The 922,746-nt window shown below is 36.7% G+C and carries 798 protein-coding genes, 7 tRNA genes, 1 other RNA gene and 1 riboswitch (1 of these 807 cut by a window edge); of the genes, 365 read left to right on the top strand and 441 right to left on the bottom strand.

Annotation, left to right across the window (positions count from 1 at the left end):
• Window positions 1-27: 27 nt before the first annotated feature.
• A complete protein-coding gene (locus PFY10_05500; protein ID WBV57895.1) occupies window positions 28-960 on the top strand; it encodes an SPFH domain-containing protein in 933 nt (310 codons plus the stop codon).
• A 47-nt stretch (window positions 961-1,007) separates the two neighbouring features.
• Here PFY10_05500 and PFY10_05495 read toward each other — a convergent pair whose 3' ends face one another.
• A complete protein-coding gene (locus tag PFY10_05495; protein WBV57894.1) occupies window positions 1,008-1,355 on the bottom strand; it encodes a DUF4377 domain-containing protein in 348 nt (115 codons plus the stop codon).
• A gap of 150 nt (window positions 1,356-1,505) precedes the next feature.
• On the opposite strand from PFY10_05495, the gene PFY10_05490 reads away from it, so the two are divergent.
• Window positions 1,506-3,527: a hypothetical protein gene (locus PFY10_05490; protein ID WBV57893.1), complete on the top strand. Its 2,022-nt coding sequence runs from the start codon at window positions 1,506-1,508 to the stop codon at window positions 3,525-3,527.
• Between the two features lie 104 nt (window positions 3,528-3,631).
• Here PFY10_05490 and PFY10_05485 read toward each other — a convergent pair whose 3' ends face one another.
• Window positions 3,632-3,946 carry a DUF962 domain-containing protein gene (locus PFY10_05485; protein WBV57892.1) on the bottom strand — a complete coding sequence of 105 codons (315 nt, stop codon included), beginning with the start codon at window positions 3,944-3,946 and terminating at the stop codon, window positions 3,632-3,634.
• 274 nt (window positions 3,947-4,220) lie between these two features.
• Window positions 4,221-5,903: an amino acid permease gene (locus PFY10_05480; protein WBV57891.1), complete on the bottom strand. Its 1,683-nt coding sequence runs from the start codon at window positions 5,901-5,903 to the stop codon at window positions 4,221-4,223.
• Between the two features lie 176 nt (window positions 5,904-6,079).
• On the opposite strand from PFY10_05480, the gene PFY10_05475 reads away from it, so the two are divergent.
• From PFY10_05475 to PFY10_05460, 4 genes are all read left to right on the top strand, one after another.
• Entirely contained in the window at window positions 6,080-9,043 is a 2,964-nt protein-coding gene (locus PFY10_05475) for a tetratricopeptide repeat protein (GenBank protein ID WBV57890.1), read from the top strand.
• Between the two features lie 73 nt (window positions 9,044-9,116).
• Window positions 9,117-10,883 (top strand): TonB-dependent receptor, encoded by a 1,767-nt coding sequence (locus PFY10_05470; protein ID WBV57889.1) that lies wholly within the window; start codon window positions 9,117-9,119, stop codon window positions 10,881-10,883.
• A gap of 71 nt (window positions 10,884-10,954) precedes the next feature.
• Window positions 10,955-11,026, top strand: a tRNA-Arg gene (locus PFY10_05465).
• Between the two features lie 566 nt (window positions 11,027-11,592).
• Window positions 11,593-12,597, top strand: coding sequence for an SDR family oxidoreductase (locus PFY10_05460; protein WBV57888.1), 1,005 nt, complete (start codon window positions 11,593-11,595; stop codon window positions 12,595-12,597).
• 313 nt (window positions 12,598-12,910) lie between these two features.
• Here the strand turns inward: PFY10_05460 and PFY10_05455 are convergent, their stop codons facing one another.
• Window positions 12,911-13,171, bottom strand: a complete 261-nt coding sequence (locus PFY10_05455; protein WBV57887.1) for a hypothetical protein — start codon at window positions 13,169-13,171, stop codon at window positions 12,911-12,913.
• A gap of 84 nt (window positions 13,172-13,255) precedes the next feature.
• Here PFY10_05455 and PFY10_05450 point away from each other — a divergent pair, with 84 nt between their 5' ends.
• On the top strand, window positions 13,256-13,600 hold the full coding sequence (locus PFY10_05450; protein ID WBV57886.1) for a helix-turn-helix domain-containing protein: 345 nt from the start codon (window positions 13,256-13,258) through the stop codon (window positions 13,598-13,600).
• A 119-nt stretch (window positions 13,601-13,719) separates the two neighbouring features.
• On the opposite strand, the gene PFY10_05445 is transcribed toward PFY10_05450, so the two are convergent.
• The 3 genes from PFY10_05445 to PFY10_05435 form a co-directional block, all read right to left on the bottom strand.
• Window positions 13,720-13,950: a hypothetical protein gene (locus PFY10_05445; protein ID WBV57885.1), complete on the bottom strand. Its 231-nt coding sequence runs from the start codon at window positions 13,948-13,950 to the stop codon at window positions 13,720-13,722.
• Between the two features lie 373 nt (window positions 13,951-14,323).
• Entirely contained in the window at window positions 14,324-15,694 is a 1,371-nt protein-coding gene (locus tag PFY10_05440) for a T9SS type A sorting domain-containing protein (protein WBV57884.1), read from the bottom strand.
• Window positions 15,695-15,937: 243 nt separating this feature from the next.
• Window positions 15,938-16,297, bottom strand: a complete 360-nt coding sequence (locus PFY10_05435; GenBank protein WBV57883.1) for a prevent-host-death protein — start codon at window positions 16,295-16,297, stop codon at window positions 15,938-15,940.
• 371 nt (window positions 16,298-16,668) lie between these two features.
• Here PFY10_05435 and gndA point away from each other — a divergent pair, with 371 nt between their 5' ends.
• The 3 genes from gndA to pgl are packed head-to-tail and all read left to right on the top strand — an operon-like array spanning window position 16,669 to window position 20,315.
• On the top strand, window positions 16,669-18,087 hold the full coding sequence (gndA, locus tag PFY10_05430; protein WBV57882.1) for an NADP-dependent phosphogluconate dehydrogenase: 1,419 nt from the start codon (window positions 16,669-16,671) through the stop codon (window positions 18,085-18,087).
• Between the two features lie 10 nt (window positions 18,088-18,097).
• Window positions 18,098-19,579 (top strand): glucose-6-phosphate dehydrogenase, encoded by a 1,482-nt coding sequence (gene zwf / locus PFY10_05425; protein ID WBV57881.1) that lies wholly within the window; start codon window positions 18,098-18,100, stop codon window positions 19,577-19,579.
• A 25-nt stretch (window positions 19,580-19,604) separates the two neighbouring features.
• Window positions 19,605-20,315, top strand: a complete 711-nt coding sequence (gene pgl, locus PFY10_05420) for a 6-phosphogluconolactonase (protein WBV57880.1) — start codon at window positions 19,605-19,607, stop codon at window positions 20,313-20,315.
• 307 nt (window positions 20,316-20,622) lie between these two features.
• Here pgl and PFY10_05415 read toward each other — a convergent pair whose 3' ends face one another.
• Window positions 20,623-21,654 (bottom strand): AraC family transcriptional regulator, encoded by a 1,032-nt coding sequence (locus tag PFY10_05415; GenBank protein WBV57879.1) that lies wholly within the window; start codon window positions 21,652-21,654, stop codon window positions 20,623-20,625.
• A gap of 207 nt (window positions 21,655-21,861) precedes the next feature.
• On the opposite strand from PFY10_05415, the gene PFY10_05410 reads away from it, so the two are divergent.
• The 6 genes from PFY10_05410 (at window position 21,862) to PFY10_05385 (ending at window position 29,532) form a co-directional block, all read left to right on the top strand.
• On the top strand, window positions 21,862-22,653 hold the full coding sequence (locus tag PFY10_05410) for a hypothetical protein (GenBank protein ID WBV57878.1): 792 nt from the start codon (window positions 21,862-21,864) through the stop codon (window positions 22,651-22,653).
• 304 nt (window positions 22,654-22,957) lie between these two features.
• Window positions 22,958-24,259, top strand: a complete 1,302-nt coding sequence (locus PFY10_05405) for a M20/M25/M40 family metallo-hydrolase (protein ID WBV57877.1) — start codon at window positions 22,958-22,960, stop codon at window positions 24,257-24,259.
• A 181-nt stretch (window positions 24,260-24,440) separates the two neighbouring features.
• A complete protein-coding gene (locus tag PFY10_05400) occupies window positions 24,441-25,526 on the top strand; it encodes a lactonase family protein (GenBank protein WBV58922.1) in 1,086 nt (361 codons plus the stop codon).
• A gap of 11 nt (window positions 25,527-25,537) precedes the next feature.
• Entirely contained in the window at window positions 25,538-26,143 is a 606-nt protein-coding gene (locus tag PFY10_05395; protein WBV57876.1) for a hypothetical protein, read from the top strand.
• Window positions 26,144-27,050: 907 nt separating this feature from the next.
• Window positions 27,051-28,712, top strand: coding sequence for an FAD-binding dehydrogenase (locus PFY10_05390; protein WBV57875.1), 1,662 nt, complete (start codon window positions 27,051-27,053; stop codon window positions 28,710-28,712).
• A gap of 16 nt (window positions 28,713-28,728) precedes the next feature.
• Window positions 28,729-29,532, top strand: coding sequence for an SDR family oxidoreductase (locus PFY10_05385; protein WBV57874.1), 804 nt, complete (start codon window positions 28,729-28,731; stop codon window positions 29,530-29,532).
• Between the two features lie 278 nt (window positions 29,533-29,810).
• Here the strand turns inward: PFY10_05385 and PFY10_05380 are convergent, their stop codons facing one another.
• Window positions 29,811-30,335 carry an SRPBCC family protein gene (locus PFY10_05380; GenBank protein ID WBV57873.1) on the bottom strand — a complete coding sequence of 175 codons (525 nt, stop codon included), beginning with the start codon at window positions 30,333-30,335 and terminating at the stop codon, window positions 29,811-29,813.
• A gap of 728 nt (window positions 30,336-31,063) precedes the next feature.
• Here PFY10_05380 and PFY10_05375 point away from each other — a divergent pair.
• Window positions 31,064-32,608, top strand: a complete 1,545-nt coding sequence (locus PFY10_05375; GenBank protein WBV57872.1) for a tetratricopeptide repeat protein — start codon at window positions 31,064-31,066, stop codon at window positions 32,606-32,608.
• 323 nt (window positions 32,609-32,931) lie between these two features.
• Here PFY10_05375 and PFY10_05370 read toward each other — a convergent pair whose 3' ends face one another.
• From PFY10_05370 to PFY10_05345, 6 genes are all read right to left on the bottom strand, one after another.
• Complete coding sequence (locus PFY10_05370; protein WBV57871.1) at window positions 32,932-33,333, bottom strand: hypothetical protein; 402 nt, start codon at window positions 33,331-33,333, stop codon at window positions 32,932-32,934.
• 53 nt (window positions 33,334-33,386) lie between these two features.
• Complete coding sequence (locus tag PFY10_05365; GenBank protein WBV57870.1) at window positions 33,387-34,121, bottom strand: response regulator transcription factor; 735 nt, start codon at window positions 34,119-34,121, stop codon at window positions 33,387-33,389.
• Between the two features lie 3 nt (window positions 34,122-34,124).
• Window positions 34,125-35,183, bottom strand: a complete 1,059-nt coding sequence (locus PFY10_05360; GenBank protein ID WBV57869.1) for a histidine kinase — start codon at window positions 35,181-35,183, stop codon at window positions 34,125-34,127.
• A 232-nt stretch (window positions 35,184-35,415) separates the two neighbouring features.
• Entirely contained in the window at window positions 35,416-36,621 is a 1,206-nt protein-coding gene (locus PFY10_05355) for an MFS transporter (protein WBV57868.1), read from the bottom strand.
• A 91-nt stretch (window positions 36,622-36,712) separates the two neighbouring features.
• The gene (locus tag PFY10_05350; GenBank protein ID WBV57867.1) at window positions 36,713-37,627 is read right to left on the bottom strand and encodes a helix-turn-helix transcriptional regulator; all 915 of its coding nucleotides are present in this window, start codon (window positions 37,625-37,627) and stop codon (window positions 36,713-36,715) included.
• A gap of 106 nt (window positions 37,628-37,733) precedes the next feature.
• Window positions 37,734-41,075 carry an SNF2-related protein gene (locus PFY10_05345; protein WBV57866.1) on the bottom strand — a complete coding sequence of 1,114 codons (3,342 nt, stop codon included), beginning with the start codon at window positions 41,073-41,075 and terminating at the stop codon, window positions 37,734-37,736.
• A 361-nt stretch (window positions 41,076-41,436) separates the two neighbouring features.
• Here PFY10_05345 and PFY10_05340 point away from each other — a divergent pair, with 361 nt between their 5' ends.
• From PFY10_05340 to PFY10_05330, 3 genes are all read left to right on the top strand, one after another.
• The gene (locus PFY10_05340) at window positions 41,437-41,613 is read left to right on the top strand and encodes a histone H1 (protein ID WBV57865.1); all 177 of its coding nucleotides are present in this window, start codon (window positions 41,437-41,439) and stop codon (window positions 41,611-41,613) included.
• Between the two features lie 200 nt (window positions 41,614-41,813).
• Window positions 41,814-42,962 (top strand): hypothetical protein, encoded by a 1,149-nt coding sequence (locus PFY10_05335; GenBank protein ID WBV57864.1) that lies wholly within the window; start codon window positions 41,814-41,816, stop codon window positions 42,960-42,962.
• 166 nt (window positions 42,963-43,128) lie between these two features.
• A complete protein-coding gene (locus tag PFY10_05330) occupies window positions 43,129-44,700 on the top strand; it encodes a M20/M25/M40 family metallo-hydrolase (GenBank protein ID WBV57863.1) in 1,572 nt (523 codons plus the stop codon).
• Between the two features lie 54 nt (window positions 44,701-44,754).
• On the opposite strand, the gene PFY10_05325 is transcribed toward PFY10_05330, so the two are convergent.
• Together PFY10_05325 and PFY10_05320 are read right to left on the bottom strand one after the other, a co-directional pair.
• Window positions 44,755-45,324, bottom strand: coding sequence for an RDD family protein (locus PFY10_05325; protein WBV57862.1), 570 nt, complete (start codon window positions 45,322-45,324; stop codon window positions 44,755-44,757).
• Window positions 45,325-45,334: 10 nt separating this feature from the next.
• Complete coding sequence (locus PFY10_05320) at window positions 45,335-47,458, bottom strand: Tex family protein (protein ID WBV57861.1); 2,124 nt, start codon at window positions 47,456-47,458, stop codon at window positions 45,335-45,337.
• 223 nt (window positions 47,459-47,681) lie between these two features.
• Between PFY10_05320 and PFY10_05315 the strand changes: the two genes are divergently transcribed.
• The 7 genes from PFY10_05315 to ychF all read left to right on the top strand — a co-directional run bounded on the left by PFY10_05315 (window position 47,682) and on the right by ychF (window position 55,101).
• Window positions 47,682-48,359 (top strand): YceI family protein, encoded by a 678-nt coding sequence (locus tag PFY10_05315; GenBank protein WBV57860.1) that lies wholly within the window; start codon window positions 47,682-47,684, stop codon window positions 48,357-48,359.
• A 136-nt stretch (window positions 48,360-48,495) separates the two neighbouring features.
• Window positions 48,496-49,032 carry a type 1 glutamine amidotransferase gene (locus tag PFY10_05310; protein WBV57859.1) on the top strand — a complete coding sequence of 179 codons (537 nt, stop codon included), beginning with the start codon at window positions 48,496-48,498 and terminating at the stop codon, window positions 49,030-49,032.
• A 165-nt stretch (window positions 49,033-49,197) separates the two neighbouring features.
• Complete coding sequence (locus PFY10_05305) at window positions 49,198-49,383, top strand: DUF1294 domain-containing protein (protein ID WBV58921.1); 186 nt, start codon at window positions 49,198-49,200, stop codon at window positions 49,381-49,383.
• 186 nt (window positions 49,384-49,569) lie between these two features.
• Window positions 49,570-51,375, top strand: a complete 1,806-nt coding sequence (typA, locus tag PFY10_05300; protein ID WBV57858.1) for a translational GTPase TypA — start codon at window positions 49,570-49,572, stop codon at window positions 51,373-51,375.
• A gap of 126 nt (window positions 51,376-51,501) precedes the next feature.
• Window positions 51,502-53,106 (top strand): family 10 glycosylhydrolase, encoded by a 1,605-nt coding sequence (locus PFY10_05295; GenBank protein ID WBV57857.1) that lies wholly within the window; start codon window positions 51,502-51,504, stop codon window positions 53,104-53,106.
• A 240-nt stretch (window positions 53,107-53,346) separates the two neighbouring features.
• Complete coding sequence (locus tag PFY10_05290) at window positions 53,347-53,898, top strand: ferritin (GenBank protein WBV57856.1); 552 nt, start codon at window positions 53,347-53,349, stop codon at window positions 53,896-53,898.
• 111 nt (window positions 53,899-54,009) lie between these two features.
• Window positions 54,010-55,101 (top strand): redox-regulated ATPase YchF, encoded by a 1,092-nt coding sequence (ychF, locus tag PFY10_05285; protein ID WBV57855.1) that lies wholly within the window; start codon window positions 54,010-54,012, stop codon window positions 55,099-55,101.
• Window positions 55,102-55,193: 92 nt separating this feature from the next.
• Here the strand turns inward: ychF and PFY10_05280 are convergent, their stop codons facing one another.
• From PFY10_05280 to PFY10_05270, 3 genes are all read right to left on the bottom strand, one after another.
• Complete coding sequence (locus PFY10_05280; GenBank protein ID WBV57854.1) at window positions 55,194-55,385, bottom strand: hypothetical protein; 192 nt, start codon at window positions 55,383-55,385, stop codon at window positions 55,194-55,196.
• Between the two features lie 164 nt (window positions 55,386-55,549).
• Window positions 55,550-55,711 (bottom strand): bacteriocin, encoded by a 162-nt coding sequence (locus tag PFY10_05275; GenBank protein WBV57853.1) that lies wholly within the window; start codon window positions 55,709-55,711, stop codon window positions 55,550-55,552.
• Between the two features lie 144 nt (window positions 55,712-55,855).
• Entirely contained in the window at window positions 55,856-56,011 is a 156-nt protein-coding gene (locus tag PFY10_05270; protein ID WBV57852.1) for a bacteriocin, read from the bottom strand.
• A gap of 150 nt (window positions 56,012-56,161) precedes the next feature.
• Between PFY10_05270 and PFY10_05265 the strand changes: the two genes are divergently transcribed.
• From PFY10_05265 to cls, 3 genes are all read left to right on the top strand, one after another.
• The gene (locus PFY10_05265) at window positions 56,162-57,100 is read left to right on the top strand and encodes a helix-turn-helix transcriptional regulator (protein WBV57851.1); all 939 of its coding nucleotides are present in this window, start codon (window positions 56,162-56,164) and stop codon (window positions 57,098-57,100) included.
• An 87-nt stretch (window positions 57,101-57,187) separates the two neighbouring features.
• On the top strand, window positions 57,188-57,952 hold the full coding sequence (locus PFY10_05260; GenBank protein ID WBV57850.1) for an SDR family oxidoreductase: 765 nt from the start codon (window positions 57,188-57,190) through the stop codon (window positions 57,950-57,952).
• 104 nt (window positions 57,953-58,056) lie between these two features.
• Window positions 58,057-59,523 carry a cardiolipin synthase gene (gene cls, locus PFY10_05255; GenBank protein WBV57849.1) on the top strand — a complete coding sequence of 489 codons (1,467 nt, stop codon included), beginning with the start codon at window positions 58,057-58,059 and terminating at the stop codon, window positions 59,521-59,523.
• Between the two features lie 21 nt (window positions 59,524-59,544).
• Here cls and PFY10_05250 read toward each other — a convergent pair whose 3' ends face one another.
• From PFY10_05250 to PFY10_05225, 6 genes are all read right to left on the bottom strand, one after another.
• Window positions 59,545-60,693, bottom strand: coding sequence for a methionine aminotransferase (locus PFY10_05250; protein WBV57848.1), 1,149 nt, complete (start codon window positions 60,691-60,693; stop codon window positions 59,545-59,547).
• 135 nt (window positions 60,694-60,828) lie between these two features.
• Entirely contained in the window at window positions 60,829-61,491 is a 663-nt protein-coding gene (locus tag PFY10_05245) for a YiiX/YebB-like N1pC/P60 family cysteine hydrolase (GenBank protein WBV57847.1), read from the bottom strand.
• A 3-nt stretch (window positions 61,492-61,494) separates the two neighbouring features.
• Window positions 61,495-62,205: a hypothetical protein gene (locus PFY10_05240; protein WBV57846.1), complete on the bottom strand. Its 711-nt coding sequence runs from the start codon at window positions 62,203-62,205 to the stop codon at window positions 61,495-61,497.
• Window positions 62,206-62,390: 185 nt separating this feature from the next.
• On the bottom strand, window positions 62,391-63,620 hold the full coding sequence (locus tag PFY10_05235) for a T9SS type A sorting domain-containing protein (protein WBV57845.1): 1,230 nt from the start codon (window positions 63,618-63,620) through the stop codon (window positions 62,391-62,393).
• A 275-nt stretch (window positions 63,621-63,895) separates the two neighbouring features.
• A complete protein-coding gene (locus PFY10_05230; protein ID WBV57844.1) occupies window positions 63,896-64,624 on the bottom strand; it encodes a response regulator transcription factor in 729 nt (242 codons plus the stop codon).
• Window positions 64,593-67,448, bottom strand: a complete 2,856-nt coding sequence (locus PFY10_05225; protein ID WBV57843.1) for a histidine kinase — start codon at window positions 67,446-67,448, stop codon at window positions 64,593-64,595. Before PFY10_05225 ends, PFY10_05230 begins: the two co-directional genes overlap by 32 nt.
• 219 nt (window positions 67,449-67,667) lie before the next feature.
• On the opposite strand from PFY10_05225, the gene PFY10_05220 reads away from it, so the two are divergent.
• The 7 genes from PFY10_05220 to PFY10_05190 all read left to right on the top strand — a co-directional run bounded on the left by PFY10_05220 (window position 67,668) and on the right by PFY10_05190 (window position 76,449).
• On the top strand, window positions 67,668-69,551 hold the full coding sequence (locus tag PFY10_05220) for a DNA topoisomerase IV subunit B (GenBank protein WBV57842.1): 1,884 nt from the start codon (window positions 67,668-67,670) through the stop codon (window positions 69,549-69,551).
• 86 nt (window positions 69,552-69,637) lie between these two features.
• The gene (locus PFY10_05215) at window positions 69,638-70,123 is read left to right on the top strand and encodes a hypothetical protein (protein ID WBV57841.1); all 486 of its coding nucleotides are present in this window, start codon (window positions 69,638-69,640) and stop codon (window positions 70,121-70,123) included.
• Complete coding sequence (locus tag PFY10_05210; protein ID WBV57840.1) at window positions 70,123-72,711, top strand: DNA gyrase/topoisomerase IV subunit A; 2,589 nt, start codon at window positions 70,123-70,125, stop codon at window positions 72,709-72,711. The genes PFY10_05215 and PFY10_05210 overlap by 1 nt, the downstream gene beginning before the upstream one ends.
• Before the next feature lie 14 nt (window positions 72,712-72,725).
• Window positions 72,726-73,379, top strand: a complete 654-nt coding sequence (locus PFY10_05205) for a rhomboid family intramembrane serine protease (GenBank protein WBV57839.1) — start codon at window positions 72,726-72,728, stop codon at window positions 73,377-73,379.
• A 32-nt stretch (window positions 73,380-73,411) separates the two neighbouring features.
• The gene (locus PFY10_05200) at window positions 73,412-74,506 is read left to right on the top strand and encodes a helix-turn-helix domain-containing protein (GenBank protein WBV57838.1); all 1,095 of its coding nucleotides are present in this window, start codon (window positions 73,412-73,414) and stop codon (window positions 74,504-74,506) included.
• Window positions 74,507-74,650: 144 nt separating this feature from the next.
• Window positions 74,651-75,436: an SDR family NAD(P)-dependent oxidoreductase gene (locus PFY10_05195; GenBank protein WBV57837.1), complete on the top strand. Its 786-nt coding sequence runs from the start codon at window positions 74,651-74,653 to the stop codon at window positions 75,434-75,436.
• Window positions 75,433-76,449 carry an NAD-dependent epimerase/dehydratase family protein gene (locus tag PFY10_05190; protein ID WBV57836.1) on the top strand — a complete coding sequence of 339 codons (1,017 nt, stop codon included), beginning with the start codon at window positions 75,433-75,435 and terminating at the stop codon, window positions 76,447-76,449. The genes PFY10_05195 and PFY10_05190 overlap by 4 nt, the downstream gene beginning before the upstream one ends.
• On the opposite strand, the gene PFY10_05185 is transcribed toward PFY10_05190, so the two are convergent.
• The 5 genes from PFY10_05185 to PFY10_05165 all read right to left on the bottom strand — a co-directional run bounded on the left by PFY10_05185 (window position 76,400) and on the right by PFY10_05165 (window position 79,679).
• Window positions 76,400-76,759: a DUF4180 domain-containing protein gene (locus tag PFY10_05185; GenBank protein WBV57835.1), complete on the bottom strand. Its 360-nt coding sequence runs from the start codon at window positions 76,757-76,759 to the stop codon at window positions 76,400-76,402. The genes PFY10_05190 and PFY10_05185 overlap by 50 nt on opposite strands.
• An 87-nt stretch (window positions 76,760-76,846) precedes the next feature.
• Complete coding sequence (locus PFY10_05180; GenBank protein WBV57834.1) at window positions 76,847-77,233, bottom strand: 5-carboxymethyl-2-hydroxymuconate Delta-isomerase; 387 nt, start codon at window positions 77,231-77,233, stop codon at window positions 76,847-76,849.
• Between the two features lie 56 nt (window positions 77,234-77,289).
• Window positions 77,290-78,138, bottom strand: a complete 849-nt coding sequence (gene prmC / locus PFY10_05175; GenBank protein WBV57833.1) for a peptide chain release factor N(5)-glutamine methyltransferase — start codon at window positions 78,136-78,138, stop codon at window positions 77,290-77,292.
• Window positions 78,139-78,897 carry a peroxide stress protein YaaA gene (yaaA, locus tag PFY10_05170; GenBank protein WBV57832.1) on the bottom strand — a complete coding sequence of 253 codons (759 nt, stop codon included), beginning with the start codon at window positions 78,895-78,897 and terminating at the stop codon, window positions 78,139-78,141.
• Between the two features lie 170 nt (window positions 78,898-79,067).
• On the bottom strand, window positions 79,068-79,679 hold the full coding sequence (locus tag PFY10_05165; protein WBV57831.1) for an L-threonylcarbamoyladenylate synthase: 612 nt from the start codon (window positions 79,677-79,679) through the stop codon (window positions 79,068-79,070).
• A gap of 101 nt (window positions 79,680-79,780) precedes the next feature.
• On the opposite strand from PFY10_05165, the gene PFY10_05160 reads away from it, so the two are divergent.
• From PFY10_05160 to PFY10_05145, 4 genes are all read left to right on the top strand, one after another.
• Window positions 79,781-79,853: transfer RNA gene (locus PFY10_05160), tRNA-Met, on the top strand.
• 39 nt (window positions 79,854-79,892) lie between these two features.
• Window positions 79,893-79,965, top strand: a tRNA-Met gene (locus tag PFY10_05155).
• Window positions 79,966-80,003: 38 nt separating this feature from the next.
• Window positions 80,004-80,076, top strand: a tRNA-Met gene (locus tag PFY10_05150).
• A 38-nt stretch (window positions 80,077-80,114) separates the two neighbouring features.
• Window positions 80,115-80,187: transfer RNA gene (locus PFY10_05145), tRNA-Met, on the top strand.
• Window positions 80,188-80,265: 78 nt separating this feature from the next.
• Here PFY10_05145 and PFY10_05140 read toward each other — a convergent pair.
• The 5 genes from PFY10_05140 to PFY10_05120 form a co-directional block, all read right to left on the bottom strand.
• A complete protein-coding gene (locus PFY10_05140; protein WBV57830.1) occupies window positions 80,266-81,114 on the bottom strand; it encodes an SDR family NAD(P)-dependent oxidoreductase in 849 nt (282 codons plus the stop codon).
• Window positions 81,115-81,178: 64 nt separating this feature from the next.
• Window positions 81,179-81,790: a VOC family protein gene (locus PFY10_05135; protein ID WBV57829.1), complete on the bottom strand. Its 612-nt coding sequence runs from the start codon at window positions 81,788-81,790 to the stop codon at window positions 81,179-81,181.
• 18 nt (window positions 81,791-81,808) lie between these two features.
• A complete protein-coding gene (locus tag PFY10_05130) occupies window positions 81,809-82,231 on the bottom strand; it encodes a hypothetical protein (protein WBV57828.1) in 423 nt (140 codons plus the stop codon).
• 236 nt (window positions 82,232-82,467) lie between these two features.
• The gene (locus PFY10_05125; GenBank protein ID WBV57827.1) at window positions 82,468-83,046 is read right to left on the bottom strand and encodes a Crp/Fnr family transcriptional regulator; all 579 of its coding nucleotides are present in this window, start codon (window positions 83,044-83,046) and stop codon (window positions 82,468-82,470) included.
• Window positions 83,047-83,196: 150 nt separating this feature from the next.
• Window positions 83,197-83,778 (bottom strand): hypothetical protein, encoded by a 582-nt coding sequence (locus PFY10_05120; GenBank protein ID WBV57826.1) that lies wholly within the window; start codon window positions 83,776-83,778, stop codon window positions 83,197-83,199.
• Between the two features lie 331 nt (window positions 83,779-84,109).
• Between PFY10_05120 and PFY10_05115 the strand changes: the two genes are divergently transcribed.
• From PFY10_05115 to PFY10_05105, 3 genes are all read left to right on the top strand, one after another.
• On the top strand, window positions 84,110-84,475 hold the full coding sequence (locus PFY10_05115; GenBank protein WBV57825.1) for a BlaI/MecI/CopY family transcriptional regulator: 366 nt from the start codon (window positions 84,110-84,112) through the stop codon (window positions 84,473-84,475).
• Window position 84,476: 1 nt separating this feature from the next.
• Window positions 84,477-86,324: a hypothetical protein gene (locus PFY10_05110; GenBank protein ID WBV57824.1), complete on the top strand. Its 1,848-nt coding sequence runs from the start codon at window positions 84,477-84,479 to the stop codon at window positions 86,322-86,324.
• Window positions 86,325-86,385: 61 nt separating this feature from the next.
• Entirely contained in the window at window positions 86,386-87,273 is an 888-nt protein-coding gene (locus PFY10_05105) for a GLPGLI family protein (GenBank protein WBV57823.1), read from the top strand.
• Between the two features lie 53 nt (window positions 87,274-87,326).
• Here PFY10_05105 and fsa read toward each other — a convergent pair whose 3' ends face one another.
• Complete coding sequence (gene fsa, locus PFY10_05100; GenBank protein WBV57822.1) at window positions 87,327-87,980, bottom strand: fructose-6-phosphate aldolase; 654 nt, start codon at window positions 87,978-87,980, stop codon at window positions 87,327-87,329.
• A 206-nt stretch (window positions 87,981-88,186) separates the two neighbouring features.
• Here fsa and PFY10_05095 point away from each other — a divergent pair, with 206 nt between their 5' ends.
• On the top strand, window positions 88,187-88,675 hold the full coding sequence (locus PFY10_05095) for a YdeI/OmpD-associated family protein (protein ID WBV57821.1): 489 nt from the start codon (window positions 88,187-88,189) through the stop codon (window positions 88,673-88,675).
• A 43-nt stretch (window positions 88,676-88,718) separates the two neighbouring features.
• On the opposite strand, the gene PFY10_05090 is transcribed toward PFY10_05095, so the two are convergent.
• A complete protein-coding gene (locus PFY10_05090) occupies window positions 88,719-89,270 on the bottom strand; it encodes a hypothetical protein (GenBank protein WBV57820.1) in 552 nt (183 codons plus the stop codon).
• 192 nt (window positions 89,271-89,462) lie between these two features.
• Here PFY10_05090 and pepE point away from each other — a divergent pair, with 192 nt between their 5' ends.
• From pepE to PFY10_05075, 3 genes are all read left to right on the top strand, one after another.
• The gene (gene pepE, locus PFY10_05085; GenBank protein ID WBV57819.1) at window positions 89,463-90,158 is read left to right on the top strand and encodes a dipeptidase PepE; all 696 of its coding nucleotides are present in this window, start codon (window positions 89,463-89,465) and stop codon (window positions 90,156-90,158) included.
• 100 nt (window positions 90,159-90,258) lie between these two features.
• A complete protein-coding gene (gene dacB, locus PFY10_05080; GenBank protein WBV57818.1) occupies window positions 90,259-91,632 on the top strand; it encodes a D-alanyl-D-alanine carboxypeptidase/D-alanyl-D-alanine-endopeptidase in 1,374 nt (457 codons plus the stop codon).
• 7 nt (window positions 91,633-91,639) lie between these two features.
• On the top strand, window positions 91,640-92,809 hold the full coding sequence (locus PFY10_05075) for a HAMP domain-containing sensor histidine kinase (GenBank protein ID WBV57817.1): 1,170 nt from the start codon (window positions 91,640-91,642) through the stop codon (window positions 92,807-92,809).
• A gap of 62 nt (window positions 92,810-92,871) precedes the next feature.
• Here PFY10_05075 and PFY10_05070 read toward each other — a convergent pair whose 3' ends face one another.
• The 5 genes from PFY10_05070 to PFY10_05050 all read right to left on the bottom strand — a co-directional run bounded on the left by PFY10_05070 (window position 92,872) and on the right by PFY10_05050 (window position 99,520).
• Window positions 92,872-94,728, bottom strand: coding sequence for a peptidase M61 (locus tag PFY10_05070; GenBank protein ID WBV57816.1), 1,857 nt, complete (start codon window positions 94,726-94,728; stop codon window positions 92,872-92,874).
• A 111-nt stretch (window positions 94,729-94,839) separates the two neighbouring features.
• Entirely contained in the window at window positions 94,840-96,471 is a 1,632-nt protein-coding gene (locus PFY10_05065) for a M1 family metallopeptidase (protein ID WBV57815.1), read from the bottom strand.
• Window positions 96,472-96,747: 276 nt separating this feature from the next.
• Entirely contained in the window at window positions 96,748-97,575 is an 828-nt protein-coding gene (gene tatC, locus PFY10_05060; protein ID WBV57814.1) for a twin-arginine translocase subunit TatC, read from the bottom strand.
• 175 nt (window positions 97,576-97,750) lie between these two features.
• Window positions 97,751-98,446, bottom strand: coding sequence for a type 1 glutamine amidotransferase domain-containing protein (locus PFY10_05055; GenBank protein ID WBV57813.1), 696 nt, complete (start codon window positions 98,444-98,446; stop codon window positions 97,751-97,753).
• Between the two features lie 114 nt (window positions 98,447-98,560).
• Window positions 98,561-99,520, bottom strand: coding sequence for a KpsF/GutQ family sugar-phosphate isomerase (locus PFY10_05050; GenBank protein ID WBV57812.1), 960 nt, complete (start codon window positions 99,518-99,520; stop codon window positions 98,561-98,563).
• 161 nt (window positions 99,521-99,681) lie between these two features.
• On the opposite strand from PFY10_05050, the gene recQ reads away from it, so the two are divergent.
• The 7 genes from recQ to PFY10_05015 all read left to right on the top strand — a co-directional run bounded on the left by recQ (window position 99,682) and on the right by PFY10_05015 (window position 107,861).
• Entirely contained in the window at window positions 99,682-101,886 is a 2,205-nt protein-coding gene (gene recQ / locus PFY10_05045; protein ID WBV57811.1) for a DNA helicase RecQ, read from the top strand.
• Window positions 101,887-101,935: 49 nt separating this feature from the next.
• Entirely contained in the window at window positions 101,936-103,021 is a 1,086-nt protein-coding gene (locus PFY10_05040) for a glycosyltransferase (protein WBV57810.1), read from the top strand.
• 48 nt (window positions 103,022-103,069) lie between these two features.
• Window positions 103,070-103,468 (top strand): cupin domain-containing protein, encoded by a 399-nt coding sequence (locus PFY10_05035; GenBank protein ID WBV57809.1) that lies wholly within the window; start codon window positions 103,070-103,072, stop codon window positions 103,466-103,468.
• 128 nt (window positions 103,469-103,596) lie between these two features.
• Entirely contained in the window at window positions 103,597-105,000 is a 1,404-nt protein-coding gene (gene lpdA, locus PFY10_05030; protein WBV57808.1) for a dihydrolipoyl dehydrogenase, read from the top strand.
• A gap of 108 nt (window positions 105,001-105,108) precedes the next feature.
• Window positions 105,109-105,966, top strand: a complete 858-nt coding sequence (locus PFY10_05025; protein ID WBV57807.1) for a DUF4476 domain-containing protein — start codon at window positions 105,109-105,111, stop codon at window positions 105,964-105,966.
• Window positions 105,967-105,997: 31 nt separating this feature from the next.
• Window positions 105,998-106,837 (top strand): arylamine N-acetyltransferase, encoded by an 840-nt coding sequence (locus PFY10_05020; protein WBV57806.1) that lies wholly within the window; start codon window positions 105,998-106,000, stop codon window positions 106,835-106,837.
• A 199-nt stretch (window positions 106,838-107,036) separates the two neighbouring features.
• The gene (locus PFY10_05015) at window positions 107,037-107,861 is read left to right on the top strand and encodes a S1-like domain-containing RNA-binding protein (GenBank protein WBV57805.1); all 825 of its coding nucleotides are present in this window, start codon (window positions 107,037-107,039) and stop codon (window positions 107,859-107,861) included.
• Between the two features lie 39 nt (window positions 107,862-107,900).
• On the opposite strand, the gene PFY10_05010 is transcribed toward PFY10_05015, so the two are convergent.
• Window positions 107,901-111,815, bottom strand: coding sequence for a T9SS type B sorting domain-containing protein (locus tag PFY10_05010; GenBank protein WBV57804.1), 3,915 nt, complete (start codon window positions 111,813-111,815; stop codon window positions 107,901-107,903).
• A gap of 181 nt (window positions 111,816-111,996) precedes the next feature.
• Between PFY10_05010 and PFY10_05005 the strand changes: the two genes are divergently transcribed.
• The 4 genes from PFY10_05005 (at window position 111,997) to PFY10_04990 (ending at window position 118,319) form a co-directional block, all read left to right on the top strand.
• Window positions 111,997-112,590: a TetR/AcrR family transcriptional regulator gene (locus PFY10_05005; protein WBV57803.1), complete on the top strand. Its 594-nt coding sequence runs from the start codon at window positions 111,997-111,999 to the stop codon at window positions 112,588-112,590.
• Between the two features lie 97 nt (window positions 112,591-112,687).
• Window positions 112,688-114,055 (top strand): TolC family protein, encoded by a 1,368-nt coding sequence (locus PFY10_05000; protein WBV57802.1) that lies wholly within the window; start codon window positions 112,688-112,690, stop codon window positions 114,053-114,055.
• A gap of 9 nt (window positions 114,056-114,064) precedes the next feature.
• A complete protein-coding gene (locus tag PFY10_04995; protein WBV57801.1) occupies window positions 114,065-115,126 on the top strand; it encodes an efflux RND transporter periplasmic adaptor subunit in 1,062 nt (353 codons plus the stop codon).
• A gap of 7 nt (window positions 115,127-115,133) precedes the next feature.
• Window positions 115,134-118,319, top strand: a complete 3,186-nt coding sequence (locus tag PFY10_04990) for an efflux RND transporter permease subunit (GenBank protein WBV57800.1) — start codon at window positions 115,134-115,136, stop codon at window positions 118,317-118,319.
• A gap of 155 nt (window positions 118,320-118,474) precedes the next feature.
• Here the strand turns inward: PFY10_04990 and PFY10_04985 are convergent, their stop codons facing one another.
• From PFY10_04985 to metE, 3 genes are all read right to left on the bottom strand, one after another.
• Window positions 118,475-118,921, bottom strand: coding sequence for a KTSC domain-containing protein (locus PFY10_04985; GenBank protein WBV57799.1), 447 nt, complete (start codon window positions 118,919-118,921; stop codon window positions 118,475-118,477).
• 318 nt (window positions 118,922-119,239) lie between these two features.
• Window positions 119,240-120,253, bottom strand: coding sequence for an HNH endonuclease (locus PFY10_04980; GenBank protein WBV57798.1), 1,014 nt, complete (start codon window positions 120,251-120,253; stop codon window positions 119,240-119,242).
• 146 nt (window positions 120,254-120,399) lie between these two features.
• Window positions 120,400-122,709: a 5-methyltetrahydropteroyltriglutamate--homocysteine S-methyltransferase gene (gene metE / locus PFY10_04975; GenBank protein WBV57797.1), complete on the bottom strand. Its 2,310-nt coding sequence runs from the start codon at window positions 122,707-122,709 to the stop codon at window positions 120,400-120,402.
• Window positions 122,710-122,967: 258 nt separating this feature from the next.
• Window positions 122,968-123,154, bottom strand: a riboswitch (cobalamin riboswitch).
• A gap of 154 nt (window positions 123,155-123,308) precedes the next feature.
• On the opposite strand from metE, the gene PFY10_04970 reads away from it, so the two are divergent.
• The gene (locus tag PFY10_04970; GenBank protein WBV57796.1) at window positions 123,309-123,770 is read left to right on the top strand and encodes an Lrp/AsnC family transcriptional regulator; all 462 of its coding nucleotides are present in this window, start codon (window positions 123,309-123,311) and stop codon (window positions 123,768-123,770) included.
• A gap of 13 nt (window positions 123,771-123,783) precedes the next feature.
• Here the strand turns inward: PFY10_04970 and PFY10_04965 are convergent, their stop codons facing one another.
• From PFY10_04965 to PFY10_04910, 12 genes are all read right to left on the bottom strand, one after another.
• Entirely contained in the window at window positions 123,784-124,317 is a 534-nt protein-coding gene (locus PFY10_04965) for a Crp/Fnr family transcriptional regulator (protein WBV57795.1), read from the bottom strand.
• A gap of 13 nt (window positions 124,318-124,330) precedes the next feature.
• Window positions 124,331-124,711 carry a VOC family protein gene (locus PFY10_04960; GenBank protein WBV57794.1) on the bottom strand — a complete coding sequence of 127 codons (381 nt, stop codon included), beginning with the start codon at window positions 124,709-124,711 and terminating at the stop codon, window positions 124,331-124,333.
• A gap of 52 nt (window positions 124,712-124,763) precedes the next feature.
• Window positions 124,764-125,306: a hypothetical protein gene (locus tag PFY10_04955; GenBank protein ID WBV57793.1), complete on the bottom strand. Its 543-nt coding sequence runs from the start codon at window positions 125,304-125,306 to the stop codon at window positions 124,764-124,766.
• 383 nt (window positions 125,307-125,689) lie between these two features.
• On the bottom strand, window positions 125,690-126,271 hold the full coding sequence (locus PFY10_04950) for a hypothetical protein (protein ID WBV57792.1): 582 nt from the start codon (window positions 126,269-126,271) through the stop codon (window positions 125,690-125,692).
• A gap of 134 nt (window positions 126,272-126,405) precedes the next feature.
• Window positions 126,406-126,987 carry a GDP-mannose pyrophosphatase NudK gene (nudK, locus tag PFY10_04945; GenBank protein ID WBV57791.1) on the bottom strand — a complete coding sequence of 194 codons (582 nt, stop codon included), beginning with the start codon at window positions 126,985-126,987 and terminating at the stop codon, window positions 126,406-126,408.
• Complete coding sequence (locus tag PFY10_04940; protein WBV57790.1) at window positions 126,974-127,333, bottom strand: DUF4406 domain-containing protein; 360 nt, start codon at window positions 127,331-127,333, stop codon at window positions 126,974-126,976. Before PFY10_04940 ends, nudK begins: the two co-directional genes overlap by 14 nt.
• 67 nt (window positions 127,334-127,400) lie before the next feature.
• A complete protein-coding gene (locus tag PFY10_04935; GenBank protein WBV57789.1) occupies window positions 127,401-127,982 on the bottom strand; it encodes a Crp/Fnr family transcriptional regulator in 582 nt (193 codons plus the stop codon).
• Window positions 127,983-128,102: 120 nt separating this feature from the next.
• The gene (locus PFY10_04930; protein ID WBV57788.1) at window positions 128,103-130,358 is read right to left on the bottom strand and encodes an excinuclease ABC subunit UvrA; all 2,256 of its coding nucleotides are present in this window, start codon (window positions 130,356-130,358) and stop codon (window positions 128,103-128,105) included.
• A gap of 86 nt (window positions 130,359-130,444) precedes the next feature.
• On the bottom strand, window positions 130,445-131,350 hold the full coding sequence (locus tag PFY10_04925; GenBank protein WBV57787.1) for a TIGR01777 family oxidoreductase: 906 nt from the start codon (window positions 131,348-131,350) through the stop codon (window positions 130,445-130,447).
• Between the two features lie 25 nt (window positions 131,351-131,375).
• Window positions 131,376-131,720, bottom strand: a complete 345-nt coding sequence (locus PFY10_04920) for a hypothetical protein (GenBank protein WBV57786.1) — start codon at window positions 131,718-131,720, stop codon at window positions 131,376-131,378.
• A gap of 4 nt (window positions 131,721-131,724) precedes the next feature.
• On the bottom strand, window positions 131,725-132,321 hold the full coding sequence (locus tag PFY10_04915) for an HPP family protein (GenBank protein ID WBV57785.1): 597 nt from the start codon (window positions 132,319-132,321) through the stop codon (window positions 131,725-131,727).
• A gap of 10 nt (window positions 132,322-132,331) precedes the next feature.
• A complete protein-coding gene (locus PFY10_04910) occupies window positions 132,332-133,228 on the bottom strand; it encodes an arginase family protein (GenBank protein WBV57784.1) in 897 nt (298 codons plus the stop codon).
• A 172-nt stretch (window positions 133,229-133,400) separates the two neighbouring features.
• On the opposite strand from PFY10_04910, the gene ssb reads away from it, so the two are divergent.
• The 4 genes from ssb (at window position 133,401) to hisS (ending at window position 136,501) form a co-directional block, all read left to right on the top strand.
• Complete coding sequence (gene ssb / locus PFY10_04905) at window positions 133,401-133,736, top strand: single-stranded DNA-binding protein (protein WBV57783.1); 336 nt, start codon at window positions 133,401-133,403, stop codon at window positions 133,734-133,736.
• A gap of 13 nt (window positions 133,737-133,749) precedes the next feature.
• Complete coding sequence (locus PFY10_04900; GenBank protein WBV57782.1) at window positions 133,750-134,205, top strand: HRDC domain-containing protein; 456 nt, start codon at window positions 133,750-133,752, stop codon at window positions 134,203-134,205.
• Between the two features lie 203 nt (window positions 134,206-134,408).
• On the top strand, window positions 134,409-135,041 hold the full coding sequence (locus PFY10_04895; protein WBV57781.1) for an MgtC/SapB family protein: 633 nt from the start codon (window positions 134,409-134,411) through the stop codon (window positions 135,039-135,041).
• A 92-nt stretch (window positions 135,042-135,133) separates the two neighbouring features.
• On the top strand, window positions 135,134-136,501 hold the full coding sequence (hisS, locus tag PFY10_04890) for a histidine--tRNA ligase (protein ID WBV57780.1): 1,368 nt from the start codon (window positions 135,134-135,136) through the stop codon (window positions 136,499-136,501).
• Window positions 136,502-136,554: 53 nt separating this feature from the next.
• Here the strand turns inward: hisS and PFY10_04885 are convergent, their stop codons facing one another.
• Window positions 136,555-137,496, bottom strand: coding sequence for a 2-dehydropantoate 2-reductase (locus tag PFY10_04885; protein WBV57779.1), 942 nt, complete (start codon window positions 137,494-137,496; stop codon window positions 136,555-136,557).
• A gap of 159 nt (window positions 137,497-137,655) precedes the next feature.
• Here PFY10_04885 and PFY10_04880 point away from each other — a divergent pair, with 159 nt between their 5' ends.
• Together PFY10_04880 and PFY10_04875 are read left to right on the top strand one after the other, a co-directional pair.
• Window positions 137,656-138,318: a GNAT family N-acetyltransferase gene (locus tag PFY10_04880; protein WBV57778.1), complete on the top strand. Its 663-nt coding sequence runs from the start codon at window positions 137,656-137,658 to the stop codon at window positions 138,316-138,318.
• 53 nt (window positions 138,319-138,371) lie between these two features.
• Window positions 138,372-139,172 carry a class I SAM-dependent methyltransferase gene (locus PFY10_04875; protein WBV57777.1) on the top strand — a complete coding sequence of 267 codons (801 nt, stop codon included), beginning with the start codon at window positions 138,372-138,374 and terminating at the stop codon, window positions 139,170-139,172.
• 50 nt (window positions 139,173-139,222) lie between these two features.
• Here PFY10_04875 and PFY10_04870 read toward each other — a convergent pair whose 3' ends face one another.
• From PFY10_04870 to PFY10_04860, 3 genes are all read right to left on the bottom strand, one after another.
• The gene (locus tag PFY10_04870; protein ID WBV57776.1) at window positions 139,223-139,459 is read right to left on the bottom strand and encodes a YtxH domain-containing protein; all 237 of its coding nucleotides are present in this window, start codon (window positions 139,457-139,459) and stop codon (window positions 139,223-139,225) included.
• A gap of 97 nt (window positions 139,460-139,556) precedes the next feature.
• A complete protein-coding gene (locus tag PFY10_04865; protein WBV57775.1) occupies window positions 139,557-140,399 on the bottom strand; it encodes an isoaspartyl peptidase/L-asparaginase in 843 nt (280 codons plus the stop codon).
• Window positions 140,400-140,523: 124 nt separating this feature from the next.
• Entirely contained in the window at window positions 140,524-141,411 is an 888-nt protein-coding gene (locus PFY10_04860; protein ID WBV58920.1) for a cyanophycinase, read from the bottom strand.
• A 199-nt stretch (window positions 141,412-141,610) separates the two neighbouring features.
• Here PFY10_04860 and cphA point away from each other — a divergent pair, with 199 nt between their 5' ends.
• On the top strand, window positions 141,611-144,238 hold the full coding sequence (gene cphA / locus PFY10_04855; protein WBV57774.1) for a cyanophycin synthetase: 2,628 nt from the start codon (window positions 141,611-141,613) through the stop codon (window positions 144,236-144,238).
• Between the two features lie 516 nt (window positions 144,239-144,754).
• Here cphA and PFY10_04850 read toward each other — a convergent pair.
• The 8 genes from PFY10_04850 to PFY10_04815 form a co-directional block, all read right to left on the bottom strand.
• A complete protein-coding gene (locus PFY10_04850; protein ID WBV57773.1) occupies window positions 144,755-145,939 on the bottom strand; it encodes a hypothetical protein in 1,185 nt (394 codons plus the stop codon).
• A 74-nt stretch (window positions 145,940-146,013) separates the two neighbouring features.
• A complete protein-coding gene (locus PFY10_04845) occupies window positions 146,014-146,847 on the bottom strand; it encodes a GMP synthase (protein WBV57772.1) in 834 nt (277 codons plus the stop codon).
• Window positions 146,848-146,878: 31 nt separating this feature from the next.
• Entirely contained in the window at window positions 146,879-147,997 is a 1,119-nt protein-coding gene (locus PFY10_04840; protein ID WBV57771.1) for a carboxylate-amine ligase, read from the bottom strand.
• 35 nt (window positions 147,998-148,032) lie between these two features.
• Window positions 148,033-148,986, bottom strand: a complete 954-nt coding sequence (locus tag PFY10_04835) for a hypothetical protein (GenBank protein ID WBV57770.1) — start codon at window positions 148,984-148,986, stop codon at window positions 148,033-148,035.
• Between the two features lie 53 nt (window positions 148,987-149,039).
• Window positions 149,040-149,753 carry an alpha/beta hydrolase-fold protein gene (locus PFY10_04830; GenBank protein WBV57769.1) on the bottom strand — a complete coding sequence of 238 codons (714 nt, stop codon included), beginning with the start codon at window positions 149,751-149,753 and terminating at the stop codon, window positions 149,040-149,042.
• A gap of 34 nt (window positions 149,754-149,787) precedes the next feature.
• On the bottom strand, window positions 149,788-150,999 hold the full coding sequence (locus PFY10_04825) for an ATP-grasp domain-containing protein (GenBank protein WBV57768.1): 1,212 nt from the start codon (window positions 150,997-150,999) through the stop codon (window positions 149,788-149,790).
• 140 nt (window positions 151,000-151,139) lie between these two features.
• Window positions 151,140-152,555 carry a leucyl aminopeptidase family protein gene (locus tag PFY10_04820; protein WBV57767.1) on the bottom strand — a complete coding sequence of 472 codons (1,416 nt, stop codon included), beginning with the start codon at window positions 152,553-152,555 and terminating at the stop codon, window positions 151,140-151,142.
• Between the two features lie 5 nt (window positions 152,556-152,560).
• On the bottom strand, window positions 152,561-153,682 hold the full coding sequence (locus tag PFY10_04815; GenBank protein ID WBV58919.1) for an alpha/beta hydrolase-fold protein: 1,122 nt from the start codon (window positions 153,680-153,682) through the stop codon (window positions 152,561-152,563).
• A gap of 215 nt (window positions 153,683-153,897) precedes the next feature.
• On the opposite strand from PFY10_04815, the gene glgB reads away from it, so the two are divergent.
• From glgB to apaG, 7 genes are all read left to right on the top strand, one after another.
• Window positions 153,898-155,847: a 1,4-alpha-glucan branching protein GlgB gene (glgB, locus tag PFY10_04810; GenBank protein WBV57766.1), complete on the top strand. Its 1,950-nt coding sequence runs from the start codon at window positions 153,898-153,900 to the stop codon at window positions 155,845-155,847.
• 1 nt (window position 155,848) lies between these two features.
• The gene (locus PFY10_04805) at window positions 155,849-157,255 is read left to right on the top strand and encodes a glycogen/starch synthase (GenBank protein ID WBV57765.1); all 1,407 of its coding nucleotides are present in this window, start codon (window positions 155,849-155,851) and stop codon (window positions 157,253-157,255) included.
• A gap of 114 nt (window positions 157,256-157,369) precedes the next feature.
• Window positions 157,370-158,638 carry a glucose-1-phosphate adenylyltransferase gene (locus PFY10_04800; protein ID WBV57764.1) on the top strand — a complete coding sequence of 423 codons (1,269 nt, stop codon included), beginning with the start codon at window positions 157,370-157,372 and terminating at the stop codon, window positions 158,636-158,638.
• Between the two features lie 69 nt (window positions 158,639-158,707).
• Entirely contained in the window at window positions 158,708-159,748 is a 1,041-nt protein-coding gene (locus PFY10_04795; GenBank protein ID WBV57763.1) for a polyketide cyclase, read from the top strand.
• Between the two features lie 122 nt (window positions 159,749-159,870).
• On the top strand, window positions 159,871-162,687 hold the full coding sequence (locus tag PFY10_04790) for a 2-oxoglutarate dehydrogenase E1 component (protein WBV57762.1): 2,817 nt from the start codon (window positions 159,871-159,873) through the stop codon (window positions 162,685-162,687).
• Window positions 162,688-162,726: 39 nt separating this feature from the next.
• Complete coding sequence (gene odhB, locus PFY10_04785) at window positions 162,727-163,977, top strand: 2-oxoglutarate dehydrogenase complex dihydrolipoyllysine-residue succinyltransferase (GenBank protein ID WBV57761.1); 1,251 nt, start codon at window positions 162,727-162,729, stop codon at window positions 163,975-163,977.
• An 83-nt stretch (window positions 163,978-164,060) separates the two neighbouring features.
• Window positions 164,061-164,447 carry a Co2+/Mg2+ efflux protein ApaG gene (gene apaG, locus PFY10_04780; GenBank protein WBV57760.1) on the top strand — a complete coding sequence of 129 codons (387 nt, stop codon included), beginning with the start codon at window positions 164,061-164,063 and terminating at the stop codon, window positions 164,445-164,447.
• A 2-nt stretch (window positions 164,448-164,449) separates the two neighbouring features.
• Here apaG and PFY10_04775 read toward each other — a convergent pair whose 3' ends face one another.
• Genes PFY10_04775 through PFY10_04765 form a run of 3 tightly spaced genes read right to left on the bottom strand, consistent with a single transcriptional unit; the run spans window position 164,450 to window position 166,931 of the window.
• On the bottom strand, window positions 164,450-165,004 hold the full coding sequence (locus PFY10_04775; protein WBV57759.1) for a 3'-5' exonuclease: 555 nt from the start codon (window positions 165,002-165,004) through the stop codon (window positions 164,450-164,452).
• Window positions 165,005-165,053: 49 nt separating this feature from the next.
• Window positions 165,054-166,040, bottom strand: coding sequence for a glycosyltransferase family 2 protein (locus PFY10_04770; GenBank protein ID WBV57758.1), 987 nt, complete (start codon window positions 166,038-166,040; stop codon window positions 165,054-165,056).
• Between the two features lie 6 nt (window positions 166,041-166,046).
• Window positions 166,047-166,931 (bottom strand): lysophospholipid acyltransferase family protein, encoded by an 885-nt coding sequence (locus PFY10_04765; GenBank protein WBV57757.1) that lies wholly within the window; start codon window positions 166,929-166,931, stop codon window positions 166,047-166,049.
• 79 nt (window positions 166,932-167,010) lie between these two features.
• Here PFY10_04765 and PFY10_04760 point away from each other — a divergent pair, with 79 nt between their 5' ends.
• Window positions 167,011-167,583, top strand: coding sequence for a thioredoxin family protein (locus PFY10_04760; GenBank protein ID WBV57756.1), 573 nt, complete (start codon window positions 167,011-167,013; stop codon window positions 167,581-167,583).
• 32 nt (window positions 167,584-167,615) lie between these two features.
• Here PFY10_04760 and PFY10_04755 read toward each other — a convergent pair whose 3' ends face one another.
• The 4 genes from PFY10_04755 to PFY10_04740 form a co-directional block, all read right to left on the bottom strand.
• A complete protein-coding gene (locus PFY10_04755; GenBank protein WBV57755.1) occupies window positions 167,616-168,977 on the bottom strand; it encodes an aldehyde dehydrogenase in 1,362 nt (453 codons plus the stop codon).
• A 43-nt stretch (window positions 168,978-169,020) separates the two neighbouring features.
• A complete protein-coding gene (locus PFY10_04750; protein WBV57754.1) occupies window positions 169,021-170,583 on the bottom strand; it encodes a hypothetical protein in 1,563 nt (520 codons plus the stop codon).
• 109 nt (window positions 170,584-170,692) lie between these two features.
• Window positions 170,693-171,739 (bottom strand): HlyD family secretion protein, encoded by a 1,047-nt coding sequence (locus tag PFY10_04745; protein ID WBV57753.1) that lies wholly within the window; start codon window positions 171,737-171,739, stop codon window positions 170,693-170,695.
• Between the two features lie 4 nt (window positions 171,740-171,743).
• Entirely contained in the window at window positions 171,744-173,081 is a 1,338-nt protein-coding gene (locus tag PFY10_04740; protein ID WBV57752.1) for a TolC family protein, read from the bottom strand.
• A 137-nt stretch (window positions 173,082-173,218) separates the two neighbouring features.
• On the opposite strand from PFY10_04740, the gene PFY10_04735 reads away from it, so the two are divergent.
• A complete protein-coding gene (locus PFY10_04735) occupies window positions 173,219-174,022 on the top strand; it encodes an AraC family transcriptional regulator (protein ID WBV57751.1) in 804 nt (267 codons plus the stop codon).
• Between the two features lie 77 nt (window positions 174,023-174,099).
• Here the strand turns inward: PFY10_04735 and rplI are convergent, their stop codons facing one another.
• The 6 genes from rplI to PFY10_04705 form a co-directional block, all read right to left on the bottom strand.
• Window positions 174,100-174,609, bottom strand: a complete 510-nt coding sequence (gene rplI, locus PFY10_04730) for a 50S ribosomal protein L9 (protein ID WBV57750.1) — start codon at window positions 174,607-174,609, stop codon at window positions 174,100-174,102.
• Between the two features lie 180 nt (window positions 174,610-174,789).
• Window positions 174,790-175,092: a 30S ribosomal protein S18 gene (gene rpsR / locus PFY10_04725; protein ID WBV57749.1), complete on the bottom strand. Its 303-nt coding sequence runs from the start codon at window positions 175,090-175,092 to the stop codon at window positions 174,790-174,792.
• Window positions 175,093-175,122: 30 nt separating this feature from the next.
• On the bottom strand, window positions 175,123-175,464 hold the full coding sequence (rpsF, locus tag PFY10_04720; protein ID WBV57748.1) for a 30S ribosomal protein S6: 342 nt from the start codon (window positions 175,462-175,464) through the stop codon (window positions 175,123-175,125).
• Between the two features lie 143 nt (window positions 175,465-175,607).
• Entirely contained in the window at window positions 175,608-176,966 is a 1,359-nt protein-coding gene (locus PFY10_04715) for a chloride channel protein (GenBank protein WBV57747.1), read from the bottom strand.
• A 236-nt stretch (window positions 176,967-177,202) separates the two neighbouring features.
• The gene (locus PFY10_04710) at window positions 177,203-178,513 is read right to left on the bottom strand and encodes a dihydrolipoamide acetyltransferase family protein (GenBank protein ID WBV57746.1); all 1,311 of its coding nucleotides are present in this window, start codon (window positions 178,511-178,513) and stop codon (window positions 177,203-177,205) included.
• A 63-nt stretch (window positions 178,514-178,576) separates the two neighbouring features.
• Window positions 178,577-179,404: an SAM-dependent chlorinase/fluorinase gene (locus PFY10_04705; GenBank protein ID WBV57745.1), complete on the bottom strand. Its 828-nt coding sequence runs from the start codon at window positions 179,402-179,404 to the stop codon at window positions 178,577-178,579.
• A gap of 362 nt (window positions 179,405-179,766) precedes the next feature.
• Between PFY10_04705 and PFY10_04700 the strand changes: the two genes are divergently transcribed.
• The 4 genes from PFY10_04700 (at window position 179,767) to PFY10_04685 (ending at window position 183,157) form a co-directional block, all read left to right on the top strand.
• Entirely contained in the window at window positions 179,767-180,726 is a 960-nt protein-coding gene (locus tag PFY10_04700; GenBank protein WBV57744.1) for a PhoH family protein, read from the top strand.
• Window positions 180,727-180,920: 194 nt separating this feature from the next.
• Window positions 180,921-181,418, top strand: a complete 498-nt coding sequence (locus PFY10_04695; GenBank protein WBV57743.1) for a hypothetical protein — start codon at window positions 180,921-180,923, stop codon at window positions 181,416-181,418.
• 212 nt (window positions 181,419-181,630) lie between these two features.
• A complete protein-coding gene (locus PFY10_04690; GenBank protein WBV57742.1) occupies window positions 181,631-182,287 on the top strand; it encodes an outer membrane beta-barrel protein in 657 nt (218 codons plus the stop codon).
• A 234-nt stretch (window positions 182,288-182,521) separates the two neighbouring features.
• On the top strand, window positions 182,522-183,157 hold the full coding sequence (locus tag PFY10_04685; protein ID WBV57741.1) for an outer membrane beta-barrel protein: 636 nt from the start codon (window positions 182,522-182,524) through the stop codon (window positions 183,155-183,157).
• 66 nt (window positions 183,158-183,223) lie between these two features.
• Here the strand turns inward: PFY10_04685 and ffh are convergent, their stop codons facing one another.
• Window positions 183,224-184,585: a signal recognition particle protein gene (gene ffh / locus PFY10_04680; GenBank protein ID WBV57740.1), complete on the bottom strand. Its 1,362-nt coding sequence runs from the start codon at window positions 184,583-184,585 to the stop codon at window positions 183,224-183,226.
• 460 nt (window positions 184,586-185,045) lie between these two features.
• Between ffh and atpB the strand changes: the two genes are divergently transcribed.
• The 33 genes from atpB (at window position 185,046) to PFY10_04515 (ending at window position 217,304) form a co-directional block, all read left to right on the top strand.
• The gene (atpB, locus tag PFY10_04675; protein ID WBV57739.1) at window positions 185,046-186,173 is read left to right on the top strand and encodes a F0F1 ATP synthase subunit A; all 1,128 of its coding nucleotides are present in this window, start codon (window positions 185,046-185,048) and stop codon (window positions 186,171-186,173) included.
• Window positions 186,174-186,220: 47 nt separating this feature from the next.
• Entirely contained in the window at window positions 186,221-186,439 is a 219-nt protein-coding gene (locus PFY10_04670; protein ID WBV57738.1) for an ATP synthase F0 subunit C, read from the top strand.
• 106 nt (window positions 186,440-186,545) lie between these two features.
• Window positions 186,546-187,040, top strand: a complete 495-nt coding sequence (locus PFY10_04665; protein WBV57737.1) for a F0F1 ATP synthase subunit B — start codon at window positions 186,546-186,548, stop codon at window positions 187,038-187,040.
• Between the two features lie 2 nt (window positions 187,041-187,042).
• A complete protein-coding gene (gene atpH / locus PFY10_04660; GenBank protein WBV57736.1) occupies window positions 187,043-187,582 on the top strand; it encodes an ATP synthase F1 subunit delta in 540 nt (179 codons plus the stop codon).
• Window positions 187,583-187,600: 18 nt separating this feature from the next.
• Window positions 187,601-189,178, top strand: coding sequence for a F0F1 ATP synthase subunit alpha (gene atpA, locus PFY10_04655; protein ID WBV57735.1), 1,578 nt, complete (start codon window positions 187,601-187,603; stop codon window positions 189,176-189,178).
• Window positions 189,179-189,264: 86 nt separating this feature from the next.
• Entirely contained in the window at window positions 189,265-190,128 is an 864-nt protein-coding gene (atpG, locus tag PFY10_04650) for an ATP synthase F1 subunit gamma (GenBank protein ID WBV57734.1), read from the top strand.
• A gap of 105 nt (window positions 190,129-190,233) precedes the next feature.
• Complete coding sequence (locus PFY10_04645; protein WBV57733.1) at window positions 190,234-191,592, top strand: hemolysin family protein; 1,359 nt, start codon at window positions 190,234-190,236, stop codon at window positions 191,590-191,592.
• 11 nt (window positions 191,593-191,603) lie between these two features.
• The gene (locus PFY10_04640) at window positions 191,604-191,909 is read left to right on the top strand and encodes an ATP-dependent Clp protease adaptor ClpS (protein ID WBV57732.1); all 306 of its coding nucleotides are present in this window, start codon (window positions 191,604-191,606) and stop codon (window positions 191,907-191,909) included.
• A 129-nt stretch (window positions 191,910-192,038) separates the two neighbouring features.
• Window positions 192,039-192,653 carry a uridine kinase gene (gene udk, locus PFY10_04635; protein ID WBV57731.1) on the top strand — a complete coding sequence of 205 codons (615 nt, stop codon included), beginning with the start codon at window positions 192,039-192,041 and terminating at the stop codon, window positions 192,651-192,653.
• Between the two features lies 1 nt (window position 192,654).
• Window positions 192,655-193,008: a septum formation initiator family protein gene (locus tag PFY10_04630; GenBank protein ID WBV57730.1), complete on the top strand. Its 354-nt coding sequence runs from the start codon at window positions 192,655-192,657 to the stop codon at window positions 193,006-193,008.
• A gap of 42 nt (window positions 193,009-193,050) precedes the next feature.
• Window positions 193,051-194,217 carry a methylmalonyl-CoA mutase family protein gene (locus PFY10_04625; GenBank protein ID WBV57729.1) on the top strand — a complete coding sequence of 389 codons (1,167 nt, stop codon included), beginning with the start codon at window positions 193,051-193,053 and terminating at the stop codon, window positions 194,215-194,217.
• Window positions 194,214-194,654, top strand: coding sequence for a damage-inducible protein DinB (locus tag PFY10_04620; protein ID WBV57728.1), 441 nt, complete (start codon window positions 194,214-194,216; stop codon window positions 194,652-194,654). The genes PFY10_04625 and PFY10_04620 overlap by 4 nt, the downstream gene beginning before the upstream one ends.
• Before the next feature lie 242 nt (window positions 194,655-194,896).
• On the top strand, window positions 194,897-195,967 hold the full coding sequence (locus PFY10_04615; protein ID WBV57727.1) for an RsmD family RNA methyltransferase: 1,071 nt from the start codon (window positions 194,897-194,899) through the stop codon (window positions 195,965-195,967).
• A gap of 139 nt (window positions 195,968-196,106) precedes the next feature.
• On the top strand, window positions 196,107-196,382 hold the full coding sequence (locus PFY10_04610) for a hypothetical protein (GenBank protein WBV57726.1): 276 nt from the start codon (window positions 196,107-196,109) through the stop codon (window positions 196,380-196,382).
• Between the two features lie 168 nt (window positions 196,383-196,550).
• Window positions 196,551-197,930 (top strand): dipeptidase, encoded by a 1,380-nt coding sequence (locus tag PFY10_04605; GenBank protein ID WBV57725.1) that lies wholly within the window; start codon window positions 196,551-196,553, stop codon window positions 197,928-197,930.
• A gap of 309 nt (window positions 197,931-198,239) precedes the next feature.
• The gene (locus PFY10_04600; protein WBV57724.1) at window positions 198,240-199,163 is read left to right on the top strand and encodes a T9SS type A sorting domain-containing protein; all 924 of its coding nucleotides are present in this window, start codon (window positions 198,240-198,242) and stop codon (window positions 199,161-199,163) included.
• Window positions 199,164-199,523: 360 nt separating this feature from the next.
• Entirely contained in the window at window positions 199,524-200,540 is a 1,017-nt protein-coding gene (locus PFY10_04595; GenBank protein WBV57723.1) for a T9SS type A sorting domain-containing protein, read from the top strand.
• A gap of 77 nt (window positions 200,541-200,617) precedes the next feature.
• Window positions 200,618-201,325 carry an SDR family oxidoreductase gene (locus tag PFY10_04590; GenBank protein ID WBV57722.1) on the top strand — a complete coding sequence of 236 codons (708 nt, stop codon included), beginning with the start codon at window positions 200,618-200,620 and terminating at the stop codon, window positions 201,323-201,325.
• 148 nt (window positions 201,326-201,473) lie between these two features.
• Window positions 201,474-202,220, top strand: a complete 747-nt coding sequence (locus PFY10_04585) for an electron transfer flavoprotein subunit beta/FixA family protein (protein WBV57721.1) — start codon at window positions 201,474-201,476, stop codon at window positions 202,218-202,220.
• A gap of 43 nt (window positions 202,221-202,263) precedes the next feature.
• Window positions 202,264-203,211: an electron transfer flavoprotein subunit alpha/FixB family protein gene (locus tag PFY10_04580; protein ID WBV57720.1), complete on the top strand. Its 948-nt coding sequence runs from the start codon at window positions 202,264-202,266 to the stop codon at window positions 203,209-203,211.
• 107 nt (window positions 203,212-203,318) lie between these two features.
• Complete coding sequence (locus tag PFY10_04575) at window positions 203,319-203,918, top strand: bifunctional nuclease family protein (protein WBV57719.1); 600 nt, start codon at window positions 203,319-203,321, stop codon at window positions 203,916-203,918.
• Window positions 203,919-203,939: 21 nt separating this feature from the next.
• Entirely contained in the window at window positions 203,940-205,322 is a 1,383-nt protein-coding gene (locus PFY10_04570) for a nucleoside permease (protein WBV57718.1), read from the top strand.
• A gap of 118 nt (window positions 205,323-205,440) precedes the next feature.
• Window positions 205,441-205,983, top strand: a complete 543-nt coding sequence (locus PFY10_04565) for a sigma-70 family RNA polymerase sigma factor (protein WBV57717.1) — start codon at window positions 205,441-205,443, stop codon at window positions 205,981-205,983.
• Window positions 205,961-206,713: a hypothetical protein gene (locus PFY10_04560; protein ID WBV57716.1), complete on the top strand. Its 753-nt coding sequence runs from the start codon at window positions 205,961-205,963 to the stop codon at window positions 206,711-206,713. Before PFY10_04565 ends, PFY10_04560 begins: the two co-directional genes overlap by 23 nt.
• An 82-nt stretch (window positions 206,714-206,795) precedes the next feature.
• Window positions 206,796-207,863 carry a hypothetical protein gene (locus PFY10_04555; GenBank protein ID WBV57715.1) on the top strand — a complete coding sequence of 356 codons (1,068 nt, stop codon included), beginning with the start codon at window positions 206,796-206,798 and terminating at the stop codon, window positions 207,861-207,863.
• A 76-nt stretch (window positions 207,864-207,939) separates the two neighbouring features.
• Window positions 207,940-208,326 (top strand): hypothetical protein, encoded by a 387-nt coding sequence (locus PFY10_04550; protein WBV57714.1) that lies wholly within the window; start codon window positions 207,940-207,942, stop codon window positions 208,324-208,326.
• Window positions 208,323-208,742, top strand: coding sequence for a hypothetical protein (locus PFY10_04545; GenBank protein ID WBV57713.1), 420 nt, complete (start codon window positions 208,323-208,325; stop codon window positions 208,740-208,742). The genes PFY10_04550 and PFY10_04545 overlap by 4 nt, the downstream gene beginning before the upstream one ends.
• Before the next feature lie 63 nt (window positions 208,743-208,805).
• Complete coding sequence (locus PFY10_04540; protein ID WBV57712.1) at window positions 208,806-209,984, top strand: acetyl-CoA C-acyltransferase; 1,179 nt, start codon at window positions 208,806-208,808, stop codon at window positions 209,982-209,984.
• Window positions 209,985-210,183: 199 nt separating this feature from the next.
• Window positions 210,184-211,674 (top strand): MFS transporter, encoded by a 1,491-nt coding sequence (locus PFY10_04535; protein WBV57711.1) that lies wholly within the window; start codon window positions 210,184-210,186, stop codon window positions 211,672-211,674.
• A 182-nt stretch (window positions 211,675-211,856) separates the two neighbouring features.
• Window positions 211,857-214,022: a M12 family metallo-peptidase gene (locus tag PFY10_04530; GenBank protein ID WBV57710.1), complete on the top strand. Its 2,166-nt coding sequence runs from the start codon at window positions 211,857-211,859 to the stop codon at window positions 214,020-214,022.
• A 177-nt stretch (window positions 214,023-214,199) separates the two neighbouring features.
• Entirely contained in the window at window positions 214,200-215,126 is a 927-nt protein-coding gene (locus PFY10_04525; GenBank protein WBV57709.1) for a mevalonate kinase, read from the top strand.
• Between the two features lie 11 nt (window positions 215,127-215,137).
• Window positions 215,138-216,067, top strand: a complete 930-nt coding sequence (locus PFY10_04520; GenBank protein ID WBV57708.1) for a UbiA family prenyltransferase — start codon at window positions 215,138-215,140, stop codon at window positions 216,065-216,067.
• 64 nt (window positions 216,068-216,131) lie between these two features.
• Window positions 216,132-217,304, top strand: a complete 1,173-nt coding sequence (locus PFY10_04515) for a proline dehydrogenase family protein (GenBank protein WBV57707.1) — start codon at window positions 216,132-216,134, stop codon at window positions 217,302-217,304.
• 103 nt (window positions 217,305-217,407) lie between these two features.
• On the opposite strand, the gene PFY10_04510 is transcribed toward PFY10_04515, so the two are convergent.
• The gene (locus PFY10_04510; GenBank protein ID WBV57706.1) at window positions 217,408-217,947 is read right to left on the bottom strand and encodes a helix-turn-helix transcriptional regulator; all 540 of its coding nucleotides are present in this window, start codon (window positions 217,945-217,947) and stop codon (window positions 217,408-217,410) included.
• A gap of 831 nt (window positions 217,948-218,778) precedes the next feature.
• On the opposite strand from PFY10_04510, the gene PFY10_04505 reads away from it, so the two are divergent.
• Window positions 218,779-219,888: a M14 family zinc carboxypeptidase gene (locus tag PFY10_04505; GenBank protein ID WBV57705.1), complete on the top strand. Its 1,110-nt coding sequence runs from the start codon at window positions 218,779-218,781 to the stop codon at window positions 219,886-219,888.
• Window positions 219,889-219,952: 64 nt separating this feature from the next.
• Here PFY10_04505 and PFY10_04500 read toward each other — a convergent pair whose 3' ends face one another.
• The gene (locus PFY10_04500) at window positions 219,953-220,468 is read right to left on the bottom strand and encodes a DUF4920 domain-containing protein (protein WBV57704.1); all 516 of its coding nucleotides are present in this window, start codon (window positions 220,466-220,468) and stop codon (window positions 219,953-219,955) included.
• 144 nt (window positions 220,469-220,612) lie between these two features.
• Between PFY10_04500 and PFY10_04495 the strand changes: the two genes are divergently transcribed.
• The 3 genes from PFY10_04495 to PFY10_04485 all read left to right on the top strand — a co-directional run bounded on the left by PFY10_04495 (window position 220,613) and on the right by PFY10_04485 (window position 224,563).
• The gene (locus PFY10_04495) at window positions 220,613-222,028 is read left to right on the top strand and encodes an amino acid permease (GenBank protein WBV57703.1); all 1,416 of its coding nucleotides are present in this window, start codon (window positions 220,613-220,615) and stop codon (window positions 222,026-222,028) included.
• A 189-nt stretch (window positions 222,029-222,217) separates the two neighbouring features.
• Complete coding sequence (locus PFY10_04490; protein ID WBV57702.1) at window positions 222,218-222,658, top strand: GPW/gp25 family protein; 441 nt, start codon at window positions 222,218-222,220, stop codon at window positions 222,656-222,658.
• A gap of 21 nt (window positions 222,659-222,679) precedes the next feature.
• Window positions 222,680-224,563 (top strand): type VI secretion system baseplate subunit TssF, encoded by a 1,884-nt coding sequence (locus PFY10_04485; protein ID WBV57701.1) that lies wholly within the window; start codon window positions 222,680-222,682, stop codon window positions 224,561-224,563.
• A gap of 51 nt (window positions 224,564-224,614) precedes the next feature.
• Here the strand turns inward: PFY10_04485 and PFY10_04480 are convergent, their stop codons facing one another.
• From PFY10_04480 to PFY10_04470, 3 genes are all read right to left on the bottom strand, one after another.
• Window positions 224,615-224,914 carry a putative quinol monooxygenase gene (locus PFY10_04480; GenBank protein ID WBV57700.1) on the bottom strand — a complete coding sequence of 100 codons (300 nt, stop codon included), beginning with the start codon at window positions 224,912-224,914 and terminating at the stop codon, window positions 224,615-224,617.
• A gap of 19 nt (window positions 224,915-224,933) precedes the next feature.
• Window positions 224,934-225,608, bottom strand: a complete 675-nt coding sequence (locus PFY10_04475; GenBank protein ID WBV57699.1) for a type 1 glutamine amidotransferase domain-containing protein — start codon at window positions 225,606-225,608, stop codon at window positions 224,934-224,936.
• A 122-nt stretch (window positions 225,609-225,730) separates the two neighbouring features.
• Window positions 225,731-226,306 carry a Crp/Fnr family transcriptional regulator gene (locus tag PFY10_04470; protein WBV57698.1) on the bottom strand — a complete coding sequence of 192 codons (576 nt, stop codon included), beginning with the start codon at window positions 226,304-226,306 and terminating at the stop codon, window positions 225,731-225,733.
• A 154-nt stretch (window positions 226,307-226,460) separates the two neighbouring features.
• Here PFY10_04470 and uvrA (PFY10_04465) point away from each other — a divergent pair, with 154 nt between their 5' ends.
• The 3 genes from uvrA (PFY10_04465) (at window position 226,461) to PFY10_04455 (ending at window position 230,293) form a co-directional block, all read left to right on the top strand.
• Window positions 226,461-229,289: an excinuclease ABC subunit UvrA gene (gene uvrA, locus PFY10_04465; GenBank protein ID WBV57697.1), complete on the top strand. Its 2,829-nt coding sequence runs from the start codon at window positions 226,461-226,463 to the stop codon at window positions 229,287-229,289.
• A 348-nt stretch (window positions 229,290-229,637) separates the two neighbouring features.
• Window positions 229,638-230,033, top strand: coding sequence for a hypothetical protein (locus PFY10_04460; protein WBV57696.1), 396 nt, complete (start codon window positions 229,638-229,640; stop codon window positions 230,031-230,033).
• Window positions 230,034-230,158: 125 nt separating this feature from the next.
• Window positions 230,159-230,293, top strand: a complete 135-nt coding sequence (locus tag PFY10_04455) for a bacteriocin (protein ID WBV57695.1) — start codon at window positions 230,159-230,161, stop codon at window positions 230,291-230,293.
• A 34-nt stretch (window positions 230,294-230,327) separates the two neighbouring features.
• Here the strand turns inward: PFY10_04455 and PFY10_04450 are convergent, their stop codons facing one another.
• Window positions 230,328-230,867 carry a hypothetical protein gene (locus tag PFY10_04450; GenBank protein WBV57694.1) on the bottom strand — a complete coding sequence of 180 codons (540 nt, stop codon included), beginning with the start codon at window positions 230,865-230,867 and terminating at the stop codon, window positions 230,328-230,330.
• Window positions 230,868-231,010: 143 nt separating this feature from the next.
• Here PFY10_04450 and PFY10_04445 point away from each other — a divergent pair, with 143 nt between their 5' ends.
• From PFY10_04445 to PFY10_04435, 3 genes are all read left to right on the top strand, one after another.
• Window positions 231,011-231,523, top strand: coding sequence for a DUF421 domain-containing protein (locus PFY10_04445; protein WBV57693.1), 513 nt, complete (start codon window positions 231,011-231,013; stop codon window positions 231,521-231,523).
• A gap of 4 nt (window positions 231,524-231,527) precedes the next feature.
• The gene (locus PFY10_04440; GenBank protein ID WBV57692.1) at window positions 231,528-232,028 is read left to right on the top strand and encodes a GNAT family N-acetyltransferase; all 501 of its coding nucleotides are present in this window, start codon (window positions 231,528-231,530) and stop codon (window positions 232,026-232,028) included.
• A 145-nt stretch (window positions 232,029-232,173) separates the two neighbouring features.
• Window positions 232,174-232,395, top strand: a complete 222-nt coding sequence (locus PFY10_04435) for a hypothetical protein (GenBank protein ID WBV58918.1) — start codon at window positions 232,174-232,176, stop codon at window positions 232,393-232,395.
• A gap of 316 nt (window positions 232,396-232,711) precedes the next feature.
• Here PFY10_04435 and PFY10_04430 read toward each other — a convergent pair whose 3' ends face one another.
• The gene (locus PFY10_04430) at window positions 232,712-233,026 is read right to left on the bottom strand and encodes a DUF4286 family protein (GenBank protein ID WBV57691.1); all 315 of its coding nucleotides are present in this window, start codon (window positions 233,024-233,026) and stop codon (window positions 232,712-232,714) included.
• Window positions 233,027-233,174: 148 nt separating this feature from the next.
• Here PFY10_04430 and gyrA point away from each other — a divergent pair, with 148 nt between their 5' ends.
• The 6 genes from gyrA (at window position 233,175) to PFY10_04400 (ending at window position 240,076) form a co-directional block, all read left to right on the top strand.
• Complete coding sequence (gene gyrA / locus PFY10_04425) at window positions 233,175-235,775, top strand: DNA gyrase subunit A (GenBank protein ID WBV57690.1); 2,601 nt, start codon at window positions 233,175-233,177, stop codon at window positions 235,773-235,775.
• A 24-nt stretch (window positions 235,776-235,799) separates the two neighbouring features.
• On the top strand, window positions 235,800-236,825 hold the full coding sequence (locus tag PFY10_04420) for a hypothetical protein (GenBank protein ID WBV57689.1): 1,026 nt from the start codon (window positions 235,800-235,802) through the stop codon (window positions 236,823-236,825).
• A 170-nt stretch (window positions 236,826-236,995) separates the two neighbouring features.
• Window positions 236,996-237,832 carry a 1,4-dihydroxy-2-naphthoyl-CoA synthase gene (locus PFY10_04415; GenBank protein ID WBV57688.1) on the top strand — a complete coding sequence of 279 codons (837 nt, stop codon included), beginning with the start codon at window positions 236,996-236,998 and terminating at the stop codon, window positions 237,830-237,832.
• A gap of 67 nt (window positions 237,833-237,899) precedes the next feature.
• Window positions 237,900-238,829 carry a 1,4-dihydroxy-2-naphthoate octaprenyltransferase gene (gene menA, locus PFY10_04410; protein ID WBV57687.1) on the top strand — a complete coding sequence of 310 codons (930 nt, stop codon included), beginning with the start codon at window positions 237,900-237,902 and terminating at the stop codon, window positions 238,827-238,829.
• A 14-nt stretch (window positions 238,830-238,843) separates the two neighbouring features.
• Window positions 238,844-239,293, top strand: coding sequence for an SRPBCC family protein (locus tag PFY10_04405; protein WBV57686.1), 450 nt, complete (start codon window positions 238,844-238,846; stop codon window positions 239,291-239,293).
• Window positions 239,294-239,389: 96 nt separating this feature from the next.
• Entirely contained in the window at window positions 239,390-240,076 is a 687-nt protein-coding gene (locus PFY10_04400; GenBank protein WBV57685.1) for a metal-dependent hydrolase, read from the top strand.
• Window positions 240,077-240,091: 15 nt separating this feature from the next.
• On the opposite strand, the gene ffs is transcribed toward PFY10_04400, so the two are convergent.
• Window positions 240,092-240,189: signal recognition particle sRNA small type (ffs, locus tag PFY10_04395), an RNA gene on the bottom strand.
• A gap of 132 nt (window positions 240,190-240,321) precedes the next feature.
• Here ffs and PFY10_04390 point away from each other — a divergent pair.
• The 11 genes from PFY10_04390 to PFY10_04340 all read left to right on the top strand — a co-directional run bounded on the left by PFY10_04390 (window position 240,322) and on the right by PFY10_04340 (window position 250,470).
• Window positions 240,322-240,900, top strand: coding sequence for a DUF4199 domain-containing protein (locus tag PFY10_04390; GenBank protein WBV57684.1), 579 nt, complete (start codon window positions 240,322-240,324; stop codon window positions 240,898-240,900).
• Between the two features lie 17 nt (window positions 240,901-240,917).
• Window positions 240,918-241,868, top strand: coding sequence for a glycosyltransferase family 2 protein (locus PFY10_04385; protein ID WBV57683.1), 951 nt, complete (start codon window positions 240,918-240,920; stop codon window positions 241,866-241,868).
• 24 nt (window positions 241,869-241,892) lie between these two features.
• Window positions 241,893-242,603 carry a DUF3667 domain-containing protein gene (locus tag PFY10_04380; protein WBV57682.1) on the top strand — a complete coding sequence of 237 codons (711 nt, stop codon included), beginning with the start codon at window positions 241,893-241,895 and terminating at the stop codon, window positions 242,601-242,603.
• Window positions 242,604-242,609: 6 nt separating this feature from the next.
• Window positions 242,610-243,308, top strand: coding sequence for a DUF2807 domain-containing protein (locus PFY10_04375; protein WBV57681.1), 699 nt, complete (start codon window positions 242,610-242,612; stop codon window positions 243,306-243,308).
• 190 nt (window positions 243,309-243,498) lie between these two features.
• Window positions 243,499-245,214 carry a phospho-sugar mutase gene (locus PFY10_04370; GenBank protein WBV57680.1) on the top strand — a complete coding sequence of 572 codons (1,716 nt, stop codon included), beginning with the start codon at window positions 243,499-243,501 and terminating at the stop codon, window positions 245,212-245,214.
• 135 nt (window positions 245,215-245,349) lie between these two features.
• On the top strand, window positions 245,350-246,603 hold the full coding sequence (locus PFY10_04365) for an aminotransferase class I/II-fold pyridoxal phosphate-dependent enzyme (protein WBV57679.1): 1,254 nt from the start codon (window positions 245,350-245,352) through the stop codon (window positions 246,601-246,603).
• A gap of 97 nt (window positions 246,604-246,700) precedes the next feature.
• Window positions 246,701-247,666: a phosphatase PAP2 family protein gene (locus tag PFY10_04360; GenBank protein WBV57678.1), complete on the top strand. Its 966-nt coding sequence runs from the start codon at window positions 246,701-246,703 to the stop codon at window positions 247,664-247,666.
• Between the two features lie 57 nt (window positions 247,667-247,723).
• The gene (gene kdsB / locus PFY10_04355; protein WBV57677.1) at window positions 247,724-248,449 is read left to right on the top strand and encodes a 3-deoxy-manno-octulosonate cytidylyltransferase; all 726 of its coding nucleotides are present in this window, start codon (window positions 247,724-247,726) and stop codon (window positions 248,447-248,449) included.
• A 139-nt stretch (window positions 248,450-248,588) separates the two neighbouring features.
• Window positions 248,589-249,251 carry a histidine kinase gene (locus tag PFY10_04350; GenBank protein WBV57676.1) on the top strand — a complete coding sequence of 221 codons (663 nt, stop codon included), beginning with the start codon at window positions 248,589-248,591 and terminating at the stop codon, window positions 249,249-249,251.
• A 48-nt stretch (window positions 249,252-249,299) separates the two neighbouring features.
• On the top strand, window positions 249,300-249,875 hold the full coding sequence (locus PFY10_04345) for a glutathione peroxidase (GenBank protein WBV57675.1): 576 nt from the start codon (window positions 249,300-249,302) through the stop codon (window positions 249,873-249,875).
• Between the two features lie 226 nt (window positions 249,876-250,101).
• Window positions 250,102-250,470, top strand: coding sequence for a VOC family protein (locus tag PFY10_04340; protein ID WBV58984.1), 369 nt, complete (start codon window positions 250,102-250,104; stop codon window positions 250,468-250,470).
• 105 nt (window positions 250,471-250,575) lie between these two features.
• Here PFY10_04340 and PFY10_04335 read toward each other — a convergent pair whose 3' ends face one another.
• Window positions 250,576-251,232, bottom strand: coding sequence for an NAD(P)H-binding protein (locus tag PFY10_04335; GenBank protein WBV57674.1), 657 nt, complete (start codon window positions 251,230-251,232; stop codon window positions 250,576-250,578).
• Between the two features lie 362 nt (window positions 251,233-251,594).
• Here PFY10_04335 and PFY10_04330 point away from each other — a divergent pair, with 362 nt between their 5' ends.
• Window positions 251,595-251,948 carry an MmcQ/YjbR family DNA-binding protein gene (locus tag PFY10_04330; protein ID WBV57673.1) on the top strand — a complete coding sequence of 118 codons (354 nt, stop codon included), beginning with the start codon at window positions 251,595-251,597 and terminating at the stop codon, window positions 251,946-251,948.
• Here PFY10_04330 and PFY10_04325 read toward each other — a convergent pair.
• Window positions 251,945-252,865, bottom strand: coding sequence for a bifunctional riboflavin kinase/FAD synthetase (locus tag PFY10_04325; protein ID WBV57672.1), 921 nt, complete (start codon window positions 252,863-252,865; stop codon window positions 251,945-251,947). The two genes, PFY10_04330 and PFY10_04325, sit on opposite strands and share 4 nt — an antisense overlap.
• Window positions 252,866-253,186: 321 nt before the next feature.
• Here PFY10_04325 and atpD point away from each other — a divergent pair, with 321 nt between their 5' ends.
• From atpD to PFY10_04310, 3 genes are all read left to right on the top strand, one after another.
• The gene (gene atpD, locus PFY10_04320) at window positions 253,187-254,695 is read left to right on the top strand and encodes a F0F1 ATP synthase subunit beta (protein ID WBV57671.1); all 1,509 of its coding nucleotides are present in this window, start codon (window positions 253,187-253,189) and stop codon (window positions 254,693-254,695) included.
• A gap of 89 nt (window positions 254,696-254,784) precedes the next feature.
• The gene (locus PFY10_04315; GenBank protein ID WBV57670.1) at window positions 254,785-255,066 is read left to right on the top strand and encodes a F0F1 ATP synthase subunit epsilon; all 282 of its coding nucleotides are present in this window, start codon (window positions 254,785-254,787) and stop codon (window positions 255,064-255,066) included.
• Window positions 255,067-255,145: 79 nt separating this feature from the next.
• Window positions 255,146-255,964: a hypothetical protein gene (locus tag PFY10_04310; protein ID WBV57669.1), complete on the top strand. Its 819-nt coding sequence runs from the start codon at window positions 255,146-255,148 to the stop codon at window positions 255,962-255,964.
• A gap of 113 nt (window positions 255,965-256,077) precedes the next feature.
• Here PFY10_04310 and PFY10_04305 read toward each other — a convergent pair whose 3' ends face one another.
• The 4 genes from PFY10_04305 to PFY10_04290 form a co-directional block, all read right to left on the bottom strand.
• Window positions 256,078-258,267, bottom strand: a complete 2,190-nt coding sequence (locus PFY10_04305) for a B12-binding domain-containing radical SAM protein (protein ID WBV57668.1) — start codon at window positions 258,265-258,267, stop codon at window positions 256,078-256,080.
• Window positions 258,268-258,341: 74 nt separating this feature from the next.
• Window positions 258,342-258,803, bottom strand: a complete 462-nt coding sequence (locus PFY10_04300) for a glucosaminidase domain-containing protein (protein ID WBV57667.1) — start codon at window positions 258,801-258,803, stop codon at window positions 258,342-258,344.
• 135 nt (window positions 258,804-258,938) lie between these two features.
• On the bottom strand, window positions 258,939-260,210 hold the full coding sequence (locus PFY10_04295) for a pyridoxal phosphate-dependent aminotransferase family protein (GenBank protein WBV58983.1): 1,272 nt from the start codon (window positions 260,208-260,210) through the stop codon (window positions 258,939-258,941).
• A gap of 80 nt (window positions 260,211-260,290) precedes the next feature.
• A complete protein-coding gene (locus PFY10_04290; protein ID WBV57666.1) occupies window positions 260,291-261,328 on the bottom strand; it encodes a cysteine synthase family protein in 1,038 nt (345 codons plus the stop codon).
• 224 nt (window positions 261,329-261,552) lie between these two features.
• Here PFY10_04290 and PFY10_04285 point away from each other — a divergent pair, with 224 nt between their 5' ends.
• The 8 genes from PFY10_04285 (at window position 261,553) to PFY10_04250 (ending at window position 275,210) form a co-directional block, all read left to right on the top strand.
• Entirely contained in the window at window positions 261,553-265,038 is a 3,486-nt protein-coding gene (locus tag PFY10_04285; GenBank protein WBV57665.1) for a DUF2723 domain-containing protein, read from the top strand.
• A gap of 177 nt (window positions 265,039-265,215) precedes the next feature.
• Entirely contained in the window at window positions 265,216-268,701 is a 3,486-nt protein-coding gene (locus PFY10_04280; GenBank protein ID WBV57664.1) for a DUF2723 domain-containing protein, read from the top strand.
• Window positions 268,702-268,801: 100 nt separating this feature from the next.
• Window positions 268,802-270,286: a hypothetical protein gene (locus tag PFY10_04275; GenBank protein WBV57663.1), complete on the top strand. Its 1,485-nt coding sequence runs from the start codon at window positions 268,802-268,804 to the stop codon at window positions 270,284-270,286.
• Between the two features lie 60 nt (window positions 270,287-270,346).
• Window positions 270,347-270,877 carry a DUF1697 domain-containing protein gene (locus tag PFY10_04270; protein WBV57662.1) on the top strand — a complete coding sequence of 177 codons (531 nt, stop codon included), beginning with the start codon at window positions 270,347-270,349 and terminating at the stop codon, window positions 270,875-270,877.
• 114 nt (window positions 270,878-270,991) lie between these two features.
• A complete protein-coding gene (gene kdsA / locus PFY10_04265) occupies window positions 270,992-271,801 on the top strand; it encodes a 3-deoxy-8-phosphooctulonate synthase (GenBank protein WBV57661.1) in 810 nt (269 codons plus the stop codon).
• A gap of 44 nt (window positions 271,802-271,845) precedes the next feature.
• Complete coding sequence (locus PFY10_04260; GenBank protein WBV57660.1) at window positions 271,846-274,077, top strand: TonB-dependent receptor plug domain-containing protein; 2,232 nt, start codon at window positions 271,846-271,848, stop codon at window positions 274,075-274,077.
• Window positions 274,078-274,247: 170 nt separating this feature from the next.
• Entirely contained in the window at window positions 274,248-274,625 is a 378-nt protein-coding gene (locus PFY10_04255; protein WBV57659.1) for a hypothetical protein, read from the top strand.
• A gap of 111 nt (window positions 274,626-274,736) precedes the next feature.
• On the top strand, window positions 274,737-275,210 hold the full coding sequence (locus PFY10_04250) for a DUF3347 domain-containing protein (protein WBV57658.1): 474 nt from the start codon (window positions 274,737-274,739) through the stop codon (window positions 275,208-275,210).
• 126 nt (window positions 275,211-275,336) lie between these two features.
• On the opposite strand, the gene PFY10_04245 is transcribed toward PFY10_04250, so the two are convergent.
• The 5 genes from PFY10_04245 to PFY10_04225 form a co-directional block, all read right to left on the bottom strand.
• The gene (locus PFY10_04245) at window positions 275,337-276,455 is read right to left on the bottom strand and encodes an FAD-dependent monooxygenase (protein ID WBV57657.1); all 1,119 of its coding nucleotides are present in this window, start codon (window positions 276,453-276,455) and stop codon (window positions 275,337-275,339) included.
• A gap of 18 nt (window positions 276,456-276,473) precedes the next feature.
• A complete protein-coding gene (locus PFY10_04240; GenBank protein ID WBV57656.1) occupies window positions 276,474-276,983 on the bottom strand; it encodes a GNAT family N-acetyltransferase in 510 nt (169 codons plus the stop codon).
• A 23-nt stretch (window positions 276,984-277,006) separates the two neighbouring features.
• Window positions 277,007-277,600, bottom strand: coding sequence for a hypothetical protein (locus PFY10_04235; protein WBV57655.1), 594 nt, complete (start codon window positions 277,598-277,600; stop codon window positions 277,007-277,009).
• Between the two features lie 316 nt (window positions 277,601-277,916).
• A complete protein-coding gene (locus PFY10_04230; GenBank protein WBV57654.1) occupies window positions 277,917-278,783 on the bottom strand; it encodes an RNA polymerase sigma factor RpoD/SigA in 867 nt (288 codons plus the stop codon).
• 237 nt (window positions 278,784-279,020) lie between these two features.
• On the bottom strand, window positions 279,021-279,812 hold the full coding sequence (locus PFY10_04225; GenBank protein ID WBV57653.1) for a S1/P1 nuclease: 792 nt from the start codon (window positions 279,810-279,812) through the stop codon (window positions 279,021-279,023).
• A gap of 341 nt (window positions 279,813-280,153) precedes the next feature.
• Here PFY10_04225 and PFY10_04220 point away from each other — a divergent pair, with 341 nt between their 5' ends.
• The 3 genes from PFY10_04220 to PFY10_04210 are packed head-to-tail and all read left to right on the top strand — an operon-like array spanning window position 280,154 to window position 283,195.
• Window positions 280,154-281,071 carry a type VI secretion system baseplate subunit TssG gene (locus PFY10_04220; GenBank protein ID WBV57652.1) on the top strand — a complete coding sequence of 306 codons (918 nt, stop codon included), beginning with the start codon at window positions 280,154-280,156 and terminating at the stop codon, window positions 281,069-281,071.
• A 55-nt stretch (window positions 281,072-281,126) separates the two neighbouring features.
• The gene (locus PFY10_04215; GenBank protein WBV57651.1) at window positions 281,127-282,029 is read left to right on the top strand and encodes a TssN family type VI secretion system protein; all 903 of its coding nucleotides are present in this window, start codon (window positions 281,127-281,129) and stop codon (window positions 282,027-282,029) included.
• Between the two features lie 26 nt (window positions 282,030-282,055).
• Entirely contained in the window at window positions 282,056-283,195 is a 1,140-nt protein-coding gene (locus PFY10_04210; GenBank protein ID WBV57650.1) for a hypothetical protein, read from the top strand.
• A 90-nt stretch (window positions 283,196-283,285) separates the two neighbouring features.
• On the opposite strand, the gene blaIND is transcribed toward PFY10_04210, so the two are convergent.
• Window positions 283,286-284,008: an IND family subclass B1 metallo-beta-lactamase gene (gene blaIND / locus PFY10_04205; protein WBV57649.1), complete on the bottom strand. Its 723-nt coding sequence runs from the start codon at window positions 284,006-284,008 to the stop codon at window positions 283,286-283,288.
• A gap of 417 nt (window positions 284,009-284,425) precedes the next feature.
• Here blaIND and PFY10_04200 point away from each other — a divergent pair, with 417 nt between their 5' ends.
• Window positions 284,426-286,855 (top strand): TonB-dependent receptor, encoded by a 2,430-nt coding sequence (locus PFY10_04200; protein ID WBV57648.1) that lies wholly within the window; start codon window positions 284,426-284,428, stop codon window positions 286,853-286,855.
• 58 nt (window positions 286,856-286,913) lie between these two features.
• On the opposite strand, the gene PFY10_04195 is transcribed toward PFY10_04200, so the two are convergent.
• Window positions 286,914-287,567 carry a metal-dependent transcriptional regulator gene (locus PFY10_04195; GenBank protein WBV57647.1) on the bottom strand — a complete coding sequence of 218 codons (654 nt, stop codon included), beginning with the start codon at window positions 287,565-287,567 and terminating at the stop codon, window positions 286,914-286,916.
• Between the two features lie 85 nt (window positions 287,568-287,652).
• On the opposite strand from PFY10_04195, the gene PFY10_04190 reads away from it, so the two are divergent.
• Window positions 287,653-288,684 (top strand): aminotransferase class V-fold PLP-dependent enzyme, encoded by a 1,032-nt coding sequence (locus PFY10_04190; protein WBV57646.1) that lies wholly within the window; start codon window positions 287,653-287,655, stop codon window positions 288,682-288,684.
• Window positions 288,685-288,732: 48 nt separating this feature from the next.
• Here the strand turns inward: PFY10_04190 and PFY10_04185 are convergent, their stop codons facing one another.
• Window positions 288,733-289,062, bottom strand: a complete 330-nt coding sequence (locus PFY10_04185; GenBank protein WBV57645.1) for a hypothetical protein — start codon at window positions 289,060-289,062, stop codon at window positions 288,733-288,735.
• 60 nt (window positions 289,063-289,122) lie between these two features.
• Complete coding sequence (locus tag PFY10_04180; protein ID WBV57644.1) at window positions 289,123-289,623, bottom strand: hypothetical protein; 501 nt, start codon at window positions 289,621-289,623, stop codon at window positions 289,123-289,125.
• A 239-nt stretch (window positions 289,624-289,862) separates the two neighbouring features.
• Here PFY10_04180 and PFY10_04175 point away from each other — a divergent pair, with 239 nt between their 5' ends.
• Window positions 289,863-290,834 (top strand): hypothetical protein, encoded by a 972-nt coding sequence (locus tag PFY10_04175; protein WBV57643.1) that lies wholly within the window; start codon window positions 289,863-289,865, stop codon window positions 290,832-290,834.
• A 256-nt stretch (window positions 290,835-291,090) separates the two neighbouring features.
• Here PFY10_04175 and PFY10_04170 read toward each other — a convergent pair whose 3' ends face one another.
• From PFY10_04170 to PFY10_04115, 12 genes are all read right to left on the bottom strand, one after another.
• Complete coding sequence (locus PFY10_04170) at window positions 291,091-291,648, bottom strand: DUF4256 domain-containing protein (protein ID WBV57642.1); 558 nt, start codon at window positions 291,646-291,648, stop codon at window positions 291,091-291,093.
• Window positions 291,649-291,798: 150 nt separating this feature from the next.
• Window positions 291,799-292,212: a DoxX family protein gene (locus PFY10_04165; protein WBV57641.1), complete on the bottom strand. Its 414-nt coding sequence runs from the start codon at window positions 292,210-292,212 to the stop codon at window positions 291,799-291,801.
• Between the two features lie 18 nt (window positions 292,213-292,230).
• The gene (locus PFY10_04160; protein ID WBV57640.1) at window positions 292,231-292,809 is read right to left on the bottom strand and encodes a YdeI/OmpD-associated family protein; all 579 of its coding nucleotides are present in this window, start codon (window positions 292,807-292,809) and stop codon (window positions 292,231-292,233) included.
• Window positions 292,810-292,967: 158 nt separating this feature from the next.
• Complete coding sequence (locus PFY10_04155; protein ID WBV57639.1) at window positions 292,968-293,453, bottom strand: SRPBCC domain-containing protein; 486 nt, start codon at window positions 293,451-293,453, stop codon at window positions 292,968-292,970.
• Between the two features lie 72 nt (window positions 293,454-293,525).
• Window positions 293,526-293,855, bottom strand: coding sequence for a metalloregulator ArsR/SmtB family transcription factor (locus PFY10_04150; GenBank protein ID WBV57638.1), 330 nt, complete (start codon window positions 293,853-293,855; stop codon window positions 293,526-293,528).
• A 1,041-nt stretch (window positions 293,856-294,896) separates the two neighbouring features.
• Entirely contained in the window at window positions 294,897-295,565 is a 669-nt protein-coding gene (locus tag PFY10_04145) for a DMT family transporter (GenBank protein ID WBV57637.1), read from the bottom strand.
• Between the two features lie 204 nt (window positions 295,566-295,769).
• Window positions 295,770-296,165: a VOC family protein gene (locus PFY10_04140; protein ID WBV57636.1), complete on the bottom strand. Its 396-nt coding sequence runs from the start codon at window positions 296,163-296,165 to the stop codon at window positions 295,770-295,772.
• Between the two features lie 233 nt (window positions 296,166-296,398).
• Window positions 296,399-296,806, bottom strand: coding sequence for a GNAT family N-acetyltransferase (locus tag PFY10_04135; protein WBV57635.1), 408 nt, complete (start codon window positions 296,804-296,806; stop codon window positions 296,399-296,401).
• 151 nt (window positions 296,807-296,957) lie between these two features.
• Window positions 296,958-297,818: a PhzF family phenazine biosynthesis protein gene (locus tag PFY10_04130; GenBank protein WBV57634.1), complete on the bottom strand. Its 861-nt coding sequence runs from the start codon at window positions 297,816-297,818 to the stop codon at window positions 296,958-296,960.
• Window positions 297,819-297,863: 45 nt separating this feature from the next.
• On the bottom strand, window positions 297,864-298,472 hold the full coding sequence (locus PFY10_04125) for a dual specificity protein phosphatase family protein (protein ID WBV57633.1): 609 nt from the start codon (window positions 298,470-298,472) through the stop codon (window positions 297,864-297,866).
• A 297-nt stretch (window positions 298,473-298,769) separates the two neighbouring features.
• Window positions 298,770-299,567, bottom strand: coding sequence for an SDR family oxidoreductase (locus PFY10_04120; protein ID WBV57632.1), 798 nt, complete (start codon window positions 299,565-299,567; stop codon window positions 298,770-298,772).
• 26 nt (window positions 299,568-299,593) lie between these two features.
• Window positions 299,594-300,394 (bottom strand): AraC family transcriptional regulator, encoded by an 801-nt coding sequence (locus PFY10_04115; GenBank protein WBV57631.1) that lies wholly within the window; start codon window positions 300,392-300,394, stop codon window positions 299,594-299,596.
• 293 nt (window positions 300,395-300,687) lie between these two features.
• On the opposite strand from PFY10_04115, the gene PFY10_04110 reads away from it, so the two are divergent.
• Together PFY10_04110 and PFY10_04105 are read left to right on the top strand one after the other, a co-directional pair.
• On the top strand, window positions 300,688-301,458 hold the full coding sequence (locus tag PFY10_04110) for a T9SS type A sorting domain-containing protein (GenBank protein ID WBV57630.1): 771 nt from the start codon (window positions 300,688-300,690) through the stop codon (window positions 301,456-301,458).
• Between the two features lie 158 nt (window positions 301,459-301,616).
• Window positions 301,617-302,411 carry a CPBP family intramembrane metalloprotease gene (locus PFY10_04105; GenBank protein WBV57629.1) on the top strand — a complete coding sequence of 265 codons (795 nt, stop codon included), beginning with the start codon at window positions 301,617-301,619 and terminating at the stop codon, window positions 302,409-302,411.
• Window positions 302,412-302,533: 122 nt separating this feature from the next.
• On the opposite strand, the gene PFY10_04100 is transcribed toward PFY10_04105, so the two are convergent.
• The gene (locus tag PFY10_04100; GenBank protein WBV57628.1) at window positions 302,534-302,803 is read right to left on the bottom strand and encodes a hypothetical protein; all 270 of its coding nucleotides are present in this window, start codon (window positions 302,801-302,803) and stop codon (window positions 302,534-302,536) included.
• A gap of 468 nt (window positions 302,804-303,271) precedes the next feature.
• On the opposite strand from PFY10_04100, the gene PFY10_04095 reads away from it, so the two are divergent.
• Window positions 303,272-303,967, top strand: coding sequence for a VIT family protein (locus tag PFY10_04095; GenBank protein WBV57627.1), 696 nt, complete (start codon window positions 303,272-303,274; stop codon window positions 303,965-303,967).
• Window positions 303,968-303,994: 27 nt separating this feature from the next.
• Here PFY10_04095 and PFY10_04090 read toward each other — a convergent pair whose 3' ends face one another.
• Complete coding sequence (locus tag PFY10_04090) at window positions 303,995-304,501, bottom strand: hypothetical protein (GenBank protein WBV57626.1); 507 nt, start codon at window positions 304,499-304,501, stop codon at window positions 303,995-303,997.
• A 312-nt stretch (window positions 304,502-304,813) separates the two neighbouring features.
• Here PFY10_04090 and PFY10_04085 point away from each other — a divergent pair, with 312 nt between their 5' ends.
• Together PFY10_04085 and PFY10_04080 are read left to right on the top strand one after the other, a co-directional pair.
• A complete protein-coding gene (locus PFY10_04085) occupies window positions 304,814-305,737 on the top strand; it encodes an NAD-dependent epimerase/dehydratase family protein (protein ID WBV57625.1) in 924 nt (307 codons plus the stop codon).
• 30 nt (window positions 305,738-305,767) lie between these two features.
• Window positions 305,768-306,676 carry a helix-turn-helix transcriptional regulator gene (locus tag PFY10_04080; protein ID WBV57624.1) on the top strand — a complete coding sequence of 303 codons (909 nt, stop codon included), beginning with the start codon at window positions 305,768-305,770 and terminating at the stop codon, window positions 306,674-306,676.
• On the opposite strand, the gene PFY10_04075 is transcribed toward PFY10_04080, so the two are convergent.
• Complete coding sequence (locus PFY10_04075; protein ID WBV57623.1) at window positions 306,677-307,468, bottom strand: hypothetical protein; 792 nt, start codon at window positions 307,466-307,468, stop codon at window positions 306,677-306,679.
• A gap of 718 nt (window positions 307,469-308,186) precedes the next feature.
• Here PFY10_04075 and PFY10_04070 point away from each other — a divergent pair.
• Both PFY10_04070 and PFY10_04065 read left to right on the top strand, forming a co-directional pair.
• The gene (locus tag PFY10_04070; GenBank protein WBV57622.1) at window positions 308,187-308,672 is read left to right on the top strand and encodes a DoxX family protein; all 486 of its coding nucleotides are present in this window, start codon (window positions 308,187-308,189) and stop codon (window positions 308,670-308,672) included.
• 99 nt (window positions 308,673-308,771) lie between these two features.
• The gene (locus tag PFY10_04065; protein ID WBV57621.1) at window positions 308,772-309,560 is read left to right on the top strand and encodes a PhzF family phenazine biosynthesis protein; all 789 of its coding nucleotides are present in this window, start codon (window positions 308,772-308,774) and stop codon (window positions 309,558-309,560) included.
• An 88-nt stretch (window positions 309,561-309,648) separates the two neighbouring features.
• Here the strand turns inward: PFY10_04065 and PFY10_04060 are convergent, their stop codons facing one another.
• The 11 genes from PFY10_04060 to PFY10_04010 all read right to left on the bottom strand — a co-directional run bounded on the left by PFY10_04060 (window position 309,649) and on the right by PFY10_04010 (window position 323,766).
• Complete coding sequence (locus PFY10_04060) at window positions 309,649-311,166, bottom strand: TSUP family transporter (GenBank protein WBV57620.1); 1,518 nt, start codon at window positions 311,164-311,166, stop codon at window positions 309,649-309,651.
• A 4-nt stretch (window positions 311,167-311,170) separates the two neighbouring features.
• Complete coding sequence (locus PFY10_04055) at window positions 311,171-314,047, bottom strand: TonB-dependent receptor (GenBank protein WBV57619.1); 2,877 nt, start codon at window positions 314,045-314,047, stop codon at window positions 311,171-311,173.
• A gap of 246 nt (window positions 314,048-314,293) precedes the next feature.
• Window positions 314,294-315,967 carry an NADPH-dependent assimilatory sulfite reductase hemoprotein subunit gene (locus PFY10_04050; GenBank protein WBV57618.1) on the bottom strand — a complete coding sequence of 558 codons (1,674 nt, stop codon included), beginning with the start codon at window positions 315,965-315,967 and terminating at the stop codon, window positions 314,294-314,296.
• Window positions 315,968-316,006: 39 nt separating this feature from the next.
• Window positions 316,007-317,716 carry a flavodoxin domain-containing protein gene (locus PFY10_04045; GenBank protein WBV57617.1) on the bottom strand — a complete coding sequence of 570 codons (1,710 nt, stop codon included), beginning with the start codon at window positions 317,714-317,716 and terminating at the stop codon, window positions 316,007-316,009.
• The gene (gene cobA, locus PFY10_04040) at window positions 317,706-318,551 is read right to left on the bottom strand and encodes a uroporphyrinogen-III C-methyltransferase (protein ID WBV57616.1); all 846 of its coding nucleotides are present in this window, start codon (window positions 318,549-318,551) and stop codon (window positions 317,706-317,708) included. The genes PFY10_04045 and cobA overlap by 11 nt, the downstream gene beginning before the upstream one ends.
• Window positions 318,552-318,577: 26 nt before the next feature.
• On the bottom strand, window positions 318,578-319,489 hold the full coding sequence (cysK, locus tag PFY10_04035) for a cysteine synthase A (GenBank protein ID WBV57615.1): 912 nt from the start codon (window positions 319,487-319,489) through the stop codon (window positions 318,578-318,580).
• A gap of 27 nt (window positions 319,490-319,516) precedes the next feature.
• On the bottom strand, window positions 319,517-320,347 hold the full coding sequence (locus tag PFY10_04030) for a serine O-acetyltransferase (protein WBV57614.1): 831 nt from the start codon (window positions 320,345-320,347) through the stop codon (window positions 319,517-319,519).
• 3 nt (window positions 320,348-320,350) lie between these two features.
• Entirely contained in the window at window positions 320,351-321,589 is a 1,239-nt protein-coding gene (locus PFY10_04025) for a GTP-binding protein (protein WBV57613.1), read from the bottom strand.
• Window positions 321,590-321,636: 47 nt separating this feature from the next.
• Window positions 321,637-322,545, bottom strand: coding sequence for a sulfate adenylyltransferase subunit CysD (cysD, locus tag PFY10_04020; GenBank protein WBV57612.1), 909 nt, complete (start codon window positions 322,543-322,545; stop codon window positions 321,637-321,639).
• An 11-nt stretch (window positions 322,546-322,556) separates the two neighbouring features.
• Window positions 322,557-323,270 (bottom strand): phosphoadenylyl-sulfate reductase, encoded by a 714-nt coding sequence (locus tag PFY10_04015; GenBank protein ID WBV57611.1) that lies wholly within the window; start codon window positions 323,268-323,270, stop codon window positions 322,557-322,559.
• A 79-nt stretch (window positions 323,271-323,349) separates the two neighbouring features.
• Window positions 323,350-323,766 (bottom strand): Rrf2 family transcriptional regulator, encoded by a 417-nt coding sequence (locus PFY10_04010; GenBank protein ID WBV57610.1) that lies wholly within the window; start codon window positions 323,764-323,766, stop codon window positions 323,350-323,352.
• Between the two features lie 230 nt (window positions 323,767-323,996).
• On the opposite strand from PFY10_04010, the gene PFY10_04005 reads away from it, so the two are divergent.
• Complete coding sequence (locus PFY10_04005; protein WBV57609.1) at window positions 323,997-325,352, top strand: hypothetical protein; 1,356 nt, start codon at window positions 323,997-323,999, stop codon at window positions 325,350-325,352.
• Window positions 325,353-325,366: 14 nt separating this feature from the next.
• Here the strand turns inward: PFY10_04005 and PFY10_04000 are convergent, their stop codons facing one another.
• Entirely contained in the window at window positions 325,367-325,861 is a 495-nt protein-coding gene (locus tag PFY10_04000) for a GNAT family N-acetyltransferase (protein WBV57608.1), read from the bottom strand.
• A gap of 221 nt (window positions 325,862-326,082) precedes the next feature.
• On the opposite strand from PFY10_04000, the gene PFY10_03995 reads away from it, so the two are divergent.
• The 3 genes from PFY10_03995 (at window position 326,083) to PFY10_03985 (ending at window position 330,506) form a co-directional block, all read left to right on the top strand.
• Complete coding sequence (locus PFY10_03995; protein WBV57607.1) at window positions 326,083-327,477, top strand: aminopeptidase P family protein; 1,395 nt, start codon at window positions 326,083-326,085, stop codon at window positions 327,475-327,477.
• 11 nt (window positions 327,478-327,488) lie between these two features.
• Complete coding sequence (locus tag PFY10_03990; protein ID WBV57606.1) at window positions 327,489-329,660, top strand: DPP IV N-terminal domain-containing protein; 2,172 nt, start codon at window positions 327,489-327,491, stop codon at window positions 329,658-329,660.
• A gap of 240 nt (window positions 329,661-329,900) precedes the next feature.
• Window positions 329,901-330,506 carry a DNA-3-methyladenine glycosylase gene (locus PFY10_03985; GenBank protein WBV57605.1) on the top strand — a complete coding sequence of 202 codons (606 nt, stop codon included), beginning with the start codon at window positions 329,901-329,903 and terminating at the stop codon, window positions 330,504-330,506.
• Between the two features lie 19 nt (window positions 330,507-330,525).
• Here PFY10_03985 and mug read toward each other — a convergent pair whose 3' ends face one another.
• The 3 genes from mug to PFY10_03970 all read right to left on the bottom strand — a co-directional run bounded on the left by mug (window position 330,526) and on the right by PFY10_03970 (window position 332,973).
• On the bottom strand, window positions 330,526-331,026 hold the full coding sequence (gene mug / locus PFY10_03980) for a G/U mismatch-specific DNA glycosylase (GenBank protein ID WBV57604.1): 501 nt from the start codon (window positions 331,024-331,026) through the stop codon (window positions 330,526-330,528).
• Between the two features lie 129 nt (window positions 331,027-331,155).
• On the bottom strand, window positions 331,156-331,992 hold the full coding sequence (locus PFY10_03975) for an SDR family NAD(P)-dependent oxidoreductase (GenBank protein ID WBV57603.1): 837 nt from the start codon (window positions 331,990-331,992) through the stop codon (window positions 331,156-331,158).
• 75 nt (window positions 331,993-332,067) lie between these two features.
• Window positions 332,068-332,973 (bottom strand): AraC family transcriptional regulator, encoded by a 906-nt coding sequence (locus tag PFY10_03970; protein ID WBV57602.1) that lies wholly within the window; start codon window positions 332,971-332,973, stop codon window positions 332,068-332,070.
• 394 nt (window positions 332,974-333,367) lie between these two features.
• Between PFY10_03970 and PFY10_03965 the strand changes: the two genes are divergently transcribed.
• Window positions 333,368-333,685 (top strand): multidrug efflux SMR transporter, encoded by a 318-nt coding sequence (locus PFY10_03965; GenBank protein ID WBV57601.1) that lies wholly within the window; start codon window positions 333,368-333,370, stop codon window positions 333,683-333,685.
• A gap of 284 nt (window positions 333,686-333,969) precedes the next feature.
• A complete protein-coding gene (locus PFY10_03960; GenBank protein ID WBV57600.1) occupies window positions 333,970-336,861 on the top strand; it encodes a membrane assembly protein AsmA in 2,892 nt (963 codons plus the stop codon).
• Between the two features lie 72 nt (window positions 336,862-336,933).
• On the opposite strand, the gene PFY10_03955 is transcribed toward PFY10_03960, so the two are convergent.
• From PFY10_03955 to PFY10_03825, 27 genes are all read right to left on the bottom strand, one after another.
• Entirely contained in the window at window positions 336,934-337,359 is a 426-nt protein-coding gene (locus PFY10_03955; GenBank protein ID WBV57599.1) for a hypothetical protein, read from the bottom strand.
• A 109-nt stretch (window positions 337,360-337,468) separates the two neighbouring features.
• Complete coding sequence (xth, locus tag PFY10_03950; GenBank protein ID WBV57598.1) at window positions 337,469-338,254, bottom strand: exodeoxyribonuclease III; 786 nt, start codon at window positions 338,252-338,254, stop codon at window positions 337,469-337,471.
• 33 nt (window positions 338,255-338,287) lie between these two features.
• Complete coding sequence (locus tag PFY10_03945) at window positions 338,288-338,749, bottom strand: PA2169 family four-helix-bundle protein (protein ID WBV57597.1); 462 nt, start codon at window positions 338,747-338,749, stop codon at window positions 338,288-338,290.
• Window positions 338,750-338,895: 146 nt separating this feature from the next.
• Window positions 338,896-341,196 (bottom strand): multicopper oxidase domain-containing protein, encoded by a 2,301-nt coding sequence (locus PFY10_03940; protein ID WBV57596.1) that lies wholly within the window; start codon window positions 341,194-341,196, stop codon window positions 338,896-338,898.
• 23 nt (window positions 341,197-341,219) lie between these two features.
• The gene (locus tag PFY10_03935) at window positions 341,220-341,672 is read right to left on the bottom strand and encodes a heme-binding domain-containing protein (protein ID WBV57595.1); all 453 of its coding nucleotides are present in this window, start codon (window positions 341,670-341,672) and stop codon (window positions 341,220-341,222) included.
• Window position 341,673: 1 nt separating this feature from the next.
• The gene (locus tag PFY10_03930; protein ID WBV57594.1) at window positions 341,674-342,354 is read right to left on the bottom strand and encodes a DUF3347 domain-containing protein; all 681 of its coding nucleotides are present in this window, start codon (window positions 342,352-342,354) and stop codon (window positions 341,674-341,676) included.
• A gap of 24 nt (window positions 342,355-342,378) precedes the next feature.
• Entirely contained in the window at window positions 342,379-342,873 is a 495-nt protein-coding gene (locus PFY10_03925; GenBank protein ID WBV57593.1) for a DUF305 domain-containing protein, read from the bottom strand.
• An 8-nt stretch (window positions 342,874-342,881) separates the two neighbouring features.
• On the bottom strand, window positions 342,882-343,757 hold the full coding sequence (locus tag PFY10_03920; GenBank protein ID WBV57592.1) for a DUF3347 domain-containing protein: 876 nt from the start codon (window positions 343,755-343,757) through the stop codon (window positions 342,882-342,884).
• Between the two features lie 866 nt (window positions 343,758-344,623).
• On the bottom strand, window positions 344,624-346,063 hold the full coding sequence (locus PFY10_03915; GenBank protein WBV57591.1) for a SusD/RagB family nutrient-binding outer membrane lipoprotein: 1,440 nt from the start codon (window positions 346,061-346,063) through the stop codon (window positions 344,624-344,626).
• 11 nt (window positions 346,064-346,074) lie between these two features.
• Window positions 346,075-349,095 (bottom strand): SusC/RagA family TonB-linked outer membrane protein, encoded by a 3,021-nt coding sequence (locus PFY10_03910; GenBank protein WBV57590.1) that lies wholly within the window; start codon window positions 349,093-349,095, stop codon window positions 346,075-346,077.
• Between the two features lie 147 nt (window positions 349,096-349,242).
• Window positions 349,243-349,944 carry a LytTR family DNA-binding domain-containing protein gene (locus PFY10_03905; protein ID WBV57589.1) on the bottom strand — a complete coding sequence of 234 codons (702 nt, stop codon included), beginning with the start codon at window positions 349,942-349,944 and terminating at the stop codon, window positions 349,243-349,245.
• The gene (locus tag PFY10_03900; protein WBV57588.1) at window positions 349,925-350,995 is read right to left on the bottom strand and encodes a histidine kinase; all 1,071 of its coding nucleotides are present in this window, start codon (window positions 350,993-350,995) and stop codon (window positions 349,925-349,927) included. Before PFY10_03900 ends, PFY10_03905 begins: the two co-directional genes overlap by 20 nt.
• 78 nt (window positions 350,996-351,073) lie before the next feature.
• Window positions 351,074-351,469: a DoxX family protein gene (locus PFY10_03895; GenBank protein ID WBV57587.1), complete on the bottom strand. Its 396-nt coding sequence runs from the start codon at window positions 351,467-351,469 to the stop codon at window positions 351,074-351,076.
• Between the two features lie 77 nt (window positions 351,470-351,546).
• Entirely contained in the window at window positions 351,547-352,581 is a 1,035-nt protein-coding gene (gene arsB, locus PFY10_03890) for an ACR3 family arsenite efflux transporter (protein ID WBV57586.1), read from the bottom strand.
• A gap of 10 nt (window positions 352,582-352,591) precedes the next feature.
• Window positions 352,592-353,209, bottom strand: coding sequence for a protein-tyrosine-phosphatase (locus PFY10_03885; GenBank protein ID WBV57585.1), 618 nt, complete (start codon window positions 353,207-353,209; stop codon window positions 352,592-352,594).
• A 33-nt stretch (window positions 353,210-353,242) separates the two neighbouring features.
• On the bottom strand, window positions 353,243-353,716 hold the full coding sequence (locus PFY10_03880; protein WBV57584.1) for a DUF6428 family protein: 474 nt from the start codon (window positions 353,714-353,716) through the stop codon (window positions 353,243-353,245).
• Window positions 353,717-353,773: 57 nt separating this feature from the next.
• Complete coding sequence (locus tag PFY10_03875) at window positions 353,774-354,100, bottom strand: metalloregulator ArsR/SmtB family transcription factor (GenBank protein WBV57583.1); 327 nt, start codon at window positions 354,098-354,100, stop codon at window positions 353,774-353,776.
• 127 nt (window positions 354,101-354,227) lie between these two features.
• Complete coding sequence (locus PFY10_03870) at window positions 354,228-355,352, bottom strand: ABC transporter permease (GenBank protein WBV57582.1); 1,125 nt, start codon at window positions 355,350-355,352, stop codon at window positions 354,228-354,230.
• Window positions 355,349-356,455, bottom strand: a complete 1,107-nt coding sequence (locus tag PFY10_03865; protein WBV57581.1) for an ABC transporter permease — start codon at window positions 356,453-356,455, stop codon at window positions 355,349-355,351. The genes PFY10_03870 and PFY10_03865 overlap by 4 nt, the downstream gene beginning before the upstream one ends.
• 2 nt (window positions 356,456-356,457) lie before the next feature.
• Complete coding sequence (locus tag PFY10_03860; protein ID WBV57580.1) at window positions 356,458-357,201, bottom strand: ABC transporter ATP-binding protein; 744 nt, start codon at window positions 357,199-357,201, stop codon at window positions 356,458-356,460.
• The gene (locus tag PFY10_03855; protein WBV57579.1) at window positions 357,191-358,132 is read right to left on the bottom strand and encodes an ABC transporter ATP-binding protein; all 942 of its coding nucleotides are present in this window, start codon (window positions 358,130-358,132) and stop codon (window positions 357,191-357,193) included. The genes PFY10_03860 and PFY10_03855 overlap by 11 nt, the downstream gene beginning before the upstream one ends.
• A 77-nt stretch (window positions 358,133-358,209) precedes the next feature.
• The gene (locus tag PFY10_03850) at window positions 358,210-359,139 is read right to left on the bottom strand and encodes an HlyD family efflux transporter periplasmic adaptor subunit (GenBank protein WBV57578.1); all 930 of its coding nucleotides are present in this window, start codon (window positions 359,137-359,139) and stop codon (window positions 358,210-358,212) included.
• 15 nt (window positions 359,140-359,154) lie between these two features.
• Window positions 359,155-360,441, bottom strand: a complete 1,287-nt coding sequence (locus PFY10_03845; protein WBV57577.1) for a TolC family protein — start codon at window positions 360,439-360,441, stop codon at window positions 359,155-359,157.
• Between the two features lie 100 nt (window positions 360,442-360,541).
• Window positions 360,542-361,168, bottom strand: coding sequence for a TetR/AcrR family transcriptional regulator (locus PFY10_03840; GenBank protein WBV57576.1), 627 nt, complete (start codon window positions 361,166-361,168; stop codon window positions 360,542-360,544).
• Window positions 361,169-361,314: 146 nt separating this feature from the next.
• On the bottom strand, window positions 361,315-362,529 hold the full coding sequence (locus PFY10_03835; GenBank protein WBV57575.1) for an NAD(P)/FAD-dependent oxidoreductase: 1,215 nt from the start codon (window positions 362,527-362,529) through the stop codon (window positions 361,315-361,317).
• A complete protein-coding gene (locus tag PFY10_03830) occupies window positions 362,501-363,331 on the bottom strand; it encodes a helix-turn-helix domain-containing protein (GenBank protein ID WBV57574.1) in 831 nt (276 codons plus the stop codon). The genes PFY10_03835 and PFY10_03830 overlap by 29 nt, the downstream gene beginning before the upstream one ends.
• Window positions 363,332-363,516: 185 nt before the next feature.
• The gene (locus tag PFY10_03825; protein ID WBV57573.1) at window positions 363,517-364,707 is read right to left on the bottom strand and encodes an MFS transporter; all 1,191 of its coding nucleotides are present in this window, start codon (window positions 364,705-364,707) and stop codon (window positions 363,517-363,519) included.
• A gap of 87 nt (window positions 364,708-364,794) precedes the next feature.
• Between PFY10_03825 and PFY10_03820 the strand changes: the two genes are divergently transcribed.
• The 5 genes from PFY10_03820 to PFY10_03800 all read left to right on the top strand — a co-directional run bounded on the left by PFY10_03820 (window position 364,795) and on the right by PFY10_03800 (window position 368,322).
• Window positions 364,795-365,643, top strand: a complete 849-nt coding sequence (locus PFY10_03820; GenBank protein ID WBV57572.1) for an AraC family transcriptional regulator — start codon at window positions 364,795-364,797, stop codon at window positions 365,641-365,643.
• Window positions 365,644-365,750: 107 nt separating this feature from the next.
• Window positions 365,751-366,038 (top strand): DUF6150 family protein, encoded by a 288-nt coding sequence (locus PFY10_03815; GenBank protein ID WBV57571.1) that lies wholly within the window; start codon window positions 365,751-365,753, stop codon window positions 366,036-366,038.
• Between the two features lie 177 nt (window positions 366,039-366,215).
• Complete coding sequence (locus tag PFY10_03810) at window positions 366,216-366,635, top strand: cupin domain-containing protein (protein ID WBV57570.1); 420 nt, start codon at window positions 366,216-366,218, stop codon at window positions 366,633-366,635.
• 221 nt (window positions 366,636-366,856) lie between these two features.
• Window positions 366,857-367,609, top strand: a complete 753-nt coding sequence (locus PFY10_03805; GenBank protein ID WBV57569.1) for an NAD(P)H-binding protein — start codon at window positions 366,857-366,859, stop codon at window positions 367,607-367,609.
• On the top strand, window positions 367,579-368,322 hold the full coding sequence (locus PFY10_03800; protein ID WBV57568.1) for a succinate dehydrogenase cytochrome b subunit: 744 nt from the start codon (window positions 367,579-367,581) through the stop codon (window positions 368,320-368,322). The genes PFY10_03805 and PFY10_03800 overlap by 31 nt, the downstream gene beginning before the upstream one ends.
• A gap of 227 nt (window positions 368,323-368,549) precedes the next feature.
• On the opposite strand, the gene PFY10_03795 is transcribed toward PFY10_03800, so the two are convergent.
• The 7 genes from PFY10_03795 to PFY10_03765 all read right to left on the bottom strand — a co-directional run bounded on the left by PFY10_03795 (window position 368,550) and on the right by PFY10_03765 (window position 377,251).
• Window positions 368,550-369,299, bottom strand: coding sequence for a DeoR/GlpR family DNA-binding transcription regulator (locus PFY10_03795; GenBank protein WBV57567.1), 750 nt, complete (start codon window positions 369,297-369,299; stop codon window positions 368,550-368,552).
• Window positions 369,293-370,477, bottom strand: coding sequence for an MFS transporter (locus PFY10_03790; protein ID WBV57566.1), 1,185 nt, complete (start codon window positions 370,475-370,477; stop codon window positions 369,293-369,295). Before PFY10_03790 ends, PFY10_03795 begins: the two co-directional genes overlap by 7 nt.
• 146 nt (window positions 370,478-370,623) lie before the next feature.
• Window positions 370,624-371,316, bottom strand: a complete 693-nt coding sequence (locus PFY10_03785) for an MgtC/SapB family protein (protein ID WBV57565.1) — start codon at window positions 371,314-371,316, stop codon at window positions 370,624-370,626.
• A gap of 272 nt (window positions 371,317-371,588) precedes the next feature.
• Window positions 371,589-372,248: a phosphatase PAP2 family protein gene (locus tag PFY10_03780; protein ID WBV57564.1), complete on the bottom strand. Its 660-nt coding sequence runs from the start codon at window positions 372,246-372,248 to the stop codon at window positions 371,589-371,591.
• A gap of 233 nt (window positions 372,249-372,481) precedes the next feature.
• Window positions 372,482-373,945, bottom strand: coding sequence for a RagB/SusD family nutrient uptake outer membrane protein (locus PFY10_03775; GenBank protein ID WBV57563.1), 1,464 nt, complete (start codon window positions 373,943-373,945; stop codon window positions 372,482-372,484).
• 6 nt (window positions 373,946-373,951) lie between these two features.
• A complete protein-coding gene (locus PFY10_03770; protein WBV57562.1) occupies window positions 373,952-376,909 on the bottom strand; it encodes a SusC/RagA family TonB-linked outer membrane protein in 2,958 nt (985 codons plus the stop codon).
• 183 nt (window positions 376,910-377,092) lie between these two features.
• Entirely contained in the window at window positions 377,093-377,251 is a 159-nt protein-coding gene (locus tag PFY10_03765) for a hypothetical protein (protein WBV57561.1), read from the bottom strand.
• Between the two features lie 222 nt (window positions 377,252-377,473).
• Between PFY10_03765 and PFY10_03760 the strand changes: the two genes are divergently transcribed.
• Window positions 377,474-378,292, top strand: coding sequence for a DUF2490 domain-containing protein (locus tag PFY10_03760; GenBank protein WBV57560.1), 819 nt, complete (start codon window positions 377,474-377,476; stop codon window positions 378,290-378,292).
• A gap of 4 nt (window positions 378,293-378,296) precedes the next feature.
• Here PFY10_03760 and dnaE read toward each other — a convergent pair whose 3' ends face one another.
• Both dnaE and dinB read right to left on the bottom strand, forming a co-directional pair.
• Window positions 378,297-381,350 (bottom strand): DNA polymerase III subunit alpha, encoded by a 3,054-nt coding sequence (dnaE, locus tag PFY10_03755; protein ID WBV57559.1) that lies wholly within the window; start codon window positions 381,348-381,350, stop codon window positions 378,297-378,299.
• A gap of 4 nt (window positions 381,351-381,354) precedes the next feature.
• Window positions 381,355-382,518, bottom strand: coding sequence for a DNA polymerase IV (dinB, locus tag PFY10_03750; protein WBV57558.1), 1,164 nt, complete (start codon window positions 382,516-382,518; stop codon window positions 381,355-381,357).
• Between the two features lie 61 nt (window positions 382,519-382,579).
• Here dinB and PFY10_03745 point away from each other — a divergent pair, with 61 nt between their 5' ends.
• The 5 genes from PFY10_03745 (at window position 382,580) to PFY10_03725 (ending at window position 384,967) form a co-directional block, all read left to right on the top strand.
• Window positions 382,580-383,350: a LexA family transcriptional regulator gene (locus PFY10_03745; GenBank protein ID WBV57557.1), complete on the top strand. Its 771-nt coding sequence runs from the start codon at window positions 382,580-382,582 to the stop codon at window positions 383,348-383,350.
• 197 nt (window positions 383,351-383,547) lie between these two features.
• Entirely contained in the window at window positions 383,548-383,775 is a 228-nt protein-coding gene (locus tag PFY10_03740) for a glutathione synthase (GenBank protein ID WBV57556.1), read from the top strand.
• A gap of 12 nt (window positions 383,776-383,787) precedes the next feature.
• The gene (locus PFY10_03735) at window positions 383,788-384,012 is read left to right on the top strand and encodes a hypothetical protein (protein WBV57555.1); all 225 of its coding nucleotides are present in this window, start codon (window positions 383,788-383,790) and stop codon (window positions 384,010-384,012) included.
• Window positions 384,013-384,115: 103 nt separating this feature from the next.
• On the top strand, window positions 384,116-384,286 hold the full coding sequence (locus PFY10_03730) for a lmo0937 family membrane protein (GenBank protein ID WBV57554.1): 171 nt from the start codon (window positions 384,116-384,118) through the stop codon (window positions 384,284-384,286).
• A gap of 69 nt (window positions 384,287-384,355) precedes the next feature.
• The gene (locus PFY10_03725; GenBank protein ID WBV57553.1) at window positions 384,356-384,967 is read left to right on the top strand and encodes an alpha-ketoglutarate-dependent dioxygenase AlkB; all 612 of its coding nucleotides are present in this window, start codon (window positions 384,356-384,358) and stop codon (window positions 384,965-384,967) included.
• Window positions 384,968-384,969: 2 nt separating this feature from the next.
• Here the strand turns inward: PFY10_03725 and PFY10_03720 are convergent, their stop codons facing one another.
• The 5 genes from PFY10_03720 to PFY10_03700 form a co-directional block, all read right to left on the bottom strand.
• The gene (locus PFY10_03720; GenBank protein ID WBV57552.1) at window positions 384,970-385,428 is read right to left on the bottom strand and encodes an NUDIX domain-containing protein; all 459 of its coding nucleotides are present in this window, start codon (window positions 385,426-385,428) and stop codon (window positions 384,970-384,972) included.
• Between the two features lie 27 nt (window positions 385,429-385,455).
• The gene (acnA, locus tag PFY10_03715; GenBank protein ID WBV57551.1) at window positions 385,456-388,227 is read right to left on the bottom strand and encodes an aconitate hydratase AcnA; all 2,772 of its coding nucleotides are present in this window, start codon (window positions 388,225-388,227) and stop codon (window positions 385,456-385,458) included.
• A 227-nt stretch (window positions 388,228-388,454) separates the two neighbouring features.
• A complete protein-coding gene (locus PFY10_03710; protein WBV57550.1) occupies window positions 388,455-388,862 on the bottom strand; it encodes a GNAT family N-acetyltransferase in 408 nt (135 codons plus the stop codon).
• A gap of 74 nt (window positions 388,863-388,936) precedes the next feature.
• Window positions 388,937-389,368, bottom strand: coding sequence for a GNAT family N-acetyltransferase (locus PFY10_03705; protein ID WBV57549.1), 432 nt, complete (start codon window positions 389,366-389,368; stop codon window positions 388,937-388,939).
• A 3-nt stretch (window positions 389,369-389,371) separates the two neighbouring features.
• The gene (locus tag PFY10_03700; GenBank protein WBV57548.1) at window positions 389,372-389,824 is read right to left on the bottom strand and encodes a carboxymuconolactone decarboxylase family protein; all 453 of its coding nucleotides are present in this window, start codon (window positions 389,822-389,824) and stop codon (window positions 389,372-389,374) included.
• Between the two features lie 154 nt (window positions 389,825-389,978).
• Here PFY10_03700 and PFY10_03695 point away from each other — a divergent pair, with 154 nt between their 5' ends.
• The gene (locus PFY10_03695) at window positions 389,979-391,445 is read left to right on the top strand and encodes a PLP-dependent aminotransferase family protein (protein ID WBV57547.1); all 1,467 of its coding nucleotides are present in this window, start codon (window positions 389,979-389,981) and stop codon (window positions 391,443-391,445) included.
• Window positions 391,446-391,501: 56 nt separating this feature from the next.
• Here the strand turns inward: PFY10_03695 and PFY10_03690 are convergent, their stop codons facing one another.
• Entirely contained in the window at window positions 391,502-392,497 is a 996-nt protein-coding gene (locus PFY10_03690; GenBank protein ID WBV57546.1) for an aldo/keto reductase, read from the bottom strand.
• Window positions 392,498-392,612: 115 nt separating this feature from the next.
• Between PFY10_03690 and PFY10_03685 the strand changes: the two genes are divergently transcribed.
• On the top strand, window positions 392,613-393,878 hold the full coding sequence (locus tag PFY10_03685; GenBank protein WBV57545.1) for an NAD(P)/FAD-dependent oxidoreductase: 1,266 nt from the start codon (window positions 392,613-392,615) through the stop codon (window positions 393,876-393,878).
• A gap of 5 nt (window positions 393,879-393,883) precedes the next feature.
• Here the strand turns inward: PFY10_03685 and PFY10_03680 are convergent, their stop codons facing one another.
• Window positions 393,884-394,318 carry a low affinity iron permease family protein gene (locus PFY10_03680; protein WBV57544.1) on the bottom strand — a complete coding sequence of 145 codons (435 nt, stop codon included), beginning with the start codon at window positions 394,316-394,318 and terminating at the stop codon, window positions 393,884-393,886.
• Between the two features lie 265 nt (window positions 394,319-394,583).
• On the opposite strand from PFY10_03680, the gene PFY10_03675 reads away from it, so the two are divergent.
• A complete protein-coding gene (locus PFY10_03675) occupies window positions 394,584-395,201 on the top strand; it encodes a DUF892 family protein (GenBank protein WBV57543.1) in 618 nt (205 codons plus the stop codon).
• A 65-nt stretch (window positions 395,202-395,266) separates the two neighbouring features.
• Here the strand turns inward: PFY10_03675 and PFY10_03670 are convergent, their stop codons facing one another.
• From PFY10_03670 to PFY10_03660, 3 genes are all read right to left on the bottom strand, one after another.
• A complete protein-coding gene (locus tag PFY10_03670) occupies window positions 395,267-396,169 on the bottom strand; it encodes a helix-turn-helix transcriptional regulator (protein ID WBV57542.1) in 903 nt (300 codons plus the stop codon).
• Window positions 396,170-396,185: 16 nt separating this feature from the next.
• Window positions 396,186-397,190, bottom strand: coding sequence for an aldo/keto reductase (locus tag PFY10_03665; protein ID WBV57541.1), 1,005 nt, complete (start codon window positions 397,188-397,190; stop codon window positions 396,186-396,188).
• Window positions 397,191-397,317: 127 nt separating this feature from the next.
• Window positions 397,318-398,262 carry an aldo/keto reductase gene (locus PFY10_03660; GenBank protein WBV57540.1) on the bottom strand — a complete coding sequence of 315 codons (945 nt, stop codon included), beginning with the start codon at window positions 398,260-398,262 and terminating at the stop codon, window positions 397,318-397,320.
• Window positions 398,263-398,877: 615 nt separating this feature from the next.
• Between PFY10_03660 and PFY10_03655 the strand changes: the two genes are divergently transcribed.
• From PFY10_03655 to PFY10_03645, 3 genes are read left to right on the top strand one after another with little or no spacing between them, the layout of a single operon-like run.
• On the top strand, window positions 398,878-399,183 hold the full coding sequence (locus tag PFY10_03655; GenBank protein WBV57539.1) for a hypothetical protein: 306 nt from the start codon (window positions 398,878-398,880) through the stop codon (window positions 399,181-399,183).
• A gap of 12 nt (window positions 399,184-399,195) precedes the next feature.
• The gene (locus tag PFY10_03650; GenBank protein WBV57538.1) at window positions 399,196-399,534 is read left to right on the top strand and encodes a hypothetical protein; all 339 of its coding nucleotides are present in this window, start codon (window positions 399,196-399,198) and stop codon (window positions 399,532-399,534) included.
• A 46-nt stretch (window positions 399,535-399,580) separates the two neighbouring features.
• Window positions 399,581-400,297 carry a GLPGLI family protein gene (locus PFY10_03645; protein ID WBV57537.1) on the top strand — a complete coding sequence of 239 codons (717 nt, stop codon included), beginning with the start codon at window positions 399,581-399,583 and terminating at the stop codon, window positions 400,295-400,297.
• Between the two features lie 102 nt (window positions 400,298-400,399).
• Here PFY10_03645 and PFY10_03640 read toward each other — a convergent pair whose 3' ends face one another.
• Window positions 400,400-402,208: a hypothetical protein gene (locus tag PFY10_03640; protein ID WBV57536.1), complete on the bottom strand. Its 1,809-nt coding sequence runs from the start codon at window positions 402,206-402,208 to the stop codon at window positions 400,400-400,402.
• Between the two features lie 238 nt (window positions 402,209-402,446).
• On the opposite strand from PFY10_03640, the gene PFY10_03635 reads away from it, so the two are divergent.
• Both PFY10_03635 and PFY10_03630 read left to right on the top strand, forming a co-directional pair.
• The gene (locus PFY10_03635; protein ID WBV57535.1) at window positions 402,447-402,911 is read left to right on the top strand and encodes an SRPBCC family protein; all 465 of its coding nucleotides are present in this window, start codon (window positions 402,447-402,449) and stop codon (window positions 402,909-402,911) included.
• A gap of 35 nt (window positions 402,912-402,946) precedes the next feature.
• The gene (locus tag PFY10_03630) at window positions 402,947-403,498 is read left to right on the top strand and encodes a hypothetical protein (protein WBV57534.1); all 552 of its coding nucleotides are present in this window, start codon (window positions 402,947-402,949) and stop codon (window positions 403,496-403,498) included.
• Between the two features lie 96 nt (window positions 403,499-403,594).
• Here the strand turns inward: PFY10_03630 and PFY10_03625 are convergent, their stop codons facing one another.
• The 5 genes from PFY10_03625 to PFY10_03605 all read right to left on the bottom strand — a co-directional run bounded on the left by PFY10_03625 (window position 403,595) and on the right by PFY10_03605 (window position 411,444).
• Entirely contained in the window at window positions 403,595-405,010 is a 1,416-nt protein-coding gene (locus PFY10_03625; protein WBV57533.1) for a TolC family protein, read from the bottom strand.
• A gap of 2 nt (window positions 405,011-405,012) precedes the next feature.
• Window positions 405,013-408,165, bottom strand: a complete 3,153-nt coding sequence (locus PFY10_03620; GenBank protein WBV57532.1) for an efflux RND transporter permease subunit — start codon at window positions 408,163-408,165, stop codon at window positions 405,013-405,015.
• Window positions 408,166-408,205: 40 nt separating this feature from the next.
• A complete protein-coding gene (locus tag PFY10_03615) occupies window positions 408,206-409,327 on the bottom strand; it encodes an efflux RND transporter periplasmic adaptor subunit (GenBank protein ID WBV57531.1) in 1,122 nt (373 codons plus the stop codon).
• Window positions 409,328-409,582: 255 nt separating this feature from the next.
• Window positions 409,583-410,347 carry a LytTR family DNA-binding domain-containing protein gene (locus PFY10_03610; GenBank protein ID WBV57530.1) on the bottom strand — a complete coding sequence of 255 codons (765 nt, stop codon included), beginning with the start codon at window positions 410,345-410,347 and terminating at the stop codon, window positions 409,583-409,585.
• The gene (locus PFY10_03605; protein WBV57529.1) at window positions 410,344-411,444 is read right to left on the bottom strand and encodes a histidine kinase; all 1,101 of its coding nucleotides are present in this window, start codon (window positions 411,442-411,444) and stop codon (window positions 410,344-410,346) included. Before PFY10_03605 ends, PFY10_03610 begins: the two co-directional genes overlap by 4 nt.
• Before the next feature lie 232 nt (window positions 411,445-411,676).
• Here PFY10_03605 and PFY10_03600 point away from each other — a divergent pair, with 232 nt between their 5' ends.
• Both PFY10_03600 and PFY10_03595 read left to right on the top strand, forming a co-directional pair.
• Window positions 411,677-412,525 carry a helix-turn-helix transcriptional regulator gene (locus PFY10_03600; GenBank protein ID WBV57528.1) on the top strand — a complete coding sequence of 283 codons (849 nt, stop codon included), beginning with the start codon at window positions 411,677-411,679 and terminating at the stop codon, window positions 412,523-412,525.
• Window positions 412,526-412,602: 77 nt separating this feature from the next.
• On the top strand, window positions 412,603-413,820 hold the full coding sequence (locus tag PFY10_03595) for an MFS transporter (protein ID WBV57527.1): 1,218 nt from the start codon (window positions 412,603-412,605) through the stop codon (window positions 413,818-413,820).
• 78 nt (window positions 413,821-413,898) lie between these two features.
• On the opposite strand, the gene PFY10_03590 is transcribed toward PFY10_03595, so the two are convergent.
• The gene (locus PFY10_03590; protein WBV57526.1) at window positions 413,899-414,822 is read right to left on the bottom strand and encodes a DUF3078 domain-containing protein; all 924 of its coding nucleotides are present in this window, start codon (window positions 414,820-414,822) and stop codon (window positions 413,899-413,901) included.
• A 293-nt stretch (window positions 414,823-415,115) separates the two neighbouring features.
• Here PFY10_03590 and PFY10_03585 point away from each other — a divergent pair, with 293 nt between their 5' ends.
• Both PFY10_03585 and PFY10_03580 read left to right on the top strand, forming a co-directional pair.
• Entirely contained in the window at window positions 415,116-416,528 is a 1,413-nt protein-coding gene (locus tag PFY10_03585) for a PLP-dependent aminotransferase family protein (GenBank protein WBV57525.1), read from the top strand.
• A gap of 379 nt (window positions 416,529-416,907) precedes the next feature.
• Window positions 416,908-417,252: a mannan-binding lectin gene (locus PFY10_03580; GenBank protein WBV57524.1), complete on the top strand. Its 345-nt coding sequence runs from the start codon at window positions 416,908-416,910 to the stop codon at window positions 417,250-417,252.
• Window positions 417,253-417,536: 284 nt separating this feature from the next.
• Here PFY10_03580 and PFY10_03575 read toward each other — a convergent pair whose 3' ends face one another.
• A complete protein-coding gene (locus PFY10_03575; GenBank protein WBV57523.1) occupies window positions 417,537-418,394 on the bottom strand; it encodes an AraC family transcriptional regulator in 858 nt (285 codons plus the stop codon).
• 152 nt (window positions 418,395-418,546) lie between these two features.
• Between PFY10_03575 and PFY10_03570 the strand changes: the two genes are divergently transcribed.
• Window positions 418,547-419,080, top strand: coding sequence for a carboxymuconolactone decarboxylase family protein (locus PFY10_03570; GenBank protein ID WBV57522.1), 534 nt, complete (start codon window positions 418,547-418,549; stop codon window positions 419,078-419,080).
• 19 nt (window positions 419,081-419,099) lie between these two features.
• Here the strand turns inward: PFY10_03570 and PFY10_03565 are convergent, their stop codons facing one another.
• Window positions 419,100-419,984 (bottom strand): LysR family transcriptional regulator, encoded by an 885-nt coding sequence (locus PFY10_03565; protein WBV57521.1) that lies wholly within the window; start codon window positions 419,982-419,984, stop codon window positions 419,100-419,102.
• Window positions 419,985-420,079: 95 nt separating this feature from the next.
• Here PFY10_03565 and PFY10_03560 point away from each other — a divergent pair, with 95 nt between their 5' ends.
• On the top strand, window positions 420,080-420,946 hold the full coding sequence (locus PFY10_03560) for an alpha/beta hydrolase (protein WBV57520.1): 867 nt from the start codon (window positions 420,080-420,082) through the stop codon (window positions 420,944-420,946).
• Window positions 420,947-421,028: 82 nt separating this feature from the next.
• On the opposite strand, the gene PFY10_03555 is transcribed toward PFY10_03560, so the two are convergent.
• The 5 genes from PFY10_03555 to PFY10_03535 form a co-directional block, all read right to left on the bottom strand.
• On the bottom strand, window positions 421,029-422,207 hold the full coding sequence (locus PFY10_03555; GenBank protein WBV57519.1) for an acetyl-CoA C-acyltransferase: 1,179 nt from the start codon (window positions 422,205-422,207) through the stop codon (window positions 421,029-421,031).
• A 35-nt stretch (window positions 422,208-422,242) separates the two neighbouring features.
• A complete protein-coding gene (locus PFY10_03550; GenBank protein ID WBV57518.1) occupies window positions 422,243-423,784 on the bottom strand; it encodes an MDR family MFS transporter in 1,542 nt (513 codons plus the stop codon).
• A 201-nt stretch (window positions 423,785-423,985) separates the two neighbouring features.
• Window positions 423,986-425,134: an efflux RND transporter periplasmic adaptor subunit gene (locus tag PFY10_03545; GenBank protein ID WBV57517.1), complete on the bottom strand. Its 1,149-nt coding sequence runs from the start codon at window positions 425,132-425,134 to the stop codon at window positions 423,986-423,988.
• Window positions 425,135-425,141: 7 nt separating this feature from the next.
• A complete protein-coding gene (locus PFY10_03540; GenBank protein ID WBV57516.1) occupies window positions 425,142-429,479 on the bottom strand; it encodes a CusA/CzcA family heavy metal efflux RND transporter in 4,338 nt (1,445 codons plus the stop codon).
• A gap of 82 nt (window positions 429,480-429,561) precedes the next feature.
• The gene (locus PFY10_03535) at window positions 429,562-429,894 is read right to left on the bottom strand and encodes a hypothetical protein (protein ID WBV57515.1); all 333 of its coding nucleotides are present in this window, start codon (window positions 429,892-429,894) and stop codon (window positions 429,562-429,564) included.
• 306 nt (window positions 429,895-430,200) lie between these two features.
• Between PFY10_03535 and PFY10_03530 the strand changes: the two genes are divergently transcribed.
• The 6 genes from PFY10_03530 to PFY10_03505 all read left to right on the top strand — a co-directional run bounded on the left by PFY10_03530 (window position 430,201) and on the right by PFY10_03505 (window position 434,027).
• The gene (locus tag PFY10_03530) at window positions 430,201-430,851 is read left to right on the top strand and encodes a Crp/Fnr family transcriptional regulator (GenBank protein ID WBV57514.1); all 651 of its coding nucleotides are present in this window, start codon (window positions 430,201-430,203) and stop codon (window positions 430,849-430,851) included.
• Between the two features lie 108 nt (window positions 430,852-430,959).
• Window positions 430,960-431,502 (top strand): YceI family protein, encoded by a 543-nt coding sequence (locus tag PFY10_03525; GenBank protein WBV57513.1) that lies wholly within the window; start codon window positions 430,960-430,962, stop codon window positions 431,500-431,502.
• 21 nt (window positions 431,503-431,523) lie between these two features.
• Window positions 431,524-431,742: a 4-oxalocrotonate tautomerase family protein gene (locus tag PFY10_03520; protein ID WBV57512.1), complete on the top strand. Its 219-nt coding sequence runs from the start codon at window positions 431,524-431,526 to the stop codon at window positions 431,740-431,742.
• Between the two features lie 4 nt (window positions 431,743-431,746).
• Window positions 431,747-432,478, top strand: a complete 732-nt coding sequence (locus PFY10_03515) for an SDR family NAD(P)-dependent oxidoreductase (GenBank protein ID WBV57511.1) — start codon at window positions 431,747-431,749, stop codon at window positions 432,476-432,478.
• A gap of 71 nt (window positions 432,479-432,549) precedes the next feature.
• Entirely contained in the window at window positions 432,550-432,924 is a 375-nt protein-coding gene (locus tag PFY10_03510; GenBank protein WBV57510.1) for a nuclear transport factor 2 family protein, read from the top strand.
• 26 nt (window positions 432,925-432,950) lie between these two features.
• Window positions 432,951-434,027, top strand: coding sequence for a nitronate monooxygenase (locus tag PFY10_03505; GenBank protein WBV57509.1), 1,077 nt, complete (start codon window positions 432,951-432,953; stop codon window positions 434,025-434,027).
• 266 nt (window positions 434,028-434,293) lie between these two features.
• Here the strand turns inward: PFY10_03505 and PFY10_03500 are convergent, their stop codons facing one another.
• The 17 genes from PFY10_03500 to PFY10_03420 all read right to left on the bottom strand — a co-directional run bounded on the left by PFY10_03500 (window position 434,294) and on the right by PFY10_03420 (window position 456,008).
• Window positions 434,294-435,043: a porin family protein gene (locus PFY10_03500; protein ID WBV57508.1), complete on the bottom strand. Its 750-nt coding sequence runs from the start codon at window positions 435,041-435,043 to the stop codon at window positions 434,294-434,296.
• A 9-nt stretch (window positions 435,044-435,052) separates the two neighbouring features.
• Window positions 435,053-436,348: a TolC family protein gene (locus tag PFY10_03495; GenBank protein ID WBV57507.1), complete on the bottom strand. Its 1,296-nt coding sequence runs from the start codon at window positions 436,346-436,348 to the stop codon at window positions 435,053-435,055.
• A 1-nt stretch (window position 436,349) separates the two neighbouring features.
• Window positions 436,350-439,448 (bottom strand): CusA/CzcA family heavy metal efflux RND transporter, encoded by a 3,099-nt coding sequence (locus tag PFY10_03490; protein WBV57506.1) that lies wholly within the window; start codon window positions 439,446-439,448, stop codon window positions 436,350-436,352.
• Window positions 439,449-439,456: 8 nt separating this feature from the next.
• Complete coding sequence (locus tag PFY10_03485) at window positions 439,457-440,596, bottom strand: efflux RND transporter periplasmic adaptor subunit (protein WBV57505.1); 1,140 nt, start codon at window positions 440,594-440,596, stop codon at window positions 439,457-439,459.
• A 64-nt stretch (window positions 440,597-440,660) separates the two neighbouring features.
• Window positions 440,661-443,366 (bottom strand): magnesium-translocating P-type ATPase, encoded by a 2,706-nt coding sequence (gene mgtA, locus PFY10_03480; GenBank protein WBV57504.1) that lies wholly within the window; start codon window positions 443,364-443,366, stop codon window positions 440,661-440,663.
• A 110-nt stretch (window positions 443,367-443,476) separates the two neighbouring features.
• Complete coding sequence (locus tag PFY10_03475) at window positions 443,477-444,175, bottom strand: MgtC/SapB family protein (protein WBV57503.1); 699 nt, start codon at window positions 444,173-444,175, stop codon at window positions 443,477-443,479.
• 100 nt (window positions 444,176-444,275) lie between these two features.
• Complete coding sequence (locus PFY10_03470) at window positions 444,276-445,643, bottom strand: HAMP domain-containing sensor histidine kinase (protein WBV57502.1); 1,368 nt, start codon at window positions 445,641-445,643, stop codon at window positions 444,276-444,278.
• Window positions 445,643-446,323 carry a response regulator transcription factor gene (locus PFY10_03465; protein WBV57501.1) on the bottom strand — a complete coding sequence of 227 codons (681 nt, stop codon included), beginning with the start codon at window positions 446,321-446,323 and terminating at the stop codon, window positions 445,643-445,645. The genes PFY10_03470 and PFY10_03465 overlap by 1 nt, the downstream gene beginning before the upstream one ends.
• A 43-nt stretch (window positions 446,324-446,366) precedes the next feature.
• Entirely contained in the window at window positions 446,367-448,214 is a 1,848-nt protein-coding gene (locus PFY10_03460; protein WBV57500.1) for a chloride channel protein, read from the bottom strand.
• 334 nt (window positions 448,215-448,548) lie between these two features.
• The gene (locus PFY10_03455) at window positions 448,549-449,256 is read right to left on the bottom strand and encodes a DUF421 domain-containing protein (GenBank protein WBV57499.1); all 708 of its coding nucleotides are present in this window, start codon (window positions 449,254-449,256) and stop codon (window positions 448,549-448,551) included.
• 158 nt (window positions 449,257-449,414) lie between these two features.
• Window positions 449,415-450,230: an alpha/beta hydrolase-fold protein gene (locus tag PFY10_03450; protein WBV57498.1), complete on the bottom strand. Its 816-nt coding sequence runs from the start codon at window positions 450,228-450,230 to the stop codon at window positions 449,415-449,417.
• A 78-nt stretch (window positions 450,231-450,308) separates the two neighbouring features.
• Entirely contained in the window at window positions 450,309-450,845 is a 537-nt protein-coding gene (locus PFY10_03445; protein ID WBV57497.1) for a GNAT family protein, read from the bottom strand.
• A gap of 247 nt (window positions 450,846-451,092) precedes the next feature.
• Window positions 451,093-452,376, bottom strand: a complete 1,284-nt coding sequence (bioA, locus tag PFY10_03440) for an adenosylmethionine--8-amino-7-oxononanoate transaminase (protein WBV57496.1) — start codon at window positions 452,374-452,376, stop codon at window positions 451,093-451,095.
• Window positions 452,377-452,515: 139 nt separating this feature from the next.
• Window positions 452,516-453,514, bottom strand: a complete 999-nt coding sequence (gene bioB / locus PFY10_03435; GenBank protein ID WBV57495.1) for a biotin synthase BioB — start codon at window positions 453,512-453,514, stop codon at window positions 452,516-452,518.
• The gene (gene bioD / locus PFY10_03430; protein WBV57494.1) at window positions 453,507-454,124 is read right to left on the bottom strand and encodes a dethiobiotin synthase; all 618 of its coding nucleotides are present in this window, start codon (window positions 454,122-454,124) and stop codon (window positions 453,507-453,509) included. Before bioD ends, bioB begins: the two co-directional genes overlap by 8 nt.
• 151 nt (window positions 454,125-454,275) lie before the next feature.
• Window positions 454,276-455,433 carry an aminotransferase class I/II-fold pyridoxal phosphate-dependent enzyme gene (locus PFY10_03425; GenBank protein WBV57493.1) on the bottom strand — a complete coding sequence of 386 codons (1,158 nt, stop codon included), beginning with the start codon at window positions 455,431-455,433 and terminating at the stop codon, window positions 454,276-454,278.
• Window positions 455,391-456,008: a hypothetical protein gene (locus tag PFY10_03420; GenBank protein WBV57492.1), complete on the bottom strand. Its 618-nt coding sequence runs from the start codon at window positions 456,006-456,008 to the stop codon at window positions 455,391-455,393. The genes PFY10_03425 and PFY10_03420 overlap by 43 nt, the downstream gene beginning before the upstream one ends.
• 65 nt (window positions 456,009-456,073) lie before the next feature.
• Between PFY10_03420 and PFY10_03415 the strand changes: the two genes are divergently transcribed.
• Window positions 456,074-457,564 carry a PLP-dependent aminotransferase family protein gene (locus PFY10_03415; protein ID WBV57491.1) on the top strand — a complete coding sequence of 497 codons (1,491 nt, stop codon included), beginning with the start codon at window positions 456,074-456,076 and terminating at the stop codon, window positions 457,562-457,564.
• A 43-nt stretch (window positions 457,565-457,607) separates the two neighbouring features.
• On the opposite strand, the gene PFY10_03410 is transcribed toward PFY10_03415, so the two are convergent.
• From PFY10_03410 to PFY10_03370, 9 genes are read right to left on the bottom strand one after another with little or no spacing between them, the layout of a single operon-like run.
• Window positions 457,608-458,816 (bottom strand): PepSY-associated TM helix domain-containing protein, encoded by a 1,209-nt coding sequence (locus PFY10_03410; protein WBV57490.1) that lies wholly within the window; start codon window positions 458,814-458,816, stop codon window positions 457,608-457,610.
• Window positions 458,817-458,818: 2 nt separating this feature from the next.
• Window positions 458,819-461,263: a TonB-dependent receptor gene (locus PFY10_03405; protein ID WBV57489.1), complete on the bottom strand. Its 2,445-nt coding sequence runs from the start codon at window positions 461,261-461,263 to the stop codon at window positions 458,819-458,821.
• The gene (locus PFY10_03400; GenBank protein WBV57488.1) at window positions 461,250-462,638 is read right to left on the bottom strand and encodes an AMP-binding protein; all 1,389 of its coding nucleotides are present in this window, start codon (window positions 462,636-462,638) and stop codon (window positions 461,250-461,252) included. Before PFY10_03400 ends, PFY10_03405 begins: the two co-directional genes overlap by 14 nt.
• A gap of 4 nt (window positions 462,639-462,642) precedes the next feature.
• Entirely contained in the window at window positions 462,643-462,888 is a 246-nt protein-coding gene (locus PFY10_03395) for an acyl carrier protein (GenBank protein ID WBV57487.1), read from the bottom strand.
• A gap of 1 nt (window position 462,889) precedes the next feature.
• A complete protein-coding gene (locus tag PFY10_03390; GenBank protein ID WBV57486.1) occupies window positions 462,890-464,293 on the bottom strand; it encodes an MATE family efflux transporter in 1,404 nt (467 codons plus the stop codon).
• Window positions 464,290-466,098: an IucA/IucC family siderophore biosynthesis protein gene (locus PFY10_03385; protein ID WBV57485.1), complete on the bottom strand. Its 1,809-nt coding sequence runs from the start codon at window positions 466,096-466,098 to the stop codon at window positions 464,290-464,292. Before PFY10_03385 ends, PFY10_03390 begins: the two co-directional genes overlap by 4 nt.
• Before the next feature lie 6 nt (window positions 466,099-466,104).
• Window positions 466,105-467,418: a SidA/IucD/PvdA family monooxygenase gene (locus PFY10_03380; GenBank protein ID WBV57484.1), complete on the bottom strand. Its 1,314-nt coding sequence runs from the start codon at window positions 467,416-467,418 to the stop codon at window positions 466,105-466,107.
• Window positions 467,411-469,837, bottom strand: coding sequence for a GNAT family N-acetyltransferase (locus PFY10_03375; protein ID WBV57483.1), 2,427 nt, complete (start codon window positions 469,835-469,837; stop codon window positions 467,411-467,413). Before PFY10_03375 ends, PFY10_03380 begins: the two co-directional genes overlap by 8 nt.
• Complete coding sequence (locus tag PFY10_03370) at window positions 469,809-471,332, bottom strand: aspartate aminotransferase family protein (protein WBV57482.1); 1,524 nt, start codon at window positions 471,330-471,332, stop codon at window positions 469,809-469,811. The genes PFY10_03375 and PFY10_03370 overlap by 29 nt, the downstream gene beginning before the upstream one ends.
• A gap of 213 nt (window positions 471,333-471,545) precedes the next feature.
• Here PFY10_03370 and PFY10_03365 point away from each other — a divergent pair, with 213 nt between their 5' ends.
• Entirely contained in the window at window positions 471,546-472,643 is a 1,098-nt protein-coding gene (locus tag PFY10_03365; GenBank protein WBV57481.1) for a taurine catabolism dioxygenase TauD, read from the top strand.
• Window positions 472,644-472,738: 95 nt separating this feature from the next.
• Here the strand turns inward: PFY10_03365 and PFY10_03360 are convergent, their stop codons facing one another.
• The 5 genes from PFY10_03360 to PFY10_03340 all read right to left on the bottom strand — a co-directional run bounded on the left by PFY10_03360 (window position 472,739) and on the right by PFY10_03340 (window position 477,557).
• Window positions 472,739-473,758 carry a S41 family peptidase gene (locus tag PFY10_03360; protein WBV57480.1) on the bottom strand — a complete coding sequence of 340 codons (1,020 nt, stop codon included), beginning with the start codon at window positions 473,756-473,758 and terminating at the stop codon, window positions 472,739-472,741.
• 70 nt (window positions 473,759-473,828) lie between these two features.
• Window positions 473,829-474,623, bottom strand: coding sequence for a helix-turn-helix domain-containing protein (locus PFY10_03355; GenBank protein WBV57479.1), 795 nt, complete (start codon window positions 474,621-474,623; stop codon window positions 473,829-473,831).
• A 115-nt stretch (window positions 474,624-474,738) separates the two neighbouring features.
• Window positions 474,739-475,437 (bottom strand): DsbA family oxidoreductase, encoded by a 699-nt coding sequence (locus PFY10_03350; protein WBV57478.1) that lies wholly within the window; start codon window positions 475,435-475,437, stop codon window positions 474,739-474,741.
• A gap of 106 nt (window positions 475,438-475,543) precedes the next feature.
• Complete coding sequence (locus tag PFY10_03345; GenBank protein WBV57477.1) at window positions 475,544-476,731, bottom strand: MFS transporter; 1,188 nt, start codon at window positions 476,729-476,731, stop codon at window positions 475,544-475,546.
• Window positions 476,732-476,885: 154 nt separating this feature from the next.
• On the bottom strand, window positions 476,886-477,557 hold the full coding sequence (locus PFY10_03340) for a chloramphenicol acetyltransferase (protein ID WBV57476.1): 672 nt from the start codon (window positions 477,555-477,557) through the stop codon (window positions 476,886-476,888).
• Between the two features lie 270 nt (window positions 477,558-477,827).
• On the opposite strand from PFY10_03340, the gene PFY10_03335 reads away from it, so the two are divergent.
• From PFY10_03335 to PFY10_03325, 3 genes are read left to right on the top strand one after another with little or no spacing between them, the layout of a single operon-like run.
• Window positions 477,828-478,670 (top strand): NAD(P)-dependent oxidoreductase, encoded by an 843-nt coding sequence (locus PFY10_03335; protein WBV57475.1) that lies wholly within the window; start codon window positions 477,828-477,830, stop codon window positions 478,668-478,670.
• Window positions 478,671-478,690: 20 nt separating this feature from the next.
• Window positions 478,691-479,155, top strand: a complete 465-nt coding sequence (locus tag PFY10_03330; GenBank protein WBV57474.1) for a DNA-binding protein — start codon at window positions 478,691-478,693, stop codon at window positions 479,153-479,155.
• Between the two features lie 28 nt (window positions 479,156-479,183).
• Window positions 479,184-480,215: a LacI family DNA-binding transcriptional regulator gene (locus PFY10_03325; protein ID WBV57473.1), complete on the top strand. Its 1,032-nt coding sequence runs from the start codon at window positions 479,184-479,186 to the stop codon at window positions 480,213-480,215.
• On the opposite strand, the gene PFY10_03320 is transcribed toward PFY10_03325, so the two are convergent.
• Genes PFY10_03320 through PFY10_03305 form a run of 4 tightly spaced genes read right to left on the bottom strand, consistent with a single transcriptional unit; the run spans window position 480,202 to window position 484,999 of the window.
• The gene (locus tag PFY10_03320; protein WBV57472.1) at window positions 480,202-481,584 is read right to left on the bottom strand and encodes an MFS transporter; all 1,383 of its coding nucleotides are present in this window, start codon (window positions 481,582-481,584) and stop codon (window positions 480,202-480,204) included. The two genes, PFY10_03325 and PFY10_03320, sit on opposite strands and share 14 nt — an antisense overlap.
• Window positions 481,585-481,589: 5 nt before the next feature.
• Window positions 481,590-482,963: a glucuronate isomerase gene (uxaC, locus tag PFY10_03315; protein WBV57471.1), complete on the bottom strand. Its 1,374-nt coding sequence runs from the start codon at window positions 482,961-482,963 to the stop codon at window positions 481,590-481,592.
• Window positions 482,964-483,003: 40 nt separating this feature from the next.
• Window positions 483,004-484,164 (bottom strand): mannonate dehydratase, encoded by a 1,161-nt coding sequence (gene uxuA / locus PFY10_03310; protein ID WBV57470.1) that lies wholly within the window; start codon window positions 484,162-484,164, stop codon window positions 483,004-483,006.
• A 13-nt stretch (window positions 484,165-484,177) separates the two neighbouring features.
• Window positions 484,178-484,999: an SDR family oxidoreductase gene (locus tag PFY10_03305; protein ID WBV57469.1), complete on the bottom strand. Its 822-nt coding sequence runs from the start codon at window positions 484,997-484,999 to the stop codon at window positions 484,178-484,180.
• A gap of 158 nt (window positions 485,000-485,157) precedes the next feature.
• Here PFY10_03305 and PFY10_03300 point away from each other — a divergent pair, with 158 nt between their 5' ends.
• The 12 genes from PFY10_03300 to PFY10_03245 all read left to right on the top strand — a co-directional run bounded on the left by PFY10_03300 (window position 485,158) and on the right by PFY10_03245 (window position 503,398).
• Complete coding sequence (locus PFY10_03300; protein ID WBV57468.1) at window positions 485,158-486,150, top strand: sugar kinase; 993 nt, start codon at window positions 485,158-485,160, stop codon at window positions 486,148-486,150.
• Between the two features lie 20 nt (window positions 486,151-486,170).
• Entirely contained in the window at window positions 486,171-486,797 is a 627-nt protein-coding gene (locus PFY10_03295) for a bifunctional 4-hydroxy-2-oxoglutarate aldolase/2-dehydro-3-deoxy-phosphogluconate aldolase (protein ID WBV57467.1), read from the top strand.
• 352 nt (window positions 486,798-487,149) lie between these two features.
• The gene (locus tag PFY10_03290) at window positions 487,150-489,588 is read left to right on the top strand and encodes a M60 family metallopeptidase (protein ID WBV57466.1); all 2,439 of its coding nucleotides are present in this window, start codon (window positions 487,150-487,152) and stop codon (window positions 489,586-489,588) included.
• Between the two features lie 10 nt (window positions 489,589-489,598).
• Complete coding sequence (locus PFY10_03285) at window positions 489,599-492,586, top strand: SusC/RagA family TonB-linked outer membrane protein (GenBank protein ID WBV57465.1); 2,988 nt, start codon at window positions 489,599-489,601, stop codon at window positions 492,584-492,586.
• Between the two features lie 17 nt (window positions 492,587-492,603).
• The gene (locus PFY10_03280; protein WBV57464.1) at window positions 492,604-494,331 is read left to right on the top strand and encodes a RagB/SusD family nutrient uptake outer membrane protein; all 1,728 of its coding nucleotides are present in this window, start codon (window positions 492,604-492,606) and stop codon (window positions 494,329-494,331) included.
• Window positions 494,332-494,341: 10 nt separating this feature from the next.
• Window positions 494,342-495,535 (top strand): glycoside hydrolase family 88 protein, encoded by a 1,194-nt coding sequence (locus PFY10_03275; GenBank protein WBV57463.1) that lies wholly within the window; start codon window positions 494,342-494,344, stop codon window positions 495,533-495,535.
• Window positions 495,536-495,547: 12 nt separating this feature from the next.
• Complete coding sequence (locus tag PFY10_03270; GenBank protein WBV57462.1) at window positions 495,548-497,614, top strand: polysaccharide lyase beta-sandwich domain-containing protein; 2,067 nt, start codon at window positions 495,548-495,550, stop codon at window positions 497,612-497,614.
• Between the two features lie 149 nt (window positions 497,615-497,763).
• Window positions 497,764-499,821 carry a beta-galactosidase gene (locus PFY10_03265; protein WBV57461.1) on the top strand — a complete coding sequence of 686 codons (2,058 nt, stop codon included), beginning with the start codon at window positions 497,764-497,766 and terminating at the stop codon, window positions 499,819-499,821.
• A gap of 44 nt (window positions 499,822-499,865) precedes the next feature.
• Window positions 499,866-501,293: an alpha-L-fucosidase gene (locus PFY10_03260; protein ID WBV57460.1), complete on the top strand. Its 1,428-nt coding sequence runs from the start codon at window positions 499,866-499,868 to the stop codon at window positions 501,291-501,293.
• A 271-nt stretch (window positions 501,294-501,564) separates the two neighbouring features.
• Window positions 501,565-502,194 carry an SDR family NAD(P)-dependent oxidoreductase gene (locus tag PFY10_03255; protein WBV57459.1) on the top strand — a complete coding sequence of 210 codons (630 nt, stop codon included), beginning with the start codon at window positions 501,565-501,567 and terminating at the stop codon, window positions 502,192-502,194.
• Window positions 502,195-502,199: 5 nt separating this feature from the next.
• Complete coding sequence (locus PFY10_03250) at window positions 502,200-502,454, top strand: Atu4866 domain-containing protein (GenBank protein ID WBV57458.1); 255 nt, start codon at window positions 502,200-502,202, stop codon at window positions 502,452-502,454.
• A gap of 29 nt (window positions 502,455-502,483) precedes the next feature.
• Window positions 502,484-503,398 carry a helix-turn-helix transcriptional regulator gene (locus PFY10_03245; GenBank protein ID WBV57457.1) on the top strand — a complete coding sequence of 305 codons (915 nt, stop codon included), beginning with the start codon at window positions 502,484-502,486 and terminating at the stop codon, window positions 503,396-503,398.
• A gap of 23 nt (window positions 503,399-503,421) precedes the next feature.
• Here PFY10_03245 and PFY10_03240 read toward each other — a convergent pair whose 3' ends face one another.
• The 4 genes from PFY10_03240 to PFY10_03225 all read right to left on the bottom strand — a co-directional run bounded on the left by PFY10_03240 (window position 503,422) and on the right by PFY10_03225 (window position 506,035).
• On the bottom strand, window positions 503,422-503,922 hold the full coding sequence (locus tag PFY10_03240; GenBank protein ID WBV57456.1) for a hypothetical protein: 501 nt from the start codon (window positions 503,920-503,922) through the stop codon (window positions 503,422-503,424).
• Window positions 503,923-503,932: 10 nt separating this feature from the next.
• Complete coding sequence (locus PFY10_03235; GenBank protein ID WBV57455.1) at window positions 503,933-504,754, bottom strand: AraC family transcriptional regulator; 822 nt, start codon at window positions 504,752-504,754, stop codon at window positions 503,933-503,935.
• Between the two features lie 18 nt (window positions 504,755-504,772).
• Window positions 504,773-505,174 (bottom strand): heme-binding protein, encoded by a 402-nt coding sequence (locus PFY10_03230; protein ID WBV57454.1) that lies wholly within the window; start codon window positions 505,172-505,174, stop codon window positions 504,773-504,775.
• Between the two features lie 72 nt (window positions 505,175-505,246).
• Complete coding sequence (locus tag PFY10_03225) at window positions 505,247-506,035, bottom strand: SDR family oxidoreductase (GenBank protein ID WBV57453.1); 789 nt, start codon at window positions 506,033-506,035, stop codon at window positions 505,247-505,249.
• A gap of 216 nt (window positions 506,036-506,251) precedes the next feature.
• On the opposite strand from PFY10_03225, the gene PFY10_03220 reads away from it, so the two are divergent.
• The 4 genes from PFY10_03220 to pdeM all read left to right on the top strand — a co-directional run bounded on the left by PFY10_03220 (window position 506,252) and on the right by pdeM (window position 512,057).
• On the top strand, window positions 506,252-507,274 hold the full coding sequence (locus PFY10_03220) for a ligase-associated DNA damage response exonuclease (GenBank protein ID WBV57452.1): 1,023 nt from the start codon (window positions 506,252-506,254) through the stop codon (window positions 507,272-507,274).
• Window positions 507,271-508,851 carry an ATP-dependent DNA ligase gene (locus PFY10_03215; protein ID WBV57451.1) on the top strand — a complete coding sequence of 527 codons (1,581 nt, stop codon included), beginning with the start codon at window positions 507,271-507,273 and terminating at the stop codon, window positions 508,849-508,851. The genes PFY10_03220 and PFY10_03215 overlap by 4 nt, the downstream gene beginning before the upstream one ends.
• Window positions 508,852-508,900: 49 nt before the next feature.
• The gene (locus PFY10_03210) at window positions 508,901-511,303 is read left to right on the top strand and encodes a ligase-associated DNA damage response DEXH box helicase (GenBank protein WBV58982.1); all 2,403 of its coding nucleotides are present in this window, start codon (window positions 508,901-508,903) and stop codon (window positions 511,301-511,303) included.
• 109 nt (window positions 511,304-511,412) lie between these two features.
• A complete protein-coding gene (gene pdeM, locus PFY10_03205) occupies window positions 511,413-512,057 on the top strand; it encodes a ligase-associated DNA damage response endonuclease PdeM (GenBank protein ID WBV57450.1) in 645 nt (214 codons plus the stop codon).
• On the opposite strand, the gene PFY10_03200 is transcribed toward pdeM, so the two are convergent.
• Window positions 512,054-512,584 carry a GNAT family N-acetyltransferase gene (locus PFY10_03200; GenBank protein WBV57449.1) on the bottom strand — a complete coding sequence of 177 codons (531 nt, stop codon included), beginning with the start codon at window positions 512,582-512,584 and terminating at the stop codon, window positions 512,054-512,056. The two genes, pdeM and PFY10_03200, sit on opposite strands and share 4 nt — an antisense overlap.
• Before the next feature lie 166 nt (window positions 512,585-512,750).
• On the opposite strand from PFY10_03200, the gene PFY10_03195 reads away from it, so the two are divergent.
• Complete coding sequence (locus PFY10_03195; GenBank protein ID WBV57448.1) at window positions 512,751-513,482, top strand: MBL fold metallo-hydrolase; 732 nt, start codon at window positions 512,751-512,753, stop codon at window positions 513,480-513,482.
• A 6-nt stretch (window positions 513,483-513,488) separates the two neighbouring features.
• Here the strand turns inward: PFY10_03195 and PFY10_03190 are convergent, their stop codons facing one another.
• Window positions 513,489-513,830 (bottom strand): hypothetical protein, encoded by a 342-nt coding sequence (locus tag PFY10_03190; protein WBV57447.1) that lies wholly within the window; start codon window positions 513,828-513,830, stop codon window positions 513,489-513,491.
• A gap of 562 nt (window positions 513,831-514,392) precedes the next feature.
• On the opposite strand from PFY10_03190, the gene PFY10_03185 reads away from it, so the two are divergent.
• On the top strand, window positions 514,393-514,986 hold the full coding sequence (locus PFY10_03185) for a Crp/Fnr family transcriptional regulator (protein WBV57446.1): 594 nt from the start codon (window positions 514,393-514,395) through the stop codon (window positions 514,984-514,986).
• A gap of 21 nt (window positions 514,987-515,007) precedes the next feature.
• Window positions 515,008-515,463, top strand: a complete 456-nt coding sequence (locus tag PFY10_03180) for a DNA-binding protein (GenBank protein WBV57445.1) — start codon at window positions 515,008-515,010, stop codon at window positions 515,461-515,463.
• A 20-nt stretch (window positions 515,464-515,483) separates the two neighbouring features.
• On the opposite strand, the gene PFY10_03175 is transcribed toward PFY10_03180, so the two are convergent.
• The 3 genes from PFY10_03175 to PFY10_03165 all read right to left on the bottom strand — a co-directional run bounded on the left by PFY10_03175 (window position 515,484) and on the right by PFY10_03165 (window position 518,547).
• Window positions 515,484-516,374, bottom strand: a complete 891-nt coding sequence (locus PFY10_03175; GenBank protein WBV57444.1) for an MBL fold metallo-hydrolase — start codon at window positions 516,372-516,374, stop codon at window positions 515,484-515,486.
• 179 nt (window positions 516,375-516,553) lie between these two features.
• Entirely contained in the window at window positions 516,554-517,132 is a 579-nt protein-coding gene (locus PFY10_03170) for a nucleosidase (GenBank protein ID WBV57443.1), read from the bottom strand.
• 185 nt (window positions 517,133-517,317) lie between these two features.
• Window positions 517,318-518,547 carry an MFS transporter gene (locus tag PFY10_03165; GenBank protein ID WBV57442.1) on the bottom strand — a complete coding sequence of 410 codons (1,230 nt, stop codon included), beginning with the start codon at window positions 518,545-518,547 and terminating at the stop codon, window positions 517,318-517,320.
• A 186-nt stretch (window positions 518,548-518,733) separates the two neighbouring features.
• Between PFY10_03165 and PFY10_03160 the strand changes: the two genes are divergently transcribed.
• The 4 genes from PFY10_03160 to PFY10_03145 all read left to right on the top strand — a co-directional run bounded on the left by PFY10_03160 (window position 518,734) and on the right by PFY10_03145 (window position 520,514).
• On the top strand, window positions 518,734-519,324 hold the full coding sequence (locus PFY10_03160; protein WBV57441.1) for a TetR/AcrR family transcriptional regulator: 591 nt from the start codon (window positions 518,734-518,736) through the stop codon (window positions 519,322-519,324).
• Window positions 519,325-519,394: 70 nt separating this feature from the next.
• Window positions 519,395-519,853 carry a hypothetical protein gene (locus tag PFY10_03155; protein WBV57440.1) on the top strand — a complete coding sequence of 153 codons (459 nt, stop codon included), beginning with the start codon at window positions 519,395-519,397 and terminating at the stop codon, window positions 519,851-519,853.
• Between the two features lie 2 nt (window positions 519,854-519,855).
• Window positions 519,856-520,158: a DUF3817 domain-containing protein gene (locus PFY10_03150; protein ID WBV57439.1), complete on the top strand. Its 303-nt coding sequence runs from the start codon at window positions 519,856-519,858 to the stop codon at window positions 520,156-520,158.
• Window positions 520,155-520,514, top strand: a complete 360-nt coding sequence (locus PFY10_03145) for a rhodanese-like domain-containing protein (GenBank protein ID WBV57438.1) — start codon at window positions 520,155-520,157, stop codon at window positions 520,512-520,514. The genes PFY10_03150 and PFY10_03145 overlap by 4 nt, the downstream gene beginning before the upstream one ends.
• A 52-nt stretch (window positions 520,515-520,566) precedes the next feature.
• Here PFY10_03145 and PFY10_03140 read toward each other — a convergent pair whose 3' ends face one another.
• The 5 genes from PFY10_03140 to PFY10_03120 form a co-directional block, all read right to left on the bottom strand.
• Window positions 520,567-521,211: an NAD(P)-binding domain-containing protein gene (locus tag PFY10_03140; GenBank protein ID WBV57437.1), complete on the bottom strand. Its 645-nt coding sequence runs from the start codon at window positions 521,209-521,211 to the stop codon at window positions 520,567-520,569.
• Window positions 521,212-521,301: 90 nt separating this feature from the next.
• Entirely contained in the window at window positions 521,302-521,910 is a 609-nt protein-coding gene (locus PFY10_03135; protein ID WBV57436.1) for a Crp/Fnr family transcriptional regulator, read from the bottom strand.
• Window positions 521,911-522,048: 138 nt separating this feature from the next.
• Window positions 522,049-523,005: a nitrilase family protein gene (locus PFY10_03130; GenBank protein ID WBV57435.1), complete on the bottom strand. Its 957-nt coding sequence runs from the start codon at window positions 523,003-523,005 to the stop codon at window positions 522,049-522,051.
• Window positions 523,006-523,182: 177 nt separating this feature from the next.
• Entirely contained in the window at window positions 523,183-523,977 is a 795-nt protein-coding gene (locus PFY10_03125; GenBank protein WBV57434.1) for an AraC family transcriptional regulator, read from the bottom strand.
• A 136-nt stretch (window positions 523,978-524,113) separates the two neighbouring features.
• Complete coding sequence (locus PFY10_03120) at window positions 524,114-525,352, bottom strand: Na+/H+ antiporter (protein ID WBV57433.1); 1,239 nt, start codon at window positions 525,350-525,352, stop codon at window positions 524,114-524,116.
• Window positions 525,353-525,633: 281 nt separating this feature from the next.
• Between PFY10_03120 and PFY10_03115 the strand changes: the two genes are divergently transcribed.
• The gene (locus tag PFY10_03115) at window positions 525,634-526,140 is read left to right on the top strand and encodes a pyridoxamine 5'-phosphate oxidase family protein (protein WBV57432.1); all 507 of its coding nucleotides are present in this window, start codon (window positions 525,634-525,636) and stop codon (window positions 526,138-526,140) included.
• An 83-nt stretch (window positions 526,141-526,223) separates the two neighbouring features.
• Here PFY10_03115 and PFY10_03110 read toward each other — a convergent pair whose 3' ends face one another.
• The 3 genes from PFY10_03110 to PFY10_03100 are packed head-to-tail and all read right to left on the bottom strand — an operon-like array spanning window position 526,224 to window position 527,833.
• Complete coding sequence (locus PFY10_03110) at window positions 526,224-526,457, bottom strand: thioredoxin family protein (protein WBV57431.1); 234 nt, start codon at window positions 526,455-526,457, stop codon at window positions 526,224-526,226.
• Window positions 526,458-526,461: 4 nt separating this feature from the next.
• Window positions 526,462-527,346, bottom strand: coding sequence for a dihydrodipicolinate synthase family protein (locus PFY10_03105; protein ID WBV57430.1), 885 nt, complete (start codon window positions 527,344-527,346; stop codon window positions 526,462-526,464).
• A 31-nt stretch (window positions 527,347-527,377) separates the two neighbouring features.
• The gene (locus PFY10_03100; GenBank protein WBV57429.1) at window positions 527,378-527,833 is read right to left on the bottom strand and encodes a cupin domain-containing protein; all 456 of its coding nucleotides are present in this window, start codon (window positions 527,831-527,833) and stop codon (window positions 527,378-527,380) included.
• A gap of 100 nt (window positions 527,834-527,933) precedes the next feature.
• Between PFY10_03100 and PFY10_03095 the strand changes: the two genes are divergently transcribed.
• Window positions 527,934-529,388 carry a PLP-dependent aminotransferase family protein gene (locus PFY10_03095; protein ID WBV57428.1) on the top strand — a complete coding sequence of 485 codons (1,455 nt, stop codon included), beginning with the start codon at window positions 527,934-527,936 and terminating at the stop codon, window positions 529,386-529,388.
• A gap of 154 nt (window positions 529,389-529,542) precedes the next feature.
• Here the strand turns inward: PFY10_03095 and PFY10_03090 are convergent, their stop codons facing one another.
• The 17 genes from PFY10_03090 to PFY10_03010 form a co-directional block, all read right to left on the bottom strand.
• Entirely contained in the window at window positions 529,543-530,199 is a 657-nt protein-coding gene (locus PFY10_03090; GenBank protein WBV57427.1) for a hypothetical protein, read from the bottom strand.
• Between the two features lie 17 nt (window positions 530,200-530,216).
• Complete coding sequence (locus PFY10_03085; protein ID WBV57426.1) at window positions 530,217-531,728, bottom strand: FAD-dependent oxidoreductase; 1,512 nt, start codon at window positions 531,726-531,728, stop codon at window positions 530,217-530,219.
• A 44-nt stretch (window positions 531,729-531,772) separates the two neighbouring features.
• Entirely contained in the window at window positions 531,773-531,916 is a 144-nt protein-coding gene (locus PFY10_03080; GenBank protein ID WBV57425.1) for a hypothetical protein, read from the bottom strand.
• 24 nt (window positions 531,917-531,940) lie between these two features.
• The gene (locus tag PFY10_03075; GenBank protein ID WBV57424.1) at window positions 531,941-533,410 is read right to left on the bottom strand and encodes an alpha-amylase; all 1,470 of its coding nucleotides are present in this window, start codon (window positions 533,408-533,410) and stop codon (window positions 531,941-531,943) included.
• A 5-nt stretch (window positions 533,411-533,415) separates the two neighbouring features.
• Window positions 533,416-534,168, bottom strand: a complete 753-nt coding sequence (locus PFY10_03070; protein WBV57423.1) for an SDR family oxidoreductase — start codon at window positions 534,166-534,168, stop codon at window positions 533,416-533,418.
• A 5-nt stretch (window positions 534,169-534,173) separates the two neighbouring features.
• On the bottom strand, window positions 534,174-534,974 hold the full coding sequence (locus PFY10_03065) for an SDR family oxidoreductase (GenBank protein ID WBV57422.1): 801 nt from the start codon (window positions 534,972-534,974) through the stop codon (window positions 534,174-534,176).
• Window positions 534,975-534,978: 4 nt separating this feature from the next.
• Entirely contained in the window at window positions 534,979-535,479 is a 501-nt protein-coding gene (locus PFY10_03060) for a nicotinamide-nucleotide amidohydrolase family protein (protein ID WBV57421.1), read from the bottom strand.
• A gap of 44 nt (window positions 535,480-535,523) precedes the next feature.
• The gene (locus PFY10_03055) at window positions 535,524-536,693 is read right to left on the bottom strand and encodes a glutathione-dependent formaldehyde dehydrogenase (GenBank protein ID WBV57420.1); all 1,170 of its coding nucleotides are present in this window, start codon (window positions 536,691-536,693) and stop codon (window positions 535,524-535,526) included.
• 48 nt (window positions 536,694-536,741) lie between these two features.
• Window positions 536,742-538,877, bottom strand: coding sequence for a catalase (locus PFY10_03050; GenBank protein ID WBV57419.1), 2,136 nt, complete (start codon window positions 538,875-538,877; stop codon window positions 536,742-536,744).
• 39 nt (window positions 538,878-538,916) lie between these two features.
• On the bottom strand, window positions 538,917-539,297 hold the full coding sequence (locus PFY10_03045) for a hypothetical protein (protein WBV57418.1): 381 nt from the start codon (window positions 539,295-539,297) through the stop codon (window positions 538,917-538,919).
• A gap of 12 nt (window positions 539,298-539,309) precedes the next feature.
• Window positions 539,310-539,612: a hypothetical protein gene (locus PFY10_03040; protein WBV57417.1), complete on the bottom strand. Its 303-nt coding sequence runs from the start codon at window positions 539,610-539,612 to the stop codon at window positions 539,310-539,312.
• 66 nt (window positions 539,613-539,678) lie between these two features.
• Window positions 539,679-540,269: a ferritin-like domain-containing protein gene (locus PFY10_03035; protein WBV57416.1), complete on the bottom strand. Its 591-nt coding sequence runs from the start codon at window positions 540,267-540,269 to the stop codon at window positions 539,679-539,681.
• A 70-nt stretch (window positions 540,270-540,339) separates the two neighbouring features.
• Window positions 540,340-541,158: a hypothetical protein gene (locus PFY10_03030; protein ID WBV57415.1), complete on the bottom strand. Its 819-nt coding sequence runs from the start codon at window positions 541,156-541,158 to the stop codon at window positions 540,340-540,342.
• Between the two features lie 220 nt (window positions 541,159-541,378).
• A complete protein-coding gene (locus tag PFY10_03025; GenBank protein ID WBV57414.1) occupies window positions 541,379-541,993 on the bottom strand; it encodes a Crp/Fnr family transcriptional regulator in 615 nt (204 codons plus the stop codon).
• A 41-nt stretch (window positions 541,994-542,034) separates the two neighbouring features.
• Window positions 542,035-542,631 carry a Crp/Fnr family transcriptional regulator gene (locus PFY10_03020; protein ID WBV57413.1) on the bottom strand — a complete coding sequence of 199 codons (597 nt, stop codon included), beginning with the start codon at window positions 542,629-542,631 and terminating at the stop codon, window positions 542,035-542,037.
• 256 nt (window positions 542,632-542,887) lie between these two features.
• Window positions 542,888-543,127, bottom strand: a complete 240-nt coding sequence (locus PFY10_03015; GenBank protein ID WBV57412.1) for a hypothetical protein — start codon at window positions 543,125-543,127, stop codon at window positions 542,888-542,890.
• A gap of 258 nt (window positions 543,128-543,385) precedes the next feature.
• Window positions 543,386-544,270: a DMT family transporter gene (locus tag PFY10_03010; protein WBV57411.1), complete on the bottom strand. Its 885-nt coding sequence runs from the start codon at window positions 544,268-544,270 to the stop codon at window positions 543,386-543,388.
• A gap of 89 nt (window positions 544,271-544,359) precedes the next feature.
• Here PFY10_03010 and PFY10_03005 point away from each other — a divergent pair, with 89 nt between their 5' ends.
• On the top strand, window positions 544,360-545,784 hold the full coding sequence (locus PFY10_03005) for a PLP-dependent aminotransferase family protein (protein ID WBV57410.1): 1,425 nt from the start codon (window positions 544,360-544,362) through the stop codon (window positions 545,782-545,784).
• Here PFY10_03005 and PFY10_03000 read toward each other — a convergent pair.
• The 5 genes from PFY10_03000 to PFY10_02980 all read right to left on the bottom strand — a co-directional run bounded on the left by PFY10_03000 (window position 545,781) and on the right by PFY10_02980 (window position 549,063).
• Window positions 545,781-546,371, bottom strand: coding sequence for a Crp/Fnr family transcriptional regulator (locus PFY10_03000; protein WBV57409.1), 591 nt, complete (start codon window positions 546,369-546,371; stop codon window positions 545,781-545,783). The genes PFY10_03005 and PFY10_03000 overlap by 4 nt on opposite strands.
• Window positions 546,368-546,748, bottom strand: a complete 381-nt coding sequence (gene ytxJ, locus PFY10_02995) for a bacillithiol system redox-active protein YtxJ (GenBank protein WBV57408.1) — start codon at window positions 546,746-546,748, stop codon at window positions 546,368-546,370. Before ytxJ ends, PFY10_03000 begins: the two co-directional genes overlap by 4 nt.
• Entirely contained in the window at window positions 546,745-547,206 is a 462-nt protein-coding gene (locus PFY10_02990) for a DUF1569 domain-containing protein (protein ID WBV57407.1), read from the bottom strand. Before PFY10_02990 ends, ytxJ begins: the two co-directional genes overlap by 4 nt.
• The gene (locus PFY10_02985) at window positions 547,200-547,736 is read right to left on the bottom strand and encodes a putative metal-dependent hydrolase (GenBank protein ID WBV57406.1); all 537 of its coding nucleotides are present in this window, start codon (window positions 547,734-547,736) and stop codon (window positions 547,200-547,202) included. Before PFY10_02985 ends, PFY10_02990 begins: the two co-directional genes overlap by 7 nt.
• 184 nt (window positions 547,737-547,920) lie before the next feature.
• Window positions 547,921-549,063, bottom strand: coding sequence for a DEAD/DEAH box helicase (locus tag PFY10_02980; protein ID WBV57405.1), 1,143 nt, complete (start codon window positions 549,061-549,063; stop codon window positions 547,921-547,923).
• A gap of 266 nt (window positions 549,064-549,329) precedes the next feature.
• Here PFY10_02980 and pncA point away from each other — a divergent pair, with 266 nt between their 5' ends.
• Window positions 549,330-549,935 (top strand): bifunctional nicotinamidase/pyrazinamidase, encoded by a 606-nt coding sequence (gene pncA / locus PFY10_02975; protein ID WBV57404.1) that lies wholly within the window; start codon window positions 549,330-549,332, stop codon window positions 549,933-549,935.
• A gap of 195 nt (window positions 549,936-550,130) precedes the next feature.
• Here the strand turns inward: pncA and PFY10_02970 are convergent, their stop codons facing one another.
• Window positions 550,131-551,300, bottom strand: coding sequence for a pseudouridine synthase (locus PFY10_02970; protein WBV57403.1), 1,170 nt, complete (start codon window positions 551,298-551,300; stop codon window positions 550,131-550,133).
• A gap of 101 nt (window positions 551,301-551,401) precedes the next feature.
• Here PFY10_02970 and aroB point away from each other — a divergent pair, with 101 nt between their 5' ends.
• Window positions 551,402-552,448, top strand: a complete 1,047-nt coding sequence (gene aroB / locus PFY10_02965) for a 3-dehydroquinate synthase (GenBank protein WBV57402.1) — start codon at window positions 551,402-551,404, stop codon at window positions 552,446-552,448.
• Between the two features lie 75 nt (window positions 552,449-552,523).
• Here aroB and PFY10_02960 read toward each other — a convergent pair whose 3' ends face one another.
• The gene (locus PFY10_02960) at window positions 552,524-553,294 is read right to left on the bottom strand and encodes a hypothetical protein (protein WBV57401.1); all 771 of its coding nucleotides are present in this window, start codon (window positions 553,292-553,294) and stop codon (window positions 552,524-552,526) included.
• Window positions 553,295-553,802: 508 nt separating this feature from the next.
• Between PFY10_02960 and PFY10_02955 the strand changes: the two genes are divergently transcribed.
• The 3 genes from PFY10_02955 (at window position 553,803) to PFY10_02945 (ending at window position 556,356) form a co-directional block, all read left to right on the top strand.
• Entirely contained in the window at window positions 553,803-554,450 is a 648-nt protein-coding gene (locus PFY10_02955) for a porin family protein (GenBank protein WBV57400.1), read from the top strand.
• A 142-nt stretch (window positions 554,451-554,592) separates the two neighbouring features.
• Window positions 554,593-555,153, top strand: a complete 561-nt coding sequence (locus tag PFY10_02950) for a porin family protein (protein ID WBV57399.1) — start codon at window positions 554,593-554,595, stop codon at window positions 555,151-555,153.
• Window positions 555,154-555,651: 498 nt separating this feature from the next.
• Window positions 555,652-556,356 (top strand): porin family protein, encoded by a 705-nt coding sequence (locus PFY10_02945; protein WBV57398.1) that lies wholly within the window; start codon window positions 555,652-555,654, stop codon window positions 556,354-556,356.
• A gap of 101 nt (window positions 556,357-556,457) precedes the next feature.
• On the opposite strand, the gene PFY10_02940 is transcribed toward PFY10_02945, so the two are convergent.
• The 6 genes from PFY10_02940 to PFY10_02915 all read right to left on the bottom strand — a co-directional run bounded on the left by PFY10_02940 (window position 556,458) and on the right by PFY10_02915 (window position 563,308).
• Window positions 556,458-557,405: a glycerophosphodiester phosphodiesterase family protein gene (locus PFY10_02940; GenBank protein ID WBV57397.1), complete on the bottom strand. Its 948-nt coding sequence runs from the start codon at window positions 557,403-557,405 to the stop codon at window positions 556,458-556,460.
• A 165-nt stretch (window positions 557,406-557,570) separates the two neighbouring features.
• Entirely contained in the window at window positions 557,571-559,064 is a 1,494-nt protein-coding gene (gene purF / locus PFY10_02935; protein ID WBV57396.1) for an amidophosphoribosyltransferase, read from the bottom strand.
• Window positions 559,065-559,174: 110 nt separating this feature from the next.
• Complete coding sequence (locus tag PFY10_02930; GenBank protein ID WBV57395.1) at window positions 559,175-559,894, bottom strand: phosphoribosylaminoimidazolesuccinocarboxamide synthase; 720 nt, start codon at window positions 559,892-559,894, stop codon at window positions 559,175-559,177.
• 32 nt (window positions 559,895-559,926) lie between these two features.
• Window positions 559,927-560,622, bottom strand: coding sequence for a DUF3307 domain-containing protein (locus PFY10_02925; GenBank protein WBV57394.1), 696 nt, complete (start codon window positions 560,620-560,622; stop codon window positions 559,927-559,929).
• A gap of 1 nt (window position 560,623) precedes the next feature.
• Entirely contained in the window at window positions 560,624-561,229 is a 606-nt protein-coding gene (locus PFY10_02920; GenBank protein WBV57393.1) for a SatD family protein, read from the bottom strand.
• Between the two features lie 204 nt (window positions 561,230-561,433).
• Window positions 561,434-563,308 carry an endonuclease gene (locus PFY10_02915; GenBank protein ID WBV57392.1) on the bottom strand — a complete coding sequence of 625 codons (1,875 nt, stop codon included), beginning with the start codon at window positions 563,306-563,308 and terminating at the stop codon, window positions 561,434-561,436.
• A 195-nt stretch (window positions 563,309-563,503) separates the two neighbouring features.
• Here PFY10_02915 and PFY10_02910 point away from each other — a divergent pair, with 195 nt between their 5' ends.
• The 10 genes from PFY10_02910 (at window position 563,504) to PFY10_02865 (ending at window position 574,381) form a co-directional block, all read left to right on the top strand.
• On the top strand, window positions 563,504-564,643 hold the full coding sequence (locus PFY10_02910) for an acyl-CoA dehydrogenase family protein (protein WBV57391.1): 1,140 nt from the start codon (window positions 563,504-563,506) through the stop codon (window positions 564,641-564,643).
• 16 nt (window positions 564,644-564,659) lie between these two features.
• Entirely contained in the window at window positions 564,660-565,157 is a 498-nt protein-coding gene (locus tag PFY10_02905; protein WBV57390.1) for a DinB family protein, read from the top strand.
• A gap of 202 nt (window positions 565,158-565,359) precedes the next feature.
• Entirely contained in the window at window positions 565,360-568,290 is a 2,931-nt protein-coding gene (locus PFY10_02900; protein WBV57389.1) for a M12 family metallo-peptidase, read from the top strand.
• Between the two features lie 249 nt (window positions 568,291-568,539).
• Window positions 568,540-570,783 carry a M12 family metallo-peptidase gene (locus PFY10_02895; GenBank protein ID WBV57388.1) on the top strand — a complete coding sequence of 748 codons (2,244 nt, stop codon included), beginning with the start codon at window positions 568,540-568,542 and terminating at the stop codon, window positions 570,781-570,783.
• Between the two features lie 421 nt (window positions 570,784-571,204).
• Window positions 571,205-571,912, top strand: coding sequence for a glycohydrolase toxin TNT-related protein (locus tag PFY10_02890; GenBank protein WBV57387.1), 708 nt, complete (start codon window positions 571,205-571,207; stop codon window positions 571,910-571,912).
• Window positions 571,913-571,925: 13 nt separating this feature from the next.
• Window positions 571,926-572,345 carry a hypothetical protein gene (locus PFY10_02885; GenBank protein WBV57386.1) on the top strand — a complete coding sequence of 140 codons (420 nt, stop codon included), beginning with the start codon at window positions 571,926-571,928 and terminating at the stop codon, window positions 572,343-572,345.
• 193 nt (window positions 572,346-572,538) lie between these two features.
• The gene (locus PFY10_02880; protein WBV57385.1) at window positions 572,539-573,006 is read left to right on the top strand and encodes a nucleoside triphosphate pyrophosphohydrolase family protein; all 468 of its coding nucleotides are present in this window, start codon (window positions 572,539-572,541) and stop codon (window positions 573,004-573,006) included.
• 3 nt (window positions 573,007-573,009) lie between these two features.
• Window positions 573,010-573,576 carry a thioredoxin gene (locus PFY10_02875; protein ID WBV57384.1) on the top strand — a complete coding sequence of 189 codons (567 nt, stop codon included), beginning with the start codon at window positions 573,010-573,012 and terminating at the stop codon, window positions 573,574-573,576.
• A 3-nt stretch (window positions 573,577-573,579) separates the two neighbouring features.
• On the top strand, window positions 573,580-574,185 hold the full coding sequence (locus PFY10_02870) for a DUF4230 domain-containing protein (protein ID WBV57383.1): 606 nt from the start codon (window positions 573,580-573,582) through the stop codon (window positions 574,183-574,185).
• Window positions 574,186-574,195: 10 nt separating this feature from the next.
• Entirely contained in the window at window positions 574,196-574,381 is a 186-nt protein-coding gene (locus tag PFY10_02865; GenBank protein ID WBV57382.1) for a hypothetical protein, read from the top strand.
• A 75-nt stretch (window positions 574,382-574,456) separates the two neighbouring features.
• On the opposite strand, the gene leuB is transcribed toward PFY10_02865, so the two are convergent.
• The 4 genes from leuB to PFY10_02845 all read right to left on the bottom strand — a co-directional run bounded on the left by leuB (window position 574,457) and on the right by PFY10_02845 (window position 578,881).
• Window positions 574,457-575,581, bottom strand: a complete 1,125-nt coding sequence (gene leuB, locus PFY10_02860) for a 3-isopropylmalate dehydrogenase (protein ID WBV57381.1) — start codon at window positions 575,579-575,581, stop codon at window positions 574,457-574,459.
• A complete protein-coding gene (leuD, locus tag PFY10_02855) occupies window positions 575,571-576,170 on the bottom strand; it encodes a 3-isopropylmalate dehydratase small subunit (protein WBV57380.1) in 600 nt (199 codons plus the stop codon). The genes leuB and leuD overlap by 11 nt, the downstream gene beginning before the upstream one ends.
• 120 nt (window positions 576,171-576,290) lie before the next feature.
• On the bottom strand, window positions 576,291-577,679 hold the full coding sequence (leuC, locus tag PFY10_02850; protein WBV57379.1) for a 3-isopropylmalate dehydratase large subunit: 1,389 nt from the start codon (window positions 577,677-577,679) through the stop codon (window positions 576,291-576,293).
• A 38-nt stretch (window positions 577,680-577,717) separates the two neighbouring features.
• Window positions 577,718-578,881 carry a 2-isopropylmalate synthase gene (locus PFY10_02845; protein WBV57378.1) on the bottom strand — a complete coding sequence of 388 codons (1,164 nt, stop codon included), beginning with the start codon at window positions 578,879-578,881 and terminating at the stop codon, window positions 577,718-577,720.
• 146 nt (window positions 578,882-579,027) lie between these two features.
• Between PFY10_02845 and PFY10_02840 the strand changes: the two genes are divergently transcribed.
• Window positions 579,028-580,572, top strand: coding sequence for a hypothetical protein (locus PFY10_02840; protein WBV57377.1), 1,545 nt, complete (start codon window positions 579,028-579,030; stop codon window positions 580,570-580,572).
• 52 nt (window positions 580,573-580,624) lie between these two features.
• On the opposite strand, the gene PFY10_02835 is transcribed toward PFY10_02840, so the two are convergent.
• Window positions 580,625-581,584, bottom strand: coding sequence for a membrane dipeptidase (locus PFY10_02835; GenBank protein ID WBV57376.1), 960 nt, complete (start codon window positions 581,582-581,584; stop codon window positions 580,625-580,627).
• An 8-nt stretch (window positions 581,585-581,592) separates the two neighbouring features.
• On the bottom strand, window positions 581,593-582,786 hold the full coding sequence (locus tag PFY10_02830; protein WBV57375.1) for a DUF4932 domain-containing protein: 1,194 nt from the start codon (window positions 582,784-582,786) through the stop codon (window positions 581,593-581,595).
• 93 nt (window positions 582,787-582,879) lie between these two features.
• Between PFY10_02830 and thrS the strand changes: the two genes are divergently transcribed.
• The 9 genes from thrS to PFY10_02785 all read left to right on the top strand — a co-directional run bounded on the left by thrS (window position 582,880) and on the right by PFY10_02785 (window position 591,899).
• Entirely contained in the window at window positions 582,880-584,799 is a 1,920-nt protein-coding gene (gene thrS, locus PFY10_02825) for a threonine--tRNA ligase (protein ID WBV57374.1), read from the top strand.
• Window positions 584,800-584,870: 71 nt separating this feature from the next.
• Window positions 584,871-585,401, top strand: a complete 531-nt coding sequence (gene infC / locus PFY10_02820; protein ID WBV57373.1) for a translation initiation factor IF-3 — start codon at window positions 584,871-584,873, stop codon at window positions 585,399-585,401.
• 189 nt (window positions 585,402-585,590) lie between these two features.
• On the top strand, window positions 585,591-586,412 hold the full coding sequence (locus tag PFY10_02815) for an alpha/beta hydrolase (GenBank protein WBV57372.1): 822 nt from the start codon (window positions 585,591-585,593) through the stop codon (window positions 586,410-586,412).
• 174 nt (window positions 586,413-586,586) lie between these two features.
• The gene (locus tag PFY10_02810) at window positions 586,587-587,150 is read left to right on the top strand and encodes a hypothetical protein (protein WBV57371.1); all 564 of its coding nucleotides are present in this window, start codon (window positions 586,587-586,589) and stop codon (window positions 587,148-587,150) included.
• A 180-nt stretch (window positions 587,151-587,330) separates the two neighbouring features.
• Complete coding sequence (gene rpmI / locus PFY10_02805) at window positions 587,331-587,528, top strand: 50S ribosomal protein L35 (protein WBV57370.1); 198 nt, start codon at window positions 587,331-587,333, stop codon at window positions 587,526-587,528.
• A 121-nt stretch (window positions 587,529-587,649) separates the two neighbouring features.
• Window positions 587,650-587,994 (top strand): 50S ribosomal protein L20, encoded by a 345-nt coding sequence (gene rplT / locus PFY10_02800; protein ID WBV57369.1) that lies wholly within the window; start codon window positions 587,650-587,652, stop codon window positions 587,992-587,994.
• 110 nt (window positions 587,995-588,104) lie between these two features.
• The gene (locus PFY10_02795; protein ID WBV57368.1) at window positions 588,105-589,280 is read left to right on the top strand and encodes a M28 family peptidase; all 1,176 of its coding nucleotides are present in this window, start codon (window positions 588,105-588,107) and stop codon (window positions 589,278-589,280) included.
• Between the two features lie 127 nt (window positions 589,281-589,407).
• Window positions 589,408-590,592, top strand: coding sequence for a M28 family peptidase (locus PFY10_02790; protein ID WBV57367.1), 1,185 nt, complete (start codon window positions 589,408-589,410; stop codon window positions 590,590-590,592).
• A 128-nt stretch (window positions 590,593-590,720) separates the two neighbouring features.
• Window positions 590,721-591,899: a M28 family peptidase gene (locus PFY10_02785; GenBank protein ID WBV57366.1), complete on the top strand. Its 1,179-nt coding sequence runs from the start codon at window positions 590,721-590,723 to the stop codon at window positions 591,897-591,899.
• 68 nt (window positions 591,900-591,967) lie between these two features.
• Here PFY10_02785 and PFY10_02780 read toward each other — a convergent pair whose 3' ends face one another.
• The 18 genes from PFY10_02780 to PFY10_02695 form a co-directional block, all read right to left on the bottom strand.
• Entirely contained in the window at window positions 591,968-593,965 is a 1,998-nt protein-coding gene (locus PFY10_02780) for a glycoside hydrolase family 97 protein (protein WBV57365.1), read from the bottom strand.
• 247 nt (window positions 593,966-594,212) lie between these two features.
• Window positions 594,213-596,333, bottom strand: coding sequence for a TonB-dependent receptor (locus PFY10_02775; protein ID WBV57364.1), 2,121 nt, complete (start codon window positions 596,331-596,333; stop codon window positions 594,213-594,215).
• 229 nt (window positions 596,334-596,562) lie between these two features.
• Window positions 596,563-597,150, bottom strand: coding sequence for a bifunctional phosphoribosyl-AMP cyclohydrolase/phosphoribosyl-ATP diphosphatase HisIE (gene hisIE / locus PFY10_02770; protein ID WBV57363.1), 588 nt, complete (start codon window positions 597,148-597,150; stop codon window positions 596,563-596,565).
• A complete protein-coding gene (hisF, locus tag PFY10_02765) occupies window positions 597,137-597,901 on the bottom strand; it encodes an imidazole glycerol phosphate synthase subunit HisF (protein ID WBV57362.1) in 765 nt (254 codons plus the stop codon). Before hisF ends, hisIE begins: the two co-directional genes overlap by 14 nt.
• Window positions 597,894-598,616, bottom strand: a complete 723-nt coding sequence (gene hisA / locus PFY10_02760) for a 1-(5-phosphoribosyl)-5-[(5-phosphoribosylamino)methylideneamino]imidazole-4-carboxamide isomerase (protein ID WBV57361.1) — start codon at window positions 598,614-598,616, stop codon at window positions 597,894-597,896. Before hisA ends, hisF begins: the two co-directional genes overlap by 8 nt.
• Window positions 598,617-598,618: 2 nt before the next feature.
• The gene (gene hisH, locus PFY10_02755) at window positions 598,619-599,197 is read right to left on the bottom strand and encodes an imidazole glycerol phosphate synthase subunit HisH (GenBank protein ID WBV57360.1); all 579 of its coding nucleotides are present in this window, start codon (window positions 599,195-599,197) and stop codon (window positions 598,619-598,621) included.
• 1 nt (window position 599,198) lies between these two features.
• Window positions 599,199-600,293, bottom strand: coding sequence for a bifunctional histidinol-phosphatase/imidazoleglycerol-phosphate dehydratase HisB (gene hisB, locus PFY10_02750; protein ID WBV57359.1), 1,095 nt, complete (start codon window positions 600,291-600,293; stop codon window positions 599,199-599,201).
• A 2-nt stretch (window positions 600,294-600,295) separates the two neighbouring features.
• A complete protein-coding gene (gene hisC, locus PFY10_02745) occupies window positions 600,296-601,321 on the bottom strand; it encodes a histidinol-phosphate transaminase (GenBank protein ID WBV57358.1) in 1,026 nt (341 codons plus the stop codon).
• Window positions 601,318-602,604 (bottom strand): histidinol dehydrogenase, encoded by a 1,287-nt coding sequence (hisD, locus tag PFY10_02740; GenBank protein ID WBV57357.1) that lies wholly within the window; start codon window positions 602,602-602,604, stop codon window positions 601,318-601,320. Before hisD ends, hisC begins: the two co-directional genes overlap by 4 nt.
• Before the next feature lie 2 nt (window positions 602,605-602,606).
• On the bottom strand, window positions 602,607-603,464 hold the full coding sequence (gene hisG / locus PFY10_02735) for an ATP phosphoribosyltransferase (GenBank protein ID WBV57356.1): 858 nt from the start codon (window positions 603,462-603,464) through the stop codon (window positions 602,607-602,609).
• A gap of 248 nt (window positions 603,465-603,712) precedes the next feature.
• Window positions 603,713-604,810, bottom strand: a complete 1,098-nt coding sequence (locus tag PFY10_02730; protein ID WBV57355.1) for a glycosyltransferase family 1 protein — start codon at window positions 604,808-604,810, stop codon at window positions 603,713-603,715.
• Window positions 604,807-605,583, bottom strand: a complete 777-nt coding sequence (locus PFY10_02725) for a polysaccharide deacetylase family protein (GenBank protein WBV57354.1) — start codon at window positions 605,581-605,583, stop codon at window positions 604,807-604,809. The genes PFY10_02730 and PFY10_02725 overlap by 4 nt, the downstream gene beginning before the upstream one ends.
• Entirely contained in the window at window positions 605,584-606,513 is a 930-nt protein-coding gene (locus PFY10_02720) for a glycosyltransferase family 2 protein (GenBank protein WBV57353.1), read from the bottom strand. It abuts the gene before it with no gap.
• A gap of 4 nt (window positions 606,514-606,517) precedes the next feature.
• Window positions 606,518-607,687 (bottom strand): glycosyltransferase family 87 protein, encoded by a 1,170-nt coding sequence (locus PFY10_02715; protein WBV57352.1) that lies wholly within the window; start codon window positions 607,685-607,687, stop codon window positions 606,518-606,520.
• Between the two features lie 28 nt (window positions 607,688-607,715).
• The gene (locus PFY10_02710; protein WBV57351.1) at window positions 607,716-608,528 is read right to left on the bottom strand and encodes a 2,3,4,5-tetrahydropyridine-2,6-dicarboxylate N-succinyltransferase; all 813 of its coding nucleotides are present in this window, start codon (window positions 608,526-608,528) and stop codon (window positions 607,716-607,718) included.
• A 173-nt stretch (window positions 608,529-608,701) separates the two neighbouring features.
• Window positions 608,702-609,064, bottom strand: coding sequence for a DUF2255 family protein (locus PFY10_02705; GenBank protein ID WBV57350.1), 363 nt, complete (start codon window positions 609,062-609,064; stop codon window positions 608,702-608,704).
• 108 nt (window positions 609,065-609,172) lie between these two features.
• Complete coding sequence (locus PFY10_02700; protein ID WBV57349.1) at window positions 609,173-609,499, bottom strand: LytTR family DNA-binding domain-containing protein; 327 nt, start codon at window positions 609,497-609,499, stop codon at window positions 609,173-609,175.
• 15 nt (window positions 609,500-609,514) lie between these two features.
• Window positions 609,515-610,084 carry a C40 family peptidase gene (locus tag PFY10_02695; protein WBV57348.1) on the bottom strand — a complete coding sequence of 190 codons (570 nt, stop codon included), beginning with the start codon at window positions 610,082-610,084 and terminating at the stop codon, window positions 609,515-609,517.
• A 153-nt stretch (window positions 610,085-610,237) separates the two neighbouring features.
• On the opposite strand from PFY10_02695, the gene PFY10_02690 reads away from it, so the two are divergent.
• A complete protein-coding gene (locus tag PFY10_02690) occupies window positions 610,238-610,888 on the top strand; it encodes a hypothetical protein (protein WBV57347.1) in 651 nt (216 codons plus the stop codon).
• Between the two features lie 359 nt (window positions 610,889-611,247).
• Here PFY10_02690 and PFY10_02685 read toward each other — a convergent pair.
• Window positions 611,248-611,321 (bottom strand) — tRNA-Ala (locus tag PFY10_02685).
• Window positions 611,322-611,761: 440 nt separating this feature from the next.
• Here PFY10_02685 and PFY10_02680 point away from each other — a divergent pair.
• On the top strand, window positions 611,762-612,358 hold the full coding sequence (locus PFY10_02680; protein WBV57346.1) for a Crp/Fnr family transcriptional regulator: 597 nt from the start codon (window positions 611,762-611,764) through the stop codon (window positions 612,356-612,358).
• Window positions 612,359-612,443: 85 nt separating this feature from the next.
• Here PFY10_02680 and PFY10_02675 read toward each other — a convergent pair whose 3' ends face one another.
• On the bottom strand, window positions 612,444-613,040 hold the full coding sequence (locus PFY10_02675; protein WBV57345.1) for a Crp/Fnr family transcriptional regulator: 597 nt from the start codon (window positions 613,038-613,040) through the stop codon (window positions 612,444-612,446).
• 257 nt (window positions 613,041-613,297) lie between these two features.
• Between PFY10_02675 and PFY10_02670 the strand changes: the two genes are divergently transcribed.
• Both PFY10_02670 and PFY10_02665 read left to right on the top strand, forming a co-directional pair.
• Window positions 613,298-613,531: a hypothetical protein gene (locus PFY10_02670; protein WBV57344.1), complete on the top strand. Its 234-nt coding sequence runs from the start codon at window positions 613,298-613,300 to the stop codon at window positions 613,529-613,531.
• 217 nt (window positions 613,532-613,748) lie between these two features.
• Window positions 613,749-614,126, top strand: a complete 378-nt coding sequence (locus tag PFY10_02665; protein ID WBV57343.1) for a membrane lipoprotein lipid attachment site-containing protein — start codon at window positions 613,749-613,751, stop codon at window positions 614,124-614,126.
• A gap of 430 nt (window positions 614,127-614,556) precedes the next feature.
• Here PFY10_02665 and PFY10_02660 read toward each other — a convergent pair whose 3' ends face one another.
• The 10 genes from PFY10_02660 to PFY10_02615 all read right to left on the bottom strand — a co-directional run bounded on the left by PFY10_02660 (window position 614,557) and on the right by PFY10_02615 (window position 626,036).
• Complete coding sequence (locus tag PFY10_02660; GenBank protein WBV57342.1) at window positions 614,557-615,036, bottom strand: MarR family transcriptional regulator; 480 nt, start codon at window positions 615,034-615,036, stop codon at window positions 614,557-614,559.
• Window positions 615,036-615,530: a GNAT family N-acetyltransferase gene (locus PFY10_02655; GenBank protein ID WBV57341.1), complete on the bottom strand. Its 495-nt coding sequence runs from the start codon at window positions 615,528-615,530 to the stop codon at window positions 615,036-615,038. Before PFY10_02655 ends, PFY10_02660 begins: the two co-directional genes overlap by 1 nt.
• Before the next feature lie 143 nt (window positions 615,531-615,673).
• Complete coding sequence (locus PFY10_02650) at window positions 615,674-617,089, bottom strand: TolC family protein (protein WBV57340.1); 1,416 nt, start codon at window positions 617,087-617,089, stop codon at window positions 615,674-615,676.
• Between the two features lie 92 nt (window positions 617,090-617,181).
• The gene (locus PFY10_02645) at window positions 617,182-620,328 is read right to left on the bottom strand and encodes an efflux RND transporter permease subunit (GenBank protein ID WBV57339.1); all 3,147 of its coding nucleotides are present in this window, start codon (window positions 620,326-620,328) and stop codon (window positions 617,182-617,184) included.
• Complete coding sequence (locus PFY10_02640) at window positions 620,328-621,512, bottom strand: efflux RND transporter periplasmic adaptor subunit (protein WBV57338.1); 1,185 nt, start codon at window positions 621,510-621,512, stop codon at window positions 620,328-620,330. The genes PFY10_02645 and PFY10_02640 overlap by 1 nt, the downstream gene beginning before the upstream one ends.
• Before the next feature lie 6 nt (window positions 621,513-621,518).
• A complete protein-coding gene (locus PFY10_02635; protein ID WBV57337.1) occupies window positions 621,519-621,974 on the bottom strand; it encodes a transcriptional regulator in 456 nt (151 codons plus the stop codon).
• 116 nt (window positions 621,975-622,090) lie between these two features.
• Window positions 622,091-622,603, bottom strand: a complete 513-nt coding sequence (locus PFY10_02630; GenBank protein ID WBV57336.1) for a GNAT family N-acetyltransferase — start codon at window positions 622,601-622,603, stop codon at window positions 622,091-622,093.
• Between the two features lie 155 nt (window positions 622,604-622,758).
• A complete protein-coding gene (locus PFY10_02625) occupies window positions 622,759-622,989 on the bottom strand; it encodes a DUF2007 domain-containing protein (GenBank protein WBV57335.1) in 231 nt (76 codons plus the stop codon).
• Between the two features lie 63 nt (window positions 622,990-623,052).
• Window positions 623,053-624,378 (bottom strand): L-lysine 6-transaminase, encoded by a 1,326-nt coding sequence (gene lat, locus PFY10_02620; protein WBV57334.1) that lies wholly within the window; start codon window positions 624,376-624,378, stop codon window positions 623,053-623,055.
• A gap of 107 nt (window positions 624,379-624,485) precedes the next feature.
• On the bottom strand, window positions 624,486-626,036 hold the full coding sequence (locus tag PFY10_02615) for an aldehyde dehydrogenase family protein (GenBank protein ID WBV57333.1): 1,551 nt from the start codon (window positions 626,034-626,036) through the stop codon (window positions 624,486-624,488).
• 133 nt (window positions 626,037-626,169) lie between these two features.
• Between PFY10_02615 and PFY10_02610 the strand changes: the two genes are divergently transcribed.
• Complete coding sequence (locus PFY10_02610) at window positions 626,170-626,367, top strand: hypothetical protein (GenBank protein ID WBV57332.1); 198 nt, start codon at window positions 626,170-626,172, stop codon at window positions 626,365-626,367.
• A gap of 108 nt (window positions 626,368-626,475) precedes the next feature.
• On the opposite strand, the gene PFY10_02605 is transcribed toward PFY10_02610, so the two are convergent.
• The 8 genes from PFY10_02605 to PFY10_02570 form a co-directional block, all read right to left on the bottom strand.
• Entirely contained in the window at window positions 626,476-627,645 is a 1,170-nt protein-coding gene (locus PFY10_02605) for a hypothetical protein (GenBank protein WBV57331.1), read from the bottom strand.
• Between the two features lie 252 nt (window positions 627,646-627,897).
• Entirely contained in the window at window positions 627,898-628,092 is a 195-nt protein-coding gene (locus PFY10_02600) for an Arc family DNA binding domain-containing protein (GenBank protein ID WBV57330.1), read from the bottom strand.
• Between the two features lie 69 nt (window positions 628,093-628,161).
• Window positions 628,162-629,028: an SPFH domain-containing protein gene (locus tag PFY10_02595; protein ID WBV57329.1), complete on the bottom strand. Its 867-nt coding sequence runs from the start codon at window positions 629,026-629,028 to the stop codon at window positions 628,162-628,164.
• A gap of 182 nt (window positions 629,029-629,210) precedes the next feature.
• Window positions 629,211-632,474, bottom strand: coding sequence for a cytochrome c biogenesis protein CcsA (gene ccsA / locus PFY10_02590; GenBank protein ID WBV57328.1), 3,264 nt, complete (start codon window positions 632,472-632,474; stop codon window positions 629,211-629,213).
• A 196-nt stretch (window positions 632,475-632,670) separates the two neighbouring features.
• A complete protein-coding gene (locus tag PFY10_02585) occupies window positions 632,671-633,252 on the bottom strand; it encodes a Crp/Fnr family transcriptional regulator (GenBank protein WBV57327.1) in 582 nt (193 codons plus the stop codon).
• A gap of 62 nt (window positions 633,253-633,314) precedes the next feature.
• Window positions 633,315-633,962, bottom strand: coding sequence for a cysteine hydrolase family protein (locus PFY10_02580; protein ID WBV57326.1), 648 nt, complete (start codon window positions 633,960-633,962; stop codon window positions 633,315-633,317).
• 263 nt (window positions 633,963-634,225) lie between these two features.
• Entirely contained in the window at window positions 634,226-634,726 is a 501-nt protein-coding gene (locus PFY10_02575; GenBank protein WBV57325.1) for a hypothetical protein, read from the bottom strand.
• A 44-nt stretch (window positions 634,727-634,770) separates the two neighbouring features.
• The gene (locus tag PFY10_02570) at window positions 634,771-636,462 is read right to left on the bottom strand and encodes a hypothetical protein (GenBank protein ID WBV57324.1); all 1,692 of its coding nucleotides are present in this window, start codon (window positions 636,460-636,462) and stop codon (window positions 634,771-634,773) included.
• Window positions 636,463-637,096: 634 nt separating this feature from the next.
• On the opposite strand from PFY10_02570, the gene PFY10_02565 reads away from it, so the two are divergent.
• The 3 genes from PFY10_02565 (at window position 637,097) to PFY10_02555 (ending at window position 641,843) form a co-directional block, all read left to right on the top strand.
• Entirely contained in the window at window positions 637,097-639,610 is a 2,514-nt protein-coding gene (locus PFY10_02565) for a DNA translocase FtsK (protein ID WBV57323.1), read from the top strand.
• Window positions 639,611-639,678: 68 nt separating this feature from the next.
• Entirely contained in the window at window positions 639,679-640,326 is a 648-nt protein-coding gene (locus PFY10_02560) for an outer membrane lipoprotein carrier protein LolA (GenBank protein WBV57322.1), read from the top strand.
• 65 nt (window positions 640,327-640,391) lie between these two features.
• Window positions 640,392-641,843 carry an LptF/LptG family permease gene (locus PFY10_02555; protein WBV57321.1) on the top strand — a complete coding sequence of 484 codons (1,452 nt, stop codon included), beginning with the start codon at window positions 640,392-640,394 and terminating at the stop codon, window positions 641,841-641,843.
• 166 nt (window positions 641,844-642,009) lie between these two features.
• Here PFY10_02555 and frr read toward each other — a convergent pair whose 3' ends face one another.
• Both frr and pyrH read right to left on the bottom strand, forming a co-directional pair.
• On the bottom strand, window positions 642,010-642,564 hold the full coding sequence (gene frr, locus PFY10_02550; GenBank protein WBV57320.1) for a ribosome recycling factor: 555 nt from the start codon (window positions 642,562-642,564) through the stop codon (window positions 642,010-642,012).
• A 112-nt stretch (window positions 642,565-642,676) separates the two neighbouring features.
• Window positions 642,677-643,384: a UMP kinase gene (gene pyrH, locus PFY10_02545; GenBank protein WBV57319.1), complete on the bottom strand. Its 708-nt coding sequence runs from the start codon at window positions 643,382-643,384 to the stop codon at window positions 642,677-642,679.
• Window positions 643,385-643,551: 167 nt separating this feature from the next.
• Between pyrH and porQ the strand changes: the two genes are divergently transcribed.
• From porQ to PFY10_02520, 5 genes are all read left to right on the top strand, one after another.
• On the top strand, window positions 643,552-644,541 hold the full coding sequence (gene porQ / locus PFY10_02540) for a type IX secretion system protein PorQ (GenBank protein ID WBV57318.1): 990 nt from the start codon (window positions 643,552-643,554) through the stop codon (window positions 644,539-644,541).
• Window positions 644,542-644,604: 63 nt separating this feature from the next.
• On the top strand, window positions 644,605-645,279 hold the full coding sequence (gene cmk, locus PFY10_02535) for a (d)CMP kinase (GenBank protein ID WBV57317.1): 675 nt from the start codon (window positions 644,605-644,607) through the stop codon (window positions 645,277-645,279).
• 96 nt (window positions 645,280-645,375) lie between these two features.
• Window positions 645,376-645,723 carry a YtxH domain-containing protein gene (locus PFY10_02530; protein ID WBV57316.1) on the top strand — a complete coding sequence of 116 codons (348 nt, stop codon included), beginning with the start codon at window positions 645,376-645,378 and terminating at the stop codon, window positions 645,721-645,723.
• Between the two features lie 81 nt (window positions 645,724-645,804).
• Window positions 645,805-646,113, top strand: coding sequence for a phage holin family protein (locus PFY10_02525; GenBank protein ID WBV57315.1), 309 nt, complete (start codon window positions 645,805-645,807; stop codon window positions 646,111-646,113).
• A 3-nt stretch (window positions 646,114-646,116) separates the two neighbouring features.
• A complete protein-coding gene (locus PFY10_02520; GenBank protein WBV57314.1) occupies window positions 646,117-646,614 on the top strand; it encodes a phosphoribosyl-ATP pyrophosphatase in 498 nt (165 codons plus the stop codon).
• Window positions 646,615-646,692: 78 nt separating this feature from the next.
• Here PFY10_02520 and PFY10_02515 read toward each other — a convergent pair whose 3' ends face one another.
• Window positions 646,693-647,418, bottom strand: coding sequence for an RNA methyltransferase (locus PFY10_02515; protein ID WBV57313.1), 726 nt, complete (start codon window positions 647,416-647,418; stop codon window positions 646,693-646,695).
• Here PFY10_02515 and PFY10_02510 point away from each other — a divergent pair.
• Entirely contained in the window at window positions 647,404-650,016 is a 2,613-nt protein-coding gene (locus PFY10_02510; GenBank protein ID WBV57312.1) for a BamA/TamA family outer membrane protein, read from the top strand. The two genes, PFY10_02515 and PFY10_02510, sit on opposite strands and share 15 nt — an antisense overlap.
• Here the strand turns inward: PFY10_02510 and PFY10_02505 are convergent.
• Together PFY10_02505 and PFY10_02500 are read right to left on the bottom strand one after the other, a co-directional pair.
• On the bottom strand, window positions 650,013-650,630 hold the full coding sequence (locus PFY10_02505; GenBank protein WBV57311.1) for a YdcF family protein: 618 nt from the start codon (window positions 650,628-650,630) through the stop codon (window positions 650,013-650,015). The genes PFY10_02510 and PFY10_02505 overlap by 4 nt on opposite strands.
• Window positions 650,627-651,751, bottom strand: a complete 1,125-nt coding sequence (locus PFY10_02500; GenBank protein WBV57310.1) for an iron-sulfur cluster-binding domain-containing protein — start codon at window positions 651,749-651,751, stop codon at window positions 650,627-650,629. Before PFY10_02500 ends, PFY10_02505 begins: the two co-directional genes overlap by 4 nt.
• Before the next feature lie 29 nt (window positions 651,752-651,780).
• Between PFY10_02500 and PFY10_02495 the strand changes: the two genes are divergently transcribed.
• The 11 genes from PFY10_02495 to PFY10_02445 all read left to right on the top strand — a co-directional run bounded on the left by PFY10_02495 (window position 651,781) and on the right by PFY10_02445 (window position 662,290).
• Window positions 651,781-652,347 (top strand): thioredoxin domain-containing protein, encoded by a 567-nt coding sequence (locus tag PFY10_02495; GenBank protein WBV57309.1) that lies wholly within the window; start codon window positions 651,781-651,783, stop codon window positions 652,345-652,347.
• Window positions 652,348-652,370: 23 nt separating this feature from the next.
• The gene (locus PFY10_02490) at window positions 652,371-653,342 is read left to right on the top strand and encodes an iron ABC transporter permease (protein WBV57308.1); all 972 of its coding nucleotides are present in this window, start codon (window positions 652,371-652,373) and stop codon (window positions 653,340-653,342) included.
• A 115-nt stretch (window positions 653,343-653,457) separates the two neighbouring features.
• Window positions 653,458-654,381, top strand: coding sequence for an ABC transporter ATP-binding protein (locus PFY10_02485; GenBank protein ID WBV57307.1), 924 nt, complete (start codon window positions 653,458-653,460; stop codon window positions 654,379-654,381).
• 164 nt (window positions 654,382-654,545) lie between these two features.
• Entirely contained in the window at window positions 654,546-654,995 is a 450-nt protein-coding gene (locus PFY10_02480; GenBank protein ID WBV58981.1) for a MarR family transcriptional regulator, read from the top strand.
• Window positions 654,996-655,057: 62 nt separating this feature from the next.
• Window positions 655,058-657,463, top strand: coding sequence for a 3-hydroxyacyl-CoA dehydrogenase NAD-binding domain-containing protein (locus tag PFY10_02475; GenBank protein WBV57306.1), 2,406 nt, complete (start codon window positions 655,058-655,060; stop codon window positions 657,461-657,463).
• 78 nt (window positions 657,464-657,541) lie between these two features.
• The gene (locus PFY10_02470; GenBank protein WBV57305.1) at window positions 657,542-657,856 is read left to right on the top strand and encodes a four helix bundle protein; all 315 of its coding nucleotides are present in this window, start codon (window positions 657,542-657,544) and stop codon (window positions 657,854-657,856) included.
• A 49-nt stretch (window positions 657,857-657,905) separates the two neighbouring features.
• A complete protein-coding gene (locus PFY10_02465; GenBank protein ID WBV57304.1) occupies window positions 657,906-659,084 on the top strand; it encodes an acetyl-CoA C-acyltransferase in 1,179 nt (392 codons plus the stop codon).
• A 34-nt stretch (window positions 659,085-659,118) separates the two neighbouring features.
• Window positions 659,119-659,475 (top strand): four helix bundle protein, encoded by a 357-nt coding sequence (locus PFY10_02460; GenBank protein ID WBV57303.1) that lies wholly within the window; start codon window positions 659,119-659,121, stop codon window positions 659,473-659,475.
• Window positions 659,476-659,526: 51 nt separating this feature from the next.
• Entirely contained in the window at window positions 659,527-661,317 is a 1,791-nt protein-coding gene (locus PFY10_02455) for an acyl-CoA dehydrogenase family protein (protein WBV57302.1), read from the top strand.
• A 112-nt stretch (window positions 661,318-661,429) separates the two neighbouring features.
• Entirely contained in the window at window positions 661,430-661,765 is a 336-nt protein-coding gene (locus PFY10_02450; protein ID WBV57301.1) for a YegP family protein, read from the top strand.
• A 78-nt stretch (window positions 661,766-661,843) separates the two neighbouring features.
• Window positions 661,844-662,290 carry a phosphohydrolase gene (locus tag PFY10_02445; GenBank protein WBV58980.1) on the top strand — a complete coding sequence of 149 codons (447 nt, stop codon included), beginning with the start codon at window positions 661,844-661,846 and terminating at the stop codon, window positions 662,288-662,290.
• On the opposite strand, the gene PFY10_02440 is transcribed toward PFY10_02445, so the two are convergent.
• A complete protein-coding gene (locus PFY10_02440) occupies window positions 662,287-663,003 on the bottom strand; it encodes a DUF2490 domain-containing protein (GenBank protein ID WBV57300.1) in 717 nt (238 codons plus the stop codon). The two genes, PFY10_02445 and PFY10_02440, sit on opposite strands and share 4 nt — an antisense overlap.
• Before the next feature lie 53 nt (window positions 663,004-663,056).
• The gene (locus tag PFY10_02435; protein ID WBV57299.1) at window positions 663,057-664,865 is read right to left on the bottom strand and encodes a TonB-dependent receptor; all 1,809 of its coding nucleotides are present in this window, start codon (window positions 664,863-664,865) and stop codon (window positions 663,057-663,059) included.
• Window positions 664,866-665,465: 600 nt separating this feature from the next.
• Here PFY10_02435 and uvrA (PFY10_02430) point away from each other — a divergent pair.
• Window positions 665,466-668,258 carry an excinuclease ABC subunit UvrA gene (gene uvrA, locus PFY10_02430; protein ID WBV57298.1) on the top strand — a complete coding sequence of 931 codons (2,793 nt, stop codon included), beginning with the start codon at window positions 665,466-665,468 and terminating at the stop codon, window positions 668,256-668,258.
• Window positions 668,259-668,311: 53 nt separating this feature from the next.
• On the opposite strand, the gene PFY10_02425 is transcribed toward uvrA (PFY10_02430), so the two are convergent.
• Window positions 668,312-668,950: an NAD(P)H-binding protein gene (locus PFY10_02425; protein WBV57297.1), complete on the bottom strand. Its 639-nt coding sequence runs from the start codon at window positions 668,948-668,950 to the stop codon at window positions 668,312-668,314.
• A 309-nt stretch (window positions 668,951-669,259) separates the two neighbouring features.
• Between PFY10_02425 and PFY10_02420 the strand changes: the two genes are divergently transcribed.
• Window positions 669,260-670,366 carry an epoxide hydrolase gene (locus PFY10_02420; GenBank protein ID WBV57296.1) on the top strand — a complete coding sequence of 369 codons (1,107 nt, stop codon included), beginning with the start codon at window positions 669,260-669,262 and terminating at the stop codon, window positions 670,364-670,366.
• Window positions 670,367-670,728: 362 nt separating this feature from the next.
• Here the strand turns inward: PFY10_02420 and PFY10_02415 are convergent, their stop codons facing one another.
• From PFY10_02415 to PFY10_02395, 5 genes are read right to left on the bottom strand one after another with little or no spacing between them, the layout of a single operon-like run.
• Window positions 670,729-671,460, bottom strand: a complete 732-nt coding sequence (locus PFY10_02415) for a hypothetical protein (GenBank protein WBV57295.1) — start codon at window positions 671,458-671,460, stop codon at window positions 670,729-670,731.
• Window positions 671,461-671,464: 4 nt separating this feature from the next.
• Window positions 671,465-672,445 carry a hypothetical protein gene (locus tag PFY10_02410; protein ID WBV57294.1) on the bottom strand — a complete coding sequence of 327 codons (981 nt, stop codon included), beginning with the start codon at window positions 672,443-672,445 and terminating at the stop codon, window positions 671,465-671,467.
• 29 nt (window positions 672,446-672,474) lie between these two features.
• Window positions 672,475-672,972, bottom strand: a complete 498-nt coding sequence (locus PFY10_02405) for a hypothetical protein (GenBank protein ID WBV57293.1) — start codon at window positions 672,970-672,972, stop codon at window positions 672,475-672,477.
• A complete protein-coding gene (locus tag PFY10_02400; GenBank protein WBV57292.1) occupies window positions 672,972-673,445 on the bottom strand; it encodes a hypothetical protein in 474 nt (157 codons plus the stop codon). The genes PFY10_02405 and PFY10_02400 overlap by 1 nt, the downstream gene beginning before the upstream one ends.
• Before the next feature lie 19 nt (window positions 673,446-673,464).
• Window positions 673,465-673,788: a DUF4870 domain-containing protein gene (locus PFY10_02395; protein WBV57291.1), complete on the bottom strand. Its 324-nt coding sequence runs from the start codon at window positions 673,786-673,788 to the stop codon at window positions 673,465-673,467.
• Window positions 673,789-674,021: 233 nt separating this feature from the next.
• Between PFY10_02395 and PFY10_02390 the strand changes: the two genes are divergently transcribed.
• Genes PFY10_02390 through PFY10_02380 form a run of 3 tightly spaced genes read left to right on the top strand, consistent with a single transcriptional unit; the run spans window position 674,022 to window position 677,370 of the window.
• A complete protein-coding gene (locus PFY10_02390) occupies window positions 674,022-675,878 on the top strand; it encodes a hypothetical protein (GenBank protein ID WBV57290.1) in 1,857 nt (618 codons plus the stop codon).
• A gap of 51 nt (window positions 675,879-675,929) precedes the next feature.
• Window positions 675,930-677,156: a S41 family peptidase gene (locus tag PFY10_02385; GenBank protein WBV57289.1), complete on the top strand. Its 1,227-nt coding sequence runs from the start codon at window positions 675,930-675,932 to the stop codon at window positions 677,154-677,156.
• On the top strand, window positions 677,113-677,370 hold the full coding sequence (locus PFY10_02380; GenBank protein ID WBV57288.1) for a S41 family peptidase: 258 nt from the start codon (window positions 677,113-677,115) through the stop codon (window positions 677,368-677,370). The genes PFY10_02385 and PFY10_02380 overlap by 44 nt, the downstream gene beginning before the upstream one ends.
• 50 nt (window positions 677,371-677,420) lie before the next feature.
• Here PFY10_02380 and PFY10_02375 read toward each other — a convergent pair whose 3' ends face one another.
• Both PFY10_02375 and PFY10_02370 read right to left on the bottom strand, forming a co-directional pair.
• Window positions 677,421-678,569 (bottom strand): hypothetical protein, encoded by a 1,149-nt coding sequence (locus tag PFY10_02375; GenBank protein WBV57287.1) that lies wholly within the window; start codon window positions 678,567-678,569, stop codon window positions 677,421-677,423.
• 70 nt (window positions 678,570-678,639) lie between these two features.
• The gene (locus tag PFY10_02370; GenBank protein ID WBV57286.1) at window positions 678,640-679,089 is read right to left on the bottom strand and encodes a DUF1569 domain-containing protein; all 450 of its coding nucleotides are present in this window, start codon (window positions 679,087-679,089) and stop codon (window positions 678,640-678,642) included.
• A gap of 120 nt (window positions 679,090-679,209) precedes the next feature.
• Here PFY10_02370 and PFY10_02365 point away from each other — a divergent pair, with 120 nt between their 5' ends.
• Both PFY10_02365 and PFY10_02360 read left to right on the top strand, forming a co-directional pair.
• Window positions 679,210-680,196 (top strand): helix-turn-helix domain-containing protein, encoded by a 987-nt coding sequence (locus PFY10_02365; GenBank protein ID WBV57285.1) that lies wholly within the window; start codon window positions 679,210-679,212, stop codon window positions 680,194-680,196.
• Between the two features lie 34 nt (window positions 680,197-680,230).
• A complete protein-coding gene (locus PFY10_02360; GenBank protein WBV57284.1) occupies window positions 680,231-680,797 on the top strand; it encodes an AAA family ATPase in 567 nt (188 codons plus the stop codon).
• Between the two features lie 37 nt (window positions 680,798-680,834).
• Here the strand turns inward: PFY10_02360 and PFY10_02355 are convergent, their stop codons facing one another.
• A complete protein-coding gene (locus PFY10_02355; GenBank protein ID WBV57283.1) occupies window positions 680,835-681,749 on the bottom strand; it encodes a helix-turn-helix transcriptional regulator in 915 nt (304 codons plus the stop codon).
• Window positions 681,750-681,820: 71 nt separating this feature from the next.
• A complete protein-coding gene (locus PFY10_02350) occupies window positions 681,821-682,618 on the bottom strand; it encodes an SDR family oxidoreductase (protein ID WBV57282.1) in 798 nt (265 codons plus the stop codon).
• A 165-nt stretch (window positions 682,619-682,783) separates the two neighbouring features.
• On the opposite strand from PFY10_02350, the gene PFY10_02345 reads away from it, so the two are divergent.
• From PFY10_02345 to PFY10_02335, 3 genes are all read left to right on the top strand, one after another.
• Window positions 682,784-682,855: transfer RNA gene (locus PFY10_02345), tRNA-Arg, on the top strand.
• Between the two features lie 523 nt (window positions 682,856-683,378).
• Window positions 683,379-684,326 carry a 3',5'-cyclic-nucleotide phosphodiesterase gene (locus tag PFY10_02340; GenBank protein ID WBV57281.1) on the top strand — a complete coding sequence of 316 codons (948 nt, stop codon included), beginning with the start codon at window positions 683,379-683,381 and terminating at the stop codon, window positions 684,324-684,326.
• Window positions 684,327-684,409: 83 nt separating this feature from the next.
• A complete protein-coding gene (locus tag PFY10_02335) occupies window positions 684,410-684,583 on the top strand; it encodes a hypothetical protein (GenBank protein WBV57280.1) in 174 nt (57 codons plus the stop codon).
• A 43-nt stretch (window positions 684,584-684,626) separates the two neighbouring features.
• On the opposite strand, the gene PFY10_02330 is transcribed toward PFY10_02335, so the two are convergent.
• Entirely contained in the window at window positions 684,627-685,376 is a 750-nt protein-coding gene (locus PFY10_02330; protein ID WBV57279.1) for a DeoR/GlpR family DNA-binding transcription regulator, read from the bottom strand.
• 40 nt (window positions 685,377-685,416) lie between these two features.
• Between PFY10_02330 and PFY10_02325 the strand changes: the two genes are divergently transcribed.
• Window positions 685,417-685,980, top strand: a complete 564-nt coding sequence (locus PFY10_02325) for a 5'(3')-deoxyribonucleotidase (protein ID WBV57278.1) — start codon at window positions 685,417-685,419, stop codon at window positions 685,978-685,980.
• A 437-nt stretch (window positions 685,981-686,417) separates the two neighbouring features.
• Here PFY10_02325 and ilvA read toward each other — a convergent pair whose 3' ends face one another.
• From ilvA to PFY10_02290, 7 genes are all read right to left on the bottom strand, one after another.
• Window positions 686,418-687,683, bottom strand: coding sequence for a threonine ammonia-lyase IlvA (gene ilvA / locus PFY10_02320; protein WBV57277.1), 1,266 nt, complete (start codon window positions 687,681-687,683; stop codon window positions 686,418-686,420).
• Complete coding sequence (gene ilvC / locus PFY10_02315) at window positions 687,673-688,734, bottom strand: ketol-acid reductoisomerase (GenBank protein WBV57276.1); 1,062 nt, start codon at window positions 688,732-688,734, stop codon at window positions 687,673-687,675. Before ilvC ends, ilvA begins: the two co-directional genes overlap by 11 nt.
• 68 nt (window positions 688,735-688,802) lie before the next feature.
• A complete protein-coding gene (gene ilvN, locus PFY10_02310) occupies window positions 688,803-689,342 on the bottom strand; it encodes an acetolactate synthase small subunit (GenBank protein WBV57275.1) in 540 nt (179 codons plus the stop codon).
• A gap of 8 nt (window positions 689,343-689,350) precedes the next feature.
• Complete coding sequence (ilvB, locus tag PFY10_02305; protein WBV57274.1) at window positions 689,351-691,090, bottom strand: biosynthetic-type acetolactate synthase large subunit; 1,740 nt, start codon at window positions 691,088-691,090, stop codon at window positions 689,351-689,353.
• Window positions 691,091-691,100: 10 nt separating this feature from the next.
• Window positions 691,101-692,783, bottom strand: a complete 1,683-nt coding sequence (gene ilvD, locus PFY10_02300) for a dihydroxy-acid dehydratase (GenBank protein WBV57273.1) — start codon at window positions 692,781-692,783, stop codon at window positions 691,101-691,103.
• Window positions 692,776-693,675, bottom strand: coding sequence for an aminotransferase class IV (locus tag PFY10_02295; GenBank protein WBV57272.1), 900 nt, complete (start codon window positions 693,673-693,675; stop codon window positions 692,776-692,778). The genes ilvD and PFY10_02295 overlap by 8 nt, the downstream gene beginning before the upstream one ends.
• Window positions 693,676-694,442: 767 nt before the next feature.
• The gene (locus PFY10_02290) at window positions 694,443-695,231 is read right to left on the bottom strand and encodes an AraC family transcriptional regulator (GenBank protein ID WBV57271.1); all 789 of its coding nucleotides are present in this window, start codon (window positions 695,229-695,231) and stop codon (window positions 694,443-694,445) included.
• A 166-nt stretch (window positions 695,232-695,397) separates the two neighbouring features.
• Here PFY10_02290 and PFY10_02285 point away from each other — a divergent pair, with 166 nt between their 5' ends.
• From PFY10_02285 to PFY10_02275, 3 genes are read left to right on the top strand one after another with little or no spacing between them, the layout of a single operon-like run.
• The gene (locus PFY10_02285) at window positions 695,398-696,717 is read left to right on the top strand and encodes a TolC family protein (GenBank protein WBV57270.1); all 1,320 of its coding nucleotides are present in this window, start codon (window positions 695,398-695,400) and stop codon (window positions 696,715-696,717) included.
• Window positions 696,718-696,726: 9 nt separating this feature from the next.
• Window positions 696,727-697,773 (top strand): HlyD family secretion protein, encoded by a 1,047-nt coding sequence (locus PFY10_02280; protein WBV57269.1) that lies wholly within the window; start codon window positions 696,727-696,729, stop codon window positions 697,771-697,773.
• A 5-nt stretch (window positions 697,774-697,778) separates the two neighbouring features.
• A complete protein-coding gene (locus tag PFY10_02275) occupies window positions 697,779-699,368 on the top strand; it encodes an MFS transporter (GenBank protein WBV57268.1) in 1,590 nt (529 codons plus the stop codon).
• Window positions 699,369-699,515: 147 nt separating this feature from the next.
• On the opposite strand, the gene PFY10_02270 is transcribed toward PFY10_02275, so the two are convergent.
• The 4 genes from PFY10_02270 to PFY10_02255 form a co-directional block, all read right to left on the bottom strand.
• Window positions 699,516-700,019, bottom strand: coding sequence for an endonuclease V (locus PFY10_02270; protein ID WBV57267.1), 504 nt, complete (start codon window positions 700,017-700,019; stop codon window positions 699,516-699,518).
• Window positions 700,020-700,025: 6 nt separating this feature from the next.
• A complete protein-coding gene (locus tag PFY10_02265; protein WBV57266.1) occupies window positions 700,026-700,394 on the bottom strand; it encodes a glyoxalase in 369 nt (122 codons plus the stop codon).
• A 79-nt stretch (window positions 700,395-700,473) separates the two neighbouring features.
• The gene (locus PFY10_02260; GenBank protein WBV57265.1) at window positions 700,474-700,785 is read right to left on the bottom strand and encodes a GNAT family N-acetyltransferase; all 312 of its coding nucleotides are present in this window, start codon (window positions 700,783-700,785) and stop codon (window positions 700,474-700,476) included.
• A 140-nt stretch (window positions 700,786-700,925) separates the two neighbouring features.
• Window positions 700,926-701,978, bottom strand: coding sequence for a M28 family metallopeptidase (locus tag PFY10_02255; GenBank protein WBV57264.1), 1,053 nt, complete (start codon window positions 701,976-701,978; stop codon window positions 700,926-700,928).
• 89 nt (window positions 701,979-702,067) lie between these two features.
• On the opposite strand from PFY10_02255, the gene PFY10_02250 reads away from it, so the two are divergent.
• Window positions 702,068-703,207 (top strand): aminotransferase class I/II-fold pyridoxal phosphate-dependent enzyme, encoded by a 1,140-nt coding sequence (locus PFY10_02250; GenBank protein ID WBV57263.1) that lies wholly within the window; start codon window positions 702,068-702,070, stop codon window positions 703,205-703,207.
• Between the two features lie 63 nt (window positions 703,208-703,270).
• On the opposite strand, the gene PFY10_02245 is transcribed toward PFY10_02250, so the two are convergent.
• Complete coding sequence (locus PFY10_02245) at window positions 703,271-706,012, bottom strand: sodium-translocating pyrophosphatase (protein ID WBV57262.1); 2,742 nt, start codon at window positions 706,010-706,012, stop codon at window positions 703,271-703,273.
• 132 nt (window positions 706,013-706,144) lie between these two features.
• Between PFY10_02245 and PFY10_02240 the strand changes: the two genes are divergently transcribed.
• Window positions 706,145-707,872: an amidohydrolase gene (locus tag PFY10_02240; protein ID WBV57261.1), complete on the top strand. Its 1,728-nt coding sequence runs from the start codon at window positions 706,145-706,147 to the stop codon at window positions 707,870-707,872.
• A gap of 137 nt (window positions 707,873-708,009) precedes the next feature.
• On the opposite strand, the gene PFY10_02235 is transcribed toward PFY10_02240, so the two are convergent.
• Together PFY10_02235 and PFY10_02230 are read right to left on the bottom strand one after the other, a co-directional pair.
• Window positions 708,010-708,621, bottom strand: a complete 612-nt coding sequence (locus PFY10_02235) for an inorganic pyrophosphatase (protein ID WBV57260.1) — start codon at window positions 708,619-708,621, stop codon at window positions 708,010-708,012.
• A 22-nt stretch (window positions 708,622-708,643) separates the two neighbouring features.
• Window positions 708,644-709,156 (bottom strand): hypothetical protein, encoded by a 513-nt coding sequence (locus PFY10_02230; protein ID WBV57259.1) that lies wholly within the window; start codon window positions 709,154-709,156, stop codon window positions 708,644-708,646.
• A gap of 185 nt (window positions 709,157-709,341) precedes the next feature.
• On the opposite strand from PFY10_02230, the gene PFY10_02225 reads away from it, so the two are divergent.
• Window positions 709,342-710,088: an FkbM family methyltransferase gene (locus tag PFY10_02225; protein ID WBV57258.1), complete on the top strand. Its 747-nt coding sequence runs from the start codon at window positions 709,342-709,344 to the stop codon at window positions 710,086-710,088.
• Here PFY10_02225 and PFY10_02220 read toward each other — a convergent pair.
• From PFY10_02220 to pdhA, 7 genes are all read right to left on the bottom strand, one after another.
• Complete coding sequence (locus PFY10_02220) at window positions 710,083-710,913, bottom strand: phytanoyl-CoA dioxygenase family protein (GenBank protein WBV57257.1); 831 nt, start codon at window positions 710,911-710,913, stop codon at window positions 710,083-710,085. The genes PFY10_02225 and PFY10_02220 overlap by 6 nt on opposite strands.
• A 184-nt stretch (window positions 710,914-711,097) precedes the next feature.
• Window positions 711,098-712,018 carry a hypothetical protein gene (locus tag PFY10_02215; protein WBV57256.1) on the bottom strand — a complete coding sequence of 307 codons (921 nt, stop codon included), beginning with the start codon at window positions 712,016-712,018 and terminating at the stop codon, window positions 711,098-711,100.
• Window positions 712,015-712,692 carry a DNA repair protein RadC gene (gene radC, locus PFY10_02210; protein WBV57255.1) on the bottom strand — a complete coding sequence of 226 codons (678 nt, stop codon included), beginning with the start codon at window positions 712,690-712,692 and terminating at the stop codon, window positions 712,015-712,017. The genes PFY10_02215 and radC overlap by 4 nt, the downstream gene beginning before the upstream one ends.
• A gap of 37 nt (window positions 712,693-712,729) precedes the next feature.
• On the bottom strand, window positions 712,730-713,299 hold the full coding sequence (locus tag PFY10_02205) for a murein L,D-transpeptidase catalytic domain family protein (GenBank protein ID WBV57254.1): 570 nt from the start codon (window positions 713,297-713,299) through the stop codon (window positions 712,730-712,732).
• A 12-nt stretch (window positions 713,300-713,311) separates the two neighbouring features.
• Window positions 713,312-713,980, bottom strand: a complete 669-nt coding sequence (locus PFY10_02200; protein ID WBV57253.1) for an ABC transporter ATP-binding protein — start codon at window positions 713,978-713,980, stop codon at window positions 713,312-713,314.
• A gap of 141 nt (window positions 713,981-714,121) precedes the next feature.
• Window positions 714,122-715,738: a 2-oxo acid dehydrogenase subunit E2 gene (locus tag PFY10_02195; protein ID WBV57252.1), complete on the bottom strand. Its 1,617-nt coding sequence runs from the start codon at window positions 715,736-715,738 to the stop codon at window positions 714,122-714,124.
• A gap of 96 nt (window positions 715,739-715,834) precedes the next feature.
• Window positions 715,835-716,836: a pyruvate dehydrogenase (acetyl-transferring) E1 component subunit alpha gene (gene pdhA / locus PFY10_02190; GenBank protein WBV57251.1), complete on the bottom strand. Its 1,002-nt coding sequence runs from the start codon at window positions 716,834-716,836 to the stop codon at window positions 715,835-715,837.
• 125 nt (window positions 716,837-716,961) lie between these two features.
• Between pdhA and PFY10_02185 the strand changes: the two genes are divergently transcribed.
• Both PFY10_02185 and PFY10_02180 read left to right on the top strand, forming a co-directional pair.
• Entirely contained in the window at window positions 716,962-717,564 is a 603-nt protein-coding gene (locus PFY10_02185; GenBank protein WBV57250.1) for an ABC transporter permease, read from the top strand.
• A gap of 8 nt (window positions 717,565-717,572) precedes the next feature.
• Entirely contained in the window at window positions 717,573-718,040 is a 468-nt protein-coding gene (locus tag PFY10_02180; protein WBV57249.1) for a BlaI/MecI/CopY family transcriptional regulator, read from the top strand.
• Window positions 718,041-718,167: 127 nt separating this feature from the next.
• Here the strand turns inward: PFY10_02180 and PFY10_02175 are convergent, their stop codons facing one another.
• Window positions 718,168-718,524 carry an RNA-binding protein gene (locus PFY10_02175; GenBank protein WBV57248.1) on the bottom strand — a complete coding sequence of 119 codons (357 nt, stop codon included), beginning with the start codon at window positions 718,522-718,524 and terminating at the stop codon, window positions 718,168-718,170.
• A gap of 578 nt (window positions 718,525-719,102) precedes the next feature.
• Between PFY10_02175 and PFY10_02170 the strand changes: the two genes are divergently transcribed.
• From PFY10_02170 to PFY10_02135, 8 genes are all read left to right on the top strand, one after another.
• Complete coding sequence (locus PFY10_02170) at window positions 719,103-719,498, top strand: acyl-CoA thioesterase (GenBank protein ID WBV57247.1); 396 nt, start codon at window positions 719,103-719,105, stop codon at window positions 719,496-719,498.
• Entirely contained in the window at window positions 719,495-720,055 is a 561-nt protein-coding gene (locus tag PFY10_02165) for an AraC family transcriptional regulator (protein WBV57246.1), read from the top strand. Before PFY10_02170 ends, PFY10_02165 begins: the two co-directional genes overlap by 4 nt.
• Window positions 720,056-720,343: 288 nt before the next feature.
• Window positions 720,344-723,211: a heavy metal translocating P-type ATPase gene (locus tag PFY10_02160; GenBank protein ID WBV57245.1), complete on the top strand. Its 2,868-nt coding sequence runs from the start codon at window positions 720,344-720,346 to the stop codon at window positions 723,209-723,211.
• A 59-nt stretch (window positions 723,212-723,270) separates the two neighbouring features.
• Entirely contained in the window at window positions 723,271-723,999 is a 729-nt protein-coding gene (locus tag PFY10_02155) for a DUF72 domain-containing protein (protein WBV57244.1), read from the top strand.
• 126 nt (window positions 724,000-724,125) lie between these two features.
• Window positions 724,126-724,992 (top strand): polysaccharide deacetylase family protein, encoded by an 867-nt coding sequence (locus PFY10_02150; protein WBV57243.1) that lies wholly within the window; start codon window positions 724,126-724,128, stop codon window positions 724,990-724,992.
• A 112-nt stretch (window positions 724,993-725,104) separates the two neighbouring features.
• Window positions 725,105-725,764, top strand: coding sequence for a YggS family pyridoxal phosphate-dependent enzyme (locus tag PFY10_02145; protein ID WBV57242.1), 660 nt, complete (start codon window positions 725,105-725,107; stop codon window positions 725,762-725,764).
• 56 nt (window positions 725,765-725,820) lie between these two features.
• On the top strand, window positions 725,821-727,005 hold the full coding sequence (locus PFY10_02140; GenBank protein WBV57241.1) for a sigma-54 dependent transcriptional regulator: 1,185 nt from the start codon (window positions 725,821-725,823) through the stop codon (window positions 727,003-727,005).
• Window positions 727,006-727,075: 70 nt separating this feature from the next.
• Window positions 727,076-728,443, top strand: coding sequence for an MATE family efflux transporter (locus PFY10_02135; GenBank protein WBV57240.1), 1,368 nt, complete (start codon window positions 727,076-727,078; stop codon window positions 728,441-728,443).
• A 27-nt stretch (window positions 728,444-728,470) separates the two neighbouring features.
• Here the strand turns inward: PFY10_02135 and PFY10_02130 are convergent, their stop codons facing one another.
• A complete protein-coding gene (locus PFY10_02130) occupies window positions 728,471-729,040 on the bottom strand; it encodes a Crp/Fnr family transcriptional regulator (GenBank protein ID WBV57239.1) in 570 nt (189 codons plus the stop codon).
• 76 nt (window positions 729,041-729,116) lie between these two features.
• Here PFY10_02130 and PFY10_02125 point away from each other — a divergent pair, with 76 nt between their 5' ends.
• Window positions 729,117-729,806 carry an HAD hydrolase-like protein gene (locus tag PFY10_02125; GenBank protein ID WBV57238.1) on the top strand — a complete coding sequence of 230 codons (690 nt, stop codon included), beginning with the start codon at window positions 729,117-729,119 and terminating at the stop codon, window positions 729,804-729,806.
• A gap of 113 nt (window positions 729,807-729,919) precedes the next feature.
• On the opposite strand, the gene PFY10_02120 is transcribed toward PFY10_02125, so the two are convergent.
• The 5 genes from PFY10_02120 to PFY10_02100 form a co-directional block, all read right to left on the bottom strand.
• Window positions 729,920-732,322: a prolyl oligopeptidase family serine peptidase gene (locus PFY10_02120; GenBank protein ID WBV57237.1), complete on the bottom strand. Its 2,403-nt coding sequence runs from the start codon at window positions 732,320-732,322 to the stop codon at window positions 729,920-729,922.
• A 215-nt stretch (window positions 732,323-732,537) separates the two neighbouring features.
• Window positions 732,538-732,966: a DoxX family protein gene (locus PFY10_02115; GenBank protein ID WBV57236.1), complete on the bottom strand. Its 429-nt coding sequence runs from the start codon at window positions 732,964-732,966 to the stop codon at window positions 732,538-732,540.
• Window positions 732,967-733,032: 66 nt separating this feature from the next.
• Window positions 733,033-733,908 carry a GTPase Era gene (gene era, locus PFY10_02110; protein WBV57235.1) on the bottom strand — a complete coding sequence of 292 codons (876 nt, stop codon included), beginning with the start codon at window positions 733,906-733,908 and terminating at the stop codon, window positions 733,033-733,035.
• 74 nt (window positions 733,909-733,982) lie between these two features.
• Complete coding sequence (locus PFY10_02105) at window positions 733,983-734,879, bottom strand: carbohydrate kinase (protein WBV57234.1); 897 nt, start codon at window positions 734,877-734,879, stop codon at window positions 733,983-733,985.
• Between the two features lie 33 nt (window positions 734,880-734,912).
• On the bottom strand, window positions 734,913-735,914 hold the full coding sequence (locus PFY10_02100; protein WBV57233.1) for a LacI family DNA-binding transcriptional regulator: 1,002 nt from the start codon (window positions 735,912-735,914) through the stop codon (window positions 734,913-734,915).
• Between the two features lie 307 nt (window positions 735,915-736,221).
• Here PFY10_02100 and PFY10_02095 point away from each other — a divergent pair, with 307 nt between their 5' ends.
• Entirely contained in the window at window positions 736,222-736,785 is a 564-nt protein-coding gene (locus PFY10_02095; protein ID WBV57232.1) for a Crp/Fnr family transcriptional regulator, read from the top strand.
• 162 nt (window positions 736,786-736,947) lie between these two features.
• Window positions 736,948-737,274 carry a multidrug efflux SMR transporter gene (locus PFY10_02090; GenBank protein ID WBV57231.1) on the top strand — a complete coding sequence of 109 codons (327 nt, stop codon included), beginning with the start codon at window positions 736,948-736,950 and terminating at the stop codon, window positions 737,272-737,274.
• 58 nt (window positions 737,275-737,332) lie between these two features.
• On the opposite strand, the gene PFY10_02085 is transcribed toward PFY10_02090, so the two are convergent.
• The 6 genes from PFY10_02085 to PFY10_02060 all read right to left on the bottom strand — a co-directional run bounded on the left by PFY10_02085 (window position 737,333) and on the right by PFY10_02060 (window position 743,408).
• Window positions 737,333-738,100, bottom strand: coding sequence for a methyltransferase domain-containing protein (locus PFY10_02085; GenBank protein WBV57230.1), 768 nt, complete (start codon window positions 738,098-738,100; stop codon window positions 737,333-737,335).
• Window positions 738,100-738,909, bottom strand: a complete 810-nt coding sequence (gene map / locus PFY10_02080) for a type I methionyl aminopeptidase (protein WBV57229.1) — start codon at window positions 738,907-738,909, stop codon at window positions 738,100-738,102. The genes PFY10_02085 and map overlap by 1 nt, the downstream gene beginning before the upstream one ends.
• A 109-nt stretch (window positions 738,910-739,018) precedes the next feature.
• Window positions 739,019-739,450, bottom strand: coding sequence for a hypothetical protein (locus PFY10_02075; GenBank protein ID WBV57228.1), 432 nt, complete (start codon window positions 739,448-739,450; stop codon window positions 739,019-739,021).
• Between the two features lie 91 nt (window positions 739,451-739,541).
• The gene (locus PFY10_02070; protein ID WBV57227.1) at window positions 739,542-740,519 is read right to left on the bottom strand and encodes an acyl-ACP desaturase; all 978 of its coding nucleotides are present in this window, start codon (window positions 740,517-740,519) and stop codon (window positions 739,542-739,544) included.
• 156 nt (window positions 740,520-740,675) lie between these two features.
• Window positions 740,676-742,226: a 2,3-bisphosphoglycerate-independent phosphoglycerate mutase gene (gpmI, locus tag PFY10_02065; protein WBV57226.1), complete on the bottom strand. Its 1,551-nt coding sequence runs from the start codon at window positions 742,224-742,226 to the stop codon at window positions 740,676-740,678.
• A gap of 246 nt (window positions 742,227-742,472) precedes the next feature.
• The gene (locus tag PFY10_02060) at window positions 742,473-743,408 is read right to left on the bottom strand and encodes a DUF2268 domain-containing putative Zn-dependent protease (protein WBV57225.1); all 936 of its coding nucleotides are present in this window, start codon (window positions 743,406-743,408) and stop codon (window positions 742,473-742,475) included.
• Window positions 743,409-743,603: 195 nt separating this feature from the next.
• On the opposite strand from PFY10_02060, the gene PFY10_02055 reads away from it, so the two are divergent.
• Window positions 743,604-743,927 (top strand): translation initiation factor, encoded by a 324-nt coding sequence (locus tag PFY10_02055; GenBank protein ID WBV57224.1) that lies wholly within the window; start codon window positions 743,604-743,606, stop codon window positions 743,925-743,927.
• A 1-nt stretch (window position 743,928) separates the two neighbouring features.
• Here the strand turns inward: PFY10_02055 and PFY10_02050 are convergent, their stop codons facing one another.
• The 3 genes from PFY10_02050 to PFY10_02040 form a co-directional block, all read right to left on the bottom strand.
• Window positions 743,929-744,828, bottom strand: coding sequence for a leucine-rich repeat domain-containing protein (locus PFY10_02050; GenBank protein WBV57223.1), 900 nt, complete (start codon window positions 744,826-744,828; stop codon window positions 743,929-743,931).
• Window positions 744,829-744,884: 56 nt separating this feature from the next.
• On the bottom strand, window positions 744,885-747,032 hold the full coding sequence (locus PFY10_02045; GenBank protein ID WBV57222.1) for a DUF839 domain-containing protein: 2,148 nt from the start codon (window positions 747,030-747,032) through the stop codon (window positions 744,885-744,887).
• Between the two features lie 299 nt (window positions 747,033-747,331).
• Window positions 747,332-749,185: a cytochrome-c peroxidase gene (locus PFY10_02040; GenBank protein WBV57221.1), complete on the bottom strand. Its 1,854-nt coding sequence runs from the start codon at window positions 749,183-749,185 to the stop codon at window positions 747,332-747,334.
• Between the two features lie 195 nt (window positions 749,186-749,380).
• Between PFY10_02040 and PFY10_02035 the strand changes: the two genes are divergently transcribed.
• Both PFY10_02035 and PFY10_02030 read left to right on the top strand, forming a co-directional pair.
• Complete coding sequence (locus PFY10_02035) at window positions 749,381-749,848, top strand: hypothetical protein (protein ID WBV57220.1); 468 nt, start codon at window positions 749,381-749,383, stop codon at window positions 749,846-749,848.
• Between the two features lie 7 nt (window positions 749,849-749,855).
• Window positions 749,856-750,710: a nucleoside phosphorylase gene (locus PFY10_02030; GenBank protein WBV57219.1), complete on the top strand. Its 855-nt coding sequence runs from the start codon at window positions 749,856-749,858 to the stop codon at window positions 750,708-750,710.
• 43 nt (window positions 750,711-750,753) lie between these two features.
• Here PFY10_02030 and PFY10_02025 read toward each other — a convergent pair whose 3' ends face one another.
• Window positions 750,754-751,596 (bottom strand): hypothetical protein, encoded by an 843-nt coding sequence (locus PFY10_02025; GenBank protein ID WBV57218.1) that lies wholly within the window; start codon window positions 751,594-751,596, stop codon window positions 750,754-750,756.
• A 32-nt stretch (window positions 751,597-751,628) separates the two neighbouring features.
• Window positions 751,629-752,192 carry a DNA-3-methyladenine glycosylase I gene (locus PFY10_02020; GenBank protein WBV57217.1) on the bottom strand — a complete coding sequence of 188 codons (564 nt, stop codon included), beginning with the start codon at window positions 752,190-752,192 and terminating at the stop codon, window positions 751,629-751,631.
• Between the two features lie 140 nt (window positions 752,193-752,332).
• Between PFY10_02020 and PFY10_02015 the strand changes: the two genes are divergently transcribed.
• The 3 genes from PFY10_02015 to PFY10_02005 all read left to right on the top strand — a co-directional run bounded on the left by PFY10_02015 (window position 752,333) and on the right by PFY10_02005 (window position 754,514).
• Window positions 752,333-752,632 carry a hypothetical protein gene (locus tag PFY10_02015; GenBank protein ID WBV57216.1) on the top strand — a complete coding sequence of 100 codons (300 nt, stop codon included), beginning with the start codon at window positions 752,333-752,335 and terminating at the stop codon, window positions 752,630-752,632.
• 120 nt (window positions 752,633-752,752) lie between these two features.
• Window positions 752,753-753,565: an SDR family oxidoreductase gene (locus PFY10_02010; protein WBV57215.1), complete on the top strand. Its 813-nt coding sequence runs from the start codon at window positions 752,753-752,755 to the stop codon at window positions 753,563-753,565.
• 214 nt (window positions 753,566-753,779) lie between these two features.
• Window positions 753,780-754,514: a hypothetical protein gene (locus tag PFY10_02005; protein WBV57214.1), complete on the top strand. Its 735-nt coding sequence runs from the start codon at window positions 753,780-753,782 to the stop codon at window positions 754,512-754,514.
• Between the two features lie 91 nt (window positions 754,515-754,605).
• Here the strand turns inward: PFY10_02005 and PFY10_02000 are convergent, their stop codons facing one another.
• Genes PFY10_02000 through PFY10_01975 form a run of 6 tightly spaced genes read right to left on the bottom strand, consistent with a single transcriptional unit; the run spans window position 754,606 to window position 765,076 of the window.
• Window positions 754,606-756,045, bottom strand: a complete 1,440-nt coding sequence (locus PFY10_02000; GenBank protein ID WBV57213.1) for a glycoside hydrolase family 30 protein — start codon at window positions 756,043-756,045, stop codon at window positions 754,606-754,608.
• A gap of 43 nt (window positions 756,046-756,088) precedes the next feature.
• Window positions 756,089-756,898: a glycoside hydrolase family 16 protein gene (locus tag PFY10_01995; GenBank protein WBV57212.1), complete on the bottom strand. Its 810-nt coding sequence runs from the start codon at window positions 756,896-756,898 to the stop codon at window positions 756,089-756,091.
• Between the two features lie 45 nt (window positions 756,899-756,943).
• Window positions 756,944-759,166, bottom strand: coding sequence for a beta-glucosidase BglX (bglX, locus tag PFY10_01990; protein ID WBV57211.1), 2,223 nt, complete (start codon window positions 759,164-759,166; stop codon window positions 756,944-756,946).
• 3 nt (window positions 759,167-759,169) lie between these two features.
• Window positions 759,170-760,600 carry a glucosylceramidase gene (locus PFY10_01985; protein WBV57210.1) on the bottom strand — a complete coding sequence of 477 codons (1,431 nt, stop codon included), beginning with the start codon at window positions 760,598-760,600 and terminating at the stop codon, window positions 759,170-759,172.
• Between the two features lie 4 nt (window positions 760,601-760,604).
• A complete protein-coding gene (locus PFY10_01980) occupies window positions 760,605-762,158 on the bottom strand; it encodes a RagB/SusD family nutrient uptake outer membrane protein (protein WBV57209.1) in 1,554 nt (517 codons plus the stop codon).
• Window positions 762,159-762,169: 11 nt separating this feature from the next.
• On the bottom strand, window positions 762,170-765,076 hold the full coding sequence (locus tag PFY10_01975; GenBank protein WBV57208.1) for a TonB-dependent receptor: 2,907 nt from the start codon (window positions 765,074-765,076) through the stop codon (window positions 762,170-762,172).
• Between the two features lie 177 nt (window positions 765,077-765,253).
• Here PFY10_01975 and PFY10_01970 point away from each other — a divergent pair, with 177 nt between their 5' ends.
• From PFY10_01970 to PFY10_01955, 4 genes are all read left to right on the top strand, one after another.
• The gene (locus tag PFY10_01970) at window positions 765,254-766,444 is read left to right on the top strand and encodes an MFS transporter (protein ID WBV57207.1); all 1,191 of its coding nucleotides are present in this window, start codon (window positions 765,254-765,256) and stop codon (window positions 766,442-766,444) included.
• 22 nt (window positions 766,445-766,466) lie between these two features.
• The gene (locus PFY10_01965; protein ID WBV57206.1) at window positions 766,467-767,258 is read left to right on the top strand and encodes an NUDIX domain-containing protein; all 792 of its coding nucleotides are present in this window, start codon (window positions 766,467-766,469) and stop codon (window positions 767,256-767,258) included.
• A 159-nt stretch (window positions 767,259-767,417) separates the two neighbouring features.
• On the top strand, window positions 767,418-768,596 hold the full coding sequence (locus PFY10_01960) for an acyl-CoA dehydrogenase family protein (protein WBV57205.1): 1,179 nt from the start codon (window positions 767,418-767,420) through the stop codon (window positions 768,594-768,596).
• 161 nt (window positions 768,597-768,757) lie between these two features.
• A complete protein-coding gene (locus PFY10_01955; protein ID WBV57204.1) occupies window positions 768,758-770,701 on the top strand; it encodes a T9SS type A sorting domain-containing protein in 1,944 nt (647 codons plus the stop codon).
• Window positions 770,702-770,811: 110 nt separating this feature from the next.
• On the opposite strand, the gene PFY10_01950 is transcribed toward PFY10_01955, so the two are convergent.
• The 5 genes from PFY10_01950 to PFY10_01930 form a co-directional block, all read right to left on the bottom strand.
• Window positions 770,812-773,511, bottom strand: a complete 2,700-nt coding sequence (locus PFY10_01950; protein WBV57203.1) for a PD-(D/E)XK nuclease family protein — start codon at window positions 773,509-773,511, stop codon at window positions 770,812-770,814.
• The gene (locus tag PFY10_01945; protein WBV57202.1) at window positions 773,508-774,044 is read right to left on the bottom strand and encodes a DUF922 domain-containing protein; all 537 of its coding nucleotides are present in this window, start codon (window positions 774,042-774,044) and stop codon (window positions 773,508-773,510) included. Before PFY10_01945 ends, PFY10_01950 begins: the two co-directional genes overlap by 4 nt.
• Entirely contained in the window at window positions 774,044-774,448 is a 405-nt protein-coding gene (locus PFY10_01940; protein WBV57201.1) for a hypothetical protein, read from the bottom strand. The genes PFY10_01945 and PFY10_01940 overlap by 1 nt, the downstream gene beginning before the upstream one ends.
• Window positions 774,449-774,510: 62 nt before the next feature.
• A complete protein-coding gene (gene rsmG / locus PFY10_01935; GenBank protein WBV57200.1) occupies window positions 774,511-775,146 on the bottom strand; it encodes a 16S rRNA (guanine(527)-N(7))-methyltransferase RsmG in 636 nt (211 codons plus the stop codon).
• A gap of 87 nt (window positions 775,147-775,233) precedes the next feature.
• A complete protein-coding gene (locus tag PFY10_01930) occupies window positions 775,234-776,571 on the bottom strand; it encodes a M20/M25/M40 family metallo-hydrolase (GenBank protein WBV57199.1) in 1,338 nt (445 codons plus the stop codon).
• 121 nt (window positions 776,572-776,692) lie between these two features.
• Between PFY10_01930 and PFY10_01925 the strand changes: the two genes are divergently transcribed.
• The 5 genes from PFY10_01925 (at window position 776,693) to PFY10_01905 (ending at window position 782,239) form a co-directional block, all read left to right on the top strand.
• Window positions 776,693-777,886: a pyridoxal phosphate-dependent aminotransferase gene (locus PFY10_01925; GenBank protein WBV57198.1), complete on the top strand. Its 1,194-nt coding sequence runs from the start codon at window positions 776,693-776,695 to the stop codon at window positions 777,884-777,886.
• Window positions 777,887-777,898: 12 nt separating this feature from the next.
• Complete coding sequence (locus tag PFY10_01920) at window positions 777,899-780,838, top strand: insulinase family protein (GenBank protein WBV57197.1); 2,940 nt, start codon at window positions 777,899-777,901, stop codon at window positions 780,836-780,838.
• A gap of 149 nt (window positions 780,839-780,987) precedes the next feature.
• Window positions 780,988-781,620, top strand: a complete 633-nt coding sequence (locus PFY10_01915; GenBank protein ID WBV57196.1) for a peroxiredoxin — start codon at window positions 780,988-780,990, stop codon at window positions 781,618-781,620.
• Between the two features lie 62 nt (window positions 781,621-781,682).
• Window positions 781,683-781,988 (top strand): thioredoxin family protein, encoded by a 306-nt coding sequence (locus tag PFY10_01910; GenBank protein ID WBV57195.1) that lies wholly within the window; start codon window positions 781,683-781,685, stop codon window positions 781,986-781,988.
• Window positions 781,989-781,990: 2 nt separating this feature from the next.
• Entirely contained in the window at window positions 781,991-782,239 is a 249-nt protein-coding gene (locus PFY10_01905) for a hypothetical protein (GenBank protein ID WBV57194.1), read from the top strand.
• Between the two features lie 124 nt (window positions 782,240-782,363).
• Here the strand turns inward: PFY10_01905 and PFY10_01900 are convergent, their stop codons facing one another.
• From PFY10_01900 to PFY10_01885, 4 genes are all read right to left on the bottom strand, one after another.
• Window positions 782,364-782,732, bottom strand: coding sequence for a hypothetical protein (locus tag PFY10_01900; protein ID WBV57193.1), 369 nt, complete (start codon window positions 782,730-782,732; stop codon window positions 782,364-782,366).
• Between the two features lie 131 nt (window positions 782,733-782,863).
• Entirely contained in the window at window positions 782,864-783,550 is a 687-nt protein-coding gene (locus tag PFY10_01895) for a Bax inhibitor-1 family protein (GenBank protein WBV57192.1), read from the bottom strand.
• A gap of 29 nt (window positions 783,551-783,579) precedes the next feature.
• On the bottom strand, window positions 783,580-784,035 hold the full coding sequence (locus PFY10_01890) for a peptidylprolyl isomerase (protein ID WBV57191.1): 456 nt from the start codon (window positions 784,033-784,035) through the stop codon (window positions 783,580-783,582).
• A gap of 24 nt (window positions 784,036-784,059) precedes the next feature.
• A complete protein-coding gene (locus tag PFY10_01885) occupies window positions 784,060-785,094 on the bottom strand; it encodes an acyl-CoA reductase (GenBank protein ID WBV57190.1) in 1,035 nt (344 codons plus the stop codon).
• Window positions 785,095-785,153: 59 nt separating this feature from the next.
• Between PFY10_01885 and PFY10_01880 the strand changes: the two genes are divergently transcribed.
• The 7 genes from PFY10_01880 to PFY10_01850 all read left to right on the top strand — a co-directional run bounded on the left by PFY10_01880 (window position 785,154) and on the right by PFY10_01850 (window position 793,213).
• Window positions 785,154-785,504 (top strand): 4Fe-4S dicluster domain-containing protein, encoded by a 351-nt coding sequence (locus PFY10_01880; protein WBV57189.1) that lies wholly within the window; start codon window positions 785,154-785,156, stop codon window positions 785,502-785,504.
• 119 nt (window positions 785,505-785,623) lie between these two features.
• A complete protein-coding gene (gene serC / locus PFY10_01875; protein ID WBV57188.1) occupies window positions 785,624-786,688 on the top strand; it encodes a 3-phosphoserine/phosphohydroxythreonine transaminase in 1,065 nt (354 codons plus the stop codon).
• Between the two features lie 122 nt (window positions 786,689-786,810).
• Entirely contained in the window at window positions 786,811-787,776 is a 966-nt protein-coding gene (locus PFY10_01870) for a D-2-hydroxyacid dehydrogenase (protein ID WBV57187.1), read from the top strand.
• A 2-nt stretch (window positions 787,777-787,778) separates the two neighbouring features.
• Window positions 787,779-789,023: a DUF1015 domain-containing protein gene (locus tag PFY10_01865; GenBank protein ID WBV57186.1), complete on the top strand. Its 1,245-nt coding sequence runs from the start codon at window positions 787,779-787,781 to the stop codon at window positions 789,021-789,023.
• A 56-nt stretch (window positions 789,024-789,079) separates the two neighbouring features.
• Window positions 789,080-790,486 (top strand): M28 family peptidase, encoded by a 1,407-nt coding sequence (locus PFY10_01860; GenBank protein WBV57185.1) that lies wholly within the window; start codon window positions 789,080-789,082, stop codon window positions 790,484-790,486.
• Window position 790,487: 1 nt separating this feature from the next.
• Window positions 790,488-791,846: a M20/M25/M40 family metallo-hydrolase gene (locus PFY10_01855; GenBank protein WBV57184.1), complete on the top strand. Its 1,359-nt coding sequence runs from the start codon at window positions 790,488-790,490 to the stop codon at window positions 791,844-791,846.
• Between the two features lie 2 nt (window positions 791,847-791,848).
• Window positions 791,849-793,213 carry a M20/M25/M40 family metallo-hydrolase gene (locus PFY10_01850; protein WBV57183.1) on the top strand — a complete coding sequence of 455 codons (1,365 nt, stop codon included), beginning with the start codon at window positions 791,849-791,851 and terminating at the stop codon, window positions 793,211-793,213.
• A 128-nt stretch (window positions 793,214-793,341) separates the two neighbouring features.
• On the opposite strand, the gene PFY10_01845 is transcribed toward PFY10_01850, so the two are convergent.
• The 4 genes from PFY10_01845 to PFY10_01830 all read right to left on the bottom strand — a co-directional run bounded on the left by PFY10_01845 (window position 793,342) and on the right by PFY10_01830 (window position 797,477).
• Entirely contained in the window at window positions 793,342-794,505 is a 1,164-nt protein-coding gene (locus PFY10_01845) for a retropepsin-like aspartic protease (GenBank protein ID WBV57182.1), read from the bottom strand.
• A 182-nt stretch (window positions 794,506-794,687) separates the two neighbouring features.
• Window positions 794,688-795,725 (bottom strand): peptidylprolyl isomerase, encoded by a 1,038-nt coding sequence (locus tag PFY10_01840; protein ID WBV58979.1) that lies wholly within the window; start codon window positions 795,723-795,725, stop codon window positions 794,688-794,690.
• A gap of 78 nt (window positions 795,726-795,803) precedes the next feature.
• The gene (locus PFY10_01835; protein WBV57181.1) at window positions 795,804-796,313 is read right to left on the bottom strand and encodes a hypothetical protein; all 510 of its coding nucleotides are present in this window, start codon (window positions 796,311-796,313) and stop codon (window positions 795,804-795,806) included.
• A 90-nt stretch (window positions 796,314-796,403) separates the two neighbouring features.
• Window positions 796,404-797,477 carry a branched-chain amino acid aminotransferase gene (locus PFY10_01830; protein ID WBV57180.1) on the bottom strand — a complete coding sequence of 358 codons (1,074 nt, stop codon included), beginning with the start codon at window positions 797,475-797,477 and terminating at the stop codon, window positions 796,404-796,406.
• 85 nt (window positions 797,478-797,562) lie between these two features.
• On the opposite strand from PFY10_01830, the gene mnmD reads away from it, so the two are divergent.
• On the top strand, window positions 797,563-798,240 hold the full coding sequence (gene mnmD, locus PFY10_01825; GenBank protein ID WBV57179.1) for a tRNA (5-methylaminomethyl-2-thiouridine)(34)-methyltransferase MnmD: 678 nt from the start codon (window positions 797,563-797,565) through the stop codon (window positions 798,238-798,240).
• 173 nt (window positions 798,241-798,413) lie between these two features.
• On the top strand, window positions 798,414-798,830 hold the full coding sequence (locus PFY10_01820; protein WBV57178.1) for an NUDIX domain-containing protein: 417 nt from the start codon (window positions 798,414-798,416) through the stop codon (window positions 798,828-798,830).
• 13 nt (window positions 798,831-798,843) lie between these two features.
• On the opposite strand, the gene PFY10_01815 is transcribed toward PFY10_01820, so the two are convergent.
• Window positions 798,844-799,548, bottom strand: a complete 705-nt coding sequence (locus PFY10_01815) for a DUF4294 domain-containing protein (GenBank protein ID WBV57177.1) — start codon at window positions 799,546-799,548, stop codon at window positions 798,844-798,846.
• Between the two features lie 51 nt (window positions 799,549-799,599).
• On the opposite strand from PFY10_01815, the gene PFY10_01810 reads away from it, so the two are divergent.
• Together PFY10_01810 and rpe are read left to right on the top strand one after the other, a co-directional pair.
• Window positions 799,600-800,676 (top strand): M42 family peptidase, encoded by a 1,077-nt coding sequence (locus tag PFY10_01810; GenBank protein WBV57176.1) that lies wholly within the window; start codon window positions 799,600-799,602, stop codon window positions 800,674-800,676.
• Between the two features lie 107 nt (window positions 800,677-800,783).
• Window positions 800,784-801,434, top strand: a complete 651-nt coding sequence (rpe, locus tag PFY10_01805; GenBank protein ID WBV58978.1) for a ribulose-phosphate 3-epimerase — start codon at window positions 800,784-800,786, stop codon at window positions 801,432-801,434.
• A 211-nt stretch (window positions 801,435-801,645) separates the two neighbouring features.
• On the opposite strand, the gene PFY10_01800 is transcribed toward rpe, so the two are convergent.
• The gene (locus PFY10_01800; GenBank protein ID WBV57175.1) at window positions 801,646-802,161 is read right to left on the bottom strand and encodes a DUF1772 domain-containing protein; all 516 of its coding nucleotides are present in this window, start codon (window positions 802,159-802,161) and stop codon (window positions 801,646-801,648) included.
• A gap of 117 nt (window positions 802,162-802,278) precedes the next feature.
• Between PFY10_01800 and PFY10_01795 the strand changes: the two genes are divergently transcribed.
• Complete coding sequence (locus tag PFY10_01795) at window positions 802,279-804,117, top strand: alpha-L-fucosidase (protein ID WBV57174.1); 1,839 nt, start codon at window positions 802,279-802,281, stop codon at window positions 804,115-804,117.
• A 128-nt stretch (window positions 804,118-804,245) separates the two neighbouring features.
• On the opposite strand, the gene PFY10_01790 is transcribed toward PFY10_01795, so the two are convergent.
• The 12 genes from PFY10_01790 to PFY10_01735 form a co-directional block, all read right to left on the bottom strand.
• Window positions 804,246-804,662 (bottom strand): nucleoside-diphosphate kinase, encoded by a 417-nt coding sequence (locus PFY10_01790; protein WBV57173.1) that lies wholly within the window; start codon window positions 804,660-804,662, stop codon window positions 804,246-804,248.
• A gap of 387 nt (window positions 804,663-805,049) precedes the next feature.
• Window positions 805,050-806,240 (bottom strand): multidrug effflux MFS transporter, encoded by a 1,191-nt coding sequence (locus PFY10_01785; GenBank protein ID WBV57172.1) that lies wholly within the window; start codon window positions 806,238-806,240, stop codon window positions 805,050-805,052.
• 125 nt (window positions 806,241-806,365) lie between these two features.
• Window positions 806,366-807,181, bottom strand: a complete 816-nt coding sequence (locus PFY10_01780; protein ID WBV57171.1) for a helix-turn-helix domain-containing protein — start codon at window positions 807,179-807,181, stop codon at window positions 806,366-806,368.
• 8 nt (window positions 807,182-807,189) lie between these two features.
• Window positions 807,190-808,116: a ribosome small subunit-dependent GTPase A gene (gene rsgA, locus PFY10_01775; protein ID WBV57170.1), complete on the bottom strand. Its 927-nt coding sequence runs from the start codon at window positions 808,114-808,116 to the stop codon at window positions 807,190-807,192.
• Between the two features lie 273 nt (window positions 808,117-808,389).
• Entirely contained in the window at window positions 808,390-809,469 is a 1,080-nt protein-coding gene (locus PFY10_01770) for a chorismate mutase (GenBank protein ID WBV57169.1), read from the bottom strand.
• 413 nt (window positions 809,470-809,882) lie between these two features.
• Window positions 809,883-810,218 carry a hypothetical protein gene (locus PFY10_01765; GenBank protein ID WBV57168.1) on the bottom strand — a complete coding sequence of 112 codons (336 nt, stop codon included), beginning with the start codon at window positions 810,216-810,218 and terminating at the stop codon, window positions 809,883-809,885.
• Between the two features lie 281 nt (window positions 810,219-810,499).
• Window positions 810,500-811,585, bottom strand: coding sequence for a DNA polymerase III subunit gamma/tau (dnaX, locus tag PFY10_01760; GenBank protein ID WBV57167.1), 1,086 nt, complete (start codon window positions 811,583-811,585; stop codon window positions 810,500-810,502).
• Between the two features lie 92 nt (window positions 811,586-811,677).
• The gene (locus PFY10_01755) at window positions 811,678-812,316 is read right to left on the bottom strand and encodes a TetR/AcrR family transcriptional regulator (protein ID WBV57166.1); all 639 of its coding nucleotides are present in this window, start codon (window positions 812,314-812,316) and stop codon (window positions 811,678-811,680) included.
• A gap of 8 nt (window positions 812,317-812,324) precedes the next feature.
• A complete protein-coding gene (locus tag PFY10_01750; GenBank protein WBV57165.1) occupies window positions 812,325-813,581 on the bottom strand; it encodes an aminotransferase class I/II-fold pyridoxal phosphate-dependent enzyme in 1,257 nt (418 codons plus the stop codon).
• Between the two features lie 251 nt (window positions 813,582-813,832).
• Complete coding sequence (locus tag PFY10_01745) at window positions 813,833-814,588, bottom strand: SDR family oxidoreductase (GenBank protein WBV57164.1); 756 nt, start codon at window positions 814,586-814,588, stop codon at window positions 813,833-813,835.
• 59 nt (window positions 814,589-814,647) lie between these two features.
• Complete coding sequence (locus PFY10_01740; GenBank protein ID WBV57163.1) at window positions 814,648-815,043, bottom strand: AraC family transcriptional regulator; 396 nt, start codon at window positions 815,041-815,043, stop codon at window positions 814,648-814,650.
• 93 nt (window positions 815,044-815,136) lie between these two features.
• Entirely contained in the window at window positions 815,137-815,889 is a 753-nt protein-coding gene (locus PFY10_01735; protein WBV57162.1) for a helix-turn-helix transcriptional regulator, read from the bottom strand.
• 106 nt (window positions 815,890-815,995) lie between these two features.
• Between PFY10_01735 and PFY10_01730 the strand changes: the two genes are divergently transcribed.
• Window positions 815,996-816,643: a DUF1349 domain-containing protein gene (locus tag PFY10_01730; protein WBV57161.1), complete on the top strand. Its 648-nt coding sequence runs from the start codon at window positions 815,996-815,998 to the stop codon at window positions 816,641-816,643.
• 150 nt (window positions 816,644-816,793) lie between these two features.
• On the opposite strand, the gene PFY10_01725 is transcribed toward PFY10_01730, so the two are convergent.
• Window positions 816,794-817,003, bottom strand: coding sequence for a hypothetical protein (locus PFY10_01725; protein WBV57160.1), 210 nt, complete (start codon window positions 817,001-817,003; stop codon window positions 816,794-816,796).
• A 566-nt stretch (window positions 817,004-817,569) separates the two neighbouring features.
• Here PFY10_01725 and PFY10_01720 point away from each other — a divergent pair.
• Window positions 817,570-817,905: a hypothetical protein gene (locus PFY10_01720; GenBank protein ID WBV57159.1), complete on the top strand. Its 336-nt coding sequence runs from the start codon at window positions 817,570-817,572 to the stop codon at window positions 817,903-817,905.
• Here PFY10_01720 and PFY10_01715 read toward each other — a convergent pair whose 3' ends face one another.
• Window positions 817,906-819,483, bottom strand: a complete 1,578-nt coding sequence (locus PFY10_01715; GenBank protein ID WBV57158.1) for a Na+/H+ antiporter — start codon at window positions 819,481-819,483, stop codon at window positions 817,906-817,908.
• A 362-nt stretch (window positions 819,484-819,845) separates the two neighbouring features.
• Here PFY10_01715 and PFY10_01710 point away from each other — a divergent pair, with 362 nt between their 5' ends.
• Window positions 819,846-821,045, top strand: a complete 1,200-nt coding sequence (locus tag PFY10_01710; GenBank protein WBV57157.1) for an MFS transporter — start codon at window positions 819,846-819,848, stop codon at window positions 821,043-821,045.
• A gap of 158 nt (window positions 821,046-821,203) precedes the next feature.
• Window positions 821,204-821,608, top strand: a complete 405-nt coding sequence (locus PFY10_01705; protein ID WBV57156.1) for a hypothetical protein — start codon at window positions 821,204-821,206, stop codon at window positions 821,606-821,608.
• Between the two features lie 74 nt (window positions 821,609-821,682).
• On the opposite strand, the gene PFY10_01700 is transcribed toward PFY10_01705, so the two are convergent.
• Window positions 821,683-822,963, bottom strand: coding sequence for an epoxide hydrolase (locus tag PFY10_01700; GenBank protein WBV57155.1), 1,281 nt, complete (start codon window positions 822,961-822,963; stop codon window positions 821,683-821,685).
• A 357-nt stretch (window positions 822,964-823,320) separates the two neighbouring features.
• On the opposite strand from PFY10_01700, the gene PFY10_01695 reads away from it, so the two are divergent.
• On the top strand, window positions 823,321-823,755 hold the full coding sequence (locus tag PFY10_01695) for an organic hydroperoxide resistance protein (protein WBV57154.1): 435 nt from the start codon (window positions 823,321-823,323) through the stop codon (window positions 823,753-823,755).
• Between the two features lie 46 nt (window positions 823,756-823,801).
• On the opposite strand, the gene PFY10_01690 is transcribed toward PFY10_01695, so the two are convergent.
• Together PFY10_01690 and PFY10_01685 are read right to left on the bottom strand one after the other, a co-directional pair.
• Entirely contained in the window at window positions 823,802-825,124 is a 1,323-nt protein-coding gene (locus PFY10_01690; protein ID WBV57153.1) for a serine hydrolase, read from the bottom strand.
• A 120-nt stretch (window positions 825,125-825,244) separates the two neighbouring features.
• Entirely contained in the window at window positions 825,245-827,887 is a 2,643-nt protein-coding gene (locus PFY10_01685) for a malectin domain-containing carbohydrate-binding protein (protein ID WBV57152.1), read from the bottom strand.
• Window positions 827,888-828,236: 349 nt separating this feature from the next.
• Between PFY10_01685 and PFY10_01680 the strand changes: the two genes are divergently transcribed.
• Together PFY10_01680 and PFY10_01675 are read left to right on the top strand one after the other, a co-directional pair.
• Window positions 828,237-831,047, top strand: coding sequence for a TonB-dependent receptor (locus PFY10_01680; protein WBV57151.1), 2,811 nt, complete (start codon window positions 828,237-828,239; stop codon window positions 831,045-831,047).
• A gap of 11 nt (window positions 831,048-831,058) precedes the next feature.
• Window positions 831,059-832,087 carry a phytase gene (locus PFY10_01675; GenBank protein WBV57150.1) on the top strand — a complete coding sequence of 343 codons (1,029 nt, stop codon included), beginning with the start codon at window positions 831,059-831,061 and terminating at the stop codon, window positions 832,085-832,087.
• A gap of 172 nt (window positions 832,088-832,259) precedes the next feature.
• Here the strand turns inward: PFY10_01675 and PFY10_01670 are convergent, their stop codons facing one another.
• The 3 genes from PFY10_01670 to PFY10_01660 all read right to left on the bottom strand — a co-directional run bounded on the left by PFY10_01670 (window position 832,260) and on the right by PFY10_01660 (window position 835,320).
• On the bottom strand, window positions 832,260-833,675 hold the full coding sequence (locus PFY10_01670; GenBank protein WBV57149.1) for an alkaline phosphatase: 1,416 nt from the start codon (window positions 833,673-833,675) through the stop codon (window positions 832,260-832,262).
• A 97-nt stretch (window positions 833,676-833,772) separates the two neighbouring features.
• A complete protein-coding gene (locus PFY10_01665; protein ID WBV57148.1) occupies window positions 833,773-834,975 on the bottom strand; it encodes a GTP-binding protein in 1,203 nt (400 codons plus the stop codon).
• A 6-nt stretch (window positions 834,976-834,981) separates the two neighbouring features.
• Window positions 834,982-835,320, bottom strand: coding sequence for a MerC domain-containing protein (locus PFY10_01660; protein WBV57147.1), 339 nt, complete (start codon window positions 835,318-835,320; stop codon window positions 834,982-834,984).
• Between the two features lie 90 nt (window positions 835,321-835,410).
• Between PFY10_01660 and PFY10_01655 the strand changes: the two genes are divergently transcribed.
• The 4 genes from PFY10_01655 (at window position 835,411) to PFY10_01640 (ending at window position 839,488) form a co-directional block, all read left to right on the top strand.
• Window positions 835,411-835,797 carry a transcriptional repressor gene (locus PFY10_01655; GenBank protein WBV57146.1) on the top strand — a complete coding sequence of 129 codons (387 nt, stop codon included), beginning with the start codon at window positions 835,411-835,413 and terminating at the stop codon, window positions 835,795-835,797.
• A 117-nt stretch (window positions 835,798-835,914) separates the two neighbouring features.
• Entirely contained in the window at window positions 835,915-838,506 is a 2,592-nt protein-coding gene (locus tag PFY10_01650; protein ID WBV57145.1) for a phosphatidylglycerol lysyltransferase domain-containing protein, read from the top strand.
• Window positions 838,496-839,182, top strand: a complete 687-nt coding sequence (locus tag PFY10_01645) for a hypothetical protein (GenBank protein WBV57144.1) — start codon at window positions 838,496-838,498, stop codon at window positions 839,180-839,182. Before PFY10_01650 ends, PFY10_01645 begins: the two co-directional genes overlap by 11 nt.
• Window positions 839,183-839,242: 60 nt before the next feature.
• Window positions 839,243-839,488, top strand: coding sequence for a redox-active disulfide protein 2 (locus tag PFY10_01640; GenBank protein ID WBV57143.1), 246 nt, complete (start codon window positions 839,243-839,245; stop codon window positions 839,486-839,488).
• Between the two features lie 50 nt (window positions 839,489-839,538).
• On the opposite strand, the gene PFY10_01635 is transcribed toward PFY10_01640, so the two are convergent.
• From PFY10_01635 to PFY10_01615, 5 genes are read right to left on the bottom strand one after another with little or no spacing between them, the layout of a single operon-like run.
• Complete coding sequence (locus tag PFY10_01635; GenBank protein WBV57142.1) at window positions 839,539-840,708, bottom strand: pyridoxal phosphate-dependent aminotransferase; 1,170 nt, start codon at window positions 840,706-840,708, stop codon at window positions 839,539-839,541.
• Between the two features lie 4 nt (window positions 840,709-840,712).
• Window positions 840,713-842,278, bottom strand: coding sequence for an ABC transporter permease/substrate-binding protein (locus tag PFY10_01630; GenBank protein ID WBV57141.1), 1,566 nt, complete (start codon window positions 842,276-842,278; stop codon window positions 840,713-840,715).
• Window positions 842,278-843,192, bottom strand: coding sequence for an ABC transporter ATP-binding protein (locus PFY10_01625; protein ID WBV57140.1), 915 nt, complete (start codon window positions 843,190-843,192; stop codon window positions 842,278-842,280). The genes PFY10_01630 and PFY10_01625 overlap by 1 nt, the downstream gene beginning before the upstream one ends.
• Before the next feature lie 9 nt (window positions 843,193-843,201).
• Window positions 843,202-844,374, bottom strand: a complete 1,173-nt coding sequence (egtB, locus tag PFY10_01620; GenBank protein WBV57139.1) for an ergothioneine biosynthesis protein EgtB — start codon at window positions 844,372-844,374, stop codon at window positions 843,202-843,204.
• A 20-nt stretch (window positions 844,375-844,394) separates the two neighbouring features.
• Window positions 844,395-845,378 carry an L-histidine N(alpha)-methyltransferase gene (locus PFY10_01615; protein WBV57138.1) on the bottom strand — a complete coding sequence of 328 codons (984 nt, stop codon included), beginning with the start codon at window positions 845,376-845,378 and terminating at the stop codon, window positions 844,395-844,397.
• 378 nt (window positions 845,379-845,756) lie between these two features.
• Here PFY10_01615 and PFY10_01610 point away from each other — a divergent pair, with 378 nt between their 5' ends.
• The 4 genes from PFY10_01610 to PFY10_01595 all read left to right on the top strand — a co-directional run bounded on the left by PFY10_01610 (window position 845,757) and on the right by PFY10_01595 (window position 850,428).
• Window positions 845,757-846,797, top strand: coding sequence for a helix-turn-helix domain-containing protein (locus tag PFY10_01610; GenBank protein ID WBV57137.1), 1,041 nt, complete (start codon window positions 845,757-845,759; stop codon window positions 846,795-846,797).
• A gap of 219 nt (window positions 846,798-847,016) precedes the next feature.
• Window positions 847,017-847,628 (top strand): DUF2306 domain-containing protein, encoded by a 612-nt coding sequence (locus tag PFY10_01605; protein ID WBV57136.1) that lies wholly within the window; start codon window positions 847,017-847,019, stop codon window positions 847,626-847,628.
• A gap of 155 nt (window positions 847,629-847,783) precedes the next feature.
• The gene (locus PFY10_01600; GenBank protein ID WBV57135.1) at window positions 847,784-849,787 is read left to right on the top strand and encodes a sensor histidine kinase; all 2,004 of its coding nucleotides are present in this window, start codon (window positions 847,784-847,786) and stop codon (window positions 849,785-849,787) included.
• An 11-nt stretch (window positions 849,788-849,798) separates the two neighbouring features.
• Complete coding sequence (locus PFY10_01595; GenBank protein ID WBV57134.1) at window positions 849,799-850,428, top strand: response regulator transcription factor; 630 nt, start codon at window positions 849,799-849,801, stop codon at window positions 850,426-850,428.
• A gap of 81 nt (window positions 850,429-850,509) precedes the next feature.
• Here the strand turns inward: PFY10_01595 and PFY10_01590 are convergent, their stop codons facing one another.
• Window positions 850,510-851,484, bottom strand: a complete 975-nt coding sequence (locus PFY10_01590) for a T9SS type A sorting domain-containing protein (protein WBV57133.1) — start codon at window positions 851,482-851,484, stop codon at window positions 850,510-850,512.
• Window positions 851,485-851,768: 284 nt separating this feature from the next.
• On the opposite strand from PFY10_01590, the gene PFY10_01585 reads away from it, so the two are divergent.
• The 3 genes from PFY10_01585 to PFY10_01575 are packed head-to-tail and all read left to right on the top strand — an operon-like array spanning window position 851,769 to window position 855,300.
• On the top strand, window positions 851,769-852,551 hold the full coding sequence (locus PFY10_01585) for a hypothetical protein (protein WBV57132.1): 783 nt from the start codon (window positions 851,769-851,771) through the stop codon (window positions 852,549-852,551).
• A 50-nt stretch (window positions 852,552-852,601) separates the two neighbouring features.
• Complete coding sequence (locus PFY10_01580; protein WBV57131.1) at window positions 852,602-854,926, top strand: hypothetical protein; 2,325 nt, start codon at window positions 852,602-852,604, stop codon at window positions 854,924-854,926.
• Window positions 854,927-854,955: 29 nt separating this feature from the next.
• Window positions 854,956-855,300: a nuclear transport factor 2 family protein gene (locus tag PFY10_01575; protein WBV57130.1), complete on the top strand. Its 345-nt coding sequence runs from the start codon at window positions 854,956-854,958 to the stop codon at window positions 855,298-855,300.
• A 34-nt stretch (window positions 855,301-855,334) separates the two neighbouring features.
• On the opposite strand, the gene PFY10_01570 is transcribed toward PFY10_01575, so the two are convergent.
• Window positions 855,335-856,918 carry a Na+/H+ antiporter gene (locus PFY10_01570; GenBank protein ID WBV57129.1) on the bottom strand — a complete coding sequence of 528 codons (1,584 nt, stop codon included), beginning with the start codon at window positions 856,916-856,918 and terminating at the stop codon, window positions 855,335-855,337.
• A gap of 231 nt (window positions 856,919-857,149) precedes the next feature.
• On the opposite strand from PFY10_01570, the gene PFY10_01565 reads away from it, so the two are divergent.
• Window positions 857,150-857,986: an alpha/beta fold hydrolase gene (locus PFY10_01565; protein WBV57128.1), complete on the top strand. Its 837-nt coding sequence runs from the start codon at window positions 857,150-857,152 to the stop codon at window positions 857,984-857,986.
• A gap of 64 nt (window positions 857,987-858,050) precedes the next feature.
• Here PFY10_01565 and PFY10_01560 read toward each other — a convergent pair whose 3' ends face one another.
• Together PFY10_01560 and PFY10_01555 are read right to left on the bottom strand one after the other, a co-directional pair.
• Complete coding sequence (locus PFY10_01560) at window positions 858,051-858,821, bottom strand: serine hydrolase (protein WBV57127.1); 771 nt, start codon at window positions 858,819-858,821, stop codon at window positions 858,051-858,053.
• Between the two features lie 255 nt (window positions 858,822-859,076).
• On the bottom strand, window positions 859,077-859,436 hold the full coding sequence (locus PFY10_01555) for a VOC family protein (protein WBV57126.1): 360 nt from the start codon (window positions 859,434-859,436) through the stop codon (window positions 859,077-859,079).
• Window positions 859,437-859,817: 381 nt separating this feature from the next.
• On the opposite strand from PFY10_01555, the gene ppk1 reads away from it, so the two are divergent.
• The gene (gene ppk1, locus PFY10_01550) at window positions 859,818-861,842 is read left to right on the top strand and encodes a polyphosphate kinase 1 (protein WBV57125.1); all 2,025 of its coding nucleotides are present in this window, start codon (window positions 859,818-859,820) and stop codon (window positions 861,840-861,842) included.
• A 5-nt stretch (window positions 861,843-861,847) separates the two neighbouring features.
• On the opposite strand, the gene PFY10_01545 is transcribed toward ppk1, so the two are convergent.
• The 6 genes from PFY10_01545 to PFY10_01520 all read right to left on the bottom strand — a co-directional run bounded on the left by PFY10_01545 (window position 861,848) and on the right by PFY10_01520 (window position 913,101).
• Window positions 861,848-862,591: a 4'-phosphopantetheinyl transferase superfamily protein gene (locus tag PFY10_01545; GenBank protein ID WBV57124.1), complete on the bottom strand. Its 744-nt coding sequence runs from the start codon at window positions 862,589-862,591 to the stop codon at window positions 861,848-861,850.
• 42 nt (window positions 862,592-862,633) lie between these two features.
• Window positions 862,634-863,287 carry an MBL fold metallo-hydrolase gene (locus PFY10_01540; protein WBV57123.1) on the bottom strand — a complete coding sequence of 218 codons (654 nt, stop codon included), beginning with the start codon at window positions 863,285-863,287 and terminating at the stop codon, window positions 862,634-862,636.
• An 82-nt stretch (window positions 863,288-863,369) separates the two neighbouring features.
• Window positions 863,370-864,341 carry an acyltransferase domain-containing protein gene (locus PFY10_01535; GenBank protein WBV57122.1) on the bottom strand — a complete coding sequence of 324 codons (972 nt, stop codon included), beginning with the start codon at window positions 864,339-864,341 and terminating at the stop codon, window positions 863,370-863,372.
• On the bottom strand, window positions 864,342-866,630 hold the full coding sequence (fabD, locus tag PFY10_01530) for an ACP S-malonyltransferase (GenBank protein ID WBV57121.1): 2,289 nt from the start codon (window positions 866,628-866,630) through the stop codon (window positions 864,342-864,344). It lies immediately after the preceding gene.
• 117 nt (window positions 866,631-866,747) lie between these two features.
• Entirely contained in the window at window positions 866,748-887,282 is a 20,535-nt protein-coding gene (locus PFY10_01525; GenBank protein ID WBV57120.1) for an amino acid adenylation domain-containing protein, read from the bottom strand.
• Between the two features lie 10 nt (window positions 887,283-887,292).
• Window positions 887,293-913,101 (bottom strand): SDR family NAD(P)-dependent oxidoreductase, encoded by a 25,809-nt coding sequence (locus PFY10_01520; protein WBV57119.1) that lies wholly within the window; start codon window positions 913,099-913,101, stop codon window positions 887,293-887,295.
• 1,011 nt (window positions 913,102-914,112) lie between these two features.
• On the opposite strand from PFY10_01520, the gene PFY10_01515 reads away from it, so the two are divergent.
• Window positions 914,113-914,742 (top strand): class I SAM-dependent methyltransferase, encoded by a 630-nt coding sequence (locus PFY10_01515; GenBank protein ID WBV57118.1) that lies wholly within the window; start codon window positions 914,113-914,115, stop codon window positions 914,740-914,742.
• A 120-nt stretch (window positions 914,743-914,862) separates the two neighbouring features.
• On the opposite strand, the gene PFY10_01510 is transcribed toward PFY10_01515, so the two are convergent.
• On the bottom strand, window positions 914,863-915,993 hold the full coding sequence (locus tag PFY10_01510) for a 1-acyl-sn-glycerol-3-phosphate acyltransferase (protein WBV57117.1): 1,131 nt from the start codon (window positions 915,991-915,993) through the stop codon (window positions 914,863-914,865).
• 341 nt (window positions 915,994-916,334) lie between these two features.
• On the opposite strand from PFY10_01510, the gene PFY10_01505 reads away from it, so the two are divergent.
• Both PFY10_01505 and PFY10_01500 read left to right on the top strand, forming a co-directional pair.
• Window positions 916,335-917,198, top strand: a complete 864-nt coding sequence (locus PFY10_01505) for an AraC family transcriptional regulator (protein WBV57116.1) — start codon at window positions 916,335-916,337, stop codon at window positions 917,196-917,198.
• A 227-nt stretch (window positions 917,199-917,425) separates the two neighbouring features.
• Entirely contained in the window at window positions 917,426-917,920 is a 495-nt protein-coding gene (locus tag PFY10_01500; GenBank protein WBV57115.1) for a hypothetical protein, read from the top strand.
• 62 nt (window positions 917,921-917,982) lie between these two features.
• Here the strand turns inward: PFY10_01500 and PFY10_01495 are convergent, their stop codons facing one another.
• Both PFY10_01495 and PFY10_01490 read right to left on the bottom strand, forming a co-directional pair.
• Window positions 917,983-919,248: an MFS transporter gene (locus tag PFY10_01495; protein ID WBV57114.1), complete on the bottom strand. Its 1,266-nt coding sequence runs from the start codon at window positions 919,246-919,248 to the stop codon at window positions 917,983-917,985.
• Window positions 919,249-919,358: 110 nt separating this feature from the next.
• Window positions 919,359-919,952, bottom strand: coding sequence for a TetR/AcrR family transcriptional regulator (locus PFY10_01490; protein WBV57113.1), 594 nt, complete (start codon window positions 919,950-919,952; stop codon window positions 919,359-919,361).
• A gap of 189 nt (window positions 919,953-920,141) precedes the next feature.
• Between PFY10_01490 and PFY10_01485 the strand changes: the two genes are divergently transcribed.
• Window positions 920,142-921,263, top strand: a complete 1,122-nt coding sequence (locus tag PFY10_01485; protein WBV57112.1) for an endonuclease/exonuclease/phosphatase family protein — start codon at window positions 920,142-920,144, stop codon at window positions 921,261-921,263.
• Window positions 921,264-921,384: 121 nt separating this feature from the next.
• On the opposite strand, the gene PFY10_01480 is transcribed toward PFY10_01485, so the two are convergent.
• Window positions 921,385-921,939 carry an OmpH family outer membrane protein gene (locus PFY10_01480; protein ID WBV57111.1) on the bottom strand — a complete coding sequence of 185 codons (555 nt, stop codon included), beginning with the start codon at window positions 921,937-921,939 and terminating at the stop codon, window positions 921,385-921,387.
• 270 nt (window positions 921,940-922,209) lie between these two features.
• On the opposite strand from PFY10_01480, the gene PFY10_01475 reads away from it, so the two are divergent.
• On the top strand, window positions 922,210-922,746 hold the 5' portion of the coding sequence (locus PFY10_01475; GenBank protein WBV57110.1) for an ATP-binding protein. The gene runs 2,478 nt beyond the window's last position; only the first 537 of its 3,015 coding nucleotides appear in the window; its start codon is at window positions 922,210-922,212; its stop codon lies off the right edge, out of view.

Raw genomic sequence — 922,746 nt, 5'->3', positions numbered from 1 at the left:
CGACCTATCAATTAAAATTATTATACTATGACATATTTAGGCATTATTGTTTTTATAGGGCTTGTAACCCTCTTTGCTTCTTTTTTTACAGTAAAACAGGAAACTGCAGCTATTGTAGAACGTTTAGGGAAGTTCCATTCTGTGCGCCATGCGGGTTTGCAGCTTAAAATACCATATTTAGACAGGATTTCTAAAAGAATGAATCTTAGAATTCAGCAGCTGGACGTTATGATCGATACCAAGACTTTGGATAATGTTTTCGTGAAAATGAAAATTTCCGTTCAGTTTCAGGTGATCAGGACACAGGTTGCCGACGCATTTTACCGTTTGGAAAGTCCCCACGACCAGATCACCTCATACGTTTTTGATGTGGTACGCGCTGAGGTTCCTAAGTTAAAGCTGGATGATGTTTTCTTAAAGAAAGATGATATTGCAATTGCTGTAAAAGCAGAGCTCCAGGAAGCAATGCAAAGCTACGGATATGATATTATCAAAGCTCTTGTAACGGATATTGATCCGGATGAACAGGTAAAACATGCTATGAACAGGATCAACGCGGCTGAAAGAGAAAAAACAGCTGCCGAATATGAGTCCGAAGCACAAAGAATCAGGATTGTAGCTGTTGCAAAAGCAGAAGCAGAATCAAAAAAATTACAGGGTCAGGGGATTGCTGATCAAAGGAGAGAAATAGCAAAAGGTCTTGAGGAATCTGTAAGAATGCTGAACAATGTGGATATCAATTCCCATGAAGCATCTGCTCTGATTGTAGTGACGCAGCATTATGATACACTCCATTCTGTGGGGGCTAGCAGCAGAAGTAATCTTGTATTGTTACCTAATTCTCCTACAGCAGCGAGTGGAATGCTGAATGATCTTGTTGTTGCTATGACTACAGCTAATACAGTGGGAGAGGCAACCAAGGGAAAATACCCGCAACCTCCAAAAGATCATGAACATTAGAATATAAGTCAACTATACAAAAATGCCTCCCTTTAAGGAGGCATTTTTTATTTTTTAGTTTTGGAAACTTGTTGGATCAGTGTGTACTTTATAGAAGATCCGTCTGCAGGAGGGTTCTCTATTTTTTCAGTCTTTACCTTCAAAACATATTCGTAACCCGGTTCATAGGTAAATCCTTCAATATTGCTATAAAAATTCGTCCAGCTTTCTGAAGCATTTTCTTTTACCTGAAGACATTTCATAGGTGCCACTCCCGTACAATCAGCAGTCTGAGGCCCAACAATGAAAGTCTTTTCATTTCCGTTGGAAACTTTTGCAGAAGTTGTACATTGTGTTAATACAGCCAAAGCTAATACAGGAAGCGCTCCTCTTACAATCGTCATCATATTTTTCATAAATCTAAATTTTAAAACTTACTGGCAATTATTGTGCCGAAAGAATGTATGCAACAGTCGTAGTTCTACTCTTGCTTTTTATGTATTTATTATTTAATTTCCGCTCTGTTAATTATTTTAACCAAAACATTTTAAATAGCAAATAATAATATGGATAATCAAATTCACATTGAAAATTACAAAATTCAAAAACCTGAGTCGTGGGCGGGAAGTGTAGACGATCAACAGCTTATTGAAAAGATAAGAGAATCGGATTTCTCTAATAAACAAATTAATGAAGGGCGGGATTATTGCTATTTTCTGGACAAGATTTATTACACGAGTAATGCGGAAAGCAATGAGTATGTATGCATGGCTTACACCCTTAACGAACCTTCCAATCTGGAGAGGGCTTCAGTAATGGATGTAGTGGTCGAAGAAAATGAAGTTTACCATATTCATAGAATCAGTGTATTACGAGAAGGTGTTTTGATCGATAAAATACCAGATACAAAAATTAAGGTTCTGGATAGTGAAAATCAAAGCAGCGGAGGCATCTTAAGCAGTAATAAGAAGATTAATATTACAATAAAAGATCTGAGGCTTTATGATATTCTGATCCTTGAAGATTCCAGGGTAAAGGCTTTTACCGATCGGGATTTTTTAAGGAAGGAATTTTCTAAATACGTATGGGTAAGCCCTGATAATTATTGGGCTTACGGAAGTTATCAGTTCACTTTTGTTAATGAACGTGAAGAGCCGGTTGCCTATAAAAAAGTATTTTTCAGAGATGAGCAGGGAAATGTTTTAAAACCTGAAACTCATCATCTGAAGAAAGGGGAGCGTTTTGTGATCCGGGAAGAAAATTACATCAATCCTGTAGATGCCAGCCGTGAGATTTTTCCTTTCATTGATTTTGCAACAGAAAGCAACTGGAAAGATCTTTCCAATTATATTGCTCCTATATATGAAGAGATCTATAATAAGTCCTCATTAAAAGATTTTGCTCCAAAACTTGTCGAAAAACTGGATGCAATTAGTAATCAGGATGAGAAACTTCAGTTTGCCATTGAATACGTTCAGAATAATATCTATTATATATTCAATGCTGATGAAATGAATGGTCACAAGCCTCAGGAACCGTCAGTAACTTACGAGAATAAACAAGGGGACTGTAAGGCGAAATGTGTTTTGCTGAAAGTTGTTTTGGATTATATTGGGGTCGATTCATCCGTTGTTTTGGTTAATTATCATACGGATTATTATATCAAATATTATTTGCCTTCGTTGCTTTCATTCAATCATGTGGTTGTGAAAATCAATTATAAAGGAGAGGAATATTTCATAGATGCTACAATCCGTGATGAGTTCGGGATGATTGAAAACAGGGGCTTTATTTATTTTATGCACTATCTGGAAGTGAAGCGAGATCAGGAATTACAGCAGAGAAAACCATTCCGCTATCCATACTATTGTATAGATGAAAAAGTAGAGTTCAATGCAGAAAATAAGACCGGAAAATTAAAACTAACAACGGTATACAAAGGCAACAGGGCTAACGCTATGAGAAGGTATTTTAAAAATACCAATAAAAGAGAAGTGATAGACAGCTGGAATAATTTCCTGTTTTACAGCCTGAATTATTCCAATGACAGAAACGGAATGGATGTAAGGAATATTTTTAAGGACGCTTTAATAGAAATTATAAGTGATGACAAAAAGCTGAACGAATTCAAGATCGAATATCAGGCAACTGTTGAAAACCCTTATTATGTAGATCCGCAAAACAACCGGTTTTTAATGTATTTTGACCGGAATGTAATCAAAGCCAGTGCCAGGGATTTCCTCCATAAAGATTTACCTTTCTGGCACAATTTTGATACGGAAAAATATGAGATCAATCTGTATACGGATCAGAAAATAGATACGGAGGAAAAATATACGGTTCAGGAGAGTACAATCAATAACCCATATTTTGACTATACAAGCCGTAAGAAGATCACCAAAAACGGAGCAACTGTTTTCATCGACTATAAGCCTTTGGTCAATCTTGAAATCCCGCAAGAAGAATTTGAAACATTCAGGGCTGCACATCATACAGTTGCTGATAGCAATTTCGGACTTGGAATTGATATTATCGAACCGGGACTGATTAACCAGCTGAAGTTTAGTTTTAAAAAGAGGTTTAAGTAGAGAGAGGTAATGGTTGAGAACTAAAAGTTTGAGTCAGCCCGGGTTTTGCGAAGCAAAACCCGGGCTGATTATTTATTATACGTGAGATAGTGCATGAAATGCGACTATTTTGTGATAAACTTTTGTTTCCCGATCAGAAGTTCGAAAAATAAGCGGAAATCTGAAATTAATGACCATATGGGATATTTGAAAGTTGCCGGTTTATTTCTTTCAATCAATGCGTGACTGAACCAGGCAAAACCATATCCAAAAATAGGAATGTACCATAAGAACCTTTCCTTTCCTGAACTGATAACGTAAGCAATAACTAAAAATACCAGAAGGGTGCCCAGAAAATGAAAAATACGGGTTCCGGTTTTACTGTGCTCGGTAAGATAAAACTGATAAAATTCTTTGTATGTTTTTATTCTTTCAGACATGGTATAATGGTTTTTAAGTTTCCAAAAATCTAAAGCAATAAGTTCGCCAATTTTGGTGAGAAATCAAATCACTGATTTATGAATGGTGAAACTGCCTGAAGGTGATTTAATTTTAAAATTTCACAATTGAAAATACAGGAATGCTGAATAGACTTCAGGTGTGATCAATCACTGGCATTTAAGAGCAAAATAAAAGGCAAAATTGCGAAATCGCAACTTTGCCTTGTAGTATTTTTTTGCGATTTGGCCATTGAGCCTTTTCGCTTATTTGTAATTAGTCTCTTGAAGATTCCTTTCCCAGCTTACTGTTTTTATATCCGTAGCAAAAATAGATCACTAAACCTATAGCGAACCATAATCCGAACCAGAACCAGTTTTCATGGCTCATTCCAGTAAGAAGGTAAAGACATGAGCTTAACCCTATCAAAGGAATTAAGGAGAAATTTTTAACAAAAGTAAAGAAACAAAGGATCAGATTAATAATAATGAACACAAAGATTGAAGCCCTGAATTCACCTTCTTTAGGATCATTCCAATCCATGAGGTTGTGGAAGAACTGAGGCTGCCACATATAAAAACCTACTAATCCACCAATAAATATTACGGGGAATATAATTTTCCCGTTAATATAAGGAAGGTGGAATCTGCCCTTGATCTTTTCCTTTGCCGGAAGCATTAAAACTCCTGCACAAACAAGAACGAATGCAAAAATGGTCCCTATACTGGTAAAATCAAGAATGAATGTCTTGTCCGTAAAGAGGATAGGAACTCCTACGGCAATACCTGTAACAATCGTTGCAAATGATGGTGTTTTGTATTTAGGATGTACCGTTTTGAATTTTTCAGGCATCAATCCGTCGCGGCTCATCGCATACCAGATTCTTGGTTGTCCCATCTGGAAAACGAGTAATACGGTAGTAATGGCAACGATAGCAACAAAGGAAACGACAAGTTCCATCCACGCTACATTGGCATTGGATTTTTCAAAGATGAACGAAAGAGGATCGCCGATACCATCAAATTTTCTGTAATCTACCATTCCCGTCAGGACTAATGTTAAAGCAATGTAGATCACTGTACAAAGAACCAGGGAAATGATCATTCCTTTCGGTAAAGTTTTTTGAGGATCTTTCGTTTCCTCAGACAGAACACTTAAGGCATCAAAACCAATGTAGGCAAAGAAAACTCCGGAAACAGCACTCATAACTCCTGCAAAGCCATTTGGCATAAAGGATGGAGTTTGTGTTTCAGGGCTTATCGGAGTCCAGTTATCGGTATTGATATAAGAAAATCCTACAAGAATCACTAAAACAATTACTGCCAGCTTTAAAATAACCAATGAATTATTGAAATTTTTACTTTCCTTTACTCCCACATAGCAGAGCCATGTTATAAGACCATTGATCACAAGGGCAGGAACATCAACGATGAACTTTAAGCTTCCTATTAATGGGGCAGATTTCCAGGCGTTGAGCAACTCCTTATTTTCTGAACCGTTGAGAAATGCTTTTTGGGCTTCCGTATAGCTGCAGGTAAGATAATCGGGAATATGCATACCCAGACGTCCCAGGAAACTTGTAAAATAATCGGACCATGAAAAAGCCACGTAGATATTTCCGAAAGAGTACTCCATGATCAATGCCCAACCAATGATCCATGCAATTAATTCTCCGAAACTTGCGTAAGCATATGTGTAAGCAGAACCTGCTGTAGGAATTCTGCTGGCAAATTCAGCGTAACAAAGCGCTGTAAAGCCACAAGCAAAACCACAAATTAAATATAAAAGAATAACTCCGGGGCCCCCTCTGAAAACAGCTTCGCCCAAACTGCTAAAACTCCCTGCTCCAATAATGGCTGCAATACCAAAAAAAACGATGTCCCAAACACCTAAAACTCTTAAAAGACTGGTAGATGTATCTGTTTCTGAATAGTTTTTCCTCCTGAAAAGTTGATTCATTCAATATTTATATTTGAAGTTGAAAAAAAACAAATGTAATGATAATTATAAAAGTATGTTAAAAAATAGCTAAATTTTCTATATTTTTCCATAAACTCCCGGCCGGGATTTGCCTAAGCAATAAGTTTTCAATACTTTCGTTGGTATAATAGACTAATTTTTTTATTCCATAAAGAATGAAATCAAAAAAAATACTTTTAGCGGCTGCTGTGATCTATTTCGGAATCTCCGATGCTCAACAGTCTCAATACTTTACACAGAAAGAAAATTACAGATTCAATCTAGCTGAAAATCTTTACCAAACCAAAATATACAACGCTTCTCAATACGAATATGCCCGACAATATTTTTACAATCAAAATCTGTCGAGATCCAGGAAAGAAGCAGCCCAGTTTTTTGATAATGTGATCGGAGTTATTCTTCAGAAAAATCATGCTGAAGAAGGTTTAACGGCCTTTATCAAAGAATATCCGCATTCAGCATATTTTGCTCAGGCTAATTTGCCTCTGGCGGATTATTATCTGGCTAAAAAAGATTTTGATAAAGCGCTGGAGACTTTGAAAAATGTGAATCAGTATCAGCTTTCAAAAGAAGAAAATACCCAGTATATTCTAAAATTAGGATATGCAAAATTCATGACCGGAGATTCTAAAGGAGCAATAGATGCGCTGGAAGAAGCTTATAAATCGGCTGATGAATCTCAAAAAGGGGATATTGCTTATATGCTGGGACATTTGTATTATTCAAACAGGCAGAATGATAAAGCATTCCAGTATTTTGATTCTGTAAAAGATCAGCCTAAATATTCAAAGCTGGTTCGTCCTTATTACGTTCAGATGTACTACAATGACAAGGACTATGATAAAGCAATTTCTGAAGGAAATCTTTTATTGAATGAGAATATTTCTGATTCCTATAAAGCAGAAGTTCATAAAATCATTGGGGAAAGTTATTTCATGAAGAATGATTATGCTGCTTCATATCCGCACCTGAAGGATTACCTGAGTGTTCAGCAAAGTCCTTCTGAGAACGATTTGTATGAAATGGGATTTGTAGCTGCTCAGCTGAAGAAATATGATGAAGCGGTTTCTTATTACAATCAATTGCTGAACAGCAACTCTGCATTGGCTCAAAATGCTTATTACCAGTTAGGGAATGCTTATCTGGCAGTAGATAAAAAACAGGAAGCATTGTCTGCATTCCGATCGTCTTACCAGATGAATTATGATGCAAAAGTAAAGAAGCTGGCGCATGAGCAATACGCAAAATTAAGCTACGATATCGGAAACCCTTTTGAAAGTCCTTCAGGAGTTATCCAGAGTTACATCAATGAAAACCAGAATGCAGATAATGCTTCAGAGATGAGGTCTTTGCTGGTGAAATCCTATTTGTATTCAGGGAATTACAAGGAAACATTAAATGCAATCGACAGGTTGCAAAGCTCATCTCCGGAAATTGATAAAGTAGATCAGGAGGTTTCTTACCTGTTGGGAACAGAGGAGTTCAACAAAGGAAATTATGATGAGGCAGAAAAATATTTCTTAAGAAGCCTTGCGTTCAATATCAATAAAGAATTCAACAGCAGGGCACTTTACTGGCTGGCTCAGACTTACTACCAGAAAGGAAATTATCCATCAGCAATTGTACGTTATGAAAAATTACTGACCGCTACCTTTCCAGAGAAGCAACAGCTGCCTTATGATCTTGGATATGCTTATTTCAAATCCAAAAAATTTGATCAGGCCCAAACTTACTTTAAACAATACCTTACAAACCCTAAACCGGAATTTAAAAATGATGCGGAACTTCGTTTGGCAGATATTCATTATGCAAATAATGAGCTGAATGATGCAATCGCTATCTATGATAAAAATGAGGATTCTACGGACTATACCTTATACCAGAAGGGGATGGCTTTAGGATTTAAAGGGGATACGCAGGCTAAAATTAATACGCTAAAATCCCTTCTGTCCAAATATCCGCAATCCGACTATTACGATGATTCTCAATATGAGATCGGAACAGCATATGCGGCACAGGACGACTTTACAAACTCTAATGATTATTTTGCAAAAGTAATTAAAACCTCTTCAGATAAAGACCTTGTTGCTAACGCATCTATTTACAGGGCACAAAATTATATTGATCAGAACCAGAACGATAAAGCGATTGCTGAGTTGAAATCGCTGGGAGAACAGTATAAGAATACCGCATACGCCCAGAAAATTGTTCAGGCGGCTAAACCTGTATTTACTAAAAATGGAGATGTTGCAGGGTACGAAAGTTTTGCAAAAAATATTGGGGTTAATGTAGATGCCTCGGAGATCGATGAGATCAACCTTTCTACAGGAAAACAATATTTCTCGAAAAAAGACTATAAGAATGCCATTTCTTATTATGAGAAATACCTTACACAAAACCCTACGGGAGAGGGACTTTTCCAGGCTAAATATGAACTGGGAGAAAGTTATTATCAAACGAATAATACAACAAAAGCGTTATTGGTGCTTCAGGAAGTTGCTAATGTTCAAAATGATTACCAGGATGATGCACAAACCCGTTTAGCCCAGATTTATGTGTCGCAGGGGAATAGTGCAGAAGCTAAAAAATATTTAGAGAATATTAAAAACTCTTCGGATATCAATATTAAAAACTACGCGAATGTGGAATTAATGAAGATGTATGCTGAGGAGAAAAACTTCTCTCAGGCTGAAAAGCTGGCCAATGATGTTATTGCTAATACTAAAAACTCTGCTGCTGTTATTGAAACGGCAAAAGTAATCAAGGCAAGAAGTCTCATGAACTCTTCGAAAGATAAAGATGCCCAGGCAGCTTACGCTTCTCTTGAAAAATCCTCCAATACTGAGGTGGCAGCAGAAGCATTATATGCAAAAGCATTTTACCAGAACAAAGGAAAAGCATTCAAATCTTCCAACGAAACCATCTTCAAGCTGGCTAATAACTATTCTTCTGAGGAGTATTGGGGAGCTAAAGCATTGGTGCTGATGGCGAAAAACTATATTGGTTTAAAAGATAATTACCAGGCAAGTTATACTTGTGATCAGATCATTGCGAACTACAAGGACTTCCCGGAAATTGTTAATGAAGCTAAGGAAGTGAAAAAACAGATCAAAAAATAAAGAAAATGTACGGTCGTATCGACGGGTATTATTTCATTAATACATGCCGTAGATACATAAATACAAAGCAATAATGAACAAGAAAATTCAAATATTATCCATATTATTTTTAGGGGTTTCGCAGATTGCGTTTTCCCAGATCAAGGAAGAAAGGCTGATTCTTAATAAAAAAAGAGAACCGGAAGTTAAAAAGATCGAAAAGAAAAAGACTTCAATAGAAACTATTAAGAACTATCCGCCTGAAGAGAAATCTCAGAATCCTGTACAATACAGGATTACAGATGTTCCTGCTGTTTCAGACTTTAAAACTTCCACAATTCAGGGTCAGGATGTAACGCCGAAATTTGAAGGATCTGCTCAAAATAATTACCTGCAATTTGGGATGGGGAATTTCGGAAAGATATTAGGAGATGCCAACATTTCGAAAACCCTTGATAATAAGCTTGAAGTAGGGGCTGATGTGCATTTTCTGTCAACATTGGGACTGAAAAGAGAATATGCATGGGATTCCAAACAGAGTTCTGCCACTATAGGGGCTTTCTTAAACTCCTATGGAGAAAAAGGAAAATTCAATTTGAATGCCCAATATGGATTGGATAACAACAGGTATTACGGAATCTATGCTCTGGAACCTGCAGCAGATGTGGATCTGACGCAGAGGGTAAACCAATTTAAAGTGAACGGATACTATGATTTCTATTCAAATGAGATCTTAAATGATGTAAGGGTTAAATCCTCTTTTTTAAAGGATCATTTTGACGCTCAGGAAAACCAGGCATCCGTTTTGGTGAATTTATCAAAACATGGTGTAGAATTGTCTAAAAATGACATTCTCATGAATGCTGATTTGGGAGTAGGATTGGAAACCGTTAAAACCGATTTCGAAATCAGGGATAAAAATTCATCCAATTATTTCAACGCTACTTTAGATCCGAAAGTTACTTTCACTAAGGGAGAGTCTTATTTAATGGTGGGTTCTTCATTTGCATTTCTGAATGGTAAAAATTCAAGTGCCATTATGGAGCAGGTTAAAAACAATAAAAGCTACTGGTTTCCAAAAGCTGAATTCCAGGTAGCTGCTTCAAAAGAATTCAAATTCTATGGAGGGGTAGACGGAGGTTTAAAACTAAACACTTACAGTGACCTTCTGCAGCAAAATCCATTTATCCTTTCCGATCAGATGTTGAAGCCTACAGAAACCAAATATCATTTTTATGCAGGTTTAAGAGGGGATATTGATGAAACAATCAAGTATGATTTCTCAGCTGGTTTTGGAAAAATGAGAGATATCCTTTTCTTTAAGGCTAATGATCTTTTCAATAATGATTTTACATTAAACCGTTCTGCATATAATTTTGCGAATACATTCTCTGCTATTTACGATGACGGTAATGTAAGTGATATCAAAGGAAGCATTCAGTATTTTCCTCTGGCAAATCTTGTTTTAGATGCTGAATTGAGATTCACAAAGTATAATTTGAAGAATTACGATAATATTTATAACGTTCCTTTATTTAATGCCAGCATTGGTGCGAAATATTCAATGCTTGATAAAAAGTTATTGCTAGGGTTCAAGGGAATTTTTGCAAGTGACAGAACGACAAACTCTTACTCTATCGAGGGAGTGGCAAATCCTGCTATGATGTATCAGTCTACAGAGAACACTAATGATAAAGTTGGTGGTTATGCAGATTTAAATCTTTCCGCAGAGTATAAATTTCACAAAAATTTCAGTATTTTTGCAACCGGAAATAATCTTCTGAACTCAAACTACCAAACCTACAAAGGATATAAAGTATTGGGAGCCCAGATTTTGGGTGGTGTAAAGATTACTTTCTAGTAGTACTTTAAAGAATAGGAGTAAGAAGGTTTAATTCCTTCTGATCTTGTTACTTCAATCTATTACGGATCGGCTGCATAGTTTAATGGATAGAACTTCGGATTTCGGCTCCGACAGTGAGGGTTCGAATCCTTCTGCGGTCACAAAAAAAAGGCAACTATTTGATAGTTGTCTTTTTTTTTATAAATGTAAAATCTCTTTATCAACTCTTATGTTTAATCAGTTGTGTTTGATATTTTAGTCTATTTAAAATAAACATTCTGGAAGTGCTACAAATACTATAGATAAAGTTTGCATAATACTCAATGATGGCTCTGCTCAACTTGCAGCCAACAAAATCTTATGTTATAATTTTTTTCCATCATATTTTAGTTTTTTGTGGTTATATGGTATTCTGTGGACAGTCTATCATAAGGGATATTTTAATAACAATTAATCATCATTCCTTCGAACAATAATTGAATTATGATCTGTGTCATAAACTTTTGTTGAGCAGTCTATTACCTTTACACTTATACTCACTAAATAATTGTAATAAGATTATAATTATTAAACCGAATCAATTACAATCTTTTATCACTGAATATAATAGAGTATGTGGCAATTGAGCAATCAGTAACATGTTCAATAATTCGCACTTAATATTGGCGTGTCCTGCTGCTCATTTTCAAATCATAAATTCTTTAAACACCAAATAAATCATATTGATATGGAAAGTAAAATAACAAGGAGAGATGCTATCGGAAAAATAGCTGCAACTGTTGCCGTGGCAGCCGTTGCTCCCGGTGCTTTAGCGCAGTCACAAAGTACTACTACAAGAAAAACGAATGCGAAGGAGCTTACGGATCCCCGGAACAAATATCCCAAGCCGCCTTTTAATAAGCAATCGCAACCTTTTCCCGGATTGGCAAACAAAATGACACCGGTACCCGATCATGGAGAGAAGAGCTATGTAGGTTCTGGAAGATTAGAAGGAAGAAAAGCACTGATCACAGGCGGTGATTCAGGCATTGGTCGGGCTGCAGCTATTGCTTATGCAAGAGAAGGAGCGGATGTAGCAATTAATTATCTGCCTGCAGAAGAGGAAGACGCAAAGCAGGTGATTGAGCTCATTAAAAAGGAAGGTCGTAAAGGTATTGCCATCCCCGGGGATATTCGCAGTGAAGCCTTTTGCAAGCAATTGGTTGCCCAGGCTGTACAGCAACTCGGAGGTCTGGATATTCTGATCAATAATGCAGGTCATCAGAAAGCCAATGAATCTATACTCGATCTTAGCTCCGAAGACTTCGACTGGACGATGAAAACCAATATATATGCACCTTTTTGGATCACAAAGGCAGCTCTGCCTCATATGAAACCAGGATCTTCTATCATTGGTCTATCGTCTATTCAGGCTTATGATCCATCCGCTGATCTTTATGATTATGCACAAACCAAGGCAGCAACGACCAATTATGTGAAATCTCTTGCCAAGCAACTGGGCCCGAAAGGGATAAGGGTCAATGGCGTTGCGCCCGGCCCTGTTTGGACACCTTTGCAGGTAAGCGGAGGGCAGACACAGGAAAATCTGGAAAAATTCGGTGGTGATACACCGCTAGGAAGGCCGGGGCAGCCTGCAGAACTCGCTTCTATATTTGTTCAATTAGCAGCTGATGACGCCAGTTTTGCAACTGGACAGATTTACGGAGCAGCCGGAGGTAAAGGACAGCCATAATCTTAACAACAATTAAAACATAGATTTGTTACGGAAAAACCATTTTACCATAATAATATTATGGTGTTTCTTTATTTCCTTTCTAAAAGAAGTGCTTTTCAGGACGGTCAATTATTAAAAGAGTATGAAATGTTGTAATTACCACTTTATATTTATATGGAGCTCAAGGCGGCGATATAGGTTCGGGCATAAGCACCTGGCTGTCCTTAAAATCCCCCTCTCATATGATTGGTTTGCATCTTAATTACATTTCAGGTTCTTATAAACCCTATATAGCTGATGGTGAACAGCTTTCTGAAGAAGTATTAGCGTTTCAGAAAATCGCAGCGGAATGGACTGCAAAAGAAGGAGCATATGCTAATACTATGATTTCTATTCCATCAAAAAGTTCACGACCATCTTGGGGGAAGTTCAGGAAATTTTCAAAGGTTTTTAATCCTATGACAAGGTTTCCGGCTTGTTTTGCATACTCCAGGTAAAATTCCATTGCTTCCGGTGGTAATTGATGATGGGGATTGTCCGATAATAAGACCTTTCCGTTAGCTGAAATATTGGCGATTAGTGTTACTTTCATTGCGAATGATTTTATTTTGCAAACAAAAGTATTGGATATTTGCTCTATATTTACTATTCATTTCCTCTAGGAAAGTCACTATTTATGATCGAAAAAAAAGATATTGATAAGGAAAAAATACTGGCTATAAAAGATGCCCTTGAGCTATTGAGCGGCAAATGGAAGTTTTGTATTTTGCATAATTTATATCATTATAAAGTGATGAGATTCACAGATTTGCTGGAGAAGTCTGTAGGCATAACGCCAAAAGTTCTATCCAAAGAGTTACAGGAGCTTGAAGACAATTTGCTGATTAGCCGGACTGTGAATAATACGAAACCGGTTACCGTTTCTTATACACCCACTCAATATATGGAGGAGATTCTTCCGGTCATTGATGCCTTGCTTAATTTTGGTTTGAAACATAGGCAAAAAATAAAAGAAAAGTGATCAGAACAAACAAATAGATTTAAATAAGCCCTGTATGTATAACTAGGATTATTATAATAGCTATTAAGGAATGATTTCAAATCGGTAAGTATTGGTTTCAATGATTATTGCAGAATTTTCTATGAGGTGTTATTTCCCAACATCTTTTTTGTTACAAATTCTTTGAAGAAATAATCTCTGTATATATTTCCAATGGGGATTTCATTCTCCTTCATGTAAATGGTATTATTGTCTAGAGAATTTATATGCATGGAATTAACGATATAGGATTTACTCACCCTTTCTGCCCGGACAAATAAATAATAATTTGTACTGGGTTCTATATCGGAAAAACTTTGATCTATTTTCATTAATTTGGAGTAGCTTTTTGACTTTTATACTGCTTTTTGAAAACGTTCCAACCTGAGATTTTATCAATATTAAATTAATTGCAGTTTCCAAAAGGTATTATGATTATTTCAGAAAAATACTGAATGCTTCAGGCTCAGAAAGCGGTCCTTTTTCTACGATTCCTACAGCTGTTAACGGAAATATTATTAATCAGACTAACTCTTCTAATGCTCCATTGGGCTACTTTAGATTATCAGAAGTGGATACCAAAGATTATACTATTCAATAGTGGGTTGGGATAAAATTTTTGCTAATAATATTTAAAAGTTGACGTTTGTAATCATAACAAAAGGCCTCTTAAGAGGCCCTTTTTATATCTAAATAACATTGATTTTATTCTTTCATCACTTTTTGCGATAAGGAAGTGCCGTCTGCAAATTGGATATTCAGCATATAGATTCCTTTTGTCAGTGCTGAGACATTGATCTTTTGGGATGAGGTGGTTAGAATGATCCTCCCTGCCATATCAAATAAAGTACATAATTTGATCTTTTTCTCTGTTTTTATATTGAGCTCGCCTTTTACAGGATTTGGATATATGCCGGAATTTTGAATTGAGGTTTCTTTGATACTCAGTTCTCCTGCATCGTAATACCTGGCAAAAACGCCATTAGATGCCGATAAACTGTATCCTACAATTATTTTTTTATTGTCCGGGCTAATAACAAGATCAACATTATAGTTAACCCCTCCTGCTGAGAACCCCGGTGTACCTATAGTTACCCAATTGTTGTTATCGAATTTTTTAACCGTAGTTCTCATATTGTTAATACCGTCTGCATAAGCTATGTAAGGAATGCCATCCGATGCTATGGCAAGGTTGGTAAAAATGGCTGTGCCGGCGGAAAATTGTGCCGGACCTACTGTTTCCCAACTGGTACCGTTAAATTTCATAACAGTTGTTTTTTCACTGTCATTGAAATCTGAATAGCCAATATAAGGAGTACCATTAGGTGCGATTACAAGACTTACATACATGGCACTGAGATCTACCGAGAATCCGGATATTCCTACCGTCTCCCAGCTGGTACCATTAAATTTTTTCACGGTTGCTTTGCCTCCGCTAACAATGTCTCTGTACCCTGCATATAGAGTTCCATTCTGTGCTACAGCAACATTGACATATTGGGCATCTCCAGCTGAAAAACCTAATGTTCCCACTGTTTCCCAAATCGTTCCGTTAAACTTCATTACAGTAGCTTTTTTATTGTTATTATTATCTGAATATCCTACGTATGGTGTTCCATCAGGGGCTATAACTAAACTGATAAAAATGGGACCACTGCTCGTAAATCCTTGTATTCCTACTGTTTCCCAGCTGGTACCATTGAATTTTTTTACCGTCAATTTACTACCATTCGCATAATCCTGATAGGCAATATACGGAGTGCCATCCGGGGCTGTAGTGAGATCTATCTGAGATATAATGCCATCCGAAAATCCTTCTGTTCCTACGGTTTCCCAATTGGTACCATTAAACTTCTTTACAGTGGCTTTACTATTGTTCACATAATCTCTGTATCCAAAATATAGGGTACCATTTGGTGTCATCGTAAGGCTGGTAACGTCAGAAGTTCCGAACGAAGGTTGGTTGGAGTCATCGGGACCCAGGGGCTGCCAGGTATTATTTTGACCGAATAAAAAAATAGAAAGGGAGAATAAATAAAGAAAGATAATCTGTCTAAAGAATAATTGTTGTTTCATTTTAGTTAAAAGTTTGCTTTAAATATACATAAAAAGCGGTATAGAAAATTAAAATGAAATAGCAAGTCTTCATAATTCCATAGCATATAAGGCTGGCTTTTCCCTTGATGAATGCGTAAAGGAATAGTTGTCCGACAATTCAGTATTGCCTGAGCCTAATAAATCTGACAGGTGTAAACATAGGAATACCTCTTACAGATTTAGAATAATATGCAATAAAAATTATTGTAAGAATACAAAAAATTAGTTGAGATCGTAATTTGCAATTACCAGACTAAGGATAAAGTGAACGTAATCCTGTTCAGCATCTTTTCTGTTGATCAGTTTATTTTTATATTCATAAGAATTTAGTTTCTGAGATAACTTCTGATAATCATCAAAAGTATCTCCCTTGATTTTTACCCTCATATTCCCATCTCTTTTCTGGATGATATCATCATCCAAAGTTCTCACCTTGAATAAAACTTCACACAATTTCGGCCGAGCATTCATTGATCCAGCATACCTCTCAACTATATTGATCTTAAAAGAATCAAACATAATTGTATTAAAAACAATGTTAGAGTTAGGCTCCTGCGTATTAAGCGCAAGTTTGTAGTTCATGAATTTAAATTTTGGCAAATATATGATTTAATTACACAAAATAGCATTCATTTTTCAATAGATTATTTTCATAATTATCAGGTCCTAGTCAGGTAAGAGACGAGAAATGCGAAATAATTTTATATTTATTCACGTTATACTGAAATAAATAGGCTGTTATTCAATAGTAGGGATCGTATATCTTTAAAATTTCGAATAAAGGTGAATTTTTTTCCTTTTTAAAAATCGGAAGATTATCCGTAAAAACTTGTTTTAAACTATCTTCTTATAAATGAGGAAGATGAAAAAAGTCAGGGAATTTTTCTATTCTTTTATTTTTTTCCTCATAGGCTTTGCGTAAATTTATTCTTTGTATAATAAATACCAATACAATGGAAGGATATAGTTATGGGATGGTCGGCCTTGGCGTAATGGGGAGAAATCTTCTTTACAATATTGCTGATAACGGTTTTTCAATCGCAGGATTTGACCTTGATGAAGCGAAAGTAAAAGAATTAGAGGCAGAGGCCACTTCAGAAATGAAAATAAAAGGGATAGGTTCCCTGGAAGATTTTGTTTCCGCATTGGAAAGTCCGAGGAAAATTATTCTTATGGTGCCGGCGGGTAAGCCTGTAGATGCAGTTCTTGAAAGCCTGACTCCGCTTTTAAGTAAAGGCGATATCGTTATTGATGCAGGAAATTCTTATTTTGAAGATACCAACAGACGTATTGCCGATTTGGCCTCAAAAAATCTGCATTTTATGGGCATGGGGGTTTCCGGCGGTGAAAAAGGAGCACGATTTGGACCGAGTATAATGCCAGGAGGAGATTTGGAAGCATTTCGTCTTCTTCAGCCTATGTTGGAGGCCATTTCTGCAAAAGTGGATAATGAAGCCTGTACCGCATATATGGGGAAAGGATCAGCAGGAAACTATGTGAAAATGGTTCATAATGGGATTGAATATGCCATTATGCAACTGATCAGTGAGGCCTATGACCTGCTAAAAAGAGGAGCTAAGCTTAACAATGATGAGCTATATCAGGTTTTTAAAGAGTGGAATAGCGGCGAGATGAACTCATTTTTAATAGAGATCACCCGGGATATTTTTCAACAGAAAGATTCTTTAACCGATGGATACCTGTTGGATCAGATTTTAGATAAAGCAGGGGCAAAAGGAACAGGAAAATGGACTTCTGAGCAAGCCATGGAAATCGGAGTTTCCATTCCGACGATTGATATTGCTGTTACTTCAAGAATATTGTCAGCATATAAAGAAGAGAGGGTCCTCGCTTCCAAGCTGTATTCAGACCGCGAAATAACAAATCCGGAAGATACTAAAGCATTTATTAAAGAAGTAGGAGATGCACTTTATCTGGCTACCATGATCAGTTATGCACAGGGACTGGCTTTACTGGTTAAAGCATCTGAGGAATATGGTTTTGAAATTCCGTTAAAAGATGTTGTAAAAATCTGGAGAGGAGGTTGCATTATTCGTTCCGTGCTGTTAGAGAAATTTTATCTGGCGTACACCCAAGACCCTCATTTATCCAATATCTTACTTGATAAGGATATTTCAGTTATTGTTAAAGAAAAAATAAGCTCATTAAGAAAAACAGCGGCTTATGCTGCCTCTAATGGAATTCCAAGCTTAGGGCTGCAGACTGCTTTAGGTTATTTTGATGCCTATACCACAGCATCTCTTCCTGTAAATCTTATCCAGGCTCAGCGTGATTACTTTGGAGCACATACCTATCAGCGAACCGACAGAGAGGGAGTTTTTCATACTTCTTGGCAAAGTCTAAATCAATAAATTCGGAAAAATGAATGAAAATAAAATCTTGCAGCCAACAACCATTATAATTTTTGGTGCTACAGGAGACCTGGCAAAAAGAAAACTTTTTCCGGCTTTTTATAACTTGTATATCGATGGCAGAATGCCAAAAGGCTTTAACATTGTTGCACTAGGAAGAGCAGACAATACTGATGAATATTTCAGGAGCTATATTAAAGAAAATCTGGAGCGTTTTTCCAGAAAAAAAGTGACTTCTGAGGACTGGGCAGGCTTTCAGGCACATATTACCTACTTTCAGCATCAGCTGGATGAAGAAAGTTCATACCTGTCGTTGTATGAGAAGCTGGAGGCTTTTGATAAAGTGTATGGTGTACGGGCCAACAGATTGTTTTACTTATCAATCGGGCCTAATTTCATTGCTACCATTTCAAACCATATTAAAAATACAGCTTTAGCTGGTGATGCTAAAAAAGACCGCATCATTATCGAAAAACCTTTTGGCTATAATAAACAATCGGCAATAGAGCTCAATAGTCTTCTGGCACAGACATTTGAAGAAGAACAGATCTATCGTATCGATCATTATTTAGGAAAAGAAACCGTTCAGAATATATTGGCATTCAGATTTGGGAATTCTATTTTTGAACCTTTATGGGATCATAAATATATAGAATCTGTGCAGATCACTGTTGCCGAAGAAGTGGGGGTAGAGACTCGTGGAGCTTTCTATGAGCAAACCGGAGCATTACGGGATATGGTTCAGAACCATTTATTGCAAATCCTTTGTATGGTTGCTATGGAACCGCCTGCATCCCTTGAATCCGGGGAGATTAGGGACCGGAAAGTAGATGTTCTGAAAGCAATCCGTAGAATTTCTCCGGACCAGGTCGATCATTATGCGGTGAGGGGCCAATATGGAAAGAATATTATAGACGGTGTAGAAATAAAGGGATACCGCCAGGAAGATGGGATTGCTAAGGATTCCAACACAGAGACTTTTGCGGCTGTAAAATTCTACCTTGATAATGAAAGGTGGCAGAATGTTCCTTTTTATGTCCGTACCGGAAAAAAAATGAAAGAAAAGCATTCTTATATTACGATCCAGTTTAAACCTTTGCCACATTCCACATTCTCGGATAGTCCCCATCTTTTATCAGCAAACAGGCTCATCATCAATATTCAGCCGCTGATGGATATCAGACTTCAGTTTATGACCAAAAAACCAGGGCTTTCGCTGGTCTTAAAACCGGTAGAAATGATCTTTGATAACTTTGTCTGTCAGGAAGATACCCCGGAAGCCTACGAAACTTTATTATTGGATGCGCTTATCGGGGACCTTACCTTATTTATGCGTTCCGATCAGGTAGAAGAAGCCTGGGATGTAGTTACTACTATACAGGAAGCGTGGGAAAATAATAAAGATGCCTCTTTCCCTAATTATAAGGCGGGGAGCTGGGGACCGGATGACAGTGTTTCATTGGTTGAAAGACAGGGGCATAGCTGGGTGTAACAAGTATTAATTTAAAAAGAAAAAAATGAATATTACGATATTTGAAGATCTGGATAAGCTGTATAAAAAAGCAGCAGATACCTTTGTAGATCTTTCAAAAAAATCAATAGAGAAAAACGATAAATTTGTTGTCGCGCTAAGCGGAGGCTCTTCTCCTAAGGCTATTTTCAACTTGCTGGCAACTCCCGGATATGCAGAAAAGATTGAGTGGAATAAAGTGTATTTCTTTTGGGTTGATGAACGATGGGTTCCTTTAGATGATGACAAAAGCAATGCTAAAATGACTTTTGAAGCCTTACTCAATAAGGTTCCGGTTAACAAAGATCAGGTTTTTCCAATGTATAAGGAAGGTATAGCACCTGAAGAGTATGCTAAAGACTATGAACAACAGATCCGAAAAGTTCTTGGGCCGGACGGTATTTTCGACTTCATTCTTTTAGGAATGGGAGATGACGGACATACGGCTTCTTTATTTCCGGGAGAAAATGTTTTGGATGAAAAAGAAAAGTGGGTATCCGCTTACTATCTGAAACCTCAGGAAATGTTCAGAATTACTTTAACGGCACCATTGATCAATAAAGCGGATAACATAGTGGTTGTTGCATTTGGGGAGTCTAAAAGGCATGCGCTGAATGAGATACTCAACGGAGAATATAATCCCAAATTATATCCGATGCAGCTTATTGAGAAAAAAGAAGGTTTTCAGTTTTTCACAGATGAAAAAGCAGGAGGTTAAAATCTGAGCTATTTCAACTTATTTTAATCAGAAAATAGAACTTCGCGTCACTGAGCGCTAATTTTTTCAATACTTTATAAAAGTATTCAAAGATTGAAAATTGAATATATTGAGCGTCTAGATCTATAATGGATCTGGACGTTTTATTTTTAAATTGTATGTGGTTTTAGTGCCTTAGATCCTAATATTGAGAAGTTATTTTATCTAATCTTTGTGTGATTTCTCTGGATTTTTCACAAAGAAATATTGATTTTTTTTGAAAAATATTTTAAATAATATTATCTGAAAAATTAATTGTAAAAAGTTTTCATGCATCATTACAAATCAAAATTTCCTTGCTGTTAATATATTCCTGAGGAGTCATTTTAAATTTAGACTTAAAGACTCTGTTGAAAGTTGACCTGTTATAAAAGCCTATAGTAAGATATATTTCCTCCATTGAAAATTCTTCATTTTTGTCTTCAAGGGAAGCAATAAAAGCATTTAATCTAAACTCGTTCAGATAGGTTTTAAAATTATTTTTTGTGTAATTATTGATGGTTGTAGAAACGTATTGGGTATTGGAATTCACATCACGTGCTAATTGCTTGAGACTATATTCCGGATTTTTCCATGGTTTTTCAGTTTGCATTAACAGCTCAATTTTTTTAAATAATTTTTCATAAATAGTGATTGAAAGCTCATCCTCAGAATATTTATTCTTAAACAATCTCATTTTTTTCTGTTTCTCCAGTAAGAAGAAACCTTCTACGCTTATATTATTTTCCATTAAGAAAATGTAGACAGATTTCAATCTAAGAATTTGAATTGCATAGTATAAACAAACAGTAAAGATGATAAATGCCCAGACAATCATATAAGTATTGGAAACTTCATAGTAAAGAATATCATTGATATTTATATTGTCTTTTATAAAATAATAGTTAAATATAATACTTAATGGAAGACCTGTAAGTAAAATGGCCGATATATAAACTGTTTTCTTTACGTTGTAAAATAATAGCAATGCAATAGGAAATATAAAGACATATACAATAATACTTGGAAAATTCTGATAATATACAATGGTCAGAAAAGTATTTAAAAGCATAAGATAAGCCAAGGTAAGTTTTCCAACTTTCTGAAAGTTATAATCCCCAGAAACTAAAGTGAAAATATAACAAGGCCCTACTGTTAAAAGTAATATTAAATCATAAAAAAGGTGTTTGGTCCCCCACAAATAGAGATCAAACAACAATGTGATGAACTGTTTCACCAATAATAAGAATATGATTTTTTTAGCGAAAGAATATTCTAATTTTTCTATTTTATTTTTTACTTCATCTGCGAGTACATGCATAACAATATATAATTATATAAAAGTGATGTTTTGATAATTTCATTGAATAATATCATGTATCATTTCCGTAGATGTAAACTTTAAAAATGGTTGATTTTAAGTGTTTTATAATTTTTACAAAATGAAACATATCTTTTTTTAAACTATTCGATTTTCAAAAATTGTGCCTATAATTTTGTAGGACATAAATTTTAAAAAAAAATTATTATGAAAAATTACCCGATTATTAGTATCGTATTATTATTGTTTTTATTCTTTAATCCTTTATTTTTTACTGCTCAAGTTGGGATTAATACAACAACACCAAATTCGAATTCTGTGCTTGATTTAACTTCAGATAATAGAGGTTTTTTACCTCCAAGATTAGCATTATCATCTATAAATTCTCCATCTCCTTTGTCCGAACATGTGGCAGGTATGGTTGTCTACAACATTGCTAAAGTAAATGATGTGAGTCCTGGTTTATATGTCAATGATGGAGTGCAATGGGATAAAATAAATCAGCCTTCTGACGATGAGTCGGGTTCCATATTGTTAAAACAAAAATACAGAGGAAGGAATCTACAGTCTAATGGCTTTAATAAACCAACATTAAAAGTGCCTTCCATGAATTTGGAGTTCAGATTTGCAACTTATAATGGTACAACACCTGGAGCCAATAGCGATAATTCCTATACATATATTGAAGTAAGATTATTGTCAGCTCCTGTTTCAGATGTTACTTATTATGCTAGTTTATTGTGGTTTGGGTCTAGCACAAATGGAAGTGTGCAGAATGTTACCTTTACTCCATCGAATTGGGATACATGGTCAAATGCTTTATCATACAATGGAAATTGGACAAGACCATGGGGATTTCAGTTTCAGATTTCTACAAAAGATGGAGTAATACCGGGAAGTAATGATTTAAAAGCGGGGTACTTTTATGGGTTTGATAGTTTTAATAATGGGGCAGGAGCCGAAAACGAAACATATGTTGTTGCATTCGAACAATACTAAGATTATCAAGAAGCAGATGAATATTTTCATTTATAACTGATATCTGTTTCTAAAATAATTATACAGCCTGAGATTATTTTCTAGGCTGTATTTTATTATATATAAGAAAGTAACTTTTACATGATCGTCTTTTTTGTAAAGCTTACTTTTATTTTAAGATAATAGTTATTAAGTTTTTGGAAACTAAGATTTTCACTAATGTAGTTACAATTTGTGTGTAAATTGTAATGATAATACTGCAATGATTGTTTATTATATATAATAATCAACGTTAACTCTTCAAAAAACTTAGATCAATTTTACTATGAAAAAACTTCTGTTAAGCTTAATTTACCTTAGTGTATCTGTTGTTTCTGCACAAAAACTGAAAAAGCCAGTAATATCCAACTCTAAAAAAGAGTTTTTTTCCCATCAATCTATTCAGCTCGAAACCGATAAAATTTTTAATAAACTTGTTGAGATCAGAAGAGATTTTCATAGAAATCCGGAATTGGCAGGTCATGAAATTCGGACTCAGAAGATGCTAAAACAGTATTTGATTGCCTTAGGACTTGAGGTAGAAACGGATATATATGGGTATGGAGTAGTAGGAATCTTAAGGGGTGAACGTGAAGGAAAGAAAATAGCCTGGAGATCAGATATGGATGCACTTTCAAATGATTTTCCGGATCCGCAGCCTTTCAAATCAGAAACAAAAGGTATTCAACATAGCTGTGGTCATGATGTTCATATGGCGATCGGACTGGGAATCGCTGAAATTCTTGCTAAAAATAAAAAACATTTAAAAGGAACCGTTTACTTTGTATTCCAACCGGAAGAAGAAACCTTTATGGGAGCTAAAGGAATAATGAATACTAATTTATTTTCCAAAATAGCTCCTGATGAAATATATGGTCTGCACGTAACCGCTCTCCCGGTAGGAGAAATAATAGTGAAGCCGAATGAAGTATTTGCTTATCAGAAAAGAATACGAATTGAATTAAAAAAAGAATTATCAAAAGAGGAGATAAAAAGTTTAACCGGGAAAATTCATACCTCTTTGTCCCGCATGAACGCAGGAAGTAAGCCATGGGAAATTCAGCATATAATAGATCCGGATATAGGATTGATAAACCCTAATACTATTTTTAAAGATTATCGCATCCTGGACGATAAGTTGAGTGTCTATTCTAGAAATGATCACTTCTTTCTCGAAGCTTATCTGTATGAGACCAATGCATCACGTGTTCCGGAAATAATTCCTGAAGTTAAAAGATTGGTGGAGGATGCTTATAAAAGTCAGCTTATTTCAGTTTCATTTATACAAGAAAACCCTACAGTCATCAATGATGAAAAACTGACCGGCACTGCAATAAAAACCATTCGTGATATTTTCGGGATCAATGCAATTTCTCCTGATTATGGACAGGTTCCGTTTTTTAATGATGACTTTGCTTATTTTCAACAAAAAATACCAGGTGTATATTTTCTCCTTGGAGGTTCCAACTTTGAAAAAGAAATGATTGCTATGAATCATTCTCCAAATTTTCAAGTGGATGAAGAAAGCATAAGAACAGGGGTGAAGTATTTTTCATCGCTGATTATTGAACAACTTTATAAAAACTAAGTTCTTTCACGAAACTTTTTTTAAAATAATTCCTTTTTGAAAAGGGAACTTTAAAATTTTAAATAAAAAAAGATGTAGTTTTGAATCAAGCATCGTATAGTTTTATTAAACTCATTAGCATAGCAAAAGTAAATTGAAAAAAATTATAAGTATAGCCATTGCTGTTTCAGGATGGATTAATATGTATTCTCAAAGCACCTATGTTTTTTTTGGATCTTTTAACCGTGACAAAGCAGCTGATGGAATCTATGTATATCAGCTGAATACAGATACCGGGAAATTATCAAAAGTAGTCAAAACAAAGAATATCCTGAATCCATCCTATATCACCCTGTCGCCCAACGGAAAATACATTTTTGCCTGTACGGAAAGTAAAACACCCAATGCCGGCAGTGTAAGCAGTTTTGAATTTGATCCTGCCAAAAAAACACTTAATTTTATCAATAGCCAAAAGAGTGGTGGTGAAAATCCGGTTTATGTAACTGTTCACAAAAATGGTAAATGGTTGTTGAATGGGAATTATACGGAAGGAAGTATTTCTGTATATCCAATTTCAGATAATGGAAAGATCTATCCGATGGTCCAACGGTTCCAGTTTTCAGAAGGAAGTGTCAATCCTGAAAGACAGGACCGTTCTCATATTCATTCAACCGTTTTTTCACCGGACTTTAATTATGTATTTGCTTCTGATCTGGGTGCGGATAAGATCAGGATTTATCAATTTAAAAATGATGCGGTTCAACCAATGGATGATGCTGAACCTGCTTTTATTCCTACTATGGCGGGAACGGGACCCAGGCATTTCACCTTTCACCCTAATGGTAAATTTGCGTATTGTATCGAAGAATTAGGCGGGGCGATTGATGTGTATTCCTATGAAAACGGAAAATTAGAAAACATCCAAAGAATCAGTACCCATAAAAATGAAGTAATAGATAATTTTGAAAGTTCAGATGTTCATATTTCTCCTGATGGAAAGTTCTTGTATGCTTCAAACAGGGGTAATGAAAATAATATTGCTATTTTTTCAATACTTGAAAATGGTACCTTAAAAACTGTAGGATATCAGCCCACTTTTGGTAAACAGGCAAGAGTATTTGAAATAGATGAAGAAGGGAAGTTTTTAATCGTGACCAATGCTGCCAGTGGAAATGTTTTTGTGTTCAGACGCAATCAGCAAACGGGATTGCTGCAGAAAGTAGGAAGGAAGCTAAAAATAAAAGGGGTATCTTGTGTGAAGATAAAAAAATACCACTCTCGTTCCTAATAATTTACTTTATGGACAAAGAAACAGCCAGATATATCATAGCGTATTTCAGCGAATTAATGACTGATCATGAAAAGTTAATCTTAACTTATCGCATGTATTCATTCATGTCTTTTTCCGATATTCAAACGGGAGATTTGGGAGAACTAAAATCAGATGAGTCTTCAGAATATGATCATGAAAAGATTAGATTAAATGTAGCAACCAGGATTATATCTGAATACCCTGAAAAAGTATTTTTTAACAATTGCCCAAAATGCGGAAAACTTGCGCGTACACCAAAAGCAAAGCAATGCAGGTATTGCAAATATAGATGGGATTATGTAGTAACAGCTCAGTTTAAACTTGATTTTGTTTTAGAAATTACCAATAGGCCCTTTTTTCTAATAGGACAAATTATCAATGGTGAAATAAATCAAAGCCACCTGATAGACATGACTAATGTGGGAATAGATAAATTAGTAAAAATTGACAGTATTGAATTTGCGCATTATCATCAAAATGAACAAATATCGGGTAGTATTGGACTGGCAACGAGTGGCCTGACAGAAGAAGAAAAGCAATATTTAAAAGATAAAAGTCCTTTTAGAAAACCAGTTAATATCATTAGTAAATAATGAGTAATCCATATTTCATACCGATTATTCAGTGTAATCATTCTGATAATAGACATATCCTTCAAAAAATGAATTCGTAAATATCTCTCTTGGATATTGAAGAGGAAAAGCTTAACCAATATTTTTAATGAGAAAATGTAAATATTATGCTTTTTATTTCATATTATAGTGAATTAAATTACTTGCATAACTATTTATTAATGGTAGATTAAAGATAATAATTTGTCACTAATTAATGAATTTTTGTAATTTAGCCGAAACTTAACCAGTAAGTAAACTGAACGAATTTGCTAAAATTTAGATTGTCGGGGGTATTTACTAATAACCAATACAAGAGGTTGTCTTAAATGACAGCCTCTTATTATTTATTATAAGTAGTCCGAAATGGGAAACAGTAGGGCGATAGACAATAAAAAAGCCTTCCGGAGAAGGCCTAAAAAAAACACAAATGTGATTAAATCACAAGAAGTTCAAATATAATAAAAAATCCTCAACCTAAGTTGAGGATAAAAACTAATAACCATGAAACTCAAACATGAGTCACGTGCATAGTAAACGGAGCATATGAAATAATATTTTGTAAAAAATAAAGAAAATACAGGAAAACCCGTGTTTAAAGTGGTTGTGTGGTATATATTTTTTTATTCTTCTGTTTTTTTATCGAATATTTTTTGAATAATAAGGGATTTAACTATATCAAATTAAGTATTATAACAAAAGTGGTCCCTTTCTTTTGTTATATTTTTTACTTCTAAATCCCAACTTTTACATAATTAAAGTCTTTTGTAATATAATATTCAAAACATAATAAAAGTGGAATAAAATTAGTAAAGCTGAAAATAATTGACGCTTTATAATGTTAAAATCTATTATCTTAGTTAATAGAATTTTGTTACACTTACCGCCAATGGACAATGAATTTCAACCAGATGCAATTATCGTAGGTTTTGGTTTGGCAGGACTTACTGCTGCTATGGAAATAACGAACGCCGGAAAAAAAGTATTATTGATCGATCAGGAGACAGAACAGAATATCGGAGGACAGGCATTCTGGTCTTTTGGTGGTCTTTTTCTGATTAATTCTCCTCAGCAGCGAAGAGTAGGAATTAAGGACTCTTATGAACTGGCGAAACAGGACTGGATGGGAACAGCAGGTTTTGATCGTAAAGAAGATTATTGGCCGAAACAATGGGCAGAAGCCTATCTGAATTTCGCAGCTAACGAAAAGTATGATTATATTTCTAAAATGGGAATTAAGCTGATGTTCATGGTGGGGTGGGCAGAAAGAGGAGATGGCTCCGCGGATGGGCATGGTAACTCCGTTCCTCGTTTTCATGTAAGCTGGGGCACTGGGACCGGAGTTGTAAAACCTTTTGTAGAAAAGGCTTACGAAGCAAAAGCAAAAGGGCTTCTTGAAATGAGGTTCAGGCATCGCGTTACCAGCCTTATTACAGAAAATGGTAAGGTCACAGGCATTGAAGGAGACATTCTTGAAAATGACAATAAAGAAAGAGGTGAGGCAACCAGCAGAATTGTTGTTTCACAATTCAAATATAGTGCACCCCATATTATTATTGCTTCCGGAGGAATAGGAGCTAATCATGAACTGGTGCGCAAAAACTGGCCGCAACGATTAGGTAAAGCTCCTGAAAAAATGGTATCTGGAGTTCCTGCTTATGTAGACGGGAAAATGATAGGGATTACTGAAAATGTCGGAGCTGATATCATCAACAGGGATCGGATGTGGCACTATACGGAAGGTCTTCAAAACTGGAATCCTATTTGGCCGGATCATGGGATCAGGATATTACCGGGACCTTCATCCCTGTGGTTTGATGCGAATGGAAACAGGCTTCCAGCGCCTTTCTTACCTGGGTTTGACACATTGGGAACCCTGAAATACATACAGGATACTGGGTTTTCTTATTCGTGGTTTATTTTAACACAAAAAATCATTAAAAAAGAGTTTGCCCTTTCTGGCTCCGAGCAAAACCCTGACATTACAAATAAGGATTACGGTCTTTTTTTTAAAAGAATCTTTGGGAAAAAAGCACCAGGTCCTGTGGAAGCTTTTAAAGAACATGGAAAAGATTTTATTGTATCGGATAATCTTCAGGATCTGATTAAAAGGATGAATGAACTTTCCGGAGATCATCTTTTGGATTATGAAAAGGTAAAATCTCAGATCGAAGCCAGGGACAGAGAATTGGATAACTCGTTTTCAAAAGATACACAGGTGAATTACATAAGAAGTACCAGAAAATACCTTGGAGATAAATTGGGAAGAGTAGCCACACCACACAAGATACTGGATCCACGAAACGGACCTTTAATTGCGGTAAGGCTTAATATTCTGACAAGAAAAACGTTAGGAGGGATTAAGACCAATCTGAATGGACAGGTTTTAAGAGAATATGATACAATAATAGAAGGACTTTATGCGGCTGGGGAGGTTGCAGGTTTCGGAGGGGGAGGAATGCATGGCTATCGAGCCCTGGAAGGAACCTTTTTAGGAGGCTGTATTTTTTCAGGAATGAAAGCCGGAAAATATATTGCCGGGCTGAAATAAGATAAAGAACAATATCATGAGCACCTACTTTGATGATAAAACAGTTTGGATCACAGGGGCTTCTTCCGGAATAGGAGAAGCATTGGTAATGGAGCTGGCTGCAAAGACTACAGCAAAAATAATTCTTTCATCCAGAAAAGAAGATCAGCTGGAAGCAGTTGCGCAAAAAGCAAAGCTGTCCAAAAATCGGTACGCGGTATTACCACTGGACCTTTACAATTATAAGAATATGGCTATTGTTGCAGCAGAGGCAGCTGGAAAATTCGGAAGTATTGATCTTCTTATTAACAATGCAGGCTTGTCTCAGCGGTCTCTGGCAATGGAAACTGATATTGAAGTTGATAAACGTCTGATAGACATAGATTATATTGGGACAGTGGCCCTTACCAAAGCAACAATTCCTTACATGATCAGGAATGGAGGAGGACAGATTGCTGTTGTTTCAAGCCTTATGGGTATTTTCGGGGCTCCGATGCGGAGTGGTTATGCGGGAGCAAAACATGCTTTGCATGGCTTTTTTGATGCTCTTCGGGCAGAATTATACAAAGAAAATATTCTGATAACTATTATTTGTCCGGGGTTTATACAAACCAATATTTCAATGAATGCCGTAACCGGAGACGGATCTTCACAGGGAACCATGGATAATGCAACCCAAAATGGTATGCCGGCTCACGTTTTTGCCAGAAAAATGCTTCGTGCGATTGAAAAGAAAAAATACCAGAAAGCGATAGGAGGCAAGGAAGTTCTGGGTGTTTTTCTTAAAAGATTTTTCCCCGCATGGCTGGCCAGGATTACCAGAAAAGCGAAAGTAGTTTAAAAAATCATAAAGGCAATTCAAATTGATCAAGAATGCATGTGAGGTAGGCTATATATCCTGTTTCATAACAGGTGAGATAAATTCTTTGTAGTAATCCAGAGTGGAAGTAGTCAGTTTTATAAAACCTCCCGGGTAAGCGAGAGGTATATAAACTGTTGAGATTATAATAACACAGGTTATTAGACTATAAAGATATAAAGATTTTAAAATTAAATGTCATTATTTTTGTTAATTATTCGTTATCTGTAGAATAATTATGGCTTTTTTTATTAAAAAAACTATTTTTCGGCTTGTATTTTTAGATTTCTTAACCATTCCTGTAAAGAATGTTCCAGATGGCTCTGGAATTTTTTATGCATCATGGTAACAAGCCACCCTTCCATACTTTCATCTACAACAACGGTCGTGTTTACACCATTCGGAACAAATGTCCAGTTGTGAATCGCAAAAGCACCGAATGCCGGACCTGACCACCCGATTTTGCGATAAGGAATTGCAATGTGTAGGGTGGATCTGATTGTAAGACCTCCACTTTTCCAATCGAAACTGTTGCCTTTTTGAAAAGGTACCGTCATTATCGGATCCTGGATGTCTTTATTCCAGGCAGACCAATGATTAACATCACTCATGATCTGATATATCTTTTCCGGAGAAGCATGGATAGCGATATGTTGTTGGGTCTGAACAGGAGCATTTCGGTTGATATCTTCTGAAACTTTATAAGAACTGGTAAGTTCTAATATGCCAATGATCAGGAGCAGCGCTGTTAATAAAGCTAAAACACTAAAGAGAAACTTTTTCATAATGTTGTTTTTGAATATTTTGATACACGAAGCTACCGATTTGTTGTTCGCGTTTATTGTAAGAAAACGAAATAATACAGGTTCTGCTTTTGATTCAAAGAAAAATCATACATTATTATTTAAATAGTCATTAAAAAAATCCGGGACCAATTGGCCCCGGATAAAAAACAGTTTAAAACTATTAACACTAATTAATGATTATCTTGAAGTCTCAAAGAATAATCAATTATAAAAAACTGACTTATTATTACTTTTTCTCATCATTTGTGTTTTTTGCTTATTATTAGAAAAACTATATATCTTCTTGAAATTTTTTGATGATCAGTAATTAAATGTATTTTTTAGCGTTTAACTGCAATTTTTTTTCATTTGTGTTTTTTTTAAGTTAAATTAAGAGATTGTGTTAATTTTTTTTAAAGTGATCTTTATTGAAGTTGATCTTTTGTTGTTTTATTTTACTTTCTGATTTAAATAATTTCCTGTCACAAAACTATAATGAAAAAACTTATAAACAAACCTTAAAGCGCCTATTGTGCAGAGATGTGTTAATTTATGTATATTTGTGTAAGTGCATTTTTTTATATGATTGATTGTGGTCATAAATGTAAATTGGTTAAATGGAAAAACATATAAATACACAAAATATACAGGGATTGAGTTGTATTGAAAAGCAGTCAATAGTCCTGTAAAATAATTACCAATTGTATATATTTAATTAATTTAGAAACATGCTAATAAATAAAGTATTAAAAACATCCACATTCTTTATTGTTTTTTTTATTTTTTGTAGTAATACCGGGGCACAGAATAGCAGTAAAGAAATTGATAGTGTAAGCCGGTTGTTGGAAAAAAATTATATAACAGGAGATAATAATCCAGGACTCACGCTTAAGAATGCTATAGTTCTTTATTATCTATCCCGTGAAAAGAAATTTTACCCTGGGCAAGTTTATTCAATATTTGAAGAAGTTAGGATATATCAACTTAATGGTGATTTTGATGCGGCTTTGGCCAAAATTAATGAAGGTGTAGATCTGGCGATAAAACAAAATGATTACAATATGATATGTCGCATTTTGTTATCTTATCATAAAGTACTCTTACAGCTTGATCACCTAAGTGCTGCAAAACAAATTTTAAATAAATGTCAGGAGTATAATAAACTTGTTACTATAAAGAATGATAAGCTGGTTAATGATATACACATCACAGTGGCAAAGGCTGAGCTATTGACGATTAGTGAAAATTTTAATGAAAGTACCAAGCAAGAGGTTGTCAGACTTAAAAAACTTGCTTATTCACAATGTCTAAAAATAGGTAATGAAAGCAGATTGAAGAAGGTAACCACAATCTGTACACTTGAGTCCCTGGCCGGTTCCCTGGCACGCTTTAAAAAAGTAGATGAAGCCAGAAAGTATATCGCTATCACAGATCAGTTTCTTGCTTCATTTCCGGACGATAGATTTATCATCCAGAATTTAATAAATAAAGGAATCGTTGAAAAAGAATCCGGGAATTATCCTGCAGCTATTAGTTATTTTTCAAGGGCTATTATGGACTCCCAAAAAGATCATAACCGATATGAGCAGTATGAGGTGTATGCCATGATGGCTGAATCATATGAAGGATTGAAAGATTATGAACAATCTACTTATTTTTCAAAAAAGTATAAACGGATTATAGATAGCGTTGATCTGGTAAAGAAAAAATCAGGGGATGTAAATTTTATTAATAAAATAAATGGTAAGGTTTCTGACAATGTAGAAGAGGTGTCATCAAAACCAATAAATATTGCTATTGGTGCAGGTGTTATTCTCTTAGCAGCTCTTTTTGGTTTCCTTTATTATAAAAAGAAACAAGGAAATAAAGAGGATAATTCTATTCAGAATAAAATACCAGATGAAGTGCCGGCAGATATCATTAACCTCGAAAAAGCTGAAACGGAAACTGTAAAGGATAACATCTCGAATGCAAAATCAGAAAATACAAAAGAACTGATACTTTTAGCTAAAGAAGATATCAATGCATTTTACATAGAGTTCCAGAAAATATATCCTAATTTTTATCCTACCCTGAAAAGTAAATACCCTGATCTGAATATTTCGGATATCAACTTCTGTACGCTTCTGAAGATGAATTTTGGAATTAAGGAAATATCTCAATATGCCAATTCTACAATCAGAGCTGCTGAAGCGAGAAGATACAGGATCAATAAAAAGATGGAGCTGAAAAATCAAAATGAGCTATATATGGTACTATCATCTATTAATTAAAGGAACAGGTCTTTGTATCAAAATCCGAAGCCACAGGTGACTTCGGATGAAAACAATCTGAATTGTTTATAGTGAAAACGACTATTTAAACGATAAGGAGAGCTTTATCATATAGACGGCTGGCTCTACTGGCTTCACGTACTTTTCATTGTTTTGTCTGGGGGACGTTTATTAATTTTCGGACATTACTTTTCCTGCAGTTTTGGTGGAAACTGTTAAATAATGTTGAACGATTAAAAATAAATGAAAAGCAGGTAATCTTTAGAATAAAGCCTGCGAAAGAAGCCAGAGGAGCAGCCTGATAAGAATAAAGGACATTTGGCTTATTTATACTTAATGAAAGTAGCCTGTATCTTTTTTACTTTCATGTTAGTGGTTACCGACCCACCGGTATAAGTATTGTTTTTGCTTCCTTTCTTCATGTTTCCAAAATCGCTTTTCGAACTTCCCGTAACCTCTTCTGTAAGCTTCATAATAACGCCGTCTGCACCTCGTGACTTGCCTAATTCAATCGCTTTTTGCTGCATAGCATCCATGGAACTGAAACCTTGATTGATTTCTGTTGTCCCCATTGTTTCATGCTCTCTTTTTACATCAGCAGCATCAAAATAAACATCTACGTTTTGGGTGGCAGCATATGTTTTCCCAAAATAGGAAGGTGCACATGATGTTGCCAGTGAAAGGGCTAAAACTCCAACGGATTGGATTAATAATGATTTTCTCATTTTTTTGATTTATAAATTGATTGTTTGTGTATATTGGTTTATTGTCTGTAATCCTATTCCGGGCCTTCTTCTTTTTTATTGGTAATTACTTTACCCAGCATTTGATTCATAAAAGATTCGCGGTAAGTCTGCCCGATTGGTATCTGGTTTTTAGTAAATTCGAGTTGGACTAAATTTCCATGGATCATCATAATAAAAGGGACTGCAATAATGAATGATTTATGTATTCTGAGAAAATGATCACCTGGTAATTTATTTTCAAGTCCACCGATATTTAATAATGCCAGGATTTCTTCTCCATCTCTGGTATGAAAGCATACATATTTTCCTTTTCCTTCTATGTATACAATATCCTGGGTTTTAATTTTTATTAGTTTTCCTTTATATTCTGTCTTAACCATGATAAAATCGTCTTCTGCATCTTTTGTAGATAAAGAAATGATTTCCTGCGCCCGTTGTACTGCCTTTAAAAACCGTGGAAAGAAAATTGGTTTAAGCAGATAATCTACAACATTATGGTCGAATCCGTCTAAAGCATACTCTCTGAAAGCGGTAGTGAGGATGACTTTATACCTGTCATTTAGTAATGGTAGAAATTCAACTCCTGACATACCCGGCATCTGAATATCTAGAAAAATGAGATCCACTTCCGTAGTATTCAAAATTTGTAAAGCTTCTGCCGGATTCATAGCAGAACCTACAAGTTTCAGAAATGGTGTTTGCTCAATATGCAATGCGAGTAATTCTATTGCGTGGGCTTCATCATCTACTACAATACAGTTAATCATAATTTAAAGATTAATGGTTATTTCATTTAAATAATAGTTTTCATCTTCTTTAACAGCAAAGGAATGCTTATCACCGTACATGAGTTGTAAACGTTGCTTCACATTGCTTAATCCTATTCCTTTTGAGGGTTCTTTGGGGCCTTTCTTCTTTTTATTGCTGACAAGGAAATAGATCTTATTTTTTGTGGCTTCCAGCTCAATGGTTACCTGGTTTTTTTCATCATTCAATTCCCCATGTTTAAAAGCGTTTTCCACCAAAGTAACCAATGCCAGAGTCGGGACAGAAGATATGTAAGCTTCATCGGTTTCAATATGTTGATGATACTTTACTTTTAGCATATGATTGAACCGGATCTGATTCATTTCTATTACTTTTTTCATATGATCAATTTCCAATGCAAGAGGCACTGTTCCAAGTTCATCCCAATCATCCAGAGCATAGCTCATAATCTCTGAAAGAAGATGTACCGCATGAGCTGCCTCCGGGCTTGTTTTAAGGGTTTTTGTATAAATAAAACTTAGCGAATTGAAAATAAAATGAGGATTGATCTGATATTTTATGGCTGCAAGTTCGGCTTTTAATTTTTCCTTCTCCAGCTCTTCTTTACGCTTACGCATTTCATTGGAAGTTATTATCGTGGCAAAAAAGACGGCGATCAAAATTATAACAAGATCAAGTAATGCAGCAGTGAGAAAGAATACGTTGGGTGAAACGTAACTTGGATCTGTGGGTTTAGGGTTTTGAATCTGGAAATTCCAAATGTATTCATAAATGGTCAGTATGGTAAAGAATAAAAACCCTTGTAAAATCGCTTTCTTCCAGTTTCTGGTTTTTATTAGAGGGATCAGTAACTGATAAATAAGAATATAGTATACAATGGTTCCCTTTACAACAGTATGAATAAAATTAATATAAAGCTGACTTCCTGTTCCGAATTGTTTCAGGGTGGTCTCCAATCCCTGTAGTCGGATCAGAAATAGAAATGCCGCCACACTCCACGTCGTATAGATCATCAGAATGATCATTATCTGCTTCCATTGTTTTTTGGCGAACGTTATCATGAATATACTTTATTTTGAGCTTTTTATAATTACATTTTAATTAAATAGAGAAATAAGAAATATAAGTTTCCGTATTCTCTATGAAATTACAATAATTTTATTTTGACAGTGCAATATTAACTCATATACTCTTTAGCATAAAACATTATCCACCAACAATTGTATTCCCGGCATCAACAATTTGATTCGGGGCATTTTATAATCAGCAGGTATGAAAATAAAAAAGCAGAGATCAATTCTCTGCTTTTTCTTTTTGTAAAGTGTGGTTCATGGTAAGAATGATACCCAGAAGGATTATTGCAATAATTAAATACCGCCAGGAAAGATCTTTCTGTAAACTAACAGTTCCGCTTACGGAGATAATGAAACTTGTAACCGAAGTAATAATATACACCAGTCCTCCCATCAGTCCACCGGCAGTCCCTGCATTCTTAGGGAAATAAAGCATACTTGTTGTGAAGAATGAAGTAAATAGAATCCCCGAACAGATATGAATAAAAAATGCAAAAGGAATCATGATATATAAACTTTCAGAAAAATAACTTATAATAATGAGTCCCGTAATGAGAGTTAATTGTAATATGATAGGCTGCAGTATTCTTGCTTTAAAGCCTAATGATACTCTTTTTTTACCGATAAATCCACCGATCATCCAGGAGAACCCCAGGATTAGTGTACAGTATCCGATAACAACAGGGGTGAAATGGAAAGTATTTTCGATAATAAAGGGACCCGTGATATTGAATAGCATAACAATCGAGTAGCTTAATCCTAAAATAATAATGCCCAGCATGAAAATACGGTTCCGGAGCATCATTTTATACAAGCTGATGTTTTCAGAAAAATTGAGTTTCTTTTTTTGTGGAAGACTTTCTCCACTGAAAAACCATTCAAATAGCAGTATTGCACCGGCATAAAAAGCCAGAAAGTAAAAATTAGCATGCCAGTTGAATAATTTTTCCAGATATCCACCAAGAAAAGGAGCGAGAATCGGACCTAAGGACCAAACAATTGTAAAATAACTGAGATAATGTTTTACTTTTTCCGCGTCATAAATATCAACAAAAATAGCCCGTGTAGCGACCACCAGCACTGATACGGCTATCCCTTGAAGGATACGGAGAAGGCAAATCAGTAAAATGCTATTGGTCATGGTGATTAGAATACTTGTAATTACCAATAAAAACAATGCGATTAACTTGGGGCGATACCGGCCGATGCTATCCAAAATTCCTCCCACGAATAATTGGGAAATTCCGTAGCTCAGCAAATAGGAGGTAAGGGTAATTTGTATATCTTTTTCAGAAACATGCATTCCTTTAGCCATTGAGGGGAAGGAGGGCAGATATATATCTGTAACAAACCCCGATAATGGAATGGATATAAAAGCCATAATGGTGATCAATCTGATCCTTTGTTCAGATGCTTCTCTCAACATAATTCATCTCTTTTTTAATGATACAAAAATAAGCCGGGAATTTTTGATATCAATTTTAAAAGACAAATAAAAAATTACAAAATTCAAAGAATTAAATCGCGTGCTTGAATTTGAGCGGCGAGGTATTTGAATATTTTTTGAAGAAATTATTAAAATGAGAGGGTTGATCGAATCCCAAAGTGTAACCGATTTCCGCAATATCCCAGTTGGTGTATTTTAAAAGGTTTTTAGATTCCTCAAACATCCTTTCCTTAATAATATGTGTGGTAGTAAGCTGGGTTACAGATTTTACAGAAGAATTTAAATGATTGACGTGTACATTAAGGCGTTCGGCAAAATCTGATGCGGTTTTCAGGGCAAGCGGATAGGCAGGAGAATCTAAAGGGAACTGTTTGTTGAGCAATTCGTCAAAAAGACGGTACAGGCGTACATTTGCCGGAAGTTCATCAGGATCAACGTCTTCTACGCGGTTTTCAAGGGCAAGATGAAGGACAGATGCCAGATGACTTTTAATGCTTCCGCAGCGAAACGGATAATTTGAATTATTGAGCTTGTACATTTGTTCAAAATACACCGTTGTCAACTGAGTCTGTTCTTCTGTCAAAAATACAATAGGCATGCTCCATTCCTTAAATAATGATGTTTTCTTAAATAGCTTGAATTCCGAACTTCCGTTAAAGAATTCCTGATTGAAAAGGCAGAAGTAGCCTTCCTGAAGATCTCCATCGCATTCCCATGAATAAGGAATATTTGGAGAGGGAAAAAACAAAGCAGGACGGTCTACATACAATTCCTGTTGTCCATATTTAAAAGTTCCTTTACCGATGATGAAGCTTATTTTGTAATAATCACGACGATTGTACGGGCTTTTGAAGCTGCAATATCTTCGCATAGAGATATTAAAGTGTGATTTCCCCAATTCAAAATCGTGAGAATCAAACATTTTTAATTGGTTTTCTCTGATATTTCTGTAATAGTCTTCAATGGTTTCCAGCCGATCGCTCATAACTTTAAAATTATAAAAATCAAAGATACGAAAACCTAACGACAGATATTGCAAGCAATGTGTATTGTGTAAAATTAGAAAGGAGGTTGAAGAAAATGCCGTCAGACTATTCTAAAATTTCCAGCAAATCTGCTTTACTGAAGCCTTGTAATTTCGATTCTTCTGTTTTTATCAGTCCTTGGGCCAGTTTACTTTTCTTTTTCTGCAGGTTCAGTATTTTTTCTTCAATCGTATGGGTACAAACCATACGGACGGCCACTACATGTTTTGTCTGCCCTATTCTGTAACTCCTGTCAATAGCCTGGTTTTCGGCAGCCGGATTCCACCATGGGTCTACTAGATATACATAATCAGCTTCTGTAAGGTTGAGTCCTACACCACCAGCTTTTAAGCTGATGAGGAATACCCTCACATTGTCATCGGTCTGAAATCTATGAACTTTGGTACCTCTGTCCCTGGTTTGTCCTGTAAGATACTCGAAGGGGATATTTTTATTTTCAAGTTCTTTTTTGATGAGGTCCAGCATTCCTACAAATTGTGAAAATACCAAAATTTTGTGTTCTTTTGATTTATTTTCAATCTGTTCCGTTAATAATTGGATCTTTACAGCATGATCACCTGAATAGCCTTCTTTCAGTAATACAGGAGAATTGCATATCTGACGGAGTTTAGTAAGACCTGTCAAAACATGCATGCTGTTTTTTAGTGTTTCATCATCTGTGGAAGCGGATATAAAATCGCGTAATTCACGCTCATAAAGATCATAGATTTTACGTTGCTCTGCATCCATTTCACAGTAGATTACCATTTCTGTTTTTTCGGGAAGTTCTTTGGCAACCTGCTTTTTTGTTCTTCTTAAAATAAAAGGATTTATTTTTTGTTGAAGTTCAATAGTACGTTTGCTGTATTCAAACTTATCGATGGGAATGGCATACGTATCTTTAAAATATTGTTTGCTCCCCAATAATCCGGGTGAGGCGAATGAAAGCTGGCCATACAGATCAAAGGTATTGTTTTCAACAGGCGTTCCTGTAATAACAATCCTGTTTCTGGCTTGTAAGAGACGTGCAGATTTATATTTTTCTGAATTGGGATTTTTAATTGTTTGTGATTCATCAAGGAAAATATAATCAAAATGAAATGTTTTAAGGAAACGGATGTCCGAAAGGAGCATTCCATAACTTGTCAATATGATATCATAATCCTGAAAAAGGCTTGTTGATTTTTCCCTGTCCGGACCGTAATGCATCAATACCTTAAGAGAAGGAGCAAATTTTTCAATCTCTTCCTGCCAGTTGAACAACAGGGAAGTAGGAACGATGATCAGGTGGGTTCCGGAATGATATTTCTCTTTTCGATATAGAATAAATGCGAGGATCTGTATAGTTTTTCCTAATCCCATATCATCGGCAAGACAGCCGCCGAAATTATAATGGTCGAGTAACCCCAGCCAATTGAGGCCTTCTTTCTGATAATCTCGTAGGGTAGTTCTCAATCCTGCAGGAACGGGAATTTCAGGTGCTTTTTTCAGCACAGAGAATTGCTTGGAGTAAGAATGAATTTCAGTCTGTACCTCTTTTGATAAAACCTCTTTTTCAAACCAATCCGAAACCTCCGAAAAGCTAACTTTTGGAATTTTAAGCAACTCTCCGTCCATATCACCAATCTGAAAATACCTGTCGATCTTCTTTATCCATTCATCAGGTAAAATTCCCTGGGTGCCATCATCCAGTTGTATAAACTTTGTTTTATTACGAAGGGCCCGGTGTACCTGTTTCAAAGAAGCTTCTTTACCTCCGAAACGCACACTTAGTTTAGCATTGAACCAGTCGATACCACTTGTCACCTGGATGTTGATTTTCGCAGAGTGAGGGTTCAGTTTGTTATTTTTGAGTTCATTAAATCCAAGGATGGTTATCCCTTCATTTCTCCATGCTTCAAAAGTTCTTAAAAACCAATCGGCATCCAGAAATTTATCTTTGTACAAGTAGAAATATTCATGTCCCTCCAGTTGGTCCTGAAAATCCTCATGCTGTATCATGACAATGGATGTAAGTGCTGTTTCAGCTTCGTAATTGCGTTCAATTTTAAACAGATTTCCATTCTGATCCGTATCATATAATTGCTTCCGGGAGTATACTGCCACCTCTACGGATCCGTATTTCATTACGGGTGTGATGGAGATATAGTTGCCTTCCTGGTGAAGATAAATGATCTTTTCCATTTGGAAATCCTTTTCCTGAAGCTGTACCGGACTGGCAGTACGAATGTAGCTGTAATTGATTTGGACATGAGTCTCTAATGGAGATAAAACAGTATGTAAAAAGTGTTCATACTTTGATGCATGAATCAGCAGAATCTCATTATTGGACTTAAAAAATCTGATCACCCTAAGAAGATCAGGATTGTCAATGAGATTCAATGTATTCTGATGATAGATGAAACAATCATGGCGGATTATTACATTTTTGAAAGAAAGAGAAATATCATTAAATAGTAATTCTCCCGTAATCTCATAAAAAGGCTCTTTTTTAAACACTGTAAGCAGAATTTCGGCTTTCAGCAGATTGAGCTTTACGGGAATCAGGGATTTAGAAGAAATGGCTTCTGAAATAGTATGATCGTGGTAATAAGTATCAAGTCCCTGTGGATTCCGGATAATTAACTTCAGGGCTTCCATTTCCGTTGCGTCCGCTTCTTCATTAAATTTATTCTGAAAAGAAGCGATTGCCGTATAGAATTTGATCTCAGCAGGTTGATCCGCTTTCCAGACGAGTTGCATAGGATGAATAGGGGTCAACGGATTTTTGATCTTACCGCTTTGGGTAGTATCAGCTTCCATTAATGAAAAATTGAGATGATTATAATACCGGTGCTTGCCAATAACCAATATTCTTTTTCTCTCAGTTTCTTGTATAGCAAGTTCCTTTAAAACCGATTGCCTCGTAGGAAGCAGATTTTGTTTAAAGCCTGGTTCATCTATCTGGAGAAGTTCCTTTATCCTGGATTGAATGTTGAGTTTTCCGTTCTGTAATTCCAACTGGAAATAAGTGTCAAGGTCAGGTTCATTTTCCAACCCGAAACTTTTAGCATGTGAAACCAATGTCCTTTGTCTTAGATTGGCATCGTAGAATATTCTGTAATTTTTCTGTTCTAGAATACAATAAATAATCTCTGCCTGATGTTCACAAAGTTTTTCTCCGTATTGATCACAAGAGCATGCCGTTACAATTGAAGAACCTACCTGGCTTACGGAAATATTAGGAAAACCTATTGTCGAAACAGATTTCGTAAAAACCCCCGAATTAATCTCCAGGGCAACAGGTTCAATATCATGGAAGTTTTTTTCTTCCATAAATTTTGCCGTTGAAGTATGCTTTAAAAGTTCATAAACTGAAAGCGTGCTGATATGGGTATTCCGTAATATATATTCTTTTGGCAGTTCCATGGTTGGGACAGGCAGATAATTTATAAAAAACGAAGGTACATAAAAACAGATAAAAAGAATTGTGTACTCTTATTATAAAATTGAAATTCCGCTTCTTTTCCTATTGAAAAATGCTTTGCAATTTTTATACAGTATTAATGCTGTATGGTCCTTGAATTTTTTATGTGATAAACCCTTAATTTAAAAAGGATATTGGAAAAAATTTAGCTTTAAATTAAAAATTTCACCCGCCTTCTAAAATTTGAATTTATATTGGGTATTATAAAGGATTATTTTTTTTCAAATTTTTGTAAACTTTTTTCATCACAGTTAGGCTGGAATCACCATAAAACCTATATTTGCACCCTAAATTTTAAAATAAATGAAAGAACTAATTGAAAAAATCAACGCGGAATTTGAAGCATTCGCAACTGAAGCAAACCAACAAGCTGAAAAAGGAAACAAAGCAGCTGGAACAAGAGCTCGTAAATCAGCTTTAGAACTTAGCAAATTGTTCAAAGATTTCAGAAAAGTTTCTGTTGAGGAATCAAAAAAATAAATTTCCTAAAAGCCAGCTTTTTAAGCTGGCTTTTTTTGTGCCGGGATTTTTCTATGGATGCTTTCAGATATTCAATCTCTTTGTTTTAGCGAATTTTGAAAATAGAAGCTAAATAACACTAAATTTTACCAAGGTATTGTCTTATTTCCCTTTGTGGGTATATTTGTGTAGTTAGTTGTTTTACATTAATCACCCATCATATGAAGCATTCTTATTTATATTTGATTCTTTTTTTTGGTCTTTTTTCCGCGCAAAAAGTAAAAGTCATAGATTCAGAAAACGGGAAAGCCATATTTCATGCGAGGATTGTTCTTAATAATCAGGTTGTTTACACCAATGAAGACGGCTATGCTCCACTTGGGCAGAACGCAGGAAACTTTGAAGTATCAGCTTTCGGATATCAGAAAAGAAAAGTACCCGGTTTTAATTCTTTTATCAAATTGAAACCTTCATTCAAAAATATTGAAGAGGTAAAAATGGTAAGTATAGATATAAAAAAACTTTTTAATGATATAAGAAAGAATTATGAAAAAAGATATTATAATGAGCCTTCCTTGTATAATGTGGTATTCAAAGAAAAAAGATCAGATAATGATGAACTTTGCTTTTTAGTTATTACGGAAGCTAAATTATGGAGCAAAAGTAACCATTACAATTATAATGACGGAATTCGTAAAAATTATGACAAGATTCTCCAGATGCAGCTGAATAATGTAAAATACCTGAAAAATTTAAAGTCAGACAGTATTTTTTCGCCGGGGAGTAATGAATTTTCTCATGAGTATATGGGAAATTACTTTCTTAGCTTCGAACTGAACCGTACACTTAATCATATTAACAGTATTAACTCAAAATATTCAGGGAAAATAATCTCTGAAGAAGGGGATGAGCAGCTGATGACTTTTAAGGTTAAATCCGGTACGGGTATTGAGCTCATAGGAGAGCTTAAGTATAACAAGACTGATAAAGTGATTACTTATTTTGAAGTCAATTATCTACAGACAAATTATCCGCCAATCAGAAGAAAAATGGCAGGAGGAATAGAGTATGATTACCAATTAGGGGATGCTTCACTTACTTTTGATTTTTATAAAAGAGACGGAATGTATCTGCCCGCCTTGGTAAGACTTAAAGGTGAAAAATACTCTGCTTTTTACCAGGGAAAGAAGCATGAAAGAAAATTCAGCAGAGAAATTATTTACAATACTTTTGAAAAGTCAAATAAGGAGGGACTTTCGTACAGAGTAGACTTCAGTAAAAACATCTGGGAAAATGTTCCGGTAAAAGAGGAGAAAGAAGATGCTATCATACTTTCTGCTGAGGAGCAGGCTTTTATTAATGAAAAGTAACAAATTTTGAAAAAAAAATTTAACTGTTGTTTTAAGCTGTTTTTTTAATTGTTATCCATTTAATTTCTTAATTATTTTCCTATAAAGGCTTTTCTTCCTTTATTTAGTTCTCCTTTTCTTTTCAATTTTCGCTGAAATCTATATCTTTATTCCAATCAATAATGCTATGAAGATAAATACGTTTTTTGCAATGCCGGCAGTTGTTCTGGCAACGCAGTTTTCTTGGGCACAGGCTCCCGCAAAATCTCAGGAAAAGCTTAATCCTATTGTGGAAAGTTTTGTGAATGAGGCCAATAATAATTCTCAACTCGAAAATATGGCCTATGAGCTGCTTGATGGTATCGGACCCCGTTTGGTAGGAACTCCGGAAATGCTTGCCGCCAATGAATGGACAGCTAAAACACTTCGCTCATGGGGAGTAGATGCAAACCTCCAGCAATTTGGAACCTGGAAAGGGTGGCAGAGAGGAATTACCCATGTAGATATGGTATATCCCCGTGTGAAATCATTATCTGCCACACAACTTGCATGGAGCCCTGCAACTAAGAAGGCAATTGAAGCTGAGGTTATAGTACTTCCAAAGGTATCTTCCAAGGCCGAATTTGATCAGTGGTTGCCTTCTGTAAAAGGTAAAATGGTATTGATTGCGCAGTATCAGAAAATCGGACGTTCTGATGATCAGATCAAAGAATTCGCTACTCCGGAATTATATGAAAAGCTAAAGGCGGAAAAAGAACAAGCTTCCAAAGATTTCCGTGATTATGTAAAGAATATAGGATATGACAATAATACACTTCCGGAAGCTCTGGAAAAAGCGGGAGCAGCAGGGATTGCCATTTCCAATTGGACAGGAATTATGGGAGCAAACAGAATATTCGGAGCGAAAACATCTAAAATTCCCATGATTGATATTGATGTGGAAGATTATGGCATGTTGTACAGAATGGCAGAAAAGGGGGCTAAACCCAAAATAAAGCTTGAGGCCCAGTCAAAAATACTTCCTGAAGCTAAAAGCTTCAACACGATAGGAATGATCAAAGGAAAGGAAAAACCCAATGAATATGTTATTCTTTCTGCACACCTGGATTCATGGGACGGAGCGCAGGGTGCTACGGATAATGGAACCGGCACACTTACCATGCTTGAGACCATTAGGATTCTTAAAAAATACTACCCTAATAATAAAAGGACGATTGTAATCGGACTTTGGGGAAGCGAGGAGCAGGGATTGAACGGATCGAGAGGATTTGTTGCTGATAATCCGGAAATTATGAAAGGAACTCAGGCTGTTTTCAACCAGGATAATGGAACTGGCCGAGTAGTAAATATCGGAGGACAGGGATTTCTGAAGTCATATGATTATATCGGGAAATGGCTGAATGCAGTTCCTAAAAATGTACGTGATAATATTAAAACCGATTTTCCGGGAATGCCGGGAGGAGGTGGATCTGATCATGCATCTTTTGTAGCAGCAGGTGTACCGGGATTCTCATTAAGTTCATTGAACTGGGGATATTTTGGATATACCTGGCATACAACGAAAGATACTTATGATAAGATCGTTTTTGATGAGCTTAAAAATAATGTGATTTTAACAGCTACCTTAGCTTATATGGCATCTGAAGATCCTGAGTTTACCAGCAGAGAGAGAAGGGTAATGCCGCAAGATGAAAAAGGGGAGGTTGTAAAATGGCCTGAAGCAAAGCAGCCGAGAAGAGATTCAAAGGATTATAAATAAACAATAAATGAAACCGCCACAACACTAGGGCGGTTTTTTATTTAAAAAAAGCTTTTACAATAAAATGTTCTGATCACCCTGATATTTCAGGAGATCCCTGATTTCCGGAATTTTGTTTTCTTTTACAATATAGGTCTTACAGATCGTGTTGTTCATATGCATGCTGAAATTCACCCGCGTTCCGGTTCGTCTTCCCATGGCAATTGTTCTGGTCGTGTATTCAGAGAAGACAGGGGAAAAGTTAGCAAGGCATAAAAGATTTCTTTGGAATGATTTTAAAAATCCGGGATAGTTTCCGTAATCATCCAGGACTTTAATTTTAAATATTTTCTTGCCTAAAGTTGTTCCCCAAGACCATTCCGTTATGGTTCCTGCAATGATAACACAGGGTATGGAAAGCAGAATGCTGATAACAATTACTTTATGAAGGAGAAAGTAGAAAATTAAACCAAAAGGAAGCATATCTATCCACTTGGCAAAAAGTCTTTCGGTCTCGTTTCCTTTATAACCTGGATTATAAGGTAAATGATACTCGTACGCATGATAAATTCTTTGGCCGGACTCGTCAAAATAACGAGTCGGCCGGTGAATAACTTTTCTTTCTTTAATTTCCGAGATTTTCAAATTAAATCCTTTATAAGATCATGCTCAGCTGAATTCTCTTTCTTACCTCGTCTACCTCTGTTACTTTTACCTGAACATGCTGATGCAGCTTCACTACCTCAGTCACATCTGAAACAAAACCGTCCTTGAGCTGAGAAATATGGACTAATCCACTTTCCTTAATCCCCAGGTCAACAAAACATCCAAAGGCTGTAATATTATTAACGATTCCAGGAATGACCATTCCTATTTTCAGGTCTTTTACACTTTTCACATTGGGGTCAAATTCAAAAATTTTAGCTGCCTTTCTGGGATCCAATCCCGGTTTTTCAAGCTCTTTTAAAATGTCCCGGATCCCAAGGATACCAATTTCTTCGCTAATATATTTTTCCGGCTGGATTAATGCAATTTTCTCTTTGTTAGATATAAGTTCACTCAGCTTTATTCCCAGGTCTTTGGCCATTTTTTCAACGATACCGTATGCTTCCGGATGCACCGCTGAATTATCCAATGCATTTTTTCCGTTGCTTATTCTTATAAATGCCGCTGCCTGCTGAAAAGCTTTTTCTCCTAATCTGGGTACTTTTTTCAATTGTTTCCTGTCTTCAAAAGCTCCGTTTTCCGCGCGGTAATTGACAATATTTTCTGCCATTTTCTCACCAATTCCGGAAACATAGCTTAAAAGTGATTTGCTGGCTGTGTTCAGATTGATCCCTACGGAGTTTACACATTTCATAACCGTAGAATCCAGTTCGTTTTTCAATTGAGTCTGGTCTACATCATGCTGATATTGTCCAACACCAATGGACTTAGCATCAATTTTAACGAGTTCAGCTAATGGGTCTGCAAGCCTTCTGCCAATGGAAACAGCACCACGTACTGTCACATCATAGCTGGGGAACTCTTCTCTGGCAATCTTACTTGCAGAATAAACAGATGCTCCGGCTTCTGAAACAACAAAAACCTGCAACGGTTTGTCAAATGCAATTTTTTTAATAAAGAACTCTGTTTCACGGCTTGCTGTTCCGTTTCCTATTGAAATAGCTTCAATATTATAGGCGTTAACCATCGAGCGTATCTTTTTCATTGCCATTCCCGATTCATTCTGAGGTGCATGCGGATAAATGGTTTCGTTGTGCAGAAGGTCTCCTTTTTCATCAAGGCATACCACTTTACACCCGCTTTTGTATCCAGGGTCTATTGCTAATATTCTTTTTTCTCCTAAAGGAGGAGCTAATAATAGCTGGGTTAAATTTTCAGAAAAAATCTCGATCGCTTTTTTATCTGCCTTTTCTTTTGCTTCCTGTAGTGTTTCATTGGAAATGGCGGGTTCCAGTAACCTTTTATAGCTGTCTTTTATCGCCAGAGCAATTTGTTCACTACTTTCATTTTTAGATTTAATGATGGCATTTTCAATAAAATCGATTGCCTCTTCTTTATCAATTCCTATATTTACTTTTACAAAACCTTCAGATTCTGCTCGTAGCATAGCCAAAAGTCGATGGGAGGGTGTTCTGCCAAGGCTTTCTTCCCATTCAAAATACTGAGAAAATTTTTGTGCACCTTCCTCTTCTTTTTTGGCTTTAACAACTTTAGAAGATATAACTGCTTTGCGTTGAAATAAACGACGGAGATTTTTGCGGACATACATATTTTCATTGATCCATTCAGCCATGATATCCCGTGCTCCCTGCAAAGCTTCCTCCGGAGAAGAAACTAAATCGTTCATATACCGGGAAACTACAGAATCCAGATCATGGGATTTCTGGCTCATAATGATTTTAGCCAGAGGTTCAAGTCCCTTTTCCTTCGCAGCATCGGCTTTCGTTTTTTTCCGTTTTTTATACGGAAGATAAAGATCTTCAAGTTCCTGTATGTCGAAACTATCCTGGATTCTTTGCTGAAGTTCAGACGTTAAAGAATTTTGCTCCTCAATGGATTTGAGGATCGATTCCTTTCTTTTAATGATTTCATCAAACTGCTTGCTGAGTTTTGAAATTTGTTCAATCTGCAATTCATCCAGATTTCCGGTCGTATCTTTTCGATATCGTGAGATGAAAGGAATGGTACAGTCTTCTGACAATAATTGTAAGGTATTCGTAATGCTTTTTTCAGGTATATTAAGCGTTTGTTGTATATAGCTGGTTGTATTCATTCTAAATTTTAGACTGCTAAAATAGGCAATTTATATGGTGAGTGAAATATCTTACACCTTACATATTTGTATGGTTTTAGGACTTTATGATGGATATCTGAAAATAGAAACTTAATTTCTTGATGTATGATAAGAGAATAAGTAATAAGGTTTTTCTACTTTTGAATTTCAGAATTAAGGAATCAATCCTGATCAGTTCAAAAACTTTTTAAAAAAATAAAATATGAAAAAAATTAGTGTTATCGCGTTAGTAGGAGTAGGATTGCTTATGGCATCATGTACTAAAGAGAAATCAGCGGAGGCTTCGGCTGCTGGCCAGGAACAGGCTGTTGCTGAAAGCAAAGGAGAAGTGCTTGCCGTAGATACAGTAGCTTCTGTGGTTAACTGGAAAGCTTACCATAAAGGAGGTTTTGCTCCACGTTGGGGAACTCTTAATGTAAAATCAGGTGACCTTAGTGTTGAAGGAAATCAGGTTTCTGCAGGAAATTTTGTTATCGACATGACTTCTATTAAAGTGGATCCTGCTTCAGTAACTGAAAAAGACAAGAAGCCGGAAGATCTGGTAACGCATTTAAAAACTCCTGACTTCTTTAATGTAGAGAAGAATCCGGTTTCAGATTTTAAAATTACCAGTGTAGCGGACCTTAAAGAAGCTCCTAAAGATGCTGTGGCAGGTGCAAATAAAACAATAAGCGGTAATCTTACGCTATTGGGAAAAACAATGAATGTAACTTTCCCAGCGAAAGTAGAAGCAACAGCTAATTCCGCTTCTATAGATGCTAAATTTACTGTAAACAGAGCTGATTGGGGAATTAAATTCGGAACTTCCGAAGCAGACCCTGCTGAATGGATGATTAGTAAAGACATTGAGATCGGCGTTAATGTGAAAGCAAAAAAATAATTTGTTAGATATATTAAATAGGGAGCTGCTATTAAGCAGCTCTTTTTTTATGTTTAACTTTTTTTAGTAATTGATAACACGGGCTCGGCATCATTTTTTCTTCTTCTTAATTAATAACACCAAAAATTTTAATATTATGTCGAAAAAAATTGCAATTCTGGCAACCCATGGTTTTGAAGAAAGTGAGTTACAATCACCAAAAGAATTTTTGGAACAACAAGGTTGGACCGCGCATATTGTAAGCCCCGATTCCGGAACCATAAAAGCATGGGCCGAAAAAGACTGGGGTAAAGAATACACTGTTGACAAAAATCTTAATGAAGCAAATGCTTCAGATTATGATGCACTGGTATTACCTGGAGGGGTGATCAATCCCGATCAGTTAAGAACAAATGACAAAGCACTCCATTTTGTACAAGATTTTTTTCAGCAGAAAAAACCCGTTGCGGCGATTTGCCATGGTCCACAAATCCTGATCAACGCAAAAGTTGTAGACGGAAAAAATATGACCTCTGTGAATTCAATAAGCGAAGATCTAAAAAATGCAGGAGCTTTGTGGGAAGATAAAGAAGTTGTAGTGGATAATGGTCTTGTTACAAGCAGAACACCGAAAGATTTGCCAGCATTTAATGCTAAGATGGTTGAGGAAATAAGAGAAGGAAAGCACGGTTAATTTATAATTTCTGATCAAATATAAGATAGGGCATAGTGGTTAAATTTTAATTACTATGCCTTATTTTTTACAAGGATCGTACATTTGCAGGATATGATCTATTATTTGTTGGCTATTAATCTGGTGTGCTTTTTTATATTCGGAATCGATAAACGAAAGGCTAAAATGCATCAAAGAAGGATTTCTGAAAACATACTTTTGGCATTGGCCCTGTTTGGCGGCAGTGTAGGAGGAATATTCGGAATTTTTATCTTTAGACATAAAATTTCGAAAAAATCTTTTTTATTAAGATTTTGTGTGGTTCTTGTTATTCAGATGGTATTGGTTTATTTTTTTAGAAAATACAGATGAAGGTATGATGTAATGAACGCCTAACAGCTGGATGGTCAGGTATATGTGTACTTTGGAATAAGGAGCCGGGGAGCCCATTGCCATGTGATTTATTTTAACTTTCTCATTATGAATTTGTTAAATAATGTATAATCATACTGATTAATTAATTAAAAAACACTATTTTTGCACCCGTAAAAATCATTCATGCAAAACATTAGAAATATTGCGATTATCGCACACGTTGACCACGGGAAGACGACTTTGGTTGACAAGATTATTCATGCTACAAACATTTTCAGAGAAAATCAGGAAAGTGGAGAATTAATAATGGATAATAACGATCTTGAAAGAGAAAGAGGGATTACCATTTTATCTAAAAATATTTCTGTTACTTATAAAGACGTTAAAATTAACGTAATCGATACTCCTGGTCACGCCGATTTTGGTGGTGAAGTAGAGAGAGTTCTTAAAATGGCAGATGGTGTAATTTTGTTAGTTGATGCTTTCGAAGGGCCTATGCCACAAACAAGATTCGTATTGCAAAAAGCATTGGAATTAGGGTTAAGACCATTAGTAGTTATCAATAAAGTAGACAAACCAAACTGTCGTCCGGATGAAGTACATGATCAGGTATTTGATTTATTCTTCAACCTGGAAGCTACTGAAGAGCAATTGGATTTCCCAACCTTCTATGGATCTTCAAAACAAGGTTGGTTCAATACTTCACTAGAGCAAACGGAAGATATTTTACCATTATTAGATGGTATCTTACAATATGTTCCTGCTCCGAAAGTATCTGAAGGTAATCTTCAAATGCAAATTACTTCTCTTGATTATTCTTCTTTCCTGGGAAGAATTGCAATCGGAAAAGTAACAAGAGGTGAGATTAAAGAATCTCAGTGGATTGGTCTTGCTCAGGCTGATGGTAAAATTGTAAAAGGAAAAGTAAAAGAATTATACGTTTTTGAAGGTTTAGGAAAGAAAAAAGTAACTGAAGTACAAGCTGGAGATATCTGTGCTGTAGTAGGTTTCGACTCTTTCCAGATTGGTGATTCTTTTGTGGATATGGAAAATCCTGAACCATTACCAAGAACTGCAATTGATGAGCCTACGTTGAACATGACGTTCTCTATTAACAATTCACCTTTCTTCGGAAAAGACGGTAAATATGTTACTTCAAATCACCTGAAAGAAAGATTAACGAAAGAATTGGAGAAAAACTTAGCATTAAGAGTTCAACAGACTGATGATGCCAATACATTCCTTGTTTTTGGTAGAGGTATTCTTCACTTATCAGTTTTGATCGAAACAATGAGAAGAGAAGGTTATGAAATGACAATCGGTCAGCCACAAGTTATCTTAAGAGAAATTGACGGTGAAAAATGTGAGCCTTATGAATCATTGGTTGTTGATGTTCCTGAAGAGTATGCTTCAAGAGTTATCGATTTGGCAACTCAAAGAAAAGGGGATCTTCACATTATGGAAACTAAAGGAGAAATGCAACATATGGAATTTGAGATTCCTTCAAGAGGTTTGATAGGATTGCGTTCTCAAATGTTAACTGCTACAGCTGGTGAAGCTATTATGGCACACCGTTTTACAGAATATAAGCCATTTAAAGGTGCTATTCCTGGAAGAAACAATGGTGTATTGATCAGCAAAACTCAAGGTCCGGCTACTGAATATTCTATTGCTAAACTTCAGGATAGAGGTAAGTTCTTTGTTGATCCGGGTGAGGAAATCTATGCAGGTATGATCATTGGTGAACAAAACAAACCAGGAGATTTAGTAGTAAACATCGTAGAAGCAAAACAGTTGAATAACATGAGAGCTTCTGGAAAAGATAAAGATACTGGTGTTGCTCCGAAAATCTTATTCTCATTAGAAGAATGTATGGAATATATCCAGGGTGATGAGGCAATCGAGGTAACTCCAAACTTCATCAGAATGAGAAAGAAAGTACTTTCTGAAGAAGAAAGAAAAAGACTGGAAAGATCTGCGAAAGCATAATGAAATTCAATATAAGTGAAAGCCTCGAAAATCGAGGCTTTTTTTATATATAAAAGTTGAATTAATTCAATTTATTATAATATTTTTAAAAAACTAAAAAAATAATTTAATGTAGTTTTGCACCCTATGAAAGTTAGTAATTTAAAATTGATCATATTGCTGGGGGTACTGGCATCTTGTGGAAGTTCCCGTACCGTTCAGAATAATACGGTAAAACCAACCAGAAATCCAAATATAGCCAATCCCGTTAAAAATATATCAAAGCCTCCTGTGGCTAATACTAAACCAGTTCCTGTACCACCAGCCGATGAGGTTTTTAAAGTTAATCTTCCGGCTATTAACAGGGAATTCCGGGGTGCATGGATTGCCAGTGTTGCGAATATCAACTGGCCTTCAAGAAACGATTTATCTATTGATCAGCAAAAGGCCGAAGCCATCAGTATGCTGGATATGCTGAAAGATAACAACTTTAATGCTGTAATATTTCAGGTACGTCCCTCTGCGGATGCATTATACACCAGTTCTATTGAACCTTGGTCTTATTTTCTGACAGGAGAGACCGGGAGATCCCCTTATCCCAATTATGATCCGTTACAGTTCTGGATTGAAGAGTCCCACAAAAGAGGTCTGGAGCTTCATGTCTGGCTTAATCCTTACCGTGCACATCATACAAACGGAGGAGCTGTGAACAGCCTTTCTATGGCCAATAAGCTTTCTGACATTGTGGTAAGACTAAAAAACGGGATGTATTGGTTTGATCCTGCGAATCCTAAAACACAGGGACACGTTTCTAATGTGGTAAAGGATATCGTGCAGAGATATGATATAGATGCGGTGCATTTTGATGATTATTTTTATCCTTATGCAACTTATAATAAAGGAGGTGATTTCCCTGATAACGCTACTTGGAATGCATATGTAAGCAGTGGAGGAACTTTATCCCGGGCAGATTGGAGAAGAGATAATGTCAATAAATTTGTTGAAAGAATTTACAAAGAAGTTCATGCGGAAAAAAATTATGTAAAATTCGGAATCAGCCCGTTCGGGATCTGGAAACCGGGTTATCCTGCGGGAATTACAGGATCTTCTCAATATGACGAATTGTATGCAGATGCTAAATTATGGTTAAATAAAGGATGGGTAGACTATTTTTCTCCCCAACTGTACTGGCCTATTGATTCTAAAGGGCAGGGTTTTGAAGCCTTGCTGAATTGGTGGGAATCTGAAAATACAATGAAACGCCACCTATGGCCGGGATTAAATACAGTGGAAATCAGGACTTCTGATCGTCCTTCCGAGATTAAAAACCAAATAGAACTTTCCAGACAGATTCTGAAAGGTGATGCCGGTGAAATCCATTGGAGCATCGCAGGGCTTACGAGAAATCCTTCGATGTTAAGCACCCTGAGAAACGGGCCCTATAAAGAAAAGGCTTTGGTGCCTAAAAGTCCATGGATTAAAGCTGCTCCTCTCGCAACCCCAACATTGTTTGTGGCCGATAACGGAAGTTTTGCTCAGGCAAGCTGGAGTAATAAAAATTTGAAAGATGTATTTCAGTGGGCATTATTTAAGCAATATAATGGCGTTTGGGAAATTGAAATTCTGACTTTAGATACACTTTCAAAAGATATTCCTAAATATAAGGATGGAAAAACTTTAAATGCGATTGCCATTAAAGCAATTGACCGGCTGGGAAATGAAAGTGATTACATGGCAAAAAAAATAAAATAATAAAAGGCTTCCAAAACTATAAAGCAAAAGAATAAATGATATGTTATTGGTACCGATACCGATACAATAAAAGCAGCTTTACAAGAGCTGCTTTTATTTTAGAATAACTATAAATTATTAGCTTAAAATATTGTTTGCTAGTATTTTATGTTGTGATTTTAGTGTTTTTTTAAAAGAATAAGAACTTTATCGGAACCATTTTTGCAGGATTATATTCATAATCACTAAAAATAAAATATTATGAATACGAACAGACTTTCACCTGCGGTGGAAAAAGCCTTGAGCGATCAGATGAATAAAGAAATTCATGCAGCACACACTTTCCTTTCTTATGGAATATGGGCTGATGATAAAGGATACCAGGGTATTGCTAACTTTCTATACAGGCATGCGCAGGAAGAGAGAAACCATTCTATCAAATTTATGGAATATGTACTGAACAGAGGCGGAAAACCTAAAGTTGATGCCATTCCTGCACCTCCAAGTGATCCTGAATCTCTGACTGCTTGCTTTGACGGCATTTTTAATCACGAGGTAGACAATACAACATCGATATATAAAATTGTTGATCTTGCCCTTCAGGAAAAGGATTGGGCAACTTGGAATTTTATGCAATGGTTCGTTCAGGAACAGATTGAAGAGGAAACTTTAGCTCAGAACCTGATTGATAAACTAAAAATTGCTGGTGGAGATCGTGCAACGGACGAATCACTGTTTACATTAGATAAGACATTAGAAAAAACACCCGATGATGCTCCCTTAGCTCAGAACGCTACAGGTGCAAATCCTTAAGGTGAAAATAAATGAAAAAAAATCTGCCGGATTCCCGGCAGATTTTTTTATTATGAAACTCGTGTTAAAATCACTATCTTTGCAGACCTTTAAAAATAAAATAGTTTCATTATGAAATGTGGAATCGTAGGATTGCCGAACGTTGGTAAATCAACTCTGTTTAACTGTTTGAGCAATGCAAAAGCTCAATCTGCCAATTATCCTTTCTGTACTATCGAACCTAACCTGGGTACGGTATCAGTACCGGATCAAAGATTATTCGAGTTGGAAAAATTAGTAAATCCTGAAAGAGTTTTACCGGCTGTTGTGGAGATTGTAGATATTGCAGGTTTAGTAAAAGGAGCCAGCAAAGGAGAAGGTTTAGGAAACCAGTTTCTTGCAAATATCCGCGAATGTGAAGCAATTATCCATGTTTTAAGATGTTTTGATAATGGAAACATCATTCACGTAGAAGGTTCCGTAGACCCTTTGAGAGATAAAGAAATTATTGATATTGAACTTCAGCTGAAAGACCTTGAAACAGTAGGAAAAGCAGTTGATAAAGCTAAGAAATTTATCAAATCAGGAAAAAAAGAAGACATTCTTAATTATGAAACGCTGCAAAGCCTTCAGAAGTTTCTTGAAGATGGAAGAAATGCAAGAGAGTTTCCTGTAAATGATCTTACAAAACCAATTATTGACGATATTCAGCTATTAACAAAAAAACCTGTACTTTACGTTTGTAATGTAGATGAGAATTCTATTAAGAATGGAAACGAATGGGTGTCCAAAATTGATGAAATGGCTCAAAAAGAAGGATCTGAAATTGTGGTTTTGGCTGCTCAGATTGAAGCTGATATCAATGAGCTTGAAACTTTCGAAGAAAGAGAAATTTTCCTTGAAGAGCTGGGATTAGAAGAACCCGGAGTTAACAGATTAATCAGAAAAGCATATGATCTTCTCAAGCTTCAGACGTATTTTACTGCGGGTGTAAAAGAAGTAAGAGCATGGACTATCGGACAGGGATGGACTGCTCCTCAGGCAGCCGGAGTTATCCATACTGATTTTGAAAAAGGATTTATCCGTGCAGAAGTAATCAAATATAACGACTACGTACAATATGGTTCGGAATCAAAAGTAAAAGAGGCTGGAAAACTATCTGTGGAAGGAAAAGAATATATTGTTCAGGATGGTGATATTATGCACTTCAGATTCAATGTATAAAGTATAAAAGAAATATTAAAGTTATAGTAATTAAAAAACGCTTCCATGAATTTGGGAGCGTTTTTTTTATAAAAATTGTATGTCAATTGCTTTTACAAGCGACATTCTTTTTGTGCACAGCTTGGAGAAATGGTTGTACAACCGTTAGGATAGTCCGGAAGCGGAGGGTCGCAGGGATAAGTAGGACATGCGATAGGTTGTTTACAGTCTAGCATTCCTCCGATGATTGTTCTTAATTCTCTTTTTGTCAATTTTTTTGCTTTTATAAAGTTTTTATTTTTCATGCGGTTGATTTTTAATTGTTTAGTGAAAAATAACGATCTCTAGAATAAGTACAAAGTAGAAGTGTAAATTGTATAATAGTCTAAATTGTTATTTTACAGTGATTAGCTAAAGTAAAACCACCCTTGTGCAGAATGGTTTTATGTGAAAAAGTTTACAGCTGATATTATGGAATCAATTCCGGACGGCATTCAGGTTCTGCACATCCCATTGAAATGATTCTGCAACCATTGGTTTTCGGATCACGGCACTGCATAAGGCCTCCTGTAATTGTTTTCAACTCTTTTTTATTTAACTTTGTTCCGTTTTGTAGATTTTGTTTTTTCATAATGATATTGTTAGTTTTAGTAATAATTTGCGATCATAATATTTCCTTATTTTGAATGATTGGTCAGGTAAGATATTTAAATACTGTGACCGGATGATACAAAAAACCACTCTTTGGAAGAGTGGCTTCGTAAAAAATATCAATTTAAGGAATGTATCTGCATTGAAATTCTGCACACTGACGCCCGTAAGCGATGCATTGATTGGTATCCGGATCCACACACATTTGTAGTCCACCGGTAATTGTTCTTAACTCTTTTTTGTTTAATTTTTTTCCTTTTTGGAGATTCAGATTTTTCATATTATGATTTTAATAAATTAGTTTAAACTAAGTTATGAAAAATATTTATTGTATGTCACTATATTATGAAAAATATTTACATTAACAATAAATGATTGGAATTCAATATTTGTGTAACTTTATATATTTGAATTTTACAAATACTTAATTATGGAAAAAATAGGGCATGCTTCTCTGGAAGATTTTTATAGGGAAATGACTGCAAAGCTGGGGAAGGATATTGAAAGTATTTTTCCAAAGGGTTTGCATAAAGATATTGGTCATTTTAATGTATTTGATATTGCTCAGACCATTGAAAAGGTAAAGACAACTTCTGAAATGCCATATAACAGAAGAAAATATTATAAGATAAGCCTGATCCGGGGACGAAATAGAGCAGAATATGCAGATAAGGTTATTCCCATAAAAGAGAATGCGCTATTATTTGCAACGCCTAAGGTTCCTTATCACTGGGTTCCTGAAGATCCTAATCAATCGGGTAGCTTCTGTGTATTCACCGAAGATTTCTTCATTAAGGATAAATCTCATAATACGCTTGAAGACTTGCCTATATTTCAACCGGGAGCATTCCCCGTATTTGAAATTGATGCTTTGTTAGCAGATGAAATTGAGGTACTTTTCAGGAAAATAAAAACTGAAATTGAGTCTGATTATATTTTTAAATATGACCTGATCCGCAATTATGTACTTGAATTGATCCATTACGGACAAAAGTTACAGCCGGCTACAAAATTGTCGACCTCCAATGATGCTTCTTTACGAGTTGTTTCTTTGTTTATAGAGCTATTGGAACGACAGTTTCCCATTGAATCCTACGATCAGAGACTCCAGCTTAAAACAGCAAAAGATTACGCAGACCGCTTGTCTGTGCATGTTAATTATTTAAACAAAAAACTTAAAGAAAATACAGGAAAGACTACGACGGAATTTATAGCTGACAGGCTTATCCAGGAGGCTAAAATACTATTGAAGCAAACCACCTGGAATGTTTCTGAAATATCGTATGCGTTGGGCTTTGAGGAAATTGCTCATTTTTCAAATTTCTTTAAGAGAAAAACTTCATACAATCCATTACAGTTTCGTTCCTGATTTGAATTTTGCAAATTTCAGATTGATTGAAGCAAACATCTGTGTCTCCAAATACCAGAACTTTGTCCCATTAAAAACAACGAAAAAATGAATTCAAAAACAAAAATTGCCTTAATAACCGGTGGAAGCCGTGGAATAGGAAAAAATTCAGCCTTGAGAATAGCTGAAAAAGGTCTCGACGTTATCATTACTTATAAAAGCAGTAAAGAAGAAGCTGATGCTGTAGTCAATGAGATCAAGGCATCGGGTAGAAATGCTGCTGCTTTCCAATTGGATACAAGAGATGTGAAAAGTTTTGATGCCTTTATAAAAAATGTAACAGATCATCTACAGGAGCACACCGCAAGTCCGAACATTGATTATTTAATTAATAATGCCGGAACTGCTTTATATTCTCCGATTACTGAAACTACAGAAGAGCAACTGGATGATATTATAGATATCCATTTCAAAGGAGTATTTTTCCTTAGTCAGAAGTTCTTGCCTTTTATGAATGATGGAGGTGGAATTATCAATATTTCATCCGGTTTGGCAAGAGTAGCGCTTCCGGGATCGTCAGTATACGGATCTATGAAAGCAGGGGTTGAAATGCTTACAAAATATATGGCAAAAGAATTAGGTGCGAGAAAGATTAAAGCTAATGTCGTGGCGCCCGGAGCTATAGAAACCGATTTTGGAGGTGGCAGAACACGTGATAATAAAGAGGTTAATGCTTTGGTTTCAAACATCACAGCTTTAGGAAGGGCTGGACTTCCGGAAGATGTAGGTGGAGTAGTCGCTTTTTTGTGTACGGAAGATGCAGGATGGATCAGCGGTCAGAGAATCGAAGTGTCGGGAGGAATGGCGTTGTAAGATAATATCAAGGATATAATAATGAATAAAAGCAGTAGGAATCTACTGCTTTTTGCTATCTTTAATGTAGAATAATAATTGTATGATGAACGATCTTACCGATTATGATTAAAGAATTTTTAAGCCAGTTTCCTTACATTTTACCTGCGATTGAAATACTCTATCTTGCAGGGATCTTTTTTCTTGCGGTGAGAATTATCATGGATACCAGAAATACCAGCAAAACGTTGGCTTATCTGCTACTGATCGTCTTTTTACCCATAATAGGGATCGTGATTTACTTTGTTTTTGGTGTTAATTACAGGAAGAATAAGTTCTATACATTCAAGATTGAAAGAAACGAGGAAATCTATAACAGGATTAAAAAATATATCAAAGAAACACATTATGAAACTCTTGGTATCAGAGAAAAAGAGCTGGAGGATTTTATAACGACCGTTAATTTTCTTTATCATGGCGGACACTCACCCCTGACCCGTAAAAACAAGGTAGAAGTATTGATCAACGGAGAGGAAAAATTTCAAAAAGTTTTTGAGGTTCTTGAAAATGCGCAACACCATATTCATCTTGAATATTATATTTACGAAAATGATGATATAGGTAATAGACTTGCGGATTTACTGGTGAGAAAATCTAGGGAAGGTGTTATTATCCGTTTTCTTTATGACGATATGGGAAGTGGTAAAATCGGAAAGAAACTGCTTGCAAGATTAAGAGAAGCCGGAGTAGAAGTTTCTCCTGTCAACAAAATTACTTTTAGGGTTCTCGCCAACAGGGTCAACTACAGAGATCACAGAAAAATTATTATTGTTGACGGAACAAAAGTTTTTACAGGTGGAATCAATGTTTCTGATAAATATATCAATCCTAACCCTACACAATATTGGCGCGATATGCATTTATATATCCAGGGAAACGGAGCTTTTTATTTCCAGTTTTTATTCCTGAGCAATTGGATATTTGCAACCGAAAAAATTCCTCCTTTGTCTGAAGACTATTTCAATTATAAGGATGATGAAGAAGGAAGCACAATTATTCAGGTAGCCGCCAGTGGACCGGATACCAAGCCTTCCATCATGCTGAGTACAGCTTCTGCTATTCTTTCGGCCAAAGAAAAAGTATATATTGTTACCCCTTATTTTATTCCCGTAGAAACAGTTCTCAATGCCATCAAACAAACTGCTATTGCCGGACTTGACGTACGGCTTATGGTTCCTGAGTCCGGAGATTCTGTTGTGGTAAATGCAGCTGCTTATTCCTATTATGAGGAATTACTGGAAAGTAATGTGAGAATCTTTTTTTATAAAAAAGGGTTTATACATGCTAAAACGATGATCATAGATGATCTTTTTTCATCAGTAGGTACTGCAAATATGGATGTGAGGAGTCAGGAGCTGAATTTTGAGGTGAATACTCTTGTATTTGATAAGGAAATAAACCGGGAGATTGAGCAGGTATTTCTTCATGATATGAATGATTGCTCTGAAATTCATCTTAATGAATGGAGAAAAAGACCTAAGCTAAAGATTTTCTTTGAACATTTAGCCCGCTTGCTTTCTCCACTCATCTGACCAGGTACCTTTACCTATGTGCTATATTTTAGATAGATTTTCAATTGCCCTTTCTAACGTTTCCTCTTTTTTTGCAAAGCATAACCTGATCACGTTTTCGTTCATCTTGTTTTTGTAGAAAGAAGAGAAGGGAACACTGGCTACTTTATGGGTCACTGTCAATTCGCTGGCAAAGTCAAAATCATTTTTATCCGATATCTTATCATACTTTAAAGCCTGAAAATATGTTCCTTCACAATCAAGTAATTCGAATGAAGTAGTCGAAAGCCCTTGCCGTAGAAAATCCCTTTTTTTCTGGAAAAATTCATTCAGGTGGTTGTAATGTTCATCATCTTTCATATATTCGGCTAGCGCCAGCTGAATGGGTGTGTTCACGCTAAACACATTGAACTGATGAACTTTTCTGAATTCGTCGGTCAGGATTTTTGGAGCTGCACAATAGCCCACTTTCCAGCCTGTAACATGAAAAAGCTTTCCAAATGAAGCTATCAGAAGGCTTCTTTCCCTTAGTTCTGGATATTTGCAGATACTTAAATGCTGTTTTCCGTCGAAAACAATATTTTCATATACTTCATCACTTAAAATGAGAATCGGTGTATCTTTTACGATATGAATAAGCTCCTGAATATCGCTTTCCTTTAAGATCCTTCCCGAAGGATTATTAGGATTATTAAGAATGATCATTTTGGTTTTTTCATTAACCATTCCTTTTACAGCATTCCAATCGATCACATAATCCGGGGCCTTCATTTCAAAACGCCGGATAACTCCTCCAAAAAGTTCTACGGTCGGCTCATAACAATCATAAGCCGGTTCAAAAATAATCACTTCATCGTCTCTCTTGATGAACGTGGCTATGGCTGTAAAAATAGCCTGTGTTCCCCCTGCCGTTACTGTAATTTCTGAGTCGGGATGATAAATGGCCTGATGGCTGTTTTCAATTTTCCTGGCAATTTCTTCCTTTAATCCAATCATCCCTCCCATGGGAGCATATTGATTAAACCCTTTTTTAATGAAATTATCCACGTAATTCAGTAATTCTGGATCCGGCATAAAATCCGGAAATCCCTGAGATAAATTGATGGCTTGATTTTCATTTGCCAATTGAGTCATCTGACTGAAAATAGTAGTTCCAACATTGGAAAGCTTGGAAAGAGGAAGCTGTATCATTGACTGTATTTTATATACTTCGAATTTAATTTATTTTTTCCAATACAGAAGTATGGATATAAGAAAAGGTTACCCAATTCGATAACCCTGATGTTTATTATTTGTGATTTTATTTTTTTGAGTATATATCAAAGATTATTTTATCCATTCAAATATTTTGATTACTTGATTACTATTTTCAAAGCCATCTACAGGGAAATAGGTAAGGGTATCTTTTTTTAAAATCTGGCTCATTATTCCGGCGATGTTTTTTTTATGATCAGACATGATTTTTATATTATTTTTCTCCAATATTCTTACGATAAATTCCGAGCAATAATAGGCTTTGTTGTTTTCCTCAAACTTAAAATCAAAATTGATATTTTCTTTTTCAGATTCGCGAAGGGTCTGTTTAATATGCTTAAAACTTGCGGTATCAATATTTTTAAGTTTCCAGATAGACAAATAATTCAGGTCTTCAGGACTGATGAATTCGTCTATACTATCAATATAAAGATTGTTATTGTTTTTATTTTTGTCCACATACACATGATAAATGGTTAGGATATTATTGTTGACAAAACCAATTCCCAAATGAGAAGCATATTTATTATTGATATTAAAGTCTTTTGCGACATTTCCCAGTTTTCCTGTTGTACCTCTTTGTATTAAATAAATGGCCTCACTATTCAGTTCAATATTTTTAATTTTATATTTTAAAGAAGGGTCTTTATGAAAAGAGAAAACTGCTATTATGAGCGCAAGGCCCATAACAGCAATTAAGAAATTTATTTTTTGATAAGGAAATGCAATTCTCATAGTTTACTTAGCTCCTAGTATAGCTCCTGTTATAATACCACCAACCACACCTATTCCTGCTCCTACAAGTGCTCCAACAGGACCTGCTACTGCAAATCCAATGATACCACCGCCTACCATACCGATCATACCGCCTGTAATCCATAACGGTTGTTTACCGGTTGGAATTCCTGTAATCAGGTAATTTCCTTGTTCAGCATTGTATTTGTAGTCATTGATATTCTTAATCATTGATTTTTCATTAGCCGGAAGATTGTTATATGCTGCATTCGCCTCTAAATGAATGATTGAACCGTTATTAATTGTTATCGCTAATGATTTTGCAGCACTTGAAATATTTAATTGTTGAACAGCCTGTGCAAAAGGTACCTGCATTAAACTTACTGTTTTGTTAATAATATTATTAACCTGATCAAGTGGTAATCTTTCATCCGTTGCAATTTGAGCTTTTTCGTAAAATGTATTCAGATCCTGCTGATTTAAAACATAGCCCGGATTTTGAGCAAACTTACTTCGGATAAATTCGAATCCTGCATTTACAGCCTGAGGATCTGTAAAATAAGTACCATTGGTAAAGCTTAGAGCTGTTTTAGGTAATGATTGGGTTGATTTGTAGTTTTCATTTTGCAGGTTTGTGTTGTCTTCGCCACAAGAATTAAACATACATTGTGTAGTTGCCAGTCCGGCAAGGACCAGAAGCGTTTTTGTTTTCATAGGTTAAAGTTTTTGTTTTTTTTGGTAGACTAAAAGTATCATGATAGTAAACATCCCGATACTGTGAATTTGTAAGTGTTGGTGTTTTTTTAATAAGTGTTGTTAATCGGAGGTTAACTGTAACCAACATGAAAATGAATAAAGAGCTGTTCGGATATGAACAGCTCTTTTAAAAACTTTGGATTTTATTTTGAAATAATCAATTTTTGAGAATTTATTTTATTGGCTGATTTAATTTCAACAATATAATTCCCCTGAATAAGGTGCTCAGTATTTAGTTTTATATTCTGGCGGCCGCTTTCAAGGTTTTCTGATTTTTCCAGCACTGTTTTTCCCGATGTATCAAGAACTCTTATGGAAACAGGTCCTCTTGAGGATAGATTTGTTTGAATATCCACATAGTTTTTAGCGGGGTTAGGAACCAGTCTATACTCATTATCCATCGCTGTTAACTCTGCCTTGCCAATAGCTTTGATATCAATCTGAGGTGCTGTATTACCAATATTAGCCTCTCTGGAAGGGACTGTTGATTTGGAATAACAGAAAGTGAAGCATCTTGTACATACCAATAGTTTTCCTTGCTTTTCAGTAACACATATCGTATATGTACCAGGAGTGGCATAAGTATGGGTTAAAGTGGAAAAAACATAAGGAGATGTTGTTCCGTCACCCCAGTTTACAGTGTAACTACTGCCCGGATTATTGGGTGTTGAAACAAGAATTGGATTGGTAAGAGTTAAATTCACAGTTCCTGTGTTATTACCTTGTGTACTGAATGATGTTTCAAGTTTAAAGTCTGCTGTACATCCGTCACATGATTTGATGCAAATATTGTCGAAGTATACTCTCTCGCTTGGGCTTGAAGTAATGTCTGGCGATATCATTACTGCTGTTGAATTGTTCAATACATTATTGAAGTCAGTCCATGTACCTCCCGGCATGCTCCATGTACCTTCTGAATTACTTGGAAAAGCTGAGCTCGTAGCTAAAGCTAATGGAGCACGTACCCGGACCCATCCGCTATTAGGGGTTACTGTAGCATTGGCAACAAACGTAATCGCCTGATTTCCTGAAAGAATGTAAATAGTAGGATGGAGTGGGGCATTAAAACCTCCGTCTTTTTCAAGATAAAAATCGAAATACAGACATTGTCCCAGGAATCTTTGGCCTATGTTTTTATAGTCAACAGGATTGATGAACCAGGACCCACCGGAAAGATCATCTAGTATAAGATATTGTGAACCGTCTAATGTATTGGGGCTGCCAAGGTTGTAATTGACAGCGTTGTTTACAGGATCCAGCTGCCAGTTTCCTAAAGGATTACTGGTACCGTTAAAATCAGAACAAGGAGCTTGTGCATTCATCAGAAGGCATCCAAGGAACAAATAAATCGTTAAAAAATATATTCTTATCATAATGTGCTACTGGTTTTATCAATCAAAAACCAGAAAAAACTTTAGTTATTAGTAATTTGTTTATGAACTTGTTATAAATGTATTACGATATCTGATGCCAGGGTATTGTGATTTAATAAGTGTTCCTGCTTCACTAATAAGTGTTATGTAATTTCTCTTAATTGTGATTTAGCGTCTGGATTCAAACGATATTTTACATACATATAAAATATCCCTCCATCCAAAATATTATGTTGGATGGAGGGATTTTGCTTTTTGAAAAATCGGATTAGGATTTATTCCAATTGTTCAATTTTATTTAAGAAATCATTTTTCTTACGGACGGAAACATCCAGAACAGAGTTGTCAGTCATAATCACCTGTCCTCCTTTTCCTTTGATGTATTCTTTTAAGTGGCTCAGATTGATGAGGTGTTTATGATGAATTCTGAAAAAATTATAATCGGAAAGAAAATCTTCAAATTCATGCAGTGTTTTCGATACAATAACCTTTGTTTTATCACTCATATAAAATGTAGTGTAGCTGGAATCCGCTTCGCAACGAACAATATCTGCGATATTTGTAAGCTTGAATCCCTGCATAGTAGGTAGGCTTATTTTATTCTGGTGAACAGCCGGTGTAGAAGTTCTGTTCTTTTTGTTGATTTCCAGAGCTTTATTTACAGCGATAATAAAATCCATCTTTTTGATAGGTTTCAGAAGGTAATCCGTTGCTCCATTTTTTATGGCCTGGATCGCAAAATGTTCAAAGGCGGTAATAAATATGATCTGCGAGCTGATCTCCTTGAATTTTGAAAGCAAATCGAATGCGGTACCGTCTTTTAGCTGGATATCTAAAAATAAGATATCTGGAGCGTTTTTCAGAAGATTAACATAGGCTTCTTCTACGCTTGAGGCCTGAAACGAAATCTGTATATCCGGAAACTCATTCTTCAGCAGGAGAGAAATATAATCTCTTCCGTCTTGTTCATCATCAATGATGCAGGCTTGTATTTTGGTTTTCATAGGGGGTCATATATAGTTTAATTTGTGTACCTTGTTTTCCGTCCTTTTCGGAAAGATTATTCAGCTCCAACGTTATATCAGTCTCAAAAAGCTGCCTGAATGTTTCAATCCTTTTTTGAGATAATTTCACTCCGAAAGAATTGGCTTTTGCAGATTCCGGTCTTTTTTCTATTCCCACGCCATTATCCTCAATAGTAATACAAAGAAGTGAATCGGTATAATCAAATGTAATCCTGATATTTCCTTTTCGATCCTTTAAACCGGAAACACCATGTTTTATGGCATTTTCTACAAACGGCTGTATCAGTAATGATGGGATCATCCAGTTTTCATCTGTATTTTTTGAACGTGTTATGGTGTAGTCGAACTGATCCTTTAAACGTAATTTTTCCATATTCAGATATAGGGAAAGGTATTCAATTTCCTCTTTGATCTGCATAAATGTCTTTTCAGAATAGTGTAACGTTTTTCGTATCATCTGAGCAAATATGTTTAAATAGTTTTCAGTTTCCGCATAATCTTTTTTGTAGAGCAAAAACTGAATAGAATTGAGACAGTTATAAATGAAATGTGGATTTATTTGTGCCTTGATGGCCTGTAACTCAAGTTCGGCAATCTTCTTTTCATAATAAAGCGTTTCGAGTTTTTTGTTTCTTTTTCTCTGAAAGTAAATAGTAACCACCACAAAAATAAGTGAGCATCCTATTATAATGATGAAGAATTTAAACCACCAGGTTTGCCAGAATTTGGGCTTAATTTCAAATGCTATGGACGAAAATGTATAGGATCGTTTTCCATTATAACCGAGCCCGAAAACTTTAAAAGTATATTTCCCCGGCGGAATTGAATTAAACATGATTTTAGATGAATTGCTTATTTGCCATTCATCGGTCAGACCTTCGACTTTATACTTGAATTTGATCATACCCTGAGAGATATAATCCGGAAAGCTGACGTCAAAAGTTATTGTGTTGTCAGGTGTTTGCCCTTTAATTTCCTGATTGAGATCAAATATCTCTTTATCCCCTACGGTTACAGAATTAATGACTACTTTTTTATTGATAAACTTCTGCTGGGTTAACAAGTTGTGAATAGGTAAGATACCCAGCCCTTTTGAAGTTCCGGCATAAATGGTGTCGTCTTTTATAACGCATCCGGCGACTACGTTAGAGGGAAGCCCATCGGTTTGTGTGAAATTATCGATGGCCAGTTTTTTCCCTTTTATTTCTATCCTGCTCAAACCGGAATTGGTACTCGCCCAGAAAACGTTTTCATTTTCAACTTCGATTTTTTTTATCTGGTCTGTGGACAGACCATCTTTTTCAGTGATTCTTTTGAGGATCTTTTTGTTATTAAAAATAAGGACTCCATTGAGATTGGTTGAGCCTACATATACATGAGGCTTAAGTTTTTTGATATCTTTAAAATAATATCCCTCAATAAATAGTTGTCTTTTATTTGTTTTTACATTCATTTTATACACATCCTTAAAACTTCCAACAAAGACACTGTCTTTGTCGTAGCGTAGGGCTGTATAGGCTCTTTCATTAAACAGGTCAGATTTGGCACCGGTAATGAAATTATAAAGTGTAAGACCCTGGGAAGTACAGAGGAGTATTGAACTGTCATTATAAGGGATTATATTTTTTAAGCTATAATCACCAATGGTTGTAATTTTTTTATTATCGGTATTGTATTGGTACGTTCTTAAACTAAGCCCCAGTATAACACTATTCCCTTTTGAAAACAGGGCCTTTGTTTCAATTTTCCTATTTTTTTCAAGGGATACATCAATGATGGTATTCGATTTTAAAATGCCGAATTTTGCCTCATTGTACCCCATGATAATGTTTTTACCACTTTTTCCGATAGCTGTAATGTAGGAAGAATTATTCTTTACAGGAAGATGGATATAATTGTTGAAAAACTTATCTGTAATAAAGTAAATACCATTGTTTCTGGTGGAAAACCAGATGTTTTTATCCTTGTCTACGAGGATATGATTCATGACAAAATCATTCATGATCTTCATGGGCCGGGATAGGTTCCCATCCTGTAAAGTATTTTTGTAATAAAGAACTCCTCCTTTATCTAAACATACCCACAATCTGTCGTTACGGTCAATAACAAGCTGATGGATCGGTTCTCCAACAGAAAACGACTGCGTTTTAATGAATTCAAATTTGTTTTTTCGTTTGAAGATATCAATAGTATTTCCACGGTAAGCAACTAAGAAGTCCCCCTTTCTGTAGATGGCACTTTTTGGTAATGAAATATTGCATAGTATTTTCTTTCTTGTGAGGATATCATATGCTATAACTTTTTGGGTATCATCTGTAAGGTAAAGCAGGTGGTTGGCCACATCCATACTGAATATATAAGGATTACGACCCACTAAGGGAAAACCTGCATGTAAGGAAAGAGGAATTGTTGTTACTTTTCCACGTCTGTATATATAGATATCTTTTGGATTGTTGGCTGTATATATACAAACTGAATCTCCACTGCTGTAAGTATGGGAAGTGTCACGGAATTTAAGTTTCCTAAGCTCTTTGTTATCATCCGGATTGATGATTTTGCCATTTTTCAGATAGGCAAAATCACTCAGGTAGGTTACGATGAAAATCTCACCATTAGATAGAGGGTTGCACCCAAGGATATCAATGTTTTTAAGCCCGCTTTTTTTATTGTATTGTTTAAATTCCTTACCATCAAACCTGAAAAGTCCATTATCGCTACCAATCCAGATAAGTCCTTTGTCATCCTGACTCATAGAATAGGTGTAGGAGCTATTCAACCCGTCTTTCTCACTATAATTTACCAATCCCGGGATTTGAGAAAATGAAAGAAATGGAAAAAATAGTATTACTAAAAATAGAAGAAAATCACGTAGGTTTTTCACTTGATCTTGAATAATGATGTAAATATAAAATTTGCTTGATAATAATGCAAAACATATTACATAATATTGAAAAAAATGAATTAGAAAAATTCGGATAATTTTAAGCATTTTCGTACTTTTGTGTGTTTGCTGAAATAACTTATGTCACAAGAAATAAATCCAATCTATTCAGAAGATAATATCAGAACCCTCGATTGGCAGGAACATATTCGTTTGCGTCCCGGTATGTACATCGGAAAGCTTGGAGATGGTTCTTCCGCCGATGATGGTATTTACATTTTACTTAAAGAAATTCTGGACAACTCTATCGATGAGTTCAGGATGAAATCGGGTAAGAGAATTGAAATAAAAGTAGATGACGGAAAGGTAACGATTCGTGATTTTGGCCGGGGTATTCCGCTTGGAAAAGTGGTGGATGCCGTTTCCAAAATGAATACCGGAGGTAAATACGACAGTAAGGCCTTTAAAAAGTCCGTAGGATTGAATGGTGTTGGTACAAAAGCGGTAAATGCGCTTTCCGATTATTTCAGAGTAAGATCTTTCCGCGACGGAAGAATGAAGGTTGCGGAATTTTCACGTGGAATCATTTCGGAAAACCATGAGGAAAAAGATACTTCGGACAGGAACGGTACTGAAATTTCGTTTATACCCGATGGAGAAATCTTTCTTCATTTCAAATACAGAAAAGAGTATATCGAAAGAATGCTCCGGAACTATGCATATCTGAATCCGGGACTGAAGATCATTTTTAACGGGGAAACCTATTATTCAGAAAATGGACTTAAAGATCTGCTAGAAGAAGAACTGGAAAGCGAAATTCTATATCCGATCGTACACCTGATGGATAATGATATTGAAGTAGCTATTACGCATTCGGATAAATCACAGACTGAAACCTATTTTTCTTTTGTGAACGGGCAGAACACAACGCAGGGAGGTACCCATCTTAATGCTTTCCGTGAAGCATATGTGAAAACAATCCGTGAGTTTTTCAACAAAAACTTTGATGCTTCGGATATCAGAAAATCAATCATTGCTGCCATTTCAATTAATGTAGAAGAACCTGTTTTTGAATCCCAGACCAAAACAAAATTAGGATCTAATGATATGGGCCCTAATGGTCCCACTGTAAGAACCTTTATCATTGATTTCTTAAAAAGCAAACTGGATAATTTCCTGCACAGAAACCCTGAGATTGCAGAAGCCATTCAACGGAAAATTTTAATTTCCGAAAGAGAACGAAAGGAACTTTCGGGAATTCAGAAACTGGCAAGAGAGCGGGCGAAAAAAGTATCGCTTCATAATAAAAAACTGCGTGATTGCCGTCAACATTATAATGATCAGAAGGCAGAAAGAAAAGGGGATACACAGATCTTTATTACCGAGGGAGATTCCGCATCGGGATCCATCACGAAATCAAGAGACGTAGAAACGCAGGCTGTATTCTCACTGAAAGGGAAACCATTGAACTGCTACGGACTGACCAAGAAAGTGGTGTACGAAAATGAAGAATTCAATTTATTGCAGGCCGCTTTAAATATTGAGGAAAGTCTTGAAGATCTGCGATACAACCAGGTTATTATTGCAACTGATGCGGATGTCGATGGAATGCACATCCGTCTTTTAATGATTACATTCTTCCTGCAGTTTTTCCCGGACCTGATTAAGAACGGACATCTTTATATCCTTCAGACTCCTTTATTCAGGGTGAGAAATAAAAAAGAAACCCGGTATTGTTATACGGAAATGGAAAGGGTAAAGGCTTTGAATGAACTAGGAAAAAACCCTGAAATTACACGATTTAAAGGGCTTGGAGAGATTTCTCCCGATGAGTTTAAACATTTTATAGGTAAAGATATCCGCCTGGAGCCTGTAGTTGTTGGAAAAGATCAGACCATAGAACAGCTTTTAGAGTTTTATATGGGTAAAAATACACCGGACAGGCAGGTTTTCATTCTTGAAAATCTTGTTGTAGAAGACGGGGATATTGATAGCAGAGAACTAATAAGCGAAGTAGAAAGTTAAATAGATCCCTCCAAAAAACTTTCCTGTAATAATTAATCTTTAAAAAACTTAAATGGCATAACCTTTAAACTTAAACACAAATAACAATGAGATTAAGTAACCGTAATAAAGCACCGGGCTACAACTTTATTAATACCCTCTTAATAATGTTTTTAATAGCCGGAATTGTGTCCTTCTTTTTAGAAGAATATAAATTTAATATTTTAGGATCAGAAAGCTATCTGCTGATTATTGTACCGGTAATTATGTTATTAGCTTTCCATCTTACCGGAAGACAAATATTTGAGTATGATAGTGATGGAGAGGCTCTCAATTTCAAAAACAGGAACATCATTCCATTTTTAGATAAACCTTTAAGTGATGAATTTCCAAAATACAAATTAATAAAATACGAGATCGTCAATTTACTCTTTGTAAAAAGATTATATATTACAATTTCAAGTAAGAATAGTGGTTCAACCATGTTGAAATACGAAATTTCTTACCTGACGACAAAAGAAGTAAATGATTTGAAATTCTCTTTAAATAAAGTAGTAAAAGCGAATAACGAGAAAAACGTTAAAAACGAATAATGACAGAAGAAAATTCACATGAAGGCGAAAGCCTGAAGAAAGTTTCCGGACTTTATAAAGACTGGTTTCTGGACTATGCTTCTTACGTGATTTTAGATAGAGCGATTCCATCGGTCTACGATGGATTAAAACCCGTTCAGCGAAGAATTATGCATTCCATGCGTGAGCTGGAGGACGGGCGGTACAATAAGGTAGCGAACATTGTAGGAAATACAATGAAATATCACCCCCACGGGGACGCTTCTATTACTGATGCCATGGTACAGATCGGGCAGAAAGAGCTTCTGATTGACACTCAGGGAAACTGGGGGAATGTCTTTACCGGAGATTCGGCTGCAGCAGCAAGGTATATTGAAGCCAGATTAACCCCTTTTGCACTGGAGGTAGTTTTCAATCCTAAGACAACGGAGTGGGCAAAATCTTACGATGGACGAAATAACGAGCCTATAGATCTTCCCGTAAAGTTCCCTTTACTTTTAACGCAGGGAGTAGAAGGGATTGGTGTAGGATTATCCACGAAGATACTTCCTCACAACTTTAATGAACTGATCAATGCTTCAGTAGCTCACCTTAAAGGAAAAAAGTTTGAACTTTTCCCAGATTTCCTTACAGCAGGGTATCTGGACGTTTCTGAATACAACGACGGGCAAAGAGGTGGTAAAGTACGTGCAAGAGCCAAAATTACACAGACCGATAAACATACTTTGGTTATCTCTGAACTTCCCTTTTCCAAAACAACCAGTGATCTGATAGATTCTATCCTAAAGGCTAATGAAAAAGGTAAGATCAAGATTAAAAAAATTGAAGACAATACGTCCGACACCGTAGAAATTCTGATCCATCTCCATAATGACGTATCACCGGATAAAACAATTGATGCGTTATATGCCTTCACAGATTGCCAGGTAACAATTTCTCCGAATGCGTGTGTAATTGTGGGAGATAAACCAATGTTCCTGAGTGTTTCTGAAATCCTGAGAATGAATACGGATCATACCGTTTCATTGCTGAAAAAAGAACTGGAGATTGAACTTCACGAACTTCAGGAAAGCTGGCATTTCTCCTCATTGGAAAGGATTTTCATCGAAAACAGAATCTATCACGATATTGAAGAAGTAAAGACTTGGGAAGAAGTAATCAAAACTATTGATGCAGGATTAAAACCTCATACCAAGCATCTTTTGAGAGCCGTTACTGAGGAAGATATTCTGAAGCTGACAGAGATCAGAATCAAGAGAATTTCCAGGTTCGACTTAGATAAATTTAAAGAAAATATTGCTGCTCTTGAAGGTAAGATAGAGCAGGTTAAACATAATCTTGCTAATCTTATCGCTTATGCTATCGAGTATTATTTAAATATTCAGAAGAAGTACGGTAAAGAAAAGCAGAGAAGAACCGAATTAAGAATTTTCGATACCATTGATGCTACAAAAGTAGCCGTGGCTAACGAAAAATTCTATGTAAACCGTGAAGAAGGCTTTATAGGAACCTCATTGAGAAAAGATGAATACCTGTTCGACTGTTCCGATATCGATGATATTATAACTTTCAGAAAAGACGGAAGTATGAAGATCGTCAAAGTAGAGGCAAAAACCTTTATCGGAAAAGATCTCCTGCATGTGGCTGTCTGGAAGAAAAACGACAAGAGAACAGTGTATAATATGATCTACCGTGAAGGTAAAGAAGGTCCGTATTATATGAAACGTTTCTCCGTGACGGCGGTGACAAGAAATACAGATTATCCTCTGGCGTCTGATAAAAAAGGCTCCGAAGTGCTTTATTTTTCCGCTAATCCGAATGGAGAAGCTGAAACGGTTACTGTTCTCTTGAAACCAAATCCAAGAATCAGAAAAAATAAGATGGATATCGATTTTTCTGAATTGGCAATTAAAGGCCGTGATTCCAAAGGAAACCTGGTGACCAAATACTCCGTGAAAAAAGTAGACCTTAAGGAAGAAGGTATTTCAACCCTGGCTCCAAGAAGAATCTGGTTTGATGATACGGTACGAAGATTAAATGCTGATGGCAGGGGGACTTTGTTAGGGAATTTTAAAGGAGATGATAAAATCCTGACGATTAATTCCAATGGAGAGGCAAAGCTGGTAAGTTTTGACCTTGGAAATCGTTTTGACGATGATTATCTGATCCTTGAAAAATGGCGGCCGCAGCAACCTGTAACTTGTATTTATTACGATGGGGAAAAAGAGATGTATTTTATTAAAAGATTCCTTCTCGAAAATAATACCAATCCCCAGAATTTCATGCCTTCGGAGCATAGCAAATCATTTATTGAGAACGTGATAGTAGCCAACGGATCCACTGCAGAAATCATTTTTTCAAAAGATAAAGGAAAAGAACGTGATCCTGAAACCATAAATATTGATGATTTTATTATGGTGAAAGGTATAAAAGCAATAGGAAATCAATTTACCAAATTCAAGGTAAAATCAATAAATATTACCGTTCCTGAGATCGAAGAAGAGGAACCGGAAGTATATGAAGAGCCTGAACATACTGAAGGCATTGATGAAGACGGTGGGGTTATCGGTGATCTTTTTGAAGGAGATACTGATAGTGACGAAAATTAAATTTTAAATTAATCATGAATATCTTATTATTAGTTATTATAGCTACCAGTATTATCAGCTTTATTGCTTTTAATAATCATGGTATTTTCGAAAAGTATAAATTTAATGTAGGAGCTATCCAAAACAGGAAAGAGTACATCCGTCTCCTTTCTGCAGGTTTCCTTCATGCAGATTTAATGCATCTTCTGTTTAATATGATGACCCTTTATTTCTTTGGGCCTATCGTAATGGAAGGTTTTGGAAATCTGGGTTTCATAATTGTATACTTTGGTTCTATACTGCTCGGAAATATGTTTTCCCTGTTTATCTATCAGAAGCAGCCATGGTATTCTGCTATTGGAGCGAGTGGAGGGGTTTCAGGGATATTATTTGCCGGAATTGCACTTATTCCTGATCTTAAAATATATATATTCTTTATTCCTATCGGAATTCCGGGCTATATTTTCGGGCTTCTTTATTTCAGCTATTCCGTCTATATGATGCTTAATCCCAGACAACATGATAATATAGGTCATGCAGCACATCTTGGCGGAGCCTTTTTTGGTTTGCTATATGCGGTGATCAATCAACCTGAAAGAGCAATGGATAACGGTTTGTATATTGGCATTATGGCGATTCCGCTCCTGTACTTAAGCTATGAAATTTTTGTCAGGAAAAGAATAGGATAAAAAACCTATCTTTAAATAAAATATCAAAACCAATGAATACAATAGAGTTGAATCGTTTTATCGTCATACTTATCTATGGTTCATTGGTTTTGCTTTCTTTGCTAAAACTGGCCAATCCCCTTAAAGTTAACCGAAAAGCCAACCTATGGTTTGGTTTGTTTCTTTTTTTGTGGTCTACGTATTGGCTGGATGAAATTTGGTCACTGATCAAAGTTTCTCCGATAGAAATTCATTCCATTCTTTTTGTTCAGTTCGTTCAGTTTTTTACACCCATTATGTTTTATCTCAGTGTTTTATTTTTTACAAATCCTTCATTTAAGTTTAAGAGGTCGGACGTAAAATATGCTGTTTTACCTGTTATTTTTCTGATCAATTTGTTGTTACAACGTTACGGAAACTTTGAAAACCAATCTTTTTTTGAGTTTACATTTATAGGATTGATATTATTCCAGGCGGTATTTTATACAGGGCTTTCTTATTTTACCATACGGAAACATCAAAAGAGAATTCAGCAATTCTCTGCTAATACGGAAGGGATCAATCTTAATTGGCTGGAGTATATTATTCTCATTCTTTTGATTATCAATATCGTATATGTTATCTACAATCTTTTCTATGATTCTACATCATTAAATGCTTTCATCAATATAGCTTTTCTTTTAGTGGTTTATTTTGTAGCGTATTACTCGCTGAAGCAAAAAGAAATTTATCCTGTTGAGGAAAAACAACGGGATGAGCTCATATCCATTAATGATGAAAATGAGGAAATCAAACGAAAACTCATTTCTGATGAAGAATTATCCCGGCTTAAAACAAAGCTTGAAAATGTAATGGAAAAAGAAAAACTTTACCTGGATAGTGAGCTGAATTTAATTAAGCTTGCAGAACACTTGTCTGTTTCTACTCATCATTTATCGTATGTGATCAATACCGGCTTTCAAAAAAACTTTTTTCAGTTCATTAATGAATATAGAATTGAGCATGCTAAAAAGTTGCTGAAAAATAATGAGACCAATAAGCTTTCCATTTTAGGGATTGCTTTCGAATCCGGATTCAATTCCAAGACTTCATTTAATACCACCTTCAAAAAATTCACTGATCAGACCCCTTCTGAGTTTAAAAAATAAGTTCAGGTTTATAAATTTTAACCTTTTTTACTTTTATCATATTGATTTTAAATTGTTTATGATTTGTGCTTAAATGTGTTCAGTCATATAAGATGGAACAAAAAAGGCTCTTCATAAAGATACATTTGTACCATAATTTTTATCATGGATACTAAAGAATCATTTGCTGTTGTAACGGGAGCAAGTCAGGGATTAGGCAAGGCGTTTGTCGAGCATCTGGCTAAAAAGAAGATCAATGTTATTCTTATCAGTCTGCCTGGTCAGAATGTGGCTCATTTAAGTGAAAAAATAGCAGAAACCTATTATGTAAAAACACATTATTATGAAATTGATCTTTCTGTAAATGAAAATGTAATGCAGATAACAGAGGAGCTGAACAGGTCTTTTAATATCTACATTTTAATTAATAATGCCGGTCTGGGAGGAACCCGAAAATTTGTGGATGCTACGCCTGATTATATCAATACGATATTACAGGTCAATGTTATGGCTACTTCTTTAATGACCCATCAGCTGTTGCCTAATCTTTTGAAACAACCCAAAGCTTATATTTTAAATGTTTCCAGCATGGCTGCATTTTCACCGATTGGTTTTAAAACGGTTTATCCCGCCTCCAAAACATTTATCCATTCCTTTTCCAGGGGATTACATGAGGAACTAAAAGATACCAATGTTTTTGTGAGTGTTGTGAATCCGGGAGCGATGAAAACCAATAAAGATGTCTGCGAAAGAATTGAAAAACAGGGTTTTTTAGGAAAACTGACTTTGCTTGATCCTAATAAGGTGGCTGCACGATGTGTCAATCAGCTATTCAAAAGAGATTCTGTCATCATGGTTAATCCTATAAGTTGGCTGGTAATGAAGATATTGCCCATCTGGATTAAATTACCTTTGATGACGAATGCAATAAAAAAAGAAATAGAAGCATGAAAAAAGTTTTTGTTACCGGTAGTACCGGGCTTTTAGGAACTCATGTTGTTAAAAAATTATTAAGAGATGGTTATTTTGTTATTGCTTTGGTGCGGCAGAAAAGTCGCTATTATGGTCAGGAAGATGAAAACCTCCGGTTAGTTGAGGGAAGTTTGTTTTCTGATGTTTCCTCGCATCTTAAACTGGTGGATTTCGTCATTCATATTGCTGCTGAAACTGGGCAGGATCTGCTTTCCTATGGGGAATACAGAAAAACAAATTATGATGCCGTGGTTCATTTGTTTTCACAGTCAGTTGAAGCCGGGGTTAAAAAGTTCTTATTTGTAAGTACTGCGAATACGATGGGATATGGGAATCTTGACGAATTAGGTCATGAAAGCTCCGGTCAAAAATATCCCTTCACAAAATCTTATTATGCCCGAAGTAAATCAGAAGCTGAGGGTTTTCTTTTCCGAAACAACAAAACCACTGAAGTTGTTATTCTAAATCCGACGTTTATGATCGGGCCTTATGACTGGAAGCCCAGCTCGGGGAAAATTATTTATTGGGTATGGAAAAAAAATCTGGTTTTTTACCCATCCGGAGGAAAGAATTTTGTTCATGTGGAAGACGTTGCCTTTGGGATTGTTAATGCCATCGAAAGGGGAAAAAACGGAGAGCGATATCTTTTAGGGCATGAGAATTTAAAATATAAAGACTTCTTTAAAAAAGTAAATCTGATTACCCATCAAAACCCTTTATTGCTTCCACTTCCGGATTTCATTCTGATACTTTTGGGAATAACAGGGGATTTACTAAGATCACTGAATGTAAAGACGAATCTAAGCTCACCCAACATGAAAGCTTTGAGAATAGATAATTATTATACCAACTGCAAGTCAATAGAACAATTAAACCTGGAATACCAGTCCGTAGATAAAGCAATTGCCGATGCGATAGATTTTTTTCAGAATAAAGAATATACTACTTTGAAAACTTCTCCAAAGCCTCTTTCAACGTTTCAACAAAATTAATATGCCTGGTTTTATTGCTTTCAAAAATAAAATCTTTCATACTTTTACTTTCATATTGACTAAAATCTCCTATAATGGCTAATCCCATTCTGTAATTGGAGAACTTCTGGAGAATATCGCCGGCAATTTTAGTCTTGAGGTCAAAGAATTCCGGGGTTATATTTTTCTCATAGATAATCACCTTATCAAACCCCTGATAGTAGGCGTTACCTAATAGATCGATACCGTCCTGTGCTGATTTTATCACGTGGTTGTCGGAAATCACTTCCGCTACTTTGATACCATTGACCTGGTGAGCTTTAAGTTCCATGATTATTTAATTTTTGACGTAAAAGTTTGCTTATTGATGTGTAAAGGAAACAAGTATTATGCTAAATATTGTTTCGTTTAAAAAATATCAGTGACCAGGAAAATGTCTGTCCTTATTCATATTTGCAGGGTTGATTAAAGATTTATTGCAATAAGTCGCTGCTTCAAACTCCTGTATATTGATAGACAGAATAGGTATATCCGGAAACATCAGGTTCAGTCGTTCTATTATTTGTCTGGATAAGCTGGCCTTTTGTTCTATAGTTCTTCCTCCCATAATATTTCCGAAAATATGGATAAAGCTTTCCTTTCCATCATCCATCTTATAATATTTAAAAGGCGTTAATCTCACTTTGATGTCTCCTTTTGCAAAAAGTCCGGAGTTTTCTGCAGTCTCGTAAACTGCATTCATTATTTCACCGGGAGATTTCTGATCTAAAATATTTTCTGAGCAATCTATGATAAAATGTGGCATGGTTATTTGAAATTTGAGCTAAAGATACAGAACTTAAAACCGAAAATAACGGAATCCTATCTTTTTCCCGTTATAAACCTGTCATTTCCAGACAAATCTTTTACAAGATGAGCCTCCGAAAAGAAAGAATAAAGCTCCAGGGTTTCTGCCCCTAATTTTTGATTAATTTCTAAAAATAACAATCCGTTTCCGTTCAGGTTCTTTTTCGAGTCTTCAGCGATTTTCCTGTAAAAGATCAAAGCATCAGAAGTAGGAGAGAAGAGTGCCATTTGTGGTTCAAATCCTTTCACAGAATATTCAATTTCAACTTCTTCTTCAATCCCGATGTAAGGAGGATTGGAAATAATGACATCATAATTTTCAGTAAGCTTAAAATTCAGATAGTCACCATACATAAAACGAACATCCAGCCCATGAAAAACAGCATTTCTTCTTGCTGTTTCTAAAGCTGCTTCTGAAAAATCTATAGATGAAACATCGGCATCCGGAAAATGTTTTTTAAGAACCAAAGGAATAACTCCGCTTCCTGTACCAATATCAAGAATCTTAAGATCTTTCTGTTCAGAAAACGACCTTTGGATTGTATCAATGGCTATCTCAAGCAGTTCTTCTGTTTCGGGGCGTGGTATTAAAACATTTTCGTTCACAAAAAATGTCATCCCATAAAATTCCGTTTCACCTAGGATATGTTGGTAAGGTTTACCGGTTTTTAGCTCTGCGGTTATTTTCTGAAGCTCTTTTTCATCATCAGATAGCAACTCCTGATGAGAAAACCGTCTTTGCTGGAACTGATCAAATCCGATTAATTTTTCAACAAAAACAGAAAACAGGAAAGCACTTTCAGATGCTGTATACAGATCACTCAGCTCTTTTTTGAAATGGATTTTAAATTCTGAAATTGTCATTTATCTTGTAAAAACCAATTTGGTATCTGTAGATTTTTCTTCGTCGATCATATAACCTTCATAATTAAAGGCTTTAACATCGTCCAGCGTTTGGGCATTGGTTTCAGCACAGAATCTTACAACAAGACCTCTGGCGTGTTTGGTATACACAACAATCGTTTTTAATTTTCCGTCTTTTAATTCATAAAAATCGAAATCAATTACTTTATGGTTCAGTTTTTTCCGGTCAATTACTTTTCCATATTCATTACTTGCCAGTTGAAGCAGAATCTCATTTTTCTTCATTTCTGAGTTCAGCTGATCTGTAATTTTCTCTCTCCAGAACTCATATAGATTTTTGTATTGATCAAATTCAAAATGACGGCCCATTTCAAGTCGGTACAACATGACTTTATCAGAAGGTTTTAACAAGCCATAAAGACCTGAAAGCATTCTGTAATTTTTCTGCAGATAATCCACGGCACTTTTATCCAGGGTTTTGGCATCCAGCCCTCTGTATACTTCTCCGGTGAACGCAAACATAGCCGGTGCAGATTCTTTAGGCTTTGGATTTGCTTTCCAGTTTTGATTTCTTTCCCAGTTTTCATCTGCCAGCTTAGGAGAGATCTCCATGAGTTCGGAAAGATACTTAGGTGATTTATGTTTTAAAAATGATTGTATAAATTCTGCCTCTTCAATGAATTTCGGGGTAGTGGATCTCAACAGGTCAGTTGAGTTTTCTACGTTCATTAATTTAGCCGGTGATGTAATGATTTTCATAAAATAATATAATAAGAACCTCAGTGAGAGGTATATAATAAACAATATATATTTAATGTTGGATAATAATCGTTATTGGGGAAATCCGGAAATATATCCCATTTTTAGTTTCTTCCTAATCTCTAACCTCTAACCTCTAACCTCTAATTTCTAACTTCTATTTAGAGAACTTATATAATCCCTTTTCCCTGTCTGATTACTTCAGGTTCTCCGGAAGTAAGATCTACAATAGTAGAAGCTACATTGTCTCCGTATCCTGAATCTATAACAATATCCACCAGATGATCATATTTTTCAGCGATGAGTTCCGGATCGGTAGAGTATTCGATCACTTCATCTTCATCCCTGATAGAGGTAGAAGCAATCGGATGTCCCAATTTTTCAACAATCAGCTGAGGAATGGAGTGGTCTGGAACACGGATACCGATTGTTTTATGTCCTTTATAAGCCAGAGGAACACTTTTGTTGGCATCCAGAATAAATGTAAAAGGTCCGGGAAGGTGGCTTTTTAAAAATCGAAATACGGAAGTATCAATGGGTCTTGTAAAATCCGAAAGGTGACTGAGGTCGTTACAAATAATTGAAAACTGGGCTTTTTCCAGCTTCATTTTTTTGATCTGAGCCAGTTTTTCCATGGCTTTGATGTCAAAAATATTACAACCCAATGCATAAATAGTATCAGAAGGATAAATAATTAATCCACCATTATTCAAGGTTTTAACCACCTCATTAATAAGATTTTCCTGAGGATTGTCAGGGTAAATTTTTAATATTTTTGCCATAAAACAAAGATACAAATAAATGTATAGTTTTTATAAAACTCCTTTATTTAAAAGAAAAATTAGGAATTTTAAAAAAAAGTCGTACATTTGCAATCCAATATCGCGGGATGGAGCAGTAGGTAGCTCGTCGGGCTCATAACCCGAAGGTCATCGGTTCGAGTCCGGTTCCCGCTACTAAGCAAGTGTTTTCGGTAAACACTCTAAAAAATACACCGCGGGATGGAGCAGTAGGTAGCTCGTCGGGCTCATAACCCGAAGGTCATCGGTTCGAGTCCGGTTCCCGCTACTAAGCAAGTGCTTTCGGTAAGCACTCTAAAAATACACCGCGGGATGGAGCAGTAGGCAGCTCGTCGGGCTCATAACCCGAAGGTCATCGGTTCGAGTCCGGTTCCCGCTACTAAGCAAGTGTTTTCGGTAAACACTCTAAAAATATACCGCGGGATGGAGCAGTAGGTAGCTCGTCGGGCTCATAACCCGAAGGTCATCGGTTCGAGTCCGGTTCCCGCTACTAAAGCAAAAGAGAATCACAAAGTGATTCTCTTTTTTGTTTGATCTATTTTCTCATTTAAACCGATATTTGTAATCGTCAATCCTTTAAGCTCTTATGAAGTTCAGGAGGACTTCCCAAAGTATCTCGGAATGATTCGGGATAATTGCCGTCAATGTCGGTAACTCCAAGCTCTTTCCCAAGTTCAGCACCTATAAGTGCCTGCCCGGATAACTCCATCATTTTATCATATTCATAGAGGGCTGCAATCACTCTTCCTGTAAATTCCGGAGATTCCCGCTTTATGGTAGGTTTTTCATCATCGGGTAGATTAGCAATATAAGCCTGAGCGCGCTCTGTATCTAAAAAACCCATCCATATAGAATTAGCTGCCACATTATAAGCTTTTAATTCTTTAGCCATATCTGCTGCCATTTTATCCGCTCCTGCTTTCTGAGCACCATAAGCCGGACCATTGTAATAACTTACAGCTGCATATTGACCTGTATTTATTATCAGACCTCTTCCATTTGCTATTAACAGAGGAGCAGCATAATAGCTGCTCACATAATGTGATCTTAAACCTACATTAAGAAGATTAACCGGAGCCAGAGAATTCTCCCAGAAGGGGATCTTTTTAGTAATAGCATCACTCACATCAGCGGCATTATTGACTAAAATATCAAGTCTTCCATATTCTTTTTTTATATTTTGGAAGAGCCCGGCTACTGCGTTATCATCTGTGTGGTCTACAGCTACAGGAATACCAAGTCCTCCTGCTTCACTTACAGCATGAGCTGTTTCTGTAATTGTACCAAGGTTGTTTTGGCTATGCAAACTACGACCTGTGACATATACTACAGCTCCTTTTTTTCCAAGAGCTATCGCTATGCCTTTTCCGGCACCTCTGCTGGCACCTGTTACTACTGCTATTATTGGCTTTGTCATTTTGATTGTTGTGATATTTTCTTATGTTGTCTTTAATTAACTGAAAGTAATTAATTCATGATATTTACTTTTTTATTGATGTCGTTTTAGGTGACCACAACTTGTATTGAGGATTTGTTTTTTCATAGGCCAGGCCGTTTGGGTAAGAAACTAATTCGATTTGTAATCCCCAGGGAGTTTCAAAATAAACGCCTGTCAGTCCTGCATTGGGCCCTGATTTATGTTCTATAGGGGTGCCTATGATACGGACTTTTTTTGCTTTAAGATATGCTACGCTTTCATCCATATTTGTGGTGTAAATAGCAAAATGATACCAACCGATATCGTCGTTCATAGGCCTTTTCATATTCCTTTCAGGAGATGTATATTCAAACAGTTCGATGTTGCTGCCATTTCCGGTTTGCAGCATGGCAATATGCGTGATTTCTGCAGACTGGCGTATATTAAAAGCTTTTTTTGCATCTTCATCAAGAGGTAAGTGTCCTTCTTCATAAACTTTATGAAAGCCCAATACATCTGTAAAAAAAGTAACCGATTCATTGAGATCGGGGACGTTAAAACCTATATGATCCATGCCCAAAACTCCAGGTATCTGTGCAGATATATGCAAGCTTGGCATAGAAAACAAAGCTGTAAATATCATAGCCTTGATGATTACCATTAAATTATTTTTCATTTTGAATTAATTGAAGTCTTAATTTTGTATAAACGCTTTTTCAATTAGGTGAGAATCTTCAAGCATTAGAAACTTTGTGATCAGTCCATCATGAATGGTAAATTTCATACAAAAGTTTTCCTTAAAGGCCTTACCTGTTCCTTTAACCGTTCTTCCTGCTTTCCCGAAAACGGCTGCTTCACTTCCATCAATGAAAATATGATTCATTTCAAAATTATCTTTAGTCGTGTCGTGTGCATCAATAAGCTGTTCTAAAGCCTTTAATACAGCTTTCTTTCCTTTCTTCATTCCTGTCCATGGCATGTGGGGTGATTCTGCAATATAGAAATCTACATTTTCATCCATGTATTGGATAACCTCTAAAGGGGAATTTTTTGCTGTTGCTCCAAAGAAACCGTCAAGCACTTGCTGCGTTTCTTTATTTTCTCTGTATAATTCCATAATACTTTTAATTACTTAATATGTTATTGTATATCAAAGTTATAAGACATTGGTTTGATAAATCCATGCTTGTATGGAAATGGATTTTATGATTCAATTACTATTGAAGTAACGCCTTTATCTTGAATACAAAGATGGTAAGTTATCAGGAAGTAAATATTGACATTTGATTCAAAAAGTCTTGACAAATATCAAGAAGAAAAGAGACTAAATGATGTAAGAATTATAAAAGTAAATTACTTAGTGGAAACGGTTTTCCGAATTCGGCTCAATGTTTCAGCAGTGATCCCTAAATAAGATGCAAGCATATAACGTGGAACTCGGTTTGCTACTTTAGGAAAAGTTTTTAAAAATTGGATATATTTTTGCTCCGCAGTAGCACTTAAGGTGGAGTTTATCCTTTCTTGGCTGGCATTAAGACTTCTTTGTAAAAGCATATTGGCCATATCTTTAAACAGAGGTATTTCCGTACATATTTTTTCAAAGTTGGAATTGCTAATTAATAAGACAACAGAATCTTCAACAGCACTGATATAGTATTTTGAAGGAGTTCCATCCATAAGACTTTGCATGTCAGAAATCCACCAGTTCTCTGTGGCAAAATAAACTGTATGCTCTATACCTTTTTCGTCCATGCTATATTTTCGTAAGAAACCCGAGCAGACAAATGAGTTAAAAGTACAAATATCCCCTTCTGATAAAAGAAATTGGTGTTTTTTTAGTTTTTTAATAATGCTCAGCGACTCAATAAACTTTAGTTCATCCTGGGAGAGGCTTATTTTGTTTTGAAGATATGTACTGAAGATATTAAACATATATTCAAAATTACAAAATAATTAAATGAATAAAATATTTCTTTATTCTGAAATACAGATAGAGTGATTCAGGGATTTTATTTATCTGTTATAAGGATGTAATTAAGTAAAAGTAGTAAATAAAAAAATCCCGCATAAAGCGGGATTATATTATTGTGCTAGCTCAGCATAAGGTTTTAATTTAAGATCATCTGCCATTGTCTGACCCAGAAATTCTTTCTTTTGATTTCCTTTCATTCTGTTGGAGGCATCACCACCATTAAAATAAGCGTCATTTAATTTTGTAGTGATTTCACTAGGATTAAAATCAATTTTAGTATCACCTTCTACTCCAAGATACCCATTCTTTTTTGTGAGGTAAGTAATATAGTTTTTATAGTTGATAAGCGTATTTCTCAGGTATTGCGTGTGGTATTCCATGCACTTTTTAGCTTTCTTTGAAGAATTATTTAAAATGCAGTTGTTCATATTTCCTCTGTATAAGTACCATTCAGATTCTAAAATACCATATTCTTTTCCCAGTGCTGCTTTTCCGTTGGTAAGAATATTATTGTCTCCTTCTTTGGTAGCGATCGCTTGTAAATGTCCGATAACCGTAGGAACTGTATTTTCAATTTTAGTTTTTGCTTCCTTTAAAGCGCTGAAATCTGCAGCAGGCGAACTTTTCTTTTGAGCATTAGTAATGTTAAAAATAAGTAGTAATAGTACAATCAGTAAATTATATCTTTTCATGAGAAATTTTTAAAGCACTAAAATAAATATATTTTCCCAGTTTAAACATATTCATTTTAATTTTATTTAATAAAAATTAACAAGTTTTAAGAATTTATATTGTAATTAAAGAATTTTCTATTGATAATTCAGTGGAATTTGATTACTACTTACTAATTTAACATATTTTAATAAAAAATATTATATTGAATATCAATTAGTTATGTGCTTATTCTGTTTATCACTAAAAAAATAGTTGTTTGAATGTAATTTATTTCTACATTTGTATAACTAATTAAATAGTGATATAGAATTTAGCGATGATATATCATTCAAGATAAATGAACAGGATATGATAATTCAGACTTTAACAAAAGCAGAAGAACAGGTAATGCAGTATTTATGGAAAATTGAAAAAGGATTCCTCAAGGATATTCTTGATTTGTTTCCTGAACCCAAACCTCACACAAATACTGTTTCAACTATTCTAAAAGTATTAAAGGATAAGGAATTTGTTGATTATAATGTTTATGGCAGACAGCATGAATATTTTGCACTGATCACAAAGGAACAGTATTCGGGCAAGACGATGAAAAGTCTTGTGAAAAATTATTTCAAAGGATCTTATAAAAGTGCAGTCTCTTTTTTGGTAGAAAAAAATGAAATGACGGTAGAAGATCTTGAAATACTGCTCAACGAACTCAAAAAGAAAAACTGATATGGAAACTCTACTTCTATACTTTGGGAAAGTAATTGTATGTTGTGGTGTAACATTTTTGTATTATCAGTTGTCTTTAAAGGACAAGACATTTCATCATTATAACAGATTCTATCTGTTATCGGCTATATTACTTTCATTGTTATTACCTCTTATGAGGGTTGATGATTTTACTATAGAAGTGAATAATGAGGTGTATTTGTTGCTCAATAAATTACAGAATTTTAATTCACATAAAAACATAAGCAATGACCACATTTATTTTAGAATTATTTTTTCAGCTTTGGGACTGGTTTCTTTCTATTTTTTAGGAAGGCTTATCTATGGGATCATCAGGATCCAACAGCTTAAAAAGAAATTTCAAAAAGAGAGTTTTGATGGTATAAATTTTTACCATACAAACCTTACTGAAGCACCGTTTTCATACTTTAAAAATCTATTCTGGAAGAATTCAATACAGTTGAATTCTGATATTGGGAAACAGATCTTAAAGCATGAGATGGTACATATTGAACAGAAGCATTCCTTTGATAAAATTTTTATCGAAGTGATTACCTCAGTCTTCTGGTTCAATCCGTTCTTTTATATGATGAAAAAAGAACTCGGTCTTATCCATGAATACCTGGCTGATAAAAAAGCCGTCAAACAATCGGACACAAAAGCATTTGCGCAGATGCTTTTAGCAAGTCACTTTTCCGGAACACAGTTACCTGCAACCAGTCCGTTTTTAAGTTCAAATCTAAAAAAACGTCTAAAAATGTTACAAAAACCCAAAACCAAATTCGGGTATGCGCGAAGGATTTTTGCATTACCGGTTTTATTTACAGTGGCTTTTGCCTATATGGTAAATGCGAAGAATAAAGAAATAAAAGAAACCAACATAGCGATCCGGGAAGCAGTATCCAGAATGGAAGAACAGCCTGAAGCCAAAGTTCAAAATGTAACTTCCATTACAAAAGACACCATTCCTGCCAAAATCGGTAAAATTGATGATTCACAACAAAAGCTGTTAAGAAAAAAAGAAACAGAGAAATTAAAAGATCTTGGAAAGAAAATCCAGGAAAAAAGTATGGCTCTGAAAAGCCTTAAGCCGGAAAGTAAAGAGTTCCAGAAGAATGTAGATGAGCTTAATGATCTGTCAGCTGAAATGGGAAAAATTACAAGTTCCGATGATTTCAGAATGGCTTATACCATTAATGGAAATGAAATTAAAAGAATTAATGACTTTTTCAAATCCGATGAATGGAAGAATAAAGTGAAAGAGCTCAAGAATATGAACGTTGAGATTCCTGAAATACCTGAAATTAATTTCGATTTCCAGGATATGCCAACGCCTCCGGTTCCTCCGACAGCTCCTCGAATGAAAGCATTAAAGTTCAGTGAAATTAAGGATATGAAATGGGATGCAGCAGAACTTGCCAAGGCTTCCGAGAATGCAAAAGGAGCTATGGAAACGGCTGCGAAACGAGCGAAACTCGATAGAAAGCGTGCCAGGCTTAACGAAAAAAGAGCTAAACTTGATGCAGAAAGAATGAAGCTGGATGCAGAAAGAAGAGCATTGGATGGCAACAATAGAAGAGTTTATGTGTATACATCCAGTTTTAGCGATTCGGATAATCCGGTGACAGTGAGGCTGAACTCTAATTTTAAAGATGTGAATACTTTTACAGTTCCAAGAGTAAACGGATCCGCTAATAATTACGGTAACATGAAATTATACATTAACGGAGTAGAGGTCACCAGAAAAGAATTTGATGCTATTAATCCAAAGGATATTAAAAGTATGAATGTGAATAAACGCACAAAAGACGGAGATCCTTCAGGAGAGATAAGAATTCAGACAAAATAATAAAGTTCCAATTGGCTTTGTCAATCCAGAATTGGCAAAGCTTTTTATGTCTCAATAACCTATGAAAAATAATATTTTACTTTTTTTACTTTTGAGTATACTTACTCATGCCCAGGCAAATAGGTTTTATTATGATTATAAGTATATCTCGGATTCCACCAACAGAGCGGATATAAAAAGTGATGTAATGCTCCTGGATATTGATAAAAATGGCTCAAAATATTACAGCCGTGAAAAATTTGTCTCCGACTCTACAACAAAAGCGGATATCACAAAACAAATGAAAGGCGGTTTTGGAGAAAGTATTAATATCAAAAAAAATATGAAACCGGGTGTGATTGCTACAAGCGTTACCAAAACATATCCCGACTATAAGGTTGTACTTTCAGAAAAAATAGGAAACACAATCTATAAAATAGCAGAAGATCAAAAACCTGAATGGAAGATTCTTTCTGAAAAACAAAAAATAGGAGAGTATAACACCCAAAAGGCAACAACAACCTATGGAGGCAGAGAATGGACTGCCTGGTTTAGTACCGATATCCCTTTTCAGGACGGACCTTATAAATTCTATGGATTACCTGGTTTAATTGTGAAGCTTGAAGACAAAACAGGTTCGCATATAATGACTTTGATTGGAAATAAAAAGACAAACATAAGCCAGGAAGAAGACATACAAATGCCGGGAGTAACCATGATCGGTTTGGGGGGCAAAGATATCGAAGTAACAAAAAAACAGTTTAAAAAAGCCTGGAAAGATTATCAGGCAGATCCCACAAAGGACATGAAGCAAACAATGAGCACACTTCCGGCCGGAGCTGTCGTAAGAATGAAAAATAAGGATGGGAAAGACATTGATATGAATGAAATGTACAGGAATATAGAGAAAAGGGCGAGAGAAGAAATGAAAAATAACAATAATAAAATAGAGCCTGATCTTTATAAATAAAATAAAAAATCCCGAAATGAATTCGGGATTTTTTATGCAATATGGTTAAGCTGTTAAGCCAATTTCTGAGAATCTGCAATAAACTGAGCTAATCCACTGTCTGTAAGCGGGTGCTTTAACAGGCTTAAGATCGGAGCCAGTGGCGAAGTGATCACATCAGCACCGATTTTAGCACAATCAATAATGTGCATAGAATGACGGATAGATGCTGCTAAAATCTCAGTTTCGTACATATAGTTGTCAAAAATCAAACGAATCTCCTGGATAAGGTTAAGCCCGTCCGTAGAAATATCATCTAGTCTTCCCAGGAATGGAGAAACATAAGTTGCTCCTGCTTTTGCTGCTAAAAGAGCCTGTCCCGGAGAGAAAATCAATGTACAGTTCGTCTTGATCCCTTTGTCCGAAAAATATTTTAATGCTTTAATACCATCTTTAATCATCGGAATTTTTACCACAATGTTTGGATGGATTGCTGCCAATTCATCTCCTTCTTTGATCATTTCCTCATATGTTGTAGAAAGTACTTCTGCAGAAATATCACCATCTACAATTTCACAGATCGTTTTGTAGTGGTTCTTGATTGCTTCAGCTCCCTGGATACCTTCTTTAGCCATTAATGAAGGGTTAGTGGTTACACCATCTAAAATTCCAAGATCTTTAGCTTCCTTAATTTGCTCTAAATTAGCAGTGTCAATAAAAAATTTCATTTTGTTACATAGATTTATTCCTGCAAAGATAAGGAATACTTTGCGAGTGGAAAACTTAGTTGCTGTTTTGTTGGTTTGAGACTGGAAGGTAGATATTAAAGGTTAGAGGTTAGAGGTTGGAGGTTGGAAAACATAAATAGTCTGTCGGATATCTATTGATTGTCTACTATTTTATCCTATTAAACTATTTTCTAAATTTGTCATATATGGAAAATAATCTGTTTACAGCACGGCTTGAAATTATAGGAATTAATCCTTTTGTTTTCATTCCTGAAGAAATATTAAAAACAATTTTTGAAGTTTCAGGAAGAGATAAGAGCCCTATTCCTGTGAAAGGAACAGTGAATGGTGTGGAATATAAGCAGAATTTAATGAAGTATCTCGGAGAATGGAGATTGTATATAAATCTTGTCATGTTAAAGAATTCTCCCAAAAGAATTGGTGAGATAATAGAAGTTTCAATAGAATATGATAGCTCGGACAGGAGTATTGTTATTCATCCTAAACTTGACCAGGCGATCAGGGAAGATCCTGTTACCCTGCGTAATTTTGAAAGTTTAATTCCTTCAAGAAAGCTGGAATTGGTCCGTTATATCAATAACCTTAAAACCGAGGCAAGCATTGAAAGAAACATTGATAAAATTATAAGACATCTGAAAGGAGAAACCGATTTCTTCGGTAAAATGATCAAATAAAATACAGAAATAAAAAATCCGGAAATTTTCCGGATTTTATTTTTTATGAATTTAAGGTTTTGCTAAGTTTTAAAGCATCTTGATTGGTAGGGTCATACTGTAACGACTTAGCTATATGTTCTTTTGCTTTATTACGGTCGCTTTGCTGTTCTGAAAAGGCCAGATAGAAATAAGCATACGCAAGGTTTTTCTTGTTTTGCTCTACTTCCTCAGGTTTTACAGTTGCTATATACTTTTCATAAGCAATTTTAGCATTGGCATCATCTTTAGCAGCCTGATATGCGTAAGCCTGGCTGTAATATGCCGGAGCCCAATCGGGTAATAAAATAGATATCTTTTTCCAGGTTGCCACTGCATTGGTCCAATCTGAAGCATCCTGGTAAGCTGCAGCTAATTTAGCTAACGATTCTGTATCCTTTGGATTGGCTTCAATTTGTTTTTTAAGACCCTCAATACTGGTGTCTCCAGCTTGAGTTGTTGCAGCTGTATTGGCTGTTGTTTTGGTACTATCTACCTGTGCATTAACCAAACTCATTCCTCCTACAAATAATAAACCTAAAAATAGATTTTTGATATTAATTTTAACGATTTTCATAATCTTATATTTTATAATTCTACATTTTGAAATTCAATAATAATTCCATAAATGGCTAAATTTTAGAGGCTTTAAGTTTTTTTAGAAAATATTAACGGATACAGCTATTTTTTTTAGCTTAATTTTTGATTCGTTGTGGTTTCAGTTATCTTTGTACTTCAACTAGTTTTATAACCACAATAATTTCATTGTATGAATATCATATTAGCTTCGACATCAACCATTTTCGGTGGCGAATACCTGGAATATTTAAGAGAAGAATTAATACAATTATATAAGGGTGTTGATGAAATCATCTTTGTTCCTTATGCAAGGCCTGGAGGGATATCCCATGACGATTATACGGCAAAAGCCCGTTCTTTTTTTGAAACAATAGGTATTAAAGTAAAAGGCCTTCATGAATTTGACGATAAAGCCGCTGCTTTATATAATGCGAAAGGATATTTTACAGGAGGTGGAAATACATTTTTATTGGTTAAAACTTTACATGAGGAAAATCTGATGTCGGTTTTAAAGAATAATATAGAACAAGGTAAGCCTTATTTAGGATGCAGCGCGGGAAGCAATATCGGAGGACAAAATATGAAAACAACGAATGATATGCCTATCGTTTATCCTCCAAGTTTTGATTGTATGGGCTTAGTCCCTTTTAATCTGAACCCTCACTATCTGGATCCAAATCCGGAATTAAAACATAACGGCGAAACCCGGGAAACCAGAATTCTTGAATTTCTAACCCAAAATGACTTAAAGGTAATCGGGTTGCGTGAAGGAAACTGGATCAGGAGAATTGGTGGAAATATAACGGTTGAAGGAAGCGAACTGACAAGGATTTTTGAGAAGGGAAAGGCACCCTATGAAATTGAGGCAGGAAGCTCATTAATCTGATCCCACTATCTTTTTTTATATTTGAATAAAGAATGGACTATTCAGCAATGATATAGTCAACATAAGTTGCGAAATAATCAATCACCATAACAATGATGCAATGAAAAAAACACTTGGTGTTCTTATATTATCTACACAAATAGTTTTTGCTCAGGATATCGCTCAAAAATTAGACGATGCTACAAAGGATCTTATGAATTCTTCAGGAGGAGTAGCATCCAGTTTATCGTTTTATGTAACCGATGAAAACGGGCGTTTGATTTACGATTATCAGGGAAATAAAGGACTTTCGACTGCTTCCACGCAGAAAATATTTACGGCTGGGGCAGCATTGGAAACCTTAGGGAAAAATTATACTTTTAAAACAACAGCCGGTTATTCGGGTACGATTTCAAAAGATGTTCTTAACGGAAACCTGTTGATCAGCTCTAATGGTGATCCTACTCTGGGAAGCTGGAGATACGAAGCATACAAACCTGAAAATTTTAAGAAAAAGCTTATCGAAGCAATCAAAACGCAGGGAATTGCAAAGGTTAATGGAGACCTGGTGATCGATGATTCATATTTTGACCATCAGACGATTCCCGGGGGCTGGCCCTGGGACGATCTGGGGAATTATTACGGCGCCGGAGTTTGGGGGATCAACTGGAGAGAGAACCAGTTTGATATCAACATCAACGGCACTACTTTTAAAAGCTTTTCCTATCCACTGGAAGGAGTTCAATGGTTAAATGACCTGAAAGCCGGTGGGAGTTCGGATCAGAGCCTTATTTTCACGGCACCACACTCGGATGTGGCATTGATTAACGGAACTTTACCTGCCGGTAAAACGGTTACTGTTTCAGGATCAACTCCAAATCCTCCTTTACAATTGGGAGTAGAAGTAAAACAGTGGCTTAAGGAAGCCGGAATTAGCTTTTCAGGGAAGGTTATTACGAATTCCCAACTCGAAATTGAGGGGAAACAGATATTTGAAGTTCCTAAGAAAAATATATTTCTTACGTATCAATCACCGACGTTAGATAAGATTATATACTGGTTTCTAAGAAAGAGTATTAATCTGTATGGAGAAACTCTTATTAAGACGCTGGGGAAAGAGAAAAAGGGAAATTCAAGCTTTAAAAGCGGAGTTGCCTATCTTAAAGAGTTCTGGAAATCCAATGGGATTAATCCGAATATGATCAATTTTGCAGACGGAAGCGGGCTTTCTCCTCAGAACTATGTATCGGCAAAAGCGGAGGTACAGGCTCTTTTGTATGCTAAAAAGCAACCATGGTTTGATGCCTATTATGACGGATTCCCAACGCAGGAAAACGGGATGAAAATGAAAAGCGGAACTATGAGGGATACAAAATCTTTTGCGGGATATCAAACGGCAAAGGATGGAAAAAAATATGTATTCTCCATTATCATCAATAATTATCAGGGAAGCGGAAATACGGAATTACAGAAAATTCTGAATATTTTAAAATAAAAAAGGTATGAAGAATCGTCCGTTTTTATCGAGAATCAATAACTGGTTTGTATTTACGTTACTTACCGTGATTGTTATTGCTTTGATTGTTTCATCTAATATTCTCATTAAAAATTTAAGGGAAAAAGAGGCTGAAAGAATTAAGGTTTTCGCTACTGCGATAAAGATTCTTCAGGACAATAAGCAGAAAAGTTCTGAGACCCAGGAGCTGTTGTTTGCGATATTAACGGAGAATGATCAGATTCCATCAATTTTGACGAATGAAAATAAAGAACCTTTTATATTTGAAGGGAGTTCAAGAAATATTGCCAAAGAAATTCTTGAAAATCCCGGAGAACTAAAAAAGCTAATCTCAAAAATGGAAAATAATTATGCTCCATTTGAGATTGAAGTGGCAAACGGTGATAAGCAGTTTGTATTTTATGATAACTCTTCATTGCTTAACAATTTGCGGTACTATCCTTATTTCTTAGGGCTATTTATCCTATCCTACCTGTTATTTTCATTCTGGTTTCTGAGGACGATTAAAAAAACGGATGAAGGATATGTATGGGCAGGTCTGGCAAAGGAAACCGCACACCAGATCGGAACTCCGCTTTCATCCATGATCGGATGGATGGAGATTATGAAACTGGAAAATCCTGATTCTGAAGGAATCGAAGAGATAGAAAAGGATATTGAGAGGCTGAGAACCATTTCTGAACGATTTTCAAAAATCGGATCTGTGCCGGAGCTTAATGATATGAATTTTAATCAGATGATTCAGGAGAATTATGAATATTTAAAATCCAGGATTTCAAGTAAGATAAGTTTTACCCTGCAGCTACCGACATATACTATTCTGGTTCCGCATAATAAGATCCTGATGAGCTGGGTTATTGAAAATCTGGTGAAAAATGCCGTAGATGCTATGAAAGGGGAAGGATCTTTGCAAATGTCCGTATTTGAAAGAAATAAAAATATCCTGGTAGAAGTGAAAGATACGGGTAGCGGGATGACAAAGCAGCAGGCAAGGAATGCGTTTAAACCGGGCTATTCAACAAAGAAGCGGGGTTGGGGATTAGGATTGTCGCTTGCAAAAAGGGTAGTGCAGGAATACCATAACGGTGACATAAAGATTTCACAGACAGAATTGGGCAAGGGGACTACTTTTAGGATAACAATTAAGAAAGGATAAGAAAGTCTGTAAAAATAAAAAAAGCGGGGATTGTTCCCCGCTTTTTCATTAAGTATTGTTTATTATTTCTTTCCTGTTAACCACTGATCCTGCAGTTTTTGTTCTGCCGGTGTAGGATTGGCTTTGTATTTAAGCGTTTCCATGGTTAGCTTATCAAGGATTGCTTTTCCTTTCAGCTCTATTTTATCAGTCTTATCTCCATTTTTTCTAAGAACTGTTACTGTCACGGGTTGTCCTTCTTTGATGGTTTTGGTATAATTGATAAATGCCTGTATATTTTTCACATCAATAGTTTTTCCGTCTATTGCATAGATCTCATCCGTAATTTTAAAACCAATGCTCTTCGCAAAAGGAGATAAAGGAGAGTTTTCATCAAAAATGAAAGTATTGTTTTTCTCGTTAAATCCTGTTTGGTTTGGGTCTTTAATAAACCAGAAGATTGGTGGAGTTTCCTGTTTTGTTATTTCCACACCTACCTGGTTTAAATAGTCAGCATAAGGTGTTGGCTGATTTCCTGCAATATATTTGTTGTAAAAATCTTTAACTTGCGGGTAGCCGGTAACAGTTACCAGTTCATCGATCAGTTTGTCGTCCTTAAACGGTTTGTTTTCACCAAATCTCTGTGATAATTTTCTGATCATATCACGATACCCCATCTCACCGTTGGATAACTTTCTAAGCTCAATATCCATACACATCGCCAGTAAGGCTCCCTTTTCGTAAACATTTCTGTACTGATCCTTGTAAGGCTCTACAAGAACATTTTTACTCATTACGGTAAACGGCATTGTGTCGTCATAGTTCTTAGAATTGGTGATTTTTTCACCTATTCTCTTCAGGAATTCATCCTTGTTGATCAATCCTTCCTGGATTTGGAATAAATTTGCGAAATACTCTGTTCCTCCCTCATACATCCATAGATGTTGAGACATTTTAGGATCTGCATAATTGAAGTAATGAATTTCTTCAGAGTGAGTTTTCAGTGGGTTTACCGTATGGAAGAATTCGTGTGAAACAACATCGGTAATGGTTTGATCGATAGCTTCTTTAGGCATGGCCTCCGGTAATACAACACTTGTAGACTCATGGTGTTCCAATGCCCCGAAACCTTTAATCTGGGGTCCTTCTCCACCTGAAAGGTAAAGCATGATCGCATACTTTTTATTGGTATTCATATCACCCAGGAATTTCTTTTGGGCAACGACCATTTTTTCAAGGTTGGTTTTAAAGTCAGCTGCTTTATACTTTCCTGTCGGAGAATAAACGCCTAAAACCAGATCCATACCGCCTGCATTAAAAGTAATATAGTCCGGTTTGGTGTACATTAACGGAGAATCTGTCACTTTTGCATAGTTAGCCAACGTAAAAGTGTCTGTAGCTTCTGATTTATCCTGATCTACGAGGGCAGTGGTTCCATAGAAATCAGCGGGCTTCTGAATGACCAACTGGTAAGGAACATCCTGCATATCATCTATATATCCTATAAACCCATGGGTATTGATTAAAAATACTTTTCCAGCTTCAATATCAGTTCCAGACGGAGAAAATACCGCTTTGTGTTTTTCAGTATTCAATTCATCATCAAAACTGTCATTGACCAGATAAGTTACCTTTGATAAAAACTGAGCATTTTTAAGTGCATAGGAATTGTCATCCACTTTCGTGTAGGCCAGCTCTCTTCCTTTGTTATCGAAGAATTTGATACCTTCTATAAATCTTCCGTAATCATCCACGGAATAAGTTCCGGGAACTGTTTTAGGAAAATGGAATTTTACATTGCCGGATTTCATTTTAGGAAATTCCATTGTTACCGCCACCTTATCGTCTTTTACATTCACCAGGTCAATATTGGTTTTAATAGACTGGGCATTGGCCAAAACAGTGGCTAATATACCTAAGCTTAGTGCTATTTTTTTCATTGATTAGAATTTATATTAAGTAGTTGTTCTAAAAATGATTTTGTTACAAATAAGATTCCATTGTGGTATTAAACTTTTCTTAAAATGGCAAAAGCCCTTCTGCATTTCAGCTTATTGTACCTTCTTATAATTCACGTAATAATTTTTATTAAACTCAACAGGAGTACCTTTTTTCAATTTTACCGTTTGCCATTCCTCCGTTGGATTTATAGTTTGCTCTCCGTCAATTCTGATAGGAAGCTTGAAGTTCTTAACAACATTGGTGTATCTGAACTTCAATGCTTCTCCTTTTTGAGAGTATTCCAGTGTCGGAACTTTAATAGTTCTCAAGTACTGGTTGAATACACTGGAAAAGTCAATGCCTGATTTCGAATTGATGTAGTTTTCAATTTGCTGAGTAGTTACCGTCTGGTGGTAGAATTCCTTATTAAGACCTCTTAAGATCTGTCTGAACTTATCATCATTGTTGATAACCTGTCTGATTGTGTGGATCATGCTGGCACCTTTAGGGTACATGTCACCGCTTCCTTCATTTCGAACTCCGTATTTACCGATAATCGGGATGTCATTGCTTATGATATTGCGTATTCCGATAGCATATATATCTGCTGATTTTTTATCCAGGTATTTTTCTGTAAAAAGAACTTCCGAATAATTGGTAAAACTTTCATGGATCCACATGTCAGCCTGATCTTTTGCGGTAATATTATTGGCAAACCATTCATGTCCGCTTTCATGGATAATGATAAAATCCCATTTCAATCCCACTCCCGTACCGGACAGATCCCGTCCCAGATATCCGTTCATATATTGATTACCATAAGCTACGCTACTCTGATGTTCCATCCCCAGATACGGAGAGTCCACGAGTTTATAAGAATCCTCATAAAAAGGATACGGACCAAACCAGTACTCAAAAGCGGATAGCATTGGTTTTACCTGCTGGAATTGCTTTTTTGCTTTTTCTAGATTATAATCCAATACCCAATAATCCAGATCCAATTTCCCTTTTTCCCCGTTAAAAGTATCTTTAAAATTGACGTATTTTCCAATATTAGGAATAATGGAATAGCCGTTGATCGGGTTTTTAACTTCCCAAGTATATATGGTTTTATCTCCGTCCGCTTTTTTATCGATTAAACGTCCGTTTCCAACCCCAACAAGACCTTTGGGAGCAATGATTTTCATAGTAATGCCATTATCCGGCTCGTCACTCCATATATCCTTTGTAGGAAGCCATATAGAAACCCCTATGCCTTCATCAGCGACGCTCATCCAAGGATTTCCTTTTTCATCCTTGGTAAAAACCCAGCCGCCATCCCAGGGTGCTTTTTTTGCAATCACAGGATTTCCGGAATAGGTGATATCAATGGTGTATTTTTCGCCTTTTTTGAAGTTTTTATTTGTGGTGATGAAAATGAAATCCCCATCCTGTTTGGTGTCGGCAATCGGAAAGCTGGCCTCCACTTTATCGGCTTTCATAGGTTTTTGAAGATCGATCTGGAAAGTAGGGTTGGTGACATCTTTGATGATTTCAAAACTGATCTTGTTGGTTCCTTTAATGCTTTTCTGATCAAAATCCGGTTCTACGGAAAGATCATATCTTTTTACATCCCAAAAGTTTCGGAATTTGGTGTTAGAACCTTTTAAAGTGTCCTGCTTTGTAAATGTTTCCGGTTTTTCGAAGAATTGTCCAAAAGCAAGTCCTGATGCAAGTAAAAGTGAATATGAAAGTTTTTTCATCTGATATCAAATTATTAATCTATCAAAAATAGAAAATTAATTGAAGATAAATTGTGAAAGCATAAAATAGTTCTTAAAACTAATATTGGTGACAACGGGCAAAACAATAGCCCTGATTGAAGTGAAAATCCTTTTTGTAAAAAAGATTGTAACGGAAAGCAGGATTAAGCTCCTGAAAAAAAATAAATCGAGTGGTTATATCCATAAAAAAATCCCGCAGATTAATCTGCGGGAATATGGTAAGAAGACGCTTTCGGTCTTCGTTTTTTGCTGACACTACTTCTGAACGACAGGCAGGTTTCCTTCACGTTTCTGAACCTTTTTATAGGTATAAGAACACATGACAATACTGAATTCATACAACAACAATAATGGCAGGGCTGCCATAATCATACTTAAAACATCAGCAGGAGTAATAATAGCTGCTACAACCATGATGAGCACAATAGCATGTCTTCGATATGTTTTCATGAATTTCGGGCTGAGAATTCCGATCGTCGTAAGGAAATAAATAAGGATAGGAAATAGAAAAACCACTCCCATACCTAATACAACCTGTAAGAATAACGTGGTATAATCGCTCAGATCATAAAGAGGAACGATAATATCGGAAATTTTGAAAATCACCCCAAAGTTGACGGCAAAAGGAAGAATCAGAAAGTACCCTGATAAAACCCCTGACATAAACAATATCCACACCGCATTGATAATGAAGATCGAATTTTTTCTTTCTTTCGGATGTAATGCAGGACTGACGAAACGCCATAGCTCCCAGACTATATAGGGAAATGCCAGAACAATCCCCCCAAAAATAGAAACCGCCATCATGACATTGAACTGCTGATAAAGCCTTTGTACACGAACAGGAAATTCTTTTGGAAGATGTATGCTGTCTTCTCCGAGGATCATCCTCGAAAAGTGATTAACAATTTTAAAAGTGGGAAAGTCATTTCTGGTAGGACCGAAAAAAATATGGTCCATAATCCAATTGATATTAAAGCCAATGATAAAAGCGGCAATAATAATAGCAATAATTGAGCGAATCAGATGCCCTCTTAATTCTCCAATGTGCCCAAGAAAGGACATTTCCTTTTTTTCTTCCATTATATAGAATCTATCTAGAATATTAAGGTCTTACAAAGTAAAAACTTTATAATATATAAGCATGCAAAACTATGAAATTATAATGAGTAATTGTAATTATTGATTATGATTTTGCTGTCCTTTTTATATAATCACTGATCCCGGTAAAAAATTACCGGGATCAGTTTTGAGATTTCTACTTTTCTTGTTTTTCCAATATTTCCAGCACTTTTTCACCAACCGCTCCTCCTGATTGAGGATTTTGGCCTGTAACGAGTCTTCCGTCAGCAACGGCGAAAGAAATAAAATCTTTATCGGCTTTTACATAGTTGGCACCTTTGCTTTTTAAAACATCTTCTGTCAGATAAGGCATATGGTCAGCTAACTCAGCTGCTACCTCCTCCGAATTTGAAAAACCGGTAAGTGTTTTCCCCTTAATCAGTAATTCACCATCTGAAAGCCGGATGTTAAATAAACCTACAGCACCATGACAAACAGAAGAAACAATTCCTCCGTTTTCATAGATCTTTCTTGAAATATCCTGTAACTCCTTATTGTCAGGAAAATCCCATACAACACCATGTCCTCCGGAATAGTAAATAACTTCATAATCTTCTGCATGAATATCCTTAGGCTCTAAAGTATTTGCCAACTTTTCCCTGAAGGATTGATCTGCATAATATTTCCAGTCCACCGGTTGTACAAACATTTGGAGCGAAACAGGATCAAGAGGAGTGTAACCACCTCGGGGGCTTACAAAATCGATTTCATATCCTTTTTGGGATAATTTTTCATAAAAATGAACTGCCTCACCTAGCCATAAACCGGTTGCACGATCCATTTCAGGGTATTTTTCCACACTTGTGACTACGATTAATGCTTTTTTCTTCATGTTTTTTTGTATTTGTTCTTACAATATATGGATTTTAAAAAAATTGGCAAGGGTAAAAATAAAGTTCCGGCTTGCGAAGCAAGCCGGAACTTTATTTTTATAAGATGTTATTTTTTAGATAATTCCTTCGTCCAACAATTTGTGAAGGTCTATAATTCCAAAGTATTTACCATTTTCGGTTACAATAAGCTGGCCGATATTGTTTTCTTTTAAAACTTTCATCGCATCTTTTGCGAGAACATTTTTTTCAATGGTTTTAGGATGGGCAGACATGATATCTTTGGCCAGAACCTTAGATAGGTCTTCATCTTTTAACAGCATCCTTCTCAGGTCACCATCCGTAATCACACCGATGATTTCATCTTCTTTTGTAACCACAGTAATTCCATGACTCGATGCGCTGATTGAGATAATTACATCCCGTACAGGTGCATTTTCGCTTACCTGTGGTTTTTGTGATGAAAGGAACTGTTCAACCCTTGCGGTTAAGTTTTTTCCTAAGCTTCCTCCGGGGTGGAATTTTGCGAAATCGTTTTCTTTAAAGTCGTTGAGTTCCATCAGGCAGATTGCCAAGGCATCTCCCAGTGCCATCTGTATGGTAGTAGAACTCGTCGGAGCTAGTTTATTGGGACAGGCCTCAAGGTCCACATGGGTATCTAAAATGATTTCAGAAAATTCTGCCAGTTTGCTTTTTCTGTTTCCTGTCATTCCTATTAATGCTGAAGAATAATCTTTTAAGAATGGAACAAGATTGGCAATTTCAGGTGAATTTCCGGAATTGGAAATGCATAAAACCACATCCTGTTTCTGGATAACTCCAAGATCCCCATGAATGGCTTCCGAAGCGTGAAGGAACTGGGAAGGAGTTCCTGTGGAATTGAGCGTGGCAACAATTTTATTTCCCACATGAGCAGATTTTCCTATTCCAACAACAATTAATTTTCCTTTTGCTGAATGAATAACCTCTACTGCTTTTACAAATTCATTGTCTATTCTGCTTTTTAATTTTTCAAGTTCTGAAATCTCTATTTCTAATGTTGTTTTTGCTATTGAAATGATATTTGCTCTTTCCATTTTTACCTTTACAATTTGTATACAAAATTCTCCCGATATAAATTTATACTTTAAAAAGAATATTTAATATAAATTTTATTTTTTATAAATTCGTTCGCTTTTATTATAAGCAAAAATTTTATAACTTTGGATTAGATGCAAATTTAGCAATAGAAAATTAGATGAGCGCAAAAAAAGCCAATTTATCAGGCGAATTGAAAAAGTATTTCGGGTTTTCTACTTTTAAAGGTCAACAAGAACAAATTATAGAAAATCTGTTACAAGGGAAGGATATATTTGTTTTGATGCCGACAGGGGGAGGTAAGTCATTATGTTACCAACTTCCGGCACTCATTTCTGAAGGGACGGCGATTGTAGTTTCTCCCTTAATCGCATTAATGAAGAATCAGGTAGATGCCGTAAATGGTCTTTCATCTGATGATGGAGTAGCACATGTTTTAAATTCATCATTAAATAAAACGCAAACCAAGCAGGTCTTTGATGATATTAAAAGCGGGAAGACAAAATTACTTTATGTTGCTCCTGAATCATTAATTAAAGAAGATTATCTGGATTTCCTTAAGGAAGTTAAAATTTCATTCTTTGCTATTGACGAGGCTCACTGTATTTCAGAGTGGGGACACGATTTCAGACCGGAATACAGAAATCTGAAATTGATTATCGATAAAATTGCCGACGTTCCCGTTATTGCACTTACAGCCACGGCAACTCCTAAGGTTCAGGATGATATCCAGAAAACATTGGGAATGACGAATGCATTGGTATTTAAGGAAAGCTTCAACCGTGCTAATTTATACTACGAAGTACGCCCGAAAGTCAATGTAGATCTCGAAATCGTAAAATTTATAAATCAGCATAAGGGAAAATCAGGAATTATATATTGTTTAAGCAGGAGGAAAGTAGAGGAATTTGCGCAGCTTTTACAAGTGAATGGAATCAATGCATTACCATATCACGCCGGTCTTGACCAGAAGGTAAGAGTGGCTAATCAGGATAAATTCCTCATGGAGGATGCTGATGTTATTGTTGCAACCATTGCTTTTGGGATGGGAATTGATAAACCGGATGTGCGGTTTGTAATCCATTACGATTTTCCGAAGTCATTAGAGAGTTACTACCAGGAAACGGGACGCGCAGGAAGAGACGGTGGAGAAGGACACTGCTTAGCCTTTTATGATCCGAAAGATATCGAAAAGCTTGAAAAGTTCCTTGCTCAAAAGCCGGTTTCAGAAAGGGAAATCGGATTACAGCTTTTAAATGAAGTGGTAGGTTATGCTGAAACATCTATGAGCCGGAGACAGTATATTTTGTATTACTTCGGTGAAGCTTTTGATCCTGTTAATGGAGAAGGAGCTAAAATGTGTGATAATGCATCAAATCCTCCAAAATTAAAGGATGCTACAAAAGATCTGAAGAAAGTTCTGGAACTGATCAGGGAAACTGGAGAAAAGTTTAAATCCAAAGATCTTATCTCAGTGATCTCGGGCAAAGAAAGTGCTGTAACCAAATCGTATAAGCTTGAGCAAAGTTCATATTTCGGTTTCGGGAAAGATCAGAAAGATAACTATTGGAAAACGATCTTAAGACAGGCTACTGTTCAGAATTTTCTACAAAAAGATATTGAAACGTACGGTGTTTTAAAGATTACGGATAAAGGCCTACAGGTTCTGGACCATAATTTAGATCACGTGTTTATGATAGCAGAAGACCGCGAATTTGACCTTACACAGTCAAAAGCGGAAAGTGATCAGGTGCAGATGCAATCCGGAGGAGGACTGGACCAGAATTTATTTGGTCTTTTAAAGGAACTGAGGAAAAAAGTAGCTAAAAAATACGGAATTCCTCCTTATACGGTATTTATGGATCCTAGTTTGGAAGACATGACGGTTCAGTATCCGATCACAGTGGAAGAAATTGCCAAGATTTATGGAGTAGGGGAAGGAAAAGCCAAAAAGTATGGAAAGGAATTTGCCGACTACATAAAAACCTATGTTGAAGACCATAATATTGAACGTACTCAGGATATGGTACTGAAGCAGGTAGCGAATAAATCGAGCCACAAAGTATTTATTATTCAGAGTACCGATAAGAAGATTGATCTTGAGGATATTGCAAGAGCCAAAAATTTAACAATGAATGAATTGTTGAAAGAAATGGAAAGTATTGTATACCAGGGAACGAAGCTGAATATTGATTACTATATTGAAGATAATTTCGATGAAGATATTGTAGATGGCTTCATGGAATTCATGAATGATTCTGAAAGCGATAGCATGAAAGTGTTGCTGGATGAATTCGGAGATGAGCTTTCTGATGAAGAGGTCAGAATGTTAAGGATAAAATTCATTAGTGACGTAGCTAATTAAATTAAAAATATGAACCTTATCCGATCATGGGTAAGGTTCTTTTACAATGATGAAAAAGATTTCTGTTATTTTTATTCTGCCGGATTTGGAAACCGGAGGTGCAGAAAGAATTATTACCACAATTGCAAATCATCTTTCACGGGATCATTTTGAACCTAAGATTTTGCTTTTACGGAAACAAGGAGGTTATCTTAGCTTTCTTGAAAAAGATGTTGAAATTATTGATATCAATACAGAAAGAATCAGACATTCATTAAAGCCTATTTTATCGGAGATCTATAAAAGGAAACCTGATATTGTATTTTCAGGATTTGGTGAGGTAAATGCTTATTTATCATTGTTTATAAAGCTTTTTCCAAGGACGAAGTTCATTGCCAGAGAAACAAATGTGGTAAGTGAGCATGTGACGCGGAAAGAAATTAAATTCTTTTATAATTTTTATAATAACTATCAACGGATCATCGCACAAAGTGATGACATGATGAGGGATCTGATGAAGAACTTCAATATAAAATCGGATAAGATTGTGAAGATCAATAATCCGGTGGATTTTGATTTTATCAATCAGAAACTTGCCGTTTCCCAAAAGCCGGAATGCTTTGCGTACAATTACAAAAATGTTGTGGCCATTGGAAATTTATCTTCAAGAAAAGGATTCGATAACTTGCTGAAAGTTTTTTCCCGATTAAAAAATGAAAATATTCTGCTCCATATTCTGGGGGATGGAAAAGACAAAGAAATCCTGCATCAGATGAAAGATTTTCTGGGATTAAAACATGTATTTTTCCATGGAAGACAGGAGAATCCCTATCAATACTTAAAATACGCGGACCTTTTCATTCTTTCTTCAAGATATGAGGGATTTCCTAATGTATTATTGGAAGCCGGTGCTTGTGGAACTTATGCTCTTGCCAACAACTGTCCCGGAGGTATTAATGAAATCATCCAACATCAGGTAAACGGTGAGATTTCGGATATCAATAATCATGAAGATTTTTCCCAAAAGATCATGAGTATCTTGCATCAGACCTATGATAAAGAAGCCATTAAAAGTTCTATTAAATCAAGGTTCTCCAAGAATATTATTCTCGATAAATACGAAAAACTTCTGTTGGATGTAGTTCGTAATTCATAATAAAAATTGTTAATAGGTTAATTACTAATTATTAAACCAAAGGTAATCATGGAGAAAATAATTAAATCGTTTGCAATAGCTATTTTGATGGTGAATTCTGTAGCTCTTATGGCTCAGAACACCCAGCTTTCCAGAAAAGAGTTGCTAAAAACAGGTCTTGATCAGAAAGTTAAAACTGCGGAAATTCAGGAGGTCACAATAGCTGCAGGCATAGCGGCACCGGAGCATCTGCATCCTTGTCCGGTATTGGGAATAATAAAATCAGGAGATGCTGTTTTTCAGATAGAAGGACAGCAAAAAATAATACTCCATGAGGGGGATGCTTTTTATGAACCAAAAAACGTTAAAATTCTTCATTTTGATAATGCATCAGCTGAAAAACCACTCATTTTTTCAGCAATTTATTTAAAAGAAGGAAATGAAGAAAATATCAAACTATTGAAATAACTCCTGTGAAAGATAGGATGTCCTGTTATCAATTCTAAAATTGATAAAACTCACTTTGGTGCTTGGTAATTTATCATTAAATTTGTAAGACTTAAGATAGATAATAATAAACAAATTCATAAAATAACATGAGTCAATTCGATGTTACCGTAATAGGTTCTGGTCCTGGTGGTTATGTTGCTGCAATTCGTGCTGCGCAATTAGGCTTCAAAACAGCAATTATTGAAAAATATTCAACTTTAGGCGGAACTTGTCTTAACGTTGGATGTATTCCTTCTAAAGCACTTTTAGATAGTTCCGAGCATTTCGAAAACGCAAAACATAATTTTGCAGGTCACGGAATCATTATCAATGATCCTCAAGTAGATATTGCAAGAATTATCGAGCGTAAAAATGAAGTGGTAAAGCAAAATACAGATGGGATCAACTATCTGATGAGCAAAAACAAAATTACTGTTTTTGAAGGTGTTGGAAGTTTTGAATCAGCTACTCAGATTAAAATCAGCAAGAAAGATGGTTCTTCAGAAACTATCGATTCCAAATATACAATCATTGCAACAGGTTCCAAGCCATCTTCATTGCCTTTTATTACGCTTGACAAGGAAAGAGTAATTACTTCTACTGAAGCTTTGAATCTTAAAGAAATTCCTAAGCATTTGGTAGTTATCGGAGGTGGGGTAATCGGTCTTGAGCTAGGTTCAGTATATTTAAGATTAGGATCTCAGGTTACTGTTGTTGAATTTATGGATAAGATCATTCCTGGAATGGATGGAGCATTAAGTAAAGAATTACTGAAAGTTCTTAAGAAGCAGGGAATGAAATTCATGCTTTCTACAGCTGTTTCTGCTGTTGAGAGAAATGGAGACTCTGTAAAAATTACAGCTAAAGATAAAAAAGGAGAGGAAATTACTGTTGAAGGAGACTATTGTTTGGTTTCTGTGGGTAGAAAGCCTTATACAGATGGTTTAGGTCTTGAGAAGGCTGGAGTAGAGCTTGATGAAAGAGGCAGAGTAAAGGTAAATGATCATTTACAGACCAATGTTGCCAATATCTATGCGATCGGAGATGTGGTTAAAGGGGCTATGTTAGCACATAAAGCTGAAGAAGAAGGCGTATTTGTTGCTGAAACTTTAGCAGGTCAAAAGCCACACATTAACTACAATCTTATTCCTGGTGTAGTATATACATGGCCTGAAGTTGCCGGAGTTGGTAAAACTGAAGAGCAATTAAAAGAAGAAGGTGTTGCTATTAAAGTAGGTTCATTCCCAATGAGAGCATTAGGAAGAAGCCGTGCAAGTGGTGATATTGACGGATTGTTAAAAATCATTGCTGATGAGAAGACAGATGAGGTTTTAGGAATGCATATCATCGGAGCAAGAGCCGCAGATTTAATTGCTGAAGGTGTAATTGCTATGGAATTCCGTGCAAGTGCAGAAGATATTGCAAGAAGTTCTCACGCTCACCCAACGTATGCTGAAGCTGTTAAGGAAGCGGCATTGGATGCTACAGGTAAGAGACCAATTCATATGTAGTATTTACTCAAAGATTAAAAATTTCAAAATTGATATAAAAAGAGAAACCAAAACTTGGTTTCTCTTTTTTTGGCATAAAAATAGAGATGCTGATATAAAAGTAAAATAATGAAAAATATATTTATTGGTTTAGCGATGTTTACCGGAATTTATTCTTTTGCTCAGGAAGCTGGAAAAGCAGGAGAACTGTTAAAAAATGAAGCTTCCGTGACTGAAATGAAATCTTCAGCGGCCAAAGGAAATCAACAAAATAATACTACTAAAAGCAATTCAGGCTTTCGAAACGGTAATCAAAATAATGGTTTTAAAAATCCCAATTATCATTGGAACCAAAATTATGGATATGCAGAAGTTTTTCTGAGGATTCCTGAACTGGGATATTTCACTGTTGAACTTGGTGATCAATCCATTTCAAATAATTCCGGAAAATACCGTTTCTTTGATTTGCAATCCGGGAGAATGCCCATATCAATTTATGATAATGGATTTTTAATTTACAGATCGACTCTGATGTTAAGGAATAACAACAGATTGGTACTCGATTTTTTTACCAATGAAGGTTTATATTTATTGGATTCTTACCCGGTTCAGGACGGATCTTATGGCTTCAACGACTGGAATGATATATGGAATAACCCTTATGGTAATCAATCCGGAAACTGGAATCAACCAGGCAATACTATGGATGCCCGCACATTCAGCCAATTTTTTGAAATGCTTCAGAATAATGAGAAATTTGATGACGGTAAAATAGCATTGATTAATCAGCAGATGCGTACTTCTTTTTTTACTTCACAGCAGATAAGGGATCTTGTAAAGTCGTTGAGTTTTGATAAGAATAAATTGACCCTGGCGAAATCTATGTACCGAAAATGTGCAGATAAGAACAGGTATTTCATGGTGTATGATGCTTTTGATTTCGAAAGCAGTAAGCGGGAATTAATGGAATATATAGCAAACTCATAATAAGCATCTAGACAAATTTTAAATTTAAATTATGGAAAGATCAGAATTGGAATTGTATTTAAAACGGTTGGGAACGTACTGGAACCATGAAGATAACGGCGAGCTGAAAGGCTTGCAGAAATTACATCAGTTACATCCTAAACATATTGTATTTGAAAATATTGATTCTTTCATGGGCATCGTTCCTTCTTTAGACATAGGTGCCATTTTCCATAAACTGGTTACACTTCAAAGAGGTGGATACTGTTATGAACAAAATATACTGTTTAAAAATATCCTGACGAGCTTAGGGTTTACTATCAAAATGCATCTGGCCAGAGTCCTGTGGAATAGTGCCAATGATAAAGCAACGGCAAGATCACACATGATGCTCACTACGGATATTAAGGGTCTAAAATACCTTGTAGACGTGGGTTTCGGTTCAATGACGCTTACCTCACCCATATTACTTCAGGCAAATATAGAGCAGGAAACTCCAAATGGAGTGTTTCGATTGGTTAACAATGACATTTTTTATCAGTTGGAAGTTTTGAAGGAAGAATGGCTTCCGATCTATAAATTTTCACTTGAAGAAGTGGAGCAGCCTGACCTGGAAATGGCAAATTGGTTTGTGGCCACTGGACCTGATTCTGTATTTGTTAAATCTCTTATGATTTCCAGTGTAGATGAAAAATCCAGATATTCCCTTTTTAATCATGCATTCACTATACGCGGAAATGATGGAAGAAAAGAAAGTCTTGAAATTACTAAGCCTGATCAATTAAGGTTTATCCTGGCCACACATTTTAATCTTGACAAGCTTTCGGATCAATTATTAAGCACAATGTATAACAAGCTGAACGAAATCCGGATTCGTTTTCATACAACTTAATAACCGGTCGATGAATAATCAACTTTGTAGCTAAGTTCTCTTTTAAAATAGACCTCTTTATAAATATAAACTGGTAAAGGAATATTGGGTCGGATTAATAAAATTAAATCAGGAAATTCAGGGAAATAGAAGTTGACGGAATTATTTCTGAAGGAGTCATTTTATATTTCCGTACCTTTGCAGACTAATTTTATCATCAATGCAACTCGGAAGAACTCAAACTTTAAAAATTTCAGAAAAAAATAATTCAGGATGGATCCTGATCGATGAATCGGGTGAAAAGGCTTTTTTACCAAAGGTTTTCGCTCAGGAAGATAAGGAAATTGAGGATGAAATTGAAGTTTTTGTGTATCAGGATGATGGTAAATTAAAAGCCACTACTGAAATTCCATTGGCTGAAGTAGGAGAGTATGCAGTAATGACCAGTGTTCAGAGTTTACCTAGTGGTGCTTTTATGGATTGGGGAATTATTAAAGATTTATTCATTCCTTATAAGCAACAAAAATCCAAAATTATTGAAGGCAAGAGATATCTGGTATATCTTTATGTAGATGAGGATCTGGAACTGATCACAGGAACAACAAAGTTTAAAAGAAACCCTCAATATGAAAATCTGCCCTTCCAGAAAGGAGATAAAGTAGATCTGATCATGATGAATGAAAGTGAACTGGGTTGGAATGTTGTCATCAATAAAAAATACATAGGATTGGTCTATGCTTCTGATGTTTTCAAAAAGCTATATCCGTTATCTGAAGAAAAAGGCTACATTAAAGCCATTCGTGAAGACGGTAAGATTGACGTTTCCTTACAGCCTGAAGGTTTTGAAAATATTGATGAGTTTAAGCAAAAAATCCTTACCAAATTAGAGGAGAACTATGGTCTTCTTTACCTATCTGATAAATCTACTCCAGAGGAGATCAAAGATGAAATCCAGATGAGTAAAAAGAACTTCAAGAAAGCAATCGGAGGTCTTTATAAAGATAAGATCATCGATATTATGGAGGATAAGATCAGATTATTATAAATATAAAACGAGCAGAATTTTCTGCTCGTTTTTTTGTTTTTATTCTCTGTTCTTAATCAATATCCAACCATTGTATAATCTCCCATCCGAAACCTTTATAATGTACCAATAGCTTCCTGTAGGCAATGGTAATGAATTGTATTTTCCGTCCCATTCAAAAGGTTTTTTACTGATGATATCTTTGAATACCGGAATACCTCTTCTATCATAGATGCCGACTTCAGTTCCTGTATAATTTTCAAGGCCTCTTATCTTCCATTTATCGTTGATCCCATCACCATTAGGAGTAATTGCATTAGGAATATTGAAGATAGAAAAGTTTTTCTGGCCAATGATACAACCTGATTTTGTTCTTACATAAACAGTATATTCTCCCATGCTTAAATTATTAAAGACATTGGAATCCTGCCATGTCACATTGTCCAGTGAATATTCATAGTTTCCACTAGCTGAAAGTAAAACAGTTGCAGAACTATTAGCAATTGTTACAGAAACGATCTCAGCTAAAACAGAATAGCTAACCTGCGTATTTGCAATGCTTTCACATCCGAAACTGTTGGTTACTTTCACAGAATAGTTTCCGGGAACGGATACTACAATTGTCTGTGTTGTAGCTCCTGTATTCCATAGATAAGAAGCAAATCCGCTTCCTGCATCGAGTGTTAATATTTTTCCCTTGCAAAAATCAATATTTTCTGGAAGACTGATTTTAGGCTTTGGATTTAATGTTAAGCTTAATCGTATCACTATAAAACATCCATCGGGGGTAGATACTTTTACATGAATAACACTTGAGCCAATGCTCATCATATAAACTGAAGGATTTGGAATTGTATTTCCTGCACTATCTGTATAAGTAAAAGTGTAGTTTTGCGGGTTAGAAATAATATTTCCTTCATACGAATGAAGATTAATAGCCATTGTTGTTCCGGTAGAAGTATTGCATAAAGCATCTGTGACATCCTGAGCCGGAACATTATTGATGGACAATGTAACAGCTATGGATTGCTTTTCAGATTCGCACCCGTTCAATGTTTGAGTGACAAAATATGTTTGTCCATGTACCAGCGGTGTACTGAGAGGTAAAATATTCCCTCCCGCATTGTAAAACACAAGTGATGCTCCCGTAACAGCCAGATTAGCTAACGTAGGATTGGCAGAGGCACAAAAATCCTGGGTAGCATTTGCTGCTGGCTTAGGAGTGGAATTAACCGTCACCTGAATTGCTATTTTGTTGCTTTCACAGTTGTTAATGGTTTGTGAAGCATAATAGGTTTGCCCGCTTACAAGCCCTGTATTTAAAGGTAAAAGGTTTCCTGATGCATCATACCATTTTATATTCTGACCAATGATCTGAATATCTGAAACTTTTGGCTGATTAGTAGCGCAAAATGTTTGTTGTAAATTTTGTGTTGCAGGGAGAGCCGGAGAGGTTATAATTACATTTTGGTTTTGTGTTGCCGTATTTCCATGACCATCATTATAAGTCCAGTGGATTATATAAGTTCCCGGAACAGAATAAGAAAGCGGATCTGTGGTGGTTGCTGTAATAATTCCTGCGCAATTATCAGTTGCTGTTGGGAAAGTTGAAATTACAGTATGGCAATCTCCTGTGACATCCGGCATATTGGCAATATTTGGAACCGGTGCAACAGTATCTCCAACGATTACATTTACAGTGAAGCTTCCGTCACAACCGCCTGACCCTGATACCTGACAAATATATGTCCCTGCATTAGCCGCTGTAGCATTTGAAATAACAGGATTTTGTTGGGTAGAACTAAATCCATTAGGTCCGGTCCAGCTGTATGTTGTTCCCCCGGTTGCATGTAATTGGATGGAAGAATTGATACAAACAGGAGAGTTTGAGGTTACTGTAGCGGCTGATGTACAATCCTTAAATTTAGCAATAAAAATATCGTTTCCACCACCAGGTAATTGCTGAAATGTTCCAGGGGTTGCGATACCTGATGTATTTCCACCTGACATTCCTGTTAAATAAATCGCATCATCATTATCTTTTGTTACCTCTCCTTGTTGTGTCGCACCATTTCCTGTATAATAAGTACCCCATTCCTTTACATCATTTTGGTTATATTTAATTAAAAATGTAGAATTATATTGTGCCGGCATTCCCATATAGGCACCGGGAGTCGATATATCCGGCAGGCCATTGAAATGTAAACCTGTGAAGAAAACATTTCCCGAAGTGTCAGGATATGCTAATAATTGAGGATCTCCATGAAAATTAAAGTAGTTTTTTGTAACGGTATTATTCGCTAGGTTAACCCGCCAAATTCCTGGCTGCCCCTGAGGAAAAGCAGTTGTAGTATATTTTCCCGGAAGAATTAAAATATTATTTACAATTCTTGCTTTTAACACAAGTTCAGATCCTGCGTTTCCATAATAGCTTGATCGAAGAATGGTGTTTCCTTGTTTCGATAATTTAATATAGATTCCGTCTGATTCTCCACCTTTTATAGATTGAAAGGCATTAATCATGGGGATATTTGAAGATTGTGTAGCTCCAATTATTTCAAGATCATTATTTGAAGAAAAAATATTGAAAATAGAAGTTGAACCATCACTTTGCCCAAAATAAGTTGCCCAATCTACATTACCTGTTGTTGAATTTAAAGAGGCTAAAATTCCATCTGTATATCCAAGAGGTGTAGATTTTGTTGGTTGCATTGCATTCAGAGTTGGGAAATCAGAACTGAAAGCATCTCCTCCGATATATATCTTATTTTGATTATAAGAAACGGAATAAAGCTTGTCTTGTCTGCTGGAAACAAATTCTTTTTGAAAGACAAGAGCTCCATTATTGTCAAATTTTACTAAAACAATATTTTCATTGTATGGTCCTCTTTGAATAGTTCCCCCGGCATAAATACTAAAATCTTCGTCAAAATCAACATCCATGAAAACATCAGTCATTCCAAAACCATAATATGTTCCCCAAAGTCTTTGTCCGCTTGGTGTCAACTTCATTAAAAAAGAGTCAAGTCCACCGGCAAGATTCTGTTGATAGGTACCTGAAGTAGCAAAATTAGTATAGCTACTGGTAGTACCAAATAAGTAACCTTTATTTTGACTATCAGTTTTTATTCTACCATAATCATCACCTGTTCCACCTGCATGGCTTCCCCAGATTCTTGTTGGAACCGGATCAATGATAATAGTTTTAGTGGAAATGTCAATTGGAGTATTAAAGCTAAAAGTTTGATTACCAATATCATTAAAAGAAACGGGAATACTTACATTTATATTCTTGTTTTTAATCCAACTGTTGGGAATATTTTCCTGCATTTTTCCAAAACGCATATCCAAGATAAGCTTACCATCTTTAATTGAGGTTGGAGCTCCACTAAATTTCATTTTTATGTCTGAAATTTTTCCGCCTGGATTGATAATAAAATTGTATTCAATGGGCTTCATAGTATCTTTTGGTTTAAAAAATACCAAATCAATATTTGAATAAATATTCTTGTATACTATTTTTTGAAACTTGTGAACATTGGTTATTCCTTCAGAATTATTGGGAATGTTGTAATAATTGTCAAAATCATAAGATTTTCCCTCCGCAATAATTGAAACACTTTTATTTGAATTTAGTAATTCAATATCAACTCTATGAAATAAATGTTCGTAAAGGAATTCATCCTCATAATATGTTTTAGCGTTTAAAGATTTATCTTTTTTAAATTTTTGGGAATTAGGATTGGATGTCTTTTTCGTTTCGTATACATCATAAGAAAACCCATTAGATCGAAGTTGAACATTCAGCCCTGCTGAATTGTACAAATATTTTACATCAGTGTTTTCTTTTCCATCCTGATCAACAATCTGGCCTTTGTTTTCGTAAAAAAAATACTGATTATCCTGTATAGCTTTGGTTTGAGAAAATGTGAGTCCATAAGTGAACACTGATAAAAGAAATAAAATTTTCCGCATCTATTATTAATTTCCGGCAAATATATAAAAACGCCTCACTTTATCGGGATTAATAATCATTCATCTGTAAGTGTTTGTTTTAAAACATGATGTAAATCATGAGATTCATTTAATTATTTTGTTTAACAATTTTGTCAAAAAAAAATTTTGATCTACATTTGCACAAATTTGTTTAACAAAAATGTCAAATCAAGCAAAAAAAGACCAAACACAAGAATTGATCAAAGAAACTGCGAAGCACCTATTCTTTGTGAAAGGGAAGTTTGATGCTACTACGCAAGAGATTGCAGATGAAGCCGGAGTGAATAGAACGCTTATTAATTACTATTTCCGTTCCAGAGATAATCTAATGCAGATTGTATTTAATGAAGCGCAAAAAGTAGAACAAGAGAAATCTAAAATTATACAGAATTCCGATCTGCCTTTTAAAGAGAAAATAAGCCAGTTTATAGAAGGCAGCTTATCAACAAGCCTTCAGTATCCTTATCTGGAAACTTATATTGTTTCACAGATCAATAAAGGGAATTGTCACAAGAAGGATATAGAAGAAGATGATTTGAAAAAGATGTATGAAGACATTGAAACGGAAATGGAAGCAGGAAATATAGAGAGAATGAAACCTATCCAATTTATTCTGAATATGGTTTCTTTATTGGTATTTCCCAGCGCAATACGTCCTCTTTTGATGGAGAATCTAATGATCAGTGATAAAGAATTTGATAAGATCATATCAGAGAGAAAAGAGATCATACTGAATATTTTATTTAAAAATTAGTTAAAAGCTTAAAGTATTTTTAAATATGATCCGTCCTTTAGGAATAAAGTATTTGAAGAAGAACATCTATTAAAAAAATAAACGAAGTAATAAAATTATGAAAAGAAAACGTATAACTGCACAAAAGCTAAAAATAGGGATAGCTGCAGCATTTATGATTTTCGGTTACTCATCGGTACATGCTCAGCAACAGGTTTCTTTAAAAGAAGCCATTCAGCAGGCCCTGAAAAATAAGGCAGAAGCTAAGAAAGCTGCTTTACAGGTAAAAAAAGCTGAATATAAGATTGATGAAGCCAGAGCCGGTGCTTTACCGCAGATCAGTGCTAATATCAGCAATACCTTTAATCCTATTTTACAGAAGTCTGTTCTTCCTGGTGAGATTTTAGGAATGCCGGGACAGATGATTCCGGTGACGTTCGGAACAAAATGGCAGTCTGTAAACTCTGTAACGCTTAACCAGAATATTTTTGACCAGAGAGTATTCATCGGTTTAAAAGCGGCTAAATCTACCCGTGAGTTTTATATTCTTAATTCACAGCTGACCAATGAACAAATCATTGAAAATGTAGCGACAGCTTATTATCAGGTTTTTGTTCAGGAAGAAAATCTTAAGACGATTGAAGCCAGTTATGCTAATACGGAAAGGGTAAGAAATGTGATCAAAAGCTTAGTTGATAACGGCCTTGCTAAATCTATCGACCTGGACCGTACCAATGTTCAGCTTAATAATATAGGATCGAACAGGCAACAGCTGATCAACGGAGTGGAAGTGGCTAAAAATTCATTGAAGTTTTATATGGGAGTTCCTATTGAAACACCGATAGAGCTTGAAGAAAAAACAATCGAACCCAATCCGCAGCTTTTAGCAACCAATGTGAGCCTGGAACAAAGATCTGAATTAAAAGTACTAAATAAACAAAGAGAGTTATTACAGTTTAGTAAAAAAGCAACAGAAGCTTATCTTTATCCTACGGTGGGATTAACAGCCAATTACGGATGGCAGGGACTAGGAAATAAATTTCCTTATTTCACAGGATCTTCTCAGGGAACCAACTGGAGTGATTTTGCTTCCATAGGTCTGGCCATTAAAGTTCCGATTTTTATGGGTGGCCAAACCAAGGCTCAGATTCAACAGGCTGAAATCGATATTCAGGATCTGGATCAGGATATTGAGAAAACTAAGCTTAGCCTAAACCTGGATTATAAAAATGCTATTTCCAATATGGAAAATGCGATCATCAATATCGAAAGCATGAAGAATAATGTAGGACTGGCAGAAAGGGTTCAAAGCAACACACAATCCAATTATCAGTATGGTTTAGCAACACTTACAGAAGTTCTGGATTCTGAAAATGCCCTTACTCAGGCAAAACAGAATTATGCGAATGCATTGCTGGATTATAAGCAGGCTGAGATCAAACTGATCAAAGCTAAAGGAGAATTAAATACATTAGAAAACCAATAATAAACTAAAATGAAAAAAACTTTAATATATATCATCGTAGCGGCTGTACTTATTGGTTTAGCAGCTTATAAGATTGCGGGAAACAAAGAAAAACAGACACAGGAAGTAAAAGAAGTTGCCAAGCAGGTTGATAAGATCAACGTTAATGTGGTAACCGTAAAGAGAGAAAATATCGATACGGATTATTCAGCGAATGGAACGTTTCTTCCAAAGCAGGAAATGAATCAGTCTTCTGAAATTGCAGGACGTATTGTAAGTGTTTTAGTAAAAGAAGGTTCAAGAGTTTCTGCAGGTCAGACTTTAGCAACTATTAAAAGAGATGCTATTGAGGTAGATGTATCACAGGCTCAAAATAACTTACAAAACGCAATTATCGACAATCAGCGTTATGAAAATGCTTATAAAACAGGAGGAGTTACCAAGCAACAGCTTGATAATTCAAGATTACAGCTTAAAAATATGCAGGCTGCTGTAAAAGCTCAGGGTGTAAGAGTAAATGATACCAGCATCCGGGCAGGGATCAGCGGTACAATTAATAAAAAAATGGTGGAGCCTGGAACTGTAGTTTCAGTGGGAACTTCCATGTTTGAGATCGTTAATATCAATACCTTAAAACTTTCCGTTCTGGTGGATGAAAGCCAGGTTGGGAAAATCCAGTTAGGTCAGGTAGTTCCAATTAGCGTAAATGTTCTACCTGAAGATTCTTTCAGTGGAAGAATTACATTTATTGCTCCTAAAAGTGATGCTTCTTTAAATTTCCCGGTAGAAATTGAAGTTCCGAACAAAGGAAACCTGAAAGCCGGTATGTATGCAACTGCAGTATTCAAAACAAACAACGGAGCTGAAACTCAGAACATGCTTACTGTTCCTGCGGAAGCATTTGTAAACGGGGTGAGCTCTGGCCAGTTGTTTATCGTTCAAAATGGAACTGCCAAATTGATCAAAGTAACGATCGGGAAAGTGTACGGAGATAAAGTACAGATTCTTACAGGTCTTACTGAAGGTCAACAGGTAATTACCAGCGGACAGATCAACTTGGATAATGGGTCAAAAATCAATATTGTAAAGTAGTAGACTTATGAAGTTAGCAGAAATATCGATCAAAAGACCCTCGTTGGTAATTGTATTATTTACAATTCTGACACTGGGGGGTATCCTGAGTTATACACTCATGGGATACGAATTGATTCCGAAGTTTGAAACCAATATGGTAACAATTTCTACGACCTATCCGGGAGCTTCGCCTGCAGAGGTGGAAACTTCCGTGACCCGGAAAATTGAAGATGCCGTAGGTTCTTTGGAAAATGTAAAAAAAGTAGAGTCTTCTTCATATGAAAGTTTATCCGTGATCATGGTTCAGCTGAACGATGGAGCGGATGTGGATTATGCTTTGAATGATGCTCAGCGTAAAGTAAATGCAGTTCTTAAAGACCTTCCGGATGATGTAGATCCGCCTTCACTGAATAAATTCTCATTGGATGATTTACCTATTATTACGATGAGTGTTTCTTCGAATAAATTGAATAACAAAGAACTTTATGACCTTTTAGATAAAAAAATAGAGCCTATTTTCTCCCGTGTAAACGGAGTAGCGCAGGTTGATCTTGTAGGTGGACAGGAAAGAGAGATTCAGGTGAATCTTGATGAGAAAAAATTGCAGGGTTATGGACTTTCCATCGGAGATGTTCAGCAGGCAATCCTTTCATCCAACCTGGATTTCCCTACAGGAAGTTTGAAATCGAGAACGACAAAATCTACGATCAGATTATCCGGAAAATATAAATCGATCCAGGAAATGAACAACCTTGTTGTTTCCAATAAAGATGGAGCTCAGGTTCGTTTATCCGATATTGCTACTGTTTTCGACTCTCAGAAAGATGTTGAGAAAGTGGCGAGATTTAACCAGTTTCCGACGATTTTAATGCAGGTTAAAAAACAGTCTGATGCGAATGCGGTTGCTGTATCTGAAAGTGTTCAGAAAACCATAGCAAAAGTAGAAGAAGCGTATAAAGTTCAGGGGATAAAAGTGAAGGTAGTAAATGATACTACGGATTTTACTCTTGAATCTGCCAACCACGTTATTTTTGACTTGTTCCTGGCAATCGTCCTTGTAGCTATTGTGATGTTATTATTCCTTCACAGTATCAGAAATGCCTTTATCGTAATGGTCTCTATTCCGGCTTCGTTAATTGCAGCCTTCATTGGAATGAACCTGATGGGGTATACACTGAACCTGATGAGTTTATTAGGACTATCCCTAGTGGTTGGTATCCTTGTGGATGATGCGATTGTGGTGTTGGAAAACATTTACCGTCACATGGAGATGGGTAAAAGTAAGATCAGGGCTGCGTATGATGGAGCGTCTGAAATTGGATTTACGGTTGCTGCAATTACATTGGTAATCGTGGTGGTATTCCTTCCGATTGCAATGAGTTCAGGTCTTGTAGCAAACATCCTTGGGCAATTTTGCGTCACGGTTGTTATTGCAACCTTATTATCATTGTTGGCATCATTTACCATTATCCCTTGGTTATCATCAAGATTTGGTAAGTTGGAGCACTTAACAGGTAAAAACTGGTTTGAAAAATTCATTCTTTGGTTTGAAGGACTGATTGATAAATTCACACACTGGATCACAGGCATTCTTGAGTGGTGTCTGAAGTCAACGTTAAGAAGGATATCAACGGTAGTGATCACCTTTATTATTCTGATCTCTTCGTTCATGTTGGTAGCATTTGGTTTCATTGGTGGTGAATTCTTTCCTCCAATCGACCGTGGTCAGTTCTTAGTTCAAATGGAATTATCAAAAGATGCGACCGTTGAAAAGACCAACCAGTTAACTTTAGATGTAGAGAAGTTTTTAAGAAATGATAAAGATGTTGTGGATCTGATTACCACTGTTGGTCAGCAGTCAACAGGTTTTGGTGGAGCTCAGGCAACGACTTATCAGTCTGAAGTTCAGGTAAACCTTACTGATAAATCTGAGCGTGCTGAAAGTACGAACATCAAAGCAGCTAAAGTAAAAAGAGCATTAGAAGAGAAATTTACAGGAGTTGAGTTTAAAACGGCTCCAATTGGTATCCTGGGTGCTGAAAATGCACCGATCGAAATGGTTGTAACAGCTCCTGATAATGCTACAGCAGTAAAAGAGGCAACAAGAATTCTGGAACTATTGAAAAAAGTTCCCGGGGCAGTAGATGCTGAACTATCAACAGATACCGGTAATCCTGAAGTTCAGGTAAATATTGACAGAGATAAAATGGCTTCTTTAGGCCTGAATCTTCAGAGTGTAGGACAAACAATGCAGACAGCATTCAACGGAAACACAGATGGGAAATACAGAGCCGGAGAATATGAATATGATATCAATATCCGTTTTGGTGATGCAAATAGACAATCTATTGATGATGTTAAGAACCTGATGTTCACAAATCCTAGAGGAGAAAAGGTTCGTTTGAGTCAGTTTGCAGAAGTGAAAATGGGTTCAGGACCAAGCTTACTTGAGCGTAGAGATAAATCTCCTTCCGTAAAAGTAAGAGCAAAGGCGGTAGGTAGACCTGTGGGGGATGTTGCGAATGAATGGGCAGACCAGTTCATGAAGAGCGATAAAAAACCTATCGGAGTGGATTACATCTGGAGTGGTGATATGGAAAACCAGCAGGAAGGTTTCGGTACTTTAGGTATTGCCTTATTGGCAGCTATCGTATTGGTTTACCTGGTAATGGTTTCCTTATATGATAGTTTTGTTTATCCGTTTGTGGTATTGTTCTCGATTCCGCTTGCGATGATCGGAGTTATGGTTATCCTTGCCTTAACAGCAAATTCACTGAACATCTTTACGATGTTAGGGATGATCATGTTGATTGGTCTTGTGGCGAAGAATGCGATCCTGATTGTTGACTTTACCAATGCTAGAAAAGCAGCAGGATCAAATACACACGATGCCTTGATTCAGGCTAACCATGCTCGTCTTCGTCCGATTCTTATGACAACCATCGCGATGATCTTCGGGATGTTGCCAATTGCATTGGCAAGTGGAGCAGGAGCCGAATTTAATAAAGGTCTGGCTTGGGTAGTTATCGGTGGTTTAACATCGTCTCTATTCCTTACCTTGATCATCGTACCAGTAGTATACTCTCTATTTGATTCAATTCTAAGAAGAATGGGTCAGCATGAGAAAACAGATTATGAGGCTGAAATGAAGGCTGATTACGAGCACAGAGAACTAAGTGATGACGGATTTACTCCTAAACATTTAGATTAAAATAACAACCTTAATTAACCGAAAAAGCGTATCATTTTTGATACGCTTTTTTGATTGTTCCCTGTGCTGCCAACAAAATTTTAAACTCTATTCTCCACAATAAAAAAGGCTTCCAGAATAAACTGAAAGCCTTCCCTTTTATTTTATACAAAAAATTAATCTGCCATGGCTTCACCTGACTTTCTGTAGATGAAGTTTCCGTAAATGTGTCTTCTTGCAAAACGGCTTGGTGAATCAGCATTTACCATTTTGATATAGGTGTTTCTTGGTACTCCCAGGTATTCATACATCATTCCGTTTAAATGCTGGATCTTCAGAACCTGTTTTTCAAAATAGAAATCGTGAATATTAGATTTTGTAGTTGTTTCTACATATTCCTCCTTATACTTTTCCTGTGTTTCAGGGTTAATGCTCACCAAAAAATGGTAAGCTTCAATCACAGATTTGCTTTTTTCTTCAGCTTCCAGTTTCCCGGCTTCATCGTTGATGAATTTATCAGGATGAGAATCTTTCATCGTATTTCTGTAAATGGTTTTTAACTCCTGTAATGTTACTGTTTTATCTACCCCAAGAAGCTTTCTATGTTCACCAACTCTTTTCATATTTATATATTTTATTGATTTTAAGGATTCTATGTAATTGTTATATCCATAAGTATGAATTCGTACAATACTATTTTATATTCCGTTATATGATCCTTTTTTCGGGGTGCAAAATTAGGTAATTAATTCCAGAAAATCATAACTTATTCATTATTAATTTATTTGAAGTTTATTTCGGTATTATAAAATACCAGAAAAGTCAATAATTTTTGAAAGTATTTTAGACATATTTATGCAACATTATTTAGGATTTGATTCTTCTATATATAAATTTCTGAGAAGTTTTTTTATTCCTCTGTAGGTATTATTATTTTGCTTTTACTTAATGAAGATATTTTCGAAATGATTTTTAAGAGAATTTTTGTCGGGATAACTTTCATTTCTTTTTGGTAAATATATTTTACTACCTTTTAGATTTGAGTAATAATTATCTTTAAAAACTTTGTGACTTACTTCAATAGTATAGTTTTCAGGGTTTATACTTATTAACCCTAAATCAAATAAAGTATGGATATCTGAACGCAATAAGAGACCATTTTGTATTTTATTAGTGTTAGAGCCTTTATAAGGATATATATGTGCAGCTTCTAACATTTCAATAATTTCGCATCCAGTTACTGCACATTTTTTATTATATGTTTCAATAAGTTTATTTCTGAAATTTTTTTGTCCCCTTCTTAAATGAATATAAACAGCAATTTTTTTTCTGTCATCTTTTATAGTTTTGAAATTAAAGTGCTCAATTTCTTTTTGATTAATAGATGACATTAAATAATCATTAGCCTGTAAATAGCTAGAATCTTCTATTAACGATAAATTATAAAGGCAAATACTTAGTGATCTACTTATATGGTCTTCTAACTCATAATTATTTTCTAGTTTATAATAAAACTCTTTAGGGTTTTCGAAAACATTGTTATATTTGGTATTTTGTCCGCCTCCGTCAACATCAATTTTAGGGGCTATTTTTCCTTTTTTTCTAAGCTTTACATTTAATCCTTTTGGATTTGTTTTAGATTCTAAACATCCTACAACAGCTCCTTTACCTGCTTTATCAAAACATATTGCTACATAAATACCATTTGATACTTTTTGATTAGGGGGTAAAATACAGATATGTGTTACATGTGGGAAGTTAGCTGCTCCTTTGGAAACCTCTATGGAAAGATTGATACCATTAAAAATTTTATATTTACTTTCTAATTCTTTTTTAAGGTTTTTAAGAGAACTTTTAACATTCACTAAAATTGGGTCGTCAGTTTTAATGACTTTTCCCTTTACTATAGGATTTTTTTGGCGAAATTCACATATTTCATTAAAATGTTCAATCATTAATTTTTTAAGTCTAATCTAAACTTTTTAAAAATTTATTCCAAATAATAAGAATTTAATTTTATTTATTACCTTTAAAATAAACAAAAAAGCAGAAGCTTACACTTCTGCCTTGCAACATAAAAAAAATAATAATCAGCTTCTAACTAAACTTTCTCAGTCGAATAAGCTGCAGCCACTTCTTTCGAAGCTGCTACCATTGCGATCAGTGCTTTTTCTGTTTCTTCCCAATGACGGGTTTTCAATCCGCAATCTGGATTTACCCAAAGCTGTTCTGCCGGGATTACGGCTTGTGCTTTTTTCAGCAATGCAACCATTTCCTCTTTTGATGGAACTCTTGGAGAGTGAATGTCATACACTCCTGGGCCGATCTCGTTTGGATATTTAAAGTCTGCGAAAGCATTTAATAACTCCATTTGGCTTCTTGAGCATTCTATCGTGATGACATCGGCATCCATATCGGCGATATTGTGGATAATGTCATTAAACTCGGAATAACACATATGCGTGTGGATTTGTGTAGCATCCTCAACACCACTTGCAGAAATTCTGAAAGCTTCTACAGCCCATTGAAGGTAATTTTGCCATTCTGCCTTACGCAAAGGAAGACCTTCTCTGATAGCTGGTTCATCGATCTGGATAATTCTGATTCCTGCTTTTTCAAGATCGTTTACTTCATCACGGATTGCCAAAGCAATCTGCTTACAGGTGGTAGAACGAGGCTGATCATCACGTACAAATGACCATTGAAGAATGGTTACAGGGCCGGTCAACATTCCTTTTACCCATTTTTGAGTTAATGACTGGGCATATTGAGACCAATAAACCGTCATTGGCTGAGGCCTGTGAACGTCTCCATAAATAACCGGTGGTTTTACACAACGGCTTCCGTAGCTTTGAACCCATCCGTTTTGAGTAAATGCAAATCCTGCGAGCTGTTCCCCAAAATACTCGACCATATCGTTGCGTTCAAATTCTCCATGTACCAATACATCAATTCCGATTTCCTCTTGCCATTGGATGGTTCTCTGTGTTTCTTCTTTAAGCAGCTGATCATATTTTTGGGCAGTCAGGTCTCCTTTCTTGAATTGAGCTCTCCAGCTTCTTACTTCTTTGGTTTGAGGAAAAGACCCAATTGTTGTTGTCGGAAATAAAGGAAGCTCCAATGCGTTCTGCTGTGCTTCTTTTCTCACATTAAAAGGACTGTTTCTCTGTGCGTCACTTTCTGTAGTTACAGCAACACGGTTTTTCACATCCTGATTATGAATTAGTGTTGAAACTTTTCGGTTTTCAATAGCTTTTTTATTTTCAGCTAATTCCTGTAAAGTGTTGTAATCCGGGTTTTCTGAAGCTAATTTTTTTAAGGTAACAATTTCATAAACTTTTTGCTTAGCAAAAGCCATCCATTGTTTGATCTCCGGAAATAGTATATTTTCATTTTTCTCCAGGTCAAGATCGAAAGGAGAATGAAGTAATGAACATGACGGTGCAATGAAAACTCTTTCAGAACCTAATGCTGCAATAGCTTTTTTGATGAAAACCAGAGACTGATTGAAATCGTTTTTCCAGATATTTCTTCCGTCTACGACTCCTAATGAGAGGATTAATGTTTCAGGAATTGCATTGATGACCTCATCCAATTGTTCCGGGGCTCTTACCAGATCAATGTGTAGTGCATCAACAGGTAGAGTAGTGGCCAATGAAAGGTTATCTTTTAACCCATCAAAATAGGTGGTCACAATGAATTTAAGGTTCGGAAACTGTTTGGCAATTTCAGCATAAATGTTCTGGTAAACTTCTTTTGCTTTCTGATCAAGGTCTAGTGCTAAAAACGGCTCATCCAGCTGGATCCATTCTGCTCCGTTTTTTTCAAGCTCTTTTAAGATCTCGACGTAAACCGGAAGCAGATTTTGTGCTAAATCCAATTTATCAAAACCTTCTTCTTTTTCTTTTCCTAATAATAAATAGGTTACCAATCCAAGGATAATAGGCTTTGTATGAATTCCTGCTTCCTTCGCTTCAATAAACTCATTGACGATTTTATTGGAGAATAATTTGAATTGCTGATCTTTTTGGAATTCTGGAACGATATAATGATAATTGGTATCAAACCATTTTGTCATTTCCATGGCTGTAATATCGTGCTCGTCTTTCTGATAGCCTCTGGCCATAGCAAAGTAAAGATCTAGCTCATTTGGTGTAATATCCTGATAACGGGAAGGAATAGCTCCAACGGATAGTGTCATGTCCAATACCTGATCATAAAAAGAAAAGTCATTGGATGGAATCAGATCAATTCCGGCTTCTTGTTGTAGTTCCCAGTTTTGCTTTCTGATCTTTTTTCCTGCCTCTAAAAGTTCCTGTAACGATGTTTTACCTGCCCAATATAGTTCGCAGGCTTTTTTAAGTTCTCTGTTGCTACCGATTCGCGGATAGCCAAGGATGTGTGTTTGCATTTTCTTTAAACTTTTAATTAAATTTTGGTTTTAAAAGTTCTTATAATGCTTCATAACGCAATCGGGAAATAGTTTTTAGCAATAGAGAAGATACAATATAGACGTAATTTTTCCAGTGAGGGATAGGTTGTTTGGTAACCTGAAATTAATTTTCATAAAAAACATTACGTTTAAACTCAAATAAATTCTGAGTTTCAAACCCAATCCAATACGTTCAAAAGTATCATCTGTATGACCAAAAGCTTCAGACCGCGAAAGCATTGTCAATTCGGAACAGGCAGGTCTCCTGACTTGTAACAGTTTTTGTCATCCTTCCCGCTTGTGGCAGTGGATATTCAGGGACAAAAACCTCTGTTGTGTTACTTACAGTTGCGCGACAGCTCGTGATTTCCACACGATTCCCTATTAATCTACCTTAAGTAAAACCTTTTCCGTTTGATGAAGTATGTTAAAGAACAAAATAGGTTGTAAAGGTATTAATTTAAGATGTTTAATTGGTGTAAATGTAAAAATTAAGGATATTATTTTGTTTGAATTGAATTTGTGAGTTATTTATTCTGTAAATTTGAAAATATAAATCGAAAAAAGAATATTATCCTGTGGAAAGACTAGACGATAAAGACCTTCAATTGTTGAGAATCCTTCAAAAAAATGCAAAATTGACCGTTAAAGAATTGGCAAAGGAAATTAATCTTTCTCCATCTCCTGTTTTTGAGCGTGTTAAAAGGTTGGAGCAGGAGGGTTATATCAAACATTATGCGGCTGTCCTGGAAGCTGAGAAACTGAATCGTGGTTTTACAGTTTTCTGTCAGGTTAAATTAAAGATCCACGACAGGTCTGTGGGAAATGAGTTTGTACAGGAAATTACACTGATAGACGAAGTGGCGGAATGCTATAATATTTCGGGCGATTTTGATTTCCTTCTCAAAGTTCAGGTACGCGATATGAAACACTACCAGGATTTTGTATTTAATAAATTAGGTTCCGTCGACTCGATAGGAAGCACACACAGTACTTTTGTAATGGCAGAAGTGAAGAATAACCATGGAGTTACTATATAGAGCAGATCTCTTACTAGATTTTTTTTCCTCTGATCCTGCTTAATGATACAGAAGTGATACCAAGATAAGATGCAATATAATACTGAGGAACCCGGCGGAAAATCTCGGGGGATTGCTTTATAAGCTCATTATATCTTTCCTCTGCAGAATCTTTTATACGGGAAATAAAGAGCTTCTGATATTTAAGTAAGCGTTCCTGTAGATAGCTGTAATAAAGTTCCTTGCTGTCCGGATTATTTTCAATTATTTGTCTGAAATCCTCAATAGAAGTGCTATATACAGTACAGGGTTCTATCGTTTCGATATTATAAATACTTGGAGAATTATAAAACAGACTTTCCCAAGACGAAATAAAGTTTCCTTCAAACAAAAACTGAAATGTAATTTCCTTACCGTCATTATTAAGCCAACCTCTGGCAACTCCTTTTTTGAGATAGTAAAATTTACGCGCCATCTTACCTTCTTCCGTTAGCAAGGTTTTGTTGGGTAATTCTTCCTGTTCGAAATTACTAAGGATTTTAGCCAAGGCGTTTTTATCTGGGGACATGCTCAAGAAGATTTTAAATATAATTACTCACTTCAATCAGGTTCTGATCAGGATCCCGGAAGTAGACGGACCTTATTTTGCCTGTTGCTCCGGTTCTGATAACAATACCCTCGATGATTTCGATGTTTTTTTCTTTAAGTTCTTTTAAAATATCATGTACATCTGTTGTGGCAATAAAGCACAGATCTGCAGAACCGGGAGTAGCATGTAGTGCCTTTGGCTCAAATTCATTGCCTTTCTGATGCAGGTTGATTTTTTGGTTTCCAAAAGCAAGCGCTTTCCGGTTATCTCCGAATGAGACCGCTTCAAATCCAAGGATGTCTGTATAAAAAGAGATGGTTTTTTCGATATCAGCTACCGTTAGAACGATATGATCAATGTTTTGAATTTCCATGGTTTTGTTTTTAATGTAAACACTGCATATTTTTTATGCTGTGTTTGAAATATTAATAAAGATAATCAATATTGATCAGACCCCTTCTCAATGGAACAAGGACTGTATCATTGGTATTCATTTCAAAAATGGGTTTTAATTTTTTTTTCAGCCTGAATGTATTTACTTTATTCAAATCATTATTATCATGTATTGAGGTTTTACCATTCAACCAAAAGGTCTTATAATCTTGATGATTAACAACTTTATATTCTTTTGAATTTCTTCCTTTCTCAACTTTCATATTGATGTAAAGTAAAAGATCATTTATTGGACGATGTAATCCTGCGAAACAACTGAGCCCTAAAACAAAAATAGCAATGGGTAAGTTTGAAAGATCTTTTATTTTTGATTTAATTGTTAAGAAAAACATTAGGGACAAAAGAGCGAAAAATACAATCACTGTATATTTCCAGGAGCTTTCTTCAAAATTTTTGAGATCAGAAGATAAGTAGGTCTCTCTGATCATCGGTTGTAATACAAAATTATGTACAAAGAAAATGATTAGAAAAACACTAAAAAATACTATTTGGGATGTTGATGTTTTTTTTAACATTTATGTTGATTATAATCTATGGTGAATTTCTCATAATAATTTTCAAGAGCAATGTCATCTTGCCTTACTGGATTGTTGAATTTTACGTTTTAACAATATGTAAATCAAAGCAAAGATCAAAAAAATAAATGATTGAATAATAATGACTATTATTTCTGAATCCCTAGCAGCAAATCTAATCATAAAGCTAACAACTGAAATGGGATATGTTATCATCAAACCATAAATAGAATATTGACAGTAAAATATATCTGAAGGGTAGCATCCAAAAAGCGACACTAGTGCAATTATCTGATAAATTGAAAATAATAAGAAAATTACATTAAGCTGTTTGATGCTTGAAATTTTTAAAATCATCTGACACTGCTATAATTAAAGATCTTCTAATCTAGCCTCTGCTGCTGCAGGTAGGTCAAAGTTGAATTTTTAACAAACTCTTCCATAGAAGTTTCTTTACCTGCATTTTTATTCGTCAGTTCAAAAAGATATTGAATTAAATTGCCCAGTTTACTATCCTTGCAGGTCACTCTGAATCTTTTGGCCTTTGGGCTGGATTCGAGGAACGTTAGTTCTGTGGTATTGCTTAATTTTACATTATTGACATCGAAACCGGCACGGGGATTTTTCTGAAGACGCAGAAATCTTTTCTGGGTTTTGTCGGTACTTTCCTCTATGAATTTTTCCATTTGATAATCGGTCAGGAGTTGCGGATAGATAAGTCCTTCCCGTAAAATTAAACTTGTTAGTTTATCCGATTTATCATAGAAAATGGTTTTATCATCAAATTGTATCTGATTATCTTTTACAACGATCTTTCCTTCAAATTTGTTATAAGTCTTCTTTTTATAATCATTTTTGAACTGCTCGGTAAGTGCTTTTTCCTTAATGCTTACACTTTCCTTTTTTTGACCAAAGGCAGCTAATGATAATGATAATAAGATAATTAATGAAAATTTCCGTTTCATATTTTTAAATTTTAAGTGTACTTCTCACATCCTTTTCGGGAAATTCTAAGGCTAAGAAACCAGGAATGAAAAATACTTATTTTTATTTTAAATTCAGTTTTTATGATATTAGTTTTTTAGCAGCAAAGATGATGCTACAAAATATTTTTTACACGAAGATATTGAAGGAGCATGATTGTTTTTGCATCTTTGATCTCCCCGTTATCGATCATTTGCAATGCTTCACCGAAAGATAACTCCAGCACTTCAATATCTTCACCTTCTTCTTCAAGGCCACCACCATCTGCTATTTTCATTTCTTTAGAATATTCCGCAATGAAAAAATGAAGAATTTCAGTTACTGACCCCGGAGACATATAAGATTCAAAAACTTTTTCTACCCGCGAAATCTGGTAGCCTGTTTCTTCTTCGGTTTCTCTTCTGATACAATCTTCAGGATTGTCATCATCCAGTAACCCTGCACAGGCTTCTATAAGCATTCCTGTTGAATTTCCATTAATAAACGTAGGTAATCGGAATTGCTTTGTCAGAATAACCGTATTTGTATTTTTATTGTAAAGCAGGATTGTGGCACCGTTTCCTCTGTCGTAAGCTTCTCTGCTTTGGATTTCTACTGATCCGTCGTTTTTTATCTTTTCATAGGTAACCTTTTTCAGGGTGTACCAGTTATCTGATAAGATTTCAGTCTTTATGATCTTCACTTTATTGTTCTGCATAGGGAATATCTTCTATATGATAATAAATTTTCAGTCCTCTTTCTTGAGCAATTCTTACATCCTCATCAGCTCCTTTGGATGCTCCTTCTATCCGTAATATAGCATCACATTTTTCCAGAATTCTGTGGGCAATCGGATATTGTATTTCCTGCCAGGCTTCATCACCCATCTTTGTTGAACCGGCAAGGTGTATCAGTGGTAATGCCACCCATTCACCGATTATCGGGATATGACCTTTCCTGAAAATGGGCAATGCTGCTGATTCTAGTTTATTCAGATTTTGTTTGATGAGTTTTGGATCATCGTGGGTACCACTTCGGTAAGGTCCGGCAATTAATATTAGCATTATTTTTTATTTTTAAGTAAAATAAAGAAAGAAACCATGTAAAAAAAATAAGATAGTTTAAGAGTATTCATTTTTTATTTTTATTGGTTTTTATGGTACTTAGAAATTCGGGTGTGATCCCAAGATAAGAAGCGATTTGCTTTTGGGTAATACGTTCTGCCGCCACAGGATATTTCCGGATAAAGGCATTATAACGTTCTTCTGAAGACAGGGAGAGATTCTCAATAATCCTGAGCTGTTCCCTGGTATAAGCATTCTGCATCATGATTCTAAAGAATCTTTCAAATTTCGGAACCGTGGAATACAATTTGTCCAGGTCTCCTTTTTTCAATTGAAAAATAATACTATCCTCAAGTGCTTCAATATTCAGCATAGCGGGTTTTTCATTAACGAAACAATACATATCAGTGATCCACCAATCAGGAAGGGCAAACATAATTGTGGATTCTTTACCTGTCGCATCCAGATAAAAAGCACGCAGTAGGCCCGAATGAACAAAGCTGATTTCTTTACAGGGTTCCTGCTGTTTCAGGATACTTTCTTTTTTTCTGACTTTCCTTTCGCGTAACAAAGAATTGAAGTAATTGGCTTCATCATCGCTGAGCGATATATGTCGGGATATATTCCTTAAGATTAAGCTGTTATTCATGGTTATCAGATGACCTTTAATTTCTCTGTAATGTACGGGCTAAATTAATATTTATTTTCCAACAAATCCTGTAAAATGCCTTTAAATTGAGAGATTTTGATCGATATAGATCATATCTTACTATTTTCCATGGAGATGTTTTTTCAGATATTTAGACGTTTGGGACTGGGAAGCAGATAAAAGATGTTCTACAGTCCCTTCGAACATAATTTTACCACCCAACTTTCCGGCTCCGGGACCAATGTCAATAATCCAGTCTGCCTGAGCAATAATATCCAGATTATGTTCAATGACGATAAGGGTGTTATCTTTATTCACAAGCTCCTCAAAAAATAAAAGCAACTTTTCATTGTCGATAGGATGAAGTCCGGTGCTGGGTTCATCCAGAACTATAACCCTGGCAGTATGGTTTAATTCTTTGGTTAATTTTAGACGCTGCCTTTCACCGCCGGAAAAACTGTCGAGCCGTTGGCCTAAGGTAAGGTAATCTAAACCAAGTTTGATCAGCAGGGTAAGCTCATGTCCGAATCCTTGTTTGGGAAAAAAACTTAGCGCTTCTAAAACGGTCATATCCATCACTTCAGCAATATTTTTTTTGTGATAATGATATTGAAGAACTTCGGGCTTGTATCCTGATCCCTGACAAACTTCGCAAGGTTGCTCAATATCATCCATAAATGCGAGGTCCACTTTTTCTATTCCCAGACCTTTACAATTGGGACAGGCGCCCTCTCCGTTCCGGCTGAAAAGTTTATCCGAAACATTGTTTGATTCTGCAAAGAGCTTTCGGACCGTATTGGAAAGATTGAGATAAGTAAGTAGGTTAGAACGGCTGCTGGCCGTAAAAACAGATTGATCAATGACGGTTAATTCCGGATAAAAAAGAGGGAGTATTTTATTGATCAGCGTGCTTTTACCGGAACCTGCAACTCCCGTTACAACCGTCATAACTCCTTTCGGAATTTTTATGTCAATATTTTGAACATTAAACATACTTCCGTTTTTTATTTCAATAAATCCTTTTGCTGATTGGGGATTTTTATTATAATCTGGAATTTTGCTGAAATAGATTCCGGTTTTGCTTTTAGCCGTTTTTAGATTCTTAAAAGTTCCCTGGTACATAATCTCGCCTCCATTTTTTCCGGATGCAGGTCCCATATCTACGACAAGGTCTGCTATTTTAATAAGATCAGGATCATGTTCTACGATCAATACTGTATTTCCTTTATCTCTGATTTTCTTTATAATGTCTACAATATGGTCAATATCTTTGGGATGAAGACCAATACTGGGTTCATCAAAAATATACAACAGATCGACAAGACTGTTTCCTAACTGTTTTACCATTTTTACCCGTTGAGATTCACCTCCGGACAGAGTATCTGTCTGCCGGTCCAGCGTGAGATACTGCAATCCTATATCGATGAGATTCTGAAGTTTTTTTTCCAGCTCCGATAGGATGGAAGAGTAGGTTTTGGAGGGGATGGACTGGATGAATACCAGAAGTTCATCCACTGATAATGCTGTACAATCGGCAATGTTTTTATCAGCAATTTTACAGGACAAAACTTTTGGATTCAATCTTTTTCCTTTGCAGACCGGGCAATCTTTAGTAATGATTACTTTTTTCAGAGTTTCTTTTCTGGTGATATTCTCTTTTGAGTCCTTTTTTAAAAATGAGTTTTCAATCCTTGGAATTACTCCTTTATACTTCACCGTTTTTCCCCATTCTTTTGAAGGATGTTTAGGAGTGTGCTCTTCAGCATTCAGTAATAATTCCCATTCATTTTTTGTATAGTCCTTTAATTTCTTATCATTGTCAAAATATCCGGAATGAATATATCGGGTCAGCCGCCAGCCACCGGGTTGAAAGGTAGGAAACCGTATAGCACCTTCGTTTAGGGATTTATTTTTATCAAAGAGAGTTTCAGTATTTACCGTCTGCACAAATCCAAGACCTTCGCATTCAGGACACATTCCCTGGGGATTATTAAATGAAAATACATTGGAATATCCCACAAAAGGCTCACCGACTCTTGAAAAAAGTAATCGTAAAGAAGCATAAATATCGGTTGCGGTTCCCACTGTAGAACGGGCGTTACCACCTAGTCTCTTTTGATTGATGATAAATGGAACATTCAGATTTTCAATTTTATCTACATTCGGAACACCAAAATGTTGCAGGCGGTTTCTGATGAAGCTATTTTGGGTTTCATTGATCTGCCTCTGAGCTTCAGCCCCGATTGTTTCAAAAACAAGGGAAGATTTTCCTGATCCCGATACTCCGGTGAAAACGGTGATTTTGTTCTTAGGTATTTTTAAAGAGATATTTTTAAGATTATTCTGTCTGGCTTTGGTAACAATGATGTCTTTCATAATGTGGTATTTAGATATGAAATCAGATACTTCAATATTAACAGATACTTTCTCTTCATGTATCCTCTGAGAAAAGACCGTGGATCTTATTTCTTCAGTAAATCTTCCAGCGAATCTCTCAGATCAGGAAACTGAAACCGATAGCCTGCATCCTGAATTTTTTGGGAATCAACCCTTGAGCCTTCCAGTAAAGCAACAGAAAGCTCTCCAAAAATGATCTTCAGTACAAATGCAGGAACATTAGGCATAAACAAAGGTTTGTGTAAAACCTCTGCAATTTTTTCCGTAAACTGTTCGTTGGTTGTATGTTGTGGTGATGCAGCATTATAAGCTCCTTTTAGCTGAGGATTTTTTAGAGCAAATTCATATATACCGATGATATCTTTCAGATGAATCCACGGCATATACTGTTTTCCGGTTCCAATGGGTGAGCCGATTCCCAGCCGCACGGGAGTTGCCATTTTTTTTAGGGCTCCGTCTTTTTCAGATAGTACGATGGATGTTCTTACTTTAACAACTCTTTCTGCAACATTCTGACTAAGAAATTCATCAGCAGCTTGCTCCCAAAGCATAACTACCTTTCCAAGGAAATCATCGGCTTTTTCATCTTCCTCTGAGAAAATTTTCTGTGAAGTATAAGCTCCATAAATTCCCGTGGCGGAAGCTGATATAAAAGATTTTAACTTGATGTTTTTCTTTTTTAAAGTATCAAGAATAAGTTTTGCAGAATCAATCCGGCTGGAAATAATCTCTTTTTTTCTGTCATCCGACCATCTTTTTTCAGAAATATTGGCTCCAGCAAGATGAATGATATGACTGATATTTTCAAATGCCGAATCATCAATTGTCCTATTACTAATATCCCATTCGTATTCATTGTCTTTGGTCTTTTTCCGGGTCAGCAACCGGACCGTATATTCCGGATCTATTTTTTTTGATAGCTCTCGGGCAACCATTCCATTAGCTCCGGTAATTAAAACAACTTCTTTCATAGATATTAATTTTGGTGGTGTATTCTTAGGTTTGATTTTTTACAATCAATACAAAATCATCTTCCAAAAGTTTATAACCGTAATCGTAAATGAATTTATATTCCGAACCGTTTTTATAAACTTTAATGTTAGTGATGTAATCGAAATCAAAACCTAAGCCATCCAGCTTTGAACGTGAAATTTTTGTTTTACCTTCCACGTTTATTTCCGTAAGAATACGGTAGTTTTTGCGGAGTTTATTATTAATGTTCCGCATCAGGTTATTGGAGTCTTTATTCTGCTTATTGTTATAGGCGTTGCGGCAGGCGTCATTGCAGAATTTTTTGTCTGATCTTCCGATGATCTTTTCGCCACATTCTAGACAATTCATAATATTATTTTTTCATTTTGTGTTGATGCTTTTTCTTTAACAACCGCAGAAATCTTGTATGGTTAGGATAACTTCTGTTGGAGGTAATATTATTGAAAAATAAAGCAACAAGAAGCAGGATGATACACCCCGATAGAACAGGAGATAATGCATACCAATATCCCAGTTCCGGAATTTTTCCTGATGAGGTAACGGCGATCAACGCTGTAGCTCCACCGGGTGGATGCAGGGTTTTCGTATACTGCATCAGAACGATTGAAAACGCAACAGCCAACGGAGCCGAGAGCCATAACACATCGGGAACTATTTTATAAATCGTTACGCCCACCAATGCTGAAAGAACATGGCCTCCTACAAGATTCCGGGGTTGTGCCAACGGACTTTGAATGGCTCCATAGATTAAAACGCTGGATGCCCCGAACGAGCCGATCAGAAAAATGTTCTCCTGTTCCAAAAGATAGTGCGACTGGATGAATGCAATGATTCCGATTCCAAAAAATGCACCTAAAAAAGACCAGAAATGTTCTTTGTAATCGACGAGCGTTTCTTTATAAATTACATATTTCGAAACCCTTAGTGTTCTTTTTATTTTCTGCTTCATGAATTCTTCTTTATTTTTTTATTATCCGGGTTAAATTTTCAACAAATGCCTTTGTGTAGACGCCTTGCTTATCGTAGTCAGGGTCTAATATAGTAATTTCTATTCCAAAACATTGGTCATTCTCAATCAATGGAGTCAGAATTTCCCGGAGGTTATTATAGTCGATTCCATCTTCTGTTCTGCTATCAACAGCCGGCATAATCTGATCATTCAATACATCAACATCGAAATGAATGAAAAAACCATCCAAACCTTTCTGTTGAACCATTTTTAAAAAATCTTCAGCCGTTTTGCTGAAACCATTTTTACGTAGACTTTCCAGATCATAATAATGAACGCCTGAATTAATAACCTGGTTTACATAGTCTTCATCGTCTGTTTCTGCATTTCCTACACAGAAGATGTTTTCTTCAATAAAATAGGGCCTCAGGCCACGAATATTGGTAAGTTTTTGATGTCCCATTCCTGAAACGATAGCCAGATCCATTCCGGCTACGCCACCACTTGGTGAAAGTTCAGGTGGAATATAGTCAGTATGCCCGTCAAGATAAAATAAACCAAAATTTCCCAGCTTTTTAAGGGCGATTGCAGTTCCTATTAAAATACTGCAGTCACCGCCAATGATTACATTGAGGGTGTTTTTATCATAGTTTTTCAGGATCAGGTCAGATTGCTTTTGGGCATATTCAATGATTCGATCTGGATTTTTTACCTGGGTTTCTTCATCAAAATCCATTGCATAGTCAGGACCATTAAGTCTCAAAATATTTTTAGGATGGAGCTTAGCATGAAAATTAAGTTTTCGAAGCCAATCCGGAAGTTTTTTTACTCCGGGCTCTGTTTCATGTTCTTTTTTAGTAAGGCCTAGATTAAAAGGAAATTCAAAGATGTTGATTTCTTTTTTCATACCATGAATATTTAATCAAAGGTACGGATTATCCGTTTACAAACGACTACAAATGAATTTAAATAGTTTATAACCGACTTTAATGGGCTGGGATGGCAATCTTTGCAACAGAGATTTGAGAAAGCAGTGAACGTCTCTTATCTGATAATATTAATCTTTAAAATTTATAGTTATGTCACTAAGAAACAAAGTAACATTAATCGGTTACACAGGAAAAGAAGTAGAAATGATCAACTTCGACAGTGGAAATGTAAAAGCAAGCGTGTCTTTAGCAACGAGTGATCACTACACCAATGCAAAAGGTGAAAAAGTAGAAGAAACACAATGGCATAATCTGATTGCCTTTGGAAAAGTTGCGGAGATCCTTCAGAAGTATGTTCCCAAAGGAAAAGAAATTGCTATTGAGGGAAAGCTTACCTACAGATCTTATGATGATAAAGATGGTGTAAAAAGGTATATTACAGAAATAAGGGTTGATGAAATCCTGCTGTTAGGGGGTAATAAATAATACAAAAACACAGATGATGAGAGTAAAAGTTTTTAAAATAAGGCTGCCCGAAGAGTATCTGTATACAGATCAGCAGGCATTGGACGATTTTCTCGGAAATCATGAAATTATTAAATCGGAAACGGCTTTTGTACATGACGAGCTTTACTGGTCAGTTGTCTTATACTTCGAAGAACTGAAAGCAGGAGTATCTGCTGTAAAAGAATCCAAAAGTGTAAAATATTCGGCAGAAAATGAAATGCTGAATAGGGATGAAGAAAAAATTCTCGATGCCCTGAAATTATGGAGATCGGAAAAAGCAAGAGAGCAAAATCTTCCAATTTATTTTATAGCCAGCAATAAAGAGCTGTTGTCCGTAGCAAAATATAAACCGGCCAAAAAAGCAGAATTATTAGACATCAAAGGTTTCGGAAAACATAAAATAGAAAACTATGGTGAAGAGATTATAGAAATTCTGGAAAGTATCTGATTTATTAATTGATCAAACACAAATTGTGAAACAATGAAAAGCTGGGGGACCTGTATTCCTTCAGCTTTTTCCATACCTATTTATGTTATGAAACCTAGCGGTAAATAATGGGCACACGTACTGAAAACTGATAATATTTTTTTATAAGACATTTGTAAATAAAACAAAAAAATAATAATTTGACATAGGCAAAAAAAAGATAAATGATTAGTATAAACGATATACTCCCTATAGTATTTTCGATTGTAATTGGAGGAATCATCGGGATCGAAAGAGAGTACCAGTTAAAATCTGCAGGACTTAGGACAATGATATTAGTGACATTGGGTTCGTGTATGTTTACCATGCTATCTTTGAGTCTTGGTGTCGAGGGAAGTCCGGATCGGATTGCAGCTAATATTATTACAGGAATCGGCTTTGTAGGGGCGGGAGTTATTTTTAAGGAGGAAAACAGGGTATCGGGGCTTACAACAGCTGTGACTATTTGGATTTGTGCGGCACTGGGTATGACGATAGGTGCGGAATATTATAAGGAAGCTCTTATCGGTTCCCTATCTGTAGTTTTACTTTTGGTCCTTTTCAAATATATACAGAACGTTATCGATAGGATTACAACCCGCTATACTTATCAGATTACCCTTTCTTATAATGATGAAGTGGTGGATAAATATGAAGCCCTTTTCAAAGAATATGGACTAAAATCTAGCAGGGGTAAACAGATGAGGATCGGAGAGAAATATACGATCATATGGCGTGTACAGGGAGCTTTGAAAAATCATGAGGCTTGTACAAAAATACTGTTTAATGATGAAGGAATCGATGAGTTCAAATTTTAAATAATTAAAATCTTCCGGAATTTAAAAAGTCCTTTCAATTCCTTATTTTTGCAAGACTTATCAATTATTATTTATCATTTACCTATTATAGAATGAAGCCAAGCTTAGCAAAAGGAACGAGAGATTTTACCGCACAGGAAGTTTCAAGAAGAAAATATATCATTAATATTTTACAGAATAATTTTCAATTATTTGGATTCCAGCCTTTGGAGACACCAAGTTTTGAAAATCTTTCGACATTAACGGGGAAATATGGAGAAGAGGGAGATCGGTTAATTTTTAAGATCCTGAACTCGAGCATCAATGAAGCTAAAGAAGATAAAAAGACACAGATGCTTACCGATTTTCAAAAAGCATTGGATAAGCCTTTCAGTTCAGAAAGTCTTACGGACAAAGCTCTTCGCTATGATCTTACCGTACCTTTTGCGAGATTCGTGGCAATGAATCACGGGCAATTAACATTTCCATACAAACGATATCAGATTCAACCGGTTTGGAGAGCTGACCGCCCTCAAAAAGGAAGGTTCAGGGAATTTTACCAGTGTGATGCCGATGTAGTAGGCAGTGAAAGTCTTTTACAGGAAGTAGAGCTGATTCAGCTGTATCTGAAATCTTTCTCAGACTTGAAAGTTTCGGTAACGATTCATGTCAACAACAGGAAAATCCTTTCCGGATTGGCAGAATATGCAGGAATTACAGATAAGCTTATTGATTTTACTGTAGCACTTGATAAATTGGATAAGATCGGAAAAGACGGTGTAATCAAGGAATTGCTTGAAAGAGGAATTTCCCCGGAATCTATCGATAAACTGGATTTCTTATTCTCTCAATCGGATGATGCTTTGGAAAATCTTCTTCAGCTGAAGGAGAAATTTGTAGGAAATGAAATAGGATTGAAAGGAGTAGAGGAACTGGAGTTTGTTCTTACGCAATCTTTGAGTCTTGGCGTAGATTTGCAGAATCTTGTTTTCGATATTACTTTAGCAAGAGGATTAGATTATTATACAGGAGCTATCTTTGAAGTGAAAGCCGATGAAGCTCAAATGGGTTCTATCGGTGGTGGTGGAAGATATGATAATCTTACGGCTGTATTCGGGGTTAAAAATATTCCGGGTATCGGTATCTCTTTCGGATTAGACAGGATTTATCTGGTTATGGAAGAGCTAGGTCTTTTCCCGGAAGAGGCTTCGTCGAAAGTAGAATATTTGTTTGCTAATTTCGGAGGGGAAGAAACACTTGAAGCTTTAAAGCTAATTATTCAACTCAGAGCAAAGGGGATTTCTGCCGAGCTTTATCCTGAAAGTGCAAAAATTAATAAGCAATTCACTTATGCAGAAAAAAAGGGAATTAAAAACCTGGTATTCCTGGGTGAAGAAGAGATTAAAAACAGAACAGTGACTTTTAAAAACCTTGAAGCCGGAGAGCAAAAAACAGTTTCTTTGGAAGAGTTTTTGGGATAGTCTAGATTAATAAATAAAAAGAGTCTTCTTATATCGATAAGAAGACTCTTTTTTTATTTTATCTTAGCCTTTATTTCATCATATATTTTTTGAGTAAAAGGTACCTTGATTCCGTTTTCATTTCCATATTTGATAATTGCTCCTGCAAATAATTCCAGTTCACTTTCTCTTTTTCCGGAATTAATATCCAATTGAAGGGAAGTAGGAGTTTCATGAGGAAATGCTGATGCTTTTTCAAAAGTATTCTCGATGATATTATCTTCAAGTAAAATCCCCTTTTTATCTGCAATTGCTTTTATTTCCTTCATTATTTCTTCTGCCTCATTTTTTTGTGCAGGATCTGTACAAACGGTACCAATAGAGGAGTTGTATTTAGCTGTTACCAGTCCGAAACTTGCTATAAAAGTAAATTTGGTCCAGATATCAGTTAAGGCATCATCTTTAAAATCAAAATCGATCCTGCTTTCTTTGAGAACATTGATTACCCAATCTATGTTTTGGGAAAAATTTTGTGGATCCCTGCCAATAATCAACTTTCCAGTTTTCCCTTTATGTTCTACAACTCCTTTTTCTTTTATATGAGAAGCTACATAAACACATGAAGGCAATATAACATGAGCAGGAATTATTTTTCTTATTCTGTCATAAATATCAGCACCATTCATCATAGGTAATAAAATGGTATTTTCAGTAATGACTTCTTTCAGTTCTTGACAAACTCTTTCCAGGTCGTATTCTTTTACACAAATCAATACAAGATCAGGTTTTACAATTTCCCCGATATTTTCATAAACTGAATTAGCCCATGTTTTACTATATCGGTGTTCAGTGGAAATTAAGGTCAAGCCCTCCGCTTTCACTTTTTTATAGGTTTCACCTCTTGCAACAAATGATATGATATATTGGTGGAAAGTTTCATTATTCTGGCTTATTTTAAAGCCAAAATAGCCCCCTACACCTCCTAAACCTATGATTACAATATGTTTTTTATTCATGAAATTATTTTTTATCTGTTTAAAACCTGGCCTTTCATAATACACTATGTTAAAGATGGTGATTTATTTTAATATTTTGAGATGTATATAATCTATATTTATTGTGAGATAAGATCAATCAATTATTATATTTATGTCAACATTTTTAATAGCCTTATCATGAAAAATAAAGCTTCAGCCGAAATATTAGAAAAGTGGTTGAAAGGATGGTCGTTATCAAGAGAATTACCTTTACCGGTTCCATATAAATCCGGTTTTACTGTTGATGTCAATGCTCCTATGCAGAAAAAGCGATATCTGTTTTCTGAACCTAATGATGATTTTATTCAGCTGTCGAAGATAATTGATGAACCATGGGTATACCTGAAAGTTTCCTCAACTTTTGAAACTTTTAAGGATAAAATCCCCTCAAAATGGAAAATTCAGGGTGACCAGTATATGATGTCATGTTTTCATCCCATGGTTGCTTTAAAGCGTTGTCTCCCAGATGACTACACGATTCATCATGACGTGTATAATTCTACGCATGTTGTAAGGGTAATGACCAAAAATGGAAATGAGCAGGGAGCGATAGGAAGAGTTGCTATTGTTGATGATATGGCTGTGTATGATCAGATCATTACAGATGAGAAACACAGAAGAAAAGGACTTGCTTCTTTACTAATGAAAGAACTTGAAAAAATAGCACTGTCAAAAGGCGCCTGGAATAATTTTCTGGTGGCCACTACAGAGGGTAAATCATTATATGAAACTTTAGGGTGGGAGATTTACAGTCCTTACACTTCTATTGTGATTCCATCCGATGATTCTCTGGATGACTGATTCGGGGAATTATAATTAATATTGTTTACAATACACATCATATATGTTCAATCATGGAAAAGAATTATTTAGAAATTAACAGAAACTCCTGGAATGCTAAGGTGGAACCCCATCTTAAATCGGATTTTTATTTTGTTGATGAGTTTTTAAATGGAAGAAGTTCACTCAATTCCATAGAACTCGAACTTTTAGGAAATATTGAAGGAAAAAAGATCCTGCATTTGCAATGCCATTTTGGACAGGATTCAATATCATTATCAAGGCTGGGAGCTGTGGTTACCGGAATTGATCTATCCGATAAAGCTATTGCTACTGCAAGAGATTTGACGAAGAAATGTGGAACCGATACTGAATTTATTTGCTCTGATGTTTACGATCTTCCCAATGTTTTAAATGAAAAGTTCGATATTGTATTTACAAGCTATGGAACCATAGGATGGCTTCCAGACTTGGATCATTGGGCGCAGGTTATTGCTCACTTTTTAAAACCGGATGGGAAGTTTATCATGGCAGAATTTCATCCTGTTGTCTGGATGTTTGATGATGACTTTAATAGGGTTGCTTATAATTATTTCAATGAAAAACCGATCATTGAAACATATAACGGAACGTATGCAGATCCATCAGCCGATATTACTCAGGAATATGTGATGTGGAATCATTCATTGGCAGAGGTTATCCAGAATCTAATTAAAAATAACATGACCATAAATGACTTTCAGGAATTTGACTGGTCTCCCTATCCTTGTTTTAAACACATTGTAGAATCTGAGAAAGGTAAATGGAGAATACCGCAATTTGGAAATCATATACCTTTGGTATTTGCATTGGAAGCACAAAAAAAGTCATCGTAAATAAGTATTACGATGACTTTTCTGTATATGAATGTTAAAAAAAACTTGTTTTAACTTAAAGAGTCCTGAGCTTTTGTTTTTGCCTCATCAACTTTGTCCTGAACCTGGGATGCAACATCATTTGCTTTGTTCTTAAGATCATTTCCCCACTTGTTTACATTGTCCTTAACGTTGTTGATTTTGTCCTTTACAGCTTGTTGTTCTTCTGGTGTGGATTTTTTGTACTTCCAATATGCTAAAGCACCTAAACCTAATAAAGCTAATAATCCGTTTGTCTTATTTCCCATGATTTCTATTTTTTTAAATTAATATTAAAAATTTGTTGTTTAGTATCATGTAAATTGCGTGCCAAAAAAATGAAAGCAGTAATAAAAAAATGTTAAATTAATTGAATATTTCAAAATTTTCACCATCAAAACTTGCAAAAACCATCGTAGGATAAGAGTCCTGATGATAGATATTTCCATCTTTATCAATAGCAATCGCACCTGCAAAGCCATCAATAGTTTTTAATTCCTCAAAGGTTTTATGAAATGCATCTTTCAATTTCATTCCATCAGTTACCCGGGTCACAATTTTTGTTGCTGTAGCATTGCTTACAATATCTTCACCTACACCAGTGCAGCTTACGGCACAAAATGAATTGGCGTAATTTCCGGCAACAGTAGCTGAATCAGAAATTCTTCCGGGAATTTCAAACCCTTTTCCACCGGTTGAAGTGGCAACAGCAAGTTTTCCATCTTTGTCTATGGCTACACAGCCTACAGTTCCTTTTCCACCGTTATTGATTTTTGCTTCGTATTCTTTTCTTCTTTGGGGAATTTCTGTAGAGAAATCTTCAAAACCATGTTCTGAGGCATATTTTTTTGCACCACTACCTCCTAAAACACGATCTTCCTCCTTCATTAAATCCTTTGCTACAAATACGGGATTTTTAACATCCTGAATATTAATAACACCACTTAATTTCTGTGTTTCTCCATCCATGATCGCTGCACTCATCCGAATGATACCATCACTTTGGATTTGGGAACCTATTCCTGCATTGAACAGGGCATCATCTTCAAGAAGAGATACTGCATACGCTACGGTATCAAAAGCTGAATTGGATTGCAGATAATCAAATGCTTTTTGTGCAATATTTTTTAATGAATTTTGTTTGGCAACTTTTACTTCATGGCTTTGGTCACTTTCGGAAAAGAAACCACCGTGGATGATTATTTTCATATTTTTATTTAAATGAAAGTTGAAGGTGGTAAACTTACGATTATATTGACTATAAATTATAAGGTTTTTAGTTCATATACACTAAAAACTTTCAATTCTTCACTCTCAATTTTTCGGGATCAAATTATTTGTCCTGTGGGATAGGATTGAATTGTGAATTCTCAATCGTTAATGTTCTTGTGGTAAGGTCATAATGATCGTTCATCGACATGACATGCACGGTAAGGTTATCAATGGATATAGGTTCGCCTAAGTTGATATTGGTAAGATTGGTATCTTTAATAAAACGTCCATCCACGATAATCACAAGACCCGAACCTACAGCAGTCATTACATCATTATGTATAAAAAGACCTGTATCTTCTCCCAATCCGATTCCTAATGTTCTTGGATTATTAACAACTGCCTGGAAAAGTCTTCCGATCCGTCCTCTTTGTACAAAGTGGGTATCAATGATTACATTATCAATAAGTCCTAAACCCTGAGTGGTTTTTATTTCTCCTTTTAATAATGCTTCCGAGCTGCTACCCTGATAGATCATGTTTTCTGAAGCAGCAGCAGCTCCGGCAGAAGTTCCGGAATAGATGAAATCCTGCTCCTGGTATTTTAAAAGAATGGTATCGTGGAATCTTGTCCCACCAAGGATAGATGTAAGCCGCAATTGGTCCCCACCGGTAAACATCACCACGTCCGCTGCATTGGCTCTTGCTACCATAGCATCAGAATTGGCTTCTTCCCGGTTATGGATATCCAGAATGTTGACATTTTTTGCGCCCAGAAATTCGAATGCTTTCTTATATTCCGTTCCTACAATCTGAGGGATCTGTGAAGCTGTAGTAACGATTTCTATTACAGAATTTTCTTTGAGCTTAGACTCATTAATGATCTTTCTTAAAATACCTCTTTCAAAAAAATTAAGGTTTTTTTCTATGTTCTGATCATAATCGGTTTCTGCAAAACTTCCTTTATTTACAGCACCTCCGATAACAATTAATTTTCCAACAGGTTTCATCATGTATGCAAATTTAAAAAATTATTAGTACTCGAGGAAATATCAATTATACATAAATTGATTTTGAGGATTTTAAGATTGTTAATAATATTTAATTTTTTTGGGAAATCTTTAAATGGTCTATGGTTTTGTTTATGGTTTTACATTATCTTTGATTTTAGAAGATGTTATTATTAATCAAGAAAAATGCAAATTGACTATGAAAATTGAGAAGATACAGGCCTTACGTGGTCCAAATATTTGGAGCATCAGAAGGAAGAAGCTGATACAGATGCGGTTGGACCTCGAAGAGATGGAGAATTTTCCTACCAATAAGATTGAAGGGTTCAGAGAGCGTATAGAAAAATTGATACCTTCCTTGATTACCCATCGCTGTTCGGAGGGCGTAAGAGGAGGCTTTTTTCATAGGGTAGAAACGGGAACCTGGATGGGACATGTTATTGAACACATCGCTCTCGAAATCCAAACCCTGGCAGGAATGGACACCGGATTTGGAAGAACCCGTGAAACAAAAACTCCCGGAGTTTACAATGTAGTATTTGATTATATTGAAGAAAATGCAGGAATTTATGCTGCTGAAGAAGCCGTAAAAATTGCTGAAGCCCTGATCGAAGGAAAAGAATACGATATCAGTGAATGCGTTCATAAATTAAAGGAAATCAGGGAACGTGTTCGTTTAGGTCCTTCTACAGGGAGTATCGTAGAAGAAGCCGTTTCCAGAAAAATTCCATGGATCAGATTAGGAACCAATTCTCTGGTACAATTGGGATACGGAGTTAACCAGCAAAGATTCCAGGCAACGATTACCGGTAAAACAAGCTCAATTGCGGTAGATATTGCATGTAACAAGGAGCTTACCAAAAAGATGCTTCATGATGCGGCAATTCCGGTTCCCATAGGTGACCTTGTAACGGATGAAGAAGGCTTGGAAAAGGTTATTAAAAAAATCGGATATCCGATTGTTCTTAAGCCATTGGATGGGAATCATGGAAAAGGGTCGTCTATCAATGTAAATGATTGGGAAAGTGCTAAAATTGGTCTGCAACATGCCCAGAACTATTCTAAAAAAACGATCGTTGAAAAATATATTACAGGATATGATTTCAGGGTTCTGGTCATTAATAATAAAATGGTTGCAGCAGCCAGACGGGTACCTGCCCACGTGGTAGGTGACGGAGAACATGATATAGGAAAACTGATTGAAAAGGAAAACAAAGATCCGAGGAGAGGTTATGGTCACGAAAATGTTTTAACGGAAATACAAATTGATAAGGATACGATGGAGCTTCTTGAAAAGCTTCAGTATACACTGGAGACGGTTCCTCAGAAAGGAGAAGTCGTTTTCTTGAAATCTACTGCCAATCTTTCTACGGGAGGTACCTCAATTGACGTAACGGATATGGTACATCCTGAAAATATTACCATGGCCGAAAGGATTTCTAAAATCATCGGTCTTGATGTTTGTGGTATCGATATCATGGCTGAAAATCTGACTCAGCCACTCAAAGAAAGTGGTGGGGCCATTATTGAAGTAAATGCAGCTCCTGGATTCAGAATGCATCTTGCTCCAAGTGAAGGTCTTCCGAGGAATGTGGCTGCTCCTGTTGTAGATATGCTGTATCCACAGGGTAAACCTTTTACAATTCCTATTATAGCTGTAACGGGGACTAATGGTAAAACAACCACGACGAGACTGATCTCCCATATTGTTAAAAATAACGGATACAGAGTTGGATTTACAACTTCAGATGGAATCTATATTCAGAATACCATGCTTACAAAAGGAGATACCACAGGTCCGCTTTCCGCTGAATTTGTTTTAAAAGATCCGACTGTAGAATTTGCGGTATTAGAAACTGCCAGAGGAGGAATTCTGCGTTCAGGGTTAGGTTTTTCACAGTGTGATATTGGCGTTTTAACCAATATTAAAGAAGATCACTTGGGGATGAATGATATTCATAATCTAAAAGATCTTACCAGAGTAAAGAGAGTAGTATTGGATAGTGTAAAGAAAAGCGGCTGGAGTGTAATGAATGCCGATGATGAATATTCAATGCGAATTGTAAATGATCTGGACAGCAATGTAGCAATTTTCAGCTTGGACGAGAATAATTCGTATATTAAGAAGTTCGCGAAAGAAGGAAAAATTACATGTGTGTATGAAGAAGGCTTTGTAACCATTAAAAAAGGAGACTGGAAGATCCGCATTGGAAGGGCTAAAGATTTTCCTATTACAATGGAAGGTAAGGCAAAATTCATGATCGCAAATGTTCTGGCAGCAAGTTTAGCCTGCTACCTGTACGGTTTTGGTATTGAGGATATTTCAAATTCACTTAGAACATTTATTCCAAGTGCACAGCTTACACCGGGAAGATTGAATATATTTAAGTTTAAAAATTTTAAGGTTTTAATAGACTTTGCCCATAATCCAAATGGCTACGAGGCGATTGAAGATTATCTTAAAAATGTAGAGTCAACCAAAAAAATTGGAATTATTTCAGGGGTAGGAGACCGGAGAGATGAAGACATACGGTTATGCGGCAAGATTGCGGGGAGAATGTTTGATTACATTATCATAAGAAATGAAAAACATCTTCGGGGAAGGAAAGAAGAGGAAATTAACGGTCTGATTATAGACGGAATTAATGAAGCCGGAAGAGATGTAAGTTATGAGATTATTCCAAAAGAAATTGAGGCATTGAAACATGCTATCGGAATGGCTGAAGAAGGAACATTTATTACTGCCCTGAGCGATGTGATTTCAAATGCGATTGATCTTGTCCAGGAGTATCAGGCTAAAGAATTGCTGGAAGACGATAAAATCTGATTAAGAATATAATGAAAAAACCTCCATTTGGAGGTTTTTCTTTTATAAGCTTGTCCATCTCTTCTCAATCTCCCTCATTTTCATCAGATAAAAATAGAGAGGGATTAATTCTAGTCTAATGGTGAAGCTGATGTTTGAATTAACGAAAGGAATAACTACCATCATGACAATGCAAACTATAATACCTATAATAGCATCAATAATTGCTGTTTTTGGACCCCATTTTTCTTCAAACCAAAGTCCATAAGCTACAATGGCCTTAAAAATTAAAAGAATACAAACGATGAGACCAGGAATAGTATAAGGATGATTGGCTTTGATTCCGTAAATTGATAATGATACATTTGTCAGGAAAAATCCTGCAATTAGTATCAGGAATGCTACAGACCCTCCAATTAAGAAAAACTAGGTAGAGATCTTGATCCATACCGGTAATAGGTCGCGCCTTTTAGTGGTATTATCAAACTCTTCAAAAGCGGAATTTTGTTCCATAAACAGATATTATTTTAATTATTTTTACATTTCTCCAAAGAATACATTCGAACTACCGATCCAGATGGCATCTTTTTTATTAAAATCTACATTCACCATGGCAGCTTTGGTCATTCTGCCCAGATTCTCAAGTAAGATAGGACGTTCATCATTTTCCCGCCAAATATACAATAAACGGATCTCTGCTTTTGAAAATTCACCATTGATATCTTCAAAAACAGGTTCGTATTGTACTTTCCGTTGTAATATATAATTTTCCTTATCTGTAATAGAATCTGTTATTTCAAAGGTAGGATTGAGTTCTACACCACTACCTGCAAATGAAAATAAAGGTTTTAAAACATAATTTTCAAGATTCTCATGCTCGGGAAACTCATGGAGGAAGTAGCTTTTAGGAACAAACTGATGTCGTAATAAAGGTAAAAGGTATTTTGAAATTTTAAAAAACCAATTGGGATGGGTGATCCATTTAACATCTGCCTCTTCTCGAAAATCGAATTCAAGAGTAAGACCCGGAATTCTGTCCAATTCATCAAAAATAACACGATTATAAATCCTTTTTATCTGAATTTGTCTGCCATTATCCTCATAGTATAGTTTTCTTCCTTCTTTTTTTACTTTAGTAAGGCAAACTGTTTTTATTCCGAGTAGTTTTTCAGTCAGCGCAAAATCTATTGCTGTCTTTTGTTTGTCGGGAAAAATCTCGAGAAGAATTACATTTTCCGGATTTTCATCTCCGATAATTAACTCTTTCAAATAATGAGTGAACTGGTCAGCAGACATAGGATTCTTAATTGCTGAAAGAAAGGGATAAACTTCACAAAAAGTATTTTCAAAAGTTTTCTGAAAAGCATATAACGAAGGAAAGGCCTGTAGCTCTATCAATTGTGGTTCAATCTCTCCATTTTCATTTTTACAAACGCCAAAGTCAATGGTGAAGAAGTGAGGCTGATCTGTATCATTGGGAACTTTACAATTCTCCGGGATAGCTTTCTGAAGAATTTCTTTAGGTAAAGCCTTTATCTGATCGATAATGCTTTCACTGGCGTCAATGAGTTTGGTTTCAAATTCTTTAGTAAGAAAAAACGGACTTTCTGAAATTCTGAATGCAGGTTCAATACCACTTTTTTGCGTAAGAATATCTTTAACTTGATTGTATTTTTCCTGCGAAAAATCTTTATTAAATTGCTTTCTGTATTTTGGGATCATATTTTTTCTTTGTGATTTTAAAAAATCGAGCAAAATTGCTCGATTTATGGGGTTGCGTTTATTTACTTTTTATTTCAAGCAATTACACCTGTTCTTTTCAGGATATTTTTTTTCGCAAACTGTAAAAATGCCGGAAGGATCTGTGCTCTTGTCAAAACAATTTTGTCTTCATCATCAATGCGGTCAAGTGTTTCAAGATATTTCTCTCTTCCGAAATTTTCTATCATCGCAGCTCTGTTCTTTTCATCTTTTAGATTTTCAAGCATACTCGCCGGATCTGCTTCGGGATGAAACTGTGTTCCAAAGATCTCTTCTGAGAAACGAACTGCCATAACAGCCCGTTCAAGGTCTATGTGAGGTCGGAATTTTTCTATTGCAACGATCTTCATTCCTAATTCCTCAAAACGATCATGGTCCGGCTCTATAAACTGGAATGCCCGCGAATCCACACCATAAAAAGGATTTGAAAGATTTTTAAATAAGAATTCACTTTCTCCTTCCTCTGTCTTGTGGATAGGCATTACTCCAAAAGAGTAAGATTTTCTTGGACATACATTTCCCAGATTCCAGTGAATACTTCCTATCTGAAACGAATGGCATATGAGAAACAAATATTTCTTATCCTCCTTTTCTTTATTATGGTTATATACGGCATCTAAAAAATCAGCGTACTTTATTTCCCAGTCCAAACCTTCTTTATGAGGATTTCCCGGCCCCCCGGATGAAATGAAAATATCAAAATCTCTGATATCCGGAATTTCATCTTTGTATCGTACATCAAATACCTCAATGCTTACATTTCCTTCAGAATTTTGCCTGAAGGTTTCAGAAATTTCTTTAATATTTCTAAATCCTTGGTTAACATGATTGTTGTTCATGTCCAACAGAGCAATTCTAATATCTTTCATACATCATATTTTTGCAAAGTTACCAAAAATATCATGAAATGATTTCGCCGTGGGTAATGCCGTATTCTGTTTCGGAGATCATATAATCTACCACCTTAGTAAGGTCTCCCGTTTCCCTAAAGATCTGAAGCTGCCTGTCTGCACCGGTTCCGTTTTCCAGTATTTTCCATGCGTATTCTACTTCTTTCCTGCATCCTAACTCATCAACTACATCATCTATAAATTCCAGCAGTTCTTTCAGGAGATCCGGATATGGCACCGATTCCTCTTTACCAAAGTCGATAAGATGTGCTTCTATACCACTTTTTGAAGCGCGCCATTTATTTTCGTTTAATAAAAGCCTTCTATAACTTCTGAAACTTAAATTTTGCTTGTGAAGTTTATAAATTTTGGCTACTAAGCTCTGCATAATGGCAGCCAGACAAACCGTTTCATCAATCCTTAACGGCATATCACAGATTCTGAATTCAATAGTAGGGTAGAATGGATGTACCCGAAGATCCCACCATATTTTTTTGGCGTTATCAATCGTTCCTGTTTTCACCAGAAGGTCTACATAGCTGTCAAATTCAGCCAATGAGTTGAAATAGCTTGGTATCCCTGTTCTTGGGAATTTGACAAAGATCTCTTGTCTGTATGATTTAAAACCTGTATTTCTTCCGATCCAAAATGGAGAATTGGTTGATAGAGCGTAAACATGGGGAAGAAAATATCGCATTACGTTTTGAATTCTTACTCCCTCTTCACGATTGGGAATACCAATGTGAACATGAAGACCGAAAATAAGATTTTCCCGGGCTACATCTCCCATATCATCTACAATTTTTACATAACGTTCACCCTGGGTAATGGAATTGTCCGACCAATGGGAGAAAGGATGGGTTCCTCCTCCAGATACCCTGAGCCCCTGTTCATGCGCAATATTGATGAGATGCCTTCTTAAATTCGTGAGCTCAGTTCTTGCATCCTGAATATTCTGGCAGATCCCTGTTTCCATTTCAATCATGGATTCATGCATTTCGTGTTTTAAATTTTCACTTAAAACAGCTTTACCACCTTCAATAATTTTAGAAACATGAGAAATAAGATCCCTGCTTTCAACATCAATTATCTGATACTCTTCTTCAATTCCTATAGTAAACTGGTGCATCCTTTTAGTGTTTTTTTATTTTCTCTTTCACTGATCTATCGTATGGAGTCTTTTACAAAATTTCCCCAGGAAATATTAGGCTTTCCTGGAACATATTCTTTGGCTTTTTCAATCGCAAACAGAGCAGCGTGTTCCACAATCCATGCAAAATTTTCTTCTCCTACAGAATTTCTGTCGGCATCAGGCGCAGGGTTACAAAAATCAATAGCATAAGGAATTCCATCCCGTACTGCAAATTCCACGGTGTTGAAATCATATCCTAAGGCCTCATTCATTGTTATGGTATAATCGTGAATGGTCTTCAATAGTTTTTCCAGTTCTTCACCATCAGTCTGATGATTGGTTGCATATCTTAAATGAGGCTCATTTCGAGGTTCATAAGGCATGATATGAACGTATTTCCTGCCCAGGCAATATACCCTGTAGTAATCATTAAAAATAATCTCTTCCTGAACCATCATCACGAGTTGTTCTGTTTCACCCAGTTTATTCCATAAATCTTCCGGATTTTCAATTCTATACACATTTCTCCAGCCTCCTCCGTCGTGAGGTTTCATATAAGCAGGAAAACCTACATAATCCAATATATATTCCCAGTCATGAGGGAATTTTAAGTTTCTGAATGATGTTTCCGTAGTATTGGTTGGCCTTTCGTGAGAAGGTAATAATACCGTTTTGGGAAGAGGAATTCCCAGTTTTGTCATCAGTGCATTATTGAAAAATTTTTCATCAGCACTCCACCAGAACGGATTATTGATAATATAGGTCCCATTCAGTGCAGCATTTTTGAGGTATGCCCTGTAGAAGGGAACATCATGGGAAATCCTGTCTATAATAACAGCATAACCATAATCAGCCCCTTGTTCAAGTTTATCAATATGGACAGGTTCTGCTATAATCTCGCCATTTCCGAGCTCATTTACTTTATCGATAAATGCCCAGGGAAATGTATCCTCCATACCAAATAGAATTCCCACTTTTTTTTTCATAATTGTTATTTTTATTGTTTTATACTAATAAATGATTGTCAGAACCTGATTTTTCAGGAAAAAAATGCGCTGATGAACGTCGGAAATACCATTCTCCACAACGGCCAGTCGTGATTGATCCATTTTCTTTCATCATACCAGTAATCTATTCCTTTTGATTGAAGGATTGCTGCCATTTCAAGGTTTTTATCCTTACAAATGTCCTGATCAGAAGTACTTAAGACAATATGCATATGTTTATATTTCCAGGCCTCATCATTTTTGACGAACTCTCTGGGGCAATTATAATATACAAGATCATCAGAATATCCGTCCATGAAATTCCGGATCGTAAATGCCCCGGAAAGACAGAATAAATGTGAGATGACATCAGGAAACCGGAATGCAAAATTTGCAGCATGGTATCCTCCGAAACTGGCACCGGCTATAGCAACCCGGTGTGTTTTATGTAATTTCTGAATATAAGGGACAAATTCCTGAATAAGAAACTGAACATACCTTTCATAATTTTTTATTCTTTGCTGCGGCGATATAGCATCATCATAAAAACTCCAGCTGTCAATAGTCTGAAGGTTATACAGCTTTACTTTGCCCTGCTCTACAAACCAGTTGATGCTTCCGTTGAGGTGGAAATCATGATTCTGGGTATATAATCCCTGCGAAGTAGGGAACATGATGATAGGATGGCCGTAATGTCCTGTTACTTCTACCTTAATGCTTATTCCCAATATATTTGAATAATAATCAGTATGTTCTATATGTGGCATGCTTGGAATAATTATAATTTGAATACAGACCGAACTAACTTGTGGGTTTACCTTTCGGAGGTAAAATATTCAGTAATCCGGTATTGATCTTCTCTGCTGCGAAGTCGAGTCTTTCCTGTATAGTGTCGGCGTTTCCGGATTTATATACTATCCCGACATGATAATCTATGGGAAGGTACTTAACGATTTCTTCACATTCGAACGGACCGTAATCAGGCTTTTGATCCTTAATTAAGGCAATGATCAACCCGGAATGGTACTCCACGGGTTTGGCTACTTCATATTTTTTTGATCTCAGGAGTGCGTCTTCAATCTTTGCCCATTCGCGCCAGATATTGATATCGCTGGAAGCTTCAACAAGATCAGGAATATGTGCACCCCCTACACGTGAAGATGTTTCCAGAAAATACCATGTTCCGTCTTCTTTACTCCTTATAAATTCAGTATGGGTGGCTCCATTCAGTAATCCAAAATTTGAGAGGAGTTTTGCATTAATTTCTTCAAGAGCTTTGAATTCATCAGATTGCCTGCTTAAAGTTTTGGTTCTGAAAACACCTCCTTCATGGGAAACCTGCATCGGCGGGGCCAGATATTGAGATGCTGATGTAAACACCACTTCCTTATCAAAAGTAAGGCTGTCTACATGGAAAACATCTCCGGGTTTAAAGCTTTCCAGTAAAAAAAGATGCCGTTCTTCTCCCAGCTCATTTAAGGCTTCCCAAAGCTGTTCCTTAGAAGTGATTTTCTTTATCCCCGATGCAGAAGCTTCGGAACGGGGCTTTAACACCCACGGAGCAGGAACGTTTTCAATAAAAGTATTAACCTCATCATTGTTAAAGACTGCTGTAAATTCCGGCACGTTGATACCCGAATCTTTGGCTTTTTGTCTCATTGCCAGTTTATCCCTGAAATAGCGGTGGGTAGTTTGTCCCATTCCGGGGATACGGAAAGTCTCCCTGATCAGTGCCGCTTTTTCAACGTCATAATCATCGAGAGCAACGACAGCATCAATTTTTCGGGTCTGCATAAGATGGGAGAATCCCTGAATAAGATGTTCAAGGTTCCATACGGACGGCTTTAATTCGGGCATATAAAAAACCTCATCGATCGCATGCCACGGCCAGTTCTTTTCTCTGATATTTTCGGATGTAATCAGGATTATTTTATTACCGAGCATCTTCATTTCGTCCATGAAATCATAGCCCTTGTAATAGCACGAAATACATACTATAGTTTTCTCCTCCATACAGTGTTTTTAAAAATTTAATGAATTATCAAAAATAAAAGCAATTTTTTATTAACTAATTAATATTAAAAATTAGCCATTGCTGAGATTTTGAAAATCCTAAATCAATTATACAGAGAAATTTTGTAATAAACTAATTTTTAATGATAATTTTCGATTAAATCCGTCAGCAATTGCACTCCAAAACCTGTTGCGGCTTTTTCTTTGGCATAACCAACACTCCCGAAAGCGACTCCCGCAATATCCAGGTGAGCCCACTTCGGATGATTTTCTATAAATTGTTCCAGAAATTTGGCCGCTACAATACAATCACCAATCGGCTTCAAGGAAATGTTTTTAAGATCTGCTACATCAGATTGTATGTCTTCTTTCCATACATCCCACAAGGGAAGATTCCACAGCCTTTGATTGGTTCTGTCACCTGTTTGCAATAACAGATTTTTCACTTCTTCATTGTTTGAGAACAAAGCACCACAGGTATCTCCAAACATTCTTACTGAACTTCCTGTAAGGGTTGCCAGATCAATAAGAAGATCTGTTTTGTAGTTTTTAGCCAGATAAGAAAGAGCATCGGCTAATATCATTCTGCCTTCTGCATCAGTATTCAGAACTTCTATAGTTTTTCCGTTGTAAGCTGTGATGACATCACTTGGCAGAAAAGCTTTTTCAGAAATAGCATTATCGGTAATAGGTAAAATTACAACAAGGTTTACAGGAAGCTGCATCTCTGAAGCATAAATTAAAGATCCTATAACAGCAGTTGCTCCGCCCATATCGGATTTCATATAATGCATGTTCTGATGATCTTTTAATGAAATTCCTCCGGTATCAAAAACCACACACTTTCCAATTAATCCAATGGTCTTTGCTTTTTTTACGGTTGTCCGATATTCTAATATGGTGAATGCAGCATCATAAGCGCTTCCCTGATTAACTGAGAGATACGCTCCAAGACCTAATTCCTCACATTTTTTTCTGTTGAATACAGTGTATTTAAGCTGATGTTTTTTTGCCAGATCCTTAAGGTATGAGCCTAAAACGGGTGGGGTCTTAAGGTTTGCAGGTTTATTTAACCATTCCTGGCAGGCTGTCTGACCATTGGACAACGCTAATGCTTTTTGGCTGATATTATCCAGTTTTTTCTGGCTTATATTTTCAAAGTGAATTTCAAATTCAGGGCTCCAGAAAGGATGGCTTTTATCAAATGGGTATTTGTATGTTCCTAATAACAGTCCTTTGATAAATTCTTCAAATTGTTTTTGGCTGATGAAATCGCTCATCAACAGAGTAGGGACAGCTTTTAAATTATTTTTTTGTGTTTGTGAAAATTTTACTGCCACCTGCTGGATCTCAAAACTTTGAACAGACGATTTTCCTAATCCGATAAAATAAGTAATGCTATCTTCACTAGTGCTAATGAAAACTTCATTCTTTTTTCCTGTAAAAAAGGTGGAAATATTTTTGTTAAAGCTTTTATTTTTTTTGATCCATTCTTCTTCTGTAAATAATTGAAAAACCTGAATGTAATTTTTATTTTTTTTATTGATTAGTTTCATAATTTTTACGGTTTGATTGATTGTTGTTGTGGTGCTACTTCTACAGGATTTTCTGTATTGTCATAAAATAGCCATTCGATGGCCCTCGGAAACTCCTGCGACCAATAGAATTCACTGTGTGTACCTTCAGGATTAATACTGGTTTTAAATTCGAAATCAAAAAGATTTTTTTGTTCCCATTTTTTTAAATATTCTTCAAATATGCGGATTCTTTTTACCATTTTAGATCCTTCCTTTCCTCCTCCGTATAAATAGATTTTAGTCTTGAAGGGAATACGGAAGTTCATCATTGGAAAATTATTGTTAGGCTCTACCCAAAGAGAAGGAGAGAAGATCAGTAATTTTGAATATACTTCAGGATATAGAAATCCACTGTAAATACTAATAAGGGCACCTAATGAACTCCCGCCGATACCTGTATTTTCCCTGTCTTTTTTGGTCCGGTAATTTTCATCGACGAAAGGTTTCAGCGTATCTGTGATGAAGCGTATGTATTTCTTGCCTTCGGAACCGTGAGCAACATGATCATTGTCGAATATATATTCCTTTATCCTTTCCTGACTTCCGTGTTCAATCGCGATGATGATTACATCCCCACGTCCGTATTCTGCAAGAATAGAGAGTTTTTTATCTATTTCCCAATTGCCGTATTCACTTCCTTCGTTGAAGAGGTTCTGTGCGTCCTGAAGATAGAGTACAGGATAGCTTTTGTTGGAAATATAATAATCGTAGGGAAGTAATGCCCATACTTTTCGGTATCTGTCGAGTTGTGGAATGTAAAATTCTTCTGAGATGATTTCAATAATGGGAAAAAATTCATCTTTAAAAGGTCCCCAGTTAAGCCTCCATTTCTTTACCATGTCAGAGGCTTCTCCTGTCGATTTGTTTACTTTTCTGTTGGGAGTAATATTTCCATACTGGTCAAGCTCTACATTTTCCCAGCCTCCTTTTGTGAATTTGTATTCTATTGCTGAGGGCAAAAATTCATCGCTAATTTCAATGCTATAGTTGTTAGCATCTATGGAAGTAAGCTTGTATTGATCATCTTTAGGGTTCCAGTTATTAAAATTTCCTGTTATATAAACAGTTCTGTCATCACTTTCATCAGTGTAAAGCTTAAACTTCATCATGCGTTTTATAAAAAGTTAAGGCTAAATTTATAAAAAAACTTTAGATATATAAACGTTGAAAATTTCTGGTAAAAAACAATCAGAAGACTATTAAATTTTATATATTTGATAGGAAGGTGGATGAAAGAACTTTTATAACAATTATTTGAACTATAATTAATTGTTTCTATCTGTATTTTTCGTAGTTTCAAAGCATATAAAATTAAACACTAATGAACTCTGTTAAAACCTATACACTTTTTACGGATCATGATGTTTATCTTTTCAAAGAAGGTAAGCATTACAAGCTTTACGATAAGTTTGGGGCACATTCCGTAGAGAAAGACGGGGTTTCAGGAGTTTATTTTTCTGTCTGGGCACCCAATGCGAAAAAGGTTTCTGTGATTGGGAATTTTAATAACTGGAATCATAAAGAGCATATTTTATATCCCCGGTGGGATGGATCGGGGATCTGGGAAGGCTTTATTGCTGATCTTAAATGGGGAACTTTATATAAATATGCTATAGAAACGGCTTATGGTGATCTTTTGGAAAAAAGTGATCCTTATGCATTAAGTTGGGAGCAAAATTTACAGGCAGCATCTCTGATTTCTACTACGTGGTATGAATGGAAAGACCAGGAATGGATGGACAGCAGATGGAAAAAGAACCGGTTGGAAGCTCCGATTTCTGTATATGAAATGCAATTAGGTTCATGGGTAAGGGAAGAAGACCATCCTGATAAGTTTTTAAATTATCGTGATATAGCCAAAAAGCTGGTGCCTTACATCATAGAAATGGGATTCACACACGTAGAATTTATGCCCGTCATGGAGTTTCCTTATGATCCCAGTTGGGGATATCAGATCACAGGTTTCTATGCCGCAACTTCAAGATTCGGATCCCCTCAGGATTTAATGTTCCTGATTGATGAACTTCATAAGAATGATATAGGCGTAATACTGGACTGGGTTCCTTCTCATTTCCCGGGAGATGCGAATGGACTCCATCGTTTCGATGGGTCTTTTTTATATGAGCATGAAGACCCGAGAAAAGGATTTCATCCGGACTGGAAATCTTACATTTTCAACTACGGAAGAAATGAAGTAAAATCTTTTTTGATCTCCAACGCCATGTTTTGGCTGGAAAGATATCATGCGGATGGATTGCGGGTAGATGCCGTAACTTCCATGCTCCATCTGGATTATTCCAGAAATGAAGGAGAGTGGGAGCCAAATCAGTATGGCGGGAATGTAAATCTTGAAGCAAAAATATTTCTTCAGGAATTTAATACAGCAGTATATAAAGAATTCGGAAATGCAATTATTACGATTGCTGAAGAAAGTTCAGATTTTCCAATGCTTACCAAGCCGGTGCATGATGGTGGTGTGGGGTTTGGAATGAAATGGATGATGGGTTGGATGCATGATACACTGGATTATTTTAAACTTGATCCCATCCTCAGAAAAAACAACCATCACAAAATAACCTTTGCGTCCATGTATATGTATAACGAAAATTATATGATGCCTTTATCTCACGATGAAGTTGTACATGGGAAAGCAAGTCTTATTTATAAAATGCCGGGAGATGAATGGCAAAAGTTTGCCAATCTTCGGGCACTTTATGTATACATGTATACGCATCCGGGAGCAAAACTGCTTTTTATGGGAGATGAATTCGGTCAGACTGCTGAATGGAATTTTAAGCAAAGCCTGGATTGGCATTTGTTACAGTATTCTGTTCATAAAGGATTGCAGACATTAGTCAAAGATCTCAATCATGCGTACAGATCAGAATCTGCTTTATATGAAAACCAGTTTAATCCCAAAGGATTTGAATGGGTGGAAGCCGATGATAAGGATAATTCTGTCTTTGTATATTTAAGAAAGGGGAAACGGAAGGATGATGTTTGCATGATCGTTCTTAATCTTACACCCCGTATCGTTGAGTATACAATAGGAGTGAACGAAGGAACACATTGGGAAGTTATTTTCAATTCTGATGATGAAATATACAGTGGCGGTGGTGTAGAGCCTGTTATTATAAGAGAAGAGAAAGGGAATTGGATGAACAGGCCTCAATCCATAACTTTAAAACTGCCGCCACTCGCCGGATTGATTTTAAAGCAGAAAAAAGATAAAAAGTATAAATTACATAGAATTAAATTACATAAAAAGTAAAATGATTGTTTATCATCTTAGTACGGAATGTTATCCGATAGCAAAAGTAGGCGGTTTAGCAGATGTTGTAGGAGCTTTGCCAAAATATCAGAATAAAATAAAAGGAGTGGACGCAAAGGTTGTAATGCCTTGGTATAATAAATCTTTTATTTACGATCATGAATTTGATATTGTTTTTGATGGTTTTATTCATCAGGGGCCCAATATGCTTCAGGTTCAGGTAATGAAAGAAAAAACTAATATTTTAGGCTTTGAGTTGTACCTGGTAAAAATTCCCGGGCTTTTAGACAGGGATAATCCTTACGGTTACCAGGATGAAAGTTTCCAGTTTTTAGCGTTTCAGCATGGTGTCTTGCATTGGCTGAGTGCCATGGAAATCCGTCCTGATGTTTTGCATTGTCATGATTATCACACGGGCCTGGTTCCTTTTATGATTGAATATTGTCCTGAGTTCAAATTTCTTAAGGGGGTTAAAACGATTGGAACAATTCACAATGGTGAATACCAAGGGATGATGGGCTGGAATATGGCACAATATATGCCTGTGTTTGATAACTACAGGTGGGGACTTTTAGACTGGAACGGATTGATTAATCCTCTGGCGTGTATGATCAAATGTGCACATGCATTCACCACGGTTTCGGAAGGCTATCTGGAAGAGCTTTTTATAAGTTTCCGAGGACTTGAAAGCTTGGTTCGCGAAGAATTCGGAAAAGCATACGGAATCATCAATGGTATTGATACTGAAGTATGGAATCCTGAGACTGATCCTATGCTGGATTATAACTTTAGTATCGAAGATGCCGTAGAACAGAAGAAAAAAAGTAAAGCCAAACTTTGCAAAGAGTATGGTCTGAAGCCGGAACTTCCTTTGTTTGCATTTATTGGAAGGTTTGCAACCGAAAAAGGAGCCGATCTGCTGCCCGATGTTGTATGGAGGAGTATAAGACAGAGCTATGGTGCTTTAAATGTTATCATTCTGGGCTCCGGTAACAGATATATAGAAGATAAGTTAAAAGAATACGAACATTTGTACAGTAATTTTGCTCTTGATCTGGGGTATAAAGAATATCTGTCCCATAAAATATATGCTTCAGCAGACTTTTTGCTGATGCCTTCAAGGGTGGAGCCATGCGGATTGAATCAGATGTATTCCATGAGATACGGGACGGTTCCCATTGTAAGATACACCGGTGGATTGAAAGATACTGTGCAGGATATATCTACAGGAGGGGCGGGATTAAATTTTTCCTATCCCGGAGTTGATGATGTAATTCACGCGATGAACAGAGGGATGCATATATATTATCAAAAAGGTGTGATGGAGGACCTTATCACTGCCAATATGCAATTTGATTTCGCCTGGGAGAAGTCTGCGGAGAAGTATATTGCGTTATACAATAAATAAAACGAAGTATAACCTGTTTTGTTTTCTGTAGTGACATAATGAGGAAAAGAAGTATTGTAGAAATACATAAAGTGAATAAAAAGTAATCTAAACTAAATTAAACGCAAGATATTTATGAATCGCAACGTTATTTCCATTGTTTTGGGAGGAGGTAGAGGAACGAGACTTTTTCCGTTAACTTATTCAAGGTCAAAACCAGCCGTTCCAATTGCCGGAAAATACAGACTGGTAGATATTCCTATTTCCAATTGTTTAAACTCGGGACTGAATAAGATCTTGGTTTTAACCCAGTTTAATTCTGCTTCTTTAAATTCTCATATTAAAAATTCATATCATTTTGATATCTTCAGTAAAGGATTTGTAGATATTTTAGCTGCCGAACAGAATGTTGAAAATGAGAGCTGGTATCAGGGTACTGCAGATGCGGTTCGTCAGTCGATGAAACACCTTGAAAAATATGATTATGATTATATTCTTATCCTTTCAGGGGATCAGCTTTATCAGATGGACTTCAGGGAAATGCTGGATTATCATATTAAAAAAGGAGGGGATGTAACTATTGCGACTATTCCTGTAAATGCCAAGGATGCAACAGGATTTGGTATTTTGAAATCCGATGATGAAGGAAATATTACTTCATTTGTTGAAAAACCGGGAATGGATATTTTAGGAGATTGGAAGTCTGAAGTTTCTGATCATAACAAACATGAAGGGAAAGAATTCCTTGCATCTATGGGGATTTATATTTTCACAAAGAGTATTCTTAAAAAGATGTTTGATGAAGGTGCGGGGGATGATTTCGGGAAAGATATTATTCCTAATTCAATAGGAAAATATGCTACATTAAGTTATCAGTATGAAGGATACTGGACTGATATTGGAACAATTGAGTCTTTTTACGAGGCTAATATTGATCTTTGTCAGGATTTTCCACAGTTTAATTTATTTTCTTCGTCACCGATTTATACGAGAGCCAGAATGCTACCTCCATCCAAAATTAATGGATCTTACGTTAGTAAAGCTGTTTTTGGAGATGGATGTATTATTATGGCGGACAAAATTGAAAATTCAGTGATCGGAAACAGGACCCGTATCGATAAAGGAAGTACGATCGTAAATTCTTATGTAATGGGATCGGATTTCTATCAGAATACTACTGAAATTGTCATGAATGACCGGAATGGTCGTCCTAACATGGGCATAGGGAAATACTGTTACATCGAAAAAGCAATTCTGGATAAAAATTGCTATATCGGAGATAATGTAAGAATTATCGGAGGGAAGCACTTACAGGATGGCGACTTTGGAACCCACTCTGTGCAGGATGGTATTGTTGTGGTGAAAAAAGGAGCTGTATTGCCTCCGGGAACTCATATTGGATAATTTTCATAAACTTAAAACTAGAGTGATCAATATATTGGTCACTTTTTTTATTTGTTTTACTTTTGTACGATGCGTTTTTTTAAAATAATAAGTGTAATTGTTGTTTTACTGGTAGGGGCTTATGCTGCTTCCATGTATTATTTTGTGGATGAAAGTAAAGATTTTAAAATTGAAAAAGAGATAGATTATCCTTTGGATAAAGTCTTTCACCAATTCAATAATTTGCAGAATTTTACCCGTTGGAATAATTTCTTTACAAATTCCCAAACTATTGATATTAATTATTATACTCCCTACGAGGGAATGGGAAGCGCTATAAGTTACGTTGATCCAAAAAATGATAGAGACGGAGAGATGTTTATCCGGTATGAAAACCCTAATCAAACCCTTAAATATCAGCTTTTCGAAGATAAAAATGAGAACCCAACGCTTGTCGATGTTAAATTCAAAGCATTATCTGCAGAAAAAACAAAGATTACATGGTATGTTCATACCCCTAAACTTTCTGTGCTAAGGAGAGTGGAGAATTTCTGGACGGAGGACCGTTTTACAGAAAATATCGATAAAAGTATGGCCAACCTTAAGAACGTTCTCGGAAATAAGGTGGAAAAAGATAACCAGATGGCTGCAATAAAATACGATAGCTTAATGGTAGAAAATGAAGAGGAAAAGTTATTGCTGGGAATTAATGTAAGCACCTCCAACAAGAAAGATGCTTTGTACAAAAACATCGTTATGAACTACAATAAAGTTTACAATTATGTAAGCATGGATCTTGGAAAAAAAGAGGATGAATTCGGGTTTCCCATCCTGATCACTGACGCCGATAATTATAAAGATAAGGAGGTTTCCTATTTCCTGGGGATACCATTGTCAAAAAAGATAGGAGTTACAGATAATAACTTTAGTTTCAGATCTGTAAACCCTACGCAGAATTATGTGATGTATTACAAAGGACCTTATGCCGGAAGAGTAAAAGCAATTCAGCAATTGATTCAAAAAGCAAAGAAAGATGAGATGCGTTTTGGTGATATTCGTCAGGTTTTTATGGAGCGCCCGATGGATGATCAGGACGTGAACATGAAGCTTTCCCTATCTGTCTTTAAGTAAATTATTGGAAATTATATATTTTATGTTTTTTTAGTAATCTGAGGCTGTCCCAAGTCGGTTTTTTTTATTAAATTTGAGGATTAATTATACAAACAAATTTTAATAATAGATAAACTGTAATAATGGACAGATTTTCATTCCTAAACGCAGCTCATTCTCAGTTAATTGAGGATTTATACCAACAGTACTTAAAATTCCCGGATTCTTTAGAGCCATCATGGAAAGCCTTCTTTCAAGGCTTTGATTTTGCTTTGGAGAACTACGGTGATGAAGATAACATCCAATACATTCAAGCTCCAGCTACTACTGCTCCTGCAGTACAGCAAATATCTCAGGCGGTATCAAACGGAGAAGTTCCTGAGCACATCAAGAAAGAATTTAAAGTAGTAAACCTTATTGAGGCTTACAGAACAAGAGGGCATTTGTTTACAAAAACAAATCCGGTAAGAGAAAGAAGACACTATACACCTACTCTGGATATCGAGAACTTCGGGCTGAGCAAGGAGGATTTAAATACGAAATTTAACTGTGCTGTTGAAACAGGGATGAAAGAGCCTGCAACATTGCAGGATATCATTAAGCACCTGGAAAACATTTATTGTGACTCTATCGGTGTTGAATATACTTATATCAACAATGTTGAAGAGAAGGATTTTATCAAAAAATGGTTGCAGGTAAATGAAAACCATCCAAGTCTTTCAGCCAATGAAAAAACTGAGATCTTATTGAAGTTGAATCAGGCTGTAGCTTTTGAAAATTATCTTCACACGAAATTTGTTGGTCAGAAAAGATTCTCACTGGAAGGAGGAGAAACATTGATTCCTGCTTTGGATCAGTTGATTTCAAGATCTTCTCAGCTTGGTGTAGATGAGGTGGTGCTTGGTATGGCTCACAGAGGAAGATTAAATGTACTATCCAATATTTTTGGAAAATCTTACAAACAGATCTTCTCTGAATTTGAAGGAAAAGAATTTGAAGAAGATGTATTCTCGGGTGATGTTAAATATCACTTAGGATCTTCTAAAAAGATCAAAACAGCTTCAGGTGAAGAAGTTTCTATCAATCTTACTCCGAACCCATCTCACCTGGAAACAGTAGCAGCTTTGGTAGAAGGGATCTGCCGTGCTAAAGTAGATGATAAATACAAAGGGGATTATTCTAAAATTTTACCGATCGTTATCCATGGGGATGGAGCTATTGCAGGACAAGGAATTGTTTATGAAGTAGCGCAGATGATGACCTTGGAAGGATACAAAACAGGAGGTACGGTGCATATTGTTGTGAATAACCAGGTTTCATTTACAACCAACTATGCAGATGCAAGATCATCCACTTATTGTACGGATATTGCAAAAGTAACTGAGTCTCCGGTAATGCACGTAAATGCTGATGACGCGGAAGCAGTAGTTCATGCAATCCACTTTGCAGCTGATTTCAGAGCGAAGTTCGGAAAAGATGTATACATCGATTTACTGGGATATAGAAAATATGGTCATAACGAAGGGGATGAACCAAGATTTACTCAACCCAATTTATATAAACTGATTTCCAAGCATCCGAACCCAAGAGAAATTTATAAGGATAAATTAATTCAAGATAGTATTGTTTCTAATGATATCCTGAAGAAAATGGAAACTGATTTCAAAGAACTTTTGGATAAAGATTTCGATGCTTCTAAGGAGATTGAGAAAAATGCAATGGATGTTTTCATGTCTGATGACTGGACAAACTATCCTATTGCAAAAAGAGGAGCAATGCAGTCTCCTGTAGATACAAAATATGATTTAGCTAAGCTTAAGGAACTGGCTATTAAAATGTCTACACTTCCTGCTGATAAGAAATTCATCAATAAGATTACAAGACTTTTCGAAAACCGTGTAAAAGCAATTGAGGGAGATTCTTTAGATTGGGCTTTAGGAGAATGGTTAGCATATGCTACATTACTTGCTGAAGGACACAACATCAGAATTTCAGGGGAAGATGTGGAAAGAGGAACTTTCTCCCACAGACATGCCGTAGTAAAAACAGAAGATACGGAAGAAGAGTATATTCCATTAAGACATATTTCTGAAAGCAGATTTGATGTTTATAACTCTCACCTTTCAGAATACGGAGTTTTAGGTTTTGATTATGGATATGCTATGGCTTCTCCAAACACGCTTACAATCTGGGAAGCTCAGTTTGGGGATTTCGTAAATGGTGCTCAGATTATTGTTGATCAATATCTGGCTGCTGCTGAAGAGAAATGGAAGATTCAGAACGGATTGGTAATGTTATTGCCACATGGTTCCGAAGGACAGGGAGCAGAACACTCTTCTGCAAGATTGGAGAGATTCTTGACACTTTGTGCAAACGAAAATATGGTGGTAGCCAATATCACTTCTCCAGCTAACTATTTCCACTTGTTGAGAAGACAATTGAAATGGACTTACAGAAAACCATTGGTTGTAATGAGCCCTAAATCATTATTAAGACATCCTAAAGTTGTTTCTCCATTAGAAGATTTTGCAAATGGAACTTTCCAGCCTATTTTGGATGATGTTACTGCAGATCCTAAAAAAGTAGAAAAAGTTGTCCTTTGTTCAGGTAAATTCTATTTTGAATTATTGGCGAAGAAAGAGGAACTTAACAATGAAGATATTGCTCTCGTTAGATTTGAACAATTGTACCCATTACAAACAGATGCGATTGAGCAGATTTTAAGCAAATATGAGAATAGAAAAGAATTGATCTGGGCTCAGGAAGAACCTGAAAATATGGGGGCATGGTCTTATATCCTTAGAAACTTCAGAGATACAGGTATTCAGGTAATAGCTCCGGTACCAAGTGGTGCTCCGGCTCCTGGTAGTCACAAGATGTTTGAGAAAAATCAGAATGCAGTAATCAACAGGGTTTTCAACACAAACGATGCGCCTGCAAAAAGACCTGTAACAGCTTAACCAATAAATAATAATTAATAAAAAAATAAAAAATACGATATGTCAGTTTTAGAAATGAAAGTTCCTTCACCGGGCGAATCAATAACAGAAGTTGAAATCGCGACTTGGCTTGTGAAAGATGGTGATTATGTAGAAAAAGATCAACCAATCGCGGAGGTAGACTCAGACAAAGCAACTCTTGAACTTCCAGCTGAGCAAAGTGGTGTAATTACTTTAAAAGCAGAAGAAGGTGAAGTTGTACAAGTAGGTCAGGTAGTTTGCTTAATTGATGTAGATGCTCCTAAACCAGAAGGGGCAGCTGCTCCTGCTGCTGAAGCTCCTAAGAAAGAAGAGGCTCCAAAACCAGCACCTGTTCAGGAAGCTCCAAAACCGGTTGCACAACCTGCGGCTGCTACACAGACATATGCAACGGGAACTCCGTCTCCTGCTGCTAAAAAAATTCTTGATGAGAAAGGAATAGATGCAGGGCAAGTTACCGGATCCGGAAGAGATGGAAGAGTTACTAAAACTGATGCAGAATTAGCTGCTGTTCCTGCTATGGGAAGTGTATCTTCTACTAATGGTTCAAGAGCAACAACGACTACTAAGCTTTCAGTTCTAAGAAGAAAAATCGCTTCAAGACTGGTTTCTGTAAAGAATGAAACGGCAATGTTAACTACTTTCAACGAGGTTGACATGTCTGAGATCTTCAGAATCAGAAAACAATATAAAGAAGAGTTTGCCCAAAAACACGGAGTTGGACTAGGTTTCATGTCTTTCTTTACAAAAGCTGTTACAAGAGCTTTGCAAATGTATCCTGATGTAAATGCATCTATCGATGGAGATTTCAAAATCAACTATGATTTCTGTGATATTTCAATCGCGGTTTCAGGTCCTAAAGGATTAATGGTTCCTGTATTGAGAAATGCTGAAGACATGACTTTCAGAAGTATTGAAGCAAACATCAAAGATTTGGCTACTAAAGTAAGAGATGGTAAAATCAGTGTTGATGAAATGACTGGTGGTACATTCACAATTACAAATGGTGGTACTTTCGGATCTATGATGTCTACTCCGATTATCAATCCTCCACAATCTGCAATCCTGGGAATGCACAACATTATTCAAAGACCTGTAGCAGTAGATGGGCAGGTAGTTATCCGTCCTATGATGTACGTTGCAATGTCTTATGACCACAGAATTATTGATGGAAAAGAATCCGTAGGGTTCCTTGTAGCTGTAAAAGAAGGTATCGATAATCCTGTTGAGATTTTAATGGGCGGTGATGAAAGAAAAGCTCTGGAATTATAAATTTTAAGAAAATTATAATATAAGTTACGATCTCGCCTCAAAAAAGGCGAGATTTTTGTATTTATTTAAACAAATGTTAAGTGATGTTTTCAAAAATAACTTCTAATATCAAAGTTTCAGTCATACCTGAATATGATAGTAAAAACAGTTACCCCTCAGAAAACCGTTATGTTTTTAAGTATAATATAACCATAGAAAACGACGGTGGTTTTCCCATTAAGATTCTGAAAAGAAAATGGTTAATCTTCGATGTAGGTTTCGGATATACTGAGATCATCGGAGATGGGGTAATCGGATTAACTCCGGAGATCTCAACAGGTGAAAATTTCGGTTATTTCTCTAACGTAATGCTTCGGTCAGGAGTAGGGAATATGAGCGGAAAATACCTGGTTAAAAACATGGAAACTCAGGAAAGTTTTGAAATAGACATTCCTAAATTCAACCTGCTTTCAGAAGTATTGAGCAATTAGGATCAGAGTTGTTTGATTTTAGACCGCAGGTAATCATAAATTTCTTCATTTGTACTTAGAAATAACTTTTCAAAGGCTAATAAAGAGATTTTAGCACAAGCTTCGGCATCATCTCCAGCCCTATGGTGATTAAGGCTGATCTGATGATATTCTGACAGATGTTTTAATCCATACCTAGGGAGATAATTCCAGGACTTTTTTGCCAGCTGAATACTGCATAAATAATTCAGTTTTGGTGTGAATATACCATAATGTTTAAGGCACCCTCTTAAGACCCCTGCATCAAAGCCTGCATTATGAGCAATCATAAGCGTTCCATACATCATTTCTTCCACTTCATACCAGATTTCATCAAAAGTAGGAGCATCCTTTACATCTTCTGGTTCTATACCGTGAACCGCAACATTAAATCGGCTAAAATAAGGAAAACTGGGTGGTTTAATAAGCCAGGTTTTGGTTTCAACAATCTTGGAATCCTGAACAATACAGACTCCAAGTTCACAAGCAGAGCTTCTGTCGTTGGTTGCCGTTTCAAAATCTATTGCACAAAAATCCATTTTTATTGATAATATGATAAGTTATGAATTATAATTGAAAAGCCAAAGCTTATGAAGACTTTTTACCTCCAATAAAGTGTTTGAATATAAGCCATTTGCTTTGATAGAAAATATTTTTTTGATTTTTCTGACGGAGTTTCCAGGTTCCGGGAACCTGTGCATAAAAGCTAAAATGTGCTCTTACAACAGCCCAAAGATGAGGAAATCCATTTTTTAATCCAAAATAAATACCCGCTATACTGTCTAAGCAAAGTCTGAAAAAAATAAGCCAGATCAGTTTTGGGAAAGGAAGGTTCTTAAGCATCATGGAAAGGTTATTTCTGATATTCAGATAAGTCTTCTGCGGACTTTGCTTATTTAAAGTTCCTCCTCCTACATGATAAACAGTAGATTTCCCTGTATAGTATATTTTTTTTCCCGTGTTGATCAGCCTCCAGCATAAATCGATTTCTTCCTGATGGGCAAAGAATCTTTCGTCAAATCCATTTTGTTCCTGAAAATCCTTTGAACGGATAAAGAAACAACATCCCGATGCCCAAAATATTTCTACCTCATCATTGTACTGTCCTTTGTCTTCTTCTACATCATCAAAAACCCTTCCTCTGCAATATGGATATCCTAAATTATCTATTAATCCCCCGGCAGCACCTGCAAATTCAAAATATTTTTTGTTCTGATAGGATAAAACCTTGGGTTGTATAGCTACAATTTCAGGATCTCTTTCAAAAAGGTCAAGGACAGGGGCAATCCAGTTTTCTGTTACTTCTACATCAGAATTAAGAAGGCAGTAATAGTCAGCCCTGATATTTTTCAATCCGGTATTATATCCGCCCGCAAAGCCATAATTTTTGTCATTGTAAATAATCTTTACGGTCGGAAACTGTGATTTTAGATAATCGATGGAGTTATCTGTAGAAAGATTGTCAATAACATATATATCCGCATCAGCCGAGAAGCGGACAACGGCAGGAAGAAACTTTTCCAGCCACTCCTTACCATTCCAGTTTAAAATAACAACTGCTAATTTTTTAGACATTCTGTATTATTCTTTTTCTGAATCAAAGTGTTTAATAGAGTCCTGATATTTCCACTTCCTGTGTGACCAAAGGTAGTTGTCGGGACGTTTATGAAGGGTGTTTTCCAGTAATTTATGAAACTTTTTTACTACCTCGTGCTCAACAAACTTTTCACTGTCCGGATAAATTCTATGGTAATTTACCTGATAAAAACCACGTTTTACTTTTTTCATTTCACAGTAAATGAAAGCCAGGTCCATTCTTGTCGCCAACTTATCATATCCTATAAATACTGGGGTTCTCTGGTCCAGGAATTCCAATCCGTAGTTGACATGAGAAACATGAGGTGTTTGATCGGCAACGAACATATAAATGGAGTCGCCATCATTTTTACTCCTGAAAATATTGAGAATAACCTCATTGGCTTCCAACGCCTTATTTCCGAATTTATTCCGGACCTTTTTCATCTGGTTTTCCCAGAATTCACTGTTTACTTTGCGGTATACAGGATGGCAGTTTTTCTGAGGAACGATAGTAGCCAATGCATTAATCCATTCCCAGTTAAAAACATGTCCGGCCAATAAAATAACATTTTTTCCTTCCTTTTGGACTTCATGAAATACATCCTGATTGATATGCTGCATCCTTACCCTGGCCTCTGTTTGTGAAATACTAAAGGATTTTACAGTTTCTACCAGGTAGTCTGAAAAGTTACGATAGAATTTTTTTCTTATCTCTGCGATCTCTTTTTTTGATTTCAGGGGAAAAGATCTGGTTAGATTCTGGGTGATTACATTTTTTCTATAACCTACAATGTAGTAGTTTAAAAAGAAAATGATATCCGAAAAAATATATAATATTTTCAACGGGAGCTTAGAAATCAGGTATAGTATCTTGATCAGGAAATTCATAAAACATGCAAATTTAGTGATAATAAAAATATGGTTCTATTTTTGCTTGCAATAAGTATTATTTTTTTACTTTTATATTATGAAAAAATTATCAATAGCAGCTTTCCTGATCGCAGGTACTTTTGTTTTTTCACAGGAAACAAAGAGGACTGAGGATGTTAAGGATTCAAGAGATAAGGCATTAATTGTAAAGACTGATCATGCAGAACTGGATGCCAAAAGAAAAGCCGCTGAGGAGAAGGCTAAGTTACCGAAGCCATATGATCCGAAAGCGGATGCTCAAAAAGATATTAATAAACTGATTGCTCAGGCAAAAAAAGAAAATAAAAATATTATGATCCAGGCCGGTGGAAATTGGTGTATCTGGTGTTTACGCTTTAATCAGTTTGTACAAACCACACCTGAATTAAAAAATATTGTTGATAAAAATTATTTATACTATCATCTTAATTTCTCTCCGGACAACAAAAATGAAAAAGTTTTTGCTCAATATGGTAATCCGGGAGATAAATTCGGATATCCTGTGTTTATTGTTCTGGATAAAAATGGTAAAATGATTCATGTTCAGCAAAGTGATGTTCTGGAACAGGATAAAGGATATAATCTTGAAAAAGTAAAAGCATTTTTCAACGAATGGATACCTAAATCATAAATAAAAACCGGGAATTTCCCGGTTTTTTTGTTTTATAAAAGTTTCTTAATCCATTTTAGTTTTTTATCAGAATATGGCGGATATTTTATATTGGGTTCGCCCCATGTTACCCTTTCAAGGATCGATTTCTGGTGTGAAAAAGCTTCAAACCCATATTTACCATGATAATGGCCAATTCCTGAATTTCCTACTCCCCCAAACGGCAGATGGTCGTTACTTAAATGCATTACCACATCATTGATACATCCTCCGCCAAAAGTGATCTTTTGCTTAAAAATTTCTTTTTCTTCTGGGTTATTCGTAAAGAGATAAGCAGCAAGAGGTTTCTCTAATTCTGTAATCGTATTGATCATTTGGTTATAGTGGGTGAATGAAATCACGGGTAGAATCGGACCAAAGATTTCTTCTTCCATGACAGGATCTTTCCATTCAATATCCGTTAGGATGGTTGGTTCTATATAAAGTTTTTCTTCACTATAATTACCTCCGAAATATACCTTATCCTTTTGGATCAATTGAATAAGCCTTTGAAAATTTCTTTGGTTAATGATTCTTGTGTATTGTTCTGATCCGGGTTCATATTTAAATTCTTTAATGTATTTCCGGAGCATTTCCAGAAACTGCTCTTTCACGGATTCTTCTACAACAAGGTAATCCGGAGCAACACAAGTTTGTCCTGCGTTTAAAAACTTACCCCAAACGATTCTTTTGGCTGAAACTTCAAGATTTGCTTCTTTAGTAATGATGGCGGGTGATTTTCCTCCCAATTCTAAGGTTACTGGCGTCAGGTTTTCCGCAGCAGCTTTATAAACAATCTTTCCTACTTTGGTGCTCCCTGTAAAAAATATTTTATCAAACCTGAGTTTCAAAAGATCTGTCGTTTCATTGATTCCACCTTTATAGACATAAACATATTCAGAAGGAAAGTTTTCATTGATAATTTTAGCCATTGCTTCCATTGTATTTTCGGCAATTTCACTTGGTTTAAGGATACAGCAGTTTCCTGCTGCTAAGGCGGCAACAAGTGGAGAAAGGGATAGTTGATAAGGGTAATTCCATGCACCAATTACAAGAATACATCCTAAAGGTTCAGGATAAATGAGACTTTTCCCGATCTGATTAGCAAGGTTGGTTGAAACCTTTTGGGGTTTTGAAAGCGTTTTCAGATTTTTTATATAATAATCAATATCCTTTAGAACAAAAGATAACTCTGTAGTAAATGTATCAAATCTTGATTTTCCAAAATCTTTCTCTATTGCTTTATATAAGAGCTCCTCATTCTGTGTGATGATTTCTTTAAGCTTTTCAAGGTACATTTTCCTGAACTTTATACTTTTTGTTTTATGTGTTTTGAAAAATGCTTTCTGAGCTGATGAGATTTCCTGAATGTCCATGCTTTCAAATTTGGGAAAGCAATGCAAATTTTTTGCCTAAAAATTACATTATATTTCTGATCGCAATTTTAGCGGGATGATATAAAAGCAGTAAAAGTGCCGTAATAAATGCCAGCCAGAATAAGCCGGTAAATATTTCCATATTGGAAAGTAAAATAGCCTGTAATGTAATTTTTGCTTTAAACGCTCCGGCTGTCAATGATAAAGATTCATTCACCGGTAGCTTAGAGATATTTGCTCCGAAAATCTGTGTCCACTGCGAATAAAAAACAGGATTGGTATCTGTCATGTTATAGCTTAAGGCATCAGAATGTTTTAAGGTAAGAAAGAGCATTAAATTCTGCATTAAAGCATATCCTATAGCAGTCGTCCAGAATCGGGTAGTGGTTCCCATTGCCGTGCCATTTGCTACATAATCTTCCGGAAGCCCTGCTATTAAAAAGAAAACAAGAGGGGTGAATAAAAGCCCCTGGGCTATTCCCTGTAAAAATAACGGAGGGCAAATGGTAGAAAGTGTTGTATCGGGATAAAAAGTATATGTGAACCAGGCACAATCAATGGCCAGTAATAAAAACCCGGTAAAGAAGACCATTCTGGAGGAAATACCTTTCATTAAACAGATCCCGGATAATAAAACGCCAATAAGTGTTCCCGCCACATTCCAATACTGAACATCTACAATATAATCCCAGGGCCATTTCCATACGGTAGCCATGATACTGTATACATTATTTAAAGCTGAACGGATCAGATAAAAAACAAAAAAAAGGACCATACCCGCAATAACATTTTTAGAATGGAAAACTTCAAAATGGAAAATAGGGCGTTTTGAATTTCTCTGTTTTAAAATAAATAATCCTCCAGATATTAAAAATATGAATAAGCATAAAATAATGATATGGGATTCAAACCACATAAGGCGTTTTCCATAGATAATAGCGTAAGCTCCCGCCTGCAAGCAGGTCCACAATAAAAACCAGCTGGTAATGTCAAGCTGATATAGTGGCTTTTTGGGAAAGAATCTGTTTTTGTTGAATAACGCAATTCCGATAATCAATACAAAAATGTGGAAATAAGCGATCATCAGAATCATATGCTGAAAATCGTAATCCTGAATGCTTGATTTTAATAATGAGGTGGTAACTGTTCCTCCGGTAAGCATTATGGTGTACATGAAAAGATAAGCAATTACTTTAGCATGAACAGTCTTCAATTCCGCTATAATAAGGGGTAAAAAAATAGCGCCTTCCAATAATCCGAATATCCCTTCCAGGAAGCGGATGACAAGAACAATATGATAATCATTGGTGACTGATAATACATACAGTATAATTACTGAAATAGAGGACATCAGCAAAATATAGTATTTTACGCTGAAATAGGCCATAAATCGCTGCAAAACTAAAAGGGTAACCACAAATGTCCCGTACATCAAAATCAATAAGTATTGGATATCATCTGGGTCCACATCCATAAAGGAAGCCGTGAAGGCACTATTGGAATGCAGAATAGACAATAACATCAGGTGGGGAAACAGCGCCAGAATAAGGAGCGGCAGTTTCAGCCATTGTGGTACCCATTTATAATAAACTGAATTATGTTGCATTTTTTTAACTTAGATAGTAGATTTGGAATTACGGATAGTGGGGATTAAGGATGGATATAAGGTCTCAAATTCCTTTATATCACCGCATGCATGGTGAATTTTTCGCTTTCTATAGTTTTTTAGCGCTGACCAGTACATTCATTCCTGAAAGTAATTTTTCATTGTCCTGGCCATTCTCTAAAATAATTTTTACTGGAAAACGCTGTTCTATTTTTACGAAATTTCCGGTTGCATTATCGGGCTTAACCAGAGAAAACTGAGAACCTGATGCAGGGGATACGGAAACTATCTTTCCTTTAAATTCAATATCCGGAAAAGCATCCGCTTCAATAATCACTTCCTGCTTCTGATCAATCTGCCCCAGTTGGGTTTCTTTATAATTGGCAATGATCCATTTTTCCTTACTGACGATCTGAACCAAAGCTTGTCCTTCTTTAATCAGCTGGCCTTCCTGAATCGTTTTTTTTCCGACCCATCCATCATAAGGGGCAGTAACTACTGTATACGAAAGAAATAATTTTGCATTACTGAGATTAGCGGAGCTTTGCTGAATCTGACTTTTTGCGGGAGCTACTTTGGTCTCTTGTTCATTAGCACCAGCTCTAATTGCTTTCTTTTGCTGTTCCAATGCCAGCAGATTGGCTTTAGCCTGATCATATGAAGCCTGTACATTTTCAAACTGTTGTTCGGTGGCAGCATCTTCAGCCAAAAGATTTTTGTATCTTTTATAATCCTGTTCCGTTCTCCATATATCAATTTTTGCTGAAGCTATTTTAGCATCGATGATTTTAGTATCACTTTCTTTAGTATTAACACCACTTTGGATGGTTGCAATATTTTCTGAATTTGCATGCAGGTTGGCTTCGGCCATTTTTACCTGGTTGATGAATTCCCGGTTGTCAATTACAATTAAAGTGTCTCCTTTATGGACAAACTGATTTTCATTAAACCGTATGTCTTTAATAAAGCCTGAAACTTTACTTGAAACCGGTGTAATGTATTGTTCTATTTGCGCATCATTTGTTGTTACATTCTTTCTGGAAAAAAGATAGAAACTTATCATCCCTGTAATTCCGCTTATGATGAGAATCCAGGCTAATAAAGTAATCGATTTGTTGATTCTTTCTTCTTTTTTAGTCAATTGCTTCTTAGTCATAGTTTTATAAGTTTCCGATAGTATATTGGAGTTGATAGTATTTTAATTGTCGGTTGATCTTCACAGAAATAAGATTGGATTGAGTTTCCAGATATGTATTATCAGCATCAATCAATTCGGTGATAAGGCTTAATTTATTTGCGTATTTTGTTTTAACGATCCGATAGTTTTCTTTTGCCTGATTAATAGCTTCCTCTGCTATTTTTACTTTTTGTTCAGTTTCTTCAAATTTTTTATACGCTTCATAAACCGAATGTTTTAAACTTTCTTCCTTCTCTTCAATCTGTAATTTGGCAAGGTCTATATTTTCCTTTGCTTCCTGCATCTTATATTTATTCTTATATAAGCTCTCTATAGGATAGGTTAGGTTTACCCCAATCATTCCTAAACGATAAGCATAAGGCTCAGGGGGAAAGAACATCATATTGGGATATTTTATGAAATATTCACCTCCGGCAGTAATCTTGGGAAGATAATTGGCTTTTACGATTTTTTGATCAAGCTCTTTTAAAGAGAGATTTTTCTTGGTGATTTCAACATATTCATTTTTAATTAAAGCTGTTTCGGTCAGCTCATTGATATACGGAATTTCTGCATTTTCAGAAATAAGATCTTCTGTTTCAGCATGCATTTCCTGAGTGTCCGGAAGAAATAAAATTGTTTTTAACTGGTGTTCCGCGATCTGAATGTCATTATCAAGTTCTGTCCAGCTCATTTTGTGATTAGAAAGTTGCAAAGATGTTCTTAATACTTCATTAAAAGTAACCACTCCGTTTGCTTTTAAGGCTTTTACCTGTTTTATGTTTACAGAATCTTCCTTCATTTTTTCAGCAATAAGTTCTTGTTGTTCCTTTAAATGATGAATCTGAAGAAAAGCGGTAATGATTTGCATTTTCAGTGATCTTTCATCCAGATGGGTTTGTAATTTCGAAATTTCAGTGTTTACAGATGATTTCTTCTCCGTATTTTTAATTCTTCCACCCATATATACCGGAATGGAAGCGGAAAGGGTAAAATCATACATCCCGTTAATAACATTATATCGGGTTGCTTTTCCCAAAATTCCGTTTTCATGCTGAAAAAGATCAGATACCTGAGTGTAGCTGGTATGAAATTCAATGTCCGGCAATCTTTCCATTTTAAGATCTTTCTCTTTTGTTTCGGACATGCTTTGTTTGAGGTGGCTGATCTGAATGTTTTTATTATTCTTCAGACCTAATTCTAATGCCTGTTGAAGGCTGAGATGTTGATAATCGATCACTTGTGAGTGTAGGGACATGCTTATCAATAATAAGCACAACGCAATCCAGTGATATCTGCGTGTGCTAAATATCATTTTCATAAATTAATTAAAGGTTTTTTGCTAAATTGATTTTGATAGTGCAAAGGTACGAGCAGTACGTCTAGACATGATTTGTTAAAGCAGAAAAAGATTTGCTCATTTACGCCAAATAGAAATATTCTCAGTACCTTTATCTCATGAATGATAGTCACTTTAAAGCGGTAGAGGAAGAAGACGCAGAATTTTATGTATATCATGTACTTACCGGTAATGTAAAAACAGATATCCATAATCACAGTTCTGCCCAATTGGTGTATGCAGAAGGCGGTATCGTACATATCTTTACTGAACTTAAGCACTGGTACCTTCCTGCGAGATGTTTTATGTGGATCCCTGCCGGAATTCCCCATTATATATTTACATCTAGCCCAAAAGTGGATTTATACAATTTTTACTTTAAAAAAGATGGAGATGAAAATGGCTTTTTTGATGAAATCAATATTTATTCTGTGAGCCATTTACTTCGGGAAATGATTTTATACACAAAAGAATGGGATGGGAAAATCACAAAAAATGACGGTTCTAAATATTATTTTCTCAAAGCACTTAAGGGAATTTTACCTGAAAAAAGAGATAAAAAATTAGCGTTTCCTGTACAGCATCCTTTCCCGGAAGATGAAACATTGCTAAAGGTAGCCAAATACATCCATGCCAACCTGGAGAAGAACCTTACCATTGAATCTACGGCAAAAGAATTTGGAATGAGTACAAGAACATTGTCCAGAAAATTTAAAGAGATTTTGGGCATGAATTACGTTCGTTTTTTAAGAGCTTTAAGAATAACCCGTTCATTGGAACTTATGCTTGAAGGGAAATACAATATGTACGAGATTGCAATGATGGTAGGGTATAACAGTCTGTCTTCCTTCAGTAATATCTTTAAAAAAGTAATTGGGATACCCCCGACAGAATATCTTCAGAAGTTGAGAGGGAATGAATAGGCAACAGATATCAGGGCATAAAAAAACCACTTCGAATGAAGTGGTTTATATGGTGTGAGAAATAAATTCTCTTTTTATTAAGCTTCTTCTTCAGTTTTAGCTTCTTCTTTTTTAGCCGCTGGAGCTGGAGCTACAACAGGAGCATCAGAAACAACGTCAAACTCGAAGTTGTACTCTACGTTTCTGTGTAATCTTACAACAGCAGTTACTTTACCAGTTCTCTTAATAGTGTTCCCTGGAATTTTGATGTATTTCTTCTCAACTTCAACACCAGCTTTTGCAAGAGCTGCAGAAAGGTCAGCATTGTTGATAGATCCGAATAATTTATCACCAGATCCAACTTTAGCAGGAATAGTAATAGTAGTTTTTTTCAATTGCTCAACTACAGCGTTAGCAGCAGCAATTAATTTAGCTTCTTCTTCTTTTCTAGCTTCTAAAGTCGCTTCTAAAGTTGCTTTGTTTTTAGGAGTAGCTAAAAGTGCGTAACCTTGAGGAATCAAGAAGTTTCTTGCATAACCTGGTTTTACGTTTACTGTATCAAACTCAAGTCCTAAGTTTTCTACGTCTTTTTTTAGGATAATTTCCATTGTTGTTGTCCGTTTTTTAGTTCTAGAGAAAAGAACAAAGAAAAAAGAAAAAAGACTGTTGTCTTAGAAATTATTTCTTTCCTTTAATCTAAAAATCGTTAGAATTAATTATTTATTCAGCAACTTAAAAAAAGAGAAAAAGATCTCCATCTTTTCTCTTTCTTCTTGTTTCTTTATATCTTATTTTAATAAGTCAGCTACGTAAGGCATTAAAGCAAGGTGTCTTGCTCTTTTGATAGCAGCAGAAACTTTTCTTTGGTATTTTAAAGAAGTTCCAGTGTATCTTCTTGGTAAAATTTTACCCTGCTCGTTTACGAATTGTAATAAGAAATCAGCATCTTTATAATCTACATGCTTAATTCCGAATTTTTTGAATCTACAATATTTCTTTTCAGATTTTGTATTGATATCAAGTGGAGTAAGGAATTTTACTTCTGATTCTCCTCCAGCTGAGGCTTGTTTAGCCATTTCATCTATTGCCATGTCTTGTCTTTTTTAATAATGGGTTAATAATTAAGCTTTAGCTACTTTTACTTTAGTTCTTCTTGTTACAGCATAGTCAATAGCATGCTTGTCAAGTTTTGTAGTAAGGTAACGGATTACTCTTTCGTCACGTTTGAAAGCTAATTCTAAATCAGCAACGATAGTACCTTCTCCTTTAAACTCAATTAAAGTGTAGAATCCATTCTTTTTTAATTGGATCGGATAAGCTAATTTTTTTAATCCCCAGTTCTCTTTAGCAACGATTTCGCAGTTTTTCTCTTTTAAAAGAGTTTCAAATTTTTTTACTGCTTCCTCCACCTGTGCGTCAGATAGAACGGGAGTTAAAATGAAAACAGTTTCGTAATTGTTCATAATGTTAAATGAATTTATTAATTATTTCGAGGTGCAAAAGTAGTGAAAGTATTTTAAGTATGCAACAGATACGGCAGATTTGTTTGTGGGGAACTGCTAAAGATAATAGTAGAAAGTCTGAGCTATGAATTTTTTGTTAAATCTTAGACTTCTTCTTTGCTTCTTATTTCACTTAAAAAATTCATCTTTATCACGTCATAGAGTGAATGTCTGCTTACTAAAATAGAAGCAATAGACGATACCATTCCGGCCAGCATTAAATGGAATATTAATGAGTGCCTGTCAGTCATTTCAAGGACGATAATTGCCGATGTAAAAGGGGCTCTTGTAATCCCCGTAAGAAAAGCAACCATTCCCGCAAGAACGACAACATTCGTTTCGTTTTGGGTAAGATGAATCACTCCTGAAATGACGGAGCCAATACTTGCGCCTGCGGAGAGAGCAGGAGCAAAGATGCCGCCGGCTCCTCCTGATGTAAAGGATAAAGCCGGTCCCAGCATTCTTAAGATGGGCACATACCAGTCTTCATGCTTGTTTTTTGTGAAAAGAACTCTTTCCATAATTTCTTTACCGGATCCTAAGATCTCTCTGTTAATAAAATAAGCAATAGAAGCAATGATAAGCGCACAAAAAACAAGAAATAAAATATTTGATTTATCCGTTTTCAGATTTTTCTTTTTCCACTTATTCATGGTAAGCATGATAACAGACAGCTGACTTGCGAGAATACCTGAAATACCCGCTACAAGCATGATCGGGAACATTACCATCAGCGAGACATCATGCGTTTTGGGATAACCAAGATATAAATAAGATCCTGCCAGGGTTTGCGCAGTTAAGCCTGCAATAATAACAGCTGTAAAAAGAGCTGTTTTAAAATAATTAATATGAGTTTTTGATAGTTCTTCTACCGCGAATACAATTCCCCCCAATGGAGTATTGAAAGCTGCTGCAAGACCTGCAGCCGCACCAGTCATAATCATATTTTTTTTTGATATTTTCGGCCACCATTCGGGAAGATATTCGTTTACCTTTCTGAAAACAGAACCTGCGATCTGGATGGTTGGTCCTTCGCGTCCCACAGCACCACCCCCGATTACCAAAATGACAGAAGAAATAATTTTAAAGAATATGATTTTAAGACTCAAAAGGCTTCTGATCTTTTTGTGTTCCTTGGGATTAGCAAGCTCTACGGCAGCCATTACCTGTGGAATTCCGCTTCCTTTGGCATTCGGTGCAAATTCTTTTACCAGCCACCAGGACAAAACAAAACCAATGGGAGCAATAATGAAGATCATCCATGAATGCCAATTGAAAATGATATTTAAAAGACTTTCACCCCACGCAAATATTTTAGCATACATCACTGCAAAAAATCCCGTAATCACCGAACCAATCCAGAAAGGAATTGCCTGAAGTAAATTGTACTTCAGTTGTTCATTGCGGATATTATCAAAAGATTTTTTGAGACTTCTGCGGAGGTATATAAAAACTGAGTACATTTTATAGTCTTGTTTTATCTTGAAGAGCAGATATTGTTTTTATTCCTAAATAATAGTTGTAATTATTTAAGCCATACGATAGCAAGAAGTTAACGTTATTGTATTTCAATTTCATCATTTAAAGTTTGTTTTAAAAATAATATTATTTAATCACAAATGCAATAATAAAAAACCTTCGAAATGAATTTCGAAGGTTTGTATCATATAACAAGCAAAATTTATTGCTGCTTTAATTTTTAAATTTCTGTATTCAGATCCCAGTTTTGAAGGTAATCATGAACATGTTTTAAGAACATTCCTCCTAAAGAACCATCTACAACTCTATGGTCATAAGAGTGCGACATAAACATTAACTGGCGGATAGCGATTACATCACCGTCTTTAGTTTCAAGTACTGCCGGTTTTTTAACAATAGCACCAATGGCAAGGATAGCTACCTGCGGTTGAGGAATAATAGGGGTTCCCATTAAGTTTCCAAAGCTTCCTACATTGGAAATAGTGTAAGTAGCACCTTGAGTATCTTCAGGTCTTAATTTCTTGTTTCTAGCTCTATAAGCTAAATCATTAATCGCCTTTGCAAGTCCTGATAGTGAAAGCTGATCTGCATTTTTGATGACAGGAACGATAAGGTTTCCGTCCGGTAAAGCCGTTGCCATACCAATGTTGATATTTTTCTTTTTGATGATATTATCTCCATTTACAGAGACATTGATCATTGGATAATCCTGAATTGCTTTTACGATCGCTTTTACGAAAATCGGCATAAAGGTAAGTTTTTCACCTTCGCGTTTTTCGAACAGATCTTTATGCTTATTTCTCCATTTTACAACGTTGGTAACGTCTGTTTCAATGAAAGAAGTAACATGAGGTGCAATGTGTTTTGCTTTTACCATATTTTCAGCAATGATTTTTCTCATTCTGTCCATTGGAATGATTTCATCACCAGCTGAAACTGATACAGGTGTTACAACAGGAGTTGTTGCAACCGGCTGTGGAGTAGAGGCAACTTGCTGAACAGGTGCTGTCTTTTGTTGGTTTCCTCTGTTATTAACAAATGCTAAAATATCTTCTTTGGTAATTCTTCCTTCTAAACCGCTTCCTTTAATAGATTTTAATTCAGATTCAGAAATGTTTTCTTGTTGTGCAATAGATTTTACAAGAGGCGATAAATAAAGATCTCCTGAGAATTCAACTGTTGAAGTTCCCGTTTTTAATGGTTCTTCAATCGTTTTTAAAGTTTCGGTATCAGGAGCTGATACCTGGGCTTCAGTGATCGTTTCTTCTGTAGCTGTATTTCCGCCTTCTCCTTCAATTTCTAAAATAGCAATGGCTTCACCAACTTTTGCAACTTCATCCTTTTGCTTTAAGATTTTCACAATTTTTCCCGAAACTGGTGTCGGAACATCTGAATCAACCTTATCTGTTGCAATTTCTACTACGGAATCATCTTCCTTTACCTGATCACCCTCATTGAATAACCAAGTGATAATTGTAGCTTCCATAACACCTTCTCCCATGGAAGGAAGCAATAATTTGTACTCTGCCATTTTTATTTTTTAGATTTTGACAAATATATAAAAAAAATCGGTTTTTTTACGGAATATATAATTTTACGAAAATTCTATATAAATATTCCCGCCTACATTCAGTCCAAATAAACTTCTTGCACCATTTTTCTTGCTTCCTTTATAGATAGTAAGTTCCAATAGTTGGCTGTCATTAAAAATGGCTGCGGATTGCCCATGGAATTCGGTTTCCCTGTTCCAGTCTGAAACAACTTCCGTGTGGCTGGAAAATACTTTTGAAAGACTTAAATTCCTGAATTTGATCGTGAAATTTTCATGTCCTTTTCCTGCGGCTTCAAAAAAATCTTTGTTGATATTTGAGATTATGTTTCCGAAATTATCAATATACATCACTTCCCCGATAATCATCTTTTCAGTCTCATTATAGACAGGTTTCGGGAATAGAAGTTCTTTTACACTTTTTATTTTCCGTCCGATTACTTCCGGAAGGCCACCGTTGGCTAAATGTACGGCAGCAGGAACGAAAATATCTGTTGAAGTGAAATTAATGATATCATCAAACCTGTTGTTCAGAGTAATTTCATAAATAGCCTCAGGTTTGATATCAAAAAAAACAAGGCTAAGTAAACCATTATCTGCAGCAAGAAAATAAGAACCATCTGCTTTATAGAGAATATTTTTTCTTGACTTGTGATAAAAACTGTCTACCGACAGAATATGAATAGTTCCTTTTGGAAAATGTTTATACGCGTTCCGTATGATATATGAAGTCTGGATAAGATTATATGCCTGAATTTCGTGGGTAATATCAATAATATTAACCTCAGGATTTAAAGAAAGAATTTTGCCTTTCATAGCCGAAACCCTGTAATCTAAATTTCCGAAATCAGAAGTGAGTGTAATAATTGACATTTTTGTAGTTGTGGAATAATACTAGTCCTGCAAATTTATTTAAAATAAAGGAAAACTTCGTGCTTATAACTCATAAAAAATAATTAAAAAAGAAGCTTACATGAGTTTAAACCTCCTTTTATTACATTGAATATAATATCTTTTAATACTAAGAAAAAGAATTAAAAAGGTACCACATTATACCTGTTACAAGTGTTTATATAATCTATATTGCGGTACCTTTTAAGAGAATTGATATTTTATATAACTAAGAGTTAGCTAATTGTATTATAAAGGTGTTTAAATGAAAATTGTGGATAACAAAATTAATATAAGTATGAAAAAAAAACTTTAAATTTAGATTCTAATAAAAAAATGCTTACATGTTTGAATTAACATATGATTTGGAAGATATCGATGTGAAAATCTTCTATGGAGTTAATAACCAATATTTCAATTTATTAAAATCAAGCTTTCCGACACTAAAAATTACAGGCAGAGATCACTCTATTTTAGCTAAAGGAAATCAGGAAGCTCTGGATATATTTAAACAAAAACTTGATGATATTGTAAAATTTATTTCAAAAAATAATTCTATTGAACTGAAAGATGTAGAGAGTATTCTCAATATTAAGGATGAGAATGAAAAACATCTGATTTTTGATCAGGATATTATTGTAAAAGGAGTCAATGGTAAAATTATAAAAGCTAAAACGACTAATCTTAAAAAACTGGTTAAAGAAACCGAGAAAAAGGATATGGTTTTTGCTATAGGACCTGCAGGAACAGGGAAAACCTATACCAGTGTTGCTTTAGCAGCCAGGGCTTTAAGAGATAAAGAGGTTAAAAGAATTATACTTACCAGACCCGCTGTAGAAGCAGGGGAGAGCCTTGGATTTTTGCCGGGGGATCTTAAAGAAAAATTAGATCCTTATTTACAGCCTTTATATGATGCTTTAAGAGATATGATTCCTCACGAGAAACTTGAAGGTTTTATGGAGAAGAAAGTTATTGAAGTGGCACCTTTAGCTTTTATGAGAGGAAGAACCCTGGATGATGCTTTCGTAATTCTTGATGAAGCACAGAATACAACCCATGCCCAGATGAAAATGTTCCTTACCAGAATGGGTATGAACGCTAAATTTATTATAACAGGGGATCCTACCCAAATCGATTTGCCAAGAAATCAGCAATCCGGACTAAAAGAAGCAATGAGGATTTTGCATGGTGTAAATGAAATTGGTTTTGTGCATCTAACTGAAGAGGATGTTGTAAGACATCCGGTTGTAAGGAAAATTATCCTGGCTTATAATGACGAAGAGAAAAGGCTTCGAAATGAATAATCAAACATTGGGGGCCGATTTAAATTTGATGGAAATTAATAGGTTTAATTATTCAGCAAGATTAATTACGCTCACCCTAGTTTAAAATAATTTTAAGCACTTACCTGGTAAGTGTTTTTTTTATCCGTGTTTTAACGGGAGGCAGAATGAAAAATAAACGTTAATTTTGCAGCATCAATCAAAACTATTTAAAAATGAAAAAACTATTATTAGTGGGCGCTTTTGCGCTTTTAGGAAGTGCAGTAAATGCGCAAGAAGGTTTTAAACTAGGAGGACATATCGGAATTCCTGTTGCTGATGCCAGTGATGTTTCATCATTTACTTTAGGTGTAGATGCATCTTATATGTGGAATATTACAAAAGGATTGGATCTGGGAGTTGCTTCAGGGTATTCACATTTCTTTGGAAAGGATAACTTTGATGATTTTGGATTTATTCCGGTGGCTGTTTCAGGAAAGTATAAGTTCTCAGGAGCTCCTGTTTTTGTAGGATTGGATCTTGGTTATGCTATTTCTGTAAAAGACGGAATGGATGGAGGTTTCTATGCACAACCGAAATTTGGATATCAGATGTCTAAAGGTGAATTGTATATAGGGTACCAAAGCATTAGTAACAGACGTGATTTTGGAAGATACAGATCAAGCTGGACAATAGGCGCTGTAAACATCGGATATAATTTCTATTTAAGATAAAATTATTAAAAATTCCGAATTTTAAGGACTCCAATTGCAGAATTGGAGTTTTTTTATTCAAAAATTTGTGAAAAAAATAATATAATATATTAAGTGCATTTTTTTCCTGTAAAAAGCGAGTATTTTTGGATGATATTAATCACGTTAACAAATTTTAATATTAGAGGGACCCACTGTAAATTTGCTCTCAGAAAGTATTAAAATTTTTTAAAATGAAAAAATTATTATTAGCGAGTGCTATTGCACTTTTCGGTTTATCTAATGCTCAGATTGCTAAAGGTACTACATATTTATCAGGATCTGTTGGTTATTCTCAAGAAGAAACTAACAATGGTAATCTTAAAACAGAAAACTTCAACGTATTACCTACAGTTGGATATTTTGTTAACACAAACTTAGCAATTGGTTTAGGTGTTGGTTACCAAACTGAAAAAACTACAGCTACTACTACTACAACTATTCTTAACACTACAACTGTAAGTGAGAATATCACTAAGAAGCCAGCTTTCGTTGTTGCTCCTTTCGTAAGAAAATACTGGACTTTGTCTGAAAAATTATATATCTTCGGACAATTAGCAGTACCAATGGAGTTCGGAAAAACTAAGTTAGAAAATAACTCAGTATCTACTTCAGGAAATACTACAGTTTCAAACTCTACTTCTAGCGAAGCTAAATACACTCAAATTGGTGTTACTGTGAAGCCAGGTTTAGATTACTTCTTGAACAAGAACTGGTCTATCGAAGCTACTATTGGTGAGTTCGGTTACAACAACTACAAGCCAAAAGATGGTGATGCTACAAACAACTATAACTTCGGATTGAATTTATCTTCTGTAACTTTCGGAGTTAAATATGTTTTTGCTAAGTAATTAGTACATTATTTTACAATAAAAAAAGGTCTGAGCTTGCTCAGACCTTTTTTTATCGCTTGAAATTCCTGAAAACAATGGTGTAAAAGAGATTATAATATTGTTTAATTAAATATTAAATAAATGATAAATTTATGTTAAATTTGCCGCTTGTAACTTTTTATATCAAATGATAACTAATAATGAGTTCTATTTCCACAAATAGAACCCTGTATAAATTAAATTTTAATAACTATGAAAAAACTATTACTAACTGGTGCTGTTGCACTTTTTGGATTATCAAACGCTCAGATGACTAAAGGAGACTGGGTTATCAGTGGAAACACTGGTTTAGGATTTAACAACATTACTACAACAATTAAAGCTGGCGGACAATCGATAGACGGGCCTAAAGTGAGCACTTTTTCTGTATCTCCTTCAGTGGGGTATTTTGTAATTGATAAGTTAGCCGTTGGAATTGACTTAGGTTTTATGAGTGCTACAACAAAATATCAGGGAATCAAATCTAAAACCAATAATTTTTCTGTAATGCCAACTGCTACTTATTACTTTGTTAATGATAGCAAGTTTGTTCCTTTCCTTGGAGCAGGGATCGGATATTCGTCTGTTAAAAATACAGGTGAAGGAAATTTTGGTGATGGTTCAGTTTCATCTGATACTACTACAGATGGTTTGGCATGGAAGGTAAAAGGAGGAGTAACGTACATGGCGACACAATCTTTAGGGGTTAATTTAGGGGTTTCATATGATCAGTTTTCTAATAAAGAAACAATTATGAATACCGATGTAAAAACTAACGTTAAAACTTTTGGAGTTAATATTGGTTTTTCTTACTTCATTAAATCAAAATCTCAGAAATCTGATAAATAATAATCAGTCAGACTAAAAAATAAAACCGGCTCAATTGAGCCGGTTTTTATATTGATTGATGGATTCCTATTTTCCAAACATTCCGCCCATTCCAGGCATATTAGGCATTTTACTCATCATCTGCATCATTTGTTTACCCTGAGGTCCCTGCATCATCTTCATCATTTTACCCATTTGATCAAACTGTTTCATCAATTGGTTTACATCTTCAATCTTTCTTCCTGCGCCTTTTGCAATTCTTTGTTTTCTTTGCGTATTGATAATAGAAGGTCTTCTTCTTTCTTCCGGAGTCATGGAGTAGATAATTGCTTCAATGTGTTTAAATGCATCATCACTGATTTCAACATCCTTAATAGCTTTTCCCACCCCAGGGATCATTCCCATCAGGTCTTTCATATTACCCATCTTCTTGATCTGATTGATCTGCTTTAGGAAATCGTCAAAACCAAACTCGTTTTTAGCAATTTTTTTATGAAGTTTTTTAGCTTCTTCTTCATCGAATTGTTCCTGAGCCCTTTCTACTAAGGAAACAACGTCTCCCATTCCCAAAATCCTGTCCGCCATCCTTTCCGGGTAGAAAAGATCTAGAGCTTCCATTTTTTCCCCTGTGGAAATGAATTTAATCGGTTTTTCAACTACAGAACGGATCGTTAAAGCAGCACCCCCTCTTGTATCACCGTCTAATTTGGTAAGAACAACACCGTCAAAATTTAATGCATCATTGAATGCTTTTGCAGTATTTACAGCATCCTGACCCGTCATAGAGTCCACAACGAACAATGTTTCATGAGGCTTGATGAAATAATGAACAGATTTGATCTCATTCATCATTTGCTCATCTATAGCCAAACGTCCTGCAGTATCCACAATTACAACATCATGGTTTTTTTCTTTTGCAAACTTGATGGCATTTTCAGCAATGGTAGACGGATTAGTAGCTCCTTCTTCTGTATAAACAGGAACCCCTATCTGGCTGCCCAGTACTTTTAACTGGTCGATTGCAGCGGGACGATAAACATCACACGCTACCAATAAAGGTTTTTTATTCTTTTTAGTATGTAAATAATTGGCAAGTTTTCCGGAAAATGTAGTTTTACCGGAACCCTGAAGACCTGCAATAAGGATTATGGTAGGTTTACCTGAAAGATTAATGCCTTCCTGGGATCCCCCCATTAGATCTACCAACTCATCGTGAACAATTTTAGTCATCAATTGGCCCGGAGTAAGAGAAGTGAGAACGTTTTGTCCCAAAGCCTTATCTTGAACTCTTTTAGTAAGATCCTTTGCTACTTTATAATTAACATCGGCATCTACCAATGCTCTACGAATTTCTTTTACGGTTTCCGCAACATTGATTTCCGTAATTTTTCCACGTCCGGAAATATTATGAAGCGCCTTGTCTAATTTATCCTGTAAACTATTAAACATATGTGTTATAAATTATAGTCTGCAAAAATAAGGATTTTTTAATAATATATATGATATACATTGCGGAGATTTATTTTGCTTAATAAATTATAATTTTATTTTTGCAAAATGAATATTTGGAATAGTTTAATTATTGTACTTTTAATAATAGTCCTTAATAGTATTGTTTATATAATATTTAAAAGATATTTATATGGCAGACCAGACGCGGGGATGAAATTTCTGGTGGTAAACCTTTCAAAAGATCTTGTATGGCTTGTTATTTCTTTGGTTATTATTGATAAAACAAAAGCTAATTTTCTATTTATTGTAATTTGCTTTATTATCGCATCGTTCCTTATATACTTATCTATAATAAAACTCATTAACAAATCTTGACTTTTTTGATGATAAAAATCAATTTTTAATATTGGTAAAGTTTAATAAAATCGATATATTTGCACACGATTAAAAAAGAGATATGAACAGAAAAATTTCTTCATTATTTTTCGCATTTTTATTTGTGTTTATTAGTGGTTTAGCTAATGCACAACATGAATCTGAAGGTGAGAAGGCAGCTGAAAAAGTAGAGCATACAGAAGCGGAAAAGGGCTTTAATGCGACCAAAATGATCATGGAACACATTGGTGATTCTAACGAATGGCATTTATGGACTACCAAAGATGATAATGGGGAAGAACATCACGTTTCAATTCCATTACCTGTAATTATTAAAGATAATGAAGGATGGCATACTTTCCTTTCTAACAAGATCGCTCACGGTCATGAACATGATGGATATACATTAGAAGAGGGACAAGTGGTTTCTACTAAAGGAATTGAAAAAGCAACTTTGTTTGCATTAATAGGTGGGAAACAAAAATCAGATAATGTTTACTTTGATCTTTCCATTACTAAAAATGCAGCGTCAATGTTCTTATCAGTGATTTTTATGCTGGTAGTATTCATTGGAATGGCAAGAAACTATAAGAAATCTCAGCTTCCGACAGGTTTTGGAAAAATAATGGAGCCTGTGATCGTGTTTATCAGAGATGAGGTAGCAATCCCGAATATCGGATCAGTTAAATATAAAAGATATATGCCTTATTTATTAACAGCATTTTTCTTTATCTGGTTCAATAACCTTTTCGGATTGGTTCCTTTCTTCCCTGGAGGATCTAATCTTACTGGTAACATTGCAATCACTGCTGTATTGGCTGTTATTACCTTATTGATTACTTTGTTCAGTGCTAATAAAGATTATTGGAAACATATCTTTATGCCGCCGGTACCGATCTTATTATATCCTATTATGGTTCCGATCGAAATCATTGGTATCTTTACAAAGCCTTTTGCGTTAATGATGCGACTTTTCGCTAACGTTACTGCAGGTCACATTATGATCTTGGCTATTATATCTTTGATCTTTATTTTTAAATCTCCGTTTTTAGGATTTGCATCAGTACCATTAGCATTATTTGTTTCTGTATTGGAATTATTGGTAGCTGCCTTGCAAGCATATATATTTACAGTATTATCAGCACTATTTATCGGTATTGCTGTAGCAGAACATGAGCACGAACATGGTCATGAAGAACACGCTCACTAATAGAGCATTATTTTTAAAATAATTTTAACTAATATAATTTATTTATTATGGATTTATCAACTGGAGCAGGATTAATTTACGTAGGAATCGGTTTAGCAGTACTAGGAGTAGGTCTTGGTATCGGTAAAATCGGTGGACATGCAATGGATGCTATCGCTAGACAACCAGAACAAGCTGGTAAGATTCAAGGAGCAATGCTTATTGCTGCTGGTCTTATTGAAGGTGCTGGTCTTATCGCGATCATCTTTGGTGCTTTCATCAAGTAATTTATCCTCAAAAGAGAATATTCTTAGCAGTGAAGCGGTTGGCTGCTGCTAAGAATTTTAAAAAGATATCCATAAAATTATCACATTAAAAAAAGAATTTACAGATATGGGAATTATTGAACCTGGAATTGGACTTTTGTTTTGGATGACGCTTACTTTTGTTATCCTGTTGTTTCTTTTAGCAAAATTCGCTTGGAAACCAATCGTTAATGCAGTAAATGACAGAGAAACTTCTATTGTTGACGCATTAAATCAAGCTAAATTGGCTAAAAAAGAAATGGAAGATCTTAAAGCTGATAACGAAAGAATCATTCGTGAAGCTAAAATTGAAAGAGATGCTATCCTGAAAGAAGCAAGAGAAATTAAAGATAGAATTGTAGGAGAGGCTAAAGATGTTGCTAAAGCTGAAGGAGATAAAATGATTGAAGCAGCTAAACAAACTATTGAGACTGAGAAAAATGCTGCAATGGCAGATATTAAAACTCAAATTGGTGCTTTATCTGTAAATATCGCTGAGTCTATCTTAAAACAAAAATTAGATAACAACGAAGCTCAGAACGAGTTGGTTCAAAATTATTTAAACAAATCTAACCTTAACTAATAATGCTTACATCTAAAGTAGCTAAAAGATACGCACAGGGTTTGCTTGATTTCACAAATGAAACAGGGCAAACGGCTACTGTATTTTCTGAAATGAAAGATGTGGTAAAACTGATGTCAGTATCTGCGGATCTGAACAAGTTTTTCCTTACACCTTACATTGATGCTAAAAAGAAAATAGAAGTAGCTGATGAGATTTTCAAAGATTTGTCACTTTCTTCGCAGAATTTAATCAAATTGGTTATCAGACAAGGTCGTGAAAGCCAGTTGAAGAATATCGCTCAGGAATTTATCAATAAAGTAGAAGATGTTAATGGTGTACAGAGAATCACTTTAACTACTGCTACTGAGCTTTCAAAAGAAAATATTGATCAGATCTTAGGATCTACAAACCTGGTAAAAAATACTTCAAATTTTGATTTGAAGGTTAATGTAAATCCTAAGATTTTAGGGGGTTATATTTTAAGAGTAGGAGACCAGCAGATCGATGCATCTGTTAAAAGCAAACTTAATCAGGTTAAAAAAGATTTTCAATTAAATTAAGACAAAAACAACCATACAATGGCAGAAATAAATCCGGCAGAAGTATCTGCGATCTTAAAACAACAATTGGCCAACTTCGACACTCAATCTAACGTTGAGGAAGTAGGTACAGTTTTAACCATCGGTGATGGTATTGCTCGTGTATACGGGTTAGAAAACGTACAATACGGAGAGTTGGTTAAATTTTCTAGTGATGTAGAAGGTATTGTACTTAACCTTGAAGAGGACAACGTAGGGGTTGCACTTTTAGGAGAAAGTAAATTAGTAAAAGAAGGTGATACAGTTAGAAGAACAAACAGAATTTCTTCAATTAAAGTAGGGGAAGGTATGCTAGGAAGAGTAGTAGATACTCTTGGTAACCCTATCGATGGTAAAGGTCCTATTACAGGGGATTTATACGAAATGCCATTGGAAAGAAAAGCTCCTGGAGTTATCTTCAGACAGCCTGTAACTGAGCCTCTACAAACAGGTATCGTTGCGATCGACTCTATGATCCCTGTAGGAAGAGGACAAAGAGAGCTTATCATTGGTGACAGACAAACAGGTAAAACGACTGTTGCTATTGATACGATCATCAACCAAAAAGAATTTTTTGATGCAGGGAAACCTGTATATTGTATATATGTTGCAATTGGACAAAAAGCATCTACAGTAGCTCAGATCGTTAAAACTCTTTCTGATAAAGGAGCTTTAGCTTATACTGTAATTGTTGCCGCTAATGCATCAGACCCTGTTCCGATGCAGGTGTATTCTGCTATGGCAGGTGCTTCTATCGGTGAGTATTTCAGAGATACAGGTAGACCAGCTCTTATCGTTTATGATGACTTGTCTAAACAAGCTGTTGCTTACCGTGAGCTTTCTCTTCTATTGAGAAGACCACCGGGACGTGAAGCTTATCCTGGAGACGTTTTCTACCTTCACTCAAGATTATTGGAAAGAGCTGCAAAGGTGATCGCTGATGATAACATCGCAAGCCAGATGAATGACCTACCTGAATCTTTGAAGCCTTTGGTTAAAGGGGGTGGTTCATTAACTGCACTTCCTATTATCGAAACTCAGGCTGGTGACGTTTCTGCATATATTCCTACTAACGTAATTTCAATTACAGACGGACAGATTTTCCTTGAATCTGATCTATTCAACTCTGGGGTTCGTCCTGCAATTAACGTAGGTATCTCCGTATCAAGGGTAGGGGGTAACGCTCAGATTAAATCAATGAAAAAAGTGTCTGGTACATTGAAACTTGACCAGGCTCAATATAAAGAACTAGAAGCGTTCGCTAAATTTGGTTCTGACTTAGATGCATCTACTTTAGCTGTAATCTCTAAAGGGGAAAGAAACGTGGAGCTTCTTAAGCAGCCGGTTAACTCTCCACTTCCGGTAGACAGCCAGGTAGCAATGATCTATGCAGGTACTGAGAACTTGTTAAGAAACGTTCCTATCAGAAAAGTGAAAGAATTCCAGGCGGAATATATCGCTTTCTTAAGATCTAAGCATCCTGAAACGATGGCTGCTATTAAATCTGGAAAAATTGATAACGAAATTACAGACGTTCTTAAGCAAGCTGCTAACGATCTAGCTTCAAAATATAATTAAAAAATTAGTTGATGGTTTTTGGTTGATAGTTGACAGAAATTTCTAAAACTAGCAACCAACAACCGACAACCAACAACTAACCCAATATGGCAAACTTAAAAGAAATACGAGGAAGAATCAGTTCAATTTCATCTACGATGCAAATTACACGTGCTATGAAAATGGTTTCTGCTGCGAAACTTAAAAAAGCACAGGATGCAATCGTGATGTTAAGACCTTATTCCGAGAAACTACAAGAAATCATTCAGAATGTAAACTCTAGTTCAGATCCTGATCAGGTTTCTATATATGCTCAAAAGAGAGAGGTTAAAAGAGTGCTTTTTATCGCTGTAACGTCAAACAGAGGACTTGCCGGTGCATTTAACTCATCTATTGTAAAAGAGCTTAATATTCAGTTTCAGAATAATTCTCAATACGATATTGAAGTTCTTACAATCGGTAAAAAAGCATATGATGCTGTAAGAAGAAGCCGTACTGTATATGCTAATGAAAGTGCCGTTTTTGATAATTTGAACTTTGATGCAGTTTCTAACCTTACAGAAGGGGTTATGAACAGCTTTAAGGAGGGTAAATTTGATGAGATTTATTTAATTTATAATAAGTTCATTAATGCTGCTACTCAGGAAGTAACCAAAGAGCAACTTCTTCCTATCCTGATGCCTGAAACTACTGAACCACAAGTAGAAACAGATTATATCTTTGAACCTAACAAGAATGAAATTTTGGATAACCTTATTCCAAAATCTATAAAAACTCAGGTTTTCAAAGCTGTTTTAGATTCAGTGGCATCTGAGCATGGAGCTAGAATGACTGCGATGCATAAAGCAACAGATAATGCCCAGGCTTTGAAGAATGATTTGGTAATCTTCTATAACAAAGCGAGACAGGCTGCTATTACAAACGAAATCCTTGAGATCGTTTCGGGAGCAGAAGCTTTGAAAAATTCATAAGAAAAATATTTAGTAAAATATTAAAGCATCGAGTATATCGATGCTTTTTTTTGTTATTTTTATTTTCTATATCTTTGTAAAACTAAATTTTATATAATTTTCTAAATGGACTCGGACATAGTCAGGCTTTTGCTAGCCTTGTTTCTTGTATTACTTAATGGCTTTTTCGTAGCCGCTGAATTTTCAATTGTTAAAGTTCGTTATTCGCAAATTCAAATTAAGGCCGCAGAGGGGGACTCAATGGCTAAACAGGCAGAGCACATCATAAAACATCTTGATGAATATCTTTCTGCAACACAATTAGGAATTACATTAGCTTCACTTGCCCTGGGTTGGGTAGGAGAAAGCGCATTACACCATATTGTAGAGAATATCTTTATATCTATCAATTTTCAATTAAGTGCTGCTTCAGTTACTTCTATATCGTTAATCATCAGTTTTGTTCTTATTACGATTATGCATATAGTGTTTGGAGAATTGATTCCCAAATCCATTGCAATCAGAAAATCAGAAGCTACCACGATGGCAACTGCTGTTCCTTTGAGGATCTTCTATACGATTTTCAAACCTTTTATCTGGTTGATGAATTCCATGTCGAACGGGGTTTTAAGATTAATGAAAATCCATCCCGCATCTGAGCAGGAAATCCATTCTACAGAAGAACTTCAGCTTTTGGTAAAACAAAGTGCTGATAGCGGAGAAATAGAAGAGGAAAACTATGAGATTATTAAGAATGCGTTTGATTTTACAGATCACTCTGCAAAGCAAATCATGGTTCCCCGACAGAATATTACATCAATAGATTTTGAGGAAGATATCAACGATATTATCAATAAAATTATGGATAGTGGTTATTCCAGAATTCCCGTGTATATCAACTCTATTGATAACGTGATCGGTATTCTCTATACAAAGGAGATTATCAGAGAATTTGTTAAAAGAAAAGGTGAGCTGAATCATGAAGATCTGAAAACCCTTATGCGTGATGCTTTCTTTGTAGTGGGGAGTAAAAAGATTTCCGATCTCCTTAAGATCTTCCAGCAGAAAAAGCAACACCTGGCAATTGTTATTGATGAATTCGGTGGTACCGAAGGTATTATAACACTTGAAGATATCCTCGAGGAGCTGGTGGGAGAAATTCAGGATGAGGAAGATGACGAAGATAAAATTGTTGATAAGATTGGAGACAATATCTATTGGGTTCAGGCTACACAACCTCTCGAAGAAATTAATGAATTCCTGCCTAAAAAATTGGCTCCTTCTGAAGAAAGCGAATATAATACATTAGCAGGATTTATTCTCCACGCATTAGAAGATATTCCTGTGGAAAATCAGGAGTTTGATATTGAAAACTACCATTTTAAAATTCTGAAAATGAATAACAAGAGCGTTGAGCTGGTAGAATTGGTGTATGAAGGTCCAAATGTTATCAATGATTTGGCAGATAAATTAGGGGAAGTTTAAATAATTCTAAAATGATTTTTTATAACAGTATAAAGGATTACGAAAATCCAAAACGCCAGTACGAGGAAGAAGTTCTCGTGTTGGAAGAAACGGATGATGTGTATAAGCTGATTGTACATAATGATGATGTACATACTTTTGATTATGTGATCGACTGCCTTGTGGAAATTTGTAAGCATACATTTGAGCAGGCTGAGCAATGTACGATCCTGATTCATTATAAGGGCAAATGCACTGTAAAAACAGGCTCTATGGATGTACTGAAGCCTATGCATGAGAAATTGATTTCAAGAGAGCTGACAAGCGAAATAGTATAATAAAAACACCGGTATCATAGCCGGTGTTTTTATTTGTATGTGCTTTCCATATAATTTAAAGATGGATTACTTTACTTGCATTCAAGTAAAATAGTATATTTGTACCAACTATATAGAAACTCAAAAAGAATGCTTGTAATAGGAATTGCAGGAGGAACTGGATCCGGCAAAACTACAGTTGTGGATAAAATACTCCAACAGCTTGATATCGAAGGAATGAACATCTTGTCACAGGATAATTATTATCATGATAACCATAATCTTACATTGGCTGAAAGGGAAGCTTTGAATTATGATCACCCGAAGTCTATAGATTTTGAACTGATGTTAAAACACGTCAAAGCTTTAAAAAATAATGAGCCCATTGAACAGCCCATTTATAGTTTTGTTACGCATTCCAGAACCGGAGACCATGTGACTGTAGAACCTAAAAACGTATTGGTTGTGGAAGGTATTTTAGTTCTTACTAATAAAGAGCTGCTGAAAGAATTTGATTTGAAAGTTTTTGTTCATGCAGATTCTGATGAGAGGTTGATCAGAAGAATTAGAAGAGATACCCAGGAAAGAGGTAGAGATTTAAGTGAAGTTTTACATCGCTATCAAACTACTTTAAAGCCAATGCATCAGGAATTTATTGAACCTTCAAAAAATGAGGCTGATCTTATCATCCCTAATATGAAGCAAAATTCTGTAGCGATTGATTTTTTAACTACTGTGATAAAAAACTCGTTGAGAAAACACTAAAATGGCAAATAAATTAATTAAAGACATCCAACCGAAATCCGAAGTCGTTAAACTGCTTCAGAAATACATTGTAAACAGATATTTTATTACCATCTGTTTGTTTTTAGTGTGGATGATTTTCTTTGATAAAACATCATTTCTGGTAATTAATGAGCTCAATGGTGAGATCAGTAAATACCAGGAACAATTGCAGTATTATAAAACGGAATATGAAAAAAATGATACGTTTTATAAAAAGCTCATGAATAATAAATCTGAAAAAGAAAAATACGCAAGAGAAAATTATTTTATGAAAAAACCTGATGAGGAAATCTTCATTCTTGTTGTGGATAGCACTAAAATATCGAAGAAATAAAATTCATAAAATAAAAGCTCTTAATCTATAACTTTCCACTAAATGTCAAATATTAATACCCTTCCTGATTGGGAAAATTTAGTAAAAAAGCAACTTAAAACAGAAGATATCTATACAATTCTGAAAAAAGAAAATTTAGAAGGAATTGTAGTAAAACCTTTCTATAATTCTGTACCACAGCTTTTGGTCAATCTTCCCAAAGTTGAAGAAAGCACTCATTTGGTTGCCCAGTACCATGAAAGTCTGGAAGATGATGTTTTTGCATTTCTTTTAAATCAGAATGTTGAAAATTTAGAAGGAAAAACCATTTTCGTTAATAATAAAGATCTTGCAGAGCATATCAGCCCAAAGGATGAAGATCAATACTTTTCGCTGATTGATGTATTTAATGAACAAGATGGAATAATTAATGATCAGCTGGCCAGGGAGCTATTAGCTAAAGATTTCAGAAGAAATATTTGTATAGATATTTCACTTCATCAAAATGCAGGAGCTGCAATTTATCAGCAACTTGGAATAGCATTAGCAAAAACGAAAGAACTTATTGAAGTTTTTGGAGCTGAAATCTTAGATAAATTGATTTTTAAAATTGCCGTAGGAGGAAATTATTTTTTTGAAATGGCAAAGATAAGAGCATTTAAACTCATCTTTAACCAGCTTTCAAAAGAATATAACCTTAACGAAATCCCTTATATTTTTGTTGAAACTTCATTAAGAAATAAAGCAGTTTCGGATAGTGAAAATAATCTTATCCGTTCCACATTGGAGCTTGCCGCAGCAATGATTGGTGGTGCTGATGCGGTTTATAGCAATAATTATCTTGTAAGCAGAAGTACGGATAATTCAGAGGAAATTTCTTTCAAGCAACAGATCGTGTTGGCTTACGAAAGTATCATTAATGTTTTTGAAGATGCTGCCAATGGGAGTTATTATGTTGAAGATCTCACACGACAAATTGCAGAAAAATCCTGGGATCTGTTTTTGGAAATAGAAGACGGGGGTGGTTATCTGGAATTAATCAGACAGGGAGTTATTCAGAAAAAAATCTATCAGCACGCTATTGAAGAGCAGAAGTGGGTGGAAGAAGGAAAGATCAAATTAATAGGAGTGAATCTTTATCCAAAATTGGAAGCTAAAAGATCAATTGATGAATTGTATTCTGAAAAAGAGATAAAGCCTGTACGTTGGGCGGAAATGTTTGAATTATGATCGATAAGCTAGTTGATTTATTTGAATATACACATCATTATAATCAGAAAATAATTAAGCTGGTTAAAGATCATACGCCGAAAATAGATGAAAGAACTATTGCATTAATCAATCATACAATTAATGCTCAACAAATCTGGAATGCAAGGATATTGGGAGAAGAAACTTTCGAAGTCTGGCAGGTCAATCCACTTGAAGATCTGGAAGAGATCAATCACCAGAATTTTTTAACAAGTATTCAGATTGTTCAGAATTTTAATCTTGATAACCGAATAGGATATCAGAACTCAAAGGGGACAAAATTTGAAAATAGTGTCTTTGAAATGCTTTTCCATGCAATCAATCATTCTACTTATCACAGAGGGCAGATTAATTCTCTATTAAAACAAAACGGTATTGAGCCGTTATTAACAGACTATATCTTTTATAAAAGGTAATTTTATATTATTTAAAGCTGTAGTGTTCTTCTCTATCGATCTACTTGAAATTAACAGGCTTAAAACTCTAAATTTTAGTTGGTTTCAATACTGATTGCATTGCTAATAAATGGAGATTTAGAATATTAAAAAATTAAACATAAACATCTTGTATATCAGGGAAATCTGTGGTTGAAATATTAAAAAAAGAGGTTCAAAATTTTATAAATGCAAATCTGACTACGGATTTACATTCATTATTATTGAAAAAATCACCATTTGATGAAGTCAGCATGCAGGAAATCGTTCACCAAATAAAGGGAAGACAAGTTGCTTTAAAGAAATTTCCTTTTTTATTACGTGATGAAATTATATTTCCTCCTCAACTCAATATGGAACAATCGTCTTCTGAAAAAACAGCGATTTATAAATCAACTTTGATAAGTGGGAAAAAATTCATTGACCTTACCAGTGGCTTTGGAATTGATGCCTACTATCTGTCACAAAATTTTGATGATATAGTCTTAGTAGAACAAAATACTGAACTTTTAAAAATAGTTGAACATAACTGGTCGGTTTTAAATAAAAAAGCCAAATTTATTAATCTAAAGCTTGAAAATTTTCTTGAGCAGAATAAAGAAGTTTTTGATGTTACGTATTTAGATCCGGCCAGAAGAGATATTAGTAAAAACAAAGTTTTTCTTTTAGAAGATCTCTCACCCAACATTCTTGAAATCCAGGATCATTTACTATCCATTTCAAATAAGGTAGTAGTAAAACTATCGCCACTGATTGATTTAAAATATCTTCTCTCTGTATTAAAGAATATTTCAAGAATTGATATTATCGCATTAAAAAATGAGGTAAAAGAGGTAGTCGTATTTCTAACACATGATGAGCCTGAAAAAGTCATGTGCCATTGTATCAATTTAGAAAGTGGAGAGTCGGACTTTGTATTTCAATTGGGTAATGAAGAATTTGTTCATTCAGAATATTCCGAACCAGAGCGTTTTATATATTTGCCAAATAACTCCATTTTAAAAGCAGGTGCGTTTAATCTTATATCTGAAAAATTTTCCCTAAAAAAACTTCATCCCAACACTCATATCTACACTTCAACAGAGAAAATTGAAGGCTTTCCGGGAAGAGTTATGGAAATGGAAGTTATTGGAAATAAGCAGATTAAAAAGAAGGAGCAATTTAATATCATTTCAAAGAATTATCCTTTGAAACCAGATGAAATCAAAAAGAAATACAACCTGAAGGATGGTGGAGAAAGATATCTTATTTTTACACAATCCAAAAAAGGTAAAATTATTTTAAAATCAGTGTAAAAATGTTGTCAAAAGGAGCAGGATTTCTTAATTTTGGGCAATCTAAAATTTAAGCATGAAATCGCGGCTGTTGGGATAATTTAGAATAGACTAAAATAGAGCGATTCCATATGACCTTTTAAAAAAATAAATCTTACATATGAAAAAATTAATTATATGTTTAGCCATTGCAAGTGTAGCAGTAAGCTGTAAAAAAATACAAGCTGGAGGAAATAAGAATACTTTAAAGCTAGAAGAGGGAGCAGAAAGATATTCAGATGATGTGCAAAAAGGTGGAGAAACTCATGGTCATGATGCTACAGCTGAACATAAAGAAGCTGCTGTTGCTGAAAAACATGGAACAGAAGCTCCAAAAACAGACAGTACTGCTGCAGCAAAACCCGTAGAAGCTGAAAAAGCTAAAGCTGAACACTAATTATTATTAGAAAATATAAAAATGTCTTGCCAGGTTGCAGGACATTTTTTGTTTTTGGTGTGTAGTATTTGGCCGATTCTAAATAAATAATTGGCTAAAGGAAAATTCTTTGTTTTTGCTTGCTGCTGCAGACCATTTTCTTTAATTTTAACAAAACAAATTTTTACAATGCAAGAGACATTAAATTACATCAACGAAAACAAACAGCGTTTCGTGGATGAATTATTTGAGTTATTGAGAATTCCTTCTATTTCTGCAGATCCTGCGTATAAAGATGACGTATTGAAATGTGCAGAAGTATGTGCAACACATCTAAAAAATGCGGGAGCCGATAATGTGGAAGTATGCCAAACAGCTGGTTACCCAATTGTTTTTGGAGAAAAGATCTTAGATAAAAATCTTCCTACTGTTCTGGTATATGGTCATTATGATGTTCAGCCTGCTGATCCTTTAGAATTATGGAAGAAACCTCCTTTTGAACCTTATATAGAAAAGACAGAGCTTCACCCGGATGGGGCTATTTTTGCCAGAGGTTCTGCGGATGATAAAGGACAGTTTTTTATGCATCTAAAGGCATTTGAAGCGATGATGAAAACCAATACTCTTCCTTGTAATGTTAAGTTTATTTTAGAAGGAGAAGAAGAAGTAGGATCCGTAAGTCTTGGTGATTTTGTTAATGAAAATAAAGAAAAACTGTCTTGTGATTGCATTCTGATTTCTGATACTCATATTTACAGCAATGAGCAGCCAACTGTTACAACGGGTTTAAGAGGTTTAAGTTATGTAGAGGTAGAAGTAGAGGGGCCAAACAGAGATTTGCACTCCGGATTGTATGGAGGTGCAGTTCCCAATCCAATCCACGTTCTTTCAAGAATGATTGCAAAGTTAATCGATGAAGATGGACATATTACAATTGACGGGTTTTATGATAATGTAGATATTGTTTCAGATCAGGAAAGAGCTGAAATGAATAAATTGAAAGATAATCCTGAGGAGTTTAAAAGAGCTATCGGATTAGGTAACATAGAAGGAGAAAAAGGATACACGACTCTAGAAAGAACATCAATCCGCCCAACATTGGATTGTAATGGAATTTGGGGTGGTTATACCGGAGAGGGAGCAAAAACAGTTATTCCTTCAAAGGCTTTTGCAAAGATTTCTATGCGTTTGGTGCCTTATCAGACTCCGGAAGAAATCACTGAAAAATTCACCAGATATTTCGAAAAAATTGCTCCGGATACAGTAAGGGTAAAAGTAACTCCGCATCATGGAGGGATGCCTTATGTTTTACCGACTGATACCAAGGAATTTGCAGCTGCTAAGCAAGCAATGGAAACGGCATTTGGAAAAGAGGTATTACCTTACAGAGGAGGAGGAAGTATTCCTATTACCTCAATGTTTGAGAAAGTATTAGGTGCAAAGTCTGTATTGATGGGCTTTGGATTAGATTCTGATGCTATTCACTCGCCTAATGAACACTATGGATTGTTTAATTTCTATAAAGGAATCGAAAGTATTCCGCTCTTTTTTGAAAATTACTCAAAATAACAGAACAGTATGAGAAGCTAAGTGCTTGCACATATTGTAGTAAACAAATAAAAGATAGGATACCCCACCAGGTATCCTATCTTTTTTATTTTGACTCAGGTATTTTTACATTAAAATGTTATTTATGGTTTATTTTATTAATGATTGAATTTTTTTTAAAAAATACATATTTTTCACTATTATGTGGATTAATTTATCTTATTTGTTATTTATATGATTGATTATTTTTGATTGTTTTATTTATTTGATAAAATTTTTTTTAATCAATAAAATGAAATATCTTTACGGTGATAACTAAAAAATTATATCATGAAAAAAATCTACATTCTGGGATTATTACTTGGAGTAATGAATCTAAACGCTCAAACTGTTATTTTCTCTCAACCTACAACTACAACTAATGGTATTGTTGCCGATGTGCTCGCCAATGGGAATTTTGTTGCAGCTGCTGATGACTTTACGCTTGCCAGTCAAAGTACAATAACAAAAATTTCTATTTCTGGTTTTCAGAGTTCTGGAACTCTTGAAACTACTGTTGGAACTGGTTTAATGTTATACATTTATGCGAATGCAGCGGGTAGCCCTGCGGGAATTCCTAACAATTCGGCTGTAGCTCCGATAGCAGCTATTAATATTGCTAAAGGTGCTCCAGGGTATGGCTTGGTAAAATCTGGAACTTCCAATTATACTTATAATATTGATGTGGCAGCTGCGCTATCAACACCTCTTGTATTACAACCTAATACTGTTTACTGGTTAGTATTTGCGGCAAAAACAAACCTAACGGCTTATACGGCAGGTCCTCGATTTAATTGGTTTGCAGGAACAATAAATGGGAATCCAGCTAAGTTAGTTGATCCAAGTGATGCTTTTGGAGCGGGAGCAACTGATTGGACGGATTTATTTGACTTAACAAATACTGCAGCACTTAATGGTTTGGCTTTTTCTATTGAAGGCACAACAACAACACTAGGAGTTACAGAAGTTACAAATTCGCAAGATTTTCAAGTTTTTCCAAATCCGGTTAAAGATGTTTTAAAATTCAGATTTGGTAACAATTTAAAATCTGAAGGAATTGATATTTATGACATGAATGGAAGAGTGATTACTTCAATTTCTAATAATAAAAATGTTAATGAAGTAAACGTATCAAGCTTTACAAAAGGAACTTATATCTTAAAGGTTAAGGCAAGTGATGGAAAAGTATATGTTCAAAAAATCATTAAAGAATAAAACTAATAAACTTTAGTATAAAAAACGCTCCAATCCGGAGCGTTTTTTTATTGCCAAAATATTTTTAAAAATACCTAAAACTAGGTAGAAATAATTACCCTTTTCCAAGTATTTGTAATCTTTTAGTATCAAGATAGTTTTGTAATATAAAATCGGTCAGGCTCAGAATAAGTCATCACGAAAAAATCAACAAAATGAGGTCTGCGGATATACCCGTATCACATCATGATTTTTCCAGGTTGATTTATTTTTTTATTTCATGAGCAACCTTTTCAGATTTTAGTTGTCTTAATAATGAATATGGATTCTAAAGGAATTTGTACTAAAAAAATTAATGTTATAATACTAAAAAATTATGTTATGAAAAAAGTTTTATCTATTAGTGTATTTTTATTTGGTTTATTCCAAACATGGAATGCTCAGTCCTTACAAGGTGATAATTTTAATTCCTATACCATAGGAAATGTCGGAACTACTATTACTCCAAACACTTTAGGGCAAGGTGGATTTCGTACCGATTTTGCAGGAGGGTCTAATTCAGATGCACAGATTGTAAATATCGATGCTTCTCATGATAAATCTTTGCAGCTTACGGGAAGTGCTACTGCAACAGGGACAAGATATATGTGGAAAGACGGTTTACCGGCTGCCTGGGCCGCTAGAACGCCGGGAAATGATATTTTAAAATTGGAATTTAATTTATATACAGGAAGTGCTACAGGAGGTTCAGGCAGGGGAACTGTTTTAGTTTATGATACCACGACCCATAAAACGCTTCTTGGAGCAGGATATGATTATGCTTCACAAAGAGTTGTAGGCATAGCATATTATACCAATACTACGACAAATGTAACGGGTAATATTCTTTTTTATCTGGAGCCTAATACATATACCTATCCAGCAAATACGTGGATTACATTAAAATGTACATTTAATAAAACTACAGGGGTGGTAACATGGTTAAGTCCGGGCGGTATTGTTTCTAGTCCTCCGGCTACCTACATTCCTGCCGCCCCCGGAGTAGATCCTTTTGAAATGGATTTCGTTTCTGTTGTTGGAGCGGGAAATACGGTTGCTCATATCACTTCTTTTGATAATTATACACTTTCAGCTACAAATAATGGAGTATTAGGAACAAAAGAAGCTTCCGTGTTGGACGATAGTGTTTTGGTTTATCCAAATCCTGCAACTGATTTTGTTGCTATACAATCCAAGTCAACTGTAACTAAAATTGAAATTTTTAATGCTGCCGGAAGAAATATGCATGCGCAATTTGATGGAGATAAAATTGATGTAAGGCATCTCGGTTCAGGTGCTTATATCATCAGTATTGAGACCATAGATGGGAAGATATCTAAAAAAATTATTAAAAAATAAATAACTGATTAATCTTAGCAAGAATTAACGCTTCAATTGAAGCGTTTTTTTTATTTTAGGGAATTAAAGTGAAATGTATGATCGAAAATAAAGTAGCCTATATAACAGGAGGAACCAAGGGGATAGGTTTTGGAATTGCCAGGATTTTATTGGAAAACGGAGTATCAGTTGCCTTTTCAGGACGTAAAAGAGAAGATGTAATGAAAGCAGAAAAAGAATTGCAGCCATATTCCGGACAGGTTTTAGGGATTGTTTCAGATGTGAGAAGTCTTGAAAGTGAAGAGGAAGCTATAAAATACACTGTACAGAAGTTTGGAAAAGTAGATTTTGTAATTGCGAATGCAGGATTAGGGATATTTAAGCCCGTAGATGAACTTACTGTGGAAGAATGGAATACTATGATAGGAACAAATTTAACCGGCGCTTTTTATACGTTAAAAGCTTCAGTTGAGGAGTTAAAGAAGACGGAAGGATATTATATTACAATTTCAAGTCTGGCAGGAGCTAATTTTTTTGAAAACGGAACTGGTTATAACGCCTCAAAATTTGGGGTTGTTGGTTTTACACAGGCCGCAATGATAGATCTAAGAAAATATAATATTAAAACAACAGTCATTATGCCGGGATCTGTAGCGACGAATTTCAACGGGAATGTTGTTTCAGAAAAAGATGCATGGAAAATTCAGCCTGAAGATATGGGAAATCTGGTGTTGGATATTTTAAAAATGAATCCAAGGGTTTTACCTAGTAAGATAGAGTTCAGGGCGACTAAACCGGCAAAATAAATACATTTAATGTATTGAATAATAAAATCATAAGTATTATGCATGCATAATATATTTTTTATTTATATTTACAGAAATTAATCAAACAAAATCTCTGCATAACAACACCAGGCTTTTATGCAATAAAGAGAAAAATAAAATAGTACACATGAAAATATTAGTTTGTATTAGTAGTGTTCCGGATACTACTTCCAAAATTAACTTTACAGCAGATAAGTCTGCTTTCGACAAAAACGGAATTCAGTGGGTAATCAATCCATTAGATGAATTTGCGTTGACAAAGGCAGTTAAACTTCAGGAGTCCCAAGGAGCTACAGTGACGGTTATTAATGTAGGAGATGCTGCAACGGAACCGGTTATCAGAAAGGCATTGGCAATTGGTGCAAATGATGCAGTTAGAGTAAATCTTGATCCAAAAGATAGTTATTCAACAGCTAAAGAAATTGCTGCTGTTGCTCAAAATGGAGGTTACGATCTTATCCTTTGTGGAAAAGAGTCTATTGATTATAATGGAGGTTCTGTTCCCGGAATGGTAGCACAGTTGCTAAATCAGCCGTTTGTGAATGCATCTGTTGGTTTGGATGTTAATGGAAGCGAAGCTACTGCAGTAAGAGAGATTGAAGGAGGTAAAGAAACGATTTCTGTAAAACTTCCTGCTGTGATTGCCGGACAGAAAGGTTTGGTGGACGAAAAAGATCTAATTATTCCTAATATGAGAGGGATTATGTCTGCAAGAACAAAACCTTTGCAGGTTGTTGAGCCTACTTCTTCTGAAGTGAAAGTTCAGGGAGTTTCTTATGATAGTGTTCCTCCAAGAGCTGCTGTGAAAATGGTTTCTCCGGACAATCTGGATGAGCTGGTAAGATTACTTCACGAAGAAGCTAAAGTGATCTAAATCTTTTAATTATTAAATTTTTTAATCTTTTAATTCAAAAAAAATGGCAGTATTCGTATACGCAGAAAATATAAACGGAGTTTACAAAAAAGCAGCTTTTGAAGCAGTTTCGTATGCTAAAGCTATTGCTGATCAGGCGGGAGATATCGTTACAGCAATTTCTGTAAACCCTACAGATTCTTCAGATTTATTATATAAATATGGAGCATCTAATGTCATCAATATTAAAGACGAAGGTCTTAAAAACTTTTCAGCAAAAGCATTTGCTCAGGCAGTGAGTGAGGTGGCGAATGGAAACATAATTGTTTTTCCTCATACTACCGATGCTTCTTCCGTAGCTCCTATGTTAGCTGTAATGAAGAATTTTTCTTTAATTACTAATGTATTGGCAGCTCCTGAAAGTATTTCGCCGTTCCAGGTGAAGAGAAGAGCTTTCTCAGGAAAAGGATTTATGCATGCTAAAGCTGAGGGGACAGGAGTAATTATTACTGTTTCTCAAAATGCTTTCGGAATTAAAGAGAATCCGGTGTCAGGTTCTGAAGAGGTGAAAAACTTATCAGTGGCTAATGAAGATACTAAGGTGGTTTCTCATGAACAAAGCTCAGGGAAGTTGGATCTTAAAGAAGCTGAAATTGTAGTTTCAGCGGGAAGAGGTTTAAAAGGTCCTGAAAACTGGGGAATGATTGAAGACCTTGCCAATGTTTTAGGTGCGGCTACAGCTTGTTCCAAGCCTGTTTCCGATATTGGTTGGAGACCTCACACTGAGCACGTAGGGCAAACAGGTAAAGCAATTTCTCCTAACCTTTATATTGCAGTAGGTATTTCTGGCGCTATCCAGCATTTAGCAGGAGTAAACTCTTCTAAAACAATTGTTGTGATCAACAGTGATCCGGAAGCTCCTTTCTTCAAATCAGCAGATTATGGGGTAGTTGGTGATGCATTCCAGATTATACCGGCATTAACTGAAAAAATTAAAGCAATCAAAGGATAAAATTTAGTTTTATACTATATAAAAAATGAAAGTTCGGGTTTTTCCGAGCTTTTATTTTTGTCCAAAAAGTAAAACCTACATTCAAAAATTACTTTATCTTTGTAGCTATGGATTATAAACAGCTAATTATTCGAGGAATATCGTACAGCCAGACCCAATCAGGGGCGTACGCTTTGTTATTGGAACATGAAGAAACACACATAAAGTTACCTGTTGTTATAGGAAATTTCGAGGCACAATCCATTTCTCTTGGTCTGGAGAAAGATATTCATCCACCACGTCCTCTTACCCATGATTTATTTACAAAATTTATAGTTTCGGCAAATTATGAATTGGTGTCCGTGATTATTTATCAAATTGTAGATGGAGTTTTCTTTTCCAACATAAACTTCAAAAATAAAATAACGGAAGAAGAACTGATTTTAGATGCCAGAACTTCTGACGCCGTTGCTATGGCAGTACGCTTTGACGCGCCTATTTTTACCACTCAACAAGTCTTAAATGAAGCAGGAATTCTTTTGGAATTGGAAGATGTTTCCAAGGAGGAACAGTCATTTTCTGAAACAGTTCAGACAGAAGATAATTTAAGATCTCTCTCTATGGAGGAATTACAGAAATTATTGGAAGATGCTGTAAAGGAAGAAGACTTTGACACCGCTTTGGAGATTCAGGAAGAAATCAAAAGGAGGAAAAAGAAAATTGACTAAAGAGATACTTACAATTAAACTATGAATTTAAAATTACGACTTACCATCCTCAGCTTTCTGCAGTTTTTTGTTTGGGGTGCATGGCTGATTACGATGGCTAATTTTTGGTTCGGTACAAAACATTGGGATGGAACTCAGTTTGGAGCTGTTTTCGGAACAATGGGGATAGCTTCTATCTTTATGCCTACCATAACCGGAATTATAGCAGACCGTTGGGTAAATGCAGAGCGGATTTTTTCGGTTTTACAGATTCTTTACGGAATTGTCTTATTTATCTTGCCACATACAGGCGATCCTAATTCATTCTTTTATGTCATGCTGGCTGCTATGTGTTTCTACATGCCTACTATTGCTCTTGCCAACTCTATTTCATATACGATACTGAAAAATAGTAATCTGGATGTTGTAAAAGACTTTCCACCTATACGGGTTTGGGGGACAATAGGATTTATTGTAGCCATGTGGATAACAAATCTTACAGGAAACAAAGCAACCGAAGGACAATTTTATATAGGAGGCGTTATTGCAATTTTATTAGGAATTTATGCATTAACTTTACCTAAATGCCCACCTCAAAAACTGATTGATAAAAATGCTCCGTTATCAGAGCAATTAGGACTGAATGCCTTTAAACTTTTTGCTAATTATAAAACAGCATTATTCTTTTTATTTTCCATGCTTTTAGGGGCTGCCTTACAACTTACCAATGCATATGGTGATGTATTTTTGAGTGAATTTGCTCATTTTCCTAAATATGCAGATTCTTTTGTGGTGCAGAGATCAACAATTATTATGTCGATTTCACAGGTTTCGGAAACACTGTTTATCCTTGCAATTCCTTTCTTTTTAAAGAAATTCGGTATAAAGAAAGTAATGTTGATGTCAATGCTTGCCTGGGTTTTAAGGTTTGGCTTTTTCGCATATGGAATTCCTGAAGGATATGGGCTTGCACTGATTATTCTTTCCTGCATTGTTTATGGAATGGCATTCGATTTCTTCAATATTTCAGGTTCCCTTTTCGTAGAGACCACAACCGATAAAAAGATCCGTTCTTCTGCACAGGGTTTATTTATGATGATGACGAATGGTTTTGGAGCTGTTTTTGGAAGTTATATGGCAGGTTGGGCGATTGATAAATTCTTTACACGTGAATTTACTAATGTAAGTGATTTATCTGCTTATCTGGAAACAACTCCCGATAATCCGACATTTTTGGAAATTCTGAAAAATTCTTTTAATGCAGCTGTTAATTCCGATGGAACTTTGTCCTCTATTGTGATGGTAAAAGACTGGCAGAATATCTGGTTATCTTTTGCTGCGTATGCATTAGTTTTGGCTATTCTTTTTGCTCTTTTATTTAAACACAAACACGATCCTAAAGAAGTAGCCCATATCAACCATTAAAAAAAATATTAAGCTTATTATCAATACAATACAATGCACTTTACAAATAAAGTGCATTTTTTTATTTTTTCAGGCAACCTTTTGTATTTTTCCGCGTCTTTAAGATAGAAACTAAAACATGAAGAATTTAGAAGAAAACTTTACACTTGCTAAAAAACAGGATCGGAGGGCTCAAAAAGCTCTTTATGATGCTTTTTCAAGTAAAATGTTGGCTGTTGCGAATTCTTATACCAATAATATCCATGATGCTGAAGATATTCTATTAAATGCATTCCTAAAGTGCTTTACTCAATTGAATGAATGCAGAGATTACAAGAGTTTTCCATTTTGGCTGAGAAAGATCATAATCAATGACTCAATAAATTTTATAAGGAAAACAAAAAACATTTTATATGCAGATGTAGAAATCGCCGATGATTTTTCTGATGACGATTTTGAAGAAGGATTGGAAGAAATTAATCTTGAAGAAATATTTTCTAAAATGCCACCAGGGTATAGGATTATTTTTAATTTATATGTTTTTGAAGAGAAAAAGCACCAGGAAATAGCTGAGATCCTTAATATCTCCGAAGGGACAAGTAAGAGTCAGTTAAACAAAGCTAAAAGGTGGCTGGTTGAATTTTTTAAAACTAAAGAAAATGAAAAACAAAATGCTGAATAAATTAAAATCCGGATATGAAGAAATGGAGATAAAGCCATCTCATGATCTTTGGAACAAAATAGAAACAGGTTTGGATGAAGCAGATATTTCAGTTGAAAATCTACCTGTTTCATCGCCTTATAAGTGGTGGAAATATGCAGCAATTATTTTGTTCTTATTATCTTCAGGAATTCTTGTTTATTTTAATATAGACAGGACAAAAACTGCACATATAATTGCCCATGACAAGTCAAACGAGAAAACTGAGACTTTAGATAATAACCCAGAGTTAGTATTCCGGAATGAGCATCTGGATCATTCTGCTATATCTTCGGATATTGTTGATCGTAGTATTGCAACAAATGGTAAAGAGAAGGAAAGAGTAGATAGTATCACATCCAATCGTGATCATAATAGGGCTATTACAAAGGATATTAAAGTGTCAAATTATGAAGCAGATCACGATCTTCATCCTATAGCATCTGGCGTTCAAATAAAGCCTGTTGATCTTGTAATTCCCGAGGAAGAAAAGATATCTGAAAATAAATTAGGTACGGTTAATCAAAAAACTGAGAAAAAAACTGCAAAATATATAGAGGCTTCAGACTTGCTTGTAGGAAGAGAATATGATAAAATACAAGGAAACCTGGAAAAAGGACCATACATAAGAATTGAATTGGATAAATTAAAACCGCACCTTTCAAAAGCGGCTGTAACATTAGGAGTCACTGTCCATACCAAAACAGATTAAAACAATCTCGACTTATAATCACAATATATCATCCAACTCAAATGCAGCTGGACAGCTGGAATAATTAATAAAAATAAGAAAAATGAAAAATAAAGCTCTAATTTCTGCCATCATGATGACTGCTTCTGTAATGGCTTTTTCACAGGAAAAATCAGCGAATTATTACGATTCCCGTTCCCGGGAAACTTTGAAAGAAAAAATTAATAATTATACTGCAAAAATCGACAGTATTATTACTTCAGAAAAGACAAAAATGAATGTAGAGCTTGATGCTGTTGATAAAGACTTTAAGGATGGAAAGATTTCTGCTGATGATAAGAAAAAAATGAATGATGAAATTGCAGTGAAGTATGAAAATAGTATTAATGAAAAGGTTGATGCTGAAAAAGAAAGCTTTGAGGATATAACAAAAGAGAAAGTAAGAAAATCTGTTCTGGGTAAAAGTATTGATGAGAAAAAAACAGATATGAAACGTCTTTTAAATCATGCAGGGGTTCTTATTGGTGGAGGCTTTTTAAATCTTACAGATAAGTCTGCTCCGTTTAATTTTTCTAACGATTCTGAAGAACTTCGTTCAGGAAAGTCAGGGTCTCTTTCTTATCAGTTTAGATTTGAAGTACAGGCAGGGAGTAATGCCAGCCCCGTATTGCTGAATTTTGGAGTTGGGTTGAGATCGGATATCTATAATGTGAATAAACCAATGGTTTTTGCACAAGCTGATGGAAAACTCTTTCAAAGACCTTTTACGATGGGTAATCTGAAATCTTCACAATTAAAAGCAGAATACATTGAAATTCCTCTTGAAGTGCAGTTTGTACTAAATCCTAAGTACGTAAATTATGGTGGTGAGAAATTTCTGGATAACAGTCAGCCACAGTTAAGGATAGGTCTTGGTGTATATGGAGGCGTAAAAATCGGAAGTAAAATAAAATACAGATATTCCAATGAAGAGTCAAACAGGAATATTTTTAAACAGAGGATAGAAGATGGGATGAATCCTTTCCTTTTTGGAACAAAATTGAGTATAGGCTATCGTGGGATTAGTTTATATGTGAAAAAAGATCTTACTCCTATTTTTAATGATGATGCCCTGATGAAAAACAAAAACGGGATACAAATAGGTTTAGAAATTTTCAATTTAATGTTTTGATTTTTAATAGGATATCATGATATTGAACACGCTTTTATAAGTGTGTTTTTTTTTGTATTTTGGCATTTTAAGAATTATGAAAAATATTCAGTTAATAGGATCATTATTAGTAATCGCAGGAAGCTTTTTACCGCTGGTTCATGTTCCTGTAATTGGAAACTGGAATTACTGGAAGCTGGATCACTCACTGGCAATAATTTGCTGGATTTTGGGTGTTTGTGCTCTTTTTGGAGTGGTTAACAATCGTTTTAAAATGGGGCAAATTTTAGGCTTTTTACTTATCCTTTTGTTTATATTTACCCTGGCTGCCATTAAAATGCAATCTTTGAATTATTTCAGTTTTCTTCCTTTTGCATCATGGAGAGAGACATTTGCGGGTGTGGTTAAGCTCAAATGGGGATGGATTATAGAGTTTTTAGGAGCTTTTTTATTATTAATTAAAAAAAACACAACAAAAATATGAAACATCTCAACATTTTATTCATTTTGCTTTTTGTCTTAAGTTTTTCACAGGTAAGAGCCCAGCAAAATATTTTTCTGACTTCAGATCAACCTGCAAAATGTCAGAATATAAAAACAGGAAAATTCTTACGTGTGGATATGCCTATTGATGAATGGGTAATGACTGTACAAGACAATATTCAAACAGAATATTATAACAAAGGTAAAGACTATATAAAATCACGATTAGATTTCGTAGATGATTGTAATTATAAAGTTACGCTGATAGCCAAATCTGAAGAAAGCTACCCTATGAAGCTGGGAGAAGTGTTGGTAAACAGGGTTTTAGAAACTGATCGTAATTTTATCAAAATTACTTCAGAATATAATAATAAAACGACAGAATTTATAATTAGTAAAGTCGAAGAAATGAACTAATTACTATCAAATAAAATGAAGCCGTAAGGTTACATATATCAATAAAAAAAATAAATCATACACATGAAAGAAGTATTCATCGTTTCCGCAGTAAGAACACCAATGGGGAGTTTTATGGGAAGTTTATCAACTGTTCCTGCTACAAAGCTGGGAACTGTTGCCGTAAAAGGAGCATTAGACAAAATTGGTCTTGATCCGAAATTGGTTCAGGAAATTTACATGGGGAACGTATTACAGGCAGGAGAAGGGCAGGCACCTGCCCGTCAGGTGGCATTAGGAGCAGGACTTTCTATCGAAACTCCGTCCACAACAGTAAATAAAGTTTGTGCTTCAGGAATGAAAGCCGTAACAATGGCGGCACAAGCTATTAAAGCAGGTGATGTAGATATAATCGTTGCCGGAGGAATGGAAAATATGTCTTCAGTACCTCATTATTATAACGCAAGAATAGCAACCAAGTTAGGCGATGTTAAAATGCAGGATGGAATGGTTTTAGACGGTCTGACAGATGTTTACAATAAAGTTCACATGGGTGTTTGCGCAGAAAAATGCGCAACAGATTATTCTATCTCAAGAGAGGAGCAAGACCAGTTTGCTATCGAATCTTATAAAAGATCAGCTAAAGCATGGAGTGAAGGTAAATTCAATGATGAGGTTGTATCTGTTGAGATTCCTCAAAGAAAAGGGGAACCTGTAATTTTTGCTGAAGATGAAGAGTATAAAGCTGTTAATTTTGACAGATTGCCAACACTTCCAACAGTATTTAAAAAAGAAGCAGGAACTGTAACTGCAGCTAATGCCTCAACTTTAAATGACGGTGCTTCAGCTTTGATTCTTGTGTCTAAAGAAAAAATGGAAGAATTAGGACTTAAGCCTTTAGCGAAGATCGTTTCTTACGCTGATGCAGCTCAGGAGCCTGAAAACTTTACAACAGCACCTGCTAAAGCTTTACCTATTGCGCTTAAAAAAGCGGGGTTAGAACTTACAGATATCGATTTCTTTGAATTTAATGAAGCATTTTCAGTCGTTGGTTTGGCTAATAATAAGATCTTAGGATTAGATGCCGCCAAAGTAAATGTAAATGGAGGGGCTGTCGCTTTAGGACATCCACTGGGAAGCTCTGGTTCAAGGATTATTGTTACTCTGATTAATGTTTTAAAACAAAACAATGCTAAATATGGGGCTGCTGCTATCTGTAATGGTGGTGGAGGTGCTTCAGCTATTGTTATTGAAAATATCTAGTATTCAAATTCTTTTTAAATATTTGAATTGGAGCTTTAAAGGCTCCAATTTTTGTTTTAAAACCTGTAATTATAATTCAAGACCTCTACATATCAATAGTATTTAAAGAATTGATAATATATCAGGATATTCTAATTAATAAAAAAAACTGCTGAATATTCAGCGGTTTTTCTATTTTTGTGCATCTAATATATTTGAAATGTCCGAAACAGAGAATCAACGACCAAAAAATATTAAGAATAATCCAAAGATAATGAAGGCCTGGGCAGTGTACGACTGGGCCAATTCTGTTTACTCTTTGGTTATTACCTCTACCATCTTTCCTATTTATTATTCTATTCTTACTACCGCATATGAAAAAAAGGAGTATGTAACTGAGACAAAACAATGGATTGATGTTCCTGTAAGGCATTTAATAAAGATTTTTGGAAAAGAATATCAACCTGATGCAGTGTATGGATATTCACTTACCATATCGTTCTTTATCGTAGTATTATTATCTCCATTTTTATCTTCTTTGGCAGATACGATCGGAAATAAAAAATCATTTTTGCAATTCTTCTGTTATCTTGGAGCTACTTCATGTATGGGATTGGCTATGTTTACAGGAATGCATAATGTATTTTTAGGATTACTTTTCAGTATTACAGCAAGTGTAGGATTTTGGGGAAGTCTGGTATTCTATAACTCATTTTTACCCGATATCGCAACTCCGGATAAGCAGGATGCTCTTTCAGCAAAAGGTTATGTCTACGGTTATATTGGTTCTGTAGTTTTAGTTGTTATTTGTTTAGTTCTGATTCAGGTTTTCGCTAAAGGTGCTGCCCAACAACTTTTATTTACAAGAATAAGTTTCTTATTAACGGGAGCATGGTGGTTTGGTTTTTCCCAGTATACTTTTAAACATTTGCCACAATTTGGAAATGTAAAAGATAACCTGCCAAAGGATCTGGTTTTATTAAATTATAAGAATATATTCAAAAAGCACGCAGAACAAGGAGGTTTTTTTGAGGTACTTAAAGATAATATGAGCTTTTATAAAGATATTGCCAAAGAAAGCTTTCATGAACTTTTTAAGGTAGGAAATGAGCTTTTTAAAGATAAAAATCTGAAATTTTTCCTTTCGAGTTTCTTTTTTTATAGTGTGGGAATGCAAACCATTTTCCTCATGGCTACGCTATTTGGTAAAAGTGAAATTAATCTCGCACAGGATAAGCTTATAGGGACTCTTCTGGTAATCCAGATCGAGGCAATTATAGGAGCTATAATTTTCTCCAGATTATCAAAGAGAATAGGAAATAAAAATGTAATTTCTATCGCTATTGTGTTATGGATTGTAGCCTGTCTATGGGCCTATTTCTTAAATAAAGAAAATCCAAATGTTGAATATCAATTTTATGGAGTTGCAGCAGTTGTAGGTTTAGTGATGGGCGGGCTTCAGGCCATGTCCAGATCAACATATTCAAAACTGTTACCTGAAGATTCAATGGAAAATACAACCTATTTTAGTTTTTATGATGTATTGGAAAAAATAGCCATTATTATCGGAACATTTATTTTCGCAACATTGATTGAGCATTTTAATAATATGCGTATTGCTGCCCTTTCAATGACTTTATTCTTTGGGGTTGGTCTTATACTGATTAGGTTCCTGAAGGTCAAAATGCTGAAAGATCGTGATACATTGTAGACGACATAAATAAAAAAGACGCTTATAAGCGTCTTTTTTATTTTAACAGGTCTAAAAAATGATAGAAGCATATTGTTAATTAAATAGCCTTTTTGTTATATTGTACTTATCATTTTAATAATTTTCATGACGATTAATCACTAGGTGTAGATTTTTTTTGTTTATTTGTATAAAAATTAATAATGATAAAGAAAATTCTACTTTTTAGCATTTCGTTATGCTCTATCTTAAATTTTGCTCAGAATTTAAGGCCTGTCTCGCAGAAAATATCAGAATATCATAAACAAGGTAAACACTTTGAGAAATATGATCTTTTCAATATTAATAGAACTTCACCTAAAATGGAGGAATATAAAAGGGCAGCCACAGATATTACTGCAATGACTATTCATTCTGTAAATCTAAAAAAGTTGGTCAGAGACAAGCCTGAATCTATTGAAATTTCATTCCCTTTCGAAGGAGATAAAAAGCTTACCGTAGAGCTTTACAAACATCAGATTTTTACAGATAACTTTAAAGTAACCACCAATACAGGGGAAATTGTGCCATATAACCCTGGGGCGTATTACAGAGGTATCATTAAGGGAGATAATTCTTCGATCGTTGCTTTTAGCTTCTTTGAAGATGATGTAGTTGGAGTAGCTTCATCCTCTGAATTAGGAAATGTTATTGTCGGAAAAATAAAGAATTCGGAAGATTTTGTAAGCTATTCTGAGTCAAAACTTACAGGCACGAATCCTTTTGTTTGTGGAGTAGACGAGTTAAAAGAAAATCAGGTTCAAAAGACAGCATTTGATCCTGCTACTGTTAATAAAGCTGTTACTGAAAACTGTGTCCGGATTTATTATGAAGTTTGTTTTGCTCCTTATCAAAATAACGGCTCCAATACAACAACGGTAACGAATTGGCTTACGGCTGTTCATAACAATATCGCAACACTTTATAATAATGATGATATAAAAGTAGCCCTTAATGAAATTTTTATCTGGACTACTGCGGATCCTTATACAGGTACTCCTGGTGCTAATCTTAGCAGCTTCAGAACAAACAGGCCTACTTTTAATGGAGATCTTGCTCATTTAGTAAATGCTCCGGCTACAACGAGTATTGCCTATCTCAATTCACTTTGCACGGGAAATAAATATGCATATTCGGGCATCTCTCAGACCTATTCCAATGTTCCTGTTTATTCATGGACTATCCAAGCAATGACTCATGAAATGGGACATAGTTTAGGTTCTCCCCATACCCATGCTTGTGCATGGAATGGTAATGGAACAGCAATAGACGGATGTGGTGCACAGGCCGGGTATAGTGAAGGCTGCACAGGCCCGATTCCAGCCACCACGGTAAAGGGTACGATCATGAGCTATTGTCACCTTGTTTCAGGAGTGGGAATAAGTTTTAGTAATGGATTTGGCCCGCAACCTGCAGCACTAATCAGGAATACCGTAGACTCCAAACCTTGTCTGGGAACCAACTGTACAACACCTTGTGCGCTTAGCATTACGGCTATGAATATTTCTAATATTACCACAAATACAGCAAATGCTACTATTACGGATGGAACTTCTACTTCATGGAAGTATAAATTGACAACAATGGACGGAACAGTTGTGACATCAGGAAATACAACCACGCAAAATATTAGCTTAGCGAACCTTCAACCGGCCACTTACTACAGACTTTTTGTAGGATCGGGTTGTTCGGGATCAAATGCTTTTCAAAGATCCCAGTTATTTCTAACAGATGCCAATTGGTGTGGAGGTATATTATTTACAGATACAGGAGGGGTGAATGGTGCTTATGGTAATAATGAAACTATTGTAAAAACTTTTTATCCGAGTTCCGGCTCGGCGCTCAGCATGACTTTTACAGAACTTGAATTGGAAGAAGACTATGATTATATGTATATTTATAATGGTCCTTCAACAACTTCACCTTTGTTTGCTAATGGGACTTTAACTGGGAATACATTGCCGGGAGTATTTACTTCTACTCATGCTACAGGTGCTATTACTGTAAGGTTTGTATCGGATCCTGCTGAAACAGGAAGTGGTTGGAAAGCAGGTTTTTCCTGTGCTGTTCTAGGTATTGAAGATGTAAGTACAAAAGACAATACCGTAAATATTTATCCTAACCCAGCAAAGAATATGATTGTCATTTCAGCTAAAGAAAATCTCAGGTCCTATAAAATGTACGACGAAGCAGGAAGGTTAGTGTTGTCATCCGATTCATTAAAGGGAAATAAATCAGAAATTAATATTTCATCAATACAAACAGGAAACTATATAGTTTCTGTAGAAACGGAAAAACAGACAGTAGTAAAGAAATTAATAAAACAATAATACCCAATAAAAAAGCCTGATTTGATCAGGCTTTTTTATTGGGTTGATCAGGTTGGAAGTATGAATAAGGCTTATGGTTATAAATCCATTATTGTTCAAAAAATATTGTAATTCGGCCCGGATTTTGATTATATTCAGCAGAATAATCTTAAATTTGCAAAAAGATTTATTGTCAAGATGACGAACCCTCTATTTTACGCAAAAATAATTCTGTTTGGAGAATATGGGATGATAGAAGATTCCCAAGGGCTTGTGGTACCTTATAGTTTCTATAAAGGAGCTTTAAAATTCTCTGATCTGAATTCTGAATTTGAATTGAAATCAAATCAGCATCTGCAGAAATATTCTGATTTTCTTGCGGATCTTAATCTTTCTGATGACTTCCAACTTAATATAGAAAGTTTTAAAAAAGATATTTCAAATGGACTTTTCTTTGATTCCAATATTCCTCAGGGATATGGGGTAGGAAGTTCAGGGGCTTTAGTAGCTGCTATTTTTGAACGTTATTCTATGAATAAGCTTAACCCGGAGAATATTTCCAAAGAAAATCTTAAAAAACTGAAAGCTGTTTTTGGAGAAATGGAAAGCTATTTTCACGGCAAAAGCTCAGGAATGGATCCTTTAATCTGTTATATGAATCTTCCCATCCTTATCGAAAACAAAGAAAATATCGATAGGGTTGCTATTCCTGAAGGGGAAGAAGGAAAAGGAGCAATCTTCCTTATAGATTCCGGAATGACCGGAGAAACCGGCCCGATGATTCAGATTTTCTTTGAAAAAATGAAGACAGAAGGTTTCCGTAAAACATTAAAAGAAGAATTTATCCGTTATAATAATGCCTGTATCGAGGCTTTTCTAAAAAAGGATATGAATCCTTTTTTTAGAAACTTGAAAAAACTTTCACACTGGGCATATGAACATTTTCGACCAATGATTCCGGAAAGTATTTTCAACATATGGAAGAAAGGTCTGGATTCCAATGCCTATTATCTTAAGCTATGCGGAAGCGGTGGCGGAGGATATATACTTGGATTTACCAAAGACTATGAAAAGGCGGAAAAAATGCTTGATGGTTTTAACAAAGAGGTTATTTACAGATTTTAAATAGATTGGGAATGAATTCTGAAAAAGAAACTTTCCAATCAAAAAACTATATATCTAAATCTTTATTTTATAGATTCTCACAGTTCGTGGGCTTTCTTTTAGGCGCAAGGTTTTTTGTAGCGATCTTGCTTACATTTGCGCTTTACGTATCTACTTTTTTCTTATTTAATCAGGAGGAAAGCCTTCGAAATTTTGTCTTCGATTTTAAGGTCCACGGTATTATTTTCTGTACGGTACTGAGCATTCTAGCGGGAGGAATTATCAACCAATTCTACGATTTTGAAAAGGACCATGTGGTGAAACCTTTTCGTACAAGAATTCAAAGTTTTATTGCCCAGAAATATTTCTTGTACGCGTACCTCGCACTAAGTGTTATTTCCCTGGGAGTTGCTTGGTTTATTTCACATAACGTATTTATTTTTTTTCTGATCTATCAGTTTTTTATGTGGTTTTACAGCCATAAGTTAAGCCGTGTATTGCTGCTGAATAACCTTACTTTTGTAAGTCTTACATTATATCCCTTCTTTGGGATGATGGTATACTATGAAACTTTTTCCAAAAAGGTTCTTTTAATGGCCATTTTCCTTTTTTTGATCCTTTTATGCATTGATATTGTAAAAGACACACTAACCAAAAGCGTTGATAAAGCGTTTGGATATACTACAATTCCTAATTATTTCGAAAATAAAACAACTAAAATCATCATCGTATCTCTGCTTATTGTAACGATGGTGGTGTCTATGAAGCTAATTATGAGAACCGGAGTTTCAGGTTTTATGGCTTATTACTTTGTCGGCGGGATGTTTATTATGATTTTATGTATTTATTTACTCCTCAACTACTCCCGGAAAAGCAAGTTCATAACATTGAATATATTAAGACTTTGGGTCTTCGTAGGAATTATTGCGATGCTTTTGAACGGGATCGAAAGTAAATTTTAAAAAATATTTTTTAAAAAGACTAAGGTTATTATTACCTTTGCAAAATTAAATTTAATAAAAAGGAATGCCCATTTTTAACGATACTAAAGTTGCATTTGCAGACAAAACAGATGCCCAATTAAGAAAAGCATATTGGATGTTTAAAATGATTGAACAACCGGCTTTAACCAGTGTTGGAACTTCTATTCTTAATTTTACCGTTCATCATAATTTTCCTTTTGTAACCGGGATTGTAAAAAATACTTTATTCGAACAATTCTGTGGTGGCGAAACACGGGAAGAAAGCATGAAAGTGGTAAAGCAATTATTTAAAAGAGGGGTTGGAAGTATTTTCGATTACTCAATTGAGGGAAAAGAAGATGAAGAAACTTTTGATGCAGTATGTAAGGAAATCAAGGATATTGTAAGATTTTCCGTAGGAAATCCGGCAATTCCATTTATTGTTTTTAAGCCTACAGCTTTTGGAAGAATTGATCTGTATGAAGCAGTTGGTAAAAACGCAGAGCTAACGACCAGCCAGAAAGAAGAATGGGAAAGAGTGGTAAGAAGGTTTGATGAGGTTTGTAAGCTTTGTCATGAGAACGATAAGAAAGTAATGGTTGATGCAGAAGAAACATGGATGCAGGATGCTGCAGATCATCTTTGTGAAGAGATGATGGAAAAGTACAACAAAGAAAAACCAATTGTTTGGAATACGATTCAGATGTACAGAACCGGAAGGCTGGAATACATGGAAAGCCATTTGCAAAGAGCCCGAGAAAAGAATTATTTTATCGGATATAAAATAGTGCGTGGGGCTTACATGGAAAAGGAAAGAGCCAGAGCAGAACAAAAGGGATATGCAGATCCTATCCAGCCTAATAAAGAAGCAACTGATAGGAACTATAATGCAGGAATTGATTTTGTAATGAATCATTTAGATAAAGTTTCAGCATTTTTTGGAACCCACAATGAGATCTCTTCCGAGTTGGTTATGGATAAAATGAAAACAAAATCTCTGGAAACGGGTAATCCTCATGTATATTTTGGACAACTTTACGGGATGAGTGATAATATTACATTCGCTTTATCAGATAAAGGCTATAATGTGGCTAAATACCTTCCTTATGGCCCAGTAAAAGACGTAGTTCCTTATTTGACCAGAAGAGCTCAGGAAAACACTTCTGTGGCCGGGCAGACCGGTAGAGAACTGGGACTGTTAAAGAAAGAATTAGAAAGAAGAAAAAACAGTAAATAATTAATACCAATTATTTAAAAAATAATAAACCTCACCAATTGTGAGGTTTTTTTATTCGCAATACTAGAGAATCTCAAGATAATAAATGATTGGCAATGCTTTTTTATGGCTCAAAACTTTCGAATTTTCCGTTTTCATAAAACAAAACGATTCTTTTTATCTTACTTTGTTGATTTTCAATTACTTGATTAATAATTTTATCATTTGAATTCTCTAATCGCTGAGAATCGTTTATTTTTTCTTGAGCTTTAACCTTGTACGGTATAGGAGATTCTCGAAGGGGTTGTTTTTGGGGAACAATTTCATCTTCATCAATGCCGAAATCTTCATCATCGTTCATCATGGTAAACAGATCAGGGAGGGAAGTAGGCTTTAACTTTTCTTCATCCGGTTCATCTGGTTCGGGAACTGAAGTTTCGGGTAAGGCTGATTTGAGCATTTCACCTTCGCCATTGACTAGCCAATCCCAAAGGATCTCTGGGAAATGAGATTTTATTTTTATAATAAATTCCAAAGAAGGTTTGTTCCTTCCGGAAGTGATATGAGAAATGGAAGATCGCTGTACATCGATCTCATCTGCGAATTCAGAAGGAGTAAGTCTTGAATACTCGATAACTTTAGAAATTCTTTCATTTAAACTCATAAAAATAAGCTTTTAATTGTTTTACAAATGTAAATAATAAATTTACAAATGCAAAATACAAATGTAAATAATTATTCACATCCATAATATACAAAAGTAAATAGATATATTACTGATAAACAGGATATTACATTACTTATAAAATTCTACTATAATTTTTATTCAACAATTTATCCTCATATCTGATTTTAATGATATATACTTAAAATAAGAAGTCAATAAATTTCCTGTTAATCGGATGCTGTTCAAAAATTAGCATTAATCTTCTGATAAGGCTCTATTCATCACTATTTATTGTCTTTTTGAATGACGCTGGAATAGGACCAATGATAATTGCCTGATTTCAACCATATATGATATGCAGCTATGCTCAAATTTAAACGCTAATTGTCTATTAATGGCTATTTCTTATGAGAAACTGATTAAGATTACTCTGAAAATTCCTCAATGCATTACTTTATAATAAAATGACTTTTTATTTGGCCTATTTAATGACGGAAATCTAAAAAAATAAGAAAATAATCCACAATTTACATTTGTATATAAGGCATGAAATTTATGTTTTCCACATCTTACTGTGTTTAATCACATTACCCTCAATTGAGGATAAATAGGGGATTGATCACTTCAAGTGAATTTAAAATAAGCATTTAGATAATCATAGTAAATATTTGATTTTAAATCACTTAATAATATTATATTAAATTATTAGCAATCCACAATTTTATCCACAGACATTATGGCAATTTACATTGTTTAATGAAGTTACAAATGTTAATTTTATTTTCTCTTTAAAAATGGCTAATTTTGACTCATGTAAATTATTATGAAATGAACTTTGAACAGATCTATCTTCAAAATCCAAATTTTCCTAATCGCTATATTTCCCCTGAAAAATTATTTTTTTACCTACAGACGAATCTCAGCGAATATATTATAGAGATCGGAAGATCGTATTTGGAGAAGCCCATTTATAAATTAAGTATTGGCAGTGGACCTATTAAAATACTGGCATGGTCGCAAATGCATGGAAATGAATCAAACGCTACCCATGCTATGCTTGACTTGCTGGTAAGTCTTGATAAATATCCTGAAATGAAGGAAGATTTATTCAGCAAGATCAAACTTGACTTTATCTTTATGCTAAATCCTGATGGCTCTGAAAGATGGACAAGGCTAAATGCAACGGATATAGACCTTAACAGGGATTTTCATAATGAGGCCAGTAAAGAGATTAAGTTCCTTAAGAATATAGTATCTGCAAACCAATATGATTATGCTCTTAATTTACATGAGCAAAGGACTATTTTTACAACAGATGGAATCCATCCAGCCACACTTTCGTTTTTGGCTCCCTCTGAAAATGAAGAGCGCACCGTTACGGACAACAGAAAAAAATGTATGGCAGTGATTGGAAGGATATACAATCATTTAAAAGATTTAATTCCTAATCAGATTGGAAGATATTCTGATGAGTTTTATCCAACATCAACCGGTGATAATTTTATTAAAGCAGGAATGCCTACGATTCTATTTGAGGGAGGACACTTTGTAGATGATTACACAAGGACAGGAACAAGAAAATATTATACTATAGCATTATTCTATGCTTTAAAAGCAATCAGTGAACTTAATTCTGATATTACAGGCTGGGAATCTTACCTCGATATTCCGGAGAATAAAGAAAGCCACTACGATATTATCTACAGAAATGTAAAGCTGAATACAGATCATCATTGTATTTTAGATATCGCAGTTCAGTACAGAGAAATTAAAGAAGAAGGAAAAGATGATTTGTCTTTTATTCCATTTGTTATGGAGGTGGGAGATGTAAAGAAAAGAAAGGGATGGCTTGAAATAGATTGTACGGGAAAGAAATTTGTGTGCGCTACCAAATATCCTAAGCTGGATGAAAAAGTAGATTTTAGTATTGAAGATTAAAAAATGAAAAATAAAAAGCAGAACATTTGTTCCGCTTTTGTTTTATTAGATGAGATCTGCAGGATTAATTAACAACTTTGATTCCATTAGCTACAAATCTCACTTCCTCTTTTGGTTTTGTGATAGCGTCAATCTCTGATTGTGGTTTTTTAGCATCTTCAGCATAATGCTTTTGTTCATCTACAGAGATTACTTTTCTTTCGGCATTTCCTTCCAAGACAACGTTTTTCCCCTTCAAAGCAGTAGGAACGAAGAATGCATAATCTTTCATTTTTACAAAGAACTGAGAATTATCTTCAGTCTGAATAGTTAGCCAGCATCCTTTTTTCTCACATACATCGGTTACTTTTCCTTTGATGGTTACATTCTCAAGTTTTTTATTTTCTTTTTTCAGTTTTTTACCAAGTTTTTCAACCGTAATCGCCTTAGATTCTACTGATGAGTCAACACCTGCACCATAAGTATCTCCCACGATAGCATTTCCTGCCGGCGGAGCGAACATTTTCTGTGATGTCTCCTGAGCGAATGCTACAGCAGAAGTACTGATTGCAACCGCAAGTAATATGGATTTGAATTTCATTTTTAATATTTTTTTCAAAAATAACAATAAAAATTGAATTAATAAGTTAGATATACTTGATAAAAAATAGGTGTATTTGTAATTTTTGCATAAAATTCAAAATCAGAAACTTATTTGTTTATATTTGGAAATTCTAAATAATCTATGCAGAAAAAATTAAAACTTTGGGATGCCATTATGTTGGTAATGGGTTCTATGATTGGGAGTGGAATCTTTATTGTAAGTGCCGATATGATGAGGAATCTGGGATCCGGATACTGGTTGATCGTAGTATGGGTTATTACAGGAATAATGACAGTGGCAGCAGCAATAAGCTATGGGGAACTGTCTGCATTGTTTCCTAAAGCAGGAGGACAATATACTTATCTTAAGGAGATTTTCGGTAAAAGGATGGGGTTTCTATATGGCTGGGGGCTTTTTACGGTTATTCAGACGGGTACTATTGCTGCCGTTGCAATGGCTTTCGGTAAATTTACTGCTTACCTGATTCCAGCACTTAATGATGCTGAAGCAATTTTCCAGAGTGGTGAGTTTAAAATAACGTGGATCCAGATATTAGCAATTGTCGTTATTCTTCTTCTTACATACATCAACACAAGAGGAGTAGAAAGCGGGAAGATTTTACAGAATATCTTTACAGGCTCTAAAATTATAGCATTAATAGGTCTTATTGCAGCCGGATTTATTTTAGTTGATGTTTCCCATCTTTCTGAAAATTTTGAATTTGGTTATGACTCATTTAACAATCTGAAAAAAGATATTAGCGGAAATTTTCTTAAACATGGATGGGAGCCTATTGGAGGAATGACCTTACTTGGAGGTATTGCCGCAGCTATGGTAGGTTCCGTTTTCAGTTCCGTAGCCTGGGAGAGCGTTACTTTTGTATCCGGCGAAATTGATAATCCTAAAAAAAATGTGGTTAAGGCAATGATCTATGGTACTTCTGCCGTAATGCTTCTGTATATAGCAGTAAATTATGTATACCTGAATGCTTTGGACAGGGATTCCATTGCTTTCGCGGCTAATGACAGAGTAGCGGTAGCTGCTTCGCATAATATATTTGGAAGTGCGGGAACAATTATTATTGCTTTACTGGTCATGATTTCTACTTTTGGGTGTAATAACGGACTGATCCTCGCAGGAGCCAGAGTTTTCCAGACGATGGCGAAAGATGGTATGTTTTTCCAGTCAGCAGAAAAAAACAATAAAAATGCAGTTCCCGGAAATGCACTTTGGATGCAGGGAATCTGGGCTTCTTTATTATGCCTGAGCGGACAGTATGGAAATTTACTGGATATGATTTCTTTTGTGATTGTTTTATTCTATATGATTACTGTTTTTGGTGTAATTTATTTAAGATTTAAACAGCCTAATCTTGAGAGACCTTATAAAACCTGGTTATATCCTGTTACTCCTCTTATTTATTTATTAATAGGAACCGGATTTTGTATTTTACTATTGATCTATAAGCAACAATATACCTGGCCGGGGTTTATAATGGTGATATTAGGGCTTCCTGTCTATTATTTTATCAACAGGAACAAAAAAACAGATCAGTAGTACGATCTATTTGCTAAATAAAAAACATCCTGGCAACGGAGGTAAAAAATAGTTTACGGCTTTCAAGATACTTTGAAAGCCGTAATTTTTAAATGATATTTTTATTTCTTATTATTTCCTGAAAATGTTTAAATTGGTATTTTGTTTTATGCGAATGAAATAATACTGTCAAAACAAAAAAGTTGATATATGGACACACCAAATTACAGAATGCCTTTTGTTCCGTCAACACTAATGTCCGAAGGAGGAAGTATTGATACCTGCGACATGGGAGAGAGTATAGCCCATAACATTATGTTGCTGATAACCACTAAAAAAGGAGAAAACAGATATGATGAAAATTACGGAAATGATGTTTGGAACCTTGAATTCGATAATGGAGTTACAAGCGCTGTTTGGGAGAATATATTCATTAAAAGTCTAAAAAGACAGATACAGGAATATGAACCAAGAATTGTTCAGCCACAGATTGACGCCCACATACAAATTGTAGAACATAGCTACGATACCAAAGAGCACACGGAAATAAAGAAAAAAGTAAGAATTGCCATTAATGCCAAAATGGAGGCAACCGGTGAGCGGTTTAGCTTTTCTACAGAACTGTTTCTGAGCCCTATGTCTATTGATTAATGCTTATTGTAATTGAAATTTATGAATCTAGATCAAAATATATATTCCAAAGAATCTGTAAAGGCAAGAATGCTTCAAAACGCAACGAAAGTATGGGGATTGAAAAGTCCACAATCTTTGGACCCGTTTGTGAAATTACTGATAGATGCCTTCAGTACTGAAATTTTTAAAGCAAATAATGAAATACAGACCGTAAATGCCCGTATTTTAGAGAAACTGGCAAAATTACTGACTCCTTCTATTTATACACATCCAATTCCATCGCATGCTATTGCCTTTACTCAACCTTCAGAATCTTCAGAAGTATTGCTTGAGCATACGGAGTTTTTCTTTAGAAAGCAGATGACCTCTACGGTTAAATCAGAATCGGATAAACAGGTTAACATTCCTTTTACGCCAATCGGTAATGTAAGAATCAATAGAATTCAAACTTCTATTATGTTTGTAGGGAATACATGCTATAGTATCGATGACCGACTGAATAAAATACCTATTTCAAGATTTCAGGGAAAACCGGAAGATTACCGTAAGGTAACCATTGGAGTGGATGTCTCTAAGTACGTAAGTGAGAATTTTCCTAAATATTTAAGTATATTTTGCTCCAATCCTGCCTTTGAACATCTGGACTTTGTTTATAAGCTATTGCCTTATCTTACGGTTACAAGCGATGGCAATCCATTATTTGTGAGGGAAGGCTTATCATATCTTAAAAATGCTCAGGCAGAAGGATATGAACAAATGTTCCGTGAACAATCGATCAGGACAAAAACAATTGAAGATATTAAAAGCATCTACCATCACAAATTCATTGAAATAACAGGCTTATCAAACAGCTTATTTTCTGAATCCGGTAAACTCCCACAGAATCTGAATTTCCTTGAAGGAAGAGAAGAGATAGAAAAATATATTGATGGAAAACAATATCTATGGCTGACTTTTGAATTTCCGCCACAGTTTTCTTCAGAAATTCTGGATAATTTCTCATTTGTTTTCAATGCTTTTCCTATTTATAACAGAGGATGGAAAAAAACGGAATACAGCCTTGATATCATGGGAAATAACATTCCTTTGGTAACAGATGAGGGAGAACATTTCTTATATGTTGATGAGGTACAGGATGGAGAGGGAAGGAGATATACGGAAATTCCTTTTACTCCGACCGATGACCTTAAAAAAGGACTTTATACGGTAAGAAAAGGAGGAATGGAACGCTTTACCAACAGAAATGCAGTCGATATGATTGCCAATGTTCTGGAACTCACAAGAGACGAGATTGCAGCATTTTCACTTTTAAACAGGGACAATGTAAAAGGGATGTTGAGCGAGATGTCTGATAAAATGAAATCAATGGTACAAAAGGTTAATAATGCTAAAAGAAGTATCAAGCAGGAACTGAATTACGTTATTATGGAACCTGTTGAAAAGACTGATCATACATATGCATCCTTTTGGATTACTCATTGTACTCTGGCCAATCATATGCGTCCGGGAACCGAATTATCCAATCAGCTGAAATCGCAGTCTTTAGTACTTCTTACAGAAACAATCGGAGGAGCTGAGGAACAAAAAGGAACAGACAGCATTCAGGCCTATAAATATGCACTTACAACCCGTGATAAGATAATCTCATTGGAAGATGTGAAAAATTATTGCAGAATGGTACTTAAAGATGAACTGAAAGAGGTAAGGGTGAGAAGGGGAACTATGATCAGTAATAAGCCTAAGGAAGGTTTTGTACGAACAGTAGAGATTGAAATTATCCCTCAGAATTATTCTTTTTACGGAAGAGCGTATTGGGAGAATATGTCCAACATGCTTCGGAACCAAATCATTTCTAAAGCAATAGATGGTATAGAATATATTGTCAGTATCAGTAACGAAGATGTTGACTTTTTTGAAAACTAAATTAAAATTCCGGAAAAACATAATTTCCGGAATTTTAATTTTATAAAGGCATCATACAATTTTATCCATAAGGATCACTTCTCTGCTTTCGAGTAAAGGAACAATTTGTTCCAATACCAATTTCTTAAAATATTCAGAATTACGATGTATCTCTACAGCCTCTGAATCTTTGTATCCTTCAAATAAAATCAATGTATTCCTATCCGATTGACTCTGATGGAGTTTATAAAATAAATTTCCATCTTCCCGGGAGCTTTGTTCAGCAACTTCTTTCATCATATTCAATACGGTAGGTAATTCTCCCTCTTTTACCTGCCACCTCGCATATACATAAACTTCTTTCTGGCTCATTTTTTTAGATTTAATTAGATTATTTAGCTTCTAAAGCAGCAACTATTTTTTCACCCACTCCTTTTGAGGAGGCGGGGTTTTGTCCTGTAATCAGATTCCCATCAGCAATGCTGTTGGCTGACCATGGTTGTGCAGCGTGGAAAATAGCGCCTTGTTCCGTTAAAGCAGATTGAAGGTCAAAGGGAACATCTTTTCTCGCATAGTTGTCTTCTTCTTCCGTGGTAAAAGATGTAATATTTTTTCCGGCTACCAAATAGCTTCCATCGCTTAATTGTACATTGAGAAGAGATACAGGACCATGACATACGGCTCCTACAATACCATTTTTTTCATATATCTCAGCTATAAATTTCTTGAGAAGAGGTGCTTCCGGCATATCTACCATTGGTGCTAAACCACCGGGTATGAACACCGCATCATATTCATTACTATTAAAACCGGATAACGAAGCTGCTTTTTGCATATCTGACCATCCGGTACCTGTAAGGAATTTTAAATTATCAGGATCATCAGCTAAATTTAAGGCATCTAAAAATGGTGTCTCTCCTGTCAGACTGGCAAAATCAATCTGATAACCGGCTTTTAAAAATTCTGCATACGGATGTGCTACTTCCGGAAGGAAAGTTCCTGTTCTTCTGTTTTCCGGCCCGATTGAGCTGGCATTGGATACAATGATTAATACTTTTGGTTTCATGACTTGAATTATTTGTTATTTTGCTTCATCGGAATTCTTCCGATTGATATAGCAAATTTATGGTGATAAGGAATGCTAAAAGAAGGATCGGAGTCACAAAAAAAGTATGATTTCGATCACACTCAGTACTTGTTATTATTGGTATACAATCTGCTTAGAGTCTCCCTGCTTACGCCCAGATATTCCGCAACATATTTTTTCGGGATCTGGAGGATAAGATCCGGGTATAATCTTGAGAATTCTTCATATCGCTGTTGAGGTGTACTGGATAATAGTAATGTAATCCTTTGCTGTAAAGCAATATATCCATTGGTAAGTTTTACTCTGAAGAAATGTTCCATTTTATGAAATTCAGCCGCCAGTTTCTCTCTTCCTTCAAGGGTCAGGCATACCACTTCACCCTCTTTCAGGCATTCCACAAACATAGTTGCATTGTTTTGCTTAAAAAAACCGATGTAATCGGTCATCCACCAGTTCTTTTTAGCAAACTGTACAATATGTTCTTTTCCATTTTCATCGATGTAAAAAACTTTATAAATTCCATCTAAAGCCAGGAATTCAAATTTTACTTCATCACTTTCGTGAAGCAGAAATTGATTCTTACGGACTTTCCTGAGTGTAAAAAATGTTTTGATATATTCGAATTCTTCATCAGTAAGGGACGTTATCTCTTCAATATGGTCGCGTAGTCTTTGCATTGATTAGTTAGCGTTAAAGCAATGTAAATTTAAACTTTAAAAAACAAAAACAGGACTTTTAGAGTTAATTAATCTAACACTTTTTAACATAAAAAATTCCATAAAATTCCGTAATTTTGCACATTGTGATTTTCAGGTAAAGTCACGCCAAATTATGAGTAAATCAACAGAATATATAGAAATTTACGGCGCACGCGAGCACAACCTTAAAAATATCAATGTCAAAATTCCACGCAATGAATTAGTGGTTATTACGGGGCTTTCCGGTAGTGGAAAATCTTCATTGGCTTTTGATACCATTTTTGCAGAAGGCCAGCGTCGTTATATAGAAACATTTTCTGCTTATGCACGACAATTTTTGGGAGGATTGGAACGTCCTGATGTCGATAAGATAGAAGGATTATCTCCCGTAATTGCTATCGAGCAGAAAACAACAAATAAAAACCCAAGATCTACAGTAGGAACGGTTACGGAATTGTATGATTTCCTTCGTCTGTTATATGCAAGGGTTTCTGACGCCTATTCCCTTTCTACAGGAAAAAAATTGGTTAGCTATACGGAAGATCAGATTCTTGAAACTATTAAAGAAAACTATAAAGGGGAAAAGATCATGCTTATGGCCCCTGTAGTCCGTTCAAGAAAAGGGCATTATCATGAGCTTTTCGTACAGATGGCGAAAAAAGGGTATGGGCAGGCAAGAATTGATGGTGAACTACAGGATATTGAATATGATCTAAAGCTTGATCGTTATAAGACACACGATATTGATATCGTTATTGACCGTTGGATCATTGGAGAAAATGCATCTGAAAGCAGAATGGAGAAGTCACTCAGAACTGCTATGGAGATGGGAGAGGGAATTATCGGAATTCAAAAACTAGGAAGTACGGAAATTGAGTACTTTTCAAAAAACTTAATGGATGCAGAAACAGGACATTCATTAGCATTGCCGGAACCCAATACATTCTCCTTCAACTCGCCGAAAGGAAGCTGCCCGGACTGTAAAGGTCTTGGTACTATTAAAAAGATTAATACGGATTATTTTGTGGAAAACCCTAAATTATCCATTAATCAGGGAGGTCTGTTGCCTTTAGAAGATATTAAATCGAATAAATGGATTTTAGCACAGATTAAAAATATCCTGGAGATATTTGGTTTAGGTCTTACAACTCCCATGAAGGATATTCCTGAAGAAGCTTTGGAATATATATATTATGGATGTCATAAAGAATTTAACAAAGACCTTAAATATGCAGGGATCACTAAAAAGATAAAGATTAATTTTGATGGATTGATTCCTTTTATGGAAGAAATTATTGATGAAAAGGAATCTTATGAAGGGGTTTTATTGGAAAGACATTTTACTACAGAGGAAACATGTCCTGAATGTAACGGAACCCGCCTGCAGCCATCAAGTCTGAGCTTTAAAATTGATGGTAAAAATATTGCTGAGGTTAATGGATTGAGTTTGGCTGATCTGAAAGATTGGCTCCATGATGTTAAAGATAAATTCTCAGAAAAAAATAAAATTATTGCTTACGAAATCTTAAAAGAAATCGAAACCAGGCTTCAGTTCTTGCTGGATGTAGGATTAGACTATTTAAGCTTAAGCAGAAGCTCAAAAACGCTTTCAGGGGGAGAATCCCAAAGGATACGTCTGGCTACACAGATCGGTTCTCAATTGGTTAATGTTCTTTACATCCTGGATGAACCCAGTATCGGACTTCACCAAAGGGATAATGAGAGGCTGATCAATTCATTGAAGAACCTGAGAGATATCGGAAATTCTGTTTTAGTGGTAGAGCACGATAAAGATATGATCCTTGAAGCGGATGAGGTTCTGGATATTGGTCCTAGAGCCGGGAAGTTTGGAGGTGAAATTCTATGGCAGGGAAAACCTAAAGATCTTTTGAAAGCCGACACTATCACAGCGGATTACATTAATGGAAAAAGAAAAATCGAAATACCAGCCGAAAGAAGATCTGGAAATGGTAAGAGCATCGTTTTAAAAGGAGCTACAGGAAACAACCTTAAAAATGTAAATCTCAATATTCCTTTAGGAAAGCTTGTGGTGGTAACAGGAATTTCGGGAAGTGGTAAGTCTTCTCTGATTAACGGAACATTATATCCTATATTGAACAAGCATTTTTACAGAGCGGTTCAGGAACCTTTGCCATACAAAAAAATAGAAGGGCTTGAGAATATTGATAAAATAGTAGATGTAGATCAAGCTCCGATTGGAAGGACTCCGAGATCCAATCCAGCAACTTATACTGGAATGTTTACTGATATCAGAAACCTTTTTGCAGAGCTTCCGGAAAGTAAGATTCGCGGTTACAAGCCGGGAAGATTTTCTTTCAATGTAAAAGGTGGAAGATGTGAAACATGTCAGGGAGGTGGATTGAAAGTAATTGAAATGAACTTCCTTCCGGATGTGTATGTACACTGTGAAACATGTAATGGGAAAAGATTCAACAGGGAAACCCTTGAAGTCCGTTATAAAGGTAAATCAATTTCTGATGTACTGGATATGACAATTGATGAAGCAGTAGAGTTTTTCCAACCTATTCCTAAGATCTACAGTAAAGTTAAAACCTTACAGGATGTAGGTTTAGGGTATATTACAATGGGACAGCAATCAACTACACTATCAGGAGGAGAAGCCCAGCGTATTAAACTGGCTACTGAGCTTGCCAAAAGGCAAACCGGAAACACACTCTATATTCTTGATGAGCCTACCACGGGTCTTCACTTTGAAGATGTTAAAATTTTGATGGACGCGATCAATCAATTGGTAGAACTAGGAAATTCATTCATTATTATTGAACACAATATGGATGTAATCAAATTGGCCGACCATATTATTGATGTGGGACCTGAAGGAGGAAAGCACGGGGGACAGATTGTTGCCCAGGGAACTCCGGAAGAAATCGTGAAGTCTAAGAAAAGTTTGACCGGTAAATTTCTGAAAAAAGAACTATAGATATCCAATTTATAGTTCATTGGAATAGATATTTTTATTTACTGAATTCATTTTATAAAGAGAGGATAGTGTACTATCCTCTTTTTTATTCCTAAATCTAAAAGATTCTTGATTATCAAAGCCAATTGGATCGTAAAGATTTCGATAAAATAGGGTATAAAAAGGTGGTTTTCTCAACTCCAATATTAAATTTTCACATTATTAATCTATTTAAATATCTGTTATTTAGTGTTTTATGTTTTAATGTTAACTGGATGTTAATTAAATATTAACTGAATATGAATTATTTTTAATAACTTAGAGTAGTAATTATAAATGGAATATTACAATATTTAAAATCAATTAGTTATGAAAAATAAAATTCAAATAGGTGCCCTATTCCTGTGCATTATAGGATTTGTTTCATTGAGTACTTTAAAAGCACAGACTACAAGTGGTAATGTCATTCCTGAAATTCAGCTGAGCAAAAATGATACGTTCAATAAAATACGAAAAGAGCTTATCAATAATTTCGACTTTACTAATTATGAATATAAACAAGGTGTTGTGAATTCAGAAGTGAAATTTGATATTACAGAAAATGGAAAAATTGTGAATGTACACTCAACAGGTGATTGCAAGAATGTAAGTAAAGAGATTGAAAATGTTTTAACGAATCTGAAAATAAATCGTAAAGATTTTAATAACAACATTATTGCTTATACCTATGTAATGCCTGTAACAGTTGAGATTGATAACAGGTAATAAATCTTTTCATAAAAGAAGTTTTGATAGTTTTTAAGTGTAAATAGTGAAAATTTTCTGCAAAAAACTGTAATAAATTAATTTGTTCTTCGTTTTAAATTTACCAAACATTAAAATTAAAAAGTATGAGAAATTTAAAGAAACTTAACAAGGAAGAATTAAAATCAGTGTATGGCGGAGAACCTAAAAAATACTGCGTATACTGTGAAAGATTGAATAAGACAGTATGTAGCGAAGTTCCAATCGCTCAGTGTCCTTAAAATAAAAAAAAAGCTGCTTGACGAAGCAGCTTTTTTATTTGTTATAGCACAGGGCCTTTTTTGTTTCGATAATAAAAGCCTTGAGTTGCTCTTTGAGGGTAGACCTTTGAGTAAAAATGATATTGTCAATTTTCCAGCCCTTATCATTGATCAGTTGAATTGTATTTTCCCAAACCAGAGTAGGATATATTTTATCGTCTGCTTTATATTCACTGATTTCCATTTCCACGATGGCTTCTGCTGTATTTCCGGTTACATTTATGCTTTTTATTTTTTGATTTGTAGCATCAGGTACTCCTGTGAAAATAAAGCTTTCTACTGCTGCAGGTTTATCAGTGGGATAGTTGCTGTTTTTTATTCTTTGGGCATCCGCATCAGCTATCCTGTTTGCTTGATCAAGTATATTTTTTAGATCAGGAGAAAAAAGTTCCTTTGAAGAAGTAGAATTGGACGGTGAAGTGTATTTATAGAGTTGGTCGATTTTAGCTGTTATTTCCTTTTCATTGCTGCTTTTGCTTGTTACACAGCTGTTAAAAAGTAGCAGTAGAGATAGGAAAAAAAGCAGTCGTTTCATAATATTGTGTTTGATGCTAACAGATGCTCAAACTTTATGCCAATCTTTTATAATTTTTCATAATTGAATTTGATAGGACTCTATTAAAAAATACTCATCAGAATCATAAAAATTTATACATTTGATAGATATAAATATAATTGGTGAATCCTATCCTAGATGTTGTAGTCCGTTCGCTTTGTGTATACCTGTTTATGGTCGTAGCGATCCGTCTGTTCGGCAAAAATCAGCTATCTCAGCTTAACGCGGGAGACGTAGTCTTGTTATTATTAATCTCCAATGCAGTGCAAAATGCAATGGTGGGTCAGGATACTTCCTTGCAGGGTGGTCTCATTGCTGCACTTGTTCTTTTTGCCGCCAATTTTATACTAAAAAGATTAATGTTTTCTAACCGTTCTTTTGAAACGTTTATGGAAGAAAATCCTGTAATCCTGGTAAAGGATGGTAAGATCGATGAAAAAGCTTTAAATACAGTAAAAATTACCAAAGATGAGCTGGAGGAAGCGATCAGGGAGCATGGAGTAGAAAGAATAGAAGATGTAAGGTTATCGATTCTGGAAGTGGATGGGAATATCAGTGTTGTTTCGGAAGATAACCAGACAAAGCAGACTCATTATTCGAGGATAAAAAGAAAAAATAAAAGAAAATATCAGTAATAAAATGAACTACGAGATCAGAGAAATGCTTCCCAGTGACGAAGTACGTGTATTAGAAATATTTCAACAGGGAATTGATGGTGGGATTGCCACTTTTGAGACAGAGGCTCCTAACAGAGAAGTTTGGAATACGGAATTTTTCAATGATTGCAGGTGGATATTGGAGAATGAAAATAATGAAGTAGTCGGATGGGCGGCTTTGAAGCCTGTGAGTAAAAGAGAATGTTTTAAAGGTGTTGCTGAGGTGAGTATTTATTTTGATAATCAGTACCAGGGAAAAGGGCTGGGATCTGTGCTGCTTAAAAAGATGATTCTGGATAGTGAATATCATGGATTCTGGACTTTACAGTCTAATATATTTCCGGAAAATGAAGCTTCTATAAAATTTCATCAGAAGAATGGATTCAGAACAGTGGGAGTTCGTAAAAAAGTGGGAAAGCTCAATGGAGAGTGGAAAGATCTTGTCATGCTTGAAAAGAGAAGTGAGACAGTTGGGTTTGATTAGGCAGTGTCCGCTTTAAAAAACGGCAACGCATTCCTAAACTTTAACTTTGTCCTCTAACCTCTAACTTCTTTTTGCTTTTGGCATCAACCTTGTTTATATACATTTCGAAATTCGAAACAATGAAAATATGAACGGTTTGATAAAAATGCTAGGTGTGGTTTCTTTGACTTTAATGCTAAGTAGCTGTACAGTGCAGGAATACCACCATGGAAGGAGAGGATTACCTCCGGGCCAAGCTAAGAAAGTGTATGGCGGAAGTGCAAGATACTATGCACCGGGCCAGGTTAAAAAAAGAGTGTACTATTACGAATATGATGATGATAGAGGACGAGGACACAAGAAACATAAAAAACATCACAGAGATTAAGATCTCTTGAAAAATTAAAACCCTGGAAAAGCAGGGTTTTTAATTTATAAGGTGTTTTAGAATTTATTATGTATAAAGTAAATATCTGGCATCCAGATTGTTGTTGTTATGGTAATCATAAAAAGAAAAAATATGAAAACCCTGACTAAAACTATCGGCATACTGGCGTTGGTTTTCCTGCTTACTTCTTGTCTGCATCATCCACCTCCACCGCCAAGACCACATGGACCTCCGCATCATTCGAGGTAATGAAAGAGATTTATAATTAATTTTTAATACAACAAATAAGCTCTGAAATCTCAGAGCTTTTTTATGATTACATTCTTGTTTTTTTAGGGTTCAAGAAAGTATTGAATATCATGACCTCTTGCCCGAACTGTTTTTCAACTCTTTCTCTAATGTTTAAGAGCTCACTCTCGATAAAATCTGTCCGAAGCTCATCATTATCAAAGATCAGCAAGAGATTATAATTCTTCCCTTCGTCGATATAATCACTTTCGATCTCAGAAAGAATATATTTGTTTACATCCATTAGATTTTCAGTCATTAAAACCAATGTCTCATCCATATAATTTTCCCACTCTTCAAGATTATTTTTTGTGCAATGGAAAGTTATACTTAATAGGCTCATATTTTAAGAATTTTTAAGATTTTGTGGATAAATTCTACCACAAAAATCGGTAAAAATTTCGTAAATTAGCCCGTTATTAAAAAACCAAAATAAATAATTTTCAGACTCACAGCTAAAAGTCTGACTGTCATTATAATAAAATTTGTTTATGCAAAAAGAAGGAGAAAGACTAATTCCTATCAACATTGTTGATGAAATGAAGTCATCTTATATCGATTATTCGATGTCGGTTATCGTTTCAAGGGCGTTACCTGACGTAAGAGATGGCTTAAAACCCGTTCATAGAAGAGTGCTTTATGGTATGTATGGATTAGGGGTTTTTTCTAATAGAAAATACTTAAAATCTGCGAGAATTGTTGGGGATGTTTTAGGTAAATATCACCCTCACGGAGACTCTTCTGTATACGATGCAATGGTAAGAATGGCGCAATCCTGGAGTTTACGTTATCCACAGGTTGATGGTCAGGGGAACTTCGGTTCAATGGATGGAGATCCACCTGCAGCAATGCGTTATACTGAGGCAAGATTGAAAAAAATCTCTGACGACGTTCTTGCTGATCTTGACAAAGAAACAGTTGATTTTCAGAATAACTTTGATGACAGCTTACAGGAACCTACTGTAATGCCTACTAAAATCCCTAATCTTTTAGTTAACGGAACTTCCGGTATTGCCGTAGGTATGGCAACCAACATGGCCCCGCATAACCTGTCTGAGTCTGTTAATGCTATTGTTGCTTACATCGATAATAAAGAAATTACCATAGATGAGCTGATGCAGCACATCGTTGCTCCGGATTTTCCAACAGGAGGAATTATTTATGGATACGATGGAGTAAGAGATGCATTCCATACAGGAAGAGGAAGGGTAGTTCTTAGAGCAAAAGTTAATTTCGAAGAGATAGGAAACAGAAATGCTATTATCGTAACTGAAATTCCATATCAGGTAAACAAAGCTGAAATGATTGCCCGGACAGCTGAGCTGGTTAAAGATGAGAAAATTCCAGGGATTTATGAGATAAGAGATGAGTCCGACAGAAACGGACTTCGTATTGTATATGAGCTGAAAAATGATGCGATTCCGAATGTTGTATTGAATTTATTATATAAATATACTTCACTTCAGACATCTTTCAGTGTCAACAATATTGCTTTGGTACACGGAAGACCGGAACAATTAAACTTAAAGGATATTATCCATCACTTTGTAGAGCACAGACATGATGTTGTTATAAGAAGAACTCAGTTTGAGCTTAAGAAAGCCAAAGAAAGAGCACATATCCTTGAAGGATTCATGAAGGTGATCGGTACGCAGGACTCTCTGGATAAGGCAATTTCTATAATCCGTCACAGTGTAAACCCACAGGCTGCTAAGGAAGGATTGATTCAGGAGTTTGATCTTTCTGAAATCCAGGCCCAGGCAATTCTTGATCTGCGTTTGGCTCGTTTAACGGGAATGGAACTGGATAAGATCCGTGATGAGTATGACGCGATCATGAAAGAAATTCTGAATTTAGAAGATATCCTTGCTAACGAAAGCAGAAGGTTTGAAATCATTAAAGAGGAATTACTTGAAGTAAAAGAAAAATATGGTGATGAAAGAAGAACTGAAATCGATTATTCAGGAGGTGAAATGTCAATTGAAGACATTATTCCTAATGAAGCGGTAGTTCTTACTATTTCTCACGCAGGATATATCAAGAGGACTTCCCTGTCAGAATATAAGATCCAGAGTAGGGGTGGTGTAGGAAACAGAGCGGCAACAACAAGAGATGAAGATTTCCTTGAATATATTGTTTCTGCGACCAATCACCAGTATATGTTGTTCTTTACAGAAAAAGGAAGATGTTATTGGTTAAGGGTATTTGAAATCCCTGAAGGTTCTAAAACGGCAAAAGGAAGAGCTGTACAAAACCTTATCAATATCGAACCGGATGATAAGATCAAAGCATATATCAGAACCAATGATCTGAAAGATGCTGAATACATCAATCAGATGAGTGTGGTTATGATCACTAAGAACGGTACGATCAAGAAGACATCTCTTGAAGCTTATTCAAGACCAAGAGTTAATGGTATTAATGCTATTGAAATCAGAGACAATGACCAATTGTTAGGAGCATGGCTTACGAACGGAACTTCTCAGATTATGATTGCTACTAAAAATGGTAAATGTATCCGCTTCCCGGAAGAAAAAGTAAGAGAGGTAGGTAGAGGATCTATCGGGGTTCGTGGTATTACCATGGAAGATAATGACGAGGTAATTGGTATGATTGTTGTGAACGATGTAGAGAATGAAACCGTTTTAGTGGTTTCTGAAAAGGGTTATGGTAAAAGAACTGCTGTTGAAGATTACAGAATTACCAACAGAGGAGGAAAAGGAGTTATTACGCTAAACATTACCGAAAAAACAGGAAATCTTATTGCCATCCAGAATGTAACGGATGAAGATGGCTTGATGATCATCAATAAATCCGGTGTTGCTATTCGTATGAATATGGATGAAATGAGGGTTATGGGTAGAAATACACAAGGGGTTAGAATGATCAACCTTAAGAAAAATGATGAAATTGCGGCGATTGCAAAAGTGGAGATGGATAAGGATGTAGAAGAAGAGTTGGAGGAAGGAGAAGAAGGAGCAGAATCTACACAAAGCAGCGATGCAGATGCAAATGTAACACCACAATTAGAAAATAATTCGGAAAATGAAGAGTCTGCAGATGAAAACGGAGATTCAGATTCTGAAGAATAAATGTAAATAAAATAAATTCTGATTATGAAAAAGCTAATTTTAAGTATAGCGATTATTTCTTCAGCTTTTGTTTTCGGACAGAAGAAGGATGTAAATGCTCAGCTACAAGATGCTAACAAAGCAGCTATGGATGCATATAATGCGAAAAACTATGCTGTTGCGGCTCCTAAGTTTTTAGAGGTTTATAACCTGTTAAAAACGAATGGCCAAGATGATAAAGTGTATATGTATTATGCAGGACTTAACTATGCTTTGGCTAACAACGTTGATGAAGCCATTAAGATCTATACTGAATTGATCAATTCAGGATATACAGGAGTTCAGACCAACTATACGGCAAAAGATAAAAAAACAGGTCAGGTTGCTACTTATGATAAAGGAACTTGGGAGATGCTGAAAAAATCTTCAGATTATTCAGACTTCAAAACAGAGCAAACTCCAAGTGTAGAGCCTGATTTATATGAGACTTTATCTACATTGCTTTTAAATGCCAAAAAGAATGACGAGGCTGTAGCTATCATTGAAAAAGGATTAGCTAAATTTCCTAATAATGCTAAGCTGAAAGACTTCCAAAGTACAGCTTATTATCAGTCAGGAAATACAGATAAATTTGTGGCTACTTTAAAAGAGCAGTTGGCAAAAAATCCTAATGATGCTACCAATTGGTATAATTTAGGAGTTATGCAATCTAAAAATCCTGCTACCGGTGCAGATGCTGAAGCTTCTTTCAAAAAAGCAATTGAGTTGAAGCCTGATTTTGCCAATGCTTATCAAAACTTAGTGTATACAATAATCGGAGAAGATGATAAAGCGGTAAATGAAATCAACACGCTTAGAAAAACTAAGCCGGATGATGCAACGAAGCTTATTGAAGCCAGAAAAGAAAGATTTAACAAAGCTTTACCTTATGCTGAAAGCTGGTATAAGGCTCTTCCTAATGATGCAAATGCGGTTACTATGCTGAAGGAGATTTACAGCATTACTAAGAATCAGGCTAAGATGGCTGAAATGAAAGCTAAAGAAGCTGAACTTCAGGGAAAAGCTAAATAATATTCTTTAAAAGAATTGATATAGAAAACCGAAACAATTTTGTTTCGGTTTTTGTTTTTTAATCCGAAAATGAGCTTCCTCAGTTTCAATGTTTTTTTACATGATAATCCTTGTTTTTGGAACGTTAAAATTCTCTGCAATTCCGTATCTTTGAGAAAAATTTTTACAAGATGATTGAGTGGAAAACCGCTAAAGAATACGAAGATATTACCTATAAAAAATGCAATGGTGTAGCTCGAATTGCTTTCAACAGACCGGAGGTTCGTAATGCTTTCAGACCTAAGACAACTTCAGAATTATATGATGCTTTTTATGACGCTTATGAAGACTCTTCAATAGGTGTTGTTTTGCTTTCAGGAGAAGGACCAAGTCCTAAAGACGGAGGATGGGCTTTCTGTAGTGGAGGAGACCAAAAAGCAAGAGGACATCAAGGGTATGTAGGTGAAGATGGAAGACATCGTCTGAATATCTTAGAAGTTCAGCGTTTAATCCGTTTTATGCCTAAGGTAGTAATTGCCGTTGTTCCGGGTTGGGCAGTAGGTGGAGGACATTCGCTTCATGTGGTTTGTGATCTCACGCTAGCTAGTAAGGAACATGCTATTTTCAAACAAACGGATGCTGACGTTACAAGCTTCGATGGTGGTTATGGTTCTGCATATCTTGCAAAAATGGTAGGCCAGAAAAAGGCCCGTGAAATTTTCTTTTTAGGAAGAAACTATTCTGCCCAGGAAGCTTTGGAGATGGGAATGGTGAATGCCGTTATTCCACATGAAGAATTAGAAGATACAGCTTATGAATGGGCACAGGAAATTTTAGCCAAATCTCCGACTTCCATCAGAATGCTGAAATTCGCAATGAACTTAACTGACGATGGAATGGTGGGACAACAGGTTTTTGCAGGAGAAGCTACCCGTTTGGCTTATATGACTGAAGAAGCTCAGGAAGGGAGAAATGCATTCCTGGAAAAAAGAAAACCTGACTTCGGGGAAAATCAATGGATATCATAAAAATATAAATGATAGTTGATAAATGATCACGGTATCATTTATCAATTATCGCTTATCAATTATAACTATGAAAGATTGGATAAAAGCCGCAAGGCTAAGAACTTTACCGCTTTCTTTGAGCGGAATTATTATGGGTAGTTTCATTGCAAAATGGAAATTATACGGTGAAGGAGGGACCTGGGATTGGAAGATTTTTGCTTTAGCCCTGCTGGTAACCCTTCTTTATCAGATCTTATCAAACTATGCCAATGATTATGGTGACGGCGTAAAAGGGACAGATGCAAAAAGAATCAGTGAGGCCGAAAGTCGAGCAGTAGCTTCAGGAAAGATTACAGCAAAGCAAATGAAGAATGCAGTGATCTTATTTTCAACCTTGTCCTTTATAGCAACTGTTGTTTTGCTGTACGTTGCTTTTATTCCCGATTATATGAATGAGTTTTACATTTTTATAGGTCTGGGAGTTGCAAGTATTTTAGCGGCAATCGGCTATACTGTAGGTAAGAAACCTTACGGGTATATGGGATTGGGAGACGTTTTTGTATTTATCTTTTTTGGTTTGGTTTCTGTTTGCGGAAGTTATTTTCTGTTCACAAAAACATTCAGCTGGGATATCTTATTGCCGGGAACGGCAGTTGGAATGATGAGTATGGCTGTTTTAAATCTTAATAATATGAGGGATATTGAAACGGATCGATTATCTGGGAAGAACAGCTTTGCTTTAAGATTAGGTTTCAGGAATGCAATGATTTATGAGATGATCCTTTTGCAGCTTCCTCTGATTTTAATCCTTATCTTTTTAGGGATAAACGGTTTCATACAGTCGCAAAATTACTATGTATTCATTGTAATGATCCTGTTAATCCCGTTTGCTAAACTGAGAAGGAAAATAATGTCTGTAAAGGAGCCTAAAGAACTTGATCAGTATTTGAAACAAGTGGGTATCCTTACGTTTACTATGGCTGTACTGACAGCAATTGGACTTAATTTTTTTAACTAAACAAATTAATCAGTATGAGTAATTCTCCTGCATTCGTTGAAGCTCAAATGCTTATCAGAAAACCTGTTCATGAGGTGTTTGAAGCATTTATTAATCCTGAACTAACCACTCAATTTTGGTTTACGAAATCGAGCGGAAGACTTGAAGAAGGTAAAACAATTACCTGGGAATGGGAAATGTATGGAGTGAAAAATAATGTCACTGTTCATAAAATCATTCCCAATCATCTTATCAAAACAGGATGGGGTGATCCCTCATCTAATGTGGATTATGAATTCAAAGAAATGGAAAAAGGGACTTTGGTTGTGATTAAAAGCTATGGATTTACCCAGACAGGTGAAGATCTTTTAAAGACAATTAATGATAATACGGGTGGTTTTACGACAGTTTTAGACGGTTGTAAAGCATATCTGGAACATGGCATTAACCTCAGACTGATTGAAGATAAATTTCCCCAAAAATAAGTAATGTATTCTTTGTTTATTCAATATCAACAATCTTTGAAACATTATTTAGAAATACTTGAAAATTATATTTAACATAATTAAAATAAAATCAAAATGAAAATACAATTCTTAGGACAAAATTGTTTTTTGTTCACATACAAGGATAAGACTATTTTAAGTGATCCTTTTTATAATTATAAAAAAGCAGAGTCCGGATTTGATATTTCTGCCCAGAAAATCGATTATATCCTGCTGACCCACGCTCATGGTGATCATATAGCAGATGTGGCGGAAGTTTTGGAATATCATCCAGAAGCTACCGTTATCGGGGTGCCTGAAGTGTGTGGATACTTCAAGGCTGCAAAAAACAAAGATGATGTGAACTTAGGAGGATCGGCAAAAATCGACGATCTTAAAATTTCCATGGTTCCGGCTCACCATACTAGTTCTTTCCCTGATGGAAGCTATGGAGGTGTTCCTGTGGGATATATTTTCAGATTACCTGAAGGTAAGAATATTTATCTGGCAGGGGATACAGGGGTAATGGCAGATATGGAATTATTTCCAAGGCTTTACGGAAACATTGATTTGTCCATTTTACCAATTGGAAGCCATTATACAATGTGCCCGAGAAAAGCGGCCTTTGCAGCTTCTGAATTGCTAAAAACACCAAAAGTAATAGGATGTCATTTTGATACTTTCCCGGCTATTGAAATAAATCATGAAAGTGCTTTAAAACATTTTAGTGATAAAAATGTAGAGCTTGTTTTACCGAAATTGGGAGAGGAGTTTGAATTTTAAACTAAGGGAAATAAAAAATGGCAAGCTACCTACATCACACCGCTACGACCGATTACCTTTGCTGTGTTCCCACCCTGGAGGATTCTCAGGAGCTGGTTGTGTAGGACTTGCCGGTGCAAAGATAGGAATTAATTATAAATTTGAAAATAATATTACAGAAAAATGAACGAAAAAAAGCTTTACTGGTGCTAAATTGCTGAAATTTAGGGTAATAATTTTTCTAAAATTTTTCTAAAAATAAGAATATGACGAAAAGTCCATCCACTATAGGAATTATACTATTTATCGCTACAATGATTGTTTTTTTTGTAGCATACTACTTCTTCTCAGGAATTCATTATTTTGATACATCCCTCAAAATCAATGCTTTCGTATTGCCTGTTATTTATGCAGGAGGAGCATTCTGGTCTGTTAAATCACGTTGGAATACCCATAAAATGGGTTTCAGAGAAGCTTTCAAGAGATCTTTTGTGCCCATGTTTATTGGTGGAATTCTTTCCATATTTAGCATTTACCTGTTCCTGAATTTTGTTGATAAAGATGCTAAAAAACTGTTAAATTACCAGTATGTTGAAAGACAAAAATCTGAATTAGATTCTGAATATCAGTCTGCAAGAAAGATTTTGAAACATCAGAAAGACATTGATGAATTAGATCAAAAATACAAAGAGAGAAGTCAAAGCTTTTCTCCACAAGCTGTAAAAGGAAAAGATATGCTTACTGCAAGTCATTTTTCAGGATATTTTGCAGCAATTCTTATATTTTACGTAGTTTTGTCCCTGTTTTTCGGAGCGTTTTTCAGAACAAAAACGATTCATCAATAAATCTTTATAAAAATTAAATGAACTTATCTATAATTATTCCGCTACTTAATGAAGAAGACTCTCTTGAAGAGCTGTTTTCAAGGATTGATCTGGTTTGCGCAACGAACAATTTATCCTATGAAATCTGGTTTGTAGATGATGGAAGTACGGATTTGTCCTGGAGCATTATCGAAAATCTGAAGGTACAGCATCCACAGATTCATGGAATTAAATTTTCCAGAAATTATGGGAAATCCCAGGCATTGCATGCAGCGTTTGAACGAGCACACGGAGATGTGATCATTACAATGGATGCTGATTTACAGGATTTTCCTGAAGAGATTCCTGATCTTTATAAAATGGTCGTTGAAGATAATTACGACATTGTTTCAGGGTGGAAAAAGAAACGCTTTGACAATGTAATGACCAAAAATGTTCCGTCTAAACTTTTCAATGCTGCTGCTAGAAAAGTTTCAGGAGTGGAGCTGCACGATTTCAATTGTGGTTTGAAGGCATATAAAAAACAGGTCGTTAAATCTATTGATGTATATGGAGATATGCATCGATACATTCCGGTTCTGGCTGCGAATGCAGGATTCAAAAGGATTACGGAAAAAGAAGTCCGTCATCAGGCCCGGCCTTACGGGACTTCCAAATTTGGTACCGAAAGGTTTATCCGGGGATTTCTGGATTTAGTAACACTTTGGTTTGTAAGCCGTTTCGGAGGAAGACCTATGCATTTTTTTGGAGCGGTGGGAACCACTATGTTTATTTTTGGATTCCTTTCGGCATTTTGGCTGGGTGTTTCGAAATTAATTGATGTCTCCAGAGGAATTTACGGCCATCTGATTACCAATAATCCATGGTTCTTTATTGCTTTAACCATGATGATTATGGGAACATTGCTTTTTATTGCCGGCTTCTTAGGAGAAATGATCATCAGGACTAATAGAGAACATAAAAATTATAATATTGATGAAGTGATTTAATAGGATATGGTTAAAAAGAGTTGTTTGAACTGCGGTTATACAATCTCCGGTGAGTTTTGTGCTCATTGCGGACAGAAGACCGACACAACAAGAATAACTCATATCTCACTTATTAAAAATGACATCTTAGGATCCATCTGGCATGTAGAAACCCGTTTTTTCAAAACAATAAAGAGTATTTTGTTTCGGCCCGGGAAAACAGCAATGGATTATATAGCAGGAAAAAGAATCAGATATTACAACTTTATTTCGTTGTTGCTGATTCTTTTTAGCTTTAATGTCCTGACCTTACATTTTTACGAAAAATTTGCAACGAAAGAAGCAATTCCTGAATCTTCTGAAGTAAGAACTTTTTTTGCGAGATACTCCAAAACAATCCTCTTTGTTATTATCCCAATGCTCGCAGTTAACGCTTTTTTTATTTTTAAAAAGGTAAAATTGAATCTTGGTGAGCATTTTATCCTTGGAACAGTAAGTCTTTTAGGAATTTTAGTTATATTTTTGCTAGATGATATCGTAAGTTTTATGGGTTTATGGAAGCCTTTATCAAAAATTACTGATATTGCTGATAAAATTTTATTCGTTCTTTTTATTCTCTTTCCTGCAATCACTTATTGGAATGCTTTTAAAAAATCATACTCAAAACCAGGTTTAATGGTGAGAGTATCAATTCTTTATGTGGTAATGGGAATAGAAAGTCTTGCAATAATTGCAGTTTTATATAAAATATTTTAAGTAAGTATGAAAAATATATTGTACATATTTGTGCTTGTAGCCGTAATTTCTTGTGGAAAAGTTTCACCCAAAGGAAATATTGAGAGAAAAGATGTGAATGTTTCTGAATTTGTCAACCTGGACCTTAACGGGAAATTTAGGGTATTTTATGCAAGAGGACCTAAAAATTTTGTTGAAATAGAGACTTATCCAAATGTTGCCAATAATTTAGATGTAGATGTGAAAGACAAAACTCTTTCAATAAAAGAAAAAAGAGGAACAAAGGGAGTTGATTTTTATAATGTGACCATTTATTCAAAATATAATCTTGAAAAAGTTTCCATTTCAGATTCTGTAGAAATGAATATTTCGAGTGAAATAAAAACAGATAATTTTAAGCTTAATTTAAAGAATAACGCTACATTTATGGGTTCAGTGAACACAAGAAGAGCGGAAATAGAGATGGTGGACAGGAGTAGGGCCAATTTTTTAGGAGAAACTAAAAATGCAGTAATAAAGATTTCTGATACGGCTAGCCTGATTGCTCCGTATTGGAAAATCACCAACCTGAATATTGATTCTAAAAACGGGAATTATGCTGAAGTTAATGTAAAAGATTCTCTTAAAGGACATATTCAGAATACAGCAAAGTTTTTATATTATAATGATCCTATCCGCGCTTTCAAAATTGATAAAACAACAAAGGTTGAAAATAAGACGCTATAATAGAAGCTGAAAGTTAGGAGAGCATGTAATTGTTTATAAAAAAGAATAGAAAATATATTTCTGAATAAAGTTGTAAAGAAATGTATACAGAAATGCAATAAAAGAATAATAAATATACGCTGCAAAAGTTGATATGGAGACAGCTGAAAGGCCTCCGACATCAGACTTCCAGCTTAAATAAGATACAAATATGACAACATTAGAAAAAGCGAAACTTTGGTTAAGTGAAACGTTTGATCAGGAAACGAGAGATGCTGTGAAATTATTAATTGATAGTAATTCTCCTGATCTGGAAGATTCTTTTTACAGGGAACTGGAATTTGGAACCGGAGGTATGAGAGGAATTATGGGGGTTGGAACGAATCGTTTAAATAAATACACTTTAGGTCAAGCTACACAAGGACTTGCGAACTATATGTTAAAGCAATTTCCCAATGAGGAAATTAAAGTAGCTATCGCTTATGACGTTCGTCATAATTCCAAAGAATTTGGAAAACTGGTAGCTGATGTTTTAACGGCTAATGGAATTAAGGTATTGCTTTTTAAAGATCACAGACCTACGCCGGAATTGTCTTTTACCGTTCGTGATAAAAAATGTAACGGGGGTATTGTACTTACGGCTTCTCACAATCCACCGGAATATAATGGATATAAAGTATACTGGAATGATGGAGCTCAAATTGTTCCGCCTCATGATGAAGCAATTATCAATGAGGTGTATTCTGTGAAATTTGATGAAATTAAATTTGACGGGAACGATGATCTTATTGAATGGATCGGGGCAGAGCAGGATGATGTTTATATTGATGCCTGTATTGAGAATTCCACGTATCAGAATGTTGGAAAAGAGAACCTGAATATTGTCTTTACATCCATTCACGGAACAACTTATACAACGGTTCCGAAGGCTTTGGAAAAAGCAGGATTCAAAAAAGTGGATCTTGTAAAAGAACAGATGATTCCTAGCGGAAACTTTACTACTGTAGCTTCCCCAAACCCTGAAGAGCCTGCTGCATTGGAAATGGCAATGGATCTTGCAAAAATTACCAATGCTGATATTGTGATTGGAACAGATCCGGATGGTGACAGATTGGGAATTGCAGTGAGAAACCTTGATGGAGAAATGCAACTGCTGAATGGTAATCAAACCAATACTATTCTTACGTATTATATTCTAAATGAATGGAGAAAACTGGATAAGATCACTGGAAAAGAGTTTATTGGTTCTACGATTGTTACGTCAGATATTTTCTTTGATATTGCCCAAAAATTTGGGGTTGCCTGTAAGGCAGGTCTTACTGGGTTTAAATGGATCGGAAAAATGATCCGTGAAGCTGAGGGAAAAGAAAAGTTTGTTTGCGGAGGAGAAGAAAGCTTTGGTTTTATGACCGGGGATTTTGTTCGTGATAAAGATTCTTGTGGAAGTATTCTTTTGGCGTGCGAAATTGCAGCATGGTGCAAAGCCAATGGCAGAACGATGTATCAATATATGATTGAGATATATCAGGAGACAGGAATGTACTATGAGGGATTGGTGAATCTTGTCAGAAAAGGTAAGGACGGAGCTGAAGAAATTCAGAACATGATGAAAAATTTCCGAGAAAACCCTCCAAAAGAAATCGCGGGGTCTTTGGTTGAAGATATTAAAGATTTTAAGGAACAAACCCATTTTATTGTTTCTAAAAATGAAAAACAGGTTATGAATGAAATTCCAAAATCCAATGTATTGATTTACTATACTCAGGATGGAACTAAAGTTTGTGTAAGACCTTCCGGAACAGAACCAAAGATCAAGTTTTATATTTCGGTAAAAGATATGATTACTTCCGAAGCTGATTTCAGAGATAAATTAAAATCTTTGGATGAGAAAATTGATCAGGTAAAAGCAGATCTTAAACTAGACTGAAAATGAAAGTTATAAATTGGTTTATACATTTATAAATGAGAGTATTAGGAAAGAGCTCTCTAATTAAAAACAAAATTTATAACTTATACTTAATAACATATAACATTAGTCAAAAACAATAAATATTTAAATAAAGTGAAAGTTTCAAAATTAGCGGCGAACCTGATTGGTTCTGAAATTGTAAAAATTGGTAATGAAGTAAATGATTTAAAGGCAAAAGGAGCGGAGATAGCCAATCTTACTATTGGTGACCTGAATTCTAATATCTATCCGATACCTGCAAAGTTAAAGGAGGAGATTCAGAAAGCTTATCAGAATAATCTGACGAATTATCCGCCTGCAAACGGACTTTTATCTTTAAGAAATGAAGTTTTAAAAGATCTTAAATCAAGATGGAATCTGGAGTATTCAGCCAATGATATTTTAATTACTGCAGGATCTAGACCTTTGATTTATGCAGTGTATAAGACGATTGTGGATGAAGGTGATAAAGTTATTTATCCTATTCCTTCTTGGAATAATAATCATTATGCGTATCTTACTTCTGCTGATGCTATTGAGGTGAAGACGACTCCTGAAAATAACTTTTTACCTACTGCTGCTGATCTTAAACCTCACTTAAGTGGTGCTGTTTTATTAGCGCTTTGTTCGCCATTGAACCCAACAGGAACGATGTTTACAAAAGACCAGCTTTCTGAAATCTGCGAACTCATCATCGAAGAAAATAAAAAAAGAGGCGCTGATGAAAAGCCTTTATATCTGATGTATGACCAAATCTACTCGAATCTTACTTTTGATGCTAAACATTATGATCCCGTTTCTCTATTCCCTGAAATGAAAGACTATACGATTTATATTGATGGGATCTCAAAATGTCTTGCTGCAACAGGAGTGCGTGTAGGATGGGGGTTCGGGCCATCTCATATTATCGATAAAATGAAAGCTTTGCTTACACACGTAGGAGCTTGGGCACCTAAGCCAGAGCAGGAGGCAACAGCTAAATATTACCAGAACTCTGAAGATGTAAATACTTTTGTTGATGAATTTAAAGGAAAACTGGAAGAAAGCCTTAAAGTTCTTCATAAAGGAATCCAGGATTTAAAAGGCAAAGGATTAGCCGTGGAAAGCATTGAGCCTATGGGAGCCCTTTACCTTACGATCAAGTTGGATTATATCGGAAAAACGAAACCGGATGGGAACACTATAGAAAATTCATCTGATCTTGTTTTTTATTTAATCAATGAAGCGGGTGTAGCTTTAGTTCCTTTCTCTGCCTTCGGAGAAGAAAAATCTGAACCTTGGTTCCGTGCTTCTGTAGGAGGATTAGCAGTAAACGAAATTGAAGTAATGATGCCAAAATTAGAGCAGGCATTAAGCAATTTAAAATAAAATAAAAACCCGCAATCAGTTGTTGTAATGAACTTTTGTTTCTGTTGAAAGTCTCATGAACCGGCTAGCTGATTGCGGGTATCAAAAAAAACACAAAGTGAAAAAAATTAAATGGCTGTTATTACCTATATCAGTAATGGTATGGTCGCAGAAAAAAGACAGCACCATCGAAAAATCGTTAAAATCACAGAGCTATATTCTCAAAGACGGTTCTGTGCGAACCTATCATAAGCCTAAGCTTTTCGAATTTATTACCAGGGCTCCGAAAGATTTTATAGATACTAATAAGGACTTTGTTGCAAAGGATCATGCTTATTACTTAGGAGGTGCAATAGCAAGTACTTTGGTGCTTATTCCATTCGATCAGAAATTGATTGATAATTCAAGAGAGCTGGGTGAAAAATGGGGGATGAGTGCCGATAACAATTACAGTAAAATCGGAGGAGTTATAAAAATACCGAAAGATATCGGCTCAGGTTTATATCTCATCGGTAATGGCTCTACAGTTGTATTGTTAGGGATAGGTTTTGCGACGTATGGTTGGATAAAAGATGACTACAGGGCTCAGGCAACCGCCAGTGGTTTAATGGAAAGTTTATTGCTTTCCGGTGTTTTTTCACAAACAATAAAGAGGATTACAGGTAGGGAAAGTCCTTTTATAGCAATAGAAAAAGGTAATCCCGGAGGACACTGGACTCCTTTTCCAAGCTTTGCAGCTTTTGCTAAAAACACATCAAGTTATGATGCGATGCCATCGGGACATTTAACAACATTTATGTCGGCTATCACGGTGATTGCAGATAATTATCCTGACGCAGTATGGATTAAACCAGTAGGATATACATTGGCAGGAGCGATGGCTTTTCAGATGATGCAAAGCCAGGTTCACTGGGCATCGGATTATCCTTTAGCCTTGCTAATGGGATATTTTATAGGGAAAACCATTTCGAAAAACAGATATACAGTTTCAGGAGCAAGTACAGGAAAAGTAAAATATAAATTGAATTTTATTGCTTCTACGAATCTAGGCTATAATATGTTGGGAGTAAACGTTTCTTTTTAAGAAGAAGTCCATATTTTGCTTATATTTAAAAAAAATTAAAATAATAAGAATCGTTCAATGAAGATCATAGCAGTTATTCCCGCCCGTTACGAAGCAAGCCGGTTTCCCGGAAAATTAATGCAGATTTTAGGTGGTAAAACAGTAATTACGACCACCTATCAGAATGTTCTGGAAACGGGTTTATTTGATGAAGTTTTTGTAGCGTGTGATTCTGAGATTATTTATAATGAGATTATTAATAATGGAGGAAAGGCCGTAATGACCGGGCAGCATGAAACAGGAAGTGACCGTATTGCGGAGGCAGTTCAGCATATAGATTGTGATATTGTGATCAATGTGCAGGGTGATGAGCCTTTTTTAAAGACAGAACCTCTAAAACAGCTGATTGAAGTTTTTAAAGAAGACCAGAATCAGGAAATTTCATTAGCTTCCCTGAAGATAAAGCTGACTGAAAAGGAGGAAATTGAAAATCCAAATAATGTGAAAGTTATTACCGATAATAATGGTTTTGCATTATACTTTAGCCGCTCAGTTATTCCTTACCACAGGGAGATCTCGTATGCTGTAGATTATTTCAAGCACATTGGAGTATATGCATTCAGGAAGCATGCATTGCTGCAGTTTTCTAAACTGGAAATGAAACCTTTAGAAATTTCGGAAAAAATAGAATGTATCCGTTACCTGGAATATGGGATGAAAATTAAATTAATAGAGACCAACTTTATTGGAGTTGGAATTGATACACCTGAGGATTTGGAAAAAGCAAGAAAATTGATCAACTAAATTACCAACAGGCAAAAAGGAAGCAGGGCTGAATTGCTACATAGCAAATTTGTAAAATTGTTAAATGAGTACGATTTTACATTTTCACAAATTTGCTTTCTTACAAATTCGCCTTATATTTGAATTATAAATTGAATTAATGAAGAAATTACTTTTAGTATTCGTACTGATTTATTCACAAATTACTTTTGCACAGACCGCTAAGGAAATTATCGATAAAAATATTGAACTATCAGGCGGACTGACAAATTGGAAGCTGTTAAATTCAGTATTACTTCAAGGGAAAGTAATTTTGGGGATCAAAGATGAATATCCGATAAAAATTTATCAGCAACGCCCGAATCTCACTAAAACAGTTCTTACCATTAATAATAAAGAAACTGCGATTGAAGGCTATGACGGAAGCAAAGGATATGCAATGAACTATGCCACAAATAAAGTTCAGGAATATCCGAATTATATTCCCGAAAGTTTTGATAATGATTTCATTGACTGGGAGAATAAAGGTTTTGAAGCTAAATATCTGGGAAAAGAGAAAGTGGGAGATATTTATTGCCATAAAGTAGAATTAACAAAAAATGTCAATAAAAATTTCTATTATTTTGATACCAATACCTATATGCTTCTGAAGGAAATAAAAAAAGATGAAACATTAACGTATTCGGAGTATAGAAAAGTGGGAAATCTATTAATGCCTTTCAGAATTGAATCTTCAAGCCCTAAAAAAGATGGGGATTTTGTAATGCAGATCAATAAAATAGACATCAACAAAGTTTTTCCTGCCAATATCTTTAAATTTTAATAGTCTATATAAATAACGCAGTGAAAACTGCCACTAATCATATTACTCATGAAAAAGATCTTCTTATTGCTACTTTCTTTTGTAGCGTTCTTACAGAGTTGTACCAACCAAAAAAGTGAAATTTCTAAAGCTAAAACCAATGAACTTATGGGAAAAACAATATATGATTTCAAAGTAGAAAGCCTTGATGGCAAAGAGATCAATTTTGCAGACTTTAAAGGGAAAAAGATCCTGATTGTAAATACGGCTTCGGAATGTGGATTTACGCCACAATATGCGGATCTGGAAAAAGTTTATGAAGAATATAAAGATAAATTGGTAGTAGTGGGTTTTCCTGCCAACAACTTTGGAGGTCAGGAACCGGGAACCAATACCGAGATCGGTGCATTTTGCCAGAAAAATTATGGGGTAACTTTTCCATTGGCTGCTAAAGTTTCTGTAAAAGGGGATGATACAGCACCTATTTTTAAATATCTGACAGAAAAAGAACTAAACGGAGTTAAGAATACTACGATCCTTTGGAACTTCACTAAATTCCTGATCGACGAAAACGGTAAATTAGTAGATAGCTTTGTAAGCACTACGAAGCCAACTGATCAGGCGATTACAAAATATTTTAAGTAAACAAAAAAAAGTATATTTTTACAAAGTGGGTGTTTTCACCCACTTTTTTTATATGGTTAAATAAATAAAAACGTAACTCATGAAAAAGATCATTTTTGCGCTTTGCATTCTAATTTTTTTTATATTAGGATTTGCTTTTAAATCTGCTACTGATGGCAGTGAGGACCGTCTTAAAAGAGTAACAGGGATTGGTGGAATTTTTTTTAAATGTAAAGATCCTAAGAAAATGAGAGAATGGTATAGCGATCACCTGGGGCTTCACACCAATGAATATGGAGCGGTATTTGAGTGGTACCAGGGGACTGATAACTCTAAAAAAGGATTTAGCCAGTGGAGTCCTTTCAGTGAAAAAACAAAATATTTTCAACCGTCAGAAAAAGACTTCATGATCAATTATAGGGTAGAACATCTTGATAAACTGGTTGAAGAGTTAAAAAAAGAAAATGTAACCATCGTGGATAAGATCGAAAGTTATGAATATGGAAAGTTTGTACACATCATGGATATAGAAGGAAACAAAATCGAACTCTGGGAGCCTAATGATGTTGAATATGAAAAATTAGGGAAAAGTATGAACAGTAAAACGACGAAGTAAAAGTCTGAGCTTCGGCTCAGACCAAAAAATATAAGTTTATCACCTCAAATTATTATCTTCCTCTAACCTCTAACCTCTAACCTCTAATTTCTAATCTCTAACCTTTCATTCATTCGTTTTCTCCGCAAAACAAAATATATTTCCCAGTTTTATACTGGAATACCCATAGCTTTTGATTTTAGAAGAATTGATCATGGCTTTGGCTAAAATATGAGTTGGCAATGGCTTTTGGCTTTCCAAAAGTCCAATTTTGTTGGCAAATTTTATAATTCGGCTTCCGAGAACTTCTCCCGTTCTGTCGGAGCCTTTTCTTTCCAGCATGCCAGGTTTAAAGATGGTTATTTTATTAAAATGCAGTTGCTTAACAGCTTCTTCAAGCTCGCCTTTCATTTTGGAGTAGAAAATTTTAGATTTAGGATTTGCCCCGTATGCAGAAACAAGAATGTAGTCATCCACATTGTTTTCCTTCGCAGCTTTTGCAAATTCATACTGATAGTCGAAATCTACTTTTCTCTGGGCTTCTTTACTCCCAGCTGTTTTCAAAGTGGTTCCCAGGCAGGAAAAAGCAACATCACCTTTTACTGCTTCTTTCCATTCTTCCGGTGCATCAAAGTTTACGATGTGAACGTTTAATTTATCACTCCTGATATCAAGAGGTTTTCTGACAAATACATCAACTTCATCGAATTCCTTATCGTTAAGTAATTGATTGACTAAATCTTTACCGGTAGCACCTGTAGCGCCAATTACCAAAGCTTTCATAATAAATGTGATTAGTGATGATGTTGTGAACTTTTCTTTCCTACCTAAATTTACTAAATTTGAAATTAATAATAAAGATTAAAAGATTAAAAGATTAAAAGATTAAAAGATTAAAAGATTAAAAGATTAAAAGATTAAAAGATTAAAAGATTAAAAGATTAAAAGATTAAAAGATTAAAAGATTAAAAGATTAAAAGATTAAAAGATTAAAAGATTAAAAGAACTTGATAAACACTAATTTTGCACTATCAACTATCAACTATCAACTATCAACTATCAACTATCAACTATCAACTATCAACTATTAAACTCTCATTTTCATCTTTTAACTAATAACCCATTAAAACAATCAGCTATTAAAAATGGATGCCAACGAAATATTGGATTACTGTCTTGCAAAAAAAGGAGTCACCGAAACTTTTCCTTTTGACAATGAAACGCTTGTGATGAAAGTAGGAACGAAAATGTTTTTATTAATGGGACTGGAAAGACAGCCTTTAGCAATCAACGTAAAGACCGATCCTGAATGGAGTGCCGAACTTCGGGAGCAATATCCGCAGATCACCGGTGCTTATCACATGAATAAGACCCATTGGAATTCAGTTTCTTTGGATGGGTTAAAAAGAGATCTTATTTTTAAAATGATTGATCAATCCTATGATCTTGTTTTCTTTTCATTAACGAAAAAAGCCAGAGAAGAAATTCTCGCTGATTAGAAAGCAAAATTTTCGGTGATTCTTTTATCTTCATCCAATCTTTCGATCAATTTTTCAAGACCTTCGAATTTGATTTCATCATGAAGAAAATCCCTGAATTTTACAGTGATCTCCTGATCGTAGATGTCCTCGTTGAAATTTAGGATATACACTTCAACCGTTAGTGCATCGCCGTTTACAGTAGGATTGGTTCCTATACTGAGCATTCCTTTATATGGCTGTCCTTTAATATATACTTCAACAATATATGCCCCTTTTTTAGGCAATAACTTAATGGATTCGGTACTGATATTAGCGGTAGGATAGCCAATAGTTCTTCCTATCTTCTTGCCATGAACTACTTTTCCTGAAACAGAGTAGGAGTAACCAAGCATTTCATTAGCTTCTACAATATTTCCCGCTAAGAGAGCATTTCTGATTTTGGTAGAACTGATATTATTTTCGTGGATATTGATGGCTTCCATTTGTTCCACTTCAAAATCCAATTCTTTAGACAGTTTTTGGAGAAGTTCAAAATTTCCGCTTTTATTTTTTCCAAAAGAGTGGTCGTATCCTATAATAAGGTATTTTACATTCAGCTTATCTATAAGGATCTGGCGAACAAACTCTTCTCCTGTAAGATTTCTGAATTCTTCATCAAATTCTTTTAAAAACAAATTATTGATCCCATATTTATCAACCAACAATTTTTTTTCTTCCAGGGTATTTAAAAGTTTTAAATCTTCATTGGGATTAAAAACAAATCTTGGATGTGGCCAAAAAGTAAGGATAGCAGTTTCCAACTGGTTTTCTGCCCCTATTTTTTTTAGTTCATCGATAATGCATTTATGTCCCAAATGTACCCCGTCGAACATTCCTAAAGACAGTGCTAAAGGCTTTTGCGCGGAATAGTCATTAAAATTCTTGAAAACTTTCAAAACGGAAAAAATTTGACTGCAAATATAAAACCTTTAAAATTATCTATTATTATATAGTAAGAGTTATTTTCAATGAACAATTTCGATAATTTGCTGTCTGAGAATTGTTGTCAATTTTAATTTTTGTGAATGAATAACAGTATAAATTATCAATTGTTAAATTTTAATCAGCTTGTTTGAGATTTTTAACAGTGAATTTTGTACCTGAATTTTGATTTCCGATTCTGTTCATCTGATCAGAAAAGCATGATAAAAATCTTTTTTTTACCAATTGTGGGTTTATGAAGAATCATTATATTTGCACCAAGAAAAAATTTAGCAATGGCAAACCAAATTAAAGGAAAAATTTCTCAAATTATTGGTCCGGTAATCGACGTAGTTTTTAATAATGTGGAAGCAGTTCCAAGTATTTATGACGCGTTAGAAATTACTAAAGGAAACGGTGAAAAAGTAGTCTTAGAAGTAGAACAACATATTGGTGAAGATACGGTAAGATGTATCGCAATGGATGCTACAGATGGTCTTACAAGAGGTCAGGAAGTAATCGGATATGGAAATCCTATTACAATGCCGATTGGTGAGGCTGTAAACGGAAGACTATTCAACGTTGTTGGTGATGCTATCGACGGGCTTCAGAATATCTCTAAAGAAAATGGATTACCTATCCACAGAGAAGCTCCGAAATTTGATCAGTTGTCAACTTCTGCAGAAGTTTTATTTACAGGTATTAAAGTAATCGACTTAGTTGAGCCTTATGCAAAAGGAGGTAAAATTGGATTGTTCGGTGGTGCCGGTGTTGGTAAAACAGTATTGATCCAGGAGTTGATTAATAATATTGCAAAAGGACACGGAGGTCTTTCAGTTTTTGCCGGAGTAGGTGAAAGAACGAGAGAAGGAAATGACCTTTTGAGAGAGATGTTGGAATCAGGAATTATCAAATATGGTGATGATTTCATGCACTCTATGGAAAATGGTGGTTGGGATCTTTCTAAAGTAGATTTAGAAGCGATGAAAGATTCAAAAGCTGCATTCGTTTTCGGACAGATGAACGAGCCACCAGGTGCAAGAGCGAGAGTAGCCCTTTCTGGTCTTACATTAGCTGAGTACTATAGAGATGGAGGAGAAAGCGGACAAGGTAGAGACGTTCTATTCTTCGTAGATAATATCTTCCGTTTTACACAAGCTGGTTCAGAGGTATCTGCACTTCTTGGACGTATGCCATCTGCGGTAGGTTACCAGCCAACGCTTGCTTCTGAGATGGGAGCGATGCAGGAAAGAATTACATCTACTAAAAACGGATCTATTACTTCAGTACAGGCAGTATATGTACCTGCGGATGACTTAACTGACCCGGCTCCTGCAACTACATTTGCTCACTTGGATGCAACTACAGTACTAGATAGAAAAATTGCTTCTTTAGGTATCTATCCTGCGGTAGATCCATTGGCTTCTACTTCAAGAATCCTTGCACCGGAAGTTATCGGAGAAGAACATTATAACTGTGCTCAGAGAGTAAAAGAAATTCTTCAGAGATACAAAGCTCTTCAGGATATCATTGCTATCCTTGGTATGGAAGAACTTTCTGAAGAAGATAAATCTGTTGTTTACCGTGCAAGAAAAGTTCAGAGATTCTTGTCTCAGCCTTTCCACGTTGCTGAACAGTTTACAGGTATCCCTGGTTCATTGGTAGATATTAAAGACACCATCAAAGGATTCAACATGATTATGGATGGAGAACTTGATCATTTACCAGAAGCCGCTTTCAACTTGAAGGGGACTATCGAAGAAGCTATTGCAGCAGGACAAAAAATGTTAGCTGATAACGCTTAATAAGTTAGACATGAGATATCAGATACTAGACATGAGACTTTAAAGGTTGTCTGAAATCTGAGATCTGAAATCTTTTAATCTAAATTAAAATGAATATAAAAATTTTAACACCAGAATACGTAGTTTTTGAAGGCGAGGTAAACTCTGTTTTACTTCCGGGAAAAAATGGTGAATTTCACATCATGAAAAACCACGCAGGAATCGTTTCTTCATTAATTAATGGTAAAGTAAAGCTGTTTGTGAATTCTGTCGATGAAGCTTATGCCAAGAACCTTACCAGAGAGAATGAAAAAGATTCTGTTTTTTCTTATTCTATCAAAAGCGGTGTTGTAGAATTTAATCATAATAAAGGAATTATCCTTTGTGAGTAATTAAATGAAAAGCTAAATATATTTTCAAGAAAGTGTAACTTTGGTTACACTTTTTTTTATGTAATATAAATCTGATTTTATGAGGAGTATGATCATGTTGTTTATGATGATGGGAATTGTATTAAACGCCCAGAATTTTAAAACCAAAAGGGGTATTATAAGTCTTGATGGAGTACATGTTGCTAAAATTTCAAATAAATCAAGTGAGTACACTTTTATGGACCTGAAGGAGACGCCTATTTATACAATAGAATTTGTTGATAAAAGCGTCGTGGATTCTGTAAGAGACAGTTACATAAAATTGAACAGGGTATACAACAGGGATAAGACCATTGAATTGGATTACAGCTCTCCTTCGGCCTTTTCCGGTGAAGAAAGATCTGCAGTATATACTTGTATAAAAGACCTCAAGATCATTGATAACAAAGGCATTAATGTTAAGAATTTAGATGAGCTTTTTCAAAATACACCCAAAAGAAAGCTTGATACTAAAACCAAGGATGCTTATTCCATACGGAGTAAAATTGACAAAATGAAAATTGAAGTCAACAATGTAGGGGAAATTCTCAGCAATGGTGTCCCGGTCGGATATTTTACAAATTTGCCGGTAAGCTTCGGATCTGATGATAAGATTGCCGAGAAAACATTTGTAGATATTGAAATCTATGATGCTAAGAGCAAATATATTGGCAAATACATTACCACTACCAAGCAGATCAAAACAGCCGGTGGAAAAAGTTTTACATTGTACAGGGAAATGTCCGGAAGGGCTTCAATTTTAAAATTTCCGACCTATAAAGCTATTGCAGAACGGATGGCAATTTTAGATCCGAATTTTATTAAAATTCAGGAAAAGGTTGTTGTAGGGCAGGTCGTAAAAGATGGTGTAGAGAAATAAAAGTTTAGTGTTTAATAATTTAATTGTCTATGGAATGCCGGGTTTGATTCATTTATAAAAATCAATCAAAATTTGGATCAGCTAAAGATCCCGGTAGACTTCTCAATTAGAAACTACAAACTTAAAATGACACCATTATCTTTAAGTTGCTGTATAGGTTTTGAAAACCAGAACAGTTCAAAATCCTCGAAGTTCTCTTCAAACTGAATTTTAAGCTGTTGCAGGGTTGTCTTTTTTGCATTTTCAATGGCGTTTTCCGCAAGCACTTTCATGAGCCATTCTGCTTTTGGCTGCTCCAGATCTATTTTTACGATATTTGTTTTTAAATGGAATGTCAGTTGTGTATATGCCCACGAATTTTGTTTCTTTGTTTTTATATAATTCTCGGCAACAACATTTCTGTCCATAAAAATAACCTTTGAGTTTCCTTTAAAAACAAAATGATCTTCTTCTAAAAGGCAATCGTGGATATAATCGGGGTGAATGGTTGTTTTGGGAATTTTAAAATCAAACCAATCCTGTAATGGGATATCAAAATTGATTCCGTGCATATAATTGAAAAGCGATTTTTTTAATCCGAAACTGAATTTACTATGGTCAATTCCTGTTTTATCTGTAAAATCAATATCGTTATTGGCAAATAAAATTTCCTGTTTAATAGGAGTAACGCCAAATTCTTCAGGATGTAAACCCACCGGAGAATGAGCCGTCATGGCAAACTGATGCCAGAATCCACTTTGCAGAATTCCCATTTCAAAGAGCTGCCGTACCATTTCGAGTGAATCAATTGTTTCCTGTACAGTTTGGGTAGGGTAGCCGTACATAAGGTAGGCATGGATCATTATACCGGCTTCAGTGAAATTTCTTGTAACCTGAGCCACCTGATCAACGGAAATCCCTTTATCAATCAATTTTAAAAGACGGTCACTGGCTACTTCCAGTCCTCCTGAAACAGCAACACAACCCGAAAGCTTCAGTAAAAAACAAAGATCTCGGGTAAAACTCTTTTCAAAACGGATATTGGTCCACCAGGTCACCACGAGATTCCTGCGCAAAATTTCCAGCGCAACTTCTCTCATTAAAGCAGGTGGGGCAGCTTCATCCACAAAATGAAAACCGGTTTCTCCAGTTTCTTTAATAAGCTCCTCCATCCTGTCGACCAGGATTTTTGCAGAAACAGGTTCGTAGATTCTTATGTAATCCAGCGAAATATCACAAAAAGTACATTTTCCCCAATAGCATCCATGAGCCATTGTAAGCTTGTTCCATCTTCCGTCGCTCCACAGACTGTGCATTGGGTTGGCAATTTCAATGACTGAAATATATTGATCGAGTAAAAGATCTTTATATTCCGGTGTTCCGACCTGTGCCTGTTTATAGTCGTGTCGTTTAGAGTTATTCTTATAAGTTACCGTATGGTTCTCAATGAGGAAAGTTCTTTTAAATTCGGCTTCTTCAGTTGGGTTATTTAGATGGTTATAAAGAAGCTCAATTGGGAGTTCGCCATCATCTAAAGTAATAAAATCGAAGAATTCGAAAACCCTGGGATCTTTTATTTCTCTTAATTCCGTGTTTGGAAAGCCACCACCCATCGCTGTTTTAATGTTTGGGAAATTTTTCTTGATGTATTGGGCACATCGAAAAGCGGAGTACAAATTCCCCGGAAAGGGGATAGAGAAACAGACAAGTTTGGGTTGTACGGTCTGTAGCTTTTCCGCTAAAATTTCTAATGTGATATCATCAATAAATGTTTGCCGGTCTGATAATTTGGAATATAGCTCGTCAAAAGAATTGGCACTTTTCCCCAGGCGGTCTGCATACCGGCTGAAACCAAAATCGGAATCTATATTTTCAACAATATAATCAGATAGATCCTCCAAATACAATGTGGCCAAGTGTTTTGCTTTATCCTGAAGCCCCATGTTTCCGAAAGCAAATTCCATATCATCCAGCTGATTGAACCGGGAAGCTTCCGGTAAAAAATTCATGCTACAGATCTGGCGGGCCAAAGTGGCATTTTTACCTTGCAGGAAATGAATGACCTGATCAATGGTTTTTATATATTCATCCCTTAGAGCGAAAATCCTTTGGGTATTTTCTGACAACTTTTCAAGATCAATTTTCCTGGAAAAAATGTTCTGAAGACCCTCTTTTGAAAAAAGTTCCAAAATAACTTCAATCCCCAAATCGATCTGATAGCTGGTAATATTTTTGGTATTTAAAAAACCTTTAATATAAGCTGTGGCAGGATAAGGAGTATTAAGCTGGGTAAAAGGCGGAGTAATCAGAAGAAGATCTTTCAATAGGAATTTTTTTGCAAAATTATCACATCTATATCATACAAAAAAATTAATGGCCTGTAAAAGATGAATTGAACTTATTTTTGTAAGCCGAATTTAGCAATGGTAGAATTTATTTTCTTTATCCATTCATTAGGTTTGGTAGAATAACCTGTGGAAGCAATAGCTTTAACCCAATCATTACTGTTGTTATTATCTTTTAACCGGGTATAGATTTTCTTTTTGGAAAGCATACGGCAAAAAGCTTCATAGCTTTCGCGAACGGTACTAAAGCTTTTAAATTTAGAATTATTCACATCGTTCTTTCCCAAAATACCAAAGTGATTATTAAGGGTTTTGCTAGCCTTGCTGGTTCCGGCTCCGGACTCCACAATAGCTATCGCGAGTATGATTGAGCTTGGAATCCCGTATTGTTTTGAGAGATCTGCTGCAATATCTTTATAGTTATCTATATAAGAATGCTGGGCATTAGCTGTTGTAAAGAAAAGCGTAAGAAACAGGCTGATAATTGCTGTTTTAATATTTCTAGAATTTCTCATATACATCTATTTTAATATCATCTATTACATAAAATAATGACTTTTAAAAAATTAAAAGACAGATATTTACCACTCATTCAGAAGTGGATTATAGATAAAAAGGCCATTGTATTTCAAATGGCCTTTTGTATTGTTTTAAATTTCTTTAAACTGAACGTTGTTCTCCTTCAGATAATTATCAGCTTGCTCCTTATAATGACCACCCACCAGTTTATCGTGAATAGCTTCAAAGGCAGCTAATGTTTCATTGATCTCAGCATCTGTATGAGACGCCGTTGGAATCAATCTTAGTAATATCATTCCTTTAGGAATTACCGGGTAAACAACTACAGATGTGAAAATTCCGTAAATTTCTCTTAAATCTTTAACCAAAAGAGTTGCTTCTACCGGTGTTCCCTGCATCATTACTGGCGTTACGCAAGTATTACTGTCTCCAATGTTGAAACCTCTTTCTTTAAGACCGTTTTGCAGTTTATAGGTGTTTTCCCAAAGTTTAGCTTTAATTTCAGGTCTTGTTCTTAAAAGCTCTAATCTTTTAAGCCCTCCGATAACCATTGGCATCGTCAGGGATTTTGCAAAGATCTGTGATCTTAAATTGAATTTTAAGTATCGGATGATTTCTTTATCTCCGGCAATGAAAGCTCCGAAACCGGCCATTGACTTAGCGAAAGTAGAGAAATATACATCGATTTTATCCTGACATCCTTGTTCTTCACCAGCTCCGGCTCCTGTTTTTCCAAGAGTTCCGAATCCATGAGCGTCATCTACAAGAAGTCTGAAGTTATATTTGGATTTCAGGTCACAGATTTCTTTAAGCTTCCCCTGCTGACCTCTCATTCCGAAAACCCCTTCTGTAATTACCAGAATACCACCACCGGTCTCTTCAGCTACTTTTGTTGCTCTCTGAAGGTTTTTTTCAAGACTTTCGATATCATTGTGTCTATAGGTAAATCTTTTTCCGGAGTGAAGTCTTACCCCGTCTACGATACATGCATGTGAATCTACATCATATACGATTACATCATTTCTGCTAACCAAAGCGTCAATGGTAGAAACCATTCCCTGGTAACCGAAATTTAATAAATAAGCAGATTCTTTCTGAACAAAATCAGCAAGCTCCCTTTCCAGTTGTAAATGCTGTTCTGTTTCCCCGGACATTGCCCTTGCTCCCATTGGATAAAACATCCCGTATTCAGCAGCGGCTTTTGCATCGGCTTCCAAAACTTCAGGATGATTACATAATCCTAAATAATCGTTAGCACTCCAGAAAATGACTTCTCTTCCCTGAAACTGCATTCTAGGTCCGATTGGCCCTTCAAGTCTCGGGAAAATAAAATAGCCTTCTCCATAATCTGCAAATTGTCCAAGAGGTCCTGGATTTTCTTTTATTCTTTCAAAAATATCCAACATTTTATAAGTGATTTTATTTAATTAAAAAAAGCCTTTTGTGATCTACAAAAAAGGCTTGATTTGTATGGTAATTATTTCTATTTGATGAATTCTGTCTTGAAAACTTCATCGTAGTTGTGAACACAATTGTTTACAAAACCTTGTTCCGCCATCCATTTGTCGCTGTATACCTTGGTAATGTATCTTGATCCATGATCAGGATAAATTAATACAACCAGGTCATCTTTTGAAAATTCGTTAGATTGGGCATATTGTATAAGCGCCTGGGTAACAGCTCCGGTCGTATAACCTCCCATGATAGCCTCTTTCAGAGCTATTTCACGGGTTCTGTAGGCAGACATTTCATCATTCACTCTTACAAACTGGTCTACTTTATCAAAAAGTAAGGCGGTAGGAATAAGATTTTTTCCCATTCCTTCAATCTGATAGGGGTGAACATCTTCTTTATGGATTTCTCCGGTTTCATGATAACTTTTCAGAATAGATCCGTCTGCATCTACTCCTATTATTTTGATATTCGGATTCTTTTCCTTTAAAAATTTTGCTGACCCGGATAAAGTTCCCCCGGTTCCTGTACATGCAAAAAGATGTGTGATTTTTCCTTCTGTCTGCTCCCATATTTCCGGACCGGTAGTCTGGTAATGGGCATCAATATTCAACTCATTAAAGTATTGGTTGATATAAACAGAATTAGGTGTTTCAGAAGCCACTCTTTTGGCAACCTCATAATAGGATCGGGGATCATTCGCAGGTACGTTAGCAGGGCAAACATACACTACCGCTCCAAGAGCTTTAAGATAGGCAATCTTTTCAGGTTTTGTTTTGTCACTTACAGCAAGAATGCATTTATACCCTTTGATAATGCAAACCATTGCAAGAGAGAATCCTGTATTCCCTGAGGTGGTCTCTACAATTACAGAATCTTCTTTTAATAAACCTTTTTTCTCAGCGTTTTCTATAATGTGAAGTGCGATTCTATCTTTAGTGGAATGTCCAGGATTATATGATTCTAACTTGGCATAAACAGTTGCAGGAATATCTTTCGTTACAGTATTTAGCTTCACCATAGGAGTGTTTCCTATTAGGCCAAGGATATTATCGTAAACATTACTCATTATTTGCTATTTTTCAATAAAAATCTGAGGGCAAAAATACAAAAAAATAAATAATTTCTAAACTTTTGTTTGATTTCTAAGCTGTCATTACTTAAATCGATATTTTTCCTTCCTCAATGGTTACAGACTTATTAACGCAAATACCACACCAGTATTTTAAAAATTTGTTAAAATCGATATAAAATCATATAAAAGCCCTATTTTCGCGTAATTGATTTTATACTATGAAAAACTGGACTTTTAGGCAATGGAACACCGTTTTAGGATGGGTGATTTTCGTCATTGCATTTTTCACGTACTTATCAACGATAGAACCCAAGCTGAGTTTCTGGGATTGTGGTGAGTACATATCTTCTGCAGTAAAATTAGAGGTAACGCACGCTCCCGGGGCTGCTTTATTCCAGATTGTGGGCGCTGTAGCGGCCATTTTTGCATTAGGAAAAGGCGAAAATTATTCTATCGTAATCAATGCAATGTCTGCTACGTTCAGTGCTTTTACGATCTTGTTTTTATTCTGGACCATTACGCATTTTGTAAGACGATTACTGAATAAAGATTTTGAAGAAGTAACCAAACATCAGGAAATTTCGATTCTTTTTGCCGGGGTAATAGGCGCATTGTGTTTTACATTTTCCGATACTTTCTGGTTTTCGGCGGTTGAAGGGGAAGTGTATTCCATGGCTTCAATGTTTATTGCGCTTTTGGTATGGCTGATCACCAAATGGGAAAATGAGTATAACACTTCGGACAATGAAAGATGGATCATTCTTATTTTCTTTATCGTTGGACTTTCAGTAGGTGTACACATGATGTGTATGTTATCTCTTCCCGCAATCTGCCTGGTATACTACGCCAGAAACTATAAGTTCACGTGGAAAAATTTCATCTGGGCAAATCTGATCACGTTGGGGATTCTGATTATTGTATTTAAAATTATCTTCCCACTCATCATGACGATGTTTGGTAAACTCGAGATATTCTTCGTCAATGGTTTGGGACTTCCTTTCCATTCAGGAACAATTGCGGCTTTTATTCTTATGGTAGCAATATGCTATTTCATGATTAAATATGCAAGAAGGACGAGAAAGAATATTTATCAGACCGTAGCATTATCAATTGTTTATATGGTAATCGGCTTCTCATGTTGGATGGTCATTCCAATCAGAGCTAACGCAAACCCGCCAATGAACCTGAATGATCCCGATACGGCTATCGGTATGCTCGATTATTACAACAGAGAACAATATGGAGACTGGCCGACAATTTACGGACAAAACTATACCGCTTTCCTTGATGCCAACGGAATTGAGAAAAATGAAGACGGAAGCTTTAAAACCAAGAAGACCGGCGACATTTATGAAAAGGATGAAAAAACAGGAACCTATAGAAAAACAGGAGAACGTTTTAACTATGTTTTCAGCAAGTCCCAGGTAAGTTTAATGCCGAGAATGTTCAATGAGGACAAATCGGTGATGGCGAATTACATTTCAATGTATGGGGCTCCTGATTTTACCTTCAATTATGGAAATGAAGATGTGGCAGATAATCCTCAGGCAAAAGAGATCTTCAATGAACTGAGAAAGAAATACGAAGATAAAACGATTACAGCGGCAGATTACCTGAAAGTAAAGCCATACGATCTTATTAATGTTCAGAAGCCTTCTTTGGCTCAGAATATGGATTACTTTATTACTTTCCAGAACGGATATTACTTTGTAAGATATCTGATGTGGAATTTTGTAGGAAGACAGAATGACCTTGAGGGGAATATGGAAAATACAAAAGGAAACTGGATTTCCGGATTTTCTTTTATAGATAATGCCATGTGGGGAAATCAGGATAAGATGCCTGCTAAATTTAAAAATGAAAGTACGGTTGCCTTTTTCTTCTTACCCCTTATTTTGGGATTAATCGGATTCTTCTTCCAGCTTAACAGGGATTTTGGAAGATTCTATGCTATATTATCATTATTCGTTATTACCAGCGTTGGAATTATTTTCTATACAGGTGTAAAACCATTTGAACCTAGGGAGAGGGATTACGCGATGGTAGGCTCATTCTATGCTTTTGCTATATGGATAGGTTTAGGGGCGGGTGCTATTTTATGGTTCTTACAGTCTAAAGTAAAGTCCGGTGCAGCGAATATTGTTGCGGGAGTGGTTTTACTGGGTATACCTTTTATGATGGGATTCCAGAACTATAATGTACATGACAGAAGTAACCGGTATACAGCATATGATTATTCTTATTCCGTATTAAAATCATTGCCAAAAGAGGATATTTTATTTGTATACGGTGATAATGATACATATCCGGTTTGGGCGATTCAGGAAACCGAAAATTTCCGTGATGATGTAAAAGTGGTCAATTTTACTTTGTTATCAACACCATGGAACATTGACCAGGTAAAAAGAAAAACCTATAATGCCAATGCTATACCAAGCCAGTTAACTCACGAAGACTACAGGGATGGTGTGAATGATCAGATCTACCTGATGAAAAAAGAAGACTGGCAGAATATCTTCAATAACCTTCAGGAACAAGGAGCCTCTTCTACGGAATTCCAGGCTTTTAGAAAGTATCTTACCCAGGATTCCATTACTCTAAAAGAAGCAATCAATTTTATCAAAATGAAATCTCCTGAAAAGGATGAAATTCTTAAAATGATCTTCGGAGAGGCGCGTTATGAAAAATATAACTTCTTACCGGTGAGTAAATTTATTTTACCTGTCAACAAGGAGAATGCTTTAAAAGCAGGGATTATCAATCCAAGTGATCTTCCCAATACTGTCAATCAGATTATGATCGATTATAAAGCGAATACTCTTTATAAGAACAACCTGATGATGTTTGATATTCTGGCTAATTTTGATTGGAAAAGACCGATTAACTTCTCCTCAGGCGGAGTATATGACAGTGAAAATATTTTCTATCTGGATGATTATTTGCAGTTGGATGGTTTCAGCTACCGACTGATTCCTATTCACACGCCACCTAGCAGCGATGGAGATATGGGAAGGGTAGACGCCAACTCTCTGTACAATGTGGTGAAAAACTTCAAATGGGGTAATTTTAAAGACTTAAATGCTCATTTTGATGAAACCGCAACTTCCAATATCATCAGTTATAGAAGTGCAGCGAGCAGAGCAGCGGCAGCCCTTTCTTTAAAAGGTGAAAAAGCTAAAGCGATCGAGTTACTGGACCTTGCTGCTAAGGAAATTCCGGTAGAAAAATACAATGATCCACGCTCATTAAGTTCAATTGTGTACGGATATATTGTAGCAGGACAGGAACAAAAAGGATTGAAACTGGCAGAAGTTCTTAAGAAAGGAATATTCGAAGAATATGATTACTATTTAAGCCTTAGCCCTGGTGATCAGAGATACCTGAGAAGACAAATGGGAGCTAAACCTATGGAATATTCTCTTGTGGTTTCTGCTGTAACTACAGCTTACAATGCTATTGGGCAGAAAGATAAAGCATACGACTACCTTGTGAAATCTATTGAGCCTATTGATAAAAAATTCAATGTGTTCATCAAAGATCTTCAGCAAATGGGTAAGGAAAAAGCGATGAATGAATCTGAAAATGTACAAAGAATCACTCCGTTCTATCAGTACTTATTTGATATTATGGAACCTTTTGATTCTACTTATTCCAAAGAAAAAGAGCATCAGATTACAACAGCGATTATGAAAGCGACCCAATAAAATACTTTCAAAACATATTTAAAAACGGAACTTCGGTTCCGTTTTTTTTTGCTTTGGATGTAATAAAATTAAGTGGTTAAATGTCTTACAGAGAATAGCTATATTATTAAAGATATCACTGGAAAATAATCCTTGACCGCTTAATAATTTGTAGGCAAAGATAAACTGATATATTATATGAAAAACTGGACTTTCAGGCAATGGAACACCGTTTTAGGATGGGTGATTTTCGTTATTGCATTTATTACTTATTTTTCAACGATAGAACATTATTTGAGTTTTTGGGACTGTGGTGAGTACATATCTTCTGCAGTAAAATTAGAAGTAACGCACGCTCCCGGGGCTGCTTTATTCCAGATTGTGGGCGCTGTAGCAGCCATTTTTGCATTAGGAAAAGGCGAAAATTATTCTATCGTAATCAATGCAATGTCTGCTACGTTCAGTGCTTTTACAATCTTATTTTTATTCTGGACCATTACGCATTTTGTAAGACGATTACTGAATAAAGATTTTGAAGAAGTAACCAAACATCAGGAAATTTCGATTCTTTTTGCCGGTGTGATAGGCGCATTGTGTTTTACATTTTCCGATACTTTTTGGTTTTCGGCGGTTGAAGGGGAAGTGTATTCCATGGCTTCGATGTTTATTGCGCTTTTGGTATGGCTGATCACCAAATGGGAAAATGAGTATAACACTTCGGACAATGAAAGATGGATCATTCTTATTTTCTTTATTGTTGGACTTTCAGTAGGTGTACACATGATGTGTATGTTATCTCTTCCCGCAATCTGCCTGGTATACTACGCCAGAAACTATAAGTTCACGTGGAAAAATTTCATCTGGGCAAACCTGATCACGTTGGGGATTCTGATTATTGTATTTAAAATTATCTTCCCACTCATCATGACGATGTTTGGTAAACTCGAGATATTCTTCGTCAATGGTTTGGGACTTCCTTTCCATTCAGGAACAATTGCTGCTTTTATTCTTATGGTAGCAATATGCTATTTCATGATTAAATATGCAAGAAGGACGAGAAAGAATATTTATCAGACCGTAGCATTATCAATTGTTTATATGGTAATCGGCTTCTCATGTTGGATGGTCATTCCAATCAGAGCTAACGCAAACCCGCCAATGAACCTGAATGATCCCGATACGGCTATCGGTATGCTCGATTATTACAACAGAGAACAATATGGAGACTGGCCGACAATTTACGGACAAAACTATACCGCTTTCCTTGATGCCAACGGAATTGAGAAAAATGAAGACGGAAGCTTTAAAACCAAGAAAACCGGCGACATTTATGAAAAGGATGAAAAAACAGGAACCTATAGAAAAACAGGAGAACGTTTTAACTATGTTTTCAGTAAGTCCCAGGTAAGTTTAATGCCCAGAATGTTTAACGAAGATAAAGATGTTATGGCGAACTATATTTCAATGTATGGGGCTCCTGACTTCACCTTCAATTATGGAAATGAAGATGTGGCAGATAATCCTCAGGCAAAAGAGATCTTCAATGAACTGAGAAAGAAATACGAAGATAAAACGATTACAGCGGCAGATTATCTGAAAGTAAAGCCATACGATCTTATTAATGTTCAGAAGCCTTCTCTGGCTCAGAATATGGATTACTTTATTACTTTCCAGAACGGATATTACTTTGTAAGATACCTGATGTGGAATTTTGTAGGAAGGCAAAACGACAGAGAAGGACATATGGAAAGTACCAATGGAAATTGGATTTCCGGATTTTCTTTTATAGATAATGCAATGTGGGGAAATCAGGATAAGATGCCTGCTAAATTTAAAAATGAAAGCACGGTTGCTTTTTTCTTCTTACCCCTTATTTTAGGATTAATCGGATTCTTTTTCCAGCTTAACAGGGATTTTGGGAGGTTTTATGCATTGCTGTCATTGTTTATCCTCACAGGTGCCGGAATTGTTTTTTATACGGGAGTAAAACCTTTTGAGGTTAGAGAAAGAGATTATGCGATGGTAGGCTCATTCTATGCTTTTGCTATATGGATAGGTTTAGGAGCGGGTGCTATTTTATGGTACTTACAGTCTAAAGTAAAGTCCGGTGCAACGAATATTGTTGCGGGAGTGATTTTACTGGGTATACCTTTTATGATGGGATTCCAGAACTATAATACGCATGACCGTAGCCGTAAATCAGCAGCACACGATTATGCCTACTCATTTCTGAAGTCTTTGCCCAAAGAGGATATTATATTTCTTTATGGAGATAATGATACCTTTCCGGTTTGGGCGATTCAGGAAACCGAAAATTTCCGTGATGATGTAAAAACAGTCAACTTTACATTGCTTGCTACTCCCTGGTACTGTGATCAGGTAAAGAGACAAACCTATAACGCCAATCCAATCCCTGGGGAACTTACGCGTGAGGATTATAAAGATGGTGTGAACGATCAGGTTTACATTATGAAAAAAGAAGACTGGCAGAATATTTTTGAAAATCTTAAAGAACATGGAGCGCCTGAAACGGAATTTCAGGCTTTTAGAAAATATCTTACCCAGGATTCCATGACTCTAAAAGAAGCAATCAGTTTCATCAAAATGAAATCTCCTGAAAAGGATGAAATTCTTAAAATGATTTTCGGAGAGGCACATTACGAGAAATACAACTTCTTACCGGTGAGTAAATTTATTTTACCTGTCAACAAGGAAAATGCTTTAAAAGCAGGGATTATCAATCCAAGTGATCTTCCAAATACTGTCAATCAGATTATGATCGATTATAAAGCGAATACTCTTTTTAAGGGAAACCTTATGATGTTCGATATTTTAGCCAATTTTGATTGGAAAAGACCGATTAATTTCTCCTCAGGTGGGATTTATGAAAGTGAAAATATTTTCTATCTGGATGATTATTTACAATTTGATGGTTTCAGTTACCGATTGGTTCCTATTCATACACCACCTAGCAGCGATGGAGATATGGGAAGGGTAGACGCCAACTCTCTATACAATGTGGTTAAAAACTTTAAATGGGGTAATTTTAAAGATCTTACCAACCATTATGATGAAACTGCAACATCCAATATTATATATTACAGATCAACAGTCAGCAGAGCTGTAGGAGCTTTATCATCCGCCGGACAGAAAAATAAGGCAATTGAATTGTTAGATCTTGCCGCAAAAGAGATCCCGACGGAGAAATACAATGATCCTCGCTCTTTAAGCTCAATTGTGTACGGATATATTGTAGCTGGACAGGAACAAAAAGGATTAAAACTGGCAGAAGTTCTTAAGAAAGGAATATTTGAAGAATATGATTACTATTTAAGCCTTAGCCCTGGTGATCAGAGATACCTGAGAAGACAAATGGGAGCTAAACCTATGGAATATTCTCTTGTGGTTTCTGCTGTAACTTCTGCATACAAAGCTATTGGGCGGAAAGATAAAGCATATGATTATCTTGTGAAGTCGATAGAGCCTATAGATAAAAAGTTCAATGTATTCATTAAAGGCCTCCAGCAAATGGGTATGGAAAAAGCGATGAATGAATCTGAAAATGTACAAAGAATCACTCCGTTCTATCAGTACTTATTTGATATTATGAAACCTTTTGATTCTACTTATTCCAAGGAAAAAGAACAGCAGATTACAACAGCAATTATGAAAGCGACCCAATAAAAGGCTTTCAAAACATACTTAAAACGGAACTTCGGTTCCGTTTTTTTGTTATTGTATTCATAAATTTTTAAGGTTATATTTGTGGCATTAAAGAAGCACAATGTCTGAAAGAACAACTAAACTTCCAATCTATGCTGTAATTTTTACAGTGGTTTTTAAGCTCCTTTTCTTACTGACGCACCATATTCAGGAGGATGCATTCATCACCTGGCGGGTCGCACAGAATTTAATGGATTATGGAGTAATAGGGTTTAACGGAGATACAAAAATATCGGCATCTACAACGCACCTGTATGTTTTTGTCTCCTACCTGTTCAACCTTATTTTCGGTAAAGAATACTTTATTGAACCTCTTCTTATTTTCAACTCCATATTATTTACAATAGGAAGTTTATTCTTATCTCATCTGCTTTTAAAAAATCCATGGCATAAAGCTGTTTTTATTTTTCTGTTTGGAATTTTACCACCTTCAATAAAAATTTCAATTCTGGGAATGGAATACGGGCTTCTCTTCTTCCTTGAAATGGCTTTGCTGTATTATGGTTTTAAAAAGGAAAAGAAATGGGCATTTATTATACTTCCTATCCTTATTTTATTTACAAGAATTGATACTGTTATTTTTTTAGGTATTGTATTCCTGGTCGATATATTCTGGAATAAGAAAATACGATGGAGCTACATTTTTGGTGGAATACTGGGTATTTCCTTTGCCCTGGCGTTCAACTGGTTTTATTTTGGAGAATGGGTTAACAATACCATTGTTGCTAAAAAACTACTCTATGATAAGAATTTTACATTCGGGCAGGACGTGGAATATTTTATCTCTAACTACGGAAATTTCTGGGGAATGCTCAAATTACCCGGCGATTTTAATCCGTTTACAATTGTTGTGCTGCTTTTTGAGTTGGCCTGTTTTGTTTTTCTGGTCCGCCAAAGAGAAAAGAGGAATTATTTCTTATGGATGATTTTCATTTTTGGATGGGTGAAGCAACTGGTCTTTCTTTCTCAGAAAAGTTTATTCGACTGGTATTACTGGGTTCCTCAGATTTTACTTTTTGTCCCGGTCCTTATTTTTGTGCTAGAACAAAAGGTCAAAAGAGATCTATGGCTGTTTTTATTGATTATTATTTATATCGTTCCTATGATGGTTTTCCAGACCATACATTCTATTGCAACAGGCAACGGAGAATGGAATTACAGAAGATCGATCGGAACTTCCTTAAACTTTTATGAAAAAGATAAAAATCAGTGGATCTTACTAGAACCAGCAGGATATGTACCTTATTTTTCTGGGTTGAAGACAATTGATGAAGTTGGTTTGGTGGATAAACAGATTCAGACCGAAATCAAGAAAGATAAAGCCAATTACTGGATCAACACCGTTAAAAACAGAAAACCCAAATATCTGCTTTCTTATAATGACTTGTTTAAAGGAAAAGATGCGGAATATTATAAAACTCACTACAGATTATTGGAAGAATTCAGGATCAAAGACCATCTAAAAAGTGAGAATACAATTCTGGAAAAGATTTATCGTCTTAAACCTTCCGGGACGGATTATAATTTGTACGTTAGGATAAAGTGATAGGTAGTTGCTCTCAACTTTGACCAACCTGTAATAATCAAACCTTAAAAAACTAAAACTATGAAATACTGTGCTTTTCTTCGAGGTGTGAATGTAAAAGGAACGAACATGAAAATGGCCGATGTTTGTAAAGTCTTTGTAAAAGCCGGAATGAAAAACGTAAGCTCTATTCTGGCTTCCGGAAATATTGTTTTTTCTTCCGATAAGAATGTGGCAGATCTTAAAAAAATTCTGGAAGCAGCAATGTCTGAACATTTTTCTTATGATGCTTTTCTTTTTATCAGGTCTGGTGCTGAAATTGAAAACTTCTGGAACGGAAATCCCTTTGAAAAAAACGAAGATTTTCATAGCTATACTTTTATAGGAAATGAAGGTGTAGAAGGTATTTTAATGAAAGAATTTGAATTGTCTTCCAAAGCTGAAAATGAGAAGGGTGAGATTATCAATGATATTTTTTACTGGCAGGTTCCTAAGGGGAATACATTAGACTCCAGCTTCGGGAAAATTCTGGGAAAGAAAAGTATGAAAGACCAGTTTACCAGTAGAAATATTAATACTTTTGAGAAAATTCTTAAGAAGATGGAGTCTTAATATTATTAATGTTTTGGAAAAAGACCTTGGAATTCCAGTAATATTAAGGCTTTAAATAATTTCGGATTCTGAAACATTATAAGTATTTTTACTGAACTTTTTAATTATAATAAAATGATCCAGTATTTAGATAATATCCATCACAAAGATTCAAAAAACTTTTTTCTTACAGCAGGACCTTGTATCATCGAAGGCGAAGACATGGCATTGAGGATTGCTGAAAAAGTAATAGAAATTACCAACAAATATAATATACCATATATTTTTAAAGGAAGCTTCAAGAAAGCCAACAGAAGTAGAGTAGATTCCTTTACTACGATCGGGGAAGAAAAGTCTCTTGAAATTCTAAAAAAAGTTGGGGAAACTTTTAATATTCCTACAACAACAGATATTCATGAAAATGAGCATGCAGCTTTGGCTGCCCAGTATGTAGATGTTTTACAGATTCCCGCATTTTTAGTCCGTCAGACGGATCTTTTGGTGGCAGCAGCGAAAACCGGAAAATGTGTGACCCTGAAAAAAGGACAGTTCCTGTCTCCGGAATCCATGAAGTTCGCTGTTCAGAAAATAACAGATTCCGATAATCAGAAAGTAGCAATTATTGAAAGAGGGAATTCTTTCGGATATACAGACCTTATCGTTGACTACAGAGGGATTCCTACTATGAGGCAATATGCCCCTGTTATTCTGGATGTTACCCATTCTTTACAACAGCCTAATCAGAATTCAGGAGTTACTGGAGGAAGACCAGACCTGATTGAAACAATTGCAAAAGCTGGAATTGCAGTAGGAGCGGATGGACTTTTCATAGAAACACATCCTACACCGGAAACGGCATTATCTGATGGAGCTAATATGTTAAGGCTGGATTTATTAGAAGATTTGTTACAAAAATTAACAAGAATTAGAGAATCGATTTTGTAATTGTTAAAAAATACTTAATTTTAGAAATTCTTAAAACATTTCTTTTGAAAAAACTAGTTTTACCGCTGAGCCTTATGGTTCCCATGTTAGTGTTCTCTCAGACAAAAAAGAAGGATACTGCAAAATACAGAGATATTGAGGAAGTTGTGTTCCAGAAAAAAGTCGTTGGTAAAACCAGTGATCTCAGTACTGTAAAAATCTCAGCCAAAGATGCTAAGAATGTTGCAAGTATTTCGGGAGGAATAGAAGGAATTCTGAAAACCTTACCTTCCGTAAACTCCAATACAGAGCTTTCTTCACAATATATGGTTCGTGGTGGAAACTATGATGAAAACCTTATCTATATTAATGATATTGAAATCTACAGGCCTTTTTTGATCAGAAACTCTCAACAGGAAGGGTTAAGTATCATCAATCCCGATATGGTTTCAACAGTTAATTTTTCTGCAGGAGGTTTTGAACCCCGATATGGAGATAAGATGTCCTCTGCGCTGAATATTTATTACCGGGAACCTGAGAAATTTGAACTTTCCGGGGAAGCAAGTTTGATCGGAGGCAGACTAACGACCGGTTTGGCTTCAAAAAATAAAAAGCTGACTGCTTTATTTTCCGGCCGGTACAGAAATACCAATCTGGTTCTGAATACCTTGAAAGAAGATACCAATTTTAATCCTACCTATTGGGATTTTCAATCGTATATCAATTATCATTTCAATCCTAAGCTTAGCCTTTCATTTGTAGGATATTATTCCAAGAATGATTATGAAATGATTCCTAAAGAAAGGAGTGTGGATTTCGGAACGCTTCAAAGACCTCTTAATCTTACTGTTTTTTATGCCGGAAAAGAAAATGACCAGTATAAAAACATGATGGGAACACTTTCGATGAATTTCAAACCATCGGAAAAGTGGAGGTTTACATTAGATGCTTTTGCCTATCAAAACAGGGAGCGAGAATATTATTCTATTCAATCCCAATATATATTACAAACATTTGATCCGATCACCGGAGCACCTATAACGACCTATGATACTGGAGGACAGATAGACCATGCAAGGAATGATCTTTTCGTAAGAACCTACGGAGCCCAGTTCAGAGGACGTTTTTCTCCGAATGTGAATACTGATATCGAAGTAGGATTTAAATATGAAAAAGAAAACCTCAAGGATCTTACCAATGAATGGAAATTAATTGACTCTGCCGGCTATAGTATTCCAAGGCCTATAGATGATCCAAGATTCGGAACACCGGGAGATCTTAAATTATTATACAGAATAGCAGGGCAGAATGCTATTGAGCCAACACGATTATCAGCCTATGCACAGTATTCCCAGAAATTTTATTGGGGAACCAATAAGGTTTTCATCAACGCCGGAGCAAGGGTTGCCCATTGGAGCTTTAATAATGAAACCATTTTCTCGCCCCGCGTTCAGTTTGCTGTAAAACCTGACTGGGATACGGATATGTTATTCAGGCTTTCGGGCGGGATATACTATCAGGCACCTTTTTACAAAGAGATTAAGGACCTGGACGGGAATTTCAATAACACCATCAAATCCCAGCGTTCCATACAGCTGATTCTGGCAAATGATTATGAGTTCCAGATGTATGATCGTCCGTTTAAATTGACTACAGAAGCTTATTATAAAAAGATGGATGATCTTATTCCATACTACATGGATAATGTAAGGATCCGTTATTCAGGGAAAAATAATGCTTCCGGATATGCCTATGGACTTGATGCCAGGTTATTCGGAGAATTTGTTCCCGGAATTGATTCATGGCTGTCTGCAAGTTATGCGAGGGTGTATGAAAATATCGATGGGAGAGGGAATATTCCCCGACCTACTGATCAGAGGTTAAGATTTGCGATGTTCTATCAGGATTATATGCCTCAATTTCCTTCAATGAGAGTGAATCTTACTTTAACCTATGCAATGGGATTACCGACAGGATCGCCGATCATATTGGATCAGAATGGTGCACCGGACGTGAATGCCCCGTATAGATATCAGAGTACCTTACCGTCTTATAAAAGAGTGGATATAGGACTATCCAAAGTATTCATTGATTCAAAAGATAAAAAACAGACATATGGTTTCTGGGGCAATTTTGAGGAGCTTACTTTAGGAGTACAGGTATTCAATGCATTTAACATCAGGAATACGGTAGCCAATCAATGGATTACCGATGCGAATACCAATCTGATGTATCCGGTACCGGTGCGTCTGACCGGAAGATTTTTCAATGTAAAACTTGAATTTAAGCTTAAATAAGATTTTCACTGAGATGACCGTCTGATCATTAAAAACGGTTAATCTGAAGTAGATAAAATATAAAAAAGCTTCTGAAGATTTCAGAAGCTTTTTATTTCCCGAATTTTATAACAACGTTACATAATTTTATAACAACAAAATCAAAGATATTTTTACCTTTGCTTCAACATATGAAAAAGATTCTGGCCATAGTGTTTTCTATTTTCTACTTCGGATTTTCTTCCGGAGCTGTTTTTAGGGTGCATTATTGTATGGAAGAGCTGGTTTCTGTAAGCCGGAAAACCGATGACATATGCTCTAAATGTGGTGTTAAGTCCAAAAAGGACTGCTGCAAGACAGAAATTAAGGTTTTAAAAGTTGATGATTCGCAAAAGTCAGATTTTCTGAAAATCAAATTACTGAAAGCGATTCCAAGGCTTCAAAGTGACGAAACTTTTTATGCAGACCGATCTTTTTCAGCTGAAAAATTTTCGCGAACCACTGTCAATCCACCACCTGATAGGAGATCAGTTCCTATTTTTATTGAACATTGTAATTTCAGAATTTAAAATTTAATCTTTCGTCCAATGGTTTTTATTTGATGAACAAGATGATTATCACCATCTGTGATATTCCAGGACCTTATTAATATTAAAATTTTCAATTCTAAATTTAAAACAATGAAAAAGTATATCATTACAGCAGTACTTTCTATATTCTCAGTACTGTCTATATCTGCACAATCGCAATCCAATCCTCAGGTTTCAAAATTATATCAGGATTATATTTCTATTAAAACAGCTTTAACAACAGACGATGCTGATAAAACATCAAAAGCAGCCGCAGAATTCGTTAAGACAGCTGCTGCAATAGATCCTAAAGTTATTTCATCGACTCATTTGTCTGCTCTGAAAAAGAATGCCGGTACTATTTCCGGAACCAAAAGTATAGATACCCAAAGAGAGGCCTTTCTGAATCTTTCAAAAGATATGATGGCGCTGACAAAGCAGTTCAATCTATCCGGAAAACCTGTTTTTGTAATGTATTGTCCTATGGCTGACGGAAGCTGGCTAAGTAATGAAAAGCAGGTTGTAAATCCTTACTACGGAAGTAAAATGCTTTCATGTGGGAGTATAAAGTCAGAAATTAAATAAAAACCTTAACTGTCTTTAATATAATTGATTGTATAGTTTTATTTAAAGCGTAATTTAATTAAAACTATACAATTTTTTTATTCTATTTACTGACTTAACGGAAGAAGATTGCTGACTCTATAATGGTTATAGCTCCAGATATACCAGTTTTTCAATCAGTTTTTTATTGGTACTTTCAGGGATTTGCCTCATTAAAAAGTTCCTGAATCCTGTGCCATATTTCCACAGAGATATTTTTCCAATCATCCGGCTGGTATTGACAACATAGTCTACTTTTTTTCTCCTTATTTTTTGAAAATTTTCGAAGACCTGGTTAAAATCTTTATTCTCTACAAGCAATTTTCCGATGATATAAGCATCTTCTATAGCCTGGCATGCACCCTGGCCCATATTAGGAGTTGTTGCGTGCGCGGCATCACCTATTAGGCATAAATTGTCAGAATACCATTCAGGTATGGGAGAGAGGTCTGTAATATCATTTAAAATGATATCCCCGGGAGAAGTTGCTTGTAGGATTTTTGTTACCAATGGATTGAAATCACTGAAAACAGAGCAGAGATCAATATCCGGTTTAAAGCTTTTATCACTTATTACGGCATACCAATATACTTTTGTAGCTGACATCTTTACAAAACCGAAACGTTTACCTTTTCCCCACATTTCCAGAGCTTCATGATGGTACTCTTCCGGGAGATCGTAGTTAACGAGGCCCCGCCAGCACTTTTGTCCTGTATTACTGATGGTTCCTGTTTTTAAGATCTGATTCCGAACTTTGGATTTTATTCCATCCGCTCCAAAAACAACGTTGCTTTCTACGGCTGTTCTGTTTTCAAAGTGTAACGTATAATTATCATTTTTTTCTATACTTTGTAGATTATGACTTAGCTGAATGTTTTCGAAACCTATGTTTTCAGCAAGGATTTTTTGCAGCTCCGCTCTATGAATGGCTACATTGGAGACATTCAACTTTCTTTCAAGATCTGAACTATGTGTTCTTGAAATAGATCGAAATGAACCGTCAGTAATAGAGATCCCATGAATTTTATTCCCTGCATTTTCAACTTTTTCTTTTAGATTTAGTTGTTCAAATACCTTCATTGCATTCATGGCCATCATAATTCCTGATCCCACTGGCTTAATTTCAGGAGCTGATTCATATAATATAACATCCAGCTGATGTTGTTTAAGGATATTGCCAAGGGTAAGACCTCCGATTCCGGCTCCGATAATTGAAATTGAATTCATATCAGCTTGATTATCTGCTTACAGGGTTAAAATATAATTTTCGGAAACTTTTCTAAAACCATATTTTTCAAAAAAATGATGAGCTCCTTTATTATCAATGCCACTTTCCAAAAGGAGAAAACTGATATTCCACTTCCCGGATTCTTCGATCGCACTTTCAAGGAGGGTACTTCCGATAGATTGCCCGCGGTAAGACTGATCTAAGAGCATGTCTTCTAGCACTGCATAATTTTTAAAACCACTGTAAATCACATTAAAAACCAGCATCCCAATGATTTCTTTTTCAGCGTTTTCTGCAATTAAAATCCTGACCGTTGATGCAGAAGGACTTCCAGCATTAAAATCACTGTTAAACTGCTCTGTTAGAATGGATTCAAGATCAGCACTCCATTCTTCCGAACTTTCTGCTCTTCCTGAAATTATTTCTCCATGTGAAATGTATGACTTTGTTTTATGGGTGATAAAAAAGTCAACAAGTTCTTTAATCCGGCTTTTATCAGTAAGCCATTGAGTGGTATATTGCATCATTTGGATTTTTATTGTATTCTGAATTATTTAAGGTTTTTCAGCTCCTTTAATAGCGTATTTTGCTTATTAATGAATATGTTCAGTTGGTCTGTTTTCAGAGGATGAGCCTGCTGGTATTTTTCAATTTCAGGAAGTGTCTTTCTGATCTTAAAAGCGGTGTAAAGATCATTCATTTTCTTTTCATTGATATCAATCTGATTAATAAGATCCTTTATGTTTTTGACTTTTAAAGAATATTGATCAGAGCTTGCTTTGATAGATTTGGTTAGTTCGTTTTTCAGAATGGAATCGCTTATTGCATCAGTATGGTACTGAGCATCATGGTAGTATGATTCAGATTTGTCAAGGATTTCTTTATACTTAAAAATAACTTGAATGGCTTCCCTGTTGGCATCGCTTATTTTATCATCCAGTACTTTCAGATTGTTGTCATTCTTAATCAATTCAGAGTAAATCTGGTCGATCATATCACCACCCCGACCACTTTTAAAAGATCCCGAAACAGAAGATTCTGCATGATCCACTAAATTATCTGCAATAGGTGCATTCTCCGAATTATTTTCTTTGCAGGAGATTAGTAAGGCAACCAGGGATATGATGTAAAGTATTTTTTTCATGTGTTGTTTTTTTCAGTTGATATTTGCTGACTACAGAATTTTTTCTGAAGATCTGATTATTTAATTTGATTAGTTGAATATATATTTTGTATTGTTACAAACATTGAATTAAAATGGAATTGATATCAATTCCTTTATTTTTAAAATTTATGAAAATTTTAAAGTCCGGATTTAAAATTCCGCAGTTGAAGTAGCCTTTTATCCTGTGGCTTTCGCCGGCTTTTGATTGAGAGTAAAAAAAATCTCGATCATAAATACAAAGATAAAAAAAGCGGAGTCTGAAAATCAAACTCCGCTGCTAATTGTTTAGGCTAAATTATTTACCCAGGTAAGATTTTAAAATCTTACTTCTTGTATTATGTTTTAGTCTCTTGATCGCCTTTTCTTTGATCTGACGAACTCTTTCTCTCGTCAGGTCAAAAGTCTCACCAATTTCTTCTAAAGTCATTGGATGTTTTCCGTTTAATCCGAAGTATAATCTTACAAGATCCGCTTCTCTTGGAGTTAAAGTGTTCAATGCTCTTTCAATTTCAATTTGAAGAGATTCAAGCATTAAATCTTTATCCGGGCTTGGAGATTCTCCGGAACGCAATACATCGTAAAGATTAGAATCTTCACCTTCTACTAAAGGTGCATCCATAGACAGGTGTCTACCGGAGTTTTTCATAGATTCTTTAATATCCTCTTCGCTCATATCAAGAACTTCAGCCAATTCTTCCGGAGAAGGTGGTCTTTCATTTTCCTGTTCAAGGTGAGCGTATGCTTTATTGATTTTGTTAATTGAGCCAATCTTGTTTAGTGGCAATCTTACAATCCTTGACTGTTCTGCCAAAGCCTGTAAAATTGATTGACGAATCCACCAAACTGCGTAAGAGATAAATTTGAAACCTCTGGTCTCATCATATCTTTTTGCAGCTTTCATTAATCCTAAATTACCTTCATTGATCAAATCGGGTAAAGAAAGTCCCTGGTTTTGGTATTGTTTAGATACAGAAACTACGAAACGAAGGTTGGCTTTGATTAATTTCTCCAGTGCGGCTCTGTCACCTGCACGTATTTTTTGTGCCAAATCTACTTCTTCGTCTGCAGTAATCAATTCTACCTTACCAATTTCCTGCAAATACTTGTCTAATGAAGCAGTTTCCCTGTTGGTTACCTGCTTAGTAATTTTTAACTGTCTCATTTATTTTATCCTCAAACTAGAGTTACTATATATTATACGCTTGAAGAGGTCAAAAGGTTACACCAGTTTTAATTTTTTTTAAACGTAAACTGAATTTTGCGCAAACAAAAAGGCGAAACCGAAGTTTCGCCCTATCTTTTTAATCGTTGAAATTTTTAGAATCACACTTTAGGGGTTAGATGTTGAACAAAAATATAACTCAACATACCACCCTGAGTTCCATCACGATCAATCCTATTAAAACAGGTCGTTCAACAATTTGGCCAGTCTTAAACCTCCGTAAAGAAGTTGTCTTTCCAGAGTATCGTTAAACTTATACTGGTAGTCAAATGATAATTTGGATCCATCCGGTGTTTGCGCATATATTTTATTGGCAATTTTATGCGAATCGTACAACCAGTCTTCTAATGTCCCGTACTGAATTTGCTTCACTTCATCTTTTGATTTGATATCCAGTAATCTTGAATATTCCGTGTAGCTGTATTTTTGGGAATCAACCAATTTTCCGTCCCAGACAGAGTGCAGGTTGGTTTTTTCTCCGAAATAAGTAACATTAATCTTGTTGCCTCCCAGATCTTCCGCTCTTCCTACGTGTAAAGGCTGTGCTAAATCTCCCATAATATGGATCAGGAAAATCAATGCAATTTTTCTGTCTTTCTCAGGGGTTTTTTCATCTTTTACCTGTGCAGATAACGTATTTACCTGAGAATAAAGGCTTGGTCCCGCCTGTGCTTTTAAATTTTGCTCAAAGGTTTTAAAATCAGTCTGCGGATCAATATTTACATAATGCCATGCTGAAGCCTGCTTCCATACCCCTGTTGTATCCGATTTAATAAAGTCCGGCCAGTTAGCCCAATAGGCCAGGCGTTCCTTGCCCATAATTTTTCTGATTTCTCTTCTTGCCTTTCCGGAAAGATGATTCTCTGCGATTTCTGCAATAATTCTGTGTCCCGTTAATCCCCACGCAAATGAATAAAGAGAAGAGGAAATGAATGCTAAAATTAAAATTTTAGAATAAATACTTTTCATTGTAAATAACATTTTCAATCTGCAAAGATAACTTAGCTTTTGGTAATAAGGCGTAAAAAAGTGAATTTCTTATTATTATAATAAGGTTAATAAAATTTAATCATATTCATGGATTAAACCATGTTCCAATTAACAGGTAGCTACGTATTCTTTTATTTTATATTTTTTATCCGGAACCCGCTTTGATTATACAAAATTTTTATATTTTTACTGCTGTTATCGATAGTATTGTCGTAGAAATATAAAAATTGAATAATATTTTTTTTTCATTGCGATGAGATATATTATCTTTACAGGCCATAATCACAGGAAACACTATGTATGAGAATAATATTGTAGATATGCATTACAATAAGCTGCAGACAGATTTTAAAGCAGAGTCTGTAGCCGTCAATCTTTTGAAATATCACAGGAGTGTAAGCAATATTTTCATTGACCGTATCGGCATCAATGACAGGGCTTATCTTAAAGATATCAAAAGTATTTCAAGTAATTATCTGGGATTTGATGAAGAAGTATTTACGATAGAAACTTACAGGGAAGGGATATACGACTATCTTCCGGAAGGTTTGTTTCATCCTCCTTCATTAAGCACCTCAAGAAAGAATGTAGAAAGCGTTGTTAAGGAGATCCGCAAACAAAAAAGGATTGAGGAAGACGCGCGCAAATTTTTTCGTCCATTTGAATTAGAAATCTTTTTTACCGAAATCAGTGCTCTGTCTAAGGAGTTTGACTTTGATGTATCAAGCGATACCGATACACTGCTTGAAACGATCAGTGAGCTGTGGCCTATTGTAAGACATCTGGATACAAAGAATGCCTATATCTTTATGCATATTTTACCTTTTTTCCATAACATCCGTGGAGATAAAAGGTGGTTTGAAAGATGCCTGACCGCCTTCCTTCAGGTGCCGGTAGAAGTTACCTTCACTCCTAATGTTATCGAGGATATAGAGGAAAATGACGACTCTATGCTTTTAGGGAATTCCCGACTGGGAGTTACTTATATTCCCAGTGGCAGGCATATGGACGGACAACGTAACTGGGTTGTAAATATAGGACCCATTCCGTATGAAAAAATGAAAATGTATATTCCCGGAAATCCATTCAGAAAAGTTCTCCAGGCGTTATACGATTATTTTCTCCCTGTAACGGTAGATGTAGTGGAAAATTTTATCACCGAAAAACAGGAATATTCATTTAAGCTGGAAGATGATGAAAGAAATGCAAACCGCCTTGGATACTCTACATTTCTGTAAAATAATTTAGCTATATTTACAAGCACCAATACATTATAAATTTGAAAAACAACCAATGGAAATTTCTTCAGTAAAGGGAATCTTTTTAAGATATATTTTAATGCCTTTAATAGCAGTAATCATGATGGTTATACTCGGTGTAATCAGAAGAAATAAACCTGCAATTAAAATTAAGGTCATTATTATTTATGTACTGCTATGCAGTTTATGTTTGGCTTTGCCTGGCTTTTTTGGGTTTGCCGGAAATCTATTTAACCCGTATTGGTATCTTATAGCACAAATCATTTACCTAATTTTTGGAATTATCCATGTCAATCTATTGGATAAATATTTCAAAAAACACATTGACTCATTGCCGATGAGCATTTTATTTGAGTCTATACTTTCATTAACGTGTATTGCTTTCGGAGGATATCTTTTTGTATTGCTGTTCAAATGGATGAGTGTGGGAACCGGTAATGCGGTCATGTCTGCAACGAGTGTTATCATATTTCTTGTTCCGATGGTGTTTCATTATTGCTATGTTCAGTTTATCAGTATTCCGGTGGATATTTATAAAACATGGCGTTATTCTCCAGAGCAGAGGCTTCCGGATTTTGAAGGCGCGGATTTTGATAGACTTATGGTATTGAATGTGGAATTGAGTAAAAACTTAGAAGATTCCAACAGGTTCAGAATTAAGGCTAAGACTTTGCCAACCGGAGTAACATTTGGAGACTGGTTTTATAGGGTAGTGGATGACTACAATCACAAAAATCCTAAATCGATCATTCACCTTACGGATGCAGACAGAGAATCTTATTACTGGATCTTTTATACTAAAAAATCATTTTTCAGCTTTAGAAAATATATTGATTTTAACCAGGATATTAATACAAACGGGATTTCTGAAAATGAGGTCGTAATTTGTAAGAGGGTTATTCAGCATGAAGAAGAAGGAATAACAAGAAAATCATAACCACACAAAATTTAAAAGTATTTAATATGATACAGCCTATTAAACATTTTGCAATCAATTGGGTTGACGGGATGAAAGTTTCCCAGAGACACCTGAATGATCAGGATAATTTTTTAATTGATACCATCAGGGATTCCAATTCATTGGGAATCACTCCTTATAATTACGGGCTTCTTCCTATCTCAAATGAATTTACAGATAAAACCATTTTTGATGTTCACAATACCGCGACGAATGATGTACAGCTGGTTATCAAACGTTGCAGTGCTGTAACACTGGCCGGATACAGAATGGAGCTGTCGGACAGAAGGGTAAGCGTAAAATCATTGGCGAAGTCCATGAATGAAGAACAGGCTGATGGAGAATATTACATTCTGATTTCAGTAAATCCGTTTGATAAAGTACCTTTTGGAGATATCGATCCTGAAGAGATCCCTCCAAGACACCCAAATGCCCAGCCGAATTACCATATTGAACTTCTTCCTGTAACGTCGCTCAACAGCAGCTATTCAGGAGGAAATTATCTGATCGTGGGAAAGGTTGATCTTAAAGGTAATATTGCCCAGGTTAATTCTAATTTTATTCCGCCATGTACTTCTATTCAGAGCCATCCTGTTCTTATTGATTACTATGGCAGTTTTGCTAAATCTATTGGAAATCTACAGCAGTATGCGTTCAAGATCATTCAGAAAGCTTCTCATAAAAATCAGAATACGGCACTGGCACAAAACGTTAAGTTTTTGTGTAATGCCATGATCAATACGTTCGGGGATATGTATTTTCAGTTCAGAAATGTGATTCCCTGGCAACCACCGGTGTTTTTAATTGATTCTTTCGCAAAGCTGGCGCTTCGTCTTTATAATTCTACCCAGGTTCTGGTTCCTGCCGAGCTGGAAGAAATGCTGAATTACAGTTTGGAATGGAGTGAAATTGCCCCTCATACGTTATTGAATCAGCTTTCTATTGTTGCTGAAACCAATTATGATCATCACAATTGTGGTGAGCCTTTGCTTTATATCCAGCAGATGCTTAGAAGTCTTGAAATTATTTTCTCTAAATTAAGTGAACTTGATTATATCGGTCAGAGAAAAGAAAATATCATCGTTAATGAACAGGAAGTTTCTAATAACGCTAATCCGAAAAGAGGTTGGAGCGTATTGGATTAATTGATCCATATTAAAATGTTAAAATATTTAAATCCCGTTTTACGGGATTTTTTTGATGAAACAAGCCCAGGCAAGTTGCCTGGGCTTTTGCTATTTTTTATTCAGGAGATCTATTGTATGTTCTACATGACCTCCACCTTTCCATTCATCATGTCCTGGAATAACCATCGTTGCTCCGGCATACCTGGATTTTAATTTTGCCATTGTCTGAGGCCACGCCTTTACATTAGCTTCTCCGGTATATCCTAAATCTGCTGCCATTCTGCTTTTTACCAGACATCCTCCATCTAATATATGGTATTTGGGGAACCATACCACTACATTATCTGCGGTGTGTCCCTCTCCAAGAAAATCAACGATAAACTCTTCTCCTCCAATGCGATAGGGTTTTCCTGTTTTTATAATTTCAGTAGAGGTTGCTTTTCCGTTCTTCTTTAAGATTTCGTTGGTTTTTTCCGTTGCATAGGTCTTGATGCCCTTGTTATTATAAAAACTGAGATCTCCTGCTCTGTCCTCATGGGAATGGGTGGCAAATACAGCAATAACAGGAAGATTATGGCGCTTTTGTATTGTATCTATCAGGCTTTGGTACTGTGTTTTCTGCCATGGAACATCAAATAAAACGACTCCTTTTTTAGTAATAAGATATACTGCGTTGGTAGAATATTCCTTGCCCCCAAATACTCCAAAAGTTTTGTAGATATACAAATTAGGCTTAATAGGTGGTTCTATTACAAAATCTCTTACCTGGGCATGGATGAACTGGCTTAGAAACACAATGGAAATAATCAGAAACTGACTTCTTTTTTTCATAATTTTTAGAATAATAATTTAATGATACTGCTTTTAAGAAGAATAAAAGTTGAAGCAGAAAGATTTGCAAACCTAATTAAAATAAAAATATTGACCATTTGATGAAGAAGGTTTAACCCTTTTTTAACGATTATCAGTCACCATCATTCTGTATGAGGTAAATACTTGCTCGCAAATTTATCTGCATGATAATGTTGTGAAATCTCCATAGTGGTTTTGAACAACCATTTTCATTTCGTCTGTGAAATTAACTTTATTACTTTAAGGTAGGATTCCAGAGTAATGAAAAGAATATGACAAATAATTAAAGCAACATTGTTGCGTTAATTAAAATTTTTATACTTTTGCCTTTGTTCACGAAGAGGCTTTTTAATGTTTAGCCATAGCCTTTGATGATCATAGTTTAATAAAATGTATATGAATTTCAGATTTATGCTGTCAGCATCCGGTATTTTTACTATTTCTATAGTAGGTGCCCAAAATGCACAATTAAAAGGAAGGGTACTTTATGAAAACGGAGACTTTCCGAATACCGAAGTAATACTCAAAGGAACAAAAGAAAAGACGGTAGCCGACAAAACCGGTAACTACATTATGGAAAATCTGGTTCCGGGTAGTTATCAGCTTGTTATCAAGGCGAAAGGGTATGAGGAAGTGCAGCAGGACATTTTTGTAGAGAAAGCTTCTACGGCTATTCCGGATATTTTATTGTTACGTAATAGCAATACAATTGATGAAGTGGTTATTACAGGGGTTTCAAAAGAAACTTTAATCAAGGAAAATCCTGTTGCAGTGATCAGTATTTCTTCTAAACAGATTGAAAAATCGGTAGCTACCAATATCATAAGTGCCCTTGTGAAATCTGCACCGGGAATGAGTGTGGTGGAAACGGGACCGAATGTTTCCAAACCTTTTATCAGAGGATTGGGATATAACCGGGTTTTGACTTTGTATGACGGGGTACGTCAGGAAGGTCAGCAATGGGGAGATGAGCATGGTATAGAGATCGGTCCCTATATGATTGAAAGGGCTGAAATTATAAAAGGCCCTGCAAGCCTGATGTTTGGTTCTGATGCATTGGCCGGCGTTGTAAGTCTTTTTCCCTATATTCCGAATCTGGATGATGGAGTAGTACATGGTAAAATAACAAGTGAATACCAGGGAAATAATAATCTTATCGGGAACGGAATGCAGGTGGGATACAAAAAGAACTCTTTTATAGCAGCCTTAACCGGCTCTTACCGAATGGCTAAAAACTTTAGAAATTCTATTGATGGAAGGGTCTACAATACCAATTTTGAAGAAAAGAACTTGTCTTTTTTATTAGGATATAAAACAGACACCCGTTTTTCTAAGATCAATTTTACATTATATGATAATCTCCAGGGAATACCGGATGGTAGTCGAGATCCAAAAACCGGAAAATTTACTTATCAGGTAGGAGAGGGAGATGATGATGATATGGAAAAAAGACCTATTGTGCCGGAAAAAGATCTTAACTCTTATGCTCTTTCCCCATTGCACCAGAGAATTCAGCATTACAGGCTATATGCTCAACATACCGAACAGTTGGGAAAAGGTGATCTGGATATCCAGCTGGCCTTACAACAAAATATCCGCCGTGAATACAATCATCCTACATTTCCCTTGCAGGCCGGGATGTATGTACGACTCAACACTTTAAATTATGGGGTACGCTATAATTTTCCAAAATTTTCGTCTTTTGAAATTTCTGCCGGAGTGAATGGTATGATGCAGAATAATACAAATAAATCAGCAACTGATTTTCCTATTCCGGACTATGATCTGCAGGAGGGAGGAGTTTATGCTTATGTAAAATGGAAATACAAAAGACTCAACATCAGTGGTGGTGCGCGGTATGATCTTCGGAATATTCGATGGAGTGACTTTTATATAAGAACAAATCCTATCACCCAATTTGAAGAACACGTCCCATCGTCATCTGCCAGTGCCGAACTTCGATTTCCTTTGTATCATAAAACATTCGGCGGACTATCTGCCAGCATAGGATCAGCGTTTCAGTTAACGAAGCACATCAGTCTTAAAGCAAATATCGGAAGAAGCTACAGAGCTCCTAATATCACAGAAATAGGTTCCAATGGATTGGATCCGGGAGCTCACATTATTTACAGAGGAAACAGGAATTTTGATCCGGAGTTTTCATTACAGGAAGACTTGGGAGTCAGTACACGCTTTAAAGATTTTTCTGCAGACGTGAGTTTGTTTAACAATAATATTCAGAATTATATATATCTTTCATTGCTTATAGACAGTCAGGGAAATCCTCTCATCGATTCCCAGGGAAACAAAACCTACCAATATCAGCAGGCTTCTGCTCAACTTTATGGTATGGAAGCATGGCTTTCTCTTCATCCAGAGAAGTGGAAGGGATTTAATTTTGAAACCAGTTTTTCGGTTATTTATGGATTCAACCGGGAAAAGATGTTTAAAAACCAGGGAATCAACGGCGAATATCTTCCATTGATCTCTCCGCTGAGATTATCAGGCAATATATCCCAGAAAATATCTACAGGTTCCACAATTATTTCTTCGATTACTCCAATGGCAGAAATAGAATATTCAGCTGCGCAGAACAGATACCTTAACCTCAATGGTACTGAAACTGCAACATCTGACTATACCTTATGTAATATAGGAACGTCCATGGCTATCAACTATTCGGAAAATCATTCCGCAGTCCTCCAGTTTCAGGTGAATAATGTTTTTGACCGTGCCTATCAGTCGCATCTTAGCCGTTTGAAGTATTTAGGCAATATTTATAATATGGGAAGGAATGTATCTTTAAAACTTATTATTCCTTTTTAAGGATATAAAAAAGGTGGCCGGATTTTCCAGGCCACCTTATTTGTGTTATACTTAGGATTTACTTTTTTACCAATATTTTCTCCGTCGCTTTTTTACTTAGAATTTCTTTTTTTCCTTCGATTTCAATTGTTACGGATTTATCGAAACTCTCAATTTTAATGATCTTTATCTTTGTATTCAGTAATAACTTTCTCTCCGTGAGATAGCTTAAGAAAGCATCATCCGAGAGTGTAACGGAAGCAAAAACTACGGTTTCACCGACTTCGCAATTGCTCAGCTTCTGCAGATCCTGAGCAATAATATTTCCATCTTTATCGGGAATAGGCTCTCCATGGGGATCGAATTTCGGATGATCCAGAATTTCATCCATTTTATCAAAAAAGATCTGGGAGTGTACATGTTCCAATTGTTCTGCAATTTCATGCACATTTTCCCAGCCAAAGTTCATTTTTTTCACCAGAAACATTTCCGTCAACCTATGTTTACGCACTACCAAAGCTGCTTCCCGTCTTCCTTTTTCGGTAACTCGGAGAGGTTTGTAGGTTTCATAAACAACCCAGCTTTTTTCTGCAAATTTTTTCATCATGTTATTAACGCTGGGCATTTTTACATTTAAAAATTTACTCAGTTCGTTAATCGTTACTTTCCCTTCATTATCAACCAAATGAAACAAAGCCTTCAGATAATTTTCTTCTGTTAATGTTGTTTTCAAAATGTTAGACGATTTTACCTACAAATCTAACAAAATATTGTGGAAATGTTGCGCTTGTTGTCTTCAATTTTTTTAATTTTGATCTATGAAATTTTCATTCAAAAACGATTATTCAGAGGGATGTCATCCCAATATTCTACAAGCACTTTTACGTTCTAATCTCGAGCAGGAAGCCGGTTATGGGGAAGACCGTTTTTCTTTAGAAGCTAAACAACTGATCAGAGAAAAAATAGGAAAAAAAGATTCAGAAATTTATTTCGTTTCAGGCGGAACACAAGCTAACCTGATCGTTATTTCATCTATTTTAAAACCCTATCAGGCTGTAATTTCTGCTTCTACAGGTCATGTTTTAAATAATGAGACCGGAGCTATTGAAGCTACAGGCCATAAGATTCTAGGCATTGAAAAAGCAGACGGGAAATTAACACCGGAAGATATCATAACGGTTTTGGAAAGCCATACCAATGTTCCGCATCAGGTGATGCCTAAATTGGTTTATATTTCCAACTCAACAGAATTAGGAACTATTTACACTACCCGAGAACTGGAGGATCTTTCCGCATTTTGCAAAGAAAGAAGCTTGTATCTTTTTATGGATGGAGCAAGGCTTGGACATGGTTTAACGGCAGAAGTAAGTGACCTGAGTCTTGAAAACGTAGCCCGGCTGACTGATGTTTTTTATTTGGGAGGAACTAAAAACGGAGCTCTGATAGGGGAGGCAATTGTGATCAATAATCCTGTTCTTCAGGAAGATTTTGGGTTCAATATCAAACAGAAAGGGGCTTTGCTGGCAAAAGGAAGGTTACTTGGAATCCAATTTCTGGAACTGATGAAAGATGATCTGTACTTTGATCTGGCCAGACATGCGAACCGGCAGGCGATGAAAATAAAAAATGCCCTACAGGAAAAAGGAACTGCCTTTTTATCCGTGACTTATACCAATCAGATATTTCCCATTTTGAGTAATGAGCTTATCGATATTTTATCCCAAAAATTTGAGTTTTACATCTGGAAAAAGATCGATGACCAGTATTCTGCAATCCGGTTGATTACTTCTTGGAATACTCCTGACGAAGGCATCAATGATTTTATTGAAATTATTAACAGAGAGTCATAACTAAAAAAACAGCCATATGGCTGTTTTTTTAGTTTGTATCACGGCTGATTAACCGTGGGGATCTTGCCTAAGTATTTGCTTTATACCCGCAACCACTTCATCTTCAAGATGTTTTATTTTATCTTTTTTCATTCTGATATAAATAGCGATCGGAAAAGAGAAGATAAAATAAAATAGAGGGATATCACTGTTGGTTTGTGTAGTAACGGTACCTATTCCCGGATTGGTCGTTATTTTTACATTTCCGGTAAGAGTAAAACCACTTGTACGAACCTGTAATGTTCCAAAACTTGTCTGAATTTTATATTGAGGAAATATTCTCCTTAAATCTTCAATAAATTCGGACTGTGAAAAAGGCCTGAATTGAAGTGTCTGCATAGAACATGATTTTGGTTTGTATTCGTGGAAAGTCGCTAATGTGATGCAAGAAGCTATGTCTTATTTTAATGCTTTGGATACAAGCGCACAATCAGCAACATTCATTTTCGGTCCATCTTTGTAAGCAACTTTCTTTTCGTCGGCATACTTACTTTGTCCGCCTTCTTCTTTATGGTCTCCAATTCCTTCAATTAATGTATTGTCTTTCTGAATAAAGAAAATATCGCGTTTACTTTTAGTACCTTCTGATTGGAATTCATAAGTGAGTTTTAATGTATCTCCTGATTTAAAGCCCGTTATATCTCCTTTAGAACTGTCCTTTTCGCTGTTTTTATAAGCTAATTTACCTGAGATGGTTCCCAGATTATCATCAATAGATGCAAAAACACTGTCTTTACCAATTACTCCTAAATAGCAAAATGACTTTGTTCCTAATGTATCAACCACCGGCTCTTCAACTGCAACAGAATCGGTTTCCACTTTTGGAGTTACAGGTTCCGGTTTTTTATTGCAATTCATTAAAAAGAATGATAATGAACCCAACATAATTAATTTTTTCATATCCTTAGAATTATATTAAATCAAATTTCGATTTTGCTAAATTAACCAAACTATTTAAATCAAAGATATATTTAATGGAAATAAAATTTATTTTAAAAAAAACCCCGAAATACTTGTGTATATCAAATTTTTCCTAATTGCCGAGAATCGCTTAAAAAAAACTTTCCCTGATATTTTCCCGTATATCAAAAACTCATTTAGGCATAAAAAGTGCTTATAAAGGATAATAAAAATCGGATATGATAAAAAGTTTTAAAATATTTTGTCTTGCTTTCATTTTCTTTGGAGCAAGTTCTTTCAAATCTCAAAAACCTCAAAATTATATTTATACTTCTTCAGGTGATCTTCATGATCTGGAAAAAAAGATAAGAAGCAAAGAGATCGGAGGAGTTCAAATTGTTTATAATTGGAAATCTTTGGAAAAAGAAAAAGATGTTTATGATTTTTCCCGGATTGAAAATGATCTCAATTTCCTAAGCCAACTGGATAGAAAGTTGTTTATCCAGCTTCAGGACCGCTTTTTTGAACCCGAAGCCCGATACGTTCCGGATTATATATTAAAAGATAAGGAATATAAAGGAGGATTGGTTCCGCAATATGATAACCCTGGTGAAAATAAGCCTGTTGGAAATGGTTGGGTCACCCAACAATGGAATCCCGAAGTTCAAAAAAGATTTCAAAAGCTCATGGGAGCTTTAGCTGAAAAATTTGACGGAAGAATTCAGGGCATTAATTTACCGGAAACATCTATAGACATTGAGATGAAAAAAGATAAAACCGGTTTCAGCTGTGACCGGTATTTTCAGGCAGAGATCGATAATCTAAAGTTTGCAAAAGAGGTATTCAAAAAGTCCAACGTTTTGCAGTATGTCAATTTCTTTCCTTGTGAATGGGAAAATGATCATCAATATATGTCCAGGCTATTTAAGTTTGCCAAAGAAAATAATGTGGGTTTAGGCGGTCCTGATATTGTTCCCAACAAAAATGCCCAGATGAAAAATTCCTATCCCTTCTTTAATCAGTATAAAGGACAACTTTCTTTAGTTGCAATGGCAGTCCAGGAGCCAACACTCACGTATAAAAATCCAAAAACAAAGAAACCTTTCACAAAAGAAGAGTTTGTAGAATATGCCGGGAACTATCTGGGTGTGGATATTATCTTTTGGAGCGTGGAAACACCGTGGATAAGGGAATTGAAAGTTGAAGACTGAGGGGGAGTTGTATTTGTGTTTGAGGGTTTGAGAGTCTGAGAGTTTGAGGGTATTAGGGTTGTAGAATAATGGGTTTGGTATCAGGTTGTTTGATTTGGTAGATAGTTCTAGATACCGTTAAGGTTGAGAGTATTTATTTTATAATAACTATCAACTCTCAACTTTCAACTCTTAACTTAACTTTACATCTTGAAGCTTATTGCAGCTCTCAGACTCTCACACCCTCTAACTCTCAAACTCTCAAACACAAGTACTCTCAAACTCTCAAACTCCCACGAAATCCTCTTGCAGCGTAGTATGAATCTGCACCGTTGTGATACATGAAAACCATATTGTACCGGCGGTCGCAGAAGATGGCACCTCCTAATTCACGAATTTCAGGGGGTGTCTTTACCCAGCTGGATGTTTTCAAATCAAACTTTCCTAATTCCTGAAGTTGGCGGTATTGTTCTTCAGTTAGTAATTCAATTCCCATTTCTGACGCTTTGTCGATGGCGTTACTTTCCGGCTTATTGGCTTTACGGGATTCCCAGGCCTGGTAGTCGTAACATAAGCTTCTTCGTTTTGGACTTTCCGGAGAGCAGTCGACAAAAATGTATTCATCGGATTTTTTATCGTAACCGATGACATCGGGCTCTCCTTCAGTATCTTCCATTTCAGAAAGTGACCATAATTTTTCAGGTTGTTCTTCAAGTCTGGTTTGGATCTTACTCCAGTCAAGGTCTTTGTGGCGGCCGGTATTTTTTTCAAAACGCGTCTTCAGAATTTTTAAAAGCTCCTGACTCTGTTGTGAAGTTAATTTTTTCTTATTCATATTAATTTGATGTTTTTTTGTTATTCTTTAATGGGATGTGATTTCGTATAACACGTATTTATGAAGTTCCTGATTATATGTGTTTTAGGTATATTTTTTAAAATTTTTGTCTAACTGATCATGCAGATATTTTCAATCAGATTAAAAAACTTACAATACATTATTATTACCAAATCCAACTTTTCGGTCAGCAGGTCTGAAGTAATATGAAATCAGAGTAAGTACCAAAAGCAATAGTGAAGCAAAAATTTTACTTGAATTGTGATCTGAAGCAAGATGGGAAATAATAGCTCCTGACATCACGAAGAAAAATCCTGCATAAGCCCATTCTTTTAATAAAGGATACTTAGGAATAAGTACGGCGATGACACCCAGGATTTTCCATACTCCGATAATGGTCATGAGGTAAGCCGGATATCCAAGGCTGGTAAAGTTTTCCACTTCATCTTTATTTTTTAAAAGCTGAACCGCGGCGGTTGATACCATTCCCAATGCCAGCCAAAGGGTAAATATCCAATAGATGATCTTATTTCTTTTTTCGGATTTGTTTGATTGTGTTTCCATAGTATAATTTTTTTGTGATTAGTCGTTAATTCCTTTACCGTCAAGAATTTGAGGAATGCATTTTTCAATTCTTGATTCACGGGTTTTACTTTGTTTAGCAGAGGAAAAATGGAGTAGGTAGGCCCTTTGTCTTCCCGGTGTTAAGGCTTCAAAGGCTTGTTTTAAAACAGGATCTTTATCCAGCTTCTGTTGAAATTCTTCCACCATTTCGAATTCTTTGGTCTTTTTCATTTCAACTTTAATTCCCGATTCTTCAATTTCAACGGCCTCAAACATGTATTCCCGGAGAGTTTTTTCAAGGTCATTAATCTGTTCCAGATCTGTAAAGCGGATTTGTCTTGCGGCCTGTACATTTTCTGTCTGTTGGATCAGGAGTTTATCAGGATCCTTCATTAAAGCACCTTTAAAAAAGAGTAGGGCGCAATAGTCTTTGAACCCGTGGATCAAAAAAATATTTTTCCCTTCATAGGTATAACAGGGACATCCCCATTTTAAATCTTCTACAAGTTCGGTACTTAAAGCAATGGTTCTTAATTTTTTAAATTCTTTTTGCCATTGGCCGGGTTCGTTAAAGAAAAAGTCTGCTTTTGGATTCATGGTGTTTTGTGTTATAGGGTTTGGAGTGGGAGAGTTTTAGGGTTTGAGAGTGGGAGGTTTTAGGGTGGGAGGGTTTGAGTGTGTGAGGGTGAGGTTTGCAGGATCCGAATTTCGGGGTTAAAAAATGAAATGATTATTATTGCTCTAACCTCTAACCTCTAACTTCTAATCTCTAATTTCTCAATTCCCTTAACCACTTCCTGAAGTCGATTATGGGCCATATTGATTCCCTGGGCAAATGGTAATTTCAGGTGCTGGTCCCTGAAGTCTACTGATTTATAGATGGTTTGGATGGTAATTTTGCTGGTGGTGTCAGTTAATTTTTCAAACTCTAAAAACTCGATCTGAGTGGGGAAGGGTGTATTTTCCATTTGAAAGGTCCGGATTATTTTCTGATCGGGAATGATCTCATGGATCGTTCCGTTGGCACTGAAGACTACGTCGCCCTGCGGGTTTGAGGTTTCGAAACGGTAGCCGCCATGTTGCTTATTTTCCATTTTTACCACTTTAGTCCCCATCCATTGTTCTACCAATTCGGGTTCTGTGTAAGCTTTAAAGAGAAGATGGACAGGAAGATCAAATTCCCTGGTGATGAAGATTTCCTGCTTGCCGTCTTCGGCGTGAATTTTTGTTTTTAGTTCCATGTTTTTGGTTTGAGGGTTTTGGTGTTGAGAGTGGGAGAGTAAGAGTTGTTAGGTGTAATTATTCATTGCCCATTACTTACTACTTATGTTTTGATATGCTTTCATCACACTTTCCAGCTTATTGAATTTCTCATCCCACATTTTGCGGAAGGGTTCTATAAAATCGGCTATTTCTTTCATTTTATTGGGATTGAGGTGGTATATCATTTCGCGGCCGCTTTGTTCCTGGGTTAAAAGTTCACATTCCGTAAGGATCTGTAAATGCTTCGAAACAGTAGGGCGGGCAGTATCAAAATTAGAAGCAATGGCTCCTGCGGTCATCGATTGGGCCGCCACCAACATCAAAATAGATCTTCGGGTAGGATCTGCTATTGCCTGGAATACATCTCTTCTTAAATTCATCGTGTAGTTATTTGACTACAAATATATATGAAGTTATTTAGCTACGCAAATATTTTACAAAAAAAATTGAAATTGTTTTATATAAATCTTTTGTAAAGCATTGGATTGCGGCTTTGAGCCCGGAGACAGGGTAGTTGTAAAGGTTAGGAAAAATCATATTATTCTCAAAAAGCAATTGTAACGAATAAAAAACGATCAAATAATCGCTGTTTACAAGAGATTGATTATATTTATATCACAAATCAACGATCATTGAGAACTATTCTTAAACTTATAGTAGCTTAAAATCGGCCTCACAAACCACAGGCTGATTATTTCTTTATTTGGGTAATTCTATACCCGAACAGGTTTTTCATTTAATCATATTATTTATTGGGTTGCTTACAAAGGCAATTGCATGAATTATTTCTACAGTGTCCTGATCATCTTATGGATCAAGACTATAATATTATTAAATGATATCCCAAAATTAATGAAGAATAATAAGCATACTTTAAATGATACAATATATTTGGGAGGTAAAAATAATGAATACTCCCTTTTTAAAAAGAAAATGCAGTCATTGCAGCAGCGATAGATTTTATTGCAGTGAGAAGTTCAGGATGAACGCTCAAAAAAAGAATATTGATATATGGTTAATTTACAACTGTTTAAAATGTGGGAGCTCTTATAATATGACGATTTTTTCCCGTATAAAACCAGAAAACATAGATAAAAATCTTTTTAATAAGTTTTCGGAGAATTGTACAAAGACAGCCTGGGATTACGCGTTTTCCAGGGAAACAGCACGGAAAAATAATGTTGAACTGGATTTTGAGAGTGTCCGGTATGAGCTGGAGTATGAAAAGGTTTCAGCAGAAGATATTCTGAATGGTGACCATGATATCATAGCCTTTGAAATTAAATATCCTTTTGATTTTAATCTTAAATTTTCATCTGTTATAAAAAAATGCTTACAGCTTTCGACAAATAAACTGAACAAATTGATAATGGAAGAAGCAATACATATCCCGCAAGGGCCACTGCAAAAGAAACATAAGATTAAGAGAGACCCACTGTACAAAAAAGAGCCAGGATCATCAGATTACCGATATCTTTCATTCCGGGAATCACACTTTCTACTGGGAAAAAATAAAGATAAACCGGTAGGACAGCTCCCAGGCAAACAGTTCCACTAAGCATCTGGTAGTAATTAATGACTTTGGTGTCATAATGTTGAACCAGGCGCTTGTTGAAAATGGTATACAAAGCGCCAATAGCGGATGAAATAACACCCAAACCAATTCCTAATTGATACGATGTATCAAAATGAAAAATCAGACTGATCCCAAAAACCGTTAATAAACTTAACAACAGCTCGGAAATCTTAAACCGTTCCTTATCGATAAGAGGTTTGAATACGGCAGTAAAAAAACTGGTCAGACAATAACACACTACACCTATGGAGATATTAGCGTATTTGATACTTGCGTAAAAAAATAACCAGTGCAAGGTAATCAGTATTCCAACTTTGGCTATATGGAATTTTCCCCGGGTTGAAATCGTATAAGGGATTCTCAGCGATTTGAGAATCACAAATAAAATGAGAGTGGAGAATAACAGCCGGTACCAGACCAGAAGACCTTCGTTAAGCGAGATGAGTTTTCCGAATATTCCTGTAAATCCAGCCAGTATAACGGCCAGATGTAATAATACATATGATTTTTTCATGAGACAATTTACCTGTCTGTAAAGACAAAGATTTTAATTAATAAGTAATTGAATCTGAAGCATTACAAAACGGCCAATAAAATTTTATCAGCGTTAATACTTCAGTTACACTTTAGAAATATTAAAATCTTGGAGGAGGCAAACAGCTTGAATGGTTCATATTGGATTGTATTGCAGCAAATATAAGAATTAAATCCAGGAATACTACATATGGAATACATTAAAGGTATGGCCGTCAGGATCCGAAAAAACAAATCCATAGTAATTATCTCCGAAACTTTGAGGCGCCGAAACAATGGTGCCACCGGCTTTTTCAACTTCTTTAGCCCAGTCATCTGCCTGATCTTTGCTTTCTGCAGATAGCGTAAAAACAATCTCATGGACTTTCTGGGTGTCGCAGAATTCTAACGGCTTAAGATTGGACTCCAGGATATTTTTCAGGAAAAAATGGATCACAAAATCATTGTCACCAAAGAAAAAGCTTACCAGCTGATCAGAGGTGTGCGGACCATTAGGTTTAAATCCTAAGTCTGTATAAAATTTGTGTGTACGTTCAAGATTGGCTACGGCCAGATTTGACCAGATCATTTTAGGTTTCATAATGATTTTATTTTTTGGTTAGGATAAAGGTATAGGGTTTATAAAGAATCTGCATTGCCATATGACAAGATTTGTAATGGCTGAGAATCGGATATTTGAAAAGGTGACAGAAAGATCAGCGTATGAAGGATAATTACCCCTATTCGGAATGAATTTAAAAAGTCCTATAATTTATATTATGTTAAATTGAATATGCTAGTATAATTTCATGTATCTCTTTATAATAAGCATACTTAATAATTTCTTTGAATTATAAATGCTTCAGAAATATTTTTCATTCCAATTTTTTCATAAAATTTAAATGCATTTGCATTTGAATGCAAAATTAGTTTGCATTCATTGCCTGCACTTTCTTTTGTGAGTTCAATTAATTTTTTTCCAATATTCAGATTTCGATATTGTAAGTCAACGCAAAGATCTGAAAGATAGCAACAATAACTAAAGTCGCACAAAGAACGAGCAATTCCAACAAGTTTTGTGTTATCCCAAGCAGAAACTATCAGATTTGCATTAGTGAACATTTTTTGTAAACGAATTTTATCATTCATATCTTCAAGTGGCAAATAATCAGAATCAAATAATAGGGCTATTATTTTTTCAATTTCTATTTCTTTGTTTAATTTATATATTATGTCTTTCATATAATTCCCTATAACGAAGTGTTGTCAAATGCCTTGTCAAATTTATCTGTAAGTTGGCAGAGCCGATTTGTTTTAATTCTTACTAAAGACTTTATGTAAGCCTGATTTTCAATTTTATTTAAATATATATCAGGAGCACATTTGCTCTTAGTTAGATGAATACTTCTCCTTGTGCTATTTTACAGACATCCCCTTCTACAAAAATATGATCCATTTGTTCATTTTCACCGGTGACTATAACTTTAATCTGGCTTGGTCTTCCCAAAAAATGCCCTTGCTCAATAATGATTTCGCTATTTATTTCTGCAATTTTATTCCCAACTAAGTAGGCACCTACAGGACCAGCTGAGCTTCCTGTGGCAACATCTTCTACCCAACCCTGATTATCCCAGGTTCTCCCCTGCTTCCCGATAACATCCAGAACAAATATGAATTTGGCACCAATTTCATTAAGCTTAACTTCTAAATCAGGAATTATAATTTTTGATTTGCCTAATGCACTGGCTTTTACAGGAACTATTAAGTAAGGTAAACCTGTAGAAACCACCTGAAATGGAAATTCTCCGAATTTGTCCTCCATGCTCAGATTTAAATAGCTTAAAAATTCATTTTCTTGTTCTTTTCTTAATACCGTTTTAAATTCCGGAATTCCCTGATTCATTCTTGCTGAATAATAGTTGGGTTTTTTTGTTGTTTCCACAACAACCGGCTTTTCATTAAGCTCAATAGTCCAGCTGTTTCTCTCCTTTTCCGGGGAATAAAGATCGTGAAGCATTGCAGACAAGCCGATTATGGGGTGTCCTGCAAAATCCAGCTCTTCTTCAACTGTAAATATGTATGCTCTGAAAGTGTTCGGATTGATTTTATAATAAAAGATACTTTCAAATTGCTTCATTTCCTGCGTTAGAATATGCATGCTCTTTTTATCAAATTCCTCATTAATCTCAAAAATGGTCAATCCGTTTCCAGAAAATTTCTTTTTTGAGAAAACATCTACATGGTAGTACTTCATTATATTTAATTTTTATTCAGTTTGTTGGATATATTATTTTATCTCTTATAAAGAATCCAGTTTTTTGCCTGATGTTCTTTTCTTGTAATTCAACAGATAAGTTCCTTTGTCCGAATTTTTAGAGAAATTACTACCGAACTCCCAAAGGAAACGGGCATTTGCTCTCGCCTCTTCGTTGGTGAAATTTTCATATTCAATTCTGTATAGTGAGCTGAATAAACGGGAACGCCCAACACCATGATGACAATGGATCAAAACAGGATAATTTTTAGGGTTATCCATAATAGATAAAAACTTTTTTACCGTGCTGTCCTGGGGAATCTGATCGGTGGGCAAATTGAAATAGTGAATACCTGAAAGCTTATCTACGGCATTTTCTTCCGCATTTACCTGTTTCTTTGTTTCCGGGTTGAGTTCCGTTTGCTGCAGGCCATCCCGTAGGTCAATAACCGTTTTTATATTGTGACTCTTTAATACCTCCGGTAATTTGTCAGGAGGAATAACTCCTGAATTGTACACCTTGTTTTCTGAAATGGTGACTAAATTATACCGCACCTTCTTTTGATAAAGGGCACCAACTAAAAATAAAAAAGCTATTATTAAAAGCGGAATTAGTATTTTTTTCAGCGTATTTTTTTTAAAATTCAGGCTCATGATTGAAGGGTTAAATCTTGTATCGTGGAAAGCTCTAATTTATTTAAAAATATTCATTTTTTCTATAAAAATGTTTTACGTAAAAAACATTTTTGATCTAAGGGCTATCCGGGGTTTATTTGACTTTTTGAAATGCAAATTACTGGTAGTTAGCTTTTAAATATAAAGAAAAGGAGACCAGAAGGTCTCCTTTTTATTTCAATAATTTTCTGTAAATGTCTAAAAGAACCGATGTATTATGCATCAAATGAATTCTACTGATCCGGCAGATCACTCGGGTCTGCCGGATTTTATTATTTACAGGCAACGTATTGTACCGCCGTCTACCCGAAGAACAGAACCACTGATGTAGTCGGCAAAACGACTGCAAAGGTATACTACGGCTCCGGCAATCTCTTCGGGTTCACCAAATCTTCCTGTGTCATTCGGGATAAGCTCCTGGACAGCTTTGTACTTGATCTCCTCCATATCTGTTCCCCAATTAAATTTTGGGGCTGCATTTTTGAGCCAGTCTTCCACCATTGGATTGATAATGGCACCCGGCGACACCACATTTGATGTGATGCCGGTATCTTTTAGTGTTCTGGCAAGCGAAACAGACATATTATGACGGGCGGCCAGGGTTGCATTGTAATGAGGCTGCTCTTTAATCGGTTGTATGCCAAGGCCTCCTCCGATATGGACTACCCTTCCCCAACCCAGATTTTTCATCTGTGGCACAATACGTTGAATCATCCGTACATATGAAACTACATTTGTATTGTAAATATCCAGCCAGTCATCGGCTGTCGCTTCACCCCAGGACTTATGGGAAGTTGCACCTGCATTATTAATCAGGATATCTATCTTTCCAGACTGGAGTGCTTCGGCGGCTACCTGATCTGCTCCTTCATCAGTTGAAAGATCCCCTATCGCAATTTCTGCAGACCCTCCTTTATCGATTATCGCTTTTGCAACGTTCTCGGCACGGCTTTTATCACGGCCATGGATAATTACCATAGCACCTTCACTTGCTAGCATTTTTGCAATAGCTTCGCCGAGGCCGGAGCTTGAACCTGTAATTAATGCTCTTTTTCCTTTTAATTGTATATCCATTATTATTGTATTGGTTTTTATTGATATTATTTTTTATTGGGAGCGTACCCAAACGCTTTTTTATAAGCATATGAAAAATGAGAAAGATCTTCGAATCCCAGATCCAGGTATATATCAGAAGGCCTTTTTCCTTTTTCCTCTATCTGATATTGAGCATCCTCCAGTCTTTTTCTGACGAGCCACCTGCGGGGGCTCGTCAGAAAAAGCTTCTCGAAATCTCTTTTGAATCCGGCCAGACTTCTCCCTGTAAGAAAAGCAAAACGTTCAATACTGATATTATATCTGTAATGACTATTCATAAATGCCTCGAGATTAATTTTACCCGGCTCTCTGAAATCAAAAAGGATATTCTTAAACTGTGGATTGTTTTTGATCAGTAATATGATCAGCTCCCGGGTTTTTAACATTAGAATATGATGATCAATTTCAGGCTCCTGCAGATAGGGAATCAGAGATTCTGTAAATCCTTTGAGAAGATTGTCGGGACTGATCAAAAGCACTTCTCCGGACAAATTCATTTCATCAGCTATCCACCCATATTGATGACTCATTTCCTTTAAAGTGGTTTGGTCAATATGGATAGCAATTGATTTAAAGCCCTCAGTACCGGTATTTTTAACGTATTTAGCCAGCTGATTCCTTCTGAAGAATCTGAAATCTCCCTGTTGAAACGAATATTTTTTATTGCCAAGCCATACCTCATGTTTTCCCCGCAGGATATAGCTGAAGATATGGTCGGTTACAAAGGCCTCTCCTTCTACATCAGCTCCCTTATAATCATTTAATATTAATCTTGGTCCTAAAACAGTTGGGTCTTTCTTTTCCATGCTTGTATCATTATTTGCGTGGACAAAGTTATGGGGGAAATCAGAGTTTAACTTTGCAGGAAAGCTCAAAATACTTTGTTGAAAAGCTCGGACTGAAGAATGATATGATGATGGGTCATATCATTTTTAATATGAGCATTATCGGAGTTTCTTTTAATAGTATGTTATAGACGATTACTAGGGAAAACAAGACAGATACTAGACCAGCTTGCTCAGTTGCTAATTGTTTGTTGGCTGTACCCTATTTTAATCTCAATTTTATTAAAAATATTTACTAACCTAAATTTAATTGCATGAAAAAACTAATTCTATTTTTATCCTTTATGTCTTTCTTTCAAAGTCAGATAATTGCGCAGATAATTGCTCCTGTAAGAGATACCTATAACATTACTTTTACCAGGGATGACAATTTTATAGGTGAAACCGTACCAGGGCACGCCCATACAAACGTTACCCTGGATATAAAAATTGGTTCTAATATAAGAACAAATACTTTTCTTCCAGATGTTGTTTCCTCAAAGGATTATAATTTTCCTGTGATCTACCTTCTTCCCGGGAGCCCGGCCCCTGTCACCTATGTTAATGTAACTTTTAGTACTCCATCCTTACAAAGCGGATATTATGAGCTTGGAACCCATGTTGGAGATGAGACTATAATTCCTCCTGTGACCTACTATACCGGTCAATTCGGATACGGTGTTGCGATTACCTGTATTGCTACCAATAAATATCTCATGAGAATTACCCGTTTTGAATGTAATCTATGCATTCCGGGAGGTGGTATACCGGTTTCAAAAACAGCAAACCCTCAAAATACACCACTAATAGCTCCAAATCCAAGCATGGGACTTAGCGAATTGTATTATACGGCTGCAGATAAGGAAACAGTTTCAATAAACATAGCAGATATTAATGGTAAAACAATAAATGCTTATTCTAAGGATTTAGAAGCCGGTTTACAAAAGCTTCCTATTGATATTCAAAATCATTTGAGCGGTACTTATATTGTTCAATGGAGATCCAGTACCGGTAAAACCGGAAGTTTGAAACTGGTTAAAAAATAAATAAATCAAAAAAAAGCTCTCAATAGGTATTGCTCCTGCATTTTGCAGGAGCTTTTTTATTCAGTTCCAACAGAAAATTCTTAATTGGCTTTTTTATTATTATTTTTACATTTCAGAAACCAAGCAGTTATCAGTTTAATTAAAGTATCATCAACCATATGGAAAGAAAAGAATTCATCAAAACAGGAGTATTATTTTCTGTTTTGATGATGAGCCTCTTCACTCAGCTTATATCTGTTACAGGATTTTTAATTATAACGTTGTTTGCAGCTTTGGTCTATCTGTATACTGTTCTGGAAAAGAACCTGAAATACAGCAGGTTTTTATATCATACTTTGGCACTGGTAATTCTGGCTGTTTCGATTATTATTTTTCAGCATCTGTTGCCGGGGTTTAATAATGTGCTCATTTTCGACAAAATACAGGTTTCAAAAGATGGTGTTCCTTTCACAATGTACTTTAATATAGATAAAACGTTGGCAGGACTTACCCTGTTGTTATTTGTAGTACCCCCTGCGAAGGATTTCAGGTCCGCTCTGAAGAAAAGCTGGTCCCTGATTTTGATGACCATTCTTTTGCTGATGGGACTCACACTATTATTTAGTTTTGTAAGAATTGATATTAAATTTCATCAGTATTTCTTTGTATGGGCTTTGAATAATGTATTGTTTGTTGTCATGGCCGAAGAGGTTTTGTTCAGAGGTTTCTTTCAAAGGCATTTGTCTTTGCTGAATATTAAAAACAGTCAGATAATTGCTGTTGTTATTGCCGGATTAAGCTTTGGAGCGTTGCATTGGGCGGGTGGAATATTGTATGTTCTGTATGCTGCAATAGCCGGGATTATGTATGGTTTAATTTACCAGAGATCAAACAATATACTGGTGAATATATTGAGTCATTTTTTATTGAATATCATTCATATTCTGTTTTTTACCTATCCATTTTTAAAATAAAAGTTTGTCCGTAAATCTCCGGTTCTATACCCGCTGATTAATGTGACCAAGATTTGTATTGCTTATTTCTGAGCATAAAAAAACCGCCCTTTTCGGAGCGGTTATTAGTCTTTAATTTTTTATTAGTTGCAAGTGTTTGCTCCACAGCTAACAACAGTAATGTGTACTACGTTGTTGATTCCGCACTGCACCTGGCAAAGTCCGTTTTCAAGATTTTTGATCACTTGAACAACAGTTCCTCCAACTGCACCACCAACAGCACCGATAGTACCGCCAACGATAGTTCCAACACCTCCTAATACACCACCTACTAATCCTAAGATTGGATCAAGGAATCCATCTCCTGAAATAGTTTTCAATTGCTCTCTGTCTAATTTTTTTAAATTTTTCATGATATAATTTTTTATGATTAATACATCACTAAGATATGAAAAATTATAATATGACAAATTTTTTTTGAAAAAAATAATTAAATATTCTTATAATTTAATATTCGATTAATATATCGGGTGTTTAGTAAGGATATCGTTTTTGTGAAAACACCCTTTCTGAATGCATTTTAACGGATATTAGGGGGCTTTTTTTCCGGAATAAATATTTATTTATAGATCCTGGTTGTAGCGTTGCGTTATTTTAATGTTGTATTATTGTTACAGCTCGCTCCTGTAAAACAATAAATTTCTAAACAAATGTTTGACCCCACGAGGTGCATGTACTGTTGATTAGAGATTATAAATATTTTTTTCGAAATGATAAATTGTTAAAATGGCGTTTAGCATTGTCTTTTTACTTTTACAAAAGTAGAATACGGTATTATTTCCTTATATTTAAGATGAGAATAACCATTTATTCATTCGTGTATGCATCATCAACAGGAAAAACATTATGTAAACAGGGTTGGTTGGCTGCGGGCAGCCGTTTTGGGAGCCAATGACGGTTTATTATCTACAACAAGCATTGTTATAGGAGTTGCCGCTGCAGAATCACAGCGTAACACGATCATTCTGGCTGCATTAGCCGGGATGATCGCCGGTGCCTTGTCCATGGCTGCAGGTGAATACGTATCGGTGAGTTCACAGGAGGATACCGAGAAAGCTGATCTTCTGCGTGAGAAAAGGGAGTTGGAAGAAATGCCTGAAATGGAACTTAAAGAACTTGCCAAAATATACGAAGAAAGAGGGGTGAGTAAGAAAACAGCAATGCAAGTTGCCGTTGAATTAAGTGAGCACAATGCCCTGGAAGCCCATGCCCGGGATGAATTAGGAATTAATGAGATCAGCCAGGCCAGGCCATTGCAGGCTGCCATTGCTTCGTTGGCATCATTTGCTGTGGGCGCCATGCTTCCCTTTCTTGTATCTCTTTTAGCTCCTATTGATCAGATGGTTTATTTTCAATATGGCTTTTCCATTATTTTTCTGATGATTTTGGGAGCTGTTTCTGCAAAAACAGGAGGTTCAAAAATCGGAATTGCTGTGATAAGGATTTGTTTCTGGGGAACTGCTGCCATGGGGATAACGGCACTGATAGGACATCTTTTTGGAGTAACCGTTTCCTGATATTTGCCAACAGTGATCTCTGCCCTATTATTTCTTTTTGATTCCAATCATTTTTAATGCCGTAGGGCTCAAGTAGATTTCATCAAAAACAGTGAGGGATTCAATATCCGTAAACGTTTGAAATTTTGAATCATTTTTATTGAAAGATAATTCTATCGATTCATCATAGGATGCTGTAATGCGTACGACCGAATACCCATTGTAGGCCACTTTAAAGCCTTCAAAAAAGCAGTTTTGTTCGGCTTTCTTATAGACATTGTATTCTTCAAATCCGCTTACAGCAGGAGTATCATCGGAAAGAACTTCATTGTGCTTAAGCGATTTCCAGGAAGAATAGTTTTTAGGTTCCTTCAAGACATTCCCATTTGGATCTACAGGAACAAACAGGGCAAGCGTTAAGGGATGCCTCAGAAAGTTAGCATAATTTTTCATCAGATTTAATGTCTGAAGATCGGCGTATCCTTCGTTTGAATAATACTCAATGACAAAATCGGTCATTGGGATAAGCTTATGGGAAGCATCATTTGGCATCATTAATATTCTCTTTGTCTCGAATGAATTTGATTGTTGGGCAAATATACAAGTTTAGCATAAATACACCTCCTTCACAACGTTCAAGAATGCGGATTAGTACAGGAATTTCCGGTATTTTTTCTTAGAATAAATAAGGTTAGGAATGGAATTGGGATTTGTCATTACTTTAGAATGATCAACACCTGTGATTGAAATATGTGTAGGGCAAGAACAGAGATTAGGTTACAAATTCAGGTGATCGGGATACAATTTCATTCAGATTATGCCCGAATTTTGCATAGGAATATAAGTCAGAAATAAATACCCATAATTATGCAAACAATATTAGGTGCTAATGGCCAGATTGGCGAAGAACTGGCAAGGGAGCTGAAACGGAATTTCACTTCCGATATCAGAATTGTAAGCAGAAATGCAAAAAAAGTAAATGACACGGATACCGTCTTTTCAGCGGACCTCTCTGTTAAAGAAAATGCGGTTGAGGCGGTGAAAGGAAGTGAAATTGCTTATTTCACACTAGGGCTTCCGATGGACTCAGATCTTTGGGAAAAACAGTTTCTCCTTATTACAAAAAATATAATTGAGGCTTGTAAAGTAAACGGAACCAAGCTGGTATTTTTTGATAATACCTACATGTATCCTCAAAATGGTAACGTTCTTACGGAAAAAACACCGTTTGCTCCTGTGGGTAGAAAAGGAAGGGTAAGGAAGAAAATGGCAGAAATGCTTTTAAAAGAAATGGCAGCAGGAACTATGGATATTGTCATCTGCAGAGCTCCGGAATTCTATGGCCCCGGAAAAACACAGAGCATTACCAACGCTTTTATTTTCGATGCTATTAAAGAGGGAAAAAAACTAAAGGTTCCTTTAAGAGATGATAAGTTAAGAAGCTTAATCTGGACACCCGATGCGAGCAGAGCTACCGCTTTGATTGGTAATACACCCGATGCCTATGGTCAAACCTGGCACTTACCTGTTGATGATCATCGGCTGACTTATAAAGAATTCATTGCTTTGGCTTCGGAAATTTATGGACAGGAATTCAGATATTTTACAATTCCTAAATTTGCTTTCAGGATTGGAGCCCTGTTTAATGAGAAAGCAAAAGAACTGCAGGAACTTCTTCCCAGATATGAATATGATAACCTTTTTGATGATTCAAAATTCAGAAGCAGATTCCCGGATTTTGAGGTAACCCCATATCGAAAGGGCATAGAACAGATAAAAAAAGAGCAGTAAAATACACGGTAACTTATAAAACAACAAACGATGAAAACTCCTGAAAAAGTATCTTCTATTACAGCAATGCATCATTATCTGAAGCTTAAAAAACCTACGAATCCATTGATCAGTGTTTTTGATTTTAATGAAGTGTCTGTGTCTCCGGATACCATTCTGAGTGCTATTACAACGGAATTTTACGTTATTGCGATTAAAAGTGATTGTGCGGGAAGATTCAAATACGGTCAGCAATATTATGATTTTGAAGATGGAATCATGTACTTTATTGCTCCCCATCAGGTGGTGCAGTTTGAAGATATTCTGCTTTCTGACGTTAAAGGAAGTGTATTGGTGATTCACCCGGATTTTTTGCAGGGCTATCCTATTGCTTCTTCCATAAAGGATTACGGCTATTTTTCCTATTCTGCCAATGAGGCTTTACACCTTTCCGAAAAAGAAGAGAATTCCGTTACGGAAATTATCGCCAATATACGGAGGGAAACGGAAAATAATATGGATGTCTTCACCCAGGATTTACTGATCTCCAATATTGACCTGCTTTTGAAATACTGTGACCGTTTTTATAACCGTCAGTTTTTAACCAGAAAGAAAGTAAATAATGATCTCTTAACGCAATTGGAAACACTGCTTGATGAGCAGTTTAAAAATAACAGCCTCATCATCAATGGAATTCCGTCCGTACAATTTATAGCGAACGAATTGCACATCAGTCCTAATTATCTCAGCGATATGTTGCGTGTCCATACGGGACAAACAACACAGCAGCATATCCAGAACCGGCTGATTGCAAAAGCTAAAGAATTGCTGTCTACGACTTCAATGTCGGTTTCGGAAATTGCCTATCATCTTGGTTTTGAGCATTCGCAGTCTTTTCACCGTTTGTTTAAGAACAGGACTTCGCTTTCTCCACTTGAATTCCGGCAGACTTTTAACTGATTATTCTTTTGCGGCCTCTTTTTCCAGTTCTTCCTGAAATTCAATAAGGGCTTTGGTGGTTCCGGATTTTAAGCTTCCGTTCTTTTCTCCTTCATCCCAGGTTTTAAAAGCTTTTTCTTTTAATCCTAATGTATAATAATAGCTTCCCAGAACCGTATACCCTTCAGGCTCTCCCATGCTTATTATTTTCTTTGACAGGGCAATTAATTCAGGATGAGGTTGTATTTTTTTTGAGGCGATTTTCTCCGGTTTGGTCAAAAGTCCGGGAGTATACTTCATCATTTTGAGTCCAAAAAGATTCATGCAGGCCTTTGCTAATCCTTTATTACAAAGTTCTTCATTCACTTCATCGGTTTTTCCTGAAAACAGGGCTTCAAAATCCAGATCTGAACCTGAAGGACTTTTTGTCTTATCATAGTATTCTGCTAAAAGCAGGGCTTTGTTTTGAGCCTCCAGAGGACTCTTTCTGTTATTGACTTCGGAGCTGTCTTTTTTCTGAACCCAGACACCTTTTTCAACCCAATTGGAAATCCCGAGCAGTTTTCCTTTTTTAATTTTAAAGATGAAAATGCTTTTATCAGGATAAATAATTAAACTGTCATTTCTTGTAAAATAATCTCCATAATCCATATCACCTATCGAAACTTTCCCGTTTCCATCGAAGTTAAAACTGCTGTAAAGTGTATCGTCACTGCTTGCTTTGTAATATCCCTGAAGGGAATTGTCGGCATTTTGTGCCGAAAGAATATAGCTTGATAAAAAACATAGTATTGACAGGATGCATCGTTTCATGGTGTCTAATATTTTGGTGTGATTTTTCTTTGTGCAAAACTATTAAATAAAAAACAGTTATAATAATTGATAAATATCACATCAGTAGTGAATGGGTGTAAGGAATTTCAGCCGTAAATATTTTATTACCTTTGTCTGGTGTAAGGAAGTGCTTATGGTGAAACAAATCGGTTTATGGCATTATATAAAGGTATTGAGTATATTTTTGATGCTTACCCATTTGTTGATCATTCAGTCAGGTACAAATTCTTTTACGGCTCCGACCACTGTCTTTTTTCACATCAAGGAAACTTCTCATAAAGAATGTGATAAAGTTATTCTCAAAGAAAACAATACAACGCCTGTAAAATGTAATGGCAATTATTGTTCAGGTTTCTCATCATTGTTTACTGCACCATTTTCATCTTTTACATTCGGTAGATTTGAAAAGGATGTAAAAAACCGGTTCTTTTTATATGATGACCCATCCTACTCTTCTTTTTTTTATTCGATTTGGATTCCCCCAAAAATAACAGCTTAATTTCTGATTGTCTTTGGTCTTATCAAATAGTGACAGGACCTTATTATTGCTTACAATAATACGATCCGGGATCTATATGCCGGAATATATGCACATTGCTTTATTCCTTCATAATCTGTGATCTGGATTTCAATAAAATGCAAGGCCGGGATTTCTGTGCCTTCAATAATGTTTAATTAAAATGAATTAAAAAATATAATGAAAACAACCATATCAAACTTTGAAAAAAACAGCAATACCATTTATATTATCTGTAGAATCCTGATAGGGCTGTTCTTTTTTATCGCAGGGTTTAATAAATTATTCCACCCTATTTTCCAGGGATATATGTTCAATACCATCAGCAGTATAGGCTTTCCCTTTCCGGCGTTCACTGCTCATTTTACAGCTTTTTGCGAGTGTGTATTTGGCTTATTTTTAATGTTGGGTTTCTGGACGAGAATAAGTTCTGTTGTTCTGATCATCATAATTCTTGTAGCCTTATTGACACATGATCTGAATTCAATTCCTAAAGAGCTTATCCCGATTAAGCCGGAAACCGGTGTTTATGAAATGGATGCGTTTACCTGGCTGAGTTATTTTCTTTACCTGCCTCAAACCCTTTATTTACTTTTTCTTACCCTGTTCTTATTTCGGGGATGTGTGGGATTTGGGATTGATATTTCGAAAAAAATAAATGCGTAAATATACCTGAAGGTCCATCTGAAGGATATTGCCCCTATTGGAATGCCAAGATGAAAAGAAATTTTTAATTTTGCAGGAAACAAGTTTATATCCGTAATTATGAAATTAGAATTATATCAGATAGATGCATTTACAGATGAGCTTTTCAGAGGAAATCCGGCATGTGTTGTACCATTAAAAGAATGGCTTCCGGATGAAACTCTTCTTAAGATTGCTATGGAAAACGCGGTTGCCGAAACAGCATTTTTTATAGACCTCGGTTCAAGAATACATCTTCGCTGGTTTACCCCTGAAATTGAAATGGATTTATGCGGACATGCAACACTGGCAACGGCCCATTGTCTGATTTCAGTTTTAAACTATAGCAGGAATGAAATTATCTTTGAAACAAAAAGCGGTGATTTAAAAGTTACCTACAGGGATGGGCTATATTATCTTGATTTTCCTTCGAGAATGCCTTCCCCGTCCTCTTTACCGGATTTGATTTCAAAATCATTGAATATACAGCCTAAAGAGGTATTTAAATCCAGGGATTATGTTCTGGTATATGATAATGAAGATGATATCAGAAACATCAAAATCGACAGGCAAATCTTTGATAAGATCAATCTGGACCCGGGTGGCGTGATTGTAACTGCAAAAGGTGACCACAGCGATTTTGTTTCAAGATATTTTACTTCGCAGGCAAGTATTCTTGAAGATCCGGTAACAGGCTCGGCTCATTGCTCATTAATTCCTTTCTGGTCTGACAGATTGGGGAAAAAAGATCTTTTTGCAATGCAGCTTTCCGAAAGATTAGGAAAGTTATATTGTGAGGATCAGGGTGATCGGGTGATCATTGCCGGAAAAGCAAAAACGTATGCTGCCGGACATCTGTGGACGGAATGATTTTTATAGGAAGTAATCATTACATCTATATTGTTAGCAAAAAAGCTCCCGTGAGGGAGCTTTTTCTGTATAGGTAAAATCCTGGTTGCTAGATTATCGATTTAATAATTGTGGTAAGGCTCATTGCAATAACCACTATTCCTACAACCACAAACATTTTCTTTGTAGGAAGCCTGGAAGTAAGCATTGCTGAAAAAGGAGCAGTGAAAACACCACCCAGTAAAAGTCCAAGCACGATATTCCAATGATGGATACCAATGGTAAAAATAAAAGTAACAGCACTGGTAAGGGTTAGAAGAAACTTAGCAACAGTAGAGCTTCCTACAACATAACGCGGAATTCTTCCTTCTTTGATCAGGGTTCCTGTAACCAACGGCCCCCAACCGCCTCCGGCGAATGAATCTATAAAGCCACCAACCAATCCAAGAAGCCTAAGGTTGGTTCTTTTTTTTGTTTTTATATGATCTTTTGTTTTTTCCTTGAAAGCATTCCTAAGAATATTCAGTCCCAAATACAAAGTATAACAAGCGATAATAGGCTTTACGATATGCGCATAATATTCGCCGTAATGGGATAAGGTTAATGCACCGATCACAGAGCCGGCAATGGCCAGCGGAAACAGAACCCAAACCAGTTTTTTATTGACATTTCCCAGTTTATAGTGGCTGAAACTTCCGGCTGCAGTAGTAAATGATTCTGCAGAATGAATGCTTGCGCTTACTACGGGTGGCGGAACATTGAGCAACAAAAGTATAGTGGTGCATATTACTCCGTACCCCATACCCATTGATCCTGCTACAATTTCTGCCAGAAAACCGGTAAGAAGCATCCAGTAAAAAATATGGCCGTCCTTATTAAGGAACACCTGAATGTCATCCGAAAGGTTAAACTGATAAATAATAATTCCTAATACGCCTAAAAGAAGTAAAACTCCGATGACAGCGAGATAAATGTTTGCTCTTCTCTGGGCTATTTTGGTAATGTGGATCAGCTTTTCGATTTCCAGATCGGAATTCGGAAAGCTTTTTTTTCCATCAGCAAGATATTCTGTCGTTACCCGGTTCAGTTCTTTTACTTTATAATTAAAATCTCCCTTTAGCTGGTTACGAATATCCTGCATATTGTCCAGTACCATATCCATTTCATCAGGAATGATTTCGGTAAATGTTTCCCTTAATCTTTTGGCAATGGTTGGCGATTTTCCGTTGGTTGAAATAGCAATTTTCAGACTTCCTTTCCTGACAATGGATCCTAGATAAAAATCGCACAAATCCGGTTTATCCGCAATATTCACCAAGAGATCATGATTCCGTGCCTTTTCCCTGATCTGACCGGCCAGCTCAAGGTCATTTACGGCAATAATCGCAAGATCTGCATTATTAAAATCATTCTCATTATAAGGTCTTTCATGTATCTGGATATTAGGGAACCGGGCTTGTAAAGCTTTTACTTCCGGAATAATTTCCTTGGCTACCAATTTAATTGAAGTCTCAGGGGAATTACCCAGTACCGATTCCAGCTTTTCAAGGGCAACCCTGCCGCCACCGATAATGAGGAGTGACAGCTGCTCCAGCTTTAAAAATATGGGATATAAGGAATTGCTCATTTAATTATAGTTTTAAATCATAGGTAAAAGCCAGATAATATAATCCGCCTATTTCAGGCCCGGCTGCATATTGAAAATAACGCCTGTTAAAAAGGTTGGTAGCTCCAACCTTTACATTGGCATGGATCTCAGGAAGCTTCCATGTTGCCTGTGCATCTATGGTGTAATATGCCGGAATATTCCCCGAGGCCAGAGGACTTTCCCATAAAAACTGATTCTGCCATCTTGCTACGACTGTAAATCCGATATTTTTAATGATCTCCCTGTTTCCTATACTTACATTTACCATCCATTTTGGGGTGTTGAATGAAGTAATGAACAGGTCGGATGCATTGTTCGAAGCCAGATCATTGTAAGAAACGTTAGCATTGATATTGTAGTTTTTAATAATATTATATCTGATTCCCAGAGAGGTCCCGTAACTTTTATAAGTACTGTTGCTGTTGGTATATACCCGATAACGATCCTGCTTGCTTCGGTCGGTCATATCCAGCACTGCATTATTGCTTCCCACCTGACCGTTTTTAGGTACGGCCACTTCTACCTGTCCCAGAAAACCTTCGTAGATATTATAATAAAAATCCCAGTCCAGAATTAGTCTATTATTAAAGAAAACCGATTTATATCCTACCTCAAATGAATTGATCTTTTCAGGTTGCAACTTTTGAAGATTGGCAACGGCTAAAAGATTTTTATTGTCCAGGGCCGCCTGGTTAAGGGTTTTCCCTCCGTCTACATCCGCATTCACAGCAGAAGTGAATCGATCAATTGATGCTAGCGTGTAAGAATTTTCGAGATATCCGAGTCCCTCGTTGACCTTTGAAAGTCCTCCGACCCTTCTTACATTTCCGTTGTTGACGAAAGACAATGCTTCAAATAATGAAGGAAAACGATATCCATTCTGAAATGATGCTCTGAAGTTGTGCTGGTTTACAGGAGAATAGACGATACTTATCCTCGGATTCACTTTAGCTTCAAATTCAGGATTTCTGTCCACCCTTAAGGCGGCATTAAGTTTTAATTTATCGTCAAAGAAAAGCTTGGTAACCTGGGCGAAAATCCCATATTTCTGATAGATAACATCCTTACCAAATGTTCCGTCGGTTAAAGGGATGTTTCTTTCTTTAACCGGCCTGTTAAAATCTACAAAATTGTTTCCATCGGGAGTAATACTGTAAAGACGGTAATCGATACCCGCAAGGAGATTGAATATTTTTACAAATCTGCTGAAATCATAGGTTAGCTCCCCTTGATAAAAACGTGATTTTTGCTCCAGTTTTGCTCCTCCGGTTGCAGGAGCTCCTGCTACTCCTCCATTGGCCGAATCCCAGTTATTAATCCCAATAATTGTATTTTTTAATTGTTCAAAAGCCGGGGTTCCCGGGACTACTCTGTTTTTATCGGCTTCCCTTCTGGCAAGAATAAAAGCTTCATTAAGGCTTACACCGGCATTAATACTGTTCTGCAAAGCCGTCTGAAATGCATTTCTCCAGTTGCTGTTAGAAAGATTCGTAAGATCAAGATTATCCGCTAATGGTTTCAGATTATAGGAATCTCCTGTATTTTCTATAGAGACATACGCTCTGAATGTAAGCTCCTTACCAGTCAGTTCAACTTTGTGATTCTGCACCGTCGCATTTTGGAGGCGGATTTTATTTCCCCTCTGGAATGTTCCGTCCAGCAATCCATACCGGTATACATATGAAGTCTTCCACTGGTCTCCAAAACGGTAATATAATCCCGCATCAAATTTAATGTTCTTTACTTCAGGACTTACAAGGTCTTTTTCAAGATACCCTGTTCTCGATACATTGAATGTGGTAGGTTTGCCGTTATAATCTACTTTTACGGCAACCCGGTTGTTTCTTTCATCTCCGTATTTGTTCCAGAGATCCTCTGCAGGGTTATTAGCTAATGAAAAATTGGGATTGGCTGTAATCAATGGATTGGCGTTCTGATCGGTTTGATTATTGGAGATCCAATCGACTCCGCTGAAATAAGAGGCATTAACTTTTACCGCCAGATTTTTATTTAAAACCTTTGCAAACCGTATTGCACTCTCCCCCAGAGAACTTATTTTATGATTAACGTTGTCTACATGATTCACGCCGCCCCGGAAATAAACGCTGAGCCCTTCGGAGGTAAAAGGATCTTTTGTCTGAAGGCTTGCCAGTCCGTTGATGGCATTCATTCCGTAGAGGGCAGAAGCTGCACCGGGTGTAACCTCCATAGACTGTATATCCAGCTCTGTAGGTCCGATTGCATTACCTAATGGAACACCCAGTGTGGCAGATTGTACATCTACCCCATCTACCAGCTGCATAAACCGGAAATTATTGGGAGAATTAAATCCCCTTGAGTTAGGAATTTTTAAAGTAAGGCTGGACGTTAATAGTTGTAACCCTTTTACATTTTCAAGGGTTTCATAAAAAGATGCAGCAGGACTTTCCCTGATCGCCCGGATATCAATCTTTTCAATAGCTATTGGTGATTTTAAAACTTTTTCCGGAACTCTTGATGCAGAGATGACCACTTCATCAATGATGGCATTCTGCGGATTAAGTTCCACCGCAATTTTATTGGATAGGGATAATATTTCCAACGTTTGGGGGAGAAAACCTTCTTTGCTGATGATCAGCCTGAAAGGTACTTTTACCCTTGTACGTATTTTAAAATTACCCTGTTGATCTGTTAATGAAGTATCCTCAGTGTGTTCAACCTGCACCTTTACGGTACTGATCCCTTTCCGGGTATCGATATTTTTTATCGTTCCGCTTAACTCTACAAGCTGCTGCTGCGCTTCTGCAAGAGTACAAAATAAGAAGATCAATAGAAATACAGCTGATCTCTGCAGAAAATATCCCTGCTTATTGTTTTTCATTTTTTCATTTTTTAGGTTATGTGAATGAGCCTGTTTAAACTTTTAATAAGGGAGGATTCAGATATGTTTTAAAACAAGCAACATTAAAGTCTTTGTGGCTTGCGATTTAAATAATTTAAACAGTTAATGCTATCATTGATTTAAAATCAACAACACATACACATACACATACACATTCGTTTACCTAAAATAGAATGGTTTTGTTTTTTAGTTTGTTTCTGACGATAAAATGGTTGTGTCATATTTTCAATTTAAGTTTTGTAAATAACGATAGGAGAAATCACCGAAAGTTTCTTCCTCTAGTTTATCTTGTATGTAAATTCCAAAAAGCTCATCAAGTGTTTCAATGATTTCTTCCTCGCCGATATTCTCTTTGAATTTCGTGTTAAGACGGGTTCCTAAGCGGTCTCCCCCAATGTGAAGGTTGTATTTACCATAAGCAGTACCCACAAAACCGATCTCTGCATTAGGTGATCTTCCGCAACCATTCGGGCAGCCTGTCATCCTGATCGTGATATCTTCCTCCAAAAGGCCATATTTTTCGAGTACGGGTTCTATTTTGGTTACCAGGGAAGGCAGATAACGCTGTGCTTCTGCTAAAGCCAGCGAACATGTATTTAAGGCTACACATGCTACGGAGTTTTTGCGCAATGCGCTGGCTCCGGTTGTATACCCAGAAATACCATATTCTTTCAGGAGACGTTCAATTTCAGGTTTATCAGCTTCTTTAATATCCGCAAGAATAAGGTTTTGGTTACAAGTAAAGCGGAAATTAACCTTGCCGGTTTCTGCAATTTTTAATAAACCTGATTTTAACGGGTAATTATCCGTGTTGAGAACTCTTCCATGTTCAACAAATGCGGTGTAGAACCAATTTCCTTCATGGTTTTGTGTCCAGCCGTAACGGTCTTTTCTTTGTTCAAACTTAAATTCCCTGGCGGGTTCGAAGGCAAAGCCTGTTCTTTTTTCAACCTCCGCTCTGTATCCTTCGATTCCCATTGTATCGATTGTATATTTTAGCCTGGAAAGTTTTCTGTCACTTCTGTTTCCGAAGTCACGCTGTACGGTGATGATTTCATATACCGCCTTTAATACTTTCTCTTCGGTATCCACAAATCCTAATACTGAAGCCAAACGTGCATAGGTGGCCTCATTTCCATGTGTTGCACCCAAGCCTCCTCCTGCTGCAATATTGTAGCCGGCGATTTTATTGTTTTCAATGATAGCGATGAGTGCAATATCATTGATAAATACATCTACATCATTATTAGGTGGAATAGCAATTCCAATTTTCAGTTTTCTCGGAAGATATCTGTCCTGGTACAGAGGATCTTCTTCAACTTTCCTGTCGACTATTAATTCATCATCGATCCAGATATCATAATAGGACTTGGTTTTAGGAAGACACATTTCACTGATTTTACCGGCTAATTCATAAGCTTCCTGGTGCAATGGAGACTCCGAAGGATTCGCAGTACAGGTTACATTTCTGTTCACGTCCCCGCAGGCTGCAATGGAATCGAGATGCTGTATATTGAAATTCTGGATCGTAGGTTTTAAATGTGATTTTAAAATACCGTGCAGCTGAATGGTTTGTCTTGTTGTAATTTTTATCGTGCCTGTAGAATGATCTTCGGCAATGCCATTCAATCCGACCCATTGTTCCGGGGTTAAAAAACCACCGGGTAGTCTCAGTCTGATCATATATGAATACAACCACTCCAGTTTCTTGCTTACGCGTTCTTCCCTTCTGTCCCTGTCATCCTGCTGGTACATTCCATGGAATTTGATAAGGGTCTGGTCGTCTTCTCTTATAGATCCTGTGAAATCATCCGCAAGACTTTCCTTTAAAGTACCTCTGAGTCCGTTGCTTCCGGTTTTTATTCTTTCTACCGGCGAAAGGTTATCTTTATTGCTCATTATTATTTTCTTTTAATTGGTGATTATTTCCGGCAGATTTTAATAAACATCTTTCGCGTACCTGCCACTAAGTTCCATTTCCTCGAGATAGCTTACTGCTTCGGTTCTGCTACGTCGTCCTTCATCCTGTATGATATCCAGAAGAGTTTCTTCTACATCACGGCTCATCGGGTCTTTGGTTCCGCAAACGTAGACGGATGCTCCCCCTTCCAGCCAGTAAAATACCTCCTGTGCTTTTTGTTTCAGTTTATGCTGGACATAAATTTTTTCAACAGTATCCCTTGAGAATGCGGTATCCAGATGCGTTAATGTTCCTGTTTTCAGGAAATCAATCAGTTCCGATTGGTAGAGGAAATCTGAAATGAAATTTCTGTCCCCGAAAAATAACCAGTTTCTCCCTTCTGCTCCCGTGGCATCCCGTTCCCAAAGAAACGATCTGAAAGGCGCAATCCCGGTGCCGGGTCCTATCATAATGATATCTTTTTCCGGTTCAGGCAGTTTGAAGTGTCCTGCCTCCTGGATATAAAATTCAAGCTCTTCGCCTTCCTTAAATTGACTTAAATAACCACTGCATAAACCATTTTGCTTCTGGTCATCAATGAAAAATTCTGATTTCGCTACCGTAATATGAATTTCAGTATCACCATGCGCTTCCAGTGAAGAAGAAACAGAATACAGACGTGGGGATTGTCCTGTCAGTATCTTAATAACCTGCTCAAACTCATCAGGTCCCTTTACCGGATAGATCCTTAGAAGATCCAAAAGACCTAAACGGACATCCGGAATTGAATGACCAGTGATCTTGGCATATTGTGCAACGACAGACTTTAATAAATAACTTATATTAAGGTGTTTATGCAAAAGCTCCTGCACGCTGGCTGTAAGCTTTGTAGTTTGTATCTGCTTTTGGGAATTGATTCCGGTAAGCCGGATGATCTCGTCCACTGCTTCCTGTGAATTAAAAGGCATAATCCCTAAAGCTGCACCCGGTTGATAATTAAGGGTTTCTTCGGTTTCAATCTCAATATGATAGGTTTCTTTTTCTGAAGTGATGTCGTTGAGGTTGATGATTGCAGATATTTTTCCCTTATATTTTCTTCGGCCGGAAGGTTGTTTTGGAGCTGAAGCATTTTTTAAACTTCCTTCTGATGCTTTTTGTACAGCTTCAAAAACATGTTCTATCCAGGTTCCGGCTTCGCTTTCATAATCAATATCACATTTTTTTAAAGGAACAATACGTTTTGCTCCCAATAGCTCAAAACGGTAATCCACGTCTTCTCCTGTTTTACAGAATAAAGGATAACTGCTGTCTCCCAATGCCAGAACCCCGAACTTAAGATTGCTGAGATTGATTTCATTTTCATGGATATAATCATAGAATTTTTTTGCCAGAACAGGTGGATCTCCTTCTCCTTGCGTACTGATGATCACAAAGAAATAGTCTTCTTTACCAAGGTCTTTAGGCTTATATTGGGAGAGATCAGCTAATTTGACCTGAATTCCTTTTTTCTTGATAATCCCTGCAAGTCCTGTTGCCAGCTTTTTACTGTTTCCCGTTTCCGTACCATATGCCAGGGTTATTTTCCTTGTAGTGATGGGGTCTGGCTGGTATGTATGGATTGGTGGTAGCGTAGCCATCACAGGAGTTCCTGCAAGACCGGCTAAATATCCGCTTGCCCAGATGGTTTCGTCCCTGGAGAATTCCCCGGATATTTGTTTAAGGACATTTAATTTTGTTTCAGACAGCATATTCGAAAAAGTTTTGAGTTTTTTGTATTAGGCTTCCATTTTCAACCGATTTAAAATAAAGACCTTCTTCTGCTGCATTTTCCAGCCACGAGAACTCTTCATGCAGATTCACGATCTTGCCGATAATCACCAGTGACGGTGAGGCAAATGTTTTACTTTTAAAATTATTTTCAAAGTCATCAAAAGAAGAAGTATATACCTTTTGATAAGGTGTTGTGGCCTGCTCAACGACAGCTATTTTTTTCTCATCGGAAATGTTCAGCCTGATGAACTTCTCAACCAGACCAGCAAGATTACCTTTGGACATATAAAAGACAAGAGTGTCGTCGGTCCCGGCCAGTTCCTTCCAGTATTCATCAGTAAGAATTTCAGATTTATAATAGGTTAAGAAACGGACTGATGTGGCGTATCCTCTGGCTGTTAAAGGCATGCCTGCGTAGGCTGCTGCCCCTAAAGCTGCAGTAATACCAGGGATGATTTCATATGGAATATGATTTTCTCTTAAAGTCTGGAGTTCATCCAGGATATTAGAAAATACAGATACATCTCCCCCCTTAAGCCGTACGACGGTTTTGTTCTGGCGAGCATAATCTAGCATTAGAGAATTAATGACCGATTGATGGGTAGAAGCATTTTTACTGCATTCTTTACCTACATATATTATTTCTGCGTTTTTGCTGACATAAGTCTCTAAAATTTCAGGACTTACAAGTCGGTCACACAGAATAACATCTGCTTTAGCAATAATTTTTACTGCTTTTACAGTGATCAGATCAGGGTTGCCGGGTCCTGCACCGATAAGATATACCTTGGGTGCTTTGATACTTGTATTCATTTAAAATCGGTTTTTAGTTAAAGGATTTAGAAGAGTCCTTCAATCGAAAGATACCTTTCTCCGGTATCATAATTTACGGTAAGAATTTTTGCTCCGGGTTGTATTTCAGGGAGATGTTTTGCAATCGCTGCCAATGCAGCACCTGTTGAAATTCCTACAAAAAGTCCTTCCTGTTTTGCTGCTTTCAGTGTATATTCAAATGCCTCTTCCTTACCTACAGTAATGACGCCATCCAGAAGTGTTATATCCAATATGGAAGGAACAAATCCTGCTCCCAGTCCCTGCAAAGGATGAGGTGCGGGACTTCCGCCGCTCAATACGGGAGACAGCTCTGGTTCTACAGCAATTGCCCTGATATTGGGAAAGTTTTCTTTTAAAACTTTAGCAATTCCAGTGATATGTCCTCCTGTACCCACTCCTGTGATTACATAATCCAGTCCGTCGGGAAAGTCCTTTATAATTTCCTGTGCCGTAGTTTCGGTATGTACTTTTACGTTGGCAGGATTATCGAATTGTTTCGGAATCCATGAGTTCTGGATTTCCTCTGCCAGTTCGTTAGCCTTTTCAATAGCACCTTTCATTCCTTTTTCCCTTGGAGTGAGCACGAAATCAGCACCGTAGGTTTCCATAATCTTGCGGCGTTCTATACTCATGCTCTCGGGCATTACGAGAATAAGTTTATATCCTTTAACTGCAGCAACAAGCGCAAGTCCTATTCCTGTATTGCCACTGGTTGGCTCTATAATGGTAGTATCTTTATTTAATAATCCTTTTGCTTCTGCATCTTCGATCATTGCTAATGCAATTCTGTCTTTGATACTTCCACCGGGATTGCTTTTTTCCAGTTTGATCCAGACTTCATGATCTGAATTAAAAAGTTTATTAATCTTTACGACTGGCGTATTTCCAATCGTTTCTAATGCGTTCTGAAATTTCATACCAATACAATTTTTATTTTTCTCTTTTTATATAACGAAGTTCAGCGACTCCGGTAATGTGTTGTTATCTTTTATTCTTATTTCCCCTTTATTATACACCAGGGAATTAGACGGAACGCTTTGAGTGATCCATACGTTTCCACCGATAATGCTTTCCCTGCCTATTGTTGTATTTCCGCCGAGGATAGTCGCTCCGGAATATATAATAACATGGTCTTCAATATTCGGATGTCTTTTTTGGTTGGCTTTTTCCTTCGAAACATTCAAAGCTCCCAAGGTTACCCCCTGATAGATCTTGACATGGTTTCCAATGATGGCTGTTTCCCCGATCACGATTCCTGTTCCGTGATCAATAAAAAAATGTTCCCCGATCACCGCTCCAGGATGGATGTCGATCCCTGTTTTGCTGTGGGCATATTCAGAAATGAAACGCGGTAAAATTCTTATTTCCTGTTTCCATAACTGATGAGAGATTCTGTAGACATACGTAGCAAAATATCCTGGATAAGCAAGAAGTATTTCCTCAGGAGAATCCGCAGCGGGATCAAACTCAAGTATAGAACGGGCATCCTTGATGAGGTGATCATAAATTCCCGGGAGTGCATCAAAAAAGCTATCCGTCTGCACTTCTGCAATTTCCTCATCACCGGTTATGCTGTTGATCAGACAAAACAGTTCGCCATATAATCTGGCAAAATTTTCTTCCAACTGATCTTTTATCTCTTCTTTTTCAGGAAGAAAAAGAACTTCGTACAGGGTCGTAACAAAATTTTTGGCTTTTGCTTTATCAAAAAAAACATGGCCGCTATTTTGTTTATTGTCCCGGATTCTATCGATTAAATTACTAAATGCTGTCATTTTTTATTGAATTATGCATGCTGCCACCGTAGAATTAGATGTTTCATCCACCAAAATTGCAGATCCGGTTCTTTTGTTATTAATAAAACTATCGTAAGGAAGAGGTTGTGCTGTTCTCAGGGTAACCTTAACGATCTCATTCAGCTTTATCTCCCCATCAGCCTGTTCCTGTACAAGCGTATTGACATTGATCTTATAGTCTACTGCTTTTACTATTGTTTTTACAAGTCTGCTATTCTGTTGTAACAGGTATTTATTACCGGGCTGTAATGATTTCTGGTCGAGCCAGCATAAGAGTACTTCCAGATCTTTTTCTATAATGGGAAGCTGTTCTTCGGTCGCAAAAAGATCACCTCTCCCAATATCCAGATCATCAGCAATGTGAATGACGGCAGGTTGTCCTTCAAAGGCTTCTTCAACTTCTTTTCCATTAATTTCAATTGCTGTGATTTCACTTGATGAAGCAGCCGGAAATATCTGGATTTTGTCCCCTTTTTGAAATTTCCCACTTAATATCTGTCCGGCATATCCCCTGTAATCATGTAATTCCTCTGTCTGTGGACGAATTACATACTGCACCTGGAAACGGCTTCCACTATTCAATTCTTCATCAAGGGTTACCTGTTCCAGGTATTCCAGAAGAGCGTTTCCCTTATACCATTCTGTTTTAGAAGATAAGCTTACAATATTATCTCCTTTCAGTGCTGAAATGGGAAAATAGCTTACATCATGTAAGTCCAGATTATCGGCAATCTTGGAATAATCGGATTTAATGCTTTCAAAAACTTCTTCCGAATAATCGACCATATCCATTTTGTTAATGGCTACAACTACTTTTTTCAGCTTGAGTAATGAAGCGATGATAGAATGTCTTCTTGTTTGTTCAATGACTCCTTTACGTGCATCAATAAGGATGACCATCAGATCCGAATTGGAAGCTCCTGTGATCATATTCCTGGTATATTGCACATGGCCGGGAGCGTCGGCTATAATAAATTTTCTTTTAGCTGTTGAAAAGTACCTGTAAGCGACGTCAATGGTAATTCCCTGCTCTCTTTCAGAACGTAAACCATCCGTTAAAAGCGCCAGGTCCACTCCATCTTCATTTTTATTTTTAGAATGTTTTTCAAGGACTTCCAACTGATCCTGTAAAATACTTTTGCTATCGTACAACAGTCTTCCGATAAGGGTACTTTTACCGTCATCAACACTTCCTGCTGTTATAAATCTTAAAATATCCATATCTGTTAGTTATAAATGATTAGTGATAAATGATAGATGATAGACGATTAAAAGTAGCCTCCTTTTTTTCTATCTTCCATAGCGGCTTCTGTTACACGGTCGTCGATCCTTGTTTCTCCACGTTCGGAAATGCGGGTTGCAACAATTTCTTCGATCACTGCATCTATGGTTACAGCATGAGATTCAACTGCTGCGGTACAGGTCATATCGCCTACCGTGCGATACCGTATTTTTTTTGTAGTAATAAAATCGTGGCTTTCTAAGGAAGCATGTTCCGAATTGGCAATCCATTGTCCGTTAAAATCTACCACCTCCCTGTCATGCGAAAAGTAAATTGATGGCAATTCAATTTTTTCTCTTCGGATATAATTCCAGACATCAAGTTCGGTCCAGTTGCTGATCGGAAAAATTCTTACATTTTCTCCCTTATGAATTTTTCCATTGAAGATATTCCATAGTTCGGGGCGCTGGAGTTTGGGATCCCATTGTCCGAATTCATCACGCACAGAAAAAATTCTTTCCTTAGCCCTTGCCTTTTCTTCATCTCTGCGGGCACCTCCTATGCAGGCATCAAATTCAAATTCTTCAATGGTATCCAGTAAAGTATAGGTTTGCAGCCAGTTCCTGCTTGGAAATTTACCTTTAGGTTCTGTGAGGCTTTTAGCTTTTATCGTATCTTCTACTTTTCTTACGACAAGATCCACTTCCAGCTCTTTCACCAGCTGATCCCTGAAATTAAGGACCTCCGGAAAGTTATGTCCGGTATCCACATGAACAAATGTAAAAGGGATCTTCCCATGACGGAATGCTTTTGAAGCAAGATGAGCCAGAACAATACTGTCTTTTCCTCCACTGAACAACAATGCGGGCCGCTCAAACTGTCCCGCGACCTCCCTTAAGATATAAATAGACTCAGATTCTAACTGGTCGAGATAATTTAAATGATATTTTGACATATTTTTTTTCTTTATTTATGGATATGTAAACCGCATTCTTTTTTACTGGCATCTTCCCACCACCAGCGGCCTGCCCTGAAATCTTCACCTTCTTTTACAGCTCTTGTACAGGGCTCACAGCCAATGCTGACGAATCCTTTTTTATGCAGATGATTATAGGGTAAGTGGTTCGTCTGAACATACTCCAGGACCTGGTCTGAAGTCCAGTGAAGCAATGGATGGAATTTGATGATCCTGTTATCTTCGTCCCATTCCAATTGCGGCATATTTTGTCTGTTGGCAGAATGTTCGGATCTCAATCCTGTGATCCATACTTTATAACCCTGCAATGCCTTTTTCAAAGGGTGTACTTTACGGATTGTACAGCATGCCTTCCTCTGCTCTACCGATTGATAAAATGAGTCCGGTCCGTTTTGTGAAACAAACTCTCTTATTTCTTCCGTATCGGGATAATAGGCTTTGATGTTCCTTTTAAAGAAAGCCCTGCTGGCTGTCCAGGTTTCATAGGTTTGTTCAAAAAGCCTCCCGGTATCCAACGTGAAAATATCAATATCAAGATTTTTTATCAGGTGAGTGATTATTTGATCTTCGTAGCTGAAGCTTGTTGAAAAAATAACCTCACCCGGAAACCTTTCTGCAAGTAATTGTAGAAACTCAGTATTAACAGCATGGTCAGAGACTTCTTCAAGCAGTTTTTCGAATTCTTTTTTCAGATTATTTTCCATTTGAGATTGAAATTATTCCTGCAAATATATATAATCCTATTAATCCTACCAAATTAGTAGTATTTAAAATTAAAAAAAACTAACTTTTTTTCATAAACGTAGTCAGAGTGGCCTCCATCATGCTTTTTCTTGTTTTTTCCCTTACGATAATAAATTCATTTCTTAGATAACAGGTTTCTTCATCCACACAATCATCACAGGGTTCATAAAAGTTTAAGGAAACACATGGCGCCAATGCAATAGGACCGTCGAAAATCCTGTAAATATCAGCCAGAGAGACTTCGTCAGGAGATTTCAGTAAATAATATCCTCCTGTTTTTCCCTGTTTGCTGTTCACCAGTTTTACCCTCTTCAGCTCTAAAAGAATTTGTTCTAAAAATTTTCTGGGAATATGCTCATCTTGTGCTATAACAGACGTAGGCAGAAAGCCCTGATTGTAATTTCTTGCTAACCTGACCATTGCTTTTAAAGCATATTTGCAACGTTTGGACATCATAATGACTGCAAGTTATAACATTTTCTTTTATTAATGAAATGTTTTTCAGGTGGGAATATATAGCCATTTTGTAAAATTGTCGATTGGCCACCCGTCAGGACAGTAATTATTTATTCTGAAGAGATCTTGAAAAGCTGCATAGAGAACTTTTTTCATAGTACATATTAAGTTTTAAAAGACCCCTACTCGCTTTAAGATTAACCTGTTATCTTTATGATCAAACTATTGATATGAGACAAAGATTAGGGTTCTTAAGTATTTTAATGGTACTTATTTTTCTGGTTGGCTGCCAGCAATCCCTTCAAAATAGAGTGTCTTCCAAGAAAGGAACGATAACAAAAAAGATCATATATACTGCATCTTTATATCCAAGCTATAATGCTAATTATGTGCCTCCTGTGGGATTGAAACCTTTTGAGCTGAGTCAGGACTATCCTAAAGAATTGGTTTTAGAAAATTATCCCTGGCAAAGTATTGATTTCACCAAAAATCCTCAGCTTTACATGCATACGGTTTTATACTATTGTCTGGAAGGTAATACAGACGTGGATTTCAGAGGTCAGGAAAACCGGATCAGAAAATGGTACCATGCACCCTGGCTTCACGATGATGAAAAATATGCAGGTACTGACTATATAGGAAATGGTCGGGAATATATCCATGGCATGACAAGAGAATTTGCAACCCCAAAATATAAACTGCACGATCTTCAGGATGTTGAGCTGGAAAACTGGGCAGTCGGTATGTATAATTCTCCAGGAGGATATACGTTAGGGCAAGTCTGGCCGGGAGCAAAACAAAGTCCTGATCCCGGGAAATCCCATTTCCCCGAAGGAACGGTAAGTTTTAAGTTGTTGTTTACAGATGCCGATACCAAAAAGCTTCCCTTCCTGAACAATACGCTTGAATGGAAAGCAAATATTTATTTGTGCAATCCCAATGCCGAGTGTACCAACAAAAAAAGGATTGATCGTACTGTTCGGTTACTGCAGATCGATATTGCTGTAAAAGATCATAGAGCATTAAAAACGGGTTGGGTATACGGCACATTTATGTATGACGGATCAGCGAAAGGAAAAACAGTCTGGGAGAGAATGGTTCCGGTAGGATTAAGTTGGGGGAATGATTCGGGTGTGGTGAAGGATCTTAACCGGGATGGTGCATTTATCAACCGGGAATTAACGGAATCATTTATTAATCCTGCATTGATCGGGTCGAAAGAAAATTATTATGCTGCTTTTCTCAAATATCATGGATTGGGTGGAAGGCTTAATGGTCCGATTGATAATCCTGTCTCATCCTGTATCTCTTGTCACGGGAATGCAGCAGTGAATGATAGAGGCGCTACTTTGCCTCTTGGTGATTTTAAAAGTTCTACAACACGGCAGAATTATTCCCCGGAATCATTCAGACAATTTTTTAAAGATATTGCGCCGGGTGCAAATGGGATCAGCTACAAAGGAGAAAATTATGTAACCACCGATTATTCCTTGCAGATTTCAACGGGGATTAGAAATTACTATGCAAATAAGAAATCTCTGAGTGGGAGAAGTGAGATGTTTTTTCCGCAAACCGGGCAGAATTAAACAAACATACTTATTTAATTTTTCTGAAATATAAAATAGGCCAATTCCTCATTTTCCCTTGCCAGGTTTTCCATCCTGTTAAAGCCATTTTTAACAAGAACTTTTTGTGATGCGATATTATCCAGATCAGTTACGGCAACGATATCTTTTGTTTCTCTTAGTGAAAGACAATACCCGACAAGGGCTTTGCATACAAGAGTTGCTACCCCTTTTCCCCAATAATTTTCACCAAGTACGTATCCGATTTCGGTTTGTTCCGGATGATCTGCAAAGATTCTGGCAACCCCCATTCCTATAAAGTCATTATTTTCAGCATTAAAAATTCCCCATCTGCTGAGTGAACCTTCTTTATAATCTGATAAAGCTTTTTCGAACATTTCTATATATTCCTGATGGGTTTTATGGGGCAGAAAGCTGGTAACGTTTTTATTTTCGAAAAGAGAAAGAAAAAGAGGTAATTCCTGAGGGGTAAACTCACGTATGATGATGGTATCGTCTTGATAATGCATAAGAATATTTTAATGATTATAAAATTACATAAATAACTGTAAAATGGATAATGACATTAATCAGAAAATGTTTAATATCATTGCTGCTTGTTAAGCCCTATTATAGGCTTGTTATCCTTTTAAAAGCCAATTTTTACCTGTTGTTTATTTTTTCAGGGACAAGGTCTTTAGAAATATAACAAAATTGTAACTTTAAACCTTATCAAAATTATATGCATTATATGTTTTCAGCACAGACTTATCAGGATAGACGAACTGCATTACAAGGCAGTATAAAGAACGGGATTCTTTTATTTTTAGGGAATATAGAGAACCCTGTTAATTTTGAACATAATCCCTATTATTTCCGCCAGGATAGTACTTTTCTGTATTATTTTGGAATTCAGGAACCTCGTATTGCCGCTATCATTGACATCGATGAAAATAAAACGATTATTTTCGGCGACGAGCTGAGCATCGATGATATCGTATGGATGGGAAGACAGGAAACACTGAAAGAGAAAAGCCAGAAATCAGGAGTATCAGAAACTTTACCCTACAAGGAACTTTCCCAATACATTCTGAAGGCAAAAACAGCTAACCGGAAGGTGCATTATCTTCCACCATATCAATCTTTCAATAAAATTTTGCTAAGTGATCTTTTGGGAATTAAAGTAGCAGAATTACAGCCCTCTGTAGAGATGATCAAAGCGATTGTAAAACAACGTTCGGTAAAGGAACCTCAAGAGATCGTTCAGATAGAACAGGCTGTAAATGTATCCAATGATATGCATCTGCTGGCAATGCGCATGGCAAGACCCGGAGTTAAAGAATATGAAATTGCCAATGCAATTCAGCACCTGGCAGGAGATAAAGAATGCCAGATGTCCTATCCGCCAATTGTCACGATAAACGGAGGCATCCTGCACAATCACTACCGCCTTAATACTTTGAAAGAAGGAGATCTTTTCCTGAATGACTCGGGCGCTGAAACAGCAATGGGATATGCCGGGGATCTCACCAGAACATTTCCTGTGAGTACAACTTTCAGTACCCAGCAAAAGGAAATCTATGAGGTGGTTCTGAATGCTTTTGAAAATGCCCAGCGTCTTTTAAAACCAGGTGTAAAATTCAGGGATATTCATTTACAAGCGTCCCGGCATCTGGTAGACGGACTTGTCGATTTAGGATTAATGAAGGGAAATCCGGAAGAAGCAGTAAAAAATCATGCCCATACCCTATTTTTTCAGTGTGGATTAGGACATATGATGGGGCTTGATGTTCATGATATGGAAGACCTTGGGGAACAATATGTAGGATATACCGAAGATGAACCAAAGGATACAAAAACATTTGGACTAAAATCTTTACGCTTAGGTAAATCTTTAGAAACCGGATTCGTGGTAACGGTTGAACCGGGTATTTATATGATTCCTGAATTGATCGATATATGGCAGGCTGAAAATAAAAATGCAGAATTTATTAATTACGATAAAGTTAATGAATACCGGAATTTTGGAGGCGTACGTATCGAAGATGATTTCGTGATTACGAATGAGGGATACAAACTTCTGGGGAACGGATTGATTAAAACTGTGGAAGAAATTGAGAATTACAGAAAAGAACATATATCTTAATTAATTATTATATGAGAAGCATAAAAAAACTGATTAACATTGCACTGTGTTTCGTGTGCCTGTCGCCTCTTGCGGCGCAAAAAACACAATGGACGCCTGATGGCAATGCTTATTATTCATTTACCAAAAACGGAATTGAAACCGTAAATTTATTAAATCCCGGAAAGAACCAGACATTTTTAAGTTCGAGCGAATTAATTCCACCAGGAAGTTCAGAAGCTCTGGATGTACAAAGTTTCGAGGTGTCTCCGGATGAAAAAAGCCTTTTGCTTTTTGCCAATACCCGGAAGGTATGGCGGGACAATACCCGTGGTGATTACTGGATTTTTGATAAAGCCAGTAAAAAGCTGACACAGCTTGGAAAAGGATTACCCGGTGAATCCCTGATGTTTGCCAAATTCTCACCGGACGGGAAAAAGGTAGCTTATGTATCTAAGCATAACATATACATCGAAGATCTTTCCAACAACAAGTACAGTAAAATTACGAATGACGGAACAGACAGGATCATCAACGGAACTTTTGACTGGGCCTATGAAGAAGAATTCGGGACTCAGGATGGATTCAGATGGTCTCCGGATGGAAGTAAAATTGCTTATTGGAAACTGGATGCACGTGGAACCAAGAACTTCCTGATGATCAATAATACTGATAGCCTATATTCTTTTACGATTCCGGTAGAATACCCTAAAGTTGGAGAAAATCCTTCTGGTTGTAGCATCTGGTTATATGATTTGGCTTCAAAGTCCTCAAAAAAAGCAAATATTGCAGGGGATGAAATGCAGAACTATATTCCGAGAATGGAATGGGTGTTGGATTCCAAATCTATTATTTTACAGCAGTTGAACAGAAAACAAAACCAGAGTAAGGTAATTGTGGCCGATGCCAATTCAGGAAACAGTAAAACCATTTATACCGAAACGGATCCTGCGTGGATCGATATCAAATCCCGTTGGAACGACAATGATCCGAGCGGATGGGACTGGATCAACAATGGTAAAGAATTTTTATGGTTATCTGAGAAAGACGGATGGAGACACATTTATAAAATAGACCTGAACGGAAAAGAAACACTGATTACGAAAGATGATTTTGATGTGATAAAACCGGAATTTTTTGATGTTCCTAACAAACTGATTTACTTTTTAGCTTCACCAAAGAATGCCACTCAGGAATATTTGTACAAAGTGAGCATGAACGGTGGGAAATCCGAAAGGGTTACTCCTGAGTCTTATCCTGGAACTAACAAATACAGCATTTCATCCAATGGAAAACTGGCGATATTTAGTAACAGCAGTGTTAATGCCCGTTCCAATGGCTCCATTATATCACTTCCTGATCATAAAGAACTGGTAGCTGCAAAAAATTCCACCAAAGCAGACCCTTCGAGATCTAAGGCAGAATTTTTCCAGATTACAACACAGGATGGAATTACCCTGGACGGATGGGTGGTAAAACCTAAAAACTTTGATCCGAATAAAAAATATCCGATCGTCTTTACAGTATATGGAGAACCTGGAGCCCAAACCGTAACCGATAGCTTTTATACGGGCTGGAACGGCTTATATATTGGAGATATGGCACAGGATGGCTATTTATATGTTTCACTTGAAAATCGTGGAACTCCGGCTCCAAGAGGTCGTGAATGGAGAAAATCTGTTTACCGTAAAATAGGACAGCTGAACATCCGTGATCAGGCAATGGGAGCTAAAGCTTTATTTGCAAAATGGCCTTATATTGATACTTCCAGAGTTGCCGTATGGGGCTGGAGCGGTGGCGGTTCTTCCACACTGAATCTTTTGGGACAATATCCGGACATTTATCAGACAGGGATAGCGATTGCTCCGGTGGCTAATCAATTGTTCTATGATAATATCTACCAGGAAAGATATATGGGACTTCCACAGGAAAACAGAGAGGATTTTGTAAACGGATCTCCTCTTGCTTATGCTAAAAATCTGAAAGGGAACCTTCTGCTGGTTCACGGAACAGGAGATGATAATGTGCATTATCAGAATACAGAGGTCTATGTGAATGAGCTGATCAAGTACAACAGGCAGTTCCAGCTGATGTCCTACCCTAACAGGACACACTCAATCAGTGAAGGAGAAGGAACTTCGCTTCACCTGGCTACATTGTTTACCCAATATTTAAAAGAACATTGTCCTCCCGGACCTAGATAAAAAGAATCTCACAGTAATGTGGGATTTTTTATTTCTTTTTAAAGCAGATGTAACCTAAGAGCTATTTTCTTTTAAAAACCAGTGTGCAGATTCCACTGCTAACCTTGTTATTATGCACTACTTTTATTTTAGTGAATAGGTAGGATCTTAAAGTTCAAATCTACTAAGAATCTACAGACGATTAGCAGATTGCTGTTTATATCGTTAATTTTGTTGTATTAAATTTTAAAACCCATTGTTTTGAAACTACCACTCTCCTATTATCAGAACCAAGACGTTATATTTCTCGCTCAAAACCTTTTGGGAAAAGTGCTTTTCACACAGATCGGTGATCAGGTGACGGCGGGTATTATTGTTGAAACTGAAGCTTATTTCGGTGCTCTTGACAAGGCTTCCCATGCCTATGGAGGACGGCGTACGGACAGAACAGAAACACTGTATCATGAAGGAGGTGTTTCGTATGTATATCTGTGCTATGGAATTCACCATCTCTTCAATATTGTAAGCTCGGTACGGGATGAGCCGCATGCGGTATTAGTAAGGGCAGTCGAACCATTGGTAGGGAAAGAAATTATGGAACAAAGAAGAAATATGCCTTTTACAAAAGCAGCGATCTCTTCCGGACCGGGTTCAGCAGCCAAAGCTTTGGGAATTGACCGCACATTCAACAAAAAAGATTTGACGGGGGAAGAAATCTGGATCGAAGATCATGGTATTCGTTATTCGCCTGATGATATCGTAGCATCTCCACGTGTAGGAGTTGCTTATGCCCAGGAAGATGCCCTTCTGCCCTGGAGGTTTTTTGTGAAAGGCAATCAATATGTAAGCAAGCCAAATAAAATATAAAAATTTATATAAGTACTTTTTACTTTTGAATTTCCTGATACAATTCTGAATAAGAGTGAACAAGATCTTCAGAGGTAAAGCCACGGTTCAGGCCACTTGGATTTGGTAATATCCAGACTTTAGCTCCGCAGAAATCCTCGGATTGTTTTCCCCATGAGATTTGTTTTTTCCCAGAAAAGGTCTGATAAGCTGCCTTCCCTAGGAAAGCCACATATTTGGGGTGGAAAGTTGTGATTTTAGATTTAAAAATTTCAAGAGACTGGTCGAATTCCTCCTTTGAAAGCTCATCTGCCCGCGATGTGGGTCTTGCTACAGCCGTAGTGAGACCATATCCAAAATCCAGAATCGTGGTATCATGTACTGCTTCAATTTGGTAGGGAGTAAAACCGGATTGATGAAGAACCTTCCAAAAACGATTGCTTCTGCCTGAAAAATGGTGGCCATCATCCGCAGATTTTAAGCCCGGATTGATTCCACAGAAGATAATATTGAGATCCTTTGCTATAATATCGGTCAGCATTGTAAGAACTGGATGTTATTGTTTGATGATCGCAATTTAGAAATTTTTAATGGTCCCGTCCTGTTTTATATAAAACAACCTCCATAAAAAAGCTTGCTGGTTTATGGAGTGTCTTGATAACTTAGTTTCTTATCCGCGAAAATCTGTAGAAAAAGAAATATCTTTCCATCTGCTCATTTCCTGGGAAAGCTGTTCTATTTTACTTTGAGCTCTGTTGAAAGAATCACTGCCCAAAAATAAATTGACAGCTGGTGCAGGGTTATTAACTACTTCTAAAAATACATCTGCTATTTTATCCGGATCTCCCGGCTGGTTTCCGTTCAAAGTATTCATTCTTTCATGGGCCTCCCGAAGGTAATCATAATCCTTTATGCTGTTTTTATTATAAGCTATGGAATCTGTATTGGCAAAGTTTGTCCGGAACCACCCGGGAAGTACATTCGTTACATGGATGCCAAGAGGTTTAAGGTCATTCGAAAGTGCTTCAGAAAGTCCGCTAACTGCAAATTTTGCAGCACTATACATCGACCAGCCTGTTCCGGGAGCAAAGCCGGCTATAGATGAAATATTAATAATATGCCCTGATCTCTGACCTCTTAAATACGGTAAAGCCTGCTGAATAACTTTAACGACAGCAAAAAAGTTGACTTCAAAATTATCATTAATTTCCTCTGACGTAAGTTCTTCCAACGCACCGCCAAGCCCGTATCCGGCATTATTGACCACAACATCGAGTCTCCCAAACTTTTCATAGGTTGTTTTCAGGGATTGAGCAATAGAACTCTCTTTTTTAAGGTCAACTTCCAGTGGCAGAAATTTTTCTCCATACTGAAAAAGTGGTTCTAATGAGCTTACAGACCTGGATGTAGCGGCAACACAATGCCCTTTAATTAATAATTGTTGAGCTACTGCAAAACCCATCCCTTTTGAAGCTCCGGTGATATACCAGATTTTTGTACCTGTCATGATTTCTTTTTTTTACAAAGGTAGATCCCGTTACCCGGCCTTACTTTGTGATATTAAAACCATTTTTTGTCAGATTCAAACCTGTCTGAAGGCAGATGGATTCATACCCGTTTGTTTTTTAAAAAAATTATTAAAGTGAGCCTGGTCTTCAAACCCCAGAACATAGCTTATTTCTGCGATATTCCATTGGGTATGTTTTAGCAGGGATTTAGCCTCTGCAGTGAGCTTAGCAAAAATGTGTTCCGTAGTTGTAAGGCCTGTTACAGTTTTTATAGCTCTGTTGAGTGAGTTGACATGGATTGAAAGCCTTTCGGCAATTGTACGCGGAGATCTTAACTCGAACCGGTCTGTTTTGGATTCTATCGGGAACTCTCTGTCGAGCAATTCGTGAAATAGAGCCGTAATGCGCGAATTTGAATCGGAATGTAAAGAAATATCTTCACTGGGACGGAATTGCATGGCAAGATAGATCACTTCACTGATATAGCTTTTGATCAGTTCATGTTTGTAGATGTATTCTGTATTATTTGCTTTATAGATTTTTTCGAAGATCATACGTATTTCTTCAGACTCTTCGGAATTGAGTTTAAATACCGGATGGTCTGCCCCTGAAAATAAAGGCAGTTCCCTGAGGTTGATCCGCTGGGTATCCTGAAAAAACTCTTCTTTAAAGACACAAAACCATCCGCTGCTTCCGGGTTTCAAAGGATCGTAAGTATAAGGCATTTTAGGATCAAAGAATAATAAGGTATCTCCTTCAACTGGTATGCTTTTGTCACTGTAATGGAATACATTATTCCCTTTAAAAAGCATGATCTTGTAAAAGGTTCTCCGGATATAGCTTGGTGAACTTGTTCCGTTAATCATATTTTCTTCAATACTAAAAATATTGAATAGACCACTGTCCTTTCCTGGACTCTGGGAAAGATGCGTAAGCTTATGTTTGTAAAATTCCTCAAGTGATTCCGTTGATTTTCCCATGGTAATGCTAAAAATGAAAATACTTACCTAAAGATAAGCTATTCTCCCTAAATCTGCTATTGTGTAAAAAAGGAAGATCTACAGTAAATATATATGTGACGTTTCATCCGTTGAAAACTACACTTCACCTGCGGATTATGTCAGATCACTTTATTTAATCTGTTGAAAACTAGTATTTACTATTACTTTTACAAAGTAAAAATGCTGTACACTTCATTACTCAAAGTTTTCAGTTTTTATGATTGGCAAACATGGTTAAGAATCAATAAAAATCTGTACAGTCTATCCTTTCATGCCGGAAAGGTTCATTCTAATTTAATCATGTTTGGTAGGATTGGTGTATTTCCAATCCTACTTTTTGAGAACAGTATAACAGATGAAAAAATAATAAATTATGAACTGGATTGCATTAATTATCGCAGGGATTTTTGAAATCGGATGGCCTTTGGGAATCAAAATGTCGCAACAGGCTGATAGCAATAAATTCGGATGGATCTTTCTATCTGTCATTTGTATGACGATCAGCGGTGCTATGCTGTGGTATGCACAGAAAACCATTCCTATTGGGACAGCCTATGCGGTATGGACAGGAATTGGTGCGGTAGGCACTTTATTGATAGGGATTATATTCTTTCAGGATTCGGCTAATATCTTCAGATTGTTGTCTGCATTGCTGATTGTAGTTGGAATTGTAGGACTTAAATTGTTTTAGAGTTAAAACTCTTTCGAATTTATAGAATTTAAAAGTACCTCCTAGAGGTACTTTTTTGTTAAAATTATTGTAAACTTTCATAGATCATATAAACTATAATTTGATTGCAATCTATTGTTGTAATTATTTGTTTATTAATGTATTGTTGTTTTTATAGTGAAGTATTTGTTTACATGTTTGAAACAGTGCTTTAGTGATGAATGGCTTGATTTTAGATGGTTGTTAATTATTATTTACTCATAAGAGGAAAATAATATCGAAATCAAAATTATAATAGCAATTTTATGGAAAAGTTTATAAAAATAATTTTGAAAGTTTTGAAATGGCTGGGAATTTCTATAGCATCCATTCTTTTTCTGATGTTCATCATCCCTATATTGGTTCCGGGAACTATTTCCCAGCAGGTAAAAATATTTGCCAATAAACATCTTGCGGGTAAACTGGATTATAAAAAGACCCACCTCTCCTTTTTCAGGCATTTCCCATCGCTAACGGTTTCTGTGGATCAGCTTATCCTGAAAGGTTCAAAGCCATTTCAGGAAGATACTCTACTTGCCGCTAGAGAAGTGGCCGTGGGAATCAATCTTAAAAACCTGATCTTTGACCGTGAGGTGAAGATTGATGAAATATATGTAACGGATGCCAACGCGAATGTTTTCGTCAACAGTAAAGGAGAAGCCAACTATAATGTTTATGTTTCCAAGTCCTCACAAACACCTAAGGATAGTACAGAAGAAGGAGCATCTATAAAGCTGGACCTTATCAAATTCAGAAACTGGAATATCAAATACAATGATCATTCTGCCAGAGTGCTGGTAGATGCCAAAGGCTTGAATTACACAGGTAAAGGTGGATTCAGCAAAGATATTTTTGATCTGCAAACCGATCTGGAGATCAATAAAGTAGACTTTGCCCTCAACAGAATCTATTACGCCAAACAAAAAAGTTTGCGTGCAGATCTCATTACGCGGATCAATACGAATGCATTAACTTTTGTATTAAGGAAAAACGAATTAAGGATCAATGATCTGCCCTTAAAATTTACAGGTTCTCTTAGTATTTTGAAAGACGGATATAATCTCGACATCAATGCTGCATCTGAAAAGACAACGATCCGTGATATGATCTCGGTACTGCCGCCGCAATATCTAGACTGGGCAAAAGACACTAAAATTGAAGGAAACAGCGATCTGTTTTTCAGCCTGAAAGGAAGATTCAGTGAACCTAAAAAGCTGAAACCAAGGTTAAATGCCAGACTGCTGGTAAAAGATGGATTTGTATCCAATGGAAAAGCTCCTGTTCCTATGAACAACCTGAATATGGATCTTATGGTAGATCTTCCTTCATTAGATGCGGAACAGATGAATCTGAATCTCAGGAATCTGAGTTTTGATCTGGGTAAAAATAATAATTTCCGTGCGGTTGTAAGAACGAAAGGACTTAATGAAATGATGGTGAATGCCGATGTAAAAGGCGCTGTTGATCTTCAGACTCTTGATCAGGCATTAGGTTTGAAGAATATTGATGTTCGTGGGCTTATGGATACGAATATCAAGGCAAACGGGATCTTCAGCCTGGATAAAAAATTATTCCCAAAGACGGAGGGTTATTTTCATTTAAAAGAGGGTTGGCTGAAGACGAAATATTACCCCAACCCTATTCAGAATATCAACCTGACCGCCAATATTAATAATACAGACGGAACGTTTAAAAGCCTTGGAGTGAAATTGGATCCTTTTAGTTTTGATTTTGAAGGGAATCCTGTCTATGTTAATGCTGATCTGCATGATTTTGAAGATCTGCTTTATAAAGTTAAAGCAAAAGGTGTTTTGAATGTGGGCAGAATCTATAAAGTTTTTGCAAAAGAAGGATTTGATGTAAGCGGACTGATTATGGCGGATCTTTCCCTGAACGGACGTCAGAGCTATGCAACTACCGGCCAATACAGTAAGCTGGATAATAAAGGAACTTTGATTCTTAAAAATATAAAGGCTACTACATCGTATCTTCCCAAATCATTTTATATCAAAGAAGGAAATTTTCAGTTTAAAAATGAGAAAATGTGGTTCAGAAAGTTTTTGGCCACTTATGGAAAATCGGATTTTGCATTAAACGGATATCTGCTCAATACGATCAACTATTTTATTGAAAGAAAGGGGACCCTTCACGGAAAGTTTGGGTTAAACTCCAATTATATTCTTATTGACGAGTTCATGGCACTTAAGGATGGAGATAATGCAGATAAATCGATTGAAGTGGAATATGCAAAAGTTGAAAATCCTAAAAGCAGCGGTGTGGTAATTATTCCGAAAAACCTTGATGTCTCTTTGGAAGCTCATGTTAAAAAAGTCGAATTTAAGGGACTTGATCTCAATCATCTTCAAGGTCTGGCTTCTGTAAATACGGGTCAGGTGTATCTTAAAAATACTTCTTTTGATATCATTGGAAGCCGCATGAATATTGATGCACGTTATCAGGACGAATCTCCATTAACGGCTAATTATGACATTGTGCTTAAGGTACTGGATTTTGATGTACAAAGGGCTTATAAAGAAATTGATATGGTCCGGGAAATGGTTACTGCTGCTAAGAATGTAAAAGGGATTGTGTCTCTTGATTATAAACTTAAAGGAGATTTTGATAAAAATATGAGGCCTATTTATCCGTCCCTTGAAGGGGGTGGTATCGTAAACCTTCGGGATGTAGAGGTAAAAAATCTTAAGATGCTTTCGGTAATTGGTGATAATGTTGGTGCAAACGCTTTTAATAATCCGGATATGAAAGGAGTTAATATCGAAACCGTGATCAAAAATAACCTGATCCACGTTGATAAATTCACCTTTAAAGTATCTGTCCTAAGACCTTCTATCAGTGGAACAACAAGTTTCAACGGTTTACTGGATCTGCGGGTAAGAATAGGTCTTCCTCCGGGAGGATGGATCGGCTTTCCGGTAGTTGTAACGGGGACCCATGACAAACCTAAAATAAAAATCTTCAGTAAAACCGGACAAGGAATCGTTGATGCTTTGTATAACACGAAATCGAATAAAGTAATACGCCAGGAAAGGCGTGCTGAAAAAAAATCCAGAGTGCAGCAGCGTAAAGAGAAGGAAGCACAGGAAAAAAAAGCTGAAAATGCTGAGAAGCAGATTAAAAAAGATCTTAAAGAAAAATAAATAAAATCAGAGCCCGTTATCAGCAAATAACGGGCTCTGGTCATCAACAGCCTGACCGGCAGGCTTTATTTTTTAAATACTGTAAATGATTTTCTTACCTTTCCTGAGTGTATAACTATCCTTTTCTTTATTCAGGTTATACGTTCCTTTTTTACTTTTATACACCGATGTGTTTAAGTATTCAAGGGTTCTGTTGAGAATGATACTTCCCTTGGATTCAGGAAGGAACAATTCCGCCTTTTTCTTGTCTTTACTCAAGATAACTACAGCATTGGAAACGTAGGATTTCTGAGGATTAGCTTCTCTCAGCTGTATCTTTTCTTCAAAAAGCTTTACGCAATCATCTTTTAGAACGGAATAGGTATAACCGGCTGAACCGATGCACCCGTGTTGGTCTTTATCCCCACCTGCTACTTTTGGAGTTGTTTTCTGAGCCCATCCTGTAGTGGTAAACGTCGCAGTGATCATTACTGCCAGTAATAATTTTGTATTTTTCATGTGTTTGTATTTTATAAAACGTTCTATAATATTACGAAAAATCTTTTAACTAAAATTAAAAGATTTATTATTAATATGCCTGGAATAAAAGATAACAGGAAAGATAGGGTTATTGTTTCCCTTCTTTTTCTAATTCTATCCACACCGGGGCATGATCACTGCTCTTTTCCCAGCCACGAACATGCCGGTCAACACCGCCCGATTTTAACCTGGATGATAGATAAGGGCTCAACAGAACATGATCAAGCCTGATTCCGGCATCGCGGTCATATGCTTTGTAGAGGTAATCCCAGAACGTATAGATCTTTTCTTCAGGAAACAAGGTTCTGATAGAATCAAGCCAACCTTTTTTAAGCATTTTCTCAAAAGCTTTTCTTACTTCGATCCGATATAATGCATCATTTTCCCATCGTTCGGGTTTATGTACATCAAATGGCGTCGGAATAATATTAAAATCACCAATAACAATGGCGGGCAGGTCCATTTTTATAAGCTCATCTGTTCTTTTTTTCAAGCGATCGATCCATGCCAGTTTATATTCGAATTTTGGTCCCGGATAAGGATTGCCATTGGGGAGATACAAACAACAAATAACAATCTGATCAATGATTGCTTCGATATAGCGGCTTTGAATATCTTCCGGATCCCCTGGCAAAGCCCTCTGAACCTCTGTGATTTCATATCCTTTTGAAAGTATGGCTACTCCATTCCAGCTTTTCTGGCCATGCCAGATGGCATTATATCCTGCATCATTTATTTCTTTCAGGGGAAAACGTTCCTGTGGCGCCTTCAGTTCCTGGAGGCATACCACGTCCGGTTGTGCTTCTTGTAACCAGCGAAGCAGAACAGGCAGCCGCCCATTTACTCCGTTTACATTATACGTAGCTATTTTCATGGTCCTTATCAGTTCGTGAATAGTATATATTAGTTAATCCTTTTTCTTATAATCCCCCATTTTTTTAAACTGGGCGTAGGACTGTTTTATGTTGTGCAGTTGTTCTTTTACGGTCTCCAGGCTCTTATCATAAAGGTGTCCGCTATCGATAGCTTGTTGATAGGCCTCTATTGCCGCTTTTTCTCCAAAAGCAACATTTTCCAGGGTAGATTCTACCTTATCCCCTACGAGAAAAGAGTTTTTAATGTCAATCCATGTTCTGTGAAGTGATCCTGCAACAGAAGGTGAATCTTCGGGAGTTCCTCCTTTTTCGGTAATCAGGTTGATCAGTTCATTTTTCATGATTTTTGATTGGGTGATCATCTTATCGTAATCATCTTTGATGTCCGGATAAGACTCCCATACCTTTCCTTCTACTTTTTCAAATCCGGCAATCCGGTCGTTGCTGATGTGCAGCAGATCGTTAAGGACTGCTACGGTTTCTTGATTTTCCATATTTACTTTTTTTTTGTGGTGTATTCAATTCGTACAAGAATTATGCCCCAAGGGTTAAAATATTCTGGATTTCAGGCATATATTCATTCAATAAAAATGGCTCGGGAGCTTTGCTCCCGAGCCATTTTGTTTTTAAAGTACCACCTTTAATAATTTAAGGTAATACCTGCTCCAAAGCCCATATCACTATCATAATGGGTTCGGATGTTGATATTTTTGTTGATGATATAGCTGAGCCCTGCCATATATTCCCTATCGGTATTTATCATGAAGTCTCCTCTCAATCTTCTGGAGATCGGAATGTCTTCACGCATGAGCTGCAGACGCACAATACCATCATGATATACTTCTGCCTGAAAATTAACCAGCATCGGTAAAGTGTACATAAAACCTAAACTGAATGCCCTACGGCTATCTTTTTCGTTTTTTTGCCCGAAGATATTGGTTTCGTGTTCGTCGATTCCCATTTTCCGGTAACGGTAGTCAAAACCAATAAACGGCATAAACCACTGCATTTTACCTATATACCTGCCCAGATGGGTTTCTACCTCATAACCGTGCATGCTGTTGTATCCCAGACGCCATTCCGTTCCTAAAGACCATCTTGCATTCTGCAGCATGGCCTGCCCGTCATTACCATTGGTAGCAAAATCATTCTGCGCCATAAAGTGTGGCATATTGCTTTCCATCTGCAAAGCCATATAGGCTTTTTCCTTGTCTGGGAGTAAAGGATTCTTATAATCACCAACGGCAAATACCCTGTTCATTCCGGACATCATATGGTAAAGGATATGACAATGGAAGAACCAGTCCCCTTCTTCATTGGCCAGGAATTCGATGGTATCGGTTTCCATCGGCATAATATCGAGAACATTTTTCAGAGGAGACTTTTCCCCCTTACCATTGATCACCCTGAAATCAAATCCATGCAGGTGCATCGGGTGTCTCATCATGGAATTATTATAAATCGTAATACGCAGGATCTCTCCTTTTTTAACCGGAATTTTATCTGTTTCGGAAAGAACTTTATTGTCCATGCTCCATACGTATCGATTCATATTTCCTGTAAGCGTAAACCTGAGTTCTTTTACCGGGGCATCTTTCGGAAGCGTGGTATCGAAAGGAGATTGTAGCATGGCATAGTTTAGCGTTTTAATGTCACCCAAAGCATTGGCATTATACCGGTTGGGATCATTATCCATATCCATATTCATGGTATGTTTGCTGTGGTCTTCTTTGGGTTCTTCCTTTTGCTTGCCTTTTTTCTTAGCTTCTCCTGTAATTTCGGGATACATCACGACATTCATATCCATTTGGTTTAAGCTCATTTTCATGCCCATATCATTCAGGTCTCCGTTCATTTTCATCATCCCGTTCATCATTTTCATTCCTTCAAAATATTTTAATTTTGGAAGTGGTGAAATAAGCTGTTTTATCCCATTTCCAATGTAATAACTGGCTGACTGGGTTCTGTCTTCAGTAGTAGCTAAAAACTCGTAAGAAACACCATCTTCAGGAATTGTTACAACTACATCATAAGTCTCGGAGACGGCAATGATCAAACGGTCGACTTCTACCGGTTCAACGTCATTTCCATCGTTGGCGACAACCGTTATTTTTCCTCCTGCATAGCGAAGCCAAAAGTAAGATGATGCACCACCGTTTGATATTCGTAACCTTACTTTATCGCCGGCTTTTAATGTTTTACCATCAACGGTTTTTAAATCTGTAGCGTTATTCCCGTTCATTAATATTTTATCGTAATACACATCACTTACATCCATTGCTGTCATACGCTTCCATTCATTGGCGATTTTGGTTTTAAAATAACCTTCCTTGATAGCTTCGACATAAGATTGTGTTGCATTCTTTTTTATTCCTGCCCAATCATTGGCGTTATGAAGCATTCTGTGAATATTGTCCGGATTAAGGTTTGTCCATTCACTTAAAATAACAGGAACGGTTGGCAAATCGTCGATTCCTTTTCTAAATCTTTTATCCTCTTCACGCTTTTTCAGGATGAGGCTCCCATACATACCAATTTGCTCCTGCATTCCTGAATGGGAATGGTACCAATGAGTACCGTTTTGAATCACTGGAAAGCGATAAGTGTAGGTTTCACCTGGTTTTATTGGATTTTGGGTGAGAAAAGGCACACCATCTTCCTTATTGGGTAAAAAGACTCCGTGCCAGTGCAGCGAAGTATTTTCTTTTAACTGGTTGTGGACCACTATTTCAGCAATGTCACCTTCCGTAAAGGTCAATGTAGGCATCGGTATTTGCCCGTTTACTGCAATGGCTCTTTTTTCTTTACCTGCGTAATTAACTATGGTATCTTTTACATATAGCTCGTAACGGACGACTTTTTGCGCGAAAATAGTCTTCGAGCACAGGAGTATAAATACTGTCAGAAGTACCTTTAACGAGATATTTTGGGATATATTCATTGTATATTTCTTTTATATGAAACTTATTCTTGCTTTTCCAGCCAATCTGTTATCAGCTTTATCTGCCGGTCATTCAGTTTTGCATCTTTATGCATAAGCGTGTAGGATGACATTGGCATTTTTTTAGTTTCAATCTGTTTTTTAATTGAGTTTATTAATCTTTCCTGCTTTCGACCCGAATAAGTAGTCCATTCGTTAAAATTCAAATCCTCTTTTGCATCTTTAATGTGCTTGTCTACTAAACTTCGTGCAGGCTGTATGTAATCGTACCACTGATAATTGGTATTGTTACTATGACAATCATAACACGAGGTCTGTAATAGGGTTTTTACTTCAACGGGCATTGTCTTATGGGTCTTTATAAAATCGGTTTTGTAAACCTGCCCTTTATCTGCATTCCGGGCAGGCTGATAAAATTGTACAGCAATAAAAACCAGCAGCATAATAGCTGCAAAAATCTTTAGTACTCTCTTCATGTTAAAACTCCTTTTTTACGGAACCACAAGTGAGCATCTTATTACCGTAATAAGGGTTTTTAATTTCTTTTGCTTCGCTGATCCAGATGGCACCTTTTCCATCGTTGAACATCGGGCAGTAATCCTGATACAATTTTTGGGTCGTTCCAAATGTTGCAATAAGATCAGCCATGTCATTACTTAATGACATCATGTGTTCCCTTTGGTGATCTATTTTTCCTGCATTATCTCCAATATGCTCCGCATTCTCTTTAGCGTCTTCTGCAATTTCCATATATGCTTTATGCTTATCTGCAGGGATAGTTTTCATATCTACCTTCTCTAGGGTAGCTAATAACTGTTTTCCGGCAGTAGCAACAGCTTGATCGTTATCGGCAACAAGTGCATTTTTTAAAATTAAATAATCTTTGATTAAAGGATCTATAGAAAAATTGTTAACAGGGTCTTTGACAGCTGTCTTTTCATTTGATTTATTGTTGATTTGTTCTGCTGTATTGGTATTTTCTAATTGGGCGGCTGATTGTGTTTCTGTTGCAGAAGAAGCACGGTCAGTATGTTGTTCCGCATTTTTATCCGGTGATTTTGTACAGGAGAATAAAGTAATTGCCATCATTGAGACAACACTGATTGATAAGAATATATTTTTCATGGTATAGGTACTATTAAATTTTTTTGATTTCATAATTGTTATAATATGAGTTTTACCTTATTTTTTGTTGAGTTCTTCCAGCTTCCGCTTCATGAGTTCGATTTCATTGGCCTGGGTTTCCAATATGTTTTTTTGGAGTTGTATCAATTCCGGGTCAGTAAGTTTTGTCTTTTCTGACATAAGAATAGCGGCTGCATGATGAGGGATCATTCCCTTTACAAATTCTTTATCATCCACCATAATCTGTTCTCTGATTCCGAACCAGGAAAAAATGCCTAAAGCAAGAGAAAATACAATGATGATCCCATTGATTTTCTTGTTTTTATACATATCCTTCATGATCAATAATTCAATAATTAACATGACGGATACCATAAGCAAGGTCATATAAAAGTTATTGATATTGGGAATGAGATTTTGTATTCCGTCGATCATTGAATACATCATGAAGTACATGGCAACAAACATAGCAACAGCCATCATGATAAATCGTTTATACATTCCTGTATGGTTTTTATGTTGCATTCCGTGATGATCTGATTGATTATCCATAACTGATATTATTTAAGTGTTTCTACTGTGCTGCCACAAGTCATCATCTGAGAACCAAAATAAGGGTTCTTGATCTCATTTTCCAGGCTCAGCCAATCAGCTCCTTTCCCATTATTGTACATAGGACAATGCTGATAATATATAGGATTACCCTGTTTGGATACCTTTGCGAGGTCGTACATATTTTTAGATAATACAGCAAATATTTCTCTTTGTTTGGCAACATCTTTAGCAGAGGAAATCTTTTCTGCATTAAGGGTCAGGTCCTTCATTACTTTCATCCAGACCATATGTTCTTCATTTGAAAGTTGGTTCATTTCCACTGCTTTAATTGCTTTTGACAGTTCAGAAGCTTTAGTTGATGCATTATCGGCATCTGTTTTAACCAGTGCATTTTTTAAAGAGAAGTAGTTATCGAAAACAGCTTTTAGCTGAGATGTATTCTGGGTAGCTATCATGTTGTTTTCTTCCGTTTTTTTCTGGTCATGGTTCATATGGTCAGTCTTCATATTCATATCCATAGCCTTATTTTGAGAAGCGGGTTTTAAATCTCTTTTGTAATGACAACATTCCGGTAATGCTGCATAAGCATTGTCAGGAGCTAAAAATTTTTCACTGTCATACCCTGCCAGAGCTATTCTTTTTAATATTTCGTCCTGACTGGTCTTCTGAGGATCGTAGGTTAAAGTAGCCATTTTGGTATCTTTGTTCCAGCTTACTGTAGCTATTTTTCTTAGGTTTCCCGCTTTTTCTATATTCGCTTTACAGATGTCACAATTCCCATAGATCTTTACGGTTTCTGTTTTTATATTTTGAGATTGGGCATAGATTGCTAATGAAAACAGCAAGCTGAATGCTATCCATATTTTTGATATTGATTTCATTGTATAGAGTATTTTGTGAACAAAAGGAATATTCCTGTTGTTTCAGTTAATAAATTGAATGGAAAAAAATTGAAATGTATCCTTACAAAAAGGCACACTTTAGGCTATAAAATACAGGATCTAGCCTATTTTAGGGATTAACCAAATGGATTGAAAGCCTTTAGAAACAGCACTTTCATAAGTTAAAAAAGAAACAGGAGAAAAGACTTCTACTGTAAGAAAACTAAAATCATGTCTGTCCGGTAAAGTTGGATTTAAATTGGATGCCGGGCATTTGCATAAAGGATTATTGCATTTTCCGGGACATTTTTTAGAACCACAGGAATTACACTGATTTTTTTTAATAGATTTTGAAATATTGAGTTCACAACGCGATTTCTCTTGTAAGGAAATTTTTACAGCACATGCATAGATTTGCTTGGGCATAAATAAAAATCCCAATAGAATAAAAATCAATATGTACTTACGTTGAAACATAATAATATACAAAATTAATGTTTTTTTTTAATCGAACATCAATTTATGCCTCACATCTTTGTTTTTTTACTCTACGGATCATGAATTATTACAGGACAAAAAAAAGGCTTAAGAGTCTGAAAACTCATTAAGCCTTAACGATTCACAGCGTGAATACTAACCTATATATTGTTATGTTCTTTGGAAAAATAAGGTATGATAGTGTTTTTGCCAACCCTGATTCACAGTTCAAAGATGATCAATTGGTGTGTAAAAAAATAAAATGATCTACGAATACAAGAGTCCGGTCTATAAAAGTTTTAATAAAAAACCTGCATGAGTCATGCAGGCTAAAATCACAACTGAAAAAATTTAATATGAAGTTGATTGTGTGAATTTATAAATGCTGTTTAATGGATATCCCAGAAGATTTTAGTCGTTAATTTATCTCCTCCGATAGCGGTGGCGGCTTTGGAATAATTGGTTCCGTTCGTAGTTGCTTCAAGCGATGGATATTGCAGTCTTACAGGGACTTTTCCTTCTGCATTGTTAATGGCGGTAGGAGGAGCCTGAAGAGCGGGATAATCCAGCCTGCGGTAAAAATTCCATGCTACTACAGGATGATTATATAGAGCAATCCATGCCTGTTCTCCGATTGATTTTTTCCAGTTGCCGGGGTTATAAGGGTGGGCTGTCAGGTAAGTTTCAGCCTCCTGGGCAGAAAGTTCCCATTCCAGGAATGAGGCCCGGACAGCATCTTTATAAAGCGTCTCCGGATTTCCTCCGATTCCAAACCGGGCAGCTGCTTCTGCAAGATAAAATGTTACTTCTGTATGCGTCATCAGGTTTCCCGGAGTCACTGGAATATAAGCAAAGATTCCGGGAGACGAAAAGGCGAAAAAGTTTCCGGGAGCTCCAATGGTCTGTCCCAGATAAACTCCGTTTACATCTCTGAAGTACTTGGTTACCCTTTGATCGGAAGTAGCATTGAGATAATCTATAAAAGGTTTTCCTCCAATGAAATCGTTTCTTCCATTATTAGCCAGATTTTCAAATATAGGGCTGAAATTGGGTGTCTCCGCAAGGTATCTGAAAATACAGTTCTGGGACTGATCCGTAATTACTCCTCCGGAAATGGCTGTGTTGATTGCTGTCCTGGCCAGGTTTGCATCAATATCGGAAATAGCGATTCCCAGTTTCAGAAGTAACGAGTTCCCGAATTTTTTCCATTTTGCAATATCTCCACCATACAAAATGTCTCCGGAGCCAAAAGTCCCTTCTCCTTCCTTCAGTCTGTTAATGTCCGCCATAAGACGATTGATCATGCTTTCATAAATTTTTTGGTCATCGTCATAAACCGGAAGCGGGTATTTTTCATTGTTGAGAGCCTGGCTGTACGGAATATCTCCATAAGTGTCTGTCAAAGTCTGAAATGTATAAACTGATAAAATATCAATAATGGCCAGCTGATTCTGCATTTTGGCCTGCCAGCTGGTCACTTCGGAAGCGGAAGGCTGGTACTGCTCTATCAGTTCCTTAGCTTTATTGAGGCTGTTAAGTACATTTACATAATTGTCGGTCCATACGTTATTGGAAACGTTTCTTGCTGTAAAATTATAATTGCTTTCATTCACATAAACGGTTTCCTGCCAATACTGCATAATAAGGCGAAAATTATTTTCGTTTACACTGGGAGTGTTCATATAATCGCTCAGTTCCTTTTCTGCATAAGTAATAAGAGTTTCCGGGATCGTGTTATAAGTGACATGGGGATCATTATTTACATCCTCCGACGTGCAGCCCATTAATACCGAAAATAGTATAGAGCTTATCATTATTTTATTTTTCATTTTCATAGTTTTTAAAAATTAACTTTCAGGTTAAATGCAAAATTTCTGGTTGCAGGCATCACTCCGGACTGATATCCCTGAATATTTCCTGATGACAAACCCGCTTCGGGATCTGAATAAGGAAGATTTTTATGGATGATCCAGAGGTTATTTCCCACAACACCCAATGTGAGACTCTGAATACCTATATTTCCCAGAGATTTCTTATCGAAAGTATAAGAAACGGATACCTGGCGGAGCTTTATAAAGCTGGCATCATAAACAAAGGCAGAAGAAGGTGGGTCGGTTTCAATGATCTGGCTGGATCTGGAACGATCCAGACGTATCGTGTTGGGAATATAATGTCCCGGATTATTAGGATCCTCCATCACTCCGGGTAATATAACTCCTCCTCCATTAGATAATGTGTTTCTTATAGGATTACCTAAATCATTCAATCCTACAGAGTCGGGATAAAGTCCTGTTCCATAGCCGAAATATTGGTCCAGAGAGAAGATCTTTCCTCCTTTTTTCCAATCGATCTGAAAACTTACATTAAAATTTTTATAGGTAAAAGAATTGTTGAGTCCGCCAATAAAGTCAGCCTGGAAACTTCCCAGGTTGTGATTGGTATCATCCGTGTGAAGGTAAGCACCGTTTTTTCCAATGATCTTATTTCCATTAGGATCATACACAAAATCTGCTCCCCAGATGCTTCCATACTCCTCATTAAGTGGCGCGTTGATAGAAATCCCTCCCGGAAGCGTTCCTATTGAAATGTTTTCTGTCCCTTCTCTTAAGGCAGTAACTTTTGTTTTAGGATTGGACCAGTTGATGCTCATATCCCAGTTGAAGTTGTTCAATTTTAAAGGACTTATATTGAATGAGACTTCAAATCCTTTGGTGGTAAGCTCCCCTGTATTCTGAATTTTGCTTCCGGAGCCGTTGGCAAGAGAAATAGGAAGTGGTAAAATCTGATCAAAGGCAATATTTCTGAACCAGGCAACGTCAAAACCTATTCTGTTTTTAAAGAACTGCATATTGGTACCCAATTCCAGGTTTTTAAGCTTTTGCGGAAGCAAGTCGGCATTCCGCAAGACCGTATTGTAAGAATATACAGGGTTGTTTCCAAAGGATGACTGAACAATGAACCTGTTTCTCAACTGATCTGCATTGGTGTCAGAACCTACTTCTGCGTAGGCAGCCCTTACCTTTCCAAAACTCAGCCATTTTTGTTGCAGCAGATTGGAAAATACCATGCTGGCTGAAACGGATGGATAGTAGTAAGCTTCTTTTCCTTTAGGCAATGAACTGGATTGGTCTCTTCTGAAAGTCCCTTCAATGTAATACGTATTTTTATATCCTAAGGAAGCCTGGACAAACGCTCCGTAAACATATTTTGATGTATCCGATATCAGGGGTTTTGCAGGTGTTGCTGCAGAATTGGAAATGGTGTACAGGTCATCGATGTACAATCCTCCGGATGTGGTCTGGGCATTGGAATAGCTGGACTGGACATTGATATTTCCCCCGATCAGTGCCTGGATATTAAAATTTTCTCCAATATTCTTTTTGTAGGTTGCGATAAGGTCGTAATTGGTTTCTGTAAAGCGGAAATCGGTAATAGCATATCCGGAAGGCTGTTCAATAGTATTAAAACTAAAGAATGCAGGGATTGAGCCTTTGGCCCTCCGCTCTTCTGTGATCATCGTATATCCGTCGGTACCTACCCTTCCCAGTATATTGATGCTTTTGGAAAGATCATAGCTCAGGCTGAAGTTTCCTGCAAAACGATCCCTTTTATCGTTTTGATAATTCTTATAGCGTGTAAAATAAGGATTATCCCAATAACCCGGACGTAAATCATCAGGAGAAAGGATGTTCCAGGTATAGTTTTTATTAAATGTTTCATAAAGATATTTTTGGTATTGAATATCGACATTGGTAGGCCACCACTGCCTGAAATTACCCATAATATTATCCCCGTAACCCGTAGAATTCCGACCTTTTGTATTTTGGGTTACATAATTGGCAAAGATTGTAGCGGTAAGATTATCCGTTATTTTATACGACGCATTGCCCCCGAAATTATTTTTGATCAGGGAAGAGTTGGGAAGAATATCTGTCGCATTGATATTGGAATAGCTTAATCTGAAGGTAGCACGGTCATTTCCCCCGCTTAGTGCGATATTATTGGTTTGATTAATCGCTTTCTCAAAAAAAGTTACCGGTCCGTTTTTGGCCATTACCCATGGTGTTCTCTTTCCAAAGTTGCGTGAACCGGGAATAAATGCATCATATTGCCACACCATAAGGTTAGGATCAAATGGTGCTCCATAGGAAGAATCTGAAAAAGAGGAAATCGGATGCCCCTGGTAAGAATTGAAAAAGTTTCCATCGTATCCCTGCCCGTATTCTGTCTGATATTTTGGAAAGGTTGACTTATCCACAGTAGAAACGGAAATGCTTCCACTGTATTCCAGACCGATCCCCTGGGTATTTTTCCTGCCTTTTTTCGTTGTGATGATTATGGCTCCATTCTGTGCCCTGGATCCGTACAATGCGGTGGCTGCAGCCCCTTTTAATACATTGAGTGTTTCAATATCATTGGGATTGATATCGGAAACCGGGCTGCCGTAATCATAGCCTCCAAAGCCATTAACCTGAAGCGGGGAATTGATATTCCTGTTGATGATGGGAACTCCATCTACCACAAATAAAGCCTGGTTATCTCCAAGGATAGATTTATATCCCCTGGAAACAGCATTGACTGATCCTCCGAAATTGGTAGACTGCTTGATCTCAAGACCAGCCACTTTACCGGATAGATTATTAATGAAATTGGTGGTAGGATTTTTATTGATTTCTTCGCCTTTTACTTCCTGGGTAGAATATCCTAAAGATCTTTTTTCTCTCTTTATTCCTAAAGCAGTTACCACCACACCTTCTATATCTTGGGTTTTAATGGTATCTTGCTTTCCCTGTGCAAAAACAAGCCCGTGTCCTATAAAAAAGACGACACCTGCGCTGAGAAGCTTTATCCGGTAATTCATAATTATTGATTTTTTTAACTGTTATGAGTCAAAATTCAATAATTGGTGAATATTTTAATGAAATGTATATATCAACAGCTGGATAACGTCTACTAAAACTGGAGGCCGGAAAAATAAAACCATTACAGAATAAAGGCTTAAAGAATGCTACAATTCAACAAATGGCTTATACGTTCTGCCTATGGGAAGCTTTTTACCGTTTATCTGAATCATATTGGCTGATTTAACTTCTATTTTTAATTTAGAAACAATATAGGATTTATGAATACGGAAGAATATTTTTGAAGGTAGGCTTTTTTCAATTTTACTGATGGGCATTTTAAAGGTGAGCGTTTCTGCTTTTGTATGGATATTAATATATTCGCGCAGACTTTCAATATAGAAAATGTCCTGAAGTGTGATCTTAACCTGTTTTTTTCCGCTATTAATGAAAATGTAATCACGGTCGGCAATTTCCAGTAAAGCTTCTTCGGATTCCATAATGTGTCTGAATTTACTGATGGCAGTAACAAACCTATCGTAAGGAATGGGTTTCATCAGGTAATCCACGACATCGAGTTCATACCCTTCTACTGCATATTGATGATAAGCTGTGGTTACAATGACAAAAGGAGGATTCTTTAATTTTTTCAGAAAATCAAATCCTTTTATAACGGGAAGGTTGAGATCCAGAAACATAAGATCTACATCATGAATGTTTAAAAGGCTGCTTGCGTGTACAGCATCGGCACATTTTCCAACAAGGTTGAGTTCTTCGTTCCGGATTACAAAATTTTCCAGAATTTCAGCTGCAATAGGCTCATCTTCCACGATAATGCAGTTGTATTTTTTAGATGCTGAATGTATCATTGAGGTCAATGGTTAGTTTAACGTTATACCGATCATTTTTATCTTCCACAGAAAGGATATGTTCCGGATACAATAATTCAAGTTGTCTGCGGATATTTTTTAATCCTATTTTAGTAGAATCACCGGCTATCTGTTCTTTGGAGTTTTCTACAGAATAATGGAGGATGCCGTTTTTCAGGCGAATATCTATATGTATAAATGAATTACCCAGACTTTCGGATACACCATGTTTAAATGCATTTTCAATAAACTGAATCAGTATCAACGGTGAAATTTCCTGCGAGGGATTATCGATGTCTTCTTTAAAATTAACAAAAAGCCGCCGGTGACGGATTTTCTGAATTTCAATAAAATCTTTAATGTTCTCAATATCTTTTGCAATGGAAATGTGTCGTTCAGCTGCTTCATAGATATTATAACGCATGATTTTGGAAAGCTGGAGAATGACGTCTGGGGTCTCATCGGCCTTTTTCAGGGCCATTCCGTAGATGTTATTAAGCGTATTGAACAGAAAATGCGGATTGATCTGGGCTTTCAGCATGGTGAGTTCCTGATCCAGTTTTTCCGATTTCAGCATGGATATCTGGTTCTTGAGAAGGTTCTTCTGCCGGGTAATTTCAACTCCGAATACCAATCCGACCATAAAAATAAGATCCATGAATGAATTGAAAGCAACAAGTCCGTTGATAAACCCCGAAGGTTGTTTTCCGTCAAGGGTTTCCGTAACTCCGTATATGTAAGGATAAATGATATAATGCGTGAAAAACCGATGTCCCAACACGGCAAAGATCACAATGAGAATAGAAAAAAGATACTTAAGAAGCTTACTGATGCCTGTTTTTTCGTAAAGATAGAGTAACGCATAGGCAAGAGGGACTTTGACAAAAAAATATCCCAACTCAAGAGTCAGGGTGTTCTGAAGCCTGATCTGCCATTTGAAATCCGGAAACTGATACCGGGACCAATAGAAATCAAGATAAGCCTCAAGGATATAATACAATATCCAAAAAACCAGATGGGTATATAATTTCGATTTGATATTGGTTTTCAAGCTGTCGATTTAAAACTACAAAATACTATTTTTCAAACCAATATAAAAGTAGAAAAGCTATGAAACGAAACTTTTTGTCTATGAACGACCTGCTTCTTTCTTTCTAAAGGAAATTTCCGGAAACATAAGATTCAGAAAACAAAAGATCAAAAGGAAATTAAATTCAATTCCGTTGGTACCCCCTCCTACCACAAACCAGCCGTTTTGTGCATGGACATAATAGATCCCTGATATAAAGATCAGTATGTTGCATATCGCGACCGGTTTTATATATTTGTTCAGCACCAAAAATGGGACGGATAAAAGATGGGTTAATTTAACCATCCACGCGATATACAAGCCCCAGGGACTGAAACCAATGGTATTCAAAAAATGGATGCCGAATTTATTAACATCCCCGCTTACAATGGAGTCAACACTGTGCATCAATAAAATCACGGATAACGCAAACCTAAGGAAAAAAGACTTTTTCATATAACCAAAAATAGGTCATAGGAAAAAGTCTGGTTTTATTTCAGGTATCAACAACCCTGAAGTGCATACAAAAATGGTTATGGCTTGTTACTATAGTTCTTTAACCATAAACTGATCTTAACCAATAGTATCAGAACCGGAACTTCAACCAAAGGTCCGATCACACCAACAAATGCCTGTGGAGAATGGATTCCGAACACGGCGATAGATACGGCGATGGCAAGTTCAAAATTGTTTCCTGTTGCAGTAAATGCGATGGCTGCATTTTTATCGTAAGGAATATTCAACAGCTTATTGATAAAGAAACTCATCATAAACATCACTATAAAATAGACGATAAGCGGAATGGCTACTTTTAGTGTATCTAAAGGGAGTTCCAAAATTTTGTCCCCCTTAAGGCTGAACATAAGGATGATGGTAAACAATAAGGCATATAGCGTTAAAGGAGATATTTTAGGAATAAACTTTCTCTGGTACCATTCCTTTCCCTTCAATTTTGTAAATAAATAACGGCTCAGAAAACCGGCAAAAAACGGGATGCCCAAATATATCAAAACACTTTCTGTTACTTCTGATATGGATACGCTGATATTAAAATTAGCAAGGCCGAGTTTTCCGGGTAAGACATTGATGAATAACCAAATCATAAAACTGTAGCTGAATACCTGGAATATGCTGTTAAGAGCTACCAACAAGGCTGCATACTCACGGTTACCTTTTGCAAGGTCATTCCAGACAAGGACCATTGCAATACATCTTGCCAGTCCTATGAGAATCAGGCCGACCATATAATCCGGTTCATTCCTTAAGAATAAAACAGCTAATATGAACATTAAAACAGGGCCAATCAGCCAGTTCAGCAATAGTGAAACACCGATAACCTTCTTATCTTTGAATGCTACAGGGAGAAGAGAATAATCCACCTTTGCCAATGGCGGATACATCATTACGATTAGACCGACGGCTAAAGGAATATTGGTTGTTCCCACTGATAATGAGGTGATCATATCCGGGATTCCGGGAAATACATTGCCCAGGATAATTCCTGAGATCATGGCAATGAATATCCATAAAGTGAGAAACCTGTCCAGGAATTTTAATTTTGGCTGCATAGTATTGATCTTAATGGAGTTGTTTTACCTGGGAAAAAACATGCCACATTTCTGCCCCTATCTCTAGACTTCTTTCATCATAAACTTTGGACTGTTCAGGAGTATTGTCTGAAATTTTAGGATCTTCAAAAGTGATTGGGATACGCTTTTCTGCACCTGGAATAAAAGGGCAGCCTCCATCTGCCTGAGAACAAGTCATGATTGCTGCAAAACTGTTGGCCGGATTAAACGCACTGTCATATCTTTTAGAAAAAGCAATAATGGGTTGGGACTCTTCATTATACCTGATTGAATAAACAGGATTTCCGTTCTCAGCTATTTTCAGGATCTGGAATCCCTGTTGTTTCAGAGTTTCTATAACCGTAGGAAATACAGCTGTTTCTTCCGTCCCTCCCGAATAGCAAGTTACTTTTGGAATGGCAAAAAAATCGGCTGCTGCTTGTGCCCAGACCTGTGACAAATGGCTCCTTCTGGAGTTGTGTGTACAAATAAAGTTTAGATTTATTGGATTTCCGGCATTGAATTTTGCCTGGATGAATTCTGTAAGAGGTTGTAGCAGGACTTTTCTTTCCTGGGTAATTTCAAAGGCCTTTAATTTTTCTATAGTTTCTAAAACGGATGGATACATAATTTTTGTTTATTTTTAAGATGAGACAGTTGATTAGCAGCATCCTGATTCTGGTGTACAGCAAGCACCTGATTGGGAAGAAAGGTCTGATAATTTGAGTTTTTTCTTTTCAGTTGGAACCCCACAAGCTTCCTGAGCCAGGCAGGCTGTGGTTTTATTTTTAAGGACAAAGGTTTTTCCATTGAAATCCAGATCATACTTTCCGATGGTAATGTTCTGATATTCCACTTCTATTTCATGGTCTTCAATTCCTAATTTTTCCTCGGATAGTGCGATGATATTGAGAAGCTTTCCGGGTTTTAAACGATGTTCATAGTCATTGGCATTCCAAAGCTGGAAATTGACTACTTTTTCATTTCTTATGGTTCCTCCGCAATCAATAAAGGATTTTGTTATCGTTCCTACTTCTGTAACATGAAAATGCTCAGGTACAAATGTTCCGTCTTCCAATTGAAATTCAACATTATGTAATGTTGGTAAGATGTTTTTGATTTCAGATAATTTCATTGTTTTTATTTTATTTGTTTATTGCAATATTACGATTGATAAGGTCAAAAAAATGCATTAGCAGCATTTTTGTGTAGTAACAGTGGAAATAATCCCCGAGAAATATTCGTTCAAAACTTCAAAAGTTTTTTCATCAATGCAGTAGCAAATTGCAGTTCCTTCGATATTTCCTTTGATGAGCCCTGCATTTTTTAATTCTTTTAAATGCTGGGAAACCGTAGCCTGTGCCAGCGGAAGTTCATTTACGATATCCCCGCATATACATGCGTTTACTTTTAGCAGGTATTCTATAATAGCAATCCGTGCAGGATGTCCCAATGCTTTGGCAATAGTGGCTATTTTATTCTGTTTATCCGTAAAATGGTCTGTCTTGGTTGCCCCCATAATGATAACTTTATATTGCAATATTACGATAAATATGTTACACTAAAAATATTTTTTCCATTTTAACAATTAATTATTAGAAATACGAACAAAATAATTTTACAATTGTCGTTGATTTTCAGTGCTTTCAACTCGTTTTCCTGTAGTTGTAAATTGCCAGTGAATTCAGGAGCAATGCGAATCCCAGCAGGTAGAAAAACTCGGTTTTGATCTCAGAGAATCCACTTCCCTTCAGTACAATAAGCCTTACGACTTTAATGAAATGGGTAACAGGAGTAAAATTGGATATCTGTCCCGCCCAGTCTGGCATACTTTCGGTGTTGGTGAAAAATCCGCTCATCAACATAAAGATCATCATGAAGAAAAATGCAATGAACATTGCCTGAAGCTGTGTATCGGCAAAAGTAGAGATCAGGAGGCCCAACCCTAATAATGCAATAAGGTAAACTGCTGCAAAAAGATAAAGAGTCAAAAGGCTTCCTTCAGGAAATATGCCGTAAATAATGTACATTACAATCAATCCGATGGTAAAAACAGTCATTCCTACAATCCAGAAAGGAATCAGTTTCCCCAGGATAAATTGCCATTTTTTTATAGGGGTAACATTAATTTGCTCAATGGTTCCGATTTCTTTTTCCTTGACAATATTAAGAGCCGTAATGAATCCTCCGATCAGTGTCAGAAGCAGGACCAGTATTCCAGGAACCATATAGTATTTGTATTCTGCCCTTGGATTATACCAGTTGGTACTTGCCACTTTAATGGTTGCCGGAGATACAGTGGTGGTTTTAACCGGTGATTTAATATTAATATCCAGATTTTTGTTAAAATCTCCGATAACCGATACCAGATAGCTACCTCCCAGAGAAGACTTTGTCCCGTTGATCGCATCTACCGATATATTTATTTTCTGGCTTTCCTCGCGGACCAAATTGCGTTCAAAGTGAGCAGGGATCTCCAGAACAAGATCGGCATCACCGTGTTCAATCATTTTCAATCCTTTTTGGTAGGAATCCGGGTTTCCTGCAATTTTAAAATATCCGGATGAAGCAATTTTGTTGATCAGTCTGTGGGAATAGCTACTTTGATCGTGATCAACATATGCAATATTAATATTTTTTACCTCAAAGTTAGCCGCCCATGGCATAACGATGAGCTGTATTGTCGGCATCATGAACATCATTGCCAGGATAATCTTATCCCTGAAGATCTGACGGAATTCTTTTCTTAAAATAAAGCTTAATACTTTCATGACAAGCGGATTTTAAATTTCTTTAAGGCAAGCGTTAAGAGTCCACCCGCCATAATGAGTAAAACAAGAGTTTCTTTCCATACATAACTAAAGCCCAGTCCTTTCAGCATAACTGCTTTTACGATATCATAGTAATATCTTGAGGGAAGGATGTGTGATACGACACGGAATATCCAGGGCATATTTTCTATAGGGAACATAAATCCTGTAAGCAATAATGTAGGTAGCATCATTCCCATCATAGAAATCAGCATGGCTGTCTGTTGGGAGTTGGTTACATTCGAGATAAGCAATCCCAGGGAAAGACATGTGATAATGAATAAGATGCTTTCTCCAAATAATAAAAGCAGGCTGCCCCGGATTTCTACATCCAGCAGATACACAGATAGCAGCAGGATGATCACAAAATTGACCAAAGACAATACAAGATAAGGAATGGCTTTGGCCATCAGGACCATAACGGGCCTAAAAGGAGAAACCAATAAGATTTCCATGGTTCCCATTTCTTTTTCACGAACGACAGATACAGAGGTTAAAGCCGTACTCACAATCATAAAAATTAAAGCAATCACTCCCGGAATAAAATTCAGTGATCCGTTTTGTTCTTCATTGTATAACAGCCTTATTTCGGGAATTATTTTATATGTGATTTTGATATGGGGATTAAGTTGTTGCTGATAATCATTAATGATATTTTTGAGATAATTGGTTAATATCGTTGCGGTATTGGGATCTGATGCATCCGCTATAATCTGAATTTGCGCTCCGCCTGTACGATAGAGATCTTTTCCGAAATTGACCGGGAATATAACTGCACATTTGATGCTTCCTTCTTTAAACCTTCTTTCCACATCCGGATAATTCAGGATGGGTCCATGCATTTTAAAATAGGGGCTTGCCTGTATTTTGGAAATGATCTGGACGGAATGGATGTCATGGGCATTATCCTGTATGGCAATACCTATATTTTTTACCTCGCTGCTTAATGCATATCCAAATAAGATGATTTGAACGACAGGCAAACCAAAAAGGATAAGTAAGGTTCTCCGATCTCTGAAAACATGGTAAAATTCTTTCCTGATAAATACGAGTAACTGTTTCATAACTAATCTCCTGATCTTTTGGCACTTCTTGCCAACTGGTAAAAAACTTCGTCCATCGAATGGGTTCCAAACTGGTTCTTCAGGTTGGCGGGGGTATCCATGGCTTCTACTCTTCCGTCCACCATTACAGTAATCCGGTTACAATATTCTGCTTCATCCATATAATGGGTGGTCACGAACACCGTGATCCCATCCGCTGCTGCCTGATAGATCATATCCCAGAACTGCCTTCTTGTAATGGGATCTACTCCACCTGTGGGTTCATCCAGGAATACGATTTTAGGCTTGTGAAAAACAGCTACTGAAAAGGCCAGCTTTTGTTTCCAGCCCAGCGGTAAGGAACCCACCAGTTTTTTAGCCTCTTTTTCCAGTCCTAATCCGGAAATAAGTTCATTGCTTCGTGTTTTTATATCTGAACGCGATACGCCATATACTCCTCCATAAAACTCAATATTCTCCAATACAGTAAGATTATCACATAAAGAGAACTTCTGACTCATATAGCCTATATTTTTCTTGATCTCTTCCTGTTGTTTGTATACATTATAACCGGCTACTATTGCTTTTCCTGAGGTTGGAAAAGAAAGGCCACAAAGGATACGCATGGCGGTGGTCTTCCCTGCCCCGTTGGCTCCCAGGAAACCGAATATTTCGCCCTGATCTACATCGAAGGAAATACCGTCTACGGCCTTAAAATCTCCAAACTGCTTGGTCAGATCTTTACATATAATTGCTTTATTTTCCATGGTTGGTTTCTCTTATTTCTTTTTGTTCACGCATCAGACGAATAAAACTATCCTCAATAGTGGGGGTAATTTTTTTGATCTCAAGTTCATCAGGATGATACGATTGGGCTAGTTCTGTCACCTCCTTTTCAGTTGCCGTATCAGAAACCATAGTAAGATGAAGATATTCTCCGAATGCATAGCAACTTTCAACAGCTTGGTCAGATCTCAGGTTTTCCAACAATTGATACATATTGGCACCTTTAGCTGCAAAAAGGGATTTGGGAAAATTGGAGACGATTGTTTCGGGTTGATCTACAGACATGATCTTTCCTCCCTGTATCAAGGCGATCCGGTCACAAAGTCTGGCTTCATCCATATAAGGTGTAGAAACAACGATACTTATATTCTGCTCCTTTAATCTTCCTAGCATTTCCCAGAATTCTTTTCTTGAAACCACATCCACACCGGTGGTTGGCTCATCCAGAAACAGCACTTCCGGTTTATGGATCAATGCACAGCACAAAGCGAGTTTTTGCTTCATTCCCCCTGAAAGCTTACCTGACCTTCTGTTGTTGAATGGTTTAATCTGCTCATAAATATCTTTAATGAGACTGTAATTTTCCTCTATGGTTGTTCCAAATAAGGTAGCGAAGAAGTCCAGGTTTTCTGCCACGGTGAGATCCTGATATAGTGAGAATTTTCCTGGCATGTAGCCTACTTTATTTCGGATAATCTGGTAATCATTTACCACATCATGTCCTTCCACAGTGGCTGTTCCACTATCAGGAAGTAAAAGTGTGGTAAGAATCCTGAAAATAGAGGTTTTACCTGCACCATCAGGACCGATTAACCCAAAGAGTTCCCCCTTTTTTACTTCAAATGAAACCTCATCAATGGCTTTTATATCGTCGTAGGACTTGGTCAGGTTTTTTACTATTACTGAATTCATTTTTATTTTGAATTATGAATTATGAATTATGAATTGAGGGTTGAGAGTTGAAAGAGGAAAGATATTGTACTTTTTAATTAAAAAACTACCTCACCATACATTCCAATTTTCAAATAACCATCATTCTTTACACGTACCTTTATAGCGTAAACGAGATTGGCTCTTTCGTCCTTAGTCTGAATATTTTTTGGAGAGAATTCGGATTGAGATGAGATCCATTGTATGGTTCCTTTGTATTCCCTGAATCCATTCTTACCCTGATCGATTCTTACTTTTACCTGCTGCCCTATTTTAACCTGAGGAAGCTGGACTCCCGTTATATAAGCCCGTAAATCAAGGGTACTGATATCGGCTATTTTATACAAGGGCTTACCGATCAGCTGCATTTCTCCTTTGAGGGCATAATTAACAAGCACTACTCCATTAACAGGGTTAATGATCTGTCCTTTGTTAATCTGTTCCTGAAACTGGGCCGCTGTTTTCTCCAAAGGAGCTTTTTCACTGAGAATACTTCTGTTTTGGGTATTGACATTGGAGTTATTGACTGATCGTTGCTGACGGGTGACTTCAATCTGTTTTCTTAGTTGATCAATGGCGGCATCGATATCGTCGAGCTGTTTCCTTGTAGCAGCATCTGCTTTCAATAAGTTAGCTGTACGTATTCGTTCACGGAGCTGTTGTGCCAGTTGAGCTTCCTGTACAGCAAGCTGTTTTTTGATCAGCAGATTCTGCTCATCTGCATTATTGGTTTTTTGGTTTAGGGCTCCAATGCTTGCTTCGGCCTGCTCTTTCTGAAGAGTGGCTACTTTTACATCTATTTGTCCTACTTTACTTCCTGCATGAAGTTGCGATCCTTCCTGAACGGAATAAGAAATCAGCTCACCGTTTTGCTGTGCGGATACAATAACCTCATCGGCTTCAAAGTTTCCTGAAGCGTCAAAATTATCTTTTTGTTGACATGCCGTCAAGAGTAAAGTATAGGCTAAGGGGATGATTATTTTTTTCATTGTAACAATGGATTATTAATTTCCGGTTATGAATTTCTGATTGTATCTGGCCTGTAATAATTGAATCTGATGGAGAACCAGGGTTTGTCTTGCAAGATGTTCAGCATTGAGTTTCTGAATGTATTCGTGGATGGTGATTACTCCGTTATCAAGCTGTGCTTCTGCAGATTGTTTTACAGATTGCCGCAGGGCAATGATGTTTTCATCCTGTGTGATCAGTTGAGTGTATTTTTTTACCTGTTCATCCTGCTGCGTAAGATCCAGTTTTGTGTTCAGAAGGAATGTATCTCTGTCTGCATCCGCAGTTTTTTTGTTTAACTCCAGTATTTCTTTTTTGTTGGATGAGGTATACAAAGTGTCAAGAGACCAGCTAAACCTTACTCCTGTAATAAACCACGGACCGAACTTATTCTCAATGATATTAAGTGTAGGCCTTCCATATGCTCCCTGGAAGAATGCACTTACCCTGGGGAGAAAATCGGATTTCAACTGTTTTTTCTGGAGGTCGTAAATGGAGTTTTGTAGATCAAAAGCTTTGAGCTCAGGCCTTCTAATTTCTGTTTGAAAATAATCACTGTCGGGAGTTTCAAGTTTCGTAGAATCTGAAAGTTCTTTCCCAATGAAAATGGAAAGCATCTTAAGATATGCTTCCCGGTTAGCTTTATACTCTGTTGCCATCATATCGATATTGATGATCTCTGCTTTTAGTTCATCCAGATTGCTTCTGTAAGCAACACCATATTTTAATGCGGCTTCTGTCTTCTGGATCTGGGTATGAAGGTTGGATTTGTTGAGGTCGTTTTGTTTTAGCTGTGCATCCATAAGCAGGATGGAGAAAAACAGATTATTGATCCTTTGCTTTAATGTATAAAGGCTTGTTTCAATGTTTTGTTGCTGTAGTTCAGTATTGGCTTTTATCAGTTCCTTCTGGTTGTAAGTGGTTCCTCCATCGTACAATACCTGGTCTATCTCTCCCTGAATTTTGTATTGGTCTTTACTGAGTGAAGGAAGTGCGGCATTGATCGGGAGTGCTCCCAGTGCATCCGAAAAACTGATGGTTTGAGACTGGTATGTGGCCTGGCCGGAAAAAGAAACCTGGGGAAGATATTTCTTATTGGCGTTTTCAGTATTGTAACCGGCTGTCTTTGCAATCATCCCTTTTTTTCTGATCAGCGGGTAATTGTCTTTTGCCAGCTGATAACATTCTTCAAGACTAAGGCTTTGAAGCTGAGATTTAAAAGAAGTTGTAGAGACACAACCCAGAACGAAAACCAGCAGGTATTTTTGAGCATTTTTGTACATAATAACTCATCGTTTATAGGTTAAAAATCATTTTTTTATTTTTCCAATTCTTGTTTAAAATTTCGTTTTAATCATTTGATTAAATTAGGGTCAAAAAAAATTAGCCTGCCGCCATCATGGCTTTTACCCAGATCGGGATAAGCTTTTTACGTTGAATCATTAAGGTATTGAACTCTTTATCGTTCAGTTCACTGCTTCCAATCAACATTGGTTTTGCTATGAAGGGAAATACGGTAAGCCCCAACAGGTTAATTAGAAAATGTAAAGGATTAGGCTCAATAATACTACCCTTTTTCACCGCTTCCTGATGTTGCTTTAAAAAGACAGAAGATTGAATCACTTCTTTTAAAGGGATTTTTTGCAATAGAAGATTAGGATTGTTACGAAGCTCACTGATGATGAATGTCGGAATTTCCGGCTCTTTGATGATCAGGTCGATATACTTCCCTACCACCTCTTCTACTTTCTTTTCGAGAGTTGTTTTCTCTGTATTTAGCACCATTAACAAGCTTTGAAAAAATCCAGCCATAGTTTCGAGCATGATAATCTCAAATAATTTGGCCTTGCTTCTGAAATAATAATTGAGCAATGCCAGGTTGATATCTGCTTCTTCAGCAATATCCCTGGTTCTGGTTGCAGCGAATCCCTTTCTATAAAATACGATTCGTGCGGCTTCCTTGATCTTCTCTTCTGTTGTAGTATCCTTTTTTTTAGATTCTTCTTTCATATTACAATCGTTCTTCTGTTGCAAAGGTAGAAAATATTTTTTAGGTTAAACAAGTAATTTAATCAAATGATTAAATTTATTTTTTATAAAGATATAATCTGAGTTGCGTCAACCCAGACTATATCTCTTTATGCAGAAGGTTATTGTTATTTAAAAAGCTGTAGGAAAGAAAAATCTGGATCGCGCATTTCTGCCTCGTTAACGGCTGATTCCTGTTGGGCTTCAGCTGCATACTTTATCATTTTCAGTTCATAATCTTTTATAGCTGCTTCTACAGTTTCAAAACTACCTTCAGTAAGATTTTCAGATAAGGTAAGGGTATCTACCAGGCCAATGTTTACACCCTGTCCGGCAAAAGGAGGCATCAGATGGGCTGCATCACCGATCAGAGTTATGGGAAGCGGTCTGCTATCTTTCCACTGTTTTAATGGTAATTTTCGGGTTGGTAATCCAACGAAGAAGGAAGTTGCCTGAAATACTTCCTGATAAGGTTTGCCCCAATCCGGTAATCTTTCGGAAAGAAACTGAATTACACTTTCTTTATCCTGAAAGTCCAAAGCATGGCCCTGATCCCATTCTTGAGGTTTTTGTATAATTAAACCATAAGTCAGCGAACCATTGTTATAAGGATTGACAACGAATAAGCTTCCTTGGTTTGAAGTCATGAGCCTGCTTCCATCACACAGCCCGTACATTTGAGGAGAATTGATCTCAGGCTGCGGAATATCACCCTGGATAATAAAGCTACCGGTTTCTTCGATTTCGGCATCGGTGACATAGTTTCTAACTTTTGACATTCCTCCGTTGGCAACAATCACTAGATCAGCTGTTGCATCGGGCTGGTTTTCGAATTGTAGCAACCACTTGCCATTATGTTCTGTGAGGTTGGTCAGCTTTCTGTTCCAGATAACGGTATCTGGAGCTAAGCTTTCCAGCAGGATCTTTCTTAGCTGATTTCTGTTGATTTCAGGGTTATCATACCGGTTTTCCGGAGTTGGCTTTCTGGTATGTAAAGTATTGCCTTGTTGATCGGCAAATATAATTCCCATGGGAATTGCGGTTGTATAGTAGTTTTCAAGCAGTCCGGCCTTTTTAATGGCCTCCTGTCCTGAACCTTTATGAAGATCGAGCGTCCCACCCCATATTCGGGTTTGGGCGTCAAAGTCTCTTTCATAAACGGCTACATTGACTTCTTTTTGCTGAAGTAGTCTGGCCATAGTTAAACCTACAGGTCCGCCACCGATGATCGCTACTTTTTTGTCTTTTAATAAATATTGCATGTCTTTTAATTTGTATGTTAATTTCCATACAAATGTCAGAAATGCAGTAAGCTTAGGATTGTACAAATGCGACAAAATCATTGCTTACCACTCGTTGTCTTTTTTTAGCTTTTTTAGCGAACGCAGCAGGAGTAATACCGGTATACCGTTTAAACTCTCTGCTTAAATGGGATTGGTCCGTATATCCAAGATCAACAGCCAACCCGGCTAGATTAACATCAGGATGCAGCCATAAATGATTTCTGGCCTGCTCAAAACGCATCAGACCCGATACATCCTTAACGGTGTGACCGGATGATTCTTTAAATTTTCTTTCTAAAGTTCTTACTGTTGCATGAGCCGCTTCAGCGACCTGGCTGACGGGTAAAGTACCTTTGGCCTTTGTCATGGCAACTCCTGCTTTGAATAACATGCTGTCGGTAGAAACATGTGAGCGTAGTGTAAGGAAATATTGTTTTAGCTGATCTATAGCTTCTTCTTTTCTACCTTGCTGAATTAATGCATCCAATGTGGAATGAAGCTGTGCTATTGGGTGTTCAAAAGTATGCACCCCTACTTTACCGGAAGGAAGTTCCAGCAAATCGAAAACGGTCCATGGGAAACATCTTACCGCGATGATCTCCAACCGGTTGGTCATATGGAAATGAACAGGCTGATTGAGTAGTCCCATCATAAATGGTGAAGGTAACGGATGAAGAATTCCGTTTTGAACAACGCTGCATTCGCCACTGAAATAAAAAATAATTTCAGCATAGCCATCAGGAGTTACTTCAAAGACGGATTGAACTTCTGTTGAATCCCTCCTGTTGTACCAGAAACATTTTATAGTATCCTGTAACTGTTCCGGGACATCAAATTCCTGATGATACATTTCGGGAGACATAATAAATGGATGTTGGTATTAAAGCTATATTTAAAAAGTAATACTAAATTAAAAATAAAATGGTCACGATTGATCATAACCCAAGAAGAAGAAATAATCTCAATACAATCTTTTTCTGTAGAATATTCAGAATAAAAACTGTATTGAGATGAGGAGAAAAAATTTATTATTTAGTCAAATAGGATTTATTCGCAAACTGCAGGAGAAATTGTTATTTCTTCTTTTTCCTCAGCTTCTGATTCTATTTCTATTTTTTTCGGAAAAGTAATAAAGCTGATGGCGAGTGTAACTCCCAATAATGCAATGCTGATCCAGACAATTTGATGAATTCCATATTTTGCAATAATTAAACCACCCACAAGAGCTCCTAATGATATCCCGATATTGTAGCAGGAAGTCAACAGGCTGTTAACAAATTCAAGGGCGCTGTGCGGGACTGCCTGGGTAGTACGGATATTAGGAACCAGGAAGCCTCCGGTGTGTATCATTCCCCAAAGGGAAAGAATCAGAACCATCGCCACAAAAATTCCCCCGAAGTAATAGGCTAATATCTGAACGGCAATCAGAGACACAAAAAACAATCGTACGGTAACAAGTAAATTTCTGTTCAGTGCAATGCCCATAAGCCAGTTCCCCAGAATTCCCATACCTCCGAATAAAAGAAGCATTACACTTATTTCTGCTCCATTCATCCGTGTAATTTTTTCCAGATAAGCCGCCAGATAGGTATAGCTTGAAAACATAGCTGCCAATGTAAGAATAGTCGAGATCAGATTGACCCAAAGTTGTGGACTTTTTAATACGTATAGTTGATTTTGTGATGTTTTATCTTTACTTGCAGGCATGGACGGAACAAAGAATAATAATCCTAAAAACGCAATCAGGCTCACAAAACTTCCCATATAAAAAGAGGCTTGCCAGTTATTAAAGAAATCCGCTGCATAAGTGGTAAGCGGAACTCCTAAAACGGTAGCCAAACTAAGTCCTGCCATTACCACAGAAACGGCTTTAGCACCACCCTGTTTAAATGCAATTGCCATTGAAATATTCCAGAACAGCGGATGCAAAAAGGCAGGTAGAACCCGTGCTACCATCAACATGGTAAAACTGGTTGAAATAGAAGAAAGAAGATTTGATAATACAAATACACCAAGCACCATACATAATAAAAGCTTACGGTTGATCTTAGTGGTAAATGCAGTGATAAAAGGAGATGAAACAGCCACAGTAAGTGCAAAAGCACTTAACAGCCAACCGGCTGTATCTATAGATACATTAAATTCCCTGCTGATGTTGGGTAGAATTCCAATTACCCCAAATTCTGTAGTAATGATTCCAAAAGCTCCCAGAGCCAAAATATAAATCGATCGTTTCATGATGAGTCTTAAAATTATTCCACAAAATTGGACAGATTTTTTTTAATAAATCAGTATATTTTAATGATAATTGAGTAATTTTGCAGGATGAATAAAGAAAATATAGACCGATTGGTAGATGTAGAGTACTGTAAAACAGAAAAGTGCCCCGTAAGGAATCTGCAGTTTTCTTTTTTTCAGATGGTCTATGTTATCTCCGGATCAGGATTTTTAGAAATCAATGATAATAAAGTTACCTACAACAAAGGTAGCCTGATCATGCTCACTCCTAATGACCAGCATTATTTTGAGATTTCTGAGATCTCAGAATTTTTATTTGTTAAGTTCAGTGAGAATTATGTAAGAGAATACAATTGGAAAAGCATAAACTGTATTGAATGCTTATTGTATCATGCTTCACATCTGTCAGGCTGTGTTTTGAAAAACAAGCCGGATGAATTCCTGGTAAAATCAATCGTAGATTCACTTCTGCACAATATGAAGCATAGTGATCTTTATCAGGAGGATCTCACACTTCATTATGTAAACGCATTAATTGTGATTGCAGCAAGAAATATTTCTAAGATGAGGCCCGTCAATGCAACGGTGAATGCAGACAAAAGAATGTTATCGATCATCGGTCACATTCAGACCCATATCTATGACCCACAACAGCTGAAGGCTTCTGTGATCAGTCAGAAATTTGGATTATCTGAAACTTATTTGGGAAGCTATTTTAAGAATCAATGTGGAGAAACCATTCAGAACTATATCTATAACTACAAAATGCGATTGATTGAACACAGGCTGATGTTCAGCGATATGCGGATCAATGAAATCGTGAGCGAGTTTGGTTTTGCAGATGAAAGCCACCTCAATAAGTTTTTCAAAAAGCGCCACAAGATCAGTTTAACCGAATTCAGAAAATCTAAACAGAAGGTTAAAGAAATGGTTTAATGGAAGGAGATATAAAGCATTGTGACCCATTAAATTATAATTTACTACCTTTAGGCCTACGGAATTGATTCAATACCGAAATATAATAACTCCAAAACACCGAACACATGCCAAGTATTAGTATTAAAAATTTTCAATCTAAAAATGATCTTGTAGTTTATGAAACTGATGTTGAAAGCTCAGCTGATCTACTGGTCTATAAAACAAACTCTAAACTGAAAGCTCTGGAAAATGAAGCGTTCTGGTATATTGAGAAATTGGAGAACAGCTCGGATCGTTCCATTTGCTTTTCCAATTCCAAAGCCGCTGCAGATTTATCAATTCATTATGTGGGTAATGATGCCAGTGCCGGATGGCAGGGCGAGCACCCGTTGAAAGGTAAGCTTAAAAGCTGATCCATTTACTGAATCATAGAAATTATATTTTTATAATAGAAAACCACTGTATTGCAGTGGTTTTTTGTTGGGAATAGAATGAATTTTAAAGTAATATTTCTTAAACCAGTTTAAGCTTATATGGCTTTTTTATTTCCAGTTTTGCTTTAGTAATAATCAAAGAAAAAACTGGATACAATGAAAAAATCAGCAATCATTCCTATTACCTTTTGTTTTGCTTTTGTGATGAATGCAAAAGCACAACATTCCGGGGATTCAGCACCTGAAATCCCACCACGTGTTATCTTCAAACAATTCATAGAAACTTCCGGGCTTAAAGAGCAGGAAGTAAAAATGGCTATCGTTAATTTTTCTCCGGGTGAAGTCTCTGCGCCACACCGGCATCCTATTCCTACTTTTGGTTACGTTTTAGAGGGTGAACTGGAATCTACCTTTGATGGTAAAGTATATCATTATAAAGCCGGCGATGCCTTTTATGAAAAACCAGACGGACTACATTCAGGAACGAGAAATATGAGCAAAGATAAGCCAGCCAGGCTTCTTGCCTTTTTTGTCGGAGATAAAGGGAAACCATTTTTAGTTCCGGAAAAAAAATAAAGTTTCTCAATCTGCATTTCACTTCTGGAGAAAAACATTTTACAAATTTGATAAGCCTCATTTTTAATTTTTAAAATGAGGTTTTTTATTATTTTATTCTGCTGAGATTATGAATCCCATTTTGTAGAAATCTGAATGGTTAGCATTTTCTTAAACCAGTTTAAGCAGATATGGCTTTTTTATTTCCAGTTTTGTTGTATTAATAATCAAAACAAAAAAAAATGAAAATTGTAATCATCGGAGGTAGCGGACTTATAGGAAGTCAGCTAACAAATATTCTTAAAAATGAACATGAAGTTATCTCTGCTTCACCAAGTTCCGGCGTTAATACAATTACCGGAGAAGGTCTTGATGAGGCCCTTAAAGAAGCTCGTGTAGTAATTGATGTATCGAATTCACCATCATTCGCAGATGATGATGTGATGACCTTTTTCAAAACTTCCACCCATAATTTGTTGTCCGCGACAAAGAAAGCCGGACTGCAGCATTATGTTGCGCTCTCAGTAGTAGGAACAGATAAATTGCAAGAGAGTGGATATTTTAGGGCTAAGCAAACTCAGGAAGATATGATCAGAGAGTCTGGAATACCATTTACCATTGTTCATGCCACCCAATTTTTTGAATTTGCGGGAGGGATTGCAACGATAGGAACATCAGACGGAAAAGTATGGCTTTCAGATGCATTTGTTCAGCCTATGGCAAGTGCTGAAGTCGCTGCATTTATGAGTAAAGTCGCAGTTGAAAAACCCGTCAATGAAATGATTGAAATAGGAGGTCCGGATCAAATAAGGCTGGATGACTGGATAAAGCAATATATTGTATCAACCGGAAAAGATATTCAGATTGAAACCGATACAGCTGCACCCTATTCAGGAGCTATACTGGAAGAAAAGACACTGGTTCCGGAACATCCTGCTTATGTAGGAGTGATCAAATATTCTGAATGGATTGCAAAGCCCGAAAACAGGCGTTGATTATCCGAAGATCTTACTATTATCTCAGAAAAGCAGCTATGAACTATCAGAAAAATACCCTGATCACAACTTCCATAGGAAGAAAAGTTGTAATGGCATTAAGCGGTTTATTTCTAATCAGCTTTCTTATTGTACATGCTTCGGTTAATGCGCTTATTTTTTATAATGATCATGGGGAAACATTTGGAATCGGAGCCCATTTTATGGCTACCAATCCTATTATCAGGACGATTGAGGTATTTTTGGTTATTGGATTTATTATTCATATTGTCCAGGGCTATATGCTGTGGTATAAGAATAAAAAGGCCAGGCCGGTTGGATATGCAATAGAAAAAAGGCTGTCCGGAGTTACATGGTATAGTAAAAGCATGACTTTATTAGGGACATTGCTTTTGTTATTCCTGGTCATTCACACCCGAAATTTTTGGATTCCCAATCGAATTCATCAGTTTCAGTCGGGCGAAGAACTTCCCTTGTATCAAATGATGATTGATAAATTCACGAATCCAGTTGAAGTGGTTATATACCTGATTGGATGTTCATCCCTTGCCTGGCATTTGGCACATGGCTTCCAAAGTGCATTCCGTTCTCTTGGTGGTAATCCCAATAAATTCAATTGCCTGATTCTCAATATTGGTTATGCTTTTGCCGTTATAATACCTTTTACACTTGCAATGATGCCCATTTCGATTTATTTTGGATGGATAAAATAGAGAGAAGTGTGCTCCGGAATATTGATAACAAAATCAACCTGCTATTGAGCGGGTTGATTTTGTTATCATGATAAATATGACTTATCTTACTTATAATATTATGTATTTTTTAATTATAGAGAATCGGCTGAAAAGAAAAAGCCGTTTGTCCTAGAAAAAGAATGACGGTAACATAAGCTTTTAGATTGATTTTTAACATTCAATCGTACAGTTTATAATACTGTTCTCTATACAATCTGAAGATTCAATCTCCTGAAAGATTCCAGTTCATCATGATCGGCAGATAGATCTGTAATTAATACATCAAGATCTTCTATATCACAGATTTTAAGGGGTTCTGTCCGTCGGAGTTTATTTTGATTGGCGAGTGCAATTGTTTTTTTTGATGATCTGATCATGGTTCTTTTGGTTTCCGCATCAGTCATAGAAGTTGCTGATGCACCAAAATCTGCATCTATTGCACAGGTTCCCATGATGAAAAGATCTGCAATAAACCGGGACGCTTCATGACAGGTTGCATTTCCTGTAGTAACGGCTAAATCATTATCATAAATTCCTCCCAACAGAATCAGTTCTACCCTTTTGAATTTACTAAGTATAGGAATAAGCGAGGTGTTGTTCGTTATAACCCGGATATTGATAGTTGCCGGCATATAATTCGCAACTGCACAGAGGGTTGTTCCCCCATCTAAAAAGAGGGTCATCCCATCCTTAATGAATTGCTGAGCTTTTAAAGCAATTACATTTTTCTCCTCGGCCAAAAAAGACTGCCTGTCATGAAAAGATAGCGGATCTTTCTCTCTTAAAATAGCACCTCCACGAACCTTGGATAAAAGACCATTGCGGTGAAGCTGCTCTATATCTCTTCGTACCGTGTCTTCAGAAACATTAAGATCTGAGGCCAGGCTCTCAAACATAACTTTCTTTTTTTTCTTTAGCTGGGTCAGGATGACCTCAAAACGTTCTTCTTTTAACATGATGACGAAGTATTTCTGAATTTATATATGATGGCGACCACAACAAATAGCAAAGCTATAATTTCAAATGCAGCAGTCAAAGAAAAATGATGCGCAATAAAGCCTAGTAAAGCAGGACCTGCCAGTGATCCGGCATAACCTATTGTCGTAATTGCAGGAATGGCAACCGTGGAAGAAATTCCTGAAATCCTCCCGCCTTCACTGAAAAATACAGGAACGATATTGGCAGCTCCCAATCCGAGTAATATAAAGCCAAAAAGAGATAGCGGTACCCATGGACTAAACGTTAAAATAATTACTCCCGCTGCAGCAATAATACTTCCGCCTATGACCACTATCCTACTGTTTAATTTGCTGATAAGGGAGTCCCCCGATAATCTCATAATAGCCATGGCTACAGAAAAAGCAGCATATCCTATCCCTGAAAATTCAGACTCTACGCCTTTATCATCTCTTAGAAATACGGCACTCCAATCCAACATAGCTCCTTCGGAGAGAAAAACCATAAAGCACATGATCCCCAGAATCAAAACTCTCGAATCCATCCATTGAAAACGGGAAGTCGTTTTACTTTCAGGATCCACATGGGAAAACTGGATAATGCTTTTTCTTTCCGTTTCACGATCAAATAAATATCTGAATTGAATGATCAAAAGGAAAATAAGCAAAACGGATATACTTACTGCCGCATAAATCGGATTTAATCCCAGCTTCATAAGAAAACCCAGTCCTAAAGAACCGAAAAGCCCGCCAACACTAAAGAGTCCGTGTAGGGATGACATAATAGGTTTTCCATATTGATTCTGCACCTGTACTCCATGAGCATTCATAGCTACATCAATCGTTCCTATGCTGCACCCGAATGCGAAAAGAACGGCTCCCATAATATAAACATCCGATATAATCAATAGAAAAGGAAGAAGTAATGCACTCAACAAAACGCTTACAGCTATAATTTTCCGGCTCCCTATTTTATTGATCAGGAGTCCTGATAAAGGCATCATCAACAAGGCTCCTCCTCCCAGCAAAAGCAACAGTAAGCCTAAATCGGCTTCATCTAATCTAAGCCTGTCTTTAGCAAAGGGAACCATAGGTGCCCAACTCGCAATTCCCAATCCACAAACTAAAAATATAAGCTGGGTAGCTATTTTTGCTTTCCTTACCGTTTCAGAGACCATTAATGTAATTATTTGTTTTGCAAAAATATGCAAATTTGCATTATATTGCAATATTAATCTTGCTTAATGTACAAATCTGCATAAATGAAGCGGATCATTTTGCTGTATAATTCTTAAAGTTGAAAAAGAATTTAAAGAAAAATTTATTAGATATGAGAATTAATCTCAGTTATCCCTTCAATCGTTTTAAACTCATCTAATGCTGAAAGTATTTGAGATGGAGCGGAATTGTAATCAAAGGTAACCTTTAGTTCATCGGATGAGCTGTCCTTACTGCTGTGTATGAATATTTCACTTGTAACCAACTCATATTTAGTGAATATACTTTCAATCTGAGCAAGGCTGATCAGTCCGGAATTATAGAACAAGGTCATGGTTTTACCTTTTGTACTTTTAAAAAGCTTTCTTTCAAATGGTTTTAAAAGAGCCAGAATAACAAGGATGATCACCGTGGCAATGAAGGCTGGAAAATACAAGCCACCCCCAACGGCTAATCCGATACCTGCAACAGCCCACAATCCAGCCGCTGTAGTAAGTCCGATTATAATTTGTGGTCTGAGAAAAAGAATGGTACCGGCTCCCAAAAAGCCTATTCCACTGATGACCTGGGCAGCAATCCTTGAAGGGTCGAGCACAATAGAAGGTTTTCCCATAATATCATTAAAGCCAAAGGCAGAAACAATCATAATTAAAGAAGAACCTACACAAACCAACATATGGGTTCTTAAACCTGCCACCCCTTCTTTCCTTTGTCTGTCCCAACCGACAAGACCGCCGAATACAGCAGCAACAAGCAGGCGGATGGCTATTTCCTGATTAGCTAAGTTATAATTAAGCATAATGTTAAGAATTAAAGTGTAACGAATATTCAGAGTGTTTTGCTATTGGACTGAGTTTCAATAAGCAGAAATAAAACAACTCATGGGGATATGGTCGCAAAAAAGATACCATTTTGAAGTATTGTTACATCGCGAAAAAGCGAAAAGCCGGAATCGAATAAAGCTGGAAGGTAAAATTGCAGATTTATTGAATTGTAAATTTTATTTTTTGAGAAGCCGGTTTTATGCAATTTTGCCTTTTCGTCATTATATCACTTTACTATTCAGCAACTTTATGGTGCAGTTCTTATATTTTTCACATAGACGGATCCCAAAGCAAAGAGACAGAGAATCCCTACAATAAATCCGCCTAAAACATCTGTAAACCAATGTGCCCCCAGATAAATACGGGAAAAAGCTCCTGCAAATATCATCAGCAGACAGGCGGCAACAAGAAATATGCGGACGGTATATTTTATGGTCTTCATATGAAGGAAAATAAGAATCAGCGCTCCGAAAAAAGTGGTATAAAATAAAACGTGTCCGCTTGGAAAACTCTGGTATTGGGTTTTTTCTAAAAGAACGACCAGATCCTGGGAAGGACGCGGTCTGTTGATGATGATTTTAAGGATTAAGCCTACAAGTCCTGATAACAATGTGGATATAATAAATACGGCTTCTTTTCTATACCGTAATAAAACCAGTACAAGGGCAGTAAGGAAAACCATAACCACTGATACCGGGGTTCTTCCCAACCAGCTGATACCTATCATTAATGCGTCAAGATTCCTGGTTTGATTCTCCTGGATTTCTCTGGAAATATGGAGGTCCAGATATTCGGGAGAAATAAAAGTAACAAAAAGGCTCAACAGAATAAACAGCACCACTAAACTCATAAGTATTGCTTTAAATAGAAGTTTTTTATTGGCCTCCAGATAAGTTAGGAATTTCATATTTTAAAAATTAATCAGGATAAAATAAGTACACCAATTTCAAATTAATTTTGAATTGACCAGAGATCAATTAATTTCATTATGGTAATACTGAGCATCTATCATAACAAAATGTGTGCTAATGCGAGGCCATAAGTTGAATTGCCATTAGAAGTAATATACAAAAAAGCCGGAGTGAAAATACTCCGGCTACAAATTGCTAATAATTTGTTGATATGAATGAATGTGTGTTGTTAGTCGTTTTGTTTGATCTGTGGATTGTTATTGATCTCTTTATTAGGAATCTGGAACCTGAATTTATCGGGTGAAAGATTGAATCTGCCAAACGTATGGTTGGTTTCCGGATATATTCTTTCCAGAGGAACATTCAGTCTTTTCATGTCAAACCAGTCATAACCTTCACCCCATAATTCTATCCTTTTTTGCAGGATAATTTCATTGATCAGCTCATTTCCGGTTTTGGTAGATAACGTGTAGGCACTGTTTCTTTTCGAAGTGATTTCATACAATACCTGTCTGGCTTCTGCTTCCCTTCCCTGTCTGGCCAGTGCTTCAGCCTGTATGTAATATAATGATGAAGCCCTGATATAAATATAATCCCCTTCAAAAAAAGTAGGGTCTTTAAATTTCCAGCTCACATATGCAGGATAATTTCTTGTTTCTCCATTAAAAGTATAGGCAGTGCTTTGTGCTCCGTTGAATACTTTTTTGCGATAATCCGTTTCTGGAATAGCTTCATACAACCTTTTGTCGATAAGCTTATAGATACCGGCAGCACCGGCATATCCTTTATTGGTATTATCAAACATAGAGAAGAAAGAAGCATAGTAATTTCCAATACTCATTGTGGATGTCGTATTGTGGAAACCCCATAATACTTCCGGATTATTGATATTGGAAAACCCGGTTGTCGTATACTCATTTTCGGTCATCAGCGCTATTCCCTGCTTGCTTTCTTCAGCATATTTTGCTGCTTTTATGTAATCTCCTGTCTGTAAATAAACTTCTGAGGCTATAGCTTTTGCCGTTCTTTGGTCTATCTGGGCTCTGGATGGGCGGGCATAGCTATCCAGAAGTATAATAGATTCTTCAATATCACTGGCAATCTGTTTATATACATCCGATATGATTGCTCTGGGAAGTCCCTGGCTTGGGTTGCTGCTTGTTAAGACCAAAGGAACTCCCGGCTCCGATTGATGTCCTTTGTAATCGTTGGCGTAAAACCGTACCAGATAAAAATAGGAGTAAGCTCTGAGGGCGAGAAGTTGTCCTTTAATGGCTATATTATTATCGTTACCATTTTTCTGCAGACCATCCAGAAGTTTGTTGATGATAAAGATTCTCGCATAAAATGTAGTCCATACAAATTCGGATGCAGAATTATTGGCATTCGTTGCATCATAATTGTAAAACATTCCCAAATGCTGATTTTTAGCCTGGATAACGTCATTAGACATCAAGTCTGATCCTGCTTTTATCGCCATAATTCCAAAATCCGAATGTAAGGTCGTTCCTCCGGCTCCGTTACTGCGGAGATCAAGGTATATTCCACCCAGTATTTTTTCAGGTGATGACTGATCATTATTCAACTGTTCACCGGAGATATCTCCATCTGGATCTGTATTCAGATCATTGGCACAGCTTGTCATCATAACGCTTATTGACAGGGCTGCTATAAAGTATTGTATTGTTTTCATATTTTCTTAAAATGTTAATTTAAAACCTAGGGAAACACTGGATAATAAAGAGTACCGGTATGGATCGGATACGCCGGTTAATGAAGCTCTCGGATCATAACCTTTTCTTTTAGACCATAGGTAAAGGTTGTTTCCTGTAACGTAAATTTTCAGCCCCGATAAACCTGCCTGCTGCGGAAATCCGTCCGGAAGCTGATAGGATAATGTAACATCCTGAAGACTGATATAATCCGATTTTATAAGATAAAGCGTGGAATTTCCATTCTGATTCGTAGAGGTAAGATCTACCCTTGGAAGTTCTGCACCCGGATTTTCCGGTGTCCATGTTTTGCTTAGATCTGTAGAGTAATTAGAAGCATAGCTATCGGAATGGAATAAGGATCTGTAAATATCATCATAGCCGTATCCACCGAACTGATAAGAGAAATTGACAGCCAGGTTAAATCCTTTATAAGTAAAATCAGTTCCGAAACCACCGTATACTTTTGGAATGGCGGATTTACCTGTATTGTAATCTGTTGCATCCTTATAATTCCGGGTAACAGTTGTTTCCTCTTTCTGGGTATTAGGGTTTAATGCTGTACGGTACCATAAAGCATCTCCGTTAGAAGGGTCTACACCTGCAAATTTTTTAAGATAGTAAGTATACCTGTCGCCTCCTTCCGTAAGGATAAAAAGTCCGGAAACAAGGCCTGTATTCCTTTGTTCGGCCGGTAATCTGGTGATTTTATTTTTGTAATGGGTGGCATTCGCATATACATTCCATTGGAATTGATCGGAGTGCAGGATTTCAGCGCTTAGATTGGCCTGGACTCCCCTGTTGATCATGTCACCGATATTGCCGTACTTTATGTAGGATCCGGCATTGGAAGGCGGTAATGGAAGCGTATAGATCATATCGGATACTTTTCTTTCGAAATAATCTGCATTCAGGCTGATCCTGTTTTGTAGCAGGGATATTTCAAAACCTGCATTCAGGTTTTTGGAAGTTTCCCATTTTAAGTCCTTATTTCCCTGCTTTTTAAGGGAAAGAACGGGCTTGTCATTTCCAAAGTTATTGATGCCATAGATGTCCTGGTATGCATAATAATCCCTTGTTCCGTCATTAAGTAATATGTTATCATTACCCTGTTGACCGTATGAAGCTTTTAACCTTAAGGAGCTGATTACTTCATTATCTTTAAGGAAATCTTCTTTGGCTACATTCCATGCAGCTCCCAGACCATAAAAGGTACCCCATCTGCTATCTGGCGAAAATACAGACGATCCGTCTCTTCGGATATTGGCATTGAAAAAATACTTATTATCATAGTTATAAAGTAATCTGGAAAAGTAGCCTTCTACAGCATATTCATAGCCATTCCCCGATAAATCTGTTATTTTTACAGCATTGTCAAAAGATAACGAGTTGGGTAATAACAGTTGTTGTTTTGATCCGGAAAACCCTTCATTTTTTATTTTATTGAGTTCATGCCCAATAAGGATATTGAAATTATGTTTGTCTAGTTTTTTCTGATAAGTAAGGAGCTGCTGATGGTTTAATGTATGCTTGAATGTGGAGCCCATATTGATGGTTCCCCCGACAGATGATGAAGTTCCTCCGACGGTATTGCCATATCTGAGATCTTTAAGATTTTCCAGATATGCTCCAAAGTTATAGGTGAAATCCAAGCCTTTGACAATTTCGTAATTGAGGCCCAGATTGATGTTGGTGAGATTGCTTGTTGTCCGGAATTTATCTTGCTGAAGATTGGCTACCGGGTTTTCATAGACAGCATAAGACCTTCCTGCTCCGTTTGGACCACTGGAATCCCCGTAATCATAGAGTGGATTTCCATTATTGTCATAAATGATCTGGTAATTATCATTCCTAAGGAAAACAGGATAGAAAGGAGCAATATTTCTTGCAAACTGGAACGGATTGGAAAATCCTCCCGATTCACCAAAATCCTGCTGGCTGTAAGTATAAGACAGGCTGCTGATCAGTTTTAACTTTGAGGTGATAGTATAATCCAGATTGGATCGTATTCCGAATCTTTCAAAACCGGAAGAAATAAGATATCCCTTATCATCTAAATAATTCAGGGAGGTATAGGATTTTATCTGGTCATTATTGGCGCTGATCCCTACATTGGCTTCTCTTCTTAATCCGGGTTTAAAAAGAAGTTTTTTCCAGTTGTCCTGGTAGATAAGTTGGGCACTTTTGTTAAAGGTACCATCCTGCCCTATCATTTGACTGAAAGGGACATTGTAGGCATTGTATCTCAAGCTGGTCAGTGCAATTATTCCAACTTCATGAGGGTTAGTACCGGAAGGAACCGCTCCGGGTTGTGTTAATCTGGCAATTTCACCGATCCTTGCCCGGTTATAATAAGCGGTGTAGTAATCCTGTGGTGAAGTATACACTGAATAATCTTCAACAGATCTGAAATTAACCCCTGTTCTGATATCTGCTTCTATATGAAGGCCTTTGGATTTACCCCTTTTGGTGTTTACAATGATCACACCATTGGCTCCCCTGGAACCATATAATGCGTTGGAAGAAGCATCTTCAAGAAAGGAGATGCTTTCAATATCAGATCCCGGAATGCTGTTAAGGTTTCCGTTATAAGGAATGCCGTCCAATACGATTAATGGATCACTTGAAGCATTGATCGAACCTATTCCTCTCATTCTGATGACAGGCTGTGAACCTGGCTGACCTGAGGATACTACCTGTACCCCTGCTACTTTACCCCCGATTCCCTGTAAAACATTTCCGTTTTGGAGATTAGCAATATCTTTTGTCTTTAAAGACTGTACGGATCCTGTTATTTCTTCTTTTTTCTGTTTTCCAAAGGCTACCACCACGACTTCTTTTATAGACTGCTCTTTGGTGGAAAGGCTGTCCCTGTTTTGTGCAAAGCCAAATTCTGCAATTAAGATCATGGCCAGTGCACCAATTTTACATTGGTTTTTCTTCATTATATATTAATTTAAGTAGGTTAAAAAATGAGATGGATGCTTACTGTTTTTTTCCGGTAAGAAATAATAATCCTCCTCCCTCCTTTTCCGGGACGGCTATAATAGAGTCGTTAAATTGTACGGGAATTACTTCTGTTTAAAAACCTGTAATTATTGGGTTTTAATTTCTACAGTAAAGGTGGCTTATGACTTCATCATCATGTAGCACATCATAAAATCAAAACACATGTATTGTAACATAAGATCGTGTTGTGAAAGACAGTTGCCTGTACTCCATTCGTCTTGAATGGATAATGTTGCTGTCATCGTGCATAAATAAGGATGAGATGAAGTTTTATTCATGAGAATAAAGTTTATTTTTTTAACTGTGTCAAAAGTATTTAATTCTTCACAAATCTTAACCAAGGAGGGACATGAGATAAATCATATTAGTCTATTAATTTAGTAGACTAATTAAAATTATAACATGGATTCCAGAATTCTTCCAGATTTTGTCCCGATTTTCGACACTTTAAAAGTCATTTAAATAATACGTGGAGTTAAAAAGCCTTTAAATTTGTAATAATGAAGAATGTTTTATGGGAACGACCGTTGAGATTAAAAAAAATTGCCGGAGCCTTATTGCTGTTCGGAAGTCTCTTTTTACAAGCCCAGATCAGCCCGCCGGGTTTAGGGGAAGCCAATACAGCATTCTGGGGTGCATTTGGTGTTCGCCGCAGACTGGATTCATTAGGGAAAAAGCAAACTTTAAGTTATGTTGCGATAGGCCGTAAAAGTGAACCGGACCGGAATAATTTGTTTTCCAGGCAGGCGATCCTGGTATTGAATCATGAGGTGTATCATTCGTTTGCCCCGCACCAGCAGTACAGTTATGCATTCAGTTATCGTCGTCAGCCTCAATATGATGAGGTCTCCCCTTATGAAAAAGAAGGTATAGAGCAGGAATTCAGGATCTATGGGAGGTATGCATATACTTTTAATCTCGGAGAAAGATGGAAGCTTAAAAATACCGTGCGACAGGAATTCAGAAAGTTTTTTGATCCTGACTTCCATAATGTGGAAGAAGATTTTCAGTTGAGGACTCGTCTTAAAAGCCAGATCACCTATAGCCTGCCATCAGAGAATAGCCAGAAATTGATGCTTAGCGTAGAAGGATTATTTTCTGTGAGCCATCTTAATGAGCCGGATAAGGAATGGACTCCTTTTGGATACCGGGAAATGCGTATTGCTGCTTATTATATGTTTGATATTCCCAATTCTCCTTTTACGGTAGATATCGGTTATATGGATGACCTGATCAGAGACAGCCACAGCATACATAAAGGTGGTGTCCATTATCTTGCCGCTGACCTGATCTGGAATCTGCCTTATAAAAAGAAATAAATATTTATTTAAGCTTGTTTCTGGGGAGTCCGATTTCGTGGGCTTGGGGATAAGGAAGCCTGTTTGTCATACTGACGTCCTCTCTGATCTGTTTATGAATATCGTATTGCATTTCTTTGTCATATGCATATCTTGGATCAGGAATGAATGGCATTTTGGCCATTTTGGTAACCGTAATGGTCGGAAAATGAAAATCAACTTCCACAGTTCCTAAAAGAAGATAGCATCCCCCACCCTGAAATGTATACTTTTCAAGACTGTCCGGAAAATGGGCAGTATCAAAGTAATCGCCGTTCACATCGATCCAGGTTCCGAAATACATCGTTCCTTTTTTGGTAGGGACATGTTTTCTGGAGATGAGGTAGGCCAGCATTTTTACCTGTTTTTTATGGTACTGTAGCAGGTCTTTCACAAAAACGGAACCTCTGTAACCGGTCTTCAGCAAGTCAAAAGGACTGCATGATATGGTAAACCCCAGAATTTCAATTTCATCGAAAGCATCTTCAAAAGTTTCCCTTTTCAGCCGGGGAAGCTTGTATTCTTTAACAGGTTCTTCGATCAGCATCAATCCTCTGTTTTCCGGTTTGAAATTAACCAGGAGCATCCTTACTTCCACCAGTAATTCGTTTTTCTGTTTTCCGGTAAACCGGAAAGCTCCGATGAAAATAAGTATTTGTGCGGTTTCAATTCCGACAGGGACTCTTCGGATAAAATCCTCCAGGGATTTATAATTCCCGTTTCTGGCTCTTTCCTCAACGATAAAATGGGCAATCCTGGTTTCAAGCCCCTGTAAATGCATTAACCCGAGATAAATTTCTTTTCCGTGCAGGGTGGTTTGAAAATCACTGGTGTTCACGCAAGGGTTGCAGACAATTCCACCCGACATTTTGGTTTCATGAATGTACACCTCGGTGCGGTAAAATCCACCCATGTTATTGATCACGGAAACCATAAACTCCAGCGGATAGTATACTTTCAGATATAAACTCTGATAACTTTCTACCGCATAGGAAGCAGAATGAGCCTTACAGAATGAGTACCCGGCAAAAGACTCGATCTGGCGATAGGCTTCAGCAGTAAGCTGTAACGAATGTCCTTTTTCTTCACAGGATTTGAAAAAATTAGCTTTTACTTCCCGAAGCTTTTCAATAGAGCGACCTTTCCCGCTCATCGCTCTCCGGAGAATATCTCCATCTGCTAATGATAATCCTCCAAAATACTGGGAAATTTTGATCACATCTTCCTGATACACCATGATTCCATAAGTTTCTTTCAGATGTTCTTCAAATACGGAATGAAAATATTCAAACTGGTCGGGATGGTTATGCCGGAAGATGTATTCGCGCATCATTCCGCTTTGGGCAACACCGGGTCTGATAATGGAAGAAGCCGCCACTAAAATTTTATAGTTATCGCATTTCAACCTTCGCAAGAGCCCCCGCATGGCAGGACTTTCAATATAAAAACAACCTATTGTTCTGCCTTGTGCCAGATATTCATTACACACTTCTTCATCTTTGGAAATTGAGGTATCCCGAATATCTATATCAATATTCCTTGTTTTTTTGATCAGCTTAACGGTATCATTAATGGTCCCTAAACCTCTTTGGGAAAGGATATCAAACTTTTCAAAACCGATATCTTCAGCAACATTCATATCGAACTGGACAATGGGAAACCCTTTTGGGGGCATTTCAAGGGCTGTAAAATGGGTAATAGGCTCTTCCGAAATCAGAATTCCGCAAGCATGCATACTCCTTTGATTAGGAAATTTTTCTAATAATTTACCATATTTATGAACATGCTCTATAACCAGGTTTTTATCATGCAGTTCTATCCGTTGGCTGGTTAGCTCGTCCAGTTCTTCTTTTGGCAGACCAAAAACCTTTCCTACTTCACGCAATATCGATTTGTACTTAAATTCAACGTTAGTTCCGCAGAATGCTACATGTTCTTTTCCATAGCGATCAAAAATATATTGCAGAATAGCATCCCTTTCCTGCCAGCTCCAGTCAATATCAAAGTCTGGAGGGGTCTTCCTATTCAGATTGAGGAAGCGTTCAAAATACAGATCCAGTTCCAGCGGGCAGATATCTGTAATTTCTAAACAAAAACTTACAATACTGTTGGCTCCACTTCCCCGTCCTACATGCATAAATCCCATTCTGTTGCTGTATCTTATAATATCCCAGACGATCAGGAAGTAGGAGCTGAAATTGAGTTCATCAATTACTTTAAGCTCCATTTCAACCCTTGCTCTGGCAATTTCATGATCTAAGCCATAGCGTTTTTTTAATCCTAAATAGGCCAGTCTGGTCAGCATTTTAAGATCTCCTTCTTTGGACCGGGTGTAATGTAATTTATTTTTAACTCTCTTATAGTCAAACTCAAAATGACAGGAATTGAGAATATGCTGTGTGTTTTTAATAATTTCTGGATACTGATAAAAAGCATCCCGGAGACTTTGTTCCCGTTTGAAATATTCCGTTTTATGGCAGGTGTCATCTTCAGTCAGTTTACTGAGGAGTGTATTGTTATCTATGGCCCGAAGAATACAGTGCAGGTTATAATCCTTTCTGGTGGCGAATGTTATCGGATGCAGTACCACCATTTTATGGATGAGGTTCTGATATTCAGTACGGATAAGAAGTGTCAATTCTTCCTCCCGGATCCCTATAAACTCATTTTCTCTAAGTGTTTCAGGAATATTTTCTTTAGGATAGATCACAAATACATTGGCAAATTGCGGAGCGGCTTCCGTGAGGTCTTTTCTATTGCAGTTATAATCCGTAATCATTTGGTTGACCTCTCCAATCCCGCTGAATTCTTTTGCTATAGCAACATACAGAAGCCTGCCTTCTTTCCTTATTTCAACTCCGGCGATGGGTTTTATACCACATTGGTCACATAACGTTTTAAATTCGTAGATTCCGGTAATGGTATTGATATCCGTTAAAACCAATTCCCGGACTCCTGATTCCTGAGCTTGTTTTACCAGCTCTTTGATGGATAGTGTGCCATAACGAAGGCTGTGGAAAGAATGACAATTGAGAAACATAGCGTTAGAATAATCTGTTTTTATTTTCTAAATCAAATCCGGAAGCTCTGCCGACAGCCTGGGCTCCAAAACGGTTTTTGATATAATCCATCGACTGATAAAGATTCATCAGCTCTTCAGTATCTTCGAAAAGATCCATCTGATGGTTTCCATGAACCAGCCCTGTGAAGCGTAACCCTACCAGACGAAGGCGCATTCTTCTGGTGTAGGCTTTTTGGAATAATTCCAGGGCAACCCGTGAAAGGGTGTGATCTGCAGAAGTATAAGATACTTTACATTGTTTGGTCTCTGTATCAAAATTGGAATACCGGATCTTAATCGTTACCGTTGAAGTCAGCCATCTTTCTTTCCGGAGCTGATAAGCCAGCTGCTCAGCCATTCCCGATATCAGCCCTTTTAAAGAAACCATATCCATGGTATCATTCGAAAAAGTTCTTTCCGTTGAGATTGATTTCCTTTCCGAATAAGGAATGACTGGATTCTCATCAATTCCATTGGCTTTTTTCCAGAGTTCAATCCCGTTTTTTCCGATCATCTGTTGTAATACCAGAACAGGCATTTCAGATAATGTATGAATGGTGCGGATTCCTATTCTTGAAAGGAGCTGAAAAGTAGCATTTCCTACCATCGGAATCTTCCTTATTGATAAAGGGTTAAGAAATCCCTGCATATTCTGCGGCTTTATTTCGAGCTTTCCATCGGGTTTAGATTCCCCACTTCCGATTTTTGAGACGGTTTTGTTGTTGGATAATGCAAAGCTGATGGGAAGCCCCGTTTCTTTTGTGACGGCAGCAGCAATTTCCGTAGTCCACTGATAGCATCCGAAAAACTGATCCATTCCGGACAGGTCGAGATAAAATTCATCAATACTGGCTTTCTCCATTACCGGAACTTTACTTTGAATGACCTCTGTTACCAGATGGGATAAGTTGGAATACATTTCATGATCTCCACGGATCACTTTAGCATCAGGACAGAGCTTAAGTGCCATTCTTATCGGCATGGCAGAGCGTACTCCAAACTTTCTTGCTTCATAGGAACATGAGGCTACTACTCCACGGTCCCCACCTCCTATGATCAGAGGGATTCCGTTAAGTTCTGAGTTATTAAGACGCTCACAGGATACAAAAAATGTATCCAGGTCCATATGTACAATCGATCGTTCCACGAAACAAAATTAGTTACAATTTGTATCAAAATTATTATATTTGTTGATATAATTTATAGCAATGTCAATTTTAGCAGAAAACATAAGGTATTTGAGAGATCAATTGAAATTATCTCAACAATCCGTAGCAGATAACTTATCAATCACGCGCGGACGGTATGCGAAGTATGAAGATGGCGCTTCGCAACCTCCGATAGAGCTATTGATTAAGATGTCCAGGTATTACAGGGTAAGTATCGATCTGATGGTAACGATAGATCTTAAGAAATATCCATTAAATGATATTATTAATCTTCCCGATAACAGAATTGTGCTTCCTGTCGTAGTTGATCAATCAGGAAATAACAGCATTGAAATTATTCCTCAGAAAGCATCGATGGGATACCTGTCCGGATATACCGATCCAGGGTACATTGAAAGCCTCCAGAATATCTCCCTACCCTTTCTTACAAATGGAAAATACAGGGCTTTTCCTGTAGAAGGAGATTCGATGCCGCCTTTTAAAGATGGTTCTTATATTGTCGGAAAATACATTGAAAAAACAGAAGACCTGAAGCCTGATAAAACATACATCTTCGTAACGTTAAATGATGGAATTACTTATAAAAGATTTAAATCCAGAAAAGAAAATGCACTTCATATAGCGGCTGACAATCCATTTTATGAGCCTTATGATATTATTTTGAGTGATTTACTGGAGGTTTGGGAATATGCCTGTGGAATTTCGATCCGGGAATTTGAAAATGAAGACCACACCCAAAGTGTAAAAGATATGTTTCTGGAATTGCGGAAAGATATCAAAAATCTTAATCAAAAGGTATCAGGATTGTAGTGATGATAAAAGAAATCCATTTTAAGTTGAATTACCTTATAAATGATTGATTATCAAAATATATGAAATCCTGCAGATATGCTATTGATAATGGGATTGATTGCTGTGTTGTATGTTAAAAGTGAAAAAAAATAACATATTTGTAAAAAATGGCATAATTTATTCTTTATATAAACCGAATTCTTATACTTTATATCATGGCACATCGAAATTTACATAAAGAAGATTTTGTACCAACTGATGACGGACGATATCAGGTTGAATACAAAAAAACAGAAATTGGGGAAGGCTCGAATCTTACTGTAGAGAAAAGAAATGAAGATGGAAGTTACGAGGTTATACAGGCTATGATAAGAAGACTGAACGACCGTATTTTTATCAGTTGGAGTGAGCCGTTTGAGGGCAGACTTATCTTTGAAAAGTAATAAAAAAGCAATATGGAGTACAACGAAGCAGTTCAGCATAAAAAAGAATCTTTAAAAAAAGCTGATGAGACGGTATTGAAGGATTATCATATCATTATTACCCCAGCTAATACGGAAGAAAGTCAAAAACACATTGAGGCTTTTCTGAAAGCTCCTGATAAATTTGATGATGAAAGTTGTAAAAAGTTTTGTTCGGATGGTGAATATCAGGTTGTAAGTTTTAGAAAAGAGGAGTAACCAACGAAAGAAACGTATTGAGGTTCTGAATTCAGGATAAAAATTGAATAACAAAAGGCATAAGGTATGCTTTAATAAAATAAATCACTTAAAATATACAGTTATGAGAAGTTTATTATGGTTAGTCGCAGTTATTTGTATTGTTGTTTGGCTTTTAGGAATGCTAAACGTTATACCCGGAATAAGTACCGGATATTTAGTTCATGTTTTATTGGTTATTGCCATTATTGTCGTTCTTTATAATATTATTTCAGGCAGAAAGCCTCTTGATTAAAATTTAAAATATTAAAATATCCTTTACCGGATTATTTACCGGTGAAGGATATTTTTTTAATTTCTTACAATGGACCAGCTTAGCTTATTTGATGCAGAAGAATATTACCAGTTTCCTAAAGAGTTATTGGAATATACGGATCATTTCCTATCACAACAGGAAGCAAAAGAGCTTCAGGAGTTTTTAATGGAAACTACCCCATGGATCCAGACGACTCAGAAAATGTATGACAAAGAAGTTTTGACGCCACGCCTGACCGCTTGGTATGGAGACGAAGGCAAATCTTATCAGCTAAGTGGTACCCGTGTTGTGGTTAATCCATGGTCCCCTGAATTACTGGCATTGAAACAGCGTTTGGAACAGACAACCGGATATACATTCAATTCGGTATTACTGAACCTGTACAGAAATGGCAATGATTCCGTTGCGTGGCACAGGGACAGAGACAGTGAGTTGGGGAACCGGCCTGTAATCGCTTCTCTGAGTCTTGGACAGGTCAGAAATTTTGATTTCCGTAAAGTGGATGATCATCATTTAAAATACAGCCTCCCTCTTTCGCATGGATCGCTGTTGATCATGAAAGGTAATTTGCAGGTTAACTGGGAACATAGAATTGCGAAATCAACCAAGCCTATGCAACCCCGGATCAACCTTACTTTTCGATTGATTAAAGAATTGTAATCTTACTTTTGCAACAGTTCCTCCAGTTCTGAAAGGAACAACACCTGCGCTGGATTAATACGTATTTTTGCTTCTTCTGAATCGAACCATTCCCATTGGTCTACCTCCGGTATTTCCATACGTTTTCCTGATCTTGGCGGCCATTCTATTTGTAAAGAATTGCTGAAAAGCTGTGTCGTTTCAATATCTGTTTCTATTGCCCAGGCATGCACTGTTTTACCTCCTTTCTGCCGGATGGGAGTCAGTCCTATGAATTCTCCTTCTATAGATTGTCCGGTTTCCTCTTTAAATTCTATGCGGGCCCGTTCCAGGGGATCTTCCCCCTGTTCTATTTCTCCTTTGGGAATGGACCAGGCACCTTTATCTTTATTCTTCCAGAAGGGGCCTCCCGGATGAACCAGAAAATAAAACAGATGGTTATTTTCTTTTTTAAATAATAAGATGCCTGCACTTGTTTTCATTCCATCGTATAGTCCGGATTCCGGAGATTAATTATTTTTTAAATAATCCCGTAAAACGTACTGTAATATTCCCTGGTTTTTATAATATTCAATTTCTATTGCCGAATCTAATCTTGCCTTAACGGTGAATACTGTTTCTTTTCCTGAAGGATGTACAGCTTTTACATTAAGCATTTTATGCGGAACCAGATTTTCCTCTAAACCGGTGATGGTATACGTTTCCGTTCCGTCCAATCCTAAAGAGGCTGCATTTTCTCCATCATTGAAAACCAATGGTGCCACACCCATTCCAACCAGATTGCTTCTATGGATACGTTCAAAGCTTTCAGCGATCACCGCTTTTACACCTAACAGGAAAGTTCCTTTTGCAGCCCAGTCACGGGAGGATCCTGATCCATATTCTTTACCCGCTAAAATAATCAGTGGTGTATGGTCTTTTTGGTATTGCATCGCCGTATCAAAAACCGTTTTAACTTCTCCTGTAGGTAAATAACGACTGTATCCACCCTCTCTGTCAGCTATTTTATTTTTTATCCTTACGTTGGCAAAAGTTCCGCGCATCATCACTTCATGATTTCCTCTTCTGGAACCATAAGAATTAAAATCTTCTTTGTTTACATTATTGGCTTTCAGATAACTTCCTGCCGCAGAGTCTTCTTTAAAAGATCCCGCCGGTGAAATGTGATCGGTGGTTACAGAGTCTCCGAGATACAGCAGCACTTTTGCATTTTTTATATCGGTTACAGGATCCGGCTGAGCCTTGATATTTTCAAAAAAAGGAGCTTCTTTGATATAGGTTGAGCTTTTGTTCCATTCGAAATTCTGATCCAGGTTAACTTCAAGATCCTGCCAGTCTTCTGAACCATCAAAGATTACATTATAAACGTCTTCAAAATCTTCCTGTTTCATACACTCATTGATCGTTCTTTGGATCTCTTCGCGTGAAGGCCAGATGTCTTTTAAATAGACAGGTTGTCCATTCGGATCATAGTCCAGAGGGTCTGTAATTAAATTGATATCAACATGTCCAACCAAAGCATAGGCAACAACCAACATTGGTGACATGAGAAAATTCATCTTAACCTGCGGATGCACTCTTGCCTCAAAATTCCTGTTTCCGGAAAGTACCGAAGCTACTACCAGCTCGCCGTTATCAACTGCTGTTGCAATAGCAGGTGGAAGTGGTCCTGAATTTCCGATACATGAGGTACAGCCATAGCCGACTGTATGAAAGCGAAGTGCCTCCAGATCTGTATTAAGTCCGGATCTTTCAAGGTATTTTGTAACGACTTTGGAACCTGGTGCCAGAGATGTCTTAACCCATGATTTTGTTCGAAGTCCTTTTTCTATAGCATTTCGGGCTAAAAGTCCTGCTCCTACCATAACAGCAGGGTTTGATGTGTTGGTGCAACTGGTAATCGCTGCAATAACAATGCTTCCGTCACTTAAGACAAATTCAGAATTATTTTGTTTGATCCTTACAGTTCGTAAAGAGTCCTGAATAACTTCCGAATGAAGTTCTCCTTCAATAGGAACTTTTCCAAACGTAAATTCCGTTCCCGAACCTCCGTCCGCTAACCAGGCATATTCTGTTCTTTTGGAAATTGGTTCGTAATTACGATGATGCTCGTCTTTTAAAACTTCAGAAAATCTCTGGCTAAGATCTTTAACTAAAATTTTATCCTGAGGACGTTTAGGCCCGGATACCGTTGGTTCAAGGGTCGACAGATCAAGTTCTGCGACGGATGAATATTTAATTTCTTCTGTTCCGGTTCTCCATAAAAGATTTTCTTTGCAGTATTCCTCAACAATTTTGATCTGTTCCGGAGAACGGTTGGTAGCATGCATATATTCCAAAGTACGTGAGTCGATAGGGAAATAAGTAACCGTACATCCGAATTCCGGAGACATATTAGAAATGGTAGCGCGGTCGGTAACCGTTAAATGATCCAGCCCTTCACCAAAGACTTCCACAAATTTCCCAACTACTCCCTGGTTTCTAAGGATCTTTGTGATTGAAAGAACCATATCGGTAGCAGTACAATGATCAGGAATTCTTCCTGTCAGTTTTAAACCTACTACCTCAGGACAGGTAAAGAAAATAGGCTGTCCCAGCATAGCTGCTTCCGCTTCTATCCCACCAACACCCCAGGCGATAACCCCGATTCCGTTTACCATTGGCGTATGTGAGTCTGTTCCTACCAATGTATCAGGAAAGAGCCATCCGTCTCTGCTGATCACCCCTTTTGCTAAATATTCCAGGTTAACCTGATGACATATTCCCATTCCGGGAGGAACTACGGTAAAATTATTCAACCCGTGTTGTGCCCATTTCAGGACTTCATACCGTTCCTTATTCCTTTCAAACTCCAGTTCTACATTCCGGTCATAAGAATAATCGGTTCCGAAATAGTCTACCTGAACGGAATGGTCGATAACCAAATCTACCGGAATAGCTGGGTTGATCTTTTGTCCGTTTTTTCCCTGCCTCACAAATTCTGCCCTTAAAGAAGCCATATCTACTACTGCCGGTACTCCCGTGAAATCCTGCATCAGGATCCTAGCGGGTTTAAAAGGGATATCCTTATCATTAGGAGCAGGTGTCCATTGCAGTAAGGTATTGATATGTTCGTCTGTAATACCAAAACCGTCATAATTCCTTAAAACATTTTCTAGAAGAATACGGATACTGAACGGAAGATGATCCACACCTCCCGGCAGGTTTCTTAAAGAGCTATAAGTATAAGATTTTCCATCAATAGTGATTTGTTGTACAGATTTTGCGTTTGGGGTGTTCATTTCAGGTGTTTTTTATTATATATACTAAGTTACCTCAAAAAAAGAAATATGAAAAGAACATTAGGATATATTAACATTAAAGAACCTTTTTTTTCTTTAGTCTACTTCTACTTAACCCAAAAGATAGATGGGGAATTGTTAAAACGAAAATATTGCCTTATCTATAATGATAAAATAATATGTTTGTTTATTTAGTTAATCACAAAAGAGGTGATGAATTCAACTTATTATTTAAGAGCATCAATATCATCCAGAATGTAGCATTGTTCCCACTGTACCATTCCAATCTTAGGATAATAATGTATCGCTTTTGGAGCTGCCAGCAAGATAAGTTTTGCTTCGGGAGTTTCTTTTTTAGTTAAACGGATAAGTTCTTTTCCGATGCCTGTTTTCTGGTATGCTTTATCCACGGCAAGATCTGATAGATAAGTGCAGTAAACGAAATCTGTTAATGATCTGGCAATTCCTACCAGCTTTCCCTGATCACGCGCTGTTACAATGAGGTTTGCATGTTCCAGCATTCCATTGATTCTTCTGGAGTTATTTACAGGTCTTCTTTCGCCAAGGGTTGAAGTGAGGAGAATATCGGTAAACTCTTCAGTGCTTATTTTTTCTTCTATTTGATAACTGATCATTTTTATTTTATTGATTTTTAGATAGTTAGATTGAGTGATAGATTTCCGTTTGTCAGATTGATTTTTTACATCAGTTAAGAAATCTTTTTTGCAAAATGATTACAGGCAAGGACATAGCCTTTATTAAGATATAAACGGTGTGCGTCATGGAGCATATAACCACTATCCAGATGAACAGACTGTATTCCTGTTGTTTCCGCTTCTTTGGTTACGTGATCCAATAACAAACCTGCAAATCCTTTACTACGACATTCAGAAGAAGTGAACAGATCATCTATATAAATAATCTTACCGGTCCTCAGCATTTGTAGCGGGCGGTAGCCAATAAATGCTACAGCTTTTGTATTGGTATCGTTGGGGATATAATGTAGTTTAAAACCTTCCTCATTCATCATTTCTATAATCTGATCAACATAATTATCTTCCTTCAGATTCGTACGGAACTGAAGAATTACTTCTTTGCAAAATTCTATGTCTGCTCTTGTTTTTGCTTCTTTTACTTCCATTATTTATTGATTTTTGTATTGTACGGGGTGCATCTGAAGACCAACACCAATACGGTTCCAGCTATTGATGCTGATAGCGGCTAATATCAAATGAGCTGTTTTTTCTTCTCCGAAAGTTTCTACAGCTTTGTCATATACGCTATCGCTTATTCCATGAGAGCCTATTAATGTAATCTCTTCAGTAAGCTGTAAAATAATTTGTTCTTCAGTAGTAAACCAGTTTTTAGCCTCATGCCAGGCACTCAATACGTAAATCCGCTGTGGATTTTCTCCATATTGAACAGCATCAGTAATATGTTTATTAAGGCAATATGCACAACCGTTTAATTGTGAACCGCGGATCTTGATTAATTCAAAATGAAGAGGGTCTATGCCTTTTTTAATAAGGTCGTCCATTTCTTTCATCAATTGATAAGCCTGTGGCAGGTATTTCTGTAATGCGAGTCTCTTTTTCATAACTAAATTTTAATTAATACAAGTAGTTTAACTTCAATTGTTTTATTTGTTTTAATGATACAAAATTAGACCGCAGGAAAGGTGGTAATCGGGGCCAGATTTATTTAATTTGGTAGTCCAGATTATTTATATTTGTAGTAGTAAATTCCAGATTATGCTTCCTTATAAGAATCTGATTCTCATTAATGCGGATACAACTGAACCTCTGTATCGACAGATTGCAGCCCAGCTTATTTCATTAATTCAGGAAGGAAAGCTCCTTCCCGGAACCCTGTTGCCAAGTACCAGAGGTCTTGCATTTGATCTTCAGCTTCATCGAAAGACAATTACTGCAGCTTATGATGTTCTGGTATCAGAAGATTGGGTGGATAATCTGCCGAGGAAAGGATATAGGATATCTTATGATTTGCCCCGGATTAAACCCAGATCTTATAAAAAAAATAAAATAAGTGCCTTTGCGCATAAAGGAGCAATCAACTTTGAACGTTTCGAAATGATCTTAAATCCTGTTCTCTCTGTTGAAAACAGCAGGATAATTATCGATGATGGTTTACCGGATATTTCACTTTTACCGGTTACAACCATAACCAAACAGTTTAAAAAGGCATTGGATGAAATTACATATAAAGCTGTTTTGAGGCATAGGATATCAGAAAACTCCAATCTTTCTATTGCATTATCTACTTTCCTGAAGCATACCCGAGGATTGGATATGGAGATAGAAAATATTTTTACCACACGTGGTGCGCAAATGGCAATTTATATTGCTGCTTCGCTTATTATAAAGCCAGGTGATAAAGTAATTGTAAGCGACCCTAGCTACTTTATCGCAAATCTTGTTTTTGAAAAATTAGGGGCCGAGCTTATCCGCGTACCCGTAGATAATGAAGGAATGTGCACACGATCGGTTGAGGAGGTTCTGCAGAAAAATGATATTAAAATGATCTACATTATCCCTCATCATCATCATCCTACTACAGTGACGATGAGTGTAGAAAGAAGACAACATATGCTGAAATTGATTAAATCATATGATATTGCAGTTATTGAAGACGATTACGATTATGATTTTCAGTTTAAATATGACCCTTATCTTCCTCTGGCCAGTGGGGATCATAATGGAAGAGTTATTTATATAGGTTCTCTTACAAAAGTTCTTGGGACTCCTTTCCGCCTTGGATATATGGTGGCTACAGCCGATTTTTTAGAAGCTGCCCGTAAGCTTAGAAAACTTATTGATATCAGGGGTGATGCTATTATTGAAGAGGCAGCAGCCGGACTCATTAACAATGGTGATCTAGCCCGTCATATTCAGAGATCCAACCGTTTGTATGCCCAACGATGTGATCTGGTTTCAGAATTGATCAGTAAAGAATTGACTGATGTTGTTACTTTTACAAAACCAACGGGAGGAATGGCATTATGGCTTAGATTTAATTCTGAATTTAAATTGTCGGATATATTGAAGAAAGCACATAAAGATGGTTTGGTTGTTTCCGGGACTGTTTATTGTACCGGAAAAAACGCCCTGTTGAATGCCTGCCGGTTTGGGTTTGCTTCTTTGAATGAGAATCAATTGACAGAAGCGGTTGAATTGTTGAAAAAAGCAGCCGGAGTATAAGCCATCAAATAAAAGCCTCTCACAATGAGAGGCTTCTGTTTAATAATATTAAAATTCTACCTGTAATCTGGGATCTGAGCTTTTTCATAAATCAATCCCTCAGATTTTATCTCATTCCAGAAATCAGGAGGAATTACAGCATTCAGTCCTTCTACATTGTCATGCACCTGATCCGGCTGACTGGCTCCGGGAATAATGGCCGCAAATTCATCAGCCGCCAAAACAAATTGCAGGGCTGCATGTACAATGTCTGTGTTGTATTTTTTTGCTATTTCTGCAATCCGGTCTCTTTTTTCTGTCATCCCTTTGGGAATGACATCTTTATAATTATAGCGGTTTCTCCCCGCAATAAATCCTGAATTATAACCGGCTCCGGAAACCAGTTTTACCCCAGCTTTTTTTACGGCCGGAAGTAATCTGTCTACGGCATCTTCATGTTCTAAAATAGAATATTGGGTAGCAGAAAGGCAGATGTCTGGGTCAGCAGCTTCAATGCAGTCCAAAATAGGCTCTATTTTATTAACACCCATTCCCCAGGCTTTTATAATTCCTTGTTCCCTTAACTCTGAAAGTACTTTAAAAGCTCCTTCCTTTGCCTGTTTCAGAAAGTAAGGATACCGGTCACCGACCTGATCTTCAGAAAGGTCATGGATGTATACAATATCAATATGGTCGAGCCCTGATCTTTCAAGGCTTTCATCGATTGACCTTTTTATAGCATCTGCTGTATAATCATGCCGGAAGTCATAATTTAATGGATTCTTCCACATGGTGGGTGGGACCTCAGATTTAGGGACTTCCTTAAATAATCTGCCTACTTTTGTAGAGAAAACAAAGTCATCTCTATCCTTACCCTGTAAAAACTGTCCAAATCTTCTTTCGCTTTTTGTCAATCCGTACCAGGGTGAGGTATCATAATACCGTATGCCCAGGTCCCAGGCCTTTTGCAGGACTTGGTGTGCTTCTTCATCCGTAATGTCAGCAAAAGCAGTTCCTATAGCTACTCCTCCTAATCCTAATTTGTGCTTTTCTGTTAGAATGTCTGTTTTCATATTGTACTTTTTATGTTGGGTTATAGTAAAGCAAGCAAACATTGTGCATTTATGAACTTTAATTTTTTTTGGTCTTATTATTGGACTCTTACTGTAACCACTCAAAATAGTAAGTATGAAAAAGCACATCATCATTGTAGGCGGAGGATTTGCTGGGATTAATCTCATCAAATCACTTAAAAATGACGAACGGTTTGAGATCACATTGATTGATAAAAATAATTACCATTTCTTTCCTCCTCTCATCTACCAGGTAGCCACTTCTTTTATTCAGGCTTCAAATATCAGTTATCCTTTCAGGAGAATGATTTCAAAGTTCCGAAATGTACGGTTTCACATGGGAAATCTAATTAAAGTGGTTTCAGAAACCAAAACCGTAGAAACTGATACCGGAAATTTAAGCTATGATTATCTCGTTCTTGCTTTAGGAACCGAATCTAATTTTTTCGGAATGGAAAATGTTCAGAGGTGTGCACTTCCTATGAAAAGTATTACTGAAGCTCTTTATCTTCGAAATCATATGCTTCTGACCCTGGAAGAAGCGGCAAGAAATAAGGATATGAAAGCAGCAGGTCGTCTTCAGAATATTGTTATTGCCGGAGGTGGACCCACAGGAGTGGAACTTGCTGGGATGCTGGCAGAAATGGGAAAATATATTGCTGAAAAAGAATATCCTGAAATTAAACTGGGTCTTTCCAACCTGTATCTTATTGATGCCCTTCCTACCCTTCTTTCCCCGATGAGCGAAATGGCCCAGAAAACTTCTTATGAGACACTGAAAAAATTAGGGGTAAAAATTATTCTGAACGTCTCTGTGAAAGATTATATTGACAATAAAGTAATCCTTTCTGATGGAAGATCCATTGAAACCGAGACCCTGATCTGGACATCCGGTGTCATAGGCCGGGAAGTTCCCGGTATTCCCAAAGAAGCTATCGGTCGTGGAAGAAGAATACTGGTAGACGGATATAATGAAGTGGAAGGAATGAGAAATATTTACGCTGTAGGTGACATTTGTCTTCAGCTCACGGAAAAAAAATATCCAAACGGGCATCCTCAACTGGCGCAGGTAGCCATACAGCAAGCGCATAACTTAGCTGATAACTTTAAATATATTGCACAAGGTAAACCTTTGAAACCTTTCGAGTACAATGACAAAGGAAGCATGGCAATTATTTCTAAATACAATGCGGTAGTAGACCTCCCAAAATTTTCTTTTAAAGGTTTTATAGCATGGCTTACGTGGTTATTTATTCATATCATTCCTTTGGTAGGATTTGGAAGTAAGGTCCGTCTTGCTTTTGATTGGCTTCGGTTGTTTATTACCAATAACCCTTCTATCCGTTTAATACTCTATCCAAAGAGGAATACAGATAAATAACAGTTTTATTTATACCGCTGATTACAGGCAGATTTTGATTGCTCATCTATTGATATTGAATGGGTGGAAGAAGCTTCTTTTTTAGGTAGTTTTCCCAGCTTTTCATAGAATTTATGAAGCTGGTCCAGTTCATCTTCTGTAAGATCTTCAATATCTACGATCCGGTTACTGGCGTGTTCATGAGCAGCAATTAGCTCGTTAAGTTTAATCTGTATGGCTTTTGAGTCCTTATTTTGTGCTTTTTGGATAAGGAAAACCATGAGAAAAGTAATTATTGTGGTTCCGGTATTGATAACCATCTGCCAGACTTCCGAAAAATTAAATATAGGTCCTACGGAAGCCCAGGCAATAACGAGGATTGTTGCTGTGATAAATGCAGCGGCACTACCAGTAAAATAAACAGCTTTATCTGCGAATTTGTCAAAAAGATTCTTTTTCATAATAATAGTGGATTGGAAGACATACATTTTAGTGATGCTTAATGTCTTTTCATTTATTTCGAATATAAAGATTCAGCAACTGTTATTTTTATGATCATAGTCATAATTAGAATTAGTAATTGCGTATTTAATTCTATTTATTTTTATTCAATATTTCATTTTTAAGTTAAAGTAATGTTAAGTATTTAAATAATTTGAGGTTTCGTTGTTGCGTTTGGCTTTATTATTGTAACCAGTTAATGCATAAACCACAAAAAATATTAATATGGCAACGAGTACAAAAACACCAGGAAAAAAAACGGCAACGTCTTCAAGAGCCAGATCGGCATCAACCCCGGCTAAAAAAACAGCCGCGGTAAAAACTCCGGCAAGAAAGGTTCCCGCTAAAAAGGATGCGGCAAAGGAACTCAAGGATCTGTTTGAAGATGGGCTTAAGGATATTTACTGGGCTGAAAAAGCATTAACGAAAGCTCTTCCGAAAATGGAAAAAAATGCTGAAGATAAAGGCCTGAAGAAAGCGATATCAAGTCACCTGGCTGAAACCGAAAACCATGTAAAAAGATTGGAAGAATGTTTTGCTGCTTTGGGCAAGAAAGCTCAGGCAAAAAAATGTGATGCCATGCAGGGATTGCTGGATGAAGGGAAAAGTATTATGGAAGAAACACAACCAGGTTCTGTACGTGATGCCGGAATTATTGCGGCATCACAGAAAGTAGAACATTATGAAATTGCTACCTATGGTACGTTAGCAGCTTATGCTAAGGTTCTGAAGCAAACCAAATGTCTGAAAATTTTATTGAAGACATTGGAAGAAGAGAAAAAATGCGATGAACTCCTTACCAGTATCGCAGACACTGCTCTGAATAAGAAAGCAATGAAATAATATGATTAATACAACAAAGAATCCTCAATTTTAATTGAGGATTTTTTTTTATAAAAATTTAGGTATTATTTTATTCCGAAGGAAGTTCTGAACTCCATCGGAGCCATTTTTGTTTTCTTTTTAAATAGAGTGCTGAAAGACTGAGGATGTTCAAAGCCTAATGCATAGGCAATTTCACTCACAGATAAATTAGTGGTCGACAGTTTTTCTTTGGCCTTTGCTATTAATTTTTCATGAATATGTTGTTGGGTATTCTGCCCTGTATGAATTCTTAACAGATCACTGAGATAATTAGGAGATAGGTTCATTGCTTCAGCAATAAGCTGAACGGTTAACAAACCCTTATCTACAGATTGTTCATGATCAAAATAATCATTCAGAAAACGCTCGAATTTTGTTAGGAGCTGATGATTGCTGTTTTTGCGGGTAATAAACTGCCGTTCATAAAAACGATTGGAATAATTAAGCAAAAGATCAATCTGAGATAAAATAATCTCCTGGGTATGACGATCGATATGCTGACATTCTTTATCTATTTTTTTGAGTATTGCAATCAGATCATCTTCCTCATCTTCCGATAAATGTAAAGCTTCATTTACCGCATAGAAGAAAAAACCATAACCCGTAATCGAAGATGCCAAAGGATGTTTCAATAAAAAATCAGGATGAACGATCAATAAGTAACCTGATCCGCATTCCATATTTTGCAAGTCTAAATACTGTACCTGGTTAGGTGCAGTAAAGCTTAATACTCCTTTATCATAGTCATAATGCTGCTGACCATATTTGATCTTGCCTTTTGCTTCTCTTTTCAATGCAACACAGTAAAATCTGTTCACAAAACCTTTCCATATTTCATCTTCCAGAAATATAGAATGGGAAAGATTAATAACACTTACCAACGGATGTTTAGGTTCCGGTAAGGATAATAGGCGATGAAAAGCTGAAACCGACTGAATAGCATTCATAAAACAAATGTAACAATTAATCTAACAGTCCCATACTGAATTCATCATATTGAGCTCCCGTATCAGTGCCTAAAGGAATAATGCTTTCCAGTTTTAAAATTTCCTCTTCTGTAAGCTGAATATGAACAGCATCAATATTCTGTTCCAGATATTTTCTGCGTTTTGTTCCTGGAATCGGGACAAAGCCTTTACTGATAATCCATGCTAATGCCAGTTGGGAAGATGTAATGTTCTTCTCTTTTGCCATAGACTCGATGGCTTCTACCAGTTTAATATTTTTATAAAAATGTTGTTCCTGAAAACGTGGGATTGCGCGTCGGAAGTCATTTTCAGGCAAGTCATCAATGGAACGGATTTGTCCGGATAAAAAACCGCGTCCCAGCGGAGAATAAGGCACAAACCCTATTTTCAGTTCTTGTAATGTTGTAATCACTCCTCTTTCTTCTACTGTACGCTCAAACAATGAATATTCACTTTGTACAGCTGTAATGGGATGAACAATATGGGCTCTTTTGATGGTTTCTGAAGATACTTCCGATAAGCCGATGTATTTCACTTTTCCTTCTTTTACCAGGTCGCTCATTGCTCCTACAGTTTCCTCTATAGGTGTGTTTTTATCCAGCCGATGCATATAATAAAGATCAATATAATCAGTCTTTAAGTTTTTTAATGAACGTTCTACTGATTTCTTTACATAATCCTTCTTTCCGTTGATGGCCCAGGTAACCTTATCCTGGTCATTGATTTCCCAGCCAAATTTGGTAGCGATAATATATTGGTCCCGATTGTTTTCCGTAGCTTTGGCAATAAGCTGCTCATTTTTAAACGGACCGTAAAGATCTGCTGTATCAAGAAAATTACCTCCTAGCTCCAATGATCTGTGAATGGTCGCAATAGCTTCCTTCTCATCTGCTTCACCATACATATTTCCATCTTCAAAACCTGTCATGCCCATACATCCTAAACCTATAACAGGAACTTTCAATCCCTGATTTCCTAATTGTATTGTATTCATTTTCATACTGTTTATTTAATGATTCAAAATTCGTAAGAAATAAAAAACAGCATGTATGCAAAACACTGAACAACGTATGTAAATCAAGGGTATATAGATCATAAAAACAAAAGCCTCGTATGAGGCTTTGTTTTTATTTGCTTGCTTCATTCAGAAGCTGTACATCTTCATTACTCAGATGAAGTTCAGTCGCTTTAAACAAGGTTTGTAATTGAGACTGGCTGGTTGCGCTTACGATAGGTGCGGTAATAAGTGGATTGGCTAATAGCCATGCTAATGCCACAGAAGCCTGGTTGGCCTGATGTTTTTCACTTACCTGATCCAAAGCTTTTAATACTCGCTCCCCTTTTTCATTCAGATATTTGCGGACACCTTCTCCCCTGGCACTTTTAGAAAGATCTGCTTCACTGCGGTATTTTCCGGTTAGAAAACCTGCCGCTAAAGACCAGTATGGGAATACGCTCAAATCATATTTTTCCACCAAAGGAGCGTAATTTTTTTCAAAGTTTTCACGCTCTAATAAATTATAATGAGGTTGTAAAGCGACATACCTAGGTAAATTATTCTTTTCTGAAGCTTCAAAAGAAGCGGTAAGCCGTTCCGGAGTAAGATTGGAAGCTGCAATATAACGCACCTTTCCGGCTTTTATAATTTCGTCATACGCCGCAAGAGTTTCCTCAACAGGGGTTTTATGATCATCAAAGTGGGTATAATAAAGATCTATATGATCGATCTGTAATCTTTTCAGAGATTCGTCAACAGATTTCAGGATATGTTTTTTACTGATATCAAAACCATGTTCTTTGGTCTCTGATCCTACTTTAGTCGCAATAACAAGATCGTTTCTGTTGCCCCGGCTCTTCAACCATTTTCCGATAATTTCTTCAGACTGTCCCCCTCTTCCATTTACCCACCAAGAATAGGTATCAGCAGTATCTATAAAATTGAATCCGGCTTCTGTAAACTGATCCAGGATGTCAAAAGATTGTTGCTCATCCAATGTCCATCCGAAAACGTTTCCTCCGAAATTAATCGGTGCGACCGATAAATCCGTATTTTTTATCATTCTCTTTTCCATACATTAAAAATTAATTTTTTAGTCATAATCATTGATGTGGTGCTCTATGAACCCACAATTGAAAACTGTTAAGATAGTTGATCTCCTTGTTTTTTGAATTTGTTTGAAGACGGAGAATCATCTTCAGTACTATAAATTTAAAGAAAAATTTTCTTAAGAATAGCGGACAGAAGATTATTTAAGATAATATTAATACAATACGGTTGATTATAAGGGTTTATTCTGTCAATTAAGATTATGATTTAAATACAAAGACGCAAAGGAATTTAATGATGATACTTTTTAAGGGGCAAAGATTTTTGGAAGGTATGGTGTAATAAAATTTTAGATTCTTTCAACACTGTATATTTAATTGTCCTTCAAGATTTAACTCAGTATGAGATCATTGAAAGGCTGCAAAAACTTGAAATTTGGCTAAAAAGTTTGAGCTTAATGAAAAGCAATTGAAATAAATCATAGAAAATTATGAAGCATAAATAATGTTTACCTTTTTCGCATTCTATACAAGCAGAAAGTTTTAGTAAATAGGGCTTCCCGTAATGGTGAATAAAAATAATTTTGTACTATTGTAATGATTGCAATCACAAAAAAATATTAAAATTAAAAACGATCAAAATGAAAAAATTAATTCTTATTTTAGGTATTGCTACATCAGGTATATTGTGTGCCGCTTCCCCAACAAAAAGTGATGTAAAATCTGCTGAAACGATTAATGCAGCGCAAAATAGTATTAAAAAAATTAGCTTTAATGGGTTTATAGCTTATGATACTACCTGTTGTGGCACATGCTATCAATACGGAACTTATACAGAGCAAACTGTGGGGGGTATTACATATTGGGAATTTGAGTCAGCTAGTCAAGCTACATCATCGACTGTTATCACACCTCCTTGTACTGGAGCAGGATCATACATGGGTTAATATTAAATTAATATGAAAAACTTACTTATTTTATCTACTTTCTTTTTACTTTTTTCTTGCAGCAGAAAAAATGCTCAAGCATTAGAATTTCAAAAATTACCAATTGTTGATTATAATAATTCTGATGAATTTTTTAAGAATTCCGGTAAAGTTAAAGGTTACTTTGACAAACAAAAAAAGCAAACGGTAATAATTGCTAATGATAAGGTTATAGATTTTGAAACCTTTCATAAATTAATGGATACAGAAAAGGTGCGTACAATAAAAGTAATTGAGGACAGTACAGAAATAAGTAAATTAAATTACCCGTATAATGATGTCAAAAAAATTATTATTGTAACCAAAAAATAAACTATCCAGGTGGCTGTTATATCAGCCACCTTTTATATAATAAAATATGAAAAAAATACTCTCCATTGTTTCTATATTTTTATTTGGGATTGTGCTTTCACAGAATAAGAAATTTAAAGTGTTTAAGTCTCATACTCAAATAATTTACAATGTTGATTTTAAAGCAGATTCAACACTAAGTACTAAAAGTGATGATATGCTTACTTTATATATTGGTGATAATGAATCAATTTTTCAAAATGATAAAAAATATAAAATTGATTCAATAATAGATAGTCAGCCGTTTTTTCAAATGTCATCAAGACCAATGTTCAAGGTGTCTCATGTAATAAAAAAAGATTATCAACAATCTGATTTGATATATAGTGATAAAATTGAAAATATAAACTTTGGCTATAAGGAAAAAAGTCCTGCGATGCAGTGGAAACTTATTGATGAGAAAAAAAATGTTTTAACATACGAATGTTATAAGGCAGAAGCTACATTTAGAGGTCGAAAATTTATTGCATGGTACACAAAAGATATCCCAATAGCTGATGGCCCATATAAATTTGCCGGTTTACCGGGGCTTATTCTTGAAGTATATGATGATCAGGAAAACTTTCATTATAAACTTTTAGCTATTACAAAAAAGTCCCAAAATATTCTGTACGATGAGAATATCAATTTTATTGACCGTAAGAAAATGATTGAGGCTAGAATGAATGTAATCAAGAAGTTTACAAAAGGAAATATAAAAATAAATCCTATAGAAAAAAATTAAAAAGACACCCATTGTGGTGTCTTTTATTAAAAGCCATCCTGAATATTTTCTGGTATTTGGATTTGAATTATCCTTATTATAGAATTACAGGTATGTTAGTTTTTATTTTTCTATCTGTGGAATTATAATTTGTAAGATCATTACTTTACACTCTTCAAGTTGATGTTTCATATTTTCTTTTTCTTTATTAAAAAATCCTGTGGTACAGAACAGGTTTTCGTAGTAAGCAATGCCTTCCAGTAAATTTTTTCTGAAGATATTCCATTTCTTTGTTTGGGAAAGAGTAACCGTGTCAGTTACCGCTTTGATTTCCTTTTTCAGGTGTTCTACATACATTTTCAGCTCATTAATGAACATATTCGGGCGTTTATTGTCCGGAAGGATATTGCCGTTGCCATAGATGTGCTGAACCATTTCAGTGAGAGAAACTTCTTTATCAAAATAAGCCAGATTAGGTCCCGGACAAATAACTACACCTTGATCCTCTCCTTTTATTTGAATCTCCTGTTCCATATAGGCTGCATTCACAAGCCCCACACATAAGCAGGCCTTATTAGTTATTTCTTTTTTCCTGTTGTTAAACTCTTCTTCACTGAGGGTTTCTTTTTCTTTCTCAAGCTCTTTTAATTTGATAGCTTGGTATTTCCGTGATGCCGTGCAGTTTCCTTTGGAGGAATATTCTTTGTTTAGTGCAAGCAGTTTTTTTGGACAGGAACTACCGTACTTTCCGTGAGCCTCTTTTTGATGTTTAAGAAGTTCATTGGAGGTTCCCCGGACAGTGTTAAAAGGAACTCCTAATGGTGAAATGGTACTGAGATAAAAATCATTTTCTTTAGATCGGGCCAGGAGATCACGGGTTACTTTATCTACAGATGTCGCTTCAGGAACCAGTAAAAATGGAGAGCCCCATCCTACACTGTCTGCATGATAATATTCAAGTAAAAAATCATGTTCTTCGGAAGTTCCTACTCCTCCCTGAACGGTAATTTTTACTTCCGGCGGTTGAGTAGCCGTATATCTGTCTTTTTGTTCTAAAGCTGCAATCATAAGAGTATAAGCAGAATTTATGAGTTCATTCTTTTTCTGTTTGAATTCTTCTAAAATGGGACCTAATAATAAGCCCTCCGTTGCAAAAGCGTGACCACCACAGTTGAGCCCGGATTCAACTCTGTATTCTGAGACCCATAATCCCTTTTTTGCTAAAAAATTTCCCTGGATCATGGCGGAACGGAAATCACTTACCTTGAGGATGATCTTTTTTTTCAGATTTCCATTTTTGTCAGGAAAAAAATCATCAAATTCTTCGAGGTAGCTGTATAAACGTGGATTCATTCCTGCAGAAAGTACTACAGATGAAGAGAGTCTGCTATGAGCAAAGCCCCGTAACGACGCGTGGGCGTCATTATGCATTACAGGAAGCTGTTCATTTTTCGCGAAATTATCCTTATCTACTTTTGTCATAATATTCACATCTATATTCCCGGGACTGAGATGAGCGTCAATAAATTTTCTGATACCAGAACCTACATAGTCTTTTTGATCTGCAAAATCCTGCAATCTGCTTTTAATAGAAGAAGTATTCGGTAGTATGCCTATAAATTCTCTGAGTGTTTCTGCATTCTTGATAATCTCCTGCTTAAAGGATTCGAACTTTTTGTTAACGACGTCATCTACCATATTAAGGTAGTCCGTTATTCTTCTAGCTCTGTAATCTTCAGTTTTTGTAGAGATGAATGGATAATTGAGATTAAATTTTCCAGCGTAAAAATTCTTCATTTTTTCTATAATCTCGTCATCTATGATCGAAATAACGGAGGAAATTCCATATTGTGCAACCCGTATCGGACTGTCAATAGTATAGGCTAGTCCCATCACCGGAATATGGAAACTGTGTAAGGGTTTATTTGTCATTTTGTTTTGATAAAAATAGGACGGAAAGATAGCCTGAAATAGTGGGTTATTTTATACCCTTTTCTACTAAAGTATACGGATATGGTATATTACATTTTCCTTTATTAAAAGGGTAAACAGAGAATTTATTCATGTTGACCTTTTATTTATGAAAAAAAATAAAAAGAACACTTGTTTTTTAAAACTAATGACTTAACTTTTCCCTAAGGACTCAAACTTTTAAAATTGACGATACAAAATGGTACATCAACTTCAACGTGAACAGCAGCTTTATTGTGATCTGGAAACAGCATGGAGATTTTTTTCTTCAGCCAATAATCTTTCAAAAATTACTCCAAAAGATATGAACTTTATTGTCCTGACCAAGCTGGAGAATGATGAAATTTATGAAGGGATGATAATTGATTATTATGTTTCTCCATTGCTGGGGATTAAGATGAGCTGGCAAACTGAGATCATTCAGGTTTCTTTTCAAAAAAGTTTTACTGATTTTCAGAAAAAAGGACCTTATAAACTTTGGAATCACTTTCACGAATTCATTCCCAACGAAAAAGGTGTTTTAATGAGGGACACGATTAATTATGAGCTGCCAATGGGTGTTTTAGGAGAAGTAGCCCATGGGCTTTTTGTGAAAAAGAAAATTGAACATATTTTTAATTATCGTTATCAGATTCTGGAAAAAATGTTTAATGAGAAAAAGTAATCTGACTTTTAGTTCATGAATTTGTCATCAATACCATGAGACATAGTTGTTTTATCCTGTTATTAAATGTATTGCTTATTTCTTCCTGTAAAAAGAAGGATGATGAATACCGTATTATAAAATATCAGCTGGAAAAAGTATTGGTTGATGATCAAAAGTACAGGACACCCGTATACAATCCACAAAAGCAAAATCCGATAGATCGAAATAATTTGATGATCGTTACAAAAATTATTGATAGTCTGGGTTGGTTGGGAAAGGATAAGATCGGAAATGATGCTAATCTTGCTTTGTTCGTTACGATACAACACGCGGGGAAATTATCTGTAATGGAAAAATATCTTCCCATAATGAAGGAAGCCGTTAAAAGAGGAAATGCTGAAAGGTCTCAGCTGGCTTACCTTATCGACAGGGTTGAGATTTTAAATAACAGAAAACAGATATATGGAACCCAATATTCTATAGATGACAAGGGCAAGGTTTTTTTTAAAGATATTGCAGATTCAAGCCACGTAAACGCGAGGAGAAAATCCATGAATTTAGGAACTATTGAAGAGTATATAAAGATGATTGATTCTGACCGGTAGATTATTGTTTGTAGCTTGTAAAAGGGATCAATTAAAAAAAATAAAAACTGCCTCATTTTACAAGGCAGTTTCACAAAAGTAATCGTATTTTGAGTATCAATTAACCCCTCCTCCTAAAGACCGGTAAAGGTCTACTTCTGCATTTAGCTTTTCCAGGGTAATGTTTACATACTCAAGATCATTCTGGAGCTTGTTATTCTGTGCAGTGATTACCTCCAGATAAGTTGCCATACCACTTTTATATAATTTAAGCGCATCATTGATTCCTTTGTCCAGAATAGCAGTTCTCTGTTCCAGTAATGCGAGCCTTTCTGATGTTCCTTTAGATTTGGCCATTGCATCGGAAACCTCACTTACTGCTGTCATCATGGATTGCCGGAATGCTATCACCGCTTTTTCCTGTTCAATAATAGCTGTTTCATAAGCTGTTTTCAGCTGCCTTTTCTGTAACAAAGGCATGGCTAAGTTAGCGGCCAGGGTCTTGGTGATGGATCCCGGGAGATCAAACCATGTATTAAACTTATTCGAGTTGATCCCAATTTGTGGAGTAAGGCTTATGCTCGGATACATGGCGGCCTTTGAAAGACCTGTTTTAGCATTCAGGCTGATAACAGCCAGTTCTGCTGCTTTCAGGTCTGGACGTCTGCTTAAAAGCTGGGCAGGAACTCCTTCTGACAATGTATTTTCGGGGATCATATTTTTCATGGAGTTTCCCCTGTCGATTTTTCCAGGATATTCGCCACACAAAATACTTAAAGCATTTTCCTGTATTGAAATATTCTGCCTGGCCAAAGGGATCAGAAGTTCAGCTGTTTTCTTTTGGGCTTCAGATTGCTGAATTGCCAATGAATTGATCTGTCCTGCCGTATATTGCAGCTTCATTATTTTTAGGGTATTATCACTTAGCTCAATATTTTTTTCTGCTATTTTCAGCTGTTCATCAAGGCTGATCAGATTGTAGTAGGCCTGAGCTACCTGTACGATGATGCGTGTTTTAAGAGCATTCATATTTTCTTTTTGAGCAAAATAATCAGCTGCAGCGGATTCTTTCTGCATTTTGGTCTTTCCCCATATATCCACTTCCCACGACAACCTTAGCGTTGCGCTGAAATCATCAATATACTTGGTTCCGGTAAACTGTTCATTAAGGGAACCATTCAGACTGTTTTTTGAAGCCCATGCCCTGTTGGCCCCTGCACTGAAGTCTACAGTTGGCATAAGGTTGTTTTTGGCCTGCTTGTAGGCGAGATCAAGCTGCTCCATATTTTTAAGCGCGGTATGGATCTCATTATTCTTCAGGAGAGCCTTATCGATAAGGTTAATCAGCTGAGGATCCTTAAAAAATGTTTTCCAGGGAAGTATAACCGTATCTCCGGTTACTTTCGTGGACTCTTTATATGTTTGAGGGACATTAAGGTCCGGTCTCTTATATTCTTTTCCTACGGCGCAGGACAACAGGAGTATTGCTACCAATCCCGATAAAAGGAAATTTTTTATATGAAATGTGTTCATTTTTATTGATTTAGTGATGAAACATTAGAAACATTAGGATTCTTTGCCGAAATCTTTTCATCGATATATTGAAAGAACATATATAATACTGGAATCACAAATACTCCCAGAACAACCCCGCTCAGCATTCCCATTGCCGCACTCACGCTGATGGATTTATTTCCTGAAGCCATTCCTCCGGAGGATAACATCAAAGGAATCATTCCCACAATAAATGCCAGTGAAGTCATAATAATAGGGCGTAATCTGGACTTCGCCCCTTCAAGAGCCGACTCGAGAAGAGACATTCCTGATTTTCTCCGCTGGACAGCGAATTCAACGATCAGAATGGCATTTTTGGCTAAAAGTCCTATCAGCATGATCAAGCCAACCTGTACATAAATATTGTTGTCGAATCCTATTGCTTTTATTCCAAGGAACGCTCCAACAATTCCTGTAGGAATGGAAAGCATTACAGCTAATGGAAGTATATAACTTTCGTATTGGGCAGCAAGGAGGAGATAAACAAACAATAGACAGAGACCGAAGATTGCAATAGTCTGATTTCCTGATGACTTTTCCTCTAAGCTCAATCCGGTCCATTCGTAACTATAATCAGATGGAAGTTTATCCAGTGTTTTTTCCAGGGATGTCATTAATGCTCCGTTACTTACTCCCGGTTTTGGGGTCACGTTGATGTTTAATGAATTGTATAGGTTATATCGTCCAACAGATTCAGGGCCATACACTTTCTTTAAAGTGATCAAGGTGTTAGCGGGAACCATTTCACCTTTGTTGTTTTTCACGAAGATATCATTAAAGGCTTCAGCATCCATCCTGAAAACTCCATCCGCTTTAATATTTACCCGGTAGAATTTCCCGAATCTTGAAAAGTTTTGAGACTGGTCTCCTGAAAAATAAGTCTGTATACTTCCTAAAAGATTGGAAATGCTTACACCTAGCTGTTTGGCTTTGTCTTCATCCACTTCCAGCTCCATTTGCGGATAATCTGCCCGGAACATGGTGTAGGCAAAAGCTACGTTGGGATTTTGCATCAGCTGTCCGATCAGCTCATCAGCTTTAGCCTTTAAAATCTGTGGGTCACGCCCCATGCGGTCCTGAAGTACAATTTCTGCATCGTTGGTCATACCATATCCTTCCACCGGAGGCATTCTGAATGTCATGACACTTCCCTCTTTGATGCCTGAAAACTTCTCGTTAACAATGGCCATGATTTCATCAATATCCTGGGTTTCTCCTCTTTCTTTTTTAGGCTTCAATTTTACAAATCCCATAGCATAGGCCGGCCCTGAGCTGTTACTCAATAAATTATAACCTGTGATAGATGTATTTTCCTGAATAGCATCCAGTTTTTTCAGCATGGCATTCATTTTATCAGATACTTCTGTTGTTTTCGTTAATCCTGTCCCTGGCGGCATACTTAAGGTATACATAAACAGTCCGTCGTCTTCCATAGGCACAAAACTTTTGGACGTAGAAGTCATCAGCCATGCGGCTCCCCCGATAATCCCTATGATCAGACCTCCGGCAATCCATTTTCTGTTGATCAGAAAGCGTACGCCTTTTACATATCTGCCCGTTAAATTATTAAAGCTGGCATTGAAAGCGGTAGCGAATCTCTTTCCAAATCCTTTCTTCTTACCATTTTCCTCATGGGAATGGTTATTTTTAAGAAAAACGGCACATAATGCAGGTGTTAATGTTAATGCATTCACTGCCGAAATAATAATTGCAATAGCCAGCGTATAGGCAAACTGTTTATAAAATAATCCTGCTGAACCCGACATGAATCCGATCGGAATAAATACGGCAGACATAACCAGGGTAATTGAAATAACAGCTCCGGTAATTTCATTCATGGCTTTGTGTGTTGCTTCCTTACCGGTAAGGCTGGTTCCTTCCATATTACTGTGTACCGCTTCTACGACAACGATTGCATCATCAACGACAATACCGATGGCCAGAACCAATGCAAAAAGTGTCAGTACATTAATCGTGAACCCTAGTACAAGAAGGAAAAAGAAAGTTCCGACAATCGCTACGGGAACCGCAATAGCAGGAATAATGGTAGACCTGAAGTCCTGTAAGAAAATAAACACAACAATAAACACCAGAATAAATGCTTCTATCAACGTAGATTTTACCTGTCCCGTTGCTTCGTCTAATCTTTCTTTGGTACTGATCACTTTAGAGTATTTAATTCCGGGAGGAAAAGATTTGGAGAGCTGTTCAATGGATTTGTTGATTCCAATTTCAATTTCATTGGCATTGGATCCCGTAGTCTGCATGATAGCAACAGTCACGGCATTTTTACCATTTGAAAGATTATCCCCGCTGTAAGAAATTGATCCGAATTCTACTCTTGCTACGTCTTTAAGGCGGATCAGTTTGGTTCCGTCATTTTTAACAACGATGTTTTCAAATTGTTCAGGTTTGTTTTTCTTTCCTTTGTACCGGATAACATATTCAAGGGAAGCATTGGATTCCTCACCCAGTTTACCGGGAGCAGATTCCAGACTGTGATCAGCTACAGCATTGGAAATATCAGCAGGTTCCAGTCCGTAAGATGACATTTTCTGCGGATTCAGCCAGATTCTCATTGAATAATCTTTAGCTCCGAAAACCTGAGCCTGCCCTACACCCTTTACCCTTTTTACCTGTGGAATAAGATTGATGTTGGCATAATTCTGTAAAAAGGTTTCATCATACTTTTTATTATCGTCAGTATAAATGTTAAACAGCATGATCATACTGTTTTGCTGCTTGGAGGTGGTTAATCCCATTCTCACAACTTCCTGAGGTAAAATAGGGGTTGCCTGCTGCACTCTGTTCTGTACATTTACGGCAGCCTGATCGGGATTAACTCCTTGTTTGAATATAATTGAAATGGAAAAAGTTCCGTCATTACTGGCATTTGACTTAATATATTGCATATCTTCCACTCCATTGATCTGCTCTTCTAAAGGTGTTACTACGGAGCGGATAACGGTTTCACTATTTCCTCCCGGATAAGATCCGGAAACCATAATGGTAGGCGGCGAAATATCCGGAAACCGGCTTACCGCAAGTTTGCTGAGGCCTATGATTCCCAATATGACAATAATAAGGGAAATTACAGTGGCCAATACCGGTCGGTCTATGATCTTTTTTAGCATGTCTTAATTTCTTTGGATGAGTACATTGTGTTTTTAGAATCTATTTTGAAGGGATGATTTTAGGGAGTACTGATGCTCCTTCGTTAAGGACATCAATCCTGTTGATAGCTATTTTATCTCCCGGCTGCACTCCTGATGAAACGAAATAATCCGAGATGGTTCCTCCTGAGATTTCAATTGGAGTCATAACAACTTTGTTCTGAGCATTCAGTTTGTAAACAAAAAATCTGTCCTGAATATCCTTTACAGCTGTTTTAGGTAATTTAATGACATCATCCACATACTGATGAATCTTTACCCGTGCTGTACCTCCTGCACGAAGAAGTTGATCAGGATTTTGAAATATTGCTTTCAGCTGCATACTTCCTGTCATCCGGTCAAAATTTCCACTGGCATTTTCCAACTTTCCTTTATATGGATAGGTAGAACCATCCGGAAGGATCAGTTCAACGTTTCCGTTTTGATCTTCGGAGGCCATTCTGGCTTTGGTATAGCGAAGGAAATCGGCTTCGTTCATTGCAAAATAGACATTCACTGTATGGATATCGGAAAGTGTGGTAAGCGGAGTGGCATCAGAAGGGGTAATCAGATTTCCGGTTCTGTTGACGATCCTGCCAATATATCCCGATACAGGAGCTTTTATATATGCAAATCCGGCATTGATCTTTGAAGAGCCTAATGCAGATTTAGCCTGTGCGACCTGAGCTGTTGCTGCTGCGTAGCTTGCCTGAGCTGTTTTCAGCTGCATATCGGAAACCACATTTCCTTCCACCAATGGTTTCAGTTTTTCTACTTCAAGTCTGGCACTCGCCTGGTTGGCCAATGCTATTTTTAATGCAGCGTCACTATTATTTACCTGTTCATTATAGACTGAAGGATTGATCCTGAAAAGCGTCTGCCCTTTTTGTACATATTGCCCTTCTTTTACGTATACCGTTTCCAGATAGCCTGTGACCTGGGCTTTGATATCCACATTATCCTGTCCTTCGATACTTCCCGGATATCCGGAAGAAATATCAGCATTTCCTGATTTCAGCTGTATAAAATCGGTAGGAAGTGCAGACATTTGCTCACCTGTTTCCTGGCTCTTTCCGGAGTTGCAGGACTGGAGAAAAACAGCTGCTGTCAATAGCAGTACGAAATAACCTTTTTTACAATTCATAATATACGATTTACTATTTGTTGACTACAAAATAATCGCAAAAAAAGGGCATTGATAGGGAGAATTTCAGTGAAACGTAATTATTCGGGGATGAAGCGTTTAATAGCTGAAATGAAAAGAAAAGGGCATAAAACGAGATTTTTCCTATTACTGAAATGATAAAGAGTATTACCCCGAACAAATGTTTGGGATGAAGAATTTTAAATTGTATGATAAAAAAAAGATTTCCACTATCGTAGAAATCATATAGGTGATCTAATAATCCATCCAGGACTTCAGTGCCGAAGCTTTTTCCCTGCTTACAATGACTTCAATATCCGGATGCCTGACCAGGTCGAGTTTTAGCTTTCCGTTAAAGTAATTGGAAATATGCTGTACGGAATCTATGTTGATGATAAACTGCCTGTTGGCTCTGAAAAACATTTTAGGATCCAGCTGTTTTTCCAGTTCCTCTAAGGTCTGGGGAACAATTTCTGTGTTTCCGTTTTTTACAACAGCCCTGCTGACGCCCAGTTCGGTAAAAAAATACAGGATATCTTCCGAGAGCAGGGTTTTATAACCGTCTCTGTGGGCTAAAAGGAAACGCTTCCTGTAATCCTTGGGCTGGATGTAGTTCAGCAGTCCCTCTATAGCAGTTCCTACATATGGAATGGTTTCCATAAAGGTTTCATAATTCTTTAATGCGGTTTCGAGCTCCTCTTCCTCAACAGGTTTTAAAAGATAATCGATGCTGTTGTATTTAAATGCTTTTACTGCATATTCATCATAAGCGGTGGTGAAGATCACAGGACATTTAATTTCTGTCTGATTGAAAATTTCAAAACTTAAGCCGTCTGCCAGCTGGATATCCATCATAATGATATCAGGAGCCGGATTTTCTTCCAACCATTGTACTGCTGATGCTACGGAATCTTCAACAGATACAATTTCAGCGTGGGGCCGCAATTTCAGCAATAACCTTTTTAGGCGGTCCGCATTAGGCTTTTCATCTTCTACGATTAAGATCTTATTGAGCTTCATAATAATGGTATTTTGGCAAGGAAATCTTTTTCTGTTTGAAGGATCAACGGCTTTTTATCTCCAAGCAATTCAAACCGGTTCATGATGTTTTTAATACCCACTTTGGAAGATTCGGCTTTATTGATGAGAGGGATCAAAGTGTTGCAGACAACAAGATTTTTGCTGGTTAATGTATAAATTTTTATTTGTAGAGGATTGGATCTGAGTGTTTGATTGTGCTTGATGGCATTTTCTACCAAAAACTGCAGAGTTAAAGGAGGGATCATCATATTCCTTAATTCCGGATTAATAGAGATCTCGAAATTGACTCCGTCACCGATTCTTTTTTTTATCAGGAAAATGTAAGAGTCTAAAAATTTCAATTCTTCGTCTAAAGAGATCACATCTTTTTTTGAATTAATAACAAGATAGCGGTAAACTTTAGAGAAATTTTCAGCGTACTCATAACCTAATTGCTGGTTTTCCAGAATAAGTTCCGATAAAACGCTTAGGTTATTAAAAATAAAATGAGGGTCTATCTGTAGTTTCAGAGCCTGTAGCTCTGCAGCCATTGCAGCCTGTTTGTGTTTAGAAGCCCTTAGCTTGTGCTGGGTTACTTCTATGGCAGATTTTTTCCAATTTTCCAGTAAATAATCTCCTGTATTTACGGCACTGATGAGCAGGGAAATAATGATATTGGTAGCTACCCATTGTCCCAACAAGGTCATTTCTTTACGATAATCCATTTTGGCTATGTCGGGAGTATTGGAAAAAATATTAATGATAATGGCCACAAAAAGAATGCTTACGGCAATTTGCAGAATGCCTTGTATGCATAAGCGTTTTATTCCCCGGTTACTCCATGGAAGCAACTTATTAAGCTGGCTATCGATCAATATGCTTACCTCCGAAATAATAACTGAAAAAAGAAGCACCCAAAGAAAATCACTGATCAGAAAATCCAACGGATCTTTAACATAGTCTTCCCATACCGGATCAAAAGGATCCATGAGATAGGAAAATAAATAAAATGAAATGATTGCCACAGCCCATATGACCAGGCGTTTTTTGGTGGCAGATAATAATTTTTTTTTCCTTATTTGGGTTTTTCTCATCATAGAGCAAGTAGGTTTTGGAACCATTAATTCTGTAAATATAAATATTGATTTTCTAAATGCGCATCTGTTTTTTGAGTCAAGCAGGAAAAATTTAAGATGAAATGTAAAATAAATGGTTTAAAACGAATGCCTCACATCACCATATATATCATATGAAAGAAAGTGTTGCTTTTATTAAAATATGAGGCAATATGATTACATTTACACGCTCTAACAGCCCAATGTTTCAGTGATGGCAAAATCGAACATTTTACTCCATACAAACGAACTCAACAGCACCGGTATAGAAATTTGTCCTATGGGTGAACTTGAAGAATCTGTACAGGCAGCTCACCGCGATGAACATTTTATGTTTGTTATTCAGCAGGAAGGATATTCTTCATTAGAACTGGATTTCCGTAAGGTTGAACTTCATGGAGCTGCAGTGTTATATGTTGCACCCGGACAGGTTCACCGGTATATAAAAAATGAGCATTGTACAGGCTGGTTAGTATTTATAGAAACGGCACTGATTCCTAAAACTTATCTTGAGATTTTCACTACTTACCTCAATTCTAACCAGGCTGCAGAAGTTGAAAAGAATGACAGTCTGTTTTCGTTTATTCCGGTTTTTGATGCTGTATTGGCTCATAATGAAGTTTCTTTTCAAAATAATCTTATCAATTCATTTACGGATAGCCTGGCAGGTCTTATGGTAAGAGCGTTGGTCAGAAACAAGCATTCTGAAAAAGTCATTGGCGGACAGAAATATAAGACAGTATTGCTTTTTAAACAAATGATTCACTCGCATTACAGGGAATTGAAACAGGTAAAGGAATACGCCGTGAAACTTCATATCACCCCTCTGTATCTGAATGAGGTGGTAAAAGAAATCACAGGTTTTGCAGCCAGTCATTGGATACAACAGGAAATTATCCTGGAGTCTCAGCGTCTTTTGTACTATACTGACATGGATATTAAGGAAATTGCTTTTGACCTTGGATATGATGATTATACTTATTTTTCGCGCTTTTTTAAAAAGAATACCGGTTATACAGCATCTGAATTCCGCAAAAGAAAACCATTATTTGTCCAATTATAGCCATTGAATAGCTATCGCTAATTGTATGTTGCCGATCTACTTTTGTACTCGAAAAATAACTAAAAAAACGATGCAATATGGCAATCAAAAGTACAACTATGGTAACTCCTAAGATTGGAGATACTCATCATCACAACAACATACCTTTAAAAAAAGTTCTCGCTCCGATCGTAATTTCCGTATTTGCGGTATATCTTACAATTGGAATTACACTGGGAGCTTTACCAGCTCTGATTAAAAATGAACTGAAATTCGACTCCTTTATCGTGGGGGGTGTGATGGGGCTTCAGTTTTTAGCTACTTTATTAACAAGGGCTTATGCCGGTAAAATAACCGATACACTTGGGGCTAAAATCAGTAATCACAGAGGGATATTTATGGTTTTTGTAGCCGGGATCCTTTATATTGCAGGAAGTTCCTCTGTACATTTCCCAATTTTAGCATTAGGATTGCTGATTCTGTCAAGAATTATTCATGGTATTTCTGAAAGTATGATGGTAACGGGAGCGCTAACCTGGGGAATTGGACTGGTGGGAGCACACAATTCCGGCAAAGTAATGACCTGGAACGGAATTTCAATGTATGGAGGAATCGCTTTAGGAGCCCCGTTAAGTATATGGATGGGAAGCCAATTCGGTAGTGTTGTTCCTTTTACATTAATTCTGGTCCTTTCTGTAGTGAGTTGGTTATCAACAGTCTGGCTGCCAACCCTTGAAGCGGATCCTACTCATATAAGAACTCCTTTTTATAAAGTGATTGCAAAAGTCTCCGATCAGGGATTGGCACTGGCTTTCTCTTCCATAGGATTTGCATGCATAGCTTCCTTTATTGCTTTGCTTTTCGCTGAGAAAAACTGGGAGCATGCTTCTCTTGCTTTTGTTTGTTTTGGTGGATTTTACATTCTTACCAGAATATTATTTGCCTCCCTTCCCGACAAGTACGGTGGTTATAAAGTAGCCTTAGGGTCTTTTGCTATTGAGATCATAGGACAGCTATTGATAGGTTTTTCTCATTCGGGATGGATGGCAATCGTAGGCTGTGCACTTACGGGAATTGGTTTTTCCCTGGTATTTCCATCTTTGGGAGTACTTGCCATTAAAAAGGTAACTCCGCAGATGAGAGGAACAGCACTGGGAGCTTATTCAGCTTTTTTCGATCTTTCACTAGGCTTGGCTGGTCCGATAGCGGGGATTATTGCAGGCTGGCTGGGATATCAGTCTATTTATTTTTTTGGCGCGATCAGTGGGCTTCTGGCTATGCTGACTTTAATGGGCAGAAAAAGCGGACATCAATAATTTTCATTTTTCTCCATACTAAATAAAAAAGACTAACCATTCTTCGGTTAGTCTTTTTTATTTTTTCGATGAATAGTGCTACTTCTTCATCCAGGATTGATTGTCTTTTTTATCAGAACGTTTTTTCCCGTTATCAATATTATAGGCAAAACCAACTCCCAAAGTCTGTTTCAGCTGTGTTCTTCTGATCTGGTTGTGATCATATAAAAGATCCAGCGTTATGTTGGTTGAAATAAATTTGTTGATCTTCATATTTAAAATTCCGCTATAAGACAGGACCAGTCTTTCAGGATGATCTAAATAATTGGAAAAGACAGACCCTGTATTCGTAAGGTTAATGTTTTCCATGATCTTTATTTTATAAATGGCTGTTCCAAGGAAACCGAACTGAAATAGTGAAGAATCTCCATCATTCTTTAAGCCGTAAGTTCCTGCATACTGAAGGTCTTTATCCAGTACAAAAGTTACCCTTGCATTTGCCGGACGTAATGTCATGGTGAAGTTATCATTTGGTCTATATGTAAAACCAGCCCCTACATTAAGGTATCCCGGAGCCATAAAGTTGGATATCTTTTTCGCATCAGGATTATTTCCGTCCTCATAGCCCGGAGCAAATTGAGTTTGTAAACTTACACCACCGGATGCGTACCAATTTTTAGCGATTTCCCTCCCATAGTTACTTGAAAGATTAATTACATCCTGGGTCTTTCTTGTTCCTACGCCCTGGGTATTGTTTTGTCCGTATCCAAGGATAATAATATTTTCCCAAAGGTCCTTCCCTTTTTCATAGGTAAGGTTATAATTCACACCGGCAAGCCAACCCACGTTGTTTGCTCCACCACCTACCCAGTTCGAGAATGCCGCCTGGTTCAGCATTAATGTGTTTTGACCTTGAATGCTCCATGCTTTTGTCGTATCAACAGCCGGAGCCTCTGTTTTTGCTTCTTGTGCTGCAGCAAAAATTCCCAAAGAAAGAGAAAGGGTTAATAAAATTTTTTTCATAATTTATAAGATTTGGTTGCAAAAATAGAAATATAAATTTTGTTAAAAAATATTAAAAAAATCTAAAATTACTTAAAATTAAGATTTTTTATAATACAATTTTAAAAAGTTATAGAACAATATTTTACAGATCATTCACTTTTGTATGAAATATATCGTATTGAGCGGTATTTCTGATAGAAATCATTTTTTATGAACTAACGCAGTGCTTGTGACTCTTTATCTGCATGATAAATTATTAAACGGGGATTTAATTTCTTAATTTTGAACTACACAGAAATAATACCGATTGAATGAAAAAAGAAATCCTTTATCTGAAAATTGCCGGGATCATTGAGCAGCAGATTCTCAGTGGAACGTTAAGGCTTGGTGATAAATTGCCTTCTATACGGACCTTACAGAAAGTATATAATGTAAGCATCAATACCGTTCGGCAGGCATTTCTGGAATTAGAAAGTAAATCGTTGATAGAACCACGACCTAAATCCGGCTATTATGTAAGTAAAGCTTCACAAAGGAAATTTTCTCTTCCTTCTGTTATTATCCTGGAATCCCTGCAAAAAGAGCAGTACCCGGAACATCTTTTCCTTAAGACATTTGCTTCTTCGGAAAATACGGACATTACCCATTTTTCCCTCGGGCTGCCGGAAAAAAGCCTGCTGCCCATCGCCCAGCTTAATAAGAGCGTGACTACAGTTATGCGAAGCCTGGCAAATGGCGGGGCAACCTATGAATCTGTTCAGGGAAATCTCAATTTTAGAAGAACGGTTGCCAGATGGGCATTTATGCTGGAGGGTAAAGTTACAGAAGATGATGTGATAGCAACGTCCGGAGCGATGAACGGAATGTTTACCTGCCTGATGGCGGTTACCAAACCCGGAGATAAGGTTGCTGTAGAAAGTCCCGCTTACTTTGGTATTCTTAAAATGATAAATGCCATGGGACTTGAAGCTGTAGAAATCCCTTCAGACCCTTCTACAGGTTTAGATCTCGAAGCATTGAAAAAGGTTTTGCCTGTTATAAGTGCATGCTGTTTTGTGGTTAACTTCAATAATCCTTTAGGCACACTCATGCCGGACGATCATAAAAAGGAGCTTGTAAAAATGCTTACGGAATGGGATATTCCATTAGTTGAAAATGATATCTTCAGGAATGTGTATTATGGAGCCGAGAGGCCGAAACCCTGTAAAGCATTTGATCAAGCCGGTATTGTGATGTTGGTGAATTCTATATCCAAAACACTGGCACCGGGTTACAGGCTCGGATGGATTATCCCGGGCAAGTATAAGGATAAAATTATCCAGCAGAAGCTGATACAAACGCTTTCTACCCCTGCTTTGTATCAGGAAGCCATATCCCATTTTTTAGAAAACGGAAGGTATGATCATCATCTTCGTACATTCCGGAAAATAGTACAAAATAATTGTCTGAAGCTTCAGCAGGGCATTGAGGATTATTTTCCTGATAATACTAAAGTTTCCCAGCCGGAAGGTGGATTTATGGTATGGCTGGAACTTGATAAAAAAATTGATACTGTCAAACTGTTTGATATGGCCATCAGGCGGAATATTACTTTCGCTCCGGGAAGAATGTTTACCCAATACAATCAGTATAACAACTGTATGAGGCTGAATTTTGCGATGGAATGGACGGATAAAGTTAACTCCGATCTTAAGACTCTTGGGGAAATTGCCAGTAATTGGTAATCTGTGCCCTAATAAAAAACAGCAACTGTATCTGTACCTGTCGTACGGATTGCTCTAAATTTGTACCAACAAAACCAAATGATTGAAAAAATTGATGAGGCTATAAGTAATAATTATAGCTTCGTCTTTTTTTATGTCCTTTTCTCTTAAAAAAATTAACTTCTTTTGTTTTTTTCTGTTATTTTCCATTGATCAATCTGATATATCTAATTTAGGAGAAATAATTTAAACCTATTAGCCCTTTATTGATGGGGGTTAACCCAATTTTTTTTAAAGCTGTAGGTATAAATACTGACCAAAAAAAATGGTGTTTTCTACTCTATTGTTTGTTTTATTATAGTTGCACCTTTGGTATGTTAAAACATAAAAAACAAACACCATGTCAAAATTCAAAATCAACATCGTTGCAGGTCCGCTTTGGAGCAACGATCAGGCTCAGAAATTAGGAGGTCGTATTGCTGCGGCACATTTAGGAAAATTTACCGGACAATGGTCTACCATTGTTGAGGGGGAAATGAGTGTAATCGAAGTTGAGTACGATACGGTTCCTACAGGAAGCACAGAATATACATTGGATGTTCTGGCAGGTCCTATCTGGAGCAATGAAGATGCAAAAGAAATATGCCCTTCCATTTGTGCCTCTTACGGAGGTACCTGGAACGGACAATGGACAACAGTCGTTGAAGGTAAAATGAGCGTTTGCGGCTGTGTATTCAAATTTTAGTCAATAAAAAGTTTCAAACCTCCGGGATTTTTCCCGGAGGTTTTTTTATGGATCTGAAATACTTCCTGTATGTTTAAATAGAAAAAACTCCTCTTAAAGAATTATACCTATATTTGAAAAATATATTAATAGTATGTATGCATAATATTAATATGTTATTTAAAATTGAATTAAAATATTAATAAAATTATAATGTATTACATAATATATTTTATTATATTTGCACTTCGAAATAATTTTTTTTCATCATTTGTGTTTTTTAAGGCCTCCCTCGGGAGGCTTTTTTATGGAGTGGAAATTCCGGCTGATTGCTTTTTGAACACCAGAGGTGAAAGCCCCGTTACCCTTTTGAAAAAGCTACTGAAATAAGCAACATCTTCATATCCTAATTCATAAGCAATTTCTTTGGCTGAGCTGTTGGTAAAGAGCAGTAATCTTTTAGCTTCCAGTATAATCCTTTGCTGAATGATTTCAGAGGGAGTTCCGTTATTATAGAGATTAAAAAGATTGGAAAGGGTTTTGGGAGACTTATGAAGCTGATCTGCATAAAACTTTACGGAATGTTCCGACTTATAATTCTTTTCAACCAGTAAACTGAATTGGCGGATAATATCCAGTTTTTGTTCAGGAAATTGATCTGCAACAAATTGTTTTTTTGCCGACCGTGTAATCAGGATGATCAGGCGCTTCAACAGCATCCGGAGCATGTCCTCCTGGATATCATCTACATCCTGGAATTCTTCAATAAAAATACGCAGTAGCAATGTGAGTTTATCACGGACCTGATCCTCCACGGAAACAAACATACTTTGAGACAAACCATAAAAAAGAAATCCTACACACCCTACTTCGGAATCATGACTTTCAATGCAGTAGAAATCTTTATTAAACTGCCATACGATGATTTGTGAATTGTCGGGAAAATCAAATGACTGATTGACCATTAAGCAAAGTATGCTGCCTGATTTGAATAGATAGGATATTTTATCTATTGTAATAAAAATGTCCGGACCCTGGTTCCATGCCAATGTCAGAAATTTGTCTTTACGATCTTTTCCGTAGAAAACCCTGTCAAATTTTTCTTCATGGACAAGAAGCCGGCAAGCTGCTTCCGTCTGTTTATTATAGAAATTATAGATCATCTTTTATCTCACTAATTTTTAATAAAAGTCTTATTTGAACAAATGTATCATTTGGAAAGGGAAAAAAGCATACATCTTCGGGAAATTGTTCTATTTTTTTGAGGTCAGGGATCACTGAACTTTGTCGTATTAATTTTAAACAACAATTACAAATGAAAAATTTTCAGATTCCTCAAAAAGAGCAGCTTTCAGAAGCAAATCAAAATATTTTTAACCAATTAGAAAAAGGGGTTGGCTTTGTTCCTAATCTGTATGCAACTTTTGCACATTCGGAAAATGGGCTTGCCACTTATCTTGCCTTGCAAAATGCCAAGTCATCCTTAAAAGCAAAAGAAAAAGAAGTAGTGAACCTTATTGTCAGCCAGTATAACAATTGCCTGTATTGTTTAAGTGCTCACACTGCTATTGCAAAGCTGAACGGATTTGATGATGATCAGATCCTTGAAATCAGAAAAGCAAAAATATCTTTTGATTCAAAACTCAATTCCTTAGGGCAACTGGTTTATGAGGCAGTAAGCAATAAGGGTGAGATTTCTGAGGAGACAAAAAATCAGTTTTTCAATGAAGGATATACCGAAGGACATTTGGTAGATGTGATTATTGCGATCGGTGATAAAACAATAACCAATTACTTGTTTGCAGCTACAAAAATTCCCGTAGACTGGCCATTAGCTCCGGAACTGTAAATAATTACAAAAGGCAATCTCAAAAAGAGATTGCTTTTTTATTACCTGTTGCATACATCCCGATAAAAGATTCCAAAGCTTGGGATTTGGGAATGCTTTTCAGGTAGATGAGAGAAGTGGATATGGTATTGATCTCCTTACTGAGCTTAAAGGTTTTCAATTTCCTGCCACCGTAATACTTTTCAATCAGCTCAAGCGGAAGCAAGGTAATTCCCAGGCCTGCTTCAACGAAATTAATGATCCCTTCAATAGAATTCATGACCATGCTCTTGTATTGTATCACTCCCCTTGCATTGAGCAAAGTTTCAAGCCTTGCCCTGTAAACGCAACCCTGGTCAAAAACAACAATATTCAGATTGTCCTTTTTGAGAATTTGATTGACTGATCTTTCATCCAGAGAAGTCACAATAACCAGCTCATCCTGCTTGATGTGGATCTGCTCGAGTTGTGCGGAATGAATAGGTGCAGAAACAAACGCCGCATCCAGCTTATAATTCAGAACATCATCAATAAGCTTTGAGCGGGTGTCCGATTTAAATTCCAGCTGGACATGAGGATAAGCATTCATAAAACCCGAAAGGATTTCGGGGGCTTTAAATACCAGTGTTGTCTCTATACATCCTATGCACAGGTTCCCTCCTATCTGATCAGAATTTTTAATTTCCTTTTTGGCTTCTTCTATTGTGTGTGAAATCTTACGGGCATATTGAATAAATGCATGTCCGGCCGTGGTTAAAGAAACTTTTCTGGAAGTACGCGTAAAAAGCTGAGCTTCCAGTTCTTCTTCGAGCGTTTTTATCCTTGCGGTAACATTGGATTGTACGGTACACATAACTTCCGCAGCTTTTGTAAAACTGCCGGAAGCAGCTACTGCTTCAAATATTTTTAAATCATTTAAATTCATGTATCATTTTTTATGATTATTCATATCATAATTAATCGTTTTATGTAATCAAATGTATGGCGTAATTTTGAAATAACAAAAAAATAAAAACAATTATGAACCCAACCATTTATTACAACAATACAGACGTTGATGGTCTGAATATTTTTTACCGTGAATCCGGGCCTGAAGATGCTCCTGTTCTTTTGCTTCTTCATGGATTTCCTACGTCTTCACACATGTTCCGCAACCTGATTCCTAAGCTGAATGATCAATATCATATCATTGCACCGGATCTACCGGGTTTCGGGTTTAGTGATGCTCCGGATTCTGACCACTTCAGCTATACGTTTGATAATCTTGCCAGGATAATGCAGGGATTTATTGATAGATTGGAATTAAAAAGATTTGCCCTTTATATTTTTGATTATGGTGCTCCTACCGGTCTTAGGTTAGCTTTAGCCAATCCCGAAAAAATAACGGGAATTATTTCTCAGAATGGGAATGCATATGAAGAAGGTCTTAGTGACAGCTGGAGTTCGATAAGAAAATACTGGGAAGATCCTACTCCGGAAAACCGTAAGCTCTTAAGTGATTTTACTTCTGAAAAGATGACCAAATTCCAGTACCAGGAAGGTGTTAAGGATCTTTCGCTTATCGCCCCTGAATCTTATGCTCTGGATCAGCATTTTCTGGACCGCCCGGGAATGAATGATATTCAGATTGACCTGATGCTGGATTACCGGACTAATGTGGCATTATATCCTGAATTTCAGGCATATTTCAGAAAATACCAGCCCCGGTTCCTGGCTGCATGGGGAAAATATGATCCTTTCTTTTTGCCTCCGGGAGCGGAAGCTTACAAAAAAGATATTCCTGATGCTATTGTAAAATTTTATGAAACCGGACATTTCGCACTGGAAACCCATACAGAAGAAATAAGTAATGACATCAGGGAGTTTTTAAAAGGCCTGCCTTCGTAAGCCTGGAATATTGTATTCATAAAAAAATGTCCGGTCATTCATCTGGCCAGACATTTTTTAATGGAAATTAAAAATACTTTAGTTATATATTCATATTTTCGATAACCATAGCGGAAGCTCCGCCGCCGCCATTACAAATGGCAGCTACACCATATTTTCCCTTTTCCTGTTGAAGGACATTGACAAGCGTCACAAGAATTCTGGCCCCGGAAGCTCCTATAGGATGTCCGATGGCTACTGCGCCGCCATATACATTCACTTTTTCAGGATCAAAACCTAAGATCTTCTGATTGGAAAGTACAACTGAGGCATAAGCTTCATTGATCTCAAAATAATCTACTGCTGAAAGGTCAAGGTTGGCACTTAAAAGAGCTTTTGGAATAGCAAGAGCCGGAGATGTTGTGAACCATTCCGGTGCCTGGGCGGCATCTGCGTAACCGATAATTTTGGCAAGCGGTTTCAGCTGATATTTTTCTACAGCTTCTGCCGAAGCGAGAATCAAAGCTGCGGCACCGTCATTCAGATTACTGGAGTTGGCCGCGGTAAGCAATCCGTCCCGTTCAAAAACAGGCTTCAGCTGAGCCATTTTTTCAGGAATAAGCTTAAAAATATCTTCATCTTTATCGATGGTAATGGTTTCTTTTCCTTTGGTGAATTCTACAGGAACAATTTCATTTTTAAATTTCCCCTGTGCAGTTGCGTTTTGTGATTTCTGATAAGAAGACAATGCATAATCATCCAGTTCCTGCCGGGTATGTCCATATTTTTTAATTCCCAGCTCTGCCGCACTTCCCATATGGAAATTATGATAAACGTCCCATAAACCGTCTTTAGTCATCCCATCAGTAAGGGTAAGGTCTCCTAATTTTTTTCCGTTTCTTATGAAGGCATAATGTGGTGTATTGCTCATACTTTCCATTCCGCCTGTTACGATGAGATGTTCAAGGCCTGTCTGGATTTGCTGTGCTCCCAATGAAGTTGCCTTCATTCCTGAAGCACATACCTTATTGATGGTCGTGGCATCTTTATCATACGGGATATCAGCAAAAATAGCAGCTTGTCTTGCCGGAGCCTGTCCTACTCCTGCACTCAGTACATTTCCCATATAAACACTGTCCAGTAATTCCGGTTCCAGAGAAATGTTTTTATAAGCTTCCCGAATGGCCAGAGCACCCAGCTGTGTGGCTGTAAAAGTGGACAGATTCCCAAGTAATCCTCCGACGGGAGTACGTTTTGCTGATACAATGAATACTTCTTTCATGATATTGATTTTATTATATTTTATATGATTCTGTTTTAATGGTCTGCTGATACGATTACTATTTTTTTATTTTTATTCCTCTTCAGGAAAAATAATAATAAAGGTAAGACAAATATAAATGCCAGACCAATAACCATATAGGCATCGATATAGCTTAAAAAAAATGATTGTTTCACCACAATTTTTTCCACCAGACCTATTGCTTTTTGCTGTGCTTCAGGAAGACCAAATCCCTTGCTCTGAAAAAGTGAAGTATAGGTTTGAAGACGATCCATTACCGAACGGTTATCCGGAGTAAGGTTGGAGATAAGGTCGGTACGGTGAAGGGCAACCCTTCTTGCGATATATGTATTGATAATGGATATTCCAAATGAACCACCCAACTGGCGCATCATGTTGTTAATAGCGGTTCCCTGGGGCATATCTTCAGCTTTTAAAGAAGAAACGGCAAGTGATGCAAGCGGAACGGTAAGTAAAGCCATTCCCAGTGCTCTGAATATAAGATTAATGGAAATTGTAGCAAAAGAAACATCCAGGTTTACCTGTGCCATAGACCAGTTAAAATAAATAAAACAACAAAAACCAAGAAATACTACCAATGCAGGAGGAACTCCTTTTTGCAAAACTTTCCCGGTAATGATCAGCGCAAATACGGCAATAATGGAACCCGGAAGCAGTAAAAGACCAGCCTGAGCCGGGTTGAATCCTAAAAAGCGTTGTGCCAGTACAGGAGTGAGGTAAATGGAAGTAAACATGCCAATCCCGGTTATAAAGGTAAGTATGGCAGAGATACTGAGTGAAGGGTGCTTAAGAACCGATAGCTTTACCACGGGATGTGGTATAGTGAGCTCCCTGTGAACGAAAAGAACGAGTGAAAGGACAGCTGCTACAGTGAGGAAAATAATATAACGGGCAGCAAACCAGTCTTCCGTTTCCCCACGCTCCAAAACCGTTTGTAAAGAGCCGATACCAATAATTAAGAGAATAATTCCTGGCCAGTCGATCTTTTTAACCTTTTGCCGGGTCGGAGATTCGGGTAATAATTTTAAACATAGAATAGCGGCCAGTATTCCTAAAGGAATGTTGATGTAAAAGATCCATCGCCATGAAAAGTTATCCGTAATAAATCCACCGAGTGTAGGCCCGATCGTGGGTCCTATAAAAACCCCGATCCCAAATAAAGCGCTGGCAATATTCTGTTTTTCTTTTGGAAAACACTCGTATACAACCATGGCAGATACAGATAATAATGCTCCACCTCCAATTCCCTGCAGAAACCGGAACATGACGAGTTCCCATAGGTTTGTGGAGTTGCCGCACATAAAAGAACAAAAGGTAAACAGGATAATAGAGCCGATGTAATAATTCCGCCGGCCAAGGTTATTGACCAGAAAGCTGGTCATCGGAATAATAATAACGTTGGCAATTCCATAAGCTGTAACCACCCAGGAAATGTCTTCTAATGTTGCCCCCAGGTTTCCGCTCATATAATTGAGGGCAACATTTACTATGGAAGTGTCTATAAGCTCCATAATGGCTGCGGAGATTACCGTGATAATAAGAATGATTCTTTTCATAGCATTTTACTATTTAATATACCGATCGGTATATTTTGAATTAAAAAATTTTATGATTCAAACAAAAGGAATAAACCGTCTTTAATTCAGTAGTTCCATTTTTAAATGGCAAAGATATAAAATAAATATACCAATCGGTATATTTATTTTCGGAATCATAAAAAGCCGTTCAAACGGTTGAACGGCTTTGTGCTAAAATGATTATTCTGCTTTATTTTTAAGGATCATCAGGAGATTGTAAGCTCCTTTTTGTACCAGTCTTTTATTTTTTAACGATTCAGATTTGAGAATTTCCGTAAATCCATTATCTGAAATTCCTGTGATTACGGGGATCATTTTATACCGGTGATTTCCAAGGTCTTCAAAGATATAGTTCTTATTTTCAAATGATACTATAGATTCGCCGGGTAAGCCGGTCGTATTTCTACCACTAATGCTTACTTCTGCATTGATGTACATTCCGCGCACAAACTCTGTGCTGGATGCGGACAATTTGGCTATAGCTACCGAGGATCCTCCATTTTCGATATTGGGAACAAGGCTTATAATTTTGGCAGGATATTTCTGGTCCGGGTTCTGATTATTATACACCAGGATCTCCTGCCCGGTTTTTATATCATTTACGTCATTTTCAAATACTTTTAATTCCAATAACAGACCAGCAGGGTCAATCAGTTCAAATAAGGTATCGGAAGGATTGATATACTGACCATTATTAACCCATATTTTACTTACAAAACCGCTAAAAGGGGCATGAATGCTTATTCTGCTTTTAATATTTCCGGAATTTAGTCCTTTCGCATTGATGCCTATGATCCTGAGTTTTTCTTCCAGTCCCTTCAATGTAGCGTTCAGTGTGGAATAATCCGCCTGGGCGGTCTGTAATGTTTTGTCACTACTGGCTTTGCTGGTGTTGAGGTCTTTTTGCCTGTTGAAGTTCAATCTTGCTGATTCAAGCTGGGCCTTTGTAACGAGATAATCCTGCTGAAGCTGTATGAACTGAGGATCTTCTACTACAGCCAGTACCTGTCCTTTTCTGAAATGACTCCCGTTAATAACATTGATCGATTTTATATGTCCTCCCATAATACTGGAAAGAGAACTGATATGAGACGGAGCTATGTCTGCTTTTCCGTTCAGCCGTACCGTTTTTTCCATGATCCTGTTTTGAATACCTGTCAAGGTAAGCCCTGTAATTTTGATCTGCTGATCACTTAACTGAACGATATTCTGGTTTTTTGATGCCAGTTTTTTATTTTCATAGACTGTGGTTTCCTCTTTCTTTCCCGAACATGAGGTTAAAAATAAGGCCGCAACAATGATGTATAATGATGATTTTCTGAAATACATGATATTATTATTTTGAAATTAAGAAATTAAGCTCGGCCCCCGTTTGATTGAGTCGATCTAAATTTTCGATATAATCAACCTTTATTTTAACAGCCTGATTGGTTAAAATAACCCAATTGAGGAAATCGATCTCTCCTGCTTCCATTTGTTTTTGGGCTGCTTTAAGAATTGTTTCAGCTTTGGGCAGTTGCTTCTGTTCGTAATTTTGTATGATCGCAAGCTGGTTAGCATAGGTATTGGCCAGCTGTTCATACCTGTTTTTCAGTTCGGTTTCTTTTCTTTGGTATTGATTTTCTGCAATGGCCACTTTTGCTTTTGTTGCTTTTGCCAGTGCTCGCTGTCCTTTTGTAAATAGAGGGATCCCAACACCGACCTGAACGGAATTGAAACGGTTGTTATTGATATTCTTCATGCTCTGATTAGTGTATCCTACAAGAAGATCCGGAAGGAGTTTGCTTTGTTCTAAACGGGCTTCTGCTTCATTCACCTTGATTTGCTGATTCAGATACTGGAGCTGCGGATGATTTCTTAAGACATCCCCCGGAATTTGAAAGTCAACATTCAGGACGGGTTGATCAGTAAGCGGCAGGTATCTTTTTTCCGACTGAAGCAATACCTGAAGCTGGAGCTGTGCAATATTGAGGTCGTTTTCAAGAATATTCAGCTGCACTGCGGCCTGTTCCCTTTGAATTTCGGCCGTTGACTCCTCGAGAATATTGGCTTCTCCTTTTTTCAAACGTAAACTTGCTTTGTCGGCAAAGCCATTGTACAGCTCACTGATGTAATCCAGCACTTTTTTCTTTTCCTTTAGAATAATAATTCTGTAAAAAACTTCTGAAACTTCTTTAGTCAGTTGGGCTTGGGTGAGCTGCTGATTCATAAGACCTGAAGCCCATTCCGCATCCAGCAATTGTTTTCTTCTGGAATAAACAGTCGGAAAACTAATGCGTTGAGATACGGAAAACGAATTATCGGTTTCGATTCCCTGTATCTGGCCGATACCTGCTGTCACTTCCAGTTGAGGAATGTCGAGATAGCTTGATTTCAGTTTTTCCTGATAGGCTGAAATGAGTCTGGAATTCTTATAGTTTCCGTTTTGCCGGAAGGCAGCTTCCAATGCCTGATCCAGTGTAATGTTTTCCTGTGCCTGAATACTTCCGAAAGAAATGAATAACAGGAGTATGGTTAGTTTTTTAAAGTTTCTTTTTTTTGAGAATTTCATTTTATTTTTATTGATTCGTTCAAATAAGACATACAAAATAGGCAGGACAAATAAGGTTAAGAGCGTAGCAAGCATTAAGCCTCCTATAACCACGGTAGCCAGAGGTCTCTGTACTTCTGCCCCTGCACCACTGCTTAACGCCATAGGAAGAAAGCCCAGCGAAGCGACAAAAGCAGTCATCAGTACGGGACGAAGCCGGATTCTTGTGCCCATTAAAACAATTCTGCTGAGATTGGTTATTCCATTATTTTTTAATCGGTTGAATTCTGATATCAAAACAATTCCATTAAGTACCGCAACACCAAATAATGCAATAAATCCTACTCCTGCACTGATGCTGAAAGGCATTCCCCTGAGGGCCAGAAAATAAACTCCACCAATGGCTGATAGCGGAATTGCGGTGTAGATCAGCAAACTGTGTTTTACGGAACCAAATGCGAAGAAAAGAAGCAAAAAGATCATTACCAATGAAATAGGAACAGCGACACCTAATCTTGCTTTAGCTTCATTTAAGTTTTCAAAGGCTCCACCATAAGAGATGGTATAACCTGAAGAGAGTTTCAATTCTTTATCGGTCTTTTGCTGAAGTTCCTCCACGATACTTTGAACATCTCTTCCACGGACATTAAATCCGACAACAATTCTTCTTTTGGTATCTTCCCTCTGGATTTGGTTGGGACTGCTTTTCAATTCTATGCTGGCCAGCTGGTGTAAAGGAATCTGCTCACCAGAAGCAGTCGGAACCAGAAGATTTTGAATACTTGTTATATCTTTTTTATGTTCACTGTCCATTCTTACCACGACATCAAATTTTCTTTCACCTTCATACAAGGCTCCAGCAGTTTGTCCGGCAAAAGCCATATTGATCACCCTATTGATTTCCATTACGGAAATATGGTAACGCGAGAGCTCGGCACGGTTATAACCGATAACTACCTGTGGCGCTCCGACAACAGGCTCCAGATAAAGATCCTGTGCACCTTTTACTGTATTGATAATCCCACCCAGCTTTTTGGCATATACAGCAAGGCTGTCCAGATCTTCTCCATAAATTTTACACACCACATCCTGTCTTGCTCCGGTCATTAATTCATTAAAGCGCATTTGTACCGGGAACTGAAAACCTGTTTTGAGCCCGGGAATAACCTGCAATGCTTTGCTCATCTTTTCGGATAATTCCGGGAATGATCGTGCAGACGACCATTCTTTTTTAGGCTTCAGAACAATGATCATATCACCCGCATCCATTGGCATCGGCTCTGTGGGAATTTCGGCACTTCCTATTTTAGTGACTACCTTTTGCACCTCTGGAAACTGTTTTAAAAGAATGTGCGCCGCCTGGGTGGTTGCTTTTTTCGTTTCATTAATATTACTTCCCTGCAGGATACGCATTTCTACAGCAAAATCACCTTCCTCCAATGATGGAATAAACTCTCCTCCCATCCGGGAAAGGGTGAAAACAGCTCCTGCGAAAAGGAGAAGCACTGTGATAATAATGGTTTTTCTGTACTTCAATGCTTTTATCAGAAGCTTTTGATGCCCGGTTTCTACCCTGGTCATCACCTTGTCTGAAATATTGTCTTTGGTCTTTTTCTTTCTGCTAAGAACCAGGGAACTCATCATTGGAATATAAGTAAGGGAAAGCAGGAAGGCCCCGATCAATGCAAACGCGACAGTCTGAGCCATGGGTTTGAACATTTTACCTTCAATCCCTTGTAATGTGAAAATAGGAAGGTATACGATCAGAATAATAATCTGCCCGAAAACCGCACTATTTACCATCTTGGTAGCGGAATCTGAAACCTGTGTATCCATTTCTTTTTTGCTGAGGATATGATCTTTCCCGAAATGTTTTTTATGGGCAAGCTGATGCAACACAGCTTCTACGATAATAACAGCCCCATCAACGATAAGTCCGAAATCAAGAGCACCGAGGCTCATGAGGTTTCCTCCGACTCCAAAAAGGTTCATCATGATTATGGCAAAAAGCATTGCCAGTGGAATTACAGAAGCGACAAGCAGACCGGCACGGAAGTTTCCTAAAAAGAGAACAAGAATGAAAACAACAATCAGGGCTCCTTCCATCAGATTGGTTTTTACGGTACTGATAGTATTGTTAACCATTTTCGCACGATCCAGGAAAGGCTCAATAACAACACCTTCCGGTAAGGTTTCCTGAATTTTTTCCAGACGCTGTTTAATATTACCAATTACTTCATTGGCATTTTCTCCTTTAAGCATTAGTACAATAGCTCCCGAGACCTCTCCTGTGTCATTATAGGTCATCGCTCCATACCGTGTGGCATATCCTGTTTTTACTTCCGCCACATCCCTGATAAGAACAGGAATCCCCTCTCCTGTTGCTGATACTTCAATATTACCTATATCTTCAGTACTTCCCAGAAGCCCCTCTGTCCTAATGAATAATACAGTCTCCTTCTTTTCAATATAAGCCCCGCCGGTATTTTGATTATTCCGCTCCAGGGCATCAAAAACGTCATTGATGGTAATATCAAATGCTTGTAATTTATTGGGATTGATAGCAATCTCATATTGTTTCAGTTTTCCTCCAAAGCTGCTGACATCCGCAACTCCTTTTGTTCCCAGAAGCTGGCGGCGGATGATCCAGTCCTGGATGGTTCTCAGTTCGGTCTCATCGTAGATGTTCTCGTAGCCTTTTTTTGCCCGCACCACATATTGGAATATTTCACCTAATCCACTGGAGATAGGTCCCAATTCCGGTTTTCCGATTCCTTCCGGTATATTATCCTGGACTATCTGCAGACGTTCCTGAACCTGTTGTCTTGCCCAATATACATCGGTATTATCATTAAATACCACCGTAACAAGGGATAAGCCGAACCGTGAAAAACTTCGGAGCTCTGTTATGCCATTGATGTTACTGGTAGCCTGTTCAATGGGAAAGGTCACCAGACGTTCGATATCAGCTGCTCCATATGAGGGTGCGACAGTGATAATCTGTACCTGATTATTGGTAATATCAGGCTGGGCATCAATTGGAAGCTTTGTTGTTTCATAGATTCCAAGAAGAATCAGCCCCATTGTAAAAAGGGCAATAATGAGTTTATTCTTTACAGAAAACTCAATAATTTTATTTAACATGAAAAAATTAATTAATTGATAGATAACAAGATTAAGCTGCTCTAAAAAGTATTTTAAAGCATAGTTATTGTGCAGAGATTAATTAAGAATGGCGTGGAGGCTGGAAAATGCTGGAAAGATAGAGTCCGGAAAAATCTTTTTCCTGATAAAAAGTGTTTTTTTGCTGAACCGGAAATTCTTTTATTTTTTCAATATGAAATAGGGTTTCCGGAAGTTGTGCATATACCATAAGCACAACAGGAGGATTGATGAAGGGCAGTTTCTGATCGGTATCCCAATCCTGGTCTTTTTTATGATTATCATAATGTTCTACCAGAAATTCTACACAATTGCCGTCATATTCCATCAGATGTTCTATAAAGACCGGAGCCTTCAATACTTCCGCCATATTTGTTGTCGCAAATACGTAAGTCATAGAACAAAATATAGAAATCCACTTCAGCATAGGTGACAAAGATAAGGTTTTTTGGTCTTTTTTACGTGAATTAATTGTTAAAAAATACTTTATTCATGCATGTTTTACTCTTTTTACTAAAGTTTGATTAATACGATAACAATCAAAGTTAGGGTTTTATAACCCCATGTTTTTTGAGATGATAATTTTTGATTTTCAATATTTTACATTTTTTTGCTGCTGTACCTGGATCATCCGTTTTTGGTATTTAGGTATTATTGCAATTGTTTTCTTTACCCTACTAAAATTAGACTGAAGTTCTTCTTAATGGATAAGATAAAGTTAAGGGCTGTTTTGGGGAAATGTTTTACATTGTATATTTGTAATTCAATTAAAAAATTGATGACCCATCCTAAAGAGATATTACAGCAACATCTGTCACAATTTGTTTCTCTTAATGAAGAGCAACTGGATTATGTATTTTCGCATTTTACCCTGATCAGTCTGAAAAAAGGACAGATGCTTTTGTCGGAAGGAAATCATGTAGATCACGAATATTTTGTCCTTGAGGGTTGCCTTAAGGCGTTTTATCTAAATGATGCCATGAAGATGTTTATTTTACAATTTGCAATGCCAAATTGGTGGGTTTCCGATTATAATGCACTGTACAGTCATCAGAAGGCAACCATAAATATTGATTGCATTACCCATGCAACCGTATTGGCCATATCCAATAAAAACAGAGAAAAGATATGCAGCGAAATTCATGAAATGGAGCATTTTTTCAGGTGGAGAACCAATAAAGGCTATGTTGCAGTACAGAAACGCCTTCTTTCACTAATGAATAACGATGCTAAATTCAGATACGAAGAACTTTTATCAATGTATCCTCAATTGTATAATCTTGTCCCTAAACATCTTATAGCTGCTTATCTCGGTGTTTCCAGAGAAACCTTAAGCCGTTTGTATCAATCCTGATCTCTTAATTTACTCATTGCTTTTCAGTAAAATTAAATTGTGACCCAGGTCACGTAACTTTTTAACGTCCCCTTCTGAACTTTGTGTCAACATTTAAACATAGAAAAAATGAATACACAAAATTTTAAAGTAGACCATGAAAAAAGTACAATAGAATGGACCGGAAGAAAAATAACTGGTGCTCATAATGGGACCATCGGAATCAAAGAGGGGTCATTTACTTTTAAAGACAACCAACTATCTTCAGGAACATTTATTATAGATACCCGTTCTATAAAAATTCTTGATATCGAAGATGCTGAGACCAACGCTCAGTTTGCGGGTCATTTAGCTTCCGATGATTTCTTTAATTCGGATCAGTTTCCGGAATCTACCTTTGAAATCAGGCATATAGAGCCTGGTGATGATCATCTGTATTATGTAAACGGAGATCTTACGATTAAGGGAATCACCCATCCTATTGATACTGTATTAAAAATCGAGAACACTCCAAACTCAGCAACTATTCAAAGTAAAATTGTTCTTGACCGTACTAAGTATAATATGAAATTCAGATCAGGTAATTTCTTTACGGATTTAGGGGATACCTTGATATACAACAATTTTGACCTCACCATTAATCTGGTTGCTGAATCAGTTGAAAATAATTAATAACCTTAAAAATTTACAATCATGCCTTATATAAAAATAGAAGTTCTGCGTGACGGAGTTACAAGAGAACAAAAACAACTTTTGATAAAAGGAGTAACAGAACTGGTAACTTCAGTTTTGAATAAAGATCCGCATCTTACCCATGTAGTGATTGATGAAATAGAAGATGATAACTGGGGATATGCCGGAGAGCAGGTATCTGCGTTGAAAGAACAGGGATTTTCCACCGATAAAAAATAGAAAAATGGAAAAACAAACGGTCATCATAACAGGTGCATCCTCAGGAATCGGATTGGAGATCGCCAGGTATTTTCTGGAAAAAGGAAGTAATGTAGTTATTAATTCAAGAACAGAATCTAAATTGCAGGAGGTTTTTAATGAATTGGGAGGTGGAGATCATTTGGCAATGATTGCAGGGGATGTTGCCGACAAAGCTATTGGTGAATTACTTGTAAAAACAGCGATTGAGCGATTTGGTTCAGCAGATGTTCTTGTCAATAATGCAGGAATTTATGAAAACAAACCATTTCTTGAAGTAACAGAAGATCATCTGGACAGGTTTTTAAGAACAAACCTTAAAGGGACCTTTTTTACGACACAGTCGGTTATTCCTCAGATGCAGAAGCAGAGAAATGGAGTTATTATTAATATAGGTTCTCCATTGGTATATCACGCTATGGCAGGATCTCCTTCTACGGCTCCGATATCGAGTAAGGGTGCGATCCATGCTTTAACACATCAGCTTGCCGCCGAGTTTGGAAAAGATAATATCAGAGTAAATACCGTTGCCGCCGGGCTGATCAGAACCCCTATGCACGATGAAAATATCGATCAGGCAGCAGGAATTCATTTACTGAACCGTATCGGTGAACCTGAAGAAGTTGCACAAATGGTTTACAGCATTGCATGCAACAAACTGATCACGGGAGCGATAATCAATGTGGATGGCGGCATGGGAGCCGGACATTACCTATAATGAAAATTGTATTATTAATAGCATGGTTGCTGGGTATTCCACTAAGCAGCCATGCTCAAAAAATCAACACTATGAAAAATAGTACAGAAGAAACCGCTATAAGAACCGCACTTGAGCAATATTACTTCAAAGGCATTTTTGAAGGGAATACAACACTTTTGAAGGAAGTCTTCTTCAAAGACGCCCTTCTATTCGGAGATATAAAAGGAGTAGCGTATTATAAAACAGCGGAACAATACATCGAAGGTGTAGGCAATCGGGTCAGCCCGGAAAAGGTAGGAGCACCGTTTCATCCGGAGATTATTTCCATCGACGTGATCAATTCTATTGCTTCAGTAAAGCTCAATGTGAAGATGTACGATTATAATTACTATAATTTTATTACTTTCCATAAAATAAACGGGAAATGGCTGATCGTAAACAAAACCCTTACGGATGTTGAATAATTGGTAACCCAATCAAATCACTTATTATGTGGAATAAAAACAGAATTACAGATTTACTTGGAATTGAATACCCTATCTGGCAGGGACCTTTCGGAGGAGGCTTATCTACAGTAGAACTCACTTCACGGGTAAGCAATAAGGGTGGATTAGGTGGTTTTGGAGCATATACCCTTAGTCCGCAGGAAATTTATGAGGTCGATCAGAAAATAAGATCTCAAACGTCCCAGCCCTATAATCTTAATCTTTGGGTTTCCGATACAGATTTTGTAAGTGCGGAAGACAATGAAAAAAGCTATAAAGAAACTGTGGAGGCTTTTAGACCTTATTTTGACCGACTGCAAATAGATGTTCCCGCTCTTCCACCCTCTTTTGAATCCAGGTTTCAGAATCAGCTGCAGACGGTTTTGGATATTAAACCAAAGGTTTTCAGCTTTATGTTTGGGTTGCTGGATCCAACTGTTGTCGAGGAATGCCATAAAAGAGGAATTCTTTTGGCGGGAAACGCAACGACATTGGACGAAGCGATAGCTCTGGAGAATATTGGAGTAGATATTATTGTTGCTTCAGGGTTTGAAAGCGGCGGTCACAGACCTTCATTTTTGGATAAGGCTGAATATTCAACTACGGGCACATTCGTTCTTGTACAGTTGATAAAAGATAGGATTAAAATACCGGTAATTGCTGCCGGTGGAATTGCTAATGGGACCGGAATTGCAGCTGCGCTTACATTAGGAGCGGAAGGAGTGCAAATCGGAACTGCGTTTCTGGCTTGTGAGGAATCCGGTGCTTTGCCTGTTCATAGAGAGGCTCTTTTTTCAGAGTCGTCAAAAAACACGAGGCTGTCAAGAGCTTATACCGGACGTTTAGGCAGAGGAATAACCAATGAAATTTTAAAGGATCTTTCAGAAAAACAGATTCCTCACTTACCTTTTCCATTACAAACTACTTTTATGTCATCTTTGCGTAAGGCCGCTCTGGAACAAGGGAAAAATGAAATGGTATTTTTCTGGGGTGGGCAGATCGCACCGGTTCTTAAGCATAAAAGCGCAACGGTATTGATGGATAGTTTAATTACTGAAGCCTCAAAAATACTTCCTGGATGATAGTTTCCTTAGGCAACTTACATCTAAGAATTTGAGCACAAAGACGCTATAGTTTTATAGAATTCTTTATGCAGGTTTTAGCGTGTTAATACATTTTGGAACTAAAATAAGCCGGGTTAAAACCCGGCTTTAACACTAATTTAGAAATAAATAATCTACGATATAAGATGATCGTATTGGATTAAAAGGAACCAAAAAATATATATAGTTTCTTTGTGTTTTTACTGTTCTGTTGTAGAACTTTGAGATTTTGATTCCTTTTTGCATTATTTATAAGAATGATATGATGTCAGGTCATATGCTAAAGAAAGCATAAGTCCCCGATTGTATATTTTAATTTTATCTTTTTTAGCATTGCCGTTTGCTGAACTGTTGGCATTCTGAAAAAGATCTGTAAAACCATGTGTGTATCTTAGCCCTACCGACCATCTGTCTTTTAGTTGGTAGTCCAGACCGATATTCATTCCAAAATCAAATTTCTGAAGATAATAGCTTTTGCTTTCATCATTGGCCGCATCTCCGAAAATGCTTTTATCCCGGAAAACGTTACCATTTTCATCTTTTCGTTTTGTATTGGCTGCTGCTAAAACACTTACATACGGCCCCGCATAGAATTTAAATCCGGATAGGCGGTAATTCATGTTCACAGGAATAATATCAATATAAGAACTGTTGATCACTGAGTTATAAGTTTTGTCAGAACTATCCTTATAGGAGACACCTACCCTTCTTTGGCTGAAAATCAATTCATGGGTCAGTTCTATATTTTTGCTTATCCGGGTGTTAACAAATACGCCTGCATGGAAGCCCGGTTTGAATTTTGTGTCTGGATTTGCAAAAATAAAATCCCTCTCTTTGCCGTAAAAATTATAAGAATTAATACCCGCTTTCACACCCCAGCTTACTTTGTTTGTGTTTGATTCTATGGAATCTGTTTTTAACGTATCAGAATTCTGTTGAGCATATATAAAATGCCCTTCAAATAATATGATCAGTATAAAAAATATTTTTTTCATTGTTTTTAATTATAAATTAATATCCCATATTCCGGCAGCTCTTTCAAGCTCTACCAATGCAACGGCATAGTTGTAAAGTGTTCCGTAATAATCGTGCTGTACATCATTATAGGTACGTTGTGCATTCAGGACTTCCAGTAAGGAAGACTGACCTCTCTTATAGCTGTATATTTTGCCCTCAAGGATAGCTTTAGCTTCTGTAAGCAAACCGGATTTAAACTGATTCACCTGCTTTTGAGCTGCGATATAGGTGTAATATGCCTGGGTAACTTCGGTTTGAATCTGGAGCTCAGTCTGTTTGTAGGTTGTTTCTGCCTGTAAGGTACCGTATTGTGCTGCTTTCAGATCTCCCGATCTGTTGTTTGAAAATTTCAGGGGAACACTGATTCCTGCATTTACAGTAGTCATTGCAGGTGTGGGAGCGATGGTATTTCTCACGTAAGAAGCATTATTAACACCAAATGACAGTCCCAGGTCAATCGCGCGGTCAGCCTTAGCTTGCTTAAGCAGACTTTGAGAAACGGTTTTGCTTTGCAGGGCTGCTTTTAAATCTGCCCTGTTGTTTTGAGCTTCAATAACCAGATCCGATAAGGAAAATTGACGTTCAAACCCTGAAAAATCGCCCTGAGGATACCATAAAGAATCACTTTTAGCTTTTCCCGACAAAAGTGAAAGGTTAGCTAATGAAGCTTTCCACTCTGCTTCTGCAGAAAATACATCGTTCAGCATAGTACCTGCTTCCAGCTTTGATTGCCTGGCATCTACCTGGGTGATCACTCCTAATTTGAAGCGGATACTGTCGGATTCCGCCAGTTTTTTCATCTGCAGATAAGAATTGGATTCTACATCCAGCACGATCCTATTCTGGATAGCAGAGAGATACGCCAGTGTAGCATCTGCCCGGAGATTACGGAAATAATCATCCAGAAGAAGACGGCTAAGCTGTGCCTGATTTCGAGCAACTTCTATACGGGCTTTTCTTTTGCCACCCATTTCCAATGTCCAGCTTACTTCAGAGTTAAAACCATAGCCCATCTTCATTCTTCTTTGTCCGTTATCAAACCATCCGAAGCCTAATTGTGGATCCGGAAAAATCCGGGCGGTTTGTATCGCGGCATCGGCAATATTGATATTGAATTTTTCTGCAGAATATGCCAGATTGTTTTTTCCGACCAGATTGATATAGGTCATATAATCAATTGGTTTTTTAGCGAATGCAGTATCAATCTTCTGGGCCTTTATATTGAAGGCTGAAACGAGGAATATTATGATAAAAAGCTGTGTATATTTTTTTATTGTGATCATTTTAATCTTCTTTTGGTACATTAAAATTCTTTCCCCATTTATTTTCTATCAGATAGTAAAGTGCAGGAAGTGCAAACAGGGTAATGATGGTAGAAAACAGGAGTCCATACACAATTACAGTGGCCAGAGGTCTTTGTACATCAGAGCCAATACCTGTAGCCAATGAGGCAGGAAATAACCCCAATATAGCGACAGTAGCGGTCATCAGAACCGGACGGAAGCGATGGAAAGCTCCTTCTGTTACTGCTTTTTTCAGGTCGTACCCTTTCTTTCGCAGGTCATTGATGTGGGAGATCATGATTACCCCATTTTGTATGGCGACTCCAAATAAAGCAATAAAACCTACTGCTGATGAAATATTCAGGGTCATGCCCCGAAGATTGAGAGCAAGCATTCCTCCGAAAAGAGCCAGCGGAACTATACTGATTAAAAGCCCGGCCTGACGGAATGACTGGAAAGCTCCATACAACAAAATAAACATAATGGAAAGCGCCAGGGGAACAATAACAGAAAGCCTTCCGTAGGCACGGTTCTGGTTTTCAAACTGACCACCCCATTTGATGCTGTATTTTTCGTGATCATATTTTACATTTTTTTCGATGGCATTTTCTGCTTGTGATAAAAATGACGTTAAATCGGTACCACGAAGGTTAAGGCGTACGGTGAGATGACGCTTGTTCATTTCACGTGCGATCATACTTTCCCCTGTATTCAACTGTATATCCGCAACCTGGGATAGTGGGATTTTCGCCCCGGATTCATTGGTAAGCATCAGGCTACCTATTTTTTCCGGCGTATTTCTGCTGGTTTCGTTATACCTCGTAATAATATCGTATACTTTGATTCCCTGATATACTTTTGAAACAGCTTTTCCCCCGATTGCTACTTCTATAAGATCTGAAACATCAGATACATTGAGTCCATATTGGGCGATTTTTTCGCGATCTACCTTTATCTGTAACTGGGGCAATGGAGGCTCCTGATCTATAGCAAGGTCCACGGCTCCTTTTACCTTTTTTAAAGTAGCCATTACTTCTTCTGCTATTCGTCTTGTTTCTTTAAAATCATTTCCATATACCTTAACAACGAGTTCACTATGGGCCCCGGAAATTTTGTCCATTACGCCATCGATCATCGGTTGGGTGAAAGCAATATTGTATCCCGGCATGGTTGCGTATTCTGCTTCAAGTTCTTTGATAAGATCCGCTTTACTTCTTCCCCATTTCCATTCGCTATACGGTTTTAGTCCCACACTCACCTCAAAATGGGAAGGTGTCCAGGCGTCAGTTCCGTCGTCATTTCTTCCAGCCTGTACCATTACATACGTTACTTCTTTGTGCTTAAGAGTATGCGCCCTGAGCGTATCACTCATTTCTCTTGATTTTTCTACTGTAATGCCTGGTGGTAAAGAAACCTGAAGCCATATTGATCCTTCATCCAGCGGAGGTAAAAAGTCTTTTCCTACCAGGGCTGTTAAAACGCCTGTCGTCAGCAGGATAGCAATCAATGGAATAAATATCCGTTTAGGACGGCTCATGATCTTTTGAACTCTGTTATGATATGCCGTCCCTATTTTCTCAAGCCAGCGGTTGTGGTAAATCTTCCGTGGTTTCCGGTAGATGACAAAAGCCAGTCCCGGAATGAGGAATAATGCAACAGCAAGGGCACCCAGCAATGCGTAACCTACTGTAAATGCCATTGGCGTAAATAATTTCTTTTCTACTCTTTCAAAAGCAAACAATGGCAAATAAGCGGTGATGATAATGATGGTGGCAAAGAATATGGGTTTGGCTACTTCTTTTACTTTTTGAGTAATGGTTTTTTCTTCCAGTTCCTCTTCAGGATGATCTTCCCGTTTCTTTAAAATCGTTTCAAGCATTACAATAGCCCCATCTACAATAATCCCGAAATCGATAGCCCCAAGGGATAAAAGGTTAGCCGGAATATTAGTGAAATGCATTAATATAAATGCAATAAGCAAAGACAGGGGGATGGTAATGGCCACAAGCAGGGCGCCGCGCCAGCTTCCAAGGAATACAATCAATACGATGATAACCAAGGTCATTCCTTCAAGTAAAGTTTTAGATACGGTATGTAATGTATTATCAACAAGGTTGGTTCTGTCTAATACAACATGGATCTGAACACCTTTTGGAAGGATGTTTTTATTAAGATCATCAACAGCATCATTTACTCCTTTTAATACGACAGATGGATTTTCTCCTTTGAGCAACAGAACAATACCTTCTATGTTGTCCGAGTAATTAACACCCCGCTGATCTGAGTAGCCTAGCGCTCCTTTACGTTCAAGGTTCCCATATTTTATTTTGCCAATGTCATTCATGTATATGGGAGAGCCATTAACTGATTTTACGACAACCCTACCCATGTCTTCGAGAGATTTAACCAGGCCGATTCCACGGATAACGTAAGACTGGTCTCCCCTGTTCATAACACTTCCACCTGAGTTGGCATTGTTGGCCTCAAGCTTTTCTGCCACCTCTTTAAGGCTAATATTGTATTGTTCCAGCTTTACCGGATCCAGTTCTACCTGAAACTGGGTGGTAATCCCACCAAAATTGGTAACGTCTGCCACTCCAGAAACCTGTTTTATTTTCGGGATGATTACAAAATTCTGAAGATCAGTAAGCTCACGTAGATCATGGGTTTTACTCTCAATGATATAGCGGTAAATCTCTCCTGTTGGAGAGGTGAGCGGATCCAGCCCAGGAGTTACTCCATACGGAAGTTCGAGATCCCCCAGCCTTTCTTTAATTCTGGTCCTTGCCCAGTAATCATCGACCCCGTCATTGAAAACGATGGTTACCATGGATAATCCGAAGGTACTTTTGCTTCGCATGACATGCATTCCTGGGAGTCCATTTATTGCCTGTTCAATAGGTATGGTAATTTGCTGTTCAATTTCCTCGGCAGCTAAACCGGGTACCTGAGTAACAACCTGGGAAGTAACATCTCCGATATCGGGATAAGCTTCTATAGAAAGTTGTTTCCATGAATAATATCCGAAAAGAGCAAGCAGTGCAAACAATGCCAGTATCAGCCATCGTTTAGCAATGATATTGTTTAATATGTTTTTCATTGGGTTCCTTATTTAGCATCCAGAAGATAGAAAGCTCCTTCACTGATGATCGTTTCGCCAGGTTTCAGCCCGTTGAGGACCTGTATTTTATCATTTTCCGTAATTCCTGTTTCTACATACCTTTTTACATATTGGTTACGAGAGGTCTGTACCAGCACATAATTTTTATCATTGAACTGAAGGACAGCCTTAGCAGGAACAAAAATTTTTTTCTCCGCGGTGTTAATGAACTTTACATTCACAAACATCCCGGGTTTTAAAAGCCGGTCATCATTTTCACACTCCACCAGGACTTCCACACTTCGGGTTTCCTCATTGACAATTTCATTGATATGATAAATTTTTCCCATAATTTTTTTATCCGGTAATGCGCTGATATTGACTTCCACCGAGGTTAAATTTTGCAGAAAACGAATGTCCTTTTCTTTTACCTGTCCTGCTATCCATACTTTGGAAAGCTCTGCAATTACGGCAATAGGCGGAGCGTCTTCTTTCAGGTATTGTCCCATAACAATATTATTCGTTACCACTTCTCCTTGTATTGGAGATACAACGACAAGAGGAGTATTCGGAGACATATTTTTACCATTTTTAAAAATCTGCAAAGCTCCCGATGCGTTGTCGAGTGCTGTTTTCTTAATCTGGAATTCTGTGGCAGCTTCTTCCGTTTCACGCCGGATACCCACGCCGTGGTGTAATAAATCCTGTTGACGCTTAAGGTTCAGTTCGGCCTGACGGTATTCCTGCTGGGCGTCACGGTATTCTTTTTGTGCAGCGAGATAGTCTCTGGAACTTATTGAAAATAAAGGCGATCCGGAATTTACCTTCTGCCCTAGTTTAACGTATGATTTCAATATCCTTCCGGCAAATGGTGAGGCAACTTCTGCATAGGTATTGGGAATCGCTTTAACCGTTCCTACGGTAAGTAAATTGGGATTGTATTCTTCTTCCTGTACTTTATGCAAAACTAGTTTGGAAAGTATCGGAGTATTTTTCTGCAAAATGATCGTATCTCCTTTTGTGATATACGGTGCTGTGTTTTCAGACTGTTCTTTCTTATTATTACAGGAATAAAGAAAGATTGATGCAGTTGTCAGCCATATCATTGCGGACATATTGCTTTTCAATCGTGCTGATTTAATAGTCATTACGTTTATAGTTTTAATTGTTTTGAAATTGGATCGATAAATACTTGAAAAGGAATTCTTTTTCTTACAACCAGGTATTGAATTTTCTGATAAACCAGTTTTTCACCCATTGAGTGAGCACGCAATAACAAGTGAGTATACCTAACAGCCATGGGAAATAGCTTAATGGTAAAGGCTGCATCTTTAAAGCTGCTGCAAATGGTGAGAAAGGTATAGCAATCCCTATAATCATGATTAAAGTTGTTAAGGCAACTACCGGAGCGGTGGCCCAGCTTTGTATGAAAGGAATTTTCCTTGTACGGATCATATGAATGATAAGGGTCTGCGAAAGTAAACCTTCAATGAACCATCCGCTTTGAAACAGGGTCTGATGTTCTGGTGTATTGGCTTTGAACACAAAATACATCACGGCAAATGTGGCGAAATCGAAAATAGAGCTTATAGGTCCTATAAAGAACATAAATTTAGCCACTCCGCCTGCATCCCATTTTTTTGGTGTTTCAAGGAATTCTTCATCCATTCTGTCCCAGGGAATAGAAATCTGGGAGATATCGTACAATAAATTCTGGATCAGCAAATGAACAGGCAGCATAGGAAGAAAAGGCAGAAATGCACTGGCTCCCAGCATACTGAACATATTCCCAAAATTACTGCTCGCAGTCATTTTAATATATTTGATAATATTCCCAAAGGTTCTTCGCCCGTAGATCACCCCTTTTCTGAGAACCATAAGGTCTTTTTCAAGAAGGATAATATCTGCGCTTTCTTTTGCCACATCCACTGCCGTATCTACACTGATCCCTACATCCGACTCTTTAAGGGCCGCTGCATCATTAATTCCATCTCCCATAAAGCCCACCGTATGTCCCTGATCGCGTAAAATTCTTACAACTCTTACTTTTTGTAAAGGATTTAGTTTGGCAAATACAGAAACAGAATCCATTCGTTCTGCCAGAACTTCGTCTGATATTTCATCCAGATCCCTTCCGTTGATAATATGGTGAACAGGAATTCCTACATCTTTGCAAATTTTCCGGGTTACAATTTCATTATCACCGGTAAGTACTTTTACCCCAACACCCAATTTATGTAAGGCTTCTATCGCCGGCTGAGCTGATGGCTTGGCAGGATCAAGAAAACCGATGAATCCGGTAAGGGTAAGGTCTTTTTCACTTTCCAATGTATAAGTAAGCGGATGAGAGGCATCAAATTCCCTGATGGCAACAAGGATCACCCGGAGTCCTTTCTCATTCATTTTTTTTGAAGTTTTCAGCACGATCTTACGCATGGCGTCGTCCATGGGAACGGCTTTGTCATTTTCAATATGAATATTCCTGTTATCTCCCGGATCGAAAGTTTTACTGCATAGTTCCAGCATTTCTTCTACGGCTCCTTTGCAGATAAGGAGATGGTTTCCGTTGTGCATTTTAAGGATAACAGACATTCTGCGACGCTGAAAATCAAATGGTATTTCATCTACCTTCAGGTATTGTTCTTCCACTTTTAAATAATCGTGAAGCTCAACATGCTCAAGAACAGCTTTGTCTAAAAGATTCTTTAGTCCTGTCTGATGATAGCTGTTCAGATATGCCCATTTCAATACTTCGTCATCCTCTATTCCATGGACATTAAGGTGTTTTTCAAGGACAATTTTATCCAAAGTAAGAGTTCCGGTTTTATCTGTACACAGGATATCCATAGCACCGATATTCTGGATGGAATTCAGGCGCTTTACAATCACTTTACGTTTGCTCATGTTTACGGCTCCTTTCGCCAGGTTAGCTGTAACGATCATCGGAAGCATTTCCGGAGTTAATCCTACGGCAACGGCAATAGCAAACAACAGGGCTTCCAGCCAGTTTCCCTTTATAAGTCCGTTTACCAAAAAAATCACGGGAACCATAACCAGCATAAAACGGATCAATAGAAAGCTGACTTTATTGATTCCTTTATCAAAACTGGTTTCAGGACGTTCTCCAGTGATGGATTTACTGATGCTACCAAAATAGGTGTAGCCTCCGGTCACCACAATAACTGCCGTCGCTGAGCCGCTTACCACATTAGTTCCCATAAAGCACAGGTTATTAAGTTCTATGACCTGTTTAGTTTCTGCATCGCGGATCGGAAGATGGTTCTTTTCCACAGGTAATGCTTCGCCTGTAAGCATACTTTCGCTGACGAACAAATCTTTACTCTGTACAATCCTGCAATCCGCAGGAATCATATCTCCGGCAGACAGATAAATAATATCGCCCGGAACAAGCTCGCTGATGGGTATTTCTTGTTTAGATTGAAATTTCCTGAGTACAGTAGCCGTTGTTTTTACCATGCTTTTCAACTTTTCAGCAGCAGCATTGCTCCTGTATTCCTGTACGAAACGCAATAGCGTACTGACCAGGATCATAACCGAAACCACGATTACCGTCTTAAAGTCACGTTCTTCTGCGGGGGGGAGCCATACATCAATGATAAAGGATACTGCAGCAATAGCCAGCAGAATATAGATAAAAGGGTTGGCAAAAGCTTTTAACAGCTGGATGTACCATTTGGGAGCTTTCTGATGTTGAATTTCATTGTGTCCGAACCTGGCTTTACGTTCATCAGCCGTTATCTTTGTTATACCTTCTTCACTGGTTTCCAGCATAACATATACAAATTTATCATCCTGGCTGGATGCATTTTGCAGCTTGGTAATGGTTCCGATATTCATTCCGTCTGAATTGATTACAGAATGAAATGGGTTTTTAATTTTTTCTTTTAGTTTTATCATGACTCATGGTATTAATGAGTTAAAAAGGAACAGAATATCCTGCATCACAGGATGGATGCATGTTTAGTAGATCATTACCCGAAAAGGTAATTTTGGGTTAAAGAGAGAGATTATAATTCCGACTGGGTACCTATAATCTCCCAACTGACCTTATGTACTTTTTCCTCTATGGTAAGACGGCTTGCCGTACGTTCTATAAGGCTGTCCTGAGGCGTTGCGGTAACGATTACAGCGGTGATGATAACATTATCATCTACATCATCGCTTGACAGGGATTTCAGTAACAATTTTTCATCATTTCCCAGCATCTGCATGAGCAGTACACGGATATGGTTTTCCACTTCGGCCGTACATTTTATTGTAAAGAGATAGTCTGTCTGTACATTTCCGGATTTTACGAAAGTGAATCTGTTTAGGTGAATACCTATAGGACGAAGGATAATGTGGGTGAACATAACGGTAACAGTAACTACCGCGGCTTCCATCTGAAGACCCATTCCGCTAAGAGCACCTACAGCGGCAGAACACCATATGGTTGCAGCGGTATTCAATCCCTGTACATTGAGTCCGTCTTTCATGATTACTCCGGCACCGAGAAAGCCTATACCGCTTACAATATATGAAGCAATCCTTCCGGTAGCATCGCCACCGATTTTAATGGAAAGAAGAATGAAGGCCGTAGCACCCAGGGAAACCAGAGCATTGGTACGTAAACCCGCACTTTTCTGACGCCAATGTCTTTCGATACCGATGGCGGAACCTAATAACATTCCGCTTAAAAGTCTGATTGTAAATTCCAATAATCCCATGATTCCTCTTCTTTTATTTTGCTGGCACAAAGGTCTTTACAATCTGCCACAAACACGGTTAGAGAACCACTAGAAAAAAATTAGAATTTTATTAGAAATTTTATAAATGCGGGAGCTCTACCGTGAAGGTTGTCCCTTTGTTTTTTTGCGAAGATACGGTGATGCTGCCTTTATGCAGATCAACTATTTTTTTGGTAAGAGGAAGCCCTATTCCGTTTCCATCCGCAAATTCTTTATTTTCACCTCGATGGAAAGGAGCAAAAATAAAGTTCATATCTGTTTCTGAAATACCAATTCCAAGGTCTGAAAATGTAAGGATAATTTTTTCATTACTGAATATAATGGAGACTGTGCTTTTATGGTCATCGGAGAATTTACATCCGTTTTCAAGAAGGTTTACAAATGCCACTTTTAAAAGATACTCATTTCCATTTACCGTAATCTGGTTTTCATCATCAATATCAGCTTTGAAATTGAGGTCAATCTTATAATCATAGTTATAATTCTGAACCTGCTGTCGGGCATCCAGCAATATCTCATCGATCCTTACAGGTTTAAAGGAAATTTCCGTAGGATCATAACTTGCTTTGGCAAAATCCAGAAGGCTGTTTGATAAACGGACCAGCTTTTTGGAGTCGTCTAATACATTGCTGATCACAGTTTTATATTCGTCATTGGTCCTCTCCTTATTAATGGAAAGTTCCAGTTCGGTAATGATTGCGGCCAGAGGGGTTCTCAGTTCATGGGAAATATTGGAAACAAAATTTTTCTGGGCATCAAAAGAGCTTTCCAGACGATTGAGCATGTCATTAAAGGTATTGGCCAGTTCCGATAACTCATCCTTATTTCCTGTAGTTTCCAGTCTAAGATCGAGATTTGTTGCTGAAATATTCCGAGCTTTTTCCGTCATTTCATTTACGGGCTGAAACGCTTTTCTTGAGAAGATTCTTCCTGCCAGAAAAATGATGATGATTGAAAATATAAAAACAATGACAATCGTTTTCAATAAATTACTGACTTTGCTGTATCCATATTGGTCATACGCTGCCGCCGTAACCAGATATTTTTGTCCCTGGTACGTATAAGTAACCCCAATCACCTGCCAGTTATCCTGATAAAACTGAATGTTTCCTTTGGAATTGATATCATCAAGCATTTTTGAGGTTTCCTTTACGAAATCAATATCCACTGCATCATGATATAAAAGCTGATGATCTGTATTATAAATAGCTACTTCAACCTCATTCAGGGTTTTACGGTTATTGTGATAGATTTCCTGGAGGGTATGTTTGTCTACTTTAGCATTCAGGAACAGATTGGCTTTGGTGTAGGCTTCTTTTTTTAAAAGCGCATAAAATTCGGTTTCCCTGCTTTGGCTTGCGGAAAAATAGATTACAAAAGCAAATACCAGCAAAATAGTTGCTGTAATAATGGTGAATAATATGGTAAGCCTGGTTTTGATTTGCATCACTCCAATTTAAGAATAAATCCCATACCGGATTTGGTATGGATGAGTTTCTGATCAAAATCTTTATCTATTTTCTTACGAAGGTAATTGATATATACATCGATAAAATTAGTTCCCGTATCAAAATGGGTATCCCATACTTTTTCGGCAATTTCTACTCTTGACAGCACTCTTTCCGGGTTGTGCATCATGTATTCGAGCAGTTTGAATTCTTTCGGAGTGAGGTTGATATCTTTTGTATTCCTTTTAACTATCTTGGTATGAAGGTTCATTTCCAGGTCAGCGTAACGCAGGATAAATCCCGAATTCTGAGCAGCTTTGTTGTTGCGTTTCAGTAAAGCTCTTATTCTTACCAGTAATTCCCTCATTTCAAACGGTTTTACAAGATAGTCGTCTGCACCGGCATCAAAACCCTCTACCTTATCGTCCGTTGTTCCCAATGCGGTAAGCATAATGATCGCAAGGTCAGGCTTGATCAGGCGTACTTCCCGGCAAAGGTCGATTCCATCCATTTTAGGAAGAACGATATCCGTTATCACAAGATCGTAATCATTCTGTAAGGCCAATTTCTTTCCGGACAACCCGTCATAAGCCAGAGTTACCGTAAATCCCTGTTCTTCCAGACCTCTTTGGGTAAGCTGGGCAACTCTCTGATCGTCTTCTATGATTAGGATATTCATGGATACAAAGATATCAAATATTGTTTCTTAAAATAAAAGGATTCTAATCGGAATATTCCTTCAGCAATTCTCTGTAGCTCATTAAAACGGTAGATTTTGAAATGAAGCCGATAAAACGGTTTTGAGCATCCACAACAGGTAAATTCCAAACCCCTGTTTCATCGAAAACCTGAATGATCTTCAAAGGCTCATCTTCGGGGTGAATAACTGCCGGCGGAGCTTTCATAAGCTGCTGGATGGTGAATGACGCATCTTTATCCCTGTTAAAAAGCAAAGGCCGGATATCGTCCAATGTTAGAATTCCTTTCAGCATTTTTTCATCATCCGTTATTGCAAATATGTTCTTTTTTCCATTTTTGATCAGTTCATACAAATCATTAATGGGAGCATCCTGGCTAATAGTCTGGGAGTCCCTGTCTATCAATTCTTTTGTACGAAGTGAAGACATCAGGTTTTTATCATGCTCATGGGTAAATATTTTGCCCTCATCAGCCATGTTTTTTAGCTCCGGAGATATCGGGGAAAACCATTTTGCCATTAAATAAGACATTACAGAAACGATCATTAACGGAATGAACAGATCATATCCGAAACTGGATTCGGCAATAAGAAATATAGCCGTAAGAGGTGCATATAGTACGCCACTCATCGCGCCTGCCATTCCTACAAGAACCAGATTGGTAACAGGAACATCCTCAAACCCTATTTGCTGGCAGATCATGGCAAAAAGAAAACCGACAGTACCTCCCGCAAAAAGTGAAGGTGCAAAGTTCCCCCCGTTCCCGCCACTGAAAATGGTAATAGAAGTCGCAAAAGCTTTTAACAGGCATATCAGGACCAGAAAAATAATGACCGTCCAGTTTCCGATTTCAAAGTATCTGAAAAGACTGTTTTCAATTATAAAATGGGTATTTCCATTGGTGAAATCCTTTACTGTTTCATAACCTTCACCAAATAACGGAGGAAACAGGACGCAAAGTAAGGACAACGCAGCTCCTCCGATCATTGCCTTGCGTATGCGGGAAACTTTCAGTTCCTTAATAAAATGTTCTACTTTCTGGGAGATGATCACAAAATATCTGGCATATAAACCTGTAACAATACCTAATATCAGATAATACGGAACATTGTGGTAATTAAAAGATTCTCTGGCGTGAAACCTGAAAAGGATATCCTCCTGAAGCAATATCCTGGATAAAAGACTTCCGCAGACCGCAGCAACTACAAGCGGAATAAAATCGGAAAAGACAACTCCCGTCAACAGGATCTCAAATGCGAACATTACTCCTGCTATCGGGGCATTGAATGCGGACGCAATACCTGCTGTTGCTCCTGCAGCTAAAAGCAAAGTTCTTTCTTTATATCCTAAACGATAAGTCTGCGCATAATTTGATCCTATGGCAGCACCGGTAACGGCGATAGGGCTTTCCAGCCCTGCAGATCCTCCCAATCCTACGGTAATGGCACTCTGCACAATCTGCGAGTACATTTTTACTGAAGAAACGATACTGGAGTTTTGAGCTATCTCATAAAGAATGGCGCCGATTCCTTTCCTGTCCTGCCCTTTAAATAAAGTAAGAACAATACTGGTAGTCAGTACAATTCCTAAAAAAGGAAAAACAATATAAAAAAGGATCTGATATTCGAAATGGACTTTATTGACAATGAAATAATGGATGGTATGAACCAATGTTTTAAGGATCACACCTGCCAGTCCGGCAGTGCATCCAACCAGGATACCCGAAAGAATAAGAAACTGGCTGCGGCTGAGTCTGTTGCTTAGCCAATGAAGGACAAGTTCATAGCTGCGTACTTTCTCGAGACCATATTTCTGAAAATCTCTTTTAAACTTAAGAAAACTGAGGTATTTTCTTTTATTGTGAATCTTCACGTGTAATTATCGGGTATTTGAGTGTTTTTTACAAGTATTCTTCCATTGCTTTACACAGATATTACCATGTAAAGAGGAAATTAATGTTATAAAAAGGGTTAATGATTAATGAGACTTTTCACAGTTTTTATTTAAAACTGATACTTGGGATAACAAATATAAGGAAAAAAGAACACTTAGATTTTAGGAAACTTTAATTATCATGAGATGATCAGGATTGTTTTTTTAAGTTTGCCAGGAGTACCGCGATTTATAAAGATTGCTAAATAAAAAAAAGTTTTTACTAGAACTCAATTTTTACAGTTTAGGAATTTTTTTAAACTTCAATTGATGTTTATGTCACTCTTTTCCTATTGCTTGCCAATACCCATTCATCTTTTTTACAAACCGGACAATCTCCTGCATTTCCCTGATTTTTTATTTCCGTTTGTCCACAGAAAGTACATGAATAATATCCTTCTTCATCGATGTACTTTACGGTTTTTTTTAAAGAGTCCGGCATAATAGGAAGGCCATATTTTACCTGGGTATCTTCAAAATAAAATACGCTGATTTCTCCTGAAATTTCTTCAATAGCTGTTTCGATCTGTCCCAGCTGTGATATGCCTTTTAATCTTAACTCTGCAAAAAATTCATCGCTTCCCAGATTTTCTTTTTTGAAGTTCTCAATAGCAAACTTCCCATTTTTAATAAGGCAGATAGAAGTTCCTTCAATGATTTTTTCAACGTTTTTGTATTTTCCGATCAGATAGGTAATGATGCTGTACATAATGATGATCACTAGGAAAACAATGATGGAAGAAATAATTCCGACATCTTTATTGAACATGGGGTCTCCGGCGGCAGAACCTAAACCGATAATAACAACAAGTTCAAAAATAGAGAGTTGTTTTACACCCCTTTTGCCTAAAACACGGAGGCCAATAATGATTGTCAGAAACATAATAGCTGTACGAAGAATGATTTCAAGAATAAATGACCATTCCTCATGTCCCATCAGTAATTCTTTCCAGTTGAGTTCTAAGAGCAATATGGATATCATAGAAATTAATTTAGAATGAACATCCAAAAAATAAGCCATTTCAATAGGAAATGAAATGGCTGTAAAAGATTAGTTTGCTTTATATAAGGCTTATTCCATACTTTATAGTAAGTGCGATTTCTTAGATTTTTGAAATCACTATCTCAAATTATTTTTGATTATTTGTTATCAAAATATTTATTGAACAAAGCCAGTTGATCTGATAATGATCTGCTCCAGTATTCCGTAGTGTGGCCGCCCAGTGATTCTATGTATAGATGCTGGATTTTATTGGCTACAAGTTTTTCATGAAATTTCCTGTTCATCATGATCATTTGCTGATCTTCAGTACCACAATCGAAAATATAGGTTTGGTTGGCACCGATCATTTTCTCTATTTTACTGTCCGTAAGAAACTTTGGATCAAGCTTTTCCAAAGGGCCTAAAACCTCATTAACTTTGTATTGTTCGTAACCTTTTCCAATAGATTTTAGGTCTAAAGCTCCACATGAACTTCCCACAATCCCAAAAGTGTCCTGATAAGTTACGCCGATGTTTACCGCACCATAGCCACCCATACTCCATCCTAAGATACCACGGTACTTTTTCTCTTTTTTTACAGGATAATTCTTATCGATATAGTCTACCAGCTCTTTTCCGATAAAAGTCTGATATTGTGAGTCTTTTTTCAAAGGACTGTCTACATACCAACTGCTGTAATTGCCATCAGGTAGGATATAAATCGTGTTGTAGGTTTTGGCTTTGTCAAGCAGATTAGGCAGGTCTTCCTTTACAAGCCTGTCCGGATTCCCACTGAACCCGTGAAGAATATAAACTGTTTTATACGTTTCTTTAGGCTTAATATCGGGTGTAATGATAATGGTTTTAATATTTTTGTTCATCCGTGGGCTGAAAATTTCTTTGTGGATGAGTTTTTGTGCGGGTGTAAGCCCGAAAGTGATCAGTACCAGAAGCAGGTTTACCAAATTTTTCATGCGCTAAAGATATTTAATTAAATACGTAGTGATATTGTGAAATAGCATGGCAAAATTGTGCCAGATATATTCAAAAAGCTATTTATTAAGCCATTCTTTTTGTAATAAAGCAAAAACGAGATCATCAACCCAAACACCATTTATATATAAGCTTTCAACAAAATGAGCTTCTTTTCTGAAACCTATACGATTCATGAGATCAATTGAACTTTTGTTTGCGGGGTCAACAGAGGTTGTAATTCTATGCTTGTTAAGGTCTTTGAACATCAAATCAATGAGGCTTTTCAATGTTTCTGAAGCATACCCTTTATGGTGGTGTTTTTTGTTCAGGGTAATTCCAAATTCAACCTGCTTGTTGTCACTGTCTATAAAATGGATGCCAACATCCCCGATCACGTCATTTGTCTTCCTGTCCGTAATCAAAAGCTGATACCAGGTTTCCGGTTGATTGAATTCTTTAGGATTTCTAAGGATAAAAGCTTCCACTTCATCTATTGTTTTGGGGATCCAGCTTTGGAATTCATTGGTTTCAGCATCTGACCGGTATTCGAAAAGAGCTTCTTTATCACTTACATGGAGGTTTCTGAGGACTAATCTCTCTGTTTCAAGAATCATTGTAATAGTTATTATGAGGAGCTAATTTAAGAGTTTAAGGGGTAAGAATCAATATTCAAGGGAAAAATTGATCATTAAACTTTAAATTTAGACAGCGTGGAATTAAAGATTTACTTTTCTTCAGTATCTCCTCCAATCAGCGAAAAAAGATGCAAAAATATACTCCCGCATACCATGCTTAATGTAACAGATCATAATTTTGTGTTTTTTTAAATCTGTGTATCGTTGCCGGCAGCGAGAGTATGGGCTATTTCATTTTCAGAAATAGGTTAAGAACGTCTATGATATTTTCATAAATGAAATCAAGCTCTCCTGAGGTAATGCAATAAGGAGGAACCAGATACATCACATTTCCCAGCGGGCGCATGATAATTCCTCTGGACAGAAATTCATTGTAGATCTTTTTTCCGGTTTCATTAAAATACGAAGTTCCCTGATCCGTTTTGAGCTCCCAAGCCAGAATGGTTCCCATTTGGCGGACATTTTCCACTTTCTTATGCTGCTGAAGGATTTTTGTAAAATCAGCATGTTGTTGGGAGATTCTTTCAATGGCAAGTTGTGTATCTTGCTGTAATAAAAGCTCCATACTGGCAAGTGCCGCAGCACAGGCTAAAGGATTTGCTGTAAAGGAATGACCATGGAATAAAGTTTTATATTTATCATCGGATAAGAAAGCATTGAAAATCACTTCTGAGCAGGTTGTAATACCCATTGGCATTGTTCCGCCTGTTAATCCTTTTGAAAAACACATGATATCAGGTTGTTCGGACAGGTGATTCGATGCAAAAAGTTTTCCCGTTCTTCCGAATCCTGTAAAAACTTCATCCTGGACCAGAATGATTTCTTTTTCCCTGCAGAACTTCATAAGCTTACTAAGATCTTCAGCATGGTGTACCAGCATTCCGGCAGCTCCCTGTATCAATGGTTCGTAAATAAAACAGGCCACATCATCGGCAAAATCTTCAATCCGGATTTTTAATTCTTCCAGATTTTCAGAATTCGGAGTATCTATGAAGATCACTTCAAACAGCATTTCGCCAAAAGGCTGGGTCCAGATGCTTCTTCCGCTCACTGACATTGCACCAAAGGTATCTCCATGATAAGCATCTTTGAAAGCAAGTATCTTTGTTTTTGATTTTCCCTGATTGTAAGCATGCTGAATGCTCATTTTTAAAGCAACTTCTACCGCAGTTGATCCGTTATCTGAATAAAAAACCTTCTCCTGATTATCCGGTAATAGCTTCAGGAGGTTTTCAGAAAGCTGTATCGCCGGTTCGTGGGTAAATCCGGCAAAAATAACTTGCTCTAATGTATTCAGCTGACTGTAAACACGTTCGGCAATATGCTCATTAGCATGTCCGTGCAAAGTAACCCACCATGATGAAACAGCATCGATATATTTTTTACCTTCATTGTCGTAGAGATATACTCCTTTTCCTTTGACGATAGGAATTGCATCGTCAGCTGTTTTCATCTGAGTATACGGGTGCCAGTTCACGGCCCGGTCTCTTTTTTGTAATTCGTTCGGCATAGATTGATTTATATTGTGTGTTGTTTTAGTGTGTATGATGAAGGGGAGAAAAAGAGGAGAAAAGAGAAAAGAATAAAGAATAAAGATCTGGACTTATCTGTAATTTAGCCTCTAACCTCTAACCTCTAACCTCTAACTTCTAACTTTCACTATTCACAAAGGCTTCTTCTCTTTTTTTCATCGGTTTCAATCCGAGGGTATTGAGCATTTGCATATCTTCCGAAACTCCTGGGTTTGGCGTTACTAAAAGAGTTTCCCTTTCTCCGGTAAAAATGGAATTAGCTCCTGCCATAAAGCACCATGCCTGTTCGGTTTCGGTCATCTCGATGCGTCCCGCGCTCAAACGAACCATTGATGATGGCATTACAATTCTTGCGGTAGCGATCATTCTCACCATTTCCCAGGTATCTACTTTGGGATTGTTTTCAAGAGGGGTTCCGGCTACTCTGGCTAAGGCATTGATCGGAACGGATTCCGGGTGTTTAGGCATTGTAGCTAATGTCAGCAGCATGGAAATACGATCCCCATTGGTTTCCCCAAGACCGATAATCCCTCCGGAGCATACAGTAATTCCTGCTTTTCTAACGTTATTAATGGTATTGATCCTGTTATCGAATGTACGCGTTGAAATAATTTCTTCATAATACTGTTCAGAGGTATCCAGATTGTGGTTATAAGCATATAGCCCTGCTTCCTGTAAACGTATTGCCTGCTCTTCTGTCAGCATTCCCAATGTGCAGCAAACTTCTAATCCGAGCTCGTTTACTCCTTTCACCATATCGATTACGCGATCAAAATCCTTGTTGTTGCGTACTTCACGCCACGCAGCAGCCATACAGAACCTTGAAGATCCAGAATCTTTGGCTTTTTGAGCATGTTCAATTACTTTTTCTGTAGGAAGTAAGGCCTGTACTTTGATATTCGTATGATAGCGTGCAGCTTGTCCGCAATAGGAACAGTCTTCCACGCAACCTCCTGTTTTTATTGATAATAACGTTGAGATCTGTACTTCTTCAGGGTTATGCCATTCCCGGTGAACGGTCGCAGCTTTGTATACAAGTTCTAATAGAGGCAGGTTAAATATTTCCTCTATCTGCTCTTTCGTCCAGTCATTTCTAAGTTTTGTTGTTTTATCCATTGTATACGTGTTTTAAATTGTTTGATATTGTTTCTATGTTTTCTTTTGTAATTGAATCTATCTCAGGTATTCTGATGATATGGGTTTCTTTTTCTATATAGTTGATGATCACCCGTTCTGTATCGGTGGGAAAAGATCCGTTAAGGATCAGGTATTTTAATGAAAACCCTCTTTCTCTTAAAGCCATTATGGATAACAAAGTGTGATTGATACATCCTAAATAATTTCTGACTACCAGGGCAACAGGTAACTGCAGTTTTTCTATCAGGTCAATCATAAATTCATGATCCGAAAGTGGTACCATTAATCCTCCGGCTCCCTCTACGACCAGGGTGTTTGATGTATCCGGTAACTGAAAATCGTCAACACTGATTTGTTTTCCTTCTGCTGCTGCAGATTGATGAGGAGAAGCCGCGAGGTGTAAACGGTAGGTTTCGGGATAACAACAGACCTCATGTCCCACCCAATTATTAATTTTCATACTGTCCGTATAATGCAGATCTCCGGATTGAACGGGTTTCCAGTAATCTGCTTTAAAATGGTTGGTTAAAATTGCTGAACAAACTGTTTTTCCTATTTCGGTTCCTATTCCGGTGACAAATAATTTCATAGGTTTAATATTGTTTAAAGGCGAAATCGCTGAACAGCTTACTTGCTGAATCTTAAAATTGTGGATTTATAATGTGTTAAAAAGTAGAAGGTTTTTACCTCTTGATAATCAACTTACAAATCCTCAATTCTGTGATTTCGTTATTTTATATTCACATAATTTCTCTGATTGTTGTGGCAAGCTCAATAATATCTTCTTCGGTATTAAAATTGTGCAGACAGACCCTCAATCTTTCTGTTCCTTCTTTCACGGTTGGACTGTAGACTGCATAGGTGAGCATTCCCTTTTCCGATAATGTTTTTTGCAGCAATTGTAATTGGTGGTTATCAGGAATAACAATAGCCTGTACCGGGCTGCTTTCTGATGAAGGGCTTTGAAGTCCTTGTTTTCTAAAAAGGGTGATATTGTGCTGTAGTTCTAATGCTAATTCAGGATGGATTTTCAGGAAATCATATCCGGCTTTTACAGAGTTCCATTGGACATCCTGTGCTGATGTGGTATAAATAAAAGGAGACGCAAAATTAATGAGGTAGTCTTTGATCAGCCGACTGCTTAAAATAGCTGCTCCATGTGCTCCTAAAGCTTTACCATAGGTTATCACAGTAGCCAAAACCCTGTCCTGTAATTGATTTTCATTAACTAATCCATATCCTAAAACACCAAAACAATGAGCTTCATCCACGATGAGATGGGCATTGTATTGTTCTGCCAGCTCAACGATTTTTTGGATAGGAGCAAAATCACCTTCCATCGAATACAGGCTTTCAATGCCAATATAACAGTTTCCCTGAATTTTGCTTAATTTTTCTTCTAAGCTGATAAGGTCATTATGTTTAAACTTGATCTTTTTTGCATGGGTGATGCAGCAGGCATCGTGTACCGATCTGTGGATGTGTTCGTCTACAATAATACTATCCTGTCTTCCTGGCAGGGCTGAGAACAAAGCCAGATTGGCATTGTATCCGGAAGAAAAAAGCAATGCTGAATCGTATTGATGTTGGTGGGCAATAAATTCCTCCGTGTGAACGGCTACTGTACTATTACCACTGATTAGTCTTGATCCTGTGCTGCCTGCTAATAATGCAGGATTATTCTGAACCTGCCCGAGCAAATAATGCTGAAATGCTTTATTTTGTGCCAGACCCAGATAATCATTAGAATAAAAATCTGTTCCTTCAAGCTTAGGCCGGAGAGACCTGAAGATTCCCTGCTCTCTTCTTTTATCCAATGCCTGCTGGAAATGAGCTAATTGACCGCCTCCCATTTTTAATTCAGCTCTATTACTTCTTTTGTAATGGAACTGATCCATTGTTCATGTAACTGATGTTCAATTTTAAGAATCTCTTCTGCATGAAGCTGCCAGTCTGGTGAAAACTCATTCAGTTGATTGATCATTTCCTCTAAGTGTCCTTCTTCTTCAAGAATGATTGACTTTACCATAATTTTAGAAGATTCTTTAGTCAGGATATCCTGATATACGGGATATAGCTCATCGGCACGTACTTCAATGGCATAGGTTACAAAAAGGTAAGCCGCATATTTTAGCTCTTCTTTGGTTAAGGAAAATGCTTTTTGTAAATATTTACACGCTTTAATATCCAAAGAGTGCAGATATTGACGGGTTGCCAATGAAGCCAGAAGCTCTTCTTTTTCATAGGTTTTACAAAAGTCGGGATTAAGCTTTCCGATCTGCTTTTTCAGATAGTAGGCATGGCGGTGTTCTTCTGCTGCATGTTTTAGCTGGATCTGGCTCACCTGGGTAGGATGCTCACAGCTGGAAATTTTTCTGGCTCCTGCATTCTCCATAAAAGATAATGTATTCAGCCATTTGGCATGAACCTCATTATTTTTTACAATACGTTCTAATAGATTGTAAAATTCCATGTATTTTTATTTTGATTCAAATGTAGTATATTGCCGGATGGTTGAATGGTGCCAGTTTTAATATTATGGATAGTCCGGTTGAAATTCCTTATCAGAGTTTTGTCAAAATTAACAGAAGTTCAGACGCTTCAATATATATGCAGATTGCCAATCAGCTGATCAATGCGATTCAGCGTGGTTACCTACCTTTTGGGACCAAACTTCCGGGAACCAGGGCTTTAAGTCAAACCCTTGAAGTGCACCGTAATACGATTGTTGCCGTATATGATGAGCTGTTTGCTCAGGGCTGGGTGGACAGCATCCCGAATAAGGGGACATTTGTTATCGGGAAAAATAAGGATGAGCCTACAAAGGTTAAAAATTTTGAAACCAATGACCTTGAACATTATCCGAAAACAACAGGCTTTTCTTTTAAAACGTCCAATATCCTCGATAACCCATTTGAGCATTCTGCATGTGAATATCTGTTGAATGATGGGGTACCGGATATCAGGATAACACAGATTGACCAGCATTCCAAGATTTACAGTGCTATTCTCAAGCGTAAAGCACATCATAAAATGCTTGGCCATTATAATCATGACGGAAGTGAATTCTTTAAAAAGAACCTTTCTCATTACCTGAATCTATCAAGAGGGCTTCCTATTTCCAAAAAAAATCTGCTTATTACAAGAAGTACGGAAATGAGCATCTATATTGTCTCGGAAGTACTTTTATCAGAAGGCGACACTGTATTGGTAGGCGCACTGAGCTATTTTTCGGTTAATATGATACTGGAGAAAGCCAGGGTTCATATTGTTCCTGTTCCTATCGATGAAGAAGGAATTATGGTGGAATATGTAAGGGAGGCCTGTAAAAAGCAAAAGATACGGATGTTATATCTCACTCCTCACCACCACTATCCTACCACGGTAACGTTAAGTGCTCAAAGAAGACTAGAGCTGTTGAATCTGGCGAACGAATTTGGATTTGTGATCCTGGAGGATGATTACGATTATGACTTCCATTATGATAAGAGTCCTATCCTTCCTTTAGCAAGTGCAGATACAAACGGAATGGTTGTTTACACCGGTTCTTTCGGAAAATCACTTGCCCCGGGATTCCGGACAGGATTTATTGTGGCTCCGGAAAACCTGATGACTGAATTGCGTAAATATTTGGGAATTATAGACCGTCAGGGTGATATTCTTATGGAGCAGGTATTGGGTGAAATGATTGCTGAAGGAGAAATTCATCGTTATCTTAAGAAATCGGTCAAGATTTATCAGGAAAGAAGGGACCAGTTCGCTCTTTTACTGGAAGAATATCTTGGGGAATATATACGGTTCCAAAAACCATCAGGTGGCTTAGCGATCTGGATTGAGTGGAATGTTCCCCTGAACCTTATGCAGCTCAGCAGGAATTGCGCTCAAAATAACCTATTCATTCCTAAAACATTATTGTATCAAAACAAAAATCTTACGGCAATGAGGCTGGGATTTGGAAACTTAACTTTCGAAGAAATGGAACAAAGTATCAGAATTTTATCTGAAAATGTAAAGAGACTGATTTCATAATTTTTTAAGCCCATAAAAATGAGTACTATTTTTATTACTCTTTTTAGTGGCTATTTTGAAAAAAGGAATGTCTTCGCTTATGAATTTTTGCATGACTCCTTTTTGTTGGTTTCTTTTTTTTCCTGTTTAGATAAATCATAAATCCTGTAATGGGAAGTGATGCCGCAATTAAACCAGCAATGAGATATAAAATTCTGCCTGCCGTACCCAGAATACTTCCTGTATGCAGATCGTAATTTCTTCCTCTTAGAGCGGTTCCGTTCCCGATATTTTTGTCATTATACAATTGATGTTTTAAAGTTTCCCCGGTATATTGATCAAAATTGAATTGCTCATTCTGGTATTGTTTATCACCATATGTTATCTCTGCATAGTACGTTCCCTCTTCTTTTTTGGGAAAACTGATCAATGCGGATTTTTTACCTGCCAGACTTTTTTCCACTTTATTCCCTACGATATCCAGGATCATTTTTTGATTGGAGAACCCGGTGGCGGGTACTGTACTCTTAGCTTTTTGTTCAGTGTGGGCCTTTCCGTTTAAAGTTTTCTTTACCCATTGATCAATATTTTCAAAATTCCATATCACTGCGGAATAGCAGATCAGAAGCAGAGGGATCACAGCATAAAAACCCAGAACATTGTGACTGTCATAATTAATTCTTTTCCAGTTAGCTGATGTTTTAATAAAAAACATGCCTTTCAATGCATTTTTATTCATTTTACGGGGATACCAGATCACTAAGCCGGAAAAAAGCATGATCGCTAAAATCAGTGTGGAATATCCCGTAATGGTCTTTCCTATTTTTTCTCCAAGCAATAATCTTCTGTGGAGATCCATCACAATTTCAAAAAAGTCGGTTTTGGCGTTCTCAACTGCAAGAACTTTTCCGGTATAAGGATCTATATAAACCCTGTAATAATAAATATAAGTTCCCCAATATGTCCATGCTTCGTCATTCATTTTCAGGGAACGGAATGCATAACTGCGGTAAGGATCGGAAGATATTTCTACCCTGCTAAGTTTTAAGCTGTCAGGTAATGCCTGTTTAGCTTTCAATTTTAGTTCCGAAAATGGGAGCTTTTCATTTTTAACTGATCTGACAAAATATTTTTCAGGATAGAACGTATGTTTTAATTCTTTTTCAAATGCCAGGATGCAACCGGTAACTGCCATTATTACAACTATAAGCCCGGACATTAGTCCGAGCCATAGATGTAATTGATATGTGATTTTTCTCAATTTAGAATTCATTATTAAAACTTAAGGCTAACCTCAGCTACAAAATTACGAGGCATTTGGGCTACTACAACACCTTGCCCTGCAAAATATTGGGCATTCCCTAAATTATTCATTTTAAATCCTAGTCTGTATCTTTCTTTTTCAAGAGAGACAGAAGCATTGATCAATGTATAGGCAGGAAATATAAATTGTCCTGTAGTTGCATTATCCACTGTTATTTGTTTACCTACACGATTAAGTCCGAAACCTATACCTAATCCCTGTAGTCCGTTGATTGGGAGTATGTAACTGATCCATGAATTGAATACATTTGCAGGACCGGAAGATGAAGGACGGCGGCCTTCCACATTGGCCGCGGATCTTACAAATTTACTGTCATTGTATGAATATCCTGCCATAATATTTAAACCATGGATAGGGTTTAAAATGGTTTCAATTTCAATTCCTTTACTTCTTTGTTCTCCATCCTGAATGGTTACATTATACCCTTTTCCATCTCGAATCACAACGTCTGCCCTTAGCATATTGTCGACAAGGATATTGTAATATCCGATCGTAAAATTCACCTTGTTTCTCCACAAATTTCCTTTAATTCCAGCTTCCCATTGATTAGATCTTTGAGGTTTAAAATCTCCGCTATAATCTGGAAGCGGCTGAGAGCTCGGAGCTACATAGCTAAAACCATTCATATAGTTGGCGTATGCAGACAGGCGATCTTTAAATACCTGGTAAACAATACCCAGTTTCGGTGACCAGGCATTCTGATTGAATGCACCTGTATTCGTATTGGTATTGAGGTCAAGTTGACCTTTACTTTCATAATGATCAAAACGTAAACTAAGCAATGTAATTAAACGGTCGGTAATATAAACGGCATCAGAAATATAAGCCCCATACATATTGCTTGAAATTGTATTTCTTTCCAATGGCGATTTTCCTGTTTTAGTAATAGCATTTTGTGTGAAAATCTGTATTTTCTGAAGAGCCAGATCTTTTGATATTGCACCGTATTTACCCGTAAGATCCCTTCCGTTGATCGTATCATACTTAACGATTGGAGAATTATTATTGTTCAGTGACTGATTTAAATAATCCAATCCGATCAGGAGTTTATTTTTAATTTTCCCAATTTTAAATTGTCCGTTAAAATTCTGCTGGATACTTGTGGAAGCTCCTTCGGAATTCTGCCATTGTACGTTACGTTCCAGCATATCGTCTCTTTTAGGTGATCGGATAAATTGATACTGGTATAATCCCTCTGTTTTTCTGTAGTTTCTCGAAATCAAAGTCTGCGAACTCCAGTTGTCGGAAATTTTATAATTAACCTCAGCTTTTACATTGATAGACGGAGCTTTTAAACTCATATCATTGTTGGAATATGATCTTTTCCAGTCAAATCCGAGCTCCTGGGGAGTATGTGCTTCAAACGGGCGTGTTCTGGCAAGGAAAATAATCGGCGTATTCGTTCCTTCGTAGGTATAAATCTGCGCTCCAAGATTGAACTTTAATCTGTCATTAACCTGGTAACTCAGTGTAGGAGCCACAAACATAGACTTTCTGAACTCAGAATCTCTGAATCCGTTCTGATACTGATATGCTGCATTTAATCGGAATAAAGTTTTTCTGGAATCGGTGATCGGACCATAAACATCAGCTGTAACACGATTCAGGTTATAGCTTCCCAATAAATAGGAAACTTCTCCCCCGAAATAATCTTTTGGTTTTTTGGTTACAACATTGATCAGTCCGCCAAATGATGTTACCGCTCCACCATATAATGTTCCGGAAGGTCCTTTGATTACATCAATACGTTCAATATCTGAAGGATCAATTTCAGAGTTGGTGGTTGCCGGGACACCGTCTACCATCGAAACTCTTGTTGGAAAACCTCTTAAATTATAGTAGAAACTTCCGTCTCCTGCTCTTCCGGCGCTTCCCTGCATTTTCACAACACCAGGAACGTTTTTCAAGGCATCTGAAACATCATAAACAAGCTGTTCTTTAAGGATCTGCTGATTGATGCTGGTGTACATCTGTGGATTTTCCAGGTTTTTCAACGGCATTTTAGCAATTGAAGTACTGTCCTTATCGAGAAATTTATTTCTGCTTACAGCATATACGGTAATTCCTTCAATAACATTGTTCTCCACCGCGGTATAAATAACCGGGATTTCATAGACATCTTTCTCAATACGAATGGTTTCACGTGTGAGTTCGATATCATTTAAAACCACCTGAAGAGTATACTCCCCAGGCGGCACGTTGTCAAAATAATATTCTCCTGAATTATTGGTTTTTGCCTGATAAGGCGTATTTACTAGTCTTAAAAGCGCGTTTTTTACCGGTGCTTTATCAGACAGCATGATCTTGCCGTTGACACGTTCGCTCTGTTGTGCAGAGACAATTACGGGAAAGCTGACAAGAAGTAAAAGTAATATAAGGGTTCTAAATGTTTTCATGCTGAAGGTTTTGTAACAGGGGATAATTTATTTTGCCGTTTTGGGATAATGGAAATGTCTCTATATGTTCCGTGCGTACATATTGAGGATTGATGCGTAATTTATTCTTTATGGTTTCAGTGATAATTTGGGGATCAATTTCATTGTTGTCATATAATACAATGATCTTTTTGTCATTGGAATTAAGGCATACAAATGTGTTTCCCTCCAGTTCATTTTTAAGAATAAATTCAACCTCATCCAGGTTGAGACGAATTCCGAATAGCTTCATGATGCGTTTTATTCTTCCTGTAATATAATACAGTCCATTTTGTCCTCTCCTGGCGGTGTCTCCTGTACGAAGCACTTTGGGTTGCTCATAAGACGCAAGATCATGGAGTGTATTGGCATATCCTCCACATATACTTTCATGGAAGAAAAGAAGTTCATCTGTTTCCGGATCGATCTCAAAGCTTGCGCCGTGTACCGGGCTACCAATAGACGTTTCTTCTTCAAGAAGTCCATCGGTACTGAGGTAAGCCATTCTTCCTCCGGCTTCTGTCTGTCCATATTGGGCAAAGAATTGTTTTTCAAATTCATGACAGTAATTGAAGATCGTTTTTCGAAGTTCTCCGTTGATCACCCCTCCTGTATGGGTCATGTATCGTAGGCTTTTACTGTCTTTTCTGAAGAAGCCTATTCGGTTCAGATTTTCATAAAGGTATGGAACGCCACCCAGTGTACTGTATCCGTACTCTTCCATTTCATCCCAGAATGCCTTTTGCATAATATCTTTATCCGTGCATACTATTTTCCCTGCCCGCATACAGTTGGTAGTGAAAATCGAAAAACCATACACGAAATTAATCGGGACATTTAACGGAACTACATCCGATTCCAGGATAGGCATATATTGCAGAATACTCACCGCATTTTTATAAAGACTCTCATCCGAAAGCTTAACCAGCTTAGGAACTCCTGTTGTTCCCGAGGTGCTTAAAAGAATCTTAATATCCGGATGAATGGAAACTTCCGGTTTATAATCTTCTTTAACAAAGATTTTAATGGTTTCTGAGAATTCTCTGGATGAATATCCCTGAAGCTCTTCCCGTGACGGATCAAAGATGTATTTCGGACGGTATTCTACTTCCAGGCGTTCTTTGAAGTCCGGGTGAAGCTTTTGTCCCAGAATTGCAATGGCATGAGCCGTACCATAGAAGTTCAGTAAAACTTCAATACTGGACAGCTGATTGTCATTGTATAAAAAAATCAATCCTTTTTCTACAGGATTCAGGCCTAATGACCGGTACAATGTTCCTACCGGAACACTTTTGCCACTGGAAGCCTCTATAAAAGAGAGGCTTCTGTTGGCAATTACATTTTCTAAAATTTTCATATACTTAGTTTTCTACGAGTACATCGTATTTTTTCATTTTGTCGCGGATCTTTCCTACAGTTCCCATTTCAAGAATATCATTAAAATCAAACTTTATTTGGTAGAACTGTTCCAATGCTTCTACTATAAGAAGATGGGACATAGAATCCCATTCCGGGATTTCCTGGTAGGTAAGGTTTTCATCAATCATTTCTTTTTTTACTGCAATTGCTGATGCAATAATTTCATAAAATTCGTCTGTTGTGTGCATTTTAAATTTTTATAGTTTTCCATTTACCATTTCTGAAGATCATAAGGAAAAGCACAGCCAGTACAATTTCCGAAGAAACGATAGCTGTAAATATTCCTTTCAGTTCCCATTGAAGCCTTACTCCAAGGAGATAAGCCAAAGGAAGCTGAATAACATAAAACATGATCATATACAGCAGGGTTACCTGCATGATATTTCCGGCAGCATTAAGTGCGCGGCTGATCACCATTGTAAAGCCTAATAACAAATAAGCCATTGAAACCACGTGGATATACTGGACTGCATACTGAGCGACCTGGGCTTCCGAAGTAAAAAAGGTAACAACATATTCCGCTGCCAGTTGCCAGAATAAAGCAACAGCCACGAGATATGTCATGTTGATTCCTCCTGCCCTCCATACGGTTTTTTCCGCACGATCCGGATTTCCTGCTCCCAGATTCTGGCCCGTAAGAACTCCCGCAGCATTTCCTATTCCCCAGGCAGGCATGGTTGCCACAGAAGCTATCCTTTGGGCAATAATGTAACCTGCAAGTGCGGTGGTTCCAAAGGTTGCAATAATCTTCACCATAATCAGCCAGCTGGAGGCAGGAATAATATACTGAACCAGTCCGCCAAAGGTAATTTTGAGGATTTTCTTTGTTAAGGAAAGGTCGAAGTGAAACTTCGTACCGATCTTGATGCTAGTTTTTCCTGTAAGGAGGATAAAAAACTGGTATATTACCGCGAGCAGACGGGATAAAACAGTAGCATAAGCTAATCCCATTAATCCGTAAGCAGGAATAAAACCAAGTCCGAAAACAAAGATGACCGCGAATACCATACTCGATATATGGCAAAGCCAAAGGGATTTCATAGCAAGGGAAGCATCCCCGGCCCCTCTGAAAAGCCCGTTAATGGAAAGCCTCAGAATAACCAATCCGATACTTAAAAATACCAGTTGGGAAAAAAGGACTCCATGATCAATACTATCGGGTTTAATCCCGAGAAAGCCGATGATATCGGATGCGAAAATAAATGACAGTCCCCCAACCAATAGGGCAAATCCAAACGCAAGCAGTATGATATACTGTGCCGTTTGTCCCATTCCTTCCTTGTCTTTTTCACCTGCTCTCCTTGCCGTTAATGTAGCAGCCGCTATCCCAAGACCGATGGCAATCGCGTTGGCAAAATTGATGTAGTTATCTGTAATACCAACAAGTCCGAGGACCTTATCTCCAAGCTTCGCAATAATTAAAAGATTGATACTCACGAAAACAGATTCCATAACAAGCTCCATCACCATAGGTATGGCTAAACTGAAGATTGACCGGTTGATGCTTCCGCTGGTAAGCTCGGTTTTTCTCCCGGCTAATGCTCCGTACGCAAATACAGAACCGTCTTTTACAAGATGCAGGAACTTTTTCATAGTGCCACAACAGAATTTTTATTGGCTATCTGGTACAATGGGTTGGGTAAAGCACCATCTTTCTTTGGAATAGCAAATGCTTTGTTTTCACTGTAACCGTTATTTTTCAAGCGTACACTGTTGATATAGAATCTTTTGAATGACGGAACATACAGATCATATTTTGCATAGCGTTCCTTTAAATCAGGGTTTTGATTTTTGTAATGCTCTATGCATTCATGAACAAGTGTCCAGAACTCTTCTTCTTTAAGATCCGAATAAGTATGAAGAACGTTTGATAAATATCTGAAAAAGGCATCAAAAACTCCAAGAAGAATGGACAATGGAACATTTTCTTTGTTTGAGGACTGAATCAGTCCGTCTGCCAGATGATCCGGTAATTTTTCTCTGGCTTCTGTGGTTAAAACAATGTCATCTACAAAATCTTTAATAACAATTCTTTGTGGAAGCCCGTTTCTCAATACCACCATAATGTTTTCTCCGTGAGGTGTTACGCAAAGAGAATGGGTGTAATAGATATGAAGAAGAGGAGTAAGATAAGCATCCAGATAATCTGTGATCCATTGTTTTACACTAATTCCTGCTTTTTCAGCAAAAGCTTGTACCAGGGGAACTCCGTTTTGATCCACATAGAGCAATGAAGCCATGGTAAACATTTCTTCGTCTTCCTTTAAATAAGATCCGGCACTTTCACGCCATAATGCTCCCAGGAACTCATTATATTGATATGGAACGCCTGTAATAGCACCGTATTGCGGATGGTAGTAAGCGATTGAAGCTTCTTCACCGAGAAATATGGTTCCTTTATTTTCCAGATAAGAATCCCCTTTGATCAGTCCTTTTACCCAATCTGTAATGGAGGGTGCTATTTTCATCTGTTTAGGGGAAAGTCCTCTGATGTTTCCGGTACTCAGAATGGAGACAGCCGTTTTTAAGTATCTCTTCTCAGGATGATCTGCATTGAATAAAGTACGGATGCTCTGTTGCGGGCTGTAAACGTCATTACCCTCTCCCATCGGAATTAATATTCCGGAGACAAGGTCTCCGGCAAAATGGATCTTTAACTTATGTTCCCATTGCCAGGGATGCACCGGGATGAAATGATAATCCTCAACTGATTTTCCTTTGTTGATCAGTTTTTGTTGAAAATTCTGATATAATTCATCCCCGATTTCAGAGCGGTAAAATTCTTCCTGATCGATATGCCCTAAAGAATGAAAAGATGATCTGCTCTTATGAGCGGCAAACCAAAGGACTTTTAAGCTCTTATCCGCTTCCGGGGCAAAGGTTTCAAGGTCAATAGGTGAAAAGCCTAATCTGCTTTTATTGACAATAACCCATGGGTGGCCTGTCATCTGGTGCTCTACTGTCTGGTAATTACTGGATGCCAGATCCTTTGAAGTCATAATCCCTCTGGACAAGATCAGGGAATCACAATATAAAGTATGCAGTAATTCTTCTGTGTATTTTGCTAATGTATTGGAATCAAGATCAAAAACCGCCTGCATTTCAAGGAAAAATTGAGGGATATTAAGGATGTCGGTTTTTTCGCCATTCTCTGTTTTTGTAATACTGGCTTTATCAATATGCCAGAAATCCATCATTCTTTCCTGTCCCCTGAAGCTATATTCTATGTTTTCAAATCCTGTCTCAAGTCTGAAGATGGTATATCCTTCTTCATCTTGAGACACAGCGACAGGCTTTAATCGCTCCTCATGCATTAATTCGGCGATTGTTTTGGCCATAAGGTCCCTGTTAGCCTGTAGCCAGTGTTTCTGGTTAATTATCGTATTATCGTTACTCATTATTCATTATATTTTGGCGGTTGGCATTGCGTGTTTTTCAACGTCAAAATCCTGGAAGGCTATTTTCTTTTCTATTTTATAATGCTCCCTTCCCAGAATATCATTGATGATATAAGAATTACGGTAAGCCGCCATTCCAAGGTCGGTAGAAATATAGCTATGGGTATGGACTTCTGCATGAAGCACATAAATTTCACCTCCGTTATGATCTATTGAGTAATTCCTGTTCACGGCAAATAACCCGTTGGAATCCCTTTTAATTCTTGATTCAATATTTTTTAAGAATGAAGGTTCATGATAACGGTATCCTGTTCCAATTACGAGATAATCAGCTTCCTGTTCATAAGGGATATCCTGTTCCAATTGTGTAAATTCAAGGGTAAGACGTTCTGTATTGCTGTTATCTACCCGATCCAGCTGGCTGTTGGGAATGATCGTAAGCTTTGGATCGGCATTATCAATATTAAGATCATAGATAAAATCGTAGATCTGGTTGATCAGGTCATAATTGATCCCTTTAAACTGTGCCTGTTGCTTGCTTAAGATAGCTTTGCGGGCAGCTTCGTTTCTGCTGTAAAAATAATCTACGTAATCAGGGGAAGTAAGCTCTAAGGTAAGCTTTGAATATTCCATCGGGAAAAACCGGTCAGGTCGGGAATACCATCCTAATTCCGTATTTTCATTGCGGCTTTGAAGAAGATCGTAAAAGACTTCCGCAGCACTTTGCCCTGAACCAATTACGGCTATTTTACGGCCTTTAGCTAAAAGCTCCTCTTTTCTGTACAAATAAGAACTTGTATGAAGGATCCTGGAATCTTCTTTGGGAATAAATGAAGGAATATGGGGCTGTGTCCCGGTACCAAGGATGAGTCTTTCCGCTTTAAAAACTACCGCCTCCTTGGTTTTGGTGTGAAGCGTGGTAATCAGATAAAGTCCGTCTTCATAAATAATATCGACAACCTGTGTGGAAAAACGGCATTGTGGCAATTGGCTGACTACCCATTGACAATAGCGGTTGTATTCTTTTCGGGGAATGAAGAAATCTTCCCTGATAAAGAATTTATATAACCTGTTGGTTTCTTTAAGATAATTAAGAAGGCTTAAGGGATTGGTAGGATCCGCCATCGAAACACAGTCACATAAAAACGGTGTCTGAAGGGTTACGTGGTCTATCATTAATCCCGGATGCCAGTCGAAGCCATCCCTTTGATCAAGAAAAAGTGTTTTTAGTTCAGATATAGGATTGGATAAAGCAGCTAGCCCTAAATTAAAAGGCCCGATACCTATTCCTATTACATTATATATGGTTTCATTAGTCATGTTCAGCGATTTTTGCGGTGATTTGTACATCTTTGTTTTGTGGGAATTTTTCCCAATACCATTCCCTGTAGCAGAAGTTCAGATTGGCTTTTTTGTGTGGCATTTCAATGATTTTTTCTATTTTGAAGCCTACATGTGCCTTATTCATCATGGATGCAAAAGAATCTACAGAGCCTTCTCCTACCATTTTTCCAACTTCCGGTTGGGCAAAAACGTAATCTACCATAGATTGTGTGGAAGGAGAAACATATTTCTTTTTAGGATCTGTCGGAGCTATAAACTGATGCGTCCCATAGTCTGTAGGCATTACATCATAATAATCTCCCACAATATCCCGGCATGGCCAGTAAACTTCAATATTGCAGGAAGGTTCATCATTACTCGAAATAATATAGCTGTGGGCTTCGTCACCCGGTAACATCAGTCGGTAATAGGTTTCCAGCTCGTCAATCGGCCAGTTCATCTGCCATATTTTTACAGCATGCTCACGATTGAACCATTCATGAAGCATTTCAAGATCCTCATCAAGGTTAATAGGACGCATACTGATTGTAACATCTTCTTTCTGAAAATAACGCCTGAAGAACACATCGTTTCCTTTTGGATTGATCAGCTGATCCGAGAAGAAATATTTGTAAAGAAGGTTGGGAACTCTGGCATAAGAAATAGCCCCGGCACTGGTAATTCCATCAATCTCATTGGCTACTGCCTTAAAGTTTGTTTTGGTTCCCCAATACCTGTTTTGAAGGGCATAGTTGGTAAACGCTGAAGGCATCTCATGGTGAATGGCATCAAACTCCCTGTATAATATATCAATCAGCATTCGTTCACTTACCCACCCTGTTTTTCCTAATGAGGCGATAAGTGCTGAAAAATTGCTCACCAGTACATGATAAGAAATGATATCTAAAAGACGCTCATCTTTGATAAAGAGATCCTCAATCTCCGGATATTCTTTAGCCAGCCCGGTATACTGGTCTCTCGAACTTTCTCTGAGGAGATAACCCTGTGCATCTCTTACAAAAAGTGTTTGAGGAAGCAATTGATCATCCAGCTGAATCAACAGGTTCTGCTGATGAGCTTCAGGAGCCATTCCATATTGGCTGTATAAGTGGTTTAATGGAGCGATTAATAGTTTAATATACTTTTCGAACCAGATGGTTATGGATTCTTCAAGACCCATTCCCAGGACATCTGAAACATCCGAGAAAAATTTCTGTATAAAAGTCTTTCCGTCAGCAGGTTCATCCTGGCATAACCTGGCGAGTAAAAGTATTTTATCTTCAGGTAAAAACGGATTCTCGCGAACTAATAAATTAAGACTATCAATGTTTTTATCATTGTGGTAGACTCCCAATGTTACAGGTTCTAAAAGAAGTTTGAACTGATTAAAATCCTTTTCAAATGCTGAAGCTGCGTGCTTACGCCATAATGCTGAAGCATAGCCTCTTTTTAAATCTTTTTCAGTGTTGATCCTGATCGAACCGGTTAAAAGAACATTCAGGGAAAACTTTGGCATCCATGGAATATGAGGGCTGTACATGCTTCTTATAGAAGATGTTGAATAAAATCCTTCTCCCAGGGCTCCGATGTAAATTAATGTCCTGTTTTCTATCATTTCCGAGCCTTCTTTTATCGATAAAAGATAACTGGCTTCCCAGGGATGACATGGAACGATATAGAAGTCGGACAGGCTTTCCCCTTCTTTAAGATAATTTTTTCCAAAGTCCGAAGGCAGAGAAACGATGCTTTTCAGAAATTCATTGTAGGAGATCTCTAAAACAGAGTTTTCTACAACATTGTTTTTATGCACTAAAAAATACTCAAGCTGTATCTCTTTATTGAATTCAGGACCATATAAAAGCTGTTCTTCTTTTGAAAATCCCATCCTTGCTTTGGTAAAAGGATGAAGATTATGCCCTGCCGGAAGCCTCTGCTCAGATTCCAGAAACGAGTAAGAAACAGGATCATTCTCCTGAGCACCAGCATTCATGATCAGTTCCAGGTTTCTGAAGCTGCTTTGGATTCTTTTGGTAAACAATTCCAACCCTTGTTCACTGAATTGCTCAGAAAGCTCTTTATAAACCAAAGCTGTCAGCTGGTCGATATCCACCTCAAAAATGCTTTCATTTTTATGATCAACGGCCCATAAAGGCATTGCATAATTGTGAAATGAACTTTCGGAACGATAAGCAACAGGGGCGAATAAAAACAGATTGCTCTTTTTTAATTCAAATCTTATGTATAGCGGGTAATTGCTGTTTTGAAGTGCCCGGGCAGTAAGGGTATCATATTTTGGAACTCCTTCATAAAATCTTCCGTTCCCCAGTTCCCGCAACATACCATTCAATAAGATTCTGCTTGTAATGGTAAGCGCTTTTTCTGCAACATTAGTTTGTTGTTCCAAAATTTTCTCCATGCTTTTTTATTGTGTTTAATATTTGATGAATATCTTCAGTAGTAGTAATAGGATTCAGGAAAGTAAATTTCAGATAGAAATTACCATCAACCTTGGTACTTGCTACTAGGATCTCTCCACTGTAGAACAATTTCATTTTTATATGTAAGTTCAGTGCATTCAGATCTTCAATATCGTCTCTCAGATAACGGAATACCAATACACTAAGGTCAGTATGCGATAGCAATTCAAATTCCTGGTCTTCAGTGATCATTGCTGCTGCATCTTTAGTAAGATCAATCACCCTGTCGGTATATTCAGCCAATTGTTCCTGCCCCATCATTCTTAAGGTAAACCAAAGTTTTAAGGCGTCAAATCGACGGGTACTTTGTATAATAGACTTATTGATCTGTGCAGGAATCTCTTCCTCATCCGTTTCTGCAGGATTAAGATAATCGGCATGATGTTTAAGAATTCGAAGTTCTCTCCTGTTTTTAACAATGAAAGCACTACTGCTGATCGGTTGGAAGAATGATTTATGATAATCTATTGTTACAGAATCTGCTTTTTCAATGCCGTTTAAAAGATGACGGTATTTCGCGCTTAAAAGTAAGGCACAACCATATGCTGCATCTACGTGCATCCAGATATTATGTTGAGCCGCGATATTCGCAATATCCTCCAATGGGTCTACATTGCCAAAATCTGTTGTTCCGGCGGTTGCTATGATCCCGATAGGAATATTTCCTAATTCGATCTCACGCTTCATGTATTTCTGAAGTAATGTAATATCCATCCGGAATTCATGGTCAGTGGGAACTTTTATTATGGATTTTTCCCCTAACCCCATAATAGATGCATTCTTTGAATTGCTGAAATGCGCTTTATCGGAAATGAAAATTCTAAAACGGCCGGCTTCAGGCGGTAAGCCGTCTTGTTTGATGTTGTGATGTAAGTTTTTTTGAGAGAAGACATCCCGCATCATCACCAATCCCATCAGATTACTTTGTGAACCTCCTGCGGTGAATACACCATCACTTTCAGAAGAATACCCTAATCTTTCTGCTGTCCAGTCAATCAGTTTTCTTTCCATAAAAGTGCCGCCGGCACTCTGATCATAAGTATCCTGTGAAGAGTTGATAGCGCTCACAAGAATTTCTCCGGCTAATGCTGGAATTACAATAGGGCAATTGAGATGGGCTACATATTGAGGAAGGTGAAAGGCTGTGGCATGCTTTACGTAGATGTCATCCACCTCATTCAGGAGCTCTTCATAAGAAGAGAGTTTTTGGTTCAGGTCAATGTGCTGAACCTTTTGTTTCATTGTTTTAGCTTCTATTCCGCTAAATGGTTTGTCGTTTCTATGAAGAAATGTTCCGACCAGGTCTAAAGTGTCATTGATAGCGGAACGATAGTGATCATAATTATCCTGATGAAAAATGTTTTCAAATTTCCCCGAAAAGTGATTCAAAGTGTCGTTTATCACTCCTTCGTGAGGCAAAATTTCGTTGTTCATATATTTATTTATAACGTTGATTAAAAAAAATGGTGTTGACTTATTTTTATTTGGACATAGGTTATCTATCTCGTAATCAATACGTTAAGTTTTATTTTTTTGCATTTTTTATTTGGTACTTAATTAAAAATTCATAAATTTGACAACGCAATTGTTATTTAGAATAATTAAAAACAAATATAATAATTTAATCCTAACACAAAATTTTTTTTAATGAATTCTCTAAAAATTCTTGAAGAAAGCAGTTTGACTATGGAAAGAGTACTTCCTGTAGCCATTCAGATTACAGATAGCGAGCGCAGGATGATCAAAGACGCGGTAGATCATCTCGAAAGAAAATATGGAAATTTTGAAAACAGAGAGTTTGTCATGCAGGTTCATCAACTGGCCTCTTATTTTTTACCGGAAAGATTATTAAAGGTTCTGGCGTCATTTGCCAGCGATTTTTCCAGAGAGCAGTATGGTGCATTGATTTTCCAGGGCCTTTTTGACATTGACCAGGAAAAAATAGGAACGACTCCACCCAACTGGCAATCGGCGGATTACTCAAAATTCAATCAATACGGATTTGCCTGTGCTTTGTTGCATGGTGCCCTTCCATCGAAACCGGTACAGTATTATTCACAGCGTAAGGGAGGCGGGCTGATCCATGCGATCATTCCGGATGAAAAAATGCGGGATACTCAGACGGGATCAGGATCAGCTACAGATCTGTATGTCCATACGGAAGATGCTTTTCTTAAACATCAGGCAGACTTTTTAAGCTTTATGTATATCCGTAATGAAGAGCAGGTACCTTCTACCCTTTACTCTATCCGTTCCCATGAATCTATTCATGAAGATTACAAACCTTTATTTGATCCGATCTTTAAGATTCCTAAGGATGCGAATCTAAAAACCGAGGCAGAGGAAATCGATACTTTAGATGCTATTTTATACGGAAATAAGGAACTGCCGTTTATGAGATTTGATGCCGCAGAGCAATTGTTTAATCCGGATATTAAGCAAACAGATATTGCCCATCATGCGCTCAGTAAATTCTGGCAGGAAGCAAAACATCTGATTTATTCAGATTTTACTCCTCAGGCAGGAGATGTTATCGTCGTTAATAACCATTTATGTGCCCACGGAAGATCTGCTTTCCGCGCGGGAATAAAAAATATTAATGGTGTTGAACATACCTGTGAAAGAAGGATCATGCTTCGTATGATGAGTAAAGTAAGTCTTATAGATATGAGAGGACATACCCTTAAAGAAGATCCATTCTTTGTAATAGAAGAACATTTGGGTAAAAACTTCAAAGACTTCTAATCATTTAAAGATTTAAATTTTACTATAAAATCCTTTCTGAGCATTTGTGCAGAAAGGATTTTTTATGATGTATTACAATTTGGAAAATATAAAGCTTAGAAAATTGCCATCTTGCTTTTCTCATTTTCTAATTTCTCTATAAGACTTTCCAGTTCATCCCTATTTAATTCTGTTTGTATTTTACGGTTCATGATCTCTTTTAAAGCCAGAATATATGCTGTTTTTAAAGCATTTTCCGATGTGGTTTTTATATCCGGGGAAATACCTGTGTGTTCCCAGTTTCCATGGGTTATTGTGGCTGTAATTTTTCCAACCGGAATAACGGTGAGGTATTGATCTGCAATAATAAATTCGTCTACAGGATTTGCCGCCCCTCCGGTATTTTCTCCAATGATTTTGGCGAGTTTATAGTTTTTAAGAAAGTAGGCTAATCCTTCCGCAGCAGAAAAAGAAGACCTGCTCGTAAGGATATAGACATTTTTATCAAGGTATTTTTTTCCTAAAACTTTTGTTCGGGTAGTATTTTGAACCGTTTTTTCTTTGTCTCTGAAATAGGTAGAATACAGATTGGTTTTTTCTTTGAAAAAATAACTGCAAAATAAGATAAGCATTCCGTTATCACCTCCTCTGTTTTCACGAAGATCGATAATCAAAGAGTTGGTATTCGCAACAAAATCCATTACTGATGCAAGTGTTTTCGCACTTGAACGGGATTCTGCAAACCCTTTGAAATTAATATAACCAATGTTCCCTTCCAATCTTTTTACATTTTCGAATCCGAAATTTTCAAGGCTATTAAGGAAATTATTTTCAGCAGCGGTTTCCTTTGCATTTTTCTTATTTTCAGATGTTAGACCGTCCTTGCATTTAATGAAAAAATGCTGATCACCGGACACAGTCCTCAATTTTTCAGTAAGCTTCTGAGCCAGTTCTTTTCCGGTAAGTGTATCCCAGTCTTCCGGTTGAAATTCCGTTTCAAGCTTTTTATAAAGATCTTTATCCGTATAGTGATCTTTGACCTTTTCCAGAATATCTTTCACAACAGGGTTGTTTGTTTTCTGGCAGCAGAATGCTAAAGAATATAATAATGATATGAGGACAAGTGTTTTCTTCATGAGATATAATTTAAGTTCATGACAAAAGTACGGGGCAGGAAAAATTGAGAATTGTAAAAAAGGAAACAGATTAAATAAATAACCAGATATTATTTTGTTCTGTATTAACTTTTTTGAAGAATGTTTTTGGAGTTATTTGAGTAAGTTCCTTAAAATCTTTGATAAAATGAGACTGGTCGTAAAAAAGATTTTCATAGGATAATTCCGTAAGATTTTTTACCTGTTTTTTTTGCAGCAGGGAATTTCGAAACCGGTTTATTTTACGGTATTCGGAGGCTGGTTTTGCTACAAACCGTTTGGTAATTTTATTAACGTATTGTCTTGTAATGCCATTATTTTCCGCAATGTCCAGGATACTGATATCATTCTCAAGGTCTTTGATGATGTTTTCGGCTCCAGTCAAATGCTTATCAATGAATTTAGAGAGCAGGTATTCTTCCAGGGCTTTTATTTGTATTTCCTTCCCGTGTTCATTCAGTATCTTATCCATAGCCTCACGAAAGTCCGAAGATAAAATTTTATCTTTTAGAATTAAGCAGTTGTCAGCATTAAAAAAATGATAGATCCCTAAAGGTTTAAAGTAGATGGTAATTTCATTAATGGGTTTCTCATAAAAGATTTCCGTAGATCCTGTGCATCGGGAGACCAAATCAATCACTATATTTTTTATGGGAGAATGATAAATTTCCATACTGCCTTCATCCGATCTGATCTCGGCATCCTGACAGGCTGAAACAATGAAAAAATTGTTTGGAAATGTCAGATATCTGATAGACGAAGCAGATTCATCTTTATCCATAAAATAATATCCCTGGATATATTTTTTAAGAACTGGATTTCTTGGTTGGTAAAAATGGATATCCATAATCTGACAATAAATAAGGGTATAAAATTACAAATACAAAAGAAAAACCTGAAGAAAATCTCTTCAGGTTTTTTCTATATAACGCAATTTAATTGTCTTCTGAATATTATATCAGTTAAATACTGCACCCATCGGGACCACAGGCATTTTCTCCATTAGAAAGATCTGTGAATGGAGAAACCGTTTCTTTATACGTTTGCTGGAGTGCATTTTCAAAAACTTCAACAGGTTGAGCGCCCGAAACAGCATACTTCCCATTTAAAACAAAAAATGGAACGCCGGTAATTCCATTATTTCTGGCTTGTTGGATGTCTTCATTGACTTCTGATGTCAATTCCTCTGAAGTTACTGCATGCTTTGCCTCCTCTTTATCAATACCCAGTGATTCTGCAATTTCTGCCAACGTATCAACATCCCCCACGTTTTTGCCATCAATAAAATGGGCGATGAACAGAGCTTCCTCCATTTCATTGGACTTGTTGTATTTTTTAGATAAATGCAACAATTTATGTGCAGGAAACGTATTGGTTATAAGTGCAGTTTCAAAATTGAAATCAATACCAGCCCCTTTTCCCATTTGAGTAACCTGGCTGATCATTTGCGTAGCCTGGGTCTCAGGAAAGCCTTTTTTCTCTCTGAAGTAGGTAAGTGTATTCTTTGTTTCACCTGTATTTAAGGTAGGATCCAGCTGGAAGCTTTTCCACTCTACTTCTACCTGATCTTTGAATGGCAATTTTTGAAGAGCCTGTTCAAAATTATTTTTTCCTATATAACAAAACGGACACATAACGTCCGACCATATTTCTATTTTCATTGTAATTCTTGTTGTAATGTTCTGCAAAGTTACCATTTAATTTTAATGTAACAAAATTTATTACATTTAACTTGGATCTACTTTGTTTCACGAATAGAAACGCGGATTACAATGTTTTACTTACTTTCCTGCTAAAGATCAAATGAGCGATTAAAGCTAAGAGACCAAAGCTTGCTCCAACGAAGCACACCCCTTCCCACTGTGCGTAATGCCATGCAACCGATGCCAGCCATGTTCCTAATGATCCACCGATAAAGTAGCAGACCATATAAACCGTATTCAGGCGGTTGACCGCATTGGTTCTGATCAGAAAATAACTGGTTTGATTCATAATATGACTGGATTGTACTCCGAGATCAACAAGGATGACTCCTACAATCAAACCCCAATACGTGTATCCTGCAAAATAGGTAAAAGCCCAACTGCCTAAAACGATTAGTAGTGAGTAGAATATGATCCTGTTGATATTCATGAACTTTTGGAATGCCCCGACTTTGGCTGCGGCTAAAGCACCTACTGCCCCCGCCAGACCAAAACTCCCTACCACAGATGAACCGGCATTAAATGGAGGTTTCTCCATATGAAAAACCAAAGTGGTAAATAAAGCACACATAGAGCCAAAAGCCATTGCGCCCCGGAAAGAGGCCAGTTGTAAAACAGGCTGTGTTCTTGCGAGATGAAATACAGAACGCATCAGATCTTTGTAAGTCCCCTTAAAATTTGGTGAGAGCTCGGGAAGCATTTTATACACTGCAAACCAAACGAGTATCATCAAGCCTGCCGCAATACCAAAAACGGCCCTCCAGCCCAGAATTTCTCCCAGGATTCCCCCTACAAACCTGGATAAGAGAATACCCAAAAGTAATCCGGACATTACCAATCCTATATTGGAAGACTTCTTTTCATCAGATGAAAGTTCTGCTGCGATAGGAACAAAAAGCTGCGGAATAACAGAGGTCATTCCGATCAGTAAGCTCGCCGCATACAGCATCCATAGTTGAGTAGCAAAGGTCATCCATAAAAGTGATCCGAAAACCAAAAGAAGATCAATCAAAATCAGTTTTTTACGGAAAAATTTATCACCCAACGGAACAATAAGAAGCAATCCCAGTGCATATCCTATCTGGGTCAGTACGGATATTTTGCTGGCAGCACTTTCTGAAATATGTACATCATTTGAAATGAGTGCCAATAGTGGCTGATTATAATAGTTGTTGGCAACTACCAACCCTGAAATAATAGCCATCAGCCATATCACAGTTCTGGAAATGCCCTGAGAAGAACTCGCCTGCATACTAACGTTTTAAATTCAAAATTAATTATAGAATAATGAGATAAGTATCTTTCCTGATTTCCGGAATCAAATCGAGGATTTAAATTCCGGTCAGAAAGAAAAAGAAACCTTTTAATTACCTGCAAAGATAATTCAATTACATTAAAATTATTCGTTACAAATCCAATTGTTTTTGAAATTCTTCAAAGTATTTTGCCAGATGAAGACCGTCTGCCAGACCATGATGAGCTTCTATGGAAACCGGTAAATATTTCCTTCCGTTACGGATGCTGTATTTTCCAAATGTAATTTTCGGAATAGATTCCGTCTTATCAAAATTCGTAGGATGCAGCAATGCACTGAAAGAATTCCAGGGAATAGTAGAATGTCTTATTAAAGCTTTGGTGACGGTATCAGTACTTAATCTTAATCCTGTGGAGTTTTGTACAGCCTGAATTTCTTTTTGTAATTCTTTATTGAAAACGTCAAAGCTTTCTGAAAAAGGGATGTAAGAAAAACCAAAAGTTCCGTCTGCCCTGGCAATTGTACTTCCCGCATTGATGACATCGAAAATGACCACCTGGTCATCAACAATTCTCATTTTGAGTTCTTCAACAGAATTCACGGCAACCATCGATTTATGAAGGTAATAGGCAAAAAAAGAATGACTGTTAGTTTTTACAGTATCATAAGCTTTTGTACAATCCACTTCTGCTGTAAAACCAAAATAAGGACTTGCCATTTTTGAAAAAAAATTAAAATGTTCTTTTCTGTTCCACTTTTCAACATCAATGATCTTCATTTTTATACTGCTTATTTTTCTGCAAATTTCTGTAAGTTTTCTCATTATAAAAAATGTGAGGGTAATAAAATTGATTTTGGAATGCGTAATTTTGATACGTTGATTGTTGTTTGGATAGAAAAACACATTGTAAGGCTTAAGAAATAAGAAGTAAATTATGAATCCCGGATTTTAAATCAATGGTTACAGGATATGAAATCTGAGGCAGTTATGAATAACCATACATAATTATCATTATTTATCTAATCTTTAAGCTGCATTTTCCAACTTTCAATTCAGTATTAATACTTTTTACATTTTACAAAAAATAAAAATATGGAAGACGCAAAAATTGGATTCATCGGATTAGGAAATATGGGGCATCCCATGGCTAAAAATTTAGAAAAAGCAGGATTTCCTTTGTCTGTCTATAACAGAACCACCGAAAAAGCAAATGATTTTAAGGAGAAGTCAACCGTATATAACAAAGTTACTGAGCTGGTAAAAAACAATGATGTTATTTTTACAATGCTGACCAATGATACAGCAGTGCGCCAGGTATATGAAGAAATTCTTTCAGAGGATATTTATGGAAAACTTTTCGTAGATATGAGTACCATTTCTCCACAAGCGACCAATGATATTTCCTCTGCAGTTAAGATAAAGGAAGCCGGTTTTATCGATGCACCTGTAGCAGGAAGTACCAAACCTGCAGCTGATGGAACATTGATCATCATGGCAGGAGGTGATGAAAAGGATCTTGATCGTGCTGAACCTTATTTACAAAAGCTGGGAAAGATCAGACATTTAGGAGAGAACGGAAAAGGAATCGCGGCTAAGCTTTCGGTGAATTATTTTCTGTCTACGCTCTATCAGGGCCTTGCGGAAACGGTCTTATTTTCAGATAAATTGGGAATCGACAGGAAGGACATGCTTGATATCATTAATGAAAGTGCAAGTGGAAGTGGTGCCACAAAAGTAAAAACACCACTACTGATCAATGATGATTATGCACCGGCATTTGCCCTGGACCTGATGTTAAAAGATATCCTTTTAGCCCATAATGCAGGAGCTGATTATCCTTTATCAAAAACGCTTATTGAAACCTATCAATCTGCCCATGATGAAGGATTTGGAAAAGATGATGTTATCGGGATCATTAATTATCTTAAGAAATAATAAGTGTAAACTGAAATATGATGAGTACGAATACTGCTATTTTAAAAGGAAATAACTGGACTGCTAAAAAAGTAAATTCCACTTATATTGTGAGTGTGAAAAACCATTCAGGTATTGTGGAAGCGTTGACCGATTTTGTAATAAATCAAGACATCAAATCGGGAGAAATAACAGGAATTGGTGCTGTAAGTGAAGCGACGCTTCGTTATTTTGTACCCTCAACAAAGAAATATGTGGATAAAACGTTCAATGAACAAATGGAAGTCTCTAATATTTCCGGGAATGTTTCTGAGCTCAACGGCCAGCCACTACCCCATTTGCATATCACGTTAGGCAGACAGGATTATACAGCTCTGGCAGGACATCTTTTGGATGCAAAAATTTGCGGTGCCGGAGAATTTATTTTTTATCCGCTGGATACCAGAATACTCAAGGTCAAAGATGTAGAAGTTGGGATTAACTTTTATGACTTTGAAAAGGAATAAGCTGAATCGATAAAAAGCAATTGATAGAATGACAAAAATTACCATAAAACATATTGCACAAAGTTTGGGACTTTCTGTTTCTTCAGTTTCTAAAGCTTTAAATGATAGTTATGAAATCAGTGAGGAAACAAAAATAAGAGTTCGGAACTACGCAAAAGAAAATCATTATAAACCCAATCGCTTAGCCAAAAGCTTAAAGGGAGGTCATTCCAATACGATTGGAGTAGTCGTCTGTTCTATCAACAATATTTTTGTTTCTCAAATTTTGGATGGAATACAAAAAGCTTCTTATGAGACAGAATATGATATTATCATCATGCAGAGTCATGAAAATGTAGAAAATGAAAAATCATGTATTGAGGCATTATTGAATAAAGGGGTGGATGGCATTTTACTAGCCCCTGTCAGTGAAACATCCAATACAGAATATTTGCGTCAAATCAATTCGGAAGTTTGTCCTGTTGTTTTGTTTGATCGTTTCAATCCTTCTTTAGAAACGATGAAAATAGGAGTTAATGAATATAAAGGAGCCTTGCAAGCTACTCAGCATCTCATCAGGATTAATCGAAAGAAAATAGTATTTATTACAGGATGTCAATTTGGAGAAAATAATCCACGAATTCAAGGATTTAAAAAAGCACTAAAAACCTTAGATATTCCTTTTTATCCCAAATTTATGCTTACCTGTAATCTTGAAAATAGTGAAATGATGGATCAACAAATTTCGCAGGCACTCACCGAATTATTAAAATCCAAGGTAAAGCCTAATGCTATATTTGGGGCTACGGGTGTGATTACAATCCGTGTCCTTGGGATTTTAGCTCAGATGAAGGTGAAAGTACCGGAGGAAATTGCCGTGATTGGATTTTCAAATTTTGATATGCCTTTTGCTCTTAATCCTTCTCTTTCAAGTATACGTCAACCTACACAAGAGATAGGTTTTACGGCTCTTACTAAACTTGTTGATTTGTTAAATATGGAACAACATAAAAGACATAGGGCTTATGAAACTATTTTATTGGATACTACAATTCATTTTAATAAATCTACAGATTTGTGATTTCTTCTATTCTGATGATTTTTGCTTTTGGGACAAGCAGTTTCATAATGATCCATGCCACAAGATAGGCAACAGCACAAGCTGAAAATACTAATGTATATCCTAGGTTGGGATCTTCGATACGGTGATAATAGTCAAAGACTTTTCCTACAAAAAAAGAAACGAGTGCTCCACCCATCCCGCCTGCCATGCCTCCAATTCCTGTAATACTTGCTGTTGCTGCTTTGGGAAATATATCCGAAGCAGTAGTGTATACATTGGCTGACCAGGCTTGGTGTGCAGAAGCTGCTAATCCGATTAAAATAACAGGAACCCAATACGATATTCCGGATAAAGGCTGAACTAAAAAAAGAACGATCAATGGAACTAAAGTAATATAAAACATTGCTTTCATCCTGCCATCATAAGGAGCAAATCCTTTATTGATAAAATACATGGACAGCCATCCTCCGCAAATGCTTCCGATCATGGTCATGGTATACAATACACTTAAAGGAAGTATAATATCCGAGCCTGAAAGATGGAATTTTTTGTTCAGGTAGGATGGCAGCCAAAACAAGAAAAACCACCATACCCCATCTGTTAGGAATTTGGCTAATGAGTATGACCAGGTTTGTTTAAACGTCAACAGCTTTAGCCAGGATACTTTATATTCCTTTTCTTCTTCAGTTTTTATATCAGGAGTCGAATCTGATAATATATAGTTTAACTCCTCAGGTGACAATCTTTTTTGTTTTACCGGGGTATTATAAAAAATCAACCATAAGATCAACCAGAAAAACCCTAAAGAGCCAATGATAATAAAAGCACTTTGCCAGCCATAATAATATGCCAGCCACGGAACTGTGAGCGGCGCGAGTATAGCTCCGACATTTGAACCTGAATTAAAGATTCCGGTAGCCAAAGCACGTTCTTTTTTTGGGAAGTATTCCGCGGTTGCCTTAATGGCTGAAGGGAAATTTGCGGATTCTCCCACACCAAGAATCAGACGTGCAATAATGAATCCCGTCACCGAAATAGAAAGTCCGCTGAAACCTAATACCCCTAATATTTGGACTGAAACCTCACCCATTGGGATTGCAAAAGCGTGAATAATAGCTCCGACAGACCAAATGACCAAAGCAATCGCATATCCTTTTTTCGTTCCCATTTTATCTACAAATCTTCCTGCCAGCAACATGAAAAAAGCGTAAGAAAGTTGGAAAATAGCTGTGATGATCCCATAATCTGAATTGGACCATTGAAATTGTTCTTCCAAAATAGGATGAAGCAAACTCAGAACCTGACGATCGAGATAATTAATGGTTGTTCCAAAAAATAGTAATGAACAAATAACCCATCTATAGTTTTTCACCCTATTGCTTTCCATAGCTTTTATAAATTGAAATAGTTTTTAATATTTTGATAACAAATATCTTTGATGACCGATCCGATAAAAGGAATATCATGAGGAAGATATCCCTTTTTGATATCATTGGCTAATAAATTACACAGTAGCCTGCGAAAATAATCGTGTCGGGAATACGAAACAAACGATCTCGAGTCTGTAGTCATTCCTATAAAAGTGCTTAATAAACCAATATTAGAAAGTTCATTCAGATGTTGTGTCATTCCATCGAGATGATCGAGAAACCACCACGCAGACCCTAATTGTATTTTTCCCTTAATTCCATCCCCTTGAAAATTTCCTATCATAGCTGCAAACAAAGCATTATCAGAGGGATTAAGATTATAGATGATCGTTTTAGCTAATTGTGCCTCTCCTTCCATGTGGCTTAGGAAAAAAGAAAGTTGTGTAGCCTGGGCATAATCCCCAATGGAATCATATCCTTGATTAGAACCTGCAATCTTAGCTTTGTTAATATTTCCATCACGAAGAGCACCGAGATGGAATTGTTGTACCCAGCCTTTGTCATAATATAACTTGCATAATTCTGTTAAAGCATAAAATGTGAAACTCGTATGAACTTTTTCTGCCTGGGAATCATCGCCATTCATTACCTGTTGAAAAATCTGATCGGCTTCTTCTATAGTGAAATGCGGAACCGGCATTGAGGGAAAGCTATGATCGGATGAGACACAGCCTGCCAGATGAAAATAATCAATCCTTTTTTTTAATGCTGCAATCAGGGATTCAAAATTACTGATCTTCGTGTAGCTGACTTGTTCTAATTGTTGGATATAGTTTCTATAACCATCCCCCTGATTGATATTGAAAACTTGATCTGGTCGAAAAGAAGGAAGTACTTTTATGCCAGATTCTTCTTGCCTTAATTGTTGATGGTCCATGAGCGAGTCAATAGGGTCATCTGTGGTTCCCTGCATTTCCACATTAAAGTTTTGCAAAATTTTCCTCGGTTTAAAATCTTCACTTTGCAACTGCTCTAAAGTCTGGTTATAAATTCGATCTGCCGTATAAGGATTTAATAATTCTTTGATTCCAAAAGGATTTTTAAGTTCCATATGAGTCCAGTGGAACAAAGGACTTCTTATAGTATAAGGTACTACCTCTGCCCACTTCCTAAATTTTTCCCTTGGATCTACCTCTCCGGTAATAAATAATTCCTCTACACCAAAAGCCCTCATTGCCCGCCATTTGTAATGATCATCCTGAAGCCATAGTTTAGTCATATTTTCAAATGGTTGATTACAGGCTAAAATATGCGGTGATAAATGAGAATGATAATCAATAATAGGCTGCGGAGCCGCGTAATCAAAATAGAGCTTCTCTGCTACTGATGATTCCAAAATAAAATTATTTTGTAAGAAATATTCCATATAATATTGATTATTGTCCTAAAATTCCCATTTCCAGTCCCCTTAGTTCTGCCAGTCCCCGCAATCTGCCGATCGCAGAATAGCCCGGATTGGTTATCTTATTCATATCATCCATCATTTGATGGCCGTGATCCGGCCTGAATGGAATTGGAATGCTTCTTTTTTGATTTTCAGTAGTAATCGCTTTCATAATATGATACATATCTACATCACCATTCAGATGATCTGCTTCGTAAAAATTTCCGATTTTATCCTTTTTGACATTGCGGAGATGGATAAAGTTTACCCGGTCTTTTACCAAATCAAAGATCTCAGGAATATTATTATGGATACCGGCTCCTAAAGACCCGGTACAGAAACAAACACCATTGAACTCATCATTTATGGTGTTTAACAGATACTCAAAGTCTTCTTTATGACTTAAAATTCTTGGCAATCCCAGAATAGGATAAGGAGGATCATCAGGATGAATGGTCATTTTTATTTTCTCTTTCCGGCAAACAGAAGCGATAGATTCTAAGAAATGTTTTAAATTGGCCCGCAATCCTTCAGTTCCGATATTTTTATAGACGTCTATACTCTTTCTGAGGCTTTCCAGAGTAATGTTCTTTTCTCCTGGTATTCCCATTAAAATATTTTCAGACAATACTTTACGCTCTTCCGCTGTTATGCTTTTCTTTTTTTTATCAACCGCTTTTAAGATCGGGTCCGAATAGTCATTGATGGCGCCTTCACGTTGTAACAGGTGTATATCGAAGTAAGCAAGATCAATCCAATCGAAATACAATGCTTTTGAACCATCTTCCATTTCTAAATCCAATTGGGTTCTTGTCCAGTCTAAAACCGGCATAAAATTGTAGCAAATCGTTTTGATATGGCAGGCACTTAGATTGGCTAATGTTTGACAGTAATTTTTTATATATTTTTCTGAATCTCCCGACCGGGTTTTTATGGATTCATGAACCGGAACGCTTTCAACAACCGACCAGGTTAAGCCGGCGGATTCTATCATTTCTTTTCGCAGGATAATTTCTTCTTTTGTCCATATTTCCCCATGAGGAATGTGGTGCAGTGCTGTTACAATTCCTGTAGCACCTGCTTGCTTTGCATGTTGTAAGGATACAGGGTCCTTAGGACCATACCATCTCCATGTTTGTTCCAATTTATTCATTCTTAATTTTATTTTAAACACCGCTCCATGCACTAAATCCACCATCTACAAATATCGTCTCTCCATTCACAAATACCGATGCATTACTGAGCAGATAAACCAATGTTCCTTGTAATTCTGTGGGGAGCCCAAGCCTTGAGAATGGAGTATGATTGATAAATTTTTGCGCCCTCGAAGTATAGTTTCCATTTTCATCAGTCAGGAGATTCTTATTTTGGATCGTAAGAAATACACCAGGAGCAATGGCATTCATGCGAACCTGGTCTCCGTAACGAAGTGCCAGTTCTGTTGCCATCCATTTGGTGTATCCTTCAATACCATGTTTGGCAACAGTATAGCCTAATACACGGGTTAAAGAGCGGTCTGCTGCCAAAGAGGAAATGTTTACAATAGCTCCTTTGCCTTTTTCTGCAATCACCTGACCCAGAATATGGGTTGGGATCATAGTCCCATAAAGGTTGAGTTCAATAGCTTTTCTGATATTATGCAGATCTAAAGAAAACAGATCCTGTTCAGGTTCTAATGTTGAACCGGCAATATTTCCTCCCGCGGCATTCACCAATCCATCTATTGTCCCAAACCTGGTAAGAATTTCTTCTCTTGCTCTTACCATATCTTCTTCATGTAAAACATCCCCTATGACAACCAATGCTTCCGAACCTAGACTTTCGGCCAAGATTTTCCGCTCATTTGCTCTGGCTTCAGACTTTCCCATGATGACTACCTTGGCACCGGCTTCCGCTACCGCAGTTACAAAAGCCTCTCCCAAGACTCCTGTTGCTCCGGTTATAACAATTACTTTATCTTGTAATGAAAATTGATTTAATATTCCCATCGGCTTGCATATTATAGAGGGTGTAATGTAAATACAAATTTTTATTTCAGATCTATTTTTTTAAATTACCTACTAAAACGTATTCGTAACTTTTTGCTGTCATATTTTTAAATAGCGTTATAGATCTTTATTTTTACTTTATCAATATTTGAATTTTTATGCACAAAGTACTTTCGTTGGGTGAACTGCTTTTAAGATTTGAGACGTATGCAGATCCGGAAATATCGGAAGCCTCCTCTGGTTTGTTTAAAATGTATCCCGGGGGATCAGAAGCCAATGTTTCTGTAGTATTATCCACATTGGAAATCCCGGTTTCTTATTTTACAGCAGTTCCTGATCATATATTAGCAAAAAATGCTTTGGAAGTACTCGAACATAAAGGGGTTGATATTTCTAAAGTTTTAATTCAGGGAGATCGGATAGGTTTATATTTTTTAGAGGGATACAACGGTCTCACCACCGGCGAAGTAGTTTATGATCGAAAGTTTTCTTCATTTTACAATATAGATGAAGAATACCTTGACTGGGATCAATTATTCGAAGGATGTACATGGTTTCACTGGAGTGCCATTACTCCTTCTCTATCGGAAAGATGGATTCACATCATGAAAAAAGTTTTAAAGGAAGCCAAAAAGAGGAATCTGTTTATTTCAGTAGATCTAAATTATCGCAACAGATTATGGGACTTTGGAATAGATCCTAAAGAGGCAATGCTCGAATTGGTCACATTTTGTGATGTCATTATGGGAAATATCTGGTCCTCCCACCTCATGTTGGGAACTTCAATACAAGAAGATTTTGATAGAAATACCTCTAAACAAGATTATTACATTTTTTCTGAGAAAGTAAGCCTGGAAATCTTCACTCAATTTCCACAATGTCAACATATTGCTAATACATTCAGGTTTATGGATCATCCGAAACATAACCTCTTCTATGGAACTTATCACACCCGGGACGGAAACTGGATTTCTGAGTCTTATGAAACAATGGAGGTGGTAGATAGAATTGGTAGTGGAGACGCTTTTATGGGGGGATTGATTTATGGAATTTGTCAGAATAATAACCCCAAGGAGATTATAGACTTTGCAACACGCATGGGATTTGAAAAATTATTTATTCCCGGTGATTTTTATAGCAAGATAGTATAAGTAACAATCCTTTCATAATTATGAATACCATTATCAACACGATCGAATCCTACCCTATTATTCCTGTATACTATCATAATGATCCTGCACGATGCATTGAAGCGTTTAATAGGTCATATCAGGCAGGAATCCGGGTTTTTGAATTTGTCAACCGGGGAGAGAAAGCAGAAGAAAACTTTAAAAAAATAGTGGATTACCGCGACAAGTATGCTAAAGAAATAGTTTTGGGGGCTGGTACCATTACATCACGAAAGCAAGCGGAAACCTTTATCGGCTTAAATGCTGATTTCCTTGTTAGTCCTGTAGTACTTCCCGAGATCGCGGAAGCAGCAGCTATTCATCATAAAATATGGATTCCGGGAGCTATGACACCCACAGAGATTGCTATATGCTCGAATCTTGGAGCAAAAATGATCAAAATATTTCCGGCCAGTGTTATTGGGACTTCTTTTTTAAAAGGAATCAAACCTTTATTTCCCCATTTAAAATTTATGGTTACAGGAGGAATACCGTTAGAGATTGAGGAGATAAAAAAATGGTTCGAGGCGGGTGCTTCAGCAATAGGGTTAGGAGAAGCTTTATTGAAACTATTAGAATCCCCTGACGAATTCCACAAATTGATCAATACTCTAATTTATAGTAAATAAACGCAATTTTTGGTAAGGCTTAAACGATTATCCTAAACCCTATCAATTTAAAAAATCAATTTTCTTACATCAAAAAAAGGATTCCATATCTGTTATTTTTAGTAGGTTAATACTTGTATCATAGTAATTTACAGTGGTATTCTTTCCATATTATGATAACTATAACGTTTTCGTGAAAATATTTTTAAATAATATTTCGTAAGTAATTAATAATCATACGATTGTGTTTAGGTGAGCGTTTTTAAAGACGTGAAACAAATGTTAGAAAATAAGGGTAAAGAATAACAATACTCATAATAATTGTATTATTGATAATTAATGTTTCGTTTACGAATCAAAAAACCAATGTATTATGAAAAAAAATGTATTTTTTACAATTTTGCTATTTTTGTTATTGGCCAAAGGAAATGTTGTATTTGCTGAAAAAAACAAATTAAATAGCATAGAGAGCTTTACAATAGAAAGTTCAGATGTATATAATAACAGTATTGAACTAACGCAAGTTACAAGTACAGAGGTGGAAATAAAAAGGTTGAGACAGGTACAGAAAAAATTTGACCATATAGTTACAGGCTTTTATCTTCCGGCAGGCAAAACATTGAAGCTCAATGTCGAGATTCTAACTCCGTCTTCAGACAACCGTATGCCTGCTCTGGTTATTGGAACGAGAATAAAAGACGGTTCCAATGTAAAAGAAATCCCTTTACAGCTTGGTCTCAATACCATTTCTTCAAGTCAACACTCTGGTGGAATCATCTACCTACGCTATATTACTAATGGAAACAATCCTACAGGAAAGGCCAGAGTTACTTTTGCTCAAACAGGAAGTCAACATGTAAAGCATCCCTACTATGTTTTAGGGACCAGTACGATCGATGAGTTTAAACAACAATTGACAAACTATGGCTATACAGATGTGGTATTTGCCAATAGAAATGCGATCATTGTTGTTAATAAAGCAAATGTGGAAAAATACTCTCTTACCAATTATAACAACAAGCCTCATAATATAGACGAATGGCTTAAATCTATAGAAAGAATATTTGATGCCCAGAGGGATATAAGCGGCGTAAGCAGTGACGATCCTAATCCGCTTCACAAGCCGATGAATACTCGTCATAGAAACCTTATGGTTGAAGCAAACAGCGGATACATGTTTGCCACAGATTATGGATCCGGATATAATGGGAGTAACGACGGGGCTATGCAAAGATTGCTTACCCAATACCAAATAGAAAATAACCCTTGGGGAATTTCTCATGAGTTAGGTCATCAAAACCAGCAAAGTGCTTATAAACCTGGCGAATATACAGAGACTACGGTCAATTTTTATTCTATGGCTGTAATGAGAAGTTTTTTTGGAGCCAACTGGCAAAAATGGGATCAGTCTGTTTGGGATAAAGTACATAATAACTGGTTTCCGCAACCCGATGCTAATCGTAATTACTGGGGAAATGAAATCGGAAATGTTTACCAAAATGTTAATGAAAGTCGTTTGATATTTTTGGCTCAATTACAATATATTTTTGGGGATGAGCTTACCAAGCTATTGCACAGAATAACAAGAGAAGAAGAAAAAGACGGAAGTAGTAATGATGAAAGAAAGTTCTATTTTTTGTATAAAATCATGGAAATTTCGGGATACGATCTTCGGGATTTATATTACAAATGGGGACTGTTTATTCCAGCCTATTATCAGGAGAAGATAGACAAGCTTGTTTCCGATAAGCAACTTCCTAAACCTCCTTACAATGATAATCTATACCTCACAACTCCTTTCTCTTCTCCGGATCCCGGTATGGCCTATCCATTACCTTTAATAGGAATTAAAAGCTCTTCTCCAGCATCAGCTGATGTACAACCTGGCAACCAACTTGCCTCTAAATTAAAATACTGTAATTACGATAGTAAAAATGGTGAGGTTACCGACGTTAGAGATGGTAAAAAATATGCCTATAAGCGTTATGGGAATACCGATTGGTTTATGGATAATCTCAATTGGAATGGCTATGACGGAAATAATGCAGCAACCAATAATACGGTGGGGGTAGCAGTTCCAGGAGATTCTGAAGGAAAAGTATATGGAAGATACTACCCTACCAATGCTTTCAATGCATCAAAAAGCTGGTGTCCTAACGGATGGGATGTTGCCAATACCCAGGACTGGAAAAATCTGTTCACCAGTATTAAGCAAGAATACAATACAACTGATGACCAACTTGCTCCCATGATGAAATGTGGAGAAGACCGGGATCGTGTAAGTGATGGACTTTGGGCAAAAGGACCAATGACAATTCAGAATGCCAATGCCAATACAGTAGGCTTCAATGCTCTTCCTGCCGGTGTTTATAATAATGATCAACAATCTTACGATGGCGGAGATCAGATGGGAATGAAAGCCAGTTTCATAGACGAATCGTCAACATGGTATCATAACTTCAGTACTGCTGAATCCAATATATGGGAAAATGGGAACAAGAATTCCAGACATTATGCATCTATTCGTTGTGTAAGACCTACTCAATCTGGTACCGCGAAACTCATATCTGCCAATGAAGAAGCAGAGGTTTATCCGAATCCCGCAAAAGATGTGATCAATATAAAGCTTCCGGCTAAACAAAACGGGACCGTGAAAATATACAATACATGGGGTAATATTGTGAAATCTATGAAAACCAATCTGAATAGTAGAACTATAAGCTTTGATGTGAGCACTTTACTTCAGGGCACCTATTTTATTCATATAGAATCCGAAACCGGCACTACAATCTCAAAGTTTATTAAAAACTAAATAACTGGTCATGAAATCTGCATCGAATTCTTTATGGTATAAAAACGGAGTGTTTTTCTTCCTCTTTCTAGGTATCGGAAGCCCTTTAATGGGGCAGAAGCTAACAGAAAAGAAAAAAGACACTCTAAAATCCAAGGACATAGACGAGGTAATTGTAGTGGGCTATGGAAAGCAAAAAAAACTTACATTAACAGGAGCCGTGTCTACGGTGGGCCCGGAAATTTTAGAAGACAGACCCGTGACAAATATAGGCCGGGCACTTCAGGGAGCATCTCCTGGTTTAACCATCACACGGTCATCAGGAAGACCAGGGAATGAAAATATAAACATAGAAATCAGAGGGGCAACAACTGCAAATGGAACAGTTGAACCACTCTATATTATTGACAATGTGGTGGCCTCTCAAAATACCTTTCTAGCTTTAAACCCTAATGATATTGCGAGCATTAGTACATTAAGGGATGGTGGAGCTGCTGCTATTTACGGATCAAGAGCTGCAGGTGGAGTTATTATTGTAACCACAAAAACGGGTAAAAAAGGAAAAATGCAGGTTTCCTATCAATCCTCAATGGCAGTCCAGTACCCTATCAATCTACCTAAAAGAGTATCATTACTACAAGAGGCAGAATATGCAAATTTGGCAAGAGCCAATGCCGGACTGCAACCTGAATATTCTTCCATAGACATGGATTATATAAGAAGAGGAATTGAATATGTTACAGATCCAAATAATCCTAATAGATACATCACTTATAATCAGAAGAACATCCCGGATATGATTCTGAGGAAATCCTATAATATGTATCAGAATAATATTGATTTTAGTGGAGGCTCGGAGAAAATCACCTTTATGGCTTCGGTGGGCAACCTTTTACAGGATGGTATGATAAGAATCGGAGAAGATAATTATAGCCGATGGAATTACAGGTTAAACCTCAGTGCACAGCTCAACAAATATATTACACTGGACTTAAGGTCTTCCTACACTAGTCAATATCAGAAAAAAGCTGTTGATGGTGGTTATGGACTGGAGACCGGCGGAAATGGAATATTCCGTCAACTTTATACAGCCAGGCAACGGTTTCCGGTGTACACGGAAGATGGCAGGTATTATATCAGCGGCACTTCATCTATTTTCGCTTATGCATTATTAAAGGACGGAGGATTCGACAGGTTAACGCAGAATACATTATCTAATGTGGGAACAATTACCTTTAAAAATATGGTAAAAGGATTAGAGCTAAAAGCTATTTATGGGCGCGAAAACTTTGACTCTAATGAAAATATTTTCAGAAGAACGGTAGTTTTCTATGATAAAGGACCTGCAATTGTGGGAAGACAGAATAATCCCAATTCCTATGAAGTACAAAAACGTAGTGATATAAGACAAAATGTTCAATTCCTAGCAGATTATGACCTTAAGCTCAATAAACATCATTTCCATTTTATGGGCGGTTTTCAGTACGAAGATTACAGATATGATTTGTTAACTGCCAGAACCAGCAATTTATATGTCAATGATAATCCAGCCCTAGGTTTCACCGGAGATCCAAAAAACAAAACCAATAATCAAAACATCAATACATTTGCTCTTCAGGCATTTTTTGGAAGGTTTAACTATAACTTTAACGAGAAATATATCTTTGAAGCAACATTAAGAAGAGATGAAAGCTCCAGACTGGCACCGGGAGCAAATAGAGCGAAAGCGTTTCCTTCCTTCTCTTTAGGCTGGAATATGCAAAAAGAAGACTGGTTCAAGAATACATTGGGATTTATTAATGAATTTAAGCCAAGACTTACATGGGCTAAAGTAGGCAGCCAGACAGGAATTTCTTATTACGACTTTTTGAGATCCTTGTCTTCAGGAAGTGATATTATTCTGGGAGTAGACAGGACAACCTATTTGTATCAATCAAGAATTCCATCGCCTACCTTGGCCTGGGAAACGATAGAAACCAGAAATATAGGGGTAGATTTTGGTTTATTCAATAATAAGCTTACCGGTAGTTTTGATTATTATAATAAATTCAACAAAAATATGCTGGTAGGAATTAATTTACCTGGAACAATAGGTATTTCTACCCCGCGTGTCAATGGCGGAGAATTAAAAACCTGGGGTTGGGAAGCGTCCTTACAATATAAAGGGAAAATTGGACAGGACTTTAAATTCAGTGTAATGGCGAATGTGTCTGACAGTGATAACAAAGTAATTCGTTATGATGGTGGAAAAGACATCATTCAGTTAGGATTAAATCGGGTTGATGTGGATCAGAATATATATAATCTTATTGAAGGATACTCTCTGAATACAATTTGGGGATATAAGACAAACGGCTATATACAAACTGCAGAACAGCTTAAAAATGCACCCAGTTATTCGAATCTGAATAATATGCCGGGAGTGGTACCGGGGCTGGGAGATATTCTCTATGTAGATCAAAACGGAGATGGAAAGATTAGTCCTGGTGGTGGAAGATTGGGAGACAGAGGAGATCTTGTTTACTTGGGGAACACCAATCCAAGGTATTTGTTTGGACTTAATATATTCATGAACTGGAAAAATATTGACTTTAGCCTTTTCGTACAAGGCGTGGGTAAACGTAATATTATGCCCAGCTCAGAGCTTATCTTCCCTCAGCAGCAACCATGGTATCAGCCATTGTCTATCCATATGGATTATTGGACACCAGATAATCCTAATGCGGCATTTCCAAGACCTTTCCTGAATGCAGGACAGAATAATATCCCATCAGACAAATGGGTGGTTAATGCTGCATATGCAAGACTGAAAAATGTTCAGATTGGGTATTCTTTATCACAAAATGATCTCAAAGGAATGCCTGTTAACAGGTTAAGAGTTTATATCACGGGAGAAGACTTATTGACATTTTCCAAATTAGGAGTGTTCAAAGGTGTTATAGATCCGGAGCAACCTTATAATGGTATTAATTACCCTTTTTCGGCTTCAGTAGCACTTGGGGTAAATGTTGATTTTTAACGATAAAAAAAATTAATATGAAATTCAAATATAAAATAATAATAGGGTGTTTTACAGCTTTTATGCTGATGAGCTCATGTAATATTGACAGGCTTCCGGAGACCAGTCTTGTGGATCAGAATTTCTGGAATAATGAAAATGATGTTAAACTGGCAGCTAATTATTTCTATAAAAAATTACCGGAACTTAATGCCAGTCAGAGTATAGAGGACGTATGGGGAGATAATCTGGCAAGGAATACAAGTGCTGATAAAATTAGTGATGGCTCGCGGGTTACCCCGGCAACATCTGAGGATTATGATTATAGTCTGATTTTTGCGACTAATAATCTTCTGGAAAAAGCTCCGGGAGTAATTGCAAAAGGAGGTAAAGAGGCGGATATTAATAATTATGTTGGTGAGGCTTATTTTTTTAGAGCATTTGCCTATTACAAAATGTTTATAAGATTTGGAGGAGTGCCCTTAATTCTGAAGACTATGAATATTGATGATCCTGATATATATCTGCCGAGAGCTGCAAGAGATGAAGTATTGGACCAAATATACAGTGATTTGGATAATGCTATTTCAAAACTGAAAACAATAGATCAATTAGGCACTGTGGATTATGGAAGAGTATCTAAAACCGCAGCACAGGCATTGAAGGCCAGAATAGCACTGTTTGAAGGAACGAGATGCAAATTTCATGGTTACGGAGACGCTAAAAAACATTTGACTATTGCAAAGGAAATGTCAGCTGCTGTAATGAATTCAGGGTTACATAGCTTATTGAATACACCTAAAAGCGGCCCGAATGGTGAAATTCAGAATGATGCCTATTATAATCTATTCCAGGAAGCTGGAGATGGCAGGGCAAATAAAGAAAATATATTGGTCAGAATCTATGGGAATGACCCAACAAATAATATTACATCCACTACTATTCAAAGAACTTTTGAAGGTGGAAATGCAGGGCCTACACAATCTCTCGCTGCATCATATCTAATGGCAGACGGTTTACCAATAGATAAATCCCCTTTATATACAGCTCCGAACTCAACAACAAAACATGCGGAATACTTTAATAAAAAAGATCCAAGAATGTCTTTCTCGTTTATGAAAAGAGGAGATGAATTTACCTCCAGTGAATATACAACACCTAATGCGACGCTTTCCAGAACAGGATATACGGTTAGAAAATATGCTAACGCTATAGCATGGAAGGATCAAAGGTCTTTTATCGACCGGGCAATTATTCGCTATGCTGAAGTATTGCTTACTTATGCGGAGGCAGTGTATGAGTCAGACGGAGCTATTTCAGACGGGGATCTTGATAAAACCATAAATCTGCTGAGGGCAAGATTACCACAGATTAATATAGGGACAACAGCGGCACCTAATTATGTATCTATGCCAAAGCTGACTAATATATTTGTTGCAAGTAACGGATTAAGTATGAGAGAAGAAATCAGAAGAGAACGCAGAGTTGAGCTTGCATTCGAGGGATTAAGATATTGGGATTTGCTCAGATGGAAAACAGCTGAAACGGAGCTGCCTAAATCGGTTACCGGAAGTTATTTGTTCACAGAAATGCTTAACCCCGGTACGGGAGGCTGGGCTCCTAACACTGCAGTAGATGCGAATAATTATATTCTGATTCAAGCCGCAAGCAATAGAACATTCGATCCGCAAAAAGATTACTTGTGGCCATTGCCCACTTCAGAGATTGCCAAAAACCCTAAAATCAAACAAAATCCCGGCTGGTAAAATATGTTCTATGAAATCAGGTACCCAATACAAAATACTATTATGTTTTTTTTATCTGCTCTATGCTCTTATTCCTGCCCAAAAAATAAAAATGGGCGCTCTCATAGAAGATAATTTTAAACAGGCTGCAAAACAGTATAAGATCCTTATGAAAGTTATTCCTGAGGACAAACTTCCTCAAACTTATGACTCTATCAATAAAAAAGTCGTTAGTTATGAGCGGACCTGGTGGTGTACAGGCTTTTATCCTGGCTCTTTATGGTATATTTATGAGCAGACCAAAGATCCTGTTATCAGAAAAGAGGCGGAAAGAGCACTCAACATTATAGCGCCTAATCAAACCTACACCGGAAATCATGACCTGGGTTTTATGATGTTTTGTAGTTTTGGAAATGCATACAGGTTGACGGGAAATCCAAAATATAAGGAGATCATCTTTCAATCAGCTGCTTCTTTATCCAGCAGGTATAAACCGGCAGCACAAGTTATCCAGTCATGGAATAGCAGCAAAAAATTTGACGGGCCGGTGATCATTGACAATATGATGAATCTTGAACTTTTGAATTGGGTCAGTCAAAACGGTGGAGATTCAAAATATCAGGAAATAGCGGTTACCCATGCCAATACTACATTAAAGAATCACTTTCGTCCGGATTATAGTTCTTACCATGTAGTAGATTATAATATGAATACAGGTGAAGTCATTAAAAAGAAAACTTTTCAGGGATATTCTGATGAATCAGCGTGGGCAAGAGGGCAAGGTTGGGGATTGTATGGCTATACCATGATGTATCGTTTTACGAAGGATCCAAAATATTTGAAGCAAGCTCAAAATATTGCCAATTTTATATTGACGAATCCGAATTTACCGGAAGACAAGATTCCTTACTGGGATTTTAATGATCCTAAAATCCCGGACGTACCACGGGATGCTTCAGCAGGAGCATTGATCGCTTCTGCCCTGCTGGAGCTTGGTCAATACACACCAGAGCCCGAAAAAGCAAAATATCTCGATGTTGCAAAGCAAATAATTATATCTTTATCAGGCCCGAAATATAGGTCTGCTATAGGAGAAAATGGAGGCTTTATCCTCAAGCACAGTACTGGAGCACTTCCATTACACTCAGAAATTGATGTTCCGCTCATCTATGCAGATTATTACTTTTTGGAGGCCTTAAAACGTTATCAAGACTGGTATCTTTAATCATCAGTAATTATGAGAGAAAGAATGGGTATTATCCTTTTTTTGCTTGGAATTCTACTGTACCGGGGCAATGATTTTGAAGTCATAAGACTGCGTATAGTGGAGGAACAGTGGGAAAACATAAATAATAGAAGTCAATTTCTTAACGATACGAAAAGCTTTAGTCAATTGCTCCAGAATGGATTTTGGAAAGATATAGACTATACCAGTAAGGCACGTAGTCCATGGCCTCCCGCACAACACCTTCAGCGAGTAAAAATGTTAACCATAGCTTATACTGCTCCCTGGAGTAGCCTTAAAGGGGATTTTTCTATTTTCGAAAAGATTTCAACGGCTTTATCATATTGGAATCAGCAGGAATGCCGTAGCGCCAATTGGTGGCATAATGAAATTGGCACTCCAAGAACATTGGGTCTGATTCTGGTTATGATGCAGCAGGCAGGAGCACAAAAACTAGCTCCCGTTCTTCAGGATAGCCTTATTGAAAAAATGAATGTCAGACGATTCAATGGAACTACCGGAGTCAATAAGATAGATTTTGATATGCATCTTTTTTTCATAGGAATACTTAAGCAAGATCCTGAAATCACTATGAAAGCGATCGAGGGAATGTATAGTGTCAATGTGACTACGGATAAGGAAGGAATACAACCTGATTTCTCTTATGCACAGCACGATATTATGCTTCATATTTTTGGATATGGCTCTGAATATTTCAAAGGGCAGGCTTCTATTGGCTATATCACCCGTGAAACGGCTTTTAAGATGAAAGAAAGACATCTCCGCATTTTATCCAATTTTGTTCGGAAGGGAATATTGGCTCAGATTCGCGGACGTTATATCAATCATAATACCTTTGGTCGACAAATAAGCCGGAAAAATTTTACTGATGCCATAGATTTAATTCCTTATCTGGAAAAAATGAAAAGGATTGATCCCGAATATAAGAGTACTTATGATGACGCTTTGGCAAGAATTTTAGAGAAAAAAGACCCCGGTTATCATATCAAACAAGTATTTTCAAACTATTGGCGTACTGACTTTGCCTCTGTACAAAATAAAAGATTTTTATTTTCTGTCAAAGGTTCTTCTATCCATACTGCCCAGGCAGAAACTGATTACTGTGGTACCTATGGCCATATGGGAAATGGTGAAAATAACAAAGGAGGATATCGTTCTATAGGCTCTACTACACTCTTGATTGATGGAAATGAGTATTATAACATCTATCCGATATGGGATTGGGCTAAAATTCCAGGCACTACTGCTCCACAAAAGGAGATTATCCCAGCTACCGATTATATCACGTATGGTACTTCTACTTTTTCAGGAGGAGTAACCAATGGGAAAATAGGAAATTTTGTTTTTGATATGCAAAACCAATTTAAAACAAATGCCCGAAAATCCTGGTTTATGTTCGAAGATAAAATCGTAGCATTAGGAACGGGGATTTCTTCTGACGCCAAAGAGCGTGTGGTTACCAGCGTCGAACAAAACTGGGCAAAAGGAGATGTTTATCAACTGGGACCAAACTCTATACACAAAATAGAAGCACAAGATGAGAAAATACAACTGGAAGGTTCCGGTTTGTATCATAACAATACCGCTTATATTTTTCCTAAAAAGGAAACGATTTTCTTTTCTCATGCAATACAATCCGGCTCATGGAATAGCATTGCTTGTGGGAGTAAAGATCCTGATGATATGGAGGCTCAAAGCAAAAAAGTTTTTAAATTGTGGATAGACCATGGTGTACATCCTAACCAAGCAGACTATGAATACATCATCTACCCTCAGATCAGATATAGAAAGGCTCGAAGGATAGCAGGGCAACAAGATATTTTTATTTTAAAAAATGACAATGAGATACAAGCAGTATTTGAAAAATCTACTCAAAGCCTGCAAGCGGTTTTTTATCAACCCGGAAAGCTCCAGTTAAATGATCGTACTATTACCGTAGATAAAGCCTGTAATCTGATCATCGAACATCTCAATAATAAGCATCGCAGGAAAATTTATTCCTCGAGTCCCGATAAAAAAGAAAAAACAAAAGATACAGTCATAGTAGATGTCTTATAAATGGACTGAACATAAAATAAATGGAATTGCATATCAGAAAATATATACGCACGATTAAAAAATTGAAAATGATGTATAGTGTAGAAAGACATTTTAGAAAATTTGCAAAAAAAAATACAACAGAGTTACCAATAGTAAAAGTACACTTTATGATCAGAAAAATCATGTTAGGCATTCTTATAGGTTTAATGATTTTAAAAACGGCCCCCCTTTTTTCACAAGGCCGCCAGGTTATTTCATGGAATACCGATTGGAAATTTCATAAAACTGACATTCAGAAAGTTAAAAAGGTTTCGGATACGGTTTGGTCTCAGGTCACGATTCCTCATACCTGGAATAGAGAAGATATGCAGTTGGGCAAAGATTTTTACCAGGGTAATGCTGTTTACGAAAAACAGTTCAAAGCAGATCCGGCGTGGAAAGGTAAACGGGTATTCATCCGTTTTGAGGGAGTGGGCAATGTGGCAAAAGTTCTGATTAATAATAAAATGGTTGGAGAGCATAAAGGAGCCTATAGTGCATTTTCTTTTGATATTTCATCATGGCTTCGATGGGATGAAATCAATACTTTACAGGTAGTGGCTAATAATGAAGCTAGACCGGATGTGATCCCTGTTAATCACCAGCTGTTCGGAATATATGGTGGCATCTACCGTCCGGTTTCGTTAATTATTACTGATCCTCTGAATATAAGTGTCGATAATTATGCAGGACCGGGGATTTATATTTATCAAAAAAATGTTTCTGAAAACCAGGCGGATGTATCTGTTTGTACGGAGCTGAACAATAAGACCGGGCAGCCACAACAAGCTGCTTTATTAGCTAATATTCATAACCGGGAGGGACAAGTTATTCAATCAGCTGAACTTCCTGTAACAGTAACTGCACAGGGTTTACAACGTTATTGTCAGAATATACAGATGCAAAAGCCCCATTTATGGAATGGTTTGGAAGATCCCTATCTCTATAAAGTAACCGTACAGGTTAAAAAGCAAGGGAATATAATAGATGAAGTTTCTCAGCCTCTTGGTATCCGTCACATTGAGATCAGTAAAGAAAATGGCTTCTCCTTGAATAATAAAAAAATAAAGATTCACGGAGTGACAAGACATCAGGATCGTTGGGGTTTCGGGAGCGCATTGAGTAATAAACAGCATGCCGAAGATCTCGAAGACATCCGTGATATAGGAGCCAATTCAATTCGATTGGCACATTACCAACAATCTGAATATGTATATGCAAAAAGTGATAGTATTGGTTTTTTGATCTGGGCAGAAATTCCATTTGTCAATACAACGACTGGACAGGAAAAAGACAATGCTTTGCAGCAGATGAAAGAGCTTATCCGGCAAAACTTCAATCATCCTTCTATCTATGTTTGGGGAATGCATAACGAAGTTTATGAAAAAAATGCCGGAGGCTATGTAAGCCAGGTAACCGCAGCATTGCACGATCTGTCAAAAACAGAAGATCCGGGACGGTATACGGTAAGTGTAAATGGATATGGAACCATGGAACGACCGGAAAATGGAGAAGGAGATTTACAAGGAATGAATCGTTACTATGGATGGTATGAAGGTGCAACCACTGATCTGGAAAAATGGATGAAGAAACTTGAGCAAGACTACCCTTCTAATAAAATAATTTTATCTGAGTATGGTGCTGATGGTAATATCTTCCAGCAAGCTGAAACACTACCGTTGGAATTTAATCCTGTAAATGGAACGTTCTTTCCTGAACAACGGGAAACACGAATGCATGAAATACAATGGGGAGCAATATCCAGATCCTCTTACCTGGTCGGCAGCTATTTGTGGAATATGTTTGATTTTGCAGTACCTCTTTGGAGCCGCGGAGGTATTCCTGCCAGAAATATGAAAGGATTGGTCACCTTTGACCGGAAAACAAAAAAAGATGTTTTTTATTGGTATAAAGCCAACTGGAGTACACAGCCTGTATTGTATATTTCGGATAGAAGACTGGTCGAACGTACAGAAGCCACTACAACTATTACTGTATATTCTAATATTGGAGTTCCCGCTTTAAAGATTAATGGACGAAAAATATCAGATCCTGAAACGGGTACGACACCTGTCCATTTTCTATTCAAAAATGTTTCTTTAAAAAAAGGTAGAAACAAAATCAATGTTCAGGTAAAAAAAGGAGGCAAAACATATACCGACGAGGTATATTGGAATTTGAAATAGCAATGGACTCTTATTCATTCGTATAATCTTAAAAAACTAATGAGATGCAATTACCTAAACAATATCTATTGATCTTTTTTTTAATAGGATCTCTTTCATTAATAGGACAAAATCATGAAAAGAAGTTGCTTAAGTACGGAGCACAATATGAAGGCAAACGGACAGATGCAGCTATGCAAAAATGGCGGAGCAATCGTTTTGGGCAATTTATTCATTGGGGTCTGTATGCTATTCCCGGAGGAGAATGGAAAGGTAAAACATATACCTATGCTGCAGAGTTCCTGAAATCAAGTGCCCATATTCCTAATTCAACCTGGGATTCACTACAATATCAATTTAATCCCGTAAAATTTGACCCGAAAACCTGGGCAAAGATGGCAAAGAAAATGGGTGTTAAATATATGACTATTACCACAAAACATCATGAAGGCTTTTGTTTATGGCCAACCCAATATACCAAGTTTAATATTGGAAACACTCCGTATAAAAAAGATATTATCAAAGCATTAGTGGATGCCTACAATTCAGAAGGGATTGACGTTAATTTCTATTATTCCGTCTTAGACTGGCACCATCCTGACTGGAGATACGATATTAAAACCAAAGAAGATAGTATCGCATTTTCGAGGTATCTTACTTTTGCACAAAACCAGCTCAAAGAACTTGCAGAGAATTATCCGAGTGTAAAAGGATTTTGGTTTGATGGAACCTGGGATCAATCCATAAAGAAAAATGGATGGTGGACATTACAGGTAGAACAAATGCTCAAATCCATTCGTCCGGGGGTTGTAGTGAACAGTCGATTAAGGGCTGATGACTATGGAGCACGTCATTTTGATTCCAATGGAAAGATGATGGGAGATTATGAATCAGGATACGAACGAAGACTACCCTCTCCTACAGATACTCAGGTTATTCACCGCGATTGGGAGGCTTGTATGACCATTCCCGAAAATCAATGGGGATATCATAAAAAATGGGATATAAGCTATACTAAAACGCCCCTTGAGCTTATTGAAATGTTGGTGCAAACCACTTCATTAGGAGGAAATTTTCTTTTGAATTTCGGACCAAAACCAGACGGAACGATACGAATAGAAGAACAACAAATAGCTGAACATATTGGAAACTGGATGAAAATAAACAGTGCTGCCATATACAATGCCGGACATGCAAAAGGCTGGCCACGACAGGACTGGGGATATTTTACACAAAATGAAACAACCGGAAAACTGTATGCTGTTGTTTTTAATATTCCCATTTCAGGAATTCTAAAAATTCAAACTCCGGAAGGCATAACAATTAGTAAAGCTTCATTCTTAGAAAAACCTGATGTTCCCATCACTGTTAAAGAAATAGCCAAAAAACAGGTTAATCTTTATTTGCCACAACAATCGTTCTCAGAACCTTTTGTTATTATTCTGGATACAATTAATGAGAATAAAAATAAATACATCGATGCAAAAACATAGTTTTTCAATTGTTTAAATATTGATCTTTTCTGTTAAATCCAATTAGAAATAATAAGATATTTCTCACATTATTGGAAAGGACAATCCTTGAAAAACCATATTCAGTCGTTATCAGATACATATTATCTTCGATTTCAGAACGAAGCGAAGAATCTAAATCAATAAAAATTACCATTCACGATTTGATTACATTTTTAGTTGATCGGGTTATCTTAAATTTTGTTTTCCTTATGATCTTTGTATCATCAATTAAGATCAAAAAAATAAAAAAATGGAAACAAAAAAAGTATGGTTTGTTACAGGCGCTTCAAAAGGTTTGGGGCTTAGTCTGGTAAGAAAATTATTAAGTGAAGGATACCGCGTTGTAGCGACAAGCCGGAATGCCGAATCTTTGGTTAAAGAAATAGGTGATGCCTCTGATGCATTTTTACCATTGGAAGTTAATTTACAAGATGATTCCAGCGTAAAAGAGGCTGTGGAAAAAAGCATTGCACATTTCGGACAATTGGATGTTATTATCAATAATGCAGGATATGGCCAGATAGGTACTCTGGAAGAATTATCGGACGAAGAAGCCAGAGAAAATTTTGATGTGAACGTATTTGGCTCCTTAAATGTGATCAGAAATGTTATGCCTTATTTACGGAATCAGGGTTCCGGAAATATATTTAACATTGCTTCTCAATTACACCTTGATACAATTAATGGAAACCAGGCCAACGATCCGGAGAAGGCTGCTGAAGTGCTTATTGCCATAAGTAAGGAGGCTCAGCCACCAGTGCATTTATTGCTGGGAAATGATGCCTATGATATACTTAAAAATAAAATAAATATGATTAACCAAGATGCGGAACAGTGGAAAAATTACACATTGTCTACCGCATACACAGAACTTTCATAATAAAAATGAATAAGACCATCGAAGAAACAAAAGAATACATCGGAATGTGGGTAACAGAGGATGGATATGTCCGTCATGAATTGCTGCCGGACAACCGGTATGATGAAGCACGTGGCTCAAGAGAAAGTGCTTATCAGGGAAATTATATCGTTTCAGATAATCATATTGATTATAAAGATGACACCGGATTTACAGCTGACGGAGAGTTTAAAGAAGGGATATTATATCATGGAGGTATGATTTTGTACAAAGAAAATTGATTCACTAATTTAGCATCATAGTATAAGATATGGAAAAGACATTTCGCTTTAATTCGATTTCCGAGTTTCATCATTTTTGTAATCTTGAAGGGCCTGAACATCCGCTGATCAGTCTGATTGATTATAGCAGGGTTTCTTACCCTGTGAAGGATGATGAAATGAAATGGATTCAGAATTTTTATTCTATTGGTTTAAAGCGGAATGTTAATGCTAAATTTAACTACGGACAGCAGGAGTATGATTTTGATTCCGGGGTTTTATCATTTGTTTCTCCTTTACAGTTTTTAAAGGTGGAGATCAATCAGAATGCTAAAGTGGAACCTACAGGCTGGATACTTCTGATCCATCCCGATTTTCTGTGGAATACGTCACTTGCCAAAAAGATCAAATCTTATGATTTTTTCCAATATGCAGTGAATGAAGCTTTATTTCTTTCAGACAAAGAGGAAAAAGCTATTGTAGAAATTCTGCTGAATATAGAAAAAGAATACCGGTCTAATATCGATAAATTTACCCAGGACCTGATCATTGCACAGATAGAACTGCTTCTCATATATTCCGAGCGTTTTTATGAAAGACAGTTCCTGACCAGGAAAAAATCCAATCATGAAGTCATAGAACGTTTTGAACAAACAATTTCTAAATTCTTTGATCATGAACGGATCATTAGCAAAGGTTTGCCTACAGTGAAAGCTATTGCTGAAGAAATGAATATTTCTCCTAATTATCTGGGAAGTCTGTTGCGTATTCACACTCAGCAAAGCACGCAGAACCATATTCAGAGCAGGCTCATCGACTATGCAAAGGAACGGCTAAGTACAACCAGTCTGTCCGTTAGCGAAATTGCCTATGAATTGGGTTTTGAGCATCCGCAATCTTTCAGTAAACTTTTTAAACAGAAGACGGCCCAGTCACCATTGGAATTCAGAAAGTTTTTTTCATAAAAGATTGTTTCTATGTTTACCTTTTACTTGTTAAGTTCTTGTAAAAAAGAAAGATAAACATTCAGCCTGGCATTAAATAAGGTATCTGTAATCAATAAAGTTAAAAACAGAATAATACACCCTGCTGAAAAACCTTTTATATACATACCGCTTGCCAGAAGGTAGATTACAATGGAAACCAGAAGCAATGAACCCCAGATTGTTTTAAAAACGACATAACTCTGACTGTTGGCATTTCCTCTGGATTGTTCTTTACTAATAATTTCCTTTTGATTTTCTAAATACTGCTGTTCTAATTTCTGAACCTCTTTGTCTTTTGTGATTAATAAATAGCTGCCATACCCTAAAAGCATGAGGACTAGTAAAATTAATGGAATAATGAGACCTTTATAAAAGATTTTATTGATTTTAAAACAATAGCATATGAGCGGTAGACAAAAAATAAAGGCCCAGGCCAACATGATTTTAGCCTGAAGCAGATCCCCTTTTGCCCAATAATGAAGTTGCTGAATATAATTCATCATAATTAATACATCAGGATACTGATTGTGGTGAAATTTCAGAAGTAGTAAGACCATATTTTTCTTTAAATGAATAATAGAAATGGGACAGGTTTTCAAATCCAAGATCCAGATAGATGTCAGCCGGTTTTTTATTTTTATGTTTGATAAGATAATACGCTTCCTGCAACCTTTTTTCCTTAAGCCATTTTTTAGGAGGCATATTGAATGTCTTCTGAAAATCACGCTTGAAGCCTGAAAGACTACGCCCTGTAAGCTTTGCAAAGGCATCTATAGAAAGATTAAAGATGAAATTCTTATTCATAAATTCCTTCAGGTCCGTTTTATGGGGATCGGAAAAATCAAAAAGCAGATTTTTAAAATCAGGATTACTCTGTAAAATAAGCTCAATAGCTTCTTTCACTTTTAAGGAAGCAAGATTGGAGCTAATTGTTTTTGTTTTATCGATGTAAGGAGTTAGCGAAATAAAATAGTTCGAAAAGAATGCATCCGATTCAAAGAATATTTTCTTGTTATTATGGAATACTTCGTCCGTTACTACTTTATTTTCAGCGGCATATTGCCGTAAAGTTTCTTTATCCAGTGTTATAGAAATAAATTGGTATTTTGCACTTTTGGCAGGATACTTTATGGTCCTGATCAGCTGGTTTTTTCTCACCAGAACCACTGTATTTTCCTTTATAACGGTTTTCCCCTGATCATGGAAAGCGTGGGTTTCACCAGACAGCTGAAAACCAAGGAAATGATCAGGAATAAATTCCTCATGTCCCCTGTGTTTTTCAAATGCACAGGAATACACCAGTTGATTAAATAATATTTCAGATTGTTCAGCCATTATACAAATATGCAAAATTTAAAAAATAGAAGAGGCTCCTTCAAGTGCTATTTCTCTATCCTGCTCCACAGTACCTCCCGAAGACGCGATAGCACCTATTATATTCCCTTTTTCATTCCTGATGACTACGCCGCCTGCAATTGTAAGGAGACCGCCGTTTGAATTCAGCATGCCATATCCGTGAATGTCTGTGCCAGCAATGATGGTTCCCATTACCTCCGTGTCTACTCCGAACATAACGGCCGTTCTTGCTTTTTTTATAGCAAAATCTATCACTCCGTATACACTATCTAAGCGGGCAAAAGAAACCAGATGTCCTCCGGTATCTACAACGGCGATGCTTACGGGAATACCAAGTGTTTCTGCTTTTTTAATTGATTCGTTTAACGCTTTTGTTGCTTCGTGATAAGTAATATTCATGTCGTTTAAATTTAAATGGGAGAATGAATGCATGAACAATAATATTCATGCATTCTATAAGTAAATGTGTTTTTAGCTCTTTGCGCTCCAGGCTTCTGTTTGTAATTGTTTTACAAAATCCTCGGTTTCCTTTGGATGTAAATTTCTGAAGTTGCTATGGTCATCCAACGTAACATTTACAATAACATCTGCCATAGATTGAGGATCCAGTTGATGGGCTAACGATTCTTCAGCTCCTGCAAAAGCAGATTCCGGAGTGAAGTTTTCTTTAGGATCATACCAATGTCTTATGGAATCCACTCCCCTGTCGTTAAAACCGGTTCCGAATACTCCCGGATTGCATGTCGCAATTTTGATGTTAAAAGGAGCCAGTTCTGTCTTTAAGCCCTCAGCTATAGCTTCCAGAGCATGTTTTGATGCACAGTATGCTGCCACGTACGGAACCGTCCACAAACCTCCCATAGAAGAGGTAAATACTATTTTTCCGCTTTTCTTTTGAACGAATTTTTTAATGAATCCCTGAGCGAGTTCCAAAGCCCCGAATACATTCACCTCAAACATTGAACGGATAAGATCCAAAGGCTGTTCAGCAATAGGTCCGCCTTCCATAATACCGGCGTTGCTTATTAAAATATCAATATCATATTTTTTTAAGATATAAGCGATATCTCTTGAATTGGTAACATCCAGTTTATCAACAGTCATTTCTACCCCTTGCTCTTTGGCTTCACGGATCATGTCGCTCATCTGGGGGTATACCTGTGTTGTAGCAATTACATGGTGTCCTTTTCTTGCTAAATCGAAAGCTGCTATTTTTCCAAATCCGCTTGCTGCTCCAGTAATTAAAATTGTCTTATTCATTTTGTACTTTTTATGGGTTAGTCATAAGGCAAATTTCAGATTTATACAGTCTTTGTTTATTGGTGAAAAGTCCAATGTTTTATTGCTGGGAAGTTCACACTGAAAAATGATTATTTTTCATGATTTAATGATAATTGGTCAGCTTTTTGAATGATAAATTAAACCAAATCGCTATAAAAGCATTATATCTTTTATCGATAACAAAATATACCTCATTTGAAACTAATTACATTCACAAAAAAAGGAATATACTGCCCCCAGGGTCAGTTTTACATAGATCCGTGGCGCCCTGTAGATCTTGCGGTTATAACGCATGGCCATGCTGATCATGCCCGTTGGGGAATGAAGAAGTATTTTTGCCATGATTTTACAAAACCTATTTTATACCAGAGAATTGGTCCCGATATCGAATGTCAGAGTGTAGGATATGGAGAAGTTACCACGATCAATGGAGTAAAAGTTTCCCTTCATCCTGCCGGACATATAATCGGTTCTGCCCAGGTCCGGTTAGAATATAAAGGATATGTAAGTGTGATTTCCGGAGATTATAAGGTTCAGGATGATGGATTAAGTACACCCTTTGAATTGGTAAGGTGTAATGAATTTGTTACTGAGAGTACCTTCGGACTTCCTATCTATAATTGGCTGGATATTGAAGATCTTAATAAAAAGCTTCAGAACTGGGTGTTGAGAAATAAGGAAAATTCCAAGACTTCAGTTTTTGTAGGATATTCTCTTGGAAAAGCTCAGCGTATCATGAAAGCTGTAGAGGGCCTGGGTAAGATACATGTCCACTACTCTATCGGAAAGCTTAACGAAGCGTTTGAAAGTGCTGGAATCGTCCTGCCTGAGTATGAAATCCCGGATTTCAGAGAAAGCATAAAACACCTGCAGGGTGAAATTGTCATTGTTCCGCCTGCTTTACTGGATACCAATATTATCCGCAAAATACCGGATGCCGCTACGGCAATTTGCTCCGGCTGGATGCAGGTTCGCGGGGCCAGAAGATGGCGGAGTGCTGATGCAGGGTTTGCAATGAGTGACCATGCGGATTGGGGTGGATTGTTACAAGCTGTAAAAGCTACCGAAGCTGAAATAGTACATGTAACCCATGGCCAGACTGAAGTTTTTTCAAAATACTTAAATGAAATAGGAATTAAGGCGGATGTGGTAGCCACCCAATTTGGCGACGATGAAGAAGAGGCTGAAAAAGAAATCATTGAAAACCCCGAATCATGAGACATTTTGCAGAACTGATCAACGCTTTGGAAAGCACCAATAAAACCAATGCCAAAATTGATGCGATCATTGATTATCTTGAGCGTGCTCCTGATGAAGATAAAGTATGGTTTATTGCCTTATTTACAGGCAAAAGACCCAAAAGGAATGTCAATACAAATTATATGAAAGAATGGGCTTTGGAGATTACAAAGCTGCCTTTCTGGCTTTTTCAGGAAAGCTACTCTTCTGTCGGGGATCTTGGAGAAACACTTTCTCTGATTCTTCCGCAACCTACCGAAAAAATAGAACGAAGTCTTTCACAGTGGATGAATGATATTGTGAACTTAAAAGAAAAGACAGAAGCTGAGAAAAAAGAGTTTGTCTTACAATCGTGGAATGGGCTGGATTATACGGAACGATTAATATTCAATAAATTACTGGGCGGAAGCTTCAGGATCGGCGTATCGGATAAAACACTGATTAATGCGCTTACAAAGTATTCCGGACAGGAAGCCAGTGCACTAATGCACAGTATGATGGGGAAATGGAATCTCGGTGAAGTTTCTTTCCAGGAACTGATCTCCGCCGAAAAAGTAAATACAGATAATTCACGTCCTTATCCATTTTGTCTTGCCTATCCTTTGGAGAAAGAGCTTTCGGAATTGGGAGATCCGGATGAATGGCTCGTCGAATACAAGTGGGATGGAATCCGCGGGCAGATCATCAGGAGAAATGATGAAGTATTCATCTGGTCCCGGGGTGAAGAGTTGGTAACAGAACAGTTTCCTGAAATTGCAGAGTCTGTAAAGGCCATGCAGGGGAATTTTGTCATAGATGGAGAAATACTTGCGGTAAGGGATGATAAAGTTTTAAACTTTAATGAATTACAGAAAAGGTTAAACCGTAAAAATGTCACCAAAAAAATGCTTACTGATGTTCCTATCGAAGTATTTGCCTATGATCTTATTGAGCTTGAAGGAAATGATCTGCGCGAAAAACCTATCTCAGCCAGAAGAGCAATACTCGAAGAATTATTCCTGAATGAAAATCCCGAAAAATTAAAGCTGTCAGCAATCGTTGATTTTGAAAAATGGGAGGAACTGGATCAGATCAGGGAAAGCTCCAGGGATATTAATAGTGAGGGTTTAATGCTTAAACAAAAAAACTCTCCGTATCATTCAGGACGGAAAAAAGGAGATTGGTGGAAATGGAAGATCAATCCCATGACCATTGACGCAGTGCTGATCTATGCTCAAAAAGGAAGTGGCCGACGAAGTGCTTACTATACCGACTACAGTTTTGCAGTTAAAAATGGAGATTCACTGGTAACAATTGCTAAGGCTTATTCAGGATTAACGGATAAGGAGATCATGGAAGTAAGCAGGTTTGTTAATAAGAATGCGATTGAAAAATTCGGTCCTGTCCGGACTGTAAAGGCGGAACTTGTTTTTGAAATTGCTTTTGAAGGAATAGGTTTCAGCAGCAGGCATAAAAGCGGGGTGGCTCTACGTTTTCCGAGAATCGTAAGATGGCGGAAAGACAAAACAGTCGATGAAATTGATGATCTTGAAGAAATAAAAAAACTGATACAATAGTTTGAGTGCTTTTGAACATACCAACGGATTTAAGGTTATCCAGCAATGGATGGCTGAAAAAGGTAATACCCCATTTAAATTCCAAACGGATACCTGGTGGAAATTTGGAAATGGATACAGCGGAATGGTTATTGCGCCTACGGGATTTGGTAAGACCTATTCCGTGTTTTTGGCGTTAATTACAGATTTTCTTAATCATCCTGAGAAATTTAAAAAAGGACTTAAAATGATCTGGATCACTCCTCTCCGATCCCTTTCCAAAGATATTGCTAAAGCCATGGAAGAAGCTATCAATGAAATCGGGTTGGATTGGACAGTAGGTGTCAGAAATGGTGACACTGATCCTAAAACCAGACAGCAGCAGGTAAAAAATATGCCTGAAATCCTTGTCGTAACACCGGAAAGTTTACATCTGCTTCTGGGACAGAAAAATCATGTTAGATTCTTCCAGAATCTTCACTGTATTGCTGTAGATGAATGGCATGAGCTGCTGGGATCCAAAAGAGGTGTGATGGTGGAACTGGGAATTTCGCAGGTCAGAAAATATGCTCCAACACTAAAGATCTGGGGAATTACCGCAACAATAGGCAATCTTGAAGAAGCAATGGATGTTCTGATACCGTATGATGTAAAAAAAGTGAAGATCACGGCTAAACAACATAAAAAGATCGATATCATTCCTGTGTTTCCGGATGAAGTTGAAATTTTACCGTGGGCTGGACATCTCGGGGCTAAACTGGCAGATAAAATTGTTCCCATCATTCTGGAATCCAAATCTACCATTGTTTTTACGAATACCCGGAGCCAGAGTGAAATGTGGTATCAGCTGCTTTTAAATGCATATCCTGATTTTGCCGGGCAAATTGCCATTCACCATAGTTCCATAGATGCTCATTTAAGGATCTGGATTGAAGAAAACTTAAGTAACGGCAAATTAAAGGCTGTTGTTTCTACTTCATCTTTAGATTTAGGTATCGACTTTAAACCTGTTGATACAGTGATCCAGATAGGATCAGCAAAAGGAGTCGCAAGATTTCTGCAACGGGCAGGAAGAAGCGGACACTCCCCTTTTGAAACTTCAAAAATATATTGTGTTCCTACCCATTCCCTGGAGCTGATCGAGGTGGCAGCATTGAAGGAAGCCGTCAAACAGAAAGTTATAGAGCCCAGGGAACCTCAGGTTTTGTGTTTTGACGTATTGGTTCAGTTCCTGATGACTTTAGCTGTAGGTGATGGTTTCTACCCTGACGAAACCTATCAGAGAATTAAAAACATTTATACTTTCCAGGAAATAAGGGATGAAGAATGGCAGGCTATAATAGATTTTCTTACCATTGGCGGCAGTGCTCTGAAAAGTTATGAGGAGTTTCATAAGGTAGTTATTATGGAAGATGGTTTGTTTAAAGTTACTTCCCGCAAAATAGCTATGCTGCACAGAATGAACATGGGAGCGATTGTAAGTGATGCCATGCTGAAAGTGAAATTTATTTCCGGAGGCTATATCGGAATGGTTGAGGAATATTTTATTTCAAAGCTTAAAAAAGAAGAGAAGTTCATTTTGGCTGGAAGAGTTCTTGAGGTAGCAATGGTGAAGGATATGACCGTTTATGTACGGTTGGCAAAGGGAAAAGCTCTGGCTCCGAGCTATCTTGGAGGAAGGTTGCCTTTAAGTTCAAATCTGGGGCATTTCTTAAGGGAAAAACTTTCCGGTGCATTGAATCCTTCATCTTCGGAAAAAGAGCTGAAATTTTTACATCCATTATTGGTTAATCAGGAAAAAAGGTCCCATATACCGAGAGAAGATGAGTTTCTGGTAGAACTTATTAAAAACAGAGAAGGTTATCATTTGTTTATGTACCCTTTTGAGGGACGTTTAGTCCACGAAGTGATGGCTGCCCTGATCGCTTTCAGGATTTCAAAACTGGCTCCCATTTCATTTTCAATGGCCATGAACGATTACGGATTTGAATTGTTCAGTGATAAGGAGATTCCGATACATGAAGATAATCTGCAAAAGATCCTGACCCGGGATAATCTTATGGTTGATGTAATATCGAGTATTAATTCGGCTGAAATGGCCCGGCGAAAATTCAGGGATATTGCCGTGATCTCCGGAATGGTGATTCAGAATTTTCCGGGACAACAAAGATCGAACAAAGCTTTGCAAAGCTCAGCAGGCCTTATTTTTAAAGTACTCGAAGACTATGATCCCAATCACTTCCTTGTTCGTCAGGCCTATACGGAAGTCTTCAACATGCAGCTTCAGGAGCAAAGGCTCGTGGAAGCTTTTAAGAGAATAGAAAAATCAAAGATTGTTTTAAAATATTCCAATACTTTTACCCCTTTAAGCTTTCCTATTAAAGTTGACAGTCTTCGTCAGACGCTTTCAAGTGAAGGGTTAGATACGAGGATACAAAAGCTGATACAACAGGCGACTAAGGGAAGAAAATAGAAAAAGAGAGTAAATAGAGCAAAGAAAAAAGAGAAAAGAGAAAAGACCGGAATAATCTTTAACTTTGCCTCTAACCTCTAACCTCTAACCTCTAACCTCTAACAAATAAATGAACATCGCCACAAAAAACGTAACCATTCAATCTGAAATCTTCACCTTAACCAATCAGCGCGCTGTATTTTGGAAAAAAGAGAAAGCACTGATTTTATCAGATCTTCACATCGGGAAAACAGCCCATTTCAGAAAAAATGGAATTGCTTTGGCGAACCATATAATGAAAAGTGATCTGGAGCGTCTTTCTGTGCTGATTGCTTATTTTCAGCCTGAAAAATTTATCATGGTAGGCGATCTGCTTCATGCCGGAAATAATTCTGATGTGGATGAATTCTGTGCATGGAAAAATCAATACCCGGATCTGAAATTCTATCTTGTGGAAGGAAATCATGACCGGATTTCCAAAGTGCTGGATGAAAAATTATGTCTTGATTTTAAAGCCAATGTGCTTGAATTAGGAGATATCCTGTTTATTCATGATTTCGACAATTCGAATCCGAAGTTCCAGATTACAGGGCATATCCATCCGGGATTTGTCATCAGTTCTCCGGTTAAAAACATCCGTCTTCCATGTTTTGTAAAAACATCCGGGCAGTTGCTTCTTCCGGCTTACAGTGAATTTACCGGATTAGATACAAAGAATCTTCCTAAAGGAGGAAAATTCTTTGTTTTTACCGATGCCGAGATCTATGAAATTTAAAATTGTTTATTCAATGTTTTCTTCATCATAAGATCTGTCTGTTCTTCATTGCCTAAACGGAAAATATGTTTGTCAAATTCCTCAAAACCGTTCTTTTTATAAAAACTAACAGCCCTATGGTTTTCTTCCCATACGCCAAGCCAGATATAAGCCTTATTTAGCTCTTGGGCAGTGTTTAATGCTTTTTCATAAAGAAGCTGACCCACTTTTTTACCGTGATGGCTACTCTTTACATAGATTCTTTCAATTTCAAGTGACGAATGGTCCTGTAGCTCAGTCTGTGCAGTTCCAGAATTCAGTTTCAGATATCCGATCGGGTTATCTTCTTCCCATGCAATAAAAAAATAAGATTCGAGATTATTCAATTCATCAGTCAGTTTTTCTTTATTAAAACTTTTTTCAAGATAAAGATCCATTTCTTCTTTGGAATTGCTTGCTGCAAAGGTTTCCGAAAAAGTTTCTTTTCCGAGGATCTGCAGGATATCCAGGTCTTCCGGAAATGCTTTATTGAGTATTATCGAGCTCATATTTACTGTTGCTTATTACTAATCGTAAAATTACAAATAGATTATAAAAAGGGATGGATACAGAGTTGATAAAAATTGACATTTTTGATAATAACATTGGTTTTACCGATAGTTTGTATTGAAAATAAAGTTTTCAATATTTACAAATATTCAGGAAATTTGCAACATGAAAATCATTCCACTAAAAGAAGGTAATTTTGTAGCCAGCCCAACCAAAGACTTCAGTCTTTTAACCACGGGGAAAATTGATCTTACCCAAGGAATAAAAATGGCTGTACAACCTTTTCTGATCATTACTAAAAACGATTATATTCTGCTTGATACCGGATTGGGCTGGAAAAATCAAACAGGAAAAATGGTTATTTTAGACATTCTGGAGAAAGAAAATATCAGCCGTCATCAGATTACCAAAGTCCTGCTCTCCCATTTACATAAAGATCATATCGAAGGAGCGATCAGACACCTTGAAACCGGCTTTGAGGCTACTTTCCCCAATGCTGACCTATATATCCAGAAGCGTGAATTGGAATATGCACGTGAAAATACCGGAAATCCATCGTTTGATTTCGATACCTTAGATAAGCTTGTTCAATTACCCAATATCGTCTGGATGGATGATGATAAAGGCAGCATTACCAATGAAATTTCTTACCAAGTGGTTGGAGGACATACTCCTTTTATGCAGGTTTTCTGGATCAATGAGGATGGGCAAACGGCCTTTTATGGTGCTGACGATTTGCCACAGGAAGCCTATCTGCACTATCATCTCGCTTATAAAAGCGATTTTGATGGCAGAAAAGCTATGGAATTACGACAAGACTGGCAAAAGCAAGCCGAAGAAAAACATTGGAATATATTACTGTATCACGATCTTGATAAAACTTCTATACAGTTCTAAATCCTCCTATAAATCATTAAACCACTTGTAAATGTCTGTTTCAGAGGGAATGAACAGCTTTTTTCTGATTCTGTTTTTCCTGTTCTGGATGGCTTTTGGCGTTACAAAAGTATAGGTTGCAATCTCTTTTGTTGATAAATTCAGTTTTAGATAAACACAAAAAATCAATTCCGAATTTTTTAAATCGGGTTGTATAAGGGATATTTTTTCAAAGAAATTGGGATAAACTAATCTGAATTTATTCAATAGACGTGGAGAATTTTCTTTGGCTAATGCTATAATTTCGTCTTGAGCAAAAAATTTTTCGTTTAAATCTTCTAAATTAAATCCAGGTTTTTCGTTTTTCATAATATTTTTCTCATCTCTACTAGTTTCTGCAACGTTATCATTTTATTACACTGCTACAGAGTTTAATACGCTTTCTCACTATTATTTTTAATACATTTAGAATCTTCTGATTGTTATTGAAAACAATAGGAACACCATTAATTTTTTAGACTGAACTATTTTTTACAATTCCTTCATACCTTTAAAAATAAAGTTTGCTTTAACAAAGACAAAGAAAGAAAAAATGATTAAATTTTTGTTAAATTAAAATACCACATAGATACCACGCGAGTCTCTCTATAGTGCCAGTCAGATTTATTTTTAGTGTTTTTTCCAGATTCCGCATTTTTTAAGTGAGAATTCAAATGTACACTGCTTCACTCATTACTTTTTATGATCATGATCAATGTTTTTCTATTTTGTTATAGCAGCATGTTTCCACATACCGACAAATAAAATACGTGGTACTGATGTGGTACGTGATTTTTAGGAAATTACCGAAAATTAGTCTCTCTTTACTAAACAAAGGTAGCGGCTACCTTACCAGCATATTTAATTTTTAACCTTATAAGCTGATATTACCATGATAAATGAAAATCTATTGCTTTCCTATGGAGCAGAAGTTAAAAATTATAAATCAGGCGACACGATATTCCGGGAAGGAGAACTTGCACTACATTACTACCAAATTATTAAAGGAAAAATAAAACTCAATAATTATACGGAAGACGGAAAAGAATTCATTCAGAATATTTTTTCGGATGGGAATAGCTTTGGAGAATCCATTTTGTTTGTCGATAAGCCCTATCCCATGAACGCGGAATCCCTCACCCCCTCCACAGTCCTCAAACTCTCTAAATCGGATTTTTTAATTTTAATGAAAGAAAATCCTGAAGTTTCCAACAATATTTACCAGTGTATGGCAGAACGGATGTATTACAAATATGTTATGTTGTATAATCTTTCCGTTCAAAATCCCGCTTCCAAATTAAAACTCTTAATGGATTATCTTAAAAGCTATGACGAAAATAAGACACCGTATTCTTTTCAAATCCCTTTAACCAGGCAACAATTGGCTTCTTTAACAGGGCTTCGTGTAGAAACTGTAATTCGTGTTATAAAAAATATGGAAAAAGAAAATGAATTAAAAATTGTGAACCGAAAAATTTTCTATTAATTTTAAGCAAAACTAACTATCATGAATTCACAAATTGTTACCGGCAATCTATGGACCGCTCACAGAATTGAAGATTACTACATTGTAAAGCTTCAGGACAAAGCAGATGTTCTGGATGCTTTAAATGATTTTGTCTCGTATGAAAGGATCAAATCAGGAAATTTTTCGGGTGTAGGAATCGTCAAAGAGATGACCCTTCGCTTTTTAGAGCCTATTGTAAAGAAGTATTTATATACCCATTTAAATAATCCCATAGAAATTCAGAATATTTCAGGAGCTGTTTCAGATCACGAAGGAAAAATATCCGTTTCCTTGAATGCTACCCTCGAATGGAGAAATGAAACCACATTATCGGGTCAGCTGATTGATGCTAAAGTGCATGGTTGTACGGAATTCCTGTTTTATTCTGCAGATGACCGGATAATCACCGATGAGTTTCTGGACCTCTGCCATACCAGCTTCTGGAGTTTTAATTAATTGTATTATCCAAAAATACTTCAGATCCTTATTGAATAGGGATCTGATTGTGCTTTCGGAATCCATTGCCAGCCTTTTTCGGTTTTCCCGATATATCCTATCCCTGGCCACGGAAGATGGCAGGTGGTCACTAAAGTATTATTGGAAGAACAACTTTCTAAAATCCGTTTTCTGGTAGCAACTCCTTCTTCAAAATTAACATCCCATTGGGTGCCCCACTCCGGATGAGCAATGAGCAAAGAAGAATGAACCACATCTACGAGGTGTGTGATAGATTGGTCACCGGAAAATATATGCAATATAATATGCCCGGGTGTATGGCCGGGTGCCAGTTCTGTTTTGATGCATGAGAATAATACATCGCCGGGCTCAAAAATAGTAAGCTCATTTTTAATCGCTCCAAGGATATCGGTCTGTATTTTTCCTGTTGGATAAACAGTCATTTTGCTTTTGGAGAAATCTTTTGCTTCGCTGTTCCAAAAGTTATATTCCGGAGCCGGTATGTGATATTTTGCATTAGGATATCTTCTTCCGCCATCTTCAAAAAGGATTCCCCCGATATGGTCCCTGTGTGCGTGCGTGATCAGGATGTCCGTAACGTCTTCCGGTGAGAACCCTGCTTCCGATAAGCTATTTTGAAGCCAGCCAGCATTTACGGGATCATGATACCCTTCGCCGGTATCCACAAGGATATGACGGTCTCCTCTCTTGATAAAAAGGGTGGTAATAGGCATCTCATATTCAGATCCGGGTAAGTGTAAAGATTTTAAAGCATTCTGTACATTCTCTTCTTCAATTTCAGGAGCTAAAATAGGTTGTGGATTACCTATTCCAAAATATCCGTCCGATACAATATAAACATCCATTTCCCCCATTGGAATATGGATCGATGCGCTATTTTTTGATTTCATTCGCTTTCTGAATTAATATATTCCTATATCAGTTTTCAAAAACTGTTTTAAATAAGAAACACCAGATCATAAGAACTGGTGGTAAATTGATTTACTGTATTGCAAAATTAAATAATTTTACAAATAAAAAAAATACTTTAAATTAAAATTAATCCTTTCTGACAGGCAATTTCTGTTATTTAAAACAACAACTTCCTGAATGCCTCGGCAGCAAGATGTACCTGTACCGACCAGTCGTCAGCAGCATCACTGCCAGCATCATCCGAAATATATTTCAAACTTAGAAAAGGAATTTCCTCCTTCATCGCAATCAATGCCAGAGGATAAGCTTCCATATCCACTACATTATAATCTGTTTCTATATGATCCATTTCAAAGCTGTCACCACTTCCGCATATCCCCTGTTGTACTCCATCCATTTTCAATCCGTATTCGAGGACAGGTGGAATTCCCGATAACGGAGTCTCATATTTTTTAAACCCAAGACCTCTTACGTCCATATCGCGCTGGATAAATTTTGTGCAACAAACAATTTCTCCTTTACCGAATGTTTTGCTCCCTGCTGAACCCAGATTAACAATTAGCTTCGGCTTTCTGGAATGGATTTCCCTGGTGAGTGCTGAGGCAGCATTCACCTTTCCTATTCCGGTGATCAGTTTATGGGTATCATTAAAAAGATCTGCGGCTTCAGATTCCAGTGCGAAAACAAAAAGGGTGCCTTCTAACGGATATGTATGCTCAGAATTAATTGCTATCATGAGTAATAATTTTTAGAAATAACGGATGCAAATGTATTTATTAAAAAGCATATAAAAAATCTGTGCAGATGGTTTTTTGCTTAAACTGTTCAAAACATAGTTAGATTTGGTGTTGCATGTAAAGACTCATCCCAAAAGGGTTGAGTCTTTTTATACGGATAAACAGTTAATCGTTTTTCCACCAATTATTTCAACAGTTTTTTTCCAAGGCGAATGCTGTATAATGTAATCATTACTGTAATCACAAGGAATAAAGCTCCGATCCATGGTGTACTTCCTATTCCTAAAGATGATGTTACAATAAGACCACCTGAATAGGATCCTATCGCAATTCCGATATTAAAGGCGGCAATATTAATGCCTGACGCCACATCCTGTGTTCCCGGAAGTTCCTTTTCTGCAATCTGAACGACTAAAAGCTGTAATCCGGGAACACTGGCAAAAGATAATGCTCCGAGGAAGAATAAGGTTATAATACTTAAAACCGGACTGTGAACCGTAAAGTAAAAAAGAAATAAAACCAGACCTTGTGCTATAAACATCCATAATAATGCTTTCAGGGGATTTTTGTTAGCTAACCTTCCTCCGATAAGATTTCCCAGAGCAATAGCAATTCCATAAATCAGTAAGATCAACGTTACAACAGATTCTTTCAGCCCTGTAATTTCCTGCAAAATTGGTGATAGATAAGTGAAAACGACAAAGGTTCCGCCATATCCCATAGCTGTCATTAAAAAGGCAAAAATTAAACGTTTATTGGTAAGTACTTTTAACTGTTGTTGTAAAGAAGCTGTTTTTCCATTTTGTAAATGGGCAGGCACAAGAATCATACTGGCCAATAACCCGATAATTCCTAAAATAGCGACTCCGATAAAAGTTGCCCGCCAGCCAAAATGCTGTCCGATAAACGTTCCGAGTGGAACACCGGTAACAATGGCTAAAGTGAGGCCTGCAAACATAATCGATATTGCCGTAGCTCTTTTTTCCTCAGGAACTAAAGATGCTGCGATCGTAGATCCGATAGAAAAGTAGACTCCGTGAGCAAATCCTGTTAAAATTCTGGCTAAAATTAATGTAATAAATCCAGGGGCTATTGAAGCTAATCCATTTCCGATAACGAATAGGATCATAATGGAGATCAAAAGCGTTTTGCGGGGTACCTTACCTGTTAAAGCTGTCAAAACGGGAGCTCCTATGGCTACTCCTATAGCATACAAGCTTACCAATAAGCCTGCTGAAGGAATGGAAATACCTAAATCTCCTGCTACTGTTGGTAAAAGACCTACGATAACGAATTCTGTAGTTCCGATTCCAAATGCACTGATCGTTAATGCCCATAGTGCAGCAGGAAGGCCTTTTTTTATCTTTTGGGTGACTGTTTTGTCGGAAACAGCTATTTCATTCTGATGATTCATTGTATTATGTTTTTGGTTGTTCTTTTAACAGGACAAAGTTCCGATGAAATTCTGTATTATGAAAATTAGTTAAATAGTAGTTATTTATTATAATTATAATAGTTTAGAGGTTGAATTTAACCGGATCCGAATTTGTAATGATGAAAAAATATTGTTTATTTGTAGAAAAATACCGGTTAGTATCTAATGAAAAAATCTGAAGCCACCCGACTAAACATTCTCCAGAAAGCATTTGAACTGATTTATTCCAATGGATATCAGACAACAAGCGTAGACGAGATCATAGCAACCACCCAGGTTACAAAGGGAGCTTTTTATTATCATTTCAAAACAAAAGATGAAATGGGGTTGGCCATCATCAATGAATTGATGAAAACTACCTTTCAGGACACTTTTATTGCTCCCTTTAAAAATACGGATGATCCATTGGATGCTGTATATCAATTAATGTATTCCCTTCTGATGGATAATGAATTTTTAAAAGTACAATACGGTTGCCCTGCTTCGAATTTCACACAAGAAATGGCTCCATGGAATATAGAATTCACAAAAGCACTGAACAGTTTGTCGGGCCAATGGGAGGAAGCAATGATCCAGGCAATTGATAAAGGCAAAGAAAATGGAATGGTTAGTGAAAAAGCAGATGCTAAAGGAATTGCAGTCTTTGTAATGTCGGGCTATTGGGGAATCCGTAATTTAGGAAAATTAGAAAACAATAAATCAGTTTATCTTGTTTATTTAAAGCAACTTAAGGTTTATTTACAAGGCTTTCAATAATTTTTTTACTTAAAAACATACTAATTAGTATGTTTTTATTATATCTTTGTCTGCGTATTAAAAACTACACATGTACCAGACGCTTACTTTTCTGCATTCCATCTTCCGGTGGTTGGTTTTAATAAGCCTTATATATTCAATATTCAGAGCTTATAAAGGATACCGTTCAAACAGCAAATTCTCTAAAACTGATGATTCCGTGAGACACTGGACAGCAACGATTGCCCATATCCAGCTTTTTCTGGGAATTATACTATACTCCAAAAGCCCTATTGTCTCCTACTTCTGGAAAAATTTCAAGGTAGCTAAAGATACCGGTGACCTGTTATTTTTTGGACTGATCCACATTTCCCTAATGCTGATTTCTATTGTTATGATTACGATTGGCTCTGCCCTGGCAAAACGTAAAGAAACCGACAAGGATAAGTTTAGGACTATACTCTTATGGTTTGGCGTCGGATTGCTTATCATTCTTATCGCGATCCCGTGGCCTTTCTCCCCTCTTGCAAACAGACCTTATTTCAGATAATTATGACAGATTTACTTAAAACCAAAATCGGACGCCTGCGGATCCTTGCTATTCTTGAAGGGATCTCGTTATTAACCCTCGTGTGCATTGCTGTTCCTATGAAGTATGGAATGGAAAATCCTTCTCTAGTAAAAATCATGGGACCGGTTCACGGTTCTCTGTTTCTGCTTTTTCTTTTTAATACCCTGAGTGTAGGGGTTGAACAGCACTGGAAATTTAAAGAGACAACATGGAAAGTCTTAATAGCTTGCTTTATTCCTTTCGGAACCTTTTATATTGATAAAAAAATACTAAGCAAGCTATGAAAAACCTTCTTATTTTCTGGGGAATTTTGCTTGGGATTTATGTCATCTACCGGGTCTACAGATACCAGACTCTGGACAATGGTTTGCCCCAACTTATTAAAAACGGAGCCGTTATCCTGGATGTACGGACGGAGAAAGAATATGAAACCGGCCATATTAATGGTTCCGTCAATATTTCTTTAGGAACAATAAGGGAAAGGTATATCGAATTAGATCCCAATAAAACGTATATCACCGTATGCTCGCATGGGCTCAGAAGTGTAAAAGCTGAAAGTATTTTAAAAGAAAGGGGATTTCTAAAAGTTTATAATGGTGGAGCGTGGAGTGACTTGGAGAAGACCTTGAAACCGGATTAAAAAAAATCGAAAAGGTCCAAAAAGATCTTTTCGATTTAATATTTTAAAATTTTTATACTTTCTGCTTTGCCTCAGATAAGGTAACCAGTTTTCCCAAAGCACCGAATTCATGAAGGTCGCCAAATACTTCTATCCTGATCGATTGATCGATCCCTCCTACTCTTAATGCGTCATAGCCGGTATCATGAATTAGCTTTTCTACCTGAGGATCGATACTGGTATCGTCTGTAGCATAGAATAAGACTGCTTTTTCAGGAGATTGATATGCTGCGTTGGACAACGTTTCGGCACCTAAGGTTCCCAGTGCTTTAACTAATTTTGCACCATGAGGAAGATAAGATGCATTGATTTCTCCTGCTGATTCATTTTCTCCGATAACCTTCTTGAATCCTCCACTTTCTGCGGGAGCAATCGGATTGGACGGATCAACGATGATTTTACCCTCCAGATCTGCGGAATAGTCTTTCATAAATCCACTGATGGTCCCAAAAGGAATAGCAAGGACTAGAATATCTGCATTTTTTACAGCACCTGGAATATCACTTGGTTCAGCATTCCATTTTTCAGAAAGTTCCTTTGCTTTTTCTAAATTACGATCTGCAGCAATAAATGAGGTATTGGACTTTGAAAGATTTCCTGCTACTGCCTGACCGATATTTCCCAAGCCGATTACGGCTACTTTTGATGATGTTGTCATGATGATTTCTTTTTAAATTGATAAGACAAATATCCATCGAAAAATGTTCTGTTTCCAATGAACTGCATCAAGAAATACGATTGATCTGGTTTAAGATTTTGATTTTACCAGTCTGTTTCTGAGTCTGCTGAGAAATTCAGGTGTAATCCCTAAAAAAGATGCAATCTGTGTTTGTGACAGTCGATTAGATAAATGGGAATACGTGTGCATAAAGAAAAGATATCGTTCTTCTGCCGTAGAACTTATGCTTTGCAACAATCTGTTTTGTAATGTAATAAAACTGTTTTCCAGCAAAACCCTGAAGATTCTGTCAAATTTAGGAGCATTTGTATACAAAGTAACTAAATCCTCCCGGGTGATCTGCAAAAGCATGGTATCCTCCAAGGCATCAATATTAAGTTCTGAAGGCTGTTTCTTATGAAAACTTCCAATATCATTGATCCACCAGTTTTCTGCAGCAAATTGGATAATATGAGTATGGCCTTTTTCATCTACCTTATACATCCTGAGACATCCCCGGACCACAAAATTAAAGTGAGTACAATGATCTCCTGCCTGAAGAACATATTGCTTTTTCCTGTATAATCTGGGCTTGAAAAGTTCAGTTACAAGTAGGCGTTCCTCAGCATTTAAAGGAATGCGTTGGTTAAAATAATCAATTAATGGCTCTACTGAATCTTGTCCGGGATTTTCTTTCATAAAATGGATTTGTATGACAAATTTACTATTCCTTTGCTAATTTTATCCATTGATCAGCAATATTTAAGGAAATCATAATTCTTATTCAGTGAGTCCCGCATATTCCGGCAATAATACAACTGTGCAAATCCGTAGATTTTAGTCATTTTCAGGATGTAACCAGATTACTTTCTGATCAGGCTGATGCTCGCGTCCAATGATATCCCGGTACAGATCGGGCCGTCTCGCTTTAATATACCGGTGTCCTCCTGACTGGAAGAGTTTTTCAGAAGTAATCAAAGCGGTTGTAAAGCTATCTTCAAATGAGCGGCATTCTGCCAGAACATCTCCAAAAGGATCAATGATCATGGAGCAGCCATTTTTCAGCTGGTCATCATCCATTCCTATGGGATTGGAGAAAATAACGTAGATACCATTGTCATAAGCTCGTGCGGGCAGCCATTTCATAAGCCAGTCGCGTCCTTTCATTCCATCAAACTCAAGGCGTAATGAAGTGGGGTCGGCTTCCCGGTTTTTCCAAAGTTGAGCATCTACAAAACCGGCTCCCGGTCTTGAGGAGGGTGTACACATGGTAACATGAGGCATAAAAATAATATCTGCTCCTAAAAGTCTGGTAGCCCTTACGTTTTCAATAATATTATTATCATAGCAGATCAAAATTCCGCATTTCCATCCATGAATATTAAAAATACAGTATTCCTGTCCCGGACTAAGATGGGGATTGATGAAAGGATGCAGTTTCCTGTATTTCGCTATCAATCCGTTCTTATCGACACAAACGTAGGCCTTGAACAGGTTATCATGCTCATCTTTTTCAAAAAGACCGGCTAATATGGTAATGTTAAATTTCCCTGCGATTTCCTTTAGTTTCTGTATACTTTTGCCTTTCGGAATGAATTCGGCAATATCGAGCATTTGTTCCCTGTTTAGTTTTCGGGCAAATGTATATCCTGTGATTGAACATTCGTGAAAGGCAATAACGTGTGAACCTTTATGAGCAGCTTCCTCGCTTAGCTTTTCTATGACTGAAAGATTGTATTCTTTATCTCCACTTTTGTTTTCGAATTGCGCGCTTGAAATTTTTAGATTGGTCATATTTTTTTTCAGCAAAGCTATAAGCTTGAAGTATTCCGGAATTGTAAAAATCCGCCATTTCTCTGTGGCGTTTTTATCTTAAAATAAAATTAATAGTTAAAAAAAACACGTTCATTATATCCAGCGAGTAGAAAATGAATTGTTACTGTTTTTTATTTATTGTGCTTTAAATTGGGTTCAATGAAGCTCTATAAAATTAACGGCTAATTTATTCTTCGTTGTAAGATATTGTCCGGGAGTCAGGCCAATGATGTTTTTAAAATCTTTGATCAGATGTGACTGATCAGTATACCCTGCTTCATAAGAAAGACTTGTCATGGTGGTGTTTTCAGTGGTATTCTTCATAAGACTCAAAAAGTGATGAAGCCGTATGATGGTATTGTACCTCTTAGGAGATATCCCAATATGGTTTTCAAATGTCCTTTTGATATGCCTTTCGGAATATCCCGTAAAGCGTTCGAGCTTTTTTAATGATACCGTTCCTTTATTTTGTAAAAGATATTGCTGGGCTTTTATCAGCCAAAGCTCAGACATATTTTTTTTGGAAATCAATTTTAAGAAGAAGAGATCCAAAGCATTGATTATCGATTGCGGATCATCTTTTTTATAAAGACTTTCCTGGAATGGTAGGAGCTGATTTTTTAAAATATCAGTTGCAGAAATGATTTCATTTTTAGTTTCTTTAGCAGGCACACCAAAAAGAAGATTGAAAAAATAGGGCTGGAAAACGACTGCCAATAAAGAAAACTCCCCTTTTGTATAAAGATCTTTGTAGACAGTTGGCTGACCATAAAAAAAAGATGAGGGCAGGCTTTGCTTTGAACTATCGGACATATTCATATCGGGTGATAGGATAAGCCCTGTATTCCCGTCAGCAAATAAACGCAGGTCTTTATGATCTTTTTCAGTGTTTTTTAAAAAGATGTAATGTTTGATAAAACCGGATAATTGACTGGAAGGAGAAACCTGCATGATCCAAAATTAGGTAAAAATAACTAATAAAATATGCCATCCCGGAAACGGGGTATCCAATTTACATAGTCTGCTGCAAGAGTTTGAATGATGAAAACAAGCAATTAAAGCCTTTATTTGAATATGCTTATACCATTTATAATTTAAACTTTTTAACGATCCATGGTAACGTTAAACCTTGTCCTAATAAGGAGATCAAAACCACAACGACAGATAAAAAGATAATTTCATTACGCATCGGAAACGGTTCTCCTCCATTAATCGTTGTTGGAAGACCTAATGCAATGGCTAAAGAAACAATTCCGCGCATTCCCGACCAGCTAAGAATAAAGCTCGTTTTGGAGTCGAACAAAGCTTCTTCGCTGATTTTTCTTTTACCCTGAAATGCCTTTTGAAGGTTAAATTGCTGCAGATATACCCTGGCCATTCTGATCAGTAAGGTTACAATCACAATAATAGCAGCATAACCCGCATAGGTCCATACCTGGATTTGAGGCATTTTCTTCAAAATAACAGGGAATTCCAGTCCAATCAATAAAAAGATCAATCCATTGAGTAGAAAAATAATGATATCCCAAAAATTACGGGATTGTTCCTTTACATGATCAGGAAATTTAATCCTGCTCAGTTTAGACATTCCCAAACCTAACATAACAACAGCAATTACCCCGGAAACTTTGAAATGTTCAGCAATAAGATAAGTTACAAACGGCATTAAAAGGATCAGGCTGTTTACAACCATGGCATCTTTACGGAAGAAGGCAATAGCGAATCTTAATGCTATAAAAATAATCCAGCCAATAAGAAATCCTCCTCCCAGTACACATAAAAATTCAATGGACGCTTTCCAGGTTACAAAAGCTACTCCTGTTACGGCAGCTACGGCAAAACGATATGCTACCAACGCAGAGGCATCATTGATCAAACTTTCTCCTTCAAGTATAGTCATTGTTTTATGGGAGAGACCTAATCCTTTTGTTACGCCTAAAGCTGCCACAGCATCGGTTGCAGATAGAATAGCGCCTAAGACAAAAGCCAATGGCCACGTCATTCCGGGAATTAGATAATAAGCCAGCACAGCAATACCTGCAGTAGTCATAAAAACAAGTCCTATAGCCAGGGTACCTATTGTATTGAGATTGGTTTTAAACTGCTGAAATGAGATATTAAATGCTGCATCATACAATAAAGGAGGTAAGAAAAGCAACATAATGATCTCCGGATTGATCTCAACCTCTGGCATAGCAGGAACAAACCCGATCATCACCCCGGCAATTAAAAGCAGCATGGGGACGGGAACCTTAAATTTACCCGCTAAACCGGACACCCCGATCATCAGGGCCATAATTACTAAAATGACTGCATAGTTCTCCATCAGGTTTGTTGTATTTCAGATCGTTTTAACTGTTTATTGAATGTATAAAAGTAACAAAATATTATTTCTGCTTATCAAGAGTCCTTTTGTTTTCTTTGTATTATCCAAGACCAGAGGAAAATTTATTTTAGAAGAAGGGGGAAAAATATACCACAAATACTAGTTTTTAATAGACTAAATATTTCGTATTGGCATTTATGGTTAGATTTTTGAAGTGTAATACCTGAAATGAATTATCATTTTATTCAATTTTCATAACCAATCACTTAAAATATAATATTATGTCAACAAAAGATCTTGTCCATTTGGAGGCAATCAAAAAGATTCAGGAACTTTCGACGAAAGCAAGAATTTGTATGTTTTGTACAGAATTGGAAACTGTTCCTGTTAATTCCCGTCCTATGACTTTACAGGAAACGGATGACAGCGGGAATTTATGGTTTATAAGCAGTGAAACCAGCAATAAAAATTTTGAGATCAAAGAAGATCGAAGAGTCCAACTATTCTTTATGAATAATGATGATTCCCAGTATCTTTCCGTATACGGTGAAGCATCTGTATACAAGGATAAAGCTACAATTGAGGAAAAATGGTCCGCAATGGCAAAGGCCTGGTTCGATGGTAAAGATGATCCTAATGTGACCATTATCCGAGTGGAACCGAAAGAAACCTATTATTGGGACACTAAGGCTGGAAAACTGGTAAGTTTGTTAAGCTTTGTTGCTTCTGCCGTTACAGGAATCAAGACCAATAATGCTGATGGTGTGGAAGGCAACGCCAGCATTTGATCATAAAAAAGCAGACCGAGAAATCGGTCTGCTTTTTTAGTATTTTCCTTCTCTATTAATACAGGTTTTGACCTGTTTTCATTTTATCTTTTCACATCTTCCAGCGATGCTCCGAAATTAATATGAAGTACATTCCCGTTAGGAGTAATTAAAGCAGGTACAGACTTTACACCAGCTTTTTCTGCAGCATCAATTCTGTCCCTTTCCTCTCCAAGATGTACAACTTCTATATTGTCTTGACCGATCAGGTTAATGATATCATGCTCTGCACTGACACATACAGGACATCCCGCATGATAAAAAACGGATTTTTTCATTTGATTAATTTTTAAGGTTATTAATAATATTTTTTAACTCTTTTATTTCATTTTCCTGCAGGGGTTTTAGAGGACTTCTTAAGCAGCCTCCATCTTCACCCAGGATATTTAAACCAGCTTTAATCGCTCTCGGAAGTCCTTTGGAAACAATAAACCTGAGTAATTCAACCTGTTTATAAAAAATATCCTGAGCCTCCTGTAATTCGTTATTTTCAATGGCCTTGTACAAATCTATATTCAGTTCAGGAATTAAATTAGGAGCTGCAGTACACCATCCTCTTGCACCAGCCGCAAATGCAGCAAGCGCCAACGGGTTTGATCCGTTATAAAAAGCGACATCCTCTCCAAGCTCTTTTCGCAGGTAATGCATTCTTTGGATATCACCTGTGCTTTCTTTAATCATAGTAACATTGGGAATTTCCAACAACCTTTTCAGTAAGGCCGGGGACATATCTACTCCACCGGTTGCCGGATTATTATACGCCATAATGGGTATTGATATTTTACCGGCTACTTTATCATAATGAGCAACGATTTCGTCATCTGTTAATTTCCAGTAACTCATTGGAATGATCATTACAGCATCAGCTCCCGCCTTTTCAGCAAATTGTGCATGATACGTTGTTTTTTCAGTGGTTAAATTAGAAACACCCACCAGTGTCGGGATCCTTCCCTTTACCTGCTTTAGTGTTGCTTCCGTTACAGCCTCTTTTTCTTCATCTGATAAATACGGCAATACACCGGTACTTCCCAAAGGTGCAATACCGTTACTTCCAGAAACAACAAGTCTTTCGACTAACTTTTTGAAAAGAGGAAGATCTACTTTTTCATTTGTATCAAATGGGGTTATAGGATAGGCAATGATCCCTTTAAATGGAACATTTTTCATGTATTTCTTCTTTTTAAATGGTAATTTGATTTTACAAATCTCTTCCTTCTTCCTCTCTCAATGCTACTCCCAGGTTTTGTAATTGCGGAGCATTTTCACAGGCAATGTATTTTGCAGGTTCGGTATCACTGAGGTTTTGATGCTTGTGCCATCCCCACGATGGAATATATACAGCATCTCCGGCCTGCCATTCCACTTTTTCGCCTTCTATTTCCGTCCACCCTTTTCCCTCTATAACATACAGAACGGTTTCATAAGTATGACGGTGCCTGTTGGTTTGCTGCCCGGGTAATAATCCTCCAATAGTCATGCTTACATTTTTACTGGGCAGATCCACAAAGAAAACAGGATGTTTTCTTTCTGTTGAAAACTGATTATGCTCACCAGCTCTTTCTACATTTTTATGAATGAGATGACTGGGTTTTTGGAATTCTGGTCTTGCAAAAGTTTTATGAAAATCTTTTGAACTGAATTTTTCATTGTCCATGATGTAAAATATTTAATGTTTTTTGCATTATTGCATGACAAAATTATTTTATATTTGGACCAGTTAACTGATTCAGTTTTTATAAAAACAGGTAGTCCAGATGTTGCGTCCTTGGAAATTAGAATTTAAAATCGATAAAAAAAGCTCAAAAGCAGTATATCTTCAGATTGCTGATACCATCATAGCAGATATCCGTTCCGGAAGATTAAGAGCCGGAGATGTACTTCCGGGCAGTCGTATTCTGGCCTCAATGCTTGAAGTGAACAGAAATACAGTCGTTGAGGCTTACCAGGTTTTAATTAATGAGGACTGGGCAATCTCTAAAGAGCGTAAAGGTATTTTTGTTTCTGACAGATTACCTTCTTCATTTGAAATTTATCCCGTTGATACCAAAGCCCGTATAAATGATCATATCCCTTATGCAGATCCTTTTATCATTGATTTTGATGACGGGCATCCAGACAGTAAAATAGCTCCTATTACTGAATTGGCCAGAGCTTACCGTCAGATATTCGACAGGAAAGCCAGATGGCAGATGATGGGATATACAGATGTCCACGGCGACATTGAATTCCGGAGAGCAATTTCCCGGATGCTTAATCACCAAAGAGGAATGGATACCACTGAATATGAGATTTCCATAACCCGGGGAAGCCAGATGGCCATGTTTCTTACTGCAAAAAGTCTCCTAAATCCCGGAGATTATGTAGTGGTCGAAAATCCAGGATATAAACCTGCCTGGAAAGCAATTGAGCATACAGGAGCCCAACTTTTGCCCGTATCCGTAGATCAAGAAGGTATAATAGTGGAAGATCTTATTCAAATTCTGAAAAAGAACAAAAAGATAAAATCGATATATTTAACGCCTCACAGACAGTATCCTACAACCGTTACTTTAAGTCTCGCTAGAAGGATAAAATTAGTAGAGCTTTCCAATGAATATGGCATTACGATAATTGAAGATGATTACGATAATGAATTTCATTTTGGTTACCGGCCCATCCTTCCCCTTTCAAGTTTTGCAGAGCTAGACAATTATGTATATATCGGGACTATGAGTAAAGTTGTTGCTCCGGCTTTAAGAATTGGTTATTTAGCAACCAAGGACACTTTATTGCTTGAAAAGATCGGAGAATTGAGGAAGATCATTGATGTACAAGGCGATGTGATTATGGAACAGGCTGTTTTGGAGCTGATCAAGGAAGGAGCGGTACGAAAGCATATTAAAAGAGCTACAATTCATTACAGGAATAAGAGAGATTTTGTATACCGGCTTTTAAAACAACATATGGCGGGTTGTGCGGATTTTAATTTACCAGATGGAGGACTTGCTTTCTGGATTGCACCTAAAGCAGAATTGAACTGGGATATAGTAACTGGTTTGTTATTAGATCATAAAATTAAAATAATTCATCCCAAGCATTATGGTTTTGATCAACATATTAATGGATTCAGACTCAGTTACGGTTCTCTTTCAGAGGAACAGCTGGAGCAAAGTATTAAGGTTATCGGGGAAATATTGTCCGGTCAACATCAACGAAGCTCTCCCGTTTAGGAAAGCTTTGATGATTATTGATTGTTAAAATGCTTACTTAAAAACTTTTCATTCAACTTACTTTAGTTCTTCTAAAATTTGAGCCCATTTCCGTTGGAAGGAATGATGTTCAAAGGATGAAACATTTCTACTTTCCTTGCTGCATTAACATTAATCAGGGATTTTCGTCATGAGCCATGTCAACGGGTTTAGATTCTGGTGACCCTTTCTCCCTAAGCCAGATGGATAGAATAACAAGAGAAAAAACAGCTAGAAATTCGCTTTGCCAATTCTGAAATGATTCAAACCAGAAACGGGATTCCGTTATATAATCAAATGCTGTAATTACAGGTTTTTCCTTGGAGATCTGCTCCGTATTGTACTCTTTGAGACTACCGTAAAAATGCAGTGCAAAGCTTAAGAGAAATAAAATGGCAAAGGCTATGGATAGAGAATGCTTATACATTTTTAGCCAAATGCCTCCTTTCTTCACAGGCCAGGGTGCTTTTGGATGTGGGACAGGCTCCTTGTCTACATCTTCTTTTTCTTCCAGGGATTTGGATTCACTGGAGCCCTTTTGTCTAAGGGAAATCGTCAGTAAAACATAGATCATCATCTGGAGGAATTCACTTTCCCAGTTTTCAAAAGTCGCCTGAATGAAATGACCGCTGTATACATATTCGCTCAGGCTGAGAGTAGCATTTCCTTCCTCCAGTAATTCTTTATTCTGAGTATTCCAGCCAGTTAAAAACTGCCCCAAAAGACAAATGAGCATTAAAGAAATTAAAACAATACTCAGACTATTCCGGTAAAAGAAATTATTTTTTGACATGACCGTAAGTTTTAAAATTAAGATTCTATTCTTTGCAAATCCTTCACGGCAGGACCCGTAAGAAGCTTACCATTAACATTAAAACGGGATCCGTGACACGGGCAGTCCCAAGTGATCTCTGCACTATTCCATCTTACTTCACATTTTGCATGCGGACAGGTACTCTTTACCATATGTAAACTCCCTCCTTTCTCTTTGTACAGCGCATAAGACTCTCCTTCGTATCGGATCACCTTGGCTTCACCGTCTTTAATCTCCGAAAGTGAAGTTATTTTTTCAGTGAGTAATTTGTCTTTAATAAAATCAAACACTACAGTTGCCTGCTCCTGTACAAAAGTTGAAAATCCAGCGATCGGTTTGATCCTTCCGGGAGAAAAAAGCTGCTCATATTTATTAGATCCTTTTACAATTAAATCACTTAAGATCTGTGAGGTAATCGTTCCGAAGATCATCCCATTTCCCCGAAATCCCGTTGCTGTATAAATACGACCTTTACTTCCCGGCAATACTCCGATATAGGGTAAGCCATCTACCGGCTCGTAATACTGACTGGACCAACTGTATTGAGCTGTCCCCACGTCAAAATACTGACGCACATAATTTTCAAGCCTCGAAAAACATACTCCTGTATCATCAGAATGTCCTGTTTTATGGTCTTCCCCTCCTGCAATTAGAAGGTTTTTCCCATCGATTTCCTGAATCCTGTAATAATGATACGGATCTACCAGATCATAACCAAGATCTTTCGGGTATGAATCACCTTTTAAGGTAAATGCAATGGCATAACTTCTATAAGGTGCATTCATAAAATGAAGCTGGTTAATCCCTGGAGGAATGTGAGTGGCATAAATTACATGTGTGGCATTGATTATGCCTTTCGATGTATGCAATCTCACCATATCGTCAAACTCCTCATGGCTTTCACAAAGGCACTTTTCGATAAACGCACCACCGGCGGCGATAAAAGCTTCGGTAAGTTTTTTTATATATTTAACCGGATGAAATTGCGCCTGATCAGGAATAATTGCCGCTGCTTTAAACGGGATGGGAAATGGAATATCGTTAATAGAATCAATACGATGTCCTACTTTTGAAGAGCCTTCTATAATATCAGCGAGTTTCTTCTCCTGCTTTTCATCCAGAGCAAAAAGATAGCCGGTTTTCATCTCGAAATCGCAATCAATATCAAACTCATGGATATTGTTTTTAATAATATGAAGTGCTTCTATTCCTACATTTTTTAAGAGTATGGCATTATCTAATCCAAAATCTTTAATAGCTTCAGCATAGGTGGTATCAAAGAAATTATTCAGGTGAGCAGTGGTGCCTCCCGTTGTTCCAAAGCCAATATTGGAGGCTTCCAGGATAATGCACTTTTTGCCGGCCTTTTGCAGGCGCATTGCTGTTGAAATACCAGTAATACCGCCACCTACTATGGCTACATCATACAATGGGTCTGTATGGATTTTAGATGGGAATTTTCTGATTTCTTCCTGCCATATACTTTTTCGTACGCCGTCTCTAAACATAATAGATGTTTTAAGTTGTTATTCCAAATTACTATTAATGCACCCTACTTTTTAAGAGTGATGGTGTCATTTTCGACATCCGGACTTTTATATTTTGCCTTTGGCTCATCTTCTTCGAGATTGCATCTGCATGAAACCGCAGAAAAGAGACAAAAAATACCTAAAAGGATCGTTGCTGTTGTTTTCATAATACAAGTATTTGGTGGTTTATATTATTTTTGAATCCAGATGCTTACAGAGCGGGCATTTACTTTAAAAACGGCCCTTCCGTTCTCATCTGATTTTGTTTTATCTTTTCTCTGTTGAAGAAAATCGGAATATTCGGAATTAGCATTTTCTTTCCCCAGATCAATTTCTTTGGCCCCCTCACCGTTGTTAGAAATGATGATGATACATCCTTTGTGTTTTTCATCGCCTTTTCTCATCCATGCAATGCAGTTCGGATCATCAAAATAGTTGATCTGCTCACCATGGGCAAATTCCTGCCGGGCTTTTAAAAGCAGTGGCAAAAGATGAACTTTAGGCATAGAAACTTTAATTTCTTTGCCCTCTGACAAGTCAGTATATTCAGCACCGTATAGGTCCGGATAGAAAATACATGGATAAGCATTTTCGTTCATAAGGATCAATGTATAGGCAATCGGTTTAAACCAATCTTTAACGACAGATTCCAACGCCTGAAGTTTTTGGGTATCATGATTTTCCACAAATGAAACTGAGCATCTGGGATTCTGACTTAAAAGAGTGCCATCCAGAATATTTCTCAGATCATATTTCTCCTCTTCATTGGAGGCATTATAAAAATGGTAATGCAACGGAACATCAAAATAGCATAAAAGGTCTTCCATGAATTCAGAAAAGTCGTTGATTTTTACTACCTCATCTTTCCACAATTCCCCCATAATAAAAATATCAGGCTTAAGCTCCGTTTTTATGTAGATAATCCATTCTTTTAAAAAATCATAGGAAATATGTTTTAACGCATCAAGACGAAGTCCGTCTACTTTAGTCGTATCCACATACCATTTAATCCATCTTTTCATTTCTGTAACAACCTCCGGATTCCGGTATTCAACATCAGCACCCATCAGATAATCGTAATTTCCAAACTGATGACTGACAGAGTCATTCCATTCTTGCCCCGACGTATTGTGGATTTTAAAAACTCCCTGCTTTTCATTGTTGTCCTTAACAATAGTATCTATACCACTAAAACAGTGAAAATCCCATATGAAATCCGAGTATTTTCCATTTCTCCCGGGAAAAGTAAATTTCGTGAAAGCCGATGCTGAAAAAGAATCTCCTACCATTTCATTTCTGTTTTCTCCGTTTACTTCATGTACGATGATATCTTCTTTTTCATCCCCTCCTATCCTGTGGTTAAGAACGATATCCGCATACACCGACATTCCAATATCATGCGCTTTTTGAATTGCGGTAAGGTATTCTTCTTTTGTTCCATATCGTGTGGCTACTGTCCCCTTCTGATCAAATTCCCCTAAATCATATAGATCATATACATCGTAGCCTCTTCCCTCTTTACCCAGCCCGCCTTTTGTAGCAGGAGGAAACCATACGGCAGTTATCCCCAGTTCTTTTAGATCATCTGCTTTTTCTAAAAACTCTTTCCAAAGGTTTCCTTCATAATACCAATGGAAAAATTGCATAATAACTCCATTCATATCATTTATCCATTCACAATAAGTCCTCCGTTAGGATGTAAAACCTGCCCCGTAATCTGCGCAGATTCTGTACTGGCAAGGAATAAAAAACTGTAGGCAACCTCTTCGGGAGTTGCATTTCTCTCAAACGGAGGTTTGCTGGGATCCTCCTCTTCTTCACCAAAAGTTTCCTTGGTAAGAGGTGTTGCTACAGGTCCCGGTGCAACAGCATTGATCCTGATTCCTTTGGATTTCGACTGTAATGCCAGGGAACGGGTAAAAGATACAATTGCCCCTTTTGTAGCAGAATAGTCTACCAGTTCTTCGTGTCCCTGATAAGCCACCGCAGAGGTTGTATTAATAACACTTCCCCCTTCTTTCAGATAAGGGAAAACTACTTTTGTAAGCAGGATCATTCCGATAATGTTGGAATCAAATGTTTTTCTGATATTTTCTTCCTCCAATTGTTCGATATCCTCTGCAGGAAACTGAACTCCTGCGTTATTCACGAGGATGTCTATGCCTCCGAATTCTTCAGCAACCTTCGCTGCCGTCTTTTCACAAAATTCATAGTCATTGATATCTCCCCTAAAAAGGATTGATTTTCTGCCGATCATCATAATGTCATTCTGTGTTTTTTCTGCATCCTCATCATCAGCATGGTAAATGATGGCTATATTAGCTCCCTGCCTTGCAAACAACAAGGCAACCGCTTTTCCAATGCCACTGTCAGCTCCTGTGATAAGAACCGACTTGTTGTTTAATCTTAATTCTCCCATGATCTTTAGTGTTTTTCTGAAACCGGCTCCTGCATGGCACCCATTCTCTGAGCAGCCATGCTGTCCGTCGATACATTAAGCATCGCAACATTTAACTTATTTCTTGTCCCTGAAATGATCTTATCATCTCCTTTCATCAGAGCATTGAATCCATCCATGGCAACATCTGCCGGAGAGGAAAAATTTTCTTTATCTTCCATGATCTTGCTCCTGGTCATATCTGCTTTGTTAAAGAAATCCGTATCTGTCGGTCCCGGTAAAAGGGCTGTTACAGTAATTCCGGTATCCTTCAGTTCTTCACGGATAGCTTCAGACCATGATAATATAAATGCCTTAGTACCGTGGTAAACGGAATGCCAGGGCCCGGGAGATTTGCTTGCAATGGACGCCAGGTTTAGTATTTTTCCACTTCCTTTGGATATGCGATCCTTTAAAAATAGTTTAGTCAGGATCACCACCGATGTGATATTGAGGTTGATGATATCTATTTCCCTGTGTATATCAGTATCCTGAAATTTACCATAAACTCCCTGGCCTGCATCATTAACCAAAATTTCCGGACTAATGGCGTTGGCTTTGAGTTCAGAGTACAAAGAATAAGCTTCATCCTGCAGGAAAAGATTTTTGGAGATAGGGATCACATTCACTCCGTAGCTTTTAAATTCTTCTGCTTTAATTTTGAGCTGATCATGATTTCTGGAAACAATAACCAGGTCATATCCGTTTTTGGCAAAAATTTTGGCAAGCTCATAGCCTATTCCACTTGTAGCCCCTGTAATGAGTGCATATTGATTTTTACGTTCCATAAGTTTATTTTAATATTAAAACCTGGTTAAGCTCACTTTTAAAGCATCCTAGAATAAATTCGGTATAATATAACTGTGCATCCAATGCCTGAGTCTTAGGATGAAGTTCAAGCTTTTTACTCAGAACAATTTCTCCTTTGTATGAAAATGCGAAATATGAAAATATTTTATAGGATGAACTTCTCACCGGTGTACAATAACCTGTAGTTGCAATGGACCAGTCTGTATCAAATAATCTTGCGACACTCAGAGCCATGGTTTTGGCAATATTCTCAGATACGCAATCACATTCTTCAGCTTCTTTCTGATCCACATCCAGAAATATAACTTTCTGTGGTAAAGTGTAGGCGGTGATACCACCGTTATAGAATAGAGAAGCGTTTGGCATTTGTGAAAATGCAAGCTGTAATAAGCCTGATGTTACACTTTCTGCTACAGCAATTGTTTCTCCTGTTTTAAGTAAGGACTGGCTTATATATTGAAGCAAATTTTCTTGAAATTTCATAATCGTAAATTTTTAAGTGATTAATTGGTGTACCATGTCGTGTTTCATACTTTCCATGGGTCCAGGACGACTTTCACACAGCCATCTTCTTTTTTGTCGAAGATTTCATAGCCTTTGGCCACTTCATCCAGCCCGAGACGATGGGTGATAATATCATCGAGTTTTACTTCCCCATGTTCTACATGTTTCATCAGTTTGTCTATAATGGGATGTACAGGAGCCTGTCCTGCTTTTAAAGTGATTCCTTTATCAAAGATCTGTCCGAGTTTAAAATTATCGTAATTCACAGGATAGACCCCCAGAATAGATACGGTTCCTCCACGTCTTACCGCACTCATACAGGCCTCCAATACCTTGATTGATCCCTTTTCAAAATTCAGGACGGCTTTTGCCCTGTCCAGCAAATCTCTTTCAGGTTCGAAACCAACAGCATCAATGCAAAGATCGGCTCCCCGCCCGTCCGTCATGTCCCTGATCTGTTCAATGGTATTTTTGACATCTTCCCATAAAATGGTTTCACAGCCCGTCAGCCTTTTGATCTGATCCAGCCTGTACTGTAAAGTATCAATTACAATGACCTTTTTGGCATTATGAAGAATGGCGCTTTTTACCGACATGGAACCAACGGGTCCGGCCCCAAAGACCGCTACTGTTTCTCCACCTTTTAATTCGCCCCACATAACGCCGGTATAGCCTGTCGGGAAAATATCGGTAAGAAATAAAACCTGTTCATCGGTAAGGTTATCGGCTACTTTTCTGGGTCCGAAATGAGCATAGGGAACCCTTACATATTGTGCCTGCCCACCATCATAACCGCCATAAAGATCCGTATACCCGAATAAGCCTCCTCCTTTTTCGGTAAGGATTCCGCCTTCTGGTCCATAATGTTCCGGATTACTGTTTTCACAAGCACCCGGCAGATCGTGCTGACAAAAAAAGCAGCCTCCACAGGCAACGGGGAATGGAACAACCACCCGGTCTCCAATGTTCAGATGGGTGATGCCTTTACCCAGTTCCTCTACAATTCCCATAAATTCATGTCCCATGACCATAGGACGAACTTGTGGTAATCCCCCTGAATACATATGAAGATCACTTCCGCAAATGGCTGTAGAGGTTACTTTTAAAATGATATCATTTGAATCCTGAATAACGGGATCGTCTACTGTGTCGCAGGTAATTTTACCTGGTGCGTGAAAAACTGCAGCTTTCATAATGTAATATTTTGGTGTGATGGTGTTGTTGGTGCGTAGTATGAATTTCTAAGAATTCCTTTCCGTTTCCAGATGCCACACCCTATGACGGGCAATAGCGTCGATAAACCGATCTTCTGAATTCTGATCCGATGCTTTTATAATCGCAGGGTCTTCGTGCTTTTTATGAGCTACATTAGAATTAGCATAAAGGTTATCCGTTCCAGCTCCAAAATAAAGAGCTTTACAGTGTTGATACGCTTCGTTTATAAAGTTGAGGACTGCATGTTTGTTTTCAGGGCTCAAAAGCTCTTTTTCAGACAGTTCTCCCGGACAAAGCAATAACGCATCAAAACATACACTCTTTGTACTGGTGAGAGAATGCTTGGGAATAAAAGAAGTACCATCATCAGCTGTCACGGGTGCTACGCTCGGACCTATGATCTGTACCTGAGCACCATTCTTTTCAAGAAGGTTTTTCAGCCGGGTTGTTGATTTAGCATCTGTTCCGTTCCCCATTATAAATCCAATGATCCTGCTTTTAATAGTATCTTTAACCGTATTTTCCATGCTTAAGGCCTCTGATTTCGAAATTTCAGGTTCCCTTTCCTCGCTTTGCAATTCTTTCGGATCCGCATCTGCCGGTATACTTTGATTGGGTTGCTCAGGTTTTTTAACTTTTACCCCTAATTTATTTGCTACAATGGAAGCCAGCTTTTCATCAATGAATGCTAGTTGACCTACTAACCTTTCCCTGATTGCAGGAATGGTTACTTTAGAAAGTTCAAAAATAAGAGCGTTTTGCAAATGGCGCTGTTCCGGATCAGATTGACTGTTATAGAACAGTTTTGCCTGAGAATAATGATCAACGAAACTCTTACTTCTGGATCTTATTTTAGCTCCTGAGACTGGCTCCTGATGAGAAACAAATCCTCCTTCCTTCATCATAGCCTGGAAAGGACATCCACCTCCTATAGAATTGGGTTCGTAACTTACTTTTCCTTTAACGATCTGTTGTCTCATATGGCCGTCACGCTGATTATTGTGTACGGTATTTACAGATCTGTTAATAGGAATTTCATGGAAATTGGGTGAACCTAACCTGGATAACTGGGTATCTGTATATGAAAACAACCTACCCTGAAGCAGAGGATCATTACTGAAGTCTATTCCGGGAACAAGATGTCCGGGATGGAAAGCGACCTGTTCTGTTTCAGCGAAAAAATTATCAGGATTTCTATTTAAAGTTAAAGTTCCTACAATCTCTACGGGAACAATTTCCTCAGGAATAATTTTGGAAGGATCTAAAAGATCAAAATCAAAACGATGCTCATCTTCTTCAGGCACTAACTGTACCCCCAGATCCCATTCAGGAAAACTTCCCGATTCGATGGCCTCCCAAAGATCTCTCCTGTGAAAATCCGGATCTGCACCTGAAATTTTCAAGGCTTCATCCCATGCAACAGAATGTACTCCCAGCCTTGGCTTAAAGTGAAATTTCACGAAATGGGATTTCCCTTCCTCATTAATCAGTTTAAAAGAATGGACACCGAATCCCTCCATCATCCTGAAACTTCTTGGGATGGCTCTGTCGCTCATCAGCCACATGATCATGTGCATGCTTTCCGGCATTAAAGAAATAAAATCCCAGAAAGTATCGTGTGCTGAAGCAGCTTGCGGAATTTCGTTGTCGGGTTCCGGTTTTACGGCATGGATAAGATCAGGAAACTTTATAGCATCCTGAATAAAAAATACAGGCATATTATTCCCCACCAGATCATAATTTCCTTCATCTGTGTAGAATTTTACAGCAAATCCTCTTACATCCCTTGCCAGGTCTGTGCTTCCCCGGCTACCTGCAACCGTTGAAAACCTGACAAAAACTGGAGTTTCTTTACCTATCTCACTGAGGAATCTAGCTTTCGTGTATTGGGAAAGACTTTTTGTTAATTTAAAAACGCCATGAGCTCCTGAACCTCTCGCATGAACTATTCTTTCGGGTATACGCTCATGATCGAAATGGGTGATTTTCTCCCTGAGAATAAAATCTTCCAGTAAGGTGGGTCCCCTTTCTCCTGCCTTTAGCGAATTCTGGTTATCATTAATTTTAAGCCCCTGGTTCGTCGTTAACATTTCGTTGTCGTTAGAGGTACTTAATGATTCCAGTTGTTCAATCTTTTGATTATTTTGTGCATCTTTTTTCATAATAGTGTAATTGTTGATTGGTGTTACTCCGAAGAGCTGTTATTCTATGTGATTTATTTCTCTGTCCAGACTATTGATAAGTTTCTGAAGATATTCTTCTTCTTTTAAGACCTTATAATAAGCTGTTTTAGCATATAATGTAAAATTCATATTCCCTGTTGTTTCATGAATATTGGGATGGATTATTGAACTTTCATTTTGATATCGTGTGATGGAAGCAATACATTCTGATGTATAATTATCCAGTGTTGTTTTCAATTGTCCGCAGCTGGCATTATGTTTTATTTTTTCCAAAGATTTCATAACAAATGCACTTACTCCATAGGTATTAATGATACCGGGAAATAAAGATTCATTCTCAAGGATATTATTTTTATCATAGAGGCCCGAATGTTTTAATGTTTCATTTTCAAATATCATAACCGTGGATGTTTAAATTTCTGGGACTTTCAGATACTTGTCAAAATAATGCAGATCTTCTTTGTTCTTTATGGAAAGATAGAACATGATCTGTTTCGGCTCCTTTAATCCGATGCTGTTAAAGTCTTCAAAATGGCCAATCATGGCTCTGATGCTTTCGGTATCAATATCCTTTACCGTAATAAAAACAAGGAAAAGATTCTGTCCGATTTCTTTGGCATATACATTAGCGCTGTCTTCCAGCCATTTCCCTTTATTGGTAACCTCTTTAAACTGATCACATTGTATTGATTTGATTATCGCCTGGTAATTCATTTTGCTATAAGGTATTAAATAAGCCAGATCAATAGAAGCATCAATCTGGCTTATATAGGTAAATGTTTAATCTTCCTGCTCAGCATCAAAATTGATGTAGGTCTCAGCGATCTCAGTTAAGGTATAATCTGTATCCTCTTCTTCTTCGAGGGTCTTTTCCAGAAGATCCGCTGCCTTATCATGTCCCATTGTTATAGCGAGCTGAGCAAGGCCACCATAGGTTGCTATTTCATAATGTTCTACTTTCTGCGCTGCAATAATTAAAGCGGCATCCCGGGTCATCGATCCGTCTTTGGTGGATTTTATAATCTCTTCTCCTTCTTTAATGATCCCTTTTATAGCTTCGCATTCTTTCTTTTCAGGCTTCTCATCGATTAATTTAAAAACCTTTTCAAGGCGGCTTACATGTTTTTTAGTCTGTAACTGATGATCTTCAAAAGCATCTTTCAGTTCCTCTGTCGTAGCGGCTTCCTGCATTTTTTCGAGAGCATCAATAATTGCATTTTCAGCAAAATAAATATCTTTTAATGCACTTACGAAAAATTGATGGAGGGAAGAATCTTTCATCTCCTTTTCATTAACAGAAGCGTTTCCTACTGTTATTTTCTTTTCAGGAGTTGTTGTAGCTGTATTGGTTTCTGATGTTTTCGTTGCCATAATGTGTGGTGTTTAATAGTAAAGATTGCCCCTTCAATCAGGGAAGGGACAATCTGATTAATAATATAAATTATGAATTACGTCTGCCTCCGAATCCTGATCTTCCGGAACCTGATCCCGAACCCGAAGATCTTCCACCTCCATGAGATGCCTGACCTCCCATACGGGCGATTCTTGTACGTTCAGCTTTGCTCATGGCAGCAAAACCTCTTCTTGAACTTCCGTTTCCGGAATTTGTCCCACGGCCAGAGGAATTACCACTATTTGATCTAGAACCTGAACCTCTGGAACTACTATTGCTTGATGATCTGCTATTGGAACCGGAATTTCCAGATCTGGAACCCGAAGAAGACCTTCCACCTCCATGCGAAGCTTCACCACCCATACGGGCAATTCTTGTACGCTCAGCTTTACTCATAGATGCAAAACCTCTTCTTGAAGTTCCATTTCCTGATGAACTCCCTCTTCCTCCGGAACGTGATCCGGAATTAGAGTTGCTACGGGAACCAGAGCTACCTCCTCTTCCTCTTCCTGATGTAAATCGGCCCTGACTATCTCTTTGCTGATTTCCATTTCCTGACCTACCACGACCTCTGTTGCCACTGCCATTGTCATCGTCGTCGTCGTCATCATAATCCTCATAATCGTCATCTTCATAATCTTCATCTTCATCGTCGTAATCTTCATCATCATACTCCTCATCATCGTCATCATATTCATTATCATAATAATCCTCATAATCTGAGAAATCATCATCATAATCCTCTTCTTCGGATGCATCGTTATAACCATGGTCATAACCTAATTGATACACTTCTTCAAGTGTTGATCTTGACTCATTGGATGAATTACCTCTTGAACTTCGATTGTTTGAATTTCTGGTGTTCATAACTTTAAATTTTTTGTAATTAATATTGCGTGATGTTATTAATTATTGGACGTGACTAGTATTGAACAACAATTAATGATTTGATGTTTTTAAATAAATTGTACAGCAAAAAAAGGAGTAATTATTTTACTCTGGAAAAGGAATTACATTCCTTAGTTGTAAATTAGTATATCAAAGATAGGAGATTAAAATGCCTATTCTTATGACTTGAATCATGTTACTAATATAAAATTCGTCTATTTTCGATTTTAATAGAATTTTCTTTTTCCATTTTCTTTAACGTTCTGATAACAGTCTCTACACGCAACCCGGTAAGGTTGGCAATCTGCTGTCTTGTCAGCTCTATAGGAAATTCAAACTGGCAGTCATTCTCCGAATAGCTCTTCAGGTACTCCATGAGCCCTTTCAATCTAAATACAGGATTCTGATATGCCATATACTGGGTCATCAGTATTTTATAATATAGCCTTTGAGAAAGGCAGGTGTTCATCATTAAAGAAAGATCTGGATTTTTTTCCAGTAATTTCAGGAAGCTTTCTTTTGATATTCTTATAATTTGTGTAGATGTTAACGCCGTTGCGTTTGTTGGATATAATTTATCCAGAAAGAGTAATGGATCTCCAAAACTCTGGTTTTTTCCTAATATATTCTGGATAAACTCTTTTCCCTCTTCATTATAATTATTAAGCTTTACTTTTCCGTCAGCAATCTGAAAATAATAAAGCGCATGGTCACCTTCTCTGAAAATCAATTCCCCTCTTTTATATGTTCTATCTTCTGCACCAAAAGAATATAAAAGTTCCTGGTCAATGTTCATGCAGCTTATTGTTTTCATTCTGTTTCCATTTGTACCCAGAAAAATACTAAAACTAAACCTTAGTACAAAATTTTTCTGTTTTCAATCTGCACGGTGCATTCTTTTTCCATTTTTTTAAAAGATCGTATGACTGTTTCTACACACAAGCCTGTAAGGTTGGCCATCTGCTGTCGGGTTAAAGGAATAGAAAACGAATAAGGGCTTTTGTCATTATGAAAACTCTTCAGATAGTCCATCAAACCTTTTAGGCGTGTTATAGGATTAAGGGAAGATATATTCTGCATCATTACATATTTATAATAAAGCCTTTGGGATAAAAAGTTGCTGATTTCAAGATAGAGCTCAGGAGATTCCTCCAGCAATTGAAAAAAAAGATTTTTAGAAAGTCTCAGGATATTACATTCCGTCAATGCCTCGGCATTCATAGGATAAGGTTTATCTATGAAGAGAATAGACTCGCCACAGCATTGTCCTTCTGATAAGATGTTCTGGATAAATTCCTTACCATCTTCATTATAATTATTCAATTTTACTTCACCCTCTACAATCTGATAATAATAGTGTGCAAAATCTCCTTCACTAAAAATAAAATCCGAAGGACTATATTGTTTTGTCTCAGCTCCCATAGAATATAAGACGTTTTCGTTGATTACCATAATATTTAGTTTTTGGTATTATTATATAAACAAAGTTCACAAAAACACCCTAGTAAAATATTTTAATGGACCAATGCTTTTACAAGTGCAATAATTGCACCTATTGATTATTTTTTATGTTAATTATGATTTAATTAACTGATTGAAATACAAATTATTATATAGAAATATTTTCGTAAATCTATCAACAAAAGGCATTCGTGAGATATCACGAATACCCATTTACTTGAAAGAATTTTTACGTTAATTTGAACAATTATCTCTTTTTATTTGTGGTAGAATCCTGTGCAGGCATAGTGGCTGTGCCGGATTGGGCAGTACTGTCTCTGGAAGGCAATGATGTAGTCATCGTGTCAGAGGCTGGAGGAACAGCTCCCATCGTATCCCCCGGAACTGTAGTTACCGTGTCAACGCCGTTATTCATCTGATTTTCCTTTTCTTTTTTGCAGCTCAGGATAAGTAAACCCATGATGCTTAATGATAAGATCAATTTCATAATATTTTTATTTTGTGGTGTGTGATGTATATAATATAATTTTAAATAAAAATCAATCATATTTATATATGAACGATTATTTAATAATTATATTTCAAATCTACAGATAAAACATTCATGAATTTATGACTTCAATCATAAGGTTTTTTGTGTGAAAGTTTAATTTATAATACCATAAAGCCTTACCAGAGTGATTTATATACAACAAAAAAGACTGCCTTACAGCAATCTTTTCTTGTTATAATATTTTTAAACCTTTTATTTTGCAAATTTTTTGGTCCCAACAACACATAAAATCACACCAATTGTCACTCCCAGCATTCCTATACTTACAGGTTCATGAAGCAGATAGGCGGCCAATGCAAGTCCAAAAAATGGTTGTAAAAGCTGTAATTGCCCTACACTCGAAATTCCTCCCTGCGCAAGTCCTTTATACCAAAAAATAAACCCGATAAACATACTGAATAATGAAATATAAGCTAGGCCAAACCATCCCTGTCCGCTCACGGTTTCAATATGGTTGGGAAAATAGATGAAAAATAAAGGGATCATAAGGGGTAAGGCCAGTATCAGCGCCCAGGATATCACCTGCCACCCTCCCAGTGTTTTTGACAACTTAGCACCTTCCGCATAACCAAGCCCACATAAAACAACAGCGGCAAGCATCAGAATATCGCCAACAGGAGAAGCCGATATCCCCTGCGAAACAGCATATCCTATGACCAAAAGGCTGCCGGCAATAGAAAAAAACCAAAATACAGGATGCGGTCGTTCACCACCTCTCAGTACCCCGAATATAGCCGTTGCAAGAGGAAGCATTCCTAAAAACACGATAGAATGTGCAGATGTAATATATTGAAGGGCCAGAGAAGACAACAAAGGGAAACCAATAACACATCCCAATGAGACCAGAGCTAATGGGAATATCTGTTCCTTTACCGGACGTTTTTCTTTATATATCAGAATGACAGATAAAGCCAATACACCGGCAATGGTTGCCCGCGCGATCGTTACGAAAATTGGGTTCATATCCATTACAGCTAATTTTGTGGCCGGCAGCGAACCGCTGAATAGCAATACTCCGATAAATCCGTTGATCCATCCGCTAAGAGCCTGATCTTTTGAAATTTTATTCGTTATCATTTTATATTTTATTATAAATCAAAATTAGAGAGGAAAAATAAATAAACACAGTCTCAGTTTTGTATATTTGTATGAGCACAGTTTAAGATATGAGTAAAAATTTTTTGTACACAGAGATCACCAATGGTTTTATTTCACAGATTACAAGCGGAGTTTTGAAGCCTGGTGATAAGCTTCCGTCGGTAAGAAAATTATGCCTTGAGCATCAGATTAGCATGAACACGGCAAAGCGTGTATTCCTGGAACTGGAATCCATGTCACTCATTGAACCCAAACCACAGTCCGGATATTTTGTAAGTCAGTTACTTTCGGTAAAGCTTCCGCTTCCTGAAGTCAGCAGGCCATCACTGATTGCCAATAATAACGAACCCGATGAACTCATCAGTAAAGTGTATGAAAATATGGGAAAGAAAAATCTTACCCTTTTTTCCATAGCAATTCCATCCGGAGAATTATTACCGCATGCAAAACTTAAAAAGGAAATCATCCATGCCACACGGGAGCTTGAATATGGAGGCGCAGAGTATGAGGAACTCCAAGGGAATTTAAAATTAAGAAGAATGATCGCCCAAAGATCTTTATCCTGGGGCGGAAACTTTAGCGAAAATGACCTTGTGACGACCAACGGTGGAATGAATGCTTTGTCATTTTGTCTGATGGCTTTAGGAAAACCGGGAGATACAATAGCTATAGAAAGCCCATGTTATCCGGGCATCTTACAACTGGCTACCGGCTTTGGACTTAAAGTATTGGAATTGCCTACCCATCCTGCCCATGGAATTGAAATCGAATCCCTGAAAAAAGCTATTCCTAAAATTGACATCTGCTTATTGATCCCTAATTTCAATACTCCTTTAGGAAGCTGTATGTCTGATGAAAATAAAAAAGAAGTCGTAAAACTTCTTGCCGAAAATAACATTCCGCTTATTGAAGATGATGTGTACGGGGATATTTATTTCGGAACACACCGTCCGAAATGCTGTAAGTCCTTTGATACAGAAGGAAATGTTTTGTATTGCAGCTCTATCTCAAAAACGCTTGCCCCGGGTTATCGTGTAGGATGGATTGCTCCCGGAAAGTACAAAGACAAAATCCTCAAACTCAAACTTCTTCATTCCACCTCTTCTATTTCTATTGTAAATGAAGCCGTTGCTAATTTCTTAAAAACCGGGAAATACGAAAAACACCTTCAGGAACTACGGAAAACCTTGCAGGCTAATTATCAGAATTATGTCCAGACCATTGCGCAGCATTTTCCGGAAGGAACCAAAACAAGCAGGCCACAGGGAGGGCTTTCCCTCTGGGTGGAATTCGATAAAAAAATACAGACCCGGAAATTATACGACCTTGCCATTAAGCGAAGTATAAGCATTGCACCGGGAAGAATGTTCAGTCTCCAGGATCAGTTTGAAAATTGTATGAGAATGTGTATCGGGCTTCCCTGGTCAGAAGAAACCCAACAAAAGCTAATAGAGGTAGGAAAAATGGCTAAAATGATTGAGAGGGAATCTTAATCAACAACAAAGTTTTTCCTCGCTAATTCCTTTCTTACACGGCTCAGGCTTTCAGGGGTAATTCCTAAATAAGATGCGATCATCCATTGTGGTACCCGTAATAATAAATCCGGGTACATTTTAATGAATTTAAGATATCTTTCTTCCGCTGTCTCGCCTAATAATGAGCTGATCCTGTCCTGAAGACTTCTGACGTGCTTTTGTAAAAGAATATCCCGTCTTTCTGCACTGTCCGGAAACTGGGAGACCAGTTTGTTAAAAAAGTCCGGATGAAGAAATAAAACTTCGGAATCCTCCACAGCCTCTATATAATACACCGATTGTTCGTTAAAGTAAATACTGGTACGGTCAGAAATCAGCCAGCTTTCAGGGGCAAATTGTATGATGTGTTCTTTTCCGTTCTTATCGATCGAATACATCTTTAAAAGCCCTTTTTCTACAAAAAATACATAGCGGCAAATTTCGCCGTATTGCAGAAGGAACTGGTTCTTTTGAACTTTTTTTACTTCATAGTGCAAGCTACAGCCATTAACCTGTTCTGTGGGAACATTTAAAACCTGAGCTAGGTAGTTATTAATATTCTTCATTGTGCGATTTGGGTTATTGATATATTCTGATGCGAAGCATTATTTACGGCTTTTCCGTTTTCTACTACAATCAGTTGAGGACTTTGATGGGTTACATCAAGATCTTCTGCTATCTTATTGGAAATAGGTCTGTATGCCAGCAAATCAAGAAAATATAAATCTGCATTGGTACCGGCATCATTAATTTCCGATTCAAAATTCCTGAGCACCGTCTTACTGATAAAACAACTGGTAGAATGTTTGAATATGGCAACCTTGTTATGGTATGATCTTTCTATAGCTTCTGCGAGATCTTCCTCGGATTCTATTTTTTTCCAGAAAGATTTCTGTTCCGGTTTCTCTTCTTTTCCGCCAAATATTTTATCAAAAAAACTCATACATTAAATTGTTTTAGGTGATGGTCGAGATGTTTATACTCCAGAAAACCCCAGTCTTTCTCTCCCATTTTTCCAAAAAGGACATGCTTTTCCGGCAGGTTATCTTGGGTATAACATTCCCAATACTCATTCATTGTTTCTAAGAGTCCTCTTTTGGCCTCAGTAAAATCACATTCAAAATTAACGATAAGTTTTCTAAAAGTAGGCATATTTCGGGGAATTCCGTTATTAAAGAACTGCATTTCTATTTTAGTGAGCACTCCTATTGTCTCAAAAAAGGGATTGATAGTGGAAAGCCAGGTTTTTCCCAATGCAATGCCAAGAATAAGGTCACAATGTTTTAACATTTGAGCAACATTCATCTTACCCCATTTTCTTGGAGAATTTTCAGTAAGCATGGAAACCCTGTTGAGGATCTCATCAAAATAGATTCGGTTATGCAGACTCTTTTTTACCAACCTCTCTCCTTCTTCAGATTTTCAATATGAGTAAAATGATGATTGCAATGCCAGCTATAAAATGCCAGATAGCTTCTAAGGTCATAATCCTGATGGTTTTCAGGATGATGAAATGTTCTTTCGAATTGCTTATTCGTGAGTGTTTTAAGGAGGATATACCATCTTTCGTGAGTTCCTTTGATCATTCTCATTGCAGGTTTCACAGGAGAACTTCTGCTATCCTGAAGCTCAGCCCATTTTGCCTCTTCATAAGGTTTTATGGTTGGATTATTTTCCGTTAAAGCCAATTTAAAACGAATGAAACTATTAATATGGCTGTCTGCAATATGATTGACAAGCTGTCTTACTGTCCATCCTCCTTCCCGATATGGGGTATCCAATTGATCATCCGAAAAGTTTTCAATCAGATTTTTCAGTTTGGCAGGAAAGTGTTTGATCACTTTTATATATTCATCCAATTGGATATCATCGATGCTTTCCGGCTTTTCAAATGGTCCGATCGGATATTTTTTTAATTCTAAATTGCTCATTTTTAATTATCGTGGTTAATATGTTCTTCATCCTTTCAATAAATAACACAAAGGTTTTTGCCCTTCCGGAATTTTTTCTAAAATTACTACAAGAAAAGCTATCAGCCAACAAAAAAATAGGGATTAACGGGATAAAATAAAACGCCTCAATTCTTAAAAAAAAATTGAAGCGTTTTTATTGTTTCTAATAACCGTGAAGATCGATTCCTTCCGTCCTTTGCAATGTCACTTTTTTACCCATTTTCTTTTGAATAACCCTGAAATGTTGCAACTCATCATCCGTGAGGATTGAAATGGCGGTACCTTTTTCATTGGCTCGTCCCGTCCTTCCGATACGGTGAATATAATCCAAGGGTGAACGTGGTAGCTCATAATTGATCACACAAGGCAAAGACTCAATATGAATGCCTCGTCCCAGTAAGTCCGTAGCAACCAAAATCTGAGCACCGTTTACCTTGAACTCTTCCAGATTATTTCGTCGGGCACCCTGTGACTTCTGACTGTGAATGGCTACTGCCTTAATTTTATTCTTTTTAAGCTTTTCAACCAGATTATCTGCTGACTTTGTTGAAGATACAAATACCAAAGCTTTTTCAACCTTTTTCTCTTTGATTAAATAACGCAGGAAAGGCCCTTTATGTTCAGGAGAAACATGATAAGCCAGTTGCTCAATATTATCAATTTCAACTGCTTCCTTTTTTATTTCAATAATAACGGGATTATGGGATAAACGTTCTTTTATTTCAGAAACTTTATCATCTACAGTTGCTGAAAACATAGTCGTTTGTTTCATCGCCGGCATTAAAGCAAAAAGCTTATTCATTTCGTCACCAAATCCAAGCTGGAACATTTTATCTGCCTCATCAATCACCAGGTGCTTTATTTCTGAAATGCTCAAAGCTTTATGTTCTATCAGGTCCAATAAACGTCCTGGGGTCGCAATAAGGACTTCTACTCCGAACATTCCTTTCATCTGAGGGTTGATAGAAACTCCACCATATACTGCCATCGTACGGATATCACGTTTCAGGTTTCCGGTAAAGGCTCTGAAAACTTCATCAATCTGGATTGCAAGCTCACGCGTAGGAACCAATATCAAAACCTGAATATTACGGTCTTTCTTAACTTCTGCATTCTGTAATTTTTCTAAAATAGGCATCACAAAACAAGCGGTCTTTCCGGAACCGGTTTGTGCAATTCCCATCAAATCCTTTCCCTGTAAAATAACAGGAATAGCTTGCTCCTGAATTGGAAATGGCTTTAAATAGCCTAGCTTTTTGACAGATTGAATAATATTGTGCGATAATCCCAAAGACTCAAATGACATAAATACATATTTGCTGCAAAGATAAACTATTGATATTTGGTTTACACCCGAACCGGATTATTAATTTTACAGGTGAATGAGTCTGTTGGGATGGAAATTAATTATTTAAAAATTTAATCTATAATCAAGGACCATTTTCTGTGATGAACTCATCCATTGACAATGGTGAATTCTTTCATAAAGTGTCGTTTTGTCCGATAATTCGTGTTTGGACAATTTTTTGAGTATTAGTTTTTGTAAATTTATCAAAAATTCGAGATTTAAATATGAAAAAAGCACTAATAATAGTAGATGTTCAGAATGATTTTTGTGAAGGTGGAGCTTTAGCGGTTCCGGGAGCTAATGAAATTATTCCTTATATCAATCTTTTAATGGAGGAAAACGAATATGACCAAATTGTTTTAACCCAGGATTGGCATCCCGCAGACCATAAAAGTTTTGCCAGCAACAATGGAAAAAAAGTAGGAGAAAGTATTATTTTAGGTGGTGTTCCGCAATTTATGTGGCCGGATCATTGCATCCAGGGAACTTTCGGAGCAGATTTTCATAAAGATCTTAACAGGGATAAAGTAACCCACATTATTCAAAAAGGAAAGAATACCGAAATTGATGCTTATAGCGGTTTTCAGGACAATAATCATTTTATGAAGACCGGATTGGATGATTTCTTAAAATACCATGACATTCAGTTATTGGAAATCGTCGGTCTGGCAATGGATTATTGTGTAAAGTTCACCTGTACAGATGCTGTAGCAAACGGATATGTTACCTGCCTTCATTTTAACGGAACACGCGCGGTTAATGTAAAACCGGATAACGGTAGAGACGCCATTTACGAAATGATCCAGAAGGGAGTTACTGTTTTAGGATAGTCTTTTATTATCATAAAAATAAAAAGCACAGTTAATAACTGTGCTTTTTGTATTTCGATTACACCGGAATGAAATCAATATAAATGACACAAATAGTTTTTACTAAATGGTATTAAATAAAAAAGCGTGGTAATTCTTTTACCACGCCTATATTTTTCAGTTTAAAAACCTTCTAGATCAATTAAAAACTAATTTCTAAAGCATTTTTAAATTGTTAACTTCTAATTCCGTAAGAATTCTCCAATGACCTCTTTTGATATTTTTCTTTGTTAAACCGGCAAACATCACCCTGTCTAAAGCTTCCACTTCATACCCTAATCTCTGGAATATCCTTCTTATAACACGATTCCATCCGATATGGATCTCAATTCCTACCTCATTTTTAGGCTTTCCTTCAATAAACGAAATCTGATCTACCGTAGCAACGCCTTCATCCAGACGGATACCTTCAGCAATCAGTTTCATATCTTCATGTGTCAGTTTTTTGTCCAGTGTTACATGATAGATCTTTTTAGCATCAAAAGACGGGTGTGTCAGTTTTTTGGTCATATGTCCGTCATTTGTTAAAAGAATAACGCCTGTCGTGGAACGGTCCAGTCTTCCAACCGGGAACACACGATAAGGAGACGCATTTGCAACAAGATCCATTACCGTTTTTCTGGCTTTATCATCTTTTGTAGTGGAAATATATCCTTTCGGTTTATTCAGAAGGACATAAACAGGTTTTTCAGGAGTAATATTTTGTCCGTCAAAAACTACTTTATCACTTTTCTGAACCTGATAGCCCATTTCAGTAACCACTTTTCCGTTTACTTCTACAAGACCCTGTGTGATCAGTTCATCTGCTTCCCTTCTGCTGCATATTCCTGAATTGGCTATATATTTGTTAAGACGGATCGTATCTTTATGGACATCTTTTTCGATCTTGCTCAATCTTCTTTTCTGTACAAAAGATCTTGCCTTATCTTCATCTCTGTCATTGCCCGATGAAGGTCTTCTACCATATTTTAAGCTACCTCTCTCATATTTATCTCTTGCATCAAAGCTTTTCCCTCCTCTTTTAGGACCTGGTTTTCCATAGGTCTTTTTTTCTCGTCCTTCACTTTGATTGGTAATATAAGGTGTTCTCTCAGGTTTTGATTTACCTTCTTCAGCACGTCCTTCAAAACTTTCCTCACTCCTCTTAAACTTCGAACTGCTGCTTTTGTGGTCAAAATTTCTCTCTCCTGCTTTAGGAAAAGATTTCTTGAAAGAACCTGATCTTGAAGAATTTCCAGATTTAGAAGCACGAGAATCATCAGAATTTTTTCTGGTTGAAATTCTTGGTCTTTGTGGTTTCCCTGATTTATTATTATCTCTGCTCATTCTAAATATTTTTGCAAAGATAGTAATTTAGTTACGAGTTAAAAATTAAGAATCATAACTTTGCAATATTGTTCTACAATTAAATATATATTATTCCAGAAATGATAACACTATTAAACGATCAGTTTTCCCAGCTTAATGATTTTTTGCATGGAAAATCTTTCAGCAAAATTTTCATATTGGTTGATGAAAATACACATGAATATTGCCTTCAGGTACTTTTGGGCAATATGGAAACGGATCTTGCTTTTGAAATCCTGGAGATAGAAGCGGGTGAAGAAATGAAGAATATTCAGACTGCCAATCAGCTTTGGGAGATTTTAACGGAAATGCAGGCAGATAGAAAAGCTCTGGTTATAAACCTCGGTGGTGGTGTTATTACCGATATGGGCGGATTTGTTGCCTCAACCTATAAAAGAGGGATCCAGTTCATTAATGTTCCTACTACTCTATTATCGATGTGTGATGCCTCTATTGGAGGAAAAACAGGTATTGACCTGATGCACTACAAAAATATGGTAGGTACCTTTACCTTTCCTGAACAGATTTTTGTATATCCTAAGTTCTTAGAAACACTTCCCTTCAAAGAATTACGAAGTGGTTTTGCTGAAATGCTGAAGCACGGGTTAATTGCAGACCGTTTACATTGGGAGAATCTGATCAAAATACAAAAGCTGGATGTAGAATCAGTACTACCACACATTCAGACCTCGATGGCGATCAAACAGGATGTTGTAGATCAGGATTTTCATGAAAAAAATGTCAGAAAAACTTTAAATTTCGGACATACAATCGGTCATGCTATCGAAAGTTCTTGTCTTGAACAGGGAAATCCGGTTTTACATGGAGAAGCAGTAGCTGCCGGAATGATCTGTGAAGCACATCTTTCTCACCTTGAAAAGTTAATTTCAAAAGAAGATTCGGAAATGATCATTGACCATATCAAAAGGTATTATCCATACCTGGATATCAGTGATTTTAGCAATGAAAATCTGATGTCTCTATTATTAAACGACAAAAAGAATACGGAAAAGAAGATTAATTTTTCTTTGCTTTCCGGAGTAGGATCGTGTGTTTTTGACCATGAATGCAGCCAGGAAAATATTGAAAAATCACTGCATTTTTACAGAAAACTGAATGATGCTTAACATGCTTGTTTACTTTTTAGATAAAATTAAGAATCCTGATTGTTTGATCAGGATTTTTTAATGATGAGATCACCTCTACAGTGTATCATGAGTAGTGAATTGAATATGCTTTATCAGCCGATGTCTAATCATTTGAAATACCTTTTCCAGGTCCTCCACATCATCATATAGAAAGGGTAGGTAAAAACCGATCCCTTCAATATAAATTTTTATTTTGTCTCCGTTCCAGGTGTTATTAACCTTTTCAACAGAAATCTGATCTGTAAAATAAGCTTTACGCATTTTTTTCTTAAAAAATAAAGATAGCGCACTTATGTTTCGGGCTGCCGTTCCAAAGTCGTAAACAGGGAGAAATTCGATGCTGTCATCATTGATAATTAGCTGTACGATTTTCCTTCGTCTGATAAAAAGCTTAATTCCTGTCAAAAAACAATAAATAGATCCTATAAATAAAATAACATATAAGAGCATCAGAACAATTACTATTACCGAAGGTTCCATATAAATTTCTTCAATAATTTCAGGGAATAGCTGAGTGAAAAGATAAATGAAAATTGCGGACAAAAATATCATTGACATACTTAGCAAACTTGTCCGGAAAGTTGAAATATAGAAGATCTTTTGTCCAGGTTCATCGACGTATTGCCTGGATGATAAAGATTGATCTGCTTTGGGTAGAAATAGATTATAGATTAATTTTAAACTTAATGCAATGATTAAAATACCCAGGCAGATCATTACCCATACGTTTAATGCATAAAAAGTTTTACCAGCCACCATAGTCAGCAGCAGAATAACCAATCCCAGAATAGGAAGTATAAATTTCAACTGCTTGTTTTGTTTCATTCCCAGATTAGTTTATTTTTCATTTAAGGTTCAATATAAACCCTGATCCTTAAGTTTTATTATCAAAATTACAATTTATATACTGTATTGTATTACAGACGATTAAAAATATATAAAAGAATGATTTAAATTACTATTCATTACAGGCCTTATGGCTTTTCATAAAGGAATTTTCATCCGGCCTTGATTTTAAAATAAATTCCACTTATTTCAAAAAAGGAGTAATATATATCAATTACGTTCAAGTCATTTGAGTATTATTTTCCTCGAAATAAGCCTAATTTAGAATTTAAGCTGTTTTTAAGGAATGTTAAACAAATGTTTGTTTATCCATCGTAATGATATGATTTTAAGCATTTTATAGCAGTTTTCAATAGTATTTGCGGACCTGACTTTTGTCATGTTTTATGTTTTGGCATCTAATTTGAAAGATACTCTGCGTCAAACGAAAGTTGACAAGTAGTAAAATTTAAAATTAAGAATAGTAAAATATTAAAAAAATTAAGTTATGAAAAAGTTAATTTTAGGATTAGCAGTAACTGCAAGTTCATTAGCATTCGCTCAGACAACTTCTACTTCATCTTCTAACCCGGTTACATTTGGTGTTAAAGGTGGTATGAACGTTTCATCTCTTTCAAAAGGAGCTGACCTTAGTGATTCAAAATCTAAAATCGGATTCAATGCAGGGGTTTTTGCAAACATCCCGGTAGCGAGCTCATTCAGCATTCAACCGGAGGTATTGTATAATGACTTGGGTTCAAAAGTAACCAGAGAATATACAGTATTAGGTAATAACTTTAAGGATGAATCTTCAAGAAATTTAGGTTATATAGCTGTACCGGTAATGTTCCAGTATAATGCAACTCCTGAATTCTTCTTGGAAGCAGGTCCTGAATTCGGATTTTTAGTAAGTGCTAAAGATAAATTCAAAAGTTCTACGAATGATAATACAAGCACAAGAACGAGAAGTCTTGACAAAGATGCTTTCAACACATTCAACTTTGGAATCGGTATTGGTGCAGGATATTATTTCACACCAAACCTAGGAATTACAGCTAGATATACTGCCGGATTAACAGATATCTACAAAAACAACAATGGTGATGCGATGAGAAACAACGTATTCCAGGTTGGTTTAGCTTACAAATTTAAATAAGCATAAAACACATTCAGATAACAAATTTTGATTTCAATAAAATGGTTAGATTTAATGGTTAAATCTAACCATTTTTGTTATTTTAACATAATTTGGCAAGAATTTTGCAGCAAAACAGTACAAATTAAAATTAAATATAATCATGAGAAAATTATTATTAGGTTTGGCAATCGTTGCTGGTTCATTAACGTTTGCTCAAACATTTGGAGTAAAAGCAGGTCTTAATATTTCTACAATTTCAGGTGGTGATTCAAAATCAAAAGCGGGATTCTATGGTGGGGTTTTAATGAATGTCCCTGTAGCTCCTAGCTTTAGTGTACAACCCGAAATCTTATACAATGGATTAGGCGCAAAAGCTGATGGAAATAATGATGTTAAAGTAAATTTAGATTATATCTCTGTTCCTGTGATGTTCCAGTATAATGCAACTCCGCAGTTTTATCTTGAAGCAGGACCTCAGTTTAGTTTCCTGATCAATTCAAAATTTAAATACAATTCCTATTCTAGAGATGGAAAGGATTTTGTGAAAGGTTTTGATTTTGGTGTAGGTCTTGGTGCAGGATATTTCTTTACGAAGAATATCGGTGTGAATGCAAGATATGTTGCGGGTGTTATAGATATTGCTAAAGAAGTTAATAACGTACAGGCAGATGGAAAAAATAACGTATTCCAGATCGGTCTTACTTATAAATTTAATAAGTAATAATATACTTAATAACAAGATAAGCGGTTAGATTTAATAAATTTAACCGTTTTTTTATATCCGGATCTCCTGTAATGTTCTGTTTTCACATTGAATAATCATTGCAATGCATCCATTGATCAACAAATGATGATCATAAAAAAGTATAAAAGTCTGATCAAAATGGTCACCTGCCATTTTTGTAAACTTCAATTCATCTGGAAAGTTGGGTGAAAATGGTCATAATTAACGATGAATAAAGGGTGTTGAATAAAAAAAATGAAAAAAGTTTGCATTTTTTTTCAAGCAATTTTAACTTAAAAATTAAACAAATTAGATTGTTTTAACTAAAAAAATCCCACGTATGTGGATTATCACTTATTCTTTTAAAGAAGCGGCTCGCAGCTTATCTTTCTGCAAATCATAAAATTATAATTATGGCAAGCCTTTTGCAAAATACACCCCATCTGAATGAATAATTCGGATAACAAGAAATAGTACAATTTAAAAAATAAAATTATGAATAAGTTATTTCTAGGACTAGCAATAGTTGCTGGTTCATTAGTATTTGCTCAGGAAACACAAACAACAGCTACTATTACTACTGTTAACAAAGAAAAAGAACCAATCAGATTTGGTATTAAAGGTGGAGCTAACTCCGCTCAATTCAGTCAGCAACAATTAAGTGCAAACAATCAGAAAATAGGATTTAATGCCGGTGTTTTTGTAAATATTCCTCTTTCAAAGCAATTCAGTATACAGCCTGAAGCATTGTATAACCAATTAGGAGCAAGAAGTGTTCTTTCTTCTACTGAAGTTACTACGGGAGCTACTACTGTAAAAACTCAACGTGATTACAAAACAACATTGAATTATGTTTCAGTACCGGTAATGGTTCAGTTTAAGCCAGCCGATAACTTTTATGTAGAAGCAGGTCCTGAATTCAGTTATTTCATCGATGGAAAAAACAAAGGTGAAAATACTGTTACAAGCACTACAAACGGTATCGCTACCACTCAGAAAAATTCAGTTTCTGAAACGATCAACAAAGATGACATCAACAAATTCAACTTTGGTCTAGGTCTAGGTTTAGGATACTACTTCACACGTAATCTGGGAATCAACGCAAGATATGTAAATAGCTTGACTAAGATTGATAAAAGCAGACCTGCTGCTGAAAACAACAACAGAGTATTCCAACTAGGTTTGAATTATAAGTTTTAATAACAACAACCAATTTTTTAACCATAGAATGTAGTTTTCTGCATTATAAAATGGCTGGAAGAATAACTTCCAGTCATTTCTATTGTATGGGTAAGGCAAATCTATTCGAAAATTCGAGGGTCATCGCTGATCACCCCATCTATTCCCATTTCTTTTAATTCCTGTAGTCTTTCTTTCGAGTTTACTGTCCATGGTATGACTTTCATTCCAAGTTTGTGACATTCCTGCACCAATCCGGGTGTGACAAGAGATTGATCCGGACTGTAAATTGTAGGAGTAAAACTTAAGAATTTCATATCACCCGATACTCCATTAAGATGATCGGGATACATTCTGAATTTTTCGACAGGGATATTTTTAAAATAATTCCGCTGCTGAGCGAGCTTTTTACCATCCACCTTCTCTACCAGTAAGGCAGTCATTATTTTAGGATATTGTGCATGGATAAGCTCTAAGGTTCTTGGATCGAAGGATTGAATAATAACCCGGTCCTGGATATTTTTTCCTACAATGATCTTCATCATCAGATCGACAAATTCCTTAGGTTCGGGATGGAAAATACCATCCGAAAAAGGTCGCGTTTTAGTCTCTATATTATAAAATGGCAAAGGCCTTTTAAGTTCCCGGGCATAATTCTCACAGACATCTATAACATCTGAAAAGAGCGGTTTTTGTACCCTCATTTTCTTTTGGTCAGGATAATTGGCTAGTGTTTTCATCCCTACATCAAAAGTTTCGATCTTTGCATAAGGCATTTCATAAATTTTGTAATAAAATCCGGAATCCCGGGGAATAAATGTTCCGTCAGGCTTTGTTACCAGTTCAGGTGAAAGAAATGCATCGTGAGAAAGAATCACCTGCTTGTCTTTTGTGATGGCAAGATCCATTTCAAGTGTCGTAACCCCCATCTTTAAAGCATTTTTCATTGCAGGGATGGTGTTTTCCGGATATAAGGATTTCCCGCCCCGATGCGCCTGGTTATCAAAAGACTGAGCTGAATATAGCTGAATAAACAGAAATAAAATACCTGTGATAAATGCACTTTTCATAATCCTGATCTTAATTACGCAAAATTAAAGGATACCGGCATATCCTGTACGATAGTAGTATTAAGCTTTTGCTACATTTATATCAATTATTTTTTTCGACAATAAAAACGAAAAAGACCTGATAACATAATATCAGGTCTTTTTATGTATTGATTGTTGAGACAATTAATTAAATAGCTCTACTTCCTCCCCTTTTGCTACAGGATATTGTTCTGTAAAACATCCAAAGCAGTGATTGGAAGATCCTAAAATTTCTTTAAGGTTTTCTGTACTGAGGAACTCTAAAGAATCTACTCCAAGGTAGTTTCTTAGCTCTTCAGTCGTCATATTGGCTGAAATCAAATCATCTTTTGATGGAGTATCAATCCCAAGATAACAAGGTGCAATGATCGGAGGAGAAACACTTCTGAAATGGATTTCCTTTACTCCGGCATCCTTTAAAATCTTAACCAGTCTTTTAGAAGTAGTTCCCCTTACAATAGAGTCATCAATAATAACTACTCTTTTGCCTTTAATTTCAGATATAATAGGATTCAGCTTCAGGTTAACGATTCTTTCTCTCATTTCCTGAGTCGGAACAATAAAACTTCTTCCGATATATCGGTTTTTAATTAAAACCGGGCGGAAAGGGATTCCTGATGCTTTTGAAAAGCCAATTGCTGCAGGTACTCCTGAATCCGGAACTCCGATAACGATATCTGCATCCACAGGAGCTTGTTCCCAGATTTTTTCACCCGACTTTTCTCTGATCTCATACACGTTAATGTTTTCTAATGTAGAGTCAGGCCTTGCAAAGTAAATATATTCGAAAGAACAGATTCTTTGTTTTCCTTTTTCATTCACCATATAAGATTGTAATCCGGTCTCATTTTCGTTGGTGTAGATGATCTCTCCAGGTAAAATATCACGAACATACTGTGCTCCCACTGCGTCCAATGCTACGGATTCAGAAGCCACCACATATGATTTTTCATCAATAGCTCCTAAAACCAACGGTCTGATCCCGTTGAAATCCCTGAATGCAAAAAACTTATTTCTCGTCATTCCTACCACGGAATAAGCTCCTTCGATCTTTTCCATTGTTGCTTTGATCGCTCCTCTTAATCCCAGATCAAGGTTTTTCTGGATTAATCTTAAGATAACCTCAGAATCTGAAGTTGCTCTGAAAACAACACCTTCTGCCTCCAGTTCGGCTTTCAGTTCTTTTGCGTTCGTTAAATTACCGTTATGTGCAATCGAAAGTATAATCTGGTCATATTCATTTTTCGCAAAAAATGGCTGGAAATTGTACTTCTTTTTGTCTCCTGCTGTAGTATAACGTGTATGCCCTATTGCAGAATTCCCCATAAAAGCTTCAGGATCCTGAATATCTTTATAAACGTCTAAAACCAACCCTTCGTCTTTCAGGTTATTGATCTTCCCGTTTTTAAGAACGGAAATACCACAAGCCTCTTGTCCTCTGTGCTGTAAAGCAAAAAGTCCGAACTGAGAAAGGGAGAACGTATCCAGATCATTGTCAGAATACAATCCGAAAATACCGCACTCCTCATTCGGAGCATCAAGTCTTTCCTCTTCCTTTGTTCTGAAAAGGTTTCTACCGTAGGTCTGGTTTTTAAACTGTTTTAAATATTCACTTTTATGAATGTCTAAACTTTTCATTTCTATTTTTTCTAATCTAGATTTTATTTTGATAGATTCTACAATTAGATGTGAAATTCAATATTATGTTAAATACAATCTCAAGTCTGATTATAAATCTTCCGTATTACTTATTTATTAAGTAAAGCTTTCAGTCTGTTATAGATTTCGACATACGCTTCAGTTACTTCACCTAAGTCTCTTCTGAATCTGTCTTTATCTAATTTTTTCATGGTGTCTTTATCCCATAATCTGCATGTATCAGGAGAGATTTCATCTGCCAGGATAATTTCACCATCTGATGTTTTCCCTAATTCGATCTTGAAGTCAACCAGGATGATATTCATCTTATCAAACAGATCGATAAGGATTTCGTTGATATCAGAAGTCAGCTCGTACATTTCGTCAAGCTCTTCATACGTAGCTGCACCTAAGAAAACAGCGTGGTGATCATTGATCAAAGGATCTCCCAATTCGTCTTTTTTATAGCAGATATCAAAAATAGTTACCGGAGATTTTATACCTTCCTCTACTCCTAATCTCTGAGCCATACTTCCGGCAGAATAGTTTCTTACAACCATTTCCAAAGGAATAATGGATACTTTTTTTACCAATTGTTCTCTTTCGTTCAATTGCTTAATGAAATGAGTTTTAATCCCTTTTTCATTTAAATACTCAAAAATTAAAGTGGTGATCGCGTTGTTCATTTCGCCTTTAAGATCAACCTGTCCTCTTTTCTGAGCATTGAAAGCCGTAGCATCATCTTTGAAACGCACTACTACTTGATCAGGATTATCGGTAGCAAACACTTGTTTAGCCTTACCTTCGTACAACATTTCTTTCTTTTCCATTTTCTAAATTGTCTTTATAGTTAGATTTATAATTATTTTATTAAAATTCCCGTTAAAACAGCCATTCCAAAACTTAAAAGCGTTCCTACCAATACATATTCAGTCAACTTTCGTTGTTTTGCCTGTGCAAGGTCACTGAATCTGAATACAGATTTGGCAGCAACCATGAAACCTACCCCTTCCCAGTGGTTTACCAGAATAAAAATAAATACCAGTAAACGTTCCAGGATTCCTATATATTTACCTGCACTCGTTAAAGATTCGGTTTGTATATTATTCTGAGCTTCAGCAACCGGAGTCCATGAAGACAGTAATATTTTAATGATAATAGATGAAGGCGTCGTTAAAAATAAAACAGCCATTACTATTTTCAGAAATTCCTGATTTTCAAATATCGTTACATCAAATTCTTCAAAATAAAATGAAACACCTAGAATGACCAGAATATGAAGAACCTGATCAATAAAAAACCATCTTTTCTTTGTTTTAATGTTTTGAAAGATAAGCTTAGCTGCATCAATGATAAAATGAGAAATACCGACCAAAGCTGCCACCCACCAAAGTTGAAGGTTCCAGAGGAAAATAAAAGTTAAAGCGGTATGTATGAGAACATGCAGGTAGAGATACCTACTTTTAAGTTTACTATTTTCTTTATCAGCAACCCATGAATTTGGCTGAAGAATAAAATCTCCGAGTAGATGTGCCAATATGAGTTTAGTGAAAATCATGTTACAGTTCTGAAATTTTCTTTCTAAAATATTGATTTGTCTCTACGATAAGGTCATAGTTCGCCCGTTTTAGCCTCTGGCTTACCGAAGATTGCGATATGGCAAACTTCCTGGCTAGATCTTCCTGGGTGATATCTTTATTCATAATCATTTCATGAATAATTTCTGCGGTAGCCATTGTCCAGTTATCAAAATCTTTTGAAGCCCACTTTAAAAGAATATTGAGGTCCCTGTCTACCGTTTCGTTCGATGTTTTAATAGCAACAGTATCACCATCACTCTTTAATCCATTCAGTAATCTTCCGGAATTAACGTAGGCCGTTCCATTGGATTCGGTAATCTTTTCGGATGAAAAGTTTTCCTCACCAATACCGATGGCTATCCTTACATCTAAATTTTCCTGACTTTTTATAATAGATTTTATGGCTAGAAAACGCCAGAAAACTTCATCGATAGTACACTTAAACTGAAATTCATCTCCTCTGTAAATTTCCCATGTGAGGGGTGAGCTCCCCCAATTCTCCAGGAGATTCTTTAGTTTGGTAATCCAAACTTCTGTGTCTGCATGTTGCGAATTTATAATATCACCGGTGATGACCGCTATCATTTTGCAAATATAAGCATAATTACTTATAAATAAAAGATATAAGCAGAAACACTTATAGATATTAATTATTAGTGAATCTGCTTATATCAATATCCTGTAAAACAGTAGATTCAACGGGATACGAGCGCGTTAAAAATTAATTTCCAAAACTATAATTTCATTACTTTTTAAAGTGAAAAAATCTATTTTCTGAATTTTATAAAGTTATTTCTTGATAAATTTAAATACTTTGTTATCCAGTTTTAAAAGATAATGACCGGATTGTAAATTCTGTACGGAAATATTATTTTTATTGAGGAAAGGTATTTTTTCAGTAATCAATACCCTTCCGGACCAGTCGATGATCTGTGCCGTTTCTATGCCTTCTGTTTTTCCGCTTACAAATATATTTTCACTGACAGGATTAGGATATATTTTAAGTTCTTCCTGTCCGGCATACTGAATATCCTGTAAAAATAAAGTTCCCGTATCTTCACAATGATCAGCAGGATGTACGTCCCATTCATTTATATTAAAAGAAGTTGTGGGCTGAGTAACATTAGCTTTTCTGTAAAGAGAAACGTCAGTCAATTGAGATGAATTGGATTGGGACTTGATACCAATAGCATCAACAGTTGTAGATTTATAACTCAGCTCAATATACTGACTTCCTGAAAATGTCATTTGCGGGGCTGCAGTAACAAACTTAGCGCTTTCATTGCTAAAGCATGAAAAACTGGCGTTAGGATTTAAAATCATAAAAGTTTCATTATTCTGTACGGTCCCCTCCAGCTCATATGGAGCGGGAAAATAATAATTGGTACCACTAGGAAACTGAATAGCAAGCCTGTAATTGCTTAAATTCACCGCATGCCCCGTTCTGTTGGTAATCTCAATAGCTTTATTATTGGATGTTCCTTCTAAATATTTAGAAACAAAAAGGTCTTTGGAATATACATCGGAAGCAAGAGTGGTTACTGAAACAATATTACTGTCTGGTGAAAAAAGATATCCGTTATCATAGGCTTTAACCGTATAATTGTAGTTGGTAGAAGGAGAAAGATGATCGATGCTTATCGAGGTATTTCTTGTTGATGCCACCAGCGACCCATTCTGATAAATCTTATATCCGATAACATCGGAACTTGTACTTGGCATCCAGCTCAATGTTGTAAAGTAGGCGCTTGTCTGACTCACAGTTAGATTCGTTGGTGATTGAGGAGAAATCGTGTCAGGAACCTGTCCCCAGATATCATTTACCCATTGCGGATGATCAATAAATGGATTTCTGTTCTTTTGTATCATGTAAACAGAATTATTTCTGTCAATTTCTCTTTGGGAAACAGGATCCTGGGCATGCCATTGGAGAAGCATAGCTATATACGCATCATCAAATGCTTTTTCTTCCGTACCGTCCAGAGGATTGGTATCCGAGGCCGGATTTGCATTATTGTTGAATTTAAAAGTCCCTAATTTTCCTTCATACCTCACTGCAAAATACAATAAGCTCCTGGCAACATCTCCTTTGAACTCATCTATCGGTTCGTAAACACGTCCTGTATAAACATAATTGGGAATGGCACTTCTTCCGATTTTGGAAGAATTGGTAAAGGTGTAAAATACATTAGAAGGTGTTGTAGTAGAAATTCCATAAGGATAATTACTTCTCAACTGATTGATCCTTGCATCTGTTGGTACTACATAAAACAAATCCGAATACATGGGATAGTTACTGTAAAATGTACTTTGAGGCATCATATGCTCTCTGTTCCATCCGAGTCCTTCGGCCGACGAACTTCCTATAAGATTAGCGGTCGTATATTCGTAAGCATCCGGTCCTGTCGGAATTTCAGAGTACATATCCAATAGTATCGTCGTGTTGCTTGCATCATGATCATAATAAATATCAAGATCCGTCTGATTATAATAATTGGTGAGATCACCATAATGCCAGCTTATGTTCTTGGTCGAAATAATGTCATGCAATCTGGACTTCAATGCAAATCCGGTAAGTCCCGGTGTTCCGTCATAATATCCGGCCGGAATTTGTGCTGAAACAAAAGAGGAAAATAAAATAATAGATCGTAAAAGTTTTTTCATATTCTAAAATTTGGTATTGTAAAGTAGATAAATAATCAATATCTCTTTACACGATTTTTATTAAAAAATTATTAAATTATATTATGTAAAAAACTGATAGTTAATTTATTGTAGACGGAATATTACGCAGTGGATAATTTATTTTCGTATTTCTACAATTTAAGTATCTTTGAGAACTAACTATTTACTTATATAATGAATACCGAGATTGTTGACAACATCAAAATGATAGCAGAAACAGCAAAAGAATTTGCTGAAAAAAACATCAGACCCCATATTATGGAATGGGACGAGAGCCAGACTTTTCCAAAAGATCTATTTCATCAATTAGGAGAAATGGGTTTTATGGGAATTGTTGTTCCTGAGCAATATGGAGGTTCCGGGTTAGGCTATCACGAATATGTTACCATTCTTGACGAAATTTCTCAGGTAGATCCTTCTATCGGACTTTCTTTAGCCGCACACAACTCATTGTGTACGAACCATATTTACGAATTTGGAAATGAAGAGCAAAGACATAGATGGTTGCCTCAGCTTGCAACAGGAAAAGTACTTGGAGCATGGGGATTAACAGAACACAATACGGGTTCTGATTCAGGAGGAATGTCTACAACAGCTGTGAAGGATGGTGATGAATGGGTAATCAATGGAGCTAAAAACTTCATTACTCATGCTATTTCCGGAGATATTGCAGTCGTAATGACAAGAACGGGAGAAAAAGGAGCAAAGAATAATTCAACTGCTTTTGTTTTGGAAAAGGGAATGCCGGGTTTCACTTCAGGAAAGAAAGAGAACAAACTGGGAATGCGTGCTTCTGAAACGGCTGAATTAATTTTTGATAATGTACGTGTACCAGATTCTAATCGTTTAGGAGAAGTTGGAGAAGGCTTCAAGCAAGCTATGAAAATCCTGGATGGTGGAAGAATATCTATTGCAGCATTAAGTCTTGGGACAGCAAGAGGTGCATATAAAGCAGCATTAAAGTATGCTAAGGAAAGACATCAGTTCGGAAAATCTATCGCAAGCTTTCAGGCTATTAATTTCATGCTTGCTGATATGGCAACTGAAATTGACGCTGCTGAACTTCTTATTCACAGGGCTTGTACATTAAAGAATGCAAAACAAAAAATGACCAAAGAAGGAGCAATGGCGAAGTTATTTGCTTCTGAAGCTTGTGTGAGAATTGCAAATAATGCAGTTCAGATCTTTGGAGGTTATGGATATACTAAAGATTTTCCTGCAGAAAAATATTACAGAGATTCTAAACTTTGTACCATTGGTGAAGGAACTTCAGAAATCCAGAGATTGGTAATCGGAAGAGATATTACACAATAATTTATTTTCTACTATCATGATTAAACAGGCTCTTTTAGGTGAGTTTCTCTATGAAGCAGAGAATACCCGGAAAATTTTAAATGCAATTCCCGACAGTGTTCTGGACTGGAAACCTTCCGATAAAAGCTGGACCACGGGCCAACTGGCTTCACATATTGCAGAGATTTACAACTGGTATGAATATACTTTCAATCAGGATACTTTCGATATGGGAATCTACCAATATGATAAAGGGGATATTTCCACAATTCAAAATATTGTAGCAAAGTTTGAAAATAATGTCAGTAGAGCCCAACAAGTAATAGATGGCTCTGATGAAAGTACATATTTTAATGAGTGGAAAATGGAAATGAATGGAAAAATTCTTTTCGCTCCTACTACAAGAGTTCAGGTAATCAGAGGCTTTTTATTTAATCATTTATATCATCACAGAGGAGAACTGGTTGTTTATCTGAGATCAACGGGAAATAAAGTTCCCGGATTGTATGGCCCTACGGCTGATGATAGATTATAATGTAGAGTTAACTTATCAATAAATGAATAGCATGCGTATTTTACGTATGCTATTTTCTTTTTTTGATACAATATGAATTTTGTTATTCTTAACATAATGCTTAATATATTTAAAATATAATCAAAAATTTTCTTAAAAAATTTTGTTTTCTGTTGTAATTTTTTTTATTAGCTTTGACATTCCACAATCAAACAAATATTTTATGAAAAAACAATTAACTCTGATTGGAGTGCTTTTTATGACGGGCATTTCTTTCGCTCAGACCGATCGTCTCTGGTCTCAAAGTTCACAGAAAACATCTGCAAATGTTTTCGAGAATAAAACGAACATCAATAATCCAAAAGTCTATACACTGGACATAGACGGTTTGAAAAACGCGCTTTCAAGAGCTCCCAAAAGACTGGCTGCCGGCGAAAAATCACAAGTCATTATTTCTTTTCCTAATTCCGACGGGAAAATAGAAAACTTTAAAGTAAAGGAAAATTCAAATTTTGATCCACAACTGGCAGCCCGGTATCCGGACATCAAATCTTACGTTGGTGAGGGTCTTGGAGATTCTAATTCCACAGTTTATTTCAGTATTTCGCCCTTAGGGTTATCCTCGATGGAAATTTATGGTGATAAATCGGCTGTGTTCATCGAGCCTTACACCAAAGATCTTTCAACGTATGTGGTTTATAAAAAATCAGACAAAAAAGACAATCTTAACAAATTTGAATGTACTGTTATTGATGTTGCCCAAAAAGGGATTGATAATACCAGTCTCGCTGCAAGACCTAACGCTGATGATGCCAAACTGAGAACTTTCAGATTAGCACTTTCATGCACGGGAGAATACACTACTTATTTTGGGGGAACAAAAGCCAATGCTTTAGCTGCAATGAACAATACAATGACCCGCGTAAATGGTGTTTTTGAAAAAGATTTCGCAGCAAGAATGGTTTTAATTTCTAACAATGATGCTGTAATTTACACTAATGCTTCTACGGATCCTTACTCTCCTTCAAGCAGTATGAATAACTGGAATTCGCAACTTCAAAATACCCTAACTTCTGTGATTGGCGAGGCTAATTACGACATCGGACACCTTTTCGGGGCTACCGGAGGTGGTGGAAATGCCGGATGTATCGGATGTGTTTGTACAAACGGCTCGAAAGGAAGTGGCTACACCTCCCCTGCTGATGCAATTCCTTCAGGAGATAATTTTGATATTGATTATGTAGCGCATGAGATGGGGCATCAGTTCGGAGGAAACCATACATTCTCTATGAGCAATGAAGGAACCGGAGCTAATATGGAACCTGGTTCAGGATCTACCATCATGGGATATGCAGGAATTACCTCTCAGGATGTACAACCTCATTCTGATGCATTTTTCCATGCAATAAGTATCCAGCAGATCACTAATAATATTAAAGCAAAAACATGTCCTGTAAGTACAGCAACAGGAAATGCAATTCCAACCGCTAATGCAGGATCTGATTACACTATTCCTAAAGGCACACCATTCATGTTAACAGGAACCGGTACGGATGCAGACGGAGATTCATTAACTTATGTATGGGAACAAATGGACAATGCTTCTTCGTCACAGACAGGAGCAAGCTCTGCAGCCAGCGCAACAAAAGCATCCGGACCTACTTTCAGATCATGGACTCCAACAACTTCTCCAACAAGATATTTTCCAAGGATGGCTTCTATCCTTGCCGGTGCTACCACAACCGCAGGTTCAGAAATTACTGTAGAAGCTTTATCTAATGTAGCAAGAACACTGAACTTCAGATTTACAGTTCGTGATAACAGAGCCGGAGGTTCAGGAAACAATTCTGATGATGCAGTGATTACGGTAAATTCTACAGCAGGACCATTTGTAGTTTCTTCCCAAAATTCAGCAACGACATATACAGGAGGAACTTCCCAAACTGTAACATGGGATGTAGCAGGAACTACAGGAAATAATGTAAATGCTGCTAATGTAGATATTCTTTGGTCAACTGACAGTGGAAATACTTGGACTACATTATTAGCCGGAACACCTAATGATGGAAGCCAGGCTGTTACCATACCTAATGCCTCTACGACAACAGGGAGAATTATGGTAAAAGGTTCCAATCATGTATTCTTTGATGTAAATAACGCTAACATCACGGTAAATGCAGGTTCAGGAGGAACTGATACTGTAGCGCCTACAGCACCTACTCTTGCTGCTTCCGGTACTACTGCAACCACAACCAATTTATCATGGAGCGGAGCTACGGATAATGTAGGAGTTACCGGATATGATGTATATCAGGGTGCTTCATTAATAGGATCTACCGCTTCTACTTCTTATACAGTAACAAGCTTAAGTCCATCTACCACTTACAGCTTTACCGTTAAAGCAAAAGACGCCGCAGGAAACACTTCAGTAGCCAGTAATTCCGTAAGTGTAACAACTCTTGCAGGAAGCACGGTAACTTATTGTTCAGCAAGTGCAAACAATACTGCTGACGAAAGAATAGGAAACGTGAAGTTTGGAACAATCAACAACACTTCTACGGGAACTGCAGGATACGAGAATTTCACATCTGTTTCCACTAATGTTACAAGAGGAACTGCCTATACAATTTCTATTACTCCGGTATGGACTTCAACCGTATACAGTGAAGCGTACGCAGTATATATTGACTACAATCAAAACGGAGTCTTTACAGATAGCGGCGAATTGGTATGGACCAAATCAGGATCTACTACAACACCGGTAACGGGAAGTATAACGATTCCTGCCTCTGCTGCACTTGGCTCTACAAGAATGAGAGTAATGATGCAGTACAGCTCTATCCCATCATCATCTTGCGGAACTTATACGTATGGACAAGTTGAGGATTACACAGTAAATATCGGATCAACATCTAAAGGAGACATATTAGGTGGCAATAATATGCTTACAGATATCAAACTTTATCCTAATCCGGTAAAAAATATCCTTAATGTTTCCAATACAACATCTGAAGAATATAAAATCTTCGATATGACAGGAAAATTAATCAATTCAGGAAAACTCGAAAGAGGATCTGTTAATGTAAATAATCTCGTAAAAGGAGCTTATATGATACAAATTGGTGAAATTTCAAGGAGATTCATTAAAGATTAATAATATTAAATCAGGATTAAATGAAAAAGCTACCTCACCAGAGGTAGTTTTTTTATTTGTTGATTTAGAAAAAAATTAATCATTTATTTTGTTTTAATTTATTTTATTCATTTTTTATTAAAAAATTAACTATTATTCAATTAGTAAATGAAAATAATAATTAATACTTAGTAAAAATATGAATTAAGTACGTTTTTCGTAATATTATTTTCGTTAGCTTTGGTATTCCACAATTAAACAATATTTTATATGAAAAAACAGTTATCCATGATTGGGGTGCTTTTAATTTCGGGCATCTCTTTCGCGCAGACCGATCGTCTCTGGTCTCAAACTTCACCAAAGACAGCATCGCAGGTTTTTGAGAACAAAACCGGCATTACTGATCCAAAAGTGTACTCGCTAAATCTTGATGCACTCAAAAGCGTCCTTTCAAAAGCTCCAAAAAGATTGTCTGCGGGAGAACCATCAGAAATTATTATTTCTTTTCCTAATTCAGAAGGAAAAATGGAAAATTTTAAAGTAAGGGAAAACTCAAACCTTGATCCTCTTTTAGCTGCGAAATATCCGGATATTAAATCGTATGTTGGACAGGGAGCAGAAGATAAAAGTTCGACTGTGTATTTCAGTATTTCTCCTTTGGGGCTTTCTTCTATGGAAATTTACGGTGACCGCTCTGCTGTTTTTATTGAGCCTTACACGAAGGATCTTTCTACGTATGTAATTTATAGGAAGTCTGATAAAAAGGATGCACTTAATAAATTTGAATGTAAAGTGATTGATGTTGCACAGAAAGGGATTGAGAAAACAACTCTTGCTGCAAGACCGAATGCTGATGATTCAAAGTTAAGAACCTTTAGATTAGCCCTTTCCTGCACCGGTGAGTATACGTCTTATTTTGGAGGAACTAAAGCAAATGCCCTGGCTGCTATGAATAACACAATGACCCGTGTAAACGGAGTGTTTGAAAAAGATTTTGCTGCCAGAATGATCCTTATCTCAAATAATGATGATGTCATTTACACCAATTCATCCACCGATCCTTATTCCCCTTCATCACAGCTTGATAATTGGAATTATGAACTTATGCAAACCTTACATTCAACAATTGGTGATGCCAATTTTGATATAGGACATTTATTCGGAAAAGATGGTGGTGGTGGTAATGCAGGTTGTATAGGCTGTATTTGCAGCAATGACGATACAACTTATGTAGATGGAGGAGTTACATATCCTGAAAACTATAAAGGAAGCGGATACACCTCCCCGGCAGACGGAGTTCCTTCAGGAGATAGTTTTGATATAGATTATGTAGCTCATGAGATGGGACATCAGTTTGGAGGTAATCATACATGGTCTTATCAAACCCAAAACGGATTGCAACCTGTAGAACCGGGATCCGGATCTACCATAATGGGCTATGCAGGGATTACAAGTTATGATGTGCAAGCTCACTCGGACGCTTTATTCCATGCTTTAAGCATTCAGCAGATTACGGACAATATTAAAGCGGCAACCTGCTCTGTAAATACTGCTACAGGAAATTCCATCCCAACAGCTAATGCAGGCCTTGATTACACTATTCCTAAAGGCACACCCTTTATGTTGACAGGAACCGGTACGGATGCTGACGGAGATACATTAACTTATATCTGGGAGCAAATGGATAAGGGAACTTCTTCACAAACAGGATCCAGTTCTGCAGCCAGTGCTACAAAAACCGCTGGTCCTACATTCAGATCATGGACACCAACTGCCTCTCCTACCAGGTATTTCCCAAGAATGGCTTCTATCCTTGCAGGTGCTACAACCACCTCAGGATCCGAAATCACAGTAGAAGCATTATCTAATGTGGCAAGAAAACTGAATTTCAGATTTACAGTTCGTGATAACAGAGCCGGTGGATCAGGAAATAATTCCGATGATGCTATAATTACAGTAAACTCTACAGCTGGTCCATTTAAGGTGAGTTCCCAAAATTCTGCCGTAACTTATACCGGAGGGAGCTCTCAAACCATAACATGGGACGTTGCAGGAACTACAGGAAATAATGTAAATGCGGCTAATGTAGATATATTATGGTCAACCAATAGTGGAACTACCTGGACTACTTTGCTGGCGGGAACTCCAAATGACGGTACCCAGGCAGTAACAATTCCTAATGTGGCAACAACAACAGGAAGAATTATGGTAAAAGGGAGCAATCACATTTTCTTTGATGTGAACAATGCCAATATAAAGGTAACTGCATCTTCAGCAAAACAAAAAGACATCACTAAAGACCTGATTACCGAGGTGAAGCTCTTCCCTAACCCGGTAAAAAATACCTTAAATGTTTCAAACGCTACATCAGAAGAATATAAAATTTTTGATATGGGCGGGAAACTAATTAATTCAGGAAAACTTGAAAGAGGAGCCATTAATGTAAGTGACCTTACTAAGGGAGTTTATTTACTTCAGACTGGAGAAACAACCAAAAGGTTTATTAAAGAATAATTATCTTGATAACAATAATCTTAAGGCTGCTCTTTTTAGAGCGGCCTTTTTTCATTCAATTCACTTTATAGAAAAGTAATAAATTCTAAAATTAAACAATAAAGAAGTAAATAATTCATTAATTATTAATTTTTAAAATAATTTATTCTTTTGTTATAGTTTTTTAATTTAAATTTATCGAATCATTGTACCGCCTGCCACCGGGTATTCAGGTCGAAGATGCTATTAGTAAGCATTGCCTGATTCATATCACTTTGCATTCCATTACTTTGGATAAAGTCTTAATAAGTGTCTTATTTTACAACCAAAGTGAACCAATAAATTTATTCCGAAGATGACCGCCAATATTCACTATATGAATATTAATGAAAAAGATATGCCTGCTGACACTAACTTAATTATAAATAAAAAACTAATTATTATGAAACATTTATTGAAGTACTTACTTTTTTTATCCGTTATTTTTTTCTCGACTGCTTGTAATTCGGACAGGGATGATGAAATTGATAACACAAACGGAGTTACCCACGTATTTTATAAGACCGCTGATGAATTTGCATTAACTTATGACACCGCGGGACTGGTTAACCAGGATATCCGGAATCAGGCTTTCGAATTATACAAACAGGGAAAATGGAGTGAACTGGAAGCTCTTTTTAAAGCCAATAATCTAAATGGAGGCTGGCCCCCTGCCAATGGGGGATACAATATAGTTGATAATGTTCCCTTTCAGGCCGGGCAAAAGTTTGACCGGTACAGCGGAGCAATTAATTATAGTGGAAACGGAATTCCTACGTTAGGAGGCAGCTTTACAAGTCCTATTATAAACGGGTATGTGTATACTTTCTCTCAAAGGGCATTAAATCAACCTGAAAACACCTATGATTTTTATTATGAGATCGATGTTCTGAATAATTCATTACCTTTCACTTCCCAAACAGCTGATGTAATTCCCTGGTTTAATCAGGTAGGTGGCGGAAAACAAACGATGTGGAAAATCCCTATAGATCCGGCAACCGGCTATCAGAAAACCTGGAATAAGCTGGCGGAGGAAGGATATGTGAAAATAACCATAAAAAAAAGTCCAAGCGGTCATTACAACAATTTAGTAGGTACAGTGATTCAATAAAAGACAGATCCTGATGTATTCAATATCAAAAAAAATAAGAATTGGCAGAAAAGTTCTCGTAGCAAAAACAGTTTTTACCAATTGTGAAATTATCCCATCTGCAGTCACAACATTTGCCTGTTGTGACTGCGGTTATGAAAATAAACTCGAAATTATCCCTTATCAATCAGGGTTCCCGATCCTTCAGATTTATCAGAGTGACAAAGTCCTTTCGAAAAATGAATTAACAGATAATGGTATTGTTGCTCCCACCCTCCCTAGCATGTTGCATTTTGGAGAATTAACGGTTTCTAATTTACCTACCTTATACTTTGGTACGGACTGTCAATCCTGCCACTCCTCTTATATCTGTGTTTTCAGTTATGGTGAAAAACAACCGGGAGCAACGGTCTTACATATTTCCGGGGTCTGGAAATTTGAAAAAATGGAGTAATCTGTTTTTAATCATCATTTTGATAATTCGCATGGTTATTAATGAACATGATTATATGCAAAATCCGACAGAGGATCATGAAGCTTAGATTACGGAGAAGTAGTCTATATTCTACCGTTTTTAGGTACATTTTGCGTTGTACATTTTACCATTAGCAAATCGTTTTCTATCTTTGCTTTAAATAAAAAAATTCATGGATAAAATTGATAGTCTGAACCAAGTAGCAGAATTCCATACTACTTTTAAAGCCCCTATTTTAGAAACACCACAAATTCCTTCTCCTGAAAGATGTAATCTTAGAGTTGAACTGTTACAGGAAGAATTAAACGAATTAAAACAAGCAATCGCAGACAATGACATCGTTGAAATTGCAGATGCTTTATGTGATTTACAATATGTTTTGAGTGGTGCTGTTTTAGAATTTGGTCTTGGCAACAAATTTGTAGAGCTTTTCAACGAAGTTCAGCGTTCCAATATGTCAAAAGCATGTGACAACGAGGAGCAGGCAAATGAAACTGTTGAATTCTATAAAGAAAAAGAAGTAGAATCTTTTTATGAAAAATCAGGAGAAAAATTCAACGTTTACAGAAAAACCGATCACAAAGTTCTGAAAAACAAATACTATTCTCCTGCTGATTTGAAAACGATCATCGAGAAATAAAATATGAAAAAATTTATTACAAATACTGTTGCAATTTCAGGATTGTTCCTGGCTACCCAGCAGCTAAGTGCTCAGAAAGTGGTTGTAAACCGTGAGGTAGAAACCCAGAATGATGGCAAAATGCTTTTGGGGAACCAGTTAAAAGAACAATTTTTAAAGGCACCTTATGCAGATTGGTATGTGAAAGAGCATGATGAATATGCTTTAGATCAGAAGGCCATTGCAGACTTGAAGAAAGCTAAAATAAGTTCTTATCACATTATCGTTTTCATGGGAACCTGGTGTGAGGATAGCCACAGGGACTTTCCGAGACTGATGAGAATCCTGGAAGAAGTAAATTTTCCGGATAACAGGCTGACCATTATTGCAGTCAATCGCAAAAAGGAATCTCCATCAGGAGAAGAAGGTATTTATAATATCCAGAAAGTTCCGACTATTATTGTTGAAAAATATGATAAAGAAATCGGAAGAATTATTGAAATGCCCAAAACCGGTTATGTAGAAAGGGATCTGGTAGAAATTCTGAAAAAAGATGACAAATCGGTACTTAAAGAAATATTTAAAAAGTAAATATTGAAAAATAATAAGCTTATATTATCTTTTGTAGCAGGAATTCTTGTGATGCTTTTCCTGTTTTTCGGTCTTAAGTCCTGTTTTAATTTTGGAGGCAAAACGGAAAAATCGGATTATTATATTCTGACGAACCAGATTTCCAAAATGAATAAAATGGTGGTTTTGGAACAGAATATTTCCAGCATGCAGAAAACCAAAATGGGTTATGAAGTATTCGGAAACGAAGTATCCAGTAACAGTATAATCACCTATACCAAGACCAATGCCCAGGTTTCCTACGATCTTAATAAAATGAAGATAGAGGTGGATTCGATCAATAAAAAACTGGTTATTACTCAGCTGCCTAATGCCGATATCCGAATTACTCCAAGTGTGGAAATACAGTCGCTTGACGATTCTTTCTTTAACAGGATTTCTGAAAAAGACATTAAAAATGTAACCAACAAAGCAAAAGAAACAGCTATTAAAGCTATTGATGAAAATAAGCTACGAAATGAAGGACGTAAGCAATTGATGGAAAATCTTAATAATATTTTTGTTTTGGCAAAGGCTTTGAATTATACCATTGAAGACAAAACAGGTCAACTCGGTATTTTAGAACTTTAAAATCTAAGCTATGAATTCAAAAGATAATGCTAAAAAAAAGGAATCTGCCAATGCTGCAGAATCGAAAAAACAAAACCAGGATTTCCCGGATATTCCTGCATCATCTAAGAAAACCAATCCACCGGATATCGATAAAGAGGATATTGAAAAATCTTCGAAGAATAAGTCCGGAAAAACAGATAATACCCGTCGGTAAAATAATGAAAGGTCTGCTTCAGAAGAAGCAGACCTTTTCAATATAAAAAAAATAAAATCAAACTCTTAGTTATCACTATACAATAGTGGATTTTCCGATCTTGATATTCTCAAAATTGTAATATGATTTTTCGGAAAACCTTATATAATCTGCAATGAAGTCCCCTACTTCGCTTGTAGAATAAGATTGCTTTGCATTAAGATCTACGGTTACATATTTGTTTTCAATGGCATGTTCTACCGATTCTCTCAATTTATCTGCTGCCTGATTCAATTTCAGGTGATCCAACATCATTGCTGTACTCAATATTGAGGCTACAGGATTAGCAATCCCTTTGCCTTTTGCCTGCGGATAAGACCCGTGAATAGGCTCAAAGAGTGCATTTTCATTTCCTATAGATGCGGAAGGCAGAAGTCCTATGGAACCGCCAATTACACTCGCTTCATCAGAAATGATGTCTCCAAACATATTCTCCGTTACGATAACATCAAATTGTTTAGGATTAAGGATCAGCTGCATCGCAGCATTATCTACAAACATAAAATCCAACTGAACTTCAGGATATTCCTGGGCGATTTCCTTACAGATCTTTCTCCACAATCTTGAAGTGTCCAGGACATTAGCCTTATCAATAAGTGTTAATTTCTTTTTACGTTTTTGGGCTTCCTGAAATGCCATATGGACAATAGGTATAATATCTTCCCTGCTGTATTTACAAACATCATAGGCATAAGCTCCTTCTTCATCGGTAAATTTTTCACCAAAATAGATCCCGCTTACCAATTCCCTGAAAATCTGAATATCCGCTCCTTCAATGATTTCTCTTTTCAAAGGACTTTTCTCAATCAATGAAGAATAGGTTTTTAACGGCCTGATATTGGCAAAAAGCCCTAATTCCTTACGAAGTTTCAGCAATCCCTGTTCAGGTCTTACTTTTGCGTCGGGATTATTATCAAAAGCAGGGTCGCCTATCGCTCCAAAAAGCACGGCATCTGATTCTTTACAAATGGCCAGTGTTTGTTCAGGCAACGGATCTCCTGTCTGAAAAATTGCTTCCGCTCCCATCAATCCATAGGTAAACTGGAAATTGTACTGGAACACTTCACCAATTACTTTAAGGATTTTTACACTCTCACTGACCACCTCAGGACCAATTCCGTCTCCGGGAAGTACAGCTATTTTGAAATAATTATTGTTCATATACTTTTTGTGTTTTTAATTCAAACTCTTTTATGGCTTCTTTTTTACTGATCAGAAAATCAATGTCGTCATATCCGTTAAGCAAACAGATTTTCTTATAAGAATCCAATTCAAAATATTCTGTTTTACCATTAAAACTTATAGTTTGCTGTTCAACGTCTATGGTAATTTCCTTTTCAGGATTTTCTGTAATGTCCGTTAAGATTTCCTGTAAGAATACATCAGAAACCTTTACAGGCAACAAACCGTTATTCAAAGCATTTCCTTTGAAAATATCCGCAAAATAACTGGATACGATCACTTTAAACCCATAATCGGTTAAAGACCAGGCAGCATGCTCACGGCTACTCCCACAACCAAAGTTATTACCGGCTACTAAAATCTCACCGCGGTACTGGGGTTTATTTAAAATGAAATCAGCATTTGGCTGATTGGTATGAACATCATATCTCCAATCTCTGAACAGATTATCTCCAAACCCTTTTTTGTCTATACTCTTCAGAAACCTTGCCGGAATGATCTGATCAGTATCTATATTCTCTACAGGCAAAGGAATTGCACTTGATTTTATTATAGTTAGCTTTTGCATTGCTTTAGTTTACTAGATTACAATATGTTTTGGTTAAAAGCTGCTTTATTTAAAATGTATGAGAAATCAGTTCAAACAAAAGCAGCTATTTTTAACATCCTCTATTTGTATGTCTTATTATTAATTTAAATTTTCAAAAATATTGATTCTGCCTTCTATGGCGACTTTAGCAGCAGTCAACGGACTTGCCAGAATAGTTCTGGCTCCCTGTCCCTGTCTGCCTTCAAAATTTCTGTTGGAGGTCGAAACGCAATATTCACCTTCAGGAATCTTATCATCATTCATGGCCAGACAGGCTGAACATCCGGGCTGCCTGATCTGAAAACCGGCATCATTGAATATTTTATCAAGGCCTTCTTCATAGATCTGCTTTACGACAAGCTGGGATCCAGGAACAATAAGCGCTTTAACATTTTGAGATTTATTCTTCCCCTTAATATATTGCGCTGCAGAACGAAAATCTTCAATTCTTGCATTCGTACAGCTTCCAATAAATACATAATTTACCTTAATATCAGAAGGAGACTGACCGGCTTTTAATCCCATGTATTGCAACGCCTTTTCCTCGGATTCATTTTGTGGAACAGGAATAATCTCATCCAAAGAGATACCCATTCCCGGGTTTGTTCCATAGGTAATCATAGGTTTTATTTCTGATGCATCGAAACTAAATTCAGCATCAAATATGGCATCTTCGTCCGTTTTCAGGCTCTTCCAATAGGCAAGCTTTTCTTCCCACTCATCTCCCTTTGGTGCAAAAGGTTTTCCTTTTACGTAGGCAAAAGTCGTTTCATCAGGAGCAATCATTCCTCCTCTGGCTCCCATTTCAATACTCATATTGCATACCGTCATTCTTCCTTCCATCGACATTTCCTCAAAAACCGATCCCGCATATTCACAGAAATACCCGGTTCCCCCATTAGTCCCTACTTTAGAAATAATATACAGGATAACATCCTTAGGCTGAACATCTTTTTTAAGCTTTCCATTAACCGTAATCCTCATTGATTTCGGTTTATTGAGCAATAAACACTGGCTCGCAAAAACCTGTGCTACCTGGCTGGTTCCGATACCAAAAGCTATTGTTCCGAAAGCTCCGTGTGTAGAAGTATGACTATCTCCGCATACAATGCTCATTCCCGGCTGTGTGATCCCCAGTTCCGGTGCAATAATGTGGACAATTCCCTGATAGGGATGCCCAAGGCCATACAGTTCGATATTATTTTTAGTACAGTTTTCAGTAAGTTGTTGTACCTGGTTTCTTGAAGACTCATCGCGGATAGGTTGCTCCTGATTTAAAGTCGGCACATTGTGATCCGCTGTAGCTACAATCTGATCAGGCCTGAATATTTCAAGATTTCTGGATTCCAGTTCAGCAAAAGCTTGAGGGCTTGTCACTTCATGAATAAGATGTTTATCGATATAAATAATTTGCGGTCCGTCAGGAATTGTTTCCACCACATGAGCATCCCAGACCTTATCAAAAAGTGTTTTCTTATTATTGTTCATTTTTTTGTTTGATTTTATTGAGAAATGATGTGAAATGCCTAACTGATTTTTCTCGTTAATGCATTCATCATCAGGCTAAGATCATCATTATCCACTTCTTTTTTAGCATCTGCAATTTTTAAAAACTCCCCATACAAAAAGTCCAGCTCATTTTTGGTAACATCAAAGCCGATATGCTTAAAACGGTATGCAAGAGCAGAACGTCCGCTTCTTGCTGTAAGAATAATCGAAGATTCGGTTACTCCTACATCTTCAGGATTCATGATCTCATAAGTTTCCCTGTTCTTGATCACACCATCCTGGTGGATGCCCGAACTGTGGGCAAACGCATTGGCTCCTATGATCGCTTTATTAGGCTGAACAGGCATTCCCATAAGGTCTGATACCAAAGAACTCATTGTATTCAACATTCTGGAATTAACATCTGTATGAAGTCTAAGGTCTTTATGTTGCTTCAGAATCATGACGACTTCTTCCAAAGCCGTATTTCCTGCTCTCTCTCCCAATCCGTTGATCGTACATTCAATTTGTCTTGCCCCGTTCATTACTCCTGCAATGGAATTAGCAGTTGCCAATCCCAAATCATTATGGCAATGGCATGAAAGGATTGCTTTATCAATGCCTTTTACATTTTCTTTTAGGTATTTAATTTTCTGTCCGTATTCCTCCGGCAGGCAATATCCTGTGGTATCAGGGATGTTTAAAACGGTTGCCCCGGCTTTTATTACAGCTTCACAAACCCTGGCAAGGTATTCATTATCAGTTCTTCCTGCATCCTCTGCATAAAATTCAACATCTTCCACAAAGCTTTTAGCATATTTTACAGCATCCACTGCCCGTTCAATAATGTCTTCTCTGGTAGAGTTGAATTTATATTTAATGTGTGAGTCTGAAGTTCCTATTCCTGTATGGATTCTGGGGCGTTTTGCATATTGCAATGCCTCGGCAGCCACTTCGATATCTTTTTTATTAGCCCTGGTCAGTCCGCAAACTTTTGCATTTCGTACCAATTTGGAAATTTCAGAAACGGAATGAAAATCTCCCGGACTTGATACCGGAAAACCGGCTTCTATTACGTCAATCCCTAGCTTATCAAGCCTTTCGGCGATAATTAATTTTTGTTCTGTGTTTAACTTACATCCCGGAACCTGTTCCCCATCACGCAAAGTGGTATCAAAAATTTCAATTTTTTCGGAATTCATAATGAAGTTTTTACTTAATTTTGATCCAAAACTAAGGCTTGCATATTTTTTACATTTTCAATTTTAATGAAAATTACAATATTCAAATAATGAAAAACTAAACGTAAGTATAATAAAATCAATAATTTAAATTATTAAATTTTACAATGGCAGAATTGCAGAAAGACTTCTTATTTGTACTCATTAAATCATTAACCACTTCTGAGAAACGGCAATTTAAGCTTTATGTTAATCGTTTAGGAATTAATGTAGATGCTAAATTTCTACTACTTTTCTCTGAGCTTGACAAAATGACTGAGTATAACGAGTCTGTCATCATAGAGAAGAAAATTTCTACCAAGCAGCAGCTTTCTAACCTGAAAGCACATCTCTATAAGCAAATCTTAGTAAGCCTTCGTATGAACCCGAGCCATCAAAATTACAGGATTCAGCTTCGGGAGCAACTTGATTTTGCTAATATTCTGTATCAGAAAGGACTATACAAGCAGGCTTTAAAAATATTGGATAAAACAAAGCAATCTGCCCTGGAACTGGATGAAAAAAGCATCGCTTCAGAGATTATTGACCTTGAGAAGGTAATTGAATCCCAATTTATTACACGAAGTATAGACGGAAGGGCCGAAGAACTGATAAGAGAGTCTAAAGAAATAAGCAAACAAAACCAATACACAACTGAACTTTCCAATCTTTCATTGAAGTTATACAGTGAAATGCTCACCCATGGGTATGTGAAAAACGATGCGGACAGGCAAGAGGTACTGGAAATCTTCAACTCTCAGATTAAAAATATAAAACCTTCCAGTTTAAATTTTACTGAAAAACTTTGGTATTATAAAGCGCATGTCTGGAAAAATCAGCTATTGCAGGATTACAAATACACGCTGAAATATGCTTATCAGTGGGTGGAGCTCTTTCATCAGAAACCCGAAATGATTTTTAGTCATCCGGTGTGGTATATCAAAGGCAATACTTATTTACTGAAGATCCTTTTCCTTTATGGTAATATCGATATTTTAGAAAAACAATTTGAAAATTTCACTAAAACGGTTTCTTCACCTGGATTTGCCCAAAATGAGAATTTACAGGCTCTTACATTCCTTACCTACTCCAATACTTTAATGAATATCCATTTCGTAAAAGGAGAATTTTTCAGTGGAACGAAGCTTATTCCAGAAATAGAAATGAAGATGGAAAAGCTCCGGGATAAAATTGATGAGCACCATTTTATGATTCTGTATCTTAAGATGGCAGCTATGTTTTTTGGAAGCAAGAAGTATAATGAATCGATGCGATACTCCATGAAGATCATCGAGTCAAAAGGCAACGTACAGGAAGATCTTTTATTTCATACAAGGATTCTGATCCTTATGTCCAAGCATGAATCCGGAAATGACGAAGATTACGATGAGTTTATAAAAGCTACTTTAAAGTTCGCTTTAAAGATGAAAAAGCCGGAAGAATTTCATTTTGAAAGCATCGATTTTTTTAAAAATCTCAATAACCTTGTTTTGGATGAAAGACAAAAAGCATTTGAAGCATTTGACCGGAAACTGGATCAATATGAAAACAATGAATATTACAGACGTTCACTCTTTTATATCGATATCCATGGCTGGATACAGTCAAAAGTTCAGCATGTGGATGTAATTGAAATTATAAAGAAAAAAGTGAAGTATAAAAGACTGAAATAATAAATAACACCAGATGGTAACCGACTTTTAAAGCCACCATCTGGTGTTTATTTTAAAGCTTTTTTATAAAATCCAGAGCATTTTTATGGCTTATTTTTTCCATTAGCTCAACGGAATACTTTTTGGAAATCTTTTTATTGATTGCTTCATAGGCTGTAGCATTCTCGAACTCCTGAAAGAATATGGGAAGCTTTGACGGATCCGGATAGTTTTTGCAGTAGTAAAAATCTGCACCAAAAGCAATTGAATTTTCTCCACCAAGATCAAGTCCATATTGAAGATGTTCATATAGCTTGTAAGGATCAGTTTCATCAACACAATTCCTGATAAAGTTAAGTCCTATAAGACCTTTTCTCCTAATCACTTCTTTTGCCAGCTCATCAGGAAGATTCCTCTTTTTATCATAGATAGTACGGTAATTGGAATGGCTTGCCAGGATAGGAATATGATAGTTTCTCTGATCGATATAATTAAGAATATCATAGGCCAGTTGATCGCTTGTATGGGAAAGATCAATGGCAATTTTTCGGTCCGAAATATAATCCAGAACTACTTTTCCGTCTTCTTTTAATCCTGTCCCTGAATTATTTCCGCCCCCAAATCGGTTTTCAGTATGATGCGTAAGTCCTATATAAAGGACTTTCTGCGTGTTATTAATAATGGCTTCCAGGTTTTTAAAACCTGTTTCGAGGTCAGAATCCTCTTCACAAAATGAGGATGCATTTTCTATGGAAGCAAGTACTCCTGCCCGATCCTTATTTTCGTCTGCTTCATAATTTGAAGGATCAAACAGGAAGAAATCATCAGTATTCAATAAATCAGCGAATACCTCACTTTGCCTGATTCCTTCGGCCGTGCTGTTCTTAGCTGTAGCCGTGTAAATGGCCATTATCTGTAATTTTACATTTCCTTCTTTTAAATAGGGCAATGAACACCCCAACTCCCTGTCATCTGGTTTTGAATTTTTTCTTAGCAGATAATACAATAAATCACAGTGTAAATCAAAATTCATTTCATTCATTATATTTTATCTTTATTTATGTCGAGTTCTTTATTAATCCACTTAATATCACTATTTTCAAATACTTTTAAGAGTTCCGGAACAAAATCTCCGAATTTCTTATATTTTTTTCTGTTAGCATTGTATTCCTTTATCTTTCTTTCTAACTGAGGGAGAAAAATAAAATGATTTTTCAGATGATAGGCCTCTAGTTTTTTAGCACGTTCAAGATCATTCTGTATAATAGCTGTTTCAATTTCCCCCAACCTTACCAGATGTTCTACCACGCAAGTCTGATAATCGGCAACGCCACCTGTTTTTGTCATGATTTCTTTTAAGTTTGATTTTTCAAACAAATCCTTAAACATATTGAGCTTATCCTTATTCTGATAGACTTCCTTATTTACAAATGCATGACCAAACTCATGAATGGTTAAAAACCTCGCCTGAAACTGGTTGTTATATCCAAATTCCCCTTCTTTTACCACTCTCATAAAAGGGCTTGCAACTTCATAAATACTTTTCTTTCCTCCCGAATGTTGTATATCAGTACCAATGCCACGACCTTCATTATCTTCTATTGGCCACATCATCATTGGTGAAATGAAAACAGTATAGCTGCCAAATCTTTCTCCATAGTAATGTTCCATTGCTGAAACAAAATTCGCGGGAATCTGTTGGTAATATTCTTTAATTCCACCTTCATAGAATGTTTTATTCTCTGAAAAGAAATCTCCAATTTTTTCCTGTATATAAAATTGCTGCAATTCTGAGATGTAGTTTTTAATAAGGAATGTTATTTCATCATTTTGTACTTTGGTCAGCGTATTTTTTTCAAATAAATAGTCATCATTCCAGCCTTTTAATGGAAATTCTTTATGTGATAAAAGCGGTTTCATGATTGCGTCATTTCCAATGCCATATTTACTGAGTAGCGTATCATTAATCTTTGCAGTAAGATGAGCGATTTTAGAATTTTTCAGATGCCCATATTTTTCCAATGCTCTTTTTACAATAGGCTGGTAGGTTGAGCACTCTTTAATCTTGAATAATTCAAAATCTTTATTGATCTTCCTATGCTCAGCTGAAAGGATCTCAGCTAAAAAATAAGTATCTATATTTTTGCTGTAAGAAACCTGAAATTTTGGGGCTTTTTTTTGTGAAAAAGAGAATGTGAAAAATAAAACAGTAAATACCGTTAATAGGTTTTTCATTATTTTGAATTATTTATTTATTCAAATATACGTTAATATACCATTTTAAATAAAAAATGCGTATTTTTGCATCTTAAAATTTCATAGTAAACAATGATAAAAATTACACTTCCAGACAATAGTGTCAAAGAATTCGAGGGAGAAGTAACTCCTTTAGATGTGGCAAAATCTATAAGCGAAGGATTGGCTAGAAATACCATTTCCGCAGTCGTAAACGGCAAACAAGTAGAGATTACCACACCTATAACGACGGATTCTACGGTACAGCTATTGACATGGAATGATGATCTTGGAAAGAAAGCTTTCTGGCATTCTTCTGCCCACCTTCTGGCGCAGGCCATCCTTGAATTTTATCCTGATGCTAAGCTTACTATCGGCCCAGCCATAGAAAATGGATTTTATTATGACGTAGATTTTGGAGACGAAAGTTTATCTGAAAAGGACTTTGAAAAGATTGAAAAGAAAGTTTTAGAGAATGCTAAGAAAGGTTCTACATTCTCCCTCTATCCTGTTTCCAAAGAAGAGGCATTAAAAACTTATGCAGATAATCCTTATAAAGTAGAACTGATCTCCAATCTTAATGACGGAGAAATTACTTTTGTAACTCATGATAATTTCACGGATTTATGCCGTGGAGGTCATATTCCCAATACAGGAATTGTAAAGGCCGTAAAAATATTAAATGCAGCAGGAGCATACTGGAGAGGTGATGAAAAGAACCCCCAATTGACAAGGGTTTACGGTATTTCTTTCCCAAAACAGAAAGAGCTTACAGAATATCTGGAAAGATTGGAAGAAGCAAAAAGAAGGGATCACAGAAAACTTGGAAAAGAATTAGGGATTTTCGCATTCTCTGAAAAAGTGGGTGCCGGACTTCCGCTATGGCTTCCAAAAGGTACTGCATTAAGAAGAAAATTAGAAAACTTCCTTAGTGAGGCTCAGAAAAAAGGAGGCTATGAATTCGTGATGTCCCCGCATATTGGTTCAAAAGAGCTGTATGTGACTTCAGGACACTGGGATAAATATGGGGCAGACAGTTTCCAGCCTATTAAAACACCGAATGAAGGTGAAGAATTTTTGCTGAAGCCTATGAACTGTCCTCACCACTGTGAAATCTACAAAACTTCACAATGGAGCTACAGGGATCTTCCAAAAAGATATGCAGAGTTCGGTACTGTTTACAGATATGAGCAAAGTGGAGAGCTTCACGGCTTGACAAGAGTACGTGGATTTACTCAGGATGATGCCCACTTATTCTGTACTCCGGATCAGCTGTCGGAAGAATTTGAGAAAGTAATAGATTTAACACTTTATGTTTTTAAATCTTTAGGATTTGAGGATTTTGTTACACAGGTTTCTTTAAGAGATCCTGAAAACAAGGAAAAATATATCGGTTCTGATGAGAATTGGGAGAAAGCTGAAAATGCCATCATCAATGCAGCAGAGAAAAAAGGATTGAAAACCGTTATCGAATATGGTGAAGCTGCCTTCTATGGCCCTAAACTGGACTTCATGGTTAAGGATGCGTTAGGAAGAAAATGGCAGTTAGGAACCATCCAGGTGGACTATAACCTGCCGGAAAGGTTTGATCTTCACTACATCGGAAATGATAACGAAAAGCACAGACCGGTAATGATCCACAGAGCGCCGTTTGGTTCTATGGAAAGATTTATCGCTATTTTATTAGAAAATACAGCAGGAGATTTTCCTTTATGGTTGAGCCCTGATCAGTATATAATTCTACCGATTAGTGAAAAATATGTAGATTATGCAAAAAAAGTTTCACAATTTTTGGAAAATCACGATATTAGCGGTCTGATTGATGACAGAAATGAGAAGACCGGAAAGAAAATCCGTGATGCAGAATTAAAGAAAATCCCTTTCATGATTGTGATCGGTGAAAATGAAGAAAAAGACGGAACCGTTTCAGTAAGAAGACGTGGAGAAGGAGATCTTGGCGTAATGAAGATGGAAGATTTCGTCAATTATTTTAAAAAAGAAGCAGCCATATAAGAAAGCTGTCAATAGAAAGTTAACCAATAAAATTTAAGACAATAGCACAAAGATTTAACAACAGAGGCCCAATGCGTCGTCCGGTACAGGAGGATTTGCATCAAATTAATGGTAAAATCAGAGCCAGAGAAGTTCGTTTGGTAGGTGACAATGTGGAACCTGGAGTTTACCCATTAGATAAGGCTTTGCAGATAGCCAAGGATCAGGAATTAGACCTGGTTGTGATTTCAGACAAAGCAGAACCTTTTATTGCAAGAGTATTAGACTATAAGAAGTTTTTATACGAGCAAAAGAAAAAACAAAAGGAACTTAAGGCAAAACAAATAAAAGTGGTTGTAAAAGAGATCCGTTTCGGGCCTCAGACAGATGACCATGATTATGAATTCAAGAAAAAGCACGCTGAGAAATTCCTGGAAGAAGGTTCGAAACTTAAAACCTATGTATTTTTCAAAGGACGTTCAATTATCTTTAAAGATCAGGGAGAAATTTTACTTTTAAAACTTGCACAGGAACTTGAGCATGTAGGTAAAGTAGACCAGCTTCCTAAATTGGAAGGTAAAAGGATGATTATGATGATGAGTCCTAAAAAAGCAGCTAAATAATCTAATTAAATTCAGAATTTAATTTCCAATATAAACCTCAAAGAAATTTGAGGTTTTTTTTATTCAATTCCGAATAAAATATCCTATGTTAAGAGTTGTGTTTATTAATAAATTTAATTTTGAATTAGAAATAAGATTAAAATATCATAGATATTAAAAAATTAAATTACTAATCATAAATTAAAAACAATGAGTACAATTCAACTAAAAGACGGAACTGAAATTTATTACAAAGACTGGGGAAAAGGACAACCTGTATTTTTTCATCACGGATGGCCATTATCAAGTGACGACTGGGATGCTCAAATGCTTTTCTTTTTGGAAAAAGGATACAGAGTCATTGCTCACGACAGAAGGGGGCATGGAAGATCCACCCAGACTGCGGAGGGACATGATATGGACACGTATGCATCAGATGTTGATGAGATTGTAACGGCACTAGACCTGAAAGATGTGATCCACGTAGGACATTCCACAGGAGGCGGTGAAGTGATCAGATATGTAGCACAGCATGGAAAAGGAAGAGTTGCCAAAGCTGTTTTAATAAGCGCTGTTACCCCGATTATGGTTCAAAATGAAAATAACCCGAACGGTGTCCCGATTTCTGTTTTTGATGATATCCGTAACAATACGGCACACCACAGGCAGCAATTCTATATCGATATTACCTTCCCTTTTTACGGCTATAACAGAGAAGGAGCTAACATTTCCGAAGGTATCCAGAGAAACTGGTGGAGACAGGGAATGATGGGATCAATTAAAGCACATTATGACTGTATCAAAGCTTTCTCGGAAACTGATTTTACAGAAGATCTTAAAAGTACAGATGTTCCGGTATTGGTGCTTCATGGGGAAGATGATCAGATCGTACCTTATGAAACTACAGGTGTGGTAGCCGCAAAATTAGTTAAAAATGGAAAGTTGATCACTTATCCGGGATTCCCTCACGGTATGCCAACGACTGAAGCTGAAACTATTAACAGAGATCTTCTTGCTTTTTTCCAATCATAAAACCTTAATTGAAATAAAAACTAAAAGGACTGATTCACCAATCGGTCTTTTTTTTGTTATAAATTTATCTTCCTGAAAATGCCATTAGTAAAGAGAAAATTAAAATATATTAAATCTTATCATTGTGAGTTAATTTAATTTTTTATTATTTTTGCGGCTCAAAAAAAATAATATATGAAGATAAAATTATTGACTTTTGTAAGTCTTTCAATGCTTTTAGCATCTTGTGGTCAGGATGATACTCTTGACAATGTAATTGTAGAAAATGGAAAGGTACAAACAACTGCTAATGCAAATAAATCTATTCCTGGTGGTGGTCTTACCACATTAACATTTATTTCGGAAACAACCAATCATCCTCAGGTATTAAATGCCGGCGAATCAATTAGTTTAGAAAATCAGGGTGTTACTTACCGTCTGGTAATGCAAGGAGATAGTAATCTTGTCCTATATGCTGAAACACCTAGCAGCTACAGAGTACTATGGGCATCTAATACGGTAAGAAGCGGAGGTACCCCAAAACTTATTGCACAAAATGATGGGAATCTTGTTATTTACAATAACGATACTCCTCTTTGGAATTCAGACAGCGCAGTTGCAGGGAACGTTTCCAACCCACATATTAAGCTTCAGCTTTATTCAAGAACCGGATATTTAATCGGTAGTGGTTTTAGAGTTAAAGTTATTCTGGGTGGAAATAATCAGGAAAGAAGAGAAATAACTCATAAGGATATCTAGTGAGTAATTTAATGATTTGTAACCACTTTTTATAGAAGTGGTTTTTTGAAAATACTATAAAATCACAATTTTGAAAATTCGAATTGATATTTTTTGTATCTTTGCACACTATTATTCCTAAGTGTCTTTGGGAAGAAAGTAAATCAGATATTGATAACAAAATAATAAAAAAGCAAGACAATGCCAAAATTAAAAACGAAATCGGGTGCTAAGAAACGTTTTGCTCTTACCGGAACTGGTAAGATCAAAAGAAAAAATGCTTACAAAAGCCACATCTTAACTAAAAAAGAAACTAAGCAGAAGAGAAATCTTACTACTACTTCTTACGTAGCTAAAGTGGATGAGAAAAGCGTTCAACGTCAATTAGCAATTAAGTAGTTTTTATAAATCTATATTCGGTTTATAGGAATTAAAACAATTCAGAATTTTTAACCCTGAAACGGAGCAGATAAGTGTAATGAAACAGTTTACCGCCCTTTTCAAAAAAACAATTTAAATTATGCCAAGATCAGTAAATGCAGTAGCTTCAAGAGCTCGCAGAAAAAAAATCATGAAACAAGCTAAAGGTTTTTTCGGTAGAAGAAAGAACGTTTGGACTGTAGCTAAAAACGCGGTAGAAAAAGCAATGCAATATGCTTACCGTGGAAGAAAAGAGAAAAAGAGAAATTTCAGATCACTTTGGATAACGCGTATCAACGCTGGAACAAGAGAGCACGGAATGTCTTACTCTCAATTTATGGGAGCTCTTAAAAAGAACAACATTGAGCTTAACAGAAAAGTTTTAGCAGATTTAGCAATGAATCACCCTGAAGCTTTCAAAGCAGTTGTAGATCAAGTAAAATAATGTAAAATTTTTTGTTATCAATATTAAATCCTGAGTTTTTTGCTCAGGATTTTTTTATTATATACATTTGTTTCACTAAAAATATAATAATTCTGTAATTCTTTTATCAAGTGAAAAAAATAACTACTCTACTTCTTTTTTCCGTTGCTATTTATAGCGCAAAGGCACAAAGCTTTATTCAGGCTTACCAGAGCAGAGCAACTCAGGTTTCACAAACCAATATTACAGCTAATTTACACGAGTTTGAAAACCTGGGTGTAAAAACAACAGGTTCTGTAAATAATACCAATACTTTAAACTGGATCAAAAATAAATATACGTCTTACGGATATAGTGCAAGTCAGATGGTTGAGGATCCTTTTACCTTTGGAAGTACCAGTTCTAAGAATTTAATTATTACCAAAACAGGAACTGTTTATCCTGATACCTATGTAATTATCTGCGGACATTATGATACCATAACCGGTTCCGGAGTTAGCGACAATGGAAGCGGAACATCTATTATATTGGAAGCTGCAAGAATCTTAAAAGATATTCCAACAGAATATTCTATTAAATTCATTCATTTTTCAGGAGAAGAACAGGGACTGGAAGGAAGCTATCATTATGCAGACAATGTGGTTTTTCAGAATAATATCCGTCAGATGAATATAAGACTGGTATTTAATATAGATCAGGTAGGTGGTAAACTTGGCAATAACAATAATACGATAAAGTGTGAGAAAGGCGTTAACGGAAGCTCTGCCAATAATGCAACTTCAAGTGCGTTTACACAACAGCTGGCCACTTGTACAAGTCTTTACTCCCCTCTTCAGACTGTAATTACTAACGCATATTCCTCAGATTATATTCCTTTTGAACAAAACGGAGATATCATTACAGGTTTTTATGAGAATATCAAAAGCAATAATGAACATACGGTAAATGATACCTTTACCAATATAGATCCTGTGTATGTCTACAACGTAGGTATGGCAGCGGTTGGTGCTCTTCAACATTTTGCTGTAGCAACAACTCTGAATTTGGGAACAAGCGAAACAGAAGGACAGAAATCATTAGAATCTGTAAAGATCTACCCTAACCCGGCAAAAGATGTATTGACAATTGACCTGCCAAATACGATTAATGATTTTAATTTTGAATTAACAGATCTGCTAGGCCACACTTTAATTAAACAGAATAATAAGAAAGCGATCCAGGTTTCTTCTCTGACAAACGGTGCCTATTTAGCTATAATAAAAACTGCTGATCATACCGCTGTACGGAAAGTAGTAATCAGCAAATAGCTCACCGCTAAAAAAATAATTTAAAAATGCTTTTATTACACGTTATAAAAGCATTTTTTATTTATACTACAAAATTAATATTCTTTCATTGTGATTTTATTATTACTTTTGCAAAAATCACCAACTAATGAAAAATATAATTACTTTTCTAATTTTTTGCCTGCTATGTCAGCAACTATCATCTCAAACATTTATTCAGGCCTATCAGAACAGGGCCAATCAGGTTACTCAAACCAATATTACAACGAATTTACAGCAATTTGAAAACCTTGGTGTCAAAACTACAGGTTCCACGAACAATGCGAATACTCTGACGTGGATAAAAAATAAGTACCTCTCTTATGGCTATACAGCCAGTCAAATCGTTGAAGATCCTTTTACATTTGGAAGTACGAGTTCAAAGAATCTGATCATTACGAAAACAGGGACAACATATCCCAATACGTATGTAATTATTTGCGCCCATTATGATACGGTAACAGGATCCGGCGTAAGTGATAACGGAAGCGGAACTTCAATTTTATTAGAGGCCGCAAGAATTTTAAAAGATGTCCCTACCCAGTATTCAATAAAATTCATTCATTTTTCAGGAGAGGAACAGGGACTTTACGGGAGCTACCACTATGCAGACAATGTAGTTTTTCAAAACGGAGTTCGCAAACTTAATATAAGACTGGTCTTCAATATTGATCAGGTGGGAGGTAAATTAGGAAATAACAACAATAAGATAAAATGTGAAAAGGGAGTTAACGGAAGTTCTGCCAATAATGCAACATCGAGCTCTTTCACCCAGCAGTTGGCAACCTGTACAAGTCTGTACTCTCCTCTTCAGACAGTGATGGCTACCGCATATGCTTCAGACTATATTCCTTTTGAAGAAAACGGAGATATTATCACAGGTTTTTATGAGAATATCAGAAGCAATAATGAGCATACGGTAAATGATACCTTTGCCAATATAGATCCTGTATATGTATTCAATGTAGGTAAAGCTGCTGTTGGTGCGCTCCAACATTTTGCCGTTGCATCTACAACCGCATCAATGGTTCTAAACACAGAAGAAACAAAAGCTCAGGCATCAATAGAATCAGTAAAGATCTATCCTAACCCGGCAAAAGATATTATAACTATTGACTTACCTGATACCATTAAAGAATTCAACTTTGAGCTGACAGATCTTTTAGGACATATTCTGATCAAAAAAGAAAATCAAAGAAAAATCGATATTTCCGGTTTGCAGGAAGGAGCTTATCTAGTCATTATAAAAGCCAAAGGTCAGAGTACAACAAGAAAAATTGTTATAGAAAAATAAATCATCAAATATCTCTCAATTACAAAAATGCTTTTATTATCAACAATAAGAGCATTTTTTATTTATTACATAATATTTTTATTCTTTCATTGTGATTTTATGATTACTTTTACAAAAATCACCTAACAATGAAAAATATAATTACTCTTCTTTTTTGCGCTTTATTAGGCCAGCAATTACAATCTCAAAGCTTCATTCAAGTTTATCAGGACAGGGCAAACCAGGTTACACAAACCAATATTACAACCAATCTGCAGCAGTTCCAAAATCTTGGTGTAAAAACAACAGGTTCTACCAATAATGCCAATGCGCTTACGTGGATCAAAAACAAATATTTATCGTATGGCTACACAGCAAGCCAGATTGTTGAGGATCCTTTTACCTTTGGAAGTACAAGCTCTAAAAACCTGATCATCACCAAAACAGGAACAGTATATCCTAATAAATATGTTATTATTTGTGGGCACTTTGATAGCATCGTAGGTCCGGGAACCAATGATAACGGTAGTGGTACTTCAATTATACTGGAAGCTGCCAGGATCCTTAGAAATGTTCCGACAGAATATTCTATCAAGTTTATTCATTTTTCCGGGGAAGAACAGGGATTAAGAGGAAGTTCTCATTATGTAAACAATGTAGCTTATCAAAATGGTGTTCGAAAGCTGGATATAAAACTGGTATTCAATCTTGACCAGGTAGGTGGAAAAATGGGGAATGTAAATAACAGAATATACTGTGATGAGGATCAGGGAGGAGTAAGCAGCAATAATGCGGCATCAAGTGCGGTTACACAACAGCTGGTGACCTGTACTACTCTATATTCTCCACTGCTTACAGGGATTGATCCGGCAGAAGATACGGACTATATCCCTTTTGAACAGAAAGGAGAAGTAATTACAGGATACTTTGAGTATAAAAGAAGCAGTTATCCGCATACTGTGAATGATACCTTTGCGAATACAGACCCTGTATATATTTTCAATGTAGGAAAAGCAACGGTGGGGGCACTTCAGCATTTTGCAGTAGCATCCACTACGGCATCTTTAGTTTTGAATACCAAAGAAACCGCTGCAGATAAGCTTGAATCCGTTAAAATTTATCCCAATCCGGCAAAAGATATTCTGAGTCTAGAATTACCATCTTCCGTTAGCAACTTCAGTTTTGAAATCACCGATCTGTTAGGTCGGTCTTTACTTAAGCAAGAAAACCAGACAAGAATTAATGTTTCTAATTTGCCAAAAGGGGTTTATTTAGGAAATCTTAAAGCCGATGAGCATACAGTAGTTAGAAAAATTATGATTGAATAATCACTTATACTATATATCTTAATACAAAAGCTTTCTATTTTTAGAAAGCTTTTGGTTTTTATAATTCTTTATTTTTTTGTGATCTTTATTACGTAACCTCCGCCTGACGCCATTGATACGGTCAATTTTCTATTAGCTGGAATATCAATGACTTCCTTTTTGTAATCTTTAGCAACACGATTCGCGTTGATTCCATCTTTAAATACTTCACCTTTGAAATTGCCTTTTCCTAGGAATGATAAATCTAATTCTACAGTACGTGCATCCCAGTTGGTTAAAGCACCCATATACCAATCATCTCCTTTTTTACGGGCTATTGCTACATATTTTGCGACCTCACCATCTAAAGCTATGGTTTGATCCCAAATGGTAGGAATCTTAGCAATAAATTCTGTACATTCCGTTTCTGCCATATAATTTGACGGGCTATCACAAAGCATATTTAACGGAGACTCAAAGACTATATATTCTGCCAGCTGACGGCATCGTGTTCCCTGGCTCATAGCTTCACTATCAACACTTTTGAAATTATCTTTGGTTGCATTACGCATTGCTCCCTGAGTATAATCCATTGGGCCTGCTATCTGTCGGATAAATGGAATGGTTACATCATAGGTTACCTGGTCAAGATGATCTGCCCATTTCATTTGCTCCAATCCGTTTACCCCTTCAAAATTAATAACATTAGGATAGGTTCGTTGTAGCCCTGTAGGTTTATATGTCCCATGATAATCTATCAACAACTTATATTTTGCAGCCATTGCTGCCCCTCTCCGGTGAAAGTCAACAATGATCTGATCATCCCGATCCATAAAGTCTACTTTAAAACCTTTGATTCCCATTTCACTATAATGTTTGCAAACAGCTTCCATATCACGATCAAAAGCATAATACCCTGCCCAAAGAATAAGCCCTACTTTTTTGGAATTTGCATAAGCAATCAATTCCGGCAGATTGATTTCAGGGACTACCTGAAAGAGGTCTGCTTTCTTATTGACTGCCCAGCCTTCATCAAGAATCACATATTCTATTCCATATTGAGCAGCAAAATCGATATAATATCGATAGGTTTCATTATTAACCCCGGTCTTAAAGTTTACATTGTACAAATTCCAATCATTCCACCAATCCCAGGCTACTTTTCCTGGTTTCACCCATGAATAATCTCCCTGAGAAGGAGTTGCCAATTTATAGACGATATCACTATCTGTCAAATCTGAGTCTTTCTCGGAAATAATAATGATTCGCCAAGGAAAGTCTGTCCCTTTATCGAATTGGGCAACAAAGTTTTCACGAGATTTTATGAGCATCTGCAAATTATTATGTCCCCCTTGCTGAACTTCTTTCGGGTAAGGTGCAAATACGCCTTTTAAACTATTGGATTTATCTCCCGGATATAAGAACATTCCCGGGTAATTGATAAGGTCAGATTCGGCAATACAAAGCTTTTTACCCTTTACCCCTTCTACAAGTAAAGGATTGATAGCGAGTCTTTTCTTATTCCATTCGGATAAAGGATAATGAAAATAAGGTTGTTCAAACGAGTTGAAAAATTGTTTTTCCAAAGGAGCTGTTTCCGGTTTATTGGTATAGTTGATAAAAGCTTTTTGATCTGCAGGGAAATTAAATTCAGCTTGTTCAGCCATTATTTTAAATGGCTTTTTAGCTAAAGACACAAATCTGTAAGCAATCCCTTCATCATAAGCTCTAAAAATAATATGATAATCTTTAAACTCTAATATCAGTTCATTATAATAGTCTTTAATTTGCCGGCGTTTATATATCCGCACATTGAAAGTCTGATTAACTTTTTTTTCCGACGATCTTAAAAGTTTTCCATTTTTCCCATAGAAAGATCCATCATCAAGTGTCATGGAGATAGCAGATTTGTCGAGCATTACATCTCCATTGTGTAGCACGGAATACTCTACTGTTTTACCTACGTTGATGAAGGTTTTCAGTTTATTATTAGGAGAAGTGAGTATTAATTGTTTTTGAGCTGAAACCCCTGTAGGCAAAAGTATCATACAGAATAAGATAAAAATAATAAAATCATTTTTTTTCATAAATATTACTGGGTATTTGTACAAATCCTGTTTATGACATATTCTTTAAGGTTGTTTTGAAAATAAAATGTAAATTATGAAAAATGTTTTGAAAATATCATCTGCTTTATAAGTTTTTTATGCCTAATACTGCTATGGCGCTCAGAATGCAAAAGATTACATAAGACAAAGAGGATTATATTCTTTAAAACACAAAACCCTATCTAAAAGCAGATAGGATTTCATTATTCATATAGCTAAAATTAGTCTAGTAATTAAAATTCAGAGACAAGGTATAATACCTTCCGTTTCCTCTTACATACTCTGCATCTCGTGCAGTGTACATTGAAGTTGGAGTATAATAGGTTTTATTCAAGACATTTTCTATTCCTAATCCTACCGTAATTACATTATTAAATTGGTAACTCCCTTGAAAATTAAAAAGGTTAAATTCCTTTACAGGACCTTCTCCTTCCTGATATTTTCCGGATACCGGTTCAAATTGTTCTCTTTTAAAGGAGTACATATGATAAACTCCCAATTGAAGCTTCTGGGATTTATTATTCCATTTGATATAAGAATTAAGTCTGGCTGGAGCGATCCTCAATCCGCTCAAATATTTATCATAGCTATTATCATTTTTCACGTCTACTTTTCCTTCCTGGTAAGTATAATTAGCTCCTATACTTAATCCTCTGGTCGGATATACGTTCATTGCCAGCTCTACTCCACTAATGTATTGTGGCGCTCTCAAAGGAGTCCAAAATCCGTTTACAGAGACCAAGTCTGCCCCCAATTTTGAATAATTATAAAAATAACTCGCTGAGAAATCAACAGCCCGGCCAATTTTACTGTTAAATCCAATCTCGTAATTATCAATAACAACAGGATCCGTATTGATTTCATTTAAAACATTAGTTTTAGCATCTCTCAGCACTCGTCCTAAATCATAAATATTAAATCCTCTTGAGTAAGAGGTAAAAGGCTGGAAAAAGTCAATTGCAACATAACTTACTCCTACATTATATGATATATTGGAATAATTTAACCGGCCTCCCTGCACATTAAATTCAGAGGCATTTCCAGAAGGCAATGTAGTATAATCCGGAACTTTTACAGACATCTTATCCCATCGCAATCCTGCTTTAACAGTTAAGTCTTTGGTGATAAACAATTTACCTTGTACAAAAGGAGCAGCGGCCAGCATATTCATTTCAGGAACCCATATTCGTCCATCTACCAAAGGCTGGCTTGTTTTCTCATTGAGTAAATCAAGACCATAGGTTAAAGAACCCATCAGCTCATTTCCTTTTTTAAATTCAGTATTAAAATCTGCCCTGAATCCATATTTCTTTTCCAAAATAGCCGATTGTCCCCCTGTTTTCCATCTTGGTGGGTTACGATAATCATAGATTGTATAAAAGTCCTGAAAATAAATCGTTGTATTGAGGGAAGTCTGATGGAAAATATTTTTATTGATATATTTTAAATATCCGTTATGATTATATCTTGTTCCCTCTTTCACCCCTTCTCTGTTTCCTAATTTTCCCGTAGAAGGTCTTTCTCCATACTTTCCGATATCAAGAATATATTTAGAATCCTGTAAACTGGAATAATAATTATACATTAACTCCACTCTATTATCATCATCTATATTATATCCTACTTTTCCGAATATGTTTCCTACACTGGTTTCTCCTAATCCATATCTTGGATTTTGAACCAAATCATCACCGTCTATTTTCACTCCATTCTGAGTAATTGTACCGTTAATCAGGTAATCCCACTTTCCTAAGTTTCCAAAAAAACTCTGCGAAACCCTGTAGCCAGCGCCACCGTCCGATTTGAACATATTACTATTGAATAAATCATGACTGGTAAAGCCCAAAACTGTTTTTCCTGAAAATGGTTTGCTCTTAGTATTTTTCTGAGTGATATAATTGATAATACCGCCCTCTGCACCATTTCCATAAATGGATGTTGCTCCTTTAACAACTTCAATACGTTCAAGTACTGACGGATCAATACTTCTGATCTCCCTGTCATTATTTCGTAACGGACTTGATTGAGGAATACCATCGATCATGATCAGTACATTTCTACCCCTTAGGGTTTGGCCTCTATTTCCTACGAGATTATTACCAAAAGCAAGTCCCGGAACTTTATATGCTAATATATTACTGAGGTCAGGAGATATCAGAGACTGCTCTTCAATTTCTTTTTTATGGATAATATGTACTGTAGAAGCCGTCTTTTTTACAATTTCGGGAGACCTTGATGCTGTGATAATAACTTCTTCAAGTCTCCTTTGATGAAGTGAATCTTTTTTTTGTGCATGTATTAAGGAAGCTGCGATCAAGCTTCCCAAACAAAAAATATTTTTTTTCATCTACGTGTTCTTATTTAGAATAATTAAAAGGCAAAAGTAATGCTTTTAATATTTTACTAAATAAGACAGATTCAACCCAATCAGATAAAATGAAAAACGATTGACCAATAAAAACTTATTTTAATGTAAAAAATCCAAAAATTCAATTAAGTAATTTTATTTTTTACACATTAAAAGATAAATGTCATGTACTAGCTAACACAGATCTAATATAATGTGCCAAATGTTTTCATTTTCCATTCCTCTCCAGCAAAACGCGTTCAATGTCTTTCAGGGAAAAGTTTTTGGCTTTCAACAGAATTAAAAAGTGATACATCAGGTCCGCAGCTTCATCCTTAAACAATTTTTCATTATCGTCCTTTGCTTCGATTACCAGCTCTACAGCCTCCTCACCTACTTTCTGGGCAACTTTATTGATACCTCTCTGATATAATGAGTAGGTATAAGATTCCTCTGTTTTATCATCAATTCTTTGTCCTATTTTTTCCTCCAGCTCATATAAAAATCCCTTGGAATCTTTTTCACCGAAACAACTAAAGCTTCCGGTATGACAAACCACATTTTTAGGAGTAGCTTTTATCAAAACAGTATCCTGATCGCAATCAATATCGATACTTTTTACCATTAAAAAATTCCCTGACTCCTCTCCTTTTGTCCATAATCTGTTTTTTGACCGGCTGAAAAAGGTAACAATTCCTTCCGCCCTGGTTTTGTTCCATGCTTCTTCATTCATATAGCCGAGCATTAAAACCTGTAAAGTCCGTGCATCTTGTATAATAACCGGAACCAGCCCGTTTGTTTTATTAAAATTGATCATTTCTTACCTGTATTTTTTTATATAATAATTCTTTTTTTACATCCTGAATATGAATTTCTCCAAAATGGAAAATACTCGCAGCCAAACCACCGGTAGCTTTCGTTTCCTGAAATACTTCTGTAAAATCTCCTATTGTTCCTGCCCCTCCTGAAGCAATTACGGGGATATTGACAATTTCAGACACCGCTTTGGTTATCCTGATATCAAATCCCTTTTTGGTTCCGTCACCATCCATTGATGTCAGAAGAATTTCACCGGCACCTAAAACTTCAGCTTTTTTAGCCCAATCCAAAGTTTTCAGCTCTGTTGCTTCTCTTCCTCCTTTAATGTGTACCCAATCTTCATTATTCACCAATTTTGTGTCAATGGCAACCACAATACACTGACTTCCGAATTCATTGGCCAGATCTGTAATAAGCTGTGGTTTCTTGACAGCAGAAGAATTGATACTGATCTTATCTGCTCCCGCTTCAAGAAGTTTTCTTACATCTTCAATAGAATTGATTCCTCCGCCAACTGTAAAAGGAATGCTTAATTCTTTTGCGATATCCCGGACAAGTTCTACAAAGGTTTTTCTTTCTTCAATAGTAGCTGTGATATCGAGAAAGACCAGTTCGTCCGCACCGTCAATTTCATATTTTTTAGCCAGGCTGATTGGATCTCCTGCATTTCGGAGTCCTTCAAAATTAATTCCTTTCACGGTTGTCCCATCTTTAATATCAAGACATGGAATAATTCTTTTTTTAAGCATTTTCAATAAAGTTCTGAAGTTCTTTTAATTCAATTTTCCCCTCGTAAATAGCTTTTCCGATGATCGTTCCGGAACAGCCTATTTCTTTCATCCTATATACATCCTCGATACCTGAAATTCCTCCACTGGCAATCAGATTAACAGGAACATTCCCTAAAATATCCTGATACAGATCGATTGACGGTCCCTCCAGCATTCCGTCTTTAGAAATATCCGTGCAGATTACCTGCCTAATTCCTTTTTCTTTATATTGAAGGATAAAAGAGAGTACATCAATTTGACTTTCTTCAAGCCATCCAGAAGTTTTTATTTTTCTGTTTTCACAATCAGCTCCAAGAATAATTTTTCCAGGACCGTATTTGCTGACCAAAGCGTAACAGAGTTTCGGATCCTGAACTGCAATGCTCCCGATAGTCACCTGACTTGCACCAGCATTAAGAGCCATCTCAATATCTTCCGGTGTTTTTAATCCTCCTCCAAAATCAATTTGCAAGGAAGTCTCGCGAGCAATTGATTCCAATATTTTCTGATTTACAATATGCCTGGATTTAGCTCCGTCCAGATCTACCAGGTGGAGATACTGAATACCGGAATCTTCAAACTCTTTTGCCACCTCAAGGGGGTTTTCGTTATATATTTTCTTTGTGTTGTAATCTCCTTTAGAAAGACGTACACATTTTCCGTCAATAATATCAATAGCAGGAATGATCTTCATAATTACAGATTTAAAAAGTTTTGAAGTAATCTTGCCCCCACTTTCCCGGACTTTTCAGGGTGAAACTGGGTAGCAAAGAAATTGTCTTTTTGTAATGACGCACTGAATGGAAGTATATAATCACAAACAGAAGTCGTATACTCAGAAAGCTCACAATAGTAGCTGTGCACGAAATACAGGTCATTTGTTTTTTCAATACCTGAAAAAACAGGACTCTTCAAATCGTTTACCGTATTCCATCCCATATGAGGAACTATATCATTCGCCGGAAATTTTTTGACATTGATATCAAAAATTCCCATTCCTGTAGTATTTCCTTCTTCATTATCTTTACACATCAGCTGCATTCCCAAACATATTCCCAATACCGGCTGTTTTAACCCGGGGATAAACGTATCAAGTCCTTTTTCCTTTAAAAGTTCCATTGTTGAAGATGCTTCTCCTACGCCAGGGAAAATCACTTTATCAGCCTGTTGAATAATAGTAAAATCATCACTGACCACTGATTCCACGTTTAACCTACCCAAGGCATTCTGAACGGATTGTACATTTCCGCCATTATATTTAATAATTGCAATCATCTTATAAGCTTCCTTTAGTTGAAGGTAAATTAAAATTCTGATCGGTCTGATTTACAGCCATCTTTAAAGCTTTGGCAAAAGCCTTAAAAACAGACTCGATCTTGTGATGCTCATTGCTTCCTTCCGCTTTAATATTCAGGTTGGATTGAGATGCATCGGAAAATGATTTAAAAAAGTGGAAAAACAATTCAGTAGGAACATCTCCTATTTTTTCTCTTCTAAAATCAGCATCCCAAACCAGCCATGGTCTCCCTCCAAAATCCAGAGCCACCTGGGCCAGACAGTCGTCCATCGGAAGTAGAAAGCCATATCTTTCAATCCCTTTCTTATTTCCTAATGCTTTAAGAACAGCCTGCCCCAGAACGATGGCCGTATCTTCTATCGTATGGTGTTCATCTACCTGCAGATCTCCCTTCACCTGAATACTTAGATCTAAATTTCCATGCTTTGAAATTTGCTCAAGCATATGATCAAAAAAGTGCAGTCCTGTTGAAATACTGGAGTTGCCTTTCCCATCGAGGTTAACTTCAATTTCTATTTCTGTTTCATTAGTCTTCCTTGCAACTTTTGCTTTTCTTGGCATATCTTTTAAAAACTGATAAATTTCCGACCAGTCTTTGGTTGTCAAAGCAGCATTATCATCAGCCGTTTCACTGATAAAAATTGCTTTTGATCCTAAATTTTTGGCCAACTGAATATCTGTCAATCGATCTCCGATAACGTATGAGTTTTCAAGATCATAATTTCCATAGATGTATTGACCAAGCATCCCGATTCCTGGCTTTCGGGTAGGAAGATTTTCACGTTCAAAACTTTTATCAATTAATATATCATTGAAAATTATTCCTTCATTTTTAAAAGCATTCAACATTTTTTCCTGAGGCTTAATAAAGTTTTCGTAAGGGAAGCTTTCAGTTCCCAATCCATCCTGATTGGTTACTATTACCAATTCATAATCCAGTTCCCTGGCTATTTTGGAAAGGTTTTGAAAAACACCCGGATAAAACTCCAGTTTCTCCAAAGAATCAACCTGAAAATCTGTAGGTGGCTCAATAATGAGTGTCCCGTCACGGTCTATAAACAGTACTTTTTTCATAATTACACTCTATTTAAAACAGCAATTAATTTCATATTTTCTTCTCTTGTTCCGATATTGATGCGTATGCAATCGGGAATGGCCGGAGCCCTTTTATTGGTAAGTACCTCATTGGCCAGTAACTTTTGATGAACCTGGTCTGCATTGGTAAATTCAACCAGGAAAAAATTGGCATCAGTAGGGAAAATTTTGGTCACGCATTGAAGCTTTTTGAGCTCATTGTCTAACCAGGCTCTTTCAATTAATATATTTTCAACATTCTGCTGAAACAAATCTATCTGATCGATGCTTTTTAAAATCAAATCCTGGCTTAAAGAATTAACGTTATAAGGAGCCTTCACTGTGTTGATGAGATTAATGATTTCTTTAGAAGCATAGGCGATCCCAACTCTTGCTCCCGCTTTTCCCCAAGCCTTTGAAAAAGTCTGAAGAACGATAAGGTTTGGATATTTCATCAGCAATTCCAGGCTGGATTTTTTATCTGAAAATTCAATATAGGCTTCATCGACTACTACAATTCCATCAAAATTCTGTAAGTAGAATTCAATATCATCGACACTGTTCCCCGTAGGATTATTAGGCGAACAAAGGAAAAATATCTTAGGCCGGTTTTCCATGGATATCTTGAGAAAGTTTTCCTTGATAATCTCGAAGTTTTCGTCAAGATCCATTTTGATCACCCTGTTTTCGTTGATCGTAGCATAAAATGCATACATCGCAAAAGATGGATTCATCATCATGATAGACTCTTTTTTGGGCTCACAGAAAATCCTTATGATCAGGTCTATAAGCTCATCACTTCCGTTTCCGATTGCGATCTGCTCTGGAGATAGTTCCTTAAGATCTGCAATTTTATTTTTAAGCTTCTTCTGGGTAGAATCCGGATACCGGTTAAACTCTCCAAAAGGACTTTCATTGGCATCCATTAGAACCGGTGATTCAAATTCATTATGATCCCTGAAACTGATATAAGGTTGTAGCTCTAAAATATTCTTCCGTACAAACTGACTGATCGTTAATTGTTTCATCTATTTTTATTTTTTAATCGTATTGAAACGGCATTCCTGTGGGCAAATAATCCTTCTGCCTCTGCCATTATTTCTATTGTTTTTCCCAAATTCTGCAAGCCTTTTGCTGAAAGCTCCTGAAAAGTGATTTTCTTTACAAAACTGTCCAATGAAACACCGCTGTAATTGCGTGCAAATCCGTTGGTAGGAAGTGTGTGATTGGTTCCACTGGCATAATCTCCGGCGCTTTCACAGGAATAGTTTCCTAAAAACACGGACCCGGCATTTTGAATTGAAGAAATAGATCCCTCAAAATTTTCTATTGCCAGAATAAGGTGTTCCGGACCATATAAATTGCTGAATTCTATTGCTTCTTCTACCGTATTCAGTAAAATAAAATAACTGTTGTTTAAAGACTCTTCCGCAAATTGATTTCTGGGAAGTTTTTTGATCTGATTATCTATTTCTTTGATCGTTTCACTAAATATTCCAAAATCTGTAGAAATAAAAACAACCTGACTGTCACTTCCGTGTTCTGCCTGGGAAAGAAGATCAGCCGCACAGAAAGCAGGTATTGCCTGTTGATCTGCAATAACCAGAACTTCACTTGGTCCTGCAGGCATATCAATGGCTACCCCATAGTTTTGTGCATATTCTTTTGCTGCCACCACAAACTGATTTCCGGGCCCGAATATTTTATATACGTTTGGTATACTTTCTGTTCCAATAGCCATTGCTGCAATAGCCTGTGCTCCTCCTGCTTTAAATATTCTGGTCACCCCACAAATCATTGCGCTATAAAGAATGGCAGGATTAATATTTCCATTTTTATCCGGAGGAGTGCACAGAATAATTTCTTTACATCCGGCTAAACGGGCAGGAATAGCCAACATCAGAACCGTTGAAAATAAAGGCGCAGTTCCTCCGGGAATATAGATCCCTACTTTATCAACCGCACGATTTTCCCGCCAGCAAATCACTCCTTTTGTAGTCTCTATCTTTTTCGTTTCCGGTTGTTGCAGAGCATGAAATTTTGTAATATTTTCGCTCGCCTCCTGAATTGCCTTTTTTAATGCTGGGCTGACCAAAGATTCCGCCTGTTCAATCTCGACTTGGGAAACTTCTATTTCTTCAATATCAGCAGAATCATATTTCTTCGTAAATTCAAGCAATGCTTTATCACCATCCTCTTCTATCTTCGTGAATACTTCTGAAATAATTTCTGAGATTTCTTCTTTTTTCCGGGCCGGACGCTTAACCAGCTCCTTCCATGTTTCTTTTTTAGGATATCTGTGTATAAACATAATTAAATTACCATTTTATCGATTGGAATTATAAGAATATCTTGTGCTCCGTTGTCCTTGAGTTCATCAATGACGTCCCAGAACCTTTCTTCGTCAATAACGGAGTGAATACTGCTCCACCCTTTTTCAGCCAGGGGAAGTACGGTAGGACTTTTAAGAACCGGAAGTACTCTGGAAATATCTTTGATCTTATCATCAGGTACATTCATAAGGATGTATTTGGAATTTTTTGCTTTGAGCACAGCCTTGACCCTGAATAAAAACCGATTCAGAATGTTTTCTTTTTCCTCATTCAACTGAAGGTTTTTAGCAAGTACTGCTTCAGATTTCAATAAGGTGATAGTCTCCCTTAATCCGTTTTTAAATAAAGTGCTTCCCGAACTTACAATATCACAGATCCCGTCTGCCAATCCTATATTGGGAGCAATTTCAACAGAGCCTGAAATAACGTGAATATCTGCTGATACAGCATTTTCTGCCAGAAATTTTTTAAGGGTGTTAGGATATGATGTAGCAATTTTCTTTCCCTGAAAATAATTCAGTTCATCGGTTTCTACATCTTTGGGAACTGCTAGAGAAACCCTGCATTTTGAAAATCCGAGCTTCTGAACAATTTCAATTTGCTTTTCTTTTTCTACCAGCAGGTTTTCGCCTACAATAGCGATATCCACCACACCATCTTCAAGGTATTGAGGGATATCAGAGTTTCTGAGATACATGATTTCAAATGGAAAATTGTCTACAGAAACCTTTAGCTGGTCTTTTCCGTTGTTAACGAAAATTCCACAATCTTTTAAAAGCTGTAAAGAATCTTCATAAAGTCTGCCGCTCTTCTGGATGGCAATTTTTAATTTACTCATTGTTGCACATATTGGGTCTGAGTAAATGAAAAGTATTTTTGAAAAGTTTCCGGGAAGAATTTAAAACAAAAAAACCGTCTGTTACTCAGACGGTTTTTAATTATTTTTTGATTTTAACACAGGCTACTATCAATCAATTCCGTCTTAGCAGAGATGATGATGATAATGATGTAGTGTTAAAAAATTCGGTTTCATGTTTGAAAATTGTGGTACAAATGTAGGACTTATTTTTAAATAACAAAATTTTTTTACAAAATTTCATGATATAAATTCATCAGTTCCTGTGCAATAGGTTCGTCATTAAACTTCTGAACAAACTCAAAACCCAGATCAGCACGACGTTTTCTTTCCGCCTGATTATCCCATAAAAATTGTATTTTGGATTGAATATCCAAATGATTTTCCGGATTAATATAAACGGAGTTCTTTCCTCCCGCTTCCGGCAGACTGCTTATATTACTTGTTATGGCAACGGTTTTTGAAAAAAGCGCTTCGATAACAGGGATTCCAAATCCTTCAAATAAACTGGGATAAATAAAAATATCAGCAAACTTATAGATAACGGCCAGTTCATCCATAGAAACTCCTTCTAAAAAGTGAACCTGATTTTCTAATTTATTCTTCCTGATGAAGGTTTCCAGTTTCTTATAATATCCGGTTTTCCGCCCTATAACAACCAAAGGAATTCCGGTTCCATTGATAGCCTTTAAAACATTCAAAAGATTTTTACGCTCCTCAATAGTCCCTACATTTAAAATAAATCTTTCCGGAAGTTTAAATTTTTCTTTTGTAGCTTTAATCAAATCTTCGGGCTGCTGTTCTTTAAAAGCCTTGTGACAACCCTGATAAATAACTTTAATTTTATTTTCAGGTACCTTCAGATATTGGATAATATCGTTTTTGGTCTGTTCTGAAATAGCAATAATTTTGTCTGCACTTTGCGCCGCCTTTTTAAATTTCCATAAATGAATCTTGCGGTCAAAAAATGAGTAATACTGAGGATATCTTACGAAAATAAGATCATGAATCGTTACAACCTTCTTTATTGGTTTTTTGTCCCATTTTAAAGGCAATTCCCCGGATAGACCATGAAAAATATCGGCTCCGCTTTTCTGGGCATCCTTTCCCATTTTGAACTGACGGGACATACTTCCTTTGGAGGTTTCAACAAACTGAACATTAGGGTTTTGAAGTATATCTGCCCCCCTGTCTGATTTATTTTTATTGAGTAACAGGTACTGATTATCAGGAAAATATTCTGAAAGAATTCTTACAAGATCCCTGGAATAATTACCCAGCCCGGAAGTATTATGGAAAAAACGTTTAGCGTCAAAAGCAATCTTCATGATTCTATCTTTTTTTGAAATTCCTGAAATGTTCCAAAGCTATACTTCTTATTTTTCAGCCATCCTATGAATTCATCAAACCTTTCGACCATATCAATTCCGGAATTTTTCACCGTAAAGCCGGGAAGTTTAAAGGCTACATCCTTAATTTCAGCAAACTCCCATGGGTGAAAGTATATATTAAGGTACTTATCTTTCTTCAGGCTATCTGAAGCTATTTTTTTATAGATGGAAAGGGGGAAATTATGGAAACTCAGCCAGAATAAAGGAATTCTGAAATTTGGAGAAACAGAAGCCGGAATCTGGGTAACATTTCCCTCTTTGAAGTAAGTCCTGGATACTTTCAGGTTATTATATCTTCCCGGTAAAAAGGTTGGATTAATCGAAGAATTATAAGAATAACCCGCTTTTTCCACTGCCATTTCATTAACAGGCATCATCCTTGGCATCCGCAGGCCGGTAACTTTTGCTGAAAATAACTCTTCAAGTTTCTCCCGGGATTCTTTTAAATGCTTTTCCTCAAATTCAGAATGAAACCATGTATGGGAAGCCAGTTCATGTCCTTCGCTTAACAATCTTTCGATTAAATGTTTACTGTTTTCTGCAAAGACAACAGTTGAAAAAAAAGTCGCTTTTACCTGATGTTTTTTCAAAAGGTCAAGTATTCTTTCCAATCCTTTCTGAGAAATAGAGATCTGCCTATCAAAAGGAATTTCTCCTTTATACTCTAATGGCATATCAAATTCCTCGATGTCAAAACTTAATAAAACCATTTATAATTTTTTATTTTTAATAATGTAATTAGGCCTTTCTTTAACCTGTTTAAAAATTTTGCCCAGATACATCCCGATAATTCCAAGGATGATAAGCTGTAAGCCACCAAAAAATACGATCGTCATAATCAAAGATGCCCAACCTGAAATTTCTGTATGAGACACAAAAGAATGAATCACATAGATTCCATAGCCGATCACTGATATTGCAGAAAACAGGAATCCCAAATAAGCCGCAATATAAAGAGGTTTTACGCTGAAAGCCGTTATTCCCGTGAAAGCAAAAGTTATCATCTTCTTGAGATTATAACTACTTTTACCAGCCAACCTCTCATTAGCCGTAAAATTAAGAGCCGTTTGTTTAAAGCCCATCCAGCTTGTCAATCCTCTTAAGAATAAATCATCTTCATTGAATTGCCTCATTACTTCCACAGCACTGGCATCCAAAAGTCTGAAATCAGATCCTCCCCCTTTAGTAAGGTTTACATCAGAAAGATTAGATAACAGCTTATAGAAAAAATCGGAGGTTTTCCTTTTAAAGAAAGAAATTTCTTTCGGATAGGTCCTTACCGTTAATACAACATCATAGCCTTCTTCCCATTTTCTGATCATATCAGGAATCAGCTCCGGAGGGTGTTGAAGATCTCCGTCCATAGAAATCACAGCATTTCCGTAAGCCTGATCCATCCCTGCTTTTACTGCCGGCTGATGCCCGAAATTCCTTGAGAATTCAATAAATTTCACTTCATCATACAGCTCGGACAGTTCTTCAAGTTTTTGCTGTGTATTATCCCTGCTTCCGTCATTTACAAATATAATTTCGAAATCATAAGCCTTTAACCCGGAAAAAACCTCTTTGATCTTCTGATGGATCATAGCTACGTTTCCTTCTTCGTTATAGGCAGGTATTACAATAGAAATTTTTTTCATCGGATCAGTTCAGGCTATAATTTTTTTCAAAATCTTTGGTTAAAAGTTCATATACAACTCTTAGCCAAACAACAATGCAAGGTACCGCTTTTAATGAATATTTGATGATATAATCATTTTTGACTGATTTAGGAAAAAGATCTGAAGTTGAAAAACAAGTAAAAATGATCACAAAAATCAACAATCCAATGATAAATGGTGTTCTTTCTTTCTGAAGAAAAAACCAGATCATCACTCCTACAACAGCAATGATATACGTAGGTGATTCTGAACTTGAGCTGAATAGCACCAAAAACAATAATGTAGAAGCCAGAATCATTAGCTGAAAAGCATAATTTTTATATTGTTTTATTCGCACATATGGCAAAGCAAATAATGGTAAGCCAAAAGCTAAAAATATAAGATTGGAAATGGAAGCATCCCCAAGAACTCTTCTTACAAAACCCATTAATGAAATATCCTGCATATTTCCCAATACCTGGTTTTCATTATTCTTCTCTATAATAGAATGAAACCAATCTGCGTAGCTCTGTATGACAAACTGGGGAGTGGAATAGATCATAGGAATTACAAAAAACAATGCGGCAATTACAATCCCCGAAATAATAAACTTCATCTTATTTTTGATGAAGAAAAACTGGCTCAATCCTACAATACCATAAATTTTCACAAAAACACCAATGAGAATCGCGGTAGCCGAACGTACTTCTTTTCTTTCATAGATGTATACTGCAGATAATATCAAAAGCCCTGTAAGAGCTACATTAAACTGCAGGCTTAATGCAGCGGTAATATACTCCTGGAGGCACAGCAATCCGAATATCGCCTTTTTGGAATCCGAAAACGGAAGCTTATAAATGGCAAATACAAATACAAAAGTATTAATCAGATTCCAGAGTGAAATTCCCAGCCAATCCGGCATAACGGCAAACGGAGCAATCAGTAAGCTAAAAAAAACTCCATAATGATTCAAATCAAAATAGAGGTCAGGATAATGGATAAATAAATTTTTCTGATGAATGGTATTAAAAAATACATTTTTAAAAATCAGATAGTTGTTGATGGCATAATCTCCTCTCAGATACTTGGAAATTGCAGTAACTACCGATATAATAAGATAAACCCCAAATATATATTTAGGGTTTAGTATAAATTTTAAAACTTTATCTTTCAAAATTGTGCAGTATTAGATGGATAAGCGCTTATACAGCTACATTATTTTCCCTTAATGCATCATTAAGAGAAGTCTTCTTGTCTGTAGATTCTTTTCTTGTACCAATAATCAAAGCACAAGGAACCTGATATTCCCCTGCCGGATATTGTTTGGTGTAGCTTCCAGGAATTACCACTGAACGGGCAGGCACTCTACCTTTGATCTCAATCGGTTGATCTCCTGTAACGTCGATGATCTTTGTTGAAGCAGTTAATACTACATTCGCTCCCAATACCGCTTCTTTTTCTACATGTACTCCTTCTACCACGATACATCTTGAACCAATGAAACAATCGTCTTCAATAATTACCGGTGCAGCCTGTAATGGTTCTAAAACACCACCGATGCCAACACCACCGCTAAGGTGAACATTTTTACCGATCTGTGCACAGCTTCCAACGGTTGCCCAAGTATCTACCATTGTTCCTGAATCTACATAAGCCCCGATATTTACATAAGAAGGCATCATAATTACTCCTGAAGCAACAAAAGCTCCTTCTCTTGCAATAGCATGAGGTACAACACGTACTCCTTTTTCAGCATAATTTCTCTTCAAAGGAATTTTGTCATGGAATTCAAATGGTCCCACTTCAATGGTCTCCATTTTCTGAATCGGGAAATACATTACTACAGCTTTCTTCACCCATTCATTTACCTGCCACCCGTTTTCCGTAGGTTCAGCAACACGAAGTTCTCCGGAATCCAATAAAGAAATAACTTCTCTTATCGCCTTCTGGCTATCTTCATTTTGTAATAAGTCCCTATTATCCCAGATGTTCTCAATAGTTTGTTGTAACGACATGTTTCTAATTTAAATTAATTTTTTCAAGTATAAATAACGACCCGTTGATGCGTTATTTCCGGCGATAAAAGTACAAAAGTTTGTTGTAGTATACAAGTTCAGAGAAATGACAAATAGTGAGAAATTAACAATATCAATCATTTTATACAATTCCGGATCGGACTCATATTTTTCTATTCACAAATAATAAATTCCATCGTTCTATCAATATGTTTTTGCCTGGTTATCGGTTTTGCATATTGTTTGGTGCTGTATTTCATTAAATAAGCCTGATTAATAGAAAAAGTAAGGTCGATAAGATCAGCTGGAATACAAGCATGGATGGTAAATATATGATCTCCACATTTTATTTGTCCACAAGAGTCTTTTAAAAAAGTATTATACCAACTTCTTTCAGCAAAGCCCCAGGAACGGGCAAAAATTCGATCATTTACAACTACCATCCAGATATCTAAAAAAGTTTCCCGCTGTAAACCGGCTTTTATTCCAGTAATTTCACTTTCATTTACATACTTTATAGCCATTTGTTTATTCATTTTTTTCTGATTTTTCACAAAACTAGCCTGAATGCAAATACGAGAAAAATTAATTATTTAGTTGGCTATAAATCGTATTCTGTTGTACGATATATCTATGTGGATGGATTATAGCATCATTCTATGTAAGGTATTTGTAAAACATTCCCGATAGCTTTTCGCTACAGTAATTTTTAAATCTTTATATATTATTTGATTATTTTCGAAAGATTCAATATTCGTTAGATTCACAATATATGAATTATGAATACGCATAAATTCATCGGGTAAATTTTCAATCAAATCTTTCAGCGTTTTATAGTAAATATATCGTTTCTGGTCACGGGTATAAATTTCGACATAATTACCGAGTCCTTTTATGACGATAATATCATCAAAGAAAAGTTTAATCAGTTTTTTATCTGTTTTGATGAAGGCAAATCTCTTATTTCCCATGTATACTATTACTCATTATAAAACCCTTCGGGCATGCAGATACGCTTTATTCCAATACTTTTCATTTAAAGAAGAAATCATCACCCCTTTTGAGGTTGAAGCATGGATAAATCGGATTTCGCCATCGTTTCCTATATCATGAACAATGCCAACATGTGATACCCTACTTCCACCTGCAGTTGCAAAAAACAGCAAATCCCCGGGTTTCACTTCACTGATATCAATTTTTTTTCCTGTATCTGCCTGATCAGAGGATCTTCGAGGTAATTTCTGGTCGTTTTCTTCAAATACTTTTACCGTAAAACCGGAACAATCGAATCCTGAAGAAGTACTGCCTCCAAATTTATACGGAGTTCCAATGTACTTTTCAGCATCTTTCAGAATACTATTGATTGAGCCAGACACTTTCCCATTGAAATTTGAATCCAGACGTCTGAGGTTTTCAGATCTTGCCACTGTTTTTGTGTTGCTCTTTTTTGAAGAAACACTTTTGCTGCTTCCGCATGAAATCACAGTAGAGGTTACAATCAGCAAAGCAGCAATCTGCTTTATTCTCATTTTTCCAATAAATAATCCTGTTGTCATATCTGCTTGATTTTTACCGATGTACGTAATTATCTACAAATATACATTTTATATTTTAATTCTATATATTCTATACTACAACTATATTATAAATATATGTTAAAATTTTATATTTATTTAATTATCACTATATTTGGTTTTAATTTTGAGAAAATGGCCACATATGAAAGCATAATTAAAATAACAGGATCAGTTGGTGACCTTGTTTTTTACACTTTGAACGGAAAAAATGTCGTTCGGAAGAAAAGTGGGTTTAATAAAAATGCTTTCAAAAAAAGCGCTTCCTACGAAAAAGTAAGACAAAACAGTTCCGAATTCGGACATTGCTCCAAAGTGGGGAAAATAATACGCCAGGCCCTGGACCATTACGTTAAAGCTGCTGGAGACCCACTACTCTATCAAAGTTTCGCGAAAACAATGACGAGAATTAAGGATCTTGATCAGATTTCAGTAAGAGGAAACCGTAATGTAAAACATGGATTGCCTTTGGAAGAGGGAAAAAAACTGCTCAAGGAGTTTCAGTTTGGACAGATCCCGGTTATTTCAGACCATATTTCTGTCTCATTTGACCTTTGGGAGAACAATCTTCACATTCATAAAAAAAATGAAGCTGATGAAGTTACCATTGTTACTTTAAAGGTAGATACTGACTTGTATCTGATTGAAAAGTTTGAACAAACCGAGGCTTTGAAACCTGACATGGAAATGATCAGGTTTGAAAAGCATTTTTCTGACGATGATCTTCTCCTTTATTTTATGGTTTTGAAAAGAAAAGGTGAGATTTTAAATATGGGGTTTGTGTAATGTAAACCATTCCGTCATATATTTTTTTAGCTCCCCTTTATATTGAAATATTAAGTATGCATCATGCCAGGATATGACAAAAGCAGCAACCTAAAAAGCAATTGAAATATATTCAGCAACAGTAAAAAAGGAAACAAAAAATCCTTCATTTGAGGGAAGTATTTCTTAATCGTCACAGTGGGTAGTACAACTACAATAATTAATTTATTTGCTAAAACGGTAAAATACTTTAATGGTATACGTAAAAAACTTAAGCAATGAGCTATTTATGAGTTTATAAAAAATAATTGTGCTTTTGTGTATCAGGCTTATTATTGAAATAAAAAATCCCTTTATATAAAGGGATTACTCATTGTTTGTGGAGAATACGGGGATCGAACCCGTCACCTTTAGACTGCCAGTCTAACGCTCTAGCCAGATGAGCTAATTCCCCATTTTTGTGAACTTCATTTTCTGAAGCGGTACAAAAGTAAGTATTTATAGCGCATATACAAATATTTTCTAAAATTTTATTTATAAACTTCTGTAATGAACTGAATAATAAATACAAAATTTAATAAGATCGGGAATAAATAGCTGTACCAGGATTACAATTCATTTTTTCCAAGGTCTATTTTTAACTTTTTTCTATCATCCGCAGTCTTTATGACTGCAATCATAAATGTATTATAAGAGTACACTTAAATTTATACTTATAATTTTTCATCGTTTTTACAGTCGTTGAGCTTCCCGATATGGGAAGCTTTTTTTATTGAAAAAACATAGAAAATGACGTCTACATACCACACGGAGGTAAAAACTGGTTTGGAATTTGCTGAGAATTTTTCATCAATCTTTATAAAAATTATTCTTATAACCTAAAAGCTTACAATTATGATAATACGTGAAGATTTATTGCTGGCACATGGTGCGGTTTACAAGGAATTTCAACCAGATGAAATAATATTTGAAGAAGGCAGTCAACCTAAATATTATTATCAGATATGTACTGGTACAGTGGAGTTATTTAATTACCACTCAAACGGAAAAGAATTTATTCAGAACATTTTAAATGACGGACAAAGTATTGGTGAATCCCTGTTATTTACAGACAGACCTTATCCAATGAACGCAATTACAAAGACAAATTGCATTCTGTTATGTCTTGGCAAAAATGATTTTAATAATCTTGTAAGCCAGGATGCTAACGTAATGCAGAATTTATTACAATGTTTGTCTGAAAGGTTGTATTACAAATATTTAATGCTTTTTAATTTATCAGGCATTGAGCCTGCTACAAAGATTAAAACAGTTCTGGATTATATTAAAGATTATAATTTAAGAGAGGTATCTGATACTGTCCAGGTTCCGTTTACCCGTCAACAGATTGCAAACCTTACCGGTCTGACGGTAGAAACGGTGATAAGAACCATAAAAAAAATGGAAACGGAAAATATCCTGAAAATAGAAAGAGGAAAAATCCATTATTAACGGGTAAAATACCTAATGATAGGAAAAAATAATCTGTGGAGTCTTTCAAAAAAGAAAGACTCTTTTTTTATGGCTTGAAAAAGATTTAATAGAAAATCTTCCCATTTACGATTGAAAGCAGATTACGGCTCTCCATCCTTTTAACTGTCCTTATGACCGATTCAATAGTTAACCCCGTCAACGATGCCAATTGCTGTCTGGTATAAGGTATAATAAAGGGGCGGGTATCATTTAATGTATAAAACTCTTTAATATAATCTAATAAAATAGTTAATCGCTCCTGAGAAGTGACACATCCCAGTGTTGAGAGCATAAGATTTTTATAGTGGATCCTTTCTGCTGTATAGGCATATAAATTAACTAAAAGAGAAGGAATATTTTCTATAAGTTGTATAAACTGATTCTTTTCTACGCGAATGATCTTACAATCTGAAATTGCTATTGCACTAAAAGGATATTTTTTATCAGTAAATAAATAAGATTCTGCAATGCAATGCCCATTGAAAGGCAGGCCATAAAAATATTCTTTACCGTCAAAATGAACTGAATTCATCTTTGCTGTACCTTTTATAATCTGTAAATAATATTTTGCGCAAGTAGCCTCTTCTACTATACATTCATTAGCCCGATATTCTATTACTTCTCCCCCATTTTGAAGTAACAGATTTTCGCATATTATCATTTCTTAATGTTTGGTCATTCAAAATTATAGGTATATTATCAATAATTAGTGAAATGTGGTATCAAAAAGTACAACTGAAGGCATTCCGGATAGTTTATATTCTTTAAAAATAAGGCATTACGAATAGCAGTTACCATCCGATTATCAACAAGAAGAAATTCTCCTGATAAAAAGTAAAAAAATACATACCACATTCCTAATTTTCTCTTTACTGTGGCACATTGCTTGATAATGGATAAACATATTTGAAAATAGCAATGGAACCTAGTTTAAATCAAGAAACATTAAGCAATGATGAAGTGACTGTAATACTTGCTCTTTTGGATAAAGATTTACAAGAAATGATGCTTTATTGTGTTGAACATCAATGGAAATTTGAAATGATTAATTCACATAACCTACAGCTTCGTATTCCCAAGGATTCTATTCATCTGCTTTTTTATTTAGGGCATAAAGTTTTATCAGGAGATAAGCCATCAATTTACAATTGATAGTTTAGATTTTTTATCTTTTTATTGATCTCGGTTATTAGCTCCTGCAAAACAAATATTCAATTATTTGTTTTACAAAAAAAACACAAAAAGTGCACAAATTAAATAAAAAATTATATATTTGCGCTCAACAGAAACGAGGATTACTAACGATTTTAACTAAAAAGGAGAAAATGAAGATTCCCATATTCTCCACTCTTGTAAAACTATCAAAACTATGAAGAAACTTTTTTTTCTTTTATTAGCAACTTTTGCACTAATAGGATGTAGCTCAGATGATGATACGATCTATGATTACATCGGAACCTGGTCAGGAACTTATGATGGAAGCGATAAAGGGGTTTGGAATATTGTAGTCGCAAGTGATGGAACCGTAAATGGAACAATGCATTCTGATGTTAATAATGAAAATTACAAGATTGCCGGTCATTTAAATGATTCAGGGGAATTAAACGCTTCAGTTGGTCTTCCGTCTGATGGTTCTTTCAACGGAAACCTGGGTACTGATAAAAAAGGAAACGGAAGCTGGACAAATGCTGTTCCTACTCCTACAAGATCCGGATCATGGACTGGGGAAAAAGATAAAAGTCAATAAGGTTTATTACTACATATAAAAAGGTGGCCAGTGGTCACCTTTTTTTGTTTCTTATTTAAAACGTAAAAATCTCCGGTATGCTACCGGAGATTTATCTTAATAATATATAAAAAAATGATGTGGTGTGTTGCTTTTATATAATCAATTTTAAGGAAAACCTTAATATTTATCGTATGTAAAGCATGATTTGCGTGTGCGCTTTTGTTATCTGCAAATACTGTACCCTATGAAGTGATTTTTTTAATAAAATTTCAAGTTTAATGTCAACTTATAGAATATCAATAGATTAAATTTACATCATCTATCATATAAAAAAAAGCCCGCAAAGCCCATTAACATTAAAAAAACAGAATTCAAAAAAAATCCTGCGTAGTGCAGGATTCATTTTATTCATATGTATAAGCTGTAAAATTGAGTACTATCAGAAATTTTACTTAGTATTTTTCAATTGCAAAGCACGTTGTAAAAAGGACTGATTTGCCAGTTTTTCTTCTGTTTCATCAATGGCTTTTAATAAGTGATTGTTGTTGTCGGCAATTTCTCCCAAAACAGTTGAAATAAGTTCCCATACGGGCTTCATTTTTTCGATGAGTTCAAGGCCTTTAGGTGCTAATCCGATCAAACGTTTTCTTTCATCCTGCTTATCCTTTTTTGAAATAATCATCTTCTCCTTTTCAAGTTCCTTAAGTAAGCTTATTGTAGAGGGATGGGTATACCCTATTTCATTGGCCAGCTCCACAACACTCAGGGGCTGTTTGTGATAAAGTGTAAAGATAACAGGAAACCACTTAGGCTCAAAATCAATATCAAATGCCTTATAAACCAAAGCTCCATCTTTACGGAGCTGTTCACTTAGCCTTTGCAATCTTGTGGATATCGCAAGAATTCCGGATTCGTTAATAACATTCATTAGATCTCATTTAAATTAAGAATATAAAAGACGTTATCAGCACTCATCAGAGGAAATGAAGGAGGGAGATCTTCTTTGGCAATTTTCTGAAACCGGTTACGTTCATAAAAACGCATGGCCGCATTCAGCACAGAAACTGTCCCCAGCATAATTTCTTCAATTTTATTTTCCCTGCAATACGAAATCAGGATATCTAATAATTTTTGTGCGATCTGATGCTCTTTTCCCCTGAATTCTTTTTTAACAAACATCTTTCTGATGGCTGCAGCCTTTTCGTCAAATTTAACTAAAGCAATGGTACCTACCAACTCTTTATCCAGAAAAGCGCCCCAAAAGTTTCCGCCCCCTTCTTTATAAAAGCTTTCAATCTTCAAAAGATCCGGCTGGTCTTCGATCGTGATAGGAATATTAAATTCTTTTTGCTGAATATTCAGAATCAAATCTATGACTTGTTCGGAATAAGTATTACCGATAGGTTGGATTTCTAATGTCATAATTTTTATTTAATGTACAAAACTACGTAGTTAGCTACATAAAAACAAATATATTTAATCAATCAACAATAATTTATGTTATCAATAAAAAGACGCATACAATATCTGCATGCGTCTGATCTATTTAAAAAGTGTCGGAGGAATTACTTCCAACCCCCACCTAGTGCCTGGTATAAGTCAACTGCAGCTTTCATTTTGTTGTATTCTGCATTTGAAATATTCAATTCTGCATTCAATGAATTTACACTCGCATTCAACACTTCAAGGTAATTGGCCATACCATAGTTAACCAATTCCTGGGAAAAATCTACTGATTTTTTATACGCGTCCAGTTCCTTTCTTTTAAGTTCAATAAAAGAATCCTGTACTCCAAATACCCGTATTGCATCAGATACTTCTTTTCCTGCAGTAAGAACTGTTTTTCTAAAATTCAGATAAGCCGTTTCCTGATTGGCCAGGCTCACGTCATAATTCGTTTTGATCTGTCTTCTGTTGAGAATAGGTTGCGCCAAGCCTGTTACTACATTGGCAAATAACGAATTCACACTGAATAAATGATCAATATCTACAGACTGTACTCCACCGGTTCCGGTAAGTTTTAGTGTAGGGTAAAACTGTGCTTTCGCAGAGTTGGTTAATTCAAAAGCGTTCATCAGATTGTATTCCGCACGCATTACATCCGGACGGTTGGCCAGTAATTGAGCCGGATATCCAAGTTTGATATCCTTCGGAAGGTTTTGGCCCTCTAGTGTTGATCTTTCAATGGCATGAGAAGGTTCTCCCATCAACAGACTCATTGTATTCTCCAAAGACTGGATTTGAGTATCAATATCAATAAGTAGAGATTTCGCATTAAAAACCAACGCTTCACTTTGTTGAACCGCCACTTCAGTTACCGTTCCTGACTCTTTCAGAGCTTTTGTTGTTTCAAGGTTTTTTTCCCGGACATCAATGGTTTCCTGAATAATTCTTTTCTGCGAATCGAAAGTCAAAAGCTGATAATAAGCAGAAGCTACTGAGGCTACCAAACTGCTTTTTACAGCCTTGTGTGCGGCAACTGTTCCTAAATAAGTGGCAAGCTGAGCTTTTTCCTGAGCTTTTAATTTACCCCAGATATCCGCTTCCCAACCTATAGTCGCTGTAATATCAAATTGATTTACATAACGTCTTTCTCCAATGATCTGACCAAACTGGGTATTGATGGATTGGGTTTGAAACGTGTAATTGGGTCCGATTGAAACCGTTGGCTGATATGCTGCTTTACTTTGTTTAAGATAAGCTTCGGCAGAGGCAATACTCTGTAATGCAATTCTGATATCTAAATTGTTTTCTAAAGCTTTTGAAATATGCCCCTGTAATATGGGATCCGTAAAAATTTCTTTCCATGAGATATCAGCAATACTTGCACTGTCCTTAGGAAGCATATCGGTACGGAAAAGCTTTTCGTCAACGACATTTTTCGGTCTTTCATACTCTTTTCTCGCCATACATGATGAAATGGCTCCCAGTATGAAAACTGAAAAAGTTACTCCTTTTATGATGTTTATTAAACTTTTCATTGTTAAAAATTGGAAGTTAGAAACCAGAGGTTAGAAGTAAGATCGGAAATTCAACAATTCTTTTACTACTTCTACCTCTCTGGTTTTTATTTTTATTCAGCTAAATTGATGTCTTCTCTTTTAATCGGTTTGATTTTTTCCTGCAATGTTTCAAAGATCACATACAATACAGGAATTACGATGAGCCCTAATACTGTTCCTATCAATAATCCAATGGCAGCACCTGTTGCAATAGATCTGTTTCCTACCGCCCCGATTCCACTTGCCAGCACCAATGGTAATAGACCAAATATAAAGGCAAATGAGGTCATCAGAATCGGTCTTAATCTTGCCTTCGCAGCATTGATTGCAGACATGACAATGGTTTCACCATGATGTCTTCTCTGAACGGCAAATTCAACAATCAAAATGGCATTTTTAGCCAATAATCCGACCAACATGATCAAGGCAATCTGGAAATAGATATTGTTTTCCAAGCCCATGATTTTTTGTCCAAAATAAGCTCCCATTACCCCTAATGGAAGTGAGATCACAACAATCAGCGGAAGAATATAACTTTCATATTGCGCAGAAAGGATAAAGTAGACAAAAATTAAACTTAGCCCAAAGATTAATACGGTTTGAGATCCGGAGTTTAATTCTTCTCTTGTCAATCCGGTAAACTCAACATCGTAATTCTGATTCAGTGTTTCTTTCGCTACCTGCTGTACCGCAGTAATAGCATCCCCGGAACTGTAGCCCTGGGAATTCCCCCCTGTAATTTTTACTGATGTAAAAAGGTTATAACGACTTACAGACTGTGGACCATATGTTTTGTCTAATGTCACAAATTGCGAAATAGGAGACATTATACCCGAACCTGTTTTTACATAGAGATCGTTAAGATTATCGATGTTCTTTCTGTTTTCAGGTAGAGCCTGAACCATTACTCGGAATTGTTTTCCGTATTTCGTAAAGTCAGCTGTATAAATCCCTCCAATATATCCCTGCATTGTACTTAGGATACTATTTACAGAAACTCCCAATTGTTTTGCCAAAGGAACATTAATTTCCATTTGATATTGCGGGTACTTTGTATTGAACGAGGTCTGTGCAAATTCTATCTCGGGTCTTTCCATAAGCTTACCGATGAATTCATTAGTTTTATCATCAAGCGCGGTATATTCACCACCGGATTTATCCAGCAATACCATCTCAAATCCTGCACTGTTACCAAAACCGGGTACACTTGGTGGCTGAAAGAATACGACTTTGGCATCCGGCACTTTCCCTGAAATTCCAAATAGTTTTTTCGTAATATCTTCAGAGGTTAAATTATCTTTTTTCCTTTCATCAAAAGGTTTTAATTTAATAAAGGCAAGACCATTATTACTTCCGTTTCCGGATAAGAAACCTCTACCGGTAGAAATGGTAACGTTTTGAACTCCCGGAATTTTCATTGCGTTAGCCTGTAGTGTTTTCAATGCATTATAGGTTCTTTCCATAGATGATCCCGGAGGAAGCTGCACATCGGTAAAGATAATTCCACGGTCTTCAGTAGGAACGAATCCTTTTTTCATCGTTGAACTTGCCCAGAATAAAATTCCTCCTGTAATGGCAAAGATGATCAGGGTAACCCATTTATGTCTTAATAAGAAAACAAATCCTCTTCCGTAACGTTCAGTGGTTGTTCTAAATGCTATATTGAATTTATAGAAGAACTTCTGAAGGATATTCATATTCTTGTATTCCTGGTGATGCTCAGAATGAGGTTTAAGGAATAGTGAACATAAAACCGGACTTAACGTTAATGCATTGATTGCCGAAATGATGATCGCTACGATAAGTGTAATACCAAACTGCTGATAGAATACCCCTGTCGGACCGGTAATAAAAGTTACCGGAATAAATACGGATGCCATTACCAATGTAATTGAAATAATTGCTCCAGTAATCTCATCCATCGCTTCTACGGTAGCCTTTTTAGCATCGGAAATACCATGCTCCATCTTAGCATGAACGGCCTCGACGACGACAATGGCATCATCCACTACAATACCAATAGCAAGTACTAACGCGAATAAGGTTAAAAGGTTGAGTGAATATCCAAACAAATTCAGGAAGAAGAATGCTCCCACAATAGATACCGGAACTGCAATAGCCGGGATCAAAGTAGATCTGAAATCCTGTAAGAAAATATACACTACAATGAATACCAGAATAAATGCTTCAATTAAGGTATGAACAACCTTATCAATAGAGGCATCAAGGAACTCATTGGTATCAAAGTTGAAAGTATATTTAATCCCTTTAGGAAAACTTCCCTCTGATGCTTTTAAGTATGCTTTAATATTCTTAATAATGTCCTGAGCATTGGAACCTGGTGTCTGAAAGAATCCCATACTGATGGAAGGATTATTTCCATTCTCCCCAATTCCGGTATAAGATTGCCCAGCCAATTCAACTTTGGCAACATCTTTAAGCATCAGATTCTGGCCATCGGCAAGAGACTTGATAATGATGTTATCATATTGAGATTTCTCGTTGAATTTCCCTACATATTTAATGATGTATTCAAAAGAACTACCACTGTTTTGTCCGATGGATCCAGCTGCTGCTTCTCTACTCTGCTCATTAATAGCCGCTGTAACATCATCCGGTGTTACTCCATAGGCTGCCATTTTCGCAGGATCCAGCCATATTCTCATCGAGTAGTTTTTCCCACCGAAAACCTGAGCATCTCCAACTCCATTAATCCTTTTGATATTAGGAATAATGTTAATATTCAGGAAATTTTGAAGATAAACGTCATCGAGGTCCTTATTTTCGGAATAGAAAGACATATACATCAAGGCACTGGTTTGCTGCTTCTGAGTAACAACCCCTGAACGGGTTACTTCACTTGGAAGTAATGGTGTTGCTCTTGTAACACGGTTCTGTACGTTTACCGCTGCAATATCCGGATCAATCCCCTGCTTAAAGAAAACCTGAATATTGGCAGATCCATCGTTTCCTGCAGAAGAAGTGATATAATCCATTCCTTCTACCCCGTTAATCTGTTCCTCCAAAGGAACTACCACACTTTTCATCACCGTCTCCGCGTTAGCTCCCGTATAGTTTGCTGTAACACTCACTGTAGGAGGCGCAATGTCCGGGTACTGGGTAACAGGCAATGAAATAAGGCCTAAAACACCGAGTATAACAATTAATATTGAAATAACAGTGGATAAAACCGGTCTGTTAATAAAGTTTTTTATCATTAGAATTTCGGTTTTATAGATTGAACGAGGCTATCCATTTTTATAGGTTTCGGCTTTACAGGAGTTCCGGATTTCAAACCACCGATACCTGCTGCCACTATAGTTTCTCCTTTATTTATTCCTGATTTTATTAACGCCATGTTGTCAATTCTGTCAATTACATTTACTACTACATTTTTAGCAGTATCCTTTTCAACTTTATACACATAAACAATTCCCTGTTGTTCGTATGTGGCACTTTCCGGAACAACCAAAACGCTATCATACGCTTTAGGTAATCTTATTGTTCCACTGTTCCCGTTGCTAAGTAACTTTTGGGCATTTGAAAATGCTACTCTGAACTGAATGGTTCCTGTAGTGGGATCAATTTGTCCTGTAATAGCTTCGATCTTCCCTTTTTCAGGATAAATACTTCCATTAGCCAGCTGTAAATCAACCATAGGAAGATTTTTGATTTTCTCAGGCATTGTAGCTCCTACAGATTTCTCCAAAAAGTTGAAATATTCTTTTTCGTTCATCGAAAAATAGGCGAATACCTCGGAAGTATCTGAAATTGTCGTTAAAGGAGTCTGATCAGTAGGTCCTACCAAGCTACCCACTTTTAAAGGAAGTTTTCCAACAACCCCCGAAATAGGTGCGCGAATAATAGAATATTCGATATTAGCTTCTACCCCTTTGTAATTGGCTGTCGCCTGACGTTTTGAAGCAACCGCCTGCTGAAGCTGTGCCTGAGCCTGAGCCAGGTTAGCCTGTGCTGTTTGAAGCTGTACGTTACTGATGATATTCTTAGCAACCAGAGGTTTAAGTTTATTCACTTCCACCTGAGCTGCATTTACCGAAGCCTGTGCAGCAGCCACCGTTGATTCGGCAGCACCGATACCTGCCTTTGCAGCAGCTGCATTTTCAGTAAGTATATTGGTTTCAAGACGGAATAAAGGTTGTCCTTTGGTTACATATTGCCCTTCATCTACTAATAGTTGGGTAATATATCCCTGAATCTTAGCCCTTACATCATTATTTACTCTACCTTGTATGCTCGCAGGGAATGTCTGGTATCCTACGATATTCTTTTGTTCCACCGAAATTACAGGGTAAGGTTTTGCACCATCCTGTTTTGGAGCTTCTTTTTTGCAGGCTGTCAGTGAGATAGCTGCAACAGAAAGTATGAATAGTTTATTTGTCATTTTAAATTATAGTTTATTAATAGATTCCTGAATATTTGAAATATTTTTATTCAATAGCGCCTTATAAATACTAAGTTTTTCATTGTAATGTTCATCGTGTACCTTTCTAAAGTTATTTAAATCGTCTAGTAGTTTTAGTTCATCCTGTAATTTCTGGAGAATTTTTTCAAACCTTATCTTCATATGCTCATCATTGATAAAGAAATACCGCTTCCTCTCATCGATCTTATTATGGTCGATAATAAGCTGAGAGTTGAGTAATAATGAAATACTGGTGGAAACGGAACTTTTACTGGCTGAGAGCACTTCTACAAATTCGTCAAAAGTAATTCCTACTTTTTCAAAATCGAAGATGAGATAAGCATATATTTTTGAAGCTAATGGAGGAATATTCAGGTTGGTACCATAGAATTTTACGGCATCCTGAAAAATTTTTTCATCAACTTCTATACTTTTATGCATAATATACAAATTTGAGCAAAAGTATAAATTAGTTCAGAACTAAACGAACAAACGCAATAGAGTTTATAAATATATAGCGTTTTAAAAATTCAATGGAAAAGGATTTAACCTTTCGCTCAAATTATAATCTTCTCGAATGCTTTTCGGACTCCTCCGGCAAGAACTACTTCACCGCAATAGGAATAACCTTGCTTTTCAAGAATCTTCAGCATGGCAATATTATCATAATTAGTGTCTACTTTTACACTCAATACCCCCTGGCTTTTTGTGTAATTTTCTATATAATCAAATAGTTTTTTTACAAGTCCCTGTCCGGCAAACTCTTCGGAAACAGCTACACGGTGAACAACAACAAACTCACCGTCACTAAGCCATGCCCCATCAATGGTACTATAAGCAGGCTCGTCATTAAATATCAGGGCAACATAAACGGCAATAACATCATCTACTGTAAGAACAAAACCAAAACCTTTCGAAATATCACTTTCTATAGTATCTTCATTCGGATAACCATTTTGCCACTGAGTACTCCCGTCCAATCTTCTCCTTTCGATTGATTGCTGGATAATGTCCCAGATGATATTTTTTTCTTTAATTTCGGCCTTTCTGAACTTAATTTGCTGCGTCATAGATTCTTAATTGTTGTCAGGATTTAAAAGAAAGAAAATTAAGATTATTTTCAACCTTATATATTTCTTTAGCATTAAATTTAAATAAAAAAACCGAAAATTAATTGAATTAATTTTCGGTTCGAAGTAGTAAAATTTAAAATTATGAAATTGTTTTATTGGTTTGCACTTTGTTGTATATAAGTGTCAATAATTTCAAATGCTTTTTTCTCATCTTCCAGATCCACCATGAGCTTTAGCGATGTTGCCGTTGGCGTTGTTGTAAAAGTGAGATAATTATTTTCAACTGTGTTTGTGATTTGAGCGTCATCTAATTTAGACTTGATCAATTGAATTTCTGAAGGATTATCACTTTCAAAAACTGATACTCTCGTACTTCTTTCCATATTTTATCCTTTTTTGAATATCTAAATATAGTAAGATTTTTCCTAAATCACAAATCCACCGTTTTAAATTTTGTTAATATTATTTTCAATTTTATCGAGAGCCAATTGAATTTCTTCTCTCGAAACATTCAAATGTGGTCTGAAACGAACGGATTGATCACCGCATGGTAAAATTATTAATCCATCTTTGAAAAGTTCATTTACTAAAAGATTTCTTTGTCCTCCGGAAGGTAAATCTACTGCACACATCAATCCTCTTCCTCTTGCATTGGAAATCTTTTCAGGATATTTCTGAGCCAGATTTTGCAACCCTTCCAATAGATATTCTCCAACCTCCTTAGCATTCTCAACAAGGTTTTCTTTTTCAATCACTTCCATAACCAATTGAAAACGGAGCATGTCTATAAAGTTTCCTCCGAATGTAGAATTGATTCTTGAACTCTCTCTGAAAACATTGTTCGGAACTTCATCAAATTTTTCTTTATTTGCTAAAACACCACAAACCTGTGCTTTTTTACCAAAAGAAATAATGTCCGGCTTAGCCGTAAAATGTTGGAAAGCCCACATTTTTCCGGTAATTCCAATACCTGTCTGAACTTCATCAAAAATCAGCAGGATCTCATTCTGATCACACAGCTTTCTTAGTTCAACGAAAAATTCATCCCTGAAGTGATTATCTCCTCCTTCTGCCTGGATCGGCTCAATGATAATGCATGCCACTTTATCCGGATTGGAAAGAATTGCCTCTTCGATGTGCAATAATGCCATTCTTTCATTTTTAATGGTCTCTTCAAGATTTTCCTCTGTAATAGGAAAGCTTAATTTTGGATTAAGGATCCTTGGCCATTCAAACATTGGGAAATATTGATATTTTCTTGGATCGGAAGTATTGGTTAAGCTTAAAGTATAACCGCTTCTTCCATGAAATGCCTGTCTGAAGTGAATACAAATTCCAGCTTCTGTCTGAAGTCCTTTAGCAAAATTTTTGCGGGTTTTCCAGTCGAAACATGCCTTCATTGCATTTTCAACACCTAATGTTCCCCCTTCAATAAAAAACGCATATTGCAATTCTTCCGGAATAACCACTCTTTCAAAAACTTCTAAAAAATGAGCATACTCTTCGGAATAAACATCTGCCAGGGTAGGCTTATTGACCGCCATTTTACCTAGCCAATCTGATTTACTTACAAGATAAGGGTGATTGTATCCTATAGATCCTGAACCGAACATAGAAAACATATCCAAAAATTCTCTGTCAGTAAGTTTGTCATATAACCATGATCCATGAGATCTTTCGATATCCATAACGAAATCAAAACCATCTGCAAGTACATGTTTCCCTACTGTTTCTTTAACTTTATTTGCTTTTATATCAATTGTTTGTTCCATAATATTTTGATGTGATTTAAAAATTGAATGATTAAAAGGTTTAAGCATTCATGGGTATTAATTTTTAAATTCTTAAATCTTAAAATGATTTAAATGTTGTTTTTTTATTAAATATCAAATTTAATCCCTTGTGCCAAAGGAAGGTTTGTAGTATAATTGATGGTATTTGTTTGTCTTCTCATATAGTATTTCCAAACGTCAGAACCGGATTCTCTACCTCCTCCTGTTTCTTTTTCACCACCGAAAGCTCCGCCGATTTCAGCACCTGAAGTTCCGATATTTACATTGGCAATTCCACAATCTGAACCCGCATGGGAAAGGAATAATTCTGCCTCTCTTAAGTTTTGGGTCATAATTGCAGAAGACAATCCCTGAGGAACATCATTTTGAATAGCGATGGCTTCGTCAAGAGTTTTGTATTTGATCAAATAAAGAATTGGTGCAAAAGTTTCATGCTGCACAATCTCGTATGAGTTTTTTACTTCCGCGATACATGGTTTTACATAGCATCCTGACTCATATTCTTTACCGCTTAGAACACCGCCTTCAACGATGAATTTACCGCCTTCTTTTTTACATTTTTTTATTGATTCTTCGTATTGGGTAACAGCACCGGTATCGATCAATGGTCCCACATGATTGGATTCATCTAACGGGTTTCCTATTTTCAGCTGTCCGTATGCTTTTACCAATCTGTTTTTCACTTCATCGTAAACGCTTTCATGAATGATCAGTCTTCTTGTAGATGTGCATCTTTGTCCTGCAGTTCCTACAGCTCCAAATACAGCCCCAATGATAGACATATCAAGATCAGCATCTTTAGAGATAATGATGGCGTTATTTCCACCTAGCTCAAGGATTGATTTTCCAAATCTCTCTGCTACTTTAGAAGAAACCATTCTTCCTACTCTCGTAGAACCTGTAAACGAAATTAAAGAAACGCGCTTATCTTCAACTAATTTTTGCCCGATCTCATGATCTGAAACCAATACACTTGAAATCCCTTCAAAAAGATTATTTTCTTTAAGAACTTCTGCTAAAATATTTTGACATGCAATTGCACAGAAAGGTGTTTTTTCGGAAGGCTTCCAGATCGTAACATTCCCACAAATCCATGATAATGCTGTATTCCAAGCCCAAACAGCTACCGGAAAGTTAAAAGCTGTAATGATTCCCACAATCCCTAGCGGGTGATATTGTTCGTACATTCTGTGACCTGGTCTTTCAGAATGCATCGTATATCCATGAAGCTGTCTTGATAGACCAACCGCAAAATCACAGATATCAATCATCTCCTGAACTTCACCAAGACCTTCCTGCAGGGACTTTCCCATTTCATACGAAACAAGTTTTCCCAAATCATCTTTATATTCTCTTAGTTTTAGACCTAATTGTCTTACGATTTCCCCTCTTTTAGGCGCCGGGATTAACCTGAATTCCTGAAAAGCCTTTTGAGCAGACTGAATTACCTTTTCATAATCACCTTCATTCGATGTTTTTACTTTAGCAATTAATTTTCCATCAACAGGAGAATAACTTTCAATTACTTTCCCCGATGCAAAGTATTTCCCCCCTACAGAAGTTCCTTTGTTGTCATCTTTAATACCTAGATTTTTTAGGGATTTCTCGATACCGAAATCCTTGACTTTTTTAGACATAAAATATTCCTTTTCGTTTTCTCTAAAGATAAAAATATTATGCGAACCGCAAAAAATTAATTTTCCTAACGTTTTTATTTGGACTAATTATAAACATACCTATCTTTGTCATATCAATAGTTTAATTTCGGAAATGGAAAATAATAAACCACTAGACAAGCAGCCTGTAAAAGAGAATACTTCAAAATGGAAACAATGGGTTAAGCGTTTTGGGATCGGAGGGATTATATTCTTTACCGTAAAAGGGATCATTACGTCAACCCTGATCTATTTTCTCGGAAAAAATTTCTGGACTATCATCAGCAATTATTTTACCGCTCTATTCGATTAATAGTGTGTATTATTAAAATAAAAAAAGCAGAGAAAATTTCTCTGCTTTCTTTTTTTTGGAAGTTTAACTAAAAGCTAATGATAAGTTGGCAACTGGTACAGTTACTATCTATTCTATTGAGCTATCAAACCTATTGGTTACATTATATGTTTTATCTTTTACTATAATATCATAACCTCCTTTATCCAGAATAAGATATCCTGAGTCTTTATCACTCTGTAATTCTATCATATCCGCGGGAACACCATTATTGTCAAACTCTCCTTTTCTATAGGCAAAAATTAAAGAAGGATAACTTTTAATCTTTGATTTTGGTACTTCATAAAGTTTCCGGTTTTCATTAAGCATCCAACGAGGTCTATCTTTGATATATGTTGTAACGGGATGAACCACTTTTATATCCGTAAAAGGTTCAATTTGACTTCCTTTGAATGCCTTGTTATTTTCGTCCAGCAAAACGACAGGATCCTTCCCCTTTATAATTTTTAATAGAGGACTATTACGTTCGGTAACACTTTTTTCAGAAAACTCTGTTTGGTCAATTGTAAATGGGTTGATTTTTGTTAAGTCGGAAAGTCTTCCTGCCATGGTTTTTTCCCAATATGGATCTTTTCCTTCATATGCGTGCCCATAACCACAGTAAATAATATATTTTCCATTTTTATTTTCCTGCATAAATTTATAGATGTTATCCGCTTGTTTTATCTCTCTGTCTTTTCCGTTTTCTCCTTGTACTGCTTCATATTTAAAGAGAGTAAAACCCAGATCTAAAGCTGTTTTAATAAAACTACCAAATTGTGGTTCAGAGGTGTAAAAACCACTTTTTGTTGTAGGAAACTTTCTAACATTTATTGAATCATCTCCAATAGCTTCCAAGCCCAAATAACGATAACCGTTTTCATAAAGTCCTTTTAAGAGGGATGTTGCAAATGTTCTATGACTTGCGTAATGATGTGCTTCATTGAGAATTACTATTTGCTCTTTTTTTGTTTGGTCTAAAATATAGTTTTTAGCAATTTCAACTTTAAGCTTTACTAATTTCAAACTGTCATCTTTAGATATTTTTTTTCTTTTACGTCCAAGTTTATCCCAGGTTTGTAAACCCTTAATGTAATAGTTCGAAACGGAATATTTCATTGCTCCCACCTGATATCTGTAATCGTCTCCATTTTTATCATTCTGGATGTCATTTTCAATATCATTTGAAAATTTATATTGCTCTTGGGCGAAGGATTTTGTTGAAAATAGTATTACGAATAAGAAAAATGTCTTTTTCACCATATTGCTTTATGTATTATACTGAAAAATATTATTTGGAGTAGTTCATTACTTTATCACTCTAAAATAGTACTTTTATCTATAATTTAAGATTTATATTTTCATTATTAATATACTTATCCCTAATCCTGATTTTATTTTCCTTAGAAAGATTGTTTTACAGTGCAGGAAATCAAAAGCTATCAAAATTCCAGCTTTCAATTCCTTCACAATTATTAAACTTAGCAATTTTGCCTTTTAGCTATTCCATCGCTATTCCTTTTTCTTCCTTCCCGACTCAATAAGACTCTGATGAAGCAAATACTCAATTTGTCCGTTTACACTCCTAAACTCATCATTCGCCCACTTCTCAAGAAGTTTATACGTTGATTCTTCTATCCTTATCACAAAGGATTTTTTGCCTTTTTGAGTGCTTTCAGAAGAATTTTGAGATTTTTGAGATTTCATTTTTTACTTTTAAATTTCATGATAAGATCGCCTATGGTTTCAGGTCGATTCTTTAACCAAAAAGAAGTTTTAATTGTATAAAGTTCCTGCATTAAGAACCGGAGTTGCTGCCTTCTCACCACAAAGAACCACCATCAGATTACTCACCATTGCAGCTTTTCTCTCATCATCCAACTCTACGATGTTCTCTGCCGAAAGTTTTTTCAATGCCAGATCAACCATTCCTACCGCGCCTTCCACAATTTTTGTTCTTGCTGCAACGATAGCTGTAGCCTGCTGTCTCTGAAGCATGGCACCTGCGATTTCGGATGCATAAGCCAAGTGTGATATTCTGGCCTCCTGGATTATAATTCCGGCTTTAGAAAGACGATCAGTAAGCTCCTGCTCAAGAATAGAATTGATTTTGTCACCACCCTCTCTTAAAGTAATTGGTGCATGATCATCTTCTAAATTATCATAAGGAAAGCTCATAGCCAGGTGACGTACCGCTGCCTCACTCTGCATTTTTACAAAATCAGAATAACGTTCTACGTCAAAAGCTGCTTTATAGGTATCCCCTACTTTCCATACGATGACAACAGCAATTTCAATTGGGTTCCCCATTTTATCATTCACTTTTAATGTTTGTCCCTGTAAATTCTCGGAACGAAGCGACATTTTCTGGGATGAGTATAATGGATTGATAAAGAACAGTCCGTTATCTTTCACTGTTCCTACATATTTTCCAAAGAAATTCAATACTCTTGAGTGATTAGGCTGAATGATCATCAGGCCTTTTAAGAAAAAACATGAAGTCAGAAAACAAAGCATGGCTAAAACAACATAAGTAATACTCTGATCTACTCCGCTGATGAAGAAGTAAACTGCAGCTATAAATAAACCCAAACAAATAACAAGGGTTAAGTAGCCGGACATAGGTTTTAAGATTTTTTCCATATAGGTATTAATTTTAAAATGATATTATTTTGATATCATAAAGTTATAAATAAGTTTTGAATTAAAAATGATAATCTTAAAATTTTTTACTTAGTAATAATACCTAATTCCGTTTGCCTTAAAGACAAAGAAAAATCCCGGAAACTATCGTTCCGGGATTTAGTATGTGTATGTATTTACGCTTATTTTTTGTTCAGCATTTTAAACTTAAAGTAAGAAGCTGCAGACAATAATATCATTACTGAAAGTCCGATATATACCCAAGCCGGTACTGGTACCGGATCTCCTGCTGCATACGAGTGAAGTCCCGTTAAATAATAATTAACTCCAAAATAGGTCATAACCATTGAGCAGAAAGCAAACATTGTTGCTACATGGAACGCCCACTTGCTTCTTAATCCGGGTACCAATCTCATATGTAACACAAAAGCGTATACCATGATAGATATAAATGCCCATGTCTCTTTAGGATCCCAGCTCCAGTATCTACCCCATGACTCATTCGCCCAGATTCCTCCTAAAAAGTTCCCTACCGTTAAAGCAAACAAACCTATAGTAAGAGACATCTCAGAAACAATAACCAGCTCTTTTAAAGTAGTATCATGATGAATTTTGTATGTTTCTTTACTCGAAATAATATAGAATACCAGTGAAATGACAGCAATAATCATCGACAGGGCAAAAAATCCATAACTCGATGTAATGATTGCTACGTGCACAATCAGCCAGTATGATTTTAATACAGGTACTAATGGTGTGATCTGTGGATCAAGAGCAGATCCTCCGTGAGCAAATCCCATCATAATAACCGCTACCATAAATCCGGCTGCAGGAATCAAAGCATTGGAATTTCTATACAATAACAATCCGGCTGAAATACCTACCCATGAAATGAAAATGATTGCTTCATAACCATTACTCCATGGTGCATGCCCGGAAATATACCATCTTGCCACTAATCCAAGGAAATGGAATATATATCCTACCAGACCTAACACAATAATCACCTTGATGATCTTGTTCAATATCTTATTAGGCTTGAATAATTCAACAAAACCTAAAATCAGTAATAGCCCTCCTATCAGTGTATAGAAAATCAGGAGTTTAAAGTTGATATTCACTTTATTCATGAATACCTCCAGATCAACTTTAGATTTAGCCGGAACTACACTTTTACCCCATTTTTGCTGGTATTCTGAAAGTCTTGCCAATTGAGTATCTGCTTTTCTCCAGTCTCCTGTTTTCTGAGCAGCTAATGCTTCAGCAAAATAAGGTCCCATTACCTGTTGAGATTCCATATCCGGTTCGAATTTCTGGTCCAGCCATGAATGCCATGTGTGGTTCGGATCATTTTTCACAGGCACAATTCTCATAAATTGCCCGCTGAAAAATTCATTGAAGATCTGAACCCTTTCATTTACAGAAATAACTTCTTTGTCATAATTGGTTTGCTCAGCCGGTTTTTTACGGAAAGCAATGTTATAGTCATGCTCAAGGATATAGGTAAGGTTACCGTTAGCATCCGCAGGAAACAAATTCATCAGGGAAGTATAACCATCTTCATCAGCCTTGGTTTTGTTCTTCAACTCATCTCCTCCTTTAGAACCTACTTTAATGATAGGAACCATTGTCCAGCTAGGAGTGTCGGTGTTAATGGATAAAAACCACTGATTTGCAGTAAGATATTTTCCATCCGTTCCTTTGAATTCGTCTTTTTTATAAAGCTTTCTTAAAACATCAAGAGCTTCAGTATTTATCGGAACAATTCTTCCTTCAAAATTCTGTACCAAAAGATATCCGAATTTATCTGCATGTTCTTTACTTATTTTGTTTCTGGCGATGATCTCATCAGCAGAAATTAATCTCATTTTAGAAAACGGAGCAGCCAGAGAATTTTGTTTTTGCGGAGCAGTTTCGGGCTGTCCCATTTGAGGAGCCTGAGTATGATCATCACCTTGTACGTGGATGTGCTCTCTGCTTCCGTCAGTAGTTCCATGGGTTTCAATTTTCTGAGCATTTAATCCTAAACTTAGCAATAATACAATCACCATGGTAGCTCTTTTCTTATTCACATCAGTCAGTATTTTATTTAATTTCCAGAAATGTGATCCTTTCCAGAAGAAAATTAAAAACATGCCTAAAAACAAAAACGTATATCCGATATAAGAAATCAAAGTTCCCCAGAAATCATGATTTACTGATAATACAGTTCCCATTCTGTCCGGATCAAAACTTGCCTGGAAGAAACGGTATCCTCCGTGGTTCAGAACGTGGTTCATATAGATTTTATAAGGTGTCTGCTTACCTCCGTCAATGATCTTCACATGACTTTCATATGCACTAGGCGAAGAACTTCCCGGATATGTTTCCATCACAAAGTCGTCCAGCTTTAATGCAAAAGGAGTATTGTATACTTTAGGACCAAAACCTACCATGATATTCAACCCGTCCATTGTGATCTGTTTGAATGCATTCGGGTTACCTTTTTCTACAGATAGCTCAACCAACTGTTTTGTCTTAGGACCCTGGATTTCTATTTTCAGCATATCAGGAACTGCCTGATCTTTCTTTCTGTCTCCTTCAATCGCGATCAGTTTTCCTTTTCTTAAACCTTCAGGAACAACCAATTTCAGATCATTGATGCTATATAAACTTCTCAATGCCAAAGGTTGGAATTCATCCTTCTTTGTATTTCCGGTCGCCTGAGTTGCCATCGTCATATACGTTGCATCAACGGGAGTTTTAACAAATAATTTCCCTCCTTCATTTTTAAATTCCACAGCTCCTTCAATCGCTCTGTTAAAAGTAACAAGCGTTCCATTAATGGATTTTGTTTCACCTGGCTTGATGTAGATATTCTGTCTTCCGGTCTGTCCCGTTGAAACCAAGTGCAGGTATTCAGTACCACTCGGGTCGGCCACAAGACTATCTTTTTTTCTTTGAATATATTCTTTGGCAAAAATCTTTACTTCTTTTCCGTGAAAGTCATAGGTTGCGCTGAAATCTTTGTGCAAAGGAGACATCAGATAGGGAATGTCTTGATAGTTAAGCACATCTCCCTTCTCTTCAATCTGAATCTTAAAGAAGTTTTTATCCGTAACTATTTCATTAGAAGTTTCTCCTTCCCTGATATGCATTGTTCCTTCAAAACTCACATACCTTGTAATAGCTCCCCCGATAAAAATGAAGACAAATGCAAGGTGAAAAACCAAAACCGGCCACTTCTCTCTTTTCCAAAGTCTATATCTGCCGATATTTCCGATAAAATTTAAGATCAGCAATACCATGATCAGCTCAAACCATTTTGCTTCATAAATTAATGCTTTCGCTGTAGGGGTTCCATAATCGTTTTCGAGAAACGTTGCATATGCCATGGCAAATGCAAAGACCAACAGCAAAACCGCCATTGTTCTGGTTGAAATAAGAATATCTTGGATCTTCTTCATGATTTATTTTACTTGACATGCAAAAATAAGCATGATTAAGTAAAAGGTCGATAAAAAAAGATGTTTTTTATCATTTTAAAGCCTATATTACTTATTTTGAATTATTCTTAATAAGCCACAAAACATTAAAGAAAATTCAAAACTAAAAACTACGATTATAAGAATGAAAAAAAGCTATACAGGTCATTGAGTCTGTCTATTTTTGGAGGTTTATTTTTTTCCTTATTTTACTTAAAAATTCATGGGTGATACCAAGATATGATGCGACCTGTTGCTGTGTAATTTTCTGTTCGAGACCAGGATATTTTTCAAGAAATTCAACATATCGCTGATCTGCCGTCTTACCGGTCAAAGAAAGAATCCTTCTCTGTAGTGCCACGGAAGACCTTTGATTCATGATTCTGAAAAGCTTCTCTACCCAGGGAATGGTTTTGTAAAGATGTTCTTTATTTTCTTTTAAAACCATAAGAACTTCACTATTTTCCAACGCTTGAATATTTAAGATACTGGGAACACGATTGATCATACTATCTATATCCGTAATCCACCATCCTTCCACTGCAAAATACAATGTTTGCTCCACCCCTTTTTCGTTGAGATAGTACACTTTAAAACAGCCGCTTGTAACAAACCCTTCAAAAAGACAGTAATTTCCCTCTTTCAGTGCAAAATCATTTTTCTGAAATTGAACTTTATTAAAAGATTCGGAAAATCTTTTAAATTCATCCTCAGAAAAATCGACATATTGTTTGATGTAATGATAAAGTAGGTCAGACATCGTATAAAATTAAAACATAAAGATACCGATATTATGACCGGTATCCTTATTTTAAACTAATCTTATTTACTTTCCAGCAAATCCTCTGTACTTATGATTCTGCTGTATAAATTTCCTAGTGCAGAAATACCCGCCAAAAAAGATTTCTGAATATCTGCTGCTTTTATAATTTCTCCATCCAGCTCCCTGTTCTTTGTTGCCGTTGCATCCCTCACAATCGTATTATTAAAACCCAGATCAAAAGCTGCTCTTGTAGTAGATTCCACACATACATCGGTCATCATTCCGGTGATAATTAAATTTTTAATATTATGCTCTTTTAAATAGGCAAGAAGTTCTGTTTCTCTGAAGCTATTTGGAAAATGTTTGATGATTACTTTCTCATTCCCTTTTGGTAAAACCAGGTTATGAATTTCAGCACCCTTTGTATCCGGAAGGAAAAAATCAGCTCCTTCATTGGTTGCTATATGTTTAATATGAATGACTGGCAGATTATTTTTCCTAAAATATTCCAACACCTTACTGGTATTTTTACCTGCAGTTTCTGCCCCTTCTAAAACCATTTTTCCTCCGGGAAAATAATCGTTTTGTACATCGATGATTAATAATGCGGTGTTTTCCATTGTCATGTTATTTTGTTGTGCTTTTGCAGACGAAAGTGTAACGAATACTATACATATCGTCAGCATCTTTTTGAATATGTTTTTCATTTATTATAAATTGATGGTACAAAATTACAGGAGGTATCATCAATAGCATTTGAACTAGTTCAAAAAAGAAAGTACAAGCCACAGACATTTCAAATTAATGCCGAATATCAAACTGTGTAGATCTACTATTTTTCTAAAACCAATTTGGAAAGTCTTATTAAATATTTTCCAGGATTGGAAAAAACATAAAAAATGCCCACATGGATATAATGGGCACTTTTATAAATAAAGTAGAGTCTACTCTTCCTATGAATTGAATCTGATCATTTCCAGTAATTCCATTTCAAACCATCAAACAGAGCTATTGTCTTACTGACGGTATCATAACATATCATCCCCGGATACGGGGTTCTCACATTAAGATGAGGATTAGCCACCTTGGGTAAAATCAATGCTTTATTGGCAGATTCCAAAACAAGAACTCCGGGAGCACTTGTAGTAGAAGAGCCTATAATCACCCTGTTATTTCCCGCTGTTTCGGCACTCGTATTAAATATAACATTTGTAGTGGACCCGGGATCACTCATATTCACCCAGCCGGAGCCGGTATTCATTTTTAAGACCTTATCATTCTTATCCATTAAAAGAGTTCCAGCAACAGCGTTACCTGGGAGAGTTTCTACAATAGGAAGTAAGATTCCATTGGTTGTACCTGAAGCGAAATCAAGAATACCATCTCCGTCTACTGTTTGCTTACCGATCGCTATTTGGGCGTGGATAAAACCAATTCCAAGCAATCCTAATATAGCTAATATATTTTTCATGTTTTCTATTTTATAATTTTAAAATTTAAGCCATCTGTTTAGGGCTAGTCATTACAAGACCGGATAATACAGTTCCATGAAGTACCGTTATACAGTTTAAAGCAATTATCTGTAGTATCGAAAATCAGCATCCCTTCTACCGGAACAGCAATATTTGCGGAAGTTGTTCTGGTAATAACAAAACCTTTATCTTTTGATTCTAATGCTATAAAACCATTAGGAATATTGGTTGGCCAGTTGGGCAGGATTTCACGAAGCCCTGTAATACCAAATTTTGTCATACTATTTGGTGTCCCTGTAATCGGATCTTTAGTACAATACGTTTGAATATTGGTTCCGAAGGTAAAATATTTATTAGCAGGAAACGAATAATTAAATACAGCTTTCCCTCCTGTAAAACTTGTTGCCGGAATAAATTGTACATTCTGTGAAAGTCCACTATTATCAGCTACTATCATGTATAATTTATCTGTAGCCACAATACTGGTATAATTAGTAAGGTCAGCTTGCAGCCAGGAAGAACCCGTGTCATTCGTTTTTTGTGCTAACCACGTCCTCTGAATAATCTTTCCCGGAGCTATACCATAATTGAGTAAGGTTAAGGATTGATTATTATTATCTCCCATTATAAGAAAGGTTTTGTCTTGCGAAAAACTTGTTCTACCTGCAGCATTGTTTGCCGAAACAAAATCATTCGTGGTTGATACGATTAGCATGCTATTATTGTTTTGATTAACGCTATTTGTAACCACTTGGTTTAATGCTGTATCGTCATCTTTTGCCATCCCAAAAATGTTGTTATTGAAACTGGTATTCAGTCCAGAATTCCAGGTAACAGTAGTCTTGTCGGAGGCAATGTAATTGAGTGGTTGCTGCAAAGTAATTCCATATTTAACAGCTAAATAAGAATTTACACTTTGCCTTTCTACAGCTGTCTGTGTACCAGAATATAAAATAAATTCTCCAATCCTATCTCCTTCCAATGAACTGCTACCAGATCCCCCGTCATTATCCATCAAAAGAACCATTCCCGGATAGTTGCTTGTAGAAGATACATTATTGGAAGGATTGCCAAAAGCAAGCGCATTATTATCAAAAAAATAATTCATGTTTCCTCCGGACAACTCATTATAAAATGATTGTATACTTGGAAACTGTGTATTAACAGTATTTATAGTATTTGTTCCAAAAAACACATCCCCGGATTCTTTTTCATTATAAAATTCTGGACGATTGGTGCGGGTCCCGAAAAATGGAGATTGCCACACTCCTGCTATTGGAGATACATTGGAATTTCTTGTTACACCATTCATTACAAATACCGATCTATAGGTGGCAGAAGCGGTTCTTGTAAGAAATGTATAGGAGGTCAGTGCATTGGTGGTGTTATCTGGAAATCCTCCCGGAAATTTATATCCCGATCTATATTGATTGGTACTCGTAATTTCAATTGCAGGATTAAAATTAAAATTAGGAATAGAGGTTGCTGTCCTGTAGACTGGTCTTGCACTTACACCTGGGTCCGCATAATAACCCGGCATCCCCTGGTTGGCAATACCATTAATTCCGCCTGATCTTTGATTATTCCATATAGCAACCTGCGTATTGTCTACTGTTGTATTCGTTCCGGCATCTGCTTTTACCCATATTTGAAGGTTAGCAGAAACGCCTCCGGGAGATTGAGACCACAATAATGAATTGAATATCATTGCTGTAAATAATAATTGCTTTCTCATTGATGTTTCTTTTAATTGTTTGTAAGTATATTCATTGATATGACCCGACTATCTCAAAAAAAATAATCGGCAATGGTGAAACTAGAAATCAGCCAAAATACTCATGGTAAGTAATGTGGTCAATAATCCAGAATTAATAACAAGATCATAAAGAAGATAGTAGTATTGAAATAATACTTTTATGTTGGGAAGTATTTTTTGTTTTCATTTATATGTGTGTTTTTAAATTAGACAAAAATTGTGGAATATTTAAACAATAAGTAATGTCTGTAAATAATATCAACAAAATAATTAATGCTTCTTAATATTACCTTAGTGTAAATTTATAAATTATTTTCATAAAAATATACTTTTTAAATACAATTTAACCACAGAATAACCGAATGATTGTTAATATATTTGATAATGATTCTTTTTTTTCAATTAATAATTTCATAATGATAAAATTTTGTCAATAGAAAATTATTCATTTTTATATGAGTTTTTAATTTCATTTGATATTATTTAGAATCAATTTCAATAATCAGGATTTTCTGATGCCTGAAAAGGATCATAGAGTTATTGTAAAATGCTTTTGAATAAAAAAAGATTATTTTAATATTGAAAAAACACTAAATTTGCCCACACTGATATTATGGACAAAAAGACACAAACAAAGCAGCAAGACATGTCTGAAAAAGGCAAAATTCTATCGAAACCCCGTATATTTTTCGGGCTTACTTTTATACTTTTTTCTGTCGTACTTATATTTTCATTCATTTCATATTTAATGAACTGGAAGGCAGATCAAAGCCAGGCAGGAACCATGCTTGATAAAAGCATACAATCCTCTAATATTTTTGGTAAAGTTGGAGATTGGCTCGGGAATATTTTCATTTTTGAAAGTATTGGCGTAGCTTCTTTTATTATAGCATTCCTTTTCCTTGTTTTCGGAACTTTAATTTTAAAAAAGAAAATTTTCAAACCTTGGAAAACAATAGGTCATTCGTTGTTTTTTATCTGCTGGGTTCCTATTTTCATGGGAGCTGTTACAAAAGGACAAGGTGTTTTGGGAGGCGTTTATGGCTACCAGATTATGGATTCGCTTAATGCAATCATAGGAACTGTTGGTCTTTGGTTGGTACTGGCCTCAAGTATAGCTTTATATTTTATCCTTGAGTTTAACTTACGTCCGAGTTCCATCAAAGCAAAACTTAATAATATTAATGAAAATACGATCGGAAAGGTAAAATCCATGATGCCTAGTTCTGACGAAAACTTTGAGGCTGATGAAGAGCTGGAAGAAGAAGCACTCGACAATCATCCTAATATTTCGGTTACGGATATGAGTGAGCCTGTGAAACAACAGGAACCGGTAAAGGTACCTAAAGGTTTTCCTGAGGTCCCGGTATCTACAAACCTGGAAACCATTACTACTCCTAATCATACTTCATTTGAAGATGATGACAATGCTAAGCCGATCAACCTTAATCTTAATACCAAACCAGGTCTTCCGGTTTCAACTCCGGAACAGGCCTTTGATCTTACACCATCTACTCCATCGCAGGAAAATATTAAGTTCAATGTTGAAATTGCTCCTGTAATTGATGTTTTAGATGACACAGAAAAGCAATCTCAGGAACTGGTAGAAAAACATGGTCTGTATGATCACAAATTAGATCTGGCCAAGTTTCAAATGCCTCCGGTGGAATTACTAAAAGATTATGGTAATGAGGAGATTTCCATCAATAAAGAAGAATTAGAAGAGAATAAAAATAAGATTGTTGGTCTTTTAAAGAACTTTAATGTAGGTATTGCTGAAATTAAGGCAACCATCGGACCCACAGTAACCTTATATGAAATTGTTCCTGAAGCAGGAATCAGGGTATCCGCCATTAAAAAACTACAGGATGATATTGCGCTGAATCTTTCAGCGCTGGGGATCAGAATCATTGCACCTATGCCTGGAAAAGGAACCATTGGAATTGAAGTTCCAAGAAAGAATCCTACCATGGTTTCTATGCGCTCTGTAATCGCTTCGCACAAATTTCAGAATACAGACATGGATCTACCTGTCGTTTTTGGAAAAACCATTTCCAACGAGATCTTCATGGCAGATTTATCAAAAATGCCACACTTACTGATGGCAGGTGCAACCGGCCAGGGTAAATCAGTAGGTATTAATGCAATTCTTACTTCTCTCTTATACAAAAAACATCCAAGCGAACTGAAATTCGTAATGGTTGATCCTAAAAAAGTGGAACTTTCTTTATATTCAAAAATTGAAAGACATTATTTAGCAAAACTTCCGGATACGGATGATGCCATCATAACGGATACCAATAAGGTAATCAATACACTGAATTCTCTTTGTATTGAAATGGATAACAGATATGACTTACTTAAAAATGCATTTTGTAAGAATTTAAAAGAGTACAATAAAAAATTCGCTGAAAGAAAATTAAATCCTGAAAACGGACACCGTTACTTACCATACATCGTTCTGGTGGTTGACGAATTTGCCGATTTAATTATGACAGCAGGTAAAGAAGTAGAATTACCGATAGCAAGACTGGCACAGCTGGCAAGAGCAGTAGGAATTCACCTCATTGTTGCTACCCAAAGACCTTCCGTAAATGTAATTACAGGGATGATCAAAGCAAACTTCCCTGCAAGAGCAGCATTCAGGGTAATTTCAAGTGTAGATTCAAGAACAATTCTTGATTCTACCGGTGCTGATCAGCTGATTGGTAAGGGGGATATGCTTTACTTTAATGGAAATGAAATTCTTCGACTGCAATGTGCCTTTGTAGATACGCCTGAAGTAGAAAGAATTGCAGAATTTATTGGCGAGCAAAAAGGATATGCTTCTGCGTTTCTTCTTCCTGAATACGTTTCTGAAGATGCAACAAGTTCAGTAGGTTCTTTCGATCCTAACGAAAAAGATGCACTGTTTGAAGAAGCAGCCAGAATTATTGTTTCTACTCAGCAGGGATCTACTTCCATGCTTCAGAGACAACTTAAATTAGGATATAACAGAGCGGGAAGAATTATGGACCAGCTGGAGGCTAGTGGTATTGTAGGAGGCTTTAATGGCGCAAAGGCAAGGGAAGTTATTATTAGCGACCTTCATTCTTTGGAACAGTTTTTGGAAGATTTGCGTAAATAAAGGAAAACATGCCATAATGTTTAACTTTTGAAGTGGAAAAAATGTCTAAAGAATATTAAAGTAAAAAAATGAAAAATATAGTTTCGAAAATTATATTAGGAGGATTTGTGGTAGGAGCTGTTGGATTATCCAATGCACAGAAAATAGATGCAAAAGCTAAAAAGATATTGGATGATATCACGTCCAATTATAATTCTAAAAAGAATACCTATTTTAAATTTTCTTTTGGAAGCGGTGTAAATGGCAAGGTTGCTAAAACAGAGCCTGGCATCTATTACTCATCGGGAGATAAATATAAATTGAAAATCATGGATACAGAACAGATTTTCGATGGTAGCAAGATCTACAATATTAATGCTGACGACATGGAAGTAACGATTGCCAAACCTAACGGAAGCAGTACTATGTTCTCCCCTATCAATTACCTTTCTACCTACAGAAATGATTACAATGTAGTTTATGGAGGAAAGAAAGTGGTCAATGGTGTAAGTGCTGATCTGATCAAGCTTACTCCGGTTAAGCCTAATGGATTAAGTTATGTTTATCTGTTTGTAGACTCAGCTAAGAAACAAATGGTGAAACTTGAACAGCATGGAAGCAACAAAGATGTTGCAGTAATTGCCATAAAAGAATACAAGGAGAACCAGGAATTAGATCCTAACATGTTTGTTTTCGATAAGAATAAATTTAAAAATTACGTTATTACAGAATTGTAATTAAAAAAGTAATAATTTATAAAGTCACAAAGTAAACTTTGTGGCTTTTTCATTAATTTTGGCGAATGTTAAAAATACTAGACCGATATATCATAAAAACCTTTTTCGGACCATTTTTCTTTATATTCAGTGTATTGTTTTTCATATTTATTGTAAACATTATCTGGGTTCAGTTAGGGCAGTTTATGGGAAAGGGATTAAGCTACTGGCAAATTATTAAGCTCCTTTTTTATTTAGGGGTAAGTGTTATCAGTATGGTTTTGCCTCTTACGATCCTTTTAGCAAGTATCATGTCTTTTGGTGAGTTTGGGGAGCGTTACGAGCTTGCAGCTATGAAAGCCGCCGGAATCTCATTAACCAGGGTTATGGTTCCTCTTTTTGGGGTCACCACCATATTATCTATAATGCTGTTCTTTTTCTCTAATAATATTATCCCGGATTTTCAAAGAAAAGCGAAAAATATGCTTTTCAATATTGCTCAGACAAAACCCGCTCTTAACTTTACTCCAGGGCAGTTTATTGATCAGATACCCGGTTATATGGTGAAGTTTGATAAAATCCACGAAGACAATAGTATTGAAGGTGTGTTTGTTCACAGAAAAGCTAGCACATTCGAAAACCAGCAGTCTATTGTCGCTGAAAGAGGGAAATTTATTCCTGCAGCTAACAACCATTACTTAAAACTTGAGCTTTATAAGGGCTATGTGTTTGAAGATAATTTTGCAGGAAAAGGTGAAAATGTGAGATTAAAGCAACCGGATCAGGCGATTAAATTTGATACCCTTGTTTCGCATTTTGACATTAGCGAGCTCATCAATAAAGCAATCGAAGAAGAGCAGATCACGGATGATTACCGTTTTCAGACATTCAATCAGCTTAATAAAACTATTGATCTTAATAAAAAAGACAACGAAAGATTCTTTTCCACCGTCACGGACGATGTTTTGAACCAGACCAACTCCACCGTCAGCTATATGGATAAAAACAATAAATCCAAAGCTCCGGTTAAACAACAACTAAAACTGGATACGGTAAAAGGAAACAGGAAGATGGAGATTATCTACAATGCCTATACGAGATTGGATAATCTGAAAACCACACTAGACGGTAAAGCCAATGATTTCAAACCCAATGTTAAGTATTTCAGTAAAGTTGTTATTTATCAGCAAAGAATACTCTCCTATTCATTTACCTGTATCATATTCTTCCTTATCGGCGCCAGTTTAGGTTCCATCATCAGAAAAGGAGGAATGGGAGTTCCCGTAATTATTGCCATTGTTATATTTATTATTTTCTATGTGATTAATGTGGGAATGGAAAACCTTGCCTGGGCAGGAACATTAAATCCATATCTGGCAGCATGGCTCCCTAATATTATACTGTTCCCGTTTGGAGTGATTATGACCTATAAAGCATTAACGGATTCGCAACTCTTTGACGCTGAAAAATACAAGGCATTTCTTAAACCTATTACCAAAAGGTTTTCTAAAAATAAAGAACATAAAAGATATCAATAACAAAACGCTCCGGATTCCGGAGCGTTTTTTAAAAGGGAAAGGCTCCCGTTTCCAAATCATTCTAACAATTTTATTTTTAGATATTAGAAACACCTTCAGCCTTATTGACAATAAAAAAACAGGCCTCATAATGAGGCCTGTTTTAGTATATGTTCTAAAGCGAAAGTTACACTTTCATAATTTCAGCTTCTTTTGTTTTAAGGTGGTCATCACAGGCTTTCACATACTTATCAGTAAGTGCCTGGATATCCTCTTCAACGCCTTTAATAACGTCTTCAGAAACACCTTCAAGTTTTTTAAGTTCTTTCAAACCGTCCTGTCTTGCATTTCTTACGACAATCTTTGTCTGTTCGGTTTCTCCTTTAGCTTGTTTTGCCAGATCTCTTCTTCTCTCTTCTGTTAAAGGTGGAACATTCAAAATAATATTCTCCCCGTTGTTAGAAGGTGCAAAACCTAAGTTTGAATTAATAATAGCTTTTTCAATAGCATTGATTGCTGTTCTGTCCCAAGGTTGAATAGAAATCGTCATTGCATCAGGAACCGAAACATTAGCAACCTGGTTGATCGGAGTTGGAGCTCCGTAATATTCAACCATCACATCCTGAACCATTGAAGTAGAAGCACGTCCGGCTCTAATTCTTTGAAATACATGTTCAAGGTGCTTAATAGCCGCTTCCATGTCCTGTTTTACAGACTCTACTATTAGATCTAATTCTTCCATTATATATTTAAAATTTGATAAATTACACATTTATAAACGATGATCTTTACCTCAGTGGTATGTGATCAACAATAAATAATTTTTAAATCTCTTTATCTATTTACTTTACTGACTATAAATCCACTAAAGTACCAACGTTTTCTCCGTCTACAATCTTTACTAAATTCCCCTCTTTATTCATGTCGAATACGATGATAGGAAGTTTATTTTCGTGACTTAAAGTAAATGCAGTCATATCCATTACTTTAAGATTCTTTTCGAAAACTTCATCGAAAGATAAAGAATTATATTTTACAGCGTCCGCATTTTTTTCAGGATCACTGTCATAAATTCCATCTACCCTTGTTCCTTTTAAAATAACATCAGCACCAATTTCAATGGCTCTTAATGTAGCTGCAGTATCAGTTGTAAAATAAGGGTTTCCGGTTCCTGCTCCGAAAATAACCACTCTTCCTTTTTCCAAATGTCTTACTGCACGTCTTTTAATGAATGGTTCAGCTACCTTGTCCATTTCTATAGCAGATTGAAGTCTGGTTTTAATACCGGCGTCTTCCAAAGCACCTTGCAAAGCCATTCCATTAATCACTGTTGCAAGCATACCCATATAATCGCCCTGAACTCTGTCCATTCCCTTTGCAGCACCTGCTACTCCACGGAATATATTTCCTCCTCCAATTACAATGGCAACTTCACAACCTTTATCTACTACTTTTCTTATTTCAACAGCATATTCCTGAAGTCTGTCATTGTCAATACCATATTGTCTGTTCCCCATTAAGGCTTCACCACTAAGTTTTAGAAGGATTCTTTTATATTTCATCTTTAATTTTTAATAAATTTTAAATAGGGTTTATATCCCTGAAATTTGATTTTGCAAATATAATCATTAAAAATATTGAAAAAAGAAAAATATTTAGCTGTAAATAATGTTAGAAATATTTTGACAACTACAAAAAAGGATTATTTTTGCAATAATTATAAATTGAATTGAAGAAAATTATCATTCTTTCATTATTTCTGTCAGGAATTGTTTCTTATGCACAAACGGGAACAAATGTTTATCCTTTCTTAAACATTCCCGTATCTGCCAGACAGGCTGCATTAGGTGGCGATGCAATTACTATAAGAGATTATGATGTTTCCTTTGCTATAGCAAATCCGGCCTTACTTAATAAAGATTCAGACAAACAACTTTCTGTGAACGGAGCAGCATATCTTGCGGATTCCAAATACGGAACGATTGCTTTTGCTAAAGATTTTGATAATGGCCACATGGCTACAATCAACGCCAGATATATGAGTTATGGTGATATTCCAAGGACTGATGAAAGTGGTTTTGAAAACGGACAATTCAACGCATCCGATGTTGCCATCGGAGCTGGTTACGCCTATCAGTTTGAAGAAGACTGGACCATTGGAGGAGGAATTAATTTTATTACTTCAAAAATAGATACCTATACTTCTTCTGCTATTTCAGGAACTGCCGGAATTACTTACCATAATAAAAAAAACAAAGAAGTTCTCTCTCTTGTCGCAAGAAATTTCGGATATCAGTTCAAATCTTTTAATGGCACCCGTGAGAACCTTCCGTTTCGTATTGATCTGGGATATACGAGAATCTTAAAGGCTATTCCACTTGCCATTACAATTACTGCCCATGATTTACAGCAATTCAATATTTCATCTCCGTTTAACGTAGATGGTCAGGAAGTGAATGTGGGAAGAAAAATTGCAGATCACTTTTCTATTGGAGCAGAATTATTTCCGGAGAAAAACTTTAATATCAGATTAGGATATAATGTGAAAAGAGGAAATGAACTGGCTGTAGCTGACCAAAGAAATTTCTCTGGACTATCAGGAGGATTTGGAATTAAAATTTCAAGATTCCGTGTAGATTATGCTCATGTAAGATACCATAACTCTTCCAATGTGAATCAAATAGGAATATCTATGGACCTTAGCGGGCATCGCTATTAAACTTTTTCAATATTTAATTTTCCATTTCCTTGATTTTTTAAAAAAAATCTTGAACTTTGCAGTATGAAAAAACCTGTAATAGCTATCGATGGATACTCCTCTACCGGAAAAAGTTCAATATCAAAGGTCATTGCCGATAAATTAGGACTTATTCACCTGGATACCGGAGCGCTTTATAGAGGAGTTACCTGGTTTGCCCTGCAAAATTGTAAGGACGAAAAAGGTTCTATTGACCTTAATCTACTTTTCTCATCATTAGATCAGATCCAGCTTGAATTTAAAAATGATGAAGGTGAACTGGTTCTTTATCTGAACCATAATGATATCTCAAAGGAGATCCGAACTAATGAAGTTTCTGACAATGTAAGCCTTGTAGCTAAACAAAAGGAAGTAAGGGATTTCTTATTACAATCCCAGCGTTCCCTTGCCGAAAAAGGAGGTATTATAATGGACGGCCGTGATATCGGGACCGTAGTTCTTCCCAATGCTGATTTTAAGTTCTTCCTTACGGCAAGCATCGATGAAAGAACCAAAAGAAGATACAACGAGCTTTTGAGTTTAAATATCGAAGCAAACGAGCAGCAGGTAAAAGAAAATCTTATCGAAAGAGATAAAATTGACAGTGAAAGAGAAATCGCCCCGTTAAGACAAGCTGAAGATGCCATTGTTATTGACAATACCGAACTTTCTAAAGAAGAAACCATCGAAGCCATACTGTCTTATATCCAAAAGATTTAACAATTTTTAATAGGACCATAGGCTCATTTGGTATATTAATTGTAATATTTAACAAAGTAAAAACTAATATTATTTAACTATTAAAAAAAACGAAAAATGTCTAGAAAAGGAAACAATACAGCAGGTATATTAGCGGGACTTCTAGCTGGAGCAGCAGCAGGTGTAGTACTTGGAATGCTTTATGCGCCGGAAGAAGGAAAAGAAACGAGAAAAAAGATTAAAACAAAAGCTAACGATCTTAAAGATCAGGCTAAAACAAAATACGGAGAAGTTTCTGAAAGAGTAAAAGATCAGTATGACAATATATCTTCTACTTTTAAAGAAACAGCAAACAGTGTTGCTCATACCGTAAAAGATGGATACGATAAATATAAAGATCAGATTGTTTCTAAAACTACAGATGTAGTAAAAGATGTAGAAGCAGAATTAAACGATCTTAAATAGTAATAATTTCAATTAATTTTAAATTATGAAAGGGACTTTTTGCATTAAAGTTCCTTTTTTTGTAACTTTAAAGAAAAACAGATGATAGAAACTCTTAAAGAATATGCATCTAAGAGAATAGATCTACTTAAAATAGAAGCTACCGAAAAGTCATCACTCTCCGCAGGTATGATTACCTATCTGGTCGTATTGCTTGTTGCTTTTGCTTTTTTTATTATTCTTTTCAACTTTGGAATTGCATTTCTTATCGGTAAAGCGTTGGACAACTACTCCTACGGATTCCTTATTGTAGCTGCATTTTACTTATTGATAATGATTCTTGTTGTTCTGTTTAAAAAGAGAATTGTAAATACCGTAGCGGACCAGGTTATTAAATTTTTAAATCATTAAACTATGAGCAGAAACTATGAAAGTCTGAAAGAATTAAGAATAAAGAAGAAGTTACTGAAGGCAGAACTTGATGATTTGGAAAACCTTCTTACATTCAAGAATACAAAAGAAAGTTTAAGCGCATTTACCAATGGTTTAACGGATCAATATCTTCAGGAAAAAGTAGATGAAGATGGTGATGAAAAAATAGTCCTGAGAAAGGATGTGATTGCTAAACAGCTTACTTCTGAGGTGAAAGATATGTTTATCAGCAAAAATACAGCAATGGGTATTGCAAGCTCAGCGCTCAAGGGTAATGCACTGGATGGTATCATCAGGTTAGGTGCTACTGCTCTTGTTGGAAACTATGCAAAGAAAAATATGCGTAGTTCTAATTGGAAAAAGAAACTGCTTGGTGTGGCTATGATTTATCTTGCGCCAATTGCATTAAAATTTGTCAGAAAAAAGCTTGAAAGTTATCAGAAAAATAAAAGTGTATCCAGCATGGAGCAATTAATATAAAAATAACAAACCAGAGGTTAGAAGTTAGCTAAAGGTTATCTTTAAAATTTAATCCAGCTAACCTCTGACTTTTGGAATCTATTTAGAAAACAATTGTCCCAATATAATTCCTGCTGCCATGGATACATTAAGACTTTCCGTTGACTGAGATGTACCAAACCTAGGAATACTAATACTTTTATGAAGCAACTTTTCCGTTTCCGGTCGCATTCCATTTCCTTCATTTCCTAAAATCAGGTTTAGTTTCTTAGGCTTCTCGAATTGGTATATATTTTCTCCCTCCATATCTGTTCCTATATTAACATTCTCCGTATTCGAAAGATAATCGGTAAGATTACAGTACACCATGTTCACTCTTGTAAAAGATCCCATACTTGCCTGAATCACTTTGGGATTATAAAAATCCACTGTATCTTCACTGCAAATAATTTGTTCTATCCCAAACCAATCGGCTAAACGGATTATAGTTCCCAGATTTCCGGGATCCTGAATCCCATCCAATACAATCTGTATATCCGGGTCTGCCATCTTTTTCTCAGAATTCATATAGCAAACGGCAACGGAATCTTTAGGTGTTTTAAGAAAACTGATCTTTTTCAGCTCATTTTCAGATATATGGATAATAGGAACGTCAGAAAATTTAATTTTCTCTGGATCTGTAGATAATATTTCTTTAATTTTAAAGTTAGAATTGGGAAGTTCACAAATGATTTTATTACCCTCAACCAAAAACAAATTGTATTTTTGTCGGAACTTCTTTTTATCTAAAGACTGTAAAATTTTTATTGTATGAGCTGTAAGCATTATAAGAATTCTCCTCAAAAATATTATAAAATTATATCATTTGCAACATTTGTTACTCTTCTTTATGCTTGTAGCACCACAAAGAAAGTTCCCGATGGCGAATATTTGCTTACGAAGAACACATTCACTTTTACTGATAAAAAAGAACCATTTGATGGAGAGCTAAAGGGTTATGTTCAGCAAAAACCCAATAAGAAGCAATTCCTTTTTATGCCTTTAGGCTTATTATTATACAACGCCGCCAATCCTAAATATGACACTATTCTTAATGAATACATGACCTACCCTAGCGAAATGCGAACGCAAAAGCTCAGGGATTCGCTCTTCATTAAATACAATATGAAAAGTAGTGTGGGAAAAAGCCTTTTATTAGACAGGTTATACCACAACTGGGGTTCACCTCCTGTTATCCTGGATCAAACAAAAGTGGAAAAAGGAGCCGAATCCATTGAAAAACGACTTACTTACAAAGGGTACTGGGATGCAGAAGTAAAGTTTAAAACCAAAATAGATTCTGCAGCAAAAAAAGCGGCTGTTACGTATTTCATTACACATAATGATCCTACTTATATTAAAGAATATTATTACAATATTCCGGATCCGGTTCTCCATAATCTTTACCAGCAGAAAATTAACGGAACCCTCATCAGATCCGGACAGGTACTTGATCAAACGGTTCTTGAAAAAGAAGTTACCAGACTTAATGAAATCATGAGGGATTATGGGTATTACAGATTCAATAGTGCCAATGATGAAATTTATTTTGTCGCCGATTCACTAAAAAGCAGAAAACAGGTTCCTCTGACCCTTGAAATTCATAAAGATTCCATTGATACTCCTTATAAAAGGGCAACTATTGGTAATATAGACGTAGCCATCGTTAATGAAGCATCAGAATACCGTAAAAATACAACCAAAGACAGCTTAAGAGGAATACGGTTCCATAAGGTTGATAATAAATACACAACCCGTTCTGTATGGAGAAATATCATAGTTGGAAACAAACAGATTTATGATCAGAAAAAGCTTGACCTTACCAAAAGGAATCTCCTCTCTATGAATAACTTTAGCATTCTGAAAGCAAAAGATTCTCTAAGACACGGAGGTGAAGGCTCTCCTAATGATAGTATTATTGATGTATTATATATACTTAAACCGCTTCCGAAATATGAATTAAAAGTAGGAACGGATATCAATTATTCGCAGTTATTAAATCTTGGGATTTCTCCCTCCATAGACCTTACTACCAGAAATGTTTTTAGAGGGGCAGAAAACCTTTCGACAAGTCTGGCGGGTACTTTTGGTTCTATCAGAAGCACCAAAGATATCAGTCAGCGGATATTAGCCTATGAATTATCAGCACAGGCTTCCCTGAATTTCCCAAGACTTTTACTGCCTTTTGATTATTATAAATTGATTCCTAAAAGATACAGCCCTACATCATCAATTGTTCTGGGGGCTACTGTACAAAATAATATCGGTTTAGGAAGAGTTAACTTCAATACCGGCCTTAATTATCTCGCTACGGTTAATGATAAAGTATCCCATAGGCTGACCCTTTTTAATACACAGTTAAGTTTAACAAAAAATAAATCGGCTTATTATGATTACTTTACAAACGATCGTGATCTAAAAGATGAAATATTTGAGAATTACTTTCAAAACAGCCCGCAAGGTGCAGCAACGAAAGCCAAGCTTTTATCCGGACAGCTTTCAGTAGATGAAGTATCTCAACAGATTGTCACTGATAATGCCTATCGTAATTCTTTAGATCAGGCTGGTGCGGATCTTTTTACTGCATTTACAGGAATTCTTGTCAATAAAGACAGGCAAACCCAGGATGTTCTGATTTCGTCCATGATCTATAATTATGTGTATAACGAAATCGGTAAGAAGGATTATCCTAACGCTTTCTACTTTAATGGAAAGGTAGAACTGGCTGGTAATATATTAAGCATTTTTAATCAAAAAAGAAATGATGGCGGAGGTGTAATCACAAGTCCTCAAAGAACAATTTTTGGAGTGCCTTATGCACAGTTTGTAAAATTTGATATTGACGTAAGAAAGTACTTTAAGTTTAACGGAAATCAGACTTTAGTACTTCGTCAGTTCGTAGGAGTAGGAATACCTTACGGAAACTCTTCATCGATGCCGGTTATCAGGTCTTATTTCAACGGGGGATCCAATGATATCCGGGCGTGGGTTGCTTTTGGAGGCTTAGGTCCTGCTGACTCTCAGATTGATGAAAGAGTTCGTACTTATATGACAGATAATTTAAAGCTTACTACAAATATTGAATATCGTCTGCCTTTCAACGATATGTATGAAGGGGCGCTATTTACCGATATTGGGAATACCTGGAGTCTCAGGGATTATAATGATGGATACGGCGATGAGTTTAAATTCAATAAATTCTTAGGCCAGGTGGGTATCGGTAGTGGATTCGGATTAAGGGTAAATATTGCATACATCACTTTAAGGCTTGATTTTGCATATAAAATCTATGATCCTAATAAACCTACCGGTGACAGATGGAGATTCAAAGATTTCCAGCCTTTTAAACCTACATTGAATGTAGCGTTTGGATATCCTTTCTAATCAGGAGAAATTCCCAACAGGAAATAGACTACAGCGATCATTCTTGCGAAAATCTCCCTGAACTGATTTCTGTAGTAGCTTTCGGGTTTATTTACATCCTGCGCATCAAATCCCAGTGCATTCATATTATTGTTTCTTGCGAAAAATAGGGCCCGAAGGTTATGAAATCCCTGAGATACTATAATAACATTACTTTTTTTGTACACATCCTTACAACGTAAAATACTCTTATATGTGTTGAAGCCTTTCGGATCTTCAATAATGATTTCTTCAGGAACTCCTTCCTGATAAACAAGATAATTTTTCATCGCAGCCGGTTCATTATAACCTTTGCTTTTTTCACCGCTTACAATTATTTTACGGATTTTTCCATGATGATACAATAAAGCAGTAGCATCCATTCTTTTCGTAAAATAAGGATTGGATAGTCCGGATCTCATCTTAGGTGAAGTACCTAAAACCAGAGCGACCTCACGAGGTGGTATCTTTGATATTTTGGTATAGGTCCTCCCATTAGTAAGGGCAAACACCCAGGCATTAGCCAAACATATCACTAGAATTCCAATTTCTATTGATGTGAGAATAAGATTGAATATGTTTTTTACAGCTCTCAAATGAGATCAAAGTTAAGCTTTATTTTCTTTGTTTTTGCTATAGACATGCATGCTAATATTTTCCCTTGCAACTCTTCTTTTTCCGTTAAATATTCATTCTCTAGTAATTCAACTTCTCCTTCTTCCAAATAACATTCACAACTTCCGCAAATTCCGGATTTACAGGAATAAGGAACAGGAAATTTCTGAACCAGCAATTGCTGCAGAATTTTATCCTTGTTATCCGGAAGATGGGTATTGTAGTCTTTTCCCAGTATTTTAAAATCGATTTCCACATTTTCAATCAACGGAAACTCTTTTTCTATAGGATAAATATCATCATTAAACTCTTCAAAAAGTTCAAAATGAATATTTTTTTTCGGGATTCCATGATGGTAGCATGCATTGGCCAGTGTTTTTATCATGTCCCCTTTTCCACAGATTAGAACTTCATCTACTGCATCCCAGATGGTGGATTCTTCGTCTGTATCATCAAGGTGCAAAATCTGATTGATAATCAGGTTTAACTTTTTCGCATCTAGCCTTCCATAAAAAAGCTGATCCGGTGTTTTTTCCTGCGAAAAGAAATAAAATATCTGTAATCTGTCCCCATAAGTTCTGGCCAGATTATCCAAAAGATCCCGGTAGATTAATTCGTCAGAATTTTTATTTCCAAAAAACAAAAACAGTCGCGTTCTGGGCTCATTATGAAGAATATTTTTGAAATGGCTTAACACCGGGGTTATCCCGATTCCAGCAGCAAAACCGACTATCGTTCTGAATTCACTGGGTTTAGATATTAAAGTAAATCGACCTCCCGGTTCACTTACCAATAGTTCATTTCCAACCTTATAATTTTTAAACAGTTCTGCTGTTGCTCCTATAGGAGAATTCACTTTTATGCCCAGGCTTATTTTTTTCTCGTAAGGAGCCGATGTCATTGAATAATCATTGATGATATCTTTTCCATGGGACTGAAATTTAATACTGACAAACTGACCCGCTTCAAATTTAAAATTCTTCTGTAAATTCCCGGGAATCTCAAATTCCAGGGAGAAAGTATTTTTGGTCAGTTCTTCCTTTTTCGCTATTTTTAACCAATGAAACGTTGTGAGTTTCCCTTTATAGATTTGTTGTTCCATACTTCAAAATCAAAAATACTAAAATAATTATGAAGAAGATCATTTTATCAACCCTAGTTATATTTGCGCTGACCAGTTGTAAAAAAGAAAGTTCAAAAACTGATGACAAAGGGATATCCCAGGATTCAGTAGCTGTTGCAGAAAATACTACTTCTGCTGATCACACAGCTTATATTTCAAAAGAAATTTCTCCCGAAAATATTGGAGACTATCTGGCAAAAAATAATGACACACTGTATGTTACTAATTTCTTTGCCACTTGGTGTGGGCCATGTATTCAGGAAATTCCACATTTCAGAAAAAAAATGGAAGAACTGAAAGGAAAACCTGTAAAGTTTACTTTTGTTAATCTGGATAAAAAGTCTGATTGGAGTACTGCAGTTAAAGATTTTGCAGAAAAAAATGATCTTGCAAAAAACATAATCTTACTGGATGGCCAAAAGCTTGATGAGAATTTCTTTCCGAAAAATTTTAAAAAATGGGACGGTGGTTCTATCCCTTTTACTTACATGAGAAAAGGAGCGAAAACTGATGAATATCTTGGAATGATGAATGAAGAACTTTTAAATTCTAAGATCGATTCATTCTTAAAATAAATTGTACGGAATCACTTCTGAAAATGTCAAAAAAATTCAAAATCCTGTGTTTTTTATTTATAATCGCCATTATTCTGGCTGCGGTTATTAATCTGAATACGGGATTTTTAAGTTTAAACCTAAAGGATTTTTTTTATAGCTCAGCCAACGGCCAGATTGCAGATATTCGTATCAACAGGGTTTTGGTAATGCTTTTAGCAGGAATTTCCATTCCTACTTCAGGGTTTCTGATGCAGGAATATTTCCAGAATCCATTAGCAGGTCCGGATATATTAGGTATTACTTCCGTAGCTAGTTTATCTGTTTCATTTTATATTTTCTTTTCACATGATATTCTGCTTCCGGATTATCTCCAGAACAGTTTTCTGAGCTTATCAGCGATTATCGGCAGTTTCTTCCTGATGATCGTACTTTTATCCATTTCTAAGAAATTCCAGGACAAATCTTATCTTATTATCTTCGGGTTTTTAGTTTCCGCACTGGCCGGAGCAATTGTTTCTTTACTTCAGTTGTATGCAGAAAATCAAAGTCTGAAAAATTATATCCTATGGTCTTTCGGTGCAAATAATATGGTCACCAGAAACCAGATCCTTGTATTATCTGTTTTGGTCATTGTCGGCTTATATATGTCTTTTAAAACCATTAAACCATTAATTGGAAATTCCTTGGGCAGTTCCTATGCACAGAGCCTTGGAGTAAACTTGCATCATTTAAAGCTATTCATCATCATAGCCGCTTCGCTCCTATCAGCATCTATAACAGCATTTTTGGGGCCTATTTTGTTTATAGGAATCATTGTTCCTCATTTTTGCAGACTTATTTATAATCCTGCTAAACTCTGGCAGCAGTGGATCTTGAATATGATGCTGGGAATGCTGATGATGTTACTGTTTTCAATTATTGCAGAGAAAAGTCAAATTCCGTTGAATGTGATAAGTTCTATTTTTGGAATCCCCGTTATCCTTGTGATGCTTTTGAAGCAGAATAAAGTTTAATTCGTTAATTGTAAAAGACACAAAAATTAAGATAAATACTGTATATTTTTAAGACGCAAGAAAACTGGATATAGATAAATTTCATTGCTTCTTTACAAATAACAAAAACAAAAAAATGCATCTACAAATCAAACAAGCCCATATTGGTTATAATACCACCCTGATTTCAAATACTAATACCCATTTGAATTTAGGAGACGTATGCTTGTTGATTGGAAACAATGGTGTAGGAAAAACCACTCTGATTAAATCAATTTTACATCAGATACCATTATTACAAGGAGAAATTTTAATAAATGGTAAGAATATAAAGAAACTGTCTGTTAAAGAAATTGCAGAGAATATTGCCATTGTTTTTTCTAAGGCGGTTATTCCACAAAACTATACGGTGGAAGATCTTATTTCGTTAGGAAAATATATTTATTATCCATATTATTTTGAATTAAAAAAAGAGGACAGAGATGAAGTTTCACATATCATCAATGAACTGAATTTGAATCAGTATAAGGATATACTCCTGAAAAATCTCTCTGATGGAAATCTTCAGAAAGCATTTATTGGACGTGCTTTGACACAAAACTCCCCTATTATTATTCTAGATGAGCCTACCACTCATCTTGATGAAAAAAATAAGATTATCATCCTTAAAACATTACGCAGGCTGGCAAAGGAACAAAACAAACTTATCCTTTTTTCTTCCCACGACTGGCGGCTGGCAAAAGAATTTGCTGATAAGATATGGTACGTAAAAGACAATCATTTGTATACAGGGATTGTTGAAGATCTCCTACTTCAACATGATGAACTAACCAACGTTTCTTTATTTCAGGTTAACGAAAGTTTTGTAGCACCGGAAATTTCTGCCCCTCCGATTTACAAGGAGATGCTGTATTCACTGCTTCAAAAAAACTTTCAAAAAGACCTCTCATCTTTTAAATTTGAGTTTCAAAACAAGTTTTGGGTAATTTATTACCATAACACAAAACATCAATGTGAATCATTCGAAGAAATCATTGATTCCATCAAAAACATTCATTAATACGCGCTTTTTATTACTTATTTCACATACTATGCATGCATAGTATTATGCTAATCATACAATTTAATCGATTTACTATCAGATTGTTAACAAATTTTAACGTTAATAAATACTATGCATGCATAATATTTACTAAATTTGATAAAAACCTATTACCAAAAATGATGGATAACAACAAAGAAAAAATAGAAAATGTAGATCTGGTTCTAAAACAAACCTGGCTTGCTGTATCCAAAATGTTCACAGAACTTGCCCAGGAGCACGATTCTACAGCCGTTCAGGCGCTCACACTTCTTAAAATAGATCCTAAAGAAGGGACAAGAAGCACAAATTTGGGACCCAAGATGGCCATTGAGCCTACTTCTCTTACAAGAATTATAAAACTTCTGGAAGATAACGGCTATATCTATAAGGAGAAAACCACTACCGACAAAAGAGAGGTTATCATAAAACTTACAGATAAAGGGCTAAACTCAAGAAATCTTTCAAAAGAAGTGGTCTTAAGTTTCAACAAAAGGGTCATGGATAAAATTGCTCCGGAAAAAATGGAAATTTTTAAGGAAGTAATGAATGAAATCATGAAAATTGCCAACGATCTGAATAACAGAAAATAAATTAACATACAACCAAAAGGTTACGTCTGACCCAATAAAAATAAATAATAAATAGTTTACAGATGAAAAGAAGAATCAAACACGTTACGGTTCTTGGTTCAGGAATCATGGGAAGCGGTATCGCAGCTCACTTCGCCAATATTGGTGTGGAAGTTTTGCTTTTAGATATTGTTCCCTTTGAATTGACTGAAGCAGAACAAAAAAAAGGTTTGACCAAAGATGATAAAGCAGTAAGAAACAGAATTGCTGCAGAGAACTTTGAAAAACTTAAAAAAGCGAGTCCTGCACTACTCTATTCTCCAAAATTTGCAGATAGAATCAAAGTAGGAAATTTTGATGATGATTTACAGAAAATAAAAAATACAGACTGGATTATTGAAGTGGTCGTTGAAAGACTGGACATCAAAAAATCTGTCTATGAAAAGATTGAACAATTCAGAAAACCAGGAACTTTAATTTCTTCTAATACATCGGGAATTCCTATCCACTTATTAACGGAAGGAAGAAGCGATGACTTCAAGAAGTATTTCGCAGGAACCCACTTCTTCAACCCGGTACGTTATCTTCCTCTTTTGGAGATTATCCCAACCAATGATACGGATCCCGAGATCGTTGATTTCTATATGAACTACGGAGCCAAGTTCTTGGGTAAAACTACGGTTTTGGCAAAAGATACACCAGCATTCATTGCCAATAGAATCGGGGTATTTTCCATGATGGACCTTTTACATAATGTACAGAAATTAGGTCTTACCGTTTCCGATGTAGATAAATTAACAGGACCGGTGATCGGCCGTCCAAAATCTGCAACCTTCAGAACAGCGGATGTGGTAGGTTTGGATACTCTGGTTATGGTAGCTAACGGTGTACGCCAAAGTGGTTCAGAAGCCAATGACTTTAATGATGTGTTTGCGCTTCCCAATTATATCCAGAAAATGATGGATAATAAATGGTTAGGCTCTAAAACACAGCAAGGATTTTACAAGAAAGTGAAGAATGCAGATGGAAAATCTGAAATTCATGGATTAAATCTGGATACCTTAGAATATGAACTTCAGGGAAAATCATCTTTCCCTACCCTTGAGCTTACTAAAACCATTGATAAACCTATCGACAGATTCAAAGTTTTAATCGGCGGAAAAGATAAAGCAGGAGAATTATACAGAAAATCTTTGGGTGCGTTATTCGCTTACGTATCTCATAAAGTCCCGGAAATTTCTGATGACATCTATAAAATTGATGATGCCATGAGAGCTGGTTTCGGATGGGAAAACGGTCCGTTTGAGATCTGGGATGCCGTAGGTATTCAAAAAGGTATTGAACTTGCGAAAGATGCAGGCTATGAGGTTTCTGATTGGGCTAAAGAATTGGCGGAAAAAGGACAAACATTCTATAAAGTTAATGATGAAGGTCAAAGTATCTATTATGACAAAAACTCAGGAAATTACAACAATATCCCGGGTCAGGATGCCTTCATTATTTTAGATAATATCAGAAAGAATAAAACACTTTGGAGCAATTCAGGCTCAGCTATTGAAGATCTGGGAGACGGAATTATCAATTTTGAGATCCGCTCCAAGATGAACTCTCTTGGCGGAGAAGTTCTTGACGGACTTAACCGTGCGATCGACTTAGCTGAAAAAGAATACGATGGCCTTGTAATCGGTAACCAGGGGACCAACTTCTCGGTAGGTGCCAATTTAGCTATGATCCTTATGATGGCTATCGAACAGGACTGGGATGATCTGAATATGGCTATAGCTTATTTCCAGAAATCAATGATGAGAGTTCGTTATTCTTCAATTCCTGTCGTAGTGGCTCCTCATGGAATGACTCTTGGTGGCGGCTGCGAAATGACCATGCACGCTGACCGTGTAGTTGCTGCTGCGGAAACTTATATCGGCCTGGTAGAAACCGGAGTTGGTGTAATTCCTGGTGGTGGTGGTACTAAAGAATTAACTTTAAGAACCTCAAGAGAATTCCACACCGATGATGTGAAAAACAACAGACTACGCGAAGCTTTCATGAACATTGCCATGGGTAAAGTAGCAACTTCAGCCTACGAAGCCTATGATATGGGAATCCTTGAAAAAGGAAAAGATATTGTTTCCGTAAGTAAAAACAGACAAATTGCAGAGGCTAAAAAGATTGCAAAATTATTAGCAGAGCAAGGATACACACAACCTATTGAACAAAGCGTAAAAGTTTTAGGAAAAGATGCATTGGGAATGTTCTATGTAGGAACAGACCAGATGTTAACCGGAAACTTTATTTCTGAACACGACAAGAAGATCGCAGATAAACTGGCCAATGTAATGGTAGGTGGAAATCTTTCCGAACCAACTGTTGTAACCGAACAATACCTATTGAATCTTGAAAGAGAAACTTTCCTTCAACTTTGCGGAGAAAGAAAAACCCTGGAAAGAATACAGTACATGTTGCAGAACGGAAAACCACTTAGGAATTAGAATTTTCTGTAAAATGTAAAAAGTATTAATGTATTAACGATGCACAATTTCAGAGACCTAGAAGTTTGGACAAAATCAATGAAACTTTGTAAAATTTTTTACCTGGCCACGCTTGATTTTCCAAAAGATGAAATATTCGGACTTACCTCTCAATCAAGAAGAAGTCTTTATTCAATTTCTTCAAATATTGCTGAAGGTGCGGGTCGTGATACAGATGCTCAGTTTTCACATTTCCTGAATATTGCCTTAGGATCATCCTTTGAATTCGAAACACAAATATTAATCGCTAATGATTTGGGGTTTTTCAAAAATGATGATTTTGATATTATTTATTCAGAAACTAAACATATTCAAAATATGCTGGCCAAATTGAAGCAAAAATTTAATACTTAAACATTTTAGATCATTAATACATTTTACATTAATACTTAAATACAAAAAAATGAAACAAGCATATATAGTAAAAGGATACAGGACAGCGGTGGGTAAAGCGCCTAAAGGTTCCCTTCGCTTTACACGTCCGGATGTAATGGCGGCTACAGTAATTGAAAAATTAATGGCTGAGCTTCCGCAATTGGATAAAAACAGGATTGATGACCTTATCGTAGGAAATGCAATGCCTGAAGCTGAGCAGGGCTTAAACGTAGCCCGTCTCATCTCTTTGATGGGATTGAATACGGATAAAGTTCCAGGTGTAACTGTAAACAGATATTGTGCATCAGGAAGTGAGGCAATTGCTATTGCTTCAGCTAAAATTCAGGCCGGAATGGCGGATTGTATTATTGCCGGTGGTACTGAATCAATGTCTTATATTCCTATGGGAGGATACAAGCCGGTTCCGGAAACTGATATTGCCAAAACAAACCCTGACTATTATTGGGGAATGGGTTATACTGCGGAAGAAGTAGCAAAACAATATAAGATCACAAGAGAAGAACAGGATCAGTTCGCTTTTGAATCTCATATGAAAGCTTTAAAGGCTAATGCTGAAGGTAAGTTTACCAATCAGATTGTTCCCCTTCCTGTAGAATATAATTTCCTGGATGAAAATCAGAAGATGCAAACCAAAAAGTTTGATTTTTCTGTTGATGAAGGACCAAGAAAAGATACTTCTTTAGAAGGTTTGGCTAAACTAAGACCTGTATTCGCCAACGGAGGAAGCGTAACAGCCGGAAACTCTTCTCAGATGAGTGATGGAGCTGCTTTCGTAATGGTTATGAGTGAGGAAATGGTAAAAGAGTTAGGTTTACAGCCGGAAGCAAGGCTTGTTGCCTATGCTGCTGCAGGACTTGAGCCTAGAATCATGGGAATGGGACCTATCTATGCTATTCCAAAAGCACTAAAACAAGCAGGCCTTGAATTAAAAGACATCGAATTAATTGAATTAAATGAAGCTTTCGCTTCCCAGTCAGTTGCCATCAAAAAAGAATTAGGTCTAAACCCTGATATCCTTAATGTAAACGGAGGAGCAATCGCTCTGGGGCACCCTCTTGGATGTACCGGAACAAAGCTTACTGTACAGCTTCTGGATGAAATGAGAAAACGCGGAAATAAATACGGTATGGTTTCAATGTGCGTAGGAACAGGACAGGGAGCAGCAAGTATTTTTGAATTATTATAGATAAAAGAAAAAAGAATAAAGAGAAAAGACTTTGATGAAACATAACTTTAAGAATTTAAATATCTGGAAATTGGCAATTGAATTAGCTAATGATGTTTATATACTTACTGATATTTTTCCAAAAAGTGAAGAATTTGGACTAAAATCTCAAATTAGGAGATGTTCAGTTTCTGTTCCTTCAAATATAGCTGAAGGTTCAAGTAGAAGTTCCAATAAAGATTTCAATCGCTTTTTAGAAATAAGTCTTGGCTCTCTTTATGAATTACAAACACAGATTATCATTTCTTCCAATAGAAGTTATTTTGATTTGTCCCAACTTGAAAATATAGAAAATAAAATCACAGAATTACAGAGAATGATTTCTGGCTTTCAAAAGAACTTAAAGTTGTAAGTCTTTACTCTTTTCTCTTTATTCTTTAATCAAAAATTAAAATTATTAATAATGAGTGATACACTTAATAAAACACGAAAAGGCGGTGAGTTTTTAATTAAAGAAATTCCTGCTAATGAGATCTTCTCTATTGAAGAACTTAATGAGGAACAAAAAATGCTTCGTGATTCTGCGAAAGAATTTATTGACAGAGAAGTAGTTCCGCAAAAGGAACGTTTCGAAAAGAAAGATTATGCATTTACAGAAGAGACAATGCGTAAGCTTGGTGAAATGGGTATGCTTGGAATTGCTGTTCCTGAAGAATATGGAGGACTGGGAATGGGCTTTGTAACAACCATGCTTGCCTGCGATTATATTTCGGGAGTTACCGGTTCATTAGCTACGGCATACGGAGCGCACACCGGAATCGGAACATTACCAATTGTTCTTTACGGTACAGAAGAGCAAAAGAAAAAATATCTTCCGGATCTGGCTACAGGAACTAAGTTTGGAGCCTATTGTTTAACAGAGCCGGATGCAGGTTCTGATGCCAACTCAGGAAAAACAAGAGCTAAATTATCTGAGGATGGTAAACATTATATCATCAACGGACAAAAGATGTGGATTTCCAATGCTGGATTTGCCGATACTTTCACTCTGTTTGCAAAGATCGATGATGATAAAAATATTACAGGCTTTGTAATCAACCGTTCTGAACTTGAAAATCCTGAAAGCTTAACTTTCGGAGAAGAGGAACATAAATTAGGGATCCGTGCATCCTCTACCCGTCAGGTTTTCTTTAACGATATGAAAATTCCTGTTGAAAACCTTTTGGGAGAAAGAAACAACGGATTTAAAATTGCTTTGAACGCATTGAACGTTGGTCGTATCAAATTAGCTGCAGCTTGTCTTGATGCTCAGAGAAGAATTACCAACCACTCTATCCAGTATGCTAACGAAAGAAAACAGTTTGGCGTTTCTATTTCAACTTTCGGAGCGATCAGAAAGAAGCTTGCTGAGATGGCAACAGGAATTTTTGTAAGTGAGGCAGGTTCGTATAGAGCGGCTAAAGATATTCAGGATAAGATTGATGAACTGGTAGCGGGAGGATTAGATCATCAGGCTGCAGAATTAAAGGGTGTTGAAGAATTTGCTGTAGAGTGTTCAATTCTTAAAGTTTTCGTATCTGACCTGGCGCAACATACAGCTGACGAAGGAATTCAGGTATACGGAGGTATGGGATTCTCGGAGGAAACTCCTATGGAGGCAGCTTGGAGAGATTCAAGGATTTCAAGAATCTATGAAGGTACCAATGAGATCAACAGACTACTTGCAGTAGGAATGCTGATCAAGAGAGCGATGAAGGGTGAATTAGACCTGTTATCTCCTGCTATGGCAATCAGTAAAGAATTAATGGGTATCCCTTCATTTGAGGTGCCGGATTATTCTGCCTTTATGAGTGAGGAGAAAGCGATTATTGCAAACCTTAAAAAAGTATTCTTAATGGTTTCAGGAGCTGCCCTTCAAAAATATATGATGGATATTGAAAAGCAGCAACACTTATTGCTAAATGCTTCAGAAATCCTTAATCAGATCTACATGGCAGAATCTGCAATCTTAAGAGCTGAAAAACACTTTACTCCTGATTCTGTAGAAGCAGCTATGGCTCAGCTTAACCTTTACAAAGCAGTTGAGAAAATCATCGTTGCTGCTAAAGAAGGAATTGTTTCTTTTGCTGAGGGAGATGAGCAAAGAATGATGCTTTCCGGATTAAGAAGATTTACAAAATATACTAATCATCCTAATATAGTTGCTCTTACTGAAAAAGTTGCAGCACACTATATTGAAAAAGGACATTATTAGTCTTTTCTAAAATAAATTTGATGTTAAAGCACTTCACTTTGAAGTGCTTTTTTGTTTTATAAATTTTTGTTACTTTTAAATAACCGAAACATCATCATAAAACAAATAAATTATGGGAAAATTTATTATTTCTACAAGAACAAACGGGGATTATCAATTCAACCTGAAAGCAGGAAACGGCCAGGTAATCTTAACAAGCCAGGGATACAGCTCCAAATCAGGATGTGAAAACGGCATAGAATCCGTGAGAATCAATTCTAGAGACGACTCTAAATTTGAAAGAAAAACTTCTTCTAATGAAAAGTCTTATTTTAATCTAAAAGCAGGGAATGGCCAGATTATTGGAACCAGCCAGATGTATGAATCTGAAAATGGTATGGAGAACGGCATAGAATCAGTAAAAAACAACGCTCCCATTGCATCTGTTGAAGACGAAACACAGGGATAAAATATTTTAAAATAATTAAAAGAAATGTCTTATTTATTTAAGGCATTTTCTATTTTTGCACAGAATCTTTTCAAAAAAATGACTAAAGAAGAACTTTTACACAGAGCCATAAAGATTGCTGATAAAGCGCATAAAGGGCAGACCGATAAATACCATGCACCCTATATTGCCCATGTAATGCGTGTTATGGAGTACGGAAAAACAATGGATGAAAAAATCGTAGGGGTATTGCATGATGTCGTAGAAGATCACCCTTCTGAGTTTAGTCTTGATTTTTTACGAAATGAGGGCTTTCCGGAATATATCCTGTTTGCCATTAGTTGCCTTACCAAATTCGATCCTGAAGAGGATTATGACGATTTCATAAAACGAACTGAAAGATCTCCCCTTGCTGTAGCTGTCAAATTAAACGATCTGCGGGATAATATGGATTTACGAAGAGTAAACAGGGAACTTACTCCTAAAGACATTAAAAGATTTAATAAATACCTTAAGGCATATCATTATCTGATCGAAAAATATTAATCCGCTCCCGGGAATTCATAAGTTTTCGTATGGTGATCGGTGCCATCGATATTAATGTTCAGGGCTAAGTAAATAAAATGAAGGTTTTTGTTCCCGGTTGCATCGAATTCTCTTTGCCAGAGGTAACCACATAAAACACCGAAATATTCGTCAATCTGATAACCGAATCCACCGTAAACCCTGTTTCGGGCAAATGTAGGTTTTATAGGACTTACAAAAAATACTTCGTCATAAGCATTGGCAAATACAGTTCCTTTTTCGATTGTTTTCGCATTAAGAGGTACGCTTACATTCAAACGGTAACGATAACGCATCCTTTGAGATGTTTTATCTGTTTTAGGTTCGTAAAACCAGCTCTTTTCCGCGCGAAGACGATTCTCAAATTTTACAATCCCTTTCTTAACGTCGATAACGTCCTGGAGCCATACCCTGAATTCCTCCCTGCTTAAGCTCTGGGATTTATAGTTCACATATCTTCCAAGGCCTATGAACGGCTTGTGGTTTTTTGTGAGATTATATCCCAGTCCTCCTTTTATTTCGTAATAATCGGGATAAGTATAATCTTCATTTCCTCGAAGCTGACCTTCTGCATACAAGAAAAATTTTGGATGAAATTTATAGGTGAGGGTTACAGCATTAAAGCTTGAAATATGCTCTTGTGCCTTTATAAATGCCATGCTACATAGCAAACTTAAACCTAAGAAAAGTTTCATCTGAAAAAATTTTTGCAAAAATAAAATTAATTAACCACTCGTTAATATTAACTTTACTTAATATTAATATTGTAGGTAAATCCTATATGAAACCATCTGTTAGGCATCTGAACACCAAAGGTTTCGGTATATTTCGTATTCGTAACATTATTAATCAGAACATAGACTGAGAAATCCTTTTTAACGAAACTAATTTTTTCGTCCAATAAATTATAGCTGCCAAGATTCACTCTGTCATTATAACGGTATACTAATTCATTAGTGAAATGTTGCAGGAAACTTGTCTCAAGTTTGGCAACCAACTGATGTTTCAGATTATCGAGAACATATCTTGAAACAAAATCATTAGACTGTTTAAATTCGGTATCCAGGTACGTATACCCCAAAGAATATTTTATCCAAGGGAATAATCTGTGATTAAATTCTATCTCAACTCCTTTCGTATCAATTTCTCCTACATTTTGAGCATACCATACAGGGTCCTCCAAGGATTTCTTTACCCAATCGATAGAATTCTTTGAACTGCGCATAAAACCACTGATTTTTGCCAGTAATATTTTATTCTGATATTGATATCCCACTTCTGATGAAACAGCATTCTCAGGCAAAAGACCAGGGTTTCCCTGCTCTGTTTTACTTATATAATACAGATCTGTAAATGTTGGCACCCTGTGTACTCTTGCCACATTCGCATAGACCTTGTTGTTTGAATCAAAATTATAACCTACATCCAGCCCTGGATAGAAGAAATTTCCTTCCTTGGAGTAATTAGCCCAGGAAATTCCGGGACTGATATTTAGTTTTTTGTCCAGCAATGAAAAGTGATGTTCAAAGAGTACCTGGGTGACAAAACGGTTTCTGTCTCCAAGGTTATTACTCACCAGAAACTCTTTTCTCAGTTCGACACCAACCCCTGTCGTTCCCAATCCCCATGTATAACTTGAATTAACTTCTCCTCCAACATTATTTCCGATATGCATGTTCCTGTACAGAGCGGGATTTTGCCTGTTATATAAATACATATCCTGTCCCCTTCTCCAATATACATTAGAATTAAGTTTCAGTTTCCCAAAAGTTTGCTGGTGGGCTAAACTGATAATGGAAGCCTGCATCTCCTCATACTGCTCTGTAGCCTTCGGTGATGAATAAAATCCATTGGCTCCGAATTTCTTTTCTGAAAAACCTGCCTGAAGTCTTATATCTCCATTTCTAATCCCTAATTTGCTCTGGTAAAACACATTCCGTATTTCATAATCCGTATTATGCATATATCCTTGGGAAGTGGATGAATTAGCTTGCAGGGAGTTGGAAAACTTTTCATTTCCCAATTGGGCATTCAACCCGAAACCATAGGTCTCATAATCTCCGCCTTCCGCACTTATTTTTACCTTTTTACCTAAAATTGTTTTGGTGATGATATTGATGACACCCGCATAGGCATTTTGGCCAAATCTACGTGCTGCGGGACCTTTAATAATTTCTATGCGCTCAACATCTTCCAGATCCACCGGAATATTTAAAGAATTGTGCCCCGTTTGTGAATCATTCATCCGAATCCCGTTTAATAGTATAAGGACTTGTTCAAATGAGCTTCCACGAAATCCTACATCACTCTGTACACCATTGGCCCCTCTTCTTCTGATATCCATTCCAGGAACCATCTGAAGAATTTCATCAATACTTTTGGCCGCAGCATTTGCGATCTCTTCTCTTGAAATTATGGTAATATTCTGATTGGCACTCTTATAGGGAGTAGCTATAAATTTTCCCTGAACTTCTATCGTTTCAATATCTGATGCTTTTTCCTGTGCTTGTCCCATTACAATAGCTCCCAGAAAAAAAACGGCTCCCAGCTTTTTCATTCCTTAATTTAAGATTTTTTTAAGATTTCCAAAATTAGACGACTTGAACAACACTTACAAATGATTATTATCATAAACTTTAATTGATATAAATAAAAAAAGATGCAGTGGACTGCATCTTGTGTGGGGAAGTAATTACCTTTTTCTCATTAAATGTGTAACAAGGTCTCTGAATAACTTTACCATTATTATATACATTTATACGCTGCAATGTTAAATAAATTTAAAATACGAAGCAATACTGCAACTTAAAAAACATAAAAATTCATAAAATTTCTTTAACATGCTAAATAATATATTGCATCTTTCCTTCTTTGTTTAATAATTAATGCTGATGAACAGATTCATTGCTATCATTTTATAACTTATTGTTTAATACACCACAGTAATAATATTTTATTATTGAAATAATCAATTGGTCTGTTTAAAGTATTTACATAAGTGTTTTTTATCAAAAAAGTACCAAAGCAATGACCGGGTCAATGTTTTTATTTTGTAAATATTAACAGTCTGTTTAATAGATTTTTTGAATAGTAAAAGCGATAATTAGACGAAGAAAATCCGTTAAAAATTCGTATTTTTGTTGGTCTTAATTTTACTATGGCATCAATTACAGAAATAGATATAAAAAAGCAGGTATTTGTTAAAAATGCACATCTTAACAACCTGAAGCACATCGATGTATTAATCCCGAAAAATAAATTGATCGTTATCACAGGAGTGTCCGGAAGCGGAAAATCATCACTCGCTTTTGACACAATTTATGCGGAGGGACAAAGGAGATATGTTGAAAGCTTAAGTTCGTATGCACGACAGTTTTTAGGGAAACTGGAAAAACCAAAAGTGGATGATATTAAAGGACTCGCTCCTTCAATTGCTATCCAGCAAAAAGTTATTTCTTCCAACCCCCGTTCAACAGTCGGAACTTCCACAGAAATTTATGATTACCTTAAACTTTTATTTGCCAGAATCGGGAAAACATTTTCCCCGGTTTCAGGACAGGAGGTAAAAAAAGATTCGGTAACAGATGTCGTGGATTTTATTAAATCTTCAAAGAAGGATTCTTCTTTTCTTTTAACGGCTCCACTGGAATATGATATTGACAATTTTGCAGAGAACTTAAATGTCCTCAAGCTAGCCGGTTTTACAAGATTGGAGATTAATGATAACGTTGCGGGAATTGAAGATCTCGAAAGCTTTGGATTTACTCCTGAAAAAGGAATGGTCATTAATCTGGTGATCGACCGTTTTGCTTATGAAGAAGATGAGAGTTTTCTTCAAAGATTGGCAGACTCTATTCAGATGGCTTTCTACGAAGGTAGAGGGTATTGCTCGCTTAAAAATATTGAAACAGGAAAAGTCAGAGAGTTTTCCAATAAATTTGAGATGGACGGGATAGAATTCCTGGAGCCCAATGTCCATTTTTTTAGTTTTAATAATCCTTATGGTGCTTGTCCTACCTGTGAAGGTTATGGAAAAGTAATAGGAATCGATGAAGACCTTGTAATTCCTAACAAGACCCTTTCCGTTTATGAAGATGCTGTTGTGGCATGGAGAGGAGAAACGATGAGTGAATGGAAAAAAGCATTCATCAAAAAAGCGGGGGACTTTCCTATCCATAAGCCTTATCATCAGCTTACGAAGGAGCAAAAAAATTATTTATGGAAAGGAGATGGTAACAACAGTTTTCCATCGATCAATAATTTCTTCAAAATGCTTGAAGAAAATTTATACAAGATCCAATACCGTGTCATGCTTTCCCGTTATCGGGGTAAAACACTTTGTCCAACCTGTGAAGGTTTAAGGCTTCGTGAAGAAACAAGCTGGGTAAAAGTTGACGGGCATAATATCCAGTCTACGATTGAATTACCGCTTGACGAGCTCTTCCCTTTAATCAATTCTTTACAGCTTTCGGAACATGATCAGGAAGTAGCTAAAAGGCTTCTCTATGAGATCACTACCCGTCTGGAATTCCTATTAAAGGTGGGATTAGGATATCTTACCCTTAACAGAACATCCAATACGCTGTCTGGAGGAGAAAGCCAGAGGATCAACCTTGCTACCAGTTTGGGAAGTTCATTAGTAGGTTCCATCTATATTCTGGATGAACCTTCAATCGGGTTACACTCCAGGGATACTGAAAATTTAATCGGAGTTTTAAAAAATCTGCGGGATTTGGGAAATACCGTTATCGTTGTTGAACACGATGAAGATGTAATGAGAGCTGCAGACTATATTATTGATATTGGTCCTGAAGCCGGTTACCTGGGCGGTGAACTTGTTTTTGCCGGGGATTACAAAGAATTAAAAAATGCTGATACCCTTACCTCTCAATATTTAACAGGCAGACTGGAAATTAAAGTTCCCGAGAAAAGAAGGAAAGCTAAAGAATGGATCCATATTAAAGGAGCCAGACAAAATAATCTCAAAAATATTGATGTAGATGTTCCTTTGGAAAACCTGGTTGTTATTTCAGGAGTTTCCGGAAGTGGCAAATCTACACTAATGAAAGAAATTCTCACAAACGATATCCAGATACAGTTGGGAATGGGAGGAAAAAAGGGAGATTACGATACAGTGGAATTTCCTAAAAAACTGATCAAGAATATTGAACTCATCGATCAGAATCCTATCGGGAAATCTTCACGTTCAAACCCTGTTACTTATCTTAAAGCTTACGATGATATCAGAGATCTTTTTGCCAAACAAAAGATGTCTAAGATGATGGGCTATAAACCGAAACATTTCTCATTCAACGTAGATGGTGGAAGATGTGATGAGTGTAAAGGAGAAGGGGTCATCAATGTCTCTATGCAGTTTATGGCTGATATCGAGCTGGAATGTGAAACCTGTAAAGGAACCCGTTTCAAAAATGAAATTCTGGAAGTAAAGTTTGATGAGAAGAATATTTCTGATATCCTCCATATGACGGTGGATGAAGCTCTTGAGTTTTTTAAAGAAAATCATGAAGACAAAATTGTTACGAAATTAAGACCTTTGCAGGAGGTTGGTTTAGGCTATTTACAGCTTGGGCAAAGCTCTTCTACCCTTTCGGGAGGTGAAGCACAGCGTGTAAAACTTGCTTCTTTCCTGGTAAAAGGAGTAACAACGGATAAGACGTTATTTATCTTTGATGAACCCTCAACCGGACTCCATTTCCATGATATCCAAAAATTACTGAAATCTCTTCAGGCACTGATTGATCTCGGGCATTCTGTAATTGTTATAGAACATCAACCGGACATCATCAAATCTGCAGATTATATTATTGATATTGGTCCTGAAGCCGGAAAATATGGTGGTGAAGTAGTTTTTGCCGGGACACCTGAAGAACTGGCAGACAATAAAAAGTCGCATACGGCCAAATATATCAAAGAAAAATTAGAAAATTAATATGAACAGAGAGTCAAATTGACTCTCTGTTTTTTTAATCTTATTAAATGATTTTAAAGCACATTATACAAAAATGGGCTTTCCCTGATGTATATGGTATCTTCAATTTGTGAAATCAGAAATTCCGCCAGGTCTGCTGCGCTGATATTTTCACCCTTACAATCTTCCAGATTGGTTTCCACATTAAAATGTTCATCGGTCTGAATAATTAAAGGAAGTCTTACCAATGTCCAGTCCAGATCTGTTGTCGTAAGTAATTCATATTCTGTCTGCTTGTCTGTTGTTGTTTTCGGATAGTTTTGATACATCCAGTCTGTTGCCTGTTTCACCTTTATATTTTTTTTATCAAAAGGGGTGTTAACATTCAATCCGGTAGTTACAATATATCTTTTAAGACCGTGAAAGGTCATCGCCTTTAGAATATTTCCCGTGGCATCACTGAATATAGGATCTTCACCAACCGGCTGCCCTAAAGTACTGATAACACAGCTGCAATCTTTAAGTAAAGCATGAACGGACTGATAATTTCTGGCATCCCCTTTCATAATTTCTATCAGAGAATTTTTTGATTTAAAATTCTCGGGATTTCTGAGCAAAAGTTTAATGGAATAGCCTTTTTCCAAAAGCTGACGAACAAGATATTTTCCGGATTTTCCGGTACCGCCGATCACGGCTATTGTATTTGTTTTCATAAGAATCTCTTTAATGTTATAAACTGTACACGCCGGTAATATAATATTACCATTGGTTTTGTTTTTATGTAAATATAAAATGACAAGGAGTCCAGGAGCCTGAACCCTTATAAAGCCCGGTTATAGAATCTTACCGGTAAATACTGATGATATTTATAAAGAGATTTTAATAGGATAAATTTACTTATTTAATTTAAAATAGCAGTATAAAAATTTATAAATATCTAATTAATACGACTTTACAAAACAATTAAAGAATTATATTTGTTAAGAACCATAATGCAACTCATACAACCAAATTCAAATCATATGAAACCATTTACCGTAAACATTTCAGAGACTGTTCTTACAGATCTGAAAAACCGAATTCAAAACACCCGATGGCCCGGAGAAGCTGAAGGTTCTGACTGGCACTTCGGAACAAGCGAAAAGTACCTGAAGGAAATTACAGACTACTGGATCAATGGATACGACTGGAAAAAACATCAAGACCAGTTGAATCAATATCCCCAATATACAACTGACATTGACGGGATTCAGATTCATTTCCAGTATATAAAAGGAAAAGGAAGCAATTCCATCCCCTTATTGCTAACCCACGGCTGGCCGGATACCTTTTATCGTTTTCACAAAATAATTCCTCTGCTTACGGAGGGTGAACAAACTTTTGATCTTATTATTCCTTCCATTCCAGGGTTTGGCTTTTCTGATAAGATTGCCATTAGTAGTGAAGCCGTAGCAGATGTATGGATCAAATTAATGACGGAAACATTAGGGTATAATAAATTTTGTGCTGCGGGTGGAGACGTGGGAATGGGAGTTACCAAAGCTTTAGCTTCCAAATATCCGGATATTATGGAGGGAGTTCATTTTACGGATATCGGTTATCCTATGGGACAGGAAGATCCGAATACAATGACAGAGGAAGAAAAGCAATTTGCCCAGTTTGTACAACGCTGGTGGTATTCCGAAGGTGCTTACGCTATGGTTCACTCTACAAAACCACAATCATTGGCTTATGCACTCAATGACTCTCCTGTCGGGTTAGCGGCATGGATCATTAGTTTTGGAAACGCCGGTGCTCCTCCTGAATTAATCGAAACAGCTTTTGGAGGACGCGATGAGTTGCTTACGAATATTATGATCTATTGGGTCACCCAGACCATCGGTACATCCATGAGAATGTATAAAGCCGATGCTATAGCACAATGGGGAGGATCTCAGCCATTGGAAAAAACCGATGTTCCTGCGGGAATTGTAGTGCTTCCCCGTGAGGCCCAGTTTCCCAGAGAATGGGCAGAACGGTTTGTCAATGTTGTCTCTTTTAAAAAACTGAATAATGGCGGCCATTTTGCAGCATTGGAAATACCCGAGGTATTTTCAGATGAATTGAGATCATTCTTTTATTCTTTGTAACTATACTACGAATTAGTTCTCAAAACACCATGATAAGGACAAAAACAGGAAATTGATAAAGCCAATCAATACACTGAAAGACCGAATCACAGACTTATCCACAAAAAAATGTGGATAACTTGTGAATTTTAACATTTAATTCATGTTTTGTATTAAAATTATTCCTACATTTACTATGTAATACAACTGAAATGAAATCGTTTTTTGCTTTTTTCAGATTTGAAATTGCAATTAAATTTATAAAAATTTAAGCACAGCATTGTCGGCTGTGCTTTTTATTGTTGTCTAATTAAAAAAATGAGATGTATTTATCTACTGGATCCGCTCCTAAAGAGCGGATTCTTTTATATTATACCTCCTTACTACTCTCTCTCAAATTTTTTTAATGTTCCGTTTTCGTTTAACTCAATTGAATAGCGTTCCCTGCTTCCGTTAATGCTTGAAGGATACCATCTTATCATATTGTTCCAGACCGAGATGGAAATATTTGTAACAGGCTTTGCTCCTTCAACGCGAGCTGTTTTTTCATTATAGATTTCTGCCGCTTTGGCAATATTTACGAAAGGAAGCTTTCTTAAGGGGACCAACCTGGTTTTAATATTATCTTTAACGGATAATTGTTCCGGGCTGGGCTCAGACCATTTACCATTTTCATAGCGGTAATTGTCTATGTATTCCGGGTTCTGAGGATGCTGAAGCATCAGCCTGATATTGCCATCGTTATAAAAATAAACGGAAGAGTAGATAAAGATCTCTTTACCCATGTACTGAGGCAGCTTTTTCAGTGCTTCCTCAGCTTTGATTAATTTTTCTTCGTTGCTTAGAAAGTCTGTGCTTTTACCTTCCTGATGAGTCTGAACATGGGTTTTACTATGTTTTTCCAAAATAGTATTGACCATATGCTGCGCTTCTTCTATCTGCCGTTCTACTGCAGGATCAAATGGGCTTTCAGGAAAAGTTTCTTCCTTTTTTACATAGGTAGAAGTACTATCTTTTGGTACAGGCTTAAGGGTATCCTTAACACTCTTTGAAATCTGTTCGCAACCTGTAAAAAGAGTACTGCCTGCAATTATTATAATGATTGATTTTTTCATGGTGTTAACTAATTTGATCCAAATCAGAGGCAAATGCAACAAGGTCAGGATTTTCTTTGAGGTAAAAAATATCTATGTTTGCCTGTTTTACTATATTCAGGTCAAGAAGATTTACAATTTTTTTGAGCTCTGCCCTTCTTGTATGATTTTGGAAATCTATATATTCTACTCTAAACAGAACCATAGGCTGTTCATTAATATAGGTTCCTGTCTGGTTGGCGCTCAGTAATCTGGCTGTAGTTTTTATCCCTTTCAATTTAATAAGCGCGGCTTCACCCTTTTTTTTTCCTTCAAATACTCTTATAATCAAAGGAAATCCTACTCTATACAGCAAAAGAATGGCAGGGCAAAGAATAAGAGGATGCCAGAAAACCATAAACCTCCAACCCATTCCCATACTTTCCGTATGATAAGAGTAGATATAATACCAGGAAATAATTGCAACAAGTGCAAGCCATCCTAAGCAAATAAGAGAAATAGTCAGGATACTGATCTTCGCTTCAGTTCCTGCAAAAATAAAATAAGGTTCTCTTTTTACTTCTTTGTCAATAAGAATATCAATCTTTTTCCCGGCTTCAAATCGATGCTGCTGAGGTTTTGAATCGTTTACCGTTGTTTTCTGGACAATTTCAGTATCTACTAAATTTTTAAATAATAGTTTTAGTTCATAAGAGTTATATTTACTCTCCTCCTTTATTTTTACAGCTTCAATTATTTCGGCTTTGCGAGGGACTCCATTTTTGTTTAAATATTCAATATTCTTTTTTGCTGTAAAATTAGACAGGATCCATTTGCGAAAATACCCGGTAAGAATAATGATCCATAATATAAGAGAAACGGCTAAAATACCTAAAGCAAGCCATGGGTTTACAAGGCTGAGATCAGTAGGGTCATCCCCCTTGATGTTGTAATACAAAATCATTGGAAATGGGATTGCAAAAAACAACATATACAGTATCCAGAATATAACAATCTTTTTTTTCATATTGATATGTATTTGGAGTGACTTTAGATTTAAGGATTATTTACAAACTCAAGAATAGGATTCAGTATCTGTTCTACGTATTCATCCTCTCTCCTATTACTTCTTTTACTTCCGGAAAAGGTATCACTAATAGGATAATTTCTTAGAAACTGTTTCTTCTTTTTACCTATGGCATAAGCCCTGTCACCATATTCTGCAGTATTGATAATTGTCATTTCATCAAAAGCCATTAATCTTTTTCTTACCGACAATGGGTAAATCTTGTAAATACTGTTTGTTTTTTTATCAAACAGGAATTTTATACCGGCCCAAAAGATAAAATCATATACCGCATACAATAACATGATCCCACCAAGGCCATACAACGTATATCGGATGTTATCATTCAGCTGGGTGAAAAAGGGAACAAAACAGAATATAACAATAGCCAGAAAAACGAATATCTTTATCTTTGGTAAATATCCGAAATAAGGTTTTATACTTAATTCAGTGGAGGTTATTTCCAGTTGATATTTATTCGATTCCATTATTTTTCTGCAATATTCATGATTTCGCTTACTTCATTAATGGCATTTTGTGGAGTTCTTGAACTAAAAAGCCCTACAACGACCGGAACTCTCTTCTCTCTGCCATTCTGATCAAATATTAAGAAAGCTGTACTGTCCATGGTGATAAAAAGATATTTTCCCACGAGTACATAAAATTGTTCAAAATCTTCAAAACGGTAAACAGCTTCTCCACTCAATATATTATTTTTATGAATGATGGTTCTGGCCTGTGTATTGATGATCAATTTTTTTGTTGTCCTCAACAAATTAACCAATGCAAAGAACACGAAAAGAACAGCTGACCAAAGCCTTATCTTATTTTCCGGAGGGATTATGTAATACAAAACAACAGCTATTACTACACATAATATTGTTCTTAGAACTGCAGTTGAGACTTTGGTTTTAAGATGAAACTGATTGCCTTCACGGATGAAATATTTATAATCGTCCATATTAATTTTCCTGCTTGTGTTAACCAATGAAATTAAATTTATCTTCAAACATTTTTCCGAATACGGGAACCGGCTTTTCTGCTCCGTTTGCGGCATTAATGATTCCCAATATCCAGAATATGGTAATAAGAAGTCCTGCGATACCTAAAAAAGATAATGCAGGTGTCACAGAAACCAGTATTCTCATTAAAATATTGAAAAGGATACTTATAATCATAAGTCCTAAAGACTGTCTTAAATGATATTTAAGTAGAGCGTCTGCATTGTCTTTTCCTGATAGATAGGCTATAATCCAGCCTATAGGAGTAATATAGGAAACGATAGATAAAGTTTTGTTGTTCATAAAAATCTGTGATTAATTATACAGCAATATTGCTAAGACAAAGATTCGTTTGAATGGCGCGTATTTCCAAACTTTATGATGCTACAAAACATCTACTTCTCTTATAAGGGTGTCTACAATATGACTACAGGAATCAAACAGCACTGGTTTCCAGCATCTTGCTATTCTATATATTCGTCCATATTTACAAACTTTTATGCGGGAATCTAACAAATTATCTTAATTTTAAGTATATGAAATCTGTATTCTACAAAATATTTTTATGGACCTGTTTAGGAATAAGCTGTCATGTTTTTCCTCAGGGTGTGTATACCGACAGTCTTCAATCGGCAATTAATAAACCGGCCACTGAGGAAAAAGAAAAGCCCTTTTTATTAAATCAACTTGCAGAAGCTTACAGAATAAACAGAAACTATTCTGCTGCCGAAAATAAGGCAAGGCAGAGTGCCCGTATCGCCTTAAGGAATAAGAATTACCTTGAAGCAACAAAAGCTTATACACTTCTCACAGTTATAAAAGCCAATGATCAGCAAATAGCCTCTTTAAAAAAGATAAGTGATTCGGCTTTAATGATTGCCCAGCAATCTAAAAATCCTCAGGCAATGGCTTCCGCATATTATGCAAAAGTGTTCTTGTATAAAACTTTGGATGATCACGAAAAAAGGATAAAATATTGTCAGCTCGGGTTAAAAGAGCTGGAAAAATCACCGGACCCTTATATTGCAGCCTGTTTTTATTATCAGCTTTATGCCTCATATTCAACATGGAATAATGTACCCCAAGTCAATAACTATGCGCACAAAACAGTTGAAAATGCAGAAAAAACAAAAAATTACAATCTTCTCAGTAATGCGTATGCAGCCTTATCCGTTGCCCACGAATATAATTACAATTCTTCCAAAGAAAAAAAAGGACTGGACAGTGTTCTCTTTTATTTAAGAAAGTCTGAAGATCTTTATCTGAAATATCCAACAAGAGTATCCAGATATACCTATGCCATCACTTGTAACAATATTGCCAATGTATATTTAAAATATTTTCCAGCCAATGATAAAGATGCAGAAAAAAAAGCCATTTATTATGCCGAGACAGCGGGGAATATATTAAAAGATAATCCTAATGCTTCAGAAGTTAAAGCCAGTAGCTTTGGGATATTAAGTGAATATGCCAAAAGAGATGGTAATACTCTTTTAGAAGAAAAGTATCTATTAGAAGCTTATCATCTGATGAAAGCCGATAAAGCCCCATACTATTATACTTTAATCAATATTACCCAGGCTTTGTCTAACTTTTATAAAAATCAGGGCAATTTTGAAAAAGCTTTGGATTTTCAGGCGGAAGTAACCGAATACAGCGACAAGAATTTTAATCAGCAGCAAGCCCTTAATGCACAGAAGCTTGAGATACAATTTGAAACAGAAAAAAAGAATAATGAAGTGAAAATACTCAAAGAAAGGGAGGAAAGCCGTAAACTTCAAAACTATTTATATGTTTGCATTGCTATCGCTTCATTACTTGGACTCCTTTTTATGTTTCGTTCCTACCATTTCAAACTGCGTCTTTCCTTAGAACGGGAGAAACAACTTGAATTCGAAAAACACGAATCTGAAATGCAGGTAAAACTGGAGAAGGAAGAACAAGCAAGATTAAGGGCAGAACAACAACTGCTGGAAGCCCAGCAGCAACAACTTCAAAAAGAAGCAATGGCCAACGTCCTTCAGCTGGAACATAAAAACCGCATGTTGCATAGCATCAAAGATAAACTTGCCGATGACAGCTCTCTGAATATGCAGAAGATTATGAAAGAAGAGCTCGTTCTTGATAATGATTTTGAAGATGCAAAACTCCAGATCCAGAAAGTTCACCCCGATTTCTTTAACCTCATCAACGAAAAAGCCCATAAAAAGCTTACCCTTCTTGATATGAAGCTTTGTGCTTACCTGTATCTTAAAATGGATACCCGCCAGATTTCCCAATTGATGCATATCGAACCTAAAAGTGTAAGAATGAGCCGCTACAGGATCAAACAAAAATTAGGACTAGATAAAGAGGAAGATCTTAATCTTTTCCTTCAGAAATTAGGTAATTAGAGGGTTGGATATTTTTTAAATATTCCTATTTTTAGAAATCAAATTTAAACCATGAAAAAAATTTCCATTGGTATTTTTCTTTTGGCCGGTAGCATCTTTGCGTCAGCCCAATTACAAAATCCCGGCTTTGAAAAAACAGAAAACAACTATCCTTCGGATTGGAGCCATAAAGTCCTCGACCCATATGAGATGAAATATGATGGTGAGGTTAAACACTCCGGTAACGGCTCATTACAAATCTTCGGTAAACAGGATCATGTTAATGAATTACAAACTTTCTCTCAAAAAGTAAAGATTCCTGGAAAAGGATTAAGAAAAGTTGAAATCGGTGCTTTTATAAAATCAGCAAATATCCAGGGTAATATTTCTCTGTGGGCACAGGTTTGGGATGGAAAGAATACTATGGTTGATTTCGGAAATTCTTTTTCCCAAAACCGTAAAATAGTCCAAAATGAAGATTGGAAAAAGTACACCCTGGAATTTATACTTAATGATCAGGCAGACTACTTTGTATTGGGTGGCTTTTTAAAAGGAAGTGGTAAAGTTTGGTTTGATGATTTTTCTGTCACGGAAATCCCATTGTCCGATAAGGAAGCTTCGAAGACCGCTTTGAAGTATATCAATCAATTTAAAAACATCGTAAAGAAAAATTCGATTTTTAAAGATAAAATAGACTGGAGTTCACTTGATAATAACCTTCAGAAACTTTCCGGAGGTATGGTAACAGAGGAAGATACAGCTCCTGCTATTCAACATATTATAAAAGTGTTGCGGGCTGCAGGAGATAATCATTCTTTCGTGGACAATAAACAATATGCTGAAGAAAAAAAGAATACCAAAAGTTCTCCTATTGAACCTGAATATAAATTATTGGACCAAAAGATCGGTTATATTATGGTCCCTGCATTTTCATCTCTTAACAAAGAAGTAGGTAATGCTTTTGCTGAAAAAATACAGGGTATGATTAAAAAGCTTGATTCAGATAACACCCTGAAAGGCTGGATTGTGGATCTCAGATCCAATACCGGAGGCAATATGTATCCCATGATAACGGGATTAGGCCCCTTAACAGGAGAGGGAGCTTTGGGTTATTTTACAAAAGATGGAAAAAGCAAAAGTGCCTGGAAATACAAAGATGGCAGTATGTATAGTGTTTCTGTTTCAAAACCCTATACGCTACATGATCAGAACCCTAAAATAGCAGTCTTAATAGGACCTATGACAGCCAGTAGTGGTGAGGCAACTACTATTTCCTTTATCGGAAAAAAAGAATGTTAAAACCTTTGGTCAGCCTTCTGCAGGACTTACCAGTGCAAATCAGGGATACGAACTGAGTGATGGAAGAACACTTTACCTTGCGGTTTCCTACGAAATGGACCGGACTGGAAAAGAATACAAGGAAGGCATACAACCGGACATTATGATTACTCCTTCAGAGGATAAAAATGTTGATGCCGTTCTACAAAAAGCTACCGAGTGGATCATGGAATAAATATTAAAGCTCCGGTAAATCCGAAGCTTTATTTCTTTCTGGCACAATTTCTATTCTTTTTTGAGCACATACATGCTTGAAAACAATTTATTATCATCAAATATTAAATTGATTTTATAAGCAGGATTTTTAATCTCTAAATAATTGGAGTACTTTAATCCCGGATCTCCTACAACATCATTTTTACCTATGATCTTTAATACATCCTCTCCTTTCATTCCTTTTTTCAACTGATTCCCAAAGGAAACCTCCACCGCTTCAAAATCATTGATCGCATAACCTTTCAAAATGTTATTTTCCTGATTATTTTCACCGTTTTTTCCAGCCGTGAAATAAAAATGAAAATTATTATAGGTATTTTGCTGCATCAATTCTTTGAGGTCTCCTTTTGAATCTACGGTGGTTATTCTTTCAAAATTTTTATTGAGTGAAGATTTAACAAAATCCGCTTCGGTTGAAGTACCAAGTGTAAGACCATTTATATTCCAGTTTTTATCAATTTTGATAACAGGTTTATCTTTGATATCTTTAGAATCGGTTCTGTTCTTGGTGAGTTCCTTCGTATAAGATTCATTGTCACATCCGCCAAAATCTATAAGTCCGTTCATAGCATCCCAATAACATGTTTTTGAAAGGTTTATATTATTCAGAATAATTAGCCTGTCATAGTCCGGTGCATAGAAAATATATCGATTGTCTTTTTTTACATTCCAGTATAGCCCATTATCCGTATTAGGATTTTTAATTCCCTTTCCGTACCGGCTTTCGAGCTTTTTTAGGATTTCTTTCTTCAGGGCAGGAGTTTTCATTTCTATCCTGAATCCATATATCATGGGATCTGCTTTTTGTTTTTTCAAAATTGCAGCAAGTTCTTTTTTATCTTTAAAACCCTGCATATCAAAATGACCTCCACCAAATTTTGTAATACTGTCTGTTTTCAATCGCTCGGAATTAATCTGGAAAAATACTTTTTGTCCTTTTAAATCTATTCCGTCAAACGTAAACTTCTCTGAATTATCTATTTCAATAAATAAACAAAAGGGATATTCAACAGTATTTACTTCAACCATATTTTTATTTTTAAAGTCGATCAGATCTTCAATGGACTCATTCAATCTCAATGTTGAAAGATCTGTTTTTCCCTGTCCTTTACAGGCAATAATTAAAAGTGAGCATACTACTAAATATAGGTATTTCATGATATTAGGTAACAATTAGTGAAAGACCAATATAGCAAGAAATAATGATTAGTATCCTATATCATGAATATTATACATTAAACTGCCGTAAATGATGATCCATGTGTTTATAAACAAACATGCCCAAATCCTCTGTTTTCATTTTCCCAAAGAAATTATGGATAAAATCAGGATTTGAATAGTTTTCATAAGCAGCAATCTGCTCCAACCATATTTTTTTATATAAGTCCGTATCTCCTGTTTTTTCTTTAATGGCAAATTCACCTGCCGGTACATTTTTATCCATGACAGCTCCTTCCCGCAATAATCTTTTTAAAGCCATTCTCCCAAATAGTTTTCCCAAAAATTCCTGTTTATACTCTTGTTTATTTCTTCCTAAAATCCAATCATTCCAAACGGTACAGTGTCTGATCATCTGATAAAGATTCATTTTTCCCCACTGTGCAGTCTTATTATCTGTTAGTGCACTGATCCTTTCGATCAGCTCCTGCCTGTCTTTATGTTCAAATATTGTTTTCATAACTGATTTTTATGTAAAATTAAAGAGCCTCTTTTTAAAAGGGGCAACGTATAAATGACAACATGCAGTGCATTTTGTGCCATTTAATTATGTACTTTTGAGTATACAAGCACTGATATTATGAAACATATTTCAATTATAGTGTATGAAGATGCCATGCCTACAGCCGTCTCCACGGTAACAGCACTTTTAAGCAGTGCCAATGAGATGGCATTAATGAATGGCAGGCCACTTCCCTTTCATATAGAACTTATCGGGATTCATCATAAAGAAGTTTCATCCGGGCTGCCTATGCAGTTTTGCTGTAGCAGAACACTGGCAGAAAAATTCGATACGGATGTTGTGATTGTGGCTCCCATGAAATCCGGACAGGAAGATGTGAATGCCATATTAACAAAAAATGCTGTACTGACGGGATGGATTCTGAAAAAGTATGAACAAAAATGTGAGATCATCAGTCTTTGTACCGGAGCATATTTCCTTGCTGAAAGCGGGCTTCTTGATCATATGCCTGCTACTTCACATTGGAACGCTATAGAAGATCTTCAGTATCGATACCCTTTGATCGATTTCAAACCGGACCATGTGGTTACCCATTCTAAGGCGATCATTACAGGTGGTGGCGGATTTTCATCATTGAATGCAATTTTGTATTTCATTGAAAAAAACTGCGGTAAAGAAGTGGCGGTTTCTTTAAGCAAATTCTATGCTCTTGACTATGGACGAAGTTCCCAGGGCATTTTTACAATCTTTTCCGGACAGCGCAGGCATAATGATGATGAAATCCATAAAGCACAAAGTTATATTGAAAAGGAATTTACAACAGAAATTTCAGTAGAACAGATCGCCAGCCAGGTGAATATGAGTCGCAGAAATTTTATCCGCCGTTTTAAAAATGCGACTTCCCTAAATCCTATAGAGTACATCCAGCGTGTAAAGGTAGAAGCTGCAAAGAAAGCTCTTGAATCTGGAGAACACAATATTGCTGACGTTACTTACAGTATCGGCTATAACGATCTTAAAACCTTCAGAACGGTCTTTAAAAGAATCACAGGACTCACTCCGGCAGATTACAGGAACAAATATAAAAGCCAGGAAATAGATTAAATCATTTTCCTTTTAAAACTCCATAAAAATGGGAATGAAATACCGTAGGAACAACTTTTACGTCATCACCGGTGGTCCCGGTGTTGGAAAAACAACTCTACTGAACGAGCTTGAAAATGCAGGATATCGGACAGTAGAAGAAGATGCAAGACAAATCATTAAAGAACAGATAAAAAATAAAGGAAATGGACTTCCATGGGGAAACAGAGAACTCTATACGGATCTTATGATCAGTGCATCTTTACAAAGTTATGAGGCTGTTTCTGCTGTTCGGGATGAGATTGTTTTTTTTGATCGTGGGATTATAGATGCTTTTTGCTATGCACGTATGATTCAATTACCTGTTACCTCTGAAATGAAAAATATTACCACAAACTATCTCTATAATCCCCAGATATTTATTCTTCCACCCTGGCCGGAAATCTACAGAACAGACGGCGAAAGAAAGCAAACCTGGGAAGAAGCAGCAGAAACTTATAATGTGATGAGGTCTACCTATATTGATTATGGTTATACGCCTATAGTTGTACCGCCTGATACTCCGCAGGCACGGGCAAACTTTATTCTCAGGAATATCATACAAAGTGATTTCCAACAATAAAAAGCAACCATTCTTACATTACAGCCCTTTGCAATAATCAGTTAAACGATTGCTTAAACATTAGGGGTGTAATATTCATTTTCTTTTTGAATAATTTATTAAATGATTGTGAATGCTCGAATCCCAGCTGATAAGCTATTTCTGCTACAGATAAGCTTGTGGTTGTAAGATATTCTTTCGCTTTTTCAATTAATTTTTCATGGATATGTTGCTGGGCATTTTGACCTGTAAGGTTACGAAGCATATCACTCAGGTAATGGGGTGACAGGTTCAGTCGGGAAGCCAGAAACTCAACGGTAGGAAGTCCATTTTGTAAGGTCTCCTGATCTTCAAAATAATTCTCCAGGATCTTTTCCATCCGGGAAAGAAGATCATTGCTTACGGTTTTGCGGGTAATAAACTGACGCTTATAAAATCTGTTGCTGTAATTGAGTAATACTTCAATATAAGATATAATGACATCCTGGCTGATATCATCAATCGCAGTATGGAGTTCTCCATTGATATTATCCAGCAATCCTACGATAAGCTTCTTCTCTTTGTCGGATAAGTGAAGTGCTTCATTTGTATCGTAAGAAAAGAAGCCATATTTCTTTATATTCTTAGCCAAGGGATAATTCCTAATAAAATCAGGATGTATGAATAAGGTATATCCATGGTATTCCGCTTCTTCGTCAGTGGACAGGATCTGGTTGGGAGCCGTAAACATCATTCCACCCTCGTTAAAGTCATAATATCCTTGCCCATATCCCATTTTCCCGTTTTCAGAAAATTTATATGATATCTTGTAAAAATTCAAGACAAAATTCCGGTTTAGTATTTCTTTATTTACACTCATTGTGGTATTATCCACAAGACTGATCAGAGGATGTAGCGGTTTGGGAACCTGTAATATATCGTGCAGCTCGGAAATAGAGGAAATTTTCAGAGGAGCATTATCTTTCTTTTCCATAATATAAATGTAAGCATTATTTAAAGTTAAAAAGACAGTGCAGTCGTTATATCTGCACTGTTCTTGAATATTTATATAAATTGCTTTCCGAATTGTTCACGGAATGCTTCTGCTCCCATCTCCAGACGTTGTGCATACAGCTCATTAGCATCTTTACCTGCAACATAGCGAAGTTGCTTTTTACCGTCGGTAGCAGCTTCATATACTACTTCAGCAATTAATTCAGGCTCTGAAGCCCCCTCCATCATGGCTTCCGTATTGGAAAACATAGTATTGATCATTGGTTCATATTCCGGTTGGGTACCCATATCCAGTGACCTACTGATAAAATCTGTTTTAATCCCGCCTGGAGAAACGGTTTTTATATCCACCCCGAAGGTATTCAGTTCAAATGCCAGGCTTTCGCTCCATCCTTCCAATGCCCACTTCGTGGCATGATAGGTAGATCCTAATGGAAAAGCAATCAAGCCTCCAATAGAAGTTGTAGTAATGAACATTCCGCTTCTCTTTTCCCTGAAATAAGGAATAAAAGCCTGTGTAACACGGATCACTCCCAAAAGATTGGTATTTAATTGTTTTACAATCTGATCATCTGTTAAAGCTTCCAAAGGTCCTATTAAACCATATCCCGCATTATTGAATACAAGGTCTATCGAACTCATCTCCAATGCCTTTTTTACTGTAGATTTGATCTGTTCCGGATTGGTAACATCCAAAGGAAGTAACGTTACGTTTTCTAAAGTATGCAGTTCGGTATCAGATTCCGGATTTCTCATCGTTGCTATTACGTTCCATCCTTTGCTTTGAAATAATTTAGCACTCGCTTTTCCAAGTCCTGTAGAGGCACCTGTTATAAAAATTGTTTTCATTTTTTGTTGTATTAAAATTACAATACAAATGTCCGCACTCGAAGAATGACTGAAGTTGCCAAAACGGATATTGATGTAGCCAAAATGGAAATCAGCCTTTTTGAAAGAAAAAATGGCTGAACATGGCTTATTTTTAAATGGATATTAATATATTTGACCCACTAAGGCCTCATAGTTCAATGGATAGAACAAAAGTTTCCTAAACTTTAGATCCAGGTTCGATCCCTGGTGAGGCTACACATCACCTTTTGTTCAAAGCTCTAAAAATAGTATCCCCCGAAACATTCAAAATCGGAATTAAACAAGCGGCAACTTTATTTGAAGTGAAAGTTCTTTTTTTCATAGTTGAAAAAAAGAACTTGACGCTACTTTGGTAAAGTAAGTTTCATAATTATTTTTGATAAACGACTAGTATAATTCACCACTTTATGATCATGATCATAAAAACAAATGTATAGCAATCACTATTTTTGAATACGAAACATCACCTTAATAATAATTTTCATCATTTAGTCTAAAGCTTCCCTCCAGCGGGAAGCTTTTATTTAATAAATTATTACATGCTTATATGTAATGCATTTGCAGCAGGGGCTTTTCATTTATGAGAAGCCCTTTTCCCTTATTTCAGAATTGTAATAAACATAATTATAATTACCTGGAGTCTTACAAAACATAGATTTCTTAATTTGTTTTGTGATCGCTATGTTTTAAATTAAATTTGTATTTCCATTATTCCTCATAACAATAACACGTATTTTACATGATAAAACAATTTTTCAGCCTGGCTATTATTTTGTCGACAGCCATTTGTTCCGCACAGAACAGCTTCAAAGTAATCCCATTGGGGATTTATGGTGGAGGTTATGAAAGTAATTTATCCAGCTACATGGCTGCTCCGGTGCATTCTGACAATTATATTACTCTTGATGCCGGAACAATACGTTCCGGAATTGAAAAAGCAATAGAGAAGGGAAATTTTAAACAAAATTCTGCATTGCAGGTGATCCAACAAAATATCAAAGGCTATCTTATCTCCCATGCACATCTTGATCATGTAAGCGGATTGATCATCAACAGCCCGGATGATACAAAAAAGTCCGTGTATATACTACCTTCTGTTGGAAACATCATTACAGATAAATATTTCTCGTGGCAAAGCTGGGCTAATTTTACCGATACCGGAGAAACACCCAGGTTAGGTAAATATAAAATGATCAGTCTGGAAGAAAACAGGGAAATACCTCTAACAGACACAGAAATGTATGTGACAGCTTTTCCGCTTAGCCACGTCAACCCTTATCAAAGTACAGCTTTTCTTTTACGGTATAATGACGATTACCTTCTTTACCTGGGAGATACGGGAAGCGATCGTATAGAAAAAAGCAATAAGCTCGAAAAACTATGGAAACAGGTTGCTCCATATGTAAATAAGCAAAAGCTAAAAGGAATTCTAATAGAAGTTTCTTTTCCAAATGAACAACCGGATAAATCATTATTTGGACATCTTACTCCAGCTTTATTGGAAAATGAATTGAATATTCTGAACGGTTTTTGTCAACCCGAAAAACTAAAAAACGTCCCCGTAATCATTACCCACCTGAAACCTGTGGATGATAACATAGAGAAAATCAAGAAGCAACTGAAGGAAAAAAATACTTTGGGAATCCGGTATATTTTTCCTGTACAAGGAGAAAAAATCACTTTGTAAAAAGATAAACAGGTTTTTTAAATAACAGATAATTTCCTACTACATAATTCATTACATTTGTTTTACAACTAAAACTATGTACTATGAAAAATTTAAAATCATTGGAAAGAAGTGAACTAAGACGTATTAATGGTGGATACCTGCAATGTCCTGCCAACCTGGAATGTGGTGATGACTGGTGCTGCATTAACGGAGCATGCCGTCCAAGATCACAAGCAGGGCCTAATGGGTTATGCATGGCCATTATTATCGATTAGAATTGATCAAAAGGCAAAGAAAGTTATTCTTTGCCTTTTGATTTTACCGTACTTCTATACCCGCTTCTATATAAGGTTTTAAATAATCAGAATCGGGATCAGCTTCTGTGATGATCACATTCAGGGAATTCGTGGCGCATATGTAAAAGGATTCCGATTTTCCCAGTTTATCTGAGGTCGATAAGGCAATCGTACATTTTGAAGTTTCTATCATTACTCTTTTAACCAGACTATCTTCGTAATCATCTCCCGTCACACCCATCTCCAGATCAATACTGCAAACACCTAGTAGACAGATATCTGCCCTGATATTTCTTATACTTTGTATGGTTTCGTATCCTGTTGTAGAGAATGAAATTTTATTCAGCATTCCCCCCATAAACAAAACTTCAATTTCTGTATGGTCTTCCAAAAGAGAAGCCACAGGAAAGCTATTGGTGACAACAGTTAAAGCGATATCCTTTGGCAAATTCGCTACTACAGCCAATGCTGAGGTTCCTGAATCCACAAGCAGAACCATTCCGGGAGTGATATATTCCAAAACCTTCTCTGCAATCATCTTTTTGTGGGCCACATCAATATTCTGTCGGTCCTTAAAATGCAACGGCATTGATGACCGTTGAAGAGCACCACCACGGACAGCTTTAAGCAACCCTTTATCGGATAATTCTTTAATATCCCGGCGTATGGTATCTTCAGATACTTTAAGAGTTTTGCTCAATTGATCAAGCAAAACCTTTTTGTCCTTGGCCAGATATTCCAGAATGCGATCCTGTCTTTCAGCTTTTATCATAACACAAATATAGAATATATTTGTTGCAAATAATTGCAAAATGAAAAATAAAAAAGAAACGATCGCTATAGATATGGACGGTGTAATAGCAGATGTAGAGGCACAATTAATCGACTGGTATCACAGGGATCATGGCATTTTAATCAGCCGGGAAGATATGATTGGTAAACCGGAACCGGACGCTTTTCCCAACAAAGAAGTAATATTCGAATATCTGCAAACTCCGGGATTTTTCCGCACCTTGCCAGTGATGCCTGGTGCCATAGAGGTAGTACAGGAACTGATGAAAGATTATGATGTATATATTGTGACAGCAGCAATGGAGTTTCCGCTTTCATTATATGAAAAATACCAATGGCTGCAGGAGCACTTCCCTTTTATTTCATGGAAAAATATCATTATGTGCGGAGATAAGAGTGTAATCGATACGGACTACCTTATTGATGACCATATTAAAAATCTGGATTTCTGTAAAGGAAGACCAATTATGTTTAACGCAGGACACAACAGTAATATAGATCACCATCAAAGAGTAAATACATGGGGTGAAGTACGGACATTATTCAATGATATCAGGAATTTAAGTAAATCTGAAGCTGTTTAAGCCATCAGGAATAATCGTAACGATTTGATTTATCTAAACTGAAATAATTTATTCTAACAACTAACCCTTCCTATTATTGGAAGGGTTTCTTTTTACAGGAACATTTATCTTATAATAAAAGAAAACCGGTGAGATATGGCCTCACCGGTTAAAAAAACAAAAATTGATATGGATATGATTAGTTGTGTTATTTTTATTATACTTTCCAAAAAACAAACCGTAATAATTGAGAGTAATTATCTCTCTATTTCTTATTGTTATTTTGCTACAACAAATTTATATTTATTTAGACTGAATAAAAATAATAAACACCATGACATTTATCAGTTTAGCCTTATTTTAAGTATCCATAAGACTATAACGGGTATTTATTACCGGTCAAAGCTTATGTTTACCAAATAATCAAGCCACTTACAAAAGTGGCTTGATTCATTAATCTAAATTAAAATATTCATCATATTGGGGGAATCATTGAGATATGATTCATAATACCCTGCCTGCTTCATTCTCTTTAATAATCCTTCAAAGTCTGAAAAAGAAGGAACTTCAATACCAACGATCGCTGAAGCAGTTTCCCGGGAATTCCTTTTGGTATATTCAAAAAAAGTAATATCATCCGATGTTCCCAAAACACTCAGAACAAATTCTTTAAGAGCACCCGGTCGCTGAGGAAATTTTACAATAAAATAATGTTTCAATCCTTTATAAAGCATTGCCCTTTCTTTAATCTCCTCCGTCCTTGTAATATCATTGTTACTTCCGCTTACAATACATACAACATTTTTTCCTGCTATCTCTTCTTTACAGAGCTCCAGTGCAGCTATCGTCAATGCACCTGCAGGCTCAAGCACCATTGCATCCTTGTTGTAAAGTTCCAATAAAGTTTCACATACTTTTCCTTCATGAACAGCAATACACTCATGGATATGGTCCCTGCAGATTTCAAAAGTAAGGTCACCTACCTTTTGAACAGCAGCTCCATCTACAAATTTATCAATGTGCAACAATTCGATATTGGTTCCTGCTTCTACAGATGCCTTCATCGATGCAGCTCCCTTTGGTTCTGCAATAATGATTTTCGTTTGAGGTGATAAAATCGAAAACACAGTGATAATGCCAGCAGCTAACCCACCTCCTCCAAGTGGTACAAGTACAAAATCTATAGGATCTTTTGCTTGTTCCAGAATTTCCATGGCCAAGGTAGCCTGGCCTTCAATGATTTCCACATCATCAAATGGATGAATAAATTCAGCTCCCGAATTTTCACTGTATGCTATGGCCGCATTCTTTGAGTCATCAAAAGTATCGCCTATAAGCTTTATTTCAACATACTGTTCCCCAAACATGGCTACCTGCTCCAGTTTTTGCTTAGGAGTCGTGACGGGCATGAAAATCGTTCCGTTGATCTTCAGTTTCCTGCATGCAAAAGCAACGCCTTGGGCATGATTTCCTGCACTGGCACAAACAACACCATTTCCGGTTTTATCATCTCTGTGGAGGCTGTAGATTTTATTATAGGCACCCCTGATCTTATAGGAACGGACCGGTTGCATATCTTCCCTTTTCAAAAAAATATTCGCTCCAATCTGTCTGGAAAGTCTAACGCTTTCCTGCAGTGGTGTTGTATTGACAATATTTTCCAGGGTTTTCCGGGCCTTTTTAACAGCATCTAAGGAAGGGAAAGTAATGGTTTTACTTTTCATATTCATATTCTCTATCCGGACGTAACGATCTTACGACTTTCCCGGCTTGCCATAATTCGCTGTTTCTCAATTCTTCAAGCTCTTTGTTAAGGCCTTCCCTGTAATTTTCTTTACTGTTACTTGAAATTGATTTTTGTGATTCAGTTCCTTCTTTCACACTTTGATATAGTTCTTCAAATACAGGTTTAGTAGCATCATAAAACTTTTTCCACCAATCTAAAGCTCCTCTTTGGGCTGTTGTTGAACAGTTGGCATACATCCAATCCATTCCGTTCTCTGCCACCAAAGGCATTAAAGACTGTGTTAATTCCTCAACGGTTTCATTAAAGGCTTCGGAAGGTGAATGTCCCTGAGCTCTCAATACTTCAAACTGAGCTGCAAAAAGTCCCTGTATTGCACCCATCAATGAGCCCCTTTCTCCTACCAGATCACTATATACTTCTTTCTTAAAGTTGGTTTCGAACAAATATCCGCTGCCTACCGCAATCCCTAATGCAATTACTTTATCCTTCGCATTTCCCGTTGCATCCTGATGGATGGCATAACTGCTGTTCAATCCCTTACCTTCCACAAAAAGTCTTCTTAAAGATGTTCCGGATCCTTTAGGCGCCACCAAAACCACATCTACCTCTTTAGACGGTACGATATTAGTCTGGTGATTATAGGTAATTCCGAAACCATGTGAGAAATATAATGTTTTTCCAGGGGTAAGGTGTTTTTCTAATGTTGGCCAGAATTCAATCTGTGCAGCATCACTTAAAAGATAGCACAGAATAGTTCCTCTTTGTGCTGCTTCTTCTAATTCAAATAATGTTTCACCCGGAATAAATCCATCTTGTACTGCCTTATCCCAACTTTTAGAATTCTTACGTTGTCCGACAATTACATTGATTCCGTTATCCTGAAGGTTTAAAGCCTGACCAGGTCCCTGGATACCATATCCTAAAACCGCTACAGTCTCATTTTTTAATACATCCTGCGCTTTTTCAATTGGAAATTCTTCTCTTGTTACTACATTTTCTTCTACTCCTGCAAATTTAATTAATGCCATAATTTTGTTTTTAATTGTTATTTTTCCGGCCAATTCTGGCCACATTATATATATTGAACTTGTGTTTTTTATTGATAAGCCATTTTTTCAAGGGCCGTCAGCTTTTTATGGAAAGCTTCATTGGATTTAATAACTGCTACTCTTCCGCTTCTGATAAACTCTATAAGACCATGGGGCTCCAGAAGGTCAAGGAAACGGCCTATTTCTTCATGATGTCCCACAATCGTAAAAACAGTATAATCATTTCTTACACTTACGATGGTTGCACCATATTGTCTTAAAATCCTTTCAACATAGAATTTTTCAGAAACGACATTGGTTTCTATTTTAAAAAGTGCCAGTTCCTGCCATACGATTTCTTCATTGGTATTGTAATATACTTTTATCACTTCTACCAGCTTCTGAATCTGGCGGGATATTTTCCTTACAGTTTCATATGTAGTTTCCACTACAATGGTAAACCTGGAAATACCTGTAATTTCTGTAGGTGAAACATTCAGGCTGTCTATATTAATCCCCCTTCTAGAAAAAACCGTTGCTATTCTGGCGAGTAATCCTACCTGGTTTTCTGTGAAAACGCTTATGGTGTATTCCTGTTTATTCATCATATTTATTTTTATTTTAAGCGGATTTCACTTACGCTGCATCCTTGTGGAACCATCGGGAAAACATTATTTTCTTTCCCTACTTTTATTTCCAGAAGATAAGATTCCTCTGTTTCAAGCATTTCTTTTAATGAAGATTCCAGGAAAGCTCTCTCTTTTACATGCTTTGCTTTAATACCATAGGCTTCAGCAACAGCAGAAAAGTCCGGACTGGTAATATCCACGAAAGAATATCGCTTGTCATGAAAGAGTTCCTGCCATTGACGAACCATCCCGAGAAAAGAATTATTCAGAACAATCATCTTTACCCCTATTCCGAATTGTGAAATAGTTCCCAGCTCCTGGATGTTCATCTGAAAACCACCGTCTCCCGCAATACAGATCACGTGCTTGTCAGGATTTGCCATTTTTGCACCTATTGCTGCAGGAAGACCAAATCCCATTGTTCCAAGACCACCGGAAGTGACGTTTCTTTTTGATTTTTTAAATTCAGCATATCTGCAGGAAATCATCTGGTGCTGTCCCACATCCGTACAGATGATGTACTCTCCATGGGTGAGTTGGTTCAGGTATTTTAACACCTCTCCCATGGTAAGTTCTTCTGTTTCCGGATTCAATTCCTTGTGTACAACCTCAAGATTTTCTTCACGATGCAGTTCTTTAAACTGATCCAGCCACTCTTTATGTGAGTTTTCTGAAAGAGCCTCATTCAGCAGAGGAAGTGTTTCTTTACAATTACCAAGAACAGGGACATCCGCTTTTACATTTTTATCTATTTCCGCAAGGTCAATATCGAGATGAACTACTTTAGCTTGTCTGGCATATTGATCCAATTTTCCGGTTACACGATCGTCAAATCGCATTCCTACAGCGATAATCACATCACAATCATTGGTTAATTTGTTAGGAGCATAATGTCCATGCATTCCTAGCATTCCTACATAAAGCGGATGTTCTGTAGAAAGTGCTCCTAAACCCAAAGCAGTAGAAGCCGCAGGAATGCCGGTTTTTTCAACCAAATCCTGTAACTCTTTTTCTGCCTTTCCTATAATCACTCCTTGCCCGAAAAGTAGGAATGGTCTTTTAGCAGCATTGATCAATAGAGCAGCCTGCTCAATGTATTCATGCCTGATTCGAGGTTTAGGATGATAAGACCGGATGGAATTACAGGCCTCATATCCTGTAAAATCGATTTCCTGAAGTTGTGCATTTTTAGTAATATCCACCAATACAGGACCTGGTCGCCCTGATCTTGCTATATAGAAAGCTTTTGCCAAAGCTGTCGGAATATCTTTAGCATCTGTTACCTGACAGTTCCATTTGGTAACAGGAGCGGTAACATTGATCACATCTACTTCCTGAAAAGCATCAGATCCCAAAAGGGATGCATATACTTGTCCGGTTATACAAACAACCGGTGTGCTGTCAATCATAGCATCTGCAAGTCCTGTTACCAGATTGGTTGCTCCCGGGCCACTGGTTGCAATAGCTACACCGGTATGGTTCGAAGACCTGGAAAACCCCTGTGCTGCGTGGATTGCTCCCTGTTCATGTCTAACGAGAATATGCTTTAAATCGTCTTTGTAATCATATAATGCGTCATAAATCGGAATGACAGCTCCACCAGGATATCCGAAGATCGTATTGACGTTTTCAGCTTTCAGGATTTCCAAAATAACTTCTGCCCCTTTCAATTTTTTTATGGTCTGTGTAGACCTTTCTGTTTCTAATGCATTAAATGTTGATTCCATTATATTCAATTTAAAAATCTGTTATACATCCCTGAGAGGCATCTGATACCAGCTTTGCATACTTGTATAACACCCCTGTTTTTACTTTATAATCCGGTTGTTTGAATCCGGCTTTTCTTTCTTTTAATTCTTCATCTGATATAATCAGGTTGATGGTATTCTTTACAGCATCTAGTTCGATCACATCATTGTCTTTAACCAAACCAATTAATCCTCCTTCAAAGGCTTCAGGTGTAATGTGCCCTACCACAAAACCATGAGTTCCTCCGGAAAAGCGCCCGTCCGTAATTAATGCTACATTCTTACCTAGTCCGGAACCCATCAATGCAGAAGTTGGTTTCAACATTTCAGGCATTCCAGGAGCGCCTTTAGGTCCTTCATTCTTAATCACAACTACATCACCTTCCTGGATTATTTTGTCTTCAATACCTTTGATAAATTCTTTTTCACCATCAAAAACCCTTGCTTTTCCTTTAAAGAAACTCCCCTCCTTGCCTGTAATTTTGGCTACACAGCCTCTTTCCGCCAGGTTGCCGTACATAATACGGATGTGGCCTGTTTCTTTTATCGGATTGCTGATATCCCTGATAATATCCTGTTTCCTATCTATAATTGAAGTAATGTTTCTAAGATTTTCTTCCATTGTCTTTCCGGTTACCGTAAGGCAGTCTCCATGGAGAAGTCCGAGATCCAATAGATATTTCATCACAGCCGGTACTCCTCCTACCTCATGAAGATCTTTCATCAGGTACCTGCCGCTAGGTTTCAGGTCAGCCAGCAAGGGCGTAGTATCACTAATCTTCTGAAAATCATCCAGCGTTAAATGATGACCAATACTCTTTGCTATTGCAATGAAATGAAGGACTGCATTCGTGCTTCCCCCTAAAACCATAATGATTCTCAAGGCATTTTCAAAAGCCTTTGGCGTCATGATATCGGAAGGCTTGATGTCTTTTTCCAGCAATATCCTCATATAATGTCCGGCAAACTCACATTCTTCCTTTTTCTCTTTGCTTAGAGCCGGATAAGAAGATGAGTACGGTAAGCTCATACCCAATGCTTCAATCGCCGAAGCCATTGTATTGGCTGTATACATACCACCACAAGCCCCCGCACTTGGACAGGAGTTTTTGATGATTCCATCATAATCTTCATCAGAAAGCTTTCCTGCAATCTTATTTCCCAATGCTTCAAAAGCAGATACGATATTGAGATCATTGCCCTTATAGTGTCCTGCTTCTATGCTTCCCCCATATACCATGATCGATGGCCTGTTTAATCTCGCCATTGCCATTAGGGAACCAGGCATATTTTTATCACATCCCGGAACTGTAATAAGACCGTCATAGTACTGTCCTGCACACACCGTTTCAATGCTGTCTGCAATCACATCCCTGCTGACAAGAGAATATCGCATTCCATCTGTCCCATTGGTCATTCCGTCACTGATCCCTATGGTATGAAACATCAGGCCAACAAGATTCTGTCCGTTTACTCCCTTTTTAACCAGTTCTGCCAGCCCGTTAAGGTGCATATTGCAGGTATTTCCGTCATATCCCATACTCGCTACTCCAACCTGGGCTTTATCGAAATCCTCTTTTTTAAAGCCGATTCCGTAAAACATCGCCTGGGTTGCCGGTTGAGTAGGATCCTGAGTGAGAACCCTGGAATATTTATTTAATGTTTCACACATACAACGCTTGTTTTAAATAGGAATAATCTTCTTCAAAAACCAGATGTCTGTAAGCTTTTTGAATCAAAGCAGACACACTGTTTTCCCACTTCAGTTTAAATGGAATATTATTCAATGATTCTAATGCAACCACTTCCGCTGCAGTACCACAAAAAAATCCGGCATCTGCTCCTTCCATTTCTTCAGGTTTAAAGAATTTTTCTTCGTAGCTAATCCCTAGCTGATCGCATATCTCGAACATTGTCGCTCTGGTTATCCCCGGAAGAATACTCCCTTTTGCCGGTGTGTATAATTTTGCATCCTTTTCATAAAAAATATTAGCTCCTGAACTTTCCGCTACATTTCCATTGCCATCTAAAAGCATTGCTTCGTCAAATCCTTTATCTTTGGCTTCCTGCGATGCAAGAATAGAGTTTACATAATGACCACTCGCTTTTGCTTCTATTCTAAATGCCTTCGGATTGGGGCGCTCAAAAGAAGAGGTCATTATCCTTGCATGGTCGGATAAGTATCCGTTATCCCAACTCCACGCTTCAATAATCAAAGAACTTTTGTTTCCTTTTGAAAGGCTCATGTTAGGAGAGCAAATTACTAATGGTCTGATGTATGCATTACTTAAATTATTCATTTCCAAAAGCTTATAGGTCAAGTCAATCATCTCTTCCGTAGAATAATCAAAAGGAATCATCATTAATTCTGCTGATTTTTTCAGGCGGTCATAATGTTCTTTTGCCTTAAAAATTTTGGTCCCGTTCTTTGTTTTGTATGATTTAATTCCTTCAAAGACAGCATATCCGTAGTGAAGTGATTGTCCGTAAAGACCCGTAGAAGCAGTAGTAGCCTCCTGGAACTTTCCGTCATAATAAAGCATCGTTTTCTCGTTGTAATACATATTTATTTTTTAAATTATTTTAAGTTCAGACATAAAAAAAGCTATTCTCATCAGTCGGGTCAACATGGTAATAAACCTTACTTAACCTGTTCCGATTCCAAAAGCAGTACATGAAGTTCTTTTCTAATTTTGATTCAAAACTAAGGCTTGTATATTTTCTATCTTTCATATTTCAATTAAAATTACAATATTCAAATCACGATAAAATAAATACAAAACACTAATAATCAATAATTTAAATTATCTAATTCTACAATAGCAGAATTATAAAAAGACTTCACTTCTGCATTATAAAATCATTAATCCTACAGTATTTTGATTTGTTAGATAAAAAGCACAGGATGTATCATTGCTATCCGATTGAAAAGAATGATTGCAAACTCCGAATGATTTCAGAACCTTTTTCAGATTATGGAGTTTAAATTTTTTGTTGTAATACATATTTTAATTTTTTTAGATTTTTTAAAATTCGGGCATAAAAAAAGCCATCCCGGATGAGGATGGCTTTCTAATAATTTTATAGAGTTTCAACAATACCATCGCTCATCACCGGAATCCGATAATGACAATAACGATAGTAATAATATTGTTGAATGTACTGTTCACTTTTATTTTTTGATGTGACAAATGTATAAACTTTTTTTAATTAAAAAAATATTTTATCATTTTTTTAATTAAATCTCAATAAAAAGAAAAATGATTAATGGCATCAATAATCCCTGATAGAAAAGCTTCAGATGCAATTACAGACGGGAATAATTATTTCATTAAAGCATCGATTTAAATTCTGTTGGTCTCATATTAGTCAGTTGCTGAAATGTATTGCTAAATGCTGAAATATTGGAATAGCCAATTTCATAAGCAATCTCACTCATACTCAGAGTGGTATCTTTTAGTAATTCCATTGCACGAATGATCCTTACCATCTTTACATACTGGATAAACGAAATCCCCAATTTATTGGTAAATATACGGGTCAGACTTCTTACACTAAATCCAAATTTACCCCCTACTTCTTCTAGTGTGAGTGGGTTTTCTAAATTGTTTCGAACAAATTTTATAATTGCAGTAAGACGTTCATCACTGGTGGTAGGCAACTGGATAGAAAATTTTTTCAAATTCTCCTTAGGAAGTAAATGTTTCATAGTGAGAAGAAATTCATATTCCCATGAATCTGGAAAGAAATCTCCATTCCAATCCTTTCCGAAATTCAAAAGCTCAGAAAGTAGATTACTAACAGGATATATCCCCAGATCATCGTAAAATGGATGATTAAATTTTTCTTCCTCCGGAAAGTAAATATTAATGATATCAAGATCCTTAGAATTGAACATCAAATTATGCGAATACATTTTAGGCATCCAGATATAGTGACTGCGTGGAATGTAAAGATCTTTTTCTTTTGTTCTCAATTTTGCCATTCCACCAATAACCAAAAGCAACTGTCCTTTCTGATGCCTATGCATGGGTAGTCTTTGTTCCCATTGCTGACGGATCATCAATATGGATGCAGGATGAGCATCTACTTTTTCTCTTACTTCTTTTATCGTTTTCATAGGCAGGAGTCGATTTTAAAATTTTACAACAGAACACTGATAATGACTTATCAAATAGAGATAAACTTAAAAATATTGGCCAGAATAAACAAAAATAAGGCTAATATTATAAAAAGACTCATTTTAATCCACAATAATTTTGCCAGTATAAAAATGTAATCTTACAATGAAAAGATATATCATACTTCTGTACCTGGCTGTTTCGGCTGGTATAAAAGCACAAATAAAGGATAATCCCTCCGTATTGACATTGAATGAGATCTGGAATATATCAGAGTCACAAAACAAACAATTGAAACTTGCAGAACTGGCAAAAGAAGAAAGCGATATCAGTATTTTAGAAGCAAAAGATAAGCAATTACCAGAATTGTCTGTCGTTGGAGATTTTCGTCTTAACTCCAAGTTTCTTCTGTATGAAAATGGTCTGTTTTCGTCACCTCAAAGTGTTCCAATTAAGGGATATGGTTATGGATTGGGCTACAATCTGGATTTCAATCTTTATAGTGGAGGAAAAGACAAAAGAAACATTGAAATTAAAAAAGAAGAGAAAATACGCAAACAATATGAGTTTGAATTACAGAAAGATAATGTAAAATATATGATCGCTGCATCCTATTACGATCTGTACAAATTCCAGGAATTTGAATCATTTATTTCCTCCGAAATTTCTAGCGAAAAGAAGCAGCTATCCACCATTGAAAATCTTAACAAGAATGGTATTGTATTGAAGAGTGATGTATTAAGAATCTCAGTCAAACTATCTCAATTGCAACTCAGTGATTCGGATGTAAAAAAGAAAATTGATCTTACCAAGCAACGACTCAACATTCTGATGGGAAGAAGTAGTACTGAGCCACTGGATATTTCTTCTGAAGATATTCTGGAAAACAAGAATTTACAAGGATCTAATTATGAAGACTATCTTGCAGCTGCACTCGATAATTCACCTGATCTTAAGATCGTTAACACAAATCAGACATTAAGTGAGCTTAATATTAGGCAGGTAAAATCAAGCCTATTACCAAGGATTTCTTTATACTCCAGATACAACTATACGTATCCTCAAATTTCATTTTATCCATACTCCAATGATCTCTGTGGATTTGGTCAAATAGGTTTAAAGGTAACCTACTCTGTAGACAATCTTTATAAGAGTAAACACACTATTGCTCATGCATATAACCTGAAAAAACAGGAGATTGAAAAGAGCCGGATAAAACAAGACGACCTATCGATTAAAGTAAGAGATGCTTTCCTTGAAAGAGAACAGGCAAGAGAAAGTGTAGAGACAGCAGAACTTACCATCCGTCAAAGTACTGAAAGTGTGAGAGTAATCAGAAACAGCTACCTCAATCAGCAATCTCTTCTGACCGATCTTTTAGATGCTGAGAACATTCTGTTACAAGCCAAATTCAATCTTACATCTGCTGAAGCAAATTTAAGACTAAGCCATATAAAACTATTGATTATCACAGGAACACTTTAAAATAAAATTATGAACAAGAATAAAACAGACCGTATTATAGTAGTAGCAACACAATGGTTAGGAATACTATTATTAATCGTAATCATCACTTGGGCTGTACTTCATTTCTGGAAAGGATATTGGTATGAGCAGACCAATGATGCACAGATAGAAGCTTATCTATCACCTATAAATGCTAAAGTTGGGGGATATATCAGCAAAATTTATTATCAGGATAATCAGGAAGTCCATAAAGGAGATACTCTCGTACGTATTGAAAGGGATGAATATGATCTTAAAAAAGAAACAGCTTTAGCAGAATTAGCGACATCGGAGGCCAAACTCCCTATACTAAGCGCCAGTGAACAAACCCAGATCAAAAATATTGATGTCATAAAAGCCCATATTTCAGGAATCAAAGCTAAACTGGATCAGCAGCAAAAGGAATACGATCGCTATAAAAACCTTCTGGCAGATGAATCGACTACTCAACAAAAATTTGATAATGTACATACTTCCCTATTAACCAATCAATCGGATTACGAAGAAACGCTCGCATCTCTTCGGGTAGCAGAGTCAAAACTCAATGATATACAAGCACAACGTTTCGCAATAAATGCTGAAATAAAAGTAAGACAGGCATCTATAGAAAGACAGGATCTCGATATACGTTATACGGTAATCACGGCCCCATTTGATGGTAAAATAGGAAAAAAAAACATTCAGGAAGGACAACTGATTCAACCTGGGCAGACTCTGGCATTTCTTGTCAATAAATCGCAGGAGAAATGGGTGGTAGCCAATTTCAAAGAAACACAGATCAAGACATTCAAAATAGGCCAAAAGGTCAATATAGAAGTGGATGCTTTTCCAGGAGAAACATTTTCAGGTGTCATAGAATCCTTATCTCCTACTACAGGTTCCCGCTATTCTCTTCTACCACCAGATAATGCTACAGGCAATTTTGTAAAAGTAATACAACGTATTCCTGTAAGAATCAAGCTTACAGAAACCAAGGAGAAACTGTCCGGGCTATCTGCAGGAATGAATGCTAATGTGTATATCAACAAAAATTAAAGCTAATGGAAGCCCACAATATGCCCATATTTAAAAGTTGGATCCCTGAATGGCTTGCCAGAAGCATTATTTTTACCATATTAATGATCTCCTTATTCAGCTTTGCTCTGTACGGAAGGCCTATCAGTATGGCAGGATATTATGGAGTCCAGCCAACAGATGTTCAATATGCTATGGTACTTACCTATTCTTCTGCAGTCACTTTTTTAGCTTTAGATTTTCGTATTACTAAATATTTTGCACCCAGGAAATATCTGATAATAGGGTTAGCATTAAATTCGGTGAGTTCACTCATCTGTTTTTATTCTAAAAACTGGGGATTATTTCTGGTATGCGGAGTCGTTCAGGGAATTGCCTGTGCACTCATTTGCAGTATCATCCTCAATATGGTTTTTTCCCGTTTATCTTCCACGAGAGCAAGAGTTATCGGTTACAGTATTTTCTATGCAGCCATACAGATCGCAGTTCCCGTATATGCTATTTATAGCAGTATTTTACTTGATGTCTTAGACTTTAACTGGCTGTTTTTCGGATTGATTTTAATGCTCATTACTCTGCTTTTTGTGATTTTAATAGGCATGAATTCAAAAGCCAGGTTTTCAAAAAAGATTCCTCTCTACAGAGTAGATTGGATCGGGTATCTCTACTATCTTACATTTTCCTCTGTTATCGGATACATTTTGATATATGGACAGCAGCTCAATTGGTTAGATAGTCCAGTTATTGTTCTGTTGGGCATGTTCTTTATCATCCTGTTGTTTCTTTTTATAGTCCGGGAAAACAGGTTAAAACATCCATTGATTAATTTACAGATCTTTAAAGCCAAAAATTTTGTCATCGGTTTATTATTGCTTTTTGTTTTTTATATTTTTAAAGGAACAACCGGCCTTACCTATGGCTATATAGAAGTTGTCCTTGCCACTGATCCGCTCCATATTATTCCTGTTTGGATAGCCGTTATCTTAGGTACAGCAGTCAGCATGGCCATCACTGCTCGTTTTATCTTAATGGGGATTTCCTTGATAAGAATTATTATCACAGGATTTGTCATCATGGCCTGCTATTATTTCTACATGTTACAATTTGTATCTTCTACGGGCGAAACAAAAGACTTTATTCTTCCAATGTTCATCTATGGAGTTTCTACAGGGGTCTTGTTTGTTCCTATTGTATCATTTATGGTTTCTTCAGCACCTCCAAAGGTTGCCTTCAATGCTGCTTTTCTTGGTATTTTTGCCAGATTCTTAGGATTTAGCAGCAGTATGGCTGTAAACAATTATACACAATTATATACCAGATCTGAAGCCAATGATAAGCTCAGAGAATCATTGACAGAAACGAATCCCCAATTATCAATTACCCTGCAGAATATTCAACAAGCTTATTTGAATGCAGGCAACGATATGTATACTTCCAAAGGAGCCTCAAATGCTTACTTCAATTATTTTATAAAACAACAGATATTAATACGCTCAACAAAAGATTATTATGACATTATGCTGATCGGATTGCTTGTTGTAATTGTTATTTTGATATGCTTACCTGGAATTCAAAATATTGTTCTCAGATTGCGAAAAGGAAATGTACCTTATTAAACTGGTTCGTAAATTCCGTTTATTATGGACTACATTAACGAAATAAGAAGCAGAATTATATATTCTGCTTCTTATCCGTTTTTATCCTTTTATAAAATTTAAAATTCTGACAAAGTCCTCACCTAGTTGTAGATAAGAAGGTTGTAATTAAGCAATTCTTGTCAATTGATCTAGTTTTTTCAACAATGTCGGTATTCTGTACAATCCGTGCATTTTCTCTATTTTATTTTTTAAGAAATCTACATCAACTCCTTTCGAAGTAAGAAATAACGGTGTTTTACTTTCCCCCCTATAGATTGTTCTCCGCTGAGAGTCAGGAGCGGAGAATTCATTTTTTGCAATTCCCACAACAGGATATTTTTCTTCTAATTTTTCATATAAATATCCTCCGAGTCCAATCTTACCTTCATTATTGAGAGTCACATAACCATCTACTAACAGAATATCTCCATTTTTGAGATCAATCTTTGATAATAAACTTAGAATACATGGAAGTTCCCGTTTGTAAAAAGCTCCACTTTCGTAGTCAGAAGTTATAGGAGTTTTTTCACTGTAAGCTGCTGTTTCCAGATCATCTTCCCAGTCTTTGAATGCCAGACAGACTGTGTAGGCGTAATTCTCATAATAGTAGGTATCAAAAGCGTAAATCATCTTCAATTAATGTTTGAAAAATTCTCCAAAATGCCATAAAATACCAGAAGGATCATGCACGAAACATTCTTTTCCCCAATTCAGGGTTCTTACGGGCGTTAGTTTTATAGTATTATATTTCTCTGTCAAGTTCAAATCCAAAAGTTCCTGCCAATATTCATCCACATTTTCTACTTCAACAAAGATCATGGTATTATCAATCCATTCTTTCACATATGCATCCTGAAGATAGAATGCAATATCTTGTTTTTTAAATAATGATAATTTTTCTTCTAAAACAATTTCCTCAAATCCCAGATCCGTATAAAAAGATCTGCTTTCCATAAAGTTTTGAGCACCAATAAATGGTCGAATTGATTTCATTTTTTGTTTCATGGTTTTATTTGTTTCCAGGTTTTATAAGTCATTTCAAATTTAATTTCGTTCTTTCCATGAGTTCCTGTTTCATTCCAGCCTATCTTCCGGTAAAACTTTTCAGCTCTTGTATCAAAAGCTGTTCCCAGCCAAACACTTTTTTTAGTTTGCTGAAAATACCAATCCAGCATGATTGTGGTGAAGCTTTTGCCCTATTCCGACCTTCAAAATCTGGGTGAACAAATAGTGCCCAAATGTTATTTTCTTTCAAATCAACAATTGAAAAACCGACAACCTGATCATTGATTTCACACACCCAAACTTTCCCTCTTTCAAATAAAAATTCTTCGCAATCTTTATCAGTAACAAGATCAGGATTTGACAATCTATTTTCTTTTACAGCATTTCTCACTATCTGTATCTGAAAATATCTTCTGATTTCGCCTCTCGAATTACCATCACGTAATACTTTAATAAAAATAAATAAACAACTATATAATAGATAATTACATCATTTATATAAAGTAATTAATTATAGTATTTTATTATCTATTATTTTCTATCAACCGTAATTTTCTCCGGTCTATTGGTAATTTCCCACGCTGTTGTAAATACCAGCTGAGCTCTTTTTTGCAATAAACTGAAATCAATCTTTTCAACATCATCGGTTGGTTTATGATAGTCTTCATGGATTCCGTCAAAGAAAAAAGCGACAGGAATATTATTCTTTGCAAAGTTATAGTGATCCGATCTGTAATACAATCTATCAGGATCATTAGGATCATCATATTTATAATTAAGTGCTAAATTATTGGTCTTTTTATTGGCAGCTTCATTAATTACTTTCAGCTGTGAACTCAACATTTCCGAGCCTATTACATACACATAGTTTTTTCCTCTGTTTTCAGGATCATCCCTTCCGATCATATCGATATTCAGATCTACTACCGTATTGGCTAATGGGAAGACCGGGTTGTCCGTATAATATTCTGATCCGAATAATCCATGCTCTTCTCCCGTTACATGCAGGAATAAAATAGATCTTTTGGGTCCGTTACCGGCTTTCTTAGCACTTTGAAAAGCTTTGGCTATCTCCATCACAGCTACAGTTCCGCTTCCATCATCATCAGCCCCATTGTATACGATACCGTTCTTCGTACCTACATGATCATAATGCGCAGAAACCACAACTATTTCGTCAGGCTTCTCAGAACCTTCAATAAATGCAAGGATATTCTCAGAATCAGGAAGATTTCTCCCTCCTCTCTGTTGCATGAAAGATGCGGGTACTTTCTGATAATATGAACCTAAAGCTTTTGGATAAGAAATTCCGAGATCTTTGTAAAATTTAACCATATACTCTCCTGCTTTTTTCTGTCCCGGGCTTCCGGTATCCCTGCCCTCCATTTCATCGGAAGCAATCACATATAAATTTTGCTTCAGGTCATCTAGCTTAATTTCTTTATATGCAGATTGAAAAGCTTTCTCAGACTTAGATATTGCCTTTGAAGCCGATTGCCCGTTTTGATTTTCCGATGTCACTTTAGCAGTTTCGCAAGCAGATAATATCGCGACAGCCAATAGTGGAATAAGTATTTTTCTCATTACAAAAATAATTTTACTAAAAGTAACAAAATTTATTTAATCTATAACCGATTCTAAATTTCCTTATATTTGATATAAACACGCAAAAGGTGGAAAATATTTACGGATTTACACATTATTCTTTTTTTACTGATATGTCTGAGCTGGCCGCAAAGCATAACAGTTATGATTTATCACTAGGGTTACCTGATTTTGATATTGATCACCGCCTCAAATATTACCTTAAAGAATCAGTTGATCTGATTCACCATCAGTACGAACCGCTTGCGGGTAGCCCGTCTCTTATAGAATCCATCATCAGATTTAATGAAAAACGTAAAAATCCGATCCATCTGAAAAAGGAAGAGATCACCATAGTCCCTTGTACAACCTTTGCCTTATATACGGCTTTAAAAAGCATTATAAACCCCGGAGACGAAGTGATTATTATCCAGCCATCCTATTACACTTATGCTCCTTCTATTGTTCTCAATGGTGGTGTTCCTGTATATCATGATCTTGGAAATGATTTTGATATAGATTGGGATAAACTTCAATGCTGTTTATCGGAAAAGACCAAAGCGATCATTGTGAATTCTCCACAAAACCCCACCGGCAAAATATGGTCAGAACAGGATTGGAATCATCTTTATGATCTGATCAGTCATCAGGAAATCTATCTTATATCGGAAGAAATCTACGACACCTATTGCTATGATGAACAGGAACATTACAGTTCCTTTTTACACAAAGAGCTTAGAAAAAGAACGTTCTGCATTTTCTCCTTTGGTAAAATGTTCCATACAACAGGCTGGAAAGTAAGCTATTTGCTTACACCGAAACCTCTATCCTCTCAATTCAGATGTCATCAACAGTATATTTCATATAGTGCCAATGGTCCTGCTCAATATGCTATTGCAAAATACCTTGAGGTTTTTGATCCCCTGGAAAACAAACTCCTGATGCAAAAGAAGAGAGATCTGTTCAATGAATTAATTAAAAATACGCCTTTAGTTGTTGAACAGCGGTCAGAAGGAAGTGTTTTTCAATTGGTTAACTTTAGAAACATCTCTAAAACCATGACTGATGTTGAATTTTCAAAGTGGCTGACCACAGAAAAACAGGTCGCATGCCTTCCTTTGTCAGCCTTTTATAATTCAAGGCAAAATTCTGATTATGTAAGATTTAGCTTTATTAAAAGCGATGATATGATCATCCGGGCGATGGAACATTTAAAAAAGAACCTCTAGTTAGATTGCTCCACATAAAAAAGCACCGCAAATTGCGGTGCTTTTTGTAGATATTTTTTCGAATTATAAAGAAAGGACCCTTACGTCAATCCTTCTGTTCTTTGCTTTACATTCATCGGTATCATTTTCTTCACAAACAGGGAATTGGGAACCATATCCTTCTGCTTCTACTCTATCTGAAGGTATACCCATTTCTAAAAGTTTCAGTTTAGCTGTTTGAGCCCTTAAGTTGGATAGTTTTTTATTACTGTCAGGATTTCCTGTATCATCTGTATAACCACCTAATTTTATCCTAAGACCCGGAAAAGCATTCAACAGTTCCGCTAAATTAGCCAGCTGAGCATCAGAACCCGCCTTAAGATCACTGGAACCACTTTCAAAATAAAGATTTTCAATTGTGTACCAATGATTAGGATCCAGAACAGATTGATTTTTGTTTTTTATGCTGTTATACATTTCAAACAGACGGCTGTTTTCTCCAAGTGAAATGGTTTTTCCATTGTTCATCTTGATTTCCTTGATATTTCCGGTTTCATATACAAAATCTCCGTTTTCATTCAAATGTCCTTTGATTTCGGCTGGAGTTACAGTAATTCCAGAAACTCCCGGATCCATATTTTCGACACCTGAATGTGCACCGGCTTTGCTCAATAAATTTTCAATTGTCGCTTTTCTTTCAGCTTCAATCTTATCTTTATGTAAAGTGGCCAATGTAGGCGCAATCACTAAAGAAACAATAGACATTAATTTAATTAAAATATTCATCGATGGTCCGGAAGTATCTTTGAACGGATCTCCCACAGTATCACCGGTTACAGAAGCTTTATGAGGCTCTGAACCTTTATAATAAGTCTTACCGTTGATATCTACACCCTTTTCAAAAGATTTTTTGGCATTATCCCACGCACCTCCGGCATTATTCTGGAACATCCCCATCAGAACACCACATACCGTAGCTCCGGCTAAGAATCCACCCAATACTTCAGGACCAAAAATAAAACCTACTAATAAAGGAGATATAATCGCTATTGCTCCCGGAAGCATCATTTTTCTTATCGACGCATCCGTTGATATGGCAACACATTTTTCATATTCGGGTTCAGCAGTCCCTTCAAGAATTCCCGGGATCTCTCTAAACTGTCTCCTTACTTCTTCCACCATGGCCATTGCCGCCTGACCTACCGCTGTGATTGCCAGTGACGAGAAAATAAAAGGGATCATTCCCCCTACAAATAAGCCGGCTAAAACATCAGCCCTGTATATATCGATTCCGTCAATTCCTGCAATTCCTACGAATGCCGCAAATAAAGCCAGGGCTGTTAATGCTGCAGAAGCGATAGCAAATCCTTTTCCTGTAGCTGCGGTGGTATTTCCTACGGCATCAAGAATATCTGTTTTCTCACGAACTTCTTTCGGGAGTTCACTCATCTCAGCAATTCCTCCGGCATTATCAGCAATGGGTCCAAAGGCATCAATCGCTAACTGCATAGCTGTTGTCGCCATCATTCCGGCCGCTGCAATAGCCACCCCATAAAGACCGGCGCATAGATAAGATCCGTAAATACCTCCTGCCAAAACAATAATAGGAAGTAAAGTAGACTCCATTCCTACAGCAAGACCTCCGATAATATTCGTTGCGTGACCGGTCGAAGATTGTCTCACAATACTGGAAACCGGCCTTTTACCAATCGCTGTATAGAATTCAGTGATGATACTCATTAAAGTTCCTACCACCAATCCTACCATAATAGCCCCGAAAACACCCATTTTGGTAAATTCATGACCTCTTAATACCATTGTTTCAGGTAAAATATAAGTAACCAGGAAATAAGAAGCTACCGCAGTAATTACGATACTTCCCCAGTTCCCCAGATTCAATGCATTCTGCACACTGGAAGTTGAAGCTCCTTCATTGTCATTAATTCTGACAAATAAGGTCCCTATGATGGAAAAAATGATCCCGGTTCCTGCAATAAGCATCGGAAGCAGAATGGGAGCAAATCCCCCGAAAGAATCCACCGAAATTGTCTCTCTTCCCAGTACCATTGTTGCCAGAACAGTGGCTACGTAAGAACCAAATAAATCGGCTCCCATTCCTGCCACATCCCCTACATTATCTCCCACATTATCTGCAATGGTAGCCGGATTCCGGGGATCATCCTCAGGAATTCCTGCCTCCACTTTCCCTACAAGATCCGCCCCTACGTCGGCCGCTTTAGTATAAATACCGCCGCCCACTCTGGCAAACAATGCAATAGACTCTGCGCCTAAAGAAAATCCGGTAAGGATCTCAATCGTTTTTTCCATCTCATGAGAATCAACCGGAGCATCAGCAGCAAAGATCTGCTTAATGATCAGGAAAAGAGCTCCTAAGCCCAGGACGGCTAATCCTGCAACCCCCATTCCCATTACTGAACCTCCTGTAAATGAAACTTTTAAAGCTTTAGACAATGAAGTCTTCGCGGCTTCTGCAGTTCTCACATTGGCTTTGGTTGCTATTTTCATCCCAATAAAACCAGCAGAAGCAGAAAAAATAGCTCCTACCACAAAGGCAATCCCGATACTCCAGTGGGAATTAGAATTACTCATTCCCATTACGGCTAATAAGATCGCCACAACTACTACGAAATAAGTTAAAATCTTGTACTCGGCCTTTAGAAAAGCCATCGCACCGTCAGCGATATGCCCGCTGATAATTTTCATTTTTTCATTTCCGGCATTCTGTTTTTGCACCCAATTACTTTGTATAAAAGTGTATAGTAAAGCAATAACACCAAAAACCGGAATTAAATAGAACAAATCCATAGTTTATTATTTTTATATTAATAAATAGTAATTAGTTTTATAAATATAACAAAAATTCTTATGGTTTATTAAGACTAGGCCGATAATATATTTATTCGTAAATTTAAGAACACCACAAAAACACGATATTGTATGAAAGCATCAATTTATTTACTATTTTCAGTAGTTCTTATTGTTATCAGCTGTGCAGGAAGACCTCAGAAAGAAAAAGCAGAAATTCTTTATTTTGGAGGAACAATTTTAACAATGGAAGATACACTTCCCCAGGCGGAGGCAGTAGTTTTAAAAAATGGTAAAATACTTTTCGCCGGAACAAAGGCAGAAGCCTACCACTATACAGATGAAAAAACGAAGATCATCAATCTTGAAGGGAAAGTTTTACTTCCCGGTTTTATTGATGTTCATAGCCATCTCACTTCAAGAGCGGGGATGCTGCAGGCAATCGATCTGTTTCCTGAACCTTATGGTACGGTTAATTCCATTAAAAACCTTCAGAATACCATCAGAAAATACCTTAAAGACTATGCTATTCCTGCTAATCAACCAGTCATAGGCAATGGGTATGATGATGCCATCATGACCGAACACCGACATCCGACCAGGGACGAACTGGATGCTATAAGCAAAACAAATCCTATTATTGTTATTCATACCTCAGGTCATGCAAGTGTAGCCAATACCGCCATGCTAAAGCTTTTAGGGATATCAGATTCTTCAAAAGATCCGGAAGGAGGCCATTACGGGCGAAATAAAAAAACAGGAATGCTTAATGGAAAATTAGAAGAAAACGCAAGCTTTTCAGCGCTTCTTTCCCTTACAGAAAAAATGAGTAAACAAACAGGAAATGCTCAGGAGCAAGCCATGCAGAATCTTAAGAAAGCTCAGGATGAATGGCTCAGCTATGGCCAGACCACCATCTGTGACGGAAGGACAATGGGCGAAAGTGTGGCCCTTCTGGAAAAAGCGGCATCCGAACACGTTTTTAAAGCAGATGTTGTGTATTTTCCCGATTATGAGTATTTCAAAAAGGAGCTGAGTACCTTTAAGCCGAAATATATGAAATACAACAATCATTTAAAACTTGGCGGTTTTAAATTTTCAGATGACGGCTCGCCACAGGGAAAAACGGCCTGGCTTACCCAGCCTTATCTCGTTCCTCCCGAAGGCCAGTCAGCAGATTATAAAGGCTTTCCGATATTTTCTGACCAGGTCTTATACGAGGATCTGAAAACTTTATTTCAAAACAATATCACCGCACAGCTTCATGTAAATGGTGATGCTGCTATTGATCAGGTATTACGGGTGATCGGAAAACTGAAAGAGGAAAATATTTACAGGCCAGAACTTCGTGCCACCCTGATCCATGTTCAGAACAGCCGTCCGGATCATATTCAGAAAATTAAAGATATAGGGCTTATTCCTTCTTATTTTTCTACTCATGTATATTTATGGGGAGACTGGCATTATTCAAGCGTTTTCGGGCCGGAAAGGGCCTCATTCATCAGTCCTGCAAATTCAGCGTTAAAGGCAGGAATTATCTTCACCATGCATCACGATGCTCCCGTTACGCCACCCGATTTGATTACAGCAATGTATTCTGCAGTGAACAGGAAAACCCGTTCCGGAAGGATCCTGGGTCCCAATGAAAGAATAACCCCTCTTCAGGCATTAAAAGCCATCACGATTAATGCAGCTTATCAGCTTCAGGAAGAAGAAAGGAAAGGCTCCATCAAAGCTGGAAAGCTTGCTGATTTTGTCATATTAGATCAAAATCCATTAACCATTGATCCTGAACAAATCCGGAATATTAAAGTATTGGAAACGATTAAAGAAGGAGTTTCTGTTTATCAAAGAAAATAGGAAGTTCTTATAATACGATCAAGGGTTATATTTAATGACCGGAGGTCCTTTTCCCTCTTCATTTAATTAAAAATATAAAGAAGGCAGATGAAAATTCATCTGCCTTCTTTATATTGCGTTCCGGATGCTGTTTTATTTTAGCCACCGAATTTTTCTGCGTAGTCTTTTTGTGATGCTTTTATTACTTTTCTTGCATGCTCTACTCCGTAAACTTCCTGGATTCTACATTTTGCAGGCTCATCCGGTAAGTTTTTGTATGTTAAGAAGTAATGCATCAATCTTCTTACTTCGGCTTCCGGTAATTCAGCGATATCCCTGAAATGTCCGAAAGCATGATCACCTACCATTACAGCAACAATTTTATCATCTGCCTCACCTCCATCAATCATTTTGAAACCACCGATTGGAATAGCTTCCATCAACATTCCTCCTGAGTGGATGTTGTGTGAACTTAATACACAAATATCCAATGGGTCATGATCTCCCATTGTTACATCATCAGCACCGCTTTCAACAGCAAGCTTCATAACTTCATTATGGCAATATGTTCTTGGCACAAAACCATACAAAGCAGGGATAATATTTGAAAATTTCTGAGGACGGTCTACTTTTAAATATCCAGTTTCCTTATCAACTTCATACTTAATCGTATCTGAAGGAACAATCTCCACAAATACATTTACAACATTTGGCGCATCTTCTCCTGCAGAAATTCCATGCCACGGATGTGCTTTAAAATTTGGAATCATTATTTATATTTTAATTTTTTTGTTATGATAATATTAAAACTTCTCTTCTTAAATCTTCTATGGTAACAGCAATATAATCTTCAGCATTCATGTAATTCATAATAAAAACCGTTTTAAATTCATTAAGATCGGCATTATTATTAAGACCTTCATACGTCTTATGAAGCAAATCTATAATTGCATTTTTACAATCGACAACATTCTTCCATGAATTTTTCGTTAAATAAAGCTGCTGAGAAGAATTGTACTCGAACTCTTCATTGATCGTTTTTTCCGTAAGAAAAATAAATTCATGAACTGCCAGATCCTTATCAAACCGTTGAACAATATTCGAAGGTTTGATCCTTTCCAGAAACAACGTCATCCTTTCATATGAATGGCTCTTGTTCTCAGAATTTGATTTCACGGACAGAAGCTTTATTTCCTGGTTTTTAAGGGTAATATAGGTATGTACAAATTGTCTTAGCAAAACCAGAAAAGGAATTGCAATAATTAGAGCAAAAGCATACGGCAGATATTCTGAAAAACTTGTCATAATTCGATGTGCAAAATTACTAATAATTTACTATTCACTATACAAGTTTAAAGCTTTTATTTTTTATTTTCCTATCAAAAAAATAGTGAAATAAACATAAATAACATTAATTTGTACTGTCAACCATCTTATAATTTATAATGTCTTTAAAAAACTACATTTCAAAGGTTATTTTCAATAAAAATATGAGCGGTAATCTGAAGACCTTTTTTACAATTATTGTTAATTCAAAAAGGTACAGTTCCCAATTCAGAAAGAACGATCTCAATTTTAATAACAATGAGACCTTTGTATATAATTTTAAGAAGAATAAAAAAGAATTCAGCCTGTATTTGAGGACCTTTAAAGGTGATATTGATATTTTCTACGAAATATTCTGGAAAGAAACCTATACCGATCATCTTAAATTGTTAAACAAAAGCCCTGAGATTATAGTTGATCTCGGTGCTCACATCGGAATGACCTCCATTTACCTGTCTCTGAAATATCCTAACGCCAAAATTTATGCAGTGGAAGCTTCCCGCGATAATTTTGAACTGCTAAAAGTCAATACGCAGTCATTTAAGAATATTATTTGTTTACATGCAGCAGCCCATTTTGAAGATGGTGCTTTACACTTCGGTGGAGATGAACTTTCTTACAATCAAAAAATATCTGAAACTGGTATTCTTACGGACGCTTTATCTATTGTAAGCATCATGAAAAATAATGGTATCCAAAATATTGATCTTCTTAAAATCGATATTGAAGGAGCGGAAGCTGAACTACTCAGCAAGAATAATTCATGGCTTCAAAATGTAGAGAATATAGTAATTGAAACTCACCCGCCTTATGATTCCATTACGTTAAACAAAGATCTGAGTCCATATCAATTTACCATAAAAAGCCAGAGTAAAGATGTGTTTTTTGCATGCAAACCAGTCGGTTTATAATTCAAAAAGTGCGGGGCGTTGGGTCACTTCATGATAGCAAACACTGTTTTCATCAAAATAATGATAAACAAGGCTTTTGCGGGTTCTGCTTTTATCCAGGTGTGGTTCCCCTCCATGGAGAATGTTCGCATGCCATATTAAAAGATCTCCCTTTTTAGCTCGAAAAACCTCTTTCTTTAATCCCAGCTCCTGAACTTTATTTTCTAAAAACTCTTCATAAGCCTTATAACTTTTTTTACCGATTTTAAAGACACTTCCTTCATTATCATAATCAGAATTCAGGAAATAAGGTAATTGATGGCTTCCCGGAATATAGTGCAATGCTCCGTTATTTTCGTCTACATCTTCCAAAGCGATCCATACGCCCAATAATCCTCCCAGAGGATAGGTAGTCATGTGGATACTGTCCGAATGTGTTTTTTGCTGGCTCCCGTTAATAAAATTGATACTCTGGAAAAGTTTGGCCTGCCCGTCCAGTAACACCGATAAAAAATCGAGAAAATCCTTATCATTACCAATATTTCTGATAATTTCCGAATGACGGATAGCAAACATCAGCTTACCGCCGTAACGGAATTTCAAAGTCCCGTCATTCATTAATTTTTCGATTTCAGCATTGATCTGGTCCACCGTTGAAGAATTAAGGTAATTTTTTAAGATCAGATATCCATTATCATTATACCTGGATGCACTTTCCTTATTTTCTTCCGATAGACTTTTATAAAAATCCGTATTCATCATCTTTTCCTGATGCACTTCTCTTTTGCTTGCAGGAAGATGCGAAAAATCTTTACTTGAAATACTTGAAAAGTAGTTCTTTTTCACACCATACTTTTTATAAAGCGGAATATTATGTTTTAATTTATTCTTATTGAAAAAATTATAAATAACGTAAGGTAATTTGTAATTTCGGATCTGCTTGAACATCGCTAAATAGGTTGTTAAAATAACCTCATAAAGGTACAAATAATATTTAGAACGAATCTAAATGAGAAACAAGTCTTGTCATCTATTTTAATGTTGAGAATCTTCCTTTAATAATTAATCTCACTAAATTCTCAGCCAAAGATTTCACAGAACTCTGCAGAACCCCGTAAGGTCTTAATTCCGGACGGAATCCTCTGAAAAACTCTTCAATATTAGGCAGCTCTCCTCCTTCAAAATCAAATATTTTACTTTCTATATGATCCCTGATTGCATGATCGATGAGAACGGATGCGCCAGAAATTTTCACATGTTCTTTATCGTTAAATGTTCCAAGTAAGGCAACAGTACCTAAATCTTCATAAAGCGCAATTATATTAATGATCTGATCTTTAAAATAAAAAGCTGAAAATTGAATTTTACCCAGCTTATAAAATACTTCAAAAATCCTTAAAAAGCCGTTAAGATCACCTTCTTTATCAAGTCCAAGCATATTGGCCGAAATAAAACTTCGGGCCTCTTCAAAGCTTACATTTTTAATCAGGGAATTCTCCAGTACATTTTCGTCAAGCCTTAACTTCCTTTTCCTTTTAGGTGAATATTTGGCATACACCCTTTCGTATGCATCAGGTAGAATAAGGAAATTTTTTCTCAATGGTATTGTAGATTGAAACTGATTACGATCATTGAACTGGTAAATTCTTATCAGATAGTTTTCCTGTAAAAATTCCAAAAACGCCTGATTGATTGAAACATCATCTTTCTTTGAAAAAACGCCTAGCTGCTGACAAAGCATAGGATTGTGAACGATTTTTATTCCGTATTTTTTTACGTACGGAACCGGCATTACTGCTTCATAATCATTGTAGACAAGCAATTCCCATTTATCCAGGGACGTGATATCTAAAAAAGTTTTAGAAGCTGAATATTTCCTTTGTTCAGAGCCTTCCAGGCATTGGGTATATTTTTTAAAATCAATTTCAGGGTATCGTACTCTCTTAATCATAATAATCCTTCGTCTGAGAAACTAAAATATGCATTCTGGGTTATTATTAAATGATCCAAAAGCTGGATACTTAAAAACCTTCCCGCTTCCTTTATCTTTTGGGTTATGGTGAGATCTTCACGACTGGGTTTTAAACTTCCGGAAGGATGATTATGTGCTATAATTACACCTGTAGAAAAATTATCCAGCGCTGTTTTGAAAAGAACCCGTACATCAACGATAGATTGACTGATCCCCCCCTGTGTCAACTGTGAAATCTGGGTAACTTTGTTACTTTGGTTAAGGAACAGTGCCCAGAATTCTTCAGTCCTTAAATCCGATAAATGATTTTTAAAAATGACATAAGCATCATTACTATTCGAAATAACCGGCTTGTCTGAGATTTCCTGCCGGGCACGTCTGCGTCCTATTTCAAGAGAGGTAGCAATTGAAAGTGCTTTTACTTCACCTATCCCTTTAAACTTCATAAGCTCTTTAACGGATAGCAAACTGAGTTCATTCCAGTTATTATTAACAGATGATAAAATCTTCCTGGCTAATTCCAGGGCAGATTCATCTTTATTTCCACTTCCCATTACAATGGCCAATAATTCAGAATCGGAAAGTGAATCTTTACCTTTTCGTAAAAATTTTTCCCGTGGCCTGTCATCCTCAGCAAGAAATTTAATGGACATAATTGAAGTTTAAATTAAAAGTACAAAGTACGAATTTTTAATAAAAAGCATACAATATTACCGGTAGTTTAGATGAATCAATAAAGCGGGCGGTTTGTTGAAAAGAACCAGACGATAACATCGGACAGCCAAGGCTCAGACAAGCAGGAGTTTGTGATTCTTTATCCGGTATGCATCCGTATGAATGAATAACAATAGCTCTGCCCATTGCATTATTATTGCTTGAGTCAAGACCGTTTAACCGGTAAGATTTCCCGAACTTCCCTATATAACTTTCTTTGATTTCAAATTTCCCCAAGGAAGACTGATAAGAGCCTTCAGTATTACTAAAGCTAAGGACGTCCGTGTTTTTATTAACGGAACCACTTCCATGAGAAACAATAGCCTGCTGAAGTATTGTATTATTTTTCAGGTCGTAAACAAAATAACGATATTTACCGGAGTGGATTTTATAATTAATGAATATAGCGAGGTTTTGATTATAACTTTTCCCGGCTAAGAATCTTTTAATTTCGATGATCTTTGCTTCCGGCAAATTAGAGTTGATCTGTGACTTAAAGCCCACAAAAATAAATAATACCAGAAAAAAGAACATTCTTTTTTGCATGATTGAAGCAAACTATTCTATAATCATTCCATCTTTCATCACCAGCTTACGGTCTGTAATCTCCGCGAGATTGGGATTATGGGTTACAATAACAAAGGTCTGATTGTATTTATCCCTAAGATCAAAAAATAAACGATGCAGATCATCCGCATTTTTTGAATCAAGATTCCCCGTTGGTTCATCAGCAAAAATAGTTTTGGGAGAATTGATAAGTGCCCTTGCTACCGCTACCCTTTGTGCTTCTCCACCAGATAACTGGTTCGGCTTATGATGCAATCTCTGTTCAATTCTTAGATCTTCAAACAGTGCATAAGCTTTTTCCAGCGCTTCTTTTTCATTTGCTCCTGCAATTTTGGTAGGTAACAAAACATTTTCCAGTGCTGTGAATTCAGGAAGCAACTGATGGAACTGAAATACAAAACCAATATTCTGGTTTCTGAATTTAGAAAGTTGCTTATCTGTCATATTGATAAATGACTCGCCAGCCAATGTAATTTCGGTGTCGTAAAGTTTTGAATTAGTAGGCGAATCCAATGTTCCCAAAATCTGTAATAGAGTAGATTTTCCGGCTCCGGACTCTCCCACAATAGAAATTACTTCCCCGGTTTTGATATGAATATCAACCCCTTTTAACACTTCTAAATTTCCATAAGATTTATGGATATTTCTTGCTATAATCATGTTTCAAAAATAGTGAATATAAATAAAATTCTAATGATCTTACATTAATTTTTTAATGATTGAAATTCTATTGAGTTACAAGATCTATAAACAAAAAAACCTCTCGTAACGAGAGGTTTTTATCTATATCATCCGGATTTGTTACAGTAACAAAGTCAAAGGACTTTCCAGATATGTTTTTAAAGTCTGTAAGAATTGAGCTCCTGTAGCACCATCTACTACTCTGTGGTCACATGCTAAAGATAGCTTCATAATGTTTCCAACTACAATTTCTCCGTTTTTAACAATCGGTTTTTCAATGATTGCTCCAACAGAAAGGATTGCAGAGTTGGGTTGGTTGATGATACTTGTAAATGTTTCAATTCCGAACATTCCAAGGTTAGAGATAGAGAATGTAGAACCCTCCATTTCATTTGCTTTTAAGCCTTTAGATTTAGCTCTTGAAGCCATATCTTTCACAGCCGCAGAAATCTGATTGTAGTTCATCTGGTCTGTATTTTTAAGAACAGGAACTACCAAGCCATCAGGAATCGCAACGGCTACTCCGATATTGATGTTTCCTCTGTGAATGATCTTATCACCTGCCCAGCTTGAATTTACCTGCGGATGTTTTCTTAACGCAACAGCTGTTGCTTTAATGATCATATCATTGAAAGAGATCTTCGTGTCTGGTAAGGAATTGATTTCTTTTCTTGCCTCAATTGCTTTATCCATATTGATCTCTACCATCAGGTAATAGTGAGGTGCAGAGAACTTACTTTCTGCAAGACGTTTTGCAATTATGCTTCTTACCTGAGAGTTTGGAGTTTCCGTATCTTCTCCCTGAACAAAATTTAAAGCAACCTGAGCTGCAGGACTTGCCGTCGGAGCAGATGCTGCGGGCTTAGCCTGAGAAGGCTGATAATTTTCTATATCTTTTTTTACAATTCTTCCGTTTTCTCCGGAACCTTGTACACCATGGATATCCACCCCTTTTTCCTGAGCTATTTTTTTAGCCAAAGGAGAAATAGCAATTCTATCCGTAGATGATGAACTCACCGCCTGAGCAGCTGGTTTATCTTCTGCCTTCACTTCGGATTTTTGTTCAGCTGGTTTTTCTGAAACAGCACCTGATGATTTTGCAGCACCTACTCCTGAAACATCTGTTCCCGCAGGTCCTATAATTGCCAATACCGAATCTACCGGAGCTGCTCCGTTTTCTTCAACACCTTGCTTTAATAATACCCCGTTGAATTCAGATTCAAAATCCTGAACAGCCTTGTCAGTTTCGATCTCCGCAAGAAGATCTCCTTCTTTTACGGTATCTCCTACGTTTTTATGCCATTTCGCTACCTTTCCTTCTGTCATTGTATCAGAAAGTCTTGGCATTGTAATCACTTCCACTCCTGCAGGAACTTCAGAAGAAGCTTGTTCTACACTCGTTTCTTTATTTTCGGTTTTAACCTCTTCTTCGGATTTTTTCTCTTCAGATCCTCCCGCTGCCGGAGCGCTTCCTCCTTTTAGTGAGGATATATCTTCACCTTCATTACCAATGATTGCAAGAACAGAATCTACAGCTGCAGCACCGCCTTCTTCTACACCTACGTACAAAAGGGTTCCTTCTATCTCAGATTCGAAATCCTGAACAGCTTTATCTGTTTCAATTTCAGCTAAAATATCTCCTTCTTTTACTTTATCTCCAACTTTTTTATGCCATTTCGCCACTTTCCCCTCCGTCATTGTGTCGGAAAGACGAGGCATTGTAATTACTTCTGCCATAATTTTTTAATATGATAATGAATTAATTTGATAATTTGATAATGAAAGGGATATGATAATAACTCCCGGTCATCATCATATGATCTCCTATTATGTTTAGTTTTCCAGTTTATCTACGAATGGGAAATCTTCCTGTGCATATACATACTCATAGATTTTTTCCGCGGTTGGATATGGAGAATTTTCCATAAATTCCACACATTCGTCAACAAAATCTCTGGATTTATTTTCAATAGTTTCCAATTCTGCTTCTGTAGCCCAGTTATTCGCAAGGATTCTTTCTTTTACCAATTCGATTGGATCATCTTTTTTATGGATAGATACTTCTTCCTTGGATCTGTACGGCTCAGCATCCGACATCGAGTGACCTCTGTAACGGTATGTTCTTGCTTCAATGAATGTAGGACCATCACCTCTTCTTGCTCTTTCTATAGCTTCATAAGCTGCCTCAGCCACTTTTTCAGGATCCATTGCATCTACTGCAAGACAAGGCATTTCATATCCTAATCCTAATTTGTAGATATCTTCATGGTTGGCAGTTCTTTTTACAGAAGTTCCCATCGCATACTGGTTGTTCTCTACCACAAATACTACCGGAAGCTTCCAGTTCATTGCCATGTTAAATGTCTCATGTAATGATCCCTGTCTTGCTGCTCCATCTCCAAAGAAACAGATATTTACAGCTTTTCTGTCAAAATACTTATCAGCGAAAGCAATACCAGCTCCCAAAGGAATTTGTCCTCCTACAATACCGTGACCTCCGTAAAAACGGTGCTCCTTACTAAAAATATGCATAGATCCACCCATACCTCCGGATGTACCTGTAGCCTTTCCGCAAAGTTCCGCCATAATTCTTTTAGGGTCTACTCCCATTGCCATTGGATGAATATGACATCTGTAAGCAGTAATCATACTATCTTTGGTTAAATCCATTGCATGGGTAAATCCGGCTGGAATAGCTTCCTGACCGTTATACAAATGTAAAAAACCTCTGATTTTTTGTTTTAGATAAAGAGAACGGCATTTGTCTTCAAACCTTCTCCACATTGTCATATCTTCATACCACTTAAGGTATACCTCTTTAGAAAATTCTTTCATGTGCTAGCTCTTGCTTATTTATTATGAAATAGTTGAGCAAAATTATAAAAAAAACTTTGTTTTTATTGTATACATACCAATTGTTTTTTTACTTATAATGTTATATTTGAGTTTTTAATTTAAACATGGAAGAAAAACAAACATCCGCATTGCATAAAATCTCCAGAATTATCTCAGAATTTTTCAGTCCGCTGGTATCTTTATTTTTATTCTTTGTTTATAAAAGTGTTCGTGAATATTCCCTTAAAGACTCAGTTACTTACTTTCTTCCTATTTTACTTATCATTATAATTCCTATTATAATCTGGTTGATCTGGAATGTAAAAACCGGAAGATATACCAATATGGATGTTTCAAACAGGGTTCAGAGGAAGACATTTTATATTTTTGCTGCAATTGCTGTGATTGCCTATTTACTTTTTCACTATATCAAATATGGCTCACTGGATTTTCTAATGCTTTTTATCCTTATTCTCCTTTTTTCCTTACAGATAAGTAATTTTTTTATTAAAAGCTCTATGCATACGGCCTTCAATGTTTTTGTCGCCGGCTTATTTTATGCCATTAGTTGGAAAATGGGACTTTTATGGCTGGGAATAGCTGTTCTTGTGGGAATTACAAGAGTAATATTAAAGAGGCATACTATAAAAGAAGTATTTATGGGTGCAGCAATAGCATTTTTAATTTCTTTTCTTTATCTTTATTGCAGTATACACTTTCAACATTAGAATATCTTATGAAAATAAATCATCTTACAACTGCAGAAGAAAACTTAATGAAGCTATTTTGGAAGCTCGATTCATTCTACCTGAAAGATGTTATGGAGCAGCATCCGGAACCAAAACCACACCAGAATACTGTATCCACTTACCTGAAGATCCTTGTTGAAAAGGGATATCTTTCTACACAGAAAGAAGGCAGGATTTTTAAATATTCAGTCACCATACCCTATGAACATTATAAAAAGTTTTTATTAAAAGAACTTTCGCATAACTTCTTTCATGATTCGGGAAAAGAGATCTTACAATTCCTATTGAATGAAAAATTAATATCACAGGATGATTTAAAAGAGTATTTCGATCTTAAAATTGAAATAAAACCGGTAAAAACCAAAATACCGAAGCTGGAGATTGCCAATGAGATCCTTAATCCCAAAAAGGATAAGAAAAACAGGGATAAAAAGAAAAAGAAGAAAAAAGATTAGCCCCCGAAGAAGGCATATTTATAAATAAGTAAAACAGTATCGTATAAATTTATTTATATTGATTAATTAACAAGGAACACGAAATAAAAAGACATAAAAAAAGCGGCTTAAAAGCCGCTTATATTTTTTACCAACGATTTCCGCCGCCGTTTCCACCACGGTTGTTACCACCGCCGTATCCACCGCCTCTGTTGTTTCCATAACCACCACTTCTGTTGTTATCGAAACTTCTTCTTGGCTTCTCCTCTCTTGGTTTAGCTTCTGAAACGTTAAGTGTTTTTCCGTTAAATTCTTTTGCGTTTAATGCTTCAATAGCTTGCTTTCCTTCTTCTTCTCCCATTTCTATGAAACCAAAACCTCTGGAACGTCCAGTTTCCTTGTCTGTAATGATTTTAGCAGAAGATACTTCTCCAAATTCTGCGAATAAATCTTGTAATTCGTACTCTTTAGTTGAGTAATTGATGTTTGAAACAAAAATGTTCATTGTTAAATAAAATTATAATAATTAATAAAAATTTGGTATATAAAAGAAAAGCAACATATATTAAATGAACAAATATTGATTCCAAATATAAACGTTCGCAAGATACAATTTAAAATTTCAAATCAAAGCGTTTTTACAAGTATTTTATCACCCATATTTGATCTATTTAGAAAAATTATCGTAAAACAATATTTTATATACGTATATCAATAATATTATAAGCAATATTTGGGAAAATTAAATATTTTTTAACACTAGATCTTATAGTAAAATGACACTTATATAGCAACAAATACTATTAAATTGCTAAAATGCAAGTTAAAACCACATCTATTTAAGCTTATCATTGAATATTTTTTAATAAACACAACTACATTATTTTTAAAACACTATATATCAAATGATTAAATAAAACGGAAATAATAAAAAATGAAAAAAGATGATATGATGAGTTTGATATTGCGAAATGATGAAATTTTCTGATCGAGAAAATAAATATTTCTCTTTTGATAACTAAATCCTATTCGTTTGATTAAGCCAGTTTTTAGCGCTAAATTTGTGGGGCAAATTATTAAGGTATGAACTATCACACTAGAAAATGGGTAAAACCCGAAGATCTGAATCCTAATCATTCACTTTTTGGAGGCAGGTTATTACAATGGATCGATGAAGAAGCTGCTCTCTATGCTATCATTCAGTTAGAAAACACAAAAGTGGTTACGAAGTTCATTTCGGAAATCAACTTCGTTAGTTCTGCCAAACAGGGAGATATTGTTGAAATCGGGATTGAAGTAACAGCATTCGGTTCAAGTTCTATTACATTGCGATGCGAGGTACGAAATAAAATGACGCATCAAACCATTATCACGGTAGATAAAATTGTAATGGTCAATTTAGGTGAAGACGGAAATCCTCTTCCTCATGGTAAAACACAGGTTGAATTCGTAAAGGACCGATTAAATAACCAGCTATGAAAATTTTCATCAAAAATATGGTCTGCGGCAGGTGCATTTCTGCCGTTTCTTCTATTTTTAATGATTTTGGGATCGGAATACAATCCATACAACTTGGGGAAGTGGAAACGGAATCAGATATTTCAGATCATGATATGCGTTCCATTGAAACAGAATTGGAAAAAACAGGTTTTGAAAGAATAAAGGATTCCTCCCATCAACTTGTTGAGAAAATCAAAAATCTCATTATTACCAAAATCAGCGAACTTGATATTGATGAAGACTTTTTATTATCAGAATTTCTGGCTTCAAAAATACATAAGGATTACAGTTCCCTTTCAAAAACCTTTTCCCAAAATGAGAATATTACTTTGGAGCAGTTTTTTATCCTTCAAAAAATAGAGAAGGTAAAGGAGCTTCTTTTGTATAACGAATTTACGTTAACGGAAATTGCAGGAAAGCTTGGTTATAAAAGTGTACAGCATTTATCCTCACAATTCAGAAACAGCACAGGATTCACCCCTACTGAGTTTAAAAAACTGAAAGTCCATAACAGAAAACCGCTTGACAGTTTTTGAGTGAAGTATCACAGCGTATGGGATTAATTAGAGCTTACGTGTTTGACGGTTTAAGCATATAATTGGAGATGATAAAATAGCCTTTAAGCAGATAAATGCTTCAGTACTACAAGATAATAAAATCCCAAATAACTCAATATTACTCCATTATTCAATACCCTAATACCCTAACACCCTCCGACTCTCAAACATCCAAATACCCAATTTCCCAAATTCTATAACTATTATCCTTAAATTTATAACATACATTATTTTCCTTTACGGAATTTTGTATTATAATTTAAGATCATGGAACAACAATATAAAATACTCGGAATGAGCTGTTCCGGTTGTCAGAAAAAAATCTCTGAAAAGCTAAATTCAATCGAGGGTATTACAGCAGATATCAGTCTGGAAAATAATCTTGCAACTATTATCTCAGATACTGCAATTAACCTTAATACGCTAAACAAGGCTTTAGCCGAGATTGGCCATTATCAGCTGGAGGATCAGACGCAGCCGGAAAAAGCTTTCATTAAACCTCAGGATCGTGTTTCTCGATCTTCAGTTTACTATTGTCCTATGGAATGCGAGGGAGATAAAGTATACTTCAAACAAGGAGAACGATGCCCGGTTTGTCATATGTACCTTGTTCCTATTGAAGAAAAGCAGGCTAAGGACCCTAATTACAAACCGGCCTATTCTTCCACCCATTTGCCGGAAAACTTCAAAGACCATATTGGAAAATATTATTGTCCGATGTTTTGTGAAGGAGATAAAATATATGATGAAAAAGGCGACTGTCCGGTTTGTCATATGCACCTGGAAGAAATTACACAAGAGCTTGTTAATAATTCATCATCAGAACATTCTCATTCTCATTCTCATTCTCATTCTCATTCTCATTCACACACCCACCATCATGAAGCTCCCAAAGTTACGGATGATATGGCTGGAAGATACTATTGCCCGATGTATTGCGAAGGAGACAAAACTTATGACAGCAATGTAGGGTGTCCTGTCTGTGGAATGGATCTTGTGAAATATCCTGAGAAAAAGACCGCAAAATATACCTGCCCTATGCATCCTGAAATTATACGGGATGAGCCTGGAAGCTGTCCCATATGCGGAATGGATCTCATAAGAATGCCTGATACTGGAGGGGAAGAAGATGATGAAACCTATAATATATTAAAAAGAAAATTCATTATTTCACTGCTATTTACCGTTCCCGTATTTGTTCTTTCCATGGGAGGTATGCTGGTTAATTTCCCGTTCTCTCATCAGATTCAGGGCTTTATTGAGCTGGCTTTAACACTTCCTGTGCTTTTCTATTCTGGGTGGTTTTTAATGAAAAGAGGCTGGGTTTCATTTAAAACATGGAATCTGAACATGTTCAGTCTGATTGCCCTGGGAGTTTCTGCAGCATTTATTTTCAGTATTGTCTCTCTTCTTTTTCCGGATATCATCCCACATGAAATCCGTGGTCACAATCATGAGATCCCTCTTTATTTTGAGGCAGTCTGTGTCATTCTTACGCTGGTTATCCTGGGACAACTCATGGAAGCCGCTGCTCATAAAAAAACTGGAAATGCAATCAGGGAGCTGATGAATCTTTCACCGGATGAAGCCAACCTGATCGTAAATGGAGAAGAAAAAAGGGTTCTTCTTTCTCAAGTAAAGATCGGTGATTTTTTAAAGGTAAAGCCCGGAGAAAAGATACCGGTAGACGGAAAAATAACGGAAGGCAACTCTATTGTTGATGAAAGTATGATCACCGGAGAACCGATTCCTGTAGAAAAAAATATGGATGATAAGGTCTCATCAGGAACAATCAACGGGAATCAGGTTTTTATTATGAAAGCTGAAAAAGTTGGTGATGAAACCCTATTGTCCCAGATCATCAAAATGGTGAATGAAGCAAGTCGTAGTAAAGCACCTATTCAAAAATTAACCGATAAAGTTTCCAAAATCTTTGTACCGACGGTTATCCTTATTGCCGCTTTAACATTTGTCGGATGGCAATTCTTCGGGCCCGAAGGGAAAAGAAGTTTGTTTGCTTTCGTCAATGCTGTAGCTGTACTTATTGTAGCCTGTCCTTGTGCATTAGGTCTTGCTACTCCAATGTCTTTGATGGTTGGAATCGGAAAAGGGGCTAAAAACGGCATCCTGATTAAAAATGCCGAAGCTTTGGAACAAATGAACAAAGTAAATGTTCTTATTACGGACAAAACAGGAACTCTTACCGAAGGGAAACCATCTGTAGAACACATTGAAACAGTGGATAACGGAAATCAGGATCAGATTTTAAAATTAGCCTATTCATTGAATCAGAATTCAGAACACCCACTGTCTAACGCAGTCATTAAAAAAGCTAAGGATCAAAAAATCTCTTCCGCGAAGGTGGAAAAGTTTGAAAACATATCCGGAAAAGGGGTAAAAGGAATCATCGATGGAAAAACGGTGTATGTTGGAAACGAAAATCTCCTGACCTCTCATCAGATTGCCATTCCTGATAGTTTAAAACAGAAGGCAATTGAAGTTCAGTCCAAAGCGCATACGATTTCATATATTGCCGAGGATCATAATGTTTTAGGGTTCATAAGTTTTAGGGATAAAATCAAAGAAAGTTCTAAAAAGGCCGTTGAGCTCTTAATGAAAGAAGGTCTGGATATCGTGATGATGACCGGCGATAATGAACATACAGCTAAAGCTGTAGCGGATGAGCTGGGTATCATACACTACAAAGCCAATTGCTTACCTGAAGATAAATTAAATGAAGTTAAAAAACTTCAGAAAGAAGGAAAAATTGTCGCAATGACAGGTGATGGAATCAACGACTCTCCTGCTTTGGCACAATCCGACATCGGAATTGCTATGGGAACAGGGACGGATGTCGCTATTGAGAGTGCAGAGATTACTTTATTAAAAGGAGATATCATAGGTGTAGCCAAAGCTAAGCTTCTGAGTGAAAAACTATTGAAGAATATTAAGGAAAACCTCTTTTTTGCTTTTATCTATAATGTATTAGGAGTTCCTATTGCGGCAGGATTATTGTATCCTTTTTTTGGAATTCTGTTATCTCCGATGATTGCAGCCGCAGCTATGAGTTTCAGCTCTTTATCGGTGATTCTTAATTCATTAAGATTAAACGCTGTCGATCTCGACATTAAATAATCAAATTTTCCTCCGGATTCCAGGTTTATAGATCAAATCCGGAGGAACTTTATAAAACCATGAAAAAAGAAATGTATCATATCGGTTGCTCAGGATTCTATAATAACGATTGGAAAGGCTCTCTGTATCCACAAGATGCATCTGCTAAAAATTTCCTTACGCTCTATTCTCAAGAATTCAATGCTGTAGAAATTAATTCTACCTTTTATAGAAAACCGACTCTGAAAACTCTTGTAAAATGGTTTGATGAAACTCCTGAAGAATTCAGGTTTTTTATTAAAATCCCCAAAACAATTTCCCACGAAAAAAGAATGAAAGATTGTAAGGACGAGATCGAAATCTTTTGCCGTCACATCCATGAGGGATTAAAAAATAAACTATCCGGATTTTTATATCAGTTTCCGCCTTCTTTCAAAAATACTCCCGAAAACCTTGATTTGGTACTAACACATCCAGACTTTGATTTTGTAAATGTAATGGAATTCAGACATATTTCATGGTGGACTGATGAAGTCTTAAAAGCTTTAAAGCAAAAAAACATTATTTTTTCTGGTGTCAGTTTTCCCGGAAATCTTCCGGAAGACTTAATGAGTAATCATCCTGAAATCATTTATTATAGACTTCACGGAAAGCCTGTGCTCTACAAATCTGAGTACACTCACGAATTTCTCAATCATTTGGCCGAAAAAATACAAAAATCACAAAAGAAAGCGTTTATATTTTTCAATAACACCTGGGGAACTGCCGCAATCAAAAATGGCCTGTATCTGAAAAAAATATTATCTTGAAAACCCTTTACAATTAATAGATTAAAATATTATTAAAACTTATTTTTTTATAAAAATTGGCATGTATATTGTTAACATCTATTTGTAAATTTTAACGATAATTAACATTTAATCTCCAATTTTTTTATGAAAAACCTTTTTGCGGAAAAGTCGCGAAACCTGACTTTTCTTGGGATGTTTGCATTGGTGAGTGCAACTTCAGTTTTATTCAACAGCTGTAATGAGAAAAAAGACGCGAAAGATTCTGAAAAGATGATTTCCAAAGACCATCCCGTCGCAAAAATAGTCCCCGAATTGGAGGATGACGAAACCCCGACAGACAAAAGAGTTATTTATCTTACTTTTGATGATGGTCCTAATCGCGGGACCGAAAACCTTCTGAAAGTTTTACGCAAAAGAAATGTATGTGCTACTGCATTTATAGTGGGAAAACACTGCTATGACAGCAACAGACAAAAGAACGATATGGAACTGCTGAAAGCAGACCCATTAATTGAACTGGCCAATCACAGCTTTTCGCATGCCCACAACAAATATTCCAGTTTTTATAAAAATCCGGAAGCAGTTGTCCATGATTTTGACAGAGCAAAGGACAGTCTTACACTGCACAATAAAATCGCCAGAACTCCGGGCAGAAATATCTGGAGGCTCAACAACATCAATGTTACGGATATTAAAAGTTCTTCGCTGGCAGCCGATCATTTAAAAAAGGCAGGATATAAAGTAATCGGCTGGGATCTGGAATGGAAGCCTACAAACAGAATGGTCCTTAAAGGAAGCCACGAAGCCATGTTGAAAAAAGTAGACAGTATCTTTTTTAATGACCTTGAAAAAACATCAAGACATTTGGTATTCCTTACCCATGATCAGTATCTTTCGGATACCGATTCAATTAATGAGCTCGACCTGTTTATTGAAAAACTACAGAAGACCAATCGCTTTGTATTCAGAAAGATTTCCGCTTATCCTAAAATCAATGAAGTTTTAAATTAAAACATGAAACAAGGCTCATTCTGAAATTTCATGGCAAAAAAATAACTCAGACCTATTTAAAATTTTATAAAATCATTAGCTTTTTGCTATAAGAATTCAGAAATTTGCAATTATGGATATTAAAGAAAATTACAACAATATAAAGGGACAGCTTTCCGAAGGAGTTCAATTGGTAGCCGTTTCAAAAACCCATCCTGTTTCAGCTATTCAGGAGGTTTATGACCTGGGACAGAAAGTTTTCGGTGAAAATAAAGTCCAGGAGCTTATGGAGAAATATCCTCTGCTTCCGAAAGATATTCAATGGCACCTTATCGGGCATCTGCAAACGAATAAGGTAAAATATATTGCTGAATTTATCGACACGATCCAGAGTGTGGATTCTGAAAAAGTATTGCTGGAGATCAATAAAGAAGCAGGAAAACATAACCGAAAAATTAAGGTTCTTCTGCAGGTAAAAATCGCTGCTGAAGACAGTAAATTCGGTCTTGAAATATCAGAAGCCAGAGAGCTCTTCCAAAGATACATCAATGGTGAATTTGCTAATATTCACATTACCGGACTTATGGGGATGGCTACATTCACTGACGATCAGCAACAGGTAAAAAAGGAATTTTTAACCTTAAAAAAAGTTTTTGATGAATTAAATCAATTAAAAAAACTGGATACCTTATCAATGGGAATGAGTGATGATTTCCCTATTGCCATTGAATGCGGGGCAAATTCCGTACGGGTTGGCTCTGCAATTTTCGGGCGAAGAGATTATTCTAAATAAAGTATTTAGGTATAGTTTTTGCTAATAATTCAATCAAAAAATCTAAATTTGCAACTATGCAAAAAATCCTTATAGTAGAAGACGAAAAAGCAATCTCAGGAGTACTGCACAGTATTCTGTCTGATGAACTTACCAATTATGAATTTGTAGTAGCCGAAGATGGTTTAGAGGGTTACAAACACCTGGAAAAAGAAGATTTCGCATTAGTGATTTCCGATATAAAAATGCCAAAACTTTCAGGAACAGAGCTTCTGAAGCAGACTTTGGTGTTAAAACCCGAAACTACTTTTATTATGATCTCAGGGCATGCGGATATTGATTCTGCTGTTTCTTGCTTAAAGGATGGAGCATATGATTTCATTTCTAAGCCTATCGATATCAACAGACTAATCACCAGTGTTAAAAATGCCTTAGCGAAAGAAACCCTGAAAAAGGAAAATAAGACGCTACAGAGTGAAAATAAAACACTTAAAAGAAAAGTCAACAAAAAATACCAAATGATCGGTGAATCTCCTGCATTACAGAAGATTCAGGATATGATCGAAAAAGTAGCTGTTTCTGATGCAAGAGTTCTTATTACCGGGCCTAACGGTGCAGGTAAAGAGCTTGTAGCGCATGCTATTCACAATCAAAGTGAACGGGCAAAGGGACCTATGATCGAAGTAAACTGTGCGGCGATACCATCAGAACTGATCGAATCCGAACTTTTCGGACACGTAAAGGGTTCTTTTACCGGAGCTATCAAAGATAAGCAGGGAAAATTCGAACAGGCAACAGGAGGTACTATCTTCTTGGATGAAATCGGAGATATGAGCCTTATTGCACAGGCAAAGGTTTTAAGAGCACTTCAGGAAAGCAAAGTTTCTCCTGTAGGAAGCGATAAAGAAATAAAAGTTGATGTAAGGGTTCTTGCTGCCACGAATAAAAATATGCAGAAAGAAATTGAAGAGGGGAAATTCAGAGAAGACCTTTACCACAGGTTATCTGTAATTGAAATCTATGTACCACCATTGGATGAAAGAAAAGAAGATATCAAATTATTGGTAGAACATTTCTCAGGAATGATTTCGGATGAACATGGTACAGCCGTGAAAAAATTTGATGATGAAGCGATTGAAGCGCTTAAAGCCCTTTCATGGACTGGAAATATAAGAGAATTAAGAAATGTTGTGGAAAGATTAATTATTCTAGGTGGAAGCACAGTTTCCAAGGAGGATGTTGCAAATTTTGTAAGAAAATAATTTAATTATAAACTAAATAAATTATAAAAAATTTGCAGTAGTAACACTGCAAATTTTTTTTGTTAAAACTATGAGCTTTTTAAATAAAAACTATACCAAAGAATGCCTTACTTTGGCGCTACCCGTAATGCTAACGCAGGTAGGACAAGTATCTGTTAACTTATTCGACAATATTATTGTCGGAAAACTATTAGGTGCAGATGCTTTAGCTTCCGTTTCTCTAGGAAATGCCGTATTTTTTTCGACATTTGTACTGGCACTGGGATTCTCTTTTGCTATCCCTCCCCTTGTTTCGGAGGCACATTCAAGACACGACCATGAAAGAATTAATTCCGTATTCAGCCATGGATTTGTGATCAATATGACTGTAGGAATTATTTTAATGGCAGTCCTGTTACTCGGATTACCTCTACTCTATCATTCGGGACAGCCTGTGAAGATCGTTCCTGATACAGTTCATTTTTTGGGAATTATGGCGATCAGTATGATCCCCTTTATGGCGTTTCAGACCTTGAGAGAGGTTTCTGAAGGACTATCCTACACGATTGGTGTGACCAAAGCAACCATTATTGCAAACGTTATTAATATTGTTTTAAATTACGTTTTTATCAAGGGCCTATTCGGATTACCTCCGATGGGAGTAAAAGGATCTGCTTTGGCTAGTTTGATCGCGCGGATTTTTATGGTGGTTTTTCTTTACTTCGTTTTGTTAAAAGAAGAAAGAACAAGACGCTATATCAAAGATTTTTCATTAAAGATCCAGGTGTTCTCCAGAAGTATGTTCGATAAAATGGTAAAATTAGGACTACCAACAGCTTTGCAAATGTTCTTTGAAGTAACTGCCTTCGCGGGAGCCGCTTTCATCTGTGGATTGATTTCAGCTCACGATATTGCCTCTCACCAGATTGCATTAAGCATGGCCTCGTTTACCTTTAATTTATGTGTAGGATTCAGTGTAGCCTCTACCGTAATGATCGGAAGGAAGATGGGTGAACAAAATTATGTAGAGCTGAGAAAAGTTGGGCTTAATAATTTAAAAATTGCCTTTATCTTTATGTGCATCTGTGGAATTGTATTTATTCTGGGTAGAAATATTCTCCCAACATTCTTCACCAAAAAAGAAGAAGTTGAAGTGATAACACTGGCATCAAAACTAATGATTATCGCAGCATTATTCCAGTTATCCGATGGAATTCAGGTTACAGCATTGGGGATGCTTAGAGGAATACAGGATGTGAAGATCCCTTCTATTTACACTTTTATAGCATACTGGGTGATTACCGTTCCATTGGGCTACTTATTGTGTGTTACGCTAAATATGGGGGCATTCGGAATGTGGATTGCCTTAGGATTGGGATTAACCATTTCTGCAATCTTCCTGGTCAAACGTTTTTTAAATATGTCTGCAAAGAAAATCAGGCAGAATGTATCCATATAAAAAAAGCGGTCTTGTCAGACCGCTTTTTTAGTTATTATTCAGACTTTTCAACGCCCTGTTTAGGCTTCTTATGGTCACTCCTAAATAAGCAGCCATATCTTCTTTTGAAATTTCAATCTCCTGTTTGGACTGTAGCTTCAGAAGCTTTGCCAGATTATGTTCAGTGGTGTAAAGCTGCTGGTAAGACGCCCTTGTCGATGTATTTACAATACGTTCAGCAAATACATCCAGCAAAAGGTTATTCAAGGTAAGGTCATTTTTAATCACCCATCTCAAATAAGGGATGGAAATAGCGTATACAGAAACATTGGTCATAGCTTCGATGGAGCAAAGGCAATTAATATTTTTAATAAACTCTATCTCACCTATAATTTCACCTTTTCCCAGAAACTCCATAATATATTCCTTTTCATTTTCCTCTACAAAATAGCATTTTGTAATTCCTTCACGAATAAGCATTACTTTCGAAGCCGCTTCGTTCTGGGTAAATATTTTCTGCCCCTTTGAAAATGATTTTATAACAATATCTTCTTTACGCTCCTGATTTGCGTATAGCTGCTCTAAATACTTTAAAAATGCTTCGTTCGTTCGTAACATATAGGTCCGGGACAAATGTCCTTTTCTGATGTATTTTTTATTCTGATTTTTGCCTTCAGAAATGTACAAAAGTAAAATGAAAAATCATATAACAACAATAGCATTTGATGCAGATGATACGCTCTGGATAAACGAGCCGTATTTTCAGGAAACGGAAAAGGAATTTTGTGCTTTACTGGAAGACTACCTTCCACATCACTCCGTTTCCCAGGAATTATTTAAAACTGAAATGCAGAATCTTCACCTTTATGGTTATGGAGTCAAAGGCTTTATGCTCTCTATGGTGGAAACCATCTGCAGAGTCTCAAACGGAACAGCTTCACTCCAACTGGTCAATAAAGCAATTGAATTGGGGCATAATTTACTTCAGCAGCCTATAGAACTTCTTGAAGGTGTAACCGAGACTTTAGAACAACTAAAAGGAAAATACAGGTTGGTTATGGCTACAAAAGGAGACTTGCTTGATCAGGAACGTAAGCTTAAAAAATCCGGGCTCGAAAAATATTTTCATCATATAGAAATTATGAGTGATAAGAAAAATAGTGATTATCAAAAGCTATTGAAGCATCTGGATTGCAAACCTGAACATTTTCTTATGTTGGGAAATTCCATAAAATCAGATATTTTACCTGTCCTTGAGATAGGAGGTTATGCAGCTCATATCCCTTTCCATATCACCTGGGCTCACGAGCAACATGAACATCAGCTGAAACATGAAAGATTTGTTGAACTTGATGATATCAGTGGGGTTTTGAAATATTTGTAATGATCAGTTGATATTTTATCCTGTAAATGCTTATTGTAATAATAACCATATTAATTCAATGATATTAGGTTTACTATAACAAAAAACTCGTCCCTTTGGACGAGTTTTTTATTTTATTTCTTGAGACATTTCTCCAGGAACTGATCTTGTTCCCATAGCAAATGAAGAATATTTTCTTTTGCGACATATCCGTGGGCTTCTTTAGGTAAAAGAACCATCTTTACGGGAGCACCCAGATTTTTCAATGCCTGGAAATATCTTTCCGTCTGTAAAGTGAATGTTCCCGGATTATTATCCGCATCACCATGGATCAGCAATAATGGTGTTTTCATTTTATCAGCATTCATAAATGGTGACATTGTGTTATAAATTTCAGGTACATCCCAATAGTTTCTTTGCTCACTCTGGAAGCCAAACGGCGTTAATGTCCTGTTATAAGCTCCGCTTCTGGCAATTCCACACGCAAACAATTTAGAATGGGTTAAAAGGTTAGCGGTCATAAAAGCCCCGTAGGAATGCCCTCCTACGGCTACTTTTTTCTTATCGATATAGCCTAACTGATCTACTGCATTGATTGCTGCTTCTGCATTCGCTACCAATTGCGGAATAAAAGTATCATTAGGTTCTGTTTTTCCTTCCCCTATGATCGGGAATGCAGCATCGTCAAGAACAGCATATCCTTTTGTGGTCCAGTATACAAAGGAACCGTAATAAGGGAAGGTAAAGTCGTTAGGATTCTGAGTATTCTGCCCTGCCGTATTTTTATCTTTATATTCTGTAGGATAAGCCCAGATCAGCAAGGGAAGTTTTTCTTTTTTTGCTTTTCTGTCATAGTTTGCCGGAAGATAAAGAGTTCCCGTTAGCGTTACACCATCATTTCTTTTGTAAGTAATCACTTCCTTATACACATCTTTGATGCTTTCGAAAGGATTGGCAAAAGTAGTTACAGCTTCTGCTTTATTAGATTTGATGTTTTTCCTGAAATAATTAGGATACTGGCTCGCAGACTGCTGGATGGTCAGTACCTCACCTTTTGCAGGATTAAGGATATCTATAATATCTTCCTTAGCATTTTTTAAGTTTGAAGTGTAAAGTCTTTTCTTTTTTAATGTTTTCACATCCATTTCATCGATAAAAGGATGCTGTCCGTCCTTTGTAAATCCTGCTCCGATAAGATAAGCTTTTCCCCCTTTCATATCAATTACAGTTCTTCCGAATTCATTTTTTGTGGTATTGAAATTTCCGGGATCGCTGTAAACATCCTGATAGTTTCTGTCATCAATTACTTTTGACTCCCCGTTGTTCAGGTCTACTAAAAATGACTTGGTATTTCTTGTATCATACCAATCTTCAGAAACGATAGCATAATGATCATTGGTCCAGCTCGTTCCTTCATATCTCTGCTTCGTTTTAAAGAACGATTTTGCCGCATTGTTAAACGGTGCTTCCCAGGTGAAGATTTCATCTCTGTATTCAGCAGTTCTAGCCTGATCACCTCCATCCAGCGCTTCTGCGTAAACAAGTGTTGCCGGGGCATCGCTTCTCCAGCCCATATCTCTTTTACCTGTCCTTACTGAGGCAAAACCTTTAGGCATAATCTCATTTAAAGGGACTTCATTTACGACTTTCACCATGCTTCCTTTAGCATCATATACAGTTGTTGTCATGGGAAACCTGTTCAAAGGAACGATATATGAGAAAGGCTTTTTGATTGTTGTAACCATCAGGTAATTCCCATCCGGTGAAAAGCTCAGACCTGCATACATGTCCTGATCTTTCACTTTTTTTACGTTGCCGGAAAGATCTACGTTATAAATATCTGAAGCGGTAAGAATTTCAAAGTTTTTTTCATCCTGAGGATTTTTAAGAAGATCCTGATACGTCCTGTTTTGGGATACTTTTCCATCCGCAGTAGATACAATAGGTCCTGTTGGCAGATCCCTGCTTGAATCTATCAATGCAGGTCTGTTTTGCGGAAGCACTTTTATCAGTAAATTCTGAGAATCTTTATACCACGTATAAGGACTACCCAGGTTGGCGTTGAGATTATCATTGGTAACTTTCTTAGCCGTTGCCGTTTCAAGGTCCACGATCCAAAGCTCTACTCCTTTTGCTGTTGTATTGGTAAAGGCAAACTTTTTTTCATCGGGAGAAAAAGAAGTATTGGTTATTTTAGGATTGGAAGGCAATCCTTTTACCTGAACCTCACTTTTATCATTGATTTTTCTAACCTTAAGGTTATTGGAGTAAGTTGCTGAACTAGAAATATTCGTCACAGGATTTATTCTGAGACCACCTAATTTCATTTCCTGCTGACTAAGATCTTCTAGGGTTTTATAGGTAGGACGGTAAGTGAAAACTACCCAATCCTTTTTACTGTTCATTAAAACACTTGGAGGTCTTTCGTAGTCTGCAAGTTTAAGAATTTCAGCAGACGGCTTTTGATAAGTAACATTTTCCTGCGCTTCATAAAAATTAAGGAACGCAAGAAGGCAAACGGTTAGTTTTATCTTCATTATATACATTTTTTACGAATTTAGTAAATTTTGTTATTATAAAGGGTAAACAACAATCATTTAGCCTGTCCTGCAACTTGTAAAATCCGATAATTACCTAATGATTTTTACAACATAATCGAGATTATAAGGTGAAGATACATCGTGAATTTTATCTTTTATAAAACAAAAAGAGGGCATACAATTATGCCCTCTTTATTTATATCGGTATGCATCTACCAATCGGATGCCCTTTTTCGTTTTTCTATCATGTAATCCACCGAGATCTTTCCGGCTCCATAAGCGATTAAAAGAAGATAAACAGAGAGGTAAATAAAAGCCAGCTCTCTTTTCTCAAATGGATCGGATCCATGAACTACAAATCCCGCAATAATCATTGTAAAGATAAGGAAACCCAGAGCTACTCTGGTAAATAATCCTAAAATAAGGAGTATTGAGCATACAAACTCTGCTATAATGGTAAGAATTAAAGAGATCTGCGGACCAAGTCCTAAGAAATCATAAAAATCTATCTTGCCGCCTTCCAATAGCATCTGGAGTTTGGGATATCCGTGTGAAAGCATGGCAAATCCAATAAAAACTCTCACAATTAACAGTATAATATCTCTAAATATGGGATTAGAATTTGAGTTACTATAATTCATGTATGAAAAATTTAGTTTAAAGATAGTAAAATCTTTCTATACAACGATGATTATTGATGTTTTAGTTTATCTGTACCCAAAATTCTTTAGATCCCTGTCGTTTTTTCTCCAGTCTTTTTTCACTTTTACGAACAGGTTCAGATGAATTTTTTTATCGAAAAATTTCTCTAGATCCACTCTCGCTTCCGTACCCACTTTTTTTATTGCTTCCCCTTTGTGGCCAATGATAATCCCTTTTTGGGTATCTCTTTCCACATAGATAATAGAGTCTATAAAAATGATTCCTTCCTTTTCTTTAAATTGTTCGGTAACCACTTCTACGGAATAAGGAATCTCCTTTTCATAATTCAAAAGGATTTTTTCACGGATTGCCTCATTAACAAAAAAACGTTCCGGCTTATCTGTATACTGGTCCTTATCATAATAAGGCGGGTTTTCCGGAAGCATCGATTTTAGCTTTGGAAGGATAACGTCCGTGTTAAAGGCATTTAATGCAGAAATCGGTAAAATTTCGGCCTTAGGAATTCTGTTATGCCATTCTTCTACCAGCTTTTCAAGACCTTCCTGGTTGGTCTGGTCTACCTTATTTAATAAAAGTAAAACCGGAACCGGAATTTTATTCAGTTTTTCAATGAGAAATTCCGAAGGTTCCGCTTTATCTGTAACATCTACAATAAATAAAAATACATCGGCATCCTGTAAAGAGTCCTTTACAAAATCCATCATCTTCTCCTGAAGACCATATTTAGGATCCAATACCCCGGGAGTATCGGAAAATACGATCTGTAAATCCTCTTCATTATAAATTCCAAAAATACGGTGACGTGTTGTCTGTGCCTTCTGCGTTACAATCGCAAGCTTCTCTCCCATCAACTGGTTAAGGAGCGTTGATTTTCCTGCATTAGGTTTTCCAACTATATTTACAAATCCTGATTTGTGCATAAAAATTATATTACGGACTGCAAAGTTAGTAAAAGAAAACTGGTCTTTAGGATAAATTTTAAAGATTTAAGTCTTTAATGCTGGTCCCTGAACTTTTGAAATTCTTCATATTCATACTCCGGACATGCCCCTTCTTTTGACGTAATGAATGCTCCTAATGCAACAGCTTCTTTCATAATGATTTCCGGAGCTTCCTGCTGTATTCTTTTGGATATAAATCCCGCCAGAAAAGAATCTCCGCTTCCTACGGTGTCTGCAATGGTGATCGGAACAGCCGGGCAGGTATAGCTTTCTGTCCCTTTAAAATACCTGGCACCTTTGCTTCCTTTGGTAAGAACTATTTCCTTAATCTTAAAATGATCCTGAATTAAAGCAGCACTCTGATCTTCATCAATATATTCTTCATTAAGAAAATCGATGATCTGTCTCATTTCTGCTTTGTTCATCTTTACAATATCAGCTTGATGAAGTAAATCTTTAATGAGCTGTACCTCTATGAACGGAGGTCTGAAATTGACATCAAATATTTTAAGTTCTGCATGTTCCAAAAGCTTAAAAAGAGTCTCTCTTGTTTTTTTATTCCGTGCGGATAAACTTCCGAAAATAAATGCCTGGGCATGAGATACCAATTCAGTAAGCTCCGGAAGGTTTTCTATATAATCCCAGGCTACTTCATTAATAATTTCATAGCTGGCTTCATTATCCTCATCAATAGTAGCTACAACGGTACTCGTTGGTTTATCAACATCGACCTGAATATAGTCCGTTGTCATTCCCCAGTTTTTGATCTGACTGACCAGCTGGTTACCGAGATCATCGTTCCCTATTCTGCTGAGTACCTTCGCATCAATTCCCGTTTTAGAAACATGATAAGCTACATTAAAAGGTGCTCCTCCAGCTCTGGATCCTTGTGGAAATATATCCCAAAGAACTTCTCCGAAACATACTACATACTGATTATTTTTTTTCATTAGGTTAAACGTTTAATATATAGGTTAAATTTTTTATTTGACTGATTTTTTTATAATTAATTCTGCTTCACAAACTATTGTTTCTCCCTTTTCAGAGAAATTTTTTGTTTGTTCATCGAGGAGTTTTACAGCTTGTCTGGCCATTTCTTCCAACGGCTGTCTTATATAGGTAATTTCTGTAGGAAATAAATTGTAGGCATCGGTTTCATCAAAAGCAATGACAGAAACATCTTCAGGAACCCTGATCTTATTTTTGACAAGATAATGCAATCCTGCATTTCCTATTTTATTGTTTAAAAAATATAATCCTGTTTTTCCTGCACCTATTTTAAGATGTTCATCTAATCCTGCATGAACTTTTGAGGTAACATTTCCCATTTCTACCAGCACTTTCTTTGATGCAATACCGTGTTCCTTGATTTTTCTCTCAAACCCTCGCTGTCTGTCAAGCAAATGCGGAAGATGGGTATTGTATCCCACATAGATCAATTCATCAAATTTATGCTCCATCAGATAGTTGAAAACCTGCCCGGAAATTTCAAAATTATTCAGCGTTACTGCAGGAAGCTCAACATTTTCGAGATAATAATCAATAGACACAATAGGATATTCGTCCTTTAGCAGCTTTTTAACGATATCATCAGAGCCTGCTACAGGGCTTACAAGCATTCCGTCCACCTGTTGCTGAGAAAAAAGCTCCGTAAGCTTTTTAAACTTATCAGGGTTTTCATCAGAACTCCCGATAAGTATGGTATACCCCAGTTTCATAGCTTCATTTTCTATACAACGCGCAATATTGGAATAAAAATCATTTGAAATATCCGGAACAATGAGACCTATTAGCTTGCTTTTGCTCATTTTTAAGCTTCTGGCAATCTTATTGGGTGTATAATTTATTTCTTCTGCAATATCCAGAATTTTATTCCTGGTTACTTCACTGATTCTGCTTCCCTCCTTTTTGTTGATCACATAAGAAACAGTTGCAACGGAAACTCCGGCAATTCTTGCAATGTCTTTAATGGAAGCTCTCTTCATTTTGTTTATTTGGCGGCGTACAAAAATATTTTATATTTACTAAAAATGAAATAAAAACAGAATTTATTTTATATCAAATTACAGATGCTTATAATTTCTTGAAAAATCACAAATTCACCTTATATATAACTATAGATCAGAAATATACAACTCTTATTTTCATTATCTCTCAGCTGTTTAATCCTAATTGACCAGAATATTATTTTGCGATTTACTCATTTTAAAGATCGCAAATGTAAAAATTAACCATAACATCTTCATTAAATCAGTAAAAACAAATAATTTTGACTGATTAGAATTTGCCTTCATGACTATAGACGAAATCATCGACAATTTACTGATTCTCCCTGAATCTTCACGGGAAAAGCTTAAAGCTCATATTACCGAAGCAGCTTACCCCAAAGGATTTTGCCTTATGGAAGCAGATAAGATCATTCCTTATGTTTATTTTATTAAAAAGGGAATTGTTCGGGCCTATGCCTCCACCCAGGATAATGATATTACTTTCTGGTTTGGCAGTGAAGGAGAAACGATTGTCTCCATGAAAAGTTATGTAGAAGATAAACCGGGTTATGAAAGTATCGAGCTGCTGGAAGAATGTGAGTTGTACCGGTTAGAAACAGAATATCTCCGAAAACTTTTCAATGAAGACATCTACATTGCCAATTGGGGCCGTAAGTTTGCAGAAAGAGAGCTTGTAAAAACAGAAGAGTTGATAATATCCAGACAGTTCAAAACTTCTACCGAACGCTACAAAGACCTGATGCGTGACAAACCCAATCTTTTGAGAAGGGTTCAGTTGGGACACATTGCTTCTTATCTCGGAATTACCCAGGTAAGTCTGAGCAGAATCCGCGCTGAAATTAAGTAACACTGTATAAATTCAGCATTTTTAAAGTACGACATATCATAAAAATTTTGACCTACTAAAACTATCTTAGATCACAAAAAGCTTTGGAGCATCATTTTTTAACATTTGTAAAATTATTTTTCCCTTTAAATACGGAACTTTGCATCAGAAAAAAATAAAAAAATGAACTGGATTATTTTAATTATTGCAGGGTTGTTTGAAGTAGCTTTTGCTTCCTGTCTTGGAAAGGCAAAAGAAACATCAGGATCAGAAATGTATTACTGGTTTGCCGGTTTTTTGGTTACCATGACCATTAGTATGCTTCTTTTGATCAAAGCAACGCAAACTTTACCTATCGGAACTGCATATGCTGTATGGACGGGGATTGGTGCAGTAGGTACTGCTTTAATGGGAATGCTCTTTTTTAAGGATCCGGTAACGTTCTGGAGGATATTCTTCTTGTCAACGCTGATTGGTTCCATCATCGGATTGAAAGCAGCATCTCACTAATTAAAGCTGTATCTTTAACCAAATAAAAATGTCTACATTATGGTGTAGACATTTTTATTTATTTTTTGAAAACAACAGGTAAGATCTCATTATATCTTAATCCGTATTTTTTAATTTCTTCTTCGGTAAACTTTTGTGAATAGAAATTGATATCAACCTCAAATCCGGCCTTTTTCAACCTGTCAAAATAATCCATTCCATACCAACGTACATGATCATACTGCCCGAAATGTTTCTGCCGCTCTTTAGGATCCTTTATGGTAAAGTCCTCATAGGTTTTTTCCAGTGAATTCTTCATGGGTACCTGGAAAATACCCCATCCTCCAGGTCTCATTACCCTGTATAATTCACTGATTGCTTTTGCATCATCTTCAATATGCTCTAATACATGGTTGCAGAAAACAATATCGAAGCTGTCATCAGCGAAAGGAAGGTTCAGGATATCTGCTTTCACATCTACAATAGGAGAATATAAATCAGCAGAAATATAATCCAGGTTACGCATCCTTTTGAACTTTCTCAAAAATTCCTGCTCAGGAGCGATGTGCAAAACTTTATAGTTCTTAATAAAAAAATCGGTTTCATTCTGAAGGTATAACCACATCTGACGATGTCTTTCCAAACTTAATGTTCCTGGAGATAAAGCATTTTCCCTTTGTTTTCCATATCCATACGGAAGAAACTTACGGTATGACTTCCCATCAATAGGATCGAAAAATTCATCTCCCTTAAAAAACTGGTAGATAAGCGGCCTTGCCCAGATGCTCATCGTAATAAGCGCAGGACGCGGAATAGTATTCAGTAAAAGCTTGGTTACTTTTTTCATTAGAAATCCATTTGAAAAGGCTTCTCCTCATCACTTTGAATACCTAATGCTTCATATACGTATTTGAAAGTAGATAGCAATACAGGTTTCCCGTTGATCACAGCCACATCGTGTTCAAAATGTGCTGATGGCTGATTGTCCAGGGTAGTTACCGTCCATCCGTCATTATGGAATTTTACTTTTTCAGTTCCCAGATTAACCATAGGCTCAATAGCAATGGCAAGACCATCCTTGATCACTTTTCCACTTCCCTGTCTGCCGTAATTCGGAACCTGAGGATCTTCATGCATCTTTCTTCCTAATCCGTGCCCTACAAGCTCTCTTACCACTCCATAGCCTTCTTTTTCACAATGAGCTTGAATTGCATGAGAAATATCTCCAATCCTTTTTCCACGGATGCATTGTTCAATTCCTTTATAAAGGGATTCTTTGGTAACCTGTAACAGTTTCTTAACCTCAGGCTTCACTTCCCCTATCTCGAAGGTATACGCGTGATCTCCCACAAAGCCATTTAAAACAGCCCCACAATCTACAGAAAGAACATCTCCTTCTTTAATAATGTCATTATTGGGAAAGCCATGAACCACCTGTTCATTCGGAGAGATGCACAGTGAATTGGGAAATCCCCCGTATCCTAAGAATGCCGGTTCCCCTCCATGATCTTTAATGAAATCATGGGCTAATTTATCTAAATACAAAGTCGTAATTCCCGGTTTGATTTCTTTCGCTAACATTCCTAATGTTTTGGAAACCAATTGAGCACTTTGTTTCATAAGACGAAGCTCGTCTATTGTTTTTAATTGAATCATTTTTATACGATGTTAGATAGTAGATTTTAGAAGTTAGATTAATGATTTAATCTTAATAAAAGACATGCAAAAATCTAATTTCTAATGTCTCCTTCTCATATCTATTAATTTACCAGAAAAGGCCTTTTTTCTTTTCTTTCTTAAGTTTGGAGTATGCTAAAACTTCTTTACCTTCCACACGGAATTCTATCCTTTCGTGGATAATATTATAGATTTCTCCCCATCCCGGAAAACCTCCTAAATTTCTGTCATCAATAAACCAGTCTGCATCAATTTTTCGGGATTGTGTTTCAGGGTCGAAAACTTCTCCTTCAAAACTACCGTTTACAGAATAAAATTCTATTCCGTTTTTCTTGCAGAATTCTACTGCCTCATCTAATGTTTTTCCGTGTCTGTATGTCCAAAGAATTAACCTGTAACCCTCGGATTGAAGTTTTCTTAAAGTTTCAAATGCAAAGATCTTCGCTTTTCCGATCCCCGGATAAGCATCGTCAACGATGGTTCCGTCGAAGTCTACAGCAATTTTTTTATTATTTAACATTTTCTGCGTTTTTAGCTGTGCAAAGATAAGAAATAAAAAGAGTGCCAAAAACACTTGGCACTCTTACTTTTATTTTTTAAGTATTCCATACCTAACTTTTCACCCAACTGAACTGGAATTGTAAGTCAGGAGTAGAAACTCTGTCTGTAATTTTCTGTAATCTCGCCGGAAGCTTCATAAGGTATTCCTGTGCTTTTTCAGCCTTTTCAGTAAGACCTTTGATGTGTTCTATTTTCCACTCATCAAGCAGATCTTTCATGATATTGATATAATCCTGACCGGTATACACCATACATCTTTGTGCGGCATCTGAGAAATGTCCCCACAACTCACCTGCTTTCTGTCCTGACTGTCTCATTAAGTGAGCCGGCATAACAATTTTCTTACGCATCATATCTTCAAATGCCAGGATCATTTCCGACGGATCCAGCTCAAGGATCTTTGCAACGAAATGTTTATATGCTTTAGCGTGTCTTGCTTCGTCTGCTGCAATCACTCCACACATTTTTGCCAATTTTCCGTTTCCTGATTGTTTAGCTAAAGTTCCTACCCTTCTATGCGAAATATTAGTTGCTGTTTCCTGGAAGCTTGTATATACAAAGTTTCTGTAAGGATCCATACTTGTTCCAAGATCGAAACCGTCACTGATAAGGTACTGAGTCGTAATCTCTACTTCTCTCATGTTAACCCTGCCGCATAAATAAAGATATTTATTCAGCAAATCACCATGCCTGTTTTCTTCACCTGTCCATGATCTTACCCAATTGGCCCAGCCTACTTTTTCTTCCTGATCAATACCTTCTACACCCATTAACCAAGATTCATAGGATGGTAGAGCCTCTTCTGTAATACAGTCACCGATAAGGGTTACAAAAAGGTCATAAGGCATTTCACGAGCGAAGGTCTGAATTTCTTCTAAATCATACTTGAAATTTTCACTTGACGGATCCGGAAGGTAATCTGAGGGTTGCCATATTTTTTCAATTGGCGTCAAAAACTTTTCCAGAAAAGAACTTACTTCCTTTTCTAGAATACTCATCACTTCCTTCCTTACCAGCGTTTGATACATTTCAGTTATTTAGATTTATTATAATTAATATACAAAGATAGGATTTATTTATTATTTAGAGCATAATAACGTATGTCTCTCATAATATGTATGACATATATCATAAAAAATGCCATTATTAATGTAACGGCATTTTTTTATTTTTTATTGGTAATCTTAGTTTACTAAAACATCTCCTGTCATACTTTCCGGAATGTCTATTCCCATTATTTTTAAAATAGTCGGAGCTACATCGCCCAGTTTTCCGGATTTCCCCGGTTTTAAATTCCAGGTACGGTCCTTATCCATTATAATAAGCGGTACCAGATTCGTTGAATGCTGTGTATTTGGTGTCCCATCAGGATTGATCATGACATCTGAGTTCCCGTGATCTGCAAGGATAAAGACGGCATAACCATGTTCATAAGCTGTAGTAGCCACTTTCTCAATGCACTTATCTACCGTTTCAGCAGCTTTTACAGCAGCTTCAAATACTCCGGTATGTCCTACCATATCCGTATTCGCAAAGTTGAGGCAAACAAAATCAGCAGTTTCATTTTCCAGTTCCGGAACAATAGCATTGGTAATATCATAGGCAGACATTTCAGGCTTAAGATCATAAGTAGGAACATCTTTAGGGCTTGGACAAAGCAATCTTTTTTCCCCTACAAATTCTTTCTCTCTACCACCGGAAAAGAAAAAGGTAACGTGAGGATATTTTTCTGTTTCTGCAATCCGGATCTGCGTTTTACCATTTTTTTCGATGATTTCCCCCATCGTTTCCTGTAAAACTTCTTCATCAAAAACTACCTTTACATTATTAAAGGTCTTGTCATAGTTGGTAAGGGTAACATAATACAGATTCAGCTTACGCATAAAGAATTCCGGAAAATCTTTCTGAGACAGAACTTCTGTGATCTCTCTTCCCCGGTCGGTACGGAAGTTAAAGCAAATAACCACATCATTATCCACAATTTTAGCTACAGGAACCACATTACCTGTTTCCGTAGTATTCATAAGGATAATCGGCTTTAAAAACTCATCGGTAACATTATTATCATATGACTGCTGGATTGCTGCCAATGCATCAGTTGTCTGAAGTCCTACTCCTTCTGTTAGCGCATCATAAGCTAATTTTACTCTTTCCCATCTCTTATCCCTGTCCATGGCGTAATATCTTCCGACAATAGTTGCCAGTTTGCCGGTCGTAGCAAGCATATGTTCATCAAGTTCTTTGATGAATCCCAATCCTGAATGCGGATCGCAGTCTCTACCGTCCGTAAAAGCGTGGACAAAAACATTTTCATTCAATCCGAAATTTTTAGCCGCAGTTAAAAGACCTTTTAAGTGATTGATATGGGAATGTACACCTCCATTGGAAACCAATCCGATAAAATGTACTTTTTTATTTTCCCTTTTAGCATATTCGAAAGCTTCCTGAATAACTTTTTCCTCCCCGAGGGTCCCATTTTCTACTGCCATATTCAGTTTTACTAGATTCTGGTAAACCACTCTTCCTGCTCCAAGATTCATGTGTCCTACTTCTGAATTCCCCATCTGCCCTGCAGGAAGACCTACTGCAGTACCGCTCGCTTCAAGTGTGGTGTGTGGAAATTTATGAAAACAACTATCTATAAATGGTGTATTGGCTTTATCAAGTGCTGAAACTTCAGGATTTTTTCCCAGTCCCCATCCGTCAAGTATGGCCAGTATTGCTTTTTTCGACATTTTTTGTAACTTTTAATATACAAATTTACCTATTTTCCAATGAAACTGATCCTTTTAAAGACTTAAATTTTTATTAAAGCTTTTATTTATTTTCTCTTTAAACAATGGATTTTTTTACAGTAACGGATTTTGAAATTCAATAAGATTCTCATTAATAATAATGGTGGCTGCTTAATCTCTATTCCTAGGAACAGCATCATATATGATATGAACTTTCAGCAATTCAAATATTCAAACGTTTACAGTTTACGCTTTAAAAAAGTCTTCAAACTTTTTGTGGTCTTTCTTTGTGTATTCTTTGATGTATTGATCTAAAAAACCGCTTTCTTTCAAAAATAACAAGGGATCTTTGATATTCAATATATCATGGATTGCTTTATGCTTATCTGTTTGTTTATTAAAATAGGCTTCTGAAATTTTATATCCCATCCAATATCCTAAATCATTAGGACGGTCATCTTTTTTACTGGTTTCATAAAGCCAGTCCGTAGCACTGTTTCCCTTTAATAAAGCGACAAACTCCTTTTTTAAAGGATCAGCATGTGCTTCACCATATTGAAATGCTTTTACATTAATATTTTCACCAGATATCAATTCGCTGACAAAATCCGCTCCTCCCTCAAGCAAGGTATATTTTAGCAGCATGTCATTTCCCATAATATTTTGTTGAAAATGAATCAATTCATGAGCAATAAGCCCCGTAACGCCATCCAGATTTTTAAGCATTTCAGTGCCAATTATAATACCATCATTAGAAGTCGTTCCTCCGGAATTAAATCTTCCATAGACAAAATATACGGGTGGAAATTTAGCTTCGGGATACCAATATTTTAACGCGCTGTAAATTGCCCTTGTCCTTTTTTCTTTTTGATTGATCCCACTCAGTACATTCCGGCTTTTTAAATAATCTTCCCTCTTCTTTTTTACTTTTGAATATAAAGAATCGGCATTGATGATCCTGAATTCCATAAAACCTTTTACTCCGGGAGATCCGTCTTTTACATAATCTGCAAAAGGATTTTTCTTTGATGTTTCTATCTGATCAAAAGCTTTCCAGAATTTATCAGTATCTCTTGTTTCAAAGACAGCATCCAGAGGATTTGTGGAAAAATTTGTCTGAGCATTTACCCCTGCAAAAATTAAAGTGAATGCTATAAGAATGGTCCTTGTTTTTATTTTCATGATCTCATTTTAGTTGAGTGTATTTTATGAATTCCAAAAATATAAAAATCGCCTTTGTATTTAATGTGGAATACAAAAGTTTTTTGCTTTAAATCAATAGGCATTCACGACATATACTATTGGAATGAATACTTTTTGCTTATGATTATGAAAAATCTGCGGCGAGGTATTAATTATTATTTTTAATTTTGCTTTATGGATTTACGAGATCAACTAAAGAACCTTTTTCCTGACCATGAAGAGCAGGATTTTGAAATGCCTGAAGAAAAATTCAAGCAGAAAGAACCCCTGATATGCAAGTTTGAAAAAAAAGGAAGAAATGGAAAACCCGTTACAGTGATTGAAGGCTGGGAAGGAAGTGAAGAAGATTTGAAAAAAATCTCCAAAAAGATCAAAACCACTTTAGGGATCGGAGGATCGGAAAAAGATGGGATGATCATTATTCAGGGGGATAACCGAGATAAGATTATGGAGATTCTTAAAGATATGGGCTATAAAACGAAAAGGGTTGGCGGATAGCTTAGAAATAGATCTGAGTATCAGGTAGCAATTTCTTATATTTTTCAATGGTAGCCTTATCCATAGGATTCCCCGTTAATATCAATGTTTTAAGATTTTTCAGCTGAGAAATATCCTTAGGCAGGTCTTTTAAGTTATTGTTTGCAAAGTTCATACTTACCACATTTTTCAATCCTTTTATTTTTGCCGGAATTTCCTGAATATTATTCTGGCTCACGTTAAGGAACTCCAGATTTTTTGATTGAAAAAGGGATTCAGGTAGTTTGGAAATAGCATTTTGCTGTAATTCCAGATACTTCAGATTCTTGGGAAATTCAAGATTGCCAAGATCATTGATCTGGTTCGCTGCCAGATTCAGGTATTTTAAATTTTTAATTTGATTCAGACGTTCGGAAATAAAGCTGATCTGATTATCCTGGAGATTAATTTCCTCCAATGCCGGAATTTCCGTTAAGGCTTCCGGGAAAACATTCAGATTATTAGCATCGAGATGAATTACTTTCAATTGCTGTAACCTGGCAATATTGGGATTAACAGAGGTCAGGCTGTTCAGATTCATTGAAAGGGTTTTCAATTGAGTAAGCTCTCCTACTTCATCCGGAATAAACTTGATGCTGTTTTCATTGACATTCAGTATCTCCAGATTCTTCAAAGCAAATAGTTGAGGATCCATCTTTTCCAGATTATTTCCCATGATATTAAGAAAGAACAGGGAAGTAAATTTTCTTATATCAGAAGGAAGATTAAATAAACCTTTACCTCTGAAACTCATACTGTATACCGGCTTTTCACTTTTTAAAGCATCTTCGATAGTCGTGTAGGTAGGATATTTTACCGGATCAATCTGTGCATAGCTGTAGTTCAGTGCGAACAGAATAATCAATAAGGAAAGTTTTTTCATAGATAGATAAAAGCTGCCGATAACAGAATTACCGGCAGCAACTGAATATTAATACATTACTTCTTTATTACTTTTACTGTTTTCTGGAATCCTTCTGCCTCGATATTTACGATCAAAACACGGGAAGCTTCAAGTTGGGATGTAAAGTCTAAATCCAACGCAGTATGAGAGCCTGTAAATTTCTTTGTGAATACAATTTTACCATCCATGCTGTAGGCTGTTACAGAAATATCTTTCAAGCCTTTAGAAGAATTGATCTTCACAATTCCTGACGTCGGGTTTGGAGCTACACTAACTGTACTTTCCGTTTTAGCGTCAATTGTTCCCAAAGTACCGTTTTGTCCTAAATTATTTTTAAGAGCGACAACAATGGTGGCCGATTTTCCTCTGTAGTCAATTGTATTTCCAGTGGCATCCACATCTGTAGAGATTGTCGCATCCGGATGCTGAATCGAAAAGAATCCGAATTTATGATCTGGAGTAAAGGTAAGTCCTGTAGGCTCAGAACCTGCCGGCATAGAAGCAAAAAGTCTCACTTTAGGATTCGCCTGAGTGTGATCCGGAGCTACTACCCAAATATAATTTTTTCCTCCATCCTGTAACACCCAAAGGTTTCCAAGTTCATCAAAAGTAAGATTGTCATTCCCATCTCCCCATGCTTCTGATTTGATCCCTTGTGCCGTATTGAAAGAATATACAGTAGAAAGCCCTCCGACAAATGTTTCTACTTGAGAAGCGGTAGTTCCGTTATCCTGTAAGCGATATACTTTATTTAAACCTTTTGCAGTAAAATAAATCTTCCCATCCAATGGGCTGATATCCACATCTTCTATTCCGTTGAATTTTGTACCTCCTAATGAAAAAGCCAGGTTATTTGTATTATTCTGGTCTGCTTTTGTCTTATTAGGTACCTGGATCCATGTTGCTGTATTTACTACCGGATCTCCTGTACTGCTTAATCCCTGATCCAGTTTCAGTACATAAAGATTACCTGATGAAAGGTTGTTGGGTGTATCCATTACATATTTATAAACCAGATGGGTTCCTCCATCCTCACCATAATAAGCTGTCGTTCCTGCATTATTGATCACTACATTTTCGTGATTCATTATACCCATCTGCCATAATTTCCCTTTAGAACCGTCCGGATTCTGTGAAATTACCTGAGCCGTTGCAGGATCAATTTCTACCAACCAACCATAATCTTTATATCCGTCAGCATTGGTATCACTTGAGGTTACAGATTCTTCAGCTGTAACCACAGTTCCCCAAGGAGTAATACCTCCTGAACAGTTTCTGATCGTCTGTACAAGGCTTGGTGTAGAGAAATCCACAGCTCTGGATTTTGTCAGCTGCCAAAGCTTCGTTGAAGCATTATAATTGATTTCAGCCATCGTAACTCCACCTGGATTTGTTTCATGGTTTACTGAAAGATAACCATCGGTTGAGCTGGCGTTTTTAGCAACATAAGCGGTAAAATCATTCTGTCCACCTACTAATCCACCTCCTTGTGTATAGGCATCTCCTTCTTTTAAAATAAGCTGATATTTATGCTCGGCAGGGATGATCAGTTTATTGGTTTGTGAAGTAGGAACAATAGAAGTGAAACAACTGATGTGAGCCGCATTACAACCAACAGGATTCGTTGTTCCGCTTACCGTTTTTAAATAAGCATCAATTCTCAGGTCTGAGCTTTGTCCGCTTCTGTTGTGCAGTTCAATGGATATCCTGTTGTTTCCGTTAACAAATTTTGATTTTGGAATCGAGAAAACATTATACACATTCTCTGCAGCACCGTCAATTGTGGTCACAGAAGGTGTATTAAAAGCGATAGTTCCGGTAGGCATATTGTCCCTTACCACTTCCTGTCCGTTAAGGTATACAACAATACCGTCATCTCTCATCACTCCTAACTCCATAGTATCGGAAAGATCAGCAAGATTAACACTAAAGTCTTTTGCAAAATAAGCTGCAGTAAGACCTGAATTAATAGTGGTAGTTACAGGATCACCATATCCTAACGGACCGTTTCCTGTAGACCAGGAAGAAACATCAAAATTGGTATCTTTCCACTGGGTAACCTGCGCCTGGTTGTTGTCGATATACCTCCATGAGGCATTTTTATTGAAAACAAAGGTCTGTGCCTGAAGGGCAGAACCTGATACGAGTGCAAGAGCTGCAACTGTTAGTAGTTTTTTCTTCATAATAATTTCGATTTATTAGATGTTGCAAAACTATTTTTTTATCACCAGCCCTCTATTAATAGAGTTTTAAATAAAGCATCAGCAATGTTACAAAATTAAAAACCCAATGTTAAGTGAATTAAGTTTGTGTTAAATATGATGCAGGATTTGAAATTCGTGGTTATGTGATAATTACCATATAAGTGGAATATTGAACTTAATACGATTACTTTTTAAGTATAGCACGTTCATTTCGAATTTCGAAATTTACTTATTAAATCAAAATAAACTTTAGCCCGCTCATTATAAACACTTCCCTGTTATCTTTTGCTTATATCCGTCAGAGCGTTTAGAAATGCAATGATCTGCTTCATTTCAGTTTCGGTAAGATTAAGTTTATCCGCTGGTAAAGTCTGGTTATTTATTTTTAACCCCAGACCTTCGCCTCCTCCTTCATTATAAAAATCCAGCACTTCTTCCAGAGTATTAAATGCTCCATTATGAAAATAAGGCTTTGTAAGCGCAATATTTCTTACTGTCATGGTTTTAAAAGAATTTTCATAGATCCAGGAATTTTCTTTTTTCACCGGGCTTTTCACTCTTCCCAAATCAGAATCCAGTTCTAAAGGCAGTTTACTGATCGGCGCTTTTGTAACCCCTAACACTTCCGATTCATTCTCATTATAGAAGGGAGGAACCAATCCTGAGAAATGAGGGGCAAAATGACAGGTTGCACAATTGGCTTTTCCCATGAATAAATTGAATCCTTTTTTAGCATCATCTGAGATTTCTTTCTCATTTCTCATAAAGCGATCAAAATCACTTTCAAAAGAATAAAGGGAAGCTACATATGAACTCAATGCTTTGGAGAAATTTTCTTTACTGATCTTCCCATCTTTAAATGCTGCACGGAATGCTCTTTTATATTCCGGTTTTTCCTTTAATTTTTTAATAATACTTTCATAGCTCGTATTGAATTCCTGTTCATTGTAGATAACATGCTCTGCCTGTTGCTCGATATAAAAAGCACGCATATCGTAAAAAAATCTTTTAGCAAATACTGCGTTGTACAAAGAAGGAGAATTCCGCAACACGGTTTTTCCTTCAACATTGCTTGGCGACTTTGCTTTAAGGTCTGTAAAAGCATTTTCCGGCAAATGGCATGTAGCGCAGCTCATTTTTCCATTTCCGCTTACGCTTTGGTCATAGAATATTTCTTTGCCCAGTTTCTTAAGCTCAGGATTATCTTCAGATGCCTTTAAAAGGGTATAAAAATAGGGATCCAGAAAATCGCTGCTGAAAAAGTTTTTGTTCTGAGCGTTCCATCCCGAAAACGCCTTGAGGTCATCTGTTCTTCCGTCCCAGTTTCCAAATTCTTCATAAAGAGGCTGGATGTATTTTTTATAAAATTCAATGCGGTCAAATGTTTCAAAATTTTTATTAACTGCAAGGTATCCGGTTGCATCAGAAAGAATGGTATTTGCTTTCTGAATATTATAATTCCTGAAATAAGGATCATCATTAATGTATTTTTTTATTCCCAAAAGCGCATACGCTGCTTCTTCAGAAATATTTAAAGAACCGGGTGTATCAAAGCCTGTAACTCCCAAGCTATAAATCCTTATTAACTCTATACGGAGTGGTAATGTTTTATTGACACCTTTGCTCAATCCGTTTTTTACCGAGCTTAAATAAAAGTTAGAATAACTATTGTACAAAAAATCAGTAATGGATTTTATTTTCTCTTTCTGTTCAGCTGCCTCTTCCGAGTAAATCAGTTCATCCAAAACCTGTAATCCTTCCGGGGGCAAAGTATAGGCGGACGTTCCTGCTGCCTCAATATGAAATAAAGGAGCAGCATTAAGATGGGTTTTTGTGAATTCAGGGTAATGATAGGCAATATAGAATTCTATTTCCTTAAAAGAGTTTCGGGTAGTACTCAATGATTTCTGCAGATCTTCAAGAGATATTTTATCATCCCCAAACAGGTAAACATCTCTTTTCAACTGTTCAAGCTTATTTTTAAAGTCAGTTAACCCGTTATTGATAAAAGTATTTTCATTTTTCGTCCCTTTATCTGTAGGATTAAATGACATAATTGCAAAACCGAAAGTTAAAATAATAAGCAGTAAAGAGTATTTCATGAAATTTTTAGCGGCAAATGTAATCATCATACATTATCTCAGTTTTAAATCTGGATTAAATAATGTTTATATTTTAATTCATGAATTTTTATTAATTTTAAACCCCGAAACCAAATTCATTATACTGAAAAGCCGGATATACTGCCTGTTCTTTTTAAAATATGATGTGGATTAATGGGATGAGGATTTTATATATTTACAACTAATCAAAAACGAAATATCATTATGAAAACAAAATTACTACTGGCTTTTGTAGCAAGTCTTTTCTCATTTGGGATTTTTGCCCAGAAATTAGGTCAGGAAATGGCTGTATATGCAGAAAAAAAGGGTAATGATTATTATCTGATCCGTCTGGTACAGGATCAGGCAGTACCTAAAGTTTACGTTTACTCCAACGGCGAGACCAAACCTTATAAAGCTTATACCGAATTAAAAGATGTTGTAATGGATTTTCCGGGAATGATGTCTTCGAATAATTCAACTAAAGAAGAGTTGGTTTCTGTTTTGAAAAAAGATAATCATTTTTATGAAATTACCTCTCAGAGAAAAGATCCAAAAAACTTTGAAAAAACAACAGTAACCGTTTACGAAGTTTTCAATGGCCAGAAAAGGATCGTAGAAGAGTACGGCTCTATTTATGAGCTTGTAAGTTCTCCTTATAAAGATGCCATTTTCATTGACATAAAAAAATAAACATAATATGCTAAATAAACTTGCAGCTTCCGAGCTGGTACTAAATGATGACGGAAGTGTTTACCACTTAAACCTTTTACCTGAAGATATTGCGGATAAAATTATCCTAGTTGGTGATCCTGACAGGGTTCCGAAAGTATCTCAGTATTTTGATAAAGTAGAAATTAAAAAGAATAAACGGGAATTCTATACCCACACAGGAGTTTTACGTGGTGAAAGAATTTCAGTGATGTCCACCGGAATCGGTACGGAGAATATCGATATTGTAATGAATGAGCTGGATGCCCTGGTTAATATCGATCTTAAAAATAAGGAAATTAAAACCGAGCATAAGGCGCTTGAACTTTTCCGTATGGGAACATGCGGTAGCGTGAATCCAGATGTACAGGTGGACAATATGCTGGTAACCCAAAATGTTGTAGGTTTGGATGGTCTTATGCACTTTTATAAGGATTACCATTTTGAAAATGCTTTTTCAAAGAACTTTATCGAAAAGTTCCCTTATGAGAAAATTAAGCCAATGCTTTATTTTGCTGACTGGGCTGAAGATATTGCTGAATACTATAAAGATGCCAGATATCATGGAAATACCGCCACATTCCCTGGATTCTATGCTCCACAGGGCAGACAACTTCGTCTGAAATCCCTGGATGATAAATTCCTGGAGACATTGAACGAACTTGGCATTACTAATTTCGAAATGGAAACTTCGGCAATTTATGCATTCTCAAAACTATTGGGACACAAAGCAATTACCGTAAATAATGTAATTGCCAACAGAAGACGTGGAGAATTTTCCTCTGATCACCATGCATCGGAAAAGAACCTTATTGAATGGGTATTGGAGAGAATAATCAAATAATAAGAAAAAAACAAAAGGATTTCAAAATTGAAATCCTTTTGTTTTATGGACAATTCTTTTCATATTCATTGATGATCTTCACAAACATTTTAATATCGTATTCGGATCTTTTTCGTGTAACATAATTGAATCTATCTTTTTTATCAAGACTTTTAGATTCATCAATCGCTTTTTGGTAATTGTCTTTAATGTCCTGCTTCATTTTTTTCCTAAAATCCCTGTCTTGTAATTTTATATAAAGATTATCCAGATACTTTACAAATTCAGGGCAATCCCCACCGGCATATTTAAAAGCATTAATTAATTTTTCATCGAGGCTTCCCAGGTTAAACAATGAAACTTCATCCACATCAACAGGCATTACGGCAAAATCTGATTTGTCATTTTTAATATACATAATCGTGCCTGCGTACATGCATCCCATACCATTGCCACAAACTGTATATTCATACCCGTAAATATCTATTTTTCCATCGTAAAGAATGGGAAGGATGGCTGTATAATTTTTATCTTTTACATCATTATCCTTACTCACTTTTTTAATGCTCAGCTTTTCATAACCTATAACTTCATCATCATACTTATCTACTACCTTTATTTTTTGAATATCATGATACCCTATTTTCTTGATCTCCGACGCTTCAGAAGTTTTGTATTCAAATAATTGTTCATTCTCAAAAACAGATTTATTTTTATTTTGTGCTACAATCCCCATAAAGGATTCAGCTTTGGGGAAATAAATATCTCTTAACAAAATATTTTCGGTAGAACCATCAGTTTTAGTGATTTCAACCGGAATAAAAGGCCTCTTTTCAAGTGACTTCTTGGATTGCCCGAACATTAAATTTGCGCAGATCAGACCTGCCATAAGTAAAATTCTATTCATCGTTTTTAGTTTTATATAATTTTGTTGTTGTATCAGGATTGCAGCCTCAGAAAACAGTTCTCGATGTGATCATTTACCATACCGGTCGCCTGCATATGGGCATATACTACCGTTGATCCCATAAATTTAAAACCTCTTTTCTTGAGGTCTTTGGATAAAATATCGGAAATTTCAGTAGTGGCTGGAACATCTTTCAAGCTTTTGGGCTTATTGTCAATAGGTTCACCACCTACAAAACCCCAGATATATTTGGAAAAAGTTCCAAATTCATTCCGGACTTCCATAAACTTCTGTGCATTGTTGACCGTTGCTAAAATTTTCAGCCTGTTTCTTATAATGCCGGAATTCTGCATAAGCTCCTCAATTTTTTTATCCTCATATTTTGCAATCTTTTTATAGTCAAAGCCATCAAAAGCCTTCGTAAAATGCTTTCTTTTGCTTAAAATGGTATACCAGCTTAATCCTGCCTGGAAACTTTCAAGGATCAGAAATTCAAAAATCTTTTGATCATCATAAACAGGATTCCCCCATTCTTCATCATGATATTTCCTGTACAGATCATCTTTTTCACACCATCCACAACGTATTTTTTCCATATCTCAAGATTGTATTTATCCCTTTAAAGATAAAACGGATTTAGAAAACTATAACAAAAGATTATGAAAATTTTAACAACAGAGCCCGATTTTAGGAATGGTTATTGTTTTACTATAAACAACACTAAATAATAAATGTTATGAACAATTCGGATTACAACAAAGCAGAGGACGCAGTAAATAAAACAGAAAACTCTTTAAAAAATGCAGCGACCGATGCGAAATGGAAAATTAATGATTTAGCAGACAAAGCTAGGGATTATATCAATGAAAAAAGAAACAATGACGAAGAAGCTAGTCAGGAAGATTGGCTTGACAGGGTAAAAGCTAATATTTCTGACACTTGGGAAGACATCAAGGATAAGGCGGATGAAGCCTGGGAAAAAACCAAGGATGCGGCTGAAGATGTAAAAGCGGAATGGAATAAAAAAACTAATTAAAATTTCAGTCATATAAATATTTTCAAAAAAACGGAACCTTTTTATAAGGCTCCGTTTTTTTATTATGTTCTAAACACAAATTATCGCTACATTTGTAATATTAATAAACATTAAAAAATTATGTCATACGGTTTACTTAAAGGCAAAAAGGGAATTATTTTTGGGGCCCTTAATGAACAATCGATCGCATGGAAAGTTGCTGAAAGATGCCATGAAGAAGGAGCTGAATTTATTTTATCTAATGCTCCTATTGCTTTGAGAATGGGAGAACTTAACGGTTTAGCTGAAAAAACAGGCTCAGAGGTTATCGGAGCAGATGCTACTTCTGTTGAAGATCTTGAAAAACTTTTTGATGCTGCGATCGCAAAATTCGGAAAAATAGATTTCATCCTTCACTCCATAGGAATGTCCGTAAATGTAAGAAAAGGAAAACATTATACAGAAATGAACTACGACTGGTTGGAAAAAGGATGGGATATCTCCGCTGTTTCTTTCCATAAAGTAATGCGTGTGGCATGGGAAAAAGACTGTATGAATGAATGGGGAAGCATCCTGGCACTTACTTATATTGCTGCTCAGAGAACATTCCCTGATTATAATGATATGTCTGATAACAAAGCTTATCTTGAAAGTATCGCGAGAACATTCGGAAACTATTGGGGGGAAAGAAAAGTTCGTGTAAATACGGTTTCCCAGTCTCCTACTCCTACCACTGCCGGAAGTGGAGTAAAAGGTTTCGGAGGTTTCCTTGGATATGCAGAAGACATGTCTCCACTTGGAAACGCTACGGCACTTGAATGTGCAGATTACTGTGTTACACTTTTCTCTGATCTTACCAAAAAAGTAACAATGCAGAATCTTTTCCATGACGGTGGTTTCAGTAGTTCGGGTGTTACTCAGAAAGTAATTAGTAAGTATGACGTTGAGAAATAATCAACTTTCTTAATAAAAATTAAGCAGGCTGTCTTTTCAAGACAGCCTGTTTTTTATTTGCTAGCTTACTATTAATATAGCTTTAACTGAATCGGCTTATTTTATAAAAAATGAAACATAGAACGTTTTGATTATATGTCAAACATAATATATTTAATTCGTATTTTTTCTCTTATAATTGAATTAATTTAACTTTGCCAAAAAGCAACAAATTATGAAGAAGTTAAAAATACTTATTTTTATAAGCATTATGCCATTTGCGTACTCGCAAACTGGACAGGTAGGAATTAATACAACAGCACCAACTGCTACTCTTGATGTGAATGGAAATACAAGAATCAGGAAAGTAGACAGTATTGCATCCGCTCCGAAATATATCTTAACATCAGATGATAATGGGATTGTTCAAAAAGTGAATGTTGAGAAATTATCGGACAGCAATCCTGAAGTGATCAGAAGAAAAATCTATGCGGTACTTTCCAAAAACTCATCGCAGTTTCTTACTACAAAAGGGACTGACTACAACTTAACATATGATGGTGTGGTAAGCGGTATTAATACAGATCACCTGTCCTTTAATAGCCAAAAAGACAGAATCAATTTACCCCCCAATAAAACATTTAAAATAACCGGATACATTGGAATTAAAGGAAGTACCACTGGTAATAGCAATACTACTCCCGGTTATATCACATCTCTGTTTTCAGCCGGTGGTGACGCTGAAGCAATCGTAACAACCCAGGGATATACGGAATCGTCTACAGAAACCTTTGATGACGGGGGTGTTACTCCTCCTATTATCATCGTAACAACAGGCTCCGCTGGCAACGCGTATGTTGAACTCAAGGTACGTTATGGAGGAAGTAATGCCGGAAACTCAGGATATTATGTTTCAGGAGCATCTACAAGAACATCTGTAGGAACCTATGTTTTACTGGAAGAATTATAAATATCATTTTTATTTTTTTAATAAAAAAACAAGGTAGGCTGTCTAAAAAAAGACAGCCTACTTTAATAAAAAAATATTAATATGAAGTGTATTATAGAATTACTGTTTGTATGGAATGCGCCGGCGCAGGAAGTTTGGCAGCCATTCCTTCGATCCAGAGGCTCGCATTGATATCATTATCTGTATTATTCATAATAACGGTAACCAACTGGCCGTTCTCATTCATGAATGAGGTAGAAATCAACCCTGATGTATTGGTAGAGCTTCCAATTCTTTGCGCATTGGGTTTAATATACTTTGAAACATGCCCTACATAATAATATTCGTAGGTATAATGTACTTCTCCTGACTGGGTATCTGCAATAATCGGAGCAAAACATAAATTTCCTACATGATTCGGCCCTCCTGTTTCGTCAAGCAAAACATTCCAGTCCGTCCATAATGATGTACCTCTGTTAAAGTCATTGATCATATTTTTCCCGTACAATTCACCAAGACTTACATCATTGATCCTTGACATATTGAAAACTTCCTTACATCCTTCTGTAAAAGCCAGGAACTTATCGGGAAATGCCCTGTGTGTTTCCCCAACATTATCAAACAACTGGGTCTTATTGTGCCAGGTCTCATACCAATGGTAGGCAATTCCTGAAGCATATTTTGAAGTCTCAGGATCACTTAAAGTTGTTGTGGCTCTTTGAAAGATCAGATCTCTGTTATGATCCCAGATCATTACTTTTTTATCTTTAAATCCGTTTTTCCATAGAGTGGGTCCCAGGTTATTCTTCAGGAAAGCGGCCTCTTCTTCAGCAGTGTACAAACAAGATTCCCAGGTTTGCTTAGCCATGGCTTCATTTTGTATAGTTAATCCCCAGATTTTGATTCCTCTTTTTTCATATTCCCTGATGAACTTTATATAATAATCCGCCCAGGTCTGATAATACTGGTTCTCAAGCCGGCCTCCATTCAGCATATTTTTATTCGATTTCATCCATGCCGGTGGGCTCCATGGTGAAAAATACAATTTGAACTGATTCCCTATCGCCTTTTGAGCTTCCTGGATCATCGGTATTTTATATTTTTCATCATGAGCAACGGAGAATGATTTTAATGAGGTATCATCATCTTCTACATACGTGTACGAATCACTTGAAAAATCACATGAATTCATATTGGTACGCACTACAGTATAGCCTAATCCATTCTTACCATAATAGGCTTCTATGATTTCTTTCTGTTTATCCTTCGGTAGTTTATAAAACGTCTCTGCAGCTGCATCTGTTATTGCACCTCCGATTCCGATCAGTTTCTGATATTTAAAATCCGGATCTACAAAAACACAGGCTTCATTTTCTTTAGGCTGGTCAAATTTTGCAAACTGCACCATTCCCTTATCTACCATCTTTTCATCAGTTTTGGAATTCGTCAGTATAACCCTGGCCGATTTTCCGGCATTCTTCTTCCAGTAATTCTGTGCATTGACATGACTGGCTATCCCTGCAATAAGACAGCTTACAATTAGTTTTTTCATTATTATTACTTCCTGTTTTTACGGAGCTGTGCAACTCCCTTCATTATTTATTCTGATAAACCCGCACATAATCTATATAGTACTTCTGAGGAAAAATAGAGTCATCAATTCCTTCTTTTCCACCCCAGAATCCACCTATAGCCAAATTCAAAATGATATAATACGGCCGGTTAAAGGGCCAAGCTTCGTTTGTTTTTTCCTCGTTCTCGTACGTGAAAAATTTTTTATCGTCAATATAAACCTCTATTTTTTCCGGCGTCCAGTCTGCTTTATACACATGGTAGCGTTCACTGGCATCATTAACAATCAAAGTATCTGTTTTCTGAGTTCCCTTGATATGATTGTATTTTTTCGTGTGCACTGATGCATGGATGTATCCGGGATTGAATCCCACATGTTCCATAATATCAAGTTCTCCATCATCCGGCCACTTCTTCATATTCTCACTCATCATCCATATGGCAGGCCACGTTCCTCTTCCTTTGGGTAATTTAGCCCTTACTTCAATTGTTCCATATTGAAAAGAGAACTTCCCTTTGGTTAAAAGTCGTGCAGATGTGTATTTATTTTTATCCAATGCTTCTTTTCTTGCTTCGATCACCAGATTCCCATTTTCCATTCTTGCATTTTCAGGACGGTCTTTTGTATAATACTGAGCTTCCTCATTTCCAAAACCACCTCCGCCTACATCATAATTCCATTTTGATGAATCAGGTAATCCCTTTCCATTAAATTCATCACTCCAGATCAGCTTCCTGCCGGAATCTGTTTTATATGAAGCACAATCTAACACTGAAAACAGCAGCATCCCTCCAACCCATACATGTAAACTATTTCGAAAAAAAAATTTCATATGCGTTAATATAAAGCGGGCTACTACCCGCATTAGTAATCCTGGCTATTTAATCCAATTAATTTTCTTTGTCTGAACTTCCTGAGAGTTTGTTCCTACCATAATTTCAAATTCACCCCCTTCCCAATCAAAATTCAACTTGTCGTCATAGAATTTTAAATTTTCAGGTGACAGTGTAAAACTCACAGTTTTCGTTTCTCCTTTTTTCAGGAATATTTTTTGAAATCCTTTTAACTCCTTTACCGGTCTTACCACTTTTCCGAATAAGTCTCTAATATAAAGCTGCACGACTTCTTCACCGTCATAATTTCCGTTATTGGAAACATTAACTTTAATTTGTAAAGATTGATTTCCTCTAAGATTTTCAGAACTTAATGTCATATCGGAATATTTGAATTTTGTGTAACTCAATCCATATCCAAAAGGAAATTTAGGGTCATTATCCAGATCGATATATGCTGAAACATAACTCCTTTCTTTATTGGTTTTTGCCGGTCTTCCGGTATTATAATGGTTATAATACACAGGAATCTGACCTTCGGTTCTAGGAAAAGTCATCGGAAGCTTTCCACCCGGATTTACAGAACCAAAAAGAACATCCGCAATTGAGTTTCCTGCTTCAGTACCAAGCCACCATGTGTATAAAATTGTTGGAATATGGTCCGCTGCCCAATCAAAAACCAAAGGCCTTCCTGCATTAATCATTAAAACAACTGGTTTTCCTGTTTTTGCAATTTCCTTCAATAATTCTTCCTGAACTCCAGAAAAGTGAATATTGCTTCTGCTCTTCGCCTCTCCACTCATAGCGTACCCTTCACCCAAGGTCATAATAACCACATCCGCTTTTTTTGCCGTCTCTATTGCTTCAGCAAACATAGAACGATCCTGGTCGTCAACATTACATCCTTTGGCATACAATAATGTGGAACCTTTATCCAGTTGATTTTTAATTCCATCAAACTGGCTCACAATTCTTTGATTGTCATCTTTGAATGCTACAGACCAGAAACCATGATTCGCAACAGTTTCTTTCCCGAAAGGACCTATCAAAGCTACAGTTTTTGTAGATTTTGAGAGTGGCAGAACGCTATTCTGATTTTTTAAAAGGACGATACTTTTTGAACCGAACTCTCTTCCAAACTTTCTGTTCTCAAGATTATCAGTCTGTTCTTTTTGTCTTTTCTCATCACTAAAACGGTAAGGATCATCAAACAACCCCATTTCGAATTTTTTAATTAAAATTCTTCTGGCCGCATCATCAATAAATTTCGGGTCTACTTTTCCGTCTTTTACAAGTTTGGGAAGTTCAGCCATATAAACACGGCTTTCCATATCCATATCACTTCCTGCGATAATAGCCTTTTCAGCAGCTTCCGCTTTATCCTTTGTATATCCGTGGTTAACCATTTCACCAATGCTGCCCCAATCTGAAACCACAAAGCCTTTATAGTTCCACGCCCCTTTTAACAGGTCTCTGAGGATGTATTGGTTTGCCGTCGCAGGAATTCCATTAATGTCATTAAATGAATTCATAAACGTAGCAACTCCTGCCTCTGCTGCTGCTTTAAAAGGGGGTAAATAAGTTTCATTCAATTGTCTGAGACTCATGTCCACAGAATTATAATCTCTACCACCCACTGCAGCACCATAGGCTGCAAAATGTTTGGCACAGGCCATTATAGCATCAAGGTTTCCTAAACCTTTCCCCTGAAATCCTTTGATTCTTGCCAGGCCAATTAAAGTACCGAGATATGTATCCTCACCCGAGCCTTCCATGACCCTTCCCCATCTCGGATCTCTGGCAATATCGACCATCGGTGCAAAAGTCCAGTGGATGCCATATGCTGAAGCTTCCGTTGCTGCAATTCTTTCAGACTTTTCAATTAATCCTAAATCCCAGCTCGCAGCTTGTCCGATATTCACAGGGAATGTTGTTCTATAGCCATGGATCACATCCTGGCCAAATAATAATGGAATTTTCAACCTTGATTCCAACGCTAATTTCTGAAAAGCTCTTGTTTCTTCTACACCAGCTACATTGAGCATGGAACCTACCTTACCTTTTTTTATTTCTTCAAGAACAGTTGCCGAATTGGAATTCTGGGGTCCTGTTGCATAAGCAAAACCACTATATTGAACCAATTGTCCTACTTTTTCTTCTAATGTCATTTTGGATAAAAGCTCAGAAACTTTCTGGTCGATTGTTTTTTGTCCGTATGTATTCAGGCCGAAAGTGGCAAATGCCAGTAAGAAATAAACTCTTTTCATAATTTAGAAAATATAGGTTGCAACAGCGTTTCCGGGTAAACTTACCTGAGCTGTTTTTTGATTAAATTTAAGAGAGAAGGTCTCTTCTGTTTTATTATTATTTTGTACGATCAAAACTGTTCTTCCTTCAGGTGTTCTGAATGCTACAGTCGACAGATTATCGGTTTGAGATGAAGCTATCCTTTGCGAGTTTGCCGGAATGAACTTAGAAGCGTGCGCAATAATGTAATACGAAACGTTTCTCGTGAAATTTTCTTTATCGGAAACTGTAATGGCTCCTTTACATTCCGTACAGCCACCTTCAGTGTGCGGCTTATACTGCGGATCATTAGCAAGGTTCCATTCCAGAGCTATTTTACTCCAGTTTCTCATAGAACCGATGATCACATTCTTGGTATGCCAATTCAGATCTTCATTAAAGTTGCTCCTGGAACCTGTCCATTGCTCTGTAAAGTAAAGGTTTTTATCAGGATAAGCATTATGGACAGTACTTAACGCAGAAATATCGCCTTCATAAAGATGGAACGCAGAACCATCGACATATTGATAAGCTTCGGGATCACTCAGTATATTGGTTGCGTATTCAGGTTTATTACAATTGTGGTCGTACACAACAATCTTAGTTGTAATGCCTTTAGATTTAAAAGCAGGTCCCAAATGATTTTTAATAAAATCTTTCTGCTGATCAGAGGTCATATATAAACTTGGATTGTTTCCCGGGTGTAAGGGTTCATTCTGAGGTGTAATGGCATCAATTGTAATCCCTTCTTTTTTCATTCCCTGAATGTATTTTACAAAGTAATCAGCATATACCTTATAATACTCTGGCTTTAAACTTCCCCCTTTTGACTTTCCGTTATCTTTCATCCAGACAGGTGCAGACCAGGGTGCCGAAATAAACTTAATTTTAGGATTAATTGCTAAAATCTCCTTTAGCATAGCAATCAGATCTTTGTCCTTTGCAAGGCTGAAATGTTGTAATGATAGATCTTTTTGTCCTTCCGGTAAATCGTCATAGGAGAAAACTTCACCGTCAAGATCTGAAGCTCCGACACTCAATCTTATATAAGAGACTGAAATGGACTGATCCTTTTTACCAAAAAGCTCATATAATAATGCTTTTCTTTTAGTTTCTGAAAGCCTGTTGATTACTTCCACACTTCCTCCTGTCAGCGTATATCCGAAACCGTCAATATATTGAAACTTTTGCTGGTCATCAATTTCAATATTCTGACTGCTACCCGGATTGTTTGTAAAACCAATTGAAGGTTGCTGTTGTAATTTTATACTCTCATCTCCTTTCGTAAGCCATATCTGAACTTCGTTTCTTGTACTTACCGAATGTGACTTACATGCTGATAAAGATAAAAGTACCACACCACAAAGTGGTGTGATACTTCTAAAAAAGAAACTATATAAACTGTGAAACTTCATGTTTTTAGTAGCCAGGGTTTTGTTTTAATGCTGTATTTACTAGTTCATTAAAAGGAATTGGCAAAATTTCATTTTTACCTGCAGTAAAGCCTCTTGCTCCCAATTTTGCCGGAGCATCCCCCCATCTTACCAGGTCGAACCATCTATGTCCCTCACCTGCTAGCTCTCTCCTTCTTTCGTCTTTAATGGCCTGCATAGAAACCGGAACTGAAGCTAATCCTACTCTAGCTCTTACTGCATCCAGTAATGCCTGAGCTCTTGCTCCAGAACCTCCTAAGGCTTCGGCTTCCATGAGATAAGTATCTGCTAGTCTGATGGCAATAAAGTTTTGACGGTAATTCAACTCAGTTGGCCCGGGTTGATTAGATTTATCAGCAGTTCTTGGTACATATTTATTCAAGAAATACCCTGTATCTTTAAATCCAGGTGAATAAGAAATCTTATTATCTGCTTTTAACTGTTTAGCATTGAATATAGTAGCATCTAAACGAGGATCTCCTTGCATAAAATTAAATAAATCTTCTGTAGCAGGATTGAACCCCCAGCCTGAAGAAAGATCAGGAGCATTGTTTGGTGGACTACCTGCCGGAGGAACAATACGTCCATAAGATATGATCCCTACCATTTGATTGATCGTATTTCCTTCATCTTTCCCAGTCCCCCAAAATGGCCAATCCGCATTACTTTTATTGGTATGCATTACCTCTAAGATGGATTCTGTAGTAAATTTATTATCTACTTTCCATAAATCAGCAAAATTAGCAACTAATTTATATCCATACTGGCTTGTAGTACCTGGATCTCCATTTACCATTGCAAATTGGGCAGCTGCTTCAGTATTCTTTTTATCATATAAATAAATTTTCCCTAAAATAGCACGTGCAGATCCTTGAGTAATTCTTCCTACTTCACTTTTATTACTAGACGGAATAGATAAAGGAAGATCATTAATAGCTGAAACAATATCCGATTCTATCTGAGCATAAACATCCGCTGGATTTGCTTGAGGAATATTATAGAAATCGTCGTTTGCTAATATTGGCTTTAAGATGAGAGGAATGTTTTTGAACATTCTCAACAATTCAAAGTAATACAAAGATCTTAATACTTTAGCTTCAGCTATAAATCTTTTTCTGGTCTGGTCATTCATATTTGCATTAGGAATTCTATCTAATAAAAGATTTGCTTTTGCAATTCCCTGATAATAATCTTTCCAGTAGCTGAGTGGCATAATGATAGGATTGATCGTATAATTAGAAAAACCCTGAATACCGGCACCATCCGTAGAGCTTCCACCTCCTGAGAAGAAGTCATCAGATGCGCCATTAAAGAAAGTAACCTCATTTTCAAATCCACCAGAATACTTTCTTAGCATGTCATAAACAGCAACTAAACCTGAAAAAGATTGTTCTTCATTTTTAAAATAGTTATCGGAGTCAAATGTCCCAGTATTTTGCACATCTTCGAGATTGCTATTGTTACAAGATATTGCTCCATAACTTATACCTGTCAATAATAAGACAGATAAACTCTTATATATAAATCTTTTATTTTTCATTTTTCTTTAAATTAAAATTGAACATTAGCACCGAAAAGGAAAGTTCTTGCCTGTGGATAGTATGCTCTATCGATTCCAAAGGTATCACCACCTGCAATCTCAGGATCATAACCTGTATACTTAGTAAATGTTACCAAATTTTCTGCAGTAATATAAAATCTTACTTTACTTGCTCCGATTGTTTCTGAAAGATTTTTAGGAAGTGTATATCCTACCTGTACCAGTTTCAAACGTAAGTAATCACCCTTTTGCAAATAATAATCAGACATTCTTGTATAGTTTTGATTAGGATCATCTTTAGTCACCCTTGCAATGGTGTTGGAAGTTCCTTGTCCTGTCCAACGATCAAGAATGGTTGTTTGATAATTAGCCTCCTGAATATCCAATCTTCTCAAGCCCTGGAATATTTTATTTCCTGCCTGCCCCTGAGCAAATACCATCAGGTCAAAGTTCTTATAATTCATATTCAAAGTAAGTCCAAATGTGTATTTAGGTACAGAGTTTCCAAGGTTTACGTAATCGTTCTCATCAATTTTCCCATCACCGTTTGCATCCAGACGTTTAAAATCTCCTGGTTTAGCATTCGCTTGGATCAATCCTCCGTTTGCGTTTCTGTAAGCATCAATTTCAGCCTGGTTCTGGAATACACCTAAGTTCTGATATCCATAGAATGAACCATATGATGAACCAACCTGTAATCTGGAAACTGCTCCCATAGACTGGAATGAAGCAAAATTCACATATGGCTTATCGCCCTCTAGTCGTGTAATCTCATTTTTCAGATAAGCAAAATTACCATTCGCTGAAAACCCAAAATCCCCCCAATTCTTTTTATATCCTAAACTAACCTCTACCCCATCATTATTCATATCTCCAATATTTCTAAATGGATTATTTATTAAGCCAAGGTAACCAGGAAGATCAATTCTTCTCAAAATATCAGTACTCTTTTTTCTGTATACATCAACTGATAAATCGAAATTCTTAAAGATTTTTAAATCCGCTGCAATGTTAAACTGTGATGTTCTTTCCCATTTCAAATTTGGATTTTCTAATGTACTTGGTGCATATCCAATGTGAATGATATCATCTCCAAAAGTATAATTACTTCCCGGAACCAAGAAATTGGCAAACTGGAAATCATCAATAGCATCATTTCCTAAAACTCCATAACCTCCTCTTAATTTAAAACTATTTACGACATTGTTCTGAGGCCAGAATTCTTCATTTGATACATTCCATCCCAAAGACATTGCTGGGAAATTCCCCCAATGATTATTGCTTCCAAATTTTGAAGAGCCATCTCTTCTGATCGTACCAGTGAAAAGATATCTATTGGCATAGTCATAAACTACTCTGGCAAAATAAGATGTCTTGTGAGTTTCTTTTCCATCCCATGCATTAGTAGCTCTATCTGATTGTGGAATTTCAAAATTGAAAGAAGCTTCCTGCCAATCATTCGTAGGTAAGTTTTTATAAGTGGTATTTTGACCTGAAGAAATATTATATTCATAATAGCCCTGCCCTAACAATACATTTAAACTATGTTCGCCAAATTTGTTTTGATAAGTAAATGTGTTTTCCGTACTCCATTCAAACTTCTTTTGAGTTTCTCTGAACAAATTATTAAAATCATTTTTACTGGCTGGACTCAAATATGATACCGGAGTAAACGCTTGATTCCCCCAATAAGAAAGTTTTCCGTTAACACTTGATTTAAAACTAAGATGTTTATAAATTTTTAAATCAGCAAATATATTAGCTACCAAATCATCTGTCCACTTGTATCTTCCTAATTGAGTTTGTCTAAATGCTAATGGATTAGTCATCTCTTTATTTACAAAATGAGAAATTCCATAAGGGTTTCCATTTGGATCTCTTACAATATTAGGACTATTGTAATCACTTGGAAAAGGCTGATTGGCAATACCATTTGTAACTACTACAGGAGTGGTTGGATCAAGATTGATCGCTGAACTTAATGGTCCACCAAATTCATTATTCTCATTAATTCCTTGTGATTTTGTGTGTGTATAAGCAAAGGTCTGTCCTATCGTTAAGAAATCAAAGACTTTATGTGTTGAGTTGATTCTTCCGTTAATTCTTTTATAATTAGAAATATCTCTCAATACAATACCTTGTTGATCGTAATATCCGAATGAAGTATAAAATGTGGATTTATCACTTCCTCCACTGATACTGAATTCATGAGAAGATCGTTGGGCTGAATTAAAGATCTGCTTTTGCCAATCTGTTCCATTTCCTAACGCCGATGGGTTTGAAAAAGTAGCAGGTTTTCCATCGTTCATATTGGCTTCATTCATAATCATCCCATATTGTGATGCATTCAAAAGATCCAATTTTTTGGATGCACTTCCAACCCCAAAGAAACCATTATAGGAAAGATTTAATCTTCCTTTTGCACCTTTCTTTGTCGTAATCAAGACAACCCCTTTTGCTGCAGAAACCCCATAAATAGCTGCAGAAGCACCATCTTTCAGAATTTCCATTCCCTCAATATCAGATTGATTCAACCAACCAATGTTGTCAACAACAATACCATCCACTACCCATAGTGGATCGTTACTTCCAGCTCCAAAGCTGGTAATACCACGAACTCTGATTGTTGCAGTAGATCCCGGTTGTCCAGAATTTGAAATTACAGAGACACCAGCCGCTCTACCTTGTAGAATTTGTTCTGGCCTTCCTGCTGGAACGTCATCAATATCTGAAGCTTTAATACTTGAAATTGCTCCAGTCACATTACTCTTTTTTTGAGTACCATAACCAATCATAACTACTTCCTCTATTTTTTGTTCTTTCGGAAGAGTATCATTGGTTGTTTTTTGGGCACTGAAATTAGCTGTAAAATATAGTACAGCAACTACTCCCAAACCTCTTGATATTCTAATATTCATATACAGTTAGTTTTTTAATTCTCATTTTGAGACAATAAAAATATATTTTTTTTTAAATAGTTAACATTATATTAATAAATATTTTAATATTTCTTTTATTTTTGGGGGTTCAAAGCCCTTTTTTTTGATTAAAATTTCATAAAAACTCATAAAAATTTAATAAAATTAATCCCCAAAATGACGAGCAAGCTTCACAATATTTCACTTCCGTTAAAACTAACCTTCCTCATTTTCTCCATGGTCTTAAACTGCATGGGTATTGTCATCTTGCAACTTTCCGAAGCCAAAATTACTTATGAAAAATTAGGACTTTTGGAATCTTTCAAAGATTTACCAATTGCCTTTTTTTCTCTTTTTGCCGTCAATTTTATAAGCAGGATCGGAACAAAAAAAGCTTTGATCTTTGCTCTGATTATTGTAGGAATCTGTTCATCAATTCTCCCCTTCGTAAAAGTATTCTGGTTTTATAAGCTTTGGTTTGCTATTATAGGAACATGCTTTGCCATAGGGAAGATTTGTGTTTTCGGAATTATCAGAAATAATATTTCCGATGAAAAATCCCTTACCAAAACCATGAGTAATGTAGAAGCATCATTCATGATCGGGATCTTTGTGGTCAATACGGGGTTTGGGTGGCTGATCTCCAGTCAATATTCGGAATACTGGAAGTTTGGGTTTATCGGAATTTCCTTACTCTCCTTTGTTACCATTATTTTGTTTTCAAGATTGGAGATCGCTGAACCGGAAAAGAATTTTGAAAATAAAACCTTTCTTTCCGACCTGTCAGGATTTATAACTCCTTCTATTGTTGTATTTCTGGTTGTTGTCTTTTCCATTGTATTTGTTGAACAAAGCTTTAATTCCTGGTTACCTTCATTTTATAAAAACCATTTGAAGGTCAATTCGTTCTTTGCTCTTCAGGCGTCTTCCTTTTTAGCTCTTTTCTCTTATGTAGGAAGAACAATCACCGCGAATGTTATCCATCGTTTTCATCTTTCAAAATATTATATCTTCTGCTTACTGTTTATTATTTTCGTGTTAGCAGGTATTTTAGGAATACAATACCTTGATTCTGAAGATTCAAAGGTCATTTTATTTTTATTTCCTGTTATAGGATTGTTTCTTTCTCCTCTCTATCCGGTTCTTAATTCCAAAATGATTGTTCAGGTGGATAAAGAAAAAACGAATCTTTTTACTTCATTAATCGTTATTTTTTCGTCTTTGGGAAGTTCAGTAAGTTCTATCGTTATATCACTACTCTTTGAAAATCAATTACTAACGTACTATCCACTATACATTTTATTTATTGTAACTGTCCTTTTTTCAATAAGTTTGATTTATTTTAAACTTATTAAAAAAACATATTGAAAATAATTTTATTTTTACTCCCATGGAAATCAAGGATTCAAAAAATAAAGAAACGCTTAAGGAGCTTATTGATACTAAAGACTTTGTAGCCCACATTTCAGTGGACTGTACCATATTTGGTTTTCACAATAATATCCTGAAAGTTCTGCTCTTAAAATATCATGATTTAGATCTCTGGTCACTTCCCGGCGGATTTGTGTTTAATGATGAAGATCTGAGAGAGGCTGCTCAACGTGTACTTTACGAAAGAACCCACCTGAAGGACATTTTCCTGAAACAGTTCCATACCTTTGGAAGGATAGACCGTACGGAAAACAATGTCCACCAGATCCTGCTTAAAAATAAAGGCATAGAAGTACCAAGAAATCACTGGATATTTCAAAGGTTTATCACTGTCGGATATTGCAGTCTTATTGACTTTTCCCTTGCCAATACTTTTCCGGACGCTTTTAATGAAACCTGTGAATGGTTTGAAGTGAATAACCTGCCTAAAATGGCATTTGATCATGATAAAATTATTGAAACAGGATTGGAATACCTTCGAATGAATATCAATACCGAGGTGGCTGCCAGCAATTTATTACCGTTGAAATTTACCATGAAGGACTTGCAGTCATTGTACGAAACCATTTTAGGTCAGAAATTCAGAAGGAATAATTTTCAGCGTAAAATATTAAGCTTAAATATTCTTGAAAGACTGGAAAAACTATATGATGGCTCTGCCAACAAAGCGCCCTATCTCTATAAATTCAAGAATAAAATCCATAATTCCGCCAACCACTATCCTATTTCCAACGAAGAGGAAGAGGAATAATTCAACGTTCTTATTTAAAGCTTAGATTATCGTCATCCTAAAAAGTTGGCGTAATTCTATATGTCCTGCAGGTACATTAAAAAAATAGACTGAAATAAAGCAAGCAAAAAAAATTTTTCTGAAATCGCGAAAAATGCTATTTTTAGGAAAATTTAAAAAATGTCATATTATCCTCTTACAAGTATTCCTGACTATTACGGAATTGATGCCTTACTTACCGAAGAACACAAGCTAATCCGCCAATCTATAAGGGATTGGGTAGAAAGCTTTGTAATGCCTCAGATAGATCATGCTGCTCAAAATCATACCGATTTACCTGGTTTAATGAAAGAATTAGGGAAAATAGGTGCGCTTGGTCCATACATTCCGGTAGAATACGGTGGTTCCGGATTAGATCAGATCTCTTATGGTCTTATCATGCAGGAATTGGAAAGAGGAGATTCAGCAGTTCGTTCTGCCGCTTCTGTACAAAGTTCTTTGGTGATGTTTCCTATTAATGAATTTGGTTCTGAGGAACAGAAAAAAAAATACCTTCCTCAGCTGGCATCCGGAGACATGATCGGATCTTTTGGATTAACGGAGCCTAACCATGGATCAGATCCCGGCTCTATGGAAACCTATTTTAAAGATATGGGAGATCATTATCTTCTGAATGGTGCGAAAATGTGGATCACAAACTCTCCTTTATGCGATATTGCGGTAGTTTGGGCTAAAAATGAAGAAGGAAAAATTCAGGGATTAATCGTTGAAAGAGGAATGGAAGGATTTACGACTCCTGAAACACATAATAAGTGGAGTTTGAGAGCTTCTAAAACCGGAGAATTGGTATTCAATAATGTAAAGGTTCCAAAAGAAAACCTTCTTCCTGGAGTAACGGGATTAAAGGGACCTCTTTCTTGCCTTAACTCGGCAAGATACGGGATTTCCTGGGGAGTAATCGGGGCAGCAATTGACTGCTACTGTACTGCTGTTCAGTATTCTAAAGAGAGAAAACAATTTGGCAATCCAATCGGATCTTATCAGCTACAACAGAAAAAATTAGCTGAATTTTTGACAGAAATTACAAAAGCACAATTGCTTTGTTTACAGTTAGGAAATCTTAAAAACGATCACAAAGCAAGTCCTGCACAGATTTCAATGGCTAAAAGAAATAACGTAAAAATGGCTATAGATATTGCCAGAGAATCCCGTCAGATTTTAGGAGGAATGGGAATCATGGGGGAATTCCCAATGATGAGACACGCTGCAAACCTTGAATCGGTAATTACTTATGAGGGAACCCACGATGTTCACCTGTTAATTACCGGAATGGATATTACTGGTATTAATGCTTTCTAAGTATAAAATAATAGAGATGTATAAAGCGTCCGGTCAGCTGACCGGACGCTTTTATTTTGTAATAATTGCAATACTACTATTCAATGAATAATTATTGATATCTCAACAAGGTGAATTTAATTTTAAAAAATTCTATATTAACCTAACCAAAAATTGTCATTATGAAAAAAATTACTCTTTTATTGCTTGGACTTGCTGCTCCATTTTACTTTTCCCAGCAGGCAGGAGACGTTGCCAGTTTTGAACAAAAGCTGGATTTAACACCCCAGGGAGTTATCAATTTTATCGCCAATAACCTTGGAGAACAAAATGCTCCTGATTTTGTAAGCTATCTTAATGGATTTAACGTGGGTTTGAAAGCGTACAAAATTACTTACTACACTAAAAATGAAAACAATACACTGGTAAAAGCAACCGGTCTGGTTATGTACCCTAACGTTAACTACAAACTTTCTACCGTTGTTTCCGACCATGGAACAACAGACAGCAGAAATAATGTTCCTTCTAATTTAAGGGGTGTATTATACGCAGGATTTGTTGTTGAATTATCCTATGTACTGAATGGATATATCCTTATGGCTCCGGACTATGTGGGAATGGGAAGTGGTGATGGCGTTCATCCTTATGTCCATTACCCTACTGAAGCCAGCGCAACTATCGATTTTGTAACAGCTGCCAATAAAGTATTAGCACAGTTAGGGATAAAACGATATGATGAATATTTTCTGACAGGATATTCCCAGGGAGCACACGCTGCAATGTCTACTTTAAAAAAGCTGAACGATTCGAATCCCACTCAATTGAAATTCAAATATGCCTACATGGGTGACGGGCCGTATGATTTTTCAGGAGTTACACTGCAAAAAGGGGTTTTAGAAAAAGATGTCTATCCATTTACTTCTTTCCTGGCCAACGTAGTAAATACCTGTAACAACATAGGATACAAAACATATGACACCAGTATTTCAGAGGTTATCTCCGCGGAATATATGGATAAGTATAATTATCATGTCCTGCAGGATAATGGAGGGTTATTATGGGGACCTCTCATCTGGAGAAAACTTTTCACAAATAATTTTGTGAATGACGTTACTAATAACAACAATAACAAACTCAGACTTTGTTTAAAATCAAATGATGTTTATGACTGGTATAACAAAACGCCTATGACTTTAGGGCACTCAAGTGTAGATCTTGCGATCCCACCTGAAAATACATCAAAAACGATTGATGTACAGAGAGGCTATTACTCATGGTGGGATCTGGATAAATATAAGCTTCAGTCTTTTTATTGGGGCCCTCTGGGACATGTTGGAGGAATAGTTCCATTTGTTCTGGCATCTAATGCAAAATTTAATACCCTCAGGAGCGGTGGGCTTTTTAATGAATGGGCTAAAATCACTTCAAAGCCCGCTGATTCACAACCAAAGCTAAATCCTCTTTATTCGTCACAGATACAACCTAATTCAGGACCCATGGAAGTGATTGAAATAAAAGATTTTAACAAAGATAATTCTCAAGGAAAATCATTAACTCATCAGAATTTAGGCACTTTACAAGATGGTGTATATCTACTAAAAGTATCTCAAAACGATGAAAATAAATGGATCTCATATATCAAAAATGCCCCAACTCCTATTAGCGAAAAGGATATTGTAAATTCCGAAAACAATAATGTAATCAGTTTAAAGATCAATCCTGATGAGTTGATGGCTATTAATATATTTGATGAGAATAAAAGCCTTGTTAAAACAATTCCTCAAAAAGAATATACAAGAGAAGGTGGAATTAACACAAATACCTTAGAATCAAAAAATTACACATTTGAAGTCTTAACAGAATTCTATGGTCTCCAGTTCAATAAGAGCATCACCGGAAATAATGTAGAAAACAGTACTGATATATTCTCTCAAAATAATCAGATTAAAGTCCGCGCCAAAAATGGCCTGAAAAACATTCATATTTATTCAATTTCAGGAACATTAATACAAAATGTGGATCTTACTTCCTCTAGCTTTGAATCCAAATCTTTGGAGCCGGGAGTTTATGTAACGCAGGTAACCCTATCTGATGGAAAAACTATTCACAAGAAAATAAAATTATAACATTACTTTCTTCATTTCAAATTATATTGATTCCAAAGCTGCCTTATATTACATATATAAGGCAGCTTTTTTTATAGGAAGAACTCCGTGAACATCAGCATTCATTCAGCTTAATTAGTAAATGATTTGATGTTTTCTTTAAAGCTAACCTCAGGGTTAAGAATTTCAAGAATAAGACTACGTACCGATTTCATAGCTTCATCAATACCACCTTTTTCAAATTGCAGGGAAACAACCCCTTTTTTTGCCTCTGCGAAACTCCAGATCCCGGTTTCAACAGGAAAACCCCAGAATTCAGGAAGACTTTGAATTACATACTGATAAATACACAACTGAAGAGCCTGTTTTCTGTCGCTGTTATGAAAATAGGCATCTACATTATCAGCATCAATTTTTACGATCAGATTTTTAATTTTTGCGGTCTTGTAATCGATAATCCTTACAGTTCCGTTGAGGCGGTCTATGCGGTCTATAAATCCAAAGAAAGAAACTTTATCTTTTGTGATGTCGTCCAGATAAAAATCCACATTCTCAAACCTTCTTTCGATGGCAATAATTTCCAGTTTGTTTCCTGACTTTACAAGATCCAGATCGTAAGTAAGAATGCTTTCAATTACTTTTTTTGCAATTGCTTTATGGATAAAATTCATTCCCTTTTCATAGAATTCCGGCTGGTGTTTAAGCTTTTCAATTGCTATATCGATATATTGATCTATTGCTTTAATTGATTCTTTTAAATCATTTTCTTTTAATATCTTACCTTTAAGTATTTCATATACTTCTTGAAGTGAATAATGAACCAGATTTCCGTAATTTTTAACAGATAACTCTTCTTCGATTTCATCAGTTTCCGATGTATTTAAAATCTTTGATAAATAAAAATCGATAGGATTATAAAGGTAACTCGTCAAATGGGAAGCAGATACTTTTTCTTTCCATTTTTCAAGTCTTTCCAGAACAATATCCGTTTTATTAATTTCAATAGGCTGAGAGGAAATGGGTTCAGAGGAATTTTCTATAATCAGGTGCTCGATATTGTGTGAGCTTTCCATTTCAATCTGGGTAATAAAACGGCTTTTTTCACCACTGTTAACGCCTGAACTTAAAGCATTGAATAAAAGATGTACATTCTGAGCATCCTGAATCAGCCTGTAAAAATGGTAGGCATAAATACTATCGTTTTCCAAAAAGGTGTGAAGATCAAAGAACTTCCTTATATCAAAAGGAATATAAGTATTCTGCGAATTTCCTAAGGGCAGCTTTCCTTCATTTACAGATAGCAGAATCACGTTCTCAAAATTTAAAAGCCTGGTTTCCAGCAATCCCATGATCTGTAATCCTCTTAAAGGCTCTCCCTGAAAGTCGATACTCTCGGAATTAATATGCTGATTAATAAGTATTTCAAGCGTTTCCATCTTAATCTCAAAATCATAAGGGGTCACCTGATTTTTAATAATCCTGAATGCATTTTCAAAATGGGAAACATTTTCATATTGGATATCATCTATTTCCAACCATTTAATCTTCTTACAAAAATCAATAAGCATGTCAAGGTAGCGTCCTGTTGAATCTGCTTTTTGAAGTAAATGAAAATAAGAGAGTCCGCTTAAGAGTTCCCGTAATAGTTTCTGGGATATATAAACGATATTTCTCTCTTCTATCCTTGCTTTAAAATGGTTGATAATCTGTTCATCTTCAGGTGATTTCGGGAGCTCTTCGAGGATAGGAAACAAATCCCTGTAATAATATGAGTATTTATTTTTTTCCAATTGTTTCTGGAGATAAAAAAGCTGTTTGACAGCATTGGAAAAAGAGAGATTCTTCAGAGGAAACCCCATGGTAATATTCAGATGGTCAATACCATGCATAACATCCAGACTTGCCGGAAGCAGATTTTCATCCAGCAGCACCAATGCAGTATTCGAATAGGTTTTGTTCTCAATTTCACTGAATATTTCAGGCAGTATTTTTGTTTGAGTTACATTACCGGATACTTCATAAACTTTGATGTTTTTAGGTTGGTTAAAATCATCTTCGATCCACTGAAAAGCCCTGCTGTCATTAAACTCCTTCCACAACTTATGATTTCTCAGAAACTTTCCGGCTTCTTGTCTTTCATCATCGAAATAGTAATGATCCGCCTGGAAAAAGCACTGTCCTTTATCCCATTGGAGCAAACTTCTCACCAGCTTTTCTTCCACCGGAGTGAAAGCATTAAACCCACAGAATACAAACTGCTGGTCGGTCGCCTTGGCGAAATCGTTTATTTTAGCTTTAGCTGTTTCATGGATCATTCCTGAAGTAGCCCAATTCCTTTCCTGTAATTTCTTTTTTAAGACAGGAAGAAAAATATTCATATTCCTCCAGAAATTAAGGAACTTTTTCCTTGGAACATCATCATCTTCTCCTAAATTCTGAGCCCATTCCTTGATCCTCTCTTCATCAAACATATACTGGAGTACTACTTCATCACTATCTGAAAATTTCAAAATATCATCCCAGTCTTTTTGTAAAGTAGGAAACCACTTCAGAAAGTCAGAGAAATTATCGTTGGGAATCAGGTTAAGACTTTTATAGACATCAAACGCAAAAAGCCACAGGGCAATCCCCTGAATGGGTTGCTTATCCGCAATACGGTCAATAAGTTCCTCTATCGTATAAAAGTTGGGCAGAAATCCTGAATAATTATTTTCCTCAAGGATCTGACGGATAAAAACAATGGGTCTTTTTCCGGGAATAACAATATTAAATACGGATAAATCTGTATTTTGGGCTAAGAGTTCGTGAATGATTTTATTGAGAAATTTCAAGACTTTTTATAGCTATTTAATTGGTCTAACTGTTCCGTTATACTGGTATTATATTCAGCTTGCTTTTCCTTATTCATTCCATTTTGTGTTTCTTTGTCATAGGCAATCTGGAAATCTCTGTATTCATGCAACACCCTGTCATAAATAGCTTTGAATTTTTTCTGGTAATCACCTGCGGTTTTAATGTTTTCCATTACTTCTTTCCGAAGCTTTCTGGCATATAGTTCAGCAATATCAAAATGCTTTTGCTCGTGGAGTAACACATAATCATTGATCCTTTTTACATCTTTCCACGACTTATCTTTATTGAAAATGGTTAGAACTTCAATTTTCACAGGAGATGCAGGGTTGGAGGAAGTGACAACGGAATATTCCCAACCACAATGGGTATAGGCAACTACATCTTTATTGCTTTTTCTGCTCACCGGACTTTTAAAATCATCCCAGGTAAGCTTCTGATCTTCTTTCCAGATAATTTTCTGACCGAATATCTGAACGGATACCAAAAGACAAATAAAGATGATCCACTTCATTATTTCACTACGATGGTTTTGGTGATCCAGCTGTTCGTTCCCTGCCAGAATTTAAAGGTATAAGTTCCGGTCTGCTGAGGATTGAAATTGATCTGATTCATACCCTGATGGGTAGATTGTGAACATTGAGCATCAGTTCGGAATTTATAAGCAGTAACCGTTCTGGTTAAATTATCACTGTGAATGTAATCATAGCCATAGAAGCCTTCACATTGTGACACATAAGAAGAATAAGTTTTTATATGCTGAATATCAAAAACGTTCATCGTGTCTTTAGAAATTTTTACACTATCAATTTTTACCTTATCAATAGATTGTATGGATTCATAATCATCATCATGACAGGAAGCAACAACTATCCCTAAAATTATTGCAGAAAACCCAATATTTAAAAGTCTTTTCATAACACAATATTTTTCGATTATTAATAAATATTTAGCAAAAATTATTCCTTTGTTAACGAAAATTAAGAATTAAAATTCCCTTTCGATAAGTAAACTACTTTTTTGGTATCAAAAAACTCTTCTTTAAAATAAGTATTAAGATTATAAATTTCACACTTCAAACCGGCAAGTTCTTCAGCGAGATCTCCTCCTTTCAGATATAGCACCCCATTATGCTTTGCATTAAATTGTTCTTTTTCAAATTTACCTTTCAACCATCTTAGGAATTCAGGCATTTGAGTAACCGCCCGGCTTACTACAAAGTGAAATTTTTCTTTTAATTTCTCAGCTCTACCATGGATTGCAGTAACATTAGTAAGTCCTACTCCTTCTGCAACAGCATTTACAACACTGATCTTCTTACCGATGGAATCTATGAGTGTAAATTGAGAATCCGGAAATAAAATAGCTAAAGGAATTCCGGGAAAACCACCTCCCGTTCCAATATCAAGAACCCGGGTTCCGGGAGAAAACTCCATTACTTTAGCAATCCCTAATGAATGCAGGATATGCTTTTCATATAAAGATTCCATATCTTTTCTGGAAATCACATTGATCTTTTCATTCCACTCATTATAGAGACTTTCCAATTGAGTAAATTGTTGTATCTGATTTTCTGTGAGATCCGGAAAATATTTTAATAGTAACGATATAGACATAAGAATTATTATAATTTGCAAAAATAAGTTTATTTCACGTTGTATTCAAATTAAGTCGCCTAAATCAGGGTTTTTAAGCCAATAAGATTATTTTGCAATAGCGGGTATCACCGGTACACTTACGTTTCCGCTTGTATTCACGGTTTGTACTGCAAAAATATAGTTGTCTTTTGAGAGCGGGATTTTCAGTGAAAGCTCCTTGGTAAATATTTTCTTCTGCCACAAAGGATTATCTGTTTCTCTCACTAACACATAGTAGCCTGCAGCCAGTCCTGATTTTGGTTTTTTCCAATGCAGGACAGTAGAGTTGGTAAGTTCTTTAACTTCTATTTCAACCTGCTCGGGCTTTGATGCAGATTTAGCAAGACTGGCTAATACAGCAATATTGGCAGCTACATTCTTTCGCAAATAATTAAAGTCCATAAACTCAGGAAGATCACCATATTGCTTATTATTTTCTTTTCTTATATCCTGATGCTGATGATCATAATTTTCATAATATTCCGTCAATCTTACAGAAGGAAATCCATAGTTCACAAAGCTCGAATGATCTCCTCCACGTAAAAACCTGTCATTTCTGTAGATCAGCTTTACTTCAAGTTTTTTCACATATTTTTCAGCAACCTCCTTAATGTATCTCGCTAACTGACGGGATTCGCCATCATTTTCCAAGCCCAGATTTCTTAATCCCAAAGCTTTTTTATCCAGGTCAGCATAAGGCAATCCTTCACTGAACACCCGCAGTGTGTGATCATTGATTTCACCAGTCTCTCCCGCTTTGGCATTTCCTATCATATCATTATTCAAAACAGCTTCTAATTGCACATTCTCCTTTTTCATTTTCTCTGCCAGTAATTTAGAACCAAGCAGCGACTGTTCTTCTCCGGAAAAAGCAACGAAAATAACAGATGCCGGAAACTGGGATCTGCTGAGAACCCTTGCCGCTTCTATCACAGCACTTACTCCACTTCCATCGTCATTTGCCCCTGGAGCAAACGATGTCCTGTTCATCACATCCGTAACACGAGAATCTAGATGTCCTGAAATCAGGAAAACCCTTTTGTCATCAGGGTCTGTCCCCCTTAAAAAAGCACACGCATTCCCAAGGTTAGTCACCTGATCTACCCTTTTTCCATCCGGCTGAATATCTTGCTGCTGCAAATAAACTTCCATTCTTCCCCCTGAATTTTTTGCAAATTCTTTAAACTTACTTAAAACCCAGGTCCTTGCCGCTCCTATCCCATTTTCCGGATCATTTATCTTGCTTAACGTATGTCTTGTATTAAAACTTACAAGACTGTTGATATAACTTTTCAGGGAATCTGAGTTTACCTCGGAAACATATTTTTTTATTTCACCGTCTTTTTCAGGTATTTGTGAAAAACCTATAAACGGAATCAACAGCAGAAGAACAGAATATTTCATAAGATTAAATGTAAGATGATTTAAATATACAAAACGTACAGCTTGAGAAGCTTTTTTTATTTTAATATTATATTTAAATTAAGTTTTATTATATATTTTTGTTACAATACAAAAATATTACATGGACAAACTTTCAGATAGAGTAAAAAGACTTGGATACTCGCAGACTTTTGTAATGTCTAATAAGGCTAGAGAAATGAAAGCTAACGGAATAGACGTTATCAGCTTAACACTTGGCGAACCGGATTTTGATGTTCCCGACAATATAAAACAAGCGGCTTTTGATGCCATTAATCAAAATTACAGTCATTACTCTCCTGTTCCGGGCTTTCTGGAGCTTCGTGAAGCTATTGCATATAAATTAAAAAGAGATAATCATTTAGAATATAAACCTACACAAATATGTGTTTCCAATGGTGCCAAACAAGCTATTTTAAATGTTCTGGCTGCCATCATCAATGACGGAGATGAAGTGATCCTTCCAACACCGTATTGGGTAAGTTATGACGAAATGGTAAAAATGATGGGCGGAAATTCCGTTATGGTTCCTACCTCTTATGTAACTGATTTCAAAATCACTGCCGAACAGCTGGAAGAAGCGATTACAGATAAAACCAAAGCTGTTTTATTCAGTTCACCTTGTAATCCTTCCGGTGGATATTACACTTACGACGAATTAAAATCCCTGGCTAAAGTCATTGCTAAACACCCTCATGTTACTGTGATTTCTGATGAAATCTACGAGTTTATCAACTATGAAACTAAAACAGCATCTATAGCCCAGTTTCCTGAAGTATATGAGCAAACAGCCGTAATCAACGGAATGTCCAAAGCTTTTGCGATGACAGGCTGGAGAATAGGATATTCCGCATGTCCTGAATGGTTGGCTAAAGCTTGTGAAAAAGTTCAGGGACAAATGACCAGCGGAGCCAATACAATGGCCCAGAGAGCTTCTATTACCGCTCTGAAAACAGACCCTTCAGAATACAGATACATGATTGATGCCTTCAAAAAAAGAAGAGATCTTGTCTATGATCTGATCACTGAAATCCCGGGATTCAAGGTTCTTTTGCCTAAAGCAGCCTTCTATTTCTTTCCGGATATTTCTTACTATATAGGCAAAACTTTGAACGGAACCGAAATTAAAGATGCTGATGATTTTGCTATGTTTATTTTAGAAAATGCCCATGTAGGATGCGTTGGTGGTGTTTCCTTTGGAAGCCCTGAATGCATCAGATTCTCTTATGCTGCATCAGAAGATGATCTAAGAGAGGCCATGAGAAGAATCAAGGAATTATTAGAAAAATTTAACTAACAATACCAACCGATGAATTTATTAAAGAGAATCACTATTGCAACAAGCATTGCAGCAGCTAGTTTTACGGGCTATGTTCATGCACAGGATTTCCAGTGGAAAGAAGCTACGGCCAACGGTTATACTTACCGATATGTAACCAATGACCCAACCGCCGCAAGATATTATAAACTGAAAAACGGCTTAACTGTTATTTTAAGTCCAACCAAAAAGGACCCAAGAATCCAGACGTATATTGCTACCAAAGCAGGAAGCAAAACCGACCCTGCTGATCATACAGGTTTAGCCCATTACCTTGAACACATGCTTTTTAAAGGTACCGACAAGTTCGGATCCAAAGACTGGGCAAAAGAAAAACCTCTGCTGGATCAGATCGATGCATTGTATGAAAAATACAATCAGACAAAAGATGAAGCCAAGAGAAAAGAGATCTACAAAGAAATAGACAAAGTATCCGGAGAGGCAGCGAAATATGCCATTGCCAATGAATATGATAAAATGATGTCAGGAATGGGAGCAGATGGCACCAATGCTTTTACATCATTTGAACAAACGGTGTATACGGAAGACATCCCTTCAAATGTTACCGATAAATTCTTAGCTGTTCAGGCAGAAAGATTCAGACAACCCATTTTAAGGCTTTTCCATACGGAGCTGGAAGCAGTTTATGAAGAAAAGAACCGCGGCCTGGATAATGATTCAAGAAAAGTTTATGAAGCGATGTTCGCGGCCATATTTCCAAATAACAATTACGGGAAACAAACTACGATCGGAACCGTTGAACACTTAAAGAACCCTTCCCTAAAAGCAATCAGAGAATATTTTAACAATTATTATGTTCCTAACAACATGGGAATCATAATGTCTGGAGATTTTAATCCTGATGAAATGATCGCTAAAATCGATAAGGAATTCTCCTATATGAAACCTAAGGAGATTCCTGCTTACACTGTTGGGCAGGAGCAGCCTATTACTGCACCGATCACTAAAGAAGTATTTGGCCCTAACCCAGAAAACATTACGATAGGCTTCAGATTTCCGGGAGCGACAACAAGAGATGCCAGACTTCTGAATCTGATAGGAAGCATGCTAACTAACGGGCAAGCGGGACTTATTGACCTTGATCTTGTGAAAAAACAAAAATTATTAGCTGCCTATGCTTTCCCTTATGTTTTAAAAGACTACTCTGTTCTCTTCCTGCAAGGAAACCCTACAGAAGGTCAATCTTTAGATCAGGTTAAAACATTGTTACTGCAGGAAATTGATAAATTAAGAAAGGGAGAATTCTCTGATGATCTTATACAATCTATCGTAAATAACGAAAGGAAGAATATCATTCAGAATAATGAAAAATACTCTTCAAGAGCAAGTACTTTAATGGATGAGTTCACTTCTGATATTGACCACAAAGCAGCTTTGGAATATGTAGAAGAGATATCGAAACTTACTAAAAAAGATATCATGGACTTTGCTTCCAAATATCTTCAGGACAACAATTACGTTGCCATCTATAAGAGAAAAGGAGAAGATAAAAACATTGTAAAAGTAGATAAGCCTACAATTACTCCTGTTTCTGTAAACAGGGACGACCAGTCTCCTTTCCTGAAAAAGATCAACGAAATGCCTGAGTCGGCCATCGCACCGGTTTGGCTGAATTTCGATAAAGACATCGCAAAAAATAAATTAGGCGGCATCGATGTTCTTTCTGTAAAAAATACAGATAATGAATTATTCAGGCTGTATTATCACTTCGATTCAGGAAAATGGAACAACAAAATGCTTCCTTTGGCAGCAGAATACCTTCAATACCTCGGAACCAAAAATAAATCGTCCGAAACCATCAGCAAGGAATTCTATAAACTTGCATCAAGTTTCAGCGTAGGTGCCGGAAATGAGGAAACCTATGTAACCATAGAAGGTCTCAACGAAAATTTTGATAAAACATTAGCTTTATTCGAAGACCTGATCAAAAACTGTGAAGCTGACCAGGCTGCTTTAGATTCTTATAAAGCAAGATTGAAAAAAGCGAGAGCCAATGCAAAACAGAATAAAGGCAGCATCATGGCTGGATTGAGAAGCTACGCACAATATGGCCCTCAAAATCCATTTAATAATGTATTGACAGATGCAGAACTTGATGCCTTAAAAGCAGAAGACCTGATCAAAATACTTCACGATTTGTTCAACTACAAACACAAAGTATTGTATTACGGTCCGAAATCCGGAAGTGAAGCCGTTGCATCCCTCACTCCCATCCACAAGCTTCCGGCTACCTTAAAAGATATGCCGAAGTCTAAAACTTTCACCCAGGTACCAACAGATAAGACCAAAGTATTATTTGCTCATTATGACATGGTTCAGGCTGAAGTTTTCTGGGTAAGAAACGGAGAGCAATACAATGCAACGATTACTCCTACGGTAAGCTTATTCAATAATTATTTCGGAGGTGGAATGGGATCAATTGTATTCCAGACCATAAGAGAATCCAAAGCCCTGGCTTATTCTACTTATTCTTACTTCTCTCTTCCAAGCAAAAAAGAAGATAAAGATATGATTACTGCTTATGTAGGAACTCAGGCAGATAAATTCAATGAGTCCACTACAGCGATGAATGAGCTTCTCACTACTTTACCGCAGTCTCAACAACTATTTGAAACAGCTAAAAGTGGTTTAAAGAAATCTATCGCTTCGGAAAGAATCACCCAGGACGGAATCATCTTTACTTATTTAAGAGCTCAAAAGCTGGGCAATTCTACTGATATCAGAAAGAATGTTTATGATCAGGCTCCTAAACTGTCGTTTGCAGACATTAACAGTTTCCACGATAAGGAAATGAAAGGTAAAAATTTCACCTACTGTATTGTAGCATCTCAGGACAAAGTAAATGAAGCCGACATGAAAAAATTAGGAGAGGTAAAAAAACTCAACTTAAACGAAATTTTCGGTTACTAAATATAATGAAAAAGCTCTGAATTCAGAGCTTTTTTCTTTCTATCGGTTTGAAAACAATTATAGATTTTATTAATCGATTTACATTTGTTCGATAGACAAATCATTCCTATATTTGCAACAGAAAATTTAAATATAAAAACAGAAAAATTATGTCTTTAGTAGGAAAAAAATTCCCGAATCTAACAATCGATGCGATGTCTGAAATGGGTGATGATTTAAGAATCAACATTTTTGAACAAACGACTAAAAATCAGGAGAAAGTTATCTTATTCTGGTATCCAAAAGATTTCACTTTTGTTTGCCCTACAGAGCTTCATGCTTTTCAGGATGCTTTAGGTGAATTCGAAAAAAGAAACACTAAAGTAATCGGAGCTTCATGTGATACTAACGAAGTACACTTTGCATGGTTGAACACTGCAAAAGACAATGGAGGTATCGAAGGTGTAACTTACCCTCTTTTAGCTGATACTCACAGACAATTAGCAAACATCTTAGGAATTGTAGATCAGGATTTCGAATACGATGAAGAAGGAAATGAAAGCTTTACAGGTTCTAATGTAACTTACAGAGCAACATATCTTATCGACGAAACAGGAAAAATCTTCCATGAGTCTGTAAACGATATGCCACTTGGAAGAAACGTGAAAGAATATTTAAGACTAATAGATGCTTATACTCACGTTCAAAAGCATGGAGAAGTTTGTCCTGCAAACTGGGAAGAAGGTAAAGAGGCTATGAAAGCTGACAGAAATTCAACCGCTGAATATTTAGCTAAAAACTAAAAATAATAATGGGGTTTGAATTTTCAGACCCCATTTTTTTTTAAATTAAAATCACAACAATTATGTACACAGAGTTAACAGAAGATACATTACAGAATATAGTAAACGATAATGAAAAAGTAGTCGTTCAATACGGTGCTACATGGTGCGGAAACTGCAGAATTATGAAACCAAAGTTCAAAAAACTGGCTTCTGAAAATGAAGCAATTCCATTTCTTTATGTAGACGCTGAGAAATTACCTGAAAGCAGAAAACTGGCTAAAGTAGATAATCTTCCTACGTTTGCAATCTTTAAAAACGGAGCGCTTGTTAACCAGGTTCAATCCAATCAGGCAGAAAGTTTAATTAACCTTTTCAACGAATTATAATTATGAAGTTACCCGTAATCAGACAATTTTATCAGAATCAGACCCCTGAAAACCTGGAAAAGACCCTTGAAGTATTGGAAAGCTTCAGTGAATTCAGAGGAACAAGTGAAGAAGATTTAAATGTAGCAGGAGAGCTTATTACCAATATCTGTGGAGCGTTAGAAGTTCATGCTAATGTTCAGAACGGAATGAGCGAAAAAGATGCTTTAAACTCTTTTGCACAAAAGGTATTAGGATCTATAGATAAATAGTTTTAATTTATTTTAAAATTAAAAAATTAAAGTATTTAAAGATTAGATTAACCTGATGTCTAAATACTAAAAATCCCGATGATAATACATCAGGATTTTTTTTAGTTTACAGCCTTTGACAATATCAATCACGCTGTTTAATGATAAAAACCGTCCCTGCCGGATCTGTGATCCAATGCATATTATCAGGGATTTTTTCAAATTCATCACATGTTTCTACATGATGATCCTTGAGATGAGATATCGCTGCCGGTACATCAGGCACATTAAGCTCAAGCCATGTTTCGGAATGGGTATAATTATCCACACAATCAAGCCACACTGTATTCCCGCCAAACTTCACTTCGTGAGTTCTTGATACTGTAGGGTTGTCGATAGGCTTCTCTTCAATCTCCATTTTGAGAATATCTTTATAAAAAGAGATCGTTTGTTCGTATTTGTTTTTAGGAATTTTTATGGCAATATTAACTCCTCCTTCAAATTTTGCTTCCATAATTAAGTTTTGGCATTAAGTTGTTGCACCCAAAATACAAAAAAATTGACATCCTGTATTTTTTAAGACTGATATACTAAAAGATCCCGATGCATAACATCGGGATCTTTCAAATATATTGTGTTGATTATTTAGCTTCTTCTGCTCATCAGAATGCTTAAAACATACCAGAATAAAAGCATGATTGAAGCGAAAAGTTGAAGAGCCGCACCTACATATTGATCTGTAGCATAAGAATCCTTAAGTTTACTTGTCTGGTATAGAATGGTTGCAGAAGCAAGAATCACCATACCTACAGAAAACCAAAGCCCAAGATTGAACCCGAAAATCATTCCGGCTACAATAAGGCCAATTGCTATAAATCCACCGATCACAATGATGTTTCTCAGGAATGAAAAGTCCCTTTTGGAGGTAAATGCTACGGCCGATACACCAGCAAACATAGCGATGGTTAACATAGCCGCCTGAAAAATAACATTAGGCCCAGAGTATACCATTGCAATATAAATCAAAGGCAGGAAAATAACAGCTTCCAATAAAACATAAAATCCAAGCCCTAAATATTGTGTTGATTTGCTTTGCGACAACGACCATTTGGCTGCCAAAACGGAAGCAAGCCAGAAAACACCGATAATCAATAACCACGCATACTTCTGAGCAAACATCATAAAAATCAGCTCCTGTGGAACTGTTTTTAATAAGATCGTTTCAACTCCAATAAAAGCAAGGATAGAAAGCGCAACATGCAAATAGGTTTTTTTGTAAAAAGCAGCCTTCTCTACATCGGTAGACTGTGCTACTAAAACGTCTTTAATCATAATTTATATTTTCTTTAAATATAATGAATTTATTTATTTTTCTCGACAGGTTTTACTCCAATAATCCTGCCATCTTCCTCAAATAAAACAGTAATGAGATCTTTTGGCAAAGGGGATTTATCATCAGAATATTTATACTGAATAAAAGGATAGCTTACTCCATCCATCAACGTCTGATGACCTGATTTAAAGACTTCAGCTTTTTTCTCCAGCTGAATCCCGTCTTTAAGCTTCTGCAATACCTTATCAGTCACGAGGGTCTTTACCTTTTCAGAAAGTAAACCATCGATTGTTGCGCGATCAGCAGAAGTTTTCAGAGCCTGTATAAATGCAAAATACTTTTCATTATATAATGCAATTTTATCCTTATCAAGCTCTACTGTTGATTCCTTTCTGTTGTCATTTTGAATTTTTAAGCCTACCACTTTTTGTGAAAATAAAAATGACGCGGTAAGGAGGCTTATGGTAAAAAGCAATTTTTTCATACTATGAGATTTGGTGGCTTAAAGTTAGACTATTTCCAGGAACTTCATGGTATCCACATTATCTGCATATGTATTCAATCCCGGATTCTGGGCTTCTCCAAAACGAATAGAGTCTAATCCTAATTCATCTTTAGCCACAATACATTGGATATTTTCTTCATTTTCCGCAATAAAATTTCTCACTTCATCCATTGAAGAATACCTGCTGAAATTGATAACAGAAAGAGGACTGAACAATTTATCGTCTTCTTTTAACATCACAAAATTATTATCCCAGAACTTATCCTGGTTCAATAGATAAATTGCGCGGTTATAATCATAATTATTAGCATACTTATGATGATTGATGATATCTTTATGATCGATAAAACTTTCAAAAAGCCTGTCGATCAGGAAATCTTCAGGAATTAAAATCCTCGTGACATTTCTGCAACCTAATCCGAAATATTGGAAAATATCATTAGCGAGAAGCTTAAGCTCTTCTTCTGTTTCATCTCCTTTCAGAACAGCAACCGATGTCCTGTTTTTACGAATGATATTCAGATGATTTTTAAAGTAGTATTCCAGGTACCTCGCGGTATTATTGCTTCCTGTAGCAATTACAGCATCAAAATTGTCTAATCTTTCAACAAATTCGTACTCCACGTTATTATCAGAAAATTCCTTCCATTTTTTTAATAAAAAAGGAATTATATATTGATCTTTTGACGATAATTTGATCACCGGAATATGATTGCTTAATACAACAGAGATCACATCGTGCCAACCTACAAGAGGAATATTTCCTGCCAGGATAAGCCCTACCCGCTTTGAAGTTTCAGATGCAGAATAGTCTTTAAGCCAATCTTTTATATTCGTTTCGGTAAGCAATTCAGCCCATTGCCGGAAAGCAAATTTCTGATTATCAATAGTAAACCACGGGTTCTCTATTTCCGACTTTCTCAACAATAATTCAAATTCAGAATCACTTTCGTTGAACTCCTCCGTACTTTTTGCTAAATACGCTCTTATATAATCACTTAGTTTGATAAGTCCTAAAACTTGATTTTCGATATTCATAATTACTGCAAAATTGGGGAATATTTTGTAATTTTGTGCAAATTTAAAAAAAATTAGCGATGGCTATTAAAATAACTGATGAATGCATTAATTGCGGAGCCTGTGAACCGGAATGCCCGAATAATGCAATATATGAAGGAGCCGTAGACTGGAAAGCTTCCGAAGGTACTGAGTTAAGTGGTACTGTAACATTGCCATCAGGATTAACGGTAGATGCGGATGCACCTCAGGAACCTGTAAGTGATGATGTTTATTTTATTGTTACTGATAAATGTACAGAGTGTAAAGGATTCCACGAAGAACCACAATGTGCTGCAGTTTGTCCTGTAGATTGCTGTGTTCCGGATGAAGATCATGTAGAATCCGAAGAAGCACTACTAAATAAAAAAGCGTTCTTACACGGTGAATAAAAAATGCCGTCTCATCAATTATGAGACGGCTTTTTAATTATAATTTCTATAAATCTATTTAAGAATATAAAGTGAAACCACAGGTTCTAAAAACACCTGTACAACCAAAAAATAAAAATATGAGCAAAAAGCACAATTTCAGCGCAGGACCATGTATCTTACCAGAAGAGGTATTTCAAAAATCAGCAGAAGCTATTCTTGATTTCAACGGTATCGGGTTATCTATCCTTGAAATTTCTCACAGAAGTAAGGATTTTGTTGCGGTGATGGACGAAGCACGTGCCATTGTAAAAAGGCTGATGAACCTGGGTGATGATTATGAAGTATTATATTTAGGTGGTGGTGCTAGTTTACAGTTTGCAATGGTTCCATACAACCTTATGAAAGTAGGTGGTAAAGCTGCTTACCTGGATACAGGAACTTGGGCTGCCGGAGCTATAAAGGAAGCTAAAAAAGTAGGAACTGTAGATGTTGTAGGTTCTTCAAAAGAGGAAAATTACTCTTTCATTCCAAAAGACTATACTGTTTCTTCAGATTATGATTACTTCCATTGCACATCCAACAATACTATTTATGGAACTCAGATGAAATCGTTTCCCGAAGTGGATACATTGATGGTTTGCGATATGAGCTCAGATATTTTTTCAAGACAACTGGATTTTACTAAATTCGATTTAATCTATGCCGGAGCTCAGAAAAATATGGGACCTGCAGGTGTAACACTGGTTGTTGTAAAAAAAGAAATCCTGGGAAAAACAGGAAGAGAAAACATGCCTTCTTATTTTGATTATGAACAGCACATCAGTAAAGAATCAATGTATAATACACCACCGGTTTTCCCGGTATATGCATCTTTATTAACACTTCAGTATCTTGAAAGAAACGGAGGAATTGCAGCAGCAGAAAAAAGAAATGAGGCTAAAGCTAAACTTCTTTACGATGAAATAGATAACAATCCTTTGTTTGAAACGTTCTGTGTAAAAGAGGATCGTTCACTAATGAATGTTTCTTTTAGATTAGTCGATGAGTCTAAAAAAGAAGCTTTTGATAATGCATGGAAAGCAGCAGGAATCAATGGGTTAAACGGACACCGAAGCCTTGGAGGTTACAGAGCAAGTCTATACAATGCATTGCCTATTGAAAGTGTTCAGGTTCTTGTTGATGTCATGAAATCCATTAAGTAATTGAGGCATTAAAAAATTGAAGAATTGAAAGATTATAATGCTAATTATAATTTTATTAATTTGCGAACCAATTTTAAATATTTAAATTTTTCAAATCTTTAGATTTTTAAATAAAAGAAAGTATGAAAGTTTTAGCTAACGATGGAATTTCCAAAGCAGGAGAACTCGCTTTAAAAGAAGCTGGAATTGAAATTCTGAACAACCGTGTTGCGCAGGATCATGTCATCAATTTTATTAACGAAAATAATGTTGATGTTCTGCTGGTAAGAAGTGCCACCAAAGTGAAACAGGATCTTATTGATGCCTGCCCGGGTTTGAAGATTATTGGAAGAGGCGGGATCGGAATGGATAATATTGACGTAGAATATGCCAAAATCAAAGGAATACAAATCATCAATACCCCTACGGCTTCTTCTAAGTCCGTAGCCGAGCTGGTATTTGCTCATTTCTTTTCCTTAGCAAGGTTTCTTCACGAATCCAACAGATTAATGCCTTTGGAAGGAGAAACTCATTTTGATGCAATGAAAAAGTCATTCAGCAATGCCTATGAGCTTTCGGGAAAGACATTAGGCGTGATTGGTTTTGGAAGTATTGGTCAGGAAGTAGTGAAAATGGGAATTGCATTAGGAATGAAGGTTAAGGTATTGACGAGAAAACCTAAAACAAAGACCCTTTCGTTATCTTTTTTTGACGGACAAACCCTGGATTTTGAAATTACATCTACCAACGATTCTGATTCTTTCTATAAGGACACTGATTTTATAAGTATCAATACTCCTAAAACCAATGAATATATTATAGACACCGATCAGTTCGAGAAAATGAAAGATGGTGTTTATATCGTAAATACTGCAAGAGGTGGGGTAATCAATGAAGTTTCCCTTCTTGATTTCATTGAATCCGGAAAAGTGGCGGGAGCTGCACTGGATGTTTTTGAAAATGAACCTACTCCTGAACTGATCTTACTGATGAATCCATCTTTGTCTCTTTCTCCTCATGTAGGAGGCAATACAGTGGATGCCCAGGAAAAGATCGGGGTAGAACTTGCAGAACAAATTATTAAGCTACAAAAAGAAACTATAAATTAAATATGCCTGTTTTTAAACCATTTCGCGGAATTAGACCTCATAAAGATCTTGAGCAAACTTTTCCTACCCATCCATTAGACAATTTCACCCAAGAGGAAATTGCAGAAAAAGCTCAGGTTGAAAATACTTACATCAATATGATAAAGCCCTATGTTGTAAGTAAATCAAAAGATATTGACCGGAACCTAAGGAAGATCCGTTCTACGTTTGAAGAACTTCTGGAAGAGAAAAAACTCGTTCAGGACAGTTCTGCATACTATCTTTATGAACAGATCTACCCCAACAAACAGGTTTTCAGAGGATTACTTGGTCTAACAAGTCTTGAAGATTTTTGGAACGGAAAAATCAAAAGACATGAAAGTACCATCCCTCAGAAGAAGGAAAAGCTGGCACATTATCTTGAAAAAGTAAACTTACAGGCAGAACCGGTACTTCTTACCTACCCTGCCAATTCCAAAGTGGAGCTTCTTATGAACCATGAGGAGAAAAACGTGCCGATCTTCAACCACGTTGACTCTAAAGGGATCAGACACAAAATCTGGAGAATAGACAACCGTCTTAAATTACAGCAATTCAAGGAGGTCATCGAGCAGATCGATTCTTTTTATATTGCCGACGGTCACCACAGAATTGGTTCCACAGCATTGAATGCAAAGCATCAGAAAGATAAAAATAAAAGACACAATGGTACGGAAGCCTATAATTTCGTATTCAGCTTTATCGTGTCCAATCAGTCCATTAAAATCCATGATTACAACAGAATTGTAAGTGATATTAATGACTTATCTGCTGACGATTTCTTAAAACAGCTTGAACATTATTTCCTGATTCACGAAAAAGAAGAAACCCCATACTACCCTTCTCAGAAATTCCATATTTCGATGTATCTCGACGGTAAATTTTATTCGCTGCACGTGAAGCATGACCTTCGTTCCCAGGAAATGTCATTGGATAACCTTGACCACCATTTATTGGACAAATACATCTTTAAAAACATATTGAAGATAGAAGATCCTGATAGTTCAGATAAAATTTCCTATGTAAAGGGAACTTCCAATCTTGAAGGTATCACTATTCTAAAAGAGAAAATAGACAACGGTGAAGGACGAGTAGGTTTTGGAATTTATCCGGTAAGTTTTAACGATATGATTAAAATTTCAGATCTTAAATTGAGTATGCCTCCAAAATGTACATTTATTGAACCGAAATTGGTTACAGCACTCTTAATGTACGACATGAAACCTTAAATTATTTCCTTTTTTTTCCTACTTTTATACACGGAAAAGAAAAGGTAAATCAAAAAATGAAAAAAATATTCATTATCATACTTCCACTCTTTTTGAGTGGATTTTTATTTTCTCAAAAAAAAACTCAAAAAAAGCCTCAGAAAAAATTAACCACAGCCAAATTCAACTACGCAGATGAATTTAAACAGATCTCTGATGAAATCTTAATCAATGGTACTGCCTACGAGAATTTAGGAGAATTAACTAAAGGTATAGGTCCTCGTTTCAGTGCTACACAGGGTTATACAAAAGCTACGGAATGGGCAGAAAAAAAACTGAAAGAAGCTGGTGCCGAAAATATATGGAAGCAGGAAGTTAAAGTACCAGTCTGGATCAGGGGAAAGGAATCTTTACAGATAAAAACCAACAATGGAGAGTGGAAGAATATCAGAATGCTTTCTTTCGGAAACTCTGAAGGAACAGGCGGTAAAGACCTTACAGCAGATATTTTGCTTGTGAATGATATTCCGGAACTCAATGCTCTTACTTCAGCTCAGGTAAAGGATAAAATCATTTTTGTAAACTCCCCCATTGACCAGAAGATCATCAATACTGTAGATTCCTATCTTATTTCTGCAAAATCTAAATTGCTCTCCGCTTCTGTAATTGGCAAGAAAGGGGCGAAAGGCCTGATCATCCGATCTCTCACTACAGCATCTGATGATGTTCCCCACGCCAAAATGATCTATTATGAACCCGATGACAGAGTAAAAATACCAGCAGTAACCATAGGCGCAAAATCAGCCAATGAACTGGAAAAATTGTTAAAAAAACAGACTGTCAAGGCAAAGCTTAATATGTCTGCAGAATCAAAAGGAGAAACGATCAATCATAATATCATCGGAGAAATTCCGGGAAAGAAAGATTCTAAGGTAATCCTTTTAGGAGCACAGCTGGATTCATGGGATTTTGCAGAAGGAGCTCATGATGACGGCACAGGAGTCGTACAGTGCCTCGAAGTATTAAGAGCAATTAAAGCTTTAGGAATTGATAACAACCACACCATAAGAGTTGTCCTGTACGCCAATAGTGAAAACGGTGGCCAGGGAAGAGAAGGCTACGCTGCTTATGTTAAAAAGAAAGATGAAAAACACATTTTTGCTTTAGGTACGGATTCGGGAGGCTACTCTCCAAGAGGATTTTCATTGGATATGGCTCCACAGCGAAGAAGACTGATATTTGATTGGAAAAACTATTTTCTCCCTTATGGAGTGTATGATTTCGATCAAACCTACGCTATACAAGACATTTCACCATTAAAAAAACTGGATATCCCACTTGCGGAATTAGTAGTAGATACTCAGCGTTATTTTGACTACCACCACTCTTCCGAAGATACTTTTGATAAAGTAAACAAAAGAGAGCTTCTTCTGGGAGCTGTCGCTATGACACAAATGATTTTTATGATTGATAAAAATTGGTAATATGAAAAAATTAATAGGAACCACTTTAGCTCTCTTAAGCATAGCAACATGTGCTCAGGCCCAGGGAGATTCAATACAATTCAGTAAAATTTCGACGGAAATTCTAAATAATGGAAAAGGATATGAAGAACTCAGAGATCTAACACAAAATATAGGAAATCGTTTAAGTGGTTCGGAAGCCTACGAAAAGTCGGTACAATGGGCAGCGAAAGAACTTCGCAATGCCGGGGCAGATAAAGTATGGCTGCAGGAAGTTATGATTCCAGTCTGGAAAAGGGGAAAAGAGTCTTTATATATAAAAGCGGGTTCAAAAAAGCCCCAAAGTCTCAAAATGCTTTCTTTGGGAAACTCTGAAGGAACAGGAGGAAAAGATGTTTCCGGAGAAATCGTTATGGTGAAATCATTGGAGGAATACGAGCAGCTTCCGGCTGAAGAAGTAAAAGGTAAAATCGTTTTCTTTAACCATCCTTTTGATCAGAATTATGTACAGACTTTCATAGCTTACAGGGATGCCGGTGCTTACAGACGCTCTGCGGCCGCACTTACCGCAAAGAAAGGAGGTAAATTTGCAATCGTCCGTTCTTTGTCTTCTGCATTGGACGATGTTCCGCATACCGGAGGCATGAAATATGAGGATAATATTGAAAAGATTCCCGCAGTTTGTATAGGAAATACAACAGCAGATCAACTGGAAGAACTTTTAAAAACCCAGAAAGTGATTGCAACACTCAATTCTAACTGTGGCATGAAGGGAGAAAAACTCTCTCACTCTGTTATCGGAGAGATTACCGGTAAAAAAGACCAAAACGTAATTGTTGTAGGCGGCCATCTGGATTCCTGGGATGTGGGCCAGGGTGCTCATGATGACGGAGCCGGAATCGTACAGAGTATAGAAGTCTTAAGAACATTTAAAAAATTAGGAATTCAAAATAATCATACCATAAGAGCAGTTTGTTTTGCGAATGAAGAAAATGGAACCAAAGGAGGCAAACAATATGGAAAAACTGCAAAAGAGACCAATGAGAAACACCTTTTTGCAATAGAGTCTGATGCAGGAGGATTTAGCCCAAGAGGAATATCCTTAGAAATGGATGATATTAAAAGAAAACAGATCCAGGGTTGGGTTAATTTATTTTTACCCTATGGCGTTTATAATTTTGATGGAAAATATTCAGGATCCGACATCGCCCCTCTCCATGAGATGGGAGTACCTACAGCTGAGCTGGTTCCCGATCCTCAAAGGTATTTTGACATCCACCATACGGAAGAAGATATTTTTGAGAAGGTAAATCGCAGGGAACTGCTTCTGGGATCCGTAGTAATGACACAACTTATTTATATGATTGATAAAAACTGGTAGACATGAAAAAAATAGTAAGCACCTCTTTATTCCTTTTAAGTATGACCTTGTTTGGTCAGGTAAAAGTAAAAGAAGATTCAATACAATTCAGTACAATATCCAAAGAGATCCTTAACAACGGAAAAGGATATACAGAGCTAAGAGACCTGACCAAAAACATTGGCCATCGTTTAAGTGGCTCGGTGGCTTATGAAAAAGCAGTTCAGTGGGCAGCGCAGAAGCTGCGTGATGCCGGAGCTGATAAGGTATGGCTTCAGGAAGTTACCATTCCTGTCTGGGAACGAGGAAAAGAATCTTTAAAGATCACAGCAAACAGTGGCCGATGGAAAACCCTTAAAATGCTTTCTTTAGGAAATTCTGAAGGTACGGGCGGAAAAGATGTTTCCGGAGAAGTCATTATGGTAAAATCCATGGAAGAATACGATCGTCTTCCTGCTGAGAAAGTAAAAGACAAGATCGTGTTTTTTAATTATCCTTTCAGTCAATCGTTTATAGAAACTTTCAGAGGTTATGGGGATGCTGCTAAGTATAGAGTAACTGCCGCAGCTTTAACGGCTAAGAAAGGGGGCAGATTTGCCATTATCCGTTCTCTTTCATCAGCTTTTGACGATATTCCTCACACGGGTGCTATGCGATACGAAGATAATGTAGACAAAGTACCGGCTGTTGCAATCGGAAATACAACAGCGGATGAACTGGAACAACTTTTAAAAACCCAAAAGGTATTGGCTACTTTGAATTCCAACTGTGGAATGAAAGGAGAAAAGCTCTCCCACTCTGTTATCGGGGAAATAACAGGTAAAAAAGATAAAAGCGTAATTGTTGTCGGTGGACATCTGGATTCCTGGGATGTGGGCGAAGGCGCTCATGATGACGGAGCCGGAATTGTACAGAGTATAGAAGTTTTGAGAACATTTAAAAAATTGGGTATTCAAAACAACCATACGATCCGGGTAGTATGTTTCGCCAACGAAGAAAACGGATTAAAAGGTGGCTTACAATATGGAAAAACCGCTAAAGACACCAATGAAAAGCACCTTTTTGCTATAGAATCCGATGCCGGAGGTTTCAGTCCAAGAGGAGTTGCTCTGGAGATGGATGATGCAAAAAGAAATCAGATCAAAGGCTGGGCTCCATTATTCCTCCCTTACGGAGTTTATAATTTTGAAGGAAAATACTCCGGAGCTGATATTTCTCCCCTTCATGCTATGGGAGTACCTACAGCAGAATTGGTTCCGGATTCTCAGCGGTATTTTGATATTCATCATACCCATGAAGATACTTTCGAAAAAGTAAACCGGAGAGAATTGTTGCTGGGAGCGGTAACAATGACCCAACTTATTTATATGATCGATAAGAACTGGTAATATATAAAAAAACCGCCGTACGGCGGTTTTTTTATTTTATGTACTATTGGAAGTTTTCATTATTTACCGTAACGAAAAACCAGGTTATTTGATTAGTTATCGAAATATTTAAGGTAGACTGTTTGTACCTATTTTAGAAATTCTTTTTTATCAACTCTCAGATCCATAATATTACCGGCTCTTTTTACTCTGATTCCAATAGTTTTATAATCCCTCTCCACCCGATTCATCATATAATGGCAAGCAGATTCTTTATTCAAATGATCCAGATCTACATCATTTATGCTTAAGATTGAATCACCAATTTCCAAAGAGGAACTTTCTCCTTTAAATATAAACGCAACAACCGGTTTTGCATCAATAAAACGGTATCCAAAACCAAAAGATTCAAGTGTTGGCGGATCATTTTTAATCTTCTTCATGTAAATCTTTTTATTCTGCCAGTCCATTATAAATGCAAAGTCTTTGAAAAAATCATTTCCTATTAATCTTGAATTTCCGGTCATGACCATTTCATTATCAAAGATTCTGTTTCCTAAACCTAATGCAGGCATTTTAAAAATAAATCCTGAGACCGGCTTTCCTGCTCCAAAGGCCCCCACAGAACTAATTCCGTAAGTTTCAACATATTGTTTTATCTTTTTTTGATCATAATCACTTTCTAAAATTTTAAGCCTTCCTGTAAATCCGGTATCAAAAGTAAGCCTGATGTTTTTATCTAAAATTTTAGTTTCCACGACCGGTGTTTTCTGATTTTGTGAATCAAAGGGGACTACAGTTTCATAATCATCGAACTTAAAGTTCGAAAGATCTTTTGTCGCTTCAAGCAAATTCTCAGAATAATTCACTTTCCAGAAAAGTTTTGCCATCTGATTAGCACCAATAATACCATCAATTTTAAAACAGCCAAGCTCAGAACCATTCAGGTCCATTACAATAGCACCTATATTTTTAAAAACCACATTATCAACAGTCATTTCCGGTAATTTTGTGAAAATCTGTTCCTGCTTATTTTTCTGGGAATCCTTTACTTTACTGGTATGCTCTTTCTGCAGATTGAGCTCAGTATAAATGGTATTGGAAATAACGGTAGGGGCACCGGAATCAAACAAAAAATTATACAATTTCCCATTAATGTTCACCTTTACAAGTGGTAAATCATTAATAAAATTCAGATTAATTTTCTCAACACGCTGTGTCAATTGTACTTCTCCACTTTCAAAGAATCGCTTTCCCTGAGCTGAAATCATTATTAAAATAAAAAGGAAAAATAGGGAGAATACTTGCTTCATTAAATTATTTTGAGCTAAAATAGTAATTTTACCGTTGATCACGAAATAAAAACACGATCCTGCTCATATAGTTCTACATGGATTTATCTTGCTAAAAAGTTGGTTTCCCATCCTTAAATGTATTTTTATCCCAATAAAAAAAGCCGACTAAAAAGCCGGCTTTTCCTATAATGGTATTTGAATTATTTCACTTTTACAAGCTCAACATCGAAAACTAACCATGCATTTGGTGGAATAACACCTCCTGCTCCTCTTTCTCCATAACCCATTGCAGGCGGGATCAATAAGGTAGCTGTTTCACCTTCTTTCAGTAACAGGATTCCTTCATCCCATCCTTTGATTACTCTACCCATTCCGATTGGAATTTCGATCGGCTCATTTCTTTTAAAAGAAGAATCGAATTCACTACCGTCTACCAATTTACCTGCATAGTGTACAGATACATTGTCTCCTGATTTCGGAGCTTTTCCATCCGTAGTCTTCGTAATTTTATAATATAATCCGGATTCAGTTTTCTGCATTCCCGCTTTAAGGTTCTCTATCATCTTCTCCTGATTAGCCTTAAATTCTTCTTCTTTCTTCTTTCTCTCAGCTTCTTCTTTTGCTAAATAAGCCTTGTTATTTTCCTGAATCTTAGCTTTTCCTTCATTGAAAGTTTTAGCCGGATCATAATTCTTATATTCATCCCCTTTGCTGAAAACATTCACCTTCTCTAAAACAACATCTGTTTTAGGTTTATCCTGAGGTCCTTTTTCAACATTAGCGATGGCATCAATTACCTCTTCTCCTTTTACTACTTTTCCGAAGATTGTGTGTTTTCCATCCAACCAAGGAGTAGCTACTTCTGTAATGAAAAACTGAGATCCGTTTGAATTAGGTCCTGAGTTAGCCATTGATAAAATACCTTTTCCTGTATGGCGAAGGTCGTTTCTCTCATCTTCGAATTTATATCCTGGATCTCCCATTCCGGTTCCCTGAGGATCTCCCCCCTGGATCATGAAATCCTTGATCACTCTATGGAAAATAGTTCCATCATAAAAAGGAACTCCTTTAGCTTTAGATTTGTTATCAATTTTCCCTTCTGCAAGACCAACAAAGTTAGCTACAGTAACAGGCGATTTTTTGTCTTCAAACTTTACAATAAGGTTTCCTTTTGAAGTTTGAAGATTAGCATAAAGTCCGTCTTTAAGACCTTCGTAAGTTTCTTTGTCTACGTTCATTTTTTTATAAATTGGTGTACAACTCATCAGCGATATACTTGCCGCTGCCAGAATTATATTCTTGTTAAACAATTTCATTTATTGAGCTTTTAATTTTATGATTAATGGGATGTCGTTATCTATTTTTTTTTCGTCTCCATAAGTACCATACGCCAGAGAAGATGGAACCAAAATCGTAACTTCCTCACCATCATGTATAAAACGCAAAGCATTTTCTACCGCTTTTAATTCATCAAAGTGCCCGAATTTGGCATCTCTTCTTTCAACAGGCTGATCATAGATCTTGGTCTGATCAAAATCATAAAGATCATAAGAATAAGAGATCAGGGAATTATCCGGTCTCCTCTCTCTTGTATCAAAACCTTCAGCATTGACCCAATAGTTGAGTTGGGTAGGATAAAATTTCACCGGCTGATTTTTGATCCACTCCTGAATATGCATTCTTTCCGAAGCGTTAAGATTTTTCATCCTTGCTTTTGAAATATCCAGATCTTTCTGGCTCAAAACCCCACCCAATGGCGGATGAGCCTGTGAATTCCTGTTACAGCTCAGCAATCCCAATACTGATATGAAGAGTAATTTTTTCATAAACTTTTGCGAAAATAAGCATTTCACAGGATATAATAAACAAAAAAAGCCAAGAATATCTTGGCTTTTATATAATTTTCAAAGTAGAAATTAAACGGTTTCCAACACATTTTTTTCTACCAACACTCTCCATCCGAACGAATCATCCGAAAGATTCGTCTGTATGCTTACCAAATCATTTTTAAGGATTGCTGCAAAGCTTTCTTCATCAGATAATTTTGGTAAATCCAGTTTTTCACCCTGGTATCCTAATGCCTGGAAAATAGTTGTAACAACAGCAGTTCCAACCCCCCAAACTTCTTTCAATGTACCATTCTTCTGCGCTTCAATTACAGCTTTTACAGGTATTGGCTCCACTTTCACTTCAATTCCTCTTTTTTTAGCCAACTGAATGAAACTGTCTCTTGTAACTCCGTCCAGGATCTTTTCTGAAGTAGGTGGAGTAAATACAGTATCGTTAATTCTTACGAAAACGTTCATTGTTCCGCTTTCCTCAAAATATTCGTGAGTAGCATCATCCGTCCAGATGATCTGATCATATCCTTCTTCTATTGCCAGCTGAGTAGGATAAAATGATGCAGCATAATTTCCTGCAGCTTTTGCAGATCCTACACCTCCGTTAGCAGCTCTTGAATAATGATCGGAAATTTTTACTGAAACAGGTTCAGTGTAATAACTTTTTGCAGGTGTTGCAACAATTGCAAACATATATTTTTCTGCTACTCTTGCTTTTAAAGCTTCTTCAGTAGCAAAAATCAAAGGTCTGATGTACAAAGACATTCCTTCTCCCTGAGGGATCCAGTTTCTATCGATATCTACCAATGCTTTCAGACCATCTAAAAACATTTCTTCCGTTACCTCAGGCATTGCAAGACGCTTAGCCGATTTATTGATACGTTCAAAATTCTTTTCAGGCCTGAATAGGAAAACCTGTCCCTCCTGATCTTTATAAGCTTTCATTCCTTCGAAACAAGCTTGTCCGTAATTTACCCCCATCATTGCAGGTGTAAAGGCTAAAGGCCCATAAGGCACCAATTTTACGTCCCCCCACTTTCCATTCTCATACTCACATATTACCATATGGTCTATGAAAGTATTCCCAAAAGAAAAATTATTTGGGTCGAATGATGAAAGTCTGGAATTCTCAGTTTTTTGAATTATCATTTCTAAAATTTTTTATGATGTTCTACAAATTTAACATAATTTTCTAAATATAAAAATTTTAGACTAAATTTGACAAAAAAATAGGGTGAAACGAGAGATAAAGACCACAAACGACGGAAGTAAAACATTGTTTATCAATGAATTAAATGAAAACTACCATTCTCATCACGGAGCATTACAAGAAGCCGAACATGTGTTTATCAAAAATGGACTAATTTTGATAAATGATTACGAAATTAATATTTTAGAACTCGGTTTCGGGACAGGTTTGAATGTTTTGGTTACAATTAATGAATATTTAAAAACTGATAAAAATCATGTCATCAACTATTTTTCTCTGGAAAAATATCCCATAAATGAATCGGAAATTAAAGATTTGGCCTATTTTGAACTTTTTGATAACATTGAATTCAAAGAAATTTATCATAAAATTCATGCTGCAGAATGGGAAAAATCAGTGGAAATAGTTAAAAATTTTAATTTAAAAAAAATAAAATGTGATTTTTTTGAATTAAAAAACATTGATTTACCTAAAATAAACCTTGTATACTACGATTGTTTTGGTGCGCGCGTACAACCTGATCTATGGGAAAAACCATTATTTGAGATGGTTTCAGACAAAATGAATGTGAACGGATTATTAACAACCTACTCTTCCAAAGGAAGTGTCCGAAGAATCCTTCAGGAACTTAATTTTACTGTAGAGAAGAAACAAGGTCCGCCGGGGAAAAGGGAAATGCTGAATGCCATAAAGAGAGGGTGATCAGTAGAAAGTCGGAAGTCTGAGGTTTTGTAATTATAAGAATTGCGGATCAGAGGTTAAGGATTTACAACATCTGAGATCTTATGATCCTCCTTTCATTTTTCAGCTTTCAACTTTCAATTCACTTCTTTTTTTTCACAAATTTCCTTAATTTAGCTATACAAAATATATATATGATAGATAAGATCAACGTCAGAGTATATGCCTGTGCGATAAAGGAAAAAAAAGTACTTACCTTATTTGAAGAATATGCCGGAGACCAGCTTGTAAAATTTCCTGGAGGAGGTTTGGAGTACGGAGAAGGATTACTGGAATGTCTCCACCGGGAGTTTGATGAAGAGCTCAATGTAAAAATAGATATCGTGGAACACTTCTATACACAAGAAGATTTTTTAGTATCCCGTTTCAGAGAAAATGAACAACTCCTTACCATATATTATATAGTTAATATTATCAACGAAGAAGATTTCCTTATTCTGGATCCTTGTATAGAAAAAACGGAATGGATCGATATCAACAGACCGGACAATCCATTTCCTTTACCCATAGATCAAATCGTATTTGATAAACTGAAAGAAAAATACCTGTAATTACTTACAGGTATTATTTTTTTATTTTAAAATCACCGGCTCCCGGATATGGCTGAAGATAGCCTGAATTCCAGTTGGATTGTAATAGTGATTCTATGAATTCATCTGTTCTGTTTCTATGAGGATCATATTGATCTTTAAGATCGATACTGGCCATTTTACCTTTAACATTCCACCAGAAAGCGCTCCATCCTCCCCTTAGTTCTTTAATAATCTCATAAACATTCTTTCCTGTCGCCCTGTTCATAAGCTTGGCAAAAACCTGACCTTCGGTTGTTGTAAGATCGCGTAACTGCTTTTCGTACTGATCAGCCAGGATATTCTGACGGTCCCTTACATATTTTCTTTTTGCCTTACTGTCGAGATTGGTCATTTCTTTCTGAATATCCCTGTACTGTTGTAAAGCTGCTACAAATAAAGGATATACCCTGTATAGTTTTTTATTTAGAAAATAATAATAATTCCTGTCCAGCTGGTTATTGAATTTAGGTTTGTTGAGAAGGACAAGTTCATCCATCACAACAACTGTCTCTCCATTTATTTCATAGAATTTGGCTTTCTGTCTTTCATCATAGTAATATTTATTTCCAAATTCATCTACTTTTAACTCCTCCGGAGGGTATTGGCTCAGGGGTTTAGCAATAATAGAATCCGTTTGTCCAAAAACACCAATCCCAAAAAAGAAAAGAAAAAGACAAAAAATCTTGCTAAAATTCATTATTTTTACGCGTATTAGAGCTAATATTGAACGCAAAAATCATTCCTTTTTATGAAATTTGAAAAGAAATCTTTAAAATTTTTAGAAAAATACCTAAATACATCATCTCCGACGGGTTACGAGCACAAAGGACAGGAAGTCTGGATGGATTATATCAGACCTTATGTAGACAAAATTGAAGTTGATCACTATGGAACCTGCTATGGAATTATCAATCCTGAAGCTGAATTCAAGGTAGTCATTGAAGCGCATGCTGATGAGATCTCGTGGTATGTGAATTATATTACGGACGACGGATTAATTTATGTAATAAGAAACGGAGGTTCCGACCAAACGATAGCTCCTTCAAAAGTAGTTCATATCCATGGAGAAAACGGGATTGTAAAGGGTGTGTTCGGATGGCCTGCAATTCACACCCGCAGCAATAATCAAAATGAGCCTACTCCTAAAATTGAAAATATCTTCATCGATTGTGGAGCAACTTCTAAAAAAGAAGTTGAAGAAATGGGTATCTATGTAGGATGTATGATTACTTATCCTGACGAATTCTTCGAAATGAATAATCGCTATTTCGTGTGCAGGGCTTTAGATAACAGAATCGGTGGATTTATGATTGCAGAAGTAGCCAGATTATTAAAAGAAAATAAAAAAACAATTCCTTTCGGTCTGTACATTACAAATTCTGTTCAGGAAGAAGTAGGCTTGTACGGTGCAGATATGATTGCCGATACTATAAAGCCCAACATCGCCATCGTGACAGATGTAACACATGATACAACCACTCCTATGATCGAGAAGAAAAAAGAAGGTGATCAGAAGTGTGGTAACGGGCCGGTGATTTTCTTTGCTCCAAGTGTGCATCATACCATCAGGGAACTGATTATAGATACTGCAAAAACAAAGAAAATCCCATTCCAAAGAGCTGCAGCCAGCAGATCTACAGGAACGGATACTGATGCATTTGCCCATTCTAATGGTGGTGTTCCCAGTGCATTGATTTCATTACCTTTGCGCTATATGCACACAACAGTAGAAATGGTTTCAAAAGAAGATGTAGGAAACGTGATATCCCTGATCTATGAAACTATTTTAAAGATCCAGCCGGAAATGAAATTGAAATACCATTAATAAAGACATCAGATAAAAGATGTCAGATGTCAGACTTAAAAAAAAACAGGTCTGATATCTGGTGTCTGGCATCTGATATCTTTAATAAATCTAATATAAAAGTAAAAATGAAAACTAAGCTAATTGCTCCTTCCCTTTTATCAGCAGACTTCGGGAATCTGCAAAGAGATATTGAAATGTTGAACAATTCTCAGGCAGACTGGTTCCATATTGACGTGATGGATGGGAGATTTGTACCGAACATTTCATTTGGTTTTCCTGTAATGAAAACGGTTCAGAAGCATGCCAAAAAATTTGTTGATGTTCATTTAATGATCGTTGAACCGGAAAAATATGTTGAGGAATTTATTGACCACGGAGCAGATTTAATTTCTGTACATTATGAAGCTTGCACACACCTGCACAGAACGATCCACCTTATTCAGAGCAGAGGCGCTAAGGCAGGAGTTGTACTGAATCCTTCCACTCCGGTTTTAATGCTGGAAGATATCATAGCAGATGTAGATCTGGTATTGTTGATGAGTGTAAATCCAGGATTCGGGGGACAAAAATTTATTGAGAACACCTATAAGAAGATTGCTGAGACCAAAGACCTGATCTTAACCAATAATTCCACTGCTCTTATTGAAGTGGATGGTGGTGTTAACCTGGATAATGCATCGAAATTATTCGAAGCAGGCGCAGATGTTCTGGTGGCAGGAAATGCTGTTTTCTCTTCTGAAAATCCTGAGAGAACAATTGAGCTGTTAAAAATTTAAGTAACGTCTCATTATTGAACCTATATAAAAAGGCAGCCTTTCAGGCTGCCTTAATTCGTTGAAAATCTGAGCTTACGATGGTTATTAGTTTCAGTCATTCAGACTTTAGCTTAGATTTTCGTTGTTCTATGCTTGTGTAAAGATGCTAATAAAACACAATACCGTGCATCCGTAAAAATACGGAATCTGCATTAAGTACAAATACTGAACACTATTCCGTTTTAGCCCATATACAGGCACAAATAACCAGAACAATACTGATGGTAGAACATATTGACCTGATGTTATTGAGAAGGTTCCATCTGTTTTCAAAAGCTTCACGCACTTTTTTTAATGCTTCGGCAGTAGCATCTCCGATATTAAACTGATCCAATTGATCATTCATAGGTATATTACCTACCACAGTAACCCCGAAAACGCCAACCAGATAAATTATTGTAGCCAATAAAAGCAAGAGAAAAGCCGGATGCTGCCCTCTAAATATATAAGTACAAATAGGAAGCATCGCTGCCGTTCCCATAAAACTCAGGAAGAAGACCGGATTGAGAATTTCACGGTTTATAGACTGCATTGCTTTCAGGTACTCCATGTCGGATAGTTTCCCTAATCCCAGTACAACCGAGCAGGAATAAGCATAGAATAATCCTGCAATAAGGGCTGTAAGTGTTCCAGTAATGATCAGAATAAGTGTTGTCATTTTCATGTCTTTTGTTTTGGTGATTATCATTTTGTTTATTTTATAAAATTAGCTTTATTCTGAATACAATCACTCACAAAATGAATATGCGCTCCAACTAGGAAATTAAAGAAGACTTTTGTTATTTTAGTACACAAAAATATAAGCATGAGAAATAAGTGGATCATTGCCTTTTTGTTGGGAACTTTGGTTGCAGGAAATAGCAATGCACAAAATAAGCCCAACCCGAAAAAAATGGAATGGTTTCAGGATGCCAAACTGGGGATCTTTATTCACTGGGGAATCTATTCGGTAGATGGAATTTCGGAATCCTGGTCTTTTTTTAATAACTACATTAACCATGAAAATTATATGAAGCAGCTGAATGGATTTTCTGCTGCGAAATATAATCCAGCCTACTGGACAAAACTTATTAAAAATTCGGGGGCACAATATTCCGTAATCACCACAAAGCACCATGATGGGGTTTCTCTCTGGGACTCTCAGGCCGAAAAAGCGACTACTATTGTAAAAAATTCAATAGCCCAAAAAGATGTTCTCTCACCCTTTATTGACGAACTTAAAAAATCAGGGTTAAAAACTGGTCTTTACTATTCTCTGCCGGACTGGAGCCATCCTTATTATGATATCAACACCAGAACAAAGAAGAGATATGAAATTAAGAATGATCCAGGACGATGGCAAAACTTCATCCAATATTATCAGTCACAACTCAATGATCTGTCAGACCGTTACCACCCCGATCTTTTATGGTTTGATGGCGATTGGGAACATACTTCTGAGGAATGGCAGGCATCAAAAACTTTAGACAATTTAAAAAAATATAATCCAGATATTATTATCAATTCAAGGTTAACCAATCATGGAGATTACGAAACTCCTGAGCAAGGAATCCCGGTCATCAGCCCTCAAAGTGAATACTGGGAATTATGTTATACCATGAATGATTCATGGGGATACCAACCTTTTGATCAACATTATAAAACTCCTAATATGATTATCAGAACATTGGCAGATGTAATCAGTATGGGTGGTAATTTACTTCTGGATATCGGTCCTAAAGCAGATGGAACCATTCCGGAAGAGCAAGTAAAAATCCTCCAAAACCTGGGACGCTGGACCTCTAAATATCCTGAGGCTATATATGGAACACGCCGGGGCTTGCCTTTTGAAAACTACAAAGGAAAATCTGCAATATCTAAAGATCATAAAAAACTGTATCTGTATCTTGAGGAAGCTAAAAATTTCACAAAAATATATGGGTTAAAATCCTTCCCGGTTTCTGCAGAAGTTCTTAGTGATCCCAATGCAAAGGTAAATATGGTAACGGATCCTGCAGGAAACCTGACTTTACATATTTCTAATGTACAATTTGATCAGGATGTGACTGTTATTGAGCTTACTTTTAATAAGGAAATTCAGTTTAAAGCCCCCCATAAAGGAGATATTCCATCTTTAAAACAACTCACTGATCATTCCGATACTTCTGCCGCTGTCTATGAAATTGCTGAACAGCTTCATAATGGCAATAATCTCCTGGGCCATTCCGGACTTACCGCAGATGGGATGGATATGAGCATTCCAAAGACTTCAAAAACGAATACGAAAACTTTATCATGGATCAGCGATCATGCCGAAGCTCTTTTTGAAACCGGAAAAGGATTACCGGATGGGCATTATGCGGGTATGAGTGCCCTTTCAAAAGATAAACAAACTCTTTATCTTTTTGTAGAAGGAATTCCCACGGGGCCGGTTGCTTTAAAAGGAATTAAAAATAGCATTTCAAGAATTCGTATTGTTGGGGAAGGTTCCATGATCGACCATACTGTTTACAATAAATTGTACTGGAGTGACCGGCCTGGAATTATCTATATTGACATTCCAAAAGAAAGGCTGGATAAAGAAATGACAGTCATTGCTATACTTCTGGATAAACCATTGGAATTATACCGTGAAAAAGTAGGTGCTATAGAAAGTAATTTATAGGATCTGAGATTTCATCATATTAACCACCTTCTAAAAAACGGCTATTATAAAAGTTTCTAATAGCAGGGTTTGAAAATAAAAAATCCGGAGAATTATCTCCGGATTTATATTTTGAATAAATTCTGGTCTTAAAAGATCTCTCTTCCGGAAAAATGGAATTGTGCTTCGATAAGAGCATTTTCGTCAGAATCTGAACCGTGAACGGCATTCTCTCCTATGCTTCTTGCAAACATTTTTCTGATAGTTCCTTCTGCAGCTTCAGCAGGGTTTGTTGCACCGATAAGAGTTCTGAAATCTTCCACTGCATTGTCTTTTTCTAAAACAGCTGCAACAATTGGTCCTGAGCTCATGAATTCTACTAATTCCCCATAGAAAGGTCTTTCAGCATGTACTTCATAGAATTTTTTAGCATCAGCTACAGTAAGTTGAGTTAACTTCAAAGCTTTGATTTTAAAACCTCCTTCTGCAATTTTACCTAATATAGCACCGATATGTCCGTCTGCAACTGCGTCAGGCTTAATCATAGTGAATGTAATGTTAGACATAAACGTATATTTTTTTTAATGCCGCAAAATTACAAAAAAAAACCTTATCTCCATTTTAATTTTTTTTTAACATAAAAATAACTTTTATTAAGAAATAGTAAATTCATCTTTGGCACAGTAATTGTTTATTCTATTGCGATTCTCATGTTTAATTTGAGTTTTCATGGTTATTAGTTTTTACCCAGCTTCGGCTGGGTTTTTTATTGTTAAAATCTATGATATCTCCCTTATTTTCTCAAAAAAAAATCCCCAAAATCATCACCAAGAACCCCAAAAAGTAAAAAAACGATATTTTTTCGAAAAAAATGCCACTCCAACATATATGTCAAAGTGGCATTTTTTTTATTTTAAAAATCTTATTATCAACAAGATCGAAATGAGATATTTCTAAGCGTAAACCTTTTTTGCCAAAAAAGTTCTATAAGCAAAAAAGACAGCAATCCCTGCCAGTGCGATCCGCGCTATAATCATGGGCATAATGGATTGAGATTCTAAAAAACCAACTATAGCTGACATGAGGAAGGTAACCATTAACTGAATAAATCCCATCAGAGCTGCAGCTGTACCACGACCCTCTTTAAAAGGAGATAATGCATGGGCAGTAGTAATAGGAAAAAGAAGTCCTATTGCTATAAGAGAAGAAAACAGAACCGCAACTTCCAATCCCACGAACAATTGGCCCAGAGATATAAATAAATGTAAACAGCTCATTGACAACAACAGGATAGCAGCAGAAAATAAAATTCGGGTATCCTTAACTCTCTGGGTTAATTTCGGAGTAATATAGGCTGCAAATATTAATGCCATGGAATTAAAGGCAAATATAAAGCTGAATACTTCACTGGAAAATCCATGAATTTCCATAAAAAGGAATGGAGCATTGGAAATATAAATAATCAGTGATGCAAAAGCAATACTCCCGATAATAGTATTGTTGATAAAATCTCTATTGGAAATAATAACTTTCAGCTGTTTTTTTAATTGGATTTCAGTTTCCGAAGTTTCAGGTGATGCTATCCGGGAATTGGTTTCCGGAATATACTTAACAACAAGAAATAATGTGATAGCTCCTAAAATGCTTAAAAAGCTAAACGCACTGTTCCATCCCCAAAACCTCAGAAAAATACTTCCCATTAATGGTGCTACAATGGGAGCAATCCCGCTTATCTGAGATTGCTTCGAAAAGATAGTTACCGCTTTTTCTTTGTCGTAGAGGTCTATTACAATGGCCCTACCAATGACAATCCCGGCACTTCCTCCAAAAGCCTGAAGAAAACGCATGATCCACAACACATATATATTTTCGGTAAAGATAATAGCAACGGCTCCAATCATAAATAGGATTAATCCGCAATACAGCATAGGCTTCCTCCCCTTTTTATCAGATAACGGTCCCCATAGTAGCTGCCCGATAGCAAAACCGGCAAAAAAAATGGAAATAGAAATCTGGATATGCCCTATATCGGTTCCGAAAATTTTTGCCATAACAGGAAAAGCAGGAAGATAAAGATCTATACTTAAAGATTCGAGCGTGTTTAAAAGAGCCAGAATAAATACAATAATACTCAGTTTTTTCATAATTTTTTTTAAATCATTACATGCCAACATTGACTTTTACAGCATGCAAAATTCTTATAAAATTAAAGGTCATCCAATGAAACTATTGAAGGCTTACCAGGACAAACTGAGGATTATCCCTGGAATCAGTCATTCATATTTTTGAATTGTTCGGGGCTGTACCCTGAATGCTTCTTAAAAAAACGGGAAAAATAAGAAGAATCATTAAAGCCTAATCTGAAGGCTACTTCTTTTACTGTCAGTGCTCCAAAACTTAACTCTCTTTTTGCCTCAAGTAAAAGGCGTTGAGCGATCATTTTTTTTACTGTTGTCCCTCGTGAAATCCGCACAATGTCATTAAGATGATGAGCGCTTATGCTAAGTTTTTCTGCGTAGAATCGGGTTTCTTTCTGTGTAATATAGTAGGTATCGATCAGCGTAATGAGCTTTTGTATACGTTGCTTGTCATGGAGTAAAGGCTCTTGTGAAGTAAGATCCTCTGTGATAATAATACAAAAAGCTTTTAAATAAGCTTTGATTAAATTCATCCGGCAATTTCCATGGTATTCGTCCTCAAGCAGCTTAATGATCCCCTGGCAATTTTTCCGGCTTTCATTATCAGGAAAAAAAGGAGCTGCCCCATTGGTAAGGATGAGTTCCACGTCACAAATTTCCTGGAAGATTTCCCGGCTTATGGCAAAGACGTATCCTTTTTCACCCCGGAGCTTCATATTGAACACCTGTCCCGGAGCTATAATACATATCTGATTATTTTTGAGGTGATAATTTTCAAAATCAAGTTCAAGATGACTATCATCTTTTACCTCTTTGAACCACAGGATCTCAAAAAAATTATGCCTGTGGACGTCATTAAAATTTTCAGGATGTCCATTTTCCAAAGTGGTCAGCTGAAATTCCTGATAGGTAAGGTTATGAACAGGAATATGCTTTTCCTCACTCATGAATAAGACTATTTTTGAGAAGCCTCTTCTGCTTCATCCATTAATTTTATATAGGTAGAATATCGGGAATGCTGAATTTCTCCTGTTTCCAGGGCAGCCACTACTGCGCATTTAGGTTCATTGATATGCATACAGTTATGGAATTTACAGTCTTCCCTTTTTTTGAAAATTTCAGGAAAGTAATGTTGTACTTCTTCTTTTTCTATATCAATCATCGCAAATTCCCTTACTCCGGGTGTATCAATAACATTTCCTCCAAAATTCCAAAAATGCATTTGGGCAAACGTAGTCGTATGTTTTCCTTTCAGATGGCTATCTGAAATTTCTGAAGTCTTTAGATTTAATCCGGGCTGCATTGCGTTAACCAATGTGGATTTCCCACAACCAGAATGGCCGAAAAATACAGAAGTTTTATCTTTTAAAATTTCCTGAAGCTGATCCAGATTAAGTTTAGAGTAAGATGATATCTCAAGTGTATCATATCCGATTTCCTGATACATAAACTCTATATCTTTTACGATCTCTATTTCTTCTTCATTCAGGACATCAATTTTATTAAATAAAATAAGAGGTACAATATTATATGCTTCACAACACGCTAAAAAACGATCTAAAAATCCCAGAGAAGTTTCCGGATACCGAAGTGTAAAAATGAAACATGCAAGATCAATATTAGAAGCTATAATATGAGCTTCTTTGGAAAGGTTTACCGATTTCCTTATCAGATAATTCTTTCGTGGTTCTATTTTAGTAATCCAGGCAATATCATCCTGTTCCAGCTGAAACTCTACATAATCTCCTACAGCCAAAGGATTCGTAAGCCGGGTTTTGATAAGTTTAAACTTGCCGCGAATTCTGGCTTCGAAAATTCTACCGGTTTCCATTTCCAGAACCTGGTACCAGCTTCCTGTAGATTTAATAATTTTTCCTTTCATACGTATAGAATGCAAATATAAGGAATTCGGTGATAGGTAGGAGGATGTATAGTACAGAGTTTAAAATGGAACATTCAAAATACAGAGCTGGGAAAAATGAAAAGCTAAAGTAGACTATAAGGCTTTTGAAAATAAGAAAATATATTTTCCGATTTCATCATAAGATCAATATTAAAAAATTCAGGACTTAAGATTCAGTTTCGTAACGAAGTTTCTGTTTCGTGCACGTCTGATTCTTAAGCCCTGAATCCGTTATTTATTATTTTATAATTGTTATTTCTCAATCATAATATTGTTCTGTACTTCAATCGACTCTTCATGTATCGCTTTGAAAACCTTTTCAATAAAATCCTGTGACATTCCTGTTTCTTTTGCTTTTTGAGTAGCATATTCGGTAATCACTTTCCAACGCTCCGGCTGGAAAATAGCGATATCATTCTCTTTTTTAAGCTTGCCAATTTTCTCAGAGATTTTCATCCTTTGGGAAAGAAGCTCAATTAACTGAAAATCGAGATCAGAAATCAACGTTCTGTGTCTTCCCATTTCACCGTCAAATCCTGCTAATCCTGCATTTCTCATTTTTAGATTACCAATAAGTTCAGCTAAAACTTCCGGTGTAATCTGCTGTGAAGCATCGCTCCATGCTTCATCTGGATTACAGTGACTTTCAATGATAGCTCCCTGGTAACCTACGTTCATTGCCTCCTGGGTAATATCTGCCAATCCAGTTCTGTTTCCGCAAATATGGGAAGGATCAATCAGCATCGGAATATTCGGGAACTGGCTTTTGAAATCCAGAGCAATCTGCCAGTTCGGATTGTTTCTGTATTTTGTTTTCTGGTATGTAGAGAAACCTCTGTGTATAGCTCCCAGATTGTGAATCCCTTGCCCTACAAGTCTTTCCAAGGCTCCGATCCATAATGCCAGATCCGGATTTACAGGATTTTTAACCAATACAGGTTTATCCGTTCCTCTTAAAGCCATTGCAATTTCCTGAACGGTGAATGGATTCACAGTAGAACGGGCTCCGATCCAAAGAATATCCACATCTGCTTCCAAAGCGGCAAAAACGTGATGTGCGTTGGCTACCTCGGTAGCTGTTTTGAAGCCGTATTCTTCTTTTACTTTTTTCAACCAATTTAATCCAATAACTCCGACTCCCTCAAATCCATTGGGTTTTGTACGTGGTTTCCAGATACCTGCCCTGAAAACAGGCACCTGCGCATTGGTTTCTTTTATCCTTCTCGCAGTTTCCAACATCTGAGCTTCACTTTCAGCACTGCATGGCCCGGCAATCATTAATGGCTGTGAAAACTCATTAATCCAATCGTTTTTTAAATCTTTTAAATTCATTCTGTTAATTTATTTTATCTTATTTTTAATTTATTATAATGCACAAACGGTTCTTCCCTTATAAAGTTTCTTTATAATTCTTTTCAAAAAATGCCGTTTAAAAATTTTTTATTGGGATGAGGAATTAATGAGAGAAGATCCGTTAATTCCTATTTTTTGGAAAGAAATTTAATTAGTAGTACCAGTAAAATCGGTAATAACTTCTAAAATTTCTATAATAAGTAGCCGAAAAGCTAAAATAACCGCTAAAATAATCAGCGGGTATAAAACCAAAAAGGTTTAAAGTAGACAGAGATGGGACTAATAATTTTTCCACTTTATTCTGTAATTGTCTATTCTTTAGCTTTACAATTAAATCATTTGTTTTTGTCAAAAATCCATTTTGAACAAAAAGATTTGACAAAGATATAAAATTATGTCAAATCAAACTTCATTAAATCATCAAGATCTTTTAATAAAGGATTTTTCTCAACGAACTTTTCGAATATTTTTTTCTTCGTAACCACCTCTATCTTAAGGTTTTGAACGTCTTTTTTATAATCAATTTCAATTGAATAATTAAGTACTTTTCTTTTAAAATGATTGAAAAATTCTCCACTTATTTTATCAAATTCAGCTTTTGCTGAGTCCGAAGGATATAAAACCTGTACTGTTGTCTCATCAATTTTAACCAGTTTAAAAGATTTTATAGCATTGAAAACTACTGCTTGTTTGAATTGGATTTGTTTTAAAAATAAATTCCATTCCATTAACAAATCCGTTTCGGTAAAATGATGCTGCGGAAGATTATCAGCTTTAGTAACAACAGCTTCTTCCTTTTCTTCTTTTTCCTCTTTATTTAAAAAAGAATTAATGCTGAATCCTGAAGAAATACCTTTTGATAAAGGTTTGGATGTTTTTCTTATCGTGGGTTCAGCCTGATGACCTATGGGAGTCGAAGGTTTTTCAATGCTGTCCTGTTTTACTGGCTCTGATTTTTCCTGTTTGGGAAGTTTTATTTCCTGTTTCTCACTAAGAAACGGAGCTAGTATTATAAACTTTTTTTTTTAGCAACGTCTGCCTGGGCAGTCAATGAACATAATTGCATTAATGCAATTTCTACAGTAAGTCTCGGGTTTTTGGAATTTTTATAGTTGATGTCTGCATGGTTGCAGATTTCAATGGCATCAATCAATTGCTGAACATTCCATTTCTGGCTTTGCTCTACAAATTTAGTTTTTGTTTTCTCTCCTATCTCAATTAAATCTATCGTTGAAGCATTTTGAGCCATCATGAGGTCCCTACAATGGTTTCCAAGTCCTGCGATAAAAATATGCGGATCAAAACCTTTTTTTACAATTTCATTGAATGCGGAAAGGGTTTCAGGAATCTTATTGTCTTTAGCCAGGTCCAGAATATTGAGATACTGATCGTAATCAAGAATATTAAGTACTTCAGCAGCTTTAGCCAATGTAATATTTTTCTGGGAGAATGTAGAAAGCCTGTCGAAAATCGAAAGGGCATCCCTTAATGCACCGTCTGCTTTCTGCGCAATAAGATATAAAGCATCATCTTCATATTGGATATTTTCTTTCTCGGCTATATTTCTTAAATGCCCCTGAATATCCTCAATAACGATCCTTTTGAAATCATATATCTGGCAACGGGATAAAATCGTAGGAATGATCTTATGTTTTTCCGTTGTTGCAAGAATAAAAATTGCGTGAGCGGGCGGCTCTTCCAGTGTTTTAAGAAAAGCATTGAAGGCTGCAGAAGACAGCATATGCACCTCATCAATAATGTATACCTTATACTGGCCAACCTGCGGTGCAAAACGAACCTGGTCGATCAGTTCCCGAATATCATCCACTGAGTTGTTTGAGGCAGCATCGAGCTCATAAATATTATAAGCAAAACCGTCTTCTGAAACGGAACCATCCTTTTCGTTGATCTTTCTGGCCAGAATTCTGGCACAGGTTGTCTTACCAACACCACGAGGCCCACAAAATAGTAGAGCCTGTGCTAACTGGTTCTCTTCAATTGCATGTTCTAAAGTATCTGTAATATGGGATTGTCCAACAACAGTGTCAAACTCTTGCGGGCGGTATTTTCTTGCAGATACGATAAAATTTTCCATTGGTCAAAAATAAGAAATATAGTTCTAATTTGAAAGTCAAAAGTCTTCAAATTATCCACAAAAAATATATCTCACATCAAACAGGAAAATTTTTACTGAGCAGCTTTTTTCTTGTAGGCGTTATCTATTAACTCCACAATCACCTTTTCAATCTCGGCTCTTCCTTCAGTCGTTCTCATATCAAGACCACAAAATTCGGTTCCGTTATAGGCCGGGAAAAGATTAAGATAGTAAACACCAGCTACAATTAAAGCCAATAAAGCTCTAAAACTTGTTGCATCTTCTCCGAAATATGGGTCTGTAACATTTTCAAATAAATTAGCCCCAACATCTTCTCTTTGCTTTAAGATATTTTTAAGGATAGGCTTACTTTCAGAAAGTTCCCACAGAATGATTTTCTGTAATTCTTTATTTTTCTTCAGACTCTCGAATTGCATAAGAATTCCTTGAGTAAGGGCTTCTTTACCTTTTCCAACCTGTACTTCCTCCTCAATATTCGGGCTGAATTTACTCCAATAATCCTGAGATTTAATATATTCGTCAATAAGCTTATCTGTACTGCCAAAGTATTCATAGATAAGTTTTTTATCAAAACCGGCAACCGCTGCAATTTTACTTACTTTCAGTCCGGCATAGCCTTTTACTCTCAGAATTTTACCCACTGCAGCAAGCAGTTTCTGTTTTGTTTTTTCTTTGTCCCTTATAGGACCTTGCACCACTTTTCTAGGCATAATTATTATTATTTTTTCGCAATATGCATTTTTTTATTAATATCATCAAAGACATTAAGCGTTTTATCTAAATGTTCTTTTTCATGTCGCGCTGTTACCGTCATCCGGATACGGGCATCTTTTCTCGCTACGGCCGGATACATAATAGGATTCGTGTAAACTCCGTTTTCGATTAATATTCTACCGATATCCCACATTTTATTTTGATCTCCAATCTTTACCGGGATAATAGCAGAACAGGTAATTCCTGTATCCAATCCCAGATCATTAAGACCTGTTTTTAGATAATTGATATTTTCCCACAGTTTATCTTTCCAAATGGGTTCTTCGTCAACAAGATCAATCGCTTTTACTATTCCGGCGGAAGAAGGTGGCGCTGTAACAGAGAATATATGTTGTCTCGACTGAAACTTTAGGAATGATGCTATTTTTTTATTTGCAATAACATATCCTCCCAGGTTACCGAAAGTCTTACTCGAAGTTCCTGTTATAAAATCCACTTTATCCAATAAACCGTCATCCTCTAAAGCTCCTCTTCCTGTTTTTCCCAAAACTCCAACACCATGGGCATCATCTATCATAAGATAGGCATTGTATTTTTTCACAAGATCATATATTTCCTTGGCCCGTGAAGTATCACCCTCCTGAGAGTAGACTCCGTCAATGATAACGAGCTTTGTACGGTACATACTCTCAGACATCTTCAAAATATGTTCCAAAGCTTCCAAATTATTGTGAGGAAATGTTTTTTTATTGGTAAAAGCACATCCTTCATGTACGCTCGCATGCACTCCCATGTCCAGTATAGCAATATCTTCCTTCTGCATTAAAATCTGCAAAGTCGCACTATTAGCTGCATATCCGGTAGTAAACAAGACTACTTCGTCTTCATTCCTCCCAAAAAAGGCAGAGATTTTTTTTTCCAAAATATTATGATAATCAAAGTACCCCCCAATAAGCGGTGAGGCTCCTGTACCCGTACCATATTTTTCAATTCCTTCAATAGCTGCCTGTTTTACTTTCGGGTGTTGTGTAAACCCTAAATAATCACTTGATACAAAACTTACATACTCCTTATTGCGATCTGCAATGCTGATATTTAACACTGCATCAGCTGCTGAAGTATTTTTCAGTCTATAATTCATGTGTCCCCTGGTTTTCATGTGATCCAGGAATTCGTAAAAATATTCTGCCCTCTGAGCGATATCATAATCAGGAATATTCTCAAAATCCTTAAATGTCGCTGTTGTAAAATCGATACTCATCCTTTATATTATTAGTTGTTTAGCAGGCAAATATATAAATAATTCACTCTTCTTGATTTTAATTTTCATCGAAAATTTATTATAAATACCATATTTCGATCTTACTAATTAAAAATCAAATAATTTTACAACAAAATCCATTTATAATAATTAATTATAACATTCACAGGCCAAATACAGAGTCATACTGAAGAAAAAGAAAAAGGTGATTGCATAAAACAATCACCTTTTTTATCGGTTGAATAAGAGATCTACCTTGTTGTGTATCCTCCGTTTGCAAATATGGTCTGACCCGTAATCCACCATCCGTCACTTACCAAAAACTCTACAAGAGGTGCAATATCTTTTATATCTGTTAGCCCACCTAATGCAGAAGCAGATTTATGATAATTAACAGCATCATCACTTTCCTGTCCATAAAAGAACGGAGTATCCATTGGTCCCGGTGCAACAGCAGTTACAGAAATACCACGATCACCAAATTCTTTGGAAGCCATTCTGGTAAAGTGTTCTACCGGGGCTTTTGCTCCTGCATATGTGGAATACAATCCGGTATAAGCAGCCAGCAATGATGTAACGATCGTACATATTTTCCCGTGATCATTTAATTTCTTTCCAGCTTCCTGAATAAAGAAATATGCCACTTTGGAGTTGATGTTAAACATAGAATCATATTCTGCTTCTGTCGTTTCCACAAAAGGCTTCTTAAGAACCATACCTACAGTATTGATCGCAATGTCAATTCCACCGAAAGTTTTTATCGTTTCGTCGAATAATCTTGTGATGTTTTCAACTTTTGTAAGATCCCCCTGAAACAGAAAAGCTTCCGCTCCCAACGCTTTAACTTCATTTAAAGTCTTTTCACTTTCTGCTTTTGAACTTTCACTGTTATAGTGAATAGCAAGCTTTGCTCCTTTTGAGGCAAAATCTCTGCTTAATAATCCACCAAGATTTTTTCCTCCTCCGGCGATTAAAACCACTTTTCCTTTTAAATCATTTTTTGACATAATTATGTTTCTTTTTAATTAGTTATGCCTTACAAATGTGAGCATTAGGAATAGTTTTTTTATGGTGAACTTTTTGGAACTTTTGTCTTTGTTCTTTTTCTGTATTCTCCAGGTGTAATTCCTGTAAACTTTTTAAAAAATTTTGAAAAGTTGGAGGGATCATAAGTAAATATCCTGGCTATTTCAGCAATTGAAAAATCGCTTTTTGCAAGCATTACCTGTATCTGCTCTACGATTTTAGTATCATAAAAATAACAAGGATGGTTCCCGGTTTCTTTCTTTACCGTATCTGTAAGGTGGGTGTGAGAAACAGCCAGGCTGTCCGCAATCTCATTCACTTCCATAAATTCAGATACATTGCCGGAAATAACATCCTGAATATGCCTATCTAAGAATACCATATAACTATTGGTGATTTCTTCTCCCCTCTTCAAATTTCTTACGTCTTTTTTCATATAAGTATCGTTATGTGTTTTACTAAAAATACCAATTTAAAAAGATATTACGCAAGTTTATGGTGAACTTTTCGGAAGATTAGCCTTCATTAATCAATGAAAGCTGTCATTGAATGCCTGTATTGAATTTTTTACTTTCAGCTTTTCAAGGATATTTTGCCTGTGACGGCTTACTGTATTTACACTAATAAAAAGTAAGTCTGCAATTTCCTTACTGGTAAAACCCTCTCCTACATATTTTAAAATTTCCATTTCTCTCTGCGATAAAATATTTCTGTAGTTGAGTTTATCCTCCGCAACAATCTTCCCCTTTATTGAATTAATGATCAGAAAGTCAGGAGGTAAAAGTATAGACTGATCAATAGCGATACTATAAAGACAGAGGGCAAATCTCAGTTTGTTATTGTAAGGAGAATAGAAATAAAACATACGGTGCTGCACAAAGACATATTCCCCATTCTTGTCTTTCATCCTTATTCTGGATAAAACGTTATAATGGGTTCTTTCTTCCGGTTTAAAAGAATCCACCAGCTTGAAAAATCTCAGTTCATGAATGTATTTTTTAACCTTATCATCAGGATGTATTCTCTTCAAGATTTCCTCTTCCCAGATGGAATTTATGATTAGTGGCTCTATCTCCCTTTCCAATCCAAGTTCCAGGGCAGTATCGGATTTATAAACGTAGCTTCTGTTTTCCTGCATATCACTTAATACAGAAATGGTATTTTCCATTTGGGTATACACACGAGCTATGTTTTTATACACATCAATATCTAATAAACATTCATTGCTTTTATTTATCCCTTTAATCAGCAATGTTTCATTCAATGTTTCTACAATCTTCATAAAATGGTTATTTATCAGTATTGATGATACTATTGTTAAGTTTTACTTTTGCTAAATTAATAATTTACATTCAGTTATATATTGATATGAAAAGATATTTTGCGTCATGAGGAGAATCATTTTAAGTTTTTGCACCCTATTGTTCATCAATACAACTTTCGCCCAGACATTAGAAAAAATGATGTGGTTTAATGAACCTGAAAAATGGGATATTAAGGGCAATACATTGTCTATGTTTGTAACTCCGCAAAGTGATTATTGGAGAATCTCTCATTACGGCTTTACAGTAGATGATGCGCCTTTTTATTATACCACTTATGGTGGTGAATTTGAAGCTAAAGTAAAAATAAACGGAAACTACAAGGCCAGATTTGATCAGATGGGTTTGATGCTGAGGGTGGATAAAGAAAACTACATCAAAGCAGGGATCGAATTTGTAGACGGAAAGTATAATCTAAGTACGGTCGTTACTCATACGACGAGCGACTGGAGTGTCATTACCCTGGATAAAATCCCTTCAGCAATATGGATAAAGGCAGTAAGGAGACTGGATGCAGTAGAAGTATTTTATTCTTTCGACGATAAAAATTACATCATGATGCGTAACGCCCATCTACAGGACAATACTCCGGTAATGGTCGGGTTAATGGCTGCATGTCCTGACGGAGCAGGATTTAATGCTGTTTTCGAAAATTTTAAAGTTAAGCATTTACCCGATGAACGACGTTTACAATGGCTTGACAATCATCAATAACGATTGAGTTACATTTCAATATACAGTCAATTTTTTAATACCTCCCATTTTTGGGAGGTTTTTCATTGACATATTGATATTTCAGTTTCATTTTTTCAATAAATTTCAGAAAATATATGGTAGCAATTAGGAACTAAACTAAATATATGTTTAACATTTTTTAAAGCTTTTATAAAAAGCGATCTCGGAAGCCTTCTTGTTCTTGAACCTGATTGACAAAATAATTTTTCTTCCAATCCAGGTTTTCCCTACCTCATAGGTCCAGATTTCATTATGCGGAAAATTAAAACCATCACCTATTTCTTCTACTATTTCACGACGTGTTTTTCCAAGCAAATGCTTAAATTTTTCTTTCATCATTGTTTTGTGTTTGCTGATTAGCATCAAAAAAGAGACCAAAAATATAAGCTTACTTCCTTCTTAAAAATCCATATAAATAATTAGTACGCAATTGATTAAACATATATTACACTAACACAATCTACATGAATATATTTAATCAAAAACTTTGCTTCATTAAATAAAAGATAAGGCTGAAAATCTCTTCAAGAGGTTTCCAGCCTTAAACACTTGTACTTAAAAGTATGTTAAATATTGTTATGCTCTATAATTAATAAAGATTATCCTTCTAAAATGAACCTTATCGGGATTATAAAAGCAGTGTAACAAAAATAAGACTCCCTTACTTTTTATTAAAATAAATTGCATAGAATAAAAAGTCACAATATGTAGAAATAATTCTACATTAGCTATAGATTTTATTGGAAACCGGTAAGCAACCACAAACAATCATATAAAAAATTCTGAAAAAACTTTTTCCATCATTATTTATGTATTTTGGTCAGATTTTTGAAGTGAAAAATTTAAATACAAATGATAAAATTAGTTTAAAAAATTCTAAACAAATTAAAAACTATTGCCAGATTATGATTTTTGAAGATGAATCCCACTACCAATTGCAGGATAAGCATAATTTATCATTTGTGAAAAATATCATTAATTTCCATGGAGATAAATCTCTTATATTAAATTCTCTGCAGAAAATAAGGAATTGTACTTTATGCGAAATGAAGAAAAGAATCATTGATAAATATATTAGCGATTACTCCGTTCACCTCAGTCAAGATATTGAAACAGAAGAGTTTCACACCATCAAGGAAGTGTATAAGCTTTCGCCTTCTTACGCGAGGCAGTCCTATCAAAAGGTATTAAAGGAAAACGAATATTTGCAGAGACTTCTTTCCTCATTGAACATAGATTGATTAATGGGTATATCTTATTCTTTCTTCTTCAAGATCAATTCTCATCAGATGCTTTCTGATAATGTCTTCATCATAGCGGTCACCATGATTCTGATCTACCAGCCAGGTCCGTTGTTGGTTTAGGATATCCATGTATGCAGATTTAACTTCCGGAGAAATCCTGATCTGAGCATCATCACCTATTTTTCCCTGCCACTTGTCATGTATGTTTTGTAAGAAAGGACTTGTCTTCAACATTTCTCCATAATTATTCGTGATATGTTCAAGCGTATATTGAGCCATTTCTCTTTTAATCTGTTCATCGGCTTCTTCATCCGGAAGATGATCATTAAAGGAGGGCATATTTACTTTTCTGATTATAAAAGGTAAGGTCAGACCCTGAAGCAGTAATGTGGTCAATATAACAATGAAAGTAATAAATAAAATCAGGTTACGCTGAGGAAAATCAGGACCACCAGGGTATAACTTAATGGGTATTGAAAGTGCTGCTGCTAAAGAAACTACCCCACGCATTCCCGTCCACCCCATGATTAATGGAGCTTTGAATCCGGGGCTTCTCTTATCCGCTACCGTAATATAATTTCTGGCAATAAGAGTAATGATCACGGCTCCGTAAGCAGACAAAATCCGGACAACAATCAACACACCCGTTATTAAAAGGCCATATCCTATTGCTGCAGATAGACTTACTCCTTCCAGTCCTGAAGTAATTTCAGGAAGGTCTAATCCGATCAGCACAAACACCAAACCGTTTAATACAAAGGCAAAACTTTCCCAAACATTGATTCCCCGTAAACGTGATGAAGCACTTAATACACGATGCCTGTGATTAGAGAGTAGCAGGCCGCCGCTCACGACCGCAAGTACACCGGAACTATGCACTTCTTCAGCACAGATGTACATAATGTAAGGGGCTACAATTGTAAGAATGGTATCCATATTGGCATCTGTAGGCAGGTATTTATGGCACTCCATGAAAATCCATCCTATGACCAGGCCGATTCCGAGTCCTCCTACAACCATCCAGGAAAAGCTTAACGCCGCTTCATGCCATACAAATTGTCCGGTAGCTACAGCTACCATTGCAAAACGTAATATAATAAGAGAAGAAGCATCGTTTAAAAGGCTCTCTCCTTCCAGGATTGATGACATCCTTTTGGGAACTTTCACAAATTTAAGAATGGCACCTGCACTTACAGCATCCGGCGGAGAAACAATTCCTCCCAGCAAAAACCCTAATGCCAAAGAAAATCCGGGTATGAAATAATTCGCTACAAAAGCGACGGAAATTGCAGTAAGAAAAACAACAACGAAGGCAAAACTTCCGATAATGCGCCGCCATTTCCATAATTCCTTCCAGGAAATAGACCAGGCTGCTTCATAAAGCAAGGGTGGAAGAAAAATGATAAAGATAAGTTCCGGATCCACCTTTATGGCGGGAATACCGGGAATAAAACTAATCAGTAATCCTGCAATTACCAAAAGAACAGGATAAGCCACCTTTATTTTATTGGCCAGCATTATAAGTAATACGATAGCAACAATAAGTGACAGATAAAAGGGGAAATTTTCAATCATTTTATCATGTTTAGAAATACAATGATAATGATTTGCTGACTTTTAATCCAAAAAAAATTGAATTTATAAAACGTTTACAAGAGGTCATTCCTTAAAAAATCTAACATTTGTTTCTATTTCATCGCTTTTAAAACCGTAAAACAGAAATCACTGTTGATGATAAGAATTCCTTGGTCCGTTGATATTATTTAGAAGATATTCAAATTTAAAAAAGAGCTTTTTTAATCAGAGTGTGAAGAATATATTTTTCATGATCGCTTATAACGATTTATATTATCAAAAATAAACGTTTTTCAAATTGAAAATTTATCTGGAAATTTGTATAATCCTTTATGGTTATGAAGTAAAGGAATATGTATCCCATGAACTTATCTGAAAAAGCAGAAAGAAAAAGCAAACGTTTTCATTACATTAAATTATGTATTTTTCTTTCCGGATTATCTGTATTTGCCCAACTTTATCTTTTCCAACCATTGCTTCCTTTGGTAGCAGATCATTTCCATACGACCGTAGGAGACAGCTCTTTGCTCGTTTCTTCTTCTACAATAGGAATGGCAGCAGGCCTTTTTTTCTTTGCTTTTAATGCAGACAGCTATTCAAGAAAGGGATTAATGGCATTTTCCCTTCTGTCTTCAGCTGTTCTCACTATTATTTCGGCATGGATTCCAAGTCTTACCGTATTGATATTCATTGGCATTCTAAAAGGTTTTGTGATTTCCGGTGTGTCCGCGGTAGCTCTGGCCTATCTCACCGAGGAGGTCCATACATCTGTGGTTGCCCTGGCTATCAGTATGTATCTTAGCGGGAATACAATAGGAGGAATGAGCGGAAGAATATTGGCGACACTTCTTTCAGGAGAATTGGGTTGGCAGAAAGCGGTCCTGATCATAGGCATCGAGAGCCTTATCCTGGGCTTACTATTCTGGAGGCTTTTTCCCGGATCAAAATTTTTCAATCCGCAAAAAGTAGATTATCACCTTAAAATAAAACAGATGAAGAGATTCCTTACAGACTCTTATATGCTAAGGTTGTATTTTGTTGCGGCGCTGTTGATGGGAGCTTTTGTAAGTGTATATAATTATCTTACATTCCGTTTGGAAGCCGCTCCATTCTCGCTCAATCATTTTTATATTGCATTTATATTTTTGATGTATACATTCGGAGTGTTCGGAACGATGATAACCAGCCGTTTATCAAAGAGAACGGAACAGAAGAATATTCTGAAAGGATCAATATTATTTATGATTGCCGGCGTTATTCTTCTTCTTTCGGAAAATATCTACATTGTTATTTTCGGACTCGGATTATTTACACTTTCTTTTTTTGCGGCCCATACTATGGCGAGCCAAATGACAGCGCTCCGTGCAAAAGAAGGAAAATCTTCTGCAACTTCTATGTATTGGCTATTTTATTATTTTGGTTCCAGTATTCTAGGGAGTGGCACCGGTTATTTACTACACGGCACTTCGTGGAGTTATTTTATCATATTCCTTATTGTAGCTATACTTACAGCCTTTCTGCTTGCATCCTTAAAATTTAACAATATCCACAAAGTATCGTAAGTAAAAATCATTTATTTCAAGTAATATTTTATAATTCATAAATATTAACCTAATACATTAACATATATTTAAATAAAATATATTCTGTCAGGCATAGTATTTGCAACTCTATTTATTAACACACATCATTTTTAATAACCTCCTTAACACTAAATATTATGAACGTTGCAGACTTAAAGATTAGAAATTTAGTTGAGTACAAAAATCAAATTTTCACAATCACAGAGATCTTCCAAAATAATGCAAAAGATTATTTTGTAAAAATTGAAAATGATATCCAAAGTATCTCTGCCCCGGCTGATGCCATCAATCCAATCCAGATCACTGAAGAATGGTTGGAAGAATTCGGTTTTTCAAGAACATACAGTTCTGAACAACGCATCCGGTATGAGCGACCGGAAGAGTTTATTAAATATGACATCGATCTGAGCCCCAAAAAAATCGTAGAAGGTTTAAAGATCTACGGCAACTCAATCCGGTGCAGATACATTCATGAGTTTCAGAATATTTTTTCATGCCTTTTCGGAAAAGAGGCCTTTACACGAATGCAATATCACCAATAATGTAAACATAACAACTATATATAAATCCACAGCTTTCTGAAGCTGTGGATTTTTTTGTTTCTGTTTTATCCCATTTATTTTCTTAAAGGCTTAAATGCCGACCGGAGTTCCTGTGCAAAAATCTGGGGCTCTTCCCAGGATGCAAAGTGTCCTCCTTTTGTAACTTCATTAAAATACATCAGGTTAGGATATGCCTTTTCTGCCCATGTTTTGGGAGCCTGATAAATTTCTCCGGGAAATACAGTAATGGCTACAGGAACTTTGATGTCTCTTGTTTTCTGCTCTACGACATTAAAATTGTTATTATTATTTTCCCAGTATAGTTGTGCAGATGAAACAGCGGTATCCGTGAACCAATATAAACTGATATCATCAAGCATCTCATCTTTCGTCAGGGATTTTTCAGCATTTCCACCACTGTATGTCCATTCATTGAATTTATCCAGGAAAAAAGAGGCTAATCCTGCCGGTGAATCTGTTAGTCCATAACCAAGTGTCTGAGGACGTGTTACCATCATTGCAGCATAACCACCGCCGCGGGTATATAATTTATTCAATGAGGCAAAAGCTGCTTTTTCTTTTTCTGACAGACTTTCAGGGGCCGGGCCTCCCGCTTTTAGAATATCAGCTATTTCTGCAGGCACAGTTGCAGGCATATTGACATGGATTCCCAGAAGCCCTTCCGGAGCCTGACGGCCCATCGCATCGGCAATAACCGCACCCCAATCTCCTCCCTGGGCTACATAATGATGATAACCCAGACGTTTCATCAGAACATCCCAGCTTTTGCCTATCCTTTCAACACCCCAACCTGTTGTTTTAGGTTTTTCTGAAAACCCGTAACCAGGCATAGAAGGAATTATTACATCAAAAGCGTCTTCAGCTTTTCCACCATATTTTACAGGATCTGTAAGAGGTTCAATGGCTTTTAACTCTTCAAATACAGACCCTGGCCAACCATGCGTAATAATCAAAGGCATTGCATTTTTATATTTCGACCGTACATGAATGAAATGAATATCCAACCCATCTATTTTAGTTATATACTGTGGATAGGCATTTAGTTTATTTTCCGCCTTATGCCAGTCATAACTATTTCCCCAGTATTTTACAAGATCCTGAATCTGGTTCAGTCTTACTCCTTGTGACTGGTCTGTTACCGTCTCTTTACCTGGCCATCTGGTCGCATTGATCCGCTGGCGAAGTTCTTTGATGGTAGCTTCGGGAATACGTACATGGTAAGGGCGGATGGTTTCAGTTTCTTTTGTTGTATTCTGTGCAAAAGATGTTGCTGATAATAACATAAATACACCTGCTGTAATAGTCGTTTTTAAATTGTTTGCTTTTGTTTCCATTGTTTTGATTTTAAGAAGTTGATTTTTTAATTATTTTTTCGGCAAATGTATTGTGCTGCTCGTCGCAGATCAATCATCATCAGGTCCAATAAGACTAAACGAACGATAAACCGGTCATTTCAAAACTTAAAATCTACACCCGCTTTTTGAGTACTTATTCTGATCATTATTTTCAGCTCTAATCATAGTATATCCTTCAAAATTGTTCTTCCTAAAACCCCTGAAAAATATCCCTGATCCTATTTGCCCGCCTCACCCTCCAAAATGTCTGTTTCACCCTTATGAAGCTGGTAACCGAAGAAGATTCAGACTTTCTTTGCAAAGTATTTCAACAATCATTAACTAAAATTTACACTCATGAACAATGATCAAAAAACAGCAGAAATAGAAAAAGTACTCTATACTGCAAAAACAAAAACTATGGGAGGACGACAAGGCAACGCTAAAAGTGATGATGGAAATCTGGATCTGTTATTATCTCCTCCGGGATCAAAAATGGCGGGGACAAATCCGGAACAGTTATTTGCTGCAGGATGGTCCGCCTGCTATATCGGAGCTTTAGGTCTTGCTGCCAAAAAATTGGGAGTACTAATCCCTTCTGAGACTTATGTGGATGCCGAAGTAGATCTGGGAATGAATGGGGAAGACTTCCTTTTACAGGCCCGGCTTTCTATTGCTCTTCCTGGTTTGGAAAGAGAGATTGCACAGCAATTAACAGAACTCGCTCATCAGACCTGCCCCTATTCTAAGGCAATACACGGTAATATCAAGGTAAGTACTACTCTTATTTAAAAAGAAAATCCACAACATTGAAGTTGTGGATTTTTTTAGAATTTAATCAATTTCCCTTTTTAGTTTTAAGATGTAATCCATCCGATATCATCTCGAGTTCATAAACTCCTGTATCTTTGTTTAAGGTAAATATCAGTCCGTCATTTGAGGCAGGATCAAAAAAGAATGTAAATTCAGAATCAGGGACACCTTCTGAGGTCTCGCCATCTTTGTTAGTAATGTACAATTTTCCCTCCTTAGTAGTAATGACTAAATATTGAGATTGATCGATTTCGAGAATGTATTTTCCTTCATACCGCTTCATTACATTTTCAGATAGGCTAATCCTTTGTCTTTTTATTGCTCGAGGAACATGGTATGCTTTTCCCTCAAATATCTTCACAATATCTTGCGTCACCTGTTGAAAAGGAACTCCGGTGTAGTTGCTTAGAAAAATGAAATCAAATCCGGTTTTCCGGTTTTTATAAAAATAAGCCCGGTATCCAGGTCTGCCGCCAGCTTGTGCCAATACATCATTTTCGTCAAACAATTCTTTAATAAGATCTTTTTGAAGATGTTTACCATTAAAACCTTCTTGGGAGAAATGGAAAAGATCATCAATCGTTGAAGCGTAATTGCCGGTTTCAAACCGATCGAGTTCCTTTGCAGAAGCTTTAATTATTTTCCCATCTTCTATATCAAATCCATTCACAAAATTTTTAACCGGACTCTTACCATTATATTCATTGGTATTGTGAAGACCAATAGGGTCAAATATTTCTTTTTTTATGAATTTTAGATAACCCTCAGAAGCTACTTTGTTAATAATGTTATGCAATAATAAAAATCCAATATTGGAGTATAATGTCTGGGATCCGGGTTCAAATAAAAGTTTTTCCTTTTTAGCCAATTCAATGATCTGGTCACCGGATAATTTATCAAACTTTTCATAATCTGTAATTTCCCTTGGTAAGCCAGACTGATGCTGCATAAGATGGCGGATGGTGATTTTTTCTCCTTCCGGAAAACCAGACAAAAACTTTGACAAATGATCGTTAAGCGATATTTTGTTCTGTTCTACCAATTTCAGGATTCCATATTTTACAAAAACCTTTGAAACAGAAGCAATAATAAATGTACTGTTTCTATTGATCAGCATATCCTTAGGTCCGTTTTGTAAATTGTATGTTTTATTGAGAAGCACCACTCCATTTCTTGCAATTATAACATTTCCATTAAACTGCCTTAGAGCTGTAAGAGATGAAAAATATTCATCTGCTTCCTTTTTTATTGTAGTATTTTCCACACCTACATTTAGCTGCGAACCTTCCTGGCTAAAACCCAGTGAAAAGAACAGTAAAAAAAGCATCAGCGAAAATTGATATTTCATAATTATTGGTTTTTTGGTGGTAAGGCTTTACGAATAATCCGATTTAAAGTTAGAAAAATATAGTAATAAGTTTATTTTTTTTACCTGTACCCAGCCTTATCCAAATCCTCTATTTTGATACTAAAATATCTTCCTAAGCTGTATTCCATTTAAAATGGCTTCGCCTTCATGAGGAATAAAACCAACTGTTATTCCCTGTCCTCTATTTACCAAAATAGTAGTTTTTGTACTGTATGCTGTAATAGGAGCAAGATGATTATCGTCTGAAAGATTTTCAAGAAAAATAAAACCATTCAGGGAAACATCAAATTTCCGGGTATATACCAACTTATTTTCTGACCGGGTATTGCTTTCAAGGTTATACACCAGCTTTTCCTGTTCCGTAGGGGTAAGGAGCTCCGCAAAGTGCAGTGTAATTTCGTAAAGTCCGTCAGGGACATCAGCTTTAAAGCTTTTCAGACCAACACGCTGTGTTTCATACATTGCATCATAAGCAGTTCCCAGTATATTTCTTCTTGAACCGTACTTTTCACTTTTTTCATCTTCCCGATACACTTTTCCGCCTACATATCCCCAGCTTCCCGGTTTATACTCCTGCTCAGGCACCCAGCTTTCTTTCGTTACTTCATCTTCAAACATTCTCTGATCTCCCAAACTTACATTTAAAGTTGTAAATGTATTTTCCGTATTTTTCAACTGATTGGCAATTACATGAAAATCAATGGCTATAAGATCTTCGTCACCTCTGTCCGTAACAGCTTTGAGGGTGTTAAGTCCATTTTTAAAACTGCATGCAAAGACAGCTTTCCCGTCTTTCACATTTTGTATGTCAATCAATTGTCCGTTATTCCAAAGCTTCACTTCTTTCTGATTGCTATACACTGTTACCGGTTGAGTGGCTTCTGTATTACTTCCGGGGTCCGCCTGCTGTGCCCGGTACAACCAGTCCGAGCCTCCAATTTTCACAAAAGGCTGTTGAGCCAATGCTGCTTTGTATATGAAATAGCTGTCTTTTGGTTTTCGGTCCGTCGTAAGTAATCCTTTGTTGTTAATATGAGGAACGGCTTCCTGACGGCTTTCGTTTCCAAACTCGGCAAGATTCCATACAATAGCACCTGCAATGAAGGGGTATTTTTTAATGATCTTAAGATAGGATTCATGATAAAGATTAGCATATTCCTGGGTTTTATCAAAAATCACAGGGCTGAAACTGTGAAGCCGGTAATCTGAATCTGCTCCGAACTCGGAAATAATCAAAGGTTTTAAAGGAAATTCTTTATGATGCTTTAAAACAAAAGTTTCAAAGTCTCCGAATTTCCCTCCATACCATCCCTGATATAAATTCCATCCCGCGATTTTAGGTATATCGATAAGTCCAACTTTTTTGTACAAATCGAAATCTCCGTGAAATGCAATCATAGTATATCTTTCCCTATCTTCATCCTGGCAGAGATTTTCCATTTTCAGAGCAAGCTCATGAAGATTTTTCCAATACTTTTCTCTTTCCGGTGTTTTGTCCTTATACAAGGGCTGAATAAGAACTTCATTCATATAGCTCCATATAATTACACTGGGATGATTATAATTCTGCCGTATCATTTCACGTTGCATATCGAGCATATTATGAGTGTAGCCTTCACTTTCGGTGATCTGATTGTTACCCGGCGTTTCCACAGCAGTTAATATTCCAAGGCGATCACATGCTTCCATAACAGCAGGATCCTGGGGATAATGAGAAACCCTTAAAAAATTTCCACCCATATCCTTCAGCCATTGCACATCATTGATATGCAAGGCGTCGGAAAGAGCAGATCCCATGCCTTTAAAATCCTGATGCCTGCTTGCTCCCATAATTTTATAGGGTTTACCGTTCAGGTAAAATCCTTTTTCAGCATCGAAATGATACCATCTAAAGCCTAAAGGATTGACCACCTCGTCATATACGATCTCATTTTTTGCATCTCTCAATACATTCACAACTTTATACAGGTAAGGATTTTCAGGACTCCATAAATTTGGTTTTTTAATGTTTTTTACCTGAACCGTAAAGCTTCCACCCTTATCAGGATCCGTTTCAGAAACGGCGACCTCTTTGCCTTCTTTATCATAAATCGTTATTGTAATTTTAACCTTTTTGCTAACAGAAACTTTCCCCCTGATCTGAACACTGGCAGATTCTTCACTTACGGAAGGAGTAGAAATAAATACACCGCTACTTGCATAATTATCCATATCGAAATGGTTTTTGTCTACTGCAATGAGATAGACATCCCGGTAAATACCACCATATACGCTGAAATCTCCTCCAAGCGGGGGAATATCAGGATCATGGCTGTTATCCACTTTTACCCTGATTGTATTTTTTCCTTCGTTTAAAAGGCTGGTAATATTGAAACTAAATGCAAGATAAGATCCTCGATGTACCCCCGCCCTTTTACCATTTACAAATACTTCTGCAACCTGGCTGGCCCCTTCAAAATAGAGGTATATGTTTTTATCCTTCCAACCCTCAGGAATGTACAATTGTTTCTGGTACCATCCTATTCCCCGATAGTACCCGGGTTCATCATCCATAACATCTTCAGCATTCCATGTATGGGGAATATTTACCTGCTCCCAATATCCTTTTTTATTATCATCTTTTTCAGCTCCTCTGTGAAATTGCCTGGAAGTATTAATACTTTGCTTGATCCTTTGTGAAAAAGACACAAACGGAATTAATGACAGGAATACTATAATCAGATTTCTTATCGAATAGGTCATACTTCGGGATTTTGAAAATAATTATTTGTTACAATGTAATTATTGTCTCAAATACAGACAAATACAAATTTAATAGAAATTATCGTGCTTTAGTTTTTTTTCTTTCTTTTGGTTAATTCACATTTGAATATAAAAACCATTCTTATATTCCATTGTAAGACATTCCAGATGCTCTTACTTCAAGTCCTATTCATTTAATTAAAAAACAACTTTATTTGTTTATAATTACATTAAAATTTAAACATAAAACTCACATATTATTAATAATTTATTAAAGCAACGTTCATCTTAATTTCAACCCGTTCCAAGGTTTAGGACCTATTTTTACACTGAGAATTAATATACTAAAGTGAAGAAAATTTTAACGTCTGTTCTATTGTGTGCATCCATCTATTTTTATGCACAATCCGGGACCGTTTCCGGAAATATCAATGATGATTCGAAAATTACATTACCGGGAGCAAAGATCTCCCTTGTACCTGGAAATATTTATACTACATCGGATGAGCATGGAAATTTTGTTTTCCTGAATGTTCCTGCGGGAAATTATACAATGAAGGTAGATTATATGGGATATGGCAGTAATGAGTACAACATTGTGGTGGAAGCAGATAAAAACACCAGACAAAACATCATTTTTGCCAGAAAAGAAACCCAGATTAAAGAGGTTGTGGTAACCGGGGCCACTTTACGGAACCAGGCCAGAGCCCTGAATAAACAAAAGAATAATGCCAATATTACCAATGTGATCTCTTCTGACCAGATTGGGCGTTTTCCGGATGCCAATATTGGGGATGCTTTGAAAAGAGTTCCTGGAATTACGATACAGAATGACCAGGGGGAAGCAAGAAATCTTATCATCCGAGGGCTCGCTCCCAATCTGAATTCGGTGACTTTAAACGGTGACCGTATCCCATCTGCAGAAGGTGATAACAGAAATGTTCAAATGGATCTGATTCCGTCCGATATGATTGCAACAATTGAAGTCAACAAAACATTGACGCCGGATATGGATGCGGATGCAATAGGTGGATCTGTAAATCTTATTACAAGAGCTTCACCTAACGGGCAAAGAATTTCCGCAACATTAGCAGGCGGATACAATCCGATTCGTGAAAAGGGAAATTATACCGCAGGCTTCGTATATGGAAACCGCTTTCTGAATAAGAAACTGGGTGCCGTTTTCAGTTTTTCCTATAATAATAACAATTTCGGATCGGATAATATAGAACCCACCTGGAGCCTTGCCGAAGATATTGCAAAGACAGCCTATGTCAGTAAAATGGGAGTTCGTTATTATAATGAACATCGTATACGACATAGTTTTGACCTGAATATGGATTATGAATTCAATTCGAAAAACAAAATTTATGCTTCTGCAATGTATAATTTCAGAAATGATAAGGAAAACAGATATGCTTTGGGCTACAAAATAAAGCCTGTATATAATACGGATGAAACTGAAATCACAGGATGGAGCGGAAGTATTACGAGACAAGATAAAGGTGGAGATGCTGCTAACGATAATACGCGTCTTGAAAAACAGAAAGTTCAGAACTATGCATTAAGAGGAGAACATCTCCTGGGTTCCAAAATTGATCTGGACTGGTCTATGAATTATGCTACCGCCAGTGAAAAAAAGCCTCATGAACGACATATAGAGTTTGAACGTAAAAACGTAAATTTCCTGAGTGACCTCAGTGATCCGGAAAGACCAATGATCAATCCTGCAACAGCAGATAATCTCGGGAGTTATAAATTAAGTGATCTTTCTGATTCCAACAGTTTCACTCAGGAAAAGGAATTCGGAGCAAAAGTAAATCTACGTTTCCCACTTTCTGTGATTGAGGATCAGAAAGGAAGATTACGTGTGGGAGCGCGTTTACGTATAAAACAAAAAGAAAGAGAAAATGATTATTATGCTTTTGAACCGCTTAACAGTTTGGGAAGTCTTTTAACGGTTCCAACTACCTATTTTGATGGCCATAACTTTCAGCCGGGTAATTATGTTCCGGGGACTTTTGTAAGTACGTCGTACATGGGAGGACTGGATCTGTTCAATCCCAATCTATTTAAAGGAGAACTTAAGCCGGAAGAATTCCTTTCCAGTAACTACCGTGCAAAAGAGCATATATATGCCGGATATATCCGATGGGATCAGGATTTCAGTAACAAATTCTCTATGATTGCCGGTGCACGTCTTGAAACGACCACAATTGATTATACAGGAAACTATGTATTGGATGAAGAAAATCTTGTAGGAAAGATCAATAATAAAAACACATACACTAATATTTTACCTAATATCTCCTTCAAATATGTTCCGGAACAGAATCTTGTTCTCCGGGCTGCTTTTACTACGGCTTTGGCACGTCCTAATTATTATGCACTCGTACCTTTCTTAAACGTTATTTCGGCAGATGAGCTGATATCTGCAGGAAATCCAAATCTTAAAGCAACGTATGCGTATAATTTCGATTTCATGGCAGAAAAGTACTTTAAATCAGTGGGGATTCTTTCAGGAGGTGTCTTTTATAAAAATCTGAAAGACTTTATTTATACCTATTCCAGAAAAAACTATACAGCGGCGGATTTTTCACAAGATTTTACAGGTCAGACCAATCCTATTCCTGACGGAGAGAGTAACTGGAGATTTACGCAACAAAGAAATGGTGATAATGTAGACATCTATGGTTTTGAGGTCGCTTTACAGAGACAGCTGGATTTTATTCCGGGGGCATTCTGGAAGGGTCTTGGAGTGTATGTTAATTACACCTATACTAAATCCAAAGCCAAAGGAATTACCAACGAAGAAGGTGTGGAAAGAACAGATGTAGGATTACCGGGAGCAGCTCCCCACATGTTCAACGGATCTCTGTCGTGGGAAAATAAACGTTTTTCAGCAAGGGTTTCTATGAATTATGCATCTTCTTATATTGATGAACTGGGTGGAAATTCGTTCGATGACCGCTATTATGACAAGCAGTTGTTCCTTGACGCAAATGCCTCATTCAAAATTACCAGCCAGCTGAGAGTATTTGCTGAAGCCAATAATTTAACGAATCAGCCGTTAAGGTACTATCAGGGAATTCAAAGCAGAACAGCTCAGGTAGAATATTACAGGCCCCGGTTTACGATGGGTGTAAAGTTTGATTTTTAATGTTATACAGAATGATAAAGATAAATACACGTGTTGCTCTCATCATGTTACCTTTGCTCATTAATTGTGCAGGACAAAATGAATTGGGAAAAAAAATAGAACCAACTGTTATTACAGAACAGGTCGGTTATGATACCGATGACCCGGCTATCTGGATCAATCCGGAAGATGCTTCAAAAAGCATTATCATAGGTACCGATAAGGATACCAATGGCGGGCTGTATGCTTTCGACCTGAATGGAAAGATCATTAACAAAGTTACGGGCTTAAAACGTCCGAATAATGTAGATCTCGAATATGGATTTTATTTACACGGAAATACAATAGATTTTGCTGCCGTTACAGAAAGGGAAACGAATACAGTTAGACTTTATTCTCTTCCTGAATTAAAGGAAGTTGGTGCATTCCCTGTTTTTGATGGTGAAAAAGAACGATCTCCCATGGGAATTTCTCTTTATAAAAACCCTGAAACAGGCGATTTTTTTGCTGTTGTCGGAAGAAAATCCGGACCGGCAGATGGCTATTTGTGGCAATATAAATTAACCGAAAAAGAAGGGAAAATTACGGGCGAGGTTGTACGGAAGTTTGGAAAATACAGTGGCTTGAAAGAAATAGAAAGCATTGCGGTGGATGATGAAGCAGGATATATTTATTATTCTGATGAACAATTCGGGGTGCATCAGTATTATGCAGATCCATCTAAAGGAAATGAGGAACTTCTGGTTTTCGGAAAGGGTGATTTCACATCTGATGTGGAAGGAATTTCCATCTACCCTACTTCTTCAAAGAATGGATATATCCTTGTTTCCAACCAGCAAAAAGATACTTTCAATGTCTACCTGAGGGAAAATCCGTCAAAAGGAAAGATTGCAGAAATTCCGGTTTCAACCAGTGAAAGCGATGGTTCGGAGGTTACAAACGTAAACCTTGGTCCAAAGTTTCCAAAAGGGATGTTTGTAGCAATGAGCAACGGAAAGGTTTTTCATCTGTATGACTGGAGAACGATTGAAGATAGAATTAAAAGCCAGATGAAGAACTGATTTTCAGTATGGATAACTGATGTAAAATATATTCATCATTGAAATACCACGGTTGAAATCTATTTTTAATATAGAAAAACAAGAAGCCTTTACTATTACGTAAAGGCTTCTTTCCACCAAAAGATATAAATATGAAAAAAAAATATTTATTCTGAAATCGGGATACCGAAGATCAAAGCTTACCGGTATGTGCTGAAAGCTCTGTGGCTTCAAGCATGATATAATGTAAATCTGTGTTTTTTACGAAAGGTTTTAGCAGTTCACTTCCCGGCCCGAACATGGCAAGTTCCACATAATCACCCGAGTGATCCATGCTGATCCAGCCAACAGAATTATGCTTTTTCTGAATTTCCGAATACAGTTTAAAGGGAAGCTTTTTATAATTATATAACCCACCTTCTTTATCAAGACTGGTGTAGAAACTTAAAAGACTTTTAGCTTCATCATCAGCCAGGCTTATGGCATTGGTGTCATAGATCCAGTCTTTCGTTTGCTGCAGGTTAAAATCGGGATGGATTGTATTCAGGATATATTCATTGGTGAATTTATAATGGGCAATAGTATTGAAGTTTCGGGTAGCATCAGCGCCATAAATTGTTCCCGGATTGGCATTGCCGTGATCTGTGGTGATAATAACCAATGTGTTCTTATCTTTTTCAGCAAAATCAACAGCTACTTTTACAGCTTCTTCGAAAGCAATCTGATCATGGATAAGTGCCGCAACATCATTTGCATGTGCAGACCAGTCCACCTTACCTCCTTCAATCTGAAGCACAAAACCTTCTTTATGATCTTTCATCTGGTCTATTGCCGTCTTTGCCATCTCAGCAAGTGTTGGTGTAGACTGTAAAGCTGCTATATTAGCCCTATCAATTGAATAAGGTAGCGCTCCTGTATTGAATACTCCTAATACCGGTTTGCTTTTATCGATATTCTGCAGATCCGAACGGTTTTTTAGAATCTGATATCCTTTTTGTTTATACAAACCGTATACATCTTTTTTGTCTTCTCTTTTCGCGGAGTTAAAAAATTCATCTCCTCCCCCCATCATCACGTCAAATCCTATTTCTGCATACATTTCCGCAATTTCAGGCTCGGCATTCCTGCTGGCTGAATTGATACAAAACCCGGCAGGTGTGGCATGGGTAATGGTTACAGTAGTGACACAGCCTGTTTTTTTTCCCGCTTTTTTAAATTTCTGCCAGATGGGAACATATCTTTCACCATTAGCGCCTATATTCAGTACGCCATTCTTTACCCTGAACCCACCACCGAAAGATGAGCTTGCAGCAGCAGAATCGGTAACAATTGAACTCGCAGAGGCAGTATCCATCAATGCTCTGGATACTTTATTTTCTTTATATAAATTGATCCAGTTTCCACTTTTCCCAAGGATATTCTGGGAGTATAGGTTCGCTAAAGCCAGTGTTCCGGAACTCATGCCATCACTTACCATAAAAATGATATTCTTAGCTTTTTTGTAAGATTTGGGCTTTACAGAAGGTTCGGTGGCCAGAACATTAACCGGATTAATTGCAAACAATCCGGAAAGCAATGCCGAACTTTTTAGAAACTTTCGTCTGTTCATTTTCATTAACATTTCACGATGCAATATATATAATTAAAATTTAATAATGAAACAATGTTGCATTAATTAATTGTAAATTTAATTTTAACAGAATTGATCATATATTCTGCGGAAAAGGATCCTGAAAAATTACAGATTCATCAAACATTTTCTTTTCATCTCCGTTTAAGAGACAATACTCCAGATCTGCCATCATCTTTTCCTGATCTAAATTCTGCCCGATAAAGACCAATTCATTAATGCGGTCCCCCCAGTTTTTATCCCACCGGCTTTCTATAAATTCCTGATTTTGCAGAAATGAAGAGTACTGCACTCTATTGCTCATAGGCATACTGGACCACCATACTCCTGCTTTTTCAAGACGGAAAGAACCGCCTGCCTGCGAAAAGTTCAATGCGTCATCAGGACGTGAAGCAAGCCAGAATAAACCTTTTGCCCGTAAAGCACCTTCCGGATATTGTTCGTTCAGATAGGTCCAAAACCTCATCGGATGGAATGGCTTTTTGTTTCTGAAAACAAATGATCCTATTCCATATTCTTCAGTTTCCGGAGTATGATGTTCTGCTTCCAGCTCCTTCTGCCATCCGGCAGATTGTTGGGCTTCTTCAAAGTCAAATAAATGAGTATTCAGTATTTCCCCGGAAGCTACTTTTCCAAATTCAGAGGTAATAATTCTGGCACCAGGATTCAACTTTCCGATGGTTGCTTTTAAAAAGCCCACCGTTTCTGCGTTGACCAAATCCGTCTTATTCAGTATGATCACATTGGCAAACTCTATCTGATCCGTCAGCAGGTTTACGATCGTACGGAAATCACCTTCCATATCCGTAAGCTCGCGGTCCATTAATAACTCGTTCGAGCCAAAATCTTTAAAAAAATTAAAGCAATCCACTACGGTAACCATTGTATCTACATAGCTGAATGCGGAAAGATCAATCCCGTTTTCCTCATCTGCATAGGTAAAAGTTTGTGCTACTGGAACAGGCTCGCTGATACCGGTGCTTTCAATTAAGAGATAATCAAATCTTTTCTCTTTTGCCAGCCGTTCTACTTCAATCATCAGATCTTCGCGAAGAGTACAGCAGATACAGCCATTACTCATTTCCACCAGCTTCTCTTCTGTACGGGATAATGTACCCTGATTTTCTACAAGGCGTGCATCAATATTGATTTCACTCATATCGTTAACGATCACCGCTACTTTTAAACCATCTTTATTGTGTAAAACATGATTCAGTAATGTCGTTTTTCCGGCACCAAGGAATCCGCTGAGCACGGTTACGGGAAGTTTATTCTCCATAATAGGTTAATGTTGATGATTATTAAAATTGAAAATATGGCCTGCGATTAAACCTGCAGCTCCAATATATATTAAAGGAATATGGATTTCAAAAATCAGGTCTACCAATACAGACACGGAGATTAAAAGAATGGAGATCCAAAACCACCATTTCAGCCATGTTTTTGAGATTTTCTTCGTGACTCTATAAACTACGATGGCTCCGATGAGCAGAAACGCCAGATCGATATAGGGATTGTGGGATATTCCAAGGGGAACGATCATCAGTAAGGGAAAGACAATACAATGAATCAGGCATAAAACCGCTGCGGAAATACCTACTGCATCTAAAATTTTTGATTTCATAAATGATATTTAAGTTTAAAATACTTATCGTAACTTTGTTGCAAATGTAGATATTAATTTTAATTAATGCAACAAAGTTGCAATAAAATCATGAAACAAGTCAGAAACACCCAGGCCAAAACAGAAATATTAAACATCATTAATAGCTCTGACAGCGCATTATCTCACACCGCTATCCAGGAAAAAATCGGGGATCTGTGCAACCGTGTTACCACTTACCGCGTGCTCGACCGTCTTGAAGAGGAAGGAAAAATCCATAAGATCGTTAATGTGGATGGTGTTGTGAATTACGCAAAATGCCATCATTGCACAGAAAATGATCACTCTCATAATCATATTCACTTTAATTGTGAAAAATGCTTGTCTGTAACATGCATAGAAAATGTGGTTCCTGAAATAACACTCCCTAAACACTTTGTTGCCAAAAGCTACAATTTTGTGGTAAGTGGAATCTGTCCGAAATGCTATCAGAACTAACAACAGATTACTTTAAATAAAGTAAAATATCTGTGAATTGCTACACGTTTTTTATTTATTTTTGATTTCAGGACATTTCAGCGTAAAAAATGCATGAAAGGGTTCTATATCACGAATATGAAAAACATAAAATTTTCAAAAATCTTCAGGCTGGTTCGTTGGAAAGAAGTTCTGGCAGTTATTATTTTATTACTGGCCTTCGTATTTTTCCGCAGTGAAAGACACGAACTCGCAACCATAGGCCCTCAATTGCAAAACTCAAAATTAAGCTGGGTTCTGACAGGTATACTTTTAACACTGATTTATGTCCTGCTCCAAGGTTTAATGTATGTAACGAGCTTTCGTGCAACCCAACTGAATGTAGGGATATCTGATGCCACCGTTTTATTTTTAAAACGAAACTTTCTTAGTGTATTTCTTCCTGCCGGAGGTGTAAGCTCGCTGGCATACCTTCCCAGGAATATCAGAACAAAAGGATATAAATCCTCCAAGATCCATCAGGCAAGTGCAATTTATGGATTTGTAGGATTACTAACGGTAATGATCGTAGGAATCCCGTTAATTGCTTACGCAGTCCTGATCAATAAAAGCTTCAATGACAGCTGGGTGGGGATTATTGTCTTGGCGACTATTCTTTTAGGCAGTTATTCAGCATTCGTTTCGTTCCGTAAGAAAAATTCCCTCTACCGGTTTCTGGATCGGAAATTTCCTAAATTCATTGCTTCCATAGATGAGATATTCAATAATGAAATCGACAGAAAGTATTTCTGGATCACTATTTTAGTTTCAGTACTTATTGAATTCTGTGGTGTTTTCCATCTCCTGATTGCCATGTATGCTTTCGGAGTTCCGGCATCATTTTCTGCTGCAGCGATATCGTATGTTGTTTCGATTTTACTGATGATCGTCTCCCCTTTCCTCCGTGGCTTGGGAGCCGTGGAGTTTTCGCTTACCTATATTCTTACGAACTTCGGATACAGCCACACTGACGGTTTAGGCATTACTCTGCTCTACCGTTTTTTTGAATTCTGGATTCCATTGGTTCTTGGGATTTTTGCTTACCTATGGAGCGGACGGAAACTATTGGCCCGTATTTTACCTGTAGTTATGATTTTTTTATTGGGCATCATCAATATCCTTTCGGTAATTACTCCCGCCCTCACGGATCGTTTACACATCCTGAAAGGGTATCTGCCCTGGGAGCTGATCCATATTTCCAAAATGATCACACTCATTTCCGGAGTCTTGCTGCTGGTAACCTCCGCTAATCTTTTCCGGGGATATAAAAGAGCCTGGTATTTTGCAGTAGCACTCACCATAGTATCCATTATTTTTAATTTGTCTAAAGCACTTGATTATGAGGAGGCCTTATTTTCTGCATTTACTTTGGGACTTCTTTGGTACAGCAGAAAGGAGTATATCTTTACCACTAAAATCGTTTCTTTACAAAGAGGTTTCAGCTGGTTTTTAGGAATATTCACCATTATCCTTATTTTCAACTATTTCAGCTTTTACTTTATCAGTAAATCCCATTTCGGCATTGATTTTACAAAGAAAGAAGCCCTTTATTATACATTGTACACATTCCTGCTGTTCAAAGATTCGGGACTTACCCCTCTTACCGGATTTGCACGGGATTTCCAGAACCTTAACTATATTCTTGGGGTAATTTCCTGGTTGGTGCTCATTCTTTCGTTTTACAAAACTCATTCCTGGGTCGTGAAAGATGAGAAAGAAAATGCTATTAACGCTAAACAGCTGATAGAAGAATTCGGAACATCTTCATTAGATTATTTTAAGTTGGCCAAAGAAAAGGAGTTTTATTTTTCTGAAGAAATTAATGGGGTTGTGTCTTTTCGTACGGCGAATGGATTTGCAGTTGTTCTCGAAGAACCCGTATGCGCTGAACATCACAAAACAGATCTGATCAGGGAATTCGATCTGTTCTGTAAGAAAAACAATTTAAAAACCTGCTATTACAGAGTGAGTGAAAGTGGTATTATTTATTTTAATCCCTTAAAAAAACAAAAATTGTTTATCGGTCAGGATGCCATCCTGGATGCAGAAGGTTTTACGCTTACAGGAAAAGATAAAAAGACGATCAGGAACGGCATCAATGCGGTTGAAAAGTCCGGTTATACCACGGAAATACGATATGCACCTCAGGATGATAAAACCATAGACCAGATCCAAAGTGTTTCTGATGAATGGCTCAGGGAATTTGATAAAAAGGAAATTGTTTTTGCAGAGGGAATGTTTGATCGCGATACGGTAAGAAACCAGGATCTTATTACCATTTCTGATAATAACGGACGATGCGTTGCATTTCTGAATATAATTCCTCATTGTGCTCCTGACGAGTGCAGCTATGATATGATCAGAAAAACTGAAGATGCTCCCAACGGCAGTACTGATGTACTGATCGTAAAACTTGTAGAATATGCCAAAAGCAAAAACCTGAAATACATAAACATGGGAATGACCCCAATGGCAGGGATACAACAGACCCATAATACGGCTGAGGATATCATGAAGTTTGCATATCAGAGGGTCGGTAGCTTTAAACATTATCAAACACTGCGAAACTTTAAAGAGAAATATGCCAGTCTCTGGGAAGATCAGTATCTTGTTTATAACAGTGATTTTGAACTGCTCCAGATACCAACGGCATTAAATAAAGTGATGAAACCACAGAAAAATGAAGAATAGACTACGAAAATTCGGCAATCTCCTATCATTATCCCTACTGACCATTTTTTCAGGCTGTCAAAAAGATAATGACTTCAAAATAACGGAATGGAATTCAAACACCGACAAACCTGTTATCTTTTACATCAGTGGCGACGCCGGCTTTAATACTTTTACAAAAGGCCTGGGTACAGATCTCCACAAATTAGGGTATGATGTGTTTGCTTTGGACACGAAGGCTTACTTCTGGAATAAAAAAACACCGGAACAAACTTCCGGAGATATAGAGAATTACATCAACCAGCAATTGCAGGGACGGAAAAATCAAAAAGTAGTTCTTCTTGGGTTTTCATTTGGTGCTGATGTAACTCCATTTGTATATAACCGTTTTACTCCTGATCTGAAAAGCAAGATCCAAAAAGTATTTATTATGGGGCCTTCCAAAAGCAATGACTTTCAGATTCACCTGGATGAATATTTTGGAGTTGAGCCCAAAGGAAGTTTACAGGTCATCCCGGAGATCAACAAAATGGGAACAGCTCCCGTACTGCTTATTGTAAGTGATTTTGAATTTGCCCATTTTCCGTATTATGAAATAAAGCTGGGTAGTAATTATAAGATGAAACATATTCCGGGAAACCATCATTACGGAAATAATACGAAGATGCTGGCCAACTTTATCAATCTTAATTTATAAAATACAGCGACCGCACCGGTTGGAAAAATTAATAACCTTGAAGTCATCAACAAAAATAACATGAAAAATAAACCAATAACAGAATACACCAATGAGGAACTCATTAATCAGGAAAAAAATTCAAAAGCAATAACCATTTTGCTTATGATTGCTATTTCACTTTTATTCTTTAGTAATCTTTTTCTAACATTCAAACACAAATTCAGTGCTTTGGCCGTGATTCCTATCGCTCTGGTTCCTATTTTAATTGTAAATATTAATAAATGGAAGCAACTTAAAAAAGAAAAGGCCGATAGAAATCTATAAAATAAAAGCCTTCCAGAATTATTGAAAGGCTTTTAAAATAGGAATATAAGTTAATCCCGTTTCTTATTGATATATTTTTCAAACCGTTTTAAACCTTCTTCCAAAACTTCTCTGGGACAGGCAATGTTCATTCGCAAAAAACCTTCCCCGGAACTGCCATACATTGTTCCCGGATTCAGCCACAATTTTTCTTCCTTAAACAGGAGTTTTGAAAGCTCTTCAGATCCTTTACCCAAAATCCGGCAATCCAGCCATACAAGGTAGGTCGCCTGTAATGGGCCAATGGTTATATTGGGTAAATGATCTTTGCAGAAATCTTTTAAAAACAGATAATTATTATACAAATATTCTTTTAATTCCTCCATCCAGTCCCTTCCATGTGTATAGGCAGCAATTAAAGCTTCAGCCGCAAATGGATTGATACCATAAGTCTCCTGTACGGATAATATTTTTGAAATTTGTTTTTTAAACTCCTGATCTTTAGTAATAACATATGACACAGGCAGGCTGGACAAATTAAATGTTTTACAGGGAGAACCGCAGGTTACAGAAAGTAGATCATAATCTTCCGCTACAGAAAGAAATGGCACATGCTTGTTTTCTTTATACACGATATCGGCGTGAATTTCATCAGAGATAACCATCACATTATGTCTCGAACATATTGAAGCTATTTTTTCCAGTTCCTGTCTTGTCCATACTCTTCCTACAGGGTTGTGGGGACTACAAAGCAGCAGCATTTTATTCTGAGGGTCTGAAGCCTTCATTTCGAGGTCTTCAAAATCAATCTGATAGTTTCCGTTTTCGTACATCAGATGATTTTCAACCGCATGGCATCCGCAATTTTCAATCAATATAAAAAAATGGTTGTATACCGGTGATTGTACTATAATATGATCTCCCGGCTGAAGGTATGTTCTTACAATAGCAGAAATTACCGGAATCATTCCCGGAACAGGAAGCAGCCATTCTTTTTTTAAACTGACCTCATGACTTGTTTCCCACCAACTGATAATTGCATCATACAGTGCCTGGGGAGTAAAGCTATATCCAAACATTCCCTGTTCAGCTTTCCGTGAAAGAGCATTTATGATTTCAGGAGGTGTTTTAAAGTCCATATCAGCCACCCACATAGGGAGCACATTATCATCTGCCACAGAATCCCATTTGATGGAATTGGTGCCTCGTCTGGAGATTATTTCGTCGAAATTATAAGTCATTGAATTAAGGAGTATCTAGATAGTTTTTGAGATCTGAAATATTTTTTATGTTTAATTGCCGGGCCTGTTCCCGTCTCATCATCAGGGCGTAGGAATTATTAAACCCTAAAGGCTGAAGCCATTCTATACCATATTGTTTTTTAAATTCAGTGTTTACGTAGTTATAGGTTTTTTCAGGACTTGGGCTCACCTCTTTTAAAATTGTTTCCGAAGGTTTTAAAAGGACCAAAAGGCCTGTTCCCGTATATTCAGGGTAGAAATCAATGGCATCATTCACCAGTGCATCGAAACAAATTTTCGTTCCTCCCAAGCCTGTTTTGGTTTCTACTTTATAATCCGTATTGCCTTCAATAAGCATTTTATACATTTCTGTAAGAATATATTGCTCTCCAAAAATTTTGGAGCCGATCCGCACGGTCCCTCCATTTCCTTTTCGGGAATTTTTGAAAAGATCATGCTGCTTCAGGAAGTCCTTTGCAATTTTTTCCGGGGTTTGGTGGAGGTAATCAGACCGATAATTGAGATCCGTCATGACAGAGTCATTGAATTTTCCTGCCAGCAAATTGAGCGTTTCTTGCAGCTGCGGAAACTTTTGTAATGTTTTTGTCTTTATAATGGGTGCGGCAAAATACGGTGGAAATATTTTTTTATCGTCCTCCAGTACATACAGATCATAGGCTTTAATCCTTCCGTCTGTAGAATATCCGCTTATGAGATCCAGTTCCTTATCGTAAGCTGCTTTATACATAATGGCATCACTTACAATAAGTGGCTTGGCATTAAGTCCGTATACTGATCTCAATCCAATATCTCCATCCTGCCTTCCCATAAATTCAGGCGTAAAACCTGCTTTAAGCTTGGTTCCGGAATAGGAATTAAACACATATACACCTCCAATAATAACCAAAACTATGGGAATAATGAACAGCATCTTACGAAGCCTCCTATAGCCGGATTTCTGTAAAACAGCAATCAGTTGATCCAGGATAATAGCCAGTAACGCAGCCGGGATGGCGCCTGCTAGAATCATATTGGTATTATTAAGGGAGATTCCTCCAAATATAAATTCTCCCAATCCTCCTGCCGCAACAAATGAGGCTAAAGTCGCCACACCTACATTGATTACTGCAGCTGTCCTTATTCCTGCAATGATTACAGGCATTGCCAATGGAAGCTCTACTTTGAACAAGAGCTGTTTTTTGTTCATTCCCATTGCCTGGGCAGCTTCTACAACCGAAGCATCTACTCCCGTAATTCCCGTATAGGTATTCCGTATAATTGGTAGAAGGGCATATATCAGTAATGCTACAATGGCTGGAGTAGCCCCGATGCCAAAGGCAGGAATCATAAATCCAAGTAAAGCTATACTCGGAATGGTTTGCAGTATACCGGCAGTTCCCAGGACAGGGTTGGCAAATAATTTCTTTCTGGCGATGAATATTCCTAACGGAACACCCACAATTATTGCCAGGAGTAATGATACAAAAGTAAGCCCAAGATGCTGTATAATCTGGAGAAGAAGTTTATCCTGCTGTTCGGCAATAAACTGCCAGAGGTTCTGCTGTGTCATTATGCCTGTGCTTTTCTGTAAAGGTTAAATGCCTCGCTCAGTTTTTCATACTGATCCGAATAGCTTTTATCTGCACTGAGTTTCTGTAAAATATTCCACACATTTTCCTTTCTATCAAATTCTTCTCTGAAACTTTCGTTCTGTTCAAGAAAAGGACTTATATTATCCAGCGTGGCAACTTTATATTCAAGCAAAAGCCTGTTTTCTGCAAAGAAATTTTTCACAAAATCCCCGGCAGGATGATAGAGCATTTCCTTGGGAGTTCCGATCTGGACAATCTTTCCTTCATTCATAAGGCAGATCCTTTGCCCCAGCTCGAAAGCTTCCTGTACATCATGTGTAACAAGAATAATGGTTTTATTTTTAAGTTCCTCTAATGATTTAAATTCAGAATGAATATCCGCTTTAGTAATATTATCTAATGCTCCAAAAGGCTCATCCATTAATAATATCGGGGTATCTGCTATTAAAGCTCTTGCGATCCCGACCCGTTGCTGCTGTCCGCCGCTTAATTCCTGGGGAAAACGGGAAAGCAGTTCTTCCGGCAGGTGAAGCTTTTCCATAAGTTCTTCCGTTCTGCTTCTGATCTTCTTTTTCTCCCATTTGAGCAGCTCGGGAACCACAGCAATATTCCGGCGGATGTTATAATGAGGAAAAAGCCCGGCATGCTGCATAACAAAGCCAATGTGCATGCGGAGCTCTTCCGGTTTTTTTTCAAGAATATTTTGTCCGTCAATCCAGATATCACCGGAATCAGCTTCTATCAGACGATTGATCATTTTCAGGGTTGTGGTTTTTCCACAACCGCTTGTTCCGAGAAGCACCAGAATTTCTTTATCCTGTGCTTCGAAAGAGATATGATCAACGGCAATCCGGTCATCAAATTTTTTGGTGAGTGATTCTACTTTAATCATAGGCAGGACTTATCTCGCTAATCTTATTCCTGTAAACTGCCACTGAAGACTTGCATGAAAGAAATTCCTGTATGTATTTCTGCTGTGCCCTTTCGGTGTAGCTTCGGAAGCCCCTCTTAAAACCATTTGATTGACCATAAACTTTCCGTTATACTCGCCTACGGCACCCGCTTCTTTTTTAAATCCGGGATATGGTAAATAAGCACTTCCCGTCCATTCCCACCTTTCTCCCCACTGAAAATGTACGGAAGCAACCTCCCACTCCGCTTCGGTTGGAAGACGCATTCCTTTCCATGCTGCAAAAGCTGAAGCTTCATAGAAATTGATGTGACAAACCGCTTCGTCAGGATCTACTTCCTGTAAACCGTCTAAGGTATAATACATCCATTTTTCATCGATCCAATGCCAATATAGCGGTGATTTCACCTCATTTTGTTTCACCCAGTCCCAACCCTCTGCATGCCAATGTCTGAAATCCCTATATCCGTTGTCATTTATAAATTCCAGATATTCGCCATTGGTAACCAGACGGTCACTTATTTCAAAATTGTTGAGGTATACTTTATGTCTTCCCAGTTCGTTATCAAAGCAAAAGCCATTACCATTAAAACCAATTTCATACACCCCTTCACTTAATCTGATCATTTCACCGGTCAGAACTATTTCCTTGTTTTCTTCCTTATCTTTCCGGTACGCCGGGAAAAGAGGATTGTGACCTAAAATATATTTGATGTCCGTAAGCAACAACTCCTGGTGTTGTTGTTCATGATTGAGTCCCAGCTCCAAAAGCGGCTCAATGGAAGGGTTCATAAATTCACTCTGAAGAAAAGCAGTCATCTGGCGGTCCACATATTCCCTGTAGCGATACACATCTGCCACTGAAGGGCGGCTCAAATTACCCCGGTCTGTACGGATGACTCTTGCTCCTATGGTTTCGTAATAGCTGTTGAATACAAAATTATATTGAGGATCAAAAACAGTGTACCCCGGAAAATTCGGAACGAGAATAAAGGTTTCAAAAAACCATGTGGTATGTCCTAAATGCCATTTTGGCGGGCTTACATCCACGATAGGCTGTACGACAAAATCTTCAGTCTCAAGAGGAGCACAAATAGCCAACGAATGGCTGCGAATATTCCTGTAAGTCGTTACGGCATCAATAATCTTAGGATTTGCTATCATCTTTTTAGATTTTTTATTATTTATTTAAACTTCCAGACGGAGTCAATAAACCATTTCTTCGAGTCTTTAATTTCTCCGTCAATCTCAAAGCCCGTTTTCTTTGCCAATTCTTTTATATCGGCCTCAGAAAATTTCTGTGAAACCTCCATATCTATCAGTTCATTTTCCTTAAATATAATCTCCGTATGATCTATATTTACCACCTGATCGGCCAGACTCACGAGATAACTCCTGCATGCTCCGCTTACAGGATCATACGTCTGATAATGCTGAAATTGCTCAATATTAAAATCAGCATTAAGTTCCTTATTGATACGCGTAAGAAGATTAAGGTTAAAAGCTGCTGTTATACCGGTGGCGTCGTTATAGGCATTTAAGATGGTGTGAGGATTTTTTTTAAGATCAAACCCTATCAGAATCCTGTCTCCGGGATTCATGTGATCTTTCAATCCTATACAAAATGCATTAGCCTCTTCGAGTTCCATATTACCGATGTTCCCTCCCAAAAACAAAATGACTTTTCTTTTTGAGGAAAGCGAGGCTGCCTTATTCAGCATTTGAAAATATTCTCCCTCGAGCCGGGTAACTTTTAAATCAGGTATCTCCTTTTTTAATTTCTGATCCAGGACAGATAAAATATTACCTGAAATATCAATGGGCATATAAGTAAAATCCAACCCCTTATCTATCATATATTTAAGAAGATAGGTCGATTTCATAGCATCACCTGCCCCCAATTCGATCAGATCGAAAGGAGTATTGTCAAAACCTATCAGATTAGCGATATCGGCTGTTTTATTTTGAAATATATCAAGCTCACATTGGGTAAGATAGTATTCAGGCATTGCCATTATCTTTTGGAAAAGCCGGTCTCCTACTTCATCATAAAAATATTTTGAAGATAATCTTTTGGGATTGCTATCCAGTCCTTTTTTTACATCGAGGAAAAAATTTCCGGTCTTATTGTGATTGTTTTTTATTTGTGAATTGGTGTTTGAGTTCATTTTACGTTTTCATTATAGTTCGGTAAGCACTACAAATTACCGTTCTCCTCATTACTCTTCATAAAAGTAGTTGCTTGGCGCATTCAATATAATTAAATGTACACTTAAATTTTGATTTAGCTATTCTATTTTCCATCTTTTTAATAAAATTATGAAAATTTAAAAGTCAAAATTCATATTAAAAAGTTCTTATTAATAGCAGGTTATTCACTCCCAACCCTGAAAAATGTCCGTTAAATAAAATATACCTCAGAAATATGATTTTAATATTTTATTTTTGGTCATTACTCGGTTTGGTATTGTAACATGTTCTATTTATCAGGAATCTTTATTGCTTATTTTTCTTCTTTTCTCATTTTAGGTAAGAAAAGGAAAATGATGGCAGATTACCTTTTGGCATTATGGTTCTTTATCATTGGGATTCATTTGACATTATTTTATTTAAATTTTTCCGAAAACAATATTACTACTCCCTATTTATTGGGATTAGAGATTCCTCTTCCTTTGATACATGGACCTATGCTTTATGTATATGTCCTTACGCTTACTCAGCAAAACAATCGCAGATATCTGAGGATTCTGCATTTCATTCCTCCTTTGGTCGTGTATCTTATTTTGTGGGATTTCTATTTACTTTCGACAAAAGATAAGATTTTAATTTATCATAATGGCGGAATGAGGTATCAAAACATAAGAGAAAATATCAATATACTTATTTACATTTCCGGAATTACATATATCATACTTAGTATCAGATCATTAAAAAAATACAAAAACAGTATTGCAAAACAGTATTCTAACATTGAAAGGATCAACTTGAACTGGGTATATTATCTTATTTTTGGAATCGCTGTAATCTGGATCTTAGTTATCCTTAAAGATGACAGAATCACATTTACCTCAGTTGTAATTTTTATATTACTGGCGGCCTATTTCGGAATTACCAAAGCAGGAATTTTAAATTTAGCAGAGCCAAAAATAAAAGATACTGAAAAAGATGATACCACACCGCCAATTGAAAATCAGCAGATTAAATATCAGAAATCGATTTTAAACGAAGCCTCAATCCACGAAATCTACACCAGGCTGACTTCCAAAATGCAATCTGAACAACTTTTCAAAGATCCCGAATTAAACCTGGCTACACTGGCCGGCATTATCGAAGTACATCCCAATACTCTTTCTCAGGTTATCAATACCATTGAAGACAAAAACTTCTACGATTACATCAATATACAAAGGATTGAAGAATTTAAAAGAATCGCTATCCTTCCGGAAAATCAAAAATTCACTATTCTTTCACTGGCATTTGAATGTGGGTTTAATTCCAAAACTGCTTTTAATCGCAATTTTAAAAAATATATGAATTGTTCCCCGAGAGACTTTTTAAAGGAGCAGAATCTTGAGATTGGAGGTTAGAAGTTAGAGGTTAGAGGTTAGAGGTTAGAGGTTAGAGGTTAGAAAGAAAATAATTATTCGACTTCCACAAAACAATCCGCTCAATCAGTTATTTTATGTGTATGAAATTAGTTCCACCTTACATTCTGGGGCATTTATTTTTTTAACAATCCGCACTTTTGCTAAAAAAACAACATTTAACACCCTATTGTTAAGCCATTTAACTCAAGCTCTTTTACTATGAAAATATTTTTGTTCGTTATCCTGGTTATTTTTGCATTATTAATCGGACTATATCCTTTAATTTATCTTTTTGTTGATCACAAACATACTTTTTTACAAACCAAGCTTCCTGAAGTTGTTCATGATACTGTCTGGAGAGCTCTTTTCTTTAGCCATATGATCTTCGGGGGTATCTCCCTTTTTATTGGATGGAGACAGTTTGGGGCAACATTTCGGAATAAGCATAAAGTTTTACACAGAATAATAGGTAAAACATATATATTCTCAGTAATTATCAGCTCATTATCGGGTATATATATTGGTTTCTTTGCTAATGGAGGAATTATTTCTTCATTAGGTTTTATAAGCCTGGGAATGATTTGGTTTTCTACAACCGTTGCCGCATTTTTAAAGATAAAAAGAGGAGATGTTTTACAGCATCAGAAACTGATGACTTATAGCTATGCCTGTACTTTTGCAGCAGTAACACTAAGACTGTGGATGCCTTTATTAAAAATAGCTATAGGAACACCGGATATATCCTACCTTATTGTTGCCTGGCTATGCTGGGTTCCAAATCTCTTAGTAGCATATTATATTAACAAAACTCATTCATTGCAGAATCAATAATGTTTTGAAAAGATGTCTCATGAAGGCTTGAGTTGTTTAACCAGATAAAAATCCACGAACTGCACTTAAGTATCTACCATTTAAATGGTGATAAATGTATATTTGTATAAGTAAGAATTTTATTTTTGCTGCACCAAAGATCACAATTTATACGTATGAAAAGAAAATTACTCCTGTTGCTGGTATCTTTCACTTTCGGTTTTTCTTATTCTCAAAGGTTTTACACCCTTGATGATGACGGCCCGTATATCGACAGTCTTACTCATGTTATACAGACAACCAAGTCAGACAGCATACGAGGAATAAACAGTTTTAAGCTGGCCGATCTGTTCAGAAGAAGTAAAAAGAACGAGCTATCTGACAGATATCTCCTTACTGCCAATAAGATAGCACCCAAATATCCTTTCTTAAAAGCTGCGGCTATTTATTATAATGCGGCAGGATTAGTAAGCAAGGGAGATTTTGACAATTATGGTAAGCAGCTCAACCTTGCTCTTACTGAGCTCAGGAAATATAAAACCAAGGACTCATATTCATTACAGGCTTTTATCCTGAAAAACATATCTCTTATCAAAGTTTTACAGAATAATGAGCTGGAAGGGATGAAAATTCTCATCAATGAAGCCATCCCTACGGGTAAAAAAGGAAACGATCTGGAAACTCTGAGTATTCTTTACAAATCCGTTGCAACCATTTTCATGAACTATGATGAAAGGATTAAGGCAGACAGCTACCTGAAAACCGCTAAGGAATATATTGAACAGGCCTCCAGATCTACATATACTTATCAGGAAACAAAGGCCGATATCTATATTATAGATGCTGAAAACAAAAGCCGCCTTCATATGTTGGCGGAAGCTAAAAAATCTCTTGATATCGCATACAATATCATCAGAAAATATCCGGATTCTAATCTCAACGGCAGCTATTATACGGCTGAGGGCTTTTATTTTTACAGACTCGGACAGTTTAACAATGCCTTAAAAAGTTATGATAAAGGGATTGTAAACAGTACCCTCCATCAGGATATGCTTTTGACCAATCGACTGAAGTTTTCCAAATATGAACCCCTGAAAGCTCTGAACCGGCTTGAAGATGCTAAAAACCTGCTGCTGGATCTTATAGGAAGCACGACCCATTTTGCCCTTGACCAGAGAAACTATACCAAGGAACTGGCGCAGACCTTTGAAAGTCTGGGGGATACCAAAAATGCTTATAAATACCTGTCCAGATACAATACGATCAATGACAGCCTCAACCTGAGTGAGTATCAGGGAAAAATAGCAGCTCTTGAAGCCAAGTTTAACCGGGCGGAAAATGAGAAAAAGATCAGCCAGCTTGAAGCTCAACGCGAACGTGATCGTTTGGTTGCACAGAACAATAAACTTTACTATGGTTTGCTGGTTGCGGTTTCGGTTATTCTGTTATTACTTGTTATCTTCCTTTGGATCAATTCAAAAAATCAGAAGAAAATAGCCACCCAACAGTCCTTTAATTATGTACAAAACCTGGAAAGCTTAAAAAATCAGAAGGAAATAGAAGTCATGCAGGCGGTGATCAGAGGAGAAGAAGATGAACGTAAGAGAATAGCCCGGGACCTCCATGACGGCGTGGGAAGTATGCTATCTTCCCTTAGAACCAGATTTTTAAAGATAAGCAGTTCTTCGGGACCTGCATCGAAGGATGAAATTGAAAATATGAACGGAATTCTGAACAATTCAATTACTGAATTACGGCAGATTTCTTTTAACCTTATTCCGGAAACGCTTCTCAAATTAGGTCTGGAACATGCATTAAATGACCTCTGCCATATGTTGGAAACCGATGACATCCGTATTTATTTCCAGGCCAATCAGATCCGGTCTGATATTCCGGAAAATATTCAGATTATGATTTACAGAATTATTCAGGAATTACTAAACAATGCTTTGAAACATTCATCCTGTACAGAAATCCTGGTGGACTGCAGCCAGAATCAATCCCGTTTTTTCATTACGGTAGAAGATAATGGTAAAGGTTTCGATACCAGTCAAATCAAGAACTTTACAGGACAGGGATTGAAAAATCTCAAAAGCAGAGTGGAACTTTTTAATGGAAAAATAGACATCCAATCTTCTGCAAATCATCCTACTACTTTTAATATTGAATTATCCATTTAACTGCACCCATCATGACAAAACCCTACAAAACAATTATTGTTGATGACCATCCTATTATCGCTGAGGGACTGCAAATGCTTTTTTCGAAATCAGATGATGTGGAAATTGTCCGGAGCTTTAATACCGGTGAAGCCCTCCTCAATTATGAGCATCTTGGTAAAGCAGATGTTGTTCTGCTGGATGTATTTCTTCCGGACATCAATGGCATCGATCTGTGCCTGAAAATTAAAAAAAACCATCCTAAAATCATCGTATTGGCAATGAGCAGCCAGTCCGAAAGAAGCATTATTTTACAAATGATCAAAAACGGAGCACATGGATATTTGCTAAAAAATGCGTCACTCGAAGAATTCAAATCCTGCATTAATAAGGCTGTATCCGGAGAAATGGCTTTTAGCTCAGAAATTGAAACAATTGTTGAAAAGACCAGTATTTATGATCTTAAATCGGTTCCCAGGTTAACCCAAAGGGAGAAAGAAATTCTAAAGCTGGTATCGGAAGGTAAATCGACACAGGAGATCTCGGATATCCTTTTCTTAAGCTATCTTACAGTACAAACTCACCGGAGAAATTTATTGAACAAATGTGAGGTCCGTAATGTGGTTGAACTTTTAAAATTTGCAAAAGAAAACGGACTTTGACAAAAGGAAATGATCTCCACATAAAATAAAAAGTACTATCCAAAGCGGATAGTACCTTTCCATCATAAAAAATGAAAAAAATTACTGTTTACTGATTTTTTTCGAAATAATTTTCCCACTTTTTAATTCTCCCTGAACCACATATATTCCATTAGGCAGCTCTGAAACATCGATCATTCCGGAATTCTGTGTTTTCTGAACAACTTTACCATCTAGGCTGATAATACTGATATTCTTAATGTCATCTTTAGATTTTATTGTGATGAATTTTGATGTCGGGTTAGGATAAATCACAATCTCATCTTTTTTGTTATCCATATCTATCGTAGATAATGTAGACGACGGTGAAAAATATGCCAATGAAGGCTGGGTCGTGGTTTGTCCGTTAGTTGTAAATGTATTAAATGCAATTACCAGAACTGGTCCGTTGGATTCAGTGACCCATTGATACGATTCATTATGATAGTCCTGAGATACTCCGCCGCTGGTTTGGGTTGCCGTTCTTACTCTCTTAATCCTCAAAGCATTCTGAAAAGTTCCGTTAGGTGTTATCACAGTGCCATATCCGTCTACTTTAAAGTTTTCCTGTCCGTTCTCTACCGTACCAGGAATATTGATCTGATAAGTATCTGTAAATTCCTGAAGGTAATTAACAGGAAATTTGTAATTGATCAAGGGATCAGTATAGGTCATCATTACATCTCCCGGTGTACTGTAATTACCAATAGTTGTGGCTTCCGTATCACTATTGAGAAGATAATCGTAAGTACTTCCTCCTACCAATTCGCTTATTCTGTTGGCCGTTGGAAATTTAGAACAATTGGCATGCCCCGGACACGGATATAGTTTAGTACTGATTACGGGTGTGCCTACATAAGATGAGAAATCCCAGGTTTGTCCGGCTCCGGAAGGTCCCGGATTCAAAGATGCCGAAACATTGGCATGATAAACATCAGTGGTAATGTTAATTTTATCAAGTGCCGCTCTCGTCACTGTGGGTTGTGCCGCAATGCTCAACCCTGTTAATAATAAAAAAGTACAGATTAATTTTTTCATTTTGTTATTGTTTGGTGTTAAAATATATACTGTTAAATCCATGAAATGAATTCAGATGCATCGAAAATATGGTTACAAGCTCTTACCCTTCCTTTCATCAATTATAAAAGCAAATTTACCTGCATAAAGAGGCCCCTCCAATACCTGCCGGAGCGTATTTTTTTCTACCTGACAGCAGGTATATACTAAATAAATTGATTAATTTCACCTACTTAAAAAAAATAATAGTACACAAGTTCGAATTCGCATCATTATAATTAGGAAGGAGATAAAAAAAAGTTAATATGAAAAAAGCAGGAATAATCGGTTGTGGCTGGCTGGGATCAAGGATTGCAACAAAATTGTCCGAAACCTTTGAGATCTATACAACAATAACAAGTCCGGACAAGGCTAAGCACTTGGAAAAACAGGGATTTCATCCTTACCTTGTCAATTTTCCCGATTATCTGCTGACCGAAAAAATGGATCAATGGCAGATTATCAATGAGCTGGATGTCCTGATCATTACTATTCCTATTTCGGGAAAAAGCTGCTGTGCAAGTTCTTTATACAACAGGATCCAGAATCTTTTTTCATTTATAGAAGATTATGACGGACAGATTTTTCTTATGAGTACAACAGGGGTATATCCTGATCACAATAAAGAATTTACCGAGGAAGATGTATCTCCTGATCAGATTTCCGGAGAAAGAATGATCAGAACCAGATATCCCCAAACTAATATTTTAAGGTTGGCTGGTCTCATGGGAGATGATCGTTTTCTAAGCAAATATAATGTCTCAAATCTCAATTTTTTTGTCAATCATATTCACTACAACGACATTTGTTCGGTTATTGAGAAAATGATTGAAAAGCAATGTTCTTCCAGAATCTATAATGTGGTTGCCCCACTTCATCCCACCAAATCAGAAGTCATCAGTATTCAGAAAAACATATTGAACACAGATACCACAAAACCGGAAGGAAAGAAAATCTCTTCAGCCAGACTGATCGCTGAACTGAATTTCGAATTTGAATATGCTGATCCCAGGTACTTCCACCCTCCTTTTTCAGCAGTTGATGTGTAGCTTCTATAGTAGACTTCCATTTTATAAAAACAAACACCAAGCAATATATTATGAACGAAAAAACTTCACTATGGAAAAAAATAACAGGTTGGTTTCAACGTTTAGAAAACTCGATTGCTCCAAGCCGTCAGACATTAAAAGCAAGCGGGTATGGCATTCTTTTGAGTTCCTGTATTTTTTTCATTCTGGTATCCGCGGATAAATTCCTTCCTGCCATAGGATGGGGAAATTTCATTTTATTTCTGCTGATTTCACTTCTGGTAAGTTACCTTATTGGCGGATTAATAAGCTGGTTGGCCGGCTTAATAGGCAGAACACCTTCTAATTTCAGACATGCAATCGGTTTTACCCTGTTTTTTTTCTTCTATCTTATTTTAATTACATCTACATTTCGCTGGGTATTGATTGTATTTCTTGTTCTTTTTCCTTCTCTTACCTTTGGAGCTTTGTTCTATTGGAGATCCAAATCTAAAACAAGCTGGTCATTGCGTCAGAAAATACTTACCGCAACTTCACTTTTTATTGGAATTCTTGGAATCGTGATTGGCGGTTATATTTATTTGGATTCGGGGAATACTCCTTCAGCAGTTAAAAATTATAAAATGTCCGGGAAACTTCCCCTCCCGATCAATGCTCCTGACCCTTCCCTGCCGGGAAAATACAAAGTAGCTTTCCTTACTTACGGATCGGGAAAAGACAAACACCGTACGATCTATGGCCGGGATGTAAATATTAAAACAGCTTCTGTAGACGGCTCCCTACTTCTTAACTCATGGGATGGAATGTCCGGTAAACTCCGTACACGCTATTTTGGATTTGATAAAACGCAACTTCCCCTGAATGCAATGGTTTGGTATCCTGAAAATCTCAATGGAAAGGCTCCTTTGGTATTGATCGTTCATGGCAATCATCTGGCCCAGGACTGGTCTGAAAAAGGATATGATTATCTGGGTAAGCTTCTGGCAAGCAAAGGATATATCGTAGCATCCGTTGATGAAAATTTCCTGAATACAAGTTTTACGGATATCGACCAAAAAGGATTCAAAGACGAAAACGGAGCAAGAGGCTGGCTGATGCTTAAACATCTGCAGCTTTGGAGAAAGTGGAGTCAGGATCCTCGTAATCCGTTTTTTAACAGGATCAATATGGATCAGATTGCGCTCATAGGACATTCCAGAGGCGGGGAAGCCATGTCGCACGCTGCGCTGTTCAATAAGCTGCCTTATTTTCCTGATAATGCCAATGAAAGATTCGATTTTAATTTTAATATAAAAGCTTACATAGCTATTGCACCGGTGGACGGACAGTATCAGCCGGCATCTATTTTAGCACCCCTGGAAGACATCAATTATTTTATCATCCAGGGAGTTCATGATATGGACATGCAGTCTTACGGCGGACTTGCCACATATAAACGGATTCAGTATTCACCGGATTATAAGGGATTCAAAGCTGGATTGTATGTTCATCAGGCAAACCACGGACAGTTCAATACTTCATGGGGAAGCTATGATTCCAGCAGTCCGTATATCAATCAGTTCAATATGAAAAACCTGATGCCTGAAAAGGAACAACAACAGATCGCAAAAGTATACATATCCGCTTTTTTAGATGTTAACCTGAAAGGAGAAAACGTCTACAAACCTCTTTTTACAGATTACCGATATGGACGAAAATGGCTTCCGAACCATGTTTATTTCAATCAGTTTGAAGATAGTGAAACGACATTTGTTGCCCGTTATGAAGAAGATCTCAACTTATCTACCGCCACTTTAAAAGGTGTACAGATCACGGGTGAAAACCTTAGCTTATGGCGGGAAGCCCAGCAGAAGCTGATCTGGAACAGTCAAATTTCAAGAGCTGCTTATATCGGCTGGAATCACAGTGAAACCGGTAATAAACCAGGAAAATATACTTTTACTTTCCCTGACAGCCTCCGCCAGGATTTAAAGGGCAAAGCATTGGCATTTAATCTTGCAGAGAGCGATGAATCTTCGGTAGCAGCCCGGAAAGGAAAAAAAGAAACTAAAAAGGAGGAGTCCGTAAAAAAAGATCTGCAAAAAAAGGCCATCGATTTCAGTATTGAGCTGACGGATCAAAACGGAAAAAAAGCACATTTCCTTTTGAGTGACTGTGCACCTTTACAACCTCAACTGAAAAAGAACTTAACCAAATTCAGTTTTTTCAATGATAATCCTGATGCAGAATCTATTCCAGACTATTTTTATTTTGACCTTGATACCGTCAGAAAAAAGTATCCGGAACTGGATCTGGATAAGCTGAAATCAATCTCATTGATCTTTGATAAAACTCCGGAAGGCGCAGTTATTCTGGACGACATCAGCTTTGTTAAACTTCCTACTTCTGCCCATTAATCTATTGACCCTAAAAAACTAAATATTCTATGGACATTAAAAATTTTGCCAACCTTTGGATCAATTCCTGGAATTCTCATAATTTGGAAGACATCCTGAGCCATTATGCAGATGATATCGAGATCACTACTCCGATGATCAAAACATTCACATCAGGTGAAGATACCCTTAAAGGAAAAGAAGCTGTTAGAGAATATTGGGGACGTGCTCTTGAGAAGGTACCCGATTTGCATTTTGAGCTGTATGATGTCACTTACGGTATCAATTCCGTTGCATTGTATTACCAATCCATTATGAACAAAAAAGCAATTGAGGTGATGTTCTTTAATGATGAGGGCAAGGTGAAAAGGATGCATGCATTTTATACTGATTAATAAAAATAAACGGGCTAAAGCCCGTTTTATTGATTTATAAAAGTCTGATTCTCTCTTCTTCCAGATCGATCTGATATATTTGCCAATTGATGTATTCTTCATGCAATTCAGGATCTTTGTTAAGTCCCGATAAGAACTTACGCTGATTTTCCAGCAATTCGAGGTAATTCTGTTTGGTCCGTTCGGTCATTCTCAAATGTTCCGGCTGGCTTATTTTATATTCCCATTGGTCAATCATCTTTTGTAAATGAGGATCTTCATACTCCCCCATTTTTTGTTTTTCTTTTAACAAACGTATTGTTTCTACCACAAGATGGTTTTTTACTTTCATTTTTGCTTCATCCTCCGGTAATTCACTGCCGTAATCAAACAATTTTGAGCGTTCAATGATAAGAGGAAGAGTAAGCCCCTGGATAAGAAGTGTAAAAAGTATCACTGTAAAGGTGACGAACAATATAAGATTTCTATGTGGAAAAGCTTCTCCGGTCGGTAAGGTCAACGGAATAGATAAAGCAGCGGCTAATGACACCACACCCCGCATTCCTGTCCAACCTAATAACAGCGGTAAGCCAAGTATTCTCCGGCGGCTTAAACCTCTTCCGGGAGCAACACTGGGCCTGAACATAACAGTTGCAATCAGTGCGGCATAAGAAGAGATCATCCGGGTAGCAATTAAAATTACCGTAACAAGGGCTCCATAAAAAATTGCTGTTCTTAAAGGAATTCCATCTGCCCTAAGTCCCTTCACAATTTCCGGAAGAGCTAATCCGATGATCATAAATACGATACCATTTAAAATAAAGATCAGCGCTTCCCAAAAACTGAGCCCTTTGATCCTGCTGGCGCTACTGAGAAAAGTGAGCCTCCGGGTGGATAAAAACAATCCACCGGCGACTACGGCCAGCACACCTGAACTATGTGCCTGTTCAGCCACCCAATACAGCAGATAGGATTCCACCAGTGTAAACACAATATCTGAAGGTGCATCCGTAGGCAGTCTTTTATGAGCCTGAATAAAAAGCCATCCTCCTAAAAGTCCGATTCCTATTCCTCCTATAACCATCCAGAAGAAATCCGTAATCGCCGTCTGGAAAATAAATTGTCCCGTTCCTATAGCTACTAAAGCAAAGCGGACAATAATAAGCGATGAGGCATCGTTCAATAAGCTTTCACCTTCCAGAACTGCGGAGGTGGATTTTGGAATTCTCACAAACTTCATAATTGCTCCTGTACTTACCGCGTCGGGAGGCGATACAATTCCTCCTAACAGAAAACCTAATGCAAGGGTAAAACCCGGAATAAAATAATTAGATATCAATGCAACTGTGAGCGCGGAAAAAAATACAACCAGAAACGCAAAACTTCCAATGATCCGCCACCACTTTTTCATTTCTTTAAATGAAATACTCCATGCAGCTTCAAAGAGAATAGGCGGCAGGAAAATAAAGAATATAAGGTCCGGATCAATCTGTATGCCTGGCAGCCCGGGAATAAAACTGATCAGCAGTCCGGCAACAACAAGAAGTATGGGATATGCAATTCTCAGTTTTTCAGCCAACATTTCGATCAATACAATTGCTATAATCAAGGCTAACATGAAGGGTAATAGTTCGTGCATATTCGTTACTCGTTGTTTGAAATAATTATTTGAAATGATACGGATTTTAAAAATAGTATTTTCGGAGATTACTTTCAATAAAAATTATGTATAACACTTAAAATCAAGGCAATTCTTCTCTTATTAAAAAAATTATGGCTTACATTTATTAAAAATTTTTATTCACTATTTTATCAAAAGCCTCTTAATAATGAGAAATCATTATTTATTCAAACTACATAACCAAATATGATGAAAACAGTAGAAATCAAAACCAATGAAGGGTATCCTGTTTCTGCCCATATTTACGAAGTTCCTGACAGTAAAAATATTTTGATCATATCATCAGCTACCGGAGTAAAACAATCTTATTATAAAAAGTTTGCGCAGTTCCTTTCTGATCATGGAGTTTCAGTCATTACTTTTGACTACCTTGGTATAGGAGAATCTCTTAAAAAGCCTATTCAAAAACTGAATAATGGTGCTTCAGACTGGGGAAAAACCGATTTGCATGCTGTAACAGAATACACTAAAAAGAATTATCCGGACCAGAATATCATTTTATTGGGGCACAGTATCGGAGGTCAGCTTATCGGGTTATCATCATCTTCTACAGAGGCGGGTAAAATTATTCTTGTCGCAGCCCAGAGCGGATACTGGAAATTCTGGAAAGGGTTTCAAAAATATAAGTTATGGACTTATTGGAAAGCGATGTTTCCTCTACTGATCAGCTTTTTTAATTATCTTCCCTCCAAAAGAATCAGCGGTATGGAAAATTTACCTAAGAATGTTGCCAAACAATGGGGAAAATGGTGTTTGTCGCCTAATTATCTTTTTGATCATATTCCGAAGCAGGATTTATTTTTCAAAAACATTACAACCCCTTTAATTTCTGTTAGCATTGAAGATGATCATTTTGCTCCCAGAAAAGCCGTTGACTGGCTCAGTAAAAAATATGAAAGCGCAGATCTGACCAGAATTCATCTGGTTCCAAAAGATTTTAATACTGATACTATCGGGCATTTTGGCATTTTCCGTGAACAATTCAAAGACAATATATGGCCGTTATTTTTACGGGAAATAATTTAAGAAAAGTACAGTGTTTAAGTCCGTCCATAAACATACAAATAAGACACATAAAGTACATGAACATTTATTTGTTCAACTTACTATACACTAAGTCCGTTATTTTTGCTATTACATCATCATTGGTCTTATTGTCTTCATGGGAGTCGGATATAAATACGGCAATACTGAAAGATTTACCATCTTGAAGATTTACAATTCCAATATCATTACATGCCCGGAGCACACCATTGTCCCTGCCTGATGTTCCTGATTTATGAAATGATTTTGTTTTATTTTGTATCAATCCCTGTATTCTGGTACTTGTTACCGAATGTTCCATTCCGTTTTTTAGCAGATCAAAACTTTCGTGAGATAATATTTTCTTCTTTTCAACCTGATAAAGGATTTTTGTAGCAAAACCAGGGGTAATCCTATTTGATTCAAAGTCTTTTAAAGGACTGGTATAATCATACATAATACTGAAATCTCCCAGATTTCCCATGTGAATTTCATGGATAAAAGTATTGAGGCCGCCAAAGCTTCCGGGAACATAATTCGCAAGCTTATCGAATATATTATTATCACTACGTTTAAGCATAAAAGAGACGGACTGTTTAAGAGACATTGTTGTTCCTTGGGGAATACTATCTCTCAGAGGGCTATAGGTATCTGGTCTTAAATCTTCTTTAGAAAATACAACCTGTTGATTCAGATTCATCTTTCCCTGATCTACAAGATGTAAAATATAAAGACCTAAAAAGTATTTTGATACACTGTATAGCCTGTATTTCTTATCATTATTAATCTTAACTAATTCATTTCCTTCATCATTTCTGACAGAAACTCCTATGTCCATTTTTTTGCCATCTATCAATTTATTGATGTCATTTGTTAAATTTGTTTCCACAGAAGTACTCCTGCACGACGTCATAAAAATGACCAGCAAAAAAAACATAAACCCTTTTTTCATCTGAATGTGTTTGTTTTTATTATTGTTTTTCTATTTTAAATTTTTAGTTTTTCCTGATTCCATTCAACCTATCATCTAAAACATTCGTATAAGATTCACAAAATCAAAATCTTAAAATCCTCTACCTAATCAAACCAAAAACTATTCATAATAATGCCCCACCTCTATCATCAGGTTTTCATAGCTGAAATAAAAACCAAAGCTATCCCTTATTTTGCGGGGTTCCTGTTCTCCTACAATACCTCCCGTTTTTAAACGTTGGTATATATCATTAACCTGTTCTATGGTGTCCAGCATAAATCCTATGTGAAAGGCTTCGGGGTAAGCAGGAGTTCCTTCTCGGTTTTTCATCAATACCAGTATAAAATTACCTTCTCCCTTTAATACACTAACGATATAATCTCCTTTTACATCTACACATTTAAAACCGAAATAGGTTTGAAAGAATTTTGTTGTCTTTTCAACATTGGCAACAACTAAATTGATATGATTAAGCTTCATCTTCTTTTTGTTAAAAAGTGAATTTAGCTATTATTTTTTAATTTAAAATATAGATTCAATAGATTATTTAATAATCAAGCGCTAACGATTACGCTTTTTCTCTATTGCTTATCCCTGTATTTGTACATGTTCAGCCTCATTTCATGTCTATTTTGATCAGGAATCAATATTTAAGATCACCTATATTTTGCTTTATCACAATAACCAGGTCTTATCTAATTTCCAGTATTAATATTTTGCAAACTAACCATGAATTATGGTTTTGATATTAAAAATTGTATTAATTTCACATTCAATATCGCTTAATGAAATTTTGAAAGAGGATTTTCTAAACGAATTTGAATTCCATCCTTATCTATATTTGACTTCAACAATTATAAAATGCCTAAAAAATATATATTTCCATCCGAATTGTCCTGGTTATCTTTTAATGACTGTGTTTTACAGGAAGCGGCTGATAAAACCAATCCTCTGTATGAAAGAATAAAATTCCTTGCCATTCATTCTTCCAACCTTGATGAATTTTATAGGGTAAAGATCAGCGATCTTCATTCTATTCCTGAAAAAAGCAATTTGTTTGAGAAGGTGAATAAGGAAATTAACCGCCAGCAGAATACATTCGGTTCGATATGGAAAAAGCAGATTATCCCGGAACTTCAGAAAAATAAGATCATCTATTACGAAAACCAGCCGTTGCTCCCCCTGCATACTGAGGAGATCGACAGTTACTTTAAAACAACCATCCTTTCTTATATCCAAATTGTTTATTTGTCAGAAGACGAAAATCAGGAGTATTTTTTAAATAACAGGCAGCTTTACTTATTGATCCGGCTAAAAAATACAAATGGCGAAATCACCTATTGTTACATCAATATACCAGCTGATAAGCTGAACCGGTATAAATTACTGAGCCCTGTAAAAGGAAAAAATTACATCATATCCATAGACACCATCATTAAAAAATGTCTGCATTATATATTCCCTGACCAGAAAACCTCTACAGCATTTGCTATTAAACTTAACCGGGATGAAAATTACCTGATTGAGGACGAAGCTAGCGGAAATCTGGTTTCCAAGATCAAAAAGAAACTGCAGGAAAGAAAATCGGGTTCATCTACAAGATTCCTGTATGATTTTAATATGCCCGAAGAAATGAGAAAGCTATGTAAAAATGCATTCCATCTGAAGGACTACGAAATGATTGAAGGTGGCACTCATCATAATTTTTTTGATCTGTTTAAGTTTCCTAATCCCAATTTTCCGGATCTTCAAAATGAGAATTTCCCACCGCTGAAATATTTTCCGTTTGAAACCAAGAAATCAATATTTGAAGTCATTGGTGAAGAAAACCAGCTGCTCCATTTCCCATATCAATCTTATCATTATGTCCTACAGTTTTTTAACGAGGCTGCTATTCATAAAGATGTAACGGAAATAAAAGTAACCCTGTACCGCATATCTTCACAGTCTCTCATTGCTAATGCTCTGATCAGCGCTGCAAAAAATGGAAAAAAAGTAACTGTTTTTGTTGAGGTAAAAGCCAGATTCGATGAGAATAATAACCTTTTCTGGGCCAACGAGATGCAAAGGGCCGGAATCAGGATCATTTACAGTATGCCTAATCTTAAAGTACATGCCAAGGTGGCTCTATTAACCTTAAAAAATGCAGGAAAGACAAAGAATTATGCTTACCTAGCAACAGGAAATTTCAATGAAAATACAGCAGAAACATACACCGATTTTGGCTTTTTCACCTCTCAAAAAGAATATACGGATGATCTGAAGCAGGTATTCAGGTTTTTTAAAACCAAAGAAAAAAATTACCCTATTTCTAATTTATGGGTCGCAGGATTTAATCTTAAAGAAAATATTCTACAGCATATTGATATTGAAATACAAAATGTTGAGAATGGCAAGAAAGGAGCAGTATTCATGAAGATCAACGGTCTTAATGACAAGGAAATCATCAGTAAACTAATTGAAGCCAATAATGCAAAAGTTGAAATTACCCTTATTGTGAGGGGGATCTGTACTCTGCTGCCGGGAATTAAAGGTTATACGGAAAACATCAAGATTTACAGGATTGTAGACCGTTATCTTGAACACTCCCGTATCTATCGATTTCACAATGATGGAGCAGAAAAAATTTACCTTTCTTCGGCAGATATGCTTAGCAGGAATCTCAACCGCAGAATAGAAGTTGCCTTTCCTATAAAGGATAAAAAAATCATGCAGGAGATTAACGCTATTATCAATATGGAGCTGAATGACCATACCAAAAAGAGGATCATTAACAGTAAAGGCCAGAGTATTTCCGAAGACCAGACCGGGCAACCGGATAGCTCATCTCAACAGGCTACTTATCTTTGGTACAAAAAGAAAGAGAAAAAGTCAAAGAAAAAATAACTGTTCTACAAACACAATCGTGAAATCACTGCTGTATCCAAACTACTTTTTTTAGGTAATACAATGGACCATGCATGTCCTTTTGACACCCAGGATATGGATTGATATTGAGGAAAATTGATAAAGCTGCAAACGATAACATTTCCTTTATGCTCAATATCCTCAATTTCATATAAATGAAAAGGAGTCATAAGACCGGTTTTCAGGACTTTGGACAGGGCTTCTTTAATCGTCCATAAAACAGTAAGACTTTTGTTTTCATCACCATCAATATCCAAAAGCTTATCTTTCTCATGAGGAGTAATAACTCCTTTAATGGTATCTGATTGCTCTGCACTAACAGCTTCTACGTCTACCCCCATCGGATGTCCTTCCGGAAATACAACAGCTATCCCCATTTCTGTAGTATGAGAAATACTTAATTGGATATTTCCCGCTCCGGATAAATGAAGAACGGGCTGCTGGAATATTCCGGAAACTATTTTTGTATCTGGTAAAACAACTTCATTCATAAATGCACTTAATGCAGTTTTGGCAGCGTATCTACCCAGCAAATAACTGTGCTGAACTTTAGGTAACTTTAATGTACCAAAAAAGTCCAGTTCTTCCTGATGCAAAAAAGAATGTCGTATTTCTTTCAAGTGAGCCAGCGAGTGCTGTGTTACTGCAATAGCAGCAGGATACAAACCATCTGCTCTCTGTAAAGCTAATTTTTCAACTGCACTATTATTTTGTATGGATACATTCATAGCAATAAGTTCATCGTCAATAAACGCATAAAATTAGCATTATTATTTGAAAGAAAAAGGGTCTGGCTGATTCTTCCGCATCCTGAAATCTGTAAAAGCATCTCTTCTGTTCAAAAGGAAATAGATGTTGTTCTGCAGTAGAAAACTTAGCTCTTTTCCCGGCTGTTCACCAAACGAATGTCCCGGCCAGATTAAGGCCTGCTGGGGTAAATATTGTTTTATAAACTGTACGGAATCATAAAGGGAATTGATTCCACTATTGTCACAGATGCCCACTCCTTCAATAAAAATAGTATCTCCTGTAAAACAATGCCTATCAATAAGATAGCAAACACTTCCTTTCGTATGTCCCGGAGTCAGTAATGCCGTTACACTAAACTGACCTACCATGACATCCTGCAAATGCTGGATAGCGATGAGATTAGGACATGTAAATTCATATTGTCTGATTTCAATGGCTGACATATATACCGGAACCCCATAATATACTGCAAAGGTGGAGGCCAGATCTGTATGATCGTAATGAGAGTGAGTCAATAAAACCCCTCTCAATGTAATATGGTTGTCTTTCAAAAAACTGCTGATCAACTCATAGTCCCATGCCGGATCGATCAATATTCCGGAATGGTTATCGTGAATGAGGTAACATTGATTTTTAATACCTTGACCAGATACGAGGAAAACTTCTACTTTCATCTGTTTATATTTATTTTTTTAAGATCAGATGGAATGCCCATCATCACTTCCCAGGGTGTCAAAGAATTTTTGACATGGGTGTTCATACTACTGTATCTTTTATTTTTTGCTGTAATTTTTCCAGCTGCTCAATTTCTCTTCTGTAAGGACTCATAATGGTTAGTACCTCAGAAGAAGTTCCGGGTTGCAGATTGTATTTAACAAATGCAGCACTGGTTCCCGAAGGTCCCATGTCTATATACAGACAGGGACCTTTGGCTTCCAGAAGATCAATTATTTTTGTAAAATTAGAGTACTGACTTATCGCCTGCCAGAAATAATCAGCTGTCAGCTCATTGATTTCTATCGCTTCAAAACCCGATATAAATCCTTTGGATGGAGCTTTAAAAGCACTAGCTGAACTGCTGTACTGATCGAAATCTGCTTTTGCAGCTTTCATTAATGGAGAATGAAAAGGAACATTGACAGGAAGCCGAAAAGTACTCATTCCTTCTTCAGACAATTTGCTTTCAAATACTTCTAAGTGAGACGTTTTACCTGATAAAGTAAAATGTCCTTTAAAATTATCTGATGCAAGAAATAGCTGATGTTGTTTATAGAGACTTCTCAATTTTATTTCTTCGGCAAAAACTACCAGCATACCGCCTTCAATATCAGCACGGCAGATGGATTTAGCCTGTTCTATTGCAGCTTCAACAGCACTGGCAGCATCCCATACTCCATTAGCAACACCTGCCGCAAATTCACCCAAACTGTTACCCGATATAAAATCCGGTTTAATTCCCATTTCCAATAGAACTTCATACAAAGCAATCTCAACAGCAACAATTGCGGGATGGGTGATCAACAACTCATCGAACGATTCTTCTGTGTTGGTATACAGTTCATCAATCAATGAGTAGTTGAGCTGCTTTTGTACCATTTGATCCAACCTTTCAAGACAGCTTTTAAATTTCGGGTGCTGTTCGTACAATTCCCGTCCCATCCCGCGATAATGGCTTCCCTGTCCGGAAAATAAGAATACAATATGTTTTTTAAACTCGTTTTCTGTCATCTAATTATTTACCATTAATGCTGTGTTTTCTAATAATTTTGCTGCTCCTACCATAATATTGACTCCAATCTCATCAACATGGCGTTTTTTCCAGCTTTCCATCGGAGTACCTTTCACCCACTGATTAAATGCTCCAAGTGCAGAACCTGTATGGATCTGGAAATTGGCTTTATTCTCAATATTTCCTTCAAAAGCCAGTCTATTGGTATACCCAAAATACCAACGGAAGACCAGTGCCATTTTATTTTTAGGATTCTGCTCCGCTTTGGTAATCTCAGCCTCAGATCCCACATTTCTACAATATTCGCGTACTTCGTTCCATATTTCACTAATGCTTTTTTCGAAATACGTTTTCTCTAACTGCGTTAAGGTCTTTTCTGGGATCTCATCTAAACTGTTGTACTGATTGTATAAAGCGTATAGCTTATTTGCTCTTGCAGCAAACAACACTCCTCTTCTAAGCACTTGCACTTTAGCACCAATTTCAAACATATCTCCTGCCGGCGCATAGTCGGTATCCTGTACATTGATGTCCTGTAAAAGGTCTTTTACGGCATCGCTGGTTCCTGCTTCTACCGTACATTGATTCACAGAGCCTGTTACTATAAAGTCGGCTCCCATGATGTACGCACATGTTGCTGCCTGAGGGGTACCTATTCCTCCTGCCAATCCAACTCGTATTCCTTTATCATAAGCATATTCCGCCATAATATCTGCTCTTAAACGTTGGATAGACGGTAACAAAACCATAGCAATTCCACGATCGGTATGCCCACCTGAATCTGCCTCCACACAAATATCATAACTCATCGGTACCTTTTTGGAAAGTGCTGCCTGTTCGGGAGTGATCAACTCTTCTTCCAGAAGATGTCTCACAATCTTTTCAGGGGCGGGACGCATAAACACTTCTGCAACCTCTGGTCTGGAAACTTTGGCAATAATGTTATGCTTACATATTACTTCACCGTTTGGTCCTTTCTGTAAACCTTTTAATCTGTAATACACCAAAGCAGGCATCATCTGCATATAGGCCGAAGCTTCAATATTCGTTACTCCATAAAGAAGTAAAAGCTCGATAGCTTTCATTTCAGAAGCCGGATCATTTAAATTATGAAGGAAGTTAACGCCATACGGTTCTCCATGGGTCAGTTCTTCCTGAATTTTAATAATATTCTTTTCTATTTCTGCCAATGGCATTCCTCCTGTTCCCAAAAATCCCATGAATCCGTTTTTTCCCAAGCGTACTACTAATTGAGGTGAAGCAATTCCTCGGTACATAGATCCTGCTACGTATGCGTATTTAAGACCATAATCTTTACGGAATTCATGGCTTCCCAAGCGGGTGGAAAGGCATTCTTTTTTTGAAGCTTCCCCATTTACCTTACCATTCACTGATCCGTTAACATGAGGTTTTGCTGTTTCGATTACAATTTCCTCTTCATGGATCAATGGCGTACAGTTTTCTGTAATTTCATTGACCATTTTAGTTAAAATAACACTTCCTGTTTCTTCATATTCGGTAACTCCCTTCCCCATTAAAGTCCGGATGGTATCTGTCCACTGTACAGAGCTTTCAATCTGCTGAGCCAAAAGCTCAATGATCTGTCCATCAGGATAAGGTTTTGCTGTAACATTTGCAATCACAGGAGTCTTTAAGGCTGAAAAACTAAAGTTTTGAAGATAATCTTTAAATTCTGTAGCCGCAGGTTTCATATATCTTGAATGGAAAGGAGCACTTACAAAAAGAGGAAATATTTTAATCTTGCGTTCTTCAAATTCCTGCACGATCCTGTCAATGGAATCCTGAGGTCCCGCTATTACAATCTGAGTCGGAGTATTGATATTGGCGATATCTATATCGCTGTATCCTCCTTCTGCTAAAAGTTTTTGTACGGCATCCACTTTAAGTCCCAATACCGCTGCCATTCCACCTCCGGATGCCGCAGCCATCAAAGCTCCTCTTTTCTGAACCAGCTTTAATCCGGTTTCAAAGCTGAATGCTTCTGCTGCTAACAGGGCATTATATTCCCCCAGACTGTGTCCAATGAAAAAATCGGGTTTACTTCCTGATGAGTTGGCATAATGTGTAAATGCATTTACCGTATATAATGCAGGTTGTGTGAATTGTGTTTTCCCCAACTGACGTTCAGGATCTTTGATGCATAATTCTTCAAGGTCGTACCCTAATATTTCTGATGCTAAAATTGTTTCTTTTCTGAACTGATTGAACAGATCTTTTCCCATTCCTTTGTATTGGGATCCCTGCCCCGGAAACATTACTGCTTTCATATGCTAATATTTATTGTTTTTATGGTCATATGGAACACCCATAATCATTTTCTTGTGTGTTAAAATAATTTTTGACATGGGTGTTTCATATGTCTTATTGTGTGTTTATTGTGATTATTAAAGTGTCTGTTTTATATTTTCTTCGGTATTTATTTTAGTTAACCATTCTGTACAATATGGTGTATTCACAATGGTAAAGTGATTGGCCTCTGTAGGGATGATCTGCACATCGCTGAAATATTGATCCCAGCCTGCAGCAGCTCCCTGATCTCCCCAATCTTCGCCTGAAAGTTTCGTATTATCTGCCTCTACGAAAATTAAAGTTTGATCCAGCTTTTCTTCCATCTTGTAAACCGCTGAAATAGAGGCCCGGAATACCTCCCACATTCTGGCTACTGTTTTAGCTGGAAGTGTATGGACTGTATCACAGATAAATGGCATATAATCCTCTTGCGGCAGTTGTTTCACAAGCTCTTCTACGGCATCGTCACTCAACCATGGCTGACTGAATTGGATCAGTGATCTGAAATAAGTTCCCAATTTTTGAGCTTCCTCTAAGGAATTGAAAGAAGAAAGCGGATCTGTGAAGCAATCCAGGAAAATAACCTTGTCGATTTCGATGGCCAATTCCTTCGCCTGTCTGATCATCTCATAGATTACAATACCACCATAACTGTGTGCCAATAAATTGATACCTCCAATGACTCCCGTCTGTTTAATCTGTTCCAGGTTATAAGATGCCATTGTTTCAATACTTGTATTAGGAGCTTCATCCGCTGTGATCCCCTTCATCTGCAGTCCATAAACAGCTCCTTCCCCAGGTAAATTACCTGCCAGGGTAAAGTAACCTTCTGTTGACCCAAGCGCACCTGGAATAACAAAAGTTACTTCTTCCATATTTCCTTCTCTTAATGTTAAAACAGATTCTTCACCGGACTCTTCATTACCATTGATCAGTATTTTAATTCCTGCAATCGTTGGATTCTTCATGATGTGGATCAGCTGAATGTCTTTATCAAATGCAGTATTGATCTTATGGGCCAACTGAATCATCGTTAATGAGTTTCCACCCACATCGAAAAAATCATCATGAATACCTACCCTATTTAATTTTAATAGCCTGATCCATATCTCCGCCAGCTTATGTTCTGTTTCATCCGATGGTGCTGTAAACTCACTTTGATTAATATCATTTGGATCAACGCTTGGCAAAGCTTTCCGATCAACCTTACCGTTAGAAGACAACGGAATTTTATCGATTTCAATGAATATGGAAGGAACCATATATTCAGGCAGATGAGCTCTTAAATGCTTTTGCATTTCTTCTTTGTCAAAAACATCATTCGCTACGACATACGCGACCAGTCTTTTATTTCTATTATCATCTTCTACTGTTAGAACCAAGCCTTGTTTTACGAGCGGCGATAACTGCAAAATAGTTTCCACCTCTCCTAACTCAACTCTGAATCCATTGATCTTAACCTGTCCGTCCTGTCTTCCAAGGAATACAATAAATCCGTCAGGATGCTGACAGCCAATGTCTCCGGTACGATATAATTGTTTCTGCATTCCGGGATGTTCAATAAAACTGGCAGCTGTTTTTTCTGGATCCTGGTGATAGCCTTTAGCTACTCCAATTCCGCCGATATAAATATCTCCGGGAACATTTACAGGACAAGGAGAAAGGTTGGTATCTAAAATATACATTTCCTGATTACCTAAAGGATACCCGTAAGGAATACTCTTCCATGACGGATCGATCTCACCGATCGGATAATGAATAGACCATATAGAACCTTCTGTTGCTCCACCAAGGCTGATCACAGCACTGTCCGGATTGATCTTTTTTATTCTGCCCGGTACATCCAAAGGAATCCAGTCTCCACTCATCCAGTACATTCTTAAGCTGGAAAGATGCATTTCAGCAGTATCTTCCTGTCTTTCTATCAACAAATTCACGATCTGAGGTACTGAATTCCAAACAGTCACCTGTTCTTCTTTCACATAACGAAGCCAGATATCGGGATTCAATCCTTCTGTTTCCAAAGGTAGGATCAATGTTGCTCCACAGGCAAATGTTCCGAAAATATCGTAAACAGAAAGGTCAAAGTTGAGATCGGATATTCCAAATACCTTATCGTCTGAAGTAATGCCAAATCTTGCATTCATATCATACAAGGTATTGACAGCCCCACGATGATCGATCATTACCCCTTTCGGTTTTCCGGTAGACCCTGAAGTAAAAATGATATAAGCCAGTTCTGTATCCGGAACTTTTACAGTTTCATGATCCGATGATTCTTCGGCAAAAGTGCTTTCTTCCAGAAGGATTATTTTCACTTCCTCAGAGCAGCTTACCTTATCCATATAATCCGGTTGTACCAAAACGATAGTGGATTCCGTCTGTTTAATCAATTCATTCATCCTGTTTTCAGGCAGGCTGCCTTTAACAGGAATATAATGTCCACCAGCTTTCAGAATTCCCAATACGCCCCAAACCTGCTCTACACTTTTATGAGAAACCATCGCTACAGGAGCATTAGCAGGAAGGCCTGATTTTACAAGTGCCCCCGCTAAACGATTCGCCATTTCATTTAATTCAGCATACGTAATTCGTCTTCCATCGTGTACTACTGCAATTTGATCGGGAGTTTTAAGAACCTGTTCTTCGAAAAGATCAGATAATGTTTTATGTTTCGGATATTCAACCGCTGTGTCATTTCTTTCGTAAAGGAAGTAATTGATTTCTTCTTTAGATAGAACTTCATACGTTTTTATCTGTCTTGCTGTATTTTCCAGAACACCATTCATTAGCTCCATGAAATATCCCATATGTTGTTGTATCAGCCCCGGACTGAATACATCCTGATCATATTTCAGGCTTACAATGATTTCTTTTCTCAGATCCTGTATTTCCAAAGAATACACGTGAGCCGTTTCCTGATATACTTCATCATAAATTTCAATACCTGAACCACCTCCCGTTAATATTTCATCAAAGATGTTCTGATAAATGAATGATACTTTGAATGGTGTTTCTCTATTACCGGAACGGTCTAAATTCAGATCTGATAATAATTTAGGCAAAGGATAAGCTGCATGAGACATTCCATTGATCATTCCTTTTTGAATATTTTTCACCAACTCTGCAAAAGTCTGGTTTCCAGACACTCTGTTACGCAATATCATCATATTGACATAATAACCAATACTGTTTTCATACTCCTTTTTAGGACGTCCTGCAGTCGGCATCAAGATCAATAGGTCTTCCTCTGTGGTCAACTTATGAAGTAGCATTGTATAGATCCCTGAGAATAAGACAGAAAGATTGACTTTCAGCTTTTTACCTAATTCTTTGAGCTGATCTACTTTCTCCTCACCAAGCTTTATTCTTTCAATACCAATCGTAGTTGTTTTGGTACTGCTCTGCTTGTACAAATCATAAGGCAAATTAATTATGGGTAGTGTTCCAGATAAGTTCTTTTTCCAATACGCCAGACTTTTCTCTCCTTTCTTACTTAGAATGAAATTCTTTTCCCATTCTACATAACTGAAATAGGCAAAATCAGGTTCTTTAGCCACTATTTTTTCTCCGTTTAAAAGTTTTTGGCATTTTTCAAAAAGAGAAGCTATAAACACAGAGCTTGACATTCCATCAAAAATGATATGATGAAATACCAATAGAATATAATTATTATGGGCTGCAAGGTCTCTTCTGACATATAATCTTACCGGTAATTCTGTCTCCAGATTGAATGGTTTTCTTACCAGATTCCATGAAACTTCATTGATGTTCTGACCTTCAGCAAGCTCTTGATCATCCACTTCAACTTCTGATACATTTTGAATTTGATTATAAATCTCTCCGGTTTCATCAGTAAGAAAACGGGACTTAAGAACCGGATATTCATCAAGCGTTAGCTGAAATGCTTTTTTCATGACATTATAATCGATGGTTCCCGGAATAATAAACGATACAGGAACATTATAATTTGTATTTTCAGGTTCCAGTTGCTGTATAAACCAAAGTCCTTTCTGACCTTCTGAAAGCGGATATCTTGGTGATTCTTCCTCCTGAATTTCTTCTACATCATTGATGGTACTATCCGATAATGCTTCAGGCTGATGAACGGCTGTTATTTTCTCCTGATATTCTTCGAGAAGGAAATCAGCCAGATCATTGATCGTTGGATAATTATAGAAAACAGCAGGAGTCAGGTCCGTATTATAGAAATCATTGAGTTCATTAGAATACTTGATCAGTAAAATGGAGTCAAATCCGTAATCACTCAGTTTTTCATCCCTTTCAATATCGCTTTCGGATAATTTCAACAGCTGAGCCGTGATCTCCAATAATTTTGATGCGACTTTATCCTGTAATTCAGCACTTTTAGGCATAGCATGCGCTTGTACCTGTTTCTGTTTTACTACTAATCTGTTCAGTAATTGAGATCGTATTTTATCAACTTTTCCATAGGTAACAATTCCCTGGGTGTAACGGCTTCCTAATAACTGATCAAAAATGTTAATTCCAACCGAATTAGGTAAAGGAGACAATCCATACTGTTTGTCTAAATATTCCTGACTGCTCTGATCCATTACCATTCCACCTTCTTTCCAGAATGGCCAATTGATGCTGATCGTTTTCCCTTGTCGTTTCCCTTTATTACGTTCAGATTCCCTGTACACGGCATAATTATCCAGATAGACATTAGCGGCTGCATAATCTGCCTGGCCTGCATTTCCTGTGATGGCGGCTAATCCGGAAAACAGCACCATAAAATCAAGAGCTTCATCTTTGGTGGCTTCGTCAATGTTCTTAACGCCATTTACTTTAGCAGCAAAAACTTTTTCTACTTCATCAGGAATTTTATTGACAATCAAACTGTCCTGAGTTACCCCTGCACTGTGGATGATTCCATCTATTCGGTGGTATTTTTCTTTAATCTGATCCAGTAAACTCACAACCTCTTCTTTATTGTTCACATCACAACTGAAGTAATCTCCATGAGCAAGACCCGCAATGAAAGCTTCTTTTTCTTCATCTAGCTGACCTCTACCTGTTAAGATCACTTTCGTTTTTGGTATTTTGTTGATGTGGGTAGCGAATAATCTGCCTATTCCTCCTGCTCCCCCTATGATCAGATACACTCCGTTTTCTTTAATTTTTAATCCGTCATTATCCGAAATATTAATTTCGTTAAGTTTTTTCACTTTTCTTAGCCCGGACTCATAACGGATCTCTGCATCGGCAGTACCTAGTTCTGTCTGTAAAATTGAGGTCAGTTCCGGTGCATCTTTTACAGAAAGTCGATCCACACTGATGATCTTCCCTGTGATTCCCGGATTTTCAAGACTTGCTGTTTTGAGCAGTCCCGATATAAAGCCGTAATCCAGGTAATCTGCAATACAGCAAACGATTAATAAATGGGACGTATTTTTCTCTAATGCTCTTTTTTTAATTACAGACATCACATCAATCAGGTAATCTTCGGCAACTGCCCCATCGATCGTTGTGGTTTCAATTCCCAATTCTGTTTTAAGATTTTCCGCGAGCTGTGCCGGGCTGTCTACCAACAAGACCATTGGAATCGCTTCGTTTTCATGTCCGGCAAAGCTTTCTGCAGCGCATTCTTCCCAATTCATCGTAAATATGCAGGCATCTGTTGCAGCATCCGACCATTCTGTTTTCTCAGTTCCATCTACCGGAAGGGTAACAAAATCATGGAAACTCATCAATACTTTTCCATGATCATCCAGAATATCTACATCATAGGTAATTACAGCTCCATTTCCCTGATTGGCTTTGCTTTTTCTGGCATAACTCCAGATATTAAGAGGTAGTTCTTCATAGAATACAACTTCTTTAACACTAAATGGAAGCTGAGTAACCGGTTTTTTATCTATAAAGCCCATTCCCATACAGCTTTGCAATGCACTATCCAAAAGACCCGGAGAAACACTGAATCCTTGTAATTTTGGTAATGTAATCTTCGACAATGCTTCTGAGGATGAGTAATGCATATGCTCAATTCCCATGAAACTATTTCCGTATTGAAGTCCCATCTGTCTGAATATATCATAACATGTTGCTCGGTCCACACTCTCTGACATTCTGTTTTGAATAGATGTAAGATCAAATGAACTCTTCACTGGCAAAGATTGCGTTGAAATACGACCCTGGCTATGAAGCTGCTCTTGTCCATTCAATGAATAGATTTCATAACTAAGTTCTTCATTAATGCTTTTCAAACGAATATGCACCTCTTCTGCCTTTCCATTGACGCGTACAGGACTCATCCATGCGATATTTTTAAGAACGGTTATCTTTTCTGATAAAAGCTGGGTTCCTGAAATTCTTGCCATTTCAAGGTAAGCTACACCCGGTAATATGATCTCATCCTGTATTTTATGATCACTTAAAAATTCTTCGTTTCCTGTAAAAGTACTGGAGAACTGGAAAGATTTAACTGTTGAGGTATTACGATGGATCAGAGGATGCAGATAACTTGTTTGCTGACGGTTGACAGTAGATTTAACCTCCGGAATCCAGTAACTCTGACGGGCAAAAGCATATGTAGGAAGACTGATTTTATTCGGACGTTGTTCCTGGTACAATAAATCCCAGTTGATGGTTATTCCTTTTGTCCATAACATTGCTAACGATTTGATCTCACCATGGGCAATAGCATAGTCGATATATGCCTTACCAGCTCCGCCTTCCAGTAAAAAGTCTGCTTTATCCTTTTTGATGTTTCCGGTCATCAGGTTTTCAGTATTCCCTTTCAGGAATCCATCCAACTGAAGCATCAGATCGGCCTGGTCTGCAGCAAGTAGAGCAAGACGATCTTCCATCGGTTCTCTTCCTACTTGCATGGTATAAGCTATATCCTGAATATTAGTTCGTGGATTTCTTTCTAACCAAGACAGCAATTTACTAACCTGATTTTTAAGTCTTTCTGCATTTTTTGCAGAAATAATGATCAATGCCGGTTCGGTAGAAATTGATGACACTTTATTTTCCGGATACTCTTCAATAACCATATGTACGTTCGTTCCACTAAAACCAAAACTGCTGATGGCTGCTCTTCTTGGTGTATGATTTTCTGTTTTCCAGTCACATAATTCACTTCCTACCTGGAAAGGGCTGTTGACAAGATCAATTAAAGGATTGCATTCCTCGAAATTCAAGGTGGGTACCAATTGTTTATGTTTTAAAGAAAGCATGATCTTCAGAACACCTGCTACCCCTGCCGCAACTAATGTATGACCGATATTGGTTTTAACGCTTCCGATTCTGCAATACTGTGTTTTTTCTGTATACTTTCTGAAAGCATTTGTCAAGGCATCCAGCTCAATAGGATCTCCCAGACTGGTTCCTGTACCATGTGCTTCTACATAGCTTATGGTCTCAGGATTGATATTGAACTTTTTATAGACTTCCTTTTCAAGTTCCTGCTGTGCCAGAACACTTGGTGCTGTAATTCCATTGGAAGCTCCATCCTGATTGGTTAAGCTGGCTATGATCACTCCATAAATTCTGTCTCCATCTCGTTCTGCATCCGCAAGACGTTTCATGATCACAACTCCTACCCCTTCACCCGGAACAAATCCATCCGCTTTTTTATCAAAAGTATGGCATTGTCCTGTGGAAGACATCATTCCGGCTCTGCTGGCCAGAGAATAAAAACCAGGCGTTGTCATGATATTGATTCCTCCCGCAATAATCAGGTCGGTTTCTCCTTTTTGTAAGCTGCTGCACCCCATATCCATCGCCAAAAGAGAACTTGAGCACGCTGTATCCACAGAAATTGCAGGTCCCTTCAGATCTAAGAAATAAGATATTCTTGCTGCTAATACAGCACTGGAATTCCCCCACATTACTGAAGCTTCCTCACATTCCCGGATATTGTAATCACTTGGAGCGACTCCTGCATATACTCCACATTTGCTGCCTTTTAAACTTTTTGGATTGATCGCTGCATCTTCAACGGCTTTCCAGCAATGCTCCAGGAACAAACGCTGTTGCGGATCCATCATTTCGGCCTCATTTCCTGAAATCTTAAAGAAAACAGGGTCGAATTTATCAATATCCCTTAAGAAACTACCTTTCCATTTCGTGCCTTCATTCTGTGTATATCCCTGCCATCTGTCTGCCGGTACATCACCGATCAGACTTTTCCCGTTTTTCAAAACTTCCCAAAATGCATCCAGATCGTTGGCAGCCCCAAACTGTCCGCTCATCCCAATGATGGCGATATCATTTTCATGGCGATATACTGGTTCCTGAGCTTTAACAGAGGCAGTAAATCTTGTTTTCAAAGGTGTTTCCACTTCACGAACTGAAGCTTGAACTGAAGTTTCAACAGCCACTTCAACCTGTAATGCTTCGCTAAAGTTCTGCATCAAGTGCTCAGCAAGCTGCTGGATGGTTCCATAGCTGAAAATATCTGTGGACTTCAGATCCACCTTCAGTTTTTCATTGATATTTTTGATGAGTTCCATACTCAGAATGGAATCAAAACCATAATCCATAAACTGGCATTCTATATCAAAATCGCCTGGTGGAAGTTTGATTAAATCGGCAGCTATTTTGGTCAGCTGCTGGATCAGGCTATTATTATCTATTGTTTTTTTCATAACAGGCATTTTCTGTTTTGGTGCTGCTGTAGTCTGTTGTATAACAGGAGGCACCATTTTGATTTCATGTTTTTTTTCTGGTTGTTTTATTTCGGAAATGATCTTTCCATCGCTGGTAGCACAAATGATCTGTTGTGAAAGGACTTCTCCCTGAGGATAGCTTACCGCTTGAAGATACCCCGTTTCTTTCAACACATTTTGCCAGCTTTCTGATGATAGCCCAGGACTTCCGTTTAATCGTATTCCGCGATCTTCATACAGCCACCATCCGTCTAATAATCCGAAAGTTAATGTGGTAAATATTTCTGTGCGTGCTATTTCATTCATGATCAGTAGGCCATCCTGTTTTAATAAAGCTTTGATATTATTCAGGGTTACGGCCATGTTTTTAGTGGCATGCACTACGTTAGCACCAATCACGATATCATAACTGCCTAGTTCTATCTGCTGATCGGAAGGATCCGATTCTATATTCAAAATAGCTGTTTCCAGATACGGTGCCATTGTTTTAAACTGTTGCTCTGCATAATGAAGGAAACTGTGTGAAAGGTCCGTGTATAAGTAGAAAAGATGGTCTTTATAAGGTTCCAATGCTCTGAAAACAAATTGGCTTGTTCCTCCTGTTCCTGCTCCTACTTCTAATATTCTGATCTTTTCACCCGGTTTCAAATAAGGAATACTGGCAGCAACAGTATTTTTGATGATCCCGGTCAACAAATCGTTGAAGTAATCAGATTGCGCATTTCCTTTATAAATACCACTTACGTAGTCCATGCTTCCTCCGGGAAACATCACTGAAGTAGCCTGTATCTTTTCTGTTATGATTTCTATAAAGGACTCCAGACAAATCTTAAGCAGTGTTCCATGAGGACGGTATTCCTGTCCCTTCATCACAAGCTCACTCATCTGCTGTTCGAAATCAAAATCATTAAGAGCGTCTTTTGTTTCTTCAGCCACAAAAATCTGAGCGTCTTTTACGGTTACATATCCTTTCGTCTCCAATAAATGAAGCAAAACAAAAAATAACTGTTCGTATTTATCACTAATGGAAAGTTGAGATCTTAAACTACTGATTGTTTGACCTGTAGTCTGCTTTTCCTCCAGTCCAAGTTGAAGTAATACTTTCAAGATTCCTTTACAGCAAAGCATTTCAAATATCTGATCCTGCTCATCTGCTTTTGGATACATAAGGGCATCCGCTTCTTCCATTTGTAATACGGAACTGGATTTAACTTGTGAAATCTCCTTCTCATGATGCATGGTTGGCATAGCAGCAGCTGTTGCAGCAGAAAGTTTCAGGGCAACGATCTGTTGTTCATTGCTGTTTATTACGGTTTCAAGCAAGTGCATTCCTTCTTCAGTCTCTATGCTTTCTATACCTGCCTTCTTCATTTTGTCTTTATAACCATCGGCTGCTACAATACCGATCTCGCCCCAATATCCCCAATTGATGATCCTAACAGGGATATTCAACAGGTGGTTTACATTAAGGGCATAACTATCTTTAAACGAACATCCTGAAGCATAATTAGCTTGTCCAGGAGCATGTACCAAAGATTGTGCTGAGGAATAGAAACAGATAAAATCAAGGGGTTCGTTTTTGAATGTCTGTACCAAATTCTGACTGGACAGAGATTTAGGCATAAACGCTTTTTTAAAATCATCTTCAGTCATATTCTTCAAAAGCATATCATGCAATACAATCGCTGAGTGAAACAGACCGTGAACCTCGCTGTGATTTTCTTTAATTAATTTATAAGCTTTTTCAACCTGTTTTGGATCAGTAGCATCACATGAGTAGTATTCAGGTTTTTGTCCCAGTTTGGCAATTTCTTCCTGAGCCATCATAATTGCTTCATCAGCGACTCTTCTTCCCAACCAGATGATCTTCGCCTGATAGTTCTTTACCAGGTATTCTGTAGTTGCTTTACCTAATCCACCGGCACCTCCTAACAACACATAAGTTCCTCCGTTCCTAAACGTTGAAGAATTTACTTCAGGTAATACAATAGGATACAAATGTTGTCTGTAATAATGCCCGTTTCTCAAAGCAGTAACTGCATTTTCTTTATTATCAAGACTGATTGTAAATAGATCTGCCCAATTGATTTTCGCAGGATTTTTCAATGCAGATAGATCCAGATCAATCCGGTTAACTGACCATTGAGGCTGTTCTTTTATCAAAGCTCCTGTCATTCCTATCATCCCACTGCCTGCTGAAGTTACCTTACTATCCGGGAGAACTTTCTGTGTATTAGAAGTAAATACCGTAATTTTCAAGTCTTTGATCCCCGCATCTAATAATTGTTTTATGCTAGTAAATACGGCTAATTCTCTTGCAGAATGATCATCCATTAATGAGTCATCCCCTATTTCAGTTAATCCCTGTAAAAGGTAAACACCTGCTACATCATCAGGAACTGCATCTAAAGTTTCTGTAGCGGTCACCTCCGCACCTTGATTCATTAGCCATTTTCCAAGTTCTTCACCAAATACCGGATCTGAACCTCCGGTAACAAGGATCTGTTTTCCTTCAATTAAAACTGAAGCTTCCGACTGGGTAATTATCCTGTCCCACATAGGTTTGTGAGCAATGGATGAAGCTTTACCTGAAGTGCTTTGAGAGGTAACCTGAGGTGACAATACCAAATCCCTGAAATGCAGTAAAACAGTTCCCTCTTCATCCATAATATCCATTTGACAACAGAAAGCTCCACTTTGCTTTTTCTCAAATGTTGCATGGCACCAGATCACTGAAGGTAATGTTCCAAAAATGGTTATTTCAGCAGCATCTGAAGGCTGATAAAGAGATTGTTCTCCCTGACTTAACAGCCAACCCGTACTGGTTTGTACGATATTATCCAATACTCCCGGAGAAAGAATAAATTCATCAGTAACCGGTAATACGATTTTTGCCAGTGCATCAAGTTTATCGAAATACAATATTTCCACTCCCTGAAAGTCAGCTGCATAAGTCTTACCTGCTTTTGCAAACAAGTTGTAAAGCGCCTCTTTTTCAATAGAATACTGATAGTATTGTATTAAATCTTCAATATTCTTTTGATCATGGGGCTGCTGAAATTCCGTATTCAGTAAGCCCTGACCATTAAGCTGTGTCTTATTTTCTTTATGTTTTGTGTAGATTTCATACCCGATTTCATTTCCTGCGTTAAAGAGGTTGATCTGAACATTGGCAGGAACTCCGTTTACTCTTATCGGATCAACCCATGACACATTCTTCAATTGGGTAATACGCTGACGTAAACTTCTTTCTCCCGCTTCTCTTGCGAGTTCTAATAAGGCAGAAGATGGCAGTTCTTTATAATTGGTGATCTCACACTGTGTTAAGAAATCTTCTTTTCCCGTATAGGTGCTGATAAATTTCTGCTCATTCAGGTCAGAATCATTGCTGTGCAATAATGGGTGCAGATTATTCTGACCATATTGTACAATTCCGTTGTTAACGATAGGAATCCAGTATCGATCTTTTATAAATGGATAAGCCGGCAAACTGATTCTTGAAGGAAATCCTTTAGGATAAAGAGAACCCCAGTCTGTATCCACTCCATTCACCCAAGCCATTGCTATAGAAAGCAAATCTTTTGTGTGCTGGATGTAGTTTTCATCTTTTTTACGAATATTTCCTCTGATTGGATTCATTGTTTTTTGATCCAGATAATCGCTTAACTGAACCATCAGATCTTCTTTATCAGTCGCAATGAATGCCAGCCTTTCCTCCATTTCCTCTCTACCTACCTGTAAGGTATAGGCAACATCATATAAATCTGCCTGACTGTTTTTTTCTAAGAAATTTTTCAGATTCTCCACCTGGATGGCAATTCTGCTGGCATGTTTTGCAGACAATGCAATGATTACAGGCATTTTATAGTCCAATTTCCTGGCTGGTAAAGCTGCATATTCTTCAATGATGATATGAGCATTGCTTCCTCCTGCGCCAAATCCACTGATCCCGGCTATACGAGGTTTCCCTTCATTTGTTGGCCAAGCTTCAAGTTGTTGCTGTACTTTAAAAGGACTGTTTTCAAAATCAATGTCCGGATTTAGAACAGCGGAATGTAATGAAGGTACCAACTGCTGATGCTTAAGCTGTAAGATCACTTTGGTTAACCCTGAAATTCCTGCTGCCGATTCACAATGTCCGATATTGGATTTGACAGAACCGATGCTGCAAAACTGTTTTTCTGTAGTTTCAAATGCTCTGTTCAGTCCTGCTATTTCGATCGGATCTCCAAGACTAGTTCCTGTCCCATGGGCTTCTACATAGCTTAAATCACTTGCCTTAACTCCACTTTTCTCGATCGCAGCTTTAATTACTGCAGCCTGAGCTTTTGGATTTGGAACGGTATATCCATTCGTTTTACCGCCGTGATTTAATGCGGTTCCTTTAATTAAACCATAAATATGGTCACCATCTTTAATCGCTTCGCTTACACGCTTTAATAATACCGCTCCAACACCTTCTCCAGGTACATATCCATCTCCACCCATACCAAAGCTTTCACAACGGCCTGCACCAGACACAAAACGTCCCTGGCTCAGCATCAGATATTTATTTGGATGTACGCTAATGTTTACTCCTCCGGCAACAGCCACATCGGTATTTCCAACAATCAGATCATTACATGCTAAATGAATAGCCGTTAAGGAAGAAGAGCACATCGTATCAACGGCCATACTCGGACCATTGAAATTAAAGAAGTATGAAATTCTGTTGGCAATACTGCTTGCTATACCGGCCGGCGTTACAAAATTCCCTTTCATTCTTTCCTCAGCACCAAATAACTGGTATTCTTCATACATTACTCCGGCATAGACTCCGATTTTCTTAGCAATTCCGGTTTCGGCATCTTCTGAACGTATACTGTCACGGGTGTATCCCGCATCTTCTATCGTTTCCCATACGGTCTGCAGGAAAAGACGTTCCTGAGGATCCATCAATTCTGCTTCTCTTGGTGAGATACTGAAAAATAAGGGATCAAACTTATCAATGTCATTCATAAACCCACCCCATTTGCTGTAGCTTTTTCCAGGGCGACCTTTTTCTTCATGATACATTTCATCTGCATTCCAACGGTCCGCCGGAACCTGTGTGATACAGTCTTTTCCGATTTTAAGATTCTCCCAGAATTCTTCCAGGTTATTGGCATCCGGATAACGTCCGCTGATACCGATAATGGCAATATCTTCGTTGATGTTTTTATTCCCAGATTGTTGTTGTACCATTGAAAAACGCTGGCGTCTGTTTTGAACATCAACAGGTCTCTCAGTTTTTATAACTTCTTTTGTCAAAGGTGCCGAAGCTTTAACTACAGCCAATCCTGTTAATTCTAAAAGTAATGAACGATGAGCTTCCATAAAGTAGCCACAAAGCTCTTTCAGGGTCAGGTATTCAAAGAATAAGGTACGGGGTAACTTACCAAATACGTCCTGCAGGCAATTAGAAAGCCTGATCACCAATACGGAATCAATTCCGTACTGCTCAAAAGGAACTTCAGCCTTTAATTTTTCTTCAGGCATTCTCAACTCTTTTGCCAGAAGGCCACGCAGATAGATTATGGACGCATTGTAAAGACTATCATTATTGACAGAAGTTTCTGTTGGTGAATAGGATATTTCTTCTGGTTTCTCCACCAAAACCTTCTCCTCTTTAGTATCTCCAAACAGTACCATTCCCTGGGTAATTCCACTATTCATTAAGCTTTCAAATGCCTTAATACCCACGTCAGTTGGCATCGGTGCCAAACCAAAGTGTTGCATCATATAGATTTCAGCTTCAGCACTGATTTGCATTCCGCCTTCTTTCCAGAGTGGCCAGTTAATGCTTAAAGTCTTTCCATAACGTCTGCCATTCATACGTTCGCTTTCCCTGTAATGGGCATAATTATCCATCCAGGTGTTCGCTGAAGCATAATCAGACTGTCCGGCGTTTCCATTGACCCCCGCTACGGAAGAGCAAGTGATCATAAACTCTAAAGGAAGGTCTTTCGTTGCCATATCCAGATTTCTGGTTCCTTTTATTTTAGCCGCAAAGACTTCTTTTACTTCCTTTTTTGTTTTCTGAAGGATCATACTGTCACGGATCACTCCCGCACTATGAATAACACCGTCAAGTTTCGTATGTTTTTCAATGATATTTTGAATAAGATCATTGACTGCTGACTCATCACTGATGTCACAAGGATAATACAATGCATTATCTAATTGATCAACAGCTTTTTGTTGAGAAGGATTCAACTGTGGACTTCTGCCCGTTAAAATTATTGTTGCTCCTTCTGTTTTATTAAGATATTGCGCAAAGATCAACCCTAATCCACCAGCCCCGCCAGTAATCAGATATACTCCGTCTGACTTGATGTGAACGGGAGCTGTGGAAGAATCAATCAACCTATTTTCCATTGATCTCACCTCGCGTTTTCCTGCTGAATAACGCACTTCATGGTCTGGATTCTGTTTTTCATTCATCAAAATACCACCCAATTCTTCAAGATTTTGAAATGCCTGATCTTCTATGCTGATCAGTTTTCCCGTAATTCTAGGATTTTCCTGGGTTAACGTTTTTAGTAAACCAGTAATAAAACCATACTGATAATACTGATCCTGACTACAAGCAACGACAATATGAGTTGCCTTTTTATGAGGCATTACTGTTTTTGCCAGAGAAAGCATATCCATAAAGAAATCTTCCTCTTTTACTGTATTAATGGCCGTAACCGTTAATGAGAAATGATTGTAAAGATCATCGGCCATGGTCCCGGATCCTCCTGCCAATATGATGATCGGCATTGTATCTCTAAGAGATTGTACAGGTTCTGGCTGATACTTCCAATGATCAGCTAATAAGCTAAGTCCTTTCGGAGCCATTTCGGTATCATTAACACTATCATTGGCTACAAAACCATTCACAGGTAACAATACCAATTCTTTGAAACGAAGAACAACCTGTCCTTGATTATTCAAAAGATCAATGTCATAGCTGCTAATTCTCTTCCCTGCTTTATTTTTCTTAATGTGACACCACAATTCATCTGTTAAATCCTGATACAACTCTATTTCAGCTACGCTAAATGGCAATAAAATCTCTTTGGTGCTTTTTGCCAGCTGCATTCCTATGCATGATTGTAATGCACTGTCCAGAACTCCCGGAGTTAAAACCAAAGCTCGATCCTTTGGTAAGGAAACTCTTGATAAAACTTCGTCTTCATCATAATACATCTCCCGGATGCCACGGAAACTTTTACCATAACCTAATCCAGATTTCTGGAATAAAGTATAACAGTCACTTCCACTTATTGTATGGGCTAATCCTGCTTTGATTGTTTTTATATTTTTCTGTTCAGGAATGAACAATTCATCAGTAGATACAATTCCTCTGCAATGTACCTCTTCGGCATCGTCCTGGGTATAGACTTCAAATTCTATTTCATTCTCTGAAGTAAACACACTGGTAAAAACAGTTTGCTCCTTATCGTTGATCTGAATTGGATGTAACCAGCTAACCTCTTTTAATTTTGTAATTTTTGCCTGTAAAGATTGCTCGCCTGCTTCTCTTGCCAACTCCAGATAAGCAACTCCCGGTAATGTCTTAACATCATGTACCAGATGATCCGTTAAAAACAATTCTTTCCCTGTAAAAATGCTGGTAAACTGCTGTTCTCTAAGGTTAGAAGTATTAGTATGCAATAAAGGGTGAAGTTTTGAACCTGCTTTTAATACTAATTCTCCGTCTCCTTTTGGAAACCAGTAACGTTCATTCGCGAAAGGATAAGATGGTAAACTAATAACAGATGGTTTGGCATCATTGTAAATCAGATTCCAGTCAATATTCACACCTTTTACCCATAACTGAGCTAAAGAATGACTCTCTTTTTCTCTGATGATGCTTTCCAGATAAGCCATCCCAGACTTTCCTTCCAGAGAAATTCCCAGTTGATCATTGTGGATATTCCCGATGTATAAATTCTGTGTATTCTTTTCCAGATAACAAGACAGCTGAGAAAGCAAGTCTTCTCTATCTTCTGCAATAAAAGCCAGTCTTTCTTCCATTGCTTCTCTTCCCGTTTGAAGAGTGTAGGCAAGATCATCAAGATTGATTTCGGAATGATTTTCAATATGCTTTTTGAGGTTCTCAACAATTACTTTTAATCTCTCTTCGTCTTTGGCTGATAATACAATTACCAATGGCATTTGCTGTCTGTAAGCAACATTTTCACTTACATATTCCTCTATGATCAGATGTGCGTTGCTTCCTCCTGCACCAAATCCACTGATTCCGGCAAGCCTTGGTTTATTATTTACAACAGGCCATTCTTCAAGTTCTTGTTGAACTTTAAATGGTGTATTTTCAAATTTTATGTTAGGATTTAATATCGTAGAGTGCAGAGAAGGTACCAGTTGGCGGTGCTGCATTTGTAACAGAACCTTGGTTAATCCCGATATTCCTGCTGCTGATTCGCAATGCCCAATATTGGATTTTACGGAGCCAATGCTGCAGAATTGTTTGTTTTTAGATTCAAAAGCTTTATTTAATCCTGCTATTTCAATAGGATCTCCAAGACTTGTTCCGGTACCGTGCGCCTCGATATAGCTGAAATCTTCAGCCTTTACACCCGCCTTTTTCATGGCAGCTTTGATAACTGAAGCCTGTGCTTTTGGGTTCGGTACAGTATATCCGTTGGTTTTACCTCCGTGATTAAGAGCCGTCCCTTTAATTAAACCATAAATACGATCTCCATCTGCTAATGCCTGACTGTAAGATTTTAGCAATACAGCACCCACTCCTTCACCTGGAACATAACCTTCTCCTCCTTCTCCAAAGCTTTCACATCTGCCCTTACTGGAAACAAACATTCCCTGGCTCAGCATCAGATATTTATTCGGATGTACACTGATGTTCACCCCTCCGGCCAGAGCCATGGTACAATTGCCATTCTGGATGCTTTCACAAGCAAGATGTATTGCTGTTAAAGAAGATGAACACATGGTATCTACTGCCATACTGGGCCCATTCAGATTGAAAAAGTAAGATACCCGGTTCGCAATGCTGCTGATGCTTCCGCCAGGATTTACGAAATTACCTTTCGCATTTTCTTCAGCTCCAAATAAAGGATATTCTTCATACATCACCCCTACATACACACCTACCTGCGGCTGGGTAGCATCTTTATCTCTTCTTCCTTCCAGTTTCTTTTTAGGATATCCTGCATCTTCAAATGTTTCCCAGGCTGTTTGAAGAAAAAGACGTGCCTGTGGATCCATTAATTCTGCTTCACGAACAGAGATATTAAAAAACAATGGGTCAAAATGATCTATTTCATCAATAAATCCGCCCCATTTGCTATAGCTTTTTCCTGCCTTTCCTTTTTCTTCGTCATAAAAATCTGTAAGATCCCAGCGGTTTGCAGGGATTTCTGTAATACTGTCTTTTCCTGATTTAAGGTTATCCCAAAATTCTGAAAGATTTTTAGCCTGAGGATATTTCCCTGAAAGTCCGATAATGGCAATAGGCTCATTAACAACCGATGAATTTCTGCTTGTAGATTTTTCCACAACCTGAGAAGCAGATCTTATATCGCTTTTAACGCCCTCATTGATAGATTTGGAAATAACAGTAGTTTCTTCTGGCAATACTGTTTTTACACCAGTAAGCTCGATCAGTTTTTCAGGGTAAACATCAACAAAAAACTCGGTGACTTCAGCTAATGTTTGGCATTCAAAAAATAAGGTCCGTGGGATATTGTTGAAGATGCTTTCCAGACGATTGGTCAGTTTTGTGATCATGATAGAATCGATTCCGTACTGTTCAAAAGATGTATCCGGTTCCAGCTTATGATTCTTCATTCTGAGTTCTTTCGTCATTACATCTCCTAAATAGATCATGGACGCGGCATACAATGCTTTATCATTTCCACCGGTTTTCTTTTGGCTGGTCTTAGAAGTTGAAGACCCATTCATCCATGCGTTTAACTTATCTTCTTCTCCATATACCACAACGACTTGCGATGAAATGTTGTTCAACAAAGTTTCAAAAGCGGAAATCCCATCAGAAGTAGGCATTGACCACAATCCAAAATGGCTGGCCATATATTTTTCCTGGTCTGCATCGATCTGCATTCCGCCTTCTTTCCATAAAGGCCAGTTAATACTTAAGGTTTTGCCTGTTCTTTTTCCTTGGTTACGTTCTTTCTCTCTGTGGTTGGCAAAATAATCCAACCATGCATTAGCAGCGGCGTAATCTGCCTGTCCTGTATTTCCAAATACACCTGCTAATGATGAACAAAACATCATAAAATCAAGTTGCTCATCTTTTGTTGCCTGATCTATATGCTGAGCTCCTGTAATTTTAGCAGAGAAGACATCATGAATTTCTGATGTAGTTTTTTTGGTAATTAAGCTATCCCGGGTAGTTCCTGCACTGTGAATCACTCCATCCAGATGACCATAGGTGTTTTTTATCTTTTTAATTAAATCTGTAACAGACTTTAAATCCGTAACATCACAACGCTCGTACTGTGCATTTCTAAATCCTTTAATTTTTTCCTGTTGCGTAGGGTTTAATTCGCTTCTGCCTGTCAGGATTAATTGTGTTCCCGGTATTGTATTCAAATAATCTGCGAAGATCAATCCCAGTCCGCCAGCTCCACCTGTGATCAGGTACACTCCATTTTCTTTGATCTCTGTTTTTAATCCCGGATTTTTATCAGAAATTCCTGTTAAGCTTCTAACTTCTCTTTGCCCGGATTGATAACGTACTTCCGGTTCATGGTTTCTTTGTTCTTCCTGTAAAATCTCTGTCAATTCATCCAGTTCATTGATCGAAATACCTTCTACACCGATTGTTTTTCCCTGTAAAATTTGATTTTCCTGCACCGCTGTTTTCAACATCGCTGAAATGAAACCATATTCAAGCTCGTCTGCAATAGGATAAACAAAATGAATCTTCAGTTGAGCAGACTTTTTATTTTGTATTTCTGCTAAAACCTGAATAAAAACAGACTCTGGTGTTCCTTCGCCAATTGTTTTCACTTCACATTCCAATCTTTCGTTTAATTTCTCAGCCAATACAGCAGATCCACCAGCTAATACTACCAATGGAGCATCACCTGTTTCAGTTTTTGATAATTCTTCAATGACCTCATCTAAAGCTTCCGCTTTCCAGTTATAATTGTATAAGTGGAGCTCTGGAATCACATTAACGTTATCATTTGTTTTAGCATTTTTTTCCATAGGTACTACAACAAATTCAGAAAAACGAATTACCAGTTCCCCGAAATTGTTCAGTAATTCAATATCATAGCTATTGGCCAGTTTACCGGATCTGTTTTTGGTGACATAGCACCAGATCTCTTCCGGAAGCGCCTGGTAAATATTCATTTCTCTGACACTGAAGGGCAGCATCAATTGTTGATTCTGATCTGCAAGGCTAATTCCCATACAGGTTTGCAATGCGCTATCCATCATTCCTGGAGTCCATACAAAGCCTTCTGCTGCTGATAAAGCAATTCTTGACAAAGCTGCTTTTCCATGGTAAAAAATTTCCTGGATTCCCTGAAAGGTTTTCCCATATTCAAGCCCAATGGAATTCATTATTTTATAATAATCTGCACCTTCTTTATGACTTCCGGAATCTTTAAAAAGATCACGAAGATGGTTGATATCTCTAATTTCCGGAGACTGCTGGTCCGCTGTCCCTAAAATTCCTTTGGTATGCAATTGAGCGTCTGTTTCACCGCTGAATATTTCATAGGTTAACCCACCTCCCTGCTCCACGACGTTCATATAAAGCTGAACGGGTGAGTCACTGATCTTAACGGGTTGCAGCCAACTCATGTCCCTGAGTTGAGTGATGTCTTTTCCGGCAACATATTCTCCTGCTGCACGAGCCATCTCAAGGTAAGTGACTCCAGGCAGTACCTTTGTTCCAAGCACTTTATGGTCCGTTAAAAAAAATTCTTTTCCGTTATATATACTGTTGAATTGGTGTTGTTTAGTCATAATAGGTCAATTAATTTTTATAAGCATGTAAAAGAGGATGTAGTTTTTGTTCATCCCGAACTTGTATAATGGGCTGTACCTGAATCGTATTTTTTACAGGATCTTCCTCCTTTTTGGCAAACCAGTAGCTTTCCCTTGCAAAAGGATAAGATGGCAAACCGATGATGGATGGTTTATCATCCTGATATAACAGATTCCAATCGATAACCGCTCCTTTGATCCATAATTTGATCAGAGACTCGCTTTCCCTTTCCTGGAGAGCACTTTCCAGATAAGCTTTTCCTGCCTTTCCTTCCAGCATGAACCCTGAATCATCTTTACGGACATTTCCGGTAAGCAATTCTTCAAGATGGTGGTTGAGATAATTATTCAGTTGTAAGAGCAGATCAGCTTTGCTTTCGGCTAAAAATGCCAAACGCTCTTCCAATGCGTCTCGTCCTGTCTGTAAGGTATAAGCAAGATCATGAAGATTGATTTCTGCATTTTTTTCAACGAAATCCTTCAGATCTGAAACCTTCTCCCGGAGTCTGTTTCCATTTTTAGCTGACAATACAATAATTGCTGGTCCGAAAACGTTTCGATTCTCAGGCTGCGGGCTAACATATTCCTGAATAATGATATGGGCATTACTTCCTCCTGCACCGAAACTACTGATTCCAGCGATCCGTGCCTTATTATCTTGTGTTGACCATTCTTCCAGAGACTGTTGTACTCTGAATGGACTGTTTTCAAAATCGATGTTCGGGTTGAGTACTTCAGAATGCAGAGAAGGAACCAATTGACGATGTTTCATTTGAAGCAACACCTTTGTTAATCCTGATATTCCTGCTGCTGATTCACAATGCCCAATGTTCGATTTTACGGAACCTACGCTGCAAAATTGTTTAGCATCAGATTCGAATGCATTCTTTAATCCGGTCAATTCTATAGGATCTCCTAAACTTGTTCCTGTTCCGTGTGCTTCTATATAGCTGAAATCTTCCGGCTGAATTCCTGCTTTTTTCATGGCCGCTTTAATAACCGCAGTCTGAGCTTTTGGATTCGGGACGGTGTAACCATTGGTTTTGCCGCCATGGTTGACAGCTGTTCCTTTAATCACTCCGTAAATACGATCACCGTCAGCAACAGCACGGCTTAAAGGTTTTAGTAACACAGCTCCAACTCCTTCACCCGGTACATAGCCTTCTCCACCTTCTCCGAAACTCTCGCATCGGCCTTTGCTGGAGGCGAATCCACCTTCACTTAAAATTAAAAATTTGTTTTGGTGCAAACTTAGATTGACTCCTCCTGCAACAGCCATTTCTATTTCTCCTGACTGTAAATCTTTACAAGCCATATGGATTGCCGTTAAAGAAGAAGAACACATCGTATCTACCGCCATACTAGGTCCGTGGAAATTGAAAAAGTAAGATACCCGGTTGGCAATACCGCTTGGGTTGCCCAGTAAAGCTGTCGGATTTCCTTTTGCTGTTTCTTCTGCTCCGAATAACTGATATTCTTCGTACATTACTCCTACATATACTCCAACCTGTCCTGACATACCGCTTGTTTCATTTACTTTCCCCTGAAGTTTGGCTTTTGTATATCCCGCATCTTCCATGGTTTCCCATACTGTTTGTAAGAAAAGTCTTTCCTGAGGGTCCATGATTTCTGCTTCTCTAGGAGAAATATTAAAGAATAAAGGGTCAAAAAGATCAATATCTTTCATAAATCCACCCCATTTGCTATAGGTTTTCCCTTCTTTACCTTTTACAGGATCATAAAAATCGCTGATCTTCCATCGGTCTTCAGGGATTTCTCTGATGCTGTCTTTTCCTGATTTAAGATTCTCCCAAAACTCATCCAGATTCTTAGCATCAGGATATTTTCCACTCAATCCGATAATGGCAATATCTTCAGATAGTATTAATGATTCAGGAAGTTCCTTTTCAGGAGTTTCTGTTCGTTGATCTACTGCCTTATCAGATGCTGTAGATTGTATATTTTTTACCTGATCTGTAAATGCTACTTTCTTATGATCAACGGTTGTTGCTGATCCTGTTAGTTTCATAAGTTCATTGCGATGGGTTTTCAGGAAATGAGAAACCAATTCACCTAAGGTCTGACATTCAAAAAATACGGTTCTTGAAACCTTACCGAGTTTTTCTTCCAATAGGTTCGTCAATCTTACGACTATCGTAGAATCGATACCAAATTCTTCAAAAGGAATATCCTGCTGTAATTTAGCCACAGGGATCTTTAAGGTTCCGGCTATCAATGTCCCAATATATTCTATAGATGCTTCATATAAATGGTCATCAGCCTGGGAAACCGGAGTTTCTTTTGCCACTTCTTTTTGAGGTAGTGAACTTCCTTTTTCTATTCCCAGTTTTTCAGGATCTCCATAGATGACAATTCCCTGATTGAAATTGCTGTTCAATAAAGTGTCAAAAGCACGAAGTCCATCAGCAGTCAGCATTGGCCATAAACCAAAATGATGCGCCATATATTTCTCGTGTTCTGTGCTGATCTGCATTCCGCCCTCTTTCCATAATGGCCAGTTGATGCTTACTGTCTTTCCTGTTCTTTTTCCACGAAGCCGTTCCATTTCGCGATGTGAAGCAAAATGATCCAGCCACAAATTAGCTGATGCGTAATCCGACTGTCCTGTATTTCCGAATATTCCCGCTAATGATGAAAAATAAACCGTGAAATCAAGATTTTCATTTTTGGTTGCCAGATCAATGTTTTTAGCTCCTTTTACTTTAGCAGAGAAAACATCCCTAACCTCAGCTGCTGTCTTGTGAATCATCAGGCTATCTCTGGTTACCCCAGCACTATGAATAATACCATCAATACGGCCATATTCATTTTTGATTTTTTTCATTAAAGCCGTTACGCTTCCAAGATCAGTAATATCGCATTGTTCGTAAGCGGTGCTGGACAATTTTCTTAATCTACCTTTTTGTGAAGCATTAAGCTCACTTCTGCCGACCAATATTACTTTTGTGCCTGCAGTCTGATTGAAGTAATCTGCAAATAATAATCCCAATCCGCCTGCACCTCCAGTGATCAGATAAACACCATTTTCTTTAGCGGCTGTTTTTACCTCTTGATTGTCGTTTATGTTTAAAACTTTCAGTTTTTTTACTTCTCTTCTTCCAAGGTGATATCGAACTTCAGCATCGGTATTTTCCTGTTCAATTTGTAAAATCCTCACTAATTCATTCAATCCGTTAATCGACAGATTGTCTACTTCAATTAGTTTTCCTGCGGACACTAAGCTTTCCTGTACTGCTGTTTTCAATAATCCTGAAAGAAAACTATAATCCATTTCTTCTCCGGCAGGATATACCAATTGAATCATTTGCCCTACAGGTTTTCTTTGCTGTATTTCTTCAAGAATCTGAATAAAAGTTTCTTCCGGAGCATTTTCATGAATCATCTTTACTTCACATTCCAGGCTCTCTTCCAGCTTTTCTGCTAATACTGCAGAACCACCCGCCATAAATACCAAAGGAGCAACTGATGTGTTTGTTCTTTTTGAATTAAATTCCTCTACATCTGCTTTCTGCCATTCATTAGCATACAGGTACAATCCAATACCACTCTCTGAAGTTTCCGTATTCTGACGTTTATTCTCATGAGCCACCGAAGATGTACTGTTGTTGTTTTCTAATGTTAAAACCACTAACTCAGTGAAACTGATCAGAACCTCACCCTGCTGATTCAGCATTTCAATCTCATAACTGCTGGATTGTTTACCTGAACTGTTTTTTCTCACATAACACCAGATTTCTTGTGATAAAGGCTTATAGATATTGATCTCCCTTACACTGAATGGCAACATCAATTGCTGGCTTTGATCAGAAAGACTGATCGCCATGCAGGTTTGTAATGCGCCATCCATCATTCCAGGGGATAAAGTAAATCCAGCTTCTGGAGTTAGCTCAATTCTTGATAATGCAGACTCCTCATTATACCAAACCTCCTGAACTCCCTGGAAGGTTGTTCCATAGTCCAATCCAATAGATCTGAACAATTCATAATAGGCTGCTTTATCCATTTTTGAAATAAAGCTATTTCGTAACTTATTGATGTTTTTGATCTGAGGAGCTGAGCTGGAAACCGAACCCATGATTCCCTGTCCATGCAGTTGTTTCTCGTTAGGACCTGAATAGATTTTATAAGTCCATTCATTATTTAAAGTTTCAATATTAATGTGAAGTTGTACTGATTCAGTATTAACCTTTACAGGTTGTAACCAGTTCACTTCTCTTAATTGAGCTATTGAAACCTCAGCACCCATCTCACCTGCTACACGGGCCATTTCAAGATAAGCGACTCCAGGCAGAACCTGTTCTCCAAAGATCTTATGATCTCTTAAAAAAGATTCACTTCCATTCAGCAGACTGCTAAACAAACAATTCTTTAGACTGGAATTATTCTGATGCAATAAAGGATGTGCAATAGCAGAACTTGTAACTATTTTCTGTTCAGATTTCAGCCAATATCTTTCTCTTGCAAAAGGATAATGAGGTAGACTAACTTTATTACACTTCGTTTCCTGATATAATACATTCCATTTTACAGGAAATCCTTTTACCCAATATTCTCCTACAGCTGTCCAGAATTTATTGGCTAAAGCATTTTGAATCGCAGATGCTTCGGAAGATCGGTTGACTTCTTTTTTATGCTGTCTGATATTTCCAGTAAAATAATGCCCTCCTTTTCCGATTGTAAAATCAGTAAGACGGTTAACTAAATCTTCAATTGTGTTCGCTGGAACAGCCAATCTTTCTTCCATCGCTGATCTTCCAATTTGAAGGGTGTAAGCAATATCATATAAGCTGATGAACGGTTCATTTTTAATATGTTTAACAAGCTGTTCAGCCTGTACAATCAACTGTTCTCTGCTTTTAGCTGACAAGATGATCAATACATCTCCGCTATGCTTAATCTCTTTCTTTTCCTGAGGGATGTATTCTTCAATAACCATGTGCGCATTGGTTCCACTAAAACCAAAGCTGCTGATGGCCGCTCTTCTTTTCGTATTAGCCGGTGTATTCCAATCGGTTAGTGTATCCTGTATTTTAAATGGACTCCCTTTAAAATTGATTAACGCATTAGGCTTCTCATAATTAATGCTAGGCGGCAATTGTTTATGTTTCATTGCCAGAAGTACTTTTAAAACACTAGCCACTCCGGCAGCTTCTAAAGCATGACCTATATTTGTTTTCACGCTTCCCAGACTGCAGAAATTCTGTTGATTGGTGTACGCTCTGAATGATGCATTTAAAGCTTCAAATTCTATAGGATCTCCTAATCCCGTACCTGTTCCGTGAGCTTCCACGTAGGTGATGGTTTCAGGATTGATATTAAACCTGTCATATACTTCTTTCTCCAGTTCTTCCTGAGATACTACACTTGGAGCGGTAATACCATTGGTTGTTCCGTCCTGGTTGGTCAGACTTCCTTTGATCACTCCATAAATACGGTCGTTATCCCGTTCTGCATCTGCCAGCCTTTTCAAAACAACAACACCAACACCTTCTCCCATCACAAAGCCATTAGCTCTACTATCAAAGGTGTAGCATCGTCCATCTGCAGACAGCATACCCGCTCTTACCGCCATATCATGTGAATGGGCAGAATTGATAATATTGATACCACCCGCCAAAACAAGATCTGTATCGCCTCTTTGAAGACTGTTAAATCCAAGATCCATTGCAACCAAAGAGCTTGAACAAGCTGTATTGACGGCTATTGCAGGTCCTTTTAAATTAAGGAAATAAGAAATTCTTGAGGCCAATATCGCACTTGAATTTCCCCAAAGCGCCGAAGGTAATGTTCCTTCAGTTCCAGCAATATAATCACTGTGTCCTGCTCCTGCATATACACCGCATTTCAGAGATGAAAGAGAGTCTGAGTCAATTCCTGCATCTTCAATCGCTTTCCAGCTATGTTCAAGGAATAACCGCTGCATAGGATCCATCATTTCTGCTTCAGACCCTGAAAGTTTAAAGAATAAAGGATCAAAATAGTCCGGATTTTCCAAACAGCTTGCCCATCTTTTCTGTCCTTCCACATTGTTATCATCTCTCGTCCATTTCTCATCCTTTATCTCTTTGACAAGACACTGCCCTTCTGCCAATACTTTCCAGTATTCATTCAGATCATTGGCCGTTCCGAATTGTCCACTGATTCCTATAATCGCAATTTCAGCGGTGGAATCAGAATGCTTTGAAACTTTATTTTCAGCTGCCTGACTTTTCTTTTCGGTTAATATGGTTTTATCTGCAATAGCATAGTGATGAACCTCAACAAGACCCTGCAATTCTTCAGAAAAATTCTTTAACACATAATCCGTCATTAAATTAATGTTAGGATAACTGTATAAATCAGTTGCCTTGATGGTGATATTCAGTTCGGAATTGATATTGTTTACCAATTCAACACCCATAATGGAATTAAAACCATAGTCTTTAAACTGAGTGGTCGTATCAAAATCTTCTTCAGGCAACACAATCGTTGCTGCTGCGATCTGAATTAATTTTACCATCAGCCAGCTGTTATCCTGAGCTGTTTTAGTCTTTACATCAACAGGTTCAGTTCTTTCTTCTATTGTTATGTTTTCTGAAGAATATTCAAATAGTTCCTGATCTGGCTCTTTTGCAGAAACGGCTACTGTCTTTTTTCCTTCCGGAATCCAATAACGATTACGTGCAAACGGATACACTGGTAAACTTATTTTAGCTGGTTTCTGACCCAGATAACAAGCAGACCAATCTTTTAATACTCCGCTTAACCAGTTTTCTGCCGTTGAAATTAAAGCTCTATTATTTTCTTCCGGTTTGCAAACAGGAGCATTCAGATCTCTTTTTTCAGAAAGAAGGTTGATAAGATCTTTGGTATTAGCTGCTATAAATACCGCTTTTTCCTTCATCTTTTCACGCCCATTTTGCAAAGTATAAGCGACATCATGTATATCAAGCTGAGGATTCAGCTCCAGATAGTTCTTAAGATTGATAATCTGTTGTTGAAGTTGCTCCCTTGTCTTTGCCGATAATGGAATAATAGCACTGCCATCTATTTTATGAGTCAATTTTGATGACTGATATTCTTCAATAATGATGTGTGCATTGGCTCCTCCAAATCCGAAACTGCTGATCCCGGCAATTCGTGGCTTATTTCCTTCGCTGGTCCATTCTGTAGTTTCTTTCTGTAAACGGAATGGGGTATTTTCCATTTGTAAATAGGCATTTGGATTTTGCAAATGCGGATTACCAGGTAAAACTTTATGCTTCATAGCCATCAATACTTTTGCTAATCCGGCCATTCCGGCTGCAGACTCAAGATGTCCGGCATTTGTTTTTACACTACCAATGCTGCAATAGGCTTTTTGTGTTTGCTGTAGTCCTTTATCCTCATATAATGTATTGAATGTAAGCTTAAGCCCTTCAATTTCTATAGGATCACCCAGCGCTGTTCCTGTCCCATGTGCTTCTATGTAGCTGATATCACGTGGATCTATATCTGAATTTCGGTATGCTTTTACCAATAGATCTCTTTGTGCATTGGGATTCGGAGAGGTTAACGTATTAGCTCTTCCACCATGGTTTTCAGCCGTTCCACGGATCACTCCGTAGATATGATCACCATCAGCTACAGCCTTGCTTAAAGACTTGAGGATCACAATTCCCACTCCTTCTCCACGGACATAACCATTGGCACGCTGATCAAAAGTTTTACATCTTCCATCTTCGCTCAACATCCCTGCACTGCTGAAGGAAAGCGTCAGTTCCGGAGACAGTATGGCGTTGACTCCACCTGCAATGGCCATATCGCAATGTCCGTTTCTGATGTGTTCTACGCCTCGATGAATGGCAATTAATGCACTTGAACACGCAGTATCCACCGGCTCACTTGGTCCATGAATATCCAATAGATAAGAAATTCTGTTCACCAATATCGAATGAGCGGCACCTGTGGAAAACTGTGCCAGACTTGTAAGATCGGTTCCGTTATTCAATAACATGGAATAATCTACCGCAGATACTCCGATAAAGGTTCCGGTATTGGTTCCTCTTAATGCGGAAGTGGCTATTCCTGCATCTTCCAAAGCGTGGTATACAGCTTCAAGGGTAATTCTTTGCTGAGGATCCATTAAAGCAGCTTCTTTAGGCGAAATATTGAAAAATAAAGGATCAAATTTGTCGATATCGCTGATAAATCCACCCCATTTTGCTTTGGTTTTGCGGCTTTCTTTTTGAGGATCTCCGTAATATTCCTGCCAGCTCCATCGGTCTTCAGGGATTTCTGTGATCAGGTCTTCATTATTTTTAATTCTCTCCCAGAAAGTATTGATGTCAGGTGATCCCGGAAAACGTCCGCTGATCCCTATAATAGCAATTCCCTCTTCAGCTGGCTTTTGAGCTGCCTTTACCGGTGAGCTGTTGTATTGTGAAGAATGTTTTCTGTTTTTACGCCCGGAAAATTGATCAAATCGAGTTGAATCCTGAGCTGGAGTTACAGCCCTTGAATCATTTTCACTTTCTATTGCAAGGTTTGGATATTCTTTGATCAGGAATTCTGAAAATACTCCAATAGCCGGATAGTTATAAAATACCGTAGGCATTAATTTAAGATCATAGAAATTATTCAATGCACTGGTAAACTGGGTCATTAAAAGGGAATCAAAACCATATTCACCAAATTCTGTTTCCTGGTCAACGGTAGAAACCTCCATTTTAAGCAGTTTTGCTACAATTTCACTCACTTCTCTAACGATCTTATCTTTCGCCGTTTTTGAACCACCTACATTTTCATTTGTACTTTTAGGTACTGAAACATTTTTTTGAGTGGTCCCTGCAATTGCATTACCTGTCGTTCTGGAAATTCCTTCTTCTTTACCGAAATACACCGCATATTGTCCTGACTGGGCTTTCAGAATAAGATCGAACATCTCAAGACCAGTTTCTGTTGCCATTGGAATCATACCAAACTGACTTTCAAGGTATTTTTCTCCTGCTGCACTTACCTGCATTCCACCGGATTTCCATAATGGCCAGTTCAGACTGATTGTTTTTCCTGATCTCTGTCCTTTGGCAGCGGCTTCATTTCGGTATTCCACATAATGATCCAGATAGGTGTTGGCCGACGCATAATCTGATTGTCCTGCATTGCCCGTTACTGCTGCAACGGATGAAAAGAACATCATAAAATCAAGAGGTTCATCTTTTGTTACTTCATCTAATACCCTCGCTCCTGTAATTTTAGGATGAAGCACCTGTTGCAAGTGTTCCTGGGTTTTATTCAGAATAAAACTATCTTTCAACGTTCCGGCACTATGGATAATTCCATTCAATCCCTGATAGGTTTGTTTGATGGTTGTAAGCAATCGCTCTGTGTCCTGATAATCTGTAATATCACATGAATAATATACTGTTCCCGGAATTTCAGACAGTAGTTTTTCTATTTCCTGATCTGCAGTTCTTCTGCCTGTCAGGATAATTTTCACATTTTTAGTTTTGCTTATATGCTTCGCGAAAATCTGTCCGAGACCACCGGCACCACCTGTAATGAGGTATACTCCATTTTCACGGATCGCCATTTGATCTACCGCTAGAATATCTTTTACTACCGGTCTGAACTGTTTTGTTTTGAAAATACCCTGATCATAACGGATTTCAGCATTTTTACTTACTTCATTTTTCAGTAATTCTGCCAGAAAATCAGGATCGAAGCTGTCTACACCGATGGTCTGTCCGGTAACTCCAGGATTTTCCTGAACTGCCGTTTTTAACAACCCGGTAATAAATCCTGCCTGTGGATACTGATGATTTGGGTAAACCACTGTGATATGCATTGAAGCATTTTTCGTCAAGTAGCTTTTAAGCTGTTCAAGTATTGTAGTAAAATATTCGATTGGCTGATCGATTGCAATGGTCTGTACCGGAATTCCCAATCTTTCTTTTAATGTTTCTGCCAATGAATCTTTACCTTCTGCAAGCCAAATGAACTGTTTCTCAGTTTCAAGTACTTTGGAGGAGTCTTTTGCAACCATTTCTTCCCAAACCGGCTGATAGATAAATGTATCAGTATCTTTTTTAACTAACTTTGTGGGTTTAAAACCATCTAACGGAAGGGCCACGAAGTTTCTGAAACTTACTAGAACGACACCATGATCATTAATCAGATCAATATCGTATGCTGCCAGCTTATCTTCTGATTTAGTTTGCTCATTTTTTCGTGCATATGCCCACAATGATTGTCCTTCTAATGTCTGGTAGCAGCTCATCTCTCCCATAAAATAAGGAAGTGCCAATGAATACGTTTCGTCAGCTAGTTGCTGGAAACCATAAATGGTATGGAGCATACTGTCAAGGATTCCAGGAGTGTACATAAAGCCTTCTAGGTTGGTCAGATTAATTTTAGCTAAACAACCATGGTCATCTGCATACATCTTTTGAACTCCCTGGTAGGCAGTACCGAGATCAAGTCCAGCGGCCAAAAATTCATTGTACATTCCTTTCCCATCCAATACCTTATTGGCTTTAGCCTTCAAAGTATTGATGTCCATATTTTCCGGCTGGATAAGCTTATCGGTCGATATCTGACCATTACCATGTACCACTTCTTCATCGTTATAAACCTCATAGCAAAGCTGATCACCATCCCTATAAATCGCGGTTGAAATCTTTGCATAGTCATCCACGATGGAAATCGGATTGACCCAACTGATATTTCTAAGTTGTGTTACCTTTTGGCCTGTACTCAATGTTCCGGCAATTCTTGCCAGTTCGAGATAAGCAACTCCCGGCAATATCTTTTCGTTTCTTACTTTATGATCGCTCAGGAAAACTTCCTCACCTGTAAAAATACTGGTATACTTTTGTTCATTTAAATCCGATTCATTCATATGCAGTAATGGATGAATTCTGGTATTTGCCATTGTTTTTAGCAGGAATGAACTGACAGGGATCCAGTATCTGTTTTTGGTAAACGGATAAACCGGTAAATTGATTTTCGAAGGACGTCCGTTGATATATAGCAGGTTCCAATCTACAGATGCTCCTTTAACCCATAAGCCTGCCAATGAATTGAGGTCTTTATTGTCAATGGCAATACTGATATAGGCATTTCCGGAACCCGTTTTATCCTGTTTTATATTTCCTGTAAATCCATGTTCTGAATTTCCTGAAAGATAATCTGTCAGTCTGCTCATCAATTCGATTTTATTGGTTACGACCAAGGCCAGTCTTTCTTCCATCTCATCCCTGCCCTTTTGCAGGGTATAGGCAATATCAGAAAGATTCGCTTCAGGATTTTTTTGAACAAAATCTAAAAGGTTACTCACCTGCTGTTTCAGATTGTCTTTAGTTTTTGCAGAAAGTATAATAATGGACTGGCCGTCTTCCTGATAAGGAGTTGTCTGATCAGGTCGGTATTCTTCAATGATAATATGTGAATTGGCGCCTCCGAATCCGAAACTGCTGATTCCCGCAATTTTAGGACGGTTATCGGATGTGATCCAGGGACCTGTCTCTGTTCGCAACTGGAAGATACTTCCGTTTAATTTCAGGTATTCATTAGGATTTTTTAAGTGTGGATTTCCTGGCAATGTATTGTGTTTCATACACAGTAGTACTTTAATAGTACTTGCAATACCTGCTGCAGATTCCAGGTGTCCGATATTGGTTTTTACACTTCCGATACTGCAATGCGGTTCTGCAGGCTGTTGAAGTCCTTTATCTTTATATAAATCTTTAAATGCAAGCTTCAGTCCTTCTGCTTCTATCGGATCTCCAAGAGGTGTTCCGGTTCCGTGAGCTTCAATATAACTCACATCACGCGGATCGATTCCGGCACTGCGATAGGCATGAAGCAAAAGATCTCTTTGTGCAATCGGATTAGGTGAAGTTAAGGTGTTCGCTCTTCCCCCATGGTTTTCTGCGGTACTTCTGATCACCGCATGAATAGGATCACCATCTGCAATGGCCTGTTTCAATGATTTAAGGACAATAATTCCTACTCCTTCTCCTCTTACGTATCCATTGGCACTCTGGTCAAACGTTTTACATCTTCCGTCTTTGCTCAACATTCCTGATTGGCTGAAAGAAAGGGTCAACTCTGGAGAAAGTAGTGCATTCACTCCTCCTGCAATGGCCATATTACACATACCGTTTCTGATATTTTCAACCGCCCTGTGGATGGCAATTAATGAACTTGAACAGGCCGTATCTACCGGTTCACTTGGTCCATTGATATCCAGTAAATAGGAAATCCTGTTCACCATCATGGAATGTACGGAGCCTGTAGTGGTATGCATTTGTCCCGCTAAATCGGTTTCATGGCGAAGGCGTATCAAATAGTCAGAGGCAGAAACTCCTATAAATATTCCGGTATTGGTCCCCTTAATGCTTTCTGTTGCAATTCCACCGTCTTCCAGCGCCTGGTATACGGACTCCATGAGAATACGTTGTTGAGGATCCATTAGCTCAGCCTCCATGGGAGAAATACTGAAAAATGCAGGATCAAACTTATCGATATCGGTAAGGAAACCTCCCCACTTGGATCGGGTTTTATTCTTTTCCGTTAAAGGATCTCCGTCATATTTTTTCCAATCCCATCGGTCTGCGGGAACTTCTGTGATCAGGTCTTTATTTTCGCTGATATTTTTCCAGAAAGTATCCAGATCCGGTGATCCCGGAAAGCGTCCACTCATCCCAATAATAGCAATAGGTTCATTGACGGATTGTGGCTTTGGTTTGTAAGGAGTGAACTGTTTTACTGGTTGCTTTACAGGCGTTGCCACCGTTGTTGAAAAAGCGGTCTTTTTTATCGTGAGCTTTTCAACCGGTTTAACTATTGGAGCAGCAGGAGCTTCCCCGTGTAATGCAGTGAGCGCCTCCGTATATTCTTCTGTCATAAATGCCGCCAGCTTATTAATGGTTGCATAATTATAAAAGACCGTTGGCATCAGATCCAGATCATAATAACCGTTGAGCTCATTGTTGAAACGGGTTAATAAAATGGAATCAAACCCATAATCTCCGAATTTTTTATCATTTTCAATTTCGGCAGGCACCATTCTTACTAATTCAGCAACAATACTGATGATCTTATCGGTTGCTTTTTTCTTTAGCAAACTTGCTTCAACTGGTGCTGTTATTTGTTCGTCAACCGATTTTTCAACAGTTTCGTCAGGAGTATCTTCCTGTACCTTAGTTTCAAGACCATCCAAGGGAAGTGCCACAAAATCTTTGAAGCTTAACAATACATCTCCTTCATTATTCAGGAGATCCAGATCGTATGCAACGACCTGATCGCCGTCTTTGTAATTTTCACTTTTTCTGGCATAGCCCCACAATACTGAAGCATCTGTTATAGGCTCATAAAAATATACTTCTTTTACAAAATAGGGTAACTCCAATGAATAGGCTTCTCCTGCGGAAATAACCAATCCGTAAATAGTATGCAAGAGACTGTCCATAATACCCGGTGTATACATGCAACCTTCCAGTTCTTCAAGACGGATCTCTGATAAAGCGATATTCTCCCCTACGTTAATTTGGGCAACTCCTCTGAAGCTCTTTCCAAGGTTCAATCCGTTTTCTTTGAAATTGTGATAAACTTCTGCTCCAGGAATAACATTTGAGCAGGCCGTTTTCATCATTTCCAGATCATATCTTCCGAGAGGTTCTCCCTCACCGGTAATGATCAAACCGTTTCCATAAAGAAGCTGGCTATTTTTCTGATTATAAATTTTGTAATTAAGACCTGTTGGTTCTGGATCCAATGTAACGGCAATAGAGACCATTCCATTTTCAAGTTTTAGCGGGTTCAGCCAACTCACATTTTTTAATTTTACCACTTGCTTTTGGGAGCTCAAAGCCCCTGCTGCTCTCGCTATTTCCAGATAGGCTACTCCCGGAAGTATTTTCTCATCATTTACGATGTGATCATAAAGGAAAGATTCAGTTCCATCATATACTGCCGCGTATTGTTTTTGCTTACCATTAGATTCATCGGTATGTAACAAAGGATGCAGATGATTTTCTGTGATTGGTGCATGCACTATTCTTTTAGGAGAATCAGGGATCCAGTACCGTTGTCTTGCAAATGGATAAACAGGGAGACTTATGCGTTTTGGTAACATATCTGTGTACAATAGTTTCCAATCAACATCAATTCCTTTTACCCACAGCTGAGCAAGGCTTTTGATCTCATTATTTTTAAAAGCTGTTTCCACATAGGCTTTTCCTGCAGTTCCCTCGAGAAGGAAGCCGATTTGCTCCTGATTGGTATTTCCTTGATAGAATCCAAAGCTATTGCCATTGGTGTAGTTCTCCAACTGAGTCAATAGATCTTCCTGGCTTTCTGCAATCCATGCAAGACGCTCTTCCATCGCTTCACGCCCTGATTGCAACGTGTAAGCCAGTTCGTGTAAATCAGTATCCGGATGAGCTTGCAAGAATGTTTTCAACTGCAATGCTTTAGCTTTTAACCGGTCTGCATTTTTTGCAGATAATAAAATAACAGCAGGCTGTCCTTCCACAATTCCTTTTCTGGTAGGAATATATTCTTCTATAATTAAATGAGCGTTGGCTCCTCCAAAACCAAAACTGCTGATTCCCGCAATTCTTGGTTTGTTGTCAGCAACATTCCAGTCGGTTGTATTTTGCTGCAACCTGAACGGACTTCCATCCAGATTTAAATATGGGTTGGTCTGAATCAAATGAGGATTTCCAGGCAGTGTTTTATGTTTCATCGCCAGGATGACCTTCATTACCCCTGCAATTCCTGCAGCAGCTTCCAGGTGGCCAATATTTGTTTTGACACTTCCAATACTGCAATAGGCAGCTTCTGCCGGAGTTTGATTTCTCTGTTTATATAAAGTATTAAAAGCCAATTTCAATCCTTCTATTTCAATGGGATCTCCCAGAGAAGTTCCTGTTCCATGAGCCTCTATATAGCTTACATCTGCCGGATGAACTCCTGCTCTGCTATACGCTTTAACCAAAAGTTCTTTTTGAGCATTCGGGTTTGGAGAAGTTAGTGTATTGGCTTTTCCACCATGGTTTTCCGCGCTTCCACGGATAATTCCGTAAATATGATCTCCGTCTGCTTCTGCCTGTTCCAATGATTTTAAGATCACCACTCCTACTCCTTCACCACGTACATAACCATTAGCACTTTCGTCAAATGTTTTACAACGTCCATCTACGCTTAGCATTCCAGATTCACTGAATGAAAGAGTTAATTCCGGAGAAAGAAGTGCATTTACCCCTCCGGCAATTGCCATTTTGCTATCTCCGTTTCTGATGTGTGCTACGGCACGGTGAATGGCAATCAGTGAACTAGAACAAGCGGTATCCACAGGCTCGCTTGCCCCACGAATATCTAATAAATAAGATATTCTGTTGACCAGGATAGAATGTACTGATCCGGTTGCATAATGTCCTTGTCCGGTTAAATCAGACTGATTATTCACTAACATAGAATAGTCGGATGTGGAAACTCCAATAAAAATACTGGTGTCGCTTCCTTTGATCTTATCCGGTGCAATTGCTGCATCTTCAAGAGCATGATATACGGCCTCCAGAGTGATTCTTTGTTGTGGATCCATCAGTTCTGCTTCACGGGGAGAGATGTTAAAGAATAAAGGATCAAATTTATCAATGTCGGAGATCAGTCCGCCCCATTTAGCTTTGGTCTTATTTTTTTCTTTTAACGGATCTCCGTAATACGCTTTCCAATCCCATCGGTCTGGGGTAATTTCAGTGATCAGATCTTTATTCTGACTGATATTTTTCCAGAAAGCCTCTAAATCATCTGCCCCAGGGAAACGTCCACTGATCCCAATAATAGCAACTGCTTTTTGTGTTGTATCAGTATTGTTACTGATGACATTCACAGCTGTTTTTGGTAATGCGGTACGCCCCTCATTATTGAAAGCAACTCGTTTGTGTGTGATCATAGTAGGTTGAACTTCTTCTGATTTTACAACTACAGATGAGCTGTGTTTTTGAGCTACTGACACATAATGTTCTTCCATTAAAAAATCTTTCAGATCATTGATCGTCGGATAATTATAAAAAACAGTGGGTAATAATTTAAGCTCATAAAATGCATTTAACTGGCGGGCAAATCTGGTTAGTGAAACGGACTCAAAACCGTAATCACCAAATGCTTTGTCTCTTTTAATAGCCGCAGGGTTTAATTTTAACAACGCTGCTACTGTTTCGATAATTTTACCTGAAACTTTTTCTGAAATTTCAGATTGACCAATAGCTACTTGGGCTATTGGAGCATCTTCTACCTTAATTTTAGAAACCTGTACATCTTCATGAATGTTTTCATAGGTAACCAGAATTTCTCCTTTCCCATTTTTTAGTAAAGTATCAAAAGCCTTTATACCATCTGCGGATGGAAGTGAAAGTGATCCCAGGTGTGTTTCCAAATGCTTTATGTCTTCTTCATTCACCTGCATTCCGCCATCTTTCCATAAAGTCCAGCAGATGCTTAAAGTTTTACCGTTTGCTTTTTTACTATTCCTTTCTGTATTTCGGTAAGTCGCATACGTATTCAAATAAGCATTAGCAGCAGCATAATCCGCCTGTCCGGCATTTCCTTTAATGCTTGTTATGGAAGAGAAGAATACCATAAAATCTAATGGCTGATCTTTGGTCGCTTCATCAATGTTTTTTGTCCCCTCTACTTTAGCTGCAAAAACATCATCCACCTGTAAAGATGTTTTATTGATGATATAACTATCCCTAAGGACACCTGCACTGTGAATCACGCCATTTAAAGGACCATATTCCTGATTAATAAGATGTACCAGTTTCTGGGTTTCTTCAAAGTTGCTCAGATCACAATGATGATAAACAGCTCCAGGTATTTTAGACAATAAAGTCTTAATGGTTTCAGACCATACACTTCTGCCTGTTAGTACCAGTGTAATATTATTTTTACTGCAAATATGCTCTGCGATCTTCAAACCTAAGCCTCCTGCACCACCCGTTAAAAGGTAAACTCCTCCTTTTTTAAAGGTTATGCCTTCTGTATTTTGGGAGTCAAAAGTTACAGACACTGATCTTTTCACGGTTCTTACACCATTAGTATAGGCTACTTCAACATCTTTATTATGCTGCTCCGCTTCAATCATTGAAGTAAGTTCTCCCAAATTCTTAACGGATAAATGGTCCACGGCAAGTACTTTACCTGTAATTCCAGGATACTCAAGATGTGCTGTTTTAAGCAATCCGGATACAAAACCATACTCAGGGTAATCACTGTTCTGACAAACGATCGTAATTTGAGTACGCCCTTTCTCCTTTATTTTTTCTTTTATTTTAGATAATACGGAATTGAAGAAAGCCAGTGGCTTTTCCTGGTTGATGGATATAACTTCCAGTCCCAGTTCTTCCTGAAGCTTATCGCACAAATCTATGGCACCACCAGCAATAAGAATTATCTGATTGGTGGTTTCAAGTTGTTCTGAGCTTAAGGCTTCTTCTTTCCATTCCTGTTGATAATACACTACTTTTCCTTTTTCATTCGAAGAAGTCTTTATTCCTGAATGATCGGAATCCTTGCTTCCCAAAGGCAGGAAGATAAAGTCTTTAAAGGATAATAATGCTTCTCCGTTTTCATTTAATAAATAAAAATCGGCAGTTACAACCTTGTCGTTATCTCCTTCTTTTTTTCTCACCGCATAACCCCAAAGCTCCAGGGCTTCTTCAAGTCCTTTATAGAAATTAATTTCTCCGGCATAAAAAGGCAATATCAATGAATAAGAATCCATTAAACCATAAATGGCATGAAGAAGGCTATCCATAATACAAGGCGGATATACGCAACCTTCGTTATTCACCAATTTTATTTTTGACAAAGCATATTCTTCTGCCACATATAAGGTCTCTACCTGCTGAAAACTACTCTTTAGGTTTAATCCTTCTAAATCAAAGGCGTTATACAATTCTGATCCTGTGATTTCATTGACACAGTCTTTTTTAAGCTTCTGAATATTCATTTTTGCAGGAGCTGCCGTTAAAACATTGGAAAGTCTTCCACTATTATGAGTAATCAGGGTGTCTTCATGGCCACTGTATATTTCATAAACCACATCTTCCTGATCGCGGTGTAATCCTATGTGAAGTGTTTCTGATTGATGAACCCAGAAAGGATTGATCCAGCTTACTTCTTTAAGTTGGGTAACTTGCTTATGGGTACTGAATTTACCCGCAGCCCTTGCCAGCTCCAGATAAGCAACTCCTGGTAAGATTTTATTATGGTGTACCTGATGATCCGCTAAGAATGATTCTTCACCACTAAAAGTGCTGCTGAACTGTTGTTGATCCAGGTCAGATGTATTCTGGTGTACCAATGGATGTAGTGTTCTATCAACAATTTTTCCTGTTGGATTCAATTTTCCTTCAGCAGTAGGAAGCCAGTAGCGTTCCCTTGCAAAAGGATAGGTAGGCAGGCTGATCTTACGAGGTTGTTTTTCAGCGTAAAGCAAATTCCAGTCGAATACAGATCCCTGTATCCATAGATCAGCAATTCCAGCCCAATCTCCGGCATTGATCCTATTCTGAACTTCGGTAGATTTTTCTTCACCTTTTCCTATTTTACAGGTTCCTGTTGTATATGTTTTTTGAGAATCTGTATCTTTTAAAAAGTCATCCAGTAAACCTATTAATGATGGAATATCCTTCACAACAAAAGCTACCCGGTTTTCCATGGCTTCTCTTCCTGTTTGTAAAGTATAAGCGATATCCGCCAATGATAAGGTGTTATCTTTTTCTAAAGTATACTTTAAGTTAAATACCTGTTCCTGTAGACGTTCTTCATTTTTAGCTGATAAGACAATGATCGCAGGATCCTGTTCTAATTCATTTTTAGAAGTCTGCTCTGGTGCTCTGAATTCTTCGATAATAAGATGAGCATTACTTCCACCCGCACCAAAAGAACTTAACATCGCTCTTAATGGCAATTCTTCTGATTGTCCGTTCTGATTAATGATCACCGGTCTTTTCCATAGCGCTAAATTTTGAGGAACATAGAAGGGTGTATCTTCAAAACTGATATTCGGATTCAGTGTTGCAGAATGAATAGATGGTACTAAATGCTGGTGTTTAAACTGTAACAGAATTTTTGTCAGTCCTGCAATACCCGCTGCGGCTTCCAGATGCCCGATGTTTGATTTTACAGAACCGATGGCACAAAATTGTTTATCATCTGTATATTCATCAAAAGCTTTACAAAGTCCCGTCATTTCAATAGGATCTCCTAAAGATGTTCCTGTTCCATGAGCTTCTACATACGATATGGTGCGTGGATCAATTCCTGTCTTTTGCAAAGCAGACTGAATCAATTCCCCTTGTAAATTAGGACTTGGTACGGTATATCCATTGGTTCTTCCATTATGATTAACGGTAGTTCCTTTGATCACCCCATAAATCTGGTCACCATCCGCAATTGCTTTTTCCAGAGGTTTAAGCAAAACTGCACCGATCCCTTCACCTGGTACATAACCATCTCCAATACCAAAGCTTCTGCAACGTCCGTCACTGGCTAAGAAATTATTCTGACTCAGGAATAAATATTTGCTCAATGACAATGATAAGTTCACACCTCCGGCAATACAGCTTTCCGATTCTCCGCTTCTGATGCTTTCACAGGCATAATGTAAAGCCGTTAATGATGCAGAACAAGCAGTGTCTATGGCCATACTTGGCCCTGTCCAGTTAAAGAAGTAAGAAACTCTGTTAGGAATACTGTATAAAAGGCCACTTGGAGCGACAGGATTTCCTTTGGCTGTTTCTTCTATTCCAAGGTTAACGTATGGCTGCCATAATGCACCTACGAAAACACCTACTTTCTTAGATTGTTCTGTGAGTTTCTCACGGGTAATTCCGGCATCTTCCAACGTAGACCAGACTACCTCTAAAAATAACCTTTCCTGAGGATCGATTTTCTCTGCTTCTCTTGGTGAGATATTAAAAAATAATGGATCAAATTGATCAACATCATTGATAAAACCACCCCAACGGGCATATAACAATCCATTTTCTCTATCTTCATCAAAATGTCCCTTATAATCAAAACGATCCTGCGGAATCTCTTCAATGCAGTCGTCTCCTTTTTTCATCAAATCCCAGAAATCAGAAAGCGTATTCGATTTTGGATATTTTCCACTCACTCCAACAATAGCAATGTCTTTGTTTGTGCTTTTTTCTGTTGAATGCTCAACAGAAGCAATCTCTTCTACCCTTTCCGGTGTTGAATCAATTTCTTCCGGTTCACCTAATAGATCTTTTAATACACCCGCATGTTTTTTCTGAAAATACCCTGCCAGCTCATTGATATTGCGGTATTCAAAAAATAGGGTTTTGGATAAGTTTCCGAAGGTTTTTGCTAACAATCTATTCAGATCGATGATCATTCTGGAGTTAATTCCCAGTTCTTCAAAAGATGTTTCAGCATCCATTTCCTCTTCTTCCAGACCAACTCCTTCGTGTAACAATGTTTTCAAAAGACTTTCAATACGTTCTATCGCAAGTTCACCACTCTCAACAGCTTTCACTCTTGGGGCTACTGATTGAGTTGAAGTTACAGTAATGGATGCATTGGTTGTTTCTTTGATTGAAAACCCATTAAGTTTGGCAATAATATTTCCTTCAATATCCATCACCTGAGCATCAAATTTTCTGATGCCGCTTCTGGTTTTGTTAGCTTCGTGAGCTATGGTATGTACGTAACACTCCGCAGGAATCTGACCTGTAAATACAATCTCATCTATGGCCACCGGAATGTATTTGGAGTTTTCCAAACCATTAGGCTTATTATTAATAATAGCGGTCTGGAATACTCCTGTAAGCATACTCGGATGTAAAATATAATCTGACAATGTTTCTGCCACGTGTAAAGGCAAGATTAGGTGTCCTAGAGCTTCTTCTTTGTTGGTCCACAGTTCCTTCATCGGCATAAAAGAAGGTCCTACGTGTAATCCTTCAGCGATGATTTGTTCATAAACCGTTTCCCTGCTTATACTTATATTTAATTTTTCTTGAGCTGCCTGAATATCAAAAGTTCCCAGTTCGCCCGGTTCAATGGATGTTTCCATGTTGACATCACCCATTGCATGTACTGTTTTTCGACCATTGGTATCTTCACTAAATATTTCGTAAGCATACAATGAACCCTTTGGTACCATCTGAATAAAAGCATTGATTGCAGGCCCTGCTGATGATAATACTTCCGGCCAGTAATTATTGGATAAACTGCAGATCCTTTTTCCAAGCAATGTGGCAGCCTGTCTGCCCATTTCAATGTAGCAGGCTCCCGGAACATTGTATTTTCCATCCACCACATGATCCTGCATAAAGAATTCTTCATTGCTATATCGTTTTCTAAACAGTAAGTTCTTTACGTCTGATCGTTCAGCATCTACCAATGAAGTAGTTGCTATATAGCTCTTTGTAGTGTCGTTTGGCAGAGATTCTCTGATCTTTTCAGGATCAAAAGATGGAACCTCGTTGGCAATATTAGCAGCAAGATTTTTGATGGTATTGTATTCAATCAATAAAACCGGATTGATTGTTGCTCCCACTAATTCTGTCAATTTTGCAGAAAGCTTTACCAATCCTGAAGAATCAAGACCTAATTTATTGAAGCTGTCTGTATCTGTTATGACTGAAGTTTTAGGTAAAATATCAGCAATCATATTTCTAAGTAACGAAGAGAAATCTCCTTTTTCAGAGTCTCTTTTTTCACTATGGGCTTGATCAAATACATGCTCAACACTTAGGTGAGATTCTATTTTAGCTGCAATTCCTTCAATCAATACCGCCTGACCAGATATTGAGGTATTGTTTATGCTTAATAATTTTACAAAACCTTTTAAGGCATCTTCATTAAGCATCGGTTTCATTCCGAATACCTGCCATAAATGTTCTCGTTCTTCATCGGAGACCGTAATTCCTCCACTTTCCCACAAAGGCCAGTTAATAGCCAGACTGATTCCATGATTTCCTTTTTCTATTTCTCTTCTGTTTCTGATTTCCATCATATGATCAAGGAAATTATTGGCAGAAGCATAGTCGCATTGTCCCTGATTAGGCATCAATGAAGCTATTGAAGAAAATACGATAAAGAAATCAAGCGTTTCATTCTGAAGGCATTCATCCAGATTGATCGTTCCATATACTTTTGGAGTGATCACCCTCTCAAATGAATCCGCTTTTTTATTGATGATAAAAGAGTCTTCAATCAGACCAGCTGCATGAATGACTCCATTAATGGTTTTACATTTCTTTTTGATTTTGGAAATAGCCACAGAAAGTGCTCTTTTATCAGCCACATTAGCTCTGTAGTATGCTGCATTTCCTCCAAGTTGTTTTAATTGCTGAAGCTTTTCTTCAATGGCTTCATTCTTTAAGCTTCGGCCTATTAATATAATATTGGCCTTATAGTGTTCCGCCAAATAAGCCGCGAATACCATTCCTAAACCACCGGTGCCACCAGTAATGATATAACATCCGTTTTCTTTTAACAACAGTTCTGATGATGCATTGTCCAGTTGTTTTACCGGAACAACGGTTCTTTCCTGTCTTAGTCTGTTACGGTAAATTACTTCCAGGAGAGGAGCCATCACATAATGCGTCATTTCCTGCACAATGATATCCTGATAAGAAGATATATCTGCCTCACTGATGCCTAATGTTAGAATTGAAATCCTTGGGTTCTCATAAGCCAAGGTTCTGGCAAACCCACCTGCCATTTGCTGTATAGCAGCAGATTTTGTATCATTATAATTGTAGGCAAACAGCAACTTAATACGTCCAGAATATTCAGCAGTAATTAAAGCTTGCGACAGATACAACAATGCATAAATATCCTGCATATTCTCGGCGACCTGTTCACCACGGCTCATTCCCCATCTGTAGATCCAGTTATCCGTTACCATTCCGTCTTCTTCAAGATCTTTAAGCAGATTTTTAAAAGATGCCGTATCTGCAACATCAAACTGATAGGTGTATTGATCTTTTTTCTCATAAGAATCCCCCGGTAATACCAAAACTGGTTTTGTATAACCCAATTCTGCCTTTATCTTTTCGTATAATAAAGCGTCCGTATCAAAAATAATAACAGAAGCAGGTCTTTCTGCGTGGATTCCTAATGGTCTTTCTAGCCAATCGGTCGTATAATGTAAGCTCTCAATAACAGGTACAGCCGTTTCCTCAATGGTCACAGGTCCTGATTTATAAGCTCTTTTCACAAATTCATTAAATTCAAGGATCACATTTCCATGTTCATCACACAAAAACAGATCAAATGAAAACCTTTTTCCATTCTGGTATGTATCTGATTTTTTGACATAAGCATAATGAGCATCTGCCAGATTACCATAACAACGGATCGCTTTTAAATAAAATGGTAATAACTGATGTTGGGCTTCTACATTACCCCAGATACATAATCCAACTACGGTTTGAAAAACCCCATCTAATAGAGACGGTTCCCAGACTTTTGAGGAAACCGGATTTTCTTTTTTAGTAGGTTTTAATAGGCATATTGCTTCATCAGAGGCAAAAAAGCCTTCTGTTATGGTTTGAAAAGTTTCCTTGTAAGCCAAACCTTCTTTTGCAAATTCCTGATAGATTTCTTCTGCTATTTTTACAGTGGAGCAACGTTGTTTTATTTTTTGCAAGTCAATAGATCCTGCGGAAGTTGTATTGCTTTTCAGTGAGACATTTCCATTGGAGTGAACCCCGTCAGTAGTTGTGATTTCAAATGAAAATCCTGTATTTATTGGTGTAAGTTTGATCTGTAAAGGAACATTCTCTTCATATACTTTTACCGAATGCATCCAGCATACATCATTCAATTCATTAACCGGACGTCCACAAGCCTGTTCTGCTACCGATCTTGCAATTTCCAGATAAACAACTCCCGGCATCATACATTCGCCTTGCACTACATGATCACGAATAAAATAATTTGTTGATTGTAAAAGAGCTTCATATTCCCATTGTTGCTGATCTTTGTTTAAAAACTGCATCAATGGTGATCCCACTTCCCGAACAATTGCTGAATTTGAAGTGGCCACTGAAACAGAAGCTCCATCCATCCAGCATCTTCTTCTTTCAAAAGGATATCCCGGTAAAGAAATTCTTACACCATCAGCCAGTTGATTTTCAGCATCCTTCTCGGTTTTGTTAATTTTTCCTGTGGAAATATATTCTTCTAACTGCTTAATAAGATCTTCTACGTCAGAAACTACGAAAACAGCTTTAGCAGCCATCGTATCTCTTCCGTTTTGAAGGGTAAAGGCAATATCTTGTATGCGTAATTCTGTCCTATTTTTTCTTATAAAATCTGTAATTCTTTCAGCATATGCTTTTAACTGTTTTTCTGTTCTTGCAGATAATGGGATGGTATAACTCTTTACGTTTTCCTCCGTATTTCTGATTTGTTCTCCATCATACGCCTGTAAAATAACATGTGCATTTACTCCCCCCATTCCAAAAGAACTTACCCCGGCTGTCAATGCTCCACTTTGAATTCCGCTTTCAGAAGGCTTCCATTCTGTATTTTCAGTAGAAATAACAAAAGGACTTCCTTTTAAATCGATATATGGATTCAGCTTTTTATGATGCAATATCCCCGGAATTTTTCCATTCTGCATACATAGCAAAACTTTGATAAGCCCAGCTATACCCGCAGCACTTTCCAGGTGACCAATATTGGTTTTTAGTGCCCCTAAAGTGCAATTGATATTTTCATCCGCTCCATACTGACTGTAGACTTTTTTCAAAGCACTGATCTCAATAGGATCACCCAATGGCGTTGCCGTACCGTGTGCTTCAATATAGCTTACATTTCCTGCTTCCAAAGCAGCATCTTCCAAAGCAGCATTTACTACTTCAGCCTGTGCACGTACGCTTGGGGAAGTCAATGAATTGGAACGGCCATTATGATTCACTGCTGTTCCTTTAATCACACCGATAATACGATCGTTATCTGCTATTGCCGCAGACAATGGTTTTATGAAAATACATCCTACTCCTTCTCCACGTACGTATCCGTCAGAACTTTCATCAAAGGTTTTGCATTTACCTTCTGAGGAGAGCATCCCTGATTTCCCGTGAGACAAATACATGGTTGGTGTAATCAATGCATTCACACCACCTACCAGAGCAGATTCGCAATTTCCTGAACGAATATCCCTGATAGCATTATGCAATGCCACCAAAGAACTGGAACAAGCGGTATCTACCACTTCACTTTTCCCTCTGATATCAAGGAAAAAAGAAACCCTGTTAGCCAAAATAGAATGTACCGTACCAGTAGAAACGAACGAGCTAATCTCCTGATGAGTAGATTGCAGCATTTCTGCGTAATCATTTTTGGAAACCCCAACATACACTCCTACTTTTTTGCCAGACAGGCTCTCCGTGCTGTATCCTGCATCTTCCACTGCATGCCACGCTGCCTCTAAAAAGACTCTGTGCTGGGGGTCAATATATTTAGCTTCTTTAGGGGATATATTAAAGAATAAAGGATCAAATTTATCCATATCATTGATAAATCCTCCCCATTTGCTATTAGTTTTTGGTATGTCCGACGCGGGATCACCATAGTATTCCCGCCAATCCCAACGCGATTCCGGAATCTCCGTTACACTGAAGGTTCCATTGATAAGGTTATTCCAAAAATCATGATAATTATCCGCTCCGGGAAACCTGCATGACATTCCAATAACGGCAATATCTGTCCTGTTCAACTGGTTATCCAGCTGAAGATTATTTTTTGAAGTATCTTCCATGTTGATATGTTTTTTTAAAATAGAAACAAGCTATCCCACCCACCTGATCTTATAATCATTGGGTTGTTCTAAAATAGCCTCACATAAAGTGTATTCTATAGAATATTTAGCGGTAGATGATTAATGCCGTATTAAATTCAATATTTTGGAAGAGTGAATGTGATCCGTAGATGAAAATTTGTTCAGGTTAGGATTAAAAGTCTCAAAGACCCTGAACAGGTGTTTAATTTTTTTTTGTGTTGACACATTTTTCATAGAAATTTAATTTTGTTCATTTAGTTTTAACATATAAAGCCTTTATTCATAGGCTTTTCATACTTTTTGATTCTTTATGTCTCATTTTGGTGATATGCTAATGTAAGTTTTTTATTAATACAAACAGCATTAAAATAATATTAAATTATAAGGTTGTTTAATTAAATTAAATATAACAAATTGAGATATTGCAGTTAGTTTATTCATTATAAAGCTTTTAGACCAATATTATTCTCTGCATAACAATAATCACATCAGGGTGAATTTTTTATTAACTGTAAAGCTTTATCGCATAACAATATAGTCCAATATAATCTAGTCAATAATTTCAAATTAAAAAGTCTAATAATGGAAATCTATAAATCATTTTATTTTTAAGCTTTATTAATATCATTTTTTCATTTTACGGTGAAACACCCATAATAGAGTAACCTAAATCTTCACCCTTCAACCCTAAATTTCGTTTATCGCATAATTTTATGTTGTTCACATTTTCTTAATTAACTAAAAATAAGGTTTAGATGAAGAATCCTTTCAATTGCACTTAAAGCAAAAACCAGCAAAAAGCTTGTGAGTCTTCAATTTTACTCATTTATGTTATCAGGTGAAATTGACAAATCGAGTATTAATAACATGACTTTTGCTTATTCTAGTCAATTGATCATGAATCCATTTTAAGTATATATTCAAAACTGCCCTACTTTTTCTTAGAGATTGATAATATTTATTTAAATTGGTATACCAAAATCTATAATCATGAAAATATTAAAACCCGTTGAGGCATTTGATAAAGCCGCAAAAATATACCAGGATAAGTTCATGGATGTAAGCTTGTTTGGGAACACTTTTAATTTCTTCTGCGATCAAATAGAGGCTGATCGTGCCGATATTCTTGATATTGCCTGTGGTCCGGGAAATATTACTAAATATTTATTGGACAGAAAACCAGAATACAACATATTAGGAATCGATTTATCCTCGAAAATGCTTGATCTTGCCCAAGCCAATAATCCTACAGCAGATTTTCAACTGATGGATTGCCGGGATATTCATAAGCTCCAAAAAAAATTTGACGGAATTGTTTGTGGCTTCTGCCTTCCTTATTTAACACGTGATGAAGCGATCACCTTAATCAAAGATGTCTCCGCATTGTTAAAGCCCGGAGGTGTATTTTATTTGAGTACGATGGAAGATGATTATAGCAAATCAGGATTGATCACATCCAGTTTAGGAGATCAGGTTTACCTTTATTACCATCAAGAAGATTATTTAGCAAAAGCTTTCCAGGAAAATAATTTTGATATGTTGCAGGTAAAACGTTTTAATTCTTCCGATAATGATGGTGTGATGATTACTGACATGGTATTGATCGGAAAACTGAAGTGACCTGTGTGTTATATCATACATGATAAAACTCAGAAGAGTTTGAGTTTACAGGTTTATCTCATTCCCTTTTCGCATTAAAAAAGAATTCTATTTTACAGATTTCAAATATGCTAAAGCCTGCTATTTATTGTATTTATTTTTATTGATAACCGGATTTGCATACATTGCTAAAAAACTTTGTTTAAGCTCTGCATCGGAAATATCGATACGCATTTCCATTCTTCTCTCGAACAGCATCTTTTCATTTTCCGTATAACATCCGGAATATTGATTGGTCTTATGTAAAAGGTCGTAGGCAATGAAATTTGTTGGCCAGAGTTTATAATTCCGGATAATAGAATCATCGATTACCTGAGCAATGGCCTGTAGCTGTTTGTTCTTGTTATCAAATTCTGACCCGATTTCATCAAGTTCAGTCCCAAGTACCTTTCCTGCATGCAGGTGAATGCGTTTTTTCTGGCCCAGCACTCCGCTTAGCATTGTTGTAAAATCCTCATCCTTATCTTTAATATAAACTTCATTTCTTGATTTCGCCATAAGTTGCGGCATCTTCAGAACATCTGTAGGATCATATTCATATGAAATAGATAGCGGAACTATTTTCAGACTTTTAAAGAAGTCGGTTAATGACTGCTCCCCTGCTGCCATGGCAAGCATTTTCAGAACTCCTTGTTGTGTAGCGTCATTGCCGTCTTTGGTTCGGCCTTCTCTTTGTGCAATCCATACGGATCGGTTTTCTTTAGTAAGCAGCTCATAAATATATTCGGACATGATCTTTGAACTGTTTAGTTGTTCACGGATCGGCAGTCCACGCTGAACTAAAAAATTACGATTCAGTTTTGCAAGGATATGAAGGAATGATTTCTGTACCAGATTATCCCCAATTGCCGAAGATGTCATTACAAGTCCCTCATCCAGCAATACCAAATTGAGCAGAGAGGTATCCAGAACAATATCACGATGACTGGAAACAAACAGATAGGCTGTATCCTTATCCAGGTCTTCGAATCCGGAAGTACTTAATCCTTCAGAGCTTTGCTTCAGGATCTGGCGAACGGTATACGCTATAAAGTGGTGTTGAAAATCGCTAATGGAATGAATATCTTTAAATTGTCCAAGCCAAAATTCTTCGTCCTGATCAGGAAAAGTAAAACGCATCAACGCCTTCATCATAGGATGTTTTGCAACACTCTTCAGAGCATCATTAACTTCATCATCATAAAAAGGCCTGATATCATCAAATTTTGACATATTATTATTTAAAAATTAAACGCACTGCAAAAGAACAAAAAAATATTGACTACGCCCGATGATTCATGTCATAATTGTTATTCGGTAAATTGATTATTGAAAGTTTATGTTTAAAAAGAAAATACAGATTGAAAAACTGACCGGTACAACAAAGCAATATTGACCAATAGTCTTGATTAATTATGTCGGGATAATTTAAAAACAGCTGATAAAATTGTTTTATTACATTCTCACTTAAAATCAGATTTTCTGATCTATATTTGATAGATATTTTAATGGCATGCAAAAAATTCTCTTGATGATAGTGCTACCCATCACGGGACCAGATAAAAAATAAAGTTATGGTAAATGATTATAAAAAATATGACCTGTTTGGTAAAACATTAATGCAAAAAATTGCATTGACCTCACCTTTTAATTATGATTTTCCAGTTACCGAGCAAGCGTGTTTTCTATATGTTTTAAAAGGGGAACTACAATATAAGAAGGATAATGATGAAATTAATATACCTACCCATTATTCTTTACTTCTCAATTGTATCACCTCCGGTAAACAAATCTATCATGCTGCCTCCGAGGCTAACTGTGAAGTTGTAATTGTTACTTTTTATCCGGACATACTAAAGAAAATCTACGATCGGGAATTGCCTTTATTACTTCATCCTCCCGGAAACATCATTTCAAATCAATCCAATGAAAAAATCAACAATGAATTTTTAATTCAAAAATATATTGAAGGACTGTTATTTTATTTTGAGAATCCGTCTTTGGTAAATGAAGATATCCTGATCCTGAAGCTCAAGGAAATTATACTTTTGTTAGCTCAAACCCAAAATGCGGAAGCAATACAAGTGATATTATCACAGCTTTTTTCTCCTACAACTTACACTTTCAAGCAAATCATTGAAGCCAATCTGTTTTCACAATTAACGATCGAACAGCTTGCAGGACGGGCTAACCTGAGTGTGTCTTCCTTTAAAAGAGAATTTTCAAAACTCTATAATGATACCCCTGCCAACTATATCAGAAACAAAAGGCTTGAAAAAGCTGCCGAACTTCTTGCGGTTTCAGATCAGCGCATCACTGATATTGCATTTGAATGCGGATTCAATGATCTGGCTAATTTTACAAAAAGCTTTGGTGAAAAATATCATCAGAGTCCAACGAACTACCGTCAAAAAATAAAAGACGATAACACGATATAATATTCCACTTCCTTATTTCTGTTAAAAATCCTCCCTTATAGCATTCTTAAAACCGGTTTAAGGATGCTTTTTTATGAACCAAAATACCAAACAATTGAACGAAATCGCAAAGCTATTTCTTTTTTTCTGACGCAACTTTGCAATGTTCCTCTTGGGAAAATATTGAAAAAAAACAATTGAACTGTATTTTTTCAAATAAAGGATTTATAAATTAAAAACATCATAAAATGGGACTATCAGGTTTAGGAATATTCCATACGATTATTGGAATTGCTGCCATTGCAGGAGCATTACTATCATTTATTAAATACGGCAAGATCGATCTTAGCAGACTACCGGGAAAAATATATTTTTACGGAACCCTTATCACCTCACTTACAGCATTGGGAATTTCGAAGCATGGAGGTTTTAATGCAGGACATATTTTTTCCATCTTTATCATCGTTTTGGTGTCTGCCGCATATTTTCTTTTTTCAAAAAAGCAAAACAGTAACAGAGCACGGTATTTTGAAAATTTCTCACTCTCTTTCAGCTTTTTTCTGTCACTCGTGCCCACGGTTAATGAAACTTTTACCCGTGTTCCATTAGGACATCCATTGGCAAAAGATATCAGCGACCCTATTATAGGAAAAACGTTGGGAGCGCTCTTTATTCTGTTTCTCGCGGGTTCGGTATACCAGTACATCAAACAAAAAAGAGCTAACCAACAAGTGTCATTCTAAATTTCATTCTTTGCTTAAAAAAAATGTTCGGAAAATCCGAACATTTTTATTTTGCATTCTATTTACTCCGATAAAGGAACAGTATCTTCTATGGGAGCTTTATCAACGGTTTTCTTTTTTGCTAAGTTGTCCACTCTCCACATTAAGAAGATACCTAATATAGAAATGGCAACGATCACATATCCCACTATATTATAGTGCTCTAAGGGAGCCCCTTTACTTTCTTGGGTAACGATCACGCCTGCAACCGCTGCTGCTATTCCACCTGCTATTTGCTGCAGAGAAGAGTTAATGCTCATGAAAGCGCCACGGTCCTGTAAATCCGGAATGGCACTCGTTAAAGCTGAAGAAGGAATCATACGGCTCATAATACCAATCATCATCAGGATATTAAATATCATCACCAGCCATAACGGAGTTACGGACAGGTTAGTATAAAGCACGCACATCCCCATCATCCATACTGAAGCTATTGCAAATATTTTAAACTTGTCTACTTTATCACTTAATTTTCCGATCAAAGGCATGATCACCAATGAGCTAATCCCAGAAACCATAAATAACATAGGAAGCTGTTCATTGGTAAGCCCAAGGTTATTAACTGCAAACGCACTTCCGAAAGGCATCATCATAAAACCTCCGATGGAAAGCAAGGCTGTAGCGGCAAACCCTACCCTGTAATTACTTTTTGCAATTGTATGCCACAAATGCTGAAAAGCAGATTTATCACGTTGTACCGAAAGATGTTTGTTTACAGGCTGCAATTTCAGGAAAATTAAAACAGCAATAACGACACTCAAAGCCGCTACCATCCAGAAAGGTGCTTCCCAGCCCCATTTATTAGCCAGATAAAGCCCGATAGGCACCCCAAGAACCTGGCTTCCTCCGAAGCCCATCTGAATAAATCCCATTACCCTACCTCTTTGTTGCAGCACAAACAAATCAGTTATAATAGCCATAGAAATAGAGCCTATCACTCCTCCAAAAAGGCCTGTAATAATTCTCGCGGCGACCAGGGCCGCATAAGATTGTGCCATACCGCAAAAAATAGTTCCGATAATAAATCCGATGTAAAAAAATAGTAAAAGTTTTTTCCTGTCAAATCTGTCGGCAAAACCTGCTGTCAGCAATCCTGAAACTCCCGCACTGAAAGCGTAGGCAGAAACGGCAAAGCCAAAAGCTGAAGGTTTTAGGCTAAGTGATTTCATGAGCATATCGCCCAGTGGAGACATTACCATAAAATCCAATATTACCGTAAACTGGGTAATTGCTAAAATAAATATGACAAACTTCTGATAGCCCGTAAAGGGCAAAGGTTGTTGTTCCATAATTTCTTTAAAAGTAAATTGAGATTCCGGGAGTCGTCAGTTATGACCAAGCTCCTAGCATCCCTTGTTTGATTAGTTTTTGTGTAAATAATAATGTAATAGAAATTTTATCACTTCTTTTTTAAGGCTTTTACGACAAGATCAAATGTCTGCCATAAAATTTCGTCCGTCATTTTAAAGGATTTTCCGCCAAGACTTTTTCCTTCATTATGGAACCTTGCTAAAGAGTACATGGGTGAAAAAGCAACCGACCAGTATACTTCAAAAGGCATTGGGCTGAGTTCACCTCTCTTTATTGCATTGTCCCAGAATTTCCCTAAAGTCTCCTTAAATCCCCGTAAAAAATGATGAAGAAATTCTTCCTGGTAGCTTGAGTTCCTCAATTGCTCAAAAAACAAATGTTTGTCGGGATGAGTGGTCATGTAGCCATACCGATTTCTCCACTGTACCCGTAAGCCTTCTTCAAAATGAGCTTCAGGATCAAAATTCTTTAGAATGGCATCAGACATTGTTTGCCCCTCTTCTTTAGCAATCGTTAAAATTAAATCATCCCGGTCTTTAAAATACAGATAAGGAGTAGCAACAGAAATCTTGCAGGCCTTCGCAAGTTTATTCATGCTGAATCCCTCCAGTCCGTTTCTGATGATCATTTTAATCGCTTCTGTCTTAATGAGCTCTCTTTTATCACCTTCTTTTAAACGCATGAGTAAAGTTCTAAAATTTCAGGTTATAAAATTAATGAATATTTATTAATTAATAAATATTATTTTCCTTAAAAGTTAACCTATACCTCAAATTGTATATAAATCTATGTTGATTAAATTATCCTTATCAACCAAAAAATATTTATTTTAGTAAAAAAAGAACACCAAAACTAAACTTGAAAATACAATATGAAAAAAATAAAAATTTTACTGCTATGCTCACTGAGCATGATGGCTTGCTCTCAGGAGGAATCCAGGCAAGATCTGCTAAAGAATTCAAATAAAAAGACGGAAAACAAATGGTCGTCCACTGCTACTGTAAAAGAACTGAAACTTTTCCAGATCAATGTATGGCAGGAAGGAACCTCTGTAACAGGAGGCTATGATGCTATTGTCAATGAAATTGTCCGGTCGGATGCTGATTTTGTATTTCTCAGCGAAGTCAGAAACTATAATAATGTCGACTTCACGAATAAACTGGTTCAGTCACTTCATTCCAAAGGGTATAACTACTATTCCTTCCGTTCAGATGATTCGGGGATATTATCCAGGTATCCGATTATTGAAAATGCTTCTGTCTACCCGGTGAGTAATGATCACGGCTCAGTTTACAAACTGGTCACTCAAATTAACGGACAGCGCATCGCTGCTTACACCGGTCATCTGGATTATACTCATTATGCCTGTTATCTTCCTCGTGGCTACAGTGGGACGACATGGTCGAAACTACCCAATGGTCCAGAAACCAATCTCACAAAAATATCGGAAATGAATCTTGCATCTTATAGAGATGAAGCTATCTCAGCGTTTATCTCCGATGCAAATACAGAAAAAACAAAAGGTTCCATAGTATTTCTGGGAGGAGATTTTAATGAGCCTTCTATGTTTGATTGGGTAAGTAGTACAGCCAACTTATATGATCATCATACCGTAGTTTACGAATGGGATACCACCAAACTCCTGAATAATGCAGGTTTTAAAGACTCATACCGCATGATGCATCCTTCTCCCGTTACCCATCCCGGATTCACCTACCCCTCCGATAATCCGGCAAAGCCCGTCAACCAGTTAACATGGGCTCCTGACGCAGATGAAAGAGAGCGGATTGACTATATTTTCTTTATGCAGGCTCCCAATCTTACTTTAAAAAGCTCCCATATTATAGGCTATAACAAGTCTATTGTAAAAAATATCCGTACTCCGGAGAATACCCAGGATTCATTTGTTCCTCCGATAGGTATCTGGCCTTCGGATCATAAAGGAGTGTTATCCAACTTTGAGCTGGTTACGCAAAACGGAACAGGTAACTGATAACTTAAATGTGAGTATTCCAAAAGATATGAGCTATGAAAGCATACTGTATTATGGTAACCAATAGCTATAAAAAAAGCCTGTGACTGATCCAGGCTTTTTAATTTTTATATCTCTAAAGTTATCTTTTTCTTTTAGGTGTTTCTTTCACTTCCACTACAGGGGTTCTATGTAATAAGATATCTAAAACTCTCTCAGTATAGTCGAACTTTTTCTCAAGGTACAGAACATTATTATATCTCTTATCGATCACAGCACCTAATGCTTCTTTCTCAGAAATGGTTTCCATTGCATTGTGAATCTGTTCTTCAAAAGGTAAAACCATATTGGCCTTCAGCTTGTTGATTTCACCGGTACTTCCGAATCTTAAACTGGTAGTCGTTTTAATGTTTTTCTCTAAATCGAATACTTCTTTTTCTCTTCGTTTTAATTCTTCTCCTACCAATAATACCCTATCGTTTTCCAATGCCGATTTTTTCTTTTCATATTCCGACTGTATACTCTGAAGCTCACTTTTCCATGTAGCTATCTGTGCATTAAGCCTTGCTTCAGCCTCTTTATAATCTGGCAGCTTACTCAATATCACATTGGTATCTATAACACCGATCTTCTGAGCCTTACTTAAACTGAAAAGCAAAAATAATATAAGGGTTAGTGCAATTTTTTTATTTCTCATTGGGAACTGTTATTACATTCTATATTGATATTCTAGCGGAAAATTATATAAAAACATTTAAAATTATATTTATCAACGCAGATTTAGCGCCTCTATTGTCCTTACAGGTAAGTATCAACATTTTTTATATCAATAGCTAAAATTCAGCTGTAAAAATAAAATAATTAAATAAATTTTATCCAAAATTGTTAATTAAAGTTTTTTTCACCTACTATTGGTTTATTATTATCTATTCCGTTATATCTTTGTTTTATTCGTAAAAAATAAGATTTGAATAAAAATATACTATTAATTTTCATATTTATTTTTGTTAAGGTCTACAGCCAGAAATACAACATCGAGTTGTATAATACCGATAACGGACTCCCGCAAAACAGTGTAAAAGACATTATAAAAGATAAATATGGATTTATATGGCTCACCACTGAAAATGGAATTGTACGGTATGATGGCGCTCAGTTTCTGGTCTATAAAAATTTCCCGTTGAGCAGTCAACGTTTTACATACTTCTATGGATACCCAGAAAAAGACAGTATTTTCACAGCCGGTGATTACGGGAAAACCATCCTTCTGCGTAATAAAATTCCACGGGTAACAAATTCTTTGAAACAATTCCCTACAGTAGTATCAAAAGATAATACCGGCTACCTTTTGTATTGTTCCAATTATAGCTATACCCGATATCCCGGCATCAACTTTTACATGAACGATAAGGATGGAAGGTATTACATCAAAGAAAACAGCCTTACCTTCACTAGTTTTCGCTCTAAACCTGAAGAAACGCTAAAAATTAAAGCCATTTACAAA

This window comes from Chryseobacterium daecheongense (genome assembly GCA_027920525.1).
In the GTDB taxonomy this organism is placed as follows: Bacteria; Bacteroidota; Bacteroidia; order Flavobacteriales; family Weeksellaceae; genus Chryseobacterium; species Chryseobacterium proteolyticum.
Note: the sequence above shows the minus strand (reverse complement) of the source record. Positions and strands in the feature narration are given on the sequence as shown.

Coding starts and splice junctions, on each gene's coding strand:
- PFY10_05500 (WBV57895.1), top strand. CDS start 28: ATGACATATTTAGGCATTATTGTTTTTATAGGGCTTGTAACCCTCTTT.
- PFY10_05495 (WBV57894.1), bottom strand. CDS start 1,355: ATGAAAAATATGATGACGATTGTAAGAGGAGCGCTTCCTGTATTAGCT.
- PFY10_05490 (WBV57893.1), top strand. CDS start 1,506: ATGGATAATCAAATTCACATTGAAAATTACAAAATTCAAAAACCTGAG.
- PFY10_05485 (WBV57892.1), bottom strand. CDS start 3,946: ATGTCTGAAAGAATAAAAACATACAAAGAATTTTATCAGTTTTATCTT.
- PFY10_05480 (WBV57891.1), bottom strand. CDS start 5,903: ATGAATCAACTTTTCAGGAGGAAAAACTATTCAGAAACAGATACATCT.
- PFY10_05475 (WBV57890.1), top strand. CDS start 6,080: ATGAAATCAAAAAAAATACTTTTAGCGGCTGCTGTGATCTATTTCGGA.
- PFY10_05470 (WBV57889.1), top strand. CDS start 9,117: ATGAACAAGAAAATTCAAATATTATCCATATTATTTTTAGGGGTTTCG.
- PFY10_05460 (WBV57888.1), top strand. CDS start 11,593: ATGGAAAGTAAAATAACAAGGAGAGATGCTATCGGAAAAATAGCTGCA.
- PFY10_05455 (WBV57887.1), bottom strand. CDS start 13,171: ATGAAAGTAACACTAATCGCCAATATTTCAGCTAACGGAAAGGTCTTA.
- PFY10_05450 (WBV57886.1), top strand. CDS start 13,256: ATGATCGAAAAAAAAGATATTGATAAGGAAAAAATACTGGCTATAAAA.
- PFY10_05445 (WBV57885.1), bottom strand. CDS start 13,950: ATGAAAATAGATCAAAGTTTTTCCGATATAGAACCCAGTACAAATTAT.
- PFY10_05440 (WBV57884.1), bottom strand. CDS start 15,694: ATGAAACAACAATTATTCTTTAGACAGATTATCTTTCTTTATTTATTC.
- PFY10_05435 (WBV57883.1), bottom strand. CDS start 16,297: ATGAACTACAAACTTGCGCTTAATACGCAGGAGCCTAACTCTAACATT.
- gndA (WBV57882.1), top strand. CDS start 16,669: ATGGAAGGATATAGTTATGGGATGGTCGGCCTTGGCGTAATGGGGAGA.
- zwf (WBV57881.1), top strand. CDS start 18,098: ATGAATGAAAATAAAATCTTGCAGCCAACAACCATTATAATTTTTGGT.
- pgl (WBV57880.1), top strand. CDS start 19,605: ATGAATATTACGATATTTGAAGATCTGGATAAGCTGTATAAAAAAGCA.
- PFY10_05415 (WBV57879.1), bottom strand. CDS start 21,654: ATGCATGTACTCGCAGATGAAGTAAAAAATAAAATAGAAAAATTAGAA.
- PFY10_05410 (WBV57878.1), top strand. CDS start 21,862: ATGAAAAATTACCCGATTATTAGTATCGTATTATTATTGTTTTTATTC.
- PFY10_05405 (WBV57877.1), top strand. CDS start 22,958: ATGAAAAAACTTCTGTTAAGCTTAATTTACCTTAGTGTATCTGTTGTT.
- PFY10_05400 (WBV58922.1), top strand. CDS start 24,441: ATGTATTCTCAAAGCACCTATGTTTTTTTTGGATCTTTTAACCGTGAC.
- PFY10_05395 (WBV57876.1), top strand. CDS start 25,538: ATGGACAAAGAAACAGCCAGATATATCATAGCGTATTTCAGCGAATTA.
- PFY10_05390 (WBV57875.1), top strand. CDS start 27,051: ATGGACAATGAATTTCAACCAGATGCAATTATCGTAGGTTTTGGTTTG.
- PFY10_05385 (WBV57874.1), top strand. CDS start 28,729: ATGAGCACCTACTTTGATGATAAAACAGTTTGGATCACAGGGGCTTCT.
- PFY10_05380 (WBV57873.1), bottom strand. CDS start 30,335: ATGAAAAAGTTTCTCTTTAGTGTTTTAGCTTTATTAACAGCGCTGCTC.
- PFY10_05375 (WBV57872.1), top strand. CDS start 31,064: ATGCTAATAAATAAAGTATTAAAAACATCCACATTCTTTATTGTTTTT.
- PFY10_05370 (WBV57871.1), bottom strand. CDS start 33,333: ATGAGAAAATCATTATTAATCCAATCCGTTGGAGTTTTAGCCCTTTCA.
- PFY10_05365 (WBV57870.1), bottom strand. CDS start 34,121: ATGATTAACTGTATTGTAGTAGATGATGAAGCCCACGCAATAGAATTA.
- PFY10_05360 (WBV57869.1), bottom strand. CDS start 35,183: ATGATAACGTTCGCCAAAAAACAATGGAAGCAGATAATGATCATTCTG.
- PFY10_05355 (WBV57868.1), bottom strand. CDS start 36,621: ATGTTGAGAGAAGCATCTGAACAAAGGATCAGATTGATCACCATTATG.
- PFY10_05350 (WBV57867.1), bottom strand. CDS start 37,627: ATGAGCGATCGGCTGGAAACCATTGAAGACTATTACAGAAATATCAGA.
- PFY10_05345 (WBV57866.1), bottom strand. CDS start 41,075: ATGGAACTGCCAAAAGAATATATATTACGGAATACCCATATCAGCACG.
- PFY10_05340 (WBV57865.1), top strand. CDS start 41,437: ATGAAAGAACTAATTGAAAAAATCAACGCGGAATTTGAAGCATTCGCA.
- PFY10_05335 (WBV57864.1), top strand. CDS start 41,814: ATGAAGCATTCTTATTTATATTTGATTCTTTTTTTTGGTCTTTTTTCC.
- PFY10_05330 (WBV57863.1), top strand. CDS start 43,129: ATGAAGATAAATACGTTTTTTGCAATGCCGGCAGTTGTTCTGGCAACG.
- PFY10_05320 (WBV57861.1), bottom strand. CDS start 47,458: ATGAATACAACCAGCTATATACAACAAACGCTTAATATACCTGAAAAA.
- PFY10_05315 (WBV57860.1), top strand. CDS start 47,682: ATGAAAAAAATTAGTGTTATCGCGTTAGTAGGAGTAGGATTGCTTATG.
- PFY10_05310 (WBV57859.1), top strand. CDS start 48,496: ATGTCGAAAAAAATTGCAATTCTGGCAACCCATGGTTTTGAAGAAAGT.
- PFY10_05305 (WBV58921.1), top strand. CDS start 49,198: ATGCATCAAAGAAGGATTTCTGAAAACATACTTTTGGCATTGGCCCTG.
- typA (WBV57858.1), top strand. CDS start 49,570: ATGCAAAACATTAGAAATATTGCGATTATCGCACACGTTGACCACGGG.
- PFY10_05295 (WBV57857.1), top strand. CDS start 51,502: ATGAAAGTTAGTAATTTAAAATTGATCATATTGCTGGGGGTACTGGCA.
- PFY10_05290 (WBV57856.1), top strand. CDS start 53,347: ATGAATACGAACAGACTTTCACCTGCGGTGGAAAAAGCCTTGAGCGAT.
- ychF (WBV57855.1), top strand. CDS start 54,010: ATGAAATGTGGAATCGTAGGATTGCCGAACGTTGGTAAATCAACTCTG.
- PFY10_05280 (WBV57854.1), bottom strand. CDS start 55,385: ATGAAAAATAAAAACTTTATAAAAGCAAAAAAATTGACAAAAAGAGAA.
- PFY10_05275 (WBV57853.1), bottom strand. CDS start 55,711: ATGAAAAAACAAAATCTACAAAACGGAACAAAGTTAAATAAAAAAGAG.
- PFY10_05270 (WBV57852.1), bottom strand. CDS start 56,011: ATGAAAAATCTGAATCTCCAAAAAGGAAAAAAATTAAACAAAAAAGAG.
- PFY10_05265 (WBV57851.1), top strand. CDS start 56,162: ATGGAAAAAATAGGGCATGCTTCTCTGGAAGATTTTTATAGGGAAATG.
- PFY10_05260 (WBV57850.1), top strand. CDS start 57,188: ATGAATTCAAAAACAAAAATTGCCTTAATAACCGGTGGAAGCCGTGGA.
- cls (WBV57849.1), top strand. CDS start 58,057: ATGATTAAAGAATTTTTAAGCCAGTTTCCTTACATTTTACCTGCGATT.
- PFY10_05250 (WBV57848.1), bottom strand. CDS start 60,693: ATGATACAGCTTCCTCTTTCCAAGCTTTCCAATGTTGGAACTACTATT.
- PFY10_05245 (WBV57847.1), bottom strand. CDS start 61,491: ATGAGAATTGCATTTCCTTATCAAAAAATAAATTTCTTAATTGCTGTT.
- PFY10_05240 (WBV57846.1), bottom strand. CDS start 62,205: ATGAAAACAAAAACGCTTCTGGTCCTTGCCGGACTGGCAACTACACAA.
- PFY10_05235 (WBV57845.1), bottom strand. CDS start 63,620: ATGATAAGAATATATTTTTTAACGATTTATTTGTTCCTTGGATGCCTT.
- PFY10_05230 (WBV57844.1), bottom strand. CDS start 64,624: ATGAAAACCAAAATACAAGCCTGCATCATTGATGATGAACAAGACGGA.
- PFY10_05220 (WBV57842.1), top strand. CDS start 67,668: ATGTCACAAGAAATAAATCCAATCTATTCAGAAGATAATATCAGAACC.
- PFY10_05215 (WBV57841.1), top strand. CDS start 69,638: ATGAGATTAAGTAACCGTAATAAAGCACCGGGCTACAACTTTATTAAT.
- PFY10_05210 (WBV57840.1), top strand. CDS start 70,123: ATGACAGAAGAAAATTCACATGAAGGCGAAAGCCTGAAGAAAGTTTCC.
- PFY10_05205 (WBV57839.1), top strand. CDS start 72,726: ATGAATATCTTATTATTAGTTATTATAGCTACCAGTATTATCAGCTTT.
- PFY10_05200 (WBV57838.1), top strand. CDS start 73,412: ATGAATACAATAGAGTTGAATCGTTTTATCGTCATACTTATCTATGGT.
- PFY10_05195 (WBV57837.1), top strand. CDS start 74,651: ATGGATACTAAAGAATCATTTGCTGTTGTAACGGGAGCAAGTCAGGGA.
- PFY10_05190 (WBV57836.1), top strand. CDS start 75,433: ATGAAAAAAGTTTTTGTTACCGGTAGTACCGGGCTTTTAGGAACTCAT.
- PFY10_05185 (WBV57835.1), bottom strand. CDS start 76,759: ATGGAACTTAAAGCTCACCAGGTCAATGGTATCAAAGTAGCGGAAGTG.
- PFY10_05180 (WBV57834.1), bottom strand. CDS start 77,233: ATGCCACATTTTATCATAGATTGCTCAGAAAATATTTTAGATCAGAAA.
- prmC (WBV57833.1), bottom strand. CDS start 78,138: ATGACAATTTCAGAATTTAAAATCCATTTCAAAAAAGAGCTGAGTGAT.
- yaaA (WBV57832.1), bottom strand. CDS start 78,897: ATGAAAATCATTACATCACCGGCTAAATTAATGAACGTAGAAAACTCA.
- PFY10_05165 (WBV57831.1), bottom strand. CDS start 79,679: ATGGCAAAAATATTAAAAATTTACCCTGACAATCCTCAGGAAAATCTT.
- PFY10_05140 (WBV57830.1), bottom strand. CDS start 81,114: ATGACAAAGCCAATAATAGCAGTAGTAACAGGTGCCAGCAGAGGTGCC.
- PFY10_05135 (WBV57829.1), bottom strand. CDS start 81,790: ATGAAAAATAATTTAATGGTAATCATCAAGGCTATGATATTTACAGCT.
- PFY10_05130 (WBV57828.1), bottom strand. CDS start 82,231: ATGGAATTATACAGAGAAAATAAAGAAACGCAGCAAGTGCTTGACGGT.
- PFY10_05125 (WBV57827.1), bottom strand. CDS start 83,046: ATGTTTAATATCTTCAGTACATATCTTCAAAACAAAATAAGCCTCTCC.
- PFY10_05120 (WBV57826.1), bottom strand. CDS start 83,778: ATGAAAAGATATAATTTACTGATTGTACTATTACTACTTATTTTTAAC.
- PFY10_05115 (WBV57825.1), top strand. CDS start 84,110: ATGATAATTCAGACTTTAACAAAAGCAGAAGAACAGGTAATGCAGTAT.
- PFY10_05110 (WBV57824.1), top strand. CDS start 84,477: ATGGAAACTCTACTTCTATACTTTGGGAAAGTAATTGTATGTTGTGGT.
- PFY10_05105 (WBV57823.1), top strand. CDS start 86,386: ATGAAAAATAATATTTTACTTTTTTTACTTTTGAGTATACTTACTCAT.
- fsa (WBV57822.1), bottom strand. CDS start 87,980: ATGAAATTTTTTATTGACACTGCTAATTTAGAGCAAATTAAGGAAGCT.
- PFY10_05095 (WBV57821.1), top strand. CDS start 88,187: ATGGAAAATAATCTGTTTACAGCACGGCTTGAAATTATAGGAATTAAT.
- PFY10_05090 (WBV57820.1), bottom strand. CDS start 89,270: ATGAAAATCGTTAAAATTAATATCAAAAATCTATTTTTAGGTTTATTA.
- pepE (WBV57819.1), top strand. CDS start 89,463: ATGAATATCATATTAGCTTCGACATCAACCATTTTCGGTGGCGAATAC.
- dacB (WBV57818.1), top strand. CDS start 90,259: ATGAAAAAAACACTTGGTGTTCTTATATTATCTACACAAATAGTTTTT.
- PFY10_05075 (WBV57817.1), top strand. CDS start 91,640: ATGAAGAATCGTCCGTTTTTATCGAGAATCAATAACTGGTTTGTATTT.
- PFY10_05070 (WBV57816.1), bottom strand. CDS start 94,728: ATGAAAAAAATAGCACTAAGCTTAGGTATATTAGCCACTGTTTTGGCC.
- PFY10_05065 (WBV57815.1), bottom strand. CDS start 96,471: ATGAAAAAACTTTCATATTCACTTTTACTTGCATCAGGACTTGCTTTT.
- tatC (WBV57814.1), bottom strand. CDS start 97,575: ATGGAAGAAAAAAAGGAAATGTCCTTTCTTGGGCACATTGGAGAATTA.
- PFY10_05055 (WBV57813.1), bottom strand. CDS start 98,446: ATGAAGAAAAAAGCATTAATCGTAGTCACAAGTGTGGAAAAATACCCT.
- PFY10_05050 (WBV57812.1), bottom strand. CDS start 99,520: ATGGAAAGAGCAAATATCATTTCAATAGCAAAAACAACATTAGAAATA.
- recQ (WBV57811.1), top strand. CDS start 99,682: ATGAGCGCAAAAAAAGCCAATTTATCAGGCGAATTGAAAAAGTATTTC.
- PFY10_05040 (WBV57810.1), top strand. CDS start 101,936: ATGAAAAAGATTTCTGTTATTTTTATTCTGCCGGATTTGGAAACCGGA.
- PFY10_05035 (WBV57809.1), top strand. CDS start 103,070: ATGGAGAAAATAATTAAATCGTTTGCAATAGCTATTTTGATGGTGAAT.
- lpdA (WBV57808.1), top strand. CDS start 103,597: ATGAGTCAATTCGATGTTACCGTAATAGGTTCTGGTCCTGGTGGTTAT.
- PFY10_05025 (WBV57807.1), top strand. CDS start 105,109: ATGAAAAATATATTTATTGGTTTAGCGATGTTTACCGGAATTTATTCT.
- PFY10_05020 (WBV57806.1), top strand. CDS start 105,998: ATGGAAAGATCAGAATTGGAATTGTATTTAAAACGGTTGGGAACGTAC.
- PFY10_05015 (WBV57805.1), top strand. CDS start 107,037: ATGCAACTCGGAAGAACTCAAACTTTAAAAATTTCAGAAAAAAATAAT.
- PFY10_05010 (WBV57804.1), bottom strand. CDS start 111,815: ATGCGGAAAATTTTATTTCTTTTATCAGTGTTCACTTATGGACTCACA.
- PFY10_05005 (WBV57803.1), top strand. CDS start 111,997: ATGTCAAATCAAGCAAAAAAAGACCAAACACAAGAATTGATCAAAGAA.
- PFY10_05000 (WBV57802.1), top strand. CDS start 112,688: ATGAAAAGAAAACGTATAACTGCACAAAAGCTAAAAATAGGGATAGCT.
- PFY10_04995 (WBV57801.1), top strand. CDS start 114,065: ATGAAAAAAACTTTAATATATATCATCGTAGCGGCTGTACTTATTGGT.
- PFY10_04990 (WBV57800.1), top strand. CDS start 115,134: ATGAAGTTAGCAGAAATATCGATCAAAAGACCCTCGTTGGTAATTGTA.
- PFY10_04985 (WBV57799.1), bottom strand. CDS start 118,921: ATGAAAAGAGTTGGTGAACATAGAAAGCTTCTTGGGGTAGATAAAACA.
- PFY10_04980 (WBV57798.1), bottom strand. CDS start 120,253: ATGATTGAACATTTTAATGAAATATGTGAATTTCGCCAAAAAAATCCT.
- metE (WBV57797.1), bottom strand. CDS start 122,709: ATGCAAACACACATCCTTGGCTATCCGCGAATCGGTAGCAACAGAGAA.
- PFY10_04965 (WBV57795.1), bottom strand. CDS start 124,317: ATGTCCCCAGATAAAAACGCCTTGGCTAAAATCCTTAGTAATTTCGAA.
- PFY10_04960 (WBV57794.1), bottom strand. CDS start 124,711: ATGGAAATTCAAAACATTGATCATATCGTTCTAACGGTAGCTGATATC.
- PFY10_04955 (WBV57793.1), bottom strand. CDS start 125,306: ATGTTAAAAAAAACATCAACATCCCAAATAGTATTTTTTAGTGTTTTT.
- PFY10_04950 (WBV57792.1), bottom strand. CDS start 126,271: ATGAAACGGAAATTTTCATTAATTATCTTATTATCATTATCATTAGCT.
- nudK (WBV57791.1), bottom strand. CDS start 126,987: ATGCAGAACAATAAAGTGAAGATCATAAAGACTGAAATCTTATCAGAT.
- PFY10_04940 (WBV57790.1), bottom strand. CDS start 127,333: ATGCTAATATTAATTGCCGGACCTTACCGAAGTGGTACCCACGATGAT.
- PFY10_04935 (WBV57789.1), bottom strand. CDS start 127,982: ATGAATAACAGCTTAATCTTAAGGAATATATCCCGACATATATCGCTC.
- PFY10_04930 (WBV57788.1), bottom strand. CDS start 130,358: ATGAAAGACATCATTGTTACCAAAGCCAGACAGAATAATCTTAAAAAT.
- PFY10_04925 (WBV57787.1), bottom strand. CDS start 131,350: ATGAAAGAAGTTGTTTTAATTACCGGAGCTAATGGAATGGTTGCCCGA.
- PFY10_04920 (WBV57786.1), bottom strand. CDS start 131,720: ATGAATTGTCTAGAATGTGGCGAAAAGATCATCGGAAGATCAGACAAA.
- PFY10_04915 (WBV57785.1), bottom strand. CDS start 132,321: ATGAAGCAGAAAATAAAAAGAACACTAAGGGTTTCGAAATATGTAATT.
- PFY10_04910 (WBV57784.1), bottom strand. CDS start 133,228: ATGAAAAAAGAAATCAACATCTTTGAATTTCCTTTTAATCTAGGCCTT.
- ssb (WBV57783.1), top strand. CDS start 133,401: ATGTCACTAAGAAACAAAGTAACATTAATCGGTTACACAGGAAAAGAA.
- PFY10_04900 (WBV57782.1), top strand. CDS start 133,750: ATGATGAGAGTAAAAGTTTTTAAAATAAGGCTGCCCGAAGAGTATCTG.
- PFY10_04895 (WBV57781.1), top strand. CDS start 134,409: ATGATTAGTATAAACGATATACTCCCTATAGTATTTTCGATTGTAATT.
- hisS (WBV57780.1), top strand. CDS start 135,134: ATGAAGCCAAGCTTAGCAAAAGGAACGAGAGATTTTACCGCACAGGAA.
- PFY10_04885 (WBV57779.1), bottom strand. CDS start 137,496: ATGAATAAAAAACATATTGTAATCATAGGTTTAGGAGGTGTAGGGGGC.
- PFY10_04880 (WBV57778.1), top strand. CDS start 137,656: ATGAAAAATAAAGCTTCAGCCGAAATATTAGAAAAGTGGTTGAAAGGA.
- PFY10_04875 (WBV57777.1), top strand. CDS start 138,372: ATGGAAAAGAATTATTTAGAAATTAACAGAAACTCCTGGAATGCTAAG.
- PFY10_04870 (WBV57776.1), bottom strand. CDS start 139,459: ATGGGAAATAAGACAAACGGATTATTAGCTTTATTAGGTTTAGGTGCT.
- PFY10_04865 (WBV57775.1), bottom strand. CDS start 140,399: ATGAAAATAATCATCCACGGTGGTTTCTTTTCCGAAAGTGACCAAAGC.
- PFY10_04860 (WBV58920.1), bottom strand. CDS start 141,411: ATGAAACCTGTTGGAAAATTAATTGTTATCGGAGGTGCTGTAAATAAA.
- cphA (WBV57774.1), top strand. CDS start 141,611: ATGAAAATTGAGAAGATACAGGCCTTACGTGGTCCAAATATTTGGAGC.
- PFY10_04850 (WBV57773.1), bottom strand. CDS start 145,939: ATGATCCCAAAATACAGAAAGCAATTTAATAAAGATTTTTCGCAGGAA.
- PFY10_04845 (WBV57772.1), bottom strand. CDS start 146,847: ATGAAAGATATTAGAATTGCTCTGTTGGACATGAACAACAATCATGTT.
- PFY10_04840 (WBV57771.1), bottom strand. CDS start 147,997: ATGCACCAGTTTACTATAGGAATTGAAGAAGAGTATCAGATAATTGAT.
- PFY10_04835 (WBV57770.1), bottom strand. CDS start 148,986: ATGAAAAAAAAAGTGGGAATTCTATTTGGTATGGAGGATACATTTCCC.
- PFY10_04830 (WBV57769.1), bottom strand. CDS start 149,753: ATGCCACATATAGAACATACTGATTATTATTCAAATATATTGGGAATA.
- PFY10_04825 (WBV57768.1), bottom strand. CDS start 150,999: ATGGAGGAGAAAACTATAGTATGTATTTCGTGCTATTACAAGGGCTAT.
- PFY10_04820 (WBV57767.1), bottom strand. CDS start 152,555: ATGAAACTAATCAATAAAAAAAATAAAAATTACATTCAGGTTTTTCAA.
- PFY10_04815 (WBV58919.1), bottom strand. CDS start 153,682: ATGAAGTTTAAGCTTTACACTGATGAAAGTGATGACAGAACTGTTTAT.
- glgB (WBV57766.1), top strand. CDS start 153,898: ATGAACTCTGTTAAAACCTATACACTTTTTACGGATCATGATGTTTAT.
- PFY10_04805 (WBV57765.1), top strand. CDS start 155,849: ATGATTGTTTATCATCTTAGTACGGAATGTTATCCGATAGCAAAAGTA.
- PFY10_04800 (WBV57764.1), top strand. CDS start 157,370: ATGAATCGCAACGTTATTTCCATTGTTTTGGGAGGAGGTAGAGGAACG.
- PFY10_04795 (WBV57763.1), top strand. CDS start 158,708: ATGCGTTTTTTTAAAATAATAAGTGTAATTGTTGTTTTACTGGTAGGG.
- PFY10_04790 (WBV57762.1), top strand. CDS start 159,871: ATGGACAGATTTTCATTCCTAAACGCAGCTCATTCTCAGTTAATTGAG.
- odhB (WBV57761.1), top strand. CDS start 162,727: ATGTCAGTTTTAGAAATGAAAGTTCCTTCACCGGGCGAATCAATAACA.
- apaG (WBV57760.1), top strand. CDS start 164,061: ATGTTTTCAAAAATAACTTCTAATATCAAAGTTTCAGTCATACCTGAA.
- PFY10_04775 (WBV57759.1), bottom strand. CDS start 165,004: ATGGATTTTTGTGCAATAGATTTTGAAACGGCAACCAACGACAGAAGC.
- PFY10_04770 (WBV57758.1), bottom strand. CDS start 166,040: ATGTCTAAAAAATTAGCAGTTGTTATTTTAAACTGGAATGGTAAGGAG.
- PFY10_04765 (WBV57757.1), bottom strand. CDS start 166,931: ATGAATTTCCTGATCAAGATACTATACCTGATTTCTAAGCTCCCGTTG.
- PFY10_04760 (WBV57756.1), top strand. CDS start 167,011: ATGAAAAAATTATCAATAGCAGCTTTCCTGATCGCAGGTACTTTTGTT.
- PFY10_04755 (WBV57755.1), bottom strand. CDS start 168,977: ATGGACATTCAGGAAATCTCATCAGCTCAGAAAGCATTTTTCAAAACA.
- PFY10_04750 (WBV57754.1), bottom strand. CDS start 170,583: ATGCAACATAATTCAGTTTATTATAAATGGGTACCACAATGGCTGAAA.
- PFY10_04745 (WBV57753.1), bottom strand. CDS start 171,739: ATGACTAAGAAGCAATTGACTAAAAAAGAAGAAAGAATCAACAAATCG.
- PFY10_04740 (WBV57752.1), bottom strand. CDS start 173,081: ATGAAAATGATATTTAGCACACGCAGATATCACTGGATTGCGTTGTGC.
- PFY10_04735 (WBV57751.1), top strand. CDS start 173,219: ATGAATGATAGTCACTTTAAAGCGGTAGAGGAAGAAGACGCAGAATTT.
- rplI (WBV57750.1), bottom strand. CDS start 174,609: ATGGAAATTATCCTAAAAAAAGACGTAGAAAACTTAGGACTTGAGTTT.
- rpsR (WBV57749.1), bottom strand. CDS start 175,092: ATGGCAATAGATGAAATGGCTAAACAAGCCTCAGCTGGAGGAGAATCA.
- rpsF (WBV57748.1), bottom strand. CDS start 175,464: ATGAACAATTACGAAACTGTTTTCATTTTAACTCCCGTTCTATCTGAC.
- PFY10_04715 (WBV57747.1), bottom strand. CDS start 176,966: ATGTACTCAGTTTTTATATACCTCCGCAGAAGTCTCAAAAAATCTTTT.
- PFY10_04710 (WBV57746.1), bottom strand. CDS start 178,513: ATGGCAGAGTACAAATTATTGCTTCCTTCCATGGGAGAAGGTGTTATG.
- PFY10_04705 (WBV57745.1), bottom strand. CDS start 179,404: ATGTCAATTATTACACTCACTTCTGATTTCGGAAATTTAGATTACAGG.
- PFY10_04700 (WBV57744.1), top strand. CDS start 179,767: ATGTTTGAATTAACATATGATTTGGAAGATATCGATGTGAAAATCTTC.
- PFY10_04695 (WBV57743.1), top strand. CDS start 180,921: ATGAAAAAACTATTATTAGTGGGCGCTTTTGCGCTTTTAGGAAGTGCA.
- PFY10_04690 (WBV57742.1), top strand. CDS start 181,631: ATGAAAAAATTATTATTAGCGAGTGCTATTGCACTTTTCGGTTTATCT.
- PFY10_04685 (WBV57741.1), top strand. CDS start 182,522: ATGAAAAAACTATTACTAACTGGTGCTGTTGCACTTTTTGGATTATCA.
- ffh (WBV57740.1), bottom strand. CDS start 184,585: ATGTTTAATAGTTTACAGGATAAATTAGACAAGGCGCTTCATAATATT.
- atpB (WBV57739.1), top strand. CDS start 185,046: ATGAACAGAAAAATTTCTTCATTATTTTTCGCATTTTTATTTGTGTTT.
- PFY10_04670 (WBV57738.1), top strand. CDS start 186,221: ATGGATTTATCAACTGGAGCAGGATTAATTTACGTAGGAATCGGTTTA.
- PFY10_04665 (WBV57737.1), top strand. CDS start 186,546: ATGGGAATTATTGAACCTGGAATTGGACTTTTGTTTTGGATGACGCTT.
- atpH (WBV57736.1), top strand. CDS start 187,043: ATGCTTACATCTAAAGTAGCTAAAAGATACGCACAGGGTTTGCTTGAT.
- atpA (WBV57735.1), top strand. CDS start 187,601: ATGGCAGAAATAAATCCGGCAGAAGTATCTGCGATCTTAAAACAACAA.
- atpG (WBV57734.1), top strand. CDS start 189,265: ATGGCAAACTTAAAAGAAATACGAGGAAGAATCAGTTCAATTTCATCT.
- PFY10_04645 (WBV57733.1), top strand. CDS start 190,234: ATGGACTCGGACATAGTCAGGCTTTTGCTAGCCTTGTTTCTTGTATTA.
- PFY10_04640 (WBV57732.1), top strand. CDS start 191,604: ATGATTTTTTATAACAGTATAAAGGATTACGAAAATCCAAAACGCCAG.
- udk (WBV57731.1), top strand. CDS start 192,039: ATGCTTGTAATAGGAATTGCAGGAGGAACTGGATCCGGCAAAACTACA.
- PFY10_04630 (WBV57730.1), top strand. CDS start 192,655: ATGGCAAATAAATTAATTAAAGACATCCAACCGAAATCCGAAGTCGTT.
- PFY10_04625 (WBV57729.1), top strand. CDS start 193,051: ATGTCAAATATTAATACCCTTCCTGATTGGGAAAATTTAGTAAAAAAG.
- PFY10_04620 (WBV57728.1), top strand. CDS start 194,214: ATGATCGATAAGCTAGTTGATTTATTTGAATATACACATCATTATAAT.
- PFY10_04610 (WBV57726.1), top strand. CDS start 196,107: ATGAAAAAATTAATTATATGTTTAGCCATTGCAAGTGTAGCAGTAAGC.
- PFY10_04605 (WBV57725.1), top strand. CDS start 196,551: ATGCAAGAGACATTAAATTACATCAACGAAAACAAACAGCGTTTCGTG.
- PFY10_04600 (WBV57724.1), top strand. CDS start 198,240: ATGAAAAAAATCTACATTCTGGGATTATTACTTGGAGTAATGAATCTA.
- PFY10_04595 (WBV57723.1), top strand. CDS start 199,524: ATGAAAAAAGTTTTATCTATTAGTGTATTTTTATTTGGTTTATTCCAA.
- PFY10_04590 (WBV57722.1), top strand. CDS start 200,618: ATGATCGAAAATAAAGTAGCCTATATAACAGGAGGAACCAAGGGGATA.
- PFY10_04585 (WBV57721.1), top strand. CDS start 201,474: ATGAAAATATTAGTTTGTATTAGTAGTGTTCCGGATACTACTTCCAAA.
- PFY10_04580 (WBV57720.1), top strand. CDS start 202,264: ATGGCAGTATTCGTATACGCAGAAAATATAAACGGAGTTTACAAAAAA.
- PFY10_04575 (WBV57719.1), top strand. CDS start 203,319: ATGGATTATAAACAGCTAATTATTCGAGGAATATCGTACAGCCAGACC.
- PFY10_04570 (WBV57718.1), top strand. CDS start 203,940: ATGAATTTAAAATTACGACTTACCATCCTCAGCTTTCTGCAGTTTTTT.
- PFY10_04565 (WBV57717.1), top strand. CDS start 205,441: ATGAAGAATTTAGAAGAAAACTTTACACTTGCTAAAAAACAGGATCGG.
- PFY10_04560 (WBV57716.1), top strand. CDS start 205,961: ATGAAAAACAAAATGCTGAATAAATTAAAATCCGGATATGAAGAAATG.
- PFY10_04555 (WBV57715.1), top strand. CDS start 206,796: ATGAAAAATAAAGCTCTAATTTCTGCCATCATGATGACTGCTTCTGTA.
- PFY10_04550 (WBV57714.1), top strand. CDS start 207,940: ATGAAAAATATTCAGTTAATAGGATCATTATTAGTAATCGCAGGAAGC.
- PFY10_04545 (WBV57713.1), top strand. CDS start 208,323: ATGAAACATCTCAACATTTTATTCATTTTGCTTTTTGTCTTAAGTTTT.
- PFY10_04540 (WBV57712.1), top strand. CDS start 208,806: ATGAAAGAAGTATTCATCGTTTCCGCAGTAAGAACACCAATGGGGAGT.
- PFY10_04535 (WBV57711.1), top strand. CDS start 210,184: ATGTCCGAAACAGAGAATCAACGACCAAAAAATATTAAGAATAATCCA.
- PFY10_04530 (WBV57710.1), top strand. CDS start 211,857: ATGATAAAGAAAATTCTACTTTTTAGCATTTCGTTATGCTCTATCTTA.
- PFY10_04525 (WBV57709.1), top strand. CDS start 214,200: ATGACGAACCCTCTATTTTACGCAAAAATAATTCTGTTTGGAGAATAT.
- PFY10_04520 (WBV57708.1), top strand. CDS start 215,138: ATGAATTCTGAAAAAGAAACTTTCCAATCAAAAAACTATATATCTAAA.
- PFY10_04515 (WBV57707.1), top strand. CDS start 216,132: ATGCCCATTTTTAACGATACTAAAGTTGCATTTGCAGACAAAACAGAT.
- PFY10_04510 (WBV57706.1), bottom strand. CDS start 217,947: ATGAGTTTAAATGAAAGAATTTCTAAAGTTATCGAGTATTCAAGACTT.
- PFY10_04505 (WBV57705.1), top strand. CDS start 218,779: ATGAACTTTGAACAGATCTATCTTCAAAATCCAAATTTTCCTAATCGC.
- PFY10_04500 (WBV57704.1), bottom strand. CDS start 220,468: ATGAAATTCAAATCCATATTACTTGCGGTTGCAATCAGTACTTCTGCT.
- PFY10_04495 (WBV57703.1), top strand. CDS start 220,613: ATGCAGAAAAAATTAAAACTTTGGGATGCCATTATGTTGGTAATGGGT.
- PFY10_04490 (WBV57702.1), top strand. CDS start 222,218: ATGGACACACCAAATTACAGAATGCCTTTTGTTCCGTCAACACTAATG.
- PFY10_04485 (WBV57701.1), top strand. CDS start 222,680: ATGAATCTAGATCAAAATATATATTCCAAAGAATCTGTAAAGGCAAGA.
- PFY10_04480 (WBV57700.1), bottom strand. CDS start 224,914: ATGAGCCAGAAAGAAGTTTATGTATATGCGAGGTGGCAGGTAAAAGAG.
- PFY10_04475 (WBV57699.1), bottom strand. CDS start 225,608: ATGAAACCAAAAGTATTAATCATTGTATCCAATGCCAGCTCAATCGGG.
- PFY10_04470 (WBV57698.1), bottom strand. CDS start 226,306: ATGCAAAGACTACGCGACCATATTGAAGAGATAACGTCCCTTACTGAT.
- uvrA (WBV57697.1), top strand. CDS start 226,461: ATGAGTAAATCAACAGAATATATAGAAATTTACGGCGCACGCGAGCAC.
- PFY10_04460 (WBV57696.1), top strand. CDS start 229,638: ATGAAAAATAAAATTCAAATAGGTGCCCTATTCCTGTGCATTATAGGA.
- PFY10_04455 (WBV57695.1), top strand. CDS start 230,159: ATGAGAAATTTAAAGAAACTTAACAAGGAAGAATTAAAATCAGTGTAT.
- PFY10_04450 (WBV57694.1), bottom strand. CDS start 230,867: ATGAAACGACTGCTTTTTTTCCTATCTCTACTGCTACTTTTTAACAGC.
- PFY10_04440 (WBV57692.1), top strand. CDS start 231,528: ATGAACTACGAGATCAGAGAAATGCTTCCCAGTGACGAAGTACGTGTA.
- PFY10_04435 (WBV58918.1), top strand. CDS start 232,174: ATGCTAGGTGTGGTTTCTTTGACTTTAATGCTAAGTAGCTGTACAGTG.
- PFY10_04430 (WBV57691.1), bottom strand. CDS start 233,026: ATGAGCCTATTAAGTATAACTTTCCATTGCACAAAAAATAATCTTGAA.
- gyrA (WBV57690.1), top strand. CDS start 233,175: ATGCAAAAAGAAGGAGAAAGACTAATTCCTATCAACATTGTTGATGAA.
- PFY10_04420 (WBV57689.1), top strand. CDS start 235,800: ATGAAAAAGCTAATTTTAAGTATAGCGATTATTTCTTCAGCTTTTGTT.
- PFY10_04415 (WBV57688.1), top strand. CDS start 236,996: ATGATTGAGTGGAAAACCGCTAAAGAATACGAAGATATTACCTATAAA.
- menA (WBV57687.1), top strand. CDS start 237,900: ATGAAAGATTGGATAAAAGCCGCAAGGCTAAGAACTTTACCGCTTTCT.
- PFY10_04405 (WBV57686.1), top strand. CDS start 238,844: ATGAGTAATTCTCCTGCATTCGTTGAAGCTCAAATGCTTATCAGAAAA.
- PFY10_04400 (WBV57685.1), top strand. CDS start 239,390: ATGAAAATACAATTCTTAGGACAAAATTGTTTTTTGTTCACATACAAG.
- PFY10_04390 (WBV57684.1), top strand. CDS start 240,322: ATGACGAAAAGTCCATCCACTATAGGAATTATACTATTTATCGCTACA.
- PFY10_04385 (WBV57683.1), top strand. CDS start 240,918: ATGAACTTATCTATAATTATTCCGCTACTTAATGAAGAAGACTCTCTT.
- PFY10_04375 (WBV57681.1), top strand. CDS start 242,610: ATGAAAAATATATTGTACATATTTGTGCTTGTAGCCGTAATTTCTTGT.
- PFY10_04370 (WBV57680.1), top strand. CDS start 243,499: ATGACAACATTAGAAAAAGCGAAACTTTGGTTAAGTGAAACGTTTGAT.
- kdsB (WBV57677.1), top strand. CDS start 247,724: ATGAAGATCATAGCAGTTATTCCCGCCCGTTACGAAGCAAGCCGGTTT.
- PFY10_04350 (WBV57676.1), top strand. CDS start 248,589: ATGAAGAAATTACTTTTAGTATTCGTACTGATTTATTCACAAATTACT.
- PFY10_04345 (WBV57675.1), top strand. CDS start 249,300: ATGAAAAAGATCTTCTTATTGCTACTTTCTTTTGTAGCGTTCTTACAG.
- PFY10_04340 (WBV58984.1), top strand. CDS start 250,102: ATGAGAGAATGGTATAGCGATCACCTGGGGCTTCACACCAATGAATAT.
- PFY10_04335 (WBV57674.1), bottom strand. CDS start 251,232: ATGAAAGCTTTGGTAATTGGCGCTACAGGTGCTACCGGTAAAGATTTA.
- PFY10_04330 (WBV57673.1), top strand. CDS start 251,595: ATGGATGCCAACGAAATATTGGATTACTGTCTTGCAAAAAAAGGAGTC.
- atpD (WBV57671.1), top strand. CDS start 253,187: ATGGCAAACCAAATTAAAGGAAAAATTTCTCAAATTATTGGTCCGGTA.
- PFY10_04315 (WBV57670.1), top strand. CDS start 254,785: ATGAATATAAAAATTTTAACACCAGAATACGTAGTTTTTGAAGGCGAG.
- PFY10_04310 (WBV57669.1), top strand. CDS start 255,146: ATGAGGAGTATGATCATGTTGTTTATGATGATGGGAATTGTATTAAAC.
- PFY10_04300 (WBV57667.1), bottom strand. CDS start 258,803: ATGAGAAATTCTAGAAATATTAAAACAGCAATTATCAGCCTGTTTCTT.
- PFY10_04290 (WBV57666.1), bottom strand. CDS start 261,328: ATGAGTAATGTTTACGATAATATCCTTGGCCTAATAGGAAACACTCCT.
- PFY10_04285 (WBV57665.1), top strand. CDS start 261,553: ATGAAAAACTGGACTTTTAGGCAATGGAACACCGTTTTAGGATGGGTG.
- PFY10_04280 (WBV57664.1), top strand. CDS start 265,216: ATGAAAAACTGGACTTTCAGGCAATGGAACACCGTTTTAGGATGGGTG.
- PFY10_04275 (WBV57663.1), top strand. CDS start 268,802: ATGTCTGAAAGAACAACTAAACTTCCAATCTATGCTGTAATTTTTACA.
- PFY10_04270 (WBV57662.1), top strand. CDS start 270,347: ATGAAATACTGTGCTTTTCTTCGAGGTGTGAATGTAAAAGGAACGAAC.
- kdsA (WBV57661.1), top strand. CDS start 270,992: ATGATCCAGTATTTAGATAATATCCATCACAAAGATTCAAAAAACTTT.
- PFY10_04255 (WBV57659.1), top strand. CDS start 274,248: ATGAAAAAGATTCTGGCCATAGTGTTTTCTATTTTCTACTTCGGATTT.
- PFY10_04250 (WBV57658.1), top strand. CDS start 274,737: ATGAAAAAGTATATCATTACAGCAGTACTTTCTATATTCTCAGTACTG.
- PFY10_04245 (WBV57657.1), bottom strand. CDS start 276,455: ATGAATTCAATTTCAATTATCGGAGCCGGAATCGGAGGTCTTACCCTT.
- PFY10_04240 (WBV57656.1), bottom strand. CDS start 276,983: ATGATGCAATATACCACTCAATGGCTTACTGATAAAAGCCGGATTAAA.
- PFY10_04235 (WBV57655.1), bottom strand. CDS start 277,600: ATGAAAAAAATACTTTACATCATATCCCTGGTTGCCTTACTAATCTCC.
- PFY10_04230 (WBV57654.1), bottom strand. CDS start 278,783: ATGAGACAGTTAAAAATTACTAAGCAGGTAACCAACAGGGAAACTGCT.
- PFY10_04225 (WBV57653.1), bottom strand. CDS start 279,812: ATGAAAAGTATTTATTCTAAAATTTTAATTTTAGCATTCATTTCCTCT.
- PFY10_04220 (WBV57652.1), top strand. CDS start 280,154: ATGCATTACAATAAGCTGCAGACAGATTTTAAAGCAGAGTCTGTAGCC.
- PFY10_04215 (WBV57651.1), top strand. CDS start 281,127: ATGGAAATTTCTTCAGTAAAGGGAATCTTTTTAAGATATATTTTAATG.
- PFY10_04210 (WBV57650.1), top strand. CDS start 282,056: ATGATACAGCCTATTAAACATTTTGCAATCAATTGGGTTGACGGGATG.
- blaIND (WBV57649.1), bottom strand. CDS start 284,008: ATGAAAAAAAGAAGTCAGTTTCTGATTATTTCCATTGTGTTTCTAAGC.
- PFY10_04200 (WBV57648.1), top strand. CDS start 284,426: ATGAATTTCAGATTTATGCTGTCAGCATCCGGTATTTTTACTATTTCT.
- PFY10_04190 (WBV57646.1), top strand. CDS start 287,653: ATGAAATTTTCATTCAAAAACGATTATTCAGAGGGATGTCATCCCAAT.
- PFY10_04185 (WBV57645.1), bottom strand. CDS start 289,062: ATGCAGACACTTCAATTCAGGCCTTTTTCACAGTCCGAATTTATTGAA.
- PFY10_04180 (WBV57644.1), bottom strand. CDS start 289,623: ATGAAAAAATTAATTATGTTGGGTTCATTATCATTCTTTTTAATGAAT.
- PFY10_04175 (WBV57643.1), top strand. CDS start 289,863: ATGATAAAAAGTTTTAAAATATTTTGTCTTGCTTTCATTTTCTTTGGA.
- PFY10_04170 (WBV57642.1), bottom strand. CDS start 291,648: ATGAATAAGAAAAAATTAACTTCACAACAGAGTCAGGAGCTTTTAAAA.
- PFY10_04165 (WBV57641.1), bottom strand. CDS start 292,212: ATGGAAACACAATCAAACAAATCCGAAAAAAGAAATAAGATCATCTAT.
- PFY10_04160 (WBV57640.1), bottom strand. CDS start 292,809: ATGAATCCAAAAGCAGACTTTTTCTTTAACGAACCCGGCCAATGGCAA.
- PFY10_04155 (WBV57639.1), bottom strand. CDS start 293,453: ATGGAACTAAAAACAAAAATTCACGCCGAAGACGGCAAGCAGGAAATC.
- PFY10_04150 (WBV57638.1), bottom strand. CDS start 293,855: ATGAATTTAAGAAGAGATGTATTCCAGGCAATAGCAGATCCTACCCGA.
- PFY10_04145 (WBV57637.1), bottom strand. CDS start 295,565: ATGAAAAAATCATATGTATTATTACATCTGGCCGTTATACTGGCTGGA.
- PFY10_04140 (WBV57636.1), bottom strand. CDS start 296,165: ATGAAACCTAAAATGATCTGGTCAAATCTGGCCGTAGCCAATCTTGAA.
- PFY10_04135 (WBV57635.1), bottom strand. CDS start 296,806: ATGAAAGACATAATATATAAATTAAACAAAGAAATAGAAATTGAAAAA.
- PFY10_04130 (WBV57634.1), bottom strand. CDS start 297,818: ATGAAGTACTACCATGTAGATGTTTTCTCAAAAAAGAAATTTTCTGGA.
- PFY10_04125 (WBV57633.1), bottom strand. CDS start 298,472: ATGAGCCTGAATTTTAAAAAAAATACGCTGAAAAAAATACTAATTCCG.
- PFY10_04120 (WBV57632.1), bottom strand. CDS start 299,567: ATGGATATACAATTAAAAGGAAAAAGAGCATTAATTACAGGTTCAAGC.
- PFY10_04115 (WBV57631.1), bottom strand. CDS start 300,394: ATGGAAAAGAAAGACCCAACTGTTTTAGGACCAAGATTAATATTAAAT.
- PFY10_04110 (WBV57630.1), top strand. CDS start 300,688: ATGAAAAAACTAATTCTATTTTTATCCTTTATGTCTTTCTTTCAAAGT.
- PFY10_04105 (WBV57629.1), top strand. CDS start 301,617: ATGGAAAGAAAAGAATTCATCAAAACAGGAGTATTATTTTCTGTTTTG.
- PFY10_04100 (WBV57628.1), bottom strand. CDS start 302,803: ATGAAAAATTTAAAAAAATTAGACAGAGAGCAATTGAAAACTATTTCA.
- PFY10_04095 (WBV57627.1), top strand. CDS start 303,272: ATGCATCATCAACAGGAAAAACATTATGTAAACAGGGTTGGTTGGCTG.
- PFY10_04090 (WBV57626.1), bottom strand. CDS start 304,501: ATGATGCCAAATGATGCTTCCCATAAGCTTATCCCAATGACCGATTTT.
- PFY10_04085 (WBV57625.1), top strand. CDS start 304,814: ATGCAAACAATATTAGGTGCTAATGGCCAGATTGGCGAAGAACTGGCA.
- PFY10_04080 (WBV57624.1), top strand. CDS start 305,768: ATGAAAACTCCTGAAAAAGTATCTTCTATTACAGCAATGCATCATTAT.
- PFY10_04075 (WBV57623.1), bottom strand. CDS start 307,468: ATGAAACGATGCATCCTGTCAATACTATGTTTTTTATCAAGCTATATT.
- PFY10_04070 (WBV57622.1), top strand. CDS start 308,187: ATGAAAACAACCATATCAAACTTTGAAAAAAACAGCAATACCATTTAT.
- PFY10_04065 (WBV57621.1), top strand. CDS start 308,772: ATGAAATTAGAATTATATCAGATAGATGCATTTACAGATGAGCTTTTC.
- PFY10_04060 (WBV57620.1), bottom strand. CDS start 311,166: ATGAGCAATTCCTTATATCCCATATTTTTAAAGCTGGAGCAGCTGTCA.
- PFY10_04055 (WBV57619.1), bottom strand. CDS start 314,047: ATGAAAAACAATAAGCAGGGATATTTTCTGCAGAGATCAGCTGTATTT.
- PFY10_04050 (WBV57618.1), bottom strand. CDS start 315,967: ATGAGCAATAAAGATAACCTTTCGCCGGTAGAAAGAATAAAAACCGGA.
- PFY10_04045 (WBV57617.1), bottom strand. CDS start 317,716: ATGCTGTCTGAAACAAAATTAAATGTCCTTAAACAAATATCCGGGGAA.
- cobA (WBV57616.1), bottom strand. CDS start 318,551: ATGAATACAAGTATCAAAGCACCCAAGGTATATCTTATCGGTGCAGGA.
- cysK (WBV57615.1), bottom strand. CDS start 319,489: ATGAAATTTCAGAACGCATTAGAAACGATTGGAAATACGCCAGTCGTA.
- PFY10_04030 (WBV57614.1), bottom strand. CDS start 320,347: ATGACAGCATTTAGTAATTTAATCGATAGAATCCGGGACAATAAACAA.
- PFY10_04025 (WBV57613.1), bottom strand. CDS start 321,589: ATGGATATTTTAAGATTTATAACAGCAGGAAGTGTTGATGACGGTAAA.
- cysD (WBV57612.1), bottom strand. CDS start 322,545: ATGTCAAAATATCATTTAAATTATCTCGACCAGTTAGAATCTGAGTCT.
- PFY10_04015 (WBV57611.1), bottom strand. CDS start 323,270: ATGGAAAATAATCTGAAAAAAGAATTCGAAAAACTGCTTGAAGAAGTC.
- PFY10_04010 (WBV57610.1), bottom strand. CDS start 323,766: ATGATGTCCAAACGTTGCAAATATGCTTTAAAAGCAATGGTCAGGTTA.
- PFY10_04005 (WBV57609.1), top strand. CDS start 323,997: ATGAGACAAAGATTAGGGTTCTTAAGTATTTTAATGGTACTTATTTTT.
- PFY10_04000 (WBV57608.1), bottom strand. CDS start 325,861: ATGCATTATCAAGACGATACCATCATCATACGTGAGTTTACCCCTCAG.
- PFY10_03995 (WBV57607.1), top strand. CDS start 326,083: ATGTTTTCAGCACAGACTTATCAGGATAGACGAACTGCATTACAAGGC.
- PFY10_03990 (WBV57606.1), top strand. CDS start 327,489: ATGAGAAGCATAAAAAAACTGATTAACATTGCACTGTGTTTCGTGTGC.
- mug (WBV57604.1), bottom strand. CDS start 331,026: ATGCTGACCGATATTATAGCAAAGGATCTCAATATTATCTTCTGTGGA.
- PFY10_03975 (WBV57603.1), bottom strand. CDS start 331,992: ATGACAGGTACAAAAATCTGGTATATCACCGGAGCTTCAAAAGGGATG.
- PFY10_03970 (WBV57602.1), bottom strand. CDS start 332,973: ATGGGAAAATCAACGGAATCACTTGAGGAATTTTACAAACATAAGCTT.
- PFY10_03965 (WBV57601.1), top strand. CDS start 333,368: ATGAACTGGATTGCATTAATTATCGCAGGGATTTTTGAAATCGGATGG.
- PFY10_03960 (WBV57600.1), top strand. CDS start 333,970: ATGGAAAAGTTTATAAAAATAATTTTGAAAGTTTTGAAATGGCTGGGA.
- PFY10_03955 (WBV57599.1), bottom strand. CDS start 337,359: ATGAAAAATACAAAATTATTACTGGCAGTAATGATCACTGCGACGTTT.
- xth (WBV57598.1), bottom strand. CDS start 338,254: ATGAAAATAGCTACGTATAATGTAAACGGAGTAAATGGGCGGCTGCCT.
- PFY10_03945 (WBV57597.1), bottom strand. CDS start 338,749: ATGGAAAATCAAGAAACCGTAGCAGTCCTTAACGATCTGCTGCACATC.
- PFY10_03940 (WBV57596.1), bottom strand. CDS start 341,196: ATGAATATATCCCAAAATATCTCGTTAAAGGTACTTCTGACAGTATTT.
- PFY10_03935 (WBV57595.1), bottom strand. CDS start 341,672: ATGAAGAGAGTACTAAAGATTTTTGCAGCTATTATGCTGCTGGTTTTT.
- PFY10_03930 (WBV57594.1), bottom strand. CDS start 342,354: ATGAAATCAAAAAAATTTAATAGTACCTATACCATGAAAAATATATTC.
- PFY10_03925 (WBV57593.1), bottom strand. CDS start 342,873: ATGGATAATCAATCAGATCATCACGGAATGCAACATAAAAACCATACA.
- PFY10_03920 (WBV57592.1), bottom strand. CDS start 343,757: ATGAAATCAATATCAAAAATATGGATAGCATTCAGCTTGCTGTTTTCA.
- PFY10_03915 (WBV57591.1), bottom strand. CDS start 346,063: ATGAAAAATAAAATAATGATAAGCTCTATACTATTTTCGGTATTAATG.
- PFY10_03910 (WBV57590.1), bottom strand. CDS start 349,095: ATGAATTACCGGATAAAGCTTCTCAGCGCAGGTGTCGTCTTTTTTATA.
- PFY10_03905 (WBV57589.1), bottom strand. CDS start 349,944: ATGATACATTCAGCATCTAAAAAATACAACTGCATTATCGTGGAAGAT.
- PFY10_03895 (WBV57587.1), bottom strand. CDS start 351,469: ATGAAAAAGTCTTTTTTCCTTAGGTTTGCGTTATCCGTGATTTTATTG.
- arsB (WBV57586.1), bottom strand. CDS start 352,581: ATGCAGCCAAAATTAAAATTCCTGGACAGGTTTCTCACTTTATGGATA.
- PFY10_03885 (WBV57585.1), bottom strand. CDS start 353,209: ATGTATCCATCCGTTTTAGAAACTATAGAAAAATTAAAGGCCTTTGAA.
- PFY10_03880 (WBV57584.1), bottom strand. CDS start 353,716: ATGAAATTATCTGAAATCAAAAACATCTTACCAACATTACATAATGTT.
- PFY10_03875 (WBV57583.1), bottom strand. CDS start 354,100: ATGGGGGCAACCAAGACAGACCATTTTACGGATAAACAGAATAAAATA.
- PFY10_03870 (WBV57582.1), bottom strand. CDS start 355,352: ATGAAAGTATTAAGCTTTATTTTAAGAAAAGAATTCCGTCAGATCTTC.
- PFY10_03865 (WBV57581.1), bottom strand. CDS start 356,455: ATGAAACAGTTACTCGTATTTATCAGGAAAGAATTTTACCATGTTTTC.
- PFY10_03860 (WBV57580.1), bottom strand. CDS start 357,201: ATGGAAAATAAAGCAATTATATGTAAAGATCTGACCAAGCAGTTTGGA.
- PFY10_03855 (WBV57579.1), bottom strand. CDS start 358,132: ATGAATTCAGTAATAGTAAAAAACCTGACCAAGTCCTACGACGATATA.
- PFY10_03850 (WBV57578.1), bottom strand. CDS start 359,139: ATGAAAAAAATAATCATCCCCTTAGCCTATACTTTACTCTTGACGGCA.
- PFY10_03845 (WBV57577.1), bottom strand. CDS start 360,441: ATGTACAAAAATGCTCAAAAATACCTGCTGGTTTTCGTTCTGGGTTGT.
- PFY10_03840 (WBV57576.1), bottom strand. CDS start 361,168: ATGAAAGAAGAATCTAAAAAAAAGGATACTACAACAGAAGAGAAGATC.
- PFY10_03835 (WBV57575.1), bottom strand. CDS start 362,529: ATGATTTTGTCGCATTTGTACAATCCTAAGCTTACTGCATTTCTGACA.
- PFY10_03830 (WBV57574.1), bottom strand. CDS start 363,331: ATGTCTCCCGAAATGTATCATCAGGAATTTGATGTCCCGGAACAGTTA.
- PFY10_03825 (WBV57573.1), bottom strand. CDS start 364,707: ATGAAACGATCGATTTATATTTTGGCTCTGGGAGCTTTTGGAATCATT.
- PFY10_03820 (WBV57572.1), top strand. CDS start 364,795: ATGAATAAAGAAAATATAGACCGATTGGTAGATGTAGAGTACTGTAAA.
- PFY10_03815 (WBV57571.1), top strand. CDS start 365,751: ATGCCAAGTATTAGTATTAAAAATTTTCAATCTAAAAATGATCTTGTA.
- PFY10_03810 (WBV57570.1), top strand. CDS start 366,216: ATGAAAAAATCAGCAATCATTCCTATTACCTTTTGTTTTGCTTTTGTG.
- PFY10_03805 (WBV57569.1), top strand. CDS start 366,857: ATGAAAATTGTAATCATCGGAGGTAGCGGACTTATAGGAAGTCAGCTA.
- PFY10_03800 (WBV57568.1), top strand. CDS start 367,579: ATGGATTGCAAAGCCCGAAAACAGGCGTTGATTATCCGAAGATCTTAC.
- PFY10_03795 (WBV57567.1), bottom strand. CDS start 369,299: ATGTTAAAAGAAGAACGTTTTGAGGTCATCCTGACCCAGCTAAAGAAA.
- PFY10_03790 (WBV57566.1), bottom strand. CDS start 370,477: ATGGTCTCTGAAACGGTAAGGAAAGCAAAAATAGCTACCCAGCTTATA.
- PFY10_03785 (WBV57565.1), bottom strand. CDS start 371,316: ATGCTTAATTATAACTTAGCTAATCAGGAAATAGCCATCCGCCTGCTT.
- PFY10_03780 (WBV57564.1), bottom strand. CDS start 372,248: ATGAAATTCCTAACTTATCTGGAGGCCAATAAAAAACTTCTATTTAAA.
- PFY10_03775 (WBV57563.1), bottom strand. CDS start 373,945: ATGAAAACAATACAATACTTTATAGCAGCCCTGTCAATAAGCGTTATG.
- PFY10_03770 (WBV57562.1), bottom strand. CDS start 376,909: ATGAAGAAAAACCAATGTAAAATTGGTGCACTGGCCATGATCTTAATT.
- PFY10_03765 (WBV57561.1), bottom strand. CDS start 377,251: ATGAATAAAACTTCATCTCATCCTTATTTATGCACGATGACAGCAACA.
- PFY10_03760 (WBV57560.1), top strand. CDS start 377,474: ATGAAGAATGTTTTATGGGAACGACCGTTGAGATTAAAAAAAATTGCC.
- dnaE (WBV57559.1), bottom strand. CDS start 381,350: ATGTTTCTCAATTGTCATTCTTTCCACAGCCTTCGTTATGGCACACTA.
- PFY10_03745 (WBV57557.1), top strand. CDS start 382,580: ATGTCAATTTTAGCAGAAAACATAAGGTATTTGAGAGATCAATTGAAA.
- PFY10_03740 (WBV57556.1), top strand. CDS start 383,548: ATGGCACATCGAAATTTACATAAAGAAGATTTTGTACCAACTGATGAC.
- PFY10_03735 (WBV57555.1), top strand. CDS start 383,788: ATGGAGTACAACGAAGCAGTTCAGCATAAAAAAGAATCTTTAAAAAAA.
- PFY10_03730 (WBV57554.1), top strand. CDS start 384,116: ATGAGAAGTTTATTATGGTTAGTCGCAGTTATTTGTATTGTTGTTTGG.
- PFY10_03725 (WBV57553.1), top strand. CDS start 384,356: ATGGACCAGCTTAGCTTATTTGATGCAGAAGAATATTACCAGTTTCCT.
- PFY10_03720 (WBV57552.1), bottom strand. CDS start 385,428: ATGAAAACAAGTGCAGGCATCTTATTATTTAAAAAAGAAAATAACCAT.
- acnA (WBV57551.1), bottom strand. CDS start 388,227: ATGAACACCCCAAACGCAAAATCTGTACAACAAATCACTATTGATGGA.
- PFY10_03710 (WBV57550.1), bottom strand. CDS start 388,862: ATGATCAGTTATCAAATAGAAGAAAAAATAAGCACTGAAGAGTTTACC.
- PFY10_03705 (WBV57549.1), bottom strand. CDS start 389,368: ATGGAAGTAAAAGAAGCAAAAACAAGAGCAGACATAGAATTTTGCAAA.
- PFY10_03700 (WBV57548.1), bottom strand. CDS start 389,824: ATGAAAAAGAGACTCGCATTACAGAAATACCTGCCACAGGCTTATCAA.
- PFY10_03695 (WBV57547.1), top strand. CDS start 389,979: ATGCTTCCTTATAAGAATCTGATTCTCATTAATGCGGATACAACTGAA.
- PFY10_03690 (WBV57546.1), bottom strand. CDS start 392,497: ATGAAAACAGACATTCTAACAGAAAAGCACAAATTAGGATTAGGAGGA.
- PFY10_03685 (WBV57545.1), top strand. CDS start 392,613: ATGAAAAAGCACATCATCATTGTAGGCGGAGGATTTGCTGGGATTAAT.
- PFY10_03680 (WBV57544.1), bottom strand. CDS start 394,318: ATGAAAAAGAATCTTTTTGACAAATTCGCAGATAAAGCTGTTTATTTT.
- PFY10_03675 (WBV57543.1), top strand. CDS start 394,584: ATGGCAACGAGTACAAAAACACCAGGAAAAAAAACGGCAACGTCTTCA.
- PFY10_03670 (WBV57542.1), bottom strand. CDS start 396,169: ATGAATGCTATTCAGTCGGTTTCAGCTTTTCATCGCCTATTATCCTTA.
- PFY10_03665 (WBV57541.1), bottom strand. CDS start 397,190: ATGAAAATGAATACAATACAATTAGGAAATCAGGGATTGAAAGTTCCT.
- PFY10_03660 (WBV57540.1), bottom strand. CDS start 398,262: ATGGAAAAGAGAATGATAAAAAATACGGATTTATCGGTCGCACCGATT.
- PFY10_03655 (WBV57539.1), top strand. CDS start 398,878: ATGAAAAAATTAATTCTTATTTTAGGTATTGCTACATCAGGTATATTG.
- PFY10_03650 (WBV57538.1), top strand. CDS start 399,196: ATGAAAAACTTACTTATTTTATCTACTTTCTTTTTACTTTTTTCTTGC.
- PFY10_03645 (WBV57537.1), top strand. CDS start 399,581: ATGAAAAAAATACTCTCCATTGTTTCTATATTTTTATTTGGGATTGTG.
- PFY10_03640 (WBV57536.1), bottom strand. CDS start 402,208: ATGACAAATAAACCCTTACACAGTTTCCATATTCCGGTGATGGGACTA.
- PFY10_03635 (WBV57535.1), top strand. CDS start 402,447: ATGGTACATCAACTTCAACGTGAACAGCAGCTTTATTGTGATCTGGAA.
- PFY10_03630 (WBV57534.1), top strand. CDS start 402,947: ATGAGACATAGTTGTTTTATCCTGTTATTAAATGTATTGCTTATTTCT.
- PFY10_03625 (WBV57533.1), bottom strand. CDS start 405,010: ATGAACACATTTCATATAAAAAATTTCCTTTTATCGGGATTGGTAGCA.
- PFY10_03620 (WBV57532.1), bottom strand. CDS start 408,165: ATGCTAAAAAAGATCATAGACCGACCGGTATTGGCCACTGTAATTTCC.
- PFY10_03615 (WBV57531.1), bottom strand. CDS start 409,327: ATGAATTGTAAAAAAGGTTATTTCGTACTGCTATTGACAGCAGCTGTT.
- PFY10_03610 (WBV57530.1), bottom strand. CDS start 410,347: ATGAAGCTCAATAAGATCTTAATCGTAGAAGATGAAAAGCCTAATGCG.
- PFY10_03605 (WBV57529.1), bottom strand. CDS start 411,444: ATGATGAGAAAAACCCAAATAAGGAAAAAAAAATTATTATCTGCCACC.
- PFY10_03600 (WBV57528.1), top strand. CDS start 411,677: ATGGCAAAATCGAACATTTTACTCCATACAAACGAACTCAACAGCACC.
- PFY10_03595 (WBV57527.1), top strand. CDS start 412,603: ATGGCAATCAAAAGTACAACTATGGTAACTCCTAAGATTGGAGATACT.
- PFY10_03590 (WBV57526.1), bottom strand. CDS start 414,822: ATGAAAAAAATTTTATTAACCCTTTCTCTTTCTTTGGGAATTTTTGCT.
- PFY10_03585 (WBV57525.1), top strand. CDS start 415,116: ATGAAAAAAGAAATCCTTTATCTGAAAATTGCCGGGATCATTGAGCAG.
- PFY10_03580 (WBV57524.1), top strand. CDS start 416,908: ATGTCAAAATTCAAAATCAACATCGTTGCAGGTCCGCTTTGGAGCAAC.
- PFY10_03575 (WBV57523.1), bottom strand. CDS start 418,394: ATGATCTATAATTTCTATAATAAACAGACGGAAGCAGCTTGCCGGCTT.
- PFY10_03570 (WBV57522.1), top strand. CDS start 418,547: ATGAAAAATTTTCAGATTCCTCAAAAAGAGCAGCTTTCAGAAGCAAAT.
- PFY10_03565 (WBV57521.1), bottom strand. CDS start 419,984: ATGAATTTAAATGATTTAAAAATATTTGAAGCAGTAGCTGCTTCCGGC.
- PFY10_03560 (WBV57520.1), top strand. CDS start 420,080: ATGAACCCAACCATTTATTACAACAATACAGACGTTGATGGTCTGAAT.
- PFY10_03555 (WBV57519.1), bottom strand. CDS start 422,207: ATGAAAGAAGTATTCATTGTATCAGCAAAACGTACTCCCGTCGGAGGA.
- PFY10_03550 (WBV57518.1), bottom strand. CDS start 423,784: ATGAAAAGAATCATTCTTATTATCACGGTAATCTCCGCAGCCATTATG.
- PFY10_03545 (WBV57517.1), bottom strand. CDS start 425,134: ATGTATTTCAGAAAATCATCATTATACATCATTGTTGCGGCCTTATTT.
- PFY10_03540 (WBV57516.1), bottom strand. CDS start 429,479: ATGTTAAATAAAATTATTGAGTTTTCTGTAAAGAATAAACTCATTATT.
- PFY10_03535 (WBV57515.1), bottom strand. CDS start 429,894: ATGACTTACGTATTTGCGACAACAAATATGGCGGAAGTATTGAAGGCT.
- PFY10_03530 (WBV57514.1), top strand. CDS start 430,201: ATGGATAAGATAAAGTTAAGGGCTGTTTTGGGGAAATGTTTTACATTG.
- PFY10_03525 (WBV57513.1), top strand. CDS start 430,960: ATGAATACACAAAATTTTAAAGTAGACCATGAAAAAAGTACAATAGAA.
- PFY10_03520 (WBV57512.1), top strand. CDS start 431,524: ATGCCTTATATAAAAATAGAAGTTCTGCGTGACGGAGTTACAAGAGAA.
- PFY10_03515 (WBV57511.1), top strand. CDS start 431,747: ATGGAAAAACAAACGGTCATCATAACAGGTGCATCCTCAGGAATCGGA.
- PFY10_03510 (WBV57510.1), top strand. CDS start 432,550: ATGAAAAATAGTACAGAAGAAACCGCTATAAGAACCGCACTTGAGCAA.
- PFY10_03505 (WBV57509.1), top strand. CDS start 432,951: ATGTGGAATAAAAACAGAATTACAGATTTACTTGGAATTGAATACCCT.
- PFY10_03500 (WBV57508.1), bottom strand. CDS start 435,043: ATGAAAAAAATATTTTTTATACTGATCATATTATTTGAAGGGCATTTT.
- PFY10_03495 (WBV57507.1), bottom strand. CDS start 436,348: ATGATCACAATAAAAAAATATACACAGCTTTTTATCATAATATTCCTC.
- PFY10_03490 (WBV57506.1), bottom strand. CDS start 439,448: ATGAAAAACATATTAAACAATATCATTGCTAAACGATGGCTGATACTG.
- PFY10_03485 (WBV57505.1), bottom strand. CDS start 440,596: ATGACTATTAAATCAGCACGATTGAAAAGCAATATGTCCGCAATGATA.
- mgtA (WBV57504.1), bottom strand. CDS start 443,366: ATGATAAAACTAAAAGAAAAAATTAAAAACCCATTTCATTCTGTAATC.
- PFY10_03475 (WBV57503.1), bottom strand. CDS start 444,175: ATGGGATTATTGGAATTTACAATCAGACTTTTAAGCGGAATGTTATTA.
- PFY10_03470 (WBV57502.1), bottom strand. CDS start 445,643: ATGCAAATCAAAACCAGGCTTACCATATTATTCACCATTATTACAGCA.
- PFY10_03465 (WBV57501.1), bottom strand. CDS start 446,323: ATGAATATCCTAATCATAGAAGACGATCAGAGAGTTGCCCAGCTTACC.
- PFY10_03455 (WBV57499.1), bottom strand. CDS start 449,256: ATGATATCCATATTGCTCTTAGAACTCAACTGGAAAGAATTACTGATG.
- PFY10_03450 (WBV57498.1), bottom strand. CDS start 450,230: ATGAAAAATTTGGTAAACCTGCTTCTGGTACTGATCACTTTCGGGCTT.
- PFY10_03445 (WBV57497.1), bottom strand. CDS start 450,845: ATGATTCTTGAAACAGAGAGATTAGTCCTCAGAAACCTCCATGTAAGT.
- bioA (WBV57496.1), bottom strand. CDS start 452,376: ATGCCGAACGAATTACAAAAAAGAGACCGGGCCGTGAACTGGCACCCG.
- bioB (WBV57495.1), bottom strand. CDS start 453,514: ATGGATAAAACAACAAAACTTAGAAATGACTGGACGAAAGAGCAGATA.
- bioD (WBV57494.1), bottom strand. CDS start 454,124: ATGAAATTATTTGTCACCGGAATAGGAACCGAAATAGGAAAAACAGTT.
- PFY10_03425 (WBV57493.1), bottom strand. CDS start 455,433: ATGGATCAGTTCCATTACAAAAGAAGTAATAGAGCTGAATTAAAAATG.
- PFY10_03420 (WBV57492.1), bottom strand. CDS start 456,008: ATGGAATTTTACAATCTATTAGAACGTATTGTAAAAAATAATGAGGTT.
- PFY10_03415 (WBV57491.1), top strand. CDS start 456,074: ATGGATAGTCCGGTTGAAATTCCTTATCAGAGTTTTGTCAAAATTAAC.
- PFY10_03410 (WBV57490.1), bottom strand. CDS start 458,816: ATGAATTCTAAATTGAGAAAAATCACATATCAATTACATCTATGGCTC.
- PFY10_03405 (WBV57489.1), bottom strand. CDS start 461,263: ATGAAAACATTTAGAACCCTTATATTACTTTTACTTCTTGTCAGCTTT.
- PFY10_03400 (WBV57488.1), bottom strand. CDS start 462,638: ATGAAAATTTTAGAAAATGTAATTGCCAACAGAAGCCTCTCTTTTATA.
- PFY10_03395 (WBV57487.1), bottom strand. CDS start 462,888: ATGCACACAACAGACGAATTTTATGAAATTATTGCATCAGCAATTGCA.
- PFY10_03390 (WBV57486.1), bottom strand. CDS start 464,293: ATGAAAAAGTTCCTGCATCTTGTAAAAGACGGTTCTGTATTTGCGTAC.
- PFY10_03385 (WBV57485.1), bottom strand. CDS start 466,098: ATGAGTAACGATAATACGATAATTAACCAGAAACACTGGCTACAGGCT.
- PFY10_03380 (WBV57484.1), bottom strand. CDS start 467,418: ATGACTAATGAAACCATATATAATGTAATAGGAATAGGTATCGGGCCT.
- PFY10_03375 (WBV57483.1), bottom strand. CDS start 469,837: ATGGAGAAAATTTTGGAACAACAAACTAATGTTGCAGAAAAAGCGCTT.
- PFY10_03370 (WBV57482.1), bottom strand. CDS start 471,332: ATGAACAACGAAATTTTGCCTCACGAAGGAGTGATAAACGACACTTTG.
- PFY10_03365 (WBV57481.1), top strand. CDS start 471,546: ATGAATTCTCTAAAAATTCTTGAAGAAAGCAGTTTGACTATGGAAAGA.
- PFY10_03360 (WBV57480.1), bottom strand. CDS start 473,758: ATGAAGAAAACACTTGTCCTCATATCATTATTATATTCTTTAGCATTC.
- PFY10_03355 (WBV57479.1), bottom strand. CDS start 474,623: ATGGATATCCATTTTTACCAACCAAGAAATCCAGTTCTTAAAAAATAT.
- PFY10_03350 (WBV57478.1), bottom strand. CDS start 475,437: ATGAAAATAGAAATATGGTCGGACGTTATGTGTCCGTTTTGTTATATA.
- PFY10_03345 (WBV57477.1), bottom strand. CDS start 476,731: ATGCAGGCGAGTTCTTCTCAGGGCATTTCCAGAACTGTGATATGGCTG.
- PFY10_03340 (WBV57476.1), bottom strand. CDS start 477,557: ATGAGAAAACTTACAGAAATTTGCAGAAAAATAAGCAGTATAAAAATG.
- PFY10_03335 (WBV57475.1), top strand. CDS start 477,828: ATGGAAGACGCAAAAATTGGATTCATCGGATTAGGAAATATGGGGCAT.
- PFY10_03330 (WBV57474.1), top strand. CDS start 478,691: ATGAGTACGAATACTGCTATTTTAAAAGGAAATAACTGGACTGCTAAA.
- PFY10_03325 (WBV57473.1), top strand. CDS start 479,184: ATGACAAAAATTACCATAAAACATATTGCACAAAGTTTGGGACTTTCT.
- PFY10_03320 (WBV57472.1), bottom strand. CDS start 481,584: ATGGAAAGCAATAGGGTGAAAAACTATAGATGGGTTATTTGTTCATTA.
- uxuA (WBV57470.1), bottom strand. CDS start 484,164: ATGAATAAATTGGAACAAACATGGAGATGGTATGGTCCTAAGGACCCT.
- PFY10_03305 (WBV57469.1), bottom strand. CDS start 484,999: ATGGGAATATTAAATCAATTTTCATTACAAGATAAAGTAATTGTTATA.
- PFY10_03300 (WBV57468.1), top strand. CDS start 485,158: ATGCACAAAGTACTTTCGTTGGGTGAACTGCTTTTAAGATTTGAGACG.
- PFY10_03295 (WBV57467.1), top strand. CDS start 486,171: ATGAATACCATTATCAACACGATCGAATCCTACCCTATTATTCCTGTA.
- PFY10_03290 (WBV57466.1), top strand. CDS start 487,150: ATGAAAAAAAATGTATTTTTTACAATTTTGCTATTTTTGTTATTGGCC.
- PFY10_03285 (WBV57465.1), top strand. CDS start 489,599: ATGAAATCTGCATCGAATTCTTTATGGTATAAAAACGGAGTGTTTTTC.
- PFY10_03280 (WBV57464.1), top strand. CDS start 492,604: ATGAAATTCAAATATAAAATAATAATAGGGTGTTTTACAGCTTTTATG.
- PFY10_03275 (WBV57463.1), top strand. CDS start 494,342: ATGAAATCAGGTACCCAATACAAAATACTATTATGTTTTTTTTATCTG.
- PFY10_03270 (WBV57462.1), top strand. CDS start 495,548: ATGAGAGAAAGAATGGGTATTATCCTTTTTTTGCTTGGAATTCTACTG.
- PFY10_03265 (WBV57461.1), top strand. CDS start 497,764: ATGATCAGAAAAATCATGTTAGGCATTCTTATAGGTTTAATGATTTTA.
- PFY10_03260 (WBV57460.1), top strand. CDS start 499,866: ATGCAATTACCTAAACAATATCTATTGATCTTTTTTTTAATAGGATCT.
- PFY10_03255 (WBV57459.1), top strand. CDS start 501,565: ATGGAAACAAAAAAAGTATGGTTTGTTACAGGCGCTTCAAAAGGTTTG.
- PFY10_03250 (WBV57458.1), top strand. CDS start 502,200: ATGAATAAGACCATCGAAGAAACAAAAGAATACATCGGAATGTGGGTA.
- PFY10_03245 (WBV57457.1), top strand. CDS start 502,484: ATGGAAAAGACATTTCGCTTTAATTCGATTTCCGAGTTTCATCATTTT.
- PFY10_03240 (WBV57456.1), bottom strand. CDS start 503,922: ATGATGAATTATATTCAGCAACTTCATTATTGGGCAAAAGGGGATCTG.
- PFY10_03235 (WBV57455.1), bottom strand. CDS start 504,754: ATGGCTGAACAATCTGAAATATTATTTAATCAACTGGTGTATTCCTGT.
- PFY10_03230 (WBV57454.1), bottom strand. CDS start 505,174: ATGAATATTACTTATCACGAAGCAACAAAAGCGTTAAACGAATCAATT.
- PFY10_03225 (WBV57453.1), bottom strand. CDS start 506,035: ATGAATAAGACAATTTTAATTACTGGAGCAGCAAGCGGATTTGGAAAA.
- PFY10_03215 (WBV57451.1), top strand. CDS start 507,271: ATGAGACATTTTGCAGAACTGATCAACGCTTTGGAAAGCACCAATAAA.
- PFY10_03210 (WBV58982.1), top strand. CDS start 508,901: ATGGCTGAAAAAGGTAATACCCCATTTAAATTCCAAACGGATACCTGG.
- pdeM (WBV57450.1), top strand. CDS start 511,413: ATGAACATCGCCACAAAAAACGTAACCATTCAATCTGAAATCTTCACC.
- PFY10_03200 (WBV57449.1), bottom strand. CDS start 512,584: ATGAGCTCGATAATACTCAATAAAGCATTTCCGGAAGACCTGGATATC.
- PFY10_03195 (WBV57448.1), top strand. CDS start 512,751: ATGAAAATCATTCCACTAAAAGAAGGTAATTTTGTAGCCAGCCCAACC.
- PFY10_03190 (WBV57447.1), bottom strand. CDS start 513,830: ATGAAAAACGAAAAACCTGGATTTAATTTAGAAGATTTAAACGAAAAA.
- PFY10_03185 (WBV57446.1), top strand. CDS start 514,393: ATGATAAATGAAAATCTATTGCTTTCCTATGGAGCAGAAGTTAAAAAT.
- PFY10_03180 (WBV57445.1), top strand. CDS start 515,008: ATGAATTCACAAATTGTTACCGGCAATCTATGGACCGCTCACAGAATT.
- PFY10_03175 (WBV57444.1), bottom strand. CDS start 516,374: ATGAAATCAAAAAATAGCGCATCGATCCATATTCCAATGGGGGAAATG.
- PFY10_03170 (WBV57443.1), bottom strand. CDS start 517,132: ATGATAGCAATTAATTCTGAGCATACATATCCGTTAGAAGGCACCCTT.
- PFY10_03165 (WBV57442.1), bottom strand. CDS start 518,547: ATGAATCATCAGAATGAAATAGCTGTTTCCGACAAAACAGTCACCCAA.
- PFY10_03160 (WBV57441.1), top strand. CDS start 518,734: ATGAAAAAATCTGAAGCCACCCGACTAAACATTCTCCAGAAAGCATTT.
- PFY10_03155 (WBV57440.1), top strand. CDS start 519,395: ATGTACCAGACGCTTACTTTTCTGCATTCCATCTTCCGGTGGTTGGTT.
- PFY10_03150 (WBV57439.1), top strand. CDS start 519,856: ATGACAGATTTACTTAAAACCAAAATCGGACGCCTGCGGATCCTTGCT.
- PFY10_03145 (WBV57438.1), top strand. CDS start 520,155: ATGAAAAACCTTCTTATTTTCTGGGGAATTTTGCTTGGGATTTATGTC.
- PFY10_03140 (WBV57437.1), bottom strand. CDS start 521,211: ATGACAACATCATCAAAAGTAGCCGTAATCGGCTTGGGAAATATCGGT.
- PFY10_03135 (WBV57436.1), bottom strand. CDS start 521,910: ATGAAAGAAAATCCCGGACAAGATTCAGTAGAGCCATTAATTGATTAT.
- PFY10_03130 (WBV57435.1), bottom strand. CDS start 523,005: ATGACCAATCTAAAAATTTCAAGCGCGCAATTCGAAAACAAAAGTGGA.
- PFY10_03125 (WBV57434.1), bottom strand. CDS start 523,977: ATGCAGGTTTCTCCTTCCAGTCAATTATCCGGTTTTATCAAACATTAC.
- PFY10_03120 (WBV57433.1), bottom strand. CDS start 525,352: ATGGAGAACTATGCAGTCATTTTAGTAATTATGGCCCTGATGATCGGG.
- PFY10_03115 (WBV57432.1), top strand. CDS start 525,634: ATGTCAACAAAAGATCTTGTCCATTTGGAGGCAATCAAAAAGATTCAG.
- PFY10_03110 (WBV57431.1), bottom strand. CDS start 526,457: ATGAAAAAATCCGTTTTTTATCATGCGGGATGTCCTGTATGTGTCAGT.
- PFY10_03105 (WBV57430.1), bottom strand. CDS start 527,346: ATGAAAAATGTTCCATTTAAAGGGATCATTGCCTATCCTATAACCCCA.
- PFY10_03100 (WBV57429.1), bottom strand. CDS start 527,833: ATGGACAATGAAAAATTCAGTTCAAAAGATTTTCATAAAACTTTTGCA.
- PFY10_03095 (WBV57428.1), top strand. CDS start 527,934: ATGTTGCGTCCTTGGAAATTAGAATTTAAAATCGATAAAAAAAGCTCA.
- PFY10_03090 (WBV57427.1), bottom strand. CDS start 530,199: ATGTCAAAAAATAATTTCTTTTACCGGAATAGTCTGAGTATTGTTTTA.
- PFY10_03085 (WBV57426.1), bottom strand. CDS start 531,728: ATGTTTAGAGACGGCGTACGAAAAAGTATATGGCAGGAAGAAATCAGA.
- PFY10_03080 (WBV57425.1), bottom strand. CDS start 531,916: ATGAAAACAACAGCAACGATCCTTTTAGGTATTTTTTGTCTCTTTTCT.
- PFY10_03075 (WBV57424.1), bottom strand. CDS start 533,410: ATGAATGGAGTTATTATGCAATTTTTCCATTGGTATTATGAAGGAAAC.
- PFY10_03070 (WBV57423.1), bottom strand. CDS start 534,168: ATGGGAGAATTAAGATTAAACAACAAGTCGGTTCTTATCACAGGAGCT.
- PFY10_03065 (WBV57422.1), bottom strand. CDS start 534,974: ATGGAACGTAAAAATCAATATGCACTCATTACAGGGGCTACAAGTGGA.
- PFY10_03060 (WBV57421.1), bottom strand. CDS start 535,479: ATGAAATTTCAAGAAAATTTGCTTCAATATATAAGCCAGTCCTTACTT.
- PFY10_03055 (WBV57420.1), bottom strand. CDS start 536,693: ATGAAAGCTGCAGTTTTTCACGCACCAGGTAAAATTACCTGCGACACA.
- PFY10_03050 (WBV57419.1), bottom strand. CDS start 538,877: ATGAAAAAAGATGCACAAAATAATCAAAAGATTGAACAACTGGAATCA.
- PFY10_03045 (WBV57418.1), bottom strand. CDS start 539,297: ATGATATTTGAAAATGAAACATTAAAACATTCGGGCCTCTATGATAAA.
- PFY10_03040 (WBV57417.1), bottom strand. CDS start 539,612: ATGAATTACCAGGCGATAATCAAATCAATACAATGTGATCAGTTTAAA.
- PFY10_03035 (WBV57416.1), bottom strand. CDS start 540,269: ATGGCAACGAAAACATCAGAAACCAATACAGCTACAACAACTCCTGAA.
- PFY10_03030 (WBV57415.1), bottom strand. CDS start 541,158: ATGAACACCAGAAATTCAAACAATCGAAGTTCAAGAGGTAATTCATCC.
- PFY10_03025 (WBV57414.1), bottom strand. CDS start 541,993: ATGAAAACAATAAGCTGCATGAACATTGACCAGGAACTTTTATATTCT.
- PFY10_03020 (WBV57413.1), bottom strand. CDS start 542,631: ATGGTAATCAACGAAAACGTCTTATATTCTATGGGAGCTGAGACAAAA.
- PFY10_03015 (WBV57412.1), bottom strand. CDS start 543,127: ATGAAATTGATCTTATCATTAAGCATCATGGGTTTACTTATCCTGAGC.
- PFY10_03010 (WBV57411.1), bottom strand. CDS start 544,270: ATGATAACGAATAAAATTTCAAAAGATCAGGCTCTTAGCGGATGGATC.
- PFY10_03005 (WBV57410.1), top strand. CDS start 544,360: ATGAGTAAAAATTTTTTGTACACAGAGATCACCAATGGTTTTATTTCA.
- PFY10_03000 (WBV57409.1), bottom strand. CDS start 546,371: ATGAAGAATATTAATAACTACCTAGCTCAGGTTTTAAATGTTCCCACA.
- ytxJ (WBV57408.1), bottom strand. CDS start 546,748: ATGAGTTTTTTTGATAAAATATTTGGCGGAAAAGAAGAGAAACCGGAA.
- PFY10_02985 (WBV57406.1), bottom strand. CDS start 547,736: ATGAGCAATTTAGAATTAAAAAAATATCCGATCGGACCATTTGAAAAG.
- PFY10_02980 (WBV57405.1), bottom strand. CDS start 549,063: ATGTCATTTGAGTCTTTGGGATTATCGCACAATATTATTCAATCTGTC.
- pncA (WBV57404.1), top strand. CDS start 549,330: ATGAAAAAAGCACTAATAATAGTAGATGTTCAGAATGATTTTTGTGAA.
- PFY10_02970 (WBV57403.1), bottom strand. CDS start 551,300: ATGAGCAGAGATAATAATAAATCAGGGAAACCACAAAGACCAAGAATT.
- aroB (WBV57402.1), top strand. CDS start 551,402: ATGATAACACTATTAAACGATCAGTTTTCCCAGCTTAATGATTTTTTG.
- PFY10_02960 (WBV57401.1), bottom strand. CDS start 553,294: ATGAAACAAAACAAGCAGTTGAAATTTATACTTCCTATTCTGGGATTG.
- PFY10_02955 (WBV57400.1), top strand. CDS start 553,803: ATGAAAAAGTTAATTTTAGGATTAGCAGTAACTGCAAGTTCATTAGCA.
- PFY10_02950 (WBV57399.1), top strand. CDS start 554,593: ATGAGAAAATTATTATTAGGTTTGGCAATCGTTGCTGGTTCATTAACG.
- PFY10_02945 (WBV57398.1), top strand. CDS start 555,652: ATGAATAAGTTATTTCTAGGACTAGCAATAGTTGCTGGTTCATTAGTA.
- PFY10_02940 (WBV57397.1), bottom strand. CDS start 557,405: ATGAAAAGTGCATTTATCACAGGTATTTTATTTCTGTTTATTCAGCTA.
- purF (WBV57396.1), bottom strand. CDS start 559,064: ATGAAAAGTTTAGACATTCATAAAAGTGAATATTTAAAACAGTTTAAA.
- PFY10_02930 (WBV57395.1), bottom strand. CDS start 559,894: ATGGAAAAGAAAGAAATGTTGTACGAAGGTAAGGCTAAACAAGTGTTT.
- PFY10_02925 (WBV57394.1), bottom strand. CDS start 560,622: ATGATTTTCACTAAACTCATATTGGCACATCTACTCGGAGATTTTATT.
- PFY10_02920 (WBV57393.1), bottom strand. CDS start 561,229: ATGATAGCGGTCATCACCGGTGATATTATAAATTCGCAACATGCAGAC.
- PFY10_02915 (WBV57392.1), bottom strand. CDS start 563,308: ATGAAAAAACTTTTACGATCTATTATTTTATTTTCCTCTTTTGTTTCA.
- PFY10_02910 (WBV57391.1), top strand. CDS start 563,504: ATGAATACCGAGATTGTTGACAACATCAAAATGATAGCAGAAACAGCA.
- PFY10_02905 (WBV57390.1), top strand. CDS start 564,660: ATGATTAAACAGGCTCTTTTAGGTGAGTTTCTCTATGAAGCAGAGAAT.
- PFY10_02900 (WBV57389.1), top strand. CDS start 565,360: ATGAAAAAACAATTAACTCTGATTGGAGTGCTTTTTATGACGGGCATT.
- PFY10_02895 (WBV57388.1), top strand. CDS start 568,540: ATGAAAAAACAGTTATCCATGATTGGGGTGCTTTTAATTTCGGGCATC.
- PFY10_02890 (WBV57387.1), top strand. CDS start 571,205: ATGAAACATTTATTGAAGTACTTACTTTTTTTATCCGTTATTTTTTTC.
- PFY10_02885 (WBV57386.1), top strand. CDS start 571,926: ATGTATTCAATATCAAAAAAAATAAGAATTGGCAGAAAAGTTCTCGTA.
- PFY10_02880 (WBV57385.1), top strand. CDS start 572,539: ATGGATAAAATTGATAGTCTGAACCAAGTAGCAGAATTCCATACTACT.
- PFY10_02875 (WBV57384.1), top strand. CDS start 573,010: ATGAAAAAATTTATTACAAATACTGTTGCAATTTCAGGATTGTTCCTG.
- PFY10_02865 (WBV57382.1), top strand. CDS start 574,196: ATGAATTCAAAAGATAATGCTAAAAAAAAGGAATCTGCCAATGCTGCA.
- leuB (WBV57381.1), bottom strand. CDS start 575,581: ATGAACAATAATTATTTCAAAATAGCTGTACTTCCCGGAGACGGAATT.
- leuD (WBV57380.1), bottom strand. CDS start 576,170: ATGCAAAAGCTAACTATAATAAAATCAAGTGCAATTCCTTTGCCTGTA.
- leuC (WBV57379.1), bottom strand. CDS start 577,679: ATGAACAATAATAAGAAAACACTTTTTGATAAGGTCTGGGATGCTCAT.
- PFY10_02845 (WBV57378.1), bottom strand. CDS start 578,881: ATGAATTCCGAAAAAATTGAAATTTTTGATACCACTTTGCGTGATGGG.
- PFY10_02840 (WBV57377.1), top strand. CDS start 579,028: ATGGCAGAATTGCAGAAAGACTTCTTATTTGTACTCATTAAATCATTA.
- PFY10_02835 (WBV57376.1), bottom strand. CDS start 581,584: ATGAATTTTGATTTACACTGTGATTTATTGTATTATCTGCTAAGAAAA.
- PFY10_02830 (WBV57375.1), bottom strand. CDS start 582,786: ATGAAAAACCTATTAACGGTATTTACTGTTTTATTTTTCACATTCTCT.
- thrS (WBV57374.1), top strand. CDS start 582,880: ATGATAAAAATTACACTTCCAGACAATAGTGTCAAAGAATTCGAGGGA.
- infC (WBV57373.1), top strand. CDS start 584,871: ATGCGTCGTCCGGTACAGGAGGATTTGCATCAAATTAATGGTAAAATC.
- PFY10_02815 (WBV57372.1), top strand. CDS start 585,591: ATGAGTACAATTCAACTAAAAGACGGAACTGAAATTTATTACAAAGAC.
- PFY10_02810 (WBV57371.1), top strand. CDS start 586,587: ATGAAGATAAAATTATTGACTTTTGTAAGTCTTTCAATGCTTTTAGCA.
- rpmI (WBV57370.1), top strand. CDS start 587,331: ATGCCAAAATTAAAAACGAAATCGGGTGCTAAGAAACGTTTTGCTCTT.
- rplT (WBV57369.1), top strand. CDS start 587,650: ATGCCAAGATCAGTAAATGCAGTAGCTTCAAGAGCTCGCAGAAAAAAA.
- PFY10_02790 (WBV57367.1), top strand. CDS start 589,408: ATGAAAAATATAATTACTTTTCTAATTTTTTGCCTGCTATGTCAGCAA.
- PFY10_02785 (WBV57366.1), top strand. CDS start 590,721: ATGAAAAATATAATTACTCTTCTTTTTTGCGCTTTATTAGGCCAGCAA.
- PFY10_02780 (WBV57365.1), bottom strand. CDS start 593,965: ATGAAAAAAAATGATTTTATTATTTTTATCTTATTCTGTATGATACTT.
- PFY10_02775 (WBV57364.1), bottom strand. CDS start 596,333: ATGAAAAAAAATATTTTTTGTTTGGGAAGCTTGATCGCAGCTTCCTTA.
- hisIE (WBV57363.1), bottom strand. CDS start 597,150: ATGATCAATTTTAATAAAACAAACGGGCTGGTTCCGGTTATTATACAA.
- hisF (WBV57362.1), bottom strand. CDS start 597,901: ATGCTTAAAAAAAGAATTATTCCATGTCTTGATATTAAAGATGGGACA.
- hisA (WBV57361.1), bottom strand. CDS start 598,616: ATGAAGATCATTCCTGCTATTGATATTATTGACGGAAAATGTGTACGT.
- hisH (WBV57360.1), bottom strand. CDS start 599,197: ATGATTGCAATTATTAAATATAATGGCGGAAATGTACAATCCGTTCAG.
- hisB (WBV57359.1), bottom strand. CDS start 600,293: ATGAAAAAAGTACTGTTTATAGACCGTGACGGGACACTCATTATTGAG.
- hisC (WBV57358.1), bottom strand. CDS start 601,321: ATGAAACAATTAACGATCAGTCAGTTTGTACGGAAGAATATTTTAGAG.
- hisD (WBV57357.1), bottom strand. CDS start 602,604: ATGTTTATACACAGATATCCTAAAAAAGAAACATGGAAGGAGCTGGTT.
- hisG (WBV57356.1), bottom strand. CDS start 603,464: ATGAGTAAATTAAAAATTGCCATCCAGAAGAGCGGCAGACTTTATGAA.
- PFY10_02730 (WBV57355.1), bottom strand. CDS start 604,810: ATGAAGATTGCTTTTGACGCTAAACGTTTTTTCCATAATACTTCCGGG.
- PFY10_02725 (WBV57354.1), bottom strand. CDS start 605,583: ATGGTTTTATTAAGTTTTGACATCGAGGAATTTGATATGCCATTAGAG.
- PFY10_02720 (WBV57353.1), bottom strand. CDS start 606,513: ATGAAAAAAATTTCTATTGTAATACCTGCCTATAACGAAGAAGGAAAC.
- PFY10_02710 (WBV57351.1), bottom strand. CDS start 608,528: ATGTCGTTACAACAAACTATTGAGAACATCTGGGATAATAGGGACTTA.
- PFY10_02705 (WBV57350.1), bottom strand. CDS start 609,064: ATGAATAAACAAATGGCTATAAAGTATGTAAATGAAAGTGAAATTACT.
- PFY10_02700 (WBV57349.1), bottom strand. CDS start 609,499: ATGGGAAATAAGAGATTTGCCTTCATCAAAACAGATAAAAAACTGATT.
- PFY10_02695 (WBV57348.1), bottom strand. CDS start 610,084: ATGACAACAGGATTATTTATTGGAAAAATGAGAATAAAGCAGATTGCT.
- PFY10_02690 (WBV57347.1), top strand. CDS start 610,238: ATGGCCACATATGAAAGCATAATTAAAATAACAGGATCAGTTGGTGAC.
- PFY10_02680 (WBV57346.1), top strand. CDS start 611,762: ATGATAATACGTGAAGATTTATTGCTGGCACATGGTGCGGTTTACAAG.
- PFY10_02675 (WBV57345.1), bottom strand. CDS start 613,040: ATGATAATATGCGAAAATCTGTTACTTCAAAATGGGGGAGAAGTAATA.
- PFY10_02670 (WBV57344.1), top strand. CDS start 613,298: ATGGAACCTAGTTTAAATCAAGAAACATTAAGCAATGATGAAGTGACT.
- PFY10_02665 (WBV57343.1), top strand. CDS start 613,749: ATGAAGAAACTTTTTTTTCTTTTATTAGCAACTTTTGCACTAATAGGA.
- PFY10_02660 (WBV57342.1), bottom strand. CDS start 615,036: ATGAATGTTATTAACGAATCCGGAATTCTTGCGATATCCACAAGATTG.
- PFY10_02655 (WBV57341.1), bottom strand. CDS start 615,530: ATGACATTAGAAATCCAACCTATCGGTAATACTTATTCCGAACAAGTC.
- PFY10_02650 (WBV57340.1), bottom strand. CDS start 617,089: ATGAAAAGTTTAATAAACATCATAAAAGGAGTAACTTTTTCAGTTTTC.
- PFY10_02645 (WBV57339.1), bottom strand. CDS start 620,328: ATGATAAAAAACTTTATTAACAGACCGGTTTTATCCACTGTTATTTCA.
- PFY10_02640 (WBV57338.1), bottom strand. CDS start 621,512: ATGACAAATAAACTATTCATACTTTCTGTTGCAGCTATCTCACTGACA.
- PFY10_02635 (WBV57337.1), bottom strand. CDS start 621,974: ATGCATAAAAGTATAGAAGTTGATGAAAAAATTTTTCAGGATGCCGTA.
- PFY10_02630 (WBV57336.1), bottom strand. CDS start 622,603: ATGACGCAGCAAATTAAGTTCAGAAAGGCCGAAATTAAAGAAAAAAAT.
- PFY10_02625 (WBV57335.1), bottom strand. CDS start 622,989: ATGGAAAGAAGTACGAGAGTATCAGTTTTTGAAAGTGATAATCCTTCA.
- lat (WBV57334.1), bottom strand. CDS start 624,378: ATGGAACAAACAATTGATATAAAAGCAAATAAAGTTAAAGAAACAGTA.
- PFY10_02615 (WBV57333.1), bottom strand. CDS start 626,036: ATGTCTAAAAAAGTCAAGGATTTCGGTATCGAGAAATCCCTAAAAAAT.
- PFY10_02610 (WBV57332.1), top strand. CDS start 626,170: ATGGAAAATAATAAACCACTAGACAAGCAGCCTGTAAAAGAGAATACT.
- PFY10_02600 (WBV57330.1), bottom strand. CDS start 628,092: ATGAAATCTCAAAAATCTCAAAATTCTTCTGAAAGCACTCAAAAAGGC.
- PFY10_02595 (WBV57329.1), bottom strand. CDS start 629,028: ATGGAAAAAATCTTAAAACCTATGTCCGGCTACTTAACCCTTGTTATT.
- ccsA (WBV57328.1), bottom strand. CDS start 632,474: ATGAAGAAGATCCAAGATATTCTTATTTCAACCAGAACAATGGCGGTT.
- PFY10_02585 (WBV57327.1), bottom strand. CDS start 633,252: ATGTCTGACCTACTTTATCATTACATCAAACAATATGTCGATTTTTCT.
- PFY10_02580 (WBV57326.1), bottom strand. CDS start 633,962: ATGAAAAACATATTCAAAAAGATGCTGACGATATGTATAGTATTCGTT.
- PFY10_02575 (WBV57325.1), bottom strand. CDS start 634,726: ATGAAAAATATATTAGCTATATTAGGATTGCTTGGAATTGGTTTTATC.
- PFY10_02570 (WBV57324.1), bottom strand. CDS start 636,462: ATGAGAAAGCAATTATTATTTACAGCAATGATATTCAATTCATTATTG.
- PFY10_02565 (WBV57323.1), top strand. CDS start 637,097: ATGGACAAAAAGACACAAACAAAGCAGCAAGACATGTCTGAAAAAGGC.
- PFY10_02560 (WBV57322.1), top strand. CDS start 639,679: ATGAAAAATATAGTTTCGAAAATTATATTAGGAGGATTTGTGGTAGGA.
- PFY10_02555 (WBV57321.1), top strand. CDS start 640,392: ATGTTAAAAATACTAGACCGATATATCATAAAAACCTTTTTCGGACCA.
- frr (WBV57320.1), bottom strand. CDS start 642,564: ATGGAAGAATTAGATCTAATAGTAGAGTCTGTAAAACAGGACATGGAA.
- pyrH (WBV57319.1), bottom strand. CDS start 643,384: ATGAAATATAAAAGAATCCTTCTAAAACTTAGTGGTGAAGCCTTAATG.
- cmk (WBV57317.1), top strand. CDS start 644,605: ATGAAAAAACCTGTAATAGCTATCGATGGATACTCCTCTACCGGAAAA.
- PFY10_02530 (WBV57316.1), top strand. CDS start 645,376: ATGTCTAGAAAAGGAAACAATACAGCAGGTATATTAGCGGGACTTCTA.
- PFY10_02525 (WBV57315.1), top strand. CDS start 645,805: ATGATAGAAACTCTTAAAGAATATGCATCTAAGAGAATAGATCTACTT.
- PFY10_02520 (WBV57314.1), top strand. CDS start 646,117: ATGAGCAGAAACTATGAAAGTCTGAAAGAATTAAGAATAAAGAAGAAG.
- PFY10_02510 (WBV57312.1), top strand. CDS start 647,404: ATGAGCTGTAAGCATTATAAGAATTCTCCTCAAAAATATTATAAAATT.
- PFY10_02515 (WBV57313.1), bottom strand. CDS start 647,418: ATGCTTACAGCTCATACAATAAAAATTTTACAGTCTTTAGATAAAAAG.
- PFY10_02500 (WBV57310.1), bottom strand. CDS start 651,751: ATGGAACAACAAATCTATAAAGGGAAACTCACAACGTTTCATTGGTTA.
- PFY10_02495 (WBV57309.1), top strand. CDS start 651,781: ATGAAGAAGATCATTTTATCAACCCTAGTTATATTTGCGCTGACCAGT.
- PFY10_02490 (WBV57308.1), top strand. CDS start 652,371: ATGTCAAAAAAATTCAAAATCCTGTGTTTTTTATTTATAATCGCCATT.
- PFY10_02485 (WBV57307.1), top strand. CDS start 653,458: ATGCATCTACAAATCAAACAAGCCCATATTGGTTATAATACCACCCTG.
- PFY10_02480 (WBV58981.1), top strand. CDS start 654,546: ATGGATAACAACAAAGAAAAAATAGAAAATGTAGATCTGGTTCTAAAA.
- PFY10_02475 (WBV57306.1), top strand. CDS start 655,058: ATGAAAAGAAGAATCAAACACGTTACGGTTCTTGGTTCAGGAATCATG.
- PFY10_02470 (WBV57305.1), top strand. CDS start 657,542: ATGAAACTTTGTAAAATTTTTTACCTGGCCACGCTTGATTTTCCAAAA.
- PFY10_02465 (WBV57304.1), top strand. CDS start 657,906: ATGAAACAAGCATATATAGTAAAAGGATACAGGACAGCGGTGGGTAAA.
- PFY10_02460 (WBV57303.1), top strand. CDS start 659,119: ATGAAACATAACTTTAAGAATTTAAATATCTGGAAATTGGCAATTGAA.
- PFY10_02455 (WBV57302.1), top strand. CDS start 659,527: ATGAGTGATACACTTAATAAAACACGAAAAGGCGGTGAGTTTTTAATT.
- PFY10_02450 (WBV57301.1), top strand. CDS start 661,430: ATGGGAAAATTTATTATTTCTACAAGAACAAACGGGGATTATCAATTC.
- PFY10_02445 (WBV58980.1), top strand. CDS start 661,844: ATGACTAAAGAAGAACTTTTACACAGAGCCATAAAGATTGCTGATAAA.
- PFY10_02440 (WBV57300.1), bottom strand. CDS start 663,003: ATGAAACTTTTCTTAGGTTTAAGTTTGCTATGTAGCATGGCATTTATA.
- PFY10_02435 (WBV57299.1), bottom strand. CDS start 664,865: ATGAAAAAGCTGGGAGCCGTTTTTTTTCTGGGAGCTATTGTAATGGGA.
- uvrA (WBV57298.1), top strand. CDS start 665,466: ATGGCATCAATTACAGAAATAGATATAAAAAAGCAGGTATTTGTTAAA.
- PFY10_02425 (WBV57297.1), bottom strand. CDS start 668,950: ATGAAAACAAATACAATAGCCGTGATCGGCGGTACCGGAAAATCCGGA.
- PFY10_02420 (WBV57296.1), top strand. CDS start 669,260: ATGAAACCATTTACCGTAAACATTTCAGAGACTGTTCTTACAGATCTG.
- PFY10_02415 (WBV57295.1), bottom strand. CDS start 671,460: ATGAAAAAATCAATCATTATAATAATTGCAGGCAGTACTCTTTTTACA.
- PFY10_02410 (WBV57294.1), bottom strand. CDS start 672,445: ATGAAAAAAAAGATTGTTATATTCTGGATACTGTATATGTTGTTTTTT.
- PFY10_02405 (WBV57293.1), bottom strand. CDS start 672,972: ATGGAATCGAATAAATATCAACTGGAAATAACCTCCACTGAATTAAGT.
- PFY10_02400 (WBV57292.1), bottom strand. CDS start 673,445: ATGGACGATTATAAATATTTCATCCGTGAAGGCAATCAGTTTCATCTT.
- PFY10_02395 (WBV57291.1), bottom strand. CDS start 673,788: ATGAACAACAAAACTTTATCTATCGTTTCCTATATTACTCCTATAGGC.
- PFY10_02390 (WBV57290.1), top strand. CDS start 674,022: ATGAAATCTGTATTCTACAAAATATTTTTATGGACCTGTTTAGGAATA.
- PFY10_02385 (WBV57289.1), top strand. CDS start 675,930: ATGAAAAAAATTTCCATTGGTATTTTTCTTTTGGCCGGTAGCATCTTT.
- PFY10_02375 (WBV57287.1), bottom strand. CDS start 678,569: ATGAAATACCTATATTTAGTAGTATGCTCACTTTTAATTATTGCCTGT.
- PFY10_02370 (WBV57286.1), bottom strand. CDS start 679,089: ATGAAAACAATATTTGAACATAAAGACAGGCAGGAGCTGATCGAAAGG.
- PFY10_02365 (WBV57285.1), top strand. CDS start 679,210: ATGAAACATATTTCAATTATAGTGTATGAAGATGCCATGCCTACAGCC.
- PFY10_02360 (WBV57284.1), top strand. CDS start 680,231: ATGAAATACCGTAGGAACAACTTTTACGTCATCACCGGTGGTCCCGGT.
- PFY10_02355 (WBV57283.1), bottom strand. CDS start 681,749: ATGGAAAAGAAAGATAATGCTCCTCTGAAAATTTCCTCTATTTCCGAG.
- PFY10_02350 (WBV57282.1), bottom strand. CDS start 682,618: ATGAAAACAATTTTTATAACAGGTGCCTCTACAGGACTTGGAAAAGCG.
- PFY10_02340 (WBV57281.1), top strand. CDS start 683,379: ATGATAAAACAATTTTTCAGCCTGGCTATTATTTTGTCGACAGCCATT.
- PFY10_02335 (WBV57280.1), top strand. CDS start 684,410: ATGAAAAATTTAAAATCATTGGAAAGAAGTGAACTAAGACGTATTAAT.
- PFY10_02330 (WBV57279.1), bottom strand. CDS start 685,376: ATGATAAAAGCTGAAAGACAGGATCGCATTCTGGAATATCTGGCCAAG.
- PFY10_02325 (WBV57278.1), top strand. CDS start 685,417: ATGAAAAATAAAAAAGAAACGATCGCTATAGATATGGACGGTGTAATA.
- ilvA (WBV57277.1), bottom strand. CDS start 687,683: ATGAAAAGTAAAACCATTACTTTCCCTTCCTTAGATGCTGTTAAAAAG.
- ilvC (WBV57276.1), bottom strand. CDS start 688,734: ATGGCATTAATTAAATTTGCAGGAGTAGAAGAAAATGTAGTAACAAGA.
- ilvN (WBV57275.1), bottom strand. CDS start 689,342: ATGATGAATAAACAGGAATACACCATAAGCGTTTTCACAGAAAACCAG.
- ilvB (WBV57274.1), bottom strand. CDS start 691,090: ATGGAATCAACATTTAATGCATTAGAAACAGAAAGGTCTACACAGACC.
- ilvD (WBV57273.1), bottom strand. CDS start 692,783: ATGTGTGAAACATTAAATAAATATTCCAGGGTTCTCACTCAGGATCCT.
- PFY10_02295 (WBV57272.1), bottom strand. CDS start 693,675: ATGTATTACAACGAGAAAACGATGCTTTATTATGACGGAAAGTTCCAG.
- PFY10_02290 (WBV57271.1), bottom strand. CDS start 695,231: ATGAAAACGATAAAAGAAGTAAGAGAAAAAGTAGATGCTCATCCTGCA.
- PFY10_02285 (WBV57270.1), top strand. CDS start 695,398: ATGAAAAGATATATCATACTTCTGTACCTGGCTGTTTCGGCTGGTATA.
- PFY10_02280 (WBV57269.1), top strand. CDS start 696,727: ATGAACAAGAATAAAACAGACCGTATTATAGTAGTAGCAACACAATGG.
- PFY10_02275 (WBV57268.1), top strand. CDS start 697,779: ATGGAAGCCCACAATATGCCCATATTTAAAAGTTGGATCCCTGAATGG.
- PFY10_02270 (WBV57267.1), bottom strand. CDS start 700,019: ATGATTTACGCTTTTGATACCTACTATTATGAGAATTACGCCTACACA.
- PFY10_02265 (WBV57266.1), bottom strand. CDS start 700,394: ATGAAACAAAAAATGAAATCAATTCGACCATTTATTGGTGCTCAAAAC.
- PFY10_02255 (WBV57264.1), bottom strand. CDS start 701,978: ATGAGAAAAATACTTATTCCACTATTGGCTGTCGCGATATTATCTGCT.
- PFY10_02245 (WBV57262.1), bottom strand. CDS start 706,012: ATGGATTTGTTCTATTTAATTCCGGTTTTTGGTGTTATTGCTTTACTA.
- PFY10_02240 (WBV57261.1), top strand. CDS start 706,145: ATGAAAGCATCAATTTATTTACTATTTTCAGTAGTTCTTATTGTTATC.
- PFY10_02235 (WBV57260.1), bottom strand. CDS start 708,621: ATGATTCCAAATTTTAAAGCACATCCGTGGCATGGAATTTCTGCAGGA.
- PFY10_02230 (WBV57259.1), bottom strand. CDS start 709,156: ATGACAAGTTTTTCAGAATATCTGCCGTATGCTTTTGCTCTAATTATT.
- PFY10_02225 (WBV57258.1), top strand. CDS start 709,342: ATGAGCGGTAATCTGAAGACCTTTTTTACAATTATTGTTAATTCAAAA.
- PFY10_02215 (WBV57256.1), bottom strand. CDS start 712,018: ATGATTAAGAGAGTACGATACCCTGAAATTGATTTTAAAAAATATACC.
- radC (WBV57255.1), bottom strand. CDS start 712,692: ATGTCCATTAAATTTCTTGCTGAGGATGACAGGCCACGGGAAAAATTT.
- PFY10_02205 (WBV57254.1), bottom strand. CDS start 713,299: ATGCAAAAAAGAATGTTCTTTTTTCTGGTATTATTTATTTTTGTGGGC.
- PFY10_02200 (WBV57253.1), bottom strand. CDS start 713,980: ATGATTATAGCAAGAAATATCCATAAATCTTATGGAAATTTAGAAGTG.
- PFY10_02195 (WBV57252.1), bottom strand. CDS start 715,738: ATGGCAGAAGTAATTACAATGCCTCGTCTTTCCGACACAATGACGGAG.
- pdhA (WBV57251.1), bottom strand. CDS start 716,836: ATGAAAGAATTTTCTAAAGAGGTATACCTTAAGTGGTATGAAGATATG.
- PFY10_02185 (WBV57250.1), top strand. CDS start 716,962: ATGGAAGAAAAACAAACATCCGCATTGCATAAAATCTCCAGAATTATC.
- PFY10_02180 (WBV57249.1), top strand. CDS start 717,573: ATGAAAATAAATCATCTTACAACTGCAGAAGAAAACTTAATGAAGCTA.
- PFY10_02175 (WBV57248.1), bottom strand. CDS start 718,524: ATGAACATTTTTGTTTCAAACATCAATTACTCAACTAAAGAGTACGAA.
- PFY10_02170 (WBV57247.1), top strand. CDS start 719,103: ATGAACTATCACACTAGAAAATGGGTAAAACCCGAAGATCTGAATCCT.
- PFY10_02165 (WBV57246.1), top strand. CDS start 719,495: ATGAAAATTTTCATCAAAAATATGGTCTGCGGCAGGTGCATTTCTGCC.
- PFY10_02160 (WBV57245.1), top strand. CDS start 720,344: ATGGAACAACAATATAAAATACTCGGAATGAGCTGTTCCGGTTGTCAG.
- PFY10_02155 (WBV57244.1), top strand. CDS start 723,271: ATGAAAAAAGAAATGTATCATATCGGTTGCTCAGGATTCTATAATAAC.
- PFY10_02150 (WBV57243.1), top strand. CDS start 724,126: ATGAAAAACCTTTTTGCGGAAAAGTCGCGAAACCTGACTTTTCTTGGG.
- PFY10_02145 (WBV57242.1), top strand. CDS start 725,105: ATGGATATTAAAGAAAATTACAACAATATAAAGGGACAGCTTTCCGAA.
- PFY10_02140 (WBV57241.1), top strand. CDS start 725,821: ATGCAAAAAATCCTTATAGTAGAAGACGAAAAAGCAATCTCAGGAGTA.
- PFY10_02135 (WBV57240.1), top strand. CDS start 727,076: ATGAGCTTTTTAAATAAAAACTATACCAAAGAATGCCTTACTTTGGCG.
- PFY10_02130 (WBV57239.1), bottom strand. CDS start 729,040: ATGTTACGAACGAACGAAGCATTTTTAAAGTATTTAGAGCAGCTATAC.
- PFY10_02125 (WBV57238.1), top strand. CDS start 729,117: ATGAAAAATCATATAACAACAATAGCATTTGATGCAGATGATACGCTC.
- PFY10_02120 (WBV57237.1), bottom strand. CDS start 732,322: ATGAAGATAAAACTAACCGTTTGCCTTCTTGCGTTCCTTAATTTTTAT.
- PFY10_02115 (WBV57236.1), bottom strand. CDS start 732,966: ATGAATTATAGTAACTCAAATTCTAATCCCATATTTAGAGATATTATA.
- era (WBV57235.1), bottom strand. CDS start 733,908: ATGCACAAATCAGGATTTGTAAATATAGTTGGAAAACCTAATGCAGGA.
- PFY10_02105 (WBV57234.1), bottom strand. CDS start 734,879: ATGAAAAAAAATAATCAGTATGTAGTATGTTTCGGAGAAGTTCTTTGG.
- PFY10_02100 (WBV57233.1), bottom strand. CDS start 735,914: ATGAAGAGAGCTTCCATTAAAGACATTGCAAGAATTGCCGGAGTTTCC.
- PFY10_02095 (WBV57232.1), top strand. CDS start 736,222: ATGACTATAGACGAAATCATCGACAATTTACTGATTCTCCCTGAATCT.
- PFY10_02090 (WBV57231.1), top strand. CDS start 736,948: ATGAACTGGATTATTTTAATTATTGCAGGGTTGTTTGAAGTAGCTTTT.
- PFY10_02085 (WBV57230.1), bottom strand. CDS start 738,100: ATGAAAAAAGTAACCAAGCTTTTACTGAATACTATTCCGCGTCCTGCG.
- map (WBV57229.1), bottom strand. CDS start 738,909: ATGATTCAATTAAAAACAATAGACGAGCTTCGTCTTATGAAACAAAGT.
- PFY10_02075 (WBV57228.1), bottom strand. CDS start 739,450: ATGTTAAATAATAAAAAAATTGCTGTAGACTTCGACGGAACCATCGTT.
- PFY10_02070 (WBV57227.1), bottom strand. CDS start 740,519: ATGTATCAAACGCTGGTAAGGAAGGAAGTGATGAGTATTCTAGAAAAG.
- gpmI (WBV57226.1), bottom strand. CDS start 742,226: ATGTCGAAAAAAGCAATACTGGCCATACTTGACGGATGGGGACTGGGA.
- PFY10_02060 (WBV57225.1), bottom strand. CDS start 743,408: ATGAAAATAAAAACAAGGACCATTCTTATAGCATTCACTTTAATTTTT.
- PFY10_02055 (WBV57224.1), top strand. CDS start 743,604: ATGGATTTACGAGATCAACTAAAGAACCTTTTTCCTGACCATGAAGAG.
- PFY10_02050 (WBV57223.1), bottom strand. CDS start 744,828: ATGAAAAAACTTTCCTTATTGATTATTCTGTTCGCACTGAACTACAGC.
- PFY10_02045 (WBV57222.1), bottom strand. CDS start 747,032: ATGAAGAAAAAACTACTAACAGTTGCAGCTCTTGCACTCGTATCAGGT.
- PFY10_02040 (WBV57221.1), bottom strand. CDS start 749,185: ATGATGATTACATTTGCCGCTAAAAATTTCATGAAATACTCTTTACTG.
- PFY10_02035 (WBV57220.1), top strand. CDS start 749,381: ATGAAAACAAAATTACTACTGGCTTTTGTAGCAAGTCTTTTCTCATTT.
- PFY10_02030 (WBV57219.1), top strand. CDS start 749,856: ATGCTAAATAAACTTGCAGCTTCCGAGCTGGTACTAAATGATGACGGA.
- PFY10_02025 (WBV57218.1), bottom strand. CDS start 751,596: ATGAATAGAATTTTACTTATGGCAGGTCTGATCTGCGCAAATTTAATG.
- PFY10_02020 (WBV57217.1), bottom strand. CDS start 752,192: ATGGAAAAAATACGTTGTGGATGGTGTGAAAAAGATGATCTGTACAGG.
- PFY10_02015 (WBV57216.1), top strand. CDS start 752,333: ATGAACAATTCGGATTACAACAAAGCAGAGGACGCAGTAAATAAAACA.
- PFY10_02010 (WBV57215.1), top strand. CDS start 752,753: ATGTCATACGGTTTACTTAAAGGCAAAAAGGGAATTATTTTTGGGGCC.
- PFY10_02005 (WBV57214.1), top strand. CDS start 753,780: ATGAAGAAGTTAAAAATACTTATTTTTATAAGCATTATGCCATTTGCG.
- PFY10_02000 (WBV57213.1), bottom strand. CDS start 756,045: ATGAAAAAACTAATTGTAAGCTGTCTTATTGCAGGGATAGCCAGTCAT.
- PFY10_01995 (WBV57212.1), bottom strand. CDS start 756,898: ATGAAATTTTTTTTTCGAAATAGTTTACATGTATGGGTTGGAGGGATG.
- bglX (WBV57211.1), bottom strand. CDS start 759,166: ATGAAAAGAGTTTATTTCTTACTGGCATTTGCCACTTTCGGCCTGAAT.
- PFY10_01985 (WBV57210.1), bottom strand. CDS start 760,600: ATGAAGTTTCACAGTTTATATAGTTTCTTTTTTAGAAGTATCACACCA.
- PFY10_01980 (WBV57209.1), bottom strand. CDS start 762,158: ATGAAAAATAAAAGATTTATATATAAGAGTTTATCTGTCTTATTATTG.
- PFY10_01975 (WBV57208.1), bottom strand. CDS start 765,076: ATGAATATTAGAATATCAAGAGGTTTGGGAGTAGTTGCTGTACTATAT.
- PFY10_01970 (WBV57207.1), top strand. CDS start 765,254: ATGACGAGCAAGCTTCACAATATTTCACTTCCGTTAAAACTAACCTTC.
- PFY10_01965 (WBV57206.1), top strand. CDS start 766,467: ATGGAAATCAAGGATTCAAAAAATAAAGAAACGCTTAAGGAGCTTATT.
- PFY10_01960 (WBV57205.1), top strand. CDS start 767,418: ATGTCATATTATCCTCTTACAAGTATTCCTGACTATTACGGAATTGAT.
- PFY10_01955 (WBV57204.1), top strand. CDS start 768,758: ATGAAAAAAATTACTCTTTTATTGCTTGGACTTGCTGCTCCATTTTAC.
- PFY10_01945 (WBV57202.1), bottom strand. CDS start 774,044: ATGAAGTGGATCATCTTTATTTGTCTTTTGGTATCCGTTCAGATATTC.
- PFY10_01940 (WBV57201.1), bottom strand. CDS start 774,448: ATGAAAAGACTTTTAAATATTGGGTTTTCTGCAATAATTTTAGGGATA.
- rsmG (WBV57200.1), bottom strand. CDS start 775,146: ATGTCTATATCGTTACTATTAAAATATTTTCCGGATCTCACAGAAAAT.
- PFY10_01930 (WBV57199.1), bottom strand. CDS start 776,571: ATGAAATATTCTGTTCTTCTGCTGTTGATTCCGTTTATAGGTTTTTCA.
- PFY10_01925 (WBV57198.1), top strand. CDS start 776,693: ATGGACAAACTTTCAGATAGAGTAAAAAGACTTGGATACTCGCAGACT.
- PFY10_01920 (WBV57197.1), top strand. CDS start 777,899: ATGAATTTATTAAAGAGAATCACTATTGCAACAAGCATTGCAGCAGCT.
- PFY10_01915 (WBV57196.1), top strand. CDS start 780,988: ATGTCTTTAGTAGGAAAAAAATTCCCGAATCTAACAATCGATGCGATG.
- PFY10_01910 (WBV57195.1), top strand. CDS start 781,683: ATGTACACAGAGTTAACAGAAGATACATTACAGAATATAGTAAACGAT.
- PFY10_01905 (WBV57194.1), top strand. CDS start 781,991: ATGAAGTTACCCGTAATCAGACAATTTTATCAGAATCAGACCCCTGAA.
- PFY10_01900 (WBV57193.1), bottom strand. CDS start 782,732: ATGGAAGCAAAATTTGAAGGAGGAGTTAATATTGCCATAAAAATTCCT.
- PFY10_01895 (WBV57192.1), bottom strand. CDS start 783,550: ATGATTAAAGACGTTTTAGTAGCACAGTCTACCGATGTAGAGAAGGCT.
- PFY10_01890 (WBV57191.1), bottom strand. CDS start 784,035: ATGAAAAAATTGCTTTTTACCATAAGCCTCCTTACCGCGTCATTTTTA.
- PFY10_01885 (WBV57190.1), bottom strand. CDS start 785,094: ATGAATATCGAAAATCAAGTTTTAGGACTTATCAAACTAAGTGATTAT.
- PFY10_01880 (WBV57189.1), top strand. CDS start 785,154: ATGGCTATTAAAATAACTGATGAATGCATTAATTGCGGAGCCTGTGAA.
- serC (WBV57188.1), top strand. CDS start 785,624: ATGAGCAAAAAGCACAATTTCAGCGCAGGACCATGTATCTTACCAGAA.
- PFY10_01870 (WBV57187.1), top strand. CDS start 786,811: ATGAAAGTTTTAGCTAACGATGGAATTTCCAAAGCAGGAGAACTCGCT.
- PFY10_01865 (WBV57186.1), top strand. CDS start 787,779: ATGCCTGTTTTTAAACCATTTCGCGGAATTAGACCTCATAAAGATCTT.
- PFY10_01860 (WBV57185.1), top strand. CDS start 789,080: ATGAAAAAAATATTCATTATCATACTTCCACTCTTTTTGAGTGGATTT.
- PFY10_01855 (WBV57184.1), top strand. CDS start 790,488: ATGAAAAAATTAATAGGAACCACTTTAGCTCTCTTAAGCATAGCAACA.
- PFY10_01850 (WBV57183.1), top strand. CDS start 791,849: ATGAAAAAAATAGTAAGCACCTCTTTATTCCTTTTAAGTATGACCTTG.
- PFY10_01845 (WBV57182.1), bottom strand. CDS start 794,505: ATGAAGCAAGTATTCTCCCTATTTTTCCTTTTTATTTTAATAATGATT.
- PFY10_01840 (WBV58979.1), bottom strand. CDS start 795,725: ATGAACGTAGACAAAGAAACTTACGAAGGTCTTAAAGACGGACTTTAT.
- PFY10_01835 (WBV57181.1), bottom strand. CDS start 796,313: ATGAAAAAATTACTCTTCATATCAGTATTGGGATTGCTGAGCTGTAAC.
- PFY10_01830 (WBV57180.1), bottom strand. CDS start 797,477: ATGATAATTCAAAAAACTGAGAATTCCAGACTTTCATCATTCGACCCA.
- PFY10_01820 (WBV57178.1), top strand. CDS start 798,414: ATGATAGATAAGATCAACGTCAGAGTATATGCCTGTGCGATAAAGGAA.
- PFY10_01815 (WBV57177.1), bottom strand. CDS start 799,548: ATGAATTTTAGCAAGATTTTTTGTCTTTTTCTTTTCTTTTTTGGGATT.
- PFY10_01810 (WBV57176.1), top strand. CDS start 799,600: ATGAAATTTGAAAAGAAATCTTTAAAATTTTTAGAAAAATACCTAAAT.
- rpe (WBV58978.1), top strand. CDS start 800,784: ATGAAAACTAAGCTAATTGCTCCTTCCCTTTTATCAGCAGACTTCGGG.
- PFY10_01800 (WBV57175.1), bottom strand. CDS start 802,161: ATGATAATCACCAAAACAAAAGACATGAAAATGACAACACTTATTCTG.
- PFY10_01795 (WBV57174.1), top strand. CDS start 802,279: ATGAGAAATAAGTGGATCATTGCCTTTTTGTTGGGAACTTTGGTTGCA.
- PFY10_01790 (WBV57173.1), bottom strand. CDS start 804,662: ATGTCTAACATTACATTCACTATGATTAAGCCTGACGCAGTTGCAGAC.
- PFY10_01785 (WBV57172.1), bottom strand. CDS start 806,240: ATGAAAAAACTGAGTATTATTGTATTTATTCTGGCTCTTTTAAACACG.
- PFY10_01780 (WBV57171.1), bottom strand. CDS start 807,181: ATGAGTGAGGAAAAGCATATTCCTGTTCATAACCTTACCTATCAGGAA.
- rsgA (WBV57170.1), bottom strand. CDS start 808,116: ATGAAAGGAAAAATTATTAAATCTACAGGAAGCTGGTACCAGGTTCTG.
- PFY10_01770 (WBV57169.1), bottom strand. CDS start 809,469: ATGAATTTAAAAGATTTAAAAAACGATTGGATTAATGAGTTTTCACAG.
- PFY10_01765 (WBV57168.1), bottom strand. CDS start 810,218: ATGGAATGGAATTTATTTTTAAAACAAATCCAATTCAAACAAGCAGTA.
- dnaX (WBV57167.1), bottom strand. CDS start 811,585: ATGGAAAATTTTATCGTATCTGCAAGAAAATACCGCCCGCAAGAGTTT.
- PFY10_01755 (WBV57166.1), bottom strand. CDS start 812,316: ATGCCTAGAAAAGTGGTGCAAGGTCCTATAAGGGACAAAGAAAAAACA.
- PFY10_01750 (WBV57165.1), bottom strand. CDS start 813,581: ATGAGTATCGATTTTACAACAGCGACATTTAAGGATTTTGAGAATATT.
- PFY10_01745 (WBV57164.1), bottom strand. CDS start 814,588: ATGTCAAAAAATGATTTAAAAGGAAAAGTGGTTTTAATCGCCGGAGGA.
- PFY10_01740 (WBV57163.1), bottom strand. CDS start 815,043: ATGAAAAAAGACGTAAGAAATTTGAAGAGGGGAGAAGAAATCACCAAT.
- PFY10_01735 (WBV57162.1), bottom strand. CDS start 815,889: ATGAAGATTGTAGAAACATTGAATGAAACATTGCTGATTAAAGGGATA.
- PFY10_01730 (WBV57161.1), top strand. CDS start 815,996: ATGAGGAGAATCATTTTAAGTTTTTGCACCCTATTGTTCATCAATACA.
- PFY10_01725 (WBV57160.1), bottom strand. CDS start 817,003: ATGATGAAAGAAAAATTTAAGCATTTGCTTGGAAAAACACGTCGTGAA.
- PFY10_01720 (WBV57159.1), top strand. CDS start 817,570: ATGATTTTTGAAGATGAATCCCACTACCAATTGCAGGATAAGCATAAT.
- PFY10_01715 (WBV57158.1), bottom strand. CDS start 819,483: ATGATTGAAAATTTCCCCTTTTATCTGTCACTTATTGTTGCTATCGTA.
- PFY10_01710 (WBV57157.1), top strand. CDS start 819,846: ATGAACTTATCTGAAAAAGCAGAAAGAAAAAGCAAACGTTTTCATTAC.
- PFY10_01705 (WBV57156.1), top strand. CDS start 821,204: ATGAACGTTGCAGACTTAAAGATTAGAAATTTAGTTGAGTACAAAAAT.
- PFY10_01700 (WBV57155.1), bottom strand. CDS start 822,963: ATGGAAACAAAAGCAAACAATTTAAAAACGACTATTACAGCAGGTGTA.
- PFY10_01695 (WBV57154.1), top strand. CDS start 823,321: ATGAACAATGATCAAAAAACAGCAGAAATAGAAAAAGTACTCTATACT.
- PFY10_01690 (WBV57153.1), bottom strand. CDS start 825,124: ATGAAATATCAATTTTCGCTGATGCTTTTTTTACTGTTCTTTTCACTG.
- PFY10_01685 (WBV57152.1), bottom strand. CDS start 827,887: ATGACCTATTCGATAAGAAATCTGATTATAGTATTCCTGTCATTAATT.
- PFY10_01675 (WBV57150.1), top strand. CDS start 831,059: ATGATAAAGATAAATACACGTGTTGCTCTCATCATGTTACCTTTGCTC.
- PFY10_01670 (WBV57149.1), bottom strand. CDS start 833,675: ATGAACAGACGAAAGTTTCTAAAAAGTTCGGCATTGCTTTCCGGATTG.
- PFY10_01665 (WBV57148.1), bottom strand. CDS start 834,975: ATGGAGAATAAACTTCCCGTAACCGTGCTCAGCGGATTCCTTGGTGCC.
- PFY10_01660 (WBV57147.1), bottom strand. CDS start 835,320: ATGAAATCAAAAATTTTAGATGCAGTAGGTATTTCCGCAGCGGTTTTA.
- PFY10_01655 (WBV57146.1), top strand. CDS start 835,411: ATGAAACAAGTCAGAAACACCCAGGCCAAAACAGAAATATTAAACATC.
- PFY10_01650 (WBV57145.1), top strand. CDS start 835,915: ATGAAAAACATAAAATTTTCAAAAATCTTCAGGCTGGTTCGTTGGAAA.
- PFY10_01645 (WBV57144.1), top strand. CDS start 838,496: ATGAAGAATAGACTACGAAAATTCGGCAATCTCCTATCATTATCCCTA.
- PFY10_01640 (WBV57143.1), top strand. CDS start 839,243: ATGAAAAATAAACCAATAACAGAATACACCAATGAGGAACTCATTAAT.
- PFY10_01635 (WBV57142.1), bottom strand. CDS start 840,708: ATGACTTATAATTTCGACGAAATAATCTCCAGACGAGGCACCAATTCC.
- PFY10_01630 (WBV57141.1), bottom strand. CDS start 842,278: ATGACACAGCAGAACCTCTGGCAGTTTATTGCCGAACAGCAGGATAAA.
- PFY10_01625 (WBV57140.1), bottom strand. CDS start 843,192: ATGATTAAAGTAGAATCACTCACCAAAAAATTTGATGACCGGATTGCC.
- egtB (WBV57139.1), bottom strand. CDS start 844,374: ATGATAGCAAATCCTAAGATTATTGATGCCGTAACGACTTACAGGAAT.
- PFY10_01615 (WBV57138.1), bottom strand. CDS start 845,378: ATGAACTCAAACACCAATTCACAAATAAAAAACAATCACAATAAGACC.
- PFY10_01610 (WBV57137.1), top strand. CDS start 845,757: ATGGCAGATTACCTTTTGGCATTATGGTTCTTTATCATTGGGATTCAT.
- PFY10_01605 (WBV57136.1), top strand. CDS start 847,017: ATGAAAATATTTTTGTTCGTTATCCTGGTTATTTTTGCATTATTAATC.
- PFY10_01600 (WBV57135.1), top strand. CDS start 847,784: ATGAAAAGAAAATTACTCCTGTTGCTGGTATCTTTCACTTTCGGTTTT.
- PFY10_01595 (WBV57134.1), top strand. CDS start 849,799: ATGACAAAACCCTACAAAACAATTATTGTTGATGACCATCCTATTATC.
- PFY10_01590 (WBV57133.1), bottom strand. CDS start 851,484: ATGAAAAAATTAATCTGTACTTTTTTATTATTAACAGGGTTGAGCATT.
- PFY10_01585 (WBV57132.1), top strand. CDS start 851,769: ATGAAAAAAGCAGGAATAATCGGTTGTGGCTGGCTGGGATCAAGGATT.
- PFY10_01580 (WBV57131.1), top strand. CDS start 852,602: ATGAACGAAAAAACTTCACTATGGAAAAAAATAACAGGTTGGTTTCAA.
- PFY10_01575 (WBV57130.1), top strand. CDS start 854,956: ATGGACATTAAAAATTTTGCCAACCTTTGGATCAATTCCTGGAATTCT.
- PFY10_01570 (WBV57129.1), bottom strand. CDS start 856,918: ATGCACGAACTATTACCCTTCATGTTAGCCTTGATTATAGCAATTGTA.
- PFY10_01565 (WBV57128.1), top strand. CDS start 857,150: ATGAAAACAGTAGAAATCAAAACCAATGAAGGGTATCCTGTTTCTGCC.
- PFY10_01560 (WBV57127.1), bottom strand. CDS start 858,821: ATGGACATAGGAGTTTCTGTCAGAAATGATGAAGGAAATGAATTAGTT.
- PFY10_01555 (WBV57126.1), bottom strand. CDS start 859,436: ATGAAGCTTAATCATATCAATTTAGTTGTTGCCAATGTTGAAAAGACA.
- ppk1 (WBV57125.1), top strand. CDS start 859,818: ATGCCTAAAAAATATATATTTCCATCCGAATTGTCCTGGTTATCTTTT.
- PFY10_01545 (WBV57124.1), bottom strand. CDS start 862,591: ATGAATGTATCCATACAAAATAATAGTGCAGTTGAAAAATTAGCTTTA.
- PFY10_01540 (WBV57123.1), bottom strand. CDS start 863,287: ATGAAAGTAGAAGTTTTCCTCGTATCTGGTCAAGGTATTAAAAATCAA.
- PFY10_01535 (WBV57122.1), bottom strand. CDS start 864,341: ATGACAGAAAACGAGTTTAAAAAACATATTGTATTCTTATTTTCCGGA.
- fabD (WBV57121.1), bottom strand. CDS start 866,630: ATGAAAGCAGTAATGTTTCCGGGGCAGGGATCCCAATACAAAGGAATG.
- PFY10_01525 (WBV57120.1), bottom strand. CDS start 887,282: ATGACTAAACAACACCAATTCAACAGTATATATAACGGAAAAGAATTT.
- PFY10_01520 (WBV57119.1), bottom strand. CDS start 913,101: ATGGAAGATACTTCAAAAAATAATCTTCAGCTGGATAACCAGTTGAAC.
- PFY10_01515 (WBV57118.1), top strand. CDS start 914,113: ATGAAAATATTAAAACCCGTTGAGGCATTTGATAAAGCCGCAAAAATA.
- PFY10_01510 (WBV57117.1), bottom strand. CDS start 915,993: ATGTCAAAATTTGATGATATCAGGCCTTTTTATGATGATGAAGTTAAT.
- PFY10_01505 (WBV57116.1), top strand. CDS start 916,335: ATGGTAAATGATTATAAAAAATATGACCTGTTTGGTAAAACATTAATG.
- PFY10_01500 (WBV57115.1), top strand. CDS start 917,426: ATGGGACTATCAGGTTTAGGAATATTCCATACGATTATTGGAATTGCT.
- PFY10_01495 (WBV57114.1), bottom strand. CDS start 919,248: ATGGAACAACAACCTTTGCCCTTTACGGGCTATCAGAAGTTTGTCATA.
- PFY10_01490 (WBV57113.1), bottom strand. CDS start 919,952: ATGCGTTTAAAAGAAGGTGATAAAAGAGAGCTCATTAAGACAGAAGCG.
- PFY10_01485 (WBV57112.1), top strand. CDS start 920,142: ATGAAAAAAATAAAAATTTTACTGCTATGCTCACTGAGCATGATGGCT.
- PFY10_01480 (WBV57111.1), bottom strand. CDS start 921,939: ATGAGAAATAAAAAAATTGCACTAACCCTTATATTATTTTTGCTTTTC.